The sequence below is a fragment of the Aquimarina sp. 2-A2 genome (assembly GCF_045505135.1).
In the GTDB taxonomy this organism is placed as follows: Bacteria; Bacteroidota; Bacteroidia; order Flavobacteriales; family Flavobacteriaceae; genus Aquimarina; species Aquimarina intermedia.
Map to the genome: position 1 here is coordinate 57,672 of NZ_JBJKFI010000001.1, position 922,746 is coordinate 980,417.

At 36.7% G+C, this 922,746-nt stretch carries 829 protein-coding genes, 9 tRNA genes and 2 riboswitches (2 of these 840 running past the window's edge); of the genes, 397 read left to right on the forward strand and 441 right to left on the reverse strand.

The window, feature by feature from the left end; translation table 11 throughout:
* The 9 genes from ACJRPK_RS00280 to ACJRPK_RS00320 form a co-directional block, all read right to left on the reverse strand.
* Window positions 1-362 carry the 5' portion of a hypothetical protein gene (locus ACJRPK_RS00280; RefSeq protein WP_407137901.1) on the reverse strand. Its footprint begins 178 nt before the window's first position, so the window shows 362 of its 540 coding nt (coding positions 1-362); it begins with the start codon at window positions 360-362; the stop codon falls past the left edge of the window.
* Window positions 363-687: 325 nt separating this feature from the next.
* Complete coding sequence (locus ACJRPK_RS00285; protein ID WP_148781632.1) at window positions 688-2,502, reverse strand: cbb3-type cytochrome c oxidase subunit I; 1,815 nt, start codon at window positions 2,500-2,502, stop codon at window positions 688-690.
* Window positions 2,503-2,547: 45 nt separating this feature from the next.
* Window positions 2,548-3,624: a cytochrome c oxidase subunit II gene (locus tag ACJRPK_RS00290; protein ID WP_148781633.1), complete on the reverse strand. Its 1,077-nt coding sequence runs from the start codon at window positions 3,622-3,624 to the stop codon at window positions 2,548-2,550.
* Between the two features lie 32 nt (window positions 3,625-3,656).
* Window positions 3,657-5,006: a quinol:cytochrome C oxidoreductase gene (locus tag ACJRPK_RS00295; protein WP_407137902.1), complete on the reverse strand. Its 1,350-nt coding sequence runs from the start codon at window positions 5,004-5,006 to the stop codon at window positions 3,657-3,659.
* A gap of 37 nt (window positions 5,007-5,043) precedes the next feature.
* A complete protein-coding gene (locus tag ACJRPK_RS00300) occupies window positions 5,044-5,697 on the reverse strand; it encodes a c-type cytochrome (RefSeq protein WP_407137903.1) in 654 nt (217 codons plus the stop codon).
* Window position 5,698: 1 nt separating this feature from the next.
* A complete protein-coding gene (locus tag ACJRPK_RS00305; protein ID WP_148781636.1) occupies window positions 5,699-6,229 on the reverse strand; it encodes a DUF3341 domain-containing protein in 531 nt (176 codons plus the stop codon).
* A gap of 3 nt (window positions 6,230-6,232) precedes the next feature.
* The gene (gene nrfD, locus ACJRPK_RS00310) at window positions 6,233-8,014 is read right to left on the reverse strand and encodes an NrfD/PsrC family molybdoenzyme membrane anchor subunit (RefSeq protein WP_407137904.1); all 1,782 of its coding nucleotides are present in this window, start codon (window positions 8,012-8,014) and stop codon (window positions 6,233-6,235) included.
* A 37-nt stretch (window positions 8,015-8,051) separates the two neighbouring features.
* A complete protein-coding gene (locus tag ACJRPK_RS00315; protein ID WP_407137905.1) occupies window positions 8,052-11,165 on the reverse strand; it encodes a TAT-variant-translocated molybdopterin oxidoreductase in 3,114 nt (1,037 codons plus the stop codon).
* A gap of 56 nt (window positions 11,166-11,221) precedes the next feature.
* Window positions 11,222-12,547 (reverse strand): c-type cytochrome, encoded by a 1,326-nt coding sequence (locus ACJRPK_RS00320; protein ID WP_407137906.1) that lies wholly within the window; start codon window positions 12,545-12,547, stop codon window positions 11,222-11,224.
* Between the two features lie 220 nt (window positions 12,548-12,767).
* On the opposite strand from ACJRPK_RS00320, the gene ACJRPK_RS00325 reads away from it, so the two are divergent.
* On the forward strand, window positions 12,768-13,229 hold the full coding sequence (locus tag ACJRPK_RS00325; RefSeq protein WP_246131420.1) for an SPOR domain-containing protein: 462 nt from the start codon (window positions 12,768-12,770) through the stop codon (window positions 13,227-13,229).
* A gap of 84 nt (window positions 13,230-13,313) precedes the next feature.
* Here the strand turns inward: ACJRPK_RS00325 and infB are convergent, their stop codons facing one another.
* From infB to rimP, 3 genes are read right to left on the reverse strand one after another with little or no spacing between them, the layout of a single operon-like run.
* A complete protein-coding gene (infB, locus tag ACJRPK_RS00330; RefSeq protein WP_407137907.1) occupies window positions 13,314-16,124 on the reverse strand; it encodes a translation initiation factor IF-2 in 2,811 nt (936 codons plus the stop codon).
* Between the two features lie 44 nt (window positions 16,125-16,168).
* The gene (gene nusA / locus ACJRPK_RS00335; protein WP_148781641.1) at window positions 16,169-17,401 is read right to left on the reverse strand and encodes a transcription termination factor NusA; all 1,233 of its coding nucleotides are present in this window, start codon (window positions 17,399-17,401) and stop codon (window positions 16,169-16,171) included.
* A gap of 13 nt (window positions 17,402-17,414) precedes the next feature.
* Window positions 17,415-17,879, reverse strand: coding sequence for a ribosome assembly cofactor RimP (gene rimP, locus ACJRPK_RS00340; protein WP_407137908.1), 465 nt, complete (start codon window positions 17,877-17,879; stop codon window positions 17,415-17,417).
* 248 nt (window positions 17,880-18,127) lie between these two features.
* Between rimP and ACJRPK_RS00345 the strand changes: the two genes are divergently transcribed.
* Both ACJRPK_RS00345 and ACJRPK_RS00350 read left to right on the forward strand, forming a co-directional pair.
* Window positions 18,128-18,961, forward strand: coding sequence for a universal stress protein (locus ACJRPK_RS00345; protein WP_407137909.1), 834 nt, complete (start codon window positions 18,128-18,130; stop codon window positions 18,959-18,961).
* Window positions 18,962-19,148: 187 nt separating this feature from the next.
* The gene (locus tag ACJRPK_RS00350) at window positions 19,149-19,478 is read left to right on the forward strand and encodes a hypothetical protein (protein ID WP_407137910.1); all 330 of its coding nucleotides are present in this window, start codon (window positions 19,149-19,151) and stop codon (window positions 19,476-19,478) included.
* Between the two features lie 95 nt (window positions 19,479-19,573).
* Here the strand turns inward: ACJRPK_RS00350 and ACJRPK_RS00355 are convergent.
* Window positions 19,574-19,646, reverse strand: a tRNA-Gln gene (locus ACJRPK_RS00355).
* A 201-nt stretch (window positions 19,647-19,847) separates the two neighbouring features.
* Here ACJRPK_RS00355 and ACJRPK_RS00360 point away from each other — a divergent pair.
* Window positions 19,848-23,153 carry a DUF2723 domain-containing protein gene (locus tag ACJRPK_RS00360; protein ID WP_407137911.1) on the forward strand — a complete coding sequence of 1,102 codons (3,306 nt, stop codon included), beginning with the start codon at window positions 19,848-19,850 and terminating at the stop codon, window positions 23,151-23,153.
* A gap of 52 nt (window positions 23,154-23,205) precedes the next feature.
* Entirely contained in the window at window positions 23,206-23,868 is a 663-nt protein-coding gene (locus ACJRPK_RS00365; RefSeq protein WP_407137912.1) for a polysaccharide deacetylase family protein, read from the forward strand.
* Here the strand turns inward: ACJRPK_RS00365 and ACJRPK_RS00370 are convergent.
* A complete protein-coding gene (locus ACJRPK_RS00370) occupies window positions 23,865-24,161 on the reverse strand; it encodes a thioredoxin family protein (protein WP_407137913.1) in 297 nt (98 codons plus the stop codon). The genes ACJRPK_RS00365 and ACJRPK_RS00370 overlap by 4 nt on opposite strands.
* A 74-nt stretch (window positions 24,162-24,235) precedes the next feature.
* Window positions 24,236-25,474, reverse strand: coding sequence for a metallophosphoesterase (locus ACJRPK_RS00375; RefSeq protein WP_407137914.1), 1,239 nt, complete (start codon window positions 25,472-25,474; stop codon window positions 24,236-24,238).
* Window positions 25,475-25,839: 365 nt separating this feature from the next.
* On the opposite strand from ACJRPK_RS00375, the gene polA reads away from it, so the two are divergent.
* Together polA and ACJRPK_RS00385 are read left to right on the forward strand one after the other, a co-directional pair.
* On the forward strand, window positions 25,840-28,671 hold the full coding sequence (polA, locus tag ACJRPK_RS00380; protein ID WP_407138791.1) for a DNA polymerase I: 2,832 nt from the start codon (window positions 25,840-25,842) through the stop codon (window positions 28,669-28,671).
* Window positions 28,672-29,194: 523 nt separating this feature from the next.
* Window positions 29,195-29,890 carry a hypothetical protein gene (locus ACJRPK_RS00385; RefSeq protein ID WP_407137915.1) on the forward strand — a complete coding sequence of 232 codons (696 nt, stop codon included), beginning with the start codon at window positions 29,195-29,197 and terminating at the stop codon, window positions 29,888-29,890.
* 94 nt (window positions 29,891-29,984) lie between these two features.
* Here the strand turns inward: ACJRPK_RS00385 and ACJRPK_RS00390 are convergent, their stop codons facing one another.
* Both ACJRPK_RS00390 and ACJRPK_RS00395 read right to left on the reverse strand, forming a co-directional pair.
* Window positions 29,985-31,178: a serine hydrolase domain-containing protein gene (locus tag ACJRPK_RS00390; protein WP_407137916.1), complete on the reverse strand. Its 1,194-nt coding sequence runs from the start codon at window positions 31,176-31,178 to the stop codon at window positions 29,985-29,987.
* Between the two features lie 150 nt (window positions 31,179-31,328).
* On the reverse strand, window positions 31,329-34,028 hold the full coding sequence (locus ACJRPK_RS00395) for a DUF5916 domain-containing protein (RefSeq protein WP_407137917.1): 2,700 nt from the start codon (window positions 34,026-34,028) through the stop codon (window positions 31,329-31,331).
* A gap of 274 nt (window positions 34,029-34,302) precedes the next feature.
* Between ACJRPK_RS00395 and rplM the strand changes: the two genes are divergently transcribed.
* The 9 genes from rplM to asnS all read left to right on the forward strand — a co-directional run bounded on the left by rplM (window position 34,303) and on the right by asnS (window position 46,051).
* Complete coding sequence (gene rplM / locus ACJRPK_RS00400) at window positions 34,303-34,758, forward strand: 50S ribosomal protein L13 (RefSeq protein WP_148781652.1); 456 nt, start codon at window positions 34,303-34,305, stop codon at window positions 34,756-34,758.
* Window positions 34,758-35,144: a 30S ribosomal protein S9 gene (gene rpsI, locus ACJRPK_RS00405; protein WP_148781653.1), complete on the forward strand. Its 387-nt coding sequence runs from the start codon at window positions 34,758-34,760 to the stop codon at window positions 35,142-35,144. The genes rplM and rpsI overlap by 1 nt, the downstream gene beginning before the upstream one ends.
* A 165-nt stretch (window positions 35,145-35,309) precedes the next feature.
* A complete protein-coding gene (gene rpsB, locus ACJRPK_RS00410) occupies window positions 35,310-36,125 on the forward strand; it encodes a 30S ribosomal protein S2 (protein ID WP_407137918.1) in 816 nt (271 codons plus the stop codon).
* A gap of 190 nt (window positions 36,126-36,315) precedes the next feature.
* On the forward strand, window positions 36,316-37,140 hold the full coding sequence (gene tsf / locus ACJRPK_RS00415) for a translation elongation factor Ts (protein ID WP_407137919.1): 825 nt from the start codon (window positions 36,316-36,318) through the stop codon (window positions 37,138-37,140).
* A gap of 428 nt (window positions 37,141-37,568) precedes the next feature.
* Window positions 37,569-38,276 (forward strand): UMP kinase, encoded by a 708-nt coding sequence (gene pyrH, locus ACJRPK_RS00420; protein ID WP_148781656.1) that lies wholly within the window; start codon window positions 37,569-37,571, stop codon window positions 38,274-38,276.
* 43 nt (window positions 38,277-38,319) lie between these two features.
* Window positions 38,320-38,883 (forward strand): ribosome recycling factor, encoded by a 564-nt coding sequence (gene frr, locus ACJRPK_RS00425; RefSeq protein WP_407137920.1) that lies wholly within the window; start codon window positions 38,320-38,322, stop codon window positions 38,881-38,883.
* An 88-nt stretch (window positions 38,884-38,971) separates the two neighbouring features.
* Complete coding sequence (locus ACJRPK_RS00430; protein ID WP_407137921.1) at window positions 38,972-41,407, forward strand: DUF5686 family protein; 2,436 nt, start codon at window positions 38,972-38,974, stop codon at window positions 41,405-41,407.
* An 87-nt stretch (window positions 41,408-41,494) separates the two neighbouring features.
* On the forward strand, window positions 41,495-43,909 hold the full coding sequence (locus ACJRPK_RS00435; protein ID WP_407137922.1) for an efflux RND transporter permease subunit: 2,415 nt from the start codon (window positions 41,495-41,497) through the stop codon (window positions 43,907-43,909).
* A gap of 699 nt (window positions 43,910-44,608) precedes the next feature.
* The gene (gene asnS, locus ACJRPK_RS00440) at window positions 44,609-46,051 is read left to right on the forward strand and encodes an asparagine--tRNA ligase (protein ID WP_407137923.1); all 1,443 of its coding nucleotides are present in this window, start codon (window positions 44,609-44,611) and stop codon (window positions 46,049-46,051) included.
* Between the two features lie 3 nt (window positions 46,052-46,054).
* Here the strand turns inward: asnS and ACJRPK_RS00445 are convergent, their stop codons facing one another.
* The 3 genes from ACJRPK_RS00445 to ACJRPK_RS00455 all read right to left on the reverse strand — a co-directional run bounded on the left by ACJRPK_RS00445 (window position 46,055) and on the right by ACJRPK_RS00455 (window position 48,678).
* A complete protein-coding gene (locus ACJRPK_RS00445) occupies window positions 46,055-46,639 on the reverse strand; it encodes a hypothetical protein (RefSeq protein ID WP_407137924.1) in 585 nt (194 codons plus the stop codon).
* Window positions 46,639-47,109, reverse strand: coding sequence for an ankyrin repeat domain-containing protein (locus ACJRPK_RS00450; protein WP_407137925.1), 471 nt, complete (start codon window positions 47,107-47,109; stop codon window positions 46,639-46,641). Before ACJRPK_RS00450 ends, ACJRPK_RS00445 begins: the two co-directional genes overlap by 1 nt.
* Window positions 47,110-47,184: 75 nt before the next feature.
* Complete coding sequence (locus ACJRPK_RS00455) at window positions 47,185-48,678, reverse strand: catalase (protein ID WP_407137926.1); 1,494 nt, start codon at window positions 48,676-48,678, stop codon at window positions 47,185-47,187.
* Window positions 48,679-48,921: 243 nt separating this feature from the next.
* Between ACJRPK_RS00455 and ACJRPK_RS00460 the strand changes: the two genes are divergently transcribed.
* From ACJRPK_RS00460 to ACJRPK_RS00495, 8 genes are all read left to right on the forward strand, one after another.
* Complete coding sequence (locus ACJRPK_RS00460; protein ID WP_407137927.1) at window positions 48,922-49,398, forward strand: MarR family winged helix-turn-helix transcriptional regulator; 477 nt, start codon at window positions 48,922-48,924, stop codon at window positions 49,396-49,398.
* A gap of 3 nt (window positions 49,399-49,401) precedes the next feature.
* Window positions 49,402-49,644 carry a hypothetical protein gene (locus tag ACJRPK_RS00465; protein ID WP_407137928.1) on the forward strand — a complete coding sequence of 81 codons (243 nt, stop codon included), beginning with the start codon at window positions 49,402-49,404 and terminating at the stop codon, window positions 49,642-49,644.
* Between the two features lie 9 nt (window positions 49,645-49,653).
* A complete protein-coding gene (locus ACJRPK_RS00470) occupies window positions 49,654-49,878 on the forward strand; it encodes a GNAT family N-acetyltransferase (protein WP_407137929.1) in 225 nt (74 codons plus the stop codon).
* A 238-nt stretch (window positions 49,879-50,116) separates the two neighbouring features.
* A complete protein-coding gene (locus ACJRPK_RS00475) occupies window positions 50,117-50,803 on the forward strand; it encodes a hypothetical protein (RefSeq protein ID WP_407137930.1) in 687 nt (228 codons plus the stop codon).
* A 647-nt stretch (window positions 50,804-51,450) separates the two neighbouring features.
* A complete protein-coding gene (locus ACJRPK_RS00480) occupies window positions 51,451-52,221 on the forward strand; it encodes a sensor histidine kinase (RefSeq protein ID WP_407137931.1) in 771 nt (256 codons plus the stop codon).
* An 86-nt stretch (window positions 52,222-52,307) separates the two neighbouring features.
* Window positions 52,308-52,946: a response regulator gene (locus tag ACJRPK_RS00485; protein WP_407137932.1), complete on the forward strand. Its 639-nt coding sequence runs from the start codon at window positions 52,308-52,310 to the stop codon at window positions 52,944-52,946.
* A gap of 158 nt (window positions 52,947-53,104) precedes the next feature.
* Window positions 53,105-54,562 (forward strand): RNA polymerase factor sigma-54, encoded by a 1,458-nt coding sequence (gene rpoN, locus ACJRPK_RS00490; protein ID WP_148781670.1) that lies wholly within the window; start codon window positions 53,105-53,107, stop codon window positions 54,560-54,562.
* Window positions 54,562-55,164, forward strand: a complete 603-nt coding sequence (locus tag ACJRPK_RS00495) for a hypothetical protein (protein ID WP_407137933.1) — start codon at window positions 54,562-54,564, stop codon at window positions 55,162-55,164. The genes rpoN and ACJRPK_RS00495 overlap by 1 nt, the downstream gene beginning before the upstream one ends.
* On the opposite strand, the gene ACJRPK_RS00500 is transcribed toward ACJRPK_RS00495, so the two are convergent.
* The 8 genes from ACJRPK_RS00500 to ACJRPK_RS00535 form a co-directional block, all read right to left on the reverse strand.
* Complete coding sequence (locus ACJRPK_RS00500) at window positions 55,159-55,875, reverse strand: porin family protein (protein ID WP_407137934.1); 717 nt, start codon at window positions 55,873-55,875, stop codon at window positions 55,159-55,161. The two genes, ACJRPK_RS00495 and ACJRPK_RS00500, sit on opposite strands and share 6 nt — an antisense overlap.
* 151 nt (window positions 55,876-56,026) lie before the next feature.
* Window positions 56,027-56,509 (reverse strand): biopolymer transporter ExbD, encoded by a 483-nt coding sequence (locus tag ACJRPK_RS00505; protein WP_148781673.1) that lies wholly within the window; start codon window positions 56,507-56,509, stop codon window positions 56,027-56,029.
* Between the two features lie 25 nt (window positions 56,510-56,534).
* Window positions 56,535-57,143 (reverse strand): biopolymer transporter ExbD, encoded by a 609-nt coding sequence (locus ACJRPK_RS00510; protein ID WP_148781674.1) that lies wholly within the window; start codon window positions 57,141-57,143, stop codon window positions 56,535-56,537.
* Window positions 57,144-57,148: 5 nt separating this feature from the next.
* Window positions 57,149-57,622 (reverse strand): hypothetical protein, encoded by a 474-nt coding sequence (locus ACJRPK_RS00515; protein ID WP_407137935.1) that lies wholly within the window; start codon window positions 57,620-57,622, stop codon window positions 57,149-57,151.
* A gap of 98 nt (window positions 57,623-57,720) precedes the next feature.
* Complete coding sequence (locus tag ACJRPK_RS00520; protein WP_148781676.1) at window positions 57,721-58,524, reverse strand: MotA/TolQ/ExbB proton channel family protein; 804 nt, start codon at window positions 58,522-58,524, stop codon at window positions 57,721-57,723.
* A gap of 82 nt (window positions 58,525-58,606) precedes the next feature.
* A tRNA-Ser gene (locus tag ACJRPK_RS00525) sits at window positions 58,607-58,694 on the reverse strand.
* A 67-nt stretch (window positions 58,695-58,761) separates the two neighbouring features.
* Window positions 58,762-59,796, reverse strand: coding sequence for an asparaginase (locus ACJRPK_RS00530; RefSeq protein WP_407137936.1), 1,035 nt, complete (start codon window positions 59,794-59,796; stop codon window positions 58,762-58,764).
* Window positions 59,797-59,838: 42 nt separating this feature from the next.
* Complete coding sequence (locus ACJRPK_RS00535) at window positions 59,839-60,627, reverse strand: TatD family hydrolase (RefSeq protein WP_407137937.1); 789 nt, start codon at window positions 60,625-60,627, stop codon at window positions 59,839-59,841.
* Between the two features lie 114 nt (window positions 60,628-60,741).
* Between ACJRPK_RS00535 and ACJRPK_RS00540 the strand changes: the two genes are divergently transcribed.
* A complete protein-coding gene (locus tag ACJRPK_RS00540) occupies window positions 60,742-61,179 on the forward strand; it encodes a retropepsin-like aspartic protease (protein ID WP_407137938.1) in 438 nt (145 codons plus the stop codon).
* A 5-nt stretch (window positions 61,180-61,184) separates the two neighbouring features.
* On the opposite strand, the gene ACJRPK_RS00545 is transcribed toward ACJRPK_RS00540, so the two are convergent.
* Window positions 61,185-62,438 carry an ABC transporter permease gene (locus ACJRPK_RS00545; protein ID WP_407137939.1) on the reverse strand — a complete coding sequence of 418 codons (1,254 nt, stop codon included), beginning with the start codon at window positions 62,436-62,438 and terminating at the stop codon, window positions 61,185-61,187.
* Window positions 62,439-62,590: 152 nt separating this feature from the next.
* Here ACJRPK_RS00545 and purH point away from each other — a divergent pair, with 152 nt between their 5' ends.
* From purH to rodA, 6 genes are all read left to right on the forward strand, one after another.
* Window positions 62,591-64,123, forward strand: a complete 1,533-nt coding sequence (gene purH / locus ACJRPK_RS00550) for a bifunctional phosphoribosylaminoimidazolecarboxamide formyltransferase/IMP cyclohydrolase (RefSeq protein WP_407137940.1) — start codon at window positions 62,591-62,593, stop codon at window positions 64,121-64,123.
* A 44-nt stretch (window positions 64,124-64,167) separates the two neighbouring features.
* Window positions 64,168-65,196 (forward strand): rod shape-determining protein, encoded by a 1,029-nt coding sequence (locus tag ACJRPK_RS00555; RefSeq protein WP_148781682.1) that lies wholly within the window; start codon window positions 64,168-64,170, stop codon window positions 65,194-65,196.
* Window positions 65,197-65,312: 116 nt separating this feature from the next.
* On the forward strand, window positions 65,313-66,134 hold the full coding sequence (gene mreC, locus ACJRPK_RS00560) for a rod shape-determining protein MreC (protein WP_407137941.1): 822 nt from the start codon (window positions 65,313-65,315) through the stop codon (window positions 66,132-66,134).
* On the forward strand, window positions 66,131-66,637 hold the full coding sequence (gene mreD / locus ACJRPK_RS00565; protein ID WP_148781684.1) for a rod shape-determining protein MreD: 507 nt from the start codon (window positions 66,131-66,133) through the stop codon (window positions 66,635-66,637). Before mreC ends, mreD begins: the two co-directional genes overlap by 4 nt.
* The gene (gene mrdA, locus ACJRPK_RS00570; protein ID WP_407137942.1) at window positions 66,634-68,505 is read left to right on the forward strand and encodes a penicillin-binding protein 2; all 1,872 of its coding nucleotides are present in this window, start codon (window positions 66,634-66,636) and stop codon (window positions 68,503-68,505) included. The genes mreD and mrdA overlap by 4 nt, the downstream gene beginning before the upstream one ends.
* Window positions 68,506-69,759, forward strand: coding sequence for a rod shape-determining protein RodA (rodA, locus tag ACJRPK_RS00575; protein ID WP_407137943.1), 1,254 nt, complete (start codon window positions 68,506-68,508; stop codon window positions 69,757-69,759).
* A gap of 5 nt (window positions 69,760-69,764) precedes the next feature.
* On the opposite strand, the gene ACJRPK_RS00580 is transcribed toward rodA, so the two are convergent.
* Entirely contained in the window at window positions 69,765-70,565 is an 801-nt protein-coding gene (locus ACJRPK_RS00580) for a DNA/RNA non-specific endonuclease (protein ID WP_407137944.1), read from the reverse strand.
* 547 nt (window positions 70,566-71,112) lie between these two features.
* Between ACJRPK_RS00580 and ACJRPK_RS00585 the strand changes: the two genes are divergently transcribed.
* The 3 genes from ACJRPK_RS00585 to ACJRPK_RS00595 all read left to right on the forward strand — a co-directional run bounded on the left by ACJRPK_RS00585 (window position 71,113) and on the right by ACJRPK_RS00595 (window position 73,337).
* Window positions 71,113-71,313, forward strand: a complete 201-nt coding sequence (locus tag ACJRPK_RS00585; RefSeq protein ID WP_148781688.1) for a hypothetical protein — start codon at window positions 71,113-71,115, stop codon at window positions 71,311-71,313.
* A gap of 186 nt (window positions 71,314-71,499) precedes the next feature.
* Window positions 71,500-73,092, forward strand: coding sequence for a vitamin K epoxide reductase family protein (locus tag ACJRPK_RS00590; protein WP_407137945.1), 1,593 nt, complete (start codon window positions 71,500-71,502; stop codon window positions 73,090-73,092).
* A 71-nt stretch (window positions 73,093-73,163) separates the two neighbouring features.
* The gene (locus ACJRPK_RS00595; RefSeq protein WP_407137946.1) at window positions 73,164-73,337 is read left to right on the forward strand and encodes a hypothetical protein; all 174 of its coding nucleotides are present in this window, start codon (window positions 73,164-73,166) and stop codon (window positions 73,335-73,337) included.
* A gap of 54 nt (window positions 73,338-73,391) precedes the next feature.
* Here ACJRPK_RS00595 and ACJRPK_RS00600 read toward each other — a convergent pair whose 3' ends face one another.
* On the reverse strand, window positions 73,392-74,504 hold the full coding sequence (locus tag ACJRPK_RS00600; protein WP_407137947.1) for an ABC transporter permease: 1,113 nt from the start codon (window positions 74,502-74,504) through the stop codon (window positions 73,392-73,394).
* Window positions 74,505-74,513: 9 nt separating this feature from the next.
* Window positions 74,514-76,652 (reverse strand): carboxy terminal-processing peptidase, encoded by a 2,139-nt coding sequence (locus ACJRPK_RS00605; protein WP_407137948.1) that lies wholly within the window; start codon window positions 76,650-76,652, stop codon window positions 74,514-74,516.
* Window positions 76,653-76,818: 166 nt separating this feature from the next.
* Here ACJRPK_RS00605 and surE point away from each other — a divergent pair, with 166 nt between their 5' ends.
* From surE to ACJRPK_RS00630, 5 genes are all read left to right on the forward strand, one after another.
* The gene (surE, locus tag ACJRPK_RS00610) at window positions 76,819-77,601 is read left to right on the forward strand and encodes a 5'/3'-nucleotidase SurE (RefSeq protein WP_148781692.1); all 783 of its coding nucleotides are present in this window, start codon (window positions 76,819-76,821) and stop codon (window positions 77,599-77,601) included.
* Window positions 77,594-77,890 carry a hypothetical protein gene (locus tag ACJRPK_RS00615; protein WP_407137949.1) on the forward strand — a complete coding sequence of 99 codons (297 nt, stop codon included), beginning with the start codon at window positions 77,594-77,596 and terminating at the stop codon, window positions 77,888-77,890. The genes surE and ACJRPK_RS00615 overlap by 8 nt, the downstream gene beginning before the upstream one ends.
* 36 nt (window positions 77,891-77,926) lie before the next feature.
* Window positions 77,927-79,039: a lipid-A-disaccharide synthase gene (lpxB, locus tag ACJRPK_RS00620; RefSeq protein WP_407137950.1), complete on the forward strand. Its 1,113-nt coding sequence runs from the start codon at window positions 77,927-77,929 to the stop codon at window positions 79,037-79,039.
* Window positions 79,040-79,114: 75 nt separating this feature from the next.
* A complete protein-coding gene (locus ACJRPK_RS00625) occupies window positions 79,115-79,624 on the forward strand; it encodes a C40 family peptidase (RefSeq protein ID WP_407137951.1) in 510 nt (169 codons plus the stop codon).
* Window positions 79,625-79,632: 8 nt separating this feature from the next.
* Window positions 79,633-81,687, forward strand: coding sequence for a ComEC/Rec2 family competence protein (locus ACJRPK_RS00630; RefSeq protein ID WP_407137952.1), 2,055 nt, complete (start codon window positions 79,633-79,635; stop codon window positions 81,685-81,687).
* Window positions 81,688-81,693: 6 nt separating this feature from the next.
* Here ACJRPK_RS00630 and ACJRPK_RS00635 read toward each other — a convergent pair whose 3' ends face one another.
* From ACJRPK_RS00635 to ACJRPK_RS00650, 4 genes are all read right to left on the reverse strand, one after another.
* Window positions 81,694-82,932: a serine hydrolase domain-containing protein gene (locus ACJRPK_RS00635; RefSeq protein WP_407137953.1), complete on the reverse strand. Its 1,239-nt coding sequence runs from the start codon at window positions 82,930-82,932 to the stop codon at window positions 81,694-81,696.
* 79 nt (window positions 82,933-83,011) lie between these two features.
* Complete coding sequence (locus ACJRPK_RS00640; RefSeq protein WP_407137954.1) at window positions 83,012-83,551, reverse strand: thioredoxin family protein; 540 nt, start codon at window positions 83,549-83,551, stop codon at window positions 83,012-83,014.
* 98 nt (window positions 83,552-83,649) lie between these two features.
* Window positions 83,650-85,239 (reverse strand): peptide MFS transporter, encoded by a 1,590-nt coding sequence (locus tag ACJRPK_RS00645; RefSeq protein ID WP_148781699.1) that lies wholly within the window; start codon window positions 85,237-85,239, stop codon window positions 83,650-83,652.
* A 38-nt stretch (window positions 85,240-85,277) separates the two neighbouring features.
* Entirely contained in the window at window positions 85,278-87,449 is a 2,172-nt protein-coding gene (locus ACJRPK_RS00650; protein ID WP_407137955.1) for a S9 family peptidase, read from the reverse strand.
* Between the two features lie 248 nt (window positions 87,450-87,697).
* Between ACJRPK_RS00650 and ACJRPK_RS00655 the strand changes: the two genes are divergently transcribed.
* Together ACJRPK_RS00655 and ACJRPK_RS00660 are read left to right on the forward strand one after the other, a co-directional pair.
* Entirely contained in the window at window positions 87,698-89,014 is a 1,317-nt protein-coding gene (locus ACJRPK_RS00655; RefSeq protein WP_407137956.1) for a hydroxymethylglutaryl-CoA reductase, degradative, read from the forward strand.
* Complete coding sequence (locus ACJRPK_RS00660) at window positions 89,014-89,937, forward strand: GYDIA family GHMP kinase (protein WP_407137957.1); 924 nt, start codon at window positions 89,014-89,016, stop codon at window positions 89,935-89,937. Before ACJRPK_RS00655 ends, ACJRPK_RS00660 begins: the two co-directional genes overlap by 1 nt.
* 135 nt (window positions 89,938-90,072) lie before the next feature.
* On the opposite strand, the gene ACJRPK_RS00665 is transcribed toward ACJRPK_RS00660, so the two are convergent.
* The 6 genes from ACJRPK_RS00665 to ACJRPK_RS00690 all read right to left on the reverse strand — a co-directional run bounded on the left by ACJRPK_RS00665 (window position 90,073) and on the right by ACJRPK_RS00690 (window position 97,058).
* Window positions 90,073-90,246, reverse strand: a complete 174-nt coding sequence (locus ACJRPK_RS00665; protein WP_407137958.1) for an Arc family DNA-binding protein — start codon at window positions 90,244-90,246, stop codon at window positions 90,073-90,075.
* Window positions 90,247-90,249: 3 nt separating this feature from the next.
* Window positions 90,250-91,104: an SPFH domain-containing protein gene (locus ACJRPK_RS00670; protein WP_407137959.1), complete on the reverse strand. Its 855-nt coding sequence runs from the start codon at window positions 91,102-91,104 to the stop codon at window positions 90,250-90,252.
* Window positions 91,105-91,389: 285 nt separating this feature from the next.
* Window positions 91,390-92,679, reverse strand: a complete 1,290-nt coding sequence (gene odhB / locus ACJRPK_RS00675) for a 2-oxoglutarate dehydrogenase complex dihydrolipoyllysine-residue succinyltransferase (protein ID WP_407137960.1) — start codon at window positions 92,677-92,679, stop codon at window positions 91,390-91,392.
* A gap of 85 nt (window positions 92,680-92,764) precedes the next feature.
* Window positions 92,765-95,539 (reverse strand): 2-oxoglutarate dehydrogenase E1 component, encoded by a 2,775-nt coding sequence (locus ACJRPK_RS00680; RefSeq protein ID WP_407137961.1) that lies wholly within the window; start codon window positions 95,537-95,539, stop codon window positions 92,765-92,767.
* A 195-nt stretch (window positions 95,540-95,734) separates the two neighbouring features.
* The gene (locus ACJRPK_RS00685) at window positions 95,735-95,932 is read right to left on the reverse strand and encodes a hypothetical protein (protein ID WP_407137962.1); all 198 of its coding nucleotides are present in this window, start codon (window positions 95,930-95,932) and stop codon (window positions 95,735-95,737) included.
* A 151-nt stretch (window positions 95,933-96,083) separates the two neighbouring features.
* On the reverse strand, window positions 96,084-97,058 hold the full coding sequence (locus ACJRPK_RS00690) for a polyprenyl synthetase family protein (RefSeq protein ID WP_407137963.1): 975 nt from the start codon (window positions 97,056-97,058) through the stop codon (window positions 96,084-96,086).
* 165 nt (window positions 97,059-97,223) lie between these two features.
* Between ACJRPK_RS00690 and ACJRPK_RS00695 the strand changes: the two genes are divergently transcribed.
* The 4 genes from ACJRPK_RS00695 to ACJRPK_RS00710 all read left to right on the forward strand — a co-directional run bounded on the left by ACJRPK_RS00695 (window position 97,224) and on the right by ACJRPK_RS00710 (window position 103,947).
* Complete coding sequence (locus ACJRPK_RS00695; protein WP_407137964.1) at window positions 97,224-97,820, forward strand: TetR/AcrR family transcriptional regulator; 597 nt, start codon at window positions 97,224-97,226, stop codon at window positions 97,818-97,820.
* A gap of 93 nt (window positions 97,821-97,913) precedes the next feature.
* Window positions 97,914-99,275 (forward strand): TolC family protein, encoded by a 1,362-nt coding sequence (locus ACJRPK_RS00700; RefSeq protein ID WP_407137965.1) that lies wholly within the window; start codon window positions 97,914-97,916, stop codon window positions 99,273-99,275.
* Window positions 99,276-99,283: 8 nt separating this feature from the next.
* A complete protein-coding gene (locus tag ACJRPK_RS00705; protein ID WP_407137966.1) occupies window positions 99,284-100,450 on the forward strand; it encodes an efflux RND transporter periplasmic adaptor subunit in 1,167 nt (388 codons plus the stop codon).
* Between the two features lie 5 nt (window positions 100,451-100,455).
* Window positions 100,456-103,947, forward strand: coding sequence for an efflux RND transporter permease subunit (locus ACJRPK_RS00710; protein WP_407137967.1), 3,492 nt, complete (start codon window positions 100,456-100,458; stop codon window positions 103,945-103,947).
* A 75-nt stretch (window positions 103,948-104,022) separates the two neighbouring features.
* On the opposite strand, the gene ACJRPK_RS00715 is transcribed toward ACJRPK_RS00710, so the two are convergent.
* Both ACJRPK_RS00715 and ACJRPK_RS00720 read right to left on the reverse strand, forming a co-directional pair.
* Window positions 104,023-105,360 (reverse strand): RagB/SusD family nutrient uptake outer membrane protein, encoded by a 1,338-nt coding sequence (locus ACJRPK_RS00715; protein ID WP_407137968.1) that lies wholly within the window; start codon window positions 105,358-105,360, stop codon window positions 104,023-104,025.
* A gap of 10 nt (window positions 105,361-105,370) precedes the next feature.
* Window positions 105,371-108,301: a SusC/RagA family TonB-linked outer membrane protein gene (locus tag ACJRPK_RS00720; protein ID WP_407137969.1), complete on the reverse strand. Its 2,931-nt coding sequence runs from the start codon at window positions 108,299-108,301 to the stop codon at window positions 105,371-105,373.
* Window positions 108,302-108,539: 238 nt separating this feature from the next.
* Here ACJRPK_RS00720 and aspS point away from each other — a divergent pair, with 238 nt between their 5' ends.
* From aspS to ACJRPK_RS00740, 4 genes are all read left to right on the forward strand, one after another.
* Entirely contained in the window at window positions 108,540-110,288 is a 1,749-nt protein-coding gene (gene aspS, locus ACJRPK_RS00725) for an aspartate--tRNA ligase (protein ID WP_407137970.1), read from the forward strand.
* A 65-nt stretch (window positions 110,289-110,353) separates the two neighbouring features.
* Window positions 110,354-112,138, forward strand: a complete 1,785-nt coding sequence (locus tag ACJRPK_RS00730; protein WP_407137971.1) for a chloride channel protein — start codon at window positions 110,354-110,356, stop codon at window positions 112,136-112,138.
* A gap of 85 nt (window positions 112,139-112,223) precedes the next feature.
* A complete protein-coding gene (locus tag ACJRPK_RS00735) occupies window positions 112,224-112,472 on the forward strand; it encodes a hypothetical protein (protein ID WP_407137972.1) in 249 nt (82 codons plus the stop codon).
* Window positions 112,473-112,567: 95 nt separating this feature from the next.
* Entirely contained in the window at window positions 112,568-112,765 is a 198-nt protein-coding gene (locus ACJRPK_RS00740; RefSeq protein ID WP_148781715.1) for a cold-shock protein, read from the forward strand.
* Window positions 112,766-112,813: 48 nt separating this feature from the next.
* Here the strand turns inward: ACJRPK_RS00740 and ACJRPK_RS00745 are convergent, their stop codons facing one another.
* A complete protein-coding gene (locus ACJRPK_RS00745; RefSeq protein WP_407137973.1) occupies window positions 112,814-113,587 on the reverse strand; it encodes a carboxypeptidase-like regulatory domain-containing protein in 774 nt (257 codons plus the stop codon).
* Between the two features lie 76 nt (window positions 113,588-113,663).
* On the reverse strand, window positions 113,664-114,113 hold the full coding sequence (locus ACJRPK_RS00750) for a nucleoside deaminase (RefSeq protein ID WP_407137974.1): 450 nt from the start codon (window positions 114,111-114,113) through the stop codon (window positions 113,664-113,666).
* A gap of 174 nt (window positions 114,114-114,287) precedes the next feature.
* On the opposite strand from ACJRPK_RS00750, the gene ACJRPK_RS00755 reads away from it, so the two are divergent.
* From ACJRPK_RS00755 to ACJRPK_RS00770, 4 genes are all read left to right on the forward strand, one after another.
* The gene (locus ACJRPK_RS00755; protein WP_407138793.1) at window positions 114,288-116,051 is read left to right on the forward strand and encodes a 1-deoxy-D-xylulose-5-phosphate synthase; all 1,764 of its coding nucleotides are present in this window, start codon (window positions 114,288-114,290) and stop codon (window positions 116,049-116,051) included.
* 100 nt (window positions 116,052-116,151) lie between these two features.
* Complete coding sequence (locus tag ACJRPK_RS00760; protein WP_407137975.1) at window positions 116,152-116,622, forward strand: lipocalin family protein; 471 nt, start codon at window positions 116,152-116,154, stop codon at window positions 116,620-116,622.
* A gap of 132 nt (window positions 116,623-116,754) precedes the next feature.
* Window positions 116,755-117,204 (forward strand): lipocalin family protein, encoded by a 450-nt coding sequence (locus tag ACJRPK_RS00765; RefSeq protein ID WP_407137976.1) that lies wholly within the window; start codon window positions 116,755-116,757, stop codon window positions 117,202-117,204.
* Window positions 117,205-117,338: 134 nt separating this feature from the next.
* On the forward strand, window positions 117,339-117,758 hold the full coding sequence (locus tag ACJRPK_RS00770) for a lipocalin family protein (RefSeq protein ID WP_407137977.1): 420 nt from the start codon (window positions 117,339-117,341) through the stop codon (window positions 117,756-117,758).
* 131 nt (window positions 117,759-117,889) lie between these two features.
* On the opposite strand, the gene dgt is transcribed toward ACJRPK_RS00770, so the two are convergent.
* The 7 genes from dgt to ACJRPK_RS00805 all read right to left on the reverse strand — a co-directional run bounded on the left by dgt (window position 117,890) and on the right by ACJRPK_RS00805 (window position 126,771).
* Window positions 117,890-119,233, reverse strand: a complete 1,344-nt coding sequence (gene dgt, locus ACJRPK_RS00775) for a dGTP triphosphohydrolase (RefSeq protein WP_407138795.1) — start codon at window positions 119,231-119,233, stop codon at window positions 117,890-117,892.
* A gap of 18 nt (window positions 119,234-119,251) precedes the next feature.
* Window positions 119,252-119,992 (reverse strand): type II CAAX prenyl endopeptidase Rce1 family protein, encoded by a 741-nt coding sequence (locus ACJRPK_RS00780; protein ID WP_407137978.1) that lies wholly within the window; start codon window positions 119,990-119,992, stop codon window positions 119,252-119,254.
* Entirely contained in the window at window positions 119,989-120,495 is a 507-nt protein-coding gene (locus ACJRPK_RS00785) for a hypothetical protein (RefSeq protein WP_407137979.1), read from the reverse strand. Before ACJRPK_RS00785 ends, ACJRPK_RS00780 begins: the two co-directional genes overlap by 4 nt.
* A gap of 94 nt (window positions 120,496-120,589) precedes the next feature.
* The gene (locus ACJRPK_RS00790) at window positions 120,590-121,546 is read right to left on the reverse strand and encodes a hypothetical protein (protein ID WP_407137980.1); all 957 of its coding nucleotides are present in this window, start codon (window positions 121,544-121,546) and stop codon (window positions 120,590-120,592) included.
* Between the two features lie 410 nt (window positions 121,547-121,956).
* Window positions 121,957-124,419, reverse strand: coding sequence for a ribonucleoside-diphosphate reductase subunit alpha (locus tag ACJRPK_RS00795; RefSeq protein WP_407137981.1), 2,463 nt, complete (start codon window positions 124,417-124,419; stop codon window positions 121,957-121,959).
* 284 nt (window positions 124,420-124,703) lie between these two features.
* Complete coding sequence (locus ACJRPK_RS00800) at window positions 124,704-125,681, reverse strand: ribonucleotide-diphosphate reductase subunit beta (RefSeq protein ID WP_407137982.1); 978 nt, start codon at window positions 125,679-125,681, stop codon at window positions 124,704-124,706.
* A gap of 517 nt (window positions 125,682-126,198) precedes the next feature.
* Window positions 126,199-126,771, reverse strand: coding sequence for a DUF3109 family protein (locus tag ACJRPK_RS00805; RefSeq protein ID WP_407137983.1), 573 nt, complete (start codon window positions 126,769-126,771; stop codon window positions 126,199-126,201).
* Window positions 126,772-126,931: 160 nt separating this feature from the next.
* Between ACJRPK_RS00805 and ACJRPK_RS00810 the strand changes: the two genes are divergently transcribed.
* Both ACJRPK_RS00810 and ACJRPK_RS00815 read left to right on the forward strand, forming a co-directional pair.
* Window positions 126,932-127,507, forward strand: coding sequence for a MarC family protein (locus tag ACJRPK_RS00810; protein WP_148781722.1), 576 nt, complete (start codon window positions 126,932-126,934; stop codon window positions 127,505-127,507).
* A complete protein-coding gene (locus tag ACJRPK_RS00815; protein WP_148781723.1) occupies window positions 127,508-127,702 on the forward strand; it encodes a hypothetical protein in 195 nt (64 codons plus the stop codon).
* A gap of 14 nt (window positions 127,703-127,716) precedes the next feature.
* Here ACJRPK_RS00815 and ACJRPK_RS00820 read toward each other — a convergent pair whose 3' ends face one another.
* The 4 genes from ACJRPK_RS00820 to ACJRPK_RS00835 are packed head-to-tail and all read right to left on the reverse strand — an operon-like array spanning window position 127,717 to window position 130,701.
* The gene (locus tag ACJRPK_RS00820; RefSeq protein WP_407137984.1) at window positions 127,717-128,022 is read right to left on the reverse strand and encodes a hypothetical protein; all 306 of its coding nucleotides are present in this window, start codon (window positions 128,020-128,022) and stop codon (window positions 127,717-127,719) included.
* Between the two features lie 2 nt (window positions 128,023-128,024).
* Complete coding sequence (locus ACJRPK_RS00825) at window positions 128,025-129,632, reverse strand: S41 family peptidase (RefSeq protein WP_407137985.1); 1,608 nt, start codon at window positions 129,630-129,632, stop codon at window positions 128,025-128,027.
* The gene (locus tag ACJRPK_RS00830; RefSeq protein ID WP_148781725.1) at window positions 129,625-130,056 is read right to left on the reverse strand and encodes a dCMP deaminase family protein; all 432 of its coding nucleotides are present in this window, start codon (window positions 130,054-130,056) and stop codon (window positions 129,625-129,627) included. The genes ACJRPK_RS00825 and ACJRPK_RS00830 overlap by 8 nt, the downstream gene beginning before the upstream one ends.
* Window positions 130,057-130,116: 60 nt before the next feature.
* Window positions 130,117-130,701 (reverse strand): HupE/UreJ family protein, encoded by a 585-nt coding sequence (locus ACJRPK_RS00835; RefSeq protein WP_407137986.1) that lies wholly within the window; start codon window positions 130,699-130,701, stop codon window positions 130,117-130,119.
* 873 nt (window positions 130,702-131,574) lie between these two features.
* Between ACJRPK_RS00835 and ACJRPK_RS00840 the strand changes: the two genes are divergently transcribed.
* The 7 genes from ACJRPK_RS00840 to ACJRPK_RS00870 all read left to right on the forward strand — a co-directional run bounded on the left by ACJRPK_RS00840 (window position 131,575) and on the right by ACJRPK_RS00870 (window position 141,509).
* Window positions 131,575-134,574, forward strand: coding sequence for a SusC/RagA family TonB-linked outer membrane protein (locus ACJRPK_RS00840; RefSeq protein ID WP_407137987.1), 3,000 nt, complete (start codon window positions 131,575-131,577; stop codon window positions 134,572-134,574).
* Window positions 134,575-134,585: 11 nt separating this feature from the next.
* Window positions 134,586-135,929, forward strand: coding sequence for a RagB/SusD family nutrient uptake outer membrane protein (locus ACJRPK_RS00845; RefSeq protein ID WP_407137988.1), 1,344 nt, complete (start codon window positions 134,586-134,588; stop codon window positions 135,927-135,929).
* A 15-nt stretch (window positions 135,930-135,944) separates the two neighbouring features.
* Window positions 135,945-136,901: an isoaspartyl peptidase/L-asparaginase family protein gene (locus tag ACJRPK_RS00850; RefSeq protein WP_407137989.1), complete on the forward strand. Its 957-nt coding sequence runs from the start codon at window positions 135,945-135,947 to the stop codon at window positions 136,899-136,901.
* Window positions 136,898-137,794 (forward strand): cyanophycinase, encoded by an 897-nt coding sequence (locus tag ACJRPK_RS00855; protein ID WP_407137990.1) that lies wholly within the window; start codon window positions 136,898-136,900, stop codon window positions 137,792-137,794. The genes ACJRPK_RS00850 and ACJRPK_RS00855 overlap by 4 nt, the downstream gene beginning before the upstream one ends.
* A 9-nt stretch (window positions 137,795-137,803) precedes the next feature.
* The gene (locus tag ACJRPK_RS00860; RefSeq protein ID WP_407137991.1) at window positions 137,804-139,192 is read left to right on the forward strand and encodes a YfcC family protein; all 1,389 of its coding nucleotides are present in this window, start codon (window positions 137,804-137,806) and stop codon (window positions 139,190-139,192) included.
* Between the two features lie 18 nt (window positions 139,193-139,210).
* Window positions 139,211-140,290, forward strand: coding sequence for a cyanophycinase (locus tag ACJRPK_RS00865; RefSeq protein WP_407137992.1), 1,080 nt, complete (start codon window positions 139,211-139,213; stop codon window positions 140,288-140,290).
* Window positions 140,291-140,426: 136 nt separating this feature from the next.
* Window positions 140,427-141,509 (forward strand): cyanophycinase, encoded by a 1,083-nt coding sequence (locus ACJRPK_RS00870; RefSeq protein ID WP_407137993.1) that lies wholly within the window; start codon window positions 140,427-140,429, stop codon window positions 141,507-141,509.
* A 77-nt stretch (window positions 141,510-141,586) separates the two neighbouring features.
* Here ACJRPK_RS00870 and ACJRPK_RS00875 read toward each other — a convergent pair.
* Window positions 141,587-141,668: transfer RNA gene (locus ACJRPK_RS00875), tRNA-Leu, on the reverse strand.
* Between the two features lie 4 nt (window positions 141,669-141,672).
* The gene (locus ACJRPK_RS00880) at window positions 141,673-141,924 is read right to left on the reverse strand and encodes a GIY-YIG nuclease family protein (RefSeq protein ID WP_407137994.1); all 252 of its coding nucleotides are present in this window, start codon (window positions 141,922-141,924) and stop codon (window positions 141,673-141,675) included.
* A gap of 234 nt (window positions 141,925-142,158) precedes the next feature.
* On the opposite strand from ACJRPK_RS00880, the gene ACJRPK_RS00885 reads away from it, so the two are divergent.
* From ACJRPK_RS00885 to mgtE, 10 genes are all read left to right on the forward strand, one after another.
* Window positions 142,159-143,100: a ribose-phosphate pyrophosphokinase gene (locus ACJRPK_RS00885; protein WP_407137995.1), complete on the forward strand. Its 942-nt coding sequence runs from the start codon at window positions 142,159-142,161 to the stop codon at window positions 143,098-143,100.
* Between the two features lie 25 nt (window positions 143,101-143,125).
* Entirely contained in the window at window positions 143,126-143,743 is a 618-nt protein-coding gene (locus ACJRPK_RS00890; RefSeq protein ID WP_407137996.1) for a 50S ribosomal protein L25/general stress protein Ctc, read from the forward strand.
* A gap of 275 nt (window positions 143,744-144,018) precedes the next feature.
* Window positions 144,019-144,585: an aminoacyl-tRNA hydrolase gene (gene pth / locus ACJRPK_RS00895; protein WP_407137997.1), complete on the forward strand. Its 567-nt coding sequence runs from the start codon at window positions 144,019-144,021 to the stop codon at window positions 144,583-144,585.
* 105 nt (window positions 144,586-144,690) lie between these two features.
* Window positions 144,691-145,623 (forward strand): bifunctional riboflavin kinase/FAD synthetase, encoded by a 933-nt coding sequence (locus ACJRPK_RS00900; protein ID WP_407137998.1) that lies wholly within the window; start codon window positions 144,691-144,693, stop codon window positions 145,621-145,623.
* Window positions 145,620-146,939, forward strand: a complete 1,320-nt coding sequence (locus tag ACJRPK_RS00905) for an HTTM domain-containing protein (RefSeq protein ID WP_407137999.1) — start codon at window positions 145,620-145,622, stop codon at window positions 146,937-146,939. The genes ACJRPK_RS00900 and ACJRPK_RS00905 overlap by 4 nt, the downstream gene beginning before the upstream one ends.
* A 383-nt stretch (window positions 146,940-147,322) precedes the next feature.
* The gene (gene serS, locus ACJRPK_RS00910) at window positions 147,323-148,594 is read left to right on the forward strand and encodes a serine--tRNA ligase (protein ID WP_407138000.1); all 1,272 of its coding nucleotides are present in this window, start codon (window positions 147,323-147,325) and stop codon (window positions 148,592-148,594) included.
* 424 nt (window positions 148,595-149,018) lie between these two features.
* Entirely contained in the window at window positions 149,019-150,809 is a 1,791-nt protein-coding gene (locus ACJRPK_RS00915) for a tetratricopeptide repeat protein (protein ID WP_407138001.1), read from the forward strand.
* 316 nt (window positions 150,810-151,125) lie between these two features.
* The gene (locus tag ACJRPK_RS00920) at window positions 151,126-151,443 is read left to right on the forward strand and encodes a DUF4286 family protein (RefSeq protein WP_407138002.1); all 318 of its coding nucleotides are present in this window, start codon (window positions 151,126-151,128) and stop codon (window positions 151,441-151,443) included.
* 25 nt (window positions 151,444-151,468) lie between these two features.
* Complete coding sequence (gene rsmA, locus ACJRPK_RS00925) at window positions 151,469-152,344, forward strand: 16S rRNA (adenine(1518)-N(6)/adenine(1519)-N(6))-dimethyltransferase RsmA (protein WP_407138003.1); 876 nt, start codon at window positions 151,469-151,471, stop codon at window positions 152,342-152,344.
* A 136-nt stretch (window positions 152,345-152,480) separates the two neighbouring features.
* Window positions 152,481-153,836, forward strand: a complete 1,356-nt coding sequence (gene mgtE, locus ACJRPK_RS00930) for a magnesium transporter (protein ID WP_148781745.1) — start codon at window positions 152,481-152,483, stop codon at window positions 153,834-153,836.
* A gap of 176 nt (window positions 153,837-154,012) precedes the next feature.
* Here mgtE and ACJRPK_RS00935 read toward each other — a convergent pair whose 3' ends face one another.
* Window positions 154,013-154,192, reverse strand: a complete 180-nt coding sequence (locus ACJRPK_RS00935) for a hypothetical protein (RefSeq protein ID WP_407138004.1) — start codon at window positions 154,190-154,192, stop codon at window positions 154,013-154,015.
* Between the two features lie 55 nt (window positions 154,193-154,247).
* On the opposite strand from ACJRPK_RS00935, the gene ACJRPK_RS00940 reads away from it, so the two are divergent.
* On the forward strand, window positions 154,248-154,637 hold the full coding sequence (locus ACJRPK_RS00940) for an acyl-CoA thioesterase (protein ID WP_407138005.1): 390 nt from the start codon (window positions 154,248-154,250) through the stop codon (window positions 154,635-154,637).
* A 13-nt stretch (window positions 154,638-154,650) separates the two neighbouring features.
* Entirely contained in the window at window positions 154,651-155,016 is a 366-nt protein-coding gene (locus ACJRPK_RS00945; protein WP_407138006.1) for a cupin domain-containing protein, read from the forward strand.
* A gap of 138 nt (window positions 155,017-155,154) precedes the next feature.
* Here ACJRPK_RS00945 and ACJRPK_RS00950 read toward each other — a convergent pair whose 3' ends face one another.
* The gene (locus ACJRPK_RS00950) at window positions 155,155-155,607 is read right to left on the reverse strand and encodes an SRPBCC family protein (RefSeq protein WP_407138007.1); all 453 of its coding nucleotides are present in this window, start codon (window positions 155,605-155,607) and stop codon (window positions 155,155-155,157) included.
* An 85-nt stretch (window positions 155,608-155,692) separates the two neighbouring features.
* Between ACJRPK_RS00950 and ACJRPK_RS00955 the strand changes: the two genes are divergently transcribed.
* From ACJRPK_RS00955 to ACJRPK_RS00975, 5 genes are all read left to right on the forward strand, one after another.
* Window positions 155,693-156,097, forward strand: coding sequence for a winged helix-turn-helix transcriptional regulator (locus tag ACJRPK_RS00955; protein WP_407138008.1), 405 nt, complete (start codon window positions 155,693-155,695; stop codon window positions 156,095-156,097).
* Window positions 156,098-156,180: 83 nt separating this feature from the next.
* Window positions 156,181-157,122 carry a 2-hydroxyacid dehydrogenase gene (locus tag ACJRPK_RS00960; protein ID WP_407138009.1) on the forward strand — a complete coding sequence of 314 codons (942 nt, stop codon included), beginning with the start codon at window positions 156,181-156,183 and terminating at the stop codon, window positions 157,120-157,122.
* Window positions 157,116-157,745: a hypothetical protein gene (locus ACJRPK_RS00965; RefSeq protein WP_407138010.1), complete on the forward strand. Its 630-nt coding sequence runs from the start codon at window positions 157,116-157,118 to the stop codon at window positions 157,743-157,745. Before ACJRPK_RS00960 ends, ACJRPK_RS00965 begins: the two co-directional genes overlap by 7 nt.
* A 31-nt stretch (window positions 157,746-157,776) precedes the next feature.
* Window positions 157,777-158,235 (forward strand): DUF1801 domain-containing protein, encoded by a 459-nt coding sequence (locus ACJRPK_RS00970; protein WP_407138011.1) that lies wholly within the window; start codon window positions 157,777-157,779, stop codon window positions 158,233-158,235.
* 19 nt (window positions 158,236-158,254) lie between these two features.
* Window positions 158,255-158,641, forward strand: a complete 387-nt coding sequence (locus tag ACJRPK_RS00975; RefSeq protein WP_407138012.1) for a VOC family protein — start codon at window positions 158,255-158,257, stop codon at window positions 158,639-158,641.
* Between the two features lie 55 nt (window positions 158,642-158,696).
* On the opposite strand, the gene ACJRPK_RS00980 is transcribed toward ACJRPK_RS00975, so the two are convergent.
* Window positions 158,697-159,086, reverse strand: coding sequence for a DUF805 domain-containing protein (locus ACJRPK_RS00980; RefSeq protein ID WP_407138013.1), 390 nt, complete (start codon window positions 159,084-159,086; stop codon window positions 158,697-158,699).
* 138 nt (window positions 159,087-159,224) lie between these two features.
* Here ACJRPK_RS00980 and ACJRPK_RS00985 point away from each other — a divergent pair, with 138 nt between their 5' ends.
* From ACJRPK_RS00985 to ACJRPK_RS01000, 4 genes are all read left to right on the forward strand, one after another.
* A complete protein-coding gene (locus ACJRPK_RS00985; RefSeq protein ID WP_407138014.1) occupies window positions 159,225-159,572 on the forward strand; it encodes a TM2 domain-containing protein in 348 nt (115 codons plus the stop codon).
* Window positions 159,573-159,658: 86 nt separating this feature from the next.
* A complete protein-coding gene (locus tag ACJRPK_RS00990) occupies window positions 159,659-159,982 on the forward strand; it encodes an ArsR/SmtB family transcription factor (protein WP_407138015.1) in 324 nt (107 codons plus the stop codon).
* 19 nt (window positions 159,983-160,001) lie between these two features.
* Window positions 160,002-160,484 (forward strand): DUF6428 family protein, encoded by a 483-nt coding sequence (locus ACJRPK_RS00995; RefSeq protein ID WP_407138016.1) that lies wholly within the window; start codon window positions 160,002-160,004, stop codon window positions 160,482-160,484.
* Between the two features lie 10 nt (window positions 160,485-160,494).
* Entirely contained in the window at window positions 160,495-160,989 is a 495-nt protein-coding gene (locus ACJRPK_RS01000; RefSeq protein ID WP_407138017.1) for a GNAT family N-acetyltransferase, read from the forward strand.
* A gap of 477 nt (window positions 160,990-161,466) precedes the next feature.
* Here ACJRPK_RS01000 and ACJRPK_RS01005 read toward each other — a convergent pair whose 3' ends face one another.
* The 3 genes from ACJRPK_RS01005 to ACJRPK_RS01015 are packed head-to-tail and all read right to left on the reverse strand — an operon-like array spanning window position 161,467 to window position 165,080.
* On the reverse strand, window positions 161,467-163,275 hold the full coding sequence (locus ACJRPK_RS01005; protein ID WP_407138018.1) for a GNAT family N-acyltransferase: 1,809 nt from the start codon (window positions 163,273-163,275) through the stop codon (window positions 161,467-161,469).
* Window positions 163,276-163,328: 53 nt separating this feature from the next.
* Window positions 163,329-164,582, reverse strand: coding sequence for an aspartate kinase (locus tag ACJRPK_RS01010; RefSeq protein ID WP_407138019.1), 1,254 nt, complete (start codon window positions 164,580-164,582; stop codon window positions 163,329-163,331).
* 9 nt (window positions 164,583-164,591) lie between these two features.
* The gene (locus ACJRPK_RS01015) at window positions 164,592-165,080 is read right to left on the reverse strand and encodes a GNAT family N-acetyltransferase (protein WP_407138020.1); all 489 of its coding nucleotides are present in this window, start codon (window positions 165,078-165,080) and stop codon (window positions 164,592-164,594) included.
* 163 nt (window positions 165,081-165,243) lie between these two features.
* On the opposite strand from ACJRPK_RS01015, the gene fbp reads away from it, so the two are divergent.
* From fbp to ACJRPK_RS01040, 5 genes are all read left to right on the forward strand, one after another.
* A complete protein-coding gene (gene fbp / locus ACJRPK_RS01020; RefSeq protein WP_407138021.1) occupies window positions 165,244-166,245 on the forward strand; it encodes a class 1 fructose-bisphosphatase in 1,002 nt (333 codons plus the stop codon).
* A gap of 147 nt (window positions 166,246-166,392) precedes the next feature.
* Window positions 166,393-166,752: a fructose 1,6-bisphosphatase gene (locus ACJRPK_RS01025; RefSeq protein ID WP_407138022.1), complete on the forward strand. Its 360-nt coding sequence runs from the start codon at window positions 166,393-166,395 to the stop codon at window positions 166,750-166,752.
* 18 nt (window positions 166,753-166,770) lie between these two features.
* Window positions 166,771-167,595: a cell envelope biogenesis protein OmpA gene (locus tag ACJRPK_RS01030; RefSeq protein WP_148781764.1), complete on the forward strand. Its 825-nt coding sequence runs from the start codon at window positions 166,771-166,773 to the stop codon at window positions 167,593-167,595.
* Window positions 167,582-168,073: a Rab family GTPase gene (locus ACJRPK_RS01035; RefSeq protein WP_407138023.1), complete on the forward strand. Its 492-nt coding sequence runs from the start codon at window positions 167,582-167,584 to the stop codon at window positions 168,071-168,073. Before ACJRPK_RS01030 ends, ACJRPK_RS01035 begins: the two co-directional genes overlap by 14 nt.
* A 3-nt stretch (window positions 168,074-168,076) precedes the next feature.
* Window positions 168,077-169,621, forward strand: a complete 1,545-nt coding sequence (locus tag ACJRPK_RS01040; protein WP_407138024.1) for an ATP-binding protein — start codon at window positions 168,077-168,079, stop codon at window positions 169,619-169,621.
* Between the two features lie 38 nt (window positions 169,622-169,659).
* On the opposite strand, the gene ACJRPK_RS01045 is transcribed toward ACJRPK_RS01040, so the two are convergent.
* Complete coding sequence (locus ACJRPK_RS01045) at window positions 169,660-170,091, reverse strand: TerB family tellurite resistance protein (protein WP_407138025.1); 432 nt, start codon at window positions 170,089-170,091, stop codon at window positions 169,660-169,662.
* Between the two features lie 273 nt (window positions 170,092-170,364).
* On the opposite strand from ACJRPK_RS01045, the gene ACJRPK_RS01050 reads away from it, so the two are divergent.
* The 10 genes from ACJRPK_RS01050 to ACJRPK_RS01095 all read left to right on the forward strand — a co-directional run bounded on the left by ACJRPK_RS01050 (window position 170,365) and on the right by ACJRPK_RS01095 (window position 179,366).
* Window positions 170,365-171,390 carry a ligase-associated DNA damage response exonuclease gene (locus ACJRPK_RS01050; RefSeq protein WP_407138026.1) on the forward strand — a complete coding sequence of 342 codons (1,026 nt, stop codon included), beginning with the start codon at window positions 170,365-170,367 and terminating at the stop codon, window positions 171,388-171,390.
* The gene (locus ACJRPK_RS01055) at window positions 171,387-172,994 is read left to right on the forward strand and encodes an ATP-dependent DNA ligase (protein ID WP_407138027.1); all 1,608 of its coding nucleotides are present in this window, start codon (window positions 171,387-171,389) and stop codon (window positions 172,992-172,994) included. Before ACJRPK_RS01050 ends, ACJRPK_RS01055 begins: the two co-directional genes overlap by 4 nt.
* A 183-nt stretch (window positions 172,995-173,177) precedes the next feature.
* Complete coding sequence (locus ACJRPK_RS01060; protein ID WP_407138028.1) at window positions 173,178-173,564, forward strand: endonuclease domain-containing protein; 387 nt, start codon at window positions 173,178-173,180, stop codon at window positions 173,562-173,564.
* Window positions 173,554-176,031: a ligase-associated DNA damage response DEXH box helicase gene (locus ACJRPK_RS01065; RefSeq protein ID WP_407138029.1), complete on the forward strand. Its 2,478-nt coding sequence runs from the start codon at window positions 173,554-173,556 to the stop codon at window positions 176,029-176,031. Before ACJRPK_RS01060 ends, ACJRPK_RS01065 begins: the two co-directional genes overlap by 11 nt.
* A gap of 34 nt (window positions 176,032-176,065) precedes the next feature.
* Window positions 176,066-176,299: a hypothetical protein gene (locus tag ACJRPK_RS01070; protein ID WP_407138030.1), complete on the forward strand. Its 234-nt coding sequence runs from the start codon at window positions 176,066-176,068 to the stop codon at window positions 176,297-176,299.
* Window positions 176,284-176,577, forward strand: a complete 294-nt coding sequence (locus ACJRPK_RS01075) for a type II toxin-antitoxin system RelE/ParE family toxin (RefSeq protein WP_407138031.1) — start codon at window positions 176,284-176,286, stop codon at window positions 176,575-176,577. The genes ACJRPK_RS01070 and ACJRPK_RS01075 overlap by 16 nt, the downstream gene beginning before the upstream one ends.
* 8 nt (window positions 176,578-176,585) lie before the next feature.
* Complete coding sequence (gene pdeM, locus ACJRPK_RS01080; protein ID WP_407138032.1) at window positions 176,586-177,224, forward strand: ligase-associated DNA damage response endonuclease PdeM; 639 nt, start codon at window positions 176,586-176,588, stop codon at window positions 177,222-177,224.
* A 90-nt stretch (window positions 177,225-177,314) separates the two neighbouring features.
* A complete protein-coding gene (locus ACJRPK_RS01085) occupies window positions 177,315-178,112 on the forward strand; it encodes a tryptophan-rich sensory protein (protein ID WP_407138033.1) in 798 nt (265 codons plus the stop codon).
* Between the two features lie 372 nt (window positions 178,113-178,484).
* Window positions 178,485-179,015: an RNase A-like domain-containing protein gene (locus ACJRPK_RS01090; RefSeq protein WP_407138034.1), complete on the forward strand. Its 531-nt coding sequence runs from the start codon at window positions 178,485-178,487 to the stop codon at window positions 179,013-179,015.
* A gap of 78 nt (window positions 179,016-179,093) precedes the next feature.
* On the forward strand, window positions 179,094-179,366 hold the full coding sequence (locus tag ACJRPK_RS01095; protein ID WP_407138035.1) for a contact-dependent growth inhibition system immunity protein: 273 nt from the start codon (window positions 179,094-179,096) through the stop codon (window positions 179,364-179,366).
* Window positions 179,367-179,917: 551 nt separating this feature from the next.
* Here ACJRPK_RS01095 and ACJRPK_RS01100 read toward each other — a convergent pair.
* The 4 genes from ACJRPK_RS01100 to ACJRPK_RS01115 form a co-directional block, all read right to left on the reverse strand.
* Window positions 179,918-180,376 (reverse strand): hypothetical protein, encoded by a 459-nt coding sequence (locus ACJRPK_RS01100; RefSeq protein WP_407138036.1) that lies wholly within the window; start codon window positions 180,374-180,376, stop codon window positions 179,918-179,920.
* Between the two features lie 614 nt (window positions 180,377-180,990).
* Window positions 180,991-181,692 (reverse strand): hypothetical protein, encoded by a 702-nt coding sequence (locus ACJRPK_RS01105; RefSeq protein WP_407138037.1) that lies wholly within the window; start codon window positions 181,690-181,692, stop codon window positions 180,991-180,993.
* 102 nt (window positions 181,693-181,794) lie between these two features.
* The gene (locus ACJRPK_RS01110) at window positions 181,795-183,696 is read right to left on the reverse strand and encodes an AAA family ATPase (RefSeq protein WP_407138038.1); all 1,902 of its coding nucleotides are present in this window, start codon (window positions 183,694-183,696) and stop codon (window positions 181,795-181,797) included.
* Window positions 183,697-184,227: 531 nt separating this feature from the next.
* Window positions 184,228-185,577, reverse strand: a complete 1,350-nt coding sequence (locus ACJRPK_RS01115) for a dihydrolipoyl dehydrogenase family protein (RefSeq protein ID WP_407138039.1) — start codon at window positions 185,575-185,577, stop codon at window positions 184,228-184,230.
* Between the two features lie 842 nt (window positions 185,578-186,419).
* Here ACJRPK_RS01115 and mfd point away from each other — a divergent pair.
* Both mfd and ACJRPK_RS01125 read left to right on the forward strand, forming a co-directional pair.
* Window positions 186,420-189,779, forward strand: coding sequence for a transcription-repair coupling factor (mfd, locus tag ACJRPK_RS01120; protein ID WP_407138040.1), 3,360 nt, complete (start codon window positions 186,420-186,422; stop codon window positions 189,777-189,779).
* Between the two features lie 105 nt (window positions 189,780-189,884).
* Window positions 189,885-190,793, forward strand: a complete 909-nt coding sequence (locus ACJRPK_RS01125; protein ID WP_407138041.1) for a helix-turn-helix domain-containing protein — start codon at window positions 189,885-189,887, stop codon at window positions 190,791-190,793.
* Window positions 190,794-190,936: 143 nt separating this feature from the next.
* On the opposite strand, the gene ACJRPK_RS01130 is transcribed toward ACJRPK_RS01125, so the two are convergent.
* The 3 genes from ACJRPK_RS01130 to ACJRPK_RS01140 all read right to left on the reverse strand — a co-directional run bounded on the left by ACJRPK_RS01130 (window position 190,937) and on the right by ACJRPK_RS01140 (window position 193,647).
* Complete coding sequence (locus ACJRPK_RS01130; protein ID WP_407138042.1) at window positions 190,937-192,319, reverse strand: hypothetical protein; 1,383 nt, start codon at window positions 192,317-192,319, stop codon at window positions 190,937-190,939.
* Window positions 192,320-192,388: 69 nt separating this feature from the next.
* Entirely contained in the window at window positions 192,389-192,748 is a 360-nt protein-coding gene (locus ACJRPK_RS01135; protein ID WP_407138043.1) for a YraN family protein, read from the reverse strand.
* Between the two features lie 2 nt (window positions 192,749-192,750).
* The gene (locus ACJRPK_RS01140; protein ID WP_407138044.1) at window positions 192,751-193,647 is read right to left on the reverse strand and encodes an LD-carboxypeptidase; all 897 of its coding nucleotides are present in this window, start codon (window positions 193,645-193,647) and stop codon (window positions 192,751-192,753) included.
* 102 nt (window positions 193,648-193,749) lie between these two features.
* Here ACJRPK_RS01140 and ACJRPK_RS01145 point away from each other — a divergent pair, with 102 nt between their 5' ends.
* The 3 genes from ACJRPK_RS01145 to metG all read left to right on the forward strand — a co-directional run bounded on the left by ACJRPK_RS01145 (window position 193,750) and on the right by metG (window position 199,037).
* Window positions 193,750-195,243 (forward strand): DUF1800 family protein, encoded by a 1,494-nt coding sequence (locus ACJRPK_RS01145; RefSeq protein WP_407138045.1) that lies wholly within the window; start codon window positions 193,750-193,752, stop codon window positions 195,241-195,243.
* Between the two features lie 12 nt (window positions 195,244-195,255).
* Window positions 195,256-196,872, forward strand: coding sequence for a DUF1501 domain-containing protein (locus tag ACJRPK_RS01150; protein WP_407138046.1), 1,617 nt, complete (start codon window positions 195,256-195,258; stop codon window positions 196,870-196,872).
* 98 nt (window positions 196,873-196,970) lie between these two features.
* The gene (gene metG, locus ACJRPK_RS01155) at window positions 196,971-199,037 is read left to right on the forward strand and encodes a methionine--tRNA ligase (RefSeq protein WP_407138047.1); all 2,067 of its coding nucleotides are present in this window, start codon (window positions 196,971-196,973) and stop codon (window positions 199,035-199,037) included.
* Between the two features lie 60 nt (window positions 199,038-199,097).
* On the opposite strand, the gene ACJRPK_RS01160 is transcribed toward metG, so the two are convergent.
* The 4 genes from ACJRPK_RS01160 to ACJRPK_RS01175 form a co-directional block, all read right to left on the reverse strand.
* Window positions 199,098-200,009, reverse strand: coding sequence for a bifunctional metallophosphatase/5'-nucleotidase (locus tag ACJRPK_RS01160; RefSeq protein WP_407138048.1), 912 nt, complete (start codon window positions 200,007-200,009; stop codon window positions 199,098-199,100).
* Complete coding sequence (locus ACJRPK_RS01165) at window positions 199,999-200,757, reverse strand: 5'-nucleotidase C-terminal domain-containing protein (protein WP_407138049.1); 759 nt, start codon at window positions 200,755-200,757, stop codon at window positions 199,999-200,001. Before ACJRPK_RS01165 ends, ACJRPK_RS01160 begins: the two co-directional genes overlap by 11 nt.
* Window positions 200,758-200,787: 30 nt before the next feature.
* The gene (locus ACJRPK_RS01170) at window positions 200,788-201,864 is read right to left on the reverse strand and encodes an isoaspartyl peptidase/L-asparaginase family protein (RefSeq protein ID WP_407138050.1); all 1,077 of its coding nucleotides are present in this window, start codon (window positions 201,862-201,864) and stop codon (window positions 200,788-200,790) included.
* A gap of 101 nt (window positions 201,865-201,965) precedes the next feature.
* Window positions 201,966-202,940, reverse strand: coding sequence for a toll/interleukin-1 receptor domain-containing protein (locus ACJRPK_RS01175; RefSeq protein ID WP_407138051.1), 975 nt, complete (start codon window positions 202,938-202,940; stop codon window positions 201,966-201,968).
* Between the two features lie 165 nt (window positions 202,941-203,105).
* Here ACJRPK_RS01175 and ACJRPK_RS01180 point away from each other — a divergent pair, with 165 nt between their 5' ends.
* Window positions 203,106-204,179: a PA0069 family radical SAM protein gene (locus tag ACJRPK_RS01180; protein ID WP_407138052.1), complete on the forward strand. Its 1,074-nt coding sequence runs from the start codon at window positions 203,106-203,108 to the stop codon at window positions 204,177-204,179.
* 2 nt (window positions 204,180-204,181) lie between these two features.
* Here the strand turns inward: ACJRPK_RS01180 and ACJRPK_RS01185 are convergent, their stop codons facing one another.
* The 4 genes from ACJRPK_RS01185 to ACJRPK_RS01200 form a co-directional block, all read right to left on the reverse strand.
* A complete protein-coding gene (locus ACJRPK_RS01185) occupies window positions 204,182-204,835 on the reverse strand; it encodes an HD domain-containing protein (protein WP_407138053.1) in 654 nt (217 codons plus the stop codon).
* 7 nt (window positions 204,836-204,842) lie between these two features.
* Entirely contained in the window at window positions 204,843-205,844 is a 1,002-nt protein-coding gene (locus ACJRPK_RS01190; RefSeq protein WP_407138054.1) for an acyl-ACP desaturase, read from the reverse strand.
* Between the two features lie 12 nt (window positions 205,845-205,856).
* Entirely contained in the window at window positions 205,857-206,600 is a 744-nt protein-coding gene (locus ACJRPK_RS01195; RefSeq protein ID WP_407138055.1) for a lysophospholipid acyltransferase family protein, read from the reverse strand.
* Between the two features lie 439 nt (window positions 206,601-207,039).
* Window positions 207,040-207,450 carry a BrxA/BrxB family bacilliredoxin gene (locus ACJRPK_RS01200; RefSeq protein WP_407138056.1) on the reverse strand — a complete coding sequence of 137 codons (411 nt, stop codon included), beginning with the start codon at window positions 207,448-207,450 and terminating at the stop codon, window positions 207,040-207,042.
* A 199-nt stretch (window positions 207,451-207,649) separates the two neighbouring features.
* Between ACJRPK_RS01200 and ACJRPK_RS01205 the strand changes: the two genes are divergently transcribed.
* Window positions 207,650-208,381 carry a TerB family tellurite resistance protein gene (locus ACJRPK_RS01205; protein ID WP_407138057.1) on the forward strand — a complete coding sequence of 244 codons (732 nt, stop codon included), beginning with the start codon at window positions 207,650-207,652 and terminating at the stop codon, window positions 208,379-208,381.
* 4 nt (window positions 208,382-208,385) lie between these two features.
* Here the strand turns inward: ACJRPK_RS01205 and ACJRPK_RS01210 are convergent, their stop codons facing one another.
* The 3 genes from ACJRPK_RS01210 to crtD are packed head-to-tail and all read right to left on the reverse strand — an operon-like array spanning window position 208,386 to window position 211,697.
* On the reverse strand, window positions 208,386-209,534 hold the full coding sequence (locus tag ACJRPK_RS01210) for a lycopene cyclase family protein (protein ID WP_407138058.1): 1,149 nt from the start codon (window positions 209,532-209,534) through the stop codon (window positions 208,386-208,388).
* The gene (locus tag ACJRPK_RS01215; protein WP_407138059.1) at window positions 209,531-210,169 is read right to left on the reverse strand and encodes a carotenoid biosynthesis protein; all 639 of its coding nucleotides are present in this window, start codon (window positions 210,167-210,169) and stop codon (window positions 209,531-209,533) included. Before ACJRPK_RS01215 ends, ACJRPK_RS01210 begins: the two co-directional genes overlap by 4 nt.
* A gap of 46 nt (window positions 210,170-210,215) precedes the next feature.
* Window positions 210,216-211,697 (reverse strand): 1-hydroxycarotenoid 3,4-desaturase CrtD, encoded by a 1,482-nt coding sequence (gene crtD, locus ACJRPK_RS01220; protein WP_407138060.1) that lies wholly within the window; start codon window positions 211,695-211,697, stop codon window positions 210,216-210,218.
* 84 nt (window positions 211,698-211,781) lie between these two features.
* Here crtD and ACJRPK_RS01225 point away from each other — a divergent pair, with 84 nt between their 5' ends.
* Entirely contained in the window at window positions 211,782-212,195 is a 414-nt protein-coding gene (locus tag ACJRPK_RS01225) for a hypothetical protein (protein ID WP_407138061.1), read from the forward strand.
* A gap of 48 nt (window positions 212,196-212,243) precedes the next feature.
* A complete protein-coding gene (locus ACJRPK_RS01230) occupies window positions 212,244-213,167 on the forward strand; it encodes a DMT family transporter (protein WP_407138062.1) in 924 nt (307 codons plus the stop codon).
* A gap of 201 nt (window positions 213,168-213,368) precedes the next feature.
* Here ACJRPK_RS01230 and feoB read toward each other — a convergent pair whose 3' ends face one another.
* From feoB to ACJRPK_RS01245, 3 genes are all read right to left on the reverse strand, one after another.
* Window positions 213,369-215,465, reverse strand: coding sequence for a ferrous iron transport protein B (gene feoB, locus ACJRPK_RS01235; RefSeq protein WP_407138063.1), 2,097 nt, complete (start codon window positions 215,463-215,465; stop codon window positions 213,369-213,371).
* 15 nt (window positions 215,466-215,480) lie between these two features.
* On the reverse strand, window positions 215,481-215,708 hold the full coding sequence (locus ACJRPK_RS01240) for a FeoA family protein (RefSeq protein WP_148781798.1): 228 nt from the start codon (window positions 215,706-215,708) through the stop codon (window positions 215,481-215,483).
* Window positions 215,709-215,805: 97 nt separating this feature from the next.
* On the reverse strand, window positions 215,806-216,474 hold the full coding sequence (locus ACJRPK_RS01245; RefSeq protein ID WP_407138064.1) for an SCO family protein: 669 nt from the start codon (window positions 216,472-216,474) through the stop codon (window positions 215,806-215,808).
* Between the two features lie 155 nt (window positions 216,475-216,629).
* Between ACJRPK_RS01245 and rseP the strand changes: the two genes are divergently transcribed.
* The 8 genes from rseP to ACJRPK_RS01285 all read left to right on the forward strand — a co-directional run bounded on the left by rseP (window position 216,630) and on the right by ACJRPK_RS01285 (window position 224,157).
* Entirely contained in the window at window positions 216,630-217,985 is a 1,356-nt protein-coding gene (rseP, locus tag ACJRPK_RS01250) for an RIP metalloprotease RseP (protein ID WP_407138065.1), read from the forward strand.
* Between the two features lie 215 nt (window positions 217,986-218,200).
* A tRNA-Asn gene (locus ACJRPK_RS01255) sits at window positions 218,201-218,274 on the forward strand.
* Window positions 218,275-218,562: 288 nt separating this feature from the next.
* Window positions 218,563-219,624 (forward strand): pyridoxal-phosphate dependent enzyme, encoded by a 1,062-nt coding sequence (locus ACJRPK_RS01260; protein WP_407138066.1) that lies wholly within the window; start codon window positions 218,563-218,565, stop codon window positions 219,622-219,624.
* Window positions 219,625-219,680: 56 nt separating this feature from the next.
* On the forward strand, window positions 219,681-220,760 hold the full coding sequence (locus ACJRPK_RS01265; RefSeq protein WP_407138067.1) for a DUF1611 domain-containing protein: 1,080 nt from the start codon (window positions 219,681-219,683) through the stop codon (window positions 220,758-220,760).
* A 64-nt stretch (window positions 220,761-220,824) separates the two neighbouring features.
* Window positions 220,825-221,880: a mandelate racemase/muconate lactonizing enzyme family protein gene (locus ACJRPK_RS01270; RefSeq protein ID WP_407138068.1), complete on the forward strand. Its 1,056-nt coding sequence runs from the start codon at window positions 220,825-220,827 to the stop codon at window positions 221,878-221,880.
* A 76-nt stretch (window positions 221,881-221,956) separates the two neighbouring features.
* On the forward strand, window positions 221,957-222,985 hold the full coding sequence (locus ACJRPK_RS01275) for a M12 family metallopeptidase (RefSeq protein WP_407138069.1): 1,029 nt from the start codon (window positions 221,957-221,959) through the stop codon (window positions 222,983-222,985).
* Window positions 222,986-223,094: 109 nt separating this feature from the next.
* Window positions 223,095-223,619, forward strand: coding sequence for a hypothetical protein (locus ACJRPK_RS01280; RefSeq protein ID WP_407138070.1), 525 nt, complete (start codon window positions 223,095-223,097; stop codon window positions 223,617-223,619).
* 19 nt (window positions 223,620-223,638) lie between these two features.
* Window positions 223,639-224,157: a nuclear transport factor 2 family protein gene (locus tag ACJRPK_RS01285; RefSeq protein WP_407138071.1), complete on the forward strand. Its 519-nt coding sequence runs from the start codon at window positions 223,639-223,641 to the stop codon at window positions 224,155-224,157.
* 3 nt (window positions 224,158-224,160) lie between these two features.
* Here ACJRPK_RS01285 and ACJRPK_RS01290 read toward each other — a convergent pair whose 3' ends face one another.
* The 5 genes from ACJRPK_RS01290 to ACJRPK_RS01310 form a co-directional block, all read right to left on the reverse strand.
* Window positions 224,161-224,823 carry an HAD family hydrolase gene (locus tag ACJRPK_RS01290; protein ID WP_407138072.1) on the reverse strand — a complete coding sequence of 221 codons (663 nt, stop codon included), beginning with the start codon at window positions 224,821-224,823 and terminating at the stop codon, window positions 224,161-224,163.
* A 2-nt stretch (window positions 224,824-224,825) separates the two neighbouring features.
* Window positions 224,826-227,234, reverse strand: a complete 2,409-nt coding sequence (locus ACJRPK_RS01295) for a TonB-dependent receptor plug domain-containing protein (RefSeq protein ID WP_407138073.1) — start codon at window positions 227,232-227,234, stop codon at window positions 224,826-224,828.
* A gap of 2 nt (window positions 227,235-227,236) precedes the next feature.
* Entirely contained in the window at window positions 227,237-227,956 is a 720-nt protein-coding gene (gene recO, locus ACJRPK_RS01300) for a DNA repair protein RecO (protein ID WP_407138074.1), read from the reverse strand.
* Between the two features lie 97 nt (window positions 227,957-228,053).
* A complete protein-coding gene (gene gdhA, locus ACJRPK_RS01305; protein WP_407138075.1) occupies window positions 228,054-229,397 on the reverse strand; it encodes an NADP-specific glutamate dehydrogenase in 1,344 nt (447 codons plus the stop codon).
* Between the two features lie 216 nt (window positions 229,398-229,613).
* A complete protein-coding gene (locus ACJRPK_RS01310; protein WP_407138076.1) occupies window positions 229,614-230,753 on the reverse strand; it encodes a cystathionine gamma-synthase in 1,140 nt (379 codons plus the stop codon).
* A 142-nt stretch (window positions 230,754-230,895) separates the two neighbouring features.
* Here ACJRPK_RS01310 and ACJRPK_RS01315 point away from each other — a divergent pair, with 142 nt between their 5' ends.
* The gene (locus ACJRPK_RS01315; protein WP_407138077.1) at window positions 230,896-231,678 is read left to right on the forward strand and encodes a PdaC/SigV domain-containing protein; all 783 of its coding nucleotides are present in this window, start codon (window positions 230,896-230,898) and stop codon (window positions 231,676-231,678) included.
* Here the strand turns inward: ACJRPK_RS01315 and ACJRPK_RS01320 are convergent.
* The gene (locus ACJRPK_RS01320) at window positions 231,670-232,125 is read right to left on the reverse strand and encodes a DinB family protein (RefSeq protein ID WP_407138078.1); all 456 of its coding nucleotides are present in this window, start codon (window positions 232,123-232,125) and stop codon (window positions 231,670-231,672) included. The two genes, ACJRPK_RS01315 and ACJRPK_RS01320, sit on opposite strands and share 9 nt — an antisense overlap.
* 123 nt (window positions 232,126-232,248) lie before the next feature.
* On the opposite strand from ACJRPK_RS01320, the gene ACJRPK_RS01325 reads away from it, so the two are divergent.
* Window positions 232,249-232,605 (forward strand): arsenate reductase family protein, encoded by a 357-nt coding sequence (locus tag ACJRPK_RS01325; protein ID WP_407138079.1) that lies wholly within the window; start codon window positions 232,249-232,251, stop codon window positions 232,603-232,605.
* The gene (locus ACJRPK_RS01330; RefSeq protein WP_407138080.1) at window positions 232,598-233,500 is read left to right on the forward strand and encodes a DMT family transporter; all 903 of its coding nucleotides are present in this window, start codon (window positions 232,598-232,600) and stop codon (window positions 233,498-233,500) included. Before ACJRPK_RS01325 ends, ACJRPK_RS01330 begins: the two co-directional genes overlap by 8 nt.
* Here the strand turns inward: ACJRPK_RS01330 and ACJRPK_RS01335 are convergent.
* On the reverse strand, window positions 233,497-233,979 hold the full coding sequence (locus ACJRPK_RS01335) for an acyl-CoA thioesterase (protein WP_407138081.1): 483 nt from the start codon (window positions 233,977-233,979) through the stop codon (window positions 233,497-233,499). The genes ACJRPK_RS01330 and ACJRPK_RS01335 overlap by 4 nt on opposite strands.
* Before the next feature lie 176 nt (window positions 233,980-234,155).
* On the opposite strand from ACJRPK_RS01335, the gene ACJRPK_RS01340 reads away from it, so the two are divergent.
* Complete coding sequence (locus tag ACJRPK_RS01340) at window positions 234,156-235,121, forward strand: YheT family hydrolase (RefSeq protein ID WP_407138082.1); 966 nt, start codon at window positions 234,156-234,158, stop codon at window positions 235,119-235,121.
* Window positions 235,122-235,339: 218 nt separating this feature from the next.
* Window positions 235,340-237,838: a M4 family metallopeptidase gene (locus ACJRPK_RS01345; protein WP_407138083.1), complete on the forward strand. Its 2,499-nt coding sequence runs from the start codon at window positions 235,340-235,342 to the stop codon at window positions 237,836-237,838.
* A gap of 122 nt (window positions 237,839-237,960) precedes the next feature.
* Here ACJRPK_RS01345 and ACJRPK_RS01350 read toward each other — a convergent pair whose 3' ends face one another.
* From ACJRPK_RS01350 to hemB, 7 genes are all read right to left on the reverse strand, one after another.
* Window positions 237,961-238,677 (reverse strand): 3'-5' exonuclease, encoded by a 717-nt coding sequence (locus tag ACJRPK_RS01350; RefSeq protein ID WP_407138084.1) that lies wholly within the window; start codon window positions 238,675-238,677, stop codon window positions 237,961-237,963.
* Window positions 238,667-239,827: a serine hydrolase domain-containing protein gene (locus ACJRPK_RS01355; protein WP_407138085.1), complete on the reverse strand. Its 1,161-nt coding sequence runs from the start codon at window positions 239,825-239,827 to the stop codon at window positions 238,667-238,669. Before ACJRPK_RS01355 ends, ACJRPK_RS01350 begins: the two co-directional genes overlap by 11 nt.
* Before the next feature lie 73 nt (window positions 239,828-239,900).
* On the reverse strand, window positions 239,901-240,404 hold the full coding sequence (locus ACJRPK_RS01360; protein ID WP_407138086.1) for a methylated-DNA--[protein]-cysteine S-methyltransferase: 504 nt from the start codon (window positions 240,402-240,404) through the stop codon (window positions 239,901-239,903).
* Window positions 240,382-241,470, reverse strand: coding sequence for a CNNM domain-containing protein (locus tag ACJRPK_RS01365; RefSeq protein WP_148781821.1), 1,089 nt, complete (start codon window positions 241,468-241,470; stop codon window positions 240,382-240,384). Before ACJRPK_RS01365 ends, ACJRPK_RS01360 begins: the two co-directional genes overlap by 23 nt.
* Window positions 241,471-241,597: 127 nt before the next feature.
* Window positions 241,598-242,005 (reverse strand): c-type cytochrome, encoded by a 408-nt coding sequence (locus ACJRPK_RS01370; protein ID WP_407138087.1) that lies wholly within the window; start codon window positions 242,003-242,005, stop codon window positions 241,598-241,600.
* 16 nt (window positions 242,006-242,021) lie between these two features.
* Entirely contained in the window at window positions 242,022-242,411 is a 390-nt protein-coding gene (locus ACJRPK_RS01375; protein WP_407138088.1) for a TerB family tellurite resistance protein, read from the reverse strand.
* 20 nt (window positions 242,412-242,431) lie between these two features.
* Window positions 242,432-243,406, reverse strand: coding sequence for a porphobilinogen synthase (gene hemB, locus ACJRPK_RS01380; protein ID WP_407138089.1), 975 nt, complete (start codon window positions 243,404-243,406; stop codon window positions 242,432-242,434).
* Between the two features lie 201 nt (window positions 243,407-243,607).
* On the opposite strand from hemB, the gene ACJRPK_RS01385 reads away from it, so the two are divergent.
* From ACJRPK_RS01385 to ACJRPK_RS01395, 3 genes are all read left to right on the forward strand, one after another.
* On the forward strand, window positions 243,608-244,489 hold the full coding sequence (locus ACJRPK_RS01385) for an ABC transporter ATP-binding protein (RefSeq protein WP_407138090.1): 882 nt from the start codon (window positions 243,608-243,610) through the stop codon (window positions 244,487-244,489).
* Window position 244,490: 1 nt separating this feature from the next.
* Window positions 244,491-248,093 carry a M1 family aminopeptidase gene (locus tag ACJRPK_RS01390; RefSeq protein ID WP_407138091.1) on the forward strand — a complete coding sequence of 1,201 codons (3,603 nt, stop codon included), beginning with the start codon at window positions 244,491-244,493 and terminating at the stop codon, window positions 248,091-248,093.
* Between the two features lie 186 nt (window positions 248,094-248,279).
* A complete protein-coding gene (locus ACJRPK_RS01395; RefSeq protein ID WP_407138092.1) occupies window positions 248,280-249,773 on the forward strand; it encodes a carboxypeptidase-like regulatory domain-containing protein in 1,494 nt (497 codons plus the stop codon).
* 157 nt (window positions 249,774-249,930) lie between these two features.
* On the opposite strand, the gene ACJRPK_RS01400 is transcribed toward ACJRPK_RS01395, so the two are convergent.
* The 8 genes from ACJRPK_RS01400 to hemA all read right to left on the reverse strand — a co-directional run bounded on the left by ACJRPK_RS01400 (window position 249,931) and on the right by hemA (window position 260,384).
* A complete protein-coding gene (locus tag ACJRPK_RS01400; protein ID WP_407138093.1) occupies window positions 249,931-253,134 on the reverse strand; it encodes a M36 family metallopeptidase in 3,204 nt (1,067 codons plus the stop codon).
* 1,132 nt (window positions 253,135-254,266) lie between these two features.
* A complete protein-coding gene (hemF, locus tag ACJRPK_RS01405; protein ID WP_407138094.1) occupies window positions 254,267-255,169 on the reverse strand; it encodes an oxygen-dependent coproporphyrinogen oxidase in 903 nt (300 codons plus the stop codon).
* 20 nt (window positions 255,170-255,189) lie between these two features.
* Window positions 255,190-255,978 carry an EI24 domain-containing protein gene (locus ACJRPK_RS01410; RefSeq protein WP_407138095.1) on the reverse strand — a complete coding sequence of 263 codons (789 nt, stop codon included), beginning with the start codon at window positions 255,976-255,978 and terminating at the stop codon, window positions 255,190-255,192.
* Window positions 255,979-255,987: 9 nt separating this feature from the next.
* Window positions 255,988-256,476 (reverse strand): DUF6973 domain-containing protein, encoded by a 489-nt coding sequence (locus ACJRPK_RS01415; RefSeq protein WP_407138096.1) that lies wholly within the window; start codon window positions 256,474-256,476, stop codon window positions 255,988-255,990.
* Complete coding sequence (hemE, locus tag ACJRPK_RS01420) at window positions 256,476-257,501, reverse strand: uroporphyrinogen decarboxylase (protein WP_407138097.1); 1,026 nt, start codon at window positions 257,499-257,501, stop codon at window positions 256,476-256,478. Before hemE ends, ACJRPK_RS01415 begins: the two co-directional genes overlap by 1 nt.
* A 33-nt stretch (window positions 257,502-257,534) precedes the next feature.
* A complete protein-coding gene (locus ACJRPK_RS01425; protein ID WP_407138098.1) occupies window positions 257,535-258,191 on the reverse strand; it encodes a uroporphyrinogen-III synthase in 657 nt (218 codons plus the stop codon).
* Window positions 258,192-258,210: 19 nt separating this feature from the next.
* Window positions 258,211-259,131, reverse strand: coding sequence for a hydroxymethylbilane synthase (gene hemC / locus ACJRPK_RS01430; protein ID WP_407138099.1), 921 nt, complete (start codon window positions 259,129-259,131; stop codon window positions 258,211-258,213).
* A gap of 2 nt (window positions 259,132-259,133) precedes the next feature.
* Window positions 259,134-260,384 carry a glutamyl-tRNA reductase gene (gene hemA / locus ACJRPK_RS01435; RefSeq protein ID WP_407138797.1) on the reverse strand — a complete coding sequence of 417 codons (1,251 nt, stop codon included), beginning with the start codon at window positions 260,382-260,384 and terminating at the stop codon, window positions 259,134-259,136.
* A 203-nt stretch (window positions 260,385-260,587) separates the two neighbouring features.
* On the opposite strand from hemA, the gene ACJRPK_RS01440 reads away from it, so the two are divergent.
* On the forward strand, window positions 260,588-261,478 hold the full coding sequence (locus tag ACJRPK_RS01440) for a helix-turn-helix transcriptional regulator (protein ID WP_407138100.1): 891 nt from the start codon (window positions 260,588-260,590) through the stop codon (window positions 261,476-261,478).
* Between the two features lie 3 nt (window positions 261,479-261,481).
* On the opposite strand, the gene ACJRPK_RS01445 is transcribed toward ACJRPK_RS01440, so the two are convergent.
* Window positions 261,482-261,661: a hypothetical protein gene (locus ACJRPK_RS01445; RefSeq protein WP_407138101.1), complete on the reverse strand. Its 180-nt coding sequence runs from the start codon at window positions 261,659-261,661 to the stop codon at window positions 261,482-261,484.
* Between the two features lie 220 nt (window positions 261,662-261,881).
* Here ACJRPK_RS01445 and hemH point away from each other — a divergent pair, with 220 nt between their 5' ends.
* The 8 genes from hemH (at window position 261,882) to nadD (ending at window position 270,833) form a co-directional block, all read left to right on the forward strand.
* Entirely contained in the window at window positions 261,882-262,916 is a 1,035-nt protein-coding gene (hemH, locus tag ACJRPK_RS01450; RefSeq protein ID WP_407138102.1) for a ferrochelatase, read from the forward strand.
* Complete coding sequence (locus ACJRPK_RS01455; RefSeq protein ID WP_407138103.1) at window positions 262,916-264,307, forward strand: MATE family efflux transporter; 1,392 nt, start codon at window positions 262,916-262,918, stop codon at window positions 264,305-264,307. Before hemH ends, ACJRPK_RS01455 begins: the two co-directional genes overlap by 1 nt.
* Window positions 264,308-264,430: 123 nt before the next feature.
* Entirely contained in the window at window positions 264,431-267,541 is a 3,111-nt protein-coding gene (locus ACJRPK_RS01460) for a VPS10 domain-containing protein (RefSeq protein ID WP_407138104.1), read from the forward strand.
* Window positions 267,542-267,565: 24 nt separating this feature from the next.
* The gene (locus ACJRPK_RS01465) at window positions 267,566-268,117 is read left to right on the forward strand and encodes a CopD family protein (protein ID WP_407138105.1); all 552 of its coding nucleotides are present in this window, start codon (window positions 267,566-267,568) and stop codon (window positions 268,115-268,117) included.
* Between the two features lie 31 nt (window positions 268,118-268,148).
* Window positions 268,149-268,643 (forward strand): GNAT family N-acetyltransferase, encoded by a 495-nt coding sequence (locus ACJRPK_RS01470; protein WP_407138799.1) that lies wholly within the window; start codon window positions 268,149-268,151, stop codon window positions 268,641-268,643.
* Between the two features lie 94 nt (window positions 268,644-268,737).
* A complete protein-coding gene (locus ACJRPK_RS01475; protein ID WP_407138106.1) occupies window positions 268,738-269,595 on the forward strand; it encodes a YicC/YloC family endoribonuclease in 858 nt (285 codons plus the stop codon).
* A gap of 55 nt (window positions 269,596-269,650) precedes the next feature.
* Window positions 269,651-270,220: a guanylate kinase gene (gene gmk / locus ACJRPK_RS01480; RefSeq protein ID WP_407138107.1), complete on the forward strand. Its 570-nt coding sequence runs from the start codon at window positions 269,651-269,653 to the stop codon at window positions 270,218-270,220.
* Window positions 270,221-270,248: 28 nt separating this feature from the next.
* Entirely contained in the window at window positions 270,249-270,833 is a 585-nt protein-coding gene (gene nadD / locus ACJRPK_RS01485; RefSeq protein ID WP_407138108.1) for a nicotinate (nicotinamide) nucleotide adenylyltransferase, read from the forward strand.
* A gap of 51 nt (window positions 270,834-270,884) precedes the next feature.
* Here the strand turns inward: nadD and ACJRPK_RS01490 are convergent, their stop codons facing one another.
* Window positions 270,885-271,664, reverse strand: coding sequence for an enoyl-CoA hydratase/isomerase family protein (locus ACJRPK_RS01490; protein WP_407138109.1), 780 nt, complete (start codon window positions 271,662-271,664; stop codon window positions 270,885-270,887).
* Between the two features lie 87 nt (window positions 271,665-271,751).
* Window positions 271,752-273,209, reverse strand: coding sequence for a PAS domain-containing sensor histidine kinase (locus ACJRPK_RS01495; protein WP_148781846.1), 1,458 nt, complete (start codon window positions 273,207-273,209; stop codon window positions 271,752-271,754).
* Window positions 273,210-273,312: 103 nt separating this feature from the next.
* On the opposite strand from ACJRPK_RS01495, the gene ACJRPK_RS01500 reads away from it, so the two are divergent.
* A complete protein-coding gene (locus ACJRPK_RS01500; RefSeq protein ID WP_407138110.1) occupies window positions 273,313-274,998 on the forward strand; it encodes an ABC transporter ATP-binding protein in 1,686 nt (561 codons plus the stop codon).
* Between the two features lie 452 nt (window positions 274,999-275,450).
* Here the strand turns inward: ACJRPK_RS01500 and ACJRPK_RS01505 are convergent, their stop codons facing one another.
* The 7 genes from ACJRPK_RS01505 to ACJRPK_RS01535 all read right to left on the reverse strand — a co-directional run bounded on the left by ACJRPK_RS01505 (window position 275,451) and on the right by ACJRPK_RS01535 (window position 282,920).
* Complete coding sequence (locus tag ACJRPK_RS01505) at window positions 275,451-276,104, reverse strand: CoA transferase subunit B (RefSeq protein WP_407138111.1); 654 nt, start codon at window positions 276,102-276,104, stop codon at window positions 275,451-275,453.
* A gap of 44 nt (window positions 276,105-276,148) precedes the next feature.
* The gene (locus tag ACJRPK_RS01510) at window positions 276,149-276,790 is read right to left on the reverse strand and encodes a peroxiredoxin (protein WP_407138112.1); all 642 of its coding nucleotides are present in this window, start codon (window positions 276,788-276,790) and stop codon (window positions 276,149-276,151) included.
* 66 nt (window positions 276,791-276,856) lie between these two features.
* Complete coding sequence (locus tag ACJRPK_RS01515; RefSeq protein ID WP_407138113.1) at window positions 276,857-277,555, reverse strand: CoA transferase subunit A; 699 nt, start codon at window positions 277,553-277,555, stop codon at window positions 276,857-276,859.
* An 87-nt stretch (window positions 277,556-277,642) separates the two neighbouring features.
* Complete coding sequence (locus ACJRPK_RS01520; RefSeq protein WP_407138114.1) at window positions 277,643-279,976, reverse strand: penicillin-binding protein 1A; 2,334 nt, start codon at window positions 279,974-279,976, stop codon at window positions 277,643-277,645.
* A gap of 3 nt (window positions 279,977-279,979) precedes the next feature.
* The gene (locus ACJRPK_RS01525; protein WP_148781851.1) at window positions 279,980-280,468 is read right to left on the reverse strand and encodes a gliding motility lipoprotein GldH; all 489 of its coding nucleotides are present in this window, start codon (window positions 280,466-280,468) and stop codon (window positions 279,980-279,982) included.
* A complete protein-coding gene (locus tag ACJRPK_RS01530) occupies window positions 280,455-281,738 on the reverse strand; it encodes a stage 0 sporulation family protein (protein ID WP_407138115.1) in 1,284 nt (427 codons plus the stop codon). Before ACJRPK_RS01530 ends, ACJRPK_RS01525 begins: the two co-directional genes overlap by 14 nt.
* 150 nt (window positions 281,739-281,888) lie before the next feature.
* Window positions 281,889-282,920 (reverse strand): rhodanese-related sulfurtransferase, encoded by a 1,032-nt coding sequence (locus tag ACJRPK_RS01535; RefSeq protein ID WP_407138116.1) that lies wholly within the window; start codon window positions 282,918-282,920, stop codon window positions 281,889-281,891.
* Window positions 282,921-283,394: 474 nt separating this feature from the next.
* Here ACJRPK_RS01535 and recA point away from each other — a divergent pair, with 474 nt between their 5' ends.
* From recA to ACJRPK_RS01555, 4 genes are all read left to right on the forward strand, one after another.
* Window positions 283,395-284,402, forward strand: a complete 1,008-nt coding sequence (gene recA / locus ACJRPK_RS01540; protein ID WP_407138117.1) for a recombinase RecA — start codon at window positions 283,395-283,397, stop codon at window positions 284,400-284,402.
* Window positions 284,403-284,563: 161 nt separating this feature from the next.
* Window positions 284,564-285,001 carry a hypothetical protein gene (locus ACJRPK_RS01545; RefSeq protein WP_407138118.1) on the forward strand — a complete coding sequence of 146 codons (438 nt, stop codon included), beginning with the start codon at window positions 284,564-284,566 and terminating at the stop codon, window positions 284,999-285,001.
* A gap of 15 nt (window positions 285,002-285,016) precedes the next feature.
* Window positions 285,017-285,568, forward strand: a complete 552-nt coding sequence (locus tag ACJRPK_RS01550; RefSeq protein WP_407138119.1) for an RNA polymerase sigma factor — start codon at window positions 285,017-285,019, stop codon at window positions 285,566-285,568.
* Window positions 285,565-287,055 carry an outer membrane beta-barrel protein gene (locus tag ACJRPK_RS01555; RefSeq protein WP_407138120.1) on the forward strand — a complete coding sequence of 497 codons (1,491 nt, stop codon included), beginning with the start codon at window positions 285,565-285,567 and terminating at the stop codon, window positions 287,053-287,055. The genes ACJRPK_RS01550 and ACJRPK_RS01555 overlap by 4 nt, the downstream gene beginning before the upstream one ends.
* On the opposite strand, the gene ACJRPK_RS01560 is transcribed toward ACJRPK_RS01555, so the two are convergent.
* Entirely contained in the window at window positions 287,045-287,788 is a 744-nt protein-coding gene (locus ACJRPK_RS01560; RefSeq protein WP_407138121.1) for a lysophospholipid acyltransferase family protein, read from the reverse strand. The genes ACJRPK_RS01555 and ACJRPK_RS01560 overlap by 11 nt on opposite strands.
* 73 nt (window positions 287,789-287,861) lie before the next feature.
* Between ACJRPK_RS01560 and trpS the strand changes: the two genes are divergently transcribed.
* Window positions 287,862-288,830, forward strand: a complete 969-nt coding sequence (gene trpS, locus ACJRPK_RS01565) for a tryptophan--tRNA ligase (RefSeq protein ID WP_407138122.1) — start codon at window positions 287,862-287,864, stop codon at window positions 288,828-288,830.
* A gap of 82 nt (window positions 288,831-288,912) precedes the next feature.
* Here the strand turns inward: trpS and ACJRPK_RS01570 are convergent, their stop codons facing one another.
* From ACJRPK_RS01570 to ACJRPK_RS01590, 5 genes are all read right to left on the reverse strand, one after another.
* Window positions 288,913-289,308 carry a hypothetical protein gene (locus ACJRPK_RS01570; protein WP_407138123.1) on the reverse strand — a complete coding sequence of 132 codons (396 nt, stop codon included), beginning with the start codon at window positions 289,306-289,308 and terminating at the stop codon, window positions 288,913-288,915.
* Window positions 289,309-290,328 (reverse strand): phenylalanine--tRNA ligase subunit alpha, encoded by a 1,020-nt coding sequence (gene pheS / locus ACJRPK_RS01575; protein ID WP_407138124.1) that lies wholly within the window; start codon window positions 290,326-290,328, stop codon window positions 289,309-289,311. It lies immediately after the preceding gene.
* Between the two features lie 97 nt (window positions 290,329-290,425).
* Window positions 290,426-290,782, reverse strand: a complete 357-nt coding sequence (locus ACJRPK_RS01580) for a hypothetical protein (RefSeq protein WP_407138125.1) — start codon at window positions 290,780-290,782, stop codon at window positions 290,426-290,428.
* 40 nt (window positions 290,783-290,822) lie between these two features.
* Window positions 290,823-291,101 carry a hypothetical protein gene (locus ACJRPK_RS01585; protein ID WP_407138126.1) on the reverse strand — a complete coding sequence of 93 codons (279 nt, stop codon included), beginning with the start codon at window positions 291,099-291,101 and terminating at the stop codon, window positions 290,823-290,825.
* Between the two features lie 3 nt (window positions 291,102-291,104).
* Window positions 291,105-291,347, reverse strand: coding sequence for a hypothetical protein (locus ACJRPK_RS01590; protein WP_148781864.1), 243 nt, complete (start codon window positions 291,345-291,347; stop codon window positions 291,105-291,107).
* Window positions 291,348-291,429: 82 nt separating this feature from the next.
* Here ACJRPK_RS01590 and ACJRPK_RS01595 point away from each other — a divergent pair, with 82 nt between their 5' ends.
* Window positions 291,430-291,954 (forward strand): CvpA family protein, encoded by a 525-nt coding sequence (locus ACJRPK_RS01595; protein ID WP_407138127.1) that lies wholly within the window; start codon window positions 291,430-291,432, stop codon window positions 291,952-291,954.
* Between the two features lie 4 nt (window positions 291,955-291,958).
* On the opposite strand, the gene ACJRPK_RS01600 is transcribed toward ACJRPK_RS01595, so the two are convergent.
* The 13 genes from ACJRPK_RS01600 to ACJRPK_RS01660 form a co-directional block, all read right to left on the reverse strand.
* A complete protein-coding gene (locus ACJRPK_RS01600; protein ID WP_407138128.1) occupies window positions 291,959-293,812 on the reverse strand; it encodes a SulP family inorganic anion transporter in 1,854 nt (617 codons plus the stop codon).
* A gap of 111 nt (window positions 293,813-293,923) precedes the next feature.
* The gene (locus ACJRPK_RS01605; RefSeq protein ID WP_407138129.1) at window positions 293,924-294,556 is read right to left on the reverse strand and encodes a carbonic anhydrase family protein; all 633 of its coding nucleotides are present in this window, start codon (window positions 294,554-294,556) and stop codon (window positions 293,924-293,926) included.
* Between the two features lie 24 nt (window positions 294,557-294,580).
* Window positions 294,581-296,155, reverse strand: coding sequence for a SulP family inorganic anion transporter (locus ACJRPK_RS01610; protein WP_407138801.1), 1,575 nt, complete (start codon window positions 296,153-296,155; stop codon window positions 294,581-294,583).
* A gap of 117 nt (window positions 296,156-296,272) precedes the next feature.
* The gene (locus ACJRPK_RS01615; RefSeq protein ID WP_407138130.1) at window positions 296,273-296,494 is read right to left on the reverse strand and encodes a hypothetical protein; all 222 of its coding nucleotides are present in this window, start codon (window positions 296,492-296,494) and stop codon (window positions 296,273-296,275) included.
* A 216-nt stretch (window positions 296,495-296,710) separates the two neighbouring features.
* Window positions 296,711-297,460: a tetratricopeptide repeat protein gene (locus ACJRPK_RS01620; RefSeq protein ID WP_407138131.1), complete on the reverse strand. Its 750-nt coding sequence runs from the start codon at window positions 297,458-297,460 to the stop codon at window positions 296,711-296,713.
* A gap of 11 nt (window positions 297,461-297,471) precedes the next feature.
* Window positions 297,472-299,238, reverse strand: a complete 1,767-nt coding sequence (locus ACJRPK_RS01625; protein WP_407138132.1) for a BatD family protein — start codon at window positions 299,236-299,238, stop codon at window positions 297,472-297,474.
* A 44-nt stretch (window positions 299,239-299,282) separates the two neighbouring features.
* On the reverse strand, window positions 299,283-300,191 hold the full coding sequence (locus ACJRPK_RS01630; protein WP_407138133.1) for a tetratricopeptide repeat protein: 909 nt from the start codon (window positions 300,189-300,191) through the stop codon (window positions 299,283-299,285).
* A 6-nt stretch (window positions 300,192-300,197) separates the two neighbouring features.
* Window positions 300,198-301,232, reverse strand: coding sequence for a VWA domain-containing protein (locus ACJRPK_RS01635; protein WP_407138134.1), 1,035 nt, complete (start codon window positions 301,230-301,232; stop codon window positions 300,198-300,200).
* 13 nt (window positions 301,233-301,245) lie between these two features.
* Complete coding sequence (locus tag ACJRPK_RS01640; RefSeq protein WP_407138135.1) at window positions 301,246-301,758, reverse strand: flavodoxin family protein; 513 nt, start codon at window positions 301,756-301,758, stop codon at window positions 301,246-301,248.
* 63 nt (window positions 301,759-301,821) lie between these two features.
* Window positions 301,822-302,826 carry a vWA domain-containing protein gene (locus tag ACJRPK_RS01645; RefSeq protein WP_407138136.1) on the reverse strand — a complete coding sequence of 335 codons (1,005 nt, stop codon included), beginning with the start codon at window positions 302,824-302,826 and terminating at the stop codon, window positions 301,822-301,824.
* The gene (locus ACJRPK_RS01650) at window positions 302,826-304,490 is read right to left on the reverse strand and encodes a BatD family protein (protein ID WP_407138137.1); all 1,665 of its coding nucleotides are present in this window, start codon (window positions 304,488-304,490) and stop codon (window positions 302,826-302,828) included. The genes ACJRPK_RS01645 and ACJRPK_RS01650 overlap by 1 nt, the downstream gene beginning before the upstream one ends.
* A 17-nt stretch (window positions 304,491-304,507) precedes the next feature.
* A complete protein-coding gene (locus ACJRPK_RS01655) occupies window positions 304,508-305,374 on the reverse strand; it encodes a DUF58 domain-containing protein (protein ID WP_407138138.1) in 867 nt (288 codons plus the stop codon).
* A gap of 88 nt (window positions 305,375-305,462) precedes the next feature.
* Entirely contained in the window at window positions 305,463-306,464 is a 1,002-nt protein-coding gene (locus ACJRPK_RS01660; RefSeq protein WP_407138139.1) for an AAA family ATPase, read from the reverse strand.
* Window positions 306,465-306,743: 279 nt separating this feature from the next.
* Here ACJRPK_RS01660 and ACJRPK_RS01665 point away from each other — a divergent pair, with 279 nt between their 5' ends.
* From ACJRPK_RS01665 to ACJRPK_RS01675, 3 genes are all read left to right on the forward strand, one after another.
* Window positions 306,744-307,499, forward strand: coding sequence for an SDR family NAD(P)-dependent oxidoreductase (locus tag ACJRPK_RS01665; protein ID WP_407138803.1), 756 nt, complete (start codon window positions 306,744-306,746; stop codon window positions 307,497-307,499).
* A gap of 71 nt (window positions 307,500-307,570) precedes the next feature.
* The gene (locus ACJRPK_RS01670; protein WP_407138140.1) at window positions 307,571-308,707 is read left to right on the forward strand and encodes an ATP-binding protein; all 1,137 of its coding nucleotides are present in this window, start codon (window positions 307,571-307,573) and stop codon (window positions 308,705-308,707) included.
* A 6-nt stretch (window positions 308,708-308,713) separates the two neighbouring features.
* A complete protein-coding gene (locus tag ACJRPK_RS01675) occupies window positions 308,714-309,439 on the forward strand; it encodes a metallophosphoesterase family protein (RefSeq protein ID WP_407138141.1) in 726 nt (241 codons plus the stop codon).
* 19 nt (window positions 309,440-309,458) lie between these two features.
* On the opposite strand, the gene ACJRPK_RS01680 is transcribed toward ACJRPK_RS01675, so the two are convergent.
* The 5 genes from ACJRPK_RS01680 to ACJRPK_RS01700 form a co-directional block, all read right to left on the reverse strand.
* Window positions 309,459-309,911: a hypothetical protein gene (locus tag ACJRPK_RS01680; protein WP_407138142.1), complete on the reverse strand. Its 453-nt coding sequence runs from the start codon at window positions 309,909-309,911 to the stop codon at window positions 309,459-309,461.
* Between the two features lie 53 nt (window positions 309,912-309,964).
* A complete protein-coding gene (locus ACJRPK_RS01685) occupies window positions 309,965-313,648 on the reverse strand; it encodes a T9SS type A sorting domain-containing protein (protein ID WP_407138143.1) in 3,684 nt (1,227 codons plus the stop codon).
* Window positions 313,649-314,104: 456 nt separating this feature from the next.
* On the reverse strand, window positions 314,105-315,658 hold the full coding sequence (locus ACJRPK_RS01690) for an aldehyde dehydrogenase family protein (RefSeq protein ID WP_407138144.1): 1,554 nt from the start codon (window positions 315,656-315,658) through the stop codon (window positions 314,105-314,107).
* 156 nt (window positions 315,659-315,814) lie between these two features.
* Complete coding sequence (locus ACJRPK_RS01695; RefSeq protein ID WP_407138145.1) at window positions 315,815-316,354, reverse strand: 3-hydroxyanthranilate 3,4-dioxygenase; 540 nt, start codon at window positions 316,352-316,354, stop codon at window positions 315,815-315,817.
* Window positions 316,355-316,551: 197 nt separating this feature from the next.
* Complete coding sequence (locus tag ACJRPK_RS01700; RefSeq protein ID WP_407138146.1) at window positions 316,552-317,484, reverse strand: nicotinic acid mononucleotide adenyltransferase; 933 nt, start codon at window positions 317,482-317,484, stop codon at window positions 316,552-316,554.
* Window positions 317,485-317,660: 176 nt separating this feature from the next.
* Here ACJRPK_RS01700 and ACJRPK_RS01705 point away from each other — a divergent pair, with 176 nt between their 5' ends.
* The 3 genes from ACJRPK_RS01705 to ACJRPK_RS01715 are packed head-to-tail and all read left to right on the forward strand — an operon-like array spanning window position 317,661 to window position 320,661.
* The gene (locus ACJRPK_RS01705; protein WP_148781886.1) at window positions 317,661-318,656 is read left to right on the forward strand and encodes an NAD(P)H-dependent glycerol-3-phosphate dehydrogenase; all 996 of its coding nucleotides are present in this window, start codon (window positions 317,661-317,663) and stop codon (window positions 318,654-318,656) included.
* Between the two features lie 15 nt (window positions 318,657-318,671).
* Window positions 318,672-319,520: a sulfurtransferase gene (locus tag ACJRPK_RS01710; protein WP_407138147.1), complete on the forward strand. Its 849-nt coding sequence runs from the start codon at window positions 318,672-318,674 to the stop codon at window positions 319,518-319,520.
* Between the two features lie 43 nt (window positions 319,521-319,563).
* Entirely contained in the window at window positions 319,564-320,661 is a 1,098-nt protein-coding gene (locus tag ACJRPK_RS01715) for a glycoside hydrolase family 3 N-terminal domain-containing protein (RefSeq protein ID WP_407138148.1), read from the forward strand.
* A 100-nt stretch (window positions 320,662-320,761) separates the two neighbouring features.
* Here the strand turns inward: ACJRPK_RS01715 and dprA are convergent, their stop codons facing one another.
* Window positions 320,762-321,865 (reverse strand): DNA-processing protein DprA, encoded by a 1,104-nt coding sequence (gene dprA / locus ACJRPK_RS01720; protein ID WP_407138149.1) that lies wholly within the window; start codon window positions 321,863-321,865, stop codon window positions 320,762-320,764.
* A gap of 203 nt (window positions 321,866-322,068) precedes the next feature.
* On the opposite strand from dprA, the gene ACJRPK_RS01725 reads away from it, so the two are divergent.
* Window positions 322,069-323,061 carry an SPOR domain-containing protein gene (locus ACJRPK_RS01725; protein ID WP_407138150.1) on the forward strand — a complete coding sequence of 331 codons (993 nt, stop codon included), beginning with the start codon at window positions 322,069-322,071 and terminating at the stop codon, window positions 323,059-323,061.
* A 249-nt stretch (window positions 323,062-323,310) separates the two neighbouring features.
* Window positions 323,311-323,820 carry an acyl-CoA thioesterase gene (locus ACJRPK_RS01730; protein ID WP_148781891.1) on the forward strand — a complete coding sequence of 170 codons (510 nt, stop codon included), beginning with the start codon at window positions 323,311-323,313 and terminating at the stop codon, window positions 323,818-323,820.
* 18 nt (window positions 323,821-323,838) lie between these two features.
* Here ACJRPK_RS01730 and ACJRPK_RS01735 read toward each other — a convergent pair whose 3' ends face one another.
* The 19 genes from ACJRPK_RS01735 to ACJRPK_RS01825 form a co-directional block, all read right to left on the reverse strand.
* Complete coding sequence (locus tag ACJRPK_RS01735) at window positions 323,839-324,321, reverse strand: GyrI-like domain-containing protein (RefSeq protein ID WP_407138151.1); 483 nt, start codon at window positions 324,319-324,321, stop codon at window positions 323,839-323,841.
* Between the two features lie 2 nt (window positions 324,322-324,323).
* A complete protein-coding gene (locus ACJRPK_RS01740) occupies window positions 324,324-325,553 on the reverse strand; it encodes a murein hydrolase activator EnvC family protein (RefSeq protein ID WP_407138152.1) in 1,230 nt (409 codons plus the stop codon).
* Window positions 325,550-326,323: a DUF4292 domain-containing protein gene (locus tag ACJRPK_RS01745; protein ID WP_407138153.1), complete on the reverse strand. Its 774-nt coding sequence runs from the start codon at window positions 326,321-326,323 to the stop codon at window positions 325,550-325,552. Before ACJRPK_RS01745 ends, ACJRPK_RS01740 begins: the two co-directional genes overlap by 4 nt.
* Window positions 326,324-326,330: 7 nt before the next feature.
* Complete coding sequence (locus ACJRPK_RS01750; protein ID WP_407138154.1) at window positions 326,331-327,704, reverse strand: tetratricopeptide repeat protein; 1,374 nt, start codon at window positions 327,702-327,704, stop codon at window positions 326,331-326,333.
* 29 nt (window positions 327,705-327,733) lie between these two features.
* Window positions 327,734-328,750, reverse strand: a complete 1,017-nt coding sequence (locus ACJRPK_RS01755) for a sugar phosphate nucleotidyltransferase (protein ID WP_407138155.1) — start codon at window positions 328,748-328,750, stop codon at window positions 327,734-327,736.
* Between the two features lie 41 nt (window positions 328,751-328,791).
* Window positions 328,792-329,226: a dUTP diphosphatase gene (gene dut, locus ACJRPK_RS01760; protein ID WP_407138156.1), complete on the reverse strand. Its 435-nt coding sequence runs from the start codon at window positions 329,224-329,226 to the stop codon at window positions 328,792-328,794.
* Window positions 329,227-329,229: 3 nt separating this feature from the next.
* Complete coding sequence (locus tag ACJRPK_RS01765; RefSeq protein ID WP_407138157.1) at window positions 329,230-330,681, reverse strand: lipopolysaccharide biosynthesis protein; 1,452 nt, start codon at window positions 330,679-330,681, stop codon at window positions 329,230-329,232.
* 64 nt (window positions 330,682-330,745) lie between these two features.
* Complete coding sequence (locus ACJRPK_RS01770) at window positions 330,746-331,204, reverse strand: hypothetical protein (protein ID WP_407138158.1); 459 nt, start codon at window positions 331,202-331,204, stop codon at window positions 330,746-330,748.
* A 130-nt stretch (window positions 331,205-331,334) separates the two neighbouring features.
* Complete coding sequence (locus tag ACJRPK_RS01775; RefSeq protein WP_407138159.1) at window positions 331,335-332,690, reverse strand: pre-peptidase C-terminal domain-containing protein; 1,356 nt, start codon at window positions 332,688-332,690, stop codon at window positions 331,335-331,337.
* A gap of 1,362 nt (window positions 332,691-334,052) precedes the next feature.
* Window positions 334,053-334,916, reverse strand: coding sequence for an ATP synthase F1 subunit gamma (gene atpG, locus ACJRPK_RS01780; RefSeq protein ID WP_407138160.1), 864 nt, complete (start codon window positions 334,914-334,916; stop codon window positions 334,053-334,055).
* A 30-nt stretch (window positions 334,917-334,946) separates the two neighbouring features.
* Window positions 334,947-336,527 (reverse strand): F0F1 ATP synthase subunit alpha, encoded by a 1,581-nt coding sequence (atpA, locus tag ACJRPK_RS01785; RefSeq protein WP_407138161.1) that lies wholly within the window; start codon window positions 336,525-336,527, stop codon window positions 334,947-334,949.
* Window positions 336,528-336,586: 59 nt separating this feature from the next.
* Window positions 336,587-337,114: an ATP synthase F1 subunit delta gene (atpH, locus tag ACJRPK_RS01790; RefSeq protein WP_407138162.1), complete on the reverse strand. Its 528-nt coding sequence runs from the start codon at window positions 337,112-337,114 to the stop codon at window positions 336,587-336,589.
* 7 nt (window positions 337,115-337,121) lie between these two features.
* Complete coding sequence (locus tag ACJRPK_RS01795; protein WP_148781903.1) at window positions 337,122-337,619, reverse strand: F0F1 ATP synthase subunit B; 498 nt, start codon at window positions 337,617-337,619, stop codon at window positions 337,122-337,124.
* A gap of 89 nt (window positions 337,620-337,708) precedes the next feature.
* Window positions 337,709-337,897 carry an ATP synthase F0 subunit C gene (atpE, locus tag ACJRPK_RS01800; RefSeq protein ID WP_004569351.1) on the reverse strand — a complete coding sequence of 63 codons (189 nt, stop codon included), beginning with the start codon at window positions 337,895-337,897 and terminating at the stop codon, window positions 337,709-337,711.
* Between the two features lie 39 nt (window positions 337,898-337,936).
* Window positions 337,937-338,986, reverse strand: a complete 1,050-nt coding sequence (atpB, locus tag ACJRPK_RS01805; protein WP_407138163.1) for a F0F1 ATP synthase subunit A — start codon at window positions 338,984-338,986, stop codon at window positions 337,937-337,939.
* A 247-nt stretch (window positions 338,987-339,233) separates the two neighbouring features.
* Window positions 339,234-339,620, reverse strand: a complete 387-nt coding sequence (locus ACJRPK_RS01810; RefSeq protein WP_407138164.1) for a hypothetical protein — start codon at window positions 339,618-339,620, stop codon at window positions 339,234-339,236.
* Between the two features lie 97 nt (window positions 339,621-339,717).
* On the reverse strand, window positions 339,718-339,951 hold the full coding sequence (locus tag ACJRPK_RS01815) for an AtpZ/AtpI family protein (protein ID WP_407138165.1): 234 nt from the start codon (window positions 339,949-339,951) through the stop codon (window positions 339,718-339,720).
* The gene (locus ACJRPK_RS01820) at window positions 339,905-340,342 is read right to left on the reverse strand and encodes a polymer-forming cytoskeletal protein (RefSeq protein WP_148781907.1); all 438 of its coding nucleotides are present in this window, start codon (window positions 340,340-340,342) and stop codon (window positions 339,905-339,907) included. The genes ACJRPK_RS01815 and ACJRPK_RS01820 overlap by 47 nt, the downstream gene beginning before the upstream one ends.
* 16 nt (window positions 340,343-340,358) lie before the next feature.
* Entirely contained in the window at window positions 340,359-342,938 is a 2,580-nt protein-coding gene (locus ACJRPK_RS01825) for a tetratricopeptide repeat protein (protein WP_407138166.1), read from the reverse strand.
* Between the two features lie 441 nt (window positions 342,939-343,379).
* Between ACJRPK_RS01825 and ACJRPK_RS01830 the strand changes: the two genes are divergently transcribed.
* Entirely contained in the window at window positions 343,380-344,432 is a 1,053-nt protein-coding gene (locus ACJRPK_RS01830) for a 2Fe-2S iron-sulfur cluster-binding protein (protein WP_407138167.1), read from the forward strand.
* 5 nt (window positions 344,433-344,437) lie between these two features.
* Here the strand turns inward: ACJRPK_RS01830 and ACJRPK_RS01835 are convergent, their stop codons facing one another.
* The 3 genes from ACJRPK_RS01835 to ACJRPK_RS01845 all read right to left on the reverse strand — a co-directional run bounded on the left by ACJRPK_RS01835 (window position 344,438) and on the right by ACJRPK_RS01845 (window position 347,230).
* Window positions 344,438-345,496, reverse strand: coding sequence for a glycosyltransferase family 9 protein (locus tag ACJRPK_RS01835; RefSeq protein ID WP_407138168.1), 1,059 nt, complete (start codon window positions 345,494-345,496; stop codon window positions 344,438-344,440).
* Window positions 345,483-346,091 carry a DUF4254 domain-containing protein gene (locus ACJRPK_RS01840; protein WP_407138805.1) on the reverse strand — a complete coding sequence of 203 codons (609 nt, stop codon included), beginning with the start codon at window positions 346,089-346,091 and terminating at the stop codon, window positions 345,483-345,485. Before ACJRPK_RS01840 ends, ACJRPK_RS01835 begins: the two co-directional genes overlap by 14 nt.
* A gap of 218 nt (window positions 346,092-346,309) precedes the next feature.
* Window positions 346,310-347,230: a DUF6427 family protein gene (locus ACJRPK_RS01845; RefSeq protein WP_407138169.1), complete on the reverse strand. Its 921-nt coding sequence runs from the start codon at window positions 347,228-347,230 to the stop codon at window positions 346,310-346,312.
* Between the two features lie 124 nt (window positions 347,231-347,354).
* Between ACJRPK_RS01845 and ACJRPK_RS01850 the strand changes: the two genes are divergently transcribed.
* Complete coding sequence (locus tag ACJRPK_RS01850) at window positions 347,355-347,585, forward strand: DUF6341 family protein (protein ID WP_407138170.1); 231 nt, start codon at window positions 347,355-347,357, stop codon at window positions 347,583-347,585.
* Window positions 347,586-347,645: 60 nt separating this feature from the next.
* Here ACJRPK_RS01850 and purD read toward each other — a convergent pair whose 3' ends face one another.
* The 19 genes from purD to ACJRPK_RS01945 form a co-directional block, all read right to left on the reverse strand.
* On the reverse strand, window positions 347,646-348,920 hold the full coding sequence (gene purD / locus ACJRPK_RS01855) for a phosphoribosylamine--glycine ligase (RefSeq protein ID WP_407138171.1): 1,275 nt from the start codon (window positions 348,918-348,920) through the stop codon (window positions 347,646-347,648).
* Window positions 348,921-348,994: 74 nt separating this feature from the next.
* Window positions 348,995-350,341 (reverse strand): undecaprenyl-phosphate glucose phosphotransferase, encoded by a 1,347-nt coding sequence (locus ACJRPK_RS01860; protein ID WP_407138172.1) that lies wholly within the window; start codon window positions 350,339-350,341, stop codon window positions 348,995-348,997.
* An 8-nt stretch (window positions 350,342-350,349) separates the two neighbouring features.
* Window positions 350,350-351,327, reverse strand: a complete 978-nt coding sequence (locus tag ACJRPK_RS01865; protein WP_407138173.1) for a UDP-glucuronic acid decarboxylase family protein — start codon at window positions 351,325-351,327, stop codon at window positions 350,350-350,352.
* On the reverse strand, window positions 351,324-352,634 hold the full coding sequence (locus ACJRPK_RS01870; protein ID WP_407138174.1) for a UDP-glucose dehydrogenase family protein: 1,311 nt from the start codon (window positions 352,632-352,634) through the stop codon (window positions 351,324-351,326). Before ACJRPK_RS01870 ends, ACJRPK_RS01865 begins: the two co-directional genes overlap by 4 nt.
* The gene (locus tag ACJRPK_RS01875; protein WP_407138175.1) at window positions 352,635-353,756 is read right to left on the reverse strand and encodes a glycosyltransferase; all 1,122 of its coding nucleotides are present in this window, start codon (window positions 353,754-353,756) and stop codon (window positions 352,635-352,637) included.
* Window positions 353,743-355,041 (reverse strand): O-antigen ligase family protein, encoded by a 1,299-nt coding sequence (locus ACJRPK_RS01880; RefSeq protein WP_407138176.1) that lies wholly within the window; start codon window positions 355,039-355,041, stop codon window positions 353,743-353,745. The genes ACJRPK_RS01875 and ACJRPK_RS01880 overlap by 14 nt, the downstream gene beginning before the upstream one ends.
* Entirely contained in the window at window positions 355,016-355,702 is a 687-nt protein-coding gene (locus tag ACJRPK_RS01885) for a hypothetical protein (protein WP_407138177.1), read from the reverse strand. Before ACJRPK_RS01885 ends, ACJRPK_RS01880 begins: the two co-directional genes overlap by 26 nt.
* Before the next feature lie 350 nt (window positions 355,703-356,052).
* On the reverse strand, window positions 356,053-357,075 hold the full coding sequence (locus tag ACJRPK_RS01890; RefSeq protein WP_407138178.1) for a hypothetical protein: 1,023 nt from the start codon (window positions 357,073-357,075) through the stop codon (window positions 356,053-356,055).
* Window positions 357,076-357,081: 6 nt separating this feature from the next.
* Complete coding sequence (locus ACJRPK_RS01895; protein ID WP_407138179.1) at window positions 357,082-358,155, reverse strand: polysaccharide pyruvyl transferase family protein; 1,074 nt, start codon at window positions 358,153-358,155, stop codon at window positions 357,082-357,084.
* A gap of 43 nt (window positions 358,156-358,198) precedes the next feature.
* Window positions 358,199-359,587 carry a lipopolysaccharide biosynthesis protein gene (locus ACJRPK_RS01900; RefSeq protein ID WP_407138180.1) on the reverse strand — a complete coding sequence of 463 codons (1,389 nt, stop codon included), beginning with the start codon at window positions 359,585-359,587 and terminating at the stop codon, window positions 358,199-358,201.
* A 47-nt stretch (window positions 359,588-359,634) separates the two neighbouring features.
* The gene (gene wecB, locus ACJRPK_RS01905) at window positions 359,635-360,762 is read right to left on the reverse strand and encodes a non-hydrolyzing UDP-N-acetylglucosamine 2-epimerase (protein ID WP_407138181.1); all 1,128 of its coding nucleotides are present in this window, start codon (window positions 360,760-360,762) and stop codon (window positions 359,635-359,637) included.
* A gap of 7 nt (window positions 360,763-360,769) precedes the next feature.
* Window positions 360,770-361,621, reverse strand: a complete 852-nt coding sequence (gene rfbD / locus ACJRPK_RS01910) for a dTDP-4-dehydrorhamnose reductase (RefSeq protein ID WP_407138182.1) — start codon at window positions 361,619-361,621, stop codon at window positions 360,770-360,772.
* Window positions 361,614-362,165 (reverse strand): dTDP-4-dehydrorhamnose 3,5-epimerase, encoded by a 552-nt coding sequence (rfbC, locus tag ACJRPK_RS01915; protein ID WP_407138183.1) that lies wholly within the window; start codon window positions 362,163-362,165, stop codon window positions 361,614-361,616. Before rfbC ends, rfbD begins: the two co-directional genes overlap by 8 nt.
* 3 nt (window positions 362,166-362,168) lie before the next feature.
* Window positions 362,169-363,023 (reverse strand): glucose-1-phosphate thymidylyltransferase RfbA, encoded by an 855-nt coding sequence (gene rfbA, locus ACJRPK_RS01920; RefSeq protein WP_407138184.1) that lies wholly within the window; start codon window positions 363,021-363,023, stop codon window positions 362,169-362,171.
* Between the two features lie 22 nt (window positions 363,024-363,045).
* Complete coding sequence (gene rfbB / locus ACJRPK_RS01925) at window positions 363,046-364,068, reverse strand: dTDP-glucose 4,6-dehydratase (RefSeq protein ID WP_407138185.1); 1,023 nt, start codon at window positions 364,066-364,068, stop codon at window positions 363,046-363,048.
* A gap of 9 nt (window positions 364,069-364,077) precedes the next feature.
* The gene (locus ACJRPK_RS01930; RefSeq protein ID WP_407138186.1) at window positions 364,078-365,079 is read right to left on the reverse strand and encodes a hypothetical protein; all 1,002 of its coding nucleotides are present in this window, start codon (window positions 365,077-365,079) and stop codon (window positions 364,078-364,080) included.
* A 3-nt stretch (window positions 365,080-365,082) separates the two neighbouring features.
* Window positions 365,083-366,777, reverse strand: coding sequence for a DUF6909 family protein (locus ACJRPK_RS01935; protein ID WP_407138187.1), 1,695 nt, complete (start codon window positions 366,775-366,777; stop codon window positions 365,083-365,085).
* A 25-nt stretch (window positions 366,778-366,802) separates the two neighbouring features.
* The gene (locus tag ACJRPK_RS01940; protein WP_407138188.1) at window positions 366,803-368,302 is read right to left on the reverse strand and encodes a GH3 auxin-responsive promoter family protein; all 1,500 of its coding nucleotides are present in this window, start codon (window positions 368,300-368,302) and stop codon (window positions 366,803-366,805) included.
* 3 nt (window positions 368,303-368,305) lie between these two features.
* Entirely contained in the window at window positions 368,306-369,178 is an 873-nt protein-coding gene (locus ACJRPK_RS01945; RefSeq protein WP_407138189.1) for a M23 family metallopeptidase, read from the reverse strand.
* A gap of 219 nt (window positions 369,179-369,397) precedes the next feature.
* Here ACJRPK_RS01945 and ACJRPK_RS01950 point away from each other — a divergent pair, with 219 nt between their 5' ends.
* Complete coding sequence (locus ACJRPK_RS01950; protein WP_148780931.1) at window positions 369,398-369,586, forward strand: twin-arginine translocase TatA/TatE family subunit; 189 nt, start codon at window positions 369,398-369,400, stop codon at window positions 369,584-369,586.
* Window positions 369,587-369,640: 54 nt separating this feature from the next.
* On the opposite strand, the gene ACJRPK_RS01955 is transcribed toward ACJRPK_RS01950, so the two are convergent.
* The 5 genes from ACJRPK_RS01955 to ACJRPK_RS01975 all read right to left on the reverse strand — a co-directional run bounded on the left by ACJRPK_RS01955 (window position 369,641) and on the right by ACJRPK_RS01975 (window position 378,247).
* Window positions 369,641-371,767: a Tex family protein gene (locus ACJRPK_RS01955; RefSeq protein WP_407138190.1), complete on the reverse strand. Its 2,127-nt coding sequence runs from the start codon at window positions 371,765-371,767 to the stop codon at window positions 369,641-369,643.
* 43 nt (window positions 371,768-371,810) lie between these two features.
* The gene (locus tag ACJRPK_RS01960; RefSeq protein ID WP_407138191.1) at window positions 371,811-374,180 is read right to left on the reverse strand and encodes a hypothetical protein; all 2,370 of its coding nucleotides are present in this window, start codon (window positions 374,178-374,180) and stop codon (window positions 371,811-371,813) included.
* A 47-nt stretch (window positions 374,181-374,227) separates the two neighbouring features.
* Window positions 374,228-375,217 (reverse strand): DUF4837 family protein, encoded by a 990-nt coding sequence (locus tag ACJRPK_RS01965; protein WP_407138192.1) that lies wholly within the window; start codon window positions 375,215-375,217, stop codon window positions 374,228-374,230.
* A gap of 16 nt (window positions 375,218-375,233) precedes the next feature.
* Window positions 375,234-376,862, reverse strand: coding sequence for a LysM peptidoglycan-binding domain-containing protein (locus tag ACJRPK_RS01970; RefSeq protein ID WP_407138193.1), 1,629 nt, complete (start codon window positions 376,860-376,862; stop codon window positions 375,234-375,236).
* 197 nt (window positions 376,863-377,059) lie between these two features.
* Window positions 377,060-378,247: a phosphoglycerate kinase gene (locus ACJRPK_RS01975; RefSeq protein ID WP_407138194.1), complete on the reverse strand. Its 1,188-nt coding sequence runs from the start codon at window positions 378,245-378,247 to the stop codon at window positions 377,060-377,062.
* A gap of 168 nt (window positions 378,248-378,415) precedes the next feature.
* Here ACJRPK_RS01975 and ACJRPK_RS01980 point away from each other — a divergent pair, with 168 nt between their 5' ends.
* Window positions 378,416-379,570: an ATP-binding protein gene (locus ACJRPK_RS01980; protein ID WP_407138195.1), complete on the forward strand. Its 1,155-nt coding sequence runs from the start codon at window positions 378,416-378,418 to the stop codon at window positions 379,568-379,570.
* Window positions 379,571-379,584: 14 nt separating this feature from the next.
* Complete coding sequence (locus tag ACJRPK_RS01985; RefSeq protein WP_407138196.1) at window positions 379,585-379,983, forward strand: DoxX family protein; 399 nt, start codon at window positions 379,585-379,587, stop codon at window positions 379,981-379,983.
* A gap of 213 nt (window positions 379,984-380,196) precedes the next feature.
* Here the strand turns inward: ACJRPK_RS01985 and ACJRPK_RS01990 are convergent, their stop codons facing one another.
* From ACJRPK_RS01990 to ACJRPK_RS02030, 9 genes are all read right to left on the reverse strand, one after another.
* Window positions 380,197-381,153 carry a type IX secretion system membrane protein PorP/SprF gene (locus ACJRPK_RS01990; protein ID WP_407138197.1) on the reverse strand — a complete coding sequence of 319 codons (957 nt, stop codon included), beginning with the start codon at window positions 381,151-381,153 and terminating at the stop codon, window positions 380,197-380,199.
* 89 nt (window positions 381,154-381,242) lie between these two features.
* Complete coding sequence (locus ACJRPK_RS01995; RefSeq protein WP_407138198.1) at window positions 381,243-399,143, reverse strand: T9SS type B sorting domain-containing protein; 17,901 nt, start codon at window positions 399,141-399,143, stop codon at window positions 381,243-381,245.
* Between the two features lie 57 nt (window positions 399,144-399,200).
* Window positions 399,201-402,704, reverse strand: coding sequence for a PorP/SprF family type IX secretion system membrane protein (locus ACJRPK_RS02000; RefSeq protein ID WP_407138199.1), 3,504 nt, complete (start codon window positions 402,702-402,704; stop codon window positions 399,201-399,203).
* 3 nt (window positions 402,705-402,707) lie between these two features.
* The gene (locus tag ACJRPK_RS02005; protein ID WP_407138200.1) at window positions 402,708-404,774 is read right to left on the reverse strand and encodes a gliding motility-associated C-terminal domain-containing protein; all 2,067 of its coding nucleotides are present in this window, start codon (window positions 404,772-404,774) and stop codon (window positions 402,708-402,710) included.
* 533 nt (window positions 404,775-405,307) lie between these two features.
* On the reverse strand, window positions 405,308-405,829 hold the full coding sequence (locus tag ACJRPK_RS02010; RefSeq protein ID WP_407138201.1) for an OmpH family outer membrane protein: 522 nt from the start codon (window positions 405,827-405,829) through the stop codon (window positions 405,308-405,310).
* A 226-nt stretch (window positions 405,830-406,055) separates the two neighbouring features.
* Window positions 406,056-406,907, reverse strand: coding sequence for a class I SAM-dependent methyltransferase (locus tag ACJRPK_RS02015; RefSeq protein ID WP_407138202.1), 852 nt, complete (start codon window positions 406,905-406,907; stop codon window positions 406,056-406,058).
* 496 nt (window positions 406,908-407,403) lie between these two features.
* Window positions 407,404-409,275, reverse strand: coding sequence for a tRNA uridine-5-carboxymethylaminomethyl(34) synthesis enzyme MnmG (gene mnmG, locus ACJRPK_RS02020; protein ID WP_407138203.1), 1,872 nt, complete (start codon window positions 409,273-409,275; stop codon window positions 407,404-407,406).
* A 42-nt stretch (window positions 409,276-409,317) separates the two neighbouring features.
* Window positions 409,318-409,737 (reverse strand): rRNA maturation RNase YbeY, encoded by a 420-nt coding sequence (gene ybeY / locus ACJRPK_RS02025; protein ID WP_407138204.1) that lies wholly within the window; start codon window positions 409,735-409,737, stop codon window positions 409,318-409,320.
* Window positions 409,730-413,167 (reverse strand): DUF4175 family protein, encoded by a 3,438-nt coding sequence (locus tag ACJRPK_RS02030; RefSeq protein ID WP_407138205.1) that lies wholly within the window; start codon window positions 413,165-413,167, stop codon window positions 409,730-409,732. The genes ybeY and ACJRPK_RS02030 overlap by 8 nt, the downstream gene beginning before the upstream one ends.
* A 231-nt stretch (window positions 413,168-413,398) precedes the next feature.
* Between ACJRPK_RS02030 and gltX the strand changes: the two genes are divergently transcribed.
* From gltX to ACJRPK_RS02045, 3 genes are all read left to right on the forward strand, one after another.
* Window positions 413,399-414,907 carry a glutamate--tRNA ligase gene (gltX, locus tag ACJRPK_RS02035; RefSeq protein WP_407138206.1) on the forward strand — a complete coding sequence of 503 codons (1,509 nt, stop codon included), beginning with the start codon at window positions 413,399-413,401 and terminating at the stop codon, window positions 414,905-414,907.
* Window positions 414,908-415,061: 154 nt separating this feature from the next.
* Window positions 415,062-415,913, forward strand: a complete 852-nt coding sequence (locus ACJRPK_RS02040) for a DUF4382 domain-containing protein (RefSeq protein ID WP_407138207.1) — start codon at window positions 415,062-415,064, stop codon at window positions 415,911-415,913.
* Window positions 415,914-416,091: 178 nt separating this feature from the next.
* A complete protein-coding gene (locus tag ACJRPK_RS02045; protein ID WP_407138208.1) occupies window positions 416,092-417,039 on the forward strand; it encodes an SPFH domain-containing protein in 948 nt (315 codons plus the stop codon).
* 239 nt (window positions 417,040-417,278) lie between these two features.
* On the opposite strand, the gene ACJRPK_RS02050 is transcribed toward ACJRPK_RS02045, so the two are convergent.
* From ACJRPK_RS02050 to ACJRPK_RS02065, 4 genes are all read right to left on the reverse strand, one after another.
* Window positions 417,279-417,527 carry a DUF6327 family protein gene (locus tag ACJRPK_RS02050; RefSeq protein WP_407138209.1) on the reverse strand — a complete coding sequence of 83 codons (249 nt, stop codon included), beginning with the start codon at window positions 417,525-417,527 and terminating at the stop codon, window positions 417,279-417,281.
* Between the two features lie 28 nt (window positions 417,528-417,555).
* The gene (locus ACJRPK_RS02055) at window positions 417,556-417,906 is read right to left on the reverse strand and encodes a phage holin family protein (RefSeq protein ID WP_407138210.1); all 351 of its coding nucleotides are present in this window, start codon (window positions 417,904-417,906) and stop codon (window positions 417,556-417,558) included.
* Window positions 417,907-417,915: 9 nt separating this feature from the next.
* Entirely contained in the window at window positions 417,916-418,299 is a 384-nt protein-coding gene (locus ACJRPK_RS02060; protein WP_407138211.1) for a YtxH domain-containing protein, read from the reverse strand.
* A gap of 189 nt (window positions 418,300-418,488) precedes the next feature.
* Window positions 418,489-420,621 carry a glutamine--tRNA ligase/YqeY domain fusion protein gene (locus ACJRPK_RS02065; protein ID WP_407138212.1) on the reverse strand — a complete coding sequence of 711 codons (2,133 nt, stop codon included), beginning with the start codon at window positions 420,619-420,621 and terminating at the stop codon, window positions 418,489-418,491.
* 216 nt (window positions 420,622-420,837) lie between these two features.
* On the opposite strand from ACJRPK_RS02065, the gene folB reads away from it, so the two are divergent.
* Together folB and ACJRPK_RS02075 are read left to right on the forward strand one after the other, a co-directional pair.
* Window positions 420,838-421,197, forward strand: a complete 360-nt coding sequence (folB, locus tag ACJRPK_RS02070; RefSeq protein WP_407138213.1) for a dihydroneopterin aldolase — start codon at window positions 420,838-420,840, stop codon at window positions 421,195-421,197.
* 94 nt (window positions 421,198-421,291) lie between these two features.
* A tRNA-Cys gene (locus tag ACJRPK_RS02075) sits at window positions 421,292-421,362 on the forward strand.
* Between the two features lie 36 nt (window positions 421,363-421,398).
* Here ACJRPK_RS02075 and ACJRPK_RS02080 read toward each other — a convergent pair.
* The 3 genes from ACJRPK_RS02080 to rnr are packed head-to-tail and all read right to left on the reverse strand — an operon-like array spanning window position 421,399 to window position 425,045.
* Window positions 421,399-422,091: a LysE family translocator gene (locus ACJRPK_RS02080; RefSeq protein ID WP_407138214.1), complete on the reverse strand. Its 693-nt coding sequence runs from the start codon at window positions 422,089-422,091 to the stop codon at window positions 421,399-421,401.
* A gap of 39 nt (window positions 422,092-422,130) precedes the next feature.
* Window positions 422,131-422,811 carry a head GIN domain-containing protein gene (locus ACJRPK_RS02085; RefSeq protein ID WP_407138215.1) on the reverse strand — a complete coding sequence of 227 codons (681 nt, stop codon included), beginning with the start codon at window positions 422,809-422,811 and terminating at the stop codon, window positions 422,131-422,133.
* A 32-nt stretch (window positions 422,812-422,843) separates the two neighbouring features.
* A complete protein-coding gene (rnr, locus tag ACJRPK_RS02090) occupies window positions 422,844-425,045 on the reverse strand; it encodes a ribonuclease R (protein ID WP_407138216.1) in 2,202 nt (733 codons plus the stop codon).
* A 517-nt stretch (window positions 425,046-425,562) separates the two neighbouring features.
* On the opposite strand from rnr, the gene ACJRPK_RS02095 reads away from it, so the two are divergent.
* The 3 genes from ACJRPK_RS02095 (at window position 425,563) to ACJRPK_RS02105 (ending at window position 427,253) form a co-directional block, all read left to right on the forward strand.
* Window positions 425,563-425,802: a DUF2007 domain-containing protein gene (locus ACJRPK_RS02095; protein ID WP_407138217.1), complete on the forward strand. Its 240-nt coding sequence runs from the start codon at window positions 425,563-425,565 to the stop codon at window positions 425,800-425,802.
* A gap of 542 nt (window positions 425,803-426,344) precedes the next feature.
* Entirely contained in the window at window positions 426,345-426,779 is a 435-nt protein-coding gene (gene rpiB / locus ACJRPK_RS02100) for a ribose 5-phosphate isomerase B (protein WP_148780957.1), read from the forward strand.
* Between the two features lie 24 nt (window positions 426,780-426,803).
* On the forward strand, window positions 426,804-427,253 hold the full coding sequence (locus ACJRPK_RS02105) for a GNAT family N-acetyltransferase (protein ID WP_407138807.1): 450 nt from the start codon (window positions 426,804-426,806) through the stop codon (window positions 427,251-427,253).
* Here the strand turns inward: ACJRPK_RS02105 and ACJRPK_RS02110 are convergent.
* The 7 genes from ACJRPK_RS02110 to ACJRPK_RS02140 form a co-directional block, all read right to left on the reverse strand.
* Window positions 427,250-428,872: a S41 family peptidase gene (locus tag ACJRPK_RS02110; RefSeq protein WP_407138218.1), complete on the reverse strand. Its 1,623-nt coding sequence runs from the start codon at window positions 428,870-428,872 to the stop codon at window positions 427,250-427,252. The two genes, ACJRPK_RS02105 and ACJRPK_RS02110, sit on opposite strands and share 4 nt — an antisense overlap.
* 39 nt (window positions 428,873-428,911) lie before the next feature.
* The gene (gene rnpA, locus ACJRPK_RS02115) at window positions 428,912-429,295 is read right to left on the reverse strand and encodes a ribonuclease P protein component (RefSeq protein ID WP_407138219.1); all 384 of its coding nucleotides are present in this window, start codon (window positions 429,293-429,295) and stop codon (window positions 428,912-428,914) included.
* Window positions 429,296-429,389: 94 nt separating this feature from the next.
* Entirely contained in the window at window positions 429,390-431,222 is a 1,833-nt protein-coding gene (locus tag ACJRPK_RS02120) for a M1 family metallopeptidase (protein WP_407138220.1), read from the reverse strand.
* An 8-nt stretch (window positions 431,223-431,230) separates the two neighbouring features.
* Window positions 431,231-432,907: a S8 family peptidase gene (locus ACJRPK_RS02125; protein WP_407138221.1), complete on the reverse strand. Its 1,677-nt coding sequence runs from the start codon at window positions 432,905-432,907 to the stop codon at window positions 431,231-431,233.
* Window positions 432,908-432,916: 9 nt separating this feature from the next.
* Window positions 432,917-433,777, reverse strand: a complete 861-nt coding sequence (locus ACJRPK_RS02130; protein ID WP_407138222.1) for an MBL fold metallo-hydrolase — start codon at window positions 433,775-433,777, stop codon at window positions 432,917-432,919.
* A 55-nt stretch (window positions 433,778-433,832) separates the two neighbouring features.
* Window positions 433,833-436,055 carry a SulP family inorganic anion transporter gene (locus ACJRPK_RS02135; protein ID WP_407138223.1) on the reverse strand — a complete coding sequence of 741 codons (2,223 nt, stop codon included), beginning with the start codon at window positions 436,053-436,055 and terminating at the stop codon, window positions 433,833-433,835.
* 24 nt (window positions 436,056-436,079) lie between these two features.
* Entirely contained in the window at window positions 436,080-436,940 is an 861-nt protein-coding gene (locus tag ACJRPK_RS02140; RefSeq protein ID WP_407138224.1) for a universal stress protein, read from the reverse strand.
* A gap of 122 nt (window positions 436,941-437,062) precedes the next feature.
* On the opposite strand from ACJRPK_RS02140, the gene ACJRPK_RS02145 reads away from it, so the two are divergent.
* Together ACJRPK_RS02145 and ACJRPK_RS02150 are read left to right on the forward strand one after the other, a co-directional pair.
* Window positions 437,063-438,922, forward strand: coding sequence for a cation:proton antiporter (locus tag ACJRPK_RS02145; RefSeq protein WP_407138225.1), 1,860 nt, complete (start codon window positions 437,063-437,065; stop codon window positions 438,920-438,922).
* Between the two features lie 33 nt (window positions 438,923-438,955).
* Window positions 438,956-439,285 (forward strand): hypothetical protein, encoded by a 330-nt coding sequence (locus ACJRPK_RS02150; protein ID WP_407138226.1) that lies wholly within the window; start codon window positions 438,956-438,958, stop codon window positions 439,283-439,285.
* Window positions 439,286-439,316: 31 nt separating this feature from the next.
* Here the strand turns inward: ACJRPK_RS02150 and ACJRPK_RS02155 are convergent, their stop codons facing one another.
* Window positions 439,317-440,363, reverse strand: coding sequence for an endonuclease/exonuclease/phosphatase family protein (locus tag ACJRPK_RS02155; RefSeq protein ID WP_407138227.1), 1,047 nt, complete (start codon window positions 440,361-440,363; stop codon window positions 439,317-439,319).
* 297 nt (window positions 440,364-440,660) lie between these two features.
* Between ACJRPK_RS02155 and ACJRPK_RS02160 the strand changes: the two genes are divergently transcribed.
* From ACJRPK_RS02160 to ACJRPK_RS02175, 4 genes are all read left to right on the forward strand, one after another.
* Entirely contained in the window at window positions 440,661-443,549 is a 2,889-nt protein-coding gene (locus ACJRPK_RS02160; protein WP_407138228.1) for a carboxypeptidase-like regulatory domain-containing protein, read from the forward strand.
* Between the two features lie 159 nt (window positions 443,550-443,708).
* Window positions 443,709-444,974 (forward strand): DUF5689 domain-containing protein, encoded by a 1,266-nt coding sequence (locus tag ACJRPK_RS02165; RefSeq protein WP_407138229.1) that lies wholly within the window; start codon window positions 443,709-443,711, stop codon window positions 444,972-444,974.
* A 72-nt stretch (window positions 444,975-445,046) separates the two neighbouring features.
* Window positions 445,047-445,592 carry a GNAT family N-acetyltransferase gene (locus tag ACJRPK_RS02170; protein WP_407138230.1) on the forward strand — a complete coding sequence of 182 codons (546 nt, stop codon included), beginning with the start codon at window positions 445,047-445,049 and terminating at the stop codon, window positions 445,590-445,592.
* Between the two features lie 116 nt (window positions 445,593-445,708).
* A complete protein-coding gene (locus ACJRPK_RS02175) occupies window positions 445,709-446,095 on the forward strand; it encodes a hypothetical protein (protein ID WP_407138231.1) in 387 nt (128 codons plus the stop codon).
* On the opposite strand, the gene ACJRPK_RS02180 is transcribed toward ACJRPK_RS02175, so the two are convergent.
* Window positions 446,092-447,432, reverse strand: a complete 1,341-nt coding sequence (locus ACJRPK_RS02180; RefSeq protein WP_407138232.1) for a cytochrome-c peroxidase — start codon at window positions 447,430-447,432, stop codon at window positions 446,092-446,094. The genes ACJRPK_RS02175 and ACJRPK_RS02180 overlap by 4 nt on opposite strands.
* Before the next feature lie 11 nt (window positions 447,433-447,443).
* Window positions 447,444-448,727: a branched-chain amino acid transport system II carrier protein gene (gene brnQ / locus ACJRPK_RS02185; protein ID WP_407138233.1), complete on the reverse strand. Its 1,284-nt coding sequence runs from the start codon at window positions 448,725-448,727 to the stop codon at window positions 447,444-447,446.
* Between the two features lie 47 nt (window positions 448,728-448,774).
* Between brnQ and ACJRPK_RS02190 the strand changes: the two genes are divergently transcribed.
* Window positions 448,775-449,554 carry an alpha/beta fold hydrolase gene (locus ACJRPK_RS02190; RefSeq protein ID WP_407138234.1) on the forward strand — a complete coding sequence of 260 codons (780 nt, stop codon included), beginning with the start codon at window positions 448,775-448,777 and terminating at the stop codon, window positions 449,552-449,554.
* 211 nt (window positions 449,555-449,765) lie between these two features.
* Window positions 449,766-450,035, forward strand: coding sequence for a hypothetical protein (locus ACJRPK_RS02195; RefSeq protein WP_407138235.1), 270 nt, complete (start codon window positions 449,766-449,768; stop codon window positions 450,033-450,035).
* 5 nt (window positions 450,036-450,040) lie between these two features.
* Here ACJRPK_RS02195 and thiL read toward each other — a convergent pair whose 3' ends face one another.
* A complete protein-coding gene (thiL, locus tag ACJRPK_RS02200) occupies window positions 450,041-451,087 on the reverse strand; it encodes a thiamine-phosphate kinase (protein WP_407138236.1) in 1,047 nt (348 codons plus the stop codon).
* 355 nt (window positions 451,088-451,442) lie between these two features.
* On the opposite strand from thiL, the gene ACJRPK_RS02205 reads away from it, so the two are divergent.
* The 7 genes from ACJRPK_RS02205 (at window position 451,443) to ACJRPK_RS02235 (ending at window position 458,122) form a co-directional block, all read left to right on the forward strand.
* Window positions 451,443-451,772 (forward strand): iron-sulfur cluster assembly accessory protein, encoded by a 330-nt coding sequence (locus ACJRPK_RS02205; RefSeq protein WP_148780978.1) that lies wholly within the window; start codon window positions 451,443-451,445, stop codon window positions 451,770-451,772.
* Window positions 451,773-451,810: 38 nt separating this feature from the next.
* Window positions 451,811-453,256, forward strand: a complete 1,446-nt coding sequence (gene sufB, locus ACJRPK_RS02210) for a Fe-S cluster assembly protein SufB (protein WP_407138237.1) — start codon at window positions 451,811-451,813, stop codon at window positions 453,254-453,256.
* 14 nt (window positions 453,257-453,270) lie between these two features.
* A complete protein-coding gene (locus ACJRPK_RS02215) occupies window positions 453,271-454,155 on the forward strand; it encodes an N-acyl homoserine lactonase family protein (RefSeq protein WP_407138238.1) in 885 nt (294 codons plus the stop codon).
* Window positions 454,156-454,527 carry a hypothetical protein gene (locus ACJRPK_RS02220; protein WP_148780980.1) on the forward strand — a complete coding sequence of 124 codons (372 nt, stop codon included), beginning with the start codon at window positions 454,156-454,158 and terminating at the stop codon, window positions 454,525-454,527.
* A 71-nt stretch (window positions 454,528-454,598) separates the two neighbouring features.
* Entirely contained in the window at window positions 454,599-455,351 is a 753-nt protein-coding gene (gene sufC, locus ACJRPK_RS02225) for a Fe-S cluster assembly ATPase SufC (protein ID WP_407138239.1), read from the forward strand.
* A gap of 68 nt (window positions 455,352-455,419) precedes the next feature.
* Window positions 455,420-456,733, forward strand: a complete 1,314-nt coding sequence (gene sufD, locus ACJRPK_RS02230) for a Fe-S cluster assembly protein SufD (protein ID WP_407138240.1) — start codon at window positions 455,420-455,422, stop codon at window positions 456,731-456,733.
* A gap of 378 nt (window positions 456,734-457,111) precedes the next feature.
* The gene (locus ACJRPK_RS02235) at window positions 457,112-458,122 is read left to right on the forward strand and encodes a zinc metalloprotease (protein WP_407138241.1); all 1,011 of its coding nucleotides are present in this window, start codon (window positions 457,112-457,114) and stop codon (window positions 458,120-458,122) included.
* Between the two features lie 64 nt (window positions 458,123-458,186).
* Here ACJRPK_RS02235 and ACJRPK_RS02240 read toward each other — a convergent pair whose 3' ends face one another.
* Entirely contained in the window at window positions 458,187-459,524 is a 1,338-nt protein-coding gene (locus tag ACJRPK_RS02240; RefSeq protein ID WP_407138242.1) for a serine hydrolase domain-containing protein, read from the reverse strand.
* A 77-nt stretch (window positions 459,525-459,601) separates the two neighbouring features.
* On the opposite strand from ACJRPK_RS02240, the gene ACJRPK_RS02245 reads away from it, so the two are divergent.
* From ACJRPK_RS02245 to ACJRPK_RS02285, 9 genes are all read left to right on the forward strand, one after another.
* Window positions 459,602-460,816 carry an aminotransferase class V-fold PLP-dependent enzyme gene (locus ACJRPK_RS02245; protein WP_407138243.1) on the forward strand — a complete coding sequence of 405 codons (1,215 nt, stop codon included), beginning with the start codon at window positions 459,602-459,604 and terminating at the stop codon, window positions 460,814-460,816.
* A gap of 132 nt (window positions 460,817-460,948) precedes the next feature.
* A complete protein-coding gene (locus ACJRPK_RS02250; protein ID WP_407138244.1) occupies window positions 460,949-461,158 on the forward strand; it encodes a hypothetical protein in 210 nt (69 codons plus the stop codon).
* 459 nt (window positions 461,159-461,617) lie between these two features.
* Window positions 461,618-461,782 carry a M43 family zinc metalloprotease gene (locus tag ACJRPK_RS02255; RefSeq protein WP_407138809.1) on the forward strand — a complete coding sequence of 55 codons (165 nt, stop codon included), beginning with the start codon at window positions 461,618-461,620 and terminating at the stop codon, window positions 461,780-461,782.
* 211 nt (window positions 461,783-461,993) lie between these two features.
* Window positions 461,994-462,689, forward strand: a complete 696-nt coding sequence (locus ACJRPK_RS02260) for a DUF4377 domain-containing protein (RefSeq protein WP_407138245.1) — start codon at window positions 461,994-461,996, stop codon at window positions 462,687-462,689.
* A 32-nt stretch (window positions 462,690-462,721) separates the two neighbouring features.
* Window positions 462,722-463,144, forward strand: a complete 423-nt coding sequence (locus tag ACJRPK_RS02265; RefSeq protein WP_407138246.1) for a SufE family protein — start codon at window positions 462,722-462,724, stop codon at window positions 463,142-463,144.
* Between the two features lie 11 nt (window positions 463,145-463,155).
* Window positions 463,156-463,482: a DUF59 domain-containing protein gene (locus ACJRPK_RS02270; RefSeq protein ID WP_407138247.1), complete on the forward strand. Its 327-nt coding sequence runs from the start codon at window positions 463,156-463,158 to the stop codon at window positions 463,480-463,482.
* Window positions 463,483-463,544: 62 nt separating this feature from the next.
* Window positions 463,545-464,054: a DUF2480 family protein gene (locus ACJRPK_RS02275; protein WP_407138811.1), complete on the forward strand. Its 510-nt coding sequence runs from the start codon at window positions 463,545-463,547 to the stop codon at window positions 464,052-464,054.
* 177 nt (window positions 464,055-464,231) lie between these two features.
* Window positions 464,232-465,152 (forward strand): DUF3078 domain-containing protein, encoded by a 921-nt coding sequence (locus ACJRPK_RS02280; RefSeq protein WP_407138248.1) that lies wholly within the window; start codon window positions 464,232-464,234, stop codon window positions 465,150-465,152.
* A gap of 147 nt (window positions 465,153-465,299) precedes the next feature.
* Entirely contained in the window at window positions 465,300-466,199 is a 900-nt protein-coding gene (locus ACJRPK_RS02285; RefSeq protein ID WP_407138249.1) for a DUF3078 domain-containing protein, read from the forward strand.
* 1 nt (window position 466,200) lies between these two features.
* Here the strand turns inward: ACJRPK_RS02285 and hflX are convergent, their stop codons facing one another.
* Window positions 466,201-467,421, reverse strand: coding sequence for a GTPase HflX (hflX, locus tag ACJRPK_RS02290; RefSeq protein WP_407138250.1), 1,221 nt, complete (start codon window positions 467,419-467,421; stop codon window positions 466,201-466,203).
* 111 nt (window positions 467,422-467,532) lie between these two features.
* Between hflX and ACJRPK_RS02295 the strand changes: the two genes are divergently transcribed.
* Window positions 467,533-468,504 carry an endonuclease gene (locus tag ACJRPK_RS02295; protein ID WP_407138251.1) on the forward strand — a complete coding sequence of 324 codons (972 nt, stop codon included), beginning with the start codon at window positions 467,533-467,535 and terminating at the stop codon, window positions 468,502-468,504.
* A gap of 128 nt (window positions 468,505-468,632) precedes the next feature.
* Window positions 468,633-473,240 (forward strand): DUF5689 domain-containing protein, encoded by a 4,608-nt coding sequence (locus tag ACJRPK_RS02300; RefSeq protein ID WP_407138252.1) that lies wholly within the window; start codon window positions 468,633-468,635, stop codon window positions 473,238-473,240.
* Window positions 473,241-473,803: 563 nt separating this feature from the next.
* Here ACJRPK_RS02300 and ACJRPK_RS02305 read toward each other — a convergent pair.
* Both ACJRPK_RS02305 and ACJRPK_RS02310 read right to left on the reverse strand, forming a co-directional pair.
* Window positions 473,804-474,196, reverse strand: coding sequence for a lipocalin family protein (locus tag ACJRPK_RS02305; RefSeq protein WP_407138253.1), 393 nt, complete (start codon window positions 474,194-474,196; stop codon window positions 473,804-473,806).
* A 142-nt stretch (window positions 474,197-474,338) separates the two neighbouring features.
* A complete protein-coding gene (locus ACJRPK_RS02310; RefSeq protein ID WP_407138254.1) occupies window positions 474,339-475,634 on the reverse strand; it encodes an aminopeptidase P family protein in 1,296 nt (431 codons plus the stop codon).
* Window positions 475,635-475,920: 286 nt separating this feature from the next.
* On the opposite strand from ACJRPK_RS02310, the gene ACJRPK_RS02315 reads away from it, so the two are divergent.
* Window positions 475,921-478,770: a VPS10 domain-containing protein gene (locus ACJRPK_RS02315; RefSeq protein WP_407138255.1), complete on the forward strand. Its 2,850-nt coding sequence runs from the start codon at window positions 475,921-475,923 to the stop codon at window positions 478,768-478,770.
* 4 nt (window positions 478,771-478,774) lie between these two features.
* Here the strand turns inward: ACJRPK_RS02315 and ACJRPK_RS02320 are convergent, their stop codons facing one another.
* Window positions 478,775-479,065, reverse strand: a complete 291-nt coding sequence (locus ACJRPK_RS02320) for a chaperone modulator CbpM (protein WP_148780997.1) — start codon at window positions 479,063-479,065, stop codon at window positions 478,775-478,777.
* The gene (locus ACJRPK_RS02325) at window positions 479,062-479,982 is read right to left on the reverse strand and encodes a DnaJ C-terminal domain-containing protein (RefSeq protein WP_407138256.1); all 921 of its coding nucleotides are present in this window, start codon (window positions 479,980-479,982) and stop codon (window positions 479,062-479,064) included. The genes ACJRPK_RS02320 and ACJRPK_RS02325 overlap by 4 nt, the downstream gene beginning before the upstream one ends.
* Window positions 479,983-480,090: 108 nt before the next feature.
* Here ACJRPK_RS02325 and ACJRPK_RS02330 point away from each other — a divergent pair, with 108 nt between their 5' ends.
* Window positions 480,091-480,486: a DUF2721 domain-containing protein gene (locus ACJRPK_RS02330; protein WP_407138257.1), complete on the forward strand. Its 396-nt coding sequence runs from the start codon at window positions 480,091-480,093 to the stop codon at window positions 480,484-480,486.
* 43 nt (window positions 480,487-480,529) lie between these two features.
* Entirely contained in the window at window positions 480,530-481,981 is a 1,452-nt protein-coding gene (locus ACJRPK_RS02335) for an ATP-binding protein (protein WP_407138258.1), read from the forward strand.
* A 94-nt stretch (window positions 481,982-482,075) separates the two neighbouring features.
* Here the strand turns inward: ACJRPK_RS02335 and pyk are convergent, their stop codons facing one another.
* The 5 genes from pyk to ACJRPK_RS02360 all read right to left on the reverse strand — a co-directional run bounded on the left by pyk (window position 482,076) and on the right by ACJRPK_RS02360 (window position 486,404).
* Window positions 482,076-483,503 (reverse strand): pyruvate kinase, encoded by a 1,428-nt coding sequence (gene pyk / locus ACJRPK_RS02340; RefSeq protein ID WP_407138259.1) that lies wholly within the window; start codon window positions 483,501-483,503, stop codon window positions 482,076-482,078.
* Entirely contained in the window at window positions 483,503-483,991 is a 489-nt protein-coding gene (locus tag ACJRPK_RS02345) for an IPExxxVDY family protein (RefSeq protein ID WP_407138260.1), read from the reverse strand. Before ACJRPK_RS02345 ends, pyk begins: the two co-directional genes overlap by 1 nt.
* A 168-nt stretch (window positions 483,992-484,159) precedes the next feature.
* Window positions 484,160-484,897, reverse strand: coding sequence for a ribonuclease III (rnc, locus tag ACJRPK_RS02350; RefSeq protein ID WP_407138261.1), 738 nt, complete (start codon window positions 484,895-484,897; stop codon window positions 484,160-484,162).
* A 2-nt stretch (window positions 484,898-484,899) separates the two neighbouring features.
* Window positions 484,900-486,153, reverse strand: a complete 1,254-nt coding sequence (fabF, locus tag ACJRPK_RS02355; RefSeq protein ID WP_407138262.1) for a beta-ketoacyl-ACP synthase II — start codon at window positions 486,151-486,153, stop codon at window positions 484,900-484,902.
* A 17-nt stretch (window positions 486,154-486,170) separates the two neighbouring features.
* A complete protein-coding gene (locus ACJRPK_RS02360; RefSeq protein ID WP_024768509.1) occupies window positions 486,171-486,404 on the reverse strand; it encodes an acyl carrier protein in 234 nt (77 codons plus the stop codon).
* A 182-nt stretch (window positions 486,405-486,586) separates the two neighbouring features.
* Between ACJRPK_RS02360 and purN the strand changes: the two genes are divergently transcribed.
* The 5 genes from purN (at window position 486,587) to ACJRPK_RS02385 (ending at window position 490,499) form a co-directional block, all read left to right on the forward strand.
* Entirely contained in the window at window positions 486,587-487,165 is a 579-nt protein-coding gene (gene purN / locus ACJRPK_RS02365) for a phosphoribosylglycinamide formyltransferase (protein ID WP_407138263.1), read from the forward strand.
* An 88-nt stretch (window positions 487,166-487,253) separates the two neighbouring features.
* Window positions 487,254-487,889: a viroplasmin family protein gene (locus ACJRPK_RS02370; RefSeq protein ID WP_407138264.1), complete on the forward strand. Its 636-nt coding sequence runs from the start codon at window positions 487,254-487,256 to the stop codon at window positions 487,887-487,889.
* Window positions 487,890-488,178: 289 nt separating this feature from the next.
* Window positions 488,179-488,421, forward strand: a complete 243-nt coding sequence (locus ACJRPK_RS02375; protein ID WP_407138813.1) for an SdpI family protein — start codon at window positions 488,179-488,181, stop codon at window positions 488,419-488,421.
* A gap of 3 nt (window positions 488,422-488,424) precedes the next feature.
* Entirely contained in the window at window positions 488,425-489,837 is a 1,413-nt protein-coding gene (locus ACJRPK_RS02380) for an alpha/beta hydrolase family protein (RefSeq protein ID WP_407138265.1), read from the forward strand.
* A 77-nt stretch (window positions 489,838-489,914) separates the two neighbouring features.
* Window positions 489,915-490,499, forward strand: a complete 585-nt coding sequence (locus ACJRPK_RS02385) for a hypothetical protein (protein ID WP_407138266.1) — start codon at window positions 489,915-489,917, stop codon at window positions 490,497-490,499.
* 157 nt (window positions 490,500-490,656) lie between these two features.
* Here the strand turns inward: ACJRPK_RS02385 and ACJRPK_RS02390 are convergent, their stop codons facing one another.
* Window positions 490,657-491,742 (reverse strand): M12 family metallopeptidase, encoded by a 1,086-nt coding sequence (locus ACJRPK_RS02390; RefSeq protein ID WP_407138267.1) that lies wholly within the window; start codon window positions 491,740-491,742, stop codon window positions 490,657-490,659.
* A gap of 286 nt (window positions 491,743-492,028) precedes the next feature.
* Here ACJRPK_RS02390 and ACJRPK_RS02395 point away from each other — a divergent pair, with 286 nt between their 5' ends.
* Together ACJRPK_RS02395 and ACJRPK_RS02400 are read left to right on the forward strand one after the other, a co-directional pair.
* Window positions 492,029-492,958 carry a PfkB family carbohydrate kinase gene (locus ACJRPK_RS02395; protein ID WP_407138268.1) on the forward strand — a complete coding sequence of 310 codons (930 nt, stop codon included), beginning with the start codon at window positions 492,029-492,031 and terminating at the stop codon, window positions 492,956-492,958.
* An 82-nt stretch (window positions 492,959-493,040) separates the two neighbouring features.
* Window positions 493,041-494,939 carry an amidophosphoribosyltransferase gene (locus tag ACJRPK_RS02400; protein ID WP_407138269.1) on the forward strand — a complete coding sequence of 633 codons (1,899 nt, stop codon included), beginning with the start codon at window positions 493,041-493,043 and terminating at the stop codon, window positions 494,937-494,939.
* 263 nt (window positions 494,940-495,202) lie between these two features.
* On the opposite strand, the gene ACJRPK_RS02405 is transcribed toward ACJRPK_RS02400, so the two are convergent.
* The 4 genes from ACJRPK_RS02405 to ACJRPK_RS02420 all read right to left on the reverse strand — a co-directional run bounded on the left by ACJRPK_RS02405 (window position 495,203) and on the right by ACJRPK_RS02420 (window position 497,916).
* On the reverse strand, window positions 495,203-495,700 hold the full coding sequence (locus ACJRPK_RS02405; RefSeq protein WP_407138270.1) for a YciI family protein: 498 nt from the start codon (window positions 495,698-495,700) through the stop codon (window positions 495,203-495,205).
* Between the two features lie 65 nt (window positions 495,701-495,765).
* On the reverse strand, window positions 495,766-496,671 hold the full coding sequence (locus ACJRPK_RS02410) for a transporter (protein ID WP_407138271.1): 906 nt from the start codon (window positions 496,669-496,671) through the stop codon (window positions 495,766-495,768).
* Between the two features lie 87 nt (window positions 496,672-496,758).
* Window positions 496,759-497,232 carry a CYTH domain-containing protein gene (locus ACJRPK_RS02415; RefSeq protein ID WP_407138272.1) on the reverse strand — a complete coding sequence of 158 codons (474 nt, stop codon included), beginning with the start codon at window positions 497,230-497,232 and terminating at the stop codon, window positions 496,759-496,761.
* A 21-nt stretch (window positions 497,233-497,253) separates the two neighbouring features.
* On the reverse strand, window positions 497,254-497,916 hold the full coding sequence (locus ACJRPK_RS02420; protein ID WP_407138273.1) for an NAD(P)H-binding protein: 663 nt from the start codon (window positions 497,914-497,916) through the stop codon (window positions 497,254-497,256).
* Between the two features lie 93 nt (window positions 497,917-498,009).
* Here ACJRPK_RS02420 and dinB point away from each other — a divergent pair, with 93 nt between their 5' ends.
* The gene (dinB, locus tag ACJRPK_RS02425; RefSeq protein ID WP_407138274.1) at window positions 498,010-499,098 is read left to right on the forward strand and encodes a DNA polymerase IV; all 1,089 of its coding nucleotides are present in this window, start codon (window positions 498,010-498,012) and stop codon (window positions 499,096-499,098) included.
* A gap of 5 nt (window positions 499,099-499,103) precedes the next feature.
* Here dinB and ACJRPK_RS02430 read toward each other — a convergent pair whose 3' ends face one another.
* Window positions 499,104-500,249, reverse strand: a complete 1,146-nt coding sequence (locus ACJRPK_RS02430; RefSeq protein WP_407138275.1) for a methionine aminotransferase — start codon at window positions 500,247-500,249, stop codon at window positions 499,104-499,106.
* A gap of 194 nt (window positions 500,250-500,443) precedes the next feature.
* On the opposite strand from ACJRPK_RS02430, the gene ACJRPK_RS02435 reads away from it, so the two are divergent.
* The 3 genes from ACJRPK_RS02435 (at window position 500,444) to ACJRPK_RS02445 (ending at window position 503,936) form a co-directional block, all read left to right on the forward strand.
* Complete coding sequence (locus ACJRPK_RS02435) at window positions 500,444-501,103, forward strand: succinate dehydrogenase cytochrome b subunit (protein WP_407138276.1); 660 nt, start codon at window positions 500,444-500,446, stop codon at window positions 501,101-501,103.
* Window positions 501,104-501,117: 14 nt separating this feature from the next.
* On the forward strand, window positions 501,118-503,121 hold the full coding sequence (locus ACJRPK_RS02440) for a fumarate reductase/succinate dehydrogenase flavoprotein subunit (protein WP_407138277.1): 2,004 nt from the start codon (window positions 501,118-501,120) through the stop codon (window positions 503,119-503,121).
* Between the two features lie 68 nt (window positions 503,122-503,189).
* Window positions 503,190-503,936 carry a succinate dehydrogenase/fumarate reductase iron-sulfur subunit gene (locus ACJRPK_RS02445; protein WP_407138278.1) on the forward strand — a complete coding sequence of 249 codons (747 nt, stop codon included), beginning with the start codon at window positions 503,190-503,192 and terminating at the stop codon, window positions 503,934-503,936.
* A gap of 128 nt (window positions 503,937-504,064) precedes the next feature.
* On the opposite strand, the gene ACJRPK_RS02450 is transcribed toward ACJRPK_RS02445, so the two are convergent.
* Together ACJRPK_RS02450 and ACJRPK_RS02455 are read right to left on the reverse strand one after the other, a co-directional pair.
* The gene (locus ACJRPK_RS02450; RefSeq protein WP_407138279.1) at window positions 504,065-506,242 is read right to left on the reverse strand and encodes a prolyl oligopeptidase family serine peptidase; all 2,178 of its coding nucleotides are present in this window, start codon (window positions 506,240-506,242) and stop codon (window positions 504,065-504,067) included.
* A 263-nt stretch (window positions 506,243-506,505) separates the two neighbouring features.
* On the reverse strand, window positions 506,506-508,182 hold the full coding sequence (locus ACJRPK_RS02455; RefSeq protein ID WP_407138280.1) for a S8 family serine peptidase: 1,677 nt from the start codon (window positions 508,180-508,182) through the stop codon (window positions 506,506-506,508).
* Window positions 508,183-508,339: 157 nt separating this feature from the next.
* On the opposite strand from ACJRPK_RS02455, the gene ACJRPK_RS02460 reads away from it, so the two are divergent.
* Complete coding sequence (locus ACJRPK_RS02460) at window positions 508,340-508,906, forward strand: GNAT family N-acetyltransferase (RefSeq protein ID WP_407138281.1); 567 nt, start codon at window positions 508,340-508,342, stop codon at window positions 508,904-508,906.
* Between the two features lie 703 nt (window positions 508,907-509,609).
* Here the strand turns inward: ACJRPK_RS02460 and ACJRPK_RS02465 are convergent.
* Entirely contained in the window at window positions 509,610-509,816 is a 207-nt protein-coding gene (locus ACJRPK_RS02465) for a hypothetical protein (protein ID WP_407138282.1), read from the reverse strand.
* A gap of 544 nt (window positions 509,817-510,360) precedes the next feature.
* On the opposite strand from ACJRPK_RS02465, the gene ACJRPK_RS02470 reads away from it, so the two are divergent.
* The 5 genes from ACJRPK_RS02470 (at window position 510,361) to ACJRPK_RS02490 (ending at window position 512,364) form a co-directional block, all read left to right on the forward strand.
* Window positions 510,361-510,558, forward strand: coding sequence for a hypothetical protein (locus ACJRPK_RS02470; protein WP_407138283.1), 198 nt, complete (start codon window positions 510,361-510,363; stop codon window positions 510,556-510,558).
* A gap of 1 nt (window position 510,559) precedes the next feature.
* Window positions 510,560-510,739 carry a hypothetical protein gene (locus tag ACJRPK_RS02475; RefSeq protein ID WP_407138284.1) on the forward strand — a complete coding sequence of 60 codons (180 nt, stop codon included), beginning with the start codon at window positions 510,560-510,562 and terminating at the stop codon, window positions 510,737-510,739.
* A 542-nt stretch (window positions 510,740-511,281) separates the two neighbouring features.
* The gene (locus ACJRPK_RS02480; protein ID WP_407138285.1) at window positions 511,282-511,422 is read left to right on the forward strand and encodes a hypothetical protein; all 141 of its coding nucleotides are present in this window, start codon (window positions 511,282-511,284) and stop codon (window positions 511,420-511,422) included.
* Entirely contained in the window at window positions 511,406-511,957 is a 552-nt protein-coding gene (locus tag ACJRPK_RS02485) for a type II CAAX prenyl endopeptidase Rce1 family protein (RefSeq protein WP_407138286.1), read from the forward strand. The genes ACJRPK_RS02480 and ACJRPK_RS02485 overlap by 17 nt, the downstream gene beginning before the upstream one ends.
* Window positions 511,958-512,190: 233 nt before the next feature.
* A complete protein-coding gene (locus tag ACJRPK_RS02490; protein WP_407138287.1) occupies window positions 512,191-512,364 on the forward strand; it encodes a hypothetical protein in 174 nt (57 codons plus the stop codon).
* Between the two features lie 129 nt (window positions 512,365-512,493).
* Here the strand turns inward: ACJRPK_RS02490 and ACJRPK_RS02495 are convergent, their stop codons facing one another.
* Window positions 512,494-513,300: an NAD(P)H-binding protein gene (locus ACJRPK_RS02495; RefSeq protein WP_407138288.1), complete on the reverse strand. Its 807-nt coding sequence runs from the start codon at window positions 513,298-513,300 to the stop codon at window positions 512,494-512,496.
* A complete protein-coding gene (locus ACJRPK_RS02500; protein ID WP_407138289.1) occupies window positions 513,293-515,674 on the reverse strand; it encodes a M20/M25/M40 family metallo-hydrolase in 2,382 nt (793 codons plus the stop codon). Before ACJRPK_RS02500 ends, ACJRPK_RS02495 begins: the two co-directional genes overlap by 8 nt.
* Window positions 515,675-515,789: 115 nt before the next feature.
* Here ACJRPK_RS02500 and ACJRPK_RS02505 point away from each other — a divergent pair, with 115 nt between their 5' ends.
* Window positions 515,790-516,260 carry a CBS domain-containing protein gene (locus tag ACJRPK_RS02505; protein WP_148781025.1) on the forward strand — a complete coding sequence of 157 codons (471 nt, stop codon included), beginning with the start codon at window positions 515,790-515,792 and terminating at the stop codon, window positions 516,258-516,260.
* Window positions 516,261-516,264: 4 nt separating this feature from the next.
* On the opposite strand, the gene ACJRPK_RS02510 is transcribed toward ACJRPK_RS02505, so the two are convergent.
* The 3 genes from ACJRPK_RS02510 to ACJRPK_RS02520 all read right to left on the reverse strand — a co-directional run bounded on the left by ACJRPK_RS02510 (window position 516,265) and on the right by ACJRPK_RS02520 (window position 518,248).
* Complete coding sequence (locus ACJRPK_RS02510; protein WP_407138290.1) at window positions 516,265-516,615, reverse strand: hypothetical protein; 351 nt, start codon at window positions 516,613-516,615, stop codon at window positions 516,265-516,267.
* A 49-nt stretch (window positions 516,616-516,664) separates the two neighbouring features.
* On the reverse strand, window positions 516,665-517,567 hold the full coding sequence (locus tag ACJRPK_RS02515) for a histone deacetylase (protein WP_407138291.1): 903 nt from the start codon (window positions 517,565-517,567) through the stop codon (window positions 516,665-516,667).
* Between the two features lie 72 nt (window positions 517,568-517,639).
* Complete coding sequence (locus tag ACJRPK_RS02520) at window positions 517,640-518,248, reverse strand: superoxide dismutase (RefSeq protein ID WP_407138292.1); 609 nt, start codon at window positions 518,246-518,248, stop codon at window positions 517,640-517,642.
* 249 nt (window positions 518,249-518,497) lie between these two features.
* Here ACJRPK_RS02520 and ACJRPK_RS02525 point away from each other — a divergent pair, with 249 nt between their 5' ends.
* The 4 genes from ACJRPK_RS02525 (at window position 518,498) to ACJRPK_RS02540 (ending at window position 527,031) form a co-directional block, all read left to right on the forward strand.
* On the forward strand, window positions 518,498-521,644 hold the full coding sequence (locus tag ACJRPK_RS02525; protein ID WP_407138293.1) for a UvrD-helicase domain-containing protein: 3,147 nt from the start codon (window positions 518,498-518,500) through the stop codon (window positions 521,642-521,644).
* 275 nt (window positions 521,645-521,919) lie between these two features.
* Entirely contained in the window at window positions 521,920-523,317 is a 1,398-nt protein-coding gene (locus ACJRPK_RS02530; RefSeq protein ID WP_407138294.1) for an OmpA family protein, read from the forward strand.
* Between the two features lie 130 nt (window positions 523,318-523,447).
* Window positions 523,448-526,183 (forward strand): PD-(D/E)XK nuclease family protein, encoded by a 2,736-nt coding sequence (locus ACJRPK_RS02535; protein WP_407138295.1) that lies wholly within the window; start codon window positions 523,448-523,450, stop codon window positions 526,181-526,183.
* 2 nt (window positions 526,184-526,185) lie between these two features.
* Window positions 526,186-527,031: an alpha/beta hydrolase family protein gene (locus ACJRPK_RS02540; RefSeq protein ID WP_407138296.1), complete on the forward strand. Its 846-nt coding sequence runs from the start codon at window positions 526,186-526,188 to the stop codon at window positions 527,029-527,031.
* 103 nt (window positions 527,032-527,134) lie between these two features.
* On the opposite strand, the gene ACJRPK_RS02545 is transcribed toward ACJRPK_RS02540, so the two are convergent.
* A complete protein-coding gene (locus tag ACJRPK_RS02545; RefSeq protein WP_407138297.1) occupies window positions 527,135-527,431 on the reverse strand; it encodes a hypothetical protein in 297 nt (98 codons plus the stop codon).
* Between the two features lie 17 nt (window positions 527,432-527,448).
* On the opposite strand from ACJRPK_RS02545, the gene ACJRPK_RS02550 reads away from it, so the two are divergent.
* From ACJRPK_RS02550 to ACJRPK_RS02560, 3 genes are all read left to right on the forward strand, one after another.
* Window positions 527,449-529,848: a TonB-dependent receptor gene (locus ACJRPK_RS02550; RefSeq protein ID WP_407138298.1), complete on the forward strand. Its 2,400-nt coding sequence runs from the start codon at window positions 527,449-527,451 to the stop codon at window positions 529,846-529,848.
* 4 nt (window positions 529,849-529,852) lie between these two features.
* Complete coding sequence (locus ACJRPK_RS02555) at window positions 529,853-530,395, forward strand: hypothetical protein (RefSeq protein ID WP_407138299.1); 543 nt, start codon at window positions 529,853-529,855, stop codon at window positions 530,393-530,395.
* A gap of 456 nt (window positions 530,396-530,851) precedes the next feature.
* Window positions 530,852-531,070, forward strand: coding sequence for a VF530 family DNA-binding protein (locus ACJRPK_RS02560; protein ID WP_407138300.1), 219 nt, complete (start codon window positions 530,852-530,854; stop codon window positions 531,068-531,070).
* 43 nt (window positions 531,071-531,113) lie between these two features.
* Here ACJRPK_RS02560 and ACJRPK_RS02565 read toward each other — a convergent pair.
* Window positions 531,114-531,187 (reverse strand) — tRNA-Ala (locus ACJRPK_RS02565).
* A gap of 97 nt (window positions 531,188-531,284) precedes the next feature.
* On the opposite strand from ACJRPK_RS02565, the gene ACJRPK_RS02570 reads away from it, so the two are divergent.
* From ACJRPK_RS02570 to ACJRPK_RS02590, 5 genes are all read left to right on the forward strand, one after another.
* Window positions 531,285-531,785, forward strand: coding sequence for a GNAT family N-acetyltransferase (locus ACJRPK_RS02570; protein ID WP_407138301.1), 501 nt, complete (start codon window positions 531,285-531,287; stop codon window positions 531,783-531,785).
* Window positions 531,779-533,116 (forward strand): MATE family efflux transporter, encoded by a 1,338-nt coding sequence (locus ACJRPK_RS02575; protein WP_407138302.1) that lies wholly within the window; start codon window positions 531,779-531,781, stop codon window positions 533,114-533,116. Before ACJRPK_RS02570 ends, ACJRPK_RS02575 begins: the two co-directional genes overlap by 7 nt.
* Window positions 533,117-533,139: 23 nt before the next feature.
* Window positions 533,140-533,883 (forward strand): enoyl-CoA hydratase/isomerase family protein, encoded by a 744-nt coding sequence (locus tag ACJRPK_RS02580; RefSeq protein ID WP_407138303.1) that lies wholly within the window; start codon window positions 533,140-533,142, stop codon window positions 533,881-533,883.
* A 114-nt stretch (window positions 533,884-533,997) separates the two neighbouring features.
* Window positions 533,998-534,447 carry a 6-pyruvoyl trahydropterin synthase family protein gene (locus tag ACJRPK_RS02585; protein WP_407138304.1) on the forward strand — a complete coding sequence of 150 codons (450 nt, stop codon included), beginning with the start codon at window positions 533,998-534,000 and terminating at the stop codon, window positions 534,445-534,447.
* A gap of 48 nt (window positions 534,448-534,495) precedes the next feature.
* Complete coding sequence (locus tag ACJRPK_RS02590; protein WP_407138815.1) at window positions 534,496-535,248, forward strand: UDP-2,3-diacylglucosamine diphosphatase; 753 nt, start codon at window positions 534,496-534,498, stop codon at window positions 535,246-535,248.
* Here the strand turns inward: ACJRPK_RS02590 and ACJRPK_RS02595 are convergent.
* The 6 genes from ACJRPK_RS02595 to ACJRPK_RS02620 all read right to left on the reverse strand — a co-directional run bounded on the left by ACJRPK_RS02595 (window position 535,245) and on the right by ACJRPK_RS02620 (window position 542,087).
* A complete protein-coding gene (locus tag ACJRPK_RS02595) occupies window positions 535,245-536,225 on the reverse strand; it encodes an ABC transporter ATP-binding protein (protein ID WP_407138305.1) in 981 nt (326 codons plus the stop codon). The two genes, ACJRPK_RS02590 and ACJRPK_RS02595, sit on opposite strands and share 4 nt — an antisense overlap.
* An 80-nt stretch (window positions 536,226-536,305) precedes the next feature.
* The gene (locus tag ACJRPK_RS02600; RefSeq protein WP_407138306.1) at window positions 536,306-538,474 is read right to left on the reverse strand and encodes a prolyl oligopeptidase family serine peptidase; all 2,169 of its coding nucleotides are present in this window, start codon (window positions 538,472-538,474) and stop codon (window positions 536,306-536,308) included.
* Window positions 538,475-538,619: 145 nt separating this feature from the next.
* Entirely contained in the window at window positions 538,620-539,612 is a 993-nt protein-coding gene (locus tag ACJRPK_RS02605) for an aspartate-semialdehyde dehydrogenase (RefSeq protein WP_407138307.1), read from the reverse strand.
* A 213-nt stretch (window positions 539,613-539,825) separates the two neighbouring features.
* On the reverse strand, window positions 539,826-540,251 hold the full coding sequence (gene mscL / locus ACJRPK_RS02610; protein ID WP_407138308.1) for a large conductance mechanosensitive channel protein MscL: 426 nt from the start codon (window positions 540,249-540,251) through the stop codon (window positions 539,826-539,828).
* A gap of 95 nt (window positions 540,252-540,346) precedes the next feature.
* On the reverse strand, window positions 540,347-541,456 hold the full coding sequence (alr, locus tag ACJRPK_RS02615; protein WP_407138309.1) for an alanine racemase: 1,110 nt from the start codon (window positions 541,454-541,456) through the stop codon (window positions 540,347-540,349).
* A complete protein-coding gene (locus ACJRPK_RS02620; protein WP_407138310.1) occupies window positions 541,449-542,087 on the reverse strand; it encodes a thymidine kinase in 639 nt (212 codons plus the stop codon). Before ACJRPK_RS02620 ends, alr begins: the two co-directional genes overlap by 8 nt.
* Window positions 542,088-542,190: 103 nt before the next feature.
* On the opposite strand from ACJRPK_RS02620, the gene ACJRPK_RS02625 reads away from it, so the two are divergent.
* Both ACJRPK_RS02625 and rsmI read left to right on the forward strand, forming a co-directional pair.
* A complete protein-coding gene (locus tag ACJRPK_RS02625) occupies window positions 542,191-543,057 on the forward strand; it encodes a hypothetical protein (protein ID WP_407138311.1) in 867 nt (288 codons plus the stop codon).
* Between the two features lie 68 nt (window positions 543,058-543,125).
* A complete protein-coding gene (gene rsmI / locus ACJRPK_RS02630) occupies window positions 543,126-543,797 on the forward strand; it encodes a 16S rRNA (cytidine(1402)-2'-O)-methyltransferase (RefSeq protein ID WP_407138312.1) in 672 nt (223 codons plus the stop codon).
* A 66-nt stretch (window positions 543,798-543,863) separates the two neighbouring features.
* Here rsmI and ACJRPK_RS02635 read toward each other — a convergent pair whose 3' ends face one another.
* Window positions 543,864-545,459: a hypothetical protein gene (locus tag ACJRPK_RS02635; protein ID WP_407138313.1), complete on the reverse strand. Its 1,596-nt coding sequence runs from the start codon at window positions 545,457-545,459 to the stop codon at window positions 543,864-543,866.
* A 13-nt stretch (window positions 545,460-545,472) separates the two neighbouring features.
* The gene (locus tag ACJRPK_RS02640) at window positions 545,473-546,030 is read right to left on the reverse strand and encodes a hypothetical protein (RefSeq protein ID WP_407138314.1); all 558 of its coding nucleotides are present in this window, start codon (window positions 546,028-546,030) and stop codon (window positions 545,473-545,475) included.
* Window positions 546,031-546,251: 221 nt separating this feature from the next.
* On the opposite strand from ACJRPK_RS02640, the gene ACJRPK_RS02645 reads away from it, so the two are divergent.
* The 3 genes from ACJRPK_RS02645 (at window position 546,252) to ACJRPK_RS02655 (ending at window position 549,088) form a co-directional block, all read left to right on the forward strand.
* Window positions 546,252-546,971, forward strand: coding sequence for a hypothetical protein (locus ACJRPK_RS02645; RefSeq protein ID WP_407138315.1), 720 nt, complete (start codon window positions 546,252-546,254; stop codon window positions 546,969-546,971).
* A gap of 653 nt (window positions 546,972-547,624) precedes the next feature.
* Window positions 547,625-548,416 carry a sensor histidine kinase gene (locus ACJRPK_RS02650; protein ID WP_407138316.1) on the forward strand — a complete coding sequence of 264 codons (792 nt, stop codon included), beginning with the start codon at window positions 547,625-547,627 and terminating at the stop codon, window positions 548,414-548,416.
* 18 nt (window positions 548,417-548,434) lie between these two features.
* Window positions 548,435-549,088, forward strand: a complete 654-nt coding sequence (locus tag ACJRPK_RS02655) for a response regulator (protein WP_407138317.1) — start codon at window positions 548,435-548,437, stop codon at window positions 549,086-549,088.
* 47 nt (window positions 549,089-549,135) lie between these two features.
* Here the strand turns inward: ACJRPK_RS02655 and ACJRPK_RS02660 are convergent, their stop codons facing one another.
* Entirely contained in the window at window positions 549,136-549,726 is a 591-nt protein-coding gene (locus tag ACJRPK_RS02660; protein ID WP_407138318.1) for a carboxymuconolactone decarboxylase family protein, read from the reverse strand.
* A 109-nt stretch (window positions 549,727-549,835) separates the two neighbouring features.
* Here ACJRPK_RS02660 and recJ point away from each other — a divergent pair, with 109 nt between their 5' ends.
* Both recJ and ACJRPK_RS02670 read left to right on the forward strand, forming a co-directional pair.
* Window positions 549,836-551,521, forward strand: coding sequence for a single-stranded-DNA-specific exonuclease RecJ (recJ, locus tag ACJRPK_RS02665; RefSeq protein WP_407138319.1), 1,686 nt, complete (start codon window positions 549,836-549,838; stop codon window positions 551,519-551,521).
* 57 nt (window positions 551,522-551,578) lie between these two features.
* Window positions 551,579-551,932, forward strand: coding sequence for a hypothetical protein (locus tag ACJRPK_RS02670; RefSeq protein ID WP_407138320.1), 354 nt, complete (start codon window positions 551,579-551,581; stop codon window positions 551,930-551,932).
* Here the strand turns inward: ACJRPK_RS02670 and ACJRPK_RS02675 are convergent.
* From ACJRPK_RS02675 to pdxA, 9 genes are all read right to left on the reverse strand, one after another.
* Window positions 551,910-552,860, reverse strand: coding sequence for an alpha/beta fold hydrolase (locus ACJRPK_RS02675; RefSeq protein ID WP_407138321.1), 951 nt, complete (start codon window positions 552,858-552,860; stop codon window positions 551,910-551,912). The two genes, ACJRPK_RS02670 and ACJRPK_RS02675, sit on opposite strands and share 23 nt — an antisense overlap.
* A 65-nt stretch (window positions 552,861-552,925) precedes the next feature.
* On the reverse strand, window positions 552,926-553,381 hold the full coding sequence (locus ACJRPK_RS02680) for a 3-oxoacyl-ACP synthase (RefSeq protein ID WP_407138322.1): 456 nt from the start codon (window positions 553,379-553,381) through the stop codon (window positions 552,926-552,928).
* Window positions 553,382-553,403: 22 nt separating this feature from the next.
* Window positions 553,404-554,516 carry an NAD(P)/FAD-dependent oxidoreductase gene (locus tag ACJRPK_RS02685; RefSeq protein WP_407138323.1) on the reverse strand — a complete coding sequence of 371 codons (1,113 nt, stop codon included), beginning with the start codon at window positions 554,514-554,516 and terminating at the stop codon, window positions 553,404-553,406.
* A gap of 32 nt (window positions 554,517-554,548) precedes the next feature.
* Window positions 554,549-555,898, reverse strand: a complete 1,350-nt coding sequence (gene accC / locus ACJRPK_RS02690; protein WP_407138324.1) for an acetyl-CoA carboxylase biotin carboxylase subunit — start codon at window positions 555,896-555,898, stop codon at window positions 554,549-554,551.
* Between the two features lie 100 nt (window positions 555,899-555,998).
* A complete protein-coding gene (accB, locus tag ACJRPK_RS02695) occupies window positions 555,999-556,499 on the reverse strand; it encodes an acetyl-CoA carboxylase biotin carboxyl carrier protein (protein WP_407138325.1) in 501 nt (166 codons plus the stop codon).
* Between the two features lie 33 nt (window positions 556,500-556,532).
* Window positions 556,533-557,528 (reverse strand): beta-ketoacyl-ACP synthase III, encoded by a 996-nt coding sequence (locus ACJRPK_RS02700; RefSeq protein WP_407138326.1) that lies wholly within the window; start codon window positions 557,526-557,528, stop codon window positions 556,533-556,535.
* A 172-nt stretch (window positions 557,529-557,700) separates the two neighbouring features.
* Complete coding sequence (rpmF, locus tag ACJRPK_RS02705; protein ID WP_148781063.1) at window positions 557,701-557,901, reverse strand: 50S ribosomal protein L32; 201 nt, start codon at window positions 557,899-557,901, stop codon at window positions 557,701-557,703.
* 9 nt (window positions 557,902-557,910) lie between these two features.
* Entirely contained in the window at window positions 557,911-558,450 is a 540-nt protein-coding gene (locus ACJRPK_RS02710) for a YceD family protein (protein ID WP_407138327.1), read from the reverse strand.
* Between the two features lie 203 nt (window positions 558,451-558,653).
* Window positions 558,654-559,715, reverse strand: a complete 1,062-nt coding sequence (pdxA, locus tag ACJRPK_RS02715) for a 4-hydroxythreonine-4-phosphate dehydrogenase PdxA (RefSeq protein ID WP_407138328.1) — start codon at window positions 559,713-559,715, stop codon at window positions 558,654-558,656.
* 84 nt (window positions 559,716-559,799) lie between these two features.
* On the opposite strand from pdxA, the gene ACJRPK_RS02720 reads away from it, so the two are divergent.
* The 4 genes from ACJRPK_RS02720 (at window position 559,800) to ACJRPK_RS02735 (ending at window position 570,232) form a co-directional block, all read left to right on the forward strand.
* Window positions 559,800-560,387, forward strand: coding sequence for a riboflavin synthase (locus tag ACJRPK_RS02720; RefSeq protein WP_407138329.1), 588 nt, complete (start codon window positions 559,800-559,802; stop codon window positions 560,385-560,387).
* A 260-nt stretch (window positions 560,388-560,647) separates the two neighbouring features.
* Entirely contained in the window at window positions 560,648-567,313 is a 6,666-nt protein-coding gene (locus tag ACJRPK_RS02725; protein ID WP_407138330.1) for an Ig-like domain-containing protein, read from the forward strand.
* 46 nt (window positions 567,314-567,359) lie between these two features.
* Window positions 567,360-568,283: a type IX secretion system membrane protein PorP/SprF gene (locus ACJRPK_RS02730; RefSeq protein WP_407138331.1), complete on the forward strand. Its 924-nt coding sequence runs from the start codon at window positions 567,360-567,362 to the stop codon at window positions 568,281-568,283.
* Window positions 568,284-568,303: 20 nt separating this feature from the next.
* The gene (locus ACJRPK_RS02735; RefSeq protein WP_407138332.1) at window positions 568,304-570,232 is read left to right on the forward strand and encodes an OmpA family protein; all 1,929 of its coding nucleotides are present in this window, start codon (window positions 568,304-568,306) and stop codon (window positions 570,230-570,232) included.
* Between the two features lie 87 nt (window positions 570,233-570,319).
* On the opposite strand, the gene ACJRPK_RS02740 is transcribed toward ACJRPK_RS02735, so the two are convergent.
* From ACJRPK_RS02740 to mce, 4 genes are all read right to left on the reverse strand, one after another.
* Window positions 570,320-570,934, reverse strand: a complete 615-nt coding sequence (locus tag ACJRPK_RS02740) for a hypothetical protein (RefSeq protein ID WP_407138333.1) — start codon at window positions 570,932-570,934, stop codon at window positions 570,320-570,322.
* 11 nt (window positions 570,935-570,945) lie between these two features.
* On the reverse strand, window positions 570,946-571,536 hold the full coding sequence (locus tag ACJRPK_RS02745; protein WP_407138334.1) for a C39 family peptidase: 591 nt from the start codon (window positions 571,534-571,536) through the stop codon (window positions 570,946-570,948).
* Window positions 571,537-571,802: 266 nt separating this feature from the next.
* Window positions 571,803-571,876 (reverse strand) — tRNA-Ile (locus ACJRPK_RS02750).
* A 147-nt stretch (window positions 571,877-572,023) separates the two neighbouring features.
* Window positions 572,024-572,428 (reverse strand): methylmalonyl-CoA epimerase, encoded by a 405-nt coding sequence (gene mce, locus ACJRPK_RS02755; RefSeq protein ID WP_407138817.1) that lies wholly within the window; start codon window positions 572,426-572,428, stop codon window positions 572,024-572,026.
* Between the two features lie 90 nt (window positions 572,429-572,518).
* Between mce and rbfA the strand changes: the two genes are divergently transcribed.
* Both rbfA and ACJRPK_RS02765 read left to right on the forward strand, forming a co-directional pair.
* On the forward strand, window positions 572,519-572,911 hold the full coding sequence (rbfA, locus tag ACJRPK_RS02760) for a 30S ribosome-binding factor RbfA (protein WP_148781073.1): 393 nt from the start codon (window positions 572,519-572,521) through the stop codon (window positions 572,909-572,911).
* A gap of 46 nt (window positions 572,912-572,957) precedes the next feature.
* The gene (locus tag ACJRPK_RS02765) at window positions 572,958-574,160 is read left to right on the forward strand and encodes an ABC transporter permease (protein ID WP_407138335.1); all 1,203 of its coding nucleotides are present in this window, start codon (window positions 572,958-572,960) and stop codon (window positions 574,158-574,160) included.
* A 16-nt stretch (window positions 574,161-574,176) separates the two neighbouring features.
* Here the strand turns inward: ACJRPK_RS02765 and dusB are convergent, their stop codons facing one another.
* On the reverse strand, window positions 574,177-575,169 hold the full coding sequence (gene dusB / locus ACJRPK_RS02770) for a tRNA dihydrouridine synthase DusB (protein ID WP_407138336.1): 993 nt from the start codon (window positions 575,167-575,169) through the stop codon (window positions 574,177-574,179).
* 242 nt (window positions 575,170-575,411) lie between these two features.
* Between dusB and ACJRPK_RS02775 the strand changes: the two genes are divergently transcribed.
* Both ACJRPK_RS02775 and lepA read left to right on the forward strand, forming a co-directional pair.
* Window positions 575,412-576,251, forward strand: coding sequence for a phosphatase PAP2 family protein (locus ACJRPK_RS02775; RefSeq protein WP_407138337.1), 840 nt, complete (start codon window positions 575,412-575,414; stop codon window positions 576,249-576,251).
* Window positions 576,252-576,523: 272 nt separating this feature from the next.
* Window positions 576,524-578,320: a translation elongation factor 4 gene (gene lepA, locus ACJRPK_RS02780; protein ID WP_148781077.1), complete on the forward strand. Its 1,797-nt coding sequence runs from the start codon at window positions 576,524-576,526 to the stop codon at window positions 578,318-578,320.
* 69 nt (window positions 578,321-578,389) lie between these two features.
* Here the strand turns inward: lepA and ACJRPK_RS02785 are convergent, their stop codons facing one another.
* The 11 genes from ACJRPK_RS02785 to uvrC form a co-directional block, all read right to left on the reverse strand.
* Complete coding sequence (locus tag ACJRPK_RS02785; protein ID WP_407138338.1) at window positions 578,390-579,211, reverse strand: HAD family hydrolase; 822 nt, start codon at window positions 579,209-579,211, stop codon at window positions 578,390-578,392.
* A gap of 56 nt (window positions 579,212-579,267) precedes the next feature.
* A complete protein-coding gene (locus tag ACJRPK_RS02790; protein ID WP_407138339.1) occupies window positions 579,268-579,708 on the reverse strand; it encodes a hypothetical protein in 441 nt (146 codons plus the stop codon).
* Window positions 579,709-579,800: 92 nt separating this feature from the next.
* The gene (locus ACJRPK_RS02795; RefSeq protein WP_407138340.1) at window positions 579,801-582,581 is read right to left on the reverse strand and encodes a TonB-dependent receptor; all 2,781 of its coding nucleotides are present in this window, start codon (window positions 582,579-582,581) and stop codon (window positions 579,801-579,803) included.
* Between the two features lie 176 nt (window positions 582,582-582,757).
* Entirely contained in the window at window positions 582,758-584,395 is a 1,638-nt protein-coding gene (pgi, locus tag ACJRPK_RS02800; RefSeq protein ID WP_407138341.1) for a glucose-6-phosphate isomerase, read from the reverse strand.
* A 3-nt stretch (window positions 584,396-584,398) separates the two neighbouring features.
* Window positions 584,399-585,658, reverse strand: a complete 1,260-nt coding sequence (locus ACJRPK_RS02805) for a peptidoglycan DD-metalloendopeptidase family protein (protein ID WP_407138342.1) — start codon at window positions 585,656-585,658, stop codon at window positions 584,399-584,401.
* Window positions 585,659-585,662: 4 nt separating this feature from the next.
* Complete coding sequence (locus ACJRPK_RS02810; protein WP_407138343.1) at window positions 585,663-586,634, reverse strand: tryptophan 2,3-dioxygenase family protein; 972 nt, start codon at window positions 586,632-586,634, stop codon at window positions 585,663-585,665.
* Window positions 586,634-587,407: a DUF3108 domain-containing protein gene (locus ACJRPK_RS02815; protein ID WP_148781083.1), complete on the reverse strand. Its 774-nt coding sequence runs from the start codon at window positions 587,405-587,407 to the stop codon at window positions 586,634-586,636. The genes ACJRPK_RS02810 and ACJRPK_RS02815 overlap by 1 nt, the downstream gene beginning before the upstream one ends.
* A gap of 382 nt (window positions 587,408-587,789) precedes the next feature.
* Window positions 587,790-588,929 carry a 4-hydroxyphenylpyruvate dioxygenase gene (hppD, locus tag ACJRPK_RS02820; RefSeq protein WP_407138344.1) on the reverse strand — a complete coding sequence of 380 codons (1,140 nt, stop codon included), beginning with the start codon at window positions 588,927-588,929 and terminating at the stop codon, window positions 587,790-587,792.
* A 198-nt stretch (window positions 588,930-589,127) separates the two neighbouring features.
* Window positions 589,128-590,288, reverse strand: a complete 1,161-nt coding sequence (locus ACJRPK_RS02825) for a homogentisate 1,2-dioxygenase (RefSeq protein WP_148781085.1) — start codon at window positions 590,286-590,288, stop codon at window positions 589,128-589,130.
* A gap of 179 nt (window positions 590,289-590,467) precedes the next feature.
* Window positions 590,468-592,753: a patatin-like phospholipase family protein gene (locus ACJRPK_RS02830; protein WP_407138345.1), complete on the reverse strand. Its 2,286-nt coding sequence runs from the start codon at window positions 592,751-592,753 to the stop codon at window positions 590,468-590,470.
* Window positions 592,750-594,555 (reverse strand): excinuclease ABC subunit UvrC, encoded by a 1,806-nt coding sequence (uvrC, locus tag ACJRPK_RS02835; protein WP_407138346.1) that lies wholly within the window; start codon window positions 594,553-594,555, stop codon window positions 592,750-592,752. The genes ACJRPK_RS02830 and uvrC overlap by 4 nt, the downstream gene beginning before the upstream one ends.
* Before the next feature lie 160 nt (window positions 594,556-594,715).
* On the opposite strand from uvrC, the gene ACJRPK_RS02840 reads away from it, so the two are divergent.
* Genes ACJRPK_RS02840 through ACJRPK_RS02860 form a run of 5 tightly spaced genes read left to right on the forward strand, consistent with a single transcriptional unit; the run spans window position 594,716 to window position 598,037 of the window.
* Window positions 594,716-595,144 carry a RimK/LysX family protein gene (locus tag ACJRPK_RS02840; protein WP_148781087.1) on the forward strand — a complete coding sequence of 143 codons (429 nt, stop codon included), beginning with the start codon at window positions 594,716-594,718 and terminating at the stop codon, window positions 595,142-595,144.
* Entirely contained in the window at window positions 595,144-596,016 is an 873-nt protein-coding gene (gene rimK / locus ACJRPK_RS02845) for a 30S ribosomal protein S6--L-glutamate ligase (protein ID WP_148781088.1), read from the forward strand. Before ACJRPK_RS02840 ends, rimK begins: the two co-directional genes overlap by 1 nt.
* A gap of 16 nt (window positions 596,017-596,032) precedes the next feature.
* Window positions 596,033-597,013 (forward strand): succinylglutamate desuccinylase/aspartoacylase family protein, encoded by a 981-nt coding sequence (locus tag ACJRPK_RS02850; protein WP_407138347.1) that lies wholly within the window; start codon window positions 596,033-596,035, stop codon window positions 597,011-597,013.
* Window positions 597,006-597,572 carry a 5-formyltetrahydrofolate cyclo-ligase gene (locus ACJRPK_RS02855; RefSeq protein WP_407138348.1) on the forward strand — a complete coding sequence of 189 codons (567 nt, stop codon included), beginning with the start codon at window positions 597,006-597,008 and terminating at the stop codon, window positions 597,570-597,572. The genes ACJRPK_RS02850 and ACJRPK_RS02855 overlap by 8 nt, the downstream gene beginning before the upstream one ends.
* Before the next feature lie 60 nt (window positions 597,573-597,632).
* Window positions 597,633-598,037, forward strand: coding sequence for a response regulator (locus ACJRPK_RS02860; protein ID WP_148781091.1), 405 nt, complete (start codon window positions 597,633-597,635; stop codon window positions 598,035-598,037).
* On the opposite strand, the gene ACJRPK_RS02865 is transcribed toward ACJRPK_RS02860, so the two are convergent.
* Genes ACJRPK_RS02865 through ileS form a run of 4 tightly spaced genes read right to left on the reverse strand, consistent with a single transcriptional unit; the run spans window position 598,034 to window position 603,197 of the window.
* Window positions 598,034-598,651, reverse strand: coding sequence for a lipoprotein signal peptidase (locus ACJRPK_RS02865; protein WP_407138349.1), 618 nt, complete (start codon window positions 598,649-598,651; stop codon window positions 598,034-598,036). The genes ACJRPK_RS02860 and ACJRPK_RS02865 overlap by 4 nt on opposite strands.
* Window positions 598,652-598,704: 53 nt before the next feature.
* Window positions 598,705-599,361, reverse strand: coding sequence for a hypothetical protein (locus ACJRPK_RS02870; protein WP_407138350.1), 657 nt, complete (start codon window positions 599,359-599,361; stop codon window positions 598,705-598,707).
* Between the two features lie 43 nt (window positions 599,362-599,404).
* Window positions 599,405-599,788, reverse strand: coding sequence for a TraR/DksA C4-type zinc finger protein (locus ACJRPK_RS02875; RefSeq protein WP_148781094.1), 384 nt, complete (start codon window positions 599,786-599,788; stop codon window positions 599,405-599,407).
* A gap of 4 nt (window positions 599,789-599,792) precedes the next feature.
* Window positions 599,793-603,197 carry an isoleucine--tRNA ligase gene (gene ileS / locus ACJRPK_RS02880; RefSeq protein ID WP_407138351.1) on the reverse strand — a complete coding sequence of 1,135 codons (3,405 nt, stop codon included), beginning with the start codon at window positions 603,195-603,197 and terminating at the stop codon, window positions 599,793-599,795.
* 253 nt (window positions 603,198-603,450) lie between these two features.
* Between ileS and ACJRPK_RS02885 the strand changes: the two genes are divergently transcribed.
* Window positions 603,451-604,245, forward strand: a complete 795-nt coding sequence (locus ACJRPK_RS02885; protein WP_407138352.1) for an amidohydrolase — start codon at window positions 603,451-603,453, stop codon at window positions 604,243-604,245.
* Here the strand turns inward: ACJRPK_RS02885 and ACJRPK_RS02890 are convergent.
* Both ACJRPK_RS02890 and ACJRPK_RS02895 read right to left on the reverse strand, forming a co-directional pair.
* A complete protein-coding gene (locus ACJRPK_RS02890; RefSeq protein ID WP_407138353.1) occupies window positions 604,242-605,855 on the reverse strand; it encodes an Ig-like domain-containing protein in 1,614 nt (537 codons plus the stop codon). The two genes, ACJRPK_RS02885 and ACJRPK_RS02890, sit on opposite strands and share 4 nt — an antisense overlap.
* 61 nt (window positions 605,856-605,916) lie before the next feature.
* Window positions 605,917-606,462 carry a ComF family protein gene (locus ACJRPK_RS02895; protein ID WP_407138354.1) on the reverse strand — a complete coding sequence of 182 codons (546 nt, stop codon included), beginning with the start codon at window positions 606,460-606,462 and terminating at the stop codon, window positions 605,917-605,919.
* A gap of 217 nt (window positions 606,463-606,679) precedes the next feature.
* Between ACJRPK_RS02895 and ACJRPK_RS02900 the strand changes: the two genes are divergently transcribed.
* The 3 genes from ACJRPK_RS02900 to ACJRPK_RS02910 all read left to right on the forward strand — a co-directional run bounded on the left by ACJRPK_RS02900 (window position 606,680) and on the right by ACJRPK_RS02910 (window position 612,441).
* Window positions 606,680-607,561, forward strand: a complete 882-nt coding sequence (locus tag ACJRPK_RS02900; RefSeq protein WP_148781099.1) for a hypothetical protein — start codon at window positions 606,680-606,682, stop codon at window positions 607,559-607,561.
* A 141-nt stretch (window positions 607,562-607,702) separates the two neighbouring features.
* On the forward strand, window positions 607,703-609,238 hold the full coding sequence (locus ACJRPK_RS02905; protein WP_407138355.1) for a glycine--tRNA ligase: 1,536 nt from the start codon (window positions 607,703-607,705) through the stop codon (window positions 609,236-609,238).
* Window positions 609,239-609,444: 206 nt separating this feature from the next.
* Window positions 609,445-612,441, forward strand: a complete 2,997-nt coding sequence (locus tag ACJRPK_RS02910) for a GEVED domain-containing protein (protein ID WP_407138356.1) — start codon at window positions 609,445-609,447, stop codon at window positions 612,439-612,441.
* Here ACJRPK_RS02910 and ACJRPK_RS02915 read toward each other — a convergent pair.
* A complete protein-coding gene (locus ACJRPK_RS02915) occupies window positions 612,428-612,796 on the reverse strand; it encodes a hypothetical protein (RefSeq protein ID WP_407138357.1) in 369 nt (122 codons plus the stop codon). The two genes, ACJRPK_RS02910 and ACJRPK_RS02915, sit on opposite strands and share 14 nt — an antisense overlap.
* A gap of 310 nt (window positions 612,797-613,106) precedes the next feature.
* Here ACJRPK_RS02915 and ACJRPK_RS02920 point away from each other — a divergent pair, with 310 nt between their 5' ends.
* Window positions 613,107-613,880 carry an exodeoxyribonuclease III gene (locus tag ACJRPK_RS02920; protein ID WP_407138358.1) on the forward strand — a complete coding sequence of 258 codons (774 nt, stop codon included), beginning with the start codon at window positions 613,107-613,109 and terminating at the stop codon, window positions 613,878-613,880.
* Between the two features lie 34 nt (window positions 613,881-613,914).
* Window positions 613,915-614,874 carry an OmpA family protein gene (locus ACJRPK_RS02925; protein ID WP_407138359.1) on the forward strand — a complete coding sequence of 320 codons (960 nt, stop codon included), beginning with the start codon at window positions 613,915-613,917 and terminating at the stop codon, window positions 614,872-614,874.
* An 85-nt stretch (window positions 614,875-614,959) separates the two neighbouring features.
* Here ACJRPK_RS02925 and ACJRPK_RS02930 read toward each other — a convergent pair whose 3' ends face one another.
* Window positions 614,960-615,352 carry a hypothetical protein gene (locus ACJRPK_RS02930; RefSeq protein WP_407138360.1) on the reverse strand — a complete coding sequence of 131 codons (393 nt, stop codon included), beginning with the start codon at window positions 615,350-615,352 and terminating at the stop codon, window positions 614,960-614,962.
* A gap of 262 nt (window positions 615,353-615,614) precedes the next feature.
* On the opposite strand from ACJRPK_RS02930, the gene ACJRPK_RS02935 reads away from it, so the two are divergent.
* Both ACJRPK_RS02935 and ACJRPK_RS02940 read left to right on the forward strand, forming a co-directional pair.
* Window positions 615,615-616,646, forward strand: coding sequence for an aldo/keto reductase (locus tag ACJRPK_RS02935; RefSeq protein ID WP_407138361.1), 1,032 nt, complete (start codon window positions 615,615-615,617; stop codon window positions 616,644-616,646).
* Window positions 616,647-616,742: 96 nt separating this feature from the next.
* A complete protein-coding gene (locus ACJRPK_RS02940) occupies window positions 616,743-617,834 on the forward strand; it encodes a hypothetical protein (RefSeq protein ID WP_407138362.1) in 1,092 nt (363 codons plus the stop codon).
* Window positions 617,835-617,890: 56 nt separating this feature from the next.
* Here ACJRPK_RS02940 and radA read toward each other — a convergent pair whose 3' ends face one another.
* From radA to panC, 5 genes are all read right to left on the reverse strand, one after another.
* Window positions 617,891-619,252, reverse strand: a complete 1,362-nt coding sequence (gene radA / locus ACJRPK_RS02945; protein WP_407138363.1) for a DNA repair protein RadA — start codon at window positions 619,250-619,252, stop codon at window positions 617,891-617,893.
* A 126-nt stretch (window positions 619,253-619,378) separates the two neighbouring features.
* A complete protein-coding gene (locus ACJRPK_RS02950; RefSeq protein ID WP_407138364.1) occupies window positions 619,379-620,527 on the reverse strand; it encodes an alpha/beta hydrolase in 1,149 nt (382 codons plus the stop codon).
* 39 nt (window positions 620,528-620,566) lie between these two features.
* A complete protein-coding gene (locus ACJRPK_RS02955; RefSeq protein WP_407138365.1) occupies window positions 620,567-621,532 on the reverse strand; it encodes a lysylphosphatidylglycerol synthase transmembrane domain-containing protein in 966 nt (321 codons plus the stop codon).
* Window positions 621,533-621,536: 4 nt separating this feature from the next.
* Complete coding sequence (gene panD, locus ACJRPK_RS02960) at window positions 621,537-621,887, reverse strand: aspartate 1-decarboxylase (protein ID WP_148781110.1); 351 nt, start codon at window positions 621,885-621,887, stop codon at window positions 621,537-621,539.
* 19 nt (window positions 621,888-621,906) lie between these two features.
* Window positions 621,907-622,755 carry a pantoate--beta-alanine ligase gene (gene panC / locus ACJRPK_RS02965; protein WP_407138366.1) on the reverse strand — a complete coding sequence of 283 codons (849 nt, stop codon included), beginning with the start codon at window positions 622,753-622,755 and terminating at the stop codon, window positions 621,907-621,909.
* Window positions 622,756-622,865: 110 nt separating this feature from the next.
* Here panC and ACJRPK_RS02970 point away from each other — a divergent pair, with 110 nt between their 5' ends.
* The 5 genes from ACJRPK_RS02970 (at window position 622,866) to ACJRPK_RS02990 (ending at window position 631,531) form a co-directional block, all read left to right on the forward strand.
* Window positions 622,866-623,675 carry a glycogen/starch synthase gene (locus ACJRPK_RS02970; RefSeq protein ID WP_148781112.1) on the forward strand — a complete coding sequence of 270 codons (810 nt, stop codon included), beginning with the start codon at window positions 622,866-622,868 and terminating at the stop codon, window positions 623,673-623,675.
* Window positions 623,676-623,694: 19 nt separating this feature from the next.
* Window positions 623,695-625,314, forward strand: a complete 1,620-nt coding sequence (locus ACJRPK_RS02975) for a DUF4270 domain-containing protein (RefSeq protein WP_407138367.1) — start codon at window positions 623,695-623,697, stop codon at window positions 625,312-625,314.
* A gap of 27 nt (window positions 625,315-625,341) precedes the next feature.
* Window positions 625,342-627,189, forward strand: coding sequence for a glutamine--fructose-6-phosphate transaminase (isomerizing) (glmS, locus tag ACJRPK_RS02980; protein ID WP_407138368.1), 1,848 nt, complete (start codon window positions 625,342-625,344; stop codon window positions 627,187-627,189).
* Between the two features lie 91 nt (window positions 627,190-627,280).
* Entirely contained in the window at window positions 627,281-630,040 is a 2,760-nt protein-coding gene (locus tag ACJRPK_RS02985; RefSeq protein WP_407138369.1) for a TonB-dependent receptor, read from the forward strand.
* 24 nt (window positions 630,041-630,064) lie between these two features.
* Window positions 630,065-631,531 carry a G-D-S-L family lipolytic protein gene (locus ACJRPK_RS02990; protein ID WP_407138370.1) on the forward strand — a complete coding sequence of 489 codons (1,467 nt, stop codon included), beginning with the start codon at window positions 630,065-630,067 and terminating at the stop codon, window positions 631,529-631,531.
* 3 nt (window positions 631,532-631,534) lie between these two features.
* Here ACJRPK_RS02990 and ACJRPK_RS02995 read toward each other — a convergent pair whose 3' ends face one another.
* Complete coding sequence (locus tag ACJRPK_RS02995) at window positions 631,535-632,821, reverse strand: sterol desaturase family protein (RefSeq protein ID WP_407138371.1); 1,287 nt, start codon at window positions 632,819-632,821, stop codon at window positions 631,535-631,537.
* 267 nt (window positions 632,822-633,088) lie between these two features.
* Between ACJRPK_RS02995 and atpD the strand changes: the two genes are divergently transcribed.
* Window positions 633,089-634,597, forward strand: coding sequence for a F0F1 ATP synthase subunit beta (gene atpD / locus ACJRPK_RS03000; RefSeq protein ID WP_148781117.1), 1,509 nt, complete (start codon window positions 633,089-633,091; stop codon window positions 634,595-634,597).
* An 88-nt stretch (window positions 634,598-634,685) separates the two neighbouring features.
* The gene (locus tag ACJRPK_RS03005; protein WP_148781118.1) at window positions 634,686-634,964 is read left to right on the forward strand and encodes a F0F1 ATP synthase subunit epsilon; all 279 of its coding nucleotides are present in this window, start codon (window positions 634,686-634,688) and stop codon (window positions 634,962-634,964) included.
* Window positions 634,965-635,036: 72 nt separating this feature from the next.
* On the opposite strand, the gene ACJRPK_RS03010 is transcribed toward ACJRPK_RS03005, so the two are convergent.
* The gene (locus ACJRPK_RS03010; RefSeq protein ID WP_407138372.1) at window positions 635,037-635,588 is read right to left on the reverse strand and encodes a GNAT family N-acetyltransferase; all 552 of its coding nucleotides are present in this window, start codon (window positions 635,586-635,588) and stop codon (window positions 635,037-635,039) included.
* The gene (locus ACJRPK_RS03015; RefSeq protein WP_407138373.1) at window positions 635,581-637,428 is read right to left on the reverse strand and encodes a M61 family metallopeptidase; all 1,848 of its coding nucleotides are present in this window, start codon (window positions 637,426-637,428) and stop codon (window positions 635,581-635,583) included. Before ACJRPK_RS03015 ends, ACJRPK_RS03010 begins: the two co-directional genes overlap by 8 nt.
* Window positions 637,429-637,684: 256 nt before the next feature.
* On the opposite strand from ACJRPK_RS03015, the gene ACJRPK_RS03020 reads away from it, so the two are divergent.
* Genes ACJRPK_RS03020 through bioA form a run of 3 tightly spaced genes read left to right on the forward strand, consistent with a single transcriptional unit; the run spans window position 637,685 to window position 640,787 of the window.
* Window positions 637,685-638,860, forward strand: coding sequence for an aminotransferase class I/II-fold pyridoxal phosphate-dependent enzyme (locus ACJRPK_RS03020; RefSeq protein ID WP_407138374.1), 1,176 nt, complete (start codon window positions 637,685-637,687; stop codon window positions 638,858-638,860).
* Window positions 638,850-639,491, forward strand: a complete 642-nt coding sequence (bioD, locus tag ACJRPK_RS03025; RefSeq protein ID WP_407138375.1) for a dethiobiotin synthase — start codon at window positions 638,850-638,852, stop codon at window positions 639,489-639,491. The genes ACJRPK_RS03020 and bioD overlap by 11 nt, the downstream gene beginning before the upstream one ends.
* A gap of 27 nt (window positions 639,492-639,518) precedes the next feature.
* The gene (gene bioA, locus ACJRPK_RS03030; RefSeq protein WP_407138376.1) at window positions 639,519-640,787 is read left to right on the forward strand and encodes an adenosylmethionine--8-amino-7-oxononanoate transaminase; all 1,269 of its coding nucleotides are present in this window, start codon (window positions 639,519-639,521) and stop codon (window positions 640,785-640,787) included.
* Here bioA and ACJRPK_RS03035 read toward each other — a convergent pair.
* Window positions 640,784-641,224: a cytochrome c oxidase assembly factor Coa1 family protein gene (locus ACJRPK_RS03035; RefSeq protein WP_407138377.1), complete on the reverse strand. Its 441-nt coding sequence runs from the start codon at window positions 641,222-641,224 to the stop codon at window positions 640,784-640,786. The two genes, bioA and ACJRPK_RS03035, sit on opposite strands and share 4 nt — an antisense overlap.
* Before the next feature lie 126 nt (window positions 641,225-641,350).
* Between ACJRPK_RS03035 and ACJRPK_RS03040 the strand changes: the two genes are divergently transcribed.
* The 4 genes from ACJRPK_RS03040 to ACJRPK_RS03055 all read left to right on the forward strand — a co-directional run bounded on the left by ACJRPK_RS03040 (window position 641,351) and on the right by ACJRPK_RS03055 (window position 645,627).
* Window positions 641,351-642,511 carry a beta-ketoacyl synthase N-terminal-like domain-containing protein gene (locus ACJRPK_RS03040; protein ID WP_407138378.1) on the forward strand — a complete coding sequence of 387 codons (1,161 nt, stop codon included), beginning with the start codon at window positions 641,351-641,353 and terminating at the stop codon, window positions 642,509-642,511.
* An 18-nt stretch (window positions 642,512-642,529) separates the two neighbouring features.
* Window positions 642,530-643,501 carry an alpha/beta fold hydrolase gene (locus ACJRPK_RS03045; protein ID WP_407138379.1) on the forward strand — a complete coding sequence of 324 codons (972 nt, stop codon included), beginning with the start codon at window positions 642,530-642,532 and terminating at the stop codon, window positions 643,499-643,501.
* 109 nt (window positions 643,502-643,610) lie between these two features.
* Window positions 643,611-644,714, forward strand: coding sequence for a biotin synthase BioB (gene bioB, locus ACJRPK_RS03050; RefSeq protein WP_148781126.1), 1,104 nt, complete (start codon window positions 643,611-643,613; stop codon window positions 644,712-644,714).
* Between the two features lie 97 nt (window positions 644,715-644,811).
* On the forward strand, window positions 644,812-645,627 hold the full coding sequence (locus ACJRPK_RS03055; protein ID WP_407138380.1) for a cupin-like domain-containing protein: 816 nt from the start codon (window positions 644,812-644,814) through the stop codon (window positions 645,625-645,627).
* Here the strand turns inward: ACJRPK_RS03055 and ACJRPK_RS03060 are convergent.
* The 3 genes from ACJRPK_RS03060 to ACJRPK_RS03070 form a co-directional block, all read right to left on the reverse strand.
* The gene (locus ACJRPK_RS03060; protein ID WP_148781128.1) at window positions 645,617-646,096 is read right to left on the reverse strand and encodes a regulatory protein RecX; all 480 of its coding nucleotides are present in this window, start codon (window positions 646,094-646,096) and stop codon (window positions 645,617-645,619) included. The genes ACJRPK_RS03055 and ACJRPK_RS03060 overlap by 11 nt on opposite strands.
* Before the next feature lie 109 nt (window positions 646,097-646,205).
* Window positions 646,206-647,744 (reverse strand): ribonuclease E/G, encoded by a 1,539-nt coding sequence (locus ACJRPK_RS03065; protein ID WP_148781129.1) that lies wholly within the window; start codon window positions 647,742-647,744, stop codon window positions 646,206-646,208.
* Window positions 647,745-648,025: 281 nt separating this feature from the next.
* Window positions 648,026-648,316, reverse strand: a complete 291-nt coding sequence (locus tag ACJRPK_RS03070; RefSeq protein ID WP_024768281.1) for an HU family DNA-binding protein — start codon at window positions 648,314-648,316, stop codon at window positions 648,026-648,028.
* Window positions 648,317-648,447: 131 nt separating this feature from the next.
* Between ACJRPK_RS03070 and mutY the strand changes: the two genes are divergently transcribed.
* From mutY to ACJRPK_RS03095, 5 genes are all read left to right on the forward strand, one after another.
* The gene (gene mutY / locus ACJRPK_RS03075) at window positions 648,448-649,500 is read left to right on the forward strand and encodes an A/G-specific adenine glycosylase (RefSeq protein WP_407138381.1); all 1,053 of its coding nucleotides are present in this window, start codon (window positions 648,448-648,450) and stop codon (window positions 649,498-649,500) included.
* A gap of 129 nt (window positions 649,501-649,629) precedes the next feature.
* Window positions 649,630-650,088, forward strand: a complete 459-nt coding sequence (locus ACJRPK_RS03080; RefSeq protein WP_407138382.1) for a single-stranded DNA-binding protein — start codon at window positions 649,630-649,632, stop codon at window positions 650,086-650,088.
* A 23-nt stretch (window positions 650,089-650,111) separates the two neighbouring features.
* A complete protein-coding gene (locus ACJRPK_RS03085) occupies window positions 650,112-651,455 on the forward strand; it encodes a gliding motility-associated protein GldE (RefSeq protein ID WP_407138383.1) in 1,344 nt (447 codons plus the stop codon).
* Window positions 651,439-652,014, forward strand: a complete 576-nt coding sequence (gene gldD, locus ACJRPK_RS03090) for a gliding motility lipoprotein GldD (protein ID WP_317130838.1) — start codon at window positions 651,439-651,441, stop codon at window positions 652,012-652,014. Before ACJRPK_RS03085 ends, gldD begins: the two co-directional genes overlap by 17 nt.
* Before the next feature lie 66 nt (window positions 652,015-652,080).
* Entirely contained in the window at window positions 652,081-652,968 is an 888-nt protein-coding gene (locus ACJRPK_RS03095; RefSeq protein ID WP_407138384.1) for a DMT family transporter, read from the forward strand.
* Window positions 652,969-653,005: 37 nt separating this feature from the next.
* Here ACJRPK_RS03095 and ACJRPK_RS03100 read toward each other — a convergent pair whose 3' ends face one another.
* Together ACJRPK_RS03100 and ACJRPK_RS03105 are read right to left on the reverse strand one after the other, a co-directional pair.
* A complete protein-coding gene (locus tag ACJRPK_RS03100) occupies window positions 653,006-655,072 on the reverse strand; it encodes an insulinase family protein (protein WP_407138385.1) in 2,067 nt (688 codons plus the stop codon).
* A gap of 12 nt (window positions 655,073-655,084) precedes the next feature.
* Window positions 655,085-656,410, reverse strand: coding sequence for a M16 family metallopeptidase (locus ACJRPK_RS03105; protein WP_407138386.1), 1,326 nt, complete (start codon window positions 656,408-656,410; stop codon window positions 655,085-655,087).
* A 160-nt stretch (window positions 656,411-656,570) separates the two neighbouring features.
* Here ACJRPK_RS03105 and ACJRPK_RS03110 point away from each other — a divergent pair, with 160 nt between their 5' ends.
* The 4 genes from ACJRPK_RS03110 to ACJRPK_RS03125 all read left to right on the forward strand — a co-directional run bounded on the left by ACJRPK_RS03110 (window position 656,571) and on the right by ACJRPK_RS03125 (window position 658,357).
* Entirely contained in the window at window positions 656,571-657,044 is a 474-nt protein-coding gene (locus ACJRPK_RS03110) for a DUF4199 domain-containing protein (RefSeq protein ID WP_148781136.1), read from the forward strand.
* A gap of 88 nt (window positions 657,045-657,132) precedes the next feature.
* The gene (gene rplU, locus ACJRPK_RS03115; RefSeq protein WP_407138387.1) at window positions 657,133-657,636 is read left to right on the forward strand and encodes a 50S ribosomal protein L21; all 504 of its coding nucleotides are present in this window, start codon (window positions 657,133-657,135) and stop codon (window positions 657,634-657,636) included.
* Between the two features lie 27 nt (window positions 657,637-657,663).
* The gene (rpmA, locus tag ACJRPK_RS03120) at window positions 657,664-657,924 is read left to right on the forward strand and encodes a 50S ribosomal protein L27 (protein WP_148781138.1); all 261 of its coding nucleotides are present in this window, start codon (window positions 657,664-657,666) and stop codon (window positions 657,922-657,924) included.
* Window positions 657,925-658,021: 97 nt separating this feature from the next.
* The gene (locus tag ACJRPK_RS03125) at window positions 658,022-658,357 is read left to right on the forward strand and encodes a hypothetical protein (protein WP_407138388.1); all 336 of its coding nucleotides are present in this window, start codon (window positions 658,022-658,024) and stop codon (window positions 658,355-658,357) included.
* A gap of 111 nt (window positions 658,358-658,468) precedes the next feature.
* On the opposite strand, the gene ahcY is transcribed toward ACJRPK_RS03125, so the two are convergent.
* Window positions 658,469-659,785 carry an adenosylhomocysteinase gene (gene ahcY, locus ACJRPK_RS03130; RefSeq protein WP_407138389.1) on the reverse strand — a complete coding sequence of 439 codons (1,317 nt, stop codon included), beginning with the start codon at window positions 659,783-659,785 and terminating at the stop codon, window positions 658,469-658,471.
* A 136-nt stretch (window positions 659,786-659,921) separates the two neighbouring features.
* Here ahcY and ACJRPK_RS03135 point away from each other — a divergent pair, with 136 nt between their 5' ends.
* The 8 genes from ACJRPK_RS03135 (at window position 659,922) to ACJRPK_RS03170 (ending at window position 666,120) form a co-directional block, all read left to right on the forward strand.
* On the forward strand, window positions 659,922-660,551 hold the full coding sequence (locus ACJRPK_RS03135; RefSeq protein ID WP_407138390.1) for a 4'-phosphopantetheinyl transferase family protein: 630 nt from the start codon (window positions 659,922-659,924) through the stop codon (window positions 660,549-660,551).
* A 32-nt stretch (window positions 660,552-660,583) separates the two neighbouring features.
* Window positions 660,584-660,844 carry a thiamine-binding protein gene (locus ACJRPK_RS03140; protein WP_407138391.1) on the forward strand — a complete coding sequence of 87 codons (261 nt, stop codon included), beginning with the start codon at window positions 660,584-660,586 and terminating at the stop codon, window positions 660,842-660,844.
* Window positions 660,828-661,460, forward strand: a complete 633-nt coding sequence (pnuC, locus tag ACJRPK_RS03145) for a nicotinamide riboside transporter PnuC (protein WP_407138392.1) — start codon at window positions 660,828-660,830, stop codon at window positions 661,458-661,460. The genes ACJRPK_RS03140 and pnuC overlap by 17 nt, the downstream gene beginning before the upstream one ends.
* Window positions 661,421-661,990, forward strand: a complete 570-nt coding sequence (locus ACJRPK_RS03150) for an AAA family ATPase (protein ID WP_407138393.1) — start codon at window positions 661,421-661,423, stop codon at window positions 661,988-661,990. Before pnuC ends, ACJRPK_RS03150 begins: the two co-directional genes overlap by 40 nt.
* On the forward strand, window positions 661,987-663,552 hold the full coding sequence (locus ACJRPK_RS03155; RefSeq protein WP_407138394.1) for a DUF4301 family protein: 1,566 nt from the start codon (window positions 661,987-661,989) through the stop codon (window positions 663,550-663,552). Before ACJRPK_RS03150 ends, ACJRPK_RS03155 begins: the two co-directional genes overlap by 4 nt.
* Complete coding sequence (arfB, locus tag ACJRPK_RS03160) at window positions 663,549-663,950, forward strand: alternative ribosome rescue aminoacyl-tRNA hydrolase ArfB (RefSeq protein ID WP_407138395.1); 402 nt, start codon at window positions 663,549-663,551, stop codon at window positions 663,948-663,950. The genes ACJRPK_RS03155 and arfB overlap by 4 nt, the downstream gene beginning before the upstream one ends.
* A 193-nt stretch (window positions 663,951-664,143) precedes the next feature.
* Window positions 664,144-664,467, forward strand: a complete 324-nt coding sequence (locus tag ACJRPK_RS03165; RefSeq protein ID WP_407138396.1) for a hypothetical protein — start codon at window positions 664,144-664,146, stop codon at window positions 664,465-664,467.
* Between the two features lie 261 nt (window positions 664,468-664,728).
* The gene (locus ACJRPK_RS03170) at window positions 664,729-666,120 is read left to right on the forward strand and encodes a sigma-54-dependent transcriptional regulator (protein WP_407138397.1); all 1,392 of its coding nucleotides are present in this window, start codon (window positions 664,729-664,731) and stop codon (window positions 666,118-666,120) included.
* On the opposite strand, the gene ACJRPK_RS03175 is transcribed toward ACJRPK_RS03170, so the two are convergent.
* Window positions 666,117-668,555 (reverse strand): hybrid sensor histidine kinase/response regulator, encoded by a 2,439-nt coding sequence (locus ACJRPK_RS03175; RefSeq protein WP_407138398.1) that lies wholly within the window; start codon window positions 668,553-668,555, stop codon window positions 666,117-666,119. The genes ACJRPK_RS03170 and ACJRPK_RS03175 overlap by 4 nt on opposite strands.
* A 90-nt stretch (window positions 668,556-668,645) precedes the next feature.
* Window positions 668,646-668,738, forward strand: a riboswitch (TPP riboswitch).
* A 131-nt stretch (window positions 668,739-668,869) separates the two neighbouring features.
* Between ACJRPK_RS03175 and ACJRPK_RS03180 the strand changes: the two genes are divergently transcribed.
* The 9 genes from ACJRPK_RS03180 (at window position 668,870) to moeB (ending at window position 678,476) form a co-directional block, all read left to right on the forward strand.
* On the forward strand, window positions 668,870-671,053 hold the full coding sequence (locus ACJRPK_RS03180) for a TonB-dependent receptor (protein WP_407138399.1): 2,184 nt from the start codon (window positions 668,870-668,872) through the stop codon (window positions 671,051-671,053).
* A gap of 67 nt (window positions 671,054-671,120) precedes the next feature.
* Window positions 671,121-671,220: riboswitch (TPP riboswitch) on the forward strand.
* A 76-nt stretch (window positions 671,221-671,296) separates the two neighbouring features.
* Complete coding sequence (gene thiS / locus ACJRPK_RS03185) at window positions 671,297-671,497, forward strand: sulfur carrier protein ThiS (RefSeq protein WP_407138400.1); 201 nt, start codon at window positions 671,297-671,299, stop codon at window positions 671,495-671,497.
* 37 nt (window positions 671,498-671,534) lie between these two features.
* Window positions 671,535-673,394, forward strand: coding sequence for a phosphomethylpyrimidine synthase ThiC (gene thiC / locus ACJRPK_RS03190; RefSeq protein ID WP_407138401.1), 1,860 nt, complete (start codon window positions 671,535-671,537; stop codon window positions 673,392-673,394).
* A gap of 50 nt (window positions 673,395-673,444) precedes the next feature.
* Window positions 673,445-674,050, forward strand: a complete 606-nt coding sequence (locus tag ACJRPK_RS03195; protein WP_407138402.1) for a thiamine phosphate synthase — start codon at window positions 673,445-673,447, stop codon at window positions 674,048-674,050.
* Entirely contained in the window at window positions 674,047-674,811 is a 765-nt protein-coding gene (locus ACJRPK_RS03200; RefSeq protein ID WP_407138403.1) for a hydroxymethylpyrimidine/phosphomethylpyrimidine kinase, read from the forward strand. The genes ACJRPK_RS03195 and ACJRPK_RS03200 overlap by 4 nt, the downstream gene beginning before the upstream one ends.
* A gap of 29 nt (window positions 674,812-674,840) precedes the next feature.
* Window positions 674,841-675,461 carry a thiamine phosphate synthase gene (thiE, locus tag ACJRPK_RS03205; RefSeq protein WP_407138404.1) on the forward strand — a complete coding sequence of 207 codons (621 nt, stop codon included), beginning with the start codon at window positions 674,841-674,843 and terminating at the stop codon, window positions 675,459-675,461.
* A 25-nt stretch (window positions 675,462-675,486) separates the two neighbouring features.
* The gene (locus ACJRPK_RS03210; protein WP_407138405.1) at window positions 675,487-676,254 is read left to right on the forward strand and encodes a thiazole synthase; all 768 of its coding nucleotides are present in this window, start codon (window positions 675,487-675,489) and stop codon (window positions 676,252-676,254) included.
* A 32-nt stretch (window positions 676,255-676,286) separates the two neighbouring features.
* Window positions 676,287-677,396 (forward strand): 2-iminoacetate synthase ThiH, encoded by a 1,110-nt coding sequence (gene thiH / locus ACJRPK_RS03215; protein WP_407138406.1) that lies wholly within the window; start codon window positions 676,287-676,289, stop codon window positions 677,394-677,396.
* Window positions 677,397-677,414: 18 nt separating this feature from the next.
* Window positions 677,415-678,476, forward strand: a complete 1,062-nt coding sequence (gene moeB, locus ACJRPK_RS03220; protein WP_407138407.1) for a molybdopterin-synthase adenylyltransferase MoeB — start codon at window positions 677,415-677,417, stop codon at window positions 678,474-678,476.
* Here the strand turns inward: moeB and ACJRPK_RS03225 are convergent.
* Window positions 678,466-678,906: a hypothetical protein gene (locus ACJRPK_RS03225; RefSeq protein ID WP_407138408.1), complete on the reverse strand. Its 441-nt coding sequence runs from the start codon at window positions 678,904-678,906 to the stop codon at window positions 678,466-678,468. The genes moeB and ACJRPK_RS03225 overlap by 11 nt on opposite strands.
* Window positions 678,907-679,089: 183 nt before the next feature.
* Between ACJRPK_RS03225 and greA the strand changes: the two genes are divergently transcribed.
* The 3 genes from greA (at window position 679,090) to ACJRPK_RS03240 (ending at window position 680,478) form a co-directional block, all read left to right on the forward strand.
* Window positions 679,090-679,563, forward strand: a complete 474-nt coding sequence (greA, locus tag ACJRPK_RS03230) for a transcription elongation factor GreA (protein WP_407138409.1) — start codon at window positions 679,090-679,092, stop codon at window positions 679,561-679,563.
* 113 nt (window positions 679,564-679,676) lie between these two features.
* Window positions 679,677-680,072 carry an HIT family protein gene (locus ACJRPK_RS03235; RefSeq protein WP_407138410.1) on the forward strand — a complete coding sequence of 132 codons (396 nt, stop codon included), beginning with the start codon at window positions 679,677-679,679 and terminating at the stop codon, window positions 680,070-680,072.
* Window positions 680,065-680,478: an acyl-CoA thioesterase gene (locus ACJRPK_RS03240; RefSeq protein ID WP_407138411.1), complete on the forward strand. Its 414-nt coding sequence runs from the start codon at window positions 680,065-680,067 to the stop codon at window positions 680,476-680,478. Before ACJRPK_RS03235 ends, ACJRPK_RS03240 begins: the two co-directional genes overlap by 8 nt.
* 5 nt (window positions 680,479-680,483) lie before the next feature.
* Here the strand turns inward: ACJRPK_RS03240 and ACJRPK_RS03245 are convergent, their stop codons facing one another.
* Both ACJRPK_RS03245 and ACJRPK_RS03250 read right to left on the reverse strand, forming a co-directional pair.
* A complete protein-coding gene (locus tag ACJRPK_RS03245) occupies window positions 680,484-680,846 on the reverse strand; it encodes a hypothetical protein (RefSeq protein WP_407138412.1) in 363 nt (120 codons plus the stop codon).
* A gap of 33 nt (window positions 680,847-680,879) precedes the next feature.
* Window positions 680,880-682,076, reverse strand: a complete 1,197-nt coding sequence (locus ACJRPK_RS03250) for a sensor histidine kinase (protein WP_407138413.1) — start codon at window positions 682,074-682,076, stop codon at window positions 680,880-680,882.
* A gap of 132 nt (window positions 682,077-682,208) precedes the next feature.
* On the opposite strand from ACJRPK_RS03250, the gene ACJRPK_RS03255 reads away from it, so the two are divergent.
* From ACJRPK_RS03255 to upp, 4 genes are all read left to right on the forward strand, one after another.
* Window positions 682,209-683,084: a flavin reductase family protein gene (locus tag ACJRPK_RS03255; RefSeq protein ID WP_407138414.1), complete on the forward strand. Its 876-nt coding sequence runs from the start codon at window positions 682,209-682,211 to the stop codon at window positions 683,082-683,084.
* Between the two features lie 9 nt (window positions 683,085-683,093).
* Window positions 683,094-683,465, forward strand: coding sequence for a DUF3127 domain-containing protein (locus tag ACJRPK_RS03260; protein WP_148781166.1), 372 nt, complete (start codon window positions 683,094-683,096; stop codon window positions 683,463-683,465).
* Between the two features lie 225 nt (window positions 683,466-683,690).
* Window positions 683,691-684,329 carry a leucyl/phenylalanyl-tRNA--protein transferase gene (gene aat / locus ACJRPK_RS03265; RefSeq protein WP_407138415.1) on the forward strand — a complete coding sequence of 213 codons (639 nt, stop codon included), beginning with the start codon at window positions 683,691-683,693 and terminating at the stop codon, window positions 684,327-684,329.
* A gap of 44 nt (window positions 684,330-684,373) precedes the next feature.
* Window positions 684,374-685,027, forward strand: coding sequence for a uracil phosphoribosyltransferase (gene upp / locus ACJRPK_RS03270; protein WP_407138416.1), 654 nt, complete (start codon window positions 684,374-684,376; stop codon window positions 685,025-685,027).
* A 27-nt stretch (window positions 685,028-685,054) separates the two neighbouring features.
* Here the strand turns inward: upp and ACJRPK_RS03275 are convergent, their stop codons facing one another.
* The gene (locus ACJRPK_RS03275; RefSeq protein WP_407138417.1) at window positions 685,055-685,609 is read right to left on the reverse strand and encodes a DNA-3-methyladenine glycosylase I; all 555 of its coding nucleotides are present in this window, start codon (window positions 685,607-685,609) and stop codon (window positions 685,055-685,057) included.
* Window positions 685,610-685,705: 96 nt separating this feature from the next.
* Between ACJRPK_RS03275 and ACJRPK_RS03280 the strand changes: the two genes are divergently transcribed.
* Window positions 685,706-686,335, forward strand: coding sequence for a thioredoxin family protein (locus ACJRPK_RS03280; RefSeq protein WP_407138418.1), 630 nt, complete (start codon window positions 685,706-685,708; stop codon window positions 686,333-686,335).
* On the opposite strand, the gene ACJRPK_RS03285 is transcribed toward ACJRPK_RS03280, so the two are convergent.
* From ACJRPK_RS03285 to ACJRPK_RS03310, 6 genes are all read right to left on the reverse strand, one after another.
* Entirely contained in the window at window positions 686,323-687,054 is a 732-nt protein-coding gene (locus ACJRPK_RS03285; protein WP_407138419.1) for a hypothetical protein, read from the reverse strand. The two genes, ACJRPK_RS03280 and ACJRPK_RS03285, sit on opposite strands and share 13 nt — an antisense overlap.
* 32 nt (window positions 687,055-687,086) lie before the next feature.
* Complete coding sequence (gene truB, locus ACJRPK_RS03290; protein ID WP_407138420.1) at window positions 687,087-687,794, reverse strand: tRNA pseudouridine(55) synthase TruB; 708 nt, start codon at window positions 687,792-687,794, stop codon at window positions 687,087-687,089.
* Window positions 687,795-687,803: 9 nt separating this feature from the next.
* Window positions 687,804-688,598 carry an undecaprenyl-diphosphate phosphatase gene (locus ACJRPK_RS03295; RefSeq protein ID WP_407138421.1) on the reverse strand — a complete coding sequence of 265 codons (795 nt, stop codon included), beginning with the start codon at window positions 688,596-688,598 and terminating at the stop codon, window positions 687,804-687,806.
* 62 nt (window positions 688,599-688,660) lie between these two features.
* The gene (locus ACJRPK_RS03300) at window positions 688,661-688,924 is read right to left on the reverse strand and encodes a DUF3098 domain-containing protein (protein ID WP_148781173.1); all 264 of its coding nucleotides are present in this window, start codon (window positions 688,922-688,924) and stop codon (window positions 688,661-688,663) included.
* Window positions 688,917-689,309, reverse strand: a complete 393-nt coding sequence (locus tag ACJRPK_RS03305) for a hypothetical protein (RefSeq protein ID WP_407138423.1) — start codon at window positions 689,307-689,309, stop codon at window positions 688,917-688,919. The genes ACJRPK_RS03300 and ACJRPK_RS03305 overlap by 8 nt, the downstream gene beginning before the upstream one ends.
* A 10-nt stretch (window positions 689,310-689,319) precedes the next feature.
* The gene (locus tag ACJRPK_RS03310; RefSeq protein WP_407138424.1) at window positions 689,320-690,198 is read right to left on the reverse strand and encodes a cell division protein FtsX; all 879 of its coding nucleotides are present in this window, start codon (window positions 690,196-690,198) and stop codon (window positions 689,320-689,322) included.
* Window positions 690,199-690,335: 137 nt separating this feature from the next.
* Here ACJRPK_RS03310 and ACJRPK_RS03315 point away from each other — a divergent pair, with 137 nt between their 5' ends.
* From ACJRPK_RS03315 to ACJRPK_RS03330, 4 genes are all read left to right on the forward strand, one after another.
* Window positions 690,336-691,259 carry a ketopantoate reductase family protein gene (locus tag ACJRPK_RS03315; RefSeq protein WP_407138425.1) on the forward strand — a complete coding sequence of 308 codons (924 nt, stop codon included), beginning with the start codon at window positions 690,336-690,338 and terminating at the stop codon, window positions 691,257-691,259.
* Window positions 691,260-691,346: 87 nt separating this feature from the next.
* Window positions 691,347-694,160, forward strand: a complete 2,814-nt coding sequence (gene leuS, locus ACJRPK_RS03320; protein ID WP_407138426.1) for a leucine--tRNA ligase — start codon at window positions 691,347-691,349, stop codon at window positions 694,158-694,160.
* 413 nt (window positions 694,161-694,573) lie between these two features.
* Window positions 694,574-695,689 (forward strand): alanine dehydrogenase, encoded by a 1,116-nt coding sequence (gene ald / locus ACJRPK_RS03325; protein ID WP_148781178.1) that lies wholly within the window; start codon window positions 694,574-694,576, stop codon window positions 695,687-695,689.
* Window positions 695,690-695,790: 101 nt separating this feature from the next.
* Entirely contained in the window at window positions 695,791-696,486 is a 696-nt protein-coding gene (locus tag ACJRPK_RS03330; protein WP_407138427.1) for a zinc metallopeptidase, read from the forward strand.
* A gap of 88 nt (window positions 696,487-696,574) precedes the next feature.
* Here the strand turns inward: ACJRPK_RS03330 and ACJRPK_RS03335 are convergent, their stop codons facing one another.
* Window positions 696,575-697,045, reverse strand: coding sequence for an Lrp/AsnC ligand binding domain-containing protein (locus ACJRPK_RS03335; protein WP_148781180.1), 471 nt, complete (start codon window positions 697,043-697,045; stop codon window positions 696,575-696,577).
* A 304-nt stretch (window positions 697,046-697,349) separates the two neighbouring features.
* Window positions 697,350-698,720 (reverse strand): saccharopine dehydrogenase family protein, encoded by a 1,371-nt coding sequence (locus tag ACJRPK_RS03340; protein ID WP_407138428.1) that lies wholly within the window; start codon window positions 698,718-698,720, stop codon window positions 697,350-697,352.
* A 148-nt stretch (window positions 698,721-698,868) separates the two neighbouring features.
* On the opposite strand from ACJRPK_RS03340, the gene ACJRPK_RS03345 reads away from it, so the two are divergent.
* Both ACJRPK_RS03345 and pckA read left to right on the forward strand, forming a co-directional pair.
* The gene (locus tag ACJRPK_RS03345) at window positions 698,869-699,267 is read left to right on the forward strand and encodes a DUF423 domain-containing protein (RefSeq protein WP_407138429.1); all 399 of its coding nucleotides are present in this window, start codon (window positions 698,869-698,871) and stop codon (window positions 699,265-699,267) included.
* A 52-nt stretch (window positions 699,268-699,319) separates the two neighbouring features.
* Window positions 699,320-700,876, forward strand: coding sequence for a phosphoenolpyruvate carboxykinase (ATP) (gene pckA, locus ACJRPK_RS03350; RefSeq protein WP_407138430.1), 1,557 nt, complete (start codon window positions 699,320-699,322; stop codon window positions 700,874-700,876).
* 77 nt (window positions 700,877-700,953) lie between these two features.
* Here pckA and ACJRPK_RS03355 read toward each other — a convergent pair whose 3' ends face one another.
* Window positions 700,954-701,700: a uroporphyrinogen-III synthase gene (locus ACJRPK_RS03355; RefSeq protein WP_148781184.1), complete on the reverse strand. Its 747-nt coding sequence runs from the start codon at window positions 701,698-701,700 to the stop codon at window positions 700,954-700,956.
* A gap of 26 nt (window positions 701,701-701,726) precedes the next feature.
* Window positions 701,727-702,383: a DUF4271 domain-containing protein gene (locus ACJRPK_RS03360; protein ID WP_407138431.1), complete on the reverse strand. Its 657-nt coding sequence runs from the start codon at window positions 702,381-702,383 to the stop codon at window positions 701,727-701,729.
* 165 nt (window positions 702,384-702,548) lie between these two features.
* Here ACJRPK_RS03360 and ACJRPK_RS03365 point away from each other — a divergent pair, with 165 nt between their 5' ends.
* The 3 genes from ACJRPK_RS03365 to ACJRPK_RS03375 are packed head-to-tail and all read left to right on the forward strand — an operon-like array spanning window position 702,549 to window position 705,166.
* Window positions 702,549-703,280 carry a polyprenol monophosphomannose synthase gene (locus tag ACJRPK_RS03365; protein ID WP_407138432.1) on the forward strand — a complete coding sequence of 244 codons (732 nt, stop codon included), beginning with the start codon at window positions 702,549-702,551 and terminating at the stop codon, window positions 703,278-703,280.
* A 2-nt stretch (window positions 703,281-703,282) separates the two neighbouring features.
* Complete coding sequence (locus tag ACJRPK_RS03370) at window positions 703,283-704,629, forward strand: dihydroorotase (RefSeq protein ID WP_407138433.1); 1,347 nt, start codon at window positions 703,283-703,285, stop codon at window positions 704,627-704,629.
* Window positions 704,630-704,656: 27 nt separating this feature from the next.
* Window positions 704,657-705,166, forward strand: coding sequence for a DUF4296 domain-containing protein (locus ACJRPK_RS03375; RefSeq protein ID WP_407138434.1), 510 nt, complete (start codon window positions 704,657-704,659; stop codon window positions 705,164-705,166).
* On the opposite strand, the gene ACJRPK_RS03380 is transcribed toward ACJRPK_RS03375, so the two are convergent.
* Window positions 705,144-706,151, reverse strand: a complete 1,008-nt coding sequence (locus ACJRPK_RS03380; protein ID WP_407138435.1) for an NAD-dependent epimerase/dehydratase family protein — start codon at window positions 706,149-706,151, stop codon at window positions 705,144-705,146. The two genes, ACJRPK_RS03375 and ACJRPK_RS03380, sit on opposite strands and share 23 nt — an antisense overlap.
* A gap of 111 nt (window positions 706,152-706,262) precedes the next feature.
* Here ACJRPK_RS03380 and tyrS point away from each other — a divergent pair, with 111 nt between their 5' ends.
* Window positions 706,263-707,558, forward strand: coding sequence for a tyrosine--tRNA ligase (tyrS, locus tag ACJRPK_RS03385; RefSeq protein ID WP_407138436.1), 1,296 nt, complete (start codon window positions 706,263-706,265; stop codon window positions 707,556-707,558).
* 123 nt (window positions 707,559-707,681) lie between these two features.
* Here the strand turns inward: tyrS and ACJRPK_RS03390 are convergent, their stop codons facing one another.
* From ACJRPK_RS03390 to ACJRPK_RS03420, 7 genes are all read right to left on the reverse strand, one after another.
* On the reverse strand, window positions 707,682-708,128 hold the full coding sequence (locus ACJRPK_RS03390) for a YHS domain-containing (seleno)protein (RefSeq protein WP_407138437.1): 447 nt from the start codon (window positions 708,126-708,128) through the stop codon (window positions 707,682-707,684).
* Between the two features lie 140 nt (window positions 708,129-708,268).
* Window positions 708,269-709,249, reverse strand: a complete 981-nt coding sequence (locus ACJRPK_RS03395; RefSeq protein ID WP_407138438.1) for an acyl transferase — start codon at window positions 709,247-709,249, stop codon at window positions 708,269-708,271.
* A 141-nt stretch (window positions 709,250-709,390) separates the two neighbouring features.
* Window positions 709,391-709,735, reverse strand: coding sequence for a T9SS type A sorting domain-containing protein (locus ACJRPK_RS03400; protein WP_407138439.1), 345 nt, complete (start codon window positions 709,733-709,735; stop codon window positions 709,391-709,393).
* 210 nt (window positions 709,736-709,945) lie between these two features.
* Complete coding sequence (locus tag ACJRPK_RS03405) at window positions 709,946-711,592, reverse strand: hypothetical protein (RefSeq protein ID WP_407138440.1); 1,647 nt, start codon at window positions 711,590-711,592, stop codon at window positions 709,946-709,948.
* A gap of 180 nt (window positions 711,593-711,772) precedes the next feature.
* Window positions 711,773-713,002, reverse strand: coding sequence for a hypothetical protein (locus ACJRPK_RS03410; RefSeq protein ID WP_407138441.1), 1,230 nt, complete (start codon window positions 713,000-713,002; stop codon window positions 711,773-711,775).
* Window positions 713,003-713,182: 180 nt separating this feature from the next.
* Complete coding sequence (locus tag ACJRPK_RS03415) at window positions 713,183-715,939, reverse strand: TonB-dependent receptor domain-containing protein (protein WP_407138442.1); 2,757 nt, start codon at window positions 715,937-715,939, stop codon at window positions 713,183-713,185.
* Between the two features lie 347 nt (window positions 715,940-716,286).
* On the reverse strand, window positions 716,287-716,640 hold the full coding sequence (locus tag ACJRPK_RS03420; RefSeq protein ID WP_407138443.1) for a toxin-antitoxin system YwqK family antitoxin: 354 nt from the start codon (window positions 716,638-716,640) through the stop codon (window positions 716,287-716,289).
* Between the two features lie 203 nt (window positions 716,641-716,843).
* Here ACJRPK_RS03420 and chrA point away from each other — a divergent pair, with 203 nt between their 5' ends.
* From chrA to ACJRPK_RS03445, 5 genes are all read left to right on the forward strand, one after another.
* The gene (gene chrA / locus ACJRPK_RS03425) at window positions 716,844-717,977 is read left to right on the forward strand and encodes a chromate efflux transporter (protein ID WP_407138444.1); all 1,134 of its coding nucleotides are present in this window, start codon (window positions 716,844-716,846) and stop codon (window positions 717,975-717,977) included.
* A gap of 254 nt (window positions 717,978-718,231) precedes the next feature.
* The gene (locus ACJRPK_RS03430; protein WP_407138445.1) at window positions 718,232-719,434 is read left to right on the forward strand and encodes a porin; all 1,203 of its coding nucleotides are present in this window, start codon (window positions 718,232-718,234) and stop codon (window positions 719,432-719,434) included.
* An 81-nt stretch (window positions 719,435-719,515) separates the two neighbouring features.
* On the forward strand, window positions 719,516-721,909 hold the full coding sequence (locus tag ACJRPK_RS03435) for an inorganic phosphate transporter (RefSeq protein ID WP_407138446.1): 2,394 nt from the start codon (window positions 719,516-719,518) through the stop codon (window positions 721,907-721,909).
* Window positions 721,910-722,135: 226 nt separating this feature from the next.
* Window positions 722,136-722,819: a response regulator transcription factor gene (locus tag ACJRPK_RS03440; protein WP_407138447.1), complete on the forward strand. Its 684-nt coding sequence runs from the start codon at window positions 722,136-722,138 to the stop codon at window positions 722,817-722,819.
* The gene (locus ACJRPK_RS03445; RefSeq protein WP_407138448.1) at window positions 722,819-723,898 is read left to right on the forward strand and encodes a sensor histidine kinase; all 1,080 of its coding nucleotides are present in this window, start codon (window positions 722,819-722,821) and stop codon (window positions 723,896-723,898) included. The genes ACJRPK_RS03440 and ACJRPK_RS03445 overlap by 1 nt, the downstream gene beginning before the upstream one ends.
* On the opposite strand, the gene ACJRPK_RS03450 is transcribed toward ACJRPK_RS03445, so the two are convergent.
* Entirely contained in the window at window positions 723,836-724,891 is a 1,056-nt protein-coding gene (locus ACJRPK_RS03450) for a glycosyltransferase (protein ID WP_407138449.1), read from the reverse strand. The genes ACJRPK_RS03445 and ACJRPK_RS03450 overlap by 63 nt on opposite strands.
* 187 nt (window positions 724,892-725,078) lie before the next feature.
* On the opposite strand from ACJRPK_RS03450, the gene trmB reads away from it, so the two are divergent.
* The 5 genes from trmB to ACJRPK_RS03475 all read left to right on the forward strand — a co-directional run bounded on the left by trmB (window position 725,079) and on the right by ACJRPK_RS03475 (window position 728,273).
* Window positions 725,079-725,753: a tRNA (guanosine(46)-N7)-methyltransferase TrmB gene (trmB, locus tag ACJRPK_RS03455; RefSeq protein ID WP_407138450.1), complete on the forward strand. Its 675-nt coding sequence runs from the start codon at window positions 725,079-725,081 to the stop codon at window positions 725,751-725,753.
* Between the two features lie 13 nt (window positions 725,754-725,766).
* Window positions 725,767-726,393 (forward strand): LysE family translocator, encoded by a 627-nt coding sequence (locus ACJRPK_RS03460; protein ID WP_148781204.1) that lies wholly within the window; start codon window positions 725,767-725,769, stop codon window positions 726,391-726,393.
* Window positions 726,394-726,723, forward strand: a complete 330-nt coding sequence (locus ACJRPK_RS03465; protein ID WP_407138451.1) for an MGMT family protein — start codon at window positions 726,394-726,396, stop codon at window positions 726,721-726,723.
* Window positions 726,724-726,890: 167 nt separating this feature from the next.
* Window positions 726,891-728,030 (forward strand): P-loop NTPase, encoded by a 1,140-nt coding sequence (locus ACJRPK_RS03470; RefSeq protein ID WP_407138452.1) that lies wholly within the window; start codon window positions 726,891-726,893, stop codon window positions 728,028-728,030.
* Between the two features lie 3 nt (window positions 728,031-728,033).
* Entirely contained in the window at window positions 728,034-728,273 is a 240-nt protein-coding gene (locus tag ACJRPK_RS03475; protein ID WP_148781207.1) for a NifU family protein, read from the forward strand.
* A gap of 5 nt (window positions 728,274-728,278) precedes the next feature.
* On the opposite strand, the gene ACJRPK_RS03480 is transcribed toward ACJRPK_RS03475, so the two are convergent.
* A complete protein-coding gene (locus ACJRPK_RS03480; RefSeq protein ID WP_407138453.1) occupies window positions 728,279-729,178 on the reverse strand; it encodes a metallophosphoesterase in 900 nt (299 codons plus the stop codon).
* Window positions 729,179-729,381: 203 nt separating this feature from the next.
* Between ACJRPK_RS03480 and ACJRPK_RS03485 the strand changes: the two genes are divergently transcribed.
* Both ACJRPK_RS03485 and ACJRPK_RS03490 read left to right on the forward strand, forming a co-directional pair.
* A complete protein-coding gene (locus ACJRPK_RS03485) occupies window positions 729,382-729,534 on the forward strand; it encodes a hypothetical protein (RefSeq protein ID WP_407138454.1) in 153 nt (50 codons plus the stop codon).
* Between the two features lie 23 nt (window positions 729,535-729,557).
* Window positions 729,558-730,133, forward strand: coding sequence for a hypothetical protein (locus ACJRPK_RS03490; protein WP_407138455.1), 576 nt, complete (start codon window positions 729,558-729,560; stop codon window positions 730,131-730,133).
* Here the strand turns inward: ACJRPK_RS03490 and ACJRPK_RS03495 are convergent.
* Genes ACJRPK_RS03495 through ACJRPK_RS03505 form a run of 3 tightly spaced genes read right to left on the reverse strand, consistent with a single transcriptional unit; the run spans window position 730,130 to window position 733,568 of the window.
* A complete protein-coding gene (locus tag ACJRPK_RS03495; protein ID WP_407138456.1) occupies window positions 730,130-731,659 on the reverse strand; it encodes a GH3 auxin-responsive promoter family protein in 1,530 nt (509 codons plus the stop codon). The two genes, ACJRPK_RS03490 and ACJRPK_RS03495, sit on opposite strands and share 4 nt — an antisense overlap.
* Before the next feature lie 4 nt (window positions 731,660-731,663).
* A complete protein-coding gene (locus tag ACJRPK_RS03500) occupies window positions 731,664-732,272 on the reverse strand; it encodes a DUF2652 domain-containing protein (RefSeq protein ID WP_407138457.1) in 609 nt (202 codons plus the stop codon).
* A 9-nt stretch (window positions 732,273-732,281) separates the two neighbouring features.
* Window positions 732,282-733,568 (reverse strand): DUF2254 domain-containing protein, encoded by a 1,287-nt coding sequence (locus ACJRPK_RS03505; RefSeq protein WP_407138458.1) that lies wholly within the window; start codon window positions 733,566-733,568, stop codon window positions 732,282-732,284.
* 316 nt (window positions 733,569-733,884) lie between these two features.
* On the opposite strand from ACJRPK_RS03505, the gene ACJRPK_RS03510 reads away from it, so the two are divergent.
* Window positions 733,885-734,964 carry a DNA topoisomerase IB gene (locus tag ACJRPK_RS03510; RefSeq protein WP_407138459.1) on the forward strand — a complete coding sequence of 360 codons (1,080 nt, stop codon included), beginning with the start codon at window positions 733,885-733,887 and terminating at the stop codon, window positions 734,962-734,964.
* Between the two features lie 169 nt (window positions 734,965-735,133).
* On the opposite strand, the gene ACJRPK_RS03515 is transcribed toward ACJRPK_RS03510, so the two are convergent.
* The 4 genes from ACJRPK_RS03515 to ACJRPK_RS03530 all read right to left on the reverse strand — a co-directional run bounded on the left by ACJRPK_RS03515 (window position 735,134) and on the right by ACJRPK_RS03530 (window position 738,544).
* Window positions 735,134-736,498, reverse strand: coding sequence for an NAD-dependent succinate-semialdehyde dehydrogenase (locus ACJRPK_RS03515; protein WP_407138460.1), 1,365 nt, complete (start codon window positions 736,496-736,498; stop codon window positions 735,134-735,136).
* A gap of 52 nt (window positions 736,499-736,550) precedes the next feature.
* Window positions 736,551-736,766, reverse strand: a complete 216-nt coding sequence (locus ACJRPK_RS03520; RefSeq protein WP_148781215.1) for a DUF2945 domain-containing protein — start codon at window positions 736,764-736,766, stop codon at window positions 736,551-736,553.
* 70 nt (window positions 736,767-736,836) lie between these two features.
* Window positions 736,837-737,379 (reverse strand): hypothetical protein, encoded by a 543-nt coding sequence (locus ACJRPK_RS03525; RefSeq protein WP_407138461.1) that lies wholly within the window; start codon window positions 737,377-737,379, stop codon window positions 736,837-736,839.
* Between the two features lie 136 nt (window positions 737,380-737,515).
* Window positions 737,516-738,544 carry a helix-turn-helix domain-containing protein gene (locus ACJRPK_RS03530; RefSeq protein ID WP_407138462.1) on the reverse strand — a complete coding sequence of 343 codons (1,029 nt, stop codon included), beginning with the start codon at window positions 738,542-738,544 and terminating at the stop codon, window positions 737,516-737,518.
* 371 nt (window positions 738,545-738,915) lie between these two features.
* On the opposite strand from ACJRPK_RS03530, the gene ACJRPK_RS03535 reads away from it, so the two are divergent.
* Window positions 738,916-739,353 carry a hypothetical protein gene (locus tag ACJRPK_RS03535; RefSeq protein WP_407138463.1) on the forward strand — a complete coding sequence of 146 codons (438 nt, stop codon included), beginning with the start codon at window positions 738,916-738,918 and terminating at the stop codon, window positions 739,351-739,353.
* Between the two features lie 51 nt (window positions 739,354-739,404).
* Here the strand turns inward: ACJRPK_RS03535 and ACJRPK_RS03540 are convergent, their stop codons facing one another.
* Both ACJRPK_RS03540 and ACJRPK_RS03545 read right to left on the reverse strand, forming a co-directional pair.
* On the reverse strand, window positions 739,405-740,418 hold the full coding sequence (locus ACJRPK_RS03540; RefSeq protein ID WP_407138464.1) for a helix-turn-helix transcriptional regulator: 1,014 nt from the start codon (window positions 740,416-740,418) through the stop codon (window positions 739,405-739,407).
* 268 nt (window positions 740,419-740,686) lie between these two features.
* Window positions 740,687-740,878, reverse strand: coding sequence for a cold-shock protein (locus ACJRPK_RS03545; RefSeq protein ID WP_148781220.1), 192 nt, complete (start codon window positions 740,876-740,878; stop codon window positions 740,687-740,689).
* 429 nt (window positions 740,879-741,307) lie between these two features.
* Between ACJRPK_RS03545 and ACJRPK_RS03550 the strand changes: the two genes are divergently transcribed.
* From ACJRPK_RS03550 to ACJRPK_RS03560, 3 genes are all read left to right on the forward strand, one after another.
* Complete coding sequence (locus tag ACJRPK_RS03550; protein WP_407138465.1) at window positions 741,308-745,357, forward strand: chemotaxis protein CheB; 4,050 nt, start codon at window positions 741,308-741,310, stop codon at window positions 745,355-745,357.
* 2 nt (window positions 745,358-745,359) lie between these two features.
* Window positions 745,360-745,719, forward strand: a complete 360-nt coding sequence (locus ACJRPK_RS03555; protein WP_407138466.1) for a PleD family two-component system response regulator — start codon at window positions 745,360-745,362, stop codon at window positions 745,717-745,719.
* Between the two features lie 417 nt (window positions 745,720-746,136).
* Complete coding sequence (locus ACJRPK_RS03560) at window positions 746,137-747,351, forward strand: phage integrase SAM-like domain-containing protein (protein WP_407138467.1); 1,215 nt, start codon at window positions 746,137-746,139, stop codon at window positions 747,349-747,351.
* Here the strand turns inward: ACJRPK_RS03560 and ACJRPK_RS03565 are convergent.
* The 32 genes from ACJRPK_RS03565 to ACJRPK_RS03720 all read right to left on the reverse strand — a co-directional run bounded on the left by ACJRPK_RS03565 (window position 747,341) and on the right by ACJRPK_RS03720 (window position 777,618).
* Window positions 747,341-748,126: a zinc-dependent peptidase gene (locus tag ACJRPK_RS03565; RefSeq protein ID WP_099647623.1), complete on the reverse strand. Its 786-nt coding sequence runs from the start codon at window positions 748,124-748,126 to the stop codon at window positions 747,341-747,343. The two genes, ACJRPK_RS03560 and ACJRPK_RS03565, sit on opposite strands and share 11 nt — an antisense overlap.
* 15 nt (window positions 748,127-748,141) lie before the next feature.
* On the reverse strand, window positions 748,142-748,354 hold the full coding sequence (locus ACJRPK_RS03570; protein ID WP_099647622.1) for a heavy-metal-associated domain-containing protein: 213 nt from the start codon (window positions 748,352-748,354) through the stop codon (window positions 748,142-748,144).
* 187 nt (window positions 748,355-748,541) lie between these two features.
* Entirely contained in the window at window positions 748,542-750,800 is a 2,259-nt protein-coding gene (locus ACJRPK_RS03575; protein ID WP_407138468.1) for a heavy metal translocating P-type ATPase, read from the reverse strand.
* A gap of 229 nt (window positions 750,801-751,029) precedes the next feature.
* A complete protein-coding gene (locus tag ACJRPK_RS03580; RefSeq protein ID WP_407138469.1) occupies window positions 751,030-751,443 on the reverse strand; it encodes a DUF6691 family protein in 414 nt (137 codons plus the stop codon).
* Between the two features lie 3 nt (window positions 751,444-751,446).
* Window positions 751,447-752,004: a YeeE/YedE family protein gene (locus tag ACJRPK_RS03585; protein ID WP_407138470.1), complete on the reverse strand. Its 558-nt coding sequence runs from the start codon at window positions 752,002-752,004 to the stop codon at window positions 751,447-751,449.
* 74 nt (window positions 752,005-752,078) lie between these two features.
* Window positions 752,079-753,299, reverse strand: a complete 1,221-nt coding sequence (locus ACJRPK_RS03590; protein WP_407138471.1) for an MFS transporter — start codon at window positions 753,297-753,299, stop codon at window positions 752,079-752,081.
* A gap of 6 nt (window positions 753,300-753,305) precedes the next feature.
* Window positions 753,306-754,634, reverse strand: a complete 1,329-nt coding sequence (locus ACJRPK_RS03595; RefSeq protein WP_407138472.1) for a rhodanese-like domain-containing protein — start codon at window positions 754,632-754,634, stop codon at window positions 753,306-753,308.
* Window positions 754,635-754,706: 72 nt separating this feature from the next.
* Window positions 754,707-755,324, reverse strand: coding sequence for a class I SAM-dependent methyltransferase (locus ACJRPK_RS03600; protein WP_407138473.1), 618 nt, complete (start codon window positions 755,322-755,324; stop codon window positions 754,707-754,709).
* Between the two features lie 11 nt (window positions 755,325-755,335).
* A complete protein-coding gene (locus ACJRPK_RS03605) occupies window positions 755,336-755,710 on the reverse strand; it encodes a rhodanese-like domain-containing protein (protein WP_407138474.1) in 375 nt (124 codons plus the stop codon).
* A 71-nt stretch (window positions 755,711-755,781) separates the two neighbouring features.
* Window positions 755,782-756,660: a sterol desaturase family protein gene (locus tag ACJRPK_RS03610; RefSeq protein ID WP_407138475.1), complete on the reverse strand. Its 879-nt coding sequence runs from the start codon at window positions 756,658-756,660 to the stop codon at window positions 755,782-755,784.
* 2 nt (window positions 756,661-756,662) lie between these two features.
* Window positions 756,663-757,466, reverse strand: coding sequence for a sulfite exporter TauE/SafE family protein (locus ACJRPK_RS03615; protein ID WP_407138476.1), 804 nt, complete (start codon window positions 757,464-757,466; stop codon window positions 756,663-756,665).
* 60 nt (window positions 757,467-757,526) lie between these two features.
* Window positions 757,527-758,153: a Crp/Fnr family transcriptional regulator gene (locus ACJRPK_RS03620; protein ID WP_407138477.1), complete on the reverse strand. Its 627-nt coding sequence runs from the start codon at window positions 758,151-758,153 to the stop codon at window positions 757,527-757,529.
* A 685-nt stretch (window positions 758,154-758,838) separates the two neighbouring features.
* Window positions 758,839-759,660 carry a ZIP family metal transporter gene (locus ACJRPK_RS03625; RefSeq protein WP_407138478.1) on the reverse strand — a complete coding sequence of 274 codons (822 nt, stop codon included), beginning with the start codon at window positions 759,658-759,660 and terminating at the stop codon, window positions 758,839-758,841.
* Window positions 759,661-760,317 (reverse strand): metal-dependent transcriptional regulator, encoded by a 657-nt coding sequence (locus ACJRPK_RS03630; RefSeq protein WP_407138479.1) that lies wholly within the window; start codon window positions 760,315-760,317, stop codon window positions 759,661-759,663. It abuts the gene before it with no gap.
* Between the two features lie 103 nt (window positions 760,318-760,420).
* Window positions 760,421-760,579 (reverse strand): hypothetical protein, encoded by a 159-nt coding sequence (locus tag ACJRPK_RS03635; RefSeq protein WP_407138480.1) that lies wholly within the window; start codon window positions 760,577-760,579, stop codon window positions 760,421-760,423.
* A 24-nt stretch (window positions 760,580-760,603) separates the two neighbouring features.
* Window positions 760,604-760,780, reverse strand: a complete 177-nt coding sequence (locus ACJRPK_RS03640) for a hypothetical protein (protein ID WP_173402308.1) — start codon at window positions 760,778-760,780, stop codon at window positions 760,604-760,606.
* Between the two features lie 30 nt (window positions 760,781-760,810).
* On the reverse strand, window positions 760,811-760,954 hold the full coding sequence (locus ACJRPK_RS03645) for a hypothetical protein (RefSeq protein ID WP_407138481.1): 144 nt from the start codon (window positions 760,952-760,954) through the stop codon (window positions 760,811-760,813).
* Between the two features lie 118 nt (window positions 760,955-761,072).
* Window positions 761,073-761,705, reverse strand: a complete 633-nt coding sequence (locus tag ACJRPK_RS03650) for a cation diffusion facilitator family transporter (protein WP_041495897.1) — start codon at window positions 761,703-761,705, stop codon at window positions 761,073-761,075.
* Between the two features lie 85 nt (window positions 761,706-761,790).
* On the reverse strand, window positions 761,791-762,591 hold the full coding sequence (locus ACJRPK_RS03655) for a cation transporter (protein WP_407138482.1): 801 nt from the start codon (window positions 762,589-762,591) through the stop codon (window positions 761,791-761,793).
* 43 nt (window positions 762,592-762,634) lie between these two features.
* Window positions 762,635-762,844, reverse strand: coding sequence for a hypothetical protein (locus tag ACJRPK_RS03660; RefSeq protein ID WP_041495899.1), 210 nt, complete (start codon window positions 762,842-762,844; stop codon window positions 762,635-762,637).
* A gap of 18 nt (window positions 762,845-762,862) precedes the next feature.
* The gene (lpdA, locus tag ACJRPK_RS03665; protein ID WP_407138483.1) at window positions 762,863-764,266 is read right to left on the reverse strand and encodes a dihydrolipoyl dehydrogenase; all 1,404 of its coding nucleotides are present in this window, start codon (window positions 764,264-764,266) and stop codon (window positions 762,863-762,865) included.
* An 87-nt stretch (window positions 764,267-764,353) separates the two neighbouring features.
* Window positions 764,354-764,788, reverse strand: coding sequence for a Fur family transcriptional regulator (locus ACJRPK_RS03670; protein WP_407138484.1), 435 nt, complete (start codon window positions 764,786-764,788; stop codon window positions 764,354-764,356).
* 37 nt (window positions 764,789-764,825) lie between these two features.
* Window positions 764,826-766,814 (reverse strand): heavy metal translocating P-type ATPase, encoded by a 1,989-nt coding sequence (locus ACJRPK_RS03675; protein ID WP_407138485.1) that lies wholly within the window; start codon window positions 766,812-766,814, stop codon window positions 764,826-764,828.
* 79 nt (window positions 766,815-766,893) lie between these two features.
* Window positions 766,894-768,828, reverse strand: coding sequence for a heavy metal translocating P-type ATPase (locus tag ACJRPK_RS03680; protein ID WP_407138486.1), 1,935 nt, complete (start codon window positions 768,826-768,828; stop codon window positions 766,894-766,896).
* The gene (locus tag ACJRPK_RS03685) at window positions 768,825-769,187 is read right to left on the reverse strand and encodes an STAS/SEC14 domain-containing protein (RefSeq protein ID WP_407138487.1); all 363 of its coding nucleotides are present in this window, start codon (window positions 769,185-769,187) and stop codon (window positions 768,825-768,827) included. The genes ACJRPK_RS03680 and ACJRPK_RS03685 overlap by 4 nt, the downstream gene beginning before the upstream one ends.
* A gap of 81 nt (window positions 769,188-769,268) precedes the next feature.
* A complete protein-coding gene (locus ACJRPK_RS03690; protein ID WP_407138488.1) occupies window positions 769,269-770,042 on the reverse strand; it encodes a helix-turn-helix domain-containing protein in 774 nt (257 codons plus the stop codon).
* A gap of 110 nt (window positions 770,043-770,152) precedes the next feature.
* Entirely contained in the window at window positions 770,153-770,503 is a 351-nt protein-coding gene (locus tag ACJRPK_RS03695; RefSeq protein WP_041495905.1) for an STAS/SEC14 domain-containing protein, read from the reverse strand.
* Between the two features lie 37 nt (window positions 770,504-770,540).
* Window positions 770,541-770,963, reverse strand: coding sequence for a Fur family transcriptional regulator (locus ACJRPK_RS03700; protein ID WP_034260660.1), 423 nt, complete (start codon window positions 770,961-770,963; stop codon window positions 770,541-770,543).
* Window positions 770,964-770,978: 15 nt separating this feature from the next.
* Window positions 770,979-771,317, reverse strand: coding sequence for a P-II family nitrogen regulator (locus ACJRPK_RS03705; RefSeq protein WP_407138489.1), 339 nt, complete (start codon window positions 771,315-771,317; stop codon window positions 770,979-770,981).
* A gap of 115 nt (window positions 771,318-771,432) precedes the next feature.
* Window positions 771,433-772,680, reverse strand: a complete 1,248-nt coding sequence (locus ACJRPK_RS03710) for an efflux RND transporter periplasmic adaptor subunit (protein ID WP_407138490.1) — start codon at window positions 772,678-772,680, stop codon at window positions 771,433-771,435.
* A gap of 20 nt (window positions 772,681-772,700) precedes the next feature.
* Window positions 772,701-777,104, reverse strand: coding sequence for a CusA/CzcA family heavy metal efflux RND transporter (locus tag ACJRPK_RS03715; RefSeq protein WP_407138491.1), 4,404 nt, complete (start codon window positions 777,102-777,104; stop codon window positions 772,701-772,703).
* A 118-nt stretch (window positions 777,105-777,222) separates the two neighbouring features.
* Window positions 777,223-777,618: a hypothetical protein gene (locus ACJRPK_RS03720; protein ID WP_407138492.1), complete on the reverse strand. Its 396-nt coding sequence runs from the start codon at window positions 777,616-777,618 to the stop codon at window positions 777,223-777,225.
* Window positions 777,619-777,813: 195 nt separating this feature from the next.
* Between ACJRPK_RS03720 and ACJRPK_RS03725 the strand changes: the two genes are divergently transcribed.
* On the forward strand, window positions 777,814-779,079 hold the full coding sequence (locus tag ACJRPK_RS03725; RefSeq protein WP_407138493.1) for a thiolase family protein: 1,266 nt from the start codon (window positions 777,814-777,816) through the stop codon (window positions 779,077-779,079).
* 105 nt (window positions 779,080-779,184) lie between these two features.
* Here the strand turns inward: ACJRPK_RS03725 and ACJRPK_RS03730 are convergent, their stop codons facing one another.
* From ACJRPK_RS03730 to ACJRPK_RS03890, 33 genes are all read right to left on the reverse strand, one after another.
* Window positions 779,185-779,385: a GDCCVxC domain-containing (seleno)protein gene (locus ACJRPK_RS03730; protein ID WP_407138494.1), complete on the reverse strand. Its 201-nt coding sequence runs from the start codon at window positions 779,383-779,385 to the stop codon at window positions 779,185-779,187.
* 402 nt (window positions 779,386-779,787) lie between these two features.
* Window positions 779,788-781,134 (reverse strand): dihydrolipoyl dehydrogenase family protein, encoded by a 1,347-nt coding sequence (locus ACJRPK_RS03735; RefSeq protein ID WP_407138495.1) that lies wholly within the window; start codon window positions 781,132-781,134, stop codon window positions 779,788-779,790.
* A gap of 1 nt (window position 781,135) precedes the next feature.
* Window positions 781,136-781,744, reverse strand: coding sequence for a mercuric transport protein MerTP (merTP, locus tag ACJRPK_RS03740; RefSeq protein WP_407138496.1), 609 nt, complete (start codon window positions 781,742-781,744; stop codon window positions 781,136-781,138).
* A 10-nt stretch (window positions 781,745-781,754) separates the two neighbouring features.
* Window positions 781,755-782,126 (reverse strand): metalloregulator ArsR/SmtB family transcription factor, encoded by a 372-nt coding sequence (locus ACJRPK_RS03745; RefSeq protein WP_407138497.1) that lies wholly within the window; start codon window positions 782,124-782,126, stop codon window positions 781,755-781,757.
* 128 nt (window positions 782,127-782,254) lie between these two features.
* Complete coding sequence (locus ACJRPK_RS03750) at window positions 782,255-782,941, reverse strand: cytochrome c biogenesis CcdA family protein (protein WP_407138498.1); 687 nt, start codon at window positions 782,939-782,941, stop codon at window positions 782,255-782,257.
* Window positions 782,938-783,270 carry a heavy-metal-associated domain-containing protein gene (locus tag ACJRPK_RS03755; protein WP_407138499.1) on the reverse strand — a complete coding sequence of 111 codons (333 nt, stop codon included), beginning with the start codon at window positions 783,268-783,270 and terminating at the stop codon, window positions 782,938-782,940. The genes ACJRPK_RS03750 and ACJRPK_RS03755 overlap by 4 nt, the downstream gene beginning before the upstream one ends.
* On the reverse strand, window positions 783,267-783,848 hold the full coding sequence (locus ACJRPK_RS03760; RefSeq protein WP_407138500.1) for a metal-sensing transcriptional repressor: 582 nt from the start codon (window positions 783,846-783,848) through the stop codon (window positions 783,267-783,269). The genes ACJRPK_RS03755 and ACJRPK_RS03760 overlap by 4 nt, the downstream gene beginning before the upstream one ends.
* 78 nt (window positions 783,849-783,926) lie before the next feature.
* Complete coding sequence (locus tag ACJRPK_RS03765) at window positions 783,927-784,199, reverse strand: thioredoxin family protein (RefSeq protein WP_099647740.1); 273 nt, start codon at window positions 784,197-784,199, stop codon at window positions 783,927-783,929.
* 207 nt (window positions 784,200-784,406) lie between these two features.
* Window positions 784,407-784,973, reverse strand: a complete 567-nt coding sequence (locus ACJRPK_RS03770; RefSeq protein WP_407138818.1) for a helix-turn-helix domain-containing protein — start codon at window positions 784,971-784,973, stop codon at window positions 784,407-784,409.
* The gene (locus tag ACJRPK_RS03775; RefSeq protein ID WP_189319491.1) at window positions 784,973-785,146 is read right to left on the reverse strand and encodes a hypothetical protein; all 174 of its coding nucleotides are present in this window, start codon (window positions 785,144-785,146) and stop codon (window positions 784,973-784,975) included. The genes ACJRPK_RS03770 and ACJRPK_RS03775 overlap by 1 nt, the downstream gene beginning before the upstream one ends.
* Before the next feature lie 46 nt (window positions 785,147-785,192).
* Window positions 785,193-787,004 carry an efflux RND transporter periplasmic adaptor subunit gene (locus tag ACJRPK_RS03780; protein ID WP_407138501.1) on the reverse strand — a complete coding sequence of 604 codons (1,812 nt, stop codon included), beginning with the start codon at window positions 787,002-787,004 and terminating at the stop codon, window positions 785,193-785,195.
* Between the two features lie 31 nt (window positions 787,005-787,035).
* Complete coding sequence (locus ACJRPK_RS03785; protein WP_034260688.1) at window positions 787,036-787,524, reverse strand: DUF305 domain-containing protein; 489 nt, start codon at window positions 787,522-787,524, stop codon at window positions 787,036-787,038.
* A 21-nt stretch (window positions 787,525-787,545) separates the two neighbouring features.
* Window positions 787,546-788,256, reverse strand: coding sequence for a PepSY domain-containing protein (locus ACJRPK_RS03790; protein WP_034260690.1), 711 nt, complete (start codon window positions 788,254-788,256; stop codon window positions 787,546-787,548).
* The gene (locus tag ACJRPK_RS03795; RefSeq protein WP_407138502.1) at window positions 788,256-790,778 is read right to left on the reverse strand and encodes a heavy metal translocating P-type ATPase; all 2,523 of its coding nucleotides are present in this window, start codon (window positions 790,776-790,778) and stop codon (window positions 788,256-788,258) included. The genes ACJRPK_RS03790 and ACJRPK_RS03795 overlap by 1 nt, the downstream gene beginning before the upstream one ends.
* Window position 790,779: 1 nt before the next feature.
* Window positions 790,780-791,073, reverse strand: coding sequence for a phosphoribosylpyrophosphate synthetase (locus ACJRPK_RS03800; protein WP_094997524.1), 294 nt, complete (start codon window positions 791,071-791,073; stop codon window positions 790,780-790,782).
* 11 nt (window positions 791,074-791,084) lie between these two features.
* Complete coding sequence (locus tag ACJRPK_RS03805) at window positions 791,085-792,311, reverse strand: permease (protein WP_286814361.1); 1,227 nt, start codon at window positions 792,309-792,311, stop codon at window positions 791,085-791,087.
* A gap of 86 nt (window positions 792,312-792,397) precedes the next feature.
* Window positions 792,398-792,976 (reverse strand): DUF2911 domain-containing protein, encoded by a 579-nt coding sequence (locus ACJRPK_RS03810; RefSeq protein WP_407138503.1) that lies wholly within the window; start codon window positions 792,974-792,976, stop codon window positions 792,398-792,400.
* Window positions 792,977-792,982: 6 nt separating this feature from the next.
* Window positions 792,983-793,459 (reverse strand): DUF4440 domain-containing protein, encoded by a 477-nt coding sequence (locus tag ACJRPK_RS03815; protein WP_041495858.1) that lies wholly within the window; start codon window positions 793,457-793,459, stop codon window positions 792,983-792,985.
* An 18-nt stretch (window positions 793,460-793,477) separates the two neighbouring features.
* On the reverse strand, window positions 793,478-794,026 hold the full coding sequence (locus ACJRPK_RS03820) for an ion channel (RefSeq protein ID WP_041495856.1): 549 nt from the start codon (window positions 794,024-794,026) through the stop codon (window positions 793,478-793,480).
* A 2-nt stretch (window positions 794,027-794,028) separates the two neighbouring features.
* On the reverse strand, window positions 794,029-795,528 hold the full coding sequence (locus ACJRPK_RS03825; RefSeq protein WP_407138504.1) for an FMN-binding glutamate synthase family protein: 1,500 nt from the start codon (window positions 795,526-795,528) through the stop codon (window positions 794,029-794,031).
* 42 nt (window positions 795,529-795,570) lie between these two features.
* Entirely contained in the window at window positions 795,571-796,155 is a 585-nt protein-coding gene (locus tag ACJRPK_RS03830) for a DUF2231 domain-containing protein (RefSeq protein WP_407138505.1), read from the reverse strand.
* Window positions 796,156-796,834: 679 nt separating this feature from the next.
* Window positions 796,835-797,389, reverse strand: coding sequence for a DUF3347 domain-containing protein (locus ACJRPK_RS03835; protein WP_407138506.1), 555 nt, complete (start codon window positions 797,387-797,389; stop codon window positions 796,835-796,837).
* Between the two features lie 20 nt (window positions 797,390-797,409).
* Complete coding sequence (locus ACJRPK_RS03840) at window positions 797,410-797,862, reverse strand: heme-binding domain-containing protein (protein WP_041495854.1); 453 nt, start codon at window positions 797,860-797,862, stop codon at window positions 797,410-797,412.
* Window positions 797,863-798,480, reverse strand: a complete 618-nt coding sequence (locus ACJRPK_RS03845) for a DUF3347 domain-containing protein (protein ID WP_407138507.1) — start codon at window positions 798,478-798,480, stop codon at window positions 797,863-797,865.
* A gap of 17 nt (window positions 798,481-798,497) precedes the next feature.
* Window positions 798,498-799,034, reverse strand: a complete 537-nt coding sequence (locus ACJRPK_RS03850; protein WP_407138508.1) for a DUF3347 domain-containing protein — start codon at window positions 799,032-799,034, stop codon at window positions 798,498-798,500.
* Window positions 799,035-799,055: 21 nt separating this feature from the next.
* Window positions 799,056-799,526 carry a DUF302 domain-containing protein gene (locus tag ACJRPK_RS03855; protein WP_099647751.1) on the reverse strand — a complete coding sequence of 157 codons (471 nt, stop codon included), beginning with the start codon at window positions 799,524-799,526 and terminating at the stop codon, window positions 799,056-799,058.
* A gap of 9 nt (window positions 799,527-799,535) precedes the next feature.
* Window positions 799,536-799,922 carry a DUF302 domain-containing protein gene (locus ACJRPK_RS03860; protein ID WP_099647752.1) on the reverse strand — a complete coding sequence of 129 codons (387 nt, stop codon included), beginning with the start codon at window positions 799,920-799,922 and terminating at the stop codon, window positions 799,536-799,538.
* Window positions 799,923-800,146: 224 nt separating this feature from the next.
* Window positions 800,147-800,680 (reverse strand): hypothetical protein, encoded by a 534-nt coding sequence (locus tag ACJRPK_RS03865; RefSeq protein WP_407138509.1) that lies wholly within the window; start codon window positions 800,678-800,680, stop codon window positions 800,147-800,149.
* 33 nt (window positions 800,681-800,713) lie between these two features.
* Window positions 800,714-802,015 (reverse strand): APC family permease, encoded by a 1,302-nt coding sequence (locus ACJRPK_RS03870; protein ID WP_407138510.1) that lies wholly within the window; start codon window positions 802,013-802,015, stop codon window positions 800,714-800,716.
* A 2-nt stretch (window positions 802,016-802,017) separates the two neighbouring features.
* The gene (locus tag ACJRPK_RS03875; RefSeq protein WP_407138511.1) at window positions 802,018-804,393 is read right to left on the reverse strand and encodes a multicopper oxidase domain-containing protein; all 2,376 of its coding nucleotides are present in this window, start codon (window positions 804,391-804,393) and stop codon (window positions 802,018-802,020) included.
* 70 nt (window positions 804,394-804,463) lie between these two features.
* Complete coding sequence (locus tag ACJRPK_RS03880; RefSeq protein ID WP_407138512.1) at window positions 804,464-805,681, reverse strand: TolC family protein; 1,218 nt, start codon at window positions 805,679-805,681, stop codon at window positions 804,464-804,466.
* Window positions 805,678-809,463 (reverse strand): efflux RND transporter permease subunit, encoded by a 3,786-nt coding sequence (locus tag ACJRPK_RS03885; protein ID WP_407138513.1) that lies wholly within the window; start codon window positions 809,461-809,463, stop codon window positions 805,678-805,680. Before ACJRPK_RS03885 ends, ACJRPK_RS03880 begins: the two co-directional genes overlap by 4 nt.
* 103 nt (window positions 809,464-809,566) lie before the next feature.
* Window positions 809,567-809,983 (reverse strand): HYC_CC_PP family protein, encoded by a 417-nt coding sequence (locus ACJRPK_RS03890; RefSeq protein WP_407138514.1) that lies wholly within the window; start codon window positions 809,981-809,983, stop codon window positions 809,567-809,569.
* Window positions 809,984-810,229: 246 nt separating this feature from the next.
* On the opposite strand from ACJRPK_RS03890, the gene ACJRPK_RS03895 reads away from it, so the two are divergent.
* From ACJRPK_RS03895 to ACJRPK_RS04120, 46 genes are all read left to right on the forward strand, one after another.
* Window positions 810,230-812,461 carry a TonB-dependent receptor family protein gene (locus tag ACJRPK_RS03895; protein WP_407138515.1) on the forward strand — a complete coding sequence of 744 codons (2,232 nt, stop codon included), beginning with the start codon at window positions 810,230-810,232 and terminating at the stop codon, window positions 812,459-812,461.
* Between the two features lie 83 nt (window positions 812,462-812,544).
* The gene (gene rpiA, locus ACJRPK_RS03900; RefSeq protein ID WP_407138516.1) at window positions 812,545-813,243 is read left to right on the forward strand and encodes a ribose 5-phosphate isomerase A; all 699 of its coding nucleotides are present in this window, start codon (window positions 812,545-812,547) and stop codon (window positions 813,241-813,243) included.
* A 292-nt stretch (window positions 813,244-813,535) separates the two neighbouring features.
* A complete protein-coding gene (locus ACJRPK_RS03905) occupies window positions 813,536-813,958 on the forward strand; it encodes an HYC_CC_PP family protein (protein WP_407138517.1) in 423 nt (140 codons plus the stop codon).
* A gap of 176 nt (window positions 813,959-814,134) precedes the next feature.
* Window positions 814,135-814,716, forward strand: coding sequence for a helix-turn-helix domain-containing protein (locus tag ACJRPK_RS03910; RefSeq protein WP_407138518.1), 582 nt, complete (start codon window positions 814,135-814,137; stop codon window positions 814,714-814,716).
* Between the two features lie 69 nt (window positions 814,717-814,785).
* A complete protein-coding gene (locus ACJRPK_RS03915; RefSeq protein WP_407138519.1) occupies window positions 814,786-814,953 on the forward strand; it encodes a WG repeat-containing protein in 168 nt (55 codons plus the stop codon).
* Between the two features lie 10 nt (window positions 814,954-814,963).
* Window positions 814,964-815,392: a WG repeat-containing protein gene (locus ACJRPK_RS03920; protein ID WP_407138520.1), complete on the forward strand. Its 429-nt coding sequence runs from the start codon at window positions 814,964-814,966 to the stop codon at window positions 815,390-815,392.
* A 216-nt stretch (window positions 815,393-815,608) separates the two neighbouring features.
* Window positions 815,609-815,992 (forward strand): hypothetical protein, encoded by a 384-nt coding sequence (locus tag ACJRPK_RS03925; protein ID WP_407138521.1) that lies wholly within the window; start codon window positions 815,609-815,611, stop codon window positions 815,990-815,992.
* A 308-nt stretch (window positions 815,993-816,300) separates the two neighbouring features.
* Window positions 816,301-816,516, forward strand: coding sequence for a heavy-metal-associated domain-containing protein (locus ACJRPK_RS03930; RefSeq protein ID WP_099647553.1), 216 nt, complete (start codon window positions 816,301-816,303; stop codon window positions 816,514-816,516).
* Between the two features lie 19 nt (window positions 816,517-816,535).
* Entirely contained in the window at window positions 816,536-816,754 is a 219-nt protein-coding gene (locus ACJRPK_RS03935; protein WP_407138522.1) for an SHOCT domain-containing protein, read from the forward strand.
* A 17-nt stretch (window positions 816,755-816,771) separates the two neighbouring features.
* A complete protein-coding gene (locus ACJRPK_RS03940; RefSeq protein WP_407138523.1) occupies window positions 816,772-817,047 on the forward strand; it encodes a DUF5676 family membrane protein in 276 nt (91 codons plus the stop codon).
* 6 nt (window positions 817,048-817,053) lie between these two features.
* On the forward strand, window positions 817,054-817,761 hold the full coding sequence (locus tag ACJRPK_RS03945; RefSeq protein WP_407138524.1) for a lycopene cyclase domain-containing protein: 708 nt from the start codon (window positions 817,054-817,056) through the stop codon (window positions 817,759-817,761).
* A gap of 16 nt (window positions 817,762-817,777) precedes the next feature.
* Entirely contained in the window at window positions 817,778-818,236 is a 459-nt protein-coding gene (locus ACJRPK_RS03950) for a universal stress protein (RefSeq protein WP_099647556.1), read from the forward strand.
* A gap of 51 nt (window positions 818,237-818,287) precedes the next feature.
* Entirely contained in the window at window positions 818,288-819,673 is a 1,386-nt protein-coding gene (locus ACJRPK_RS03955) for an NAD(P)/FAD-dependent oxidoreductase (protein ID WP_407138525.1), read from the forward strand.
* 2 nt (window positions 819,674-819,675) lie between these two features.
* Window positions 819,676-821,007 (forward strand): Na+/H+ antiporter NhaA, encoded by a 1,332-nt coding sequence (nhaA, locus tag ACJRPK_RS03960; protein ID WP_407138526.1) that lies wholly within the window; start codon window positions 819,676-819,678, stop codon window positions 821,005-821,007.
* A complete protein-coding gene (locus tag ACJRPK_RS03965) occupies window positions 821,004-822,017 on the forward strand; it encodes a type II glyceraldehyde-3-phosphate dehydrogenase (protein ID WP_407138527.1) in 1,014 nt (337 codons plus the stop codon). The genes nhaA and ACJRPK_RS03965 overlap by 4 nt, the downstream gene beginning before the upstream one ends.
* An 11-nt stretch (window positions 822,018-822,028) precedes the next feature.
* Window positions 822,029-823,090 (forward strand): class I fructose-bisphosphate aldolase, encoded by a 1,062-nt coding sequence (locus ACJRPK_RS03970; protein ID WP_099647558.1) that lies wholly within the window; start codon window positions 822,029-822,031, stop codon window positions 823,088-823,090.
* Between the two features lie 11 nt (window positions 823,091-823,101).
* Window positions 823,102-824,460 carry a dicarboxylate/amino acid:cation symporter gene (locus tag ACJRPK_RS03975; protein WP_099647559.1) on the forward strand — a complete coding sequence of 453 codons (1,359 nt, stop codon included), beginning with the start codon at window positions 823,102-823,104 and terminating at the stop codon, window positions 824,458-824,460.
* Window positions 824,457-825,377 carry an alpha/beta fold hydrolase gene (locus tag ACJRPK_RS03980; protein ID WP_407138528.1) on the forward strand — a complete coding sequence of 307 codons (921 nt, stop codon included), beginning with the start codon at window positions 824,457-824,459 and terminating at the stop codon, window positions 825,375-825,377. The genes ACJRPK_RS03975 and ACJRPK_RS03980 overlap by 4 nt, the downstream gene beginning before the upstream one ends.
* On the forward strand, window positions 825,364-826,338 hold the full coding sequence (locus tag ACJRPK_RS03985) for an ATP-dependent 6-phosphofructokinase (protein ID WP_407138529.1): 975 nt from the start codon (window positions 825,364-825,366) through the stop codon (window positions 826,336-826,338). Before ACJRPK_RS03980 ends, ACJRPK_RS03985 begins: the two co-directional genes overlap by 14 nt.
* The gene (locus ACJRPK_RS03990) at window positions 826,335-826,685 is read left to right on the forward strand and encodes a phosphomannose isomerase type II C-terminal cupin domain (RefSeq protein WP_087524298.1); all 351 of its coding nucleotides are present in this window, start codon (window positions 826,335-826,337) and stop codon (window positions 826,683-826,685) included. The genes ACJRPK_RS03985 and ACJRPK_RS03990 overlap by 4 nt, the downstream gene beginning before the upstream one ends.
* Window positions 826,686-826,695: 10 nt before the next feature.
* Entirely contained in the window at window positions 826,696-827,766 is a 1,071-nt protein-coding gene (locus ACJRPK_RS03995) for a pesticidal protein Cry7Aa (protein WP_407138530.1), read from the forward strand.
* Complete coding sequence (locus tag ACJRPK_RS04000; RefSeq protein ID WP_407138531.1) at window positions 827,763-830,048, forward strand: glycosyltransferase; 2,286 nt, start codon at window positions 827,763-827,765, stop codon at window positions 830,046-830,048. Before ACJRPK_RS03995 ends, ACJRPK_RS04000 begins: the two co-directional genes overlap by 4 nt.
* A 104-nt stretch (window positions 830,049-830,152) precedes the next feature.
* A complete protein-coding gene (locus tag ACJRPK_RS04005) occupies window positions 830,153-831,415 on the forward strand; it encodes an MgtC/SapB family protein (protein WP_407138532.1) in 1,263 nt (420 codons plus the stop codon).
* 17 nt (window positions 831,416-831,432) lie between these two features.
* The gene (locus ACJRPK_RS04010) at window positions 831,433-832,422 is read left to right on the forward strand and encodes a 2-hydroxyacid dehydrogenase (RefSeq protein WP_407138533.1); all 990 of its coding nucleotides are present in this window, start codon (window positions 831,433-831,435) and stop codon (window positions 832,420-832,422) included.
* Between the two features lie 42 nt (window positions 832,423-832,464).
* On the forward strand, window positions 832,465-833,238 hold the full coding sequence (locus ACJRPK_RS04015) for an SDR family oxidoreductase (RefSeq protein WP_087524293.1): 774 nt from the start codon (window positions 832,465-832,467) through the stop codon (window positions 833,236-833,238).
* A 25-nt stretch (window positions 833,239-833,263) separates the two neighbouring features.
* A complete protein-coding gene (locus ACJRPK_RS04020; protein ID WP_407138534.1) occupies window positions 833,264-834,094 on the forward strand; it encodes a universal stress protein in 831 nt (276 codons plus the stop codon).
* Window positions 834,095-834,097: 3 nt separating this feature from the next.
* The gene (locus tag ACJRPK_RS04025; protein WP_407138535.1) at window positions 834,098-834,940 is read left to right on the forward strand and encodes an ATP cone domain-containing protein; all 843 of its coding nucleotides are present in this window, start codon (window positions 834,098-834,100) and stop codon (window positions 834,938-834,940) included.
* A gap of 25 nt (window positions 834,941-834,965) precedes the next feature.
* Window positions 834,966-835,220, forward strand: coding sequence for a hypothetical protein (locus ACJRPK_RS04030; protein WP_407138536.1), 255 nt, complete (start codon window positions 834,966-834,968; stop codon window positions 835,218-835,220).
* A gap of 14 nt (window positions 835,221-835,234) precedes the next feature.
* On the forward strand, window positions 835,235-836,611 hold the full coding sequence (locus ACJRPK_RS04035; protein ID WP_407138820.1) for an MBL fold metallo-hydrolase RNA specificity domain-containing protein: 1,377 nt from the start codon (window positions 835,235-835,237) through the stop codon (window positions 836,609-836,611).
* Between the two features lie 3 nt (window positions 836,612-836,614).
* On the forward strand, window positions 836,615-838,117 hold the full coding sequence (locus ACJRPK_RS04040; protein ID WP_407138537.1) for a thymidine phosphorylase family protein: 1,503 nt from the start codon (window positions 836,615-836,617) through the stop codon (window positions 838,115-838,117).
* An 11-nt stretch (window positions 838,118-838,128) separates the two neighbouring features.
* Window positions 838,129-839,022: a ribose-phosphate pyrophosphokinase gene (locus ACJRPK_RS04045; RefSeq protein WP_407138538.1), complete on the forward strand. Its 894-nt coding sequence runs from the start codon at window positions 838,129-838,131 to the stop codon at window positions 839,020-839,022.
* The gene (locus ACJRPK_RS04050) at window positions 839,019-839,669 is read left to right on the forward strand and encodes a hypothetical protein (RefSeq protein WP_407138539.1); all 651 of its coding nucleotides are present in this window, start codon (window positions 839,019-839,021) and stop codon (window positions 839,667-839,669) included. Before ACJRPK_RS04045 ends, ACJRPK_RS04050 begins: the two co-directional genes overlap by 4 nt.
* Before the next feature lie 6 nt (window positions 839,670-839,675).
* Window positions 839,676-839,969 carry a phosphoribosylpyrophosphate synthetase gene (locus ACJRPK_RS04055; protein WP_210707531.1) on the forward strand — a complete coding sequence of 98 codons (294 nt, stop codon included), beginning with the start codon at window positions 839,676-839,678 and terminating at the stop codon, window positions 839,967-839,969.
* A gap of 18 nt (window positions 839,970-839,987) precedes the next feature.
* The gene (locus ACJRPK_RS04060) at window positions 839,988-842,126 is read left to right on the forward strand and encodes a copper-translocating P-type ATPase (RefSeq protein ID WP_407138540.1); all 2,139 of its coding nucleotides are present in this window, start codon (window positions 839,988-839,990) and stop codon (window positions 842,124-842,126) included.
* The gene (locus ACJRPK_RS04065) at window positions 842,127-843,341 is read left to right on the forward strand and encodes an MFS transporter (protein ID WP_407138541.1); all 1,215 of its coding nucleotides are present in this window, start codon (window positions 842,127-842,129) and stop codon (window positions 843,339-843,341) included.
* A 64-nt stretch (window positions 843,342-843,405) separates the two neighbouring features.
* Window positions 843,406-844,257, forward strand: a complete 852-nt coding sequence (locus ACJRPK_RS04070; protein WP_407138542.1) for an RteC domain-containing protein — start codon at window positions 843,406-843,408, stop codon at window positions 844,255-844,257.
* A 292-nt stretch (window positions 844,258-844,549) separates the two neighbouring features.
* Window positions 844,550-844,834, forward strand: a complete 285-nt coding sequence (locus ACJRPK_RS04075; RefSeq protein ID WP_407138543.1) for a helix-turn-helix domain-containing protein — start codon at window positions 844,550-844,552, stop codon at window positions 844,832-844,834.
* A 3-nt stretch (window positions 844,835-844,837) separates the two neighbouring features.
* Window positions 844,838-845,557: a hypothetical protein gene (locus ACJRPK_RS04080; protein ID WP_407138544.1), complete on the forward strand. Its 720-nt coding sequence runs from the start codon at window positions 844,838-844,840 to the stop codon at window positions 845,555-845,557.
* On the forward strand, window positions 845,541-846,203 hold the full coding sequence (locus ACJRPK_RS04085; protein WP_407138545.1) for an ATPase: 663 nt from the start codon (window positions 845,541-845,543) through the stop codon (window positions 846,201-846,203). Before ACJRPK_RS04080 ends, ACJRPK_RS04085 begins: the two co-directional genes overlap by 17 nt.
* A gap of 117 nt (window positions 846,204-846,320) precedes the next feature.
* Window positions 846,321-848,819 (forward strand): hypothetical protein, encoded by a 2,499-nt coding sequence (locus ACJRPK_RS04090; protein WP_407138546.1) that lies wholly within the window; start codon window positions 846,321-846,323, stop codon window positions 848,817-848,819.
* Between the two features lie 135 nt (window positions 848,820-848,954).
* The gene (locus tag ACJRPK_RS04095; protein WP_034260614.1) at window positions 848,955-849,275 is read left to right on the forward strand and encodes a helix-turn-helix domain-containing protein; all 321 of its coding nucleotides are present in this window, start codon (window positions 848,955-848,957) and stop codon (window positions 849,273-849,275) included.
* Window positions 849,268-850,131: a DUF4007 family protein gene (locus tag ACJRPK_RS04100; RefSeq protein WP_407138547.1), complete on the forward strand. Its 864-nt coding sequence runs from the start codon at window positions 849,268-849,270 to the stop codon at window positions 850,129-850,131. The genes ACJRPK_RS04095 and ACJRPK_RS04100 overlap by 8 nt, the downstream gene beginning before the upstream one ends.
* Window positions 850,124-853,348, forward strand: coding sequence for a hypothetical protein (locus tag ACJRPK_RS04105; protein ID WP_407138548.1), 3,225 nt, complete (start codon window positions 850,124-850,126; stop codon window positions 853,346-853,348). The genes ACJRPK_RS04100 and ACJRPK_RS04105 overlap by 8 nt, the downstream gene beginning before the upstream one ends.
* Window positions 853,338-854,468, forward strand: coding sequence for a phosphoadenosine phosphosulfate reductase family protein (locus tag ACJRPK_RS04110; RefSeq protein ID WP_407138549.1), 1,131 nt, complete (start codon window positions 853,338-853,340; stop codon window positions 854,466-854,468). Before ACJRPK_RS04105 ends, ACJRPK_RS04110 begins: the two co-directional genes overlap by 11 nt.
* Window positions 854,469-854,479: 11 nt before the next feature.
* Complete coding sequence (locus tag ACJRPK_RS04115; RefSeq protein WP_299217774.1) at window positions 854,480-856,246, forward strand: ATP-binding protein; 1,767 nt, start codon at window positions 854,480-854,482, stop codon at window positions 856,244-856,246.
* Window positions 856,239-856,691: a hypothetical protein gene (locus ACJRPK_RS04120; RefSeq protein WP_407138550.1), complete on the forward strand. Its 453-nt coding sequence runs from the start codon at window positions 856,239-856,241 to the stop codon at window positions 856,689-856,691. Before ACJRPK_RS04115 ends, ACJRPK_RS04120 begins: the two co-directional genes overlap by 8 nt.
* Here ACJRPK_RS04120 and ACJRPK_RS04125 read toward each other — a convergent pair.
* Both ACJRPK_RS04125 and ACJRPK_RS04130 read right to left on the reverse strand, forming a co-directional pair.
* Window positions 856,672-857,802 carry a cysteine desulfurase family protein gene (locus ACJRPK_RS04125; RefSeq protein ID WP_407138551.1) on the reverse strand — a complete coding sequence of 377 codons (1,131 nt, stop codon included), beginning with the start codon at window positions 857,800-857,802 and terminating at the stop codon, window positions 856,672-856,674. The genes ACJRPK_RS04120 and ACJRPK_RS04125 overlap by 20 nt on opposite strands.
* Before the next feature lie 211 nt (window positions 857,803-858,013).
* On the reverse strand, window positions 858,014-858,652 hold the full coding sequence (locus ACJRPK_RS04130; protein ID WP_407138552.1) for an N-acetylmuramoyl-L-alanine amidase: 639 nt from the start codon (window positions 858,650-858,652) through the stop codon (window positions 858,014-858,016).
* A 188-nt stretch (window positions 858,653-858,840) separates the two neighbouring features.
* On the opposite strand from ACJRPK_RS04130, the gene ACJRPK_RS04135 reads away from it, so the two are divergent.
* From ACJRPK_RS04135 to ACJRPK_RS04175, 9 genes are read left to right on the forward strand one after another with little or no spacing between them, the layout of a single operon-like run.
* Entirely contained in the window at window positions 858,841-859,128 is a 288-nt protein-coding gene (locus ACJRPK_RS04135; protein WP_073243663.1) for a hypothetical protein, read from the forward strand.
* Window positions 859,129-859,164: 36 nt separating this feature from the next.
* Window positions 859,165-859,449, forward strand: coding sequence for a hypothetical protein (locus ACJRPK_RS04140; protein WP_062054270.1), 285 nt, complete (start codon window positions 859,165-859,167; stop codon window positions 859,447-859,449).
* Window positions 859,436-861,838 carry a TraG family conjugative transposon ATPase gene (locus tag ACJRPK_RS04145; protein ID WP_407138553.1) on the forward strand — a complete coding sequence of 801 codons (2,403 nt, stop codon included), beginning with the start codon at window positions 859,436-859,438 and terminating at the stop codon, window positions 861,836-861,838. Before ACJRPK_RS04140 ends, ACJRPK_RS04145 begins: the two co-directional genes overlap by 14 nt.
* Window positions 861,839-861,842: 4 nt before the next feature.
* On the forward strand, window positions 861,843-862,475 hold the full coding sequence (locus tag ACJRPK_RS04150; protein ID WP_299217785.1) for a conjugal transfer protein: 633 nt from the start codon (window positions 861,843-861,845) through the stop codon (window positions 862,473-862,475).
* 9 nt (window positions 862,476-862,484) lie between these two features.
* Window positions 862,485-863,309, forward strand: coding sequence for a hypothetical protein (locus tag ACJRPK_RS04155; protein WP_299217787.1), 825 nt, complete (start codon window positions 862,485-862,487; stop codon window positions 863,307-863,309).
* An 11-nt stretch (window positions 863,310-863,320) separates the two neighbouring features.
* Complete coding sequence (locus ACJRPK_RS04160; RefSeq protein ID WP_386410488.1) at window positions 863,321-863,935, forward strand: conjugal transfer protein TraK; 615 nt, start codon at window positions 863,321-863,323, stop codon at window positions 863,933-863,935.
* Between the two features lie 30 nt (window positions 863,936-863,965).
* Window positions 863,966-864,895: a conjugative transposon protein TraM gene (gene traM, locus ACJRPK_RS04165; protein WP_386410485.1), complete on the forward strand. Its 930-nt coding sequence runs from the start codon at window positions 863,966-863,968 to the stop codon at window positions 864,893-864,895.
* A gap of 32 nt (window positions 864,896-864,927) precedes the next feature.
* On the forward strand, window positions 864,928-865,758 hold the full coding sequence (locus ACJRPK_RS04170) for a DUF4138 domain-containing protein (RefSeq protein ID WP_386410482.1): 831 nt from the start codon (window positions 864,928-864,930) through the stop codon (window positions 865,756-865,758).
* 7 nt (window positions 865,759-865,765) lie between these two features.
* Complete coding sequence (locus ACJRPK_RS04175) at window positions 865,766-866,131, forward strand: hypothetical protein (RefSeq protein ID WP_062054282.1); 366 nt, start codon at window positions 865,766-865,768, stop codon at window positions 866,129-866,131.
* Between the two features lie 269 nt (window positions 866,132-866,400).
* Here ACJRPK_RS04175 and ACJRPK_RS04180 read toward each other — a convergent pair whose 3' ends face one another.
* From ACJRPK_RS04180 to ACJRPK_RS04235, 12 genes are all read right to left on the reverse strand, one after another.
* On the reverse strand, window positions 866,401-867,645 hold the full coding sequence (locus tag ACJRPK_RS04180; RefSeq protein WP_407138554.1) for a hypothetical protein: 1,245 nt from the start codon (window positions 867,643-867,645) through the stop codon (window positions 866,401-866,403).
* A gap of 361 nt (window positions 867,646-868,006) precedes the next feature.
* Window positions 868,007-868,582: a hypothetical protein gene (locus tag ACJRPK_RS04185; protein WP_299217804.1), complete on the reverse strand. Its 576-nt coding sequence runs from the start codon at window positions 868,580-868,582 to the stop codon at window positions 868,007-868,009.
* Between the two features lie 69 nt (window positions 868,583-868,651).
* Window positions 868,652-871,987, reverse strand: a complete 3,336-nt coding sequence (locus tag ACJRPK_RS04190) for a sacsin N-terminal ATP-binding-like domain-containing protein (protein WP_407138555.1) — start codon at window positions 871,985-871,987, stop codon at window positions 868,652-868,654.
* Between the two features lie 299 nt (window positions 871,988-872,286).
* Window positions 872,287-873,456, reverse strand: a complete 1,170-nt coding sequence (locus ACJRPK_RS04195; protein WP_299217809.1) for a hypothetical protein — start codon at window positions 873,454-873,456, stop codon at window positions 872,287-872,289.
* Between the two features lie 143 nt (window positions 873,457-873,599).
* Window positions 873,600-874,625, reverse strand: coding sequence for a phospholipase D-like domain-containing protein (locus ACJRPK_RS04200; protein WP_407138556.1), 1,026 nt, complete (start codon window positions 874,623-874,625; stop codon window positions 873,600-873,602).
* An 89-nt stretch (window positions 874,626-874,714) separates the two neighbouring features.
* On the reverse strand, window positions 874,715-876,295 hold the full coding sequence (locus tag ACJRPK_RS04205; protein WP_299217812.1) for a type IV secretory system conjugative DNA transfer family protein: 1,581 nt from the start codon (window positions 876,293-876,295) through the stop codon (window positions 874,715-874,717).
* Entirely contained in the window at window positions 876,295-877,008 is a 714-nt protein-coding gene (locus ACJRPK_RS04210; protein ID WP_062054292.1) for a DNA methyltransferase, read from the reverse strand. Before ACJRPK_RS04210 ends, ACJRPK_RS04205 begins: the two co-directional genes overlap by 1 nt.
* A 12-nt stretch (window positions 877,009-877,020) precedes the next feature.
* Window positions 877,021-878,052, reverse strand: coding sequence for a MobB family relaxase (gene mobB / locus ACJRPK_RS04215; RefSeq protein ID WP_386410466.1), 1,032 nt, complete (start codon window positions 878,050-878,052; stop codon window positions 877,021-877,023).
* 11 nt (window positions 878,053-878,063) lie between these two features.
* Complete coding sequence (locus ACJRPK_RS04220) at window positions 878,064-878,444, reverse strand: BfmA/BtgA family mobilization protein (protein WP_386410463.1); 381 nt, start codon at window positions 878,442-878,444, stop codon at window positions 878,064-878,066.
* A 429-nt stretch (window positions 878,445-878,873) separates the two neighbouring features.
* Window positions 878,874-879,071 carry a hypothetical protein gene (locus ACJRPK_RS04225; RefSeq protein WP_062054298.1) on the reverse strand — a complete coding sequence of 66 codons (198 nt, stop codon included), beginning with the start codon at window positions 879,069-879,071 and terminating at the stop codon, window positions 878,874-878,876.
* Between the two features lie 11 nt (window positions 879,072-879,082).
* A complete protein-coding gene (locus tag ACJRPK_RS04230) occupies window positions 879,083-879,532 on the reverse strand; it encodes a JAB domain-containing protein (protein WP_062054439.1) in 450 nt (149 codons plus the stop codon).
* A 73-nt stretch (window positions 879,533-879,605) separates the two neighbouring features.
* On the reverse strand, window positions 879,606-879,950 hold the full coding sequence (locus tag ACJRPK_RS04235) for a single-stranded DNA-binding protein (RefSeq protein WP_099543840.1): 345 nt from the start codon (window positions 879,948-879,950) through the stop codon (window positions 879,606-879,608).
* Window positions 879,951-881,253: 1,303 nt separating this feature from the next.
* On the opposite strand from ACJRPK_RS04235, the gene ACJRPK_RS04240 reads away from it, so the two are divergent.
* Window positions 881,254-881,544: a LytTR family DNA-binding domain-containing protein gene (locus tag ACJRPK_RS04240; RefSeq protein WP_407138557.1), complete on the forward strand. Its 291-nt coding sequence runs from the start codon at window positions 881,254-881,256 to the stop codon at window positions 881,542-881,544.
* A 90-nt stretch (window positions 881,545-881,634) separates the two neighbouring features.
* A complete protein-coding gene (locus ACJRPK_RS04245) occupies window positions 881,635-882,843 on the forward strand; it encodes an intradiol ring-cleavage dioxygenase (RefSeq protein ID WP_386410453.1) in 1,209 nt (402 codons plus the stop codon).
* 97 nt (window positions 882,844-882,940) lie between these two features.
* Here the strand turns inward: ACJRPK_RS04245 and ACJRPK_RS04250 are convergent, their stop codons facing one another.
* The 4 genes from ACJRPK_RS04250 to ACJRPK_RS04265 all read right to left on the reverse strand — a co-directional run bounded on the left by ACJRPK_RS04250 (window position 882,941) and on the right by ACJRPK_RS04265 (window position 886,471).
* Complete coding sequence (locus ACJRPK_RS04250) at window positions 882,941-883,777, reverse strand: DUF932 domain-containing protein (protein ID WP_386410450.1); 837 nt, start codon at window positions 883,775-883,777, stop codon at window positions 882,941-882,943.
* A 17-nt stretch (window positions 883,778-883,794) separates the two neighbouring features.
* Window positions 883,795-883,956, reverse strand: a complete 162-nt coding sequence (locus tag ACJRPK_RS04255; protein WP_208080213.1) for a hypothetical protein — start codon at window positions 883,954-883,956, stop codon at window positions 883,795-883,797.
* A gap of 263 nt (window positions 883,957-884,219) precedes the next feature.
* On the reverse strand, window positions 884,220-886,007 hold the full coding sequence (locus ACJRPK_RS04260) for a ParB/RepB/Spo0J family partition protein (protein WP_386410446.1): 1,788 nt from the start codon (window positions 886,005-886,007) through the stop codon (window positions 884,220-884,222).
* Between the two features lie 382 nt (window positions 886,008-886,389).
* A tRNA-Leu gene (locus ACJRPK_RS04265) sits at window positions 886,390-886,471 on the reverse strand.
* 310 nt (window positions 886,472-886,781) lie between these two features.
* On the opposite strand from ACJRPK_RS04265, the gene ACJRPK_RS04270 reads away from it, so the two are divergent.
* From ACJRPK_RS04270 to ACJRPK_RS04300, 7 genes are all read left to right on the forward strand, one after another.
* Window positions 886,782-888,176, forward strand: a complete 1,395-nt coding sequence (locus ACJRPK_RS04270) for a dipeptidase (RefSeq protein WP_407138558.1) — start codon at window positions 886,782-886,784, stop codon at window positions 888,174-888,176.
* A 229-nt stretch (window positions 888,177-888,405) separates the two neighbouring features.
* On the forward strand, window positions 888,406-888,777 hold the full coding sequence (locus ACJRPK_RS04275; protein WP_148781224.1) for a BlaI/MecI/CopY family transcriptional regulator: 372 nt from the start codon (window positions 888,406-888,408) through the stop codon (window positions 888,775-888,777).
* Window positions 888,778-888,854: 77 nt separating this feature from the next.
* Complete coding sequence (locus ACJRPK_RS04280) at window positions 888,855-890,750, forward strand: M56 family metallopeptidase (RefSeq protein WP_407138559.1); 1,896 nt, start codon at window positions 888,855-888,857, stop codon at window positions 890,748-890,750.
* Window positions 890,751-890,960: 210 nt separating this feature from the next.
* Window positions 890,961-891,524, forward strand: coding sequence for a TetR/AcrR family transcriptional regulator (locus tag ACJRPK_RS04285; protein WP_407138560.1), 564 nt, complete (start codon window positions 890,961-890,963; stop codon window positions 891,522-891,524).
* 77 nt (window positions 891,525-891,601) lie between these two features.
* Window positions 891,602-892,150: a carboxymuconolactone decarboxylase family protein gene (locus ACJRPK_RS04290; RefSeq protein WP_407138561.1), complete on the forward strand. Its 549-nt coding sequence runs from the start codon at window positions 891,602-891,604 to the stop codon at window positions 892,148-892,150.
* Between the two features lie 4 nt (window positions 892,151-892,154).
* A complete protein-coding gene (locus ACJRPK_RS04295) occupies window positions 892,155-892,469 on the forward strand; it encodes an EthD family reductase (protein ID WP_407138562.1) in 315 nt (104 codons plus the stop codon).
* A gap of 35 nt (window positions 892,470-892,504) precedes the next feature.
* Window positions 892,505-893,152: a DsbA family protein gene (locus ACJRPK_RS04300; protein ID WP_407138563.1), complete on the forward strand. Its 648-nt coding sequence runs from the start codon at window positions 892,505-892,507 to the stop codon at window positions 893,150-893,152.
* 112 nt (window positions 893,153-893,264) lie between these two features.
* Here the strand turns inward: ACJRPK_RS04300 and ACJRPK_RS04305 are convergent, their stop codons facing one another.
* The 11 genes from ACJRPK_RS04305 to ACJRPK_RS04355 all read right to left on the reverse strand — a co-directional run bounded on the left by ACJRPK_RS04305 (window position 893,265) and on the right by ACJRPK_RS04355 (window position 902,826).
* Window positions 893,265-895,040, reverse strand: a complete 1,776-nt coding sequence (locus ACJRPK_RS04305; RefSeq protein ID WP_407138564.1) for a MutS-related protein — start codon at window positions 895,038-895,040, stop codon at window positions 893,265-893,267.
* A 30-nt stretch (window positions 895,041-895,070) separates the two neighbouring features.
* Window positions 895,071-895,430: an MmcQ/YjbR family DNA-binding protein gene (locus tag ACJRPK_RS04310; protein WP_407138565.1), complete on the reverse strand. Its 360-nt coding sequence runs from the start codon at window positions 895,428-895,430 to the stop codon at window positions 895,071-895,073.
* On the reverse strand, window positions 895,420-896,046 hold the full coding sequence (locus ACJRPK_RS04315; RefSeq protein WP_148781232.1) for a DUF4230 domain-containing protein: 627 nt from the start codon (window positions 896,044-896,046) through the stop codon (window positions 895,420-895,422). The genes ACJRPK_RS04310 and ACJRPK_RS04315 overlap by 11 nt, the downstream gene beginning before the upstream one ends.
* A 35-nt stretch (window positions 896,047-896,081) precedes the next feature.
* Window positions 896,082-896,423, reverse strand: a complete 342-nt coding sequence (locus ACJRPK_RS04320) for a hypothetical protein (protein WP_407138566.1) — start codon at window positions 896,421-896,423, stop codon at window positions 896,082-896,084.
* Window positions 896,424-896,427: 4 nt separating this feature from the next.
* Complete coding sequence (locus ACJRPK_RS04325; RefSeq protein ID WP_407138567.1) at window positions 896,428-897,177, reverse strand: cyclase family protein; 750 nt, start codon at window positions 897,175-897,177, stop codon at window positions 896,428-896,430.
* A gap of 19 nt (window positions 897,178-897,196) precedes the next feature.
* Entirely contained in the window at window positions 897,197-898,387 is a 1,191-nt protein-coding gene (gene hemW, locus ACJRPK_RS04330; RefSeq protein WP_407138568.1) for a radical SAM family heme chaperone HemW, read from the reverse strand.
* Between the two features lie 30 nt (window positions 898,388-898,417).
* Window positions 898,418-899,008 carry a crossover junction endodeoxyribonuclease RuvC gene (gene ruvC / locus ACJRPK_RS04335; protein WP_407138822.1) on the reverse strand — a complete coding sequence of 197 codons (591 nt, stop codon included), beginning with the start codon at window positions 899,006-899,008 and terminating at the stop codon, window positions 898,418-898,420.
* Between the two features lie 47 nt (window positions 899,009-899,055).
* Window positions 899,056-899,535, reverse strand: coding sequence for a hypothetical protein (locus tag ACJRPK_RS04340; protein ID WP_407138569.1), 480 nt, complete (start codon window positions 899,533-899,535; stop codon window positions 899,056-899,058).
* Window positions 899,536-899,607: 72 nt separating this feature from the next.
* A complete protein-coding gene (locus ACJRPK_RS04345) occupies window positions 899,608-900,792 on the reverse strand; it encodes a tetratricopeptide repeat protein (protein ID WP_407138570.1) in 1,185 nt (394 codons plus the stop codon).
* Window positions 900,767-902,461 carry a M56 family metallopeptidase gene (locus tag ACJRPK_RS04350; protein WP_407138571.1) on the reverse strand — a complete coding sequence of 565 codons (1,695 nt, stop codon included), beginning with the start codon at window positions 902,459-902,461 and terminating at the stop codon, window positions 900,767-900,769. Before ACJRPK_RS04350 ends, ACJRPK_RS04345 begins: the two co-directional genes overlap by 26 nt.
* On the reverse strand, window positions 902,458-902,826 hold the full coding sequence (locus ACJRPK_RS04355) for a BlaI/MecI/CopY family transcriptional regulator (RefSeq protein WP_407138572.1): 369 nt from the start codon (window positions 902,824-902,826) through the stop codon (window positions 902,458-902,460). The genes ACJRPK_RS04350 and ACJRPK_RS04355 overlap by 4 nt, the downstream gene beginning before the upstream one ends.
* A gap of 130 nt (window positions 902,827-902,956) precedes the next feature.
* On the opposite strand from ACJRPK_RS04355, the gene ACJRPK_RS04360 reads away from it, so the two are divergent.
* Complete coding sequence (locus ACJRPK_RS04360) at window positions 902,957-903,460, forward strand: DUF456 domain-containing protein (protein ID WP_407138573.1); 504 nt, start codon at window positions 902,957-902,959, stop codon at window positions 903,458-903,460.
* Between the two features lie 154 nt (window positions 903,461-903,614).
* Here ACJRPK_RS04360 and ACJRPK_RS04365 read toward each other — a convergent pair.
* The 8 genes from ACJRPK_RS04365 to ACJRPK_RS04400 all read right to left on the reverse strand — a co-directional run bounded on the left by ACJRPK_RS04365 (window position 903,615) and on the right by ACJRPK_RS04400 (window position 912,252).
* Window positions 903,615-903,688, reverse strand: a tRNA-Asp gene (locus ACJRPK_RS04365).
* An 86-nt stretch (window positions 903,689-903,774) separates the two neighbouring features.
* A complete protein-coding gene (locus ACJRPK_RS04370) occupies window positions 903,775-904,704 on the reverse strand; it encodes a DUF58 domain-containing protein (protein WP_407138574.1) in 930 nt (309 codons plus the stop codon).
* 202 nt (window positions 904,705-904,906) lie between these two features.
* Entirely contained in the window at window positions 904,907-905,224 is a 318-nt protein-coding gene (gene trxA, locus ACJRPK_RS04375) for a thioredoxin (RefSeq protein WP_148781241.1), read from the reverse strand.
* Window positions 905,225-905,337: 113 nt separating this feature from the next.
* On the reverse strand, window positions 905,338-905,529 hold the full coding sequence (locus tag ACJRPK_RS04380; protein WP_148781242.1) for a hypothetical protein: 192 nt from the start codon (window positions 905,527-905,529) through the stop codon (window positions 905,338-905,340).
* 153 nt (window positions 905,530-905,682) lie between these two features.
* On the reverse strand, window positions 905,683-910,068 hold the full coding sequence (gene dnaE / locus ACJRPK_RS04385; protein WP_407138575.1) for a DNA polymerase III subunit alpha: 4,386 nt from the start codon (window positions 910,066-910,068) through the stop codon (window positions 905,683-905,685).
* Between the two features lie 152 nt (window positions 910,069-910,220).
* Window positions 910,221-910,676 carry a ferritin-like domain-containing protein gene (locus ACJRPK_RS04390; protein WP_407138576.1) on the reverse strand — a complete coding sequence of 152 codons (456 nt, stop codon included), beginning with the start codon at window positions 910,674-910,676 and terminating at the stop codon, window positions 910,221-910,223.
* Window positions 910,677-910,740: 64 nt separating this feature from the next.
* Complete coding sequence (locus ACJRPK_RS04395) at window positions 910,741-911,190, reverse strand: ferritin-like domain-containing protein (RefSeq protein WP_407138577.1); 450 nt, start codon at window positions 911,188-911,190, stop codon at window positions 910,741-910,743.
* Window positions 911,191-911,400: 210 nt separating this feature from the next.
* Entirely contained in the window at window positions 911,401-912,252 is an 852-nt protein-coding gene (locus tag ACJRPK_RS04400) for a DUF6252 family protein (RefSeq protein WP_407138578.1), read from the reverse strand.
* 330 nt (window positions 912,253-912,582) lie between these two features.
* Here ACJRPK_RS04400 and ACJRPK_RS04405 point away from each other — a divergent pair, with 330 nt between their 5' ends.
* The 3 genes from ACJRPK_RS04405 to ACJRPK_RS04415 are packed head-to-tail and all read left to right on the forward strand — an operon-like array spanning window position 912,583 to window position 914,373.
* On the forward strand, window positions 912,583-913,113 hold the full coding sequence (locus ACJRPK_RS04405; RefSeq protein ID WP_148781247.1) for a 30S ribosomal protein S16: 531 nt from the start codon (window positions 912,583-912,585) through the stop codon (window positions 913,111-913,113).
* 14 nt (window positions 913,114-913,127) lie between these two features.
* Entirely contained in the window at window positions 913,128-913,655 is a 528-nt protein-coding gene (gene rimM, locus ACJRPK_RS04410) for a ribosome maturation factor RimM (protein WP_407138579.1), read from the forward strand.
* Window positions 913,656-913,659: 4 nt separating this feature from the next.
* Window positions 913,660-914,373, forward strand: coding sequence for a tRNA1(Val) (adenine(37)-N6)-methyltransferase (locus tag ACJRPK_RS04415; protein ID WP_407138580.1), 714 nt, complete (start codon window positions 913,660-913,662; stop codon window positions 914,371-914,373).
* Window positions 914,374-914,449: 76 nt separating this feature from the next.
* Here the strand turns inward: ACJRPK_RS04415 and ACJRPK_RS04420 are convergent, their stop codons facing one another.
* A complete protein-coding gene (locus ACJRPK_RS04420; protein ID WP_407138581.1) occupies window positions 914,450-914,761 on the reverse strand; it encodes a hypothetical protein in 312 nt (103 codons plus the stop codon).
* Between the two features lie 555 nt (window positions 914,762-915,316).
* On the reverse strand, window positions 915,317-915,619 hold the full coding sequence (locus tag ACJRPK_RS04425; RefSeq protein ID WP_148781251.1) for a hypothetical protein: 303 nt from the start codon (window positions 915,617-915,619) through the stop codon (window positions 915,317-915,319).
* A 386-nt stretch (window positions 915,620-916,005) separates the two neighbouring features.
* On the opposite strand from ACJRPK_RS04425, the gene ACJRPK_RS04430 reads away from it, so the two are divergent.
* A complete protein-coding gene (locus tag ACJRPK_RS04430) occupies window positions 916,006-917,184 on the forward strand; it encodes an acyl-CoA dehydrogenase family protein (RefSeq protein WP_407138582.1) in 1,179 nt (392 codons plus the stop codon).
* Window positions 917,185-917,237: 53 nt separating this feature from the next.
* Entirely contained in the window at window positions 917,238-918,476 is a 1,239-nt protein-coding gene (locus ACJRPK_RS04435) for an NAD(P)/FAD-dependent oxidoreductase (RefSeq protein WP_407138583.1), read from the forward strand.
* 21 nt (window positions 918,477-918,497) lie between these two features.
* On the opposite strand, the gene ACJRPK_RS04440 is transcribed toward ACJRPK_RS04435, so the two are convergent.
* Together ACJRPK_RS04440 and ACJRPK_RS04445 are read right to left on the reverse strand one after the other, a co-directional pair.
* The gene (locus ACJRPK_RS04440) at window positions 918,498-919,055 is read right to left on the reverse strand and encodes a TetR/AcrR family transcriptional regulator (RefSeq protein WP_148781254.1); all 558 of its coding nucleotides are present in this window, start codon (window positions 919,053-919,055) and stop codon (window positions 918,498-918,500) included.
* A gap of 24 nt (window positions 919,056-919,079) precedes the next feature.
* Window positions 919,080-919,553 carry a TspO/MBR family protein gene (locus ACJRPK_RS04445; protein ID WP_407138584.1) on the reverse strand — a complete coding sequence of 158 codons (474 nt, stop codon included), beginning with the start codon at window positions 919,551-919,553 and terminating at the stop codon, window positions 919,080-919,082.
* Between the two features lie 99 nt (window positions 919,554-919,652).
* Here ACJRPK_RS04445 and mvaD point away from each other — a divergent pair, with 99 nt between their 5' ends.
* The 4 genes from mvaD to ACJRPK_RS04465 all read left to right on the forward strand — a co-directional run.
* Window positions 919,653-920,738 (forward strand): diphosphomevalonate decarboxylase, encoded by a 1,086-nt coding sequence (mvaD, locus tag ACJRPK_RS04450; RefSeq protein WP_407138585.1) that lies wholly within the window; start codon window positions 919,653-919,655, stop codon window positions 920,736-920,738.
* Window positions 920,739-920,783: 45 nt separating this feature from the next.
* Window positions 920,784-921,719: a mevalonate kinase gene (locus ACJRPK_RS04455; protein ID WP_407138586.1), complete on the forward strand. Its 936-nt coding sequence runs from the start codon at window positions 920,784-920,786 to the stop codon at window positions 921,717-921,719.
* Window positions 921,720-921,731: 12 nt separating this feature from the next.
* A complete protein-coding gene (locus ACJRPK_RS04460) occupies window positions 921,732-922,637 on the forward strand; it encodes a geranylgeranylglycerol-phosphate geranylgeranyltransferase (RefSeq protein ID WP_407138587.1) in 906 nt (301 codons plus the stop codon).
* 79 nt (window positions 922,638-922,716) lie between these two features.
* Window positions 922,717-922,746: the start of a carbon-nitrogen hydrolase family protein gene (locus tag ACJRPK_RS04465; RefSeq protein ID WP_407138588.1), read on the forward strand. 924 nt of this gene lie beyond the right edge of the window; the window shows 30 of its 954 coding nt (coding positions 1-30); the start codon lies at window positions 922,717-922,719; its stop codon lies off the right edge, out of view.

Below are 922,746 nucleotides of genomic sequence, written 5' to 3' on the forward strand. Positions count from 1 at the left end.
ATCAATATATAATAGCCATGTGAATATTGGTTTCTTATATAAACCATGAAACAGCAACCTAAATAATAAAATAAAGAAGCAATTATTAAAACAGCAAATCCAATGGAGTTTTTGAGGACATCGATCACCAAGCTAAAAATTGAAAACGTTAGATATAAAACCAGAAATGTCCCTATCAAAACGGACGGGCTAAATATCTCTTTGTACCTAATTTTGCTGACTGATACATAGCTTAATAAGAGATATGAAGATAAAATATAGTAGAGAGGGAGAAGAACTCCTATAAAATTAAAATAACGATCAAAATCGCTAAGAACCAATATGTCATTTATTATTATAACAGTTATGATCAAGGGGTACATAGAATTAACTTTATGTCTATGTTCGAAATAGAGCCAAATGAGAGCAAGAGATGAAAGAGTCTTAGCATATATCAATTCTGTGCCCTCAAAAAACAAACCAACTATAAAAACGGAGACAATCGATAGGCAACAGGTAATATGTGCTGGGGAAAAGTTTTTCAATATAGCATAGTTGTTTATAACCCTAAAATAGGATATATCTTCAACTTATCAAATAAATAGTTTGCTACAGCCGTTCTCATCAAAGCGATAATGGAACTATAGAGTAAAAAGAAAAAGCCTTTTCAATATCTTGAAAAGGCTTTTGTATAAATTTTATGCAATTCTAATGATGCATTTCTTCTTCGTCTTCTTGCAAGGGTGTAATCTGACTTACGTAATCCTGTCCAGCGATTACATACTCTCCGTTTTCCTTCGTCTTGCTATAGTCATATGGCCATCTGTAAACAGTTGGTAGAGCTCCTGGCCAGTTACCATGAATATGCTCTACTGGTGTTGTCCACTCCAAAGTATTCGATTTCCATGGATTTTGAACTGCTTTCTTTCCGTAGAACATAGAACTGATAAAGTTGTATAGAAATACTAATTGAGCCGCTGCGGTAATAAGTGCAAATACGGTAATTAAAATATTAGTATCAGCTAAATCATCAAAGTATGGAAAATTAGAGTTTGTATAATAACGTCTTGGTAGTCCAGCCATACCGATAAAGTGCATAGGGAAAAACACTCCGTAGGCTCCAATAGCAGTTACCCAAAAGTGAATATATCCTAAGTTTTTATTCATCATTTTACCATACATCTTAGGGAACCAATGATATACCCCGGCAAACAAACCGTATAATGCTGAGATACCCATTACCAAGTGGAAATGTGCTACTACGAAATACGTATCATGCACATTGATATCCAATGTACTATCTCCTAATATGATTCCTGTTAGACCTCCAGTAATAAAGGTAGATACTAAACCTATAGAGAATAACATGGATGGATTAAGTTGTAGATTACCTTTCCATAAGGTGGTGATATAGTTAAATGCTTTTACCGCTGACGGAATCGCAATTAATAGGGTTGTAAATGTAAATACAGAACCTAAGAAAGGGTTCATTCCTGATACAAACATATGGTGACCCCAAACGATCGTAGATAAGAATGCAATCGCTAGTATAGAAGCAACCATCGCTCGGTATCCGAAAATAGGCTTACGTGCATTTGTTGCAATAATTTCTGAAGTAATCCCTAGTGCAGGTAAAAGAACAATATATACCTCAGGGTGTCCCAAGAACCAAAATAAATGCTCAAAAAGAACCGGTGAACCTCCCTGATTATGTAGAACTTCTCCTTGAATATAAATATCACTTAAGAAAAATGAAGTTCCAAAACTTCTGTCCATTATAAGTAATAACGCAGCAGATAACAATACCGGGAAAGAAACCACACCAATAATAGCGGTTACAAAAAATGCCCAAATTGTTAAAGGTAATCTGGTCATAGACATTCCTACGGTACGTAAATTAATTACAGTCACTACGTAATTAAGAGATCCCAACAAAGAAGAAGCGATAAAAATAGCCATAGAAACCAACCAAAGTGTCATTCCTGTACCAGAACCACCAATAGCTTGTGGTAAAGCACTTAGCGGTGGATAAATTGTCCAACCTGCTGATGCAGGACCTGCCTCAGCAAATAACGAAAGTACCATTATAATACTACTTAAGAAAAATAACCAATAAGAAACCATGTTAAGGAATCCCGAGGCCATATCACGCGCTCCAATCTGTAATGGAATAAGTAAATTACTAAAAGTACCACTCAATCCTGCTGTTAATACAAAGAATACCATGATCGTACCGTGAATTGTTACCAACGCAAGATAAATACTTGGATCCATTACTCCATCAGTTCCAAATTTACCAAGCAACACTTCATAAATAGTAAATTGATGATCCGGCCATGCTAATTGCATTCTAAACAATAGTGACATTGCAATACCGATAATCCCCATGATCAATCCGGTGATTAAATACTGCTTAGAGATCATTTTATGATCTTGGCTAAATATGTACTTTGTAATAAAAGTCTCTTTGTGATGATGTCCGTGATCATCTCCATGATCATGTACGTTTGCTATTGCTGACATATCGCTATTTTTTTAATAAAATATATAAATTTTTCTTTTTCTTTCTTAGTTACTGGCTTGTGCAGAGATTTGCTCTTTGAACTGAGTCTGTGTTGCCAACCATGCATTATAATCCTCTTCAGATTCAACAATAATCTTCATCTGCATGTTGTAGTGTGATGTACCACAAATTTTATTACATAATAAGTAGTAATCAAACTCATAGTTCTCTAAAGCTTCATCACCAGCCGCTGTAAGGGCTTTGCTTTTTTCTCTACGAATCTTATTAATTGTAGCAACCTTTTCTACCATAAATTCGCTTGTACGCATTTCTTCGGTAGTTAAGGTCGGTGTGTATGAAAACTCTGTAATCATACCCGGAACAACATTCATTTGCGCTCTAAAAAATGGCATATAAGCAGAATGCAATACATCCTGAGATCTCATTTTAAAAATAACCTTTCTGTTTACCGGTAAATGTAGTTCATTGGTAATCTTATCATCCATAGCATACGTATCAGACGCATCAAGACCCAAGGTATTAACTCCTTCGATAAAACGAACATTTGCCTTTCCAAGAACATTATCCTCACCAGCGTATCTTGCTCTCCAGTCAAACTGATAAGCATACAGCTCAATTATTAAAGGATCACCATCTTCCTCATCAATATTCATGATATCAGTCCATGTAAATAACCCGTAAATAATTAATCCCGCTAAAACAATTACAGGAATAATTGTCCAAATAAATTCTAATTTATCGTTATCAGCATAAAATAACGCTTTATTATTTTTATTCCCTCGATACTTATAAGAAAAGAAATGTAATAATCCCTGAGTGATAATCTGAACAAACATAATTAACACCATTGATATTAACATCAGCTTGTCATAATCCTCACCATGCGCTGAAGCAGACTCCGGAAGAAAAAAACTATGATATTGTGTAAAACAATAAATGGTAAGTACGTATAAAAAGATAACAAAACCCAACATCAATTTACCTTGTAAATTATTGTCTTCATCATTTGCTACCTGAGAACCATCGGCTCTTTTACCTTGAGACAATTTGAAAATCTTGGACATTTGCCAAAGTGTAATTCCAAAAAGCGCTACAACTACTATAATTAAGAATACAGTCATTTTTCTCTATCTTCTTTTATACAATTCTATTTTTAATAATGAAAGTGCTTACTTTCTTTGATATAAGGATTTCCTTTGGCCAACAGCGGAGCTTTTGTAAGTGCTCCAAAGACAACGAATAGGAACAATCCTAAAAACAACAGTACCGCACTAATCTCACTTAAACCAATGAACCAGGATTCTCCCACCGTCGCCGGCATAACCATATTAAACACGTCTATATAATGTCCACATAAAATCATGATTCCAGCCATTACAACAAACCAGTTAAGACGTTTGAAATCGCTATTCATAAGAATCAATAATGGAAATATAAAGTTCATTATTAACATACCAAAAAACGGTAATTTATAGTCTTCAATTCGCGTTATGAAATAGGTTACCTCTTCAGGTATATTGGAGTACCAAATCAACATAAACTGAGAGAACCAAAGGTACGTCCAGAAAATACTAATCCCAAACATAAATTTAGCTAAGTCATGTATATGACTATTGTTTACGAACTCTAAGTACCCTCTTGATTTAAGATAAATAGTTATCAGAGCTATAGTCGTTATTCCTGACACAAATAAACCAGCAAAAACATACCAACCAAACAACGTACTGAACCAATGTGGATCAAAACTCATAATCCAATCCCAAGACATCATAGATTCCGTATAAATAAAGAACACCAAAAAGCCGGCAGATATCTTAAAACTTTTCTTATACCACTTGTTATCTACAGCGTCTTCATCTTGTTTTCTAGAATATTTAACAGCAAAGTGACGGTATAAAATCCAACCACCCATAAAAATAGCTGCACGAATGATAAAACCAGTACCGTTAAGCCATCCTGATTTACCCTGTATTAGAGCATCATGTGCTACAACTTCGGGATCTGCCCATACAAAAAGATGGTTTACATGGAAACCGGATAAAGCCAGTATAACAAATAAAATCAGTCCTCCTGGAACTAAATAGGCCGTTATCGCTTCCATCACCCTAAACAAAACAGGTGACCATCCAGCTTGTGCTGCAAATTGAATAGCATAAAACGCAAGAACTCCCAGAGCAATCATAAAGAAGAAAAAGGCAGCGATATACAATGCAGCCCATGGCTTGTTTTGCAATTGATGAAGAATATGCTCGTAATGAGCATCACCTTCATGAGCATCCTTGTCTAATGGTGCTTCTGCATGAATCGTATTCCCTGCGTGCACCTCATTCTCGGCAACAACACTTTCTCCATGACCTGCGCCATGATCATCGTGTGATGCCATCATTTCCTTTACTTCTTCTATAGAACCTGGGGTCGTTGCAAATCCAGCAACAAGCCCTATAAGTCCAACAACAACTAGAATGATAGAAAATAATCTTAGTCTATTTGATAGCGTATACATATTTATAAAATATCGTTATTCTTAAATTTAGTATTTACTAGTGTGCACTAGCTGTGTTTTCTTCTGGTCTTGCTTCAACAGCAGGAATAAGATTTTCTTGTATCTCCACTCCTTCCGTATCAATACGTGGAGCACGACCTTCTAGCTCTGCTTTAAGTTTCTCAACATACTGAACAATCTGCCAACGTTCATTTTCATCTGTCTGTGCGGCATAAGATCCCATTGAATTAATACCGTAGTACATTACGTGATAGATGCTCCCTTCGGTAATAGCTCTTCCAGCATCATCATAACTTGGTACTCCAAGGATTTTTTCTCGCTGTACCAACGTTCCTTTTCCATCACCCTTATCTCCATGACAAATCGCACAGTAGATCGTATACAATTGCTGTCCTGCAGCTTCATTCTCTTTTGTATATGGCAAAGGATTTTTCAGCTCAGCTTTTGCGCTCTGATATCCATCATTTGAATTATCATAGTCGTAGGGCATCCATCCTCTCGGCACAGAACCATCAACCGGTAACTTCGCCTCTTGTTCATTTTCAAAAACAGTATACTCTCCATAAGCTTCATATCCTACCGATGTATACATGTTTGGCATGTACTGATAATTAGGTTTTGAATCTTTCTGACAAGAAACACCTGCGATCAATACAAATGCAACTGCTATATTTTTTATGATACTCTTCATGTTAATTGTGCTTATCAATTAAACTAACCTCTACAGCTCCTGTATTACTCAAAAACTTCGACAACTCCTCTACATTATGTCCAGTTGTATCAACTTCCATCAAGAAGTGATCATCTGTGGTTCTAACATCAGGATTCTCTGCTTGTTTGAATGGCCACAATTTACTTCTCATAAAAAAAGTTATAACCATTAAATGCGCAGCAAAAAATACTGTAAGTTCAAACATGATGGGTACAAAAGCCGGCATGTTCTCAATATAACTGAAGCTTGGTTTTCCTCCGATATCCTGAGGCCAATCTTCAATCATAATATAGTTCATCATAGTAATGGCAACTGTTAGCCCCACACATCCATATAAGAAGGAGGTTATAGCTAATCTAGTTGGCGCAAGACCCATGGCCTTATCTAAACCGTGAACCGGAAAAGGCGTATACACCTCTTCAATATGGTATTTTGCTTCACGAGTCTGCTTTACTGCTTGCATAAGCAGATCATCGTCCTTATATAAAGCGTGTATTACTTTTGAAGACATACTCTAGTTGTTTTTTAATTTTAGTGCCTGACCTGCCCAATCATCTCTTTGTGCTCTACCTGGGAAAGCATCTATGATACTATCTAACAAATCGTATTCTCTAGCGGTCATTCTACTTACTTGATCGTACGTATAAATTCCTAACTGATGGAGTTTTTGTTCCATTATCGGTCCAATACCGCTTATCTTTTTGAGATCATCAGGAGTCTGCGTTTTTGGATCATACACTCCAATAGTTTGCAGCATACTATCAATTTGGTCTTTTTGCATTTCAGTATCCACTATTGCATCAGCGTTAACTGTTGGTTCATGACCTTCGTCATTTAACATAGTATCATCTGTATTCGTTGCAGAATTAGATACCGGTTGACGTGTTATTGAATCAAAATGATCTACATCATCCCCATGCTCTGCTCTCAATTTCTTATATTTTTCACCAGAAGATTTAAGTATAGATTTCACCTCTGCTTGTGCTATAACAGGAAACGTTCTAGCGTATAATAAGAATAATACAAAGAAGAACCCAATTGTTCCAATAAAGATACCTATATCAACAAAGGTTGGCGAAAACATCGTCCATGATGATGGTAAATAATCTCTATGTAATGATGTAACGATAATTACAAAACGCTCGAACCACATTCCAATATTTACAACTATTGAAATAAAGAAAGAGAACATGATACTTCTTCTCAATTTTGGAAACCACATGAATTGTGGAGAAAATACATTACAAGTCATCATTGCCCAATATGCCCACCAATATGGTCCGGTTGCTCTGTTTAAGAACGCATATTGTTCATACTCTACTCCAGAGTACCAGGCAACAAATAATTCGGTTATATAAGCTACCCCCACAATAGATCCGGTAATCATGATAACTATATTCATCAACTCAATATGCTGGATGGTTATATAGTTTTCAAGATTTGAAACCTTTCTCATTATAATTAACAGGGTATTTACCATTGCAAAACCAGAGAAAATCGCTCCTGCCACAAAGTAAGGAGGGAAAATTGTGGTATGCCATCCCGGTATAACTGAGGTTGCGAAATCAAATGATACAATTGTATGTACAGATAGTACCAGTGGTGTTGCCAAACCGGCTAATACCAACGAAACTTCTTCAAAACGTTGCCAATCTTTTGCTCTACCGCTCCATCCAAAAGAAAGGATACCGTAAATCTTTTTATTAAAAGGTGTAATCGCACGGTCTCTGATCATTGCAAAATCAGGTAAAAGACCCGTCCACCAGAATACTAAAGAAACTGATAAATACGTAGAAATCGCAAATACATCCCAAAGTAATGGCGAGTTAAAGTTCACCCACAAAGAACCGAATTGATTAGGAATTGGCAGTACCCAATAGGCCAACCAAGGTCTCCCCATGTGAATGATAGGAAACAAACCTGCCTGTATAACCGAAAATATGGTCATGGCTTCTGCAGATCTGTTAATCGCCATTCTCCATTTTTGACGGAAGAGTAAGAGTACCGCAGAAATCAGTGTTCCGGCGTGACCAATACCAACCCACCAAACGAAGTTAGTAATATCCCAAGCCCATCCTACTGTTTTGTTTAATCCCCAGGTTCCTATACCTGTTGATATTGTATAAGTTATACAACCTAAACCCCAAAGGAAAGCAATAAGCGCGATAGAAAAGACTATCCACCAAGATTTATTTGCTTTACCCTCAACTGGTGCTACTACATCCACTGTTACGTCGTGGTACGTTTTATCGCCAGTTATTAAAGGCTTTCTTATAGGTGCTTCGTAATGAGACATAATCCTTTATAATTGAATTGATTCTTGATTAATTTAATTAAGCTTCTGTTGTGTTTCTAACTTTTGTGTGATATATCACATTAGGCTTAGTACCAACACTTTCTAATAAATGATACATACGATCATCCGCTTTAAGCCCTGCTATTTTACTATCCTTATCATTTATATCACCAAATGCAATAGCTCCAGAAGAACAAGCTGCCGAACAAGCGGTCTTAAACTCACCATCCTTTATAGCTCTACCCTCTCTTTTGGCATCAAGAATAGTTTTTTGCGTCATTTGAATACACATTGAACATTTCTCCATAACACCTCTTGAACGTACCGTAACATCTGGATTTACAACCATTCGTCCTAAGTCATTGTTCATGTGGTAATCAAACTCATCATTACCATTATACAAGAACCAGTTGAAACGTCGAACCTTATACGGACAGTTGTTCGCACAGTATCTAGTTCCCACACAACGGTTATATGCCATATGGTTCTGTCCTTGTCTACTATGTGACGTAGCTGCTACAGGACATACAGTCTCACAAGGAGCATGGTTACAATGTTGACACATTACCGGCTGAAAAGCCACTTGTGGATTATCTGAAGGTAATTCCATTTCTCCGAACTCGGATAAGGAACTTCCTAAACCTGAAATATTATCTTTTTTAGTATCATCACCTTCAAAGCTATCCTCTGAAGAATAATAACGGTCAATTCTCAACCAGTGCATATCTCTCGATTTACGCACTTCGTCTTTACCTACAACAGGCACATTATTCTCTGCGTGACAAGCAATTACACAAGCCCCACATCCTGTACATGCATTAAGATCGATGGATAAATTAAAATGATGTCCTACGGAGCGATCAAATTCATCCCACAAATCCACCTCTGGAGAGGTAACTTCATATTCGATATGATTTTTACTTACTTCCGGAACTGCATTCCAAACATGCTTATCCTTTGTATTAAAAATTTCTAATGTGGTTTCTTTTATAATATCTCCACGACCCATTAAAGTATTGTGCAATTGTACACAAGCAAACTCATGCACTCCTTCTGCAGGAGTTACAGTTACCGTCTGGGTATCGTTTTGATTTACATAAAGCGGATAAGCGTTTACTCCTACCTGCATTTCTTCTTTTAAAGCTTTTGACTTGCCATAACCTAGTGCTAAACCTACAGACCCTCTAGCTTGTCCGGGCTGAATAAGCACAGGAACAACAACTGAACCTACACCGTTTAATTCAACTTTGGCGTAACTTCCGTTAAGCGCACCATTTGCCACATGTTCATTCATCAAACCTAATGCATCCGCATCAGCTCTAGAAACTGTCAAATAGTTATCCCACGAAACTCTCGAAATAGGATCCGGCATTTCCTGCAACCATGGATTGTTAGCCTGCTGACCATCTCCCAAAGATGTTTTAGTATACAACGAAAGCTCCATTCCAGAAGTTTGTGCAGCTGACAAACGTCTAAAGGCAGCACCTGCATTTAAAGAAGCCCCTTCTGATGTTGCTACCTGATCTCCCTCTGATGACGCAATTGCATCTGTAAGCGCCTGTTTAGGCATCGCCGGAGTAACCAATACTCCATCATGAAGTGCTTGATTCCAAGGTGTGTTTCCTAAAACTCCAGTCCAGGTATTTTCGATATAATCATTATATTCCATTGTGTTACCCAACCACTTCAACAAAGTAGATTGAAACTGTCGTGTATCAAACAACGGACGTATAGTAGGTTGTGTTAAGCTGTAACTTCCTTTCTTTAACTCTACATCACCCCAAGACTCCAAATAATGAGGGGTTGTAGCAATGTAGTTACAAAGTGAAGCTGTTTCATCATCGTGCATTGTAAATGCGACCGAAACATCAACTTTTTCTAAACCTGCTTTAAACTCTTTTGCGTTATATAAAGAATACATCGGATTCACACCAGCAATAAGAATTCCTCCTATTTTACCAGCATTCATATCAGCTACCAATTGTGCAACCGTCTTTGTACTTCCTTGTCTTATTTTTCTTGGTGTGTCCTCATTAAATGCTTTTGTATTAAGCGCTTTGTTAATAGCCAAAACCACCATCTGTGCATCCACATCAGCAATTCCGGAGACAACCACCGCATTACTACCTGCTTTTTGCAGTTGCTTAGCAGCACTTACCACCGCTGCATCTATCGTAGGCCCTAACGCACTTTTTGACCCAGCACCTGTAACATATGCATACAATGCAGCCAATACTTGCTTTTGTTGCGTCGGAGTAACCGGCACTCGCGTGTCAGCATTAGCTCCACTTAGCGACATATTGGATTCAAACTGGATATGCTTTGACATTTTTCCGTTTTTTGGAACACGTCCTTTTGCATAACCACCATCATATCCACCACCTTGCCAATCTCCTAAGAAATCTGCCCCAACACTTACTATTGTTGAAACCTTTGAAAAATCATAATCCGCCAAAGCACGCACTCCATAAACAGCCTCATAAGCATCTAACGCTTCTGAAGATGAGATTGCATCATATACAACATGTCGTGTGTTTGGATATTGCGCTTTAAATTCTGAAAGCAAACGATCGGTAGAAGGACTTGCAAATGTTTGTGTCAACACTGCTATATCTTTTCCTTGAATCGCTTTTAATTTTGCAGGAATCTCTTTATCCAAGACGTCCCAAGAAACATCTTTTCCTTCTGCTTTTGGACCTTGTAAACGTGTATTATCATACAATGACAATACTGAAGCATGAACTCTGGCGTTCGCACTTCCATTTGTTTTTGCAAGATCATTATTTTCAATCTTGATAGGTCGACCTTCTCTAGTTTTCACTAAAACGCTAGCAAAATCGTACCCATCAGCTATTGTTGTCGCATAATAATTTGCTACTCCCGGCACAATTCGCTCAGGTTGTACAACGTAAGGAATGGATTTTACCACAGGCCCCTCACATGCTGCTAAAGATGCAGCTGCTGTACTAAAACCTACATATTTAAGAAAATCCCGACGCGTAGTCGATGAATTTTCCAACGAGGATTTGTCCCCCAAAAATTCATCCGTAGGTATTTCGTTTACGAATTCATTTTGTTGTAGCGTCTCAACAACAGAACTATTTTCATTTAGCTCTTCAACACTTTTCCAGTATTTCTTGTTTGATGACATATATATCTAATATTAGCTTCTTACTGTTGCCGAATTTACATTCGGTAAAATTTTAATTAATAGTGACATTTACCACATTCTAACCCGCCCATCTGAGCTGCAGTTAACTGGTCAACACCATATTTCTTAGAAAGTTCCTCATGAATCTTTTCATAGTATTCATTACCAGCCACCTTGACATTAGTCTCACGGTGACAGTTAATACACCAACCCATTGTTAACGGAGCGTGTTGATACATGATTTCCATTTCCTCTACCGGTCCGTGACATTTCTGACATTCAACACCAGCCACCATAACGTGCTGAGAGTGATTGAAATATGCGAAGTCAGGTAAGTTATGGATTCTAACCCATTTTACCGGCTCGGTTTTTCCTGTATACGATTGACTGGTTTCATCCCACCCTACTGCTTTGTACAGTTTTTGGATTTCCCCGTCGTAAAATTCTTTAGAATATTCTTCAGTTGCTGTTGCTTCAGCAACTTCACCGATAGATTTATGACAATTCATACACACATTAAGCGAAGGTATACCAGAGTGTTTAGACACTCGAGCAGAAGAATGACAGTACTTACAGTCTATTTCATTTTCACCTGCATGAATTCTATGCGAATAGTGTATAGGCTGAATTGGCTCATATCCTTGATCAATACCAACTTGCATAAAGTATCCATATACAAAATACCCACTGGTTAATAACAAGAATACCACAGAAACCAATACTAAGAATTGATTTTGTATAAACGCCTTCCAAATAGGTGTTCTTTGCGTAGCAGTTTCCTCATAAAGCTCTACGCCATTTGCCGCAGCAAAATTACGAAGGGTCTTATTTACTAAGAAAAGAATAACAACCAACATTAAAAACACCACAGCCAACGCTACCAATATAATATCTGTTGATACACTTGACTTACCAGTATAATCAATAGGCTGAACCCCTACAGCAGAAGCTTCAGGCACTGCTTTTGGCACCATTACATATGCCAAAATATCATCGATATCAGCATTTGATAATTGGGGAAAAGCATTCATCGCTGTTTTATTATACTCTTCATAAATAGCTACCGCCTGAGGATCACCAGCAGCAATCATCGCAGCACTATTTTTTATCCAAGAATACAACCACTCTCGATCTCGCCTATCCGTAACACCATACAGCGCCGGACCGGTCATTTTTTTATAACGTTTGTGACAAGCTGCACAAAGCGAATTAAACAATTCTTTACCCTTGGCCACATCACCGCCGTCAGAGGTTTCTTCTACAGCAGTGTTCGCTACAGCAGCTTCCTCCTGTGCAAATGCAGGACTAAATAAAGTGAATAAAAAAACAGTTCCTAGGATAAGGAGTCTGGAGGCTGAATGTCGGTATTTCACCTGTTTCATATTATAAGTAGAATTATCGTCAAATTTTTGGTACGGTTTTTTCTTAATTAGTTAAAAAATACTACGGACCAATGCTAATTAATTCGACGACAAAAGTACTATAATAAGTCGATTTTGGAAATGTTAGCGATCTGTTAAGTATTAATTTATAACAATTCTAAATAATAATTTTTTATAAAATTGAGTTATTAAACTTTACCTTTACCGCAAATATATTGTAATGAGAATTTTAAACAAAAATAGCTATATAACCTTTTCGGGAATTTGTCTTTTGAGCAGTTTTAATCTAATGGCTCAGGACACCTTGAGAACCAATCCAGACGTTGAAAATCAGTTAAAATTACTTGTAGAAAATCAAATTGAGCGTCCTCAAGGTCAAATTACAATCAATCAAGATCCCAAAATAACACATCTACTGGATGTGAAATCAAAAATGGATAAAGACGGTGCCTTCAGTGACCGTTATAAGATTCAATTATATTACGGTAACCTGAATCAGGCCAATGATATTAAAAAATCTGCTGACACAGCATTTCCCGAATGGAGAACCTCCATTAAATGGGAAACTCCTAACTACAAAGTATGGCTAGGCAATTACAGGAGTCGTTTGGAAGCAGACAGAGCCCTTATGCAAGTACGCAAGGAGTTTCCATCAGCTTTCATCTTCAAACCAGAAAAATAGGCGATTTATCTAACACTGATATCACAAACAAAAAAACCCGGTAACATAAATGCTACCGGGTTTTTCATATCTATTTTAATCTGTCTATTTCAATTTCTTTTTGACAGCTACTTCTTGATAAGCTTCTACCACATCACCTTCTTTAATATCATTGTAGTTCTTGATTTGTATACCACAATCATATCCTTTACTTACCTCTTTCACATCATCTTTAAATCGTTTTAACGATGCCAACTCCCCAGTATAGACAACTACACCTTCGCGAATTAGGCGGATACCAGAGTTTCTAAAAATCTTACCGCTTTGAACCATACAACCTGCAATCGTTCCAACTTTAGAAATCTTAAAGGTTTCACGAATCTCTGCCGTACCTGTAATCTCTTCTTTCATCACCGGCGATAACATACCTTCCATAGCATCCTTAAGATCATTAATCGCATCATAAATGATAGAATACATTCTGATATCGATTTCTTCTTTATCTGCTAACATTCTAGCATTACCTGCTGGTCGAACATTAAATCCGATTATAATTGCATCAGAAGCTGATGCTAACAACACATCACTCTCGGTGATGGCACCAACTGCCTTATGAATAATATTTACATGAATCTCTTCGGTAGATAATTTTTGGAATGAATCGGTCAATGCCTCAACAGAACCATCCACATCTCCTTTGAGAATAATATTTAATTCTTTGAAATCACCTAAAGCGATACGACGTCCAATCTCATCTAATGTAATATGACGTTGCGTACGTACAGATTGTTCTCTATGTAATTGCGCTCGTTTTGCCGCAATATCTTTAGCTTCTCTTTCATCTTCAAGGACACTAAACTTATCTCCTGCCTGCGGCGCCCCATCGAGTCCTAATATAGATACCGGTGTAGACGGTCCAGCTTCCTTCACGTTTTTACCACGTTCGTCCTGCATTGCCTTTACCTTACCACTATTACGACCTGCCAGTACGTAGTCTCCAATTTTCAAGGTTCCATTTTGAACTAAAATTGTCGACACATAACCACGTCCTTTATCCAAGAAAGCTTCTACCACAGTACCTGCCGCCATACGGTCAGGATTCGCTTTTAATTCTAAAATCTCTGCTTCAAGCAATACTTTTTCTAGTAGCTCTTTAACACCAAGACCCGTTTTTGCAGATATATCATGGGATTGAATCTTACCTCCCCAGTCTTCTACCAATAAATTCATAGAAGCTAACTTCTCCTTTATCTTATCCGGATTAGAGGTTTGCTTATCAACCTTATTGATTGCAAACACTATAGGAACTCCAGCAGCCTGCGCATGACTAATTGCCTCTTTTGTTTGTGGCATCACATCATCATCTGCTGCAATTACAATAATAGCAATATCTGTTACCTGAGCACCACGAGCACGCATCGCGGTAAACGCTTCGTGACCCGGTGTATCTAAGAATGCCATTTTCTGGCCATTCTCAAGTTGCACTCCGTAGGCACCAATATGTTGTGTTATACCACCGCTCTCGCCAGCAATAACATTCTCTTTACGAATATAATCCAACAAGGAAGTTTTACCATGATCCACATGCCCCATTACAGTAACTATAGGTGCACGTAATTGTAAATCCTCCGGAGCATCTATAACCTCCTCAATTGATTCCTCAATATCCGATGTAACAAAATCAACCTCATAACCAAATTCATCTGCAACGATAGATAGTGTTTCGGCATCCAGACGCTGATTCATGGTCACCATGATACCCAACGACATACAGGCAGAAATTACCTTTGTAGTAGACACATCCATCATCGTAGCCACTTCAGACACAGTAACAAACTCAGTTACTTTAAGAACTTTATTCTCCTGTTCTTGCTGCGCTACATCATCCTCCACTTTTTGACGGTGTTGATCACGTTTATCACGACGATATTTAGCTGCTTTAGATTTTGAGGTTTTACCTTGAAGTTTTTCAAGGGTTTCTCTAACCTGCTTTTGAACTTCTTCTTCGCTAGGCTCTTCTTTAACAATCGGAGTACGTTTCCCTTTTACAGGACCGCGACCTCTTGCAGGACCTCTGTTAGGACCTCCTCCTCTATTACCAGGGCCAGAACCACTGCCTGTACCTTGCTTACTTATACGACGACGACGTTTCTTAGGATCTCCCGAAGTTTTATCAGTCTTATCATCCTTCTTTTTAACAGGCTTTTTAAATTGAGAAAGATCAATCTTTTGACCTGTGAAATTAGGGCCGTCTAATTTTTTATACTTTGTTTCTACCAATTCAGATTCTGAAGAAGCTGTTTCTTCGGACTCTTCCTCCGCTTTTGCTTTTGGAGCTTCAGGACCCTTTTCAGCTTTTTTCTTTTCTAAATCAATAGGAGCTTGCTTTGTAATCTTAAGACCTTTTTTGACAGGCCTATTAGATACAACCTCAGGTTCAGAAACTTTCTTTTCCTCTTTCACTGGTTCAGATTTCTTCTCAACAACCGGAGCCTCTTTTTTACTCTCCTCTTTTTGGGCAGATTCCTCAACTTTTTCGGACTGATCGGAGGCATCTTCTTTCTTTTCAAGTTCAATTTTACCGACTTGCTTAGGTCCGCTTAACTGAGCTTTGGCTTTTATTACTTCTCGGGCTTCTGCTTGCTTACGCTTTTCCTCCTGCTCATTTTCAATCTGTACACGCAGCGCTTCCTTCTCTTTCTTCTTTTCTTCACCCACCTCTTTAGAAGCGACCTTTTTACTCTTATCGGTTTGAAACTCATCAAATAAGAGCTGATAGATCTCTGAAGAAATTTTTGTGGTAGGACGCGAGTCTATCTCATGACCTTTTGAATTCAAAAAGTCAACAGCCCGATCTAGCGAGATATTGAATTCGCGTAATACCTTATTTAATCTCATTGTTTTTGCTTCAGCCATAAATGCCTTTTATTTTATGCTCAAATATAATTTAATTGTATTTATTAATCTTCGAATTCTGATTTTAATATTCTAAGAACTTCGTTTACAGTTTCTTCTTCAAGATCTGTACGTTTAACCAAGTCGGCTGCATCTTGCTCAAGGATACTCTTTGCTGTATCCAAACCAATTTTGGCAAATTCCTCAATTATCCAAGAATCAATTTCATCAGTAAATTCTGTTAATTCTACATCTTCTTCAACACCTTCTCTAAATACGTCTATTTCATAACCCGTTAGCTGTCCTGCTAATCTAATATTATGTCCACCTCTACCAATTGCTTTAGACACTTCTTCTGGTCGAAGCATCGCTTGTGCTCTATTGTTTTCTTCATCAATTTTGATGGAAGTAACTTTTGCCGGACTTAACGCACGGGTAATATATAATTGTACGTTATTCGTATAGTTAATAACGTCAATGTTTTCATTTCCTAATTCACGTACTATTCCGTGAATACGAGAACCTTTCATCCCAACACATGCTCCAACAGGATCAATTCGATCATCATAAGAGTCTACAGCAACTTTGGCTTTTTCACCCGGAATACGCACAACTTTTTTAACTGTAATCAAACCGTCAAAAACTTCAGGAATTTCAGATTCAAAAAGTTTTTCAAGAAACAATGGAGATGTTCTGGACATTATAATTGCAGGTTTATTTCCCTTCAATTCTACCGACTCAATTACACCACGCACATTTTCTCCTTTACGAAAGAAATCTGAAGGAATTTGTTTTTCCTTCGGAAGGATGATTTCATTCCCTTCGTCATCTAATAATATAATTGCTCTATGACGAATATGGTGCACTTCTGCTGTATATATATCGCCTTCTAAATCCTTAAATTGTTTGTAGATATTTGTGTTGTCATGCTCATGAATTTTAGAAATAAGATTCTGACGTAGCGCTAATATTGAACGTCTTCCTAAATCTATAAGCTTTACTTCTTCAGAAACATCTTCACCAACCTCAAAATCAGGTTCAATTTTTCTTGCAGCAGTAATAGATATTTCTTGATTATCATCTTCTACCTCACCATCAGCAACAACAACACGGTTTCTCCAGATCTCCATATCTCCCTTATCCGGATTAATAATAATATCGAAGTTATCATCGCTTCCAAATTTTTTCTTCAAAGCGTTGCGAAACACATCTTCTAGGATCGCCATCAGGGTCACACGATCTATTAATTTATCATCCTTAAATTCTGAAAATGACTCTATTAATGCGATATTTTCCATATCAATTATATTATTAAAATGTTATCATAACTTTAGCGTTCTTAATCTCGTCAAATGCAACACGCTGCTCTTTTACAACAGTCACCTTACCTTTACCTACAGGCTTAGGTTCTCTTGCTTTCCATGTCAACGTTATTGACTCATCATCTGTTGCAATCATTTTACCCTCTATTGTCTCCTTTTCGGTAACAACTTTTACGGTTCTACCAACATTTTTTGGATATTGTCGTCGGTGCACGAGTCCTTCACTCACCCCGGCTGACATAACCTGTAAGGAAAAATCCTCTTCTTCACGGTCAAGATTATGTTCAATAGCTCTACTTACTTCAATACAATCTTCTACTGTAACCCCCTCATCGCCATCAATGACTATTCCGATTTGATTATCAGCATTAATTTCACAACTAATCAAAAACAACTGCTCATTTTGTTGCAATGCTTCTTCTAACAAGCTATTTACTTTCTCTTTTAACGACATACATAGATAAAAAGAGGGGACTTTTCGTCCCCTCAATTTGGTTTTTTAATTTCAACGCTGCAAAGATAGTAATAATATCTTAGATACAAAATCTAGTTGATAATCAATTTATTTGTAAATTTAAGTAATCATATAGTGCCCCCAAAACGCCAGACTAATTATCTCACATTATGCAATAGCATTTTATGTATTCTCTTTGCTAGTGTAATGTGTAAATTTTATTTATTAATCTTTTAAATACTATTATTATGATAAGAAGTATACTGGTTCCCACAGATTTTTCTACGCAAGCTGAAAGCGCCTTAAGAGTTGCTGCGCAAATTGCAAAAAAAACAAATGCAAAAATTTACCTGCTTCATATTTTGGAACTACCGCTGCATTTGACAGATTTGATGTCAACAGGTAATCCTGCACCAGCTCCCGAAGCGGTTTTCTTTATGAAACGCGCACATCAAAAGTTTGAGGAGATTATGGAGCAACCCTATCTAGAGGGCCTTGAAGTTATCGAGACAGTTAGTTTTGAAGGCATTCTAGACGGTATTATTGATGCAAGTGATAAAAATAAAGTAGACATCATTGTCATGGGCTCTCATGGATCTTCAGGGTTTGAAGAATTGTTTATTGGCTCCAACGCCGAAAAAGTAGTAAGAACTTCAAAAAAGCCGGTACTAGTCATCAAAGAGGATTGCAATATATTTGAAGTCAACGATTTTGTGTATGCAACCAATTTTGATGAAGAGGATAAAAAAAATCTAGTGGCTGCCAGTGAATTTGCTAAACAAATAGGCGCAAAACTTCATTATGTCTGGATCAATACCGCCAACGGCTTTAAGACAACTTATGAGATTGAAGAGAAAATGAATAACTTAATTAAAGGGTTAGCTATAGAAAACTACAGTTTAAATATCTACAATGATGACTCGGTAGAAAAAGGTATTTTACATTTTGCAGCGTCCATGAAAGCCGGACTTATTGGCATCAGTACGCATGGCAGAAAAGGAATTTCTCATTTTATCAATGGTAGTTTAAGTGAGGATGTCGTAAATCACGCTAAGCGCCCTGTTCTTACGTACCAAATATAAAATTCATTTTCACCCAAACAATTCAGCAAAGGTTTGTTACTTATAAAACCTTTGCTGAATTTTCTTATTTTATAACATTTTGTTGGCAAATTGACAGAAAACGGGTTAAAATGATCCTAATTTTGTGTTGGTTATAATTTTTTTAACAACACTCTCTTCTAAATTTATAGTATTAAAAGCTACAAACATGAAGGACAACCACACAAACCAGATTCTTAGCGAAATGAGAAAATTGATCTCATCCAGCCTAAACATGCCGCTAAAAGAAAAAGAAACTTTACAAGCTGTACATATTAGTGTATTAAAAATGTATTTCAACGCTAAAGAAGTGATCTACAATCCTGAGACCTCCGAAATACAGCTACAAATAAATGATCCTGGAGCTAACGATATTTTTGTAAAGCTGTCCTGCGAAAATCTAGAAGAACTCTTATACTCCTGCTTATTAGATGACGCTAAAAGCATCTATTTTTATCGTAACATGATTTCTTATTGCAACATGAAGTACTCTGCGTAATAGTAAATCAGGCAGCCTCTGATCACTACAAAACCCAAAAAAACAGACACTATATAAACAAAAAAAAGAGTAACTAAAACAGTTACTCTTTTTTGTTGGTCTACTAGGGCTCGAACCTAGACTCTTCTGGACCAAAACCAGACGTGTTGCCAGTTACACCATAGACCAATACCTCATTGCGGGTGCAAATTTAAGACATTCTTTTTCCTCTGCAAACATTTTTTAAAAAAAAATTGAAAAATTTTATCGAAATCAAAAAATCCTCCTAAAATCAAAATAATGGTGATTGGTTAATCGTTAAGAAAAAAATTAAGGTGTGACTATTTTTATTACTAAATTCGCCTTTTTGTTACTAATCTATTTGACTGTATGAATTCTTTTAACTTTGCTAAGTGGAATAAAATTTTAGGGTGGTTGGTTTTTATTATCTCTCTATGCACCTATTGGTTGACAGTAGAACCCACCGCAAGCTTCTGGGATGCAGGAGAATACATAGCAACATCATCTAAACTTCAAGTCGGTCATCCCCCGGGAGCTCCATTATTTCAAATGATTGGGGCGTTTGCTTCCATTTTTGCTTCAGATCCAACACAAATAGCCTTAATGGTAAACCTCACATCAGCTTTTGCCAGTGCTTTTGCCATACTTTTTATGTTTTGGTCTATCACCTTACTATTGCGTAAACTAATTGTAATCGAAGATAAGTTTACTACAAGTAAGGGAATGGCAGTCTTGGGAAGTGCATTTGTGGGTTCGCTCGCTTTCTCTTTTACAGATAGCTTTTGGTTTAACGCGGTCGAAGCCGAAGTGTATGCCATGGCAACCTGTATTCTCTCTTTACTTTTTTATCTCGGATTATTATGGGAACGTGACATCCACAAGCCCAGAGGAAATAAATGGCTTATCCTGATTTGTTTTATCGTAGGACTTTCATTTGGGGTGCATTTTATGGGACTACTCTCTATACCTGCCATAGGTCTTCTTTATTACTTCAAAAACTATAAAGAGGTAACTATTAAAAGTTTTGTTATAGCGAATATTGTAGTTGTCGCAATCCTGCTATTCATTTTTAAATTATTACTCCCATCAACACTCAAATTCTTTGGTGCGGCCGAAGTGTTTTTTGTAAATTCCATGGGGATGCCGTTTAACTCCGGAACCATTATTGCCGGATTACTAATCATAGCTGCATTCTATTTTGGTCTAAAGTATACTCGAAAAAAAGCTTATACTCAAATCGACACCTTGCTATTATGTATCCTCTTTATTTTGATCGGATTCTCAAGTTGGATCATGCTCCCAATTCGAGCTAATGCTGGTACTGTAATCAATGAAAATAACCCAAATAATGCCAGAGAGTTACTGGCATATTACAATCTGGAACAATATCCGGAAACCCATTTATTTTACGGACCTCAATTTACCGAAATTTACGGCCAGCTTGATGAGAATCAACCTTATGTGGATGACAAGCCAAAATATGAAAAGGACGAGAAATCCGGGAAATATGTAATTGTAAATGACTGGAAAAATGCCAAACAAAACATTGATGATGCTCACAAGGCTTTTTTACCGCGTATGTGGAGTACCGAGCATATCAAAAACTATATGGAATTCACCGGACCCATTAAATTTACTATTAAACCGGAATATCAGAACGAACAAGAATTATTAAGTGCTGTCACACAGTTTAGAAGAGAATACGCACGCGGTAAGCTGGATAATGACGATTACGATAAATTTTTAAGATCTTTCGGATCCTATATTAATGTCCAAAAACCTTCGTTTGCTGATAATGTACGATACCTCTTTGAGTATCAAATCGGGTATATGTACTGGCGATATTTTATGTGGAATTTTGTCGGAAGACAGGATGATGTACAGGGTGAGTATACTAACCTGCATGGTAATTGGCTAAGCGGTATTAAATTTATTGATGAAGCCCGATTAGGGTCGCAGGATAATTTGCCTAGTGATGCGCTTAAGAATAAAGCGCGTAATACCTATTATTTTTTACCACTCCTTTTAGGTATTCTTGGCTTTGTTTTTCAATTAAAAAGAGATAAAAAGAATTTTTGGGTACTGTTTATTTTCTTTTTATTTACCGGACTGGCTCTAAAGATTTACCTCAACGAACGCCCATTCGAACCCAGAGAGCGTGATTACGCATTAGTAGGTTCCTTCTATGTATTCGCTATTTGGATAGGTTTTGGGGTATACGCATTGTTCGACCTGCTTAAAGGTTACCTCAAACCAAAAATTTTGGCACCGATCGTAACCGTGGTAAGTTTGCTTGCGGTGCCCGTAGTACTAGCCGCCCAAAACTGGGACGATCACGATCGTTCTAATCGTTATACAGCACAGTCTATGGCCAAAATGTATTTGCAATCCTGTCAAGAGGATGCCATTTTATTCACCATTGGTGATAACGATACGTTTGCTCTATGGTATGCTCAAGAAATTGAAGGGTATCGTACTGATGTAAGAACAGTTAATACCAGCCTTTTTGCAACCGATTGGTATATCGATCAGATGAAGCGTGCTGCATATGACAGTAAGCCGATACCATCACAGCTAACTCATGATTTTTACAAATGGGGTAATAATGATGCTATTTACTATAAGCAGGTAACTACAGACACCATGCTTATTAAGAATTGGATTCGCTGGATAGAAACCGACGATCCAAGAACCAAAGGAGATTTACAGAGCGGAAAGAAAGTTAACACCTTCCCTACAAAACATATACGTATACCTGTAGATAAAGAAGCGGTTTTACGCAATGGTATTGTAGCTGCAGAAGATGCAGATCTTATTGTTCCTTATATTGACATTCATCTTAAAGGTGATTTACTTTTCAAAAACCGCCTTTTAATGTTAGATATCATCGCAAACAATAATTGGGAACGTCCAATTTACTTCACCGGCGGTAGCTTTGGAGATGATGATTATTTATGGATGAAGGAATATTTGCAACTGGATGGAGTAACTTACAAACTTGTTCCGATTCGAACTAAAATAAATCCTCGTAATCCATACGAAATGGGTCGTATTGATAGCGAATTGATGTATGACAATGTGAAAAGCTGGGATTGGGGTAATAGTAACGACCCTAACATCTATCACGATCCTGAAACGCGACGTAACTCAATTACCTATCGCAGTAACTTGGCTCGCTTGGTAGAACAACTTATTAAAGAGGATAAGCTTGACAAGGCTAAGGAAATCCTGGATTTAGGAATGGAAAAAATGCCTATTGAATATTACGAGTTTTACACCTTGCTCGAACCGTATGTTACCGGTTATTATCAAGTGGGAGAAACCGAAAAAGCCAGAGCACTCTGGAACAAAATAGCAAAAAAGTATCAAGAGCAACTCAATTACTTTGGAAGTTTAACCCTTGAAAAGCAATATGAATATGCTGAAGAGATTGTTTTGAATGTAGAACGTTACAGAAGCGTAGTTGATTTACTTCTTATGAATCAGGATAAGCAATTGATCGAAGAGAAAGCGCGTGAGTTTAATGAGTACTTAAAGTTGTTTTCAAGATTATATTCGAGCGAAGATCAGTATAGTGATGAGCAAGATTTGGATCTAGAGAAACAAGAACAAGACTTATTACGAGAAAATACCAATGCCGGAGAAGCTTTAGACTCTCTTGACAGTATAAGGTAAAACTAACAAAGCCGGTATTTTCTTAAAATATCGGCTTTTTATTGAAACATCGGTGCATTTAATCCCCTCTAAAATACCGGAATTCCTTCAGCCATTATTTCCGGATTATTGTGTGTTGACTAAACCTGTCGAAGGAAAAAAAGAAATATTTTTAACCTTTGATGATGGCCCTGTTCCGGTCGTAACCGAATTTGTTCTTGCTCAATTAAAAGCCTATAATGCAAAAGCAACCTTTTTTTGTGTTGGTGACAATATCAAAAAGAACCCTGACGTCTTTAAAAAGATTTTAAGCGCAGAACATACAGTGGGTAATCACACCATGAACCACCTGAAAGCCTGGTCTTGCAAGCACATTGCTTATATCCAAAATGTGAACGCTTGCGCACAGGTTATTGAACAATATCCTTTCACCGCAAAGGCACAAACACTTTTCAGACCGCCATATGGTCAAATCAGTCCTTCTAAATTGAAGAAGCTACATGAGATGGGATATAAAATTATTCTTTGGGATGTGTTATCAAAGGATTACAACTCAAAAGTTTCACCAGAACAATGTGTGTCTAATGTAGTGCAGAACGTTCAGAATGGCAGTATCGTAGTTTTTCATGATAGTTTAAAAGCGTTCACAAACTTACAATATGCTTTACCAAGAGTCCTTGACCTATTAAGCAAGCAAGGCTATAGTTTTAGATCACTTACCCATACAAATAGTTAAAGATATTCTTTCATCAGGCCTATTAGTGTATTAGCATCCTGTTCGCCACTTTGACGCCAAACCATCTCCCCGTCTTTGTAGATCATTAGGGTCGGTAATCCTTTTACGCGCAAGGCGGTTGCCAATTCCTGATTCTTGTCAACATCTATTTTAATAACCTTTCCTTTATCCCCCAACGCAGCAGCAACATCACGTAATACCGGATGCATTGCAGTGGATGGTTCATTCCATTCTGTATAGAAATCCAATAACACAGGAATTTCCATACCAATTAAATCTCCGAACTTTGACATCTTCAAAAACTTTGTGTTTAACACTTGATCCCTTTGATCTTTACACTATGGTAAATATACTATTTTCTTAGCAACTAAACAGGCTTAGCACCCTTACGCAATTCGATTACGGTAACTTCTGGCCAGATGCCAACTCTTCCGGGAAATGCATGATAACCAAACCCACGATTTACATTTAGATAACGTCCGGTTTCCGAATATATTCCCGCCCATTGCTTATAAACATATTGTACCGGACTCCATTTGATCCACCCCGGGATCTCAATACCAAACTGGAATCCATGTGTATGCCCACTTAACGTTAGATGATAATGGTCCGTATGGTTTTTAACTTCATACTCCCAGTGAGAGGGATCATGACTCATTAAAATTTTAAAGTCATCACTTTTAATAGCTTTTGAAGCCACATCCAGATCACCAGCCTTTTTAAAATTATGTCCCCAATTCTCTACCCCTACCAACGCTATACGACTCCCATCTTTTTCAATATACGTACTGTCATTGAGCAACAATTTAAAGTCAATTTTTTTATGCACATCCTTTATTGCTTCAAAATTAGCTCGTTTATCAGCTTCATTATCCCAAGTCACATATTCGCCATAGTCATGATTGCCCAACACCGAATACTTCCCATAAGTCGGCGTTTTTAATTTTTTAAAAGTCGGAATCCACGCATCCATTTCGGCTGCGACCGTATTTACAATATCTCCGGTAAAAAGTAATAAATCTGATTCTTGCGCATTTATCAGGTCCACCGCATATTCGATTTTGTTTGAATCATCAAAGCTACCGGAGTGAATATCTGAAATCTGAGTTACTTTGAATCCATCAAAAGATTCTGGTAAGTCTTCAAAAAACAGTGTATGCTTAATCACCTGAAAATTATATTTTCCTTTCCAAATACCATGAAGCAGACCTGCAAACGGAATTGCGGCAATCCCTAATGCTATCTGACTCACGAATTTACGACGATCGGGAAGATACTGCGTTGCCTGACCTTCAAAAAAGGTGTTTGTCAAATACGTATATCCTGCTACACATACCCTGATGATATCTTCTCCAAACATAAAAAGCACCATGATCAATTTGGGCACTAGTGTTAACAACAATAAACCACTGGCACGCAATGTGTATTTTGTAGGACCTACGCTACGATCATAATTTGCAAAAATATAGATAGCATACGCAACAATTATAACAGAAATAGCAAGGTATAGGATTTGTATCCAGTAATTTCTGGTTATGGTTTTGATTGCCTGATAGGCATAAATTTCAATGAGTAAATATAAGCTGATAAGAATGAGCCAACGCATAAGGTATATTTCGATTTAGAAGAACAAAACTATCTTTACAATTTCAATTCACTTCACAATTAAGGGAATATTAACGTGTTCAAAAACATTTTTAAAAAAAAAATTACATTCTTACGACCATTTTCTATTCGAATCTCCAAAAAATAATTGCATAGCATTATAATAAATTTGTACCTTCGTTTAACACTACTTAAGATCGATACCGATTCTATTATAATATTTAAAGTAATTGATAACATTGTTATCAATTTTATTTTGGGGCGAAATGCCGTCATTTTTGACGGCATTTCTTTTATTTATCCACTAGGGAACCCATTATAATTTTTCTTCTTTTTATATTGCATCTCTAAAATTAAGCTTACACTATCATGTCACAAAAACGCCTTTTCCTTCTGGATGCTTACGCTTTAATATTTCGTGGGTACTATGCCTTAATAAAAAACCCACGTATCAATTCAAAAGGACAAGATACCTCAGCCGTTATGGGATTTGTCAATTCTTTATTCGATGTAATTAAAAGAGAACAACCGGATCACCTTGCTGTTGCTTTTGATAAAGAAGGCAGTAAAGATCGTGTGGAGATGTTTCCCGATTATAAAGCGAATCGTGACGAGACACCAGAAGCTATTCGCATCGCAGTTCCAATAATTCAGCAGATTTTAAAAGCCATGCATATCCCTATTATTGAGCGTGCAGGGATTGAAGCTGATGATTTGATCGGAACTATTGCAAAACAAGCAGAAAAGGAAGGCTATAAAACCTACATGGTTACTCCTGATAAAGATTACGCACAATTAGTATCTGAAAACATTTTTATGTACCGTCCCGCACGTATGGGTAATGGTATCGAGATTTGGGGCATCCCCGAAGTCCAGAAGAAATTTGAAGTTGAGCGACCAGATCAAGTAATCGACTATCTGGGGATGATGGGAGATGCTGTAGATAATATTCCGGGATTACCAGGAGTAGGTGACAAAACGGCCAAAAAATTTATTGCTCAGTTTGGCTCCATGGAAAATCTGCTTGCTAATACCGATCAGCTAAAAGGAAAAATGAAGGAAAAAGTAGAAGCTAATGCTGAGCTTGGGTTACTTTCGAAAAAACTAGCCACTATAATCATTGATTGTGATGTTACTTTCAACGAACACGATTACGAACTCTCTGAGCCGGATACAGATAAAGTACAAGAAATTTTTGAAGAGTTGGAGTTTAGACGTCTTACCGATCAATTCATAAAAATATTCTCTGGTGAAGCAGGAACTTCCACGCAAGTAAGCGGTACAGCTACGGCAAAAAAACAAGCTAAGGAAGCAGGAGCAGGACAATTTTCACTTTTCGGAGATCCTGCAGCCCCTACAACCGAGATTGAAACTTATTCTAGCAGAAAAACGATAGAGAATACTCCTCATTTTTATCAAAGTGTGGCTCCCGGAATGGCCACAAACCTGTTTGTGAAAAATCTTTTAAAGCAAACACAAGTGTGTTTTGATACTGAGACTACCGGACTTAATCCGTTGAGCGCAGAATTAGTTGGTATTGCATTTTCCTGGGAATCTGGCAAAGGTTTTTATATCCCTTTCCCCGAAGATCGACAAGAAGCACAAAAATTAATCGAAATACTACGTCCCTTTTTTGAATCAGAGGACATTGTGAAAATCGGTCAAAATTTAAAGTACGATATTAAAGTATTACATAAATATGATATTCAGGTACACGGTCAACTTTTTGATACGATGCTTGCACATTACCTCATCAATCCCGATATGCGTCATAACATGGATGTGTTATCTGAAGCATACCTTAATTACACCCCGGTATCCATCACGGATCTTATTGGTAAAAAAGGAAAGAATCAGCGCTCGTTTAGATCGGTTCCGGTGGAGAAACAAACTGAGTATGCAGTTGAAGATGCAGACATCACTTTTCAGCTCAAGGAGCATTTTGCACCTGAGCTAGAAGAAGCCAAAACCTTATCATTGTTCAACGATATTGAAATTCCTCTTTTACGCGTTCTTGCATCAATGGAGATTGAAGGTATTAATCTTGACGAAGAATTTTTAAACAGTCTTTCTCAAGAACTGGACAACGATATTAAGTTGCTGGAAGAAAGTATCTATAAAAAAGCCGGAGAAGAATTTAATATTGCTTCGCCTAAACAACTTGGAATTATATTATTTGAAAAGCTGAAGCTTGTAGAGAAGCCGAAAAAGACCAAAACAGGTCAATACTCAACTGCCGAGGATGTATTATCATACTTAGCAAAAGATCACGATATCATTCAGAATATTTTGGAGTATCGTGGCCTTAGTAAATTAAAAAGCACCTATGTAGATGCCTTACCTACTCAGGTAGACCCTACCACCAAGCACGTACATACGGATTATATGCAAACGGTAGCTGCCACCGGTCGTCTAAGTTCGAACAATCCGAATTTACAGAATATCCCCATCCGAACAGAACGCGGGAGACAAGTGCGAAAAGCTTTTATACCGCGCAGTGAAGAGTATACACTCCTCGCTGCCGATTATTCACAAATTGAATTGCGTATCATTGCTGCTTTAAGTGAAGAAACCACGATGATCGATGCTTTTAAGAATGGAGAGGATATTCATGCCTCAACCGCTGCCAAAGTATTTAATGTGCCACTGGAAGAAGTAACCAGAGAGCAGCGAAGTAATGCTAAAACTGTAAATTTTGGAATTATCTACGGAGTTTCAGCTTTCGGTTTAAGCAATCAAACCGATTTATCGCGTAGTGAAGCCAAAGAGTTGATCGACACGTATTACAAAACTTATCCAAAACTACGCAATTACATGAGTGAACAAGTAGATTTTGCCAGAGAAAATGGATACGTACAAACCGTTTTGGGCAGACGCCGCTACTTAAAAGACATTAACTCGAGAAATGCAGTAGTACGTGGTGCAGCAGAGCGTAATGCGGTGAACGCCCCTATACAAGGTAGCGCCGCCGACATTATTAAAATTGCTATGATTAATATTTACAATAAACTAACCCAAGGGAATTTTAAAACAAAAATGCTATTACAGGTACATGATGAATTGGTTTTTGATGTTTACAAACCAGAGCTAGAAGAAATACAGACCCTTATCAAAACAGAAATGGAAAGCGCCTATACCTTATCCGTACCCTTAGATGTCGATCTGGGCTTGGGTGATAATTGGTTGGAGGCGCATTAAGATGACCCTACATATTCCAATTAAAACTGTAGTTTCTCCTATTCGTAAACCTAACATTTCTTACGAATAGGAGAAACTATTTTATGCATAGTATCTAATTTAGTGTACTATCCTAAGACATTATAGTTGATATTTTAAAGCAAATCAACTTATCCCTTCATACCATAGATTGCATAAAAATGTATTCATAGCATTCATAAAATTCGAGAAGACAACTTTTGTACATCCCAAAAACCGTAAATCATCAGGGGAAAAACCCCCCTGTCCTCTTTTCGTTTTCAAAAAAAATTGAATTTAAAAAAATAAAATTTTCGGTTCGTTAAATTAAAAAGCAAACCCAAATAAATACTTGAAAAACAATGTTTTGAACTCTTTTAAAACATTGTTTCGTTATTCATAAAACGTCTATTTATAACGTATTCAAAAAAAACTCGATACTATAAATTTTTGTCAGTTTAAATGGTGGGCATAGTTTTGACGCCATATTTAACCCTCTAATTTATTAATTTAATAAAATCAAAAAATGAAAAAAAATTATTTTAAAATCTTATTAGTCTGTGCATTAAGTTTAACCCTTGCCAACTGTGATGGTGAAGACGGCGCTAACGGACTAGACGGTACAAACGGTATCAATGGAGAAAATGGTGCTAATGGAGAAAATGGAGTTAACGGAGAGAATGGCGAAGGTTTTGATGACCTTGTAAAGTATGGAAATATCACTGTTAGCTTAGAAGGGAATCGACCGGACGGAGAAGCTTTCACCAAGGAAGAAAACTTTAGATTCACTGCTGTGGAAGGTACTGATATACAAGGATTTAATTCTATTGTAAAAAACCCTTCTTCATTTAATTTCTCCGTAGTACGCTTTCTAAGTGCACCAGATGATATTTATCAAGAATCTTGGGCAGAAATAAATCTAACAGTTAATAATCCTGGTGAAGCAACAGAAAGCCTTGATTTAGATTTTCAATTGCTTAACTATGCTGTTATAACAGATGATAATAAATACTTTACTATGTCTGATTTTTTCTCTGAGACAAGCACAGGTGTTACTAACTTTACCGTTAGTGAATATGCTTTCAATGAGGAGACAAATAATTTAACTCTAACGTATTCTCTGGATGTGGCTGCAGCAAATAACGACACAGGAAACGATCTTTCAATATCTGGAACGGTTGATGTAATCGTATTAGAGAGAATTACTCCTCCTGCTCCATAATTAGAAAACATTTTTTAAATCACAAAAAAGGCAGCAAGCATATCATGTATTGCTGCCTTTTTAAATTATGATGTTGAGAACAGTTTATCCTCAATTACTCTTGCATCACCTTATAAAAATCATAATAATTTAGAAACGTAGGTACCACAGGCCCGTTATAGGAATTAGGTGCATTAAAAAGCACACACATAGCAATGTTATTAGTTAGATCGACAACCAGTTGTCCTTTGTACTGATTCACATTTCCTCCATGATACACAATCGTTCTCCCATTATAATGTAACACCCGCCAACCTTTAGCATAAAAAGAATCACTAACCCCTTGCCATAAATTCACATAGGTATCATCTTCACTTGTACAAATTACCGGATTGAATATTTCAGCCAAACTTTCCTTACTAATGATGTCCGGTCGGTTACCCAATAAAATTTTGAGATACTCCCCCATATCGGTGATTGAGGCATTAATTCCACCGGCAGCTATAACATTATAATAATTTTGGTGCAAACTGGTCAAATAATACTTTTTTGAGTAGTGATTATAACGATGTGGCAACGCTACATTATTATGGTTTTTGATGCTATTGTAATCCGCAGATGCATCTTGCATTCCCGCCGGTGAGAAAATTCGTTCCCTTAGCAATGCATCAAACGACACATTAGTTCCTTGTTCCATTGCCTTTTCTACCACAGAAAACATAGCGTTTTGGTACGCATAAGCTGTCCCCTCCTTGGCAACTACTCCATTTTTCTTGAAGCTTGCTATGATGTTTGGCAACGACATTCCGCGATGGATAAGTTTCGTATTTGTATACTTATATAAGCCAGTGGTATGAGACAAAGTATGACTAATAGTTAAACGCTTAGCTTGTGCTTTATCTCGTAATGTAAATGAAGGTACTGATTTTCTTATTTTTTGATTCCACTTTAATTCTTTACGGTCTACCAAATTCCCCGCAAGAACCGAGGTCACCCCCTTAGATAGGCTCGCTATCCTAAAAACAGTATTAACATCTACAGAATCCTGCGTGCCGATCTCCTTGACGCCAAAACCTTTTTTATACACGACAGTAGAATCTTTGACAATCACAACGGCTGCTCCCGGACATTCAGAAATATTAAAATTTGTAGTAAAAAATTTATCGTAATGCTCTAAGAAGAAGTCTAAGGATTTTTTGTCCTGGTCTACCGCATTGGCAGCAGGATCTTCTTTGAGTTCCGGTAGTTGTTCTTTGGAGGTGCATCCTAATAGTAAAACAATTATACCTAAGGTTGTAAAAAGCTTCATAGCAAGAAAATAAATGTCCCGCAAAATACAGCTAATAATATGGTTTTTAAAAAACTTTAACCCCTTCTTTTAAGCTAAGTTTAAGTTCCTATTATAAAGTTCTTTTAATTATAATCATAGGATATACCTTAAAGAAATCTATCCTGAGAGCTACAATATGAAACGATAGGTCACTTTTAAAACAAAAGTATTTTCAGGCTTTTGACCTAAAATCTGATTATCTAAACTTTTAAACAGCTTATTACCAGCATCACCATCGCCGTTTATTCCTTGCGACCAAACCAAGAATATTTCTGAACCGGGAATATACTCCCATCGCAACACCAAATTGGATCTAAATTGTACAAAGGCAAAATCAGGATTATCAAAATCATAATCCTCTAGTCCGTCACGATTTTCATCAATACTATAACCATCATCACTAGCACTTATTTGATCAGGACTGTATAATGATACACGGTTACTCAATTTTTTTGCCAAGGGATTATTTACGTAATTAAAATTTGAATAACGTCCTCTGGAAATAAAAGGTTGTCCATAGTATTGTATGGTCAGATTAGGATTTATAGTATAGTTTATTCTAAAACTGGCGCTCAGTGTATTTTGTTCAATATTTCCGGTAATATATCTTGCGGCATCCCCAAAATCCTCTGTAGCTACATACTGAGTCTTATCTTTATTTATTCTAAATTCTGGGTTAAAAGACACACTTAGTGCATCAAAAGGCTGATAATTAAGTCGCACCACAAAACGATCAAATGTATAATCATTATGCGCAGCTCTGGACCCATCATAACCCACTGTAAAATGGAACTTTTTACGACGGTCTGAACCAAAAAATAAAAAAGCATAGTTATCATCAGAGAAACGCCATCTTGGCCCACCTCGCAATACCGTATTACCATAAATTCTGGGCTTATGACCTAAACCTACCTCAGTCCACCAGTTATTTTTATAGTTAATAAATCCAAACAAACGATATTGTATGCGATTGTAATTCCCCTCAAAATCAAATGTAGCAAATTGATTAAAAGCAACCTCTGCTCTTCTATAAAATTTGGTAGGCTTCAGAAATAAATATCTCAGGTTAGCAAACTGTTGAATTTCGTCTGCTTGTCGCAAAAAACCTATATCATTCAATTCTAATTCTGGTGAACGCCAATAGAAGCCACCATCATAACGCCAGTTGCCCCCTCCCGATTTCCCTGCGGTAAGTTTTCCTCCAGTTCCGGTAAGTGAAGTTCTTGAAGAATCAACATCCACATGAGAAGCATCTGATCTTTGAAAAAGATGGGTAATGGAAGTTTGTGTTTCGGTTATTGCTTCTTTTGATCCGGTGACATGACTTGCTACGATATTACCTTCAATAAAATATTTTCGATCCTTCCAATTATGTCGAAAATCAAAACCACCGGTATACGCACTTTGACGTAAAGAAGATTCTAGGGTGTTCTCACGAAAACCAACCAATTCTGAAGATTCATCTGTTTCCGAGTTATCAAGATCGATAAACAATTGATCTCCCAAATCTCTATGCACGCCCGTAAAAATTCCGCCAACATAAGTATTCCTTTCGTTGAAATCTTTTTGTAATCTACCAACAAAATAATTAGTAAGTGGTTCTACCACCGCTTCTCTTCGATTGCCCAATGCATCCTCAACAGTAGCGATTTCACGCGAAGTAACACTTTCCAAAACCCCAATTGACCAACCATCCTTAGTTTTACCACTAAACTTTGCTGCACCGAGAATCGTTGAATTTTTTGGAACATCTGCAAAATCATCGTCTGTAGTAGAAATATTTCCCTGAGGACTACGCCCGATTCGACGAGAATAAAATAGGTTATCGGCATTATTCGCAAAGCGATAGTCAAAAATATTTTTGTTCTCGACAAAAAACGGACGCTGTTCTTCAAAAAATATTTGAAATCCATCCAGGGCAATGGCCGCCGGATCAGCCTCCACTTGTCCGAAGTCCGGGTTAACAGTAAGATCCAGCGTTAAATCATTGGTGATCCCAATTTTTGCATCGATACCGGCGTTCAGTTTAAAATCTTCACCATCCCGAAAACTATTTCCATCCTCTGCTTCGTAGGTATCCAACTGCGTAACGCCAAACGGCTGAATTTCTAATTGTTTTTGTGGCTCAATATTAAGTAAACCATGCAGCTCCCCAAATTCACTCACCCAACCCGGTGCATCTTGTGGTATACGTTGCCAAACCGAGCGCTCTTCTTTTCTAAAAAGTCTACGTGTAACCTGTAAGCCCCAAATTTGTTCTTTACTTTTCCCAAATTTCAATTGACTTAGCGGAATTTTAATTTCTGCCCACCAGCCCTCATCATCGATGGTCGTTGCCGTATACCAAATAGGATTCCAACTCCCATCCCAATTGTTTCCATTTCTGGAAATAAATTCATCCCCCTTTACTCCGGCGGCAGTTATGGTAAATGAAAAACCGGTACGTTTATCATGATAGGTATCTAAGTTAATTTCTACCCAATCTCCTTGAAACCCATCCCGACGAGACAATCGTTTTTCAATTTTATCTGCTTCGGTATCCAAACATCTAAAGCCCACGTACAAATACTTCTGATCATATACTATTTTAAACTTTGTTTGCTGACTTGGCGGTGTGTTTTCATCCGGTTCTTTTTCAATAAAATCGGCGGTCCATGGTACCAGATCCCAAGCTGTTTCATCCAGAACACCATCAATAGTAGGTGCTTCTTGATCTTGGATCGGATTCGTTTGATAGATGCGTTTAACTACTTTTATAGTGTCATTAGATTGTGAGAAACCACATATAAAAAAGAAAAGGAAACAGAGAATTAGCGTATTACGTAACATAATGATTTTTTGATTGATGCTATTATGTAGTAAAGACAACAAGGTCGTGAGGCTGTCACAGATAACTTCAGTGTTAACAAAAAATTAACATTAGATTGAGACAAAATTTAAAGATCGTACTATTTTTTTATTTCAAATTAAGAGCACTGATTACCAACAACTCAACTTCTTAAAATATTATGAGACACCTATTTGCTATATAAATATATAATTGTACATTTGCACCCCTATTTTATGATAGGAATGGAATGTTTAATAAGTAAAATTAATTAGTGTGGACACATTAAGTTACAAAACAGTATCTGCAAACAAAGCAACCGTTACAAAAGAATGGTTACATGTTGATGCTGAAGGACAGACTTTAGGCCGTCTATCTTCTGTAGTTGCAAAACTATTGAGAGGAAAACACAAGCCTAGCTTCACACCACATGTTGATTGCGGCGATAACATTATCGTGACAAACGCAGAAAAAATCAACTTAACTGGTAAAAAGTGGACTGATAAATCGTATATCCGTCACACTGGCTATCCAGGTGGTCAAAGAAGTCTTACTGCTCAGGAATTGTATGACAAAAACCCAGAGCGTTTAATCGAGAAAGCGGTAAAAGGAATGCTGCCTAAAAACAAATTAGGAGCTGAATTATTCCGTAATCTTAAAGTGTATGTAGGTGCAGAACACAATCAAGATGCTCAGCAGCCTAAAACTATTAACTTAAACGAATTTAAGTAATGGAAGTTATTCACAAAATCGGTCGTAGAAAGACCGCAGTAGCTCGAGTGTATCTTAAAGAAGGCTCTGGAAAAATCACGATCAACAAAAAAGATCTTAATGATTATTTCACTACAGGTACTTTACAATACAAAGTGAATCAACCTATCACATTGACTAGTAATGACGATAAATTTGACGTTACAGTAAATGTATATGGTGGTGGTATCACTGGTCAGGCAGAAGCTGTACGCTTAGCGCTTTCAAGAGCTATGTGCGAACTAGACGAAGAAAACAGGTTAATCCTTAAACCAGAAGGTTTATTAACGAGAGATCCAAGAATGGTTGAACGTAAGAAATTCGGTCAGAAGAAAGCTCGTAAGAAATTCCAGTTCTCTAAACGTTAATTTATTAAAAACAGTATTTGTTGTTACTTTAATGCACTATACTTTGCCGTATAGCGTGTTCCTTACAAAAGGAAAAGGTTAGTTTAGCATCTAAATGCTTGAGGCCGTACCACTTGGTAGCCACTCAAACATTGCTAATTCAACAGAACGTAAACTATTACAAAAATGGCAAACAATATCGAAGTAAAAGAATTACTTGATGCAGGTGTACATTTTGGTCACCTTACCAGAAGATGGGATCCTAACATGGCCCCGTACATCTATATGGAGCGTAATGGCATCCACATCATAAACTTATATAAGACAGCTGCAAAAATCAACGAAGCAAGTGAAGCTTTGAAGAAAATAGCTGCATCCGGCAGAAAAATCCTTTTTGTCGCTACAAAAAAACAAGCAAAAGAAATCGTTGCTGAAAAAGCAAATAAAGCTAGCCAACCTTATATCACTGAAAGATGGCCTGGTGGAATGCTTACTAACTTTGTTACTATCCGTAAAGCTGTTAAAAAAATGGCCTCTATTGATAGAATGAAGAAGGACGGTACTTTTAATACGCTTTCTAAAAAAGAACGTCTTCAAGTAGATCGTTTAAGAGCTAAATTAGAAAAGAATCTTGGTTCTATTTCTGATATGACTCGTCTACCGGGAGCATTATTTGTTGTAGATATTACTCGTGAGCACATCGCAGTAAAAGAAGCTCAAAAATTAAACATTCCAATTTTCGCTATGGTGGATACCAACTCTGACCCACGTCAGGTTGATTATGTTATTCCATCTAACGATGATGCTTCTAAATCTATTGATAAGGTAATGTCTTTCGTATCTGACGCGATTGTTGAAGGTCTTAGCGAAAGAAAGGCTTCTAAAGATGCTCCTAAGGATTCTCCAAAAGAAGCTTCTAAAGATGCTCCAAAAGAGGCTCCTGCAAAAGCTAAAGCTCCGGCCAAAGCTGTTGCTGAAGACGCTAAACAAGAGGAAGAATAGACCGTCGTTAATTTTGAGATTTAACGATTATACGTAAAGAAGACTTCTGATCTCTTAACGGTGTTTCAACACCCGATTTGATCACGAAAAACTAACTTTACCATAAAATTGATGAGTCGTTTAGTTCTTTACTTTTGTAGTACTGACTAAACGACTCTTTTTTTTAAATAAAACATAAAATTATAAAGATATGGCTAAGATTACCGCCGCAGAAGTAAATAAATTACGTAAGGCCACAGGTGCCGGAATGATGGATTGTAAAAAAGCTTTGGTTGAGGCTGACGGAAATTTTGATACAGCAATCGAGGTATTGAGAAAAAAAGGTCAAAAAGTTGCAGCTAATCGTGCAGATAGAGAATCTTCAGAGGGTGCTGTTATCGCAAAAGTAAACGGAGACAACACTAAAGGTGTAATCGTTTCTTTAAACTGTGAAACTGACTTTGTTGGGAAGAATGACACTTTCGTTGCACTTGCAAATGAACTTGCAGATCTTGCATTAACTGCTTCTTCAAAAGAAGATTTATTAGCAAAGGATTTTAACGGTATGTCTGTTCAAGATAAATTGACTGAGCAAACTGGTGTGATTGGTGAAAAAATAGAAATAGGTGACTTTAGAAGTCTGGAAGCTCCTTTTGTTGGATCTTATATTCACGCTGGTAACAAAATCGCTGTCCTTACAGGTTTATCTCAAAGTTCTGATGGCGCAGAAACTGTTGCAAAAGACGTATCTATGCAAGCAGCAGCAATGAATCCGGTAGCATTAAACGAAGATGGTGTTGATCAGAGTGTAGTTGATAAAGAAATCGAAATTGCTAAAGATCAATTACGTCAGGAAGGAAAACCTGAAGCTATGTTAGATAATATCGCAAAAGGTAAGATCCAACGTTTCTTTAAAGATAATACACTGGTTAATCAGGCATTTATTAAAGATAACAAACAAAGTGTAGCTGATTATGTAAAAACACTTGGTAATGACGTAACTGTTGTTGCTTTTGAGCGTGTTGCTTTAGGATAGTTTCACATAATAATTTACGCTTCCAAGAAGTATTCAAAAAGCCGCCTTGTTCTACAATGCGGCTTTTCTTCCTTTTAAAATACATCGAAAAAACACATCTCTTTTTCTTCAATAGTTCAGAGACCTCTGCCCTATTATCCCAAAAAACCAAATACCTGGCCTTAAAAACAACCATGCAGTGCTACTCATGATGCCTTTAAGAAAAAAGAAATAAATTTTTTCAACATACCTCTCTATCTCCCTCATTCTCAATTTCCCTATAGCAAATATAAACATAAAGAATGTATAAATAAGGGGAAAAAACCCCTGATTTTGTGGGAAATACCCCCTATTCCATTTGCTTACAACACTCAATAGCGACCTTTGCACGTTAAAATATTTTGATAATTGAGAATATGATTATATTTGCATCTCACTCACACTCAAAAATGAAATACAAAAGAATATTATTAAAGCTATCCGGTGAAGCTTTGATGGGAGAACGTCAATATGGCATAGATCCTAACCGCTTAGCCGAATACGCTGAAGAGATTAAGCAAATAACTGATAAAAATGTAGAGGTTGCCGTGGTTATAGGTGGCGGAAACATTTTTAGAGGTGTTGCCGGTGCAAGTAAAGGTATGGATCGAGTACAAGCTGATCATATGGGAATGCTAGCCACCGTCATTAACGGTCTGGCATTACAAAGTGCATTAGAGGATGCAGATATACCAACGCGCTTGCAATCTGCGGTTAAGATTAATGAAGTAGCGGAGCCTTTTATACGACGAAGAGCTATTCGCCATCTTGAAAAAGGTCGTGTCGTTATTTTTGGTGGAGGAACAGGTAATCCTTATTTTACTACAGATTCAGCAGCAGTATTGCGCGCTATAGAAATTAATGCCGACGTTATTTTAAAAGGAACTCGCGTTGATGGTATTTACACGGCTGATCCGGAAAAAGATGCCAAGGCGACAAAATTTGATTTCATTTCGTTTGATGATGTTCTGAGCAAAGGTTTAAAGGTTATGGATACTACGGCTTTTACCTTAAGCCAAGAAAACGAACTGCCGATAATTGTTTTTGACATGAACAGAAAAGGGAATCTTTTGAAAATTATTTCTGGCGAACCCATTGGAACCAAAGTCAATCTATAAATTTTAAACTCATTATTTCATTATTCAAATAAAGCATTAAAAGATGAATGAAGAAACCGACTTTATTATAGCTTCTACTAAAGAATCCATGGAAGCTGCACTTGTACACTTAGAAAAAAAATTATTAAACATCAGAGCTGGTAAAGCATCTCCCGCTATGCTTGGTGGTGTTATGGTAGATTACTACGGATCTCCCACCCCATTAAATCAAGTAGGAAATGTCTCTACTCCCGATGCCCGTACAATTACAATTCAACCATTTGAAAAATCCACTATTCCCCAAATAGAAAAAGGGATCTTGATTGCAAACCTTGGGTTCAACCCAATGAATAATGGTGAAAGTGTTATCATCAGCGTTCCACCACTTACTGAAGAACGACGTCGTGAACTTGCTAAGCAGGCCAAAGCTGAGGCGGAAGACACAAAAATAGGTGTTCGTAACGATCGGAAACACGCAAATAATGAAATTAAAAAATTAGAGAAAGACGGGCTTTCTGAAGATTTAGCAAAAAACACAGAGGTTGATATTCAACAACTAACTGACAGTTACATCAAAAAGATAGATGACATGCTCATGGTTAAAGAAAAAGAGATCATGACGGTATAAATATTAAAAGAATCATAATCAAACCCAAACCCCTATTTCACATAGGGGTTTTTTGTATATTGACCCCGATTAAGAATATAATTCCCTAATGCAAATAAAACTTTTTAGTTTATTTTTTTTCTGTCATTTACTGGCTTTTTCTCAGATACAATTATCCGGAAAAATTCAAGACAGCAAAACCAATGCGCCTCTTCCTTTTGCTAACATCTCCATAAAAAATGCAACCAATGTCATGACATCCTCTGACGGTTCATTTACAATCCTAGCAACCCTACCGGTAACGCTTACAGTTTCTTATTTAGGATATTTAGAAAAAAAAGTAACAATCACAGATCCGTCCATTACGTATCTTACAATTTCAATGTCCTCAAAGACCGAAAAACTAGGCGCCGTATCTGTAAACAGTGAAGGGAACAGAGCCAATGCCATCATATCCAAAGCAATAGAAAATAAACTTATTAATGATCCCAAAAAGTCTATTGATGCATATACTTTTAAATCGTACGAGAAGTTTAAAATAACAGAAGACAGAACTGCTCGCCTCAAGAGTCGCGATACGGCAGATGCCGCCATCGAGAAGATCTTTAATAAAACACATTCCTTTCTGAGTGAAAAGGTTACAGCACATTACGTTCAAAAAAATGTACCGGAGAAACAAAAAGTTCTCGGCACAAAGATGGCAGGTTTTGAACAACCCGTGTATCCTGTGCTAGGAATGACCATTCAATCCTCCTCACTGTATGGGGAAGAGTATACCATTTTTAATGAGCGTTTTGCAGGACCATTAAGCAAGAAGTCTTCTAGGCTATATTATTATAAAGTATTAGATACGCTTGATGGAAATCACCCAGCTTATGTTGTGTTATTTCAACCCACAAAAACTTCATCAATCGCTCGATTAGAAGGTTTGCTATACATAGACACCACATCATACGCAGTCCAAAAGGCAGTCATCGAACTCAAGGGAGAACTGGATGTAAAAGCCACTCATCTTTACAAGAAATCAGAAAATAATGGATTGTGGCTTCCTGAGAATAATAGTATAAGTATTAAATCAGGAAACGGAAAACAGAAAATTTCATTATTTGGAGGCAGAATATCAGTAGGAAGTCTAGATCAAAAAAATAATCAACAAAACAATGACGATTTCCTGATTTCTAATACAGACTTTTTTGATTATAATTTTGAACCCAATAAGCTTGAACTTGCCACGCAACCTGCTATTCTAGTTGACACCGAAGCAGAAAACAGAGATAACGCCTTTTGGGAAACCTATCGTACAGCTGCGATTACTGAAAAAGATTTAGCCTCGTTTCCAGTAATTGACAGCATCGTAAAAGCTCAACATATTGAACGCAGGATCAATGTAATTCAAAGTTTCAACCAAGGTTTTTATCCTCTAGGATTTTTTAATTTAGACCTTACCTACCCAATTAAATATAATAATTATGAGGGTTTACGGCTTGGACTTGGCGGTATTACAAATTCCTCTTTTTCTCAACGCTTTAGAATCGAAGGATATACAGTTTATGGTTTTATTGATGATCAATTTAAGTATGGAATTGGTGGTGGTATCTTACTTAATAAAAAGCATGGCGCCTGGCTAAATTTTAATTACAAAGATGACTTAAGCGAGGTTGGGAGTTTTCAATACCTGACCGATCGTCGCGTTTATTCGCTCTTCGAACCCCGCCTAGTAAATATAGACTTTTATTATAAGCATCGCACATACAGTACTAGCTTGCAATACGAAGTATTTCCCAAACTCCTTTCCGAAACTCAGGTTTCAATAAGTGAGATTGATCAAACAAAAGATTATCAATATAAACAAGATGACATTTGGCGTTCCAGTTATAAGACTACCGAAGCTAAAATAGCGCTGCGCTGGAGTCCTTTCAGTAATTTCTTGAAGACTCCTAGTGGCACCAAAGAAATCTATGATGGATATCCCAAATTTACCGCACAATATACGCAAGGCATATCTGATGTATTTGAGAGTGATCTTACCTATTCTAAAGTTGGATTAAAGGCAGAATATAACATTGACCGTTTAAACCTGAGCAAAACAAGCTTCTTGTTAGAGGGTAATCTTGGTTTTGGAGAACTCCCGTTGACCCATTTGTTTCATGCCTATCCTAATGCCCCTACCAAAGAAACAATCTTACAACGCTTTTCTGTTGCCGGTAGACGCAGTTTTGAAACGATGTACTTTAGCGAATTTTTTAGTGACAAACTAGCAACTTTTCAAATGAGACATACGTTTCAGCCAATACGTATTGCTAGTTGGCTGCAACCGGAGCTCGTATTAATCTCTCGACATGCTATTGGCACGGTAAGAGATAAAGAATTACATCAGGGCATTGAATTTAAGTCCTTAGAACATGGTTATCAGGAATCCGGATTCGAAGTTAATAAACTGATTGCCGGTTTTGGACTAAGTTTTGCATTTCGTTATGGCGCCTATTCCCTCCCCCAGTTTGAAGATAACATCGCTTTTAAGTTCACTTTTTATCTTAAGTTGTAAGTTAACTTCTTCAAATGGTTTTTAAATTATAAAATTTCAAAAAAATTAAACGCTCAATCCTTACATTTGCACAAGCAAAAAAAGGAGATGGCAAAATTATTTAGTTTCGGTTTTTGGAATGCTTTAGCAGGAGTTATACTTCGTAACAGACTGGTAATCTTTTTAGGAATCATTGGTATAACTGTGTTTTTAGGGTTTCAATGGAAAAATATGCGATTTTCCTTTACAGAAGCTAATCTATTACCGGATGACCATGAGGTAAACGTACAATATCAAAAGTTCTTAGATACGTTTGGCGAAGAGGGAAACCTCATCGTAATGGCTATACAGGACAGTACACTATTTACACCCTCAAAACTAAAAGCCTGGAATGAATTCAACGATTCTTTTAAAAAGCATGAAGAGATTGATCTTGTAATCTCGCTTAGTGATCTTAAAAAATTAGAAAAAAAGGATAATCCAGCCAGATTTGAATTTGTTGACTTTATAAATGACACTTCATATACAGAAAAACAGGTTGATCGTTATGAGCAAGAATTGTTTGCTAAATTACCTTTTTATGAAGGGCTAGTATACAGTAAAAAGTCAAAAACTGTTCAAAGTGCTCTGTATCTTAAAAAGGATATTGTAAATACAATTGTTCGAAAAAAATTCATAGAAGATGTTCTCAATCCTAAGGTAAAAGCTTTTGAGGCTAAATACAATATGGATGTAAAAGTTTCTGGTATGCCCTATATACGTACCATGAATTCGCAGAATATAATGGACGAAATTCAAGTCTTTATTCTTGCTGCGCTTTTAGTTACTTCGTTGATATTTTTCTTCTTTTTTAGATCCGTCAGAGCTACAATTATTTCTATGACCGCTGTAGTCATTGGAGTAATGTGGGCCTTTGGTCTTCTAGGATTGTTACAATATGAGATTACCGTTTTAACCGCGATCATCCCACCACTGGTAATCGTTATTGGTATTCCGAATTGTATTTTTCTTATAAACAAATATCAACAAGAAATTAAAAAACACGGTAATAAAGCTAAGTCGCTACAAAGAGTGATTACTAAAGTTGGTAACGCAACGCTTATGACCAATGTAACAACGGCTGCCGGTTTTGCTACATTTGCTTTGACAGAAAGTAAGTTATTACGGGAGTTTGGTATCGTTGCTTCTATCAATATCATAGCGCTTTTTATTCTCTGCTTGTTAGTGATTACCATCATTTATAGTTACATGCCGCAACCAAAAGAGCGCCATCTCAAACATTTGGGGAAACGTTGGATTGAAAGTCTTGTAGATTGGATGGAGCATATGGTAAAAACCAGAAGAGTAACCATATATATTGCTTCAATTATAATTTTGATTGCAAGTATCATAGGTATTTATACCATAAAAGTCTCTGGAAGTCTATTGGAAGACATGCCAAAATCAACCGGTTTCTTCCAGGATATCGAATTTTTTGAGGAAGAATTTGACGGTATTATGCCTTTAGAAATTCTTATTAATACCAAGAGAAAGCAAGGAGTTTGGAAACTTCCTACTTTAAAGCGAATGGCCGAACTGGAAATTTTACTCGAAGAGACTCCGGAGTTATCAAAGCCAATTTCTATTGTAAGTCTTGTTAAATATGCGAAGCAGACCTATTACAACGGAAACCCAAAATATTATCAAATACCCACAAGTCAAGAACGTAATTTTATATTGCCCTATGCCAAGAGTTTTGAATCTGAGGCTGGAATCATGAAAAGTTATGTTGATTCTACAGGTCAATACGCACGAATCACAACATTTATGAAAGATGTTGGCACAGAGCAAATGGAGCGTATTGAAACTACCTTAGGACCCAAATTGGAAAAAATTTTTCCAAAAGACCGATACGAAGTTACGTTTACAGGTAGAGCTTTAATTTTTCAAAAAGGAACAAATTACCTTGTCTGGAATTTAGTGTTCTCCCTTGGATTGGCTATAGTTTTAATTGCATTGTTTATGGCATGGATGTTCCGTTCTTTTAAAATGATTGTAATTTCGCTTATACCTAACTTACTACCATTACTTATGACGGCAGGGCTTATGGGATACCTCGGTGTACCTATCAAACCATCAACTATTCTAGTTTTTAGTATTGCGTTCGGTATATCAGTGGATGATACCATTCATTTTCTTGCCAAATATAGACAGGAGCTCAAGCAAAATCATTGGAGAATACGTAAATCTGTTTTTGCTGCTGTACGAGAAACAGGCGTAAGTATGTTTTACACCTCAACAGTACTCTTCTTTGGTTTTTCGGTTTTTATGATTTCTAGTTTTGGAGGCACAAAGGCTTTAGGTGGACTGGTCTCGACTACATTATTGTTCGCAATGTTATCTAACCTACTGTTACTACCTTCTCTTTTACTTTCATTAGAAAGAAGTATCGCTAATAAGAAAACACTTAAAGAACCTTCTTTACGTATCATCCCGAGTGAAGAAGAAATTAATTCTGACGATGATTTTAAGGAGTCGAACTAGCTAAAAGATTATTTTCTCTAGTTCTCATTAGTTTGATAACACTAAATAGGTTCATTCGATACCATTAATTACTATATAAAAAAGCCCCGCTAGATAAATCTAACGGGACCTTTGTAAGATAGATTACCCCAAAACCTATCAAACTAACTTAACGTAAACACAAACTCGTTATAGTTTTTTTTTTTAATTCCTTTATTGTAATTGCATTTGCAAGATAGAGCTGTATGTTGGTTCCTGAAATACCTCGCATAGGGGAAAAACCCCCTTTTTGTAATTAAACCAGATCAGGAGATCACTACGTGTACAAATTAAAAGGTAATCGACTGACCAACAGGTTATTGGGAAGTTAAAATAAAAAGATATGTACAAGCTTTTAACCTATAAATTTATTATTAAGCGCCTTATTTAGACTAAAAGCATAGAATTCTACTTTCAAATAACATCATTTTTACGCTTTTTCCATAATTAAAAGCGATGTTTGCCATGGATTTTTTTGAGAAGATACAATTTGGAGCTGCTTAGATATAGATGATGATTATGGATAGCATATATAATATAGATCAACCTCATAAATTCATCGGGTATTTTGCTAAAATTCTATAGGCAACAGTCCGATTAAAAATTTATCTTTGCGTCCCTTAAAATTGCTTAATAATTAAAGCAATTGATTTTTATAGAAAGAAATAGAAACGTGATAAGATGAAACATTCTAAAGTAATAGAAGTACTTAAAAGTGATAAATTATTACAGCCGGTGGTTGTTAAAGGATGGGTACGCTCTTTCAGAAACGATCGATTTATAGCTATCAACGATGGATCAACAATTCATACTATTCAATGTGTACTAGAAGACGACACCTTTGACAAGGCATTAACCGACCGTATTACGGTTGGAGCCGCTGTAACGGTTTCGGGTACTTTGGTAGAAAGTAAAGGATCAGGACAACTTGTGGAGATTCAAGCAAATAGCATTACAATAGAAGGAGATGCTGATCCCGAAGAGCTAAAACTCACCATATTATCACCAAAAAAACATAGTTTAGAAAAATTACGGGAGCAAGCACACTTACGTGTGAGAACCAACACTTTTGGCGCTATCATGAGAGTTCGTTCTAAATTGTCTTTTGCTATCCATGAGTATTTTCAAAAAAATAACTTTTACTACGTAAATACACCCGTAATAACAGGAAGTGATGCCGAAGGTGCTGGAGAGGCATTTAAGGTAACCAATTTTGAACTAAACAAAGTACCTACTACTCAAGAAGGAGGTATCGATTATAGCAAAGATTTTTTCGGAAGAGAAACCAATCTAACCGTATCCGGTCAGCTTGAAGCAGAAACCTACGCAATGGGGTTAGGACAGGTATATACGTTTGGTCCAACCTTTAGAGCCGAGAACTCTAACACTTCCCGCCATTTAGCTGAGTTTTGGATGGTAGAGCCAGAGGTAGCCTTTTGTGACCTTGACGGCAATATGGATCTTGCTGAAGATTTTATTAAATATGTGCTTCAATATGTACTTGATAACTGTCAGGATGATCTTGAGTTTTTAGAAAAACGCTTGGTCCAAGAAGACAAAAGTAAACCCCAGGCAGAACGTGAGGAAATGTTATTACGCGATAAATTAAAATTTGTTTTAGAACACAATTTTAAGCGTGTAAGTTACACTGAGGCAATTGATATCTTAAAGAACTCTAAACCGAATAAGAAAAAGAAATTCAAGTACCCTATAAACGAATGGGGTGCTGACCTACAGAGCGAACATGAACGCTTCTTGGTAGAAAAGCATTTTAAGTGTCCGGTAATTCTTTTTGACTATCCGGCAAAAATTAAGGCTTTTTACATGCGTCTGAATGAAGATGGAAATACGGTGAGAGCTATGGACATTCTCTTTCCCGGGATCGGAGAAATCGTTGGAGGCTCTCAACGTGAAGAGCGCTTGGATGTTTTAAAAGAAAAAATGGCTGCTTTGAACATTCCAGAAGAAGAATTATGGTGGTATCTGGATACCCGAAAATTCGGAACTTGTGTTCACAGTGGGTTTGGATTAGGATTTGAACGCTTAGTACTATTTGTAACAGGTATGTCTAATATCAGAGATGTAATACCGTATCCTAGAACTCCCTTAAATGCAGAGTTCTAACAATTAATTACTATGTTTCTTTGATAAAATCTCAAGAATCAGCGCTTTTATCACATGATAGCTATCTGACTCTTGAGATTTTTTTTGTCTTATTTTCATTAGTTTATCCGAATGTGGAAGCACTCTGTTGAGTTCTAAATATTTTAAAACATCTTCAAAATAGCGGTCCAGAATCGGAATTATGTACTTGCTGTTGCTATGCAGTTCTTTGATTCTTACAAATTTTTTACTATAGGCAAGAAAAATTTGAGGATACTGTGAAAAAGTTAGCAGCGCATCGCAAAATGCCTGATATACGAGATGTTCTTCATTATTGTTCTCAAACCTCAAATCGTCAATATTTGTTTTCTTTAAACAATAAAATTTTACAGCTTCACTAATAAAATCAAAATAATCTACAGTTGTGTAGTAGTATATTTCTAACCCGAAGTTCGTACTTATAATAATCACCTCATCATCAATACTATCGCTAAGAAAATCCTCTAACCTTAGAACACCAGTATTTTGTAATAACAAACGTCGGTGCGAATTGGACACCAAGGTAACCCGTACCGATTTAATGGGCTTTATATTGCTTATGTTTTCCACTAGGAAGTCGTAAGAAGTTCAGAAAAATCAAGTCCTTGATTACGCGCGTGCATAGCCGCTGTATACCCCTGATTATCCTTTAATTCAGGGTCTGCTCCATTTGCCAGCAGAAGTTCAATAATTTCTTTCTGACCAAAAGTAGCTGCATAAATGAGAGCCGTAGCATCATTATAATTTTTTTTATTAACGGATGCCCCAGCAGTTAATAACATTTTGACTATAGACTTATATCCTTTAAAACTAACACCCATTAATGCAGTATTGCCAGAGGCATCCTGAGCATCGAGATCAGGTTGCAGCGTGAGTAAATAGCTTGTGATATCTTCAAGTCCGTAGTAGGTGGCTAATAGAAGCGGTGTACTCCCCCGTTGATCTTTTTCATTAATAAGTTCAGGATAAGAACTCAACAATTGTTTTACTACAGGTAATTCTTCTGATCTAATAGCGTTAAAAAGTGCATTTGCATTCATATATTACGAAATTAAAGGAAGCCATAGGTCTCAATTTAATGAACTTTATGGCTTCTCCATTATATTATTATTTTTTTATTGTACCTCCGAAGGAATCACATTGGAATTAGGATCTGGATTACTTACTTTATGTTCACGAATAGCTTTTTCAACGCCGGCACCATAGGCAGGGTCAGCAGCATAAAAATGTTTTAACTGTCGTTCCACGATATGGTCAGATACTCCATCGATGGCCAATGCTATATTTTGAAAAAGTCGTTCTTTCTGATTCTCATCAAAAAGTCTGAACAAATCCCCAACCTGTTTAAAATCTCCTACTTGATCCTGATCTTCATAGCGATTAATATCTCCATTTATACTTAGTGGGGGCTCCTCAACACTTGGGACCTCGGTCGGACCATTTTTGGTGTTTGGTTCATAATATGCATCAGGATTGTCACTATTATTATCAAAAAATCGCATAGGTCCGTCTTTATGATAGTGATTTACTTCAGATTTAGGAGCATTAGCAGGTAGTGCTTCATAATGCGTACCCAATCGGTACCTATGTGCATCTGCATAAGCAAATACACGCGCCTGTAACATTTTATCTAAAGAAAAACCAATTCCCGGCACTTTATTCGAAGGAGAATAGGCGGCATTTTCTACATATTGGTAATAGTTATCAGGATTTTTATTTAACTCAACCTCTCCAACTTCAATAAGCGGATAATCACCATGAGGCCATACTTTTGTCACATCAAAAGGATTATATGGTGTTTTTTCAGCATCTTGTTCCGGCATTATTTGCACCATCATTTTCCATTTAGGAAAATTTCCCTCTTCGATTGCTCCAAATAATTCTTCCTGATATTTCTCTCGGGTTTTTCCAATAATATCCGCAGCTTCCTCATTAGTATAAAATTCATGACCTTGCTGCGTTTTGAAATGAAATTTCACCCAAAAACGTTCTCCGTTATGGTTCCAAAAGGAATACGTATGAGATCCATAACCATTCATATGCATAGGTGTAGTCGGTATCCCACGATCAGACATCAAAATGGTAACTTGATGAAGACTCTCCGGCACCTGAGACCAAAAATCCCACATAGCTTCGGGTGATCTTAAGTTGGTTCTAGGATGACGTTTTTGCGTTCGAATAAAGTCAGGAAATTTCCAGCCATCTCGTACAAAAAAGACTGGCGTGTTATTACCCACCATATCCCAGTTACCCTCTTCTGTATAAAATTTTAAGGAGAATCCTCTAACGTCCCGCTCTGTATCTGCAGCACCCGACTCTCCAGCTACAGTCGAAAATCTTGCAAGCATTTCTGTCTTCTTCCCGACTTGGGAAAAAATCTTAGCTTGAGTATATTTAGTTATATCATTGGTAACGGTAAATGTTCCTAATGCCCCCCACCCTTTTGCATGAACCACACGTTCGGGTATACGCTCTCTGTTTTGATGGGCTAATTTCTCGATCAGTTGATAGTCTTGTAAGAGAACAGGCCCACGCTTGCCCGCTGTCAACGATTTTTGATTATTAGGTACCGGAGCACCTGCTGACGTGGTAAGTTTTTTATTGCTCATAATATAGAAGTGATTTAATTTCAGTGTAATAAAGATACGATATTACATCCTGTATTTTCAATAAGTAAAATTGATTGTTTTGATGTATTAATAAACCCTGCCTATTTAAGATAATTTTAAGATTAGAAAAATTTATGGTACAGATAATTGATATGCTGCGCTAAGAAATATGTAATTATTCAAAAAATAACTTACTGAATTCAAAAAATTCGTATTTTTGTATAAGCACTTATATAAATACTTATGATTGATGCACTACAGTATATTGGAGAGCTTGGCCTTGGCTCCAGACTTAAACGACTTAGTGAAACTCTGATGCGAGAAACTAACTTAATTTATGATGCTCATAATATTGATTTTGATCCTTATTTATTTCCTGTGTTCAAAATACTTATTGATAATACATGTGTTACGACTACAGAGCTACAAGAACAGCTTCAATATACCCAACCTGCCATTACACAAGCGTTAAATAAGCTAAGCAATAAAAAATTAGTTGTTTACTCAACTGATAAAGTAGACAAAAGAAAGAAGAATTTTCGTCTAAGCAAGAAAGGAAAAGAACTGCATAAAGAACTCACTCCTATATGGCAAGCTATTGATCAACAAATCAAATGGCTTACTCAAGGGAGTGCTACTAACTTATTACATCATATTTCTTATATCGAAAACCAATTATCCAAAAAATCACTCAGCAAAAGAGTCTTAGAAAATTTGTAAACCATGACCAATACCGAAAGAACTATTGAAATTATACCATTTGAATCACAATATGCGGCTGATTTCGCCAAATTGAATATAGAATGGCTGGAAAAATATTTTGTTGTAGAACCACATGATCAAGAACTATTAGAAAATTGTGAAGCAACTATTATTGATAATCACGGCTATATTTTCTTTGCTAGAATAGATAATGTAATCGCAGGCACTTTTGCATTAATAAAAATGAAACGTGGGGGGTATTAACTAGGCAAAATGGCGGTCTCCCCACAATATCGCGGACAACAAATTGGACAACAACTCATGACACATTGCTTAACATTTGCCAAGACTAAAAAATGGAGCAAGCTTACCTTGTATTCAAGTACCAAATTAGCAAACGCACTACATATTTATAAGAAATTTGGGTTTAGAGAAGTTCCCTTAGAAAGTAACTCTCCTTACCTGCGCAGTGATATTAAAATGGAACTTGAATTCTAGTTTTTATACAGAGCACAGATCTCATAAAAAACAAGCGTGTTTTACCTAATTAATCAGGGGGGTTAATTCCCCCTCTCAGACATATCTACGCTACGTAGCCCAGGCTTCCCTATGGAGCAACACCTATTGAAAATCAATGCCTTGCGTGATTAGCAATTGATGTAATTATAAATTATATTTTTAATTACAAATTAAGAGTGGTACATTTATTTAACATAATCACCTTAATATCAATAAAATGAAACAATCTAATCTAATCGGGTATCCAATCGTAATCATCTTAACGGCTATAATTACTTTTTTTACGCTTAACAATTGTAAAGGTCCAGATCGACCAATAGTCAACAAGCCCACTGAGATAATTTCTTTTAGTGATGCTCTAGAACTCTATCAAACCTATACTGATAATCGTTCTTGTGTTATTAAAGCTTTTGAAGGCAAACGTGATAGTACGTTGATCAAATTATGTCCTTCAAACCGAAAACCGAATGAAAACTTTATGCCCTCGCGATCGTTCTATTTAAGCAAAAAGTTTCTAGATCAATACATGGCTTATATCAAAAAAATCACACCCGATTCTGTTGATATTACGGGATATCGACTCTATTTAGGTAACTATCCAGATAAAGAAAAGTTTGAAAATGGAAAACCGATTCCTGATCCAAGAAGGAATACTTTTTTTATCGCTCCCACTACCCTAACCGGAAGTGAAAATATACATCGAGGTTTTACGTTTGTCGATAAAAATAAAGATGGTACCCCAGAACTGGTGTTTCTAGAAAACGAGTTAGCTGATCCAAAAAATCCCATACGAGGAATGAATAGGTCAAAAATAAATACCGCAAGTTTTTTCTCACTGTCAAGTATTTTTCAGGAGGAGTTAAGCACTATCGGAAATGAAATTGGTGGTTCACCACCTTATTAATTAAAACAGCTTTAAAAAGTGAAACGAGAATTATTAATCACTCTAGGAAATTTTGGCATTTTTGTAGAATTAATCACAGCAGTAGTTGCAACTGTTTACTTCTATAAATACAAAACCACTTTTTTGCGATTTCTTTTGTTCCTACTATGGTATACTGTTTTTAATGAAATTTTAGGTATTTACATAAGAGAATATATATCAAGATATAACGCCATTTTTTATAATATTTACCATTGTATCAATTTTACTTACTTATTCTTATTGTATAGACATTATATTAGTAATACAAAATACAAAAAGTTAATAGTAAGCTTCATCCTAGCGTACTATACAATACTTTTTATAAGTAGCTTTTTTGTGAATTATCTTACTGAATTTCAGAGCATATCCTATATTATCGCAGCTACTTTGCTAATAATTAGCATTAGCCTATACTTTGTAGAAATTTTAAATACAGAGCGGGTTCTTCATGTTAAAAGAAACCTTCTATTCTGGATTAGTGTAGGCCTTTTATTATATTATATTGGCAACATTCCTTTTAGGATTCTTAGAAATTATTATGAGTATCTAACAGATGCAACGATTCTAGTGCTACTAAATATAATTTTGGCAATTACTATGAATATTTGCTTTATTATAGGGTTCATATGGAGCGACAAGAAACAGCTATATTAATCGCTAGTATCGTACTAGTAGTCATAATTATTGTAATGATTTTCCTGTTTCTAATTTTTCAGAAAAGGAAAAACATTTTATTGCTACAGCAAGAAGAAGCTTCTAAAAAATTTGAAAAAGCTATAGCGCAAACCCAGATCGAAATACGAGAAGAGACGTTGCGCAATATAAGTTGGGAGCTGCATGATAATATTGGACAATTGCTCACACTGGCTAAAATTCAGGTTAGTGTAGCTCATGAGCAACCGGAAAAATTAAAGGATGTCACCGAGACTATCACAAAAAGCCTTGTCGAGCTCAGGGCTTTGTCCAAGTTGATAAATCCTGACGCGATAAAACAATTATCGTTAACAGAGGCTTTAGCCTTGGAGATCGAACGATTTAACCGCTTACAGTTTATCAATGCAGCAATGACCAGTACGCCGGAAATCCGAGCCATGGACCCAAAGGTAGAGATCATAATTTTTAGAATTTTGCAAGAGTTTTTCTCTAACACCATAAAACACTCAAAAGCTTCTAACTTAAGGGTTGATGCAATTTTTGATGAAGAGAAAGTGCAAATTACCGCCTCTGATGATGGTATTGGATTTAGCAACTCTAAACAAAAAACAGATCAAGGCATCGGACTTTGTAATATTAGAAGTAGAGGTAAATTAATAGATGCTGCCATCGAAATTAGATCCGAAGTAGGTAGAGGAACCATTTTAAAGCTTGAATATTACTATAAAGAGAACCAAGTATGACACACTAATTACCACAACTCAACATACCCCAATATCGACAACAACCTAGATTAAATCATTGTTCTTAAGAACACAATTATCATAGCATGAATTATTCTGTAGTCATCGTCGAAGATCACGTACTGCTTTCACAAGCCCTTGCCGGACTCGTGGATGGATTTTCAAAATTCAAAGTACTTTACGTTTGTAAAAACGGAAAAGAATTAGTCACCCGTTTAAAAGATCCTAAAAATATTCCTGACATTGTACTTATGGATATTAATATGCCCATAATGAATGGCATAGAAACCACACAACATCTCAAAGAGCAGTATCCTCAAATAAACGTACTAGCGCTTTCGGTTGAAGAAGACGAAATCACAATTCTAAAAATGCTAAAAGCGGGAGCGAAAGGGTATTTATTGAAAGATACTGAAAAAAGTATCTTAGAAAATGCGTTAATTGAAGTTCAGGAAACGGGATTTTATCACACAAAAAATGTTACTGATTTATTGCTGGGCTCATTACACCCTAAAAGAGACAAACAAACTGTTCTTAAAGAAAGAGAAATAGAATTTATAAAACATGCTTGTACCGAAAAAACGTATAAAGAAATCGCTAGCGACATGTGCTTAAGTCCTAAAACGATCGAAGGATATCGTGATTCTATTTTTGAAAAACTAAATTTAAAAAATCGAACAGGTTTAGTAATTTATGCTATTAAACATAAAATTTTCACGCCTTAACATCTTGATATAAAATTGAATAAAAACTCAAGGCTATTTGAATGCATACCATTTGAAATTTGAATATTCTTCTTAACAACATTTTATGACAACTGAAGCATAGAAGATCTTTAAATTGAGGGGTTTTACTTATTTTTGTATTTGAAGAATTTTACTTTATGCTTAAACAACAATTAAATTTTAAATTATCTCAAAAACTATCTCCGCAACAGATTCAGTTGATGAAGTTGATACAGCTCCCTACGCAAGCTTTTGAACAAAGGTTGAAACAGGAAATGGAAGAGAACCCTGCGTTGGATAGTGGTAAGGATTCTGTTGATGAGTATGAAGATTCGTACAGTGAATCAAATGCAGATGATGATTATGGCAATGAAACTATCGAAACCGATATCAATGTTGATGAATATTTAAGCGACGATGAGATTCCGAATTACCGATTAAGCTCGAATAACTATAGTGCTGATGATGAAGAAAAAAATGTTCCTTACGCTTCAGGAACTACCTTTAATCAATATCTTTTAACACAACTAAATACCTATCGCTTAACCGATGAAGAAACACAGATCGCTGAATTCTTAGTTGGTAGTATTGATGAGAGCGGCTACATTCGCAGAGCATTACCTGATATCTTGGATGATTTAGCCTTTACCCAAAACATATATACGTCTGAAGAAAAGATAGAAGAAATTCTACATATTGTACAGCAGCTCGACCCGGCCGGGGTTGGAGCCAGAGGATTGCAGGAGTGTTTAATTCTGCAATTAGAAAGAAAAGAGTTGACAATACCCATTAAACTGGCTATTGATATCTTAAAAAAATCTTTTGACCATTTTAGCAAAAAGCATTATGATAAATTGATTGCTAAATTTGACGTTAGCGAAGAACAGTTAAAAGAGGCTATAGAGGAGATCGAACATCTTAATCCTAAACCCGGTGGATCATACTCTGGTAACAACCGGATGGTAGAGCATGTAGTTCCTGATTTTACGATTAAAATCGTAGACGGTGAACTAGAGCTGACATTAAATGGACGTAATGCTCCAGAATTGCATGTATCTCGCGAATATAATAATATGCTTCAGGGATACAAGGACAGCAAAGAGAAGTCCAAGTCACAAAAGGATGCAGTCATGTTTATTAAGCAGAAATTAGATTCTGCCAAATGGTTTATTGATGCTGTAAAGCAACGACAACAAACCTTATTTGTTACCATGAGCGCTATCATGCACTATCAAAAAGAGTTCTTTTTAAGTGGTGACGAACGTAATTTAAAACCTATGATTCTCAAAGATATCGCCGATGAGATAGGTATGGACGTGAGTACAGTTTCTCGTGTTGCCAATAGTAAATATGTCGACACTCCCTACGGAACGAAATTAATTAAACAATACTTCTCAGAATCGATGACCAACGACCAAGGTGAGGAAGTATCTACCCGAGAGATCAAGAAGATTTTGGAAATCACTTTGAGCGAAGAAGATAAACGAAAACCGCTTACCGATGAGAAATTAGCTCAAATACTTAAAGAGAAAGGTTATCCGATCGCCAGAAGAACTGTTGCTAAGTACCGAGAGCAACTGGATATTCCAGTGGCCAGATTACGTAAAAAGATCTAATGAATTTCTTTAAAACCGTATCATATCTGTTTCATCCCATTGTAATGCCTATAACGGGTGCAATTATATACTTTATAGTGGCCCCGCGTTTTCTCCCTGAAGAAGTAATACAATCTAAGATTTACGGATTATTTATCATCACAGTATTGATACCAATTGTATGTTATTTTCTGCTCAAAACTATAGGCGCGGTAACATCAATCAATCTAGACACAACGACACAAAGAAAAATACCTCTTGTAATTCAATCAGCGCTTTTCCTTTTGGTTCTTAGAACGATTGTGGATAGCTATAATTATCCAGAACTTTATTTCTTTTTTGTAGGCACTTTGTTTTCTGCGCTTTGCGCTTTCTTTATGGCCATGTTTAACGTCAAAGCGAGCCTGCATATGATAGGAGTCGCATCGGTAACCATGTTTTTAATAATTTTGAGTATTCATTTCGGCGTCAATCTAACTAACGGCATAGCCATAGCTTTTATCAGCACTGGTTTGGTAGCTACCTCACGACTTTTTTTAAAAGCACATAATCCTCTGGAGCTTACCTTAGGTATATTTATTGGTGTATTTCCACAAATACTTCTAGTGAATTTTTGGCTATAAAATATAAAACATTAACCCAATTTTTGCCACCTCTATACCCACAGGTTCCTCTCCTATCCGGGCATTCTTGTCAAACAAACTGTTTAAACTGTAATAAAAGTGAAAATTAAAGGTGTTCCACCCAAAGGTAAAGGTTGCCCCAGCTCTAAAACGATTAAGCTCATCAATTTTGGTTTGACTCACCGAATTATCCGTTTGCTGAAAGTTTGAATTAAAGTAAAACAAATATCCTAATCGCAAACCTGTATACACCCTGTAGAACTTGTGAGACTTGGCAGTAGAGGTACGCCATCTTAATTCTAAAGGACTTTCTATTAAATGTGTGGTAAATCTGTTGGAATCATAAGAAACATCCTCCAACGAGGCAAAAATAGTTTTTTCATTTCCCTCCTCTTCTCCTATAAATAACGTTTGGCTAAAAGAATTAACAGAGTACCCTAACCCCAAACCAACAGCCAAATTACGTCGTTTGTTTATAGGCATATCTCTCGTATAGCCTAAATGCAATCCTCCAGAAAAACCTGATTGACTCACTCCTTTGGGGCGGTTAAAGAGTAGATTAAAAGTAAAACCTACATAGAACTGATCTTCGCGGTACAAGGAATCAATAGCCCGTTCGTCATTAGGCGAGCTCTCAATAGTTTGCTGTTGAGAAAAGATACTTTTTGTTATAAGCAAACAAACACCGATAAGAATAATACGTTTTATCATTAGTACGAAGATAGCAGGTTTCCTTTATAATTAAAAGGTTAGCACCCTGTAATACTAAAAGAAATATCTGGCAACAAAACAGCCTACAGGGTATAAACCAAAAAATCCTGTTCTACGAATAAAACAGGATTTTCTTACTTATAAAAAAGTGTTACTTTAGATTATCCATTGCTGACCCAGTTCTGGTCGTATAGTTAATCTTTAATGCTTGTACTTCTCTCAATTCTTTTTTAATGTCACCGACGAGACCCATGTTGGTATCACCATCTACTTTGAGTGCAGTTGTCAAAAAAGGAATAAGCTCCTCTCTTTTAGCTGCTCTTTCAGCAAGAATAAATGGTTTGATCTCACTTACATCGGCAAACTTATCATTCAACTGAATTTTAGCTTGTGTACCAGCAGTTGATCTGTACCTTGCACTAGGTTTACCAGCGTAAATATACATTACCAAATCTTTCTTATCCAACTTTTCCACCTGATCAGCGGTTGGCAGTCTATTTTCTATCAACAAGGTGTTTTCACGCATTGTTGTGGCCACCATAAAGAAGAACAATAACATAAATACAATATCTGGTAACGATGCTGTAGAAATAGCAGGTAATTCACCGCTCTTTTTCTTTTTAAATTTAGACATAGTTGTTTGTTTTTATGTTATTCAATTATTTCTTAGGCTCTGCTTCTGAAAGCTTTTCCGGATACAAAGCTTGAATAGTCTTAATCTGCTCTTTCAAATTTTCTTTGGAACCAGAATAGTTAACATCCTTCAAATCTTTCTCCATTTGGACAAAGCTTTTACCAAAACGACGTTGTGCTTCTCTGTTTCTTAACTCAGTATATGCCGCAACCAATTCATTTTGAACTGCAATATAGGTAGCATATGTAGTCTCACGGTTATTTCTTAGAGAGATAACTGCTTTATCCGGATTGTCTGATGAACTAGGGTCTTTAGCTCCCTGGCAATAACGACATGCATCATCTCCTTGTCCACCACCGTTATCTAAAAAGGCAATTGCTGCTTTACGTAAATCCTTCAATTCCATCGGTGTTTCCTCCACCAATAAATCATTATTTCTGTTCAACTCGACAACAAAAATGTTTTTCTCCTTCAAAACAGGAGGTTCAACATCTTCTAATTGCGGAGGCGGGAGTTTTCGGCTAATACCGCTATCTGTTTCAATAGTCGTAGTAACCAAAAAGAATATAAGAAGTAAAAATGCAATGTCAGCCATTGATCCCGCATTTACCTCTGGTGCTGCTCTTTTTGCCATAATTTTTATTTACCTATTAATTTCTTTAATCCCGAGATCACCATTAAACCAACAGCTATTACAGCTAAAAAGTAAAAGGCATATAATCCCGTTCCTACCCATCTAGATCCACTCTCAGAAAGAACTTCACCATCTTTTAAAGGTGTTTCAATACCTTCAGCTAATACAAATCCTATACCGATTATTACTACAAAAGCTACAATGCCAATAGCAGTATTCTTAAGTCCGGCCGGATTTTTAGCTAGTGCCGTCAACACAGTAATTAATGTCGCGATAATAGCTATTACAAAGATAACCAATGTAAGACTGTAAAGCGGATTTACCGCTGCACCTGACACATCAAGAGGTAACTCACGAGCCTCAGACACACCATTGTCATTCATTAGGCTATCAATCGTGCTGTTCATAAGAAACCAAAGGATAATCCCCACAGCTCCAATTGCCAGAACAGCATATGATAATATTTTTGAAATTTTCATGTGACTATTTTTTTATGGGACACCAAAGGTGCCCCTTGATTCAGTGAAATAAGTAATACTCCAAACACTTAAAACTAGTGTCTAATCGAGTGTACTACTTATCTTTTATTCTTATAAGCTACCAACATATCGATCAAAGTAATCGAAGCGTCTTCCATATCATTAACAATACTGTCAATTTTTGCTACGATGTAGTTATAAAAGATCTGAAGTATAATTGCAACAATAAGTCCAAATACTGTAGTCAAAAGTGCCACTTTAATACCACCTGCCACAAGAGAAGGTTGCATATCACCAGCTGCTTCAATTTTATCAAAGGCTTGAATCATACCGATTACCGTACCCATGAAACCAAGCATTGGTGCAAGTGCGATAAATAACGATACCCATGATACATTCTTTTCTAATTGTCCCATTTGAACACCACCGTAAGCAACAACAGCTTTTTCTGCTGCGTCTACGCTTTCGTCTGCTCTGTCTAAACCTTGATAATAGATAGATGCAACAGGACCTTTTGTATTTCTACAAACTTCCTTAGCCGCTTCAACACCACCATTGTTTAAAGCATCCTCAACATTTTGCTGAAGCTTCTTAGTGTTTGTAGTAGAAAGGTTTAAAAAGATAATTCTTTCAATTGCAATGGCAAGTCCAAGAATTAAACATAATAATACAATCCCCATAAACTCTGGTCCACCTTCAATAAAACGTTTTTTTAATTCCTGGTGGAAGGATAATTCTTCGGAAGTGTCTTCTGCCACTTCATCTTGTACTGTTGCAGTAGCTATAGGTGCAATAAATAATTGCATGTTTGTCGATAATAACTGAGCAGGAACAGTAGCCGCTTTTACATTAGCAAAACACATTACTGTAGCGATTGCCAGAATAGAGAATAATCTTTTCATTGCGCTGATTCTTAATTTTAATTAGTTAAAGGGTTAAAGATAAAAAAATAATATAAATTCTATTAAAATTTTGATAATAATGCAGAGAGGAAGGGATTCGAACCCTCGATACGCTTGTGACGTATACACACTTTCCAGGCGTGCGCCTTCGACCACTCGGCCACCTCTCTATGAAATTTTTCCCAAAATTTGGTTGGCAAATAACAAAAAAAAAGTTAGCTGATAAAATTTGAGGCGTTAATTTTCTGACATTTCCCCACGCAAAGAAGTTTCGAATATGGTTTTAAGGACTTTAGCCGGAATTTCCTCTCCTAGCAAATACATCAATTTTGCTACTGCAGCCTCCGTCGTGCAATCATTACCCGATATTACACCTGCTTTTTGGAGCGCAACACTCGTACTATATTTACCCATTTCGACAGATCCACCGGCACATTGCGTGACATTTACCACGGGAACACCCCGCTTAATTGTTTCAGAAATTAAATCTATAAACCATTTTTTAGTCGTTGTATTTCCCGAACCGTAGGTTTCTAAAATAATTCCTTCTATTGCTTTTGAAGCGAAAATTTCACTCAAAATCGACGATTTTATCCCCGGAAACATCTTTATAATAAGTACATTATTGTTAAAATGTGTATGGTATTGTAATTTTTTACGTCGATTAGCTGCCCGAAGAACAGAATAATTCACCTTTAAATGCACTCCCGATTCTACTAAAGCAGGGTAATTATAAGATTTAAAAGCTTCAAAATGCTCTGCATTAATTTTTGTCGTTCTGTTTGCTCTTAACAATTTATACTCAAAATACAATCCAACCTCGGTTATAACCGGTTTCGATTTTTCCTGCAAAGCAGCGATCTGGACTGCGGTAATCAAATTCTCTTTGGCATCTGTTCGCAAGTCTCCGATTGGAAGCTGTGATCCTGTAAAAATTATTGGTTTTGCCAGGTTTTCAAACATAAAGCTAATAGCCGAAGCTGTATACGACATTGTATCACTACCATGTAAAACCACAAATCCATCATAGGCTTCATAATTGTGATAAATCAAATCTCCCAGAACCTTCCACTGTTCAACGTCCATATCAGAAGAGTCAATGGGTTCTTTGAAGCTAAGAGTTTCTATTTTACATTCCAGCTGCCTGAGCTCCGGTATTTTTGATAAAAGTTCATCAAAATTAAAGGACACCAACGCTCCTGTCTCAAAATCCTTTATCATACCTATAGTACCGCCAGTATAAATAAGCAGTATTGTTGGTGTAGTTATCATATCTATCTTATTATACTACTTTATTTAACTTTCCAAGCAATTTTATATTCCAAATACTTCTTTAGAATTGAGTGTGGTTTGCTTCGCAATCTCTTCTATTGATAACTGGTAAATATCAGATAAACGATCGGCTACCTCCACCAGGTAAGAACTCTCATTGCGTTTACCCCGATAAGGAACAGGTGCAAGATAAGGTGCGTCTGTCTCCAATACCAGATGTTTTAGGTCAATTTGATTAAGGAATTTATCAATTTTTCCGTTTTTGAAGGTAACCACACCTCCGATTCCCAGCTTTAGATTAAGATCAATTGCTTGAGTGGCATGTTCTAGTGTTCCTGTAAAGCAATGAAAAATCCCTCTCAGTGCTTCAGACTTTTCTTCTTCCAAAATTTCAAATACTTCATCAAAGGCATCACGACAATGAATTACTATCGGCAACCCAAACTCCTTGGCCATTCGGATCTGTTCTCTAAACGCTTCTTGCTGTTGTTTCAAAAATGAGGTGTCCCAATATAAATCAATCCCAATTTCGCCTACCGCATAAAATTTAGCTTCTGCATTATTGCTTTTGCGAGACAGCAAGGACCGTCTGACATGCGCTAATTCCTCCAAATAATCCTCTTTAACATGTGTCGGATGAAGGCCTGCCATCAAAAAGACATGTTCAGGAAAACGCTTCTCAATAGCAAACATTGCTTCGGTATACGTAGAATCAATGGCAGGCACAAAAAAACGTTGAACGCCACGATCTATAGCACGCTGCATCATTTCTATCTGATCTTCTTCAAAAGACTCGCTATATATATGTGTATGTGTATCTGTTAAAACCATGCGGTAAAATTAATTAATTTACTTACCAGAGCAGCAGATTTCATCTAAATATTAATTAAATCGATCCTTGCCAAAAGTAATAATCTTATTTTTACTAAAATTCTACAACAATTCATGACTACGTTACGGAAATTCTTAGTTGACCAGGGGTATACCAAAATTAAACTTACACTGACCAAAACTAATCACTTTGAAGCAAAGGCTATTTTAAACACGGTGGAAGGAAACTTCATAATTGACACTGGCGCTTCTAATTCGTGCGTCGGTTTTGAAGCATCAGAAAAATTTGATTTATTCACGCAAGAAAGTGAAATTAAAGCTGCCGGAGCCGGAGCTAATGATATGCTTACGCAATTATCGAATAACAACACACTCAATTTAGGCAAATGGAACACCCGCAAAGTGTCTTTGGTGCTTTTTGACCTGTCCCATGTAAATCAGGCTCTAGTTACACACAATGCCGATCCCGTGGATGGGATTATTGGTGCTGATATTCTTAAAAAAGGAAAAGCCATTATAGATTATGCGAACAAGGCCCTGTATCTTAAATAAACCAACTACATACCTGTCCTAATGGCCTCTACAGGATCCAGACGTGAAGCGGAGATGGCCGGCAGAATACCGGATATTAATCCGATAATTGAGGATACCAAGGTACCCAACGCTATATTCCAAGGCGATAATATAAATTCAAAATCTCCCGTAAATTGTGACGCGGCTAAGGAGATAAGATATACCAGAAATAGTCCGATCAATCCACCTATCAATGAAAGAATTACCGCTTCAAACAAAAACTGAAACAAAATAAATTTGTTTTTTGCACCCAGTGATTTTTGAATTCCGATAAGGTTTGTTCGTTCTTTTACACTCACAAACATAATATTTGCAATACCAAATCCCCCAACAAGTAAGGAAAAACCACTAATCATCAAACCGATTATATTCATTTGCCCTGTAATATTATCAATAAAGTCTGTAAATCCTTGTAATTGATTAACAAAAAAATTATCAATTTCATCGGTTTTTATTCCCCGAAACGCACGTAATCTTTGCGTTACACTCGCCACAAATTCTGCCACGTCAGTGCCGGACTCCGGTTTAATAATTATTGCGGGAAATGTAAATTTATTGTTATCCCCATAAATTCGTCGCACCATATTTACAGGAACAATTGCGGCTGTATCTTTTGAATTACCAAAAAGCCCTGCTCCTTCCTTTTTTAGAACGCCTATAATGGTGAATTTTCTTCCGTACAAACGCACCTTCTTACCAATAGGATCCGTATCACCAAATAATTGCTTTGCGATTTCATCTCCCACTACCATAACCGGAGATCCTGCCATGGATTCTTGCTCATTATAAAAACGACCATTAACAACCTGCAGTTCCTCTATATTATAATAGTCGTGAGAGACCGGCACTATTTCTACGTTGCTTATACTCTTGTCTTGATGTTTAATCGTTTCCGGTCCTACATTCAGCACAAAGCTTGCAGCTTTTAAATCTGGAAGGTTGCGATTCAAATATTGATATTCCTCATACGTAACATCAGGAAATTGCTCTCTTTTCCATTGTGGAATATTAGAAGGTCCAAATGAAAAACGCATAAGGTAGATCGTACTATTGTCTAAAGAACTAATACTACCTTTAATTTCTTTCTCCAGAGAATCCACTGCAGCTAAAACGCCAATTATCGAGAAGATTCCGATAGTAACTCCTAACAGGGACAAAAACGTACGCAATTTATTATTAGTAAGTGCACTTACTGCAAAATTAAAGCTCTCTTTTAAAATTCTTAAATAAATCAGCATAATCCGCGTTTTAGCAATCAATTATCAACACATACATGATAGGACGTTGAAGATAAAGTTTTGTTACAATCTCTACAAACAAATCCCTGTATGAGATTGTTAATATGAGAACTAAATTGCTATTTTTGCGTTTTTACTAACTAAATGTACTCATGAGCAACACAACACTTGCAAAATCAGCATTAATTTCTGTCTTTAGTAAAGACGGACTCGCTCCAATTGTCAAAAAACTAGACGAACTTGGTGTGACTATTTATTCTACCGGAGGGACTGAAAAATTTATTAAAGATCTTGGTATACCCGTGGTTCCGGTAGAAGATGTAACCTCCTACCCTTCCATTCTGGGCGGAAGAGTAAAAACGTTGCATCCAAAAGTTTTTGGTGGTATTTTAAATCGTCAAGACAATAGCAGTGATGTGGCAGAATTAGAGCAATATGAAATTCCGCAAATCGACATTGTAATAGTTGACTTGTATCCATTTGAAAAAACAGTAGCCTCAGGAGCATCAGAACAAGATATTATTGAAAAAATAGATATTGGTGGTATCTCTCTTATTAGAGCTGCTGCTAAAAATTTTAAAGATGTTACCTGTGTTTCATCCATGAATGACTATAAGGAGTTTTTGGATATTTTAAACGAAGGAAATGGCAAAATTTCGCTTACTGAACGAAAACGCTTTGCAGCTAAAGCATTCAATGTTTCGTCTCATTATGACACCGCTATCTTTAATTATTTTAATACAACTGAAGAAATAGCTTCCCTTAAGTTAAGTGAGTCTGAAGGAAAAACACTTCGTTATGGTGAAAACCCACATCAAAAAGGAACTTTCTTTGGCGATTTTGACGCAATGTTTGAAAAGTTACACGGGAAAGAGTTGTCCTACAACAATCTCTTGGACGTAGATGCAGCGGTGAATCTTATGAGCGAATTCAAAGGAGAAGCCCCAACCTTTGCTATTTTAAAACATAATAATGCTTGTGGTCTTGCACAACGCAACACTGTTTTTCAAGCCTATACCGATGCCTTAGCCGGGGATCCTGTATCAGCATTTGGAGGCATACTGATATCAAATACCGAAATTGATCGTGATACGGCAGAAGAAATTCATAAACTATTTTGCGAAGTTGTAATTGCACCTTCTTACAGCAAAGACGCGGTCTCAATTTTACAAGGTAAAAAGAATAGAATTCTATTAATTCAAAAAGACATTAAACTTCCAGAAAATCAGGTGCGAACCTGTCTTAATGGATTTCTGTTACAAGACAAAGATCTTAAAACAGATACTGTTGAAGATCTCAAAACCGCTACCAAAATAACTCCAACTGCCAACCAAACTGATGATCTGTTATTTGCTTCAAAAATTTGTAAGCACACAAAATCAAATACTATAGTTTTTACAAAAAACAAACAATTATTAGCAAGCGGAACTGGACAAACATCTCGTGTAGATGCGTTAAAGCAAGCTATTGAGAAAGCTACTTCTTTCAATTTTGATCTTAATGGGGCGGTTATGGCCAGCGATGCTTTCTTTCCATTTCCTGATTGTGTTGAAATTGCAGATCACGCAGGGATAAAAGCAGTCATTCAACCCGGAGGTTCCATCAAAGATCAATTAAGTATTGATTACTGTGATGAGAATGGAATTGCGATGGTTATGACAGGAACGCGTCATTTTAAACATTAATTTTAGTACATTTACTCCAACTCTAACCCTTTTTAATACAGTATATGGGATTTTTTGACTTCTTCACCGAAGAAATAGCTATAGATTTAGGTACCGCAAATACCCTTATCATACATAATGATAAAGTTGTTGTAGACAGTCCTTCTATAGTCGCCCGCGATATCATGTCGGGCAAAATTATTGCCGCTGGTAAGCAAGCCGCGATGATGCAAGGTAAAACCCACGAAAACATAAAAACTATACGCCCTTTGAAGGATGGTGTGATAGCAGATTTTGATGCTAGTGAAAAAATGATAAGTATGTTTATCAGGGATATTCCGGCATTGAAGAAAAAGCTATTTACTCCCGCATTGCGGTTAGTTATTTGTATTCCTTCGGGAATTACGGAAGTAGAAATGCGCGCCGTAAAAGAAAGTGCAGAACGTGTAAATGGCAAAGAGGTATACCTGATCCACGAACCTATGGCTGCTGCTATTGGCATTGGTGTAGATATTATGCAACCCAAAGGAAATATGATTGTTGATATCGGTGGGGGTACTACTGAAATTGCAGTTATAGCACTTGGTGGAATTGTGTGCGACAAATCTGTCAAAATTGCGGGAGATGTTTTTACCAATGACATCATTTATTACATGCGTACTCAACACAATCTTTATGTAGGAGAGCGCACTGCTGAAAAGATCAAAATTCAGATTGGTGCTGCTACCGAAGATTTAGAAATTCCGCCAGAAGAAATGAATGTTCAGGGTCGTGATTTACTTACTGGTAAACCGAAACAGGTACAAATATCTTATAGAGAAATCGCAAAAGCTTTAGACAAATCTATCTTACGTATTGAAGATGCTGTGATGGAAACCTTATCGCAAACACCGCCAGAGCTTGCGGCAGATATTTATAATACCGGAATTTATCTAGCGGGTGGAGGTTCGATGCTAAGAGGTTTGGATAAAAGGTTATCTCAAAAAACAGATCTTCCTGTTTATATTGCAGAAGATCCGTTAAGAGCCGTTGTACGAGGAACAGGAATAGCGCTTAAAAATTTAATCAAGTTTAAAAGTGTATTAATAAAATAAAAAAAAGTAAATATATACCTTATTGTAAATTCTATCGTTATCCTGCTTCATTGTGCAGGATAACGATTTTGCATACATAGGAATTTAACGTATAATATTAAGAGACCCCCTATCATATGCAGCAGATCATTAACTTTTTATTACGCAATAAAAATTTTCTGCTTTTTATATTTTTATTGCTTGTAGCTATCGGCTTTACTATACAGTCACATAGCTATCATCGCAGTAAAGTTATAAGTTCTACAAATTTTGTAAGTGGCGGTCTTTATGAATGGCAGCATTCAATTGGAAAATATTTTAATCTCATAAGTGTAAATGAACGTCTGCTTATAGAGAATGAATATCTGCGAAATCAACTTACCATAGCAACCGCGGATACCAGTAGCTCAAAAATTGTTGACACAAGTACTTTTGCTATGCCATACTCCTACTTTCGCGCAAATGTCATTCGAAACGATTATCAAAAACGAGATAATTACATTTTGATTGATAAAGGTGCAAATGACAGTATTAAAATTGATATGGGCGTTATAACTGATAAAGGGATTGTTGGAATCATAGAAGACACGTCTGCTAATTATGCAAGAGTGATCTCTATCCTTAATAGCAACTCCAGAATTAATGCAGGTCTTAAAAATTCTGATCAGTATGGTTCCTTGCTCTGGGATGGCAAAGACCCTAATATGGTTCAACTGGCAACCATCCCAAAACAAGCGATTATTAAAAAAGGTGATACTATCATTACTCATGGGCGTTCGACAATATTCCCCAAAGGCATTGGCATTGGCGTGATAAGCAACTACACGATGAATCAAAATAATAGTTACTACCTCATTGAGGTAAAATTATTTAATGATATGACAGATATAGGGTACGTATATGCAATTGAGAATCACAATGCTGAAGAAATTAAAACATTACAAACTCTTGATGAATGAGTAACTCTATTTTAGTCCATATCGGAAGGTTTATAGTTTTAATATTGGCGCAGTCCCTCTTATTAAATAACATTAATTTCTTAGGATATCTCAATCCATACATTTATATTATTTTTATACTTCTAGCACCAATTAACATTAACAGAAGCCTTTTTTTGATTACCAGCTTTTTCCTGGGGCTTTGTATAGACATTTTAGGTGACTCAGGGGGTGTACATGCGGCTGCATGCCTAGTAGCAACTTATGTGCGTCCATTCATTTTGAGAACTGCTTTTGGACTGAGTTATGAATTTCAAACGGTAAAATTGAGTAAGTTACGTTTTGGGGAACGCTTTATGTACGTAACTTTAACAGTTGTTGTTCATCATTTGGTATTGTTTTCGCTAGAAGTTTTTAACTTTATGCATATACTAATTATCCTTAAAAAAGCGTTATTTACTAGTCTGTTCACAATTTTGATGACGATGCTGATATTGGTTTTATTCCGAAAAAATGATACATGAGAAAATTGTTGCTTTATTTAATAATTATAACCACAGGAATAATTTTTATTTCCAGGTTATTCTACCTTCAAATTTATAATACTTCCTATGCTTCATTATCAGAAGATAATGCAATTAAAGTAATTTATGACTATCCGCAACGAGGAGCGATTTATGATAGAAATGGTAAGTTATTGGTTACTAATCAACCTTCCTACGATGTGATGGTAATTCCCAGAGAATTGAAGCCATTTGACACCTTGGAATTTTGTTCTGTTTTGAATATTTCAAAGGATAAACTTATTCGCAGACTTCAGAAAGCCAGATCTTATTCTCCCAGAGTTCCTTCTATAGTAATCCCTCAACTCACAAAAGATGAGTACGCCTTTCTTCAAGAAAAAATGAGGAAATTTGAAGGGTTTTATATTCAAAAACGATCACTACGTGATTATCAAACCTACCATGCATCCAATGTTCTTGGCTACATAGGCGAAGTAAACGATGCTGCTATTAGAAAAGATCCATATTATCTTTCTGGGGACCTTATCGGGATCGATGGGGTTGAGAAACAATATGAACAGGAACTCAGAGGTATTAAAGGAGTAAAAAGAATACAAAAAGATCGTTTCAATCGAGATATAGGCCCCTATAAAGAAGGTAAGTTTGACACCTTGCCCGTCAATGGTAAAGATCTTCAAATTACGATTGATATTGCTTTGCAAAAATATGGAGAACGCCTGATGGTCAATAAAAGAGGCGGTATTGTCGCGTTGGAGCCTAGTACCGGAGAAATCTTAGCACTGGTAACAGCACCAAGTTACAAACCGGAATTATTGGTTGGACGTAAGCGTTCCAGAGAGTTTACTAAGTTATTTTATGACACTATCGGAAAGCCTCTTTTTGACAGAGGAGTGAAAGGCGAATACCCCCCAGGATCCCCATTTAAAACAATTAATGCCCTTATAGGTCTTCAAGAAGGTATTGTTGATACTCAGGAACGATTTTCCTGCCATATGGGTTATTATTATGGAAAAACCAATAGACGACTGGGTTGTCATTCACACCGTAGTCCGTTGAATATGATTCCAGGAATTGCCCATTCTTGCAATGCATATTTTGCCAATGTTTATCGACGAATCATTGAAAAATATGATACCCCTCAAGAGGGAGTTGATAACTGGAAAAAGCATGTTGAAAGTTTTGGCTTAGGTAATTATCTAGGTAATGATTTATCAGCAGGTCGCCCGGGGAGGGTTCCCAGTGCCGCCGATTATAACAAACAGTACGATTATCCAACATATAAGTGGTATGCAACCGGAACTATATCTAATGCCATCGGCCAAGGAGAAGTGCTCGCCACCCCTATTCAACTAGCAAATATGACGGCTGCTATTGCCAATCGCGGGTATTTTCACACCCCGCATATTATAAAGGCAATTGACAATAAACCAATTGAAGATAAAAATTATACGGTTCCAAAGAAAACCTCTATTGATAAAGAACATTTTGAACCAGTTGTTGAGGGTATGCATCAAGTATACACACAAGGAACCGCTAGCTTTTTACAAGTTGAAGGTATTGACATTTGTGGTAAAACAGGAACCGCAGAAAATTACACTAAGATAAACGGAGAACGCGTTCAACTTACAGATCATTCTGTTTTTATTGCATTTGCACCTAAAGAAAACCCAAAAATAGCGCTAGCTGTTTTTGTTGAAAATGGATATTGGGGTGCGCGTTATGCAGGAAGAATAGCTTCTCTTATGATCGAAAAACATTTAAAAAACAGTATATCGAGAAAAGATCTTGAAGACTGGGTGCTTTCACATAGTTTAGAAGATGAATATGCCAAGCCCTACAGTAATGAACCTTTTAAAATCAATCAATAGATGGCAAAATCGAGCATCGCCTCAATCGATTGGCTAACTGTACTTTTATTTACCCTCCTAGTGCTTTTTGGTTGGTTAAACATTTATTCTGCCTCCTACGGGGATGAATTTGCTTCCTGGACCGATTTTTCAAAAGTATATATAAAGCAGGGATATTGGATTGCCTTAAGTTTGCTATTAATTATAATCACCCAAGCGATTGAAGCTAAATTTTATGAGCGTTTTGCCAGTGTGATATATGTGTTTTCTATTGCTTCGCTCATCGGTCTTTTTATTTTTGGAAAAACTATATCCGGAGCAACTTCCTGGTATAATCTTGGGTTTATGAGCATTCAACCTTCAGAATTTGCAAAAGCGGCTACTGCCTTAGCACTCGCAAAGTTTTTGAGCGATATGCAAACTAATATACGACATCTTAATCATCAACTGAAAGCATTTCTAATTATAGCGTTGCCAGCTTTAATCATAATACCACAACCAGACCCTGGCAGTGCTTTGGTTTATAGTGCTTTTTTATTTCCACTATACCGAGAAGGACTGGCCGCAACCTATTTAATTATTGGCGCATCTGCAGCACTTTTATTTGTATTAACCTTGTTATTCGGTCCGATTTGGGTAGTTGTAGGTTTAGCAGTCGCCATGTTTATATTTTTACTAAAGAACCGAAAACGAAAACCGAAATATTCGAGATATTTATTAGTCCTTTTAGTTGTCACAGGATTTTGCTTTTCAGTAAACTATATTTTTAACAATGTATTTGAACAACGGCATCGTGATCGATTTAATATTGTATTGGGTAAAGAAGTTGATGCCAAAGGTATTGGATATAATACTAACCAAAGCCAGATCGCTATAGGAAGTGGCGGCTGGACTGGAAAGGGATGGAAAGAGGGAACCCAAACTAAAGGAGGCTTTGTTCCAGAGCAACATACTGACTATATCTTTAGTACTGTAGGTGAAGAATGGGGCTTTCTTGGTGCCACTGCCGTAATTTTATTGTTTATTTTTCTCCTTGCCAGACTATTGTTTATGGCTGAGCGTCAAAAGTCTACATTTAGCAGAATTTATGGATATAGTGTTGTTGGAATTCTATTTGTTCATTTTGCGGTAAATGTTGGTATGGTTACAGGATTGTTACCTACTGTGGGTATACCGTTACCCTTTTTTAGTTATGGTGGCTCAGGATTATGGGGTTTTACACTACTGCTCTTTATCTTTATTAAACTGGATGCAAACCGGGTTAACGAATGGTAACTATTTTATAGATTCCAACTTTTTCTATCAATTGAAGATTCCAATATTTCTTCCATTGAATTGTCCATTTTTTCAAAAAAATCTATACCGGTACGCATCTCTATTTGATCAATAGTAGTTTGATAATGATTTAAAGCCTTAGCTACGTCTTTATTTGGAATAATAAAAGCTGCAAGGCGAAACGTATTACCTTCTTCACGGAGAATTATTTTATAAAAATAGCGGGGAACAGATACTGCTTCATATCCAATACTTTCCAGATCCTCATCTAAAATACCTCCTGTAATTACGATAAGTGAATCATATTCCTTCGCCCAATAGCGCACTCGTTGTTCCAATTGATTCCAAATTCCCTGATTAAATTTAGGCAATTGAGGCGCGATATTCGAAGTTAGAAAAGTCTCCTCAAAGGCTTTATATGAAAATTTGCGATCCCCTGCAGGACACAAATGCCCTCTATTATATCCAGATTTCTTATAGTTTCTCCAGTCTGCTGAATGGGTACGTACTTTAGTATCCTCAACAAAGTAAGGCCGCTTATACTTATTCGGACTTAATTGATCGCGATTTAACCTATATAAAACCCACTCCGCTTGTTCATGATCCTCGTGGTAGGACAGCGTGTAAAAATCATGGCTAATAATTGCTCCGGTAGTAGAACTGGGAAGATATTCTGAAATAGAATCTGACGCCGCTTTTACTTCTTGATCGGATACAGCAAAACTATCAAGCCAATACTCAATATAATAAAAGCCTAGGGCACACAATAAAACTAACGCAGGATATATTAATTTTCTAAAATTCAAAACTGGTTATATTTAAGTTTTGCAACCAAATATAACAGAATTGATCGATGAGCGTGATCTTTTAGTATTTTAAACTTGAAAAATTGTTCATATCTTGAGTAATGCTTCTCAGGATTCATAACATCATGCGTTTACGATTCTGGAAATTTATCGAATCATTAAAACTATGTTATTTAACTTTTATTTAACGTGTAACTAAAATAATTCTTTTAGACAATTTTTATAACAATTTTAACTTATTAGCGACTGGTATTAAAGTCTTTAAAAACAGGTAGTTACACTTAAACTACGTTAAAAACGTAAATATTTCAAGTCTTCACAGTTGACTAGTTTCAAATACCTCATGTATATTTACATTGTACAAAAACAAAAATTTGTCTCACACGCAAATCATCTTCAATTCATTTAGGACGTTAAATAATGAGTAATCATTCTCATTTATTTAAGGACTTAGTTTCAGACTAACATTATTTTAGATTAAACAGAAAACAGACATAGGTATGAGTGTCTTTAACTGTTCATACAACTATAAACCTAAATCTAATTAATGATGTTAAAAAACATTTTACAACTAAACGGAGTTCAGGAACTGAACAAAGAGCAAAAAAGTAAATTATCCGGGGGCGGAAGAGATCCAAGACCACCTGTAACAGAAGGCGTTTGTGTAGATAATCAAGGATACTTTTATTTTAGACCTTGTACAGAAACTTGCGATGATGGTACAGTTCCACAAGATTGTCCGATATAATATATAACACTAAAAGAGGTATGTACAATACCTCTTTTTTTTATCTCTTAAATGAAAAAACTGCCTTTTTTATTACGGAATTCACTTTCAAATCATACGTCTTTCCTTTACCAATTTTTCACTTGAAAAATGTATCTTAGAATATCAAAAGTTTACTCTAAAACCAATGGATAAACTTTAAAATCTATGACTAATACTATCGAACAGATCACCAATTCTTTACTTATTAAAAATAAAATAAATGGTTTTGATAAGAAAGACCTGGAGCTACAACTGCAAATACACCCAAACTATCCAAGTTTTCAATCCATTACTGACACTTTAGATTACTTTACTATAGAAAACATTGCTGTCGAAGTTCCTCCGAATGCATTGGATCAATTACCTAAAACATTTGTCACAATACTAGAGCATGATGATAAGACGGAAATAGCTTTAATTGTTAAAACTGACAAAAAAATTACAATTAAGCACACCTCTGTATCTCAATCCAGTATGAGCTACGAAGAATTCAAGGAGATATGGATTCCTAAAATAATCGCCGTCGAAGAAGGTGAGTCAGAACAAAAAACTAAAAAGCACAGCAACTTTTTGAAACAAGCTATTATAGCTGTTGTTGGTATTACAATTGCAATTCAGTTATACGTCTTACAATTAACACTGCTTGATGCTTTGATTCTTGGACTTAGTGTTGCCGGCGGAATTTTAAGCTTCTTTGCAGTAAGAGAAAGTCTTGGTTATAAATCTCAAGTGCTGCAATCTTTCTGCACAACCATCAAGCAATCCAATTGCAACCAAGTTATTACCAGCAAGAAAGGTGAACTTTTACCAGGTATTTCCTTTGCAGATACGGGTGTCGTATTTTTTACAATTTTAAGTACTTATATTCTACTGTTTGGTGTAGATAGTATTCTTATCATTCCATCGCTGCTTGGACTTCCTTTTATTCTATATTCCTTGTATTCACAGCAATTCATAATCAAACAATGGTGTATGCTTTGTTTGGGGATTAGCGCAATAACAGTTCTTTTGAGTGGAATTCTGTCTTTAAATTATGTATTTCATTTCAATCTAGACAATTTACTAGCCCTTACCCTAATTTCTTCTGTAATTTCTCTGATCTATTTAAACTTGAAAAATTACATACAGGAAAACAGAACTCTCAAAACCAACAATCTCAAATTACACAAATTCAAAAGGAATCCCGGGCTGTTTGAACAACTCTTATTCAAATCGGCCCCTGTTCAACAGCAAACCTTTAATGATGAAATTATACTAGGTAATCCTAAAGCTCCTTTTGCGATAACAAGCTTAACTAACCCGCTCTGTGGTTTTTGTAAAGCGGCATTTGAAAGTTATATCAAGGTGCTTAAAGCTTCCGGAGAAAACCTCAAAATCATAGTAAGAATGCCTGTTAGTACTGAACAAATTGAAGCTCCTGCAAGCAAAATTGCGTATCGTTTATTAGAAATATACGAAAAAGAAGGTCAAAAAGGTTTCATTGAGGCATACGCCAACTGGTTTGAAAATCGAACAATCGAAACATGGAGTAAAAAATACGGACTTCCGGAATTTACTGCTCAACACACCGAATTATTAAATAAACAAAAAGAGTGGGCTACAAAGAATAACCTAAATTACACTCCGGCGACCATCCTGAATAATAGACTCTATCCTAAAACCTATGATTACGAAGAGTTTTTTTACTTTACACAGCACCTCCTGGAGAACTACGAGAGTGAGCCATTAGAAGCTCGTGAAGTTGTCAGTGCTACTTAATAATACCAGACATAAAGCTTGAGTGTCTATAATTGTTCAAGTAGTATTACAATTACCTTAAAACTGTAAGTATGTTAAACAAAATCAAAAATTTGAAAAATGTTCAGTTTATCAAGAAAAGTGATCAAAAGAGTATTATAGCCGGCGATGCACCCGGTGGAGGCCCTTGGGGAAATTGTCCCAATGGATATAGACAATGTGAACCATGGGGGGCATGTTTGAGAAATTCTATTCCGTGTGCTTAACTAAGTAGCATACTGATTAAACTAATCTATTTTAAACGATAGATTAGTTTTTAATCAACCCTTCACATCAAGGGCATCTCTCAAAGCATTCCCGATTAGCATAAAGGCCATTACAAGACTCATGATTCCTAATCCGGGAATAACGGCCAAATATGCCTTACCCAAAATTATGTATGAATAATGATCCTTAATCATTGCTCCCCAACTTGGCATTGGAGGTTGTGCACCTATTCCCAGAAAACTCAAACCACTTTCCAACAAAATCGCACTTGCAAAATTTGCAGCTGAAATAACAATCACCGGAGCCAAACTGTTAGGTAACACATGTTTTAAAATAATACGTTTATTCGTATAACCCAGCGCTCTGGCAGCAGTTACATACTGCATTTCCTTTATGCTAAGCACTTGACCTCTTACCACGCGCGCAACCTCCACCCACATCGTAATACCTACCGCTATAAAAACTTGCCAAAAGCCTTTACCTAATGCCAAGGTAATTGCGATCACTAATAGAAGCGTCGGTATCGACCAGGTTACATTAATTAACCACATGATTGCCGCGTCTATTTTACCCCCATAATACCCGGCTACCGCTCCAAGTGATATTCCTACAAGAAGTGAAATAAACACCGCCACAAAACCAATAGAAAAGGATATTCTTATTCCGATTAGCATTCTACTTAATAAATCTCTGCCATATTTATCCGTTCCTAATATAAAAGTCTTTTCTTTTATATACGACCTTACAATTGCTTCGTTCGATAGACCAGAGGGAAAAACATCAAATGGTATTACTTTTGTCAAACCCTGCAATTCCCCTTCGCTATAAGGAGCAATTTCAATGCCTTGCTCACTAATATTATAACTTTCGATGGGGAGTTCAGAATCGGTATTGCTGATTCCGAAGAAAAATTCATTTAAAAAAAAACTTTTTTCCCTGTTTTTTGATGGAATGGTGAGTAATTCTACCGTAAAGCCCGGTGCTTTTGAATGAATAGATAAATGCATTTGATTAGCATTCTTAGAATTGTCAGGAGCTATAGCATAAGCAAAAATAGCGATTAATGCACAGATGATTATAAAGGCTAAACTAAAAACGCCCCAAAGATTGTTTCTAAATCTTTGGAGCGCCTTATTACTTAAACTCTTAGACGGTTTTGATGCCATTCAGTATGATTAATTCTTTAAAGATAAAGTGGTTGTAGATTGGTGCTTTATCGTATTGACCTTCATGTCTTCTAAAACACTTATAGCCTCTTCTATGTACACATCTTTACTCAAACTTTGGTGCCATCTGTTTCTCTTCTCTTTAAGCACTGTATCTTTGTTCATCAATTGCTGTTCATATGGCAAGGACTCATAGGTTAGATTTGTTTTATAATCGCTAATAGCCTCAAAACGTTTGGCCTGACTTTCATTTTCTTCTATATTCTTTTTATACTCTTGATAATTTAAGGAATACCTGTTAACATCACGCTTTTCTCTTACCCATTTAGCATTCTCTTCAATCAGCTTTAACTGATTATTTTGTTGCATACGCGCTTTACTATTATCAATAGTTTTGTCAAAATTAATATACCCATTCCACGGCGTATACTCTGCAGCTGCGATTTTATCCCATGGTAAAGGGTTTTCCTGATCCTTCTCCCCGATGTCGATATAGCTATAACGGTCTGGAACTACGACATCACTTTTAACACCTTCCAATTGTGTGGAACCTCCATCAACTCTATAGAATTTCTGAGTAGTTAATTTAAGAGCTCCTAAGTCTCCAAAATCATTGCTACGCATCCAGCGATTTAAATCCATAACATTTTGCACGGTTCCTTTACCATATGTTTGCTTACTACCTATGATTATAGCTCTCTTATAATCCTGCATTGCAGCCGCCAAAATTTCGGAAGCCGAAGCTGATAATTCATTTACCAAAATTACCAACGGACCATCCCATAGAATGCTTCGGTCTTTATCACTCAATACTTCTGGTGATTCTTCTTTTGTACGAACTTGCACGATAGGTCCTTTTTCGATAAACAAACCAGCAATATCAACTACAGTTTGCAAAGATCCGCCTCCATTGTCTCGCAAATCAATAACCAAACCATTCATATTTTGCTCTTTCAAACGGATAATCTCTTGTTTAACATCTTTGGCAGCATTTCTTTGATTGTAGTCCTGCATATTAAAATAGAACTTTGGTAAATTGATAATTCCGAAGTTCTTACCATTCTTTTTAACCAAAGAAGATTTGGCATATGTCTCTTCTAACTCGACAACATCTCTTACGATATCAATATTCTCAATGGTACCGTCTACCTTTTTAACAGTTAGGGTAACTCTAGTACCTTTTGGACCTTTAATAAGACTTACAGCATCATCTAAACGCATTCCGACTATACTTACGGGTTCTTGTTCATCTTCCTGCTTTACCTTCATAATAAGGTCTCCAACCTCAACTTTATTTCCTCGCCAAGCCGGACCTCCTGAAATCACCTCAATAATTTTAACATTATCGTTCTTTTTTTGGAGTCTCGCCCCAATACCTTCAAGTTTACCGGACATAGCGATATCAAAACGATCTTTATCCTGCGGTGCAAAATAATAGGTATGTGGATCAAACTCTTCAACAATAGAATTAATGTAAATTGAAAACCAATCCTTACGTTCTAAATCATCTGCAAATTCAAAGTATTCATTAATTGAGGATTGTGTTAATTTTCTCGCTTCTTCCTCAAGAACAACCCCGGTCTTTCGCTTATAATTCTTATTCTTCGCTAAAGAATCCAATTGTTCCTCAACTTTATCATAATAGCTCGATAAACCATTAAACTTAAGCTGTAATCTCCAGCGATTCAACATCTCTTCTTTGGTTGTAACATAGGATAGCTTATCATAATCCGTATCTATTGATTCCTGCAAATCAAAGTTAAAAGGTTTATCAAGAATACTTGCATAGAGTACTCTTGCTTCTGCCATACGTTGTTGTAATCGATCATACGTAAGATTGAAGAAAGCTATATCTTTACTTCTAATCTGATCATCTATTAGTGTTTCGTATTGCTTAAACTCCTCTATATCACTCTTGTAGAAATAGCGCTTTAATGGGTCTAATGCATCAATATAATCGGAGAAAACTTCTTTAGAGAAATCATCATTTACTTCCTTGGCATCATAATGGCCTTTGCTCAGCACATAGCTAATCAAATCAATTAGTAATTTATCCTTATCGGGATCATTTTCAACATTCGTAGTAAAACTGCACGAAGCAGCAGATATTATAACGGTAAGCATCAATATCAGAAAACTCTTTTTCATACGCTTATTTAATTTAGGGATTTTAAGCAAAATACATTAAAAATCGTGCCAATGAGGAGTAATAATACTAAAATTTTCTTAAACAAACTAATTCTTTAACCGATCTCGAAGTATTCCTAAATTCAGAATAAAATGATGTATTTTTACCTCTTAATTTATTTTTTACATGGCTGATAAAAAACCTCTCATATTAGTAACCAACGATGACGGAATCACCGCTCCCGGAATACGAACGTTAATAGCTGTCATGAAGGAAATTGGTGATGTCATTGTGGTTGCGCCTGATAGTCCGCAAAGTGCTATGGGTCATGCAATTACCATAAACAACACCTTGTACTGCGATCCGATAGAGATTGAAAAAAATGCATCTCACAGTGAGTACAGTTGTTCTGGCACCCCGGTAGATTGTGTCAAAATGGCCACCCGTCAAATACTAAATAAAAAACCGGACTTATGTGTTAGCGGTATTAATCATGGATCAAACTCTGCGATAAATGTTATTTATTCGGGTACAATGAGTGCTGCCGTAGAAGCCGGAATAGAGGGTATACCAGCAATAGGATTCTCGTTATTAGATTACAGCATGACCGCCAACTTTGAGCCTTCAAAAAAATATGTGAAAGCAATTGTAGAAAATGTGCTCACCAATGGCTTACCGAAAGGTGTTGTCTTAAATGTGAACATTCCTAACCTTAAATCCGTTGATATTAAGGGAATTAAAGTGTGCCGACAAGCAAATGCACATTGGAAGGAAGAGTTTGATAAAAGACAAAATCCTATGGGTAGAGATTATTATTGGCTATCCGGAAAATTCATCAATGAGGATAAGGGAGAAGATACAGATGAGTGGGCCTTACAACATGGTTTCGTCTCTGTAGTACCCACACAGTTTGACTTAACAGCTCATCATTATATACAAGAATTAAATAACTGGAATTTAAATGATTAAAAAAGAAATAGGACTTGGCTTAGCCATTGGGTTGGTTGCTAACACTTTTGGTTTTATACTATGTGTACTGGTGTTTTCTATGTTATCGGTATCAGGGCTTTCTTTTACAGAAACACTCGCTGCATCTATTAAGAATGATACATTTGGTAATTTAATTACGCTTGGTGCTATTCTAAACCTGGGGGCTTTTTTTCTTTTTCTAAAACAAAACAAGCCTTATCGCGCTCGTGGCGTACTTCTTGCTACGCTTTTTGCAGCAATAGTAATTATGATAAGTAAATTTTTATAACCATGATCGTACGCTGTACTAATAAACTGTAATCCTATGAAGTATTATCTTATCGCCGGGGAGGCCTCTGGAGATTTACATGGTTCTAACCTTATGAGGTCTATATTGCAACATGATGAACATGCTGAATTTAGATATTGGGGCGGAGAACTTATGCAAGAAGTAGGTGGTAGCTTGGCTAAACATTATCGGGACCTTGCAATAATGGGGTTTATTGAAGTTATCTTGAATCTAAGTACTGTTCTAAAAAATATTGCTTTTTGCAAGCAAGATATTGATGCCTACAACCCGGACGTGATCATTTTCATAGATTATCCCGGAATTAATTTAAGAATTGCCAAGTGGGCCAAACAAAAGGGTTACAAAACCCATTACTACATATCTCCCCAAATTTGGGCTTGGAAAGAAGGTCGAATTAAAAGCATCAAACAAAATGTTGATGCCATGTATGTAATTCTGCCGTTTGAAAAATCATTTTATGAAGAAAAGCATAATTATCCAGTTAATTTTGTCGGACATCCCCTAATAGATGCCATAGCAGCTCATAATCAAATTACACCCGAAGAGTTTAACGACAAGCATGGTCTTGACAACCGACCAATCATAGCAGTTCTTCCCGGAAGCAGAAAACAGGAAATCTCTAAAATGCTCGAAGTGATGTTGAGTGTAGTAGATGATTTTACCGATTATCAGTTTGTTATTGCGGGAGCACCAAGTCAAGATCCCGAGTTTTACCAACAATTTATTGGTAACGAGCGTGTTCATCTTGTTATGAATCAAACCTACGACTTACTAAGTTTGAGTAATGCTGCCCTGGTGACTTCTGGTACTGCTACTTTGGAAGCCGCCTTATTTAAGGTTCCGCAAGTAGTTTGTTATAAAGGAAGCAGCATCTCTTATGAGATTGCTAAAAGAATTGTGAATCTTGACTACATCTCGCTGGTTAATTTGATCATGAATAAGCCGGTAGTTACAGAGTTAATACAAAAAGATTTTAATAGTAAACGCCTTAAGGAAGAGCTTACGGTAATAACCGATGGTTATAAAAGAGCAGTCATGTTTTTGGATTATTACGACTTAGAGCAAGAATTAGGCGGCAAAGGCGCGAGTGACAAAACTGCTCGGTTAATTGTTGGATCTGTTTCATGACCTAAGCATCAAGTAAACTGTTAAGAAATCTTTTATTATATTCGTGAGAATATAAGATATACATTACCCATGTTTATGAGATATTTAGGCCCTACACTAATTTTGATCTTTCTTTTGGTTTCCTGCGGACCTTCAAAAAAGGCTGCAATTATAACCAAACCCACCGCTACCAAAGCTGCTACCATTCCTTCCATCCCAAAAGATGAAATGGCAAATAGCATCATCCAATACGCTCAGACCTTTAACGGTACACGTTATAAATATGGAGGTACTACAAAAAAAGGAATGGATTGTTCGGGACTTATCTATACTTCTTTTAAGAAAGAAAATATTGTTTTACCCAGAACATCCCGGGCCATGTCTACGCAAGGTGAATGGATCCCCCTACGCAAGGCGGAAAAAGGGGATTTGGTTTTCTTTAAAACTAACAAAAAGAAAAATATTATTAACCACGTAGGGCTTGTTATCGAAACTGGAAGTACGCTGAAGTTTATACATGCATCTGTTTCTAAAGGAGTAGTTGTATCAAGTCTGGATGAACGCTATTGGAACAATTGTTTTTCCGGAGTGCGTAGAGTTTTATAGCATGTAAGATGAGGCTAGTAAACAAACCTTTATTAGCGTTAACTACTTGTATTGTTTTGGGCATCATCTGCTCTCATATCCTTCAGATTTCTCTTTTACTTTCTTTTCTTTTATTTGGCACTTGTTCGTTATTGCTATGCATTGCATTTGTTTGTACGAAGCAGAAAAAATGCAAACCGTTACTATTTTCCCTCATCACCCTTGTAACATTCTTCTCTTTTGGAATTCTAATTAATCAAGTTCATCAGCCCAAAAATTACGTATCCCACTATACAAATCAATTCTCAGAAGCTCAATTTTCGGATCAAAAGCATGGATTGCTTTTGGTTATCGATCAAAGAGTCAATTCTTCAAATTACTATGACAAATATATTGTTAAGGTAAAAGAAGTAAATACAATACATGTACAAGGAACACTTTTGCTCCGTATACCAAGGGATTCAACCCTACGACCTTTAAAACCCGGAATGACTGTAAGCATTCATGCCTTCATTGAGGAACTTCCGAAAGTTTTAAATCCTAATCAATTTGATTACGCGGGCTATTTGAATTCAAAATTTATTTATCATCAAGTAACTGCCAAGGCAGATAAAATAAAAATCCACTCCCGCTTTACTTTTTCTTTAAAAGGATTGGCATTCGAATTTCGATCCAAACTATTAAGTTCGTTGAGGCAACACAATTTCAGTGAATCTGATGTAGCGTTCATGAATGCACTCATTTTAGGTCAAAAACAAGACCTCAGTAAAGACACCTCAACAGCTTTCCGAAATGCCGGTGTCATTCATGTATTAGCGGTCTCAGGTTTGCATGTGGGTATTATTTTACTGTTTTTAAACATGGCTTTAAGACCACTGGAGCGTTTTACCAAATTCGGCTCTATCCTAAAACTACTTACCATCTTACTACTCCTTTGGGTATATGCAGTAGTATCAGGGTTATCCCCATCTGTTCTTAGAGCTGTAACAATGTTTACCTTTATTGCTATAGCTATTCAAACACAAAGGCGATCCGCTACCCTCAATGCTTTAATAGCTTCCTTATTAGTGTTGCTATGCTATGAACCTTCTTATCTTTTTGAAACCGGCTTTCAATTGAGTTATATGGCTGTGGCAAGCATCCTCTTTATCTATCCCAAAATCAGCCAGCTCATACGTCCTAAAAATACTTTTCTAAAAAAAATCTGGGAGCTTTCAAGTGTAACGCTTGCAGCGCAGATAGGTTTATTACCCTTACTGCTATATAATTTTCATCAATTTCCGCTACTTTTTTTACTCTCGAATATTATTATACTGCCCATCATCACTATTTTATTATTTAGCGGTATTGTGATAAGCATGCTCTCCTTAACTAATAGTTTACCGGATATACTTCGTCAGGGGTATTCATCATTACTGGACCTGAATCAAAATATAATACAAGTTATAGCTTCGTACGACTCACTGATTTTAAAAAATATCCATTTTTCATCGACACTATTAGTCTCAGGATATATAGCCTTACTACTAATAGTAATTGCTTTTTATACCGCACGCAAAAAGAGATTAATGCTCACAGCAATTGCTCTACTCGCTATCTCAACAGGATTTATTATAGAAGACATGCGATTGGCAGGCAGAAAAGAACTCGTAATTTTTCATAAAACAAAGCATTCAATACTAGGGGTCTTAGATACAGATCATCTTTTAATTTATGCATCAAATTTAAATTTGGGAACAGGAAGTAACCGTTCTTTTGATCCTTATTTGCGTGCAAACAAAGCTTCGCTCCATTCACTTTTTGCTCTGGAGAACGCCTACAAGTTTAACCGACTGAAACTTTTTAGAATAGATTCCGAAACCATAGCGATAAATAGCAACAATACAACAGATATTTTATGGCTCACCGATTCTCCTAAAATACACCTCCTCAAAGTAATAAATGACTTACAACCTAGTCAAATTATTGCTGACGGCAGCAACTACAAACGTGATATGGATCGATGGGAAAAAACTTGTAAAAAACTAAACATTCCTTTTCATCGCACCGATCAAGATGGGGCCTTTATTATTGAACCAAAATGATGAGACTTAATCATTCATCACTTCAGCATATAACTCGCTTATTTTTGGTATAGCTTCTTTGGCATAGGAAGTTGGACTATTAAATAAGATACAAATACCTAAATCCTCTTCGGGGAAGATAGCAATCTCGCTTCGATAATTATTTACGCTACCTCCGTGATGCACCATAATTCTCGGTTTCTCAGCAGTAGTATCTTTAAAGGTATGCACCCTCCAACCTAGTGCATAATAAGATTTAAGATGACCTTTCCAACGTTGATAATATTTGCTACGACCGCCTACCTCAATTACTGGATTAAATACCTGATTAATCATTTTTGGATGCAGTACTTCTGGGTTACTTCCCAACAAAAATTTCATCCATTTAGCCATATCCGTTACACTTGCATTGACACCTCCAGCTGAGATAGCCTGGTAATATTTATGATTGAGCTTAACAGGTTTCCAGCGACCATAGGCTTTTCTATGAGGAACGGCGATATTGGTAGCATCCTCCAAAGCTTCAAAACTAGCGGATGCTGTATGCATTTGCAAGGGATTAAAAATCTTTTCATCGATCACTTCAGCAAGTGCATGTGACGTTACTTGTTCAATAATCTTACCACTCAATGCAAAAACAGCATTTTGGTAGCTGTAAATTTTTCCTGGATGATATACAGGCGATACTTCTTTAAAGCGTCCTGCTATTTTAGTTAATGGAACTCCTGCTTCAACTAGGTTTGTAAAACTATGATAGGGTAACCCTGTAGTATGTGAAAGCACATGAGATAACGTAATTTCATTAGTAATTTGATCACTAGACATCTGGAAATTTGGCACATAATCTTTTACCTTATCTTCCCAATCCAAAAGCCCTTCTTGCACATGTATACCGGTCAGAATTCCTGCAAAACCTTTTGATAAAGATCCGATTCTAAAAATTGTTTGAGAATCAATAGTATGTTGATTCTTGCTACTACGTGAACCAAAACCACCCGTGTAAATAATAGAATCACATTTCACAATGGCTACAGCTGCTCCGACTAAGTCATTATTCGAAATACCTTTACTAATATAGGCATTAATTTTATCTTCAAGAAGTAGAAGTTTTTTCCTGAACTTTTCATCGTCCTCACCGTTTGACACAGTTTTGACAGTCTTCGGTAGGGTCGGTTTCACTGCAATGCGACGTTCATTTTTGGAGAATGACAAAAGAACAAATATAACAATAGCCATGGGGCTGGCAATAATTAATAACTTCTTCATAGGTAGGTTAACGTGTTTTTGGGGATTAAATTTTATATACCATCTAATTTGGGCAAATCAGCTAGCACTTAGTCAATTATTATTCTTCAAATGTACTTACAAAAGATTTTTCATAATCCTGCCAGGCAGCAGCATTTGTCAACTTCTTATAATCATCATTATGAATCATTTTTAAAAAAATCTCAAGCTGTTTTGGGGATTTGTATCCAACAACAGGCGCGATTACATTTCCCTTTTCGTCAAAGAAAACCATGCTCGGATACCCAGTTATTTTTAGTGCATTCGCAAAGAAGTGTTGACTATTTCTCCCTTTACGATTAGCATTGTAATTTGGGTTTGTATAGGTGAAATCGTTATAGTGAATTTCTTCAGTCCCCTCGGCATTAAACTTTACCGGGTAATAGTTTTTATTTACATACGCCACAACATCCTTGTTATGGAAAGTTTTTTTATCCAAGAGTTTGCAAGGCCCGCACCATTCTGTGTAGGCATCCATGAAAATCTTTTTAGGTTGTTTCTGCTGCGCTTCGAGTGCTTGATTCATAGTCATCCATTTAATCTCTTGCGCTTTTGAGACAAAGCCAGAAGCAAGAAATAAAAATATAAGTAGGTTTTTCATATGTTCAATTTTTAGACTTAATATATAGCAAAAAGCATTCCTATCTGCAAAAAGTAACCTCCCTACTTGGGCAAAGTAGGGAAGTCCTTGTTTTTTTATTATCTAATGCCGTGCATCATTTTTAATAATTTCTTGTTTAGTATAAGCATGATTACCCCTGCTGCTCCCGGAATTACAGTGAAAATCAGAAAGAATACCACCATTCCGTAATCTTCAACAATAGGATCAATATAACTACCTGTTACTCCTGCCATAGTATTCGCAATAAAGTTAGCAACAAACCATACACCGAACATAAGCCCAACTAGCTTAACAGGTGCTAATTTACTCACATACGATAATCCTACAGGAGACACACATAATTCACCCAAGGTATGGAAGAGGTATGCTAAAATCAAGAAGATCATACTAACTGAAGCAGTTTTTGCTCCAAGCGGTATTCCAATCGATCCAAAAGCTAAGATACCAAAACCTAATCCTAATAAGATAAGACCAATGGCAAATTTGACAGGACCTGTCGGGTTATATTTACTCTGCCATATTTTAGAGAATAATGGAGCAAAAGCAATAATGAAGAAAGAGTTTAATATTCCGAACCAGGAAGCCGGAACTTCTGCTGAATCCGCTACAAATTCTCTTTGCAACATCCAGATAACAATTCCCCATATTATAGCAAAACCTATTCCCAATAATGTATTTGCAAGCGGAAATTTTGCAAAGGTTTGTTTAAATAACAATATCAAAACCCATGTAATGATCATCATAGGGACCACAGTAAGCAAGGTATTGAATATTTTGAAAATCATAGCTCCTTGATCAACTAACACTCTGTCTGTATAGTCTGCAGCAAATATTGTCATGGAACCTCCGGCTTGTTCAAAAGCCCACCAGAAAAAGACTGTAAAGAATGCAAACACACCTATGACAATTAATCGATCTCTTGTAATAACGGATCGTTTAGAAGCATCTACGACTTCTTCGATTGTTTCTTTAGTTTCTTCTACAGACTCCTCAATAGCGTCATCAAAATCTTTACTTTGTCTAGGTGACAATCCAATTCTTGCAAAAATCTTCTGAGCAAAGTAAAACTGAAGCATTCCGATAAACATAAATATTCCGGCAAGTCCAAATCCATAATGCCAACCCACTTTCTCACCAATGTAGCCACAAAGTAAAATACCTAAAAACGCTCCCGCGTTGATACCCATATAAAAGATGGTATATCCGGCATCTTTTTCTTTTCCTTGACTTTTATACAACTGACCGACCATTGATGAAATATTCGGCTTGAATAAACCATTACCAATGATCAACAACCCTAAACCAATATAAAAAAAGTAATCCGCAGAAACTTCAAGCGCCATAGAAGCATGCCCCAGAGTCATTAAGAGTGCCCCGATTACTACCGCGTTTCTGTATCCCATTATCTTGTCTGCGATTAAGCCGCCAAATATTGGGGTAATATAAACAAGACCCGTGTACCAACCATACAAAAGTAGTGCACTATCACGTTCCCATCCCCAACCTTCTTCCATAATAGAAGTCACTAAGAATAAAACGAGTAATGCGCGCATTCCGTAGTACGAAAATCGTTCCCACATTTCGGTGAAAAAGAGAATAAAAAGACCAGAAGGATGGCCAAGAACAGTTCTTTGATTTGTTTCTGAACCGCCAAATTTAAATTCCATAGAGTTATTTTAAGTTAGTAAAATTATAAAGGATTATACTATAAATTAGTTTTAATAAAATTTGTCATTTTCGTATATAAATGAAGTCGTGTATTCCCTCCATAAATTCCGTGATTTTTATCAGGATAAATAGCCCAATCAAATTGTTTATTGGCCTGTACCAAAGCCTCTATAAGACGCATTGTATTCTGCACGTGAACATTGTCATCTGCACTTCCATGTACAAGTAAGTATTTACCTTTTAAACCATCCACATAATTGATAGGTGAATTATTGTCGTAACCAGATGCATTCTCTTGCGGTGTCGTTAAATAACGCTCTGTATAAATAGTATCGTAGAATCTCCAGCTTGTCACGGGAGCTACTGCAATTGCCATTTTAAAAGTATCGGCTCCTTTAAATAAACAATTACTGGACATAAAACCACCATAACTCCATCCCCAAATGCCAATTCGTTCAGCATCTACATACTCCAAACCACCAAAATATTTTGCAGCAGCAATTTGATCCTGTACTTCAAGGTTTCCTAAATCATTCTGGGTAGCTTTTTTAAACTTAGCGCCCTTAAATCCTGTACCTCTACCATCAACACAGGCCACTATATAACCTTGTTGCGCTAACATCATATACCAATAATCATTTGAACTATACCAAGAATTTTTAACGGATTGTGATCCCGGTCCGGAATATTGATACATTAACAACGGATACTTTTTTGTAGGATCAAAATCTTTTGGTTTGATTACCCAAGCATTGAGCTGCTCTCCATTGATATCGATTGTAGAAAATTCTTTTGGACGCACATCGTATTGGGCGAGCTTATCCAAAACTGCTTTATTGTTCTTAATTTCTCTAACAATCTCACCATTTTTTGCTTTATTCAAAGTTATAACAGAAGGTGTGGTACTGTTTGAGAAATAGTTTATATAATAGGTGTAATCTGCACTAAAATCAGCAGAGTTAGAACCTTCTTTTTTACTCAAACGAATCTTATCTTTTCCGGTAAGTGCTATCGAATAGACGTCTCTGTTAATACTTCCATTCTCCACACTTTGATAATAAATCTTTTTAGTTTTAGCATTATATCCGTAGTATGAAGTAACATCCCAGGCTCCTTGCGTTATTTGGTTAATCAACTGTCCGGAGGCATCATAATGGTAAATATGGTTAAATCCATCCTTCTCACTCGTCCAGATGAAGCTATTGTCTTGCAAAAAAGTAAGGTTATCGGTTATATCTACATACGCTTCGTCTTTTTCATTAAGCACTACAGATGCTTTTTTGGTCGAAGCGTCTACAAAAACTAAATCTAAATCATTTTGATGTCGATTTAAAACCTGAACACTTAGAATATCTGCTTTTTGCGTCCAAGACAGTCTTGGTATATAAAAATCTTTATAATCACCTAAATTAATTTTATCTACAGACATACTTTCCAGATCCGCTAAGTGTAAAGAAACTGTTGAATTTTTCTCACCCGCTTTTGGATATTTAAAAACATCTTGTTTTTGATATAAAGCGCTCCCATACACATCCATAGAAAATTCAGGAACCGCTGTTTCATCAAAACGAATAAAAGCTAATTTATTACTGTCGGCATTCCAGTCAAAAGCTCTTACAAACGCAAATTCTTCTTCATATACCCAATCAGTAATTCCGTTAATAATCGTATTCTTTTTTCCGTCGTCTGTGAGTTGAATCTCTTGTCCCGTCTCAAAATTTATAACATAAATATTATTGTTTAAAACATAAGCGACCTTTTTTCCATCAGGTGATAAAGTTGGTTCTTGAATTTTCTCGTCACTTAGCTTAAGAATTTTTTGTGTTCCAACATCATAGAAATAATACACACCGCGTTTAGAATGGCGATATATCTTTTCTGAATCTGTAAGTAATAAAATTAGATCTTCATTTGAACTAAAAGTATACTCCTGAAAACCCGACAGCTCAGAAATTGCTTGTGAGTTCAGTATGGTTTTCACCTTTTCTCCGGAAGCATAATCATATACTTCTATACTAGTGGATCCATCTACTTTATTACGTTCTAGAACCGAATATTCCGTTCCGTTATTCATTGAATGAAGGGATTGCAATCCTTCTGTATTAAAGTTACCTCCCCATATTTCTTCTAAGGTAAACGCTTTGTTTTGCCCAGTAGCCAGTAAGGCTATCCAAAAAAACAGACCTATAAATAGTTTGGTTCCTTTCATTTTTTCCCTTTAAAAATTTGTTAACGCCAAGAATACTAAAAAATCTCCGAAAAATACAATATTTGTTGTTAAATACAATGTCTCACAAGGTAGTCTGCATGATATTGTTGTTTATTTTATTAAATATGCAATAGAAAACTATGAGCGCGCTATTATTATTTCAAAGATTGCATCTGCTCGTGCAAGCAAATCATGAAATAAACCAGTAGAATACTATCTTTGCCTTTGATTAATAAAGATTCCCTAGAATGGCTCCAGAAATTTCCGGTTTTTCCAAACTTAGTAAAACAGAAAAAATTAAATGGTTAGCGTCTCATCATTTTACAGATGATACGAAAGCTGCTGAAATCTTAAAGCGCTATTGGAATACCGACAAGAAGCTACAACAATTACATGATGAGTTTACAGAAAACACCTTAACAAATTACTATCTGCCATTCTCAGTTGCTCCCAATTTCAAAATTAATGGAAAACGCTACACCATTCCCATGGCGATTGAAGAGAGTTCTGTGGTCGCAGCAGCTAGTAAGGCAGCCAAATTCTGGATGAAACGAGGTGGTTTTAAGGCTGAAGTTGTTTCTATGATTAAGGTAGGACAGGTCCACTTCTCCTACTCAGGCGATTATAATGTCCTGAAACGTTTTTTTGACAACATACAACCTGAGTTATACCAAGCAAGCAAGCATCTTACCGAAAACATGGTAAAGCGCGGCGGCGGAATTCGATCTATCGAGTTAGTTGATAAAACAAATGAGCTAAAGAACTATTATCAATTACACTGCACCTTTGAAACTGCTGATGCCATGGGAGCAAATTTTATCAACTCATGTTTAGAACAATTTGCGCTTACCCTGACTGAAGAAGCAGGAAAATACCAGCCATTCATTGAAACAAATACGACATTAGATATCATCATGAGTATTTTATCTAATTATGTTCCTAATTGTTTGGTTAAAGCCTCAGTCAGCTGCCCCATTACGGATTTACCTGAAACAGAAGATTTGTCAGCTGAAGCATATGCATCCAAATTTATACAAGCCATCAAAATTGCAGAAATCGAACCTTATCGTGCTGTTACCCATAATAAAGGCATTATGAACGGTATCGATGCCGTTGTATTGGCTACCGGAAATGACTTTAGAGCTATCGAAGCAGGCGCTCATGCTTATGCATGTCGCAATGGAAAATACACAAGCTTGACAAAGGCTTGGATAGAAGAGGATAGTTTTCATTTTTCTATTGAGATTCCTCTAGCCCTGGGAACCGTAGGTGGACTCACATCGTTACACCCCTTAGTAAAACTTGCCATGCAATTATTGGGTTCGCCCACGGCAGAAGTGTTGATGAAAATAACCGCAGTGGCCGGACTGGCACAAAATTTTGGAGCCATTAATTCGTTAATCACTACAGGTATTCAACAAGGTCATATGAAAATGCATCTTATGAATATCATGAACCAATTTGAAGCTACTAAGGACGAAAAAAAGCAACTTATTTCATATTTTAAAACAACCACCGTTACCCATGCTAAGGTTGTAGAAGCGCTTAAAAAAATCAGGGAATAATGACACAATCTTTTTATAGTCATGGTAAGCTTTTACTCACAGGAGAGTATCTGGTTCTTGATGATGTAGAGGCACTTGCCCTACCCACTAAGAAAGGACAGCATCTTTCTATTGTCCCGGCAGACAAACCAGGTCTTCACTGGATAAGCAAAGATCAATTTGGTGAGAATTGGTATGAGGCTTCATTTTTTATTTCAGATCAATCCATTGAATGTGCTACTAACGAACAATTAAAAAATCCAATTACCGAGAAACTACTATTGCTTCTTAATTCAGCAAGATCATTAAATCCGAAATTTCTATCGAAGCTGACTGCTATACGCGTAGAAACAAAGCTTGAATTTGATCGCTCTTGGGGCCTTGGTTCTTCGTCTACGTTGATTAACAATATTGCTCAGTGGGCACAAATAGATGCTTTTAAACTTTTGGAAATAGGTTTTGGAGGCAGTGGTTACGATATTGCATGTGCACAGCACAATACTCCGCTATTGTACAACCGAAATGATGGTCTCCCCAAGGTTAAAGAAGTACAATTCAATCCAAGCTTTAGAGACCACCTCTTTTTTGTCTATCTAAATCAAAAACAAAATAGTAAAGATTCTATCAAACACTACCAGTCATTACCGCTTACTAATTTTGAAAGGGCCGCTCAGAAAATTTCTGACATTAATGCGCTCCTTTTATCATGTAATGAACTTCACGTTTTTGAAGATCTTATTTCTCAACATGAGACTATTATATCCACTATCATAAAAACTCCAACGGTAAAGTCTGAACGTTTTCCTGATTATACGGGAGCGATTAAAAGTCTTGGGGGTTGGGGCGGTGATTTTATTTTAGCTACAGGAACTGAAAGCGATAAACAATACTTCATTAACAAAGGATATGCTACTATCATTCGGTATCAAGATATGATTTTATAAAAAAGCTCCTTAGAATTAGATTCTAAGGAGCTTTAATATCTCTAGTGCGGACTACTAAACCTTTCATGCGCTTTTTATACCCCTAAGTTAATTAAGCAACCTTCGAAATTTTAAGAATGTAAATTTTTAAAAATCTTACTCACATTCATTACTTTTTTTAGATTTTACTCGTTTAGCGTCTTTCAAACTTTTTTGAATCATCCACTCTAGCTGACCATTTACACTTCTAAATTCGTCATCAGCCCACTTTTCAATTAGCTTAAAAGTTTCCGGATCAATTCTTAGTACAAATGATTTCTTTTTACTCATATATTATGAATTCAACGTACCTGCATTTATCACAGGTATAACTTCTTTATCTCCGCATAAAACAACCATCAGATTGCTTATCATCGATGCTTTTTTATCATCATCAAAATCAATGATCTTATCATCCGACAATTGAGTTAATGCATCTTCTACCATTCTTACCGCTCCTTCTACAATTTTTTTACGTGCTGCTACAATTGCGACTGCCTGTTGTCTTTTTAACATAGCACTTGCTATTTCAGGCGCATAAGCTAAATATCCAATCCTAGCTTCCATAACTTCTATTCCCGCCATAGATAATCGCTCTGTAATTTCATTCTCCAATGCCTCGTTCACTTCATCCAATCCCGATCGCAGTGTTAAATCTGCCTCTTCATCGTCAAAGTTATCGTATGGATAGGATCCTGCCAACTTTCTTACCGCAGCATCCGTTTGAACTCGAACAAACTCTTCATATTGATCTACGTCAAATGCTGCCTTATAGGTATCTTTTACTTTCCATACTAAAATTACATTAATCAAAATTGGATTCCCAATATTATCATTCACCTTTAGTCGTACACTGTCAAAATTTCTTGCGCGTAGTGAGATTTTTTGTTTCGTATAAAAGGGATTAGCCCAAAAGAAACCATTTTCCCGTACTGTTCCTTTGTAAGCTCCAAATAAAACCATTACGCATGAACTATTTGGATTGACGGTAAAAAAACCTTTAAATAGTAAAAACCCAATTAGTATCAGCGTCAAAAATAACATATTCCCGGTATTATATAGTCCAACAATAGTAATCACTACTACCGCTACTAAGGCAATGAACATAAGGTACCCATTAACAGGCTTTAAATTTTTTTCGTATTTCATAATGATATCATTTTAGTATCACAATAATACTAAAATTAAATTTAAAACAAAATAAATTCGAACTGTATATCATTTTCCATTGCTTTTTAGGAAACTCACTTTATAGTGAAATCAATAGACAATAGGCCTGAACAGTATAGACCCTAAAAGATTAGGACAAAAAACTACATCAACGGTATCATCTCAACACTTCGAACACAAAACAGCGTAACTCACATGTATTAAAAGAAAAAGGTTCAAAGCATATATACTTTGAACCTTTATATATTGGTATAATAAATCTTACTACAACTCTAATGCTCTTTTGATATCATTATCCATCAACAACTCCTGAGGATTTTCTAAAGCCTCTTTTACTGCCACTAAGAATCCTACTGATTCTTTACCATCGATAATTCGGTGATCATAGGATAAGGCAACATACATTATTGGCGCAACCACGATTTGACCATCCCTAACTATTGGACGTTCAACAATGTTATGCATTCCTAAAATAGCACTTTGTGGCGGGTTAATAATAGGTGTAGATAACATACTACCAAAAACTCCTCCATTAGTAATGGTAAACGTACCACCCGTCATCTCATCAACAGTAATTTGACCGTCACGCGCGCGAACTGCTAAACGCTTAACTTCGGACTCAACCCCTCTAAAACTCAAGTGCTCTGCATTGCGAATTACCGGAACCATCAATCCTTTAGGACCCGACACTGCTATACTTATATCTTGAAAGTCATAAGAAATCATATGATCTCCATCAATCATAGAATTAACCGCAGGATACATTTTTAATGCTTTAACACAAGCCAGTGTGAAAAAAGACATAAATCCTAATCCGACACCATGTCTTGACTTAAACTCTTCTTTATATTGATTACGCAGATCAAATATCGGTTGCATATCAACCTCATTGAACGTAGTTAGCATTGCCGTTTCATTTTTAACTGAAACCAAACGCTGTGCTACTTTACGACGTAACATAGATAATTTTTTCTTGCTTTCACTTCTTGCTCCGGATCCCGGTGTACCCATAGAAGGTTTCGCCTCAACCGCATCTGCTTTTGTGATACGTCCGTCACGACCTGTACCTTGTATTTGTGAAGCGTCTAATCCCTTTTCTGCAATCACTTTCTTAGCCGCTGGAGAAGCAGTTCCTGTTGCATAAGAATCCTGCTTTTGTGCTGGAGTTGTTGGTTTAGATGGGGTTTGTGTTTTGGCTTCTGCTTTTGCACTATCAGCTTTGCTATTGGATTGATCACGTTGTTTATCAATATCCATAGCCGCATTGCCCTTTCCTCCTTCATCACCTTCATTGTCTGCATTACCTTCTGGAGCTTCTGCATCCGTATCGATCAAACAAACAACTTGACCCACGGCAACAGCATCACCTTCTTCAGCTTTAAGCGTAATAATACCGCTTGCCTCAGCCGGCAATTCCAATGTTGCTTTATCACTATCTACCTCTGCTATTGCTTGATCCTTGGTCACATAATCACCATCTTCAACAAGCCATTGTGCTATTTCTACTTCTGTAATGGATTCTCCCGGAGAAGGAACTTTCATTTCTAAAGCCATAATTCTAAATTTATCAGTTGTGTTCTCCTTATTAATGTTGATAAAAAGCGAACCACATGAGTTTTAATTCTTATTATAAATATACTTATCTTCTTTGATTATTCTTTGTTGCATCAAATACAAAGTCAATCACTTCTTGATGTCTTCTTCTAAATCGTGTTGCACTACCCGCAGCAGGTGCTCCATACGGTCGTCTACTTACAAATCTGAAATTTTTTGCTGCTTCAAAATGCATAAGTATGTGACTCAAAGCGCCCATATTACGTGGCTCTTCTTGTGCCCAAACCACCTCATCTGCATTGTATTTTTTGATCAGAGCCTCCATTTGTTCTGTAGGTAGCGGAAATAATTGTTCGATACGTACCAAAGCAACATCCTCCCTGTTTTCTTTTTCTTTGACTTCTAAAAGGTCATAGTAAAACTTACCAGTACAAAAGACGAGAGACTTGACTTTCTTAGGAGTAGCCTCCACATCATCAATTATAGTTTGAAAACTTCCGTTAACAAATTCATCCACGGTAGATACTACCTTAGGATGACGCAACAAACTTTTTGGTGTAAACACAATTAATGGTTTACGGTATTTAGCTTTCATTTGACGGCGAAGCATATGAAACAGGTTGGCCGGTGTAGTTACATCAGCAACATACATATTATCCTTTGCACACAGTTGTAGATATCGCTCCATACGCGCAGATGAATGTTCTGCTCCCTGACCTTCGTATCCGTGAGGTAATAACATGACTAATCCGTTTTGAAGCTTCCATTTATCCTCGGCAGATGAAATGTACTGATCCAACATGATTTGTGCACCGTTACTAAAATCCCCAAATTGGGCCTCCCAAATTGTCAATGTATCCGGATTTGCCATCGCATACCCGTAGTCAAAACCAACAACACCATACTCTGAAAGCAACGAATTATAAATATAAAATTCGCCCTGCTCCTCTTTTAATCTATTAAGTAATAAAATTTCCTCTTCGCTATCTTCAACTTTAACCACCGCATGACGATGAGAAAAGGTGCCTCGCTCTACATCTTGCCCACTCATACGAACATCGTACCCTTCTTCTAATAAAGAACCATACGCTAATAATTCTCCCATAGCCCAATCCAGACTATCATCTTCAAAGTACATTTTGGCACGTTGATCAATAAGACGTTCTATCTTACGTAGAAACTTTTTATCAGAAGGAAGCTTAGTAATCACCTGAGCAATTTTGTCCAGGGATTCACGAGAATAAGTAGTATCCACACCTTTCATCATTACATCTTCCTGAACACGATCAAAACCGGCCCACTCATCTTGCATAAAAGGAGTGATCACCGTTTTTTCTTGCTTACGAGAATCTTCTAATTCCTCTTCCAGAGATTCCTTATATTCCTTTTCAAGGGCAGAAACATAGTCTTTATCTATTATCCCCTCAGCTATTAACTTTTGCGCATAAATATCTCTTGGATTTTTATGTTTCGCTATGGCCTTATAAAGTTTTGGTTGTGTAAATCTAGGCTCATCCCCTTCATTATGGCCATACTTACGATAGCCTAACATATCAATAAAGACATCCCGCTTAAAGGTCATTCTAAATTCCAAAGCAAAATTCATAGCATGCACCACAGCTTCTGCATCATCTGCATTTACATGCATTACAGGAGATAGTGTCACTTTACCAATATCTGTACAGTAGGTAGACGAACGTGCGTCCAGATAGTTTGTTGTAAATCCGATTTGGTTATTTACCACAATATGGATTGTTCCTCCTGTTTTATAACCCTCGAGTTGTGCCATCTGCACGATCTCATAAACTAATCCCTGACCGGCTATTGCGGCATCTCCGTGCACTATGATAGGCAGCACACATGATGTATTCTCCTTATAGTGACGATCTTGTTTTGCTCGGGTAATCCCTTCTACCACAGCTCCGACTGTTTCCAAATGCGATGGGTTCGGAGCAATATTCATATTTATTGCTTTACCGGACTCGGTTTTACGCTTTGCAGTCCATCCTAAGTGATACTTTACATCGCCATCAAAAACAGCTTCTTCATAATCTTTCCCGTCAAATTCACTGAAAATGTCTTTTGGACTCTTTCCAAAAATATTGGTTAGCGTGCTCAAACGACCACGGTGTGCCATACCCATTACAAATTCCTGAACTCCCATCTCGGCTGCCTTTTCTATCAACGCATCCAATGCAGGTATTAAAGCTTCACCTCCCTCTAGAGAAAATCTTTTTTGCCCAACATATTTTGTATGCAAAAAGCTTTCGAAAGAAACGGCTTGATTCAGTTTTTTAAGGATATATTTTTTCTCGTCAGCTGAAAATTTAGTTCTGTTCGTGTTGAAATTGATTCTACTCTGAATCCATTCTCGTTCTTCAGGATTACGAATATACATATACTCGATTCCGATAGAATCACAATAAATCTTTTCCAGATGCAGTACAATATCACGCAGAGAACTTGGTCCGATCCCAACAATCTCACCTGCATTAAAAACTACATCCATATCGGCTTGGGTCAAGCCAAAATTCTCGATAGCTAATGTAGGTGCATATTTACGACGTTCGCGTACCGGATTTGTTTTAGTAAACAAGTGCCCTCGTGTTCGATATCCGTCGATAAGACGTACCACCATGAACTCTTTTTGAACATTTTGTGGCACTTCAACTTTACCCTGTGACGCTTGCTCCACATACACTGTTTCACCAGCTTCCTGAGCGCTCTCCATTCCAAAGTCAAAACCTTGAAAAAATGCTCGCCAACTAGGCTCTACACTATCGGGATGTTGTAGGTATTTATCGTATAAATCTGCAAAAAATGCGGTATGAGCCGCATTTAAAAATGAATAGTTATCCATAAGTAAGTATTCAGTTGTCTTTTTTAGTGACAAAACGCCACAAAAATACAACAATTACAATTTACTGCACATTAAAAGATTTATATTTCTATGTAAATTTTTAAGATTTTAACAGTGTAAGCTGTCATTCAACAAAATAGTTGAACCTTACGTCCGACATTGCCTTTTCTAACATTTTGACATTCTTCTCCTAAATTAATCACGAGTATCCATATCATTTCTAAATCTCACCTTATCCCATTCTCTTTTTATGAGTAAACCGATCGCTATTTCAATAATTTCTTCGCTTTTTTTCACAGTGTCGAATCGTATTTTATTTTCAGATACATCAACGGCATAAAGCAAATTAACAAAATCCGAAAAAGAATCATTCAACAGTCCGCGTAGCATCATCTTCAATTCGATAATAAAACTATGAGAATCTTTTTTAGTGAAAGTATAGGAGATACCTTAGCGATACACATCTTTTTGAAGCTGTAGGCGAATGTCAGTAAACGCTTCCAGGAAACAATCTTGTACTATTAAATCTTCTATGTCTGATAGTTTAGACACTGCGATTCATTAGATTTTCTCCAAAAGACCTCAGCAAAACTTTTCTATCCTCGGTAATATCAAGTTTCTTCAAAACACTAAACGCTTTGTCCGTATACTTCTCAATCTCTTTTCGGGTCAGTTCCCTTGCTCCGGTATCCTCATAAAGCGATTTGACTAATTCAATTTTCTGGCTTGGATTCTCCGGATTTAAAGAAAATAAGCCCAAGAGCTCTTTCTTTTCTTTAGGTGTGCCATGTTCAAAAGCTTTGAGAAAAAGAAAGGTTTTTTTGTTCTCTATGATATCCCCACCCACTTGTTTACCAAAAGATTTCGGATCCCCAAAAGCATCCAAATAATCGTCCTGTAGCTGAAAAGCCAACCCTAACAATCTGCCAAAATCGTAAATTAGTGCTTTTTCTTTATCACCTACTCCTGCAACAATAGCACCCATTTTTAAAGCAGCACCAACCAGCACAGCCGTCTTAAATTCGATCATCTTTATATACTCTGCAATCGTGACATCCTCGCGAGTCTCAAAATCAATATCATACTGTTGCCCCTCACAAACCTGTATTGCGGTGATACTAAAAAGCTGTGCCAATTCCTTAAATATTTGGCTGTCATAATTTTCAAATAATTGATACGCACGAATAAGCATGGCATCACCAGAAAGTATCCCGGTATTAAGATCCCATTTTTCATGCACAGTTTCCTCTCCTCTTCGCAATGGAGCATCGTCCATAATGTCATCGTGGATTAATGAGAAATTATGAAACACCTCAACCGCAAGTGCCGCATCCAACGCCTTAGTGTAAGATGTTCCAAAAATTTCGGAACTCATTAGCACGAGAACAGGACGAAGACGCTTCCCCCCTAATTTCAGGATATAGGAAATGGGTTCGTATAGATTTTTGGGCTCTTTTGAAATGTATTGACGCTCTAAATACTCTGAAAAATACTGCTGATATTCTGAAATTGTTTGCACTGTAGCTTTTTTTTATGCTAAAGTAAACCAAACTTTTCATATGATCCATATTCTTCCAAAAGCAAGTTCAAAACTTAAGTAAATGTTAAATTATTGTAAAACTTAGGAAACTTTTAATGTTTTTAAAGTTTCCTGAACTATTTTTGCGCCAAATTACCCCCCTATATGAAGGAGAAAATTATTGAAAAAGCGAATGAAATGTTTTTAACACTCGGATTCAAAAGTGTTACGATGGATGATCTCGCTTCCGAAATGGGTATATCAAAAAAGACCATTTATGCCCATTTTGAGAATAAAACAAAATTAGTTGAAGCAACAACCGAACATTTATTTTGCTGCATTTGTGATGGTATTGACGGTATTTTGCATGAGAAAAATGAACCTATCGAAGAGCTATACGAGATTAAAGCCTTTGTTATGAAACATCTCAAAAACGAGCAAGCTTCCCCACAGTATCAATTAAATAAATATTACCCAAAGATATATAATGCTTTGAAGTTGAAACAATTCGAAGTGATGCAAGAGTGTGTGATCGAAAACCTGAAACGTGGTATGCAAAAAGGTGTTTTTAGAGATACTATTGACGTAGAAATCATCTCGAGATTATACTTTATTGGTATGAGCGGCATCAAGGATCAAAATATGTTTCCTGCACAGCAATTTCCTATGCCGAATCTTATGGAAGACTATTTAGAATATCATATTCGAGGGATCGCCACCGATATGGGACTTAACATTTTAAACAATCTAATACAAAAATAATTTTACGAATTCATCACATTTCCAATTCTCAAACAGCAACCGGAATTTGTTTTGGTAATTCTTTTGACAACCAGAAAATAACAAGTAAAACAAATGAAAAACTATAATGTCATCCTATATCTGCTTCTCTTGGTAGCATTACCAACAGTCGCACAAGAACCTCAACCCACCAGCGCTGTCTATTCCTTTACATTAGAGGAAGCTATAGATTTTGCCTTAGAGAACAACTACAAGGCGATCAACGCGCGTAGAGATGTCGCCAGAGCAATCAAGCAAAAATGGGAAACAACCGCACAAGGTTTACCACAGATTGATGGTTCTGTTGACTATCAAAACCAATTGAAACAACCTGTAACATTAATTCCAGGCGAAGTCGCTGGAGGCGAAGCAGGAACCTTTGTTCCGGTGGTTTTTGGCACCAAGCAGCAAATGAATCTCACCGCTACGCTATCTCAACTAATTTTTGACGGTTCGTATTTGGTTGGATTACAAGCAGCGAAAACTTTTTTAGAATACACCGATAATCTGGAAGAAAAAACGCAACTAGAAGTTCGCAAAAGTATCATAAACGCTTACGGCGCTGTATTACTTGCAAACGAGAGCGTTCGTATTTTGGAAAACAATAAAGAAACCCTAGAAACAAACCTCAACGAAACCAAGAAAATTTTTGAGAATGGTTTGACCGAAGAGGAGAATGTTGAACAGTTACAAATTACATTTTTACAGATTAGCAACCAACTAAGCAACACCAAACGACTGGCAGATATTGCTTTACAGATGTTCAACCTTTCACTCGGTGTTGATGTTACCAGCAATACCGTTCTGACAGATAATTTGGAGCAGCTAGCCTTAAATGATATGGATCTTGCAATTGCAGAACAACCTTTTGTACCGGAAAACACGATTGATTATAAAATTGGCTACAATCTCACCCAACAAAGAGGGTTGGAGTTAAAGTTAGAAAAAAGCCGTGCACTACCTTCAATCAGCGCCTTTGTAAATTATGGTACTGCAGCTTTTGATAATGATTTTGTTTTTTTTGATAGTGATACCCGATGGTTTCAATCATCCATCCTGGGTGCCGGAATCAAAATTCCTATTTTCAGTTCACTCAAAAGAAGTGCAAAAACTCAGCAGGCACGTATTGCTCTGGATCAGGCAAACACGCAGTTTATCGAAACACAACAAAACATTCAGCTAAATTATAATAGAGCCATGAGCGAGTATTTGTATGCCATAGAAACCTATCAAACCAGTAAGCAAAATCTTGCGCTTGCAGAACGCATAGAAAATAAAAATCAAATCAAATATACCGAAGGTCTGTCAACAAGTTTTGATCTGCGACAAGCTCAATTACAACTATACACCTCTCAACAAGAAGCGTTACAATCTATGCTGGATATAATCAACGCTAAAGCAACATTAGAAACCATTTTGAATACACCAGAAAAATAAGCCATACCATGAAAATACTTTATACCATATCCGCATTTACGCTACTATTAATATCCTGTGGCGATAGCAAAGAAGTTACCGTCGAAGAGACTATTGAAAACGGAAATTTGAGCGAGATGAGAGCAAAAAGAGCCGAGGTTGTGCAGCTACAACAAAACATTAATGAGGAGTTAAAACAACTGGACGCTGCGATTGCAAAAAAAGATACTGTGCAAAAGCTTCCATTAGTCACAACTGTAAAAGCGACAGATACAATCTTTAAGCATTACCTAGAATTACAAGGAAATACAGAAACAAAGAAGAATTTGGTGTTGTATCCGGAAACTTCAGGAATTTTAACGCGCGTCTACGTAGAAGACGGTCAACGTGTGAATAAAGGTCAGCTTCTGGCAAAAATTGATGACGGCGGACTGAGTCAGCAGCTTTCGCAGGTAGAAGTTCAGACAGAACTTGCTAAAACTACTTTTGATCGTCAGAAAAGATTATGGGAACAAAAGATTGGATCAGAAATTCAATACCTACAAGCCAAAACCACTTACGAAGCGCAACAAAATGCTGTAGCACAAATCAAGCGACAATTAGCTAAAACTACGATTAACGCACCTTTTTCAGGAATAATTGATGATGTAATAACAGAACAAGGGAGTGTTGTTGCCCCGGGACAAACTGAAGTGATCCGTATCGTCAACTTAGATGATATGTATATCGAAGTCGAAGTACCTGAGAGCTATTTATCTCAAATTACTGAAGGCAAAGAAGTCTTGGTGGATTTCCCTGTATTAGGTAAAACGATCGACACAAAAGTGCGTCAGGTGGGTAATTATATTAACCCTAATAACCGATCCTTTATGGTTGAAGTAGCTATTCCGAATAAAAACAAGATGGTCAAACCGAATCTAACTGCTAAAGTTAAAATAAACGATTATACCAATGACAGCGCAATTTTGATTCCGCAAAGTATCTTATCCGAAAATGCGGAAGGAGAACAGTACATCTATATAACTAATGAAAAAGATAGTGATAGTGTAGCGGTTGCTAAAAGAACAATTGTCAAAACCGGAAGAACACAAGGAGATTTAATCGAAATCACTGAAGGGGTAAGTGCCAATGATCATATTATCAAAGAAGGTGCACGAAGTGTTAAAGATGGTCAAAAAGTGAAAATTTTAAACTAAGCTCAATGGAGAAAACTAAAAAAAACGTAGACAAGGAATTTGGACTATCATCCTGGGCTATTGACAATAAAACAACCATCTATGTGATGATTGCCATATTCTTAGTGCTTGGATTGTCAGCATATTTCTCTATGCCAAGAGAAAATTTTCCTGAAATTAATGAAACTAAGATTTATATCAGCGTTCCTTACCCGGGAAACACCGCTGAGGATATTGAACGACTTATTGTCGATCCTTTAGAGGATCAAATCAAAAACGTAAGTAATGTCGTGGAGATTCTATCAACTTCGCAGGAAGATTATGCAATTATCACAGTCGAATTTGATGAGGAATTATCGGTTCCCGAAGCGAAGCAGAAAATAAAAGACGAAGTCGATTCAGAAAAAGCAAATGAAGATTGGCCGACATTTAATGGGGCCAAGGTAGAACCTAATGTTTTTGATCTGAGTATTTCTGAAGAAACGCCGATCATGAATATTAACATCAAAGGCGATTACCCGGTTGATAAATTAAAAGAATATGCCGAATACCTGGAAGATGAAATAGAAGATTTACCAGAAATTAAAAAGGCAGATATTCGTGGAGCTCAGGAGCGAGAAGTTGAAGTAGCCGTAGACATCTACAAGATGATGGGGGCCAAAGTGAGTTTTGACGATGTGATCAACACCATACGCGGTGGTAATATGACTATGTCTGCCGGGAATATGATCAGTAGTGGTCAACGAAGAACCATCCGTATTTTGGGTGAAATCACCAACCCATCGCAGCTTAACGATTTTGTAGTTAAATCTCAAAATGGAGCTGTTTATTTAAGAGACATTGCTGAAATTAAGTTTAAAGACGAAGACAAAACTACTTATGCCAGAGAGTTTGGAGAAAGTGTGGTTATGTTGGACGTAAAGAAACGTTCAGGTAAAAACATGGTCGAAGCTGTTGAAAAAATCGATGTGATTTTAAAAGATGCTAAAGAGAATGTGTTTCCGAAAGATTTAGAAATTAGCGTTGCTAACGATCAATCTGCAAAGACCATAAATCAGGTAAATGATCTGGTTAATAATATCATCTTTGGTATCATTCTGGTGGTCGGTGTACTTATGTTCTTTCTCGGTTTCAGAAATGCGCTTTTCGTAGGATTTGCGATCCCGATGTCGATGTTTATGTCGTTTATGATTTTATCTGCCCTAGGATATACGATGAATACGATGATTTTATTTGCATTAATCATGGGACTCGGTATGTTGGTAGACAATGGTATTGTGGTGGTAGAAAACGTATATCGTCTGATGGAAGAAGAAGGCTTATCCAGAATTGAAGCTGCCAAGAAAGGTATAGGTGAGATTGCCTTTCCAATTATCATCTCAACTGCGACCACAGTAGCTGCGTTTGTTCCTTTAGGAATGTGGCCTGGTGTTATGGGACAATTTATGATCTATTTCCCAATCACACTGTCAGTTGTACTAGGATCCTCCTTATTCGTGGCCATCTTTATTAATTCCATGCTGGTATCACAATTCATGGAAGTTGGAGAAAAAGTACTGAAGAGAAAGCAATTAATTCGTTTGAGTGTTATCTTAGGAGGATTTGGAACATTAATTTTAATTTTTGGGGGTGAAGTACGAGGTTTAGGAAGCTTGATGATCGTAACCGCTCTAATGTTTTGGATTTATAAATATTTTCTTAAGAAAGGAGCTAATTATTTTCAGAGAAGGACATTGGTGTGGTTGGAAAATCAATATCAGCGTTTTTTAATTTTCGCGCTACGCGGAAAACGAGCGTATGCTTTTGTCGGAGGAACTTTTGCACTTTTAATTGTCGTATTTATGTTATTTGGAGCGTCTGTCGGAAGCCAACGAACCAAAATTGAGTTTTTTCCTGATAATAAACCAAATCAAATTGTGGTTTATATAGAATACCCACAAGGAACCGATATCGAAAAGACAAATAAAATCACTAAAGAAATTGAACAACGTGTTTATGGAATTCTAAATGATAAAGAATATATAAATGAAGAAGGATTTAATTTCTTAGTAGAATCGGCGGTATCACAAGTTGGTGAAGGAGCAGGAAATCCACAAACTGACGGTGGTAGTAATGCAGAAATGCCTCATAAAGCGAAGATAACCGCTACTATGCGTGAATATAAGTTCAGAAATGGAAAAGATTCTGAAATTTTACGACAGAAAGTGCAGAAAGCATTAACAGGTATCTATCCCGGAGTAGCCATCTCTGTAGAAAAAGATCCCGTAGGGCCACCGGCCGGTTACCCCATCAATATTGAAATTGAAGGTCCGGACTATGATGAATTGATCACCATTGCCGAACGTATGCGCAATTTTATCAATGAAAAAAACATCCCTGGTATCGAAGAACTTAAAATCGATGTAAACAAGGGTAAGCCAGCCATGCAAGTAGTGGTCGACAGAGAAAAGGCAGGAGAACTGGGTGTCTCTGCAGGACAGGTTGGTAATCAGTTACGCCGTTCTATTTTTGGTGAAAAGGCAGGTGTTTATAAAAAAGATGGAGAGGATTATGATATCTACGTTCGATTTAATGAAGAGAATAGATATAATACCAGCTCACTTTTTAATCAGAACATCACCTTCAGAGATCCAGCAACAGGAAAATTAAAAGAGATTCCTGTATCTGCAGTAGCTTCTCAACGCAATACCTCATCATTTAGCGCGATTAAGCACAATGATACAAAACGTGTTGTAACCGTCTATTCGGGTCTTCAACCAGGTTTCACTGATGCAGGCGCAATTGTTTCACAGATCCAAAATGAAATGGCATCATTTTCGGAATTGCCAAGAGGGGTTAAAATAGATTTTACAGGACAGATCGAAGAACAAAACAAACAAATGTCCTTCTTAATGGGAGCATTTTTCTCAGGGTTGGGATTAATCATGTTGATTTTGATCTTTCAGTTTAGTTCAATTTCAAAGCCGACAATCATTATGATCGCAATCTTTTTAAGTTTTATAGGCGTTTTTGGTGGTATTTTAATAACAGGTACATCATTCGTCATTATGATGACCATGATGGGGATTATATCCCTTGCAGGAATTGTAGTAAATAACGGTGTGGTGCTTCTCGACTATACACAATTACTAATAGATCGTAAAAAAGTTGCTTTAGACATAGAAGATGACCAGTTACTATCAAATGAGATCGTAATGAATATGATTGTACGCGGAGGGAAAGCAAGATTACGTCCTGTATTACTAACCGCTATCACTACGGTTTTAGGTCTTATCCCGTTAGCTATTGGATTTAACGTAGACTTCTTTTCACTCTTTAGTGAGTTTGATCCTAAAATATACATTGGTGGAGATAATGTTATTTTCTGGGGACCATTGGCATGGACGGTTATTTATGGTTTGATTATAGCGACTTTCTTAACGCTGATCATTGTACCGGCGCTGTTCTTTATCGTACACCGAATCAAAGTACGTTTTAGCAAGAGAGAGGTGGTAAGTGAAGTAGCTACTACAACTTAGTATCACTTTAATTTAAAGTATAAAAAACGCCGCGTAATGCGGCGTTTTTTTTGTTTTGATCATTTAGCTTCTTAGCTATAAATTTTCAGATAATGGAATAGGAAATGAACTATAAATAACATCTCCAGATCTATCTTTTGGGAGTGTTTGAGATCGCCCATAACGCCACATATCAAACATTCTATGGTTTTCGGACCATAAAGAGTAGCGTCTTTGTCTTAGTAACTCATCCGTTAATGCAGACTGAGTCAAAGCTCCCGTATAATCGGATAATCCAGCTGAGTTTCTAATAACACTCAATGCATTAGCAGCTTCAACAAAATTGGTGGTTAAAATATTTGCTTCCGCATATACTAAAATAAGCTCTTCATTTCTAACAAGATCAACTGGTGAAGTACTAGAAGCGTATAAACGAGTTTCATAAGCCCCAGACAAATCATCTTGAATACTAGGGTCTGGTCGTACTGCAGTTTTATTGGCAACTCTAGTATCTCCAGCTTCAGCATCATTAATCCAGCTATCGTGTACAATTATTTGATCCCCATTGTTTGGTTCTGCAGCTGATTCTGAAGGAGCTCGAAACACCGGATTAGCCTGATCATTACCACCTAAACCAAAAACATGCTTAGGCCCGGTTTCAAGTGCTCCGCTTAAATTAAAAAAGGAATCATCCAATGCATCCAATGCATCTTGGCCATTCCCGTTGTAAACAGATGCAACTGCAACTAATGCTCTATTAAACTCCAAAAAAGTCGACGGAGTATCAAAACCACTAAAACCAGTACTCAAAGGAAAAACGAACTCTGTTCCAGCAGCATTCAAATCTGTATTAGCTTCGTTCAACAACTGGATTACATAATCAAAACCTGCGCTGATTTCTAATAATGGTCCTAGGTTATCCGGATCCGAAACATCCACTCGTGCTTGATGATACGATTTTAGTATTTGAATTAGCTCATAAGATATCATGGTCTTTGCAAATCCCAGATATCCATTTTTTTCTGTTACATCAACCGCATCAGTATTACTTATGGCCTCTATTAAAACATTCGCATTTTTAATCGCCCGATAGTTTCCGTTCCATTGTGCAGTACTGTAGAAAGAATTGTTATCTAATTGTATCCCATTTTTACCAAGTAAATCTCCAGTATTTCTAGGATCAGCATCAAATAAGTAAAGTTCTCTTGCCATTATTCCACTGGCAGTAACTTCAACACCTAATCCGTTTCTAATTGAAGATTCGAGCCCAACCGCGAGTTCATCTAATTGAGTCTTAGTTGCGGCATTTGAAACAACATCAACACTTGGTCCGTTTGGATCAGCTATTTCATCTATAGAACATGATAATAAAGAGGTAAGCACTACACTCCCTGCCATCATATACTTTGAAATTAGTTTTATATTATTTTTCATCATAATCATCTTAAAAATTAACATTTAAATGGAAGTAATATTGCTTAGAACTAGGAAAAGGTGCTACTTCAATTCCACTGGACAATCCAGCGCCTCCATTAACAGAAACCTCAGGATCATAACTACTATAATCCGTAATTGTAAATAGGTTTCTCCCTGAAACTCCCAACTTCACATCACTTATTACATCACCAAAAATTGAACTTATATTTTTTCTTGGAATTCTATAATATATAGAAGCTTCTCTTAATCTAACATAGCCAGCAGGCTCAACAAAACGAACAGCGTTAGCAGGAGAATCCAATCTCGCCTGACCCTCTGGAGTTTCCAAATCTGGTGTGGTTTGCCCTAAATCGGTTAAAAAACGTGATAGGTTGAGGTTTTCTCCACCTTCTTTCCACTGTAAAAGAAAAGAAACGTCCCATTGCTTAAATAAAGTAAGTGAATTATTGAAAGCCATTTGAAAATCTGGTTCGACATTACCAACTTGAGTTAGCTCTCCATCAACACTTCCTACAAGTTGAGTAACCGGCTTACCTTCTTCAATGTAAAATGTTCCTAAACCTGTTCCAAATCCAGCACCGGGTTGAGCGAAAGCGGGAACATCTAGACGTGTAACCTCTGATCGGTTAAGGTAAAATTGAACACCTGTGTTCCAAGAGAAATTTTCACCAGTAAGGATATCCCCTCTTAATGCTAATTCAACACCTTTATTTTCTAAATCTGCTAAATTGGTAGTCTCTCTCGTGAATCCGGACGAAGCAGGTAATGATCGTGATAAAATTAAATCTCTAACATTCTTGTAATAATATGTTGCTTCCAAACTTATTCGATTGAATAATCCAATATCCAGTCCGATTTCAAATTCCGAAGCTGTCTCTGGTTCTACATCAGGATCACCTTTCAAGCCAGCAACTGAAACCCCTAGACTACCCCCAATATTAGCAGTAGCCAAGCTAGTAAACGTAGCACCAAAGGCCGCTGGATTTCCAGTCTCTCCATAGGCAGTTCTAAATTTAAATTGATTCACCGCTTCTAAAGTCCAGAAATCAAAATTATTGAAATTTACAGCTAAAGAGGCTTTTGGAAAACCATACAATTTATTAGGATCTCCATTACGTGATGACTTATCCAAACGATATCCAACTGTTGCAATGAAGCGATCCTTGTAATTAGCTTCAATTTGAGAAAAGTATCCAAAATCTTCTTCACTTGACTTAAACTGATCAATTTCTTGATTCACAGATTGATCAACATTTGTTTGGCCTGCTGCCAAGTCATATCCTCTTCCATTAACCAAGTTACCTTCTTGTTTCAAATAAGTGACACCTAGCTGTGTTGTTAAATTTAAGTCTCCTTCTAAGCCTGTGTGATCCCAAACTCCAATAGCTTGTGAATTGAACTGTGTGAAATTATTTTTACCTTGGGCAATGAATCCGGCCTGTCCATCAATTCTAGCTTGATGCGTTTCAGGAACATAAACATACGTTTCGTTTGCCAAGTAGTCTACTCCACCATTTACAACAAAACGAACTCGATTTTTATCTCCAGTATATAATTTAGTGTTTAATTTAAATCCTTGTATGATACGATTATTAGAATCTTCATTCTTAGCTTTATCTCTAACAAATAGTGGATTACCCGAATAATTTGGATTATTTGGATACGCTCCGTTAGCATCTGGATATAGATTAACCCAAGGTCTCGTAAATGCTAAAGTATAGCCATAACTTAATCCTCCTTCATTTTCATTACCTGTAAAGCTTCTACTTGAATTACTGCGTACATAATTTGTTGTAGATGTAAAATCAAAAACATCAGATATACGATGATCAATATTAGCTCGCAATGATAAACGATCAAAACCGGTGTTCTTTATAATTCCTTCCTCGTCTCGATAAGATCCTCCAACATAGAACTTTGTTTTTTCGTCTCCTCCGGTTGCGCTCAATCTAGTATCAGTAATAAATCCAGTATTACCATAAATCTCTTCTTCATAATCATACAATTCACCATTAGCAGCAATCGTTGCTTCATACTTCGCTCGTTCCGCGGCATTAAATGTGTTTTCTACTGATTGAGCAGTCCATGGTCTAAGTCCCAATTTGTTTTGAATTACATTAATACCTGTGTCTTGACTAAAACTTATTTTTGTACGTCCACCTTTACCACGTTTTGTGGTGATAATTACCACCCCGGCATTACCTCTTTGACCATATATCGCAGCAGCCGACGAACCTTTCAAAACTTCTATATTTTCAATATCATTTGGATCCAAATCCGCCAAACGGTTAGAAGAATTCTCTTCATTTCCTGCATTTCCTCCCGACGCGAACCTCAGTCCGGATGGAATTTCAACGTTGTTAACGTATACTCCATCAACAATTACTAATGGCTGGTTATTTCCATTTATAGAAGAGACTCCTCTTAAACGAAGCGCAAAACCTCCACCTGGAGCACCAGAACTTGATGTAATATTTACTCCAGTTACTTTTCCATAAAGCGCTCCATCTACCGTGGTTTGACCCGTATTACCAACCAATTCTTCTGCAGTAACAGTAGAAACGGCATTTGCTAGATTACTACGTTTAATAGAAGAGGCCAATCCTGTAACTACCACTTCTTCTAACGACTCAGAGGATTCTTCAACTTGTACGGTAATAGGTCCTGTAGTTGTTACGTCAACTAATTCCTCAGAAAATCCTAGAGCAAAAATTTTCAATTTAACCGGTAGTTTTTCTACACTTAAGGTAAAATAGCCATCAATATCGGTGGCAGTACCATTTTTGGTGCCATCTTCAATAACATTCATAAAAGCGGCTCCTACGCCACTTTCTTGGATAACGACTCTACCTGTTATCGTCTCCTGAGCCATGAATACTACTGGCAGCATCAATAAAATTAGCAACATCCATTTGCTATGATGTGTTTGTTTTTTCATAATGATTTGTTTAAATATCGCGATAAATCTATTAAAATAATTTTATAAAAATACATAATAAACTATGTATTTGTTATACAAATAGCAGTATTGATACGTTAAAACCGTAATTTTGATAATTTTATTGTCATATTGATATTCCAAATTACTACTATAGTTAAGTCAACTAAATATTCAATTCGTCAAAGTAATTCTCTTAAATCTTCTTATTTTTGCTGCCTTAATAGAATAGTATATTATGTATAGAAGTCATTCTTGCGGTGAATTACGAGCCACACACATTAATAAAGACGTTACGCTTTCGGGTTGGGTACAAAAAATCAGAGATAAAGGCTTTATGGTCTGGGTTGATTTACGGGATCGATATGGGATTACCCAACTTATCTTTGACGCAGAGCGTTCTCCTAAAGAATTGTTAGAGACCGCACAATCCTTGGGTCGAGAATTTGTAATTCAAATACAAGGTACTGTCATCGAAAGAGAATCCAAAAATGACAATATTGCCACCGGTGCAATAGAAGTTGTGGTTCAAAAATTAACTATTCTAAACGAAGCGCTGACCCCACCTTTTACTATCGAGAATCAAACGGATGGCGGAGAAGATATACGTATGAAGTATCGTTACCTTGATATTCGTCGTAAACCGGTACAAGAAAATCTTATTTTTAGACATAAAGTTGCCATGCAGGTCCGCAGTTATCTGTCTGAGCAGGAATTTATAGAAATTGAAACCCCTTATCTGATAAAATCTACTCCAGAAGGGGCTCGTGATTTTGTGGTGCCTTCACGGATGAACGAAGGACAATTTTATGCGCTTCCTCAATCACCACAAACCTTCAAGCAGTTGCTTATGGTGGGCGGTATGGATAAATACTTCCAGATTGTAAAGTGTTTTAGAGATGAAGACCTACGAGCAGACAGACAGCCTGAATTTACACAAATTGATTGTGAAATGGCTTTTGTCGAGCAAGAAGATATTCTCAATACTTTTGAGGGATTAACACGTCACTTACTACATTCCATAAAAGGTATTGACATTGAAAGTTTTCCTCGTATGTCCTATGAAGAAGCTATGAAAACATATGGAAACGACAAGCCTGACATTCGTTTTGACATGAAGTTTGGCGAGCTCAACGCGGTTGCTCAACACAAAGATTTTAAAGTTTTTAATGAAGCTGAATTAGTTGTTGGAATTGCTGTTCCGGGTGGTGCCTCATACACTCGTAAAGAAATTGATAAGTTGATTGATTGGGTAAAGCGTCCGCAAGTAGGAGCTTTAGGCATGGTATACGTTAAGTGTAACGATGATGGCTCTTTTAAATCATCAGTTGATAAATTTTACGATGCGGGAGATTTAACTACATGGGCTGAAGCTACTCAAGCTAAACCGGGAGATCTGATTTGTGTTTTATCCGGTCCAAAAAATAAAGTACGTGCGCAACTGAGTGCGCTACGTATGGAAATGGCGGAACGTTTGGGACTCAGAAATCCTGAGGAATTTGCTCCACTTTGGGTTGTTGACTTCCCTCTGTTAGAATGGGATGAAGACACAGAGCGTTATCACGCAATGCATCACCCTTTTACTTCCCCAAAACCAGAGGATATGAAATTATTGGATACTGATCCTGGTAAAGTACGTGCCAATGCATACGATCTTGTATTAAATGGAAACGAAATTGGAGGAGGTTCTATCCGTATTCATGATAAGGAAACACAAGCGCTAATGTTTGATCACTTAGGATTTACTCCTGATGAAGCTAAAGCGCAATTTGGCTTCTTACTGGATGCTTTTCAATATGGGGCACCGCCGCATGGTGGAATAGCCTTTGGCTTAGATCGTTTGGTCGCCATCCTCGGAGGACAGGAAACTATACGAGATTTTATTGCTTTCCCTAAAAACAATAGTGGTCGTGATGTAATGATCGACGCCCCCTCAAAACTAAACACAGAACAGCTCAAAGAATTACACATTGAACTTGATCTATAATAATTAAATCCCGCGCTAAGCGGGATTTTTTAGTATCTTTCGTTTTCTTAACCTCGTTACTATTTATGCAACGCACCCAAAAGAAAACGATACTATATAAGTTTTTGAAATGGCGATATCGACATATATCGACCAAAAACTTCATTTTAATCCTAAGTATACTCATTGGTTTTCTTGCTGGTTTGGTTTCCTTATTTTTAAAGAATGCTACACATTTGATTCAGGCGTTGCTCGAGCAGGATTTAATACAATGGCAGACTTCCTTTTATTTTATAACCCCCATCGTTGGACTCTCTATTGTATATCTCATTTTAAAATACATTGTAAAAGAGGATCTCAAATCGGCAATACCCCTTGTTCTTTATTCCTTATCCAAAACAAAAGGCATCATTAATACTGCTCAAGCCTATCTACCTCTTATTTTGGCTCCGATTACGGTGGGTTTTGGAGGTTCCGTGGGACTCTTAGGGCCAGCAATTGGTTCGGGAGCTGCGCTAAGCTCTAATCTCAGTTCTTTGTTTCACGTAAAGACAAAAACAAGAACATTACTAATTGGATGTGCGGCTGCGGGGGCTATTTCTGCCGTGTTTAAATCTCCGTTGGCCGGATTAGTTTTTGCCGTAGAAGTATTTAGTTTGGACCTTACGCTCACTTCACTCCTCCCTCTATTATTGGCCTCTGTTTCATCTATCATAACGTCATACTTTTTCTTAGGTGATGAAGTTTTATTCCGTTTTGAAGTGCTTGAACGATTTCAAATTTTTGATATTCCTTTTTATATTGCTTTGGGCATAGGTACCGCATTCGCTTCTATCTATTTTACTAAAATGTACTTTTGGATTCTGAAATTCTTTGACAGATTCACCAAAAAAATTCATAAGCTCATCATTGGTGGGCTCGCGATTGGCGTGATGCTTTATTTTATCCCTCCATTATATGGGGAAGGTCTCGGTTTTATAAATAGCTTACTACACGGAAATCATTTTGCAGCACTGGGGCAGACGCCTTTTGATCACTTAACCAATAATGCATGGGTAGTTATCGCATTATTGATCGGGATAACCATCTTTAAAGCAATAGCCATGACTACGACCTTTGCTGCCGGTGGTTGCGGTGGTATTTTCATTCCTACGATGGTGATGGGAAGCGCCTTGGGGAATGTAATCGCTAAAATTATTAATAACCTCGGTCTAGGTCTTCACGTTTCTGAAGCTAATTTCACATTATTAGGGATGGCAGGTCTTATTGCGGGTGTACTACATGCGCCTTTAACATCGATCTTCCTTATTGCAGAGATTACGTCATCCTATGAATTGTTTGTACCACTAATGATTACAACAGCAATCTCTTTTATTATTTCTAAAAACCGAATAGAACACAACATTTATACCAGAGAGTTAGCTGAACAAGGACAACTTTTAACTCACAATAAAGATCAAAATGTGCTTACTCTATTAAATCTTGAAGATTGTTTGGAAACAAATTTTGTTACTGTTGAAGAAACTTACACTTTAAAACAATTGCTGAGTGAAGCCGTTGCAAAGTCAAATCGTAATGTATTTCCCGTAGTCAATCATGATCAAAAATTAGTAGGCATCGTGCGCTTGGATGACATTCGGGATATTATGTTTGATATAACATTATACCACAAAGTAACCGTAGCAACACTTATGGCAAAAATCTCGACTACCATCATTATTGAAACTGATAATGCTAAAACAACGATGCGCAAGTTTCAGGATTCAGGAGCATGGAATCTTCCAGTGATTAAAGAAGGAAAATACATTGGTTTTATCTCAAAATCAAAATTATTGACCGCCTATCGAAGAAAGTTGATTAGTTTTGCATAAAAGAACCTTTTTGATCCATCTGTATGGCTAAAATTTAGTCTGTCCACTTGTCAAATGTCTTCTTTTTGAATATACATATCAAAGAATGAAACATATAATCAGACTTCTTTTCATAATTTTTGTAGTCCTTATTGCTATTGGATACTACTTCAAAAATTCAGGTAATCATCCCAAGGGAGACACCTTAATTGGCATTGCAATTTTACTGGGATCATTTGTTCTCATGCCAGTATTTATCTATCATCGATGGAAAGACAGAAAAGTAAAGGACTACATGTTGACGAATGATAATATACAGAAGATGAGAGACTTCAACGACGATAAAAAAAAATAGAATTCAATTTCCTTCAGAAATTTTTACATTATAATAACATTTTTTATCAGATTAAAAAGTAACTTTAGGTCTCATAAAACATTTTATATTACACCATGGAAGGAACAGTTAAATTTTTTAATGAATCCAAAGGTTACGGATTCATAACCAACGACGAAACAGGAAGAGACATCTTTGTACATGCATCAGGATTAAACGGCGAAGCATTAAACGAAGGTGACAAAGTAGAGTATCAGGAAGAAGAAGGAAGAAAAGGAATTATTGCTGCTCAGGTACGCGTAATTCATGATTAAGATATACGTTACTAAGTTTCTAAAAAGCACTGCGTACGCAGTGCTTTTTTAATTTTCTATAATTCCGTAGTGTTTCTTATACGCTTCGGCCTGATCCATAATATAAGAGAGTACTTTTAATTTATCAGACATCGCGATAATAGAATCGATATCTTTTTGTTCTGCTAAAAAATCGATGAAATTATATACTTCACTTTGCGGAATGTTAATATGATCTCTTATAAATTCAATCGAATAAAAATCAGTAACTTCTGCTGTTGATATATATGTTTTTTTCTTCTCAAAAGCAGTTGTGACATGCTCAAAAAGCTTTAAAAAATCAATCGATGCTCCCCCGGGGGCACTCGCTAAAGCATTATTTTTGACATTGGATTGCTTGTCATTAAAACCGGAAACTCCCATTCGCTCAAGATCAGCAGCGCTCCATAACGGTAAAACATTTTCGTAGGTGGTGATACTTTGTAAATCCTTGGACAAATTGCCCGTAAGCGAATGTGTAGAGAGCATGACAGGATCCAATTCATTCAAAGCGGTTTCTAAATTAACTTTTATTAGCTTTGAAATAATATCCTGTTTATGAACTACGTAGGATTTAGCAGAATGTTGAATTGAAGAAAAAATTAAGGTATCTTTTGAAAACACCTGCATGATAAATTCACCTTTTGCATTAGTAATTGTTCCAGTATTTTGTGTCTTATTATATATATGAACTCCTTCTACATTGCCTGATTCATCAGAAATTACACCAGAAATTTTCTCTATTTCCTGAGCTTTTCCCACAAGCGTGAAAAAGCATAATACCACAAAAGTAATTTTTTTCATGCATCGATCTTTACAAACTAAAGACCGATCATCTTGCACAACGTTGCACAAGAACAGCAACAACTACATTCGTCTATTAATTGAGATTCCTCTTTTCTACAAAAAAGCGTTTTAGCAGCGTGCTACATTCTTCTTCAAGCACTCCCCCACTCATCTTAGTTTTAGGGTGCAATGTAGTTCCCATAGTAATGCAACCTCGCTGTTCATCCCTTGCCCCATACACTATTTTATTTATTTGACTCCAGAATAAAGCACCGGCACACATTTGACATGGCTCTATGGTCACATACAAGGTACACTCATTTAAATACTTCCCACCAAGAAAATTTGCTGCTGCAGTAATAGCTTGCATTTCGGCATGTGCTGTCACATCATTCAGCAATTCGGTTAAATTATGAGCCCTGGCAATAATTTGATCCTGAACCACGATTATAGCACCAATAGGAATTTCGTCTTTAGCGTAGGCCAGTTCGGCCTCCTGCAATGCCTTTCGCATAAAATATGCATCGTCAAATGGTTCAATCATTATATTTTTTTTCAAAATTACTAAAATTTACTAGAGTCCTATAAGATAAACTTCGCAGTATTACTCATCATTAAAACAAAATCTTATTTTTGCTTAGGTGTTGAAAGCAGGTACCGGTGTATTCTTTGACTTCTTCTTCCACAAACCAAAAAGACTTTAGTTTTGAACGATCCCATAAAGTATCCTTTGTTATCTGATATTGAATATCCTTCTGATCTAAGAAAATTATCGTCAGCACAGCTTCCGGCATTAGCCCAGGAATTGCGGAAATTCATTATAGACATCGTTGCTACCAAAGAGGGGCACCTCGGTGCAAGTTTGGGAGTTATTGAACTAACTATAGCCTTACATTATATATTTGATACTCCTAACGATCAGCTTGTTTGGGATGTCGGGCATCAAGCCTATCCTCATAAAATATTAACCGGAAGAAAAAATCGCTTTCATACCAATCGACAATTGGGCGGACTTAGCGGTTTCCCGAAACGAGATGAAAGTGCGTATGATACCTTTGGCGTGGGTCACTCTTCTACCTCAATATCTGCGGCTTTAGGTATGGCAATTGCTTCAAAATTGAAAGGAGACACATACAAACAACACATTGCAGTAATCGGAGACGCCTCAATTGCCAGCGGAATGGCTTTTGAAGGATTGAATCACGGTGGTGTCACCGATGCTAACCTCCTGATTATTTTGAACGATAATGCCATCGGAATTGATCCAAGTGTGGGTGCACTCAAAGAATATCTCACCAAAGCAAAAGTAGGCTGTAAGCCAAAGACCGATAACATTATTGAAGCGCTGAATTTTAAATATTATGGTCCTGTTGACGGACATGATTTACCAACCCTGTTGCGTGAATTAAAACGATTACAATCAGTCAAGGGGCCAAAACTATTACATATCATTACTACCAAGGGTAAAGGCTTAAAACAAGCCGAAGAAAATCAAGTACAATATCATGCTCCGGGTAAGTTTGATGCACATACAGGTGAATTGTTACCCAAAGAAGACGTTCAAGCACCCCCTAAATTTCAGGATGTATTTGGCTTGACACTCCTAGAATTGGCTCGTAACAACCCAAAGATTGTAGGTATTACCCCTGCTATGCCCACAGGCAGTTCGCTCAAATACATGATGGACGAGATGCCAGATAGGGCTTTTGATGTGGGCATCGCCGAGCAACATGCAGTAACTTTGGCTGCCGGGATGGCCACTCAGGGACTTACGGTTTTTTGCACTATCTATTCTACTTTTTTGCAGCGTGCTTATGATCAAATTATACATGATGTAGCACTGCAAAATCTCCCGGTAATTTTTTGTATTGATCGATCAGGGTTGGTCGGAGCCGATGGAGCCACGCATCACGGAGTGTTTGATATTGCCTACCTCAATTGCGTTCCCAACCTAATAATTGCGGCGCCTATTAACGAAATCGAACTGCGCAATTTGTTATATACAGCCTCTTTGGGTCTTAGTCATCCTATCGCTATACGCTATCCTCGCGGTAGAGGAACATTACTTGACTGGCAAAAACCTTTTGAGAATTTTGTAGTCGGAAAAGGAACTTGTCTGCATGAAGGCTATAAAATTGCCGTTCTTTCTACTGGCACTATTGGCACCAATGTGATGGAAGCAATTCGCATAAGTCAAACGAATATTGCCCATTATCATTTTCCTTTTATTAAACCTCTGGACACAAAGTTGTTGCATACGATTCTCGCGGCGTATGATACTATTTTGACTGTGGAAGAAGGTACAATTATAGGAGGATTTGGGAGTACAATAGTTTCCTATGCAACGAAACAAAAGTACAAGGGCAACCTAGAAACGCTTGGCGTACCTGACACCTTTATAGAGCAAGGCACCCCCCAAGAACTACAACACCTTTGTGGTATCTCAACTAACGCTCTTATTGAGAGGTTTGAAAAATTATAAGAATATTCTTACTATTTTAGTATTTCATAGATAAAAGTTTGATTATTAATCGATAAAACGCTTATTTTACCGTTATTAATTAAACTAAAAAAGCAATATCATGAAAAAAATTAGTGTATTTATCCTACTTATCGCCGCAACATTCGCCTCTTGTTCTAAAGATGATGACGGTGGATCAGAAATTTCTGAAGCAAACTTAATCGGGAAATGGCAATGGACGGCTTCTACTGAAAATGGTGAGGTATATCAACTTGATGAATGTGATTTAAAAGACTTTTTTCAATTAAAAAGCGGAGGTGAATTAAGCGGAATCTCTTACGGTAAATTAACTACAACTACGAATGGTCAAACAACATTTACTTGTGAGGAGTATCCTTATTCGAGCAAGTGGTCACTTTCTGGAGATACCTTATCTGTAACTTATACTGATGGAAACGTGTCAGAAACTGAAACGAGTACTATTAAAGAATTAACCGATTCCAAATTAGTTATCGAATACAGTTACGAAGATAGCGATGGTAATGGCAATGTAAAAACATATGTAGATGTCGAAACCTATAAAAAAATCTAATACTCTTCAAATAATAAAATAAGTAATTAACCAGTCTAAAGATATTCTTAGACTGGTTTTTTGTTTCAAATAGTTTATGTAGGATAGTTCTAAATACTGTTTATTTGCACCTCAAATCAATTTAACTATATTATGAAAAGAATTATTTTATCTCTCTTAATTGTAGCAGTAACCTTCGCCTCTTGTTCTAAAGATGATGGTGGGTCAGATACTAACAGTGGATCAGAAATTTCTGAAGCAAATTTAATCGGAAAATGGCTATTAACTGATAGAACTAGGGACGGAAAAGCTGTTGAATTAGACCCATGTGACCTTAAATCGTCTTACGAATTCAAAAGTGATAAAATTGCAATATATGTAGAAACTGGTATTATTGGAGAAGGTACTAATGAAGAAGTATGTAAAGAATGGGCATCTTCAGAAAAATGGAGCCTATCCGGTTCTACATTGACCGTAACCTATGAAGGTGAATTCGAAGTAGAGACAGATATTTCCGAAATCACTGAACTATCAAGTACTAAGTTGAGTTTAAAGTATAGTGATAGCCGAGGTGCTTCAATCTGGACCTATAAAAAAGTTTAATCTGGAATTAGGTTTTGTAACTCAAACAAAACAAGTTTTCAACTTGATGAAGATTATTTTTTTTGAGATATCTACTTGTTGTAGAATTATATTAATTACTGTTTATTTACTTCTCAAATCAATTTAACTATATTATGAAAAGAATTATTTTATCTCTCTTGGTTATAGCTGCTGGTTTTTCTTCTTGTTCTAAAGATGACGATAAAGAAGGCAACACTGAGAAATCAACTACAGATCTTATCATTGGTACTTGGCAAGTTGTTGCAATTAATGATCTGTCTGATGATGATTGTGAGATTTTAAGTACTCTCGAAATAAAAGCTGACGGTACCTATCTTGAACAATCCTACGGTGGTTTTACCGGTAGTTGTTCGCCTGATGAATTAGACAAAGGAACATGGGAGGTGTCCGGTAAAATGTTTACACAAAAACAAGATGGAAGAGTTTTTGAAAATACCATTACCAAACTTACTGAGAACTCGTTGATATTAAAGTTTGAGCACAGTAATGAAGATGGTACCACATTGACTGAGGTTTGGACCTACGAAAAGTAGTCTTACTTGCAATAAATAGAAAAGCTCCCTGAATCAATATTAGGGAGCTTTTTCTTTTAGTTTATCTTACTGTTATGAAAGTTGGAGGTTTTATTCCGATTTGAAACGGCAAACCTATCCAAATTCTATCATTACACCTTAGCGCCACGTATTTTTTGAAACTTCAACAAGGCATTGCTATCTGTTAGACTTGCTACATAGTTGCAAATACTTATCAAACGACTATACGGATCTTCATTTTTATAATCAAAGTGGGCACCTTCAGCTCTCAAAATTAATTTATCATAGTTAGAGCAGTTGTCCTCCATATAATTTTTGGTTGCTTCGCAATAGGTATGTAATAAAGTGGCTAGTATCTCGTACCCTGCAATTTCCTTCTCGGTTACTTCCTGACTTTGGTAAATCTTAGATACGCTGATTTTGATGATATCATCGATTTGCGCTTCGTACTTACTTTTTTCAATCAGTCCACTCATAAAAGTTCCTGCGAGAATAGCTTCTTCGTTAGCTATAAAGATATCAGCCGCTTCACGAATTAGGGTGTTTATTGCCAAAGCTCTTAAATAACTCAATCGATCCGCAGTTGTGGTTAAGCTATTATACTTGGACGTATTGATGCTGTCCTTCACCAATTTGATCAAATATTCTAACGCATATTCTTCCTGAATCAATCCCAAATTGATTCCGTCCTCAAAATCGATGATGGTATAACAAATATCATCGGCGGCTTCTACCAGATAGGTTAATGGATGACGACTATAAGTAACTTCTTTACCAAAGTTGTATTGAAGCAAACCAATTTCGCGCGCTACCTCCCCAAAGAATTCTGCTTCATTTTGAAAATATCCAAATTTCTTATGTGCTATATGCGCACTAGGTTTTTTAGGTAAGGAAGCTTTTGGGTATTTCATAAAAGCACCCAAAGTAGCATATGATAAACGCAAACCACCTTCTATACCGGCACGCGATTCGGTAAGAATCTTAAAGCCGTTGGCATTGCCTTCAAAATCTATTAAATCCTGATATTGCTTAGCAGTAAGTTGTGATTGATACTGTGCACCACTGCCATTCTTAAAGTATTCTCCAATCGCTTTTTCACCTGAATGACCAAAGGGTGGATTACCAATATCATGTGCCAATGCAGCGGCGGCTACAATAGCGCCAAAATCGTTAAAATGATATCCATGAACCGCAGCCAGATGCGGATGCTTTTCCAGCAATTGTTTTCCTACTACTCTACCCAAGGAGCGACCTACTACAGATACTTCGAGACTGTGAGTAAGTCGTGTGTGCACAAAACTTGTCTTCGATAAAGGAATTACTTGGGTTTTGTCTTGTAAACTACGAAACGCCGAAGAAAAAATAATCCTGTCATAATCCACCTCAAATCCCAAACGGGTTTCATCCTGTTCTTTGCGCAATCGTTTATTTGTGTCGCCTTGTCTGCGGAGTGACAATAGCTCTTCCCAGTTCATCATACTTTAAGTGGTCTATTAATAAAATAGTGGATCAAAATAATAATAGTCCAAAGATACTATTATCAAATTATGTACGAAATGAATTATCATTCCTAACCATAAACTTTGATAGCGATGTCGTAAATAACCAAGTAAAAGTCCGAAAGGAAAGATCCAAAGGATCGATATAAAGGAAAAATGCACTAAAGCAAACAAAAATGCAGTTAGCAAGATGGTGATACGAACTGAGGTTATTCTTTCTAATTGATTAAATAAAAACCCTCTAAAGGCTACTTCTTCAAAAACCGCAGGAAGGATTGCTACAAAAATAAAGGCCAAAAGAAAAGGATTACCATACTCCGCGTAAGTAGCGTAGTAGTTTGTACTATCATCAAATAAGAAAGCATTTATCCACTCTATTCCGTAATAAACTAAAAAACCAGTTATAAAAGGCGCCAAAAGTACACCGATCCACTCAAGAGGTCGTAATTTTGGCAAGGAATATAACGGAATTATATTTTTGATATCCAAAAACACAAAGATTAATACCAAGATAGCTGAAACACTCTCTATAGCAATTTCTGTAGTTAATGAGGTGTGATCATTATAGATGAGATGCACTATGGTTAAAAACACCAGCTCAACTATATAAAACACAATAATAAGGTTAAGGCCCTCACTACGCGTTTGTCTTTTTCTTAAACTTATGGATGTTCCGCAATGCGCACAATAGTTTGAACTAGCATTAATCGGCTGGGTACAGGAATGACACGTCATATAGTACGCATTGAAGTGCTTTGCGATGCTGAATACAGTCCTTTAATTAAAAGCGAAAGGAAAATTACTTTCATTATAATTCCGCTCAAAAGACTCATAGGATCGACAACTGCGTTAATTGCTATAACTGTAAGGTACAATAGTAAAGCAGACAATAGCGCTGCAAACGGTTTCTCTTTTGTCCAGAAGGCTAACAGCAAATACAAGATAGAAAGTATGGCGTTTGTAATAAGAATCGAGATATCCTCTGTCCTAAAGAAATAGAACAATCCGAAAACCAGAAATATTCCCGACATCCAGTATAGTGTTTTTTGCGCAGAAGCTATACGTTTTGTATTTACTTCGTGTTGTTGATTAGCCATCACGCGTTTAGCATGAAATTGAGATTGTTCTTTTTCTGATCCCAGTTCAGGATATCCACAGTGGGTACAAAATTTAGTTTCTGTTGTAAGCACTGTTGCACACTGACTACAGACAGGTGGTTGCATGGTAAGTTCTTCCATAATATTAGGTTACATTGATAAAAGGGGTTTTTAAAAGTATTAAAAAAAGGGAAGCTTTCATAAGAAAACTCCCCTTTCCAATTAAATTACCTCCTTAAGCTACCTCATTAATATCATCAAAAGATGAATTTTCAATATTATTTATACATATGAAACTTGCCTTCACTAAAGTTTCTAAATCTACTTCTCCATTGACAATATCAACCAATCGCGAAACATCCATATTAGACCTTATTTTAGATTTGTCCTTTACGTGAAATGTTTTAGTAATTTTATCTAAAGTGAGAATAAATGATATTTCATCATATTCTTCAGAATTACCTAGAAAAGATATTTTATCAAACTCTTTATACTGTTCCATAAACACTTTTTTTAATTCATTCTTCAAAATCGAAGTATTAGAATGTTTATTAAATCTAGCAACATGCTCCTCTTGATTAATTCTAGCCTTCTCAAGTGCATTAAGATAAACAGTATCATCAAAAACTAATGGCTTTTGCCTAATTAGCCTAATCTCTTTTAATTCACCCTGAGTCATCATTTTATTAAGATACTTATAGTTAGGAGCATTTTCTATTTTTAAATTAAAATCCATGTATCCAGCCTTTTTCAAAAACATATTAAGAGTGCTCTCTACTATAGTTTTAACAGCAAAATTTTCTTTTTTTTGAATGCATAGATACCCATACTTTGAACCTTTTGGAATATGAAACATTGAAAATAGTTCTCTACTTTGCAAATCCATTCTTGAAGCACTATACTTTAAGGAATTTGTTACCCCGTCCTTAACTTTAAACTCATCTCCTGTGTATCCAGGTTCAAAATTAACCGCGATATATCTTTTATTTAAATCCACTATGGGTAATCTCGATAAAGTAAAGGTCCTTGGTCTTCCCTTACTATCAGAATATCTATAGATATCTGACAGCGTATAATTACAGAAATCTTGTATTACTTCCAAAAAATCTGTTTCGCTATTAAAGCGATTTAAAACTTGACTCTCCTTCTTGTTGTTTTCAATACTCAACCTGTATATATTAATTATAACCATTGTTCTTTTTTTACTTATTAACAATACACAAAAATCTTATTTTCAGACAAGTAACCCACTTGCTAACAACATTTATGTGTTTTTTGTAAAAACTTTTAACTTGGATAGAAGATACTTATTGATTACATTTGAAGAATCAAATAATAAGGAGAAGAGATAGTCTCAAATCTTCGAAAATACTTAATATTAAATCGCCGGCTAGCATTTTTTATTAAGACCAAGATTAAAAGAAAAGGGGATATTTTATTCCCTTTTTTGGTTTTTCTAGTTTTACATCCCTGTTAAATTACTACTTCATAAGGTTGTTTATATATTTATAATTTTGTTGTTTATAAATTAATTGCTTATGTTTTAAAAAAGGGAAGTTTTACGAAGAAAACTCCCCTTTTCAGAATCTAAAACATGTAACCTTATGATCCACACATCAGGCAATCATCGCCTTCTGCTTCTTTGGATTGTGCTATAATCGCTCTTAATTCTTCCGGACTTAGCGCGGTACCTTCTGGCGCAACCGCCTCTGGTGCCGGGCTTGGCTTTGCCACTTGAGCTTCTAGAACTTGCGCGGCATTGGCAGCTACCTTTTCTGCTTGCGGTACTTGAGCAACTTCTTTTTTCAACGTAAACTTAATAGCATCTACGGCTGACTTTGTTCTTAGGTAGTACATTCCCGTCTTAAGACCACTCTTCCATGCATAGAAATGCATTGAAGTTAGTTTGGACATCGTAGCGCCTTCCATAAATAAGTTGAGCGACTGTGACTGATCGATAAAATATCCTCTGTGACGTGACATATCGATAATATCTTTCATACTCAACTCCCATACTGTTTTGTATAATTCTTTAAGATCCTGTGGTATGATATCTATATTTTGTATCGATCCATTAGCACGCATAATCGCATCTTTCACATCGTCACTCCATAAATTTAACTTAACAAGATCCTCTAACAAGTGCTTATTAACAACGATAAACTCCCCTGATAACACTCGACGCGTATAAATGTTACTTGTATACGGTTCAAAGGCTTCATTATTCCCTAATATTTGAGAAGTAGAGGCTGTTGGCATTGGTGCTACTAATAAAGAGTTGCGTACTCCGTTTTCTGACACTTTTTTACGTAATCCATCCCAGTCCCAACGACCGCTTAATTCTTCATCTTTAATATTCCACAAATTATGCTGGAACTCTCCTCTTGATATCGGAGACCCTTCATAGCTTTGATACGGTCCGTCGATTTTAGCTTCTTCCATAGAGGCCGTCACCGCTGCAAAATATAGTGTTTCAAAAATCTCCTGATTCAATTTTTTGGCCTCATCACTGGTAAATGGCATACGTAATTGGATAAAAGTATCCGCAAGACCTTGTACCCCCAGTCCAATAGGACGGTGACGCACATTAGAGTTTTCTGCTTCTTTAACCGGATAGTAATTACGATCTATGACGCGGTTTAAGTTTTTGGTTACTCGTTTAGTGATTTTAAAAAGCTCTTTGTGATCAAACGCTCCATTTTTCACAAACATTGGCAATGCTATAGAAGCTAGGTTACATACAGCCACCTCATCAGGACTTGTGTACTCTAAAATCTCTGTACACAGGTTTGAGGAGCGTATCGTTCCCAAATTTTGTTGATTTGATTTACGGTTTGCCGCATCTTTATACAACATATACGGTGTACCCGTCTCAATTTGAGATTCTAAAATTTTCTCCCAAAGTTCACGTGCCTTGATGGTTCTGCGTCCTTTACCTTCTGCTTCAAATCTCAGATATTTCTCTTCAAATTCATCACTATGCACATCAAAGAGACCCGGGCATTCATTAGGACACATCAGCGTCCATTCTGCATCCTCTTGCACGCGTTTCATAAATAGATCCGGTATCCACATGGCATAGAATAAGTCTCTTGCTCGCATTTCTTCTTTACCATGATTCTTTTTAAGGTCCAGGAAATCAAAAATATCTGCATGCCATGGCTCCACGTAAATTGCAAAAGATCCTTTACGTTTCCCACCACCTTGATCCACGTATCTGGCCGTGTCATTAAAAACACGTAACATCGGCACCACACCATTAGACGTACCATTGGTTCCTGCTATGTATGATCCTGTTGCACGTACATTATGTATTGACAATCCAATACCTCCCGCTGATTGCGAGATTTTAGCTGTTTGCTTTAAGGTATCATAAATACCATCAATACTATCATCCTGCATGGTTAATAAGAAACATGATGACATTTGTGGCTTTGGTGTTCCGGCATTAAAAAGTGTTGGCGTAGCGTGGGTAAAGTATTTTTTGGACATTAACTCATACGTCTCAATAGCTGCATCAAGATCATTAAGGTGGATCCCAATAGATACACGCATCAACATATGCTGTGGACGTTCGGCAATTTTACCGTTTATTTTGAGCAGATACGAACGTTCCAGTGTTTTAAAACCAAAATAATCGTACCCAAAATCTCTATTATAAATAATAGTAGAATCTAATTTTTCTTTGTTTTTCTGCACCACTTCGTAGACATCATCTGCAATTAAGGGCGCTTTTTTATTGGTACGAGGATTTACATATTCATACAGATCTGTAACTACTTCAGAAAAAGTCTTTTTGGTATTTTTATGAAGATTAGAAACAGAAATTCTCGCTGCTAACTTTGCATAATCCGGATGGGTAATGGTCATCGTTGCGGCAATCTCTGCTGCCAGATTATCAAGTTCGCTCGTAGTGACTCCATCATACAATCCTTCGATAACTCGCATAGCTACCTTGACCGGATCAACCAACGGGTTAAGTCCATAACAAAGTTTTCTTACCCTTGCGGTAATCTTGTCAAACATAATGGGTTCTTTGCGACCGTCTCTTTTAATTACATACATACTACGTGGTGGTTTTAAGTTCTTCCCTTAAAAAGAACATGCTACTAATTTGTGTTATTATTCGTACAGTCTGCCGGATATAATCCTGATGATATAGCGTCCTTCCCCAAGTGACTACACACTATATCGTCAAAAGTATTTCTTATTAATACATAAGCAGAGCTGCCCCTTTTTATTAAAATCTTAAAGTCTTTGGTAGACGTATCAAACTGAGCTAGCCTTATTAAACATAGGCACTAGTCATGACTAGCTCAGAATGAATATATTGTTTGATAAGTTACGGACTAAAAATCTGCGTCAAAACTTATCTTACTATCCTCGTTATCTTTATTAAGCACTCCGGCTTTTTGGTATTCTGACACTCGTTTCTCAAAGAAATTAGTCTTTCCCTGAAGCGAGATCATATCCATAAAATCAAATGGATTCGAAGTTCCGTATTCCTTTTCGCACTCTAGCTCAACTAACAATCTATCGGTAACAAATTCCAGATACTGTGTCATCAATTTTGCATTCATCCCGATTAAACTTACTGGAAGTGACTCCGTAATAAATTCACGTTCTATTGTAAGTGCGTCGATGATAATTTCTCGGATACGTTCTTTTGGCACTTTGTTTACTAAATGATGATTGTGTAAGTGTACAGCAAAATCACAATGTACACCCTCATCTCTGGAAATTAGCTCATTAGAGAATGTAAGTCCGGGCATTAAGCCTCTTTTTTTCAGCCAGAAGATCGAACAGAAAGCCCCGGAAAAGAAAATTCCCTCTACCGCTGCAAATGCAATTAAACGCTCAGCAAAAGAATCAGATTCAATCCATTTTAGGGCCCAATCCGCCTTCTTCTTTATAGCAGGAAAATTATCAATTGCTTTAAACAGCATATCTTTTTCCTTCTCGTCTTTGACATAGGTGTCAATTAACAGAGAATAAGTTTCAGAATGGATGTTCTCCATCATAATTTGAAAACCGTAAAAGAATTTTGCCTCACTATACTGTACTTCGTTCACGAAGTTTTCTGCCAAATTTTCATTAACGATTCCATCAGATGCTGCAAAGAATGCCAAAATATGTTTTATAAAATAACGTTCGTCATCTGTAAGTTTTGACGACCAGTCTGTAATATCCTGATGCAGATCAATTTCTTCTGCGGTCCAAAAGCTCGCTTCAGACTTCTTATACCAATCCCAAATATCATGGTGCTTAATTGGAAAAATTACAAATCGGTCTTTATTTTCTTGCAAAATTGGCTCTTCAACATTCATCGTGATCCGTTTTATTTTTTGTAGTGATTTTTGTTTCGCTCGTCTTTTACAAAGATCAAAAATAAGATGAGATTTACCCCCAAAAATTCACAAACGTTTTCAACAAAGTTTTCAACATGGGTTTATTAAGCAAAGCTGTGCAAACCCCCAATAGAAAGGATGCAACCTATTGAAATTCATATAATTATACTATAAAAAAACCTTTGAACATTTAACACCAAAAATTTGCAATAACCCCTAATTTTACACTTGCTAAGCCATTTTTCTACTTATAAACAACAAAGGGAATTCCCAAGCTCTTTTACGGAGAAACCGTAAGAAAAATTACGTCAATTTTGACCCTAAATGTTCTTTTGAAATAAAAAACAACCTATTCAGCCAGGCAAAATGTTCTCAAAAAAGGACAGAAAGTAATGACTCCATACAACACCAATTATTTACAAAAAAAACACCCTTTACTTAACTAAGTGAAGGGTGTCAAAATCTTACATTATTTTACAATAAAATGAAGTAAAAGTTACTTTTTTTTATGCTGATCTGCCACTTTTTCAAGCTCGGCATACCAATCTTCTCCAAATTTTCTAACTAGAGCAGCCTTAACAAACTTATAAACCGGTACCTGAAGCTCTTTGCCTAACGTACAAGCATCATCACAAATTTCCCACTTATGATAATTAACCGCCGCAAACTCAGAATAATCCTGCACTCTTATTGGATACAAGTGACAAGAAACCGGTTTTTTCCAATCTACTTCTCCTTGATTATAAGCCTCTTCGATAGCACAGAGCGCGGTGCCTTTTTCATCAAAAATCACATAAGCACAGTCCGCGCCATTAATTAACGGAGTTTCCCATTCACCATCCGTACCTTTGACAAAAATACCCTGCGACTCAATCGCAGCTACACCTTCTGGACGCAAATATGATTTAATTACCGGATAAATTTTTTCTAAAATTTTTGTCTCATCTTCTTCTAGTGGTGCACCAGCTTCACCGTCAATACAACATGCGCCTTTACAGGCTGACAGATTACACACAAAATCTTTTTCTATAATCTCTTCTGAGATAATGGTTTTTCCTAATTGAAACATGGCGCGAAGATACTAGTTTTTCTAAATTGAATCCTACAAAAACATCTTTCCAAATCACACTTGCATACCCTTTTTTTGTCTAAACTTGTTATTTTGCAAATTTGCCCTACATTTATATCGTATTAACCTATACTTTTGCAGGAATAAAAAACAGTCGCCTATGTTTTCTTTTGACTTTAGAGAAATTTTTACCGCTAGCATGATTCTGTTTGCGGTTATTGATATAATAGGAAGTATTCCCATTATCATAGACCTAAGAAAAAAAGTAGGTCATATCCAAAGTGAGAAAGCAAGTATTGTGGCCTGTATACTTATGATAGTTTTTCTATTTCTGGGAAAAGAAATTCTAAATCTTATCGGGATTGATGTAAACTCTTTTGCCGTCGCAGGATCCTTTATTCTCTTTTTTATTGCTTTGGAGATGATTCTAGGTATCCAATTGTATCGTGATGACGCGCCTGAAACAGCTGCCGTAGTTCCTTTGGCATTCCCATTGATTGCTGGAGCAGGTACGATGACTTCTTTACTTTCGCTTAGATCAGAATTTCAGACTGTAAATATCATTGTCGCCATCATCGTAAACATTATCTTTGTATATATTGTTTTGAAGTCATCCGGCCGAATTGAACGCGTATTGGGAAAACAAGGTATCAATGTTATTCGTAAAATATTTGGTGTGATTTTATTAGCGATAGCTGTAAAGTTATTTACCGCAAACATTAAAGACTTATTCTAAATGAAAATTTTCATCTATATTCTCATTGTTCTTGGTATTGCTCTTATGAGCTATAATATAACACTGCTGGACACAAGTAACATTTTTGAAGGGGACAGTAAAACTGCTTTAATTGGAGTCATTGCTCCAGCTTGTGCAATATTGCTCTTGCTTATTCTGCTTACCTCAAAAAAAATCAACGACAAGCGTAAATAAAACATCCGCTGTTCTTACAGCAAGGTAACACACATCAAGATTGTTATAGGTATTGAAATCAACATCAAAGCAATAAAAGCGGAGTGAAGTCTTCTAAAAATTAAAGCTTTCTGCAAGGCTTTTTTGAGTTTAGGATTATGAGTTTTATCCAATTGTTCACGTATCAAATCTGCTGATACATACGAAGAGTCTACCAAAATTTCGTGATCAAGAAACATGGATGCGCTATTATCCAGTAGCCGGCAAGCGACAGCAAGAATAAAAAAGAAAATAGGCGAACATATCGCAATCGGGATGAGGTACTCGTTCCACAACACCATACCTACTCCTTCTGGTCGTTATGAGAAAGGGTTAATACTCGTTCGATCATAGCATCATTTTTATTCAATATTTTCTCAAATACGTTGGTTCCAAATAATTGTTCTGCCATAGTTGCTTTCAAATATCGTTTTAACGGTTCTGCAAACTCCGATGCATTCATTTGTATATCCCGTCTTCTCGCAAATAACAGAAAACCATCCACAAATTCATCATCTACTATAGTACTATTTTTAAACTCTGATAATGAAAGTTTATTGTATGTCGCTCTTTTTTCATCCAAAGCCTCAAATACATAACGCCCAATGAATCCTGAACGCAGCATATAATTCAAGGTCTCTCCTACTCTCGTACTATCTTTAGCCACAAAATGATCAGGAATGATACCTCCACCGCCGTAGACAATCGTTCCTTTTGGTGTTTTAAACTTTAAAGAATCGGCTACCTGAATACTATCAACACTTTGTAACTCCCCGTTTTTATAACGCTCCAGATATTCATTAAAATACGCTTTATTACCATTTCCATAAGGTTTTTGAATAGATCTTCCGGTAGGTGTATAATATCTTGAAATTGTTAACCTAACCGCACTCCCGTCGCCTAACGACATCTCGCGTTGCACAAGCCCTTTTCCATAAGACCTGCGACCGATAATAGTACCCCGATCATTATCCTGTATAGCTCCCGCCAAAATTTCACTGGCCGAAGCGGAATTTTCATTTATCAAAACGCTAATCTTTCCTTCCTGAAAACTACCTCTTCCTGTGGCATAATTTTTCTCGACGGCTCCTTTTTTATTTTTGGTAAACATGATTAAAGTTTCTTCTTCCAAAAATTCATCAGCGATTCGCAAAGCCGGTGTGATAAAACCGCCCCCATTATCCCGCAAATCCAAAACCAGCTCACTCATTTCAGCTTTCAATAAGACGTTGAGAGACTTCTTAAATTCTTTATAGGTAGTTTCAGCAAACCGATTTATCTTAATATACCCAATCTTATCGGTCAACATATAGGAGGCATCTACACTTTTGATAGGTACTTTTCCTCGTTTTACTACAACATCGAAGACTCCCTTTCCTTTTCTAAAAACCTTTAGTTGTACTTGGCTATTTAATGCACCTTTCAATTTGCCTGCCAGTTCGTCTCGCAACAGATTTTCACCAAACAGCGTATCTTGATCCGCCATCAAAATACGATCCCCTGCCTTGATACCTGACTTCTCACTTGGCCCGCCTTTAATAGTGTTTATAACAGATATAGTATCTCTATAAGGATAGTAACTCACTCCAATACCTATAAAATCCCCTTGCATACTTTCGGTTACACCTTCTAACTCTTCGGGGGAGATGTACACGGAATGAGGGTCTAAATTTTCTAAAATACGATTCACGGTCACATCGACAATACTGTCGGTATTGATTTCATCAACATATTCATAATCGATGTAATCAATCAACCGATTGAGTTTTTCTTTTTTTACATTCGAAGAAAATAAAGTATCTGATTGATCCTGAAAGTTAAGTTTACTCCCAAGAAAAACTCCGGCTCCCATCGCTAATCCGATCCAAAAAGGTATATATTTTTTTGAAGTTCCCATCTTCCTTCTACTCATCTAAGTCTACTATCTGTTCTATGATAACTCCCGCCTTTTCTAAAAACCGTAATCCGGCATCATCTTTATATCCGTATTGGTATACAATTCTCTTGATCCCAGCCTGATGAATCAACTTACTACACTCTTTACAAGGTGACAACGTGATGTATAAGGTCGCCCCTTTACAAGATTGTGTTGAGGACGCTACTTTTGATATCGCATTGGCCTCAGCGTGTAAGACATACCATTTTGTATAGCCCGCTTCATCTTCACATGGATTTTCAAAACCGGTAGGGGTTCCATTAAAGCCATCAGAAATTATCATCCTATCTTTTACAATAACCGCACCAACTTTTTTACGTTCACAATGGGATAATTTACCCCATTCTCTGGCGATACGTAAATATGCCTTGTCATACTTAAGCTGTTTTTGATTTGGCATCCTTAATTTATCATGATAATATAATTACATTTCATTTTTGACTATTAAGATATTAAAAATCTACCAAATTCTGGCATTGAATATCATCGGCAAAACTAAACCAATAACAATTGAAGAAATCACCAAAATCCAGTCTCTTCTTGAAAATCTGAAGATTGTCTGAAATATAAAACTAATAATTAAAACCAGTAACACTACCACAATCTGAGCCGCTTCAATTCCAAGAGCAAATTCTAAAAGTGGTAACAATTTTGATCCTGTATTAGAACTGATTGCTTTAAAATAACTTGAAAAACCTAAGCCATGGATTAATCCAAAAAATATAGTAGTACCATATAAAATTCCGGCTTTTGCATTTTTTGAGGAATTACTTGCTGTAAATAATGTAAACAATGCGGCTGCAAGGATAGTCACAGGAATCAGAAACTCTATCATATCAGAGTTCACAGAGATCACATCATAGGCCGCCATAAACAAGGACAGAGTATGCCCCAGTGTAAAGAAGGTAACTAATAGTAAAATGCGCTTCCAGCTATCAAAGGTATACGCGACGGTAAGCACTATTAAAAATAGAATGTGGTCATAGGCATTCCAATCCAGTACGTGGTTAAAACCAAGCTTAAGATATAACCAAAATTCGGACATAGTATTTAGGTTTTGAATTTATGCTAAAATACAATTTTATGGATTCAACGCAGAACTGCGCTGTAAATTCTTCTAAAAAAATAATACGAATCCAAAATTCCGGATCCTCTTACGCTACCAGATTAAAAAAATAAGCAACATACTCATTGGAAAGTTTTTTAAGCTTACTTATCAAGTTAATACAATGCCATAAGTTACAAGGAAATGAACGTACTGTAGACTGCCTAACAACCCCTACTTAATTGAATCAAGTACATCACTGCATTTCAGTATTATATTTTAACGAACCATTGACTGAAGACTGAATATAAAAAAGATCTATTAATTAAAATAGTTCTCATAAAACATCACAAAGTGCCTGGGAGATATAAAAAATGGAGATAATGAAAAACAGCTTTTTAAAAAATTTCTTCTATTTAGTTAAAATCTTGCGTTTTTTTTATTTTTAAATAAAAATTGATATATTTATTCCGATAAATTAACACCTGTTACTTTGATTCTTGATCAAAAATATAGAAGCATTTTTTGCAAACCACTAACATTAAGAGGGCTTCAGCCTATTTTTGATTGTTAAATATATACCTTTCTAATTAGCCCATTTTTTATCGGCTGATTTCTTTTCACCTATCTTATTGGATATTTCTTTCTCAAAGATTTAAGAATTTTAAAAAATACAATCGTTCATTCGCAAATGAATTTAAAGTATACCACATATACAGATGTATATTGTAAGTCTCTAACATTAATGGGACTACAACCTATTTTTGATTGCTAATCAATCACTTCAGCAAATTTATACCCATAGGATTCACTTTGGGCATCACACTTTTTATTCTATCAAATCATTTTATACTAACTATAATTATTTCACATATGAAGTTAGCGAGTCGTTTAGTTATTTTAACTACACTCTTTGTGTTAGGATTCTCATCTTATGCGCAAAAAGCAATTACCGGCACAGTCGTGTCCGAAAAAACACAGGAACCCCTAATTGGAGCAACCGTATTAGTTCCAGGCACAAATACAGGTGCTGTAACAGATTTCGATGGTAAATTCTCATTAGAAATACCTGCATCTGAGAATACCATTCAAGTCTCCTATCTTGGATACGAAACAGCAACCCTGCAATTAGATGAACAAACCGAGTATACAGTTGCCTTAAAAATTGGAGACATGTTGGACGAAGTCATTGTGGTTGGATATGGCACCCAGTCCATACGAGATGTAAGTTCTAGTATTCAAACAATAAAAACAAAGGATATTTCAAAAATACCTTCTGCCAGTTTTGAAAATGCTTTACAAGGACAAACACCGGGAGTGAATATTGCATCGTCATCAGCTACTCCAGGATCTGCGGTTAATATTAATATACGAGGAATTTCCTCTATCTCAGCAAGTAGTCAACCCCTATTTATTGTTGATGGAGTGCCACTAGTCTCACGAAATAACTCTGCACTTAACAACAACATTCAACCTGTTAACCCATTGGCAGATATTAATCCTAACGATATTGAATCGATCTCTATTTTAAAAGATGCTGCTGCAGCCTCAATCTATGGTTCAAGAGGTGCTAACGGGGTTATATTAATTACAACCAAACGGGGACAAGCAGGAAAAACTACTTTTAACGCGGGGTATTACACAGGTATTTCAACCATTTCGAACACCCCAGATCTAGTAGATAGTAAACAATTCAAAACGTTTTTCAATACAGCGGCTCAGTTTGATGGTCTTGGTTCAAACTATTTTGACTTCATAGACACTTCTAACGGCGTGAATACAGATATTTTCGATGAAATTTTCAGAACCGGCTTGACACAAAATCTAGATGTTAGCGCTAGTGGGGGAACCGAAAAAACCAAATTTTATATTAGCGGAAACTTTTACGATCAGGAAGGCATACAACTAGGTCAGGGTTTTAAGCGTTTAAGTGGTAGATTAAATCTGGATCACCGCATTGATGATAAATTTAAACTGGGAACTACAGTTTTTGTAAACCGAAGCAATCATCAAAGAACTGTCAACGAGAATGATGAATACGGTGTCATCATAAATGCTCAGGGTTGGGATCCCACTGCTCCGATTAGAGATCCCTCGGGAGCGTATACAAATCCTTTTGACTTCAATACTTGGTGGCCTTTAGAGAACCCTGTATATATTGCTGAAAATTACATCAATGAATCTCAAAGCACGAGATTACAAGCATCTGCTTTTCTTGAATATAAGTTAGTGCCAAATCTAAAATTTAGATCAGCTTTTTCTACAGAATATTCAAATTTTGTAGAGGAATCTTTTGTCCCTGTAGGATCCAACAAAGCCGTGAAAGGAGAAGCTATTTTTGCCACGTATGAGGAGACTACTTGGCAAATTGAAAACACGTTAAACTATGACAAACTATTTGTAGACAAACATGCGGTAGGTTTGACCGGGGGATGGACCATCCAAGAGACTAAAGCTTTTTTTTCTGATCAGGAAGGAGTGGGTTTTGCAACGAATAATACGAGTAGTATCTCTGCCGCTGCAACTATCACAGGCAGCACTACGGGTAAAAATCAATTTGGGCTGCAATCATTTTTTGGAAGAGCTAATTACACATACGACAGTCGATATATATTTTCTTTTACCGTACGAGCTGATGGATCATCTCGTTTTGGCGAGGATAATCAGTATGGATATTTCCCTTCGGGATCCGTTGCCTGGAGGATTAATAAAGAGAATTTTTTTACAATTGATGAAATTTCAAATCTAAAAGTCAGAGCAAGTTACGGAATAACAGGAAACCAAGAAATTCCCTCAAATTGGGTAGGCACTTATACTCTAAATGCCGATTATAATGGTACTCCCGGGATTGCACCCAATCGATTAGAAAATTCGGATTTGGGTTGGGAAAAAACCAAACAACTCAATGTTGGTTTGAACTTGGGTTTTCTTAATGATCGAATAACTTTAACAGCTGATTATTTTAAAAAACAAACCGAAGATCTTTTATTGAGTGCAGATGTCTCAGGGCTCACCGGTTTTAGCTCAGTCTTTCAGAATATTGGAGAAATTGAAAATTCCGGTTTGGAGTTTAGCTTAAATGCTACCGTGATCAACGGGAAAAAATTGAAATGGAATACCGGAATTAACATTTCTTTCTTAGAGAATAAAATTAATAAACTACAAAACAACGGAGAGCTCATAGGCCGCAATCATATCCTACAAGAAGGAGAATCTGTAAGCACATTATACTTAATAGAATATATAGGCGTCGATCCTCAAAACGGGGATGCTCTGTTTGAAGATATTAATAATGACGGCATTATTGATTTTGATGATCGTCAAATTGTAGGCAGTGCTTTACCTGATTATTTTGGCGGTTGGATAAACACACTTACATATAAAGGAATTTCGCTAACAGCAAACTTTCAGTTTTCTGGAGGTAATAAAATATTCAATCAAAGCCGTCATGCATATGAAAATTTCGGCTTTACCAGAAGCGGTATACCTTATGGAAATATAAGTGAGCGAGTTTACAACAACTATTGGAGAGAACCCGGACAGGTTACAGATGTACCTCGACCATCAACAGAAAGCGGACAGTTACAACGTTTTAGCACTCAATTTTTAGAAGATGGAGATTTTATACGACTCAAAACATTACGCTTAGGATATGCAATCCCCACTAATATTGTAAACTCTTTAGGATTAAACAATCTTTCCTTGTATGTGCAAGGTCAAAATTTATTTACAATTACTGATTATTTAGGTTTTGACCCAGAAGTTTCAACAAATACATCAAGCCAGCAGGATCTAAATATTTTACAGGGAGAGGATTTTGGTACTTTAGGACAGGCACGAACGATCACTATTGGTTTAAACACAACATTTTAACACACACTATAATGAAAAAAATAAGTTTTTGTTTTATCATACTCTTCGCCATCACCTTTTATAGTTGTGACGAAGTACTTGAAGTAGAATTAGATGATGAAATTCGCTCTACGCAAGCTATAACTGATATAATTTCACTAAAATCTGCGGTTACAGGACTATATGACATGTTACAAAGCGGAACCTATTATGGGGGTGAGTTTATATTGGCACAAGCACTAACCGGAGGCATTGCAGATGCTACAGGTTTTAGAGAACGTTATGCACAACTGGACAATGCAAGAGTACCAACTTCTAGCGCATACACAGAGAGCAATTGGGTAGACACATACGCTTTGGTCAATGCCAGTAATTTGATATTAGAAAAAATTGATGTGTTAGGTTTAGAGGACCTTGATTCAAAAGGTAGTGCTTTATTCTTCAGAGCGCTGGGTCATTTTGATGCACTAAGACAATTCGGTGAGTTTACGGATAGTAATTCTGAATTTGGCATCCCGATATCGACAAGTTTTGTAGACTCTAAAACAGCATCCACAATTAGCAGATCAACGGTAGCTTTGTCCTATCAACAAATTGTCTCAGATCTTAAGGAAGCTATCACCCTCTTAAATTATGACAGTGACAAATTTTTAGTTTCAAAAGGTGCCGCAGAAGCATTATTAGCCAGAGTATATCTATATCAAGGAAATTATGCGCTTGCAGAACAACTTGCCACATCGGTAATAAACAATAGTGACTACGATCTAAATTCTGACTATAACGATATTTATGATGAAGAAGGTTCTCTGGAAGCGATTTTTGAACTTCAATTTTTGGAGACCGATGGCAATAATCTCACCGCACTACTGTCAACTTCTCCTCCAGAAATTTCCGCTAACTTTTCAGATTTCTTTCAACCAATGGATGAAGATGGAGATCCAAGGAGTTTTAAATTTTATGACAGTGGTAATGTTGTTTACGTAGATAAATATGGAACTCTTGACAGTGACCTTAAAGGAAACGCCGTTATATTGAAATTATCTGAAATGTACTTGGTTCGTTCTGAAGCCAGAGCACGCAGAAACCCAACCAATCTAAGCCCTGCAATCGAGGATCTAAATACAGTTAGAACCCGATCGTTACCTACTCAACCCATACTTGTAACCGACATCAATAATTTTGATGCTTTTGTGGATGTTCTATTAGAAGAACGTTCACGAGAATTAGCTTTTGAAGGACATCGCTGGTTTGACATAGTACGATTGCAGCGAGCAACTACAATTTTAGGAATAGAAGCATTTAGAGCCGTCTATCCAATTCCCCAAAGGGAGATAGCTATTTCTAATGGTGTTATAGCACAAAATCCAGGATATTAAATATTAAACCAAAATATGTCAACTACAAAAACATTTTCCCTGTGTATTCATGGTGGTGCAGGAGTTATTAATAAAGAAAACCTATCGGATAAGGAGAAGGAATTAATTGTCAAAGATCTTAATCTAAGTTTATCTGCTGGCAAAGAGATATTATCTAAAGGAGGAACAGCCTCTGATGCAGCTTGTGCAGCTGTTGTAAGGCTTGAGAATAGCGTCCATTTTAATGCGGGTAAGGGAGCAGTATTTTCAAGGAGCGGTCAACATTTTTTAGAAGCTTCTATTATGGACGGTCATACCCTAAAAGCCGGAGCTTTAGCCAATAGCCGCTCCATTAAAAATCCCATCGAATTTGCCAAAACACTTATGCATAGAGATGATATAGTTATGCTATCGGGTACTGCTGCAGATAATATGGCGAATCAACTAAAACATGAATTAGTTGAAAACAACTATTTTGACACTTCTTTCAGAAAAAATCAGTGGGAAACAGCCAAAAGCCTTTCTGAGAATGCAATATTTTTAGATCATTCTAATTTGAAAATGGGTACCGTAGGAGCCGTCGCTATTGATCAGAACGGGCATCTGGCAGCCGCAACCTCTACCGGAGGAATGACAAATAAAATTGACGGAAGAATCGGGGATACCGCCATCATTGGTTGTGGCACATATGCTAACAGCATTTGTGCTGTTTCCTGTACAGGAATCGGGGAGTACTTTATTAGAACTACCATTGCTTCTTTGGTCGCTAATCTAATGGAATACGGAGGCTTATCACTTGAAGAAGCTACCCATAAAGCAATTCATGAACATCAAGCAATGCTAGGAGGAGAAGGTGGTTTGATTGCCATTGATAATCAGGGTCACATCGCAATGCCATATAACTCTCAAGGAATGTACAGAGGCTTAGTCAATGAACTTGATGACTCACAGAAAGTATATATTTGGAATACTGATGAAAACGCTTTAAAATGAAAAAATTAAATAATATTATTGTTTTGACCATGTTCACATATTTATTAATTTCATGTGACTCAAGACCCTCCCAAAAGGAAATACAGCTCGATGATAAACAAAATCAAACTATAGCTAATTACGAGAAAGGAAAATTATTTATCATAGGCGGGGGTAAGAGACCTGTAAAATTAATACAGGAATTAATAACAACAAGTGGTTTGGACAAGGAAAACTATGCCGTTATTCTTCCAATGGCTAGCAAAGAACCGGATTCTGCAATTTTTTATGCCGCTAAACAATTTACGGATTTAGAAATAGACCCGCAAAAAATCAAGGGATATCCCTATAAAAGTGGATATAAATCTATAGAGTGGAGCAAAATTATAAAAAATGCAGGATTAATTTACATTACCGGTGGAGACCAAAAACGATTCATGGATGCGGTAATAAACACTCCCCTATACGATGCAATACATGATGCTTTTCAGAATGGAGCGACTATTGCCGGTACTAGTGCGGGTGCAGCAATTATGGGTAAAAAAATGATTACTGGTAATGAATATAAACATTCTGAGTACACAGGTGATTTCAAAACTATTGAAGCAGACAATATCGAAATTGCAGAAGGCGTAGGCTTATTGAAAAATGTGATTGTCGACCAACATTTTATTAAAAGAATGCGAATGAATCGTTTAATGGCTGTTGCTATTGAACACCCCGAACACCTAGCCATTGGTATTGACGAGTCTACCGCAATCCTTATACAGAATAAAAAGGCCAGAGTTATTGGGGTTTCTCAAGTGATTCTTCTGAGAAATTCAAACCACAGTTTCAAAGAAAACAATGGATTGCTCGGTGCCCATAAAATGCAAATTGACATCATGCTGCCAGGAGACACATTTAACCTTTAAAATATCAGGATGAAGTTATTTAAAAAATTACCCGACACCATAACTATAATTCTGAGTATAAGTGTTGTTTTTATTATCATGACTTGGTTAATTCCGGCAGGAGAATTTGATAGAGAAATAAAAGATGGCAAAGAGGTCGTTGTAGCCGGTACCTACAAATCGGTAGCACCACAACCACAAGGATTAGGAGCACTGTTGACAGCTCCTATCAAAGGATTTTCATCTGCCGCTTTAGTAATTGCATTTGTTTTTTTGGTTGGGGGCGCTTTTTCTGTTATCAATTATACCGGAGCAATCAATGCCGGATTATATAGTACTATAAAATTTAGTCAACAACAACCTATCTACAAGAAATTCATTATTCCAGGAGTCACCGCTCTATTTTCACTGGCAGGTGCCACGTTTGGAATGAGCGAAGAAATATTAGTTTTTATTTTAATAACCAATCCGCTGGCAAAAGCTTTGGGATACGATGCGATTGTTGGAGCTGCAATTCCGATTATAGGCACGGGCGTAGGCTTTGCTGGCGCATTTACAAATCCTTTTACCATTGGTATTGCACAGGGTATTGCTGAAATTCCCATTTTTAGCGGAATAGAATATAGATGCCTTGTTTGGTTCATCCTTACATCAATAGCTTGCTTTGCAATTTCACATTATGCCTTCAAAATTGAGAAATCTCCTGAAAAAAGTCTGTTGTATGGTCTTCAAAATGAAGAAACGAAAGACTACATCAAAGAAGAAATCCCAGCATTGACAACTGGAAGAAAATTAGTTCTTTTAACCTTTGCACTATCCATCATTGTTTTAATTTATGGTGTCAACAATCATGAATGGTATATCAATGAAATCGCAGGCTTATTTATAGCGCTTGCGATAATAGCCGCAATGCTATGCCAACTATCTATTTCAAAAACTGTGGAGGTTTTTATACAGGGATCCAAGGATATGATGACGGCCGCCTTAGTTATTGGTCTGGCAAAAGGTCTGTTAGTCATCGCTCAGGATGGTAAAATCATAGATACTCTTCTAAATACTGTCGCAGTAATTGCCAAGGGATCTCCAAAATATATTTCAGTTGAAGTAATGCTAATATTTCAGAGCAGCTTGAATTTCTTTATCCCTTCTGGATCAGGACAAGCAGCATTGACCATGCCAATAATGGCCCCTTTGAGCGACCTTTTAGGAATAAGTCGTCAGGTCGCAGTATTGGCGTTTCAAATGGGTGATGGTTTAACAAACACAATTGTACCAACAAGTGGTGTGACAATGGGAGCTTTGTCCATAGCCAAAGTACCATATGACAAATGGCTAAAGTGGGCGCTTCCTGTTATTATTGTATTGGGTATAGTATCAATGATTCTTTTACTCCCTCCCCTATTTTTATTTGAGTGGTAATTCTTAAAATTTAAGTATATGAAAAATATAATATTGCTTTTACTGGTAGTGCAGTTTGCATGTTCTTCAAATGACGAGAATACAGGTCCGGACAGCTCAGAAAACACTGACAATCCAGTTCCTGTACAAAGATCATTCAATTCCTATAAAACAGGTAATACTGTAGATAAGGAAACGAATCCCGTTGGCGGAATTTGCCTTATGGGAGGAGCGTCTGAAAATGACCAGGCTATGAAGTGGTTTTTAGAAAGAGCCGATGGAGGCGACATTTTAGTACTGCGGGCATCTGGCGCTGATGGTTATAACAACTACATGTATTCTGAATTAGGTGTATCTGTCAATTCGGTCGAAACCATAGTAGTAAAAAGTGCAGAAGCAAGTGATGAAAGTTACATTCATGAACAAATAAAAAGCGCCGAGGCTATCTGGTTTGCAGGAGGAGATCAATGGGATTACATATCGTTTTGGAGAGACACAGCCATAGCCAGTCTTATAAACGATGCCATAACCACCAGAAAAATTGTGATTGGCGGAACCAGCGCAGGCATGGCTATACAAGGTGCCTATTATTTTACAGCTAAAAACGGAACTATTACTTCGACAACTGCACTTAACGACCCGTATGACAAAGCTATGACCATAGATTCTAAAAGTTTTATAAAAAATTCTTATCTCTCCGACGTGATTACCGACACCCATTACGATAATCCGGATAGAAAAGGAAGGCATGTAACATTTTTAGCGCGAATATTAAAGGATACAGGCTTTCGTATAAAGGGCATAGCATGTGATGAATCCACCGCAGTTTGCATTGATGAATTAGGGCTGGCCAGAATTTATGGAGACCACCCTTCTTATGATGATAATGCATACTTTATTCAAACGAACCCAGATTTACAAAATGTATTACCGGAAAACTGCTCGGCCGGAAATCCCTTGGATTGGAATTTGAATGGCACAGCGATCAAAGTATACAAAGTCGTAGGCACTAGTGAAGGCACCAATTCTTTTAATCTCAATGATTGGGAAACGGGCGAGGGTGGCGTCTGGGAAAATTGGTCTGTAAATAAAGGTGAATTGTCGTTTAACCAACTCTAGTAATAAAATTAATTTCAATAGTATGCATATTGGCATTGCTGTGGAATGCTAAAGGAAGATCAATCAAACAGTGTCTCGACAACAAATAATAATGAGTAAGGAATCACTTTTTACACATAACTAAATACAACTCAAAATGAAAAGATTTCAAAACATTTCGCCACTTTTCTTTGCCTTAATTTGTTTGCTGTTTTCTTCCTGTGACAAAGAAGAAGACCAATTAAATGATTCGATCAAAGAACAGGTAACCAATGAAAATCAAAGTAAAAACCTGACAACAACACTGGCTTCTGCATCAATTGGCATTATAGGAGATCCTAACGATGTCACTACCTCAACATCAGCCGGAACCCTATTAATGGGTGGTAGTGTAGATGTTGACGAGGCTATGCTTTGGATGCTTGGCAAATCAGGAGGAGGAGATATTGTAATCCTGCGTGCTACAGGAACCGATGCATACAACCAATATCTTTTTGATTTAGGTAATGTAAACTCTGTAGAAACTTTACTTATCAATTCGAGAACAAAAGCAAATGATGCAACTGTCGAGACAACGATACGTAATGCTGAGGCTGTTTTTATTGCAGGAGGAGATCAATATGATTACGTTAGTTACTGGAAAGATACAAAAGTAGAAAGTGCTTTAAACTATCTAAGAAATAGTAAAAAAGTAGTCATAGGAGGTACTAGTGCAGGATGTGCAATACAGGGTGGAATTTATTTTGATGCAGAAAAGGGAACTGTAAGCTCACGAGAAGCTTTGAGAGATCCATATAATCCTTACCTAACCTTACAAAAACATAATTTTATCGACAATCCTTTTTTAAGAGATGTAATTACAGATACGCATTACGATAATCCTGATAGAAGGGGAAGACATATTACATTTTTAGCCCGCATCAATAATGATTGGGGAATTAATGGTAAAGGTATCGGTCTTGATGAACAAACGGCTGTATGCATTGATGCAAATGGCAAAGCCAGAGTTTTTGGGTATGGTTATGCTTTTTTCTTAAATCAACATGCATCTGGACCAGAGAGATGTGCTCCTAAAAAATCATTAGATTGGTATAGAAACAAAAGAGCTGTAAAAGTATATAAAGTTATAGCAAATCTTTCAGGAAGTAATTATTTATGGTTAGACACCTGGAGTAATGGTACTGGCGGAGATTGGCAATTTTTCTTTGTAGACAGAGGAAGACTAAAGATATCTTATTAACCATAGACCAAAAGAACAATTGATAATAAGTTTTCATAAAAAAACCCTCTGCAAAAAACAGAGGGTTTTAATCGAAGTACTCGAGGTGGGAATCGAACCCACACTCCCGAAAGAACTGGATTTTGAATCCAGCGCGTCTACCAATTCCGCCACTCGAGCTTAACTAACTTATATTTTTATTCCTATACTGTCTTAGTTGTTCTTTACCAACACCAGACTTCCAATATTTTTCTCTCTTTCGAGCTGCTACTCTATCACTACACTCTTCGGTATAAATTAACCGAAAAGGGGCATAAAACCTTGTTGTTCTTTCTCTCCCGGAATTATGACGTTTCAAACGTTCATCCAAATCGGCCGTCATTCCTACGTAAATATAGTTCTTTTCTATACTAGAAATCGCATAAACCAAGATCATTTACTCAAAAAATTATATACAAGCGCGCCTGCATGTCGGCAGCAGGCCTGTCTACCGACAGGTAGATCTACCAATTCCGCCACTCGAGCATTAATGGATGGCAAAATTAATAAAATATTCCATTTTCACCATTAAATATCTAACAATTTACCGCTAGAGTTGAAATAAATTTCTAAATTTGCACCTTGTTTTGAAAAAGCACACGTTAATCGATTATTAAACAATAGTTTATCTATGTCAACCGCAGTTACAGAAGCAAAGTTTTTTGCTTGTAATCAAAGTACCGAACTTGCCGAAAAAATTGTTTCCATTTATGGCGCTACGTTAGGAAAAGTAATAACCTCTACCTATAGTGACGGAGAGTTTCAACCTTCATTCGAAGAATCTGTGCGAGGATCGAGAGTATTTATCATTGGATCCACACATCCTAACTCAGACCATTTAATGGAAATGTTGTTAATGCTGGACGCTGCTAAACGAGCTTCTGCAAGACACATTACTGCTGTACTCCCCTATTACGGTTGGGCCAGACAAGATCGTAAAGACAAACCTCGTGTGCCAATTGCCGCAAAACTTGTTGCCAAAATGTTGGAAACAGCCGGTGCAACCCGTATCATTACCATGGATTTACATGCAGATCAGATTCAAGGATTTTTTGAAAAACCTGTAGATCACCTTTTTGCGTCTACTGTATTTTTACCCTACTTACAATCGCTAAATTTGCAAAATTTGACGATTGCATCTCCGGATATGGGAGGTTCAAAGCGAGCTTACGCCTACTCTAAGGCATTGGCAAGTGATGTAGTAATTTGCTATAAGCAGCGCGCTAAAGCCAACGTAATTTCTCATATGGAATTAATTGGTGATGTTACCGGTAAAAATGTAGTATTAGTTGATGATATGGTAGACACTGCCGGTACATTGACCAAGGCCGCTGATCTTATGATGGAGCGAGGTGCCTTAAGCGTAAGAGCTATATGCACACACCCGATTCTATCAGGTGACGCTTATACAAAAATCGAAAACTCAAGATTGCAAGAATTAATTGTTACTGATTCAATTCCTTTAAAACAATCTTGTGAAAAAATTAGAGTCGTTAGCTGTGCTAATTTGTTTGCCGATGTTATGCACCGTGTTCATAACAATGAGTCGATAAGCTCTAAATTTATAATGTAATTAATAACTCGTAATATAAATTAAAATGAAATCATTAACAATCAATGCATCTCAAAGAGAAAGCGTAGGTAAAAAATCAACAAAAGCCATACGTAATGCTGGACAGGTACCTTGTGTAGTTTACGGTGGAGACACTGTTACACACTTTGCGGCTCCAGAATTAGCTTTCAAAGATCTAGTGTACACTCCAGACGTTCATACCGTGGTAATTGCGTTGGATAATGGGACAAAAATTAACGCAATCCTTCAGGATATTCAATTTCACCCTGTAACTGATAGAATTTTACATATCGATTTCGTTGAAATTTTTGATGATAAGCCAATTACTATCGAACTTCCATTTAGAACTACCGGAAACTCAAGAGGTGTTCGTAACGGTGGAGTTTTACGTTTTAACTTAAGACGTATCAAAGTAAAAGGATTAGCATCAAACTTACCTGATGTTATCGAAGGAGATATCACTAACTTAAAAATCGGAAATAAATTATATGTTACCGATGTAGCGAGTGATGATTTTACTATTCTTCACCCGGACAATACAGTAATCTGTATGGTTAAAACATCTCGTAATGTTGTTGAAGACGAAGAGGAAGAAGAAGAAGGAGAAACTCCAGCTGCAGAAGCTCCGGCTGCTGAAGCATAATTCTTATATCCAAACAAATCAAAAGCATTCTGATTCATTTTCAGAATGCTTTTTTTATTTTTACCATTTGATAAGTGTGTAGGACGTGACCCAAAAGGGTCGGGCTATCCACTTTTACTCCTCAGTTATGCACTTTTGTAAAATGCAAAAGCTCATTCTTTGCGGGGTAATCGCTGCTATCCCTCACGCAAAAAAGAAACTGTATGCCTTCGTTAATTACGAAATTCTTGAAAAACTATTTTCGCAAGAGCGAGATCAAAAATTTAGATGATCCAATGAAAAAATTTCTCATCGCAGGATTGGGCAATATAGGGCCCAAATATGATAACACTCGTCATAATATAGGTTTCAAAGTATTAGACACATTGGCCAGAGAAGAAAAATTAACTTTTGAAACTCAAAAACTTGGAGATATAGCTACCTACAAATATAAGGGTAGAACACTTATTTTACTCAAACCTAATACGTATATGAACCTTAGTGGTAAAGCGGTACGTTATTGGTTAGAAAAAGAAAAAGTACCCGTAGAAAACCTGCTGGTGGTAACCGACGATCTTAACCTGGATTTTGGGCTGTTACGTTTAAAAGGTAAAGGCAGTGCAGGGGGCCATAATGGGCTTAAGGATATAGAAGCGCAGCTTAACACCTCAAACTATGCCCGTTTTCGATTTGGTGTAGGTGCGAGCTTCGGCAGAGGCAGGCAAGTTGATTATGTTTTGGGAGAGTGGAACACAGAGGAAGCTGCAGCATTACCAGAGCGCATCGACAAAACCATACAAGCCATACAATCATTCGCCACTGCTGGTCTTGGCAACACCATGTCTAGCTTTAACGGAAAATAATGGAGAAGTCTCCGCACAATTGATTAATTTTACCATGAAACAGAAAGCACATAAGACGATCTTATAACAGCTTCCTCTTTATGGATCATATATAACCTATTGCAGTTGAAAAGGTATACAGATGCCAATACATACAATAATGAAACATCTTCGGTAGTCACCATTGGTACTTTTGACGGAGTTCATATTGGGCATAAAAAAATAATAGAACGTTTAGTCGACGCAGCCAAGCATAACGGGTTGGAATCTGTGATTCTTACATTTTTTCCACACCCCCGAATGGTCTTGCAGCAAGACTCTAATATCAAATTGATCAATACCATTGATGAACGTATTCAGATATTGGAGAGTACGGGACTCGATAATTTGGTCATTCATCCATTTACCAGAGAGTTCTCCAGACTAACAGCAGGTGAGTATGTCGAGAAATTACTGGTTAAGAAATTAAAAGCGCGACATGTCATCATAGGCTACGATCATCGCTTTGGCCGCAATCGCAATTCTGACATTACTGATTTGGCAACCTTTGGTATGCAGAATAATTTTACTGTTGAAGAAATATCCAAACAAGATATTGATGATGTAGCAGTAAGCTCCACCAAGATTCGACAAGCTCTTAATAATGGAGATATTGCCAAAGCCAACAAATATCTTGGATACAACTTTATGCTCACCGGCAAAATTGTACGAGGCAAAGCGTTAGGTCGTAAATTAGAATATCCCACAGCTAATTTAGTTATTGAAGAGTCATATAAACTTATCCCAAAGCAGGGTGTTTATATTGTACAGTCCAAAATCGACGAAAAATTATATTTTGGCATGATGAATATCGGGACAAATCCTACGGTGAATGGTACCCACCAAACTATTGAAACCCACTTCTTTGATGCCACCTTCAATCTTTATGAAAAGAAAATTCAGATAGAACTCCTCCATCGCATCCGCGAGGAAAAAAAATTCGGTTCTCTCGAGGAGCTAAAAACTGCTATGCAGGAAGATGAGGATTTTGCGAGAGATTTTATAAACGATATGTTATGATTAATCGTTGGTTGTTCACCCAAATAGACAACAGTTCTCTGATTGTTTTTAGGGTGATTTTTGGGTTTTTAATCATGCTCGAAGCTGTTGGTGCCATTTTTACCGGCTGGATCCAGCGAACACTTATCGCTCCTAAATTCACCTTTAACTTTATTGGTTTAGATTTCCTACAACCGCTGCCCGGTGATGGTATGTATTATTATTATGCCGTTTTAGGTGTTTTTGGGTTTTTGGTTATGATCGGTTACAAGTACCGTTGGAGCATGGCAGGCTACACCATTTTATGGGCGGGAGTTTATTTTATGCAAAAAACCTCCTACAACAACCACTACTATCTCTTGCTATTACTTTGTTTGATGATGCTGGCATTACCCGCAGCCGATTATTTTTCTGTTGACAGCAGACAACATCCTGAGAAGCAAAAAACCTATATGCCGCGTTGGTGCGTACTCATCATCATCGCTCAATTATGGATTGTGTATACGTATGCTTCGGTTGCAAAACTATATCCTGACTGGCTGGATGGTACCGTTCCTAAAAATCTAATGGCAGCCAGAGCCTATTACCCGATTATTGGTGAGTGGTTACAAGCAAGCTGGGTGCGTTATTGTATTGCGTATACTGGTATTCTTTTTGACCTACTAGTCATCCCCTTGCTATTATGGCGTCGAACACGCTTTGCTATTTTTATCATTAGTATCTTTTTTCATATGTTTAACTCGATTGTTTTTCAAATTGGGATATTTCCATATTTATCACTTGGTTTTACCGTCTTTTTCTTTTCGAAAGAACGTATTCACCGCTTATTTATGAAGAGAAAACCTTTTTACACTGCCAATGAAATTAAAATTCCGAGATACAACAAAGCTCTGATAGCAGTGTTGTCGGTTTGGCTAGTGATACAAATTGCATTACCAGTACGCCATTGGTTTATACCGGGAGATGTATTGTGGACCGAAGAAGGGCATCGTTTGAGCTGGCGTATGATGTTGCGCGGTCGCTCGGGGCTGACGCACTTCTATGTGGTGGATAAAAATGATCCTGAAGGCAAACGAGAGCGTGTCGATAAAAATCTGTTTCTGTCAAAAAAACAGCTACGTACTGTGGCCAGTAAACCCGATGCTATGTGGCAGTTTGCGCAACGCGTCAAAGCTGCATACGCAACTCAGGGTCGCGACGTGGCGGTGTATGTCGATAGCGAGATCTCTATCAACGGCAAAGCCCGTAAAAAGTTTATTGATCCAGAGGTGGATCTTGCCAGTGTCCCCTGGAACTGTTTTACAACCAATCCGTGGATTATAAAATATGAGGAGTAAATTTTCAACATATCCATTTATTTCTCAAATGCATAAGCCGAAAAGCTTTGCATACAAGTCTAACTTTTAAATAATTTAACAGTATGATATACTTCAAAATTCGTAAGGATAGTTCACCATATAAAGTATAGTCTAGACAATAATTTTAAATACCTTCTTAAATTGATCAAACATTTCCTTTAACATAATCCCGGTGTATATTATCTTTTTCTTTTTGGTTTCTTAAACCCCCACTTTTCTTTACATTTGCTTTTTTCATCGCGATAGGGATAGCAACAGCATCCTTTTTATGATATGATTGGAGCTATTTAGCTACTTATCTGTCCTAAAAAGATACCGTGGATAGCCCGGCATACCTGGTATGATCGCCCAAAAATTATATCATGTTACTAGTACAGAATATCATAACTCATAAAGAGGCTTACATAAAGGGGTTAGCTAAACGTAACTTTGATGCAGCTCCTGTATTTGATCAGGTCATTGCATTGGATGAAAAACGTCGTGCTACTCAGGCACAATTAGATAACACTTTAGCTGATTCAAATAAATTATCTAAGGAGATCGGTATTTTATTTAAAAACGGAGAGCAGCAAAAAGCGAACTTACTCAAAGAAAAAACTTCTCAGCTTAAAGAGTCTTCCAAAGATCTGGCGACAACCTTACAGGAAACGCAGGACGAATTAGTGCAATTGTTGTATACGATACCAAATGTGCCGCATACATCTGTACCCGACGGACAAACCGAAGAGGATAATGAGGAGATTTTTACCGCAGGAGAAGTGCCTAAACTAGCAGAGGGCGCTTTACCTCACTGGGAATTAGCAAAAAAGTATGATATCATTGATTTTGAATTGGGGGTTAAGATTACAGGTGCTGGATTTCCGGTATATAAAGGAAAAGGTGCCCGTTTACAACGTGCGTTAATCAACTATTTTTTAGATAAGAATATTGCTGCAGGCTACAAAGAGGTCCAAGTCCCGCATTTGGTAAATGAGTTATCCGGGTATGGTACAGGTCAGTTACCGGACAAAGAAGGTCAAATGTATCATGTTACCGGAGATGACCTATATCTTATTCCGACCGCTGAAGTACCTATTACGAACATTTTTAGAGATGAATTGTTACAGGCAGCTGATTTACCGATTCAATATACAGGATATACACCGTGTTTTCGTCGTGAAGCCGGATCGTACGGTGCGCATGTACGTGGCCTGAACCGTTTACATCAATTTGATAAGGTTGAAATTGTACGTGTCGAAAAACCAGAGAATTCTTATGAAGCTTTGAAAGGTATGATGGAACATATAAAAGAAATTTTGAACGAATTACAATTACCGTACCGCGTACTCCGTTTATGTGGAGGCGATACAGGATTCGTTGCCGCACTTACTTATGATTTTGAAGTGTTTTCTACTGCTCAGGATCGTTGGTTAGAAATCAGTTCTGTTTCTAATTTTGAATCCTATCAGGCAAATCGTTTAAAATTACGTTTTAAAGATGCCGATGGTAAAAATCAATTGGCACATACCCTTAACGGAAGCTCTTTAGCATTACCTCGAGTACTCGCCGGAATTTTAGAAAATTACCAAACTGAGAAAGGCATTAAGATCCCTGAAGTACTCGTACCGTATTGCGGATTTGATTATATTGACTAAGGGAAGTAAGAAAACATCCATCCCTTGTTTTACGCTCCAGCTCGGCTATAGATTTAGCTCTGACGTCTCTTAAGGGAGGGAATTTTTAGTACTTAATTCGTAATTTGAAACATGTTATTATAGCCCCGCTTCTCAGCCGAGTTGGGGAGATGTACTACATTCTCCCAAAGACAGTTTTTTGATATATGATATTTTCATTGAGATTTAGAATAGATCACATATGTGTAACTATATGTAGTTGAAAAGAAAAACAACCTTAATCTCTAACTCTTTCTTAGAAGAGGAACTTATTACACTACAAATTTAATCATGCTTTAAAAGCCCCGCTTCTCAGCCACGTTGGGAGATGTATCTGTATTTATTAAAACCCAAGAGTTTGCCTCCTCCCTACTTTGTTCTATCTTTACATAAAACCTTTTGTCGTATGCACCGTGTGATTCTTTGCTTGTTGTTTTTAGTCAGCTCTATCGTTTGGAGCCAGTCAGAGCAATTGGCTAAAAACTATCTGCAACAAGGCGAGTATGAAAAGGCACTGAGCATATACAAGCAATTATATCAACAAAACTCTTCGAGAATCACCTATGTGTTAGGTCTTGTAGAATCTCACCAACAACTCGAACAATTCGATGCGGCTGAAAAACTCATTCGCACCACTATAGCGCGTTCTCAAAATCCTTCGCAACTTTATGTCGAATTAGGCCATCATTTCGAAATGCAACACCGTATAGAAGAAGCTAACAAATTATACGATCAAGCCCTAGCGGTTTCTAATTATCAAAATATAAATCGCGTATATACACTGGCTCAAACCTTTGAGAAATATAACCTTTTGGACCGAGCGGCAATCACCTACGAAAAAGGCATGGCAGCAAATCCGGGTGCTAACTTTAACATTCAGCTGGCTAAAATATACGGAGAGCAAGGGCAGTTAGAAAAAATGTTTAACAGCTACCTTACCCTCATTCAATTACAACCAAATTACCGCAATATTGTTCGACGTAATTTTAGCGCTTACATTACAGAGGATTCGGCTAATGAAGCTAATCAGGTTTTTAGAAAATTACTGATTAAGAAATTACAGCAAAATCCCGATATTATTTATAATGAGATGCTAAGTTGGTTATTTGTACAGCAAAAGGAGTTTAAAAAAGCTTTTGCACAAGAAAAAGCCATATTCAAACGCAAAGATGAAGGATTACAGGGAATTATTGACTTAGCACGCATCGCTATTGCCGAAAAAGATATCAAATCAGCAACTACAATTCTCGATTATATCTTAGATAATCCGGCTGCATCAAGCGATTTAAAGCTTACTGCCCATAAAATTATTCTAAAATCAAAAATTGACGGGGCCACAACATCCGAATACAATGATATTGATAAACAATATACTTCGGTTTTTGAGAGCTATGGTAAAGGTCGAGAAACTATAGGATTGCAGATTGACTATGCGCATTTTATGGCTTTTTATCAAGATGAAAAAGTAAAAGCTTTTAAATTTTTAAAAGATTTATTAGAAACTGAGCGCCTGTCCAGGTTTCAAACCTCTCGAATAAAAATGGAAATGGCAGATATTTTAATCCTGGATCAAAAGTTTAATCAGGCTTTAATCTATTACACACAAGTTCAAAACGCGTTAAAAAATAATTTCTTAGCTCAGGATGCGCGTTTCAAAGTAGCACAGACGAGTTATTATAAGGGAGATTTCAAATGGGCACAAACGCAATTAGATGTTTTAAAATCTTCTACCTCCCAACTTATTGCTAACGATGCCATGGAACTCAGCTTAATTATAAGTGACAATTCCCTCGAGGATTCTACCCAAACCGCCCTGAAAATTTTTGCCAAAGCTGATCTGTTACGCTATCAAAATAAAACGGAAGCCGCCATTGCGATGTATGAAAAAATCCTGACAGATCACAAAGGAGAAAAAATAGAAGACGAAGCTTTTATGCGCCAGGCGCAATTGTTCGAAAAGACATCACAGTATGATAAAGCAAAAATAAACTATCTCAAAATTATAGAGTTTTATGGAGATGATATTCTGGCAGATGATGCCCTGTATAAATTAGCGAACCTATATGTCGAAGTATATAACGAACCGGATAAAGCCAAAGAACTTTATGAAAAACTTATCTTTAATCACGCCGATAGTATCTTTTTTGTAGATGCTCGTAAAAAATATCGTGAACTACGAGGTGATGCTATAAAATAGTCAGATACCAAAGTGGAACAGAAAAGATGAGGCGCAGCATATCGTATGAAACATTGCCAACATTTTATTTAAACACTACTTCCCCCTCTTAAGGGAAAAGTAACCAAACAACACGCAGTCCAAAAGGGTTCTTTATGAATGCTGAATGTATAACCGTCATTGTAAAGCAAAAAGTAGCCAACACTTATATCAATTCCTCACGCTCCCTTTCTGACTTATCAGTGAGACCAAGTTAACCCTTCACGAACGCAGAGAATTTATGTATCTTTGCCTCAATTCGTCAAGTTTTACTTCAAATGTTTCTAAAATACAAATAATGCACATTTATAATGTTACTATAAATATTGAAGAATCCATACAAGAAGCCTGGTTAGCTTGGATGCAGGATACGCACATTCCTGAAATGTTGGCTACCGGAAAATTTAAGAATGCTTTAATGACCAAAGTGTTGGTCGAAGAAGATATGGGAGGCATTACTTACTCAGTTCAATATACTACGGTAGATAAAGACGCTTTACAGCGCTACTATACCGAAGATGCCGAACGCTTGCGAGCTACAACAAATCGTTTTGCCGGAAAAATGGTGGCCTTCAGAACGGAGCTAGAAATCATTAATCAGCAAACCAAACCATAAGGTTAGCGTCCCAGTTGAACGACATATGAGCAAAAAACAAGCTTCTAATAAGAATAGAAAATTTACTAAAACCGAAAAAAGATCTTCTTCAAAAACAGCCGTAACTGCCAAAAAGCATCTAGGGCAACACTTTTTAGAAGATGAGGAGGTCGCTGAAGCTATTGGAAACACCCTTACCCTTTCGGGATACACTAATTGTATTGAAATTGGGCCAGGTATGGGAGTGCTTACAAAGTATTTATTGCAAAAAGACATGCATATAATTGCCATGGATCTGGATACAGAATCTATTGAGTATCTCAATACCTCATTTGCTTTGGAGTTTGCAAAATACATTTCGGGTAAAAATTCCTTTCAGGTCATTGAAGCAGATTTTCTCAAATATGATTTGGATTCACTTTTTTCAGGAGAAGAATTCGCAATTACCGGAAACTTCCCGTATAATATCTCAAGTCAAATTGTGTTTAGAACTCTTGCTAACAAAGAACGTATTCCTGAGTTTACAGGCATGTTCCAAAAAGAAGTTGCACAGCGAATTTGTGCCGGTCCCGGCAGTAAAACCTACGGAATTCTATCTGTGCTCACGCAAGCCTTTTATGATGCAGAATATTTATTTACGGTACCTCCTACCGTCTTTAATCCTCCCCCAAAAGTAGACAGTGGTGTGCTGCGCTTACGACGTAAGGATGATTTTACACTACCTTGTGATGAAAAATGGCTATATACCGTTGTAAAAACAGCGTTTAATCAGCGTCGTAAAACATTAAGGAACAGCCTAAAAAGTATTCTTCCTGAACAAATTGATACTACTGAGTCTTTATTCTCAAAACGACCTGAGCAATTGGAAGTTGCAGAATTTATAACCTTGACACAAGCGGTAGAGAAACATCAAAAAAACTAGCTAAATTGTCTGTTTAATTTTTCATTTTAAAAATGATTTTAAGGCACAGCACAAGGGTTTAACACAATCTTAAAACCTTAATCATTACTTTGATTATCTTTGTGTGCATTTTAATTCACCACTCAAACACACGTCTATGCAATTTCAGATTACGCAAGAGCTTATTGATAACGTCGAACTTCTTATAGAGGAAAAAAATGACGCCCAATTAAAGCATTTGCTTGACGAAATTCACTTTGCCGATCTTGCAGAGATTGTAGACGAGTTAAATCTCTACGAAGCAACCTATCTGATTAAATTATTGGATAGTGAAAAAACATCAGAAACGTTGATGGAGCTCGAAGAAGATGTGCGTGAACGCATTCTTGATAAACTTTCTGCCAAAGAAATTGCTGAGGAATTAGAAGAAATGGATACCGATGATGCTGCCGATATTATCTCGGAGCTACCAGAGGATCGTGTAGAGAATGTTATTGCCCAAATTGAGGACAACCAACACGCAGATAATATCGTAGAGCTTTTGGCCTACGGAGAGGATACGGCGGGGGGACTTATGGCAAAGGAATTGGTACGTGTCAAAGAAACCTGGACCGTAGCAGGTTGTGTTCGTGAGATGCGACGACAGGCAGAAAACGTCACAAGGGTGCATTCGATCTATGTTATCGATAAAGAAGGAAAACTAAAGGGTAGGCTATCCTTAAAAGATTTACTAACAGCCTCCACCAAAACGCATATCAGCGAAGTTTATATTCCTAAAGTAGACTATGTAACTGTAGATACCGAAGGGGACGAAGTTGCCCGAATCATGCAAAAATATGATTTAGAAGCAATTCCTGTAATTGATAATAATGGTGTACTTGTAGGTAGAATTACTATTGACGATATTGTTGACTATATTAAAGAAGAAGCCGAAAAAGATTATCAAATGGCTGCAGGTATTTCGCAGGATGTAGAAGCTGATGACAGCATCTGGCAACTCACTCGTGCAAGGTTACCTTGGTTAATCTTAGGACTGCTTGGTGGATTGGGCAGTGTTTTTATCATGGAAAGTTTTGAAGAAATTATGGTAAATCCTGCCTATAGAACGTTATTTTTCTATACACCACTAATTGCCGCCATGGCTGGTAATGTTGGGGTACAATCATCAGCTATCATTGTACAAGGTTTGGCTAATAATAATGTTAAAGGAAGCATACTCCAACGGCTTTTAAAAGAAATAGGCTTAAGTCTCATTAATGGCCTTGCATTGGCAGCAATTATTATAATTTTCGGCCTCATTATGGGACAAGAGTTTACGTTTAGCATTACCATTGCATTAGCCCTTATGAGTGTCATCATTGTAGCCGCGCTGGTAGGTACCTTTGTGCCTATAATTTTGGATAAACGAGGCATAGATCCGGCGATTGCAACCGGACCTTTTATCACAACCAGCAACGATATTTTTGGTATTTTTCTTTTCTTCTATATTGCAAAAATGATGTTAGGATTTTAGGCGGACTGCAAGCACCGGGCTTTACACTATAGTTTACCAGACTTCCCAAAAAAGTCTGTAAAAGCTGTCGTTTCAATCCCTGTCCGAAAAACAAAAAACCGAATTATTCATTAATTTAATAATCAAACAATCCAGTTCTTCTAAATTAGTTAACTAACTGTGTACTCTACCACTATCTAACATGTATACACCTGAGGGCAACCGATGTATTGACTACAATAAGCAGGGCCCGTTACTGATCCATCGCAAGAACAACCACATTTAGAAAGGTCTACTCCGGCACCCCCGGTAATAAATCGTTGACCTTCTCTGGATAATACTTTTGCTCCTTCGATACTTAAAAAATTAGTTTTCATGTGTGATATTATTTAAGGTTAATTAGTTAAATTTAAAGAAAAAATTGCACACTACATGATACAACCATTTGAAATTGAGATTATTGTACCTACCTCTGCAATAGATGATATGAATCACGTCAACAACGTGGTTTATTTGCAATGGATACAAGATGTCGCTAAACAACATTGGCAACATAAAACAGATCCTAGTATGAGAGAGCACTTCGTCTGGGTGGTCATGAATCATTATATAGAATACCACGCACCTGCATTTGCAGAGCAACGCCTAAAACTAAAAACCTGGATTGACCATCATCAAGGCGCCAAAAGTGAACGAAGAACAGAAATAATTAATGTTGAAACAAATCAACTAGTAGTTACAGCCAAAACTAACTGGTGCTTATTGCAAAACAAAAATCTACGTCCAACTAGAATCACAGAAGAAATAAGCAACTTATTCTAAAAAACCCAGCACTATGCAAGTAATTAATATTAATGAGAAATTTTCGAAATTTTCGCAGCAATGGCATCCACATCGTATCGCCATTGTAGATGATAATCATGTTTTTTTGGCTAGATTATGTGGAAATTTTGTTTGGCACACTCATGAGGATGAGGATGAGCTTTTTCATGTAATCAGTGGCACATTGATCATGCAATTCAGAGATAAGACTGTCGAGGTGCAGCCGGGAGAAATTATCGTGGTGCCAAAGGGAGTGGAACATTGCCCTACGACAAAAAACAATGAAGAGGTGCGCGTATTACTTTTTGAAAAAGCCAGCACAAAGCATACCGGCGAATTAAAAACTGAGCGCACTGTTACAAACTACGTGGATATTTAAACAAACTAATACCTTAGTCTAAAGAACATATCCTTGTGATACTTATAAATTTTCTATGAGATTTTATTTATCATCCTAGAAGTATAGATGTAATTTTCTACGACGGTTTAGAGCCTATATTTGAAACAATAACTCAAACTACTTAACATAAGGCTGTCCTTGTCCTGTCTCAAGATATCTTTTTAAGCTATCCATAATGTAAAAGTCCCATCCTCTGGAACATACGTCATAGCAAACTCCATCGGGAGTTAACCCCTCATGCTTCAGTGTAAGATGAACCTTGTTACCGATATTACCGATGGTCCAGTACAGCATCGTACCCATCCATTCCTCATCCATTCCTTCAACATGGTGATCCTGCTGCGAATCCACACATTGCCAAGTTATCCGTTCAAAAGGTGTCAACTTCACCACTTTGAAACTCCAAAACGAATCCTCCCCAAATGAAACCTTAAATATTTTTCCTTCATCATCGGGATTGGTATCACACGTACCCCACCAAGCCCCAATATTTTTCGTAAGGGACTCAAATACTTTTTTCCTATGAGAGCGCACCGGCACAGCGCATGTATAATGCTGTATTGTTTTCATAATAAAACCGATTTTATAATTAAACCAGTTGTAAATTACATAAACATCTAGTATTTTGCAAGAAAATATTTTGAACACTATGCAAATGTCAAAATCCCAATGTCCTCAATATTTGGCTCTCAGTATTTTTGGAGATAAGTGGACGCTTTTAATTATTAGAGATATGCTTATTGAAGGAAAACGTTACTTCAGAGAGTTTTTGCAGTCCGAAGAAAAAATAGCCTCCAACATCTTAGCCAGCAGGCTCAAATTCTTAGAAAAAGAAGGCATTATCCACAAGAAAAAAGATCCAGATCATAAACAAAAAATAATCTACTTACTCACACCCAAAGGCATAGATTTGCTACCAATTCTTTTAGAAAATGCTAGATGGAGCCTCAAATATATGCCAGTAGCCAAAGAAGAGGCCAAAAAAGCTAAAGCCTTTCTCTCGATCTCTTCAGAAAAAATGAAATCTGTCCTAAAGGAATTAAGTGATATACACCGTTAATGAAGTAAACACAGGCAATTCTTTTACACACTACATTATGATGTTTTATTCCGTATTTTTGAAATACAAACACGCATTAAAACATGAAAATACTGCACCTTGATAGCAATCACCCTTTGCTCATTACTCAGCTCAACGATTTGGGCTTTCAAAATGATGAAGAGTATACCGCATCAAAAACAGAGATTGAACATATAATAGCCAACTATGACGGTATTGTAATACGCAGTCGATTTGATATTGACGCCAGTTTTTTAGATAAGGCAACAAATTTAAAATTTATAGCGCGTGTAGGTGCCGGTCTGGAGAGTATTGACGTGGCGTATGCAAAAACTAAAGGAGTCAAACTTTTTTCGGCCCCCGAGGGCAACCGGAATGCAGTAGGCGAACATACACTAGGAATGATTCTGTCTTTATTTAACAAGTTTCCAGTAGCAGATCAGGAAATTAGACAGGGGCAATGGAACCGTGAAAAAAATCGCGGAATCGAACTTGACGGAAAAACTGTGGGTATTATTGGATATGGTAATATGGGACGGGCTTTTGCCAGAAAACTTAGAGGATTTGATGTCGAAGTAATTTGTTATGATATTAAGGATGATGTCGAGGACAGCAATGCTACGCAAGTGGAGCTTGAGGAATTATTTACAAAAACCGATGTACTTAGCCTCCATACGCCCTGGACACCGCAAACCGATAAGATGATAACTTCTGAGTTTATTTCAAAATTCAAAAAACCTTTTTGGTTGATCAACACCGCACGAGGCAAAAGCGTAGTAACCAAAGATCTTGTGGCAGCCCTTAAATCGGGCAAAATCTTAGGCGCAGGCCTCGATGTTCTGGAATATGAAAAATTATCCTTTGAAACACTCTTTGCCGAATCAAAGGAAATGCCCACCGCGCTGAATGAATTATTACAATTAAAAAATGTTATCTTAAGCCCTCATATAGCGGGTTGGACTGTCGAATCCAAAGAAAAGCTTTCACAAACCATCGTCAATAAAATAAAGGCATCATTTTGTTAGAAGAAATTTTTATACAATTAGTCTCAAAGTATCGCTCTAACAGAAAAGCGAACACGGCTTTATGGGAAAATATTGCAAAAAAATATAATTCAAAATTGCGTTATTATCACAATATGCGTCATTTAGAACAAATTAACAGTCAGTTGCTATTAGTAAAAAACAAAATAAACAACTGGGATGTGGTTTTGTTTTCATTATTCTATCATGATTATGTATATAGTGTGCTTATCACCAATAATGAAGGAAAAAGTGCCCGGGAAGCCGTTAAAGTTATGACAGAGCTCGGCGTCGCAAACAAAGATATTAAAGCCTGTAGAGCAATGATTTTGGCTACCAAAGGACACTATGTGTCCGAAACGAGTGATGTTAATTATTTTACCGATGCCGACCTCTCTATTTTAGGACAACCTTGGGAACGCTATGATACGTATCGTAAAAACGTACGGAAGGAATATAATATATATCCCAATAGTGTGTACAATAAAGGACGTGTCAAAGTATTAAATGAGCTTACCAATATGCCTCGACTGTATAAAATGGAACCTTTCTTTTCAATGTATGAAACACAAGCAAAAGAAAACATGAGGAAAGAAATCGAACTACTGTCTAACAGTTTACCGTAAGTTACTATATTTATGATAACACTCGATTGATATGAAATATAAAGCAGATTCTCCTGACGCGTATATTGATCTCTTACCAAAAGAACGTCAAGCACCCATGCAAAAACTAAGGCAAACTATAAAGGATGCACTTCCTATCGGTTTTGAAGAAGTCATAAGTTATAATATGATTGGATTTGTAGTCCCTCATTCAATCTATCCAGACGGATATCATTGTAATACCGAATTACCGCTTCCTTTTATCAATATTGCTTCGCAAAAAAACTTCATTGCCTTATATCATAGTGCTATGTATGCAGATCCGGTTTTACACGATTGGTTTATAAACGAATATCCAAAGCACGTAAAAACTAAACTGGACATGGGTAAAAGTTGTGTTCGCTTCAAAAAACCGGAAACCATTCCATACGATCTAATACAAGAATTATGTTCAAAAATTACTCCAAGCGAATGGATTGCATTGTATGAAAAAGCTATAAAAAAGAAATAATCATTTACAATAAACAGCTATGAAAAAACGAGTCACAGGTATAGGCGGTTTCTTTTTTAAAACCAAAGATCCAAAAGCAACCAAAGCATGGTATGGTAAACACTTAGGTCTACCTGTAGATGAATACGGAGCCTCCTTTTGGTGGAAAGACGATAAGGGTAACGATTGTACAACAAATTGGAGTCCATTCGATAAAAACACTTCTTATTTCGAACCAAGCCAGAAAGAATTCATGATGAATTTTAGAGTTGAAAATTTGGTCGAGCTTCTGGAAACCTTAAACAAAGAGGGTGTAACGGTGGTTGGTAAAATTGAAGAATATGACTATGGGAAATTCGGTTGGATACTCGATCCTGAAGGCAATAAAATAGAACTCTGGGAGCCTGTTGACAGTGCTTTTAAATAAAAAAAGACCATTCGGTTGCCCGAACAGTCCTATTGTATTCTTTTTTTGAAAAAAATTACGCCGGATCCGGTAAACTTTTAGGATCTGGACCGTACTGATTGTCTCCCTGATCTCCTTCAGTAGCATAAAGTACTAACAACCAAATAGACCCGATAAAAGGAATCAAACCTATTAACAGCATCCATCCGCTTTTTCCGGTGTCATGCAAGCGCCTTACGGTTACAGCTAGTGACGGAATTAAAACCAGCAAAGCATATACCATGTAGCAACCCATAAACAAAAGGGATAGTGCCTGTATATCCATAGCTGCAAAAACCCCTGCCAGTATTGCCAAACAAAAAACAATAAGACAGTTAAATAAGCCAAACATCCAATATTCTGTTCTGCGGGCTCTTCCTTCAAAATTTGCGAAATTTTCTTTAATTACTTTTAAATACCAATTCATAAAGTTAATGGTTAAGATTAGACCTCTCAAATATATAAAAAATTAACATCACGTTAACTTTTTAAAAATCGTATAATTTTCTGAAGTTTATTTATTCTTTAAAATTTCCTACCTTTAAATAATCTAATTATACACACCATGACTGACGACAAAAAAAACTTTGGAGATGATATCGAAAAAGGCGCAAAAGAGGTATTCGAAAGTGCTAAACGAGCTGCGAATGAATTTTCGAACGAAGCAAAAAATACATTTGGCTCTGAGGATAATAAAAAACTAATTGCGGGAATCCTGGCTATAGTACTCGGATGGACAGGCGTCCATAAATTTCTTCTAGGGTACACAAAAGAAGGGGTAATTCAAATACTACTGTCCTTTTTATGCGGTATTGGAGGTATTATTGGCTTGATTGAAGGCATTATCTATCTTACAAAATCTGACGAAGAGTTTTACCAAACGTATCAGATTGGCCGTAAACCCTGGTTCTAAATAGCACAAAAAAACCGAAATGATATACTTCGGTTTTTTTATTACAAATTAATATCGTAATATTGCGATATTAAGATGATAAATAAATGGGAGTTACAAAATCACAAATTTTCGATAAGGAGCAAAACGAGCTTGCTCAACTTTTTAAAGTCTTAGGACACCCTGCACGGATTGCCATATTACAATATATAAGTACTCAAAATGCCTGTATCTGTAATGATATTGTCGAAGAAATTGGTCTCGCTCAAGCCACAGTATCTCAGCATCTCAAAGAATTGAAAAGTCTGGGGCTACTCAAAGGTGAAATCGAAGGGAAAAAAATGTGCTACTGTATCAACCTTGAAGTTTGGAAGGACATTCAATTAAGACTTAATTCCTTTTTTATCACTACCAAAACGAACTGTTGTTAATTATTTAAATTATAGTATCATGAACACTTCAGATTTTTTAAGCTTATTAGCTGAGCATCAAGAAAAAGAACTTTTATTCGAATACACTGAGGGCATGTTGGTGGGAACCAATTATCATATTACAGAGGTGAAACATATGGTCATTGATTCTGTTGATTGTGGAGCAGGTACTGATACTTGGAGAGAAACCGTCGTACAACTATGGGAAAGTCCGTCAGAATTAGGAAAACCTGACTATATGACCGCCTTCAAAGCACTGGGCATTTTAAAAAAAGTTGGAACTATTAAACCATACACCCTAAATGCTGAACTCAAAATTGAATATGGAAATGCCAGATTTCATACAACACAATTATATGTAAATTCTTTTAAGGTGAAGGAGAAACAACTGCTTTTGAAACTCTCTACGGTTCCAACTGATTGCAAAGCTAAAGAGGCATGTGGCATCGTTGAAAATACTATTTATGAAACTGCATGCTCTCCGGAGTCAGGTTGTTGTTAATTCCCATATCATGATGAACTTCTTGATACAACCGATTAATCAAAACGACTGGCAAGATATTTCCAAAATATATAAAGAAGGAATCCAGACCGGAATAGCTACTTTTGAAACTGAAATTCCGACTTGGAAGCAATGGGATCAAAATCATTTGTCCTTCTGTCGTTTTAAAGCAATACGCAACGAGCAAATACTGGGATGGATTGCTTTATCCCCAAAATCAAAACGCGCAGTTTATGAAGGTGTGGCAGAAATCAGTGTGTATGTTGCCTCAAAAGCTCAAAAGCAAGGGGTTGGTCGTTCTTTATTAAATCATCTCATCACCGCCAGTGAGTCACACGGTATCTGGAGTTTACAGGCAAGCATTTTTCCAGAAAATAAAGCTAGTCAGCATTTACACGCAAGTGTTGGCTTTAGAGTGATCGGAATTCGGGAAAAAATCGCCAAATATCAAGGATGTTGGAAGGATAACATTTTAATGGAGCGAAGAAGTTCAAAAATTCAATAATTTAATTCACCTATCAAAAATACTCTAATGTATTATACTGGTAACTCTCGCACAAGCCAGATGAATGAGGGCTATTTGAGGCATTTTGAAAAGTAAATTACAGGTGTCTATACAAGTGTGGAAACTCATGGGTTAAGTTCTAAGGCCACCGCTATGGTAAAAAAAAGATACTATAGGAAGCTCACGGTATACCTGCATCATCACGAAGAGTATCTGAATAAATCTTTTGATAATATTCTCACCACTTTTAATTATTAAAACGAATACTGTTCTTTGTATCAGAAAAGGCTGCTCATCTGCATCATAAGTTTTTTGATCTATTCAAAGTTCAAGGAAACGACAATGAAATTCATGAAGCTTTTGTAAAAGCTAGAAATGAGATTAAAGCATAGTGCAAAGATTTCATTAAAAAAGAAGCGCTTTAAGCACTAATCGTACACAAAATTTATAAAAAGTGCTCATTTATTTGAACACCTCCTATTTATCTCCATTTTTGAAGTATTTTTCCTCAAGTTCTTCTTGAAACTCTTCCATGACAGGCTTGACAGTGCTTTCAGGTAAATCGGCGATGCGTATATACATCAAACCATCCACCGCATTATTGAACAATGGGTCGACGTTAAAAGCAACTACCTTTGCATTTTGCTTAATATATTTTTTTATCAACACCGGAATACGCAAACTTCCCGGCTCCACTTCGTCGATAATTTTATCAAACTTATTTAAGTCACTTCTACTTTCATCAAAAACAAAGTCCTTATCTGCATCCTTTAGTTTTACCTTAAATTCTTTTTTAGGACGCACATACTGTGCAACATAAGGATCATAATAATGCGATTTCATAAACTCTATCATCAGAGATTTTGAAAAGTTACTGAACTTATTACTAATACTTACGCCTCCTATCAAATACTTATGCTCAGGAAAACGCAAAGTACAATGTACAATTCCCTTCCATAATAAGAATAGTGGCATAGGTCGCAACTGGTATTCCTTGATAATAAAAGCTCTACCCATCTCAATAGACTGACTCATCATTTTGTAAAGCTCCGGTTCAAAACGAAATAGTTTTTGTAGATAAAAACCATCTATTCCATAGCTTGCAAAAATATCAGATCCCATACCCATACGATATGCTCCTGCAATTTTTTGCTCTTTATTATCCCATAAAAACATATGATGGTAATACTCATCAAACGGATCCAGGTCAATGGATTCGTTAGTCCCTTCACCTATTGCTCTAAAAGTAATTTCGCGTAAACGCCCAATCTCGTGTAAAACGGCCGGAATAAACTCTTTTTGCGCCAAAAACACTTCGTAATTTTTACTGATTAGTAATCGTTTGTCATTATCACGACAATATTGTAATTCAGATTCAATTTTTTCAGTTTCCCCTTGTCCTGCTATTTCTTTGGGCAAACGTGGTAGCTTCAGGTTTTGGGGAATTGATTCTCTGAGCGTTTTTTTCTGATAGGGATTTGCCAACATATACGTTTTTTTACGCAAAAAATTGGTCAAATCTTCTAACTCAGGATATTCGTTTTGGTCGTTTACCGAGATAGCATGACCAATTCTAACTTTAATAACTCTTTTTTCCTGTGAGAAAAGTTCGCTAGGTAATTTTGCCGTTCTCAAAGTTCCATGAATCGCAGATAGTTTATAAAACAAACGGCTATTACGTGCATGAAAATATACCGGAACAACTGGAACTTTAGCTTTTTGAACCAATTTCATCACAGCGGGTTCCCATGGCCGGTCTACAATACTTCTTCCATCTTTATGGGTTGACACTTCCCCGGCAGGGAAAATACCTAATGGCTGTCCTGATTTTACATGCAAAATGGCATCTCTTAAACCGGCATAACTTGACTTTGCCTCTTTTCGATCCTCAAATGGATTTACAGGCATGATATATCGCTTAAGCGGAATAAAATTATGAAGTAAAAAATTAGCAATTATTCTATAGTCAGATCGATGCTCTAACATTAACTTGAGCAAAAGAATTCCGTCCAATCCTCCAAGTGGATGATTTGACAACGTAATAAACGCCCCATCCTTTGGTATTCTTTTTAAGTCTTCTTCCGGGATGTCGTATGTAACATTGTATAATTTTAAAACAGCTTTCAAAAAAGCTTCTCCTTTGAGATGACTTATAGCAGCATATTGTCTGTTTACTTTGGATAACCGAGTAACTTTTAGGATAATCCATCCTATAAACGTCCCGATAAAACCCAGTTTATCCAATTGAAGCCCTTTGGCTACTTCTTTTGAGGTGATTATCGCCATTAATACTTTTTTCTGCAAAGGACAAATATAGGGAAATCATTCTATTGCCTTACCTACTGTTTAGCAACCATTTGATAGGTTTCCTTTGTCAATTGTTTTAGTAAAATATCCTTATTTTGTTCTAATTGAGTAATCGCATTTTGATCAAAATGTCGAATAGTGTATAAGGCTACCTCTTTTTGGTAGCTCACCTTAAATTTTGCACGCAATTGCTGAAGTAAAACTTCAAAAGAATTAAATTTATTATCCAGACATACCGAAAAACTTATTGCAGAGTTCTGAATCAAGTCCACTTTAAGCTGATGGGTGTGAAAAAGATTAAAAAGTTCACTTATATTATCTTCAACAATAAAACTGAAATCTCTGGCGGATAGGGATAGTAAAATTTGATTTTTCTTTACAATATAACACGGAACCATAGGGTCTAGCGGCGCTCCTTTTTTGACCGTAGTTCCGCTCCCGTTTGGTTTGAGGAATGATTTAACATATAACGGAATCTCTTTGCGCTGTAATGGTTGCAGTGTTTTGGGATGAATTACAGAAGCGCCGTAAAAGGCTAATTCTATAGCCTCTTCATAGGATATATGAGAAAGTAGCCGAGTCGTTTCAAACACTCTGGGATCTGCATTGAGTACTCCTGGTACATCTTTCCAAATGGTTACATTATCTGCACCAAGACAGTATGCCAGAATACTTGCCGTATAATCACTGCCTTCTCTGCCCAGTGTCGTAGTAAAATTGTTGGCGTCAGATGCTATAAACCCTTGCGTTAGATAACAGGTGTCTGGTGTCAATAGGGTACTAATCTTATCCTGCGTTTCTTGCCATTGCACTCCTGCATCCCGATACACCGAATCAGTCTTGATGAGTTCTCTCGCATCAATCCATTTGTTCGTATAACCGGTATAATTTAAATATGCGCTTAGAATAGTTGAAGAAAGTAACTCTCCATATCCAATAATTTGATCGTAGATAAAATCATACTGTGTTGATTTATTTCTGGAAAGTGTCGTCTGCATATCCTCAAATAGACTTTCAATCCCCGCTATTACTGAATTTCTATTTTGCTCAAAAAGATCGTCAATAATGCCAATATGATACCTTTTGAGATCATGTATCAGGGTTTCAAGTATCTTATCATGGTCCAGATATGCTTTCAGGATTAACTCGATCGCATTGGTGGTCTTACCCATAGCAGAAATGACAATAACCAGAGGTTCGCCATTAAACATCGCTAATACTTTTGCCACATTCTTTACCCCTTCTGCATCTTTGGTCGATGCTCCGCCAAACTTAAAGACCTTCATACCTATAACTTAATCTGCGAATTTTTTAGACACAAACGCCTGCAAGCCTTTTTTGTCCATTTGAGCTAAATACCAATCCTTTAGTAAAACAGCACCGCTTTTTTCGTAAAAGTCTATCGCCGTTTTGTTCCAGTCTAATACTACCCACTCTACTCTGCGTACTCCCTTAAAATCAGCAAATCGCATCACCTCTGCATACAATGCACTACCTATTCCCGTGCCTCGCATTGAAGAAGTTACAATTAGATCCTCTAGATGAATTGAGCGTCCTTGCCAGGTAGAAAACCTATAATAAAAAATAGCTGTCCCCACAATTTCGCCCTTCACTTCAGCTACAATGCATTGAAAAAGTGGATGCTCACCAAATCCTTCAGTTACTAATTCTTTTTCATCAATTTCCACAGCATTCGGTTCTTTTTCAAATGCAGCCAATTCGCGAATTAGCTTCAAAACTTGAGGCATATCCTCAGGGGTTGCATTTCGAATAGAAAAATCCATAGTCTAAATTTTTTCAAAGCTATAAAAACTTGGGTAATTTTAAGCGCTTTGATCCACATGATGTTATAAAACATGGCAGAATAAAAATTTAGTGTTTAATTTAGATTTCGAAAACGTTGTAGTTAGTCAAAAAATAATACTTTTGCCAAAAAGCAACACAACCATGTCCAGAAACAATCAAACGCTAGGAGAATTTATAATTGAGAACCAAAATGATTTTCCGTATGCAAGTGGTGAACTATCTCGACTCATAAACTCCATTCGACTGGCCGCAAAAATGGTAAATCACGAAGTGAATAAGGCCGGATTAGTTGATATTACGGGAGCGATCGGAGAAACCAATATACAGGGTGAAGATCAACAAAAACTAGATGTGCTGGCAAATGAAACATTTATCAACACCCTAACTAACCGAGAGATTGTTTGTGGTATTGCTTCTGAAGAAAACGATGATTTTATTACTATTAAGGGTCAAAAAAATGATCACCGTAATAATTATGTGGTGCTTATGGATCCACTTGATGGAAGCTCCAATATTGACGTCAATGTATCAGTAGGAACTATTTTTTCGGTGTACAGGAGAATTACACCTACAGGAACGCCTGTAACATTAGAAGATTTCTTGCAACCCGGTAATTTACAAGTAGCAGCAGGGTACATCATTTATGGTACTTCGACAATGCTTGTCTACACTACCGGTCACGGTGTTAACGGATTCACCTTAAATCCGGCACTTGGAACTTATTATCTATCTCATCCCAACATGAGATTTCCTGAAGACGGACAAATTTATTCGGTTAATGAGGGTAATTATGTGCATTTTCCACAAGGAATCAAAGATTACATCAAATATTGTCAGGAAGAAAAGGATGATCGCCCTTACACTTCGCGTTATATCGGTTCGCTGGTGAGTGATATTCATCGCAATATGATTAAAGGAGGCATTTATATGTACCCGAGCACCTCCAAATCACCTAAAGGAAAACTCAGACTCTTATACGAATGTAATCCAATGGCATTTATTGCCGAACAAGCCGGTGGTAAAGCAAGTGATGGTGTAAGACGCATTATGGATATAAAGCCAACTGAACTTCATGAACGTACTCCTTTTGTTTGTGGAAGTAAAAATATGGTAGACAAAGTAGAGTCCTTTATGAAAAAGTAAATTGAGCTTTATTTTTTCATATGAATTGCAACTTATTTTCAAAAGCATGTAGTAATTATACAAGTGTTTATCTATTCACGCCTTATTTTTAAAATTTTATAGCTAATTTTACAAGAAGCGTATTGAAAAACCTAAAAACCATCACACATGGCTAAAGAAAATAAAGCTATCGAATCTCCCCAGAATGAAACTGATGCTGCGACTTCAAAAATTGAAGCTATAAAAAATCTCATCTTCGGGGAGAATATTGTAGCTTATGACTCTGAGTTTGATGCAGTAAAAAAAGACATACTTACTAAAAGGAAAGAGTTAGAGGATCTAGTTCAGGATACTCGAAAAGAGCTATTACAGGCTATTGATAACTTGAGTACTGATGTCAATATCAGAATTACAGATCTCGAAGATACACTCGCCGACAATGTAGCTACTTTGGAGTCCAAAAAAGTGGATAAGAAAACACTTGGTGATTTGTTGATTGCTATGGGAGAGAAAATTAATCAAAAATAATATAACTTATCCGCTAATATGGACGAGCAGGATAAATTAATACTCTTAAAAAAACTTCTTCTCACAGAGGAGAATGAGTTTGCTCAGTCTATAGCCAAGAAAGTAGAGGAGCTCAATACGATTGTCCACAAAAAAAACGAACTTTCTAACAAAGTAGATCCAATCATAGATGATAAGTTGGAAGAATTTGTAAAAGAAATTCCAAAAACTCTGGGACCAACCATAACCGAAGCGCTTAAGGAAGAAATAAAAAATTCACAAGATGCCGTGGTGGATGCCCTTTTTCCTATTATCGGAAAAATGATTAAGAAATATATTGCTCACGAAATGAAATTACTGAGCGAGAATATTAGCAACAGAACCAAAAGCGCATTTTCATTCAAAAAATGGCTCCGAAATACGAAAGCAAAAGCTAGCGGAGTCAAATCCGGAGATATGGCAATTTCTGATTACGGCAAGCCTAAACTCATACAGATGTTTGTTATTGAAAAGGAATCTGGTTTACTAATTGCAGAATACAGTCCGTTATCACAAGGAACTATAGACAAAGAAATGATTGCCGGTATGCTTACCGCAATCAAAAGTTTCGTTGAAGACGCTTTTCAGGGAGGTGATCAAAATCTGGAAATGATAGAATACGAACTTCACACCATTCATATCCAAAATTTCTACTCGTACTATATAGCGGCTGTAATTGCCGGCTCATATAGTATGATGTTCAAAGAAATTCTCGAAGATCAAATACTGGATTTCGCACAACATCACATCTCCAGAAAAGATTTAGAAGACAGTACACTCTTTACCAAAAAACTAAAAAAACATTTTGCAGATGACATCGTCTAAAAAAGTAGTGCTCCTAGGGCATTTCGGAGTAGGTAAAACCTCGTTATTTCGACGGTTTATTGACAATGCTTTCTCAGAAGACTATAAAGTAACATTGGGAGTCCAAATTAAGAAAAAAGTGGTCGAATTGCCCAATGGAAAAGAGCTTTCCATGATTATTTGGGATACCGAAGGTCATACAGATATCGAAGATACCCGTAAATCTTATTTATTAGGCTCTCATGCTTTTATTTATGTTTTTGACATCACGAGAGAAGAAACCTATAAAAATATTCACGAAGACTTAGCGTACCTGACTAATATCCATTCTAAAGTATTGATCAAAGTAATCGGTAACAAAATAGACCTGATCAAAGAAAAGACAGCAAAAGATCAACTCAAAGCATTAAATATTAATGTTGATTGCTTTACAAGTGCCAAAACCAATAAGAATGTTCATGAATTCTTTTTGGACCTTGCTAACGAACTAACGTCTTAACTTATGAAATCACAGGAAGAAGCTAGACCTTTTCATCAAAAAACACAGCATATTTCTATACAATATGACGGTACAATTACCTTTACTGAAGGTGCACTGTTCAAACTCAAAAAAGGTATGTCGCTTTTTGAAATGCATCCTTTTTTTGAAATTATACCCAGTCTAATTGATGAGCACAAGAATACAAAGACCTCTGTAGATCATAATTTTGCGTGTATCCACTTAAACGATGACGATATAGAAAGAATCTGTGATGTCACCTTAACTATATCTTCGTATGGTATTGAAGTTCTGATTTTTGATTATACTCAAAAATACAACGAACTGCATACGGTAGCACAACAAAAAAATGAATCTATTCTACTAGCGCGCGCACTGGAATTGAGAAATAAGTATCTTTTAGAAAAAGAAGAGTTTAAAAATAGCTTCATTGCAAATATTAATCACGAAATCAGAACGCCTCTTACCTCTATTCTGGGTTTTGTCGAAATATTAGAGAAAACCAAATTGGATTTTGAGCAAGAAGAATTAGCTCGAATTATTAAACGAGAAAGCCTTCACCTCAATGCATTGATTGATGACATGATCGATATTTCGAACATTGAATCAGGGAAGCTTCGAGTAACCGAAGAACGTTTTTCTATAAAAGAATTGCTAAAAGGATTTGAAAAGACCTATAATAAAGTAGCTGAGAACAAAGGTCTTGCCTTTACAATGACTTATGAGGATTCAATAGCTGACTATGTAATTGGCGATGCTACCAGAGTCTATCAAATTTTAAACAACCTGCTCAATAATGCTTTTAAATTTACAGAAACTGGAAAAGTGACCTTGACCGCTTCTAAAAATTATCAACGAGGTAATAAAACTAGCGTAAGTTTTAAGATTGAAGATACAGGTTTAGGTATCATTCCGGAGAATTTAGATGCTGTTTTTGACCGTTTCTCACGGTTTAATCAAGATAAAAAAATTGCGGGTACCGGTTTGGGGTTAGCCATTGTAAAAAATCTTATTGATCTATTACAAGGTGATATAAAAGTGACCAGTGAAGTAGACAAAGGTTCTATATTTTCACTAAAACTACCATTTGGCATTGAGATCGGTTCCAAAAGTCCGGAGCGCAAGAAAAAATCTTATACACTACCCAAACGAGATAAGAAATTCAGAATATTAGTGGTAGAAGACGAAGAATCCACACAGTATCTGGTTATGAAATTACTTATCAAAGAGGGTGATTTTTTTGTGGATATAGCTATGAATGGAGAAATGGCTATTAATTTTGTAGAAAAAAGAGCCTATGATCTTATTTTGATGGATCTACAATTGCCTACCATAGACGGTTACAAAATAACCAAACAGATACGCACTAAATATGGAGACAAAGTAATTGCAGAAGTTCCAATCATTGGATTTACTGCTAATTCTAAAGAGGGCGAACGAGAACGTTGTCTTAAAGCCGGAATGGATGATTTTATCACGAAACCTTTTGAACAACAAGATCTACTCTATAAAATCACAAAACAGATCGCAAAAAAAGCTGCCCAATAGGCAGCTTATCACTGTAAATTTTATATACCGTAATCGTATTAACGATTCATTGTTTTAATTTCTTCGGCGAAGGTATCGTTGTCAACTCCCTGTTCTACCAGACTAAGAGCCTTATCTACAACATACTTTACATTATCTGACTTAAAACCAAGTCCAACACATAATTTCTCTAACAATACTACCTGATTTTCACCTTTGATATGATCAGCATATACCATACGCGCTAAATCATATAAACGCTCTAAACGAACATCATAACTAGAGGGTGGATTAATAGGATGCTTCGCATAATCTTTTAATATCTCACGATAATCGTTTTCAGAAATGTCCAGATTTCTAGCTAATCTATCCAAAAAGGCTTTTTCATCATCAGTTATTACATTATCGCTCATGGCGACTCTTACGATAGAAGCAAAATGATCCTGATTTCTTTTCTGAAATCCGCTATCAAATAAATCAGATATAGACATTGTAGTAGTTGTTTAATTTTCCGCAAATATAAGTAAACTACCCACCTTTTAAAATTTAATTATTTTGTTTTTATACGAACTAGAATGAATATATAAACTTAGCACTATTACAACCTAATGTTACAGCTTGAGGCAGCCCTGAATTCAACAAAATATAAAGAAGTATTAAAGTTGTTTAAAAATCTCTTTTTCAGGTTAATCTTTTGCTAAACACTTTCTCTAACCTTTACACATTCAGTATTTTCAATATTCAATCAACACTAAGGTGTTCCTATGAAAAAACCCTTACTTCAATTTACCGAAAAAGGCATCTATTGTGATGCTGCAAAGGTCTATTTGGATCCCTGGAAACCCGTGGATCATGCAATCATTTCTCATGGTCATGCAGACCACAGTCGCTGGGGTCATAAAAAATATATAACCCACCACACCAATGTGCCCATTATAAAACACAGACTTGGTGATATTAATGTAAGCGGAAGAGCTTTTAACGAGCCTTTTATGATTAACAATGTAAAATTCAGCCTGCATCCGGCGGGTCATATTATCGGAAGCTCACAAATACGGGTTGAGCATCAGGGAGAAGTTTGGGTCTTTACCGGAGATTATAAAACTGAAGATGATGGTATTGCAGTTCCTTTTGAACCGGTTAGGTGTCATACCTTTATTACCGAATGCACCTTTGGACTCCCTGCATTTAAGTGGACACCCCAAGATGAAGTTATGCATAACATCAATACGTGGTGGTCACAAAATCAAGCCGAAGGTAAAACCTCCATCCTTTTTGGCTATTCACTTGGGAAAGCACAGCGGCTCTTAAAATACCTAGATCCGTCAATTGGCAAAATATATACCCACGGTGCTATAGAAAACATGACTGAAGTGATTCGGCCCATGATTGATTTTCCCGCAACGACCCGTATAACCCGTGAAACTAAAAAAGAAGAACTCTTAGGAAACATCGTTTTAGCGCCACCAAGTGCACATGGCAGTACTTGGATACGCAAAATGGTACCTTATGTGACGGCATCCGCCAGTGGCTGGATGGCTTTTCGCGGAGCGCGAAGAAGACGTGCCATTGACAAAGGTTTTGTATTATCCGATCACTGTGATTGGCATAGCCTGTTAACTGCTATAGAAGCCACGGGAGCTACTAAAATAATTACCACCCATGGATACACGGATATATTCTCGCGATATTTAAGAACTATCGGATATGACGCCCGCACAGAAAAGACACAGTACGAAGGAGAATTGGCAGAAATGGAAAGCAAATCTGAAACCGAAGATGCCGTATGAAAAATTTTGCCGACCTCATCAAAACCCTCGATAGTACGAACAAAACAACTTTAAAAGTTGCGGCTTTAGCTAATTACTTTGAGAAAGCATCTGATCAAGATAAGGTTTGGACCATAGCAATTCTATCGCATCGTCGTCCACCCAGGCCGGTAAACACTACCTTGTTGCGAGCTTGGGCATCAGAATTAGCCAACATTCCGCTGTGGTTGTTTGAAGAATCCTATCATATTGTTGGTGACTTGGCCGAAACCATTGCACTTGTGATTCCGCCTTCCACACAAACCTCAGAAAAAAGTCTAACACAGTTTCTTGAAGAAATTTTAGCGCTAAAAAAACAAAGCGAAGAAGAAAAGAAGGCATATCTTTTTGATAACTGGACAAACCTGAATTACTATGAACGTTTTGTCTTTTCAAAACTTATTACCGGAAGCTTCAGAATTGGCGTCAGTCAAAAATTAATGACACGAGCATTAGCGCAAGCAACCGCCATAGACGAGGATATCCTGGCGTACAAATTGATGGGAAGCTGGGATCCCAATACTATTAGCTATCATGATTTAATTTTAGAAGAAAAAGATGCCGATTTTCTATCTAAACCCTACCCTTTTTATTTAGCCTATGCCGTCGAAGATAACGCAAAGAGTCTTGGTCCGATTTCCGATTGGTATGGAGAGCATAAATGGGACGGTATCCGATCTCAGGTGATTATTAGGAAAGGGGAACTCTTTGTTTGGAGTCGCGGTGAAGAATTAGTTACTGACAAATATCCGGAATTTGAATCCTTTGTAGGGGTGATTCCTGATGGGACCGTACTGGATGGAGAAATATTACCGTTTCCGGAAGGGAACATAGGAACTTTTAATGATTTACAGACACGTATTGGCAGAAAGACGGTGTCGAAAGCGCTTTTGGCAAAAACTCCGGTAATTCTGAAAGCATACGATATTTTGGAATGGAAGGGCGAGGATATCAGACAACAGTCATTTGAAGCGCGCAGAACTATCTTAGAGTCATTATATAGAAAAGTGAAAACAATCGAGTCTGAGAATAGTGCTATTCCTTTACATTTATCAGAGACATTATCTTTTGATTCATGGGAAGCGGCAGCCTCAGAACGCGAACGCTCCCGAGAGGTAAAATCTGAAGGTTTAATGCTAAAACGAAAAGATTCTCCTTATTTAGTTGGCAGAAAAAAAGGAGATTGGTGGAAATGGAAGGTGGATCCACTAACCATCGATGCGGTACTTACCTACGCTATGCGTGGTCATGGACGCAGATCCAATCTTTTCACAGACTACACCTTTGGACTTTGGAATGAAGACAAAACAGAGCTGGTAACTTTTGCAAAGGCTTATTCAGGTCTTACGGATGCAGAATTTAGGAAGGTGGACCGCTTTATCAAGACGAATACTATAGAACGCTTTGGTCCGGTGCGCAGTGTTACTCCGCAACTCGTATTCGAAATTGCATTTGAAGGAATCGCATTATCAAAACGACATAAAAGTGGTGTTGCCACGCGATTTCCTCGAATATTGCGATGGCGACAGGATAAGAAAATTGAAGAAGCTAACAGTTTGGAAGATTTAAAAGGTTTGATTGTATGAAGCACCCTCTCCGAATTTATCGTGCCTCAAAATTCACCTCTCCCTTCCAAGGAGAGGAGTCAATATTAAAAATGAGTAAATTAAAAGAGAATTTACAAAGACATAAAACTCCTTGCCCTTTTAAGGGAAAGGTGGCTGAACATAGTGAAGTCGGAAAGGGTTTACAACAAACTATAAATACAAATGAAAAAAACTCATGACAAGCCCGAATTAAAAACCTTTCGAAAAGATTTAAGGCAAAATCTTACTTCTGCAGAAGCTTTTCTATGGAAAGAGCTTCAACAGCGTAACTTGGAAGGTCGAAAATTCAGAAGACAGCATAGTATTGAAAATTTAATTGTAGATTTTTATTGTGCAAAAGAGCAACTGGTTATCGAATTGGATGGAGACATCCACATGAATTCTTCAGCAGAAGAAAAAGATGAAAAAAGAAATAAAAAATTGCGCACTCTTGGACTTACAATACTACGTTTTGAAAATAAAATGATATTTCATCATTTGTCTTCAGTTTTACAGGAAATAAAAGATCATTTTTCAGTCCATGCTACACCTCAAAAAAATGAATCGTAAAGAACTCCTTACTATTGCAGAAACTTGGTTCTCTGATCAGGGATGGGAACCTTTTCCCTTTCAAAAGCAAAGCTGGAACGCTTTTTTGAGTGGCAAGCATGGTTTGTTAAACGCACCCACCGGCAGCGGTAAAACTTATGCACTCTGGTTTCCTGTTGTTCTTAACTACATCAAAAATAATCCAGACTATAAAAAAAACCATCCGAAAGGTCTAAAAGCTATTTGGATCACTCCATTACGTGCACTCTCGCAAGAAATAAAACAAGCGGCAGAACGTGTAGCTCAAGGTTTAGGTACACAACTCACCGTAGGTATCCGCTCCGGAGACACCTCCCAAAAAGAACGGGCAGCACAAAAACGAAAAATGCCCGATTTATTGATTACAACTCCAGAAAGCTTGCAACTCTTGCTAGCCTCCAAAGGGTATGATAAAACTTTTAAAGATTGCTCAGCGATTATTATTGACGAATGGCATGAACTTCTAGGAACCAAAAGAGGGGTTCAAATAGAATTAGCTTTATCCCGACTAAAAGCAATTACCTCAACCATGAGAATTTGGGGAATTTCGGCCACCATCGGTAATTTGGAACAGGCTAAAGAGGTATTATTAGGGTATAACACTCCTGCTTTGGAGAATTCTGTACTTATCCGCGCAAATTTAAAAAAGAAAATTGTTGTAAAAAGTATTATTCCCAAAGAAATGGAGACCTTTCCCTGGCGCGGGCATCTGGGAATTCATTTGCTGGATGATGTGATCCCGATTATTAAGAATAGTCGCACCACTCTCCTCTTTACAAATACGCGAAGTCAATGCGAGATCTGGTTTCAGAGAATCTTAGATAAATATCCGGAGTTTGCGGGAGAGATGGCGATGCACCATGGTAGTATCAATAAAGAAACTCGACTTTGGGTAGAGTCCGCGATACGTAATGAAACACTTAAAGCCGTCGTCTGTACCTCCAGTCTTGATTTGGGCGTAGACTTTGCGCCGGTAGAAACCATCGTTCAAATTGGAGGTCCCAAAGGGGTCGCTCGCTTTTTACAACGGGCAGGACGTAGTGGCCACCAACCGGGTAAAGTTAGTTTGATCTATTTTTTACCAACCCATGCCATTGAACTGATTGAGGCTTCTGCTTTGCAAAAAGCCGTAAAACAAAACGCCGTCGAAGATCGTATTCCGCATCTTAACAGTTTTGATGTACTGATTCAGTATTTGGTTACACTGGCCGTTTCTGATGGCTTTTATCCTAAAGAAATTTTTGAAGAAGTCCGTCAAACGTTCTGTTTCCAGATGCTCACAGAAGATCAGTGGGCTTGGGTACTCAACTTTATAACGCTGGGCAGTCAATCTTTGCAAACCTATGACGAATATAAGCGTGTTGAAGTGGAAGAAGATGGTAGGTTTAAAGTGACCAACCGCGGTGTTGCTATGCGACATCGTCTGCAAATAGGTACTATCGTTGGAGATGCAGCGCTCACGGTAAAATATCAAACCGGTGGTTATATTGGTACTATCGAAGAATTTTTTATTTCTAAACTTACGCGCGGAGATGTTTTTACCTTTGCCGGGCGTAATCTTGAATTCATTCGAATTAAAAACATGCAGGTGCATGTTCGCAATTCAACAAAGAAAACAAACAGAGTACCGAGTTGGTCGGGCGGTCGTATGACCTTTTCGGCACAAATGAGTGAATTACTGCGTGAAGAGTTATATCGTGTAAGTTCTGAAGCAGCGGGTGAAGCGCTCCCCTTGTCCAAAGAACTAAAAGCGTTGTCTCCTGTTTTTGAAAGACAACGTAGAGAAAGTATCATCCCCGGACCGGGGCAATTTTTGATTGAAACCTTCAAAACCAGAGAGGGCTATCATCATATTTTTTATCCTTTTGAGGGACGTTTTGTTCATGAAGCTATGGGAAGTCTTCTCGCCTATCGCATAAGTTTGCTGTTTCCGGTTACTTTTTCTATCGCATTCAACGACTACGGATTCGAGTTACTATCAGACCAACCGGTTGATATGCAGGAGGTGATTGATAACAATCTGTTCTCTTCAGAATATTTAAAGCAGGATCTGCAAAAAAGTCTCAACGCAACGGAAATGGCACGACGTAAATTTAGAGATATTGCTGTCATTGCCGGATTAGTGTTTACGGGTTACCCTAATAAAATGATCAAAATGAAACATTTACAATCCAATTCGCAGTTGTTATTTGATGTTTTCAGGGATTATGAAGCAGATAATATGTTGTTTCAGCAAGCTTTTGTCGAAACTTTTGAGCATCAGTTAGAAGAAGGTCGCTTGCATCTTGTTATGGAGCGCATACAGTCACAAGAAATTATTTGGAAAGCGTGCAAGAAAGCGACTCCATTTTCTTTTCCGATTATTACGGATCGCTTACGCGAAAAGTTATCCAGTGAAAAATTGGCCGATCGGATCAAAAAGATGACTGCAATCCTACTGAAAAAGTAACTTTTCAATTTGTATCTTTGTAAAAAGTGTATTAATGAATATTTCTGAACTTCAAAATGATATTATTAAGCGTGTTCTAAGTCTGCAAGATGAGCAGACCTTGACCATGCTCAAAAAGATCTTGTCTAATTCTGCAGAAGAAACACCCTATACTTTATCTGATTTTGAAAATCAATTAGTGTCAGACAGTATTTCAGCTTACAAAGCGGGAAATGTAGTGGATAATGATCAAGTCTTTAAAGATAATGATGCATGGCTAGAAAAGTAGTCTGGACATCAAAAGCGATCTCCATTTTTCACGAGATTTTAGCTTTTTACGTGCGCCGGAATCAATCCAAGACGTACAGCCGTAAACTTAATAAAGAGATCAATATTCTCATTAAACAATTAGTAGAATTCCCTTACTTGGGAAGGGTAACAAATATTCCTGCTGTACACGTACGAATCATTAAACATTATAAAATATTTTATCAAATAACTTCTTCAGAAATTATCATTCACTTAGTTTGGGATACCAGACAAGATCCATCTAAATTTCCACTTTAATTATTATAATGCCAGATTCCTATAAAATTTTAAATAATACCTTTAGCTTTCATCCGTGTGGTGGATTGTATTGGCAAGAAACCGATATGCTACTTATTGCGGATGTCCATTTGGGAAAAGTCTCACATTTTAGAAAACATGGAAGTGCCGTACCCCAAAAGGCTATTCAGAAAAATTTTGATCGCCTTGATGCAATTATCAAACAATTTGATCCGGCCGTAATTACTTTTATGGGGGATCTATTTCATAGTAGCCTTAATAGTGAATGGCATTTGTTTGAAACCTGGGTTGCGAAGCATCAGAATCGTAAAATGGTACTCATTGCAGGGAATCACGATATCATTTCGCCGCTCAAGTACGAAACCTTAAAAATTCATATCAGTGATGAATGGGCCATTGGTACTTTCTTGTTGACACATCATCCCGAAACCCGAGCGGGTTTCTTTAACTTCTGTGGTCATATACATCCCGGTGTCAGGTTACAAGGGTTAGGTCGACAAGTACTCAAATTACCTTGTTATTTTAAAACGGCAGATCAAATGATTCTTCCTGCCTTTGGTGAATTCACAGGACTCTATATGCTTACTCCCGAAGCAACTGATGAGGTTTTTGCTTTGACCAAAGACGAAGTGATTAAAGTAAACTAACACAGGTGTTAAACTCCTCACAATTCCTCCTTCTAGATGGTAAATTAAAAAAGCTTCCTTAACTTTCTGTATTCTTATATATTCTATTCTATGCAGAAAAAATTATCCATTCTTAATCTTATTTCAGTAGTACTGGTTATTGCAGTGAATTATGCAGCACAGGTTTTAAGACTTAATAATACCACTATTGGAGAGCTTAGTCAACAATATGAAAATTTATTCACACCGGCAGGATACGCTTTTTCTATTTGGGGGATAATTTTTATTAGTTTATTAGCCTATGCAGTATTTCAGATACGTCGAGCATTTTTTAGCACTAAGAAATCAGGTTTTATTATTGCAACCGGCTACTGGTTTTTTATAGCAAATCTGCTTAATGTAGCCTGGGTACTCGCCTTTACTTATGAATACACCGGGGTATCTGTTCTAATTATGTTTGGATTGCTTTTTTCGTTACTTAAGATCATCCTTAAAACGAACATGGAACGTTGGGATGCGCCTATTGAAATCATCGCACTCGTTTGGTGGCCAATTTGTTTATATAGTGGCTGGATCGCCGTTGCTTCTATTGCAAATACCGCGGCGTATCTGGTTAAAATCGGTTGGAATGGTTTCGGCTTATCAGAAGTAACCTGGACGCTAATCATGATTATAGTCGCTGTATTGGTCAACTTGTTTATGATTGTAACCCGCAATATGAGAGAATTCGCCCTGGTAGGCGTATGGGCATTGGTTGCAATTTATATGAAGCAACACGAAGCCTACCCTTCTATTGGTACGGTAGCGCTTATAGGTACTATCGTACTCGCACTTGCTGCAGCGATTCACGGGATCAAGAATCATGAAACCAATCCCGGTAAAAAATTAATGGAGCGGTTAAAAAAGTAGTGTTTCGAGCTCTATTATGTTCTATAAAAGAATATCACTAACAGATAGTAAATATTAGCATAGCCTTGTCACCTCCAGCAGAGTCGCGAGGTCGTCAAATAATATATTATAGATCCTGTTTCCCCTGGTTCCTGTGCCTTCCTCTTTATCATACATTTTATCTTCAATTTTTAATAATTAGCCACCAGCCGACCCTTTTAGGAACTTTTTTAAAGTTTTTTTTCTATACATACACATCAACTATTCTTTTTTTAACTTTTAAGTAACAGATTAGTAATTTAGTCACTACCAGATCCAATCAGAAAGTTACTTAGTTTTACTTAGCACAAAAACATTGTGTTTACATTGCTATAAATTCTTAAAACTAACCCTATGAGTTTTTCAAAATTATCCCAGTACACGCGTACCCTGCTTACGGGTATCTTTATTACGTTATCATTTATTTCTTGTGAAAAGGACTCGCTTTATCAGGCAGAAGAAGTACAAGAAATTCAAGAAGTAAAAGAAACCTCAGACACATCACTACAAAAAAATGCAAGTTTTTTACGACAGCAAGAAAGCCTTGGTGGACATACCATAGAGCGTCATGTGGCCAAATCAACAACATATTTACAAAACCGTCTCAACACCAGTTCTATTAGCGCCGCTAGTACGTTTAACGAGCTTAACCAAGCAGGACAAGTAATCGTTAACGCTATAAATGCGAATAGCAGTAGAGTCAACAGTTGGTTAAATGGTAGCGGATCCAGACTTACACTTAATTACACGCATCATAGAAATATTGGAGTCGTATTGCGTAGAGGACAGTCAAACCCTACTCCTTCAAGTCGATTCTTGGTAGTGTTACAAAAACGCTCAAATGCTCCTAACGGATATTATGTACTAACATCTTATCCTAACTAAATATTTACCTGCATACAATGAATCCGAAATCAGCGGTGATGCTTACCTTTGATTTCGGATTTTTAATTGTCACAAACAATGTTACACGATAACTACCGCTATCTCTATCAATTTTTTACCGGATATTTTCCCGAAGCGGATTTAGATGGTCTTACAGATGAACAAGTAGTACAACTCTTTATCAAAGAAAATGAAGAAACGATTATAGCCAGTACCTATAAAGAGTTAAAACAGGTTATAAATGACAAAGCGGTATGGAGCGAAATTGCTGAGGCCGCAAATCGCTATTTTGAAAGTGAATCTGCGTTACACACATGGTTAGTAATAATTGCAAAACAGTTTACCATATAATGTAATCAATACGGCACTTGTAAGAAAGATCATTTAAGAGCTTTCAGCCCATTATTAATCCTCTCACCATAGATTCCAGGTAGTTCAATGAGATCCAAAAGGTTTCCTGTAACAGTCAGCTGTCGCTCAGCGCAAACACACGATACTCCAGTAAGGTATAATCACTTTCCGGCGAGGTGTTTGTATCGTCCGGGGAGTGTATTGTTTACCAGAGATTTGACGAAAGTTCAAAAAGAATTGAAAATCGGACTTAATAGTTTGTTGGCCTATGAACAAAGTTTTTAAAATGAGGGGGCGTTAGATAGCTAATGATAATTATATTCTGGTGTTAAAATTTAAATTCAGCATTAAGAACACCCTTTCCGACTTCACTTCATTCAGCCACCTTTCCCTTAAAAGGGAAAGGAGTAGTTTTAAACTTTACATTTACTAGTTCTATCTAACAATAATATTTGCTTCGTCACTAACACTGATATTTCTATAGAGCTATAGAAAATGTGATAAAGATTGCATACAAAATGAAAACAACGTGTCGATATAACTAGCAAATTTTAATTCATATCTAAATAATACAATTTTGCTGACTCTTCAATTTCAGTACCAATGTTAGCATCAAACTTAAAATTATAAATAACCCATTTATCATCTGGTTTATAAAAGTGAAAGGTATATCGTATGGGCTGTCTGTCGAATTTAACAAGATAACTCAGTAAAAAATAACTCTCTGCGAGTTTTTTTTCTGTAATCAATTCGTATCCATAATATTTCCCAACATAGTCTTCGTTTAAACTCTCTAGCTGACTTTTTAAATTTGTAATCGCATCTGTTGCTCTTTCCATCCATTTGTTGGTTGAATATAACTTGTCCAATGCTTTGGATGCCCCATCGTTTTTGTAATCAATAAAAAATTCTTCTACAATTTCTTTAGGATTGGTTTGAGCTTCTAAGTTGACAAATCCTGCCAAAAGTAATATAATGGTAATGCTACTCAATTTTGTTTTGAAATTCATGTTTTTTTGTTTTGAAATTTATTTGAGACTCAATGAAATATGATTTTATAATTTTAAGTATTTATAATCGATCTTTTAGTGCTTCTCATGAAAAATCACGCGTGAAAAACTTTTGACTTTCTAAATCATCATGTCTTTTTATATAGTACTCAATCCTCTACTACAATCGAGGGGTGAAATTAATAAATTCGTTCAACTAAGGCTAGTTCAATTAAAGCATTAAGCCTTATAATATATCAAAAACCACCTCAGCATCTATAAATAGTGTCCCTCGGGAGCTTTTAGGTCTCCGGGGAGGATCAAGAACCATCCTGCGAAGACTAGTCATGTTCCAGTAAGGTATAATCACGTTCCGGCGAGGTTTTTGTATCGTCCGGGGAGTGTATACACTGCTCCTGCGATACATTGCTCCCTTCCGGGGAGCTTTATAACGCTTCCATGGCGGCAGGACAAAGTATCCGATACCATGGAACAGTTACTACCCTCGCAGGAGCGTATTAAAAATACGCAGGAAGACCTGTACGTGTCCCGGGAAGCTACCAAATGTGCCCCGCGACGTATAACATACTCGCCGGAGTAACAATTTGTGTTACCGGAACGTGATTTTTATAAAATTATCGTTGGTAATAGCGGCTTACATAGCCTTGATACCGTTCGGGTTGTTTTCTGAAAGCATATTTACCGGTTTGACGAATCTCGTCTACTGATTCTTTGAGATGGGTGTACGCTCTATCCCGCGTCACTTTTGCTTCGCTGTTATCCATTGCAGAACCATTAGCTTTGGCAAGTAATTCTGCCATAGCATCGGCATCTGTGGCTGCTTTGTCCAATAAGGTGTTATCAAACTTAATTGTTTTAAGCAGGTCAGCGTTCCCTTTACCTAAGGCACTAAGATCACTTAGATCCTGAATCATATCGGCATGACCTGTGCCATCTGCTACTTCGCCGACACGACGTACGAGATCACTACGTTTACGAAACGCAAAGCGAAACGCCTGCAGCAGCTCATTACGTAGCGCATAAGCATTTGGGGATTGCTCATCCCACTCTTTTTGAGCTTCTTCACGATTATAGCGCTCGAGGTACCATTGTGATTGTGCATAGCGCAAGGCTCCTGCACGTACTGGCAAATCGGTTACATACGTTTTTAAATCAAGACCGACGTTGGTGAGAGCTTCTTGGTCTTCGCTTGCCCAGTGGTACAGATCCTCTGCCTCTTGCAAGGCGGTATCTATGGGTAATCCCGGAGTTTGAATTTGGTCATTAGTAATTTTTGCAAGCACTGCTTGCTTGCTGTCATAATTGTCTTTTGACATACCGTTTTGGTTTTAAAAGTGAATAATTAAGTTTGAAATTTATCTTTACGTGGGGTATGTTTCTAAAGGTGTTTGTTGGTTAAAGGATTTGATTTCAAGAAATCAAAGCTCAGGTGGAAAATGTTTTTTCAAGTATTGTATGTTCTTAGGGTTAAACTGGATAAAATTTAAAGCTCTATTTATGAAATCCGATATTTTAAAACATTCGTTTGCCTTACTTTTCAAACCCTTATTATTGTAAACCTTTAAAACTGTTTGATAATCTCTGGCTTCAACAACATTCATTAAAAATTTTACTCTCTCAGAATACCATTCTTCAATTTTTATTTGGTCCACAAACTTTTTGTAGTTTTTATTCAAACTATCAAGATTTTCGCCTTTACTCATATTACTATCTGTGAAAAAATAATTTATTTTTGCTGCAACATAATGAGATGCTTGTATGCTAATGTCTTTTTCAAACTGATTCATAATTTTATTCTTCAGTTGTTCTAATAAATCTGAAGGGTCTTCTGTTAAACAAATTTGCTTTGCTAGGTCATTGAGAAATTCAAGATCTAATAATAAGTTTTCCACTTCGGACACCTGAATACTAAATATATTATGTTTTTTAAGAGATTTTATACGAGCATCATTATGATGATCCGAATCAATTATCCCAAAAGCTTTCGTTGTTACATTATTCAATTTATTAAATGCTTTCGTATAGTTAATCACATTGAAGCAACCTTCTACCGGAACGATAGTGTATTCAGGGTAAATTAAATTGTAAATCTTTTCGTCTATGTTTTCATCTTTTCCTTCGCAAAAAAGTATATTCTTACGACTACCCAATAATTCCAGAAGTAAAGGCTCAGGTAACTCATCGCTCAAAATGTGTTCAATTTCCCATTTGTCCGGATGTTCGTACGATTTTATCCAAACTTTCTTAGCAGTGGTTCTACTTATTGCAAAATCCAGATCATGAGTCAAATATATAAATATGCAATCTTTTCTTTCTTTCTCTAGAATATCCCACAGTTTTGATAGAATGGTTTTGTGAAGATACATTTCTGGCTCATCGATAATTACAAAACTATGATTTGGTGCTTGCAGTACTTGGGCAGTTAAATATAATATAACTTTTTCACCATCGCTCATTTGATATGCGGGATAAGGATCGCATTCTTGAGATTTTAGTGTAATATTTATCCCGTCATCGCACTCTATTATCCTATGTCCTATTAGTAAATTCCAGATTTTCAACGCTTTGTCTAGAAGTGTTTCCGGCTTCACCCTTGGTATTCTCTCTTTTCCAAAAGAATTGACCCACTTGTTAATTTCTAAGTTATTTTTAGCCAATAAACTATCGAGCAATACCTGAAATTCATCTCCCATGTTTTTTAACGTATCGTATGAAGAATTTCCATATTCAGTACTATACGTCACTTTATTGGTCTTGTCGTTCTCTTGTATATGTAACAATTTCCTCTGTGCATCTAAATGATTTGATATACCGTAAAAGGTTGGAATAATCAATACTTTTTGGGCAGATATTACCACCCCACTATTTGGTAAATATTCTTTCAACTTATTCGATAAACTCGTTTTACCACTTCCATTCGCACCAATAGCGACAATGTTATCAGTAAAAAAGTCAAGTTTGACAAAAAAATTGAAATTGAAATTTGCTCGATTTAAAGAAGATAAAATAGAATGATTGTGATCTTTCATTTTATTTCGAAATAGGTCTTCATTCTCTTTTATAACTGTCGCAGTTGTTGACTGATCGATTATAATAAATGATTTTAATAAACCTGTAATGTCAGAATTAAGGGTACTGGCATAATTCGCAGCCAATGGGAATCTTTCAATAGAATTTTTAAGATCTTCTAAATAGCGAATAGTTGCACCAGCGGTATTTCTGGATTCTGCATCAACTAAGAGATCTGCAACTTCTTTGTATTTAGTAGCAGCTACGTTTAACTTCTCAATACTTTCATTCAACTTATCATTTTTAATCATCTACAACAATTTATTTCTTTAATCTTATCCAGATAAATTAGATTAAATATTCAGTTAAAAAGTTTCGCTCGTCTCAGCTATCACATTAATCGCAATCTTAACCTGTATTTCCGTAATGTTGTGGGGTATTGTGTACTAGGGGTTTGACTAAAGTATAAAAAGAATTGAGAATAGGACTTAAAAGCTTACTAGCCTTATTAACAAAGTTTTTAACATGAGATGGTTAGATCATCGTAATTATAAAATTTTAGAGGCTTTATATTTCAAAGAAACACCCTTTCCGACTTCACTTCATTCAGACACCTTTCCCTTGAAAGGTCAAGGAGTTTTTAGTAGAATAATTGGGAACGATTATATCTTGTGTGATCGATGAAACATGGAGGTCTCGACTCCGCTCGACCTGACAATCCTTTTAAAATCTACTGTTGCAATGTCACTTTGAGCGGAATCGAGAGGTTTTTAAATAGTAGAGTATATGAGAATGTTTTTACAACTTGTCTCTAGTGGCTTCTGACTACGAACTAAAGAACCTTATACCATATATTGAATATCTCCTCCCCAACTAGGATACGTAAAAATCATCTCCTTTAATTTGGTCGTAGTAATGCCTTGCTGAATAGCCATCATAAATAGATTGATAACTTCACCGGCTTCGGGTCCGAGTAAATGGGCGCCTAGAATTTTGTCAGTATCAGTGTCCACAATAGTTTTGTAGGCATAAAACTGTTCGTTTACACGCTTGGCATTATAGAACTTGGCTGCACTGCGATTAAGTACGGTCACATTATCATATTGTTTACGTGCTTCAGTTTCTGATAGACCTACCGAGGCGATGTTAGGTAGTGTAAAGGCTACCGACGGTGTTACGGGAAAACGGACTTTGGTCGAATTACCGTCCAAAATATTCTGTGCTACCACATCACCCTCATTTCCTGAGAAAGGCGTTAACGGCACTGCATGATCAGAAACATCACCGCAGGCATATACGTTTTCATTACTGGTGTTTTGTAAATAGGTGTCAACTTCGATTCCGTTATCATTATACGATACATTGCCTTTTTCCAATGCCAATTCGCTGATAGATGGAATTCTTCCTGTGGTATTAAATACAAGTTCGGCTCTAACGCTGGCCTCTTTGCCATCAACCGTATAGTGTACTCTTTTATTTTTTTGCAGTGCTTCAATGCGTTTTACATTGGCATTAAAGATAAATTTGATTCCGATTTCCTCAGATGCTTTGACCAGATAATCTACCATATCGTTATCAAAAGCTGACAACGGACGTGCGCCACGATCAATCACCGTTACGTCGACACCAAACCGCGATGCCATATGCGCAAATTCCATCCCAATATAACCAGCTCCTATAAAAATCATACTATCGGGTAAACTATCCTGATTCAGGAAATCATCACTCAAAAGGGCAAGATCACCGCCCTCGATATCAAGAGGTCTTGGTATTAACCCTGTGGCAATCACTATTTTTTGTGCAGTCACTGTTTTCCCTTCTACAGACAAGGTCGTCTCATTGATAAACTTGGGAGATTGATGAAAGAGCGTGATATTTTTATCTTTAAGATCATTTTCGGTTGCCGCAGGCACAGCATCTGTAAATGTACATTTAAAGCGTTGGAGATCTTCCCAGGACAGGGTTGGTAGCTTTGTAATCCCTTTATCTTTTAATTTGGTAGCCGATCGCATGACCTCCGTAATCCCTAAAATCACCTTCTTAGGATCACAGCCGCGATTCGCGCAAGTTCCGCCATATTCTCTCCGATCCGCGATAGCGACTTTGAGTCCCTGATCGGCACAAGTTTCGGCCACTACCTGCCCTGCAATTCCACTACCTATTACAAAAACGTCAAACGCTTCATTTTTCATATACTCTGCTTCTTATTTTGATTCAATATCTGCATTTATTATGGAGTAGAATGGGGCTTTAAGCATACTTTAGCATTTGATAAAGTGAATTTTTTGCTTCTTAGTAGTTAACTTGAAGTATTGGTTAATAACTACTGGCCATTGACATGGTTTTTTACGTGATACATCAATATTTTCGATATTCAAAAACACCCTTTCCGACCGCGCTGCGCTTGACCACCTTTCTCTTAAAAGGGTAAGGAGTTTTTTTCATCAACCCTTACTAGTCTTTTAAATCACTAATTTTTCACTATTCTTTCTTTCAATATTAGCTCCTCTCCTTGGAAGGGAGAGGTGAATTTGGAGGTACGATAAATTCGGAGAGGGTGCGTTATACAAAGGTTATTTTTAATCTGTTTTTTGATTCCTGCTTCATATAAGTATCACCCATGCAATACTTTAAAATTTTATTTTTAAACTTTTTCATTTTACATTCGGTATTCGGTATTCAAAAATACCCTTTCCGACCGCGCTTCGCTTAGCCACCTTTCCCTTAAAAGGGCAAGGAGTATTTAGTAGAACAGAGATTGCCTATATGTTATATATTCCTTGAAACATAGAGGTCTCGACTCCGCTCGACTTGACAATTCTTTCAAAACCTATTACTAAAATAACACATCCAGCGGAGTCAAATGTTTGTCAAATAGCGTTATTCCTTGGATCCTGTCTCTCTGGTTCTTGTCTACTCCTACACATCAAATATTTACAGTTCGATAAACAGATGTTAAGAATACGTTTAATGGGATATTTCTTTTCCTACGAAGTTGTAAAGAGTGTTATATTTGCTTTTAAAACCCGAATACGTGAGTAAAATTTCGATCACGCAACTCTATGCACAGTCTCAGCAACAGCTTAAACTGCAAAAGGCGCTATCCGATGCTGAATTCAATATTCATTTACAAGGTCTTATCGGCTCATCCCTTTCTTTTACAATTGCTAATGCATTTAAAGAAGCAGAGCAGCCGTTTCTTTGTGTCTTTAATGATAAAGAAGAAGCCGCGTATTACCTCAATGATCTCGAACAACTATTAGGAGATCAAAATGTACTTTTTTATCCTGGGAGTTATCGCAGACCTTATCAAATTGAAGAAACTGATAATGCTAACGTGCTCCTACGTGCCGAGGTGCTTAACCGTATCAATTCGCGTAAAAGACCGGCGCTGATTATCACCTATCCCGATGCGTTATTCGAAAAAGTTGTTACCCGAAAAGAACTTGAAAAAAATACGCTGAAAATAAAAATCGGCGATACGGTTTCGCTGGATTTTGTTAACGAAATTTTATTCGAATATAAATTTAAACGTGTAGATTTTGTGACCGAACCGGGTGAATTTTCGGTGCGTGGGGGTATTGTCGATGTATTTTCATTTAGTAATGATGAACCTTACCGTATTGAGTTTTTTGGAGACGAAGTAGATACGATTCGGACCTTTGATGTAGAAACTCAGCTATCGACAGAACAGGCTAAAAAAATTACCATCATTCCGAATGTCGAAAATAAATCAATTCAAGATACACGGGAAAGCTTTTTAAAATATATTGCATCAAAAACGGTCATCTTTACTAAAGATCTTGAGGTACTTTCTGCACGTATTGATAAGAATTTTACACAAGCAACCGAGGCTTTTAAAAAATTATCTGACGAAATAAAACGAGGTACTCCCGAGGAGCTTTTCTGTTCTTCTGAAATCATACGAAAACAGCTCTTAGATTTTACTTTGGTCGAATTAGACAAGCGACCGCTGACAAAAGCTGATTATATTGTAAAACACGCTATTAGACCTCAGCCATCATTTAACAAACAGTTTGATTTATTGATTCAGGATCTTAATGAAAATCATGAAAATGGGTATAAAAACTACATTTTCTGCGTTAGTGAACAACAGGCCAAACGTTTTCATGATATTTTTGATGATTCTGATCTGGATGTCAAGCAGTACGAAACGATCGTGTTCTCTGCATACCAGGGTTTTATAGACGACAATGCCAATATCGTTTGTTATACGGATCATCAAATCTTTGAACGTTATCATAAATTCAACTTAAAAAATGGCTACGCTAAAAAGCAGGCGATTACACTTAAAGAATTGACGAATCTGGAAGTGGGGGACTATGTAACCCATATCGATCATGGTATCGGTAAGTTTGGTGGACTGCAAAAAATTGATGTCGAAGGCAAAAAACAAGAAGCCATAAAGCTAATTTATGGGGAGCGTGATATTCTATACCTCAGCATTCACTCGCTTCATAAGATATCAAAATTTAACGGGAAAGATGGTAAACCACCGCAGGTATACAAATTAGGTTCTAAAGCCTGGAAAACCTTAAAGCAGAAAACCAAAGCCCGGGTAAAGCATATTGCGTTTAATTTGATTCAGCTCTACGCCAAACGCCGTACGCAAAAAGGTTTTAAATACGCTCCGGATAGTTATATGCAACATGAGTTGGAAGCATCTTTTATCTACGAAGACACTCCGGATCAAAGTACCGCTACAGAAGCGGTAAAAGCGGATATGGAAAGTGAACGCCCTATGGATCGTTTGGTGTGTGGAGATGTTGGTTTCGGTAAAACTGAAGTTGCCATTCGCGCAGCCTTTAAAGCAGTCGATAACGGTAAACAAGTGGCGGTGTTAGTTCCAACGACGGTACTTGCCTTTCAGCATGCCAAAACCTTTAGAGAACGGCTAAAAGATTTTCCGGTAACGGTAGATTATGTCAATCGCTTTAAAACCGCAAAGCAAAAGAAAACTACGCTTGAAGAGCTTGCCAATGGTAAAATAGATATCATCATTGGAACGCATCAACTGGTGAATAAAAATGTAAAGTTTAAAGATCTTGGATTACTTGTTATTGATGAGGAACAAAAATTTGGAGTAGCCGTAAAAGATAAATTGAAAACAATTAAAGAAAATGTAGATACCTTAACACTCACAGCAACGCCGATACCACGTACTTTGCAGTTTAGTTTAATGGCTGCGCGAGATTTATCGACCATTACTACGCCGCCTCCCAATCGCTATCCTATTGAGACCAATGTAATTCGATTTACAGAAGAAACAATTCGGGATGCTATTAGTTATGAAATTCAGCGTGGCGGACAAGTGTTCTTTATTCACAACCGTATCGAAAACATTAAGGAAGTTGCAGGAATGATACAGCGTCTTGTTCCTGATGCAAAAGTTGCTGTGGGTCACGGACAAATGGAGGGTAAAAAACTAGAGGATTTGATGCTTTCCTTTATGGATGGTGAGTTTGATGTGTTAGTCTCAACTACTATTGTTGAAAGTGGTTTGGATGTACCTAATGCCAATACGATCTTTATTAACAATGCCAATAACTTCGGTTTGTCTGATTTGCACCAGATGCGTGGTCGTGTAGGACGAAGTAATAAGAAAGCTTTTTGCTATTTTATCACGCCACCCTACTCTGCCATGACCGATGATGCCCGTAAGCGTATTACCGCCCTTGAACAATTTTCTGAATTAGGTAGCGGAATCAAGATTGCTATGAAAGATCTCGAAATTCGAGGTGCGGGCGATTTGTTAGGTGGTGAACAAAGTGGATTTATTAACGAAATTGGATTTGATACGTATCAAAAGATTTTAAATGAAGCTATCGAGGAACTGAAAGAAAATGAATTTGCCGAGTTGTATCAAGACGAGAAAAAGGATAAGGTATATCTTAAAGATACGCAGATAGATACTGACTTCGAATTGTTATTCCCTGACGATTACATTAACAATATCACAGAACGACTTAATTTGTATACCGAACTGAATAGCATCAAATCTGAAGCAGCGCTCCAAGCATTTGAAAGTCGATTAGTGGATCGTTTTGGAGAATTACCGGATACAGCAACTGATTTATTAAACTCTGTCAGAATTAAGTGGATCAGTACTGCGATTGGATTGGAGAAGGTTATTATGAAGCAAGGAAAACTTATCGGCTACTTTATTAGTGACCAGCAGTCAGGTTTTTATCAAAGTACTACGTTCACAAAAGTACTACAGTTTGTACAGACACATCCCCATCAAGTTAAAATGAAAGAAAAGAAAACACGAAATGGTCTCCGACTGTTGCTTACTTTTGAAAAAATAACGACTGTTGACCGTGCCCTTAAGGTTTTGGAACCCTTGGATTTTAAAAGTGTGGTAACCCCTTAACCATCGATAAAGCCTATAACTAAAGGAATGTCATGTGAATGTCGGGTTTAATACCGAATCATTTTTTGGGATTTCAACTCATGAATAGTAGTATTGCTTAACAAAATGAATACAGCGTCTCATTCATCTAATAACAATCATGCCTTGGATAATGAATGCTTATTAAGTACTCTATTTATCATGAAACAGCCAGCATTAGGACAAAAAATTTCGGAACTTCGTAAACGCAAAGGATTTACCCAAGAAGAACTCGTAGACAAATGTAACATCAGTGTGCGCACTATCCAACGTATAGAAGCCGGAGAGGTTACTCCGCGTAGTTATACTATTAAGACTATATTATCAGCCTTGGATTACGATTTGGAATCGATAGCACAAGAAGACTCTCCTTTGACAAGTGGATTCAAAAAACTCATGCTTTTGGAAATTGATGATTCAAAAAAAGCATCCTTTTTAATAAATCATTTAAGAATAGCTTGGATAAGCGGTATCGTATATTTTTTATTGGGCTTCGCCGAACTGTATATAGAATATTATCGCTACAATGACGATCAATTAGTGGTCACTGAAAGCATGTATATTGTAATAAAACTTATCAGCTTGATATCGTTGGTTTTATTCACGAGAGGATTTGTCGTTACCGGTAAAATTTTAAACAATTATCTGTTACGCATAACAGCCTTTATTTTTATCTGTATCGGCGTACTTTTTTATCTATATGATATTGTTTCGCTGTACACAATGCGTTTAGATTATCAATTTATTTTAGGTGCCGAAGCGATTACGTACGGGGTAATTGGAATTTTATTTGGTATAGCAGTACTGCGCCTTAAAGATAGCTTAGGAACCATTGCCTTAGTCACCGGAGTATTTGAGTTAATCACCTACGGCTTCATGGTCACTGTGTTATTATCCATAGTAGGAATGTTTATGCTTACGCCCACTATTATTCTTGAAATTATCTTACTGTATAAGGTAACGGAAATGGTCAGAGAAAAAATAAAGAGTTTTTAGAGATGATCGCAACACGCTTAAAGTTTTGAACGCTTGAATGAAAGACTGAAGCAAAGTGCCCTAATTAAAAAATCTGTTGCACAACTCAGGGTGTATAGCCTGAGTTGTGCAACAGATTTTGATATTCAATCCTTGTAAAGAAATTATTTTCTGCCTAATAAGTTAATTTCTTGGTCATTTAAAAATGAGTTCATTCTTAAATCATTTATACTACTTTTTTTATTCTTCAAAGCAGGGTTGGTAAATCTAAAAACTTCAGATGTTGTATCTTGACTGTCGTCTTCAACTGCATTATTCTTAAAGAAATCGGTATATGGGATCCAACCTTTAGTTAAAGAGGTTCTTTCATATTCCAACGTTTCTAGATCGAACTCAGGATATGAAATAAATAATTCAGTTGGGTATTCTGGCATTCCACTAAAATCCTGCTCATTACTATTGAAAGTTAAAATGTTAATAGAATTCAATGAAGAATTAAGATCGTTTCTCCACACTGAAATTTTTGTGTCATATTCTTGATTTGTTTCGAATTCAAATGCATGAAAATTACTATTGATTAACATAAAATCAGAATTTAAGGCAGGAACATTTATATTCTTTGGTGATAATGTAGAATAATTGTATGAATAACTCAAATCCTTTTCAGGATCAGAAGTTCGAATTGCGATTATGTAATTACTAAAAGCATCAAGTAGCTCTAAATTATCAGATATCCTCGGTTTAATTTCTACACCATTATTAGTGATAAAAGTTGAACTATCCCGATGATCAGCTCTCAAATTTTTAGTATAAACATAACCATCATTAGGCAAATTCACTTGAATCGAAGAATCAAATGGTAGTAAATCATTTCCGTTTACAGTAAGAAGATCCCCGTCTTTTATTCCCTCCAAAAGCATATATTTTGAAGGTTGTGATTCAAAATGAATAGTCAACATAAATATATCATTCTCGACCATCGAAATAGTAGAAAAATCTATAGAAGAAAGGTCTTCACTTATTGCATTTGTTAAATGACCTTTATTATTTGAGAGAGCATAATCAGTCCATCCTGAGATGTTTTCTACTTGAAGATTAAAAAGCACTCTATTTGCCTGATTCCCTGAATCTGAATTAGCTACCACTCCACCTAAATTCCACACTGCATCTTTTTCAATATTGTGATAACTATCCGCAATATTGACGTTTAAAGAATTTGAACCTCCATTGACAAATCTAGTAACCGTAAATTTATCTAACACTTCAGTTTTCTTAGCTTTAAAAACATATTGCGAATCATTCTTAATCTTTCTATAATCGATCAATCTACCGTCCTCATCGTTAATAATAATATATCCCGATTTATAAAAACCATTTTCTTGCCAATATTTCTTGACATTAAGTGTAAAAAATATGATACTATCATTTATTACCTCTTCTCCGGTTTTAGGATTTTCAGGATTTGGCTCTGGATTACCGCTATCGTCTTTTGAACAGCTAATACCTGCAAGCAAGACTAATAAAAGTAAAGTGTAATAAATTTTCATATTTAATTGGTTTTATTTGGTGGCTAAAATAGAAAAAATAAGCATAAATAATTTAAGTAGCATACGTAATTAAAAATGATAAAAAGCATCTTCCAGATGTTCGAGGTTGGTGCCCGCTTTGTTTTTTATAATAGAAATAATATCAAAACGAACCTCCATATCCAAATCATTAGTGTTGATGTAATGGTCAATTGCTTTTACCAACGATTGTATTTGTTTTGGTTTTACAAATTCATGGGGGTTACCAAACTCGGGCGTACTCCGAGTTTTAACCTCAACTACCACTACTGTGTTTTTACTTTGAGCTACAATATCAATCTCAGCTTTCTGATATCGGTAATTGGTTTCCAAAACTGCGTAACCCTTCTTTTGCAAAAATGCAATAGCCATTTTTTCTCCTTCTTTTCCTAATTCATTATGACCTGCCATAGTTACACATACTTTAGGGTTACTTCTGTACTTGAAGCTTTTAGGGTAGCTTTTGCACCGAACAACAGCGTTCGGTTATCCTCTATATGCCCAAAAGGAAAATCAAAAACTACAGGGAAATCGTAATCCCTTACTGCATTAAGGATAATTTGTTTCGCACCTTTTCCAAACGGAATGGTATTGTCATGCATTTTAGTCATGCCGCCAACAATGAGTCCGGATAAACCCTCGAATATCCCGCTTCGTTTTAAACTCTGACACATACGATCTACATGATACAAATATTCATCCAAATCTTCAATACATAATATTTTCCCTTTTGTGTTCATTACCGATACTGATCCACTTAAAGAATATAAAATAGACAAGTTTCCTCCTATCAATTGACCAGTAGCATCTCCAATTCTATTTTCTTTTGAAGCAGCTATCTTGCATTCAGAATACTTTCCAAATATTATATTTTGAAAGTTTTGATAAGCTTCTTTGGTAGTATTCATATAGTCCATTACCAGTGGGGCATGAAGCGTAGCGTATCCCAACGTATGCAAGTGAGAATGTAAAATTGTAACATCAGAATAGCCGGCTATCCATTTAGGTTGTTTTATAAAATTGGTGAAATCAAGAGCATCGATAATACGAACCGTACCATAGCCTCCACGGGCACACCAGATCATTTTGATTTCGGGATTGTCCAGCATGTTTTGGAAATCCTGAATTCGATCCTCATCTGATCCTGCAAATTGATTACATTCCAAGTCAATCGTTGGACCAAGTATAGGCTGTAAGCCCCAAGATTGCAGCTTACCTAAAGCGGGCTCAATATCCCGTTTGTCGATCTTTCTTGCCGTTGAAAGGACACCAACTTTATCTCCTTTATTTAAAAAATCTGGTAAAATCATTTAATTTTAGTTACTTTAGGATACTAATTAACAAAGAGTTTCGTTCATAGCAATTATATAATTGTTATTTTATATTAACCTACAACCCCAAAGCTGTAGCTCATGATCAATGATATCACCTGTAATCTGGCCAGTTTGGATCCATATATCCCTACGGCTTCAAACCCTTGGAATGTCCAAAAAATTCATCATTTGTATCGAAGAATTGCTTTTGGTGCTTCAAAATCAGAAGTAACTGCCGCGTTATCACAAAACGATCCATCCGCGTTGGTGGATCAATTAATCGATGATGCTATAAGCCTTTTACCTACAACTGCTCCTGCCTGGGGATACTGGGTAAACGAAGATTTTGAAAATGCACCGGAGAAAACCGGATTCTACCGAAAAGAAGGAAAAAAGACTATGGTACGCGATATCCTCCAAAATAAAGTGCGTGACCGAATGACACTTTTTTGGAGTAATCATTTTGTTACTGAAGATGATGTGATCGGAAGTCCCGCCTACCAGTATCAATATTATAACTTACTACAATATCATGCTGTTCGTAATTTTCGGGATTTTGTATATGATGTAGGGATTTCGGCTCCGATGCTGGTTTACTTAAACGGAGACGAAAACACTAAAGGGAGGCCGAATGAAAATTATGCCAGAGAATTGTATGAGTTGTTTACGCTTGGCGTAGACAATGGTTACACAGAAGATGATATCATTCAAACTGCAAAAGCCCTTACAGGTTGGGTAGAAAAAAATGATGTAGGTGGAGGACCCATTACTTTTAATGCAGCTAAATTTAGTAACGATACAAAAACGATTTTTGGTCAAACAGGTAATTGGGGATATGATGATGTAATTAATATTTTATTCACGCAACGAACAGAATTGATTGCCAAATTTATTTGCGGCAAATTGTATCGCTATTTTGTAAGTCCAACATCTAGTGAGGTGATTGTTGACGCTATGGCACAAATATTAATCACCTCTAATTTTGATATTGCTCCGGTCCTTAGAGAGCTTTTTAAAAGTGAACATTTCTTTAATGAGGAAGCAATAGGAGTCATTATAAAAAGTCCCTGTGATTTACATCCATCATTTTATAATGAAGTTAGTTTCACATTGACTACCCAAACAGATTTGGAGGATTATTATGTAAACACTTTTAAGGTTTTAGGACAAGATGTGCTCAATCCCTACGATGTTGCCGGTTGGCAAGGAGATGAGGATTGGATTAGTCCCGATCTACTCATAGGACGATGGGAAAGCATTCGATATGTTAGCAACAGAGCGTGGAATCATGATCAAAATCAGTTTAGTGATTTTTTAATTGGACTGCCTATTGGAGCACTCGCTGATGGAACGTTAACGGCAAGCACCGACGACGTAGAATTAGTAGTACGAACCATTACTAACTATTTTTTTAGTCGTGGTATTACCGATCCTGTAATATTTACCGAAGCCTTAGGTATTTTTAAGGGCGACAGTGTTCCTGAAAATTATTATGAAGATGGTACCTGGACGTTAAGCTATCCCGATGTTGCCAATCAACTCTATACCCTACTTGATTATATTGCAGAGATTCCAGAATTTCAATTAAAATAACCTACTCCCACCATGTGCACACCCAACTATAACCCAAATATTAGAAAAAAAGGAACTTGCAATCCAGAAGATCATAAACCCTGGAATCGTAGATCTTTTTTACAAGCTTTAGGTTTGGCCGGAGGCGGATCTATTATGATGGCTAATACAGCCATGTCTGTTTCTAAACCCTCACCTTTAACGATGGCGCTAAGTCAGGTAGAAAACGATAATATCCTTATCCTTTGCCGCCTTAGTGGTGGGAACGACGGCTTTAATACCATTATTCCGGTATATGACTATGACGTATATGCAAATGCTCGTCCATTGATTAAAATACCACCTAGTGAATTTATCAACTTGGAAAAAGATAAATTTGCCATGCCTAAACCCATGAATAAATTAGAAAGTCTATGGGGAGATGGTCAGATGAAAGTTGTACATGGCGTAGGGTATGAGGATCCTTCGCTATCTCATTTTCAAGGATCAGATATTTGGGCCAACACTAATTTTGTTAATGAAGATGATCGAAGTGGTTGGATGGGACGCTATTTTCAAGATATATATCCCGATTACATCTTTAATCCACCACCAAGTCCGCCATCTATTCAAATTGGAAGTATTGGTAATTTAATCTTTAAAGGACCTGAAAATGATTTTTCATTTGCGGTATCAAGTCCGACACGCTTGCTTCAGATTGCAGAAAATGGCACCTCTTATGGATTTGATCAATTATCAAACTGTACACATGGTGAGAAAGCAAAATATCTTAGAGAAATAACGAACACAACTTTTAGTTATGCAGAAGTTATAGGTCAAGCTTACGAGAGCTCTGTAGATTTTGGTGGCTATGCAAATGATAGCCTCGGAAGACAATTCAATGTGATCTCACGCCTGATTAAAGGTAATTTGGGAACAAAAGTTTACATGGTTACACTAGGTGGTTTTGACACACATAACAATCAAGTACTTCGTCATCAAGAATTAATGTCCCAGTTTTCTGAAGCTGTAAGTAATTTCTATACAGATTTGAGAGCAGCAGGATGGGATGATAAAGTGCTTACTATGACTATTTCTGAGTTCGGCCGTCGTTTTAATGAAAACGGTTCCTTAGGAACGGATCATGGTACAGCTGCAGCCATGATGTTTTTTGGAACAGGTCTTAATGGCAATGGTTTTGTCGGTGAACATCCGGATCTTACAAATCTTACCCGCGGAGGTAACGTTACAAATACAACCGATTTTAGGCAAGTGTATGCCACTGTTATGAAGGAATGGTTATGTATTGATCCCGCCGTTGCAGGCAAAGCAATCATGGGGGGCGAATTTGAATCGTTAGATTTAGGCTTTAACTGTTCCGGAACTACCCGAAGTCCTTCAGAAAGTGACGGATTTGATCATTTTGTTACTTACGAAGCAGATAGTCAAACCGTAATTAATTTTACAGCTTTAGAAGCAGGACATATAGATGTGGTCCTCTACAATATCGTCGGACAAAAAGTGGCTACCCTAAAAAATGAAATTGTTACCCGAGGGCGACATAAAATAAATGTGAAAGAAGTGGTTGACACACAATTGAGTACCGGACAATATGTGTATCGTATACAAACCAGTAGTTCTAGTTATAGTAAAGCATTATTGATTAATTAATCATCTAATCTACTTTCTGGAAGCACTCGCAACAAAACCTATGTTTAGCTGTTAATCATACAGCATTGTTTAGTACCTTTGTGCCTTATTTTTGAATTATGAGCGCACCAAAGAGATATACCATTACCGCAGCATTACCGTATACTAACGGACCTATTCACATTGGACATTTGGCCGGAGTTTATGTGCCTGCAGATATTTATTCGCGGTACTTACGAATGAATGGAAATGATGTAGCTTTTATCTGTGGTAGCGATGAGCATGGTGCCGCTATCCCAATGCGCGCGAAAAAAGAAGGTGTATCCCCGCAAGTTATTATTGACAAATATCATTCAATCATAAAACAGTCATTCCAAGACTTTGGGATATCATTTGATAATTATTCCCGCACTTCGGCAGAGATTCACCACGAAACAGCTTCAGATTTTTTTAAAAAATTATACGCCGATGGTAAATTTATCGAAGAAACTTCTGAGCAATTGTATGATCCGGAAGCTGATCAGTTTTTAGCAGATCGTTTTGTTACGGGAACCTGTCCAAAGTGTGGTCATGACGAAGCATATGGCGATCAATGTGAAAAATGCGGTAGTTCACTTAATGCTACAGATCTTATTGATCCAAAATCAACCATATCCGGTGCTGTCCCGGTACTTAAGGAAACAAAGCACTGGTTTTTACCCTTAGATCAATATGAAGATTTCTTAAAAGAATGGGTGTTAGAAGGTCATAAGAAGGATTGGAAAACCAACGTATATGGTCAAATCAAGTCTTGGATAGATGATGGACTGCGCCCCAGAGCTGTAACACGTGATTTGGATTGGGGTATTCCGGTTCCTGTGGAGGGAGCGGAAGGAAAAGTGCTCTATGTTTGGTTTGATGCCCCTATAGGATATATTTCCTCTACCAAAGAATGGGCAGCCCGTGAGGGTAAAGACTGGGAGCCTTATTGGAAAGATAAAGACACCAAATTAGTACATTTTATTGGTAAGGATAATATCGTATTTCATTGTATTATCTTTCCGAGTATGTTAAAAGCCGAAGGGAGTTATATTTTACCTGATAACGTACCGGCTAATGAGTTTCTGAACCTTGAGGGCAATAAACTTTCAACCTCAAAAAACTGGGCGGTATGGTTGCACGAGTATTTAGTAGATTTTCCTGAAAAACAAGATGTATTGCGATATGCCTTGACAGCGAATGCACCGGAAACTAAAGATAACGATTTTACATGGAAGGATTTTCAAGCCCGTAATAATAATGAGTTGGTAGCTATTTTTGGAAACTTTATCAACCGTGTTGTGGTGTTAACCAACAAGTACTATGGAGGAGTCGTACCTGAACCTAGTGAATTCTCTGAGATTGACAATCAAACATTAGCTGAATTACAAGCATATCCTGCTGTAATTTCGAGTTCTATTGAACGCTACCGTTTTAGAGAAGCAAGTCAGGAGCTAATGAATGTCGCCCGATTAGGAAATAAGTATCTGGCAGATGAGGAACCATGGAAACTTATAAAAACTGATGAAGCACGAACAAAAACCATAATGTATGTAGCACTGCAAATTGCTTCCGCATTAGCAACATTATCAGAGCCGTTTTTGCCTTTCACTTCAGAAAAATTAAAAAACATACTGCAATTATCCGGTATCTCTGGAGAAAATTCCTGGGATGATATTTCTTCTAAAGAAATTTTACTTCGCTCAGGACATACGATCGGTAAAGGTGAATTGCTTTTTGCAAAAATTGAAGATCAAGAAATACAACAACAATTGGATAAGTTAGAAGCTACAAAGAAAGCTAATGAAGCTGAAAATAAGGTCATAGCTCCCCAAAAAGAAATCACCACATTTGAAGATTTCGCAAAGCTTGATATGCGTGTTGGTACTATTGTCGAAGCAAAAAAAATGCCTAAAGCCAAAAAGCTTTTAGTTCTAAAAGTTGATACCGGTTTAGATACAAGAACAATCGTTTCGGGTATTGCTGAGCATTTTACCCCTGAGGATATTATTGGAAAAAAAGTAACTGTACTTATCAATCTTGCACCAAGAAAACTACGCGGCGTAGAAAGTGAAGGTATGATACTTATGACAGAAACTCCTGAAGGTACGTTGGTATTTGTCAACCCGGATGAAGCTAATGTCAATCCTGGTGCTACAATTAATTAAGAGCAATATAACCCAATAAAAAATGCCACTTAAACAGTAAATTTAAGTGGCATTTTTTATTTAAACTACGATAGTTCTGCCTGTGGAAGAAACTTTTTCTTTATCATCAAAATAAAAATCTATCTGTCCCATATACACCCCACTTTTACCGCATTGATTGATCAACACCGCTTGACCGGCAGCGTTCCGTATTTGAACAGGAGTCGGTAGTACAGTATGCGTATGACCTCCTATGATTAGGTCTATGTTTTGTGTTGCTTTTGCCAAAACCAAATCAGATACCTTATCGCTTTTGTAAGAATACCCTAAATGAGAAAGACAAATAATTAAATCACAACCTTGTTCATGCTTCAAAACAGAGACGATATCCTGAGAAATTTCGATAGGATCAAGATACCTTGTCTCTTTATATAGCTTTTTGCTTACCAGTCCTTCAAGTTCCACTCCGAGACCAAAAATCCCTATTTTGATTCCTTCTTTTTCAATAATTCGATAGGGTTTAACAAATTCTGATAAATCTGTTTTTGCGAAATCGTAGTTTGCTAAAACAAAGTCAAACGTAGCGTGTGGCATCTGAGCTAGTAGTCCGCTAATTCCATTGTCAAAATCATGATTTCCTATGGTGGCGACATCATATTTCAATTTTGACATTAACTTAAACTCTAATTCACCTCCGTAAAAATTAAAATAAGGAGTCCCTTGAAAAATATCCCCTGCGTCGAGAAGCAACGTATTCGGATTTTCTTTACGCACCTGATCGATTAAGGATGCTCTGCGTGCAAAACCACCTAAACCAGGATATTTATAATGATTATCTGGTAGCGGATCTATTTGACTATGCACATCGTTCGTATGCAGGATTGTAATTTTTTTAGTTTTGGAAGCTTCGCAGGAACTTAACCCCAATCCGCCAATACTGACTAATGCCGAGGCAGCAGCCATTTGTTTTACAAAAACTCTTCTATTTTGCATATTGTATTCTTTTATCCAAAACGGTAATCAAAGTATCTTTTTTAGTGAAGTAATCGATTAATGCATTGCGCAATTTATACTCTGTACTAAAAAAAGTATCTGCTTCTTTGAAAAATATCATATTATCACCTCCATCTTTCAAATAATCTGAAGTTAACACATTGTATTTTCTATCCTCTTTTAAAGATTTGCTATTTACTAAAAGTTCTTTAATGCGTTTTGAATCTTTATCAAATACTAACTTTAAATTCGATGTAGGGTGGGCACTTTCTTTTTCCATGACATATTTGATCAGTTCCATTACTCCTTTGTAATCTAGCTGAACCACTACGAGCTCGTTTTCGAATGGCATTACTTCAAAAGCGGTTCTCGCAGTAACGTTACCTTTGAGAATCGGTGCACGTAATCCACCATGATTGAGCATTACAAAATCAATCTCGTCATTATATCGTTTTTTAAATACAGGCTGAACTTGCTCAAGCGAGAGGTCGGCAATCAAGTTTCCTAAACTACTCTCCAATTCGCCATCAAATTTCGTTATATCCATGGTGGCTATACTTAGCGAAGCATCCAGTGTAGCATTTAGATGTTTGCGGTAGGGTTTGATAAATGAATCAACCTCTATATCGGTCACCAAGGTGCTATCCACCTGATGTTGAATTCCATGCACCTTGCTTACTACGGACTTATTTTGTGTACAAGATAAGCTCGTTAAAGCTAAAAGCCCAACGTAAAAAAAATATCTCATTAACTATTTAAAAATTAGTGATAGCCTGGGCTATTCGTTTTCTTTATAAATTCCCACGGTTAATTCTCCGCTCGCATTCATTGCAGCCCTATACATTCCAGCGGTATTAAACTCCATCGCCACATTCCCTTTATTATCAATAGCAATGATACCGCCATCACCACCTAAATCAGCAACTTTTTTTTGTATAACAAGTTCTGACGCCTCTTTTAATGATAACCCTTTGTATTCCATCAGTGCAGAGATATCATGTGCTACCATCGCACGGATAAAATATTCTCCCCAACCCGTACTGGAAACTGCACAGGTAGCATTATTGGCGTATGTACCGGCTCCAATAATTGGTGCATCACCAATTCGGTTCCATTTTTTATTGGTTATTCCACCCGTAGAAGTCCCCGCAGCTAAGTTGCCCTGCTTATCCAAAGCCGCACATCCTACGGTTCCAAATTTTGAATCCTTAATATCAATATCGTAGAAGGCTGTGGTCTTGTTAGCTTCCTTGTTTTTAATTTTTTCTTTTACGCGTTCCAGTGATTTCATACGCTCTTCTGTATAAAAATACTTTGGATCCACAATTTCCAAATTCCGTTCCTTAGCAAATTGTTCAGCCCCTTTACCTGAAAGCATCACATGTGGTGAATTTTTCATTACTTCGATAGCTAAATTAATTGGGTTTTTCACAGTAGTTACTCCGGCCACTGCCCCTGCGTCCAAATTGCTTCCGTCCATGATTGACGCGTCAAGTTCATTAGTGCTATCATTTGTAAAAACAGCGCCTTTTCCGGCATTAAATAAAGGTGAATCTTCCAGGACGTTAATAGTTTTTTGAACAGCTTCCATACTTGTACCGCCATTTTTTAAAATGTCATGTCCAACTTTGATTGCCTCTTCTAATTTTGCTTTATAGGCAGCTTCTTTTTCGGCTGTCATATTTTCTTTTAAGATAGTACCTGCACCACCATGTAGTACAATCCCAAAATTATCAGTAACTGCAGTTACTTCTTCCTCTTTTTCAGAGGTTTTTATCGCCTGTTCTTCCTTTTTTGGCTCATTTTGACAAGACAAAATTAAGAAACTAAAAACGCAGATTATGATCTTTTTCATCTTATTGGTTGGTATTAAATTGTTGTTTAGTAATGAAAATGATACGTTATTTAAATGCTACTGTCCTATCCATACAAGATTTCTCAGACACCTATCGGATGTTATACCCTGCTATAATCAATCAGCGCAATTCTTCCTTTAAAATAACGAAAGGTTAAATGTAAAGAATTTCCCTCATTATCTTCTAACCTGATGGCCTTATTTAACTTGAAAACAAAAGGTTGTTCTACACCACCCTCAATTGCTATATTGTCTGCAAACAACTGTAATGAGCCCTCGGCATTTATCAAAGGCTGGATAGAAGAAGCCATTCCCGGTAAACTTCCTGATTTATAAAATGTCATTGACGCCATGGTGGTTGAGTTTTGAACTTCAACCTTAATATCTACTTTTGGATCAACATTATATAATATCTCACTAGGATGTAGGGAATGTGCAATTAGTACTGTATAACTGTCTTTTGTACGTATGATAAAATGAGCCAATCCTTTATCATCGGTATGGCTTTCAAGATATGTGGCATTGTTAGCTACTAATACAATATGGCATCCTCTTAGTGGCGATCCTTTAGTATCCACCGTTTTGATAGTAAATATAAAAGGTTTAGGATTAATAAAAGTTGTTAGCTTGGACCATTTCTTACTTAAGAACGTTTGCTCTTTTGATATTTTTTTCTCGATCAAATCTACTAACTGATCCGGTGTTTTATTACGTAAATCAATATAACCTACCGTATTAAGTATTCCCGGAATTGCTGTACTATCAAATCTTGCCGGTAATATATACTCTCTACTCTCTTGAAATGCTCTTGCCTGCATAGACACTCTCTCATGATTAGTCCATAGCTTTTCATTATACGCCTTTGATATAAAGAGAAGTGTAAAACGAGCTTTGTTTTGATAAATTTCTGAAAGGTAATTATAGAGGTTCTTACCCCAGAGATTTGCTTCTTCAAACATATCATAAAAAACTCTAATATTTCTCTTCTGCAGTTCGGATGCAACTTGTTCTACGTACTTGCGATCCTCTCCCGCAAACGATAGTGCGATATCATATATATAATCATCCTTCCTCATCACTCCACACATTTGTATACACGCCTAAGATTTTAAGAATTTTCCTACTTGGATATGTAGTCCAATCTTACTTATACAAAAATACTTTGTTTATTTGGAATTATTCCATTTTTACTGGGAATTATTCCAACAAAAGTTTTACTTTTAAACCGTAATTATAGCAATATGAAAGCACACGAAAGACTAAAGGGAAGGGGCGCTCAAGACCCTATTGACAACCGTTTTGAAAGTTTGAGTCATGAGTTGAGATCAGATTTTTTGAATTATTGTTTTGCTAACGACGAATCTACTATGTCCAACAAGACTAGCTGTATTGATACATTTCCTAAGACAATTATCAACAAAGTAAATAGTCCTGATCTTGGATTGACATTCTCTCTAAATCCTTACCAAGGCTGCGAACACGGGTGCGTATATTGTTATGCGCGTAATTCACATGAATATTGGGGATACAATGCAGGACTGGATTTTGAAAGTAAAATTCTGATCAAAAAAAATGCACCAGAATTATTGGAAGCAAAGCTAAAAAGTACCTCGTGGAAAGCAGCTCCCATTGTCCTATCGGGAAATACGGATTGCTACCAACCCATTGAAAAGGAATATCAAATCACTCGAAAATTGCTAGAAGTTTTTTGGAAATACCGGCACCCTGTAAGCATAATCACTAAAAATTCATTGATTTTAAGAGATTTAGATCTATTGAATGCTTTACATCAACATCAGCTTGTATCTGTTCACTTATCTATTACTACGCTTGAAGAAGACACCAAAAATATATTAGAACCACGTACGGTAAGTATCAAAAAGCGTCTACAAACATTATCAACGTTGACAGATAATAACATTCCCACACACATTATGATGGCACCTATTATACCTTCAATAAATAGCCACGAAATACTCCCACTTTGTAAAAAGGTATCAGAACTGGGAGCAGACACTATAAATTATACAATCGTTCGATTGAACGGAGCGATCGGTCAGATATTCACAACTTGGCTAGAAAAAACGTTACCCGATCGGAAGGATAAGATTCTGAATCAAATTAAAGAATGTCATAATGGCGCGTTGAATGATAGTGTTTACGGGAGACGCATGAAGGGTGATGGCCAGGTGGCAGATCAAATAGCACAACTTTTTACTATCGCCAGAACACGATATTTCAAAAATAAGAAGAAATCGACTTTAAACACCTCGATGCATCAGTCCTTTAAAAATGGGCAACTTACGTTATTTTGAATTTAAACAACACCATTCCATTCATCATAGAATTGTTTTAGATATCCTTCCATATAAATGTGACGATTATGAGCTAAACGGCTTCCCGTTTCTGTGTTCATTCTATCCTTGAGCAGTAATAGTTTCTCGTAGAAATGGTTAATTGTGGGAGCTTCAGAATTTTTATATTCTTCCTTACTCATACTTAAATTAGGTGCAATTTCAGGATCATATAAACCTCTATTTTTGAATCCCCCGTAATTAAAACATCGCGCAATACCGATGGCACCAATGGCATCTAATCGATCTGCATCCTGTATCACGTCCAATTCTGGTGACTTAAATTGCTGTTTTGTATTTCCACCTTTAAAAGAAATGTTGTTAATGATCTTTACAACGTGATCAATTACTTCGGGAGCTACTTCTAAGGCAGTCAAAAATTCTTTTGCCTTTTGTGGGCCCACGGTTTCATCACCGTTATGGAATTTTGAATCTGCAATATCGTGCAACAATGCACCCAACGCCACGATAAAAGGATCTACATTTTCATCTTTAGCAATCCGTAGTGCATTTTTATAGACACGCTCAATATGAAACCAATCATGACCTCCCTCTGCTCCTATCAATGTTTCTTTGACAAAAGCAACGGTCTGCTCGATTACCTCAGAATGTAACATAATTGAATTATTTCACCAGTGCCGGTTTGACCCATTTAAATTCAAACTCTTCTTCAGGAATCACCAATCGTTCGCTTATTCTTTGCATTCTTGCAGGCAATCGCATTACATAATCTCTGGCTTTTTCAGCCTCATCTGTAAGACCCCCAAGCTTATCAATTTCCCACTTATCGATAAGACGTTGCATAATATCTATATAATCTTGTGAGGTATATACCCCAAGACGTTGCGCTGCATTTGAGAATTCTTCAAAGGCTGTACCAATTGCATTTCCGGATTCTCTTAAGAAAACAGCCGGCATCACAATTTTATGCTTCATCATATCACTAAAAGCAACCATCATCTGACTTGGATCCACCTCAAAAATTTGTTTGACAAATTCGCTATACGCATTAAAATGACGCATCTCATCTCCTGCAATAATTTTACACATTTTTGCCAACGACTTGTTAGAGTACTGTTTTGCCATTTTTGCCACACGGCTGTGTGAAATATTTGTGGCAAGTTCCTGAAAACTAGTATATACAAAGTTTTTATATGGGTCGCGATCCGTACCAATATCAAAACCATCATTGATTAAATGTTGCGTAGTACGCTCTACTTCAATCATATTTACGCGTCCTGATAAGTAGAGATATTTGTTAAGTGTATCGCCATGACGATTTTCTTCACTTGTCCAATATCGAACCCATTTAGACCAGCCGTTTCCGGTTGAACCTTCATGCTGATTAACTCCTTCTACATCCATCAACCACGACTCATAGGTTGGCAAAGCTTCTTCGGTGATGGTATCTCCTACAAGAACCACCCAGAAATCATAAGGCAATTCTTTGGCTAGCTCTCGTAACTCTCTGACTTCTTCAAAAAAAGTATCTTCATTCTGAGAGTTTGGTAAAAAATCTGTTGGTTGCCATACGGTATCAACAGGAATCAAGAACTTATCAATAAACGTTCCGATTTTCTTTTCAAGAAGTTGCATAACTTCTAATCTAATATTATCTATAGCCATAACGCAATTTTTTTAATAATGAACTGCAGCTTTTACCCTGCTTTCTGTTAGTTCAATCACATCTATTACCGATGATGTTCCCATCTCAATAGGTTCTTGAACTTCTAATGTTAAATGAATCCCTATTCCCATTGGAAAATTTCCATATTCTAATAATTTCCAGCTGTTATTGATTGTAACAGGAACGACTAAGGCATCTGGGGCATTTTTTAAAAGAATTTTAAGGCCTGTTTGGGCAAAATCTTTTGGCTTTCCAGTTCTACTTCGTGTTCCTTCAGGAAAAATAACGGCAGCAAAGTTGTTTTCTGATATAAACTTACCAAATTTTGTCAAGGCAGGAAGTGATTGCTTCGGATTTTTGCGATCTATTAACACATTTCCGCCCTTCCTAAGATTATAGGAAATACTTGGAATCCCTTTTCCTAATTCAATTTTAGAAATAAATTTAGGCTTATATTTCCTCAAATACCAAGATAATAAAGGAATATCAAACATACTTTGATGGTTTGATACGATAATCAACGAACGGTTTTTTGGTAAAGTGTGCCTGTTTTTATAGGACACGCGCACCACTAACAAATGAAGACATCGCAATAAAAACAGGTTCATCAAATTCACTGAGCCTCGATGCATTTTTGGCCCACCAACTGTGTAACTAAACCATTGTATAGGATGAAATACAACCAGCGTTAATCCAAAAAACAAATAAAAAATTACAGAAAGCGGATATGAAATAATCCTCTTAACTACTCCCATAAGTAACTTTAAAAATAATGAAAATAATATAATCTAATTCCTTGCAAGGTCTTACATTATTTTTTGTTAGCCAATCTATTTTTACAAAAATTAATTACTAGTTAAGATCTGTTACTATCCTCCGCTTCAATTGTAAAACTCAAGATATTAACTAAAAATTAACTTTTTATATGTTAATTTTTAAATATCTTATGAAGACAATCATTTTATTAACCTAATTCTTAAGAAATGTTAAAAGAAATTCTGAATTTAAAAGGTGTTCAAGTATTGGACAAAAAAGTTATGAGAAAAGTAAATGGTAATGGTGGTACAAATTGCGGATGCGACGGTGGCGGTGGAAATCCAAATTCGGGAGATCCCATTTGTCAAAAGTGCTAAGTTTTAAATAAAAAACCACTTGCTTACACAAGTGGTTTTTCAATACTTTTAGTACCTAAGGTTAACAATGCTCGTTATAAGCGTCTTTCAAATTTTCGGCGATCATCTCTGCAGGTCTGCCTTCAATATGATGACGTTCTAACATGTGAACCAATTCACCATCTTTAAAAAGTGCCATAGATGGAGACGATGGTGGAAACGGTACCATAAATCCACGTGCTTTATCAGTTGCTTCTTTATCAACACCTGCAAAAACAGTCACTAGGTTATCAGGTTTTTTATCGTTTCCTAAAGAGGCTTTAGCTCCTGGTCTTGCATTGGCGGCAGCACATCCACAAACCGAATTCACCACTACTAAGGTAGTTCCCTCTTTTGCTATAGCTTGCTCTACAGCATCTGCTGTATGTAGTTCCTCAAAACCAATTTGGGTCAAATCTTCACGCATTGGTTTAACTAAATCTGCTGGATACATATCTTATTTTTTTCGATTAATTTTTTTTGTAAAGGTACAAATTATGTACCATAGTTTAATCACTGTCATGTAGTCGCAAAACTCTTTGAGATATTACATCGCAATCAAAAAACCGTAGACCTGTATTTTAGATTCGAAGTACCTTAGTAAGTAATATTCTAATAATATCATTTATCTTTACCGCCTTAAAAATAAAAGCATGATCAAATGGTTTGCCGCCGTTGTTGGCTATATACTTTTTAGATTTCCGGGAGCTATTCTTGGATTTCTAGTTGGAAGTTTTATTGAAGCAGCAATGGGTAAGAATAAAATTAGTTTCACCAAAACATTCACTCAAGAACAACAGGTAAGCCCCGGGGATTTTGAACTGAATCTGCTTTCGCTATCATCGATTGTCATTAAAGCAGATGGCTCTATCAATCAAACCGAGTTGGACTATGTTAGACAATACTTTGTTAGCGCCTATGGAAAAGATCGTGCTAATGCGACATTTAAAACTTTTAATGAGGTAATAAAGAACAGAGAAATTTCTGCACAGCGCATTTGCTCCTTTTTGATTCCCAGAACACGCTATGCTTCAAGACTGCAAATTCTTCACTTTTTGTTTGGTATTGCTAATGCAGATGGACGTGTAAGTGAAGCAGAGGCTAACGAAATTCAACGTATCGCAGGTTTCTTACGTGTAGGTTTCAGTGATTTTGAAAGTATAAAAGCCATGTTTTTCAAAACCGCAGATCATGCATATACTATCCTTGAAATTGAAAAATCCGCCACCGATGCCGAGGTAAAAAAAGCCTTTAGAACCATGGCAAAGAAATATCATCCGGACAAAGTGCAACATATGGATGAAGTGCACATCAAGGGAGCTGAAGCCAAATTTAGAGCGGTTCAAAAAGCATATGAAGACATCCAGAAAGAGCGAGGAATGTAAATTTCTAAAATATCTTGTTGGCCCTTCTTATCATTGCTTTTATAAATAATAACGGCGGCATACTACTCATAATCTTCAATTCCTGATATATGTTAGTTTTCTCATCAAGAAATTGAAGAATACGTGTTGCTTTATTTGCTTTAAACAGTTTGGTAAATAATAATGCGCCTTTATCGTTATGCCTTGCTAATACATCCAAGAGTAACAAGTCATACCACCAAAACCTGTTTTTTTTATCAAATTTAGTTAAGTCCTGCGTATGTTTTAAGAACGATACCAGCGCACTCACTTTTCTCGAGCTGTTTTTAAAAGTAAATCCAGTACTTGCCTTTGTCCACCCACCAGCCGTTCCTATGTGAAGTACATTCTTAGTGTTTTTATCCGAAAACGGATAAGAAGTCATCGGGATGCTCCCTTGTTCTATCTCTATAATTTTATATGTTGTTATCCCTTTTTTACTTAAATATTCAGCTATTGCCTCTTCATAAGCTGCCTTAGAGAGCAACTTCTCTGAAAACAAGGTGTATTCAAAAAGTGCCAGCGTGGAACTTATAGGTAATACATACATAAAACGCGTATTACCCTGTTGTGCGACCGAGAAATCCATAAACGTAGCAACTTGATCGTCAAAGCTAGGCTTGTCAACCTTTATATACCAACCTATAAAATGTTGTTGAAGAACCGGATATTTGTCCTGCTTTTTATATTCAAAATCAGGCAAAATACTTGTAAAAACCTTCTGTGCCTGATATGTTACGTTGTTCGTCTTAACTACTACGCTTTTCTCTTGGTCATTAATTGCGAGAATTACTCCGTTTGTGATTTCAATATTCGGGGCAACTTTTAATTTTTCATAGATATAAACGTAAAAACTTTTACTTCTAATAAATTTATAAGTATACGGTGCTATTGCCAAAGATTGTGAGAAATTTTTGCCCGCTACCAAAATTGTGTTCCATTCTTTGGTCACTACTTCGTCCCACACACCCTTTCCTTGCTCCCAAAAACACCAGGTACGATCATTAGCCTGCTTTTTTTCCTTATCCAACAACAAGATTCGTTTATCTTTAAAAAACGCATCATTAGCCATAGCATAGGCAAGCATTAACCCTGATGCTCCAGTACCGGCAATGATATAGTCGTAAGATTTCATAGAAATAGAAAAGTAAGAAAAAATATGGCCATTGCCACATAGGTATGAATAGCTATCGTATAGGAATATGAGCGAATTATTCTCTGAAAGAATATATGAGCTAACAATGCCACACCAAACCAGCCAATGTAATTTTGTAAAGGCACCACTCCATTTCTAAATTCCCAGAAATCAAATCGTGGAGCAGATTGTTCTATCACCAAATCCAACACTACCATAAGCGAAGCTGCTATTAGCGAAGCCGGAATTAGTCTTTGTGTCATTTTTCTGGCTATGGCAGCAGTGCAGTAAGTAAGCGTTGCCCAATTCACGCCAATAATCCATGGAACGCCATATAATTTGGCCCCCAAATTATTTCCATACGCATAATCTCCAAAAATTAATCCGAAATTCACGCCTAATAACTCAGAGATCATTCCCAACCCAAAAGGAATTAGCATCGCGAGAAGCAATAGCGACATTTCTTTATGATTTATAATTAGCAACAAAAGGTTAAGGGATAAAGTGAGAGGGGTTAATGCTAAAAACCAGGTTTCATACCCTAAAATAATTCCAACAATCCCTGAAACATTGAAAAGCCAAACAAAGAATATCGAAATTTTAAGTTTGTACGAAATCAGAGGTTCTATTAGCATCAAGGGTGCAGGTTTAATAAGCAATCTTTATCAATAAATATACAGCCTACAATTTATAATCTTTTTTGATAATATCCGCAGCAATTTTGGCGGACAAGAGACATAAGGGTATGCCGCCTCCCGGATGCACACTCCCCCCACAAAAATAGAGATGTTTTATTTTTTTTGAAAAATTTGGATGTCTTATAAATGCTGCAAACTTATCGTTACTTGCTGCTCCATACAAGGATCCCTGATATGACTGTGTAGTGCTTTCGATAGTAGCAGGATTGAGAATTGCTTCGTGTTCTATGAGAGACTTCATATCAACTTTAAGAATTCTATTTAATTTTGAGATTATATTCTCTTTGGTCTCTGCTATAATTTCATCCCAATCCTGACCTGTATCTCCCGGTGCGTTCACCATGACAAACCAGTTTTCTGAACCCGGCGGAGCATCAGCAGTTTCATGCTTTGAGGTAATATTGACGTAAACCGTAGGGTCATTAGAAATTGCATTATTTTCAAAGATAGCTTCAAATTCTTTTTTATAATCTTTTGCAAAAAAGATATTATGCAAATCCAACTCGGGAAACTGTTTCTTTATTCCCCAATAAAAAATTAAAGCGGAACTTGAACGTTCCTGTTTCAATATTTTTTCAGGAGCTTTGTGTTTTTGTAATAATTTTCTATACGTTGGAACAATATCCATATTAGAAATTATTATATCCGCATTGACAGCTTGGTTGTCAACTACAATACCGTATGCTTTGTTTTTTTGTGTCAGAATTTCTTCAACGAAAGCTGAAAAATGAAATTTGACTCCCAATTCGATTGCCAAATCATATAGGGATTGGGTTATTGCATGCATACCGCCTTTCGGAAAAAATGTGCCAAAATGTTGTTCCAAATGAGGAATCATTGACATAATACCCGGAGTTTTATAAGGAGAAGAACCGTTGTAGGTGGCAAAACGATTAAATAATTGAATTAATTTAGGGTCCTTAAAACTTCTTTCATTATAGTCATTTAACGTCGTATTTACATTAAGTTTTTGTAATTGAAGTACCGACTTTAATGTGTCCATCGATAAGTAAGTGGATACTTTATGTAAAGATTTTTCCAAAAAAAGGGATGCTGTAAGGTTATATTTTAACTGACTCCGCTGAAAATAACGTATCACGCTGGCAGTTTCATCTTTAAAAACCAGAGATGCTTCTTTTGCAAATTTTTCTTTATCAGCAAAAGCGGTGAATTTAACCCCATCATTGTAAAAGTAATTACAAACTACATCTTTCTTCAGGTATGAAAAGTGTTCTTCAGCCTTTTTTCCCGAAAGCTCAAATAGCTCTTCCACAAAATGAGGCATCGTAAATAAAGATGGCCCACAATCAAAACGATACCCACCCAAGCTCATTTGCGACAATTTTCCTCCGGGATAGGTGTTTTGTTCATATACCTCAACGGCTATCCCTAAAGATCGTAATCTAATGGCGCTAGCGATACCTGCGATACCCGCTCCGATTATAATGGCTTTCTTTTTCTGCATACCTTATCCGAAAAAATCCTATCAGTTCTTTCATTATAAGAACTCACGAAGATTTCATATATTTAAGATCAAATCTAAAATATAATGAAACAGTGTCTTCTATTAATAGCATTAATTATGTCTTTTTTAACTATCCAAGCGCAAGACTCGATCCCTGTGACTTCTCCAAGGATAGTAACTAAGATAAAAACAGGTGAATCTGTGAAGCTTAATGACATTACGGTTACTTTTATAAAAGTTACCGAAGATTCCAGATGCCCAATCGGTGTACAGTGTATCACCTCTGGTAAAGCAACTGCTCTTATTCAGATTGAAACCCCTAAAGGGAGTCAGGAAGAAAAACTTTATTTTGGGGTCGACCATATTACTCCACAAACCACTAAACAAATTATCACATCACAGGACCGTCATATAATTGCTTACGATCTTGAACCTTATCCTGTTGCAGATTCTAGTTTGACTGCTGTAAAATATTCCTTACTTGTACTCATCGAATAAGACGAGTGAAGACTCAGGTTTGGAAAAAGAAATGCGTTTCTTTGCTGCATGATATCAAATACTGCTAAAGCTCATATTGCACTATTGAGTGTGAATGTCATCTATGGAGCTAACTATCTTATCGCAAAAGGATTGATGCCTAATAAAATTGGACCTTCAGCTTTAGTATTTATACGAATTGCAGTTGCAGGGTTTTTATTTTTCATTCTGAAGTCGTTCCAGAAAGAACGGGTTGATCGAAAGGATATTGGTAGGTTAGCGCTATGCGGACTGCTGGGTGTTGCAACCAATCAATTCTTCTCGATGAATGGTTTGAGTTTGACCTCACCAGTTGATGCCGCAATAATTGTGACAGCTATACCCATATTCACCGTGATTATTAGTTATTTTCTTTTGAAAGAAGCATTAACTGCACCGAGGATAGTGGGTGTCTTATTGGGTGCCAGCGGGGCAGTACTTTTGATATATCTTGGAAATTCAGCTCTGGGATCGGGCTCCTTAATCGGAAACATTTTTGTAGGAATTAATGCACTCGCATTTGCCTTTTATCTAGTACTGGTCAAACCTTTAATGCTGAAATACAAACCTATAACCGTAATTGGATGGACCTTTTCATTTGGTTTTTTATACATGTTTCCCTTTTGCATACAAGATCTTTTGGCAACCGACTTTAATTCTTTTGAGATTTCAAACTGGATCTCACTGAGCTACGTGGTTATCGGGCCTACATTTTTAGCCTATTTACTTAATATGTTTGCGTTACAGTTTGTAAAGCCGGCAGTTTCGGGCAGTTATATTTATGTACAACCAGCGATGGCAATGCTACTTGTTGCTGCCATGAGTTATTATCTCGTTGATAGTCAATACAAAGGTGATATAACCCTTGAAAAGCTATTGTGTTGTGGTTTGATTGTAATCGGAGTGTATCTCATCAGTAAAAACAAAAAGCTTCAACATCAAAAAAGTAAGTAGATTAATGACACCCACACTTATGCTTGGCGCATGCGGACATTTCTTTTTTTGAACCAGCAGAAGAAGGTATTGGATTCCAAATGAATTTTTTAACTAAAAATCCTATCGCGGATAATACCACAAGTACAACTAAGATATTTTGAATTATTAGATTCATAAAAATGTCAATTTGATGTATTATAAAGGTACAAAATCTTATACCTATTTTAATAATTGATAAGCGAACAAAGCGATTATATACGCCATACCCGTCATTACGAAAAACTGCAGTATTGGCCATTTCCAGCTATTCGTTTCTCTTTTAACTATAGCCAAAGTACTCATGCACTGCATTGCAAAAGCATAAAACAATAAAAGTGAAATACCACTTGCCAGATTAAAAAGTGGACCTCCCAAAATAGGGTTCACCTCTCCAGCCATTCTGTTCTTAATTGTTTCTTCCTCCTCACTACCCACACTATAAATAGTTGCTAAGGTGCCTACAAACACTTCGCGCGCGGCGAACGAACTTATAATCCCAATTCCTATTTTCCAATCATATCCAAGCGGGGCAACAATGGGCTCAATGGCCTTACCTGCATAACCTATAAATGAATGTTCTAGCTTATAAGAGGCAATCTCACGCTCCAGTTCCTCTTGAGAAGCGTCTGATAATTGTTCTCCTACTATTTGCTCAGCATTATTAAAGTTGTCCGTCGGACCATAACTTGCCAACACCCATAATACAATAGAAATAGCTAAAATAATTTTACCAGCACCAAAAACAAAAGCTTTAGTCTTTTCGACCACATTGATGAAAACATTTTTAAACAACGGAATTTTGTATCCCGGCATCTCAACAACAAAATATGTTTTTCCTTTAATCTTCAAAATTTTATCCAATATCCATGCGGATCCTATGGCCGCTCCAAATCCAATAAAATATAGTAGCATCAACGCAATACTTTGATAACTAAAAAACCAAAGCACCTTTTCTTCGGGTATTACTAACGAAATAATTATAAGATACACGGGTAATCGCGCAGAACAGGTTGTAAAGGGGACGACTAAAATTGTTATTAATCGTTCTTTCCAATTTTCAATATTTCTGGTTGCCATTACAGCAGGAATTGCGCAAGCCGTTCCAGAAATTAAGGGTACAACACTCTTACCGCTCAATCCAAACCGACGCATTACACGATCCATCAAAAATACTACCCTACTCATGTAGCCACTCTCTTCCAGTATTGAAATGAACAAGAATAAGAACGCTATCTGCGGAATAAAAATTACAATTCCTCCCAAGCCGGGAATTATACCATCCGTTATCAAATCAATAAAGGGTCCCGAAGGCAAAGACACTCTAATTGTCTCGCTCAACCAGGCAAAACCTTCATCAATAAGATCCATAGGATAGGATGACCAATCATATATTGCCTGAAAGATAAGTAGCAAAATGGCGAAGAAAATAAAATAGCCCCAAAATTTATGAGTAAGTATTCTATCTAATTTAGCTCTTAGACCGGTTGCTGCTTTTTCATCAACGACCATCCCCTCTTTAAGCACAGTATTGATAAACTGATATCTTTTAATCGCCTCCTTTTGCTGATATCTTTTTAATTCGCTTTCCGTTTTAATCTGAAAATCAGGAGTAATCCCAACAGTTTTTTTATCAACTTTTCTGAAATTTACATCTTGTGTAATAACCAACCACAATTTATACAAAGATTGATTCGGAAAAACTTTCTGTAAACGCTCAAAATAGTCATCATCAAATGACAAAGCGTTTACACAGGGAGTAGTAGGCAATAGTGTATACGTACTAATTAAGGATTTTAGTTCTTCGATGCCTTCTCGCTTACGCGCGCTCACCAAAACAATTTTGGTCTTTAGCTCTCGCTCCAGTAGCGGGATATTTAGTGAGATCCCTTTTCGTTTCATACGATCTGCCATATTAATAACTAATATGGTGGGTATCTCAAGATCTTTTATTTGTGTAAAAAGCAGTAAATTACGCTTAAGGTTTTCTACATCGCTTACTACAACAGCAACATCCGGAAAATCCTTGTCCTTTTTATTTAATAATAATTCAATAACCACATTCTCATCCAGAGAAGAAGCATTTAAACTGTAGGTGCCCGGTAAATCGAGTATATGTGCTTTGACTCCTCTGGCCAACTTGCAGATACCTTCTTTCTTTTCTACAGTGATTCCAGGATAATTCCCTACCTGTTGATTAAGACCTGTAAGTAAATTAAAGACAGATGTTTTTCCGGTGTTCGGATTTCCGATAAGTGAGACTTTAATCTGCTTTGCCATTGAAGTTTGGGAAATTTAGATGATTTGTATCTCAATTTGAGATGCAATTTCTTTCCTGATTGCCAAATGACTTCCGTTTACGTTTAAATACATCGGACATTGGAAAGGAGCAGTCATTAATAACTGAACCTCGTTACCGGGAAGACACCCCATTTCCAATAACTTTAAAGGAATAATATCTGAAGTAATTTCTTTGATCAAAGCACGCTGACCGCGTTTGAGATTCGCTATAGTAACTTTCAAATCTTATTTAGATTAAATTTAAACAAGGCAAAAATACGTGAAAAATGCTGAACCAAAAAGCCAAAATTAAAATAAAACTTTGTGTCTTGTTAAAATACTACTTCTCTTTTTTGAGAAGCGCTATATCTTCTAATAAAACCTCTATAGCTTCAGGATTGGTACCGTCGTAAAAACCTCTGATTCGATTTTTCTTATCCACCAACACAAAATTTTCGGTGTGCACCATATCATATGGTCCGCCATCCCCTTCAGTTTTAGCAACCAAATACGCTTTACGTGCTAAATTATAGATTTGCTTTTTATCCCCCGTTACGAGATTCCACTTCTTATCAATCACACCTTTATCAGTTGCATACTGCCTCAATCTTGCCACATCGTCAATTTTGGGGGTTACACTGTGCGAAAGCAATAAGACCTCCTCATCATCTTTAACTTCATTCTGTATCTGCTTCATATGCCCTGTCATAATAGGACATATGGTTTGACAGGTGGTAAAAAAGAAATCGGCTACATAAATCTTATTGTCATAATTCTCCTGAGTTACAATTTCACCATTTTGATTTATTAAACTAAAGTCAGGAATCTTGTGGTATTTACGAACTTCTTGCATAGTACTATCCACTAATTCCTTATTCACCATATCAGGCTCGTAGACCGGTAGTACACGGTTTGGCTTTAAAATTGAGTAGATGATTGAAATAATAATAACAGAAAGGACAAAGAGTACGATTCCAAAAAATTTATACTTTGCAAAGAATTGTAACATAACTTTTTTTCAATAGTACAAAACTACGAGGTTTACTATATTGAAATCAAGTAATAGTGATAAAATTAAACTAAATCCTAGATCTGTCTGATTGATTTCTTTTATAAACCCCTCTAAAAGATTACTTTTGCCAGATCTTAAATTGAAACCAGACTATGAGTCCATTTTTTATAAAAGCTATTCAATTACTACTTAGCTTATCATTTTTAATAATACTACACGAGCTCGGACATTTTATTCCGGCCAAATTATTTAAAACCAGAGTGGAGAAGTTTTATCTTTTCTTTGACGTCAAATTTTCACTTTTTAAAAAGAAAATTGGTGAAACTGTCTATGGTATTGGATGGCTTCCGTTAGGCGGCTATGTCAAAATTGCAGGTATGATCGATGAGAGTATGGATAAGGATCAGATGGCTGGTCCACCACAGCCTTGGGAATTCAGATCCAAACCGGCCTGGCAGCGTCTGATAATCATGCTTGGCGGGGTGACAGTTAATTTTATCCTTGCCATTATTATATACGCAGGATTATCCTATGCTTATGGTGATCAATACATCAAAAACAACAGTCTTAAAGATGGTATCTATGTTACACAACCAGAAATCGGTGAAAAACTAGGTATTCAAACAGGAGATAACATTGTTTCTGTTGACGGTGCTCGCGTCGAGAATCTTGGAAAACTTCCGTTAGAAATAATCAACGGAAACACCATGACGATTGAGCGAGATGGAAGAACGGTCACCCAAGAAATTCCGGTAGATTTCATCGAGAAACTATTGGATAGCGAGGAGAAAACTTCCTTTATTATGCCCAGACAGCTTTTTATCGTTCAAGAAGCTACAAAAGATATGCATAATGCTGATGCAGGTTTTGAAAAAGGAGATGAAGTGATAGCTATTAATGGTACGCCGATGCAATATTTTGACGAAGTTGCCTCCTATTTAGATAATAATAAAAACACCACTGCGTCCATTTTAGTGAAACGAAAAGATGGGTCTGAAGCTACCATAAACGCAAAAATCAACGCAGACGGTAAGTTAGGCGTAAGTCTAATGGGTCTTAAGCTTAAAGAAATGGAAGCCCGAGGACTTTTGGCAGTAGAAAAAATAGAATATACCTTTTTGGAGTCTATTCCGGCAGGTATTAATAAAGGTGTCACCATTTTAGGAAGCTACATCAAGCAAATGAAAAAAATCTTTAATCCGGACACCGGTGCTTATAAAGGTGTAGGCGGTTTTGGTGCGATTGGTGGATTATTTCCGGATGTGTGGGATTGGCCAACTTTTTGGGGCACTACAGCATTTATTTCGATCATATTGGCTTTTATGAACATTCTGCCGATTCCTGCATTAGATGGGGGGCACGTTATGTTTTTACTGTATGAAATAATTTCGGGTAGAAAACCTAACGATAAGTTTATGGAGTATGCCCAACTCATTGGTTTTATCATCCTAATAACTTTATTGCTTTTTGCAAACGGTAATGATGTCTACAAATTGATTTTTGATTAATTCGTGAGTCGTTCTTACTAGATAAAAGCTTAAAATATTCTATCCCACTGCTTTAAAAACAGTGGGATTTTTATAAACGGTACGTTCACTAATTACCTCACTAAAAAAAGCACTATTTAAACGCAAAAAAAATAAAAAAACTTTTTGAGGATATAAAAAATAGTATATATTTGCACTCGCAAACGGGAAATATCCTAAGTTTTGCAAACCTAAAGTCCTCCTTAGCTCAGTTGGTTAGAGCATTTGACTGTTAATCAAAGGGTCCTTGGTTCGAGCCCAAGAGGGGGAGCAAAAGTCCAGCAGCAATGTTGGACTTTTTTGCGTTTAATTCTTTTGCGTCAAGACTTGAAGTGGATGTACTGAATTTCTTGTAATTACCTTCATACTATCCAAATTACTTCTTTTTGATAAAAGTAGGTATCCCTACAGGTATCCCAATAAAATTTTGAAAAGACTCACTTAACCCATTATTTATAAATTTACTTGAGCCCCAAACATTTAACAATTAATTGTAAATGTCGAATTAAACAATCTCATTCTTTTGTAGTAGATTTTAAAATAAATCTAGTCTGTGCAAATGAATTTAAAAGATGGGGTTAAAACTGCCACTAACAAAGTAGCCGCTGAAACTACCGAACTAAGCAAATTAGTAAAAGATCGAAGTAAATCCTTAGTGGATCGATTAGAGTCGTATGAAGATATTATCAACATCGAAGTTGGTGACACCGGTTTGCACCGTGCTAAAACTTTGGAGCGAGAATTTAATATTCGGCAGATTTATATTAAATACGAAGGAAATAATCCGACGGGCACTCAAAAAGACCGAATAGCTTTTGCTCAGGTATATGACGCATTGCGTCGTGGCTTTGATGTGGTCTCTTTAGCAACATGTGGTAATTATGGTGTCGCAATGGCACTGGCAGCAGATTTAGCCGGTATAGCTTGTAAGATTTATATCCCTGCATCATATCATACTGAACGTATCGAAGAAATGACATCCCTCGGCGCCGAAATTATTCGCTTGCCCGGCAATTATGAGGAAGTAGTTAAGACAAGTAGTCTACTCGCGTCCCAAGAACAGTGGTATGATGCAAATCCGGGTGGAGATAACACTCCGCTTCAAATTATGGCATATTCACAAATAGCTTTTGAGATTTTTGAAGAACTGGGTGATGCGCCTAAGTACTGTGCAGCTCCAGTTTCTAACGGCACCCTATTCGCAGGCATTTATCGCGGTTTTGTTAGTTTGTATAAACGCGGAAAAACATCTCGAATTCCTAAAATGATAGCCGCGTCGTCGACACATAAAAATCCCATCATACAATCCTTTAGACAAGGCTTGGAGCATTGTGTTGACCTGAATCCAGAGAGCATCAAAGAAACCAAATACAACGAACCCCTAATCAACTGGCACAGCTTTGATGGAAACGAAGCGCTGTATGCGATACGAGAATCCGACGGAGACGCTTTTAATATCAGTGATAAAAAAATGAAAGAGATGAGTTCATACCTATTAAAAAAAGAATCCTTTAAAATATTACCGGCATCAACAGCCGGACTCATCGGACTTTTAGAAATGCACGAACACCTAAATTTTGAGCCGGATCGTTTTGTTGCTGTTTTAACTGCTAAATATTAATAAAAACAAATAATTATCAATAGCCTCTTTTTTAATGAAGAGAAAAAAATATAAAAATGAAAAAATCAATCGACGGTAAAGCATTGGTATATTGTCAAGGCGCATTTAATACTCCCAATGGAAAGACAGCACATGGGCTGGTTCGGTTTACAGAAAGGTATGATGTTGTTGGCGTTATAGATAGTACCTACGCAGACAAAGATGCAGGAGAAGTTCTTGATGGCAAACCCAACGGAATCCCCATATTTAAAACAATTGATAGCGCCATAAAAAAACTCGCAAATTCAAATAACACTCCTAGTTCTCTGGTTATTGGATTGGCGCCTGATGGTGGAAGATTGCCAAAAGAAGCAAAAATCACAATCAAAAAGGCTCTTGAAATGGGATGGAATGTAGATAGCGGACTTCATGATTTTTTGAGCAATGATAAAGATGTGATGAAAGTTGCTCAAGCTAATGGTTGTAGCATTAGAGATGTTAGAAAAACTCCTGACAGAGACACACTTCACTTCTTTTCTGGCGAAATTGAACAGGTTGAAAGCCTAAAACTTGCAGTTCTTGGTACAGACTCCGCTATCGGTAAACGCACCACCTCTTGGTTACTTGTACATGGGTTTAGAAATGCAGGATTAACCGCTCAAATGATTGGAACTGGTCAAACGGCATGGATGCAAGGGGCAAAATACAGCATGATTATGGATAGTTGTATAAACGATTTTGTGTCTGGCGAAATTGAACATGCTGTTGTGAGTGCTTGGAAAGAAGAACGGCCTGATGTAATTGTAATTGAAGGACAAGGAAGCTTAATGAATCCCGCGTATCCTGGAGGTTTCGAGATCCTGGCGGCGGGACGACCGGATTATGTTATTTTACAACATGCTCCCAAGCGCTTAGAATACGATGGGTTTCCCGGATATAAATTGCATAGTTTAAAAGAACAAATTAATGCTATCGAAGTCATCTCCGGTCGCAAGGTTATCGCCATCACTGTAAATCATGAAGATATGTCCTCTCATGAGATTGAACCTGCTTGCAACGCTATTACCAAAGAAACAGGATTACCTGCCTTTGATGTCTTGGCTAACGGTGCTGATGATCTTATCAAAATTCTAAAAACCTATCTTAAAAAGAAATGATCGCTTTTTTTTAAATATATCCACTTTATAAATCTTTATTTCAAGATTACATCTTAAACATTTAATGAAAATTACAAAAGTTACATACGAGCGTTTAGATATTAACCTCGCTACGCCCTATATCATCGCTTACGAAACTGTTGCAAAAGCAACCAATTTTATTTTAAAAATAGAGACCAACACCTCCACCATCGGGTATGGATGTGCTGCTCCGGATGATACCGTTACAGGAGAAACTCCTGATCAGGTTGAAAATGCAATCAAGGACATAATTATTCCTTACTTAATCGGAAAAAATCCATTTTTAACTGTAAAGATCCTGGAAGATTTAAAATTGGTACTGAAAGGAAGCGCTTCTGCCCTAGCGATGGTGGATATTGGACTTCATGATTTAATTTCGCGTAAATTAAACATCCCCCTATATCAATTTTTAGGTGGCTATAGAGAAAGTATTCCTACTAGCATTACGATTGGTATTTTGTCGGTTTCAGACACCTTGAGAGAAGCTACAGAGTTCGTGAAGCAAGGCTTTAATATACTGAAGATAAAAGGAGGCTTAGATGTTGAGGATGATATCGAAAAAATGATCAAAATACGCGAGCGATACCCACATGTTTCCTTACGATTTGATGGTAATCAAGGGTACACCGTTGAAGATTCGGTAGCCTTTGTAAAAAGAACAAAGCATGTAGATATTGAAATATTTGAACAACCGCTTCCAATCCTCAAAGAAGAAAAACTAGGCCAGGTGACCCAACAAGTAACCATACCGGTTATGGCAGATGAGAGTATTAAAACACTGAAAGATGCCTTTCGATTAGCACAAAACCAACGTATCGATATGGTAAATATTAAACTTATGAAAGTTGGAGGTATCCTGGAAGCAAAGCACATTAGTTCTGTTGCCAAATCGGCCAATCTTGATGTTATGGTCGGTTGCATTGATGAATGTCGCCTTGGGATTTCGGCAGGATTACATTTCGCTCTTTCTCGTCCAAACATACATTATGCAGATCTTGACGGTCATCTCGACATGAAAAATGATCCGTTCGGGGAGCTATTTACACTTAAAAAAGGTATCCTATATCCTTCGACATATCCTGGTTTAGGTAAGATCTAATAATCAGAATTTTAACTTATTTTATAATAAAATGAGAATATTTAAGTTATTTCCTTCATAACTTAAATACAAACTCATGAAATTCAAGAATTCAGTACTTATGCTATCGGTCGCCTTGGCGACCCTTGCATGTTCAAAAGATGACAGCGTCGTTGAACAAGAAACACTGCAAATAGAAAAAGAAACTTTTCAAGGAGCAGAGCGTGCTTACTTTGATCAGTCGGGTCGCATACAAAAAGGGAGCTATCTAGGATTACCAATTTCTTACGAAAATGTAAATGGAGAATATATCTTTGAAGGAGATATTATTATTCCACAGGATATGATGTATTCTAAAGACACCAAGCTCGTACTAGAAAATGGTGAAGATCCAGAACTGGTAAAAAGTGTAGGCCGTACAGGCGGAAGGTGGCCTAATAACACGGTATATTACCAAATCGCAAGTAACTTACCTAATCAGTCGCGCGTAACTAATGCGATTGCAAGTTGGGAAAGTAACACGAATCTAAGATTTGTAGCACGTACAAATCAATCAAATTATATTTACTTTCAGCCAGGTGGGGGTTGTTCGTCAAGTGTTGGTATGGTTGGCGGTCGTCAAAATATAAACCTTGCAAGTGGCTGTAGTACCGGTAATACAATTCATGAAATTGGACATGCGGTAGGACTATGGCATGAACAAAGTCGCGTGGATCGGGATCAGTACTTAACAATTAACTTTAATAACATCCAGGCGGGGAAAGAACATAACTTTCAAACCTATGCACAACGAGGTCGTGACGGAGATGAATATACCAGCACATTGGATTTTGGATCTATCATGATGTATGGCCCTAACTCCTTTTCAAAAAATGGACAACCTACGATAACTAAAAAAGACGGTAGTTCTTATTCGGTACAGCGCACCGCATTATCGTCAGACGATTTGCAAGGTATTGCTCAGATGTATCCAACCGGCGGTGGTGAACCTACCTATGTGAATGGACAATATTATACAGTGAATGGTTTGCGAGTCTATCGCTATAATGATAAATGGTACTATTATACCTCTACCAACGGATGGAGAGAAGTAGTGTACCGTAACGGAGCTTGGTATTATGCGTAATATCTAGTAATTAATTAAAGGGTAAAGGCTTGGTGTACGTAGGTATCACCAAGCTTTTTTTTATTATCCCTTTTTATACTGTATTTTTGAAGCGATTCAAATTTTCTACATGAAAAATCTTATAATAATTATTAGCGTACTTCTAAGCATTTCTGCATGTACAGAGCATAGTTCGTCTAATAATAATCAGACTCCAGTCAAAGCGACCGTTCTTGACAGTCTCTCGGATAACAAAATAACTCTGGAGCTATTACCTCTCTCTGTTCAGGCACAAGAGGATTTAAAAAGTTTTGATGATTTACAAGCGTTACGCAATCTCATTCTTACCATGCAAAACTCCAACGCTTTTTATATTCAAAAATATGCCGACAGCACCGATTTGGCAGTAGGCACATTGAGAGAAAATATTCCAAACGATTTAAATACAAATGCCATCTCCTCACGATTAACCGTTTTAGCCACCGAAACCGCATTGCTAAGACACTGGTCAGAAAAAAAAATGGTAACCGAAGAAAAACTGTTTGAAGCGAATACACGGCTTATCAAAGCCTATAATAGTTTAGTAATACAACTTAATGAACTCTCTTTGGCGATTCCAGAAAATATAGAAAAAGAGCTTTTAGGCGAAGATTAAATGTTTAATTCCAATACTTATGAAATATCTCCAGCAGACTATCAAATTCTTACTTCTGTTTATAGCTTCGTCTACTATGCTAGCACAAAATACACAGTCAGAAGAAACTATCAAAACTATAAATGTATCGCTTGATCAATGGCACCAAGCAGCAGCTCAAGCAGATTTTGACAGTTACTTTGGTTTGATGACAGAGGATGCTGTTTTTATAGGTACTGACCCTACAGAGAATTGGCAATTAGATGCCTTTAAAGCGTTTGCTAGGCCCTATTTTGATAAAGGAAAAGCATGGAGTTTTACTAAACTTGAACGTACAATTTACTTAGGAAAAAACACAAACTATGCTTGGTTTGATGAATTGCTAACTACTCAGATGGGTATATGTCGTGGAAGCGGTGTTATAGAAGCTACTACGACCGGTTGGAAAATTAAGCATTATGTTTTGTCGATTACGGTGCCTAATGAAAATGTTTCTGAAGTAACCGCGATGAAACAAAAATTTGAGGACAAATTTATTCAGCAACTCAAATCTAACTAAAGATTATGTCAGAGATTTGGTGAATGTAGTGATATCCGGATAATATTTAATATTTTCTATATTCTTGAAATGAGAAGCATGCTTCTCTCCTATTCCTACAAAATCAAGCTTGAGATTTTGAGCTGTAATCATATCCCACAATCCATCTCCAATGGAAACAATGCGTTCAAAATGATCTTTCTTATAATAACGCTTAGCCCGATCGATTGCATCCATAACAAATCCTTCTCTAGACTCATGGGTTTTTGAAGTCGCCAACAAAGCTTCATCATACCAGATACCACAGTCTTCCAACTTCATCATTGCAGGCTTCGGCAAAGCACCCGTGGCAAAGCTAAAAGGAACATTTGATTTTCTTAATAGTTCAATTAAAACCTTGGCTCCTAAAATTTCCTTAGAAGAATTAAACAACTCCATCTGAGAAACAATTTCCTGCTCGAATTGCTCTAATAAATCAGCTGGATGTTGCTCGAGAAAGTTACGTTCATAATTGTAGCGTAACGCATAACTATCAGTATGGTGTTTGTAATTATTATAATCTGTGTCAATATCCTGAATCCCTAGTTTTAGCATAGCTTGGGTGACAGCCATTAAGTACATAGGCACGCTATCAGTCAAGGTTCCGTCAATATCAAAAATAAATAAGGTAGAATGTAAATCTTTCATGTTTAGAAAGCGTAGTTAAGAGATGAGATAAAATTTCGACCTGCAGCAGCAATTCCGGAGGAATATGTTCTATACCGTTGATCTGTGATATTCTCAATAGCAAAAGTAGCGCGCAGTCCTTGCAAGATTTCGTAGTTTGCCCGTATATTGAGCGTATACCAGGATGGCGCATATGGATTTCCGTTAGCATCAGCCGCGTATAAATAATCTTTACTTTGTTCTGATGGTGAAAGCTGATCATAGGATAAAGAGCCATTATAATTTGCGAACAAGTCTAAACGAAGCTTGTCTTTATCAAAAGTTAGTTGGGTCATACCAAACTGTGGCGCGACGTGGCGTGAGGGTGCGATCTCTCCGTTATCCAGTTCTTCTTCTCCTCCCGTAAAGGTATACTGTGATGTAATTGTAAAATTTGTAGCAAAACTATAGTTAATTCCGGCTTCGAATCCATATACTTTTGCGTTAGCGGCATTTTGAATGGCCTGAATTGTACTCAGCTCCTCTTTGTACATAATCTGGGTTGCTCCATTTAAAGCATAGTCTCTTCGAACTAAAGCATCATCCAAATAAGTGTAAAAAGTAGCTATATCCAGTGTTAGCTTTTTGGAAGGTGTCAACGCTACAGCGATCTCTCCATTGTAGGCGTATTCTGGTTTCAGATCTGGATTTGGAACCACAACCGCTCCCGGTTCTGAATCAAATATTTTACCCACATCGTCAATATTAGGTGCTCTAAATGCTGTCGAGAAGTTAACTTTCCATTGCAAAATCTCATTAGGCAACCAACTGATTCCTGCTGTACCAGTTAAAGCTCCAGTATTTATGTTAGCCTCCTCAAAAGGAAAATCATAAAATTGATCAGAAAATGTTGATTTTACATTAATGTAGTTGTAACGCAACCCTGTTTGCAGCCTTACTCTTTCATTAAATTTATGCTTTAAACTCAAATAGGCTGCTGCAGACTGCCAACTACTTCCATCAGGATATCTGGAGGGTGCAGCTTCTTTTGTATTTGCAGTGATATCTATAGCATATCCTTTGGAATTCACTGTATTTAAAATATATTCTGCTCCATAATGTAAAAAGGTGTCCGTAGATAACTTTTTTTCAAAATCTATATTTGTGGAGTAAGCATCGACATGCTCTGCTGTTTTTGAAAGTATCGATGACTCAAAATCTCGATCATTTCTACTCTCCTCAAAAATTTGATACGCAGCTGTAAACTGTACGTTGTCATAGTACTTTGAACCATTTTTATGGGTGACTTGTAAATTCCCCATAAACCACCGTTGGGGACCATAGTACCACTCAGCTGATCGTAAATTTCCGTTTCTTCGACGAATCAGGCGGTCATATCGAGGGTAGTCTGACGTTGTAGTGTAAATAAGTCCTAATTCAAAATTCCACCGCTCATTAGGCATAAAACGAGCTTTTTGCATAAAATTGATTTGATCATAACCAGTCGCAACTTGTTTTTCGGGATTGGTATTCTCTCTAATTATATCGGTGTTACCTGAGGTATCGACATAATCTCGTCGTAAATATTCATCAGGACCATGAGAGCCCATTGTTAAATCATCAAAATCTGAATAACTGATACTGCTTAGAAACGCCCAATTCTTGAAACCAAAATTCAAATCGACATGACCAGTTTTCTCATTATTTGCAGTCGCATACCGTGCTGTCGCATTACCAGAAATTACATTATCATCTGCAAAGGCAAAACTTGGTTTAAGGGTGTAAAAATTCATGACACCACCCACAGCATCGCTTCCATAAACTACGGATCCAGGACCTAATATCACTTCTGTTCTGCGAATGCTAAAGGGATCAATGGATATTATATTCTGTACATTACCACCTCTAAAAATAGCCGTATTCATTCGTACTCCGTCAACTGCTATCAACAAACGATTTGTAGAAAATCCTCTTATAATAGGGCTTCCGCCTCCTAACTGACTTTTTTGAACATATACCTGACCACTACTTTGTAGTAAGTCAGCAGAGGTTTGCGCTGCACTAAGGGCGATATCCTCTTCAGTTATACTCACTATTTTCTGTACTATATCCTTTTTATCTTGCTTCCATTTGGAGACCGAAATAACAACCTCTGAAAGTTGATTTTCATCGACTTCCAAGGCAACTATTCCTTGATTTTTCAGAATACTCTCTTTGGTAAACGAAATAGGTAAATGAGAAACATGTGCAAAAAATAAAACCTCCTTTGTTTCAAAAACAGAAACATCAGCAACTCCATCAAAATTTGTTAAGGTACTTTTTGTTTTTGCCTCATTATAAATCGCTACATTAGGCACTGGTAGCTTATCTAAAACACTAACCACCGTAATTTGTTGGGCACTGACACTATGAGAGAGAAAGACACTGAATAGAAGGAAAATAAATAATCGCATACTTATTTAAAAATTTCGTTTAGTACGGTTAGTGATTTAGGCTTTTTAAAGCCGTGCAAATGTAATTCAAAATAAAGTAATACCATATTAAGAAGCTCTGCCCGCATTGTTTTGCTCAAATCAATTTTCATAGACGCCTCAAATGTCATGCCTAAGAATAACTTAAATTTTTCAATTAATGGCCCGTCAAAACAATACGGTCCAATATCCATGCTTGTAAAATCTCCAGATAATAAATCAAAATAGGGCTTTTCTTGCAAGGAAGTATCTGGATAAAAACCAAGATATTGAGTCAATCGGATCATAAACGAGAGGTGAAAATTTTTAATATCTTCGTGATTATCCAACCAAAGCAAGGTTGTTTCAAGGTAGTGATATAACTCTTTATTCGTTTCTTGTTCTTGAATGGACATATAGAGCACCTCAGAGATAAAAAACACCAACGCATTCTTGACTAGATCGTTATGGAGCGTGTGATACGGTGTGAGAATCTTTGCTTCACGAATACGTTCCAAGGTTCCTTTATCCTTATGAACAGCTTCGATTTCTAATAAGCTCAGAGGTTGAAAAAGAGAGTGTCTCAGTTTTCCTTTTTTTGATTTAAGAATCCCTCGTAACATATAGGATCTCACTCCGCTAGATTGCGTAAATAACGTAGCAATGACATCATTGTCACTATAGCGAATGGTGCGCAGAACGATTGCAGAGGATTTGATTATCATAACATCATCAAAAAACAGAAATTTCTCACAATGAATTTATACAAAAAAACCACTCTATTGTATTCAGAGTGGTTTTTAAAAAATTTATAAGTTTTATTTATACGACACCTTGTTCTAGCATGGCATCGGCAACTTTTACAAAGCCGGCAATGTTGGCTCCTTTTACATAATTGATAAATCCATCCTCTTCGGTTCCATAAATAACACATTGTTCGTGTATGCTATTCATAATTCCGTGAAGTTTTTCATCTACTTCCTGAGCGGTCCAGTTGAAACGTAATGAGTTTTGCGACATTTCCAGTCCAGAAGTTGCTACTCCACCAGCATTAGATGCTTTACCAGGAGAAAACAGAATTTTTGCTTCCAAAAACACCTCAATTGCATCCGCAGTACAAGGCATGTTTGCTCCTTCACCAACACAGATACAACCGTTCTTCACCAATTCTTCAGCATCTTCAACATGCAGTTCATTTTGCGTAGCACAAGGTAACGCAATATCACAAGGCACAGACCAAGGTGTTTTACCTTCTACATAGGTTGCGCTTGTATAGGTGTCAACGTACTCCTTAATACGACCTCGTTTTATATTCTTGAGTTCTTTTACAAATTCAAGTTTTTCTGTATCGATCCCATCATTATCTACAATATATCCTGATGAATCAGAAAATGTGATCACTTTACCCCCTAAGCTCATCGCTTTTTCGGCAGCAAATTGGGCTACATTACCAGAGCCTGAAATTATCACAGTTTTACCAACTAATGATTCTCCTCTAGTTTTAAGCATGTTTTCTGCAAAGTATACGTTACCGTATCCTGTTGCTTCCGGTCTCATTAAAGAACCTCCATAAGATAAACCTTTACCGGTAAGCACGCCTGTGAACTCATCACGTAATCGTTTGTACTGACCAAACATATACCCAATCTCACGTCCTCCAACACCAATATCTCCTGCGGGAACGTCGGTATTAGGACCTATATATTTGGATAACTCAGTCATAAAGCTTTGACAGAAACGCATTACTTCATTATCTGATCTACCTTTTGGATTAAAATCAGCTCCACCTTTACCACCACCCATAGGCAATGTGGTTAAACTATTTTTAAAAGTTTGCTCAAAAGCCAAGAATTTGAGGATACTTAGGTTTACCGAAGGGTGAAAACGTAATCCACCTTTATACGGTCCTATAGCCGAATTCATTTGAACTCTATAACCTCTGTTTATTTGGATATTTCCTTTATCATCCGTCCATGGTATTCTGAACATAAAAACACGTTCTGGTTCTGCCATACGTTCCAAAAGCATCGCGTTTTGATACTTTTCATTCTTTTCTATGAATGGAATTACAGTCTCTGCTACTTCAGTTACTGCCTGAATAAATTCTGGTTCGTTAGGGTTTCTACCTTCTACAGATTTGATAAAGTTATCGATACTTTCTTTCATAGCATCTATTTAGTTGTTTGGTATAAATTCGTTAAAACATAACTTTTCTGTAATTCAAAGGATGCAATGCTCCCTTTAATTTCAGAAATATTAAAAATTGTCGCAAATATATACATATTAAAAATTTAAAGCTTCAAATTTTATGAATTTCGCATTTCGAAAACGTTATAGGCTTTCATATTAAAAAAGGTTTGCTAAAACATGCTACGGTACCTTTTAACTTAACGCTTTTTTAAGATCATCAATCAGATCGTCAATATCCTCAATACCCACACTCAACCGAATCAACGAATCTTTTATTCCAATTTTCTCACGTGCCGCTTTTGGTATAGAAGCATGTGTCATACTTGCGGGGTGTCCCGCTAAACTCTCAACCCCACCCAAAGATTCGGCAAGCGTGAAAATCTTTAACTTTTCTACCACCTGTACCGCTCCGGCCAAAGAATCCTCTTTTGTGGTAAAAGAAAGCATCCCTCCAAAATCATCCATTTGCTCTTTTGCTATGTGATGATTAGGATGTTCTTCAAATCCCGGCCAATATACCTTGTCTACAGCAGGGTGTGTACTTAGAAATTTTGCAATAGCTGCTGCATTTTCACAATGACGCTGCATTCGTACATGCAGGGTTTTGATACCTCTTAGTGCCAAAAAGCTATCCTGAGGCCCACAAATAGCACCACTTGCATTTTGAATAAAATACAATCGATCTGCCAAGTCTTTATCATTAACCACTAAAGATCCCATAACAAGATCACTATGCCCTCCTATATATTTGGTAGCACTATGCATTACAATATCCGCACCCAAATCTAATGGACGTTGAAGATAGGGTGTTGCAAAAGTATTATCGACGGCTAAAAGCACCTTGTGCTTTTTAGAAACCTGAGCCACCGCTTTGATATCGATAATATTCATCATCGGATTCGTCGGTGTCTCGATCCAAATCAATTTTGTTTTACCAGTTATATACGCTTCTACACCATCAGCGTTCCCCATCCCGATAAAATTGAATTTAATCCCAAAATCTTCAAAAATTTTAGTAAACAGACGATAGGTACCACCGTACAAATCGTTGGTTGAGATCACCTCATCCCCAGGCTTAAGCAATTTAATTACTGCATCAATTGCTGCTAATCCTGATCCAAAAGCTAGCCCAAATGTTCCATTCTCAATACTAGCCAACGAATTTTCAAGCGCATTTCTTGTAGGATTGTGGGTACGACTATATTCATATCCTTTGTGTCCACCGGGAGTAGACTGCGCATACGTTGATGTTTGATAAATCGGGGGCATTACAGCTCCGTATGCGGGATCATGCTGTTGACCACCATGTATAGTTTTTGTATTAAACTTCATCAAAAAAGTTTTTGGATGACATTAACAAATACGTACTTTATAGCAGTTAAAAAAAGCTGTTTTTTAACTCCGCTGATTGTTAAAACTAAGCAAATGTATAATTAAATTCTTTTTAATCACATTGATATAATACCTTTAGTAGATGATTAACAAATTTCCTTACTTTCCATTTAGAATCACGACCTTGTGGGCTTTAATTTTTATGTATGCATCTTGCTCAAAACGCGAAGAATTTGTTTTTGAAAAACAAATTTTTGAAACAGCAACCTATTTGGATTGCAACACTGTCGACTGCGCAATTATAGAAATACGATTGGTTCAACTACTAAATGATAATGAAGTTTCGAATCAAATCAATAGAACCTTAGAAACAAAAGCATGTGAATTCTTAAATGTAGAGGAAAATTCGACAACTACTTCTATCGAGACGGCTATGATAAGTTTCAACAAACTTTATACAGATATTGTAGAAGCATTTCCTGAAGAAACCCCGCCTTACGAGGCGTTGCTTGATAGTGAAGTTCAATTTCAAAATGCGCAATTAGCTTCGGTGCTTTTAAATACGTATTCGTTTACCGGAGGTGCTCATGGTAACACAACCACCATGCTACTCAATTTTGACTTGTCTACAGGCAGGCTCATTTTCATTGATAACTTAGTAAAAGATACAAAGGCTTTTTCGCAGTATGTCGAAAAGAAGTTTAGATCCACCTATACTATTCCGAGTCAAAAAGGAATTAACAGTACCGGATTTTCATTTGATAATGATCAATTTTCTCTACCCGATCATATTGGTTTCACAGATAATGAAATTATTCTTCATTACAACCATTACGAAATCAGCCCCTATGCTGACGGCCCGGTGGTGCTGAAAATTGATAAAGCAGAAGCGGCAGATTATTTTGATTTCAACATCTTAGAGTGATTTTTTCATCGCAAGTATATATCCTAAATGAATCCCTTCATGAAATGTATTGAACGCTATGGCGTCCTTAACTGAATTCAAAGTGAACCCGGCACTGGTAGGATAGGTTTCAAAAGTAGCATTCAGCAACATATCCATATCTTTTTCGGTTGTATCGATCGTGCTTGTTAACAGCTCTTTGATCAAGGTAACTTCCTCCTGATCAACAGGACCTTCGACCTTTGTCCCTTTGCGATACCGATCTACAAGATTTTGTGACACCATAAGATCATTACCGCTCAATTTATACACTAACAATTGTTGTGTCACAATTACGTGAGCGATATTCCAGATAATATTATTTGAAAATCCCGTGGGAACAGTGTGCAACTGTGCAAGCGTAAATTGATCCAAAAATTTCAATAATATAGTTCGGTTTGCGCGAGTAATGTCTAGTTGTGTCTTCATTGAATTATTTTTTGGTCAAAAATATCAATTTTACAGACAAATGAATTTCCTTTGCATAAGTATTTTGAATCACATCTTACTATATTAAACAGTGAATCACAATAAAACTGACCAGAGCTGACTATGAAAAAAATTTACCATCTCTCCACGTGTGACACGTGCAAGCGTATCCTAAAAGAATTAGAGCCTAGTGAAAGTTATACACTCCAGGATTTAAAAAGTGAGCCGGTTACCCCTGATCAACTAAATGAACTTTATACCTTATCCGGTAGTTATGAAGCGCTTTTTAACAAGAGAGCACGCTTATACAAAGAACGCGATCTTAAAACTAAAAATTTGAGCGAGAATGATTATAAAGTTTTATTGTTAGAGCATTACACTTTTTTAAAACGACCGGTGATACGCATTGACGATGAAGTTTTTATTGGCAATTCAAAAAAGACTATTCAGGAAGCTAAATCGCGTGTGCTAGATGAGTAGGAGAACCTTAGCATTAATAGCAGCAAGTTTTGTGGCTATATTTTACGGCGCCAATTTTAGCATCGCAAAGGATGTGATGCCACATTATGTCCAGCCCTATGGCTTTATATTGTTGCGAGTACTTGGCACCGCTATTCTCTTCTGGTTAATAGGTTTCTTAGGACCTAAAGAAAAAATTCAAAAGAAGGATTTCATACGAATAGCCGGAGCTGCGTTTTTTGGCGTGGCCTTCAATATGCTTACTTTTTTTGTGGGACTTAATCTTACTACTCCGATAAGTGCCTCTGTTTTGATGGTAACGGCTCCAATTATTGTCATGATATTGTCTGCCATTTTCTTAAAAGAAAAATTGCGTTTTCTTAAAATAGTAGGAATTCTTGTTGGCTTGGCGGGCACCTTATTAATCATTTTATATGGCAAAGGAAATCACCTAACTGCAACCAATCCAACCCTTGGAAATTTTCTGGTATTTGTGAATGCCGCATCCTATGCTTGTTATATAATTGTTGTCAAAAAGATTACCCAAAAATATCACCCTTTCACTTTTATGAAATGGATGTACACTATTGGTTTAGTGTTGGTACTACCATTTGGCCTTCATGAAGTTCTTGAAATGACTCCGGAAGCTATCCCTGTAAGTGGTCTGCTAAAAATAGGGTATGTAGTGCTTTTTGCGACATTTGGCACCTACGTACTCAATATATTTGCGATTAGAGAGCTAAAACCAACAACGGTTGCCGTATTCATTTATTTGCAACCATTGTTAGCTTCTGTTTTTGCTATAGCCTTAGGCAGCGATTCTCTGGATATTGTCAAAATTTTTGCTACCCTTTTAATTTTTGTAGGCGTTTATTTAGTGACAAAACCTACTGAAAAAGTTAAATTTCAGGATTAAGATATTTCTAAATCTTTAGGGAATTTATTATGTCTTCTTGTATCCTCTTTTGTCAGGACTCGGAAATCATCTGATTTTGGAAAATTATTAATTAAAACAATTAAAGCTTCGGGTAGCGGCATAATTTTCCGCTCTTTTAAGTTCATCCAAGCTCCTAACATTTCACAATGTGCCAAATTTTTTCCTTTGGTATCGTAAAAATTATGTCTGAATTCAAAAAAGGAACTATCCTCGCTCATTCCGGTCACCTCTAAACCAACAGTTACCGGAGCTCCCTGAAAAACTTCTCTAAAATAATAGATGTGCTCATAAAAGATAACCGGCCCTACATTATGTACAGCCATTTCTTTTTGACCAAAACCATTTTCGATCAAAAAAGCCATACGCGTGTGGCTCATAAAATTTTGATATGCACTATTTGCTAAATGACGATTGGCGTCAAGATCACTCCATCGCACCTCAAATTTTTTTGTATACATGCTCTTTATTCTTTAAATCTAAAGATTAAAAATACAATTAAAAACTATGCATGCATAGTTTATAGTGTAGAACTTGGTAACTTTTACTGGAAACGAATGGTAAAATTCTGTTATCCAAAAATTTGTGGGTTTTCATAGCCGTTCCTATTTTTACCGTCTCTAGTTCGCTATATATTATGCCCATATTAACTGCTACCTATCAACCTCCCATAGTATTCAGAAATGCACATGTGGCTACTATATACCCAAACCTCTTTCGTCACGTAAACCATTTGACTCAGCAACGCGAACGCTTAGAATTGGACGACGGAGATTTTATTGATTTAGACTGGAGCTACGCTTCATCAAAAACAACAAATCATCTTGTTATAATACTTCATGGCTTAGAAGGCAACGCACAACGTTCTTATATGAAAGGTTTGGCAAAACACTTGACATCAAAAAGCCTAGACGTAGTAGCCGTAAATTTGCGTAACTGTAGTGAACAACCCAATCGCATATATGCATCATATCATGCGGGAGCAAGTGAAGATTTGGGCCATGTGATACAACATCTTTCTACAAAATATGCTTATGATAAGATTTCGATTTGCGGATTTAGTCTGGGAGGCAATATCGTATTAAAATATCTGGGGGAAACACAAAATATCCCTGCTGCAATTGTATCAGCGGTAGCTGTGTCTGTTCCATGTGATTTACATGATTCTTTACAACAGATTGAAAAACCAGCTAATTTTATTTACAGAAATAGGTTTGTCAGACATTTGAAATCGAAGTTGTTTCAACGTGCTGGAGATTTCCCCGATGATATTTCTGAAGAAGCAATAAAAGCCTGTCAATCACTACTTGATATCGATGACCTATACACGAGTAAAGCACATGGCTATAAAAATGCTGAAGAGTATTATTTAAAGTGTAGTAGTAAGAACTTTCTCTCAAAAATTAGAATTCCTACCTTACTATTAAATGCTAAAAACGATTCATTTTTAGGCGCCGCTTGCTATCCGATAGCAGCAGCTGAAACCAATACTAGCTTATTCCTAGAAATGCCGGAATACGGGGGTCATGTCGGTTTTTATGATAAAAAAAATCTGTATTATCATGAGCGAAGAGCTTATGAATTTATTTCGCAATTTTCGTAAAACATTTTCTTTCCATAATCTAAAATGATTGTGCCGTTAATCGATAAAATCATTCATGTTACGGTTAACCCCTTTTCTTATTACTTCACCTCCACCACACCTTTTGTATTTGAACGATTTTAGTTTAAAAAGCTTTATTAATTAACTTTTTTTATCAACTTTTAGCAACAACTAAAGAAATTTATTGAAGTTTTCTTAATTAAAACACAAACTCCATTATGAAAAAAAATTACAAAAAAGTCTTGGTCGCTTCTGCCATCGGACTCTCCTTTTTTTGTGCTGAAGCACAGGAAAAAAAACAAGGTGACAGCTTTGTACAACCACCAAAATTTATGAAAATTGATGGTGAAGCTACTCAAAACAAAAGTGCTCAGAGTATTTTGAGTGAATATATTGGGTTGAACCATGCAAACAGCTATACTAAAATGGCCGAGCAAGTTGATCAACTTGGTATCACACACAAACGTTTTCAACAACGATATAAAGGTGTAAAAGTGGAGTATGGTATTGCCGTGCTTGACGCAAAAGGAAATAAAACTACTTCGCTGCATGGAGAATATTATAATGTAGACCGTGTAAATACGACGCCATCTATAAGTAAATCCCAGGCTTTACAGCGAGCGATCAACCATACAGGTGCGCAAAAATATTTATGGCAAGATGCACAAGCATCTGAAGCTATGAATAATTATGACACTGGTGGAGAGCTAGTTATTCTACCTGATTTTCAATCAGAAAATGAAAAGGGTCTGTTAACTAATTACAATCTTGCCTATAAATTTGATATATACGCTACACAGCCCTTGAGTAGAGGATATCTTTATATCGATGCTCATACAGGAGAGGCATTATATTACGATGCTATAATTAAGCATCTTGGTGAACATAGTAATTCAAGTACAGCATTAAAAACGGTACATCTACCAAGTCGAGCTGAATTTGAAGCTGCCACATTAGCCACAGGAAGTGCCGCAACACGTTATAGTGGTACACAACCCATTACTGCCAGAATAATAGGTAGTAGCTATGCATTAAGAGATAATACACGAGGAAATGGTGTAAATACTTACAACAGTGGACAAACTCAGTCCTATCCAACTACAGATTTTACTGATGCAGATAATAATTGGACTGCAGCAGAATTTGACAATGCTGCCAAAGACAATGCTGCGCTTGACGCCCATTGGGGAGCAGAAAGAACTTATGATTATTGGCAGGCAATCCACGCCAGAAACAGTTTTGATGGTGCCGGTGCAGAAATCAAAAGTTGGGTTCATTATGGATCAGCTTATGATAATGCTTTCTGGAACGGATCGGTGATGACCTACGGTGATGGATCTTCTAATGGATCTGAAGGTAATGGAAGCTTTGATGCTTTGACCAGTTTAGATGTTGCAGCTCACGAAATTGGACATGCAGTTACTACGAATACAGCAAATTTAGCATATCAAAGGGAGTCTGGTGGTCTTAATGAAGGGTTCTCAGACATCTGGGGCGCTGCAGTTGAGCATTTTGCAAAAGGTAATGGAAACGATCTGGCTCCGGATGCTTCTATTTGGTTGATCGGCGACGAGATTGATCGCCGTACCGGATCTGCTGCTCTACGTTCTATGAGCAATCCAAACTCAGCCGGTGATCCGGACACATATGGTGGTACGTATTGGAAAAATCCTAATTGTGGATTTCCAACACAGAGTAATGATTATTGCGGTGTACATACCAACTCCGGTGTATTAAATTATTGGTTCTACCTAAGTACTGTAGGTGGATCAGGTACGAATGATGTAGGGAGTTCTTTTAATGTTTCTGGAATAGGAATCTTAAAGGCTGCTAAAGTTGCTTATAGAACTCTTAGCGTGTATTTATCTGCTAATTCAACATTTGCCGATGCCAGAGCTGGAGCGATACAATCTGCTAAAGATTTGTACGGAGTCGATAGTGCCGAAGAAATTGCAATTACTAATGCATGGTATGCCGTTGGTGTAGGATCTGAATATGGTACCGGTGGAGGCATATCGTACTGTTCTTCAAAAGGAAACAGCGTTGTAGATGAATATATTAGTCGTGTACAAGTAGGTACTATAAACAAAACTTCTGGTGCCTCAAGTGCTGGATATGCTGATTATACGTCAACCGCAACAGATTTAAACCTTAGTACTGCATATTCTATAACCATTACACCTACCTGGACAGGAAGAACATATAGAGAAGGGTATGCTGTTTGGATTGATTACAACCAGGATGGAGACTTTACAGATGCGGGAGAACTCGTATGGAGTAAATCAGCTTCTACAACGACTCCGGTAAGTGGTTCTTTCACAGTTCCTTCTTCAGCTGCATCAGGAGCGACAAGAATGCGTGTGTCGATGAAATATAACGGCATTCCAAGTTCATGTGAAACCTTCAGTTATGGTGAGGTTGAGGATTACACAGTTACCTTAGGTTCTGCTACTGTAGCGCCTGCTGTGACGGGAATAGCAGAAGCTAGCGACATTGCATTCTCTATATATCCTAACCCTGTCAACGGAAATGAACTCTCTATCAGCATGAAGAATCCTGCAGATGCAACATTTGAAATCCTGAATATACTAGGAAAGCGTGTTACTGCCGGTGTTGTTAAAGGTGCTATTGACGTTCAAAATTTATCTGCGGGTATGTATATCTTACGTGTGAACACTACAACCGAAACTTTTACAAAGCGTTTCGTTAAACAATAAGTTTATTATTTATAAGGTTCTTTAGTCATGAAATCCCTTGGAGTATATACTCCAAGGGATTTTTTTTTGAAGAAAACAAGAAAGTGCCCTTCTATATAACCTACAGAGTAAATTTGATATCGCTAAATCGTTGTGATCTCTGAAGGCCGCAAGAGGGCTTCCTGTCTCAACTTAAGTATGATCTGGGCCACAGCTATCGTGTCCTTTTCGCAATAGGTTACAATTCTATTCAGATTCTTTTCTTTATAATATACTTCACCTACTTGACTTCCATCGATATCATCTTTGGGAGAAGGAATACCCAATATATTTGTGAGTAATTTGAGAGATGTATAATGTTTATAATCTCCGAATTTCCATAATTCTAAGGTGTCCAAATGAGGTACTTCCCAAGGTTTTTTACCGAAGAGATCCAACTTAGCGGGTAATGAAATTCCGTTGATTAACATTCGCCTTGCGATATAAGGAAAATCAAACTCTTTACCGTTATGCGCGCATAAAAGATGTTGCGGACGGTTAAAATGTGATTCTAACAGCTTTTTAAACTCAACCAAAAGCTCTTCTTCCTTTTCATTGTGAAAAGAGGTAACCCTAAAACTCCTGTTATCCCCAACATCTGAAAAATATCCGACTGAAATACAGACAATTTTACCAAATTCAGCCCAGATCCCAGCTCTTTCATAAAACTCCTCAGGTGTAAAATCTTCTTTACGTTGATATTTTGTTTTCTCACTCCATAAATATTGCATTTCCGGACTTAATGCATCAAAAACTTCATGCAGGGGAACTGTCTCAATATCAAGAAAAAGAATATGCTCTAAATTTAATTTATGTAACATCAATCAACATATTTAAAGCTTCTTCCAAATAAATGTAAAAATCTCTGGTAAACGATTTACCATCCTTAAATTCTGATCGTTGATGTCCTAAGCGTACAATCGTGATATTTTCTTCAGGTATAGATATTACATACTGTCCTAAAATACCACGCATAACAAAAATTTTCTTGTCAAGATGGTTTGACAACCAAAATCCGTAGCCATACATAGCGCTATCAGCAAATCTGGGCTGAATCGCTTTGTCGGTAAAAGCTTCAGGTAACAGTTGTTGACCCCCGTAAGTACCTCCATTTTGAAATAACAATCCAAATTTTGCAAAATCTCTAGCTGTACTGGCAATGCAGCAGTATGCCTTTTCCATACCGCTATCTTCACTATCCAACTGCCACAACCCGTCTTGGCTCATACCCATAGGTTTCCAAAAACTTTCACTTAGATAGGAGGACAAATTTTGTCCGGTCGCTTTTTCTATCACCATTCCCAATAATTGCGTGTTTCCACTTAAATACTCAAAAGCCTCTCCGGGTGTTTTTATCACGTCCAGATCTAGCATAACTTCTCGTATGTTAGTATCATAATATGCCTTTGCAGTAATAGAAAACGGACTTGTATAATGTTCAGTCCAATCCAAACCTGACGCCATTGAGGATAAATCTCCTACGGTCATCTGTGCTGCTGTCCCTTCAGAAAACTCGGTAAAAAAATCACCTACAGGCTGTTCAAGGCTTTTAATATGTCCATCCATAATTGCTTTCCCCAACAAGGCAGTCACAATACTTTTCGCCATCGAAAAAGAATTCGTTCGAGACAAACTATCATATCCCGGAGCATAATACTCATGCCAAACACTATCATTCTTTAAGATTAAAAAAGAGGTAGTTCCCAAAGCAGCGTGCGTACTATCCAAACGTTCTGAAGGCAAAATAGAATTGTAATACTGATGTTGCGGTATCTCCTTAATTGTTTCAGCTGTTTTGATAGTGCGGTTATCAAAGTGTGGATAATCATCAATAAAAGCAGTCGTATGTCCGGTCATATACACAACACGAACCCCTTTTATGATATAGTCATAGTCAAGAACATATAGCAGTACTAAAAGGATTGCTACAGTAATCAAAAAACCTTTGATGATACGCTTAAATACTTTCATGAAATTTTATAATTGAGCCCTTCAGGGTATTTGCTCCACTAATGTATGAAAATATTTTTGTACTCCTCAACAATTAGAACAATCGTTGTTGTGTATAGGGACTTTCATGCTCTAGCAACCATTTTTTTCTCCATAAGCCTCCGGCATATCCGGTCAACGAACCATCTGATCCAATTACCCGATGACAGGGAACTATGATCCATAGAGGGTTTTTTCCATTTGCTGATGCCGCAGCGCGAATTACTTTGGGATCACCGAGCTGTTTTGCGACATCCAAATAACTGACCGTTTGTCCATATGGAATTTTAGATAATGCTGCCCACACCTTTTTTTGAAACGAAGTACCCGACGGATGTAATGGCAAATCAAAGGTTTTTCGTCGTCCATCGAAGTATTCTTTCACTTGTTTTATAGCCTTATCAAAATAAGGAGGTAATTTCTTATTACAAAGATCAGAAGATACAACTTCTCCTACGGTAAACGCAGTAAGCCCTATAGCATCACCCATTAAATAGGCTTTACCTAGCGGAGTTTCAAGTGTTGTATAATATCTTTTACTTTTTGGATTCATTTTCATCAATGATCCCCATTTTCTTCGCTCTTTTTTGCCAGTTTTGTCGCGCTAACTCCTGCATATTGTGCTCAACATCACTCTCATCAACAATTTCTAATCCCAACAGTGTCTCTATAACATCTTCCATAGTAACAATTCCGCTTACTGAACCGTATTCATCTACGACTAAAGCAATGTGATTCTTACTCTCTATCAAACGATTAAACAACTCTGGTATCGGTAAATTACGCTCAGTATATAAAATATTTCTTCTAATTTCACCTAAGGTCTTGGTTCCGTTACCATTGGCCATTTCTTTAAACACCTCATCTTTTAACACCATCCCGGTTATGTTGTCGCTCTTACCTTGATATACCGGAACTCTTGAAAATCTTAGATTTTGATTTTCATTAAAAAATGATTCGATGGTGGTATCCTCACTGGCCAATTTCATCACTGTTCGTGGTGTCATGACATCCTTAGTGAAAACTTCTTTGAATGTGAGCAAATTTTTGATGACTTTTGACTCTGATTCTTCAAAAACACCTTCTTCGTGTGCTATATCAGCCATTGCTGTAAAATCTTCTCGGTTCAACACAGATCCGTGATGTGCACTACCTCCCACAATTTTTGTAGTCAGCTGAAGCAACCAAAGAATACCGGTGTATCGCAGAGGAATAATCATAAGAGTTAACGCTTTTGAGGTAAAGTTTGCTAACAACTTCCATTTGCTGGCTCCTATTGTTTTTGGTATAATTTCTGAAACGACCAATATCAAAAAAGTCATAATTGCTGAGACCACTCCAACTACATTGACCCCCAATATTTCAAATTTATAAGGTAATTTTTCTGCCTGAACCCCCACCAAAATGGCACCTACAGTATGTGCTATGGTATTTATGGTCAAAATTGCAATTAGCGGTTGATCTACGTCTTTTTTGAGACGCTCCAGTGTTTCGGCATATGATTTTCCCTCTTTCTTTTTAATACTAATAAATGTCGGGGTTATGCTTAATAGCACGGCTTCTAAAACCGAGCATAAAAAGGAGAACATAATAGATACTACTGCGTAAATTATAAGTAAAGTCATAAAAGTCGGCTATACGAAATAAATGTATTTTAAAATACTTCAGAAAAGTATGGTTTTAGATCTACAAAGATCCATTTTAAATTATAATTTGTCCTTAAAATTAAGATAATTCCTACGGTTACTTGAACTATGGTGTACTTTTTTTCGCTGAAACTTGTTTCATATAGGTCTCAAGATTGGATAATTCCTCCTCGGAAAAATGCTTTATAATCGCAAAATTTGTTTTCATAACAGCATAATTTTCCGGTTCAACTATAGGTTCGGCGTCTTGTTTTAAAAAAGCAACCAAATTTCCATTTTGCTCATTATAGACCTGCATAATTTTATGTACGCTGGGACCAATTGATTTTTTGTCCGTCAAGTGACAGGTAAAACATCTCCCTTTGCCCATAAAAATCTCTTTTCCCTTATCAAATGCAGTGCGGGAAGAACTTTTTTTACCAATTGTAATGGTTTCCTTTTCTTTTTTGGCAGGTTGACACGATACAAACAGGGATAAACAAAGTAACATCAACAATAATGGTTTTATGCTCATAGGTACGATTAGCTTTTTAAGATTGAAAATTATCTTTGATACTTTCTGCATCTTTAGTAAAACGATTTAATAAATCAGTGCTAAAGTTTGTCGCTATTGAATCATTGCCAGCATTGACGTGATTACTGACTAAAGCCAATTTTGTTAGAGCATAATGCATGAATTCATATTCTTCATCGGGACCATGATCAGAAAATACCTCGATTACCTTGCGATACAAGGCGTTAATATCTGAATGATGTTCGTTTTCATAATCAAATGACCATTTAATTTCTTTTCCTTTAGGATGCTCCATTAAAATTTCTTCTAAGGTCAAAATCTCACGCTCATTGATTACTCCATCCTCCATCGCAGCTACATACAGTAATTCTCCAAAGGATTGATACAATCTATCTTTATTTTCCATATGTCTACATAATTTATTAATTATCCCAGTAAGGTAGCAATATCTTTTGAAAAGTAACTCGCTATCATAGTCGCTCCTGCACGCTTTATTGCTGTAACTTGTTCCATCATCACTGCGTTATGATCTAACCACCCCTTTTCTGCAGCAGCTTTGAGCATCGCATACTCACCGCTTACCTGATAAACCGCTATCGGTACATCTACTGCTTCTTTGATATCCCGTACAATATCTAAATAACACAATCCCGGTTTCACCATAACAATATCTGCTCCTTCTTGAATATCCATTAAAGTTTCTTTGATGGCTTCATCGCGATTAGCAAAATCCATTTGATAGGTTTTCTTATCTCCGAAGCCCGGTGCAGAATCTAATGCATCTCTAAAGGGTCCATAAAAGGAAGAAGCATACTTAGCACTATAGCTCATAATACCCGCATTAACAAATTTCTCTTGTTCCAGAAGTTCTCGGATTGCACGAATTCTACCATCCATCATATCACTTGGTGCCACAAAATCTGCTCCGGACTGTACGTGAGAAAGTGCCATTTTTGCCAACACATCGCAGGTAGGATCATTGGTAATATAGCCGTTTTCAACAATTCCATCATGTCCATAAGAAGAATATGGATCTAGTGCTACATCGGTCATTACTAACATGTCGGGAGCTAAGTCCTTAATTGTTTTAATAGCACGTTGCATTAACCCATTACTGTTTAATGCTTCAGTTCCCTTATTGTCTTTCAAATTATCCGCCACTTTAACAAAAAGCAACACTGCTTTGAGTCCTAGACTTTGTAAGGTTTTAACTTCGGATGCAATACCATCCAAACTATATCTGTAATAGCCTGGCATAGAAGCTATCTCTTCTTTTACACCTTTACCTTCGACAATAAAAAGAGGGGTAATAAAATCATTGGGAGTTATCGCATTTTCTCTTACCAAAGAACGAATAGCATCATTGGTTCTCAATCTTCTGTTTCTGCGTAATTGCTGCATACCTTTGCTCTAATTTTATAGTGTAAAGATACTGATATATCTTAAGATTTCGGACGTAAATTTATACTGCGCTTTGGGAATCAAACCTACACGTCTAAAAACTTTGGGGGCTAAAACTTTGAGTTATAACGCTTGCAAAATATAGATTGTAACAAAATGTACATTACGACTACTTATAAAAAGACAATAATAATCTCAACTATGCTTACAATAACCAATTTGAACAAAACGTACCCTAATGGCACGCAAGCACTGAACAATGTAAATTTACACTTGAAAAAAGGAATGTTCGGTCTTTTAGGTCCCAATGGAGCGGGTAAATCTTCCTTGATGAGAACCATCGCCACCTTGCAGCAAGCTGATTCGGGTACTATTCACTTTGATGGTATTGATGTTTTTAAAAATCCGGAAGCTCTTCGTAAGGTACTAGGGTATTTACCACAGGATTTTGGAGTGTACCCTAAAGTATCGGCAGAATTGATGCTTAATCATATTGCCAAAGTGAAAGGTATTACGGATAGTAAAGTAAGAAAAGAATATGTGGGTGATTTACTCAATAAAGTCAATTTATACAATTTTAGAAATCGCAATTTAGGAGATTTTTCCGGTGGAATGCGTCAGCGTTTTGGTATAGCACAAGCCTTATTAGGTAATCCTAAGTTGATAATTGTTGATGAACCAACTGCTGGTTTAGATCCATTAGAGCGTAATCGCTTTCATAATCTGTTGAGCGAATTGGGAGAAAATGCAGTCGTTATTCTATCCACTCATATTGTCGACGATGTCATTAATCTTTGTCAGAACATGGCGGTGTTTAATGAAGGGAAGATTTTGGTTCAGGGCAATCCTCAAGATTTGTCTGACAGGCTGAACGGAAAAGTGTATAAAAAACATATCGCCAAAGAAGAATTATCCCACTATGAATCCAACTACAATGTGTTAACAAACTATTTACGTGGTGGACAGCTTAATATTAATATTTATAGTGAAACACATCCCGAAGATGGTTTTGAGCGTATTCCCAATGATTTAGAAGATTTTTACTTCTATAGCATTAATCAGAAACATTTAAAAACAGTTTAAAATGAAAGAAACATTAAATTTTGAACTGCAATATCGACTGGGCAGGCCCGCAACCTGGATTTATTTCTCATTAGGCGCACTGATTGCGGCACTACTTGCGGCTTTTGAACAATCTGCAACGGCAGAGTTTGTTAATAGTCCAAACAATATTACCGGTGTACTGGTTCCTGTTTCGGTTATTGCCATTTTCTTTTATGCTGCTATTATGGGGGTTCCCGTCTATAGAGATGCAGAACATAAAACTGCAGAAACTTATTTCACCTTTCCTATCAAACCCACATCGTATATTTGGGGTCGTTTTTTAGGGAGTTATCTTATAGCATCCTTGGTAAATGTCGGGATTGTATTTGGCGCTGTTATTGGTTTCGGGATTGGAGCATTTTTAGAACGCCCTGATTTTGGATCGTATACAGCATTCGACTTCTCTTCTTATGTTTTACCATTTGTTTTTATTTTGCAAATTAATGCCTTATTGATTGGGTCATTATTCTTTAGTTTGATGGCCTTCTTTAAAAAGATGCCGATTATCTATTTGGGAGGTATCGTTCTTTTTCTTTTATACAGCATCTCTGGAGACTTACTATCGAATCTTGACAATCAATGGTTGAGTATCTATCTGGATCCCTTTGGTGGAAGGGCTTTTAGTTTGGTGAAAAAATATTGGTCAATCAATGAACTTAACACAAATTCACTTCCGATATATGGTAAGTTTTTAATTAATAGAATGCTCTGGCTAAGTGTCGCAATAGTTCTCTTTTTAATAACTTTATTTCGATTTAATTATCAAACCTTCTTAAAATCTGCAAAACAAAAAAAACAAAAACTGTCGTCCGCAATAGTTCCTAAAGCGGTTACTAATATTTCACAGCATTTCAACAAAAAAAGTGAACGCCAAAACCTCCTTTCTTTAAGTAAAATTGAGACACTTTCCATTCTAAAAGATCCTGTGTTTCTTATACTGTTGATTATTGGAATTATCGTAGCATTATTTACCGTATATAAGGGGAATGAAACCTATGGTACTCCAAACTTACCATTAACACGTTATGTGGTAATGTATATCTCTGGAGGCCTATCATTACTCTCTATCATCATCCTTGTCATTTATTCTGGAGAAGCTGTTCATAGAACCCGCAAAAATAAAACGTTTGTGTTTTACGATGCACTCCCTATAAGTGACGGGAGTCTCTATTTTTCAAAAATCATTGCTTTATTAAGCACGGCGGTACTTTTAACCACCATAAACATAGTTATTGCGGTTTTATATCAAACGATTAACGGATATTTTACCTATGAGCTTGGTATGCAATTCGTGTATAATTTTGTATTGATTTTTCCCGGATTCGTCATGACCGTCTTACTTGCATTTTTTATTCATGTATTGGTCAACAATAAATTCTTAGGTCATTTTGTCGTCATTGCTTTGTATATCGGTTTGCCTTTATTGGTAACACTCGCGTTCAAAAGCACCAATCCGATGCTAATTTTTACCGGAGCCACTCCGTTTTTTATTAGTGATCTCAATGGCTTTGGTCACTACTTAGTGGGTGTAAGCTGGCTTAATTTATATTGGGTATTGGCTACCACAATACTAATGATTGTTGGTAAACTTTTCTGGACACGCGGATTTCATGCATCGTTTAAAGAAAGAATGGTTCTTGCTAAAAAACGTTTTACCGCACCAACGATTTTGATGTTTTCTGTAACCCTCCTTTTATTTGTCGCAGTAGCCGGTTATTCTTATTACAATTTGAAAGTACTTAACACCATTAATTCTAGTACATACGGTGACAAAACGGGTGCCGATGCCGAAAAAAAATATGCCAAATACATTGGTCAGGTGCATCCAATCGTGACTGATCTCAAAGCTTATATCGACATTTATCCGGAAGAAAGAGGTGTCAAGGCTCGAGGTGAATATACGATTACCAATACAGATCAAACTAAGGTAATTGACACGTTGTTGCTTGAGATGCAGTATCCAAATATGCATACAACACTGAAAAAAATACTATATAACGGTAAAGAATTACAACCAGTCTACAGCGACTCGGTGTATCGCTTATTCCTGTACAAACTCCCCGAAGCATTATTGCCTTCTGCTACTGCCAAATTGATTCTGGAAGTCAGTGCAGAGACTAAAGGTTTTGCTAACGAAATGGAAACACAGGTGCTCCACAACGGTTCCTTTTTAAACAATCAAATTTTTCCTAGATTTCATTATGACCGTAGTTTAGTGGATAACGGGGTACGTAGAAAACATGGTTTAGAAAAACTCGATTATCTCCTTCCTCCCAGAAGCGATTCTGCCGCTACTAAAAAGAATTTATTTAATGAGGATGCAAACTATATCAACTTTGAAGCTATCGTAAGTACAACTGCTGATCAGATTGCTATTGCTCCGGGCAAATTGCATCGTCAATGGACCGAGAAGGATCGTGCATACTATCACTATAAGCTAGAGTCAGAAACGGATTTGTTTTTTAACGTAGTGTCCGCTAGCTACGATATTGAGCGTGCAGAGTGGATCGCTCCCAGTGGGAAAAAAGTCGCAATAGAAATTTATCATTCTCCCAAACATAAAAAAAATCTAAAACACTTTATCGAAGGAACTAAAGTAGCGCTGCAATATTGTTCAGAAAACTTTATGGAATACCCTAACTCGGTCTTGCGAATTGTAGAGTTCCCTGCGCATTCAGTTTTTGCACAGTCATTTGCTACAACCATTCCATATTCTGAAGATTTCGGTTTTGCGGCAGATTTCGATAGAGCCGAAGATTTTAATTACGCCTTTAGAGTAACCACTCACGAAGTTGCACATCAATGGTGGGGACATCTCGTTACACCAAGTAAAACATCGGGAGCCAATATAATTTCTGAGACCCTGGCTGAGTATACCTCGCTTATGACGATGAAACAGAAATATGGAGAAAATGGTATCAAAAATTTCCTTAAATACTCACTTGATGATTATTTGCGTAGCAGATCTTTCAGTTTTAAACCTGAACGCACATTGCTAAATGTAGAAACCGGTCAACATATTTGGTATCGCAAAGGATCTATGATCATGTATCATTTACAAGACGTCATCGGTGAAAAAAGAATGAACGATGCCTTGAAAAAATTCACAGATGAATTTAAATACTATAGAAAAGGAGTGTATCCAACTTCTCAGGACTTATACACCGCCATTCGTACTATTACTCCGGATTCTTTAAAATATTTGGTAGACGATGGTTTCAACGAAATTGTTTTATATGAAAACAGAGTCACTTCAGCGAAGACTGAAAAGCTACCGAATGCTTTCTATGAAACAACCTTCACCGTAGATTCTAAAAAGATTTATTACAATGACTCAGGTAAAGAAAAATATGTAGACTCCACAGCCAATTATATCGAGATAGGCTTATTCGGAGAGGATATTAAGGACACGCTCGATGTTACTTTGAAAAATCCATACTATCTGGAACGTAAATGGCTACAGCCGGGAGAAAACACCTTCGTTGTAAAAACAAAGGAAAAACCATTACGGGCAGGTATTGATCCCTATAATAAATTGATCGATCGCGACTCAGAGGACAATTTACAGAATATAGAGGAGTGATTACTAAAGTAGTATGATTATAAGAAACCAAAAAAATTCAATTATTTAGCAGATAAAACCGTGATAAGAATGCGCTGTTCTTATTGCGGTTTTATTAATTAGTACGATTCCTGATGTAATAATTCAAAATATGAAGCGTCTTAATTAAAGTACTCTTTAAGACATCTAAGTAAATCAACCATTATTATGCGATTACCAATATTTATATTCCTAAGTTTGATTCCGGTAGTTTCGAGTTTTGCTCAAAGTACCATTTACACTGTAATTGATGAAACCACCAAGCAACCTGTCCCGTACGCTACGATTCAAACCTCAGAAAATCAGGGTGTATATACCAATGAGGAAGGACGGTTTAGTTTAGCTACAGAAGCGTATGGAACCAAGACAGACTCCATGTATGTGTCGTCTATGGGGTATGAAAGACGAGGTATTGCTTTAGCTGCACTGACCGATAGCATTATTTATATTCGGCCCCAAGCCATAGCATTAGATGGTGCATTTGTATCTAATAAAAAGTTGACCGTTGATGAAATTATAGAGCAAGTCAAAGAAAATTTGGAGCAAAACTACACCCATGATCTCAGTCAAAAACGTTTTTTCTTAAGAAAATCTGACTTTGGTAAAGTACGACACATGAATATTGATTTTAAAAAATCAACTATAGAGGAGTTCGATAAAAAATTTCTTGATAGCGTAGTTGCATTATTACCGAAGAAATCCGAGTTTTATAGCGAGGTTCTTGGAGATTTCTATAAGAGCAAGGATGATGAAAAACTGACGATCATCAAAGCAGCAAAGCTGTACGACAAAAACAATGAAGGCTCTTTTGAAGCGCTTGGAAAGAAGGTAGAGCAAATCTTTAAGGAAAACGTAAAACCAACTTCTTATTTGAAAATCAAATCCGGTTTCTTTTTTGGCACCAAAGTGCAAGTAGACTCAATCCTAAAGGCAAGTGAAGAAGCGAAGCAAGTAAAAACTGAATTGGAAAAGCAAGACGACAACAAAGAATATGTTTCCAATCAAAAAAGCAACCTCAAATCTATCTTTAAAAACACACTCTATAACGAAGATTCAAAATTGGATATACTCCACAAGTCCGGACGCTATGATTTTGAATTGACAGACTACTCTATCATCGATGGGCACAGTGTATATGTAATTCAATTTAACCCGGGTAGAAGAGCTGATTTCAAAGGGACACTTTATATAAACACCGAGGATTTTGCCGTTGTGCGTATCGATTATGAAAACACCAAAACATTGAAAAGTTTTGGCTTATTAGGTATAAGCTATAAGGAAAATGTATATAAAGGAAGAACGATTTTCTCCAAAGAAACGGATCATAAATACCACATAAAATTTCTAGAAAAGTATCAGGGAAATATTTTTGGCATCGATCGACCTCTCAAAATAATCGAAAAAAATAAGCATGTTAAGGGAAAACGAAAACAAAATGAGTTGTCTCTGGGCATTGATGTAGGGATGTCGCAACTGGTAAAGACCGAGCTTGTAATTTTTAGCAATACATCCATCAATGATACGCAGTATCAAGAAGTGAAAGAAGACTATTCTATTGAACCAGAATATCTATCTAAATACGACCCCGATTTTTGGAACGGCTATACGATCATGGAACCCAACACCGCCATTCGTAGTTTTGAGGCTACCGAGGGTTTGTAGAGTTTAGACACCCACTGGTTTCTATTCAAAATGACCCCAAGTATTTCGTAAGACGTTTATTTTGATCTGATATTTTCCAGATTATCAATCTAAAGTATTGTAAAAAAAAGAAGACCGCCTTTTTAGGCGGTCTTCTTAATGAATTTAAAAGTTAAATCTATTCTATTATAAATCGTTGGGTTTCTCCCTGAATGTTTAGTAAATACATTCCAGTTTTAAGGTTGCCAACATCAATAGTGCTATTACTATTCAATGTACCTCTAGCAACTATTCGTCCAAACAAATTCATTATTGAATAAGAGTTTTTAGCAGTTTTAGGATTTTCCATTGTAATCTGCAACATCCCCCCTCTTTTAAGTGGGTTCGGAGCAATAGTGAAACCATCCATGTCGTTTTCATCCTCGTCTCCGTATATCGGAGTTTTTGGTCCGAAATCTGCTACTACAGCAGCCGATCCGCCGCATGACCCTTCATAGATCTTAACATTAGTAAAGGTTGAATTATTTCCTGATCCTGCATCATTATCATTAATAAACACTAATCGATCCATATTTCCTGTATAGAAACTACCTACTGGAATTATATATGTGGTAGTTCCGCCAGAATAATTGTCATAATTAGTTATTCCGTAATTCTGAGTACCATGAACTTTGATTACCCTTGTAGAAGTCAAGGTATTATCATTTTCAAAAGCAATTCCATGTATTTCACCTTGAGAAGTACTACTAAAATCAAACTCTATCACAGTATTTGCAGTGACGGTATAATTGAGAGCAATATACTTCCAAGTGTTGTTAGATAATGATAATCCATTACCAGAATTTACAATTGAGAAATTACCCGCCGCATCCTGAGTAGCAAACGAAGTGATACTAAAATTATTAAAATTAACCGACTCACACGTTGGATCCGGGACAATACTTCCATTAGAAATACTCAAATCATCGATACTTACATCCCCTTGCCAGCTCGTTCCGGTAACGGTATTAAGACGCAATTGTACACTAGCATTTCCTGCATAAGCAGAAAGATCAACATTAGCGGTATTCCAGCCAGCTCCTTGCGCTCCTGTTCTAGTAAATACACTGGTCCAATCTCCTGTATTATCCGTTCTGGCTTCTACAGCTAACGTACCTACAGCATTACCCACCATATGGTATTGGAAGCTTAATACTGGTGTAGATAATCCGCTGAAATTCAAACACGGTGAGTTTAAAATAGCTCTTTTATTAGGAAATCCATTTCCGTTTCCAGAAGCTTCTACATAAATATAAGAAGTGCCATCAGCAGCACTACTAGGTCCTGTTCCTGTTGATGGAGTACTATTAGAATTTATAGTCCAATCTAAATCATCTCCAGATGCTTGAGACCAGACACCAATATTTCCTTCAAAGCTCTCGCTGTATGGAAATGAAGCTACATCTCCAGAACACTCATCTCCACCTGGTCCAGGTCCACCGCCATCACAAGGATTAACAAAAGATACTGTTTGGTCAGTTTGTTGATTACTACCGCCATTATTATTTTCATCGGCATCTTGCCCCACACCGCGCTCAGCAAATGCTTTCCAGATAATACATGAATATTGACCACCATATAAATCTTGATCCGCCTGAAGGATCCCATCTCGACCAGATACAAATCCAGGATTGTTTGCTGTATTTTTTAATCCTTCTATGACTAGAGCCATAGCAATGTTGTTACCACCTGTTCCATTATAAAAATCAGGATCAAATCCTTTGGCATCAATTAAACCCCAAGTCATATCCCATAATATAGTAGCGAACGCATATCCAACACCGTGAGGTCTTGCTAATCCTCCTATATCTGCATAGTCTGTATTGTTGACAGATCTGTCAATAGAATATGGAGTAGGGCGTATCCCGTCTCCATTTGTTGGTTGATTAAGTGCATATGTACCTATTCCTCTAGAGTCTGTTCCAGAATCTCCAGCTTTCATCGTAAGCATTAAACCAAACCAATCAGACCATCCTTCACCCATTTGTTCAGAACCTCCTAAAGTGTTAGAAGATGGACCCCCTACCAATCTTATAGAAATACCGTGACCATATTCGTGGGCAATAATTCCATTATCTAAATCGCCATCTCTATCAGGATTTGGGCTCGTCCAAAGAAACATTTGCATTCTTGGATTACCACCATCACCTGGTGTTGCAAAATTTGCATTGTTACTTCCGCTTCCATCTTGCGCATCTGCATTTACAGAGTCACCTCCTACACCACCTTTTCCGTAGTTGTTTTCTTGAAAGTTTCCACTCGCTTCATTAAATCCATATTGATAAAAAACATCGTGCATGATATTATTCCAATAAAAAAGATTTGTTATTGCAGCATCATCATATGTTGCAGGTGCTTGGGTAAGATTTATTGGAAAATTAAAGTCTAAGCTACTTCCTCCGTCCGGAGAAAATCCTGTACCATTATTTCCATTTCTATCTTCTTGCGCCCAAACATTGTTACCTCTAGTAATGGTATATTCTGCCCCTGCACTCCCGTTAGTATCATGCCATCCAAATGGAGATGCACTGGAGTTTGCCGGATCGGTTACTACAGAACGGTTACCATGACTGGGACTTTCTATTGGCATTGCGTATACATTATAGGAATCGGGAGCAAGTGCTGCGGTTGCTTCTGCTTCGGTCGGAACTGTTGGAAAGTTATTATCCAATAGTACAGACTCATCATGATTATGTATTTCATGATCTGGCGTGCCAAAATTACAAGTGATCACCCAATCTTCAGTATATAAAATTTCACCTGAAGATGCATCTACATTGGCATTCCACCAATGCTGACCATCCTTCTCGTATATGCTAACATGCCATGTTAATATTAGTTGATCATCATTTTTGAGATAAACCTGCTTGGCCTTTATAGGTTCTAGAGAAATTCCAGAATCTTCATAAACAAAAGCATCATTTGATCTGCTCATTGACCTTGATAACTTGGGCGAGCCTAGATTATGAGCTTTTGCTACATTCATAATGGCTCCTTCAGCCGAAAAAGAGCTCCTTGATGTAGTAACTTTCGATTTTAAGCCTTTTACAAATTGATCAATCTCCCATGTGACTTGATCGTTGTTTTTAACAGTAAGCTTATAAGTTGCATACTGGATAGGGATCCCTTGATAATACTGCTGTACATATACATGCTGAATTTCAGGGTTTAGAGAAGGGACTACATTGGTCACTTTCCATTCTGAGACATCTTCGGCTGTCATAGCCGATTTAGCTGTTACGTTGTTGAAATGGCTTTGAACGACACCATCCATGATACTTTGTGCAAGTATCGACTGCCCTATAAATAGATTTAATAAGACAAAGAAGTACATTTTTTTCATAAGTGTATGAGTTTTAAATTTGTGTTAACTAAAATTAACGAAATTATCAACATATCACACATAAAACATTTTTAGTGAATAATATTTAACAATTTGGCGTTTTTGTTGAATTTTTAATAAAAATAAAAAACATGGTTATTCTAGAATATCATATCGGGTGTCAACCTATGAAAATACTAGGGTTCTTAAAACATTTAGAAATATTTTCGTGTATGCACTGATAATCAAAAGAATAACTATCCCTTTTTACAATTACGGGATACCTGTAGCTTTTTTTTAAAACTTTTAAGGTAAAAATGTATTTTGATCATTACACTAGATCATTTTGATTAACCAGATTACCAAAAAATTAAACAATTTATTCTAACACGCATTTAATTTTGTTTAGGCATCTTTAATTTTAGGACAAAACAAATTCTGAGTATTTCATAAGTTTTTGTGTCCTTATACTATTGATACCATGGATGGTACAGATCTGATATTTTCGCTCTCCCTTTGACCATTTTTTTTGACTGAAATAGTAGCGATTATTATAGCGTATAGTACTGTTAACTTGTAAAATGAAAATAATACTGTAGAAAACTTTGTAAAATTGGGTGTCAGGACACATAAAAGACAATTACACCATCGAATCTGAATATCTATCTATAGATAAACCCAATCTATGGAACCTCCATACAATTCATGGAACCTGACACCGCCATTCGTAGTTTTGAGGCAAAAGAAGGTTTGTGAAAGGTTATTAATCATTTTAAGTTTGAAGTTATTCTAAAAACCTCCAAGTGATATAGATGCAGTCGACTATATCCTATGAAGCAAAGGTTTAGCGATTTTTCTTTTATATTTGAGTAAGCATAAACTTGGATTTTTTTAGTAAAAAATACATTAGTACTTCGGATATCCTGAAGTAATGATATGGACTTAAATCAATCACAAATGAAAAAAATAATCTAGCCCCGAAAAATTCCTGTAATTTGCGAATTAACAAAACTGAATGTTTTAACCTTAACAAAAACCTACAAAAGAAAATATTTCAAAATAAAAGATTACGCTCAAAGACAAGAGGCTTTGCCTTTACTTAAAAAAATTTCCATAATAGTAAAAAGCCCTGATTTTATTTAATAGAAGACACTTACACCCAATCCAGAGGATTTGTAAGCACTTCAACCAATCGGGCTTCTTCACTCCCCGGTTCCGGGTGGTGATTGTAATGCCATTGCACCCGTGGTGGCAGACTCATTAAAATACTTTCGATTCTACCATTTGTTTTAAGACCAAATAAGGTTCCTTTATCGTGCACTAGGTTAAACTCCACGTAGCGTCCTCTGCGTACTTCTTGCCAATCCCGTTGCTCTTTTGTATAGGCTTGTTCTTTACGTCGCTCTACTATCGGAATATAAGCTTCCAGAAAACTGTCACCAACTGTGGTTACAAAATCATACCATTGCTCCATTGACATGCTATCTGTCGCTTTGCAATAGTCAAAAAATAGCCCGCCTACACCTCTGCCCTCACTTCGATGAGGATTATAAAAATAGGTGTCGCACTTCTGCTTATATTCTGCATAAAAATCAGGGTCATGCGCATCACAAGCAGTCTTACAAATAGTATGAAAATGTGTTGCATCTTCATCAAATAAATAATAAGGCGTTAAATCCTGTCCGCCACCAAACCAACTATCCACAATAGTTCCTGACTTATCATACATTTCAAAATATCTCCAGTTCGCATGTACCGTGGGAACCATCGGGTTTTTTGGATGCAGCACCAACGATAAACCACAAGCAAAAAAATCAAGATCTCCTACCTTAAAATACGATTGCATAGCCGGAGGCAAGGCTCCGTGTACACCAGAAATATTAACCCCACCCTTTTCAAAAACAGCACCATTTTCAATAACACGTGTACGTCCGCCACCGCCTTCCGGTCGTTCCCATAGATCTTCTTTAAATTTGGCTACACCATCGAGTTGCTCAAGTTGTGAGGTAATAGTGTCTTGTAAATCTTGAATGTATTGATAAAATCGTTCTTTCATCCTCCTTTTTAATTGCTTTTCTATTTATTTTGTAGTGTATCCACCGTAGTATTTGTGGCTATGTTAATCAGGTTTTCTTTTTGTAACAGTTTGACCATCTCGGTAGTAGCTGCAACTACGGCTATTGGTAAGGTAATGATAAATCCCAGCACCGGTATAAACAACATCGCTATAAAAACAGCGCCATTACCCATGGCTGTTCCTCGATTTTTTTTCACAAAACGTAGGCTTTCCTTGTAGCCGAAATGCCGTTCCATCGTATAATCCATATTACCAAAACCAACATAATACGCTTGCATGATAAAAATCAAGAACGTTCCTATTATACCAATCACCGGTATAAAACTAAGTATGAGTAAAGGGATCATAAACAATAATTCCTTCAGTAAGTTTCTCATATTGATTCGTAAGCCACGAATAAGTTGTGCTGCAAACGATGTTTTACGGTGATTATGATGAGCAGTCCCCGTCATGTAGGCTTCTATCTTTTCAGAAACCGGACTCATAAACGGTGCAGATAAAGCCATCACCACATGCTTATAGAGAATAAGTCCCACTGCAAAAACCAACAATCCGCCGATAAAAGTACTGACCGATAAAAATCCTTCTGCACCCCACTCCCAAATCCATGCTTTGGCAATAAATCTTCCTATCGGAGCTGATGCGAAATATGCAGCGGTAAAAAACAACGCTCCAGTAAAAAAACTAATTAGAATAGGAACAAAGAAATATTTCCATAACTTGAGCTTTGACAACAGGTTTAACGCGTTGCCATATGCCGATATTCCGCTAAAAAATTGTTTAATCATACAATTACTTTAAGATGCTATATACACTAGTTCACCTTCAAAGTTAACAATATTTTTGGCATCTGATACTGGTTTAGCCTCTTGAGTCATGCGTTGTAAAGATTCAATTGCATCTGTCCTAGTTTGCATAGGATGCCCCGCAAACAACATCCGCCCGATCTTATTATTATGCAAGTCCATAGCGGTGTCTAATTCTTCGTTGGGAGCTAAGCGTTCGTGTAAATCGGTCACACGTTCTGCCCAACCTTCAGCTTTTTCTGTGTTTTTGGACTTCTGATAGACATATCTACAAAGTAGCAAGTTCCACAATGCATGCCTAAACGCATTGGCCTTACCATTTTTGTGGTGCAGATCACCGTAGCGCTTATTGCAAATTCTTAAGGTTTCTTGCGTTGCTTTCAACGTTGGAAAAACATATAATGGATGTCGCATCATTAACCAGGCTAAACGCACCAATTGATTCAAGTCAAACCGTCGTATGAGTTCCCAGGCGGTCATTACGCACCATAGGCTTTTACAGCATCTACAAAGGCGCGAGCATTTGCTACCGGAATATTAGGTAAAATTCCATGGCCCAGGTTAGCGATATACCGATCTTTACCAAACTCATTGATCATTTGTGTTACCATTTTTTTGATTTCGCTCGGGGGCGAAAGTAAACGTGAAGGATCAAAATTACCTTGTAAGGTGATATTGCCGCCGGTTAAATATCTTGCATTTTTAGGCGAACAGGTCCAATCCACACCCAAAGCTGCAGCGCCTGATTTTGCCATATCCTGTAAAGCAAACCAGCATCCTTTTCCAAAAACAATAACCTGCGTCTCGTCTTTTAAGGCATCAATAATCTGCTGAATGTATTGCCACGAAAACTCCTTATAATCGGTGGGACTTAACATCCCTCCCCAGCTGTCAAAGACCTGTACGGCATCCACACCACTGGCAACTTTTGCTTTTAAATAAGCGATGGTGGTATCTGTAATTTTTTGTAATAAAGCATGTGCAGCTACAGGTTGTGTAAAACAGAATTCTTTAGCTTTATCAAAATTTTTGGACCCTTGCCCTTGGACTGCATAGCACATGATGGTCCAGGGGGAACCAGCGAAGCCGATAAGCGGAACACGATTCGCTAAACGCTCCTTCGTCATTTTGATAGCCTCCATAACATAACCTAATTCTTCATGTACATCAGGCACTATTACCTGATCGACATCTTTTACGGATCGAATGGGATTAGGTAACCATGGTCCAACACCTTCTTTCATCTCCACCTCAATATTCATTGCTTGCGGAATCACCAAAATATCACTAAAAAGTATGGCGGCATCCGGACCAATAATATCGATCGGCTGTACCGTTATTTCTGACGCCAACTCCGGGGTACGACATCGGGTGAAAAAGTCATACTTTTCTTTGATCGCCATAAATTCTGGCAAGTAGCGCCCTGCCTGACGCATCATCCATACAGGGGGTCGTGATACTGTTTCTCCTTTTAAGGCTTTTAGAAATAAATCATTTTCTATCATAACGTACTATTTCCGAAGGTGTCGGTGTTTATATTAATTATTTTTTATTTTTAACTGCTTGATTGCAGTGACTATTACATTTTCGACCGTAGTTTTGTTAGCAACTATGGTAGTTTGAAAAAATTGTTCGGCTGCTGTGGCAGTCGTTTTTCCGATGCAACAAGCAATAGCATTTCCTGCATTATTTGTATTCATATAGCTCTGTACTCCTGAAGGACTAAAAAATAAAATACAATCAAAAGTTCGAGAAAAAGTTTTGAATTGTAATTCAGTTCTATACACTGTTACTTCATTAAAAGCTACTGATTGTAACCTAAGATGCTTTGGCAATTCATCTCTTCTTAGATCTCCGCAAAAAAAAGTAAAAGCTTCTTTTGCATAACTATTTGAAATTTTCTGTGCCAACAGTAGTGCATTGTCTTCAACTTCGACTACCTTAAAACCATGCAAACTTAAAAGCTCTTTGGTTGTATTCCCAACACAAAAACAGTTTTCGATAGTAAGATTTGTGTTTAAAATCGCTTTTATCGCATTTTTACTCGTAAATATCGCATTTTTCAAAGAGGTTTGTTGCAGTTCAACAGCTAAAGGTTGTATCGCAATGGCATCATAATGGACTAATCCATGTCCCGAACCGAGCAATAATTCTTTTTGAGCAGGGGTTAATATTTTAGTTGATAGAAGGGTCACAGCGAAGAATCAATACTATTTATTTAGAAGTGGATAGTGTGTTTTTAATCGAACGCATTAAATCTGCTCCTCCGCTAGTCAAAATCTCATCTGCACATCGCGCACCAAAACCTTTACTATCAGATATAGCGATGGTTTTATCGACGACAAACTTCTGCGTTCCATCCAAACTAAATAAGGCTCCTTTGAATACTAAGGTTTCTCCGTCTAACTGCGCAAGTGCCCCAATCGGCGCAGTACAACCACCTTCAAGACGTCTTAGAAATTCGCGCTCCACCTGGACGCATTGCTGTGTGTTCTCATCATTCAAATTTGCCAACGCCTCGCGACAATATGCATCCTCTTGCTTAGCCACGACCAACATAGCACCTTGTGCAGGCGCCGGAATCATCCAATCTAAATTGATAAAATTATCAGGCTTCAAATTAATGCGTTCTAAGCCCGCAGCGGCAAAAATAGCACCGTTCCAAGTATTTGATTTCAACTTTTGCATTCTGGAATTTACATTCCCTCTCAAATCAACAACCTCGTGTTTTGGATATTTGTGCAGCCATTGTGCTCTTCTGCGTAGGCTACCCGTTGCGATAAGACCCTCATCTGCTAGAAAATCGAGCCCTTTATGCACCAAAATATCGTGTACATTTGCTCTTGGTAATACTGCTGCTTCTACAATTCCCTGAGGCAATTGCGTAGGCACATCCTTCATGGAGTGTACTGCAATATCCACGGTATCATTGAGCATGGCAACATCCAATGTTTTAGTGAAAATTCCTGTAATACCTAACTCGTATAAGGGTTTGTCTAACACCAAATCTCCTGTAGATTTCACAGGAACAAGCTCGGTTTTATATCCTAATGCTTTTAACTGGGATTGCACTGTAGTAGCTTGCCATAGTGCTAATTCACTATCTCGTGTACCGATGCGTATCGTTTTGGTCAAAATTATCTGTTTTGTAAGTGAAATACCCTCTGAATCAATTCAATACTGTCATCTGCAGAGATGCTGTCATCTTTGAGATGATTCGCAAAATGGTTCGTGATTTTTTGAATAATTCGATCGCTTATCAAATCAGCTTGTTCTTGATTAAAGTTTGCCAATTTTTTACGCTGTTGATCAATTTCAACTTCTTTTAAGGTGGTCAGCTTATGTTTTAATGCTTTTATTGTAGGTGCAAATTTTCTGGTTTCTAACCAACTATCAAACTCAACCTTTACCTCATCGATGATTTTTTCTGCATGAGGGATATGTTTTTTTCGTCGTTCCAATGTATCATCTGTAATTTTTGAAAGATGATCTAAATGTATTAGGGTTACGTTAGATAACTCGCGAACATCTTCAGATACATTTTTAGGAATTGATAAGTCTAAAATCAATAATGGCTTGGTTGCATGTATGAGGTGCTTAGAAATCGTGGGATGCTGCGCACCGGTCGCTACAATCATAATGTCAGAACTTTTAATTTCTGCCTGAATGTTAGCATAATCTTTTACTACCAAATTGAATTTTCCTGCAATTTTTTCAGCTTTCCCTTTAGTTCTATTGATCAATATTATGTGATCATTTTTGGTATGTTTGATAAGATTTTCGCAGGTGTTCCTACCTATCTTACCAGTTCCAAATAAAAGTATATTCTTATTTGATATATCTGTTACATTTTTGAGAATGTACTGAACTGAAGCAAAAGATACAGAAGTAGCTCCCGAAGAAATTTCGGTTTCATTTTTAATTCGCTTACTTGCCTGAATAACAGCATTAATTAAACGTTCCATAAAAGGATTCGCCAATTGCATCTTCTTAGAAGTTTTGAAACTAAGTTTTAACTGACTTATAATCTCAAAATCTCCAAGTATTTGACTATCCAGACCCGTTCCCACTTTAAACAAATGAGAAATTGCTTTAGCGTTTTTATGTACGTAAGCAACTTTCTCAAACTCTTCAACCGTACCATGTGTATGCTCGCAGAGTAACTTAATTAATTGAAAGGGATGCTGTGCAAAACCATATAATTCAGTTCTGTTACATGTAGAGGTTACAAGCAAGGCTTCTACACCTTCTTCTTTTGCTTGTTTTAAAATAGCTATCTTTGCTTCTTCATTGATACTGAAATGACCACGTATCTCTTCGTCAGCTTTTTTATAGCTTAAACCAATAGTATAAAAATTTGTTCCTTTAGCTCGTAGGTGAGGCTCCATCCAAATTGTTGTAAATTTTTCCACCACAAAAATATTCTACTGTCCTGATAAAAAATAACGCCAAGGGTTTTATTAATAACGCCAAGCGTTATTTTAGTCCATTACACACGTGATAAGCCCAAAATTCCTTATTTTTGTAGGGTTACAAACTATTTCTTTTGCAACAGTTTAGATCAATTCTAAATAAATTAAAAAATATTTTTATGGAAATAGAACTCAAAAATAACGCTGCAGGGATTCTTGAAGAAATCAAAATTGAAGAGGGTTTTTACATACTTAAATCCCAGAATGAGACCGCTGATCATCAAACAGTTATACGAGAAATCGACAGTAGTTTTATCCAATTTCATTTTTGCATCAAAGGTGCGATGAAATTTAATTTCAACAATGGAAGTTATGCTATTAGTCTATCTGAAGATAAAGCCTTACTTCTTTATAATCCACAACGGGATCTACCGCTAAACATTGACATCGATAAAGAGTCGTGGTTGATTTCTGTTTTGATTTCTATTAAAAAATTTCATTCTCTTTTTTCCGCCGAAGCTGATTATATTCCTTTTTTAGGCGAAGGTAATCGCGATAAGAAATACTATTCTGATAGTGACTTAAGCCCATCGATGTCTGTCGTTCTAAATCAGATTATGAATTTTAGTTTACATCCTTCAATCAAAACCTTATACTTAAAAGGAAAAGTATATGAGTTGCTCGGCCTATATTTCAATCGTCCTGAAGATGCAGATATAGAGCAATGTCCTTTTCTGGTTGATGAGGAAAACGTTCTCAAAATAAGAAGAGCCAAAGATATCATTATAGCACGCATGTCTGAGCCTCCAACCTTGCAAGAGCTCTCTAATGAAATTGGTTTGCCATTAAAAAAGTTGAAAGAGGGCTTTAAACAAATCTATGGCGAACCTGTATATAGTTTTCTATTTGATTATAAAATGGAAGTCGCCAGACAATTGCTTGCCACCGGAGGACACAATGTAAACGAAGTCGGCTTAAAAGTTGGATATAGCACTGCTAGCCACTTTATAGCAGCGTTTAAAAAGAAATTTGGCACTACACCAAAAAAATATGTCATGAATCTCGGGTAATCTTTAGTCAAGTAACTCAGTACTTGGGATCCCTATTCCTTTTTGTAAAGACACAATAGAATCATACATTCCTCTAGCATCCTCATCGGCATCAGCCATGACAGATACAAACTCGAACTGATTCAATAATTCAAGAATAAACGGAAGTTTATCTTTCTCGACATCTACAATTATACGTTTCATCATTTGCTTTTTAAGTTCACCTAAAAATACTAAAAAATTGATAATGCTGGATTTTCTTTATCCGTATTTAACGATTTCTTATAAGGATCGAAGCAATTTTGTGAGTTTTCAAAAAACATTTTAGAAGCTATACTCTATTGCACTATTACAAAGTCTTATGATATTTTTATAAGCCATACCTTGCGAAGTTCGTATTTTTGTGAAGCTTAAAAAAATAACTATGAGTAAAGGAGTTTTACTGGTTAATCTAGGTTCACCGGATAGTACTGATCCCAAAGACGTAAAAAAGTACCTTGGAGAATTTTTAATGGATCCAAGAGTTATTGATGTACCTACCTGGGCACGTACTTTATTAGTTAAAGGCATTATTCTTAACACACGTCCTAAAAAATCTGCCGAAGCCTACCAAAAAATATGGTGGAAAGAAGGCTCTCCTTTAATTGTACTATCTCAACGTTTGCAAGAGAAAGTTTCAAGTTTTAGTGATGTCCCTATAGGATTAGCAATGCGTTATGGAAAAATGAATATTAAAGATGGTCTACAACAATTGAATGATCAGGGTGTTGACGAGGTTTTAATCGTCCCACTCTATCCTCAATTCGCCATGGCTACTACAGAAACTATTTTGGTGCTCGCAGAAGAATTACGTAAAGAGTTTTTTCCTCATATGCGCTTTTCTGATCTACCGCCTTTTTATAATAATGAAGCTTACATAAAAGTATTGGCTAAAAGTATTGCCGAGCAATTAGAAAACTTAGACTACGAACATCTCTTGTTTTCTTACCACGGCGTACCTGAACGTCACATAAGAAAGAGTGATGTTACCAAATCTCACTGTAAAATTGACGGGAGTTGTTGTCAAACAGCCTCTGCAGCTCATCAATTCTGTTACAGACACCAATGTTATGAAACCACACGATTGGTTGCCGAAGAACTGCAGTTGAAACCTGATACATTTTCTACTTCCTTTCAGTCAAGATTAGGTTTTGATCCATGGTTACAACCGTATACCGATCGCACCATTGAACGAATGGGGAAACAAGGCGTTAAGAAAATGGCAATTGTTACCCCGGCTTTTGTATCTGACTGTCTGGAAACACTTGAAGAGATAGCTATGGAAGGAGAAGAAATTTTTCATGAGGTTGGTGGTAAAGAATTTACTACGATTCCTTGCCTAAACGACCGGGATGATTGGGCGCAAACACTATCTTCATGGATCAATGAATGGGCTGAAGTAAAAACTGAACTTGCATAATGGCAAAAGTCTCCTCTGAAGCACTCGGGCAGGAACCTATAGGATCATTATTGATCAAACAAGCTTTGCCGGCTTCAATCGGGATTTTAGTCATGTCCTTAAACATTTTGATCGACTCTATATTTGTCGGTAATTGGATAGGATCCATTGCTATTGCAGCAATTAATGTAGTCTTACCGGTATCTTTTTTTATCGCAGCTTTGGGAATGTCTATCGGCATAGGAGGGTCTAGTATCATATCAAGAGCTCTTGGGTCTAATCAAAAAGAAAAAGCCTTACGTACGTTTGGAAACCAGATTACTCTGACTTTTATATGTACAATTTCTCTTGTTATTGTCGGACTCTATTTTATAAATGATATCATTCCGCAATTTGGCGGTAAAGGTGATATTTTTGATCCTGCAAAAATCTACTACACCATTGTACTATACGGTGTGCCAATTCTTGGGTTCGCCATGATGGGCAATACGGTTATTAGAGCAGAAGGAAAACCAAAGTTTGCTATGATCGCCATGATCATTCCTACTGTTGGTAATCTGCTTATGGACTATGTTTTTATTAATCTCATGGATATGGGTATGCATGGAGCGGCTTGGGCAACTACTATTTCATATACTTTATGCTTTAGTTTTATTGCCTGGTTTTTCTTCTCAAAACATTCAGAACTTAAAATTAGCATTCGTCATTTGCGTTTAGATCGATCAATAGTTTCTGAAATCGCTTCTTTGGGCGGCGTAACTTTGGCACGTCAGGCTGTTGTAAGTATTACCTACCTGTTGATGAACAATATACTTTTTGATCTTGGGCAAGAAGCTTTAGTTGCAGTTTACGCTATTATTGGCAGAATGTTAATGTTCGCTCTGTTCCCCGTTTTTGGAGTTACGCAAGGTTTTTTACCCATAGCAGGGTATAATTACGGGGCCCTGCGTTTTCAACGGGTACGAGAAAGTATCAATACCGCTATTTTATATGCTTCAATAGTTGCCACTATAGTGTTTATTGGTCTTATGACCTTTCCGACAGAAATCACCTCTCTCTTCATAAGTACTAACGAAGACATGTCTGCAAAAGAGCTCGCACTCAATAACTTTGTTTTATCACATACCGCCGAACCTATGCGCTGGGTATTTGCCGCCACGCCTATTATTGCTCTGCAACTCATCGGAGCTGCTTATTTTCAAGCGATCGGTAAAGCTATTCCCGCCTTGTTACTCACACTTTCACGACAAGGATTCTTTTTTATCCCGTTACTCTTAATTTTACCCAACTATTATGGAGAATTAGGTGTTTGGATTTCATTTCCAATTGCAGACGTTTTAGCGACCATTGTAACCGGATATTTCTTAAATCGAGAAGTACGTAAAAAACTATTAGTTCGACCAGCTACCTGAGATTTTTTTTGAGTCGCCCAAGAAACGCAGTATTTTTTTATTAAAATAATATTAAATCCTTACTTTTAGCTAAGAATTTATAATTAATAGACATCTCCTCGAGATCTACAATACTTTTATTTTATGTTTTCACATGTTTTAAAAACTATCTGCCTTCTTTTTTGTGCACTGATTTTTATTCATACCAGTCACTCTCAAGACATTGACCCTAAATATTATGAAGGTCTTGACTACAGGCTTATTGGACCTTTCAGAGGAGGAAGAAGTGCCGCTGTAACCGGAGTGCCGGGCAAACCAAATCTTTTCTATTTTGGTGCTACCGGCGGTGGTGTTTGGAAAACCACAGATGGCGGTCGTACTTGGGAAAATATTTCGGATGGTTATTTTGGAGGTTCTATAGGTGCCATCACAGTAGCAAAAAGTGATCCTAATGTCATCTACGTGGGGGGTGGAGAAAAAACCTTACGTGGTAATGTCTCTTCAGGATACGGAGTTTGGAAAAGTGTAGATGCCGGCAAAACATGGAAAAAATCAGGCCTGCCTAAAAGCAGACATATTCCCAGAATCAGTGTACATCCTACAAATCCTGACATAGTGTATGCTGCCGTTTTAGGGAATATATACAAGGCTACCGAGGAACGCGGAGTTTATAAAAGTACCGATGGAGGTGAAAATTGGAAAAAAGTCCTTTTTGCCAATGAAGATGCAGGTGCTGTAGATTTAATTCTGGATCCCAATAACCCACGAATACTCTATGCCTCTACCTGGAACGCCAGACGTACACCTTACAGTTTAAGTTCTGGTGGTGAGGGTTCTACCTTGTGGAAAAGTACAGACAGCGGAAAAACATGGAACGATCTATCCAAAAATAAAGGATTTGCCAAAGATACCTTAGGTATTATCGGAGTCACAGTATCCCCTGTTGATAGCGAACGTGTTTGGGCTATTGTTGAAAACAAAGAAAAAGGTGGCGTTTATCGCAGTGATGATGGAGGTACTACTTGGAGTCTTATAAACAGCGACCGAAGTTTACGACAACGGGCTTGGTATTATACCAGAATCTATGCTGATCCGGCTGACAAGGATATAGTGTACGTAGTTAATGTTTCCTATCATAAGAGTAAAGACGGAGGTAAAAATTTTAGTAGCTACCGAGCGCCACATGGAGATCATCATGATCTATGGATTGCTCCAGAAAACCCGAAACGCATGATTATAGGGGATGATGGGGGTGCACAAGTTACATATGACGGCGGAGAAACCTGGAGCACTTACCATAATCAACCTACAGCACAATTTTACAGAGTTACCACCGATAATCATTTTCCATATCGTATTTATGCTGCTCAACAGGACAATTCAACAATACGCATCAACCATCGCAGTAGCGGGAATGCAATCACCGAAGATGACTGGGAAGAAACAGCAGGTGGCGAATCTGCTCATATCGCAGTGGATCCTACAAACAATGATATTGTCTATGGAGGTAGTTATGATGGTTTTCTTACCCGCGTCAATCACAAAACCGGGTCTGTACGATCGGTGAGTGTGTGGCCGGATAATCCGATGGGACATGGTGCCGAGGACATGAAATATCGTTTCCAATGGAATTTCCCTATTCTGTTTTCTAAACATAATCCTAAAAAATTATATACCTTTTCTAATCATGTACATGTAACCGAAAATGAAGGACAGAGCTGGGAGGTACTAAGTCCGGATCTCACGCGTAATGATCCAACAAAATTAAAATCTTCCGGTGGTCCGATTACACAAGATAATACATCGGTTGAATATTATTGTACAATCTTTGCCGCTGCCGAAAGCCCGTTGAAAGAAGGTTTATTATGGACAGGGAGTGACGATGGATTAATTCATGTGAGTAAAGATGGCGGTAAAAACTGGAAAAATGTGACACCGAAGGGATTGCCCGAATGGACAATGATTAACAGTATAGAACCTAGCGCATTTGATGAAGGGACTTGTTATATTGCAGGTACCCGTTATAAATCAGGAGATTTTGCGCCCTACCTATACAAAACCACAGATTTTGGTCAAAATTGGATCAAAATTGTTGAAGGTATCGCTCCAGAACATTTTACACGTGTGCTACGAGAAGATCCTAAACGTAAGGGATTATTATACGCTGGTACAGAAACCGGTATGTACATCTCTTTTAATAACGGAAAACTATGGAAACCTTTTCAATTGAATCTTCCTATTGTACCTATTACCGACTTGACTATCAAAAATAATAATTTGATCGTTGCCACTCAGGGTCGAAGTCTGTGGATTCTCGATGATCTTACGCTTTTACACCAACTCACTTCTGATATTCAGGAGAAGTCTATACATCTCTATCAACCTAAGCAAACAATTCGTATGGAGGGCCGTTCAAAAGAAGGGTCAAAAACCGAAGGAATGAATCATCCTTCTGGCGTGCTTACTTATTTTTATTTGGATACCTATGATGCTAAAAAAGACACCATTTCACTTACTTATTTTAACAAGAATAAAGATACACTCGCCACTTTTTCAAATCACGCAAAAGAGAAAAAAGATCAATTAAACCTGTCAGCAGGACTCAACACCTATTCATGGAATACCCGTGGTAAAGGCGCTAAAAAATTAGACGGCATGATCTTATGGTGGGCAAATCTGGATGGACCTAAGGCAGTTCCCGGTACCTATAATGTAACATTGAATAGAAACGGTAAGACCGAAGAATCATCAGAATTCTCTATTATTGCTGATCCAAGGACCGAGGCGACACCGGAAGCAATGCAAGCACAATATAGTTTTATAACAGATGTGAATAAAACAATTCATCGTGCGCATTCCTCTATCGAAAACATCCAGAAAATTAATAAAAAACTAAGTGCCTTTGAGAAACAGTATAAAAATGATACAAAGACCAAGGAACTTGTTGAAAAAGCTGCTGAGCTTCAGAAAAAGTTTTCAGCGATAGAAAAAGCTTTGTACCAGACAAAGAACAAGAGTGGACAAGATCCTCTGAATTTTCCCATAAAACTTACCAACAAATTAGGCCATCTTAATGCATTGGTCGGCATGGGAGACTTTGGTCCTACGGCTCAAGACGTGGCAGTAAAAAATGAATTAACTGAAAAAATAGAAGCGCAGTTGACAACATTCGATGCTTTAATAGAAAAAGAAATTGAAAGTTTTAATAAAGCTTTCAATACGTTGCAGCTTAAGTATCTATCGGTAAGTCAATAATATCAATCTAGCGTATCAAGCCAAATGTTAGAATACTATAATTACATAAAATCCCTGCACCTTATCTTTGTGATCACATGGTTTGCAGGGTTATTTTATATTCCCAGATTATTTGTTTATCAAATAGAAGCGTATCAAAAATCTGAGCCTGAACGGACAATATTAACAAGCCAGTTCAAGTTAATGACAAAGCGTCTTTGGTTTATAATCAGCTGGCCCTCCGCAATTTTGGCCACCGGATTTGCCATTTGGCTACTTGTTCTTATGCCGGGTTGGTTACAGGCACCATGGATGCATGTCAAGTTGGGATTTGTAGTTTTGTTGATTGGGTACCATCTAAAATGTCATCACCTCTACAAGCAACTACAACAGGATATTGTAAAATGGAGTTCGAACCAAATGCGGTTATGGAACGAAGGTTCAACCTTGATTCTTTTTTCGGTAATTTTTCTCGTGATTGTACGGGATGCTGTAAATTGGGTATACGGAGTCATCGGTATATTTTTATTAGCCATCATGTTGATGTTGGGAATTAAAATATACAAACGCATTCGAGAAAAAAATCCCGAAGCGTAATCTTTTCGGCAAGACATTACCCTCACTACATATTCGTGAAGCCCTATCAAGTGACGTAACAGCACTGTTGGCATTAAAAATGAACTACCTGCGCACTTCGCAAACAATTCCGCTGTACGTGGAGGAATACACCAATGACCGTCAAGCGGAAGCTGAATTAATTCTGCGATATCAAAAACAAGCAAACAGTTTATTGTTATTGGCTTATAGTGGTGATCAACTGGTGGGAAATATTGATATAACCGGTAACCAACGCCAAAAATTACAGCATACTGCAGTTGTCGGAATGGGTGTGCATACCGCTCACCATAACAAAGGCATAGGAACAGCCTTATTACAACAAACAATCCATTGGGCAAAAACAAACTCAATACTCAAAATTCTTTGGCTGGATGTATACAGTTCTAATTTTTCAGGTATTGCACTATATACTAAGCTAGGTTTTACGAAATGTGGAACTATTCCAGAATTTTTTAACGAATCTAGCGGGTATGTTGATAAGCATACCATGTATTTGAAGGTTTAGTATATAGACATTTGTTAAAACGGGGCTTAAACTCCTGTAATTCGTGGTACTTCGTGAGTTTTCCTTATCTTCGTGCAACTTTTAGCAAAATCTTATGATTAAATCAATGACAGGCTTTGGTAAAGCAGTCCTGCAATTACCTACAAAAAAAATTACCATCGAGGTTAAATCTTTAAACAGTAAAAACCTGGATCTTAATGCAAGAATACCTTCTCAATACAGAGAAAAAGAATTAGCAATGCGTAATACGATCGCTAAAACCTTGCAGCGTGGTAAAGTTGATTTTGGGCTTTATGTAGAGGTAACAGCCGAAGAAACTTCTACTCAGGTAAATGCTGCGGTAGTTAAAAATTACATGGAACAACTTCGCGCTATTCATAGCGGTGCTGATATGGAATTGATGAAAATGGCTGTTAGAATGCCGGATGCTTTAAAAGTTGAGCGTGAAGAAATCGATGAAACAGAGTACAAAGCAATCACAGATGCTTTAGCTACCGCACTTGTAGAGATTGAAAAATACAGAGAAGATGAAGGGAAAGTATTGGAAGAGGATTTTGTTAAACGGATAGAAAAAATAGCTGAGCTTCTTGAAAAAGTCATTGCGATCGATCCCGAACGTATTGATGCCGTACGAGAGCGCCTGCGCAAAGGTATCGCTGATTTGAAAGAAGCGGTGGATGAAAATCGTTTTGAGCAAGAATTGGTGTACTACATTGAAAAATTCGATATCACCGAAGAGAAAGTTCGTCTGAACAATCATTTAGAATATTTTACATCTACTTTAAATTCTGATGATTCGAATGGTAAAAAACTAGGCTTTATTACGCAGGAAATTGGCAGAGAAATTAATACTATTGGCAGCAAATCCAACTATGCTCCGATGCAACAACTGGTAGTTCAGATGAAAGATGAGCTAGAAAAAATCAAAGAACAATTACTGAATGTTCTTTAAGTCAAATAGCTCAAAATTACAGATCCCAACGATCAAACTTTAAAAATATATTTCAATGGAAGGAAAGCTAATCGTTCTTTCAGCACCCTCTGGTAGTGGTAAAACCACTTTAGTCAAATATTTATTAGCTCAAGAAGAGCTTAAATTAGGTTTCTCGATCTCTGCTGCCTCTAGGGAACCACGTGGTGCTGAGATTCATGGAAAGGACTACTATTTTCTCTCTCTGCGTGAATTCAAAGATAAAATTAAAGCCGAAGACTTCTTAGAATGGGAAGAAGTGTATCGAGATAGTTTTTATGGAACGCTTAAATCTGAAGTTCAGCGATTATGGGATAGTGGAAAACATGTTATTTTTGATATCGATGTTGTTGGCGGACTCGATATTAAAAGAATCTACCCGGATAGAACATTAGCTATTTTTGTAAAGCCTCCGAGTATTGAAGAGCTAAAAATTCGTCTCAAAAAGCGTAAAACAGAGTCCGAGGACAAAATTAATATGCGAGTAGCCAAAGCTTCTACAGAATTAGCAACTGCTCCGCAGTTTGATGCCATTATCACTAACGATGATTTGGTAAAAGCAAAAGCTGAAGTCTATCAATTAGTTAAAAAATTTCTCTTAGGATAGTTTTTAAAACTCGAGTATCTTTAAACATATGAAAAAAAAGATCGGACTGTATTTTGGCACGTTTAACCCTATTCATATCGGGCATTTGGCAATTGCAAATCATATGGCAGAATATTCCGATTTAGACGAAATCTGGTTAGTAGTTACTCCACATAATCCGTTTAAAAAGAAAACCTCCTTATTAGACAATCACCATAGGTTAGAAATGGTATTTCAAGCTACCGAAGGTTATGACAAACTTAAGCCAAGCGATATTGAGTTCAAATTACCTCAACCTAATTATACGGTAAATACCTTGGCCCATCTATTGGAGAAATATCCGGACTATTCGTTTAGCTTAATCATGGGCGAAGACAACTTGAAGAGTTTTCATAAATGGAAAAACTATGAAACTATTTTAGAACATCATAACATGTATGTGTATCCAAGAATCGCTGAAGGCAGGGTAGATAATCAATTTAAAGATCATCCAAAAATTCACCGTATTGCAGCACCTATTATGCAGGTTTCATCAACATTTATCAGAAAGGCGATCGCCGAAGGTAGAAACATTCAGCCTCTGCTGCCCCCTACTGTTTGGAACTATATTGATGAAATGAATTTTTATCGATAAACCCTTTCATCACAGTCCTATATAACGCACCGTGATGAAAAGATTATTATTTTATTTTCCCGGGAAATCTGCTTTTCTTTTTTCTAAAAATGCAGTAGTTCCTTCTTTAAAATCTTCGGTACCAAAACAGCTGCCAAAAGCTTCAACCTCTATATCAAATCCATTAATACCATCCTCATAACTGGCATTCACAGCTTTTATGGCTGCGCGTATAGCAACGGTAGAATTTCTCATGATCCTTGAAGCAATTTTTTCCGCCAACGGCAGCAAATCCTCCTGTGTGGTTACATGATTTACTAAACCATATTGAAGCGCTTGATTCGCATCGATCATACCTGCGGTCATAATCATTTCCATAGCTCTCCCTTTTCCCACTAATTGCGGTAAACGTTGTGTTCCTCCGTAACCCGGAATAACACCTAAAGAAACTTCCGGCAGACCCATCTTTGCTGTATCACTCGCTACTCTAAAATGAGCAGCCATTGCCAACTCTAACCCGCCGCCTAAGGCAAAGCCATTAATGGCAGCAATAACCGGTGTTCCCAAATTAGCTACAAAGTCAAAAAGTAATTCTTGCCCTTTTTTTGCTAATTTACCACCATCTGCAACAGAAAAATCAGCAAACTCCTTTATATCAGCTCCTGCTACAAAAGCTTTTTCACCACTTCCTGTGACAATAATCACTTTGACTTCGAGATTCTCATCAAAGGATTTGAAAGCGTCGTGAAGCTCTTGGATAGTGTCCTTGTTAAGCGCATTTAATTTTGAAGGACGATTAATGGTGATCCTTCCTAGATTATTTTGATGTTCTACGGAGATGTTTGTGTACATACTACTATTAATTTATTAAAAACGAATGGTGTATCGTTCCTGATATTTATCTTAGATTTATTACAGTAAAGCTACAAATATTTGTGGCTATTCTCGAGGGAACTTTACGATAAAAACGGTCCCTCTATGCTCCTGCGATGTAAAGGTAATACTTCCTTTATAGGTTTCCACAATATTTTTGACCATTCCTAATCCCAGTCCCATACCACTGGTTTTTGTAGTAAATTTTGGTTCGAAGATTTTTGTGATATTTTCCTCTGAGATACCTATACCATTATCAGAAACGGTTATAACCACCTTTTCTTCTTCGGTATAAACGTTTACCATTATCTTTGGGGTGCGATCATGTGGTATCGCCTGAATTGCATTTTTAACCAAGTTTGTAACTACACGAATAAGTTGCGTACGATCAAACTTAGCCACGATTTCTTCTTCCTCTGAAGGAAAAACGATATAATCTTCATTAAAAATATCTAACGCCAATCTTGTAATCTTAACTACATCAAGCATTTCGCTTTTTTGAGCAGGCATTTGAGCAAAATTTGAAAATGCTGATGCAATCGAGCTCATCGTGTCTATTTGTTGTATCAACGTTTTGCTGTACTCCTGAACTTTTTGACGGATATCCGGATCTGCAGGGTCGAATTTACGATCAAAACTCTGTACCGTAAGACGCATAGGGGTTAGCGGATTCTTAATCTCATGAGCCACCTGTTTTGCCATCTCTCGCCAAGCCGCTTCGCGTTCATTTTTGGCCAGTTTGACAGCACTTTCTTCCAATTCATCAATCATACTATTGTAGGCATCAACCAACGAATAGATTTCAGCACTGGCATTGCCAATGGCAATTCGTTTATTGCGTTTATCCAAGCGTGTTTGATCAATAGTATCTGAAATCGTTTTTAAGGATCTGGTAATATAATTTGATAAAAAATAAGCGATCGCAATAGCGATAAAAAGCATAAAAACATACACCTCTCCAAGACGCTTTAGGAATTCGAATAGCTCTTTAGAAAGTAAATCATCATCCTCCAGATACGGTAAATTTAAAATAGCCAAAGGTTTCGCTCTACTATCGGAAATATAGGTGTAGGAAGATCTAAATTTCTCTCCCTTTTTTTCGGATTTGATTAAGAAGCGTTTGTCATATAGCGAAGCCAACGTGTCAATAATAGTCGTGCTTAATTGTTTTGTTAGGGTATCCTCTATGAATGTTGCTTCAGAGCGTATCAGTAAATCCCCGGATAAATCATAAATATTAATCGGCATCCCATGCTCCTCAGAAATCTGATAAATTCGATCCCTCTCTCTAAAGATGGAGGTAACATTCTCTTCGTTTACCGGAAACGTTGTGCTGCGTAATGCATTATCAATCGCGATTTTGATACGTTCTTCTTTTCTTTCCAATCGGTCCTTGTGATAATCCTCGGCTTCTTCTTTATATTGGTAGATCGTTACCGCGGCAATTAGGATAGAAGCAATTAGAACCAGTAAAGTCATAGAGACAAAAATACGGGTACGCAAAGAAAGTTTAAGTAGCTTCATACAGAGAGTTAATGCCTAAATATAGCAATTATCACACCAAATTAACCAATTAATTAAATCACGATCTTATAGAAATTACTAACTTTACAGAAGCATTTATCTTATGAGTTCACCTAATCTTCTTAGTGTAAAAAATCTTTCTATAGCTTTTGCGGTAGATAACACGCAACGTCGCGTTATCGAAGATCTTTCATTTACCATTAAACGTAATGAAATTCTTGGTGTCGTAGGAGAATCTGGTAGTGGAAAATCCATCACCTCTCTTGCCGTTTTAGGATTACTGCCCAAAAACGCCACCGCTTCCGGTGAGATTTTATTTAACGGAGTCGCGCTTACACAATTGTCAAGTAAACAATTGAGCGATATTAGAGGAAATGAAATTGCCATGATCTTTCAGGAGCCCATGAGCTCGTTGAATCCTTCTATGCGATGTGGAAAGCAGGTGGCTGAAATATTACAAAGGCACACCGAACTGACACCAAAAGAAATAAAAAAGGAGGTACTATCCCTATTTAAAAAAGTACAGCTTCCTGATCCCGATAGAGCCTATACGGCTTATCCACATGAATTAAGCGGCGGACAAAAACAACGTGTTGTTATCGCTATTGCGATTGCGTGCAAACCTAAGTTACTAATCGCAGACGAACCCACCACCGCATTAGATGTTACAGTACAAAAAGAAATAATTGAGTTACTCAAAAGCTTACAGTTAGAGTACCAAATGAGTATCCTTTTTATCTCTCATGATCTTGCTTTAGTTTCAGAAATTGTGGATACTGTCTTAGTAATGTATCAAGGTAAAATGATAGAGTATGGATCTGTTCAAGAGGTTTTCAAAAACCCTAAAGAGGAATATACTCGTGCGTTGCTATACGCCCGACCTTCTCTAGACCAGCGACTTAAAAAACTGCCGACTATAAAAGATTATCTAAAAAAATCCACTTATACCACCGACATTGTCTCGACAGCAGCACGCAAGGAGCGTCATGCAAATTTGTATGCTCAACCTCCGTTGTTAGAAGTGATTGCATTAGAAAAGTGGTTTACATCTAATGATGGTTGGTTTCAAAAGAAGGTGGTAAAAGCTGTCAATAAGGTTAGCTTTTCTTTATATGAAGGAGAAACACTTGGATTAGTTGGAGAATCCGGTTGCGGAAAATCAACTTTAGGAAACACCATTCTACAACTTCATCGTGCTGATGCGGGTGAGATTTTTTACAAGGGTAAAGACATTACAAAGCTTTCATCTAGTGAATTGAGACTCTTGCGAAGAGAAATTCAGTTAATTTTTCAGGATCCGTTTGCCTCCTTGAATCCGAGACTTACAATTGGTGAAGCAATCATAGAGCCTATGAAGGCACACAATCTATACGAAAACGCTACACAGCGTAAAATAAAAACGTTGGAGCTATTAGAGCGTGTCGGTCTGGACGCTAGTCACTTTGATCGCTATCCACATGAGTTTAGTGGTGGGCAGCGACAACGTATTGGAATAGCTAGAACAATTGCTTTGTCTCCAAAACTTATTATTTGCGATGAATCTGTAAGCGCTTTAGATATATCTGTCCAAGCACAGGTGCTCAACTTATTAAATGAATTGAAAGATAACTTCGGGTTTTCTTATATTTTTATATCTCACGATTTAGCAGTAGTAAAATATATGTCTGATCAGCTGGTGGTCATGAATAACGGTCAGGTTGAAGAAATAGGTGATGCTGATGCAATCTATCAGAACCCAACCAAGGAATACACCAAAAAGTTAATTAACGCAATCCCTAAAGGAATATAAAAACATAAAAAAAACCTGTTGTTCTTAAAAGACAACAGGTTTATCTTATTGCAACTTGGGGTAGATGCAACTAATTAACAACAAAAATTACATTAATAAAAAAACCTTTTTTGCTAAATACATACAGTTTGAAATCAATTCGATAGTAGGTTTTACGGATTGCTGTATACGGTTAAATTTATTTTTCATGTCGGTTAAAATAACGTGGTTAAACTTCTTTACTTTTTTTAAAAAATTGGTTTTCCTATTTTTGGATTACTAAGATGCAAAAAAAAGTAAAATCCCACGTTCAAAGACAATTATATTCGACAAAAAACACAAAACTTTAACATTTATCCCTAAAATATCCGAATAGCGGTTGAAGTAAACCTTCAAGTAATGTCTGTAACTACTATAAGGGCCAGAATATTCCTACAAATATTCTGGCCCTTATATTTTATAAATAATTGTCGTTATATATTCATTTCTGGTATTTCCCCTTCAATTATTAAATTTCCTTCTGTCGCATCCTCAATTTCTCCTACTGTGACCCCAGGTGCACGCTCTAGTAATTTAAAACCATTTTCTGTAACTTCTAGTAATGCAAGATTAGTAACTATTCGTTTAACACATCTTACGCCTGTAAGCGGCAAACTACATGTTTTCAAAAGTTTAGATTCCCCGGCACGGTTGGTATGCATCATAGCGACAATAATATTCTCGGCACTTGCTACGAGATCCATCGCACCACCCATACCTTTAACCATCTTACCGGGAATTTTCCAGTTGGCAATATCCCCGGTCTCAGAAACTTCCATCGCTCCCAAAATCGTTAAATCTACATGTTGACCCCTGATCATCCCAAAACTGGTTGCAGAATCAAAAAAAGATGCTCCTGGCAGGGTAGTAATTGTTTGCTTACCTGCGTTAATAATATCCGCATCCTCTTCCCCTTCAAAAGGAAATGGACCCATTCCTAAAACTCCGTTTTCACTTTGAAACTCAACACCTATCCCTTCAGGCACATAATTTGCAACCAAGGTAGGTATACCAATACCTAAATTGACATAGTACCCATCTTGTAATTCTTTGGCAATTCGCTTTGCTATTCCGTTTTTATCTAACATGTGTATGCTTTTAAAATAATGCTTTGAATCAATAAACCTTAGTTCTACTTCTCATCTGGATGAGGGGTCATTCGCAAATAAGAACGAATTTCTGTATGTCCTTTAGGAAACAATGTAGGAATTTCTTCATTGGTGACAGCTGGAGAAATCACACAGTCTTCACCATGATTCCAGTTTGCAGGGGTCGCCACTTTATAGTTCGCTGTTAATTGAAGTGAATCAATAACCCTCAATAGCTCATCAAAATTACGCCCTGTAGATGCAGGATATGTTATTGTTAATTTAATCTTTTTATCCGGTCCAATGACAAAAACAGAACGCACAGTTAGCATGTCGTCAGCCTTTGGGTGAATCATATCGTATAAAGTTGATACTTCTTTATTCTCATCTGCAATTATCGGAAAATTAACTTCTGTGTGTTGTGTGTCGTTGATATCTTTAATCCAACCATGATGAGATTCAATACCATCAACACTCAATGCAACTACCTTTACATTCCTTTTCTTAAAGTCTTGAGCATATTTGGCCACTGTGCCAAGCTCTGTAGTACAAACTGGGGTATAATCGGCGGGATGAGAAAATAAAATTCCCCAACTATCTCCCAACCATTCGTGAAAATTAATTTCTCCTTCTGTTGTGTTTGCTGTAAAATTCGGAGCCTCATCTCCTAGTCGTAATACTGCCATAATTTGTGTGATTTATGTTGACATACTCAATATGTGTAATTATATTGAGAATACTTATTTAATATATTATCTTTTTCGAACTGTTCTTTGTTCTATTCTCTTTTCGTAACGCTCTCCCTGAAAAATACGTTGCACAAAAATCCCCGGAATGTGAATTGCATTTGGATCCAATTCCCCGGCAGGAACCAACTCTTCCACCTCAGCAACCGTAATCTTAGCCGCTCCGCACATGCACGGATTAAAATTACGAGCCGTTCCTTTAAAAATTAAATTTCCGGCTTCGTCTCCTTTCCATGCTTTAACGAAAGCAAAATCAGCTTTGAATGCTTCTTCAAGAATATACATCTTTCCATTAAATTCCCGGGTTTCTTTTCCATCGGCCACCTCGGTTCCATAACCCGCAGGTGTATAAAACGCAGGGAAACCACCTTGAGCAGCACGACAACGCTCTGCCAATGTGCCTTGCGGTATAAGCTCTACATCAAGTTCGCCGCTCAACATTTGTCTCTCAAACTCCTCATTCTCTCCAACATAAGAGGAGATCATTTTTTTGATTTGCTTTTTTTGGAGTAATAATCCGAGACCAAAATCATCAACCCCTGCATTATTAGAAATACAGGTTAACTCCTTAATGTTGAGTCTGACCAATTCTTTGATTGCGTTTTCCGGGATTCCGCAGAGTCCGAACCCCCCCAACATTAGTGTCATAGTATCGGTAACGCCTGATAAAGCATCAGAAACATTGTCTACCGTTTTTTGAATCATATCGTTTTAATTTTTGCACTTTAAAAGTACTAAAATTAAAACGATATGCACAACTTTATCTATTGATTAAGCCCTCTTTACATGAGACTAAAATCCAAATTCATCTTCTAACGCTTCTTCCTGCTTTTGACTAGATTTATATGCTTCACAATCCACTGCGATAGAGAGGTTTTCAGGTCTTTCAAAAGCCTCTGTAGACACATTTAACGTTTTATCGGCATAGCATTTTTTCATAAACAATCCCCAGATAGGCAATGCCATCGTAGCACCCTGTCCGAATGTTACTGTTTCAAAATGGGTAGCACGATCATCTCCACCTACCCAAACACCTGTACATAGGTTAGGAACCATTCCCATAAACCAACCATCACTCTGGTTTTGCGTAGTTCCTGTCTTACCTGCTATTGGATTTGTAAATTCATAAGGATATCCGGTTACTACGTTTTTATAATCATACCGTGTCCTTGATTTTGTTCGCAAACGCACACCGGATCCGGACTGCGTAACACCTTCCATAAGATTAACAGTTACATATGCAGCTTCCTTACTGATAACGTCTTTAGTTTCTGGAACAAACTGGTACAGTACTGTTCCGTTTTTATCCTCAATACTTGTGATCATTACGGGCTTGGTGTAGATTCCCTGATTTGCAAAGGTGCTATATGCACCTACCATTTCTGATAGTTTTAAATCTACAGAACCCAACGCTATAGAGGCAACGGGTAAAATATTAGATTGGATCCCCATTTTTTCGGCAAGCCTAACTATAGGTGCCGGACCAATACGATCCATCAAACGGGCCGAAATAGTATTAACGGATCCTGCAAGGGCCGCTTTAAGGCTTAAATACCCTGAATACTCCCCGCCACTATTTTTGGGCGTCCAATCATTCTCTACCACGCCGTGAGAGCCCACTGGTATAGTGATCTGAGAAACCGGGAGCGTATCACAAGGTGATAGTTTTAGTTGATCAATCGCAGTTGCATATACAAAAGGTTTAAAAGTGGAACCAACTTGTCTTGCCCCCTGATACACATGATCGTATTGAAAATGTTTATAGTTAATACCTCCAACCCAGGCTTTAACCTGACCTGTTTGTGGCTCCATAGACATCAACCCGCTTCGCAAGAATTGCTTATAATACAAAATCGAATCTTTGGGTGTCATGATAGTATCAATTTCTCCTTTCCAAGAAAAAACTTTCATTTCGGTTTTCTTATCAAATGAAGCTACTATTTCTTCTTCACTCTTTCCCTGCGCTTTCATTTTAGCCCTTCTTGCAGAAGTACGTATAGCTCTTTTTATAATGGAACTTACTTCCTGTTTCGTTAAGTCACGAAACGGGGAAGTCTTATTCTCTTTTTCCTGTTTATCAAATTCTTTTTGAAGATTTGCCATATGCTCTTGAGTAGCTTCTTCGGCATACTTCTGCATACGAGAATCGATAGTTACATTGATCTGCAAACCATCACGATAAATATCAAAAAACTCTTGCTCTCCATCCTCATTTTTGCCTTTTGGATTAGCCTTTACCCAGTCTGCCATCCAACTACGCACATACTCTCTAAAATAGGTTGCCGTTCCATCAGAATGTCCTTCTGGTGAATAGTCCAGTTTTAGTGGTAAAGCTTGTAAACTATCTTTTTTGGTCGCTGTGATAAAGTCGTACTTTTCCATTTGAGCCAGAACTACATCCCTGCGCTCTCTAACCATTTCAGGTCTTCTCAATGGATTAAACAGAGAAGAGTTTTTGAGCATTCCAACTAGGACAGCCGCTTCCTGAATTTCTAATTCTTTTGGATTTTTACCAAAGTAAATTCGTGAAGCAGAACTAATACCGATGGCTTGATTTAAGAAATCATACTTATTCAAATACATAGTAATGATTTCATCTTTAGTATACTGTCTCTCTAATCTGGTAGCAATCACCCATTCCTGTATTTTTTGCGTATAGCGCTCAAATTTATTGCGGGATCCACCTGTAAACAACTGCTTTGCTAGCTGTTGAGAAATGGTGCTGGCTCCTCCTTTTGTTCCCAAGAAGAACAGCGCTCTAAGCGTACCCCTTGCATCAATACCAGAGTGTTCATAATACCTAGCATCCTCTGTAGCTATAAGCGCTTCAACTAAAAATTCTGGTAAATCCTCGTACTTAACAGGCGTACGATTTTCCTTGAAAAAAGTACCGATTTGCTTACCATCTGACGAAATAATTTGCGTTGCTAGATCGTTTTGAGGGTTCTCAAGTTCAGCAAATTTTGGCATTTCACCAAAAACACCCATACTTGCTAACAAAAAAACGATAGCTATAAGCAGGATACCACTTGCAAAAGTGATCCAAAACCACTTTATATATTTTAAATTTGGATTGGAAGCAGGTTTTTTGGTAGTCTTTTTTGATTTAGGTGTTGCTTTTGCCATATGTTAAGGATTTTTTACATGCTCTATTCTTAAACCCACATCGGTTACGCCTTCAAGAGCATGTACCCCATGGATTTCACCATTCTTTCGCATCGCATGTTGCAGGGAAATTTTGTATTCCCCTTTTTCAATAAATTTTACTTTCTCTTTGTACCACAGTTTATTCTCTTTGAGATCAGTAAACCCAGTGCCCATCCAAGTACCGTCAGGATAAGCCATTTCATATTCTAAGGTGTCTGACACTACTTTCCCGTTCGGAAATTTTATTTGGCCTATCAAAAACAAATTGCTAAAAGGGTACTCATTCGTATTACGCACATTAATAAACAAGTCATACGACTGTACTGAATCAAGCTGAGGAATTGAAAATTCTATATATTCATCTTGTTCCCATGCACCATTGACCGTTGTGTACTCATCAAATACTTGTTCTGTATCACATGATGCTAGAATGAAGAAAAATAAAAATGGTATATACTTAAGATTTTTCATTCTTATTTGATTGAGAATTGCGCTTTTGATCAGGTTTTGGACCTTTTTTTCTAGACGGCTTTCTTTTGGCTCTTTGATTAGAATTTGCTGTGGTGGTTTCTTTTTTATTGGATGCCGTAGAACCTTCTCTAGGCTTACGCTTAGTATTCCGGCTTTTACGTTTTTTCTTTGTTCGCTTGGGTTGATCAAATCTTGTTAAGCTATCTTGACCTACAACGTTTCCAAAATCGTTTTTAGTATCATCCAGTAATTCTAAAGCATAATCTTCTAGACTTTGTACCTTTTGATCCTTTTTATTTAATTCTATAATCTCATTAGCATCTTCTGTAGATATCTTATGCCAATTCATCCATTCGCCTTCGTAAGCATACCACAAATGACCCTTAAAAATATCTATTTTTTGACAAACAGCCGTTCCTTTTTCTGTTCTTAGTTTTACCTCAGTTTTAGGAAAGCTTTTTAAAGCGTCTATATAAGAATCAAGTTCGTAGTTTAAACAACACTTTAGCTTTCCACATTGTCCGGCTAGCTTTTGCGGATTTAGCGATAACTGTTGATACCTTGCTGCACTCGTGTTTACAGATCTAAAATCCGTAAGCCAGGTTGAACAACACAATTCTCGCCCACAGGAACCAATCCCACCAAGTCTTGCAGCTTCTTGTCTAAACCCGACTTGTCGCATCTCGATCCTCGTACTAAATTCGTGTGCGAATTCTTTAATCAGTTGTCTGAAATCTACACGATCCTCTGCCGTATAATAAAACGTAGCTTTGGATCCATCACCTTGGAATTCTATGTCAGAAATCTTCATTTGCAGCTTGAGTCGAATCGCTATCTCACGAGCTCTGACCTTCATACTATCTTCACGATCTCTCGCCGTCTGCCATATATCGATATCTTTTTGTGAAGCTTTTCTGTAGATTTTTTTAACTTCTTCGCTATCTACGGAAACCTTTTTCTTTTTCATTTGAACGCGCACTAGTTCTCCAGTTAGTGTTACTACACCAACATCATGCCCCGGAGAGGCTTCTGTCGCAACGACATCTCCTATACTAAGCGTTAAATTTTCCTGATTATTGAAAAAAGCTTTCCTACCGTTTTTGAAACGTACTTCTACTATTTGAAAAGGTGCCACACCACTGGGAAGTGTCATGTTGGCTAACCAATCAAAAACTGTTAATTTATTGCAACCATCGGTACCACATGTACCGTTATTCTTACATCCCTTTGGTTGTCCGTCTTTACCGGAGGAACAACTACTACACCCCATATTGCTCTACTATATTGAAATTTGTCCATGATCCTCATCACAACAAATATGGTTCTTATTCATATAGAAATTCTTACAATTTCTATGATCTCAATTGATAAAGATACTATGAAATATCTAATCGACCACAGGATACTAAAAAAAATAGAATCACTGCTTATATTTCAGCACTTCAGACCTTCCTTTTTTGAAGATTTTATTGCTGTTTCCTTTGCCTTTACGCAACGCTTTTTGTTCCTCGTACGGCAAACTATTTATCTCTTTACATGCTGTAGAACAACATATATCCATCGCTTCTGCACATTTTTCACATTGTATAAACAGCAAATGGCATGCTTCGTTTGCACAATTTACATGTGTATCACAAACTGCACCGCACTGATGACAATTCGCTATCACATCCTCTGTTATTTTTTCTGCACGACGATGATCAAATACAAAGTTTTTACCCTTAAATTTATTTTCAAGTCCTTTTTCATTTACTTGACGGGTATATTCTATGATCCCTCCTTCCAACTGAAAAACATTTTTAAAGCCTTTATGCTTATAATACGCACTAGCTTTTTCACAACGAATTCCGCCAGTACAATACATCACCAGCTTCTTATCCTCTTTGTGATCTTTAAGATCTTCTTCAATAATATCTAAGGAATCTCTGAAAGTATCTACATCGGGGGTGACAGCACCTTTAAAGTGGCCGATTTCGCTCTCATAATGATTACGCATATCTACCAAAACGGTGTCAGGGTCCTCAATTAGCTCATTAAATTTAAAAGCATCTACATGAACACCCTTATTGGTTACATCAAAGGTATCATCTGCTAAACCATCGGCTACAATTTTATTCCTAATCTTCACTTTTAATTTTAGAAAAGATTTTGCCTCATGTTCGATAGCGATATTAAGTCGGATATTTTCAAAAAAACTAATACTGTCTAGATGTTCTTTGAATGCATCGAAATTGGGCGCGGGCACAGAAAGTTGAGCGTTCACCCCCTCGGTAGCCACATAAATACGACCGAGTACTTCCAGTTTATCCCAATTAATAAACAAATGATTCCTGAAAATTTCAGTATTCCGAATATGCGCATAGGTGTAAAAAGAAAGCGTAAGCCGCTCAGTTCCGGCTTGATCAATTAAGGCTGCTCTTTCTTTTGCGCTTAATTTGTTGTACAGTTGCATGCTATACCTTCATTTTAAGTTAAAGAAAAATTTATGCAAAAATACAAAAATTGACGAGTGTCCCGGTTTTTATTTTTTAGAACCTTTATTTATATAAAATTAGAGCATAAAAAAGCCACGAAATATTAGTTTCGTGGCTTTTTTGGGCTAATTCGTTATTTAATAGTTTATTACTAAAATATTAGAATAACGAAGCTAGCCTCCTTCGACTATACAATTACTGATTTTAGTAGTTGTACAGCCATCCAGCGTATGAGTTACCACACTTTTAAGAAATTTCATCTTACATCCTCCTTCCTCATAAATTGTTCATGTTGCTTTTCAGTTAGATGCAGCTTTTAAAAAATCGTTGCGTCAACCTATCAAAAAAATATTTCTGTTGATAAAAAGCATTTCATATATCTGAATTTAAACTCCTCATACAAAAAACTTATAGTACCTTAGCATAATCATTATAAAAAGAGAGACAGCACAATGAGTACGGAAAAAGATGCTAAATTAAAGGCGCTAAAACTAACGTTAGACAAGCTAGATAAGGCATATGGCAAAGGAACGGTAATGAAAATGGGCGATAGTGCCGTTCAGGAAGTAGATGTAATTTCAACAGGATCCCTTGGATTGGATCTCGCCATGGGCGTGGGTGGCTACCCACGAGGCAGAGTCGTAGAAATCTACGGACCCGAATCATCCGGTAAAACAACACTTACATTGCATGCAATTGCACAGGCCCAAAAAGCAGGTGGTATCGCTGCATTTATAGATGCAGAACACGCATTTGATCGTTTTTATGCGGAAAAGCTGGGTGTGAATATTGACGATTTAATCATCTCACAACCCGACCATGGGGAGCAAGCTTTAGAAATTGCTGACAATCTTATTCGATCGGGAGCTATTGACATTATTGTTATTGACTCGGTTGCTGCCTTAACTCCTAAAAGTGAAATTGAAGGTGAAATGGGGGATTCTAAGATGGGTCTGCACGCACGTTTAATGTCACAGGCACTAAGAAAACTAACAAGTTCGATTAGTAAAACGAATTGTACCGTAATATTCATCAATCAATTGCGTGAAAAGATTGGGGTTATGTTTGGAAATCCTGAAACCACAACTGGTGGGAATGCACTAAAGTTTTATGCTTCCGTACGTTTAGATATTCGAAGATCCACTCAAATTAAGGATAGCAATAGTGCTGTGATGGGGAACAAGACCAGAGTAAAAGTGGTTAAAAACAAAGTAGCTCCTCCGTTTAGAACAGCTGAATTTGATATCATGTATGGTGAAGGAATTTCGAAAAACGGGGAAATTATAGATATCGGCGTTGATTATGAGATAATCAAGAAAAGTGGTTCATGGTTTAGCTATCAAGACACAAAATTAGGTCAAGGTAGAGATGCTGTTAAGAATCTACTTAATGACAATCCTGATCTTATGGAAGAATTAGAAGCTAAAATAAAAGAGGCTATTAAAATAGCTAACGAATAAATAGGTAGCTGTACCAAGACCCTCAAAAGTTTTATACGTTTTGACCGAAAAGACTCCAAATCATGGGGTCTTTTTGATTTTAAGAAAACTTTAGTCCTTCATCACGCAACCTAAAACCTACGCCGTCATCTACTTATCAACAACATTATACCCCGAACATTATGAAAACGTTATTCATACTACCACTAATCATACTCTGTATTAGTTTTACAAGTTGTCTGGATGATGATGATGCAGTTAACTTTTTTTATGAAGGACTACCTATAGCCACTGCTGAGCTCCCCGAAGAACTTGTTAAAGATTCAACGTATACAATTAAAGTTTCGTACTTTAGACCGACTTCATGCCATATTTTTGAAGGTTTTGACTATCAAAAAAACAGAAATGAAAGAACTATTTCTGCAATAGCTTTAGTAAGTGAAGCAACTACTTGTGAAACTTATGAGGAGCCAAGGGAAGAAGAAACCTCTTTCAAATTTCTGGTAGGTAACGAATCAAGCTATATCTTCAAGTTTTGGCAAGGTAGAGCAACAGATGGATCTTCTAAATTTTTAATAGTAGAAGTTCCTACGGCTGAAGCTAAGGTGAGAATTAACTAAAATCGTATACTATAAGTGAGTTTAGAGCAACTCATAGAACAATGTAAAAAAAGAGACAATAAAGCTCAAGAACAGCTCTATCGTCTTTTTGCCAGTAAACTATTTTCTGTGTGTTTAAAGTATTCTGATAATCAAGCAAATGCTGAAGACACGCTCCAAGATGCGTTTATTACCATATTTAAAAAAATTGATCAATTTAAAAATAAAGGTTCGTTTGAAGGCTGGCTAAAACGGATTGTAGTAAATACGGCGCTACAAAAATATAGAAACCAAAAGGTTTTTGAAATTTTTAATGAAGAGCAACTAGAAGATCCATATATAGATCTTGATGATGAATCAATATCGTTAGAGTATCTACTAAAGATTATACAACAATTACCACATCGCTATCGTTTGGTTTTTAACTTATACGTCTTAGATGGATATTCGCATAAAGAGATTGCAGATTTGCTTAATATTTCACAAGGTACATCCAAATCTAATTTGGCACGTGCCCGTTATATATTAAAGGAAAAAATAGAACACCAAAATGAAACACAAGTACAATCGATTGAAGGAAGCAGATGAAAGATAAGAAACATATAGATCGCTTATTCCAGGAAAAATTCAAGGATTTTGACGTTAGTCCCAATGCTCAGGTATGGGAACGAATTCAAGCATCTCAAAAAGAAGACCGTAAACCACTTATCTTACCGTTTTGGTATCGTATTGCTGGTGTCGCAAGTGTGGTTCTTCTACTTAGCACTATAGCCATATTTTGGCTGAATCCCTTTGGATCTCAGACGAATCTTATCGTCGACACTCCTGAACAAGACAGAAACGCTGCTCCTGTTATTGTGGATACTACTGCTAAACCTGAAAATCCCGAAATTGAAATAACCAAAGCGATAGTTGCTGACAGAAAAAATATCACTTCCAAATCGGAAAATAATCAACAGGTGGTAAAGACCGATAAAGTTAACTCAAACACCACAACATCTCAAAACAGCTTAGCAGTAGAAGAAAAAACTGATAGGCATCCTTTAAATTCCAATAGACACACACTAAATAATCCTGTCCTGGCCGAATCAGATACTATTAATTTTAATGAGGAAACAGCGCGTATTGCTACTTCATCACAAAAAGACTCGAAGAAAGAGGCCATCACACTCACTGATAAAAAATCAAAAGTGTCAATGCCTGATGCTGTTTTAGACACGCTTGACACTACTGCAATCTCAGAAAACTCAAAGGAAGTTCCCGAAGCACTGCCCACTAACGAAAACTCTAATAAAAAATCACTTTTTGATGCTATCAAATCTGGTGTAGAAACTGAAGTTGCTGAAAATGATACACGACAAAAAAGATGGAACGTTACCCCTAATATCGCCCCGGTATATTACAGTTCAATTGGAAACGGGTCCTCAATTGATCCCCAGTTTAAGGACAATAATAAAGATGGTCAAGTGAATATGAGTTATGGTATTCAAATTGCCTATGCCGTAAATAAAAGAATTAAAGTGCGCTCCGGTGTGAATAAAGTTGATTTGAGCTACAATACTGAAGGTATTGGTTTTGGACCTTCAATTGTTGGACGAGAACTACAGAGTGTTAATTATAATACAGTTGCAGATGAAATAGAGATCACAGATTTCAAATCTCCTAAACCGGTCGCATTAGATGTCAATGGTGAATTTATCAATAAAAAGCAAAACGTAGGCTTTCTAAACCAACGACTGAATTACATTGAGGTTCCTTTAGAGATTGAATATGCATTAATTTCAAAAAAGATCGCAGTACAAATGATCGGAGGGTTAAGCACACTTTTCTTAAACGGTAATGAAATCTCGGTTCAGTCCGGTGATTCTGAAAGCTCAATAGGTACAGCAAATAATCTGAACCCGGTGAGTTTTAGTGGAAATATTGGTGTGGGCTTGGATTACAATCTATCCAACCGTTTTCAAATAAATGTAGAACCGATATTCAAATATCAGCTCAATGCCTTCAGTAAAAATGATGGGAATTTTAAACCCTATTATTTTGGAGTGTACACAGGTATTAACTTTAAATTCTAATTGAATCTAATAAGCTTTGCAGAATAACCTCCCTGCACTGTATTTTTAAAGATCTTTTATCTTCTTGCGTCAAACCGACCGTTGTAATCATGGGATGTAATACAGCTCTCATTTTACCCGGACTTCCGCTTAGAAAAGTATAGGAAAAACGTTTCTTATTGTCTAAAAAGCTCAAGGGCACAATCGGAATCTGATAATCAATCGCCAACCTGAAAGCTCCGTCCTTAAATTCATCCAACACTATAGATTCGTCATCCGGCACCCCTCCCTCGGGAAAAATACAAATGCTGATCCCGGTATCTAACCGTTTTTTTGCTTCTTTGAACACTTGTGTTTTACTTCGTTGACTGTTACGATCAACCAATATACAGGTACGTCTATAGAAAAAACCAAAGATTGGTATTTTGGTTAATTCCTGTTTACCAACAAATACAAACGGGTTTTTTACACAGTACAACATAAGCATTATATCAGCCATAGACGTATGATTGGCTATAAACATATAACTGCTATTATAATCTACGTTGCCCTTTCGCTTTACTTTGGGTAGAAATCCACTACCGTATAAAACAATGGTCGCCCAAAACCTCGCTAAAACGAAGAATTGTGGATACCAACGCTCTTTTGAGGTTAATAACAATAATACAGGAAAAAGTATAAGAATAGGCAGCGCCATAAGCACATAAAACCAGACGCGCCATAGAACGATCAAAAGCTTTTTTAATATTGACATAGCGTCAAAAATACATAATTGGCTTGAGCTATCTGAACAAAAAAATTACCTTTGTTCAAATTAAAAAATTACTATGTCCAGAATACTTACAGGAGTGCAAAGTACGGGTACTCCTCATTTAGGAAATCTTTTGGGAGCTATCATTCCAGCCATACGTATGGCCAACGAGCCTCAAAACGAATCTTATCTATTCATTGCTGATATGCATTCTTTAACACAGATCAAAGACGCAGCAACCTTAAGAGAGAACACCTACTCAACAGCAGCAACTTGGTTGGCTTTTGGACTGGATATAGAAAAAACTGTTTTTTATCGGCAAAGTGATATTCCACAAGTGACAGAATTATCATGGTATCTTAGTTGTTTCTTCCCATATCAACGTCTAACATTAGCCCACTCATTCAAGGATAAAGCAGATCGACTTGAAGACGTAAACGCCGGTTTATTTACGTATCCTATGCTTATGGCTGCCGACATTTTATTATATGACGCAGAGATTGTTCCCGTAGGAAAGGATCAACTACAGCACATTGAAATGACACGGGATGTTGCATCAAGAATACACAATCAAATCGGAGAGCTTTTTGTCATGCCGGAAGCGCAAGTACAAGAAGACACAATGTATATTCCGGGCACTGATGGGGCTAAAATGAGCAAGTCAAAAGGAAATATCATTAATCTCTTTTTACCTGATAAAAAATTGAGAAAGCAAGTAATGAGTATTGCTACAGACAGCATTCCGTTAGAAGAACCGAAGGACCCTGACACTTGCAATGTTTTTGCGCTGTATAAGTTACTGGCTAATACTGAGCAAATTGAAACAATGCGCAACAATTATGAGGGTGGTAATTATGGATACGGACATGCTAAACAAGCCCTCTATGAAGTTATCATCGCAAAGTACAGTAAAGAACGAGAATTGTATAACTACTATATGAGCAATCTAAATGAAGTTGATGAGATTCTCAAAAAAGGCGCTCAAAAAGCTTCGGTTACAGCCTCTGAAGTATTAAACCGAGTACGAAAACAAGTCGGATATTAACTATTACTTCTATCCGGACACAACAAAAAACGGAGCATTTTTCATCAAAAAAATGCTCCGTTTTAAATTAATCAGTAGTTTTTTATTTTATCAAAACACCACGTTGCTCTATTACCGGTAATTCTTGCAATGCATTTTCGTTAATCGTGTGTTGTTCAAAAATATATTTTTTATCATACAGCTTACCATCAGCAAAAAAGGTAACCGCAAACTCATTATTCATTGCCAATAATTCTTCTTGAATCATTTCTATCTTAGCGCTTGATTTTGCATCTACTGTACCAATACCATGACGAAGCAATGATGTTTTGCGCTCGTTATCATATCCCTTAGTTACTATTAAAACCATTTCGATAGCCGTATCCCCATCATTGATAATATAGGCTACCCAATTTTGAGCCAAAAACTCTTCATCCCATTCTTTGAGGATTGCGATGTATATATCTTTTACCTCAGGTATATCAATATCCTTTCTCACTTACAGCGTAGCTTTAAATTGCTCTAAAAATCTAGTATCATTCTCACTTAACATGCGTATATCGGTAATGCCGTATAATAAGAGAGCAATTCGATCAATCCCCATACCAAAAGCAAAACCGCTATACTCTTCCGGATCGATGTTACAGTTTTTCAAAACATTTGGATCTACCATACCGCATCCCATAATTTCAAGCCAACCGGTACCTTTAGTCATTTTATAATCAGTTTCAGTTTCCAACCCCCAATAAACATCGACCTCTGCACTTGGTTCTGTAAACGGAAAATATGAAGGTCTCAATCGAATCTTAGACTTGCCGAACATCTCTGTTGTAAAGTATTGCAGCGTTTGTTTAAGATCTGCAAAGGACACATCTTTATCAATATACAGTCCTTCCACCTGATGGAAAAAGCAATGGGAACGGGCAGAAATAGCTTCATTACGATATACCCTTCCCGGAGAAATGGTGCGTATAGGCGGCTTATTCTCTTCCATATAGCGAACTTGCACAGAAGATGTATGTGTTCGCAATAGGATATCCGGATCTGTTTGAATAAAAAAAGTATCCTGCATATCGCGTGCCGGATGATATTCCGGTAAATTTAATGCGGAGAAATTGTGCCAATCATCTTCGATTTCAGGCCCTTCACTTACATTAAAACCAATACGTGAAAAAATTTCAATAATTCTATTTTTGACCAACGAAATTGGGTGTCGGGCTCCCAGAGGTATCGCTGCAGCAGGTCTCGTAAGATCCCCGTAAACGCCTTTTTCTTCTTCATTCGCCTCCGCCTTTTCTTTTAAGGCAACAACTTTGGCTTCGGTTGCTATTTTTAAGGCATTAATAGCCTGACCAAAATCTTTTTTCTGATCGTTTGCCACATTCTTAAATTCAGCGAAAAAGTCATTTATAATTCCTTTTTTACCTGAAAATTTGATTCTAAACGCTTCGATCTCTTCTTTAGATTTTGCAGAAAAAGATTCTACCTCCGCGATATATTCTTTTATTTTATCGATCATGAAAATTTCTTAATAAGACGGCAAATTTATACATTTTCTCTGTATTTACGCCATTTAAACTTCTGGTTCTTTTCGCTTATTCAGGCAACAACCGCTATTATTCTATATAGTTACTGGTAACAAAATAGTGCACTATCGCTTCTTTCATCAAAACCGATTGTTCTCCCGATTTGAGATTTGGCAGGGCCTCTTTCATCGTATAATGCGGCCAGCCTTGTTCATCAAAAAAGTCGAACTCGTAATATCCATAAGGCTCAAGAAGACGGCATATTGCAATGTGCATGAGATCTAGTTTCTCATCTTTCTTATACTTTCTATGTAATTGTCCCAGCTCCTGAACACCGATTAAATAAATAATAGCATCTAAATCCAAACTATCTCCATCTGCAAATTGACCAGAAAGTTTAGTTACAAGAAGTTCCCATCGCTCTTTAAGTTTATTATCTCTCGACATGTATTCTTTTTTAGCAAAAATACGACAGAAAATTACATTACTAAATTGATTTATGGAGAGATTGTCTTAATTGATCCCGATGTACTACTCTAACTAGTGCCAACGATTTTTTTGACACATTTTTTATGATAAGATAATAAAATCCAACACCCATTTTAAAATACCTGTCAGAAGCGTTGAAAGCTTGAATCGGTATAAGCGCAGAAGTGTCTTTTGAGTTTTCTAGGGATGCTACGATACTTTTTATCTTTTCCTTAAAAGAAATATCCGTGATCATCCTAAAATCAGATGCAAATGTTTTTGAAATTATCACTTCCATACCTTATGAATTAAATAACTCTTCCTTAGTGATAGTCTCAGTAACTTCAATATCCTTAAGTAAAAACATAAAAGCTAAGTCCTCTTTTTGCTCCGCAGATAGTTGTTGTAAACGATTTTCTCGCTTATAATCAATATAAAATGCTACAGCTTCTTCAATTACCTTTTTTACGCTTGAATTCTCGATAGCGGCAATTAATTTAAGTTTGGGAATCAAATCGTCCTGAACATCAATAATTTTTCTCATATATATGGTATATATTATATATCAAATATATAGTATTTCAATTAATTTTAAAAATGTATATTCGTCCTAACAAAGGATTGTAATGGGATATATCGATATTATATTAGGCATTTTACTGCTATGGGGGCTTATAAGGGGGTTTAGCAAGGGGCTTATAGTTTCTTTGGCTTCTTTGGTAGCACTCGTTGCCGGAATCTATATAGCGATACACTTTTCACATATAGTAGGAGCATATCTTGAACAATATGTAAGCTGGGAAGAAGGAGTTACGCAGTTACTAGCTTTTGCCCTCACCTTTATCGTTGTCGTTTTGGGCGTCTCTCTTGTCGGGAAAATACTTACAAGAGTTGCTCAAGCTGTTGCTTTAGGAATTCTTAATAGATTACTGGGAGCTGCCTTTGGTATTCTAAAAATGGCATTTATTGCCAGTGTGATCATTATGTTCATTGATGCCGGAAACAACACTCTACATATGATAGATGAAGAGACCTTGGACCAATCAATTCTTTATCGTCCTGTTCAGGCGATTGCCCCTGCAATCTTGCCTGAACTAATAGAAAAGGCTTCCAAAAAGGAAGCCACTTCTACCAATTTACATGCTGCTTAATCGATCAATAGATATCCGCAACATTATTCTTGATGTACGCTACGCAATCGTCAAAATTCTCAAAAAGATGTTTCTCAGGAATTAAGTCAGGTATTATATCAATTCTTTTCATTAAATATCCAGGCTGGTTTTGTAGGCCAGTAACAAATGTTCTGATATTTCGTTGTTCTAAACTTAAAATAATTTCTTCAAGCGTATATACCCCGGATTGGTCCATATATGGCACTTTATCCATTCTTAGGATAACGTGTGTTGCCGTTGCAGGTATTTGTTGAGCTAGTTGTTGCAGTTCAGTGGTAGCTCCAAAAAACACTGGTCCGTTAAGATGCTTTACGTACACCTCTTCTTTTAAATTTTCGGGAAAATTGATTTCGTCTATCCAATTTTTAACTCCCGTATCCTTTTCCAACCCTTTCAACGAATCAACCGAAGAGTCCTTTGCTGTAAGGTCTCCCATTTTCTTCATAAACAGAAGAGAAGCCAATACCAAACCAATACCTACTGCATAAACCAAGTCCCAAAACACAGAAAGTAACATTACAACCAACATGATTGCTACCTCCACTTTTGGCATACTAGGAATTGCTTTTAAACCTTTATAATCCATTACACCTATCCCAACGGTAATCAATATACCTGCTAAAACCGCTGCTGGTATCTGAGAAGCTACCGGACCGAGAGCAAGAAGTATTACTAATAGCAGTACACCTGCAATCATACCAGAAAGTTTCGTTTTTCCCCCTGAGTTTATGTTTACCACAGTACGAATGGTAGCCCCAGCACCCGGAATACCACCAAAAATTGCCGCTATACTATTTCCTATACCTTGTCCAACTAGCTCTTTATTGGGATTATGCTTTGTTTTTGTCATATTATCGGCGACCACAGATGTTAGTAAACTATCGATTGCTCCTAAAAATGCCAAAGACAATGCAGAAAAAACGTAAGGGGTAATAACGCCTAGCTTAAATTCTGTAAAAATCCCAAGATTAGGGATGGGAAATCCACTGGGAATTTGCTCTATCGGACGATAGTCTAAACTCAAACCATACGCAGCACCCGACACTATTAACAAAGCAACTAACGTACTGGGTATCGCAGTAGTTATTCGTTTAAATCCGTAAATAATAACTATAGTAATTAAACATAATATAAGCTCTAACATATTGACGTTTGCAATAGCTCTCGGTAAGCTAACAATAGCTCCCCAAACACCACCACTATCTTTTCCGGCTTGCAACGTAGCTTCTGATGTAATATCCTCTTGAGAAATTTTTTTAGCACGACGAATGGTTTCTTCAAAATCTTCCAAAACCAATATGCCTTCTCCTGCTTCTTCCTTTAATATTTTATCAAGGATAACCTCTTCAGCCACTGGTTTGAAGGTATTCACATACTCCGCATCTTCTTTTGGATAATATCCTAAGGCCGGAAGCAATTGTGTGATCAATATCATCAACCCAATAGCGGTCATAAATCCAGATATTACCGGATACGGCATATATTTTATGTATTTACCTACTCCAAGTGCTCCCAATCCTATTTGTATAAGACCTGCTAATACAAAGACCGTCAAAATAGCGGGTAGTGCTTTGGTAACGTCTCCGTCATTCACAGCTATAATACCAGCAATAACCACCATGCTTACCGCCGTCATGGGTGCAGTAGGTCCAGAAATCTGAGTATTCGTTCCGCCAAATAAAGCCGCAAAAAAACTAATAAAAATAGCGCCATATAATCCGGCACTTGGCCCAAGACCAGAAGATACTCCAAAGGCTAGCGCCAATGGTAACGCTACTACACCAGAGGTTAATCCGCCAAAAATATCTCCTTTTAAGTGTCTAAAAAATCCTTTCATTATATTGACTTAACATTTCATAACAATGATAATAAAACTAATTAGCATTTACCCAAAAAAAAGCCTAAGTAGCAAATACTTAGGCTTTTTTTGGGAAAGTTTTAGCGTTTACTAATCTTCTAAGAAAGTAACCTTCCCATCATTAATATCGTACATACCTCCAACAATTAAAATTTCTTTATTGTCTTCCATCTGTTTCAAAATTTCACTTTCCTTTCGTATGTTATCAATGGTCATTTTGACATTTTGAACCGCTACTGCATCCACAAACTCATTATTAGCTGAGTTACGTTTCGAATCATCTTGAGGCTCTTTTACAGCATCAACAGCTGGTGTGATTTTTTCTATTAACTTAGTTAAATTACCCATTTTTACATGATCACATGCACCTTTGATGGCACCACAGCTTGTATGCCCTAAAACTACTATAAGTTTTGTTCCTGCAAGCTTACTTCCAAACTCCATACTACCTAATATGTCCTCGTTCACAAAATTACCAGCTATACGTACACTAAAGATATCACCCAGTCCTTGATCAAATACTAATTCTGCAGAAACACGCGAATCTATACAGCTTAGAATTGTTGCAAACGGGAACTGACCTTCTTTTGTATCATTTACCTGCTCCAATAAGTTTCTGTTTGCTTTGAGGTTTTGTTGGAATCGTTCATTTCCTTCTTTCAAAAAGTCTAATGCTTTTTGAGGTGTCATTGTTGCTTGTGTTTCTTTTGTATGTGCTTTCATGTGTTGTGTGTTTTAAAATTTCCGTTATTTTGTTCTTAAATTGATAAACTCAATATAACTCTGGGGGTTTTCAGCAATTCCGCTTTCTGATACGAGTTTGATATCAATGTTTTTATTCTTAGCTTTCTCAGAGAAGTCATCCAGAATTTCTATAATATCATTGTCCAAGTATCTTGTTTTTCTAACATCTAGTGTAAGATGAGTATTGTTCGGTAATTGGTCAAGCTCTTTTAAGATGGCACCTTTATTAAAAAAAGTAACTTCTTCAGCCAGTGTCATTTTAATTCTATGTTGACCATTGCTTTTGTCTTCAATATGTAAAAAGTGTGAATTTTGATAACTCTTGATTAGGATGACTACAATTCCCACTAATAAACCAAGACCGATTCCCCATAGTAAATCAATGAATACGATCCCCAGAACTGTTACCACAAAGGGTACAAATTGTTTCCAACCCAATGAATACATTGTTTTGAACAGTTTAGGTTTCGCTAATTTATATCCTACGATCAATAAAATAGAAGCTAACACCGACAGCGGAATCATATTTAATAATCTAGGAATTAGAATTACGGATATTAATAATAAAAATCCATGAATGATAGCTGACATTTTTGTCTTTCCTCCAGACTGTATATTAGCTGAACTACGAACGATTACCTGTGTAACAGGCAAACCACCGATCATACCGGAAATAATATTTCCAGTTCCCTGTGCTAATAATTCTCTATTAGTTGGAGTGACTCTTTTTTCAGGATCAATTTTATCTGTAGCCTCTACACAAAGTAAAGTTTCCAAACTAGCAACTAAAGCGATTGTGAATGCTGTAACCCAAATTTCTGGTCTGGTAATCACTCCGAAATTTGGAAAACTAAATTGACCAAGAAAAGAAGAGAAATCGTCTGGAATAGGAACACTTACTAGATGATCTTTTGAAATAGATAGTGCTTCTGAAGATGACGTAAATATATAAAATAAAATACCTACTACAACAGCGACTAACGGACCTTGAATTATTTGAAAAATTTTACCTTTTTTACTTAATACCTTATCCCAAAGTAATAAAATTGCTAATCCTATCACTGCAATCATGGTGGCTCCCGGACTTATAAAATTTATAGCATTGAAAATTTCAGTAAAAGTGTTCTCCCCATCGATCTGGAAAAAAGAGAAATCTCCTTCTGGATCTGCATCATATCCAAAAAAATGAGGGATCTGTTTTAATATGATAATTATACCAATACCGGTTAACATTCCTTTAATTACTGAAGATGGAAAATAATAACCAATAATTCCTGCTTTTAAAGCACCGAATACTAGCTGAATAACACCTCCTAGAACTACAGCAACAAGAAAATTCTCATACCCTCCTAATGTGCCTATTGCTGTTAGCACAATTGCCGCTAATCCCGCAGCAGGACCACTGACGCCAATTTGCGAACCACTCAATGCTCCTACTAGTATCCCACCTACAATTCCTGCAATAAGACCTGAAAAAAGTGGTGCCCCACTCGCTAATGCGATTCCCAAACATAACGGTAGTGCTACAAAAAACACTACAATACTAGCTGGAAGATCATTTTTTATATTTTTAAAAATGCTCATAATTTAAAATTTCTTTGGTACCCATATAGGGTGTACTATTTCATTTTGAAAACGAGAAGATAGTATACAACTTCTCTGATAAAACGGACTAAATAAAGTTTGCTGAAAAAATCACGAATAATCTGGAGGAGGTGTCGTGTATTCCAGGTATACAGAAGAATTACCAAAGTAAATTTCGGGATACTGATCGCAGCAATAACTATTTATTGCCAGGGCTTTGTCATTGACAACTTGAGATATAATTTCTTTTTCTTTGCTATCATCTTTTTCTTCAGAATTTTCTTTTTCTTCAGAATCCGATTTCTCTTCTCCATCTTCCAGTACTGAAATCATAGAGGCTGTTTCATCCTGATAACAGTTCAATAACAATAAAGTGTAATTACCCAAACTTATTAAAAAACATGTTACGATTAAAATTCGTGCTGTATGAAGTTTTGTTATCAATTAGAAAAATATTAGGAGACAAAAATAAAGGTAATGCTTTCAGGTTTTGTTAAATCAATTGTAAAATTATTTGAACAAAGGTAAATAAAAACAAAAATTTACTACTTATAATTCCTTTAAATTCTTGGAAAACATCCATCCGCTTTTACCATCAGTTAGCCTGATGTTTTTCCAACTGTTAACTGTGCTGATAACTTTGACCTTAGTGCCCTCATGCAGTTCAAAAAGTTCTTCGCTCCCAAGATTTGGCTCACTTAATACTGCACTTTCTTTTGCAAAAATAATGGCGTATTGATTATTAGCCTTTAAAGACTGTTGTTGTTGAGCCAAAAAGAAGATGACAACGCATAAACCAAAAGAAAACCAGGAACCCACAAACAACCATCTTTTTTTTCTGGTATCTGACGCTCGTTGGTACCCTATAAACAGCAAGACAAAGCTTAGCATTAAAAGCACAGACGACCATGCCCATGTTTGTAATGAGAATAATGAGACTGTACGATTAAATATTTTAGACAAAAACCCCTGTGGTATTTCGTCAATGACATCAACTGTCGCGTTACGTGCGAAGGTCAAATTATTCTTTATATCTTGATTTGTTGGATTTAAACTTAAGGCCTTCTCGTAATAATAAATACTTGGTCCTATTTCATTTTGTTTGTAGTACGCATTAGCAAGATTAAAATATAATTCTTCTGACTCATACCCCTCCTCTATTACTGTAAGGTAATTTTTGATCGCTTCTTCGTATTTTTTTGCAGTATACAGTGCGTTTCCTCTATCAAAACTTTCTGTTTGCTGAGCACAAACACCTATACTCATTAAAAAAATAAATAAACCTACTATATTCTTCATTTTGTTTCTCTTTACAGTTGTTTATCCATGGCAGCTATCACCCGCGAAGCTTTCTCGTAATCCTGTTGCATTGCTGTAGAAGATAGCGGAGTATATCTTGCAAATTCGCAACTCTCCAGTAATGCGACAAACTCAATAACCAACGCGTCGTCTACCTGACGTTCTCTCAGCAACCGCTGAATACGATCCTTACTCATATCACTGGTTTGTATTTGCAGTTTTGCTTTCAAGTAATTGTGCAATGCACGTTCCATAGCTATATAAAAGGACTTGGGCTCACCTAGATTTTTTTTGGCTTCAGATAGATATTTTCTCGCCAATTTATCAGCTCTACGAACTCTACTACCGACAACGTCATTCTTTCTGGCTTCTTGTTTTTTACCAAAAAATAAAAACAACGGGATAGCGAGTAAAGGTGTAATTAAAGCTGTCCAATAAAGAGCTGACCCAAAGAAAGGTTCGCTGTTAATTTCTTTTAGGGTAGTTTTTAATTTTATAAACTTAAATTGTCTTCCACTCTGTGTGACAACTTGTTTTTGCACAGTATCATCTGAAGAAGTGACTATGCGTTGACCATCGGGTCCTTTTCTTACATTCAATACGACTTCTTGTGATGTAATTGTTTTATAGGAATTAGAGGACACATCGAAATAAGAAAAGCGCAACGCAGGAATCGGATATTTTCCTTTGAACTGAGGAACCAGGGTGTACGTGTCCGTTACCGTACCTTCCATACCACCTAAATTTGTACGCACTCGTTCGCTGTGTTCCGGCTCATATTGTTCCAAACCGCTTGGCACTGTTAAATTGGGAAGATCAAATAATTTTAAATTTCCTTCTCCGCTCACCTCAACTTTTACTTCTAAGGACTCTGAAGCGTCCAATTCAGTTCGACTTGCATTTACTTTAAAATCAAAATCACCCACCGCTCCGGTAAATCCCTCCGGTTTCCCATTTTCAGGCAAAGGTTTGACGTTGATTGTGCGATTGCCAGCGGCGACCGTTTTATTTACGGTTGAGTACAATCTACCTCCAAAAATATCTCTGCGGTTAGTTGGTACATCCACAGCGATAGAAAGCGTAAGGGGCTCAATGTTTAGCTTACCTGTTTTTTGTGGATATAAAACGGTTTTACGAAGCACCACATATCTATAGGGCTCTCCTTCATAGGTCCCATTTTCCACTTTAAGTTGCTTCATATCGATAGCCTGACTCCAAAAATCACTGTATTTTGGGCTATCCAGTTCGTTCCAGTTACTTACACTGATTCTAGGACTTACATACAATTTGTACACCACCGTTATCGCTTCATTCAAATATGGATTAGCTTTGGAAACTTCTGCAACTAAATGTAAGTTTTCACTAGCAATATAATCTGAATTATTTCCGTCTTTGGGTTTGTCGACCGCAGCGGTTACCTCAACTCGTACCGGTAAGGTTTTATACGTTTCACCATCTATTTGAATCTGTGCTTGTGCAATAGTAAATTTTCCGCGTTGTGTAGGGGCAAGAAAATAGCTAAACGTTTTTGCATACGACCGTTTACCATTAATCCATGAGTTACTAATAGACTGGTTGGGACCGCCCACTACCGAAAAACCCGAAAAATCAGGTGGGGTAAAATTATCGCCATCCTGGTTCATCTCAAAATCAACCCGTAGACGTTCATTAACGCCCAATTTTTTCTTACTTACCTTTGCTTCAAACTTTACTTGTGCTGTAGAAAACGTAACAGCACTTAAAGTAAAGAGCACCCATAACATTAATTTCAACTTCATTATTACAATATTTTCTGGAAAAAGTAAACTGATTTAATCGGCTATTACCAATCTTTATCTGTTTGCTTCACATTTCCTTTAACCTTTTTAGCATTAATCTTATCCTGTACTTTCTTTTCCTGATTATTCATCGCTTCAAGTAAGCTTTTTACCTGCTGTGGTGATAACTGACCCTGAACGGGCTTAGGAGCTCCTTGCTGTGGTTCATCTTTCTTGTCACCAGCATCCTTCCCTTCATCAGTTTTATCATCTTTAGGTTCTCCATCCTTTTTGTCATCTTTTGGATCATCACCTTCTTTTTCTTTATCGTCTTTTTCTTTATCTCCTTGGTCGCCCTGATCCTTTTTATCTCCCTGATCACCTTTTTCTTTCTGATCCTTATCTTTCTTATCTTGGTCTCCCTGATCCCCTTGATCTTTTTTATCTTGGTCTTTTTGATCCTTGTTCTGGTCTTTATCGTCCTGATTCTGATCTTTGTTTTGCTCTTGCTTTTTTTCTTCTTCCTCTAGCATCTTTTTTGCAAGTGCCAGATTATATCGAGTTTCGTTATCCTTTGTGTTATTTCTTAAGGCATTTTTATACGCTTCGACCGCTTCTTGATATTTTATTTGCTCCATAAAGGTGTTCCCCAAATTATGAAATGCTTTATGCTTTTCTAATTTGTTGGTTGCCGTTTTTGTAGTTTCTGCATATCGTACGATAGCCTCATCGTACTTTTCTGAATTGTAATACGCATTACCCAAATTATATTTAGCATCCATAGCATCGGGATTTTTGGCTATTGCCTTACGATATTCACCTTCGGCTTTGGGGAAATTACCATCCCTGATCAAACTTTGGTTCCCTATTGCCAAATGCTCTTTTGCTTCGCTCTCTAATTGTTTTAAATCCTTCTCCTGTGCAAAGGAAAGTATCGTCCAACAGCATGCTAAAATACATATACTCTTTTTCATCATCCTTTAATTTTCATTGAACAGATTCAATTTTTTTACCCATGAGGTTTTGGGCTCTAAAAGAAAAACATCAAGCAGCAATAGTAAGAATCCCAATCCTAAAAACCATTGGAATTGATCCTGAAAATCTGCAAACTGCTTTGCTTCAAATTCTTTTTTATCCATATTCTGCAAGATGTCTGTAACCTGAGATACAACCTCTTTAGTTCTAGTACCATCAAGGTATGTGCCATTTGCTTCTTTTGCAATTTCCTGTAAAGTTGTCGGGTTCAACTTGGTTATTACGGTCTCTCCAGCGCGATTCTTCTTATACGATTGTACAATTCCGTTTCTTTTAATCGGGATCGGACCTCCTTTAAGGGTCCCTACGCCGATTGTATAGATTTGAATTCCTTCTTTTGCAGCTTCCTCGGCAATGGCTCCTACATTACCCTCATGATCCTCACCATCGCTAATTAGAAAGAGGACGCGATTGGTTTGTTCCTCGTCATTGTAATATGTTTTTGCCAGGGTAATCGCTTCATTAATAGCTGTTCCTTGTGAAGAAAGCATATCAGTATTCATTGCTTGCAGAAACATTTTGGCAGAAGCATAATCTGTGGTTATTGGCAGTTGAGGAAAAGCACTGGCTGCATATGCAATAATACCCACTCTGTCACTGGCCAAACTATTAATTATCTGCGTGACTAATTGTTTAGATTTTTCTAATCGATTCGGTGCTATGTCCTCTGCCATCATACTTTTAGATACATCAACGGCAAATACCACGTCGACCCCTTCTCGTTTTACGGTTTCCAGCTTGGTACCAATTTTTGGGTTTACCAACGCCATTGCAAAACACGTGAACGCTAAACAAAGAATTAATATCTTAAGAACAGGCTTAAAAATCGATCTATTCGGGCTCAGAAAATTCATCAGCCTGGGATCTGCAAATCGCTTCTGCACCGATTTCTTCCATAATACCGTCCCCATAAACAATAGGAGTATTACAGGAATTATCAACAACAGCCAGAAATATATTTTTTCTTCTAATAGATACATATCATTATTATTTCTATAGCGGATTAATTAATTGTGCAAACTTTGTAATTTTCTCTTTCACTTCTTTCGGAATACTGTCCACTTCTACCCAAGTATGTATATCACCTATGAATTTCATTCCTAAGTAATCCGCACTTCGGACAAAAGGCATCGTAAAACTCTCATCACGATCATCATGATTACTACAACTAATTACAGCCATATTTTTACCTCTTAGCATACGCCCATATTCCTTCTCCTTATTTAAAAAATCAGAAATCCGATCTAAAAACACCTTTGTGATACCACTCATGGTATACCAATAAATTGGTGTTGCAAATACAATAGTTTGATAATTTTCAACTAACATTTTAAATAATTCATTAAAATCGTCATCATGATTTATAAAATTATAATCGTAATGATTTATTCTCTTTTGACTCAAATCTATCACATCATAAGCTATTTTTTCTCTTAAAAATGAAACTATCTTAGCTGTATCTCCATCACTTCTCGAACTTCCTAGTAATATGATTCCTTGATTCAAATTCTAATTATTAATTTAAAAAAACGTGGCCTTTTTAGATTCTTTATACATGACAAACAAACATTAAATAAAACTTCTAAAAAGAGTATGCTTTAAAAGGAGTTCCAAAAACAATAAACCTATGGCAATTAACACTAGAATTCTAAATTTTTCCTGGTAGTTATAAAACTTAAACTCCTCAACATCTGTTTTCTCCAGTTTATTGATTTCTTCATATATCGCTTCCAGTTTCTTATTATCAGTTGCCCGGAAGTATTTTCCCCCGGTCATTTTTGCAATTTCTTTGAGCAAAGGCTCATCTATTTCAACTTTTACCCGCTCATAGCGGAAGGCCCCATTGGGTAAAATAGCTACGGGTGCCAGTGCCATTCCGTTAGTACCTAATCCAATCGTGTATGTTTTTATTCCGTACTCCATAGCCAGTTCTGAAGCAATTTTGGGATCAATAAAACCGGCGTTGTTGGATCCATCTGTCAATAAAATAATAACTTTACTTTTTGCCTTGCTATCTTTTAATCGATTTACGGCAGTTGCTAACCCCATTCCGATTGCGGTACCATTTTCTAGAATAGTATTGTATTCGATTTGATTCATGGCACTTAAAACAATGGATTTATCGCTGGTAAGGGGTGTTTTAGTAAAACTCTCTCCTGCGTACACCACCAGTCCGATTCTATCGCTGGGTCGTTCTTTAACAAATTCTGCTGCCACTTCTTTTAACGCCTCAAGACGATTGGGTTTTAAATCTTTGGCAAGCATACTGGCAGAGACGTCAATAGCCATGACGATATCAATACCTTTTGTTGTTTTTGTTCTACTGGATACATCGACGGTTCGTGGTCTTGCCAATCCTAAGATAATCAGACTTAACGCCAACAATCGTAGTATAAACAAGATCGGTCTTAACCTTGCCAGAAAACTTTTTTTGTACTTAAATCCGCTGACACTGGATATTTTTAATGTAGCCTGTTGCTTGTTGATTTTCCATATATACCAACCTATCAACAACGGAAATAAGGCAAAAAGCCAAAAGAAGTACGGATCTTCAAAAATATACTTATCAAACATTATCTATCGGCATTTTTAAGTTCTACAGAAGTAATTATGCGCTGTGCGACCTCATCAGCATATAGGTCGTCCTCATCAAACACAACAGTTATTTGTTGAAAACCTCCATTTTCAGCAAAATTCAACATGATATACTCATTTTTTTGTTTTTCCTGCGTGGTTGGGTTTGTCACCTCAAGATTTCCAAAAACTTGAATGCCTTCTGCTCCCCCCAAGGTTTTATATTCCTCTGTTTTAACTGTTATATTTTTAGCGCCCTGCGACTCAAACTTTCCTACAATTCCTTCGACCGCTTTTTCGAGATCCACTTGATTTTTTGGATCAGGAGCCACAGTACTAACCGCAACGTATATGTTTCCTGTCATTTCGCCATACACAAAAGTTTCATTTCCTTTTAAGATTTGTTTCTGAGCTTCGGTTAGTTGATAGTTGTTACGCAATAGTACTTCTGGTGTAGCAATCGCAACAGGTGGCGTACCGTAAGCACTGGATATCCATTCTTGCTTGGCAAGTGTTCTTGTAGGATGCCCAAAAATTGAGTCGATCGTTTCCTGATATCCGTTACGCCAAACAACCACTCCAAAAATAATTCCAACTACTGCTACAACGGCAATACTAGCCATTACTATCTTTTTTCGTTGTTCTTTCTGAGCTTTTGTCTTTCTGTACTCTTCATCTGCTAATAATTCTTCTTCGGTAGGTTCAGGAATTGCTTCTTTCGTCTTATTGATCACCTGCTCTATAGCCGTACGATCAGCTCGTGCTGTCAACTTATCAGGTCGTGATTTTGCAAACTTAGCCAAATCGGCTGTCATCAGAACTCTTTTTAATTCTTGTAACGTCTCTGATTCTAATAATAAAGTTCCCGATTCTATTTCTCGATTTAACCTTGCTATTAATTCGTCGGTAGTGCTTTCCATTGCGTGGTCATAGATCTCTTCATCGATATATTTACGTGCGGTATCACTAAGTATCGAGTAATATTCTTTGTGCGAATCCTTTTCTAATAAATCGGAAGTGTCAATCATACGCAAGGCTTCGATGGCACGTTCATAGGGAGGAAGTTCTTTTGCTTTTTCAGCTTTTTTCTTCTTTCGGTAGCGTAATAAAAAAATTAATAGGGCACCTACTAAAAGAATAATAACCGCATACCATATATAATCACGCCATTGAAACGACGGTGGATCGACCTCAACCATCGGTTTGATCTCAAACATTTTCTGTTTGGTTGTATCTACAAGTACTTCCCGCACTTCCACCTGAATAGAGTCTGTCGTAAAAGCCTGCTCACCAATAAGCACTCGCTGACCTGGAATTGTATACGCGCCGGTATCAAACTGGGTCAGACCATATTTTTTGATAATATTGTATCTGTTATTTTTGATGGTCGTATCTGCAGGAAAAGATTCAATGACCTCCATAGGTAAGAATGTTTTTCCTTCCGGAAATACTACCGTTTGCGTAGAATCAGCCTGCACTTCTAACGTATATTGAATTTCTTCACCTATTTTAATGGAAGTACTATCAACTTGGGCTTTCACCTGTGCAATTGCACTCGTGCCTGTCAAAAGAAAAAAGGATACTAAAATCAATATCCTTTGCATTACGATTTGAGGAAATCGATTATATTTCATAAAATCATATGGTATGCGGTTCGCTGTCATTCGTATATTTTGTTTAGCTATCCTCTTCTTTTAAAATAACCGAGTAATTTTTTTACATAGCTTTCATCAACTCTGGTACTTATTACACCTGCACCACTTCGTGTAAAACTTTCTGTAAAATAAGAAACCCGTTCGTTGTATTGCTTGGCGTATTGCGTTCTTGTTCTCTTAGAACCTGTGTTAACCAACATAAGTTCGTTGGTTTCTTCATCTTCCATTTGAACCATTCCTAAGTTGGGTAGTGTTTCTTCTTTTGGATCATACACCCTTATCCCTGTCACATCGTGTTTATTGCCGGCAATTTTTAGTGTATGCTGATAATCATCAGCCATAAAATCTGAAAGCAGGAACACAATAGCTTTCTTTTTCATCACACTGGACAGAAATTTCAACGCCTCGGCAATATTTGTTTTTTGACTTTTTGGTTCAAACTCTATAAGTTCCCTAATAATTCGCAGTACGTGGAATCTCCCCTTCTTTGGCGGAATGTATAATTCTATTGTATCCGTAAAAAGTATCAGCCCAATTTTATCATTATTCTGAGTGGCAGAAAAGGCCAAGGTGGCTGCTATCTCTGTGATGATTTCTTTTTTAAAAAATTGAGAAGTTCCAAAATTTTGAGAACCCGACACATCCACCATAAGCATCATGGTCAGCTCACGTTCTTCCTCAAATACTTTTATATACGGTTCGTTGTATCGAGCAGTAACATTCCAGTCAATACTACGCACATCATCACCAAATTGATATTGCCTCACTTCGCTAAACGTCATCCCTCTACCTTTGAAGGTTGAGTGGTACTCACCTCCAAAAATATGGTCACTTAGACGACGTGTCTTAATTTCAATTTTTCTGACCTTTTTTAATAAAGCTTTGGTATCCATAGCTATTTGAGATTCTTAAAATGCACAGACCCTATGCTGCACGATAAACAGTTTGTCTTTTGCTCCTTACAATAAACGTTCCTGCTGATTAAGGCACCTCAATCTCGTTGACAATCTTATTGATTATATCTTCAGACGTAATATTCTCCGCTTCGGCTTCATAAGTAATACCGATTCTGTGGCGCAACACATCATGAACAACAGCTCTTACATCTTCTGGAATCACGTAACCTCTTCTCTTGATAAAAGCATAGCACTTAGCTGCAGTTGCCATATTTATACTTCCTCGCGGCGAGGCCCCAAAGTTAATAAGTGGTTTTAGCTCTTCAAGATTATATTTTTCAGGAAAACGCGTAGCAAAAATTATATCGAGAATATATTTTTCGATTTTTTCATCCATATATACTTCCCGAACTACCTTTTGAGCATTAATAATTTGTTCTACCGAGACTACAGGATTCACTTTTTCAAAACTTCCGGAAAGGTTGGCTCGTACGATTAACTGTTCTTCTTCCAACAGCGGGTATTTAATGACTGTTTTCAACATAAAACGGTCAACCTGAGCTTCGGGTAATGGATAGGTTCCTTCTTGTTCCACCGGGTTTTGTGTGGCCATAACCAAAAATGGTTTATCTAATATAAAAGTTTCATCTCCGATAGTTACCTGTTTCTCCTGCATTGCCTCCAGTAAAGCACTCTGTACTTTTGCCGGAGCCCTGTTAATTTCATCTGCCAGAACAAAATTGGCAAAAATTGGACCTTTTTTGATTGAGAAATCATTCTCTTTCATGTTGTAAATCATAGTTCCTACAACATCAGCCGGTAATAAATCCGGGGTAAACTGAATTCTACTAAAACTACCATGAACAGCTTTGGAAAGTGTATTAATCGCCAACGTTTTTGCTAATCCGGGAACTCCTTCCAGTAAAATATGGCCTTGACCTAATAATCCTATGAGTAATCGTTCTACCATATGTTTTTGGCCAACTATTACTTTATTCATCTCCATGGCGAGTAAATCGACAAACGCTGATTCCCTCTGTATTTTCTCATTTATTGAGGCAATATCGATAGCACTATTTTCTTCCATTCATTAAATATTTTAAAAGCGTGAATTTAACATTCAAGATTCAAGATTGCAAATTGTTTAATTAATTTTCGGTTCCTTGTTAATTATAGGTTAAATAACGATATGTGATTTTTTTAAAAGCCCTTAATTTAAAGTATCTTTAATCCTAAATAAGCGTAAGCACCTACAGCAATCGCTTAAAAAAAGACGAGGTAATAATTGCAGTGTTGCAAACTTAACCTCAATTCGCTTACTTAAGAGTTTTATGCAGGGAGCATTAAATTAATTTTAAACTATTAAATTGTGAAGACAGCATTAATTACAGGAGCTACCAGTGGTATTGGAAAGGCGACAGCTCGTGAGTTGGCAAAACATAAAATTAACTTGATAGTATGTGGTCGTCGTACAGATCGGCTACAACGATTAAAGAAGGAGTTAGAAGCTCAGGTGAGCGTATATACACTAAGTTTTGATGTGCGAAATAAGGAAGAAGTATTTGATGCCATTAAAGGGCTTCCCGAAACCTTTGCTACTATTGATATCTTAATAAACAATGCCGGTAACGCACATGGACTTGATCCTATTCAAGATGGTAATCTCGAAGATTGGGACGCAATGATTGATATCAATATAAAAGGTTTATTGTATGTTTCAAAAGCAATCATCCCTGGAATGATCGAAAAAGGTTCTGGTCATATTATCAATATTGGCTCCATTGCAGGAAAAGAGGTGTATCCTAATGGGAATGTGTATACTGCAAGTAAACATGCAGTTGATGCTTTAAACAAAGCCATGTTATTGGATTTGAACGGAAAAGGAATTCGTGTAGGCGCGGTTCATCCGGGATTGGTTGAGACAGAATTTAGTGAAGTTCGTTTCAAAGGTGACGCTGATAAAGCAGCTTCGGTGTATAAGGGGTTTTCTCCTTTAAAACCAGAAGATATTGCAGATATCATTGCTTTTGTAGTTACTCGCCCCTATCACGTGAATATTTCGGATCTTGTTGTATTGCCCACCGCTCAGGCCAATAGTACTACAGTTTATAAAACACTCTAAACAAAACCTCATATAAATAACCACTTGAAAAAAGCGTAACCCAGATAATAGTAACCCCAAATTAATTTCCCGTGATTAACAAACGACTTTTAGTAAAGCATCTATTAGCTCATAATGATGAAAATAGTTTTTATGACAAAAAACGCTTGCTTAATATCGGAGAGCGTGAGGGGAAAGCAAAGTTTTTAAAACATATATGTGCACTGGCCAATTCTAATCCAGAGAATACCTCCTATATTGTTATTGGGGTTGAAGATGAGGACAACACCATCTCTGGTGTTGATTTTTTTGATGATAGTAAGATTCAAAATTTAGTTAATGCATATCTCGAGAATCCGCCATTGGTAGCATATGAGAATATTCCCTTTCCGCATTTACCGGAAGATAAAGTAGTGGGCTTAGTTTCTATAAGATCACAAAAAGGAAAACTTTGTGCCTTAAGAAAGAATATCTGGAAATATTATGGAGGTACCGTCTTTTTTAGAGAAGGCAGTATTAGTATGCCCAAGGTTTTTGACATTGAAATCAAAGATATGAATTCTCAAATTGTAGCTGCTATTGAGAATAACGCCCAGAATAATATTGAACTCACCCTGGATGGCGTTTTTGATTTTCTGAAATTTCGACGAGATTACAATCCGCAATACAAAGTGTTTAAAGAGTATTTTGTGGTCTGCTGGGCGGGAAAAGCACATGAAACTGAGAAAACCACCTATTATTCGCGAGTTGATATTGCGCTGATTAACGAACAGGTAAAGTTATTTTATTCTGAACTTGATGAGGTAAGCATTACAATTTCTGAAGATGAATTTAGAATTATTGAATATGTACAGTTAGGATTGAATAAAAGCTTTAAATACTATCCTTTGGAAGAAGTCAGCATTATTTTTAGGGACAATGCACATTATGATATCGAAAGAAAACTCTTGTTTGAACCTCCCCAATTTGACAAAAAAATATTATATCATCTTTATAACAGTAATAATGTCTTGATTGATAAATTAAAATCAAACACCTCATTATCTCAGCATGAACAATCGGATCTTCTGAATTTGCCTGCAACCTATCTAATCTGTTATTTTAACGGCTTTGAAGAGGCCAAAGAAAAACTCGAAGAAGCCAAGCCCCACATAAAAAAATACAGTAAACAAGTGTACAGTTTATACAAAGAAAGTATCCGCATCTTGCGGAAAGTACGATATAACTAAAATAGTATGAGAACAATTGTCATAGGTGATATTCATGGAGGCTTTAGAGCTATTACTCAATTATTTGAAAAACTGAATCCTACTTCGGAAGACCACTTTATATTTCTTGGAGATTACGTAGATGGATGGAGCGAAAGTGTTGAGGTAATCACTTATTTAATAGCGTTGCAAGAAGAATATACGTGTACTTTTATAAGAGGAAATCACGATCAGCTATGTTATCAATGGTTACTTTCAAAAGAAGTATTACCTGAATGGTCTGCAAATGGTGGCGAATCAACAATAAAGTCTTATACCTCATCCAACATTTCTCAGTTAGAAACACATGTAGCATTTTTCAAAAACCTAAAAAACTATTACATCGATACATCCAATCGCTTGTTCATTCATGCCGGGTTTACCAATCAACACGGTCCTGAGAGCGAATATTTTGAAAAGATGTATTACTGGGATCGTACACTTTGGGAATTAGCCATTGCACTTAACCCAAATTTATCAAAAGACAGTTTATTATATCCAAAGCGCCTGCAACATTTTGATGAGATTTTTATCGGACATACACCAGTAACAAAAATTGATAAAACTACACCTATTCAGGCAGCTAATGTTTGGAATGTTGATACTGGAGCTGCTTTTAAAGGTAGCATTACAGCAATGGATATTGACAGTAAAGAATGGTGGCAATCTGATCCTGTCTATACGTTATATCCTGATGAACAAGGAAGAAACTAAATTTTTTTGATCGAGCTCCCTATTGAAACTTAACCGAAAACACCTCATAAATAGTAGCCGTCATATCAGGACAAGGTTTCTCTCTAAGTTTTAAAATGAGGGTATCAAAATTTTCTTGGGTTCTTTGCAATTGATACTGTTCACTTACAACCTTTGATACTCCGAGGGTCAAAACTTGATCTTTGGAAATCATATTTATTAAAGACGATCCTGAACCTTCAATTTTCTCAATTTTTACAACGAGCGTATGATTATAAGCCGTTCCACATAAGAGAACTTCATTAGAATGAAAGCTAATTTCTTTTGCTCGTACTAAAACGGTATTTGGATCCATGGTTTGTGATTCCCCGGAATATTGTGGTTTTTTGGGTGTGGTATCCGTTACCACAGGTTTTTTTATCTCTTGAGAGGGTTCCTGTGACTTACAAGCCCACAAAGACAAAAAGAAACAACAATAAATTAGGGTTTTCATATGTTTTAAAATAAAAAGAGGGTTACTATCCTAGTAACCCTCTAAACTAAAATTTATTTTTTGATAATCTTAAAACTTCTGTTTATAGATTGACCTTTTATCTTTACAAAATAGAATCCTGCAGGACGTGATCCGGCATTCCACTCTACTGAAGCATTCGCATCAATATTGTCATTGGCAAACACGGTTCTTCCTGAAATATCAAAAATTTCTAAAGAAACATTTTGTTTAGCTTTTAGTGTTTTAAAATTAAAAACGAAACGATCAGAAGATGGGTTTGGATATACTAAGGGTGTTATCTCGCTTCCAATAACAGCTAGTGTTTCAGGTGCAGCTTCTTGAGTTTCCGGAGTCGTAGCTGTTGAGGTAACAGAACCAAAAATCTGAAATATCTGATCCAAGGGTTCTCTTGCCAATGCGATGGATACTGGTGTCCAGTCCGTAGCTCCTGTGCCAAACAAATTAATGCTGTCCTTAAATTGTGGCTCTAATCCAACTCCTCCTGCTTGTGAAGCCCAGAACCACTGCGTTTGATCGGGACTAAATGCTAGGTTCGTGTACACAGACAGCCAATAGGATCCGCTTTCCAGATTTACCTCTGCTGGTAATTGCAGTGTTAAATTAGTATCTGTAGCCTCTGACGTTGGTGTGATCTCGCCACTATTATAAATTTCTTCACCCGGTGCACCTGCATTGTCAGCATAGATTACAACTGTTGCACTCGTAAGTAAAGGAGCGTTATTTCCGCTACCGAAAGCAAGGATCTTTTCGATGTTCCAAACGTATCCGTCAGGAACATTAAAGTCATCTGCAGATTGTGCCAACCCTCCAAAATCTGTAAAAAACTGAGAAGGCAATGAAGAAACGGCCGGTTCAATTTGTTCGTAGATAGCCGGCTCTGTAATCGTAACCGAAAATCCTTCAGCCACTTGTTCATCACCAGAGGTTGCGATAAGACCAATTGCTGCCTTACCTAAACTATCAGGAGCATATGTTAAGGTTAAAAGATCACCTTTCAAGACTGCAGTTACCAGTTCGGGGTTTGAATTTGTTACTTCAATTGAAATTGAGTTTCCTGCTGTTTGTTCGAATAAACCTTCTATGTTAATTTCTGTCGGTTCACTGTTCTCATCAATGATTAAATCATCAAGTAAATACGCAACACTCAATTCTGACTCAGGCAGCGGATTAAAAATCATAGGAAAACGTGCGCTGAACAATCCATTACCATGCGCTGCAACGGCTATAAACCCATCTTTTCTTACTTTCACTTGATCGGTAACTGCGTTGCCGATAGCAAAAGGTTCCTTGAACCATCGTGTACGCTCGCCATTAATTCTGTTTGCATAATACAGACCAGTACTCGTAGCCGTGAATAATCGTTGAAAATTAGCTCCAAAGTATCCTGTACTGCTTCCAAAAAAGGCAGTGCTTCGTACAGAAGGTCCGTTACCCGAACCATCAGGGTTTTCTTCTAAATTTCCACTAATGTTTGTCCAGGTTTCTCCTGCATCGTCTGTAAGGAATATACTCTGAATTCTATAATTGGAAAAAGTTACAATAACACGGTCCGTATTTGAAGGATCTACTGCAATATCATTAACAAAACCGGGAGGCAATCCTTTACCTGTAGAAATATCGACAGGCTCCTGATCATCAATGTTTGCGTTATCCAATCTGTAAATGTTACCAGCATTGGTACCGTAGTACAAGCGATTGGCAACCGGATACTTGGAAATAGCTAAGGCTGTTATTGAGGTTCCCGCCGGGGAATCGGTTTTTGGTAAATCAACCCAATTCACTGTTGCTAAAGCATTAGAAAACAAGGGTAATTCATCCAAATTGTTATTTCTCCAAATTCTGTTACCAGCCGGTAAATACATTATATTATCATTATTTGGATCTAAGATAAATGGCGTGATAAATGACAAGTTGTTTGCACCTGCAGGTCGAACTCTGCTAAAAGAAACAAATGCACCTGCTTCATCAAAGTTAAATCTGTAGATATTTCCATTTTGTGAAGAAACATAACGCGTTAATCCACCATCGGCAATAGCATTATACGAACCGTCACCACCAAAATCTTCTATCCAAGGTTCAACACTTGAGGTCGATGACGTAAACCACGTACCGTTATCCTGAAATCCTGCAAGTAAATCATCAGAATTAGCTTCTGGATCAAATGATACGGCGTATGGCTGCGTAGTCACATAACCATTATTAAGTGAGATCCAGTCCACCGGTTCTGCTCCAGGATTTTCTGCAGTAATATCTTCAGTTATAAAAACACCTCCGTCATTACCGGATAATGCTTTGTTCGGGTTCGAAGGATAAAATAGTAATTCGTGTTGATCTGGGTGTTGATCGGTATAAACACTCACATTATTAAGAGGTGAGTACCCCGCTATCCAAGATTCTTGTCCCGCAGGCGTAGTAAATCCTGTTTCTGAGCGATAAATGTTAGTTCCTCCGACAAAAACATAATTGCAATTACCCGGATGTACTTTGACAACCATATTATAGCCTCCTTGTAGGTTCAGGTTTCCAACCGATCCGCCAATCGTTACAGGTAAATTTGCCGTAAGATCAGTCCACGCGGTCGCTGTACCCTCGTTGAGTGCATTGTATTTGTATAAAAATGCCGGCGTACCTCCCGCTACATTTTGCGAAAAGAAATAAACCATATTTTCGTGCATTGGATCAATTCCCATTACTGTTCTCCCTAGAGAGCCAACAATTGCTTGTGGTGTAATGTCTGTCCATGTATTTCCATCAGTAGATGTGAAGAATCCTGCATTAGGCACTCCGTTTGATGCAATGGTTGCATAGATTGTCCCTTCTGAAGTAACTGTAACTTCTGAGGTACTATCAAATCCTCCTTCAAGAACTTCTTCGAAAGAATTACCTTCATCCTGAGATCTAAAAATTCCATTAAATGTAGCAACGTATACATCCCCATTTGTTGGATTAATTGCAATAGAATTGATTAAATCAAAAGGAGCTATTGCACGAATATCCCCGTCATCTGTCGCGCTCAATAATTTCCAGGTTCTTCCACCATTTACAGATTTATAGACCCCTGTCCCTGTATAAAAAGCTCCTCCTGCACTCGCAGAATTTCCAAAACGCTCTCCAGATCCGTAATACCAAATATTTTGCTTACCTGGTCTTGGATCTTGCACGATACAAGTAATACTTGGTGACTGACGTCTGGTAGTCACTTTTCTCCAGGTTTGACCAGAATTTTCTGAACGCCATAATCCTCCGGAAACTCCCCCTGCTAAAATAACATTTTCGTTAGTGGCGTCAATTGCCAAAGCGCGTGTTCTACCCCCAACATTGTAAGGTCCTCTATTTTTCCAATATGAGAATTGTATTCCTCTAGAAGATTTTGTAGCTGCAGATTTTTGTAGATCATCTCCTGCGGTAATGTTTTTGGAAAAATCAAGTTCCAAGCCTCTAATTTCTAGTGGAAGCTGTCCCGTGTACGGATCTTTTAGTCTATTGAACTCGTATTCCATACGCTCCAATGCTTTGTCCCCTACAGCTTTTGGAGCACCTTCAATAGCTCCGGTAGTATTGTCGTACAGTTTTGACTGCTTATAAAGTTGATGACCCCGCGGTGTCGGTTGTGGATCCGCTTCTGTTTTTAATGTTTGTGCAGTTGTTGTATATCCTAACAACAATAATAAAAAGACACAAACATTGCTCTTTGTAGAGAGTAATGATAAATGCATAGTTTAAGTTAATTTGTGTGAATTCTGCAAAACTAACTGATTTTTTTTAGTTTTTACTACTAAAACTCCTGAACTCTATTGTATTAAAAGCAACGATAAACTTCTTCACTTCATTTTATATACGAACTGCACTTGGTCTTAATCAAACCATTGATAATCAAAATTATATACTATAGTTATTAACTATAACTCTTACGAAACAGGATGTTTTTCTTATCAAACTACTATTGTATTAGCACTTAACGAAATGTTAATTGCGGTAAAACCGTAATAAAAAAACGGTCTTTAGGGCAATAAAATAAACTTCGCTGAAATAACATTGTCTATCATCAACCTTGCTTTTCATAGAAATTAGAAAACCCGTATAAAAACCGGCAGGATACAAAAAAAACCTGTAAAGTTTGACTTTACAGGTTTTTTTAAAGCTTTCCAGACGTTACTGGCGCTCATTTATTATTACAAGTCGAACTTGATACCTTGCGCTAGCGGTAACTCGGTTGTATAATTTATGGTATTGGTTTGTCTTCTCATATATACCTTCCAAGCATCAGAACCGGATTCTCGTCCGCCACCGGTATCTTTTTCACCTCCAAACGCACCACCGATCTCAGCTCCTGAGGTTCCGATATTCACATTTGCTATTCCGCAATCAGATCCTGTATGAGATAGGAAACGTTCGGCTTCTCTAAGATTATTGGTCATGATTGCAGAGGATAACCCTTGTGCGACTCCGTTCTGCACATCAATTGCGTTTTCTACATCACCTGAATACTTTAGTAAATATAATACAGGTGCAAATGTCTCGTGTTGTACGATTTCAAAAGAATTCTCGGCTTCAGCAATAGCTGGTTTCACATAGCAACCACTTTCATATCCTTCGCCAGAAAGCACGCCTCCCTCAACCACAATCTTACCACCTTCTTCAACAACTCTGGACAATGCACTTTCATATCCTTTGACCGCATCTTTATCAATCAGCGGACCTACATGATTGTTCTCGTCAAGCGGATTTCCTATACGCAATTGTTTGTATGCATCCACAACAGCATTCTTTACTTTATCGTAGATAGATTCGTGTATAATCAAACGACGTGTAGAGGTACAACGTTGACCGGCGGTACCCACAGCCCCAAAAACAGCGCCTATAACGGTCATCTTAATATCCGCATCAGGGGTTACAATTATTGCGTTATTACCCCCCAACTCCAACAAGGATTTTCCTAATCGCTGTCCAACGGTGGCAGCTACAATCTTACCCATACGCGTTGATCCGGTTGCCGAGATTAATGGAACTCTTTTATCAGTAGTCATGAATTCTCCCACCTGATAATCCCCATTAATCAAATTGGATATGCCTTCTGGTAAGTTATTATCTTTTAAAACTTTGGCAATAATATTTTGACAAGCCACACCACATAAAGGTGTCTTTTCACTTGGTTTCCAGATACATACATCTCCGCAAACCCAAGCCAAAGCGGTATTCCATGCCCATACAGCTACAGGAAAATTAAAAGCAGAAATAATACCTACGATTCCCAGAGGATGGTACTGCTCATACATACGATGTCCAGGGCGCTCAGAATGCATAGTGAGTCCGTGCAGTTGCCTTGACAATCCTACTGCAAAATCACATATATCGATCATTTCCTGAACTTCACCCAATCCTTCTTGATAGGATTTTCCCATTTCATAAGAAACCAGTTTACCTAAGGGTTCTTTTAATCGACGTAATTCTTCTCCAAACTGACGCACTATCTCTCCGCGTAAGGGAGCAGGCATTACGCGCCATTCTTTAAAAGCGCTGCTTGCCTTTGTAATAACGCGTTCATAATCCTCTTTTGTGGTCGCGCTTACTTTTGCGATCAATTCACCATCAACCGGAGAGGTTGAAGAGAATTCTGATCCCGATGCGAACCATTCTGATCCTGTAGAAGTTCCTTTATTCGTAGCTGAAACTCCAAGTTGCTTTAATGCTTCCTGAATTCCAAAGTCTGTTGCTATCATTGTCATGTTATGCTATTTTATGTAAAATGTAAATATAAGTCCTTAAAAACATAATTTAAAATCTGACTGATTTTGAATCAGTTTTTAAGTTATTTTTATCACAGGCTTCTAATAAATTGTCAAATTGATGTTTAACTGATCTCAATTTATAAAATTTGATAGTTAGTCATGTGCTACAAAACGTTCGTCCACCGCCATAACGTTACCGCAGTTATTGCATGTACGCAGCTCCTTGTTCTCATAGAAGTGCTTAAAATGCTTTAAAAAATCTGTCTCTATATCAGTAAGTTTAAAATACACTTCGTGAAGTTTATTATTACAGATATCACAAAACCAAAGCAAGCCGTCTTTGGCATCTAAGTCCAAACGCTTCCGTTCGATCACTAACCCTATAGAATTTTCGTGACGTACCGGTGAATGTGGTACTCCGCCAGGATGCAAGTACATATCTCCGGGGCCTAACTGCATTGTCTTTTTTACTCCTTCATCCTGTACATGTACTTCAATAGTCCCTTCCAGCTGATAAAAAAGTTCTTCGGTTTCATTGTAGTGATAATCTTTACGTGCATTGGGTCCTCCAACAATCATTACGATATAATCACCTGCATCTTTATATAGATTTTTGTTACCTACAGGAGGTTTTAACAGTGCTCTGTTTTCATCAATCCACTGTTTAAGATTAAAGGGTTTTTGAATTGCCATATCTTGATTTTTGGTTGTATAAAATTACATATTCTTGAGAGGTTCTCAATACAAAGAAGATTTAAATTTTAAGGAATTAACATATTATTTTAAAAAGTAAAGAATGTTGAGATAACTCCCTTTAAATTAAAAAAGAAATCGCTCTTACAAAACAAGTTTGCAGAGCGATTTCTAACTAAATAACCAACCAAAAATTTTTATAACACGGAGCTCTTTTTAAGAAACTCAGATTTTTTCATTCTTTTCTTATTATTCTGAAGTTTACTTTTGCCTTCAGCATTTTTAAATTGAACATATCCCCTTCCTACAAAACGATACTCAGTACCCGAAGCGGGATGATATAATTGAATCTTGTTATCATTGATAACGGTTAATTCAAAGAATTCATTGCCTAAATAATCGTAATCCAGTGTTAAAGTTTTCAGATAAAAATCATCCACTACATCATTCACCTCATAGTATCCCTCGTAATCATAATAGATTTCACTTCGAGGTGTCCCCGGTGCATCTTTTGAGCTTCTAAAATTATCTCCCAATCCAAAGGGCAAAAACTGTACATAATTCTCTTCGTCAAATTCATTAATTGCACCATACTGACTCGTAAAAACTTTTTCCCAAGTGCTATACTCATGCAAGAAGTAATGAATGTTGTCGTAGAAAACTTTTTCATAGTCAAAAGTACTTCGTTGATAGCCTTCTAAAAAATAGGAGGTGTTGGTAACGGCATCATAAATCTCAATTTCATTTCCTGATTTCTGAATAACTTCCAGATCATACACACCGTCCAGATCATGATCTATTTGCACCTCGGTACGATATGTCGCATACAATCCTACATCAAGTCCGAAGCCTCCACCATTGTCTCCAATCCCAACTAAATTATTATTAGCATAAAATGTTCCATTTTTAAATGAAACAGTAAACGCTTTTTGAAGAAAAGGCACTTCTCCTTTTCCTTGGGTTCTTTCGATATCTACGTACCATATTTCATAAGACTGTAACAATTCATCCAGATTAAAAACAGGTTGCGGCTCTTCGATATAGTTTTCTTCAACGACTACCTCAGCAACACATGCATTAAATAAAAAGAGGCCAGATATTCCAGCAAAAAGTAATAGTAATGGTCTCATAAGCTTATATTTTAGATTATAGCAAAGGAGAACCAAAAGACATGCCAAACTTTTAATACTTTGTTAATCAAAGGTTTAATTTAATTTCTATTTTGTTTATTTTTGGCGTTATAATAGATTTCGATGTAAAGTTTATTCATTAGGTTTGAAATCCAGAAAAGAAAAAAGAAAATCCATTGAAAGATAAACCAAAATTTGCAGTCATAGGTGGGGGTAGTTGGGCTACAGCTATTGTCAAAATGTTAACCGAAAATGTTGAAGTTGTAGGATGGTATATGCGTAGCGTGTACGCAATCGAACATTTAAAACGACAACAACATAATCCAAGCTATTTAAGTTCGGTTGAATTTAAAAATGAGCAGCTGAAACTTACTGATAATATTAATGAAGCTGTCGAAGAAGCTGATTATGTGATTTTCGCAATTCCATCAGCTTTTTTGCATACAGAATTAAAAAAACTAAATGTATCTCTTGAAAATAAGATTATCTTTTCAGCTATTAAAGGTATCGTTCCGGAAACCGGCCTGATCGTAGGTGAATATTTTAATGAAATTTATGACATCCCTCTTGATAATATCGGGGTAATTACTGGTCCTTGTCATGCCGAAGAGGTCGCATTAGAGCGCCTATCTTATCTGACTATTGCATGTAATGATGCGGAAAAGGCCAAAGTTGTCGCTGCACATTTAAGCAGTGAGTACATAAGTTGTAAAATTAGTGATGATATTATTGGTACCGAATATGCCGCAATGCTTAAGAATATTTATGCGATCGCTGCAGGAATTGCTCATGGCTTAGGATACGGGGATAATTTTCAAAGTGTTTTGATGAGCAATGCTATTCGTGAGATGAAACGTTTTATCAAAAAGGTGCATAATATGAAGCGTAACATTAACAACTCGGCCTATTTGGGAGATCTTTTGGTAACCGGTTACTCTGTCTTTTCACGCAATAGAATGTTTGGGAATATGATAGGCAAAGGATATACGGTAAAAAGCGCACAAATGGAAATGAGTATGGTTGCTGAAGGTTACTACGCTACAAAAAGCGCTTACGTAATAAATACAGATAAAGGAGCCAAAACTCCTATCATCGATGCTGTATATGCGATACTATATGATCATAAAGAGCCCAAAAAGATCTTTAAAAAATTAGCAGATCGACTGGACTAACTAATTTTACAGAGCATGTCGTCAACTCAAAAAATTCCCGGACTTGTAGATGATGTATGGTTGTCTCAACATTTGGATGACCCGCACCTAATTCTTTTGGACGCAAGTATAAAAAATGTAGCGGCTCCGGAAAACAACAACGGGAACTATGCGATCCTACCAAAAGCTCAGTTCTTTGATTTAAAAAAAGTTTTTTCTGATCAATCCGCATCCCTACCCAGTATGGTGCCTTCTCCTCAGGAGTTTGAAATAGCCTGTCGAACTTTGGGTATTTCTCAAAACAGTAAAGTTGTTGTCTATGACAATAAAGGGATATATTCAAGTCCCAGGGCTTGGTTTCTTTTTAAAATCATGGGATTTGATAATGTAGCCATATTGAACGGTGGTCTACCCGCTTGGCTACAGGCAGGTCGGCGTACAACCAATCAGTACCACACTACAAACAAAGAGCAAGGTTCTTTCAAGGCACATTTTAGACCGGAGCTCGTCGTTAATGCAGAGGAGGTTCTAAATGCAATTAATGATCCTCACAAACTTATCATCGATGCACGCTCTCATGGTCGTTTTACGGGTACCGAACCAGAACCAAGAGCAGATTTAAAAGGAGGTCATATCCCTCGATCTATAAATATTCCTTACACCGAACTTTTGAAAAACGGTAAATTTATTGATCAGGTATCACTCAAATCCGTGCTTAATACCCTAAATTTGGACAACAAGCACCTTATATTCACTTGTGGCTCGGGAATTACTGCTTGTATTCTCAAATTTTCCTTTGAGAAGGCTGGCTATGAGAAAGCTTCAGTTTATGATGGTTCCTGGACAGAATGGGGACAACTATCTAATGCACCGATTGCTCTATAAATGGTATAACAATTGCAGTAACTAATTTCTAAAAAAATTACACATGAAATCACTTAGTACGCTATTCCTTTTTCTTACGAGCATTTATTTTAGCCATTCGCAATCGACACCCTATACTCTGAGTGATTTTTATGGGAATTCTACAGAACTAGAGCAAAAAGTAGTAACAATTTATAATGCTCTTTCTGAGGAGGAACGCATTGCACAAATGATCATCACATCTGCCGGAGAATTGGGCAAACCCGAGGCTGTGGTGAATGAGCTAGCAAAAAAAGGAGCTATTGGAGGGGTCGTTTTTTTAAAAGGAACCAAAGCAAATCATACCCAACACATTCAAACTTTGAATAAGATCGCTAAAGCGAATGCTACTCCGGCGCTTCTTTATAGTATGGATGCCGAACCCAGCTTACTAAGCAGCCGAATTAAAGGTGCAAAGGACGTGGGTAAGACAGTGAATATCAAAACTGAAGCCCAGTCCGATCAGGTAGTAGTCACCATTAATGAAGAATTAAAAGCGATTGGTGTGCATCACAACTACGCACCGGTTTTGGATGTGAGCACTTCAAATGAGGCTATAAAATCAAGAAGTTATGGAAGCGACAAAGAACAGGTTATAGCTTTAGCCAACAGATTTATACAAAAAACACAGGATGGCGGTATTATTGCCACTGCTAAGCATTTTCCCGGTCATGGATTAGTTTCTGGGGATACTCATAAACAAAGTGTTTATATCGATGGCCCCTTACAAGAAGTGGCTAATTACGAAAAAATCATAGCCGATGGGGTACTTTCTATAATGGTTGCCCATATTACCATAAAGAATAACGAATCTTATGATACCAACGGTTTGCCAGCAAGTTGTTCCCGTAAAATTGTGACCGACTTGCTAAAAGAGGAAATGGGCTTCAAAGGTATCGTTATTTCAGATGCTTTAAATATCATGAAAGCAGTAACCATTTTGGACAACGCTCCTTTATTAGCTTCAAAAGCGGGTTGCGATTTGATTCTTATGCCACAGGATGAGGAAAAAACGATTCTGGCCATTCAAAACGAAGTTAAAAAGGATCCGGAGTACAAAGCTCAGGTTGAGGCGTCTGTTAAAAAGATTTTACGACTAAAAGTTGTTGCCGGATTATTGTAATAATTCTCTCGCAGCAACTATTTGGCTAACATTTATTTTTCATATATGTCTCTATTTTCAGTATGTTATTTGTGATCGTTATTTCGCATACAAATGATAGTTATACTGCTTCAAACAATTTACCCGGTAACGGCTTAATCACCCCCTTTAGCTCCATGGATAGTAAATGCGAGGCTAGTTTATAGGTGGGTATACTACATTGCAAAGCAATACTATCAAGAACCGTTTTGCCATGGGCAGTCAAGAAATTATAAATGCGCTCTTCATCGCCCTCTAAGGTGACAAATAGCTCTTTTTGTATCACCGCGGTGTTTTCCTCTTTAGCCTCCCAGTTTAGCATATATAGTAAATCCGCCGGTGAAGTAAGCATGTGTGCCCGTTGTGTTTTTATCAACGTATTACACCCACGACTTAATGCATCTGTAGTTCTTCCCGGAACAGCAAAAACCTCTCTATTATAAGAATTAGCAATTTCTGCGGTTACCAAAGACCCTCCTTTATCTGCGCTCTCAATGACTATGGTAGCTTCGCTTATTCCGGCAATAATTCTATTGCGACTTAAAAAATTATTACGATCAAAAACATCTGTACTCCAAAAATCAGTGAAAAAACCGCCATTAGCCTCAACCTGTTCGATATATTTTGCATGTGTTTTTGGATACATTTGATTTAATCCATGTGCCAGACATCCCACGGTTTGTAAGCCGTGCTTTATAGCTGCGCGTTGTGCTGTTATGTCAACGCCATAGGCAAAACCAGAAATGATTACCGGATTTAAGGGTGCAATAGCTTCAATTAATTCTTCACAAAAGGAAACCCCATACTTTGTCACCTTTCGCGTTCCCACAACACTTACTATTTTTTTTGATTTCAAATCAATAGTCCCTCTGCCAAACAATATTACCGGACCATCCAGACAATGTTTTAATTTATCCGGATAGTCTTGATCCTGATAAGTTAAAAATTGAAGATTGTTTTCTTCAACGAATCGTAATTCGGCTTCTGCTGCATGTTGATGTTCTGTATTATGCAGTTCTTTAATTTTGACACGTCCAATACCGTCAATTTTTAAGAGATTTGAGGGTTTGGATTTAAGAACAGTATCGGCAGAACCAACGGTTCTGATCAGTTTTTTGATAGAGCTATCCCCCAAATTGGGGATCTTTTTTAGCGTTAGCAGTGCTAATTTTTCTGTGTCATTCATGTAAGTTGGTCTAAGTCAGTACAAGTAACAAAAAATATAAATCTGTTGATAAAATTTTACCCTCTACTTTTTAACAACTCACAATTTTATTTACCTTTGAGTACGTCGATTTTATGAAAAATGATGATCGATAGTATATAACGTAGTAACACAAATCAATCGCAGCATCTATTACTGTTGATTCTATAATTTATAACGGGGAAATGAATACTTCAAAGTACATTAGTGAATTATTATATCGATACGAATGTGTAATAATTCCGGGATTCGGAGCCTTTTTAACACGTCGTGAATCAGCAAGAATATTGAGTGCTTCGAATACGTTTTTGCCACCTAAGAAAACAATTTCTTTTAATAGTCAGTTACAAAATAATGATGGGCTTTTAGCCAACTATATCGCATCGGCCGAAAATATTTCATACACAGATGCAGTTGCTGCTATTCAGCGATTTGTTGCATCATTAAATTTAGAATTAAATCAAGGTAAGCGTGTAACTCTCAATGCGATCGGACACATGTTTCGTTCTGTTGAAAACACTTTACAGTTTGAGCCGGCTACCGAAGAAAACTATCTTACCGAAGCTTTTGGCTTACCTACTTTTATTTCACCACAAATCCAAAGAAACGTTGAAGTTTCACGCGAAGTATACAAACAAGAAACCGAACTTATTGAGGCCAAAGCACCCATTGCTTTTACACCTGAAAAACGTGCGCAACGTACCTATCTTAATTATGCGGCAACTGCAGCAATCATTGTAGGTCTCTTTGGTTTAACAGGATATCTGGGGCTTTCCTATCACAATAGTTCTGTAGAGGCTTATAACTATACACAACGTCAGGAAGCAGCAAAGGATATCAATAATATGATCCAAGAGGCTACTTTTGAGATCTCAAGTCCTCTACCAGCTATAACATTGAATATTGCCAAAGAACATGAAGACATTACTGAAGCGTCTGCACTATATGGTAAATATCATATCGTTGCCGGAGCATTTAGAATCGAAGCAAATGCTAAGAAGAAAATGAGACGTCTCAAGGCTAAAGGTTTTGAACCAAGACTTATTGGTAAGAATAAATATGGCTTACATCAGGTAGTTTATAGCAGTTATTCGAATCGAATGGAGGCGTTACAAGCTTTACAAAAGATCAAATACAAGCAAGATCGTCGTGCTTGGTTACTTGTTCAAGCCATGTAATCAGTATTTTTTCTTAAATAATTCATAATTTTATGGTAATCAGCATTTAATGAATTTCTCATTAAATATCTCTGTTTCTTATTACATATACAATCTTCATATTTATAAAGAAGAATACTTAGCAATAAACCATCCAGTTTAATGTATTTATAGTAATCTGTGCCTTGAATTGTTGCACTACGAAACTTTGACCGAATTAGACATATTCAAAGTTTGCTGAGTATCTTTGCTCAAAATTAAACACTCATTATGGAAGCCAGACACCCATCAGAATCACTTACTGTATTAACCGACCTTGTTTTACCGGGAGAAACGAATGGATTAAATAATCTTTTTGGAGGTGAACTTTTGGCACGTATGGATCGTGCGGCAGGAATCGCTGCAGGCAGACACTCCAGAAGATTGGTTGTAACAGCCTCTGTAAACCATGTAGCATTTAATAAAAGTATTCCCTTAGGGAGTGTCGTGACTGTAGAAGCTAAAGTATCTCGCGCTTTTAAAAGCTCTATGGAAGTTATTATTGATGTTTGGGTAGAAGACCGTCAAAGTGGAGATAAAAGTAAGGCTAACGAAGCTATATATACCTTTGTGGCCGTTAACGAAAGTGGTATGCCTGTGCCGGTGCCTCCTGTCCAACCAGAAACTGAACTTGAGAAACAACGTTTTGATGCTGCCTTAAGAAGAAAACAATTAAGTCTCGTACTAGCCGGCAAAATGAAACCCCACGATGCCACCGAACTTAAAGCACTCTTTGTTTAGTTTTATTTCAATCTTGCTCTATTGAGGAGTAACTTTTTTAATCGGTATGTATATCTGTTCTTCGGACAGCGGATTCTCAGGCCCCAAGTATTTTGGACCCATATAATCAAAATGCCTTCTTTCATCAATAACATATCCTGAGCTTGGTAACCACTCATTATGGATGTAACTGAGCGTTCTATGGAATGTTTTTGTCGGACCATGATGCGTAAATATTGCATAAAGTCCTTTTTCAATTACTACCTCACTAACATCTTTTAATTTGCTATACTGTACATCATCAAGTATCGTAGCCCAGGTTTTATAAACTCCCGTCTCAGAAAACTCAGCATCGTACTCATGCACCGCATAAAACTCTGATGGTTTTATGCCAAGATGTTGAATTATATCAGTTACAAAGGTTTTCCAATGCATCTGAACCTCGGGAGCTCCCGGTGTTGTAAGTAATAAGCGGCCCAATAGCCGTTTTTCTTGTATTTCTTGTATTTCTGGTGTTGACATCATTACATTCTATAAATCCAATGTTGTGGGTTAAGACGTTTGGCATTTTGATAGATTAAAAATTTCATGATCGCTCTGCCGGTAGCAGGATTCACCCGCACCTCCCCGATTTCTTGTTTTGTACGTACCTGATCCCCTTCTTTTACTGTAATATTCTCAATATTATAATAAGTGGTAATAAAATTACCATGACGAATTTGCACTAATCTACCTGCACCTCTCAACTTCTGTATCGCAATTACTTCGCCTTCAAAAATGGCTCTTGCCCGCTCTCCTGCCCGCGTTTCAAGTTCTACTCCGCTACTATTAATTTTAATATTAGGAAGTGTTGGATGCGGCTGTGGTCCGAATTTCTTAGTAACTCTCCCCGTACCTACCGGCCAAGGCAACTTACCCTTGTTAGCTGTAAAATTATCTGCCACTAATTTGGCCTCTGCGGTAAGCGCAAAAGTAGTTGCCGAACCTTTATTTGTTACTTTTTTACCTGCCTTTTTATTCGCTTTTGCTATCGCTTCTCTAATAAGTTTTTCTATAGCCTTATCAATAGCACTCGCCTGTCGTTCTTTCTTTTTAATTTGCTTGGAATAGACTCCGGACTTCTTACGAATAGTCGCCATGAGTTCTTGTTGTTGTTTCTTCTCGCTAAGTAGCTTCTCTTGTTCTTTTCGATTTTGTACAACTAAAAGCTCCTTAGATTTTTTTTGATTTGCAAGATCCGTATTAAGAATCTTGAGTGCTTCTGTTTGTTTTACAATATTATCTGCTTGTTCTTTACGGTGCTTATTGTACTGCTTCATATATTGCAAACGCTTGTAGGCTTGCATAAAATTGGAAGAAGACAAAAGAAACATGATACGGCTTTGACGGGAATTGCTTTTATATGATTTGGCAATCATCTTTGCATAATCCTCTTTAAGATGTTGTAGCTCCTTCCGAAAAGCATCCAGTTTTTTAAAATTTACATTAATCTCGCGTGTCAAGAGATTTGCCTGTTGATTAGTGATACGAACCAGATTTTCTCTAGTGCTTATTTGCGCATTGATGGCTTCAACCTCATCCAATAGCGATCGTTCCTTTAGCTTAGTGTCAGTCCGCAGCTTTTTCATCTGCTCAATTTCCTGACGCAATTGTTGACGTTGCTCCTCTAATTGTTGCTGCCGTGACGACTGTGAGAAACTTATGCCACAACATATAAGCAGTACCAGTAAAAGTATATTGTTGTTACCTTTCATTCTACTGTAATTTCTTCATATCCCTTGGGTATGGAAAAGGGAAAACTAACTTTTGGATTAAAGTCTACAGAACGATAGTCTAATTTGATTAATGTTTGTTCTTGATCCTGTGTCGCTTTAATTACAATCTCTTTTGGAAAATCCTGATTTCCCACTTTTTGATACGTCTCGTACAAAACACTTAGCCCTCGCTTTTCCACTGGCTGTGCAAGTAACTGTAACTTCATTTTAAAGTTTTGAGGCGCTATTAAGAATAAGCGATTAAACAATTCTAAATCCTCTTTGGGCTTTAACTGATATCCCTGGTCGACAATAGCTACTTCAAAATGCTCCTTTTTCAAATCAAAAAGTGATTGCCCTAACAAAAGTTGTTGAACTTTGTTATAGTCTAAATCTGTTCCTAACCATTTACTGAGCATCTTAAAGTCTCCGTCAAAATAGGTGTTATTAATTTTCTCATAATATTGCACCCTACTCGGAGTAATCATAACCTTTGCCAAGGTTATTCCCAACATTTTTGCAGATAGCCAAATTGTTTTGTCCCGCTCCATGCGGAGTGTAACATTAGGACTCACAGATTGTTTTTCGTCTTTATAATTCACTTTAACCCTTGCATGTAAGGTGTTAAAATTAAATGCCTGATTATAATGATTACTTATTACTTTTTTTGCTTTCAGCCGTTTAGTGATAGTTCCATCGGCACCAGCCGTACTTTTACACGAACTTGCGGTAATTAAAATAGCAGTTAAACATATAAAGAATCGAATCATGGTGTACCTACGATTTATTTTGAAGTTGTGTTGCTTTTTGCTCGAACTCTTTTGCTTTACTAGCATCACCCAGTGCTTGATATGCTTTACTCATCATAGTATAGAATTGAGATTCAATTACTACGTTGTCCAGAATATAATCCAATCCTGTTTCTAAAGTTTCTATAGCTTCATCATATGCTTTTAACGCTATTAAGGTTTGAGCATTGAGTAGATAAATTTTTGGCTGTGTAGGATACAATTCTAAGGCCAATTCGCTGCCGAATTTTGCTTTTTCAAATCTCTTTAGTTCTATTTGAAGTTCTAGGGTTCGTTGTATAAGACCTATATCATTGACTGCATCTTTGAGTCCGCGTTCATAATAGTTAAGCGCCAGTTCCCTCTTCCCTTTCTCGTAATAAAAATTCCCAATATCATTAAAAATTTTACCGGAACTGTCTGTTTTTGAAAATGCTTCAGTTACTTCAATAAGTTGCTTCTCAAATTGGGGATTACGTCCTACAAAAATTATAAAATCATTGAGTACTTTATATTTGGAGTCGCTATCCATTGTACTACTTTGAAGTGCAATTTTCATCGAAGCTACAGCCAAATCCGTTTGATTATCATCTAGATAGAATTTGTACAATGCTAAATGAGCAACTTCGGATGTTGGGATTTGCGCCAACAGGGCTTTGGCTACCTCAAAAGCTTTCCTGTTTTGATTCGCTTGACTATACAAATAAATCAAGTTTACATAAGGTTGTTCATTTTTGGGCTCTTCCTTAATTTTATTATCTAAACGCGCAATTTGGGTAATCGGATTATCAAGTTTCAATGTGATCCGCTTACGTAGGGTTCTGCGATACTGATCTTCGCCATACTCTGCTACGACCTCATCTAAGGTTTGCAAGGCGTCATCATATCGTTGATCCAAAAAATACAAATTAACCAACTGCTCTCTATACATGGTATCAAAGCCAACCAGCTGACTTACAACTTCGATAGAAGCTTTATAATCATGCAATGCAAAATGCACCTCGAATAACTGCTCTAAAATAAATCGATTATTTGGTTTATCCTCAAGTGCTTTTTCAAAGTTCACCTTTGCTAATTCGTATTGTTTCAAAGCAAGGTAGTTCTTACCCAGTTCAAAATATAGCACCTCTACCTGTGGATCTATTGCAATACACTTTTCTAAGGCATCGATCGCCTTTTCATAATTCTCAATACCTTTTTGCGTCAAAGCTTCAAAAAAAAGCTCCTGAAACTCGTCAGACACATTACCTAAATCATCAACATTTACCTCCTGTTGCGGTTCAATTTCTTGTGCTGCAACAGGGATATATAAACTTCCCACAAAAGGGACAGTAAACAAAATGTATTTAATTATAGTAATCATGTATGTATCTAACGTATGCTTCCTTTCAATTATTCTAAAACAGAATAATCTCCAATACTAATTTTGGTGAATTTTCCGTCAAAACGGACTTTATTACCTATCATCGCTTCGTCTAAGGTAGCATTTTTAATATGAGTTTCTGTTTGAATCAAACTATTTTTAATTATAGCGTCATGTATCACACATCCATCTCCAATACTTACGTTTGGACCAATAGTTGAATTTTTTAAGATAACATTTTCACCAATATAACATGGTTCAATAATCGTTGAATTCTCTTTTTTGATAGTAGTACTCACTAAATGCTCGCCGTCATTTTGTAAAAATCCTAACATGCGGGTATTCGTCTCTACCGTTACAGCCTTATTTCCACAGTCCATCCACTCGTCTACTTGTCCTGTAACAAATTTCTTGCCAGAGCTCATCATACGTTTGATACCGTCATTAATCTGATACTCGCCTCCGTTGATTATATTGTGGTCTAACACGTACTGCAATTCGTTTTTGAGAACTGCTACATCCTTGAAGTAATAAATTCCGATAACTGCTAAGTCTGAGACAAAGGTTTCAGGTTTCTCAACCAGCTCAACAATTTCATCAGCCTCATTTAGTTTAACCACTCCATATGCTTCAGGTTGATCTACTTGTTTTACCCATATAACAGAATCTGCGGACTTATCCAGATTAAAGTCTGCCCGGATCAATGTGTCAGCATAGGCGATTACAGCCGGTCCCGATAAAGATTCTTTGGCACACATGATAGCATGACCTGTACCCAAAGGCTGATCTTGTCTGTAGATTGACGCTTTTGCTCCCAGACCTTCAGCCAGCGCTGTTAAGCTTTCCTCTACATCTTGCCCAAAAAAAGCGGGGTCTCCCAAAACAAATGCGATCTCTTCGATTGGTTCTCCTAATACTTTTGCAATATCAGACACCAAACGGTGTACTATTGGTTTTCCGGCAACGGGAATTAAAGGTTTGGGAACTGTTAAGGTATGAGGACGTAATCTAGAGCCTCGTCCTGCCATGGGTACGATGATTTTCATGTGTTACTTTTATTTTTAAAAATTAGATTTTATATATTTAATTATTGTTTTCCTGTACTTCCAAAGCCACCAGAACCACGCTCACTATTTGACAATTCTTCGACTTCAGACCAATCGGCACGTTCATGTTTTGCAATGACTAGTTGTGCAACGCGCTCACCTCGTGAAATCGTATATGGATCATTAGAAAGGTTTACTAAAATAACTCCGATTTCTCCACGATAATCTGCATCCACAGTTCCCGGAGCATTAAGTACTGTTATACCGTGCTTTGCTGCCAAACCGCTACGAGGTCGCACTTGCGCTTCATAACCATGAGGAAGTTCTATAAACAATCCTGTTTTTACAATGGTACGTTCTAAAGGCTGAAGCGTGATTTCCTCTTGTATACTAGCTCTCAAATCCATACCGGCAGATGACGGAGTTTCATAATGCGGCAGGGTATTATCTGAGGTATTTATTATTTTGATTTTCATGAACTAACTCTTAATTAATTGTTTTAATTCTTTGAATTCGAAAGCATACAAAACTACTAAAAACAGTAGTAAAAATGGGATGCCTACCATGTAATTACTATCAAACACATAAAATGATAATACACAAAGAATTATTGATAATACTATGTAGCCACATATGCGCTTGCTATCATAAGGAATTGGATAGTATTTCTTGCCGAAATAGTAGGATAGCAACATCATCGTACTATAAGCTACCAGGGTAGCGATAGCGGAGGCCATATAGCTCAACCTCGGAATCAACACCAAATTAATTACCAGCGTAAGCAAAGCTCCAACCACAGAAATATATGCTCCGAATTTGGTTCTATCGGTAATTTTATACCAAACGGAAAGATTATGATAAATTCCTAAGCAAAAATTCGCGAGGAGAATTAAAGGAACTACTTTTAATGCTTCCCAATATTCAGGATCTCTGACAATTAAAACTTTTAAGATGGGTAAAAACACAATAACGCCCAACATGATTAGCGAGCCCAGTACGACAAAATACTTGGTAATGGTAGCAAATGTTTGAGGAGCATCCCGATGTGTCGCATGCTTAAAGAAAAATGGTTCGATTCCTAAACGAAATGCAGTGGCAAACAATGTCATAAACAAAGCTAGTTTATAGCAAGCCGAATATACACCAATGGCAGATTCTGCAACATCATTGGGAAGTAGGTATTTGAGTAAAACTCGATCAAAGGTTTCATTGACTGAAAAAGCAATACCAGCCACTAATATTGGTAAGGCGTAGCGCATCATTTTTTTCCAAAGTGCAGTATCAAAACTGTAATTAATTTTACCATAAAATGGAAGTAATACTAGTAAGGTCACCGCACTCGCAATAAGATTCGAAATAAATATATAGTTGATCTCAAAATCTTCTACAACAAATACTTTTAGTAATGGAAATGATTTAGCTACATCTGTAATAAATAGAAGCAGCAATATATTGAGGCCAAGATTAATAAAAACATTCAAAATTTTGATGAAAGCGTAACGCAAAGATCGCCCTGTAGCGCGCAACCAGGCAAAAGGAATGATCACCAATGCGTCCAATAGAAGGATCCACAGCACCAGCTTCAAATATTCGGTTTTTATCTCGAGCCAATAGGATAGAGCGTCCAAAAAGACAAAGGCCGAAACGATCAGCAGCACAGAACTTACAGCAATGGAAATTGCGGAAGTACCGGTAACCCGTTGCTTGTCTGACACCGTATTGTAAAACCTAAAAAAAGCAGTCTCCATACCATATGCCAACAGTACATTGAACATTACTATATATGCAAATACGAAGGATACCTTACCATACTCATCGGTAGGTAAAATGTCCGTATACAAAGGAACTAGTATGAATGATAGCATTCGTGGTAACACGGTAGCCAATCCATAGACAAAGGTTTGCTTAAATAAACGTTGAAAAGTACTCAATAGCTATAGGTTATAGCTGTAAAAATACTGTTTTTATCCAGTGCTATGGTTTTAAATCCTTTTTTTACATTTTTTTAGGAAGATTATCTATTTGATAAAAATACATCTTACCCTCTTTTTCATAGGCTAACACTGCTTCATTCTTTTGTAAGTCAAAAGGAATTTTCTTTTCAATTATGGGTAATTGATTACCAAATTCTTTTTTGGGATCCGAACTCATGATGAGCTCTTCTTTTTTGGGAAACATATAACGGCCGATATAGGCTTTGGTACTTGAATCATATTGCAAGTCGATTTTTTTTCCTTTAAAATAAAGATGTGAAATAGTAATTGCTTCGATTTCGTTGGACGGAAAAACAATAGCATATCCCTGACTAACTGCTTCCCCATTGGGAAAAAGTTCTTGATAATATGCATCGCTAAGCGATATTGGAGATGTTTGATCCATGGTGTTAATTGAAGCGCATCCCGTGGTTAGGAACAGCAATAGAATAACACTTAAGGTACTTAAAAAGGCTTGCATAATACTGGTATTAAATCATTTGTTTAAGTTAAGAACAAAAGTAATACCAAAGGAATCAATAGTAAAGAAATATAGAAACAAGAAAGCCCACCTTAGGTGGGCCTCCATATTAATAATTTATTCTCAATTGTTATTGCATAATAATTTGTAAAGTACCAGCACCAACTTGATCGCTCCATCCTCCAACTTCGATGTAATAGGAACCACTTGCCAACGTACCAGACATTTTGGAAAGTAAATTTACACCAGCATCATCATCAGATTGAATAAGATTCCCTAGACTATCATAAAGAAATAAAACGGTATCATAACTAGCCCCAATTGTTTCGATCGTATATTGAGAACCTGTATTTAAGGTAAAACTATATCTAACTCTTGTATCCATTTGTCCAATCGTGCTATAGTTGAATTTTTGATCTAATGGCGTTACTATGGTTTCAAGGTCTACATCGTTAGAACTGAACTGTTCTAAGCCTATATAAAAAGAACCGCTAACATCAGATGACATATTGTTTAATACCTCAACATAATATGCTCCCGCTAATAAATTGGTGTTTACAATCCTTCCTTCGTCTGATGATGCTATTACTGATCCTTCTTCATCTCTTAAAATAATCCGTGAATTGATTACGGATGATATAAATGAATAATCAAGAGTTTCCGCAATCTCAAATGAAAATCCTATTTTGTTATCAAGTTCATCCTCATCAATAGTAAAATCAAAAGAGTCACCAAAAGAGGTCTCAACTAGGCCAATATTTACATCAGTAGCTCTAAAAGTAAAAGATTCTGTAATCTCAAAATTACCTCCCAGGTCATCTTTTGCCACAACCTTAACGATAATTTCATCGTCCATTAAGTGCTCGTAGTTTTCATAAAAATACACTTCACCTGCAATATTACTTTGAGGGACTGAATAATTTTCCTGAATTAAGGTCTCGTTTAAATACACATCATATGATAATTGATCTCCATCAATATCTTCTGCTAAGCTCCAAGAAACATATAAATAATTATACGATGATGTATCAAAGAATACATTTCTAAAACTAAACTCGCTTGGATTTCTATTTACAACCACAGACTGTTTTGAGGTTACCTCTTCAGAGACGCCTCCGTTACCATCATTAGCTTTAATTTGTATCGTAAGCTCGAGTGTCACACCTTTAAGTAAATCAGCTTTCGTATATGATTTGTTAGATGTTTTATTGCTTAATAAGGGTGCCGTATCAAAATCAATTGAGTTACTAGCAACCTTTGACCCCACAACTTCCCCGTTAATAATAACGTTGTATGTAAGTTTATCTCCATCAGGGTCAGAAGATGCCTTCCAAGAAATATTTACCATGGTACCCTCAACTCTTTCAGCCTGAATAGCACCGACTTTGGATGGAGGCGTGTTTACAAATTCATCATCCTTACTACACGATGCAGTAAAAATGGAAATCAACATACAAAAAGATAGGTAATGTAAAAATTTAGTCATAAAAATTGTTTTAAATTAACATTGAAAAATTTATATCGTGGGGTATAAAATTTAAAAATGTAGGTTTTAGTAACCTAAAACACATTCGGACACAAAAATAGTTTTCTAAAACCGTTTACAAAATTTTAATTTAATTTTAACACGCTATTTCTTACATAATAACCAGTTAAAATTTCAAATTTCAAATTCACTTGTAGCATCTGGAAGCGGGGCAACACACGATATGCTGTAGCTGATATATAAGTGTCGGTTACTATATAGCTCCTATACGTATTCGTATTCAACAAGTTCTTACCGGTAAGCATAAAACTCATGTTACTATTCCTAGGTTGATATTTTAATTCTAAATCAGTAAAATAGTAGGCGTTCTTATTATTTTGAATGTTTTTACAATAGTAAGGTTCCATTTGTAATTGCAGATTGAGTTTTGGATTCAACACAAAAGAAAGATCTAGGAAAGACGTGTTTTGAGTATTTGCGTTTTTATTTTACTATAAATTTTCTGAAGGTTCCAGATAGTACCAACGTGATAGTTTAAAATACCGCGAAATCCTGACCGTAGTTCAAATTCATATTGGTAATTTTGGTTCTCTATGATACGATTGATATCATTAATTCTGTTTTTGAATTCGGATTTTGAATAAGATAATTTGATCTTTATTTTATTTCGAATATAGCTCAGGTAACGCTCTAATCTGGAGTCCGCGCTATAAAATTCTCAATTCGGGATACGCTCCCATTTTTTAAAATAAAGAGTGTTGTTATTGTCAAATAGCATTTGATACGGATTGGCAAAGGAAACACCATTAGGGTTATTAATTATATACTGGTAATTTTTCTGGTGCACCAATCAAATTATAAAAAATAACACAAATTTTGTAATGATTTTATGTTTAAAAAAATCTTTTCTAAGAATTTATTGAATTATTTTGATACTATCATCTACCAAGGTGTGGTAATAATCTCGATTAAGAACCCTCTCTCATCGAAAACTTTAACGTGTCTCCAACCGTTCATGTCTTCTTCTAGTATCTATCTCTATGTTAGACTCTTTTACTATTGTTAATTCTTCACTTGTCTTCATCGCATAAGAAGTATATGCACTTACTATTAATCCTAAGGTTAAAAATGCTTTTTTGCCTATTATAAGGATATTTAAGATTACAGAAACGGTTTCTATGTTGAAACCAAAGCTAATTCTGATAACAATCAGTGAGGTAAATTAAATTGTTTACGACAATATAACACTTTTGATTTGAGTTCAGATATGGCAAAAAATCCAAATAAGTAGGGTTTGGGATATTATGGAGAACTAAAAAAGCCCGCTTTACGCGGGCTTTTTATATTATAAGCAACAGATTGTTATCCGTTTAGGGCTTCCGCACCACCAACGATCTCTAAGATCTCATTGGTAATAGAAGCTTGTCTTGCTTTGTTATAAGATAATTTTAGTGAATCTCTCAGCTCTGTAGCATTATCTGTAGCCTTGTGCATCGCCGTCATACGTGCTCCATGCTCTGAGGCAAAAGAATCACGAATCCCTTTATATAACTGCATCTTAAGCATCTTCGGGATTAATTGCTCTACAATCTCTTCTTTTGATGGTTCAAAAATATAATCAACATTTGCATTCGCATCTTTACTAGCCATAGGAACAATTGGTAAGAACTGTTCGGTAGTTACGATTTGAGACGCAGCATTTTTAAATTTATTATATACTACAAGTACCTTATCGTAGTCTCCCTTGGTAAAACGATCCATAATATCGGTAGCGATGTCAGCAACGTTTGCAAATGTTAAGTCGTCGTATAGATTACTATGATTAACTACAACTTTATGTGACTTGGCTACAATATCGTTTACCTTTTTCCCGATCGTTATAAAATCAACTTGCTTACCCGCATATTGATTTGTATAAATATCTCGTACCTCTTTGATAATATTCGTATTAAATGCTCCTGCCAAACCTCTGTTTGAAGCAATTGCAACAACTAATACTTTATTTACCTCACGTTGCTCTGCATACGCACTAGCATTATCATTATCCAGGGCTGCACTTAAGTTTTGTAACAACTCGGTTAATTTATCTGCATACGGACGCATTGCAGTAATAGCAGACTGTGCCTTATTCAACTTCGCAGCAGATACCATTTTCATGGCGCTGGTGATTTGCATCGTTGAAGATACAGAGGTAATTCTATTACGTAACTCTTTTAAATTTGCCATTTCTTATACTTATGAATTCAGAATTCAGTATTAGCCTTTATACTTAGCCGAAATCTCTTTTGAAGCTGATACTAAAACATCAATAACTTCGTCAGTTAATTTTCCGGCTTTCAAAAGATCTAAGCTATCTCTATGCTTGGCATTAAGATATGCTAAATAATCTTTTTCAAATTCTTTTACTTTATTTACAGGAACGTCTCTTAACAAGTTCTTAGAACCAGCGTATACGATCGCAACCTGATCTTCTACAGTATATGGATCATTTTGAGCTTGCTTTAGGATCTCAACATTACGTTTTCCTTTTTCGATAACATTTAATGTAGCCGCATCAAGATCAGATCCAAACTTAGCAAATGCTTCTAATTCACGAAACTGCGCCTGATCTAATTTTAAGGTACCGGCTACCTTTTTCATGGATTTAATCTGTGCAGATCCTCCAACACGAGATACTGAGATACCTACGTTAATTGCAGGACGAACTCCCGAGTTAAATAAATCAGAGGTCAAGAAAATCTGACCATCCGTAATCGAAATCACATTCGTCGGAATGTATGCAGATACATCTCCAGCCTGTGTTTCAATAATTGGCAATGCTGTTAATGAACCTCCACCTTTTACCTTGTCTTTCAAAGAATCAGGTAAATCATTCATGTCCTTAGCAATGTTATCATCTGCAATAACTTTTGCTGCACGCTCTAATAATCTAGAGTGAAGATAGAAAACATCCCCAGGATATGCCTCACGTCCCGGTGGGCGACGTAATAATAAAGAAACCTCACGATACGCTACCGCTTGTTTTGATAAATCATCATATATAATCAATGCGGGGCGACCCGTATCTCTAAAATATTCGCCGATTGCTGCACCTGCGAATGGAGCATATACCTGCATTGGAGCAGGATCAGATGCATTTGCAGCTACAATAGTTGTATAAGCCATTGCACCTTTGTCCTCAAGAACTTTGGCAATACCTGCAACGGTAGATGCTTTTTGTCCTATAGCCACATAAATACAATATACCGGCTCACCAGCATCGTAAAATTCTTTTTGATTAAGAATGGTGTCAATACAAACAGTAGTTTTACCAGTCTGACGGTCACCAATAACAAGCTCACGCTGACCTCTACCTACAGGTACCATCGCATCGATAGATTTAATTCCTGTTTGCAAAGGCTCGGTTACCGGCTGACGAAATACAACTCCGGGAGCTTTACGCTCTAGTGGCATTTCAAACGTTTCTCCAGCGATAGGACCTTTCCCATCAATTGGAGCACCTAATGTATCTACTACACGCCCAACAATACCTTCACCTACATTAATAGATGCGATTCGTTGTGTACGCTTTACAGTAACACCCTCTTTAACCTCTGTAGAAGGACCTAAAAGTACTACCCCAACATTATCCTCTTCAAGATTTAGAACGATTCCCTCTAATCCAGATTCAAATTGCACTAATTCTCCGTATTGAGCATTAGATAGACCGTAGATTCGAGCGATACCATCACCTACTTGTAATACCGTTCCTACCTCTTCTAGCGAAGCCGTAGCTTCAAAACCAGATAATTGTTGTTTTAATATTGCTGAAACTTCAGCAGGATTCACTTCTGCCATTTTATAATAGTTTAGAAGAATAAGTTGTATTACTCATTCCCTTATTATTAGTTTTACTTTTAATTACTTAATTCTCTTCTTAATGAAGTTAACTTACTCGCTACGCTCGCATTGTACTGCAAATCACCAACACGTAAGATAAATCCACCAATAATACTTTCATCAACTATATTTTCGATAGTTGCGTTATAACCAGTAAATTCTTTCACCTTAGCCAACACCTTAGTTCGCATCGCATCATTAAGCGGTACAGCCGATGTAACTGTTGCCACTTGTGTATTGTTAAGCTTATTGTATAAAGCGATATACTGCTTTGCTACTTCACCTAACAAAGACACTCTTTTGTTAGCGATCAATACGTCAAAAAGGTTTTGCGTAGTATTGGTTGTATCTTTAAAAATCTGACGTAAAGATTCACGCTTTACTTCATTTTTGATCAAAGGACTGTTCAACAACATACGCAACTCAGCACTCGCATCTATAGTATCAATGATACTATTCATATCCTGCTGAATACCATCAGTTGCTTTTTGCTCCTGTGCCAGGCTTAAAACCGCTTTTGCGTAACGTACTGCTGCTCTGCTCATAAATCGCTTAGTTTAAAGTAACATCTCCCAACATAGAGTCAACCAAATCCATTTGATTCTCTTTATTGTCTAATTCTTTTCTCACCACCTTTTCTGCAATCTCTATCGAGATAGCAGCTACTTGCTGCTTAAGCTCTGCAATGGCAGCTTTTTTCTCACCTTCGATAGTTTCCTGAGCCTGTGCTACAATTTTGTTAGCTTCTTGCTGCGCTTCGTCTTTTGCCTCGGTAATCATCGATTCTTTCAAAACGCGTGCTTCCTTTAACATACTATCTCGTTCTGCACGTGCTTCTTTAATGATACGCTCATTATCAGCCTGCAGGTTTTGTAATTCTTTCTTCGCATTTTCAGCAGCATCCAGTGCTCCTTGAATACCTTCTTCTCTGTCATTTAAACTATTAAGAATTGGTTTCCATGCAAATTTTCTCATTAAAAAGATTAAAATCAATAAAATGATGGTTTGCATAAAAAACAATCCAGGAGAAAAATCGTGTAAAAGATCCATTATTGCTATACTTTGTGTTTATACTTTTGTTTAATTTTAAACAATTCCCGCAACCAACCGTTACAGGAATTGTTTATACTTTTTAGGAATTATTTTCCTAAGATTAATGCACCAAATGCTAAACCTTCTAAAAGTGCTCCGATGATAATCATTGCCGTTTGGATTTTACCAGCAGCCTCAGGTTGACGAGCAATTCCTTCCATTGCTTTTCCTCCAATTTGACCTAATCCGATTCCTCCTCCGATTACGATTAATCCTGCTCCAATTAAATTGTACATACTAATGATTTATATAATTAAACAAATTCTAATTCTCAATTAATGATGGTCGTGCTCTGCAACAGCCATCCCAATAAATAATGCCGATAACATTGTAAAGATAAACGCCTGCAAAAATGCAACTAATAATTCAATTAACGTTATAAAAAGGGTTAACACTAATGATATCCCTGTAGATCCTACAGCACCAAATTGTGCTTTAAGTAAAATCATTAACGCAATTAAGCTCATTACCACAAAGTGTCCTGCAGTCATATTTGCAAACAAACGAATCAATAGAGAGAAAGGCTTAGTTAACATTCCTAAAATCTCTATTGGCATTAAAATAATTTTCATAGGAACAGGTACGCCCGGCATCCAGAAAATATGTTTCCAATATTCTTTATTTCCACTAAATTGAACAATGAAAAATGTAAACACAGCCAAAGCCACTGTTACAGCTATATTACCGGTAACATTGAATCCTAGCGGCGTCATTCCTAATAAGTTCAAGATCCAGATAAAGAAGAATACAGTTAATAAAAAGCCCATATATTTACGATACTTTTTTTCACCGATATTTGGTCTTGCAATTTCGTCACGAACATAAATAACCAAGGGCTCTAATACTCTTGCAAAACCTGTTGGAATTGGTCCTTTCTTATAACCTCTAGCTAAAGCTGAAAAAGCTAAAACCATCAATAATCCAGCTAATAACATCCCTAAAACACTTTTGGTGATAGAAAAATCCAAAGGTCTTGGATTTGTTGGATGACCAGCTTCGTCAATCACCAACTCATCATTAGGTCCGTCTAATTTATATATTTTACTGTGATATAATTTGTAGTAGTTACCGTTGACTTCTGCCACTGTTTCACCATGATGAAACTTAGATGACATAAAGACTTGAAGTCCACCATCCCATAAAATTACGGGTAACGGAAAACCATAGTGTGTATTTGTCTTTCCATCGGTATAAAAAACAAAATCGTGAGAATCCTGTAAGTGATGTCTGATGTAGGCGTCAATCTCCTCTTTAGTATCTACCGGGTCGCCTTCTTTTGAAGTCTCTCCATTACTCGCAGATCCCGCATAGGTAGTTGAACTCATAAAAAAAAGTAGAAGAACTACTATACAACTGAAGGGTCTATAAAATACTTTCATTTGCTAAATTCTGGTGTTTTTTGTAAGTTCTGAATTTGGCTGCAAAAGTACATTATTAATTCTCAATAAACATAGCTTTTTATAATAAATTCTTAATTTAACTATCCTCATGAGCTAAGCTCCCTATTTCTTGTTTAAAAGAATGTAGATTTATTTTTGTTAACGTGCATGTTTAAAAAAGATTATCTCTAAATTATATTCGTTTCAAAAACGGAATAATGAGCACTATTAAAAGTATTGTGTATAAAAAATAGAAGCCTAGAAACACTGCTTTATCTACCCAAAATTCTTCAGCATCAAACCATCCCATTTTATATATAAAAAGAGAAGCAATAATCATTTTTGCTAACAACAGTCCCAAAAAGACAAAGCCTGTGTTTTTTGGTGAAAAATGATGTGTTATGGCTGTAGACAAAAAAACCATCCCTACTATACCCATAAAAAATAGATGTTGATCTAAAATTGATTGCGTAGCCCCCAACTCTAAAAATTGGGTAATTGCAAATTTATGAGTAGCGAAAAGAAATAGTGAGCCAACTATGATTACTACTATTCCTTTGATTCGTATGTTTTTACCCAAAAGTGTAAGATATTTAAATTTTAAAACAGTGATACTTTGATAGCTTCGGGGAGTAAGCAGACTATACAACGCTGTTAGTGAATTACTTAAAAAATCCTTATTTAACTTTTATCACCTGCCAGATCACTGAACCTATGGCAAGAAATACGGCTGCGAGTCCTATCCATTTTTCATAAAAAGGTTCGGTAAACCCTTTCACTTCATCAATATAAACTCCCAAATAATAACCACCAACAATTATGGCTAACATTTGAATGCCAATAGTGGTATATTTGGCATATTGCTTAAGCTGATTTCCCCTGCTCTTTGGTTGACTGTTCTTTTTTTCCATCTTGATCACTTAACGATTTAACACCACCCTTCATCACGCAAGAGGCATTAAAAGTAGCTCCAGGCTCCACGGCAAGTTTACCTACACTAACTTCTCCATCGATTACAGAATCGGGTTTCAAGGATAAAGTACCTGAAACCAGTAAATTTCCAGAAAATTTACCCTCAAAGTCTGCGTCAGAACATTCTAAAGTTCCTTTTATAAAGCCTGATTTGCCTACCACAACTTTTCCGGTAGTTTTAAAAGTACCCTCTATGATACCTTCCACTCTAAAACCTCCCTCAGAAACAACATCTCCAACGATCTTAGTTCCTTCCGAAATTTTATTTTGATTTTTTGAGTAATCAGCTGTTGCGCTATGGTCCCGTCCTTTTTTGTTGTCTGAAAACATGATTGTTATGTTTTAATTATTGATTCGCTTCTAGTTCAGTATACTTCTCCATATTTTTATGAATTTGAAGAATACGATAATTTGGTGATGCTATTACAAAATATGGTGCAGTAATAGCAGGATAGTACTTCTTTTTTCTATTCCAATTTGAAAGATCTGCTCCTTTTGTATTTTCCGTTTTACCAATACTAAGTAATTCAGCCAATCCTTCGGCTCCCAATTTATTTCTTTTCGTATGAATAACCAACAATTGTTGTTGTTCATTATACACATCAACGGAAACTTTCATCTTATCGTATTTTAGCTCCCTAAGAATATTTTGAATAGTCTCCTTCAATTCATTAATTTGGTTGTCTCCAAAATTGGAAAAAGTATATACTAACTTGTGATTTTTCTGATCATCAAGCTCTTGTGAAAACATGTTATTTTCTAACTGAGGCACTGCGGTTTGATAAATAAATTGCGCCTTTTTTCCTTCCGGGCTTTGTGGATAATTCAACGCCACATAATTTAACGCCTTCTTATACGGCTCCAATCCTCTCAAACGTCCGATAGCCTGTGCTTTTAACAGTTCGAATTTCGGATTAAATTCTTCACTCCCAAATTTAGCAATCATCTTATCACTTTGCTCAATCACCACCTCATATTGCTGCTTATTAAATTGAAGGTACAGTTGATTGTATATTGCTCCGGGGCTTGATTCGTCCTGCTCAAGTGCTCGGTCTGGGTTTTGTAAAATTTTTGCATACCGAGATTCGCCGTGTTCGTTAATAATAGAATTCTTCATCTGAGCAGCAAGTGCTTCTTCACCACGCAGCTGATATATCTTAAACAAATTATATTTGGATGGTACGATGAGTCGTTCTTCCGGATTGTTTTGAAGCAAAGATTCTAGTTTATCTACCGCCAGATCATACTCTTTAAACTTCTCTTTGTATATAACCCCCAATTGATAATAGGAAAAATTTCGTTCTTTCTTTAAGCTATCGATTGCAGCCACCGAAGTTGGTAATTGATCAATATAAGTTTGTGGATCAAAAAGTGGATCCTGCTCAATATCATAAGTATCTTCTTTGGTAGTCTCAGCTACCTCCACACTTAGAGGGTTTGTGACGCTCGACACTCTCCAGTTATCTTGTAATTCGCGATTCCCAAAGGTTCTTTTAAAACTAGTTTTTCCGAACCCAACCGTAGTGGGGTTATAAAAATAAAAGGTTGCCTCGGCAGTAGGCCCGCCGACTGCTGTGGGTGCCGTAGGGTTGAATCGGGTCTCATAAGGAAGTGCGCTTTTTATTCGTGCAACCTCAGCTGCTTCTTGCTTAGCAATTGCAATTGCTTTAATACTATCTGTATATTTTGAGTAATAGGCTGTTTTTTGAGAAGGTGACATCGCAACCACATTCAAGATACTATCATTTACCTTCGCTATCGCTTCGTATAAAATTACATCATCCAGATTGTCTCGTTTCTTTTTTAAGGTGCGATACTTTTTGGAGTTGACATTCATACGCTCTAAGGTGCTATCATAGTACGCTCCTGCACTCGCATACTCCTTGGTATCAAACTGTATATCTCCTAAAGCTTTATAATTGAGTGATTCAAGATAGGTGTCATCAGAGTTTGTTCTTAGCGATTTATTATAGTTCACAATTGCTAACCGCATAGAGTCTAATGCTGAATAATACACTGCTTTTTGATTATAAATTCGATCAAGAAAAGGTCTGTTTTCTCTATTCTTCTCTAGTTTCTCTAATTCTTCGAGCAAAACCTCGTTAGCTCCGCCACTGTAATCAAAATTACGCGCTCGCGCTATATGCGCATTGATTAGGTATGCTCGCGAAGTACTTCGGTTTAAATCGATAACCTGCGTAAATGCACTATTCGCGCTGTCTTTATAGTTAAGTTGATTTAATAGCTGTCCCTTGATAAAATAATAACGCCCTTTATATTCATTATTTTTGGTGTGTACTCCTGCCTTATTAATATATGTGATGGCAGAATCCGGTTGCTTCAGATTAATAAAAGCTTGAGCAATCATAGCTGTTGCATCAGCATAATCTTCATCATCCAAAAACTCCTCATCAATCATTTTTTTGAGATCGTCAATAGCTTTTTGATCATTATCCAGTCGCATATTGGTTTTAGCTCTCCAAACCTTTGCATGATTAATGGTATTACTCGTCGGATACTTATATAAGATATAATTGAACGCCTCTAAAGCAGGAATAAAGCGCTGTTCATGATACCGTGCTTTGCCTAACAGCAAAAAAGCTTCATCAATTTTAGGATTACGCTCCCGACCATCAATTAGCATACTGTGCTTTTGAATTGCTTTTACAGCTTTCTCTTCGGCTCGATCAAAATTCTCATTAAGCACCTCATTCGGTAACCTGACATCTTCACTAACGGTTAGACGCTCAACCGGCAGTATCTCCCAAAAATTATCATTATATGATTTCACAATTTCTTCTTGCCCCTGATCATAAGCCAAACGTCCGTTGTATAAGGTGTTGTTCTTTGTAGTTATATCATGCCATACACGGTTTATAAATTTATCTTTTTTACGAGAACATGCTAAAGCCGTAATAAGCAGCATAGCAAAGCATAATATTTGTAAAAATCTAAATTTCAAAAGTTGTAGTATTTATACGGTAAATAACTAAAATTGAATGGTTTTGTTGTGCTTTAATCCAATAATTCACTCATCTAAATGAGTAGAACTGTAAAAATACATTTCTTATTGTAAAGTAGAAGCCTGTTTTAGGGTTTTTATATGTTGTAATTCATACTGCTAGCACATAACTTTAACAATTCTATCCTTTAAATAGCTCTTCAATACACTATAAAATTTCTTCGACAAAATGATATTATGTGTTCTTATATAAATTTTCAGCTCAAATTGAAACAACTAGTTCTGCATTTATTATTTTTGTCAAAAATTTTCGAGCTTGAAATTAAATATATGTTTTAAGCACATCACACGCTTTTTTTTAAAGAGGTATAGCTCTTTACCAAGAAAAGCTTTATAGTTATAACAATGTCAGATTTTTATACGCTTACCATAAAAGATATTATCAGAGAAACTCCAAAAGCGGTTTCTATTGAATTCACAGTCCCTTTGGACTTAAAAAAAACTTTTGAATTCACCGCTGGACAATACGTTACACTCAAGACTGTCCTAAATGGAAAAGAAGTGCGACGTGCTTATTCCTTATGCAGTTCTCCCAATAGTGAAGTATTAAAAGTTGCGGTAAAGGAAATCGATGGCGGAACGTTTTCTGCCTTTGCCAATAACATTTTGAAGGTAGGAGATTCACTTGATGTCCATGTTCCTGAAGGAAACTTTAAGCTCAAAACAAATTCCGGCAACACTAAAACCTATGCGGCTTTTGCAGCAGGTAGTGGTATCACACCAGTATTGAGTATGGTTAAAGCTGTATTGGAAGATGAGCCTAACAGTACTTTTATTCTTGCTTATGGAAACAAATCTCTGGACGAAACTATCTTCTTTAAAGAATTATTAGCCCTGCAAGTTAAGTATCCTGATCGTCTCTTTATAGAATTTTTCTACAGTCGAACTCAAGAAGCAAACAGTCATTTTGGTCGTATTGAGAAATCGACAGTGAACTTTATTCTAAAAAATAAGTTTAAAGATCAAACTATAAACTCGTTCTTTTTATGTGGTCCTGAAAGCATGATATCTACCGTGACAGAAGTGCTACAAGAGCAAGGGGTTGCAAAAGATGCTATTCATTTTGAGCTGTTCACTGCAAGCAGTGAACCCGTAGAAATTGATGCGTCATTAGAGGGAAAAACTTCGATTACGGTTCTTGTTGACGATGAAGAATCTACCTTTGTTATGGATCAAAAGAAAACAATTCTTGATGCTGCGCTGGATGAAGATATTGATGCTCCTTATTCTTGTCAAGGAGGTGTTTGTAGTTCGTGTATATGCAAAATTACTGAAGGAACAGCTGTGATGGAAAAAAATAGCATTTTGACCGATGGAGAAATTGCTCAGGGATTAGTATTAGCTTGTCAGGCCCATCCTACTTCGGCAACTATTAAAGTTGATTTTGATGATGTCTAAATTGCCTAAATATACTTCATAATTCTATCGACCACATCCTCTGGGTGAATCGTCTGCATTACATTTTCATAACCTTGCGGAACCTTGTTTCCGTAAATAGAAGTCGGTATTTTATCATATCGTGATAAGTCGGGTAATAAGGCATGTTCCATCGGTTGTCCAAAGGGTGCAAAACCGGTAAAAGGATGTGTCACACCCCAAATTGTAAGTGTTGGTATCCCATACATGGCAGCAAGATGTGCATTCCCACTGTCCATCGCCAACATACCATCTAGATTGGCTATAAGGCGCAATTCATTTTCAAATGACAGCCTGCCGGCTATAGTTACAGTATTGTTATATTTACTCGCAATGACATTTAGTATATCTTTTTCTTTTTTTCCACCCCCAAATAGAAAGATATCGAACCTGTCGGAGCTGTTGAGGCTATCAATTACTTTAACTATCGACTCAAAAGGATAGGTTTTACTTTCGTATTGCGCAAATGGCGCTATCCCTAGCCATTTTTTTGATGATGTTGGTATCACCGTGTTAATTTCTGATGTAAGCGCAGCTTTTTCAGGAAAACTATGCGTATTTAAATCAATGGAAAACCCTAAATTCTCAAAAACATCAGCATAGCGTTGATGCGTAGATTTTAACTGCTTAAAAATTTTATTGCTAGCTCTGGTGAGTGCTTTTTTTTCTTCTCTACCTTTATCAATTTGAACCACCGGAATTCCGCTAATGCGAAAAAAAGATTTTAAAATATTTGATCGTAGCACGTTATGTAGATCCGCCACCGCATCAATTCCCAACCTTTTTAATTCCTTGCTTAGTTTAAAAAGTCCTAAGGCGCCTTTGTGAGCACCATCTACATCTGCCGGATAAACCCGAACGTTATCAATATCATTAAATAACGGCGAGAAAAACGCACGGGTGAGCACTGTAATTTTTAGCTGTGGATACTTTGCACACACCGTTCTCAAAACAGGAACGGTCATAGCAACATCACCCATAGCCGATAAGCGTATTACTAAAAGATGCTTCGTATGAGCAAGCATTTCGGTTTTATTTTTCGCCACGTAGAACAGGATTTAACTCCTCGTCGTTATACATTTTCATTTGTTTGTATACTTTCATATACTTATCGCCTTTTGATATATCATTGAGTAAGGTATCTATAGCTGTAGACAAATCAACACGTTGTTCTAACAAAATATCTAATTTATTCTGACAAGCTTCGCGATGCGCAGCTGACGCATCTGCACGGGTAGCCTCTTCATGCATATGGTAAACCTTAAGTGCTAAAATTGACAATCTATCAACTCCCCAAGCCGGACTCTCCGTATTTATCGTTGCGTTTTCTTTTGGAGATACATTCTCGTACTGTTCTAAGAAATAGCTATCAATATACTCTACCATATCGGTACGATCCTGATTAGATGCATCGATCAGTCTTTTTAAATTGAGCGCTGCAACGGGATCGATTTGAGGGTCTCTGATAATATCTTCATAATGCCATTGAACCGTATCAATCCAACATTTTCTATATAACAGATGTTCTATCACCTCTTTTTTGGCGTCATAAGGGTTTTTAAAGGGTTGGTCCACCGTATTGATTATATGGTAGGTATCTATAACTTCCTTAAAAATTCGGTTGGCTTTTTCAGTAAACATCATTATATACTATTATTATTTATTCAAAATGATTAGCACTATTATTTTTTTAATGAACACTTCCTTCCAGTTCTCAGGAAACGGGTCATCTTCACCTTTCTAAACGGTGCAAAGGTATTATAATTTACTTGGAATACCTGATAAATTTATGTTGCTTCCTGTTGTCATCAAAACATTAAACGACTCAACTTTTAAGCTTCCCGTGCACTTTTTGCAAATTAAAAAAGTAAAAACAGTAATGGTAGTAGTCCAAAAACCCACAAGTGAATCTCTTTTATAAACTTGATTTGTATTAATTCGATATAGGTAGCACCCATAATGGCAAGTGGCGGAACGATAAAAATCATTTCAGAGGTATCTTTATTTGGAGATACTAAAACAACACCGATACCAATCGCTATATAACCGATAATTAGTTTCATTAATGGTTTATATGAAGTTGGTCTACTACTAATCCTCAAAGTATAAGCTATCAAGAAGAATCCGGCGCAAATTGATAGGGCTCCTAAAGTAAAAAAGTGGGCCCCGTATAAGGTATTTGCAAAAGCCTCATAAGAGACTACTGCCTTTTCAACCGGATTAAAAAAACTATCAAACACTAGTAAGGTAAAACAGTTTGCTAATACAAATACTGTGATCACCCCTATGATTGGAACAAACCAATTTCTGTAATCAGTAGATCTAAAAAAATAAATTCCTATAAAAATAAGCGCAATAAATCCGATACTCCAGAAATAGGCTGTACTTGCCAAGCCAATGCATAGGGAAGCATTAAAGATTTTAGCTTTAGCTTTCGTATGATTCATCATCTCGGTTATCTGAGAGAATGATAATAAGACAAAGCTGCTTGCTATAATTTTATCCACATGAGCAAGTGCTTCCGGGACCATGCAACAAAGCGAAACGTATAAAAAAAGCACCACAGTACCTTTACTGGTTAAGTTACTTTTTCTGGCGATCACATAAAGTAACGCCATACTAAACAAGTAAAAAATTAGTCCTAACGCTAAATTAAAAACATTGCTATTTAAAGCTTCTAAAACCTGTTTGTTTGATACGATTAGGGCAATTACAATCAAGTAAAGCGCGATTGCGATGAAGTTAATCGGTTTAGATTTGGATAAAAAAGTGGATAACACTACTATTTTTTATATTTTTGTGCGCGATAGCATGGTTTATGCATCGCTGTTTAACGAAATAGATTAATTATAGTAAATGTAAAGCAAGATACGTTTTACTTTTTACAAAATATATACTTATATCATGAAAGACTTATTTGAAGCAATTGAATCACTTTTTGTTGATGTACTTTTTTTACCAATGGATGCCTTAAGAGCACTGGAGTTAGAAAGTTGGGGAGCAGCAAATATGTTAAACTGGTTGTTTATGCTTATTGGGTTTGTTGCTTTTGTATACTGGATGAAGCAATTAAAGCAGTTTAACGACAACAATGAGGAGGATCGTGATCCAACGGCGCATTCTTTTTTAAACTAAGGACGCCTTATTATAATCTTAAAAAAGCCGTACTTTTTTAAAGTACGGCTTTTTTAGATATCAGTCTAAGTCGAAACCAAGATCTTTTCGATAATAGATTCCCTCAAAATTAACTTTAGCTACTTCGTTATAAGATTTTTTGAGTGCTTTTTTATAATCAGTATCCAACGCAGTTACCGCTAGAACCCTACCACCATTGGTAACGACATCGTTTCCTGTAAGTTTTGTCCCTGCATGAAAAACGATAGCAGCTGAAACCTCATCGATTCCTGTAATCTTTTTATCCTTTTGATACGCTTCGGGATAACCTCCCGAAACGGCCATCACTGTAGTCGCACTTCGCTGGTCTAAATCTAAGGTAAATTTATGAAGTGTCTGGTCCTCTAAGCTATCTAACAATTGTACCAAGTCACTTTTAATTCTAGGTAATACTACTTCGGTCTCAGGATCTCCCATACGCACATTGTATTCGATCACCTTCGGTTCATCACCTACTTTAATCAATCCAATGAATATGAATCCTTTGTAATCTATGTTTTCTTTTGCCAACCCATCAACGGTTGGCTGTATGATATTCTTTTCAATTTTAGCCATAAAAGCTTCATCGGCAAAAGGCACCGGTGAGATAGCCCCCATGCCGCCAGTATTAAGCCCTGTATCCCCTTCGCCAATACGCTTATAGTCTTTTGCCGTTGGCAGCGTTATATGATTCTTACCATCAGTTAATACAAACACGCTTAGCTCGATACCATCCAGAAATTCTTCAATTACAACCTTTTCACTTGCTGCACCGAACTTTTTATTCGTGAGCATATTGTCAAGTTCCTGTTGTGCTTCCTTAAGATTTTGAAGGATCAACACCCCTTTTCCTGCAGCTAAACCATCTGCTTTTAGTACGTAAGGAGGCTGCAATGTTTTTAGAAATTCTTTCCCCTCCGCAACAGTACTAGCTGTAAAACTTTGATAAGCCGCTGTAGGGATATTATAGCGCATCAGGAATTCTTTGGCGTATTCTTTACTCCCTTCTAACCTTGCTCCTTCTTTTGAGGGTCCAATTACTTTAATAGATCGCAACGCGTCGTCTGCAGCAAAATAATCTTTAATTCCCAGCACCAAAGGATCTTCCGGCCCTACTACTACCATTGAGATGTCTTCGGTCATCACCAACTCCTTAATCGCTTCAAAATCTGTTACCGAAAGAGCAACGTTGGTCGCGATTTTTTGAGTCCCTGCATTGCCCGGAGCTACATAAAGTTTATCGCACAACTCACTTTGTGCTATTTTATAAGCAAATGTGTGTTCTCTCCCTCCTGATCCTAGTATTAAAATATTCATTAAATCCCGTATTTATAATTTGGTACACTTAATTCTTGACTCGTATAAACTTATCTTAACAGAATGTAGCAAACCTAATATGCTTTTTCCTCTCCTTGTACAGCGTTTAGTACAGTTAAGACAATAATTTTGATATCCAGTAGCAATGACCAGTTTTCAATATAGAAAATGTCATATTTTACTCTATTAATAATATCTTGTTGTGTTTCTATTTCCCCTCGAAAACCGCTCACTTGGGCTAAGCCTGTGATTCCTGGTTTAACAAAATGTCGAACCATAAACTTGTCTACGCGTTGTAGAAATTCTTCGTTATGCTTTACCATATGGGGCCTAGGGCCTACAACAGACATTTCACCCTTAAGTACATTAATAAATTGAGGCAATTCATCAATACTAGTTTTGCGAATAAACCTACCAACTTTAGTTACTCTATCATCTCCTCTGGTAGCTTGATTCGCACTATTGCTAGGTTTCATAGAACGAAACTTAAGACAATAGAACTCTTTATAATCTATTCCATTTCGTTTTTGTTTAAAAAAAACAGGGCCTCTGGACTCAAATTGTATTAAGATTGCCAAAAGTGGTGTTAACCATGACAAAATAAAGATTAAAACTGCCAAAGATAATAGTATGTCAAATGACCGCTTGGCAAATTTATTAAGGGTAACGTCCAACGGAATCTCCCGGAACGACAGAACCGGTACATAGCCATAATAGTTAAAAATTAATTTTTTAGTAAAAATATCTTTGTTATCCGGTATAAATTTTAAAATTTTAAGGTTGTTATCTGTAAAACTAACAATCTCTTTTAGCTGATTGTTTGATAATTCAGCAATAGAACAATATACTTCGTCAATCTCATTTTCCACGATATAATCAAAGCAAGATTCCAAATCAAAGCTCTCTTCTTTTACACAAAATTGCTTTTGAAACCTATACCCAAACTCCTGCCTAGTATTAAAAAGTTTAATAAGTTGATTAATCTTTTTATTGTCGCCAATAACAACCACACGTCTAATATTACCCCCAAAAACTTTACGATATTTTAGCAACAAAAATCGAATTAAAAACTTGAAGAAGGTGATTAAGACAATGATGGAGATAAGATATTTTCCCATCTCAAATCTACTGATACCGGGTTGTTTGAAAAACCCAATAAAGGCATAAAGAATAAGTGCAAAAATCAAGAACTGCCGAATAATCGAGGCCAGAATCTGTATGATTTTTGAATAGCGTTCTGTATTATAAAATTCGTTTTTGAATGATAAAATGATCCAGATAGCACTTGTGTATAGAGAGAATAGCGTATAATTGGCTATATTAACTTCGAAAAAATTAATCGCAAAATTCAAAATTAATAAATCAACCAAGCAGAATAGCGGCTTAATATATACTGAATATCTTCCCGATTTACTTTTCATAGTACAATTTATCCTTTATCAAAATTACGGTGTTCACTTTTAGACAATGCCTCTCTTGAAAAATCTTTGAAAAAAGCTAACGTTTGTTGCATACCTTCAGCTCGTTCAACCTTAGGCTCCCAATTGAGTAGTTCTTTCGCCTTTGTGATATCCGGTTGCCGTTGCAACGGATCATTTGTTGGTAAGGGTTGATAGACAACTTTCTGATTTGCATTCGTAAGCTGTATTATTTCTTCGGCAAACTCCTTAATTGTAATTTCATCAGGGTTTCCGATGTTTACCGGGTAGACATAGTCGCTATGTAATAATCTAACAATTCCCTCAACCAAATCATCTACATAACAAAAAGAGCGTGTTTGCAGGCCATCACCGAATATTGTTAAATCTTCACCACGTAATGCTTGTCCGATAAAAGCGGGTACTACGCGTCCGTCATTCAGTCGCATTCTTGGACCATAAGTGTTAAAAATTCTAACGATACGCGTATCTACTCCATGATAGGTATGATAGGCCATTGTAATGGATTCCTGAAAACGTTTTGCCTCGTCATACACCCCTCTTGGACCAATCGTGTTTACATTCCCAAAATAATCTTCATTTTGTGGATGTACTAATGGATCCCCGTATACTTCACTAGTTGATGCGATAAGAATTCTTGCATTCTTGTCTTTGGCTAGACCCAAAAGATTATGTGTCCCTAGAGAACCAACTTTTAATGTCTGAATCGGAATTTTGAGATAATCGATCGGGCTTGCCGGGGAAGCAAAATGCAAAATATAGTCCAAATCTCCCGCAACATGAACAAACTTTGTCACATCATGATGATGAAACTCAAAGTTTTTTAATTTGAAGAGATGTTCTATGTTTTTTAAATCCCCAGTAATAAGGTTATCCATAGCAATCACATAACATCCATCATTTATAAAACGATCACACAAATGCGACCCTAAAAACCCTGCTGCTCCTGTTATAAGTACGCGTTTCATGTAATAGCTTTTCTTCCTATTGAAATGTAATCGATATTTTCTTTTTGGATATCACTAAGATCATACAGGTTACGACCGTCAAAGATAACAGGATTCGCTAATAATTCCTTTATTTTTTTGAAATCAGGTGTTCTGAAGATACTCCATTCGGTACAGATAATAAGTCCGTCAGCGTTTTCTAAAGCCTCGTACATTGTTTTAGCAAAATGTATTTTATCGCCATATTTCTTGGCCACATTTATCATAGCTTCCGGATCAAAAGCTTTAATATTAACCTGTTGTTCCAACAAATTATCAATGATGTCCAATGCAGGAGCCTCTCTAATATCGTCAGTTTCCGGCTTGAACGCCAAGCCCCAAACTGCAAAAGTTTTTCCACGAAGGGTACTGCCAAAGTACTTATTAATTTTAGGAAGTAGAGAAACTTTTTGATTCTGATTCACTTGTATGACTGAATTTAAGATCCTGAAGTCATAACCTACTTCTTTGCCTGATCGATGTAATGCTTTAACATCTTTTGGAAAACAAGAGCCACCATATCCTATCCCGGGGAACAGGAAACGTTTACCGATCCGGGAATCTGTACCCATGCCTATTCGTACCTTATCTACATCTGCTCCAACTTTTTCACAATAATTTGCAATCTCGTTCATAAAGGTGATTTTGGCCGCCAAAAAGGAATTTGCCGCATACTTGGTAAGTTCGGCAGATTTTTCGTCCATGATCAATATGGGATTACCCGATCTCACAAAGGGTTTGTATAACCGATTCATCAACTCGATTGCTCTCTCTGAACTTGAGCCTACTACGATTCTCTCTGGTTTTAAGAAATCATCTACTGCGAACCCTTCTCTCAAAAATTCAGGGTTAGAAACCACATCAAACTCACAATTAGCATTTTTTCCAATGACTTCCCTAACTTTTTCTGCAGTACCTACTGGAACCGTGCTTTTATCAACAATAACTTTGTATTCTGTAATGAGGTGCCCAATCTTGTCAGCCACATCAAGCACATAGGAAAGATCTGCAGATCCATTTTCATCCTCAGGTGTTGGTAAGGCTAAAAACACTATGTCGGCATGTGTGATGCCTTCTTCTAGACTGGTGCTAAATGATAATCTCCCAGCTTTAATGTTTCTATCAAATAAAATGTCTAAGTGTGGTTCATAAATAGGAACGACACCGTTCCGCATTTTTTGAACTTTCTCCTCATTGATATCAACACAAATAACTTCATTACCGGTCTCAGCCAAACATGTACCGGTAACCAAACCCACATACCCGGTTCCTATTACTGCTATTTTCATTTAACTATAAGTTTGGTAAATTTTTTCTAATTCCTTGATGTTAGAGACTAAATTAAAATTTTTTAAAAATAGCTCATATGAATTAGCAGCAAACTTTGATCTTTTATTTTCGTCAGAATAAAGCTCAATAATTTTTGTTGCCATATCGTTAACACTTTCATTTCTTATAATAAATCCATTATAATTGTCTTTGACTAAATCACGGTTACCATCACAATCCGTTACAATACATGATTTTGATAAACTTAAGCTTTCAATAATGGAGTAAGGCAATCCCTCATATCTTGAGGTTGAAACATATAGAAGAGATTGTTTTATTATAGAAATAATTTTTTCTCGCTCTACCCAATCGATTAATAGTATATTATTGTCAAGATTTAATTTACTTATCTGCTTAATTACACTATCCTTATTTGGACTATATTCCCCTACTCCCATAATTACAAGGTAAATGTTAGGGATTGTTTTCTTTACTTCATATATCACATTTACCATCATTTCAATATTTTTTTGATAAGATGGTCTTCCCACCGTGCAAATGTAGTTTTGTGGTAGTGAGACATGAGGCTTGGCTTCAAAATTATTTAATGGGAGGATTGAGTTATTAAACTTTAAGGCCTTATTGATATTATATCCAACATCATTAATACCTCGCGATTTTTCAGACTCAGAGGTAGCAAGTAAGTAAGAATTAAACTTTTTAAAAAAACGCTCTATATTGAGAAATAAAGTTCGTTTAATTTTAGATTGTGCGCTTAGGTATGAATATGCATGTGGAGTATGCAGCACATTTACTTTATAAAAAACTGAAGCTGCTCTACCCAAAATTCCGCCTTTGGCACTATGTGCATGAATAATGTCTGGTTTTTCTTTTTTAAGAATAGATACTGTTTTGTATAAAGCCTGAAAATCTTTGAACAAGTTTATTTCTCTCTGAACAGGAACATAGTATTGCTTTATCTCTTGTCCAACATTATTAAAATATTTCTTCTTGGAGTCATCTTTTTGATGAATAATGATATTTTCAAAAATTTCTGAATCAAGGTTTTCTGTGATCAACCTTAAGTATACATCCACACCACCAACAGATTGTAAAACGTGAATTATTTTAATTCTCTTCAAAACCTTTCTTTTTTAAGTATATAAACTGATTTGCAAATATAGAAAACCACAATCCACTAAATGCTATTCCATCGTATCTTATTAAAAAATCATCAGTTAAATTAGAAATTAGGAATATAATAAAAAAGGAGATTATCACTGGGTTTTTTAACTTAGCACCTAACCAACCTATGGTAACCATAAAAATTATTGTTACACATAACCCGAGTATGCCAAACTTTAGCAAAAAATCAATGTATTGATTATGAGTTGGAAACTCATTTCTTGCTAAGAATTTCTGATTAGTTTTTTTAAAATAATTCACTAGTTCTCCTTTCGCATCAGAAGCTCCATGACCTATCCAAATTCTATTTTCAGACAGTTCAATTGCAGATATCCATATAGAAACCCGTGTCACCAATTTGCTATACACCTCATCTTCAGGGTTTTCAAATTCATCTAATTTACCGATCTTATCCATATCAGAAAAACTCCCGCTCGTAAATTTTTGCAAACTATATGGAAAAATTTTAACGAAAACAGATAAGAATATAATTATTGAGATAAAAATGACTAAAATCACTTTAATAGACTTCTTAGTACTCATTTCATTATTCTTAAACCTATAAAAAAACACTGTCAGAAAACTAAGAATACTGGTTACAATAGCTACACGGGTATTTACGTAAAGCAAAAAGAATAAAGATAAAAGAAATAGTAATCCATAGATACCGTAAAAATGAAGCGTTTTTAAATTTGTTCTTCTATTCAACAAAAGAAATAATGATGAAGCAGTAACAAAGGAAATATGCATGTTCAGTGCAGGAGCGTGCATTCCAAAACTTGACGAAAAGTGGTATCCCATTTCCCATAAATGAATACCTTTTAAGTATTTTTCTAAATTCTCTGAATATAATATTGAATATCTTATAAATAAAATTAACAGCAGGGAAACTGTAGTTATGGTGTAAATGTTGAGAAATTTACGAAGATTGATCTTTTTGTTAAATCCCAGAATAAAAATTGGGAAAATTAATAATGATAATCTTTTTTCCATTGACTTTAAACCTTCTGATATCTCTTGATTATTCCAGAGAAAAAGTATATCCAAGATGAATGGACTTGCAACTATTAACAATAGTTTTAAGCGTGTTGAGTCAACTTTCAACCGTTTAATAAAAATAATATTAAACAATGTAAACAGGATTATTAAAATTGTACTAATCCGTCTAAATATTATTGTAACTGAGATTAAAGTAAGAAGAAAACAAAAAATTTCTTCATACCTTTTTTCTAAATTGATCATAGTATAACATGAAAAATATTATTGGAAATATACCGGCTTTATGCCTTACCGCAGATCCTAAATCTGGTTCAAACAGTCCTTGAATTAAAAAGTATGCTATCCCATAGTAAAATAGCCATTCAAATTCTGAATTATTATCACCCTTAACTTTACTATCATAAATTTTGAGGATATAAACTAAAAGGCACAATTGCCATAAAGCAAAAAGAATAATGTGCGGTGATAAATATAGAAATGCGTTAAGAGGTAAGTTAACCGTATAGATACCATACAATATACCTACGGTTTCACCATACCAAGTGTCTGTAGAAATAGGTGAAACAATTTGGGTATTGTTATATGCGTCTCTTCTGCTGTTAATTAATTCTCTCGTGCTATCAGATATGTAAGAGCCTTTTACAATTCCGTAACTTAACGATAAGAATACAACAGTTGTGATGCCAATGCTAATGATGAGTAATTTTTTGTTTTTAAATTTAATTTTTGACCCGTAGTAAATTGCAATCGATACTATTCCTACCAATAAGTAATAAGATCTAAAAAAATAGGAGAAAACAAGTAACGCTAAGATTAATTTGAACTTTGCGTACTTTTGTTCCCTAACCACTATGAGTACAACAATTAAATTAAAAATGTATGTTATAAATTCTTTGGTCGGCATTGACATAAATATAGCTACTATAAGTAGTGATACGAGAATTAATATACTTTTGAAGTTTGGAGATACTATTTTTATATCCTGCTTTAACTTCAATAAGAAATAAAAACAAATTGCAAATTGAAAAGCTCCTATGATTTGATATGAAAAAACCCTCAATCCTGTAACCTTATAAAACCAAATAGTAAAATGATAGCTACCTTTTAATCCTTCTAAGTAGGCGGGGTTATTAATTATGAAATTCGAATCAAAATAAAAGTTTTCCGGCAATATGTAAGGAGTGAACAAAATAAAAATGATACACAAAATGAAAAAACATGCTAAGAAAAAAGTTTGTTTCTTAATATATAAGTTTAACATTTTATTTCTTTTAGCGCATTTACAATAATATTCTTGTAATATACATCATTATAATAATCTTGAAATAAATTATTACATACCTCATAGAATAATTCATAATCCATGACCTTATTTTTTTCAATAACTTTACTAGATTTTATAGAATAATCTTCTTTGCCATCAAGCAATATTTGAAAGTTTTTTAGATCCATGTTTTTATTGAATGAGTCTATTACGTTTGTAAATATAGGCATAACCCCTACTGACAAATAGCTGTTCATCTTTGTTGGTGTAGCTACATTATTTATAATATCATCCTTTCGCAATAAGAAGCCGTATTGATGTTTACTAAGTTCTTCGTCTAAGTTTTCAAGAGAAACAAAAAGAACTTTAAAATTCTTGATGTTGTGCTCATTAATTATTCTTCTTGCTTCTTCTTTATCTTTCGTTAATATTGTAAGACTAGCATCAGGATAAGTTACTTCTATTTCCTTATAGAGTTTAATCGTTTCTTCAAAACATTGCCATTCATACAAAGTTCCTGCATAAACGAAACTTAAATCCTTTTTATAGTTTTGGCTAAAAAACTTCTTTTGTAAAGATTTATTATAACAAGGTATAACACAATAATTTCGTTTACAATAGTTATATTTTGCTTTATAATGTTCTGCCATTCGATCAGATACGAAAACATTAAATAAACTAGAATTCAAAATCAAGTGCTCCAAATTTGACAAAATTAAACTGATGATTTTCGTCTTTAAAGAATTCTTGTTTATCAAAGAATATTCTTCTGGAGTAATACCTTGAAACCAATTCATAATCTTGAAGGTTCTCTTTTTGCAGAGAATACTAATAAAATCTCGTATCCTAATAGTAAAAAATAAATCCTTCTTACTAGTTTGAAGTTTTAAATTATCCGTTTGAATAACTTCAAAGCACATCTCTTCAAAAGCCTTTTTTAAAAGGTTTGTATAATATATAGTAGCTTCATTTATACTTTCTTTAGGCAAATAAAATATTATTCTCTTGGACATCTTACATTATTTTAAAGCTTTGGTGAACTCGGCTAACATATTGTTAGCCCTGTCTACAAATACATCTATATCCTTGTATTCCACATTATAATTTAAATTGTTTATATGATCTATAAGTGATTCTATTTCAAAAGGCTGTGCCCAAAGTTGTAATTCGCTTAATTGCTTCGTTAATATCTTTAATTTTGGTTCAATCTCTACACAAATCACAGGCTTTCTTAACAATACACCCAAAATAGCCCCGTGATATCTTGCTGTAATAAATGCATCGTAGTCATTAAGCTTAGAAATAAACTGGTCTACGGTGCTTTCTGATGGATCCCAAACCACTGGATTTTCTGATTTTAATGATTTGAATGTGTTTTTATCTTTTACACTAGAAAAGATTATAAAATCGAGTTCGATATCTTCGCTATCAGAATACTGTGAATAAATTTGTTTTAATTTATCAGTATAAATAGTTCCACGCTCATTCCAGTTCCAATCTCTTACAATAATTCCGATCCTTTTTTTACTTTTCGCCATCTTTGTCTTTAGTTGAGGTAGCTTGAAATACTTTGAGAAAACAATATCAGCTCCTAGAAAACTAGTTAATCCCCAATCATTACAATAATTAAATGATATTTCATCTCTTACACCAATAAAACTTGCATCAATCAATCTTGACTTCGCTTTTCTAATCATCCCCTGGTTGTTATGAAAAGGGCCAAGGCCGAATCCTAAAAAGCTGATCTTATCAACTCTTTTTTCAATTTTTTCATTATACAACTTATCTAAAAGAAGCTGAGGCTTCTTCAGCACCATTGAAATCTTTTTTAACAAACTATAGGATTCTGACTCCTTAAAAGCAAAAAACTGAGTTCCTCCTCCATACACTAACCAGTCATAACGTTTCAACTGCTCTCTGTACTCACTTTTTTTAAGAAGTGATTTTGGGTAAAGGCTTTGTTCTCCAATAAAATTTAAATGAACGTCATCAAATTCCTTCAAAAAATAATTCTCAAGCACTAACATTAAAAGGTCATCACCAAAATTAGCTTCTCCATAAGCTCCCTTAATACAAATTTTAAGACTTTTCATATTTTATGATCTGATTTATTACTGAAATAAAATAACAACTGTTTTATTTTTTTAATTTGATTTTCTCTAAGAAATACGAAAAAAATTCCCTGTTGAGATAGAGCGATGTCACTAATACTACCATGAACAAAACTATTTTTAATAGAAAACTTATACTACTTTGTAAATAAAAAATCACAAAAAACAGCAGAAGATAAGATAACAACTTAAAGTAATCGATTTCAAAATTATACTTCTTATATGAAAGCATAATTCTAAAAATAAACAAAATCAAGTATCCTACAAAAAAAGAAAACGATACTCCCTGAAGTTCGAAGCTGTTTATTAACATAAGACTTAGCCCTATTGAAACAAAGCCTCCTATTGCACTTGTTATAGTAATTTTGAGCGTATTTAATTCTTTCTGAAAAACTAAACTAACTAGAGTTGCAATTGAATTGAAACCCACCCCTAAAAAAAGTAATGGCATGTATACCCACGATTCATAGAAATTATTATCGATTAAAATTTTAGAGTATAATGGGGCTCCTGCAGATAAAATCAAGACGATTGATAATTCAAAATATATGAACTTTTTAATGGTCTTCTTTAAAAAATTGAACCCATCTGTTTCTTTCAAATAAAAATCTTGAATAGGCAATATCAATACCGAATTGATTACGATAAGGATTGAGGGAAATCTAACTGAAACTGCATAGATCCCATTTTCCTCTATACCCAATTCATCCAGAATTATAAACTTACTAGCAGAATTGATCACCCACCAACTAATCAAATTTGGAATTAATGGCAAAGAATATTTTAACAATTTCCAAATTAAAGCTAAATCCGTATTTTTCAAATAAAAAAAACGATAAATCTTATAACTTACTACTATATGCAGTATAACTATTGTGTAGGCTATAATATTCGCGGCTAAAATTCCTATCACCTTTAACTCCAAATAAAAAAGAAATACACAATTAAAAAGAAGTATTAGAAAGGTGGTCAAAATCCCATTAATAGCGTATGCTTTAGTCTTTTGAAGACCTCTTAAGATATTTTGTAAAAACGGCAAAAACGCGCTCAAAAAAACCAATGCTATAAAAAATTCTGCATATTTTATTGTGCTAAAAAACATTGAGAACACGAAGAAGAATATACTAAAAGAGCTAATAAAAATTAGGATACTATTCGAAATAACTTTTCTTCTATAATTTAAATTTTCAGCTTTCTCAGAAATTAGCCATCTATAAACAGCATCGGATATTTGTAGAGATACCAAAGGAACAAATAGGGTAACGGTAGTAAAAAAAAGATCATATTCACCCATGTCCTCTTTAGTTAAAAAAAAGGTATATAAGGGTAACAATAAGAAGGTTAATATTTTAGATCCAAAATTTCCAACTGAGTAAAGTACAATTTCATTAAATAAACTTTTGCTATTTGCCATTTAAACAATGTAGATTAAATTTTAACTTGATAATTTGGCGAATCGTTTTACTCAAAAGAATTCAAAAACGTTACTATACGTTCGCAGGCCTTACCATCTCCGTAGGGGTTATGCAACTTGCTCATGTTTTGATACAATTTTTCGTTTTTTATAAGCTTTTCTGTCTCCGAAACAATTTTATCCTTATCCGTTCCAACTAGAATCACGGTGCCCGCATCTACAGCCTCCGGTCTTTCTGTGGTGTCTCTCATTACTAAAACAGGCTTACCCAAACTTGGTGCTTCTTCTTGTACTCCTCCACTGTCGGTTATAATTAAATAGGATCTATTCATAAGCCATACAAAAGAAGGATAGGATAGTGGAGTAATTAAATGTATATTCTTAACGTCACCCAAAAGATCATATACCGGTTTTTGAACATTGGGATTTAAATGTACCGGATAAATTATATATACATCAGGGTTGTTGACTGCAATTATTTTTAACGCTTCGCAAATATCAATAAAACCTTGTCCATGATTTTCTCGTCTATGACCAGTTACGAGAATTAATTTCTTATCACTCTCAATCAACTTTGTCAAACTTTTTATTTCAACGTCTTCAAAGTTCAATGAGTCAACTTTATCTACACTAAATTTAAGCGCATCTATGACTGTATTTCCAGTAACCAAGATAGAATCTTGAGACTTGTTCTCTCTTATCAAATTGCTTTTGGAAGTTTCTGTTGGAGAAAAATGTATATCTGAAACAATACCTGTAACACAGCGATTCATCTCCTCTGGAAAAGGAGATTTCATATTAAAAGTTCTTAAGCCAGCTTCGACATGGCATATTTTTGCTCCAGAATAAAAGGCAGCAATACTAGTAGCCATTGTTGTTGTTGTATCACCATGGACAAAGACAAAATTAGGCTTAAATTCATCTAAAACACCTTTTAATCCAGTAATAATATCGGCTGTTAAAGTGTATAAATTCTGATTTGGTTTCATTAAATCTAAATCAAAATCAGGAACTATTTCGAAAAATGATAAGACTTGATCTAACATCTCACGATGCTGCGCTGTAATACACACTTTAGTTTCAAAAAGATCTGGATATCGTTGAAACTCTTTTACTAAGGGAGCCATTTTTATAGCTTCTGGACGAGTACCGAACACAATTAAATTTTTCTTCATATGATTCCTAAATTTTCATCAAAGCAGCATTCCAGTCACGTATTGGTATTTCGAATGTTTTTTTAATCAGATTTTTGCTCAATACACTATAAGCTGGTCGTTTTGCAAAAGTAGGATAATTATCTGTGCTTTTAAGGGTGATTAGCCCTAATTGATTGTTCTTTTTTAAGATTTCTTTGGCAAAATCAAACCAAGTAGCCTCTCCTAAGTTGCTAAAATGATAGACCCCATACTCCTTAACGTCTTTCATAATGAGATATAATATAAAGTCCGCTAAATCATTGGCATTCGTTGGTGTTCCAGTTTCTGCAGTTGTTATGGTCAACTCTTTTACGGTTTTTACTTTATCCAGAATGGTTTTATAAAAATTTTTACCATGTTGAGAATATAACCATGATGTTCTAACTATAAAAAAAACCGTTAATGCTTCTTGAATATACTGCTCGCCTTGCAACTTAGATTTACCATAAACATTAATAGGGTTGGGAACATCAGTTTCAGTATATGGATAACCTTTCGTACCATCAAAAACATAATCTGTCGAAATATGAATCAGCTTGCTGTTTTGTACTTTACAAATCGCAACAAGCTTTTTTACACCTTCAGCGTTAATTAAAAAGGCTTTCTCCGGCTCTTTTTCTGCTAGATCTACATTCGTATATGCAGCACAATTAATTATGTATTCAAATCTTTTATTTGAAAAAAAACTATTCAAGGACTCATCATTTGTAATGTTCAGCTCTTTTGACGATGCAAAAATCAGCTCATACGTTTCAAATTTACTTCTAATATCATAGATACATTGGCCTAATTGCCCGTTAGCCCCTGTAACCAATATTTTTTTTGTCGTATTACCCATATGCTTCTACCTGGTCAAAGGTTGGTAATATCTTATCCTTATCAGAAAGCTTAATTTCATTAGTGGGTACCTTCCAGTCTATATTCAAGGTAGTATCGTTGTACAGTATACCAGACTCTGCTGATTTTTGATAATAGTTATCACATTTATAAGCAAAAATAGCTTGCTCACTTAAGGTCACAAAACCATGAGAAAACCCACGAGGAACAAATAATTGCTTGTTATTTTTGTCGTTAAGAACAATCGATATGTACTTGCCAAATGTTTTAGATCCTTTTCTCATATCCACTGCAACATCTAACACCTCACCCTTTATAACACGTACTAACTTTGCTTGCGCGAATTCTCCTCTTTGAAAATGCAAACCTCTTAAAACTCCATAGGTGGATATAGATTGATTGTCCTGAACAAAAGTTACTGATATCCCGGTAGTTATTTCAAAAACGCTTTGATTGAAACTCTCGAAAAATGTGCCTCTATCATCAGCAAAAACAGTTGGTTTTAAAATGACACAACCCTCTAATGCCGTTTTCTCAACTTCCATACATTATAATTGTTTTAAATACTGTCCGTAACCACTTTTAAGTAATGGCTCAGCCAGTTTATGCAATTGCTTTTTATCAATATACCCCCGTCTATACGCTATTTCTTCTATCGCTCCGATTTTTAGGCCTTGACGCTTTTCAATCACCTGAACAAATTGCGAGGCTTGCATCAGAGAATCAAACGTACCCGTATCTAGCCATGCTGTACCTTTATCCAAGATCGCGACATGTAAATTATTTTCCTGAAGATATGCATTGTTAATATCTGTAATCTCCAATTCTCCTCTTTTACTAGGTCGAATCTTTTTCGCCTTTTCAATTACTGAATTATCATAAAAATAGATGCCTGGGACTGCATAATTTGACTTTGGTGTGTCCGGTTTTTCTTCTATAGAAACAGCCTTCCCATCCGGATCAAAAGAAATTACACCATACCGTTGGGGGTCCTGAACATGATAAGCATAGATAATTCCGCCATCAGGGTCATTGTTCTCCTCTAAAAGCTTGTCGAGACCAGATCCGTAAAAAATATTATCTCCTAATATAAGCGCCACCTTATCATTGCCTATAAATGATTCTCCAATAATAAAGGCTTCTGCTAACCCATTGGGATTCTCTTGAACAGCATATTCAAATCTACAGCCATATTGCTGGCCGTCACCTAACAATTTTTGAAATAAGGGTAAATCTTGCGGAGTAGAAATTAAAAGTATTTCGTTAATTCCGGAAGCCATTAAGGTAGCTAACGGATAGTAAATCATAGGTTTATCATAGATGGGCATCAACTGCTTACTCACTGATAATGTCAACGGATGGAGCCGCGTGCCTGAACCTCCAGCTAAAATAATCCCTTTCATTACTAAAACTATTTGAAAATTATTAATTAGTATACTTTTCGAGATACCATCGGATTGTTTTCTCAATTCCCGATTCAAAATTTTCTAATGCTTTCCAACCTAGATCATTTTCTATCTTAGAAGCATCAATCGCATACCTAAAATCATGTCCCGGTCTATCTGTAACATATGTTATTAGATTCTTGTATGATACTGCGTTTTCTCTAGGTCGAAGCGTATCCAAAGTCTCACAAATTTTATTTGCTATGTACAGATTCTCTCGTTCATTATTTCCTCCAATCACATAAGTTTCACCAAGAGTTCCCTTATGTAACGCCAGCTCAATCCCTCTGCAATGGTCCTCAACGAATAACCAATCTCTAATATTTTTGCCATCTCCATAAATAGGTATCTGTTCTTCGGTCAATGCTTTTCTTATAATGGTAGGTATCAATTTTTCATCATGTTGTCTTGGCCCATAATTATTTGAACAATTAGTTGTCACTACAGGCAATCCATAGGTGTGGAAATAACTTCGTGCCAACATATCTGCCGATGCTTTAGATGCACTGTATGGACTGTTAGGGGCATATGCAGTGTTTTCAGTAAAAAAACCTTCTTTACCTAAAGAACCATAGACCTCATCGGTTGAAATATGAACAAAGCGAGCGTTTTCAAATCTTGGTTTTAATTTATTTGGTGCTGACAACCAACACTTATAAGCTACCTGAAGCAAAACATAGGTCCCTACAATATTTGTATCAATAAATTCCCTGGGATTATCAATCGAATTATCAACATGTGATTCTGCAGCAAAATGAATTACCGTATTAATTTCATGTTTTGTGAATATTTCCTCTACTAATTCGTAATTGCAAATATCTCCCTGAACAAAATGATACTCAGTTTCGCTATTATTAATAAGCTCGATATTTGACAACTCGGCTGCATAGGTAAGCTTATCAAGATTTATTAGTCTATCGTTACCATCCCGTTTAGTTATATAGTTAATATAATTTGATCCTATAAATCCTGCACCGCCTGTTATTAAAATCGATCTTTTCAACGTATGTATTTAGTCTGGTTGATTCGCAAAACTATTCATCCTTTCAAAAAGGAATTTTAAGAAATATACACCAATGACAATACCACAAAGTACAAAAGGAAGTATAAAAAGAACTCGCTTATCTAAACTCTTTTTTTGCTGAATGATATCTCCATAATTTACAGTTGCAAAAACTTGCTCGCCAACCAGAATCCTTCTTTCCAGATCACTAATACTCTTTAGTAACTCTTCTTTTTGTTCAAGCAATGATGCCACGGTACCCGCCTTTCCTTCTTCAGCAATTACTACTGTTTGTTGATTAGTGTTTTGCGATGAAGTATTATTTAAAGCTTTTAAATACTCATTAACAAATGTCAAGGAAGCTTCACTTTGCGAAAGATGATTTTTATACTGCCTAATTTTTAAGTTGGCCACCTGCTTAAAATATGTATTGGACTTAAAGTAATCAAGCACTGTTCTGGACAGCTTATCATTCAAACTACCGGCAGATTTAAAAACAAAAGTTAATCGATGATATTTATAAAATTCCAAATACCTGTCTTCTTGTAATTCTTCCTCATCATACGCCTCCATGATCTCTTTGAAGAAGTCTTTTCCTTCATATCGTTCTTGTAGGTGATCCAATACTGCTGTAGCTTGTACAATAGGTTCTAATGTAATCTCTTTTACATTTTCAATCTGCTCTATTGAAATGCCGATTTTCTGAAGATTCTCCTCGTCCTTTGCTACATTCTCTTTAAAATCCTCAATAAAATCATATAGAAATTTGGTTGATTCGTAATTGGGCTCTAAAATAATTTGTTGTACATATTCAAATTTTGTCTCTCCATAATTATCGATAAAATATCCTGCAATCGCTCCCACAACAAATAAACTAATCAGTAAGATCGCTTTTTCCTTAAAAAATAAAAGCATTTGTATAAACAATCGAATCACTCGTTTGAAAAACGTTCCGATCATTTTAAACAACTGACCTAAGTCAATTTCATCATTTGATTGTGTTTGATTCATAGCCTATTTTTGCGTAAATATTTGTTCTATTATTTTCTCTGTTATCAAGTAGGTCGGTTTTACTCCGGAGGTTCCTAAACCTCCGGATGCTAAAGTACTTCCAGTTTCTAAAGGGTTGTCCGAGGCATAATACGCATAGCGCACTTTTACTTTTTCATTGATACTTCCTCGAAGTTTTGAAGCTGATTGAATAGCTTTTTGATAATGTGCACCTTCCATCTCTAATCCAATAACATTCCACGTGGATTCGTGAAAGAATTTCAGTATATCTCTGTTCTGCAACGAGGTTCCTAATACCGTAATCATCGTGCCATCGAAAACATTGATTCCTTTACCTTCTAAATCTTCTTTTTTCAAGCCATTTTTGAAAGGATAGTTATCTGCTGTTCCTTCAAAAATATGCGCTGACGGAATCATGATATCTCCTTTGCCTCCTTCTAAGATTCCTGCTTTACCCATAATGGAAACAGATCGAACATCGAGGTAACTTTTCGTTTCGTCAGCAGCAACATAAGGCTTTAATAATTCATCCATCGTTTCGTAAGCCTGTTCACCGAATGCATAGTCCATAACTATAATTACCGGTGAATCACCCGCTTTTTTCTCACCAAGTAATGGTTTTAAAGCTTCTCCATCATATTTTGCAATATCAAAAATCTGCACATTGATGTTAGCACCACTCTGATCTTCAATATAGGTCATTCCCTTTTGCAATGCAAGCTTTTCTACTTTAGCACGAAGCTTATCATTTTTAGCATCACTCAAGAGCTCATACACCTGAAGACTAGTTTTATTTTTCGATTCGGTTTTTAGGGCTACCGAGGCGTATAGTGAATTCATTACACTATGCATATTAGCACTAATCACGTGAATCGGGCGATCTAAGAGTTTTAAATCCTTTAGCTTATCTTTAATAGTGGTCGCCCATAACTCTCCATGTATATGGTGTCCCAGACGCTCTCTTAACACCGGACTAAAAGTTACGATTCGTTTGTTATCGTGGATAGATTCTTCGATCGCTAATTTACCTAACCAATAAATGATGTGTAAAAACCGTTCTTTATTTTCTGCACATGAAAAATTGTGATATATTGAGGAAACCTCTGCAAAGGTTCTTCCTAAAATGTTGGCCGTGTGCGTAAGAGCTACTTCTCGTTCTGCTTTTGTAAGTTCTTTGGTCGATAAAACGGCATTTTCCAGTTTTTGCCAGTCACGGGTTACATTACCTTCTTCATTGATCACCACCCGTTTCATGATCTTATGAGATTCTATAAACATGAACGTAAGGTGCGTAAGGATATCATAAATCTCTGAGCGTCCGCGTGTGATCTCAATATTCATCTGTTCCTCATCGATCCGATAACAGTTACGACGTCTTTTTGGCGGAACTATTGGTTTAAAATGAGAGTTTTTATATCCTTCATCGCTTGTCAGGTTGATATAACGACATTCTTCAATCCCTAAAGGCAACCTGTCAATTACATACAAAAGCCCACTTAGTTCAACTTTTTCTTCTGCAATGGATCCATAGATTTCAGGACGCAACGTGAGTAGACCTTCTCGTAATGTATCTCCCGAGATACCCATAGGCTTATAAAAACCTCTATTGAATAGATGCCGCATCGTGATATACATGCGTTCTATAGCTCCTGAGCTTTCTTGAGCTCTCGTTCTCCCTTGTAGTTTAAGATTTGCCATATAGTTTTCCGAACAAAGATATAATTTATTTAGCGATCATACCGCTAAGGACATCAGCGATTTTACGATCGTTGGATAATCGTGGTAACTTGTTTTGTCCTCCCAGTTTGCCAATTGACTTCATATATTCATTAAAACCATCTTTGGGCATAATTCTAATTTCGAGTCGGCGTAACATTTTACCTGCAATTAAATCATCATAGTAACTGTTCTGAGATCGCAATTCACTGTCGATAGCCTCTGCTAGTACCTCAATATTATCAGGTTCTTCTTGAAACTCTATAAACCATTCGTGATAAGGTATGGATCCGTCAGTTGGATTAATTTGTGGTGCTACCGTGAATTCCTTGACCATCATCCCGGTTTTATCTGCAGCGACTTGTAAAGCAATTTCAACTTCTTTTCCAATCACATGTTCTCCAAACGCTGAAATAAAATGTTTTATTCTACCTGAAACAAGCACTCGATAAGGTTTAGTGCTTGTAAACATAATTGTGTCCCCAATATTGTAGCTCCATAAGCCTGCATTAGTAGACACAAGCATCACATAATTAATATCGGTTACTACCTCTCCAATAGTCAAGCGTTGAGGGTCTTCATTAAAAAACTCATCTGCTTTTATAAACTCGTAAAACATGCCTGAGTTTAATTGCAGTAACATTCCGTTCGCATTTTGCTTATCTTGAAAAGCAAAAAAACCTTCAGAAGCGGGATATAATTCAATACTTGGAACCTTTCGCCCAATTAACTTCTCGAATGTAGCACGATACGGTTCATAATTTACGCCGCCGTAAATAAACAACTCAAAATTAGGGAAGAGTTCCCCTATTGTTTTTTGCGATTTTTCTCTTAACCGTTCAAAGTACATTTGAACCCACGGCGGTATCCCGCTGATAACCGTCATATTCTCATGAATGGTTTCTGCTACAATAGCTTCTACTTTATCCTCCCAATCCTCGATACAGTTGGTTTCCCAACTTGGCATTCTATTTTTCTGAAGATATTTTGGAACATAATGGGCAACAATACCTGATAAGCGGCCCAAATTAATGCCGTTTTTTTCAGAAAGTTCTGGACTTCCTTGCAAAAAAATCATCTTTCCGTTTACGAAATCCGTTCTGCCGCTTTCTGCTATATAACAAAGGATCGCATTACGAGCCGCATTGATATGTGTGGGTATGGATTCTTTGGTTAAGGGTATATATTTTACACCACTGGTAGTTCCAGATGTTTTTGCAAAATACAATGGTTTACCAGGCCAAACTACATCTTTTTCACCTGATACCACACGATCCATGTACGGTCGTAATTGTTCGTAATCTCTTACGGGAACATTCTTAACAAAATCCTGATGGGTAGTGATGTTACTAAAATTATGATCTCTCCCAAACGCGGTAGATTCTGCTGCACGAATCAACTCCCAAAACACTTTTTCCTGAGTCTTGATGGGGTTATTCGACCATCGGTCAATTTTTTTCTTTACGTATGCGGCAAAAAATTTTGCTCCTAATGACTTGATTGACATACCTTAGTATTCAAAATCTATAAACTTGGTTGGATCATTGGGTAATCCATCATTCCATAATTCAAAATGTAAGTGAGGGCCGGTTGAGAACTCACCTGTCGATCCGGCAATGGCTATAACCTCGCCTGCTCTTACCTGATCCCCTTGCCTTTTATTAAGTGAGGCATTGTGCTTGTAAACCGTTACTAGACTACTCCCGTGTTCTATAATAATGACGTGTCCTGTATCTGCTGTCCATTCAGCAAAAATTATAGTCCCTGCGGCCGCAGCTTTCACCGGCGTATCTTTTAAAACGGCCACATCAACTGCATAATGTTTATCACTAGCATTGTAAGCCGCTGTAATCGTTCCTTTAACTGGGGGAAAAAGCGAAAAATTTATATTTTCTTTTCTTTCTTCAAAAACACTATATTTATCTTCCTGTGAGACTTCTTCTCTTAGCTTTATATCATCTTCTGAAGGTTCCAAGTTGATGTTCTCTATATCCAACTGTTGTGATTGAACTGCTGAATCTAAGTCGAAGGCAACTGTCTTGACATCCCCGGTTAATACTTTGCGGATGGAATTGTAGTATTCTTGATTTACTCGAATTACATTTTCTAATGAATCTGTGGTAGACACTAACTTAGACGCTTGTAAATTAAGACGTGTCGAAGAATATCCTGGTATATATTCTCTCAGTGGGGTAAAAGCAATCAAAATTATTGTTCCTGTTATTAAAACAATGGATGTAATTGTCACCAGAACAAAAACATTGAGTCTCGTTAGCTTAAACGATATACGTTCTTCAAAAGTATCTTCATTAAGAATAACCAAGCGATACTTATTAAGTAGCTTCTTTGCAATTCTTTTGGGTTCTTTTTTCTTTCTTGCCATATCTAATAAGCGCAAATATACATATTCTGCACATATGCTAAAACGTAATTGAAGTTTCAGAAAATTAAATTCAAACAACTTCTTTTATCAAGAATAACGGTTTTTATAAAATTCTAGTTTTCCATATATCACAAAATACAAACAATACCAGCATTTTTAACACCTTAAAAGAGCTTTTTATTTATTTCTTACTAACTTTGCACTCTAATAGATTAGATCATGATAACATTAAGTATATTTTTAGGAATGATTGGTCCATGGCAAATCGCATTGATCGTCATCATCGTACTTTTATTATTTGGAGGTAAGAAGATTCCGGAATTAATGAGAGGTTTAGGAAGTGGAATCAAAGAATTTAAAGATGCTTCAAAAGAAGAAGAGGATCCTAAAATCGATGAAAAAAAATAGTGAATTTTTCAGCATACAAAAAAATCCCAACAGTAATAGTTGGGATTTTTTTGTTTAATCTACTAGAGACAATTGAATTCGTTTACGTGCTGTGTCCACCTCAACTACGGTTACCATAAGTTGTTGATTTAATTGTACTACAGTATTGACATCAGAGATATATTCATTTGCAAGTTTAGAGATGTGAATCAAACCGCTCTCTTTAATACCAATATCCACAAAGCATCCAAAATTCGTAATATTATTAACAATACCGGGTATTTTCATCCCTGTATGAACATCCTGGATTGTTTTAACCGTAGGATCAAATTCAAACACAGAAACTGTTTTGCGCGGATCTACCCCTGGTTTTTGCAGCTCTTTTATGATATCATTTAAAGTTGGTAGCCCCACCTCATCAGTTATATACTTAGAAATATTTATCTTTTGTATCGCTGCTGTATTACCAATCATTTCTTGAACGGTAAGACCTGCATCTTTTGCCATTTGTTTTACCAAAGCATAACGTTCCGGATGTACAGAGGAATTATCCAAAGGGTGTTTTGAATTCGTTATTCGCAAGAAAGCTGCAGCCTGCTCAAACGCCTTCCCTCCTAACCTCGGGATTTTTTTTAATTCTTGTCTTGAGTTTACTGCTCCGTTTTCGGATCGGTATGTTACTATATTTTCGGCCAATTTATCTCCGATGCCGGATACATAGCTCAGCAAAGGAGCACTGGCGGTATTTACGTTAATACCTACCGTATTCACGCAGCTCATAACGACCGTGTCCAATTCATTTTTTAATTTATTTTGATCCACATCATGTTGATACTGTCCGACGCCAATAGCTTTTGGATCAATCTTTACCAATTCTGCCAAAGGATCTGCCAATCGGCGACCTATAGAAACTGCCCCCCGAACAGTAACATCATAATCGGGAAATTCTGATCTGGCAATTTTTGAGGCAGAATATACAGACGCACCACTTTCATTCACCATAAAGACCTGAACAGCACGGTCAAACGGGATTTTTTTGATAAAAGCTTCGGTTTCTCTTGCTGCTGTACCGTTACCAATAGCTATAGCTTCAATTTTATAAGCGTTCACCAATGATTTTATTTTCTTGATACTAAGCGTTGTATCTCGTTGTGGTGGGTGAGGGTAAATATTTTCATTGTGAAGTAAATCCCCTTTTTCATCCAGACAAACAACTTTGCATCCTGACTTAAAACCAGGATCTAAGGCTAAAATTCGTTTTTGTCCCAAGGGAGAAGCAAGGAGTAATTGTTTTAAGTTTTGTGCAAAAACATGGATCGCATCATTGTCAGCTTTTTCTTTAGCCTGCCCTAAGACTTCGGTGGCCATTGCAGGTGCAAGTAAGCGTTTATAGGCATCGCTACTTGCAAGAAAGACATGATCTGTGCATGCTTCAATGTTCGTTTTGATGCAATGACGATCTATAGCGTCTAAAGCATCACTTTCTGGCACAGTTATTTTAACGCGAACTATTTTTTCTTTTTCTGCCCTTAAGATTGCTAATAAACGGTGGGAAGGACATTTATGTAAAGATTCTTCCCTCTCAAAATATTGCTTATATTTTTGCGCTTCTTCGAGCTCTTTTTTGCTTTTTATGACTGTAGCTGTAATAGCAGCTTTTCGCTGATAAAGTCTGCGTAATGTACTGCGTATTCTCTCATCTTCATTGATCCATTCAGCGATAATGTCTCTTGCACCCTGCAAGGCATCTTCGACCGTAGTAACCGTATCAGTAGTAAATTGCTGCGCTTTGAACTCAACTTCTTCTTCTAATTGTTTAAAAAGTAGATGCGCTAACGGCTCCAGACCATTTTCTCTGGCTACGTCTGCTTTGGTTTTACGCTTCTTTTTATACGGAAGATACAAATCTTCAAGAACGAGCAACGAATCTGCATTTTTAATTTTGACCTCAAGGGCTGTGGTAAGTGCCCCTTGCTCTTTTATGGTTGACAATATGCTTTCTTTACGCTTTTCTAAGGCTTCAAAAGCGGCTTTAAATTTGACAATATCGGCAAGAATAACTTCATCCAAGTTACCTGTCATTTCTTTTCTATACCGAGCAATAAAAGGAATGGTCGCTCCTTCATCAAGGAGTTGAATGGTTTTGACCAGTTGACTTCTTTCAATCGAAAGATTTTTTCTAATATATTCCAATAGTTCCATAGGTACAATTTGTCAGCTAAATATATATAAATCGATATCAATGCTACATTTTAAAATCTTTTCTAATAGATATAAGATCCCCATTATCAGCCATCCCTTCGATAAAAAAAGAAATATTTTTGACATCATTTTTATGAATTTTAAAAGGAACCGGTACGCCATCTTCAAGCTTTAATTCAGGTTCCCAATGTATTGCTGCATAATTGATAAAAAACTCTTTCATACCAGGATTATAGGTGGGAGTATAAAATTTTTTAATTTTCTCAAATCCGTTTGTTATTTTATAAACAAAGAAATCTAAGCCTCCAGTAGTACTAATGTCCAAATTCTGTTTTTTGTATATCATAATAGTACCTGAGCCTCGTAAGTTGGTTGTTGAGCCTCTAGGGTCTATTAATATTCTGTCCACATATTCTGTGCTTAGGTCTAAGAGAACCGACATATCATATACATACATATCATCAATATAAACAGCCGGCGGAGAAAAACTATCAGAGGTATTATTTACCGGCACAAGAGTAATATCATTAAAATTAGTTGAATTTTTTGAAAGAGCTCCATACTTAACTCTAAAACCGTTATTCTGTATATAATCTAAGATAGTTGGGTAATAGTTAGCCTCCCTCTCAGTGATAACTTTTGCCTTTCGGTTTATATGATCAAGAACAAAGGGGTTCTTTTCCTTTTCTTTTTCCTTACCTCTTATCAGTACTTCATCCAATATCTCAGAATTAGCTAAAAAACTTTGCGGAATCTTTACCGATGTAAAGACTTCATAATCCAAAGGTGCTATGGGTAAAATATCTTTTGATAAGGGTCTATTAAAGCTAGATACCAGTTCTTGAAAATAAACGCCTTTTTTAACAAATTTTCCATTGGATTTGAGCGCTGAGAATTTTAAGTTTTCGTTTTTATCAGCAAAAAAGTCAGTTAACACAAAACTTTTATCCATTGTCAAGTCAACTATTTTTGATTCATGATATTTGCTTTTTAAAAGTAAAACTTTATCAATATTTTTAAGATTATTCCCTTGAAGTTTACCCTTTAATGTTATCCCTTGTCTGAAATCATTCAATGGTTCCTTATTTGGGTCTAATAAGTTCTCCCAATCATATTGAGTCCAACCTTGAGTAATTAATAATAAATCTAAAGCTTCTTTCTTGTCTTCATCAATATCGGTAAAATAATATTTCGGATTTTCTATTGGACCTTTTATGTAAGGTTTCAATGATAAACTAGAAATTATATTTTCGGCAGGGTTATAAACTTTTGTTTCTTTTGGTAGTACCGATACGCTAATATTATATGTTTTCTTCAGGTTTGAAGCTAGTCTTACACCAAAAATTAGTGAGTCCCGTTCTTCTTTAAAAAAATCAATTTTAACCTCAGAGGAGCTGTCTTTTTTATAATTATATATTTTTCTTTCAGCAATCGGTGTGCCATCCACAAAAATAGTGATTGTATTAACCCCAGAATATAAGTCTTCACGATCGAGATATATGAGTTTATCGGTCTCATTCTCATTAAAATTTATTTTAATTTTTTTTATATCTTTATTTTTATGCAGAAAGAAGTAACATTGTTTGTTGCTAAAATATTGAGCGGTTTCTTTATTGTAATTGAATCGTATAGGTATTCGATGTCTTAATCGATTATTTACTGACAAACCAAGACCTATGTCTTTTGCTATTGGTAGTTCCTTTTTATATTCACTGCCATCAAGGTCGATTGAAATATAATATTTTTTATTAGCGTCAAAAGTAGTATTCAATTTTGCAAAACCGAGTTTATTCGTTTCAAAATTCGTAATAATGTTCTCTGCATCATCTATTAATTGACCAGATTTTGTAAGAATCCCCATCCCGTTATTATCACTAATCTTTACTCCGACCGTATTTTTAGTTCCGGATATTAAATCACCTCCTTCTGGAAAAATTTGAATGTTTGCTACCCTGTTCTTCTGTAATACTTTTGAAGAGACTTTAGAATCAAGCACTGAAAACTCATGGCTAAAGGAAATGTCTTCAACAAAATTATTCATCCAATTAGTAGAGACCCTAACAAAGTATTTTTGTGAATTGTAGAGGGAATCAACGACGATATTCCCCTTAAAAAAACCATTATTACAAGGATAAGTTCCTTCAAAACGTACTACGTCTGTAGTATCAAAAACTTCTACTTTTACTTCTTTTGTACTAATCGCTGGTAGTTGGTTATTTCTATCATATACATACCCTTTAAAAAAAACTTCTTCTCCCTTTAAGAAAGTTGTTTTATTTAAGTGCACAAATAGAGACTCTCTTGGAATTTTATAAAAGTTATGAATTTCTTTCTCTATGAAACTTGCTGTGACCTCTTGAGCAAGAAATTTTGTAGAACATATTAAACATAGTAATAGTATGAAGTTTTTCATTGAAAGGTAGGTTTTAAAGTGATTAAAATATAATGTGTGCGCAGTTCCTATTTTATAAACGAAACTGTTTTCATGATGGCTTCCAGTTCGAACATCTTGTCACGTTTGCGCACCGACGGTGCAAAAACGAATCCTTCTAGAACCAATGTTCTATCATTGGCTTCATCTTCGATAATGTAGTTTACAAACGGTCCGGACATGAAACGGTCTTTGATTTCCCAAATACCTTTAGTTTCTAGAGCGAATTTACCATCTAAAGTGTTTTCAAAAAGGTATGGAGCATACGCCTTTTCTGTAATAAACTTTCCTGTAGCTGAGGTTGGAATGTTTAGAGCTCCAATAGAATCTCGCATTTTTATAATTTGAGAAACTGTGGTTGAATCTCTTGTAATAGCTTTTGCAGGCAACTCGTAGACCATAAGATTCATACTACCTTGTGGAATGTCCTTACGTATCCACATAAATTTATCTTCATCTTTTGCTATGCGATATGCAGAAGGAACTTTCATGGTTATCCCGAAATTGTTTTTTAGCTGTGGGATTTTTTCAAGGGATTTTTTAATGCGTTTTTGTTTTTCAACAGTCTCTACATTTTTATAATCACGCACAATCTTATCAACATTTTGACGAATCAGATCGACAATTTCTTCATCCGTAGTTCCGCTAATAACAGCGCCAACCTGCGGAGTGGCAAACTTGTTTTTTAGCACATTAATGCCATTTGTTGCCGTTTTCTCAATCTTCAGAAACGTTCGGTTTTTTCTTGCCATCCCAGAAAAAGCAACGGGCGGCATCTGTCGCATAGAAAATAAAGGTTCCTCCTGAGGTAATCCGGGAACTTCTGCGCCAAAATATTTGCGTATAGAATCTCCAACGGCTCCTTTCCACAATTCATTATCTACAATTACCGAAAGTTCGTTGATACGTCCAACCGAATGTGCCATTGCATCCTGACTGGTTGCTTTTGTTTTACTTTTTGACTCTGAACAACTGTAAAGCACGACAAGGCTCAACAGGGCTAACATTAAATTTTTCATGAAGGTTTACTTAGTGTTACGATTTTGAAAGCTTGAGTTTCATACCCGGCTTTATTCCAGTACCACTAATATCGTTCCAATTTTTAAGATTTTCTATTGTAACCCCTTTAAATTTTTGAGAGATGCTCCATAAAGTGTCCCCAGCCTGCACGGTATATTGTTTTGTTGACGTGCTTACGACAGTCGATTTTTTTGAGGTTGCTGTTCTCGTAACTACGGGTTTTCTTGGGTAAATAGTTAAACGTTGTCCGATGCGCAGATTATTTGAGCGCATACGATTCCATTTCTTAATCTGGCTAACTCGTACTCCGAATTTCCTGGCAATCCTTCCCAGATAATCCCCGCTACGAACTCGATATCGGATTCGGTCATTTGCTTCAAAAAACTTCGGTAATGGTTTCTCTCGCTGATCAAATTCTGCTTTAGCGATTGTGTATAATTGTGTTTCATTAGCCACAAAATCTCCCACTTTATCCAAAGGTAGTCTCAGCACATAGTTCTCATCTTTTATAAAAGGTATAATATCGAGTTTATAAGAAGGGTTTAAGAACTGAAGCTCTTCGATATCGATATTCATTTTTTCAGACACCTGCTCCAAAGTAATCATTTGCTTAACTTTGATTGTATCTGTTTCAAAATATGCAAATTTCGGCCTTTTGGGTTGGAATCCATGCTTATCGGCATACTCAAAAATATACATAGTGGCCAAAAATGCAGGTAAATATCCCGCGGTCTCTCTAGGTAAATTATGGCGAATGTTCCAGTAATTCGTATACCCGCCACTACGCCGTATGGCTTTTGTTACATTTCCAGGACCGGAATTGTAGGATGCCAGGGCCAAATCCCAATCTCCAAAGACACGATACAGACTTGCTAGATATTTACAAGCTGCTTTAGTCGCCATTAAAGGATCCATACGCTCATCTACATAGGAACTCACTTCTAAACCGAACATTTTACCAGTACCATACATAAACTGCCACAATCCTGTAGCACCAACACGGGACTTCGCTCTTGGTTTTAGTGCTGATTCGACAATAGCTAAATATTTAATTTCTAAAGGAATATCATAATTATCTAATTCTTGCTCGAATAGTGGAAAGTAAAATTCGCTAAGCGCCATCAATCGCTCAAGGTGTTCGTGACGATTTTTGAGATAGCTCTTTATCACACTCTCCAACGATGGATTGTATTCTACATTAAATGGGGTTCTGGCATTGAGCTCTGCCAATCTTGCTTTTAACGTATCGGTAGGCAAATCCACAAACTCTACAGGTTTGTAGTCCAGCGTGGTAACCGATTTGTATAAGGTGTCAAATAAATCAGAATTGTAAAGCTCTTGTTTCCAAATCGAATCCAGTTCAGCCAGTTTAGGGTGATCTCTGGCGACATCTATGACACTATCTTTGATACTTGTTAAGGTAATTGTAGTTGTTTCATGTTGAACTGTTTTTTTTACGATACTTAACGTATCTACAACTTGTACAGTATCTTTAGTGATTTGACCGATACTTATAGCTTGTTCGGTTTGTTTTGACTTCTTCTTGTTGCGCTTAGAAGCTCGTGTTTCTTTTTCCTGGGCTGATCCATGGACAACCATAATTAAAAGAAATACACGTATACTTACTCTAAAAAAACGACTCATTTTCATACTACATTTGGAAATTTGGTGTGATATTTTACGTTACTATACAGCTAGTAACTGCATAAGTGCTAAAATCGTATATTTTTTCCAAAAACAAAAAAATCCACTAGTTAAAAACCAAAAAAAACCAGTTTAAATAACTGGTTTTTAACTATTTCTATTTTTAATAGGTCTTTTCTTACGTTTAGAGCGACTTTCTATTCTTCCATAGCTGCGATACCTGGCAGTGTTTTTCCTTCCAAGCTTTCTAACATAGCGCCACCTCCAGTCGAGACATAACTTACCTCATCATCAAGTTCAAACTGTTTAACAGCCGCAACAGAATCTCCACCTCCAACTAAAGAAAATGCTCCTTGCTCAGTTGCTTTGGCTATAGATTTTCCTAGAGCAATAGTTCCTTCTGCAAAATTTTCCATTTCAAAAACTCCCAAAGGTCCGTTCCAAAGGATCGTTTTGGATTTCATAAGTACGTCATGAAATATTTTGATAGTTTCAGGACCTACATCTAATCCTTGCCATCCATCCGGAATTTTATCTACTGACACTACCTGCGTTTCTGCATCATTGCTAAAAGCATTTGCTCCGAGAACATCAACCGGCAAGTGTACCTCAACACCCTTTGCTTCAGCTTTTTTAAGTATTGACAGTGCTAACTCTTGCTTATCGTCTTCACAAATAGAATCTCCGATGGCTCCTCCCTGAGCTTTGATAAAAGTATAGGTCATTCCCCCACCAATAATCAGGTGGTCAATTTTATCAAGGATGTTTTCTATGATGGTTATTTTTGATGATACCTTAGATCCTCCCAAAACAGCAGTGACAGGTTTTTCGCCTGTTTTCAACACCTTTTCGATACTCTCTATTTCTTTAGCCAATAGGCTTCCGAAACACTTCTTATTCGGGAAAAATTCTGCAATAATTGCGGTTGATGCATGTGCCCGGTGTGCGGTTCCAAACGCATCATTAACGTATAGATCTCCCATTTTGGCCAATTGTTCAGCAAACTTTCTGTCCCCTTCGGTTTCTTCTTTATGAAATCTCAAATTTTCTAATAACAACACTTCTCCAGGTTCCAAATCAGCAACCATTTTTTCAGCGTCCTCGCCTATACAGTTTTCAGAAAATTTTACTTGGACACCGATGCTATCAGATACCTTATCAACAATATGTTTTAAGGAGTATTCTTCCTGAACTCCTTTAGGTCTGCCTAAATGAGACATTAAAACAGCGCTCCCGCCATCTTCCAAAACTTTAATAATAGTTGGTTTGGCTGCCTCTATCCTAGTGGCGTCTGTTACCTCTTTATTTTCATTTAAAGGAACGTTGAAATCTACACGGATTAGTGCTTTTTTATTCTCAAAATTAAAGTCTTGTATTGTTTTCATTGTACGGTGGTTATTTGCAAACGAAAATAAAGGGATTAATCTAAAAAGTTATTAAAGAATTCAAAAAATTTACAGCAATCTTTTGTTGATTCACCAGCATCAGATAATTAGCTTACATAATTTCTTGCTTGATTGACAAGGAGCCGGTAATAATAAATATATTTGCTCATGCGATTTTCTGAAATTCTAGGTTTAAGTCATATAAAGAATTACTTAACAACGAGTGTAGATCGAGGAAGAATTCCTCATGCTCAACTATTTGTCGGTGCTAACGGTAGTGGCACATTGCCTATGGCTATTGCCTATGCACAATATATTTTATGCGGGAATACTGATGGGGAAAACGGCGGTGTCAATAAAGCGTGCAATATAAAATTTGATCATTTGGCACACCCCGATTTACATTTTGCATATCCGGTGGCTACAAATCAAAAGGTAAAAAAACATCCAACTGCCGATCAGTTTGCCGAAGAGTGGCGGGATTTTGTGTCTAAAACTCCCTACGGAAGTATTTTTGACTGGTACGTTTCTTTGGGTATCGAAAATAAGCAGGGACAAATTGGAGTTGATGAAGCCTTACAGGTTGTCAAAAAGCTCTCCTTAAAAAGTTATGAAGGCGGATATAAAGTGATGCTTATCTGGATGGCAGATAAAATGAACAATGCTGCTTCAAATAAGTTATTGAAGTTAATTGAAGAGCCTCCTGAGAAAACTATCTTCATTCTGATTACAGAAAATGAAGAGCAACTTTTGCAAACAATCCGTTCCCGTTGTCAAGTGGTACATTTTCCTGCATTGGGAGAAGAAGTGATTAAGGAAGCTTTACTTTCCTTATCTGAAGCCGGGGAAAACGAAATAACGAAAATCGCACATCAGGCTGAGGGCGATTATAATAAAGCGCTTCACTTATTGCATCACGATGGCGGGGATGATCAGTTTGAAGAATGGTTCATTCAATGGATTCGAACTGCTTTTAGAGCAAAAGGAAATAAATCTGCTGTCAATGATCTGATAGTTTGGAGTGAATCTATCGCCGGAGCAGGAAGAGAAACTCAAAAGAAGTTTTTGAAGTATTGTATTGATTTCTTTAGACAGGCAATGCTACTTAATTATGGCGCGCAGGAGCTGGTGTTTCTTGAACCCAATACGCCCGGATTTGATCTTGCAAAGTTTGCTCCTTTTGTACATGGTGCCAATATTATGGATATTACTAACGAACTGCAAGATGCTATGTTTCATATAGAGCGTAATGGAAATGCCAAAATTATATTAACCGATCTCTCCATACAGCTCACACGTTTGCTGCATCGCAAATCTCAATAATAATCCATATCCTAATGAAAAATTTTCTTACTCACCTTGTGCCTATAACTATACTGGCATTTTTATTTATAACCTTTTTACAATCTGCGTTAGACAAAGTCTTCGATTTCAAAGGTAATACCACGTGGCTGAAGCAACATTTTGAAAATACCATACTTGCAAAACAGGTGCCTTTATTGTTAGGTATTATATTAGTCTTAGAATTTATTGCGGCTGTAGGTTGTATCCTGGGTGTTACATTTTTGATATTTTCCGGAGAGACGTATGTGGCGACGTTCGCTATGTTTATCTCTTGTATTACCCTGCTTGCCCTTTTATTTGGTCAACGGGTGGCAAAAGATTATCCGGGTGCCTTAACCATTACCTGCTATTTCTTGGTGGCCATTTTCGGTTTGTATGTGGTAAACGGCTAGTGATGCATTAGACTAAAGCGTTTTTCTCGACTGGTCAACTGCGCTCGAACCACAGAAATCCAGGGGCTAGTTTGATTAATATCATAAAAAGATTTAGATTTCGATTCCGCTCGACCTTACCGGAGACAAAAGTATTTTCTTACACTATCATTCAAAAAATAAACCCTTTGCTGTACAGCAAAGGGTTCAAAATTTAAGTTGTGGTTAATAGATTTAATAGGTACATCCACATTTACTTTGACGACATCCAAAATCAAACCCTAACGTGATCATGTGTGACCCTGCTGCCGTACTTGGCTGTAAAACCTCATTCACGTTAATTTGATACGCATAGGCTACGTAGAAATTAAATTTCTTTATTCCCACCATAGGAGAAACCGAAAGCGGCTTAAAACTCTGATCTACGAGCGAACGGATACTTAATCCAGCCCAATAGTAATCTGTATCGTGCATTTTTCGCACTTTGAGATTCAAATCAGCCGTACTACGTCCATCTCCAGCAAAATTCTGGTATAAAACCGAAGGTTCGATCTCTATATTACTAAATCGGTGAAAAAATGTATAGCCGGTATACATATAATAATTCTGTATCGTAGAAGGTTCTGTAGGATTAAAATCATCTATTTCCTTCTGTAACAAGTTTACCGCATTCCCACTAAAGAAAAACCGACCAAAACGATATAAGAAACCAATATCAAAGTTGGAATTGTTTACGGTTACATCTGCAAGTCCGGGATTCATAGGTTCATCCGGGTTTCCATTATTAAACTCGTTAGCATCAATACCAAACTGTGTAAACTTATAACTTAACCCAAAAGAAAGATACATATTATCATACTCGCTCAGCGTTAAGTGATGCGCAAAAGAAAGTTGTACTCCTTTTTGCGTTGTAAACCCATTTTGGTCATTAAACAGAATAGCACCAATACCTGAGCGGTCTGAGATTCTTCCATCAAAAGATAAGGACTGTGTGCCCGGAGAATCCTCGATACTCACCCATTGCTCAAAACCAGAGGCGCGCACCTGCCAGCAATCTCCTATCCCTGCGTAGGCAGAGGATATGAGATATGGATTATCGGCAAGGTATTGATTCTGCACCGGTGCTGAAAATTCTTGTGCGTAGGATAAACATCCCAGAAACAACCCTATTATTAAACTACATTTTTTCATCTACACTTAAAATTATTGACCGATGGGGGCTTGAAACAACAATCGGTTGTATGATCAATTCTTTTTCTAACGTTTTATTTTACTTCATATTATCGATATAGGGTAAAGTGACCTGTAAATTGTCTGTCATCTACATCATTTAGGATAATGGTGTACCAGTAATCACCTGATGGTAACTCTTTGCCTTGGTAGATACCATCCCATCCTTCTTCATCTCCATTAAACTCACCTAATAGACGGCCATATCGGTCAAACACTTTAACCTCCATGTTCTCAAAATAGAATGGTTCATCATTTCCATTCGATGTGATCTGACCAGGATACCAGTAATCATCTGTACCATCACCATTTGGCGTAAAGTAATTCGGGATACGGATATTAATGTATATAAGTTCATGAATTGCTGAAACCTCACATCCACTTGCGTCCACAACTCGAATCAGGTACAGTCCGCTTTTACGAATTGCAAAGATATCAGAAGTTAATTCTCTTTCTTCACCTTCGAATGTTACATAGTATGTATACTCACCAACACCGCCTTCAACCTGAATACTATATTCATTAGGATCTTCCGGATTGTTAGTCATTTGAGGAACAGGAACAGTTAATGGCACATATTCGTCTACGCGCACTGTATCAATAATTTGTGTACACAGTCCACTTTCCATTACCGCTTCATATTGACCCGGCTCCACTACAAATCGTCCTGTAGTGTTTTGATTTGAGCTAGGGTTCGGTGTTCCATTGATCCCGTTCAAGGTGTAAATAATATTCACATCTTGAAGAACTTCAGGAATGTTGAATTGAATAAAGTGACTTTCTTCACTAACTAATACCGTTTGATTATCCTCTCCAATTTGATAAACAGGACATTCTAAGCCTTGCTCCATGGTTGCAGTAAGTGCAACACCTTCAGGAATGAACACAGGTAATTCAATACGACATCCATTGGCATCTCTAACAAAAATCGTTAAGGCGCCTCCTGGTAAGTTATCAAATATCAACTGACCTGCAACAAAATCTGCGTCGTTATTGGTGATATTAGTTTCATACGGTGCAGTACCTCCGGTAATTTCGATCGTTACGCCACCATCATTTTCGTCAGCACATGTTTCTGGTGTAATTGCACCTAGCACAGCTACCTGTAAAGGATTAGGCTCGATTATCGTACGTTGCTCTATTAAGCTACATCCATTAGCATCTTGAATATATACATCGTATACTCCCGGTCCTAGATCTGAGAAAGTATGCTCGTTAGGTAGACCATCCGATGCATCATTTAAGAATCTGCCAGCGTCTGTGCTAATAGCAAAGGAATATGGTGCAGTACCTGTACCAGGCGTTACTTCGATTCTTATCTGTCCATCATCTTCTCCATTACATAACACATCTGTTTCGGTTACACTTGCTACTAATTGAGTTGGTGTAGCTACAGTAAAGGTAGCTCTCGCTACACAAGCTCTAGCAGTCCTTACAATATATTCATAATTACCTGCTGGAAGATCCGTAAACAGACTTTGAGATTGTATTCCTGAAACTGGTCCCACTAATTCAAATGTGTAATCTCCAAACCCTCCAGTTACTGAAGCGTTTATTCTTGCTGATGCCTCACCAAAACAATTTACACTTTCTGAGAATCTAGTATCCAGGACTAAAGTGATGTATTCAATTGGTGCCACCACTACAGCATTAGAGCGTTGCGACTCACAACCATTAGCATCCTCCACATAGAATTGATACGAACCTTCTGGCAATGTGAAGTTTCCGTTTGCCTGAGAGGTCGTTATACCTGCCTGATCAACTACATAGTAGGTTGTTATTCCTCCACCGGCACTTGTTGTACCCGAAACATTAAATGTACCCCTACTATCTCCACAATTTAGCAATGGTCCAGAAGTTACATTAACGGTTACCTCTGCCGGCTCTGCTAACGTAGCTGTTTCTGTAGCTACACAACCGATTTCATCATAGGCTGTGATTGTATATACTACATTTGGACGTAAATTTTCAAAAGTATTTGAGGTCTGAGGTGCACTTTCAGTACCACCACCTGCTCTGATCGAATATCTAAACGGTCCGTTAGATCCTGTAGCTGTAGCTACAATTTGCCCATCCACTGATCCGAAACAAGATACATCTGTTGAAGTAAGTGTTACCACGACATCATTTGCAGGTGCAGCTATTGTCACTGTTTCTACATCAGTACAACTAAACGTACCATTGTCATCAGTTGCTGTCACGGTGTAGGTCCCTGCCGGTAAACCTTCAAACCTACCTGAAGTATTATCAGGTAACGGTGCGCCACCAATACTATACGTTACTGTTCCTTGTGCTCCTGTTACGGTAGCTTGGAAACCTCCATTTGATGCAGGGTCACAGTATTCTTGTAAGTTTATCGGTATAATAGTTAAATCCAGTGGTGCCAACGGACCATTAATTTGTACACTATTCGAAACTTCTACACAGAAAGGATCTACTGTTTCAGTAATTTCAACAGTATAGCTTCCTAAGGAGAAGGTCGATGGCAATACATATGGATTAACTGCGGTGTCACCGGTTCCCGTAGCAACTACAGTACTCGATGCATCTAATACACGATAGCTATACGCTCCTGTGTATCCAGTAATAGAAATATTAATCGTTCCATCTGCATCACCGAAACAAGTTTCTGGTGTTTCCTGAGCAGCAACAATTTCAATAGTATTGAATTGAGCTACTGTGTAGGCTATCGGAATCGTACATGTTGTTGTTTGATCCGTTATTGTGAAGTTATATGTACCTACAGCCGGTAAATTAAACGTAGCGCTCGTTGTAGGGCCAGTTGCTGTAATCGTTTGTGAAGCTACAACAGCAGGACCATTGGTTACTTCGAACAAGAAGTCTCCACTCGGTGTACCACCATCAATAGCAACGGTTACAACTTCCGGATCCGGATTACAATTAATTCGAGTTACCAATGTAGCTGTTGGGTTTGTCATAATCGGGAACGGATTCACCGTTTCAGAAACTGCAAAGGCACATCCCTTGCTATCTTCAATAGTGAAGTTATAGGTACCGTCAACGTCGGCATCAACCACATGCTGTGCTCCACTAACTACGATATTGGTAAACGTTCCTGTAGGTCCGTTATATGAAATACGATACGGTGCATTACCTCCGGTGATATCAATCGTAATATCAGGGAAGTTATCATTGTTAGACGCATCACACGTATAGTTAGACTGCGAAGTCGTGGCATCCAGAACTGCTGGTTCTACAACTACTATATCCACCGGTGCATTTGCACAACCTCTTCCTGAGGTTACAACCATCTGATACGTACCCGCAGCAAAGAGTCCTGTAAAAGTAGGACTTGCTTGTGGTCCTGCGATTAATGTTACACCTTGGTATATCTCATAAGAGTATGGCGTATCATCATCGGTAGTTGGGTCTAAAATAACTGTAATGGATCCGTCACTACCTCCAAAACAAGATACATCTTCTGAGGTTCCTGTTACTATAGGATCTAAAGGTACAGAACGTGATACATTCACAGTTGCTGTACAACCAGGTGCCGGTCCAATTGCAGAATCAATAACTTCAACTCTGTAATCTCCCGCAGCAATGCCAGGGAAAATATTAGAAGCTTGTGGTCCCGCTACAATAGCATTTGTCCCATTATCGACCAAGGTAAAACTAAAGTTTCCTGGGTTAGTGCTATAATCTGAACCACCGGTAACACTTGTTACAGTAATTTCACCATCTGCATTACGACATGTTGGTTCTGTTGTAAAATCAGCTACAACTAGTACCTCTTCATACACCGTAATAGTTTCCTGATTTGATGGACAGCCATTGGCATCGTACACTGTTACCTGATAAGTTCCCGCTGCAGTTACTGTGAACTGATGCGTGTTGTTATCAACATTACCTACAACAGCTACCCCACTATCTAATTGATATGTTAACGTACCAAAACCGGTAGCAGTAACTGTAAAGGTGTAGTTGTTGTCAAATGTACAAGGATCATCTACAAATTGTGGAAGCGGAGCATTCAATATCGGATTTGGTGTTACATCCGGGATCGTAATGGCAACACGCTCCACACAGTTATTGGCATCGCGTACAAAAATTACCCAATCCAAACTTGTAGCCGGATCCAAATCAAAAGTATTCGTCTCTGGATACGTAGCCGGATCCGGTTGTGGCAATACACCTGCCGCATAATTGAAACTATAAGGTCCTACCCCGCCAACAGCGTCCATAACAACATGGGAAACTAAGTCCGTACAGTTTGGTGTTGTTGCACTTGACAACGACAGTGCCAAAGGTGTAGGTTGTGTAATGGTTACAACATTAGAAACTTCATCACAGAATGGAGTATCTAAAGCTTCAACATTTACTGTAAAAGTTCCGCTTGGTAACCCAGATATCAATAAAGGATTAGCCAGAGCAGTATCTCCTGAACCTGTCGCCTCTACAGTGCTTGTTGTTGTATTTGTTACTATATAATTATAGGTACCCGTATACCCGGTAATTTCTAAATTAATCTCTCCCGTAGTATCTCCTGCACATAGTACTGAAGTTACCTCGGTAGCAATAGCATCTATGGTATCGTAAGGTGCTACTACATAAGGAGCTGTATCTATCGTACATCCTGTTTGTAAATCTGTAATCCTAAAGGTATAACTACCCGGAGCAGCCAAATCAAATGTAGCACTACTTGTAGTTCCAGAAGCATCCTCTGCAACCACCTGTGTAGCCGTACCCATTGGAAGTAAATCAAACTGGTATCCTGAAGTGTTTCCTAAAACTCTATCTATAGAAACAATAACACCCTCAGGATTATCACATGAAATCACTCCGCCATTGATTGCAGTAGCATCTCTGGTAACTAAAGGATTGTTCATAATCGGGAACGGATTCACCGTTTCAGAAACTGCAAAGGTACATCCCTTGCTATCTTCAATAGTGAAGTTATATGTACCATCAACGTCGGCATCAACCACATGCTGTGCTCCACTAACTACGATATTGGTAAACGTTCCTGTAGGTCCGTTATAGGAAATACGGTATGGTGCATTACCTCCGGTGATATCAATCGTAATATCAGGGAAGTTATCATTGTTTGACGCATCACACGTATAATTAGACTGTGAAGTCGTGGCATCCAGCACTGCAGGTGTACCTACAGTAATAGCTACCGGTGTGTTTGCACAGCTTTTACTTGATGTGACAACCATTTCATAAGTACCAGCTACTAATCCTGTAAACACCGGACTTGCTTGTGGACCTGCAATCAAGGTTGCACCTTGATATAATTCATAAGCATATGGTGTATCATCATCAGTAGATGGATCTAGAGCAACCGTAATTGTTCCATCACTAGCTCCAAAACAAGATACAGGCTCTGAAGTTCCTGTTACAATAGGATCTTCAAATCTCGGTACTGTAATATCAAAGGTATCTGTACATCCTGGTGCTGGACCAATCGCTGAATCTGTAACTTCAACGCGATAATCCCCATTAGGTACATTTCCAAATGTTACTTCATTAGCTCCCGGACCGGCAACTTGCGTAACACCTACCAGTGTCACTCCTGTGCCCACATCAATAAGATCAAATGTCCAGTTTGCTGCGCTCGCAGAACCTCCTGTTACTGTTGCAACTACTGTTCCATCTGCAGCTCTACAGGTTGGATCAGTAAAGGTTGCTGTGACTATCAACTCTGGATACACCGTAATAGTTTCCTGATTTGATGGACAGCCATTGGCATCGTACACTGTTACCTGATAAGTTCCCGCTGCAGTTACTGTGAACTGATGCGTGTTGTTATCAACATTACCTACAACAGCTACCCCACTATCTAATTGATATGTTAACGTACCAAAACCGGTAGCAGTAACTGTAAAGGTGTAGTTGTTGTCAAATGTACAAGGATCATCTACAAATTGTGGAAGCGGAGCATTCAATATCGGATTTGGTGTTACATCCGGGATCGTAATGGCAACACGCTCCACACAGTTATTGGCATCGCGTACAAAAATTACCCAATCCAAACTTGTAGCCGGATCCAAATCAAAAGTATTCGTCTCTGGATACGTAGCCGGATCCGGTTGTGGCAATACACCTGCCGCATAATTGAAACTATAAGGTCCTACCCCGCCAACAGCGTCCATAACAACATGGGAAACTAAGTCCGTACAGTTTGGTGTTGTTGCACTTGACAACGACAGTGCCAAAGGTGTAGGTTGTGTAATGGTTACAACATTAGAAACTTCATCACAGAATGGAGTATCTAAAGCTTCAACATTTACTGTAAAAGTTCCGCTTGGTAACCCAGATATCAATAAAGGATTAGCCAGAGCAGTATCTCCTGAACCTGTCGCCTCTACAGTGCTTGTTGTTGTATTTGTTACTATATAATTATAGGTACCCGTATACCCGGTAATTTCTAAATTAATCTCTCCCGTAGTATCTCCTGCACATAGTACTGAAGTTACCTCGGTAGCAATAGCATCTATGGTATCGTAAGGTGCTACTACATAAGGAGCTGTATCTATCGTACATCCTGTTTGTAAATCTGTAATCCTAAAGGTATAACTACCCGGAGCAGCCAAATCAAATGTAGCACTACTTGTAGTTCCAGAAGCATCCTCTGCAACCACCTGTGTAGCCGTACCCATTGGAAGTAAATCAAACTGGTATCCTGAAGTGTTTCCTAAAACTCTATCTATAGAAACAATAACACCCTCAGGATTATCACATGAAATCACTCCGCCATTGATTGCAGTAGCATCTCTGGTAACTAAAGGATTGTTCATAATCGGGAACGGATTCACCGTTTCAGTTGGTAATACAACCGGACATCCATTACTATCATTTACAGTGATATCATAATTCCCTGCCTGATCGGCATCAATTACGTACTGTACTCCGGCAGTAGTGCCATCTGCATCAGTAACTGTTTGATTGGTAACGGTGATCGCCGGGGTAGTATACGATATCGTATACGGAGGCGTACCATTTTCAATGGTCACTGTAATATCAGGATAAATTTCGCTGTTATCTGCAGCACAGTTATAAGCTGTTTGTGATGCTGTTGCTGTCACTTGTGTAGGTGTTCCTACTATTATATCAACCGGCGCATTTGCACAGCCTCTTCCTGAGGTCACAACCATCTGATAAGTACCCGCCGCAAACAATCCTGTAAACACCGGACTCGCTTGTGGACCTGCGATCAAGGTAGCTCCTTGATATATTTCATAAGCATATGGCGTGTCACCATCGGTAGTTGGATCTAGAACAACCGTAATTGATCCATCACTAGCTCCAAAACAAGATACATCTTCTGAGGTTCCTGTGACAATAGGATCTAAAGGTACCGTACGAGATACATTTACAGTTGCTGTACAACCCGGTGCAGGTGCGATTGCAGAATCTAGAACTTCAACTCTGTAATCTCCCGCAGCAATGCCAGGGAAAATATTAGAAGCTTGTGGTCCCGCTATAATAGCATTTGTCCCGTTGTCAACCAATGTAAAACTAAAGTTCCCTGGATTAGCTAGATAATTCGAACCACCCGTAACACTCGTTACAGTAATTTCACCATCTGCATTACGACACGTAGGCTCTATTGTAAAATCAGCATCAACTAAAACTTCTTCGTATACTGTGATACTTCCTGTATCTACACATCCATTGGCGTCTCTAACAAAGTAATTGTATACTCCAGGATTATTCACCGTATACGTAAACGATCTGTCATTAGGAGTGTCTACTACATATACTGGTGCATCTGCTGTTCCACTATCTCCATCATCAATACCATATTCCAATTGACCTATACCATCTGATACCGTTACAGTGAACGTATAATTATTATCAAAGGTACATGCGTCATCAACAAATACAGGTGTAGGTAAATTAAATGTTGGACCAGGAATATCATTTATTGTTCTAGTTACTGGCCCTGCAACGCAACCATTTGCGTCCTGTACATATATATCATAGGTTCCAGCTGGTAAATCTAATGTTCCGTCTGCATCAGTGAATGGTCCTGTCGGAGTTTGTCCATAATTATAGGGTCCTGTACCACCTCTTCCAATCACCGTAATCTGTCCAGGTCTTGGTGTACCGCCAATATCACAAAGGGCGTCAGAAAGACTCACAAAGTCTAAAGATAATACTGATGGCTGTCCTATAACAAATTCATATACCTGAGTACATAATGGAGCTGTTGGGTTAGCAACGGTTACATAATAGTTGCCAACAGCAATACCAGAGATTGTTAAGGTATAAGGAGCAACCGCCGTGGCAGTAGATCCTCCATAAGCTACAATTTCGTTACCGTTTGTATTATCATATACTTTCCATTCTAAATTTGAGCCTACAAAATTATCTACAATAACCCGTAATTCTCCATTCGCATCACCATTACAGCGAACATCTTGCAAGTTATCTAGTACAATTGTTGGTGCCGCAGGAGAGTCAACTGGTGCCAACGTTTCACGGTATATACAGCCACCTGCATCTCTTACCTCTATAATATATGGCACATTAAACTCTAGTCCAGTGTATTGGTGCATATTCCCGCCAGTTGGAGGTACTACATTTGGGACGAAAGGTGCCGGAGGTGGAGTTCCTAAACCGTTGGTAAGAGCAAATGATCCATATACGGGATGGCCAAGAATTCTTATCTCGTAATCTCTTGAACCATTATCAATTGCAATATCATAGGTTACTCCGGTGGTACAATCTCCCGTTCCGGAAACAATGATATCTAAATCATCCGGAGGAGATGCTATTGTAACAGAAGTTGTGGTATATAAACAACCATTTACATCAGTTATAGTAACATAGTATGTTCCAAAGTCTAATTCACTAAAAGTAAAATTATCAGCATTAGGAGTTACTGTATTTCCCGTTGTAAGCAATGGATCTGTTACTAGAGTTCCATCAGAATTATATAATCTGTATGTATAATTATTTCCTGTAACCGTTCCTCCAGTAACGTTTTCTACAATCACGGTACCGTATGTTGATACCCCTCCACTACATTGAACCGGAGTGGAACGAATATCACCAGTAATAGCGTTAGGTTCAGTGATTGTTACTGTTCCTGTGAGTGTACACAACTTAGCGTCTCTAACTACATAATTATATACACCCGCTGTCAGACCTGAATAAGTGGTTTGTGAACTGAATGTTGTTCCTCCATCAATACTCGTCTCGTAAGGTGGTGTTCCCGGACCAAAATTACTGAATGAAATAATTCCCGTAGCGTCACCATTACAAGAAATATTAGTTGGTGTTATGGTAGCTGTTGGTGCCGGATTATCAGTCACTGTAATTACTGTTGAATCCGCAGTACATCCTTCACTATCCGTTACTCTAAATTCATAGTTCCCGGCTACACCCGTTGTAAACGGTGAAGTAGTTGCTGTATATGTAGTTCCTCCATCAGAGCTCACTTCAATAGTTCTAGCTCCGTTACCGTCAGCAGTCGTTACATCAATCACTGCATCAGGACTTGCACTACAATCTAAGTCCTTCGTTAAGGACGCCACTATTCTAACTTGTGGGGCAATTGTAAATGTTGTTGTAGCTGTCGTACAATTGGTATCTGTGTTAGTAACGGTTACATCATAAGTTCCCGGTGTTAAACTAGGAATCTCAAAGGTATTGGCAGGTGCAGGTCCCGGTAAAAACGTAACTGCTACGTCTGCTCCCCCATTTAAACTATACGTAAACGGACCTAAAGGTGCCGCTACTCCCGGAGTAATCGTAATCCATTGACTCGCCTGATCTGTCGTATCATAACATGCATCACCGCCTGAAACAGCAGCAATAGTTGGCGCTGCCTTAGTTCCAACTGTGATTGGAACGCCTACCGGCGTCTCACAAGCCGTTGGTAAGCTTGCATCACGCACAAAAACCGTATAATCTCCTGCAGCAAGTGCCGCAAAGAAACTTGAGGATTGATAGCCTCTTATAATTGTAACACCTGCACTATCTCTTAATTCATATTGTAAAGATCCACGTCCGCCGGATGCTGTAGCAATAACGGCTCCTGTTGAATCACCACAATTAGCTTCAGCACTCGTTGCAGAAACTGTGATGACCGCAGGCTCTGTGATTGTAACCGTATCTGTATTGGTACAGTTGGTGGTGGTATCCGTAACTTCTACCGTATAGGTATCGGCTCCCAAGCCTGTAATTGGTGTTGGGGTAGTTGCAATCGGTCCTCCTGAAGCAACAACAACTGCCGCTCCATTGGTAACTGTATAGGTATAATTATGTGTACCTAAATTGGTAACATTAAATGATAAAGCTCCATCTGTATCTCCGTTACAGGTAGGCTCTGCAGTAACACTTGCATTGACTACAATTTGATCGATAGGATCAACCGTATACGTCTCAGAATACACACAGCCATCTGTAGTAGTTCGTGACTCAAAGGTATAAGTCCCTGCAGTTAATGTATAAATGTTTGTCGCTGCAAATGTAGTTGCGTCTCCTGCAGGAGCAGCTATTCTATATTCAAATGAAGAAGCGCCATTAGTTCCCGTAGCGGTTAATGTTACATCTGTTGTAAGTGCCGGACATTGCATTTGTGTTTGTACAAAAGCGATATCTGTAACCTCTTGTAAGGGATCGATTGTTAAATCTCCCAAGTTTACAGGACATGCACTCGTATTGGTATCTCTAATATATAAAGTATATGTACCATCAGTAAGGTTATCAAAGACTCCTGTAACATTTGTGTAATCTACCCCATCAATACTATATTCATATGAGCCATTTCCGTTTGCAGGGTTAGTAACACTTATTTGACCAAATGTAATACCTGTACCTGCTGCATCACAACTATAATCTCTTGTAATCGCAATATCAGCTGTTAGTGCTGGGGGTGAAGCAATCGTTGCATTTACCGTTACTGAACATCCATACTGATCGCTAACCTCAATGCTATGCGCACCAATAGCTACTCCAGTAAAGGTGTTGCTTGTCGCTGCAACTGGTCCAACACTTGTCGTGCCATCCAATACATAGGTAAAGGGACCTGAACCTGCAGTAGCTGTAACCAAAATAGAACCTGTGCCTCCCGGACATGTAGGATCTGTCGGGGTTGCTGTAGCTGTAACCGGAGTATACGGTGCCACAACTATAGGGGCAGAAGTTGCTACACAACTTTCTCCATCCGTTACTCTAATTTCATAGGTTCCTGCAACATTGGTTGCATAAGGAGAGCCACCCGCATAAGCTGCATCAATAACAGCTCCATCACGTAGAATAGCAATTACATTACTACCGTTTCCTCCTGTAGTACTAAAAGTAATCGTAGCGTCCTCGGTAGGAGCACATGTGATTTCTTTGGTCAAAGCCGCCGTAATAGTAAGTTCTGGCTGAATAGTAAAACTCAACGGTGCAGAACTACAAGTACTTGCCGTATTTTGAACCGTTACTGTATAGGTACCCGGTGTTAAATTTGGAATCTCAAAAGAATCTGCTGGTAAGCCTGCAGGCGTTGTAAAATCAACAGCCTGAGGAGCTCCGCCGTTTAAACTATAAGTGAACGGACCTGTGGGCGTAGTTCCCGGAGTAATCGTAATCCATTGACTCGCCTGATCTGTCGTGTCATAACATGCATCACCGCCTGCAATTGCAGTTAATACCGGTAATTGTGTCTGATCAATAACAACGGTCTGACTTGGCGTCTCACAAGCTGTAGTCGGATCATTCGTATCCCGTACAAAAACAGTATAAGTACCCGGTGCTAAATTAGCAAATGTATTGTTGTTTTGGTAAGCTACTATAGCCGGTAAGGTTTCTGCAGCATCTCTTAATTCATACTGATATCCACCTCTACCACCCGTAGCAGTAACTGTTATGGATCCCGTATTGTTCCCGCAATCTGCAGCGTCTGTCGTAAAGGTAAACCCTAATACCGCAGGCTCTGTGATAACAACTGTATCTGTATTGGAACAGTTGGTGGTGGTATCCGTAACTTCTACCGTATAGGTATCTGCTCCCAAGCCTGTAATTGGTGTTGGGGTAGTTGCAATCGGTCCTCCTGAAGCAACAACAACTGCCGCTCCATTGGTAACTGTATAGGTATAATTATGTGTACCTAAATTGGTAACATTAAATGATAAAGCTCCATCTGTATCTCCGTTACAGGTAGGCTCTGCAGTAACACTTGCATTGACTACAATTTGATCGATAGGATCAACCGTATACGTCTCAGAATACACACAGCCATCTGTAGTAGTTCGTGACTCAAAGGTATAAGTCCCTGCAGTTAATGTATAAATGTTTGTCGCTGCAAATGTAGTTGCGTCTCCTGCAGGAGCAGCTATTCTATATTCAAATGAAGAAGCGCCATTAGTTCCCGTAGCGGTTAATGTTACATCTGTTGTAAGTGCCGGACATTGCATTTGTGTTTGTACAAAAGCGATATCTGTAACCTCTTGTAAGGGATCGATTGTTAAATCTCCCAAGTTTACAGGACATGCACTCGTATTGGTATCTCTAATATATAAAGTATATGTACCATCAGTAAGGTTATCAAAGACTCCTGTAACATTTGTGTAATCTACCCCATCAATACTATATTCATATGAGCCATTTCCGTTTGCAGGGTTAGTAACACTTATTTGACCAAATGTAATACCTGTACCTGCTGCATCACAACTATAATCTCTTGTAATCGCAATATCAGCTGTTAGTGCTGGGGGTGAAGCAATCGTTGCATTTACCGTTACTGAACATCCATACTGATCGCTAACCTCAATGCTATGCGCACCAATAGCTACTCCAGTAAAGGTGTTGCTTGTCGCTGCAACTGGTCCAACACTTGTCGTGCCATCCAATACATAGGTAAAGGGACCTGAACCTGCAGTAGCTGTAACCAAAATAGAACCTGTGCCTCCCGGACATGTAGGATCTGTCGGGGTTGCTGTAGCTGTAACCGGAGTATACGGTGCCACAACTATAGGGGCAGAAGTTGCTACACAACTTTCTCCATCCGTTACTCTAATTTCATAGGTTCCTGCAACATTGGTTGCATAAGGAGAGCCACCCGCATAAGCTGCATCAATAACAGCTCCATCACGTAGAATAGCAATTACATTACTACCGTTTCCTCCTGTAGTACTAAAAGTAATCGTAGCGTCCTCGGTAGGAGCACATGTGATTTCTTTGGTCAAAGCCGCCGTAATAGTAAGTTCTGGCTGAATAGTAAAACTCAACGGTGCAGAACTACAAGTACTTGCCGTATTTTGAACCGTTACTGTATAGGTACCCGGTGTTAAATTTGGAATCTCAAAAGAATCTGCTGGTAAGCCTGCAGGCGTTGTAAAATCAACAGCCTGAGGAGCTCCGCCGTTTAAACTATAAGTGAACGGACCTGTGGGCGTAGTTCCCGGAGTAATCGTAATCCATTGACTCGCCTGATCTGTCGTGTCATAACATGCATCACCGCCTGCAATTGCAGTTAATACCGGTAATTGTGTCTGATCAATAACAACGGTCTGACTTGGCGTCTCACAAGCTGTAGTCGGATCATTCGTATCCCGTACAAAAACAGTATAAGTACCCGGTGCTAAATTAGCAAATGTATTGTTGTTTTGGTAAGCTACTATAGCCGGTAAGGTTTCTGCAGCATCTCTTAATTCATACTGATATCCACCTCTACCACCCGTAGCAGTAACTGTTATAGATCCCGTATTGTTCCCGCAATCTGCAGCGTCTGTCGTAAAGGTAAATCCTAATACCGCAGGCTCTGTGATAACAACTGTATCTGTATTGGAACAGTTGGTTACTTCATCTCTCACCAAAATAGTATATGTTCCTGCTCCAAGACCTGTAATCGATATTGGAGTAGTATTCTGTGCTGTAACCGTTGTAGGTGTAGCAATCGTACCTCCTGAAACCGTATACTCATAGGTATTTGTCGTAAGGTTAATATTGCTTACCGTAAAACTCAAAGCACCATCCACATCTCCATTACAGGTTGGTTCTGCGGTAGCCGATCCATTAACCGTAATATTATCGATAGGATTTATGGTAACCGTATCTGAGTACACACATCCATCTGTAGTAGTTCTTGCTTCAAAAGTATACGTACCTACAGCTAATGTATATGTATCTGTTACTGCAAATGTAGTTGCATCTCCTGCCGGAGCAGCTATTCTATATTCGAATGAAGAAGCCCCATTAGTTCCTGTTGCAGACACGGTAACTGTAGACGTTAAAGCCGGACATTGTATAGCTGTTTGTGTGAAGCTCAAACTACTTACTTCTTGTAACGGGTTAACAACCATAGGTGTAGAAGCCACAGGACAAGCGACAGTACTTGCATCACGTGCATACACGGTATACGTGCCATCGGTTAAACCGGTAAATTCTCCCGTAGTATTGGAGTAATCTACGCCGTCGATACTATAAGAGTACCCTGCACCAAGTAATGGAGCAACCGTAATAGTAGCTGTTTGAACCCCTGTTCCGGCAGCATCACAACGATATTCCTGCGTAATACTAGCAGTCAAGGTTGCAGCCGTGGCATCTGTAATTGAAAAATCAGGTGTAGAATCGACAGGACAAATAGTCGGTGGTGTCGTTCCCGGAGGTGTTGTATTTTCATGTGATACTCTTGCCAAATAAAAATCACCGGCAGGAATATTGGTAAAGGTTATATCTCTTAGCGGACTCGTAATTAAATCAACCTGTGTAGGTACGGTATCCGTAGCATTTGCACGTTGTAAGAGTTCATATGTATAGGTTCTACCAGAAACTGCCGGAGAAACCTCAACTCTAACTTGTCCGCCATCACCAGGACATGTAGGACTGGTAACAGTAACGTTGTCAATTACTATAGGCTGATAAGGTTCAATATTAGTTATAGACGCTTCTATGATACAGGCAGGTACACCAGCTGCTACATTTTCGTCACTAACATAAAACGTATAGGTTGCCGTTGGATCAACAGGCATTGGTAATTCAAATTGGTTATTTGTCGTAAAATTACCAGTACCATCATCATATAAATAATTACCTGACCCTGCTAAAACATTTACTTCAACTATCGCTCCAGTCTCACATGTTTCTGGCGCGACTAGCACTACCTCTGCTCTAAAATCCGGAGCGGGGTTTATAGTAACAGTTGCATTATAAATACAATTTGGTGCTTGATTTGGTCTGTTCGAAATTACTTCAACAGTATACGTATCCGGCTGTAGACCATTTTGCGTGTAATTTCCATTATTTGCTCCAGAGTTTGGAATAACAATAGGAGTTGCTAAACTAGGTGCGTTAATAGTATATTCATACTCTGGTGAACCACCTGTTACTGCAATAATAATAGTACCAAAACCTGTTCCATTTGTATCGTTAATACATGATGGATCATAAGCTGTAACACTATATGTTGGACTAATTTCAGGAACATTAATTGTTGCTGTATACTCACATCCTCCTGGAAACGTAGTATCAACACCATATACAGTCACATCACCAGGCATTGTAATTGCAAATACACCTGTAGTATTTGTATAAGGCCCTCCCGGAGTTAAACTAAAAGCATAGTCACTACTCGGCACATTAGTTACCGTTACACTACCGTCATTACCACACTCGATTGGTGTCATATCCAATAGCGGTTGGTAATCGTTCTTAAAAACGCTGAAGTAGAATGGTATGAAACATCCTCCATCAAACTCTGCAAGAATTCTATAATCACCCGCTGTACCAACCGTAAAACTTGACACGTTTCCGCCTGGCTCTTCTACCCAATTGGCATTTGTACAATTTCCAGATGTCAATGAACATGGATCATTAGGATCAGCTACACAAGTGCCACTCGGCGCTAAACGCTGCCAAGAAATACTTCTAAAACCACTGGAAGAAAAGTTAGATTCTAAAAGCATAGTTTGACTACCACATAAAGAAATTTGCGGGATATCAATTCCGCTACATCTCTCGGTAGTCACAGTAGTACCATTTACATAATTCAGCACCGGATTCGTAATATCACTAAAACTTTGTACCTGATATTCTTCCGTTAGAGACATACACGTTCCATCAGATGGATCTGTATCTTCTTTTACAACAGAATAGGTTCCTGTTTGAGGCACTGGAACGTTTAAAAAATTGACTGTTGTAACAATAGGTGGCGAAATACCAGGTCCAGACCAAGTATATCGGTCATATCCTCCACCAGCTTCTAATCGTAAATCAGAAGTACACGCCAACACATTCTTGCTACATGCCGGAACATTGGCTAAGAAATTTGTTGCTTCCCCATCTGTATTACCACAAGCACCAATGACACTACTACTGTTATTAGTTCGTGTAGCCCCTGAAATAGCTCCCGTAAATGTAGCTAATGCAGAGTTCTGTATTGTGTTGGAACAAGCATCCCTCAAATCCTCGCAACTATTTACCAAGCGCGCTCTAAAACGTATATGAATGGGCAAATCCCCGGGTAATCCATTAATACCCGCCTCTACTAAATCAGCAGGAATATTAAAATCAACGATTCCCGGTGAAGGAAATGTATACGTAACACCTGGAGGTAACGTAGCATCCTGTACTCCAACTAAATCTGTATTAGCAGGAAGGATATCACGTACTACTACAGAACCATCCACCAAATTTTCATTACCTACATTCTGTATTTCGAGATCATAGAACAATTCATCGCCAAGTTCTACACTAGAATTGGTGATATCTGTAGTACCGTCGGTAGCATAAACTCTCTTTATTACTTGTAGCTCAGGTTCGATAATATCCACCGCAAATGTATTCAAAAACACACGATAGGTATCCCCCCCTGTTGTCAATCTAAAAGTTGCACTCGTCTGATTATTTCCTATCAGAGAATTACCCGCATTTGGTAAGTCAAATAAATCAATATCAAAACCTAAAGTGTTTTCTGAATTTGGATTTCGGTTGGTTAAATAATTATTATTAAAAGAAATAGAGCTATCAAAAAAGTTTCGTCTATCGTTTGGAGTACCTCCATTTACACCTAACCGTACAAAGGTTCCAAGCTGATTTCTAATTCTAAGTTCATCTCCCGATATACTACGATCTCCCTCCAAACCAGCAACTCCATAACGCGCCCGAACGGGTAATGTGCCGGGTAAAGTTGTAAATCCTGAATAGGTAAAATCTACGGGGTCATCACCCCTTTGAATTTGAATAAATCCATCGGCTGTACTTATATAGCGACTTGGTTCCAACGCATCTTCATAAACCACTACTAAGACCCATCCCCCTGAAGCTCCCGATACACCAGAGGTCAATCCAATAGTCGCATTCATATTGGCTAAAGTATATGTTCCTGTGGGGTTTGACTGATCTATTAAGCTAGTAACATCAGCATAACATACATAAGGCACATCATCATTTGCAGTATTGCTCGGATTGGTAGGTGTATTACGATACCCATCATAAATAATATCGCTGGCTGTAACATCTACATAGGTTCCTCCCGGCACCTTAAATTTTACATCTCTAAAATCGTTAGCTCCCAATTTACGAGCATCTTGCGCGGGTAGGCCCGTACGTTGTTCATTACCATTTCTATTATTTACATCGTTAGGGTCTGGATTATTAAAATCATCGTCTCCTGTTCTAACTAAATAGTAGGTAGCAGACCAATATAATCCTGCATATACAATACGTGTACAACCAGGACGGGGAGTTGCTATATCAGCACTACTGGAGCTAAACGTCGAAGGATCTCCATCGATGTCTATATAATCAGAGATACTATTACCATTATTTAACGTTCCGTTATAAGCCGCATTTGGATCAAAAAAACCGTCTCTGGTTTGTCTTAATCCTACGATAGAATTTCCGGTCATCACTAGATTACCATTGATTCTATCTGCAGTCTGTCGAACAGTAAGAGGTACGATCTCTTGTGCATATATATTGCTTATGGTACTGGTGAACACTAAAAACATCACCAGGACTATCTTTATGGGTATAATTGTTTTCATAAGCTGTGTATTAAGTTAGTTTATTTTGGGGCATTGTGTTCATCATTGGGGCTGCCGTTATTGTATTCTTAATATATATAAATCACCATCGTATTGATTGTTCACATTTGAGAATAAACCTTGCTTCGCATCGTCAAGATTCTCATAGCGTTTAAGGTATACGTAGATGTAATTATCCTTAGGGTTCCTGAAATATTGTGGCTCTAATCCTTGTGCTCTCAACTTCTCCATACCACGTTCAAAATAATTCTCTCGTTTGAAAATATTTGTAATCAAGTAATAACCATTCTTCACATTATGTCCTCCGATATAAGATAACGTTTCAGAAAGTACGGTATCATCTTGAACAGTTTCCTGAATTGTACGGGTTTCCTGCAATAAGCGTTTGAACGATGCCACTCTACTTTTTGCAATTTGCAATACCCACATGTCTCCAAAGAATTTGTTATCCATGTTACTGAAATACTTCTCTGAAGCTTCCTCTTTAGTTTTGTAATTGGCTATGGATACATACTGTAAATCATTTTCCGGATTTAAAATAATTTGTGCATTATCAAACCCTACATCGTTTAATCCATCTCTGAATTTTTCTGCGTATCCACCTCCTTTAAATACATTTCCGATAAGGTAAAAACCTTCTTCATATCCAGGAATATACTTTGTCGCATATTGTGCTTCCGGTCTGGAAGTTTCCGCGAACTTGATAAATTTATTTTTAGCTACCAAACGCTTCGAGCTTGTAGGATCCACATCTCTTTTTGCTTCGTCGGCGTCATCATTCATAGAAACTAATGATTCTAATAATTTATTAAAATCTCTTTTATCCACATTTGTACTGGTCGATAAAAGTGAGTCTTGTCTAGCTAATAACTTTCTTGTAATACGACTGTTATTATCAAGCTCTTCTTTGATCTCTTGAATATCTTCAGGAACTACCTCCTCTTGTTCAGCAGCTAATCGTGCGGCTTCTGCTTCCTGACGTAGACGCTCTTCTTCTGCCAATCGTGCGGCTTCTGCTTCCTGACGTAGACGCTCTTCTTCCGCCAATCGTGCAGCTTCCGCTTCCTGACGTAAACGCTCCTCTTCTGCCAATCGTGCAGCTTCCGCTTCCTGACGTAAACGCTCCTCTTCCGCCAATCGTGCCGCTTCTGCTTCCTGACGTAAACGCTCCTCTTCTGCCAATCGTGCGGCTTCTGCTTCCTGACGTAGACGCTCTTCTTCCGCCAATCGTGCAGCTTCTGCTTCCTGACGTAAACGCTCTTCTTCTGCTAATCGCGCAGCTTCTGCTTCCTGACGTAAACGCTCTTCTTCCGCCAATCGTGCAGCTTCTGCTTCCTGACGTAGACGCTCCTCTTCTGCTAATCGTGCAGCTTCCGCTTCGTCCTCTATACGTTTCTGCTCAGCGATTTCCATTTCTAATTTCTTCTGGACAGCAAGACGTTCTTCCTCTGCTTTTTGTTCAGCAACCTCACGTTCTAGTTTACGCTGTGCAGCAACACGCTCTTCTTCTGCTTGTTGTTCTGCAACTTCCCGTTCTAGTTTACGCTGTGCAGCAACACGCTCTTCTTCTGCTTGTTGTTCTGCAACTTCCCGTTCTAGCTTACGTTGTGCAGCAACACGCTCTTCTTCTGCTTGCTGTACTGCAACCTCACGCTCTAGCTTACGCTGTGCAGCAACACGCTCTTCTTCTGCTTGCTGTTCTGCAACCTCACGCTCTAGCTTACGCTGTGCAGCAACACGCTCTTCTTCTGCTTGTTGTTCTGCAACCTCACGCTCTAGCTTACGTTGTGTGGCAACACGCTCTTCTTCTGCTTGTTGCTCAGCAACTTCACGTTCTAGTTTACGCTGTGCAGCAACACGCTCTTCTTCTGCTTGTTGTTCTGCAACCTCACGTTCTAGCTTACGTTGTGTGGCAACACGCTCTTCTTCTGCTTTTTGCTCAGCAACTTCACGTTCTAGTTTACTTTGTCTAGCCGCTTCATTTTGTTGTTCGGCCGTTTCTCTTTCTAAACGTTGTCTTGCGGCCAAGGCTTCTGCTTCTGCTTCTTGTTTTGCAGCTTCTGCTTCTCTTGCAGCTTCCTCTTTAGCAATTTGTTGATCTTCGATCTCCTTTTGCGACATTTCTGCCTCCAACTTGCTTCTTGCCGCCAAGCGTTCCTGTTCGGCTGTTTCGCGCTCCAATCGACTTTGTCTAGCCAAGCGTTCTTTTTCCTCCTGCTCAGCAGTTTCTCTTTCTAACCTACTCTGTCTTGCTAATCGTTCTTCTTCTGCTTGTTGTTCGGCCGTTTCTCTTTCTAATCGACTACGTCTCGCAGCTCTTTCTTCTTCTTCGGCCTTTTTGTTCAACAAAGCAACTTCTTCTTCTCGTTGTAGTTCGAGTTCTCTCGCTTTGCGCGCCTCTTCTTCCTTAGCCTCTTCGATAGAACGTTCCAAACGGCTCATTGCACGTTCAGCTTCTGTTACTTGTTGTGTGTTTCCACCCTCTTGCAGTTCTCTTATTAACTTATTTTGTTGTAAAATTTCTTTTTTGAGTCTTCTGATTTCAGAATCCCTAGCTTGAAAAGCTTTATCAGACGTAGCACGATTATTTCTGCTTCTGCTACTTCTTCGTCTGCGGTCTTCATTAAAGTTATATGCTAATCCAACTTCATGTGTAGAACTAAATATACTTGCATCTCCGAACCCTCTCTCATAAGTATAGCCCACAGAAACGTTTGGAGTAATATTAGCTCCAATCCCGATAGAGGCTCCGTAAAAACTGTTATAACCAACTTGTGCCCAACCTAAACTAGGTAGTTCCAGTATGGCATTTGCTCCATAACGTAAGTCTGCTTCTGCCAGCATATTGGCATAGACCATACCACGTATTAATTTATCAGATCTTCGTTCTAAACTATGAGTATACATTACATGACCTGTAAAAGCCATATTCTCTGTAAGTATTTCACTTGCTGTGATATTATAGGCGACAAGATTACCTACAGCTACCCCTACATCAAACTGTTGGTAATTAAAATTTACTCCGGGGGACAACAAGAACACAGAGCTTTTCTCGTAATTTACGATTAAAGGGTCACTAATTTGGTTACCGTTATTTTGTAAAAATTTTCCGTTTGCACCCTCTTCATCCAGATTGGATTTTATAGCGCTTTGTGAAAAACCAAGATTCAATCCGAAAGTAAAATTCATATCCCGGCCAAACTCCAAGTTGTATGCGTAATTGGCAACTCCGCCAAAATAACGATATACACCTTCATTTTGCTGGTGCAACCCTATACTTACTCCAGTTTTTTCATCAAAATTACTCGTGTAATTGATCAAAAAAGTTTGCGGATTATCATTAAATGTTGAATACTGCAATCTATTGTAAATATTGATTGATTTCTTAGTCTCTCGTACAAGAGAAAATGTTGGGTTGAAATAAAATCGATTATACCGCACTAGATTATGCGTAGGAATATCGGAAGGAAGCTTACCATAATTGGTGGTGCTCTCTTCTTGTCCCTTAGCTACCTGAAGGGAAACGCAACATATACTTAATAAAAATAGCTTTCTAATCATAAATTATCTCATTACTGTTATTGAGCCCTTACGGATAACAGAACTGTTTTTTGTAATTATATAATAGTATACTGTCTCTTTTGATCCATCCGTATCATTAGGCCAGTCTCCATTTCTATAATTGGTGGTTTGTAAGGCTATTTGGCCTCTTGAATCATATATTATCACTTCTACCTCTGGCGAACCAGTCAACTCATCAGGTAAATTCCAATGATCATTACTGCCGTCATTGTTAGGCGTAACGATGTTTGGTATAAAGGCAGAGAGCGCAGCTTCTTCACTAACGGTTACTATTGGTGTATCCAAACTACAAATAACGGAAGCTATTCTAACGAAGTAATCACCGGTCTCGCTGACGGTGATCTCATTGGTAGTTGCTCCTTCGATTACTTGTTCTTCATCATCCACGACCCTATACCACTGATAAGTGTAACTGTCATCCGGTGGAACGGTCAATGTAATGGATCCGTCTTTTGGAAGACTATCGGGTGTCAATGTTATTTCTGTATCAGAAGCAACATACTTCACAGAAACTTCATTTGATAGTATGTTACTAAATTCGCCAGTTTTGAGATCCGCCTGCAGTCGATACACCGCATCCTGGTCAGCTGTGTCGACCGTTAAGGTTGTTGCTGTTTCTCCTGTTGTTGCTCCATCAGCTAACCATTCAAAATCAAAAAAGGAATATTGATCTTGTGTGAGGGGTACTCTCAAATCGCTAGCGGTAACACCCACCATTTCTTGAAGTGCGATGTCAACCGTAGTATCATCACAGGTTAGATCAGATTCTGAACCAATGGTACTTTCAAAACCAACAGGTGCAAAAATTTCAGTTTCAGATTCGATTACACTATTACAAGCATCGGTTGCCTGTATTCTAACTCGATACCTACCTACAAAATTAGCTTCAAATGTAGAGGTAGTTCCTGATAGTGGTTCTTGTTTTTGAAGATTTGTATCTACAAACCATTGTACAGTACTTCCCTCGGGAGCGTCAGTGGTAACTTGCAGTGTTATAGTTTGTGTTGGTAATATTATTAAATTCTCAGGTAAAGTTTCTGTGATGCTAGAGCCGTTATTAGTTACCGCTATAGGATCAGTTGTTACCGTACAATCCTCACTGTAACGTACCTCTAATGTATAATTACCACCAAAGTCGTTGTCAGGTAAAGTAATTGTAGAGGCGATTTCTCCTTCAATCGCTGTATCGTTTTTAAACCATTGGTACGTATAATCAGTATTCGTTTCACTCGATGTTAAAACTTTTGGGTCTTGCGGACAAAAAGCTATCGACGGTCCTTCGTTAATAAAAACGTCTGCTACATTTACAATAAATACATTGGTGGCATTAGAATTCGCATTAAAAACACCTTGACAGGCACCTAGATTTATTCTCGCAAAATATTTTCCTTCCTGGGTAACTGTATAACTGGATGAAGTCTCTCCCGGTATAACATTACCACTGCCAGGTCCTGAACCTAATTCTCCTCTTACCCACTCCCATGTATAGTCATCAGCATTTAGTTCATTGTCATTAGAGTCTAATACTACTAAACTAATAATTTTAGAAAAACTAGTTACGTTACAAAGAATCACATCCTCGTTAAGATTTAATCGTATTCTTTTAACTCCTCCAAAATAATGCATTGCAATTTCGACCGATTCTGCGCTAACTATCGCATCATGTGAGGAGGCTCTTACACGTAGACGATACGTATCGCTATTTACGGACTCATCCATGGTGAAATTTTCAAATCGAATTTCAGAATCCGTAGTTGTTCCATTATTTGGTCCTGTAACTCGTGCTAATTCAATAATTTGATTTGGATCGTCAAAGGTACCGTCAGGGGCGGATGCTTCTAAAATAAATTGATTATTAGTTTCTAATGCCGGTCCATCTGATAAAGTAGCTATAACCGTAAAGGTATTATTACTGGGGCTTGCACAAATTTGAGTAGAGCCGTTTTCAAAAACGGGAGCGCTTATAGCGCGTTGTGCTGCTAGCTCATGAGAAGAAATGAGTAGCACTGCCAAGAGAAGTAAAGATGTTAGGTTAAGCATATTTTTCATAATTCACACTTAAATTAGGGTGAAAAACAGCACATTAGCATTGCGATTTGGGACGCATGTTAATAATATTGTTAATATAATTATAGTAAAAACATAAAATTATAAATTATATTATTACGGCAAACGTTTATTTTACTTTTTTTTGTAATAATATTCTTACCTTTAATATTTTTGATTGAATAAGAATCATCTAAAACAAGGAAATTACTACCTAATACATCGTATATAAATGATAATCAGTGAAATAAAATCATTAAATGTGGTCTAAATAGTATATTCATCTTCCTATATCGACTATTAAAGCTATCCAATTCAACCTAATATTTCAGCCTAAAACAGCTTAATTGTTAACTATTTAACATTTGAAATAGCACTATACCTATAAAAAAACGTCAGATAGACACGATCAAATGCAAAGTAAATACGTTTATTGGTATACTACAATTTGAGGGAAATAATCACCTAAAATTTAGCAAACAGGCATAAAAAAACCCGATGGCAAGTATCAGGTTTTTTGAACGGTTAAAAGCTTGTTAATTTGAATCTGACGTTTCTTTATTAAGCTCTTCAATAATTTTATCAGTAATATTTAATTCTTCTTTACCGTAAAGAATATTACTCACCTCTGTATCTCCAAAAATGTAGGTATATCCGTTAGTTTTACCGTATTCTTGTATGAAATCCTTAACTTTTACAATAATAGAATCTATTTCAGTCTGGCTACCTTGCTGAATCTCTTGCATACGACTCTGCTGCTCCCCTTGCAATTGTTGCTGCTTAGCCATTAACTCTTGCTCTTTCTTAGTACGATTAGCCTGAGACATGGATTTCATGATATTTTGATACCCTTGTACTTCTATTTGAAATTGTTTTGCCTTTTCTTCTAACTCTGCACGTACCTCATTATTCTTCTTAGTCCACTTTTCTTGTGCGACTTTCATTTCAGCAAATTCAGACACAACCTTGGTGTTATTAACATAAGCCGTTTTCTCTGATGTTTGGTTACATGCTACGAATGAAATACTAGCTAATGCAATCCATAAAAATTTTCTCATTTCTTAAATTTTAGTTTAACGCAAAAATATTAAAGTTTATAAGTAAAAATACGACACTTCTCATAATTTATTGAAATCAATAAAATTTATATATAAACCAATATTGATAATTACAAACTATAAAAAACCGATTTCATACACCATGCTTTAATGGTAAAAATACAATCGTTGATATATTATCTCATGTATATATATAATCACCCCTTAAATCGCTTTAAAATAAGTTTTAAGCTTTTTTAAGTATATATATATGTGATGAAAACTCTTTTGACCTCATAGCTTTTAAATTAGATAACAAACCGATGTAAAAACCCTTTAAAAAGTTCATTTTACCCGATTTATATTTTTCCGATAAAAGGGATACATAAAATGAATCAAAAATCATGGGCTTGATTGATACTAATTCGAACCCATACTCTTTAGATATATTTTTTATTGACTTTTTAGAAAAATGCCAAAGGTGACGTGGGACATCATAGGCCGCCCAGAATTCTTTATAATAGGTAGCATCATACGATTTATAATTTGGCACAGCAATAATCAAGATTCCATTAGTATCTAGATACTTTTGTATTTGATTGAAGGTTGCATCCAAATCAGGTATATGTTCTAAAACATGCCATAGGGTAATAACATCATATTTCTGAACTGGTAGGTTGGATAGTTCATCAACCAAATTGATATTTTTAGTTAGGGCAATATTTCTAGCCTCTATATTTGGTTCGACTCCATATGTTGACCAACCTTCTTTATTTGCAGCTATCAAAAAATCTCCAGTACCCGCTCCGATATCTAACAGTCTTCCTTTTACGGATACCCGTTGGTTAATTAAATTAACTTTTTTTTGGAGCATATAGTTTTTAATAGCCTGATAAAGTTTTTCGAAAAAATTACGTTTAGCGTCGGTATGTGAAATATAGTCTTCACTTTGATAATAATTTGGCAAATCCTCTAGCGTAGGGCGTGGGTGAGTTTCAAGTGAATCATACTTTGTATTATATAGTAACTCAAATTTTTCACCACTCACTGTGTAGTCTTTACATTCTATATATACAGGTTTTAATTTTTCGTCTGTCATCCTTACTTTTTACACATGTTCGTTTAAATCATTTAACTACGTTTTTTTATTACTTTCTTGATAACTCTCGGTAACATATGATGGATCTACGTTACAACCTATCCCCTGCAAACCTATTTATATTTTACATTACCTACAAACCACTTTTGAAATTATATTTTGTAAAAGAGTATCACTCTATTCGGCTGTAAGAAAACCCTGTTTTCAACTCAAAATTCCTATGTACACTTTAAATATATATACAATTGATTTTTTATATAATTCTTTAAATATTCTGGATTTCCGATAACGACCACCTGACAATTATAGTTAAAACAACTTATACTATTGCTGATACGTATGCTCTTAATAAAAGGTGGTTTAAAATAGATTTGATGAATTTCATGTGTCATCAAGCTGTTTTATATAATTATAATTTATATAAACATACTTAATATCGTTACATCTATGTGGTAAACATCTTCTTCACTAGTCGATGTTCCACGTGGAACGCATATCATCTTCCCATATATACCAACAGAACAGAAACATCGCTTGGAGATACTCCGCTTATCCTAGAAGCCTGCGAAACCGTTGCAGGTTTAATTTTGGTCATCTTTTCCCTAGCTTCATAACTCAAGGATTTAAGTTTTGTGTAATCAAAATTGGAAGGGATTTTGACATCCTCTAAGCGATTCAATTTATCTGCATTGTTTTTTTCTTTTTCAATATAACCGGCATACTTAACTTGGATTTCGGTTTGTTCAAGAATCTCGGTATCCAAATTATGTTCCTCTATATATGATGCTATTTTATTAAAGTGTTTAATATCCTCTAATGTTATTTGAGGGCGTGCAAAGAGTTTAAAAAGTTTCCCGCTTTGATTAATTATAGAAGAATTCTTTTCTTCTAAAACCGGATTCGCTTCTTCTGGTGTCACACTAGTGTCCTTAAAGAACTGAACGAAAGCTTCAGACTTTTGTTGCTTTTCTTCCATACGACGCATACGCTGTTCGTCAGCTAATCCCAATTCGAACGCTTTGGGTGTTAACCTGAAATCTGCATTATCCTGACGTAAGAGTGTTCTATATTCTGCACGAGATGTAAACATTCGATACGGCTCTTCTGTACCTTTGGTAATTAAATCATCAATCAACACCCCTATATACGCTTCGTTTCTTTTAAGAATAAATGCATCTCTTTCTTGAGTTTTTAACGCTGCATTAATTCCCGCCATCAATCCTTGTGAAGCTGCTTCCTCATATCCTGTAGTTCCATTTATTTGTCCCGCAAAAAATAATCCTGAAACTAATTTAGTTTCTAAGGTATGAGTTAATTGTGTTGGTGGAAAATAATCATATTCGATAGCATACCCCGGACGAAAGAATTTTACATTTTCGAAACCAGCCACTGATCGCAATGCTTTAAATTGTACATCCTCTGGTAATGATGTTGAAAACCCATTAATATACATCTCTACGGTATCCCAACCTTCTGGCTCTACAAAAATCTGATGACGATCTTTATCAGCAAATCTATTAATCTTATCCTCAATCGATGGACAATATCTAGGTCCAAGGCTTTGAATTCTCCCATTAAACATTGGAGAACGATCGAATCCTTCCCTAAGCACATCATGCACTAATGACGATGTGTACGTCATATGACAGGATCGTTGCTGATTTAATGGCTTGGTTAAATTAGTATAACTAAATTTTTCAGGATGTTCATCGCCTGGTTGTTCAGTCATTTTAGTAAAGTCCAAGGACCTACCATCGACCCGTGGTGGTGTTCCGGTTTTCATTCGACCAGCGTCAAAACCTAAATCAATTAACTGTTCTGTGATTCCTGTAGCAGCTCTTTCTCCTGCTCTACCTCCACCAAAGTTTTTTTCTCCTATATGAATTAAACCATTAAGAAACGTACCGTTTGTTAGTACCACAGATTTAGCTTTAATCTTTATTCCCAAAGAAGTCTGAACACCGGTAATTTTGTTGTTTTCAATCAGCAACCCACTAATCATCTCCTGATAAAAATCAAGATTAGGAGTACGTTCTAGCATTAAGCGCCACTCCTCTGCAAAGCGCATCCTGTCACTTTGAACACGTGGACTCCACATCGCGGGACCTTTGGATTTATTCAACATTTTAAACTGAATTGCGGTACGATCACTCACTATACCACTATATCCGCCAAGCGCATCAATCTCCCTTACGATCTGTCCTTTTGCAATTCCTCCCATTGCAGGGTTACAACTCATCTGTGCAATGTTTTGGAGATTCATTGTCACCAATAAGGTACTACTTCCTAAGTTTGCAGCAGCAGCTGCGGCTTCGCTCCCTGCGTGCCCACCACCTACTACTATAACATCATATTCCTTTTCAAACATAGTATTCTTCTTTTGTTCCACGTGGAACATTAGTAAATTATGTTATTGTTCCACGTGGAACAATGCTAATTTTTCGTTTTCCTTGGCTGTCATTAACGATTGTTCATCATCTGTTTTATCGGTGTATCCACACAAATGCAAAACTCCATGAACAAGCACTCTTCTCATTTCTTCCTCCACACTGCATCCAAAAATAATTGCATTTTCGATAACACGCTCTTGCGAAATAAATATGTCAGCACTTAATGCTTTCCCTATTGAGTTGTCAAATGTAATTATATCCGTGTACGTATCGTGCTCTAGAAATTTCTTGTTAATGTCAAGAAGATATTCATCATCACAAATAATATACGTAATCTCATCGATTGTTTTTTTCTCTGTTACAGCAACATTCTTTAGCCAATTTATTAAGGGTTGCTCATTCAGTTTTTGGGTATTCTCCTCGTAGTAAAAACTAATCATTTGATTTATTAAAATAGGTTTTAACCTTCTCCTTATAATTTTGCCGCAAAGGTAATACTTGTCTTTCTAATATCTCAGTCGTTTTAAAATATTGTTTGATTTGTTCTTTATTCAACGAATTGACGCCCTGATACTTTTGACGATTAGTTTTACTTTCTCTTTCTTCTTTCTTTCCCTGCTCAAAAGCTGCTTTATCAAGTTTCAATAATTGATGTTTTAAGTCCATCATTCTCTGTAATGTTTGCTCATTAAAACCTTTTTGTAATAATTCATTTTCTACCCCTTCCATCCTCTTTAAAACATTTGTTCCTTTGTCTTTTACACCTGCTTCATTCATTTTTTGTTCAAGTGCCTTACGTAATTCTTGTTGTGCTTTGTAAATTTCGAAAAGCTCCCCGTTCATTTCTTCTTCTCCGAATTCACCTTCTCCACCTTCATTACCGCCTTCCCCTTTACGGTTTTCTCCCTTTCCCTTAGAACCTTTTTTGCCGTCACCAGCTTGTGATGAATTACCGCTCTTTTCTCCTTGCTCCCCTTCCTTACCTACTGATTTCTTTTTATCAGAATTCCCGCTTTTCTCACCTCCTTGCTCACCTGATTCTTTCTCAGATGTTCCTTTACCATCCTTACTTTGTCCCTTGCTTCCTTTTTGCATTCGATCATTGAGCTCTTCCTGACTCTTTATAATATCAGGTAATTGAAATCCTTTACCTTGACCTTTTCCACTACCCGAAGACGGTATGCTATTTTGCATCTGCTCTAAAACATTACTTAACAAATAGGCTAAATCATTAGCACCGGTGATTGTAAACTGCTGACTCGCCTTGCCCTGGATAAGCTGATTTTCTGCAAGACGTTCAATTGATTTGTCTAAATTGAACTCAACATCACTCAACTTATCGGTAACGTCATCTGTAATTTCAGGTGTACGTAATGCCAGCGCATATAAACTATCATCCACATGAACAAAGTTCTCTCTAAGGATACTCTGTCTTTTTAACTTGTCAGAATACGATGGATTATTAATAGAAATTTCTGAAAACTCTGTAAGCAAAGTTTCCTGAGATAATGAGAAATCTACCAAATTATCCAAAATCTGACGTAGCATCTCAGCATCTTCTTCCTGTTGTGCTTCTCCCGACATTTGCATTTGATTTTGCATTTTGGCAGCCATATTTTTCATTTGCTGTGCAGCGGATTGTTGATTTTTTTTCGCTTCAGCTTGTTTTTCTTCCTTCAAATTGTCAGTAGCCTTTTCTTGTTCTTCACTAATTAGATCCTCAGCTTTTTTGTCAAACTCTAAGTTCATTGGTTTTTTTAAACTCTCGTTATCTCTCTCAAGTTTATCTAAAGCCTCTTTCAATTTATCGAAATTCTTAGACAAGCTGTCTTGTGCTTGCGTAGTATTTTTTTCTTTATCTCCTGCTGCTAACTCTTCTTGCTTTTCTGCTAACCTCAATAAATCATCAGCTAATTTATCATGCTTTTCTTTTACATAAAATCGTTTGGTTAGTTCTAGTAACTGCTCCAAATTCTTTTTAATATTTTTGTTCTCCTTAGCTAGCTCATTTAATTTTTCTGTTAGCTTTTCACGGTTAATATCCTGTGCTAGCTTTTCAATTTCCTTCAGTAATTCTTCGTTCTTTTTTAAGCGCTCTTGTTGTCGTTCTAATTTTTCTTTAAGGGCGTCTTTAAATGGTTCTTTATTTTCCTCCGGCGTTTCTTCTGATAGATTATTTTGAAGTTTCTCTGAGAATTTTTTCATCAGTTGCTCTTGCATCTTTTGTTTCTCCAAAAAATCTTTGAGTTTTTGTTTGTCCTCATAATCCATATTAGATTGCTCCTTTTGCAACCTAGATAACCGTTGAAGTTCATTTTCAGAATCTTCAAATTTATTTAAAGTTGCATCCAAATTTTCCAGAATGGATTTTTGATTTTCTAATCGTTTTTCCTCCTTCATCTGTTCCGACAATTGACTATACATAAAAACTTTACTAACCGATTTCTTATAATTATGCAATGCATCATTATCCCAAACCTCAAAAAAATACTCGTAGGTTTTACCAGGTTCAAACTCGATAGATGTACCTAAATCATATACAAATTCAGAAAAATTACCCTTATCAAATTTTATGTTTTGGTACTGCTCTGGTGTGGATCGATCTGTATTTTGATATACAATTCGAAGCTTAGTCAATCCATAATCATCACTAATTTTTCCATAATAATATCTCGTATCTGTTCTTAAGCTATCAATATGTTCCTGTACCGTAATTTTGGGAAATTCATCTTGTATACTAGTAATCTTATATGCTAATTCATCATAATTACGAACATTGATATTAGAGGTGGCTATGGTGTAATTAAAAGAGTTGTACACTCTTTGTTCCCTTGTAAAGGCATTATTGTTTTTTACAAACTTCATAATGCTATCCTCGGCTATAAAAGATATAGTATCCGTGTTTTTTGATATAATATTCCAACGTACTTTTGTCCCTTCAGGAACCACAAAGTTACCTGTATTAAGCATTTGTTCATCCTTTAACCCTGTATAGTTAGGAAACTCCAAATCCACTTTTAACTCAATCAAGTTGGGAACATTGATAACACGTAACAGATACTCATTTGACCGAACTCCATTTGCTTCGATAAAAAATGATTTGGATTCTGACATTTTTTCAAACAAAAATTCAAATCCATCAATCGCTTTTTTGGACATATAATAACTCTCATTATCAAAATGTATGGTTAGCATATCAGGAATAGTCGATCCAACTACTTGTACACGTAATACATAATCCTTGTTTTCATGCACAGATAAATCATCATTTTCAATCAAATAATTAAAAGGTGCCGGTGGTACGAAAGATGTATCATACTTTACGAATCGATCATAGCTAGAAGTAAACCAATCAAAACCACTTAGAGCAGAGAAGAACAAGAAAAGAATAATGGGCAATACAATGTATTTAAGGTGTTTGACATTACTCTTAAATGTAATTGCTTTTTTAAAGGGAACCGGACTAAGCGCTTTTGCCTTTTGATCAATACTAGCAAGTAGTAAATCACTCTTAACTCGGTTATCACTTAATTGAAGTAAATTAAGTAACCTGTCATCAACCTCTGGAAAATGATTTCCGATAAGGGTAGCAGCATGGGAACTCGAAATTCCTTTTGATAAACGTAATAATTTGACAATAGGTAGTATAATAAAAAATATAAATAAGATTATCTCTACTAGTACAAATAAATAAAACAACAAAGTTTTACTAGCTGGAGATAAATACAATAAATGCTCTACAGCCACAGAAACAATAAAATATAATGTTCCTATGGATATAAAAAGAATACCCCCTTTGATCAATTTATTGAGATAATACTTCTTAATAAATCCTTCTAACTTTGATTCTATATATTGAAATCGATTCATGTAAATAACCTGTTGACAACTTAACCTCTAAAACTACAATTTTATTTTGTAAACTGCTCTATTACAAAAGTCAAAAATGCTCTAATACTCTTAGCAACATGAATTATACCAAGACCGTACAATACGCTTAAAGATAACATTGCACCTAATGTTTATAATTAATTAAAAAGCAATAGGAAGATTGTATCTTTGCACCACACATAAAACACTAACAAAAAAATCATTTTTACGATGAACAATGTACGGGTACGATTTGCTCCCAGTCCAACAGGACCATTACATATCGGTGGACTACGCACTGCACTATTTAATTACTTATTTGCTAAAAAAAATAATGGAACTTTTATATTGCGTATAGAAGACACTGATCAAAACAGATACGTAGAAGGGGCAGAAAAATATATCAGCAACGCTTTAGATTGGTGTTCCATACCGTACGATGAAGGTCCCGGTAAGGAAGGTTCATACGGTCCTTATAGACAAAGTGAACGAAAATCTTTATATAAAGATTATGCCAACCAACTTATTGATAGCGGGGCTGCCTACTACGCTTTTGATACTACAACCGAATTAGACAACATTCGTAAAAACTACGAAGCAGAAGGAAAAACATTTATTTATAATTGGCATAACCGAACTACGCTTAATAACTCCCTTTCTCTGTCAAAGCAGGAAGTCGATAAAAAACTAGCAGCAGGTGATACTTATGTGATACGTTTCAAAAGTGATCGCACCGAGCCGTTACTTTTGGAAGATGAAATTCGAGGAACTATCACCATTGACACTAAAACATTAGATGATAAAATTTTATTTAAAAGTGATGGTATGCCAACGTATCACTTGGCTAATATTGTAGATGATCATCTTATGAAAATATCTCATGTAATTCGTGGTGAAGAATGGTTGCCATCACTTTCGTTGCATGTGTTGCTTTACCGAGCCTTTGGTTGGGAAAGTCCAAAATTTGCTCACCTACCGTTAATTCTAAAACCCGTAGGTAAAGGAAAGTTAAGTAAAAGAGACGGAGACAAACTAGGGTTTCCTGTTTTTCCATTACTATGGGAAGACCCAAAAACTAAGGAAATATCCAGTGGTTATAGAGAAGACGGATATTTACCAGAAGCTGTTATCAACATGCTCGCTTTTCTGGGTTGGAATCCCGGGACTGAACAAGAAATATTTACACTTACTGAATTAATCGAAGAATTTGATTTAAAAAAGGTAAACAAATCAGGAGCTAAATTCGATCCAGAAAAAACCAAATGGTTTCAACAACAGCATTTACAAGAAGTACCTGCCGAACAATTAGTTGCCACCTTCAAAGAGATACTTTATGAAAAAGAAATTACCACCACTCTTGATATCAAGAATATTTTAAATCTTGTGAAAGAACGTGCGGTATTTACGAAGGATCTGTGGGATCTAAGTTCGTTTTTCTTTATTGCACCTCAAGAGTATGATGAAAAGGCTTTAAAAAAGGCCTGGAAAGAGGATACACCTGTATTAATGCATGAGCTAAATAGAGTGCTAACGGATATCTCGGATTTTACTGCTACCAATATATCTACGATCGTAAAATCATGGATTCAAGCACAAGAAATTAGTTTTGGTAAAATCATGATGCCTTTAAGAATTGCACTTGTCGGTTCCTTACAAGGTCCAGATGTTTTTGAGATAGCGTCCATCATTGGAAAAGATGAAACTATACAACGCATTGAACAAAGTATCAAGACTGTGTAGTCATAAAAACTAAAGTAGAAAAGCCCGATCCTAAGTGATTGGGCTTTTTTGTACCAGCTCATCAGAAAAAGGGAAATGTAAGTTTAAGTTGTTATAGAGGTATCCAACACTAACAAACCTAATTCTTGTAAAGGATTAATTAAAACCCAAAATAATGAAAATTAAAAACCTAATTCTTGCTGCATTAGCAGTAGTTACAACTCTAACAAGTTGCTCAAACGATGAAAGCAATGCTTCCGGCAAAATGGTAGTGCGAGTTACTGATGCCCCTTTTCAATATGACTTAGTTAAAGAAACGAACGTAACCATTACCAAAATAGAAGGCAGAAGTGAAAATAAAGATGCAGCATCTAGTTACGTAACTTTAACTGAAAAAGAAGCGACTATTAATTTATTAGAATTAAACAACGGTCTTACCGAAACGCTAGCAGATATTGAAATCCCATCTGGTAGCTATAACTTATTTAGAATCTATATCAAAGATGCCAGTGTCGTACTTAAAGATAGTACTGTGTACGACCTTAAAGTTCCAAGTGGAGCACAATCAGGATTAAAAGTATTCGTGGATCCATTTATTACAGTTGGAGAAGGTACTACCGGTGAGATTTTATTAGATTTTGATATCAGTAAATCATTTGTAGCGCAAGGTAATCCTAATTCTGCAAATGGAATAACAGGATTTATTTTTAAACCTGTAATTAAAGCGTCTAACTCCTCAACCTCATCTTCTCTTTCTGGAACCGTTACTGGCGAATCTTTTGAATTTGGAACAGCTCCTATTGCTTTAGAGGGCGCACAAATTTCTGTATTTGCTTCTGATACCTTAAATACTACGACATTTACTAATGCCGATGGTACTTATAAAGTAATGGGATTATCAGCGGGAACCTACACTGTGACAGCTGAAGCAAATTTCTATACTATGGAAACTGTGGAAAATGTTACCATTACCTCAGGTATAGATGCTATTCAGGATTTCTTATTAAAGCTTCCTCAGGAAAACTAAAATCAAACTAACTATGTTGGATAGACAGCCTGTACATGTATAGGCTGTCTTTTTTTTGGTTAAAATATAGAAGGACAAGGTTATTATTTTCCACATGTAACATTGTTATTCAACCTTCATAATGTAAACTATTTAAAATATTAGTAATTTACATACCTAATCCATAACCAAAAAAATTATGACTTTCTTTTTAATACCTATATTCATTATAGGCTTTATCATTTTACTGTCCGGTATCTTTACTGTGAAACAACAAACCTCTGCCATTGTCGAACGTTTTGGAAAATTTCTAATCGTTCGTAATTCCGGGCTGCATTTTAAAATTCCGATGGTTGATCGTATTGCAGGAAGAATTAATCTCAAAATTCAACAACTTGATGTCATTGTAGAAACCAAAACAAAAGATGATGTGTTTGTTCGTCTTAAAATTTCTGTGCAATACCAAGTCTTGAAAACGAAAATATACGATGCTTTCTACCGACTCGAAAACCCTCAAGATCAAATAACATCTTATGTGTTTGATGTTGTGCGAGCAGAAGTTCCTAAAATGAAACTAGACGATGTTTTCGAACGAAAGGATGATATTGCTATTGCTGTTAAGAGCGAACTAAATGAAGCTATGATTGATTATGGATATGACATCATCAAAACATTAGTTACAGACATCGATCCAGATCTGCAAGTTAAAGAAGCTATGAACCGTATTAATGCCGCTGAGCGTGAAAAGATAGCCGCAGAGTATGAAGCTGAAGCTGAACGTATCAAAATAGTGGCTAAAGCACGTGCCGAAGCAGAAAGTAAACGACTACAAGGTCAAGGTATCGCAGATCAACGTCGTGAAATTGCAAGAGGACTTGAAGAAAGTGTTGATGTTCTTAATAACGTGGGAATTAATTCTCAGGAGGCCTCAGCACTAATTGTAGTAACTCAGCATTACGACACCTTACAATCCATCGGTGAAGAAACGAATAGTAATCTTATTTTATTACCAAATTCTCCACAAGCAGGAAGTGATATGTTAAATAATATGATTGCATCTTTTACGGCATCCAATCAAATTGGCGAAGAAATGAAAAAGCAAAATCTAAGAAAATCACTAAAAAATAAAAAAACTGATGATAGCTAGGAAAGAGTTTTAGTAAACCATCTTTGAATCTTCTGAAAAAAGCATAAATTTATTAAATCATTATTTTTAAGCCTTGTATTCGGTTTAGCATAGCGTAAATGTAGAATTACAAGTTAAAATAAAAAAAACCCATTAGATCGCTTCTGATGTAGTTGTTTTTAATCAGAAAAAGTTATTGATAGTAGATTTAAATAGATTCTGTTTATAATAAAAAATCCCATCAATGTGATGGGATTTTTTTACTCTATTTTTTTCACTCGGGTAATGCCGAGCATTTTATTTACAGCTTTTAATACAAACGCTTTTTTAGCAATTGCGCCGGCAATATTACCGATGGTTCTAAAAACTGAAAAATTTTCTTTGGTAGTATGATAACTAATTTTAATTTCTTCCAAATTAATTTCCTTCTGCAATTTTAAAAATTTAAGATCTCTATTAATCTCCTCAAAACTGCTATAAATTTTCATCCCTGTATTAGACTGATTCATATAATTTAATTTTTATTGCAATTCTTGATTAGTCATTAAAGAAAATCCTTGAATATTTAATTAGTAATCGTTTTTTGAAATATGATTTACCAAAAATAGCAAGCAGTACCATAACAATTCCATAAAATCCAGCCACAATAAAATATCCAGCTGGTATATGATTGATAGCTTGACCTATCCAAATAGAAACTCCTACAGAAAGAAATATTAATATCAACATCAATAAGCTACCCATGACTAATGTATTAGCCAAGGATATTGTGCTTTTCATTGTTTTCTTAAAAAGATCTAACTTGTAGTATTCGATGCTAGTCTCGACATAACTTCGAACATTCTTATCAATCTCTTTTACATTATCGGTTAGATTTTCAAACGCCATAGACCCTTATTAAACTACTGCTTTATTAGCGCTCGTTTTAGTTTTTTCAACGGTTACTTCTTTATGTAATTTCGCGTTTTTTTTTCTCAACTCCTCCAGCTTGTTCTCCATTGCTAATAAAATATCATCAGCCTTATAACTCGCATTAGAAAGTGTTTCCTCCAGTTTAGATTCAAACTCTACTTTAGCTTTTGCTGCTTTTTCACCAATAATAGATGCAGTCTCTTGATATTTTTGGTTTAATTTAAGCTGTGCATCCTTAGCTCCTTGTTTAAGCTTTTTTCTTGTTTTATCGCCACTTTCGGGAGCATATAGTAATCCTACTCCTGCTCCGATTATAGCGCCTGTTACTAATGCTAATAGGGTATTTCCTGTGTTTCCTGAACTTGACATATGAATTGATTTTAGGTTAATAATTAGTAAGCTAAATTACAATACGTATGCATCTTAGGCTGTTAACAACGGGTTAATTAAACCGGTTACTATGTCAAAATTTACATAAAATTACTAAATAAAGACTAAAACGATTCTATTATCCTAAAGAAACCCTTAAATAACTAAAAAATATCAATAATCTTAACACTACAACAACTCTTGAACCATAGTTTTGAGAGCTTTATTTTCTGTCATTTGTTGAATTTGTATTATACGATCCGTATGTTGAGTTACTACATCAGGATACCTTTTTAAAATTATCATAGCTTCAAGCTGAAGCAACTCGTTGTCATCATCAAGTGCTTCAAGTACAAACTTTTTACTATCCGCATCTAGATCTAAGTCGTTACTTTCCAAGATCACCCCTGTAGTCATCAAGGCAACTATACGTGAACCTATTTTCTTTTTCGCTGTTCCAAACAACGGACGTACTTCCTCATAAGAAACTTCTTTGGCAAGCTCCAAAATGGTAGCTCTTAAGTTTAAGCGTTTCTCATCGGGTAAATTTGTATATTTTTTACCTGATTTTTTAATCTCGTCGATAGGTTTGCTCGTCGGTTTAGTAGATTTTGGTTTCGCACTAACCTCCTGTTTTTTCTGTTTGGGTGTCTCTTTAGCCCAGGTATCACGTAACCCAACAGTTTTATTAAACACTAAGTTTTCCGGAGTACTGTCCTGATCTACATTAAAATACCCTAAACGCTGAAATTGAAAGTGATCTAATGGTTTGGCTGTACGCAAATGTGGCTCGACAAATCCCTTTATAACCTTTAAAGATTCCGGGTTTAAAAATTCCATATAATCTTTATCCTTATGACCATCCGGTGCCTCGTCTAAAAATAATCTGTCATATACACGAATTTCTGCTGGAATAGCCTGCGCTATCGATACCCAATGCAACGTTCCTTTTACGTTACGTTTAGAAGCCTCTGTACCACTACCCGATCTACTCGCTGGATCATAAGAACAATGAATCTCTATGATATCACCTTCATCGTTTTTAACCACTGATTCCCCTTTAATAATATAGGCATTTTTAAGACGTACCTCTTTACCGAGTGTTAACCTAAAATATTTGCTACCGGCTTCTTCTTTAAAATCCTCTCGCTCTATGTACAACTCTTTACTAAATGGTACCTGACGCTCCCCTGCTTTTTCATCTTCAGGATTGTTCTCAGCATCCAATAGTTCTACCTGATCATCTGGATAATTATCTATAATTAATTTAACAGGATCTAAAACCGCCATAACTCTAGGAGCTACTTTATTGAGATCTTCCCGAACGCAGAACTCCAGTAGCGATACATCAATAACATTTTCTCTTTTGGCAACACCTACGGTTTCAACAAATTTTCTGATAGATTTTGGAGTATATCCTCTTCTTCGTAACGCCGATATGGTGGGCATTCTTGGATCATCCCATCCTGAAACAACACCTTCTTCTACTAAACGTAATAATTTACGTTTACTCATTATAGTATAACTGAGATTTAAGCGTGCAAATTCTGTTTGTTTAGGTACAACCTTACCTTCTTCAGCAATCTGTTCCAGAAACCAATCATACAGCTTTCTATGGGGTTTAAATTCTAACGAACATAATGAATGGGTAACTCCTTCTATATAATCACTCTCACCATGGGTCCAGTCGTACATTGGGTAAATACACCAATCATCTCCCGTTCGATGATGTTTTTTCTTAAGAATACGATACATCAAAGGATCCCGCATTAACATATTAGGGTCTGCCATATCGATTTTTGCACGTACTACATACGAACCTTCTTCAAATTCACCATTTTTCATTCGTTCGAACAAATCAAGGTTTTCTTCAACAGGACGATCTCTATCAGGACTATTAGTTCCGGGTGAAGTTGTAGTACCTTTTTGATCTGCTATGGCCTCTGCACTTTGAGAATCAACATACGCTTTTCCTTCCTTTATAAGTTGAACGGTCCACTGATATAATGTATCAAAATAATCTGAAGAATAACATTCCTTATCCCACTCATATCCCAACCAACTAATATCTTTTTTGATTGCATCTACATACTCCTGCTCTTCCTTGGCTGGATTAGTGTCATCAAAACGCAGATTTACCGGCGCATTGTATCGCAGGCCCAAACCGAAACTTATACCAATAGCTTTGGTATGCCCAATGTGCAAATATCCGTTAGGCTCAGGAGGGAATCTAAAACGTAAATCCTCCTTGCGGGTGGTATTCTTTAAATCCTCTTCGATCAATTGCTCAATAAAATTGAGTGATTTTTTTTCTTCAGTCATCCGTTATAAAATAAAACGCAAAATTACTAAAATTCTGCACTCAGAACTGAATATATCCATCAAAACACATGTAAAATCATTGCTCTCCCAAATCCAAAATAGAAATACAATATCAAATGAGATACTATTGTTTTATGTAGCGCTTGTTAAGAAGTAAAATTGGGGCAATTAACGGTATCATGATTCTCAGTAATCTTTTATCTTTGTCAAAAAACTTTGGGAAAGATAACATTAAAGAATATCAAAGTATACAGCAATCATGGCTGTCTTGAAGAAGAAGGTAAAATAGGATCCGATTATCGTATTGATTTAAGCATATATGCGGATTTAACAAAATCTGCGATATCTGATAATTTATCGGATACTGTCGACTATGTTCATTTAAATAGAATTGTAAAGGAAGAAATGGCAATTCGATCCAAATTATTGGAGCACGCAGCAGAAAGAATTTTGATTAGAGTGTTGAAGGAGTTACCTTTAGTAAATAAAGTGGTGGTTGATGTATCTAAAATAAACCCTCCTATTGGTGGAAATGTAGCAATGGTAACGATTCGACGTAAAAAAAATAGAAGCTAAATTTTATAAAAAATTTGATTTTTCTTCTGTTAAATTGATAATCCGTTCTTTTGTAATCATTATTTTTTTTACATTTGCCCACTGAAAGAATTACGGTGTCGTGGCCGAGTGGCTAGGCAGTGGTCTGCAACACCATCTACAGCGGTTCGAATCCGCTCGACACCTCAAAAATCCTGTTTTTACAACAGGATTTTTTTTTTGCTAGAAAGTTGAGTCCGGAGTTATCTTCTCTATTTCATTTTGTAGACGTTGCTCAACATTATCTGGCAATACCCCTTTTAATATTAGAAACATACCAAAAACAATCATTAAAATACTAATTACCCGCTTAATAACATACGTTCTCTTAGGTGTAAGTTTTCTTTTTAATCTTTTTGCGAGTAACATTTTGAAAACATCGATGACAAAATAAGTTATTAAAACCATGGCAAAGAAAGAAAAAATTCGATTCGAATCCATGTCTAACTGAGGTCCCATTACAATGATTATACTTAACCAAAATCCTAAAACCCCAATATTTATAAAGTTGAGAAGAAAACCTTTTATAAAAAGTTTTAAGTAGTTGTGTTTATTAATAACATCAACACTTGTGTCTCTAAGTTTATTATAATTCTTTCGTTCTTGAATAAATGAAATTATACCGTATGTAGCTAGCAACATCCCACCAAAAATAAACAACGCCGGATCATCTTTTATTTTTTCTAATATTTTATTGGTACTAAAATATGCAATGAGTATAAAGACAATATCGGCTAGAATCACTCCAAAATCTACAGCAACTGCCGCTCTAAATCCTTTTATAGCAGCTGTTTCTAATAAAACAAAAAATACAGGTCCGATTAAAAAGGCTAATAAAAATCCTAGAGGTATAGCTGCATGCGCGTCTTGAAACATAAATTTAAATCGTGTTTCTTACAAATCTAATAAATATGCTTAGTTAATCTCTATAATTTTGCCTCCAAATACTTTTTTACTATCGATGAGCCTGGGACTTCCATAAATTTTTATGGTCCCTCCTGCTGTAGTAGTTGCTTTTACAAACAGCTTTGCGTTAATACTAGCGCGCCCACCGGCACTTATAGAAACGTGTGTAGAATCAGAAACTAATTTTTGAGTTTCATATTGGCCGCCCGCTTTAATAGTAATATCTTGGTTATTGCTTGATCCATGGACTTCGATAACTCCGCCTGTAACAGCTTTGGATACTAATTTCTTAACAACAATTTTTCCTTTGATTTTAGCACCTTCCTGTACGCTAAGCTTCAATGATTCTTGTACTAATGAGTCTTTGACAAGCACAGATGCGCCTTCATTAGCATCAATTGTTTTGACTGTAGTATAAAAGATTGTAACCTTGGTAGCATCTTTTTCATCCCAAAGATTGTCCAATGACATTTTTAACTTTAGTACCCCAGCTTTCTCAACTACAGCGATTTCATCTTTTTGAGGACCTGAAATAGTTATTCTATTTTGATCCGCTCGTACTAATATTACATTGATTTTATCAAAAACTTTTAGCTCCTCAAAAGGTTGTAATTCGCTAGATGTTTTTTGTTGCGCAAAAGCTCCTAAACCAACTAGAAAAAGCAGATAAAAAATAGTATTACTGTTCATTGTCTGTATTTTAACGTATTGAATATTCCTAATTATGCTTCTACGCTTTCTTTAGAGCCTATCAAAGTAAAGTCCAAATGCCTTTTTACTAGATCAGCATTTTTAACTTTAACGTAAACCTCATCCCCTAATTGATATACTTTTTTAGTTTTCTGACCCATAATAGCATATTCGTCCTGATCAAAAACATAATGATCATCATTCATATCCTTAAGTCGTACCATACCTTCGCACTTATTACTTATAATTTCGATATAAATACCCCATTCGGTTACGCCAGAAATCACACCTAAAAACTCTTCATTCTCATGATCTTTCATGAACTTGATTTGCATATATTTAATAGAATCTCTCTCTGCAGTAGCTGCTATCCCTTCCATCGAGCTGCTATGATTACATTTTTCTTCGTATTCCTCTTCTGTTACCGATTTACCACCATCAAGATAGTGTTGTAATAAACGATGTGCCATTACATCCGGATATCTTCTAATTGGACTGGTAAAATGACTATAATGATCAAATGCTAATCCATAATGACCTATATTGTGTGTTGTATACTCTGCTTTACTCATACTGCGTATCGCCAAAGTATCCACCAGGTTTTGTTCCTTTTTACCCTGAACATCACTCAACAATCCATTTAATGATTTTGTAGTTGATTTACGATCTTTTAAATCCAGTTTGTATCCAAAACGACTGATAATATTTTGTAATGCTGCCAGTTTTTCATCATTGGGCTCATCGTGCACTCGGTAGATAAATGTTTTCTTTGGATTTTGCTTTCCAATGAACTCTGCTACTTTTTTATTGGCAAGCAACATAAACTCTTCAATTAATTTATTAGCATCCTTAGAAGTCTTAAAAAACACTCCCGTTGGCTCACACGCTTCATTGAGACTAAACTTAACTTCAACCTTGTCAAAAGAAATTGCACCATCACGCATACGCTTATTACGCATGATTTTGGATAAATCATTCATTGTTATAACAGCATCAGCTATAGCTTGTGGTGCTTCATAAGATGTTCCACTCAATGAAATTTCATCTGGAATTGTATTTGACTTGGATTCTATGATATGTTGAGCCTCTTCATAAGCAAACCGTGCATCAGAATAGGTTACAGTACGACCAAACCATTGATTTTTTATCTCTGCCTTCTTATTGATTTCAAATACTGCCGAAAAGGTATATTTCTCTTCATTAGGTCGTAGGGAACAAGCATTATTTGATAAAATTTCCGGTAACATTGGTACAACTCTATCGACAAGGTAGACCGAGGTAGCCCGCTCATAAGCTTCATCATCCAAAATAGTACCCGGTTGCAAATAGTGAGAAACATCTGCTATGTGAATGCCTATTTCGTAATTTCCATTATCCAAAATTTTAAACGATAAGGCATCGTCAAAATCCTTTGCATCTTTTGGATCAATCGTAAAAGTAAGCGTATCTCGCATATCGCGACGTTTTGCTATTTCACTTTCCTGAATGGAGGTATCGATTGCATTGGCATATTCCTCTACTTCTTTAGGAAATTCATAGGGTAGCCCATATTGTGCTAGAATAGCATGAATTTCTGTATTGTGCTCTCCCGGCTTACCTAAAACTTTGAGAACTTTTCCAAATGGCGAATCTGCTTTTTCAGGCCAATCCTCGAGCTTAACCAGTACTTTATCTCCATCAGCTGCTTCAAATATTTTATTTTTTGGAATAAAGATATCTGTATACATTTTGGAATTTTGAGTACTGACAAAGGCGTAATTTTTTTGAATTTCAATTACTCCGACAAATTCATCGCGCTTTCTATTGATTACTTTAGAAATTTCTCCTTCACTTTTACCACCGCGCTTTCTTTTGTATACATAAACTTCAACTTCATCACCGTCCAATGCTTTATTGAGATTGTTTTTAGGAATGAAAATATCTTCTTCCAAATCCTCTACAACTACGTATCCTGAACCTTTTGTTGTTACATCTAATGTGCCTGTGTAGGTATTAATATTTGGAACTAACTTGAACTTACCACGTTCAACTTCTTCTATTTGCTTTTTTGCGGTAAGCTGAGATAGCTTTTTAATTATTTGATTGCGACTACTAGGATCATCTACACCTAATTTCGATGCTATCTGCTTATAATTAAATGTTTTATCAGTATCTGCCTTAAGTATTTTTAGTATGGACTGGGTAAGATTTTCAATTTTAGCTGACTGTTTTCTTCGGCTATTCTTTCTTTTCATTTAGGTCATTTATATTTTAATCTTATAAATGTACGGCTAATCTTTTAACATCATTGAATTTGATATTAAACTTTTGTTAATCTAAAAACTGTATGATCCTACTTTTGCGCAGTGACAAAAATATTTTTACCAATTATTTTACCATTTCTTAAAATTTTCTTAATTTTAATATACCTTTTACCAGGTAAGTTTATACAAGCTTTTTAACATGTTAAAAATTAGTAAAGTACATAAAGTAATTCTGTTTTTTATATTCATCTTTATTGTAGGGGTGTATATTTTTATGGTACATATAGGTAACTCTATAGATAAAAATAATAAGTTTCATCCAGAGGATTATCAAACGGAAATTGATTCATCTCACACTACTAAATTACATAACACTTCCAAACCTAATTCTTAGGTAAATGGCTTATATCTAAGCGCTGTTCAAACTATTTTTTTCTTTAATTTTTACATCATCTTAACTAAAATCGTATGGCTAATTTGTATCTTTAAGTATAACAATAGTCTATCGATGAAAAACTTTGTAGTTATAATGACCTTTACTTATTCCTACGAGTACGCAGTACTAAAACACTTATTAGAACAAGAAGGGATCAATCATTTTTTTGAAAATGAAGTAATAGCGAACGTTTTTCCCTTTTACTCAAATGCCCTAGGCGGAATACACTTGCGCGTTCATACAAACGACGTACTTTTAGCAAGAGAGATTATAGATTCTCTTCAACTACCTAAGCATCTTAAAATAGTTTAATCTCTTTATACTTGTTAACACATATATTATATTAAATTTTCTTTTTTCGAATTTTTTAAAACTTGAATGGTTATTATTATAGGGTGTTAATAGCGGTAAAACTTTTATGTTTTAAACTTGCTTTTGAAGTTAGAACCAGTAATCAAATAGCTATTAACATACATAAATTGTAATAATCGATTGATTTACATAGTATCTTAAAAAGTAATAAACAGTTGTTAATAAAACAAACATTGGCAAAATGTGAAATTTTTCTGATAATTATAGCAGTTGATAACTCAAAATATTGGTTCAAAACTTAGCCAAAAATTGTAACGTTATAATTTTGATATATGGAGATCTTCCTTGTATTGTTATTTTATTTGATAGTACAAAATAAACTTCCTGAATTTTAGAAACTAGTTATTCACATAAGATGTTAACAGGGTTGACTTACTTATGAACACAACGGTATGGGTAAACATTTTATATGGGTTTTTAGCCATCGTTTTATGCTATACCCCTATCTTTGTAGTAAATATGAACCTTTAAATCGAATTCTTGTGAAAATAGCTATTGGTAATGATCACGCGGGAACAGCTTATAAATTTGCTGTCAAATCATTGTTAGAATCTGAAGGTATAGAAGTTATTAATCACGGTACTGATGATACTAGTAGTGTTGATTATCCTGATTTTGTGCATCCGGTCGCTAAGGCAGTAGATACAGACCAAGTACAGTTTGGTATTTTGATTTGTGGTAGTGGTAATGGAGTGGCTATGACAGCTAATAAGTATACTAATGTAAGAGCTGGTCTATGTTGGATAAAAGAAATTACTGCTTTATCCAGACAACATAATAATGCTAATATTTTATGTATTCCTGCACGGTATACGTCAGAAGCTCAAGTGCTGGAAATGGTCAAAACTTTTATTGACACAGAATTTGAAGGTGGCAGACATCAAAATAGAGTCACCAAAATATCTCAATGCTCATAAAATAACTTCGCAGTTATGTCTGAAATTAATTTTTTTGTCAAAAAATTTAATGAGTTGTCTATTGATGAATTATATGAAATTTTGAGACTAAGGACAGAGATCTTTGTTGTAGAGCAAGATTGTGTATATCAGGACTTGGATAATAAAGATCAAAAGGCATTGCATGTTATTGGTGTAAAGGAGGGTACTATCGTTGCTTACACACGATTATTTGATGCTGGAGCATATTTTGACAATGCGAGTCTTGGACGTGTAATTGTGGCAGCCGATCAAAGAAAATTTTCTTATGGACATCAACTTATTGAAGAAAGTCTAAAGGCTATAAAAAGATTTTATGCTACTGATACCATAACTATATCGGCGCAGTTATATCTAAAAAAATTTTACGAAAAACATGGGTTTCTGCAAAAAGGAGATACGTATCTTGAAGATGGTATTCCACATATAAAGATGATCCGTAGTTTGCAGAATTAGTTAAGAATATTGTTGTATTCTTTACTATCCTTAAGAATCTCTATACTTTTTAAGACTTCAGGATTATGTGTCACATAATACTCATATAAACCTTCTCTGTAGAAATAGCGTTTTATAATTTCATCAGTTAAAAGTGCTTTAATCTCTTGTCTGTCTGTATCTAAACCTTGCTCCTTGGTAGTTTGAATGGTTTTTAATAAAGCTTGATAACTATCAAACACCGATGCATCCATTTTTTCTTTTTTAGCAACCAGCATGGCTTTTTTTAGGGCAGCTTCTGTCTCAGTTTCAAAAGAAAACTGACTTTGCTTTACAAATTTTTTAAACGCTTCATAATCGCTATCAGTAAATGCAAAATCTGATGATTTATTCAAAGAATGTGAGTAATAATACTGTGTTGCAAAATCAAAAATAGCATCAGATTTTAACAAAGCTGTTGTTATATTGCTATATCCCGAAGAAGCAAGTTCAATATCTGGTTGTATACCTCCACCATCATATACAGTTCTACCGTTCTTTGTTTTAAACGCTTTGCTTTCGTTTTTATCGTAGCGTACCGCCTTATTATTTTTATCTCTGTTCCAGTAATCCAATGCTTGAATACATCTACCACTCGGAGTGTAATATCTTGAGATGGTTATCTTAATTTGTGTTCCATAGGTAAGTTTTTTGGGACGTTGAACTAAGCCTTTTCCAAAACTACGAGCTCCAATGACCACCCCACGATCCAAATCCTGGATACCACCGGCTACAATTTCACTGGCCGATGCACTTCTACCATTCACCAAAACAACCAGAGGAATAGTAACATCAATCGGTTGATTTTTAGTGTAATATTCCTTGTTATACTTTTTAACCACAGATTTTGTAGTGGTTATTAACGCATTTTTGGGTACAAAAATGTTGGTAACATTGATTGCTTCACTAAGCAATCCACCTGGATTGCCTCGAAGATCCAGAATAATTTTATCAGCTCCTTTCGCTTTTAAAGCTTCTAAGGCGGCGATAGTTTCACTTGATGCCTTATTATTAAATTTTGATAAGACGATATAACCAATGTTATCTGATAACAACGTATAAAATGGAACTGCATTCACCTCAATTTCTTCTCGTGTAAGTACGGTTGTTTTTAACTCTCCTTGTCTTTTGTATGTAATCGATACTTTTGTCCCACCAGCACCTTTAAGCAGTTCTCCTGCATCTTCGTCAAAATTAGATATATCGATATCTCCTATCTTAATAATTTCATCTCCGGCCTTTAAACCTGCTTTATCCGCTGGATAGTCTTTATAAGGTTCTACAATTACAATGCTATGTTTACCTGTTTTTACTGTGGCGCCAATACCTGTATATTCTCCGGCATTACGAATTTTGGAAGCTTCTACATCTTGCTCATTCCAATATTTTGTATAAGGATCCAAATCATCTAACATTGCAGTAATGGCTGTATCCATAAGTTCTGCAGGATTGGTTTCATCTACGTAATTCATGTTTAATTCTTTAAACATAGTAGTAAAAATCTCGATCTGTTTGGCAATCTCAAAAAAATCGGATTTAAAACTTACGGTAGCAAAAAATAAGACTAATGCCGCGCTGCTGAATATAATTCTCTTTTTCATAGTAGGTCTATCTTTTTGAAGATGTTGGAAGTTATGTGCTCAACTGCTTTTTGAAATTTCTTTATCCATAAACTTCTGCAACACTTTCATTACACTTTTTTCTATACGAGATGAGCTAGGAAACTCTTTTCCAGTATACAGAATCATTAAATTATAAGATTGGGTAGTTTGTTGTTGTACAAGATACTTATTTTTTCTGTAGGATTCTCGCAATAAACGTTTTATATGATTACGATCTACTGCTTTTTTAAAATTACGTTTACTTACCGACACAGCAGCACGTAAATTTGTTTCTTCGGTATCCGGTCCTACAGTGTAAATTAAACGTATTGGATATTGAGCAACTGATTTCCCTTCAGAAAACAGGAATTCAATGGTTTTCTTACTTTTTAAACGCTCTTTTTTGGATAAAGTTGCTTGCATACTGTGCAAAAATAAGGATAAGATTTATTAGTATGTGAGTAAAAAAAATCCGGACTTAATTATTAAGTCCGGATCCTAGAAACTTTAAAATAAATTATAGTTTCATTGTATTATTTCCAGCATTAATATCAGCCATTTTTTTAGATGGATCGATAACAATTTCTGATATGGTTGCTTTAGACTTTGATAAGTTGAGTTTATACATAGGATGTGTCCACGCCCAATCATCAGCAACTACCCTATTAATATCTTGGTGTTGGTTCTTTTTCTGTCCACGCATCATACGCAGCGGAATATAGTAAGCTTCTTTGGTACCATCCTTATAAGTTACTAATAAGTCGATAGGCATAGGGATACGCCCAATTCTTTCTAAGCTCACAATAGCTTTACCATCTTCTTCTTCTATACTTTTGACACCATAATCAATTGTACTTGTGGTTTGTGTCCAATCAGTTAAATACCAGTCAAGCTGTATACCGGAAACTTTTTCTGCGATTCTTTTGAAGTCATTAGGTGTAGGATGCTTAAACTTCCAATCGGAATAGTATCTTTTTATAGTTTTTGCTAAATTTTCTTTGCCGATGATATAGCCCAACTGTGCTAAAAAGACAGCTCCTTTAGAATACGCTGAAGCACCATAGGCACCATTATAATCATAATGATCAGCTTGTGTACTTTGCGGTTGTTCTTTACCTGAAGTAGCTAACCACGTATATCCCTTGTAGATGTTTTCGAATGGATTTTCCTTTTTTTGCTCCATTACTGTATTCATTGCTAAAGCAGAAATATAACTGGTAAACCCTTCATCCATCCATTCATGCTTAGACTCGTTGGTTGCTAAAATATGTTGAAACCAGGAATGAGCCATTTCATGAGCTGTTACACCAACAAGACTTCCAAATTCACGCTCACCTGTAATCAGCGTACACATCGCATACTCCATACCCCCATCACCTCCTTGGATGATAGAATATTGATCATAAGGATAGTCGCCAATATTTTTGTTGAAATACTCCATCAAGGCTACAGCTTTTGGCTGTAAATTTTTCCAGTTTTCTTGAATTTCCTTTTTGTTTTTATACAAAAAGTGAAGCATGGGTCCGTTAGGAACCTGTACTTTATCATGAATAAATTCAGGATCAGCAGCCCAGGCAAAATCATGCACCTGAGGTGCCTTAAAATGCCATGAGAGCTTTTTCTCTTTCGTTGTTACCTTCTTGTCACCCGATTGATATCCATGTCCAATAGCATCTGCATTTTGCAAATACCCTGTACCCCCCAACACATAATTTTTATCTATGGTGATGGTTACGTCAAAATCTCCCCAAACTCCATGAAACTCTCTGGCGATATATGGGTGTGCATGCCATCCTTCAAAATCGTATTCTGCCATTTTAGGATACCATTGTGTCATTGAGAGTGCAACACCTTCAGCATTATTGCGTCCTGATCTACGAATTTGTTTTGGTACTTGTCCATTGAACTGCATTGCAAAAGTTGCCTTTTTACCTGGCGCAATCGGTTCTGTAAGTGTCACTTCAAGAACGGTTCCTTCGGTGATATATGTTACTTCTTGTCCATCTTGAGTAAGTGCATCCACTTTAAGAAATCCAATCTCCTCTGGAGTTAATTTACTTATTCGATCCTCAACTCTACTATCGGGATCCGGCAAATTACGCGAGCGAACATCCATCTCGCTTTCTGGTTGGAAAGCATTAAAGTATAAATGATAAAAAACCTGTGTTAAGGTATCTGGTGAATTATTGGTATATACCAATTCCTGAGTTCCTTTATATTGAAAATTCTCAACATTCATATCCACATTCATGGTATATGAAACATGTTGTTGCCAATAACTTGTATTATTTTGGCCATAAGTTGCTAGTATTCCCATACAAGAAAACACTAAAGAAAATAGTTTAGTCATAAGAATGATTATTTAGACATTTTATCAGCGTAAATTAGTGCATTATAGAGATTCACCATTTTTCCTGATTTTGATAATTCTGTAAAATTTCCTGTATTAGCTGCATCACCACCAATCACTACCGTTGCTTTTGTAGAGAGGCCACTGTTCATAAGCACTTGTTTCACTTGAGCTGCAGACAATTTGGGATAGTATGAACGGATCATTGCGGCCACTCCTGCTACCGCCGGTGCAGCCATAGAGGTTCCTTGTAAGTATTCATAAGTATTTAATGGTGTTGTAGCCCAAATTTTAACTCCGGGAGCAAATACATCGACATTACTTTTTCCATAATTCGAAAAATTCGCAACCAAATTACCTCCATACTCATAGTTTAAAGCTCCGACAGTTAAAAAGGTGTTAGCAATTTCGGATCCGGTTGTTTCCTGATCGTTTGGATATACAGCCTTTTCATCAAGATTTATTCCTTCATTTCCAGCCGCATTCACGATTAAAACATCGTTATCAGCCGCATATTTAATAGCATCCTGTACCCATTCCGGATGTGTGCTGAAGTATTTTCCAAAACTTGTATTGATAACTTTAGCGCCATTATCAACCGCGTATCGAATCGCCAAAGCGATATCCTTATCATATTCATCTCCATCAGGAACAGCACGTAAAACCATAATTTGAGTATTTTGTGCAACACCATCTACACCTTTGTCATTACCACGCTCTCCGGCAATAATACCAGCAACATGTGTACCATGCTTTAATCCTTTCTTATCTGGTTCTGGCCCCATAACATTGTTATTCCCATAAGCAGTGTCGGTAAGGTCATCAACGTTGTCCCTCACATTTTTACGCCCATCAAATTCAAGGTTCAAATTGTAATTTAATGAATTTGAAAAGTACTCAATACCTTCGTTAAGATTAGCCATTAGATCAGGAATACGCTCATCACCGTTAGCAAAACCAAACATTTGAGATATAAACCCTGCATGCTGTTTCATTTCGGGCGTTTCTGGATTAAGTTGAGCCACTTCTGCACTAGAATAATCTTCCTTCCCCAAGGCTTCGGTTAAGGCTTTATGAGAAACTTGTATTTGGTTAAGTATTTGTTCATACTGATCTTTATTTCCCTTAGTTTCCTGATATTCTTTTTCGTACTCTGCTTTAGCCTCAATATACAATTGATATTCAGAACGATCTGAAGCAGCCACATCAGCCAACGTTTTTCCTTGATATTTTGGCTTTAGTTTTTTAATTATTCGTACAAATTCCAAATTTTCATTTGTAGAATCCCCAAGATAATTCCACCCATGAATATCATCAATATAGCCGTTATTGTCATCGTCTTTACCATTCCCTTTAATTTCACCGGGATTGGTCCAAATTACCCCGTCTAGATCTTCATGTTCTATATCTACACCACTGTCAATAACACCTACGATTACCGTCTTCCCTTTTTTACCTTGTATAATTTCGTTATACGCTTTATCAACACTCATCCCCGGGATAGTGTCGCTTACTAAGTCAGCAGCTTTCCAGTTTTTTAATTGGGTGTCAGATAAAGGAATGGTTTTCAGAGGAACGGTATCTATGTTTTCTATTGGAGTTGAGATAATTGCCGGAGTTCCACAACCGGTTAGTAATACTGCCGAAGCAAATGTCACGGCTATTTTATGTGTTGAAAGATTCATATGGTACTATTAATTAAATAATTCATTGAAGGTGTATACATCTTTTAATCGAACACCTTTTTCTGTTTGCTGAACGGTAATTATTTCGTTATGAGCATCGTGCTCTAAAAATAAATACCAGTTGTTTTTTGCAGCGTTTTCCAAAAATAATGCTTTTTCTGGCATAGTAAGTAAGGGTCGTGTATCATATCCCATAACATAAGGCAATGGAATGTGGCCTGCTGTCGGTAAAAGGTCTGCCATAAAAACAATAGTCTTATCCTGATATTGAATATGAGGAATCATTTGTTTGTCGGTATGGCCATCGGCAAACAAAATATCAAAACCAAGCTCTGAGTTCGTTTGAAAGGCTTCTCCTGACCTCTTGACAAAATTAAGGTGTCCACTCTCCTGAATAGGTAAAATATTTTCTTTTAGAAAAGAGGCTTTCTCTCTGGGGTTGGGCTTAGTAGCCCACTGCCAATGTTCCTCATTACTCCACACCTTGGCATTTTTAAAAGCTAATTCATACCCTGTACGATCCGTATTCCATTGTACGGTACCTCCACAATGATCAAAATGTAGATGCGTCATAAATACATCCGTAATATCGTCTCGATGAAACCCGTATTTTTGTAACGAACGATCAATAGAGTCATCTCCCCATAAAGAGTAATAACTAAAAAATTTATCAGATTGCTTATTACCCATACCGGTATCGATAAGTAGTAATCGATCTCCTTCTTCTATTAGTAAGCAACGGGCTGCGATATCGATTAGATTTTTCTCGTCCGCCGGATTGGTTTTATTCCAGATTACTTTGGGTACCACCCCAAACATAGCGCCACCGTCTAGTTTGAAGTTTCCTGCGTTTATAGGATATAATTTCATAAAGGCTCAAATTATCCTTGCAAAATAGAAAAAATGGCAGCGAAGTTGACTTTATTTACAGAGTTTTTAACAGATTAGGCTCATATTTCAACTTAGAAACAATTTTGTGCAGCCTAATTCCAAAATCCAGTAGCGCTTTTACTTCTTTCACGCTGGCCAAGCGTTCTGTTTTCATAACTAAAAGAGCGTTGGCATTAGACTCAATGTGATAGTAAGGATTGCTCTCAAAAAATAAGACTAAAGCATCCGTAAAAAAAGCTTCTATTTCAGCTTTATTTTCAGCCATTAAAAAGAAACGTTTTGAAAAATCAGGATGATCTTTTATATCGATATCCTTAAATCCTGAAAACCGATATAAAAAATTCAGTAAATCTTCTTTATGCAATGTAAAATTCGGAATAGTTCTTTCTAATTTTATAGTTAAAAAAGTAGCTCGCAACTGCTTTTGAGATATAAATTCGCCTTCGGTATATTCTGTATCAAAAACGTTGAAATTTGTATGTTCATCAATTAATTGATTATGAATAAAATTGATTTTTTTTAGTTTAAAGAAAACAAAAGAATAAAGCGGATTTACTTCATATAATTTAACAGGGTTATAGGACCACTCAAAGTCATGAGCCACATTTTGTAGATCTTTCTGTCTTTTTGTAAGATTGGTTTTTGTTTTTCTAGCGTTAGAAAAGGAGAACAATCGGCGCACTGCTAACGGATGGGCAGATGAAGTACCATGAATATCCAGTCCGTTGATATCAAAAGATCCGCCGTTGCGCGTAAAAATTTCTTGATATCCCAGCAAATGCTCCTGTACCGTAAAATCCACAAACTCACATAGCGAAAAATCAACAATAACGTCTCCATTTATCGGGATTGCATCTAAATTGTTTTTAAGCTTGTAATAGTTCATAAAGCTTGAAAAATTTTTGACGCTCACAAAATAATTCCCTTGCGCCTGTTCTTTGAACATTAAAACGTTAGGGCGAATAGCATTCGAAAGAAACAGAAGCACACTTTTATTTAAGATAATATGGATGATTAATGTACTCAAAATTCCGATAAAAATACCAGTAATTAAATTGGTTGTGATCGTAGCTATTATAGTAACGAAAAAAATAAAAACTTGTTCATTTCCAATTTTTGCAATGCTTTTAAGCGTTGAAGGCGAAGCGAGCTTATATCCAGTATACACTAAGATCGCAGCAAGTGCGGTCAAAGGAATTCTGCGAAGTTGATCCTGGAATAATAACACAAAAAGAATCAGAAAAAATGCATGAAAGAAGTTAGCACTTCGATTAGATCCGCCGTTGTTCACATTGACAGAGCTACGAGCAATTACAGTAACAACGTTGAGACCTCCCAACAAACCACTCACTATAGAGGCCAGGCCCAGAGCTTTTAAATCGCGATTCACATTTGATCTACGTCGCTCAGGATCTAACTGATCGATTGCTTTGATGCTCAATAAGGATTCTATACTTGATATCAGGGTTATTGCGAGAACGACTCCAATAAACTTAGGCGTAAACAATAGAGAAAAATCCGGTGTAGGAAAACCCGATAAAACAGAGTCAGGAAGTTGAACTAATAAAGCTGTAGCTATTGGATATGTTTCGCTAGAGAAAAATTCATAATAATAACTATACCCAATAACGAGCACTACGATCCACATAGGTGCTGGAATTAGCTTTAAATATGGGTTTCGAATTGCCCCATGAAATCGCATAATTAGTAAACTGATTAAACCGATAGATGCGGCCGCTATGGTACTTGCAGTTGCTTGAGAGAAAAGCCCAAGTACTACTGAAGGGAACGTGAGTAATAATTCGATAGTATCTCCCTGAGCACCAGTATTAGCAAACATGACATGAAGCTGTTTTGCTAAAATACTTATACCAATGGCAGCTAACATACCTTGAATCGCAGAGGAAGGAAAAAAATCACTAAGAATTCCCAACCGCAAAAAACCTATAAGCAACATCAACGCTCCCGAGCAAATAATCGCTGCTAGCGTAAAGAGATAGCCCTGATAGAGATCTCCGCTTGCCAGCGTAGAGATCGCACCCAATAATACTACCACCAAACCGTTGCCCGGTCCAGCAATAGTAACATGTGAACCCCCAAAGATTGCGACGACTATACCTCCAACGATTGCGGCGATAATGCCAGAAATCGGAGGTGCGCCAGACGCCAATGCTAATCCCAACCCAAGAGGAAGTGCAATTAAGGAAACAACAAAACCCGAAAACATGTTTTTTGGCAGATTACTAAGAAAGTTCATTGAGGTATTCTTAAAATTTATCATTTATCTTACAATTAATACATCGGTTGGAAGCTCAGATAAAATATATTCCATATCGTGCGGAAAAATACGATCTAAAAAAGTGCTCTTTTCCGGAGCGTTCATTATTAATAAATCGGCACCGACAATCTTAGCATAATGTCCAATGGAATACCCTCTCTGTCCAAAAATTGGTTGAATTTTGATTTTAACTGCACTTTTTAGTTGTGACGGTATTTCTTTTAAAACATCATGAACTCTTAGTGCTTGTTTTTGGGAAAGTTGCTCTTTGATCAAGGTACTTTTGAGTAAAGACTTGTTATCCTGAACAATTACCTTAACGTCTTTCTTAGAAATTTCTTCAACAATCGTTAGTTGTTTACTATCTAGATTCTGTGCAAATTCAAAAGATGCGCATAACGTTTCCTGTGTTTTATTATTGTTTAAACCGTTCACTACAATATGTCGACACGGTCGAAGATCTTCAGAAGGTTTTATAAGCAATAAAACTGAACATGGTGCTTTACGAACAATTTTACGTGCGATGGATCCTATATAAAACTTTAAAATATCTTCTCTTGGTGTCGCTCCCAGCATAATTAGATCTGCATTTGTACTTTGAGCCGATTTAATAATAACCTCTACAGGATCACCGTCTTTCCATATCATTTTCACTTTTCCGTCATCGTCATCCTCAAACCCGGATAATAAATGTCGAATAGTCTCCTCCTTTTCTTTGGTTTTCTCACCAACATGCACTAGAACTAGGCGGCAATCAAAAAAGTCAACCAATCGCATGGCTTCAAAAATGTTATTTTGGAGATTTGGTGAAAAGGCAACACCTATTAAAACGGTTTTAAATTTTTGAGGTAAACAAGGGTTCAAATGATATAATTTTACATTAAGGGTAGAATATAGAATTAATTTTTAAAAGTGAAAAATTGTTAACGATTTTATACATCATAAAAAAAATGACGAACTTGCTAGCTTTTTAAGACATAAAACATATGATTGAGCTATCAGGAATAATAATTTTAGGAATACTTGCGCAATGGGTAGCCTGGAAATTTAAAATCCCCGCGATATTACCTTTAATATTAATTGGACTCCTTGTTGGACCAATATCTACCTTATTTACAGAGAATAGCACAAAATTAATACAACCTATTTGGAACGGAACACAAGGCTTATTTCCCGGCGAAAGTCTATTTTATTTTGTGTCACTGGCAATAAGTATCATATTATTTGAAGGAGGACTTACGCTGCGCAGAGGGGAAATTTCAAACATCGGTCCGGTGATTATAAAACTTATTAGTGTAGCTGTTATCGTCACCTTTTTTGGCGCTGGCCTTGCTGCTCACTTTATTTTCGGACTCAGTTGGCCGATTTCTTTTTTGTTTTCCTCTCTAATTATTGTGACGGGACCTACCGTAATTACACCTATTCTTAGAAACATTCCTCTCAAAAAAGATGTTTCAGCCATTCTTAAGTGGGAAGGGATTCTAATTGATCCCATAGGAGCTTTGGTAGCAGTTCTGGTTTTTGAATTCATAAGTGTAGGAGAAGGACAAGAATTTACGCAAACTGCGTTGATGGAATTTGGAAAAATCGTTTTGTTTGGTTTCACTTTTGGTTTCACTTTTGCACACGCACTTGCTTTTGCAATCAAAAAAAATGTAATTCCTCACTATTTATTAAATGTTTTCACACTAGCAACAGTCCTTGGGGTGTTTGTACTTTCTGATGTATTTGCACACGAATCAGGTTTATTATCTGTTGTTATTATGGGAATGGTGTTAGGAAATATAAATTTACCTAATATTGAAGAACTCCTTTATTTTAAAGAATCACTAAGCGTACTGCTGATTTCGATTCTTTTTATTCTATTATCTGCAAATATTAATATTGAAGAACTTGAATTGGTATATAACTGGGAAGCAGTATTGTTATTTGCCACTGTAGTATTTTTTATCCGGCCTGTCGGTGTGTTTTTGAGCTCCATAGACTCTGGCTTAAAACTGAAAGAAAAATTATTTATTAGCTGGGTAGGACCAAGAGGTATAGTTGCGGCAGGAATAGCTTCGTTGTTTGGTTTAAAATTGACTGCCGACGGTGAGCCTGGAGCAGAGTATATAACACCTTTAGTTTTTATGATTGTGTTAGGAACAGTACTTTTAAACGCTACCACTGCCAGATTATTCGCAAAATTGGTAGGTGTTTTTCTAAAAAAATCAGAGGGTATTTTAATCGTTGGTGGATCAAAGGTTTCTCGTCTCATAGCCTCATATCTTAAAACTAATGACCGACACGTTGTACTCTTGGACAACAATAAAAGTAATGTCAAAAAAGCTAAAAATTTGGGCTTAGACGCTATAGAAGGTAACATCTATAATAATACAATCAAAGATAATATAGAGTTGAGCGATATTGGAATTGTAATGGCATTGACCGGAAACAGTGATATAAATAAATATGCTATCAAAAAATTTGCAGATCAATTCGGTGAGAATGGATCTTTCAGATTAGTGACTACAGAGGAGATGAGTGATCCCGACAATAATCCGGAAGAAGGTCTATTCTCTCAAACAGATGATTATTATAAGCTCATGGATTTAGCAGAACGCTACCCAATGATCATGGAAATTGAAATAGAAAATGAAGAACACTACAAAAGCTTAATTGAATTATCCAAGAAAGAGGGGAACATGATTCCATTGTTTATTAAAACTCCCGAGGATTCCATTCGAATTATTCCATCACATAGTGAGGATGTCAAACGTATAGAGCCCGAGAGCATTTTGGCATATATTGGCAAGCCTATTGATGTTGAAGAATCTGCAACAGTAATCGATAAAACAACTGAATAAGCCGACGTAATACATTTTTATCTCTTAAATTTTTTGTTAATTATATACTTTTTAAGTAGTTTAGCTTTTTTAACTCTAATCTATTTAACTTTTTTAATTAAGAAAAAAATTCTAATCTTATGTGTTTGTATCTTAGCCATTGGACTCACTTCATGTGGAAGTGATGATGATGCTGGCTTTGATTGTTTAAAGCTAACTACTGACGTTAGCACAGCGACTTCAGCGTATGCCGAAAATCAGACTACCGAAAACTGTAATGCCTATAAACAATCTTTAGAGGCTTATCTTGAAGGTAATTGTTTCCCTGACGAACAGTCAGAAGCTTCCTTTAGAGAGCAATTGGCAGGACTTACGTGTTCATAATATAAATAAAAAGGTTCCAAGCGGAGCCTTTTTAATTTTTTTTTATCAAGTAAACGCAAACAGGAAAATGATCACTATATCCGCCTGTAAACCTACCATTTGCAAAACTTCTAAATGGATATCCCTTATAACTACCGTTGGCAGTAGTTAGAAATTTTTTAGCGTATACTTGAGCTTTATAGTATTGAAACGTTTTGTAATCCGTTTTCATAAGTGCTTTTGAAAGCAAAACTTGATCAAACAAATTCCAGCTATCTCCCCAAGCCAGAGATCCAGTGCCATTCGACAGAATTTCTTCAAAAGGATTGAATTGTTTTGAGTCAGAAAGTGTATTTATTGTATTTGACGTATTTAAAACCTCTCGAATGCTCTCATTTTTAGGACCGTCATTAAAATCTCCCATGGTGATAATCTTTGCATAAGGATCTTTGAACAACAAAGAATCAATTATGTTACGTGTAATGCGAGCTGCTTTATTTCTTTTGTATTTGCTTCTGGCTTCGCCTCCTCTTCGTGAAGGCCAGTGATTTACTATGATGTGTAATAGTTCATTCTCCAGATATCCGGTCACGACAAGTTGGTCACGCGTATACATCCGTTTTCCTGTCTTTTGGTCATATAGTAAAACGGGGCGAGTCATCGATTGAATGGGCCTAAAAATATCTTTTCTATAGAGCAGAGCCACGTCTATTCCTCGACGATCTGGAGAATCATAATGAATGATACCATAGCGGTAGGATGCCATAGCTTCTTGTTGTATCAAATCTTCCAATACTTTCTTATTCTCAACTTCTGCAACGCCCAAAATGGCCGGTGGACTTTTAATTAGATCACTACCTATAACTACAATTGCAGAAGCCATATTTTTGAGCTTTTTACGATATATTGCTTCGGTCCAATGATCTTTTCCATCAGGTGTGCGGTCATCATCAAAGGTCTTAGGATCGTTTATAGTATCAAATAGATTTTCTAAATTATAAAAACCAATAGTTATAACTTTATAGGAAGTAGTAGTTTGAGCATACCCAAAGGACAAAATATTAGTAAATAATAGGACGAGCGTAATTCTAAAATACATAAATGGTTTAGGTTTAAGAGGTAACCAAATTAACAATCCTTAGAGTAACGATCAAAAAAAATTAAATAGTTAGCATCTAATTATATAGTAAAATCCAACATATCATAGACGAACAGGCGTTTCTCATGTGACGGTTTTTTTCTTGACAGCAGAAATAAAGCAAAGAAGATAGCTAAAATTAGGGTATTTTTCCCCTGTTGCAAAATAGAAAAAATATAGTATGTTTGTCATAAGTAATTGATATATTATAGTTTAATTCATTCCAATTACTTACTCTTAATAACCTAAACCATTCAAATGAGACATCTTTTATCACCAAACCGGTGGTCATCGTATTTGTTTATTTTCTGTTTTACTTACACGATTAACGCACAACGAAGCTCAATAAAGGGAACAGTTGTAGATCAAGAAACAAGTGCACCTTTAAAAAACGTTCATATTGCGCTCAACAATACCACAATCTTTACAAAATCTGATAATAAGGGAGGTTTTATCATTAGAATTCCTGATGATGTATTTGGTGACCAAATTTTAATCTTTTCTTGTGCAGGCTACAGCAAAAAGATTTTTCCAATTTATATCGTAGAAGGTGAAGTTATAGACTTAGACCGAATTAGCCTTCAATATGATCACATTGCGGACAATAAAAATATCGGAATTATTTCCTTATCCAACGAGCAGTTGATTAGTACTGAAGACGTAAATACATACCATTCCGGTGTGTTGCAAGCCACCAAAGACGTTTTTCTTTCAGCAGCAGCATACGATTTTAGCAGTACTTTTTTTAGACCGAGAGGATTGGGTAATGCGTATGGCAAAATATTGATAAATGGTCTTGAGATGAACAAATTGATTAATGGACGTCCGCTTTGGAGCTCTTGGGGAGGACTTAACGATGTTTTACGTAATCAAACCTACTATCGCAATTTGAAAACAAGCGAAGTCGCCTTTGGAGATCTTGGCGGGTCAACGCATATTACCATGAGAGCCTCTCAATATAAAGCAGGTGGAAGAGTTTCATACGCGTTGGCAAATAGATCATATACAGGACGTGTAATGGGAAGTTATCATTCGGGTTTAACTAAAAAAGGGTGGGCGTACTCTTTAGCAATATCAAGAAGATTTGGAGACGAAGGAATAATTGAAGGAACCGCCTATAATGCCAACTCATTTTTTGTTTCGGTAGAAAAACAGATTAATGACAGACATGCGCTCAATTTTACAGGGTTTTATACGCCAATCAAACGTGGTAAGTCTACAGCAATCACAGAAGAGGTTTTTAGATTGAAAGGTAAGGAGTATAATCCCAATTGGGGATATCTTAATGGGGAAAAAATAAATGCCAAAGTTCAAGTTGTAGAAGAACCGGTTTTTATGTTCAATTATTATTGGCAAGTAGGAGAAAAAACGAGTTTGAACACATCAGTAGGATTTCAAACCGGAAATCGATATACAACACGATTAGATAATGGGGGCACGGATTTGTTAACAGATACAGAAGGAACGGTTGGCTATAGCGGAGGAGGTAGGAGTAAGACAATAAATCCTATGCACCCGGAACATCTGCCAAGCTTTTATCTTCAAAAATCTCAAAATAAGGCATCGGATTTTCAGAAAGCATATCTCGCGGAACAGGCATTTTTGAACAGCGGACAAATAGAGTGGAATGAATTATTCACCACAAACCAACGTAATAAAAATCAAAACAAAAACGCAACCTACGTATTATTACAGGATAAAACAGAGGATAATCAATTAACTGTAAGTGGTTTAGTAAATAGTGAACTCAGTAGGGCTGTTTCAATTAGTGGGGGTGTACAGCACCGTAATCTTATAAGTCAAAATTATGCTGAGGTAGGAAATATGTTAGGTGGAACCGGCTTTCTCGATATCGACAATTTTGCCAGATTTGGTGAGAATCAAACGAATAAAGAAGTTGTAAAAAGAGCGCAGAACGATCTCAAAAATCCAAACAGAGTTGTAACCCAAGGGGATGCATATAAATATAATTATAAAATTCTAGCGAGCGAAACTAAAGGGTTCTTCCAGGGAGAAGCGGATTATAAAAGTATCAATGTATCTATTGCCGCAGCTTTGAGTACTACTTCTTATCAACGAGTCGGATTGTATGAAAATGGATATTTTCCGGGAAAGAGTTCGATTGGATCTTCTGATAGAATTTCTTTTACAAACTATGGTTTCAAAACGGGAGTGACCGCTAAGTTGCAGAAAAACATGTTCCTAGAAACAAATATGGGCTATTTTACTAAGGCACCTACCCTTGAAAATAGCTTTGTAAATGCCAGACAAAATAATTTATCCATATCAGATATTACCAAAGAAGGAAATCAGTCCGAAGAAATACTTTCTATCGACGCCAGTTACATTCTGCAAAACCAAAGATTAAAAATTCGTTTATCTGGGTATTATACGACAATTCGTAAAGCAACTGATATCTCATACTATTACACGGAAGCTATTGAGGCAGAGGACTCAGGATTGGTACAGGAACTCTTGTTCGGTATTGATAAACAATATTTTGGGGGAGAAGTAGGTGTCAGCTATCAAATTACACCCACCTTACGATTAAAAACTGCTGCAGCACTTGGTCAACACACATATGACAACACACCTAATCTTTGGTTAGCGAGTACCAGTAGCGCTTTTGTAAGAGATGGCGGTATCAAAAACATGGGAAAGGTGTATCTCAAGAACTATCGATTATCGGGCGGACCCCAAACAGTTGCGCAGCTTGGCTTTGATTATAGGGATCCAGATTTTTGGTGGCTTGGTACGAGCGTAAATTATTTCTCTGAGGCGTATATAGGAATTAGTTCTTTTGCCAGAACCGATAATTTTTATAAGGACAGTGATGGATTACCTTTTAATGAGTATGATCAACAAACTGCACAAAAATTATTACAGCAAGAACGGTTCGACGACTATATTCTGGTGAATGCAGTAGGGGGCAAATCCTGGAGAATTAAACGCTATACATTCGGTTTTTTTGCAAGTATTAGTAATGTGCTGAATCAATTATACAAAACCGGGGGATTCGAATCTTCTCGCAGAGCTAATTATAGATTGGCGTTAGAAGAATCACAACGAGAGACTCCGATCTATGGATCCCGCTACTTTTATGGAGCAAGCACTTCATATTATCTTAATTTTTACTGTAGATTTTAATAATTATACTTCTTAAACCTATTTGCTATGACCTTATTTGTCAACAAGTCAATTTACATTTTGATAATTTTGTTGTTTATCTCCTGTATTTCCAACGATGATTTTGAAACACCCCAAATAGTTATAAACCAACCCCAAATAGAGGGTAATATAATAAGTATGCAATCTATTTTGGAAGCCTTGAAGCAGGCGCAAAATAAAGATGGAGAGCATGCCAAAATTTATTTTGAAGAAACACATAGCTTACTTGAGGGTTTTGTGGTTTCTGATGATCGACATGGTAACTTCTTTAAGCAGTTGGTGATTCAGGATAATTTTAAGAATCCCATCTCAGGCATCCGACTTATGATAGATGTCAACCCGTTATATGTTTCGTACGAATTAGGGCAAAAAGTGACAATCCGACTTGACGAACTAACGCTGGGAATAGAGAATGGAGTTCCCACCTTGGGTTTTTTAGATCAAAACAGTATAATCGCAATACCTGCTTTCAAAAGAGATATTCATATCATTCGTTCTCTGGAAATTGAGCAGCCAATTCCTAAAACGATTCAAATATCAGATTTTTCAGAAGCCCATATAAACCAACTGATTGCTTTAGAGAACGTACAGTTTGTCGAAGAAGAAGTGTTTGATGAGCGTCGCAATACGTATGCGTCTGCGGCAACAGATTTATATACAGGGGACAGATTGATTGAAAACTGTATATCAGAACTGAGTACGGTAGTAAGTACAAGTACCTATGCAAGTTTTAAAGGGTTTCCACTGCCGAAACAGAGCGGAAACCTCTCAGGAATACTTACAAAAAATTACTACGGAGACGCATACAATATTATACTCAACTCGCCTTTATCTGTTAATTTCACTGACGAAAAGCGTTGTGAAAGATCTTACTTAGCATGTAAGGGTCAAACTGCAAATGACACACTAGTCTTCTTCCAGAATTTTACAGGAGTTAAAACTAAGGACTTGGAAGCGTTGGGCTGGATAAATCAAAATGTCACCGGAGGCGTGTTAGACTATGCTATAGGTAAATTTGGACAAGATTCTTATGCTTCGATTACCGGATTTAAATCGAGAGAATCTGTGTATGAAGTTTGGTTAATAACGCCAGAGATTGATATGACAATGACTACTGAAGAAAACCTAACACTGGATATTCAGGCTGTATATGATAATGGTAATATTCTCAGTGTTTGGGTTACAAACGATTATACAGATGCTATAAAAACAGCTACTTGGGTGCGTTTAGATGCTTTTATACCACGTGGTCCTCTCAATAGTTTTGGATCGATGACTCCTGCAGGTCCTATTGCAGTAAATTGTCTTGAGGGTAAAATACGTATCGGGTTTAAGTACCAAGGTGGAGAGCCGGGAGTCACTACCCGATACCATCTTGACAATATAAAAATAACAGGTAAGTAAGTTTATTCTGCTCTTTTTAAAATGAAGGATAATTATTTTCGTAAATTTAAAAAGGCTTAAAACTTATTAACGATGGAGCAATGGAGAGTTAGATTACGAGCTTTGACAAAGAGTGACAGTACTGTTTCATGGAACTGGCGTAATGCACATGCACTTAGAGACTTCTATGCGGGGCATCCTTTTTATATTAATGAGGAGAAAGAGCAAGCGTGGTTCGATAAAATACTCACATCAGATATACCTTTATCCTCATTTGGAATAGAGCAAAAAGAGAATAATATATTGATTGGTATGTCATTTCTCAAAGACATCAATTTAATTCATCGTACTGCCGAATTCGCTGTTTTTATTGGAGATGAAAAATATACCGGTAAAGGGCTTGCAAAGGAGGCAACCTTGCAAACTGTTGCTTTTGCATTTGATAACCTTAATTTACACCGTGTATATTTAGTTGTACAAGAGGACAACATCAGAGCGATAGAACTCTATCTAAAATGTGGTTTTATTAAGGAAGGTGTTTTGAGAGAAAGTGTTTTTAAAAACGGCAAGTATCTGAATAAGGTTATAATGTCCATTTTAAAAACAGAATATTTGAAACAGCAAAAAGAGTATGAATGATCACCTTTAGCCACACCTTTCAAATATAATCTTGATTTATATTTAACGTTTCTTTTTGATGTCACAAAAAATAAGTTGATGTCTCGAACGTTTATCTTGCATATACTTTCACACACATGATGCAGAGAATGAAGATTACCGCAGGGCACCAACAGGCTATGCCTTATTTGGTTGTTGATAAAGCTGAGGATTTTATAGATTTTATTAGAAGAATTTTTAATGCTCAGGAAATGCTACGACGGCTAGATATCGACCACAAAATCCAACATTCTGAAATTAAAATAGGAGAAAGCACCCTCTTTCTTACTGAGGCTACGGCATATAACCCGGCCCGCCCAGGCTCTATGTATGTATATGTTGAGGATACAGACCTAACGTTTATAAATGCCATCGATTTAGGAGCAAAGGCACTAATGCAGCCAAGCGAGGAGGACAATGGCACCAGAGAAGCAGGTTTTAAAGATCCTTTTGACAATAATTGGTGGATTGCTACGCTAAACTAGCCACAATTTAGATCCAGTTGTGATTGCTCATCATTATTTGGAAAACAGTTTCCAGAATTTAGAGCCTCAGGCACATAGCGTTTTAGATTAGGGTCTCTAAGACCATTTTCAAGAAATTGTGTCAGAGATTCTATTTGTGTATCGGTAAGATACAGGTGGCCAAACTGTGGCGCCATATTTTGTAAAGGCACCTGCTTATTTTGAGGAATACCAACATTTTTATAACGAATCACCTCTTCAACTGAAGTAAAGGTACCCCCATGACCATAAAAACCATTATCAATCATATTATATAATGTTGGTGTTTTAAACTTGTACTCATCTGATGCTTTTTTAGTAAAGCCTCCTCTGCCTTTTTTGATAGCGTCCATATCAACATCATTTAATACAACAGCTCCGTCAGAGTTATCAAAATCTCCCATACCAAAAGCGTAAAAATTCATATCACTAAGTGCCGGACCTGTATGGCACTCATAGCAACGACCCTCACCAAAAAACACTTTAACGCCTTGTTTTTCTTCCATGGTCAACGCCTCTGTTTCACCTTTTAACCATCGTTGCCATGGTGATTGATTAGCTAATAGCGTTCGCTCATATGCTGCAATGGCTAAACCTGCATACAAAGGGGAATATCGCTCATTTACAGATACCTCCGGAAAAGCACTATCAAATAAGTTTTTATACCCTAGTGATTCAGCTAGGTCTGCATCAATAATTAGACGGTGCACTCCCTGACCCTTAATTGCTTGTACTTCTACCCCTTGATATCCTAAATAGTTCTCTGGTATAGTACCCCAGTTGGTTTCTGTACCGGCATTAATTCCTGTTCCGCCAAATTGACCGTTCCATAGCATTACTTCCTGATAGGCTACATGTAGTAGTGTTGGGGAACGCAATGGTTGAATATCCACAGAATCCACAGGAACACTTTTATTAATTGTTCTACTCTCACCACGAAAACCAAATCCAACACCACACTCCCCAATGCCTTGTCTCAACGCAGAACTAAACCCGGCATCTGCCTGATGACAAGAGGCACAAGAATAGGTGCCTTTCATTAGATCTATTTTTGGAACCTGTCCAAGGCCGGTTTCATGTAGTAATAATTTACCTAATTGAACTTTTGCTGGGGTAATTGGGTTTTTAGGATCTTGCGGAATTTGATCAAATGCATCACTTTCAGGCAGTATAAAATAGCCTAAACCTTTTCCTCCAGATACTTCAATAAGTTGCTCTTTCAAATCAGCGTCGAGGCTTGATTCAATAGGGTAGTAATCATCTTCACCACAAGATAACACGACTAAACTCAAAGAGATTAGGGTAAAAATTCTTTTCATAAAAGTACTACTTAATTTTTAGCGGGGCGCCATACATTAGATAGTAGGATAAGTAAAACAAAAGTAATAAAAACAGGGAGAACCCATCCTAAAGTATTGTTACCAAATGGAATAATTTTTAATATAGGTTGAACCTCTTCCTTAAAACCTATAGAAGCCAAAAAATCAGGTATACTGAAAAGAATAGTGACCAATACAACAGCTCTAAATATTAACGGAGTTCCCCAGTGTTCAGGTAAAATATTTAAAAGTATCAGAACTATAGTAATAGGATAGATAAATAAAAGTGCCGGAACCGCGACATCAATAATATAGCTTACATCAAACTGTCCCATAACTACTCCAAGAGCGCAACTAATAATCGCAGTTCCTACATAAACAGGAGATGAGTTATTGAAAATTCCCTTAAAAAAATCAGAGGTTCCTGTTACGATGCCTACCGCAGTTGTAAAGCACGCCAAACTCACCAGAACACTCAGAAATATAGAGCCTATATTACCTAAGGTTTCATAACTTAAACCCGACAATAATTGTGTTCTACTAATATCCTCAGGAAAGGTGGTGTTGAATAAAGCACCGTTAAAAATAAGTCCTGCATAGGTAATAAACAGTCCGATACCTGCAATTACTCCAGCATTTCGAATGAGCATTCGCTTATTTTGAAATTCTTGCGCTCCTTTTAGATCAAGTGAAATTATTAAAACACCTCCAACAACCACCGCAGCAATCGCATCAAAAGTTTGATATCCCTCTAGCAGTCCCTGAACCAGAGGTTCGCTGATGGTTGAGGCATTCATTGCGGGATGTGGTATAAAAACCCCCACACAGATTATTGAAAGTATAACAATAAATATTATAGGTGTAAGAAATTTTCCCAAGACATCTAAAATTTTTGATCTGTTTAGCACAAAGATCAGTACCAAGACAAAATAGATAGTACTGGTTAGTATCGGACTACTTCCAAAGAACGGTGTTACAGCAATTTCATGGGTGACAGAAGCTGTACGCGGAGAAGGAAGCGCTACCGAAATTAAGTAGATAAGCACACAGTAAATTAAGCTGAAAACCGGAGACACCTTCTTGCCAAAATCCATTAAAGTACCTTGTAACCGGGCATGTGCAAAAATTCCCAACAGAGGTAAAATCACAGCAGAAATCATAAACCCTATGGTTACTAAGAACCAGGCATCTCCCGCTTTAAAACCAAGACTAGGAGGTAAAATTAAATTTCCAGCTCCAAAGAACATGGAGAATAATGCAAAACCGGTTATCAACGACTCTTTAGTAAATTTCATCTATACTATTTTTTTATGGCTATGTAAGAAATTACCTTTGCAATATAATGACTTTAACACACAAACAAACCAATATTAATTACAGGATACAAGGAGAGGGAAAGGCCCTTGTTTTTCTTCATGGGTTTTTAGAAAACCTGACTATGTGGGATGCATTAATTCCTGAGCTTGTAGTTCAATATCAATGTATCGCAATAGATCTCCCGGGTCACGGAGAATCCGGAAATTTAGGCTATGTGCATAGTATGGAGATCATGGCAGATGTCGTAAAGAGTGTGTTAGATGTATTAGCAGTTGATCAAGCGGTTATAGTAGGACATTCCATGGGAGGTTATGCAGGATTAGCTTTTGCACAAAAATACAGAAATCATCTGTTAGGAATTCTTCTATTGAACTCCACATCTTATGCAGATAGTGAAGAGCGTAAATTTACACGTACAAGAGCTATCGAAATTGTCAAAAAAAACCCAAATGCGTATACGAGTATGGCAATTTCAAACTTATTTGCTCCTTCGAATCGCGAAAAACACCAAAAAAAAATATCCTTGATAAAAAGACAGGCAACAAATACGAGTCTGCAGGGTATTTTGGCAGCCCTTGAGGGAATGAAAGACAGACCGGACTTGTCATTATTGCTCAAGCGCTTAACACTTCCAAAATGTATTATAGCAGGAAAAGAGGACCCTGTGCTACCATATGACCAAAGCAGGACCGAAAGTAACATAACAAAAACTAAGCTCATCACCCTTGATGGCGGCCATATGTTACATATAGAAAACCAAAAAGAATGTGCTTTAGAAATTAGTGATTTTGTAAGAGTATGCTAGTTTACTATTGATTAGTAAGTTAAACTATAAAGGGTCATAGTAGAAAGTAAAATTATCGGATAAAAAACATCTTTAATACTATGAAAGGCATTTTTAAGGTAATTTCATAGTAAATTTTATTAAAAACCTAAAGTTTTTCTTACAAACATATTGTTGATAACTAAAAAAATTATATTATTGTATTGATTATGAACTTTTAACCCCCAAAACTATGAAATCAACGACCCCAAGTCCATCTTTCTCGTTTGCAAAAATGTTCTGTTCGCTTTTCGGACATAACTATCATTTATCCAAATCAGTAACGGATCATGTAAAAGAATATACCTGTTCGAATTGTGGTGAACAAGCAACAACAAATAGCAAAGGACATTTAGAAACGATGACGCCCAAGTTGAAAGAAATCAACAAGGATCTGGCATTTGTTCACGCCAAAAAAATGGCTAGAAAAAATGAAAACAAAATATTTCAGGTCGCTTCTTAATAAACTTATTCTTTTATTGGATTCCAGCCTTGAGCTTTCAATTGAATACGTTCATTAGCTCGGGTGACCAATGCCATACCGCTCTTTTTATCTAACATATGCCCGATTACAGTAAGATTGGGATTTGCTTTAATTTTTGGGAAATCTTCTTGCTTTATTGTAAAAAGCAATTCATAATCCTCTCCACCATTCAACGCCACTGTAGTACTGTTTAAATTAAACTCTTCGCAGGTTGAAATGACTACTGGATCAATAGGAATTTTTTCTTCATAGAGGTTCACACCTACATTGGATTGTGTACATATATGCATAACTTCAGAAGATAAGCCATCGCTAATATCAATCATGCTCGTGGGCTGAACTCCTAATTCAGCCAACAACTCTTTTATATCTTTTCTGGCTTCTGGTTTTAACTGGCGTTCCACCAGATAACTATAAGGATCCAGATCAGGTTGTGCATTAGGATTTACTTTGAACACTTCATTTTCACGATTCAAAACCTGCAACCCAAGATACGCAGCACCTAAGTCACCAGAAACGACCAAAAGATCATTTTCTTTTGCACCATCACGATAGACGATTTCATGTTCGTTTGCATGGCCAATAGCGGTAACACTAATGAGCAATCCTTTGGTAGAAGAGGTGGTATCCCCCCCGACTACATCTATATTATATAATTTTGCGGCAGCATAAATACCTTCATATAACTCTTCGATCGCCTCCAAAGGAAAACGGTTGGAAACCGCTATAGAAATAGTGATTTGAGATGCTGTAGCATTCATCGCATATACATCAGATAAATTTACCATTACCGCTTTATATCCCAAGTGCTTTAAAGGCATATAAGCTAGATCAAAATGCACTCCTTCAATTAATAGGTCCGTGGTCACTATGCATTTTTTATCTTTGAAATCAAGAACAGCAGCATCATCGCCTATTCCTCGCATGGTAGATTTCTGATTAATTTCGAAATTTTTTGTCAAATGTTCTATCAACCCGAATTCGCCCAACTCAGACAATGAGGTTTTTGGTGTGTTTTTATCTTCGATCATAGGAGCAAAGTTACTTAAGAAAATTATTGTGCCCTCATTTTTGGTATAATAATAGTTGTTTTTTTGTAAGAGCAACTTTGAATTAAAGGAACAGAAGTTTTATGCATTAAAAAAACAACCTTCAGATTTAACAATTTTAAAAAGGCTTTCGGTATGTGTAGGCTTAGTATAAACTAAGAAGCGTTCTAAAAAAATGACGATCTGATAGTTAGCCTTAATAAACATCAAAATGATAAAAGTTGCACCATAACTTTTACCAATGCCACCATCTCATAGATATATGTAAGGTTGTGTGCATAAAACCTACATAAATAGTATATTTGCATTTGATTAAGAAGTAATCTATTATAAACATATGATAAAAGTATCTGATACAGCTAAAACGAAAGTTGCAGCGCTAATGAGTGAGGATGGTTATAACGCTTCCACCGACTATGTCAGAGTAGGTGTAAAGAGTGGAGGTTGTTCGGGATTATCTTATGACTTAAAGTTTGATAAGGCACAAGAAGAAGGAGATAAGGTTTTTGAAGATAATGGAATAAAAATTATAGTTGATAAGAAAAGTTTTCTATACCTGATAGGTACTACCCTTGAGTATTCTGGAGGTCTTAACGGAACTGGATTTGTATTCAACAATCCAAACGCCAGCAGAACTTGTGGGTGTGGAGAAAGTTTTTCATTGTAAAATTAAAAGAGAAATTCTAAAGGTTTAGAATATTGAGGATGGCATATACTGAAGACGATTTAAAAAAAGAATTAGAAACCAAAGAATATGAATACGGGTTTTATACCGATATAGAATCGGAAACATTTCCTGTGGGTCTCAATGAAGATATTGTTCGCGCAATATCTTTAAAGAAAGAAGAACCGCAATGGATGACAGATTGGCGTTTAGAAGCGTTTCGCGTTTGGAAAGAGATGAAGGAGCCTGAATGGGCGAATGTCCGTTATGAAAAACCCGATTTTCAGGCAATTTCATATTACTCTGCGCCTAATAAAAAACCTAAATATGATAGCCTTGATGAGGTCGATCCGGAATTATTGGACACCTTCAAAAAACTTGGGATATCATTAGACGAGCAGAAGAAATTAGCAGGAGTAGCGGTTGATATTGTAATGGATTCGGTTTCTGTAGCAACAACGTTTAAAGAAACCTTAGCTGAAAAAGGCATTATTTTTTGTTCGATATCAGAGGCAATTCAGAAACATCCAGAATTGGTTAAAAAGTATATTGGATCTGTGGTTCCTCAAAAAGATAACTTCTACGCAGCATTAAACTCTGCCGTTTTTAGTGATGGATCATTTTGTTATATTCCTAAAGGGGTACGCTGCCCGATGGAACTATCTACTTATTTTAGAATCAACCAGGCAGGAACAGGACAATTTGAAAGAACATTAGTGGTTGCCGATAAAGGTAGTTATGTAAGTTATCTTGAGGGTTGTACTGCACCATCGCGTGATGAGAATCAATTGCACGCCGCTGTTGTTGAATTAATAGCCCTGGATGATGCAGAAATAAAATACTCTACCGTACAAAACTGGTATCCGGGTAATGCTGAAGGTAAAGGTGGGGTTTATAATTTTGTGACCAAACGAGGACTTTGTGAAACGCGAGCAAAAATATCATGGACGCAAGTAGAAACTGGATCCGCTGTGACTTGGAAGTATCCTTCTTGTATTTTAAAAGGAGATAACTCTGTAGGTGAGTTTTATTCGATAGCTGTTACTAATAATTATCAGCAAGCAGATACAGGAACCAAAATGGTTCACTTAGGTAAGAATACCAAAAGTACTATAATATCTAAGGGAATTTCTGCCGGTAAATCTCAAAACAGCTACCGAGGTTTAGTGCAGATTAACAGTAGAGCATCCAATGCGCGTAATTTCTCTCAATGTGATTCTCTGTTGATGGGTAACGAATGTGGCGCTCATACTTTTCCGTATATAGAAGCTAAGAATAAAACTGCACAAATAGAACACGAAGCAACTACCAGTAAGATAGGTGAAGATCAAATTTTTTATTGTAATCAAAGAGGAATTGATACCGAAAAAGCTATTGCCCTTATTGTTAACGGTTTTAGTAAAGAGGTTTTGAACAAATTGCCTATGGAATTTGCTGTGGAAGCTCAGAAACTATTAGAAATCTCTTTGGAAGGATCAGTAGGATAAACTTTTAAATTTTGATGATGAAACATTTCGGATTGATTGCGTTTTCTGTACTTAGTTTAATTTCTTGTAAGAATTTTGAGAAACCTGAACCAAAATCAGATACGGTTATAGTTGAAGATTCAACTCAGAAATCTGAAGTGAAACTATATACTCTTAATGGAGGCGAGATTCAGGTAAATAAAAAAAATCTCTTTGCACAGGGCGACACCTACAAGGGAGACACCATTGTACTGGCTGATGCTTTTTACGTGATTAAACATCCTAAGGGAAATTTAATATGGGACACAGGGCTTTCTGAAGAACTTGTTGGTAAGGAACCTAAATCTGTCAATGAGGGCGCGCTAGTTTTATCCAGAAAAGATTCGTTATCAGTACAACTCGATCAAATAGGACTGACTCCTTCCGATTTTGACTTTATTGCATTTTCCCATATACATTTTGATCATACGGGTGGTGGTAATTACTTTAAAGATGCGACTTGGTTGATTCAAGATACAGAATATGCATTTGCAACGGGAGAAGAAATTAAATCTCAGGGTTTTTATAACACAAATGACTTTAAAGCGTTGAAAAACGTAAAACAACTCAAAGGAGATTTTGACGTTTTTGGTGATGGAACAGTGATTATAAAATCATATCCTGGCCACACCCCTGGACATCAAGCATTATTTCTTGATTTAGAAAATAGCGGACCCATATTGCTTAGTGGGGATGTGTATCATTTTGAAGAGAATAGAGAAAACAAAATTATACCTCAGTTCAATCATGATATCCCTCAGACAGAGCAGAGCATTGAGCAGTTTGAAAAATTTGTGTCCGACAAGAGAGCAAAAGTATATATTCAACATGATGCGAAGCATTTTAACAGAATGCCAAAATCACCAAAATTCATAAATTAAATGAAACACCTTTTATTGCTTTTTATAGTAAGTTTTATTTCTTTTTCTTGTGCTAACAAAAATGGAAAAGATTCATCGCAAAATACGGTTCAAATAGAAGGAGAGTTTATTTACGTAGCAGATGCGGCGGTAATTAAAGGGAATGATTTTATTTACGGGGTCGAGCTCAACGCAACGATGCATGAATTAGCTGAAAAAGTGGCACCCTTACAAAGAGAAGCATACGATATGGTGCCGGTAGTAGTCAAAGGAATTATAAAACCAAACCCGGAAGAAGGCTGGGAGGAGATTTTAGAAATTAAGGAAATAGTGGAAGTGAAACAACCAACTTCCCTTTTGCCAACAAAAGTACAGTCTAAGGACACGTTATAACAACGTTTCAAGACTGGGCTGCACAAAACAAGTTAATAGATAATCTGGTTAAGATAAAATTGATAAAAAGCATGTTAGATATAAAGAATTTACACGCAAATGTAGAGGATAAAGAAATTTTGAAAGGCCTTAATCTTAAGGTGAATGCGGGAGAAGTACACGCTATAATGGGACCTAATGGTGCAGGAAAAAGTACCTTAGCAAATATTATTGCGGGTAAAGAAGAATATGAGGTAACTGATGGATCTATAAGTCTTGAGGGTGAAAACATCGAGGAACTTGCTGCAGAGGAGCGTGCCCACAAAGGTATTTTCTTATCATTTCAATATCCGGTTGAAATCCCTGGAGTTTCGGTAACAAACTTCATGAAAACGGCGATTAATGAAACCAGAAAAGCACAAGGTCTTGAAGAGATGCCGGCTAAGGATATGTTAAAGAAAATCCGTGAAAAGTCAGAGTTATTGGAGATAGACAGAAAGTTTTTATCCAGATCATTAAACGAAGGATTTTCAGGAGGTGAAAAAAAACGTAATGAAATTTTTCAACTGGCTATGTTAGAGCCAAAACTTGCCATACTTGATGAAACGGATTCAGGGTTAGATATTGATGCTTTGAGAATTGTTGCCAATGGAGTCAACAAACTGAAAAATGAAGACAATGCAATCGTGGTGATAACACACTACCAGCGCTTATTAGAATATATTGTTCCTGACTTTGTTCACGTATTGTATGATGGTAAGATTGTTAAATCCGGAACTAAGGAATTGGCACTGGAGCTTGAAGAAAAAGGGTACGACTGGATAAAAGAAGAAATTAACGCATAATAGGCTGTTTTACTTTGGTAAATAAGGATTCTTGTTAATCCGAATAGCTTATTAAAAATGAAATGAACATGGATTTGAAAGATAAATTAGTTTCCTCCTTTATGGCATTTGAAGAAACCGTAGATATGGATTCTTCGGTACATGATATTCGCAGTGAAGCGATCAAAATATTTGAGGAAAAAGGTTTTCCTTCAAAAAAGGATGAAGCGTGGAAATACACATCACTTAATGCTATACTAAAGCATGACTACAGCATTTTTCCTAAAAAAGAAGATGCTATCGAATTTAAGGATGTGAAAAAATATTTTATTCACGATCTGGATAGCTACAAAATTGTTTTTATAGATGGGCAATACTCTTCTCATCTATCTGAGACTACGCATGATAAGATTGATGTGTGTTTGATGTCGTCAGCCCTTACTAATGAAAAGTATAAAGCAGTTATAGACAATTATTTTAATAAAGTTGCTCCAAAAGATGGTCTGTCTTCGCTCAATACAGCTTTTTCAAGAGAGGGTGCCTACATTCACATCCGAAAAAATACATTAGCTGATAAACCTATACAGGTAATTCATTTTTCTACAGGTAACGAATCTTCACAAATGTTGCAGCCTCGTAATCTTATTGTAGTTGATGAAAATTCTCATGTTCAAATTATTGAACGTCATCAAAGTTTAACAGATAATCCGGTCTTAACAAATACTGTAACAGAAATTTTTGCTGATAAACGTGCAATTGTTGATTATTATAAAATTCAAAATGATAACCTGAATGCCTCACTAATTGATAATACTTTTATCCAGCAATTGACGCAAAGTTTGGTGTCGGTTCATACTTTTGTTTTTGGCGGTAAATTAATTCGTAATAACCTGAATTTTTATCAATTGGGAGAAGGTATTAATTCTGTGCTAAATGGGGTTACTATTATTGAAGGTAAACAACATGTTGATCATAATACCTTAGTGCACCATACGCAGCCTAATTGTGAGAGTCATCAGGACTACAAAGGGATTTTTGACGAAAAGTCGGTAGGTGTGTTTAATGGCAAGATTATCGTAAATAAAGAAGCCCAAAAAACTAATGCGTTTCAATCTAATAATAATATTTTATTAGACGATAAAGCGAGCATTAATTCAAAACCACAATTAGAAATCTTTGCAGATGATGTAAAGTGTTCTCATGGATGTACTATAGGTCAATTAGATGAAAACGCTTTGTTTTATATGCGTACCAGAGGAATCGGTGACAAGGAGGCCAGAGCACTCTTAATGTATGCCTTTGCCAATAATGTTTTGGACACCGTCAAAATTCCTCAATTGAAGCAAAGAATTAATAAATTGATTGCTAAAAAACTTAATGTAAGCCTTGGGTTTGATTTATAATTTTTTTTTCAGGCATTTAGTCTTACTGTTTTAAGATTTATGAACCTCAGTATCCAGATACTGAGGTTTTTTGTTTTCTCTAACTAAATTTTATATGACTTTTCACTTTTTTTATGACTAAAGAGACTTAGCAATACTTACTCTAAGTCAAATCAATTGCAACTCATCCCAACTACACAGCCATCCGACTGTAAAAACTTTTTACCAACACTCAAGAATTTCAATAAGAAAATTTAAAGCACCTAAAGCTTAGAAATACGCAACAATTTCTTGAAGATTTAATAATATCCTGTGTTAAATAATGTCATATGTTATTTATATATCTTTTTTTAACTATTTTTAACTATTTTTAACACAGAAAACAAACTCAATATTTTTATGAAAAATTTTATTTTAAGTGTTGCGGCACTCTCAACGATTTTGATTTCTTGCTCAAAAGACGAAGTAGTGGTTACTCAAGAGTCAGTTGATCAAGCCATTATCCTTGATAATGGAGAGCAGCAAGGGAAAACCAGAAAATGTTTTGCAGCAGAAAACTTGGCGTCTCAGCTAGAACAGAACCCCAAATTGGCTTTGACTTTAGAAAATATCGAAGCACGCACAAAAAGTTTTATACAGGCCAAAAGACCTCCTAATAGTGGAGGTGGTGATGAACCTGCATCTAATTTTCCAGTTGTAACAATTCCTGTATACGTTCATGTGATATACAATAACAGTCAGGAAAACATTAGTGATGCACAAATAAATTCTCAAATTGCAGTTTTAAATAAAGATTTTAGAATGACAAATGGGGATGCTAGTTTAGTTCCTTCTGAATTTACAGGAAATGCTGCTGATACTCAAATTCAATTTTCCTTGACTGGAATCACCAGAAAATTTTCAACGAGAGCAGAATGGGGAACACGGGACGATATGAAAAAATCAAGTCAAGGTGGAGTTGACCCGATAGATCCAGCAAATTATCTTAATATATGGATTTGTAATATAGGAGGTGGAATTTTAGGGTATGCTCAATTCCCTGGAGGGAGTGCTTCTACAGATGGAGTAGTGATAGCTGCGCCATACTTTGGAACGCAAGGCTATGTATCTGCACCTTTTGATCTTGGAAGAACGGCTACGCATGAAGTTGGACATTACTTAAACCTTAGACATATTTGGGGTGATGGAAGATGTAGACAAGACGACTTCGTAAATGATACGCCAGCTTCTGACCGATCTAATTACGGTTGTCCTGCGTATCCAACGAAGCACTGTAAATCCAACGATATGACAATGAACTATATGGACTATACGAATGATGCGTGTATGTATATGTTTACTAACGGTCAAAAGTTACGTATGCGTGCTGTATTAGAAGCAGGTGGTGCTAGAGCATCATTGGCTTTATAATAAAAATAAATAATATTACATTTGAAAGAGATGCCTTGAACAGGCATCTCTTTTGGTTTTATAGCTAGTGTATAGCACCTACTATATCGACTATAAAATTATTAAAATCAAAATCTCCACTTAAGCCAAAACGTGCAATAACAAGTTCCTTTGAGGGTATAATAAAGATGCGTTGTCCTTGATATCCATTGGCAGAATAAATATCCGATGGTACGTCAGGTAATATCTCAGGGTCGTGCAACCAAAAATGACCACCATACACACCATTCGAGTCATTTGCTGAAGTCGTGACATAAGCTACCCAGTCAGTGTCAAAAATTTGATCTCCATTCCAGTTACCTTCATGCAGGTAGAGAAGACCAAATTTAGCCCAATCTCTAGCAGTAGCCCAGGCATAAGAGGAGCCAACATAGTTACCTTCCATATCTGCCTCGAGCACCATACTGTGCATACCTATTCTATCAATAAGTACTTTATAAGGATAGTCCAAGTACTCTTGAGTAGTTCTGAATTGCTTTCGTAAGATTCCTGATAACAAATTTGTAGTCCCAGAGGAGTAATTCCAATAAGAACCGGGAGCGTGTAAGAGTTTTTTATCTGCTTGGATAGTGGTCATATCCCGAGCTATAAACAACATACGGGTAACATCAGAAATACTACCGTAATCCTCATCCCATGCTAATCCACTGTTCATTTGCAATAGGTTATGAATAGTAATATTTTTTCGATCATCTTGATTCCATTGCTCTACAGGAGCGGTATCCATAATGTCGAGATTCCCTTCAAACTGGCGAATCCCGATTAGGGTAGCCAGAATACTTTTTGTCATCGACCAGCCGAGAAATTTTGATGTTGTACGATACCCCTCGGCGTAATGTTCTGCTATGATTTGATCCTTGTACAGGACTAATATAGCACGGGTAGTTGTTAATGAATCTTGTTTAATAATATGATTAACCAGCCTTGCTATTTTCTTGTAATCGACATTTCTAAAAACTGTATCTTTTTGTGGTAAATTCCCATAAGGGTAAGGGAGAACTTTACTGATTTTAGCTCTATTGGGCCTGAGATTAAAAGGAGTCTTTGCATAACTGTCATCGACTAAAACACTGCCTAAACCTTCGCGATACAAGGCGGTTCTTTTCATCAAACCAAATACAGAAGCCTCGGCACTTTTTTGCGTGGTATCGATTTGATCGTAGGCAAGGTTAACAGGAGCAAAATTATTATCGTGTGCATCGGTGAATTCTAGCGATCTATTAGCCAGAAACACCGATGAACAGGTGTTTTTTGCTGAATATCCTGAAAGGATAGTGAGCTTTTGATAATTGATAAACCCTAGAGCAATCAGTCCGATAAGCGCGCTAACTATGGTAAGAAATATAATTTGTCGTCGTTTCATAAGTGAGACTTAAATCATTTAGTATTTACACAACCGTACTAAGAAATACTTAGTATTTTTGCACAAAGAAAATTGCTATGCTAAATGTACAGAAAATAAGAGAAGATTTTCCAATCCTTAAACGTCAAGTAAACGGGAAACCTCTAGTATATTTTGATAATGCTGCCACTTCTCAAACGCCTCAGGTTGTTATTGATACAATTGTTGACTACTACAGTAATTATAACGCCAATATACATAGAGGAGTGCACAGTTTATCTCAGGAAGCAACCGATGCCTATGAGATAGCCAGAAAAAAGATTCAAAAGCACTTCAATGCCGAGCACGCTCACGAAATCATTTTAACTTCTGGAACCACACACAGCATTAATATAGTTGCTACAGGATTTACTGCACTACTTTCTGAAGGTGATGAAATTATTGTTTCTGCCTTAGAGCATCATTCTAATATTGTGCCTTGGCAGATGCTCTGCGAGCGAACTGGTGCTGTTTTGAAAGTAATCCCGATGAATCAAGAGGGAGAACTACTCATGGAGCGCTATGACCAGTTACTTTCTAAAAAAACCAAGCTTGTTTTTGTAAATCATATTTCAAACGCGTTGGGAACAATAAATCCTATCGAATATATCATTAATAAGGCACATGATGTAGGAGCTGCTGTTTTGATTGACGGAGCTCAATCTTGCCCACATTTTAAACCAGATGTACAAGCTTTGGATGCTGACTTCTATGTTGCTTCTGCTCATAAGCTTTGCGGACCCACAGGAGTAGGTTTATTATACGGGAAAGAAGCATGGCTTAATAAGCTACCACCATATCAAGGAGGTGGAGAGATGATTGATCAGGTAACATTCGAAAAAACTACCTATGCAGGTCTACCACATAAATTTGAAGCAGGAACCCCCAATATTTGTGGAGTTATAGCTTTTGGGACTGCTTTAGACTATATGAATACTATTGGGTTTGATGCTATAGCTTCCTATGAGAAAGAACTGCTTGACTATGGTACGCAACAACTCTTACAAATTGACGGGCTTAAGATTTATGGCACTTCAGTAAACAAAACTTCTGTAATTTCCTTTAATATAGAAGGGATACACCCTTACGATATTGGTTCTATTGTTGATAAATTAGGGGTTGCAGTACGTACTGGGCACCATTGTGCCCAACCTATAATGGATTTTTATAAAATCCCCGGAACAGTACGTGCTTCTTTTTCGTTCTATAATACCAAGGAAGAAATTGACATTCTAGTGACTTCAGTCAAAAAAGCGGCCGACATGTTACGTTAGTTCCGTAACCTAAAAAAGGGAATAAAATAAATTACACGCTACAATTCATTTTGTGTCAATATTTGAATGTTTAGTTAAATAAATTATCCTACTTTAGGACTAATTACAACCTAAGCTCAAATATTTTACACTGTGAAAAGACAAATGCTTTTTGTTTTAACACTTGGTTTTATGTTGACCACCTCTTGTGAAAAAGAGGAGCAATCTTTTGATGAATCAAACATTGTTAATGTTGAAGAAGTTTTGGCTTCAAAAAGAAAATATTATGTCAGCGAAATCCTTGAAAAGCAACTAAAAGAAGATACGACGACATCAAGAACTTCGTCTGATGTCGAGATGTAAACTAAATCATTTACAGACAAACTCAGATATATAGATCGTTAATGAGATAGTTGCCATTCCTGTCATTGCACATTTACTTTACAGAACAAATCAACTAAATAGTAGAATCACTAAGATTCAATCCAAAATCGATGTCTTAAAAAAGAGACTTTATCTAAACTAAGAGTGACAATTCATTAGTGCCTAATGAGTTTTCAAACTTCACGGCAGATATAGATGATTAGTTCATTTAGACGCAAATAACACCTAAGCAAAGTAACAGACGTTCATGAGACACAAGCGATCGAACGAAACGTTCACGAGAAGAAGGAATAAATTCGATTAATACAAGCAAAAACCAAAAACCTTGGGCCTTTAATATTAGGGGACAGAATTTTGGGTTATGAACAATTTTCTGAAGGTAGTACTCCTACATATAAAGTGGTGGTTTCTCAGTAATATTCCGGATTTTAAAGGTTTATAAGTGCTCCATTTGACAAAGGTAGAACAGCAACGCACGAAGTAGGACAATGGTTGAACTTGCGACACATTTTCGGTAAGGGTGGATGTAGTATAGATGATTATGTATCCGATACACCTGTTTCCAACATTCCAAACGATGGCTATCCAAGTTATCCAACATAATATTATGGTGTAAATGACATGACAATGAATTATATAAATTGTCGCTATATGTATATTAATACCCCAGACCAGAAAAATAGAATGAGAGTTTTATTTGACCCAGACAGTTATCGTTCTGCATTTACTCAATATAAAGAATTCCAAGATAATTAAGATAAAAAGACGTCCGTGTGACGACTTTTTTTGTAATTTGATTTAAAAATTAATGATAATGAAAAAGCTTATCAGTGTTGTACTACTTACCTTGTTTTTTGCTTCCTGCAAAGAGACAAAACGTATTCTTATTGCGGATCATCTTGTCGATTGTACCGGTGTTGGATCACAACAATGTATGTTAATTAAAGAAAACCCGGATGATGATTGGACGTTGTTTTATGACAAGATTGAAGGATTTGAATTCGAAGAAGGGTTTTCATATGAAATTGAAGTGGAGGTAACCGCCATAGATAACCCGCCTGCTGATGGTTCTTCACTTAGGTATAGGTTGAGTAAAGTACTTAGTAAAACTAAAACCATAAAACCAAAAAACTTATCAGTGCAACAACCCATAACTATCGAATACGAGGCTACCTCGAGAGGCTTTTATCTGGCGGCTATAATTACGCAGGAGACTATAACAACAAGCCACGACAGAAATCGAAAAGAGACAGATTCAAAACCCTGCTCTAAACAAGCCTGGGAAAAGGTTCAGAGTCTCTTAAATACTATTAAAATTAAAGAGATTCATACGCTGGAGGCTCCTACCGGAAAACGATTGTTTGATGGTGCTGCACATGCACAACTAAAAATCAGTACAGAAGACAGTATTTATACATCGACAAGTTTCGATCATGGAGAACCTCCTAAACAAATAGAACCATTAGTAAAACACATACTCTCATTGGCAGAAAGTGTTGAAAAGGAATAATAGATGTTGTACTTTTGTAAAAAATTAAATTTATGTCTATAAAGGAAATTCAAGAAGAAATCGTAGACGAGTTCAGTATGTTTGATGATTGGATGCAACGATATGAATATATGATCGAATTAGGCAAATCACTTCCGTTGATTGAAGATAAATATAAAACAGATGACAATATAATTAAAGGGTGTCAAAGTAAAGTTTGGGTACATGCAGAGATGAAAAATGATCAAATTGCTTTTACAGCCGATAGCGACGCTATTATAACTAAAGGAATTATAGCGATTTTAATTCGGGCATTTTCGAATCAGCATCCGCAGGATATTATCGATGCAGACACCCAGTTTATTGATGAAATCGGATTGAAGGAACATTTATCTCCGACTCGGGCTAACGGTTTGGTAAGTATGATAAAGCAACTCAAATTATATGCAGTAGCATACCAAACTCAATTAAATTAATATTACAGATTATGAGCGAAGTAACAATAGATACTAACGAACTGGGAGAAAAGATTGTAAAAGTTATCAAGACTATCTATGATCCGGAAATCCCTGTTGATATATATGAACTGGGACTTATTTATGATGTTTTTGTAAATGAAGACTATGATGTAAAAATTTTGATGACACTTACTTCACCGAACTGTCCGGTTGCAGAATCGTTACCTGAAGAAGTTCGAGAAAAAGTCAAATCTCTTAATGCTGTCAATGACGTTGAGGTAGAATTGACTTTTGAACCAACTTGGTCGCAAGATTTAATGAGTGAAGAAGCAAAGTTAGAATTGGGGATGTTATAAAACCTTTGAAAGGTTAATACAGTAACTACTCAAAATAAGTACGATTGTTGGAAGTTGAAGGTATGAAAGAAGAAATTGTCAATAGAGTGGCACAGAATCAAAAGCTTGTAACTTTTGACTTGGAGGATTATTATCCAACAGGTTCACGGATATTGTTAGATATAAAAGACTGGTTATATCAGGGACTTATTTTAAAAGAAAATGATTTTAGAGCACATATAGCCAATCACGATTGGACACAATATAAGAACACATATGTAGCCCTCACATGCTCTACAGACGCCATTATTCCGGGCTGGGCCTATCTTTTATTGACAAGCCAACTAGCGCCTTACGCCAGTGAGGTGGTTGTAGGCACGCTAGAAATGCTCGAGACCTATCTTTATCATGATATTTTGAGCCATCTGGACTATACGCCTTTTCAAGATAAATATGTAATTATAAAAGGGTGTTCAAATAAGCCGGTACCGCCAAATGCATATACTATGGCGATTCAAAATTTACAACCGTTGGTCAAAAGCTTACGCTATGGTGAGGCTTGTTCTTCGGTACCTCTTTACAAACAGACCTAAGCCGTTTGTCGAATAACCACAGCATTCATCGAAAAAATCCCTATAGACTTCTTAAACTGTATTATGAATATTGCGGCATTAGTATCTTTACGCAAACATAAACCAAATAGAAGTGAACCGCTTCATAGCATATCACGCTATGAACACTACTTAAAACTATTTTAAATTATTAGTAAGATGAAAAAAACATTAATCACCTTAGCTTTGCTAGTGAGTGCAACGCTTATGTATGCTCAAGAAGAAACTCAAGAAGAAACGCCAAAAGATGGATGGAGTGATTCGGGTACAATAAGTCTTCTTTTTAATCAATCCGCATTTAATGCGGAGTGGCAGGGTGGAGGAACCTCTAATATCGCTGGTAACTTGTCATTGAGTTACGATATTAATTACCGTAAGGGTGATGTAACATGGGATAATAAAGTGTTGGCAGATTATGGTCTTACCAAGTTAAAAGGTCAGGAATTCACGCGTAAGACAAATGATCGGTTAGAGTTAAACTCAATTGTTGGAAAACAAATTAAAGAATCAAATTGGTTTTATTCATTCTTTCTAAACTTTAGAACACAATTTGACTCAGGATATGAGTATTTTGAGGAAGATGTACTTGAAAATGGAGTTGTTGTGGGTACCCAAGAAGCTCGTGTCGAAACCACACATTTTTTATCGCCGGGTTACTTGCAAGCGGGACCAGGTCTGTTATGGAAAAAGAGCGATAACTTTAAGGTTAATTTTGCTCCTGCTACAGCCAGATTAATTTTCGTAGATGATGCCTTTACTAGTACTCCGGGGTATGTTGATGGGGATTATTTTGGGGTGGATGCCAATGAATCTACCAGATTTGAGTTTGGTGCAGCAGTTAATGGGTATGCTAAATTCAATTTGGTTAAAAACGTATCGATGGAGAACATCTTAAATTTATATGCTAATTATTTAGAAGATCCTCAAAACGTAGATATTGATTATACCGCTAATATAGCAATGACGATTAATAAATTCATGTCAGCAAACATTACATTTCAAGCGATTTACGATGATAATGCTGTTAAAGGTTTTCAAATACGTGAGGTTTTTGGATTAGGAGTTAACTACGGTTTCTAGAAAAAAAGTTTTACAAAGTATTCTCAATTTGCCTCCTATTTTAGGAGGCTTTTTCTTCGACTAAACCTAATAAAATCACCCCATAACCGTTATAAACCCTACACACTCTTTATATTTGCATTTTTGAAATAGAATTAATAGTGAAGTATGAGAAATTATCTTCTTTACATCATAAGCATCGTATGCAGTATAGCCTCATATTCTCAACAAAAGAATGTTGAAAAGGATTCTCTTGATGGCTGGAAGACCCAAGGAAAAGTAGCAACTTTAATCAATCAGGCAGCTTTTAATAATAATTGGCAAGGAGGTGGTACTACTAACGTAGCGGGCAATGTGACTATCAAATTTGAATTCAATTACCGACAAGGTAGTCTCACATTGAATAATCGTTTTTTAGCCGATTATGGACTTACAAAAATAAAGGACAAAAAGTTTACCCGTAAGACAAATGATAGGATGGAGTTAAACTCAGTTTTGAGTAAAAAAATTAAAACTACTAATTGGTATTATTCATATTTTATCAATTTTAAATCACAGTTTGATAAAGGGTTTAGGTTTGTAAAAATTCCAGACACAGAAGAAGAAATACGAATAGAAGAAACACGTTTTTTCTCACCTGCTTATATACAAACAGGACCGGGTATTTTATGGAAAAAAAGTGATTTATTATATGTAAACATGGCGCCGATAACGGCAAGAATGATTTTTGTGGACAATCAATTTACTGATGGTGAGGAGTATGAGGATGGCGATTATTTTGGCTTAGATAAGGGAGAGACCTCACGATTTGAATTTGGAGGATCTATCTCCATGTATGCTAAATTTACCATCATGAAGAATATTTCATTAGAAAATATTCTTAACTTATATTCTAACTATATTGAAGAAGCTTATAACATCGATATTGATTATACTATGAACCTTCAACTCAAAGTAAACAAGTATATCTCCACTACATTGGCTTTTCAAGCAATTTATGATGATAATGCAACCAGAGGCTTTCAGATCAGAGAGATCCTTGGTTTTGGTCTAACCTATACCTTTTAAATTACATCTCTCCCTCTTGTTCCATAAATTCCGGATATAGAAAATTATTGTATGGAAAACGGGTTACATGAATTTCCCGAACCTCCTGATATACTCGTTTTCTAAATTCATCCATATTTTCTTTATTAATTGCCGAAATAAACAAAGCATTATCTCCTATCTTACTCATCCAGGTATCGCGCCACTCATCAAGCGTATAATGTGCTTTGGTACGAACTGTAGTAAGGTCATCTGCCTCGATAGTTTCGTGGGAATACGCGTCAATCTTGTTAAACACCATAATTGTTGGTTTATCCAAACTTTCAATCTCTTCCAGAATCTTATTTACAGAAGCAATATGATCCTCAAATTGAGGATGAGATATGTCTACGACATGAAGCAACAAATCTGCCTCTCTAACCTCATCCAACGTACTCTTAAAACTCTCAACTAACTGGGTAGGTAACTTTCTTATAAACCCAACAGTATCACTCAATAAAAACGGAAGGTTCCCAATGACTACTTTTCGTACGGTGGTATCCAGCGTAGCAAACAGTTTATTTTCAGCAAAAACGTCGCTCTTAGCAATGACGTTCATTAAGGTTGATTTACCAACATTTGTATATCCCACTAAGGCAACGCGTACCAATTGACCACGATTACCTCGCTGTGTAGCCATCTGTTTATCGATGGTTAGCATTTTTTTCTTTAATAAGGAGATGCGATCGCGCACAATACGGCGGTCAGTTTCGATCTCTGTCTCACCTGGACCGCGCATTCCGATACCCCCACGCTGACGTTCCAAATGTGTCCACATCCCGGTAAGTCGAGGCAGTAAATATTGATATTGAGCAAGCTCTACCTGAGTTCTCGCATAGCTTGTCTGCGCACGTTGCGCAAAAATATCAAGAATTAAATTCGTACGATCAATTATTTTCGATTTTAAAATACGCTCTATGTTACGTTGTTGTGCGGGTGTTAACTCATCATCGAAAACTACAGTGCCAATATCATGTTGCTCAACATAGGCTTGCACCTCTTCCATTTTACCGGTACCGATAAAAGTTTTAGAATTGGGCATATCCATTTTTTGAGTAAAGCGTTTGACCACTTCTCCACCGGCGGTATAGGTAAGGAACTCTAATTCATCTAAGAATTCGTTAAGTTTTTCTTCGTTTTGATGTTTTGTAACGATACCAATAAGTATGGCTTTCTCGTACTCAAAGTCTTTTTTTTCTAGCATCGATTTTGCTTTAATCTACTTGCACGTATAAGTGCGTAATTAGTTATCAAAGGTACAACATTGTCTGGGTTTGAATTTGTACTTTAGGAGTTTCTTATAATTTCTTCCTACATGGATTTACCATTATTTCGTTCAAATAAAAGCGATTCACTTTACACACTATCTTTTTATAACCTCGAAAATCTGTTTGATACAGAGGATGATCTCAAAACATTGGATGACGATTTTCTTCCACATTCAGAACGCAGATGGAACCGCAAGCGTTATGAAAAGAAATTGTACAAGCTAAGTTCGGTTATTACAAAGATTGGGACATCTAAAAGCTCTAAACCACCGATTCTCGTTGGTGTTGCTGAGGTCGAAAACAAAAAGGTGTTGCTAGACTTGGTAGCAACTAAAAAAATGGTGTCTCATCAATATGGTATTGTTCATTATAATTCTCCGGATGAACGAGGCATTGATGTTGCCTTATTATATCAGAAAGATCACTTTAAGGTCACAACCTCCAAAACAGTCACAGTACTCGTTGATAATGAACCGGGAATAAGGGATTATACTCGTGACATCTTACATGTTGAAGGATTTTTGAATGAAGAAAAAATTCATGTTCTTGTGAATCATTGGCCGTCTCGCCGAGATGGGGCTGAAAACACTGCGTATAAAAGAATTATAGCAGCTCAGAAAAACAGAGAGCTTATAGCACAAATTCAAGCACATGATGCGGAAGCTAAAATTGTCGTCATGGGTGATTTTAATGACGACCCCAATAGTGAAAGTGTAAAGAATCACTTGGTTCAACAAGATCTTTATAATCCAATGATGAAATTACACACTAGGTATAGAGGTAGTTTGAGTTATCGTAGTCAATGGAATTTGTTTGATCAGATAATCATAAGTCATTCATTCCATAAATTAGAGCGAGGAAAACATAGTTTTGATCATGCTGATATATTTGACAGAAAGTATATTAGAGTATTTGAAGGCAGATATAAAGGAAGCCCTTTTCGCACCTACGCCGGACCCAACTATCAAGGCGGGTATAGTGATCATTTTCCGGTATATGTATCCTTAAAGTTACATTAAAATGACTTATTCTTCAGCAATAAAACAGTATCTTAATTGCTTAAAGGTTTCATAACCTAAAAACCTACCCAAATTTATTGTGATTTTCTAAATTGCCGTGGTATAATATATACTTAAACACACACACAATGAATCTTAAATTACTCTTCACCCTTGCGGTGAGCATTACCCTATGCTGTACAATGAGTAGTACAGCACAATCCGTTTTTATAAACGAAATTCACTACGACAATTCAGGCACCGATGTTGACGAAGCTATCGAAATAGCCGCCCCCGCCGATACAGATCTTAGCGGTTGGAGCCTCGTTTTATACAATGGCTCTAATGGTCAAATGTACAACACCATCGTCTTGTCAGGTAGTATTGCAGATCAGCAAAATGGTTATGGAACGGTGATCGAAACTTTACCCACCAACGGTCTACAAAACGGAGCTCCAGATGGCGTTGCTTTAGTTGATAATACGAATACTGTTGTCCAGTTTTTGAGTTATGAGGGTGTATTTACAGCAGTAGATGGACCTGCATCGGGACTTACAAGTGTTGATATTGTAGTTTCAGAAACAAGTAGCACTGCGGTGGGGAGTTCGTTACAACTTTCGGGTAATGGAGCAAATTATACCGATTTCACTTGGGAAGCGTTGGATACAAATACCTACGGTGCTGTAAATACGAATCAAACTTTTGGTACGGTGGTAATCGATCCGGTTCTCAATGAATTTGTACTGAATCACACGGGATCGGATACTGATGAATTTATCGAAATTCTAGCGGGACCGTCTACAGATCTAAGTATGTATACCGTACTGGAGATAGAAGGAGACAGTAATGCAGCGGGAACGATTGACGAAGTAATTCCACTGGGAACCACAGATGCATTAGGTTATTTTACAACTGACTTTGCAGCAAATATGTTCGAAAACGGAACCCTTTCACTTCTTTTGGTAAAGAATTTTACAGGAAATCCGGGAGATGATTTAGATACTAATGATGATGGCGTGTTCGACAGTACTCCATGGGAGCAAATAGTAGATGCCGTGGGAGTTAATGACGGTGGAACCGCCGATGTTAATTATACCAACGTAACATTATCACAATCCTTCGATGGTAGTACATTCACCGTGAGCGGAGCCTCTAGATTTCCTAATGGAACGGACACCGATGCTACTTCGGATTGGACACGCAATGATTTTGACGGACAAGGATTACCAAGCTTCTCTCTTGCCAATGCAGAACCGGGAGAAGCTATCAATACTCCTGGTGGTGAAAATCAAGTTGTAGATGAGGTTGCAGAAGTTGTAGTTTTGATTAACGAGGTAGATGCGGATACCGAGGGTTCTGATATACTTGAATTTATTGAATTGTATGATGGTGGTGTGGGCAACACTGCGTTAGATGGATATACGGTTGTCTTATATAACGGGTCAAATAATCAATCCTATGCCGCATTCGATTTATCCGGATTTACGACCAATGCGAATGGATATTTAGTATTAGGAAACCCGGGTGTAAACAATGTAACGATTACTTTTCCCGGAAACGGAGTTCAAAATGGAGCCGATGCTGTAGCGCTTTATAAAGCTGATGCCGCCAATTTTCCGAACGGAAGTGAAATTACCACTACCAATCTTATTGATGCGCTGGTTTATGACACTAATGATGCGGATGATGTGGAGCTTTTGGCACTCCTTACTATAGGAGAGTCTCAAATTAATGAGGATGCTAAAGGTAACAAGGATATGCATTCTATGCAGCGTTTCCCTAATGGTTCCGGTGGATTGAGAAATACGAGTTCCTATATACAAGCAGTGCCTACTCCGGGGACATCAAATACGAATGCTACCGAAGAAGTCGCGCTCATCATTAATGAGCTCGATGCAGACACCCAGGGTTCTGATGCCTTAGAGTTTATAGAACTATATGATGGTGGGGTTGGAAACACTGCATTAGATGGTTATGTATTGGTTAATTATAATGGAAACGGGGATACAAGTTATAATGCCTTTGATCTGGATGGTTTTTCTACAAATGCCGAAGGATATTTTGTTTTAGGAAATGCAAATGTGGCTAATGTAAACTTAGTAGTGCCGGGGAATAGCTTTCAGAATGGAGCTGATGCTGTAGCTTTATATTTTGATAACGCTAGTAGTTTTCCGAACGGGACGGCACTGTCAACTACAAATCTTATTGATGCCATTGTTTATGATACAGACGATGCTGATGATGTAGAGCTACTGGCTTTATTAAATGAAGGTGCACCTCAGTTGAATGAGAATAGCAATGGTAATAAGGATGGAGAGTCTCTGCAGCGTATGCCAAATGGAACGGGCGGACCCCGTAATACCCAAACCTATGTTGTCAAGGATCCAACACCGGGACTATCCAATGAAGGCGTCATCGTAGTTCCGGGCGAGATTATTTCTATTGCAGCGGCTCGTGCAGCAGCGATCGGTACTCCGGTTACGATTACAGGTGTACTTACGGCAACAGATAATTTTAGAGGACCGGCGTTTATTCAAGACGCTACGGGGGGTATAGCCGTATTTGATCAGGTGATTCAATCCGGAGATACATTTCAGGTTGGTGACTCAATAACCCTTACGGGTACGCGAGTTGCTTTTAATGATCAGGTGCAGATTGACTCAGTAGTTGATGTAGTTGACAATGGCGAACCTCAGCAACCTATCACCCCCTTACCCATCACACTATCAGAACTTGCCAATCATCCGGGAGAATTGGTAGTGGTGCAAAATACAAGCTTTCCTAATCCGGGAGATTTATTATTTGGAAACGCCAACTTTACGTTAACCGATGCTAGTGGTACAGGAGAGTTACGTATAGATAATGATGTAACTACACTGGTAGGTAAAGTACAGCCAATTACGTGTCCGCAGATTACAGGAGTCGTAGGCCGTTTCAGAGAATTTTATCAACTCTTACCTCGTAATGCCGACGATATGCCTTGTGCTTTAGAATTTATTCCTCCAGGCGATACTATTGGTTTTCCGAAAGAGGAAACTTTTGACGTTGTTACTTGGAATATTGAATGGTTTGGAGATGAAGCCAATTCCCCAGTAGGAAACAACCCTATGTCTGATGCTATTCAGCGGGACAGTACAGCTGTAGTGTTAAAAAAATTAAATGCCGATATTTATGCCGTCCAAGAAATTGCAGATGACGCACTATTTGCAGAACTGGTAAGCACGCTGCCGGGATATGATTTTATATTATCGGATGCATTTTCAAATCCATCTTCTACGTCAAATGTTCAAAAAGTTGGATTTATTTACAATACAGAAACGGTAAATGTAGTATCAACCCGAGCTATGTTTACTTCAATACATCCATTATACAATGGGGGTGATGCGAGTGCAATAGCTGATTATCCAAATGAAACCACCCGATTTTTTGCAAGTGGTCGTTTACCATTTCTGATGACTGCTGATGTGACTGTTGACGGAGTCACCGAGCGTATTGATTTGGTGGCATTACATGCGCGAGCAAACAGTGGCACCGATGCTCAGGCACGTTACGATATGCGGAAATATGATGTTGAGGTGTTGAAGGATTCTTTAGACGCTAATTTTGGTACTAATAAAGTTATTTTGCTAGGTGACTATAACGATGATGTTGATGAGACGGTTGCAGATATTAGTTCGACTATATCAAGTTATGAGCGATATATTCAGGATAGTTCAAACTATACCGTTGTATCATCAGCTCTCAGCGATGCAGGTCTACGCTCTTTTATTTTCAGAGAAAATATGATCGATCATATCGCTATCACAAACGAACTAGATGAAAGTTATCTGGAAAATTCGGTCACTGTACATTATGATGTATATGATAATGACTATGCCTTTAATACCTCTGATCATTTACCGGTATCTGCCCGATTCTTATTGACGCCACCAATAGTAGAAAATGAATGTATTGGAGGCTCTGTGGTAGCATTCGATCAAGGTCTTCGTAAAGATGGACGCCGTGTAGCTTATCATCGTAGTCGTGCCCAAAAAGCATTGGGTAGCTCTAATGAGCGACGTTATTTTAATTTTGTGAGTTTAGGATTCGGTGGATCTATTACTATTGAATTAAACAATGAAATTTTTGACAATGTTGACAGCGACGAATTTATGGTGTATGAATCTACCGGATTTAGAGATAACATTCCTTGTCATTATTTTCCGGAAGAAGCTGAGGTTTTTGCTTCTGTAGATGGAGAAACGTTTGTATCTCTTGGAAGTACCTGTCAGGATGGAACTTTTGATCTGGCTAACGGAGGTTTGCGTAGTGCAAAATTTATAAAAATAGTTGATACTAGTGATAGCAGTAAGTTTCCTTGGTTTGCAGATGGGTATGATTTGGACGCTATTGTATGCTTGGAGTCTGGAGAAACCATTCCGTTACAAAAAGCAAGTGGAAGTATTGATAAACCTACTGACTACGAAAGCGAGTTATTGACTGAAGCCGATACTATAGAAGGTGTTGAAATTGTAGCTTCGCCAAATCCTGTGACTGATAGACTAAGTGTTCGCTTTACCACAAAAAACCGAAGTTCTTTACTTATATCGATTACCGATATAACAGGACGAGAAGTATATACACAACAAGCGGTTATGAACCTTGGAAGCTCAATTCTGCAAGTAGATATGAAATCATTTCCTCAGGGTATTTATGTAATTAAAGCAATCGATAAAGAGAATGGATCACAATACATAGAAAAGATTGTAAAAGAGTAATTCTTTAAACCTTAATGGAACAAGTGTTAATTGAAAAGCCGACTCTTAGGGGTCGGCTTTTTTATATCGTGATCTCTAAAATTGTTTAACTACTTTCTTATGAGTGGGTTGTGAAAACTGAGACTAAAATTTTTGCCATTAACAGTTATTTTTAAGATATTCCTTAACAAAAAGTCTAATTATTTTTGGAGGAAGTAAATAATTAGTGACCACTAGCGGACTCTAAATTTTTTCTAATCCCAATACTTCCTTTAATAAAAAAATAAAATGACTACAGAGGGCTAATGTAAAAAGTTATTTTATTTCTCCTTCTTTAGATTGTCGCGTATTTGTATTAAAATTTTGAAAAACTTGTAAATTAAAAACACTATTACACCTAATAGAATCAATAAAAACACTTGCCAAATACCGACCATAATTTTTTTATAATATTTATTTTATTACCAACTTTTTGAAAACGTTAGTTCGTTTATTGCAAACTTAAACTTTAAGAGAACAAACTAAAAGTGGTTTAGCCATAATACTTATGTGTTAATCCCTTTTCGTAAAATTGCCTAGAATGATTACTTTACCCTCACATACTTCTCCTTGCAAGCCTCAACACACTGTGTTGGATAGTCTAAAATAAGCGTGCCATCTATTAATTCAAAATTAATACTTGATTCGGTAGTGTCACAAGTGATCATAAGTTTTGAGTTGTTCATTGAATACGATCCGGCAGTGCCTATGGTTGCATCCTTACTCATTTGACAGTAAGAGGTATTACTCTTTAGCGTTCCATCTGCCAGAAAAGTAATTACTTTATCCTGGTTTGTTTTTTGAAAGGAGCCTTGACCATTACCGGGATCTACTAAAACTTGGCTTAATTGCCAGGTGCCGACTAAGGTCGATTCTTTCTTTTCGGCGCAAGCATAAATTACCAGAATAATAAACGTGCTGAGGAGTAACTTTTTCATAAATACTGAGTTGTGTGTTATTGAACAACGAAGCTATAAAAATTCACGTGAAATGCCTTACGGATATACCGCCGAGTTAGTATTTGAAAAACCCTTATATTTTTAGGATATAAGGGTTTAAAATTATAGAAATAAAAAGCAGTTACTTTTGATTCATTAAACTTTCAATTTCTTCTGCTTCAATAGGAATGTTCTCCATTAAATTGATTGGTTCTCCTTTTTCTTGAACGACTACATCATCTTCAAGGCGAATACCGAAGCCTTCTTCCGGAATATAAATCCCGGGCTCCACGGTAAACACCATATTTGCTTGTATTGACTCAGTTAGAATACCGTAGTCATGAGTATCTAATCCTATATGATGAGATGTACCATGCATAAAATATTTTTTATATGCTGGCCAGTCTGGATTTTCATTTTGTACGTCTGCTTTATCTAAAAGACCCAGACCCAATAATTCTGAAGTCATTAATTTACCTACCTCTTCATGATACGACTCCCAGTAGGCACCAGGCACTAATAATTTAGTAGCTTCATTTTTTACCCGTAGCACTGCATTGTACACCTCTTTCTGTCTCTTTGTATAGCTTCCTGAAACCGGAATAGTACGGGATAAGTCACTCGCATAATTAGCGTACTCTGCCGCAAAGTCCATGAGTATTAGATCGCCGGGCTTACATTCCTGATTGTTTTGCACATAATGCAATACATTTGCGTTGTTACCACTGGCGATAATTGGAGTGTACGCAAAACCTTTAGAGCGATTATTTAAAAACTCATGCATAATTTCTGCCTGAATATTATATTCCCACACTCCGGGCTTTACAAAGGATAATACACGTCTAAAAGCCTTTTCAGTAATATTACACGCAGTTTGCATAAGATCTAGTTCGATGGGATCTTTTACAGAGCGTAAACGTTGTAAAATAGGATTACTTTTTGCGACAGCATGTGCTGGATACTTTGCTTTCCACCATTTTGTAAAACGATCTTCACGAGTTTCGGTTTCTACATTGGCTCGATAATGTTCGTTGGTATTTACGTAGACGGTTTCACATTGCGTCATAATTTCAAAAAAAACTTTTTCGAACTCCTGTAACCAGTATACAGTTTTTACACCTGAAGTTTCAAAAGCCATTTCTTTAGTAAGTTTTTCACCTTCCCAAACAGCGATATGATCATTTGTTTCTTTTAAGAACAGTATTTCGCGATGTTTTTCTTTAGGAGCATCAGGAAAAAGCAGTAAAATACTCTCTTCCTGATCAACACCACTAAGGTAAAAGATATCACGATGCTGCTCAAAAGGCATGGTGCTATCAGCACTGATAGGATATATATCGTTACTGTTAAAAACGGCAATACTATTAGGCTTCATTTGAGCCATAAAATTTTTTCTGTTTTTGATAAATAGACACTTATCAATTGGATCGTACTTCATTTTCTTTTTTTAGTAATTATCTATTAATTTATATACGCCAGGGGAAGTCAAAATAACTTTCATTTTTTTTAGATCCACTAGGCTCAGATTATATTCTATAAATACGTATTGTTAAACAATATCTAAAAATTTTGACATTATTTTAACATTACATAATTTCATACGCTAAAATTAAGAATATTCTATGCAAACCTAAGATATTGAGAGAAGATACGATACAACTTAGCCCAATTTTTAGAGGGTATGTAGTTTGTATCCTTTTTACTTTATCCACAACAAATCATTCATGAAACTAAACTGGACCGCAACGCTATTGATGACACTTGTAGGTGTTATACAAGCACAACAACCATCAACCTCTGCACAAGATCAGCAACAAGCACTTATACAAAAACAAAATCTCCAAAAAACATCATTAGTCAAAAACATCCCTTTTGAGAACATTGGACCTTCCGTAATGAGTGGGCGTGTAGTAGATATTGCAGTAAATCCCAAACAGCCGACAGAGTTTTATGTAGGATATGCTTCAGGAGGATTATGGTATACAAATAATAATGGAACTACATTTTCACCTGTTTTGGATACTGCCGAAACTATTAATGTGGGTGACATCGCTGTGCATTGGGAATCAGGAACACTTTGGGTAGGTACAGGAGAAAACAATGCGTCCAGGTCTTCCTATGCGGGCACTGGAATTTTAAAATCCGAGGATAAAGGAAAAACGTGGAAAAATGTTGGGCTGACTGACTCACATCATATAGGAAGAATTGTGATAAATGCCGAAAATTCTGATGAGGTAATTGTTGGTGTTGCAGGCCATTTGTATTCTGCTAATGAAGAACGTGGCATTTATAAAACTGTGGACGGAGGAAAAACCTGGAAAAAAACACTCTTTATTGATGACAAAACCGGAATTATTGATGTAGCTGTAGCTCCTCAAAATTTTAAGATTCAATATGCTTCGACTTGGCAGCGTGATCGTAAAGCGTGGAATTTTAAAGGAAATGGTGAAGGATCTGCGATTTACAAAAGTATCGATGCGGGAGATACCTGGACCAAAATTAGCACAGAAACGAGTGGTTTTCCAGTGGGTGATGGTGTAGGGCGCATAGGGATAGCTGTTTTTGATGAAAACACAGTGTACGCAGTTCATGACAATCAAAACCGGAGAAAAGTAAAAGAAGATAAGGGAGACACCAAGGGCCTGACTAAAGAAGACTTTAAAACGATGTCAGTGGAGGTCTTTTTAGAGATCGAGGACAAGAAACTAAATGCGTACCTGAAACGAAATGGATTTCAGGAAAAATACAGAGCAGAAAACGTAAAGCATATGGTACGCGGTGGGACCGTCAAACCCATCGACTTGGCGAAGTATCTTGAAAATGCGAATGCAGCACTATTTGATACGCCTGTAATTGGGGCCGAAGTGTACCGCAGTGATGATGGAGGTACTAGTTGGAAAAAAACACATGAGGATTATCTCGACGATATTTTTTATAGTTATGGGTATTACTTTGCCCAAATACAAGTAAATCCTTCAGACAAGGAGCATATTTATATCTCGGGAGTACCCATAGTGAAGTCTAAGGATGGAGGAAAGACATTTGAAAGTATAAGCGCAGAGAATGTTCATGCCGATCATCATGCATTATGGATAAATCCTGAGAACCCGAAACATTTAATTAACGGGAATGATGGAGGTGTTAATATTACCTATGATGATGGGTCCAATTGGTTAAAAGCAAATCAACCAAGTGTTGGACAGTTTTATGCCATACAAGTGGACAATGAAGAACCATATAATATTTATGGAGGATTGCAGGATAATGGTGTATGGGTAGGATCCAGTACAGCAGAAGAAGATGTAGCTTGGCATCAAAATGGTCATTACCCATGGGAAAGTATTATGGGAGGTGATGGAATGCAGGTGCAAGTTGATACTCGTAATGCTGATATCGTGTATACGGGATTTCAGTTTGGTAATTACTATAGACTAAATCGTGCAACGGGAGAATCTACCTATATTCAACCAAAACACGAGTTAGGGGAATCTCCATATCGTTTTAACTGGCAGACTCCGATACTATTGTCTCCTCATAATCAAGACATCCTATATCTGGGAGGTAATAAGTTAATGCGATCTATGAATCAGGGAACAGATTGGCAGGCAATTTCAAAGGACTTAACAGGTGGCGGTAAGAAAGGAAATGTAGCCTATGGTACTCTAACAGCAATTAGCGAATCTCCGTTTCACTTTGGTGTTTTATATACAGGGAGTGATGATGGTTTTGTATATCGTAGTGATAATGCAGGCGGTAGCTGGACCTTACTCTCAAAAGATTTGCCCAAAGATTTATGGGTGTCTAGAATAGTAGCTTCACAACATGCTAAAGATAGAGTATATGTAACTTTGAATGGTTATCGCTGGGACGACTTTACGCCGTATGTATATCGTAGCGAGGATCGTGGGGCAACGTGGACAGTTATAGGGAATTCCATCCCGATGTCTCCTGTAAATGTTATTATTGAAGACCCTAAGAACGAAGATGTCGTTTATGTAGGAACAGATAATGGTGCATATGTTAGCTTTGACCGGGGTAACTCTTGGGAGACTTTTTCAAAAGGACTCCCACCAGTTGCAGTACACGATATGGTTATTCAGTCAAAATCGAATGATTTATTGATAGGAACTCACGGAAGAAGCATTTATCGGACAAATGTTGAGCCTCTTCAAGGTTTAACCAAAGCGCTTACTAAACCCTTACATATTTTTCCGATTTCGGACATTACCTATTCAAAAAATTGGGGTAATTCATGGAGTAAATGGTTAGCTCCTAAAACACCGGAGACTTTATTGAAAGTTTATTCTAAAAAACCGGAAGATTTTGTGGTTACTATTAGTACCAAAGAAGGTAAGAAGCTGTACGAGTTTACTACAAAAGCAGATCGGGGTCTTACGTATATACCGTATGATTTAAGTATACCAAAAGAAGGTAAAAAGGTATATGAAAAAGAGTATCCTGATGATGAACTCACTAAACGTAAAAACGAAAAATATTACTTACCGGTTGGAACCTATCAAGTTCAAATAACCAATGGAGCTACTGTTGCTTCAGAAACGTTTGAAATTAAATAAAAGCTTATTCAAAAAGCTGCAATCGGTTTTTCAATTGTCTATTAGCCTGCTGCAGCTTTTCGATTTTACTTAACAGATGTTGTATTACTTCTATTCCATCGACATTGACACCCAGCTCGGTTTTTAGGCGCAGTAAACGCTCAAAATCACCTAAGTGATCCACATGTAAATAATATTGCTCCTCAACATAATGTACTTCTATAAGTTCTTTTTCTATTAATAAGGAGATAAAGGAAGTTTCAACCCTGTACCGGTTACATAAATCTTGGGTCAGGATATATTCTGTAGTTCTCATGAGTTTAAATTTTTAAGGGTTGTAAACAATTCCTTTTCTTTAGGACTTAGTTTTTCGGGAATTTTGATAGTGTAGGTAATATAAAGGTCTCCAAACTGCCCTTCTTCTTTATATTTTGGAAATCCTTTACCCTTTAGCTTCACCTTAGTTAAGTTCTGTGTGCCGGGCTTGAGCTGCAGCTTTACTTTTCCATCAAAAGTCTCAACCATGATCTCGCCCCCCAGAACCGCATCAAAAAGATTGAGTTCAACATTTTTATATAAATTAGCACCATCTCGTTTAAAATCTGAAGTATTTAAAATTTCAAAAGTTATGTAGAGATCTCCATTAGGACCTCCTTGAATTCCCGGCGCACCATGATTTTTTATTTTAATAGTTTGTCTGTTTTCTACGCCCGCAGGAATCGTTAAACGAATTTTTTTATCATTAATAGTTAGGGTTTGTTTTTGCGTGGTGTATACATCGGTTAAATTTAACCGTAGCGAAGCATTATAGTCTTGTCCTTTAAACTGAGGTCTGTGTCCGCGGCCCTGTTGTCTCTGAGCTCCGCCAAACATAGTTTCAAAAAAATCTGAGAAAGTATCGTCATCAAAATTGCCTGAATATGAATAGCCTGAATCCGAACCACTATAGCTTCCAAAAGGACTACCTTGTGCCTGCTGCCGTTTTTTAGCCTCTTCAAATTGTTCAGCATGCTGCCAGTCTTTTCCATATTGATCATATTTTTTTCGCTTTTCTTGATCGCTTAAAACCTCATTGGCCTCATTAACCTGTTGAAACTTCTTTTTAGCTTCAGCATCGTTTGGATTAAGATCAGGATGATATTTCCTGGCTAATTTACGATAGGCCTTTTTGATATCAGAGGCAGTAGCTTTGTTATCAATCTCTAAAACTTTATAATAATCTATAAACTCCATCTGGCGCATTATTTTATTTAAAAGTATAAAAATCTAACCCGTATGGTTACTAAGGAAATATTAAATATATTGCTCGCATAGCCGCTGTAACAATTAAAAACTTTATTGATGACACTAACTATGAGTATTCCCGCCCTGCTATTTCCTGCAATATCACTAACTATGTTAGCGTACAATGCCAGATACTTAGCAATAGCCGCTTTGATCAGACAATTATTCAAGGAATATGAGGCATCCTCTTCAGATAATATTAAATTACAGATTAAGAATTTGAGAAAGAGATTATGGTTGATACAGCATATGCAAGCGATTGCTATTTTGAGCTTTTTGGGAAGCGTTGTTACGATGACATTTCTTTACTTAGATTATCTGCAAGTAGCCAATATTAGCTTTGGAATAAGCCTGTTATCACTAATGATTTCATTAACACTATCATTTATCGAAGTACAATTATCCACCAGAGCCTTATCGATACGTTTGGATAGAATAGAAAAAAATAAGTAAGAATTCCTTATCTTGTTATAAATAAACCACTTAATACGGATTTGTGCTAAAAAACAAACTTTTTGATAATGTTTTAAAAGATTTTGACACCGGCTACTGGGAATTAGATCCGGCGTCAGCTCAAATCGTATGGTCAAAGAAATTTTTTTCGGCTTTGGGGTATTCAAAAAAGGATGTCACTCCGAGTTATGCTTATTTTATTGAACAATTATTACACAAAGAGGACGCGTCTCTATTTGCTAAGAATTTTGAAGCATATAGATCGCACAATCAAAATTTTAAACAACATATCCGCATACTTAATAAAGAAGGAGCGTATCAACTTTTCAGGTGTGCGACTAATGATGAGCTACCAGTAAATATTCAATCTCTGGTTCAATTAATTTTCTTTTTTGAGGTAAAACTCGAACCTGAAAAAACCTTTAAAAAAGATATTTTCTATTATCGGGAGACTGCAGAAATGACTTCTACCGGAAGTTGGTATGTGGATTTCAATAAAAAACAAAGTTATTGGGATTTTGAAACCAGAAGAATACTGGAATATCCCGAAAATTATATTCCGTCGCTTAAAAATTCGGCCAAATATTATGCCGATGATTCCAAACAGCAAGCGGCTGATTTATTTTTTAAGTGTGCGATGTCAGGTACTGCGTTTAATACAGAAATTAAAATGCTAACCTCTAACGGACGGGAGTTTTGGGTAAAAGCTATCGGAAAACCTGTTTATGGAAAGGATAAAGAAATAATTGGTATCAGAGGGGTTTTTCAGGACATTGATGAGGCCAAGAGAAAAGAATTGAGACTTCAGAAATCAATGGATATCATTGCCTCTCAAAATTCAAAGCTGTTTAATTTTGCTCATATTGTCTCTCATAATTTACGATCACACACGAGCAATTTATCGTTATTAGTTCAACTTATTGATGATCTTGAAAATCCTAAAGAACGAGAAGAGGTAATCAATGAAGTACGCCACATATCATACAATCTTAATACTACTATAGATCACCTTAATGAAATCGTAACGATTCACACCAATAATCAACAAGAACGAGTTCCGGTAAGATTCTCCAAAGCACTTGAGTTAGTTACCAATGGTATTGGTCACATAATCAACTCTACAAAGACTGAAATTATTGCCGATTTTACCTTGCTTCCTGAGATACCTTTTATTCCTGCGTATATGGAGAGTATTTTTCTTAATTTAATTACAAATGCCATAAAATATAAGCACCCGGATCGTAAACCTGTGGTCCGTATCAAATCATACACAGAAGAGGGAGCAAATTATCTGAAGATTTCGGATAATGGGAGTGGTATTGATATGAAAGCAAATAAATCAAAGATATTCGGGATGTATAAAACGTTTCATGCAAATGAAGACGCCGTAGGTATTGGATTATTTATCACCAGAAATCAGATCGAGTCTATGGGCGGCACAATTAAGGTTGAGAGCGAAGTTGGTGTAGGAACTACCTTTACTATTCAGTTCTAAATCACATAAACAAAAAAGCCTCTAATGAGGCTTTTTTTAGTTGTATACTTAAGCGGTTGTTCAAACTGCTCCAGTATTATGTGTTCACTTGCCCCTAGACTTGAGAAACACGCAATGTATTTACCATCCCTTTATCAGAAACAGGCATAGCTGCCAGATTAATTAACATATCTCCGTCACTTACAAAGCCACGAGTTAAGGCTAGTTGATTAACATCCTCAACAGTCTCATCGGTACTTACATATTTGTCATAGAAAAATGCTTTGACACCCCACAGTAAATTGAGTTGACATAAAATTCGTTTGTTACTGGTAAACACCAGAATATGTGCGGTAGGACGCCATGCCGAAATCTGGAATGCAGTGTATCCACTGTTGGTCAACGTACAAATTGCTTTCGCATCAATATCATCGGCCATATGCGCTGCATGATAACAGATTGATTTTGTTATAAAACGATTCGTTCTAATATGTGGCGGATTTTGCGGAACTTTTATTAAATCTGAATGTTCAACACTTCGAATAACCTTAGACATGGTCTCAATGACCTGCACCGGATATTTACCTACCGAGGTTTCACCGGATAACATCACAGCATCAGCACCATCCATTACAGAATTAGCCACATCATTTACTTCAGCTCTGGTTGGAGTTAAACTATCAATCATCGTTTCCATCATCTGTGTCGCGATGATTACGGGTATACGCGCTATTTTAGCTCTTAGCACCAATTGTTTTTGAATAAGGGGCACCTCTTGCGCAGGAATTTCAACACCCAAGTCACCACGGGCAACCATTAGTCCATCGCAATAGGAAACAATCTTATCAATATTCTCAACACCCTCCGGCTTTTCAATTTTAGCGATAATAGGAATTTTATGATCGCTGTTCTTTTTGATCAATTCCTGTAACTCCATCAAGTCTTCAGCATGTCTTACAAAGGAGAGTGCAATCCAATCTACTTTTTGCTCGCAAGCAAAAATGGCATCTTTTACATCTTTTTTGGTCAATGCCGGTAGAGAGATCTTTGTATTAGGAAGATTTACTCCTTTTTTTGAACGTAAAGGACCCCCTTGAATAACTTTAGCTTGTACGATATCTTTCCCATTAGTGGCAACCACTTCAAACATTAGTTTTCCATCATCCAATAGAATTTTTTCACCAGCTTTTACATCCTTAGGAAATTCAGCGTAGTTCATATAAACACGTTCTGCCGTACCTTCAAACGCTTTACCGGTTACAAATTCAATAGTATCCCCTTTGCTTACAACGACATCACCTTTCATCACCCCAACACGCAGTTTGGGACCTTGCAGGTCTCCAAGAATTGCTGTATTATAGCCATGCTCATCGCTTAGTTCCCGGATCATTTTGATACGCTCTTTTACGTCGGCATAATCGGCGTGAGAAAAATTGATTCTAAAAACATCAACTCCTGCATCGAGCATATCTTTAAGCACTTCTTTTGTACTTGTTGCAGGACCTAAAGTTGCAACAATTTTGGTTTTTTTACGTTTTGGCATTAGTCAAAGATTAAATTATTCTTAGATTTTAGTATGTTATAATCAACAGTATAGGCGGTGACAATTTGCATTATGTTCTGTATATGCATAAGCAATGTCTTGCTTGAAAACTGTGATGCATCCGATTCAATTTTTAAAAAATAATCAACATTTTTTAATTCGGGAATCAGGTATTTAATTGTGTGATTTTGTTCGGTAACAAAAAGTCCGCTATTAACTACATCGCTAGTAATGCTTTTATGACGAAAGGTATTTGCAAAAAAAGAATACGTCGTATACTGATATTCATCATAAAACTGATAAAATGGATAATCGGCTACTACATCATCATATTTAAACTGGATGTCCCGTTCTTTGCGACAAAGCTTTATTTTGAGCATCTTATTCAACAAGAAAGCTAATCGATAAGATTCTAGAGAACAATGAATAGCAATAAGTTCATAATCATCTTCTGCAAGTGTATCTAAAACGAGTCTTTGAACAGCCACTTAATGAATTGTTTCGTTAAAATCAATTGGAAATATACAAATTAATTTTACCAAGAACTTTAAATCTTTGTGAAGATGCGCACCGAAAACGATTGCGTTAATATCTTTTCATTTAAAGCAACAAAATCACGCCGGTTTAAGGAATTTTACCGTCATAAGTTCTAAGAATTAGTACTCATTGATTTTTGATTGTAGTGCAAAATAGGCCCGTTTTGAAGATTTTTCTTCAGCTTTCTTTTTTGAGGTGGCTCTTGCTTTTGCGATGACTTTATTGTCAATCCACAATTTTACCGCAAAATGTTTCATTTCATCTTTACCTGTGTCTTCGTAGATTTCGTAACTAAAATCCTTTTTCTCTTTTTGACACCACTCAATCAATAAACTTTTGTAGCTAATTATTTGACCTTCGAGACTTTCTATGTCTACATAAGGATTGATAACCGCTTCATGTATAAAACGTTCACAGTAGTTGAAGCCTCTGTCCAGATAAATGGCTCCGATAAGTGATTCGAACAAATTGCCATGAATATTGATCCCAAATTGAGATTTAGGGATATTGGTACGAACGAGTTCAATGAGTTTAAGATCTTTTCCTAATTCGTTAAGATGTTTTCTACTCACAACTTTTGCTCTCATCTTGGTCAGATAGCCTTCATTTCCTTCAGGTACTTCTTTAAAAAGATGTGCGGCAATTACGCTACTCAACATCGCATCACCTAAGAATTCCAGACGTTCATAGTTCACCGCATTTCCCTTTTTGTCTTTTAGATTAAGGGATCTATGGGTAAATGCTTTTTCATAGTTCGCAATATTACGAGGTTTAAAACCCAGTATTTCCTGAATTCTGGAAAAAAAATTCCCGTTCTTTTCAGAGCGGGAATTTAATATGTTGCGAATAACACTCATTATTACTCGTCTAATTTTTTAAATAACACACAAGCATTATGACCTCCGAAGCCAAAAGTATTACTCATGGCGTACTTAATTTCGCGTTTTTGTGCTTTGTTCAACGTTAAATTCAATGAAGAATCTATGTTTTCATCAACCGTTGTGTGGTTAATAGTTGGAGGTACAATACTGTGCTTCATGGATAAGATTGAAGAAATTGCTTCAATCGCTCCGGCAGCACCCAGTAAGTGACCAGTCATAGACTTCGTAGAGTTAATATTGATGTTTGGTGCATGTTTTCCAAAAACTTTAGTAATAGCCTTCAATTCTGCTACATCTCCTAATGGAGTGGATGTACCGTGAGTGTTTATGGCATCTACTTCTTCTGGTTGCACACCAGCATCTCTTAAACAATTAAGCATTACGCGTTCTACACCAATACCGTCGGGATGAGGAGCTGTCATGTGATATGCATCACTTGACATTCCGCCACCAACAACTTCAGCATAGATTTTAGCACCCCTTGCTTTTGCATGTTCATATTCTTCCAGTATCAACGCTCCACTACCTTCACCTAAAACAAAACCATCTCTGGTCGCATCAAAAGGTCTTGAGGCAGTTTGTGGATTATCATTTCTGGTAGATAATGCATGCATTGCATTGAATCCTCCCATACCCGCAATTGTAACTGCAGCTTCACTTCCTCCTGTAACAATGATATCACAATGCCCTAATCTAATGTAGTTAAGTGCATCGATCATTGCATTAGCCGAAGAGGCGCAAGCAGAAACTGTGGTATAGTTGGGTCCCATAAAACCATTTCGGATGGAAATATGTCCTGGTGCTATATCGGCAATCATTTTGGGAATAAAAAATGGATTGAAACGCGGAGTTCCATCACCATTTGCGTAATTAATTACTTCTTCCTGAAATGTTTCTAAACCACCAATACCAGCACCCCAGATCACGCCAACTCTAAACTTGTCTACTTTTTCCATATCAATGGCAGCATCTTTAATGGCCTCTTCTGAAGAGACAATCGCATACTGGGCAAACTTATCTAGCTTACGTGCTTCTTTTCTATCAAAATAATCTGTTGGGACGTAATTTTTGACCTCACAAGCAAATTTAGTCTTGAATTTTTCGGTGTCAAAATAAGTAATGGGAGCGCAACCGCTCTTACCATTCACTAATCCATCCCAATATTGATTAATATCGTTACCTATAGGCGTTAGTGCGCCTAGTCCTGTGACTACAACTCGCTTTAAACTCATATTTTGTGGTGAAGTTATTACTTTGCGTCTTCAATATAAGATATTGCCTGACCAACTGTAGCAATGTTCTCTGCCTGATCGTCTGGTATCTGTATATCAAATTCTTTTTCGAATTCCATTATCAATTCTACAGTGTCTAATGAATCTGCGCCTAAGTCGTTTGTGAAGCTAGCCTCATTTACTACTTCGTTTTCGTCTACTCCTAATTTGTCAACGATTATCGCTTTTACTCTTGATGCAATGTCTGACATAATGTTTAATTTTAATTTTTTAATTAAGTGGCAAAAATAAAAAACTTTATTTTAAAACCCCACAATCCCTTAAAAATGTCTGTGTATTTTATCAAATATAACGAAGTATTGTGTTTTTGCTGTGTCTAAATGGATAATTATTATTTTTTTTGTACTTATAAATGAACTAGCACTCGATTGATATGAAACGTATTGTAATTTTTGCCTCAGGTTCGGGAACGAATGCAGAGAATATTATCAAATATTTTAAAGCTAATGCACTAGCAGAGGTTACACATGTCTTTTCTAATCGACCACAGGCCAAAGTGTTACGAAGGGCTCACGAGCATAAAGTAAAAGCGTTACATTTTGACAGGAATTCATTTTATGAGACAAATGAGGTGCTTAATATTCTTAAGGATGCCAAGCCGGATCTCATTGTTTTGGCTGGGTTTTTATGGATTTTTCCAAAGAAAATTATCGATGTGTTTCCGGACAAAGTAATTAATATTCATCCCGCATTACTTCCAAAATATGGTGGAAAAGGGATGTTTGGAGACCACGTTCACCATGCTGTGATCAATAATCAAGAGAAAGAAAGCGGAATTACGATCCATTTTGTAAATGAAAAGTATGATGATGGGGCAATCTTATTTCAGGCAAAAACATCTATATCTGAAAATGACAACGCCAAAGATCTGGCTAAAGCAATACATAAATTAGAACACAAGCATTTTCCCACAGTCATTGAAAAATTATTGTATCCCGAAGACGCACAGTAAATAGAAAAATTCAAAGGGTTTTGATGCTGGCAGGATAGGCTCTCAAGGTTTAGGCAGACGAACAAAAATCGAATACGCATACTATAGCATGGCTAAAAAAGAAAAATTCTATGTAGTTTGGGAAGGCCATCGACCTGGCATCTATACAAAATGGGAGGACTGTAAAGCGGTTATTAATGGTTTTGCTGGTGCGAAATACAAGTCCTTTGAAAATTTTGAGGTTGCCAAAAAAGCATATCAGGGCGATTATGACGATTATAAAGGAAAAAGTAAAGCTAAACCAGTATTATCAGAAGCGCAGAGATTAAAAATCGGCGAACCTAATTTATATTCTATCGCGGTTGATGCAGCTTCAAGTGGTAACCCTGGTAAAATGGAATATCGGGGAGTAGACACACAAACGGAGAAGCAGCTTTTTCACCAAGGTCCTTTTGATCAGGGGACGAATAATATTGGAGAATATTTAGCACTGGTACACGGTCTAGCTTATTTAAAGAAGATAAATAGCGATCGTATTTTATATACAGATTCTAAAATTGCAATGAGCTGGGTTCGACAAAAAACTTGTAAAACCAAACTTGTCAAAACCAGTAAAAACAAAAAGGTTTTTGATTTAATAGACCGAGCTACGCAATGGTTAAAAAGCAACACCTATACTACCAAAATAGTCAAGTGGGAAACCAAAGCCTGGGGCGAAATCCCGGCAGATTTTGGGAGGAAATAAAGTAGAGTACTCAACTATATTCCATATAATACTGTTTGGTTGGATTTATTTTTATTGCAGTATCATTTCACTTTCCCACTATTATTTTTCATGGTTTTTTTAGCTTCTTTTTATCTATGTTAGGGGCACTGATTCTGTGCTTTCTCCCAAAGAATCCATAGGCTCAAATTATTTTAAATGTCTAATTAAAAAGAAACGAATTATGACTATTCTTATTATTTTAAATGTTACCATAGCCTTTTTAATTCTTATAATGCCTATCTTATTTTTAAAAAGACCCCCTAAAAAAATGAATAGTCTTTATGGTTACAGAACCCCACAATCCTTGAAAAATGAGAAGAATTGGCAATTTGCTAATAAGTTATGGCCAAAGATTTTATTAAAATATAGTTTAATAATACTTGGTATCCAGTTAACAACAATCGTATTCTTTGGTTATATCATTTCTGTTTTTTTGACAATCATTTTATGGATAATTATATTATTCTTATCTATAATACTAACTGAGAATAAGCTGAAAAAAATTAGATAAAAAATGAAAAATCTTATTTTATTATTAGTGTGTAGTGCAAGTTGTTACTTTTCTAATGCGCAAGACTTCACAGGAATTTGGAAGGGGGTTTTAGAAGTTCAAAACACTCAACTACCTTTGATTTTTAAAATACGTAAAACAGATAGCGTTTATATTTCAACAATGGATAGCCCAGCTCAAGGAGCCAAAGATATTTCTGTTGACAACACTTTAATAAAAGATTCAACCGTAATTTTTTCGATTAAAAATCTGGGATTATCGTATAAAGGAACTATAAAAAAAAGTAATAGCATTTCCGGTATTTTTAGACAAGGGGGCACCATATTGTCTCTTGACCTTGTGAAAAAAGCAGATTCTAAAAGAGTAAACAGGCCACAAGAGCCTATTTCGCCTTTTCCTTATAGAAATGAGATTGTATCTTTTCAGAATAAAGAAGGTATAAACTTATCGGGCACATTATCTTTCCCTAGTGAAATAGATAAAACCATTCCTATAGTTATATTAATTAGTGGTAGTGGTCCGCAGAACCGAGACTCTGAAGTATTTGGCCATAAACCATTTTTGGTTATTACAGATTATTTAGTCAAAAATAAGATGGGTGTTTTACGTTTTGATGATCGGGGAGTGGGACAATCACAAGGAGATTTTGCTAAAGCAACTACTCAGGATTTCGCTAATGATGTAGCATCAGCCGTTGATTATCTTTCTAGTAGAAAGGATGTTAATTTCAAAGAAATTGGCTTAATTGGTCATAGTGAAGGAGGAATTATAGCGTCAATGGTCGCAAACAAAAGAGATGCAGTCGATTTTATAATTTTACTCGCTTCTCCTGGTTTAAAAGGTAAAGAATTATTGTTGTCTCAGTCAGAAGCATTGCTCAAAAAAAATGGGATGAGTAATATTGAAATCGCAAAGATTGATAAAATTAACCGTAAATCTTATTCTTATATAGAAAGAATAAAAGAAACAAATAAATTAAAAAAGAAGCTGAAAAGTCATTTACAAAATGCACTAAAAAAGTATAATTTTTTATATCAAAAGCCAACACAGATTAGCGATGAAGAGTTTATCGATAACTTAGTCAACCAAATGTCATCTCCATGGTTTATTTTTTTTGTAAAATATAACCCTGAAAATGATCTTAAAAAGGTGAAGTGTCCTGTTTTGGCAATTAACGGCGAAAATGATTTACAAGTACTTCCTTATAAAAATTTAATCGCTATAGATAAAGCTCTAAGTAGAGGGAAGAATAAAAATTATACCATAAAAACAATACCTGATTTAAATCATTTGTTTCAAGAGAGCGAGACAGGTTTGCCAATTGAATATCAGAAGATAGAGCAAACTTTTTCTCCTAAAGTGTTAAAACTTATGGTAGATTGGATAAAAGAAAATAAAGTTTTTACTATTAAATGATTAAATGGCAGCCAAAGCCTGGGGCGAAATCCCGGCAGATTTTGGGAGGAAGTGATTTATAATCCTTAGACTTACATATGATTAGATTTTTTAGTTTATTGTTTATTTTACTTCTTGCAAGTTCATGTAAAGAAGGTAAGAAGGTGGATATAGAAAAAATCAAATCTAATGAATCGGAGCAGAAAGTTTCAGTTAAAGCCTTAAACACGGTAAAAAAGAAGGAAGCATTTTTAGAACAGATTTTTATAGACGATCAAAAAGCGAGAGATCCAGAAGTAGTGCTAGAGATTTTAAAAAAGAATAATTTTGATAAAAATTCTTATTCGTACAGGCAATATGTCAATAGAATGAACTATGTCGGCGAGCAAAATTTTATAAAGATTATGCAATACCTCGAGGCATATGGGTATCCTGATGATGCTATCAAAAGTATAAAAGCTAGGTCGGCGGTTGCAACTGTGACATTACACCAACAGCCAAACAATAAATTATTAGTGTACCCCTATTTGAAAAAGGCCTACGAGCAGGGTAATTTGGAGGCTGAAAAATTTTCTTTTGTATTAAATAGAATGCACATTAACAAATTTGGTAAAAGCTATCCACATGCTAGAACAGAAGAACAAAATATTGTTGAGTTATTAGATATATTGGGTTTAGAGTAATTTTTAGAATTAATGTGTTTAACTTTCAGAAAGTCTTTTTAAAAGGTTTTTGATATATACTACATAAAAAAATGCCCTGAAATTTACTTCAGGGCATTTAGTTCTTTTATGAAACTGACTTATTTAACAATTCCATGTGTTTTATTGTTGGTTAGTATTAACTACCACAAGGTCCAAGATTATTCCATCCTGTCGATGTTCTTTCATATAAATCTCCGTTGTAAGTAACCTGATCTCCTACAGCATAAGAAGTACTGCCGTTGTATGGAGCTACACCGTCACATTTATCAACTACCGGGCTGCTTCCACATGCACCAAGGTTGTTCCATCCAGTGGATGTTCTTTCATATAAATCTCCGTTATAAGTAACCTGATCACCAACAGCATAAGAAGTACTGCCATTATATGGAGCTACACCATCGCATATATCGTTACTTGGAGTTCCACTAAAAGGATAAATAGTTCCGATAAAGGATTTATCAGTACTCGATAAAACTGTATTTCTTCCAACAGCAACTCCATCTAGTGTGTGTTCTGCCGGAATAGGGTAATGCATAATAGATTTTGGATCATACACACTATAGTTAGAAGTACTAGCTTCATAACGTCTGAACAGGTTATTGTCAACCTGTGCTCTACTCCAGTTATTTGGAGGTCCTGCATAATACGCATACACTGCTTCTTTATCCCAGTTAATTCCGGCAACTGGATTTTGATGTTCATGGATCAAACCAAGCGCATGACCAAATTCATGTATGGTAGTTCGACTAAATTCACTATCTGTAGTTGTGTCATTAAACCATCCAAAGTGCATACTTCGAGAATAACTGTTAGAATCTGTTCCTAAATAAGACCAGGATCCACCATCATTTGCATATGCACCTTCTTTGAACGTAATTTTAATGTTGGCAGCCGTACTACTGTTTGATGCTAGAAATACAAGTTTTACATTAGCAAATTGCTCCCATTCTTTAGCATACTGTTGTACTTTGGATTGTACGAAATTGTTTCCGTTTAAGAATTTAACGTAGATAGTTTGACCTGCATCCCATTCTTTAGCTTTGACACTTGCTGCTTTTGTATTAAGTTTTGCATCCCACTTTTCTACACACACATGTGCATTTTTGATAACTTCAGAATCCAAGGAGATTTCTGTAAGCTCTTTAGAATCTTTTTCGCAGCTAAACAATAAGGTTGACAAAAAAGCAACCACAAATAATTTAGCTAATAATAATTTTTTCATTATAAGTATGAGTTTATGTTAAGACGGCAAAGAGAAGAAACTTTACTGTTTTTTCACAATTTTTTAACATTTTTTATTTTTTAATTTCATAGAAAGCAACAAAAGTATATTGATTAAACAGTCTTAGCGGTAAAAAATTATCGTATAATTATCTTTCTCTCTCGGTGATTTATAAACTCGAATTCTCTTATTTTATCGATATTCCATGTAATAATGGCAAGCTATTTGATTTCTTATCTATTCTAAAAACTAAAACTTATATTTGCAAAAAAATATTACGCTATTTATGAGTAAATTACTGATTGTAGGCTCTATTGCCTTTGATGCTATTGAAACTCCATTTGGAAAAACTGATAAAATTTTAGGAGGAGCTGCACCGTTTATTGGATTAGCTGCTTCTACTTTTAATGTTCCTTCAGCTATTGTTTCTGTTGTGGGAGAGGATTTTCCTGAAGAATACTTAAAAATGTTACAGGATAGAAGCATCGATACCGCCGCGGTAGAAATTGTTAAAGGAGGAAAGACTTTCTTCTGGAGTGGTAAATATCATAACGACCTCAACTCCAGAGATACATTGGATACGCAACTTAATGTGTTGGCAGATTTTAACCCTATCGTTCCGGATCATTATAAAGATGCCGAAATTGTGATGTTAGGAAACTTAAATCCGTTGGTACAGCTTAGTGTCCTGGAGCAAATGACTGTAAAACCAAAGTTGGCCATCTTGGATACGATGAATTTTTGGATGGAAGATATGTTTATTGAGGATTTGCGTAAAGTAATTGCCAAAGTAGATGTAATAACGATAAATGATGAAGAGGCAAGACAGCTTAGTGGAGAGTATTCTTTGGTTAAAGCTGCTCGTGCGATTGAAAAGATGGGGCCTAACTACGTAATCATTAAAAAAGGTGAACACGGAGCGTTATTGTTTCATAATGAACAAATATTTTTTGCTCCTGCTCTACCGTTAGAAGAGGTTTTTGATCCTACCGGTGCAGGGGATACGTTTGCAGGTGGATTTTCTGGATACCTTACAAAAACGAATGACATCTCTTTTGAGAATATGAAAAAAGCAATTATTCATGCCTCCAATTTAGCTTCCTTTAGCGTAGAAAAATTTGGAACCGAACGCATGCAGGGATTGGAAAGAGAAGAAATAAAAAAACGTTTACAGGAGTTTAAAGAATTGACACAATTCGAAATTGAATTGACATAGTATTATATAAAACCCTAGTCATTATCCACTAGGGTTTTTTTATTTAAGAGGAAAACACAACAACTAGAATTTTAGATATATAATGAGTGACGCTTTAAAACATGAATGTGGTATCGCAATGATCAGATTGCTGAAGCCGTTGGAATACTACAAGAAAAAATACGGGAGTGCATTTTACGGAGTAAATAAAATGTACTTGATGATGGAGAAGCAGCATAATCGTGGTCAGGATGGCGCAGGACTAGCAAGTATCAAGTTAGACACATTACCAGGAGAACGCTATATCAGCCGAATTCGTTCTAGTGAACCACAACCTATACAAGATATTTTTTCTCAGATCAATGATCGTATCAATACGGAGTTGACTGCAAATCCGCAATATAGTGATGATGTCGCTTGGCAGAAAAAAAATGTTCCTTATATCGGTGAAGTATTGTTAGGTCATGTACGTTATGGAACTTTTGGTCAAAATAGTGTAGAGAGTGTTCATCCTTTTTTGAGACAAAACAACTGGATGCACCGTAATCTTATTGTTGCGGGAAACTTTAACATGACAAACAACGACTTGTTGTTCAAAAACTTAGTGAAACTGGGTCAGCATCCTAAAGATAAAGTGGATACTATAACCGTGATGGAAAAAATTGGCCATTTTCTGGATTCTGAAGTAGCCAAACTATATAAGAAACTTAAGAAAGAAGGTTTTAGTAAAGTGGATGCTTCTCCTGAAATTGCAGAACGACTTAATGTTGCCAAAATTTTGAAAAAATCATCTCGTGATTGGGATGGAGGTTATGCTATGGCAGGGATGTTGGGGCATGGGGATGCTTTTGTTTTGAGAGATCCGGCAGGAATTAGACCTACCTACTATTATCAGGATGATGAGGTAGTGGTTGTTGCTTCAGAGCGACCGGTTATACAAACAGTTTTTAATGTTGATTTTGAAAATGTAAAGGAATTAGATCCGGGTAAAGCAATTATTATAAAAAAGAGCGGAGAGACTTCGATCCAACGAATTATAGCGCCTTTAGAACGTAAGGCTTGTTCTTTTGAGCGCATTTATTTCTCAAGAGGTAGTGATGCCGAAATTTATGAAGAACGCAAAATGCTTGGAAAATTGATAATGCCTCAGGTGCTCAAAGAAATTAATCACGATACTATAAACACGGTATTTTCTTTTATTCCCAATACGGCAGAGACCTCTTTTTATGGCATGGTAGAGGCTGCTCAGGATGAGTTAAATAAGCAAAAGAATGAAACTATTCTGGCGGAAAAAGAGCAACTAACAAACGAACGTTTAAAAGAAATTTTATCACATCGTTTGCGTACCGAAAAAATAGCGATTAAAGATGCGAAGCTTCGTACATTCATTACAGAAGATAGTAGTCGAGATGATTTAGTCGCACACGTTTATGATATTACGTACGGAGTTGTCAAGGCTGAAGATAATTTGGTAATTATTGATGATAGTATTGTAAGAGGAACAACACTTAAGAAGAGTATTATTAAAATGCTGGATCGTTTGCAACCCAAAAAGATAATTGTCGTATCATCAGCGCCACAAATTCGTTATCCCGACTGCTATGGTATTGATATGGCTAATTTGGAAGGACTCGTAGCCTTTAATGCAGCACTTGAATTACTCAAAGAAGATGGCAACTATGATTTGGTAGAAAAGGTATATGAAAAATGTAAATCGCAAGAAAATTTTGAAGATTCGGATGTTCAAAATTATGTAAAAGAAATCTATGCAAACTTTTCAGATCAAGAGGTCAGTGATAAGATTGCAGAGCTTTTAAGCGAAGAATCAGTAACAACAGATGTAAAAATAATCTATCAAACGGTTGATAACCTCCATAAAGCATGTCCAAAAAATCTTGGAGATTGGTATTTTACAGGAGATTATCCAACCGTGGGTGGAAATCGGGTCGTAAATCGTGCGTTTATCAATTTTTATGAAGGAAAAAATGAAAGAGCGTATTAAAAAGATAAAAATTATTTGTGTTAAATTTTTATTTTTTGTGTAGTTCAACAAGTATTTTGACCGTTTGTCTAAAACATTTTTCCACAAGGAAATAACGCTTTATATTAGCAGAGCCATAGCATAAGTAGGTTAAGTTCATGGTAGATTTGGGGCAAAAAAAGGTGGATCTTCCACCTTTTTTTATTTTATAAAAGTTTTACTTTTTTAGCACTTCGCACGCTCAAAGTTTCAAACACACGAGCATCCAAAAAAAACTTCACAGATTATCGTAACGAAAAACCTTTAGCTGCCCACCAGGGATGAATTTCTATTTCTAAGCGACCAGCTTGTACCATAGGATCAGACTTAGCAAGGCTATCTGCTATCCTAAGGGTTGGGGTGTTGTAGATGGTAATACCACGAATGTCGCCATCATCTCCAAATGGACCGGAGATATCTGCATACCCTAATTCATACATTTTTCCTAAATGAGCAAGATGTAATTTTTGAAGACTGTTCACTGTTTTTTTATCCTGATCAATAGTTTCGCCTCTTTTTAAAAACGCCATGAAATATTGTTGCATCAAAATAGTGTCCCCCGATTTTTCATCTACATAATCGAAGATCTGAAACCCCTTATCAGTTAGCTCTTTTTTTAGAGCACTGACAGATTTCGTATATTCAATACTTGTCGAACTTGATACTGTATTGGTTGTTTCGGTAGTATGTTTACATGAAAAAAGTAGAAATGATAATAAAAAGATATACCTGTACACGATCATAGTTAAGCATTTAGTTATTTATATTATGATATTATCAAAAATAATCTAAATACTCAATATAATGGCTACCTTAAATTATATACTAATCCGATAGAATAAAACGATTCCTTATTAAAATTACGCCCAGTTGCATTTACACCGTAGCTTCCAGATACACCTAGCGCTTGCTTATATATCGGGACATATAGTGTAAAAGAAATATTTGTGTAATCAACCTCAGTTTCCGGCAAGGCCGCAGGACCGCCTGCAGCACCAAATTCTGGAGAGCCGATTTGCAGGCCACTGGTAGAATTTTGAACACTAACTTTAGTATCTGCGTAGAACCAAGAACAGAAATAACCAAGTTTAAACGAGTAATAATACGCATTAGGGATATCAAAATCAGAACTCGTGCGATAACTATAACCAAATAGTGTTTCAATAAAAAGATTAGAAGGTAGCGTATATTGAGCAATTGCGATACCGTCTATGGCTGTCGCTTCATTACCAACAGATAATACACCGCCTCCATTATAACCGCCGACAGGGACAGATACTCCCAGTGCTCCACTAATATTCAGGGTTGCTTTGTTAGTAAAAGTATTTGCTAAGGCTCTTGCCTTAATATAGACCGCTAAATCCTGAAGACTACTTTCGGTATCATCATTAGTTACAGGGTCAAGTGCTCCTGCTTCACTTTCGACAGAAATATATGGTAGTGTGATGGTAGTAGATAACCAATCCAAAATACCATAAGAAGCATATAGGCTATAAATTGAAGATGTAATTTCGCCTAAACCTGCAGGGTTGCCATTGGTTAAAGTCTCTCCTCTATAAAATTTATCAAAGTGCTTATAAGTATAACTGGTGGCTACAGTAAGTTCGCCTTTTTTGAGTTGAAATCCGTGAACTGAAGTCTGGGAAAGTGCAGAATTATTGAGAAATAAAAAGAAAATAACAGCAACGATCGAAAGGTATGATTTGTGTAACATAATAAGAAAGTATTGGTTAAAAACAAATTATTAGTCGTTTAACAATCAATTAATTACATCAAAAAAGTTACAGTTTTGTTAAATAAATCATGGAGTCCATTCAGAAAAAGGATTTTTACTTAGTTGAGAATTGTAGTATTTTTTATCACCGGTAACTTCTTTGCCTAACCAATTAGGTTTTTTAAAACCCTCGTTTTCTTCAGTTAGTTCAATTTCGGCGAGAATGAGTCCTTGATTAGCCCCAGAGAATACATCTACCTCAAACATATGTTGGTCTACGGGAATTTCATATCGAATTTTTTCGATACTACCGGCCTCACAAAGTTTCAATAGCTGTTCTGCTTCATTGACTGGTATTTCCCTTTCCCATTCAAAGCGGGTAGTGCCTGAAGCATTCCCAATCCCTTTGACTGTTATAAACCCGGTATTTCCTTTGATGCGTATACGAACTGTACGGTCGGGATCCGTATTTAAAAAGCCTTGTTCAATTCTGTAAGAGGTGTGAGCTTCTTCCTTGAAAGCGGTAGAAGTGACTAAAAATTTTCGTTCAATTTCCTGCATGTGATCCGTTAGATTATGTAATTACATTTTTAAAGCAATGTCCTGCAGCGTATCTGATTCGATAATTTCTTTGTCGTAATCATTTTTTTCTAACCAACGCATGGCTTTAGCTATGGTTTCGGGTTTGATAGATCGATATTTCTTCAGGTTTCCCGCAAGCAACGGGTTAATTATTCTCATAAATTGAATAAATAAATACTCCCCGATTCTTCTTTCCTCTCTTTTTGTGTCAATAAGAGAAGGTTGTAAAACATACGTGTTGTCAATAGCTAATTTCAAAAGTGCTTCCTGCATTTCGCCCTTTATTCTATTGTAGAAAATTTTACTTTTAGGGTTCACGCCAAGCGCAGAAATAACCATGAAACTTGAAATTTTATTTTGAACGCAAAGCTTCGCAGCGGCTAACGGAATTCCGTAATCGATTTTTTTGTATAATTTTTTATTCGGAGTTTTACTTTTGGTAGTACCTATACAGCAAAACACCACATCACCGGTAAACGCATCTGCATAATTGTCAAGTTTAAAAAGATCAATCAGATATTCTTCAACCTTTGGGTGGTCTGTATTCGAACTACTTCGGGAGAATAGTTTTACTTTGTCATAATCCGAATCTTCTAAAAGTTGTTGTAGTAAAGCATGTCCGGTTAATCCTGTAGCGCCTAAAACAATTGCAATTTTGCCCATACCCTTTAAATTTTAACGTAAAGGTAGGTAATGATGCGGGGAACATTAGTCAAAGAAGCTATAAATTTGCAGTATCAAAATTCATAAGAGTAAGTGGATCATCGCAAAATCATACATGTCGACATGGATGCTTTTTATGCCTCTGTAGAACAGCTGGATAATCCTGATTTAAGAGGAAAACCGCTGGCTGTTGGCGGCAGTGAAAAGCGTGGTGTGGTGAGTGCTGCGAGTTATGAAGCACGTGTCTATGGCGTACGATCGGCAATGAGTGGAGCGATGGCAAAAAAGCTATGTCCCGACCTTCTCTTTGTAAAACCTAGATTTGAGCGATATAAAGAGATCTCTTCAGCAATACGGAAGATTTTTTTTGAATATACTGATTTAGTAGAGCCATTATCACTGGATGAGGCATATTTGGATGTTACAGTAAATAAAAAGGGTAATCCGAGTGCAAGTTTGATAGCACAGCATATCAGACAGCGTATTTTTGATCAAGTTGGGCTCACGGCCTCTGCAGGGATTTCTATCAACAAATTTGTAGCAAAAATAGCGAGTGATTATAACAAACCTAATGGTCAAAAAACGGTAAATCCCGAAGAGGTTATCGAATTTCTGGAAAAACTGGATGTAAAAAAGTTTTACGGAGTGGGTAAAGTAACCCAGGCCAAAATGTATGAGATGGGTATCTATACCGGCTGGGATCTTAAATCAAAAACTGAGGAGTTTTTAAATCAGCATTTTGGCAAATCAGGTAAACATTATTTTCAAATTGTACGGGGTATACACACAAGTCCGGTAAAACCAAATCGAGAACGTAAATCCTTGGCAGCTGAGCGAACGTTTAGAGAAAATATAGCATCTGAAATCTATATGATAGAACGTTTGGAAAGTATTGCTGAAGAGTTGCAACGCCGTTTAAAAAACAGTAAAGTTTCAGGAAGAACTATAACATTAAAAATAAAATACAGTGATTTTACCTTGCAAACTCGTAGTAAATCCTTGCCTTATTTTGTGAACGAAGCAGCTATCATACTGGAAACAGCTAAAGAATTATTGTATCAGGAAAAAATGAAAAATTCTGTTCGCTTACTGGGAATTTCGCTATCCAATTTAAATACCGCAAAATCTTCAGTAAAAAAGAAGGAGGAAGTAGAAATAATTCAGTTGAAATTTGACCTGTAAAACGTTTAGATGGTTTGTAAAATTTCAGCAGCTCGTTTAAGCGTATCATCTGTTTTGGCAAAACAAAAACGCAATACCTTATCATCTTGTTTGGATGTGTTGAATACCGAAATTGGTATCGAAGCAATCTTATGTTCTTTGGTTAGTCTTTCAGCAAAACCAACATCACCTTCCTCAGTAATAGCAGTGTAATCCAAAAGTTGAAAATACGTTCCGCTCGTTGGATTCATTTTAAAAGATGATCCTTCTAACAAAGAAAGAAAAAGATCCCGTTTTTGTTGATAAAAGTGTGGTAAACTCAAATAATGAGATGGGTTCTCTAGATACCTTGCAATTGCTTCCTGAACGGGGTGATTACCAGAAAAAACATTGTATTGATGTACTTTCCTAAACTCTTTCATCAATTCTGAGGGAGCCAAGCAGTATCCGGTTTTCCATCCGGTGACGTGAAATGTCTTTCCGAAGGATCCTACAATAAAACTTCGGGAAGCCAGATTAGGGTACCGTGCGACGCTTTGATGCGCAATATTGTCAAAAATAATATGCTCATACACTTCATCGCTTAAGATTAGAATATTGGTGTCTGCCACAAGTTTTTCCAGTTGAACCATATCTTCCGGGGACCATACTGTTCCGCTAGGGTTGTGAGGCGTATTGATAATGATCATACGGGTTTTGGGAGTAACACTATTAGCAACCATCTTCCAATCAATAGTATAATTAGGATATGATAATTGAATTGGTATTGTTTTTCCTCCAAACAAGGTGATTGATGGTTCATAACAATCGTAAGCAGGTTCAAAAATTATGACTTCGTCCTGAGGATGTATAAAGGCTGCTATACAGCTGAAGATTGCTTGAGTAGCCCCGCTAGTAATAGTTATTTCAGTTTCGGGATGATAGGTATAACCATAGGCAGTTGCTGTTTTTTCTGTGATACGTTCGCGTAATTGAATCAATCCTGCCATGGGCGAATATTGATTTTTGCCTGCTTTCATGGCATTAGATACGAGTTCAATAAGTTGTGGGTCCACAGGGAAATCCGGAAACCCTTGAGATAAATTAATTGCCTGATGCTCATGAGCTAAATTACTCATCCTTGTAAAAATAGTAGTCTGACTTGCCGGAAGCTTAGAAAGCTGTTGATTCATAGAAATTGAAGTTACTTATTTAGAAGTGTACCACGCTTCATTTAAACGATGTAATCAGAATGTGTCAAAAACTACTGTGCTAATAGGTTTAAGTTTTTTATATTGATTATAAATACTAGATAAAAGTAGGAAAATGTTGTTAAAAAGATGTTTGAGGCGTACTTTTGTTTTTCAAAATTTAAATATTTTAACTAATGGGTGGATTGATAAAATCTTCAATTGCTAGAAAAGTTGCTATGGCACTTTCAGGACTTTTCTTAGTGTTCTTCTTATTACAACATTTTACTATAAATTTCACTTCTATAATCAGCGCAGACGTTTTTAACGAATTGTCGCATTTTATGGGAACAAATTTTGTTGTTCAATTTTTGCTTCAGCCGGTGTTGATTTTTGGGGTTGTTTTTCATTTTATTATGGGATTCATTTTAGAAATTCGTAATCGTAATGCCAGAGATGTGAGCTATGCTCGTTATGATGGAGGGTCAAACTCTTCTTGGATGTCTAGAAACATGATTATCACCGGTTTGGTGGTTTTGGCTTTTTTAGGATTGCATTTTTATGATTTTTGGGTACCCGAGATAGTACACAAGTACATAGAATTTGCTCCAGAGGATACAACTCGCTATTATGGGGAGTTGGTAGAGAAATTTGAGAGTCCGATTCGTACAGGATTGTATGTGATTTCTTTTGTGTTTTTAGGGTTACACCTATGGCACGGATTTGCTTCTTCATTCCAATCTGTCGGATTCAATAATAAATACTCTGTTGCAGCCACAAAATTTGCAAAAGCATTTGCCATCGTTATTCCGTTGGGATTTGTTGTGATTGCTTTAGTACATTATTTTAATCATTAAAAATTACCGCTATTATGTCAATTTTAGATTCTAAAATACCTAAAGGTTCACTGGCAGATAAGTGGACAAATCATAAAAACACAGTTGACCTGGTCAATCCTGCAAACAAACGTAATATTGATGTTATTGTTGTAGGTACAGGACTTGCAGGAGGAAGTGCAGCGGCAACGCTTGCAGAACTGGGTTATAACGTAAAAACATTTTGCTATCAGGATTCTCCACGTCGTGCGCATTCTATTGCAGCACAAGGAGGAATTAATGCTGCAAAAAACTATCAGGGTGATGGTGACTCAAGTTATCGTTTGTTTTATGATACGGTAAAAGGAGGAGATTATCGCTCGAGAGAGGCAAACGTATACCGACTTGCTGAGGTTTCTGCAAATATTATCGATCAATGTGTTGCACAAGGAGTACCTTTTGCAAGAGAATATGGTGGATTATTAGACAACCGTTCCTTTGGTGGGGTGCTTGTTTCAAGAACTTTTTATGCTAAGGGTCAAACGGGACAACAATTGTTGTTAGGTGCGTATTCTGCAATGAACCGTCAGATCAACCGAGGAAAAATACAAGCTTTTAACCGACACGAGATGTTGGATTTAGTAAAAGTTGATGGCAAAGCCAGAGGTATTATTGCAAGGGATTTGGTTACAGGAAAGATAGAAAGACATTCGGCTCACGCTGTGGTAATTGCTTCAGGAGGATATGGTAACGTATTCTTTTTGAGTACCAATGCAATGGGAAGTAATGTAATGGCAGCATGGAGAGCACACCGTAGAGGTGCTTATTTTGCAAACCCATGTTTTACACAAATTCACCCAACATGTATACCGGTATCAGGTGACCATCAGTCTAAACTAACGTTGATGTCTGAGTCGCTGCGTAATGATGGACGTATATGGGTACCTAAAAAGAAAGAAGATGCGGAAGCTATTCGTGAAGGGAAATTAAAACCCACACAGTTATCTGAAGAAGATCGTGACTATTATTTGGAACGACGCTATCCTGCATTTGGTAACTTAGTGCCACGTGACGTAGCTTCAAGAGCGGCAAAAGAGCGTTGTGATGCTGGTTTTGGTGTCAACAAAACAGGAGAAGCAGTATACCTTGATTTTGCTTCGGCTATCAAGCGTTACGGAAAAGAGAAGGCGTTAACTTCTGGGATGAAAAATCCATCAGAAGCTGAAATTATTAAACTTGGAGAAGAAGTCGTAGAAAACAAATACGGTAACTTGTTCCAGATGTATGAAAAAATTGTGGATGAGAATCCATACAAGACTCCGATGATGATTTATCCTGCGGTACACTATACTATGGGAGGTCTTTGGGTTGATTATAACTTGCAAACGACAATTCCTGGTTGTTATGCAGCAGGAGAAGCTAACTTCTCTGATCACGGAGCAAATAGATTAGGAGCTTCTGCACTAATGCAAGGATTGGCTGACGGGTATTTCGTATTGCCTTATACTATAGGAGATTATTTGGCAGATGATATTAGGACAGGAAAAATTCCAACAGACTCGCCAGAATTTGAAGCTGCAGAGAAGGAAGTTACGGATCGCATTGAGAAATTAATGGGCGGTAGCGGACAACACTCTGTTGATTATTATCACAAGAAACTTGGTAAAATCATGTGGAACAAATGTGGTATGTCTCGTAATGCTAAAGAGCTTCAGGAAGCTATTGATGAGATCGCCGTATTACGTGAGGATTTCTGGAAAAATGTGAAAATTCCGGGAAGTGCAGCTACTAAAAATCAAGAATTAGAGAAAGCAGGTCGTGTAGCAGATTTCTTAGAATTAGGAGAACTTTTTGCAAAAGATGCGTTACACAGAAATGAGTCTTGTGGAGGTCATTTTAGAGAAGAATACCAGACGTCAGAAGGAGAAGCGCTGCGAGATGATGAAAACTTTAAGTTTGTATCAGCTTGGGAGTATAAAGGCGCACCTAAAGATGCCGTACTTCATAAGGAAGACCTGGTTTATGAAAACATTGAATTAAAAACAAGAAGTTATAAATAGTTGATGGTTGCTAGCTGTTAGTTAAATGACTAACAACAAACAACTGACAACCAAAAACTACATTGTATATGAATCTTACATTAAAAATATGGCGTCAGCAAGATGCCACTTCAAAAGGAAAACTAGAAGCGTATAAGGTTACCGATATTGATGGTGATATGTCTTTTCTGGAAATGATGGATGTTCTTAACGAACAACTCATTGTTGAAGGTCATGAGCCTGTAGAATTTGATCATGATTGTAGAGAAGGTATATGCGGATCTTGTTCCTTACAAATCAATGGTGAACCTCACGGTCCCGATAGATTGGTAACGACTTGCCAATTGCATATGCGTAAATTTAAAGATGGTGATACCATCACCATAGAACCCTTCAGAGCAAAAGCATTTCCGGTAATAAAGGATTTGGTGATTGACAGGACTTCCTTTGATCGCATACAACATGCAGGAGGTTATATCTCTGTTAATACTTCAGGTAACACCATTGATGCAAACGCTATCCCGGTAGAAAAGGAAAAAGCAGATGATTCTTTCTATGCTGCAACCTGTATTGGATGTGGAGCTTGTGTAGCAGCGTGTAAAAACGCCTCTGCGATGCTTTTCACTTCTGCAAAGGTATCTCAGTTCGCTTTGCTACCGCAAGGACAAGTTGAGGCTACAGATCGTGTATTAGCGATGGTAAATCAAATGGATCAAGAAGGATTTGGAAACTGTACGAATACAGGTGCTTGTGAGATCGAATGTCCTAAGGGAATTTCGTTAGAAAACATCGCACGTATGAACAGAGAATATTTAAAAGCAAGTCTTAAAGGATAAGTCTTTTTAAAATAAGCGTTGTAAAAACCTCCAGGTCGTTTTAGGCTTGGAGGTTCTTTAATATATAGTCTGTTTGTTATATAGTAATTATTTTGGGACAGGGTTGTTTTTAAATGCTTTAAAGCACTCTAGTCTTTTTTAGGTTGATAATCGGGATGGCCAGTCTGCCAAAAAAGAAAAGTCATAATATCCAAAAGTTCTTTGTTTTTTTTATCTTCTACTGAATCGAACCCATGACCACCTTCAAAGTCAACATTAAGTAGAACAGGTTTTTTTGACATTGTAGAAACCTTCATTTTTGCGGCAAATTTGGTAGTTTGCCAAACTGCAACTCTAGAATCATTTAATCCAGCAGTAAGTAAAACAGCTGGGTATGAGGTTCTTTTTTTCAAATGATGATAAGCGTCCATTTCATATAAAAACTTAGATTCTAAAGAATCTTTGATAGCTCCAAACTCTTTCGATAGATTTTGACCATTCGGAGCGAACTCTGACCTCATCATGTTCAACAAACCTACCCTAATTACAGCTGCCATAAACAAAGGCGGCTTCTCAGTTATAGCACGTCCAATAGTAATACCTCCACCACTCGCTCCCCATACAGAAGTTTTGTCACTTGAGACATATTTTTGTCGAATTAGGTAATCCGTGCAGGTAATTAGATCTTTCCACGAATTAGGTTTAGATTCTTTAAACCCTCCTTTGTGCCAGTCATCACCTTTTTCCCCTCCGCCCCTAACATGGGCAGTTGCATAAACGCCTCCATTTTTAACCCAATGATATAAATAAGGATATAAATATGGAGAGTTAGACCATTTAAATGCGCCATATGCATTTATCAAAAGGCTACTTGTACCATTTCTTTTTAGGTCTTTATTATATATTATTGATAGCGGAATTAGTTTACCGTCAATTGAAGAGACTTCAATTTCTTCGATAATTACATCATTTAAAAAATTTATATTCCCTACATCGCTTATTTTTTCTTCTTCTAGAGCATTATTTTCAAAGTTAAAATTATATCGCTTTTTTATTGTAGTCCAGCCTTCGGTTTCTAACCATAACCTTTTGGCATTAGATCCTGTATTCATTAAATCAATGTGACCAAACTTTTTAGGGAGTTCAATAGCAACTTCTTTCTCGTTTATTAACCTGTATAAAGTCGCTTCAACCCCATTTTTGGTTTTAACGTAAAATAAACCTTGTTGTGTCAGAGCTATATCAGATATTACAACGTAATTATCTTCCTCCACCAATACTTTAGATTGATGTAAATTCTTTATAGGGCTTTTTAAAATCTTAAAATTAGATGAATTTTTTGAGCTTAGATATATTATTTCATCTTCATAAATCAAAAAATCCCTGATTAAGTCATCCTTTTTAAAAAGTATTTTCCACTCGATTTGATTTAGTTTAAAGTCCTTTAAACTAGTATAATAATAATCTACGTAATTCGAAGCTCCAGATACACTGGCCAAAACATACTTAGAATTAATCGACTCGAAACTAATATTTGGAAAATCCTCTTCTTCAATTTTTATTTCGGGATTATTTTTTCTAGAAAATATTATTTTTGTAGTATCAGTTTTGATATCATATAATAGGGTCTCTATATCTAATAGATAGTTTATAGAATTTATATCACTATTAGGTATGTGCTGATAGGTAAATCCAGAACTATCAGGAAGCCAACTGATGCCTCCCAGGGCAGAAGGCCAACAATTCTTTAGTACACTTGATATAACTTCATTGGTTTTTGCATCTATGACAATAAGTTCCGATATTTCCTCATCATTCTTGGTGAGACTAACTACTACATTATTGCCATCCCAACTAGGTTTATAATAATTAATCACATAGACATCTTTGCTTTTTGAATTATAAATCAATGGATTAAATATAATTTTTTCATGATTTTTTGCATCTATTTTATATAAAGCTTTGATGTTTTTAGAAGGTAAATTTTTTAAAAAGAAAGAAATGTTTTCATCTTTTCCTGCAATTTTAATATCCGAATGAACAGAAGAGACTCTATGATTGAAGTCTTTAATAGAACGCATCAGTTCATCTCTACTCGAGATGTTGTCTAAGAGACTATCGGAATATTTTTTTTCTTCCTTATACCAATTTAAAACCGTTGAATCCTCAGAATTTTCGAAATATCGGAAAGGATCATTAATAACTGTGCCATGAATAGTATCTGATACTGATTGATCTACCTTTATCAATAGGCTTTGAGAGTGTTCTTCGCTTTTGCAAGAAATGCATATTATCAATAAAAATAGTTTTAAAAGCTTTATGCTCATTTTTGTGAATTAGTTGAATGGAAGAGTATGTCTAAGCAGACAAATAGAAAGATACTTATTTATCCAGATTTTTCATAGAATGAGCACAGTTTTTCTAAAAACTAAGAACCTACCTGATTTTGTATCCTCTTTGAGATACCATTTTTTATAAGCGTTCGTTTTTATTTAACCGATGGTTATTGCTAATAGCGTTTAAAACTTATAGTTTGAACGAGCGATAATTTTTCAATCAAAAAAATTATACTTTTACTTTTTCTATATTATTACTTTGTTTTCCCTTTTGCCTTAGCAACCTCTTCTGCCATAAGAATGGCATTATAGGCATTTACTACTTTTCCTGATTTTGAAAGTTCTGAGAATGGGATAGTTTTTTTGGAGCCATCCTCTTGTTCAACCTCTACATCAATAGTATAGGAGATACCGGAGTCTAAGATGATATTTTTGATCTCCATAGCCGAAAGATTAGGATAGTAAGATTTGATTAACCCGGCCACCCCAGCAACCATGGGTGCGGCACACGAGGTACCACCACCGTAATTAGTTTTATCATTAGGATATAATACTTTTATAAACATGCCAGGAGCAAATAGATCAACAAAACTTTTACCATAATTAGATGATTCCCATTTTATATCGTTAGCTTGTGGATTAATAGCACCTACTTTAATAAGATTTGGAATAAATTCTTCGCCCTGTTCATTGATATCATCAGGATAGTGATCGTCAAAACTTTTTTCTTGATCCAGGTTAATATTTTCATTCCCTGCAGACGCTACAACTAGAACGTTCTTCTCATTTGCATACAATAATGCTTCGTCTACCCATGTCTCTTGCATAGAAAAATCTTTAGCATGACTGATGTTTATAATATGGGCGCCATTATCTACCGCATAACGTATCGCTAAAGCCAGATCTTTGTCGGTATAATCCCCAACCGCTGAGAAGTATAAAGGCATTATTTTAATAGCATTTGATATGCCATCGATTCCTTTACCATTATTTCTTAAAGCACTAAGGATACCCGCCACTTTAGTACCATGACTTAAATCATCTACATTTTCGCCTAACGTATTACTACCATATCCTATATCCTTTATATTTTGCTGATCATCGCCTACTTGTTTTCGGGAGTCCTCTATGAGGTTCATACAGATTTCTAAGGATTTCTTTTTAAACTCCAGATAATCCAATAATTTTTGATCATCTTCTCCTTTTTTCAAATATTTTTTAGCAAACTTTATATCTTTGAGAACGAGACTATCTTTAGTTTGTATAGCATCCAGCTTTTCTATAGTAAGTACTGTATCGGCAATATGGCTGTGTAGTCGTTTAGTTACCTCACTTTTTTCCTTAATATAATCAGCACTTTTTTTAATTTTTCTAGTCAGGGATGCTGCTACAGAGTCATACGATGCTTTAGCTTTGCAATAGGTTTGATAAACTATACGATCTTTCGCTTTAATTTGAGAGGAATCTTTATTCTTAAATTGCTGAGCGTACTTGGCAACGATACGGGTTTCTTCCATTCGTATAAATTTTAGACCATTCCTGTGATCGGGTGTTCCCAAAAAATTCCATCCATGAATATCGTCTATATACCCATTCTCATCATCGTCGATTCCATTATCAGGTATTTCATCACTATTCGTCCAGAATTGACCTTGCATATCCGTATGAGACATATCAAAATCAGTGTCTAAGACTGCAATCACTACCGGTCTGGATTCTTTATTTTTTAAAAGTTCAGCATACGCACGTTCCAGGCTAATCCCCAAAATAGTATCTTTTTCATAATCTAAATAATACCAATGATCACTCTCATAATCGGTCGGGGGAGCATTTTTGCTTAGGGGATTATGTATAATTTGATTTAATAGATTGTCTTGAGAGTAAGTATTAAAAAAAGAAAATAGTAAGAGTGTAAAAAGGTATTGTTTCATAATAATGTAATTAGGGTAAAGTTAGTAACAAATATGTAAACTGAATATTAGTTTCTTATAAAGCATCTTATAATTATAGTTGCTTTATTTGTATTCTGGGCAGATTATTAATTTACTAGTAAAATCAAAATTTAAAAAAAATAATGTTTATAAATACATGAGAGAAGCTACTTCAAATGATAAAAAAACAGTTGTAGAAATAATTTCTGCTTCTTTTGACACTAATAAATCAATAAATTATGTAGTTAAGCAGGATCAAAAAAGAAGTAAGCGAATAAAGTTGCTCATCAATTACTCATTTTATAAGGGCATGAGATTCGGAAAAATTTATTTATCATCTGATAAAAAGGCTGCATGTATATTGTTAGAATCTAATAAAAAGAAAACCACGTTAGGAGGACTGTTATGGAATTTAAATTTAGCCATTAATTGTATTGGTCTGAGACGTGTTTCTCCAGTTTCAAAACGTGAAAAAATTTTAAAGCAAAATCATCCAAATGAAAATTTTATTCATTTGTGGTATTTAGGAGTAGATCCACGCTCGCAACACCAAGGAATTGGAAGCGAATTTCTTAAAGAAATTCTCGAAAAGCATAAGAAATCACCCGTGTATTTGGAGACCTCCTCTTTGACTAATATTCCTTTTTATCAAAAATTTGGTTTTTATATAACGAAAAAAATAGATTTGGGATACGATTTGTTTATAATGAGAAAGAACGCTTAGAATTATTCAAAATTTTAAAAACAGCAGAAACCATAGCAATAGATGAGCAGACTTCGAAGTGCCCTCTGGGTGGTGGTGTGTATTTTGATGGGTTCATAATTCTTATAATTGCTAATTAAATCATATATTGATTTTTTGAAAAATATAAGAGAGACTATTTTGATATAAATAGTCTCTCTAATGATAATAACTTAAATTTATAATAATGAAACTGTCAAAAATACAACCATTTCTAACGTTATTGTATGTATAACTCTCCTTTATATAGTGGTGGCATATTATTCGCATAAATTTCATTGATATATAACTAAGTCATTTAATATCAATATTTATAAATAAAATTTTAAATTAAATGAAAAAATTATCTAACCAAAAGAGAACAGCTATAATCGGTGAATTGATTCTACTTAGTTTACTCCTAATCTATAGTATAGGTTATGCAATTGGATATTTTTTGCATCATTAAAATTACTATTTAAGTCTATATGGTTAAGCCACTATATTAATTTAGTGGCTTAGTTATTTAAAAGCGAATGAGAGAGTACATACTTTTTTTAAGGAATCCGGAACAAGTTTTTTACAAGAGTTCATTCAACGGTAGACAAATTTTAAAGTCTATAATTCTGATAGCTTTGCCAATTTTGTTATTTATCAGTCTTTTGTATCCTTTACTCGGACTTTTAGATGAGGATTTTTTAAAAATTTATTTTGAAAAGGCTTCGGGCTCAAGTTTTGGATCGATAAGCTCAAGATTTATTAATACTCTAATCGTTGCTCCAATATTAGAAGAATTAGCCTTTCGTTTAAGTCTTAAAGTCAACAAGGTTTTTTTATCCATTAGTCTTTCTGTCCAAACCCTGTATGTATTTCGTACACTATTCTTTCCTGGTGAATATTGGACGTTAAGCATAATTGCATCTTTAATAGTACTAATACTAACGTATCTATATTTTGCTGATTTTTTTATAAAGAAAGTCAAAGCTCATTATAACTACTATTTCTTTTATTGTTTACTTCTTTTCTGCGCTGTGCATATCAATAACTACGAATACATGAAAGCTTATCATCTTTTGTTTATTCCATTTTTTATTTTGCCTCAGTTTTTTATGGGTGCGTATTTCAGTTATATACGTATAAGAGCAGGTATTTTATATGCTGTTTTAATTCATTTTACTTTAAATCTAATATCCGTACTTCCCCTTTTATTCTCTCTGATCTTTTAAAATAATGGACTCATAAAGGGATCTATATTTTATTTAGATAAAATTTTCTTTTGTTATACATAACTTTTTCAACTGTCCCATAAAATGAGATGGTGCGTTTGTATACTTATAGTATACAAGGAAATACGCTGTTCTTTTTATAGGTTTTACAATACGAAACAACTGTCATTCAGTTTGACGAAACTTTATGATATAAAAAGAAAAAAGTATTAATTATTAAAATATGAAATGATGAAAAATTTAAATGAACTATCAGTGTTGGAGCTGAATTCTCAGGATCAAACGGTAACCTTTGGCGGAGACCTCGGAGCAACAGTAGCAGCAGGTCTTATAATAGCTGCAGCAGTTGAAATAATGGGTGATTGGGAACATTTTAAAGACGGTCTCTTCGGAAGAGCTCAAAACTTGTATACTATTAAAGTAAAATAGAATGAAAGATTTAACTAAATTTGAAGAAATAGAAATCAAAGAATTAATTAACACTGAAGGTGGATGTTTTGCATATGATGCTGGTCTTGCTGTTAGGTGGTTACTAGGTGGAGGAAGCGCTATGAGCACAATTAGCGCTGTAGCTCAGTATGGAGGACACTATGCTGGCGGGGCCCATTAACTTTTAAACATAAACACTATATTATGAAAAACAGAACATGGAAAACTATTATTTTTTTAGTGTCATTGATTTTCTTCTACACTATTTTTTCGGATTGGGAACACTTTAAAATGGGTCTGTTCGGTCATTAGTATATATAGAGTTTTACTAATAAATGACTTCGACATCAAACTCGAAGACATTTTTCTGATATCAAATTCATTTGAATAGCAAACAGATATTGAGTTCTACTTAAAAGAAACTATCAAACCATTGTAACATTAGCGATTTGATGTAGATCGCTAGATGACCTTTTACTATTAGAAATAACTATGAATATTGAAGACTTAAATTTTTTAAAGAAACCTATTCAGGTAGGAGCAGTTTTGGCTATGATAATTTCTTGGGATAAAAATAAATCTATCTTATTAGCATTATTACATGGGTTTTTTGGATGGTTCTATATCATATACCATTTCTTTACAAGAAAAAGCAATTATAGTTAGTATCGAAAGTACCATGAACTATTATTGTGTAAAATTTAATATAGTTAATAGAATAACATGAAAATTCATATCAATAAACGACAAATTTTAATTTGGGTAGGCGTAGCAACCTTAGTCGCTATTATACTAATTGGATACACCAATGGTAGAGATGACAAAGAGGAGCATAAGACCATTAATATTGAAAACCAAAAATAAATTTCTCTATTCAACATCACTTTTTAAAGTCAACGCCCTTACAAGTATTTCGTTGAAAAAAGGAGTACTCTTTTGGCGAGATAAACCAAGGTGGCAGTTTGCTGTTGCTATAATTGTTTTAAAACTTTTGTTGTCAACTGTAGTGTCTTTATTATTTAGTTTTCTGTTTGGAGCAAAGAATCTTATCAACCCAGTAAGGGATGAACATATTTTGCATCAACTTTTTGCAGCAGTTTTAATAGCACCATTATTTGAAACTTTTTTATTGGTAGGGCTGTATGAGTTCCTATTGTACATTCAAAAGAATCAATACCGCAAAATAATTAGTTTGTTTATAACAGCCTTCTTTTTTGCTATTAATCATTTTTACAGCGTTCCTTATCTTTTAGCTGCTTTTATCATGGGCTATTTTTATATCGCTGTTTATATTATGGCTAATAAGCTCTTTACCGATAAGATCGTAAACCCTTTTTTCCTGTTGGTTATTATTCATTTTTGTACTAATCTTCTTTCTTTTTGTGTTAATAATTTATAAGAATTAAATCTCGAAAACCTTTAAACAATGAAAGAAAGCAAACTTCTTAAGTGGATAGGAATTATTGTTTCTCTCTTAATCATAGCAAAGTTTTTATACTTTTTGATTGAGCATTTTATGATCGGTTGGAACGCTCCTCAATAAATTTTTAAGCTTCTCTACTTTATCACCTTAAGTCTCAAAAAATGAAACATCTAACCCGTACTATTGTGTTGTAATTAAAACCAATAGACATGAAATGTTATAAAAATCTTACTAGTACAGAAATCAACGAAATATCAGGAGGCAGTATACATACCGCAAACAATTTAGAAATAGATCACTTACCTGTTTGGGACGGAGTTTTTAATCCGGACTGGGGTTGGGAAGGAAGTGGTCCTGGTGGAATAGCACTACCCACTGTGTAAAAATTATAATTTGTGTGTAAATCCTCTGTCTTTTCTTTTAAGTGCAGGGGATTTTTTGTGGTACATCCGAGTAGTAAGTATTTACTTTTGTAAGCTCACCCCTATGTTTTTATTGTATTTTAGGACTCCCTATACATCCTTAATCTCATACCCCAAATCTCTCTGAATTTCTTTGGAGTCAATAATTTTACCTTTCGAAACACTCATATAGTCATATTTTGGGAGCGGTAATTCTCGCTTTAAACATTCAGTCGTGTAATACTCAGCTTTTGTGGGATGGTTGGGTGCCGCAGCATTGTATATTTTATCCCATGCGTTGTTTTCCACAATTCTTAAAATAAGTTGAATACAATCTTCTCGTTCAATCAAATTTACCGGAGCTTCAGGATTTTGAACATTCGTTCGGCCTGATAACATGGTGGCAGGATGGCGATCCCCACCAATGAGTCCCCCAAAGCGTAAAATTGTCGTGGTAAAATTGGAATTATTTCGTAATAATTTTTCTACCAAAACCAACTGTTTTCCGGCTTCTGAGTCACTATTTGGTATCGTCTGAGCGATGATTGCAGGAAATTCTTTTTTATCTTCAAAAACCGTGGTTGAACTAATAAATAAAACGTGTTGAATTGTGGAAGCTTCAATAGATGGTAGTAATTTGAGAATTTTGCTCACGAAATCACTGGATGGATCGCGTCGTAACCCTGGCGGAATGCCAATAATTAGTACTTCACTATCTTTTAGAAAACTCTTCACATCTCCTTTTACAGCAGTTTCGGTAAGCGTAATCGAGAATGCTGTAATTCCCTTGCTCTGTATAGCTGCAAGTTTAGCTTCAGAGGTGGTAGATCCTTTTATGGTATACCCTTCGGATAAAAACGCTTCCGCTAACGGTAATCCTAGCCAACCTAACCCTAATATACTTACTGCTTTATTCATTTTTGGAAAATTCTTCTATTTCAATTTCAGTAATCGAATCGTTTACTTTTTTAAGCTGTTCAAAAGTAAAAGAACTTTTGACGATGACCGCATCATTAAGTATAAAAGGCTTAGGCATCATTGCAGAGGTACGGGGGGCAATTTGAAATTCTGGATGCGTTAATAAGTCGTATGAGGATTCAAATAACGTAAAAGTCGGTTCAGTTAAAGCGTGTATTTCAATGCTAAGTTCAATTGGATCATCATCTTTTACATAATAAGTAAACAGCTTCTTATTCCATCTTTTGGTAAAAACGTGATACGTCTTATCGTCATAGTTCAAATCTAAAGCATTCTCACCATTAATAGCAAAAGAGTTAAAGTTGATAAGTTTTTGTGTGTATACATCCAACCTATTTAATTTTCTATTTGGTGTTATCTGTACTTGTAGCCTACGTGTATCATCCAGTATTGTATCGTTTATAATAGTAACGGTGGCGGCAGGAATGTTTTTATAAGGTGCCGTACTGCTTTTGGTAAAGCCAATGCCATACTTGCTAGTGATAATTGTACTGTTGAGCATAGCATTGTCTTTATTTTCTTCAGAGAAGTACGGTGAGGTATATGAATCTACTATGTGATCATAGGTTGCCCAATTTGCTCTATTATCATCTCGATCCAATATATACACTAGACTGTTGGGTTTTTGACGCACTTCATTGAAATCGGATGTAGTATGGGCAAGTATAAAAAAGCCGATAGACCCTAGCAAGAAGACCGTACCATACCAACGTTGGTTTTTATAAAAGCTGAATATCGGAATTAAAAGCGCGAATAATAAAACGGTCAGGACCGATGCTACGGGTAGCATTTTGAGTCCCAAAGCTACCGGAAAACTCGCTATAAACGGGAGTAAAATATATAAAGCAGGAAATGACAACAAGACCATCAACAAGCTGTTGGGTTTCTTTTGCCTAATTAATACGAACAGCTGAATCAAACCAAAATATACTAGCCATATAAAATAACTGGCTCCCTCAAGATAAAATGCGCAAAGTATTGAAATGAATATCCAGAAAATTAGAACAGGAACTAATAGACTTGCTTGATTGCGCTCTTTGTATAAGTGTCCAAATATTTTAAAACAGATAGCCGCAGAGAGTAATGTAAAAGCCATGATGTAATTGTAGCCATTGTATGTGAAGCCATGCTGAATTTCGTTATATGCGGGATAAATAACTTTGAGTAATAACCAGCCACCATAAGTAAGCCCCCCTGCTAATAGAATACATAATAGTAAAGCGGCACTTCCTTTTAACCCGTCTTTGATTCCCAAGCGATAGTTTATTCTGCCATAAAACAATAGGAGGATAAAAATTATAACAGCTAGTATCCAAAGGGTATGAATCCAGCTGAATGGATAGCTGACAAGCTTAACTATCGGAGCATTAAAATAAATATAGTCCTTATCTGATTTTAGTTTTGACAAATTTGTGGTAGCAAAATGGCGAAGTAAGGGTAAGAGATAGCTTCCCTGATGTTGCAGTGTGGAGAGATCCAGATTTTGCCAAGTATCATTAGCCGTATGATAATCAAAATGATCATCAATAAATGCAAAGTTAAAGCCCTCAATATCTCCTTGTTCTCTAAAAACCGTTAAATCGGTGTCGTTAGGTAACATCTTGTAAATACTATAGGCAAGAGAATTAGTAACCGGGTATTGCACCGAAGCCTTAGAGAATTCGTTAATTAAATTACCGTTTTTTCCATTGGTTTCCATCAGCATAAAGGAGTTCCCTCCACTACCTCTGGCTTCAAAATTTAGAATAAGTCCGATATCATTGGCCCAGGCATGTTTCTTCATAAATAAATCTGCACCATTGAGCCCGATTTCTTCTGCATCTGTAAAACAGATAATGATATTGTTTTTTGGTTGTGGATTGGTAGTCAAATAGGCGCGTAACCCTTCCAAGATTGTTGCAACACCGCTACCGGCATCACTAGCGCCAAAGGACGAATGAGTTGCGCTGTCGTAGTGGGTTAGAAGTAATAACGCTTTGGACGATGGGTCGCTTCCTTTAATTCTGGAGATAATATTCTCCGGTTTACTTGCATCTCCTGATTTATATATAGAAAAACCTGTTTGTATCTCAGTTTTTAGTCCGAGTTTATCAAGTTCTTTAAGAATATAAGCCTGAACATCTTTATGCGATTCACTCCCTAAATAATGAGGTGCTTTTGCCAGTTGTTTAACATGGTCCAAAGCTCTAAGAGTTGAAAACTCTGTTAAGGGAGTATCATATGTAGTAATCGACTGGGGTTTGCTGCTGTAAAATATATACCATACTGAGAGTATAATAAGTAATGTCGAAAGGAATGCGGGGTATTTTTTCATTGACTTTGGGTTTAGCTAAAGATAATAAATAAGATTTTACCTACAAGAGTGAATTTTAACACCTATTAAATCATTGAAAATCATTATATTTAAGATGAGCTAAATATGATACGTTATGGGAATTATAAGTTTTATAGGGGCGCGATCCAAAACAAAGAAACAAGATGAGACCCGAATTAAGGTTTCTGATTATATGACGAGAGAATTGATAACCTTTACTCCGGATCAATCGGTGATGGAGGTTATTGAAACCTTGGTAAAGCATAAAATATCAGGTGGACCTGTGGTGAATCATCGGTACGAACTATTGGGAATTATCTCTGAAGGAGATTGTATAAAACAACTCAACGAAAGCAGGTATTACAATATGCCAATTGATGATGCAACGGTAGATAAATTTATGGTTAAAAATGTGGAGACTATAGATGGTAATGCCAGCATTTTTGATGCTGCAAATAAATTTATAGAGACTAAAAGGAGACGTTTTCCTATTTTGGAAGAGGGCAGGTTAATCGGACAGATTAGTCAAAAGGATGTTATGAAAGCTGCTCTCAAGATGAATAGTCAACATTGGAGAGATTTTTAAAGGACTAGCTTTTTCTTTTGACCAATGCATAGAAATCATTTTCTAACGCGAGATATCCTTGATTATACACAAAATAATACACATTTCCGGTTTTGGTGGTATAGATACTTGTGAAATGATCAAAGTCAAAATTTTTTGAGGTAAGCCAACTTTTGGGGATTCTAATTTTATCTTCAGGATTGAGCTGCTCTAGAATTCTATAATTTTTCCGTAACCGATTATTAATATTGCGAATAAGGTTCGTAGTATCCTTATTGAGCTTGTTATTGTGTGCATTACGACAATAATCACTACAAAATTTTTTGTCGACGCGCCCAATGATTTTTTCACCACATTCGGGACATTTTTTTTCCATATTTCTTTGCAATTAACACCGAAGATACAATAAATTTTAGCTACAAAAATCAGTCAAACAAATGTTTAGCTACCCGATAAGTGTTAGCATGGGCCTCTATGATTGTTTTAATATCGGGGGAATACCCACCACCCATAGAGCACATAACAGGTAGTTGATATTCTTTACACACACTCAACACGAAGCGATCTCGCTCCTTACATCCGGCTAGCGTGCAATTAATTTTACCAAGTTTATCACTAGATAAAATATCAACACCCGATAAGTAGAAGATAAAATCAGGACGCTGTTCTTCAATTAATGTTGGCAAGGTATCTTTTAAAATATGTAAATAATCTTTATCCGATGTTTCCTTGGGTAATGCAATATCCAAATCAGAAATTTCCTTTTTAAAAGGGTAGTTAGAAGCGCCGTGCATGGAGAATGTAAAAACAGAGGTATCATTAGCAAAGATTTCGGCAGTTCCGTTTCCCTGATGCACATCCAGATCTACAATTAGTATTTTTTTAATAGCATGGTGCTGTTGCAGATACCTGGCTGCTATGGCTTGATCGTTGAGTAAGCAGAAGGCTTCTCCTCGATTACTGTATGCGTGATGAGTGCCTCCTGCAATATTTAAGGCAACACCATATTCTAGCGCAAAAACAGCCGCCTTGATAGATCCGTCTGCTATCAATAATTCACGATCGACTAATTCCTTACTTAAAGGAAAACCAATTTTTCTAATGGATTTTGAGTCTAGGGTTAAATCTATTAATTGTTGAACGTAATCTGGACAGTGTGCCGCGTAAATAGCATTAAGATCGGGAAAGTCGGGTAGAAAGAAATTTGAATCTATGCAGGTGCCTTCGTGAAGTAACTGCTTAGGCAGTAGCTCGTACTTTTGCATCGGAAAACGATGTCCAGCGGGTAATGGGTGAGCATATAGTGGGTGGTAAGCAACCTTTAACATCGAAGCGGCATATTTTTAAAGTAAAAGAGACACCAAATTGATGTCTCTCTATTATATTCGCTATCTAGCTTCTTATTTATTTTCAGCATAACGCTTCGCTACTTCTTCCCAGTTAATTACATTAAAAAATGCATTCACATAGTCGGGACGACGATTTTGATAATTTAAATAATAGGCATGCTCCCAAACGTCAATGCCTAAAATTGGTGTTCCTCCACAGCCAACTTCCGGCATTAAAGGATTATCTTGATTAGGTGTTGCACATACTTCCAATTTACCGCCTTTATGCACACATAACCATGCCCAACCAGAACCAAACTGAGTTGCAGCAGCATTTGAAAATGCGTCCTTAAATGCTTCAAAAGAATCAAATGCAGCATCAATTGCTTCAGCTAATTCTCCACTTGGTTTTCCTCCTCCGTTTGGAGACATCACCTCCCAAAATAATCGGTGATTATAAAATCCGCCCCCATTGTTCCTAACCGCTTTGTTAGAGAGATCAAGATTAATAAGAATGTTTTCAATAGTCTTTCCTTCAAGATCAGTACCTTCAATAGCAGCATTTAGCTTGCTGGTATATCCCGCATGATGTTTACCATGATGAATTTCCATGGTACGTGCATCTATATTAGGTTCTAACGCATCAAAAGCGTAGTTTAATTTCGGTAATTCGAATGACATAGTATACTTTTTAAGTTAAAAAAAATAATAAGCTCAAATTTAACAATTAGGTATAGGATTTAAAACTATTAACTGTTATAAATTATCTAAAATAAAAAAATGCTTTGAATCAGCTCAAATACTGCTGTTTGTATGTGATTATCCGTCAAGCGGAAGCGATCAGATTACTAGAATTAAGTTTTTTCATACAGAATAATCAGGAAGTAGGAAGAATAGGTAAACGAGGTTTAGTATTTTAGTAAAAAAAATTTGAAATCCACTTCCTCCTTTACGGTATACAACGCTGCAGCAGGTGCAGGTAAAACCTACACCTTAGTACGTGAGTACTTGGTACGTTTACTAATGGCAGACTACAAAGAAGCGTATAAAAACATTTTGGCCATAACTTTTACAAATAAAGCAGTGGCCGAAATGAAGAGCAGAATTCTGGACTCACTGGTAGGAATAGCATCTAAACAAGTGTCACAGAAGTACGAGGGATTACTCAATGAGTTAGCACAGGAAACAGGACTAACGACGGAAAAACTTCAAAAAAAAGCAGATCAAATCCTTAAAAGCATCTTACATAATTATGCAGCTTTTGATATTGTGACCATTGATACATTTACCCATAGGGTCATACGTACGTTTGCTCATGACTTAAGTATACCCGTCAATTTTGAAATTGAAATGGATACCGAAACCTTGGTTAGTGAAGCTGTGGATGCAGTGGTGGCTAGAATTGGGGAAGATCGGGTACTGACACAAACGATATTGGATTTTGCCTTTAACAAATTAGATGACGACAAGAGTTGGGATATCGCCATAGAGCTAAACAAAGTAGCGAAGCTTCTTTTTAGTGAAAATGATAGAATACATCTTGAGAAGCTTTCGAATAAGCGTACTGAGGATTTTAAAAACTTTCAAAAACTCCTGCTTCAACAGCAGGAAACACTTCAGAGTGAAATAAAAGCTCTTGCCGAGAAGGTGTTAAACTTGATAGAGATCAGTGGCTTAGATCCTACTGATTTTAAGGGAAAAGACGGCTATGTTCCTGCTCATTTTAAGAAAATGATCGAAAAAAATGGAGCAATAGACTTTAAAGCCGGATGGAAACAAGCAATAGAGACAACAGATTTCTATACTAAGACGTTGGTTCAAACCAAAAAAGATAGTATTGATGAAATTCGCCCCTTTGTTGTAAATGCCTTTTTGACGACCAAAAACATGTTTTATGAGCTGAAATTCGTTCAGAACATTCTCAAAAATCTAGTGCCTCTTTCTATACTGAGTGCAATACATAAGGAGTTAACAGCGATCAAAAAAGAAAGAAATATTTTACTAATTTCAGAATTTAATGAGATAATTAGTGATGCTATACAGGATCAACCTGCCCCGTTTATCTATGAACGGTTAGGAGAGCGGTACCGGGATTATTTTATAGATGAATTTCAAGATACTTCTTCCTTACAATGGACCAACCTAGTTCCGCTAATTGAGAATGCTATTACGACAGAAACCTTAACTGGAAAACGCGGAAAGCTGACTATAGTCGGCGATGCAAAACAGGCCATTTATCGTTGGAGAGGCGGCAGAGCAGAGCAATTTATCGAACTTTCTCAACAACATAGTCCATTCTCTACTTCGGATAAAGAGGTGTTAAATTTACCCACCAATTATAGAAGTTGTGCCGAAATCATAAATTTCAACAATGACTTTTTTACGTATTTGTCAAAAGACTTTAGCGATACAAGTCATACAAAGCTGTATGAAGAAGGGAATAAGCAATTACACAATTCAAAAGAAGGAGGATTTATAAATCTCTCTTTCATTGAAGCAAAAAATGTAGATGAAGAGAATGAAAGGTATCCTGAAGCTGTCTATGATACCATTTTGGAGCTTTGTAAAAAGGGGTACGCCTTAAGAGATATTTGTATTCTTACCCGAAGGCAAAGAGAGGGAACACACGTTGCAGACTATCTCACAGAAAGATCAATTACTATAGTTTCATCTGAAACCTTACTTATTAATAATGCACCCGAAGTACAGTTTATAGTATCCATGCTTACCTGGAGCTTATACCCTCAGGATTCAATAACCAAAACTGAGCTTTTGCATTTTTTGGCGATACATTATAGGATTAATGATCCACATAGGTTTATCAAAGAGGCGATTCATGCAGAACAACAAGAATGGACAACAATATTAAGCGAATTTCAAATTGAATTTGATTTTAATCAATTGTTAAAGCTCCCCTTTTATGAGGTGGTAGAATATATAGTAAGTACGTTTAATTTGCATGAAACAGGCGGAAGCTATGTTCAGTTTTTTCTCGACACTGTATTTTCATATCAGCAACAGCACGAAGAAGGGATACTTGGATTCTTATCCTATTGGAGTGCAAAAAAAACCAAATTGAGTATTGTTGCACCCGAAGGGGAAGACGCGGTGCGCATTATGACAATTCATAAAGCTAAGGGATTAGAATTTAAATGTGTTATTTATCCATACGCTAACGTGGATATTTATAGAGAAATAGAACCAAAAACATGGTTTCCTTTTCCAGATAACGAAGCTGGGTTTACCGAAGTTTTATTAAACTACTCATCAGAGATTGCCGAGTATAGTGCGTATGGACAAGAATTAGTTGAGCAAAGAAAAGCGCAGCTTGAGCTGGATGCTTTTAATCTGTTATATGTGGCATTTACTAGAGCTGAAGAGCAATTATATGTTTTGTCAAAGTGTGAGTTGACTGTAAAAAAAGAACCAAATTCAAATAAGTTTTCTGGAAAATTGATCGGTTACTTAGAACAATGTGGACTATGGAAACCGGATCAGATGGAATATGTTTTCGGAAAGTTCGAACGCCCATCAACCGAAGGAGAAGTTACAGTAACGCAAAGCGCCCACGCCACAAATACTTATTACTCCAATAGAAGTAAAAATGTAAAAATTGTTACCAATTCCGGACTCCTTTGGAATACAAATCAGAAAACTGCTATAGAAAAAGGGAATCTTTTGCATTATTTGATGTCAAAAGTCATGTATGCGCAGGATGTTGACTCTGTAATAGATCAAGGACTACAAGAAGGTTTAATTGCTAAAACCGAGCAAAAATTGCTAAAAAAAGGTTTAATTAATATCGTAACACATCCCAGGTTATCAGAATATTTTAGTGAAGAATATGAGATTTTGAATGAAAAAGAAATTTTTTCCAATGGTAAATCGTATCGTCCCGATCGTATAATTTTAAAAGGTCTTAATGTTTCCATATTAGATTATAAAACGGGAACTTATTCCGGTTCACATGCCGAGCAAATATATGATTATGGGGAACTTATGAAAAAAATGGGGTATAAGATTAAGAATAGAATACTAGTATATAGTGACGAAGAAATAGCGCTTCGATTCATATAAAATACTGCATTTTTTCCTACAAAAATATTTTTTCTAATAAAATTTATAGTATACTTGTATCAAAATTTTAAAAATAAATATGTGAATTTGGCGTTTATTAGGTTAAATGTCTTATGTTTTTAAAACTAAAATTGTATAGATAAAATTGCTTGAAGGGCTTGTAAACAGTGATAGATACTGGCCTTTTAAGAAAAATTTATTAGTTTTGTCTTTGACAGTAATTTTTAACATATTACATTTGCTCTAATTAACACTTAAAAATTAAATTATTGAATATGAAACATCTTAGCAGATTTTTAGTGGCTTCGTTATTAGTACTTGGGTTCAGTACTGCGAATGCACAAGATCAAAACAACCCTTGGGCAGTATCGATTGGCGTTAATGCTGTTGACATTTTTCCTACCGGAGGAGACTTACCTAATCAAGGTGAGATCTTTGACGAATATTTCAATGCTGGAGATCATTGGAATATCCTTCCATCTGTATCAAAATTATCTGTTGGTAGATATATTGGTGATGGATTTACTTTTACTGTAGGTGGTACAGTTAATAAAATAGAAAATGCAGGTGAGCTTGAAGACGGTACTAATGTATCTGTTGATGATTTATCATACTACGCTGTAGATGGTATGATCTCTTACAGCTTCAAAAACGCTTTAAACACTAAATGGTTTGATCCTTATTTAGGTGTTGGTGGTGGATACACTTGGTTAGATGAGATTGGTGCAGGAACATTAAATGGTTCTTTAGGTTTTAATTTCTGGTTAACTGAGAATTTAGCTTTTAACTTACAGTCTACGTACAAGCACGTATTCGAAGAGTATGATGTAAGCAACTATCCTCCAACTCACTTTCAACATTCTGCTGGTCTAACATTCGCATTCGGAGGTAAAGATACTGATGGTGACGGAGTATATGACAAAGATGATGAGTGTCCAGAAGTTCCTGGATTAAAAGAATTTAACGGATGTCCTGATACTGACGGTGATGGTATCACTGATGGTAAAGATGATTGTCCAGATGTTGCAGGTACTGCAGAATTCAACGGATGTCCTGATACTGATGGTGACGGAATCGCGGATCCTAAGGATGAGTGTCCTACTGTTGCTGGTTTAGCTGAGCTTAACGGTTGTCCTGATGCTGATGGTGATGGTATCGCTGATGCTAAAGACGGTTGTCCTAACGAAGCTGGTCCTGCTGCGAACAACGGATGTCCTTACGAAGATAAAGACGGTGATGGTGTATTAGACAAAGATGATAACTGTCCTGATGTTGCTGGAACTGTTGCAAACAACGGATGTCCTGAAGTAACTGAAGAAGTTCAGAAGACTTTAAATGAGTATGCTAAGACTATCTTGTTTGACTTAGGTAAATCTTCTATCCAGAAACAGTCTTACGGAGTACTTAACGATATCATTGCAATCTTACAAGAATATCCTAACTCTAAGTTTACTGTAGAAGGTCACACTGATAGTTCAGGTAGTAACAAACTTAACCAGAGATTATCTGATTCTAGAGCAAACTCTGTTAAGAACTACTTAACTGAAAACGGTGTAGATCAGTTTAGATTATCTGCTGTTGGATATGGTGAAGATAAGCCAATCGCTTCTAACAGAACTAGAGCTGGTAGAGCGCAAAACAGACGTGTTGAAATTAACTTGGTAAAAGAGTAATTCAACAGACAAACTGTTAAAATATATCAAAGCGTCCCGATAATTCGGGACGCTTTTTTTATGTTCTGTTTTTTATTGTTATCTCATATTTGATTAACTTCCGCATCTACCAGTTAATCAAAACTACTACATGAGAACATTTTTGCAAGAAGTTGTAATTCAGATCGATCGAGAGTACGATACTATTAGCGATCTAATCTTTGTAGTACCAAGTAAACGAGCCGGATTGTTTCTTAAGAAAGAACTACTTTCGTTCTATTCAGATCGCACATTTTTTGCACCTCAAATTTATAGTATAGAAGATTTTATTGAAGAGGTCTCAGGCTTGCAAGGAATAGACTCAATTGCTACTCTTTTTGAATTTTATGAAACCTATCTGACAACCTATCCAGAGCAGCAAAAAGAAAGCTTCGAAAATTTTAGTGCTTGGGCGCAAACCTTGATTCATGATTTCAATGAAATTGATCGATATTGTGTAGATCACCAAGATTTTTTTTCGTATTTATCAAGTATTCAAGATATTAATCACTGGTATCTGCAAGAAAAAAAGACTCCCTTAGTTAAGAATTATATACAATTTTGGAAAAGCTTACATCGGTATTATCAAAATTTTAGTGAACAACTCATTAAAAAAAACATAGGATATCAAGGCTTACTGTATCGTGAGGCAGCTGCGCAAATTGATACATATGCACAGCAACATTCAAACACTCATATTTTTCTTGGCTTCAATGCTCTTAATAATGCAGAGCAACATATTTTCCAATATATGCTAGAGAGAAATCAGGCTACTATTTTTTGGGATGCGGATAATTTTTTTATGGAAAACAGTTATCACGAGGCCTCATTATTTCTTAGGAATTATAAGAATTCTTGGGGGTTTTATAAAAAACAACCTTTTAACTGGATGGGAGAACATTTTAGCCAAAATAAAACTTTTGAAATTATCGGAGTTCCCAAAAATGTGGGTCAGGCTAAATATGTAGGGCAGTTGGTGTCTAAAATTCCCAAAGATGCGCTAGAGCAGACAGCAGTAGTATTAGCTGATGAGTCGCTACTGCTACCCACACTTAATTCATTACCCGACTCAATACCGGCACTCAATATAACAATGGGTATGCCACTCAAAGAAGCACCTATCGCAGCCTTTTTTGAGTATTTGTTTGAGTTTCATAAAACCGCTCAGCAGAAAGGAGGGTACTATAAGTTGATTAACAACATAATAAGCGCTCCTGCTGCATTTTGGTTGTTAGGTGATCAGGCTGCAGTAATACGAAATACAATTATTAAGGAGAACCTTGTCTATGTATCAACGACCAAGCTGAAGGATATTGTTGGCGACCAAAAAGCAGATATTGTCGAACTTCTTTTTGAACCGTGGAACACGGTGGATAGTGCGTTATCCAAATGTTCAACCTTGATACAATTGATAAAAGAGAAGTTAGATCCTGAGCTGAACGCACTGGAGATTGAATATAGCTATCACTTTTACGTAATCTTCAATAAATTAAAAACGTTACAATCTGATTTTTCACATCTCACAACCATTGCTGCTTTACACAGGCTGTATAGGGATTTGCTAGCCTCAGAAACTCTTGACTTCAAGGGAGAACCCTTTCAAGGGTTACAGTTGATGGGAATGTTGGAATCAAGATGCTTAGATTTTGAAACTGTTATTTTAACTTCAGTTAACGAAGGGGTGCTTCCTGCAGGCAAAAGCTCAAATTCTTTTATCCCTTTTGATTTAAAAAAAGCTTACAATTTACCAACGTATAAAGAAAAAGATGCTATCTATACCTATCATTTTTATCGGCTGTTACAACGTGCTAAGCATATCTATCTATTGTATAATACTGAGAACGAAGGAGTAGGTGGCGGAGAAAAAAGCAGATTCCTGCACCAGTTAGTATTAGATACCTGTCCGAATCATATCGTTAAGGAACAAGTGGTTACTTCAAATGTGCCTAAAATAGTCAACACGGCTCGACAATTCGATAAAACTGCGGACATGCTCACTGCTATAACCAAGCTTGCCGATTATGGTTTGTCACCTTCTGCGTTAACCACGTATATTAGAAATCCTGTTGATTTTTATTATCGATATGTCCTTGGTTTAACAGAGACTGACGAAGTTGAAGAGACCGTAGCTGCAAATACGTTGGGAACCGTAATTCATAATACTTTAGAAAATTTTTATAAACCCTTAGAAGGTGAATTTCTTGATGAAGAAACCATTAAGGAAATGATCTCAAAAATTGATTCTGAGGTTACCGCCCAGTTCAAATTGGAGTACACGGCGTTGGACATTAAGGCAGGAAAAAACCTGTTAATTTTTGAAGTGGCGAAGCGCTACATTCTCAAATTCTTAAAATCGGAACTCAAACAGGTAAAAGCTGGGAACCAGCTTAAAATACTTTTTATAGAACAATCATTGAAGGCTAAGATTGATATTCCTGAAATAGATAGCGACATTTTTATCAAAGGAAAAGTCGATCGGGTTGACCAACTTAATGGAGTTACTCGAATTATTGATTATAAAACCGGAAAAGTCGCTAAAGCTGACGTTGTTTTAATGGGATGGGAAGGTTTGACAGATACTTATGATAATAGTAAGGTTATTCAAGTATTGGCATATGCATTGATGCAACAAAAGAACGGACTATTGAGCACTCCTTTTGAAGCAGGAATTATTTCTTTTAAAAATTTGAAAGAAGGATTTCTTAAATTTGGTACAAAACAAAGCGTCCGAGGTAAAACAGATTATGAAATAACCTCTGAAACATTGGAAATTTATGTCGAACAGCTCAAGAAACTGATTATAGAAATTTTTTCCACCGATATACCATTTATTGAAAAAGAAGTTTAGCCATGGAAATAGTAAAAAATATAATCATAGCCAGTGAATTTGATAAACCTTTAGTAGCTGATGTTTTTTTTAAAAACACGGAGTATTCAAAACCGGTGATATTATTTTGTCATGGATACAAGGGGTTTAAAGATTGGGGAGCTTGGGACTTGTTAGCAAACTTTTTTGCTAAAAACGACTGTTGTTTTATTAAATTCAACTTTTCTCATAATGGGGGTACGGTAAAGCAGCCTGTTGATTTTCCGGATTTAGAAAGTTTTGGCAACAATACGTATTCCAAAGAGCTTACGGATGTGAACAGTATGTTAGACTGGATTTTTGATAGTGACAATCCATATGCTCAACACATGGATACTTCTAGGATTATTTTGGTCGGACATTCTAGGGGTGGTGGTATTGCGACCTTAAAAGCAGCATCAGACACAAGAATTACTAAATTAGTTACGTGGGCTGGAGTGTCAGATTTTAAAAGTAGATTTCCGCAAGGAGAAGCACTTAAAGAATGGAAAGAAACTGGAGTTATGTATGTTGACAACGCGAGGACCTTGCAGAAGATGCCACATTTTTATTCTTTTTATTTAGATTTTGTGCAAAACGAAAATCAATTGACAATAGAAAAAGCGGCAAAAGGAATCACTAAGCCAACTTTGATTATACACGGAGATGCCGACACTTCTGTGCTCTATGATGAAGCGCTCAAACTTCACTCTTGGATACCACGTAGCGAATTAATTACCATTAATAATGCAACTCATGTTTTTGGTGCCAAACATCCCTGGGAGCATGATTTTTTGCCTGAGGATCTTATAAAAATTGGTGAAGAAACTTTGAAATTTGTAATTCTTTAACAAATTATCATAGTAGAAAATGAAATTGATGCTAATTTTTTTCGTTTATTTGTACTAATGTTAGCAAATAAAAATATCATTGCGTCACTATTGTTAGTGTTTTTCAGCTGTATCCAAATAGCTGATTTACATGCATTGGATCATGAGGTGGATGATGTGGACTGTAAAATCTGTCAGTTTGCTGCAGATCAGAAGGCAGAATCTTATTTGCCATCACAGGACATAGGGGTTCCTCAGACACTTTACGTATATACTGGGGTGCTACCTTTACAATATCATGTCGTTGTTTATACAAATACGAGTTTTGATAATCTTCAGAATAAAGCACCTCCGGTAGCTTAATTACTTTTCCATTTTCCAAATCAGTCGTGCGAATTTTAGCGGGACTTTGATTTTTCACTTTTTTTAATTTTTACAATGAAAAGATTCGCATATGTACTTGTGTTTCTTTTAGGTAACGGGATGCTAATCGCACAAGATTGTAACCAGGTTTTAACAGGACAGGTTATTGATTTTCATGATGGTTTACCGCTGGAAGACGCAAGAATATCATTTAATAATTTGGTTTTTACGACTGATAACGAAGGTAGATTTAGGATAGAGAATCTTTGTCCTACAGCTTACGCTTTTACAGTTACCCATCAAGATTGCATTACCCAGGTAAAGACTATTGACGTGAGTAAAACCTCTGAAATTGACTTCTATTTGGAGCATCACTATACTGATCTTGACCAGGTTGATATAAGCACTTCAAATGGTAAAAATGTGACAAATAGTTTGTCTGAGGATAAATTATCAAGTCAGGATATTGAGAACTATAGCAGTTTATCTCTGGGTGATGCTTTAAAAGAAGTATCAGGAGTAACAAGTTTATCTACTGGAAACACTATTGTAAAACCAGTTATTCAAGGGCTGCATAGTAGTCGTATTATCATTATGAACAATGGGGTACGTCAGGAAGACCAGGAATGGGGAGAAGAGCATGCACCTAATGTTGATATCAATGCGTTTAATCAGATAAAAATAATTAAGGGAGCTGGTGCTTTGCAATACGGTGGGAACGCTATTGGCGGAGTGGTTGTGGCAGAAAATAAACTAACTACCCTTAGAGATACAATTTTTGGCTCTGCTGGATTTGCAGCTAGCTCTAATGGACGTGGAACAGCGTCAAATGCTACTGTTAATATTGGTCTTAGTGACGGTTGGAGTGCAAGAGCACAAGGGACGCTCAAATACTTTGGAGATAGTGAAGCTCCTGATTATATCTTAAGTAATACGGGGCATAGAGAACAAAGTTTTTCATTTGGGACAGGCTACTCCAATTTTCAATTTGGTGTAGAGGGATATTATAGTTTCTACAATGCCACTCAAGGAATATTAAGGGCTTCTCATATCGGGAATGTGGGTGATTTAGTACGCGCAATAAAAAGTGATCGACCACTCATCGAAGAAGATTTTACCTATGTAATTAATGAGCCCAAGCAAAAAACACAACATCATCTGGCTAAGCTAAAAGCGTACAATCGATTTCGTAATCTCGGAAAACTGGAACTTCAATATGCATTGCAAGTAAATCAGAGAAAAGAATTTGATATACGACGGGGAGAAGATCGTGACAAAGCGAGTTTGGATTTAGAGTTAATTACACACGCTCTTGAAAGCTCTTTTTTATTCGATGCTAATGAAAATTTTAAGAAAACGGCTGGGGTACAACTGACGTATCAAACGAATACTCCAAATCCGGAAACAGGGGTGCGAAGACTTATTCCGGATTATGAGAAGTATACAGCGGGGTTATATGCTATATCAGAAATTAGTCTTTATGATAACCTTAAAGCTGATCTAGGCATTCGATATGATTATATACATTTAGATGCCAAAAAGTTTTATAAAAAGGATTTTTGGGAAGCACGTGGATACGATCAGGAGTTCCCGAATCTTATCATAAGAGACGAGGGGAATCAATGGCTTACAAACCCTATATATGATTATCACAGTATCGCAGCTTCTGCTGGAGTCAAGTATACCTATGCTGATAATAATAAATTACTTTTTAACGCCTCATATGCTATGCGAGCTCCCAATCCTACCGAATTGTTCAGTGATGGTTTACATCACAGTGCTGCGATTATTGAGCTAGGAAGATTGGACTTGGATCAGGAAAAAGCACTTAAATTTTCCCTTACCTCAGAGCATAAAAACCTCTTTGATTTCTTATCGGTTAAAATAGCACCCTACTTTAGTAAGATTGAAGATTATAAACTGCTTGAGCCGACGGGTCTTGAATTAACGATTAGAGGCGCATTTCCAGTATGGGAATATCGACAAACGGATGCGTTATTATACGGAGTAGATGTGGATCTTAGCGCTAGCTTGACAAATAATTGGAGCGTAGCAAGTGCGTTTTCATACATTCGCGGACAAGATGAAATTTTAAACGAGGATTTACCACAAATGCCCGCACCTGTATTTCGATCTACGCTTACATATGCGGTATCTCAGCTTGAACTCTCTTTGATAAATACAACAGCATTGAAACAATCTCATTTCCCTAACAATAACTTTGAAGTAGAATTTACTGAAAACCAAGAGCTTACTACAGAGGTGGTCGATATATCTTCTCCACCACCGGGGTATACACTTTTTGATTTGATGGCTAATTATACCTTAACTCTAAAAAACCCTCAGGATTTTAGAGTAGGACTTTCAGTAACAAACATTTTTAACACCTCTTATAGAGACTATTTAAACAGACAACGCTATTACGCAGCTGCGCTTGGCAGAAATATTTCAATTCACTTAAATCTTAAATTTTAAAACTATGAACATTTTAAAGAACCTTATCCTCGGAGCAGGAGTAACCTTATTATTTTCCGCTTGTGGAAGCGATGATGATCTTCCGGAAGTTATAAATGAAGAAGAAACAATAACCACAGTCAAACTGAACTTTACCGAAGCCGGATCTTCAGAAACTAAAACGGTGGTATGGACTGAAAATAAAAAAGATGCTATTACACTAAAAGCGGATACTAACTATCAGGTATCCATACAATTCTTGGACGAATCTGATCCCAATGCAGTAGATAATATTACCGAAGAGGTAATTGCAGAAAAAGATGAACACTTGGTTTACTTTAACTCTACAGTAAAAGGGTTGTCCATCAAAAGTGCGGCAAACGATGTAATCGACAGCAATGGTGTTGCAATTAATATTACAACTACGTGGCAAAGCCCGGTAACAATCGAATCAGGAATTGTTACTGCTTTCTTAATTCACGAGCCCCTTACAAAAGTAGGGACAGAACGTAGTGATTTTGGAGGAGAAACGGATATAGAAGTCAGTTTTGATGTTAAGGTAGAGTAAATAAGAATTAGCTAGATTGAAACTATAACATGTACAAGTTGAGTTTGTGTATAAACATGTAACCTTAGTTTCGACAAAATCTCCGGGACTGGTTCCCGGGGATTTAATTAATACTTGTATAAATCATTTTGTGTTGTAACTTTTTGTAAGAATAAGCGTCTTATAATTAGCGTTCATTATGATTGTTGCTACGATTCGCATTGAATTAATACGGAATCATGATTTGTTTTAACAATTGTTTACTCTATTGTTAATTCTAAATTACGAATTTAAAAATGTAGATGTAGGATTCATTTTGATAGTATATTTGCAGCATAAGAAATAAAAACCAGTTGAAACCATCATAATTAGTATAAGTTGAGTTTGTGTTAATACAATTATGTTTCAATTGAGACCCTCGGAAGTAGTTAGCCGGGGGTTGTTTTTTTATGTATATTCGTTTGAATTGTAAATTCTATGAAAGATCAACCTAATAATCCATTGCACGGAGTAAAACTTGCAGATATTTTAGAATATTTGGTGGCTGCTTACGGTTGGGAACAATTAGGTAAGTTGATAAGTATTAGGTGTTTTACTACCGATCCTTCAATAAAATCAAGTCTTAAATTTTTAAGAAGAACTCCTTGGGCCAGAGATAAAGTAGAAAATCTGTACGTGAAATCTTTATCAAAATAAGATAACACTATTTCTTTACTCTAAATAAAACAAATACTATTTGTGGAGAAGATGGGATTCGAACCCACGACCTCTTGACTGCCAGTCAAGCACTCTAGCCAACTGAGCTACATCCCCGGCTATAGCCTCAAAAATAAACGTTTTTATTTAATAACCTATCAAAAACTAAAGTATTCATTCTACAAAATTACACTCAAGTTCCTATATTTGAGAAATGATTGCAAAAGCGACCTTATCCGATGTTGAACAAATTTTTCAGCTAACACAAGCCTGTGCTAAAGCATTAATTGCTCATGGTATTTATCAATGGAATGAGCACTATCCAACGCGTAAACGTTTTGAACTTGATATTGAGCGTGATGAGATGTACACATTCAAAAATGATGGTATTCTAATGGGTATTATCGTCTTGACCCCGGTAATGGATGAAGAGTATAAACCTATTGTTTGGCTTACTAAAAACAATTCAAACCTTTATATTCATCGGTTAGCAGTACACCCGGATTACTGGGGCAATGGTATTGCCAGACAGCTAATGGACTTTGGGGAAGCTTACGCTCGCGAACAGAACTATCAATCCGTGCGTTTAGATACCTTTAGCCAAAATAAACGTAACCAAAGTTTTTATAAAAAAAGAGGATATCAGCAGGTGGGAGAAATATTTTTTCCGAATCAGAGTGAGTTTCCATTTTATTGCTTTGAATTGGTATGGTAGCAGATGGAATTAGCTTTAAGAATATCAATCGCTTAGCGATACCGGCAATTGTTGCGGGTATTGCAGAACCCTTACTGTCTATTACTGATACAGCTATCGTGGGTAATATTCCTGATTTTGGCACCGAGTCGCTCGCTGCTGTTGGGATTGTTGGGTCGTTTTTGTCTGCATTGATCTGGATTTTAGGGCAGACACGTAGTGCGATTTCAGCCATAATTTCGCAATACCTTGGAGCAGGTCGATTAGATGAAGTAGAGAGTTTACCGGCACAAGCTATTTTCCTAAACGTGAGCTTGAGTGTAGTTATTTTAGTATCTACCATTTTTTTTATTGAAGAAATATTTCAGCTCTATAATGCCTCAGGGCTTATACTTGAGTATTGTGTGCAATATTATGAGATACGCGTGTGGGGTTTTCCTTTAACCTTATTTACGTTTGCAGTTTTCGGAATTTTTAGAGGTTTACAAAATACATTTTGGCCGATGATCGTGGCCATAATCGGTGCAAGTGTTAATGTTGGTCTGGACCTTATTTTAGTTTATGGATTAGATCAGTTCATTGAACCGATGGGTATCAAGGGTGCTGCCTGGGCAAGTTTAATATCTCAAGGACTTATGGCTATAATTGTGTTTGTACTATTAGTGGTAAAAACAAATGTCAGTCTGAAGCTAAAACTGCCTTTAAACAAAGAATTGGGTCGTTTGATAGCCATGAGTTTAAATTTGTTTGTGCGCTCCATCGCACTCAACACAGCGATTTATTTTGCAAACGCGCACGCAACGGATTATGGCAAAGAATATATCGCGGCTCACACGATTGCTTTGAATATATGGTTGTTTTCAGCATTTTTTATTGATGGTTACGGTGCTGCAGGAAATATTTTGAGCGGTAAATTGTTAGGCTCTCAACAATACAATATGTTATGGCAACTCAGTAAAAAAGTTACATTATATGGGATTGTGGTAAGTCTGGTACTTGGCGTATTAGGAAGTGTTTTTTATTACCAAATTGGAGCGGTTTTCACTAAAGAGCCTCTCGTGCTAGAAACATTTTACACGATTTTCTTTATTGTTCTGATCGCACAACCAATCAATGGAATTGCCTTTGTCTTTGATGGAATTTTTAAAGGCATGGGCGAAATGAGTTACCTTAGAAATGTGCTTCTTGCTGCAACATTTTTGGCTTTCATTCCTGTTTTGTACCTTAGTGAATCTTTCGGTTTTAAGCTAAGTGGGATTTGGATTGCGTTTGTAGTTTGGGCATTAGTTCGCGGCGTAGCTTTGGTAATCAAATTTAGAAAAATGATCCGTCCTAAATTAATTCCGGTTTAACATATGCTAAATTTCGAGATGCTATGGAGAGGAGTAAAGAAAGTGTATTTACCAAAGTAGAAAATAAGATTGCTACGATTGAATTTGGGCATCTGAATGAAAACCAACTGGACAGTGTCTTGTTAACACGTCTGGAAAAAACTTTTGTTGAAATTGAAAACGACAGTAAAGTATCCTTAGTGGTTTTGAAATCTCAAAAGAGCGATTTTTTTTGTAGGGGCCTGTTGCCCGAAATACTTAATCACAATACATTAGCAGATATACAAACATCACTAGTACTATTAGCCCAACTTTTCAAAATCTTACTTAAATATTCTAAGCCAATTGTGGCAAGGGTTGATGGAAAGATCGTAAATGATGGTCTGGGTTTGATAGCGTGTTGCGATTATGTGTTTGCTACAGAAGCATCGGCAATACAAATAAATCAAATGAAACAAGGTTTGGCTCCGCTGGTCACTCAGCTGCCCTTAACAGATTGTATTGGCACATCGGGATTTGATAGGTTGGTATGGAGTCCAAAGTCATGGCAAAATGCTTACTGGGCACTAGAAAAGGGGCTATACCATCACGTTTTTGAGAAAATTTCCGAACTGGATGAGGCCTTAGAGCTTTTTCTTGATGAGCTTAGTCAGTTCTCGCTTGAAGCTATGAAGACTATAAAAGACAACAAATTGATAATGCAAAGGTATAAGCCAAACCTTCTTGAGCAAAGTGCATTAACGGCTGCCAAGAATTTTTCTCACCACATCGAAGCAAGCACGAAGTAGCCTCCTAAGCTATTGCAATTTGACTGGTATTATATAAAATACGTATATGCGGTTTCTTTCTGGATAAGGTTCAAAACAAGCGAATGTTCCTTAACTTTGTCAAAAATTCTAGTAATGAGCAATATCAGGATCACAAAACAATTCACTTTTGAAACAGGTCACGCACTGTATGGGTATGATGGCAAGTGTAAGAATGTTCATGGTCATAGTTATAAACTAAGTGTTACCGTAATTGGGAAACCCATTACAGAAATAAATCATGTCAAACTCGGAATGGTTATCGATTTTGGAGATCTCAAAAAGATAGTAAAAGAAGAAGTAGAAGATGTTTTTGATCACGCTACGGTTTTTAATAAAAATACCCCTCATGTCGAGCTTGCCAAAGAACTTCAGGACAGAGGACATAATGTAATCTTACTTGATTACCAACCTACAAGTGAAAATATGGTTATAGATTTTGCAAAGAAAATAACGGCGAGATTACCGCAGAACATACAATTATTTTCATTAAAGCTTCAGGAAACTGAAACCTCTTATGCAGAGTGGTATGCAAGTGATAACTAAGATTGGCTTATATTTATAATTTATATGACAGCAACGCAATCACAGCACATCACTATTTCTGAAGGAAAGAAAATTTATTTTGCTAGCGATAATCATCTGGGAGCGCCCACTCCAGAACAAAGTTTTCCCAGAGAGCAAAAGTTCGTTGCTTGGTTAGACGAGATTAAAAAGGATGCAGCAGCTATTTTTTTACTAGGCGATTTATTTGATTTTTGGTTTGAATATAAAACTGTGGTGCCCAAAGGATTTACAAGGACTTTGGGGAAATTAGCAGAATTAACGGATTCCGGTATTCCTGTGTATTATTTTGTAGGAAATCATGATCTATGGATGGATGGCTATTTTGAGGAAGAACTCAACATTCCTGTTTTTCATTCACCTCAGGAATTTACATTTAATACCACAAAATTTCTAATAGGTCACGGTGACGGTTTGGGGCCTGGTGATAAAGGGTATAAACGCATGAAAAAAGTGTTTATCAATCCGTTCTCAAAATGGTTATTCCGTTGGTTACATCCTGATCTGGGAGTTCGATTGGCAAAATATCTTTCGGTTAAAAATAAACTCATATCAGGAGACGAGGATGTCAGATTTTTGGGTGAAGAAAACGAATGGTTGGTTCAATACTGTAAACGTAAATTAGAAACTAGCCCTATAGATTATTTTGTTTTTGGACATAGGCATCTTCCAATGGAGATTGACCTTGACGACAAGGCAACCTACGTAAACTTAGGAGATTGGATTGTTCATTATACCTATGCCGAATTTGACGGTAAGACCTTGATGCTTAAAAAGAACTAAGCACTTGTGTTCAATCGTTCATCAATAAGCGCCTTTGAGAAGGTAATACCAACCAGTGAACCAGTATTTATGGCATGAGGATGTTCAATAAAAATAATTCTATTTTCTAACACACATTCCAGCAAAAATATACTACCCTTAAAATAGGAGGCTTTTATTCTGACTTTTAAACTCGAAGCTTCGTTAAGCTGTATTTCATGAGGATATAGTAAAACCTGAGTTTGCTCTGGATAATCAGGATATAGGGCTGCGACCCTTACCGTATTCACTTCTCCAAATAGCGCAGCGGTATAATGGTCTACAGGATTTGTGTATAGTGCTTGTGTGTTTTTTTTATGTAACAATTGTCCTTCTTTTATCACGATAGTTTCGTCTGCAAAAGAAAGAATGTCAGTTTTATCATGGGTAGCTGTGATGCTTGTAATTTTATTTCTGCTCAAGTATTGAAATAAATTGCGTCGCAAGGCACTACGTCTATAATTGTCGATATTACCAAAAGGCTCATCCAATAATAATAATTCCGGACGTTTAGCTAATGACCGGGCAAGTGCGACCCGTTGTTTCTGTCCGCCGCTCAATAATTCGACCGGTGTGTCTGCATACGGAACCAATTCAACAATTTCAAGTAGCTCCTGAACACGACCTTGCTTGAGCTGAGGTTCAAAATTTGATAGATATTGACCAATATTATCGGCTACAGTTCGGTATGCAGCAAGTTCGAAACCCTGAGCGAGGTACTTCATGTTTTCTTGTCCGGGGATTAGATTGTAGGCAGGTCCGAGAATTTTCTGATCTTTCCAGAAGAGGGATCCGCTATGGACATCTAAGAGTCCGTAAAGAATTTTTAATAAGGTACTTTTGCCACAGCCACTTGCACCAATTACAGCAATATGTTGTCCTGGGGCTACCGTAAAACTAATATTTCTCAAAACCGGTTGAGTATCATACGCAAAAGAGATGTTTTTTACTGTCAGCATACTCAAAGATATTGAACTTTATATAAAAAAAGATCCGCTTTCCTTAAGAAAAACGGATCTTTTACAGTAAAAAATTATTTTTAACCTTTTACATTGGTATTTGCTTTCTCAGGTAATACCTCAAACCCCATATTATATAGTGTAAAACTAAAAATATCGGCATATTGCTCTATAGTCTTAGCTACAGGAGTTCCTGCACCGTGACCTGCATTAGTCTCTATTCTTATCAAAACAGGAGATGCTCCGGCGTGTTTCTCTTGTAGCTCTGCTGCAAATTTGAAGGAGTGTGCAGGAACTACACGGTCATCATGATCTCCCGTAGTAATTAAGGTGGCAGGATAGGACACTCCTTCTTTCACGTTATGTACAGGTGAGTACCCTTTTAAATACTCAAACATTTCTTTATTATCCTGTGCAGTACCATAATCGTATGCCCAGCCTGCACCAGCCGTAAAGGTATGGTAACGTAACATATCCAATACACCTACTGCGGGTAGTGCTACTTTCATCAGGTCAGGTCGTTGTGTCATTGTTGCTCCAACAAGCAGTCCACCGTTGGACCCTCCTCGTATTGCTAAATAATCATTTGAAGTATACTTACTCGAAATCAGATATTCAGCAGCAGCAATAAAGTCATCAAAAACGTTTTGTTTTTTAGTTTTAGTACCCGCATCGTGCCATTTCTTTCCATATTCACCACCACCTCTTAAATTGGGAACCGCAAGAATACCACCTTGTTCCATCCATACAGCATTGGTGATGCTGAATGACGGAGTTAAACTAATGTTGAAACCTCCATATCCATACAGAATTGTTGGGTTTTTCCCATTTAATTCGATCCCCTTTTTGTGAGTGATCATCATCGGTATTTTAGTACCATCTTTGGAATTATAAAAGACTTGTGTACTTTCATATTCACTGGGATTAAAATCAATAGAAGGTTTCTTATAAAGCTTAGAAGTTCCTTTTTCTATATCATAGGTATAAATGTTACCCGGAGTATTATAATTAGTAAAAGAATAGTACAACGTTTTCTCTTCTTTTTTACTATTGAAGCCACTAACACTTCCTTTACCGGGCAATGCTACTTCTCTTACCAATGTACCATCATAATCGTATTGACGAACTTTTGATAATGCATCAACCATGTACTCTGCGAAGAAATATCCTCCACCTTTACCGGGACTTAGTACATTTTCTGTCTCAGCTATAAAATCTGTCCATTGATCCGAAGATGGATTTGAGGCATCTGCTGTTACAATTTTTTGATTAGGTGCATTTAAGTTCGTTACCAAATACAGCTTAGAACCTACGTTATCGATTAAATAGGTATCACTGTCGGTATGATCTAGAATTGTAACTAGCTTACTGTTTGGTTTTGATAAATCTTTCAAAAATAATTTATTACCTGAAGTCGAAATACTAGCAGAAATTAGTAAGTATTTGTTGTCTTCGGTAACCTGACCGTTTACATAACGATGCTTTTCTTCTGGTGTTCCTCCAAATACTAACTGATCATCTTTTTGAGCAGTACCAAGTTTATGGTAATATAATTTGTGTTGATCGGTTTTTGCAGAAAGTTCGCTACCTTTTGGTTTGTCATAACTAGAGTAATAAAAACCTTCATTACCCTTCCATGCCATTCCTGAAAATTTAACATCAATGAGCGTATCTTCTATTACTTCTTTCGTTTCAGTGTTCTTGATAATAATTTTTCTCCAATCACTACCTCCTTCAGAAATAGAGTAAGCGAGCAGAGATCCATCTTTAGAAAAGCTCGCGCCACCAAGGGAGGTAGTACCATCTTCGCTAAAGGTATTTGGATCTAAAAAAACTTCAGGTTCATCGCCTTCGTTCTTAAAACGGTATAAAACATACTGGTTTTGTAATCCATCATTTTTATAGAAATAGGTGTAATCACCTTCCTTAAAAGGAGCACTGATTTTCTCATAGTTCCAAAGAGCGGATAAACGATCTTTTAAATCATTTCTAAATGGGATGCTTTTTAAGTACTCAAATGTAACTTCGTTTTGTTTTGTTACCCAAGCTTCAGTTTCTTTACTCCTGTCGTCTTCTAACCAACGGTATGGATCTTTTACTTGTGTGTCAAAATAAGTGTCAACTGTATCTACTTTTTTGGTTTCGGGATATACCACAGCACTTTCTTGTTTGTTGTTTTTAGCTTTTTTATCGTTAGTACAGCTCACGATTAATGCGATCGTACTGAGTAAGCATAAGATTTTTTTCATAACTATGATTTAAAGATATCTAACAAATTTATTAAAAATTAAAGGATCTACGCCGTAACATCCTGGTATCTTGCATTGGTTCCATATAAAAAAGTCCATACTTCGACACTGAAGCATGGACTTAAAACAATATTTTATATGTGAGCTAGTTGACAAGTTTTTTGGCAACTAGATATTCCGCTATTTGAACAGCATTAGTGGCCGCACCTTTTCTCAGATTATCTGCAACTATCCACATGTTTAATGAATTCTTTCTGGAATAGTCTCTACGAATACGTCCTACAAATACATCGTCCTTGCCTTCGGCATAGATAGGCATCGGATAGGTATTAGTATCTGGATTATCCTGAACTACGATCCCGGGAGTATCATTGAGAATTTGACGAACTTCGTTCTCGTTGAAATCATTTTCGAACTCCAAATTCACACTCTCACTATGACCACCAACTACCGGGATACGGATTGCAGTTGCAGTAACCGCTATGGATTTGTCATTCAGTATTTTTTGGGTTTCATTAACCAGTTTCATCTCTTCTTTGGTGTAGCCATTCTCTTCAAAAACATCACAGTGTGGGATAGCATTACGATGAATCGGATATGGATATGCCATTTCGCCCTTTTCATTTTTATATTCCTTTTCCAACTGATTAACGGCTTTCACCCCTGTACCTGTAATTGATTGATAGGTGGAAACTACAATACGATTGATCTGATATTTTTTATGTAGCGGTGCCAATGCCATAACCATCTGTATGGTAGAGCAATTCGGGTTTGCTATGATTTTATCTTCTGCGGTGAGTTCGTTGGCGTTGATTTCGGGAACTACTAATTTCTTAGTTTTGTCCATTCTCCATGCCGAAGAGTTGTCAATTACCATAACACCAGCATCTGCAAATTTTGGAGCCCATTCTTTGGATGTCTCGCCACCTGCAGAGAATAGTGCAATCGCTGGTTTTAAATCGATTGCCGTAGTGGCATTTACCACAGTGTATGATTTACCTTTGAAGGTAATTTTATTACCTACGGATTTTTCTGAGGCAACAGGAATTAATTCCGTTACAGGAAAATTACGTTCCTCTAAAACTTTTAAGATTACGGTTCCTACCAATCCGGTAGCACCAACAACAGCTACTTTCACCTGTTAAATTTTAAGATATTGATATAAATGTTTATAATGTTCTTCTTTTGAACATTACAAAAGTGATAAATAATTAAGCTATTTCACCCTTTTTCATAACTTTTCTATCTATTCTTTCTAATTGTTAAATATAAAACAAAAAAAGAACCGCTCTTTTTTAAAAGAACGGTTTTAGGGTTAAACTATGTAGCATAGCGGTGACGCTATATTATTCTAAGAATTTTGTTTTTTTAATTCATCCCGGATTTCTAACAGGATTTCTTCTTGTGTAGGACCTTTTGGTGCTGCGGGAGCTTCTTCTTGCTTTTTCTTAGTTTTTTCATAAGTACGAAGAATCATGAAAATTACAAATCCAATAACGATAAAATTGATAATGGTTTGTAAGAAATTACCATACGTCATAATCGCGGCATCTGCTGCTTTTGCTGTTGCAAGTGTCTCATGGTTACTACCATCGAGTGCGATAAACATATTATTAACGTTTTGCCCTCCCATAAATAAGCCTATAAACGGCATAATAATATCTTGCGCTAAGGATCCCACTATCTTATTAAATGCTCCTCCTATAATTACCGCTGTCGCAAGTGCAATAATATCACCTTTCATCAAGAAAGATTTAAAGTCTTTAAAAAAGCCCATACTTATAATTTTTAATGTTTTATCAAAGAAGTTCTTTTTGTTATGAATCACCAACTAATTAAGAAATATTTAGAGGAAGAAGTCGATAAACTACGTTATTTTTCGACAAAAATACGTTTTATTCGTGAAGACATAGAGGTGATCAGCTCATAGGAGATGGTGCCAGCGTGTTCAGCCAAGGTATTTGCGGGATAAGATTCGTCAAAAATAACAACTTCATCACCTTCTTGACAATCAATTTCAGTGACATCAACCATTATCATATCCATACAAACGATGCCTAAAATATAGGCACGTTGTTCATTAATGATGACATACCCTTTTTTATGACCATAAATTCTTCCGATCCCGTCAGCATGTCCAATAGGAATAGTAGCAGAGCGTGTAAGCTTTGTCGCAACAAAACCACGATTATAGCCCAAAGAATCTCCGGGTTGTAAGCTGTGAATTTGTGATATAATAGATTTTAAGGAGGCGATGGGCTTTAAATTCTTATCAAATTTACTTTCGTTTCCAAAACCATAAAGCCCGATCCCTGTACGTACCATATCAAAATGAGCCTCTGGATAGTTTAAAATGCCAGAAGTATTAGCTTGATGCAATATGGGTTGATAACCGATACCTTTAGCAATGTTGCTTGCTATGGTCTTAAAAAGATTAATTTGTTTAAGCGTGTATGAATTTTCCTTTAAATCTTCACTTGCAGCGAGATGGGAAAAAACTGAGAGAACTTTCAGAGTCTCTGTTTCTTTAAGCGCGGTAATAACTTCATCTATTTCAGACGCAGCAAATCCAATACGGTTGATGCCGGTGTTAAACTTGAGATGTACTGGATAACCAGTAAGTTGGTTTTGTATTGCAAGCGTCGTAAACAAAGAAAGTATGCGTAGGCTATATAAACTTGGCTCCAGATTATACGCAATAATTTCTTCAAAATTGATAGGTTGCGGGTGAAATACCAGGATAGGCGTTTGAACTCCCGCTTCTCGCAATGCTACACCTTCAGAGCTATAGGCAACCGCAAGATAATCAACACCAATTTTTTCTAAATGTAATGCAAGCTGTGCAGCACTGTTTCCATACGCGCTAGCTTTTACTACGGCAAGTAGTTTAACTCCTGGTTGTACTTGCTTTTTGAGATAGGTGTAATTGTGCGTTAAAGAAGCCAGGTTGATTTCTAAAGTTGTTTCCTGCACACTACTCATCTGATTCTTTATTAACCTCTTGTGGATCACTCACCTTCATTTCCTTAACGCGCTCTCGTAGCATTGCTTTATAATACGCCCCACGGCTCAACGGTTCATATTCTTCAGTTTCACCAAGCATCACAAGAGCATCATTTGCGGATTTTCTAAAGCTGTATTGTGCAAGGTTTCCGGTTCTGGTGCACACGGCATGTACTTTGGTGACATACTCGGCAGTTGCCATTAATGCAGGCATTGGTCCAAAAGGATTTCCTTTAAAATCCATGTCTAAACCTGCTACGATTACTCGAATCCCTTTGTTAGCAAGATCATTACATACTGTTACAATTTCATCATCAAAAAATTGCGCTTCATCAATCCCAATAACATCACAGGTATCAGCAAGAATCCTGATATTGGCAGCAGCCGGAACGGGAGTGGATCGAATCTCATTTGCATCGTGAGAAACCACCATCTCGTCATCATAACGTACATCTACTGCGGGTTTAAAAATTTCAACTTTTTGTTTTGCAAATTGTGCGCGCTTGAGCCTGCGTATTAACTCTTCGGTCTTACCCGAAAACATGGAACCACAGATTACTTCAATCCAACCAAATTGCTCTTTATGATTTACTGTATTTTCGAGAAACATTTTGTATTTTTCAGCATCAAATCAATTGATGTCTTTGTTTTGCCTAAAGATCAGGCAAATTTATTAAAAAACAATCAGCATTGCTAACGCGAATAAGAAAGTTATGAAGAAGAAACTTGAAGCAGAACTTATAAGTATTGCCCATAAAATCTTACAGTTGAAAAACAAGTCTGACTTGCAGGTATTGCAAGAACAGTCGAGAGTTCTATATGAAAAATTAACGATCTTAAACTTTGCTGAGACACATTTTGAAGGTGCACAACCTACTATTGGTAAAGTTCGTGAGCAACTTGAAAAAAATGATGTTGTAGATGAAGTGCCTTCCGATCGAACAGTTGTAAATGAAGAAAAAGCTGTAAAAGAGGGGTCTAGTAGCGTTAAACAGGACATAGTTGAGGATGTTAAAGATACGATTTCATCAGTAGAAATAGAGCCTACAGTTGACCATGAACGGGAAGTGAAGGAGAAGCAAGATGATATACTCATTGAGGATGAGAAATCTGATGAGATTTCGGATAAACCTGAACTTATTATTGAAGAAATCAATGCACGTGTTACTGGAGATCTTTTTGTCAGAGCAAATGAGGAGGAGTCTTATGGAAAGGCCCTTTTGTCAGATCAACAGTATGAAAAAAACGACTTTGAGGAAATAACGGGAGCACATCAAGGACTGCCAATATTGGACAAAGGAAGCAAGAATGAAACCAAAGAAAAGCCTAAGTCATTGCACGATCAGTTAAAAAAAGGCATCCATATTGGTTTGAATGATCGCTTAGCTTTTATAAAACATTTATTTGATGGCAGCTCTGCTGATTATAACCGGGTATTATCTCAACTTAATACCTACAGTAGTAAAGAGGAAGCTCATGATTTTATTCAGACAATGGTTAAGCCGGATCACAATCAGTGGGAAGGCAAACAAGCGCATGAAGAACGCTTTGTTGATCTGGTGATGAGTAAGTTCGAGTAAGTATTAAACCTTTTTCTATGTTTTGCTTTTTCACTTGTGCAAAAACATCCAGATGATTACAAAAATTTATGTCAAAACTCTATATAGTACCTACACCGATAGGTAATTTAAAAGATATTACATTTCGCGCCATCGAAGTCTTACAAACAGTCGATTTAATCTTGGCAGAAGACACGCGCACCAGTGGCAAACTACTTAAGCATTATGAGATTACTACGCCCATGCAAAGTCATCATATGCATAATGAGCATAGAACAGTAGAACATATAATTAATCGATTATCTCAGGGAGAGCAAATAGCATTGATCAGTGACGCTGGTACTCCGGCAATCAGTGATCCTGGATTTCTTTTGGTCAGAGCCTGTGTAGCGGGTGGTATCGAGGTAGATTGTTTACCGGGAGCTACTGCTTTTGTTCCTGCCCTGGTAAATAGTGGTTTGCCAAATGATAAATTTGTTTTTGAAGGATTCTTGCCTGTTAAAAAGGGCAGACAAACGCGTTTGTTAGCGCTAGCAGAAGAGCAACGAACAATAATTTTTTATGAATCTCCTCATAAACTGCTGAAGACATTAACTAGTTTTGTCGAATATTTTGGAGAAGATCGCTTAGTTTCAGTATCAAGAGAATTAAGTAAACTTCATGAAGAAACGATACGAGGTACGGTAAAAGAAGTGCTTACACACTATGAAAACAAACCTCCAAAAGGAGAGATTGTGATTGTGGTGGGTGGGAAAAAATAGATGAAACAGTTAGGGGGTAAGATAAAATATATCGCACCCCCTTTTATCAATAGTCTTAAGATTAAATTAGTTTGAAGCGTTCACCAGTCTCTCTAACGCGCTATCCGCATTGCATTGATCAAATTCAGGCATTGCGATATCAATCACAGCAGAGCTATCAAAAATGTCAAAGCCGGAAACTTCTGTTCTTTCTCCATTGATAACCAAAAAATACGTGTATTTATTGGTAGTATGATTTTTTATGAACCCAAGATCTCCTATGTTATCAGAGATTTGATTTACACATTCTTGTATAGAATCTTTGAGATTCTGTAAATCTTCTATACTAGGCAATTCGTCCACGATACGTTGCGCTGCTATCATGATGTCGCTAGTTTGCTGAATGTACTTCACATTATTTGCAGCCTCAAGCAATTGACTAACCTGTCCGGAATTCAACACCGTGGCTTTGATAGTTATTGATCTGGTTACTATTCCAGTAGTAGTACATTTTGGCACCACTACTTCTCCTAAAACCCTTACCTCTTTATTTCCGTGAGTTATGCTCACATCCACACGTTTATCAATAGTGTGTAACGCAGCTAGCTCTCTTAATGCAGCTTCAATTTCCATTCTGGTTTGGTCATTGTCGTTCGATTCATTAACTGCATTTCGCAACCGAATCAGGGCAGCTTTATAAGGTGCTGTGACATTGTTGACTACACTTGCGATATTATCACTGCACAAAACCCTGCCATTTTGACTTAGATATGTATCTGCCTGTCTTCTGCCATCAGCGATACCTGCAGCTACAGACTCATCAATAATTGATAAACTATTGGATACGACAGCAGGTAGTGTTTCTCTAAGACCTCGTAAGCTTAATTCAAATTCGTAGTCTTTTATTGCCTCTTCAAGGTTCCCAATAGCGTTTTCTACCACAGCAAATGTAGAGTCAATTTTGTGACCTACAAGATCACCAATATGATCTGAAAAGTTTTCAGGGGGTATGGCAATATATTCAGTTTCATCTTTGGTGAAGGTAGCTTTTGCACTCCATACTTCATCGTTTCTGGTAACTTTACCGGTCATGGTAAATGCATCTTCGGTTAAACGTAAAGTACCGGCTACTTCCTGCGATTTTTCCGGCATTTGTATACTAAAAGAGCCGCTTAAGCCCACATCAAAATTCCCGTTTTCAACGATATAGCCATAGGCTTTAAGTTGACCATCCGGCTTGAGAGGAATTAAGTTAGGCCACCAAGAGGTATCTGGGTCAACTAAACCATTAATAAAAGCCTTGGCAGTCACACCGTTTTGTGCAGAGGCTTCAGCTATCACGGCAGCACTTCCTTGTCCAATAGGGAACCCAAAGGAAATAAATGATTTAATGGGTAAACTAAGTTCCAGCTCTCCATTAATACCTGATCTATAATTGTAACCTATATCAGATTGCATGGGTTCATCGAATTGTAGGTCTGCACTCAATTCTTTGTTTTCATAATACATCCCATTGGCTTCTAATATTTTCCAAAAAGAAAAACTACCTCCACGTACAGACTTTGCCGAGAAAGAGAGTATGTCATCAACAGCTTTGGTAGGTACATAAGAAAGAAAGCCTTGCTCTGAAACCCCGATACTGCCACTACCTAATACATCTTGACTTGCGGAAAAAAAGTACATAGGATCTGTGTAATCAGCAATATAGGTGATGTGCCCCCCCCACGGGAGGTTTTAATGACAAAGGTTTGTGAGCCTCGGGGTCATCATTAGCACCAATTGTGACCTCTATAGCAACTGCAATGTGGAATAAAAAATAGAATCTTTCGTCGACCAGTTTAATTTTGAAGTTATGGTTTTCATTTAAGTATTTCCCACTATAAAAACCAACATCTGCTTGAATAGGTTCTTCAAACGTAAAATAGTTTGATGGGGGAGGTACTTCTGATGTACCTGTAACGGCGGCAAGTGTACCATCGTTACTAAAAGTGACATCTAGTTTTGCGTTATCAAAGACAATTTGATCCGTAGAATCTGTTTCTATGATAAGTTTACCATCAACATAGTAACCTGTTGATGATTCCCTAATTTCACCTTCGACTATTACATTATCTCTGCTAAATGGTGAATAAGGACTACCAACAGGATTACAAGGTTCGATACAAGGATCTTGTGTTTCATCATCTTTACTACATCCCCATAAGAAAAGGCTAAAAATGATTAAGACGGTCATAATGGTTGTGTGAGTTTTCATAGTTTTAAATTTTAAAGTATTGAAGTAGAGTGTTTCAACATATATTTTGATCAAAATTGAACAACTACAGTAGAAAATAAAAGACTTGAAACCCTTAAAATGTAGAAACGTTGTTTTTACGTACATCTAACGTATTTATACGTAATAAGAGTCTAAAAATCAGTATTTTAATTAAAATTTAATTAAATTTAAAGAGTAAACAATAGTTAAAATAAGTCGATATGGAAGCAACAATCACCGTAGACAAAGTTTCAACACAACGTTGGGAAAGAGAGGATGTATTAAAATTAGCTCATCATTTCCATAAACTAGAAAAGGGTCAATACCATAGGGCAACCTGTTTTGAGATGTCAGATAATGACGTTATCAGCTTTAAAGCTATTTCATCCATTAATTCTATCAAAATATGCATGGCTCTTGAAAAAAGAGACAAGAAGAGTAATATTAGCTTTTGTCCTTATATAGAGGTAAATACTAATGAAAAGTATAGATTTTGTTTAACCCCTTCCATTAGCCGACCTAAGAAAGGTGACTATTTTAGTTCAGCTATCGTCCCAGGGGTGTTCAAAGAAATGATTTGGAATAATTGGGACAAACTTGAAATGAATAAGATAGATGATCTTTTTCATTGTCAAAATATTCCGGATCGGGGAAACAATGGAGTAGATCAGGATTATCTGGTAAGAGTGAATTTTTTCTGGCTCAGTGATGATGTTATACAGTTAATACAACAAATCAAGAGCACTACAAGAAAAATAACCTTATATCCGGGTGTAGATATGAACAAGGTCGAGCAAAAGCATATGATTTCTTTTACTCCGGTCTTAGGGTTTACTCATGATGAGGGAGCGCATAATGCAGATAGAATGGGTGTGATTGAGAGTACTGATACAGAAACATTAATAGAGTATTCTACGCCATGTCCTCCAACTTGTCCATAATTTTAAAAATAGACTAATCATAAATGCATGAGAAAAGATTTTTTCTTTATTTTAGGAAACGTGTCAACTTTTATAGTGGTTATTCCATTACTGATATCTGTATTACGATTTAAATTACTTACTACTGTCCAGTTAAAGTTAGTTCATTTATTAGTTTTAGTATTAATCGTGGAATCGATTTCAAACATATTGTGGCGCAAGAAAATAAATAACTTACCGGTATATCATTTGTATACCATCATCGAATTTTTATTGATTATTCGAATATATTGGAATACTTTAACTCATTTGGTCTCAAAAAGGCTGCTAGTCGGTATAAGTGTAATCTTTGTGGTTTTGGCAGTGCTCAACACGATTTTTTTTCAAAGTATTTATGTGTTTAACTCTAATATAACGACTTTGTTAAGTATTCTGGTGATTCTGTTTTCCTTGAGTTTTTTTTACAAAACGTTAAAGGACGTTGAGTATACAGCCCTAGAGAAGAATCCCATGTTTTGGATTAATTCCGGTTTTTTAATTTATTTTTCAAGTAATCTGATTTTGTTTTTTATCAATAATTATTTATTTGAGAAATCCACAGAAGCTAGTTTTTTAATATGGGGGCTCCACGCCATTGTTAATATTGTGTTGATCATGTTTTATACTATCGCTGTATGGGTGAATCCGAAGAAGCAATAACATTAAAAATCATAGTAATTGGAATGGCTGTCATTTTTACCTTATCCCTGGCAGTGATTGTCTTTTTTATTCTGTACCAACGTAAATTATTAGCGCAGCAAAAGAGGCATCAGGAGAAAGAAACCAGGTATCAAAAAGAACTACTCGAAACCTCGATATTAAGTCAGGAGAGAGAAAGGAATAGAATAGCCAAAGAGCTACATGATGATGTGGGTGCATTGCTTACCACAACAAAACTATATTTTAATCAAATTACACCGGATTTACCCAAATCAGAGATTATAAGCTTAACTGACAGGAGTCTTAGTTTTTTAGATACTATGATCGAGAGCGTTCGTACTATCAGCAGAGACCTCAGACCTGTTATTCTGGAGAAAATGGGATTAATAGAGGCTGTGCAAAGTCTGGTTCAGTCGATACAGGATACAGGTGCTGTTAGAATATCTTTTAATTACCAACCCATCCAAAGTCTGTCTAAGTCTAGAGAACTTAATTGCTATAGAATTGTTCAGGAATTATTAAATAATACTTTAAAACATGCAAATGCAAGCAGGATTCTAATTAATATAAAAACTGAGAAGGAGTATTTAGTTATTGCATATGAGGATGATGGTAAAGGTTATAATCCGGATACAGAGGATCATGTTGAAGGTTTAGGGTTTAAAAATATTAAAAGTCGATTATCTGTCGTGTCAGGAAAGTTTTATTTTCCTTCTACACAGAAAGGTTTTAGAATGAGCATTAGCATTCCCTATGATGCATCGTAAAATTATAAATAGAGGGTTATGGATAATATCAAACTTGGGTTAGTAGATGATCACAATCTTTTTAGAGAAGGGATAAAATCTTTAATAAATAAAATGCCACGGATTGTGCTTGTATTGGAAGCTGTAAGCGGAAAAGATTTGCTTGTAAAGCTTGAAGATACAGATCCGGATGTTATTTTGCTGGATCTGGAAATGGAAGAAATGAACGGAATTGATACGATAACACAGATGAAACGTTCTCACCCTGACATTAAGATAATCATCCTAACCATGCATAAAGAAGAAAGGATGATTTCTTATTTAATGGAAATAGGTGCTAACGGATATTTATTGAAAGATACCAACCAAAAAGAATTGGAAGAAGCAATACAATCTGTATACAATCAAGGGTTTTATTTTAACACCTATGTGTCGGAGGCCTTACTCAAAGGGCTCAAAAACAAGAAACAGTATACTCCAATACTGGGTAAAGATTACAAACTGACCAGTAGAGAGCTGGAGGTACTTCACTTAATCAAAGAAGAATTAACTACCGCCGAAATTGGGGAAAAGTTGTTTTTAAGCACAAGAACCATTGAGGGTCATCGCAAAAACTTATTATGGAAACTCAACGTTAAAAATACTGCAGGGCTTATGATTAAAGCGATTCAAGAAAAGATTATAGAATTATAATTTTTTTACGGGAAAGGCTTCAACGTAATGAGGGTAAAAGAAATAGATTAGCTATGTTTTCCTTTCTCCCAACCATGTTTTACAAGATATTTCTCTCCGGATTCTATAGCACCCTCTTCAACAGTAGTCCCCATAGAATCATTCCATCGATTGAGATATCCAAAGAGAGATATAACACCAAGCATTTCTACAATTTCTCCCTCATTCCAGTACTTATATAGTTCAATTTTAATAGACTCATCAACAGCGTTTGGCACCATGGATGCGGCTAGTGAAAAATCTAAAGCTGCACGTTCTGCATCGTTAAATGCAGGATGCGTTTTATATTCCCAAATATTATCCAGTTGTTCCTGTTCTGCCCCGTAACGTTCGGCAGCGCGAATCGCATGTGCCTGACAATACCTGCAGCCAGTGGCATTACTACTCACCCATGCAATCATTCTTTTTAAAGCTGAGGTTACCCGACCTTCATTGGCCATAACGGCTTTATTAAGATTGATAAAAGCTTTAGAAATCATCGGTCTACGTTGCATGGTAAGTACAGAATTCGGACAAAACCCTAGGGTTTCATTAAAAAAATCTGCAAGTTCTTTGGTTTCCGGATCATGATTTGCAGGCAGTGGTGTAACTAATGGCATGGATTGTTTTTTTAGGTTAGGTGAAAGTACAATTTTCAATACTCAAAACCAATATCGTTTCTCAGTTAAAATCTTGTACCTTTATCGACCACTTTTTTAAAACAGCACTATGCGTTGGACATTACAACCTAAACCGGACCAAAAAACGGCTTCAAAGCTAGCCGAAATTCTTAAAATTGATCACGTATTAGCAGAACTACTGGTACGAAGAGGGGTGGAAAGTTATGATGATGCTAAAAAGTTTTTCAGACCGGATTTAAACGATCTCCATGACCCATTCTTGATGAAAGACATGGATAAAGCTGTAAATAGGATCAAGAACGCTGTAGATGTTAGCGAAAACATCTTGGTCTACGGAGATTATGATGTGGATGGCACTACCTCTGTAGCACTCATGTCTTCTTACTTAAAAACGTTAACTCCGCAGGTGGCGAGCTACATTCCTGATCGTTATAATGAAGGATATGGAATTTCTTATCAAGGGATTGATTATGCGGCAGACAATGATATTACTTTGATTATAGCGTTGGATTGTGGGATTAAGGCCATTGAAAAAATTGCGTACGCTAAAAAGAAAGGAATTGATTTTATAATCTGTGATCACCACAGACCGGGAACTCATATTCCGGATGCTATAGCAGTATTAGATCCTAAAAGAGATGATTGCACGTATCCCTACAAAGAATTGTGTGGTTGTGGTGTGGGCTTTAAATTGATTCAGGCAATACATGGAGTAAGGGGTGGAGCGTTAAAAGCTATCCTACCGTATCTGGATCTGGTAGCTACAGCAATTGGGGCGGATATTGTGCCTATTACCGGAGAGAATAGAATCTTGGCATATTATGGGTTGCAAGTGCTCAATTCAGCTCCGCGTATCGGATTTCAAGCCATGTTATCACAAGTTAAAAAGAAAAGTTTGACTATTACAGATGTTGTTTTCTTATTAGCTCCAAGAATCAATGCTGCCGGTAGAATGAAGCACGGTTTGCATGCTGTTACGTTGTTGACGGAGACCGATTACGAATTGGCCATCGCATATGCCAAAGAAATTGAAACCTACAATGTTGATCGCAAGGCGGCCGATCAGTCCATTACAATCGAAGCATTACAACAGATTAAAGAAAAGAAAGAAGAGAATAAGTATACAACCGTGGTATATGATGCCGGTTGGCACAAAGGAGTTATCGGCATTGTTGCCTCTAGATTAATTGAAACTTTTTATCGCCCTACTTTAGTCTTCACGAAAAGTGGTGATAAATTAGCCGCGTCGGCGCGTTCTGTCAAAGGCTTTGATGTCTACAATGCGCTAGAGGCTTGTACAGAATATATTGATCAGTTTGGAGGACACAAATATGCAGCTGGACTTACCTTGTATGAAGAGCATTATGATGCTTTCAAGAACAAATTTGAATCTGTGGTAGAAGAAAGCATGGATACAGCTTTAATGACACCCGAGATTTTGATTGATGCGAAGCTTGAACTCACGCAAATTTCACCCAAGTTTTATAGAATATTAAAACAATTTGCTCCTTTCGGACCCGGTAACATGGCTCCCGTTTTTTTGACAGAAGGTGTTCAGGAAACGGGATGGGGTAAATGCGTGGGAGCAGAGGGAGCACATTTAAAATCAACGCTGAAAAAAGATGATGTTCAAATTGGGGCTATCGGTTTTAATCTTGGGAGTAAATGTGATTTAATTCTTGAAAAGAAATTATTCGATGCAGTTTATGCTATCGGCGAGAACGAATGGAATAATGAAATTAACCTCCAATTACTTCTTAAAGATATAAATTAACTTATTTTTATTTAGATTGAATATAAATAATAGTATTTTTGATGGAAATCTAAAGGTATGAATACGGTTGACAAAATTTATAGTAATGAAGTTGGGATGTCATTTTATTGGACGCAAGAACGAAAAGCACCATTACCAAAAATCCAACTAGTTTTCAGGAATACTGGATTTTTACTATCGTTAAACGAATTAAAAGACTTTTCATCTTTTTGTGCAAGTAGCTTAAGCACGCAAAATTGCAATGCTTGCAAAGAGCATTCGTCTTGTAAAACTTTTTTACTAAGAACACCTTCAGATAAAATAGACTTGGCTGTAAGTAGTGATGAACTCATACAAATTCAGGAACTGATCAACGGTACTATTTTTAGAATAGAAATGAAGCAATGGATTACTTCGCTTTGTTTGAACTAAGAAAATCCCGAATGATATAGCTGATTTTTTTTGCTTTGGTTTCTTGTAAAAAATGTTTCTCATCAATAACGTGAATATTTTCCTTTTTTACATCAAAACTATTTGCAACACTTAGCTGTTGTGGCGGCCATTGTAACATGGTGTCATGGATACCCCAAATAACTGTTGTTGGAATTTTAATGCTATCAAAAGTCGCCCTATAATCAGGGAGCTGATTGCAAGTCTCACTATAATAGTAATAAAGAGCATCGGTTTTCCCTTCGACTAAAGGCGTTTTATAACCTTCTACATCCAAATGATTAAGTTTATTTTGTTGAAGACCCTCGTCAAACAACTTTTTAAATAAGTTGTTGGTTGCAATACCTTTTCTGTATGACCACATTTTGGTTTTTGAGGCAATTCCCGGTTGTAATTGTATGGTTGGATAGAATCCATCATCAAATAGCACCGTGTTCAACAAAACTAAATTCTCTATACGATTTGGCTGACTTTTAAATAGTTCCCAAGTCCAAACGCCACCGGCATCATGCACTACCTGTGTCCATTTATCCACACCCAATCCGTCCATAAGTTCCAGCAATCGTCTGGCATGATTTTGTTCACTATATAATTCAAAACCTTCTGGTGAATCACTGGATCCAAAACCTAGCATATCCGGAACTATAACGCGGTACCCACCGGCAACTAAGGGGTCAATCATTTTACGATAGAGCCAACCTGAAGTAGGGACACCATGGAGGAGTACAATGACAGGTCCATTACCTTTATCTATATATTTCATGATACCATCTTCTGAAGGAAATGTTCTCTGATCTTCTCTAAAGCTTTCGTAGGTAATTTGGTTTTTACGAACTTTCGTGGTCTCATAAGGCTTACAACCAAAGAGAAATAGGAAACAAATGAAAAGGGTGAAAATCCGATAGCTCATAAATGAATGTTTGTCAGAATGAAAAGTACGTAAATTTGCTAAATTCAGCGGCACCTTTTTAATTTTTAAAGTATGTTTTCTATAACGATGGTGTTACCGTTAAATTGAATAGTGTCATTATTTTTTTTACCTAATAGCAATTTACCGATTGGAGAATTTGCTGCTATGGCAAAGCAAGATATATCCATTTTATCGATTTTACCAACAGAAATACTGAGAAAATAAAGACCTTTATCTGTATAAACTAAGCTTCCCAATTTTACCAACGACGCAGGTGTCAAACTAATCTTTGATAAAATTAAGTCAAGTTTTTGGACTTCGGCTAACTGAACGCCAAGTTTTTCGCGCTCTATATGAAGCATTGCTCTACCAGTTTCATGTTTGTCTCCAGCAGAACTTTTCGTTTCTGACTCAAGAGCCTTCTGTATATCAGTGATTTGATACGTCAAACGCTTGCGTCTTGAACTAACATAATTTTGGCAATGCAATAGAAGTTCCTCTTTGATGTTTGCAGCTTCCATTTTTTACTAGATGGGTTAAATATTAAAGTAAATCCGCTAATTCTTTCCCAATACCACTGCCTATGGCTATCCCCATTCCTCCAAGACGAACTCCGCAAAACAAATTGTCAGATACCTGTTTTACGATGGGTTTTTTTTGTTTCCCAACTCCCATAATTCCGCTCCATCGGTGCTCTATTTCAATTTTGCGTGCCGGTAACACCATATCTTCAAGCAACTTTTCAAGGGCATTCTGAATTATCGGAGTCTGCCCCGGTAGATGGGTATTTTCGGTAATAAAATCCAAATTACGTCCGCCACCGAGCAATATTCTATTATCGATATTGCGAAAATAATAAAACCCTTTATCGATATGAAAGGTGCCTTTAATTTGTAAGTCCTTAATAGGTTTGGTTATTAGTATTTGTGCTCGCGCAGGTTGTACTTCATCGATTCCGAGTTGTTTGGCAAAACCATTGGTAGCTATACACACTTTATTAGATGTAAAAGCAAATTTTTCAGTTTCAATCGCTACAGCGTTATTTGTTTCAGACAACTTGAGAACAGCGCAACTATTTAATATCTTTATGTCGCTCTTATATACCTTGGTAAGTAGCGAACTCATCATCGCGCCGGTATCAATCTGCCCTTCAAGATTGTTATATATCAGCGTCTCTTGAATGTTTCTAAATCCAAAGGTTGATTTTTTTTCTGAAAACACTTTCTGATTAAAGACCGGATAAAGCATTTCGTTAATTCTAGGAAGGTTTGCTAAACAATTGGCGTAGCTATCTGAGGCATCTTTACTAAAGATTTCATAGCCCCCATATTCTTTGTATCCAATAGTTGTATCCCCTAATGTGGTGCGCAAATGTTGAAGTCCGTCAACTCGTTTTTGAACGAGTTGAATTATTTCTTCTTCTGTGTGTGTAGCAAGATCGTCTATGATCTCTGAAGTGCTTCCAAAACACGCAAATCCTGCATTTTTTGTACTGGCACCTTCGGGTAAGACACCTTTTTCCAGTACAATAATCTTTGATTTTGGGAAACGCTCCCTTAACCGAAGCGCACAATTAAGCCCGACGATACCACTACCAATAACAGTGATATCGACATTAGAGATCCAGCTTTTATATTCCCAATAACTTAAATTCATAAAAAAAGCCTCAATATTGAGGCTTAGTATTTTTAACTTACAGGCTCCTTCATTTCAAAGTCTTCCATAAATTTTGTGGTATAATTTCCTGCTACATAATCAGGGTGATCCATTAATTGTCTGTGAAAAGGTACTGTGGTTTTGATACCTTCAATAATAAATTCATCCAACGCTCTTTTCATCTTATTAATCGCCTCTTCTCTTGTTTGAGCTGTGGTGATCAATTTTGCAATCATTGAGTCGTAGTTTGGTGGTATAGTATAACCACTATACACATGGGTGTCTACACGAACTCCATGTCCACCAGGGATATGTAAGTTTGTGATTTTTCCAGGTGAAGGTCTAAAATCTTTGTAAGGATCCTCGGCATTTATTCTACATTCTATTGAATGCAATTGTGGGAAATAATTCTTTCCGGAAATAGGAATTCCTGCGGCAACCAAAATCTGTTCACGAATCAAATCGTAATCTACAACTTGCTCCGTTATTGGATGCTCTACCTGAATACGAGTATTCATTTCCATAAAGTAGAAGTTACGATGTTTATCCACAAGGAATTCTACAGTACCGGCACCTTCATACTTAATATATTCTGCAGCTTTTACTGCAGCTTCTCCCATTTTTTCCCGAAGCTCGTTCGTCATAAATGGAGATGGTGTCTCTTCAGTTAATTTTTGATGTCTACGTTGTACAGAACAATCTCTTTCAGAAAGGTGACATGCGGTCCCATTGCTATCGCCAACAATTTGAATTTCGATATGGCGAGGCTCTTCGATGAGTTTTTCCATATACATACCGTCATTACCAAAAGAGGCCGCTGCTTCTTGTCGGGCACTGTCCCAACCTTTGCGTAACTCCTCTTTCTTCCAAACAGCACGCATACCTTTACCACCACCACCAGCGGTAGCTTTTAACATAACAGGATAGCCCATTTCATCGGCTAACGCTTCAGTTTCTTCAAAAGTATCCAGAATACCTTCACTACCTGGAATCGTAGGCACTCCCGCTGCTTTCATCGTCGCTTTGGCAGTTGCCTTATCTCCCATTTTTTCGATCATCTCGGCGCTGGCACCAATAAATTTGATCTCATGCTCCTCACAAATTTTTGAAAATTTGGCGTTTTCAGAAAGAAAACCGTATCCTGGGTGAATAGCATCAGCATTCGTGATCTCTGCTGCAGCTATTATATTGGCCATTTTGAGATAAGATTCGCTACTGGGGGCTGGGCCAATACATACGGCTTCATCAGCAAAACGTACATGTAAGCTTTCGGCATCAGCAGTCGAATAAACGGCTACAGTCTTTATACCCATCTCTTTACAGGTTCGAATCACCCTCATGGCAATTTCTCCTCTGTTTGCGATTAGAATTTTTTTAAACATAACTAATTAAATTTAAAATCTTGGATGCTGTGATTATTTGGTACTTCGAAGTACCTGTTGACAGAATCAACAGAAAAAGCACAGCCACCTAAGAGTTGGGTTATGATGGATCTACTAAGAACAGTGGCTGGTCAAACTCTACCGGTGATGAGTCATCAACAAGTAGTTTAACAATAGTACCAGAAACTTCACTTTCGATTTCATTAAACAATTTCATTGCTTCAATGATACAAAGTACATCACCTTCTTTAATGGTATCGCCAACTTCAACAAATGTAGGTTTATCCGGAGAAGGTTTGCGATAGAACGTTCCAATAATTGGAGATTTGATAGTAATATATTTGGAATTATCCTCTTCAGCCTGACTAGCTTCTGTCGGAGCTGCAGGAGTTGAGATCGGAGCAGCTGGTGCTGGTGCCTGTCCCACCTGATGTCCTTGCATTTGTGTGTTCATTGGGATTTGTTGTAGGATAGTAGTCTCTTTACTATCTTCAGATCCTGTTCTAATGGTGATTTTGACATCATCCATTTCTAATTTTACTTCGCTAGCTCCCGACTTGGCTACGAATTTAATTAAATTCTGAATTTCTTTTAAATCCATAATATAGTGTATTGTGTTTTGTTTTGTTGTTGTTTAGGAATTATAGGCCCATTTTAAATAAATAGAACCCCAGGTAAAGCCACCACCAAATGAGGCAAATACAATATTGTCTCCTTTTTTCAGTTGCTTTTCAAAATCACTTAATAATAAAGGTAAGGTAGCAGATGTCGTGTTACCATACTTTTGAATATTCATCAAAACTTTCTTATCGTCCAAGTTCATACGATTGGCAGTAGCATCAATGATACGTTTGTTTGCCTGATGCGCCACTAACCAATCTACATCTTCTCCGGATAAATTATTGCGCTCCATAATTTTACTGCTTGCATCCGCCATGTTTGAAACAGCGTATTTGAAAACAGATTTTCCATCTTGCTGTACAAAATGCTGTTTATGAGCGACTGTTTCTTCTGACGGTGGTAAAAGAGAACCACCGGCTTCAATTTTCAAAAATTGCCTGCCTACGCCATCAGTTCGTAAATATTCATCTTGAAATCCAAGGCCTTCTTCATTAGGCTCAAAAAGCACAGCGCCTCCACCATCACCAAAAATAATGCAAGTTGCCCGATCGGTATAGTCTATTATAGAAGACATCTTATCCGCTCCAATAAGTAGTATTTTTTTGTATCTACCTGATTCAATATAACTGGAAGCAGTAGACATACCATATAAAAAACTGGAACAAGCTGCTTGTAAATCATATGAAAATGCATTCACAGCTCCTATTTGTGAAGCAGCAAATGCAGCGGTTGATGCCACGGGAAGATCTGGTGTAGCTGTCGCAAAGATAACCATATCAATCTCTGAAGGATCCAGGTTTCGTTTTGCTAATAAATCCTCTGCTGCTTTAATTCCAAGATATGAAGTACCTTTATCTTTATCCTTTAGGATTCTTCTTTCCTTAATTCCTGTACGACTGGTAATCCACTCGTCATTTGTGTCCACCATTGTCTCTAGGATAGCATTGGTTAAGACGTAATCTGGTACATAAGCACCTACTGCTGTAATAGCGGCTGAGATTTTACTCATATCTTTATTTTAGTTTCCGTGCTTAGAGAAATATAACTTCTCAAAAAGCCGTTGAAATTACTAAATTATATGCAAATATGGCGCAAAATAGTGGGATTTTGACACATATTCAACTAAAAACAAAAAAACTCTCACTTATGTGAGAGTTATAGTTTGAATTTTAACAGTTTGCTTACGCAGCTGTTTCTTCTTCTGTGTTATCAATTACGATTTGACCACGATAGTAAAGTTTTCCTTCGTGCCAATGCGCTCTGTGATATAAATGTGCTTCACCAGTAGTTGGATCAATAGCAATTTGTGGTACAGAAGCTTTATAATGTGTTCTTCTTTTATCTCTTCTCGTTTTTGAGGTCTTTCTTTTAGGATGTGCCATTGCTAAGTATTATTTATCGTTTAATAAGTTTTTTAATTTATTCCAACGAGGGTCTATTTCCTCATCGTTTTCTTTTATTGTCTTGTCTTTAGGACTAAGTTCATCTAACTTTTCAAGTACTTCAGAATTTAACGTTCCGTCTTCAACACCGGGGTGCACTCTTTTATAAGGTACCGCCAGAGCAATAAGTTCATAAATGTATTGTTGTACATTGACTTCATAAGCTCCAAAGGGAATGATCAAAAGCTCTTCGTTTTCATCATTAAACACTTCGCCAAACTTTACGACTACCATTAATTCATTATTAATGGGTAGATCAAAAGGTTCGTTAGTTACATCACAATTTACATTTACACTACCTGTTGCTGTAAATTTGAGCTCTAATAAAGTGCTTTTCTTGTTGAATTCAAGCAGAACGTCTACCGTCGCTGCATTAAATTCATCATACTCAAAATGTTCAAAGAACGTATTGTCAATTTGATATTCAAACTGGTGTATTCCTTGCTTCAGTCCAACAAAAGGGATGTTATACGCTTTTAGTTGTTTCATTTCATCATCAGTTTCAGGCCTTTGCCAAATGGGTAAAGGCGGGTGCAAAGATAACAAAAAAATATTACCAGCATACTTTTGTAAATAAAATTATATCAGAATGTTACTCGGTTGTAGTTTAGATAGATTTTACATGGTTTGCACCTTGTTTTTGACGCACTAGTAATAAGGGTGCAAAATGACTAAAATAAGTTAATATGATTTTATCTTTTACGCTGCACCGGCTTTCGCGCTTGTTTTTTTAAAGGGTTTTCAGTGAGGGTTTCATACTCACTACGTTTTTTGAAGATGGTAAGTGCAGCAAATACAGCTTCCTTAAAGGAGCCGGCATCGGCAGTACCTTTTCCGGCAATTTCAAAGGCGGTGCCATGATCAGGTGAGGTACGTACTTTATGCAATCCTGCGGTATAATTTACTCCTTTGCCAAATGATAGTGTTTTAAAAGGGATTAAACCCTGATCGTGATAAGATGCTACGATAGCGTCAAAGGTAGTATAGGCATTAGATCCAAAGAAACTATCAGCGGCATAAGGTCCGTAAACCAGTTTGTTTTCTTCTCTTATTTTTTCAAGGGTTGGCTTTAATACCTCATCATCTTCTTTCCCAATCACACCATTGTCACCACTATGCGGATTGATTCCCAATACGGCAATTTTAGGTTTTGAAATACCGAAATCCTGCTGTAATGTGTTATAGATAGTATTGATTTTATTCTGTATCAACTCCGGTGTAATAGCTTGCGCAATATCTTTGAGCGCCACATGGTCTGTGAGCAGCCCTACTTTAAGGTCATCCGTAATCATAAACATCAGACTGTCTCCGTCCAATTCTTGGTTTAAGTAATCAGTATGTCCGGGGAACTTAAAGTCTTCGGCTTGAATGCTCGCTTTGTTAATCGGCGCGGTGACCAATACGTCAATCTCATTGGTTTTTAGAGCTTGGGTCGCGGCTTTTAAGGATTTGATGGCATACGCACCAATAGCAGGATCTTCTTTTCCAAAATTAATTGAAACAGGCTCTTTCCAGACATTCAATACATTGACTTTTCCGTCGAGAATTTGAGAGGTAGTATCAATTCCATGAAGGTTAATACTGCTTTTAAGTTGTTTTTTGAGAAAGGACAGCACTTTTACAGAAGCAAAAATAACAGGAGTGCAAAAATCAAGCATTCGGGGATCTTCAAAGGTTTTCATAATAACCTCACTACCAATTCCATTGAGATCTCCAATCGATATGCCAACTCTTATTCTTTCTTCTTTCTTCATTTTAAGCGTGTTTATGATTATTTTTGCGTCTTATAATACGCATCTATTAATCGGTTCGCAAATTTAACTAAATATTTCGCAATTATGTTCACAGGGATTATCGAAGAATTAGGGAAAGTACATCAATTGGTGTCTGAAAAAGAAAATCTTCATATCACAATCAAAGCTGCGCTTGCCAGTGAACTAAAAATAGATCAAAGTGTGTCGCATAATGGAATATGCCTTACCGTGGTCGCAATTCATAATGATACCTATACAGTTACAGCAATCAAAGAAACTTTATTGAAAACGAATTTGTCTTCCCTTAAAGTTGGTGATCTGGTAAATCTTGAACGCGGAATGAAGCTCGGTGCCAGATTGGATGGCCATCTTGTACAAGGCCATGTGGATCAAACTGGTATTTGCAAAAGCGTTAAAGAAGCGGAAGGTAGTTGGTACTATACATTTACGTACAATCCGGAGCAGCGCAATGTTACCATAGAAAAAGGCTCTATCACAGTGAATGGTGTTAGTCTTACGGTGGTGAATTCAAAAGATGGAGAATTTAGCGTGGCTATTATTCCGTTTACCTACGAACATACGACGTTTAGCGCTTTAGAAACAGGCTCTATAGTGAATCTTGAATTTGATGTTATCGGTAAATATGTAGCACGTCTTCACAAAATGAAATAACATACAAGTAAAAACAAATATCCTCACGTTTTTACCTTTCTTCTATTTACGGTTAAACCGTAATAAATACCTAAATTGTTGATTTTAACATGGTTTAACTGTTAAAATTTTAGGGTATTCTGGTTAGTCAAGCGTTATACTTATACTTTTAAGCTGTAAATGTTTCCCCAAAGACATTTTCATCTAATTACCTTTAATCATAAATGCAACCCCACTTGCATGACTAAACGAAGATAATATGAACGACCAAACCTACATCTATGAGAGGAATTTTTACTATTCAAACGCTCGCGAAAAATACGCTATGGATTGCTGTATATTTTCTATTTAATTCAATTCATGTTTTAACTGCGCAAACACAAGTTTTTGCAGATTTTGTTATTAGTGAGTCCAATGTGGATGTAGCTGCAAATGCCATTGATGGAGACCTCTCTACAAAAGCAGAGATTCGTGCGTATTCAGGACGACCACTACCTTTACCGGCACAACCGGCGTATACGGGTGAGTTGGAGATGCAGTTTTCATCCTTATTGCCTGCAAATACAACTTCTTATGTTAAGATAGATACAGATGATAATCTATTTCCCGCGTTAATTGGCGGAAATTTAGGTGGCGTGTTGGCGCAAGCCTTGGGGTTAGTTCTTATAGGTGAACAAGAGTTCACCGTCGAAGCTCTAAACAATACCACCGTGGTATTGAGTGGAGATTCTGCCGTAGAAAACGATTTTGCGCAGTCCAATCTGAAGATAGTAGTAGATGCTGCCGGTGATTATTATATCGCAATTACACCTACGCTTCCATATAATCGTATTAAACTGACCAATCGACTCGGGACCTTAATTGGCTTAAATACAACAAAACGTCTCGGTGTGTACGGAGCTTATTATGTGAGTGACCCCAATAATTGCGGTAACGCAAGTTTTACATCCTATGATGGTAGTGGTCTCAATCTTGATGCTTTAACGATCGGGGGAGCCGGCGTTACAAATCCGGAAAATGTTTTGGATGGTAATGATACTACCTATTCTCAGTTGAGCCTTGGTTTGGTGGGCTTTGGAGCTTCAATAGAACAAATTGTTTACTTTGAAGGGACCTCTGTTGCCACTGATAATTTTAGTATTCGTTTGCGATTAGACCCTTCGTTAATAACGGTTGGCGTGGCAAACTCTATAACTATTAAAGGATATAACGGGGATACGCTTGTACAATCTACAGTGCTTTCCGGACTTTTAAACCTAGATTTATTAACGTTATTGCAGAGCAATCAAATAGCAACAATTCCTTTTACTCCGGGTGCTCCGGTAGATCGTATAGCAGTGGAGTTTTCTTCACTTGTGAGCGCTTCTGTTACACAACGATTAGATTTATTTGATATTATAAAAACTCCGGCACTCCCGGTAATAGCTGCTGCCTCACAAAATGTAACTATTTGTGAAGGAGCATCAGCCAGTTTGGTGGCGACAGCAAACCCAGCATCGCTGCAGTTAAAGTGGTACGACGCTATAGTAGGAGGTACTTTATTAGCTACGCTAAACTCCGGAGAATCTTTTGATACCCCTATTTTGAATGCAAATACTACTTTTTATGTAGCGACGAGCAAATCAGGATGTACAGAAGAGTCTGCGCGTCAAGCGGTGCTTGTAACAGTGCAAGCTAACACACTGGCCCCAACCTTAGTTTTGGATGCCAATATCACCAGCGATGATATCATTAATGCCAGCGAAGCTTCAGGAAATGTAATTATTGAAGGTACTGCGGGTGGAGATGCAAAAGTTAATGATGAGGTTAAATTAATAGTAAACTCAACAGAATACACAGGCTTAGTTGGAAGTGATTTTAGATTTTCTATTTCCGTTAGCGGAAGTGATCTGGTAGCAGATACCGATAAGGTGATAGATGCTTCTCTGGAAACAAGCGATGGAATCTGTTCCAGAATTGTCACTGATACGGAAGCATATCAGGTAGATATTGTCAATCCTACGGTTCCTACAGTAAACTCATTAACAACAAACGATACCACACCGATCCTCACCGGAACGGCTGATAGTGCTGATATCTTGACGGTAACAGTAAACGGCGTAACCTATACTGAAGGCGACGGAAATTTAACCGATAATACGGATAACACGTGGACACTTCAGATTCCGACAGGCAATGAAATTACTGAAGGTACCTATGATGTAGTAGCCACGGCTACAGATGCAGCGGGGAATGTTTCAAATGATACTACTACAAATGAACTAACCATCGATACAACGAACCCAACGGTTCCAACGGTTGATGTTTTAGCGACAAACGATACCACACCAATCCTTACCGGAACAGCTGATAGTGCGGATGTACTTACTGTGACAGTAAACGGGGTAACCTATACTGAAGGTGATGGAAATTTAACCGATAATACCGATGGTACCTGGACACTTCAGATTCCGGCAGGCAATGAAATCACTGAAGGTACGTATGATGTAGTTGCTACAGCTACCGATGCTGCGGGGAATGTTTCGAATGATACTACGACAAATGAGCTTGTAATCGACACAACGAATCCTGCGGTTCCTACAGTAAACTCACTAACAACAAACGATACAACACCGACCCTCACCGGAACAGCTGATAGTGCTGATACCTTAACTGTAACAGTAAACGGTGTTACTTATACTGAAGGTGATGGCAATTTAACTGACAATACCGATGGTACCTGGAGCTTACAGATTCCGACGGGCAATGAAATTACTGAAGGTACGTATGAGGTGGTAGCCACGGCTACAGATGCAGCTGGGAATGTTTCGAATGATACTACGACAAATGAGCTTGTAATCGACACAACGAATCCTGCGGTTCCTACAGTAAACTCACTAACAACAAACGATACAACACCGACCCTCACCGGAACAGCTGATAGTGCTGATACCTTAACTGTAACAGTAAACGGTGTTACTTATACTGAAGGTGATGGCAATTTAACTGACAATACCGATGGTACCTGGAGCTTACAGATTCCGACGGGCAATGAAATTACTGAAGGTACGTATGAGGTGGTAGCTACAGCTACAGATGCAGCTGGCAATGTTTCGAATGATACTACGACAAATGAGCTGACCATCGATACCACGAATCCTGTGGTTCCAACGGTTGATGTTTTAGCGACAAACGATACCACACCAATCCTTACCGGAACGGCTGATAGTGCAGACGTGCTTACCGTGACAGTAAACGGGGTAACCTATACTGAAGGTGATGGAAATTTAGTGGATAATACTGATGGTACCTGGACACTTCAGGTTCCGGCAGGCAATGAAATCACGGAAGGTACCTATGATATAGTAGCTACAGCTACAGATGCAGCTGGGAATGTTTCGAATGATACTACGACAAATGAGCTAACCATCGATACAACGAACCCAACGGTTCCAACGGTTGATGTTTTAGCGACAAACGATACCACACCAATCCTTACCGGAACGGCTGATAGTGCAGACGTGCTTACCGTGACAGTAAACGGGGTAACCTATACTGAAGGTGATGGAAATTTAGTGGACAATACCGATGGTACCTGGACACTTCAGATTCCGGCAGGTAGTGAAATCAGTGAAGGTACGTATGATGTGGTAGCCACGGCTACGGATGCAGCTGGGAATGTTTCAAATGATGCTACGACAAATGAGCTAACCATCGACACCACGAACCCAACGGTTCCCACGGTTGATGCTTTAGCTACCAATGATACCACACCAATCCTTACCGGAACAGCTGATAGTTCCGACAACTTAACTGTAACAGTTAACGGCATAACCTATACTGAAGGTGATGGAAATTTAGTGGACAATACCGATGGTACCTGGACACTTCAGATTCCGGCAGGTAGTGAAATCAGTGAAGGTACGTATGATGTGGTAGCCACGGCTACGGATGCAGCTGGGAATGTTTCGAATGATACAACGACAAATGAGCTTGTAATCGATACCACGAACCCTGCGGTTCCCACGGTTGATGCTGTAGCTACAAACGATACAACACCGATCCTTACCGGAACGGCTGATAGTGCTGATACCTTAACTGTAACAGTAAACGGGGTAACCTATACTGAAGGTGATGGAAATTTAGTGGACAATACCGATGGTACCTGGACACTTCAGATTCCGACAGGCAATGAAATCACTGAAGGTACGTATGATGTAGTAGCCTCGTCTACGGATGCCGCTGGGAATGTTTCGAATGATACTACGACAAATGAGTTGACCATCGACACCACGAACCCTGCGGTTCCCACGGTTGATGCTTTAGCGACGAATGATACCACACCAATCCTTACCGGAACAGCTGATAGTGCTGATACCTTAACTGTAACAGTTAATGGGGTAACCTATACTGAAGGTGACGGAAATTTAGTGGATAATACCGATGGTACATGGACACTTCAGATTCCTACAAGTAATGAAATCACTGAAGGTACGTATGATGTGGTAGCTACGGCTACAGATGCAGCGGGGAATGTTTCGAATGATGCTACGACAAATGAGCTTGTAATTGACACCACGAACCCAACGGTTCCAACTGTTGCTGCTTTAGCTACCAATGATACCACACCGATACTTACCGGAACGGCTGATAGTGCAGACGTGCTTACCGTGACAGTAAACGGGGTAACCTATACTGAAGGTGATGGAAATTTAGTGGATAACACAGATAACACGTGGACACTTCAGATTCCGGCAGGTAGTGAAATCACTGAAGGTAACTATGATGTGGTAGCCACGGCTACGGATGCAGCGGGGAATGTTTCGAATGATACTACTACAAATGAACTGACCATTGACACCACAAACCCAACGGTTCCAACTGTTGCTGCTTTAGCTACGAATGATACAACACCAATCCTTACCGGAACAGCTGATAGTGCAGACGTGCTTACCGTGACAGTAAACGGGGTAACCTATACTGAAGGAGACGGAAATTTAACAGATAATACTGATGGTACCTGGAGCTTACAGATTCCGACAGGCAATGAAATCACTGAAGGTACTTATGATGTAGTAGCTACGGCTACGGATGCAGTTGGGAATGTTTCAAATGATGCTACGACAAATGAACTGACCATCGACACCACTAACCCAACGGTTCCAACTGTTGATGCTTTAGCGACAAACGATACCACACCAATCCTCACCGGAACGGCAGATAGTGCTGATACCTTAACTGTAACAGTTAATGGGGTAACCTATACTGAAGGTGACGGAAATTTAGTGGATAATACAGATAACACGTGGACACTTCAGGTTCCGGCAGGCAATGAAATCACTGAAGGTACTTATGATGTAGTAGCTACGGCTACAGATGCAGCGGGGAATGTTTCGAATGATGCTACAACAAATGAACTGAACATTGACACAACGAACCCTGCGGTTCCTACAGTAAATGCTTTAGCGACAAACAATACAACACCAATCCTTACCGGAATAGCGGATAGTGAGGATACCTTAACCGTAACATTAAACGGTGTCACTTATACTGAAGGTGATGGAAATTTAGTGGATAATACAGATGGTACCTGGACACTTCAGATTCCGACAGGTAACGAAATCAATGAAGGTACGTATGATGTGGTAGCTACGGCTACGGATGCAGCTGGGAATGTTTCAAATGATACTACGACTGACGAAATTACTATTACTTCTGGTACTGTTGAAGCACCTATTGTAGTGATTGTAGAGGATGTTAATAATGATGGATTTATCAATCAAACTGAACTGAATGGTGCTATTGATGTAACCATCACGTTACCTGCAGGAGCGGTAGTTGGAGAAACTGTTACTATCAATGGAACACCGCAGACTATTACAGCTTCTCAGGAGGCTGAAGGTGAAATACGAGTGACCTATAGTAGCCCCGGTGAAGGGAATACCTTAACTGTAATTGCTACTTACACAAATGCTACTGCCGTAACCAGTGCGGAAGGACAAGATGAAGCAATTGTTGATACAACTATGCCGATAACGCCGACAGTTGATGAACAAGAAACATCGGATACCACACCGTTGATAACCGGTACTGCTGATTCTGATGATGATCTGATGGTAGAAGTTGATGGAGAAATGTATCATGAGGGCGATGGAGATCTAGTTGACCATACAGATGACACTTGGTCATTACAGATTCCAGATAACAATGAATTAGATGAAGGAGTGTATGATATCGTTGTTGAAGCGATTGATACTGCCGGCAATGTTGCTACAGATCAAACTACTAATGAAATTACGTTAATATCAAAAGCTGCATCTCTTGTTACTGATTTGGGTATCACAAAAGAGGTTGATAATATGAATCCTTCTATTGGTGAAACAGTTGTATTTACCATTACCGTTCAAAACCTTGGACAGACCACGATTAATAGTATTGAAGTTAGTGAAGTAATTCAGAGTGGATTTACTTTCTCTAATGCTAAGGCTACTGATGGGGACTATGATTTAAGCAGTTCACTGTGGATGATCCCTACGCTGGAGCCAAGTGTAAATGCGGTATTGACAATTACTGTAGAGGTTAATGAATCTGGTGAGTATTCTAATACTGCAATTGTTCAATCTTCTATTCCTGCAGATGAAGATACTACCAATAATAGTTCAGAAATTGAACTGGAAATTAGCTGTCTTAGGGTATTCAATGAATTTACTCCGAATAATGACGGATCTAATGATTTCTTGAGAATTGATTGTATTGAAAAATATACAGAATCGACATTTGAAGTGTATAACCGATATGGAAATTTGGTATATCAATCACAAGCATATAAAAATGATTGGGACGGTATGTCTAATGTGAGTGGAGTTGTTCAAAAAGGAAAAACTTTACCTACCGGTACTTATTTTTATGTTCTGAAAGTGGATCCTACAGCTAAAGAAAAAACCGGATGGATTTACATCGGAAGATAATTTTGTAAAACGTAATTCCTTAATCGCTCAAAACCAATTTTTATTTATGCATTCGATAAAATGTTATCAACTGATACTTCTACTTTGTGTTGCTTTGTATGGCATGGTTTCTCATGCACAACAGTTACCACAATACACACAGTATATGTATAATACTATGAGTATTAATCCAGCGTACGCCGGGTCAAATGATCGTATCGAAGCTTCCTTATTACATCGCTCGCAATGGGTAGGTATTGATGGAGCACCTCAAACGCAGGTATTGACCCTTAACGGAAAGTTTTTTGATAAGATCGGACTTGGTTTTAATATTTTTAATGATAAAATAGGACCTTCAAGTCAAATTGATATAAATTTTGCTTTTTCGTACCACTTAAAGCTTAATGCTACGGTAAAACTAGGATTAGGTGTTAATGCCGGGATGGATGTATTGTCTATTGACTGGTCCAAGGGTGAAATTTACGAAAATGAAGATTCTATCTTTAATGAGAATATAAGTAAGCTTCGTCCGATTATAGGAGCGGGAAGTTACATCTTTGGTGAACAATGGTATGCCGGAATTTCAGCTTCCAACTTTATTAAATCTCAACGATATGACGATAATGAAGAGATATTGGTAGAGCGATCGGTACATTATTATTTACTGGGAGGATATGTATTTCAAATTACTCCACAATTAAAAATGAAGCCTGCAACCATGGTTAAACTAACTGAAGGTGCTCCGTTTACGTTTGATATTTCTACAAACTTTTTAATTCAGGAAAAGTTAACCTTGGGTGCATCTTATAGATTTGACGATGCGGTAAGTGGGCTGGCTGGATTCCAAGTCAGTAATACATTTTATGTAGGATATGGCTATGATTATTCGATAAGTAACTTAAGTAAATATAACAGCGGATCTCACGAAATCATTTTACGCTATACACTACATGATCGAAAGCGTAAAGCACGATCTCCAAGATTCTTTTAACCTTAAAACGATCATTTCTAATGAAAAAAATAGTACTACTTGTTGTTATACTGTTTCAAATTACCGCTTTTGCCCAGAGTAATCGCAAACGAGCTGATGGCTATTTTGAAGATTTTAAATTTAAAAAAGCAATTGTATATTATGAGCGGGCAGCCTCTAAAGGTAAAAAAGTTGATCCAGAGGTCATGAAAGGATTGGCGGACAGTTATTTTTATGTGACAGAGTATAAAAAAGCCAAAGAATGGTATGAGAAACTTTATGCTGATGACATTGAAGCTGTCGATGAGCCTGCTTTTATTAGATACATCCAGAGCCTGAAGGCATCCAAAGAGTACGAAACTGCCGACGCATTGATAAAGTCGTACTACAAAGATAATTTGGAGCGTATGCGACTCATAGAATTTCAACAGCAGCGCTTAGATAGTTTGTTAGCGAATGAACCACAGTTTAGAGTCGAGAATCTGCTGGTTAATTCTAACAAATCTGATTTTGCACCGGCGTATTATGAGAACAGCATTGTGTTTGCCTCAAGTCGGGATACGACTAAGTTTATGCAACGTAATTATTCTTGGAACAATCAACCTTTTCTTGACCCATACATAGCGATGATTGATCAAAGTACCGGTCAGTTACGTAATACCAAAAAGTTTCTTGAGAACATGGATTCCTCATTTCATGAAGCGACCATGACTTTTTCTTCTGACTTCAAAACCGTATATTTTACACGTAACTATGCCACTAAGCGCAAATTAAAGGTGAATAAAAACGGGATTTCTAATATTCAAATCCTAAGAGGAACGATAGAAGATGGTAAAATTACCAATGTAGCATCCTTAAATTTCAATAGTAAAGAATATTCTTGTGGGCACCCATCTTTATCCTCTAGTGGAACGCATCTTTATTTTGCCTCTGATATGCCTGGAGGATTTGGCGGTAGTGACATCTATGTGTCCGAAATTAAACAAGACGGCAGCATGGGAACTCCTATCAATTTAGGGTCATATATCAACACGCCGGGAAGAGAAATGTTTCCTTTTGCAATAGGAGAAGATCTTTATTTTTCATCCGATACCCATTATGGATTAGGAGGGCTTGATATTTTTAGAGCTGGACAAAAGTCTATTACTAAATATACGATGCCGGTCAACTTGGGAAGACCTATAAATAGTAATATGGATGACTTTGCCTATATCGAAAATGAAAGTGTAGCCTCGGGCTATTTCTCATCAAACAGAGCCATGGGCAAGGGAGATGATGATATCTATTATTATGAGCTTTTAGCACCTAAGGCGTATCAGTTATATAGCGGACAAATTATGGATAAGGATGCTAACAGTCCGATTCCCTTTGCAACCATAAAAGTATATAATGAGCGCAATGTGCTAGAGAAAGAAATTGTAGCCAACGATAAAGGTGAATATAGTCTCAAATTACCTTTAGAATCAGAGTATACAATAATGTTTACAAAACCTGGCTATACACAGCATACCAGTGTGGTTAAAACAATGAATACACCCAATCTGGAGTCGAAACAAAATCTGGTACTTTTGGTTTCATTTGATCAATTTGTCATCAAAGAAGGAAATGTTGAAAAGATCAAAGTAAACCCTATATTCTTTGAGTCATTTAAATATGGTATTACTCCGCAGGCAGAGGTGGAATTAAAGAAGATTATTTTAGTAATGAACAGTTTCCCAAATATTCGTATTCGTATAGAATCTCATACGGATAGTAGAGGGCCGGACTTAATGAATTATAAGTTATCCAACCAAAGAGCACGTTCTACCTATGACTATTTAATTGCCAATGGTATTGACCCTTCACGTATTGAAAGCGCTATCGGATATGGCGAAACCGAATTGAGGAATTATTGTATAAACGGGGTAAAGTGTACTGAAGATGAACATCTGATCAATAGAAGATCCGATTTTATTATTGTATCAAAGTAATTGGCATTAAGACGATACTAACACTATATTGAAATGAAATTAGTGTTAGTATCGTCATTTTTTTATCTAAAGATACTCGTATATTCCTTAATTAGGGACATCCTCTCCCCCTTTAATAGTTTTAGCTAATTCGGCAAAGATTACCGATGCCGGACGTGGTGTGACATCTTTTTGATCATAAGAAATAGGAATTAGGTTTAATAGTCCGTCAACAACAATTCCTGCGTAAGCGACATTAAGTGCCGGCACTCTTATGAGTCGCATTTCCCGGTCTGCTTGGGATTCCTTTTTAAGCCCCATAAATTCTTTTACAAAAGGAATTTTTCCCATACCGGTTGTTTGATATTGTTCGTTTCGTTTATTAATCATTATAAAGGTTTCAACTTCATTAGTTTGTTTATTTATTAAGGGAATGGTAACAAAATCCATCATTGAAACTAATTCATCAGGGCTTTGTTGTTCATTATATCTTTGCAGTGCATTTAATTGTACACCATAATGATAAATAGGTTCATCAATGATTATCTGTTCTAATGCTTTTGCAGACGATAACCCATAATAGGTGTAATTTTCAGCTGTAATTACACATCTAAAATTTTCTATCGTTGTTTGCGAGAGCTCTGAGAAATCAAAATCTTGTCCGTTCATAGTTTGATACACAAAGCCGGTTATACATATGATTGTAATTAGTAATTTTTTCATGATATCTTTTTTTAACGAGTGGGTATAATTGCGTAATAATCATTCCAGTGAGAAGACCCTGGATTTCCGGCAACGTAGGCGTCGTATGTTATGGTATAGGAGCTGCCAACATTTACTGGTAAGGGATTGTGAACGTGCAAATATTTCTCACCATCACATTCCCCAACAGAATAACCAACAATAGTGACCATGTGTCCACTGCCACCTGCCCAATGCCAGGTGTACGTGAAAGGACGATCTTTACAATCAATCTCTCTTCTTATTTGATCCCAGGTTAAAGCAGCGTTAACAGTATTTTTGGAGGTGAAATTATATTTACTGAACTCTGGCCAACCACCTGTAACGCAGGTTGAAGGTGTTGGTGAATTGCAGCAATTTGCCATTCCAAAGCGATTATTTGCCTGAGTACATTGAGCTACGTTGTTCCCCAAAAAATCCATACACATTTGACCGCTGGCTGCCCAGCACCATTGACCGGTTTCTTGAGGCCAGAGTGTTACAGGAAGCACCCTGGAATCAGCAAAACGTGTGCAACAACTAGTTGTCATACCTAAAATGCAACCTAAGAGGAGTAACATTTTTATTGTTCTTTTTATGTCCATGATGTAAAATTTTAGTAAGTATTCGAATGTTTTAAATTCAAATTTAAACAATTGATATGTAGTGTGTTAAGGATAAAAAACCCTTTTTACACAGTGTTTTCCCTTTTTTTAAAGGCGAACATGGTAGTAGGTTTCTAGACGTGGAAGTTCTTTACAAGGAGCAGTGTGCTATAGATTATTAAAATTACAGACACTCTATTCCTAAAGGAGAAACGAAGAATAAAAAAAGAGCTGTGAAGCATAAACTTCACAACTCTTTATAGAAGTGGTCCCACTTGGGCTCGAACCAAGGACCCTTTGATTATGAGTCAAATGCTCTAACCAGCTGAGCTATGGGACCTAAAACGGAGCGCAAATTTAAGAATTAGATAGATACACGCCAAACATTTTCTGTACTTTGAGTACAATTTTTTTATGGGCACCACTTAAACTTTTAAAATCAATGGTTTAGTGTGCGAATCAAAAGGTTTCTTCGTTCGAATTGATATTATTTTGATATTTCCTGACACAATTCAATCAATACACCGTCCGAGCTTTTGGGATGAATAAAAGCTACAAGCTTGTTGTCTGCACCGCGTTTTGGCTCTTCATTGATTAGCTGAAACCCTTCGTCTTTCAGACGTTTTAACTCTTGTTTGATATCCGAAACATCAAAGGCTATATGATGGATGCCTTCTCCTTTTTTGGTTATAAATTTTCCAATTGGTCCATTCTCATCAGTGCTGGCCAAAAGTTCAATTTTACTCTCGCCTACCTGAAAAAAGGAAGTAGTAACCGCTTCACTTTCCACCACTTCTTTTTTGTAGGGGGCAACTCCCAAAAGTTTTTCATAAAGCTTATTTGCTGTGTCTAAATCTTTGACAGCAATACCCAGGTGTTCAATTTTGTTTATATGATTCATGTGTTTATATTTCACTGAGGTAAAATTACGATTATTATCGTAGACATACATCTTCATCATATTAATATGTATTTTTGCATTATGGAAACAAATAGACAGAAAAAAATAGGAGGAGTTTTACAGCGAGATATCGCAGATGTGATTCAGCAAGCCCTACGTGATGCGGGAGTTCAAGGGATTTTGGTTTCTGTAACCAAAGTTTCTGTGACCACTGATCTTTCAATAGGTAAAGTGTATATGAGTGTTTTTCCACATGCCGAAGGAGATAAAGTATTAAAGGAAGTTAACTCAGTAAAATCACAAATTAAGCATCAAGTGGCTTTACGTACTAAGCATCAGCTACGTCGTATGCCGGAATTATCTTTTTTTATTGACGATTCTTTAGAATATATTGCAAATATCGAGAAAGCAGTTAAAGGGGACGATAACCCATTGCAAAACCCGGATTTGTTAGAGCGCCGTAAGAAAAAATAGAAGTATTTATATGGCCTATACCCAGTTACAAAACTTTTCTTAGAATTTGAAAATATCACTTTACATCGCAAAACGCTATTTATTTTCTCCGGGAAGTAGTAACGCGATTAATATTATAACAGGTATCGCCGCTATGGGCGTAGTGATTGGAGCATTGTCATTATTTCTCGTTCTTTCGGGATTTGCGGGGCTTAAGGATTTCAGTTTACGATATACTTCCTTTTTCGATCCTGATCTCAAAATCTCTCCGTCCAGCGGAAAAACACTTGATTTAACACCAAAGGATCGTGAGCAACTACAGGCTATAGAAGAAATTGCTAGTTATGCTGAGGTAGTGGAAGAACGCGTGTTTTTGGAGTATAAAAATAAACCTAAGACTGCATATATAAAAGGAGTAAGTGAATCCTATGCACAGGTCATAGCTCCCGATAGTATTTTAATTTACGGGGATTGGCTGGGCAAAAATGATTTTCAGATTGTCGCCGGTAATGGGATCAGCAGGGAGTTAGGAATGGGAGTGGAGCGTACCTATACTAATTTTTTGGGAATTTATGTACCAAAACCCGGTAAGGGAATTCCAAGTGATGCTTCAAAGGCTTTTAGAAAACAACGTGTGGTTCCTATAGGAATTTATAGCGTGAATGAGGAGTTGGATGCAAAATATGTGTTTTCAACTATTGGAATGGCACGTAACTTATTAGCGTTGTCAGAAAATCAGGTTTCTGCAATCGAAATCAAATTAAAAAATGAGACAGGAGAGTCCGAAGCAGTAACAAAGCTGGCTGCTATTTTTGAAGATCGTGCTATTATTAAAAACAGAGTTCAACTCAATGAGACTTTGTATCGTATGCTAAATACCGAAAACTTAGTTTCTTATCTGGTGATAACATTAATAGCTGTCATAGCTCTGTTTAATGTTGCAGGGGCAATCATTATGATGATTATTGATAAAAAAGGGAATATCAAGACGCTTTATAATCTAGGAACCTCTTTACCCGAATTAAAGAAAATATTTCTTTACCAGGGGTTATTAATGACGGTATTGGGAACCATACTTGGATTATTTTTAGGACTCATTTTAATCCTTGCGCAACAGCATTATGGATTACTGATGATTACACCAAACCTGGCATACCCAACACGAATTACTCCCTTAAGTTTTATCGTTGTATTTCTTACGATTACCACGATAGGTGGTGTTGCCTCCTATCTTGCCTCAAGTAGAATAAATCAAAAGCTTTTACGATAAGTATATTAGTAAGAAATTAGGAGAAAACAAAGTCATTAAATTTTTCTTCAATTTCTTGAAACACATCAAATACATCTTGCGATGCATCATTGGTAACCATTTTGGTTCTGTATTCTTTAAAATGCGGAATTCCTTTAAAATAATTGGTGTAATGACGTCTGGTTTCAAACACTCCCAATTTTTCGCCTTTCCAATCAATGGCCATTTGCAAATGCCGTCTGGCAGCGTCTACACGTTCTTGAATAGTAGGTGGTGGCAGATGTTCACCGGTTTTGAAATAATGTTTTACTTCTTTAAAAAACCAAGGATATCCGATGCTTGCTCGTCCGATCATAGCACCATCCAAGCCGTACTGATCCCGCATTAACATGGCACGTTCAGGGGTATCGACATCACCGTTTCCAAAAACCGGTATGTGCATTCGTGGGTTATTCTTTACTTCGGCGATGGGAGCCCAGTCTGCCGATCCCTTATACATCTGTGCGCGTGTTCGACCGTGGATAGCAATAGCTTTTGTCCCCACATCCTGAAGTCGTTCTGCTACTTCCACAATTTTGATTGAATCATGATCCCATCCCAATCGGGTCTTTACGGTGATTGGTAAGTTGGTATGTTTCACCATCGCCTCGGTTAGTGAGACCATCAAATCGATGTCTTTTAAGATTCCGGCACCGGCGCCTTTACTCACCACTTTTTTTACAGGACATCCAAAATTGATATCAATAATATCGGGATTTGAAGCTTCAACAATCTCAACTGATTTGAGCATGGATTCTAAATTTGCACCAAAGATTTGGATACCTACCGGACGCTCTTTTTCATAAATATCTAATTTCATGACACTCTTTGCAGCATCACGAATCAAGCCTTCAGAAGAGATAAACTCAGTATACACAACATCAGCTCCCTGTTCCTTACAAAGCGCTCTAAAAGGTGGATCACTTACATCTTCCATGGGTGCTAATAGCAACGGAAATTCACCTACATCAATATCACCTATTTTTGCCAAATCAAATTCTCTTTAGTTTATACCTAGATACACGACTGTCTTTTGTCTTTGTTTCATCAAACAACTTAAACATACAGCCATTATCCCGCAAAAATACAAATATTCAGGAAGACTGCGTATAAAATCTCTTTTCCGAAAAACTTAACAATTCCTCTTAAAATGGTGCAAATTAACAAGTACTTGTGAGCTTTGATTCTTAAAAACACGCAGTTTTGTACCTACATACTTATAAAACAAATCATATGCCAATTAAAAACCTGCTTATTTATACGTTATTCTTTTCATTTTTTTATGGAGCTGCCCAAACAGATTCTCTTCTTGTTGAAAAGAAAGAAAAACAACATTTATATAATTACAATTTCAAATACGAACTTCCGATAACTGCGGTAGCTGCCGGAGTTACTTTGTTCAACTTCACAAAAATTTATAGCAAAGATAGAGTGCCGGATGAGCGGGTAATGCGCATAGACCGTAATGATGTCAATCGATTTGATCGAGGTGCTGCCGGTAATTTTGATGAAGATGCCGAAAAAATAAGTGATATGATTTTTTATGGATCAGTTCCTGTACCATTGCTTGTCTTTGGGATCGATCCTAAAATTAGAAAAGATTATTTACGTGTTAGTCTACTATATCTACAGGCAATGTCATTTACCGGAGTAGTCTATAGTAGCTCCCATCAGCTTAATGATCGACGCAGACCTTATGTGTACAATACAGAGTTAGATATCTCTGAGAGAACACGAGGGGCCTCTCAAAATTCATTTATTGCCGGCCACCCTGCACTTGTAGGTACGGCAACGTTTTTTATGGCTAAGGTATATGCAGATTATCATCCGGATTCAGCCTTTAAATGGGTTATGTATGGATTAGCTGGTGCTTCTACCTATGCTACTGCACATTTAAGAGTAAAGGCCGGGCAACATTTTCCTACAGATGCAATTGTAGGAAGCGTGGTTGGCGCGGCTTCAGGTTTTCTGGTTCCTTATTTTCATAAAAATAAATTGTTTAAAGATCCTAATCTTGGGTTAATGCCTATTACAGGTGAGTATCACGGCTTAAGTCTATCGTATACCTTCTAAACTAACACAACATAACACTACACTCTCACCGGATAGCGAATTATTTTTACTGTCCGGTTTTATTTTTAGTCATGTTTAGATTAAATCAGTATCTTATAACATAAATGAATTGCGTCTGATGATCAAGATGCTATGAAATCGATTATATTTGCAAACTGAAAGATCAGATAGTATCACAGCTTTTTGCTGCGGCAAATATTTTAATCGGATCTATACGTAACATACATCACTAGTTCAATGTATCTGCATTAAACCGGTGTAATTAGAGAAGGATGAAGAACATAAGAAACTTTTGTATTATAGCACATATCGATCATGGTAAAAGTACGTTGGCTGACAGGCTTTTGGATTTTACCGGATCTGTTACCGCTCGTGAGGCACAGGCACAGTTATTAGACAGTATGGATCTTGAACGCGAACGTGGAATAACAATCAAGAGTCATGCAATCCAAATGGATTATACCTATAAAGGGGAGCAGTATATACTCAACTTAATTGATACACCGGGACACGTAGATTTTTCCTATGAAGTTTCCCGTTCAATTGCGGCTTGTGAAGGTGCTTTGCTAATTGTTGATGCAGCCCAGAGCATTCAGGCACAAACTATATCAAATTTATATTTAGCACTGGAGAATGATCTTGAAATTATACCAGTGTTGAATAAGGTAGATTTACCTAGTGCAAATCCTGAAGAGGTAACCGATGATATCGTCGATCTTTTAGGTTGCGATGCTTCGGATGTGATACCTGCCAGTGCAAAAACCGGTATTGGTATTGAAGAGATTCTTACGGCAATTATTGAGAGAGTTCCTGCGCCAAAAGGCAATCCGGATGAATCGTTGCAAGCCTTAATTTTTGACTCTGTGTATAATCCTTTTCGTGGTGTTGAAACCTACTTTAGAGTAATGAACGGAGAAATTCGTAAAGGACAGCAAATTAAATTTGTCGCTACCGGTAAGAGTTATTTTGCAGATGAGATCGGTACGTTAAAACTTAAACAAGTTCCGAAGCAGGTTATTAAAACAGGTGATGTTGGTTATTTAATAACAGGAATCAAAGATGCCAGAGAGGTCAAAGTAGGAGATACAGTAACAGATACAAAAAGTCCAACCAAAAATGCAATTGGGGGCTTTGAAGATGTTAAACCAATGGTTTTTGCAGGGATTTATCCTGTAGACACAGAAGATTATGAAGAACTACGTTCGTCAATGGAAAAGCTTCAGTTAAATGATGCGTCTTTAGTATTTGTCCCTGAAAGTTCTGCGGCACTTGGTTTTGGGTTTCGATGTGGGTTCTTAGGAATGCTGCATATGGAAATTATACAGGAGCGGTTAGAGCGTGAGTTTAATATGACAGTTATCACAACGGTTCCTAACGTGTCGTATCATGCCTTTACCAACAAAGAACCCGATGAAGTTATCATTGTTAATAACCCATCGGATCTGCCGGAACCTTCTACACTAAACAGAGTTGAGGAACCCTATATTAAAGCTACTATTATTACAAAATCTGACTTTGTAGGTTCTGTAATGTCGTTGTGTATTGAAAAACGAGGAGAGATTACAAATCAAACCTATTTAACCACTGAGCGGGTCGAATTGAGCTTTGATATGCCTCTTGCCGAAATTGTTTTTGACTTTTATGATCGTTTGAAAACAGTTTCCAAAGGTTATGCTTCGTTTGATTATTCTCCTATTGGCTTACGTGAATCCAAACTGGTAAAAGTTGATATTCTATTAAATGGAAATACGGTAGATGCACTGTCTGCATTATTACATAAGGATAATGCTTATGAAATAGGAAAGAAAATCTGTGAGAAGCTAAAAGAGCTTATCCCTAGACAGCAATTTGATATTCCTATACAAGCGGCTATTGGAGCTAAATTTATAGCACGTGAAACAGTGAAGGCGTTGCGTAAAGATGTAACAGCAAAATGTTATGGTGGAGATATCTCACGTAAGCGTAAATTACTGGAAAAACAGAAAAAAGGAAAGAAACGTATGCGTCAGGTAGGTAATGTAGAGATTCCGCAAGAAGCCTTTATGGCCGTCTTAAAGCTGAATGATTAATTCTTAAGTAAGGTTAACATTATAGAAAAGCTGTTCTAGTATGTGCTAAAACAGCTTTTTTAATTTATTTTAAATGGCAGCTTGTGTTGTAAGCTTTGCCTCCAATACTTTTTCCAGAATGCGCTCTACACCATAGTTATCGTTACTCTCGGTACTATAGTTGGCGGCTTTAAGGATATTGGGATGTGCATTTTTCATCGCAAAACTATAGGTTGCAGCCTCCATCATCTCCAAATCGTTATTGTAATCTCCAAACACCATCGTTTGCTCGGCGGTTATATTTAGAAGTTTTTGTAATTTTTGAAGAGCGTTTCCTTTATTAGCTTGAGAATGGGAAAGATCCAGCCAGATTTTACCGGATACTTTTACTTTTAATTCCCCTTCCAGATTTTGCAATTGTGGATATACATGCGTTTCGGTACCATTGATATTACAAATTGCCAGCTTTAAAATTTGGTCGTCTATCTGAGTCAAATCTTCTATAATCTTGTAGCGCTCATAAAACTCTGAAAATAACTCAAGAAATTCAGGACCATGGTCATTTAAGTAAGCTGTTTTTCGTCCGCAAACAATAAGTTGCGAACCTTCTATTTTTTGAATCTGCTGTAGTAATTCAAGATATTTTTCCTTCTTGATTTCGATAACACCCAGCTCTTTATCTTGATGCATTAGCAAAGCTCCATTTTCTGCAATGAAATATAAGTCCTTTTTAATAGAATTCAATTTATGGGCGAGACTATAATACTGTCTTCCGCTGGCGGCCACAAAGGTTACACCTTGAGCTTTAAGAGCGTGATATACGTCATAAAATCTAGCGCTTACCTGATCTTGAGAATTAAGTAAGGTGCCATCCATATCGGTGGCGATAAGCTGTATTTGGGATAAATCCATAGGCGTTTTAGATAGAAGCACAGAGAAATGAAAAAATTAAAGATGCTCTATAGTAATTAAAACCAATTAGACCATGGAATTCTGGATAACATAAGAACTGCAGCTATGGTATAAAAAATGGCTAAAGTCTTCAACTTAGGTGTCGAAGTCAGTTTTTTCTTATGTTTTGAATAACCGATAGTGATAAACGCAATCATCAAAATCATAATTAAAGGATGCTCTACGTTGTACAATCTTAAGGTGGCGTTTTTCATGATTTCGCCCATAGAGTGCGTTCCCGAAAACCATACTACCAGGGGCGATACAAATAATAAAACAATACCGATAAGCAATTGAATGTGACTTGTAATTAAGGCGAATAAAGAGATGCGAAAATCTTTTGGGGTATATTCACGTTTACTAATAACACCGGTGATCGCATTGATGGTTGCTAAGAGCACTACCAGGACTACCAGATAGGCCCAATAGGAATGAAGAATTTGAATAGCTTCGTACATAGTTGATATAATTTTACCCAAAGATACTCATATTGCATAAAAAAACCTCACTCGGTAAGAGTGAGGTTTTAAAGATATTATTTCCGTTAGTTTTAGAAATTATAACGTAAACTAGCATTCCAAGTTCTACCAAGACCAAAATATACTCTATTTGAAGTAGCTATGCCATCATAAGTGTCATCACCTTCTTCAGCGAAGTTATTCGTTTCTGACTCAGAGATATAAATTTCATTAAGAACATTGTTCATATTAAATCTGAAATTTAGCGATTTCCCTTTTGATAATTCCATTTTATAGGAGAATCCTGCATCCAAAAGTCCAAATGATGGTAATTCTAATGCTCCATCCTCAGTTACGTCAGTTGCGTCAAAATCAGCATATAATTTATCTACAAATCTATAATTTGCATCTAATTTTATAGATTTTATGATTTGGTAGCCAAGACCTAGACTAGCTGTAAGTTGAGGCGCATCACCCACTTTTACACCATCTAACTCCAGAACCGCTTGTTGTGGAATTCCATCAACATTAATTGGTTGATTACTTTCATCAAAATAGGTTGCGGAAGGATTTCCTTCATATTCCCAAATTCCATATGAGAATTGACCATTAAGAGATAATTGATCAACCGGTTTATAACTAAAATCAAATTCAAGACCAGAATGAACTTGTTTAATTCCTAAAATATTTGCGGACCCTCTAACTTCAGTTCCGTTAATATCAAAAGTAGTACTTACATTTTCAAATCGATCTTCCCATGATGTACGGTATAAATTGAAATTTGCTCTAAATGAAGAAAAACGAACACCATAACCTAGTTCAACACCTATAATTTTTTCATTTACAAGATCCTCATTGACATCATTTGATATGAAACTTGGAAAAACTGCATCAAACAGAGGTTGTTTAGAATAATAACCAGCGTTCGCAAATACATTGTGAACTTCATCAATATTCCAGTTAAGACCAGCTTTGATATTACCACCAAGAATATTTTCAACATCCGACTCCTGCTCAGGATCAGAATCTAAATAATTAAAATAATCAATACGCTGGAAACCTTGGTTAGATAAAGATCCTTGCATAAAAGCAGATATCACATCATTTGAGTATTCAACTTGACCAAATACTCCAATCCAATTCACAATACCTTCGTTGTAATAATCAATTTTCTCTTCGTCGTCTATACTTGAAAATACGTTAAATGCGTTTCCGGCTGTTGGTTTGTATGTTTCTGTTAAGAAACGGTACGGTTGGTTAATATTATCATTATCAACATAAACATCTGCACCTAAAAGATCAACAAGTCTTCTGTAGTGAATTCCTTTGTAAGTTCTAAGGTCGGCACCAAGATCAAAACTCCAATTCTCGTTGATTTGATTATTGAAGTTAATAATCCCTCCATACCAGTTGTGAGAGTTTACTGATGACCTTTGAGAAATTCCATTTTCTGCACCTCTAACATGATCTCTATCACTAACGTACATAGAAGAACTGTTATTACCATTAACAAATAAACCCTGGTAAGCAGGATCCCCTCCACCAGTATAGCCTTCTCTTTGTGAAAATCCATTTATCGCCTGTCCACTATTATAAGCAATAATATCATCGACACGGATTAATCCGTCGTCGGTTTTTAACGAAGATCTAAATGACCTTTGACCTTGAATTTGTCCAATAGAACCAATCGAACCACCTCTTCCAAAGGATGCATAAGCAGATGTAGACAAGGTTGAGTTTTCAGTAATTTTCCATTCCCAATTTAAAGAAGTTATTGGTTTATGGTAAAAGTTACCTCCAAACGTAAATTCTTTTCCGTTTCTCGTTCCCCAATCGCTATTATACTTTATTCTTGGCTCATCTTCGCTACCATATCTAATATAATCATTTATAGATGGTGCAAAACCACGACTGTTATGTTGTTGTGGAGCTCCAGTTAAGATGAAGTTGAAATCATGCTTATCATTAGGTTTGTATCCAACACCAACAAAATAGTTGAATCCTTCGAAAGAAGTTCCATCTACATAACCATCACCGGCAGTTCTACTAAATAGATAAGAAGATGACCATCCTTTCTCATTAATACCAGTTGAATATGAAGCTACAGTCTTGATATAGTCATTGTTACCTACACTTGTACTAACAAATCCACCTTCTTTCTTATCTGCTGAACGAGTCAAAACGTTAATTGTTCCACCAACAGAAGAGATGGCCAGTTTAGAAGAACCTAAACCTCTTTGAACTTGCATTGCTGTAGTAACATCTGCTAATCCAGCCCAGTTACTCCAATAAACAGCACCATTTTCCATGTCATTGATTGGAATACCGTTAATTAATACAGCGGTATTTTCCTGATTAAAACCACGAATGTTAATTCGAGCATCTCCGAATCCTCCACCTTGCTTTGTTGCATAAATGGAAGGGGTATTGTTTAGAATCTCAGGTAATTCCTGTGAACCTAGTTTTTCTTGAATTTCAGCCGCCTTAATAGTTGAAACTGCGACCGGAGTTTCGCGATCTTTAGCAATATCCACAACACCTGTGATGATAACTTCCTCTAGGGAGTTATCAAGAGACAGAGAGATAACACCTAAATCCTGATCTCCATTTGTTACATCAAAGGCGATGTTTCTGGATCCAAATCCAACATAAGAAATGTTGATTGTTCCTGTTGCATTGTTTGTTTTGATCGAAAACTTACCATCAAAGTCAGTTACTGCCCCGTTTGAAGTTCTCATTTCTAAAATATTTGCGCCAGGAAGCGGAGCGTTAGATTCGGCATCATAGACCGTACCTGTAACCGTACCCTGAGCAAAAGTTGATGTGACCACTGCCATCAACATTACAGCAAATAAAAATGTAATCTTTTTCATTATAATGAATTGAGTTTATTATTCGGTGCAAAAGAACGAATCTTTATTGAAACCAACTTTATGTAAATGTTAAAAATTTTCACATAATTTGTTTATGGTTTTACAATAAAAATTATCTACACTTGCTTGATTATAAATCAATTAAAAATATGAAAAATAAAGCACTTCCTTATTCTTTACTCTAGATATTTACGTAAAAGGGTATTGGTAGAGGAATCGTGATGTAAAATTTCTTCAGACTTTATTTCTGACACGATAGAACTTGCAAGTTGTTTTCCCAATTCTACACCCCATTGATCATAACTATAAATATTCCATATGATCCCTTGTACAAAAATTCGTTGTTCGTATAAGGCGATCAATTGTCCTAAACTTTTGGGAGTGAGTTGTTCAATTAAAATAGTGGTGGTTGGATTGTTTCCTTCAAAGATTTTAAAAGGGGTTAATTCGTCAATTTCCTCTTGCGTATGTTTTTTGTTTTTTAATTCACGTACAACTTGTTCTTCTGACTTTCCGTTCATCAAAGCTTCGGTTTGTGCAAAAAAATTAGCCATAAGCTTATCCTGATGATCTTGATCATTAAAAAGAGACTTTTTAAAGCCAATAAATTCTGCCGGAATTAATTTTGTTCCTTGATGGAGTAATTGAAAAAAAGCATGTTGTGCATTAGTTCCGGGTTCTCCCCAGATAATTGATCCGGTTTGATACGTGATTTTTTCTCCATTACGATCAACACCCTTACCATTACTTTCCATAATACCTTGTTGCAAATAGGCTGGTAATCGGTGTAGGTATTGCGAATAAGGAATTACAGCTTCACTTTCTGCTTCAAAAAAGTTGTTATACCATATGGTCAACAACCCTAAAATTACAGGGATATTTTTTTCAAAAGGTGTGGTCCTAAAATGTTCATCCATCTCATGTGCTCCTTCTAATAAAGCTTCAAAATTTTCAAAACCCACTGATAAAGCAATGGATAGTCCTACGGCGCTCCAAAGAGAAAAGCGACCACCAACCCAATCCCACAAAGGAAAAATAGTATCTTCGGCAATACCGAATTCTGTGACATTTTTTATATTACTTGAAACGGCTACAAAGTGTTTTGCTACTGCTTCTTGTGGTGCGTTTTTAAGAAACCACTTGCGTGCTGTGTTAGCGTTTGATAAGGTTTCTTGTGTTGAAAAGGTTTTAGATACTACTACGAATAATGTAGTTTCAGGATCTATCTTTTTAAGACATTGATGAATATGGTCTCCGTCGACATTAGATACAAAATGAAGCTTCAAATGGTTTTTATAAAATTCTAAAGCTTCAGTAACCATAACAGGTCCAAGATCTGACCCGCCAATACCGATATTGACAATAGTGTCAAATGCTTTGCCTGTGTGTCCTTTTAATTCTCCATTGATCACTTTATCACAAAAAGTTTTCATTTTTTGTTTAACTGCGTGAACATCAGCAACAATATCTTTATTGTCGAGTTGAATGGTTTGTGATGCCGGAGCGCGAAGAGCTGTATGTAATACCGCACGATTTTCGGTTGCATTGATAGCATCTCCAATAAAATAGCTTTTGATCGCAGGCTCTAAACCTGTTTCCTTAGCGAGGTCAACCAATAAATTGATAGTGGTATTATTTATTCTCTGTTTTGAATAATCTACATAAAAGTTTTTCCATTCAATCGCAAATTCTTCACCTCGTGAAGGGTGTTGTGTGAAAAGCTCTTGCAAAGAAGTGTTTTGGAATTCATTATAATGATCCGATAACGCTTTCCAGGCTTTGGTGGTGGTTGGGTTGATAGTTGGTAATGTCATAATTTATAAAATTTCGTTGTCTGTCTCGAAAGTAATCTCGTCCAGTTGTGATTTAAGCGGTGTAATATGAGTAGTAAAAATAGGCTGTAAAGAATCAGCAAGTGGTTTGCTTGCGGGGAGATCCTGTTTAAAAGGGTCAACCTCACGACCGTTTTTCCAAAAACGATAACAAACATGAGGTCCGCCGGTATTACCAGTCATGCCTATATAGCCAATTACGTCGCCTTGTCTCACATACTCTCCTTTTCTAACTGCCTGTCGGCTCATATGTAAATACTGTGTTTCATAGGTAGCATTGTGTCGTATTTTAACATATTTACCATTACCACCACGGCGCTCAGATTTTGTTACAATACCGTCGGCGGTTGCAAGAATTGGCGTTCCTATGGGTGCAGCAAAATCCGTTCCTCGATGCGGTCTTATCTTGTTGCCATAATATTTAATTCTTCGCTTTAGGTTATAGCGAGAGGAGATCCGGCTAAATTGTACGGGAGCTCTCAAAAAAGCACGTCTCAAGTTATCTGCATTTTCATCATAAAAATCGGCAATACCTTTTGTACTGTCAGAGATAAATTTAAAAGCATATACTGATTTTCCGCGATGCTCAAAATGAGAAGCCTTTATTTCACCGATCCCTGCCGGAATGGTGTCATTAATAAATTTTTCTGTGTAAATAACTTTGAATCGGTCACCTGCCTGAAGTCTGGTAAAATCGATAGTCCAGGCGTATATATCAGCAAGTTTATAAGCTACCAAAAAACTAAGGTTGAGCTCGTCAAAGGTTTGAGACAGGTTGCTCTGGATAGTTCCTGAAGCAATTTTCTCGACAAGTTTAACTGGTTTTTTTCGTTTGTAAACTTGAATACTGTCCGTAAAATCCACAACCGTATAATCGATTTTATTGTTAATATAGACAAAAATTTCTGCGGACTTGGTGGTGTCTTTTGGTTTTAAAACCACATAGGGTTTTCCTGCTCTTATGCGTGCAACGTTAAACGAATCTTTAATGGCGTTGGTAATTTCAAAAACCTTAGCTCGTGTGATGCCATGACTATCTAAAATACCACCGAAACTGTCACCTCGTCGAATGGTATCCCTAATCACCTGATAGTCATTAAGAGCATAACCAAACTCCTTGACCACGGGTGGCGGAAGTTCTTTTTTAATTTTAACAGCAGCAGGGGCTACTTTTGCTTTTTCATTTTCCTTCTTACATGAGTAAAATACTGCGATAGCAAGCAGTATATAAATAAACTTCTTCAATTGATTAATGCTGTTTTTTGTTGTTAAACTGATGGGTAACCCATTGCTGACCCCAATTTTCTTTTTCCTCTTGACTCCAAAGATTAGGAAAAAATGTGATTCTTTGAAAGCTTGGAGGTAAAAAACTTTTCCAATTTGTGCCTCCGGTAGCAGAAATTTCTCCTTTTCCTTTGTTGAGATATCGATATGCTGCCCCCATATGCATCAAGAGCCAGTTGATATTGACATTTGTATCAAAAGTACGCAAAGCATCAATGAGTACAGCGTTATTGCGTTCTTTTTCTGGTAATTGCATGTATTTATGATATACAGTATTGTTTTCAACCTGATGGGCAATTCGAATCATTCTGGGGGTATATCGATATTCAAACTGTTTAAGGGTTAATGTTTTTTCTCCGGTTTCGAGATCTGTTGCACCTGATTTCCAATAAAGATTTTCATAAAGATCTTCTAGTGCAGTATCCTCACCAAATTGATCCCTTCTCTTGGCACTAACCAAATTTTGCAAGGGAGTAGCGTATATTTCTATCAACCTAAATTGGACCGATTGAAACCCACTGGCGGGTAACAACGACATTCTAAACTTAAGAAATTGTTCTTTATCCATACCCTTGATCATCACATCAAAAGAATCTATAAGTACTCCAAAATAGCGGTTTATTCGAACGAGTTTTTCAGTAAAAAAAGTAGCGGTTTGAAGTTTATCGTCAATGATCTGTTTGAGTTCATGAATGATTAACTTAAAATACAATTCTGTAATTTGATGATAGGTTATAAAAATTTCTTCATCAGGAAAATGGGTTCGTGGAACTTGAAGACTTAATAGTGTGTCAAGATGAATATAGTCCCAATACGTCAGGTATTTATCATGTAGCAGGCCATCCAGATAAGCGCCTAAATCCTGTCCTGAATTCTTGAATTTTTTTTCAAGTTGTTTGATTTTTTCGGTAATTTCGGGTTGGATGTTTTCTTCCATTAGTCTATTATAATTTTGAATGGGTGCTTTAGCCCCTTAAAGGCATCTAGATCTGCTTCTATAGAGCCTACGAGTATGTCAGCTTTGATCTTAACCGGCATTCGATTTTTATCATCACTAATCCAAACGGTCATACTTTCTTCTTCTTTAAATACGCGTTCGGCCTGCACATACGGTCTAAACTTTAAACACGAGATTTTACCTAGCTTTGTTTTAATGACCTCTCTGCCAAGAAACTTGAGTTTGAATTTGTAATTTTCATTGTCAAAAAACATATCCACATATTTTTCGTCACCAATCTTTAAGGATCTCGTGTCAAGATTATTTCTTAAGTAATAAAAAGAGGACATCAAATCCTGAATATCACCTTTGGTGTCAAAAGTACGTCTGGTATTTCGTTTTTTGTCGTGGACCAAAGCTTTTTTCTTAGCATGATCAAAATTAATTTCTATGTCTTTAGTATGTCCACCTTCATTTATTTTGCGAATAAAACGATAGGGTATGACTTTTTCTCTATTGATGTAGGTTTCGTAGTAATCTTCTACCTTAAAAAAGGCACTGAGTATCCCAGACGATTTACCTACACCAACGATGTGGTGTACAGGTTTTCCATCAAGTATTTCTTTTTTGACTTCTAAGGTGGCATAGCTGGCGGTAAACCATCCATAATGAATTCTAAACTTAAACCATTCACCATCCTGAAACGCCTGATGGGTTTGCTGTGATATGGCGGTGGTGCTTACGAATAAGAGCAATATAAAAATGTTTCTCATAAAGATTTGGGATTTAAAAAGCTATGATCATGAAGTCATTTGCAATATCCATTCCAAAAGTAAGGTTTAATATAAACACTTAAAATACAATTATGTTGCAAAAATATAAAAACAAAAAAAGAGAGCCACCACAGCTCTCTTTTACTTTTATTAACCAACTAAAAACTTAAATTATGAGAATAATTATTGTTTTCATAATAAATGGTAACCACTCCATTTATTAATACAAAAGTGGGCTTTTTTTATTGATTTATCAACCGAAAACGTTTTTTTAATATGAAATTTAACAAAAAATTAGTTAAATAAATATAATAATATATTAATTGCTGTTTTTTTAGCGCTTTAGTTGCGAATATGTGAAATTAAACTGATTAACATTAAGTTACAGCGTTCCACGTTCTTCTTGTTCCCGCTCTATAGCTTCAAAAAGGGCTTTAAAATTACCTTTTCCGAATGATTGAGCACCTTTTCTCTGGATAATTTCAAAGAACATAGTAGGGCGGTCCAATACAGGCTTGGTAAAAATTTGTAAAAGATATCCTTCATCATCTCTGTCAATGAGAATACCTAATTCCTTTAAAGGTTCAAGTTCTTCATCGATTTCGCCAACTCTATCCAAAACGGTATCATAGTAACTGGAAGGTACGGTTAAAAAGTCGACTCCTCTTGCCTTTAAAGATGATACTGTTTCAATAATATTATCTGTTGCCAGTGCCATATGTTGCACACCTGCGCCATTATAAAAATCAATATATTCTTCAATTTGAGATTTTTTGCGGCCTTCAGCAGGTTCATTGATAGGAAATTTGATTCGACCGTTTCCATTACTCATAACTTTACTCATAAGAGCGGTATATTCGGTAGAAATATCTTTATCATCAAAAGACACTAGTTGCGCAAACCCCATGACTTTGGCGTAAAATTCGCACCATTTATTCATCTCATTCCAGCCCACATTTCCTACCATATGATCAATATATTTAAGACCCGTGGATTCGGTTTTATACGGTTTAGTCCATTTGGTATATCCGGGAAGAAAAACTCCGTTGTAATTCTTGCGTTCAACAAAAACATGCACAGTTTCCCCATAGGTGTGGATTCCCGAGGTTACCACTTTACCATTTTGATCGCTGTCAGTTTTTGGTTCAAAATATGATTTAGCTCCGCGTTTTACTGTTTCTTCATAACTTTTTGTAGCGTCATCAACCCAAAGAGCCACAACTTTAACACCGTCACCATGGGCATTAATGTGTTGGTTTATTGCGCCATCCGGTTGTAATGGCGAGGTTAGTACCAATCGAATTCTGTCTTGTTGTAATACATAAGAGACACGATCTTTAAGGCCTGTTTCAAGACCTGCATAGGCAATGGGTTCAAATCCCCAGGCTGTTTGATAGTAGTATGCAGCTTGTTTTGCATTGCCTACATATAGTTCTACATAGTCTGTTCCTAATAAGGGTAAAAAATCTTCGGCTTGCGGAATGATTTTCTCTAAATTTTCTGGTGTTGTATGTGTTGACATGATTGTATTTTAATAGAATTGAAATAATGCTTGATTTTTGTATACTCGCATAGAGTCTTCCTTACCACATGGCTCTTATATGCGCTGTAATATCTATTCTGAAGTTAAGCATAATTTTGATAGTTTATAAAATTGTGATGTTAAGAAACTTAAGTTTAACATGTATTTATCCAGCATTACACAGGGATACTACTATCTCTAATGTTCGAGCCATGAGGTATGATAATCATCGTCTGCAATTTTCATAGCAGCTTCGGTCACCATAAGAGGTTTAAACGTATCTACCATCACCGCAAGTTCATCTGTTTTGGTTTTACCAATACTTCGTTCTACGGCACCGGGGTGTGGACCATGTGGAATACCTGCCGGATGTAATGAAATGTGCCCTGCATCGATATCATTTCTACTCATAAAATCACCATCAACATAATAGAGAACTTCGTCACTATCAATATTACTGTGATTATATGGTGCGGGGATACTATCCGGGTGATAATCATAAAGTCTGGGAACAAATGAGCATACTACAAAGGCATCGGTTTCAAAGGTTTGGTGTACCGGTGGTGGTTGATGAATTCTTCCTGTAATAGGTTCAAAGTCATGAATGGAAAATGCATAAGGAAAATTATAACCGTCGTACCCAACTACATCAAAAGGATGTGTCGCATAGATCATATCAAAAATCTCATCTTGCTTTTTGACTTTTAAAAGAAATTCACCCTTCTCATCATGGGTTTCTAGAGTATGGGGAGGTCGCAAATCCCTTTCGCAAAAAGGAGAATGTTCCAATAATTGTCCAAACCAGTTTCTGTATCGTTTAGGAGTATAAATCGGCCTTCTCGATTCTACAATAAACAATCTGTTGTCACTCGTATCAAAGTCCATTTGATAGATAGTTCCTCTGGGGACTACGATATAATCTCCATATTTAAAGTCTATGACACCCAAATGGCTGATAAAGCGACCACTCCCTTTGTGTATAAACAGTAATTCATCAGCATCAGTGTTTTTGTAAAAATAATCTTTTACTGATTCCTGCGGTGCAGCAAGCGTAATATGTACATCCGCATTGGTAAGTACAATTTTTCTGCTTTCTAAATAATCCTTTTCAGGTTGTATTTTGAAACCATGGAGACGATAAGACTTTATATTGTTTTTTAAAGCAATTTTGGGAGCTGCATCATAGCTTCCCTTAATCTCTTTAACTTGCGTGGGTCTGTGGTTGTGATACAGATTTGTTGACATACCATCAAACCCTATAGTTCCAAATAATTGTTCGTAATATAGTGAGCCATCAGGTTTTTTGAAAATGGTATGGCGTTTTGGTGGGATCTTACCCAGGCTATGATAAAAAGGCATAATTCAATACTTTAAATAAATAACTAAACTTTCTTCTGAAAATAAGGATCAATTAACAGTTCCCTTTATTCAGGATTGCGCTTGATAAGGTAGTGAAGATGTATCAATAAGTTGTGCCAAAAAAGAGTCATAACATTACAAATGTCGTAAATTTTTTGCTGATTCGTGTCATCAAAGTATTAAAACCAGAAGCCAATGCTAAAAAACCATTCACTTTCACCCAACTCAGGAGAATACGAATACTTGACCTGCACGGGTCCGGCAAAGGTTTCTAAACCATACCCGAGAGCATAGCCTGTAAATTCAGGGTTTTCAAACCATTTACCTGTGCTAAAAAGTTTTTTTCCTGCATTAGCATAGTTGGCAGCAAGGTTGATATGGTTTTTTGGGAATATTTCGTAATCAACGGTAACGCCTACTTTGGCAAAACTTTGACCGGTAAACCCTATAAAGTCATACCCATAAAAAGGTATGAAATTATTAATAGTCTTAGCGCCAAATCCTCCCAAAAAGAAATCAAAAGAATCAAGATCCGTATTCCCTATTTTAGTACCGGCTTCGGCTTCGGTTTGGACAGAGACGTTGTGACGTATGGGAAACGCATATCCGAGTTTAGCTTTGAATATAGAAAACTCATTAAAATTATCGTTATAATCTGAAGAATAGAAGTAGCCGTTCAAATCTGCTGAAAGCAAGTAACCTTTTGAAGGGAAATATTTGTTGTCAAAAGAGTCAAACCGTAATGATGAAAAAGCGCCAATATAATCACTATCGTCAAACACGGTTTGGGGGACTAAATTTTCATCTTCACCAAACGTTTCAGTAAAAATGTTCAGGTTCTTGTATTCTACGCCAAAACCAAGGGAAAAGGTTTGTTTTAAAAGGGTCTGAGCGTATACTTGAGCTGTATAATCTTTATACTCTACATCAACATTATTAATACCTATATTAGGTACGACAGTGATATCAGTTAAAAAGCCGTAGGGAATATCTTTTTCAAATTTATTATAGCGAAATTTAAAGCCATAACTCCAGTAAAAACCTTTATCGACATAGTAATCTACATTATATCTAATATTGTCTCCTAAAGCAAGATCTGCAGATAGAACATCATTGTTAAGAAATAAACTTTTGCGGGTAACATTAAGTAACGCAGCTGTTTTATACAGATCATCGTAATGCACTGCTAAGCGAAGTAGCATTTTGTTTTTGCTTTCTTTTACGTTTACTAATAATCCTTTGCCGGTTTCATTATCGATGAGACGATGACTTACCCGATCAAAATTACCGGTCGCTGATAGGTTATTAATTCCTTCATTAAGTCTTTGATAGGTTGTAGTAAGCGGTATTTTCATTTTGAGTTTTCCTTTGACGTAGGATCTCGTATAGCGCGTATTGCCAGAAACAAGCAGACTGTTAATATGTATAGTGTCAGATGTTTTAGATATAAGTTGCTTTCGTTTTATAACATTGGTTCCCGATTGCTGCTGACTCCGAATTTCTTCAAATAATTGCATCGAATTTTGCGCTGCCTCTTCTCCAACTTTTATTATTTTTTCAGTATCCTGAAAGGACAGAACGGTAAAATCTCCGATAGATGGCTTAATATAGACATCGGTTTTTGTGATTTTATCCCTCATATCCTTTATGGTTCTAAAATTGCTAATTTGCAACATGATATTTGTTACAGAGTTAAGCTGGTTTACAGTCATTAAACTGTCTTGAACATCCACTCCTATAACAATATCTGCGCCTCTTTTTTTGATCTCTTCTACCGGATAATTATTTGCAACTCCACCGTCGGTTAGTAACACGCCATCAATTTCAACAGGGCTAAAAACGGAGGGAAGTGCACTACTTGCAGAAACAGCTTGTGGTAAATATCCTTTATCCAAAATTACTTGTTCTCCGTTTTCAATATTAGTAGCCACACAGAAAAAAGGAATAGGTAGACTGTCAAAATCACGCACATTGTTTACGTGAGAAGTATATCGCGAGAAAAGGTTGTAAAAATTCTGTCCCTTGGAAAGGCCTTTAGGTAAACCAACTTTGAATTTATCAAAAGGGAGGGTTATAGCGTACTTTTCGGCATCTTCTCTTTCATAAAAGGTTTTTGCACGACGTGGGAGATCATCCTGTATTAGTTCGTTAAAATCCACAGATCTAAAGATGGAGTCTAAGGTTGAGGCGCTATAACCGGCTGCATATAAAGAGCCAATGATGGCTCCCATACTCGTGCCACCAATGTAATCAATACGTACGCCTGAGTCTTCGATAACCTTTAGAACACCTATATGCGCTAGACCTTTTGCACCACCACCGCTTAAAACAATTCCAACTTTTACATCCTTTTGATTAGCAATAGTATCTGTTGAAGTTTGCCCAAGAATAGTAAAGCTTCCTAAATAGCACATGGCAAGGATGCAAACCGATAGTACTTTTGAAAATGGAGTTGATTGATTCACGTTGGATCCTTTTTAGAAAGATAGTAATTATAAATTTTGGTTGCGCGAGAATTTCCTACAATTTGAGCAAGTTCTTGTATAGAGGCTTCTTGTATCCTTTTAACCGACCTAAAAGTCTTTAATAGCTCAATCACTGTTTTTTCTCCAATTCCCGGTATTTTATCAAGTTCGGTGTCCAGTGCAGCTTTACTCCTTTTTTGACGGTGAAAGGTAATGCCAAAGCGATGCGCTTCATTACGTAGGTGTTGGATAACTTTGAGTGTTTCTGATTTTTTATCCAAATATAACGGTATAGAATCTCCCGGATAATAGATCTCTTCAAGACGTTTAGCAATACCAATAATGGTAATCTTGCCTCGCAAGTCGAGATCATCTAGGGCTTTTAGTCCAGAGGACAACTGTCCTTTACCACCATCCACGATGACAAGTTGTGGTAACGGCTCTCCTTCTTCTTTTAAACGTTTGTAGCGACGATAGACTACTTCTTCCATAGAAGCAAAATCATTAGGGCCATCCACCGTTTTTATATTAAACTTGCGATATTCTTTTTTGCTTGGCTTTCCGTTTTTAAAAACAACACAAGCAGCGACTGGATTAGAGCCTTGAATATTTGAATTATCAAAACATTCTATATGATGTGGCTCTGAGGGAAGTCTCAAATCTTTTTTCATTTGAGCCATCAACCTTTTTTCATGACGATCCGGATCAATAATTTTAATTTGCTTAAAACGTTCTTGTCGATAATATTTTGCATTTCTAATAGAAAGATCGAGAATTTTTCTTTTGTCCCCTAATTGAGGGACGGTAACTTTAATATGTTCGCCCAGGCTAAGTTTAAAAGGAAGATAAATTTCTTTTGAATTAGAATTAAAACGTTGTCTAAGCTCAACTACGGCTAGTTCTAGCAGTTCTTTATCGGTTTCATCGAGTTTCTTTTTGATCTCAGTGGTATGAGATCGAATGATAGAACCATAGGAAAGCTGTAAAAAATTGACGTACCCATAAGCTTCATCCGATATTACAGAGAAAACATCTACGTTACTAATTTTTGGGTTAACTACTGTGGATTTTGCTTGGTATTTTTGAAGAACTTCGATCTTTTCTTTTATACGCTGAGCCTCTTCAAACTCCATATTCTCGGCATGTGTATGCATGAGGTTTTTAAATTGTTGCAAAGAGTCTTTAAAGTTTCCTTTTACAATTTGTCGTATGGCTTCTATGTTTTCGTTATATTCATTTTCTTCCTGTAGACCTTCACATGGGCCTTTACAATTGCCTAGATGGTATTCCAGACACACCTTGTATTTGTCGTTTTGAATTTTTTCTTCAGCTAAATCATAGGAACAGGTTCTGAGCTGGTATAAATTTTTAATTAATTCGAGTAGTGTATTTACCGTTTTAAAACTTGTATAGGGACCAAAGTATTCTGAACCATCCTTGATTAGATTTCGCGTAGGAAAAACTCTTGGAAAACGTTCTTTCTTGATGCAAATCCATGGATACGTTTTATCGTCCTTGAGCATAACATTAAACCGTGGCTGATGCTTTTTAATCAAATTGTTCTCTAGTAAGAGTGCATCAGTTTCGGTTTCGACGATGATGTGTTTGATAAAACGGATTTTTTTTACTAAAACTCCGATACGATGGCTGTCATGCTTTTTTGTAAAATAAGAAGAAACTCTTTTTTTTAAATTCTTAGCTTTACCAATATAAAGTAATTTATCATCTTTGTCGTAATATTGATACACCCCAGGATTACTTGGCAGGGTTTTTAATTGTATTTCTAGAGGAAGTTGCTGCATATTCACAGTGTAAATTTAAGATATAGTGTCATGTTAAAAGGTGCTCAAAAGGTTTAATTTATGTTAAAAAATTAAAGGATTCCGCATAGATTAAAAAAAAAAGGATAAGTTCGAAAAGCACGTTTATCTTTGTGTCATGATAATTTAATTCACCATTTTTTTGGAAGTAAAAAAAAGAATAATAGGAAGAACAGATAAGGCCGATTTCCCACTTTTGGAAATCAATGAAATCGACGTAAAAATTGATACAGGTGCCTATACCTCTTCAATTCATTGCAAAGATATAGAAGAGATCGACGAAACGTTACAATGTAGTTTTCTGGATGCCACACATCCAGAGTATAATGGTAAACAGTTTGTTTTTACAAACTATGATATTACTGCTGTTAAGAGTAGTAATGGGGAAATAGAAGTGCGGTATACTATACGAACTAAAATACGTCTGTTTAATAAAACATATCCAATCACACTTACCTTGTCTTCAAGAGATGATATGCGATTTCCGGTTTTACTGGGAAGACGATTTTTGAGCGGAAAATTTTTAGTTGATCCACAATTAGAAGATCAATCACATAATAATAAATCATAATGAACATTAAAATCTTGTCGCGAAGCGCAAACCTTTTTTCAACAGATGCGCTTGTGCAGGCAGCGGTAAAACGTAAACACACAGTACAGGTAATTGATCCGCTAAATTGCGACATAGTAATTGAGAAGAAAAAACCGGAAATTTATTATAGAGGTAAACGATTAGATCACGTTGACGCAGTAATTCCAAGAATTGGCGCTTCCATTACCTTTTATGGTACTGCGGTAGTACGTCAATTTGAGATGATGAATGTGTTTACTACCGTACAATCACAGGCACTGGTGCAGTCAAGAGATAAATTACGTAGTTTACAGATATTGTCAAAAGCGGGTTTAGGCCTGCCTAAAACGGTGTTCACAAACTACTCAAAAGACGTGTCTGGTGCTATAGAACATGTGGGAGGTGCTCCTTTAATCATAAAACTATTGGAAGGTACGCAAGGATTGGGAGTGGTATTAGCAGATACACAAAATGCTGCTGAGTCTGTGATAGAAGCCTTTAATGGATTACAAGCTAGAGTGATTATTCAAGAGTATATTAAAGAAGCTAAGGGCGCTGATATTAGGGCTTTGGTAATTGATGGACAAGTGGTAGGAGCGATGAAGCGTCAAGGTAAGGACGGTGAATTTAGATCTAATTTGCATCGCGGTGGTAGCGCAGAGGTTATTGCGCTTAGTGAAGAGGAAGAAAATGCTGCTATTAAGGCAGCAAGAGCAATGAAGTTGGGGGTTGCAGGAGTGGATATGTTGCAAAGTGAACGAGGTCCATTAATATTAGAGGTAAACTCGTCCCCGGGCTTAGAGGGTATTCAACAAGCCACAGGAAAGGATATTGCAAAATCAATAATCAGATATATCGAACGAAGTATATAATTACATTCTTTCTACTATGAAAAAATCAGATGTTCTTAATATCTTAGGTGAGCATATACAATTGGGTGAGAGCCGAACGATCAATTTCAACATAGCCAATCTTTATACATCTACAAAAGTTGAAATTCCCATTATAATAGAGCGTTCAAAAAAATCGGGTCCCACTGTTTTAATAACAGCCGGAATTCATGGGGATGAGGTAAATGGTGTGGAGATAGTACGACAAATTATTTCTAAAAAGATCAATAAACCTATGTGCGGTACGATTATTTGTATTCCGCTTTTAAACGTTTTTGGTTTTTTAAACATGGATCGGTTTTTTCCGGACGGACGTGATTTAAATCGGGTTTTTCCCGGTTCCAAAAACGGTTCGTTAGCGAGTCAATTTGCTTATCAGTTTACCAATGAGATTTTGCCCGTTGCAGACTATTGTCTGGATTTTCATACCGGTGGAGGAAGTCGTTTTAATGCAGCTCATATTCGGGTTGATCCTACCAATGCTGAGTTAATGAAATTGGCGGAAACGTTTAATGCACCTTTTACGTTGTTATCTAAAAACGTTGATGGATCATTCAGAGCTACCTGCTCAAAAAAAGGAATTAAAATTTTACTTTTTGAAGGGGGGAAATCCCAAAACAGTAATAAGGATATAGCAAAGGAAGGAGTGATCGGTACAATGAGAATACTAAAACACCTCGAAATGCTTATGCCGGAGTTTTCAATTCCTAATGCCCGAGCCAAAAGTATAGTCATTAAGAAAAGCTACTGGGTACGAGCTAAAAACAGTGGTATGCTTCATATCAAAATTCCTTGTGGTAAACATGTTGAAAAAGGAGAGTTTTTGGCCACAATTACAGATCCATATGGGAAAATGCGCACCGTGGTAAAAGCTCCTAATGAGGGGTATATTATTAATGTGAATGAAGCTCCGATAATCCATAAAGGAGATGCGATTTTTCATATAACCACAGCACTATTTGAGGATGCCAATGAATAAAAAAGCACTGAGACAGCACTATAAAATGTTACGGACTGGTTTGGATGCCAGCACCATAGAGTCAAATAGTTTAGCAATTGCTAATCGCATCTTAACCTTGCCTTTATGGGACTTTAGTTTCTATCATATTTTTTTGTCCATTGAAGAGCAAAGGGAGGTAGATACAGATTTTATACTGCATATTTTGCAGGGAAAAGATAAAAATGTAGTGATTTCTAAAAGCGATTTCACAACGAATCAACTTAGTAACTATCTGCTTACTGATAACACCCGTTTAATAAAGAATGAATATAATATCCCAGAGCCTGTAGACGGCATACCTATTGCTTCTGATCAAATTGAGGTGGTTTTTATACCCCTGTTAGCATTTGACACAGTTGGGAATAGAATAGGGTATGGGAAGGGTTTTTATGATCGATTCTTAGCCAAATGTAATGAGAAGGTGATCAAAGTAGGGCTATCTTTTTTTGAATCAGCACCAGAATTTAGTTTTGTAGAATCTACCGATATAAAACTTGATTATTGCGTCACCCCCAATAAAACTTATGTATTCGAGTGAAATTAGCTTGAATCTGGAGATTCTTTATAGTATATTAGATTCTTTAATAGTAATACACTTATGTCCCAAAAATTAGGAAGAATATGCATCATTGATGATGATAAAATTTATGTTAATCTTGTTAGCAAGATAATTAAGATGAGAGCGTTATCTGATGAGATCTTAATTTTTAAAAACGGAAAAGAAGCCATTGAGTTTTTTGTTCAGGCACTTCCCGGTAATCAAAAAGAGATATTTCCTGATGTAATTTTATTGGATTTGAACATGCCAATTATGGATGGATGGGAATTTTTGCAAGAATTCCAGAAGATCAAAGATCAAATTGTTGAGAGCTATAGTTTATATGTTGTAAGTTCGTCTATTGATTCTCGCGATGTTGATCGTGCTAAAGCAATCGATTTTGTTAGGGATTACCTCACTAAACCTATCAAAATTAAGGATTTTGAAAGAATTCTCAGCAATTAGGCTGCTTTACTAAACTCTTTAGGAAATGCTTTTTTATTGAAAATAAGCAGTAAAAAGACCCCAATACTTATTGCAGAGTCTGCAATGTTGAAGACAGGATCGAAAAAAGAAAATGGTTGTCCGCCCCAGATAGGAATCCATTCTGGCAAGATATCATCATACAGGGTGAACTGAATCATATCTACCACCTTACCATAAAAGAGATCTTCATATCCCCCGGCAACCGGTAAAAATTCTGCAATTTGGATACTGGTACTTTCACTAAATAGAACACCATAGAATATGGAATCGATGATATTCCCAAAGGCTCCTGCAAAAATTAATGCAATACAAAATACCAGAATATCCGGGCTCTTTTTACGTACAGAATCGTATAGCCAATAACCAATACCGGTTATAGCGACGAGTCTAAACAGCGTCAATGCAAGTTTTCCGTAAATTCCTGGAAGTTCAAAACCCCAAGCCATACCTTTGTTCTCAACAAAAACTACTCTAAACCAATCAAAAACTTTTACTTCTTCATATAGGCTAAAATGTGTTTTTATGTAAATTTTAGAGACCTGATCGATTAATAGGACTAAGAATATTACTAAAATTGATTTTTTTAAGGACATAAGTATAGTTTACAAGATCATCGATCTTATATAAGAGCGACAAAAATAATGTTTTATTTTATTTTATAGACATTAATATCACCGTTGAGCGATATTAGGTTTATGGAGTGATTTCCCAGCATATTTTCAGTCAAAATAATGCCCGTATTAGTACTTGTGGTTAGGGTAGCATTCTTGGTATATAGAGTTATCGTACCAGAGATTGTATGTACATCTGCATCTCCTTCAAAGTAATTGGCTCTAAAAATTCCAGAATTGAGCTCGGCGAACAGATAGTGTAGTTTGGCATCAATGATACAATTAGCTTGCTTAGATGTCAGGTAGATACTTATGTTTTCAGGAACAAAAATTGTCATCTTTGCAGCACTTATTTTATGTGCAGCGAGTTTATCATTAAGTTTTTCAAGAAAGGGTTGTATATAATCTGATATGTGCAAGGCAGATTTAGTTCTTTTTGACTGAATGACGAACATGTTTTGATATTCACCTTCTGAAGAATAATTAATTTTAATTTCTTTTCCTGAAGTGTTTAAAATTTCAATCGTAGAAACAAAATCAGTTTGAATGTACACTGCACTTATATCGGCACTTGAAATTTTTTTTTCACCATGTCTTTGTCCATAGCCACAAGAAAAGGTAAAAAATAAAGTAAGATTAAGTAAAAGCACATAATTCATCGCGGTAGATATAAAATAAATAATGCTCTCCATTAACAGAAAGCATTACTTATTATTCTCAGGAAAATCTAGTTGCCTAGCTCTGCATATTTTTAGCTTCAATACTCAATGTTGCATGAGGAACAAGCTTTAGCCGTTCCGGATTAATTAGTTTTCCGGTTACTCTACATACTCCGTATGTTTTGTTTTCTATACGTAACAATGCATTTTTTAAATCTCTAACGAATTTTTCTTGTCTAATGGCTAATTGTGTATTGGCTTCCTTAGACATTGTTTCGCTTCCTTCTTCAAATGCTTTAAAAGTTGGCGAGGTATCATCCGTACCATTATTACCATCATTTTTATAAGCGCTTTGAAGTAGTTCCAGATCTTTATTGGCTTTTTGCATTTTTTCAAGAATGATTTCCTTGAATTTAGCAAGCTCAGCATCGCTATACCTTACTTTTATATCATCTGCCATGTCATTAATTTTTTTTAATTATTAATTGGGTTGCAATGTCATCAAACGTTATTTCGGTACCATTTATTATGGTTTCTGAAAATTCGATGGTTTCGGTAAGCGTTTCACTTTTGATATATGCATCATTGGTTAAAACTGCTTCCTGAACTTGTTTATTGCTCTCAAACACGATGGTAATCTTATCGGTAACCTCAAGTCCGCTGTCTTTTCGTAAATTTTGTATACGATTAACTAACTCCCTAGCAACACCTTCTTTCTTTAGATCTGGTGTTATGGTTACATCCAAAGCCACTGTCAAAGCTCCGGAATTTGCGACAAGCCAACCTTCAATATCTTGAGAACTTATATCAACATCTTCGGATCCTAATGTAATAATTTTATTATTAACTTTTATATCATAGCTTCCTGTTTGTTCAAGAATTTTAATTTTTTCTTGATCAAATCCTTGTATTTCGTTGGCTATCAACTTCATGTCTTTCCCAAAACGAGGGCCTAAAGTTTTGAAATTTGGTTTAATCTGTTTTACTAAAATACCTGAAGCATCGTCGATAAGCTCTATTTCTTTTACATTAACTTCACTTTTAATAAGATCAGATATTTCTTGTATTTCTTTTCTCTCAGCTTCATTAAGTACAGGTATCATGATTCGTTGTAGGGGTTGACGTACCTTGATTTTTTCTTTCTGACGTAAAGAAAGTACCAACGATGAGACGGTTTGCGCTTTTTGCATTTTGTGCTCTAATGCAACATCTACGTAGGATGCATCATACTCTGGAAACAATGATAAATGAACACTTTCAAAACTTTCTTTTCCTGTAACGGCATTTAAGTCTTTATACAAGCGATCCATAAAAAACGGAGCAACCGGCGCACCTAATTTTGCAACGGTAACCATACAAGTGTAGAGTGTTTGATAAGCAGATATTTTATCTTTTTGATAATCCCCTTTCCAAAACCTTCTTCTGCTCAATCTTACAAACCAGTTACTTAAATTCTCCTGTACAAAATCTGAAATTGTACGGGTAGCCTTGGTGGGTTCATATTCGGTATAAAAAGCATCTACATTCTTGACAAGTGTATGCAGTTCGCTTAAAATCCAACGATCAATTTCCGGACGTTCCTGCAAGGGAATGTCATCTTCCTTATATGTAAACTTATCAATATTGGCATAAAGTGTAAAAAATGAATATGTGTTATACAGGGTGCCAAAGAACTTACGACGCACTTCTGCGATCCCCTCGCTATCAAATTTTAAATTATCCCAAGGGTTCGCGTTGCTAATCATGTACCAACGTGTGGCATCAGGTCCGTAGGCTTTTAACGTTTCAAAAGGATCTACAGCATTACCAAGACGTTTGGACATTTTTTGTCCGTTTTTGTCAAGAACCAAACCATTGGATACAACATTTTTGTAAGCAACATCATCAAAAACCATGGTGGCTATAGCGTGAAGTGTGTAGAACCATCCTCGTGTTTGATCTACTCCCTCAGCAATAAAGTCAGCTTTACGTGCTCCAGATTCTACTTTTTCTTTATTTTCAAAAGGATAATGCCATTGTGCATACGGCATAGATCCGGAGTCAAACCATACGTCAATTAAATCACTTTCTCTGCGCATCGGTTTGCCTGATGGTGACACTAATGTAATTTTATCAACTACATTTTTATGCAGGTCAATGGTATCATAATTTGCTTCGCTCATGTCGCCGACTTTGAACTCAGCAAAAATATCTTCAGCAAGAACACCGGCTTTAATTGCTTTGTCCATTTCGCTTTTTAGCTCAGCAACAGAACCTATTATTAACTCTTCTTTTCCATCGTCAGTTCTCCATATAGGTAGCGGGATTCCCCAAAAACGAGAGCGTGACAGGTTCCAATCATTCGCATTGGCTAACCAATTACCAAAACGACCTTCCCCGGTAGCTTTAGGTTTCCAATTGATACCTAAGTTCAATTCATGCATACGATCCTTAAAATCGGTAACTTTTATGAACCAGGAATCCAAAGGATAGTACAAGATTGGTTTATCGGTACGCCAGCAATTAGGATAACTATGCAAATACTTTTCAACCTTGAAAGCTTTGTTTTCTGTTTTTAATTTAATGGCAATTTCAACATCAACAGATTTTTCAGGTGCTTCTCCATCATCATAGTATTCATTTTTGACGTATTTTCCGCCAAGTTCACCCATTTGACCTATAAAGCGACCTTGCAGATCTACCGTAGGAACTAAGTTGTCATTTTCATCTAATAACAACATCGCCGGAACTTCGGGTACCGCTTGTTTGGCTACTAATGCATCATCGGCTCCAAAGGTTGGTGAGGTATGTACAATACCGGTTCCATCTTCGGTAGTTACAAAATCTCCGGATATAACTCTAAAAGCATTTTCAGGATTATGATAGGGTTGTACATAATCTAATAATTGTTCATATCGAACATCAACCAGGTCAGCGCCTTTACATTCGGCAACCACCTGATACGGTATTTTTTTATTTTCTGAAGTGTAGGATTCTAATACTGTAGCATCTTCTGCAGCATAGTATTTTCCTGTGAATTGCTTAGCAAGCAAACTTTTGGCAAGCACAACTTGAATTGGCTCAAAAGTATATTGATTAAAGGTTTTTACAACAACATACTCAATTTTTGCACCAACAGTTAATGCAGTATTACTCGGTAAGGTCCAGGGTGTGGTAGTCCAGGCCAGAAGGTATAAATTATCTTCTAGTTGAGATAACGATGCAGGTAATGTTTCTTTGATTACTTTAAATTGTGCTACAACGGTGGTATCCGTCACATCCTGATAGGTTCCCGGTTGATTTAGTTCATGAGAACTCAATCCCGTTCCTGCCTTTGGAGAATAGGGTTGTATAGTATATCCCTTATACAGCAATCCTTTTTTATATATTTCGGATAGCAACCACCATACACTCTCCATATATTTGGATTTGTAAGTAACATAAGGATCTTCCATATCCACCCAGTATCCGATCTTTTCAGTCAAATCATTCCAGATATCTGTATAGCGCATCACGGCTTTTTTACAAGCCTCATTATATTCTTCTACGGTAATTTTTTTACCAATATCTTCTTTCGTGATACCCAATTCCTTCTCCACGCCAAGCTCAACAGGGAGACCATGAGTGTCCCAACCTGCTTTTCTCTTTACCTGAAAACCCTTCTGAGTTTTATAACGACAAAAGATGTCCTTAATGGCACGCGCCATGACATGGTGAATACCAGGTAACCCATTGGCAGACGGAGGTCCTTCAAAAAATACAAAAGGAGCTGATTGTTCACGCTCGGAAATGCTCTTTTCAAAAATGTTATGTTGTTGCCAAAAATCCAGTATTTCTTCTGCAGTTTTTGGCAAGTCAAGTCCTTTGTATTCAGGAAACTTCGTGCTCATGAGGTCGTTCTTTCTGTTAAGTGTGCGAAAATAAGGATTTTATTGAAAAAAGATAGTGATTTTTAACGGTAAACGTGTTGTGCTATATTTAAAAAGCACACTCATTATATTGTTATCTATAATAGAGTATCGCACAACCTGATTGAGTTTTTATTTTAATACAAGAAAATGTTAAGCCAGATGGAAACGTTTTGGGTTTCAAATTCTATTTGTACCTTCATCTTAATTTTTGATACCGAATACTATTTTAATTATGAGTGAAACGCTAAAAGTAGCCTTAATTCAATCCAATTTGTCATGGGAGCTTGCAGGTGAAAACAGAACTAATTTTGAACAAAAATTAAATAAACTCACCCAAACTGTTGATTTAGTCGTGCTACCGGAAATGTTTAGTTCCGGTTTTACAATGAATGCCAGTGCTGTTGCTGAAGGTATGAATGATGCTACAGTACAATGGATGCTACGTATGGCTAAGGCCAAGAACTTTGCATTAATAGGTAGTATAGTCATCAAGGAAAATGATAACTTTTACAATCGCGCACTCTTTGTGTCTCCAGAGGGATCTATTCAATATTATGACAAACATCAGCTGTTTACGATGGCAGGAGAGGATAAGTCTTATACTCCGGGAGAAGACAAAGTAGTTATTGAATATAAAGGATGGCGTATTCAACCGCTGATTTGTTACGACCTGAGATTTCCCGTTTGGTCGAGAAATACAAATGAGGCGGATGTGTTGATATTCATGGCGAACTGGCCTGAAAAGAGAGTACTTGCATGGGATACGTTACTTAAGGCACGTGCCATAGAGAATATGGTATATTGTATCGGGGTAAATCGTGTGGGGGTTGATGGTAAGGGATATAATTATGTGGGACATTCTGCGGTATATGATGTCTTAGGAAATCCAATTACTTCAAATACTCCGGTTGAAAAGGAAACCATATTGTATGCAACATTAAATAAAACACATATACAGCAAACAAGAGTTAAATTGCCATTTCTTGTGGATGCAGATCCTTTTACTATCCTAAAAAAAGATAACTAATCTAGGTTGTCTAGGATAAACGTTTGTCTCAGTTCCCAATTGGCTCTTACATCAATGGTTTTAGGAAAGTAAATAATTTTTTCGGGTTGTAAGCCTTTAAGAAAGTTACCAGTGTCCCAGCGGTTATTTGCATTTTGATCTAGTACCACGCGAATATTATATTTTCCCGCTTCCAAATATTCAAAAGTAACAGTGCCTAGTTTGTCGATGCTCTTTTCTGAAACTATTTCGTCCTTATCGTTGGTTAACTGGATAATTACCGGAAAAGACGAAACGTTCTCCAAATCCAGAAAAATTTTACCGTAATCAGTTATTTTTTTTGTGCTGAAGGTGAAGGATAGACTGTCATTAACATTGTCCATAAAATCTTCAATTGCATTTGGTAATACATTGATCGTATAGCCTTGATCTTCTTGTTGATCAAATTTGAAGTTCACGGTATTATATAGTGTGTCGATTTGAGTTGTAAAGGGTACAGGAAGAGAATCACGCATAAACGTGATAAGCGAATCTTCAATCTTGCTAATCGGTATGTTTGCAACTAGCTGAAAACTTTCATTGGGAGTTAATATTGCTGGAGAGGTTGGCGATACAATTAAAGAATCCTTATATTGATCTTTAAAGCGTGTTGTCAATGTATCATTGTAAGCAGCTGAAGCTTTAACCGCAAACTGTAAGGAGTCAGCCTCAAAGTAAGGACGAAACCAATAATGTATAGTGTCTGTTTTAAGATCTCTTATCGTTCTGTACTCAAATTCATCAGGTGTAGAACTGACTATATTTATACGAGTACTGTCTATATCTCCTTCATAGGGAAAAACCAATGAGTTTTTTGAACTTTGTTTTGGTTTTAAAAACTTGAATGCCGGTGTTTCTTTGAATAAATTAATAGAAAATACCTTTGCAGTATCACGAGGAATGACAATAGTATCACTATAAAACCCTATTTTATCTTGTTTCTGTTGGTAGGTGTAATTAGTGGCGGCATCTTTTAAGGCTATCAATCTGTATTTACCAGCCTTTAAATTTTCCATCACAAACGCGGTGCTATCCAAAGTGCTGGACACGTATCGAGGCACTGTATTGTAGATAATAGAATCCGTATAGCTTTCGTCGATCTTGTATAACGCTATTGTCGTATAAGGATCTGGTGTTCTGGCTATGGCATCTTTTATGGAGCCTTTTATTTTCAAAGAGTCCAGAAAGTCTCCTGTGCTAAAAACATATTTAAAGAATGGCAACGGATTCCCTTCATTATTGTCCACAATACTTTCACCAAAACTGATACTGTATGTAGTGTTTTCTAAAAGTGTATCAAGAAACTTGATCTTTACAAATTTATTAGCGCCCCCTAACGGTGTTATCGTTGGTTTAGGATCCATTGGTGGAGAAATTACGATTTGTTGCTGTGGATCTTCAAGTTTGATGTACTCATCAAAATAAATTCGAATTTCTTTTTTATCAAAGTTTGTAGAAAAATTAGGAGGTGTAGCCCGAATAAATTCAGGAGGAATACTATCTTTTTCGCCACCCGTAATTGTGCCTTTTTTGGCACATCCAACAAGTAATAAGAAAACGCTCAAAGCGACTAGTAGAACTCCGTTTTTCATGAATGCTATAACGATTTTGTTTTGATTCACAAAGAAACAACTAATTACTATAAACAAAAAACTATTCTGTTATAGCCATGGTGGCTATACTAAATTTAATCCCTTCAATACCTTTTAGCTCTTTAATACATGCTTGTAATGTAGCACCTGTCGTTATGATATCGTCGACCAGAAGGATGTGTTTTCCTGTCAAAACATCTTGGTTTTGCAAACCAAAGGTTGCTTCAGAGTTTTGCCATCGCATAATTCTTTTTTGTTTCGATTGTTTGGCCGTATAGTTTTTCTTGATCAGTACATTATTAATATAATGTACTTGGAGTAGCTGGGCTATTTTTTTTCCAAATTCCTCTACTTGATTATAACCACGCTCTTTTAATCTTTTTTTGTGAAGTGGTACTGGAACGACCGCATCAATACCGTCAAAATTTTTCGCATTGAGTAATTGTGACCCAAGCCATGCTCCCAATGTTGTGCCTATTTTTTGTTGTCCGCGATACTTTAAATTATGAATTAGATTTTGCACTAAGCCCTCCTTCTCGAACACGAGAAGCGATACAAAATTTTCAATTTTGATATGATCATAAAATACTTTTTCGATATTTTTCACGTTAACTAGGTGAAAATTCCCTTGAGGTAAGTAATAACGACAAGAAGTGCACAATACATGTTCGTTTCTATCCAAGTTGCTATCGCAGGCGGCACAATGCTGAGGATAGAATAAATAAACAAGATCACAAAGCATATTATAATACGATTAACATTAATAATTCGATTTAACTATTATATTTACCTTAAAAGTAACCATCAAAAATTAAAAATTAACTATGACTACTCAAAACAATAACTTAACCCTTAAGATTTTAATCGGTGTATTAGCAGCATTGCTATTGATTTTGGCCATTTTTTCATACAAGTTTTATAATGAAGAAAAGCAAAATAAGGCTATTCTTCAACAAGAGAAAGATTTAATTGAAAGCGAATTAGGAGAATTAATTACAAAGTATGACAATGCGATTGCCCTTAATGAAGTTATGGATGATCACTTGTTGAAGGCAAAAGAACGTATCGTAGTGCTATTGGATAGCGTAAAAGATAATGATGCAAATCTAGCTTTAATTTCAAGATATAGAAGAGAAGTTGGTAAGCTTAAGCAAGAAAGAGAGCGTTTATTCAAATTGGCGGATAGCTTAACAGCTGCCAACTCACAACTTACAACAGATTTAGATAGTACTTCCACAGCTTTAAATCAAAGAATTATATTCTCAGATTCCTTACAGACACAAAATTCAAAATTAGCTGAAATTGTAGAACGAGGTTCTGCATTGACAGCGTCTGGAATAAAAGCAGAAGGTGTACGAGTACGTAATAGTGGAAAAATTACGAATACCTCACGTGCTAGTAGAGCAGATAAGGTAAGAGTATGTTTTACATTATCTCCAAATAAACTGACTGAAAAAGGCGATAAAGAATTATATGTTCAAGTTATCAATCCTAAAAATAATTTGATCGGAGATAAGATTTCGATTAATTTTGAAGATGCAGTACTAACCTACAGTGGTCGTAACAAGGTGTTCTATGAGAATGATGCACTCGATGTATGTGTCCTTGTCAACGCAATGGAAGGTGAGTTGATGGAAGGGAACTACGTGGTAAATGTTTTCTCCGGACCAAGAATGATTTCGAACACTAAGTTCGAATTGAGATAATTTTAGAATAAACAACATTTTAACCATCATAATTTGTAAAATTGTGATGGTTTTTTTGTGTTTCGTATATTAATCAAACAACTTCCTTATTAAATAACTCAATTCGTTTCTATTTTGTACAAATTGAATTAATTTTGTCCAATGGCAAATCAAGAAGATAAATTTAAAAAAGTAATAGCCCATGCAAAAGAGTATGGGTATATTTTTGGTTCTAGTGAAATATATGACGGTTTAAGTGCGGTCTATGATTATGGACAAAACGGAGCTGAATTAAAAAAAAATATCAGAGAATATTGGTGGAAAAGCATGGTGTTTATGCATCAAAATATAGTGGGTTTAGACGCTTCAATATTTATGCATCCCACTACATGGAAGGCTTCTGGTCACGTAGATGCTTTTACCGATCCACTTATTGATAATAAGGATTCTAAAAAAAGATATCGGGCCGACGTATTAATTGAGGACTATGCTGAGAAATTAAATATAAAAGCACAAAAGGAAATAGCAAAAGCTAAAAAAAGATTTGGTGATGCTTTTGATGAAGCACAATTTGTTGCAACCAACCCAAGAGTAGTTAAGTATCTTTCAGAACGTGATGAAGTACTTAAACGTATGGGAGCCTCGCTGGAAAAAGAGGATTTAAATGATGTAAAAGCACTTATCGAAGAACTTGGAATAGCTGACCCGGATACAGGATCTAAAAACTGGACCGATGTACGTCAGTTCAATTTAATGTTTGGGACCAAATTAGGAGCATCCGCAGATACTGCAACTGATTTATATCTAAGACCCGAAACTGCACAAGGGATTTTTGTCAACTTTTTAAATGTTCAAAAAACCGGACGCATGAAAATTCCATTCGGAATTGCTCAAACCGGTAAAGCTTTTAGGAATGAAATTGTTGCTCGCCAGTTTATTTTCAGAATGCGAGAATTCGAGCAGATGGAAATGCAATTCTTTGTGAAGCCAGGTGATGAAATGAAGTGGTATGATTACTGGAAAGAAACACGACTTAATTGGCACTTATCCTTAGGGCTTGGTGAAGAAAACTACCGCTTTCATGATCATGATAAGTTAGCTCATTACGCCAATGCAGCTGCCGATATAGAATTTAATTTTCCTTTTGGATTCAAAGAATTAGAAGGGATTCATTCACGCACAGATTTTGACTTAAAGGCTCATGAAGAGTTTTCGGGCAAGAAACTTCAGTTTTTTGATCCGGAGTTAAAAGAAAGCTATACGCCTTATGTCGTAGAAACCTCGGTGGGGCTGGACAGAATGTTTTTGGCTGTATTCTCAACTGCGCTACAAGATGAAACATTAGAAGATGGGTCAACCCGAGTGGTGCTTAAACTGCCAGCAGTAGTGGCGCCTGTAAAAGCCGCAGTTTTACCTTTGGTCAAAAAGGACGGACTTCCAGAAATAGCACAACAGATTATTGATGAGCTAAAATGGAATTTTAATGTAGTTTATGATGAAAAGGATGCAATTGGACGACGTTATCGTAGACAGGATGCTAATGGAACACCCCTTTGCATTACGGTAGATCATGATACGTTGACAGATCAAACAGTTACCATTCGCGATCGGGATACAATGGAACAAAAACGTGTGGCGATCAAAGATTTAAAAACTTTGATTTCTGAACGGGTAGACATGGAATATTGGCTTAAATAAGTAAACAGATTTTATATTTTTCACACAAAAGCTACGTATTTACGTGGCTTTTGTCTTTTAAGGATTTGTGTTATATAAAACAGTTAATAGAATTTATTACCCAGTGTATGAATATAATATGTAGTTGAGTTCGCTATAATTTAAACTTTAGTTGTATTTTTAAATCCAAAAAATTATTTGGAACCCTGATATTTAATGATCTACCTATGAAGCTGAGAGAAATTGTCGCAATTATTGTATTCATGCTAAATTTTGTGACTTATTCACAAAAAACACAAACAAGTAACGCGACATTAGTTATAGAAGCTACCTATATGAAGGAAATTACACCTTTGGTAGGTAAAGAACTTATTCCACAAAAACCAAGAGTAGGTCCGATAAACCCCAGAAGAGCCAATGTAAATAAAATTGTTCCCGGTAAGGGATACCCCAGAGGACAAGATAAGTTATTAGCAAAGCAAAAAAGCCTTAGGACACTTAGAACGGGCAAAGCTCCCTCTCAGAAATTCACTGTTGCTTCGGCAAATCGAGCCCCTACTGATCCCACTGGAGCCGTTGGTCCCAATCATTATGTGAGTGCAAAAAATTATTCGTTTGCAATACACGATAAAGTAGGAAATGTGCTGCTACCCTCGACCTCGTTAGAGAATTTATTTCCCGGAGAAGCTTTGGGAGACCCCATAGTGTTTTACGATAATTTTGCCGACCGTTTTGTTATAACGCAATTCAGCGATACTCCCAACGGTTTTTTGGTTGCAGTGTCCAAAGATCCCGATCCTGTAAATAGTGGATGGTATACGTACCGCTTTACTACGGATAGCTTTCCAGATTACACCAAATTTTCTGTTTGGTCAGATGGATATTATGTAACCGCTAATAAAGATCAAGGCGCACAACAAACAAGCGAAGTAGTTTTTGTCATCGAGCGAGATAAGATGCTTGCTGGTGAGCTTAATGCCAGAATGGTTGGATTTCCTTTACCGGGAGCAAATATAGGAGGATTTTATAGTCCGGCTGCCTTCAATGCTATCGGACAAACCTTACCACCAAGAGGAGAGGCTAAAATAATCTATTATCAGGATGATGAATGGGTAAACGTTAATGAAGATGCATTAAAACTATGGAGCATCAATGTTAATTGGATTCGCCCTGAACTATCATCAATTACTGAAGCTGAGGTGCTCGATGTAACTTCAGGTCAGATAACCCCTTTTGATTCTACCTTTGACGGAGGAGCTTCTTTTAGTAATATACCTCAACCGGGGACTGAAGGTCAGGATATCGATGCGTTGCAAGGAGCGGTCATGTATGCAACAAATTACCGAAGATTTTGTAATTATAATGTGGTGACACTTAATTTTGTGGTGGATATCGATGATCGTCCTGATCTGGATAATGTTGCCGGAGTTCGATGGTATGAACTACGCCAAAACGGTGACGGACAACCATGGTATGTGTATCAGGAAGGTACGTACGCGTCTCCAGATGGCAAGAGTGCCTGGTGTGCGAGTATGGCTATGGATGTATATGGAAATATAGGTATGGGATATACAACCATGGGAACTGTGGAAAATGGTGCTACAGTGGATAGTTACGCTTCATTACGCTATACCGGGAGATTAGATGGAGATCCGTTGGGAAGCATGACCATTGCCGAACAAGACATTGTGATTGGTACAGATATACAACGCAATGGAGGAGAACGTTACGGGGATTATTCGCAAATAACTATTGACCCTATAGATGATCAGACATTTTATCATATAGGTGAATATTTTGAAGCTATCGGTGATAATGCCAGAGATTTTGTAGGTGTTTTCAAAATTGCAAATGTGATAGCTAACGATGTGGGAATAGTAAGTATCCCTGCACCTTTTGCAAAAGCTACCTTTAGCAATGCTGAGAATATTACAGTGGAAATACAAAATTTCGGAACTACTTCACAAAGTAACATTCCTGTTAGCTATACTATCAATAACAGCACTCCAGTTAATGAGATTTTCACCGGAACAATCAACCCGGGTGAGACTGCTCTTTTTACATTTGCAGCTGTGGCAGATTTAAGTCAGGATAAAAGTTATACTGTTAATGCAGAAACAAATCTGGCGGGGGACGCCGAGGTTGAAAATGATTGTATATCAAAGGTTGTAGAGAATATTTATGCCAATGACTTGGGAGTGGTTCAGTTAGTTTCACCTATAAGTGGCGGCGGATTAACAACTGATGAGTTTGTTACAATTTCGATCTACAATTACGGTTCGGTTGCGCAATCTAATTTTCCGGTATTTTATTCTTTTAATAGTGGTAGTCGAGTGACAGAGACGTTTACAGAAACGATAGCTCCAGGTACTTCTGAACGATATACGTTTAACAGTTCAGTAAATATGACAGCGTTTGGCAACTATACCTTTCAAATTGGAACTGCACTTGGGAATGATGAGGATGTGTCTAATGATTTTATCAACGTAAGCGTAGAACATAGATTGTGTATGCCAGAGTCTGACTGTCAAAGATTTGGAGACGGAATAACTTCATTTGAACTGGCCAATATTTCTAATGTAGATATTCTCTGTGACAATGGATATAAAGATTTTACAGATCTCGTAATTAAAATGGATCGTTCAAAGGGGAAGTATATTCTTACCTTACAAGCGGGGTATGCATCAGGAGACCAGGAACGATTTTCGTTATGGGTAGATTATAATGATAATAATCTCTATGAGGATGCTGAGTTGATTTTTGACAACGAAATCCTTGAGGAGCAAGACACAGATTTATTTTTTAATTTTCCATTAGATCAAAGTAGTACATTAGGAAAGCATTTGATGCGTATACGTGCAGGCGATGTAAAAACTAATAATGGAGCACCCTTAAATGAACCATGCGAAGCAATGCAATTTGGAACCACTCATGATTATACTGTAGAGATTGGGGAGAGCAATGGAAACGGCGATGAAATAATCGTTTTTGAGAGAGAGAAGAATAAGTATATTGTAAGTACTGGAAACCCTGAGGATGTTTCGGAAGAAAAAATAATTGTATTTTCAATCACGGGTCAGGTAATACTTATTGATGACATGGAGCTTGATGCTAATAACAATTTTATTTTTGATCTGGATTTATCCTATCGTAGTACCGGAATGTATTTTATAAGAATTGGAAATAAAAGGAAAGGAAGGGCTGTCAAAATTATTGTTCAGTAGCAGATCTATTTTTTAGAGTCTGTATAAGAACCGGGCGCCCTTGATTACATCTGTTTTTCATTTTTAAATTACTAAAAGTTACCCAAACCTTAGTTGGGATTTCATTTTTTGTAAAGTCCTTCAAGTTTATGGGGTCTAAGGTGTCTTTAAGGCCAGAAACCACTAATAAATGAGGACATGAGGGGTTTTTGGACATTATAATAGTACCCTTATAATCTTGTCCACTCGAATTATATGCAGCATTTTTATCTTTAGTTAGTGCAGCAGCATTTTTAAGCGGTTGATTTTTAGGGGAACACGATAATAGGATGGATGATAGTATTAGGACGATTGCTGGAAAAAGTAATAGCTTCATATCATGGATTTTAGTAAAGATCTACAAAATTATTCAAGATTGAGGCACGTAAGTAGTGTATTTTATTTAAATGGCTGATACGTTATACTATAGTTTGATGAATTATTATTTTATCTAAACACATTTTTTTATCTACTAAAAGCTTCGTTATTTTGTTGATAAAGTACAATAGAAAGATTACATACTTTGTTTCGATTGAAGTGAAAAAATCAATTTATTACGAGCTACATATTAAATAAGTTGTTTCTGTGGCCTCTAGTAAAAGCTTAGGATTAATTTTTTCTAAGAGCGAAACAGTAAACACGAATAGATGAAAATAATTTCTTATAATGTAAATGGTATAAGAGCGGCTATAAATAAAGGGTTTATAGAGTGGTTGGTACAAGCGGATCCAGATGTGATATGTCTTCAGGAAATTAAAGCTATGGAGGAGCAATTGGACTTAGAGCTCTTCAAAGAAGCAGGATATCCGTATCTGTATTGGCACAGTGCACAAAAAAAGGGATATAGCGGTGTCGCTATACTTTCTAAAACAAAACCAGACAACGTTACCTTTGGCACAGGTATAGAGCACATGGATTTTGAGGGACGTGTCATTAGAGCAGACTTTGATAAAGTTTCAGTAATTAGTCTGTATTTACCTAGCGGAACCAATGTAGATCGATTGGCCCATAAGTTCATGTTTATGGATGATTTTCAAGAATATATTACCACATTGAAAGAAACGCATCCCAACTTAGTTATTTGTGGAGACTATAATATTTGTCATAAGGCTATTGATATACATGATCCCGTGCGTAATAAAAATGTGTCGGGATTCTTACCTGTAGAGCGTGAGTGGATTGATACCTTCATGTCAAATGGTTTTATAGATTCTTTCAGGCATTTTAATAAAGAACCGCATCAATATTCTTGGTGGAGTTATAGAGCTAATGCCCGTAATAATAACAAAGGGTGGCGACTTGATTATGGATTAGTCGCACAACCACTCAAAGATGCTTTAAAACGAGCTGTTATTTTATCCGAAGCAAAACACAGCGATCATTGCCCAATTCTTGTAGAATTAGATCTGAATTATATTTAAATCATAACCCCAATTATAAAACTACATTTTAATCATGGTACGTAAAATTATAGTATTAGCTCTTATGGCTGGATTTGCCACCTCTTGTGTTTCGTCCAAAGTTCATAAAGATTTAGAAAGTAAATACGCCAGACTCAAAAGAGACAACCGCAAAACCAAAGATGATTTAAAATCTCTTCAGAGAGATTTTGACGCTAATCAATTAGCTGCAGAGCAACTCAATGATGCCTACAATAAAACAAGAGCCGAACGTGATGAGCTTAGACAGAAATATGAAACAACTTTGACAAACTACAATGCGTTAAAAGATTCGTATGATGCCTTAGAAAAAAACAGCTCTGAAGCAATGGCCGCTAATAGCAAGCGCAATCGCGATTTATTAGCACAGTTAGAGCAGAAAGAACAAGCTTTGGCTACAGAACGTTCAAGACTTGAAAAACTAGAACGTGACTTACAATTAAGGTCTCAACGTGTAGATGAATTGGAAGGCTTGATTATGGCACAAGATGCAAAAATGCAAGCTTTAAAAAACGCGATATCTAAAGCTATGCGTAATTTTGAAGGAAAAGGATTGACCGTAGAGGAACGAAATGGTAAGGTTTATATTTCTATGGAAAATAAACTTCTTTTTGCCTCAGGTAGCTGGTCTATAGGGACACAAGGTAAGCAAGCTGTAAATCAATTAGGAAAAGTACTTAGTGAAAACCCCGATATAGCCGTGTTGATCGAAGGTCATACCGATAACGATCCCTATCTGGGTACGGGAATTATCAAAGATAACTGGGACTTATCAACCAAACGAGCAACGGCTATTGTAACGTTACTATTGGAGAATAACGCTATTGATCCAAAGAACCTTACCGCAGCGGGAAGAGGTGAATTTGCGCCAATCGCAGATAATAACTCTACTGAAGGCAAGTCTAAAAACAGAAGAATTGAGGTGATCCTTACGCCAAAATTAGATGAGATTAGTAAATTGCTTAATAAGATCTAAGCAAAAATATTATTGAAAGCACTATAAAATAAAAATGCCGCTACGTAGATTCAGCGGCATTTTTAATACAATAAAGTTAAAAGTATTACAGACTATTTAGAATACTTTGTACTTCTTTACTGTTATCTTCTTTAAGACTGGTTTTTACTCTATTCAATACTTTTTGAAATTTCTCAATAACTTTTTCAGTATCCATTTTGGTAAGAGCAATTTGTCTACCTGTTGAGGTTAATAAGAAATAATCATAAAATTCAACAGGAACAGATTTATCTTTCTTTTTTTGAATTGACGTAGTACCAGTTGACTTAACGATTGAGATAACATTTCCGTGAGCAATTACCTTATCAGTTTCTTTTCCAACTTCTGTTGCAAGTGAGTATACATCATCAAAGACTTCGTTGAGAACGCTCCAATCTTCTTGAGCTTGAGTGGTTAGTGTGGTGCCTAGCACCATTACAAGTAGAAATAATTTTTTCATAATGTTTGGGTATATTAATTGATTTATCAAAACTACGTATTTGATATCACGTATTCTAAAACGAAATAAAAAAAACTTTATTGCAAAAATGTAGCTTGCAAATAAGCCTTTAAAATAGCTAATTAATTTTTTAAAATCCAAAAAGCGTACCAAAAAATATTATATGATCTTGTTTTCTAACCTTTAATAGTTAAGATGAATTTTACAGATTGCAACTTTTTAATTTTTATATTCGAATTTTATAAATAAGATTAAATCCATTATGAGATATACAACACTTTCCAATACGAAGATTAAAATTAGTAAGATTTGCCTTGGCTCTATGACTTGGGGACAACAAAACACAGAAGATGAGGGGCATACACAATTGGATTTTGCAATTGATCAAGGGGTGAATTTTATTGATACAGCTGAGTTGTACTCGGTACCTGCAACTAGCGAAACGCAGGGTAGCACTGAACGCATTATTGGAACGTGGCTCAAAAAGAGAAAGAAGAGAGAGGATGTGGTAATAGCGTCGAAAATTGTGGGTCCGCGTGATTTTGTAAAACATATAAGAACGGGTGGGTTTACCAAAACAGAGTTTGATGATGCTATCCATAAAAGCTTACAACGCTTACAAACCGATTATATCGATTTATATCAGTTACATTGGCCGGAGAGAAATACTAACTTTTTTGGAGTTTTGGGATATGAACATGACGAGGAGGAACGATGGAGTGATAATTTTAATGAAATACTACATAATTTAGAAGTGTTTAAAAAAGAAGGAAAGATACGATCTATTGGTGTGTCGAATGAAACTCCGTACGGAGTAATGCGTTATGTAGAAGAAGCCCGGGCCGGTAAATTCAAGATAAGTACAGTTCAAAACCCCTATAGTTTATTGAACCGTAAGGATGAGATTGGATTATCAGAAATCCTACTAAGAGAGGATGTTGGTTATTTACCTTATTCTCCCTTGGGTTTTGGTCAACTAACGGGTAAATATCTAGAAGAGATGCCCAAAGATGCCAGAGTAACTTTATTTCCTCAATTCTCAAGATATCACAATGAACGGTCTTTTGAAGCTACACGAGCTTATAATGAAATAGCCAAGGCAAACGGACTTAGTCTGACTCAAATGGCATTAGCATTTGTGCAAAGTCAACCTTTTGTAACCAGTACAATTATTGGAGCCACTAACTTACAGCAGTTAAAAGAGAATATAGGAAGTGCAACGCTTTCATTATCAGAGAGTATCATTGAGGCAATACAGGAGGTTCACAATGATAATCCAAATCCTGCGCCTTAATGGCCGGAAATGTTAATATTTGAGCGCCTATAGTTACTCCAACGAGGTCGTTATTTGTATATTCGAAAAATTTTTTAATAACTGTATTTTATAATTATGAAGAGACAATTACTTTTAAAGGCTATTTTAACTAGTTTTCTAATAGCTTTTAATTCCTGTTCCGACGACGGAGTGGATGGTACTAATGGTGTTGATGGAAAAGATGGTGTGGATGCTACAGGTTCTGTATACCTAGTCTTAAGTGGAAACATTTCAAATGATGAAGCTAAAGCTGCTTTGGAAACAAAATATTCTGAAAACACTCAGGTCATCCTCGTTACAAATACAACAGCGCTTACGACCCTTGATCTGACCGGAGTACCTACACTCGTAGATTTAGAGATTAGAAATAATGAGAAGCTGACAACCATAAACGCTCCAGACTTAAGCGAAGTTTTAAATACGTTGGAAATAGACAACAATAGTCAGCTTACTAGTTTAAATTTTACTGCTTTGAAATTTGGTGATGATATAACTGTTTCGGAGAACAATAAATTAGAATCAATGCAGTTTGATGCATTGATAGGTGTTCATGATCACCTTTATTTTTATTCAAATAAAGAGTTGAGATCACTTTCACTATCTAATTTTGTAGGTAATGATAGAACGTATTTAGGTATAATTGACAACCCTAAGTTGAATGATTTAAATTTATCGAAGCTAGTAGATTTAGATTATTTGTCAATTTCTGCTACGGCGTTGACAACAATTGAAATTCCTCAAATTATTAATTCAAATAGAATCTCTTTAAGAGATAATTCAATGTTAGAAACGGTTAGTTTTCCCAAATTAGAGAAAATTACTGATGAGAATGGTAGTGGGTTCAGTATTTATAACTCAAGTCCTGCTTTAAGTCTGGTTTCCTTGCCTTTATTAACTCAAGCTTCTAGATTTAATATTTACTCGTATGAAGCTCAGACCGCTGCAGGAAGTCTAGTATTGTCATCCATAATTGATTTTGACGACATTAGTGTTAATTATTATACTTTGAGAACTGCTGATGTTGATGCGCTACTATCTCATTTGGTTTCAATAACTCCAGCGATTACAGAAAAGTATATTTATTTATATGGATCCCCATCGGCACAGGGAGATACTGATGCTTCAACATTACGTTCAAATGGGAACTCGGTTAACTTTAGATTATAGATAAGTAAATAAATTATTTAGCTCTCAAAATATATAATATTTTGAGAGCTATTTTTTTACTCAAAAAGATGCACAGCTATATCCTCAATTTTTGCCACAAGCTGTATGTTGATTTGTGTGTTTTTAAGGGATATTTTGTTGTACTTAGATACAAAAATGGTGGAGAAGCCCAGTTTTTCTGCTTCATGTATTCGTTGTTCAACCCGTGTTACCGGACGTATTTCTCCCGCCAAACCTATTTCTGCAGCAAAACAGTAATCACTTGGGATTGATACATCTTCGTTCGAGGATAAAATTGAGGTAACCACGGCCAAATCAATGGCAGGGTCATCGATCGAAATACCCCCGGTGATATTTAAAAATACATCTTTGGCACCAAGTCTAAAGCCCGCTCGTTTCTCCAATACTGCAAGAATCATGTTGAGGCGTTTGAGATTGTATCCTGTAGCACTTCGCTGGGGCGTTCCGTACACGGCTGTACTCACTAACGCCTGTACCTCGATCATAAATGGACGCATCCCTTCTATCGAAGCTGCAATAGAAGTACCGCTAAGTTCTTCATCTTTTTTCGAAATCAGAATTTCACTAGGATTACTAACTTCTCTCAATCCGCTACCTTGCATTTCATAAATTCCAAGCTCTGCGGTTGACCCAAAACGATTTTTTAAAGCTCGTAAAATGCGGTATACATAATTACGGTCTCCTTCAAACTGTAATACGGTATCCACCATATGCTCCAAGATTTTTGGTCCTGCGATGGTTCCGTCTTTTGTTATGTGACCTATCAATAGTACAGGCGTAGCTGTTTCTTTGGCAAACTTTATAAGCTCAGCGGTGCACTCTCGTATCTGAGAGATACTACCAGGACTACTCTCGATATAATCACTATGCAGGGTCTGAATTGAATCGATGATTACTATGTCAGGCTCTATAGTTTCAATCTGTTTGAAAATATTTTGAGTCTTAGTCTCTGTAAGAATTAAGCAATTATCAGTTTTTGAAGTGATGCGTTCTGCACGCATTTTTATTTGCTTTTGACTTTCTTCACCAGAAACATACAGCGTTTTATATGGTAACTTCAAACTAATCTGAAGCAGCAACGTACTTTTTCCTATGCCGGGTTCACCGCCTAATAATGTTAAGGACCCGGGAACTAATCCTCCGCCCAGTACACGATTTAACTCATTGTCGTCTGTGTTGAATCGCATTTCCTGACTCCCGTCAATTTCTGATACTCGTAAGGGCTTAGAGGTCCTAGATATTTTAGAGTCGGTAGTTTTCCAATCTTTCTTATTTTCTTTTTGAACGACCTCTTCAACAATGGTATTCCACTCTTTACAAGCAGAACATTGGCCTTGCCATTTCGAATATTGCGTACCGCAATTTTGACAAAAAAAAGTGGTTTTCACTTTACTCATTGGGTATTTTTCTTAAAATTATAAAAGTAAGATAAACTGAATTAGTTTTTAGATAATTACAGGTTAAAAAAAGGAGGCTCCTTTTTTGAGCCTCCCACTAGTTTGTATAGAAAGATAGATTTAGTCTTACCAGCCGAAATCTTCTTTAATCTTATTTACTTTATCTAACATATAATCTTTGGTCAAGAAGGCCACCTCATTGAGTAGAAAACCATTTTCATAGGCCCTCATAGCTTTTTTGGGTTCTCCAATTTGTTCATAATGCATTCCCAAAAAATAATGGCCAAGCATCGTTTCAGGATGTTCTTTGGTTGCTAATTTACCTAGAGGTTCAAGCTCATCCCAGTTTTCATTTTTGATCAATGCTGTAGAAACTGCTATAAAATCGTTTACACGAATTTGTCTTTTAATACCATAGAGTTTTTCTGTGGTTTTGTACAAATCAACTAACCACTCATATGGAGAGGTTTCCAATGGTAGAATAACTTCTTTATACGTCCTTTTACTAATAGGACGATACATTTCAAAAATACTTTCTAGCGCTCTTGGAATGGCTCTTCCGACAAGGGTGTAATGAGAGGATTCATTGAAGTTGTCAAAACTATAATTAACTTCGGGGTTTTCTATAACACTTAGATTTTCATCTAGAGCGATTAGATTCTTTTTAATGTTATCCGCATCATTAGTTGCAGTAGCTAAGTAATACCAAAGTTCTTGAGAAGATGTTGTTAATATATTTGAAATACGATCACCCATTGGCGGAGCTAATTCTGGGCTCAAATTAATATAGGCCTGAAAAATAGGATTTTCTTTAAAAAGAAAATAATTAATAAAATTTGAGGTATAATCATGTCCTACTATAATTTTTAATTCTGCTGTGCGATAGGTTTGGTTGAGATATGGTAATAGCTCTTGTCCTATAAACTCGAAAAACTGAGCCCCCTTGTTTACAGGTAAAAATTCAGCTTCATCATAACGACAATCTTCCATTCTAGTCTTATCCTGTACAATTCCCACCACAATTGATTCTGGCATGTCTTCCCAATAGGAGAAGTAATCAACATTACCTGCCATCGGTTCAAAAAGATAATCTCCGTCGAGAACGATAATCAAGGGGTAAATTTTCTTCTCGTTCTTATCGTAATTTCTCGGTAGTTGAATTTTTAAATCACGATTTTGATCGAGTTTTATAGAGCGAAAGGTTTCATAAATGACCTGACTATGGACAGCGGTGCCTATAATCATAAGTAATAGTAACAGTAGTATCCTTTTCATAAGTATAGCATTAGGGTTAAGCAAGGAGCAATATATAAATTATTTTGCTTTGTTTAAAACAGGTAATAATATAAACGATAAACTGCCCAGAAATAGTATCAATAATGTTTGTGATCCCCAAATGATCCACCCAAGTGCCTCTCCTGTTGCTTGTTGGATGTCAAAAAGAAGTAAAATAGCACCGATAGCAATTGGGTACAGACCAATGCCGCCGTTGGTCACCGTCATTGCAAAAGAGCCTGCTACAAATGTAGCTAGAATAGCTTGAAACGATAAATTTTCTGTCCCTGACACGGCATATTTTGAAACATAAATCATTAATATGTAGAGGATCCATATCGCCAAGGTGTGAAATAAGAAAGACCATTTCTTCTTCATGAGCAGTGCACTTTTGATACCATCCAGTAATCCTTCTGCAAAAGACTTTATTTTGATAAGGAGATTGTGGTTTGCCTTTTTAAGCAGCTTCAGGATAAGTATTCCAATCAATAATAGCGCTACCAGGACTGTAATTGATGTAAATGGATTAATGTTTTTTTCGTCAAAATATGTGTAAAGCAAATCAAATTGCCATATGAATGCAATTCCTGTTATCAAAAGGAGCATCACAAAATCAACTAAGCGTTCTGATACAATGGTACCAAAGCTCTTTTCGAATGGAACTTTTTCGTACGTTGTGAGTGTGGCACCTCGCAATATTTCCCCTGATCTTGGCACTCCCATATTGGCTAAATAACCAATCATCACTGCAAAAAATCGATTGTAAAAAGTAGTACGGGAACCTATGGTATCTAATAAAAATTGCCAACGGTATGCTCGTGATATATGCGATAACATTCCAAGAAATACGGATAAAACAACCCATTCTATCTCGGCATTCGTTATTGCTGTCCACAAGATTTGGCGTTCGTCAGGCGTGGCAGAATAAATAGAATACCAAATTAAAAAAACTCCCAAAGCTAATGGGAGTGTTATTTTTAAAATTTTCTTTAGCTTGGTATTCAAGGAATTATTTTAATAAATTATTTTCCTCATTAGGAAAAAGAATGGCAGGTTTGAACTGTTTTGCTTCTTCAATTTCCAGCATGGCGTAGGTTATAAGTATAAGAACATCTCCCTTAGCCACTTTTCTGGCAGCAGCACCATTTAGCGTGATTTCTCCGCTGTTTCTTGGTCCGGGAATAGCATAAGTTTCCAGGCGTTCACCATTATTATTATTTACGATTTGCACTTTTTCTCCTTCAATGATATTAGCAGCATCCATAAGGTCTTCATCAATAGTAATACTTCCAATATAGTTTAGATCAGCACCGGTTACTTTAACCCTGTGAATTTTCGATTTTACAACGTGTACAAACATGTTACAAAGGTAGTTAATTTTAGTTTAAGGCAATATTATCAATAAGTCGAACTTCTCCCGCAAAGACTGCTATGAAAGCTCGATATTTACAATCATTTTTTCTCTCTAAGATAGGTTGCAGTGTGTTGCTATCGGCAATCTGAAAATATTCCAATTTAAAGAAGGCATTATTTTTAAAACGTTCGGCAACCAAATCTTTTAATTCATCTACACTTTTTGTGCCAAAATGGCTTTTGACTTCTTGTAAAACACTGTAAATAAGTGATGCGTTTTCTTTTTCTACATCTTTTAAACGCTTGTTTCTGGAACTCATGGCGAGACCGTCTATGTGTCTGTGAATGGGACACCCTATGATCTTAATAGGTAAGTTTTCAATAGAAACTAATTTGCGAACAATCTGTAATTGTTGAAAATCTTTTTCTCCAAAATATGCTCGTGTAGGTGAGGTTATTTGAAACAAATGCTTTAAAACTGTGCCTACACCGTCAAAATGGCCGGGTCTAAACTCACCTTCCATTACATGTTCTAGTCCGTCAAAATCATAAGAAAGAACACTTTGGTCAGCACCGTATACCTCTATCGGTGTCGGAGCGAAAACGATTAGATTAGGCGATGTATCTGATAAAAGTTTAAGATCAGAATTTAAAGTACGTGGATATTTTACGAGATCAGAACTGTTATTAAACTGCGTAGGATTCACAAATATGCTGACAATTACATAGTCATTATTTGCTAGAGCATTTTTCACCAAAGCAATATGGCCCTCATGTAAAGCCCCCATAGTGGGAACGAATCCAATACTTTTTTTTTCTTTTAAAATGCGTGCAACATCTTGTTCTATATCCTGTCTTTTTTCGTGTAACCGCATGAGTTTAATTAGTTAAAGGCGTGCAAAAATAAGATATTACTGGCAGACTGCATAAAATTTCGTAATTTCGCAAAAATTTATTCGAAGGAGACGATAAAAGTATCGATTATATGAAAGATAAGAGGATATTGTATGTATCATCAGAAGTAATACCTTACCTACCAGAGACAGAAATTTCATCTATGTCTTTTGAAGCACCCAGAATGGTAAATAGTAAAGGCGGTCAGATCAGGATATTTATGCCTAGATATGGTAACATTAATGAAAGAAGGCATCAGTTGCATGAAGTCATACGCTTATCGGGTATGAATTTGGTAATTAATGATCTTGATATGCCATTAATTATTAAGGTGGCCTCCATACCAAAGGAACGTATGCAGGTGTATTTTATAGATAATGAAGATTATTTTAAGAGAAAAGCAACTTTAACAGACGAAGAGGGGAATTTATTTTCTGACAATGATGAACGGGCGATCTTTTTTGCAAAAGGAGTGATTGAAACTGTTAAAAAATTGAATTGGTCTCCGGATATTATTCATGTGCATGGTTGGTTAGCATCATTATTGCCTCTGTATCTAAGAAATTACTATGGCAATGAACCATTATTTAATCAAAGTAAAATTGTTACTTCGGTCTATGATCATGGTTATAAAGGTACGTTGGATAAAAATATGATGAGTAAGATTAAATTTGACGGAATTGAGGATGAAACGATTGCAAATCTTGCAAAGCCAACATATTCGAACCTTATGAAAATTGCAATTGATAATTCGGATGCAATAATTGTTGGTTCAGAAGAAATTCCTGAAGATCTGACAAAACATCTTAAAGCTATTGATCAGCCAGTCTTAGCGTATAAAAGACCTGATGAATTTGCTGATGCTTATGAGGATTTTTATAGTAATGTTGTACTAGCTTAGGTCAAACATATAAACATACATGAAATTGAAGAATAAGATAATTGGACTAATTAGTGCTGCAGCTATTATAACGACATTTACTAGTTGTGATGATGAGTTTAGTGAGATTGGAAGTGATGTCATCGGGGACGTGAATTTCACAGACGAGGTTTACAGCATGCAGCCCTTGGCGTACACTACAAAATTGGAAAAGGTGCAGACTAGCGGTCTTCAAGGATATCAATTAGGTGTTTATGATGATCCCGTGTATGGATTGTCAGCTTACAGTATATTGTCTCAAATACAACCTACAGTTGAAAACCCAACATTTGGTCGCAATGCTCAGGTTACATCGGTGTTCCTGAATTTACCTTATCAAAGTACGGTTACTAATACTAGTCAGGACAGTGATAACGAAACTCTTACTGAATATAAGTTGGACTCTGTTTATGGTAGCATGCCAATCAAATTATCGGTTTATAAATCAAACTATTTTCTAAAGGATTTTCAAGTTGATTCAGAAGATGGTATGGTTTATTATGACAATGATATCGGTCAAACTCTTGACAGAAATGCTGTAGAAGATTCATTATTAGCAGTGGTTGGATCTTTTAAGCCGTCCGGTGATGAAGTCAAGATAACTGTGCCTGATGGGGATGATGAGGGCACTGCTCCTGACATTTCTAGAGTAAGTCCGAGACTACGTGTTGAACTACCAGCCGAGTATTTTCAACAAACGATCTTAGCCAAAGAAGGAAGTGCGGAGCTTAGTAATGCTAATAATTTCAGAAATTATTTTAGGGGATTGTATATAAAAGCTGAGCCAAAAGATGGAGCGGGAACTTTAATGTACTTCAATATGTCCCAAGCTGATGTTACAGTATTATACTCTTATGAAGAATTAGATACGTCTGATACAGATGGTGATGGAGACACTACGGATTATATCTTAAAGGATAAAGAGTTAAAGTTTAGTTTCTCTAATAACATTATCAATGAGATTGAAAAAACACCAAAATTAACTATACCTGATGGTAATAAGGAAACTGGTGATGAGAAAGTGTTTATCAGAGGAGGAAGTGGGGCGATAGCTACCATTGAATTATTTAATGAGACAGTTACAAAGGAGGATGGAACAACCGTTTCAGAACTTGATTTTATAAGAGAGCAACAATGGCTAATTAATGAAGCTAGTTTAAAACTTTATATTGATCAATCCAGCGTCAATGGAGGTGAGTCTGAGCCCGAAAGATTATATGTTTTTAATTTGGAAACAGGAAATGTTTTAGCAGATTACGTTTTTGATGTTGATTTAAGGCTTGTTAACGAAGAGGAGCCAGTAAATTCTCTTTTAAATCATCTAGGCAGGATAAGTAGAGGTAGTGATAATGCTGGTGACTACTATAAGATAAATTTAACACAGCATCTTATTAGAGTTTTAGAGGGTTTGGATGAAAACACACCTATTGGTATTTCGGTTTCACAGAATGTTAACATCACCAATAGAGTTAAAGCTTTACCTTCGTCCGGCGCTGAAGACTTTAGAATTCCATTCACTTCTGTGGTGGCTCATGAGGGAACGGTTATATATGGGAATACCACTGCCGTTCCAGAAGAGAAGCAGTTAAAGCTTGAAATTCTATATACAAAAGCGCGCTAAACAACTAATCAATAAATTGCGTTATACATGTGTGGAATAGTAGGATACATTGGGCATAGAGAGGCTTACCCCATTATTTTAAAAGGATTAAAAAGGTTAGAATACCGCGGATATGATTCTGCCGGTATTGCTTTATATGATGGGAATGAAATAAAACTATCCAAAACTCAAGGGAAAGTTGCGGATCTGGAACAAAAATTAGAACAAGAAATTTCTACGACTGGATCAATCGGAATTGGTCACACACGATGGGCAACTCACGGAGTTCCTAATGATGTCAATTCTCATCCACATTATTCTAATTCTGGTGATTTAGTAATCATCCATAATGGGATTATTGAAAATTATGAGTCTTTGAAAAAAGAGCTTTCTAATCGAGGTTATACATTTAAGTCTGATACAGATACTGAGGTATTGGTAAATTTAATCGAAGATGTAAAGAAAAATGACAATGTAAAGCTTGGTAAGGCTGTTCAAAAAGCACTGAATCAAACGGTGGGTGCTTATGCTATAGCAGTTTTTGATAGAAATAAACCTGATGAAATCGTAGTTGCGAGACTAGGAAGTCCGCTAGCGATAGGTGTGGGAGATGACGAGTTTTTTATTGCTTCAGATGCTTCTCCGTTTATAGAATATACCAACAATGCTATTTATCTTGAAGATGGTGAGATGGCAATTGTACGTCGGGGCAAGGAAGTTAAGGTAAGAAAGATTAAAGACGACAGCCTTGTAGATCCTTATTTACAAGAACTACAAATAAATCTTGAGCAGATTGAAAAAGGGGGGTATGACCACTTCATGCTGAAGGAAATTTATGAACAGCCTAATGCAATCAGCGATACCTATAGAGGTCGTATGCGCGTTGCGGAAGGAATTATAAAAATGGCTGGTATAGACGATAATTTAGCGAAGCTATTAAATGCTAAACGTATTGTAATCGTAGCTTGTGGTACATCATGGCACGCAGGATTGGTAGCAGAATATATTTTTGAAGAATTGGTTCGTTTGCCGGTAGAGGTTGAATATGCTTCAGAGTTTAGATACAGGAACCCTGTTATTCATCAGGATGATGTGGTAATCGCCATTTCTCAAAGTGGTGAGACAGCAGATACGATGGCGGCTATAAAATTAGCGAAAGAAAAAGGAGCCTTTGTTTTTGGAGTTTGTAATGTTGTTGGCTCTTCAATATCCAGAGAGACACATGCGGGAGCTTATACACACGCAGGACCAGAAATCGGAGTGGCCTCAACAAAGGCATTCACCACTCAAATAACTGTTCTTTCTCTAATCGCTTTGAAGCTTGCCGAACGCAAGGGAACTATTTCTAACAGCGATTTTCATTACTACCTTCAAGAGCTTGAGCGTATTCCTGAAAAGGTAAAACACGCGTTAGAATCTAATGATCATGTAAAGTTCATTGCGGATACCTATAAAGATGCTAAAAACTTTTTATATCTAGGAAGAGGCTTTAATTTTCCTGTAGCTTTAGAAGGAGCACTTAAACTTAAAGAGATTTCTTATATTCATGCAGAGGGGTATCCAGCGGCAGAAATGAAACACGGTCCTATAGCCTTAATCGATGAGCAGATGCCTGTATTAGTCATTGCTACTAAAAAAGGTCATTATGAGAAGGTTGTTAGTAATATTCAGGAAATTAAATCTAGAAAAGGTAAGATTATAGCTATTGTTACCGAAGGTGATGAAACAGTTAGAGATTTGGCGGATCATGTAATAGAAGTGCCAGAAACGGAGGAGTTCTTATCTCCGCTTTTAACAACAATACCGTTACAGTTATTGTCTTATCACATTGCAGTGATGTTGGATAAAAACGTAGATCAACCTAGAAACTTAGCTAAATCAGTAACAGTAGAATAGTTTTGTTGTTAAAATCATAGTTTTTTAACTTTTTTTCAAACGAAACCTAAAAAAACGTATATTGTTCTCATAACTTAAATCATTTTGGGGTATGAGAACATTTTCGTTTATGCTTTTCCTTTGTCTAGGAATTGCTGCGTCATCACAAACAACTATTTCAGGAAAAATTGTCGACGAGAGTAATCAACCAGTACCTGGTGCTAATGTCTCGATTGTCGGTGCATTAGTAGGTGCGGTGGCCGATTTTGATGGATTATTTTCACTAACGGTAGAACAGGAGCTGCCTTTTACTATTGAGATCAGTAGTGTGGGGTTCGATACCGCTGATAGAGTTATTACGGGTCCTGTTGCAGATCTTATAATTGTTTTAAAAGAGGGAACAGAGCTGGATGAAGTGGTAATTTCAGCATCCAGGACCCCTGAGCGTATTTTTGAATCACCGGTAAGTGTCGAACGCTTCGGAATTAAGGAAATAAAAAATACTCCAGCTGCTGACTTTTACGGAGGCCTGGAGAATCTCAAGGGGGTTGATGTCAACACCAATAGTCTTACCTTTAAATCAATAAATACCAGAGGATTTGCAACCTTTGCTAATACTCGATTTGTACAGCTTGTGGATGGTATGGATAATACAGCGCCGGCATTAAATTTTGTGCTTGGTAATTTATTAGGGATGACAGAGCTGGATGTAAATAGTGTTGAGTTGTTGCCCGGAGCTTCCTCTGCTTTATATGGTGCAAATGCATTTAACGGAATCCTTTTTATGACGAGTAAAAATCCTTTTGATCATCAAGGGATTAGCGCATATTTTAAAGGAGGACTTACTTCACAAGAAGCGGCTGGAGATAATGAGTATTATGACTATGGTATTCGTGTAGCACATGCATTTTCAGATAAATTTGCAGCTAAGGCTAATTTCTCTTATTTGAGAGGAACAGATTGGTACGCCACCAATACGATTAATGTTTTGGATCCGTCAACAGATCGATCAGACCCAAACTATGATGGACTCAATGTGTATGGTGATGAAGTGAGTACAAATATACGTGGCGTAGGAGTAGCACTGGTCTCTGCTGGAATTCTTCCGGCTGGTGCAGAGAATTTACTTCCCAATGAAGATGTCAGCAGAACCGGTTACGAAGAACAGGCATTGAACGATTATAAGGCTGAAAGTGTAAAATTTGATGCAGCCATGCATTATCGTCCTTTTGCTAATGATTTCGAAATTATTTACCAAGGTAAAATAGGTAAAGGAACAACCATTTATCAAGGAGCAAACCGTTATTCAATTAGAAATTTTTTCTTACAGCAGCATAAAATCGAAGTCAAGAACAACAACTTTTTTGTACGCGCATACCTAACCGATGAAGATGCGGGAGACTCTTACGATGTTAGATTTACTGGGATTAATATTAATCGGAAATGGAAAGATGACCAGACCTGGTTTGGCGAATATGCCGGCGCTTATGTGCAAGCCACCTTAGCTGGGCAATTGCCCGAAAACGCCCATGCGCTAGCAAGGCAAGCTGCTGATACGGGAAGATTAGTGCCGGGAACTCCGGCGTTTCAGCAAGCTTTTCAAGATGTAACACGTGACCCTGACTTGTCTTCCGGGTCTCAATTTAGAGACGCAACGCAACTTCGCCATGCTGATGTTAACTATAACTTTTCTCATATTACAAGTGAGATTGCTGATATTCAAGTTGGAGGTTCTTTCAGAGAGTACAAGTTAAATTCTTTTGGAACCATCTTCACAGATTTTGATGGTCCTATTCGGTATTCAGAGTACGGAGCATATTTGCAGATTCAGAAAAAACTTTTAGAAGAACGTTTAAAACTTACTGGCTCTTTACGTTATGACAAATCAGAATTATTTGACGGAAATTTATCTCCGCGGTTATCTGTCGGGTATACCCTTGGAGCTGATAAGAACCATAATCTAAGGGCTTCTGTGCAAACAGGGTTCAGAAACCCTACCACGCAAGATTTGTATATTGGTTTAGATGTAGGGCGTGCAGTTTTGGTAGGTTCGGCGCCAGACAATCTAGATCGTGATCGTCGAACGTATGATTTGAGTGGCAATGGGGCAGCGGTAACAGGAAATCAAACCGTAACGGTTACAGGTCGAGAGGCTTATGAAAATTCATTCTCTGCAAGCTCGGTAATCAATGGAGCACCGGTGCAATCGGAAGCAGCTCTTGTACAGCCAGAAAAAATTACTGCTTTCGAAGTAGGGTATCGTGGTAAAATCAGCCGGTTTGTAATAGATTTAAGTGCATATTATAATAAGTACAGTGATTTTATTTCTACAGAAAATGTAATAGTGCCATTGTATGGAGAGGTTGGTGACGATGGGTTGTCGTTATTGGCTCTGCAAAATGGAGATGCACAGGTGTATCAGGCGTATACAAATTCTGCTGTTGATATCAACTCCTTGGGAGCTATAATTGGGGTCAATACAAAAATATTCGGAGATTTTGATTTAGGGGTGAATTATACCTATGCAGAACAAGATTTTGATAAAGAAAAAGACGCTGATTTCCGAACTAATTTTAATACGCCAAAGCATAAGGTAAAGGCCTCATTCGGGCATACAAACCTGTTTACTAATTTTGGATTTAATACAAGCTATCGCTGGAGTGATAGTTATTTTTGGGAAGCATCTTTTGGAGATGGGGATATACCATCATTTTCGGTAATTGACGCCCAGATTAATTATAAAATCCCAAAACTGAAGACTACTCTCAAACTCGGTGGAACAAATATAGGTGGTGATGAGTATTTTACGGCTTTTGGTACCGGATATATTGGTTCTCAGTATTATCTGGGGCTTACCATTAACAACCTTTAGAAATTTTAATTTAAAGAATTCGATATGAACATTCAAACTAAATGGATAATCGCACTGTTTGCAGTGTGTTGCTCGCTAGCTTGTGAGTCTGACGATGATACTTCTGAAAGTACAGAAAAAGAAATCATTGTATCCGGTACAGCTGATTTTTCTATCTATGTAGCTCTGGGAAATTCATTGGCTGCAGGGTATACTGATGGCGCTTTATTTAAGGCAGGACAGGACCACTCATTGCCCAATATATTATCGGGACAATTTGCTTTAGCTGGCGGCGGTAAATTTACGCAGCCTATAACTAATGATAATATTGGTGGTATCACTTTAGGTGGAAATATAATTGGATCACCAAGATTGTATTTTTATTCAGATCCTAATCCTGAACCGCCCAACGAATCGGGACCCCGAGTTCTGGATGCTATACCAACAACTGAAGTATCGGCCTTAGTTACGGGACCATTTAATAATTTAGGAGTTCCGGGAGCAAAAAGTTATCATCTGCTGGCTGAAGGTTACGGAAATGTTTCTGGCGTAGCAACCGGTCAGGCCAATCCATATTTCGCCAGAATGGCTTCATCTTCTAATGCGTCTGTTTTAGGAGACGCATTAGTTCAAAACCCTACCTTTTTTACTTTGTGGATAGGTAATAATGACGTTTTGGGTTATGCGCTTTCTGGAGGAGATGATTCAGATGCGATTACAGATATTACATTGTTTACACAAGCGTATACAGGGTTGGTAAACGGATTGACAGAAAACGGAGCTTCAGGGGTACTCTACTCTATTCCTAATATAACTACAATACCGCATTTCACTACGGTTCCTTATAATCCCGTACCGATGGATGAAGCAACTGCTACTCAGGTTAATCAAGGCTATGCGAATTACAACGGCGGATTGATACAAGTCGAAGGTTTGGGAGCTATTTCTGCTGAAGAAAGAGTGGCTAGAACTATAGTTTTTAAGGAAGGAACTAACGCAGTCGTTATTGTTGATGAAGATCTAACAGATTTATCAGCTTATGGTTTGCCTAAGTATCGCCAAGCTACAAAAGAGGATTTATTAATCTTACCCAGTTCATCTTTTATTGGAACAGCAGTGGATAACGATCCTGCTATGATCAATGGAGTTTCGGTGCCATTAGAAGATAAATGGGTATTGGTTGCTAGCGAACAACAAAATATAGCTGACGCTACCATGCAGTTCAATGCTGTGATAAAGGGGGCAGTTGACCAAAATGATCTTGCTTTTGTAGATGCAGCTGGTTTATTAGAAGAAATTGATAATGGTGGAATTACTTTTGATGATTTTGAGTTACAAAGTAATTTAGTTTTTGGAGGTGCTTTTTCATTGGATGGAGTCCATCCAACGGCGAGAGGGTATGCATATCTGGCTAATAAAACCTTAGAGGTAATTAATGCCAGGTACGGGGCAAATCTTCCACTGGTGAAAGCTGTTGACTATCCATTATTTTATTCTGAAAAATTGCGCTAACCTTTATGCAGATTTAGATACTCTTTCTAGGGAAGGTACGCTTTGTTTTCTTTCGATAAAATGAAAATAAAAAGTTAGAAATAAGGATAGACCTATATATAATGCAATTGTACAGGTAGTGTACGGTAGATGTGCATCAATACCAAACCAACTGCCCCCTCCCTGGATAATTAGCAGGGAACCGATACTAGCTTTTATGAATTCTGAGTATACCGCAACGATATGGCGATCCATTAAGGAGGTATAAGCAAAAATGGACACCATGAGAAATATAGCGTAATTTACGATTTCGAGGAAAGTTAAGTTGGCTATATTGATAAGAAGGTAATACATTAATAAAACGGTCATAAGCAATTGAAACCAAGACCATAACTTGAGAAATAGAGAACTCTCGGTTGAATATTTTTTGCGAGTGTAAGGATCGGTAGTATATAGCAAGGGGTGTTTTTTGATCATATCTTGAGGTCGCCATCCTGTGGGCATGAACCATATACGCATTTTATCCCATACTCGTTTGGTGCGCCAAGCATCTTTTAAAATTTGCCAAAAATGTAGGTAATTAATTAATATTGGGTTCCATGTGTTAACAGGCTTTTTCACACCGTAGACAGGTGGCTTTTCAGGAAGTTCTTCTTGAAAAGTGCCGAAAAGTTTATCCCACAGTATGAAGATTTCTGAGTAGTTTTTGTCCAAATATTCATCATTTATCGCGAGGTGTACGCGATGATGTGATGGGGTTACCAAGATATATTCCAAGATTCCCATTTTTTTAATGAGTCGGGTGTGATACCAGAATTGTGCAAAAAAATGAACAGGCGCTACAAAAGCAACAACTTCGGCAGGAACACCTAGCAATGCCAAAGGTATATATAGAAAAAAATAGATTGAAAAAATGGCTGATATGTTTTGACGTAAGGCACAGGCCAAATTAAATTCTTCGCTACTATGATGAATAATATGACGATTCCAAAATACATTTATGGTATGGTTGAAACGATGGGACCAATACCCTGCAAAATCTAACCCGATAAAAGTTAATGCATAGACTGCTATGGTAGATTTAATTTCAAGCAGCGCTATATGATCCACCATCCAGTCATAACTAATAATAATGACGGCTAAACCCATTAGGGTTTTTAAGGTATTAGTAATACCAGAGCTGATACTGGAAATTGTGTCCAGAGGTTGATTAACCTGTATTTTTTTTAATCGACTTACACCGTATTCTATCAGAATTAACACAATAAAACCAGGGATCGCATAGCTTAATGCGGTTGCATACGTTTCCATAAAAAAAGTTTAACTAAAAATACACAAAGTATTTGAGAACCTAAAGCTGAACATAATGATTTAATAATCAGAAAATAATAGTGTTCGTATTGAAATTCTGCGTAGGTTTTTGTGCACCAAAGTTTAACTTTTAAAAAACAGAAAAAAAGCAGTTATTTTTTTTATTTAAAAGACTATATTTGCAGCCTGAAAAAAGCTCGTATTCAATTGAATTGAATATAAGTGGTTTTCAAGATAGTTAAATACTAAACATTAAATAGTTACATAATGTCTCAAGTTACGGGTAAAGTATCACAAATTGTAGGTCCGGTTATCGATGTAGAATTCGCTGCCGGTACAGAATTACCAAAAATTTACGATTCGTTAGAAATTAATAAAGCAGACGGTAGTAAGCTAGTGTTAGAGATTCAATCTCACATTGGTGAAGATACTGTACGTACCATCGCAATGGATTCCAGTGATGGATTAAGTAGAGGAGTTGAAGCTGTAGCTACAGGTTCTCCAATCCAAATGCCAGTTGGTGGAGATGTGTATGGACGTTTATTTAATGTAATTGGTGATGCGATTGATGGATTAGGAGATCTTCCTAAGAGTGGAGATCATGGTCTTCCGATTCACCGTAATGCACCAAAATTTGAAGATTTATCAACTTCTACAGAGGTTTTATTTACTGGTATCAAAGTAATCGATTTGATTGAGCCTTATGCAAAAGGAGGTAAAATTGGATTATTCGGAGGTGCCGGAGTAGGTAAAACAGTACTTATTCAAGAGTTGATTAACAATATTGCTAAAGGTCACGGTGGTCTTTCTGTATTCGCAGGAGTAGGAGAAAGAACTCGTGAAGGAAATGACCTTTTACGTGAGATGTTAGAATCAGGAATTATCAAGTATGGTGATGATTTCATGCACTCTATGGAAGCAGGAGGATGGGATCTTTCTAAAGTTGACAAAGAGGTAATGAAAGGTTCTAAAGCAACATTCGTATTTGGACAAATGAACGAACCACCAGGAGCACGTGCTCGTGTGGCACTGTCTGGACTTACGATTGCAGAATATTTCCGTGATGGAGCTGGAGATGGACAAGGTAAAGATGTACTATTCTTCGTAGATAACATTTTCCGTTTTACGCAAGCAGGTTCTGAGGTTTCGGCACTTCTTGGGCGTATGCCTTCAGCAGTAGGATACCAACCAACATTAGCAACCGAGATGGGTGCGATGCAAGAGCGTATTACTTCGACTAAGAAAGGATCTATTACATCTGTTCAAGCGGTATACGTACCTGCAGATGACCTTACGGATCCGGCACCGGCAACAACGTTTGCTCACTTGGATGCTACCACAGTATTGTCTCGTAAGATTGCAGAACTTGGTATCTACCCGGCGGTAGATCCATTAGATTCTACATCAAGAATTTTAAGTGCGGATATTTTAGGAGATGATCATTATAACTGTGCACAACGTGTTAAAGAGTTATTACAACATTATAAAGAATTACAGGATATTATTGCAATTCTTGGTATGGAAGAATTATCTGAAGAAGATAAATTAGCAGTAGGACGTGCACGTCGAGTACAACGTTTCCTTTCTCAACCATTCCACGTAGCAGAGCAATTTACTGGTATCCCGGGAGTTCTTGTTGATATTAAAGAAACTATCAAAGGATTTAATATGATTATGGATGGTGAGTTAGATCATCTTCCTGAAGCGTCTTTTAATCTTAAAGGAACAATCGAAGAGGCTATCGAAGCTGGTGAGAAAATGTTGGCTGAAGCTTAATTTAATACAGAATTAAGAATACAGAATTAAGAATGTCTAACATCTCTATTTATTCTGAATTTATAATTCATAATTCATAATTGAACATATGTATTTAGAAATAGTAACTCCAGAGGCTGTATTATTTAGTGGTGAAGTAACTTCGGTTGCAGTGCCAGGTGTCGAAGGTGAGTTTCAAATGTTAAATAATCATGCACCCATAGTTTCGCTATTAGGCAAGGGAAAAGTGAAAATATATGGCAATATTGCTTTAGAAGATGAAGTAGCTTCTAAGTTTTCAAAAGATCCTAATGGAGCTACTGTACTAGCTATTACTTCGGGTACTGTGGAAATGAACGACAATAAAGTGATAGTATTAGCTGATTAATTAGCTTTAGTATCTTATAATTTTGGAAAAGGTCTCAAACAATTTGTTTGAGACCTTTTTTGGTTTAGATAATTACCATTTCCATTCAACGATTTCCCATGTTGTATTTGACACTTTATGACTTAATAATGTTTCAAATCCTACAGCATGATGTGCGTTAAGGGAACGTTTATTATTAGATGAAATCTCAGTAATTAGTACCTCATATTTTTTCCGATAGCATTCCTGCATTTTGCAATATAAGCCTTTAAATATCCCTTGCTTGCGATACGCTTTGTCAATACAGACCTGACCCATAACCAGGTAGGTGCGGTCATTTTTGATTGCTCGATCAATAAGTGTAAACATGGGTTTAAGCTCCTCGATTTCGTTTTTAAGTTCTGTAGACATGGATAGTGCGTAACCCACTACCCTGCCACGATGTTTTGCAAGAACATGAGATTCTATCAAATTCATTTTCTTAAGCACTTCGAAAGTATGATGAACCGTAACAAAACCTTCTTTTCTAATCTCTTCTGTAGAAATATTTTTGGCCAAATTCTGATTTTGTAATCTAAGAATTTCCCGTAATTCTGTGTCGGTCTCTGAAAGTGCATACTTTATTTCAAAAGCCTTGCTATTCATTTTTTAACCAATCGTTTCGTTTTTTAAGTGCTTCTTTATTTGCCTGCTCATCCAAAATGATCGTTGTCACAGGATTTTGTTCCAAGTGGAGTGTCGTTTGCTTCTTTTTACCTAATCGTTCGTAATTGATACGTATAGAATCGCCTGTCTTATACGCAGTAAGAATATTGTCCAACTCTTTTTTATTTCTGATCGTATCATTGTCGATAGCACGTATCACATCCCCTTTTTCCAGCCCCGCTCGATACGCCGGACTATTTTTGATTACGTAGTCTGATAATTTAGCCTGCTCCTTGTTAAATTTTACTGTTAAACCACTATATGGTAAGTCTTCGTTTACTAATTTGATCCCGACTTTTTCAATCAATGTTTTATAATCCGGTCTCTTAGAGTCGTAAATAAAATCATTAAAAAAGCGGCTTGCAAATGCTTTTCCTGCATAGGAGGTTAGAGCATCCTTCAGATTTTCAGCTGTATAAGGTGTTTGAGATTTACCGTAACTGTTCCAGACCAGTTTCATATAATCGTCCAAGTTGAGTGCCTGATCCATAGTTCTTAAAGAAAGATCCAGTGCCAGTCCCAACATACTACCATACGAATAATAGGAGATAAAAGTATTTCCACGATTAACAGGATCTACCGATTTTGCTGCATCTACGAAGGGGGCTTGAAAACTCATCTCAATTGGGCTAAAAAAGTCACGACCCGGTGAATTCCAGACATAGTTGTAGGACCTACTAAGCCCTTCTACATAATCTTTAGTACTTATCAAGCCGGCTCTACATAGAATCAAGTTGGTATAATAACTGGTAAAACCTTCAGCAAACCAAAGTTCACCAGACATATTGGCTTCTTCAAAATCAAAAGGTTCCAAAGATTTGGGGCGAATACGTTCAACATTCCATGCATGAAAAAATTCGTGAGAGACGGTACCAATATTTTTTTCCATACCGCCATCAGCTAAACTTCTACTGTTGGTAAGGATCGTCGAATTGCGATGTTCCATGCCATCTCCTGATGCTTGCGGAATATAACAGGCTAAAAATGTGTATTCGTTGTAATCGAAATCTGGATAACTCCCAAATACTTCTTTTTGCTCAGGAACAATTTTTTTTATTTTTTCAAAATAGGTGTCTGCTTCTTCTTGTGTGCCATTTTGATGTAATGCGAGTTTAATAGTATATTCTTTACCTTCAGCCGGTACTTTAAACGCTCTTAGCATATAATTACTTATTTCTATGGGACTGTCCATGAAATATTGCAAATTTGGTGCTGTAAACGTTGAATCGTTCACTTTTTTAAGTTGTGTAGCAACTTTCCATTCTAAATCTTTTCTAACTTTTACCTGTAATTGACTAGGGGTGTCTTTATAGCTTGGGGCGTATAAAAATGTAGCAGGGATATTTAAGTGTGCGTGGCTCTCGTCAATTTGAGAATAGGTTCCGTCAGCACGATCCGCAAACAAAGTGTATGATATTTTTACCGTACCATCGTGATTCGTGATATTCCACTGATGTGGATTCGGTCTCGTATAATGTAACTTTTCACCAGAGCCGTTCTCTACCTTCACGTCATATACATTCTTAGCAAATTCGTGCAAGGCGTAGCGGCCCGGTGATGTTCTGCTCATTCTAACGGCAAGTGTATCCTGGCTAATATTCGTAAAGACAGCTTCTATGGTTGCTTCATGATGTACCGCATTTTCAAACGAAATGGTGTATGCTGTATGTTGTGAAAAGAGTGAAGTAAGGCTAAAGAAAACTGTAAAATGCGCAAGTATTTTTATTTTTTCGAATTGAGATAAGGATGTATTCTCAAATATAGGTATTATTGAACTCATCTTGACTTTTTCTATTTCCTAAAAAATTACTGAAATTCCCCCATATTTCGTAAATTTTCTTATCCATAGCGCTGCTATAGCTTTCACAAAGTGTCTCATCTAGTCAAATTTCAACTCATTTTCGGTTAAACATAAAAATCAAGATGAGTTCCATTAAAATATGTAAACGTGCTCAAAAGGATTTCATTAATTTTGTTTTATATCAATTGATCGCTTTCGAATTTATTAATCGATTATAAAACATACGCTAGGTATAATGAAGTTTCCGGATCGCTTATCGATAAAACTTAATAAAAGAAAGGCAGAAAATACACTTCGTACACTTACTGTCTCAGAAGGCAAAGTGGATTTTTCTTCAAATGATTATTTAGGCTATGCTAAATCAAAAGCCATACACGATCAAGTAACTCTTGAGTTACAAGCACAAGATGGAAAGATTAATGGCGCTACAGGTTCGAGGTTAATAACCGGCTCTTCGCTGCAAACTGAGACTCTAGAAGATAATCTTGCAAAGTATCATGAAGCAGACTCGGCCTTGCTTTATAATTCTGGATATGATGCTAATATTGGTTTCTTCTCATCAGTTCCTCAGCGTGGTGATGTAATTATATATGACGAGTTGATACATGCTTCTATACGAGATGGTATGCAGATGAGCTTGGCCAAAGCTTATAAATATGCACATAACGATTTGAATAGTTTAGAGCAAAAGATCATTGCAGCTAAACAATCAAAACCAGAGGCAGCTGCGATTTATGTAGTAACCGAATCGGTATTTTCTATGGATGGTGATACACCTGATTTAAAAGAATTCGTTGCTTTGTGTTCCAAGTATCAAGTATATCCAATTATTGATGAGGCGCATGCTGTTGGGGTTTTTGGGAACTACGGCGCAGGATTGGTGCAAGAATTCGGACTGCAAGACAAAGTGTTTGCACGAATTACAACATTTGGTAAAGCCATAGGAGCCCATGGCGCTATAGTATTAGGGAGTGCACAGCTTAGAACTTTTTTGATTAATTTTTCACGAAGCTTTATTTATACTACGGGACTGCCGCCACATTCGATAGCAACTATCGCTACGGTTTATCACTTTTTGAAACAAGGCAATGAACAACAGCTTTTAAAAAAGAATATTCAGTTTTTTAAGAAGCAACTTCAAGTAGAAGGTGTTCAACACTTGTTTATTGACAGCGATTCAGCGATTCAATGCTGTTTGCTACAAGGAAATGAAAAAGTGAAGGCCATTGCAAAAAAAATACAAAGTCAAGGATATGATGTGCGGGCGATTCTGTCCCCCACGGTTCCGGCAGGTTCAGAACGCTTGCGTTTTTGCATACATTCTTATAATTCTAAAGATGAAATCACGAATGTTTTAAACTTGTTAGCTACTTTTGTCCGAGAATACGCAACGCAAGATCATGACAACTAAAGAGAGTAATACACCTAAACGAATTTTTATTACCGGAATTGGTACCGAAGTAGGAAAGACTATTACTTCGGCCATTGTGGTTGAAGCACTTGAGGCAGATTATTTCAAACCTATACAAGCAGGAGATTTGGACTATGGCGATGCTGATAAGGTAAGAGCATTAGTTGCTAACAAAAAATCGACATTTCACTCTAATAGTTATGCGCTTCAAACACCTATGAGTCCGCATGCAGCTGCAGAAAAGGAAGGGATTACAATTGATAGTGCAAATATTATTTTTCCAAAAACGGATAACGCCCTAGTGGTGGAAGGAGCTGGAGGATTACTCGTTCCACTTAACGATACAGAAACCATTTTAGATCTCATACCTAAAGAGTATACAGTTATTGTCGTATCTAGACACTATCTGGGGAGTATCAATCATACCCTTATGACCTTAAAACTTCTGGAACAACTTGGATTTAATATTGCTTTAATTTACAGTGGAGCGGCACACCCTACTACAGAAGCGATCATTCAGAAGATGAGTAAGGTGAAAGTGGTCGGAAGAATCAATGAAGAACCTTATTTCGACCAGCGTGTGATAGCAGAATATGCTGAGCTTTTTAGAAATGAATTACAAGCACTATAAAACTGTAGGAGGTTTAAATTGACTATTATGAGTACACTTCAAGAAAGAGATAAAAAGCATGTATGGCATCCATTAACGCAACATCAAATACATCCTGAGGCATTGCCTATTGTCAAGGCTAAAGGAGCCTTGCTATATGATGATGCAGGGAAGTCTTATATCGACGGAATTTCATCTTGGTACACTGCAATGTATGGACATTGTAATCCCTATATTTTGGAGAAGGTGAAGCAACAAATGGAAACATTGGATCAAATCGTATTTGCGGGCTTCACACATGCTCCGGCGATCGAACTTTCTGAAGCTTTAATTGATATTTTACCGGATAATCAGCAGAAAATTTTCTTTTCTGACAATGGATCCACAGCCAATGAGGTTGCTATTAAAATGGCCTTGCAATATTTTTTTAATCGGGGAGAAAAACGCAATACGATTATTGCCTTCGAAGATGGGTTTCATGGAGATACCTTTGGAGCCATGTCAGCTTCTGGGCTCTCTGTATACAATGGTCCTTTTGAAGATTTTTTTATCGACGTTAAACGGGTGGCAGTACCTACCGATAAAAATATCTCTGAAGTTTTAGTGTCTTTAAAAACTATCATATCAGAAAATGAGGTGGCAGCCTTTATTTACGAACCCTTAGTTCAGGGGGCTAATGCTATGACAATGTTTGAAGCAGAACATTTGGATCAGTTGTTAAGAGTTTGCAAAGAACATGGAGTATTACTAATTGCAGATGAAGTAATGACTGGATTTGGTAAAACCGGAAAGCATTTTGCTTCAGAATATATGCAGGTGCAGCCGGATCTTATTTCCTTATCAAAAGCACTAACGGCAGGTTTTGTACCGATGGCTGTTACGAGTTGTACGCAAGCGATCTATGATGCTTTTTTGGATAATAGCATCGGGAAAGCTTTTTTTCATGCACATACGTATTCTGCAAATCCAATAGCATGCTCAGTAGCATTAGCAGGAATCACCTTATTACAATCTGACGAAATTCGACAAGGTATTGAGCGTATTGCCGCCAAGCATCGAGAATTTGATCAAAAAATAAAGGAACACCCCAGAGTTCGGTCGACGCGACAAATGGGAGTGATCTATGCCTTAGATTTAGAAATTGAAATGGATCGCTATGGCAAGCAACGCTATGAAATTTTTAACCATTTTATGGATCAGGGTGTAGCGCTAAGACCACTTGGCAATACGATCTACGTCTTGCCACCTTATGTTACTACTGATGAACAACTGAACAAAGTGTATGGAAGTATTTTGAAGTTGTTAGACAAACTTTAAAAAATTGAGTTTTGTTGTTCAAAACCGAGCAAATCAATCTGCTCATTTGTGTCATCGATAATTACGTAGATTTCAGAATAGTTCCAGTGATCCTTCTGTTTCGTGCCAACTACATAGAGTCGGGCTTTTCCTTTAGGTCCTTTAATAGGTATGCTGATATCAGCAGTGCCTTTATCATTTTCGAAGGATAATGAACCTTGCATGATGCCATCTGTTTCTATAGGTTCTCCCAGAATTCCGACAATGTATTGATCTTGTCGAACTCGTTCTAAGCCTGATTCATAGGGGTCAGAAGAAGTCACCATTTTACTAACTCCGAAAACTAAAGAGCCCAAAAAAAGAATTACTAATAAGATAATAGTCAGGCATCCGCCAAGAGGAACTACCCATCCCCAATTTCTGCCAAACCAACTTTTGTGCTCTCTAGTGTGCTCCATAATCTTATCAAAATAGTATATGTGTTTCTGGTTATTGTTCTTAACAAACGTTAAGAATGGATAAAATACTGTATAGCCTTTGAACAGAACATTCCAATCCAGTACATTTGTTCAAAAATAGAAAAATTGATCGAACCTATCTCTATAACCGGTATGGCATCTGTATCGCCTTTGGGTATGAACCAAAATGAAATATGGGAGGCGTACACTAAGGACCAACATAAAATTACTTCGAGAAAATATGGGAGTACTGCTGCTATAGTTGCAGAACTACCTCGTCATGCGGCAGATCAGATAGCAACCTTACGCAACAGTACGGCGAATTATCAAGCGTTGGACAACTCGGTTCTTTACGGACTGTTGGCAGCACGCAATGCTTTTAAAATGGCAGGTTGGGATAAAAATTCGCATTTTGGAATCAATGTAGGCTCTTCGCGTGGAGCCACCTCGCTTTTTGAAAAGTATCATGAAGAATTTTTAGCCAAGGGAAAATCTTCAACATTAAGTTCGCCAACTACTACATTGGGTAATATTTCGTCCTGGATTGCACATGATTTACAAAGTCAAGGTCCAGAAATTAGTCATTCGATCACCTGTTCTACAGCTTTACACGCCTTGCTCAATGGAGTAGCCTGGATTCAATCAGGCCTGACTGATAAGTTTTTGGTAGGAGGAAGCGAAGCGCCGTTGACGGCATTTACTATTGAACAAATGAAGGCCTTAAAAATATATGCCGCAGATACGAATGCGGACTACCCTTGTCAAGCTATGAACCTAAATAAAAAGCGAAATTCGATGTTTTTGGGAGAGGGTGCAGGAGTGATTTGTATGGAGAAGGGCGTACAGAATAATGCGATAGCTTTGGTCACAGGAATCGGTTATGCAACAGAACCATTACAACATAACATATCCATTTCAACTGAAGCTGATTGTTTTCAAAAATCAATGAAAATGGCACTTCAGGGCGTGGATGCTTCAGATATAGATGTCGTTATAATGCACGCTCCGGGAACCATTAAAGGAGATCAATCTGAGTATAATGCGATAAAGAAAGTTTTTGGAAGTCAAATGCCTGCTTTAACTACGAATAAGTGGAAAATCGGACATACCTTTGGCGCTAGCGGAATTTTAAGTTTAGAATTTGCTATATTGATGCTTGCAAATCAGAAGTTTATTAATATTCCATTTGTGACCTCGGATGGGGCACCGCAAAATTTACGAAAGATACTCGTGAACGCTGTAGGTTTTGGTGGAAATGCTGTTTCGGTTGTTATTGAGCAACGTTAGAAATACTAATGAATTAAAATGAAAAACACAAAACAGATAATTTGGGGCTTAGTAGGGTTAGTTTTTGGGATGCATGCGCAACAAAAAATCCATGATGATTTTGAACCGCAATTGTTTACCATTGATGGGTACAATATAAATATTGAAACAAGAGGAAGTGGAGATCCTATTGTTTTTATAGCCGGTGGTCCCGGGGATTCACACGATTATTTACAAGGAAATTTTGGATCCTATTATAAAAGTAATCAAGTAGTTTTTTTTGATGGATTAGGCAGAGGTTTGTCTGATGATGCAAAAGATATGAAGGAGTACTCTGTAGCTAATGATGTTGAAATACTTGAAGAAATACGCAAAGTATTGGATCTTGAGCAATGGTCAGTTGTAGGCCATTCCTATGGAACTGTTGTCGCTCAGGCCTATGCCATTAAATACCCAAAAAAGGTTTCAAAAATGATCTTGATTAGTGGTTTTCACAGTGGTTTAATGTGGCAAGCCAACTGCGACAGTTATAACCAATATGCAAAGACACATTTTCCCCAAAAATGGAAAACTATAGATTCTTTACGCAAAAAAGGGTTTATTTCTAAAGATAGTATTTTTTCTAATGTTTATGGAAGTCTTCCGGTAAAGTATGTGTACTATCACAATACTAAATTAAAACAACCTATGCCGAAGAAAGTAAAGCGCTCGTGGAACGCTGAGGTGTATTATGGGATAGTTGGTGATGATGCCGATTTTCACGTAACCGGAAGTATGGGAGCTATTGATTTTAGAAAACAATTGTCGCAGATTAAAACACCTACCTTGGTCGTAGCGGGACGTTACGATGGGGTTTCTACACCAGAGTTTGCCATGCAGTATAAGCATTATATGCCACAGGCAGAATTTGTAATGTTTGAGAACAGTGGACACAATCCTTATTTAGAGGAGCCAGAGAAATTTTTCAAGTTGTTTGATGAATTTCTCGAAATTAAAGAAAAAGATAAATAATTTAAAGCTATATCCAGTAATTCCCAAGAAACAACTATGGATCTTTAATTAAATTTGATAAAGTACCAAGGGATTTTACTATTTTTGAAAATTCACATACTGTTGATTTATGAGCGATACAAGACACGATTGGACATCACAAGAAATACTTGATATTTACAATAAGCCCTTAATGGAGTTGCTTTACGAAGCAGCAACTGTACACCGGTTGCATCACGACCCAAATACGGTTCAGGTATCCACATTGTTATCTATAAAAACGGGAGGCTGTCCTGAAGACTGTGGGTATTGCCCGCAAGCGGCAAGATACCACACGGATCTTGAAGGTAATGACTTAATGAGTGTACAGCAAGTTAAAGCGCAAGCTTTGCGTGCAAAATCGTCTGGAAGCTCCAGAGTTTGCATGGGTGCTGCATGGCGAAATGTGAAAGACGGACCAGAATTCGAAAATGTGTTAGAAATGGTGCGAACTATTAATAAACTCGACATGGAGGTTTGTTGTACCTTAGGAATGCTTACCGAAAATCAGGCGCAACGTCTAGCAGAAGCCGGATTGTATGCTTATAATCATAACCTTGATACTTCGGAAGAATATTATAAAGAGGTAATCTCTACGCGAGGATTTGAAGATCGGTTACAAACCATCGATAATGTACGTAAGACAAACGTAACCGTTTGTAGTGGTGGTATTATTGGTATGGGTGAAGAAACAAAAGATCGTGCGGGAATGCTGGTAGCGTTAACCAAATTGAATCCTCAGCCGGAATCAGTTCCTATCAATGCATTAGTTGCAGTAGAAGGTACACCACTGGAGGAGCAAAAACCTGTTTCTATATGGGATATGATTCGAATGGTAGCAACTACTCGAATTGTAATGCCTAGAACGCAAGTACGCTTATCAGCAGGTAGAACGGATATGAGTAGAGAAGGGCAAGCTATGTGCTTTTTTGCAGGAGCAAATTCAATTTTTGCAGGAGATAAATTACTAACGACGCCAAATCCTGATGTTAGTGAGGATATGGAGATGTTCAAGATGTTAGGCTTAAATCCGCAACAACCATTTGTAAAAAAATCGCAGCCAGAAACTGTTGAAGCTGAGGATTCAGTTTTTCAGGCAAAGGGAGAAAAACCTAAATGGTCTAGACCTGGACATAAAATTGAGCGTAATGAATTAGCCAAGGAAAAAGGTAAAGATGTTGTACTTGACAAATAGGATTGAATAATTTTCTTTTGGATAAAAACAAGGTAAGTCGGTGGGCTTAGATTTAAAACAGATACCAAGGGTTGCTAAGATCAGCAAAACTGATTTTATGGCTACCTATGTTTCAAAACAGCAGCCGGTTGTCATCGAAAAATTGATTGAGGACTGGCCTGCTTACAAAAAATGGAACTTAGCGTATATAGCAAAGATAGCTGGCGATAAAACTGTGCCGCTGTATGATGATCGCCCGATTAGTTCTGAGCTTAAGTTTAATGAGCCTCATGCTCAGATGAAAATGCGAGACTATATTGAGTTGTTGAAGGAGAAACCAACAAACTATCGCATATTTTTATATAACCTGTTAAAAGAGACCCCGCCACTACAAGAGGACTATTCCTATCCAAAAGTGGGATTAAAATTCTTAAAAAAATTTCCCTTTTTGTTTTTTGGAGGACAAGGTTCAAAAGTTTTTATGCATTATGATATTGATTATGCAAATATCTTGCATTTTCATTTTCATGGAGAAAAACAGTGTATACTTTTTCCTCCTTCTGAAACTAAGTATTTGTATAAAGTACCGCATGCGTTGATTTCACATCAAGAGATTGATTATACGGATCCTGATTTTGATCGTTGGCCGGCTCTTAAGCATGCTAAGGGTTTTGTTACTAATTTAAAGCATGGTGAAACCTTATATATGCCCGAGGGGTATTGGCATCAAATGACCTATTTGACGCCCGGGTTTTCCATGAGTATTCGTGCATTGCCATTTAATTGGATGCACTTAACACGAGGTTTTTATAACTTTTTTATCATGCGACATCTTGACAATTTTATGCGCAAGAAAAAAGGACAGCGATGGATTGATTATAAGAATGAAGAAGCTATTAAGCGAACTAATAAACGCAACCGGATTAAGGGTTGAGTTCTTTTACTTTTTCAAAAATCAAATTAGATTCCCAGCCACGATATTGCAAATAAGCGATCAATTTCTTTCTGCGTTTATGCACATTTGTTTCTGATATCAAGGAGTTCTTCTTTTCTGCTAACTGATGAAAAGTGCTGAGATATTCTTCGATATCAATCTCATTCAGAGCGCTCTTGATTAAAAAAGCAGAGATATTTCTCTGTTTTAGCTCTTGCGTAATTCGTTGTTTCCCCCATTTTTTGATGGAATGTTTGCCTCTGGCAAAACTTTTGGCAAAACGTTCTTCATTGAGGAAATTATGTTCGATAAGGTGAAGAATGATTTTCTCTTTTGCCTCAGGAATTAATTTCATGCTGTACAATTTGTCTTCAACTTCTTTGTGACATCGATCTTGATACGCACAATAATGTTCCATTTTGCGCAATGCTTCGGTAAGTGTGACGGATTGCTGAGGTTTGTAATGCATAGATCAAAGATAGAAAACTATACTTTTTAAAAAATAAATTTCAATTTCACTTAAGAAAAAAGTATCAACAAAAAAGCCCGATTTAATTTAATAAATCGGGCTTTGAGTTTTATCCTATCACATTACCATCTTTGTCATGGAAATGATATTCTAAATATGTGTAAGCATCTCTAGGTATAATCTTTACCCATCGTTTATGGTCTAAAAACCATTTTGATCGGGTAGATGGAAAACCTTTTGTTAAAAAAGCAGCGATAAAAGGATGCGCACTAAGCGTTATCTTTTTCTTATCTTTTTTAATAATTCTTTCTAAATCCACCTTAATTTTGTCTAACAAAACTATTGGCGCCTCAATTTCGCCGTTTCCTCCGTTAGGATTATCCTCACGGGTTTTGATATTCATCTCTGGTCTAACACGTTGTCTTGTGATTTGAATAAGACCAAATTTACTAGGTGGTAAAATTTTATGTTTTGCTCTATCATCTTTCATCTCTTCGCGAAGATGATTAAAAAGCGTTCTGCGATTATCCGCATTGTTCATGTCTATAAAGTCAACTACAATAATACCGCCCATATCTCTTAGGCGTAGTTGTCTTGCAACTTCAGTAGCACTAATGAGATTTACTTCAAGAGCTGTATCTTCTTGATTTTTTGCTTTATTAGAACGATTTCCGCTATTCACATCAATAACATGCATGGCTTCAGTATGTTCAATAACCAAGTAAGCTCCTTTGCTCATGGATACTGTTTGTCCGAAGCTTGTTTTTATTTGCCTTTCAATACCGTATTTTTCATAAATAGGGGTATTGGATTGATGTAATTTAACGATAGATTCTTTTTTTGGTGCAATTTCATGCACATAATCTTTGATCTGATTGTAGAGTACTTCATCATCCACGCATATTGAAGTAAAAGAATCATTGAATACATCTCTCAAAATTGAGGATGCTCTATTCATTTCTCCAAGTACTTTGGTAGGATGCGGAGCTCTATGTAACTTTTTGGACATGGTCTCCCAGCGTTCAATCAGATTTTGTAAATCTTTGTCTAGTTCTGCGACTTTTTTACCTTCGGCTACCGTACGAACAATAATCCCAAAACCTTTGGGCTTAATGCTTTTTACGAGTCGTTTAAGACGTTCTTTTTCTTTTGAGGATTCAATTTTCTGAGAAATTGACACTCGATTAGAAAAAGGAACTAACACTATATATCTACCGGCAATTGATAGCTCTGAGCTTATCCTTGGGCCTTTGGTAGAAATAGGTTCCTTTACGATCTGTACTAATAGCGATTGATTTGATTTGAGAACATCGGTGATAACACCGTTTTTATCAATATCATTGTCTATAGGAAAATCTTTTAAAGAATAATCCTTTAGTTTACCTGTGCTTACACGTTTGATAAATTTCAATAAAGTCGATACTTGAGGTCCTAGGTCATGATAGTGCAAGAATGCATCTTTCTCATACCCCACATTAACAAATGCGGCGTTTAAACCAGGAACAGCTTTTCGTATTTTGGCAATAAATATATCACCAACTGCAAAATTGCTGTCATCTTCTTCTTTGTGAAATTCAACAAGTTTTCCATCTTTTAATAAGGCAAAATCTGTAGATGAACCAGATCTAATGATCAATTCTTTGTTCACTCTGATAAGATTTTTATCCACCTCGAATGTATCGAGACAGATGGATTAAACAAAATTTTCACAGGAATTTCTTAAATTCCATTAAAATAAAGAGGCTGTAAGGTAGTCAAACAATCACTTTATTTTGATTTCAATGAACTGCTAAAAAGAAAAAGTAGTTAGAAACTACTTTTTCTTGTGTCGGTTAGCTCTTCTTCTCTTCTTACGCTTATGCGTAGCAACCTTATGTCTTTTACGTTTTTTACCACTTGGCATAGTGTATAATATTTATTGATTATTAATTACTTAACTTCTACATTAGTTTTTACACCTTCGACAAACACTTTTGCCGGTTTGAATGCTGGTATATTGTGTGCTGGAATTTTGATTGTAGTATTCTTAGAAATATTACGACCAGTTTTTTCAGCTCTGGTTTTGATAATAAAACTTCCGAATCCTCTTAAGTATACATTATCTCCACTTTCCAAAGAGCTTTTTACTTCTTCCATAAATGTTTCAACAGTTGCCTGTACATCACCTTTTTCAATTCCTAGCTTCTCTGAAATTTTTGCTACGATATCTGCTTTAGTCATTATTATACCTATTTAGGGGTTTTTTAAATTTTCAAGGGGGCAAATATAAGAATTTAAATTCCAAAAAATCAATACTTAAGATTAAATTATCGCCTTTAAAGAATTAATTTAGCAAATTGTAAAAAACTAAAATGAAATTCTCTAAAAAACTAATAATCTGGTACTTAGAACATCAGCGGGATATGCCCTGGAGACAAACAAAGGATCCTTATAGCATTTGGTTGAGTGAAATAATACTACAACAGACACGAGTAAGTCAGGGTTTACCGTATTATTTGGCTTTCAAAACCGCGTTTCCCACTGTTTTTGAGTTAGCTGCTGCCACAGAAGAAGAGGTGCTCAAATTGTGGCAAGGACTTGGATATTATTCTAGGGCAAGAAATCTGCACTATACTGCACAATATGTTGCCAGAGAACTTAACGGAGTATTTCCTAAAACTTACGACCAATTACTTAAACTGAAAGGTGTGGGTGATTATACTGCCAGTGCCATTGCTTCTATTTGTTACAATGAAGTTGTTCCAGTGATAGATGGCAATGTATACCGAGTTTTATCCAGAGTATTTGGGTTAGATACTCCTATTAATAGTTCCCCGGCGTTAAAAGAATTTAAAAGTTTGGCATCACAGCTAATTGATGTATCTCAGCCAGCCACTTTTAATCAGGCTATGATGGAGTTTGGAGCGATACAGTGCAAGCCACAAAGCCCCGACTGTACCATTTGTCCTTTTGCTGACAGATGCTTTGCATTAAAACACGCTAAGGTTTCAGAATTACCGGTAAAACTTAAGAAAGCAACAATTAAAAAGCGCTACTTTAATTATTTTGTAGTTAGATTACCGGATAATACACTTTTGATACAACAGCGCAAAAATGTCGGAATCTGGGAGGGTCTTTACGAATTTCCTTTAATAGAATCAAACAAACTCATGGAGCCTGAAGCATTAGAGAAAGAAGAAGCGTTTTCTCATTTAGTGAGAAACAAATCTTTTTCACTAACCAGATATAAAGAAGCGCCTATTGTTCATAAGTTATCGCATCAACATCTGTATACTAGCTTTTATGTGTTAGACATCTGTGAAGCACCTAATTTAAAGGCGGATCAGTCCTTGATTCCCGTAACAACTATTCGGGATTATCCGGTCCCTGTTCTAATTGGTAATTTTATAGAATCGTTTTTTTAGGTATTACGCTTTTTTAGTACATTTACTATTGCTAATATTGAACCTTAGTTATATTGATAACTATCTAAAGCTATATTTTTTTAGTTTTAGTGAATAATACCTAGTATACCTAGGAGCTAAAACATAATTATGTCTGGAACACTTAATAAGGTAATGCTGATCGGTCACACCGGAGATGAAGTTAAAATGCACTATTTTGAAGGAGGTAACTGTGTTGGCAGGTTTCCGTTAGCTACCAATGATTCTTATGTAAATAAGGCTACCGGAGAGCGTGTTAATACTACCGAATGGCATAATATTGTTGTTCGCAATAAAGCTGCAGAAATCTGTGAAAAATACCTGGCAAAGGGTGATAAAGTTTACATAGAAGGGAGATTAAAAACACGCAAATGGCAAGATGAACAAGGAAAAGACAGGTATAGTACAGAAATACAATGTACTGAGTTTACTTTTTTAACCCCTAAGGCCGATAGTCCGGGAGTTTCTGGTGAACAAAAACCCAACCCTACCAATAGTTCTGTTGTCACAGGCAATGCTCAAAAAACGGAACCTCAGATCGGAACAGAAGACGATGACCTTCCGTTCTAAATGTTTAATTAAACCCCAATACTTTGGACCCTGATCCTGAAGCCTTATTTATACCGTTCTTATTTATTGATGCGTGGCAAACGATCAATATTCTTATATTATTAATTCTGCTGGTTTTTTCAGCACTCATTAGCGGGAGTGAGGTAGCGCTATTTTCGCTCACACCATCTGATCTTAGAGAAGAGGAAAAAGTTCCAGAAAAAGATTTAAAAATTCTCCTTCGCTTACTGAGCAAACCAAAAAAATTGCTTGCTACGATCCTTGTAGCAAACAACTTTATAAATATTGCTATTGTACTGCTCTTTGATAGCTTAGGCGAAGTTTATCTTAAGGATATAGATTACTTACTTTTTGACTATGTGAACCTACGATTTTTGATAGAGGTTGTGGTAGTTACCTTTATGATATTGCTATTTGGTGAGATTCTACCTAAGATCTATGCGAGCAGAAATAAAATAAAGTTCTCCCGAGTCATGGCCAGGCCACTGCGAGTATTGGACTGGTTATTGTCACCTTTAAGTTCTCCAATGCGACAAATAACTATTGGAATACATGAACGATTGGGGAAACAGAAATCCAACCTGAGTGTTGATCAATTATCACAGGCTCTTGAGCTTACATCAGATACAGACACCACTTCAGAAGAAAAGAAAATTCTGGAGGGTATTGTGAATTTCGGGAATACGGATACTAAGCAGGTAATGAGACCCCGCATGGATGTATTCGCACTAAATCAAGCAGCCGAATTTGAAGAGATCATTCCTGAAATCATAAAAAACGGGTATTCACGTATTCCTATCTATAATGAAAGTATCGATCAGGTTACGGGTATTTTGTATGTGAAAGATTTGTTACCTTATATTAATGAAAAGAAATTCGATTGGAATACCTTATTGCGAGAACCCTACTTTGTTCCAGAAAATAAAAAGTTGGACGACTTGCTAAATGATTTTAAAAATAAAAAAAATCATTTGGCGATAGTTGTGGATGAATATGGAGGAACCAGTGGTTTGATTTCATTAGAAGACATAATCGAAGAGATTGTAGGTGATATCAGTGACGAATTTGATGATGAGGACCTTGTGTTCTCTAAATTGGATGATAAAAATTATGTGTTTGAGGGTAGAACAGCCTTAAAGGATTTCTATAAAGTTTTGAAATTAGATGATTCCTCGGTATTTGAATCCCGTAAAGGTGACGCTGAAACCATAGCTGGATTTTTACTTGAAATTTCAGGAAATTTTCCTGAAAAAAATGAAATACTCACGGTCGAAAATTATGATTTTATAATTGAATCACTGGATAATAAAAGAATCAAACAAGTCAAGCTGACAATAAATGATGTGAGAAATGATGAAGCTGAATAATGCAATCTTATTTTTAGTAGGAATTTTATGTATGTCATGCGGAGGAGAAACATTTCCTAAGCCAAAAGCTATGTTACGTCTGCAATATCCAGAACCGATATATGTTCAGGCGGATACACCCTGTTTTTATATCTTTGAAATTAACGAATTGGCCAAGCTAAAGCCGGTTAATAAGCATAACAAATGTTGGTACAACCTGGAGTATCCCCAATTGCATGCCAAAGTATATGTTTCATATTATCCCATTAAAAATAATTTAGACTCGTTGCTAAGAGATGCACAAAACCTTACCCAGGAGCATGTTGTAAAGGCAGATGGGATAGCACAAAAACCCTACGTAAATGATAAACAAAAAGTCTACGGGATGTTTTATGAGGTTACCGGTAATGCGGCTTCGCAAGCTCAATTTTATGTTACCGATAGTGTGAATCATTTTATAACGGGATCAGCATATTTTGATGTCCGGCCTAATTATGATTCTATTCTCCCTGCAGCGAACTATTTGCAAAATGACATTCAACATCTCATGGAGTCCATCAAGTGGAAAACTAAAGATTGATTTTTTTAAGTAATTATGTCCAATTTGATATTAATTTAATCACTTTTGCAACTGAAAATTTTCGGTATGCAAAATACTTCATCAAAATGGCTTTATTTGGTAGTGCTTTCTCTTGTTTGGGGAAGCTCTTTTATTTTAATCAAAAAATCTCTACTTGGACTTTCTCCTTTGCAGTTGGGTGCTCTAAGAACGCTTTTTGCTGCGATTTTTCTTTTTTCAATAGGTTTTAAGAGTATAAAAACTATTAAAAAAGAGGAATGGAAATGGGTAGCAATTTCAGCGTTTGCCGGTACTTTTATTCCGGCATTTTTGTTTGCTTATGCTGAGACCGAAATAGACAGTGCTATCGCTTCAATCCTTAATTCTACAACACCTCTGGTTACTCTTGTTTTGGGAATAGTTGTTTTCTCAATTGGATCTAACAGAAATCAAATTATTGGAGTGATAGTTGGTTTTTTAGGTTGCTTAGCTTTGATATGGGAAGGCGCCGTAGTAAATCCGAATCAAAATTACTGGTATGCGTTATTAGTCATATGCGCTTCTTTCTGTTATGCTGCTAATGTCAATATTATCAAACGTTACATGCAAAATATATCACCCATGGCAATCGCTAATGGGAACTTCATAATTTTAGTCATCCCTTCACTGATAGTGCTTTATTTTTCAGGATTTTTCGATAGTGCTGTAATTCAACAAGAAAAAGTGCAGATCAGTTTGATGTATGTTGGTGTGTTGGCAGTGGTGGGAACAGGCGTGGCAAAAGTTTTGTTCAATAAATTAGTGCAAATAAGCACTCCTGTATTTGCTACATCGGTTACCTATACGATTCCGATAGTAGCCTTGTTATGGGGTTTGATGGATGGTGAAAAGTTCACTTTTTATCAAGGGATTGCTGCATGCGTAATCATATTTGGCGTGTATCTTTCTAATAAAAGAAAAAAGGTTCGCTCTTAATTGAGCGAACCTTTGATAATTTGTGGCAGTAAGAAAACTATTTAAAGTCTTCGTCTGATACATTTTTGTTTAACTGGATTTCTTTTACTTTAAAATCAATATTTTGTGGACCTAAAGATTGAGAAATTGAGAAAGGAAATTTAATCCCTTCAACTTCTTTATAATCATCATAGGTGACTGCGATTTCAATCTTTGTACCTGCTTGATCTCTAATGGTAACATCTTTTACTTTAAGACCTGTTTTAGTATCATAATAGGCGGACTTATTTTCGTTAAGCTTTAGCAGATATGCTGTGCCATTCGTATAAGGTACCGTTTTCTCTAATACCGCATCAGTAACATTTAGTTCTGCAAAAGGATACGATTCTTGTTTAGCCATCGCAATTTGCTCCTCGTTGTATTCAAGTCGTTGTCCTTGATTCATAGCGTATCCCGAGGTGCCGTTAAAGACAACTTTTTGTACAGTCATACCTCCAAAGCTTACCTCAATAGCAGATTTGTTATTGATCGTGGTTTTTGAGGATAACCCTAAGCTAGCACCATTAAAAGCAGCTTCTGCTGTGACGAAAACAGAATTTATTTTTTTAAGCTTGTCTTTTCCTCCCAAAGCTGCAAAGTAACCGTCTAATACAGTTTGTGCAGTTACTCCCTCTGGCGTCTCCGCTGTTAGCTGTGGTTTCTCTGTTTTATTTCCGTATTTATCAAAATACAAAACAGGAATTTTTTTATCGTCAAAAGTGATATTTTCTAAATTTGGAAGGACGTCACTAGCTTTACCAACGAGAACTATTCTTGCGTTCTGCAAATTAAAATAAGTATTGGCTACACGTTTTATATCCGCTTTCGTAACTGCATTTATTTTTGAAATGAAAGTTCTATAGAAGTCCTGAGGGAGGTCTTGTGTTTTTATCTCAATGCTGCGGGTTGCTGCAGTTCGATCACTTTCTGATGCAAGAATAAAATCGCCTAAAAATTTAGCTTTTGCATTCTTTAAAATCTCATCATCAACTTCTTTAGTTCGAATTCTTTTTATTTCTTTTAATGTCTCAACCACAGCACTGTCAGTGACAGCATTACGAACTTTGGTCACAGCTCTAAATGCTGATTTATGATATTTGTTGACAGGAAAAATAGATCGTGCTCCGTAGGTATACCCATTTTTTTCTCTCAAATTCATATTGATATAGCTTCCAAAAGAACCTCCAAGAATGTAATTTGCAATCAAGGCGGCATGATAATCCTTATCGGCCATTTTTAGATTGGTAATATTCATAACAGCAAGTTCTGTTTGTACAGCATTAGGCATATCGATAAAGTTGATTTGTCGATATTGCGCATCAGATACAGACGGAATTCCGAATGAAGGAGCTTTTGCAGCTTTCCAAGTCACAAAATGTTTATTAACCAAAGCTTCAGCTTGTTCAACCGTAATGTCTCCGCTAATTACCATATACGCATTGGCTGGGACAAAATAATTACGATAATAGGTTTTGACATCATTTAAAGTAATTGAGTTTATGGTCTCTTCGGTTGCATATTCTCCTTTAGGGTGATTCTTACCATATGCCAATGCATTGGTAACCCGATTGGCAACAGTCGCGGCGCTATTCTCTCCTGATTTTATGCTCTCGATGATTTTTTTCTTTTCTAAACTTAATTCTTCCTCTGTAAAATTAGGGTTTAATGCTGCGTCAGAAAAGAGTGTAAAAATTTTATCAGTGTACTTTGATAATGCTTGAGCATAACCGCCGCTAACACCAACATTAAAAAATGCTCCTATAAAATCAACTTCTTCATTAAATTGATCTTTAGGTACGGATAGCGTTCCTTTGCCCATTATTTGAGAAACAATACTGTTGATACCTGCTTTATCACCTTCGGTATGAGGTGGCGAATCAATAGATAAGCTGATAGATACTCTTGGTAATTTGTGATTTTCTACTATTAAAACTGTCAAACCATTTTCCATGATCATTTCATGGGGTTCAGCAAGATTTAAAGTGGGTGCAGGTCCTGATTTTGGCATTTTTGTCCTGTCGATTTGGGCAAAACTGCTCAAAGAGGTACAGGTACATGCTATAAGTAAGATGATATATTTTTTCATTATTGACTCTTTTTAGTTGCTTGATTCTGGTAAGTAATCAAGATTAAGACGTTGGTTTTTGTTTAAATAGGCTTTGGCTACACGTTGAATATCCTCACGTGTAATACTACGATATATTTCAATTTCTTTATTTATCAAATTGGTATCGCCATACAAAGTGTGATAACGTGCCAAGGAATTAGCTATGCCTTGTATACTGGAATTGGCGTTAACAAAATCGTTTTCAAATTGATTGTTAAGTTTTTGAAATTCTTTTTCGCTAATGAGTTCGTTTTGAAGTTTTGTAATCTCGGTATCCATTTCTTCCTGTAGTTTGTCTAATCCAACCTCTCCAAGCGGGAGCGCTCCCATAATATACGTGCCGTAATCTTCCTGAGCATCAGTAAATGCCAGTACTTGAAGTGCTATTTTTTTATCTTCTACCATATTTTTATACATACGAGAACTATTTCCTCCTGTAAGAATTGAAGAAATATAATCTAGCACATACGCGTCTTTGTCGGTTTGTTTGGGAGTGCGATACACTAAAATTTTAGCAGGCACCTGAATATTGGCATCTTTTTCAACTGCTTTAATCTCTTGAGTGATTGGTGCTTCAAAAACGAGTGATCTTTTAATTTTCTCACCATTGTTTGCAATAGGACCAAAATAATCAGAAATTAAATTTATAGTCTTTTCCAGATTGATATCACCTGCGATTACCAATGTAGCATTGTTAGGATTGTAAAATTTTTGGTTAAAAGCTTTGAATTCCTCTAGCTTAGCAGCATCTAGATCCTCCATACTTCCGATCACTGATTGACCGTAAGGGTGCTTTTCAAAGATGTACTTATTGATACCGGTACGATAAATTATTTTACCGTAGGGAGCATTGTCAATTCGTTGTCTCTTTTCTTCTTTTACTACTTCGTTTTGAGTGTCAACTCCTATCTTATTAATAACAGGGTGGAGCATTCTTTCAGATTCCATCCATAACGCAAGCTCAAGGTTGTTCGAGGGTAAGGTTTCATAATAGTACGTTCTGTCTTGCGTAGTGTTTGCATTATTACGTCCGCCATTTGCCGAGACAATATCAAACCACTTACCGCGTTCAATGTTTTTAGTGCCTTCAAAAAGTAAATGTTCGAAAAAGTGCGCAAAGCCTGTTCTTCCGGGGTCCTCATCTTTTGCGCCTACGTGATACATTACTCCAACGGTGACAACGGGTGCAGAGTTATCTTGATGTAAAATTACATGCAAATCATTTTTAAGGTCATACTCTGTAAATTCTACTTCTTGACTGTTGCCTGAAAGCGAAATAAAAAGTCCGCAGGCAAGGGTGTGTAGTATATTTTTCATTGGTTCTAATAATAAGTTTTCTTATAAGTAAAAAAAGATTGCAATTCGTTACAGTAAAATAAAGAAACTTATAGCGAAGCCAACCTAAAATTAACAGGTCTTTAAGTAACCATAGGTTTGATAATGTTTATATTAGATTAATAAAATTAATTTATTTTTTATGAAAAGGTCAACACTTCCAATAACCTATGGAATAATTATAGCAGTAGGATTGATAGTTTATTTCATGTTACTCTCGTTATTCGGGGTACAGACCAAGCCGGTTTTTAGTTTAGGCAATGGCGTTATAGTGGCCTTAGGATTGTATACGGTCATGAAACGATATAAAGCGGAAAAGGGAAGTAATTTTGAGTATCAAAAAGGTTTTATGGCTGGATTGTTAACCGGTTTTAATGCAACTATAATCTTCACGGTGTTTTTTGCTATTTATGTTACTAATATTAACCCTGATTTCTTACCCATGATGCTCGATAACTGGAGTAGTCATTATCATGTTGGTGTTGGGATAGTGGTATTTGTTGCTGCAATCATGGGATTTGCGACCACCTTTGTTTTGACACTTTCTTTTATGCAGCTCTTTAAAGATAGTTGGAATGTAAAAAAAAGCCCTAATTCTCCTCCGTTAAAATCATAAAACATTTGTTGTTTAATTAATTAAGAGTATATTTGCACCCGCCTATAAAATAGGTAGTACTATATTTTTAATTATTAAACGTTACGCTATGTACGCAATTGTAGAGATAGCAGGGCAGCAATTTAAAGTTGCAAAAGACCAAAAAGTGTTTGTACATCGTTTACCAGGAGGAGAAGGAGACAAAGTTTCTTTTGACAAAGTTCTTTTGACTGGTGATGGTGATTCAATCAACCTTGGCGCCCCGGCTATAGATGGAGCTCTAGTAGGAGCAAAAATCACTAGGCACCTTAAAGGTGATAAAGTTATTGTTTTCAAAAAGAAAAGACGTAAAGGTTACCGTGTTAAAAACGGTCATCGTCAGGCTTTAACTGAAATCGTAATTGAAAGTATCGATGCATCTGGTGCAAAAAAATCTTCTAAGACAGAAGCTAAAAAAGCAGCACCTAAAGCAGAGGACAAAAAAGAAAGTAATAATTCTGAAGACTTGAGCTCAATGACTGTTGCTCAGTTGAAAGATTTGGCAAAAAGCAAAGGAATCGAAGGTATCTCTTCAATGAAGAAAGCTGATCTGATTGCTGCTTTGCAAAAATAAGTCTAACCATTTTAAAATCTTAAGAAAATGGCTCACAAAAAAGGAGTAGGTAGTTCTAAAAACGGTAGGGAATCAGAATCAAAACGCTTAGGTGTTAAGATATTTGGTGGTCAAGCAGCCGTAGCTGGTAACATCATTGTTAGACAAAGAGGTACAGCACATAGACCAGGTGAAAATGTATATGCAGGTAAAGATCATACCTTGCATGCCAAAGTTGATGGTATGGTACAATTCACTAAGAAAAAAGACAATAAATCATACGTTTCTATAGTTCCTTTTGAGGCATAGATAGTAGGATTAGATTTTATAAAAACCCTATTTAAGTCAAACTTAAATAGGGTTTTTTATTTATGCCTATCTTAGGAACTCCTAATCTATATCAATTATGAAATATTCTGTCAATATCATTTTACTAAGTAGTTTTTTGTTTTTTCTTTCAAACAGCTCAATAGCTCAAGAGATTCCTAAATATGATTATCTCGAAGTTATTGTTATTCAAAAAGCAAATAATAGTGGTAGAGTCAAGCGCATTAAGGTACAAGAACAAAAATCGCTAGTCGGTAAACAAATAACTATTAAGCAACTCGAACAACTGGAAGGTTCTTCTGATTTACTTAATTATATGAATACCGCAAATTGGGAGTTTGTGGACAGACAATCCATAGTTTCTGAGGAGAACGACCCGGTTTGGATGAGTTATATTTTTAGAAAACGCAAGTAACACAATAGTAATATAAAAGCAAAACCCTTGCCAAGTGGCAAGGGTTTCTTTATTTATCCGAATGCTAAAAGCGAAGCGTTGTAAACTTCAAAAAGCACCATCATTTTCTTACTAGTATCGGTAGTACTCTGGCTTGAATGGTCCGTCTACTGTCACACCAATATATTCAGCTTGTTCTGGACGTAGTTTTTCTAATTCTACTCCAAGTCTTGATAAGTGTAATTCTGCTACTTTTTCATCAAGATGTTTTGGTAACATATAGACTTCATTCTTATAATTCTCAGGATGATTCCATAATTCAATCTGAGCAAGTGTTTGGTTGGTAAAGGAGTTACTCATAACAAAACTTGGGTGCCCAGTTGCGCAACCTAAGTTTACTAGACGACCTTCGGCAAGTATAATGATATCTTTACCATTAATAGTATATTTATCAACTTGTGGTTTGATTTCGTCCTTTGTGTCTCCATGATTAGCGTTTAACCAGCCCATATCGATTTCGTTATCAAAATGCCCGATGTTACATACAATCGCTTTGTCCTTTAAGGCTTCAAAGTGTCTTGCTTGTACAATATCTTTATTACCTGTTGTTGTGATAACAATGTCAGCTTTTCCGATAACAGTCTCTAAACGTTTTACTTCAAAACCATCCATAGCCGCCTGTAATGCACAGATTGGATCAATTTCGGTTACAGTTACAATCGATCCGGCACCTCTAAACGACGCGGCAGTTCCCTTACCAACATCTCCATAACCACACACTACAACTCGCTTCCCTGCCAGCATCGTGTCAGTAGCACGGCGAATAGCATCTACAGCACTTTCTCTACAGCCGTATTTATTGTCGAATTTTGACTTGGTAACAGAGTCATTTACATTGATTGCAGGCATAGGCAACGTTCCGTTCTTCATACGCTCATATAAGCGATGAACTCCGGTTGTAGTTTCTTCAGATAATCCATTGATTCCTTCTGCCAATTCAGGATATTTATCAAGGACCATATTGGTCAGGTCACCTCCATCATCTAAAATCATATTTAGAGGTTTACGATCTTCTCCAAAAAATAAGGTTTGTTCTATACACCAGTTAAACTCTTCTTCGTTCATACCTTTCCAAGCATATACCGGTATACCTGCGTCTGCAATAGCTGCTGCTGCTTGATCTTGCGTAGAAAAGATGTTACAAGAACTCCAGGTTACATCAGCTCCCAAAGAAACAAGCGTTTCAATAAGTACGGCTGTTTGTATAGTCATATGTAAACATCCGGCTATACGTGCTCCTTTTAAAGGTTGAGAATCTTTATATTCTTCACGCAAAGACATTAATCCAGGCATCTCAGCTTCAGCCAATTCAATTTCTTTTCTTCCCCAAGCTGCCAGTGAAATATCTTTAACCTTGTAAGGAACGTACGGCAATGTTTTAGTACTCATAAATGTATCTTTTAGTTATACTGCACAATTATGTTAGTAAATCGTGCTAATTTATTCTAAATTCGTTGTGTCCAAAAAACATATTTTTTATACATTTTTTGGTTTGCAAAGGTACGTAATAACTTTAAAAATCTAAATGCCTCTTTACAAAACTATAACAGTAGACGAGAACACTAATATATTGATTTGGAAGATTGAAGAATCTTTTGAGTGGTTGAGTGATGGAATTTCGCTAACCGATAATTGCCGACAACGTGTTGATAATATGAAATCTGATCTGCATCGCAGAGGTTTTATGAGTATTAGACATTTACTGGCGATGTTTGGTTATACCGATCATGATTTGTTTTATGATGAATTTGGAAAGCCACATCTTGTTGATGGACGCCATATATCGATTACACATTCATTTATTTTTACAGCGATTATAATCAGTGATAAACCGGTAGGGATAGATATTGAAAAGCAGCGTGATAAGATTGAACGAATTGCTCATAAATTTGTTTCTTCTGAAACCGAATTCGTGGCCAATCATGACCAGAAAGTTCGTGCACTAACCATCATTTGGGGAGCAAAGGAATCTCTATATAAGCTATATGCTACACCTGGTTTGAGTTTTGAGCAGCATATTGACATCGTTCCTTTTGACTTAGGAATGCCATTTACTGCGGGTAGTATAAATTACAAGGAAGAAATTTCTTATTACGACATTAGCTTTATGGAGTTTGAGGATTTTACCTGTGTGTATGCGCAACCTTATAGATAAATGGTTCAATTGCAAATAAAATAATGTAACCAATGAAAATATCGATAGAATTAACCTTGACCCCTTTGCAAACGGACTTTGAATCTCATATTATTGAGTTTATAAAAGTTTTGAGAGCGTCCAAATTTACCGTATTGGAGAATCCTTTAAGTACACAGGTTTACGGGGATTATGATGAGGTTATGGGGTTTCTTACAAAGGAAATAAAAATCGCTTTTGGAACAATGGACAATGTTTTAGTGTATATGAAATTGGTTAAAAGTGATAGAAGCGATTATGAACCAAATTTTTGAAATACTCTTTAGTCAATACAGGTCGTATACCTTGCTGCATATATGGCTGGAAATTATAGCCGTTTTTTTTGGAATTCTAAGTGTATATTTTGCAAGATTGAATAAAATATGGGTATATCCGACAGGTCTTATCAGCACAAGTATTTTTGTATATCTTCTGTTTAAATGGTCACTTCTTGGAGATTTACTCATTAACGCGTATTATTTTGTTATGAGTATTTACGGGTGGTATATATGGACTAGAAAAGTTGATGATACAAACGTGACGCCAATCAGTAGTACAACCAAAAAGGAGCAATGGATACAATTAGGTATAGGAATGCTCACCATAATATTTGTGTATTCTGTGTATCAAATTTTTGACAAGTGGAATGACTGGACAGCATATGTAGATACCATCACTACCGCTATATTTTTTGTAGGGATGTGGTTAATGGCAAAACGTAAAATTGAAAACTGGATCTATTGGATTATTGGAGACCTTATTTCTATACCATTATACTTCTATAAAGGGTTTACCTTTACCAGTTTACAATATTTAATCTTCACTGTCATTGCAATTTTCGGATATATATCATGGAAGAAAAACTTAAACAACACCCTAGCCACTGCTTAAAAATAGTTGTTTTTGGACCAGAATCTACTGGAAAAACAACCTTGTGTAAGCAACTAGCATCGCATTATGATACGTTATGGATTGAGGAATATGCGCGTCCTTACCTGCAAGAGAAATGGGACAAGGAAAAGAAAATTTGCACATATGAGGATTTGTTGCCAATAGCAATAGGTCAAATGAATCTGGAAAATGAAGCTGTGCGGCAAAATCCGGAGATTTTGATTTGCGATACTGATTTACTGGAGACCAAAGTGTATTCTGAAGTATATTTCGACGGAAAGGTTCCGCAACTTTTAGATAAATTTTCACGTTTGAATTCTTACGATTTATATCTTTTAACTTATATTGATACCCCATGGATTCCAGATGACCTACGGGATAAACCAGACGAGCGAGAAGTAATGTTTCAACATTTTAAAAACGCTTTAGACCGTGAAAATCGACCGTATGTTATTTTAAAAGGAGATGAATCCACAAGATTGGCGAAAGCTATAACGACTATTGATACTCTTAAAGAATTTAAAAAGTGAATATTACAGATAACGATATTAAATTAATAAAATCAAAAGGACTAACAGTTGACAAAGTATTGTCCCAAATTGAAATTTTTAAAAATGAAATTCCGTTTGTTGCTCTACGAAGTGCTGCAACACCGGAAAACGGAATCACAAAATTCTCTGAAGTATATCAAAAAGAATTAATTGAACGCTATGAGAAAAAAGTGAAGAATTTGGAGACAATCAAATTTGTGCCTGCCTCCGGAGCTGCATCCAGAATGTTTAAAGAGCTATTTCGGTTTTTGGATTACTATGATGCCGATAAAGAGAGCTTAAACTCATATACCAATCATGAAAAGGCTGATGCTATTCGATTGTTTTTAATTGGATTAGAGAAATTTCCTTTTTACAATACAGTGATGAATGAAGTTAAGCAACTTTCACCTGACTTTGACTCCCTAACTGAAGGGGAACAATTATATTTATTTGTAGAGGTTATGCTTAGAGAAAAGGGATTAAATTATGGTTGGTATCCCAAAGGGCTGTTACCGTTCCATAAGTATTCTGAAAGAATCGCCACAGCGTTTGAAGAGCATCTCTATGAAGCTGCAGGTTACAATGTCAATGGTGATAAGGCTTCAAAAATACATTTTACAATTTCAAAAGAACATCTGGAAGCCTTCAACGAAGAATTTGAACATATACAAAAGGATGTAGAAGCAAAAACAGCAACAAAATTTGACATTTCCTATTCATTCCAAAAACCGGAAACCGATACCATTGCGGTTACTATGGAGAATGAACCTTTTAGACTTGAAAACGGAGAATTGCTATTTAGACCAGGAGGTCATGGAGCCTTAATTGAAAATCTCAATGATCTTGATGCAGATATCATTTATATTAAAAATATAGATAATGTAGTAGTTCGTAAGTATCAAAATGAATTATCAGGATTCAAAAAAGTATTAGCAGGTAAGCTTTTAGAAATTCAACAAGAAGTTTTTGATATACTAAAGTGTATAGATAAAGAGGTACCTACCGAAGAAAAGCTAAAACAAATAAAACAGTTCCTTGTTGAAGAACTAAATGTTCGGCTACCTTTAGATTTTGATAAATTTTCTGATAAATTTAAAGTCCTATTCATAAAAGAATCTTTGAATCGACCTATCAGAGTTTGTGGCATGGTTATTAATGAAGGTGAACCGGGAGGAGGTCCTTTTTGGGTAAAACAAGAAAACGGTCGTGTTGTACTACAGATAATCGAAGCTCCGCAAATTAACAAAAATGATCGTAGACAAAAGGATATTTTAGCCAGTGCTACACATTTTAACCCAGTAGATTTGGTCTGTGGAGTGAGAAATTACAAAGGAGAAAAATTCAATCTATTAGATTTTGTGGATCCCGATGCGGGTTTTATTACCACAAAAACTATGAACGGACGACGATTAAAAGCCTTGGAACTTCCTGGATTGTGGAATGGTGCCATGTCCAACTGGATAAGTGTTTTTGTGGAAGTACCGTTAACAACATTTAATCCAGTCAAATCAGTTAATGATCTGTTGAAATCCGCGCATCAGGTGAAATTATTTTCGTGAAGACAGACGTCCTATTAAAAGAGTTAGAGTTTAAAGCAACACGTAGTTCTGGAGCAGGAGGACAGCACGTAAATAAAGTGTCAACCAAAATTGTTGTTCGACTGCATATTGACAATTCTCAAGGATTCACGTTAGAAGAGAAGCAACGCCTTCGCAGTAAACTGGCGTCACGAATCTCTAATGAGGGGTATTTACAACTATCATGTGACGCAAGTCGCAATCAACACCGCAATAAAAATTTGGCAATCCAACGCCTACTGGAAATGTTGAAAGCTTCTCTAGTAAGAGAAAAAGTCAGAAAATCTACAAAACCTTCCCGAGCGAGCATTCAAAAACGGCTTGACAGTAAGAAAAAACAGTCACAACGTAAAGAAAATCGAAGAAATCCGGATTTCTGAGTTCTTTATAGTAGAAATGTGTAAAAAATCCACACAATTTTGGGTAATCCTCTATGATTATTAAAAAACCATAAAATTAACTATTTTATTAAGTTATTGAATTACAATATGTTAAATGTATTTATGGTTGTTTTTGTTTTTTGGAACAGTTATTACTATTACTTACATGTAGAATAGTTTATAACTAGTTCCTATGAAGAAGTTGCCTTATATATTTTTAGCAGTAATTGGTATTGTTTCAGCACAGGGTGTTCAGGCTCAAGAAAAGGAAGAACTAAGCGTAATGAGGGAAGCTAAGGAAGTTGAAAATTTGAAATTTCGCGCTATTGAAATTGTTGAATTACCAATGGCAATTCAAGATAAAGCAGCTGTTGATTTTGAAAATTTTAGAATTAAAGAAGCATATATTTCAGAGAATGAGCTTTATAAGATTGTTCTTGTGAACAAAGATAACTTCACAAAAGTTGTATTTGCAAGCGCTAAAGGCGAATGGATTAAGCCAAACGACAAATCTTAAATCTAGGGGTAGAAAAGGAATATCGTTTCACAACCATAAAGCGATATAAAGTTGTTTAGTGCTAAAAAGAGACTCGATCCCAAGAGTCTCTTTTTTATTTTCATTTCTTTACTTGCAATACGTTAACGACTTCTAAAAAAGCATTAACTTTATAGGATATCTACTTATCTTTGGGTGTTTTAAAATAGAACGTTCCCATATCTGTCTTACTAATATGTGATACTGCTTAATGGCGGTATAATTTTTTCAATTTCAGAGAATATGTCCAAAATATTGATTGTAGAAGATGATGTAGCTTTTTGTACAATGCTTAAGACCTTTTTAGCTAAAAAGAATTATGAAGTGACCACAGCATTTTCAGGTAGCGAGGCTTCCTCTAAGATTCAGGATCATGTTTATGACGTAGTATTGACCGATGTAAGATTACCTGACAGAGACGGAATCACCTTGCTTAAAGAAATTCAGCAAAAGGATGCGACTACTCAAGTAATTATAATGACAGGATATGCAGAGGTGAATATGGCAGTAACCGCTATTAAACAAGGGGCATTTGATTATGTTTCCAAACCATTTAATCCTGATACAATACTTCAGACGATCGATAGTGCTCTCAAACAAGAAAAACAAGTAGCTACTAACAACAGTACTATCTCTCAAAGCAAGCAAGAAATATCCCAACAGCTGCCAAAAGATAAGAAGAAAGTTGTTGCTTCAAAAAAAAACGATACTTCTTTTGTCAAGGGAATTAGTGATGCGTCAAAAAAGTTAAATGAATATGTTGCCCTGGTAGCGCCAACCAAGATGTCAGTTTTAATCATTGGCGATAGTGGGACGGGTAAAGAATATATTGCAAGTAGTATCCATAAGGCTAGTAATCGTGCAGAAAAACCTTTTATTGCAGTAGATTGTGGAGCAATACCTAAAGAGATTGCATCCAGTGAGTTCTTTGGTCATATCAAGGGGTCGTTTACTGGTGCTGTGAATGATAAAGTTGGGCATTTTGAAGCAGCTAATGGAGGCACCTTATTTCTTGATGAAATTGGAAATTTGAGTTACGAACTGCAAGTTCAATTATTACGAGCTTTACAAGAAAGAAAAGTAAAACCTGTGGGGAGTAATAAAGAAATAGAAGTTGATATACGAGTTATTGCAGCAACCAATGAGGATCTTAGTAATGCCGTTAAAGAAGGTGAGTTTAGAGAAGATCTTTATCATCGTCTCAATGAATTTTCGATTAAAGTCCCACCTTTAAGAGAGCGTATAGAAGACCTTATGCTTTTTGCTAACTATTTTCTTGAAGAATCAAATGAAGAACTAGAAAAGAATGTAGTTGGTTTTGAGGATGAGGTGTTAGAATCTTTTAAGAAATATAGCTGGCCGGGCAATTTGAGAGAGCTCAAAAATATAGTAAAACGCTCGGTGTTATTGACCCAAAATGATTGGGTGGCACAAGAGGTTTTGCCAAGTGATATTGCTCATGCTACGGCAACTACTAAAAATACCTATGGGTTATTCAAAAACCAAAACGAACAAGAGCTAATTCTCGATGCACTCGAGAAAGCAAATGGAAATAAGGCTAAAGCTGCACGTATGTTGTCAATTGATCGTAAAACTTTGTATAACAAGCTAAAACAATACGATATTAGTCTTTAATTTTCAACTTTAAGTTTGTCGATAAGAAACAAGATTTTTGTAATACTTTGTTTTGTGAGCTTATAAATTTCCTTATTGGAAACCCCATAATTGTCGGGCTGCTCCAAGCGTTCTAACAGTTCTACAACTTCCGTAGCTTTTATTTGTCTAAACATGGGAAGTATTTTGTGAGTAATTGATTTTATTTCTTCCACATTCTTGCTGCGAACTGCTTCTTTTAGAAGTTTCAAGTTCGTTTGGGTGCTATCATAAAAAGTATCTAATATGGCATATAAACTTTCAGAATCTCCCTGAGCAAACATCATTAAATCGTTTAAAGAGTATTGTTTATTTTTTGTATCAGAATTCGACGGATCGGCAGTTGGTTCTGTTTCTGCAAGTGTAATATTGATATTTAAAGCATGTGCCATAAGTTGTAAAAGAGTATTAGGAGCATAAGGCTTGCGTAAACTATATACAAATCCGGCCTTCTTATAATCCGCGTCGGTGGTATCTGTTCTGCCCGATAATGCGATTACAGGAATAGATTTTGTTTTCTCATTTTTTCGTAACTCATGGAGCAATTCAAAACCGTCCATTCTCGGCATTTGAATATCGGTCAAAATAAGATCATAATTTTTTTCATCGGCTAGCGCCAACGCAGTTTGGGCGTCCTGAGCACTATCGTACTTTAATCCCGCTAAGTCTGCTACCTCACTTGTAAGTGCTAACTGCGTAGGATCGTCGTCTACCAAGAGCACAGATCGATTTTTTAGAGCATTGTAATTTTTATGGTCAGAACCCTCTTCTACTAATAAAATATGACTGCGTTTTACAGGAATAGCCACGGTGAAAGTACTGCCTTTTCCAGGCGTACTCTCTAGACTTATGGTACCTTGGAGCAACATGATAATTTTCTTTGTAATTGCCAGCCCTAACCCAAAACCGCCATATTGCTTTTCTGTACTATCATCCCCCTGAGAAAACTCTTCAAAAATATGCTTTTGCTGCTCTTCAGTGATGCCGATACCGGTATCCTTTATTTTTATAATCAACTGTTTTTCTGAAACGCCGTTCTCTAATATTTTACTGGAAACAGTTATGGACCCGCTATCCGTAAACTTATATGCATTATTTATTAAATTAGTAAGAACCTGTTTAATCCTGAAGGGATCGCTCAGATATTGTCTTGTCAAATTCTCTTCTGTATGAAGGTGAATATCCAATTTTTTTGGATCGTTGATTGGTATCGCGCTTATAACCGTAGTTTCTATGACATTTTTTGGTGTAAAAGGTAATTCCTCAATGACCATCCGTCCCGCTTCCAGTTTAGATAAATCCAGCAAATCATTCACTAGATGAAGAATATAGTCAGAAGATTTCTTCAAATGATCGAGATAGTGTTCCTGTTTGGTGTTCAGTTCAGTTTTTTCGAGTAAATCCGAATATCCAATAACGGTGTTGAGAGGAGATCTAAGATCGTGGGTAACGGTATTAATAAGGGTTTCTCTCGTTTTTAACAGCGATTCTTTATAAGCCTTTTCCTCTTCAAGCGCGATTCTATACTTTTGACTTCTCGATACATCTCTAATTATTAAAAATAGGAAGACAATAGCCACTAAAAGACTTGTAAGTGCAATTATTACTATTATTCTAGAGGTTTTATCCAACATTTGGCTGGAAGCCTCAAGGCGTTGATAATATTCATTGCGTTCATTTTGTTCAATAGTAGCTAAAAGATCCCGTAATTGACGGGTAATCACTTGATCTTTTTCTAAAAGGTTATTTTCCTTCTGCGAAATTTGCTGCTTGTATTTTTTGTCACGCTCTTCTAATTCAGTCAGTACTTGTCTTACTGTTGTGGTTAGGGAGTCTAAGGTTTGATTAGTAAGTCGCTCGGCATTATCTTCCTTCGTTAAGCTTATAATGTTAACAACTGATTTTCGAAACTGTGGGTCCAGACTTCTAAAACGTTTTTCATAATTAGAATCGTCAAAAGATTCATTTGCCTTTTTTAACTCATCAATCGCTGTTGCATAAATTCCTTTTTCTTTTCGTTGTTTATACAGCTTGATTAGCTCTTCAAAATTCTTGTTTTTACTGTCAATCAAATGCCTCAAGCTATCGATTTTGACGGTTTGAAGACTGTCTTCTGATATGGCAGAGACTTTGTGAATAGTTTGAAGTATGGTATCAATTTTTGCCTTGTAGTTTTTAAATTTTTCTACATCTGCTGTTTGTATGATGTTACGTGTTAAACTTTCTGCCTCGTAGAGCCCGGTCAACGTTTCTCCAACTAAGAAAAGTTTTTCGTTATTTTTATTTTTTATTTCAGTAATCTGAGTATAGTTATTTATCTGTCGATATATAACCCAAAAAGCAATCACAGCAAGTACTCCCGCTAGGATATAGCTGGCTACAATTTTAAAAGTTACTGATCTCTTCGTGTTTTTCATAAGCTATGTCAAGCTACAAAATTAAGTAACTTAAAAATTTAGTTCTATTAAAGGTATGATAAATCCCTCAAACATGATATTTTTGTACCCTTATCTCATAAGGGGTGCTTTTTTAAAGGCTGAGATTATACCCGATGAACCTGGGCAGGTAATGCTGCCAAGGGACGACGGTGTCAACAGATCTAGTGATCTTTTGACAACGAGTGATAGGAGTATATAAAAATCATTGATATGAACTATACTCAAATCCCTCACTTTTTAAGCAATAATAAATCATAGAATAATTACCCCTTTTATTCGTAATAGTTTTACGAATGAAAAATAGTATATGCATAGCATTCAGTTTTTTAAGCACCTGTGCCGCTTTTGCGCAAACCGTCCAAAATGACAGCATCCCTCCAGTATCAGAAAAATTGGAGGAAGTTTTAGTAAAAGCTGTTCGTGTGGAAGCTGATTCGCCAATAACGCATTCTAACCTTTCAAAGAAAGAAATTGAAACCCGTAACTTGGGACAGGACATCCCTGTTTTATTGAATTATCTTCCCGGAGTAGTAACTACTTCTGATGCAGGTGCAGGTGTGGGATATACCTATATACGTGTGCGAGGAAGCGATGCTTCGCGAGTGAATGTAACACTTAACGGAATTCCATTTAATGATGCGGAGAGCCAGGGAACATTTTGGGTCAACTTACCTGATTTTTCTTCGTCAATTGAAAACTTGCAACTGCAACGCGGTGTGGGAACCTCCACAAATGGCTCCGGCGCATTTGGTGCCAGTTTAAATTTACTAACCGATGCAGTTTCAAAAGAAGGCTACGGAGAAATTGCGAATTCCTTCGGTTCTTTTAACACCAGAAGACACAATGTAAAATTTAGTACCGGACTCCTTAATGAGCATATCGAAATAGCGGGTAGACTTTCAGCGATAGCATCAGATGGATACATTGACCGGGCATCGTCGGATTTAAAATCATATTACCTTCAGGGATCCTATGTTGATGATAATACATTGATCAAGGCCATCACTTTTGGGGGACATGAAATAACCTATCAATCATGGAACGGAGTCGACCCAACAACTTTAGAAGAAAATAGAACGTTCAATTCTGTTGGTGCATATACTGACGAAAACGGGAACAATCGTTTTTATGATAACGAAGTAGATAACTACAAGCAAGATCATTATCAATTACATTGGAATCAAAAATATAATAATCATTGGTCAACAAACCTGGGACTAAATTATACCTACGGAAGGGGTTATTTTGAACAATACAAGGAAGATCAGGACTTTGAGAACTATGATTTTGAACCAATAGTTGTGGGAACAGACTCCATAAATACAACTGACTTAATACGCAGACGTTGGTTAGACAATGATTTTTACGTAGTAAATGCTTCCGCCAATTATAAAAATAATGCAATTGATGTCGATTTCGGAGCTTTTTATAGTTATTACGACGGAGATCATTTCGGTGAAGTAATTTGGGCTCAAAATGCAGGAGGTTCAGAGATACGCGATCGTTATTATTTTGGTAACGGTAAGAAGGAAGAAATATCAATTTTTAGTAAAGCTACGTACAGAATCAACAATAAATGGAGTGCATTTTTAGATTTGCAAGGGCGTTTTGTTGCTTATGAAACTAGTGGTTTAACTTCTGACAGGGCACCGCTAGAGGTTGATGAACGCTATGATTTCTTCAATCCAAAGTTGGGAGCTACCTATCAATTAAACATCTCCAATCAACTGTATGCTTCATACGCTGTAGCTAACAGGGAACCACGTAGAGCGGATTTTGAAAATAAAATTTATACTGCCGAGCGGTTAAATGATATAGAACTGGGCTGGAGATTTCAAAAAACTAAAACAATCATCAATACTAATATCTATTATATGTGGTATCAGGATCAGTTGGTGCTTACCGGAGCGTTGGATGATACGGGTAATTTTGAGAGAACAACCAGTGGAGAAAGTTATAGGTTAGGAATCGAGATAGATGCTGATATTACAATAACCGATCAGTTGAGTGTTAAACCGAACATTGCACTAAGCACAAATAAAAACAAAGATTTTGTCACTACGCGTGACGGTGGTTTAGTGGAGCTTGGAGATACTGATATTTCGTATTCACCTTCAGTAGTGGCAGGAAATATGATTCTATACCGTCCGCTAAAAAATTTACAAATTGGATTTTTATCCAAATATGTGGGTGAACAATACATGGGGAATATAGATAGTGAAACTTCAAAGTTAGATGCTTTTTTTGTGAATGATTTCAATATCGTTTACGAGCTGAACAAGGTTCCTGTATTTAATTCTATTGTATTAACAGGATTGGTAAATAACGTTTTTGATGAAACCTACGAGTCTAATGGATATTTTTATACATACGACGATGATTTTAGTACACCGGGAATCATTACCACAGTAGAAGGTGTTGGATATTATCCACAAGCCGGCATCAACATTTTGGTAGGGGCGACTTTAAAATTTTAAACAACCAATAAGGGAACTATTGAATTATTTAGGGGTAAATATTGATTTAGTTTCCTTATTTTTATAACATAAACTTTGGGGGTGTCCTTAACTTAGGTTAGGTCTGAGAAATACCCTTTGAACCTGATGCGGCTAATACCGCCGAAGGGAAAAGTTACTATGCAATGTTTTTGCAATAGTAAATTCTTCTACGACATATTAATTATGTCCCTCTTGAAGTTTATGGTTACTAATATTTATTGTATGACCATAACCTTAAATCACAAATCTCAAACAATTGAAGCTCTTAGTACACTAAGAGATCTTCTTAATCAATTGTCCATTAGCGACAAAGGTATCGCCATTGCGCAAAATAACTGTGTCGTTAGCAGAGCATGCTGGGATACCACACAGATTCAAGAAAATGACACAATTACAATAATCCAAGCCACGCAAGGCGGTTAATCTAAGACATCAAGTAAACTCGTTTAATTATAGTATTATGAAAAAACAAGACACGGCACCACAACAACACTTTATAACAACGACTCCATTTCCTGCATCAAAAAAAATATATGTCAGCGGGACAATGCACCCGGAGATTAAGGTGGCAATGCGAGAAATTCAACTCGAAGATACTACTGATAGTTACACAAAGAAAAAAACACCGAATCAACCGGTAACGGTGTATGATACGAGTGGGCCCTATACAGATCCTGCAAAAAATGTGGATGTCCACAATGGGATTGAGCGTATTAGAGAGTCGTGGATTGTAAAAAGGAATGATGTGGAACAGTTAGAAGAATTTTCTTCTACTTATTGTAACCAGCGGCTTAAGGATAAAAATTTGGATCATTTGAGATTTAACCATCTGCATAAACCCAAAAAGGCGAAAGAAGGCAAAAATGTTTCTCAAATGCATTATGCAAAACAAGGGATTATAACGCCAGAGATGGAGTATGTGGCCATACGAGAAAATCAAAAATTACAAGAAGTAAAACAACTCTCAAAACAGCATACAGGTCAAAATTTTGGGGCTAATATTCCAGATGTCATTACACCAGAATTTGTGAGAGATGAAATTGCCAGAGGACGTGCGGTTTTACCTTCTAACATCAATCATCCCGAGAGCGAGCCCATGATTTTAGGGCGCAATTTTTTAGTAAAAATAAATGCGAATATTGGTAATTCTGCGACCACCTCATGTATTGAAGAAGAAGTTGAAAAAGCAGTTTGGGCATGTCGTTGGGGTGCTGATAATATTATGGATCTTTCTACAGGAGACAATATACATGAAACACGCGAGTGGATTATTCGTAACTCTCCAGTCCCTATAGGTACAGTGCCGATTTATCAGGCACTGGAAAAAGTAAATGGAAAAGCCGAGGACTTGACCTGGGAAATTTTCAAAGATACCTTAATCGAACAAGCAGAACAAGGTGTAGATTATTTTACCATTCATGCCGGAGTAAGACTTGCGTATGTTCCTATGACTGCCAAGCGAATTACGGGCATCGTCTCACGCGGTGGTTCTATAATGGCCAAATGGTGTTTAGCTCATCATAAAGAAAGTTTTCTCTATACACATTTTGAAGAAATATGCGAGATTATGAAAGCATATGATGTCGCTTTTTCTCTTGGGGATGGTCTGCGTCCGGGTTGTATAGCTGATGCCAATGATGAGGCGCAGTTCGCAGAGCTGGAAACCTTAGGAGAGTTAACTAAAATAGCATGGAAACACGATGTACAAACCTTTATTGAAGGTCCGGGACACGTACCCATGCATATGATCAAAGCTAATATGGATAAACAGTTAGAAGCATGTGGAGAAGCGCCGTTTTATACCTTAGGTCCATTGACAACAGATATTGCACCGGGCTATGATCATATTACTTCTGGAATAGGAGCGGCTATGATTGGCTGGTACGGAACAGCAATGTTATGCTATGTTACGCCCAAGGAACATTTAGGCTTGCCTAATAAGCAAGACGTGCGAACCGGTGTGATTACCTATAAAATTGCAGCGCATGCTGCAGATTTGGCAAAAGGTCATCCGGGAGCTCAACATCGAGATGATGCGTTAAGTAAAGCTCGCTTTGAATTTCGTTGGAACGATCAGTTTAACTTGGCATTGGACCCCGAATTAGCTAGAGAATATCACGATGAAACCTTGCCGGCTGAAGGGGCCAAAATAGCTCATTTTTGTAGTATGTGTGGGCCAAAGTTTTGCTCAATGAAGATTTCGCAAGAAGTAAGAGATTATGCTGCCAAAAAAGAAATAGAAGCATCAAACGCATTGGAAGAGGGGTTACAGGAAAAAGCGGCAGAATTTAAAGAAAAAGGAAGTGAAGTGTATCTGTAGTATGCGAATAAAAGGCGTATGAATTAAAAGGAATTTTTAATACTATCTCTATGCTCATTGTTTTGACATCAGAAAAAGAGCTTGACGACGAAGCAACTAAAATCAATCAATTGTTTGATCATGGGTTAGAATATTTGCATGTACGTAAGCCCTCTATGAATGTAAACGGTTACAGATATTTGCTGAATGCTATTAATCCGGATCATTATCAGAAAATAATGTTGCACCAGTTTCATGAACTGGTTGTAGAATTTAACTTAGGAGGTGCGCACCTGCAAGAGCAACATCGGGTCAATTTAGGAGATAAATTGAAGGAGTATGTGTTGGATTTTATCCTGTACGATTACAAAGTAAGCAGTTCTTTTCATAATCCACAAGATATAGTGACCTCTCCTATTCACTACGACTATATGTTTCTCAGTCCTGTTTTCGATGCTATATCTAAAGCAGGATATAAGGGCAAATCCTTTAACGTATCTCATATAAAAGAGCTTGTTATTGGGTTGGGCGGAATTGATGAGAAAACTATCACAACAGCTTTTCATCTTGGGTTTAAAGGAGTAGGCGTATTAGGTAGTATATGGAATACAACGGATTTTTTGGAGAGTTTCAATACTATTAAAAATGCTTATAACCACATAAAGCTAAATAAATGAAAATGAAGTCAGTAGAGAAAAGACCTTATGTGCTAACTTTAGCGGGATTTGACCCTTCTGGTGGTGCAGGACTGACAGCTGATATCAAAGCTTTTGAAGCGCTAAAGGTGTATGGTTTAGCGGTATGTACAGCCAACACTGTGCAAAATGACACTGAGTTTCAATCATGTCACTGGACAGATATCGACGTAATGAAGAATCAAATTGATATACTTTTCAAACGATTTACTATCGATGTTGTCAAAATTGGAATTGTTGAGAATTGGGGTGTGTTAAATCAACTTTTAGATATTGTATTGGTAAAAAACAGCGAGATCAAAATTATACTCGATCCTGTGTTGAGCTCCAGTTCCAATTTTAGTTTTCATAACAATTTGTTTGAGTTTGATGAGGTTTTAGGAAAAGTATACCTTCTGACACCTAATTTTAATGAAATTCAAACACTATATCCGGAAAAAACAATTGAAGCAACGCTGAAGCTGATTAGCAATAGCACCAATATTCTTTTAAAAGGTGGTCATAGAAAAGATTCTGTTGGACAAGATAATTTGTTCTTGACAGACGGTACGCATATTATTTTTGAACCATTCAATAAGAATTGTTTTGAAAAACATGGAAGTGGATGTGTCTTATCATCTGCAATTGCTGGATATTTGGCTTTAGGTTCTGGTCTAGAGGAAGCCTGCAGAAAAGGAAAGCAATATATTGAAACCTTTTTAACCTCAAACGAAAGTCTTTTAGGTTATCATCAACAATACTAAACTTTTACTACCTAACCAATAAAACATTTATGCATCAACTACAGTATATTTCTCAGGGATTAACTCCCGAAGATCACCTTCTTAATATAGAGCGAGTGTGCAAAGCAGGAGTAAGATGGATACAACTTCGACTAAAAAACGTTGATCTCGCTATTCATTTGAAAACAGCTTTGCAGTGCCGGGTACTTTGTGATCAATTCGAAGCAATTTTAATTATTAACGACGCAGTGGGTATTGCAAGAGCTTCGCAAGCCGATGGTGTACACCTGGGGACTCATGATATGACTATAAAAGAGGCTCGTAAAATATTAGGAAATAATGCTATCATAGGAGGGACAGCAAACACAGCAGAGGATTGTATAAAACTTTTTGAGGAGAAGGTGGATTATGTGGGTTTGGGACCGTTACGCTATACAGCTACTAAAAAAGATTTGAGTCCGGTACTGGGTATCATGGGATATCAGGAGATTTTGGACACAATTAAACATCATAAGCTTAAAGTTCCTGTGGTTGCTATTGGAGGCATCACAGAGAATGATGTAGAATTATTAATGAAAACAGGAATATCAGGAATTGCAGTATCAAGCTTGTTGACGAAGGGAGACTCTTTTGATGAAAAAATAAATGCGCTCAAAAACCTAATCGCATAGACCTGACTTTAAATTACTACGCACTATGGATATACTTAAGATTGCAAATAAAGAATTCTCATCCCGATTATTTACGGGAACCGGAAAATTTAGCTCTTCACAACTAATGAAAGATGCACTGATAACAGCAGAAAGTGAGCTAGTTACAGTAGCGTTAAAACGCGTTGATATAACAAATAAAGATGAAGATATTGTCACATATCTGAAGCATCCCAAAATTAATTTGTTGCCTAATACGTCAGGAGTTCGATCTGCAAAAGAAGCAGTTTTTGCGGCACAGATGGCTCGAGAAGCTTTAGAAACCAATTGGATTAAACTTGAAATCCATCCGGATCCGAAATATCTGTTGCCCGATCCTATTGAGACATTACTCGCGGCAGAGGAGTTGGTAAAACTCGGTTTTGTGGTGATGCCATATATTCATGCCGATCCAGTATTGTGTAAACGATTGGAAGAGGTGGGAGCGCAGTGTGTTATGCCCTTGGGATCCCCTATAGGCACTAATCAAGGGCTTAAAACGTTGGATTTTTTAAAAATCATAATCGCTCAGAGCAATGTGCCGGTAATTGTAGATGCTGGGATTGGGAGCCCTTCGCATGCAGCTCATGCTATGGAAATTGGTGCCGATGCGGTTTTGGTAAATACCGCAATTGCGGTTAGTAAAAACCCAGTAGCCATGGCACAAGCATTTAAACTGGGGGTGCAGGCAGGACGATTAGCATACACCTCAAAATTAGCTCCGCTTCGAGATACCGCTACAGCCAGTAGCCCCTTAACCTCCTTTCTGCAGTAATTTTTAATGTCAGACCCAGTAACCCTATACGTATGAAAACTTTTAGAGATCTTTTTGACTCCTATACATGGAAAGACGTTTTGCAGAGCATTTATCTAAAAAGAGAAACCGATGTTTTACAGGCCCTAAGCTCAGACCAATTGGATTTAGAGGATTTTAAAGCGTTGTTATCACCGGCAGCACGTCCTTTTTTAGAAGAAATGGCGCAAAAAAGTAATAGGATTACCAAAAATCGTTTTGGAAACACCATACAGATGTATGCACCCATGTATTTGAGTAACGAGTGTCAAAATATTTGTACCTATTGTGGATTTAGTATGACTAATAAAATACCCAGACGTACGCTTACAGATGCCGAAATTCTGAAAGAAGTGGCCTATCTTAAATCTAAAGGGTATGATCATATCCTATTAGTAACGGGAGAGGCAAATAAAACTGTGGGTGTTGATTATATTAAAAATGCTATAGCACTTATTCGCTCTCACTTTACTAATATAACTATTGAAGTGCAACCGTTGGATCAGGAAGCATATGAACAACTCATTGAAGCAGGTCTTTATGCGGTACTTGTCTATCAGGAAACATATCATCAAAAAGAATATAAGAAACATCATCCTAAGGGCAAAAAGTCAAACTTTTACTATCGATTAGAGACTCCTGATCGCCTTGGTCGTGCTCAAATTCATAAAATCGGACTGGGAGCGCTTTTTGGCTTAGAGGACTGGCGGGCTGACAGCTTTTTTACGGCACTTCATTTGCTTTATTTGCAAAAAACATATTGGAAGACAAAATATTCTATTTCATTTCCAAGATTGCGTCCGCACAGTGGTGGTTTAGAACCTAAAGTTGAAATGACAGATGCAGATTTAGTGCAACTTATCTGCGCTTTTAGATTACTTGATGAAGATGTGGAATTGTCTATGTCAACCCGGGAGAGTGAACTATTTAGAGAACATATAGTGGATTTAGGAATCACCTCGATTAGTGCGGCATCCAAGACCAATCCGGGGGGCTATGCTGTAGCACCTCAATCTTTAGAACAATTTGAGATCTCAGATGAACGTTCGACCGAAGAGGTTACTGCAATGCTAAGAGAAAAAGGACTTGAAGTAGTTTGGAAGGATTGGGAGTATTTCAAATAATGTAGAAGTTATAAGAATATGTTATCTAAAAACGAAAAGAAACAATATAATAGGCACCTTATTCTTGAAGAAATTGGGAGTAAAGGGCAAGAGAAATTAAAACAGTTTAAAGTGCTGGTAGTAGGAGCAGGAGGATTAGGTTGTCCTGTTTTGCAGTATCTAACTGCTGCTGGTGTTGGTACTATTGGAATCGTTGATGACGACGTTGTTGATCAAACAAATTTACAGCGACAGGTGTTGTATACGGTCGATGATATTGGAAGCTCCAAGGTTGAGGTTGCTTCACAAAAACTCAAAAGACTTAATCCAAATATTGCTTTTGACATTTATAATGAGCGTTTAAATAAAGCAAATGTAGTAGCTATTTTCTCAAAGTTCGACATTATCGTAGACGGAACCGATAATTTTCCTACTCGCTATTTAGTCAATGACGGGGCGGTGCTAGCAAATAAACCAGTAGTGTTTGGTTCTATTTTTAAGTTTGAAGGGCAGGTTTCTGTTTTTAATTACCAACATGGACCTACGTACCGGTGTCTCTTTCCGGAACCTCCGGGTGAAGATGCATTACCAAATTGTTCGGATATCGGAGTGCTGGGGGTGTTACCGGGAATAATGGGAAGTTTAATGGCCAATGAAGTATTGAAGATGATACTGGATCTCGGGAAGTTATTGAACGGAAAACTTTTATGTTTGGACTCACAAAGCCTGAATCAGCAGATAGTAACCTTCAGCAAAAATGAAAATAGTAAAATCACATCCCTTCAAGATGATTACCATATTTTTTGCGGAACTCAAGAAATACAAAGCATTAGCTTAGATGATTATCAGAATAAATGTAAAGAATATGTATTACTAGACGTAAGAACCATTTCAGAACACAAGAAGTTCAATATCGGCGGCTACCATATTCCGTTACATGACTTAGAAAAAAAAGCAATGGAACTACCTCATGATAAACCGGTTGTCGTGTGTTGTCAATCGGGCATACGTAGCAAAAAAGCCATTCAACTACTTTTAAACCTTAGAAAAGATGTTACATTATTGAATTTAGAAGGCGGGCTTAATCAATTTAGTTCGTAATAGTAAGTCGGTTACCATCTCGGCGTATTGCATAGCGTACCAGTGGATATCCACCTTCACCTTTTAGCTGCTTTCCATTCACTATTTCGTACACATTAGTAGTGTTATCACAGGTAGAAGACGCTTCGATTCCTTTGACCGTTAATGTAGAACATGAACTGGGAGTTATATTGGGATCGCTTAATTCAAAGGCTGAATATAAAGTGTTGTCGATATTATAGATGATTACGCCCTTAACACCAACACCAGCCAACGTTTCGACATAAGAATTGTTTGGAAACTTTAGCATATTGTACTGAGGTAAATCTAAATTAATACTATGCGTAAAATTTACAGAAGGAATAAATGGATTGCTTATTCTTGCATCATCGTCACTAGCGCATGAAAGCATCAAAAAAATTATGAGTAATGGTAAAGTAAAATATTTCATTTTGATTAACTATTGTACAAATTTACCGTTTTAATCCTGTTTATCATATTGTTTTATGATTATGATAAAGCTCTTATCTAATGGACTAGCAAAAATTATTTACACCTATTAATTTTTCTTATATTTGTTAAGTTGAAGTCCCATGACAGTGGGATTTTTTCTATTTATATAAATGAAGGAATTATGAGTAAAGTATCATATTATACAGCAGAGGGACTCAAGAAGTTGAGAGATGAATTGAATCAACTAAAAGATATAGAGCGTCCTAAGGCTTCGCAAGCAATTGCAGAGGCTAGAGATAAGGGTGATCTGAGTGAAAACGCAGAGTACGATGCCGCCAAGGAGGCTCAAGGTCTTTTGGAATTGAAAATATCAAAAATGGAAGCGACCTTGTCCAATGCCAGATTAATCGATGAGTCTCAATTGGATACTTCCAAGGTGTTAATACATTCTACCGTGAAAATCAAAAATCAAACTAATGGAGCCGAAATGACCTATAAACTGGTTGCTCAAAGTGAGGCGGATTTAAAAACAGGTAAAATATCGGTTGATTCCCCTATTGGCAAGGGTTTATTAGGTAAAAGTATTGGAGAGGTAGCAGAGATCCAAGTACCTAACGGAACAATGAAATTTGATATTGTAGAAATTTCTAGGTAAATTTTTTATTATTTCTAAAATCGAGAACCTTTTTTTAACAATAAAGAAAGGTTTTTTTTATTTCTGACTAAAACAAAAGATTTATATTTCCAATAAATTAATAAACATACCAAATGTCAACTTTATTTACTAAAATAATTAATAAAGAAATTCCATCATATACACTAGCAGAGGATGATAATTTTTACGCTTTCCTAGATGTAAACCCTAATGCTAAAGGACATGCTTTGTGCGTGCCCAAAGTGGAAGAAGACAAATTGTTTGACCTGGATGAAACGGTTTATATTGAATTAATGCGTTTCTCTCGGAAAGTTGCAAAGGCTTTGGAAAAAACAATCGCTTGTAAACGAATTGGGATGGCTGTAGTGGGTCTTGAAGTTCCACATGTTCATGTACATCTCATACCTTTGCAAACCATGGATGACATGAGATTTCAGAAAAAAGTTGAAATGGATGAAGCAGCGTTTAAAGCATTGGCCAAAGAGATAAGAGATAACTTCAATGGATAGTAAAATAGAGAGTCTGGAATTAGTATTGCGAATTGACTGGAGTGAAATGGACACCTACCAACATGTGAACAATATTAATTTTATGAAATATATGCAAAGTGCACGTGTTCAGTTTTGGGAAGTTTCGGGTTTGGCAGCCATGCACGCCAATACAAATAAAGGTCCCATGCTGGTTTCATCAAAATGCGATTTTAAGCATCCCCTATTTTATCCAGGAAATGTCTTGATTAAATCCTCCGTAGAATTTATTAAAAACTCTAGTTTTGGATTACATCATTATCTTTACAATGACGATGAAGTTTTGTGTGCAGAAGGACATGATGTGGCGGTTTGTTTCGATTTTAATGACAACAAGACTTTTCCTATTCCAGAAGTTCTTAGAAAAACGATGCTACATTACAAATAAGTTTATTATACACCTGCTAATACTGCTGGTTTTGCGATAAACACATACAATGCAATACTGACTAATACTATTAGAAATAAAATTACAATAGCTAACAGTCTCAGTTTAATAGAGGCATTTTTAGGTTGTACGGTTTTTTTATGATATTGATATACGCGGTCAATATCATCTGTATATCTTCCTGGAAAAATTTCGGTATTACATTTTAAACACTGCATACTCTCGATGATTTCTTTTTTAGTATGAACGATAAGCGGAGTAGTAATTCTTTTTTGATCAAAACTTAACGCTAAACTTTCGGTAGCAAAACATTCGGGACAATTATTGTTTAAGATGGCTTTTTTAAGGTTAATGTATTCAGTTTTCACGTTGATTTGGTTTTCAATTATAACGGTAAAGATTTAACTTTCTTGTGTTTCTGATTCAAATTTCTTCAGTGTAATTTGAAAAACCGAACCTCTGCCGAGCTCAGATCGCAGCACTTTTATTTTACCTAGGTGATACTCTTCTATGATTCTTTTGGCTAAAGATAATCCCAATCCCCAACCTCTGCTCTTCGAAGTATACCCAGGTTCAAATATTTTAGTAAACTTACTTTTTGGGAGTCCTTTACCTGAATCTTTAATTTTAATAAACACTCGCCTAGCGTCCTGTGTAACTTCAATTTTAAGATCCCCTTTTCCTTTCATTGCATCAATGGCATTTTTTACCAGATTTTCTATGGTCCAACCAAACAATTGTGAGTTAAGCTTTACAATAATGGGAGCGTTAGGTAATTTAATTGAAAAATGTATCAGCTTCGAACTTCGAGCTTCGATATAGGTGTAAGCCTCTTTGGTTTCTGCAACAATATCTTTTTCTTCAAGATTCGGAATAGATCCAATTTTGGAGAATCGTTCTGTGATAACTCGTAAACGTTCAATATCTTTTTCAATTTCGACAAGATATTCCGGATTTACATTTTCAGATTTTAAAATTTCATTCCATCCAACTAAGGAGGATAGTGGGGTTCCAATTTGATGTGCAGTTTCTTTAGCCATTCCTGCCCATAATTTATTTTGCTCACTAGCTTTTGAGGTGGTAAAAAAGAAGTAGATAACCCCAATAAGTAAGAACAGAATAAGCGCTATAGCAATGGGGTAATATTTTAATTTTTTGAGAATAGCAGAATTTCCAAAGTGAATGTATTGAACGGTGCCTTTTAAATCTAACTCAATAGGTTTGTTCTCTGACTTTAGATCCATAAGAAAAGCTCTCAAATCATCTTCATCTTCCAAGAGATTTGAGGATAAGTTTTTGAAATAACCCGGATGTAGATTACCAGACGAATCTCGTATAAAATTATGTTTTCCATCCGTGATAATTATAGGAATTGTGTTGTTTGTCCCTCCTATCAAAATGGATAAGTCAAGATAGTCATCTGATTGCTCACTATTCAATGCTTTTTGCGATTGGGCCCAAACCTGCATTTTAATACGCTCGTCTTCTTTCAGTCTTTGTAAAAAAAGAGATGTGTTCCAGAGAACTAGTCCGGTTATTGAAAGAACAGCAACGATGATAAAATAACTCGCTAGTTTCCGCTCATCAGAAAAATTCATGTAATAAATATTAGTTTTTAAATATAAACGATTTATTAGACAATTAGTGTATTAACCAAAAAGCTAAATCTATTTTCAAACGATCACCTTGCGTTCAAACTTTAGTATCTTTGTGAATCACAAAAATACAGTATGATAACTATAGATCCTAAAGAAGTAAGTACAGGTAGGTTGCACGGTATGATGTTAGGAGCTATTGGTCCCAGACCTATAGCTTTTGCGAGCACGATAGATACCGATGGTGTCCCAAATTTATCTCCCTTTAGTTTTTTCAATGTTTTTAGTGCGAATCCGCCAATTTTAATCTTTTCCCCCGCAAGAAGAGTGCGGGATAATACTAGCAAGCATACGCTGGATAATGTACATGCGACCAAAGAGGTTGTCATTAATATTGTAAATTATGATATCGTACAACAAATGTCTCTATCCAGTACCGAGTATGCTACAGGAGTAAACGAGTTTGTGAAAGCGGGCTTAACTATGGTTCCTTCTACAAAAGTTGAACCCTTTAGGGTAGGAGAATCTCCTGTGCAATTCGAATGTAAGGTTAGAGAAGTTGTAGCTTTGGGAGAAGAAGGAGGAGCAGGTAATCTGGTGATCTGTGAGGTGTTGCTCATGCATGTAAAAGAAGCTGTATTAGATGATGAGGGAAAGATAGATCAGCATAAAATTGATCAGGTAGCCAGAATGGGAGGCAACTGGTATACAAGAGCTAAAACCGGTATGTTTGAGGTGCCAAAACCCGTGACTACTCTAGGAATAGGAGTGGACACCTTGCCAGAAAGTATTCGGTTAAGTTCTGTGTTAACGGGTAATGACCTTGGTAAATTAGGTAATGTAGAAGCGCTTCCCCGTGAGGCTGATATACGACAGTTTTTGGCTGACCACCCAGAGATTAAAGCACAAATAATTTCTGAAAACCCAACAGAAATTCATAAATTTGCGAAACAGTATTTGGATCAAAATGATATAACTACTGCCTGGAATATTTTAGCAGCAAATAAATAATAGATTAAGATGGAAGTACAAGGAAAAGTAAAAATGGTAGGTGAGGTACAGAGCTTTGGGAGCAATGGTTTTAGAAAGCGTGAAATTGTTGTTACTACAGATGAGCAATATCCTCAACATATTATGGTTGAATTCGTTCAGGATAAATGTGATTTACTTAATAATTTTCAGGTAGGACAGGACGTAAAAATAAGTATCAATTTAAGAGGAAGAGAATGGGTTAATCCTCAGGGAGAGACTAAGTATTTCAACTCTATTCAGGGTTGGAGAATTGAGAACTTGCAGCCGGTTGCTCCGACAGCAGCTCCAATGCCTCCAGCAGATGCTTTCGAGCCTGCAACTGACTTGTCTGAAGAGGATCATGATGACTTGCCTTTCTAGAAATAAAGCATTAGAACCTTCGATGGTTCAATATAAAAAGTAAAAAAGTCCGATACCTTACGTATCGGACTTTTCCTATTGTGAATTTGATTATACCTTCTAATAAAACTCAAAAAAGCAATGATGAACAAAATTTAACTTAAAAGGCATTAACAAATATTGTGATTTTTTTGGTCAAATCAAACAACTATTTGATATTTAACGTGATAAACAAGCCGCTTAATTTTGTATTTTTTAACTAATGCCATAGAATTCCCTCAAGTACATCTTGCTAATACAGATGGATTGCTAGCTGTAGGAGGAGATCTCTCCAGTAAACGTTTGCTACATGCTTATTATAGCGGGATTTTCCCGTGGTTTTCTGATGAGCAGCCAATATTGTGGTTTAGTCCTGATCCTCGTATGGTACTTTTTCCAGACGAGTTAAAAATCAGTAAGAGTATGCGGCAGGTGCTTAGAAAAGATATATTTCGAATCACCCTGAATACAAGCTTTACCGAGGTTATTACCACCTGTGCCTCTATACCGCGTTACGATCAGGATGGCACATGGATTACCCCCGATATGATCACTGCTTATCAAGAATTATTTAGATTAGGTTACGTACAGTCAATTGAGGTCTGGCAAGAAAACGAACTAGTAGGGGGTCTGTACGGAGTTTTGCTGAAAGATAAAGGGGTGTTTTGTGGAGAAAGTATGTTTTCTAAGGTAAGTAATGCATCAAAATGTGCATTTATTTATCTTGTTGATTGGCTGAAGGGAACAGGTGTAAAGTTGATCGATTGTCAAATGTATACTGATCATCTTGCGAGTTTGGGCGCAAGAGAAATTGATCGTAAAACCTTTATGACGTATTTAAAATAAAATTTTACCTTGCTGTAGATTCTAATGATCCTAAAACATAAACTATGACGCTACATAATCTTGAAACTTCTACTTCGATTTTAAACCAATTTATTGCTGAAATCCGTGATGAGGTTATCCAAAAAGATCAAATGCGTTTCAGAAGAAACATTGAGCGCATAGGCGAGGTACTGGGATATGAATTAAGTAAAAAACTAACTGTGACGTCTAGAGAAGTGCAAACCCCTTTGGGAATCAAAACCGTTACCGTTCCTGATGAAAAACTGGTTTTATGCTCGATCTTAAGAGCAGGAATGCCTTTACACCAAGGGTTGCTAAATTACTTTGATAAGGAAGAAAATGCCTTTATTTCGGCTTATAGACATCATCCGGATGATTCCGATGCTTTTGAGGTGGTGGTAAATTATCTGGCTGCCCCATCGATTGAAGGTAAAACGTTGCTGTTGATTGACCCGATGTTGGCTACGGGTAAAACCCTGGAAAATACCTATCAAGCGTTACTCAAACATGGAACGCCCAAACACATTCATATCATATCAGTGATTGGTTCTGTTGAAGGAGTGGAATATGTAAAAACTATTTTTCCTGAAAATACGGATATTTGGATTGCTACGATCGATGAAAAATTAAGTTCCAGAGGGTATATCGTACCGGGACTGGGGGATGCGGGGGATTTGAGTTATGGGTCAAAACTATAAAAAGCCCTTAATAGGCTGGTAATTATCCTAATATTTAAAACAATTCTTCTCGTGGTCATTGACCATCCCAATTGCCTGCATAAAAGCATAGACAATGGTGGAACCTACAAATTTAAAACCTCTCTTTTTTAAATCCTTACTTATGGCATCAGATAGCGGAGTAGTTGCCGGGCAATCTTCATAATGTTTCCAATGATTTTTAATAGGTTTGTTATTTACAAATCCCCAAATATAGCTGTCAAAACTACCAAACTCTTGTTGTACCTTCATAAAGTTTTGAGCATTGGTAACAGCCGAATTCACTTTAAGTTTGTTTCTGATAATTCCGGGATTTTGCAATAAAACTTCCTTCTTGTCATTATCATAAAGGGCGATACGTTGATAGTCGAAATTATCAAAGGCTTTTCTGAAGTGTTCTCTTTTTTTCAAGATAGTAATCCAGCTTAATCCTGCTTGAAAACTCTCTAGTAATAAAAATTCAAACAAAACGGTATCATCATGTACAGGAACGCCCCATTCTTGATCGTGATAGTCCATATATAAAGGATCGGAAGAGCACCAGTGACAACGTCGTTTTTCCATTTATTTTTAGTTTTGAAGAACTAAAGATACTATTTTTATGACAGTAAAAACTGTAAGGAATAGGGATAAGACGCGTCAACTAGTAAAAATAAGTATATGAAAGAAACCATGGTACCCTCGGTTATAGAGCTTGTAAAGGAAGGCATCGCTGCCTCATTTGATTATGCAGCATATAAAGAAATGGTGAGTACGCTATTAGAAACAGGGAAGTCTACTGGACAGGAGCAATCTGAAGCTTTAACTAACTATAGCTTGCTCAATGAACGACGCATGAAAAGATTAGATAAAACTATTACAATCAATTCGTCTATTAGGGAGGCTATAGCAGCTATGCACATGGATGTTACCTGGTTGGTTTTAACCGAAGGATGGTGTGGAGATGCAGCACAGTCATTGCCCATTCTTAACAAACTTGCAGCTTTAAATCCGGGAATCAATTTACGTATTGTGTTGCGGGATCAGCATATAGAACTAATGGATAAGTTCTTAACTAATAATGGAAGATCAATACCCAAGCTAATCGCATACGACGAAAATGAAGAGCAAGTATTGTACACTTGGGGGCCCAGACCTTCGACTGCTACAAAAATGGTGGAAGCATTTAAAAAGGAGCATGGTAGCCTTAATGCTGTTTTTAAACAAGACTTACAGGTATGGTATAATAAAGATAAAGGAGAAACCCTTGTTAATGATTTTTTGGAACTTTTAAAAAATCATTCAGCATAGTTAAAATAATAGGTTATAGAGCCTTTTTGTTCCTCATTAGTAGAAGAGGAAAAAAGGGCTTTTTTAGCATATACCATCGCATTATCAAATAAGCATTCGTTACGAGTGGTAGAGTTGCGCTTATCTATTTTAGTCTGATAAACATATCCGTTTTTGTTCACTTCTATTTTGACGACAACTTTGCCACTACCCTCACAGGTATAAATGGGGTTAGGTAATCTCAAAGCCTTTCGGTTTTTCAAAGTATAGCTCAAGGAGCTATTACGATTGTTTGTTTCGACATTGGATGCTTTTTCATCCTCTGCATTCCCCGTGTCTTCTTTTTTAGTTTCAGAATCCTCAGGTTCTGTCATCATATCTGCACCTTCTGCATTGGTAAGCATGTCATTATCACCTTCTGTACCTTTGCCAGGATCTTCGGTTAGTGCCTTCATGCGTTCTTCAAATTCCTGATGATCAGGATCGTCAAAGTCTTCATTAAATGCGTCATGTGTTCGTTTGGCAGCAATTAGCTTGCGATCTTCCTGTTCCACTTCATCTGCATCCTCTTCTTCTTCCTGTTCTGTTAGCGCAGCCATTTCTTCTAACGGCAACTCGATAAGCATTTCTGTTTTAATCTTTTGCTTACCAACCATGTTTATATTATAGAGCGTTAAAATAAATATGCCCATAAGCATGCTCGTAATTATAAGCGCTTTGTGTTTTTCTATAATTGCCATAGTTTATATAACTTTTTTAAGTTCAATTTATTTTACATTTGGGGGAATGTTTCGCTAAATTGTTTTTCAAAATTTTCTGGACTAATCGCATCATCCGCAGAGAAGTTCCCGATTTTAGTGCGCCGCAGCTCACTTAAGTGGGCACCACTGTTAAGTGCTTTTCCAAAATCATGCGCTAGAGATCGTATATACGTTCCTTTGCTACATTGTACTCTAAATTTTATATTGGGCAGATCTATGTCGGTGATTTCGAATACATCTATCTGCACAGCTCTAGACGCTATTGCTACCTCTTCTCCTTGTCTTGCGTATTCATACAAACGCTTTCCGTCTTTTTTTAAAGCTGAAAACACTGGCGGATATTGATTTATGACTCCCGTGAATTGAGCTGTGGTGGATTTGATCCTATCCTCAGTCAAATGATCCAAAGGAAAAACCTGATTCACCGTTGTTTCCAAATCATAGGATGGCGTGGTAGCTCCAAGCGTTATAGTCCCGGTGTATTCTTTTACCTGACCCTGAAATTCTTCAATACGTTTGGTGAATTTTCCTGTACATAGGATTAACAAACCTGTGGCCAAAGGGTCTAACGTACCAGCATGCCCTACTTTGATCTTTTTTATGTTGTAATTTTTACGAATCAGCCAACGAATTTTATTTACAACCTGAAACGAAGTCCATTGTAAGGGCTTATCGATCAAAAGAATTTGACCGTCTTTATATGCTTGATCGGTTAACATTATCTGGGACTATTTAATAAAACCAAAGATGATGGCGATTACACCAACGATTACACAATATAGGGCAAAATAAGATAACTTGCTCTTTTTCACTATAGAAATCATCCACGTACAGGCAAAAAATCCTGATATAAACGCCGCAGCAAAACCTAATAATAGCGGTAAGCTTGCCCCTGAAGCATAGGTTAAATCTCCGCTAATTACATCCTTTGCGATCTTTCCAAAAATTAAAGGAATCACCATTAAAAAAGAAAATCTGGCAGCCCTTGTTTTATCGTTACCCAGCAGTACAGAAGTTGAGATAGTGGCACCACTTCGAGAAATTCCCGGTAGCATAGCAACTGCTTGAGCAATTCCAATGATAAATGCATTTGATTTGCTTACAGATTTTTGAGTATCTTTTGCTTTGTTAGCTAACCATAGTAAAACTGCTGTTACTATCAGCATTGCACCCACAAAACTTATATTACCGCCGAATAATTGTTCTAATTGCTCTTCGAGAAGTAAGCCAACAATGACGGCGGGGAGCATTGAGATCAGTATCTTAAGAGCAAATTGGGTCTCTTCGTTATTTTTAAATTGAAAAATGCCCTCTAATAGAATCCAAATATCTTTTCTAAAGACAACAATAGTACTTAATGCGGTAGCAAAATGTAGTACTACTGTGAATAATAACGATTCTTCGGGGACACTGGTATCTCCCAGAATAGCTTTCCCTAATTCCAGATGACCGCTGGAAGACACAGGTAGAAACTCTGTTAATCCTTGGATGACCCCTAAAATAATAGCATCAATAATCTCCATAGTCCTCTATGCTTTATTTTTTTGGCAAATATAAAATTACCTGATGAGTTAAGGTTGGAAAATTATTTTTTCTTCTTTGTTGGATCTAGAAGAATAGCATACGCTTCGATGGCAAAACCTATAAGAACGATCGTTGGAGCCAGGCGAATTCTTCTGAAACTGTAAATTTCTGGATTGAAATAGTTAGGATCATCACTTCCTCCACCAGTCATTAAAATGAAGCCTAAGGCAATGACGCCAAGGCCAATGCCCATCATAATATAGTTTTTCTTTTTGAAAATAAATTCAGATGCATGTTTTTTGGGTGTATCGGATGTTTTACTCATCAGTATCTTTAATTATTTCGTTATAAATAACTCTATTTTCTCTTGTGATTTTGGACACATGCCCCATATTTCCATCTCGTGTAAAGATTGTCCATCGATGTACAGGGTACAGGGTAACAAAGGTATCCAAAATTTCTTTACGTAACTCCTCAAGCTTTAGTCGCGATAATCCACGATTAATATAATAATAATGATCGTCGTCTGCCAGCGTAATTGCAATGTCCCTTCCCGGAGCTTCTTCGATACGCGTTACTTTTCCGTATATTTTTAGAACATCATCCTTGGTTACATTACGTACAGGACGAAATGATTGTATCACAATGCCCATCCCAACCAGAAAGAGAATGCCTACATTTATAAAATATATTTTTACCGCAGTACTCATGGCTAATGGATCAATAATAAAGTTCGTCTGTTCGTAAATTCAAAAAACGCTGGGTTGCAAAAAAGGTACTTATCCATGTAATTAAAACGCCCATTCCAAAAATACCTGCAAAAAGAATAGCTAATAAGTAATAGTCATTTAATAATGCCAGTTCGGGGAAGGTTTCATTTAAGTAGTACAGTACGACGCCCACGCCAATAAGGGCTAGCGTTGCTCCAATCATACCCAAACGAACACTTTTCCATATAAAAGGTCTGCGTATAAACTTTTTGGTGGCCCCTACCATTTGCATAGTTTTAATGATGAATCGCTTTGAATATACAGATAACCTAATAGAGCTATTAATAAGCAGCACAGCAATAAAAGTGAAAATGCCACTTATTAGCAGTACCCAGATACTTATACGTTTTATATTGTCATTAAGTAGTGATATTAAGGGTTTATCATAAATCACTTCATCCACAAAATCTTTTTTAGTAATGCTTGCTGTTATTTCTTCCATTTTGGTGGCGTCTACAAAGTCTGCTTTTAAATAGACATCAATAGAATTCTGCAAAGGATTGTAACCAAGAAACTCCATAAAATTTTCTCCAATTTCTTTACTGTGGGCCTCTGCCGCTTCATCTTTTGAAACATAGGTAGTGGACTTGGTGTATTCGGCTAATGCTAATGTTTTTTCGAGTTGTTTGATTTCAATTTCTTTAGCCGAATTTTTTAAGTAAATAGTGAGTGCTATTTTTTCTTTGAAGTGGTCAGCGACTTTTTTAGTATTTAGCACTAACAATCCCAATAAACCCAATAAAAATAATACCAGCGAAATACTAATAACAACAGAGAAATAAGAGGATATTAGTCTTCGTTTTTGATACTTTTCAAAAGATGAGCTCATAAAAAATAATTTGCAGGTAAAAATAATAAAGTTAATTAACTTTAGTGTCTATTATGTAACGCATTTTAAAGTGTTACATTAACTGTTGAGGCATATCAATGGGTCGATTTTAGTATAAATAATAAATAGGATAACAAATGCATATAGTAATTGTTGGGGTTGGAGGCGTTGGTGGTTTTTTTGGAGGCAAACTCATTCAGTCGGGTTGTAAGGTTACTTTAATCGCTCGGGGAGCAAATAAAAAAGCAATTCTGGCACAAGGACTTCATATAAAAAGTGTAGATGGTGATTTCAAAGTGCATCCGCATTTGGTTACAGATGATGTTTCTCGAGTGGAACCGGCCGATTTAATTTTACTTTGCACTAAATCCTGGCAAGTAAAAGATGCAGCAAATCAAATAAAACATTTGATAAAAAAGAATACATTGGTCCTCCCACTGCAAAATGGCGCGGACAATGCTGAGAAGGCACTAGAGATACTCGATAAAGAGCATGTTATCGGCGGTTTGTGCAAAATATACAGCAAAATCGAGGCCCCCGGTATTATTAATCACTTTGGCTTTGTTCCTGAAATTATTTTTGGAGCATTGCCTACGATTTCAAACGATAGATTAGAAGAAGTAAGTACACTCTTTGATAAGGCAAAAATTAAAAACAAAATAGCAAAAGATATACAAGCAGCAATTTGGCAAAAATTTTTATTTATCGCTACGGTAAGTGGTTTAGGAGGACTTACAAGAGCAACACTCGGAGTTTTATATGAAGACAAAAACCTGAGAGATTTATTGGAGCGAACGGCCCAAGAGATTTATTCAGTTGCTAAAGCAAAGCGTATCAATCTCCCAGAAGACAGCGTTTCTGCTGTCATGAATATAATAAAAAATCAACCGTTTAATGCAACTGCTTCAACGCAACGGGATATTATGGAAGGTCGACCCTCAGAACTAGAAAACTTTAATGGATTTATTGTCAGGGAAGGAGAAAGATTAGGCGTGCCTACTCCTGTGAATAGCTTTATTTATTATTGTCTTATGCCCATGGAAAAAAAGGCGAGAGCATAGGATGGAATTGGTTGTGTAAGCTTTTTTTGAGGGATGGGGTGTTACCAAAAAGAAATTGTAAATTTGCCGTCTGAAAAAAAAGAATTCATGAGCTACGATTTTACTGCTATTGAAGAAAAATGGCAAAAACACTGGGCAGACCACAAAACCTTTCAAGCTACACAAGATACTACAAAAGAAAAATTTTTTGTATTAGATATGTTTCCTTATCCTTCTGGTGCGGGATTGCATGTGGGACATCCGTTGGGATATATTGCCAGTGATATTTACGCTCGCTACAAGCGCCACAAAGGATGCAATGTATTGCACCCCCAAGGGTATGATTCTTTTGGATTGCCGGCAGAGCAGTATGCCATACAAACCGGGCAGCATCCGGCAATTACTACCCAAGAAAATATAGCACGCTACAGAGAACAATTAGATAAAATAGGATTTTCTTTTGATTGGAGCAGAGAGGTTCGTACCAGCTCACCGGAGTATTATAAATGGACGCAATGGATTTTTACAGAACTATTTAATTCATGGTATGATAAAGATCAGGATAAAGCGCGGCCTGTAGAAGCACTCGAATCCCTTTTTGAAAAAGAAGGCAATACGAATGTCAACGCGGTTTGTGATGAAGACGTTACCTTATTTTCAGCAAGCGAATGGGCGAATTTATCAGCCAAACAGCAACAAGAAATTCTGTTGCAATACAGATTGACGTATTTAGCAGAAACTGAAGTAAACTGGTGTCCTCAACTAGGGACAGTATTGGCCAATGACGAGATAGTTAACGGTGTTTCAGAGCGTGGAGGTTACGAGGTGATCCGAAAAAAAATGACACAATGGAGTATGCGTATTTCTGCCTATGCAGAGCGTTTACTACAAGGCTTAGAGACCATCGACTGGACCGATGCGTTAATAGAATCTCAGCGCAATTGGATAGGAAAATCAGTAGGAGCGAGCGTAAGCTTTGCAATACAAGGGTATAATGATACTATCGAAGTGTTTACAACCCGACCTGACACTATTTTTGGAGTAAGTTTTATGACGTTGGCCCCAGAACATACCTTGGTTGACAAAATAACAACAGCTGATCAAAAAGAAGCAGTTGCAGCCTATGTGCAAGCAACCGCAAAGCGTAGCGAACGCGATCGAATGGCGGATGTAAAAACGATCAGTGGTGTTTTTACAGGAGCCTATGCTTTGCATCCTTTTACTAATGAACCTGTGCCCATCTGGATCGGGGACTATGTGCTGGCAGGATATGGTACGGGGGCTGTCATGGCAGTTCCATGTGGTGATCAACGTGATTATGATTTTGCAAAACATTTTAATATTGCGATTCCGAATATTTTTGAGGGTGTGGATATTAGCGAGGAAGCCTTTTCTGATAAAGAAAAAACGGTCATAGCAAATTCTGATTTCTTAAATGGCCTCAATGCAAAAAAAGCAATCAAAACAGCAATTTATGAGCTGGAAAAATTGGGTAAAGGGGAAGGAAAAACAAATTATCGTTTAAGAGATGCTGTTTTTAGTCGTCAGCGATATTGGGGAGAACCTTTTCCGGTATATTATGTAGATGGGATGCCACAGATGATTGATGCAGCACATTTACCTATAAAATTACCGGAGGTTGAGAAATACTTACCTACAGAAACCGGCGAACCACCTTTGGGTCGCGCTGAGGTTTGGGCTTGGGATACTACAGCAAATAAGGTGGTAGACAATAATTTAATTGATCATTCGACAGTTTTTCCTTTAGAGTTAAACACCATGCCCGGATGGGCAGGAAGCTCCTGGTATTTGTTTCGATACATGGATCCGCATAATGAAAAAGAGTTCGCTTCCTCGGAAGCGCTCAATTACTGGCAGCAGGTAGATTTGTATATTGGAGGGAGCGAACATGCAACCGGACACTTGTTGTATTCCCGATTTTGGACGAAGTTTTTAAATGACAGAGCGTATGTACCGGTGAACGAGCCGTTCAAAAAATTGATCAATCAAGGGATGATATTGGGCACAAGTGCGTTTGTATATAGAGATTTAAACACCAATATTATAATTTCAAAAGGGTTGATTTCAAAAACCGAAGTAACTCCCATTCATGTGGATGTGTCGCTGGTCAATGCATCAAATGAATTAGATGTTGAAGGTTTTAAGCAATGGAGACCTGAGTTTGCCGAAGCAGAATTTGTTTTGGAAGATGGAAAATATATCGTAGGTCGCGAAGTAGAAAAAATGTCCAAATCCAAATATAATGTGGTGAATCCAGATGAGATTTGTGAGCAGTATGGAGCAGATACCTTACGTTTATACGAAATGTTTTTGGGTCCTTTGGAGCAAGCAAAACCATGGAACACTGCGGGGATTACGGGAGTGTATAACTTCCTTAAAAAGTTATGGAAACTATATCATGATAATGAAACGTTCACGGTTGTTGATGCGGCACCGACTAAGGATAGCTTAAAAACATTGCATAAAACTATCAAAAAAGTACAGGAGGATATTGAAACCTTCTCCTTTAATACCACAGTAAGTACTTTTATGATTGCAGTAAATGAATTAACGGCTCAAAAATGTAACTCCAGAGCTATTTTGGAGCCTTTAACAATTCTCATATCACCTTATGCACCTCACATAGCTGAGGAACTTTGGTCACGATTAGGTCATAAAACGTCAATAGCAACAGCTGCATTTCCAATCTTCGAAGAGAAATATTTGGTAGAAAGCACAAAGGAATACCCAATTTCGTTTAATGGTAAAATGCGTTTTACGCTGGAGTTGCCATTAGATATGAGTAAGGATGCAATTGAGAAAATAGTGTTGGCTCATGAAAAAACTCAGCAGCAACTTAATGGCCGAACACCAAAAAAAATAATTATAGTTCCAGGCAAGATCATAAATCTCGTAGGTTAATAACTTTTGTTATAATAAATTAGTGTAACCCAAAGCAATTTTTATTGCTTTGGGTTATTTTTTTTTAAATAATTGAAAAGTCAAAGACTCGAAAACCTGCTATAGTGGATAGATGAAATCATCATGTTACTGATCTGATTTCTCTGTGCAAGGTATCACAATTAAAAAAGAGGTTGTTTTTATTGATACCGGACATTTTCTGTGCTATTTCATGGTTAAAATTTGAAATCCTTAACTTTTACTTAACATTATGAATGATAATTTACTAACAAAAATTACCAGTTACTTATTTTAACATGCGTTTGTTAACTAAATAATTGTGAAATAGTTATAAATAGTATTAAAATATTTTTTGGTTCATCTTTATTGTTTTATTTCGTTAAAACATATATTTTCGACAAAAATTTAAGAATATGATAATTGGTGTTCCAAAAGAAATCAAAAACAACGAGAATCGTGTAGGGTTAACACCCGCTGGAACGATGGAACTCGTACGTAATGGTCACACTGTTTTTGTACAACATACTGCTGGTGTGCAAAGCGGATTCACTGACGAGGCATATATAGATGCCGGGGCTATGATTTTACCAACCATCGAAGATGTGTATCATACTGCACAGATGATAATTAAGGTCAAGGAACCCATTGAACAAGAATATAAATTGATTAAAGAAGATCAATTAGTTTTTACATATTTCCATTTTGCCTCCAGTGAGCCACTTACAGAAGCTATGATTAAAAGCAAGTCTGTATGTGTTTCTTATGAAACTGTTGAGGAAGCAGATCGTAGCTTACCCTTATTGACACCTATGAGTGAAGTTGCAGGACGTATGTCTATACAACAGGGGGCTAAATACCTTGAAAAACCTTTAAAAGGAATTGGTATTCTTTTAGGAGGCGTTCCCGGAGTTGCACCTGCCAAAGTGATTGTACTTGGTGGCGGTGTGGTTGGAACGCAGGCTGCAAAAATGGCAGCTGGAATGGGAGCAGATGTTACTATTCTTGATATTAGTATGAAACGTTTGCGTTATCTGGATGATGTGATGCCGGCAAACGTCAAAACAGAATTCTCTAACGAATATAATATTCGTAAGCACCTTTCTACTGCAGATCTAATTATCGGTGGGGTGTTAATTCCTGGAGCAAAGGCGCCAAAACTAATTACACGTGACATGTTGAAAGATATGAGACCAGGAACTGTATTGGTTGATGTGGCTGTGGATCAAGGAGGTTGTTTTGAAACAACTAAGCCTACCACGCACCAAGACCCGATCTATATTATTGACGATGTAGTGCATTACTCTGTAGCAAATATGCCAGGTGCTGTTCCTTATACTTCTACCTTAGCACTGACGAATGTAACTTTGCCATATGCAGTACAATTAGCTAATAAGGGATGGAAAAAAGCATGTACAGATAATTTACCATTGAAAAAAGGATTAAACGTAATTAATGGTGATGTGGTGTATCCTGCAATTTCTGAGGCATTCAATCTGCCGTTACATGATGTGGATGCTTATCTCAATTAAGGATATAAATAAGAAAACTTTAAGTTTTAGTATTGGAAACCTCGTCATAATTGGCGAGGTTTTTGCTTTTATCTTTTAACTAACTTTACATAAAAATATATATGATTGGATATTATATAATAGCAGGATTAATTTTTCTAGCAAGTTCTTGGGTGAGTAGTCGATTGAAGAGTAAATTTAAGAAATACTCAAATGTATACTTACAGAATGGCATGAGTGGTGCAGAAATTGCCACCAAGATGTTACACGATAATAATATTACAGATGTCAAGGTCATATCGACAAGTGGTATGCTTACAGATCATTATAACCCGGCAAATAAAACAGTTAATTTGAGTGAAGGCGTATACAGTCAACGTAATGCTGCTGCTGCTGCTGTAGCAGCTCATGAATGTGGACATGCAGTACAGCACGCTACGGCCTATAGCTGGCTTACCTTACGTTCTAAGATTGTTCCTGTGGTGGGGATTGCTAGTAAACTTTCTAATTTTGTTATTATGGGAGGCTTGATCTTATCTGCTACCGGATCTTTATTAGGGAATACGATTTTTTTAATTGGAATTATTTTATTTGCAGCGACCACGCTATTTGCATTCATCACATTACCGGTAGAATATGACGCCAGTAAACGAGCCTTGGCGTGGTTGGAAAGGACAGATATGTTGAACAGTGCAGAGCATGATGCAGCAAAGGATGCGCTAAAATGGGCGGCCAGAACCTATGTAGTTGCCGCGATTGGATCCCTTGCGACCTTGTTGTATTTTATATCTATTTTTCTAGGAAATCGTAGAGATTAGTCACGCTTTACCTTAAATTGAAAGTGTCAAAGTCGAAAGCATGAGATAATAAACCTATTGTCTCATGCTTTTCTTTATATAAAGTATCTTAGATTTTTATCTGACGATCAATTTGTTGATTCAAGGATATAAAAGTTTCAGTTCTGGAGACGCCTTCTATAGCCTGAATCTCTTTATTCAGTACAGTCATTAGGTGTTCATTATCTTTACACAATATCTTAAGAAATATTGACCAATTTCCTGTGGTGTAATGACATTCGATTACTTCGGGGATGTCTTTTAATTGTCGTACCGCCTTTGGATTGCTAACCGCTTTATCGAGAAACACCCCGACAAAGGCCATAGTTTTGTATCCTAATACTTTTGGATCAATAATAAATTTGGAACCCGCGATTAAGCCCGAGGCTTCCAGTTTTTTAAGACGTTGATGAATGGCAGCACCAGAAATACCTATTTTTCGTGCGATTTCTAATATGGGTTTTCGCGCATCGCTCATCAGATTCCTGAGAATCTCTTTATCAATTCCGTCAATCTTAATAATTCCATCTTGAGATTTCATAGCCAACAGTTACATTTATCTAGTAAATGTAAGGTATCAGATTTCAATTTGAAACAAATTTTAAGGAAAACAGAAACAAATTGCTCAGGTTTATATGAACATTAGAACCAATAATCTCCATATACCAATTTAAGTCCTCTTTGCACTAATAGACTTTATAGCTTGCTTCTTTCATGTATGGAATCTAAGTTGAATGTGAGTTAGTAATTAAAGTTCTTCCAGAGCCAAAATAGGGTTAACCAAATTAGCACAGTATATCAACGTTATTTTTGAAACCTATCCTGTTACAAATAACTCTAAGGATCTAGCCAATTACAACATCTGGGTTATAGCCCAAATAGTCTCTTTCTTTTTCTTTAAAAACAATTCCGTAAGATTCCAGTTCCTCCAGGATGGGTCCGTAAACTTCTTTTTGTATAGGTATTTGTACCCCGGGAGTGGTTATTTCATTATTTAAAATTTTCAAGGTGGCCATCGCCACAGGCAGGCCAACGGTTTTTGCCATAGCAGTATAGGTTTGATCCTCTCCAATACTAACCATGGTAGCATCAATTTGCTTACGTTCGCCATCAAGTTCATATCCAAACTTGTGATACATGACAATCATGTCCTTATCCCCTTTGTCAAGACTCCATCGATCCATTAAAATTTTCTGCAAAATTTGCGCAGGAGTTGCATTCGGGATTCCGACTTTTTTATCCGGATTAAAAATATCAAGGTCTAATAATTTGTCCCACATTAAGTCATCCTGATCTATTTTTAAGTAATGACGTAATTTAAGTTCAACTGAATCTGTGGGAGAGTAGGCTAAAAAGGAATTTATAAAATCTCGGTAGCTCATGTGTTCAGAGTTGGCTAAAGTGTAATCATCAGCTGTCATCCCTAATTGCACAAAAATATTCCATGCTTTGGAAAAACCTACGCGACGCATGGTTCCGCGATACAAGGTTAGTACATCGTTTAGGCCATAGACCTCTTTGTAGGCAAGAGAATTACGATTAGCATACGCCTCAAAACGACCGTATCCATCGATCTCAAGAAATTCAGTTCGTCTAAAAAGTTTATGGTACGGGATGTATTTATAAGTGCCTTCTTGTAAAAATTCGGCCGCACTGCCTTGTCCTGCCACTACGACATTTCTCGGATTCCACGTAAATTTATAATTCCACAAATTCGTATCGCTTTCTGGCGCCACTAAACCTCCTGTAAATGATTCAAACAGTATAACCTTACCACCTTTATCTCTGATTTCGTCAATAACTTTCATCGCGCTCATATGATCGATGCCGGGATCAACACCAATTTCATTCATAAAAATCAGGCCTTTATCCTTGGCTTTTTGATCTAAGGCTCTCATCTCTTCGCTTACGTAAGAAGCTGTGACCATGGACTTGCCCAGCTGAAGACAATCTTTGGCAACTTCTATATGAAATCTGGCGGGAAGCATAGATACAACAATATCTGCTTTTTGGACGGCATCTCTACGAGAGGAAGGGTTAAATATATCCAAAGTGATAGCACGCGTGTTTTCATGATTTTTAACCAATTTATGCGCATTTGCAACAGAAATGTCTCCAATGGTGATATGAAGTTTTTCAGAAACTGATTTATCTTGTAGGTATTTTATTAAAACGGCAGTAGATTTACCTGCTCCTATAACTAATATTTTACGCATGAATGTATGTTTGAAATCCGGAATACGAATGTAATGAATATGATAAAAATTATGAGATTTATCTTAAGAATTAACGCGGTTTCAAGGATAAATATGCGAACTTTTTAAATCAACAGACAGTTTATAATCAGATTAATTATTTGAACGAATGAAAACAAAGATTTTGATTACAGGAGCGATGTTAGGAGTTTTAGCAGTGATCTTAGGAGCATTTGCAGCACATGGGTTAGAGCAATTTGTTTCGACCAAAGAAATAGCCTCTTTTCGAACGGGGGTAACTTATCAGATGTATCATGCTTTATTATGTCTTTTTTTGGGCATTTTCGGTGAAATAGGAAGCGCTTGGCAAAGAAGAATTTTTAACTTTTTGTTAAGTGGAATAATTCTATTTTCCGGTTCTATCTACCTTTTGGTAGTTGATGTTATTTTTGGTATAAATCTCTCAGCTATTGGTTTTATTACTCCTTTGGGAGGCTTGCTTCTTATTATTTCATGGATTTTGCTGGTAATTTCGTTATTTAAGATTAGGCAAAATTTTAACGGATAGTGCGAGAAATATTTCTAATTTTGTACCCACATAACAAACACAACAAATTTTTATGGAATCACTGTATCCAACTACGAAAACGTTTTCGTTAAAGAATTACGGTATTAACAATGCCAAAATGCGCTACCAATTATCACCAGAACAATTGGAGAAGGAAGTGTTGGAAAAAGGTCAAGGAAAAGTAACTAAGTCTGGCGCGCTCGCCATCAATACGGGAGAATTTACAGGGCGCTCTCCCATGGATCGTTTTATTGTAAAAGATCAGATCACCGAAGATAAGGTGTGGTGGGGAAATATTAACATTCCTTTTGAGCAAGATGCATTTGACAAATTATATGATAAAGTTACCTCGTATCTATCTGACAAGGAAGTTTTCGTTCGCGATAGCTATGCCTGTGCAGATCCAGAATATAGATTGAATATTAGGGTGATAAATGAGCATCCATGGTCAAATATGTTTGCCTATAATATGTTTTTAAGACCGGAGGAAGATGAATTAGCATCTTTTGATCCAGATTGGATTATTGTAAATGCTCCTGGTTTTATGGCAGATCCTGCCGTGGATGGTACACGTCAGCATAATTTTGCAATTCTTAATTTTTCAAAGAAGATTGCTTTGATTGGCGGGACAGGTTATACCGGTGAGATTAAAAAAGGTATTTTTTCAGCATTGAACTTTATACTACCTGTGGAGCGTAATTGCTTACCAATGCATTGCTCTGCAAATGAGGGTGCCGATGGCAATACGTCTCTTTTCTTTGGATTGTCCGGAACCGGTAAAACTACCTTATCTACTGATCCTGATCGTCAACTTATTGGGGATGATGAGCATGCATGGACTGAAGAAAACACGGTTTTTAATTTTGAAGGTGGTTGCTACGCTAAAGTAATTGACTTATCGGCTGAGAACGAACCTGAAATCTATGGAGCTATTAAGAAGGGTGCATTGCTTGAAAACGTGATTATTAAAGATAATGGCGAGGTGGATTATGCAGATACCAGTATCACACAAAATACCAGAGTAAGTTACCCAATACATCATATTGAAAATATTAAAGTTCCTAGCCGTGGTAAAACGGTTACTAATATATTCTTTCTAACTGCTGATGCGTTTGGAGTACTGCCTCCTATCTCTAAGTTAACAAAGGAACAAGCGTCGTACCATTTCATTAGCGGGTATACGGCAAAGGTTGCCGGAACAGAAGCAGGTATCAATGAGCCTAAGCCTAGTTTTTCTGCTTGTTTTGGCGCTCCTTTTATGCCGCTACACCCAAAAGAGTATGGTGACATGCTTATGGAAAAGATTGAAAAAACCGGAGCTAATGTTTGGTTAGTAAATACGGGTTGGACAGGTGGTTCTTATGGTACGGGAAGTCGTATGAAGTTGAAGTATACACGTGCAATGATCAATGCTGCTTTAAATGGAGAGCTTGCAGACGCTACGTTTACTAAGGATCCTTATTTTGATTTGGCTGTGCCGGAAGAATGTCCTAATGTGCCTTCAGAAATTCTTAACCCTCGTAATACGTGGACGGATAAAGAAAAATACGACCAAAAAGCGCAAGAGTTATTGAATTCTTTTAAGGAGAATTTTAAGAAATTTGAATAATTCTTGGTAAAACTATAAAAATGAAAAGGGATCGATTTAAAATCGATCCCTTTTTTTTGTAAACGCGATATAACGTATTATTTCTTATTGGCCAGCTTAATATATTTCTGCAAGGCCATTGTCATTGACGGGGTTTCGGGGGTTGGTGCTTGAATATTCACGACTAAACCATGTTCCTCGGCAGCTTGAACGGTAGAATTTCCAAAAACAGCAATTCTCGTGTTGTTTTGCTTAAAATCAGGAAAGTTTTCAAAAAGTGACTTGATACCCGATGGACTAAAAAACACTAAAATGTCGTAAAAAACTTCTCGTAAATTTGATAAGTCACTTACAACGGTCTTGTAAAATACCGCTTGTTTCCATTCAATCTTTAAGCTGTCCAATGTTTCAGGAATTTCAGGCTTCAATTGATCAGAGGATGGTAGCAAAAATTTCTCACCTTTATATTTTTTTATTAAAGGAGATAGTTCTTGGAAAGTGCGTTTACCTACATAGATTTTTCGTTTGCGGTATACTACGTATTTTTGCAAATAGTAAGCAACCGCTTCACTTTGGCAGAAATACTTAAGGCTATCAGGAACTTTAAATCGCATTTCTTCGGCAATTCTAAAAAAATGATCTACCGAGTTACGACTGGTTAAAATTATCGCAGTATACTTTGATAAATCTACCTTTTGCTGTCTTACTTCCTTTGCATCAACTCCTTCTACGTGAATAAACGGTATAAAATCAATTTTTACCTTTTCTTTGTCTTCCAACTCAAAATAAGGTGAATTTTCTACTTTAGGCTCTGGTTGTGAGACCAAAATCGTTTTCACTTTCATATATAGTTATTTTGTAACGTTCCGCCTTACTTTATAAATAGCTTATACAGTATAAAATAAGGTGCGAATTCAAGTGCGCAAAGATACAAAATAAAATAAAACAAGTGATTCAAAATAAGGTTTTCATTCTTTTTGTAAAATGAAATCAATATGATCAATTGTGATAACAGAAGCAAAACTCCGATTACATAAGCGGTATTGGTGCTTGGTGCTACAGTATAAAAGAACCAGAAGAGTAAAGGAAACAAAAGTACAGCAAAGAAATTGCGATACGATAGCTTGTAAAAAATGTAACTATTTATCAATGAGTCTATATGAAAAACAATTCCGATAATTTTTTCTATCAGAATCTTGGCGAGGAATAAAGTGGAATATATAGCAAAAATTTGTAAGAACTGAAGTATTGGTTCTTCATTAATCTGCCATTCGAATGTGTAAAAGATTAAATGAATCAGTAAGGAAAACACAATGCACTGCATACAGGTAAGAGTGATTGTAAAAGCAGTTGACAAATTGGTGTGTTTTTGATGCGTCAAAATGTACTTATTGGTATTAAATAACATAATGAAACTTGAAAAGTTATAACTGTTGAGCATTCTGGCTACAGCTAGAAGGCATAAGCTTAAAAACAACAAAATGGTAACCCAATCATTCGATAATATTTCCCTTGGAAGACTTTGCATAGGTAGTGAATCGGGTTAAAAATAGTATATATAGATAACATGTGAAAATATTGAATACAAAAATAATTTGAGGGCTGATAAAAGTATAAATTCATAGATATACTATGGTAAAACCATTCAAGATCTTGTGATTATTTGGTTATATTTGCGTGAAAAATAGCTTTGATGGTTGATGCCTTGGTAATTATACCAACCTTTAACGAAATTGAAAATATTGAACGGATTATACGTAATGTGTTTTCTCTACAGCGCAAGTTTCATATATTAATCGTAGATGATAATTCACCCGATGGGACTGCTGCTTTGGTTCGCGAATTGCAAACGGAGTTCACAGACCAGTTGTTTATTGAAGTTCGCGAAGGTAAACTAGGGTTAGGTACAGCGTATATTTTGGGTTTTGAGTGGGCACTGGCTCGCGATTACCAATATATTTTTGAGATGGACGCTGATTTTTCTCACAATCCTAATGATTTGATACGATTGTATAATGCATGTGCCAAGGGTTCTTCGAGTGTTGTTATAGGATCACGCTATGTTACCGGAGTAAATGTTGTTAACTGGCCTATGAGTAGAGTTTTATTATCGTGGTTAGCATCAAAATATGTGCGTCTAATTACCGGGATGAATATTCATGATACAACGGCTGGTTTTATTTGTTATCGAAGAGAAGTTTTAGAACATATCAATTTGAATAAAATACAGTTTGTCGGATATGCTTTTCAAATCGAGATGAAGTTTAAGGCACACCTGTTACACTATAAAATCAAAGAGATTCCGGTCATATTTACGGATCGAACAAAAGGAATTTCAAAAATGAGTAAAGGAATTATTTCTGAAGCAATTTTTGGCGTTTTAACAATGAAAATTAAAAGTTTATTTAACCGTTACGAAATATAATCATGAGCAGCGTACTAATAAAAAATGTAAATATCGTCAACGAGGGAGAGATTGTTAATAGTGATGTATATATTGAAAACGGAATATTCAAAGAAATAGCAGCTAACATTAGTGCAAAGTCGCCGGATGTTCAAGTGTTTGATGGCGAGAATAAATATCTCTTACCAGGAGTGATTGATGATCAGGTTCATTTTAGGGAACCCGGGTTAACACACAAAGCAACTATTGAAACCGAGTCAAGAGCTGCAGTCGCTGGAGGCATAACTTCTTTTATAGAGATGCCCAACACCAATCCGCAAACAACTACGATAGAGAAGCTGGAAGAAAAATTTGAGATAGCGGCTAAATCCAGTTACGCAAACTATTCATTTATGTTTGGAGGGACGAATGATAACTTAGAAGAAATTAAAAAGTTAGACGCCTCAAAAGTTGCTGCTTTAAAATTATTCCTGGGATCTTCTACAGGTAATATGTTAGTTGATAATCCTGAAGTTTTAGAAAAAATATTTGCTTCAACCAATTTGCTAATTGCTGTACATTGTGAAGATGAAGAAACTATTAAGAAAAACACCGCTATTTACAAAGAACGTTACGGGGAAGACATTCCAATAAATTTTCACCCCATAATACGAAGTGAAGAGGCCTGTTACCTCTCTTCATCAAAGGCGGTAGCTTTGGCAAAAAAAACAGGGGCACGTTTGCATGTTTTTCATTTGTCAACTGCTAAAGAACTCGAGCTTTTTGATAATACCATTCCGTTAAAAGAAAAGAAAATAACTGCAGAAGTGTGTATACATCACTTATGGTTCTCTGACAAGGATTATCATGATAAAGGAACGTTTATTAAATGGAATCCCGCAGTCAAAGGAGAAAAAGACAGGGATGCCTTGTTTCAGGCATTGTTGGATGATAAACTGGATGTAATTGCTACTGACCATGCACCACATACCAGAGAGGAAAAGGAAAATGTGTACACCAAAGCCCCTTCAGGAGGGCCATTGGTCCAACATGCACTTCCTGCAATGCTTGAGTTTTATCATGAGGGAAAAATTGAACTCGAAAAAATTGTTGAAAAAATGTGTCATAACCCTGCTATCTTATTTGAAATAGAAAAACGAGGGTATATAAAAGAGGGGTATTTTGCTGATGCAGTATTGGTTGATCTTAATGCACCCTGGACAGTGAATAATGAAAACATAGCGTATAAATGTGGGTGGTCTCCATTTGAAGGCACTACGTTTAAATCACGAATTACACATACATTTGTCAATGGAAGTCTAGTGTATAAAAACTTCAAGTTTTACGATATAAAAAATGCAGCGCGTTTAACATTTAATCGTCCAGCTTAGAGATTATCTAACATAAATTGCACCTTTATGGGTACTACCGGTATACTAAATAAGTTATTAGCAACCCTATTTATTTTAATGATAATAGGATGTGACAGTGTCGAAAAGGTTGAAAAACCCGAGGTGTTACTTGAGGAAGATCAAATGGTTGAGATTTTAACAGATATAGCGTTTATCAAAGCGGCCAAGTCTTCTCATCGTAGCGTTTTGAATGAGCATAATGTTGATCCTGAAGCTTTAATCTTCAATAAATATTCAATAGACAGTGCTGTATTTGCTCAAAACAATGCATGGTATCTTAGTAAAATTAAAGTTTATAAAGATATTTTTACCAGAGTTAAAGCGAATATTGACAGCGCAAAATCCAACTACGAGATTTTGAAGAAAAAAGAAGATTCTATTCAAAAAATAACAGACTCTATTCAGGAAATTAAACAAAGAGATTCCCTTGATAACAGAAATGATAAATTGAGAGGTTCTGAACTAGACAGAATTCAAAAAAGAGAAAAAAGAGCTACTTCTTTGAAAAAGCTTTAGCCGTTTCTTCAACTGCTTTCTCAATTGGAGTGAATTCAAGATTCAACGTTTCTTTTATTTTTTTGTTTTCATACATGGATGCAGAAAAAGCACTTTGAACAGAGGACTTGTATATAGTAGGGGAGATTCCGAACAGCCTGTATAACAACCATTGAATGTTTGCGGCAACTTTCATAAAAAACGGGGTGACTCTTTTAGTTGGTGGTTCTACTTTTAGGCTTACGGCTATAAGGGTAAATATTTGTTTAAAACTCATATTCTCAGCTACAAGGATATAACGTTCATTAGCATGTCTACTTTCCATAAGCTCAATCATAGCTTTGGTTACATCCTGTACGGCGACATAGCCTGTGATGCCCGGAGTATGATATTTTAGTCCCTTGTAAATCCTTTTAAAAAGAAATCCACTACCAGAATTAAAAAATCCCGGACCAATGATAACACCCGGATTGACAATTATTGCCTGTAGACCCTCTTGTGTTCCTCGCCAGACTTCCATCTCACCACCATATTTTGTAATGGCATAAATTGAGTGTTTTGATTCAGGATTCCATTCTGATGTTTCATCAATTTTGGATTGATTTTTAGGTTCTCCCAAAGCTGCGATTGAACTTACATAGCAGATTTTCTTGACTCCGCTGATGATAGACAAATTGACAACATTAGCAGTGCCCTCAATATTTACTTTGCGTAATTGTTTGTCCATTGCAGGGTTGAAACTTATAATAGCGGCACAATGATAAACTTCGTTAATATTTTTAAAAGCAGGCGTTAATGCCGGAATATCATTGATTGAAGCTTGATGCCATTCAATTTTATTAAAGAATTGATCAGAGGTTGCTCCAAAAAAGGAAACAAAGATTTGTTGGACATGGTGTTTTTTTTGTTCTGATCGATACAGTGCACGAATCGATTTATTGTTTTGCACCAGTTTGATTAATAAATGTGTGCCAACTAACCCGGTGGCTCCTGTAACTAATACCATAGTAAACTTTAAGTATAGACTAAGGTAAGTATAATTGGGATTTATCCCGTATTGATGGTAGAATATTCTTCAGATTTTTATCTTTGTTGATTGTATTTTAAAATTCTACTAATGACTAAAAATTTTATTGAAGAAATCACTTGGAGAGGCATGCTGCATGACGTAATGCCGGGAACCGAAGAACATTTGCTTGAAGGTATGAGAGGTGCTTATGTGGGGATTGATCCTACGGCTGATTCTCTTCATATAGGTCATTTAGTGAGCGTCATGTTGTTACGACACTTCCAATTGGCCGGTCATAAACCCTTTGCTTTAGTTGGAGGGGCGACGGGTATGATCGGTGATCCTTCGGGCAAATCTGCTGAGCGGAACCTGTTGGATGAAAAAACGTTGAGACATAATCAACAAGCGTTGAAGGAGCAATTGTCCCGTTTTTTGGATTTTGAAAGTGATTCTGAAAATGCTGCCGTGCTCGTCAATAACTATGACTGGATGAAGGATTTTTCGTTTTTAGATTTTATCAGGGATGTCGGTAAACATATTACGGTAAATTATATGATGGCCAAGGATTCGGTAAAAAAGCGTCTATCGTCAGAAGCCGCAGAGGGGATGTCTTTTACTGAGTTCACCTATCAACTGGTACAGGGGTACGATTTTTTACATCTATATAGATCTCATGATTGCACGCTGCAAATGGGAGGAAGTGATCAATGGGGCAATATTACCACAGGAACAGAATTAATACGTCGTATCGGTTCGGGTAAAGGCTATGCTTTGACGTGTCCTTTGATCACCAAAGCCGATGGCACAAAATTTGGAAAAACCGAAGGTGGCAACATTTGGTTGGATGCTAATAGAACTTCACCTTACAAATTTTACCAATATTGGCTAAATACCAGTGATGAGGATGCTGAAAAATACATTAAAATCTTTACATTTTTAACTAAAGATGTGATCGAGAACTTGGTACGTGAACATAAAGAAGCACCACATCAAAGAGCTTTACAGAAAAAATTAGCAGAAGAGATTACAATAATGGTACATTCTCAGGAGGATTTGGATAATGCAATAAAGGCATCTGCTATTCTCTTCGGAAAATCTACATCTCAGGACTTAAAACAATTGAATGCCGCCACTTTTCTGGATGTTTTTGAAGGGGTGCCACAAGCAGAAATTTCTTCAACAGAGGTAACTGCCGGGATAGATATAATTGCAGCCTTGGCAGAGAAAACCGGATTTTTGAAATCTAACGGAGAAGCGCGCCGTGCATTAAAAGAAAATTCAATTGCTGTGAATAGGGAGAAAGTATCAGATTCTTACACCATCTCTACTGATGACTTGATCAATGATCAGTTTATATTATTGCAAAGAGGTAAGAAAAATTATTTTATTATCCGCGTGATATAAAAAAAGATAAAAACAAAGCCTACCTGTTTTTACACGCGGTAGGCTTTGCTAACTAACCAATCAATTATTGAAAAAAAAACTTAACTATATATTTCTTTATTTTCAGTATCACTACTGAACCATTTATTTTTGTAATGCTTTCCAGTTGCGGTTAGCGCTTTCCAGAAGTATTGCTGTGTTTCCTCGTTGCCATTTCTTAAGGGTGTTAACCCCCCATGAATTGTAAAAAAGATAAAGCTTACCATCACGTATTTCAAAAGTTTCCGGATCAATATCCACTTTGTCAGACTTAACCCCTATAGCATACGCGCAGTAGCCACCAAACTGAGGAGTGTATTGTTCAGGATTTGATTCAAATGTTTTTTTATTTGCGCCGGTTGTAAAACGATATAACGCTCCCTCGTAAGAGGCTTCGATAGTTTTTTTACCCTTTATAGCTTTTCCGTTAAAATATTCAATAACGTCATAACCTTGTGCAGCATACCCTTTTTTTATATTAACATCTGCTTTTTGGGCATTTGTTCCTAGTATAAAAAAGAAAACAAGTGCAACAACAGACGTAATCCTCATATAAAATGATTTATTATACTAGACGGATATACTAGAGAAACCTTACATAAATTATAAGAATTTTTTTAAAAAAACCCTATTATTGTTATGTAATACTGGGCAGGATAATGGTGAGCAGATATTTCTAAGGAAAGAGATGTTTAAAGAACCATAAGATTACAGCCCCTTATATCGCTATGATCAAAACGGCCTAAAATCTCAAAACTGTTGTCAGCATATGATTTCCCTAAATCCTGAGTTGCAATAAATGAGCAGGAGTGTAAGTTCGCAAGATCAATTACATTTATTCCGCCGCTTTTCCCTGAATTTAAAAGGGTCAATGCATCTTCAGGGTCACGAGTTGATATTCGCATCCAGGGAGGACAATTAAAAAGGCCATCACCCAGAGAGTAAGCTTGTGATAATAATTCGGTCATCCCATATTCACTATGAATTTTTTCTACCCCAAATCCTTTTTTTAAAATATCATGAAGTTCTTCTCTAATCAGTTCCTTACGTTTACCTTTCATTCCGCCGGTTTCCATGATAATAGTAGTATCACCTAAATTAAAAGTTTGTTTTTCGACCAAATCCAATAAAGCAAAGGAGACACCGATGAGTAATACTTTCTTATGGGCCTTTTGCAAAGCCACAAGTTTTTCAATTAATGCGTCAAGATTGTTTAGATAGAATCCACTTTCGGGATCTTCGCTTTGTGTGATGAAATGTTGAGCCATATATACCAGAGAGGACCCACTGCGCTCGAGATAAGAAGGCAATAAAGCTAAAACGGTATACTCTTTTATAGCTCCATAAAAATGACTAAATCCCTCAGTAAAACTTCGTTCATAAAGGGATACATCCCTAACATAATGTTTACTCACAACCGATCCGGTAGTACCACTGCTGCTAAATACTTGTTGTGTGAGAACCTCTGGTTTAATGACGGTATGAGATTTAAAAAAAGCAATCGGAAGAAACGGAATGTCTTTGAGAGCAGTTACAGATGACTTTGCAACACCCAGCAGATTACAAAATCTTTGATATACCGGGATATGGGTATATTGATATTCGAAAACACGAAGTGCTACCTTGTCAAAGTCTACTTGATTTTGAATTGAAAATATATCTTCGCTGAGCATAGGGTACTTATTGTAAAGTAAGTACAAAGGTATAAAAGTGAAAGGGTAAAAGCGAGCGTAACGATTAAGAATCGATCTGAGACACTAAATTCTCTCGATCAAAACCAACAGGTATGAAAGTGTTAGATTAAAAGATTGAAGCTAGCGAATAACTAATTTTCGAGTTGCAGTCTTTTTTTCTTCTTTTATCTGAATTATATATACTCCGGAATTAAGCGATGATATATCTAATTCTTTACCGATAAGCACTTTAAACAATACTTTTGCGCCAAGAACGTTATATATGGTAACCGTTTTGGTCAAGGCTCTGTCAGAACTGATATTAAGGATATTGCCGGTTGCCGGATTAGGATAAATACGTAAACCATCAATTACCTGAGCGGCTCTGGCATCTGCAATAGCACTATCTGATTGCGCTTTACCACCATAGGTAAAAGACAAGGAGATTAAGAGCATTAAAAGTATTAAGGAGTAGATTTTTTTCATATTATCACTGCTTTTGGGGGTTTAAAGATACAAATAAATCCATACATCGAACTATACTTATTGTATTGGGATCGTTAAATTAATGTAAAAATCTGAGGAAATTCGAGATTTACTTTATTATTTATGCTTACGTGCGTGTTGTATGCAAGTAAAAAAAAATGTCTCAGGATTTTGAAATTCTGAGACATTATCATTTTAATTTGAGGAATGTTATTTTTTAATTTTATACATCTGTTCTTTTGATTTGATTATATAGAATCCAGGAGGTAAACTGTTAATTATAATCTTCTCCTCTTTATTGGAGTATATTTTTTCTCGAACTTTCAAAACTCCTGCAGCGTCATAAATATTAATAAAATACGGTATAGTATTTAAATCTTCTTTGTTAGCATAAACTGGACGCGTCGGTAGACGAGAAGAAATATTGGCAGTAGTATAAGTGATTGGTATAACTAAAGTATTATCATTCTCTCCAGCTGTTCCTTCATCAATTTTATTATCCACATCTATATCAACGATAATAAAATAATCACCATTAAATAAAGAATTCTCATTAATATCCCATCCATTTATTTTAGTATCTATTCCGTATGAAATATTAGGCTCTCTTTCTGGTATCGTTATTTCTTGTAAAAGACGATCGTACTCTTTTTCAAGAGTATTGTCTTCTGAAAAGTAAAAATTAACGTTTGTACTTTCGGATCTAACATTTCCGATGTTTCTAATTTCTAATTTTGAAAAGTTGATATTTCCAACACCTCCATTAGAAATTAGATGTTTTTTACCAGAGCTAAAAAAAGCATCCAAAAAAGGTGGGCAAGTTAGGCATTGAGAAAACACTATTGATTTGACATAATCAACCACTAGATTTGGGTTACCAACAGGAATTGGACAACCGTTATTCTCAATAGGTCCCGAAATGCTTGGACAATTATCTTTATCATCTGCAACCCCATCATTATCTTTATCACAAATAGAAAGTTGAACTGGATTTTGACTAAAAAATGATCTAGGGTAAGTATCACGATCGATCTCAGGCGATTCTGAAGATGATATGATATATAAAAAATCTATTTTGCCATCTAGATCTCTTCTGTATACTGTGCCTTTTTCAAGCTTTGTGTAGGTGTTAATGTTAAAACGAAAGGTTGGCAAATATCGAAAATCATCAGAGCATAAAGTTTTTTGTGCTTCTGCAGTGCTATGACCGAGATATTTTACAACATGTTGTTTATCCAATCTGTTAGGGCATATACTAATACTCTCATTACTAAAATCTGATCGTTTGTAAGTATCTCTATCGTAGTGCTGAGTATTGAAAGATTCTATTATCAATAAATATTCGTTTACATTATTCTCAGTTCTTATAAATACGCCATCATCAGGAAGGGGTTCAGAAATTATGATGTTTGTAGTTAGTATGGGTAAACTTTTATAATTATCGGTTCTACATAGATTAGTAAAAGCTTTATCATAAGTGTTTCCCAAATTCTTGTAAGTATGCTTCTTTGAGTAAGGATTAGAACAAAAATTAGGTAATAAAGTAAATTTTGATTCACTAAAAGAATCTCTTTCGGAATTATATGCTTTTACCTCGGTGATTATGAAATACTCTAAATTACCATAATCGTTTAATTCATAAATACTCCCTTTCTCTAAGGGATTTACAGATTTCACATTAAAGCTAACTACAGGATAATTTGTCGACGTGTAGTTGTCTGAGCAATAGTTGATTAATGAATTATTAAAGGTGTTCCCAATCTTAATAGTCGTATATCCCCTAGATACATTAGCAACTAAAAGAAAATTATTTAAGATGATAAATAATATTAAGGTTAAAAGTTTTTTGGTTTTCATATGAATTAGGTTTAGAGTTATTTTCTAAATTTAGTAATAATGGAAACGTTTAAAACCTGCCTTATTTAATCATTCGGTTAAGTTTATCTTAACAACATTTTCGAATAATGATGAATTAAAAAAGCCTTGTAGTTATTAAAACTACAAGGCTTTTACGCTTTTATTGCTAGATTTTTGTGCCTATAAAGATGGGTTCAAAATTTCATTTACCGTAGTAAAATCATAATTTGAAAATCCAAACACTGTTAAATCAGCGCCCGTAGTAGATGCATCAATATTGACAGTTGCATTTACTTCATTTTTTACGTCAGTTTCATCAATATTTATACCTCTTACTGTTATAGCAGCAGCAGCATCAGCATTACCTTTAGAATCACTAAGATCAATAAAATCACCAGCCTTTGAACCATTTTCAGTTCCCAAAGCGACAATAGCATTTGTTATGGTCACTTTACTACCTCTTCTCACTTTAATCATGTCAGACATTTCGATAGTACCCAAAGCATCATTGACAATAGTAATATTGTTGATAGTTGGGTTGGATAAAGGAGTCGCAGCATTATTATCTTCGTTACTATCACCTTCGATACCTCTTGGATCCTTAGTTACTGCAGTGAAATCTTTTTCTCTGATCAGAATTGCATTATTAACGGTTCCTGTCCATCCAAAAGTCCAATCTAACATATCATCCTTCGCGTTAACTACCATTAAATTGGTTACGCTAACAGATCCACCGAAAAACTCAACACCATCATCATCACCATTTTCTACCACGATATTATTTACCGTAGTACCAGATCCTACACCAAAGAAAGAAATTCCATTAAATTCTTGTTCACCATCTATTCTTGCACCTGTATATTTAGCGATTACATAAGATAAGGTACCAGAGTTATCATCAGCTACTGTTCCGCCATATTTCAAGCCTGCAACTTCTGTTTGCGCATCTACTCCTACATTCGATGGTGCCTTACCGGCAATTACAATACCACCCCAGTCACCAGACCTTGGGTTTGACGCAGAAGAAGTAAAAGTGATCGGTGCACTTGCTGTTCCTATCGCTTCAATTTTAGCTCCTCTCTCTATAGCTACAAAAACATCAGAACCTCCAGCAGTTGCTTTAATTGTAGTTCCGGCTTCTATTTCTAAGGTTGTTCCTTCTTTTATTCTTAGTGGACCCGTTAAAGTATATTCTGTCCCTGCTACTAGTTTTATATTACCGGTTACATCACCTTTTAGATCTGAAGGTTTAAAGTCTTCATCATCTGTCGAAGTGATTATTCCATCACCACTAGCTCCTCCGTCTGGATTTCCCCCTCCATTCGGATTTAAGGCAACATCATCATCACTTGAGCATCCTGTAAAAACTAACGCTGCTAATGTTAAAGCTGTTAAAACTACTTTTTTCATCGTTTTTTTAAATTTTGTTGATTTAATTTCTTGGGTCAAAGAAAATGAATTATTCACTAGAAGTCTTTACTAGAACTTTAACGCTTCGTTAATTACATCTTACCAGTGTTACCTGTGTGTTAATGAAAAAAGCTCAATCAGCAATTTGATTGAGCTTTTCTTTTTCATAGGTACAGCACGTTAGAATTTGTATGATAATCCTAATGAAAAATTCATACCTTTTTCAAAACTTGTCACGGTAACTTCTTCACCTGTTATGGTTTCTTTGGTAAGTTTATAAGTTGGATTTAATAAATTCTTAGCACCAAATTTAAGCGTAGTTTTTTCTCCTATTTCGGTTTTGAAAATAAAATCTAGAGTAGGGATGGCTGATTCTATTGTATTTTGATTTCCCTGAACGCCAAGACTAAAAATTCTATCACTGAAATAGTTGAAAACCAACGATGAGGTAGTATTTAATTTTTTCCCTTTCGTATTAAAAGTAATATCGGTATTTACTAAAAAAGGAGATGCGCCTTCCAAACCATCTGAAGCATTGGTAAAACTAAGTGATTCTTTCAAATCTTGTTCGGTCTCCAGAAATGAGGCATTTAATCCGAACGAAATGTCATTTTCTCCATCAGTACCTTCAAATGTATAAAGTTTCTTTCTTACTTCTAATTCAACACCATAAACTTCTGCTTTTTCTCCTGTATTATCAAAAGTCAAGTTGCCAACGGTATCCTCGTATCTGTTGATTGGGTTTTTGATGTGTTTATAGAATCCTGTTATTGTCAAAAGTTCGCCAGAACTAAAGTACCGTTCCCATTTAATATCCATGTTATAGTTATCTGCAGGAATCATGTTGGGGTTACCAATATCATCAAAATCAACTCCTTCATACTTGAACGGTGCTAGTTCTTTGAATTGTGGTAACGTATAGGTCTTACTCGCTGCCAGACGAACAATATTTTTGTCATTGACAGAATATTTTAAGTTAAGGCTAGGTAGTAAATAATTTTCATCAATTGTACCTAATCCACGATTACTGGGATCATCACTGGAGCTAATATTTGTATCCCAGATAATGGATTGATCTACCTTTTCTGCACGCAACCCTATGTTAGCAACAAACGAAGGGGAGATGTTGTAGAAAACATCGATGTATCCTGCATGAATTTCTTTATTACCATTATAGGTATATGGAGCAAAGTCAGATATAGCATTACTACGACCTCTATTGGTTCTAAATTCGAATTCACCATTACGTATAGCGCCTTGCGTTAAAATGGCATCAATATTATCTGGATCAATATCTGTTCTTTGATTTACGGCTAGTGGAACGAAACCAAAAGTTATATTTTCAAAATCTCTATCAGTATTGCGATAGTCGTATCCTAATTTGATATCACCAAAATTGCGCTCGGCATCTTCGAAGTTTCCAAATTTGTAGTTTACACTAAATTTACCTGCGTATTCATCTTCTTTTAAATCACCATAGAATCGTTGCGTATTTGCCTGACCATTTGGGTCAAAAAGATATATTTCTGTATCCGGATCAAACGTGTAGGAGTCAATTCTTCTGTCAGGTTCATCTCCTCTAACAATATTGTATGACGCTCCTAAATCAAAATAAAAACGCTCATTCAAATTGATTTTAGACAAAAGCTGATTCACATATAATTTATTAGAGTTTTGTTGTTGACGTCTAATAAAGATAAGCTCGTTATCGCCTTGCTCATCACCTGAAACTCCAAACTGTTCTGAGACTATTTGTGAATTATTATGGATCACTAAGCCATTATATTCGATGGTATTATTTAGTTCACCAAACGTATAGCCTAAGTTGCCCATTAAAATTTGCTTAACATTATAAATATAAGATTCATTTCTTACATCCTTCGAAAATTTTGTTTTTTCGGTAGTAATTCTAAAGATGTCTCCATCTCTATATGAATAATCATTATCGAATGATGCTAAGAAATAGGTGCTTAGCTTATTATCTTTAATTCTAAAAGTATTACCATACGATAAGCTAATACTACTATTTGTTTGCAAGTCTTGTGATCGTGGCTTAAAGGAGGTGTCAAAATTATAAACTTCAAAGTTTTCAGTAGGAATAGTATTATCTATGTTAGTTCCCAGTCGTGTCGCACCATCAACGGTTAAGAAGTTTTCTTTGTTATAAGTAACGGTGTTGATTCCGGTTGAAACATCAATTTTAAACTCTTCTTTACCAGTGTGTTCTTTTGATGCTATATCAATTGTAGCTCCAGCTACGTCACCATACATAGAAGATCCGAAGGTTTTGCTAACTCCAACATTTTGTATCACATCAGAGCTAAAAAAATCGAGTGAAATATTTTTATATAAAGGATCTTCAGATGGTAATGGCAATCCGTTTAAAGTTGTAGCATTAAGACGATCTCCAAGTCCTCTGACAAAAACATTCTTTACACCTTCTGATTTTGTAATTCCGGCTATTTTTGTCACGGCACCTTCGGCATCACTAACTCCCTTACGTGCTAGCTCCTGAGCCCCGATTTTTTGCTCAATTTTTACGGCATTCTTTTGTTCAAGAATTAGAGCCTCTTCACGCTCTTTATTTGTTTGAACCTTAATTACTACTTCATCCAGCGCTGCAGCGGTAGCTCCCAGTGAAGCGTCCACTACTGTTACCTTATCCTTTTCGACTTGAATATTAGGTAAAGTGACAGTTTCATAACCTGTAAAACTTATTTCGAGTGTGTGATTTCCCACTGGCACATTCTCGATGGTATACAGACCATCAAAATCTGAAGCTGTTCCCATAGAAGTTCCTTTGATGATCACATTTGCAAATGGCAAAGGTTGGTCGCCAACTTCTTTATCCAAGAGTGTTCCTGAAATTGAACCCTTGTCTTGTGCCGAAATACTGCTTGTGAATATTACTAGTAGTACAATAATTAAATTTCTCATTTTTTTGTCTCTCTAATTTTGCTGCAAAGAAACTGTAAGAAGAATGAAGTAATATTAAGAGTATATTATCTATCTGTAATTATAAAGTTAGCAGTTGAGGGAGTTTTTTGAGTCGCAAATAACTAAAAAACTTAGTTCAAACATTTGAAAATAAGGTATTTAGATTTATTTAGACTTGTAAAAACAAAGATTGTGCTATGTTAAGGAATTGTAATTCATTAGGTGAGAAAGAGCTAGTATTACTTTAATATTATCCACAGTTTTAGGATGAGAACAAGGTTTCTTTTAAAAACAAAAAAAAGCTATCATTCTATGATAGCTTTGTAATTTTAATAGTTCAGAAGTTGTTAATTTCTACTAACAATATTTTGTTTGGGTCCCCAGTTAATTACTGAAGCAATTTGATTTTTTGAATAGTCGACTTCTGATAAATTATCATTGTTCCAGAAAAACCATTTTCCGGATTTTACACCTTGGTTGTAATTACCAATTGCGGTTTTTTTCCCTTCACGGTTATAGGAAATCCATTTACCATGTAATTTACCATCCTTGTAGAAACCAAACTGACTTATCTCACCATTTTCATAATAAAACGTTCCTTTAATCAGATCACCTTCTTTTTCGAATGTAGGTTTTACGTCTTGCGCAAATAATGTAGTCGTTAGCAATAAAGCGATTATAGCTGTTATATAATTTTTCATAGTATATGTTTTAAATAGTTATGAGGTCTTGTTCGTTTAATGTTTTATAAAGATAGTAATAAATTTACATTCAAACAACATTTACGTAACATTAAATTAACATTGAACATATTGTATATTGATATTCAGTGCTTTAAATATTAATTCGCAATCAATTATTTAATAAGACCTTTATTTTATTTTTGTGCTTTTAACTATTTACTATGCCACTAAATAAGAATTTAAAGGAAGTAGCTTTGGTTTTTTTCAAATTAGGGTGTATAGCTTTTGGTGGGCCTGCTGCACACATTGCTATGATGGAGGATGAAATTGTAACGAAGCGTAAGTGGATGACACGCCAACATTTTTTGGATTTGATAGGAGCTACTAACCTGATTCCAGGTCCGAATTCAACCGAAATGACTATGCATTGCGGACATGAACGTGCCGGGAAAATCGGACTATTTGTGGCCGGTTTTTGTTTTATTTTGCCAGCAACCGTAATTACCTTACTGTTCGCATATTTTTATAGTACGTATGGAACGCTTCCTGAAGTTGCACCTTTTTTAGCGGGAATTCAGCCAGCAGTATTGGCAATCATTGCTTCGGCTATTTTAAAACTAGGTAAAAAAGCTCTCAAGAATTATCAGTTACTGATTTTAGGAGTATTGGTAGCTATTGCCAGTTTTCTCGGAGTAAACGAAATTTTGGCGCTCTTATGCGCAGGAGTTTTGGGAGCCTTTGTTTTTAGTGGTTTAGGAAGCACTCAAAAAAAACTTTTTTCTTTAAGTCCTATGATGCTACTGTGGTTCGGTATTACTAAACTTACCAATCTCAAAATATTCTTAACCTTCCTAAAAGTCGGGGCAGTGCTCTACGGAAGTGGATATGTATTATTTGCCTATCTTGATACTGAGTTGGTGAGTACGGGTTGGTTAACCCGCGCAGAACTCATAGATGCTATAGGAGTAGGGCAGTTTACTCCAGGGCCGGTATTGTCTACAGCTACATTTATAGGTTTTCAGCTAGGAGGTTTTTGGGGAGCACTTTTGGCAACGTTAGGGATCTTCTTGCCGTCTTTCTTTTTTGTACTTATTTTAAACCCGCTCTTACCAAAATTACAGAAATCAACTTTTTTTAGACATTTTTTAGATTCGGTTAATATAGCGGCTGTTGCATTGATGCTTGTGGTCTTGTATCGTATGGCTATCACAACTGTGGTAGACTGGATATCGCTAGTAATTTTCGGGATAGCGCTTATTCTGGTTTTTTTATTTAAAAAAGTCAGTGTGATTTGGATTGTGTTAGGAGGCGCGTTGTTGGGGTATGCCTTATCGTATGCGCAAAATTATTTTTAACACTAGCTTAAAGTTGAGGTAACATACAACTCTGTGAATTCAAATACATTTGGCGCATCATATGATATGATTAGTTTCATTAAATCTCATTAGTTTTTGTCGACTTCGATTTTTGAAACAAAGGCTGACTAGGCCGGTCAGCCTTTCTATTGATCAACAGCATGTTCTGGTTTTTAAATAATCTTTTAGAAACCTTTAGTTAACCTTAAATTAACATTGTTATTGGTTCTTTGCGGCGACAAAAACTAATAATAATGAAATTAAAAGTTTCACTAGCAACAGTGTTTCTGTTGCTCGCTTTTAAAGGTTCTTCGCAGGAAGTAACGAACACAAAATTTGGAAAAGGAATTTTTAATGTTATCGCCAAAGATAGCTCCTGGAGCATGAAATTTTCTGCTCGTATGCAGTTTTTATCTACGACGCAATGGGATATTGTAGATGACAACTTCGGGAAAGCACAATCAAACTTCTTAGTTCGGCGAGCGCGTCTTAAATTTGGTGGTTTTGCCTATTCACCCAAATTGCAATACACAATAGAATTAGGCTTATCAAATAGAGATATTTCTGGTGCTTCAGAGTTCACTAGCAATGCTCCACGATATATACTGGATGCGGTGATCAAGTGGAATTTTTATAAAAACTTTACGTTATGGGCAGGTCAAACAAAACTTCCGGGAAATCGAGAACGGGTGATTTCTTCAGGGAATCTTCAGTTTGTGGATCGTTCACGTCTAAATAGTAGATTTAATATAGACCGTGATTTAGGATTACAATTACGACATCATTTCAAAATTGGGAAGCAATTCCTGATTAAAGAAGCTTTTGCTGTATCACAAGGGGAAGGTAGAAATGTCACTAGCGGAAACCTTGGAGGGCATCAATATACGAGTAGATTAGAGATTTTACCTTTCGGAAATTTTTTAAGCAAAGGGGATTATATCGGTAGCGCTATTAAAAGAGAAGAAACTCCAAAACTGGCGCTTGGTTTTACTTATGATTATAATAAAGACGCGGTAAAAACGAGAAGTAACTTAGGAGACTATATGGTTACTGACACTGGATTTTACACCACAGACATCACGACCTTCTTTGCAGATGCCATGTTTAAATATAAATCGTTTTCTTTTATGGGAGAGTTTGCACATCGTGACGCAGATGATGCTGTCGCTGTACAGGAAGACGGTATAACACCAACAGGTGATGTGGTAAATGTGGGAAATGCACTAAGTTTACAGGCAGGACACATGTTTAAAAATAATTGGGAACTTGCAGGGCGATATACCTCAATAAACTATGACGCAATCGTTAATGCAGCGTTTGAAGAACGTTATACTATCGGACTATCAAAATTTATCGTAGGTCATAAACTGAAGGTACAAACAGATTTGACGTATATTACAGAAGCGGGAATTGCAAGGGATTTAGTCTATAGATTACAATTTGATATACATTTCTAGCAGCTTGGTCATACATAACAGTTTGGTAACATTAGACCCAATTTTGATTTTAATATTTGCACTTTAAAACACCATAAGTAAATGGATAATATTTATATTTTAATGATCGCAGCACTTGCTATATTGGCAATAGCAGATCTAGTAGTTGGAGTTAGCAATGATGCGGTTAACTTTTTAAACTCGGCAATTGGTTCAAAAGCGATATCGTTTAGAACTATTATGATTGTAGCCAGTGTCGGTATCGCTGCAGGAGCGATTTTTTCTAGTGGATTGATGGAAGTTGCGAGAAAAGGAATTTTTGTGCCGGGAGAATTTTATTTTGATGAAATCATGATCATATTTATGGCTGTGATGATCACCGATATATTATTGTTAGACTTTTTCAATACGTTGGGGATGCCTACCTCTACGACAGTTTCTATAGTTTTTGAATTATTAGGTGCTGCAGTGTGTATTGCTTTGATCAAAATCGGAGCAGACGCTAACTTGACAGTAGCCGATTTAGGGAATTATATTAACACTAAAAAAGCGATGGAAATTATATCAGGGATTTTACTCTCTGTAGTGGTGGCGTTTTCTGTAGGAGCTATTGTGCAATTTTTTACCAGAATGTTGCTTTCTTTTGATTTTGAAAAAAAAGCCAAATGGGTAGGTGCGTTGTTTGGTGGGGTTGCTTTAACTGCAATTTTGTATTTTATTTTCATGAAAGGAATTAAAGGTACCAATTATGCTAAAATTGTTGTGGATACCATCTACAGTGGTTCTCCTGAACAATTATTAGATTGGGCAAATTCCTACTTTAGTGCATCGTATGAGACGGTGAAAGAATTAGCAAAAGAGAAAAAAGATTTATTCAAAGTAGATATTGAGGCCGGTACTATTGATCTTACCTTACGAGGATTGCTTGAGACGTACGTATTACCAATTGTTGCTGTAGGTTTTGTGATTTGTTCATTGGTGTCTTATGTATTAACTGCAGTATTTAAAATTAATGTTTATAAGTTGATTATTGCTGTTGGAACCTTTGCCTTAGCACTTGCATTCGCAGGAAATGACTTGGTAAACTTTATCGGAGTACCCATTGCAGCATGGCAATCATACGAAGCATGGGTAGCTTCCGGAATTCCGGCATCAGAATTTTCTATGAATGTATTAAGTTCTAAAGTAGATACACCTACAGTATTATTATTTGTAGCAGGAATGATAATGGTATTAACGCTTTGGTTTTCTAAAAAGGCTCGATACGTAGCTGAGACGGAAATTAATTTGTCTCGTGAAGGTGAATCCAAGGAACGCTTTGATTCTAATTTTCTTTCCAGAGGTGTAGTTCGAGGTACAATTTTAATAGGTCAGGGATTAAATGTGATAATCCCAGTGCCAATGAAGAAGTATTTGGACAAACAATTTACTAAAAAAGTAGTGCAGTTGCCAAAATCTAAGACGTTTGAGATGCCTGCCTTTGATATGGTGCGTGCCGCAGTTAACCTTATGGTAGCTGGAGTTCTGATCTCTATTGCAACCTCGATGAAATTACCGCTATCTACAACGTATGTGACTTTTATGGTAGCAATGGGTACATCCTTGGCTGATAGGGCTTGGGGTACAGAAAGTGCTGTGTATAGAGTAGCAGGTGTTTTAAATGTAATTGGTGGATGGTTCTTTACTGCGATCAGTGCTTTTCTGGCGGCAGCGACCATTGCTTTTTTAATCAATCTTGGGGGACCTGTTATGATTGCAGTATTGTTACTAATTGCGGTATTGTTACTAATTCGCAACACAGTGAATTATCGTAATAAGGTAAAAGCAGAAAAAGCAGAGGATAGTCTTACAAAATCTGAAAGTGGCTCTATACAAGGAGTGATCGAAGAAAGCTCTGATAATATTAAATCATTTATTAAACGAGCTAGTAAAATTTATTCAAACACGATGAGTAGTTTGGCTAAATACGATCTTTCGGACTTAAAGAAAAGTAAAAAAGGTGTAGCTAAGCTGGATGCAGAAGTGGAAGGATTGCGAGATAATATTTTTTATTTTATCAAAAACCTTGATGATTCAAGTGTAGGTGCGAGTAATTTCTATATTTCTATCTTAGGATACTTACAAGATATGTCTCAATCTCTTGAGTATATTACAAAAGCAAGTCATAAGCATGTCAATAATAATCATAAGAAGCTTAGATTTAACCAAATCAAAGATTTAAAACAAATAGAACAAGAACTTAATGATTTATTTGGACAAATTAAAGATGCGTTTAGTAATCGTGAATTTGAACGTATTGATGTGATTATTAACGAAAAGCAAGTGCTTTTTGAAAAAGTAAATGATAAGATCAATCGTCAGATCGAACGAACTCGATCTGAAGAAAGTAGTCCAAAAAATACCACATTATATTTTGGTCTCTTGTTAGAAACAAAAGATTTAATAACTGCTACAATGAACCTGTTGACTACGTACAGAGATCATTATAAGAATTAATTTTTTGGTAAACCTAAGGTCAAGCCGAATACTGTAAAAGTTTTCGGCTTTTTTTAGATCACCACATAAAAGGTTATCTTAGAGTAAACAATTGAAATCTATCAGGTTAAATTAATGTTATGAAATATCAGATGGGATGTTAGTTAATTGTTACCAAGTAGGGAATGATATGGTAACTTCTGTTTTAATAGTATCTTTAACCTATAGATTACATAATTAAAAAAGAATGAGTAATAAAGATATTACAATTTTATTAGTTGATGATGAGCCCGATATTCTAGAAATAGTGAGCTACAATTTATCAGCCGAAGGGTTTACCGTGGTTACTGCGGATAACGGAGTTAAAGCTATCAAACTAGCCAAAAAAAGAAAGCCACAACTCGTAATATTAGACGTTATGATGCCCGAGATGGATGGCATCGAGGCGTGTGAGCAAATCCGTAAAATACCGGAACTTCAAAACACCATCATTACATTTTTAACTGCAAGGTCCGAAGATTATTCCCAGCTAGCGGGATTTGATGCAGGGGCAGATGATTATATTACCAAACCCATTCGACCAAAAGTTCTGGTAAGCAAGGTTAATGCATTACTACGTCGTTTTAAGAACGAAGATATATCAGAGAATATTGTAAAGATAGGTAACCTGGTTATAAATAGAGATGAATATAAAATTGTAAAAGATAAAAAGGAAATTGTACTCCCTAGGAAAGAATTTGAATTGTTATCTTTACTTGCATCAAAACCTGGTAAGGTCTTCAAACGAGAGGATATCTTGGACAAAGTTTGGGGTAATGAGGTAATTGTAGGTGGTAGAACAATTGATGTTCATATTAGAAAGCTACGTGAGAAAATAGGAGACGAAAGCTTTAAGACCATCAAAGGCGTAGGTTACAAATTTGTAGTATAATGGCAGATTTTTTTAAAAAGTCATATAGGTTCGCCCTAATGACTTCTTTATATATCACTCTATTGCTAACGCTCGTTCTGGGCGTTTTTTTATATTTCCGTTTGGAAATAGATTACATTGCTTTGTCAACTTTTGCTATCAGTTGTTTCTGTATCTCATTTTTTGTAATTCAGTATAGAGCAGAACGGTTCATTTACAGGAGAGTTAAAGCGATCTACGATGAGGTAGAGTTGTTAGACGTTGATGATATTGAAGGTACTCCGGTAACCACCAATATGGATACTTTAAAGAAGCAAGTTGAAAAATTTGCAAAATTACGCAAATCAGAAATTGAAACCTTAACGATACGTGAGGCCTATCGAAAAGAGTTTCTTGGTAATGTTTCACATGAGCTAAAAACACCCTTATTTACCGTTCAAGGCTATATTCTTACTTTGCTGGATGGTGCGATGAATAACAAGGAGATTTTAGAGAAATATTTAAGTCGGGCCAGTAAAGGGGTAGAGCGCTTGATTTACATTATAAAAGATCTGGACATGATCACCAAGCTCGAAACCGGTGATTTGCATCTCAACTATGTTAATTTTGATATCGTAGAGTTAATTCAAAGCGTGTTTGATTTATTCGAAATGAAAGCTGCAAAAAAAAATATTCTCTTGGCTTTTGACATGAAGTATACGCATCCAATCATGGTTCATGCAGATAAGGAACGTATACAGCAAGTGGTGTCCAACCTGATTGTAAATTCAATCAAATATGGCAAAGAGGATGGTACCACCGAAGTGAGTATAGAGGATTTAATCAGAAACAAACTTATAGTACGTGTAACCGATAATGGGGAAGGAATTGCGCAACGGCATATCCCGCGATTATTCGAACGTTTCTATCGCGTAGATAAAAGTGGTTCTCGTAAAGAAGGAGGGTCGGGTCTTGGTTTGGCTATTGTTAAGCATATTATAGAAGCGCATCATGAAAGAATTTATGTCGAAAGTGATTATCATGTTGGAAGCGAATTCTCATTTACGCTGGAAAAAGTGAAAAAGTTCCCCATAGTCAATGTCGGTACTAAAACTGCTTAACCCTTTATAAGAAGATAACTTATATAGCTCTTTCAAAGAGAAATCTTGCTGCTTACAACTGGGCGCAATTTTGTTGCTATTGAGACGATCAGCCAAGTACTCCTGTTCAGACTGCCCCGGAGTAGGTATGAAAAATGCACGTTTGTTTAGTTTAGCCAAATCCATCACCGTAGTATAACCAGACCTCGAAATGATCAAACTGCTACTATTTATAGTGTTTTGTAAATCTTTTCCAGTCAAAAAATTGTGAACGGTTATGTTGTCTTTATGGTAAGTTTTATGCGTTTCCTCTATAAGTCCGCGGATAAAAACAATTCGTTTGTCACTTTGCTTAAATTCTTTAAATAATTTATTTTCTAATAGCGTACGTTGAGGTTCGGGTCCGGATAATAAAACCATAATATCATATTCTTTCGGTAAGTCTTGATAGCAAAACCTGCTTAAAGGACCTAAATATGTAACGGGCAATTTTACTTTCTTGGGGTGACCTAACACTCCACTTAGATTAGGAGAATCAGCCATATCAGGCACCCAACATACGTCAAATTTTTTTATATATTTATTATGTATCTTAGTGCTCAACGCGGTTGTTTTTCCACTTAAAACAGTCAATTGGTGTGTAATAAAAACTGAAGGAACATTTCTGTGCCGTACTCCCAATCTGTTATCAGAAATGATACCATGATAATGATCTTTTGCAACAAGTTCTTCAATTGCTTTTTTCTCAGCTTTAATAGCGCGAACAATTTTGGGACTATTAAGTACCATTTTTAATTTAAAAGTATTCGCCGTTTTGGAGTACTCAATGTTGTAAGAAGGAAGCTCTTTAGTCTCTGTATCGGGAAATTCTTTTTTTAATAGATCTAGTGCAGCCCCATCAGATGCAATAACAGGAGTTAGCCCCTCTTTTATAAGCGCATTGATAATAGGAATGCATCGTGTGGCATGACCCAGCCCCCAGTTGAGAGGAGCAATTAGAACTTTTTTCTTCAATGTGCTTTCATTTAGGTGATTAGTTCAATTTGTATTTATAAAAGTAAAGCTATAATTGAATGCATATATTTCCTTAATTTTACCAAAAAATTAAGTTTACATGTCATTAGGTGCTCTTCAGAATATTTTCCTGTTTCTTTGAAAAAAACTTCTCGATAGCATAAACCTTTTTAATTAAAAAAATACAGTGGGTAGTAAGAATAAGCAGAAACGATTTAATGAAAATAAAACCTTTGAAAATGTAATTGAACCTTCCCGTTCAGAAGTTTTAGAAAACTCACTGGGGTATAAAGGCGCTTGGAACAAAAAGTTTTTTAAAAATGACAATCCTATTATTCTAGAATTGGGTTGTGGAAAAGGAGAGTATACTGTTGCGCTTGCAAAGAAATTTCCAGACAGGAATTTTATAGGAATTGATATCAAAGGTGCTAGGTTTTGGAGAGGCGCCAAAACAGCAATTGAAGAAAAGATCACTAATGTCGCCTTTATTCGGACCCAAATTGAATTAGTCGATCATATCTTTGCAGAACACGAGGTTTCTGAGATATGGATAACATTTCCGGATCCACAAATTAAATATAAGCGCACAAAACATCGTATGACTAATCAAGTGTTCCTGGACCGCTATAAGAAAATACTAACGCCTGATGGGCTTATGCATTTAAAAACGGACAGCGAGTTTATGCATGGATATACCTTAGGATTACTTCATGGTGCGGGACACGAAGTTTTGTATGCAAATCACGATGTATATAAGCAGGCCGGATCGCCCGAGGAGGTCACATCTGTTCAAACTTTTTATGAAAAACAATATCTGGAAAAGAATAAACCTATAACTTACATCCAGTTTAAGATCTCTTAATTAAACTATATCCGTGGAGGCTACGAAACTTTTTTTAATTACTTTTTTTGCATCAATGGTTGGGGTTATACCGCCGGGTTTGATAAATATGACGGTTGCCAGAACCTGTCTGGAGAAGGGTAAAAAGAACGGAATTCTGGTCGCTGTTGGAGCATCCTTAGTTGTTTTTGCACAAGCCTTGGTGGCAATCTTATTAGCAAAATATATTTTTTTCAATCCCTTTGTGAGAACTATGTTGTTGCGAACCGGAGCGGTGATTTTTTTATTATTAGCGGTTTATTTTTTTGTCAAAGCCAGACAACGCCGAACTAAGATAAAAGTTCGTAGCAACGATGATACACGCAGTTTCTTAAAAGGTGTGATGATGTCTGCTATCAACGTATTGCCTATTCCATATTTTTGCGCTATTGCTGCAGGAATGAGCGTGAGTGGAAATATAGATTATGATTATATTGAGATCGTCTCATTTGTACTTGCTGCCGGATTAGGGACGTTTGTTACACTATATTTATATGTACTTTCTTTTTTGAAGATTGAAACAAAAACTGAATCTATCACAAAATACTCTAACTATTTTATGGGTGTTTTAATGCTTATTTTAGTGATAATAACGATGGTGAGAATTGTTTACACTTGGTAGATGGCTACAAATGATAATTTTTTCGAACGGGTATACGACGTAGCAAAAAAAATTCCTTACGGTCGAGTAACTACCTATGGCGCGATTGCAAATTTTTTGGGTGCTAAGCAAAGCGCACGAATGGTAGGTTGGGCTATGAATGCCTCTGCAAAACATGAAGATATCCCTGCACATCGTGTGGTTAATCGAGTTGGGTTATTATCCGGAAAACATCATTTTGAAGGTACATCTGTGATGCAACAAATGTTAGAAGCCGAAGGTATACAAATCGAAGATCATAAAGTAGTGAATTTTGAAACCCACCTTTGGGATCCGGCGAAGCACTTATAATTACTACAGATTTTTCACGCTGCTAATTCAGATTCGAAAGACAATCGTCTTCAATTATGATGATATAAATCATTTCAATTTTCTGCCTTCTTATTTTCAACTTTTCAAGGTATCTTTGTGCGATCATTACGACTCGTCTTAAATGAGTACATATTAAAGGATCAAAAATGAAGTTAGAGAAAGAAGCAATACTGGAAGCCTTAAAAACTATAACTGTAGCAGGAGAGGGAAAGAACATGGTAGAGAGCGGAGCGATCACCAACGTAATTACTTTCGGAGATGAAGTGGTGGTGGATATGACGCTTGCTACTCCGGCCCTGCATATTAGAAAACGTGCTGAAGTTGATGTGATGAAGGTGATTCACGAAAAAGTGTATGAAAAAGCGAAAGTCAAAGTTAATGTAAAAGTTGAGGCGGCAGCTGCAAAAGCAGAAGTCCCGAAGATAAAAGGGAATCCAATCCCTGGGATTAAGAATATTGTGGCGGTAGCCTCAGGAAAAGGGGGAGTAGGTAAATCTACAGTTACTGCAAATCTAGCAGTTACTTTAGCCAAAATGGGATTTAAGGTAGGCTTGTTAGATGCCGATATTTACGGACCGTCTGCACCGATAATGTTTGATGTAGAGCGGGAGCGTCCACTATCTGTAAAAGTTGGTAATGCATCGAAAATGAAACCCGTTGAGAGTTATGGAGTTAAAATACTTTCTATTGGGTTTTTTACACAACCTGATCAGGCGGTTGTTTGGAGAGGTCCTATGGCAGCAAAAGCACTAAACCAAATGATTTTTGACGCAGCTTGGGGTGAATTAGACTTTTTATTAGTTGATTTACCTCCGGGAACAGGTGATATACACTTGTCTATCATGCAGTCGCTTCCCATCACAGGGGCGGTAGTGGTAAGCACGCCTCAAAATGTGGCACTCGCAGATGCTCGTAAAGGAGTTGCGATGTTTCAACAAGAAAGTATAAGTGTACCGGTATTAGGTATTATCCAAAACATGGCGTATTTTACACCAGAAGAGTTGCCGGAAAACAAGTACTATCTTTTTGGTAAGGATGGCGCTAAGAATTTGGCTGAAGATTTAAATGTACCATTTCTAGGTGATCTTCCGTTAGTACAGAGTATCCGAGAGGCAGGAGATGTAGGGAGACCAGCAGCTTTACAAACAGCTACGCCTTTAGAAAAAGCCTTCGAAGAAATGACACGTAATGTGGTACAAGAAGTGGTGAATAGAAACGAGTCTTTACCACCAACCGAAGCGATTAAAATAACTACCATGGCAGGTTGTTCTGCTGTAAAAAAATAGATCATGACATCGCAAGAAATTAAACTAAATGTAGAAAAAGCGCTTGACGAAATACGTCCTTTTTTAAGAAGTGATGGTGGAGATATTGAGTTAGTGAGTATTGAAGAGGATAAGATTGTCAAAGTTCAATTACAAGGGGCTTGTGTAGGATGTAGTGTAAATCAAATGACGCTAAAATCGGGTGTGGAGATGACGATTAAAAAATACGCTCCCCAAATAGAACAAGTGCTTAGCATCGAATAAGGTTGCTATTTTTTAAATTCTTTTAATTTTTGAGGTCCTTCTAACGGAATTCGGACGATTTTTAAGACACCATCTTCCGTTGTTGCTATTTGCCATTTAATTAAGGTGATGGCTCCATTTTCAATTTCCATCCCCGTAATCGATCTTGGATGCACACAACTACCTGCATTGAATAAAGCTGGTTCTCCGACTTCTGGAAATCTCGGTCGATGGGTGTGTCCAATCATGGTAGACTGATTAGTGTTGGCTCTAATCCAGCGTTTAAAACGACGTTCTACTTTTATAGTTTCTTTATAGTTTTTTGCAGGACTGGTTGGATCTGCTATACCAATAACCTGTAGCGGTCTCCATAAGATTCTGACCAAAAAACGATGAAATCGCCAGCCAACATAATTCATGAATTCGGCTTGATGCCCATGTACCAAAAATAATTCTTGTAAAGTTTCGGTATGTTGTAAACGTACTGCCTCATGGTATTTAATGTTTGAAAACAGTGGCATCTTTCGATTTAATTTTCGATCAAAATATGCGTGTAGATGTTTTTTTATATAATCAGGATCACGATACACCATGTCGTGATTTCCCCAGATCATTACCAATCTGCGTTCGAGATGAAATTTTTTAAGCAGTTGAAACACATTTTCATGCGCTCTAAAAATAGTGTCAAACCTACGATTTTCCCATAATTCATCCCCATCACCTAATTCACAATACACAAAGTTTTCTTTGTAATAATATTTTAGGGCATGGGTATAAATATTGCGATTGTTTGAAAACTCATCAGCAAAACTATTATCCCCTCGATGACAATCACTAAAAACAATAAATTTAGAGGTATCATCAAAAGGAAGTATTGGTGCATTGATGAACGCACGGTTTATACGGGACTGAGAAGAAAAAACCATAGTTAATCCTTTGATTTAAAGGTTTCGGGAATTTAGTAAAAGCTAAGATCACATGAAAGCTTCAAAAGTTAAGGGGAAATTAATATTTTATCTTAATATATTCTAAAAATAATAAGGTAATACATGGTTTTCACATAATATTAATGATATCCAAGTTGCAGGTTCTTTATCTTGCAGTACATTAACTAAAAACTATTCAAATTATGCAAATTAGAGATGAAGACGACAATACGTCTGAAGATTATATTATCCAAGATAATAAAAAAACACGCGTAGGTACTACGATAATCGTGGTGACTTTGGTAGTTCTTATTGTAGGAATTATAATATCAGGAATATATTTTGAATTTCTATAAGCTGCTGCTAAAAGCAACTATGTATGTTACTCATTAAAATCTTAGTACTTAGTATGATTCATATTATTCCTTCATCAATTGAGGAAGAAGCGATGATCGCGTTGTCGCATTATCCTGAGCTGCGTGATACCCCTATAGAATTTAAATTTACCGATAAAGTCAGGAAGTCTACCATGCAGGCTCAGCCTACTTGGGGAAGTTTTTTTAGAACAAAGAAAAAGCGAAAATATATAATTTTAATGAGTCGGCGGTTTAATATTGAAGGAGAAAATTTTTTGATAACTGATGTGCCATCCGAAGTTTTGATTGGTTGGTTAGGACATGAGCTGGGGCATGTAATGGATTACAGAGAAAGATCCTCTGCCGGAATGCTAATTTTTGGATTTAAATACTTGTTTTCTCAACGTCACATTCAAGAAGTAGAACGAACTGCTGATACGTACGCTGTGCGACACGGCATGGGTCAGTATATTATTGCTACTAAAAACTTTATTTTAGAACATACTAGTTTATCAGATACCTATAAAAACAGGATAAAACGACTCTACTTATCTCCTGAAGAAATCATGCAATTAATAGAAGAAAAACAGACTGATTAATCAGTCTGCTTTTCTTTTATAAAACGTTCCCATTCTCCAAATTTTTCTTCTCCCATGACGCGCTCCATTTTGACCTGGCCGCCTTTCTTTTTATTTTTCTCATTCCAGTCATAGAATAATGAAGGATCAATAGTAGTAACCTTAATTCCTTTAAGGGCCTTGGATCGTGCAACTCTATAATTCTTATTGGCAGTTTGTAACGACTTGTCAAGAAATTGTGCCAGTGCATCATTGTCCACGTCGGTTTGCGTTCCCAGATACCAAGAGTGATAAAATTCATCGTCAATGCGGACTGCTGCTAACGTAAATTCTGGAACTTCTAGGTTAAATTCCTCTTCCAGTTCTTGTATAGCGGCATTCATTTTATTTACGGACAGCTGAGACCCCACAACATTGAGAAAAAATTTTGTTCTACCGGTAATTTTTATTTCTGATCTATCCAGATCCGTGAATTCAATAGTGTCACCTATCAAGTATCGCCAGGCACCAGAAACGGTGCTAATTAATAATACATAGTCTTGATGCAATTGCACGTCTTTAAGGCCAATAGATGGGGCATCTTGCGTGATGGATCCGTCTTGATTGATATACTCTGGTTTAAAAGGGACAAACTCAAAATAAATTCCGTTATCCGTAATCAATCGCATAGCGGTTGTCTCGGGACGCTCCTGATACGCCATAAACCCTTCGGAAGCCAGATAGGTATCAATAACTGTTATGGGATGTCTTAGAAGCGAATTAAAGCTTTTTTCGTATGGTTGAAAGGCTACGCCTCCCGAGGTGTATACTTGCAGGTTGGGCCAAATATCGTGAATGGTTTCTAGTTTATGATAGTTGATCACCTCTTGCATCATAAGCTCCATCCAAGAAGGAATGCCGCTAAGCGCGCCAATATCCCACTGTTCCGCATTTTTTGCGATTTCGGAAACACGTTCGTCCCAATCATCAATTTTTGCGATATTTTCTCCCGGTTTATAATAGTTTCTAAACCAATTCGGGATATTGCTAGCGCTGATACCGCTAATCTCACCTTCAAGATGATCTTCTTTTTCTATCAAATCCGTTGAGCTACCCAGCATCATGATATCTTTTTCAAAAAAATCTGCAGGTAGATCAAAGTTTGACAACGCGCTAACTTGCTTGATGCCTGCACTGCGTATGGCTTCAATCATCGCTTCGGTAACCGGTATACGTTTACTGGTTTTTCCTGTAGTTCCAGAGCTTAAAGCAAAATAGGGAGGTCTTCCCGGCCAGGTGATATCACTTTCACCATCATGTAATTTACTCCACCATTGTTCGCTAATTGTATGATAATCAAAATAAGGAATGGTCTTAGCAAAAAGCTTAGCAGGGTCCTCAGCGTTAAGAATGTCCTCAAACTTATAGTGTCTTCCAAAAGCAGTGTTCTTTGCCGTAGATAGTAAATCTTGTAATACTTCTTGTTGCGCCTCAACTGCATTTTTTTCCGGAGTTAATGCATCTTTTAGGTGAATAGCACCTTTTATTATGGATCCTAGAACAGCCATGATTTTAATTTTGTTGTTTGGTTAAAGGTTGTAGATTAATATAACTATAACGTATATCACCTATATGTTCATAATTTTCCTGCATATCAATTAAGGTTCCCCAACCAAAATTTCTTTCGATATCCAATTCGTCATATTGCTGCATCAAATTATCAGAAACCAGTAAATATTCATCTACCGGAATGGAATTTTTAAGAAGGCGATGGGCTACAATTATGTCCTCACCAATAAGTTTAATTTTATTGCCAATGCGAGTTGCGCCAATCTCTCCAAAATGTAGGATGATCTTAAGTCCCAAGACGTCAGGAATATTCACATCATACTCAGGAAACTCTTCGCTGGTTCTTAATTTATGCAATTTTTCATAAAAACGAGTGTAAAACAGGCGGCACTGCGTTATAAGCTCCTTGAAGCTTGGCAGTTCGCCACTTTTAAAAAAAAGTACGGCGTCACCTTCAATTTCAGAAACTTTTAGGCCAATCTCATTGCTGTAAATGATTTGATTAAGCAAAGAAGGGATAACCTTAGAGCTTACTTCAATATCCGTTTCGCTCATAAACTTAGTAAAACCGCTAATATCCGGTATACAAATTAGGGTGGGTTCTATATTCATTAGGTTTGTTTAAGATACATTGTGTAAAAGCTTTACAATGGGTTCAACATCATTTTCATTTTCGTTGTGTTTTTTAATATCCTGACCAATCATCAGAAATTCATTTATCAAAACTTTCTTATGACTGGGGTGAAAATCCGGAATGCGGTATACCCCCAGTAAACTTTGCGTCATTTTATACATTACTGAAGCATCCTGCTTTGAGTATTTGCGTATAGGTTCAAATATAATACGCATCAATTCCTGTGTCGGAATTGTTGTTATTACTACCCGTAAACCATCATCACCAAATTGTACTTCATAAATATCAGTATAGGTCAATTTTTTTCTAAGAAGTAAACATATCGCATCAATGGCATTAATCGCAGTACCCGGATCGTTAATGCCTGGGGACATGGCTTTTACAGCAATTTCCATTAGTTTGATAAGACCATTGAGATATCCAGTCCCATCTTTTTTTCGTTCAGAGATACGAATACCATCCAAAACATTGTCTTTTTCTTCTTGTGATAAGGGATGTTGACTTTTTAAAACAGGATCCCCTTGTATAATATATTGATCCTGATACGGCAGGATCTGTAGTGTTGTTTTAATTTGTCGTGTTGTCTCATCAAACAAGTTCTCACTCCACCCTCTGTAATACCCCGAACTTTTGCTATAAATAGTAGTCCATTCTGAAGTGTCGGGAGTCTGTTGTATAGAAGAATCCTTGTTGCGCTTTTTTTCATCATCTACAAGTTTATCTGTCCGGTTATAGATCTCCTGAATAATATTCTGAATTTGAATTTCTTGAGATATGTTATGGATAAAATATACGAAATTAGCTAAGCAGAAAATTCCTAAGATGGCAGAAATCATAACAGAAAACCCGATAATGTTTTCAGTATCCGGTCTGGATCGAACAGAGATTAATACAATCATACAGAACAGCAAAGTACCAATATAAATTCCTAAAATGATTTGATGTTTAATGTCTGAAATAAGCCCAGGCAATAACCTGGGAGAAAAGTTAGAAGAAGCTTGATTGAGCACCACCATAACCATAGTAAAACTAAAGACGGTGAGTGTAAATAAACCACCTATAAAGGTAGATAAAATAGTTCTTGCAGTTTCATCATTTTGAATGACTAAGAATGGAAGTGTATTTTTCAAATCCTGAATTACGGGATATTGTTCCACTGCCAGGACTACTAAGGATGCTATAAAATAACCAAACGAGACAATGATAGGATAAAAAGCTATACTACGTGTGACACGTTTTAAAAATCTTCTGATTTTTATCAAATAAATATTCATTGTTACTGTAAGTTCAAAAATTGATAAGAAATCTGTGCCCGACTTTCTGTTTCCGGAGGTTAAATTAAAGATTACTGTTGAGCTTAAATAGTACGTTATATTACAATTAACATTATTTAATACAGTTGTTAAAAGGAAAGTAATTCTATGTTAATCTTAGCATAATCCTCAAGGTATCTCAGGTAATTAACAGTCGAATTATTTAACTAATTACTATTTTTAAATTAAACAGTTTTTCACCTTCATACTAAGTTTAGCACATAAGCATAGCTTGGAGGTTCTCTATTAATCAAGTGGATATTTTATAATCTATAATATGATACTGAAGCAACCTCTGGTAAAAGAAATAATATCCAATCCTGAAAAAGCGGCTGTGGTAGCTAATCTTATTTATCTTAATGATGACAAAACTAATTTTTCTATACATCGTAAACGTGCTGATAAGGATTTTGTGTATGAACAGGATGGAGAAATAATTGAGGAAGAGGAAGCTATAGAGCGTATTGAAGCATTGGTAATTCCTCCAGCCTGGGAAAATGTAAGAATAACTCATATATCAAACGGCCATCTACAGGTAGTGGGTAGAGATCTCAAAAACAGAAAACAATATAAATACCATCCGCTTTGGAGTAAGATTAGAAACCAGACTAAATTTTTTAAAATGGCTTCTTTTGCAAATATTCTACCCAAAATACGTCGTCATGTTGAGCAAGACTTAGAGTTAAAGGGAATGCCCAAAAGAAAAGTGTTAGCACTGGTGATTAAATTAATGGAAGAAACGCATATTAGGGTTGGTAATGAGTATTACGCAAAACGCAATAAGACGTATGGACTCTCAACGCTGCGATCCAAACATATATCAAATGTAAAAAATACACTCAAATTTCATTTTGTAGGTAAAAAGGGAAAGGAGCATAGTATTACGCTGCGTAATAAAAAATTAATCCGGCTTGTCAATCGATGTGAGGAAATACCTGGCTGGGAGCTATTTAAGTATTTTGATGACGAAAATCAAAAGCAAACTATTGATAGTGGTATGATTAATGAGTATATACAAGATATCAGCGGAGATCTGTTCTCAGCAAAGGATTTTCGTACCTGGGCGGCTACAGTGGTATTTTTTGAAGCTTTGCGTGACATTGGGTATACCAAAGATGAAAAGCAAAATCAGAAAAATATATTAATTGGTTTTGATGCTGCAGCTACCGCTTTGGGCAACACGAGAAATGTATGTAGAAAATATTACGTACATCCTGAAATTGTGAATAGTTATAAGGATGGTAGTATTGTTTCATATTTTGAAGCTGTGGACGAGGATAACATGTCTGAAAATTTAATGTCTCAAACAGAAAATGTAGTTAGAGATGCTATCAAAAATTTCAGAATTGAAGTTTAATGTAAATAAAGGGGCCATGAATAGAAAGTCAAAATTAGGAAGTTTTGTAAGTTATTTTACAATCTATACACTGGTCAGTTTCGTAATAATTACGCTTATCTTACTTGTGTATAATTGGTATTTACTGTAAAATAGATCCCGATACTGTCAAAGAATCGGGATCATTAATTTATTTTGATATGTAAACAGTCTTGGCATTTACAAACTCCATGATACCATCTTTTGACAATTCCCGACCATAACCTGAAGCTTTGGTGCCTCCAAAAGGCAATCTTGGGTCCGATTTTACCATTTCATTTATAAAAAAAGCACCATCCTCGATTTTTGAAATACTTTTCTTTGCTTTTTCTATATTTTCTGTAAATAGCATGGTTCCTAATCCAAATCTCGAATTTGCGGCTAGTTCTAATGATTCTGTTTCGTTTTTTGCTTTTATTATTGCTGCCACCGGGCCAAAAACCTCTTCGTCAAATGCCGGCATACCGGGTTTGACATCTACTAGAACAGTAGGGTCGTAATAGGTTTTGTTTTGCGTATTTCCTAACAGAACTCTCGCACCTTGATCAATGGATTCTGTAATTTGTTTTTTAACTTCTTTTGCAAGATCTTCTCGAGCCATTACACTGATGTCTGTTTCTTTATCCTGAGGATCTCCTATTTTCAAAGCATTCACTTGTTTTGTGAATTTCTCAAGAAACTCTTCATAAATTTCTTCAACTACAATAAAACGCTTAGCAGCAATACAGCTTTGACCTGTATTTTGCATTCTGGCTTTTACCATAGTTTCTATATGTTTATCGAGATTAGCATCTTTCCAAACAACACATGCATTGTTGCCACCTAATTCCAAAACTGTTTTCTTTAAGTTTTTACCACTTGTCGCAGCAATTGAAACCCCTGCTTTTTCACTTCCTGTAAGGGTGGCAGCTTTTATAATGTCATCCTCTAACAAGTCCTCGATCTCTTCGTGTCCCACCAGTAGGTTTTGAAAACATCCCTCGGGGAATCCTGCTTTTTTAAATACATCGGTAATAAGAAGCGCAGAGCCTATGACATTTGATGAGTGTTTTAAAACAGCAACATTACCAGCCATTAAACTTGGCGCGGCAAAGCGGAAAACTTGCCAAAAAGGATAGTTCCAAGGCATGACTGCCAGAATGCAGCCTAGTGGGTCGTAACTTATAAAGCTCTCACTTGCTTCGGTTTCTATCATGGCATCTGCTAAGAATTGCGCAGCGTTAACCGAATAGAATTCGCATACCCAAGCGCATTTTTCAATCTCTGCGATACTTTGTGTAATAGGTTTACCCATCTCTGCAGTGATCATTTCGGCATATTCCTTCTTGTTTTCAAGTAAAACTTCTCCTGCCCGGGACATAAGTTCGGCGCGTTCATTAATTGGTGTTGTACTCCATGAACTAAAGGTTTGATCAGCAGTTTTTAAAATAGATGATACCTCTTGTGTGGTATGAGTTTCATAAGTTTTTATAGGATCTCCTGTATAAGGATTAATGGACTTTATCTTTTTTGTCATAAATGCATAGAATTAGAATAATTAAAACGCTGTTGAAAAGCTACTCATTGGACTAGTCGTCAGCACGCTCAACTTCACTTTCACTTTTTAATACATAATCACCATCCTCTTGTTTTATGTATAACGCCTTGTCACCTTCTTCACCTTTACGGGTTACTTCAGAGCCTTTGATAGTTTTTGTGATTTCGGAGGTATAGGTCGCTTCTACCTTTCCCTCGGCTTCACCATTACCCCATTTCCATCGTACTTTTGTGCCTTCTTTAATCATAATTGAAAAAATTTAAGCCTTTCAAATTTTACTTAGAAAGGCTTTATGTTTACATGTATTAGAATATTGATTATTTTATGATACTATATTTTTCCATTTTGATTTCATTTGTACTGCTGTCGTAGTACTCTACGGTAAAATTACCATCTTTATCAAAATATCCAAAGCCACGATCCTTGTCAGAATCATAGAAATAATAGTTTGGGCGACTGGATCGAATGGCTTTGCCCACACTCTTTGAATCAGTTTTAGTGGCTACATTAAATCCTTTTTGTTCTGGTGAAAAGGTGTAATCTATATTATTGTGGCGATAATATGTCTTCTTAGTTATGAAGTCATACGCATTATCCTGATCATTGTCGACAACATTGGTCTCAGTTACTGTAGCAGGCGTCTCAATACGTGTTTGATTTACCTTCTCCTTGTCAGCAGGATTCATTTTAACTTCGCTTTCTTCTTTTACTATAGTTTTTACTTTATTCTCGGTCGTGCCCTTGTTATCTTTAACTTTAACGGTTTTTGTGGTTTCCTCGACCTTTACACTTTTTGGATTTTCTTGAGCATGCATAGAAATTGCAAACACAAATAAAATCAACATAGTTACATTTCTCATTGGTATTGTTTTAAATGAATAGTAATCAGTCTATGAGTTGTTCTAACTGACTCATAGAGACTGAAATTCTAAACTAAGATAAATAGTATCTAAAAAAGTTTAGATTAAAGAAATGCCAAAAAACAAGGGCTAAAGCCTAATGTTTCTTAAAAGAGAGGTGTTTAGCTCTGAATTCTGAAGGTGTAAGGTTATAATGTTCTTTGAATATTTTAGAAAAGTAACTTTTACTGGACAATCCAATGCGATCTGTAATTTCTGACATGGATAAATCAGTGTTAAGCAATAGATTCTTAGCAAGTGTAAATCGTAACTTTTGAATATATTGATTTACCGTCATTTTATGTAGAATTTTAAAACCTTCTTGCAGTTTATTTACATTGAGCCCAATTTTAGAAGCGATCACATCAATGGTTTCTAGGTCAGATAGTTCATTTTCAATCAAAGTGGCAGCTTTGTCTATAAGTTTAATTTCTGATCGTCGAAGTAGTATGCGGTTCCCTTCGTCTTTACTGTCATCTTGATATTGTAAAATTTGCTCAGCGAGAATATGGTACACCACACCTTCCAGATATATTTTTCTTAGAAAATCTTCGTGTACAAAGGTTTGTGTATCCGCTATCAAATCAGCTATTTTAAAACTGTAAAAGCCATCATAGTAGAAGGAGGATTTTGCCTCTACATCATGAAACAAATCCTGTAGTTGTTTCCCCATACTATGAAGCTCACATTCCATTTTATTTTTGAATTCTCTACGTGAGATCTCAACACTACTAATATAGTTGCGAACATCTTTTTTAAAATGCAGCACATGACCATTATAGCGACTGCTTGATACCACTGCATTTTGATATTGATCGATGGTTCGTATCAGGGTTTCATTTTCAAAGCGATGGGATATAGAGCCCTCGAGACAATATAGAAATTTTAAGGGATGTACATGGTTAACAATAAAATGAAGTTCAATATCTTCAAGAAACGTACAATCATAATATATCAAACCTAGACCATCGTTAAAGTTCATTCCTTTTATAAACCCTTTTCCAATATCAGGCGGGATGGTTAGAAAATATTCTCCACAGGTATGATCATAATTGGTATTAAACGCCTCTGCAAGATCTCTGATAACTTCGGCAAGTGGTAGGGAATGAACATGAAATATTTTCAAAATGATGAGCTTTAAAGATAATTTGATAAATTATGTGAAAACGACTAATACGTTTTGAGATCAAAACACATATAGTGTTGGGTCAAATGTACTTCCTATTAATTGGTTTTTGTATCATTATACAACTGTTATTTACCAAAATCCCGCCGCGATTTGATGTAAAAAAAAATACTGACCTGATTATCAATCATTAAATATAGGGCTAAATCTACAATTTATTGAAAGTTAATTTTTGTTAAGATTTTAATTGTGTTAAACATAATGCGAAATGTATCAATAACACTTAGTAAAGCGAATGACTTTTGTATAGTTCAATACCTTCACACGTATTGTCACATCGATATTTTCACAAATTTTAATCTTACAGGGCTATGAATGATGAGGAAAACTTAGAGCGAAAGTGTAGGTTGTTGTTGCATCTGCTGCAGCAAACGCTTTTCAATTATCAACATATGGCTTCGCATGTCAATAACCGTATCGAAAAAGATCGTTATGAAGAAACATTTCAGCTGCGACTAAATTTTGTAGAGGAGATAAAAAACGCAATGCAATCTAATGGATTTACAATAACTAACGATAAGATTTCTGGCGCTAAAGCGATGTTAGATCACACCGAAACCTTTTACTTTGATTACGAGCTTAGTTTACGTAGAATTCTGAAAGAGGACATTCTATTGAAGAATCACTATGAAAAAATGCTTGCAGAAGAAACATTACCCTCTGGACTGTACACTATAGTTCAAGATCATTTATATAAGATTGATGCTATGGTAAAAGAGTTGCAGCGCGTAGTATCTGTTTATAATTAGTGTAATGTAAGTCCATGTGTTGAACTTAGAATGATTTTTGCAGGGGTACATTTACTTTAAAGTGGATGTAGTTTTGCGATACGCTCTAAATTCTGTAGGTAAAACACCATAGTGTTCTTTAAAAATTTTAGAAAAGTAACTTTTGCTGTTTAGTCCCACTCGATACACAATTTCTGAAATAGAAAGATCAGTAGTTGCTATGAGTGTATGGGCATTTTCTAGACGGACATGACGCATGTATTCATTCACTGTTTTTGAAAATACAGATTGAAAACCTGCCTGTAATTTCGTTTGAGTTAGTCCAACATGTTGACAAAGTAAAGGAATTGATAAGGGACTGGATATATGTGTATTTATAAAATCCACTGCTTGCTGTACTTTTTTAATCTCAGATCTGGAGAAAGGATGGTTTTTTATCATGCTATCCTTGTACTCACTCAGTTGAAGTGCCAAGAGTAAATAGAATTGTCCTTCAAAATACAGGCGAGTGATGGCAGGGTTATTCCAGGTTTTATTTAATTTTTTAATCTGGTTTTCAATTTTCAAGCTATACTGTCCAACGTGCATAAAAGACTTGTGGTCTGGTGTATTCAATAAATCGTAAAACTCCTTATAGTGTTGTGCATTACCCATGAGATTTTCGCTGATAAAAAAATCTTTACAGGGAATGTAAGTATAGGTAAATGAAACGTTTTTATTTGCTTGTAATTGAAGGCTTCTTTTTAGGCCGGATTTGGTAGATGATAGGATATTGCTATATGACTCTAAACGCATAGGTGCTAAATCGTCTCTTGTGTAGTCAATGGTGCCGTTAGATATAAATAGAAGCTCTAAAGCATCATGCTCTAAGCTACCTTTGTTCAAAACAAGAGGGCTATTAGTAAACATATCTAGACGAAATACGTACACCCCCCAGTTGAGAGCGTTTAAAATAATCTTGCCATTACCCAGGGATGAGTTGAAAACAAGTGTATATTCATTAGCTGACTGCGTGATGGAACCATTAAAGAGTTGGAGAAAATAGTTTAATGCACGTTTAATATGTAGAGGGGTATTCTTAATCATTCGTAGTATGCTACTATTCAAAAGTTTTTCTGCGTAGTATTTGAATAACAAAGAACTTGTAAAAATCACTTATCCTTTAACATTTTTGAGATGAATTTTAACAAAAAAGAGTGAATGCAAATTTTAGAAGAGCGTCCGAGAAAATCTGTAAAAGATACGGTTGTTGCTAAGAAACGAGCTCCTTCACCAAACTATATGAGTTGGCTAAAAAGCATAAAAAAAAGCCTATTCAACTAAGAATAGGCTTATCATTTTATAGGAAATATAATTAGATAACTTTAACGTTAACTGCGTTTAATCCCTTTCTACCTTCTTGAAGATCAAATTCTACCTCGTCACCTTCACGAATTTCATCGATAAGTCCAGAAATGTGTACAAAATGTTCTTTGTTTGAGTCCTCTTCGCTAATAAATCCGAAACCTTTAGATTCGTTGAAGAATTTTACTGTGCCTTTATTCATTGTAATAAATTAAAAAATATATATTAGATGCAAATGTAGTACATTGTTACTGGATCTGGCAATATTTTAGGACTTAATTAATAGTAAGATAATGTTCCCCCCGATTTTAGGGAGCTCACCCCCTGTTTTTTTTTCATAATTTTTCTTATTTCTTCATAATTAGTAATCAATCAAACGGTTAAGCTTATAAATTGTAAGGCAAAACAGTAATAAAATTTAGAGAGCCCTGTTTATATTTATTCTGATTTCGGGTTTCCTTTAGAAAAAGGTAAACTAGCAGGTGTTATTTCTTGCCCAACAATGATATCATCGATGACTGACATATTTTTCATAAAATATTCTTAATCTTTAATTACTTTTTTTTTAAAAATGTGGTAAAAACAAAAAACATCCTACCTTGCTACTTTTCAATTTTTAATAAGAATATTAGTGCAAAATAAAGAGATTTCTGAAAATCATTATCCTCAGTATGTAGTGGGGGTTGGGGCATCGGCAGGAGGTCTTAGTGCGTTTAGAAACTTTGTTAAAAGTATCACTTCTGATACGGACTTTGCATACATATTGGTGCAACATTTGGATCCCAAACACCAGAGCCTTTTACCAGAGTTATTACAAAAACATTCAAATATCCCGGTGAGAGAAATCACTGATGGAGCCAAAATAGAAGCCAACACAATTTATGTGCTTCCTAGTAATGAGGAATTGTCAATTCACAAACACAAGTTTAAGCTCGTATCGAGGGAGGAAAAAGTATATGCGAAAGTCTCATTGATTGATAATTTTTTCTCTTCGTTGTCTAAAGTATATAAGCAAAATACAATCGGAATTGTGTTGTCGGGCACGGGAAATGACGGAACCAACGGAATAGCAGACATTAAAGATAATGGTGGTGTCACTTTTGCTCAGCAGGAGCAGTCAGCAGAATGGAAAGATATGCCCAAGAACGCTATTGCATCAGGTAAAATTGATTATGTGCTGAAACCCGAAGAAATGTTTGAGACACTAAAAACGCTTAGCAATGGATTGGAAAGTGATTCTAAGGATGAAGAATTTGGACAGGAGGATAGTAAATCATTTGATAACATACTCAATAGGCTTCAGGAACAGGAAGGAGCCGACTTTAGTAATTATAAACGATCAACTATCGGCAGAAGGATTAAGAGAAGAATGCTACTAAACAAAGTTTCGAATCTGTCAGAATATTGGTCTTTTATTGAGTCTAATGATGAGGAAGTAAAGAATCTATTTAAGGATCTTTTAATCCCGGTTACAGAGTTCTTTAGAAATCCGGAAACTTTTAAAGAGCTCGACGACATAATTGCACAAAAAATTTTAAATAAAAAAGCGGATAGTAATTCGATACGTATCTGGGTAGCCGGCTGCAGTACGGGACAAGAAGCTTTTTCGATTGCTATTAGTGTAGCAGAATTTATAGAAAAGCATCCACAGTTTAATTTATCTCAAGGATATGCAGATGAGCCTTCATTTAAGGTGCAAATTTTTGCTACAGACTTAAGCGATAATTCTATTGCGAGTGCACGTAAGGGATTTTTTGACACCTCTCAAATTAGCGGATTAAGTGATGAACAATTAAAGAAGTATTTTATACGGCAGAGTAACGGTTATCAAATTAAAAAGAAAATCCGTAAAATGTGTGTATTTGCAGTACATGATTTTTTGATTGATTATCCGTTTAGTTCGATGGATCTGGTAAGCTGTCGCAACGTGATGATTTACATGAAACCCTACTTGCAGAACAAGGCTCTTAAAACATTTCATTATGCTTTAAAAAATGATGGTATTCTGCTGTTAGGTCAATCAGAGACGGTAACAAGTGCGTCTGATCTTTTTGAACCTATAGATAAAGCTCAAAAAATCTATAAACGTCGGGATGTTGTGACAAAGCAACCCTTGTCATTACAAAAAATAAACTCGGCATCACGCCGCGTTTTGGAACCTAAAGCTGCAGATTTCAAAAATACAGATAAAACAGATTTTCAAAAAAATGCTGAAATACTTTTATTAAAGGACTTCACACCAGCTAGCGTCGTTGTAAACCAGCAATTGGACTTAATACATGTGCATGGTAAAACGGCTAAATATCTCGAACAACCGCAAGGAAGACCTAGTAATAATTTATTAAAACTAGCCAAAGGAGGTTTAGGATTTGAGATTAGACAGTTAGTTAAGCATGCTTCTGCAACCGGAAAATCTCAAAGTAAAAGAAATATCATTCTTGAATCCGAGGGGAAGAGAAATCACGTCTCTGTTAAAGTTGTTCCCATGAAGGATGTAGAAGGGTCACATTATTTGGTGATTTTTAAAAAGGGAAAAGTAAATAAAGAAGAGGACAGTTCAACTATAACAATAACGAGCGGTGCTACCAATAAAGATCTAAGGATAAAAGAACTCGAAGAAGAGCTTTTAAGAGCAAGGGAAGAATTGGTACTTATTACCGAAGAGCAAGAATCGGTAAATGAAGAGCTTCAAAGCGCTAATGAAGAGTTGATGAGTGGAACAGAGGAGCTTCAAAGTCTCAATGAAGAACTTGAAACCAGTAAAGAAGAATTACAAAGTACAGTTGAAGAAATTACGATAGCCAATAGGGAATTGGTTGATTTAAATAGAAAAGTTCTCAAAGAAAAACAATTTTCTGAAGCCATTGTCAAAACGATGCGTCACCCATTGCTGGTACTCGATAAAAACCTGAAGGTGAAGATGGCCAGTAATGCTTTTTATACCCATTTTCAAGTAACAAAAAAGCAAACACTGGGAAAATCAATATATGAATTGTATGATAACCAATGGAATATTCCAAAATTAAAAGAACTCTTAGAAAACATTCTACCTAAGCAGGAAAGCTTTAAGGATTATGAAGTAGTTCATGAATTCGAAAACATTGGAAAACGCACCTTACTATTAAATGGTCAAAAACTAACACAGGAAAAAGATAAAAAGGAGGCGATTCTGTTAGTCTTTGAAGATGTCACAGAACGAAAAATAGCAGAATCTAAACTGGAAGAAAGTAATTACAAGTATACAGAGTTTATTGAAAATTCATCTTGGCTCATTGCGGTGCTCAAAGGAAAGAACCTAGTTTTTGAAATCGTAAATGAACCTTTTTTGGATCTTTTGGGTAGAGACAAATCAATTATAGGTCAGTCATATAGAACAATAGCACCGGAACTCGAAGATCAAGGTTTCTTTAGTTTGATGGAGAATGTTTTCAATACGGGAGTTCCTTATGAAGCTTTCCGAGTGCCAGCCATGATTGTTAGGGACGGTATCGAAATTCACAATTATTACGATTTTCTGTACCATCCACAGCATAATAATAAAGGAGAAATCGTAGGAATCTCAATCATCGCCACCATTGTCACCGATCAGGTGAAATTATTCAATAAGCTGAAAGAAAGCGAAGAGAAATTTAGACAATTATCAGATTTATTACCGGATATGGTAAATTTATCAACGTCCAATGGTGAAGCCATGTATTTTAATCAGAGTTGGTATGATTATACAGGACTAAGTTTTGAGGAGCTCAAAAATCGAGGATGGGAACAAATTATTCATCCGGATGATCTCGATACGGTCAATGAGACATTTGCCAAATCCACGCAAAATGTCACCGATTTTGAAATGGAGATTCGTTTTAGACAAAAAAGTGGTGATTACTCTTGGTTTCTATCACGAGCCTTACCAATAAAAAATGCCGATGATGAAATAATTTGGATAGGGTCTAATGTGCTTATACAGCATCTTAAAGAAGAAGAAAAACGAAAAGGAGATTTCCTCAAGTTGGTGAGTCATGAATTGAAAACACCGATTACTTCAATAAAAGGATATGTACAGTTATTGTTAAAGATGATCAATAAGGATGCTACACGTAGTATGGATTCTTTCCCATTGGTGCCATCTCTCAAAAGAATTGATACCCAGATAAGCAGACTTACCGTATTGATAGCAGAGATGTTGGATCTTTCTCGTATGGAAGATAGTGCGATGGAACTACAAAAGAAAGAGTTTGACATGAAAACATTATGTATCAATACGGTTGAGGATATCAAACATTCAACTGGGTCAACAAGCATTGATCTGTATTTCGAAAATGAAGAGTATCCGGTGTATGCAGATGAAGATCGTATTGGTCAGGTACTCATCAATTTTATTACTAATGCTTTGAAATATGCCCCCACTAGCAAGAATGTCGATGTACGTGTAAAGCAAAAAGATGAGCAAAATATCGAGGTGAGTGTTCAGGATTATGGTATTGGCATTACCAAAGCAGATCAGGATAAAATTTTTAATAAATTTTATAGAGTTAGTGGTAAAAACGAAGCTACCTATGCTGGTTTTGGGATAGGTTTATTTTTGGCCAAACAAATTATAGAAAGACATGACGGTGCTGTTGAGGTTAAAAGTGAGCTAGGTGAAGGCTCCATTTTCAAATTTATATTACCAATCAAAAAGAAAGAATAGCAATGGGAAAAAAAATTTTAGTTGTTGATGATGATCCCTTTTTGGGAGAAATGATTAAGGATATGTTGGAGTGGTATGAGTATGATATTGTACTTTCAAAAACAGCCTGTGATACTGTAGAAAATTGTATCTCAAACAAGGTGGACCTTATAATATTGGATAAATTGATTTCTGGTACCGATGGTACTGAGGTGTGTCAGTGGATACGGGGAAATGATGAAACTAACGCTATACCAATTTTGATGATGACCGCAATGCACGAAGCTAGGGAGGTTTGTTTAGAAGCAGGGGCAACTGATTTTATTAGCAAGCCTTTTGAAATGGAGGCGTTTGTAACCGCAGTAAAAAAATTAACTGAATAAAATCACACAAGCGGGATCGAGCATTTATTGCCGGATCTCGCTAGTTTATTTTTAAAAGATTTTAGAGAAGAATATAAAATAAATGAAATAAAAAAGCCGACTGTTAAAGTCGGCTTTTTTGCAGTGCGGGCGGAGAGACTCGAACTCTCACACCTCGCGGCACTAGATCCTAAGTCTAGCGTACATTTGTCCAAACAACACTAAAGTCATTCATTTTCAATTGATTATAAAAAACATCATTTTCTTTGACATCATCTAATATCAATTGATTTCAGCATTTGTTGTACCTATGTTGTACCTAAAAAGCCCAATAATTTCGTACCTTTATCAAAGGTATAAACCAAAAATTGAGCAAAAATCACAATGTTGTACCTATGTTGTACCTGATTTGACTTTCGTACTCAAAACAGGTCAATTATGTCATCAAACGCCAAGATAGTTCTTCGCAAAAAACCGAACAGTAAAGGACTCTATCCATTAGCTATTCGAATCACAAAAAATCGTCGTTCAACATATCAATATGTTGGTCATTATATCGATTTAGAAGATTGGGACGAAAAAAATATTCGGGTAAGAAAATCTAATCCAAATGCTGATAGTTTAAATAAACTGCTATCAAAAGAACTCTCAAATGCAAATAAAGCACTGATTGATTTGCAATCCGAATATAAAGATGCGTCTGCCAATCAAATTAAAAAAGAAATTTATGCGTCGGGAAATTCTTCTACCTTTTTTGAACTAGCTCAAGAGCATCTTGACGAATTGGAAATTGCTAAAAAATTGAATCGTCTATCAACGGATAGTGCTTTGATTAGCTATGTCATAAAGTTCAATAAATCAAAGCAGCTCGCATTTCAGGAAATAGATGAACGCTTTCTAAAAAAGCTGATGTTATATTTGAAGTCTAATCACGGACTCTCAGAAACCTCTGTGATGAACGTCTTAGTTCTCATTCGCTTGTTATTTAATAGAGCCATAAAGCTAAAGATAGTTAGTAGGGAATTATACCCTTTTGGCGGCGACAAGATTAAAATTAAGTTTCCAGAAACGAGTAAGGTTGGTTTGAATATTATTGAAGTAAGAGCCATAGAAGCTCTTAAGAATTTGACATCAAGTGAGATGCATACGCGAAATGTTTGGCTCTTCAGTTTTAATTTTGCCGGAATGAGAGTTACCGATGTATTGTGGACAAAGTGGTCCGACATTTACGATAAAAGGTTGCATTATAGAATGAATAAAAACTCGAAATTATTATCATTGAAAATACCAGATAAAGTTTTTAAAATTTTAGACTACTGCAGGGACAATAAGAGATACCCAACGGATTTTGTTTTCCCTGAATTGAAAAAAGCGAATCTCGATGACGCTAAAGACATCTATAACAAAAGAAAGACAGCTACCAAGAAATTTAATGATAATCTAAAGTCTATTGCTAAAAAGGCAAAAATAGATAAGAAAATCACTATGCACATTGCGAGGCATACTTTTGGTAACATCGCTGGTGATAGCATTCACCCCTTAATGCTTCAAAAGCTATACCGCCATAGCGATTTAAAAACAACATTGAACTATCAAGCTAATTTTATACATAAAGAAGCTGATGATGCCTTGGATAGTGTAGTCAATTTTTAATTGTATTTGCTAGTCTTTGATTAAAACACTTCACCAACATTTTATACAGCTCTGGATGTTTCCTTTTAAGCAAGTCTGGACGTTCGAAGAAATATTCTGAAGCTACTGCAAAGAATTCTGCTTGGTTTGTACCACCATATTTACGAATGTCGGAATGATTATCATTAATCGCTTCCATTTCCTTATGGATTAAATTCAGCCAAGGAATGGCATATTGATGCTCTAATAATCGTTCTGGCACACCATCTGTTCTATCATCCAACTTATCAATTAAATGTACGAATTCGTGTATGCCAGTATTGCTTTTATCGGTTGTGTTTTTAAAACCGTGATACAATGCTTTTTTGGATAAAATCATTTGCTTCTCGAAACGTCCATTCCCAACGATACCACCAATATTGCGTGAGTTATCCTTACTGCTAAATTGCATATCTTCATTAAAATTATCTGGATACAATAAAATACCGCTTAAATTGGTGTAGTGCCATTCTTTAAAGCCAAACACAGGTATAACTGCACTTGCCGCAACTAAAATTTTGTCCAATTCTTCCAATTCCAACTGCACACCATCAATATACACCTCACTTAAGAATTGCATCATTCGTTGCTGAAATGCGGCTTGCCTTTCTTTTGAAAGATTACGGTAGTAGAGCACATTATCCATCAACAATTCGTGCCAATGCTCTGGAAATGGCTTCACGCTATGCCGCTTCGCTTTTCGATAAAAATGAATAGCAAACAGAAGAATCACAACCAAAATTAAAATATAGACCATATTAAAACGAGAATATTAATCTACGGCTTCCGCTTTAAAGCCTACTTTTTGCAATGTAGCCTTTACATCTTCTTCGGTAGCGCCATCGCTTTCAATGGTTAAAATTTTATCTGGATTGGTGGTATCTACTTCCCAACTTTCTACACCTTCTTGCTTGTTTAAAAAGGGGGTTACTTTAGAGACGCAACCACCACAATTGATATTTGTTTTAAATTTTAAAGTTTTCATTGTATTTGAATTTATAATTAATAATAGAGGTCATTTTAAAAGTTATCAATTATTTTTTTATGCTTCTTTTTGCACATTACTTCGTTAAAATTTTGAACGATAGCCCTGCTATCCTTAAAAGATTTTATTTCGTTCTGCATCAAAAATAATCTATAAAAATTCTAACCATACCTTTCAAAACGGCCTCTTAAAGTTTTACTCGTTTTAGCCTTAAGCTATTTAGAACTACAGATACGCTACTGAAAGCCATTGCCATTCCTGCAATCATTGGGTCCAATAAAAATCCATTTACGGGATACAAAACGCCTGCTGCAATTGGAATCCCAATGAGATTATAAATGAATGCCCAAAATAGATTCTGACGGATACCCAAAACAGTTTTCTTTGATAGTTCCAACGCCTTGGAAATGGATTGCAAATCTGACGTTATCAATGTCATTTTCGCTACGTCCATTGCTATGTCCGAACCTTTACCCATTGCGATACTTACATTGGCTTGTGCCAAAGCGTGGGAATCATTGATGCCATCACCAACCATAGCTACTATTTTACCATCGGCTTGTAATTTTTCAACAAAAACTGCTTTCTCTGAAGGCATTACTTCCCCTTGGAAATTTGTTATTCCTACTTGTTTTGCGACAGCAGATGCAGTTTTATTATTATCTCCTGTAAGCATATAAACCTCGATGCCTCGTTCTTGAAGCGTTACTATGGCCTTTTTTGAAGTTTGCTTAATCTTGTCTGCAATAGCGAGTATCGCCAGCACTTGTTCATCATTTCCATAGAAAATGACTGTTTTCGCTTGCTCTTCGAGGCTTTCTGCTGTTTGCATCAAGGAAGAATCGATTTGAATATTTTTCCCAAGCATTAGTTTATGATTCCCCACATAATATTGCGAACCATTTTTTGCTTGAGCTTTTACACCCATCCCTGTAATACTTTCAAAAGAAGCAATTTCAGCTTGCTCAACTTTTTCATCCTTTAAATGGTTGACTACCGCTTCCGCCAAAGGATGTTCTGATTGTGCTTCTATTGCCAAAAGAATTTGTTTGTATTGATTTTGATTTTCAAGCTTATCCTTCCAATGTATATCAGTTACTAACGGTTTCCCTTCTGTAATTGTACCTGTTTTGTCGAGAATGACCGCATTCACTTTATGACCGAGTTCTAAACTCTCGGCATCTTTTATAAGAATATTGTTTTCTGCACCTTTACCAATACCCACCATAATGGCAGTAGGTGTTGCCAAACCTAACGCACAAGGACAGGCTATAACCAATACTGCTACAGATGTCAACAAGGCTTGTGAAAATGCATTATCGCCTCCAGCCGACATCCAAACAATAAAGGTAATAACAGAAATCCCTAATACAATCGGAACAAATATTCCTGCGATTTTATCAACCAGTTTCTGTACAGGTGCTTTACTTCCTTGGGCTTCCTGAACCATTTTAATGATTTGGGAAAGCAAGGTTTCTCCACCTACTTTTTCAGCGGTAAATTGAAAACTTCCTTTTTGGTTTACCGTTCCTGCGAAAACTTTTTCATCTTTTGTTTTTTCTACGGGAACAGGCTCTCCCGTAATCATACTTTCATCTACATATGAGCTTCCTTTGGAAACTTCTCCATCTACAGGAATCTTTTCTCCTGGGCGCACCAAAATAGTTTGACCTACTTGCACAGCCGAAATGGGAATCTCCTTTTCTTCCCCATTCTCAATGATTTTTAGTGTTTTGGGTTGTAATCCCATCAACTTTTTAATGGCCGAAGAGGTGTTTGATTTGGCCTTTTCTTCCAATAATTTTCCAAGGGAAATGAACGTAATAATGACCGTGGCCGCTTCGTAATAGACGTGGGGTTCAATGTCACGACTCAGCCAAAATTCAGGAAAGAGGGTGTTGAAAACACTGAAGAGAAAGGCAATACCTGTGCTCAAGGCGACCAAGGTATCCATATTCGCCTTGCCACGTTTGGCCTGTTTGAAAGCATTGATAAAAAAACTACGCCCAAACCAAAACAGAATAGGGAAAGCCAATAGTAAAGAAATCCACTTACCTGGTTCCCATTGCATAAAGAACATTCCAAGTATGAAGATGGGCAGCGTCAGAACAGCTGACCAAATGGTACGGTTTTTTATGTCTCGGTAATGCTGTTGCTGAAGTTCCTCTTGTGCCTGCGAGGGGTCTTCCGCATCAATAATGATATCATAACCTACTTCACGTAAGGCGTTTTGTAGTTTTTCTTCTGAAATGTTTTCATCATAATCCACCAGTACCGAGTTACTGGCAAAATTTACAGAGGCTTTATTGACACCATCGGTATGGGAAAGAATCGACTCAACACTGCTGGCACAGGCGGCACAGGTCATACCTGTTACCGGAAAGGATTTTTTAATTCCCGTTTTTTGTTCTTTGGGTTTGGTGTTGAATATGTTAGTTGCTTCCATTAATTACTCCGTTTTATAGAATACAAATTTCGGAATAGAATACGGGATAGCGCTTACGTTATTCGCTGAATGAGTTGTAGAATTTGCTTGTTGAATATACTGTCAAACTATCTTTTTTTATACAATCATAACCTACTAAGATGATAGTTGTTTCAAATATATTCCATTTAAAATATTGGTATTACCTCACGTTTATATTCACACCCATATTAAATAACTTTTTTAATATTTAATGTGGCAATTTGTTTTTTACAAGACCATATAAAAAAGTACCTATAACTGCACCAAAAATCACAACCAAAATAAAAGCATAACCTGCACCTGCCAACACATACATTGGCCCAGGACAAGCTCCTGCAAGAGCCCATCCTAAACCGAATATAATTCCACCTATTAAATATCGAGCGACACTTTTATCTTTAGGCTTTAGACTCATTTCACTTCCGTCAAGCGGTTTAATTTTTTTTCTTTTGATTATCTGAACGCCAATGATTCCAAGCACCAAAGCTGAACCTATAATGCCGTACATATGAAAACTGCCAAACTGGAACATCTCATATATACGAAACCACGACGCAGCTTCAGATTTAAACATTACTATTCCGAAGAAAACACCAATTGCTAAATATGTAATATATCTCATTCTTTAAAAAATTATGGGGTAAATTAAATGAACCATAACAAGTCCACCTATAAAAAAACCTATGACCGCAATTAAAGATGGTAGTTGCAAGTTGCTCAATCCAGATATTTCGTGACCCGATGTACAACCACCAGCATATCGCGCTCCAAAACCAACCAGCAATCCACCGACTAAAAGTATAATAATGGTAAAAGGTTGGGATAGGGCTTCGGTTGAAAAAATCTCTGGTGGCATATAGCTTTCGCCAACACTTGTAATATTGTAGTCGTCCGAGAGCTGTTGTGCAACTTTAGGATTAATTTCAACCGTATTGTCACTCATATAATTTGTAGCTATGAAACCACCGATAATTGCTCCCAGGACGACCATTAAATTCCATCGCTCAGCCTTCCAATCAAACTTGAAGAAATCTGATGCTTTTCCTGCCCCTACCGCAGCGCAAGCTGTACGTAAGTTTGAGGACATACCAAATTGCTTTCCAACGAGCAACAATAACAACATCACAAGTGCAATAAGTGGTCCTGCGATATACCAAGGCCAAGGCTCATAAATCCAATTCATATATATATAAATTTTATATGTTAATTATCATTTTAAAAATTCCATAGTTTGTAGCAAGGGTCGCCAGAAGAACTTTAAATATTCTTTATTAACTTAAGTTGTGGCATCCTATATTTGATTACCATTGCCGATAGTATGGTTATGCCTCCTATAGTCAATATTGCCATCGACACTCCAAATAAATCTGCGATAATGCCGGAAACTACTGCTCCAATAGCATACCCCAAATCTCGCCACAATCTAAAAGTCCCTATGCTTTCTGCACGTTGCGATGGGTTCGTAGCAGCTGCAATTGTAGACAAGAAAGTAGGGTATACCAGTGCAGTACCAATCCCCAACGTAAAAGTTAAGACAACTAGAATTATGTAGCTCTCTGTAATGAAGGGTAAAATTAAAATCGCAATACCTTGCAATAGCATTCCCCAGAATAACATTGCTTTTTTAGAATATACATCTGACATCCTGCCCGTAAATAATTGTCCCAATCCCCAAACCGTAGGGTAGATAGCAGTTATAATCCCTATATTTTGAGAATCGTAGTTGGACTGAAGCAAAATCATTGGCAATAGCCCCCATATCATTCCATCATTAAGGTTGTTTACCAGCCCTGCTTGACTCACAGAACTAAGGGTTTTATCTTTTAAGGTGGTTTCCCAAAAAACATTTTTAAGTGCGGTAGAATCATCAGTTTTACTTTCTAGGTTCACAAACTTACCGGTATCATTTATAAAGAAGAGGCTCAATAAAAGTCCTATAATTGATATAACAATTCCTATGTAAAACGGATATGGGGTTATACCATATTGGTCCGCGACATAACCTGATAAGAATGCTACTATACCGATTGCAAAGTAACCTGCAAATTCATTGAGCCCCATAGCCAGTCCGCGATTTTTCTCCCCTACCAAATCAATTTTCATTACCACGGTACTGCTCCAGGTCAGACCTTGATTGATTCCTAGAAGAAGATTGGCAACTATCACCCAGTTCCAATTGCTTACATTCATTAAAATAAAAGGAACAGGAATGGCGAATAACCATCCAAAAACCAATAAATTTTTTCTACCTATTAGATTTGCCAGGCGCCCGGTAAAGTAATTGGTCAGAGCCTTTGTAATTCCGAATGCTGTTATAAATGAAAGTACTGCTGTTTTTGATTCAATCCCAAAAACCTTCTGTGCATATTCAGGGAATATGCTGCGTTCCAATCCAACCATACCGCCAACAAAGGCGCTTACCAAAATTAAAAGAGAAAACTGTTTCCAGTTCTCCCTTAACCCTAAACGAATATCCATAGAAAATTATTTAAATTTTTCGATATCATCGCTTAAGTCATATACTTTAGTTCCAGAAATTTTATTTTTAATTATGCTACTTCCTGCAGCACTTCTGTAACCGCCTGCACAGTGCACTACAATAGGTTTATCTGTAGGGATATCATTAGCAGTTTCTCTCAGCTCATTAAGAGGATGTGAAATGGCGCTGTCGAAAAACTTTTCTTCTTCTACCTCACTTGTGTTGCGTATATCAACTATGGTGTACTTTTCAGGATTGTTCTTAAAGTCAGACAAGTCCAGTTTTTCGGTTTTTACCAGATTTTCTTGAGAAAGGGTGATAACTTGTTTCAGCTGTTTTTCGTAGCCTATTTTTGCCACACGGTGTGATAAATTATCCTTGTTTTCGACCTTGTCTATAACCAAGGTAAATTTTTCCCTAGGCTCAATAATAGAACCCAACCAGGTTTCGAACTTCGCGTTTTCTGATACAGCCTGTATGTTAATGCTTCCCTTCAAATGTCCATTTTTAAATGTGGCTTCGTCTCGCGTATCGACTATAAGTCCTTCCGCAACTGTATTTTCAGTGAATGGAATGTTTTCAATGGAAGGTTGCAAATCAGCTGCACCAGTTTTATTGACATCCACATTATAACCAAAATAGGAAGGAATAAAGGGTTGACCATCAAGTAAGGTGTCTATAAATTCTTCTTTGGACTGCTCTTTAAACGCCCAATTGCCCATACGCTCATTGCCTAGGGTACTGCTAGAATCATTACCTATACTCTTTCCGCAAAGGGTACCTGCACCGTGTGCTGGGTAAACCAAAGCATCATCAGGTAAATTCTTGAATTTATGGGTAATGGTCTCGTACATCATCTCTGCGAGTTCTTTACGTTTGGCTTTAATATTACCGGCCTTTTCGCGTAGGTCTGGACGACCTACATCACCTATAAACAATGTGTCGCCGGTGAACAAGACCGTGTCATCGTCTTTGGTTGCCACAACGGTTATACTGTCTGGGGAATGTCCAGGTGTGTTTATGGCTTTAAGGGTAATTTTTCCTAATGTAATCTCGTCGCCTTCATCAAAAGATTGATGGGGATAGTCTGCACCCAATTTTTCACTATTGTAAATTGTTGCACCAGTCTTTTTTTGTATTTCAAGATGTGAGCTTACAAAGTCTGCGTGTGGATGAGTTTCGATTACTGCTACAATTTCTGCGTTGTTTGCTTTCGCGAAAGCGTAATACTGTTCGGGATTTCTTTCGGGGTCTATTACCGCCATTTTTCCATTGCTTAAGATAGCATAGGAATAATGAGCAAGTGGCTTATATTCAAATTGTTTAATATTCATAACTATTTAATTTTTTGTAAAATTAAAAAATATCATTACCAATTTTGGTAACCTTTGATACACAACCTGTTTTTACTTCAGTTTTCTGAATCTACAGAATTGAAAATTCTGTACTTTGTTAAAGGGTGTTATATGGTCGGTGGTAAAGCAATCTTCTTTTTTAAAATGGTTTTTGAATGTTTTAGACAATTCTTGTTCGTCATACTGAGAAATTTCTAAACCACTACATTTTGTGGGACCATTTTTTGAAAATGTCCCTATTATCAAACTATCACTTACAAAATTTTGAACGATAGTTTGATAGCGTTCAATCTCTTCTTTCAAGGTTAGAAAGTGAAACGCTGCTCTGTCGTACCATAAATCGTATACAGTATCAGGTTTAAAAGTAGAAATATCACTTACAATCCAAGTTACTTTACTTGCTTTGTTGCCCAAGCGTTTTCTGGCTTTATCGAGTGATTTTGCAGAAATATCAAGTACCGTTATATTCTTGTAACCTTCATCAAGCAAATAATCTACAAGCTTGCTATCGCCTCCACCTATATCAATTATTTTTGCAGTTTTAGGCAATCCAGCATCCTGAATTAGCTTTAATGACGTTTCTAGTTTTTCCTGTGTCCAACTTACCTGGTCTGGGGTTTTGTTTTCGTAAACCGAATCCCAATGTTGTTTTAAACCTGTCTTTGACATTTTATTAATTTTTATCCTTTAAATGGCCAGCCCATATAGCCGCCTTCCAAATCATAGATTTTATTGAAGCCCATTGCTTTGAGTTTGCCTGCTGCTTGTTGACTTCTGCTGCCAGAGCGGCAGTATAAATAAACAGGTTGCTCTTTATCTAACTTCTCAAATTCCTCTGTAAAATTTTCCTGCTGGAAAAAATCGATATTTAAAGCTGATTCGATTGCACCAGCCTTAAACTCATCTGCTGTACGAACATCTACGAGTTGTACATCTTTAGACTTGATTGCATCCTTAAAATCGGAAGGATTTAGAATTTTTATTGTTTCATTTTGCTGTGCATTTGCACCAAAGAGTGAGGTTAAGAGGGTCATAATAATAAGAATATTTTTCATTAGATAATAAACTTTAAGACAAAGATATACTAGTGAAAGAGTGAAATTTGTAACCTATGTTACCAAAAGAGCTATTTAGTATTGTTTTTAAAAGGAAAAACCAATTGACCTTTAAAATCTTTAGGAAAAGTCTCATCTCCCTTAAAGCCGATTTCCAAATCTCTACCACTTTTGGGTATATAGGCAGTATTAAATAAATAATCCCAGACACTCAAAGTAAGTCCGAAATTCATACCATAGGGATGGCTCTCTGGAAGCTCTTTGGAATGGTGCCAAATATGCATTCTTGGATTGTTGAATATGTAGCCCAGCTTTCCGTAGCTCCAGTCAAGATTTGCGTGGTTGAGATGCCCTACAAAAACGGCAAACATATGTACCACAAAAAACTGCTCGATACCAAAGCCTATCATTGCCAGTGGTATGTACTGAATGGACTTATACACGATGGTTTCTAAAAAGTGAAACCGAAATTGTGCGGCAAAGCCCATTTCCTTCACGCTATGATGAATTTTATGGAATTTCCACATCCACGGTACTCGGTGCAGCATCCTATGCACGTTCCATTGTACAAAATCTGCAATGATGAACATTAGCAGAAGCTGCGACCATACAGGAAGTGTTTGCACCTCTATGGCCACTATATTTGTAATGCCGAAAAGACCCAAAAAATCATTAAATAATTCTACACCAACATTAGAGAGTGCATTGTAACCAATCAAGGAAAACAGGAAGAAATTAAAAAGAATATAAAAGGCATCCAGAAAAAATCCCTTTCTCAAAACAGATTGCTTTTTACGCCAAGGGATGATAATTTCCAATAGAAATATAAGTAAAGACAACCCTATGAGCCAATAAAAATAATTGGTCCACGAGGGATTGGTTATTTCTTGAATTAGGTAGCTGTAATACCCTAAAAAAGATTTTTTTATTATTTCAATGTATTTTTCCATAGTTATTGCTTGGCAATTTCCTTATAGATAATATACATACCCATTACCAACACGAACCAGCCAAATCCTTTCTTTAATTTTTTTCCGTCGATAAATTTATTGAGCCATATCCCGATGAAAATACCCACTATGGAAATTCCCGTGAAAATAAGTAGGAATTGCCAGTCTATGTGATGCGCTTGCACATCGCCTATAAAACCTATCAACGACTTTATGGCAATGATTAGAAGGGACGTGGCCACAGCTTTTTTCATAGGAAGTTTGGCCAATAGCACCAAGGCAGGGATAATCAAGAAACCACCACCTGCACCAACAATACCTGTTATGGCTCCTACTACGAGCCCTTCAACAATAATAAGCAGGTAATTATAAGTAACTTTCGTTTCCTCATCCGTTTCCTTACGTTTATTTCGTATCATCGAAACGGAAGCCAATAGCATTATTATAGCAAAAAACAGCATAATAGCCAGATTCTTAGTGACCATAAAATTGCCTATTTGAAAAAGCTCTTCGGGTATGGCAGGAATTAAAAACGCTCTGGTAAGATATACTGCGATAAAAGCAGGTATGGCGAAGATGATGGCAGTTTTAAAATCTACCATTCCCTTCATGATATTTTTAAATGCTCCAATAAGTGACGTGGCACCCACGACAAACAATGAGTAGGCTGTAGCGATTACGGGATTGAGAGAAAGTGCGTATACCATAATGGGAACAGTAAGGATTGAGCCACCGCCGCCAATTAAACCTAAAACGAGCCCTATAAGCAAGGCTCCTATATATCCTAAAATTTCTACGATTTCCATTTGTCAAACCAGTTATGGGACAAATGTACCTGTCAGTATATTAAATGTTTGTAACGGATGTTACAGCACTTCGATAAAACTGCGGTGTAATTTTATTTTAAGGTCCTTTTCCATTTTTTTAAGCAGTCTGGAAATAACCACACGGCTGGTATGAAGGTCTGCTGCAATTTCTTTGTGTGTTGTATATATGTGTTTGCTGTTTAGTAATTCAGTTTTATTATTTAAATAATTTTCCAAACGTTCGTCCATATTATTGAAGGCAATGTTATCTATGCTTTCGAGCATTTCCATCATACGTGCGTGATAACTTGCAAATACAAAGTTTCGCCACGTTTTGTATTTTCTTGACCATTCTTCCATTTTACCTATGGGTATCATAAGTAGCTTTGCAGATGTTTCTGAAACAGCGTGAATTTTGCTTTTTGTTGTCCCTATACAACACGTCATTGTCATCGCACAAGTATCACCTTTTTCAAGATGATATAGTAATAGCTCTTCTCCGTCGGCATCGGGACGCATAATTTTTATGCTTCCAGAAAGTAATAACGGCATCGATTTTATATACTGTCCTGGTCTTATTAAATCTTGTCCTTCCGGAACTTCCATAAAGGTTGCTACCTGATTTATTTCCTCTATAAGTGCTGGTTCAAATTGATTTCCATAGTATAACTGTAGTGCTTTGTTCATTTTCTATTATTTTAATTGTCTAAGTTAAAAAATCTCTTTTTCATATTTCTATACTAATTAATTGCTCTAATAAACATATCAGTTGGGTTTTTAACATTTATTTCAATAATTACTTTGTTTTTAATCAGAGGAATAAAAAATGCTATTATCACCACAATTGTGATTCTACACAATTGACCTTAGATTTAATAACACTAAAGAAATACTCTTTATTTCTAAAAATTTACGAAATGAATCACTTAAATGATTAAATCTAAATTACTCCACTTAGCCGTTTCTTTATTGATGGGCATTGTGATCGAATCATAGGAAATTTACAGACGGGCCTGTGAAAAGTATATCGCAATAATAACTTATGCGTTTTTTTACGGCACGTTACCTTATCTCCTTCTATGCTATTAGAGCTCGCCATACAAGCGTCAGCACAGGTTGCTGAGCTTGTTACTTAATAGTGTTTTTTATGTGCAAACCGATTAAGTCCAAACTCTCTTCTATAAAAATCGCAACAAGCAATGCTATTACTTTGAAAGACGATAAAGAACATTCAAAATACGTATTGTTCTTATGTTTTATTATTTTTCTAACTTTAATAGGTTTAATTAATTATCAAACCCATCTCAAAATTATAATTCGGGATTAAAAATCAATAGATTATACAATCATCTCTCTCAATACTTTTACTGTTTCACGCTAGACCAACATCCAATGCCATCATTATAATGAAACCGCCTATAAAACCCATTGTAGCAATATCAGTATAGTTATCCCGTTGTGTTTCTGGAATTACCTCTTCAACTACCACAAAAATCATTGCACCCGCAGCAAAAGAGAGAGCATAAGGCAAAATGGGCTGAAACGTTGAAACTGCCCAGGCCCCTATAACAGCAGCAAATGGTTCTACAATGGCAGAAGCTTGCCCAAACATAAAGCTTTTTCGTCGGCTTAATCCCTGTCTTCTTAATGGCATAGCAACAGCAAAGCCTTCAGGAAAATTTTGCAGGCCTATACCTATTGCTAAAGCTACTGCACCCCCAATACTTGCACCTTCAAACCCAGCATAGACCCCACCAAACAGTACACCAATTGCTAGGCCCTCAGGTATATTATGCATCGTTATTGCTAATGTTAAAAGCGTAGTTCTGCGCCAAGATGTTTGTAAACCTTCTTTTTCACTTTCTTTAAAATTGATGTGCAAATGAGGAAGAATTTTATCTAATCCAAAAATAAAAAGTGAACCTAAAAAGAATCCAATTGCTGAAGGCCATACCTTAACGAACCCTTCTCCGGGACTCATTTCAATTCCTGGTGCCAACAAGCTCCAAAAACTTGCGGCTACCATTACACCTCCAGTAAATCCTAACATTCCATCCAAAATTGCACGATTCATACCTTTAAATAAAAAAACCAGCGAAGCACCAGCCGCGGTTAATCCCCACGTAAATAAAGTTGCATAGAGTGCTGCTACAATGGGGTTGATAGATTCAAAATAATCTATTATATATTCCATTTAATGTTTGATATTAATGTATAGGTTATACGCAATTTGATGTGATATATGAAAACTTTTGCCCGAAATGGAAATGTCCATTGATTTGTCGAATTCTTCTTTGTTCAATACTTTAATTGTACTACCCAAGGCAATTTTATATTTGTCCAAAAACCTGAAAAAAGCTGTTGAAGAATCTCCTAAACCAACACAAACCCCAACATTACCAATAGGTAATTCGCTTAAACGTATTTTTTCTTGTTTTTCATACGAACCATCCTTTTTGGGTATGGTGTCGCCGTGGGGGTCAACTTTTGGAAAACCTAGAAATTCATCAAGTTTATTAATTAATTTTTCGCTATTTATATGTTCTAATTGTTCTGCAATTTCGTGAACCTCGTCCCAATTAAATTTGAGCTTTTCAACCATAAATGTTTCCCACAATCTATGTTTTCTCACAATCTGAAGTGCTCTTTTTTTTCCTTTCGTTGTTAAAAAAGTTCCTTTATATTTTTTGTGATTCACCAAACCTTTCTTTGATAACTTCTTAATCATATCAGTTACAGAGGACGGCCTTGTGTTCATCCGCTTTGCAATTTCATTTGTCGATGCGATTTTAATTCCCTCTTCGCTTAAATGAAAAATAGCTTTTATATGGTTCTCTTCCGAGTTGGTCATTTTAATAGTTATTTTAAGCCATTTATTTTAAATCAATTAACAATTAAACTATGTATAATGCGAAACTTAACCCATTGATATTTAGATATAGATTATGTTTTATTTAATGATGATGGTTGATAAGAACAAGAAAGTAAAAAAGAATGGCAGCGGCAAATACAGCGATTAAAGCAAAAATTCCTATAATTTTCTCTTTTTTACTAATATTGCTTTTAGATTTCTTTTTTTTCTTCTTTCTTCTTTCTCTTCTATTAATGGACATAAGTATTTTAATTTTTTTTGTTATTTATCCTCCTAAATCATAAAACCACTCTTCAGCTCGCACGATTGCTTCCGTTATAGCCTTTTCTTTAGAAAAATGATCCTGTTCAATTAATTTATTCGCAATTTCTATAGCTTTTTCTCTTACAGTTGGATTGAGTTTATCCAAATCTGTTTTAAAGTCTTCAAACATCCAGTCCATCTGATTATTGAATTGTTTTAGTTAAAATGATTAATTTTTTCTAATTCCCATCTCTGCTTTTACAATGCCGCGTTCAGGGGCTTCCTCCTTGGAACATTGGTTTGTTGTATAGTATTCTTCAGCATACTTTACGGCCAATTTGTGGATGTTTCCATCCAGCATATTGAGCCTCATCGAGCAATCTTTAAAAAGTTCCTTTTTCATCTATCAAAAAAGTTTCAACACGAAAAAAACCATTACCAGCAAACTGGTGCGATACACTTAGAGTTCTTCTTTCCATTTTGGTCTTTTTTTACTCGGCGTTATAGTTTATATCTTTAGCTTTATTGTATGCTTCCCAACCTTCTTTTGCCGCATAGGGCACAATTAATAACGCTGCAACAGGGTCTGCCCACCACCAGCCCAGCCAATTGACCAATAGCAATCCAGCAAGTACCACTACGGTTTGATATAGGCAAATAAAAGTGTCTTTGGCATCGGCCAGCAATGCTGGACTGTCAAGTTTATTCCCATATTTCCTTTTGTAATAGATTAAAATAGGATTAACTACCAATGAAACAAGCAAAATAATTAAACCCAAAGTACTCCAATTTGATGTTTCTTGATTGATGAGCTTTGTGATTGAATCGTAGGAAATGAAAAGGCATACCAACGTAAAGGATGCCGCAATAACATACAATGTGATTTTCTTTCGGCGCTTTACCTTTTCCTCATCCATACCTTTGAGTTCACCGTGAAGGCGCCAGCCTAATGTTGCTGCGCTAATTACTTCTATGGTGCTGTCCAATGCCCAGCCAATAAGTGCCGAACTGTTTGCTGTGATTCCCGCAATTAGCGAAATGACCACTTCAGTAACGTCATAAATGACGTTCCATACTTGAAGTGTCCTTGCTTCTTTAAGATTCTTTTTTCTCGATTTTTCCATTAATAATTTTAGTGTTTAGCTTGGGTTTTTAATTCCGACCTGTTGAATGTTCATCAGTTTATGCATTGCAAATGTTTTATTTAAATTATTTGGACAATTTTAAAATTCTAATAGCCCCGCGCATCACAAACGCGAACACAACACCGCCTATGACCAAATCGGGCCATTTACTGTCTAAAAAATAAACCAGCACCCCTGCCAGTATTACCCCGCCGTTCACAATAATGTCGTTTGAGGTAAAGATGGCACTTGCCTGCATATGCGCTTCCTTGCTTTTGGCCTTGTTTATCAACCATAGGGAAACGAGGTTGCCGATAAGGGCGAAAATGGAAACGATGATCATCCATTGGAACAAAGGGGTTTCGCTACTACTCAAAAACCTTCTCACGACTTCCGAAAATCCCAGCAGGGCCAACGCCATCTGAAAATAGCCACTGAATTTCGCCACTTTCTTTTTTCTGGAAATAGCGCCGCCTACGGCAAAAAGGCTCAATGCATATACAATGGAATCAGCCAACATATCTAACGAATCGGCAATAAGACCCATTGAGGAAGAAATCCAACCCGTAGTCATTTCGATAACAAAAAAACCAAAATTGATGTACAAGACCCACCAGAGTATCTTCTTTTGTTTTGTCTCGTCTTCGGTAATAGGTGTTTCCGCCTTTTCTGTTCCCAAGAGTTTTTCTCCCAACTTTAATGCCCCCAATGCCACATTTATTTCTTGGGCATTCCCTTGATGGTACACATCCAACTTTCTATTTGGAATGTCAAAGTCCAGATATTTTATTTGAGGGTTTGACTCCAGTTTCATCCGTATCATCTGTTCTTCCGAAGGGCAATCCATTTGACTTACCTTAAAAGTGCTTTTGTTTATAGTGTACATTTAAATAATCTGTATTAAATTCTAAGTTTGGTGTTTTAAATCTTTACTTATTATGGGATTCCATATATTTTTCCAAAATCGATTTTAAGCTCTCCAAATAATCAGCGAACGATTTAATGGTCGGTTTTGCTTCATCATCTACGGGAATAGTTATGGGATTCTCATCTAAATAGCGATAGAGTTCGGGATATTCGTGTTCAATCCTTACCGTCAATTCGTTGATTTCTTGGGTTAGCTTTTGAATTTTCCTCATCTTCGTTTTTTTATAATTTTATATATGCAACGCCCTGTCTTCGGTAGCGGCCAGGCAGGCTTCCTTAAAGGTTTCTGAAAATGTGGGGTGTCCGTGGGACATCCGTGCAATATCTTCTGCCGCTGCCCTAAATTCCATCGCCACCACAGCTTCCGTATAACTATCGGCTATGCGCGGACCTATCATATGAACGCCCAAAATTTCATCGGTTTCCTTGTCTGCAATCACTTTTATAAAGCCATCGGTGTCCATACTTATCTTGGCCCGTGCATTGGCCTTAAAGGGAAACGAGCCCGTTTTTATAGCCCTTCCTGCTTCTTTAAGTTCCTCTTCGGTAAGTCCCACGCCGGCTACTTCGGGCTGTGTATAGACAATGTTTGGTATGAGGGAATAATTGATGTGCGGCTTTTGTCCCGCAATGCGTTCGGCCACAAAAACACCTTCTTCACTGGCCTTATGGGCGAGCATCGCCCCACGGACTACATCTCCAATGGCATAGACCCCTTTCACATTGGTTTCCAGGTTATCATCAACTTTTATTTGTTCTTTTTCGTTGGTTTCCACTCCCAGGTTTTCAAGGCCAAGACCTGATGTAAAAGGTTTTCTCCCAATAGCCATCAGGCAATAGTCTCCTTCCAATTGCATTTCCTTGTCGTCTTTCCTGTTCTGTGCCGTAAGGGTTACTTTATCATCTGCTGCCACAGCTTTTGTGACCTTGTGTTCCAGATAGAACTCGATATCTTGTTTTCTTAGGGACCTGTACAATTGATGCCCTACGGATTTGTCCATTGTATAGATAAGCCCATCAAAATACTCTACTATGGATACTTTTGAACCCAACCTGGCGAAGACCGAACCTATTTCGACGCCAATGACACCACCTCCAACGACCATCAAGTGATTGGGGATTTCTTTAAGGGCAAGGGCTTCCGTAGAGGAAATAATCCTTTTTTTATCTATTTCTATGTTTGGCAAGGATGCAGGTTTTGAACCGGTGGCGATGACCATCTTATCGGTTTCTATGGTTTGTGTTTTGTCCTCGCCCTTAATTTCAATGGTGTTTTTGTCCTTGATGCTTCCGTGGCCTTCATAAACGGTAACCTTGTTCTTTTTCATCAGGTAGGCTACCCCGTTGATGATTTCCCCCACGACGTCTTGAACCCTTTGGTTCATTTTTGCAATATCTACATTCGCCTCCTTGACATCAATGCCGAAATCCTCGAATTGGTGTTTGAGCTTGTGGTAATGTTCCGATGCTTCCAGCCAGGCTTTTGAAGGGATGCAACCCACGTTAAGGCAAGTGCCGCCAAGGGTACTGTACCTTTCGATTATGGCCACTTTAAAGCCCAGTTGTGCAGCACGTATGGCACACACGTAGCCACCCGGACCGGAACCAATAATTGTTATATCATATTTTTCCATAATTGTATTTTTTTGGTTAAATAAGGTGGAAGAACCTTGAACTTGACTCTTGGGCGCAAGGGTTCAATGTTCTGGAACTCCCACCTGTTATTTTTTCTTACATTTCACACATATCCCTTTTAATACCAGGTTGACATTGTTTATTTTATAATCATCTGGCAAACTTTCTTCCGGTATTTTATTTGGCAAACAGATTGTTTTCTTACATTCGGTACAATGAAAGTGCAGATGTAAATCTGAACCATACTTACCTTTAACGTTTTCATTAGAAATCGCAAATTTTGCCACTCCGGTTCCATCATTTATCTGATGAATAAGTCCTTTATTCTCAAAAATCTTTAGGTTGCGATAAAAGGTCGTTCTGTTTGCCGTCTTATTGGTTTCGCTCTTTTCAGCAAAGACCTTTTTTAAATCGGAAAAGGACACGGCACTTTGCTTCCTTCTCAGATACCTGTATATCTTGGACCTCATTTGAGTAGGGCGAATACCGTGACTTGACAATATTTTTTCCGTTTTGGTCATTTTAAGCTTGATTCAAAAGCAATTTCCTTTATTGGATTTATTTTTTATAGGCGAGCAAGCGCAATGCATTGACCACCACTATTAAGGTAGAGCCTTCGTGAACCGCCACGGCTATGCCGATACTTGCCCAGCTCATTATGGTCGCAGGAATTAAAAGGGCAACAACCCCCAAGCTAACCCATAAGTTTTGCTTGATTATCGCCTTCGCTTTTCTGCTCAAACCGATGGCAAAAGGCAAGGTTTCCAGTTTGTCTGCCATTAGTGCTATATCTGCGGTCTCTAAAGCCACGTCGCTTCCCGCCGCACCCATTGCAATACCAACGGTACTGTTTGCCATAGCAGGGGCATCATTGACCCCATCACCTATCATTGCCAGTTTATTTTCCTGTTCCGCAAGTTTTTTGATGGCCTCCACTTTTTCTTCGGGAAGCAGACTTCCGCGAGCTTCGGTCAAACCGATTTCCTCGGCTACAGCGTCGGCTACTTTCTGGTTGTCGCCGGTAAGCATTATCATTTTCTTGATGCCTATTTCCTTTAGTTGGGCAAGGGTTTCCCTGGCTTTTTCCCGTGGCGTGTCCATTAGCCCCAGCATCCCTATAAATTCATTGCCCCTTTTTATTAGCATCGTGGTCTTTCCTTCCCCTTCAAGCGCTCTTACCTTTTCTGATACATCGCTGGGAACACCTTTATCAATATCCTCGAAAAGCTCCAGGTTGCCTATGTAAATGGAATTCCCTTGATAGTTTGCCTTTATGCCCTTGCCCTGTACGGCCTCCAAATCATCAGCATCTGGAATCTTGGTGTCCTTTCCAAGCCGTTCCATTCCGTCACGTACAACAGCCTTTGCCAGGGGATGGTCGCTCAGTTCCTCAACAGCAATCGCAATTTCCAACAGTTCATTTTTATCTATGTTGCCAAAACTTTCGACGTCGGTAAGCTTTGGTTTTCCTTCGGTAAGTGTTCCCGTTTTGTCAAAAGCGAGAGCGGTAAGTACCCCTAAATCTTCCAAGGGGCGGCCGCCTTTTATCAAAACCCCGCCTCGTGCTGCTCTTGCTACACCACTCAATACAGCAGATGGCGTAGATATAGCCAAGGCACAAGGACTGGCTGCCACAAGTACCGCCAGGGAACGGTACAGGCTTTCATTCCACGTTTCATCAATGACCAGGAAAGCAAAATTCAATAGTATGACCAATAAGATTACCGATGGCACGTAGTACCGCTCAAACTTGTCGGTCAATAATTGTGTGGGCGATTTTTGGTCCTGGGCCTCTTGAACCATAGTGACCAAGCGGTTGAGAGTAGAATCTTTTGCCTCTTTGATTACCTTTATTTCAAGGGTGTTGTTGCCATTGATAGTTCCAGAAAAAACACGGTTCTCGTCCGGGATATCGCTTTTTGCTGTATATTCCTTATCGGGATTTTCTATTGGTGTTTTGTCCACCGGAACGCTTTCCCCGGTAATGGGTGACTGGTCTATACTACTATTGCCCTTTACAATAACACCATCGGCAGATATTTTACTGTTGGGGCGTACCACGATAGTATCACCTATCTGTAACTCTTCAATACCCACTTCAACAGTATCGCCATCCTTCTTTAATAGTGCGGTTTTAGGCGCAAGGTCTGTTAACGCTGCAATGGACTTTTTTGCCTTGCCCATTGCGTAGTTTTCCAGTGCGTGACCCAGACTGAAAAGGAAGAGCAACAAGGCACCTTCTGCCCATTCGCCCAAATAGGCGGCTCCTGCAGCTGCGACCAGCATCAGGAAATCGATTTCAAATTCGCCTTTGGACACTTTGGTAATGGCCTCCTTTAGGGTAAAATAACCTCCAAATAAGTAGGCTGCTATATAGAGCCCAAAAGGGATGTTAGCTGAAACCCCTGTATATTTTTCCAACAGGAAACCTGTAATTAGTGTGACCCCACTTAAAATTGCAAAATAGAGCTCCGTGTTTTTACCGAAAATGCCACCGTGGTCGTGATTGTGGCCATCGCCTTTGCTGTGTTTTTCCTTGTCTTTCATATTATTAATGGTTTTGTTATCGTTAATTAAGATTTAATCCAGTTTTGGGCTTGTAATTTGTTAAAGGTTAACATATTTGCTATTTCCAATTCATTTTTTGCAAACGTATTGCATTGAGAATGGCAACGAACGAAACACCTACATCGGCAAACACAGCCTCCCACATCGTAGCCAAACCGATGGCACCCAAAATGAGAAAAATCCCTTTTACCCCAAAAGCAAGACCAATATTTTGCCATACGATACGGCGTGTTGAGCGTCCAATTTGGATTCCTCGGGCCATCCTGCTCGGCTGGTCGGTCTGGATGATGACGTCTGCGGTCTCTATGGCCACATCGCTGCCTAAACCACCCATTGCAATTCCCACATCACTGGCTGCGAGCACGGGTGCATCGTTGATGCCGTCGCCCATAAATGCTACCGTGGATTCAGGTTGTTCCTTGAGCTTTTCGACCTCGTTGAGCTTATCTTCGGGTAGCAAGCCGCCTTTGGCCCAATCAATATTCAGTTCCTTGGCAACTTGTTGGGTTATGGAATCCTTGTCTCCAGAGAGCATTATGATTTTAGCTATTCCGGCCTCCCGAATCTGTTGAATGGTGTGATGCGCGTCTTCCTTAAGTTCATCGGCAATGGTCACATAGCCTGCGAATTTTCCATCGATGGCGACCATCACTATAGATTCGACTATCACATCGGTTTCAGGTGGAACATCAACACTATTGGAAGTCATCAATGCTTTGTTGCCGACCAAGACCTGCTTATGGTTGACTGTGCCCTTTAATCCCTTACCGGCAACTTCAGAAACTTCGGATGCCTTAAAATCAGTACCGTCCGCTTTGTATTCCAGAATTGCCTTTGCAATGGGGTGGGTAGATTGTTCTTCCATCGCCATCAGGTATTTCATAAATTCCACTTCCGCAAAAGCGGATGTATTTATCACTTCCTTAATCTTAAAGACCCCTTTGGTAACGGTTCCGGTTTTGTCCATCACCACGGTATTCACTTTGGTCATTGCATCGAGAAAGGATGCACCTTTGAACAGGATTCCGTTGCGCGATGCCGCACCCAGACCGCCGAAATAGCCCAGTGGAATGGAAATGACCAAGGCACAAGGGCAGGAAATCACCAAGAAAATTAAAGCTCGGTATAGCCAATCCCTAAACACATATTCATCGACAAAAAAGTATGGTAACAAAGTGAGTCCGATAGCAAGGAAAACCACGATGGGCGTATAAATCCGTGCAAACTTCCTAATAAATAATTCGGTTTTTGATTTCCGGGCCGTGGCATTCTGTACCATCTCCAGAATACGGGCGATAGAACTGTCCTTGAATTTTTTGGTGGTTTCTACTTCGATGACACCGTCGAGATTGATGCTTCCCGCAAAGACTTTTTCGTTCTGTGTTATGGTGTCGGGTTTGCTTTCGCCAGTAATGGCAGCTGTATTGAGCGATGCTTTGTTTGATAACAGTTTGCCATCCAACGGGATTTTTTCGCCCACCCGTACCTGTATCTTCTCGCCAATATTGACCGTTTCGGGATTGACGGAAACGAAGTCCCCATTACGATAGACCAATGCCTCGTCCGGTCGTGCATCCAGAAGCGCCCTGATGTTTCCTTTGGCACGGTTTACGGCAGCATTTTGGAACAGTTCGCCCACGGCATAGAACAACATCACGGCAACGCCCTCTGGATATTCGCCTATGGCAAATGCTCCCAAGGTTGCGATGGACATCAGGAAAAATTCCGTAAAAAAATCGCCATTTTTAATACTTTCCCATCCCTCCTTGATGACGGGAAAGCCAACAGGGATGTAGGCCACCGTGTACCACACAATCCTAACCCATCCCTTAAAGAAAGGAAAGGCATCGAAATAGTCAATGGCAATACCAACTATGAGCATCACAAAGCTGAAAATTGCCGGTAAATAGGTTTTGAGCTTTTTTTCGCTCGCTGAAATTACAGTGGACTGTTTCCCTTTTAGCTCCCGTAGCTGTAGTTTTTTCTTTTTCATCCTTTTGTTGAGACCCAGGTCATTGCCTGCTCTTTATTTTTAATATCAAAAAATTTAACTTCAGACTTTATGAAAAAATCAGTTGCCTTCGCGGCCCATTCCTGCCATTTTTTGTTGCCCACAAAGGCCATCTTGCCGTAATCATCTAAGTGGGCCGAATCAATTTTTAGGTCTTTCCAAAACCCTTTAAGGGTATAACCTTCAAAATCTTCCATTTCAAAATAGAAATCCACTTTATGGCCCTTTTTTATGATGTTGTGGATGAGCGGATGCATCTTTTCCATATCCTTTTCCGTAAGTTTCCCGCTGATTTTAGCGGCAATTAGGTGTTCCTGTTCCAAGTTTATAATCTGTACCATATTTGTATATCTTTATATTAATCTATTTAAAATATTACTGCATTGTATGTGCAAATATCCATTGGCCTACACTTACTTTTCTTAATTATAAAGCGCCTTCTCTTTTCCTAAGTGCAAGATGGCTTCGGGCAAATCGAGTTCGCGCGTTCCATTGCCCGTTCTAATATAAAACCGTGACCTCCCGTCTTGACTTAGATAGACCGGTGTTTTGGCCGGGTCTATTTCTATGTAGCAAACGTCATTTTCTCCATATCTGTAAAAAGATACATTTACAGCCGTACATAAATGGGTGCCCAATTTTAAAGATATCAACTGCATCAGGTATTGCTCAAAACCATCTGTACCAGGTTTTTTCAAAGTTTCAAAATCCTGGTTTAGACCGAGGATGTTGCCGTTATCATCTACTCCTATAAGCAATTTACCACCGTTGGTGTTCATAAATCCCGCTATGGTCTTGACAATTACAAATTCCAACTGTTTATTCACTTTGGATTGACGTAAATCCCATCGCAAACTGGACTTGAACTCTACAAACTGATTTTCGCCGTCTTTGATAAGCGCTATAATTGCATTGCCGTCATTTCTTTTCTTTGTTAAAATGAAAATTTTATTTCTAAGAAAAACCATAAGGGCAAGGCTGCTGCCCATAATCCCGAACAAAATATTTTTGAATATTTGGTCTATATCACCAAAGCGTATCGTGTTTTTAATGGTTTCTAAAAAAAGTACGTACCAGTTACCAGTATCTCCTTTTTCATCATATAAGTAAAGTGATAGTCCCAAGGGCTGAATGATGAACAGTCCAAAGAGAAAGCCAATTATTATTATAAACGCTATTTTTTTCCTGTAAACCATTTTTTTTTAAACCTTGACTATCTAAATCTTGGGATTCTTACATTTTTCTTCTGAATTTCTAATTACACGCTTTTTCATTTTAAAAAATTCAATATTTTATTTCGCCATCGTTATTTTTCAATCCAGCTTTTAGCAAGCTCTTTATCTTCCGAATGAAAATATTTAATATGTGCCTCAGAGAATGGCAAAAGATTTTTGGTAAATTCTTCCTGCCATTCTATACTACCTACAAGTGCCACTTTTTTTAAATGGTCTTGTTTTGGAATTTTGAATTCCATTTCATTTTCTACAGTTTGATGCCTTGTATTTTTGACTTCACTGACTTCTATATACCAAGCAGCACTTTTGTATTTTTCAAGATGCTCACTAACAGCCGTTAATAACATTGTGGCATCATCTTTGTCCATACCATTTTCTGCCAATGCGTATAGAATATTATCTTTTTTATAAATCGCTAACATAATAGGATTTTTTATGGTTTATATTTCTTGATATTAACTAGTCTGATTGCCTACTGCACTTCTCACACACACCTTTTACAACCAGATTGATATCTTCTGTGATATAACCCTCCGGTAGATTGATTTGTGGTATTTTATGTTCTGTGAGGCAAACGGTTTCATCGCAGTTGCTGCAATGAAAATGCAGGTGCAGGTCGTTGCCAACCTCACATTCACAATTCTCTTCGCATAGCGCGTACTTTAATACTCCTGTGCCATCTTCAATTTGGTGGACAATGCCCTTATCTTCAAAGGTTTTCATTGTTCTAAATAGGGTGCTCCTTTCGGATATTTTGAAATCCTTTTCCAAATCGCCAAGGCTAATGGCCACCTCTAATTCTGCCAAGCGCTTGTAAGTCATTAGCCTCATAGCTGTAGGTCTTATGCCTTTGCTTTCCAAAAGTTGGACTATTTTTTCCATTTCTTTCACTGGGTTTTAGAGGTCGTACCGTTTTAGGGATTCACCTGTTTTGATTTGGAAGGCATTCTCAATATCAGATAGATAAATAATTCCGTCGCCAGGTTCGGGCGTTTTACCATTTTCTAAGATGATGTCGATTGCTGATTGCGCTTCTTCATTTTGACATACCAATTCCACTTTAACAACTGGGCTATCGGTTATATTAAAATCGAGGGAAGGTCTTGCTCCTTTTGCTTTGAATGCGCCAGTACCCTCTGCTTGTGAAAGGGTCATACTTTTAAAACCATTGTCGCTTAGGGCTTCGATGACCCTTTGTATGCGGTTTGGTTTTACAAATGCTTTTATTTCTTTCATATTGATGCTATTTAGATTTTTAATCGATTTTGAACCGAGCCCGTTCTTTAATTTTTAACTAACTAAATTAAGTCGATAAACAAACTCGGAATCAAAACCTTTGCTAATTATAGGACTAGTGGTCGTGATCCAATTCACCTTTAATCATTTCCGAGGAAAGCATATAAGCTCCCTTTATAACCACTTTGGCATCCGTTGAAACGTCGGCGGGAAGGTTTATTTCTACAAATCCTAAATCGTGCACGCCAATGCTTACAGGTACTCTCTTAAATTTCATTTTATTTTCTTCTGGTGCTTCGTCTTCATCCACGATAAACACGTAGGACTGTTCTCCTTCCTTGATGATTGCTTCCTCAGTAACAGCAAACCCTGACTTTTTACCCTGTATAATTCTTCCTTCTACATACATACCTGGTAAGAGGTCGCCGTTTTTATTGTCTATATCTGCGTGAACGTGCAGGGCTTTTGGGTCTTCCTCAAATGTTTTTCCAATGGAATGTACTTCGGCACTTAATAGCTCATCTGGTCTTGACGCTACCGTAAATTGTATTTTTTGACCCACCTTTACTTTTGGTATGTCTTTTTCATATACCTTAAGGTCCAAGTGAATTTTTGAATTGTCACTTACTGTAAACATTTTGGTCTGTGTGGCCACATAGTCTCCTAAGGTTACCATTATGTCATCGACATAGCCAGAAATTGGCGTAGTAATAGGTACGGCTGAAAATATTTCACCTTGTTCAACCTTAGTCGTATTGATTCCCAACAGGCGTAGTTTAGACCTTAATCCATTTACACTCGATGTTGTAGAACGAAATTTGGATTGCGCCATTTGAAATTCTTTTCCAGAGGAAACTCCTTTATCATAAAGGGTCTGTTTTCGCTCAAAATCCTGTTTAAGGAAAACCAGTTCATCGTTCTTTTCCTGGTACTCCTGTTGCATACCGATAATATCGGGATGTTCCAAATAGGCCAAAACCTCACCCTTTCGTACTTTATCTCCTTCTATTACTTTGATGGAACGTACATTACCGCCTACAAAAGGACTAATGTTGGCCATATCTTGAGGAAATAGCTCCAGGTTACCTGTAACTTTAATATTGTTACCGAGGTTTCTTTTTTCCAAGGTCTTGGTCTCTAAGCCAATGGTCTCTATTTGTTGTGTGGTAAGTTCTACCACGCCTTCCTCTCCTTCTTCCTCGTGGCCACCTTCTTCTTCGTCGTGACCCTCTTCGCCGTGCATAGCTTCGGTTTTTGACACGCCTTCAGTTTCATTTTGACCCAATTCAGAATCGGGCTTATCGTTACAGCCTACCAATAAGAAGGTTAATAGTACTGTTGTAATTATTGCTATATTTTTCATTATATTCTCCTTTTTTAGGTTTATAGATTGCCCAATTGATACTGTAACTCAATGGCTTGTTGATTATACTGGTTAATAAATTGTAAGTGGTTCTGCTTTATGCGAATGGCACTGTTTAAAATCGTGATATAGTTTACATAGTCTATTTCGCCTTCTTTGGAAGCAAGTTCTGCTGTTGTAATTTGCTCTTCGGCCAAAACCAATGCACCTTCTTGGTAATAATTCAGCGTTTTTTGGGTTTTTTCCAATGATTTTAACAATTGTGATACCCTGCTTTCGGTTATTGCCTTTTGTTCCAAATATTGGTTCTCGGCTACCATTGCATCTGCCTTAGCAGCCTTGACCCTTGCTTTTTGAGGGAAGAACCACAACGGGATACTTATACCTGCTTGATAGGTGTTGAACCCTGAAACATCGTCAACGATTTGTCTTCCATAGGTAAGGTTGAACTTTGGCAAAAACTGGGATTTTTCGACGCCAACGTTGGCTTTGCTCACCTCGGCATTTTGCATAGAATATTGCAACAATGGATTGTTATCTATGGATGTTGAATCTATAACGCTCATATAATTCAACGGTTCGTAAGTACCTCCAACGGTTTCAATTTCTTGGTCAATCCCCAAATACTGTTTCAACGCCCTTTTGGCAATCTCGATATCGTCATAGGCCTGTTGTCTCAAGACCTGTATCTGTTGATATTCAGAAGAAGCCGCGATAAATTCCAGCTTTCCCGTTTCACCTGTATCAAAACGCAGTTCTGCAGCTGTCTTGAAGTTGTTATACACACTGTCCAATTGTTCCGCGAAGCGTAACTGGGCTTTGTTATAATTTATCTGGTCATAGGCCTGCATCACATTACGCACCAATTGTTGCTCGCTAAGGGCATAAAACTTCTCGCCCAATTGAACACGTTGCTTATAGAACTTTGATTTTGAGAAACCAGATAACAAATCGATATTTCCCTGCTGCACCCCAATGGTAGTTTGCACACCGGGCAGGTCATTACCGAATTCTTCTTTGCCCGTAAAAAATTGTGTGCTACCAAGGTCGAAACTTGTTCCTTTCATCGCCCGCTCACGGTCTATAAAAGACTGACTTTCCTTAAGGGAAGGATAGTTTTCTTTTGCCAAAGAAATAGCTTCCTCTAAAGTAATAGTCTGTGCGATACCACGGTCTTGTGCATTTACTGAATTCGAGGTTAAAAACCCCCCTAAGCTCAATAATACAACCAAAACAGTAGTGCTCTTGTTAATATAACTTGGGTCATTTCCATTATCCTTTCGTTGCTTACGAGCTTCCAACCAATAATATAATACTGGAAGGACCACAAGTGTTAAAAATGTTGCTGTGAGCAATCCGCCGATAACCACCGTTGCCAATGGTCGCTGTACTTCTGCACCGCCCGAGGTAGAAATCGCCATTGGGATAAAGCCCATAATGGCCGCCGTTGCAGTTAATAAAATAGGGCGTAGGCGCTCGTGCGTTGCCTCGTATATTCGTTTTTTTAAGTCTGTCATTCCACTTTCTTTTAGTTCATTGAATTTGTTTATCAGTACCAATCCATTTAATACCGCTACCCCAAACAGTACAATAAAACCGACTCCTGCCGAAATACTAAAGGGCATTCCCCTTATCCAAAGGGCAAACACACCGCCAATGGCTGCCAGAGGGACTGCCATATAAATCATAAGCGATTGCGAGAACGAGCTCAACGCAAAGTAGAGCAATATGAATATTAGGAAAAGTGCGATAGGCACTACAATCATTAATCGGTCTGATGCACGCTGTAAGTTCTCGAACGAGCCTCCGTAGGTTACAAAATAACCAGGTGGCAGTTTCACATCTGTTTCCAATTTTTGCTGAATTTCCTCGACCATCGATTTTACATCACGTCCACGAACATTGACCCCTACCGAAATACGACGCGAGGTGTTGTCCCTTGAAATTTGCATCGGCCCTGGTTTGTAACTAATATTTGCAACCTCTTTCAACGGTACTTGTGCACCACTGGGTAAATCGATATACAGATTTTTAAGATTGTTGATGTCTTGTCTAAACTCCTTTGCCAAACGAATAACCACATCAAAGCGTTTTTCACCCTCAAAAATCACACCTGCCGCTTCTCCTGCAAAGGCAGCACTTACATAATCATTTAGTTTATCGACGGTTACTCCGTATTGTGCCATTTTTGCGCGATTGTATTCTACCGTCATCTGTGGTAAACCGCTCGTAGCTTCCACATTGAGGTCGGCCGCTCCGGGAACACTTCTGATAACCGCTGCGATTTCCTGAACCTTGTCTGCCAACACGTCCAAATCTTCTCCGTACAATTTGATGGCCACGTCCTCCCGAACACCAGTAAGCAATTCATTAAAACGAAGCTCTACAGGTTGCGTAAATACAAAATTCACACCTGGTACTACAGAAATTTTTTCCTGTATTTTTTCTATGAGTTCTTCTTTGCTCTCTGCGGAAGTCCACTTGCTCTTATCCTTTTCAAGAATGATATAGCTATCGGCAATGTCCATTGGCATTGGGTCGGTTGGTATTTCGGCAACACCAATTCTTGAGACCACTGTTTTCACTTCAGGAAATTCATTGATTAAATTCTGAAGTTTTTTTGATGCCTCTATAGATTCTGTAAGACTACTACCTGGTTTTATCAAGGCCTGAAATGCAATATCGCCCTCATCAAATTTGGGTATGAATTCGCCACCCATATTGCTGAAAATATATCCCGCAATCAATAATAAGGCGACTGCACCTAAAACAACACCTGCTCTAAATCGAAGTGCAAAATTGAGCAAGGGTACATACGCCCTGTTTAAACCGGACATTATTTTATCACTGAATCTGTCAATCTTGTTTTCAAATTTGGCGAACCAACTGTTCTGATTTTTGGCAGGTTTTAGGAACATTGACGAAATCATTGGCACGTAGGTAAGACAAAGGATAATCGCACCCAAAACTGCAAATCCAAAAGTAAATGCCATTGGACGGAACATTTTTCCTTCAACACCTGTCAAAAAGAGAATCGGTGTAAATACAATAAGGATAATTAGCTGTCCGAAAAATGCCGAATTCATCATTGTACTTGCCGAGTCGTAGGCGATTTCGTCCATTTCGGCCTGACCTATCGTTGCTTTTGATTTTTTCATCCGTTGATGGATGTGGAATACCATCCCTTCTACAATAATAACTGCACCATCCACAATGATTCCAAAATCGATTGCTCCCAAGGACATTAAATTGGCCCATACACCAAATTGCTTCATCAGGATAAATGCAAAGAGTAATGATAGCGGAATTACTGAGGCTGTTATCAATCCGCCACGGAAACTTCCCAATAGTAATACCAGTACAAAAATCACGATAAGCGAACCTTCAATAAGATTTGTTTCTACGGTACTTGTGGTTCTTCCAATGAGTTCACTTCGGCTTAAAAACGGTTCTATGTAAACACCTTCTGGAAGCGATTTTTGAATTTCGTTGATGCGCTCTTGTACATTTTCTATGACAGTGCCAGGGCTTTCGCCTTTAAGCATTAAAATTTGGCCACCAACAGTTTCGTGTCCATCTTGGGTAAACGCACCATAGCGCACTTGATTGCCAAAGCCTACTTTTTCGGCAACGTCCCTTACCAAAACTGGGCTTCCGTTTTGAGTGGTTACAACGGTGTTTTCCAAGTCTTCAAGGCTACGCGCTAAACCCTCGCCACGGATAAAATTGGCTTGGTGGTTTTTTTCAATATAAGCGCCTCCCGTATTGGCATTGTTCATTTCAAGGGCTTCAAAAACCTGATTCATTGTAATGCCAAAACTTTTTAGTTTGTCAGGGTTTATGGCCACTTCGTACTGCTTTACGTAGCCTCCAAAAGCATTCACTTCAACTACTCCAGGAACTAATGCCATTTGGCGCTTTACAATCCAATCCTGAATGGTACGAAGCTCCATAGCATCGTATTTTTCTTTGTAGCCTTCCTTTACTTTTAAGGTATATTGGAATATTTCGCCCAAACCTGTAGTTATGGGTGCCATAAATGGCTCGCCGAAGCCTTCGGGGATTTCCCCTGAAACTTCGGTTAATTTTTCTTGCACCAATTGCCGGGGCAGGTAGGTACCCGCTTCATCCTCAAAGACAATGGTAACCACAGACAGCCCAAATCGGGATACGGAACGTAGCTCGATAACGTCAGGAAGGTTGGCCATTGCCAATTCTACTGGATAGGTAACAAATTGCTCAATATCTTCAGTACCTAAATTTGGGGCAACGGTAATAACCTGTACTTGGTTGTTGGTAATATCGGGTACAGAACCCAGGTTTATAGTAGCCATAGACCAAATGCCCGTACCCACAAGCGCTACTATAAATAGGCCAATAATAAACTTGTTATTAATGGAAAATGAAATGATTTTGTTAATCATAGAAAAAGTATTAATTCAGTTTAAACCTCGCAATGCAAATAGATGCAATACGTTTATGATGTGATACTTATTTTGAAAAGCATCACGATAGGATATAGCTATCCTTAAAAAAACTGAATTATACTTTAGGGGGTTGGAATAGGGATTCCAGATATCTGGAAGTGAAGTTTACCTTATATAAGCTAAATTGCTTTTTATCTTCAAACTTTAACCGATTTGCTGTATCGGTATTTTTATTTGCAGCAAACAAAACTAAGGGATGACAACATTGATGATGGCTATGTACAGGTGCATTCTCCTTATCAGAGTCATTGTGGTGCCTTTCATCTTTTGCTTCCTTACCAAAGTAATCCTCAACTACATAATCGAGGAAAGAGTCACCATAAACTTTATGGTCCTGGTAATGCGTTACGATGTTTGAAATTTCTTTAATGGGTCCACAAAAGTCCATATCAATACTAATTCCCTGAAAAAAGAATAATAGCGACATTGATATGGAAATGAATATCTTCATAAATTCTAACAAAGATACAAATTAATCGATGCACAGGTTGTGCAAAGTAATGTCGAATTCTAAAATGCAAAAAGATATAAAACAGGCTTAAGTAAAGATTTAGATGAACTGGCTTTTAAAACTTTTAAAAAACATTTTCAATTTCGCTAACAATATGGTTAAACTATATTATATTGAAATTAAAATACAGGTTGTATGAAAATAGAAAAGGAAGCTATATGGTTAATTGCAGGGTTAAGAACACCTTTTGCAAAGGTTGATAAAGATTTTAAAGATAAAGATGCCCTTCAATTATCCATTCCCGTTGTCCAGGAAATGATAAAAAGAGACTCTTTATCCCCCAATCTTTTTATTTGGGGTTCAGTAGCGCCAAATCTAGGTTATAGTAATCTTGCGCGTGAGATACTTATGGATGCAGAATTAGATCAGAGTATTCCTGCGTTGACCACAATTATGGCCTGTAGCACCAGTATGATGGCAGCCATTGAGGCTGTTGGATTGATAAGCGAAGAAGAGGTTGCCCTAGTGGGCGGCGTCGAAAGTATGAGTCGGGTTCAACTTGGATTGAACCAGAATTTTTCCGACTGGTTACGGCGGTTGTTCCAAAGCAAGACACTTGCGGATAAATTTTCAAAATTGAAAGATTTGAATTTTGGGGATGTACGGTTGTTTATCCCGAGTGTTACTAACAGAACTACTGGCCTGAGTATGGGCGAACATTCCGAAATTACCACAAAACGCCTTCAAATAGAGAGAAAGCGGCAAGACGAGATTGCCCTTAACAGCCATCAAAATTATATAAAGGGAAAAAATAATGGATTTTTTGATGATCTGATTTTACCGTTGGATGGCGTTGAAAGGGATAAAATTCCAAGAGAAAATACCAGTTTGGAACAGTTAGCCAAGCTCAATCCTGTTTTCGATAAAGAGTCGGGTAGCGGTTCACTGACAGCGGGCAATTCTTCTTTGTTGACCGATGGTGCCGCAGGTTTATGGGTATGTGGTTCAAAGGCAAAAGAGAAATTTCCCGATGAATCCTATGCTACTCAATTAATAGACTGGGAAATTGCCGCCGTAAATATTGAAGACGAAGGACTGTTGATGGCCACTACTTTTGCCATACCTAGATTGTTGGAAAGACATAAATTTCGTTATGATGAAATTGACCTATGGGAAATACACGAAGCATTTGGGGCACAAGTAGCGGCAAACATTAAATTGCTTGAAGATAAAAATCACTTGAAAAAGGTGGGTATTTCATTTGACTTTGGTTCATTTCCTTGGGAAAACCTTAATCCTAATGGTGGAAGTATTGCCATTGGTCACCCTTTCGGTGCAACTGGCGCAAGAATTATTAACCAGGCTATAAAGGAACTGGCGCAAATGGGGCCCGGCAAGAAGGCGGTGGTCAGTGTCTGTGCTGATGGTGGGTTAGGAACTGTTATGTTATTGGAATCCTGATTCATTTATTGGTTTACTTCAACGTATAAATAGTTATTGAATTCTTCCTAAAATTTGTAAGGTACAATTGATTGTTGTTAATAGGTAGGATAGTCTCAAAATTTATCAGCAACATCCCCTTTCTTCCTGAATAGATGGACAGGCAATTGTTCCATAAGAGCAATATACACAGCAATCTCCTTCCTTTGGTTTTAGAACTATTTTACAATTCTCGCATTCGTAGAAAAACTGACAGGCGTTTATTGGCATTTCTTCTACTTTTTTATGTTGGCAGTTTGGACAAGTAATCTCTGATTTTAATTCCATAGTAAATTTTATAAAGTTGAATTATTACAACAAGAATTGTTGAAGACACCCTCATATGGTAATACTTCTTTTAATCTATCAACATAATATTCAGGTTTTTTGTTAAATTCTGTAATACAGTGTGGGCATCTGCAAAACCAAAAATATTTTTTATCGTAAATACTATTTATAGATTGACTCTTAGGCTTTTCTGAAAGGCAAGTTGGGCATATAATGAGATTTTTAATTTCTTCGAGATAGTAATCTTCATTATTTTTAAACTTTTCTACACAACCTTTACAACAGAAATAATAATCTGAAGCTTTATAATTCAAAGTTAAGTTAGGAATACTTTTTATTCCCAATCGAACCAATGAACAGCTACACGTAGGACATATTTTATATTTCATTTTTTATTATATTTTATAGCATATAAGTGATATCTGAACTCAATGTTGGATATGAGAAAATCATTGTTCTAATATCATTAACCTTCATCTTTGTTTTTATGGCCATTGCAAAGAGATTTATTGTTTCTTCTGTATGTGGTCCAATTAAATGCGCTCCCAAAATTGTTTGAGTTTCTTCGTCAATTATAGTTTTGAACGCATATTCTTCAACATTCAAGCGTTTAGCATTGAACCAATTGCCAACCTCTTTATAATTTATCCGAATATTGTAATTCAGTTCTTTCGCTTTCGTTTCAGTATATCCAACGGAAGCCATAGTAGGCAATGTAAAAACTACCGTTGGCATTGGTGGATAACTTATTTCTTTATAATTGCCTTTAATAATATTTGAAGCAACCGTATGACCTTCCAAAACTGCAACTGGCGTTAATGGCAATCCTTCTGAATCTGCTGCATCGCCCGCTGCATAAATATGAGGGTTTGAAGTACTTTGAAGGTATTCGTTTACCGTAACACCTTTTTTAGTAAACTTTATGTTGGCTTTGTCTAAATTCAAATCGAATATTGCTGGTGGTCTTCCGGCAGAATTAAAAACAGCTTCAGCTTCAAAATATTCTGTTTTCTCTGCGGATTTACCTTTCACTCGATACTGGCTATCCACTTTCTCAATAGCGGTAACATCTGTATTAAGGATGAGTTTTATACCTAACTCTTTTGTGGCAGAAACAAGATGTTTTACAATATCCTGTTCAAAATTTTCCAAGGGATTTTCTCCACGATGAACAATAGTAACTTCTGCTCCACATCGAGCTGCAATATGTGCAAACTCAAAGGCGATATAGCCACCACCGATGAATAATAATGATTTTGGTAATTTTTCTAAATTCAAGAAATCGGTACTGGATTTGGCGAAATGACCGCCTTCGAATTCTAAAACCCTTGGCTTTGAACCTGATGCAATTACAATTTTGTTGGCCTTTACTTTGTCGTTTCCAACCTCTAATGTGTCATCTGATAGAAATTTTGCTGAACTATGAAAGGTGTCTATGCCATTCTTTTTATATCCTTTTTCAATTTTTGGTGGCATTTCATTCACAAAGGTTTGTTTAAAGGCCATTATGTCCTTCCAATTTACTTTAGGTATGGTATCAATGCCATTACCTTTAAGCCTTTTGGCAAAATCTCGAATTTCAGTAGCGCCAATAATTACTTTTTTTGGGTCACAACCTCTCAAAGCACAAGTACCACCATACGGTAATTCATCTGTGATTCCGACTTTCAGGCCTTTTGAGGCGCACTTATTGGCGATGGTCATTCCCGCCATTCCCGAACCAATTATAAATACATCATATTCTTTCATACTAATTGGTTTGTTTTTTGTCGGTTACTTTATAGCCTGTTGAATTGATTGCTTTCTCGATTTCCGTTTCATTCGTTTTGGTTTGGTCAAATTCAATGATAGCATTCCCGTTTTCGTAGGACACTTTTGAGGTTACAATTCCGTCGAGCTTGTTTACTTCGTGGTTGACGTGCTCTTCGCAACTTGCACAAGTCATCCCTTTTATATCAAAATTTATCGTATGGATATTGGATTGATTGACTATAAGCACTTCTTTCTTGTTATCCAGATAAAAGATGTGAGCGTAATATGGAAAACTTATGGATATAGCCGCAAATAGCGTAATACCAATTAAAAAACCTTTAGTTTGAAACCACTTTGGCTTTGCATCCACTTCACAACAATCCTCTGCTTTTTTCGGTTTTAGATAATCATACCACGCATAACCAATTGCTATGACAGCGATACCAATTAAATAGGGTCGAAAGGATTCCATCCAAGATAAAGCGGATGCACTTCCCCCAACGCCGGCAATTAATGCAATAACTGGTGGTATGCAACAAGATGATGCGGCTACAGCAGCAAACAAACCTGTATAAGCTGCATTTTTCGATGTTTTTACGGTACTCATTATTAAAAATTTATGCTGTTTTTCTTTTTAATTGAATTGACTTAAAAATACTATCCAGAATATCCGTCTCATCCTCGTTCAATGAATAGTATAAGGTCTGCCCTTCTCGCCTTGAGCTTATAATATCTGCATCTTTCATTTTTCGTATATGCTGTGAAACCGCGGGAACACTCATACCTAAAATGTCGGCAAGATCACAAGGGCACAGTTCTTTTTCCATATTTAAGAGAAATAGAATTTTTAAACGTACCTCATTACCGGAAATGGACAGTAGTTTTGTTATTTTATCGAAATCATTGGTCATACCATCAATGACCGTTTTGCAGTTTAGTAACTGCTTATGGTCAGCTTCAGCTCTCGTACAAGAAATTTCCATTTTCATAATAACTATTTAGACGAACAAAGGTATAATTAATTACGTATTTAAGCAAATACTTAAATATATAGTTTTTAAGCATTAGAGAAATTTTTGGTGTTTTGTGTTATTTACATCTTGTGGGTGAAAACTAATTATAGATAAAAGCTGAAGATCCTAAAGAAATAGAAACTTAAATATAGAAGAGCGAGGGCACTCATTATTTGAATACTTTTTCTCAACCAAGACAATTTGGCAAGTTTTGAAACAGAACTTGAAAAAAGACCTACAACCAAAAAAGGAAGTCCTCTTCCAATACCAAAGCACAAGGCGAGAAGTAGACCATATATTAAATTCGCTTTTGCAACTGCAAAAGACAATAAGAGCAATAAAGGTGCGGCTGCTGTACCTAAACTAAATATAAATCCATAAATGAATGAACCACCAATTCCTGGTTTTCGTAATGATTCAAGGTGTTTTACACGTAAATATGGTCCGTAAAATGCAATTCCTGCTGCGATTAACGATATTATTGCCATACTTACAGCCCAATATTTGCCAAATATTTCGGTCAAGAAAATTCCAGAATAGCCTGCAATTGCCCCTAATAATGTCAAACAAAATACTATGCCGATAAAAAATGAAAACGTTACTGCAAAGCCTGTTTTTGATTCTCGCACAGAAGTACTACCAATATAACCTGCAAACCCAAGTCCAACAGGTAACGTGCAAGGACAAACGCCACTTGAAATCAACCCTGCCACAAAAGCTATTCCTAAACTTAAAATTGAGCCGTCTTGAAATGCAGCTGTAAATTCATTTAAAAATTGCTCCAAATTCATTGAGATAATGTTTTCACAGTTCCCGCATTATAACCAATTTCATTAATGGATTGCTTTATCTTGTCTATTGGAATGATATTTGGATTGTATTGTAGTGTTGCATTTTTGTTTTCAAGGCTAACTTTTACTTCCTTTATACCGTTCAAATCAGAAAGTGTCTTTTTCACATTTGCTACGCAAGACATACAGCTCATTCCTTCAATAGAAATTTCAACAGAAACGTTATCAGCTTGATTTATGTCAGTTTGCTTATTTTCATTAATGTTTTCAGCACAACCTAAAAGAACCATATACAGTAGCAATAGTGAAGAATTGAAAATGGTTTTCATATAACTGCTTTTTTGGGTTGATATCCTGATTTGGTTAGGACAGTTTCTATTTCTGATTCATTTATCTTGTCTGGATTAAATTCAACTTGTACCAATTTCTTAATCACTTTAGTTTTTATCTTTTTTGTTCCTTCTAATTCTTTTAAAATGTCCGTTATTTTTTCAGCACATCCTTGACACACCATATTGTCAATTTTTAGTGTTATAGTTTGCATATTTTTCTCTGTATTTGTTTGTAGAAATTCATAAATGGATTCAATTTCTTCCATCTTATCAGTAAGCTCGTAAAGATTTAAGTTTGGAAACTGCTGTCTTATGGTTGCAATTTTTTCCTCTTGACCGCAATTGCCTGGACAAGTTTCCAATGCTTCTGCAATTTTAATAGCTAATGTCTTTCTGAACACTTCATCTAAAAGCAGATATTGGGCTTTTTCAAAACCTTTATTGACCGCTTTAAACTGATTGAGAATTTGAGCAGGATTATCACTTTTATCAAGCATTTTTATAATCCCTTCCACTTGTCCGTTGATACTCTTTAAACGGTCTTTAAGGTCCTTTGTTAAATCTTTTGGCAGCATAATGACTTCAATTAAATACATTCCAAACGATGTGTACAGCGTTTGGAATGTATTGATGTTAAATTTAGCAACTTCTTTTTAGATTGCCTTTCCAACTCCAGCAGCGATTAATTCATCTTTATTTACTCCTCTGTTTTTACAGCAAGAAAGTAATTTGCCGTTTACAGCAACTGCAGGCAGGGAATTGATGTTGTACTCTTTCATTTTGTCAACACAGACTTTTTCGTCACATTGTTCAACTGTATTATAAACAGTAACTTCACAAGAGTCGCAAGCCATTTCTTTTACCATTTTTACTACTGGTTCACATACTGGACATCCAGCCGTGAATACTTCAATTTGTCGATTCATCTTTTTAGGATTTTAATGATTAAAATTAATTACACGACAAAGATGGGGTTGGCATAGGAGTGGTCTCCAAATTTATTTTGAATTATTTTAGGTTTACGGTAGAGTGTTTAAGAAATAAAGCTCTTTTAGCCTTAATGATGTGGGCTTTAGCGTACACTTTCCTTGAGCTTACAAACAAGAAATCCCTTATTCTAATGGAACTTTTTATCAAATCTCATCCAAAGATTTGCGATTTTGATTCGTACTCTTCTTAAATTTTGAAGGGGTCATTCCTGTCAGCTTTTTAAACTGATTGCTTAAATAAGCAACACTACTATAGTTTAACTTAAAAGCTATCTCACTTAAAATTAATTCATCATAAACTATTAGTTCTTTTACGCGCTCAATCTTTTGATTGATGATGAACTGCTCTAAAGTTATACCTTCAACAGATGAGAATAATGAACTTAAATATTTATAATCCAGGTGAAATTCATTGCTTATGAGCTTAGCCCAAATAACGTCTTTACCTTCATTGGAATGGTGAATGGTTTTTACAACCAAGTTTTTCATTCTTTCAATGAGTTGTGCTTTACGATTGTTTATAATACTGAAGCCTTCTTCATTTAATTTTTTGGATAAGACTGCCCTTTCCTCATTTTCAAGTTGAGCGTCCAATTGTACTTCGCCCAACTTTATTGTACGATAGGAAATATTCATATCATCTAAGATTCGTGAAACAGATGATATGCATCGCGGGCAAACCATATTTTTTATATGTAGGATATTTTTTATCATTCAAACAAATGTTTGAAAAAACCAAGATTCATTAATATTATTGCGATTACTGCAGCCATAAAAATGGCTGCCATCGCTAGTATGCCAATAACTTTATCTTTCCTAGAGATTTCGCTTTTGGAAGTTTTTCTTTTTTCCTTTCTTCTATTTCTTCTGCTTTCACTCATCATCGTACTTCTTTATACGACAAGGATTACTTAATTAATCCAAAATATTTTATTCAATTGTCTGCCTTACCTCACCACACTTTAGCATTGCCTCACCGTAGTACGGATTGCGAATTTCTTTTTCTAAGCTCAACCAGAAAGCACCATTATTATTATCTGCCATAGGGCAAAATTCACTATACACTGTTTCATTTACACCAAAGAGCTGTACGCCACTTATCATATGGGCAGAGAGATGCTTGAAATGCACTCTTTGATTTGCTATATCTGAACTTTTTTCTATAGCATTGGCAGATTTCTTCAGTTCTTTCTGAATGGTCATCCAATGGTTATGTGCTTCTTCACCGGATAATAACTTCATATCCACTTTTTTCAAGGATTGGTCTATTTGCTTTGCTACTTGTTGAGCGCTTTTAGCCTCATCCTTTACCAAAGCATCTTTTAAAAGGATATAATCATCAAAAACCTGTTTTAACTGATTCTGAAATTTGTTAGAAACTTCAATTCTTTCTTTCATTTGAGAATGATTGGTTTTATCTGCATTTTCTCCAAAGCTACCTTCTTGCATTCCCAGATGTCCTTCGTGACCTGTCATCGTTTTACCTCCTGATGCATTCATCATACTTTTTTTACCTTGTAATTGTGCAGCGGCATCTACGGTAAATGTTCCGTTGGTTACCACTTCATCTCCGATTTTAAGACCTTCGAGGATAGTATAACTATCACCAGTAGCGTTACCCAACCGAACTTCTCTCATCTCAAAAACAGGAACATCAGGCTTGGTCTTTACATAGACTACAGAGCGCTCACCTGTCCACATAACGGCCGTGGTAGGTATTGAAACGGTATTTTCTGCGCTTGTTTGAGTGCCCTCGATTGTTCCTTCTACAAACATTCCTGGCTTAAAGAGGTCTTTCTTATTTGGTAAAACCGCTCTCACAACTACAGTTCTTGTCGCAGAGTTTAATAATGGGTCAATAAACGAGACTTTGGCGTCGAATACTTCGTTGCGATAAGCATTGGTGGTTACTTTTATGTTTTGCCCTTCTTTTAGGGATGCAATCTGGTTTTCATAAGCATCAAATTCTGCCCAAACAGTATTTAGATTCGCTATTTTGTACAAGGGTTGACCCTGTTTAACATAGTCGCCTTCTTCAACCATTTTATAAGTAACCGTGCCCGATACGGTTGCAAAAACAGGGAAATTCTCTTGTACTTTTCCAGCAGCTTCTATAGCGTTTATTTGCTTTTCTGAAAGCTTCCAAAGTTTAAGTTTATTTTTAACAGCCTTATACAATTCCGCCTGCGACTCTTTCAAGGATGAAGCGGTAAGCAACTCCTGCTGTGCCGCAACCAAATCTGGTGAATAAATCGTTGCCAAGCGCTGCCCTGCGCGAACACGCTCTCCTGTAGAATTTACGTATAGTTTTTCGATTCTTCCTCCAAAATAGGTGACCTGTACTGCATTAGACTCTTCATTGGCTTTTATCTTACCAGATAATTTAAGGGAATTGCTTCCTATTTGTCCTTTACCAACAACAGAAGTTTGGATATTTGCCAGCGCCATTGCGTTCTCTGTCATTTTAATCTCATTCATTGCAAGGCCATCTGCACCAGATTCGGCAGGAATCAAGTCCATTCCACATATAGGGCAGTCACCTGGTTCGGGCTGCATAATCTGTGGGTGCATTGAGCAGGTCCACATTTGGTTTTCCGACTCGCCGGAATGGTCGTGGGTATCTGACATATCGGATAAATCCTTAACAGCATTTCGTTCTCTTCCCGAATTTCCGAATATGAGATACCCTGCCAATAAGCCTGCGATAACTGCAATACTTATATAAATAATGTTCTTTTTCATAATAATAATTTTATAGAAATTAGTACTCGTACTATTCCTCTTTTTCGTTTTCTAATCTGTAAATTATTTTTTTCATCTGTGCGATTTCCCGTAATTGTGCCTCAATAATTTCTTCTGCCAATTTTTTAGCTTCAGGGTCTTTGATATCTGCTCTTTTACTTGTTAAAATTGCTATTGAATGGTGCGGTATCATTGCTTTCATCCAGAGCACATCGCCCACAGTTGATTTTTGTTCACGCACCAAGGTCAAAGCACTTACAAACAATACTATACTTCCTAAAACAATTGCGATATTCTTTTTCTTGTTTTTGTACATCCCGCGCATTGCAACAAACATAATAATGGCCATCGCTGCAATCCCTAAACAGACCATATAAAAGCGGGTTAGGCTGAACCATACGTGGTCCCACTCATAAGTGTTTAGGTACATTGTGATGTACATAGCCACGAAGGATGCAGCGAGCATTCCTACAAATTTTGTGTATTGATTTTTCTTTTTGTTTTCCATTGAATTTTCCATAATAGTTGATTTTAATGTTACTTATTTACGATTGTTTTTAATTAATTTTCTAAGAGTTGGTGATGAAATATACCAAAGGATAAAGCCACTCAATACTGTTATCAAGCCTAACAGTGAAAAAGCTCTTAAAACAATAGTGTTGAAGTTATCCCTTCCCTGATAATCCATTGTGTGGGTCATCCATAAAAAATCGAACCAGCGCCAATCGCGATGACGTACTGTTTGAAAAGCACCATTCTCAATCGCCACGTAGGCTTTTAAATTTTCATCGGTTTTATATGAAATCTCATAAGCAGGTAATGGTCGTCCGCGGTACTCGTGGTGGTCGCCAACAGATTCAATTCTTCGTATTTGGTCAAATTCTAAATCTGCCAACATATAGCGTTCTGACACTTTGATTGCTTCTTGTTCTGTGAGCTCGTCTTTCTTTGTTCCTGTAAGTGCATTATAAAGCACAGTCTCATTAATCCAATAATAGGGCGCATCCGCTATTTCAAGTAATTCTAATGACTTAATAGGTTCCTGAATATTTAGTTGAGAACTTCCCACCAAACCTGAAAATGCAGTTTGTTCAGGAATCTCTTTTTTGAAATGGTCGCCGTGTATCTCGTCAATATCCGTCCAGCTAAAATACATCCCGCTAATCGTCCACATCAGGAACTGAATACCCAGGAAGATACCCAAGTAGCGGTGGGCTTTTCGAATCCATTTTGCTGTTTTTCTATTGACCATTAGCTATCGATTTTTTTGGTACGTAATCGTAAGGCATTTGCAATAACCGATACGGAACTAAAACTCATTGCCAAAGCTGCAATCATAGGTGATAATAACAAACCGAAAAACGGAAATAGGACTCCAGCCGCAATGGGCACACCTAAGGTATTATAGATGAAAGCGAAAAAGAGATTCTGCTTGATATTTCGCATAACCATATGGCTTAAATTTTTAGCTTTTACGATACCGTACAAATCACCTTTTACCAAGGTTATCATCGCACTTTCTATGGCTACATCTGTACCTGTCCCCATAGCGATTCCCACATTACTTTTTGCCAGTGCTGGTGCATCATTGATGCCATCACCTGCCATTGCGACCACCTTCCCTTCATTCTGCAATTTTTCAACTTCCTGCAACTTATTTTCAGGTAACATACTGGCTTTAAAGTCAGCAAGGTTTAGCTCTGATGCTACGGCCTGTGCTGTATCGTGGTTATCGCCCGTGAGCATTATCACGGCAATCCCCTTGTCCTGTAATTCCTTGATGGCCTTGGCGCTTGTTTTCTTGATTTTGTCGCCTATCACGACATAGCCTGAAACCTTACCATCAATAGCTAAATACGAAACGGTTTTCCCTTGTTTTTGAAAGGATTGTGCTTCATCTTTCATAGCAGATGAAATTGTTGCCTTAGCATATTCCATCATTTTATCGTTTCCTAAATCGAGCTTCTTTCCATCAACTGTTCCCTCTACGCCTTTTCCTGTTACTGCGCTAAAGTTTTCGGTTTTTGATAGTTCAACATTCTGTTGCTTTCCGTATTTCACAGTAGCTTCGGCAAGCGGATGCTCGCTGGAACTGTTTAGGGATGCAATAAAATGCAGAATTTCGCTTTCGCGAAAGCGAGATTCATCAAAAGACCCAATTTTCTCAACCGTAGGTTTTCCTTCAGTAATGGTTCCAGTCTTATCCACGATAAGGGTGTCCACCTTGTCCATTTTTTCCAGAGCTTCGGCATTCTTGATTAGCACACCATTTTGTGCTCCTTTACCAACGCCAACCATAACGGACATAGGTGTGGCCAACCCCAAGGCGCAGGGGCAGGCGATTATCAGTACGGCAATGGCATTCACAAACCCATAGACATAAGCGGGTTCCGGACCCCAGATTGCCCAAACGATAAAGGTTATGACCGCAATAAATATGACTACTGGCACAAAATAGCCTGAAACCGTATCGGCCAATTTTTGGATGGGCGCACGACTGCGACTGGCATCGTTTACCATATGTATGATTTGGGAAAGCAAGGTTTCGCTACCAACCTTTTCGGCCTCCATCAAGAACGACTGGTTGCCGTTTATGGTACCGCTACTTACTTTATCATCTTCGGCTTTATTAACTGGAATGGGCTCCCCCGATATCATCGATTCATCTACAGTAGTTTCGCCTTCGGTAATTCTGCCGTCAACAGGAATTTTATCTCCTGGCTTCACCCGTAGTATATCTCCTTTCTCTATCTGGTCGATGGAAACTTCTTCTTCATTTCCATTGACTACCTTAATGGCTTTATTGGGCGCAAGTTTTAAGAGTTCCTTGACCGCAGAATTGGTCTTACTGTGCGCACGGGCCTCAAGTACCTGGCCGAGTAGCACCAGCGTTAAAATAACTGTGGTCGCCTCAAAATAAACAAATACAGTTCCTGATTCGGTTAAAAAGTCTTGGGGGAAAAGCTGCGGAAACAGCATCCCGAAAACACTAAAAACCCAAGCCACTCCAGTACCTATGCCAATGAGCGTAAACATATTTAGGTTCCAGGTGACAATACTGCGATACGCACGTTCAAAGAACATCCACGTAGCATAGAAAACCACGGGAAGGGAAAGCACAAACTGAGCCCAGTTCCAGTATTTTATTTCGAGAATACTTTCCAAGGGATTGTTTGACAGCATTTCTGACATTGCTATAAAGAATATAGGCAACGTAAAGACAACCGCTATCCAGAATTTTTTAAGTAATTTTTTATAGGTCTTTTCTTCTGCCGATAGGTCTGGTTCCATCGGCACCAGGTCCATCCCACAAATAGGGCAGTCTCCAGGTCCGTCTTTAACAACTTCAGGGTGCATAGGGCAGGTCCATTGCTCGGAAGTGGTGGCGGTTAAATTTTGTTCCTCGACTAAATCCATTCCGCAGACAGGACAGTCGCCTGGCTTGTCGTAGGTTTTATCTCCTTCGCAATGCATTGGACAGTAGAAGGTTCCTGTTCCTTTGCCTTTGGGTTGTGGTTTTTTCGCTTTCGCGGAAGCGGAATCATCTTTATGATGATGCTCGCCCGGTTTGTGGATAGAATACGTACCGCCGTCATCATTTAATACCTTTTGAAAAGTCTCGATAGGAATGTGAGATTCCATTTCGATGGTGGCTTCTGCTTTTTCCAAATTGACCGATGCACTGGTTACTCCCGCTACATTGGAAAGTATTTTTTCGACGTGATTCTGGCAACCTTTGCAGGTCATTCCGTGTATGTGATAGGTATGTTTCATTTTATCTTAATTTTTTTCGCATTGCTTCAGAAATATTCTCTGCATAGACACCATAGGCATCGACCAATAATCCTTTAATTCCATTTTTTGATGAAATAGCGTAAAGAACGCTGTTGTCATCGGTACTGCTCATTCCTTCAAAACGATGCATCTCATCTACATCGAAATCCTCTGGATGTAATTTTAGCTTTAGCGCATTACATTCAATGTGTCCCGAACATAAATTAAAATCGTAGGTATAACCTTGCTTTTGCAAGTGGGTCATTGTTTGGGAAAGGGTATCGAATGTTTTCATAGCCACTAATTTTAGTTCACTAAAAATTTTGCAGTCAGTCCTCCCGCGAGCCATATATAACAGATGAAGGCTGCATATTTTAAAACACTTTCCAACAATGGACTCTTGGGTGCCATCTCGCTCATTGAATGTTCTACATCTTTTTTCTTGAAAAAACCCAGATAAACGAGATAGGCCGAAATGATGAGAAAAGCAACGTTCAAGAAAAAGGTATAATCAATCTTGAAAAATTCGCTATCCTGAATCTTCACCTGTGATGAATCTGGTAGCATATTCAATAAATCAAATCCATAATGAAGTGCCAATGCCGTACCAATTAATGCTGTAAACAATAAAAACGTGATGAACAATGACATTTTCCAACCATAATACTTTGCATTGATTCTCAGTACTGGAAAAACCACCAAATCGCTAAAAATAAAGGCCATTACGCCAGCAAAACTCACGCCTTTTCCGAATAGTAACGCTGCTAACGGAATGTTACCCATTGAACCGATAAAAGTCAAAAATGCGGCAACTGGACCGACCACGATATGTTCCAGAATTTCGAGAAAAGTAAAATCTGTATTGCCTTGACCGCTATTGATGAATAAGGTCTGAAAGAACGAATCTGGCACAAAAGCCGCTGTAATACCCGCAACGGTAAAACCTACGGTTACATCCTTCCAGACCATTTGCCATTCCATCTTATATTTTTTGGCAACACGCGCCCAACTGTCTTCGTTCTTGATTTGTTTCTTCCAATCTTTGGAACCGTCCATCTCATCATCATCTTCATTTTCGAGATTCTTACGGGCTTTTTCGATGAGTTTTTTAGGATTGATGAGTCGTATCAGAATCCACGAAATACCAATCAAGAGAATACCACCTACATATTCGCCAACCACAAACTGCCATCCTAAGAATATGGAAATGATAATCCCCAATTCTATGACGAGATTGGTCGATGCCAACAGAAAGGCAATGGAAGACACAAAACTTGCCCCTTTCTTAAAAATGGATTTTGTACCTGCCAAAGCCGAAAAACTGCACGAGCTACTTATAAAGCCGAAAAACGTGCCCAAAAGCACACTTTTGCCTTCGTTTTCGCCCATTGTTTTTTGCATCCGCTTTTCGGTCACGAAAATCTGTATCATACTACTGATGATATATCCCAAAATGAACGCCCAAAGCGCCATCCAGAAAAATCCGGTGGTCGTATAGGCGGCTTCGCCCCATTGTTTTAAAAATTCGTTCACGGTTTAAACTGTATTAGTTTTTCATTCTTTGATGATACACCTGTTTTTAATTTCTTTATCATTGAGCTTTGGTTGACCATATCTTGCTATTTTACTTTGAATGGAATTACTACTTTAACTTTTTCCCAAGCTAATGTTATGTCACCTTCAGTATCACTAATTTTATGGATACTATATTCTAAGTGTTCCTTCAGGCTATCCGCAATAATCGGTGTCACCTTAAATCGTATTACATCATCTTTTTCGTCATATTCATCCTTTCCGTGCTGGTTCCAATTGGAATTTAAAATGATGGTCCATTCTTCTTTTGAAGGAATGGTAAAAAATCCATATTTACCTGCTTTCAGTTCCTTACCATCTATTTCTAAATCCGTATCCGTCTCTATCCACGTAGCCATATGTGCCCCTGCTTGCCAGACTTGGTCATACGCCAGCAAACCACCAAAAATCATCCTGTCCCTAACCTCTGGCGATGAATAATCAATATGGATGTGCGCATTACCAATGGTCGCCATTGCAGAGGTGTGGGGGCTTAACACTTTTTTTGGCGGTTGTTCTATGGTTGTTTCTTTCGACTGTTCCGGCAATGGCTCGGTTTTCTTCTCTTTACAACTGGTAATAAGAAGAAGACCGAACACTATACTAATTGAAATATATCTACTCATCGGTTGTTACTTAGTATTTCTTGAAGATGAATGGGTTTTTATTATTTTCCATTTTCCATCTATTTTTTTAAGGATTGAGGTTGCTACCCCTTTTTTCTTTATGGCCCGGCTATTTCCCTTGTCGTCCGGATTGAGGACAATGGTATATATGTATGTTTCGGTAGTAAAGGCATAGGGTACATCTACCTTTACATCGATTTCATAATCTGAAAATTCAAATTTTTCAAAGTGACCCAATTCCGGTCCTAAATGATGTTCTATATAGTGGCTGTACGTACCCTCGACGCCTCCCGATTCAAAAACCTCGGAATCCTCGGTAAATAATTCGAAAGTACCATCGGTCGTTAGGTTTTGTAAGGCATCCTTATAGCTTTTCATTACTGTAAGCACTGCTTCTTTTTCTGTTTTTGCATCTTGTCCAAATAGTGGGCTTGTCGCTATTATGAGCAACATTACCACCGTAGTTAATTTTAGTGTTTTCATACTTTTAGTTTTTAAAGGTTATTTATTTACTCGAATTCTATTCACATTTGCGATACCAAAGACCAGGACGAAAAACCGCAGTGCCACTTCAAGCGCCACCAGGATTTTCGCGGGTAAGGAAATTGGGACTATATCACCATATCCTACTGATGAGAATGTTATCAAACTAAAATAGGATAAATCAAAAACTACCGACAGTCCATCATTGCCAATACTGTTGTTCATTTTAAAATGAATAGCATCCACAAACTGTAACGCCGTGTAATCTATTGCAAACGATAAAACTATCAACACAATCAGATATCCGAACAAGACCAGTACGTGGCTCAATAGATGGCTCTGACCAATTATCTTCATTAGTTGGTTAAAGGACAAGGCTATAATAAATCCTATTTTTAGTAATGTTAAGGCAAGAAGTATACCTATAGCCAAAAGCCCTTCCATAGTAGGTAGCGCATACAGTTCGATTACTGAAGCAATTAGCAGCACCAATAGAACATACTTTGAGCTATTGAAAAGTTGCCCATAAAACGCCCTTGTGGTTTCTATGTCTTTTTCTTTATCCATTCTTATTTATTATCTGTAAAAATCTCATCATACGTCTTTGTATCATTCTCATTGATTCTTCTTATTATATACTTTTTGTCGATATCCCTTCTATTATCAATTCCCATTGATTTAAGCAACTCCTTAAAAGCTTCCATAGTGTTTTTATGGTAGTTGGCTACTTTGGTCTTTTTATCTTCTACTACCAATGATGCTACCCTTGAAGGTTCCATTGTGGTGATTCCCGTAGGGCAGGTATCCAGATTGCATTTTAAGGATTGTACGCAGCCCAAGGCAAACATCATCCCTCTGGCACTATAGCAAGCATCGGCACCAAGTGCCAACATTCTATAGATATCAAAAGCTGAAATTATTTTTCCTGCCGCCATTACTTTTATTTCATCTCGCAATCCATACTTTTTAAGAATGCCGTTTGCAAAATGTACGGCTTCAATTATTGGCATTCCAGCCCAATGTAGCGATTCCATATGTGCAGCACCGGAACCACCTTCTGCGCCGTCAATGGCTACAAAATCTGGATAGTTTTGCTTTTCAGCAAAAGTGCGAACCATTCGTTCGAATTCGTCTTTCTGTCCGATGCACATTTTAATCCCTATGGGTTTTCCTCCAGACAGCTTTCTTAAATTTTGTACAAAGGCAATCATTTCCAAATCAGTACTAAATTCAGCGTGATGTGGTGGCGATAGAATTTCGGTTCCTTTTTCTACGTCCCTGTACTTTGCAATTTCCTCGGTATTTTTTTTGGCAGGAAGAATGGCCCCAAAACCGGGTTTTGCACCCTGTGAGACTTTTATTTCAATCATTTTGACCACTTCATTGGATGCGATTTCCACAAATTTTTTAGGGTCGAAATTCCCTTCTTCTGTCCTACATCCGAAATATCCAGTGCCAAACTGAAAAATAACATCGGCTCCATATTCCTGATGGTAGGGGGTAAATCCACCTTCGCCAGTATTTTGGGCAAAGCCTGCAATTTTTGCACCGCCGTTAAAGGCAAGCGTTGCATTTTTACTGATGGAACCATAGCTCATCCCAGCCAGATTTAAGATGCTTGCCGAATAGGGTTTTGAGCACTTTGAACTTCCTATGGCTACCCTAAAATCATCTTTGATTTCCTTTGCAGGATACGTGGAATGGGTAAACCATTCGCGACCAACTTCGTCATACGGAATCTGCGTTCCAAAAGGTTGGTTTTTGACTACGTCTGCGGCACGTTTATAAACGATTTCTTTCTGTATCCAATTGAAAGGTTTTCCCTCTGTTCTATTCAATAAAACCGTTTCTTGAATGACGTGGCGTTGTTTTTCCAATAGATTGGTAATTCTTCCCAGCAAAGGATAGGTGCGTCTTATATTATTGGATTTTTGAAAATAATCTATTAGACCCAAAACGAGGATTGGAAGTAGTATCAAAGCCAACCACCACAAAAGTGGATATAGAATGATTATGGCAGCTAATGCCAAAATCAAGATGATGCTCGTGATAATAAATCCTTTTCTCATTGGTATTGTTTAATGTGAATGTTCGTTACTTTCGCCTTTTCCTTATTCATTTTCAGTCTCGATATATTTTCCTTGTGGACCAACTCCTTCTATATATACCAGCTGCGAACCATAATGTCCCGCTTCAGAAACCGAATATGCCGAAAATGCCATAACCAAAAAAACCGCTATTTCGAAGCCGCGCTTTAATCTAACCCAGAACAGACTCACTATTTTTAAAATCGCAGCAAGAGCGCTCGACCATAGAGTCCATTCCGCATATTTATCGTGTTGGTCTAATACGCTTTGGGCTATTTCGGTCAATTCTGCAGTATGTGGATGCACCAAAGTGCTGGCTACATATGCGCCTATAAACCCTGAGCCTACCATTAAGAGGATAACCCAATCCATTGTTCGATTCAATGTAAAAAGCTGTATGAGCTGCAAGAGTACTGCAATAATGAGCAGTACGATAGGAAAATGCACCACCATAGGGTGCAGGTTGGGAAACGCATCAAAATCTGCTTTTACGTCATCCGATTGTGCAATTGATGTTATGTTAGTCGATAATTCAATTTTATCTGAATCGTTTCGTTTTTCATTTAGGGCAAAAACATTGGTGAAACTGCCTGAAAAGGCAATGACCAAAATAATTGAAAAGATTTTTATTGTTTTCATTTGTTACGGTTATTAATTTTTACCTGATAATTGCAACACCAATGCTCCTATAACTATGACAGCAATAATAGTATACACTATATAGTTAGTCCACTTCTTTAATGGACTTTTATTTTGCGCTTTGCCATTATTTGTATTGCAGCAATCCTTCATCAACTTTATTTATTTTTCAGCTTGAGATTATGAAACTGAAAATTATTAGATTATACTTGAAAATGAGAGGCGAACTGGTATTAACCAATAAACCAATCTGAAATGCTCACCTCCCAAAATCAAGTAATCTTCACTAAACTTCTCTTTTTCAATAATTCTCTATTTTGCCCGGAAAGGGAAGAGCTTCATCATCACTAATTGATGCATCGTCTCTTCCATATTCGGGCTACTATTAACCAAATCAACCTTTCTTTTTCAATAAATTTATTGTGCCTAATTAAGAGAAAGGGCCTTAAAAACCAACCAGAAATACGTGCCCTCTCTCTTATTAGGACTTAAATTTTTGCCTGACTTGGGAAGGAACTAACACTAACCATCAATTATTTTTCCTTCCCACGACAGGACTTATAAACTATTCTAGATTCTCCAAAAACTCTATAACTATCTGTTAACTAATAAACCAGAACAAGAAAAGGACTTCTTGGATAGGGATAATCTATTGAATAGTCTTTTGTACTTTGCCACACGTAAGCATCTTGCTCCCGTAATACGGATTCCTCACTTCATCCTTTTGGCTCAACCACGCGCTACCTTTATCGTACATCGGGCAAAATTGTTGGTACAATGTATTTTTTGTTCCAGTAATGGCCACCATATCCGTGATATCCTTGCTTAACGTTTTAAAATGTTCGCGTTGGTGGTCTATGGCGCTTTCGGCAATATGCTCGGCGTGTTCGGTGGCATCTTCTATAATATCTGCCAGCTCGCTTTGTTGTTCTTTTGTATAGTTACTGCTGTCAAATGCTTTTAAGGAAGCCACTAATGTAGTGCCTAATTGTGCCGCTTTTTTGGTGTCATCAGCCACCAAGGCATCTTTTAGGTTGAAATAGTCATCTAAAATTACTTCTGCCTTTGCATCAGTCTTGGTATCCATCATTTTACTATGGTCCATTTTCATATTGCTGTGGTCCATTTTATCTTTTTCCTGTGCATAAGCAAAAGAAACCGTTAATAATAGCATTGCTGCTATACTCATTTTTATCTTTTTCATAATTTTAATTTTTAGGTTATTTATAAACTGTCTTTTAATTGTGTTACCCAATTGATGATTTCTTCCGTTTCTTCTTTCGAGAACTTGGCGTCTCTATGAATTAAGGTGTATGAATCCAAGGGCATCTCACCACTTTCAATTTGCTTGATGATAGACCTTAATTTACTTGTCTTTCTGCGACTTGACAATGAATCCCATTCGTTGAAATTTAACTCTGCCTTACCTTCTTTAATGTGGTCTTCCAAGAACCAAGCAACTGGCTGAACTCGATTATACCAAGGATATTGGGTGTTGTTACTGTGACAATCATAGCAGGAAACCTGTATCTTTTTCTGAATAGCCTCCGGAACCTTATGCACCAACATAAAATCTGTTTGGGGCACGGTATCGCTTTGATTACGTGTTGTAGGAATAAACTGAATTACAACAAACACCACCAAAAGAATTCCCGCTATGATTTTTACAATCTTCATTTAGTTGATTTCTTTCTGGACTTTACCACAGGTTAACATTTTACTACCATAATACGGATTCTTCACGTCCTTGCTCGTGCTCAACCAAGCGCTACCGCCATCATACATTGGGCAAAATTGTTGGTACAAGGTGTTTTCTGTTCCTGTAATAGCAACCATATCTGTTACATCCTTGCTCAATACTTTAAAGTGCTCTCGCTGGTGTGCTATATCGCTTTCTGAAATGTGCTCTGCGTGTTCTACCGCATCCTCAACGATGTCCTTTAAATCTGATTGCTGCGTATCGGTGTATTCTGAAATATCGAGCTTTCCTAAGGTTGTTGCGAGGCTTGCCCCAAGTTCTTTGGCTTTGGCATTATCATCATTTACCAAAGCGTCCTTAAGTTTAAAATAGTCGGTCAAAATAGCTTCTGCTTTTGCGTCTTGACCATTGTTCATTGCCATTTCATCATCTTCATTCATTGGATTATCATCCATCATATCATCCATCGATTCTTGATGCATCTCATTGCTCATAGGCGCTGCGGGTTCGTTTTTGTTTCCGTCTTTGCAGGCAGTAGCACTTAATAGAACTAATGCCAGTCCGGCAATCATTACATTTTGTTTCATCATTTTCATAATTATATATTTAAGGCTTATTTATTAATGGTTTTCTTGACCGACCCGCACTTCAGCATTTTCTCTCCGAAATAGGGATTGGTAATTTCTTTTACCGCTGCATACCAATAGGCTCCTTCATTGTTAAATGCCATTGGGCAGTATTTTTTGTATATGGTTCCTTCAGATAAGGCATCTTCAAACATAGGCCCCGCCTTTTCCGTGAACTGTGCAAAAAGTTCCCTTACCTCTTCTATATCTTGAGCATCAGCCATTTGTTGTGCGAGCTGTTTCATCTCCATTCGTTCTTCACCAAATGATGCGGCCATATCCTTGCTAATGGATTTTGCTTGACTCTCATCGCTTTTTGCCAGCGCCATCTTGATTTCAAGGTAATTGTGCCATACCTTCCCGGTCATCCCGTCTATAAAGCCTTGGTCTGCCACATCTGCAGTGTTTTCTTTTGCGGTCTTTACCTCTTCAGGTGTGTTAATCTCTACAGTTTGTTTTTCCTTGCAGCTAATAAACGCTATAAGTGCAAAAGCTGCGATTGTTGTTTTCATTAGTGTTTTCATTTGTATATTATTTAAGTGAATTCAAAGTTTAAAATTTTTAGGTCCAATAAAGTCCAATAAATCGGTCAGTGCTTTTTTTATTTCTGCACTTATTTTTTTTATTTCTGGCTTTTCTGAAAATGACCAAGTTTTTTCAATATCTTCAATGGAAACCTCAATAATACTATTATCTTCAACCTCTTTAATACTAATTTTACAAGGAATTAAAGTAGTCATTTGTATGTCGTTTGAAATTAGTTCAGCAGTAATTTTTTTATTACAAATCAATAAAATCAAGTGTTGAGGCAAGTCTTTAAAATAGCCCTCTAGATATTCACAAATATCCATTTCAGCTACAACATCAAATTGAGCTTTTCTTAAGTTTTCTTTTATTTGGTTTTGCACTTCATTAAAAGTTACAGTACCATACCTCCTGACAATACAATACTGTGTGCTTTGGCTATCACTGTAATTTTGACTGTCTATATTTTTATCACGACTATTTTTTTCCATATCAGACTATTAAAGACGATTAATAACAGATTGTAGCTTACTAGTGATATCCTTGGCCACTTTATGAAGTTTTTCATTGTTAACAGCCTGCATAGAAGCTAATGGGTTGATTGCCGCCACTTCAACGAATTCATCACTTTGTTGTTGAACTATTACATTACAAGGAAGCATCGTTCCTATCTTGTCCTCAGCTTCAAGCGCCTTATGTGCATATGGGGGATTACAAGCACCTAAAATTTGATACCGTTTGAAATCTATACCTAGTTTATCTCTAAGGGTTTCATTTACGTTGATTTCAGTAAGAACACCAAAACCTTCATTTTTAAGTTCATTTGTAACTTTTGTGATTACATTATCAAAGTCTTCTTTCAAAGTTTTATTGAAATAATATTCCATTGCTCTACATTTTAAGAGGTTATATTTTTATTTTAAAATTCGTTGTTATTCAGTTCTTTGCAGTCTTCTTAATTGCAGACTGTTAAATTCTTACTTTTTTCTTCTGCCTGATACGAGAAATATTACCCATACCAAAATGGCAAATCCTATTATCCACCACCACATCATCATATCTCTATTCTTTTATTGTTAAACATTCGCTTTTAATTACGTCACTCAATGAGTTATTTTTTATCCTCCATCTTCTTTTTCTTTTTCTGCATCATTTTTTCCATCATATCAGGATTCTCATCCATCATTTTTTTCATCCTCTTCTTCATTTCTTTTTTCATCATTTCATTATTATGAATTTTTTCCATCAACATCTTGCGACCCTTTTCGTTTTCCATCATCTTTTCTAGCATTTTAGATTGCATCTTTTGCATCTTTTGCATCATTTCAGGATTTTTATCCATCATTTTCTTCATATGGGATTGCATTTTCTCTTTCATATCAGGATTCTTTTCCATCATCATTTTCATATTTTCAGATTCCATTTGTTCCATATGACCTTTCATCAGTATTTTTTTTGCTTCTTCATTTTTTCTGGCTTCACTGATGAAATTTGTAAATTGAACTGGATTTGAAATGATTTCTTGATAAATGGCATTTCTATTTTCTTCGACCCGCAAGGTCTCAGTTGCATTAAAGGTTGATTTACAACTTACAAGTGTTCCAATGAAAGTAATTGCTATCAGAACGGTAGTTTTTGTTTTCATAGTTTTCATTTTAAGGTTTATAAATAGTTCATCTTAATCTTCATTTTCGTTTCTTCTAAGAAACCACTTCTCTCCGAAAAAAATCAATACCATCATTGCGGCTGCCACGATAACAACCAACAAATCACTACTTGCTTTTATCCACAGAAAAGCACCCAAAACAACGACATCTAAAATAATTGCTGTTATGAGTACTAAGGCGCGAGCTTTAATTTCTTTTCTCATATTCCTTAATACTCCGTAATGGATACCGATATCCATAATTAAGTAAAAAATGGCCCCAAGAGAGGCTATTCGTGTAAGGTCAAAAAGGATAGTCAGCGTTAATGCCAATACCACTGTATATACTAACATATGTTTTTGTAATCTACCCGGCATCCCGAAATGTCTATGAGGTATCAATTCTTTTTCGGTAAGCATTGCAGTCATTCTTGATACCGCAAAAATGCTGGCGATTACTCCTGATATAGTGGCGACAATGGCAATCCCCACGGTAAACCAAAGGCCATATTTTCCGAAAGCAGGTCTAGACGCCTCTGCTAGGGAATAGTCTTTAGCTTTTATAATTTCATCAATAGAAAGGTTTGAAGAGACTGCAAAAGCTACCAACATATATACGACTGTGCAGATAAGTAATGAAATGATGATGGCACGACCCACATTTTTATTTGGGTTTACAATTTCTCCACCGCTATTGGTTATGGTTGTAAAACCTTTGTAGGCTAAAATTGATAATGCTAGTGCGCCTAAATAATTTGTTATAGGTGTTTCAGTCAGGCTCTCTGAGGGAACCACTTCTGAGAATGAAAAGCCAGCAGCCCAAAGCCCACCAATAGCAAATATGGCAATACCTCCAATTTTAAGGATAGCCATAACCAAAGAAGACTTTCCAATAATATTGTTACCAGAGATATTGACTAGAAAGGCTACCACCAACAATACTACTCCCAAAATGGGTACCCAAACACTATTTTCTCCTACATCAAATAGCTGTAATGTATAAGAGCCAAAGGTTCGGGCTACCAAACTTTCATTAATTACCATTGATAGAGCCATTAACAATGCACCCGAAGCAGTCAAAGCACTTTTCCCATATATTTTTTTTAAATACATAGCGATTCCTCCCGCCGAGGGGTAGGCATTAGACATCTTAACATATGTATAGGCACTGAATCCCGAGATAATGGCTCCTATCAAAAATGCATACGGAAACCACTGGCCTGATAGTTCTGCTACCTGACCTAATAAGGCAAATATTCCTGCACCAATCATCACTCCCGTACCTAACGATACAGCTCCAGTTAAACTCAGGCTATTTTTTTTATATTCTGACATATTTAAAATCGGGCTAAAAGACCACCACCCCAACCGTATCGGTTGTTATAGTTTCCTTGTATTGAAAAATTTCTTGATAGGATGTAGGAAAGTCCAACCAACCATTGGGTTTCACTCTCATAAGAGCTATTCCCTATATCATTTACCCATCCAAAGTCTGCCCTATATTCATATTCGCCTTCCAGAAAAATTCTAGGAAAAATCAATAGCTCTCTGTCCAGACGTATTCTCGGACGCAGTTGATGGTCCATACTCACATCTACATTAAACCTGTAGGGTGTAAAGTACTTTACACCGACCAATCCTACGGTATTGAACTCATCGAAGGAATTAGGTGTTTCTGTTTCTGTATTTACCCCTACATAGAGACGCACCCAATCATTTAGATATCTATCATAGTTCACTTCGGCCTCAAGGTTCTTGTCATAGTCGAACTCTGCCCTTAAACCAAATCCATTTCTGATATTGCTTGACATCAAAAAGAGTTCGTTAAAATTTGAGCCTGCACGCAACAATCCCCAAGAATAGTAATGGTCTGTCTCATTGATAAGCTTTTGAACTGGATAATCTTTCATTCTTTCGTCCCTTGGGGTATCGTAACTAAACACACGCGCCATACCACCCATCATATGGTATAGTACGTGGCAATGAAAGAACCAATCTCCATATTCTTCGTTATAGAATTCTATGACCACTTTCTGCATTGGCGGTACGTTTACCGTATGCTTTAATGGGGAACGTTCACCATTTTCGTTGATGACCCTAAAGTAATGGCCGTGCAAGTGCATTGGGTGGTGCATCATTGTGAGGTTATTAAGTGTAATTCTGGTTACTTCACCTCCTTTTATATTTATCTTGTCGGTTTCTGATAATGGCACACCATTCATACTCCATACATACCGTTCCATATTTCCTGTTAGATTCAATAGTAGTTCGTTTACCGGTAAATCATCTTTAAATGCAGTATTTTCTTTTGCTTTTAAAAAATCATAGTTGAAATAGGTTTTACGGGTTTCGTAATCAAATGAGGAAGTATCCTTTTGCATCTTTGACATATCGTGCTGCATATGGTCACTCATTTTGTCTGAATCCCCTGCTTGGTTCATTTGCATTTTGTCCTTTTTCATTCCCATCGTATCATCCATCTTCATATCCATCTGGTCATTCATTTTGCCATCTTTCATCGACATCTTATCGCGCATCACCATTTTCATCTGACCGTCTTTCATATCCATCTTCATTCCATAATTCTCCTTCAGATATTCTGGTGTTTTCTTCTTTTTGTTGCCCACCATCGCAGGCGCGCCCATTTTCATATCCATTTTAGCCATTTGCTTCATCATCTCCACTTTATCAGGTCTGTCAATTCTTTTAGCTGGATAGAGTGTGCCGCTACCTAATTGTATAGAGGTATGACCAGAGCCATCTTGTGCCGTAGCGGTAATCTCTATAGTACCTTCGGGAATGGTAACGATAACATCATACGTCTCAGCTATACCAAAGAGAAATCTGCTTTTAGAAACGGGTTGCACATCAACTCCGTCACTGGCAACCAACAAAGGGTTACCACCACCGAAATCTACCCAGTAGTAAGTAGAAGCCGAGGCATTGATGAAGCGAAGTCTTACCTTTTCTCCCGGTTTAAATTCTGGATATTCTGCCAGTGATTTACCATTGCTCAAAAATGCGGGATAATAAATGTCTGCTATATCTGCACCTTCCATTCTATCTCTCCAGAACTTAAATTGTGCTCCCAAGGCACCTTCTTTTATGACTCTACTTAACGGTACTGCCGTTCCTTTTTTAACTTGATACCACTCGTTACGTCTTTTAAGGTTTCGCAATACATTCATTGGATCTTCGTTGGTCCAATCTGACAGCACCACTACTAAATCTTTGTCATAATCCAATGTTTTTTCTTTTGGTTGAATAACTATTGAACCGTAAACACCGCTTTGCTCTTGTAGCATCGTATGGGAATGGTACCAATAGGTTCCTGATTGATTAATAGGGATTCTATATTGAAATGTTGTACCTGGTTTTATTGGCGGTGTCGTTAAATACGGAACACCATCGTAAAAGTTGGGAAGTATCAACCCGTGCCAGTGCACTGAGGTTTCTTCATCCATTTTATTGGTTACATTGATAATGGCAAGGTCGCCTTCGTTAAATTCCAAAACCGGTCCAGGAATACCACCATTGATGGTCATTCCCTTAGCGGTTACACCAGCGAGCGTCATTTCATTTTCTTCAATCGTAAGATCGTATTCCTTAACTGGTCTTCCTTCTTCTTTTCTATCTTGTCCGTTAGTTCCCACTTGTGCATTACCCATATATGTTATGAGCAGCGCAAATACTATTGTTATCTTTCTAATCATAATTTGCATTTTTAACTATTTGTAATTTATCAAGTTTGGGTTTCACCCATTGACTGTTTATGTTTTTATTTTATCTTGTTAAATAATTTATCTTAGCATATTCTGTATAATACCCTTTAATAGATTCGATTAAATTGATTTGAAACTTCAACTGTAATTCTTGTACATCCAGTACATCATTAAAATCTATGGTTCCGGTCTCGTAATTTTTAATGAGAATTTCCTCGGCATCATTCGCCTGCTTTAAATTGTCTGTCTGCGTATTGAATTTGATTCTCATAGTGTTCCTGTTATGGACTGCTTGCGCAAGGCGTGTTTCGAGGCTATTAAGCCGCTCATCTTTCTGGGATATTATCTCCAACTGCCTCAGTTCATTTTGTTTGGTTACAGAGTTGTACCTATTGTTGAATATTGGTATGGATATGGATATCATAGGCATTATAATGTCTTTTCCATTATCTGAAAAATTCATATCCGCTCGCTCTGAAACTGGTACATAGTCTAATCCAAAACCAATACTGGGTGCACTTTCCTTTTGGTTCAATAACTCTGACTTTTCAATAGACTCATACAGCTTATCGTATTTTATGAGCTCAGGATTTAACTGAAGATTTTCATTTAAAACGAGAGGGTCAACATCTGGAATCATCATATCTTCTATGACATTTACGGGCATCGTTTCATCTCTATTTAAAAGATTGTTGAAAAGCGTCTGTTCGGCCTGATAATCCTGTTCCAAAACTTCTCTTTGCTGGACGAGTTCGTTTTGTCTTATCTGAAGTCGAAGAACATCTACCGCTGATGCTTTACCAACTTCCAACGAGGTTAATGCAAGACGTTCATAAGTTTCCAAAAGTTCGATATTCTCATCGAACACAAGTTGCTTCGTCTTTATGGAATACAGTTGATAATAGGATTGGGCGACCGCAAGTGCAAGTTTCCGTTTGGCGATGGCAATTTCTACAAACTCGGTTTCCGCCATCGAACTCGCATAGTTTTCTCTCGCTGTTATCGTACCAAACCAAGGCAACATCTGCGAAATAGAGAATCGTGCCCTTTGGGCACCGGTTCGGGTTTCGGGTTCACTTACAAAATATCCCGCGCTTACCACGGTATTTGGCAACCAGTTGACCTCGTTTACTTTTTCTTCGGCAATATTGTAGCGCAATTCAAAAGCCTGAATCTCCGGGTTATTAGCTTCCGCTTCTTCAATGTAGGACTGTAATTGTTGCGCCTTTGCTAAAGCGGAAACAAACAAAAGACAGATTATGATTTTTATATTTTTCATTTGTTTGCTCTTTTAAGTTGAAATTCCTTTTTCCAGCTATATAGAACCGGTAACAGGAAATAAGATGTGACGTCGATAATCATTCCGCCAAAAATGGGGATGGCCATCGGTATCATAATGTCGCTTCCTTTTCCTGTAGATGTGAGTACTGGCAACAATGCCAAAACTGTGGTCACGGTGGTCATCAAGCAAGGGCGTATGCGTTTTCCTGCGGCTTCCAATGTGGCGAGACGTATGCCTTTTTTACTGTCTGGCTCGTTGCTTTTAAAAGATTGGTCTAAATAGGTTGCCATTACGACACCATCATCAGTCGCAATACCGAAAAGGGCAATAAAACCGACCCACACTGCCACACTTAAATTGATGGTTTTCATATTGAACAAGTCCCGTAGGTTCTCGCCAAAAAAGCTGAAATTGAAAAACCAATCCTGACCGTATAACCAAATCATTATAAAGCCACCTGCAAATGCTACGGCGATGGCAGTAAAAACCATAAGCGACGTAGAAACCGACCTGAATTGGAAATATAAAATCAAGAAAATGACCAGCAAACAAAGTGGCACAACTACCGATAACGTTTTTTCTGCTCGTAATTGATTTTCATAGGTTCCTGTAAATCGGTAACTGATTCCTTGTGGCACGACCAAATCGCCATTATCGATTTTCTGCTGAATGAGCGCTTGTGCATTTTCCACCACATCGACTTCAGCAAAGCCATCGAGCTTATCAAACAGCACATACCCAATCAAGAAGGTGTCTTCACTTTTAATGACCTGTGGACCTTGCTCGTATCGTATATCTACCAGTTCGCCCAAAGGAACCGGACTTCCAGTTGACACAGGCACATAGATACTTTTTAAATCTTCTGGATTTGCACGTAATTCCCGTGGATAGCGTACTCTTACACCATACCGCTCACGGCCTTCTACTGTTTGGGTAAGTGGCATACCGCCCACAGCTACTTGAAGCACTTCCTGAACATCCATTATTGAAATCCCATAGCGTGCCAACTGGTCTCGTTTAATGTCAATTAGCAAATAGGGTTTACCCACGATGCGGTCTGCAAAAACGGCTTGTTCTTTAACACCTTCGGCTTGTTTTAGGATGTCTTCCAATTGCAATCCAAAGTTTTCTATGGTTTTTAAATCTGGCCCTTTGACCTTAATTCCCATAGGTGCTCGCATACCTGTTTGTAGCATCACGAGTCGTGTCTCGATGGGCTGCAACTTGGGCGCAGAAGTCACGCCTGGAAACTTGGTCACTTTTACAATTTCATTCCAAATATCATCAGGACTGCTTATTTCTGGTCGCCAGTTTCGGTAGTATTCCCCATCGTTATCTTCAATCAATTCATTGCGTGTTGCACTTGTTTTGAGTTTTGATGCTGCATAGTTTGCATCATCATCGATTTCATTATTGGGGTTAATAATGAACTTGTCATTTTTCAGCACAAATAGACCATCATCGTTCACACGGTAGCGTTGTCTCTCGCCATTCTCATTTCGCATATATTCAGACTTATACTGAATGACATTTTCATACATCGAGAGTGGTGCAGGGTCAAGAGCAGATTCTGTCCTTCCTGCTTTTCCTACCACCGTTTCAATCTCTGGTATACTCGCCACGGCCATATCGAGCTGTTGAAGTACCCGTTTATTTTCTTCAACGCCAGCGTGAGGTAGAGATGTTGGCATTAACAGGAATGAACCTTCATTAAGTGCCGGCATAAATTCCTTCCCTGTGTTGCGCATTATGACCACACCTAAAATCAGCACCGTGGTTGGAATAATTAAAAAAAGAAATCGGTTTTGAAGTGCCCAACGCAAAATGCTGTCATAGTATCTTCGGAAAACTGTAAACACACCAAGCAATCCAAAGCAGATAATCGCTACAAAAATCAAATTCATTAGAATACTACGGTCAAAACCAAGTGGTCGCCAGTATTCGGCTAACAGCACGACGATAGCAATACAGGAAATGATGATATTTACTACATTTTGATTGATGTTGAACCTATAGCCAGCAATGGTATGGTTGTATTCCTTTTTCGCTTTAAGCGAAAAGAATAAACCGCTACATCCAAAAGCTATCAAAATCAACCCAAGCCAGTAACCAAATACAAGTGCAGTGATGCCGAGTGCGATTAAAAGACCATTCAAAAGCAGTATGGATCGCTGACGAATACTTGTTTTTCTGAAAAGGAACGCGGCAAATGGCGGTATTAAAAACAGCGCGATTACAAGCGATGCAGAAAGCGCCATTGTCTTTGTAAAAGCCAATGGTCTGAAGAGTTTGCCTTCGGCACCTATCATTGTGAACACAGGTAGAAAACTGATAATCGTTGTGAGAACTGCGGTTAATATTGCACCGGAAACTTCCGCAGTAGCGTTGTAGATGATTTCGTTTGTAGTGTATTCTATTCCGCTTTCGCGAAAGCGTAATTTTTCATCTTCCAGATGCCGAATCATATTTTCGGCAAGTATGACGCCCACATCTACCATCGTACCGATAGCAATGGCAATTCCTGACAAGGCAACAATGTTGGCATCTACATTAAAGAGCTTCATTGTTATGAAAACCATTAAAACGGCAACAGGCAACAGGCCAGAAATTAGAATGGACGCACGCAGATTGAACACCATTACGATGATGACCAAAATGGTAATCAGTATTTCAAGTGTAAGGGCTTCATTGAGCGTGTGAAGTGTTTCCTGAATAAGCTGAGTACGGTCGTAAAAGGGAACAATGGTTACTTGTGAAGTACGACCATCTGCCAAGGTTTTAGTGGGTAGTCCGGATGATAATTCAGCTATTTGGTCTTTTACATTATTGATGACCTCCAAGGGGTTTGCGCCATAGCGCGCTACCACGACACCGCCTACCACTTCGGCACCTTCTTTATCTAAAATACCACGTCGCGTTTGTGGTCCCAAATGTACATTGGCAATGTCTTTGATTCTGATAGAAGTGAAATTTTCTGAAGCGACGACCGCATTTTCAATATCTGCAACCGATTTTACATACCCCAATCCACGAACCAGGTATTCGGCTTGATTAATTTCCAAAGTCTGAGCACCGATGTCTTGATTGCTTTCCTTTACCGCTTTTACAATATCTGTCAAACCGATGTTGTACTGCCGCATTTTTTCAGGGTCAACATCCACTTGATATTCCTGGACATAACCACCAATTGAGGCCACTTCAGAAACACCGCTTGCCGAAGACAATCCATATTTCACATAGTAATCCTGTATGCTACGCAATTCCTGTAAATCCCAACCGCCAGTTACATTACCATCTTTGTCACGACCTTCCAGCGTGTACCAAAATATTTGACCCAAACCTGTGGCGTCTGGACCCAATGCTGGGTTAACGCCATCGGGTAATAAGTTAGCGGGAAGTGAATTGAGTTTTTCGAGAATACGGCTTCGCGACCAATAAAATTCTACATCTTCTTCAAAAATGATATAGATACTGGAAAAACCGAACATTGAAGAGCTTCGGATGGTCTTGACCCCAGGAATTCCCAACAATGAAGTTGTAAGTGGATAGGTAATTTGGTCTTCAATATCCTGTGGTGAACGCCCTTGCCATTTGGTAAAAACAATTTGCTGATTTTCGCCGATGTCTGGAATGGCATCAACAGATACAGGATCAGTTGGTAAAATACCTGTTTCCCAATTGAAGGGTGCGTTAACTACTCCCCAACCTACGAATAGGGCGAGCAATATAACGGCAACAAGTTTGTTTTCTATGAGAAATTTGATGCTTTTATTCAGCATAAAAATAATTATTAAGTAATTAGACTACTTGTTGAAAAAACAAGATACAGGCAGTTTAGCCCAAACAAATTAATGTTGGACTTAAGAAGCAATTACTTAAAAATCAAATAAGGAAAGTTTGGTCTAAAACTTGAACGTCCCTGACCAAGGGGGGCGGAATATAATTTTTTTCCCACCCATTATCAACTTCTTCGGACTCGAAGAGTTGAACATAACTAGAAACGAAAATTGCGACAAAGCGTTTTTGTTCTTTTTCTAATTTATTGAATGAAGTTTTGAGTGTATCCTGCCCTTCTACCAGTTTTTGTTCGTCTGTACAGCAAGATTTATCTGAAATATCACAATCGGTCTTAGATACTGCTTTTTTAACTTGCATTCCACAGGTTTTAGCTTGACCGAAAACTGATGAATCTACCAATGTATCACCACAATAGTGACTCGCAACCGTAAAAGAAAAGGTTGAGGACAGCACCAAAAGAGCCATCACAAAAGATACTATTTTTTTTACAAAATTTTTCATCAATGCTACAAAAGTATAAATTTTTTGCCAAAGCTTATCTAATTAACAAATATTTTGGATTCATTTCATTAAAAATTTAAAAAGATTTATTAAAAATCTACACTTTTATATGTATGATTTTTCGTTGTATCTCAATCATAAATGATTTAAAAAATATTATTAAGAATTATTCTAAATAACTTGGAAGATACAAAAGAGGATATTACATTTGCGTTCTATTTATAATCATTCTAAATAAAATTTCAAATGAAAATTATACCCTTAACAGCAATTGCTTTGCTATTTTATATTTCGGGATTGGCACAGACGAACACACAAAAAAAAGATTCAACTACGCAACAAACCGAGCGACTTAAGGAAGTCGTCGTTACGGGAAATGTATTATTGGGTAGTAAATTTGAGGCACGGAACAAAACGGGTTCTGCAACTTATATCTCAAATGAAGACTTAAAAAAATTCTCTTATACCAATATCAATAGAGTTTTGCAGACTGTTCCAGGGATCAACATCTACGAAGAAGATGGATTTGGATTACGCCCAAATATTAGTCTACGGGGTACTTCGCCCGAACGTAGCGCCAAAATTAATTTAATGGAAGATGGTGTGTTGATTGCGCCTGCCCCTTACAGTGCACCAGCTGCCTACTATTTTCCTACTATTGGCAGAATGGAAGCCATAGAGGTGTTAAAAGGAAGCAGCCAAATACAGTACGGCCCCAACACCACGGGTGGTGCCATAAATATGATATCCTCTCGTATACCGGAAAGATTTTCTGGGAAAGCGTCGATTGCTGCCGGAAACTATGATTCACGAAACACCCAATTGGTATTGGGCAATAGCTTTAAGAATTTTGGGTTTGTGACGGATTATTTCAACTACAGTTCCGATGGTTTTAAGGATTTAGACGGTGGTGGTAACACGGGTTTCGACAAGACAGATTATTTGGCCAAATTCAGAATAAATACAAATTTGGATGCCAAAATCTATCAGTCGCTACTATTTAAAATCCAATATTCAGAAGAAGTGGCCAACGAGACCTATTTGGGACTGACAGACGCAGATTTTGAGGAAAACCCTTTTAGAAGATACAGAGCTTCTTCAGAAGATGTAATGAACGCCGAACACAAACAGTACCAGCTTTCCCATTTTATCCGTTTGTCACCATCACTTGATATAAGGACCACAGGCTATCTCAATAGATTTAAACGGAATTGGTATAAATTAGATGATGTAAATTTGGGCGAACGTGTGAGTATTAACAAAATTTTGTCTTCACCAGAAAATTTTCCTTCTGAATATCAAACACTCTTGGGCAACGATGATACCCAACCGGATGCTTTGGGTATAAAGGCAAACAATAGGGTCTATACCTCAAACGGAATTCAATCTGTTGCTACGCTAAAATGGGGTAACCAATGGATACAGCGTTTAGAAGCAGGAATACGCTACCACGAAGATGACGAGGACAGGTTTCAATGGGTGGATAGATATGCGTTTCAAAACCAAGAATTAATACGGACTACCGTTGGCGAAAAAGGAACAGATGCTAACCGTATAAGCAGTGCCAAAGCACTGGCAGCACATTTACTGTACACGGTAAAAATTGAAAATTTGACCTTGACCCCAGGGTTGCGCTATGAAAACATCACTTTGACCCGGACAGATTATGGGACTGACGACCCTTCACGAACTGGTCAAGACCTATCGATTAGAGAAAACGAAGTAGATGTCTGGATTCCTGGAATTGGGGCTAATTATAGATTCAGTAATGACCTTTCAATATTTGGTGGTGTTCATAAAGGCTTTTCACCGCCAAGTAATACCCCAGGGCAAAATCCTGAAGAAAGTATTAATTATGAATTGGGTTCCCGATTTAGCTTTAAAGGTTTCAACGGCGAAGTCGTAGGCTTTTACAATGACTACCAAAACCTACTTGGAAGTGATTTGGCCGCTACTGGTGGTACAGGAAGCCTTGACCAATTTAACGCTGGCGAAGTTCGTGTAAGCGGTATCGAGTTTTTGCTTAATTACAACCTGTTGTATAAACAAAGCAGTAGATTTAAGCTGCCCTTATCCATCTCATACACCCTTACCGATACTGAATTTTTAACCAGTTTTGACAGTAATGAGGACATTTACGGCATAGTCACCGAAGGCGATGAGATACCTTATATTGCAAGAAATCAATTCAACGCGTCATTAGGGTTGCAGCACAGAAAGTTTGATGTAAATGTAAATTCAAGATACACAAGTGCTTTCAGAACAAAAGCAGGTTCTGGACCAATTCCGGAAAACTTTAAAGTAGATTCAAATTTTATAGTGGACTTGTCTGCCCATTACTTTATTGATGACAACTTTACCTTGTCATCTAATATTATAAATCTTTTTAATACAACCTACGCAGTATCGAGGGTTCCGGCAGGATTACGTCCTGGGCATCCATTTGGGGTTAATTTTGCCGTGGCGTATGGATTTTAGAGAAATGACAAAGCCATATGATTACAGATTATGAGCTTATATTATAAAATTACTAATTTTATAATAATCAAAACTTTATCAAAATGATATGGAAAAACAATATAAGTGATAATTTCATTTGGGGGCAAGACATATCAAATCGTGAACAAAAAGAGATCGTTGCCCAAAAAATCGCAAAATTGGTTCACGATAATCAAACCATTGGTATAGGATCGGGTTCTACCGTTTTTTTAGCCCTGAAGCATATTGCTCAAAAAGTAAAAGAAAAAGAATTGACAATAAAGGTTATTCCCACTTCCTATGAGATAGAATTAGCCTGTATCTCTTTAGGATTAACAATAACAACACTTCAACAGGAGAGACCAGATTGGTATTTTGATGGCGCCGATGAAGTTGACCCACATAACAATTTAATAAAAGGGCGAGGTGGTGCTATGTTCAGGGAAAAACTGTTGTTGAAGTCGAGCAATAAAAATTATATTGTTGTAGACAAAACAAAGATGGTCGCCCATTTAGGCGAAAAGTTTAAAGTGCCCATAGAAGTAATCCCAGAAGCTATTAATTATGTGCACCATTCATTAAGTAAAATGGATATCATAACAATCGATTTAAGGATGGCTACAAAAAAAGACGGCCCTGTAATAACAGAAAATGGGAATTTTATCTTAGATGTAAAATTTAAGAAAATAAAAAGCACATATGAAGAAAATATAAAGAATATCGTTGGAGTCGTTGCGTCTGGATTATTCCAAAATTATAACATTTCAATTATTAGACCGTAAACAAATTCAAGTCTTCTTAAAATACTTTAAAACCTAAAACATTTCGTTTTCATACTGCACCAAAGCTAAACTGTTTTAAGGATATAAAAGGTTGGGATGGGTTTTGTTATAATAAATTTCCTTTTCAATCACGTATTTTTATTAAAAGATGACTTTTGTCATCTTTTAATAAAATCAACTAGTTTACATTTGAACCATTAAACTAATACTTGCTTTACAACAATACAGTTTTAAAAACTAATTTTTTAACATATTTTTAAAGAATGTGATATAAAATCATTAATTTTATTACGTGAAATCTTTTTTTACCAAAATAGTATCTTTCTTTTTAGCCGCTACTATATTCTTTAGTACGGCTTCGTTTGCAGTAGATATGCACTTTTGCTGTAATAAATTAGTGGATATGACTTTTTTTGGCAAGGCAGAATCTTGTTCTGATATTGCTCTAAAAGAAGATAATAATTCTAGGCAATGTACTTCCATACAAGAAAAAGACTGTTGTAGTAATAAAACGATTGTTAAAACAGCGGATGAATCTATAAAAAAAGCTCAAACTCATAATGAGTTTGAAAACATTGTTTTTTTAAATACTTTCTTTTATACATACCTCAATCTATTTGAAGGATTAGAAACAAACGTTATTCCTTTCGAGCAATACAGGCCGCCCTTGTTGTACAGGGATATTCTAGTACTTCACGAGACCTTCCTAATTTGATTTTTCTACATCGCAGATAACACTAAGTAATCTGCATTACCTCTATAGCCATAGTTTCACTTTTGGTTAACATTTGTTGTACCCAATTCTCAACAGCATCATACACCATTAACAATGTTAGGTCTTGACCTTTCAAACCATTGAGTTAAAAACTCGATGACAACACACTAAATACAATGAGCAAATCAAAAGAATTTTGGATCAAAAATATGGTCTGTAACCGCTGCTTAAAAGTTATTAATCAAGAACTACAGGAATTGGGAGTAACTGTGCTTTCATTAGAGTTGGGTAGACTATTGGTGGAAGCACCAAAAAAAACCAAGAATGAAATTATCGATGCGGTAACAACCGTACTTCACGCCAATGATTTTGAAATCGTACACAGTGAAGAAGAAATGCTCGTAGAGAGAATGAAGATTATCCTAATAGAACAATTGCAGGAGTTACCATTGCATATTAAGGTAAAAACATCTGAATTATTGGCGTCGGCACTGCATCGTGATTATAAAACACTTAGTAAACTATTTTCATCTAAAGAAAAAACAACGGTTGAAAAGTACTTTATCAAATTAAAGATAGAAAAGGCCAAAGAACTTATACAACTTAAACAACATACCTTTTCTGACATTGGCTATCTGCTGGATTATAGCAGCGTTAACCACTTGTCCAGGCAGTTTAAAGAAGTTGTGGGAATGAGTATGACCGACTATAAGAACACAGGAAATTGGAAACGGAATTTCTATGATGAAATTATATAGAAAACAGCGAAAGTTATGCAGATGAACCCATATGGCAGTCTTTAATTTTATCCAAACAAATCAAACAAAATGAGTAAACTATTCATCACATTCGTATTAATTCCTTTTTTGGGAATGGCACAAACAATTGAGAATATAGACTATATCTCACCTTTCCATAACGAGGTTGCGGCTATCAAAAAAGGTAGCCAATGGGCATTTATCAATAATGAAGGTAAAATCGTCGTAGATTTTTAGAAGCGACCTGGTGCCGACCAAGACAAACAATGATAGCTATCCCATATTCAGCAATGATAAATGTCTAATTGCCCATCAAAAAAATGACATATTGTATTATGGATATATTGATAAATCCGGAAAAACAGTCATTACACCACAGTTCCTAAATGCCACCAATTTTAAAGAAGGAAAAGCATTAGCGCTAAAGGTGCACAGAGAAACTATAGGTTATAACGACATTTTCAAGAAAGACGTAGTAAGCTACCATTATTTTGAAGTGGCAATAGATAGTAATGGAACTACATTAGAACATCTAACCCAACTAGCCTTGCACGTTTCGCCCCAAAACAGAAATGACAACAGCCCACCGCAAATAACATCAAAACTAATCTCTAAAAATTTGATTGCGGTAAAAGGTGATGACGCTAAATGGCGTATTAAAAAAATTGAACAATAAAGTCAAAACTATGATATCAAAAAAGATTAAAGCTCAGCCCTGTTAATAGCTGATAACCCATTCCCTCTCTATAACCCAATTAGCTATTGGGAATGGGGTTACAAACAATGTCTAACTAAAATAATTTTAAAAATGAAAACACTATTTATCGGTTTAATGGCAATTGGCTTTTTAAGCCTATACAGTTGCCAACAAGAAAAAGACCCTAAGGCTCTAATGGAAAACCCTGAGAAGCGTACAGCGATTTATAATGCCATTGTTGAAAACGATGATTATACCAACGAATTTATGGAAAGTATGCACGGCAATAAGCATACAATGGAAATGATGCGAGGCAATGAAAAAATGATGGGTGCTATGATGAATGGGCAAGGAATGCAAATGATGATGAAGGACAGTATGATGATGCATTCTATGATGGACGGGATGATGAAAGACGGGAAAATGATGGGAAAAATGATGAAAATGATGCACGAAAAAGGGATGATGAGCGAGGATTGTATGGAATCCTGTAAAAATATGATGGGCGAAAAAGGAATGGATATGCAAGGAATGAATATGGATAGCTCAATTAAAGAAGACCATACCGACCATCATTAATGTTTAACCTTTAAAAACATAAAACAATGAAAAAAAATCACTGGATATGGATGGTCATAGGCTGTGGATTACCGCTTCTGTTCATTTTTTTAGCCCCTTCTTTTGGCATAGGTGGAGGCTCGTCCCTTTTCATCTTTATACTATTTATGTTCGCCATTCACCTATTTATGCCCCACGGATCTCACGGCCACAGAGGGCACAATCATACTAATAGAAGTAATAATGGTCAAGACCATAATAAAAAAAACCTTGATGGTGATTCAGCAGAAAAACGAAATGAACATCAACATCATTAAAAATCAAACACAATGAAACAAAAATTTCAAATCAACGGAATCAGTTGTGGCGGATGTGTAGCAAGAGTAAAGAAGACTCTGGAGGAACACCCCAACATCGAAAAAGCAGAGATTTTTCTGGCACCAAAAGGGGCTGCAATTATCACTATGAACGAGATGCTTGCTGTTTCAGAAATACAAGAACAACTGAGCAAACTCAACGGATATACAATTACAGAGATAAACTAACAATTAAAAATTTACAACTATGCATTTATACGACGGACACTTTGGAGGAATGCACCTAATATGGTGGATAATATGGATTATTTTCTTGGCTTGGATATTTTTCATTCCAACAGATATCCCATATCAAAAAAACAAGCAAGAAAACCCTCTGGATATTCTAAAACAACGCTTTGCAAAAGGTGAAATATCCAAGGAAGAATTTGAAGAATCTAAAAAGATTTTAAAGTCAGATAACTAACCTTAAATCATAAAATTATGTATCGATTAAACGTAAAAAAACTTGGTTTCGCTTTCGGTCTTACCGGTGCGTTAATCTATTTGGGCTGTATGATTGTGATGTCAACCGCAGGTAGGGAAGCCACAATCGACTTTTTTAACAGCCTGCTGCACGGTTTGGACACCACAAGCATTATAAGGATGAATGTTCCCCTATGGGAAGCAGGTTTGGGTATAGTACAAACCTTTATACTTGGGTGGCTTATTGGCGCCTGTATTGCTGCTTTTTATAACGCACAAATTAAAAAACAGTAAGCATCTATGCAATACGTCTGGTTTATATGGTCACTAATTATTTTGGCACTTTGGGCAGTATTCTATCTCTTCAAAAAAGATTCGAGAAAAGAAATGCTCAAAATGAGCCTGATTACAATGCCTTTTGGTCTTACAGAACCCTTGTTTGTACCTGACTATTGGCTGCCGCCATCATTATTCAATTTAGCTGAAAAAACTGGTTTTGATATTGAAAGTTTGATTTTCTCATTTGCTATAGGTGGAATTGGCACGGTGCTCTATAACCTTATTTTTAAAAGAGGATTTGCCGAAATATCTTATAGTGAACGAAAGCATAGCAAGCATCGGTTGCATATTTACATACTTTTTATACCAGTATTCGTCTTCATCATTCTGGCACTTTTCACCTCGATAAATCATATTTATTGTGGCATCATCGCTTTGTTCATCGGTGGATTGGCGACACTGTACTGTCGCCCAGATTTAAAAAGAAAGGTATGGGTTGGGGGCATCTTGTTTACCATACTGTATTTCATATACTTTGGAAGCATCCTTCCGTTCTATCCCCAATACGTGGAGCTATACTGGAATCTTGACAACCTGACTCATATTCTAATCCTAGGAATCCCTATTGAAGAATTGCTTTTTGCCTTCACATTTGGGATGTACTGGTCTGGGTTATACGAACACCTGTATTGGAGAAAGCTTATACACTTAAATAAAGCCTATAATTAATAAAACCACATAGATTATGAAAATAATATTAGCGATAGATAGCTCTGATTTTAGCAAAGTAGCTATTAAGGAACTTACAAAAATGCCTTTACCAAATGGTAGTGAAGTCTGCATCATAAACGTTTATGAGCATCCCGCAATGGCAACCCCAGAGCTAATGGCAACCGCAGGTACTCTTGACAACTATTTTCACGAGTTTGTTGCCAATGCCGAAAAATCAGGAAAAAGGATTGTTTCCGCTGCAGCTGAAGAATTAAAGAAAAGTAATAGCACTATAACAATTACAACCAGTGTTGTTAGCGGTCTGCCCAAAAAAGAAATTTTGGAAAAGGCAGAATCTTTTGAGGCTGATTTAATTGTAGTGGGTTCACAAGGACAGGGCGCATTTTCACGCTTTTTATTGGGCTCAGTTTCTCAATACTTAGCAACCCACGCCAAATGCTCGGTCCTAATCGCTAAAGAAAAAGATAGCTAATAAAGCATAAGTGAACCTTGTGCTTTCAAACAAAAAATCAATACTGTGAATATGACGGCTAACCACACAAAAAACCATAAAAATGAAACGGCTTGTAAAGTAACGGATGAAATCTGTCTTCCAGATACTAATTTACCCCGTGTGGTTATTATAGGTGGCGGGTTTGCAGGTTTGGCATTGGTTGAAAAACTCAAACACAAAGAGGTACAGGTGGTATTGTTCGACAAAAACAACTTCCACCAGTTTCAGCCATTATTTTATCAGGTGGCAACGAGTGCTTTGGAGCCTGACAGTATTGTATTTCCATTCAGAAAACAAATCAATGGATATAAAAATGTACTGTTTCGTTTGGCTGAAGTGGAAGAAATCCAACCTTCTACAAACACCATTATAACCAATAAGGGAAGCGTTCACTACGACTATCTCGTGCTGGCAACGGGAACAACTACCAATTTTTTTGGTATGGACAATGTCGAGTCCCATAGCCTTGGGATGAAAGACATTCGCGATTCCCTAAATATTCGCCATATGATGCTGCAAAATTTGGAACAAGCTGCAATCACTTGTGATGATAAAGAACAGGATGCGCTGACCAATTTCGTCATCGTAGGTGGTGGACCCGCTGGCGTAGAAATGGCAGGGGCCTTGGCAGAATTTTGTAAATACATCCTACCGAAAGATTACCCGGAATATCCTTCTTCCATAATGAATATTTATTTGATAGAAGCCCTTGATGAGTTGCTGAACACAATGTCAGACAAGGCATCTTCAAAAACCCTGAAATATTTGAAAGACTTGGATGTAAGGGTACTATTCAATGAATCGGTAAGCGATTACGATGGCTCAATAGTAACAACCAAAAGTGGGAAAACCATTTTAGCCAAAAACTTAATCTGGACGGCGGGTGTTAAAGGACAGTTCCCAAAAGGTATTGATAATAAACACGTGGTAAAGGGCAACCGCTTAAAAACAGACTCATATTTAATGGTAGAAGGTTACAAAAACATTTTTGCCATAGGTGATATAGCGGCTATAATAACAGAAGAAACGCCAAAAGGACATCCACAGGTTGCGCAAACAGCGATTCAGCAAGGCAAATGGTTGGGCAACTCACTATTAAAAATCATTACGAACGAGGCACCTAAACCTTTTGAATATAAAGACAAAGGCTCTTTGGCCACCGTAGGAAAACGCAAGGCAGTAGCAGATTTGGGCAACTTCAAATTTGCAGGTTATTTCGCTTGGTTACTATGGTCAGTTGTGCACTTATTATCCATAAGCGGATTTAGAAATAGATTGATGGTTGGTTTTAATTGGGCGGTAAGCTATTTCACTTACGAAAAGAGCAACCGCCTGATTATTAGAAATTTTAAACCGAAAAATTCACAAACAACGCCAAAAAAGGAAAATAAAGAGGAAGTCAAAAACGTGAATTAGTAATGTTGAAGAAGAAAACATATAGCGGAATACAGAGTGTATTCAGCGCCACTTCAAAAGGCCTGAATAACACAGGTATTGTGCTTCTCATTACGGTTATCGTAGCAATGGTATGGGCCAATTCACCCTGGCAAGAAATATATCGTAGCTTAATGAGAATGGACATCTCCTTTACAATAGGTGGTTTTGAAATTACTGAACCCCTTCTGCTTTGGATTAATGATGGCTTAATGGCATTTTTCTTCCTTCAGGTTGGCTTGGAACTAAAACGTGAAATATTGGGCGGGAAACTATCGACTCCTCAAAATGCCATACTTCCTATCGGTGCTGCCATAGGAGGTATGGTTTTTCCTGCCTTATTATATTTTCTCTTTAATACCGCTGGTGAAGCTTCTCAAGGTTGGGGAATTCCTATGGCGACAGACATCGCTTTTTCACTTGGTGTATTAGCACTTTTTGGAAAAGGCTTGCCTATAGCTCTGCGAGTATTTTTGGTAACACTTGCCGTTGTGGATGATTTAGGCGGTGTATTGGTAATTGCACTGTTTTACACCTCCGGTATTTCTACTATGGATTTATTTCACGGCTTACTCTTCTTTGCTCTTTTAATCATAGGCAATTATGCAGGCATTAGGAAAACGTGGTTTTATGCCATTATAGGAATAGGGGGCGTGTGGCTGGCTTTCTTCTTTTCAGGCATTCACCCTACCATAGCCGGAATCCTTACAGCTATTGCGATTCCGGGAAGAGTAAAGATTAAAGAAGATACTTTTCTGAAGCGTTTGAGCAATCTACACGCACGTTTTATAAAAATAAAGCCTGTAAAAGGAACACTTATTTCCAACGAACAACTTGAAGTATTGGAAGAAATCAAAAAAACAAGTTCAGAAGCCGAAACTCCTCTCCAAAAGTTAGAAAAATCGCTAAGCCCTATCGTAAATTTTATGGTACTACCACTTTTTGCACTTGCAAATGCAGGTATTCATCTACACGGAGAGGTAGGTAGAGTATTACTCAACCCCGTTAGCCTAGGAATAGGAGCAGGCTTGGTGCTTGGAAAATTTGTGGGCATTGTTTCCTTTACGAGAATACTTGTTGCTTTTAAACTTGCCAAACTACCAGATAGGGTTAATTGGAATCAAATATACGGAATAGCCTTTTTAGGAGGAATCGGGTTTACAATGTCATTATTCATCAATGAATTAGCATTTACAAATGAAGAATTTATTTATACCGCAAAGGTTAGCATCCTATTTGCCTCTTTAATCGCTGGTACAATAGGTTCGATTATACTTTTTAAAAACACTGAAAAACTAAAAATAAAAAAAATATGAAAAACATTGCAGTTATAGGATACGGAGTCATTGGAAAAAGGGTGGCCGAGGCCATTAATCTACAAGACGATATGGAGCTTTCCGGAGTCTGTGATATCATAAGCGATTGGCGCATTCAAAACGCCGTAAGAAAAGAGTACGATATCTACGCAGCAACTCAAGAAACAGAAGACAAAATGAAATCTGAAGGTATTTCAGTAAAAGGAAATATGCAGGATCTTCTAAAGAAATCAGACCTCGTCGTGGATTGTACCCCTAAAAAGATTGCGGCTCAAAATGTCGCAATTTATAAAGAACAAAACATCAAATTTATTTTACACGGTGGCGAAAAACACGAAACCACAGGGCATTCCTTTAGTGCGGAAAATAATTATGAATCGGCGTTAAATAAGGATGCGACCAGAGTAGTCTCTTGCAATACAACCTCTATACTAAGAACGTTAACCGCATTAAAAAGAGCTGACTTATTGGATTACGCCAGGGGGACACTTTTAAGAAGAGCTACTGACCCTTGGGAAAGCCATTTAGGTGGTATTATGAATACTATGGTGCCGGAAAAAGACATCCCAAGTCACCAAGGTCCGGATGCCAAAAGCGTTGACCCAGATTTGGATGTCATCACTGCCGCAGTAAAGGTACCCCAAACCTTAAGCCATATGCACTACTGGAACGTGAAGTTAAAAAAACAAGCCTCTAAAAAAGAAGTGCTAAATGCATTTAAAACGTCAAGCCGTATTAAATTGATTCGATATGACCAAGGGTTGGTGTCCAACAACACCATTAAGGAAATGTTTTTGGATATGGGAAGACCTTGGGGCGATATGTATGAGGTTGCTCTTTGGGAAGATATGTTAAAGGTACAAGGTGATGAACTCTTTTATGCCTACGTGGTCGATAACCAAGCTATTGTTATCCCTGAAACAATTGATGCCATTAGAGCATTAACTGGAATTGAAACAGACGGAGCAAAATCCATCGCCAAAACAAATGAAAGTTTAGGAATTTATTAATCATTAATAAAATGAAAACAGACATAAATATTACCGAACTATTGGGGGAAAAAGCAGACTTCTACTTAGAACACGTCTGTGAAAAAATAACCAAGGATGAACTGCAAACCCCAAGTAGAACAAGCCTAGATAAGGTTTTTGCTCAAAGTAACAGAAATCCGCAGGTTTTGCGAAGTCTTTCACAGTTATACGGTCACGGAAATCTGTCAGGAACTGGATATTTAAGCATCCTGCCTGTTGACCAAGGCATTGAGCATAGTGCCGCTTTTTCATTCTATAAAAACCCAGACTATTTTGACCCAGAGAATATCATAAAATTGGCGTTGGAAGCAGGTTGCAATGGAGTAGCTTCCACCTTTGGTGTTTTGGGATTGAATGCTCGTAAATATGCCCATAAAATTCCCTTTATCGTTAAGATTAACCACAATGAACTGCTTACCTATCCCAATAAATATGACCAAACTCTCTTTGGCAAGGTTAAAGCGGCTTGGGATATGGGAGCTGTTGCCGTTGGCGCTACCATCTATTTTGGTTCAGCGGAAAGTAACAGACAGCTTAAAGAAATAGCAGAGGCTTTTGAAGAAGCACGTAATTTGGGGATGGCAACCATCTTGTGGTGCTATACTCGAAACGAATCTTTTAAAACCGAAAAAGACGATTATCACGCCGCTGCCGATGTAACCGGGCAGGCAAATCATTTGGGTGTTACCATTCAGGCAGATATTATTAAGCAAAAACTTCCAACCAACAATTTTGGTTTTAAGAATATCAATTTCGGTAAATATGATGATGAAATGTATGAAACGCTCGCTACAGAACACCCTATTGATTTATGCAGATTACAAGTAGCAAATTGCTATATGGGAAAAATAGGGTTGATTAATTCCGGTGGTGGTTCTAAAGGGGAATCAGATTTAGTGGAAGCAATAACTACAGCTGTAATCAATAAAAGAGCTGGTGGTTCTGGGTTGATTCTGGGAAGAAAGGCATTTCAAAAGCCCTTCGGCGAAGGAGTGAAGGTTCTACAATCCGTTCAGAAAATTTATTTGAATTCTAAAATTAGCATAGCATAACAATAAAAAGAATGTTCGACACAGAGATAAAATCACTTAAATCATTTAATCACTACCTCTCAAAATTGGTAGAAAGTCGTCTATGGCTAAAGGTTATCATCGCCTTGTTTCTAGGGGTTGGGTTCGGTTTGCTTTTAAGTCCTCAAAATGGGTGGATTACTAAAGAAACAGCTGATATCGCAGGAAATTGGCTGGCATTGCCTGGTGTTTTATTTCTAAAGTTGGTGCAGATGATTATGATTCCTTTGATTGTGGCTTCCATTATTACCGGAATCGCAAGTAATGATAAGGACAGTCTAAAAAAATTAGGTGGTGGCGTTCTCTTATATTTTCTAGGTACGACCATAGTTTCGGTAAGTTTGGGTGTTATACTTTCTCAACTTTTTAGACCTGGGCGTTTTTTACATCAGCAGGCTCTAGATGAACATAACGAAATTACAGCTGTCCCAACGGAGAGTCCAGAGCTTTCCTTTGGTCTTGAAACCATCCCAGATGCCATATCAAACTTGCTTCCAGAAAACCCTTTGGCATCTATGGTTAGTGGTGAAATGTTAAGTATCGTGATTTTCACAATCATTATTGGTGTAGCTGTGCTATCGCTTGAGGATTCTTTACTGCGCCCAGTAAAGCTTCTTTTAAGTGCCATTCAGGAAGTCTGTATGACGGTGGTAAAATGGTCAATGCTTCTAGTGCCTATCGCCGTTTTTGGTCTTATGGCGCAGCTTACCTCTAGTGTTGGTTTAAGTTCCTTATCTGGTCTAACATACTATGTTGGAGTGGTGCTTCTGGGCCTTCTGTTATTGGTAATTTTCTACTTGGGACTCATCGTACTTCTCGGAAAGACAAACCCATTGCACTTTCTTAAAAAAATAAGGGATGTTCAATTATTGGCTTTTTCCACCACAAGTTCTGCGGCAGTAATGCCCTTATCATTAAAAACCGCCGAAGAGGAATTGAAAGTGGACAAAACTATTAGCAATTTTATAATTCCTATTGGTGCAACCGTCAATATGGACGGAACGGCACTTTATCAGACTATTACAACACTTTTTATAGCTCAAGCTTACGGTCTGGAAATGAGCTTGCTCAATATTGTAGTGGTCATTGTAACTATTGTCGCTGCTTCCATTGGCACGCCTGCCATACCAGGAGGTGGCGTTGTTATACTCGCTTCTGTTTTGGGAAGTGTTGGCATACCGGCCGAAGGCATCATCATTATAATTGGGGTAGAAAGACTTTTGGGAATGTTCAGGACTGCTGTAAACGTAACTGGTGATTTGACTGCCTGTATGGTATTCAATAGGCTCTATGGTAAAATACCAATTTTGGTTACTGAGAAAACGATTAATACACCAACTTTAAAACAATGACCTTATTACTCATATTCATAGTGTTCATTTTACCTGTAGTAGCTATTGCAGGCTATCAGCATTACAAGATTGGTACGCAACCAGCTTATGATGCCAACGAAACGCTCTTGAATTATGAAATAATAGGTTCTGGAAAAAACAAACTCGTTTTGCTGCACGGTTTAACAGGCTCGTTGAATTATTGGAAACGTGAATTAGAAAGCATAACAAAAACACATTCATTGCTTTTGATAGACCTTCTCGGCTTTGGTGATTCGCCAAAACCAAAAAGTGATTATTCCTTATCGGTGCAACTGCAAGCGTTAGAATTGATTTTAAAAAAAGAAGGGTTCAACGATGGAAAAACAACTATCGCGGGACATTCAATGGGAGCTATAATTTCATTAGCCCTTTTAGAGAAATATGCTCATTGGTTCAAGGCAGGAATTTTTATCGGTATACCTGTTTATAAGGATGCAGATGAATTTAAGAAAGTAATGTCCACACATTCCTTTGTAGATAGGATTTCAACAAGCAAATTCTCAAAATACATCTGTATGATTCATCCCATATTTATGTCACGTGCATTCAAGCCTGATAACCTAACGGATGAAGTTTATGAAGATGCAAAAAAGCATCATTGGATGAGTTATTATTATTCGCTCACAGAAGTCATCTTGAAAACAGATTTATTTGCGATAGCAAGGAAAATTAAGGATAAAGGTATCCTTTTTATTCACGGGGAAAAAGACACTACGGCACCTTTAGAAAATGCCTTAAAATTATCAAGGGAATTTAAAAACGTACACTTTATTACTTCATCGGAAGGAGACCATCAATTCTTTCTGAAAGAGGCAGAATTTGTTTGGAAGGTAATTCAAGATTTTACTATTTCAGAAATAAGATTACAAAAAAAAATATCAAATGAACACGAATAAAATTAAACATATAGGCGTATTTACATCCGGAGGCGACAGTCCTGGGATGAATGCTGCATTGTATGCAATCACAAAATGTGCTGAAGTTAATGAGATTAAAGTAAGCGGTTTTAGAAAAGGATATGAGGGATTAATAGATGGTGATTTAATTCCATTAAAATCGCACAAATTACAAAAGTCAGTACACCAAGGTGGCACTGTCCTAAAAACAGCACGGAGCAAACGATTTCTGGAACTGGAGGGTCGTAAAAAAGCATTACAAACTCTAAAAGTAAACAACATAGATGCTTTAATTGCTATTGGTGGTGATGGTACTTTTAAAGGTCTATTGGCCTTTTCAGAAATATGCGACATCCCATTTATAGGTATTCCGGGAACTATCGACAACGATATTTCCGGTACTGATTACACCCTCGGTTTTGATTCCGCAGTAAACACGGCTATTGAAAATATTGATAAAATAAAGGACACCGCCGAATCACATAACCGCGTATTTATTGTAGAAGTAATGGGAAGGGATTCAGGCTATATAGCTATTCATTCGGGATTAATGGTAGGTGCCGATGCTATATTAATTCCCGAAAGCGCAAAAGACTTTATTTATCTATTAGACAAGGTTAAAAACTACGATAGCGAAGATGCCTTCCTTGTCGTGGTTTCTGAAGGTGATGAAATAGGTGCTGAACTTGTTTCCTCAAAAATAAAGGAAGTCAATCCCGATGTCGATTTACGAATTACAAAACTCGGCCACGTGCAGCGAGGTGGAAATCCTTCAGCTTTAGATAGAATGTTGGGAATTAGACTCGGGGTGGCAAGTGTAAACGCACTTTCACAAGGTATAAAGAACGCAATGGTTGGAATCTTAAATAATCAATTGCAGCTAACCCCTTTTAAAGAGGTGGTCAAACAACATCAGGTAAATACTGAATTATATGAACTTTTAGAACTATTTGGAAAATGAAAACCTATAAAGAAGAAAGACCATGGGGAAACTTTGAACGCTTTACCCATAATGAGATAAGTACCGTAAAAATACTTACGGTCAATCCAAACGAAGAGCTAAGCCTTCAGTATCACCACAACAGAGAAGAATTCTGGAGAGTGCTTGATGGAACAGGGAATTTCGTCATCGGCGACAAAACAACTGTGGGCCAAAAAGGGGATGAATTTTTTATCCCAAAGGAGACCGTACATCAAATAAAAACAGCCAATGCCTCCGTGAGCATACTTGAAATAGCTTTTGGGAATTTTGATGAAAATGATATTGTAAGGCTAAAGGATAAATACAACAGGAAAGACCCAAATTAAATATAGCAATATGGAACATATACATCAAATCAATACCTGGATAACAATAGAGAAAAAAGGAATATTGCTTAGTCCCACTAAAAATCCTTTTGAAAACAACGGCGTGTTAAATCCCGGAATATTTCAAGAAGGTAAAGAAGTGCATATCTTTTACCGTGCGGTGGAAGATGGCAACTACTCTACCATTGGATATGCCAAAACCAATGAACATTTAGATATTATAGAGAGGAAAACAAGCCCCTTGATAGGGCGTAATTTCGACTATGAAAATCACGGCGTGGAAGATGCACGTATCGTTAAAATTGAAGATGCTTTTTATTTAACATATACAGCTTATGATGGCGTAAATGCCATGGGTGCCTTGGCTACCTCTAAAGACATGATAAATTTTGAGAAAAAAGGTATTATTACGCCACCCTTGAATTACAAGGAGTATAAATTTCATTTGGAACATTGCAATCAGGGCAAACTAAATCCAAAATATTTCCATTACTACAACCTTTTTGCCCAAATAGGTATGGTAGAGGAAAAACATAGGTTATTGAGGGATAAGGACATCGTACTCTTTCCTAAAAAAATCAACGGGAAATTCGTAATGCTTCATCGTATATGGCCTGGAATACAAATAGTCCAGTTTGAACGGTGGGAAGACCTTACCAAGGAATTTTGGGAAGACCACATAAAGAACCTTACCGATCATATCCTTATGGATCCATTGTACGATTTTGAAGTTAATTATCTGGGAGCAGGATGCCCACCCATTGAAACAGAAGATGGCTGGCTCATAATTTACCATGGCGTTTGTGAAACCAACATCGGAAAAACCTATCATGCAGCCGCTGCACTATTAGATATAAACGAGCCAAAAAAAGTAATTGGGAGGCTGGCGTATCCATTATTCTCACCTTCTGAGGAATGGGAACTAAAAGGGGTGGTAAACCATGTAGTATTCCCTACGGGAACTGCGCTATTTGGAGATAACCTCCATATTTATTATGGGGCGGCAGATAAACATATTGCTGTGGCTAAACTCAGCCTAAAACAATTATTGGATGAACTAAAAAAGACAATGAAACCATGAAAAAGCTGAAAATATTATTTATCTGTTCCTATCCACCCCGGCAATGTGGCATAGCGACATTTTCAAAAGACCTTATAACATCCCTTAAAAACAGTTTTGGTGCTTCAATGGATATAGAGGTATGCGCTCTGGAAAACGATTGTTGCGACATTGATGAATATCCCACGGAAGTCTCATATATAATAGAGGCACAAAAACTGAATTCCTTTTTTAAAGTTGCCGATAAGTTGAATGAAAGGGAAGATATTGGGATGGTTTGTGTACAACACGAGTTTGGACTTTTTGGAGGGGAATACGGAAGCCATTTGGTAGCATTCCTGCTCCGTCTTAACATCCCTATCTCCTGTGTGTTCCATACCGTATTACCCAACCCAGACTTAAAGCGATTGAAAGTAATGCAGGCACTGGATGAGCTGAGCGAAAAGTTTATTGTACTCACCAATAGGTCCGCCGAGATACTGGAAAAAGATTATTCCATAGAAAAAAACAAAATAAAGGTTATACCACACGGGACACATATTGTACTGTGGAAAGAGCAGCAAGCCCTTAAAGAGAAGTATGGATTTCAAAACAAGATGGTGCTCTCCACCGTTGGCCTGCTCAGTAAAAATAAAGGAATAGAAACGACGCTTCGCGCTCTGCCCAAAGTACTCAACAATTTCCCAGACACCATCTATCTTGTATTAGGTAAAACCCATCCGGAGGTAGTAAAAAATGACGGTGAGACTTATAGAAAATCACTTATGGAACTCGTAAATCAGTTGAGCCTCAATGAAAATGTTATCTTTATTAATGAGTATTTGGAACTCAAAACATTACTAGAATACTTGACGCTTTCTGATATTTATATATTTTCTTCAAAAGATCCCAACCAAGCGGTAAGCGGCACCTTTGCGTATGCAATGAGTTGTGGCAATCCCGTGATATCAACCCCAATTCCCCACTCTAGGGAATGCCTGGATCCCAGTACCGGTATACTGTTGAACGGTTTTGAAGATGCTTCGGAAATAAGTAACGCCATTGTTGACTTATTGAAACAACCCACTTTAAGAACCTCAATGGGTAAAAATGCGTTTACCCAAATGCGCGCCTTTAGTTGGGAAAATGTCGCGCTAGCTTATGCTGATGTCTTTCAGGAATATTTAAAAAATCAAAAACCACTGGAATTTGTGCTGCCCACCATTAAAACAGAGCATATTGAAAATATGACCACCAACTTTGGCATCCTTCAGTTTTCAAGTTTTGATGAACCAGACCCATCCTTTGGCTATACGCTTGACGATAACGCAAGGGCCTTGATAACCATGCTAATGTATTATGAACAGAAAGCTTCGGAAAAAACTCTTCAGCTAATAGAAATTTATTTGAACTTCATGGCCGTTTGCCAGCAGGAAAATGGGGAGTTCTACAACTATGTAGATTACAGTCAACATTTTACGAGCCAAAACAATGAAGTTAACCTTGAAGACTCTAATGGCAGGGCTATATGGGCACTGGGGTATCTATTGTCGGAGGCATCACAGCTTCCCGAACATTTAGTGATAAAAGCCGAAAGCTGCTTTAAAAAAGCCTTCCCAAACATAACCAATTTTAGATCGCCAAGAGCCTTGGGCTTTGTGCTAAAAGGCCTTTACTTTTATCAAAAAAACAGAACAGAAACAACCTGTACTGCCATAGCACAAAAACTGGCCGATGAGCTCTTGCGCATTTTCCATATAAGTGCCGACAACCAATGGGAATGGTTTGAAGACTACCTTACCTATGCAAACAGCGTCTTGCCCGATGCCTTATTATATGCTTGGCGAATTACCAAGGATCAAAGGTATAGGGAAGTTGCCGAAATTACGTTCGACTTTTTGCTGTCTCAGTATTTTATGAAAGGGCAGATAACGGTAGTTTCCAATGATGGCTGGTTCCATAAAAGGAACAAACGTGTTTTCTACGGCGAACAACCCATTGAAGTTGCTTATACCATCCTTTCCCTGGACCTGTTCTACAAGGTTACCCAGAAAAAGAAATATGCCCAGCAACTGCATACGGCGTTCAGTTGGTTTTTAGGCAACAACCACCTTCAGCAAATTATGTACAATCCGGTAAATGGCGGGTGCTATGATGGCCTTGAAAGTGAAAACGTGAACATTAATCAAGGGGCCGAGTCCAGTATCTGTTATTTGATGGCCCGCCTTATTGTTGAAAAATATCCTTTGGGGATAAAACAGACCATAATGCCACCCAATATTAAAATCTGGAATGAATTGGGTGCAATAAAAACAAGGAATTAAAATTCAAAACATAAAAATGAAACAGTAAGTGGAAAATAGTGCAGCCCTCCCTTTGACCATAAGGTTTTTCTGTAAAAATCCAATAAACAATTTAGGTTACAATAATGACAGAAGCGTTTAAAAATATCAACCCATTTATCCTCGGACTACTCATTAGTATGGGAATTGGTCTTATTCTGGGATTGGAACGTGAATACGATAAACTGAAAGAGGAACAAGGTTTTGCTGGCATAAGAACCTTCCCAATTGTAGCAATTATTGGCTTTATCTTGGGAAACCTTTCCACAGCCTACACACCTTGGTTGGTCATTATAATTACAGCTGCCTTTCTTTTGTTTTTGGCCTTAAGCCATCTTTCCATCGTGCAAAAGCATATTATGACTGGTATTACCACCAATATGGCTTTATTCGCTACGTTGATTTTGGGGGTTATGGTAGCGAATCATTTGCACAAGGAAGCCGTTGCTACCGCGGTAGTTATAGTTACTTTATTATCATTGAAAACAACCTTCAATACCTTCATTAAAAATATCACTTCAGAAGAACTTTTTGCCTTTATCAAGTTTTCAATAATTGCACTTCTTATTTTACCTTTCTTACCAAATCAAGATTATGGCCCAGAAGGTTTGCTCAACCCTTTTGAGATTGGAGCAATAGTAGTGATTGTCTCTTTTCTGAATTTCATCGGCTACTTTCTTGTAAAATACGTAGGTTCTAAACGAGGTATTCTGCTAACTGCAATTTTGGGTGGCTTGATTTCAAGTACTGCCGTAGCTTGGATATATGCTACGCGAAGCAAGGAGTCACCTGAACTTTCTAAAGAATATGCTGCAGGAATAGTTATTGCTTCTGCCATCATGTTTCCAAGACTGGCAATATTAGCATATATCTTTAATAATGGCATACTTTCTTATTTGGCCATTCCCTTTACCATTCTAACATTGATCTGTTTGATAAGTGCTATCTTATTTATTAGAAAGAATACTGAAGTCTCAAAGACAGCTATCAACCTTGGTAATCCTCTTAATATTCTAAATGCACTTGGGTTTGGTGCTATTTATGTGGCAATTTTATTTGCAGTTTTTTATGGAAATCAATTTTTCGGAGAAAGTGGTCTATATTTTTCAGCTTTAATTGCAGGATTGGCAGATACCGATGCGATAACTATTAGTATGGCAAAATTTGGGTCTCTGGAAGACAAACTCGCTCTTGCCACCAATGTCATTATAACAGCAACTATTAGTAATATGATTGTGAAACTAGGCATTACTTATTTCAAAGGTTCAAAAAAAGCGGGGAAACTGGTAATGCTCATTTTTGGAAGTGTCGTTGTCGTTGGTATAGCCTATATATTAATACAGTTATAGAATTTAAAAAAAGAAGAATGAAAACAACCATATTTAGCACCCATAAATTTGAAGAACCATATCTGGTAAAAGCGAATAACGGTAAACACCAATTAAAACTGTTAGAAAGTCGTTTAACAGAAGAAACTGCTATTCTGGCTACTGGCTCTAAAACTGTAAGTCTATTTACGGGTGATGACGCTTCAGCAATCGTTCTTGAAAAATTGAAAGCTTTTGGTATTAAAAACATCGCTTTACGATCTGCGGGATTCAATAACGTGGATTTGACAAAAGCGGCTGAACTAGGTATAAAAGTAGCTCGTGTGCCAGCATATTCCCCTTATGCCATAGCTGAACATACTCTTGCACTAATATTGGCTTTAAATAGAAAATTGATTAAAGCACATAATAGAGTTCGTGAACAAAACTTTTCTTTAAATGGGCTTACAGGATTTGACTTGAATGGTAAAACAGTCGGGGTTATTGGTACCGGAAAAATAGGTGCTGTACTTATAAAAATACTTCACGGACTAGGATGTAACATTCTTGTTCAAGATGTTGTTGAGAACAATGATTTAATTGATAATTATGGTGTAAACTATACCAATTGTGAAACCATCTGCAAGCAATCTGATATTATAAGCCTGCACGTACCATTAACGACTACAACCAAACATTTAATTGACAAAGAACACATAGCACTTATGAAACCTGGGGTAATGCTCATCAATACCAGCAGAGGTGGCTTGGTAGATACCAGGGCAGTTATTGAAGGTCTGAAATCAAGAAAGATTGGATATTTCGGGATGGATGTGTATGAGGAAGAAGAAGGTTTGTTCTTTGAAGACCATTCCGATGACATTTTGCAAGACGATGTGATTGCCCGATTAATGACCTTCAACAATGTTTTTATAACCAGCCATCAAGCTTTTTTAACCGAAACAGCTTTGACCAATATTGCTGAAACCACGATTTATAATCTAGACTGTTTTGAAAATGGCAAAGTTTCAGGAAACGAAGTTTCTTGATTAAGAAACAAAAATTAGTAATAACACTTAAATCTTAAAATTATGGATAGAGTAAAAAATAAAGTAGCCATTGTCACGGGAGGTGCTTCTGGCCTAGGAAAATCAAGTGCAATCTTATTGGCTCGTGAAGGTGCTAAAATTGTGATAACTGATGTAGATGATGAAAACGGAACTAAAGTAGTTCAAGACATTAACAATGATGGCGGTGAGGCAATTTTCATTAAACAAGATGTCTCTAAAGAAGAAGAATGGAAAATGGTTATTGAGACTACGATCAAAACATATGGAAAGCTTCATATAGTAGCTAATTCTGCCGGAATAGGAATAGGTGGAACGGTTGAAGATGTAACTTTAGATGACTGGAAAAATCTTATAGACGTAAACCTTCACGGTACTTTTTTAGGCACCCAATATGGCATAAAGGGAATGAAGGAAACTGGAGAAGGTGGTTCCATTATTAACTTTTCTTCAATCGAAGGACTTATTGGAGACCCTAATCTACCCGCCTATAATGCAAGTAAGGGAGGTGTAACCATATTTACCAAATCGGCAGCACTACATTGTGCGAAGCAGGGTTACAAAATACGCGTTAATTCCATTCATCCAGCATATATATGGACCCCAATGGTAGAAAATTTCCTAAAAGCCCAAGGCAATGTGGAAGAGGGCAAAAAGCAGTTAGAAAGTCTACATCCGGTTGGACACTTGGGAGAGCCTGATGACATAGGTTACGGTGTCGTTTACTTAGCTTCGGACGAATCAAAATTTATGACCGGTTCTGAGTTGGTCATTGATGGTGGTTATACTGCACAATAATGGATAACCTAAAAATTAAAAATTTATGAAAAACATACTTGTACCCACCGATTTCTCTGAAAACTGTACCAAAGCTGCACAACTCGGGATTAAAATGGCAAAGTTATACAATTCTGAAATTCACTTTTTGCATCTAATGAACACGCCTGTAGAGTGGGTGAAACTAGATAAACTCAAAGAAAAACGCTATCCCGAAACCGTGAAGCAAATTGGTATTGCTAAAGCCAAATTACGTGAACTGGAAAGAATGGCAGAACACGAAGGCTTGATATGCCGTACATTTCTTCAATATGATGCCGGACAGGGAGATATTCTGGAACATTCAGGCCATTTTCACCACGATTTTATCATTACCGGAAGCAGTGGCACTAAAGGTGTCATTAGGGAAATTACAGGCAGTAATGTTGAAAAAATCGTCCGAAAAGCTAATGCACCTGTTATCGTGGTAAAAGACCAAGCACTTAATTTCCCTTTTAAAAATATTGTTTTTGTATCTGATTTTGAAGAAGACCTTAGCAACGCCTTTAAACAGGTTGTTTCCATTGCCGCAAAATGCGATGCAAAAATACACTTGTTACGTATCAATACTAAAACCGACACAAATAGTATTGCTTTGGGCTTACAACCTATGAAACGTTTTATAGAGAAATTCCCAGAAGTTCAAAACTACACCATGAATGTGTACAATGAACTATATGTTGAAACTGGAATAACTACCTATTTAAAAAATAACCCTGCAGACCTCATTACCATGTGTACACATGGTACTACCGGCTTTTTAAGTCTCTTTTCTAAAAGTATCGCCGAAGGTGTAACCAATCATTCCGCATTACCAGTAATGACAATACATATTTAAGAAATGGACAACTCAATAAACATAATAAAGCATTCGGGAGACATTGTTCCTTTTGATGTTGACAAACTCAAAAATTCATTGCGACGAGCTCAAGCGAGTGAGGATGTAATTCAACAAATAGCAGGACAGATTCAATCTGTTATATATGATGGGATTACCACCAAGAAAATCTACCAAATGGCATTTAAAATGCTTAAGGGAAAATCGAGGGTAAGTGCATCAAAATACAAACTCAAAAAAGCACTAATGGAATTGGGACCTTCAGGTTTTCCTTTTGAAAAATTAGTAGGAAAAATAATGGAACAGGAAGGTTTTTCAACACAAGTTGGTGTGATTGTACAAGGTAATTGTGTGCAGCACGAAGTAGATGTGATAGCCCTAAAAGACAATAACCATTATATGATTGAGTGCAAATACCATAGTGACCAAGGACGGTTTTGTAATGTCAAGATTCCCTTGTACATCCATTCACGGTTTTTGGATGTGGAAAGGAAATGGGAACATCAAAAAGGACACGAGGCCAAACTACATAAAGGCGGTGTGTATACCAATACACGATTTACAACCGATGCAATACAATATGGTAAATGTGTAGGATTATTATTGACAAGCTGGGATTATCCAATGGGGAACGGTTTAAAAGACAGAATAGACAAGTCTGGATTTCATCCCTTAACAGCATTGACAACAATGACCAATGCCGAAAAAACAAAATTATTGGATAAAGGCATTGTGCTTTGCAAAGAGATCCACGAAACACCTACTTTATTAAATGAAATCGGGATAGATAAAACAAGACACAAAAAGATTTTGGAAGATTCCGAAGAACTGTGTAAAAACCATTAAAAAATAAAACTTTAAATTTAACTTTATGAAAACTGAAGAATTAAAAAAACAGAACAACATAGATTTTGAACCTTTTTACGAAGCATTGGAAGACGACCCAAAACTGCTTGAAGAGGCTTTGGAAATACTATTGGATATGGTAGACTTTGAAACTAAATCTATAAAAAAGGTAGCACTTTATATCAAAGAGGATTCACGAAATCTATATAATGAAGTGATAGCGTTATACAAATCGACCGAAGATAAAGGAAGCACACCTTCCTGTTGTGGTGGGCACTAATACATAAGAATACGATGAAAAACGATAAAATAAATATCCATTTTTTGGGAGCTGCTGGTACAGTAACAGGTTCAAAATATTTAGTGGATACGGGAGAGAGAAAGATATTGATAGACTGCGGACTTTTTCAAGGGCTGAAGGAATTGCGCCTTAAAAACTGGGAATATCCACCCGTTGAAGTTTCAGAAATTGATATGGTTTTGCTTACCCACGGCCATATGGACCACACAGGGTATTTACCTCGATTGGTAAAACAAGGGTTTAAAGGCCCGATTTACGGCACAAATCCCACCTTGGACATTGCAAAAATCATTTTGAACGATAGTGCAAAAATCCAAGAGCAGGAAGCCGAACGCGCCAACAACGAAGGCTATTCCAAACATAGCCCGGCAGAACCGCTTTACGATTTAAACGATGTTGAAAAAACCCTTCCAAATTTCAAGGGAGTACCACCTGCTCAATGGATGCCATTGATGAAAAATATAAAGGCCAGATTTCAATACAATGGTCATATTCTCGGTGCCACTTACATCGAGTTGGATATACACGGAAAACGTTTTGTCTTTTCGGGAGATATTGGAAGAACCAATGATTTACTCTTATACCCACCTCTAAGACCCAATAAAGCGGATATCTTATTCATTGAGTCAACCTACGGTGGAAGATTTCATCCAGATGAAGTAGAAGCACTGCCACAGATTGAAAAATTGGTCAACGATACCATCAATAGAGGTGGTAGCCTGTTTATTCCAAGCTTTTCGGTAGAACGTGCCCAATTGATGATGCTCATTTTTTGGAGATTATTAAAAGAGAACAAAATACCGAAAGTACAAATGATAATGGACAGTCCAATGGGAGCGAATGTACTCGAACTCTTCCACCGTACAAGGGATTGGCACAGATTAGAGGACAATGAATGTGATGAAATGTGCTCACATTTCACGGTCGTAAGCAGTTATCGTGAAACAATGGAATTACGGACCGACAACAAACCAAAAATAGTGATTGCAGGAAGTGGAATGCTTACGGGTGGCAGAATGCTCAACTATCTCGAAACACAAGCACAAAATCCAAATAACACTTTGCTTTTTGTGGGTTATCAAGCTGAAGGCACTCGTGGAAGAAAGCTATTGGAAGGCGATAAGGAATTAAAAGTGTACGGAAAATGGGTGCCATTTCATATGGAAGTTGCGGAAATTGAAGGACTTTCGGCACACGCAGATCACGCTGAACTTATGGATTGGATGCGTAAAATAAATAATAAACCAGAGCGGATTTTCATAGTGCACGGTGAAAAAGAAAGTGCAGAAGCATTACAAAAAGGTATCAAGGAAACCTATAATTGGGATGCTGAAATCCCACAATTATATAGCATTGAAGAAATAAAATAAACTATGGAACAACATTCAAATATATTAAAATACAAACATCTTGGAATCTACACCCAAAACGAAAATGTAGTATATATGCGTGAAGACTGCCACGTGTGTATTTCAGAAGGTTTTGAAGCATTAACACGAATTAGGATATCCAATGCAAGTACCTCAATCGTTGCAAGTCTCAATGTTTTGAATTCTGATATACTGCTGCCCAACGAAATCGGGCTTTCAGACGCAGCTGCAAAAAAGTTGAATGTTTCCGACAATGACACCTTGTACGTTTCCCATTTAGAACCTATAGAGTCGTTAAGCCACGTCAGGGCAAAAATCTATAATCAAAAACTGGATTATAACGCCTACAACCAAATCATAACCGACATCGTTGAAGGCGACTATTCCAATATACACCTTTCAGCATTCATTACTGCCTGTGCAGGAGACCGAATGGATATTGATGAAATATCCGACCTAACGAAAGCTATGATTGCCTCGGGAAAGCAATTGAATTGGAATAAAGAAATCGTTGTCGATAAACATTGCATAGGCGGATTACCAGGCAATAGAACCACACCCTTGGTAGTGGCCATTGTAGCTGCTTATGGACTTACAATGCCAAAAACGTCCTCGCGAGCCATTACTTCGCCCGCAGGTACAGCAGATACTATGGAAGTTCTGACCAATGTTACGCTCTCTTCCGAAGAAATAACTGCTGTGGTAGAAAAAGAAGGAGGTTGTTTTGTTTGGGGTGGTACAGCGCAATTAAGCCCTGCCGATGATGTTCTGATTAAGATTGAGAAAGCCTTGGATATTGATAGTGAAGGGCAGCTAATAGCCTCGGTCCTTTCAAAAAAATCTGCGGCAGGTTCCACTCACGTTGTTATAGATATTCCCGTGGGAGAAACTGCAAAAGTTAGAAGTTCAGAAATGGCTGAAAAACTCAAGAACCATATGGAAACGGTAGGCAATTCTGTCGGATTGAATGTGAAAGTGGTCATTACTGATGGTACGCAACCTGTAGGAAGAGGGATTGGTCCAACTTTGGAAGCCATCGATATACTAAAGGTTTTGAAAAATGAGACAGATGCACCTAAAGACTTAACAGAAAGAGCATTGCTTTTAGCTGCTGAACTAATAGAACTTTCTGGGAAAGTAGTAAAAGGGAAGGGATTGGAAACCGCACATCAAATACTAAAATCTGGAAAAGCGTATGAAAAATTCTTTGCTATATGTAAAGCGCAAGGTCGCTTTTCAAAACCTGTTATAGCACCCTATAAAACCGAAATTAGAGCAGAAAACTCTGGAATTTTAGAGCGAATTGATAATAGAAAAATTGCAAAACTTGCAAAACTTTCGGGAGCACCTAAATCAAAATCCGCAGGGATTCTTTTGAATGTCCATTTAAATGAAAAGGTTGAAAAAGACCAATTGTTATATACCATATACGCAGAATCCAAAGGCGAACTCAACTATGCTCTGGAATATAAAAATTATCACAATAACATATTAACCATAACTTAAAAACACACACGATGAAAACAATATTATTCAGCCTTCCCGGAAACGAAGAACTTACAGCACTTATGGCAAAAAAAATGGATGCGGAAATCGGGAAAGCGACCCTACGTAAGTTTCCCGACGGAGAATCCTACACACGTATCTTATCTGATGTGAAGGATAAATGTGTTGTACTGGTTTGCAACTTGCACGAACCAGACGAAAAACTGTTGCCACTTTATTTTTTAAGTCATACTGCCAAATCATTAGGGGCAATGTGTACGTGCTTGGTAGCGCCCTATCTCGCATATATGCGTCAGGACAAGATTTTCAATGAAGGCGAAGGTGTTACTTCTGGTTTTTTCGGAAAACTGATTTCAGGTTTTGCCGATAGTATTACCACGGTTGACCCACACTTACATAGAATTAGCTCTTTAGGCGAAGTATATCAAATTCCAAACAAAGTCATTCACGCAGCCGATGCTATTTCAGAATGGATAAAAGAAAACGTCGAAAACCCTGTACTTATAGGTCCAGATTCAGAAAGTGAACAATGGGTTTCCGAAGTTGCTAAAAAAGCGGGAGCACCATTTACGGTACTGCAAAAAGTGCGTCACGGCGACCGTGATGTGGAGGTTTCTGTACCAGATGTGGAAAAATATAAAAACGCCACACCTATTTTGGTAGATGATATTATCTCGACCGCTCGAACGATGATTGAAACCGTGGTGCATTTGAAAAAAGCAGGAATGAGACCACCTATTTGTGTGGGTATTCACGCAGTTTTTTCAGGTAGTGCCTATCAGGATTTGTTAGATTCCGGCGTAGAAAAAATAGTGACCTGCAATACCATTCCACACCCTTCAAATGCTATTGATTTGAGCGATATACTGGCAAAAGAAGTAAAAAAATTAATGCACCATATATGAGAAAACGAGTTTTCATAGTACTAATCACATTATTCAGCATCACAATGACTGGACAAACTGAAATGCTTATCGGGCAGATTTCAGACAGACTTGTCGTTAGGGAAAATTTCAATGCAGAAGGTGCTTTTTTGAATAAGCAAACTTTTAAGTCTGGAAAAGTCATCGATAAGAACGGTTATTATGAAATTGAGGTCGTTACAGAACTATTTGATAAGGACAAAAAATCTACTGACAAATACACCACGACTTATCGTTGTAAACCTGATGAAGCCAGTATAATGGTAATGGCATTTCCATTTTCCAACCCAAAATCAAAGGAAACCGAAATCAATACCACATCTAAAAATTTTAAAGAGCTCTACGATCTGAAAAACTTAAAAGACATAGAATTAGAAATGAGTTTTGACTCTGGCTTGTTGAATTTCTTCGGTTCAAAAAGCGTGATAAAGATTTTTAACCGTGAGTTAGATAATGGACAAACCTATAATACTATTAATTCCAAAATCGATATCAAGGCCTATGCCTGGGGAATTCGCATTAAGCAACTCAATTATAATGTCAAAGAAGAATTAAATCGTAAAGGCCTATTGACCTTTCAGAAATTTACTGAAGCCGATGGTAGTTATTTTACAATAAACTATAAATAAAAGAAAATGAAAAATTACGATACACTATCAGAGGCTATAAACGATTTACAGGTAAACGAATATCCTTATGATTTCAACTTAAAACCTGAATGTCTGGAATGTGCTTCTCTGAAAATTGAGATTCGACCAGAAGATTTTAAAGTAGATAAAACTTACCGCTTTGAAGGAATGAGCAGTACAGATGATAACAGTATTTTATATGCAATATCTTCTAAAGATGGCATCAAAGGTCTTTTAGTAGATGCTTATGGCGTCTATGCCGAAAACATTTCGGAAGCAATGAGAAAAAAATTACGATAACACTTAAACAATACTATAATGGAAAATCACGAGCAGCACAAACACAACGAAATGGACCATTCGAAAATGGATCATTCTAAAATGAACCACGAAAAAGATGACCATTCCAAAATGGATCATTCCAACCTGCCTGCCGGCAAGGCAGGAATGAAAAAGGGCGGTGGAGACCATTCGGGCCATAATCCGGGTCACGGACAAATGGGTCACGACCATCATAAAATGATGATTGCAGACTTTAGAAAACGATTTTGGGTAACGCTAGTCCTTACCATTCCAATTTTGTTCTTCTCGCCAATGATTCAAGAGTTTTTTGGATATGAATTTTTACTTCCTGGCAATTCGTATGTCCTTTTTGCGCTTTCTACCATTGTATATTTCTATGGTGGCTGGCCTTTTCTTAAAGGATTTGTTTCCGAAGTAAAGAATGGTGCACCAGGGATGATGACACTTATATCTATGGCAATAAGTGTCGCTTACTTCTATAGTTCTGCAACCGTTTTCGGTTTACAAGGCGTTGACTTCTTTTGGGAATTAGCGACTCTTATCGCCATTATGCTCATAGGGCATTGGATTGAGATGAAAAGCGTGCTGGGTGCATCAAAAGCATTACAGCTTTTGGTAAGTATGATGCCTGCGGAAGCGCATCGCGTTAAAGGAGATACTATTGAAGATATCGCACTTGAAGATTTATTAAAAGATGATGTGATATTGGTAAAACCCGGAGAGAAAGTGCCAGCTGACGGTATTATAGTAGAAGGTTCAAGTTATTTGAACGAATCAATGCTAACAGGGGAATCTAAACCTGTAAAAAAAGAAGAAAAAGATAAAGTAATCGGTGGTTCTGTAAATGGCAATAGCACCTTAAAAGTAAAGGTTGAACATACTGGAAAAGATAGCTATCTCAACAAGGTTATTACGATGGTTGAGGAAGCGCAAAAGACCAAATCTAAAATGCAAAATCTTTCCGATAGAGCTGCAAAATGGTTGACTTATATAGCTTTGGCTATTGGTTTTGGTACGTTGGCAGTTTGGTTGATTTTAGGCTTTCCTTTTGTCTATGCTTTAGAAAGAATGGTTACCGTTATGGTTATCGCTTGCCCACACGCACTCGGTCTTGCAATTCCTCTTGTAGTTGCCATTTCTACCGCTGTATCTGCACAAAATGGATTATTAATCCGCAATAGAACTGCATTTGAAGAATCACGAAAGATATCCGCCTTATTATTTGACAAAACAGGGACTTTGACCAAAGGGGACTTTGGCGTTACTCGAATCAAATCTGTAAATGCGACTTATTCAAACGAAGAAATCTTAAGACTGTCAAGTGCATTGGAACAAAGTTCAGAACATCCGATTGCTGTTGGGATTATTAAAAAAGTTAAAGAAGACAATATTACAATCCCAAAGCCTGAAAGCTTTAATGCGATTACTGGTAAAGGTGTAGAGGCAAATGTAGAAGGTAAGCAAGTAAAAGTGGTTAGTCCTGGTTATTTAAGGGATGAAAAAATCACTATTCCTGAAGATGCTTATAGTGACGCTGCTGAAACTGTTGTATTTGTATTAATTGATGGACAACTAGCAGGATACATTGCTCTTGCTGATGAAATAAGACCAGAATCTGCGGAAGCTATAAAAATATTCAAAAAGAACAATATCAAAGTCTTGATGGCAACTGGCGATAACGAAAAAACAGCTAAAGCCGTTAGTGATAAACTTGGTTTGGATGGTTATTATGCCGAAGTGTTACCACACCAAAAAGTAGAAATTGTAGAAGAGTTGCAAAATAAAGGAGAGTTTGTTGCTATGACGGGAGATGGCGTAAACGATGCGCCCGCACTTGCCAAAGCTGATGTAGGAATCGCTGTTGGTTCTGGTACTGATGTTGCTGCCGAAACTGCCGATATTATATTGGTAAATAGCAATCCACAAGACATAGCAAACCTTATTCTGTTTGGTAAGGCTACTTATAATAAAATGATTCAGAACTTAATATGGGCAACTGGTTATAATGTGGTTGCCATTCCACTAGCAGCTGGCGTACTATATTCTTCAGGCTTTGTTTTAGGACCAGCAGTTGGAGCTGTATTTATGAGTTTGAGTACAATTATAGTGGCTATTAATGCCCAACTATTAAAGCGAAAAATAGGTAAAAAATAAATGGAGAGAAAAGAAAAGCTCAACAGGATATTTTTAATCCTGTTGAGTTTATTTGTAGTGATGTTGGGCTATGGCATATTATTGCCTACCCTTCCCTACTATACCGAACGATTAGCGTTAAAGGACAATCTTGATACTGACCTTATCAACTTCCACATTGGACTGCTCACGAGCATCTATCCGTTTTTTCAATTACTGTTTGTGGTGGTTTGGGGAAAGCTATCAGACAAGTACGGTCGTAAACCTATTATCATTTGTGGGCTAATCGGTTTTGTAATTATGCAATTACTTACTGGCCTAGCCACATCTTTGACAATGCTCTATATCGCTCGAATCTTTGGTGGTATTTTCACGTCTTCAGTTATTCCAGTTAGCAACGCATATTTAAGCGATATTACTTCTGAAAAACGGAGAACAAAAATAATGGCTTGGTCTGGCGTTGCTATTAGCTCTGGGGTTATTTTCGGCCCTGTCATCGGTGGTTTTTTGTCCCAGACTGACCTTCATTTAAAATATACAATTGGTCTGCTACATTTAGACCGATTTTCAGTCCCCTTTTTATTTGCTGCCCTTTTAGGATTGATTGTCTTATTGGTCGTAATGAAATGGTTAAAAAACACCACTCGCGTACATAAGTTCAGAACACAAAAAGTGAGCTTGCGGTTCACATTTACCAAATATTTTATCGTGTTACTAGTGCTATCGTTTGTCATCCAATTTGTAGTGACGCTATTTGAAACTGTCTTTTCAATCTATGGGAAAGATGAATTAGGATTTAACAGTAATCAAGTTGGTATAGGTTTTATGCTATGTGGTTCAATAATGGCTGTTTTACAACCCGTGTTCGCTACTTACGGAGAGAAGTTTTTATCCACAAAGAAACAAATTGCTTTAGGATTATTAATATCTGGATTATCCTTAATTGCCTTTCCATTTTTTAATAATGAATTTTTGGTCTATGCATTAATCATTGTTTTTGCTGCTGGAGGTGCAATGGTAACGCCAAATTTACTTTCTGCGGTTTCATTAATATCAAAAAACAATACTGGCAGGAACATTTCCATACAGAGTTCGACAAATAGTATTGGTCAAATTCTAGGCCCCGTTTTAGGAACTTGGCTGATTACAGGCGGTTTTTACTATCCTTTCATAATTGCTGGAATCATTGTTTTGGTTGCTATTGGTTGTCTGTTATTTTTTAAAAATCCCCCATAAAAAGATATATCATATACATATTACTTATTGATAATTAACCCAAGTCTAAAGCCCCAAAAACATTTTGCATAAGTTAATTCATATAATACTAGATAATTACAAAGAGGAAATAAAAGTAGTTGAGGAATCTAATCTTGGCGATTTCAACAATGTTGAAAAAGGTATTTCTATTTCAAGAGAATATTTACAGAAGTTACGCATATGCGTAAGGAAAAATGAATTTGTCGATCAACAAAGTGAAATAATATTCTTTAAAAAGCATAAGCCCTACATCTACAGCAGACTAAAATTTTATGCTAAACTCTACAATTTTTTAATAAACAGGCCTGCAGGAACAATAAAATCGCAAGAAGAATTTATAGATTCAGAAATAAATAAGCTTCAAGAAAGCAATAGAAGAAATGTAGATTTTATCAAATATTACAGAGAGGATTCTGAACTTTTGGATGAATTTTATTTTTTACGCGGACACGACAAAATAAGCTTGGTTTCTGACACATCACACTTTTATACTGATGCAGAATTTTCTACAAGCCACGATAGTGCTATTGCAAAAATTATGGCCTATGACCTTTTAATTAGCCACTACGTTGGGGAATTAAGTTATTTAAGAGACCTGTCCTACAGTAAACCCAATAAACTGAACACTTTATCAAATGGTGAGCGACTTGGTTGGACAGCATCAAAAACAGACCTCATTGAATTGATTTATGCCTTACAGGCATCTGGGGCAATAAAAAGTGGTACAGCTGGCATTAAAGAAATGGCTTCAGCTTGTGAAGACATCTTTGAACTCAAACTCGGAAATGTATATAGAACTTTTCTAGAAATTAGAGAACGGAAAATTGACCAAACCAAGTTTGTCGATAGACTAAAAGCAACATTATTGAGGCGAATGGAGGAAGCAGATGGATAATATGTATTTTAATTAAATGTTAAATTTTTTCCCAAGTTGGGTTTAACTTGGGAAAAAATAAAATTAATTTTAGTTATCATCATTTGACATAGATGAATTAAAGAGCGACCTCTAAATCAAACTAATTTAAACCATTGAAAATGAGCAAATAAAAACACCCTACTTGGGTGCAACTTGGGATTAAAATCCAATAAACCATCCCAAATTTGTAGAACGAAAGTCAAATCAGGTCAGGGACTATCAAATTAGTTGAAATCGAAACGATAGTCCCTTTCTTTAAAATCGTTCTATTATGCCAGCAAACATTATTACCACCGACGACCTTCGAGAATTCAAAATGGAATTGCTCGATGACATTAAAAATCTTCTTTCCAAGCAAGCAACTGGAAAACTTAAGAAATATCTAAAATCTTCCGAAGTAATGGATTTGCTTCAAGTCAGTCCAGGAACATTACAGAATCTTCGCATAAATGGTACGCTACCATACACAAAAGTTGGGGGTATTATCTACTATGATGCCGAGGAAATTCAAGGCGTGATGACATCAAATCGTGTGCAGCACAAGCTAAATTCATAAATAATGAACTACATAAAGCTACTTAATGGGGCTTTTGAAAAGTTCTTTTTCGATGATCGCCTTAACCCAACGCACATAAGCCTTTATATGGCTCTGTTCCAAGAATGGAACAGTAGTCGGTTTGCAGATGAGTTCTATGTGAACCGTCGGGAATTAATGCGCGTTGCCAAGATTGGTTCAAAATCCACTTATCATAGATGTGTGACAGACCTCGATTCTTGGAACTATCTATCCTACTTCCCTTCCAACAATCCGTATAAAGGCAGTAAAATCAAGATGTCCATTATTGGGACAAGTGATGAACCTGTTACGGGACAGTACAATCCCACATTAGAACAGCTTGCGGAACAGTACTATCCCATACGTGAACCAGTTGTGGGACTGCACCGTCCCACTAATGGACAAGTACTGGTATCTAATACAAACAATACCAAACAAGAAAACTATATAAAACAGCCAAAGGGCAGGCAGGCGGTTATTGATTTTTTTGAAGAAAATGGTTTTGATGCCGATGAAGGTAAAAAGTTCTTTGAGCACTATGAAACTCGAAACTGGCAAACAAGCGATGGGCAAGCAATTCGTGATTGGCGAGCTCTAGCCACAAATTGGATGGACAGAACAGAGTTGTTCGACGAAAAAAACGAATCAAACAAAAAACAAGCATCCCAAATCAAGGACAACTTGCGAACCACTAAAAACAAAGATTATGGACAACCCCTCTAAAATTACCGAAGGTGGCGTGGAATATTCGCTCGGAAAATTTGATGGTAAAAGTGTGCTCTACGATTTTCCAAAAATCTTAATTTACCTAAACGCTAAAGGTAAACTGCTTTTTGGCAAAAAGTTCAGAATTTATGACGAAGATAGAGATATACTGCTAAAGCTCTGTTCATATTTCATCAAGGATAAAGCCAATTGCACAACCTATGGAATTGACATCGATAAGGGCATCTTACTTTCCGGACCCGTTGGCTGCGGAAAAACTAGCTTAATGAAATTACTTAGATATATTGTTCCGATGCAAAGACCGTATGAAATGATTCCCTGTAGAAACGTGACGTTCAGCTTTAACCATTTGGGCTTTAAAACGGTCGAAGAATATGGCAATACCAAATTCTACTGTTTTGATGATTTAGGTGTAGAACCTGCCGGTCGGTTTTACGGCAAGGATTTAAATGTAATGGGTGAAGTACTACTCTCTCGCTATGAACTTTATCTAGATACCAAACATAAAATTAAAACACACGCCACTACAAACCTAAATGCTGAAGAGCTAGAAGAGCGTTATGGTAATCGTGTTCGTAGCAGAATGCGAGAATTGTTTAATCTCATTGCTTTTGAAACTAAGGCTAGAGATAAGCGGAAGTGAATTTTATGGAAAAACAGGGTCCAGTGCCTCATTAGCCTACTTTAAAAATAACTGAAAACTGTTTTCGTGAGCATTCGATTTTGCTATATTAGAGGCTATAACATTTCTTTTAAATCTATGGCAGACCTATTCACCCGACCTTCATCAAAAATTGATAATCAAGAACTCTTTTTTAAATTGTATAATGCTAAAGATGAAGAAGATTTATTAAACATAATCGGTCTTCATCCTACAATATTTGATGACTCAAACTGGAAACCATTGGGTGGAAATTTCAGTAATTATGGTGTTGTAAAAAATCAACAATCAAGTCCTATTGCCGCGTTAATAGAAAAAGTCACTAATGCCATTGATGCTTTACTAACCAAAGATTGCATCCTTTCGGGAATTGACCCAAAATCTGATACTGCACCGAATTCAATGGACGAAGCCATTCAAAAATTTTATCCAGAAAATAATTGGGATTTATCTTCATTTCGCAAAGAACAAGCCGAGAATATTCAAATTATTGCTGACGGTAAAGGACCAAGGAACCAGAAAAGCCAATATCCAACATCTGTAGTGGTTTATGATAACGGCGAAGGGCAGCATCCCGAAAAGTTTGAGGACACCTTTCTCTCGCTACTTCGTGGTAATAAGAACGATATTCATTTTGTACAGGGTAAATACAATATGGGTGGAAGTGGTGCCATTGTATTCTGCGGAAAAAAGCGATACCAACTTATTGCTTCTAAAAGGTACACAAATGATGGTAATTTTGGATTTACCCTAGTACGTGAGCATCCTAAAAAAGAATCTGACCAAGCAAAAGAAACGTGGTATGAGTACTTACTCATTGATGAAAAAATCCCATCTTTTACAACAACAAAACTAGACCTTGGTCTAAACAATCGTCAATTTGAAACAGGCACCATATTAAAACTCTATTCATATCAGTTTCCCAAAGGCTATTCCGGGTTTGCCCAAGACTTGAACCAAAGTATTAATGAGTTTCTATTTCAACCCGCATTACCAATTTTAACAGTCGATACCGCTGAGCGCTATCCAAATAATAAAGTTCTGGAAAATGATTTATTCGGTTTAAAGAGGCGTTTAGCAGCTGAGGAATCCGAATATTTAGACGAGAGCTTTTCAGAGAATTTCTCGGATGATGTCTTTGGTAAGATGAAAGTGTCCTGCTATGTGTTCAAAACCAAGGTAAAGGATTATGACCTCAAGAAAACCAAGAAAATCATACAGGACAGGTATTTTAAAAATTCAATGTCCGTTATGTTTTCACTTAATGGACAAACCCACGGTCATTACACTTCTGAATTTATTACGCGTTCATTAAAGCTAAATTTGTTAAAAAGTCATTTATTGATTCACGTGGATTGTACTGATATGAAGTACAATTTTCGAAAAGAATTGTTTATGGCCTCTAGGGACAGGCTCAAGGACGGCGATGAAACTCAATTCCTTAGAAGTTATCTGGCAAAAAAATTGAGCTCAAAAGATGGAAGGTTGGCAGAAATAGAAAAACGCAGAAAACAAGCTGTAGATATTGATACGTCTTCAAATACAAGCGAATTACTCAAAAACTTTACGAAAAATCTACCACTTGATTCTGAGTTGGCAAAATTGTTGAATCAAACATTCAAGCTTGACATAAAAAAGGAAAAGAAAACTGAGGGAAGGAAGAATCGAACTTCAAATGAAAAAGAACCCACACCTTTTGAGCCTAAGAGGTTTCCATCATTTTTTCGAATCGACACTAACAGTAATGATAAAAAAGAAGTTGCTTCAATACCACTTAATGATGAAAAATCGATTCGTTTTTCTACAGATGTAGCCAATGATTATTTTGATAGAATTGATGAACCTGGGGATTTAAGGGTTAGTGTACTCAACATAAAACCTAATGATTCTGATGGTGGAGATAAACCTGGTGAACCTAAAGAAATTGATGAAGTTTTTAACGTAGTAAAAAGTAGCCCAAACAAAGGAAAAATAAAAATTTCCCTTAGCCCTAAAGACGAATTGAAAATTGGCGACAGCATTCAAATGAAAGCAAGCCTCTCATCACCAAATGGCAATATAGAGGAATTATTTTGGGTAAAAATTGCCGACAACAACAAGCCAAAAAGCGAATCACCGAAAAAAGAAAGCGATAATGATTTGTTGGGATTGCCAAAACTAGTCTTTATGTACAAGAGCTCAGATGAGAATTCTGATACGGACGTAACTTGGGAAGCGGTTGAAGAAGCCACGAGCCTCGATGTAGATTATTCTACTGTTATGATTCCAGATGCTGAAGGCGATTTACTCAATCGCATTTTCATCAATATGGACAGTACCGTACTGAAAAATTTCAAATCCAAGGAAAAGAACATCAACCAAGAACAATTAGAATTAGCTAACCGCAAATATTACACCTCGGTATATTTTCACACCTTGTTTCTTTACACAATCAGTAAAAACAGAGGGTATGAGATTAGGCAAAAAGTGGAGGGCAAAAATGAATTGGAACACGTGGATTTAGGCCAATACCTAAAGGATTTGTTTGACCACTACTACTCAACCTTTATATTAAACTTTGGTGGTATGGAAGCTATGATGCAGGGAATTGGCGATTAACACCAAGTGATTTCCTACCCTAATATCATAGCGCAAAAATAAAGTCATTATATCCCATCCCAAAAGTTGTTAATGACTTAAATAATCCTATTTTTGTAAGGACAAATTTTGTCTCTAAAATAAAATTCAACAACGATGGAAACATTGGGTGAATATCTCAGAACACTAAGAGAATTGCAAAATCTGCCTATAAGAAAAGTTGCAGCGGCACTAGATATAGACCAGTCCACACTTGGTAAATATGAGAGAAATGAGAGGCTTCCCAAAAGAGAGCTTCTGTCAGACTTCGCCTCATTCTATAATGTTGCTGTTTCTGAATTGGAAAAAAAATACTTAACCGACAAGGTTGTGTTTACCCTTTTAGAGGAAGAAAATCCAGAGCGTATTTTAGTTGAATGTAAAGACAAATTGAACTATTTAAAAAATAAAAACGGCGAATCGAAAATAAATGAATAAACTAACGTTTACAGGACACGAAACATTTCACTGTCGCCATTTTTGGTTGAAGAAGGGATACGATTATCTTTCCAAAGGACAGTCTTTCAAAAACCCTGATGCGGTAACAGCTTTAGGTGTTGGAAAAAATATGGTGATGTCCATTAATTTCTGGTTAAAGGCTTTCGGCATAAATGACCGAGAAGACCAAGCCACTACATTTGCCAATAAAATCTTTGATAGTAATGTAGGTTATGACCCTTTTTTAGAGTACGAAGGTACGCTGTGGTTATTGCACTATAAATTGTTAGACACCAACCTAGCATCTATTTACCCTTTAGTTTTTAAGCAATTCAGGAAAAGTAGAGTTAATTCACAATTTACAACCCAGCAACTACTTAGGTATTTGATAAGGGCAGCCACTAACAATGAAACTTCGATAGCTGAAAACTCATTGAAAAACGACATCAAGGTATTCATAAAAACATACTATCTAGCCGATAAGAATATTAAGGATATGGAAGACGATTTATCGTCCATCTTCATCGACCTCAATCTTATTACTAAAGTTACCGATACCGAGGAAGGTTCGGTTTTTCAATTGAAAGTAAGTGAGAGACCAGAGATACCCAAAGAAATATTTTACTTTCTAATCCTAGACAAATTCCCAGAGATTACGTCTATAAGTTTTGATGATATACAAAACAATATAGGTGATGTATTTGCTTGCTCTACTGAAGGTACAGAACTCAAAATTCAGGAAATATCGGAAGCTTTTAAAGGTGTTGTTTATAAGAAGGATGCCGGTAGAAAAGAAATACAAATTAAAAATATCCCTAACAAGTGGGACATATTAGAACGTTACTATAATGTATAAGTTTACAACATCCACAAATATTGAGCGTGATGCCGTAAACGACATCAACTACGTAGTTACACCCAATGCAAAAAATGTTTTTGAGAGAATAGTTTCTGGTTTTCAACAGGGACATCATTCATTTAATATAATTGGCTCTTATGGCACGGGAAAGTCTAGTTTTCTTTGGGCTTTCGAAAAAAATCTTAACAACAGAAAACCCTATTTTGCTCACCTTAATGGCCAGTTTAAAGGAGTTCAAAAATTTTCATTCTTAAAAATTATTGGGGAAGCTGCACCCTTAACAGAAGTGCTTAAGAAATCTTTCAAAGTTAAGGAAGATACAACCAATTCAGATCTTATTGAGACGATAAGTAGGCGTGCTACATCACTTAAAAACAAGGATGAAATATTAGTGATTTTAATCGATGAGTTTGGTAAATTTCTTGAATACGCAGCCAAACACAATCCCGATAGCGAATTATATTTCATACAACAGTTGGCTGAATTGGTAAATGATTCCAATAGAAATATTATTTTAATTACGACGTTGCATCAAAATTTTGGTTCTTACGCCATTGACCTATCTCAAAACCAAAAGAACGAATGGGATAAGGTCAAAGGTAGACTAATTGATATCTCATTTGACGAACCTATTGAGCAGCTACTTTATCTAGCATCCGAAAGAATAGAAGGTTTGAATATTAAAAAACCAAAGCAAATTGGTTTTCAAAATTTATTCAATACAATAAACGAAAGCAAATTGGTGAGCAATTCAGAAACTCTGAATTATGATTTAGCCAATAAACTTTATCCATTCGATATTTTATCAGCAAATGTCTTGGCTCAGTCTTTACAAAAGTATGGTCAAAACGAAAGGTCTTTGTTCTCTTTTTTGGCTAACAGTCAAGTTTTCTTTGATAAAATAGATGAAGACAATCATACATTTTTTAGTGTAGCTGACGTATTTGATTATCTAACACTTCATTTAACTAGTGAATTAGAAGATAGATATTCAAACCCACACAAGCCTCAATGGAATACCATTGTAAAAGCATTGGACAAAGCAGAGGCTATAAACGATATTGGATATGAGCACTTAGCGAAAATCATCAAGACCATTGGTCTGGTAAACTTATTTGCAAAATCTTTCGGTAGGCTGGATAAAACTTTCCTAGAAAATTATGGTAAATATGCCTTAAACATTCCTGATTCCGAAAAATATATTGAAAAGCTCATAAGTCAAAAAATAATTAAGTTCTATAATTATCGTAATAAGTTTTTCTTCATTGAGGGGACGGATGTTGATATAGAACAGGAATTGATTGACGCAAGTTCTCATATTGATACTGCCATTAATATTGCTTCAAAAGCCAAATATTATTTTACGGAAAAATATCATTTTGCCAAGGAAGCTTATTTTGAAATTGGTACACCAAGGTTCTTCAAGGTAAATGTATCGGATTACATAGAAAACATTAAACCTGAAGGGGGAATAGACGGCTACATACATATAATTCTCAATAAAGACATAAAACAAAAGGATTTAAAGAATACCGATGTCCAACAACCGGCACAACTATATGTACTTCTCAAAGACTTTGAATTTGTAAAGTCTTGTATCTATGAAATCGAAAAGATGGATTTTGTATTGGAAAAGTATACAGAGGACAATGTCGTAAAAAAAATACTAACGGAAGAGAAAGCCCACGAAGTAGAAAAACTGCAAAAACTTTTAGAATATGGTATTTATGAAAAATCTAATGCTGATTGGTTCTATGATGGTAAAAAACTCAAAATCGATTCAAAGGTAACCTTAAACAGAAATCTTTCCTTAATAGTAAAAAAAGAATACCCTGACACACCTTGTTATTTAAACGAGATGGTCAATAAAGAGCATTTAAGCACCCCTATTCTAACCGCACGTAAAAACCTCTTGAAGGATTTACTGCAATATAGCGAAGAGGAAAACTTAAATTATGATGACCACAAGTTTCCACCTCAAAAATCCATTTATCTGGGGCTTTTAAAAGAGACAGGAATACACCAGGCTCAAAACAACGGATATATTCTCACTGAGCCTACGAATTCTAGTTTTAAACCGCTATGGAAACATTGTAATAATTTCTTAGAGGATTCAAAACATATTAAAAAGAACTTGTCTGAATTATACGAATCGCTATCTAAACCACCATTTAAACTTAAGAAGGGGTTCATAGATTTTTGGATTCCTATATTCCTTATTGTAAAAAATCAAGACTATGCACTATTTCACAAAGCTTCTGGTTATGTCCCTTACCTAACCAGTGAAGTTCTTGACCTTGTGCATAAGAAACCTTCCGATTATGAATTAAAATCATATAAGATTGAAGGCGTAAGACTAAACCTTTTCAATAAATACAAAGAGATTACAGGTGTTAATACATCTAGTAACAAACCCGAAAGTTCGCTGATTTCTATTTTCAGTAGTTTCATAGCGTTTTATAATGCCCTACCAGATTACGTTAAAAAAACCAATCGATTAAGTCCATCGTCTAAAGGCTTGAGGGATGCTATTGCATCTGCAAAGGACCCAGAAAATGCGCTACTATCAGAAATACCTAAAGGATTAGGATATAAAAACATTAACCTCGAAGAAAATGATAGTGAAATCCTAAATGACTTCATTGAACGCTTAAATGGGGCTATCAGTGAAATTAGAGTTGCCTACGAAGGCTTGTTAAACAGGTATGAAGAAAATATATGCGACGCTCTAAATCTGAAAATTAATGATTTTACAGATTACAAAAGTAAAATTCAAGCACGTTACAAGTCGTTGAAACCACACTTATTGATTCAAAAAGAAAAAGTTTTTCTTAACCGCATAATGTCCAAACTAGACGAACGTGATTCTTGGCTAAAATCCATTGCTGATGTGATTCTTGGAAAGTCTATCGAGAAAATGACTGATGAGGACGAAGCCCTTTTGATGGACAATACAAGAAAGGTATTCTCAAATTTAGATAATCTATTGGAGTTACATTCTTTGGCAAATGATACTGTAAATAATGAAATAGTACAATTTCAATTAACAGATATCTCAGGTAGAACCATAAAACAAAATATCGTTCTGAGTGCTTCTGAAGAAAAGAAAGTTTCAGAATTACAGAAAGATTTAGCCAAGGTACTATCCAAAAATGACAAATTGAGTGCAGCTGCTATAATTAGATATTTAAAAACTTTGCACGATGAAGGTTAAACACGTACTTGGAATTTCAGGAGGAAAAGATAGCGCAGCACTAGCACTTTATCTTAAAAATCTATATCCCACTTTGGATGTAGACTATTATTCTTGCGACACAGGAAAAGAATTAAAAGAAACCTATGAACTTATAGAAGCCTTAAACAGCAGGTTAGGTAAAGACATTAAAACAATTTTTGCTGTCGAACCAGAAAAAGAAACCCCGTACAAAACCACATTTGACCATTTTCTAGCTGAATATGGTGGTTATCTTCCCTCTTCAACTGCAAGATGGTGCACCAAAAAACTAAAGTTAGAACCCTTTGAGAAATACATTGGTGATGAGCCTACAATATCATACGTAGGAATACGAGGAGATGAAAACAGAGAGGGCTATATATCCAAAAAAACCAACGTGCAATCTATTTTTCCGTTTAGAAAAAATATTTGGAGCGAAGACGTTATAAAAGAAGTGTTGGCTAATAATAATATTCCAAAGATTGCAAAACTTTATAACAGTCTAAGTCCAGACCATTTAAAAGAAGATATTCTCAATAGGGTCAATCAGCCTATTTCACCGAACTTTAGGCAAGGGCAAAAATTAGAATTCCTTTTAAATAGTGATGTAAAATTATTTAATCGGGTGGTATTTGAGTATTTAAAAGAAAACACCGATTATCCTGTAGGCCTTTTAGAAGAATTCCCTTTAATAGATAATGATGAAGTTTTGGTCTTGGACGACATCTTTAAAATCCTAGATGAGAGTGGTGTTGGCATACCAGCGTACTATATAAAAAAATCATACCAAGTAGAAATTGATGGTAAAATAGAAACTGGTACCTATTCTCGAAGCAGGTCCGGTTGTTTCTTTTGTTTTTACCAGCAAAAAATAGAATGGGTTTGGCTCTTGGAAAATCATCCAACCTTATTTAAAAAAGCTATGGTATATGAAAAAGACGGTTACAATTGGATGGATAGCGAGACCTTAGAAGAGCTGTCTAAACCAGAACGAGTTAAAGCCATTAAAAAAGAACATTTTACGAGAATGAAAAGGCAGCTTAGCAAAAGAACCACCAACAGTTGGAAAGATGAAATTATTGAAGCGGAAGGTCTTGGTTGTGCTAGCTGCTTCATTTAAAATATAAATATATGAGTGATAAAATCGATTTATCCATAGATGCCGGTAGGCTTCTTTTTGGATTGAGCAGAATTGGCTACACAACTTCCGCCGCCATTTGTGATATTATAGATAACTCTGTAAGAGCAAATGCAAACAACATACACTTATTAATCAAAAAAGAACGTGAAGACTTTTCTGATAGTAAGAGGAACAATGTCAAGGAATATATCATCATAGACGATGGCGATGGTATGGACGCAAATGCAATCGAAGAGGCATTAAAACTTGGCTCAACAGATGACCATTATGACGATAAGTCCCTATCAAAATTTGGCTTGGGTTTAAAATCAGCTTCATTTTCTCAGGGTGATGTACTCAAAGTTATTTCTTCGAATGGTAGTGGATTTAATAAGTATGAAGTCTCTCTTCCAAAAGTAATGGACGCAAAAGAATACTTTGCAGAAAAGACTGAAATTGACGAGAATGAATCTGAACTAATTGATACCTATCTAAAAGAAGGCAAAGGTACCATCATTATTATTTCTGCTATTCGATTAAACAACCATCCAAGTGTTAGAAATACTATTAAGGAACTTAAAACAAAAGTTGGTGTCATCTATTTCTATTTCCTATCAGAAAGCGGAATCAATATTACGATTGGTGACAAAAAAATAGATGCCATTGACCCGTTGTTTGTAGCTGAAGCCAACGAAAATGGAAACTTGAATGAAAATGAATGGGACGGAACCGAAGTGCAATGGATAGAAAAACCAAAAGAGCTTACCCTTGATGATGAACTACAAATAAATGTCACTATTGAGATAACGCAACTTCCTTATCCACCTATTTATAGAATTAAAAATATAGGTGAGTCGAGAGACAAGGAAGTGCGCGAAAGATATTTAATTGAAGCAGGCAACTATGGTTTTTATGTGTATAGAAATAAAAGACTGATATCTTGGGCTTCAAACCTACAAGGTATTATCCCATACGACCAAGATTTTTATGCCTTTAGGGGAAGAATACTTATCAATGACGAGGCAGACGATTTCTTCAATATTGATGTAAAAAAATCCTCGCTAACTCTCTCTGAAGAAGCCTTTAGAAATATTAGTGATTTTGCCAAGGAAGCTAAAAGTAAAAGTAAGGCAGCTTGGAAAAACGCAGGTAAGATAAGTCGTGACATTATAAATAAAGCACCTAATGAAATCGCAAATAAACTCTTAGAAGAATTTGAACAGATAGAAATTCTGCCAGGTGATGACCTACCCGATGAGGAAATAGCTTTAGAGCGATTAAAAGCCATCACGGACGATATGACCTCAAAAATCAAGTGGATAATTAAAATGATGAAAGAGGATAAGGGTGAAGAAGTGGATGATGTAGATGATGACTATACCGATGATGAAAAAGAAGAGGCCGTTAAAGGTGAAAAGAATCCTAACCTCACGAAGATATTCAGGGTATCATCTGTTGAAGACAACCTTTTGTGGGAACCTTACTATGATACCGATTTAGGTAATTGTGTAAGGATTAATAAAATTCACCGATTTGCAAGATTAATCTATGAAGATAACGCCGAAAATAGAGATTTACAGATTCTCTTCGATTTAATGATGCTTCAATTTGCCGATTCCGAATTATACGCCTACAAGAATATTGAAAAATATGAATACGACGACCTAAAAGTTATTTTACGCGAATCCAGAAGAATAGTATCAGAATTTCTTGCCAATATGTGCCGAAAACTAGAGAACGATTTGCCACCAAATTACAGTGACGAAAAGTATGCTTGAGACTAGTATTATGGGGGCATTTAATGGTGCAGACCAAGCTTATATCTACATCTGGCTTTCCAAAAAACACAAAATTGTTTATGTAGGAATGACCAATAGTTATACCGGCACAATTGGAAGGGCAGGTGCCCATTTTAACAGAAAGGGAACCTTACGAAAACGGTTTATTGAAACCCGAGGTTATGAAGTCAATGATGTTGACGATATTTTACTCTTATCCTTTCCTCTGCCAAAAACAAGGGAATTTACCTCAGTAGAAAAATCATATAGAGAGGCTGTAGAATATCTTGTACAAAAAGAACTGATATTGTTACGCGGTAAGCTCAATCCCACTTTTGATGTTATCTCGTGGGTAAGACTTAGTCCAAGAACAGGAAATTCAAAAATCAAGAAATTAGCAGCTTCTATTGTGAATTCCTTTGAGACTAATTATTCCCGTTTTTAATTGTATATATCAATGTGTCCAACTGAGCTTGAGTTGTAGTAGCACCAAAACTAATGCGAATGCTTCTATCGGCTATTTCTTTACTCAGTCCCATACTTTTAAGCACGTGGGATTGTTGCATTAATCTAGAATTACATGCAGAACCCATTGATACCGAAACTGTGTTTTTGTGCTTTAAAATAAATGACTCTGCATCTTGATTTGCCAGTTGTATATTAAGAATATAAGGACTTCTGCTCGCTGAAAATCCATTGACGGTTCCAAGTTCAAGTTGGTATAATTCTTGGGTCAAATACCTATTTAATTTTTGAATCTTATCGTAGTTTACATGCAATTCGGACTTTGCCAGTTCACTTGATTTCCCTAACCCTACAATTCCAGGAACATTTTGAGTTCCTAAATTTACGGATTCAATAAGTCCCTTAACTATTACGCCTGATTTAGTTTTAGCAGTTGTATTGACTAATAAGCCACCGATACCTTTAGGTCCATAAATTTTATGGGCATTGAAACATAATAAGTCTATATTTTCCTCTTGGAAGTTGAGCGGAAGTTTTCCATAAGATTGTGTCGCATCTGTAAAAAAAAGAACATTTTTCTTCTTGCATATAGCACCAATATCCCGAATGTCTGCAATAACACCGGTTTCATTGTTCACGTGCATTAAGGCTACAAGTATTGTATCACTTCCAATACTATTTTCTAGTAAATCTACATCTATTTTTCCATTCTCATCAACATCAAGATAGGTTACCTGAGCACCGATTTTTTCTAAATCCTTACACGTATCCAAAACAGCCTTGTGTTCTGCCGTTGATGTAATAATATGGGTGCCTGTATCTAAACTATTGTAGAAAACTTGACTCATGGCCAACTTGATGGATTCCGTTGAACCACTAGTAAAGAAGACCTCATTCTCTTTACAATTCACAAGTCTTGAAACTTGATTTCTGGCTTCTTCAATCGCTTTAGAAGCTATTTCCCCCTGTTTATGAGTACTACTAGAGGCATTCCCATAGTAATTAAGAAAGTACGGCGACATTGCCTTGTAAACTTCCTCGTTTACAGGTGTTGTTGATGCAAAATCAAAATATATTGGTTCTTCGTTCACTGTCTTTAAATAACAAATGCAAAGTTAAAAATATATCTCTCGATTATTGAGTTTAGAATTCTTTTTAATTAATACGTATACATTTAAATATTCCACATTGGAATATACTACCTATTATTTTTCATCAAAGATTTTATAATTAGAACTAACTCTTTTAAAAACAATACTATTGTGTTTTTCAAATTGCTAAAAATTTCTGTGTACATATTTTTCATAAGTCTGCATGTATTAAAAAAATGAGTAAAGTATGTGCTAGCATAGTTACATTAGTATCATTAGTAAAATAGCTTTTCTCATCTAAATTGCTCAAAAACCCTATTTCAAAAAGAATAGAACTGCAGTACTCAATTGTATCCCTTAATACTTGAAAATTGGCAAATTTCACACCCCTACTTTCAAAACCTAATTGCTTCTTTATTTGGTTTTGCAATTGATAGGCAAACCAAACAGATTGCTCTGAATATTCAGATTTCGATGGGGCAACATATATCTCAATCCCTCTTGTATTTGGATTATCCGAATGATTAGAATGTAAGGACACAAACAAATCAGCTTTAAGGGCTCTGGCTAATTTCGTTCTATTCGATAATGAAATAAGCGTATCGTTGTACCTGGTTAAGTAGATATCCAAAGGAGTATCCGATTCATTATTTAGCTTCAAAATGGCATTTGCAATATTGAGCGCAATATCCTTTTCTTGGATGCCATTTATACCTATTGCACCAGAATCTTTTCCACCGTGTCCAACATCAATTACAATTCGTTTTTGGGTACTCGTTTCTTGTCCAAAAACGATACACATTTTTAGAAGCAAAAAGACAAAACTGACGTTTTTGAGCGCTTTTTTCATTTTCAATTTTCAGGTTACCAACAACTTTCCTTCAAAAATCCATAGAATTTAATGTCAAATAATAGCAAATAAATTCAATTGATTTTAAATAATATTTTATTCACAAATATTTGATTATCAGTTATTTAATTACAAATATATGTAAATTTAAGAAAGGGAAATGAACAAAAAATCTAAACAGTTTTATTATGAAAAAATCAATCTACTTAGCAACCTTTTTATCGTTGCTCTCAACATCACTTTTTGCTCAAATTGGTGGAATTGAAGATTCCGTTAACGATGTGGGCGATACTATACGTACCATCTTTCCTATTTTACTTGGTGTCATCTTTCTAGTTGGTTTCCTTTTTAACGCAGGGCATTTCTTTGGGGAAAATGCAGACCTAAAAAAAGGAATTACTAGAGTACTTGTATTTGTTTTGATTGCTGGTGCAGTAGTCGGCATCTTCACATACTTAATAGGAATCGTAGTATAAATGAACCCTCATCGAGGGCTTTATTAAAAAAGCTGTATGAAGAAATTCGAAGTCTATAAAAACATTAGGAAACGGGCGGTCATCTTTGGACTGCCTATTTCCTTGTTTGCCCTAATGATGGTATCCATTTTGGCTTCGCTGCTCATCATCATTTTCTCTTTCAGTTTCGGGATAATAATTGGCGTTCTCGTTTTTAATGCTGCCTTGTATGTAGCTCTTACGAGAATAACACATAACCCTCAATTATTTCAAATGGCTAAAGCCTTCCCAAGAATAATAAGTAACAAAAGAAACTCTGGCTTCGATTATGAACAAGATTAATCTTTCAGCATATAATCCTATTACAGATATTCAAGACAATATCATATTTGCCAATAATGGCAATGTCGTTCTGTGCTATAAAGGGACATTGCCAGAAATCTATTCTTTATCCGAAAAAGACTTTGAGGATATACACGGTGCTTGGTTTCAGGCTTTAAAATCTTTGCCTATTGGCACGGTGGTACAAAAACAGGATATCTACCTTAAAAAGAGTTACACTTCAGAAGAACTTCCGAGTACAACATTTTTAGAAAAAGCAACACACGACCATTTCAAAGGACGTGCTTATATGGAACATCGTTGCTTTTTGTTCTTTACGCTCACTAAGAACAAGGCTCTAAATAATTCAAAATATGTCAACCCTTTTCGTAAAGTTTCAAAAGGTATTGTTCAACAATTAGATGACAACGTTAAGAGCTTCATCGGCTCGGTTAGTGATTCGGTTTCTTTTATAAATAATAGCCGAAAAATGACCTTTGTTCCGCTTAACGCAAAAGACATTCAACAACTCACAAATAGCTATTTCAACGGTTTCAATGAAGGCTTTGATACCGACATCATATTAGATAAAAAAAGCGTCAATATTGGCGAAAACCATTTTGATGCCCTGGCCATCAATAGCGAACTGTGCTTTGGCGAAAGTGTACAGAGTAGCAAAACTAATGAGAAATTCACTTCTGACGATTTTGTGTTTCATCAAGGGTTTATTGATGGCTTAGGGCTTACGCTTAATGAGAATCATATTGTTAATCAAATCCTATATTTGGATGACAAACAGAAGTGGCGCAAGCTGCTCGATAAGAAAGTCGAGGAACTCAACAAAAGCTCAAATTTCGGTTCACAGAACAAAGTGGTGCTTGGTAAAATTCAACACATTCTGGACCAAATAAATGCCGATGATAATGCACGCATTATTCGTGGTCATCTCAACATTGTCTATTGGGACAAGAACCCAGAAAATCTAAGTCGAATCGGTTCAAAAATCAAAACCGAGTTTAAGGAACTAGACATTATTCCATATTACCCACGAGGCGAAGAACGCAAAAACTATATACTAAATAGTTACTGTTGTTTTTCTTCCAATTTCTCAAATAATGATTTATATGTAACGGATTTGAAACACGCTTTATGCTTGTTTATCAACAATACCAATTACAACTCTGATGCTACCGGAATCATCTTTAATGATAGAGAACATAATATTCCGGTTCTAAAAGATGTTTGGGACGAACGTAAGAAACGTATCAAAGCACGCAACTTTGCCATTTTCGCCCCTACGGGCGAAGGCAAGTCTTTTTTAGCAAATAACATTCTACGCCAATATTTTGAGAGCGGTGTCCGTCTAGTCATAATAGATTTGGGTGGTTCTTATACCAAGTTTGCCAAACTCTATCCTGAGAAATACACTGTGCTTCGTTATGAAAGTGGAAAGAATCTAGGCATTAATCCTTTTTATATAAGTGATGTAAACGACCTCACACCTGAACGTTTGGAAGACTTATCTGTATTCTTATTTGAACTGTTCGCCTCTGATTTAAAAGTGACCAAAGCACAATCAGTTTCGGTTAAAAAGATACTGCGCTATTATTACAACAATACTTCAGAAAATCATTCGCTGGATGGTTTTTACAATTTTATAGAGCGGAATCAGAAAGACCTTCTGAACACCTTAAAAATCCATCCCGACTATTTCAATATTACCAGCTTCTTGCACGTAATGTCTGAGTATGTCGGCGATGGTCTATATAGCTTCCTCTTTGAAGTTAGCGAAGACCAAACCTATAAAATTGAGGACAAACGCCTAATTGTTTTTGAGCTAGATGAAGTAAAGGATAACAAGGAAATCTTGTCCGTAATGTTGAAGCTGATTAAGTCGGCCATCCAAAGAACAATATGGAAAAACAGGGCTGAAAAAGGTATCATCCTTTTCGATGAGTTTGCCAAACAACTAAAGTTTGACAACGTACTAGAAAGTGTTGAATTCTACTATCAAGCTATTCGTAAACAGAATGGTGCGATTGGGATTATTCTGCAATCCATTAATCAGCTGCCCAATAATTCAACATCTGCTAGCATACTAGAGAATACGCAGGTCATTTACAGCCTAAACAACGAAAAAGGCTATGACGAATTGGTCAAAAGGCTCAACCTTTCAAGCCACGATTTAAACCAGTTAAAGTCCATCAAGAACAACCTTTCCGGACCACGAAAGTACACCGAAATGTTCATCAAAATAGGAAAGCAAAGCAACATTTTTAGGCTTGAAGTTCCTAAAGAAGTGTATGCAGCTTATCTGACCGATGGACAAGAAAATGAGGCCATAATGGCCATTTACGAAAAGACCAATGATATGGAATTGGCTATAAAAGAATTCACATCTAAAACATAATATTATGAAATCAAAAATTCACGAATACCAAAACAAATACGTAACAATTAGTAAAACAAAAATCAAAACAATCTTGTTTGGGCTATTCTTAACGGTCGCCCTTTTATTGCCTAGCGGCTCTAAAGCCCAAGGAATGCCAGTTTATGACAACACTAACTTTGTAAGCTTGGTAAAACAACTTATAGAATCAGGCAAGCAGACAGCTGAAATGATTAAGTCTGTAAAATTCCTGAAAGATGCTAAAGAAGCTATAGAGAAAGTATCCAGCGTTGTACAACAGCTTAGAGCAGTTGAGGAAATTGCACAGAACAATCAACGCCTTATCAACGTAATGCAAAACGATTTACAGGATATTTTAAACTCACCCTATATAAAACCAGAGGAAGTAACACGAGTTGCGGAATCATTCGACGCCATAGTCCAAAATTCTTTGGACACGGTTGAATTTATGGGTGAAATCCTATCCAGCGATAATTTAAAGATGTCAGATGCTGAACGTGCTGAAGTTTTAAAGCAGAAAGAACAGGAATCAAAGGAAATGGTTGCTAATATCACAACTAAAACTAAACGCTACAAGGACATTATTTCCTTCAGAAAAATGCAGGATAAAATTAATAACCGTGAAACCACCTATTAGAGAAAAGTAATGTCAATCGGACTAGAATATATCGATACTGTATTTCAAACCATACAGAATAGCAGTTTCTCGCAATACACCATTGCAGGAATGAAAACACTTGCCGTATTGTTCTTTCTGGTTAATATCCTTAAAAAATATAATGAGGGTATTGCCGATAAGGACGGATATACTTGGGGGTTGAGTCCAGGAGAACTGGCAAAGAATTTTGCCATAGTTCTCCTGGTTATTTTTTCTACTCAAGTACTGGGTTTTTTTGATAGTATTCTTGTGTCTATAGAAGCACAATATCGTGGTACGGCACCTGCCTTACTGCCCTTGCAGATGCAAGATATTCCTATTGAAGAAGATGTCAACCTTATGGATGCCGCAAAAAATGCTATGACATTATTATATGAAGCCTTGGTCACACCACTTTATGGATTCAAAATATTTGCATTTATCATTAGTCTTATCCTCTGGATTTTAGATTTGTTCATCTACCCGCTTTTCCTTGCAGAACGCTATTTTTTATTGGGTATAATGCAAGCCTTTTTTCCGTTGGTAATCAGTCTGGCGGTTTTTGAAAAATTCCGTTCACTTGCCTATACATTTTTCAAATTATACGCTGCGGTTTATATGTTGGTGCCAGCCTTCTTTTTGGTCAACGTATTTGTAAATGCACTCTATACGGAAATCAATACGAACTTCTGGACAAACCTTTTTGGAACTGATGTTGGTCAGGGCTTTTTTGCACCTGTAGTTCAGCTTGGGTCGGTTGGTTTTATTGTTTTTCTAAAATTCAAATTATACAAGCGCGCCACCTCATTTACCCTCAGATTATTTACAAGTTAATTCCAATGAAAATGAAAACACCATATAAGAACATATACAACGTCTTAAAATTGAACAGATTTATCGTGTTGGCAGTTGTCATTTTTGCAATGCTATCTAACACCTTTTCATTATGGATGGCTTTTAAAACGAATAAAGAAGCGCTCAATAGTGCCTTTGCTATCAATACCGATGGTAGTATTATTCCGTTGAAGCTCGTTACCCAAAAAGAAAATTTCAAGGTCGAGGCATTAGCCCATTTAGACCAGTTCCACAACTACTTCTATAATATCGATGCCAGTAACTACGAAAGGAATCTTGAAAAGGCTCTGTGGCTGGGTAATAGTTCTGTGGACAATCTATATCGCCAGAAAAAAGCTGATGGTGTCTACAATCGATTATTGCAATATTCGCTTATTCAAAAAGTACTAAGTATTGATTCACAAATAGGGGAACAAAACGGAACATACACCTTTAGAACGGTTACCGTCTTTGAAATCAATAGAGGCTCAATAATAGACACTTATGAACTGGTTTCTAGTGGAAACTTAATTCCCGTTGATAGAAACTTTCCGAACAATCCACACGGTTTGTTGATTACAAACTATTTCGAGAACACCTTAAAAAAATTAAACGATGAAAGTTGAGCCGATAATCGGCACTTAAAAACCACGATTATGAAAGTAGAAAAGAACAAAATAGTTTTTGCAGCAGTACTAGCTGTGATTTTCATTTTCCTGATTTCCTATTCTATGATGGTTATGGGCGATGACGAAAGTGAAAATGAAAACCTTGAACAAACCTTGGTACCGGACTTGGACGAAAACCAAAAAGAGTATGATTCCAAACTTGATGCTATCAATGACTTAAAGGAAGTGCGCGAGAATAACGCACCTAGCATCTACGATGAAAAACTTTTGGATTCCACAGGTCTTTACAATCCTGATTTGCCAGAACTCGAAAAAGAACGCATTGTGGATAGTATATACAATGCAGGTAAAATTCAATACTCTGACAAGAAATACAGAAACTTATGGCAAAAGAAAGTTGTGAAAAAAAGCGCACAACAAATCGATTCAGCCGAAATAATGCGAGAACAAAAAATTGAAGCCAAAGAATTAGGGCTAGAGCATCAATTATTCTTTGCTGCTTCGCCAAAACCCAATGAAGTTTCGATTATTGGCAATACGGATGAAACGATATATGTGGTTGTCGATGGCGACCAGGTTGTTAAGGCGAACACTAGATTGCGGATGCGTCTTACTAAATCAGCAACTATAAATGGTAAGCCAATGCCAAAGAATACACCAGTTTTTGGGTTTATTAGCTTTCAACCTAATCGTGCTTTAATCGAAATTGAGAATATTAAGCATCATCCTACCAAATTGAAGGCATTCGATTTGTTGGATGGCAGCGAAGGTATTTATGTGCAAAATAATTTTAGGGCAGAAGCTACCACAGAAGTTTTGGATGATGTTATTGGTGATATCAATATTCCTACCGTTCCACAAGTGGGCGGAATCACGCAGGTATTTAGACGTCGTAATCGAAACGTGAAGGTAACTGTGCTCAACAACTACAAATTAATTCTAAAACCAAAATTATGAAGCCCATAATGGGTATTTAAAAACGCACTCTTATGAAAAAGTATATTATAATTTCAGCTCTCATTATTTCCGCTTTCGCGAAAGCTCAAACAGACACAGTACTAGATACAATTTATGCAAACGACACTAAAAACGTTGCGCTATTTTTTCCAGAACCCATACGACAAGGCATAACCGGTTCGGATAATTTTGTTTTCAGCTATAATCGTGAAAAAGAACAATATTTCGGGCTGCTTCAGGCTAAACCTGGCAAAGAAAGTAATCTACTGGTAGTCAACAGGAATGGTGCAATTTTTTCGTATATTGTAAGATATAAGAAGCATCTGTCAAAGCTCAATTATTTTATCCCAGTAACAAATAGTATTGGGAATGAAAAACCAATTGTAACCGATTCGATTCAGGTTGTTACTTCTGAAAAAAATATAGATAACAGGACCTACTATTATCAAAAATTCTGTTCCTATCTTCTTAACAGAAACCAGCGTGTTGGTCGGATTAAGAAGCGAACTCAAGGCATTGTCTTGAATGTTGAAAATATTGTTTTTGATAAAGAAGAACTCTATTTTGTTATCCAGATTGAGAATAATTCTTCAATGGATTACGATTTGAATTTCTTGAACCTCTCAATCGAGACCCGACAAAAAGGGAAAAAGAAATCTTTACAGAGTTTATATCAAGAGCCTATTTACAAGCACTATTTGCCGTCAAAAATTGCAGAAGGTAAAATGGTAAGGTTTATTTATGTAATGCCCAAATTTTCATTGTCCAATGACCGTAGGGCAATTTTAGAATTGAACGAGAAAGATGGTGAACGAAATATAAAACTGAATATATCACATAGATATATCAATAACCCAAATTAATAATATTATGAAAAGATTACTTATCTGCTCACTTGTACTTCTATTTATTTCCTGTGCTGGGAATAAGGATATGTCTCCTTCTGAAACTGCCAAAGTTGTTGCCGAAAGTTTTTATCACGGTGATAAAGCGTCTCTAAAAAAACATACTACTGCAGAAGGCTATGCTAATCTTTCCAGCATTCAAGAAATGTTCGTTCAGGATAAAAATTCAAAATCCGACTTCAAGATTGTTGATGAAGTTATGGAAGGTGAAGTTGCTTGGATAAAGTATTCCACAGCATATGACCCAAAACCTGGTGTTTTTAAATTGATTAAAGAAGATGGACTATGGAAGGTTACCCACAACGGACCAAGAGATAATGGACCTTTTTAAATCTCCTATGTCTTTTAGAAATAATGCTTTAAATTTCAATATTTTACATATGAAAAACAGTAAGAGAGATATATAATTGATATTTGACTATTGATTAAACAAATCAGCAATTCCTCATCTAATTTATTCTATTTCAAACACCTGAGAATCTTTACACCACCTATTACACCACCTATTACACTACCATTTGACCACTTATTGAATACAAACTCTAAACAAAAACAATCTGGTGTTCTGATTTCAATCAATCATGTTGAATTGTAATGTAACTAATCTTCCCTATCCACAAATTTGACTTGGTCTTTAGATGTTAGAACATTTGGAAACATTGGGATTAAATCTTGATTTTTAGACAGTCTCATCTCAATATCATCCCTATTCCACCAAGAAGTCCAAATTCCTTGAGATAGTAACGATTCGAGTTTTTCTGTAAGTGCTGCGGAAATTTGGGTATTTACGGCTAAGAAAAAGCCCTGTGAATTATGAGTTTCTACAGTATCTCGTATATCCAACACTTTCCCTTTTCCGATTGTAGATTTTCCCGATTTGCATTGTCCTACAACTTTAATCAACTTTCTTGGCGGTGTGGTATCGGACATATATTCATTTATTACATTCCACTCAATAATTAAATCTCTTCCTTTATCACCTTGATTAATGGGTGCTGGTCTTCTAACGCTTTTTACGTTTGGCTCACGTTCCAATAGTGCCTTAACTAATAATTCGAATTGGTCTGGACAAACTTCTTCTTTCCACAAAAATTGTGCTATTGGAAACAACAGCTCAGATTCTCTATTGTGTCGCTCTCTAATGAGCTCTCTTTCTTTTTTATATTCTTCAAATCCACATATTCTACCCAATGCAATAATATAATCTTCCATTACCGTAACGACCATATTTTCCATAGGAATCACGGGGTATCCTTTTAGTTTCCCTTCTTTATTGATAATATTGAAATATTCGTCCAGTTCAAATCTCGTATCATCGTGAACGAAGTTTTTTATGTTATCGCTTAGCACAAATGTACCATTCTGTCCTTTTAACTGTTCAGTTTTATCTGTACACAAATCTAATGTTGCGTAGAGAAACTTTGCGAGACTACTGGATTTAATCATCGTAACTTCCTCTTCTATGTCATAGAAATATACCCATTCTGGTCGTTCACGATCCCTATAATTATTTCGGCTAGATATACTATGCAAATGTGAAAATATGTCCTCAACATCTTCGAAAGAGTATTTATAGTTTGAGTTATCAATATTTCCAGCAGTCATACATTTATCACAAGGGCAACCTGCAAAATACCATAAGCTTTCTCGCCAAAATGCCACCATTTTTATTATTTCCTTGACAACCTCAAAGAGTTGTTTGGCAGTCGAAATTCCATGTAAAATTGGGGCTTGGACTGGTATCAAATATCTTCCCCATATTTCATCTGGAACAACAGGATGGCCAATATCAAATTGCTCACAGGAAATTCCCGACTTATAGAACCTTAAGAAAGCCGTAAACATCAAGCTTAGAATTACGTGAGCATCCGATCTATCGCCAGTGTAAAACACATCGTAAGTTCGTTGCAGAAAGTAGAATGATAAATTGTGGTTCTCATCAAGTTGAAGGAAAAGTGTGATTCCTGAAGACTGATCTGTATAAATCTTAAAGTTATTATCGTGCGATTCTTCTAAAGTAAGTGAATATTCATCACATTCCTTTTGAACAATTTTCTCTAAATCTATTATTTCTTCTTTGTTAACCAATTAATACTAGCAAATGCTTCTTTTTTTAATATTTATAGTTATTATCTATTGTTTCTGTAAATTTAAATGTTTTAATCTAGTTACTTCATATTTAAAAATGAGGTAGAGATTAAGCATTTTATTGTCCACTTCGCTTTCCAAAATTGGGTTCTAATTCATCCCAAACTTGTTGCTCTACCAGTTCTACTATAGCGTGCATTGTATTTGGGCTTTTTACGTTCTCAATAGTATAAGTTCTCAACTTTATATCATAATCAATACCATTGTCCCATTTACATAAATGTAAACTATATACTCTATTACCGCGTGTTCCAAAATGATTTTTTAATCTTGAGTAAATGCCCGTGGTAGAGCTTCCGACATATAGAAAAGATGAAAGTGACTTATTATATCTTGAAAGATTGACCCTATCCTTGTTCTTAACTTTCTTTTTGTTGCTTTCACTAAAATCCTCGAACAGACCAAGTAATTTAGGCAGTTTACTAATTTCTAATAACTCGATTGTGTAAATTAGAGGAAGGCTGCTTTTTTTAACCTTATGTACACTTTCATTCAGTATTTCTTTGGTCCTAAACTCTGAAGAATTGAAGACTACACTTTGATATTTTTTGAGTTTTATTTGCTTTAGATTGAGCTTAAGGGTGTCTAGAAATTCATCTGTTTTTTTAATTATTTCACTTTGGTTAATACTCATTTTAAATTCTTACTTTTTTCTGTATATCTTACTCTTCTCAATAAAAATTACTCAACCTTTATCCTTAAATTAATTATTTGAATCTACAAAGAACGTTTCAATAAAAGCCTTAATACTGATGTGCTCGTTATTCCAAATAGAGGCATTTACTCTAAAACGAATGTTTTGATCTTCTATGCTCACAGAAATTCCATTTTGGCCATTGTGAAGGTGGCTTTTTTTAATTTCAATTTCGCTAAAATCTGCAAAAACATTATCTATCTTATAACCTATATTGTGAATGACCTTGGTATTTTGTCTGAGATATTCCAAATCAGGTTCAAAACCATTTAGTGGCACTACAATTAGAGCATAATTTTCTTTCTGTTCTGTTGCTGTTTTTGCTTGCAAAGGGGTCATTGCAGCATAATCTTTTCCTGTTGCTTTTAATTCTACTAGCCAGTTATTAATTTTAAAAGCCTCTCGTTCGTTCTGTTGATTGATTAAATCTGACGATTCCTCTGTAAGAATATAATCACTACCAAATGGCTTTCTTTCAATATTTATATTGACACCTTCGGCTTTGAGTTGTGTTATGTATTCTTTAAACAAATCTTCTATGAGTTTACCAATAAACTGATTCCTGCTTATTAACTTCCTCTCACCGAGCCTTCTCTCATATTCTTTTCTAATACTTGGGTCGTTAAAAATTTCTTGGACAAGTTCCGGGTCGGCATCACTTGTAATCATATTTGTTATTGCTTTATCCCAGCTCAACCGAAGTTCGTCCGTAGGCAAAGTATTTCTAATTAAATCTGAAACACCAACACCTAATTTGTTCAAAAAAGTTTGTTGTCTGGCGCCACGAATTGTTTTTAGCAAGGCATCATTTTCCTTAAATAATTCTGAAAGATTTTTTGATGAAGGTGTTTCGCTTACAAACTTTGTTTCCGAGTCTTCACTTTCAGTTTTTATATTTATCCAATTTAATCGTTTGGCACGATATACCCATAAGCACTTTTTTAATTGTATAGCAGTTTCGACATCATCGATTTTAATTTCTTGGTAATCTTTATCAAAAAAAACATCTTTTTCTATGGCTTCATTAAGTAAAAACCTTAACCGTTCTAAACTTGATTTTTGAGTTGTATTTCGGGCATAAATATGCCCATCACTTGTTGTTAAGTATGCGAAATCTGAATAAGTGACTTGGAATTTATATTTAAGGTTTCCGTCACTATCTCTTAAACTATTCAAATCCTTTTCGCTTATCATCAAATCTTCTAGCAATTTGATGGTTGCATTTTCAGTTTTAATAATAATTGGGCTATAATGTATAAACCCACCTTCATTTAAAAAACTAAAGTCTTCACTACTTAAAAACTCAGTATAAATATCATTCATACAATCTTTGTCTCTCACTAAGCTTGCATAGATTGGAAATTCTTTTTCGAATAATTTTTTTGGACCTAAAAGTAAGTGTTCGGATTTAGGAAAATGGTCATAAATAAAATCCTCGTTATTATTATTTACGGCACCTCTTAGAACTTTTAAATCTTTAATTGATTCTTGATTTTCTTTAGAAATTAACCATTTCAAGAATTTTGCATTACATATTTGGTATGAACTGCTACTTATTTCAGATGGTGTAATTTGATTGAGCTTAGATTTTAACTCACTTACCGCCTCTTGAAGCGAAAAATTCTCAACGCCACTTAGATTAAATGTTTGAATGTTTTTTGAAAAGAGTTTGTCAGCAAAGTTTAATCCAACTAAATCGGATATAGCAATCAGAGTTTCATCATTGCATAAATCCCAACTAATACCTTCAGCTTTTCTTAAGTTATTCCTACGATTTAAAGCAATACATTTCTCTAGTGGAAAATGCCTTTTAATTTGCACAATTATAGAGTAAAAGTTGTTAAGCCATAACTGTCCTTCAATACTGATTAAAGAATTTAATGTTTCAATATCATTAGTTTGCTCAACAAAATCAATTAACTCATCAATACCCCATACAAAATCAAGTTTATCAATGTTTTCTATTTTGGGCTCAATAAATGAATAACTTTGGGCAACTTCAACCCAACTTTGCAACTCGTTAGCCAATGGCACCTTTAGCTTAAGTATTTTTGATAAAAGTTCCCATAAACCCTTAATATAATCGGTTTTATCAGTAAATGGAATTGTTAAATCATTAAGACTAGTAAAGCCTTCCTCAGAATTATTATACTTGATTACTTGTTTGGTGGCAAGTATCTGGAATGTGTTATTTTTTAAATTGACGAACCAGTCGTGGTCCATCCATTTTAGATCTTTAGAAAGTTTGAAATTAAAAACTTCGTGAATTCCAGAGATGTTTTTGGCTTTAAATAATTGTACGAATGCCAGTAAACTTTGCGATAAAGCCTTATTTATTATTTCCTTGTTAATTACCTCACTTCCACCTTCTGATACTTTCTTGAGATATATTCCGTCCCGCTCAACCCTAGGGTCAAAATGAGTTGAGTTAATAATAATCGGGATTCCAATTTCTTCAGTTCCTAGTAATGGGAAAGTATAATATAGTCGTGGATGGTTCTTTGTTAACGGCAGAATTGTTTCGGTTTCATTTTGATAGGTAGTAATAATACAAGCATCAAACCTGTGGTCATTTTGCACATAGGCCTTTAAACTTTTTTGCATTTTGCCATTATAAAGCGTATTTACCATCCATTCATTAATAGAGCCTATTTCGTGCTTATACACCAATGACTTGTTAAAGGTCCTGGTAATACCATCCTCAATGACAGTTACTGATTCTAGTTGCTTATTGAATAGTTGAGTAATGGGAATAAGTTCATCTAAACATTTTAATCCTATACTCGCAGTCTTCTTTCCTTCTGTTCCTAGCTTATAGGTAAACTTAGTTTGAAATTCATCGTCACCTAAGTAGCTATTATTCCTAATTGAACTATCAAATTGTTTATTTGACTCTTGCTGCAGCAAATAAAAATGTTCATTATCTGTTGCATTACGGTTGAGCAGAAAATCAAAGGAACCTTGATTATTTACTAGTTTACCAGTAATTCTAACTTCTTTAGATAGAAGATAGGTAGTCATAAACCCTGTACCAAACCTTCCCGTCATACCTTCCTTATTATTTTTAGAACTACCTTGAATAATAAGGCTTAAAATATCATCTAATTCAAAAGGATTGCCGGTATGCAAAAATGATATTTCATTTTCCTCAATGCAGATTTTCACTTTTATGCTTTGGTCTGGGTTAACAGAGTCTTTCGCATTTTGAAGTAATTCCCAAAACCAACGTTTCTCGAAATCTTCTCTTTCATTTTCTCTAGCTACAATATCTCTATATACACTATCAGCGTGTCTAATTTCTGCAATTTCCTGACGCCTCTTTTGTATTTGTTCTTTTTCAATCAAAGTATTTATTTTTCCTTCAATATAAGAGCATTTTATTAGTTAAAATAATTTCAGTTTTCTTTACTGAAAATTTTTCACCAGTATTTATACTTTCTGAATCTGAACGTATTGATTAAATATCGTTTTAACTTCTTGATAAATACTATTGAAACTAGCTTCTAAATCGGTATTTGAATAATTGCCTAGATTCAAGTGAAAATTCCTTTGAAATCTCCAAAGTAAGATGATTATAATCGAGTAACTTCCGGTGTTTGGTTTCTTAGTAGTCCACAAGGTGCTTAGGTGCCATATACATTACTCTAGACTGTTCTTTTTAAATATTTATATGCTTTCTCTAATAATCTATTCCTTTGAGCCCAAGCATAGGCAGAGCCAGATTTCTTTTGAAATTCTGCTTTAGAGCTATATTTTTTCACTTCTTCAATGACTAATTCAAAATTCCATGATTTTCTTAAAGGTCTCATTCCGTCACAAATCTTTCCAAAAAAATCACTTTTTCTAGCCCATTCAAATGCGCTTCTATTTCCTTTTTGAAATTCCGTCATTGAATCGTATTGCTTTGCAATTTCTTTCACCTTTTGTAAATCCCATTTATTTACTCTTGATTTCATATGACCACATATTTCGTCAATCATATTATTTCTCAAACACCAGTCATATGCTGATGATGATTTCTCTCTAAAATCGGATTTATGACTATAATTTAATGCCTCTTTTTCAACCTTTTCTAAATCCCAATAATTGCGTACATATTTAAGATGTGAACCAAATTTTTCAAATCCTTTGGCTACTGCAGTTGAATAAGCACCGTGAGCTTTTTCTCTAAATTCCTTAATCGTTTTATACTTTAAGGCTTCTTTTTTTAGCGAGTTATCATCCCATTTTATATCATTCCCACCAAGACTACCAGCAGTAACAACATTTAAAATGCGCCAACCATTATTTCTATATTTTTCAATTAATTTCTTCTCTTCGTTCTGTGCTACTTCTGCTTCTAGCCATTTATTTAGTTTAATGAATTTTGCAGATGATTTCTTTAATTCTCGGAAAACTCTACCTCTTCGTCTATGTTCCATATCACGTTTGTGATAATCAAAAGTCAAACCGATATATGCTGAATTGTTTTCAAATTCATACACATATAATGCCCTCTTATACTTGTGTCCTTTTACACTCATGTGAGAGCAAACAGAATCCAATTTTTTATTTCTTAAAGCCCATTCATAAGCACTTACATTTTGTTTTTGAAATTCCGTTCTAGAGTTATATTTTCTTGCTTCACGTTGCACACTATCTAAAGACCAATACTTCCGAACATATACCATATGAGCGCAAATTTCATTCAAAACATTATTCCTTTGAGCCCATCTGTAAGATGGTTCATCATATTTAACAAAATCACCTCTAGTTTTATATTGTTTGGCTGTTTTTGTTACCTTTTCGTAATTGTATTTTGGTCTTCTACTCATGTAAAATCTAATTACCTATGACAGTTTTGTGTATGATTTCGTTGTGTGTTTGAGCAACTAATTTTGCAAATACACACTAAATAAAAAACCCACAAGGATTTTCGCAAGTAGGCGAGTTCTATCAATGAATTATACATAGTGTTCTACGACGTTTTTTCATCAATTATTTCTTCTAAAATTTCAGTTATTTTTTTCGTTAGAATTTGCTTTCTTCCATTATCAAGAGAATATTTTTCCATTCTTAAATTTCCTTTCAAGTCAATTGTGAAATGGTATTTCATTTCCGCTTTACCTGCTGGTTTTTTTGGTAATCCATTTAAACGCATTTTTGCGAATTTAGTATTAACTGTTGCTTTTGGGTTTTCGCCAAAATGGATTGTTGCTTCTGAACTTGTTTGATTATCGGCAGTTGTTCGTACAATGGCAGATGAAGAAACAGGAATCAAAGAGCCTTTTTCTACAATAATTTTATATCCATTATTTATTAGACTCGAACCAATAGAATGCTTTAATCTATATTTTTTAGTCAAGTCTAATGCAAACGCAGTTTTTTGAACTTCGATATTATCTGGTGCAATTTCAAAAGCAGATTCGACAATTTCTGGTCTATTTGTGACTTTTGCCTGAAAAACAATGTCATTTGCAAGATAATCTTTTGCTCTCAATACATTATTTTCGTCAACTTCAAAACGAGTAAGTTGTCTGATTTCAGTTACTTTTTCGGTTAAGGATTTTAGTCGCTCAAATTCATTTATAAATGATTCTATAGTATCTTTTTCTTCTTCTATTATTAGTACATTTTCTCTATTTTTATTCTCTGCATAATAAGTCCAATTATAAGAACCATTTATTAAAATTTGATTGTCGACAACACAGAATTTATTATGCATTGGATTATATCCATCAGAAAAATAAAATTCCCCACCTTTATCAATAAACTGCTGAAAATTGAGTCCCGTATTTCTGTTGTTTATAAAATCATTGTGGATTATTAATTCAACTCTGCATCCTTTCTCAATTTGTTGAATTAATTTATCAAAAAGTTCTTCGTTTGTAAACCAATAGACAGCAACAATTATTCTTTCAGATGCTTTGTCGAGAGCATTAATTATTTGTTGTCTTATATTATCGAAATGTACCTTTACCATTGGTTTTTTCAAATTAGGCATAGTTACTATCTATACACCACTTATAGCAATAAAGATAAAAAATCTATTTTTCAGGATATAACAGATTTTTTTAAAAACTAGTTATTTACTTATTCAAAAATAGATTTGGCTTCTTCATAAACCCTTTCAAAATTCTCCTCTAAATCAGACTGGGAAAACTGCTTAGATTCCTTGAGCAACTCTCTTTGAATATTTGCCAATTTAAACTGTACCTTTTTATCCTTTCCATCAGCATAAGTAATAAACTCTCCTTGCTTCAACCTAAAAAAGACATCAGCTCTTATTTTCGGTATTTCTTTTTCTCCAGTCGTGATTCGGGTATCAAAATCAAGGTTATGCCCACGGCTAATACTTTTCGTTGGGTCTTTGATGATTTCAAAAAAACGTTCGTAATATTTAGCGGTATCTGGGTCGTTTACCTTTCCGAAAAATTGGTAAGAAAGATTACTCAATATTGCTTTACTCGCCTTATCACCATACATCATATCATTCTGTATTTTATCCTGCATCACATAAATAGTAGCTATATCATAGCTTCTCAAAGTTGCAGGAATTCGATGCATATTCAACAAACGAATTGTTGGTGCTTCTTCCATCAATAAAAATGAAGGCTTAGAATTTCGCACGCTCATTTGTTTGGTGATGGTGTGAATAATGGTGGCGATCACAGGCGAATACGATGTTTCATATTTTGGATTGTTTACTACGGAAATGATGGCAGGATTTTCTTCACTATTAATATTCAATGGCACTTCGTCTGCGGATAATGCCATAAAAATTCGCTGTGTACTAATGCGTTTTAGGGCATTGGACAAGGTGCTTTTAACACCAGCTGTCTGCCTATCTGAATCTTTACCACTAATAAAAGCATCTGCCATTGCTCTGGATGTGGTATTGGTTTCCAAAAATTGGATAAGGCTATCAGTGTCCAATAATTGATAAATGGCTATTAAATGAGGCAGTGTACAGTATTTAGGGTAATCCGTCTTCAGTTTCCAAATCAAAGCACCAATCAAACCTTCAGCAGCATCGTTAAAGAATTTGGTTGTGCCTGTAGTTCCTGATTCACGTTGTTCCAAAAGGTTTTCAATTAGTACCCTCGACACTTCGTTTACACTTTCCTCGTTCTCTAAGTAGCGTGGCGCAATAGGATTTACCCTATGAATGATTTTATCGAAGGAAACGACCTTAAACGGAATATTACCATCCTTAAACAAGGGATATGCCATTTCGGTCAGTTCAAAATCCTTGTAGTCGTGAATGATTCCGCAAAAATCCTCTTTCCGGAAATGGTTTAAGAAACCATAAACTACGCTTTCGGTTTTTCCGCTTCCAGCGGATCCGATGACGGATGCGCCACGTTTAATATTATCTAGTTTGAAGTTTCCTTTATTCGTAGAAAAACTGACCCGATATTTAGTATTTCCATTTTGTGCGTTTTCAGTTTTATGCAGAAAAACATACAGTCCTGTATTAATTAGCATAAGAGGACAAACCAAGTACAATAATATTGATACTAATTCATTTCCTTCAGAAATATACGATACGAGAAACGAAAGCATAGTGATATTTAATAAGAAAGCATACTTACTTACTCGAAACATCACATAGAAAACGATACTGGCTAAACCAATAATTAAAAGTACTATTTCAGGTTTTGTAGTTAGCATTAGAATAATTTTAATTGCTTCCTGTAATCGTCTAAACGCTTTTGAGCAGCTTTAACATAAACAGGATTGATGTCCATACCCACTAAATCGTATTTCATATTCCAGCATGCCATAGCAATACTACCGCTACCTATATGTGTATCGATAATCTTGTCACCTTTTTTAGCATAATTCATAAGTAACCATTCGTACAAGGCTTTGGGTTTTTCGGTAGGGTGAATTCTTATCTGCTTGTTTTTCATATTTTGTTGAAGCATACCATTCCACAACCAACGAAAACAACGTAAAGGTTTATTAAATGAAGTCCAAGCCAATTCCCCATCGGCATAATCCGTATTGTATTTTGCATCCGTTCTCTTATCCCAAAAAACCCAACCTTTCATTGGTGGTAATGAAAAATAATTTCCACCCCAGATGATTTGATTTTTCGAAATGCGAAATAACTCATCCCAGTAAGCTTGCTTTGGTATTTCTTTATCCCAGTCACTTATAGAGCTGTAATCACCCCGTTTAGCTAGACCACCTTTCCGATTTTGGGTGAAATTCATTTTATGAATCCCTATTCCGTATGGTGGGTCAACTATTGCCAAATCAAATTGCTTATCTCTGCAATCTTTCATATAAACCATACAATCCATTACTAGCAATTCTATTTTGGGTTCATAGATGTTTATAGTTTTCTTCGATATTGTTAATGGATTTTTGACTTTCATAACTATTTGTTTTTATATGCCTATAGAACTTGATTTTATAGCCACTTCTGCACCACGTCTTAATCGTTTGAAAACACGAAGTGCAATTTGCGCCTGAGTAACGGGAATACTTGGAACGATTGGTAATCCCGTTTTCTCCATCATTTTGAAAGCCAATGCTCTTTCATTTGCTGGTAATTTCATCAAGGCAGCAAAGTAGAGCTTGGGGTTTTTAACAAAATCTTTTCGTGCCTTATAGGTCTCGGCAAAGTTGCGTTTATAACCAAAAGTCTTGTCGAACGTCTTTTCCGCATTCTCAAAAAATTTATCTCTGTCAAAACCTCGTTTTATATTTTTGCCGTGCATTTCAACTTCTGAGGCTTTGTGTTTGCTTCCTGGGGAAAGGCTGACTGAATTGGAAGCATCCTTTCTGCTCACGATGATATGAATGTGGCTTTGGTTGCCATCTTTTTTCATTCCCTGGACAATCCGTTTTCCATTTTGTTGATGTGGTGCTTGGCGTTCCAGTTTGGCAATTTCTTTTCTCATCTTTTTAATGTTCCCTTCAGCTCTTCCTTCTTGAACATTTCTGATTTCCGTTTTCAGCTGCAATATTTTTGTGGCAAAAGGTTGGTTTTCTTTTATCTGAAAATCCGTTCCTTTAAAGGTTCGTTGATGTTCAATTTTGGCGTAATATTTTATATCGTTTATTGAAATTGGTCTTCCATTGATTTCCCGATTGAAGCTGGCAACATAATCCTTCATCAGCTCACGAGTGTAGGTTTTTAAGTTTTGACTATTGTTCTGAAGATTACGCAATTCATATTTTGAAGGACTGACCGTGATGGAATAAAACTTCGGTTCTTTCTTTTTCAGTTTAGATGTGTTTCCATCAATTTCCTTGACCACTTCTTCCGCTGAAATCTCATCGCCGTATTGATTAAAAAAATGTTCCAAATCCTGCTGTTCCAAACCTTCATTTTCTTTCTCTAAATACCCCACAAAATCTGCTGAACTTTGTGAATAATTATTACCCAATTTTTGAGCTGTGATTGTAATGTACATAGCTTAAAAAATTAGATTTGATTACTTGTATTTTGCTTTTCGCGAAAGCGCACTTCTTTCTTTTCTTCGGCATATTTCTTTTCTACGATTAGCGGCTTTTTGATTGGTTCTTCTGTTTCAAACAGCGATTGAATCATTGCCACCGTAGGTTTGGTTTGTGTCTTTTCTACATCTCGCATTATGGCGATAACCGCATTAATTCTTTTTAAGAGTTTGGCTTCGATGGTGCGTCCTGTTGGACCTAATTTTTCTTTTGGGGAAATCTCGTTGTAGAAGAAAAAATCGAGCATCGTGGACATTGCCTCGGTGTGCGATTTGAAGTATGTGCGTGAGAATGTTTGGAAACGCTTTGCAGTTTCTTTTTTAAATCTAATTCCAGTAAATGAGCCCATATTTCGCCGATTTGTCGCAAAATCTTCCCTAAAAATGGGCGTTCACAGCCCGTTTGTCGCAAATTGTTGATTGTCAAGAAATTAGAATATAATTAATTAACTGATAATCAGTTAATTAAAAACTAAAAGGAATCCGAAACATCGCGCAGCGTGTTACCCTCTTGCTATTCCTTTTCGTCCCGCGAGCGGGACAAAAATCCATACAATCCGGCTAAAAAGCCGATTGCCATTTTCAAGGAAAATGATTTTCCGATATGTTATTTTTCGATGTGCAAGGGTACCGGCGAAAGTCAAAAAGTGGATAACCTTACTGTAATTTGTGTGCTGAATTTCAGCGAAATAAAGATACGGTTTTTTATTGACTTGAAATTGATTGAATACAAAAACACCTCTAAAAATATAGAGGTGTATCAATTAGCTTTTCAAATTTCAAGGATTGAAAACATAGGTGTACGAATACAAATTTCGCATCGCTTCTTCTTCAATCATCGTTTCAAAACTAGTATGGTTTTTATTTACGTATTTGCGAATGCTATCGCCAAATTTTCGTTTTACATCCTTTTTAGAATTTTCTAAAAGTCGGTTTTGAGCCTCTTCGCTCAAGTCTGTAAAATTGAGATATATCATAGCTGTAAATTTTACAGAATTCCATTGTCAGAAAAGCTATAGTAATCGCCATCGGGCGCAAATATCAAATGGTCAAGAATGGTGATATCAAAAAGTTTGGATGCTTTTTTAATCTTGTTTGTGAGTTGTTTATCCGCATCACTTGGTTGTAATTTTCCACTTGGATGATTGTGCACCAAAATGATGGCTACGGACAAGGATTTTAAAATTACTGCAAACAATATTCGTAGGTCTATTAATGTGCTTGTTATTCCGCCCTGCGAAAGTTGATACACACCTTTTACCTTATTGCTGTTATTCAATAAGACGACTTTAAAAGTTTCTTGAATACCAATAGTATCTTTATCCCAGTCTTCAAAAAGCAATTCTGCTGCATCTTGCGAATTTCCTATTTTATGCCACATTGAGGATTTCAATTCCCCCTTATAACTAATCTTTATTTCATTAACTTTGTGTTTCATTGTTTCTATTATTAATAAGGATAATGAAAAGAGGGCGCATCTTTCGACGGTTACGCCCTCTTTAATTTTAGGTTTACTTATCGCCTTTACTTCCAAGTAAAAGGATTTCATCGGCTACTACTTCCGTAACATAGCGTTGCTCATTATCATCGGTTGTGTAGCTTCGGGTTTTTAGTTTACCCGATATTCCAACTTCTTTTCCCTTAGCAACATACTTCTCTACTATTTCGGCAGTCTTGCCCCAGGCTACAATTGTATGCCAATTCGTATCTGTTTGCTTTTCGCCTTTGCTGTCTTTGTAATACTCATTTGTGGCTAATGAAAAACGGGCTACTTTCTTTCCGCTTTCAAGGTTCGTAATGGTTGGCTCTTGTCCAACGTTTCCAATTAACTGTACGTGATTTTTAATAGTACTCATAATAAAATATTTAAGTGATTTATATTTCCCCTATTGATTTAAAACAGATTAAATTTTAAGGGGTGTTTGTTCTTTTCTTTCGTGCATCGCACAATGGATAGAGTGGGTTTTGTCAAGACTTTTAGGGTAAAATCAGGTGTGTTTGCGACGTAGTAAATTCCTTGGAATTTCAAGGAAGTAGAAGCCTTATTTTTCACTAAAACTCGTATAGTCTTGACAAGTTCCATAAGGGCATTAGCAATTCTTTTAAACGCAGTTGCGTTTGAGCGTACCGACAGTTAAGCGAAATAAGCAGCTGTGGTTAAATTAGAATTGGTTATGTCGTGCCTGTTTTTCGACGCCCCGAAAAACAATAAAGGCTTTATCCATTATAAACCCCTTAAAATCTGCAAGACAGCGGTTCGGTTTTTAAGGATTTTCGAGTGAGGGCTCAAGAAGACCGCGCCGAAAATCCTGTTAAGAAAACCGAAGTGATGGCTTTCCGATGAAAAAGCGGACTTAATTCACAATTTTGGCTCGGGAATGTAGTGTTCCTTCCCAGAGCATCGGGAAGGGTTAACGGAATAGAAAGCTAAAATTGGGGATTGTGTCCAAGATATTTGTAGTGAAGCTCTTTTCCCAAAATGTAGCTTTCCGCGAAATGTAGAGGAATGTGCTGAGTGGGTTCAGAAAATCAGATTTTCTATATAAGCGAAAAAATTCCTCTCTATTCCATTTAAATTTATTACTCCCAATATTTAAGTATATTGTATATCTAAAATTGCTTTGCGAGCTATCGAAATTGGGACAACTAATCAACACATATTATTTATTTAAGTTTTTCAAATCAAATAAAATTTGGATAGTATTATTTTTACTACTAATTAGTGTTGCTGTTTTCCAAGATTATCTATTCAGTAGATTACAACATACAGGGTTCTATATTTCTGAATCCCTGCTTTATAATGTGCTTTGGATTTTAACCATTCCTTTTATTTTTTTTGAATTTATCCTTTTAAGAAAATTATCCTTCACACGTAAAACGCCACAAATCATTTCAACTATTGCAATCAGTACGATTTTAAGCCTTACACAAATATTGCTTTCGGCACTCTTTTTCGTAACAATCAGTTACTTTGTATTTTCTCCAACACACCGATTTGACAATATTTTTAATGCCTATCTATCTAATCAATTCTTCATTCTTTTTTTAATTTATTTAATAGCTCCATTTGTAGAAAGCGCCATAAAGACTTTCCAAAATAAAACAACATCTTTAACCATTAAATACTCAAACAAAATTAAAGTTAAAATAGGGACAAAAATGGTTATGATAAAAACAGATAGTATCTACAGTATTTCCACCGACAAACCATATTCTACAATTCTTACCGATAATAGAACCTACATAGACGACCGTAGTCTAAGAGCATTTGAAGCATTGCTGAACCCTAAAGATTTTATTCGTGTACATAGGTCTACAATAATCAATTTAAATCACATCAAACAACTTAGTTCTCGTAAAAATGGTGATTATGATGCGGTGCTTGTAAATGGGGGAAAAATTAGAATGAGTAGACATTATAGAAAAAACTGGAATGCGCTACTCCAGTAAGACAAGTTTCTACTCCACATAGAGTTTTTATTCTATCATTGGTTGCATTCAATCTCCCTTTATCCTATATTTTTGTTAAAAACAATAATAATGAACAAGATTTTCAACGCTTTAATTTTAATACTGTTATTATTAAGTTTATCGAATTGTAATGGACAAAATAATTCTATTTCTACACAAAGAGAGACTCTAAGTAAAGATTTTGATAAGTTGTTACCCTTCTACTTCAAGATGCCTTCAAAATTATTTTCAGAAGATAGAAGCCCAGGATGGAAACAAAATGGCACAAAAATACTTCTGACCGGAACGGTTTACGAATTTGACGGGAAGACACCAGCATCCGGTGTTATTCTCTATTATTATCAAACAAATGTAAATGGTATCTACAGTACTAATCCGAAAGAGCCACGTAATATGCCCAAAAACAAATTGGGTCAAACCCATGGACATATTAGGGGATGGGTTAAAACAAATGCTGATGGCGAGTATTCCATCTACACAATAAAACCTGGCACATATCCCAGTAGGGATGAACCCGCACATATCCATATTAGCGTTAAAGAACCTGACTTAGAAAACCACTATTATATAGATGACTTTGTATTTGACAACGACCCTATGTTGACTTCAAGAAGAAGAAACGCTATGGAAAACAGAGGTGGCTCTGGTGTCATTCGCTTTGTTGAAAAAGATGAAATCCAAGTTGGCGAGCGGAATATGATACTAGGATTGAATGTTCCTAACTATCCAAAAAAATCTCTTAAAAAATATGTGTCTGGAAAAAAAATAGGGGAAGATGTAAGCTCATTTACACCTTTTCATGCCTTTGGCCCGGATAAGGGCACAAAAACCTGTCCTATTTGTAAATACGGATGGTACCACGGTATATTATATTTTGTTGGCAATGACCCTGATTGGATAGAAATTAGAAAGTGGCTTGTGTTTTTAGATAGCGAGAGTATTAAAAGAGAAAAATATCTTAAATCATATTTTGTATATGGCAATGATGAAAATTTCAATAAGGAAGACATTGAGAGAAAACTGGAAGAATTAGGCAAGGAACTTCAACTTAAAAATATTGCCTTGACCTTTGTACCCTCTCTTTCCGACAAAACTTCTGAAATCTATTTAAACAAGATAAATCAATATATTGCCAACACATTTCTAATCTATAGAAGAAGCAATATTATTGGAAAATACACAAACTTAAAACCAACACAAGGAAACTTTGATATGATAAAAGCACAACTTAACCAGCAAAGTGAATACTTCAAATTACCAAAGTCATCAAATAAATAGAGTGACCTTAAAAAGGTTAAGTAAACCTTTTTAAGGTAGTCATACTCTAATATTAAATTTAAAATCCAATTTAAGATACTGGGTAAACCTATAGACCTTAAGCCATTTCATAAACTTCATCGAATAGTTTTTTGTCCAACCGTTCTTGCTGACCAAAACTCTTCTTCAAAGTGTTATGTAATACTGAGTTAAAAGCGTTGTAACCTAACCACAGATTTGGTTCTTCATTGAGCAACAAGGCTTCGTAGTTCAAAATCTCAATGACCTCACGAGACTTTTTTGAAGGGTCACTATTCTTATCGCTACATTCATATCTAAAGAGCTTAGTCTTATCGAGAACTGCTTTTACAAATTCCTGCGTGTTGATGATTTTAAATTCCTTCATCTTATCGAATTTCTTGGTAATGGTGTAGAACTCATTATCCAGAAATTTATCGAACAGATTGCTCAACCTCGGCATTATGAGGTGTGTATTGTTCTTGATGTGCTTAATGGAAAACTCAATTTCCGCTTGTGAAACGTGCAAGCCATTGGAACACACTTTCCGATAGAATCCGAAGTGGCCAGAGGTCTTTTCGCTTCCATCGTATGAATTCTTAAATCGAAGCATCGGTAATATCAAATCTTTGTCGTTCTTCACCGTAAACTGGCTTTTGTCGTCGATTATAAAGTCGGTAATAAATGACCTATCGTTTTTATTAATGGTGCGCTTGTGGAAGTTCAGTTGTGCATCGGTCAGCATTTCTTCGGCTTTCTTGAAGAACATTTGATTCGGAATGTGGCCATAGCTGTTCGAGACCACATTGACGATTTTGCCATTTGATATGATGGCATTTTCAAGCCCTCGTCTGGATTCCATCTGTGTCAGGCTTTTTAAGGATTTCATTTCTGATGGAATAAAGATTTCATCCTGTTGCAAATTTTGTAAATACATAGCTTTTGAATTTTAGATTAAACATTTTGTAATAACACCGCATAATAGATTGGATGTTTTTCTCTGTAATAAGCCAAGTGGCTTTCTGCACTTTCAATGGTGTAATTTTCTTTACTCGATTGATAATGCATTTCAGCCTCTTGTGGCGAAATTTTAGGTTTTTCCGATACTCGTTTCATAATGATATATTTTGATTAAACAATATTTGAGCAGTACCCAAACGGAAGCTAAAATCTCAGCTCAAAAGGAAACGGAATAAATGAGAAGAGGGATGAGCGCAATGGCTTTATGCCGTAGTCTTTTGATGGGTGTATTTTACGAGTTTATCTTTGCGCTAACTATTGATTGATAACCCCTTCCTTGCGAATACATTCTTTTAGGCACTATTATTAAAAAGAAAAAGGGCCAGCACGAATGCCGACCCTTCTTCTAACAACAAAAGCTAATCGTTGAATTCCTGAATTTTCTTTTCAAGAACTGTGATACGCTCTTTCAAACGTGCTTCACGTTTGTCCCTCTTTTCGGCATATTCCTTCTCAATGCCGTCAATCTTGGATTTGTAATATCCCTGCATCGCACTGTAGAATGAAATGTTTGTCAGGTTATTCACGTGATTGCTCTCGCCAAAATGCACTTGCTTTGTGAGCATATAGCGTATCAGCTTGTGAAAGATTTCCTTTTTGAAATTCTTCTTGAAATTCCCGACCATTTCAACTTTGGTCATCTTGGACGTGTCGCTTAAGAACTTTGAAAAATACTTTTGTTGGCTCATATAGTCCACATTATTTTCAAAAAGCGATATTGAGAATGCCACCATTTCGTCTGTTGAAAGTGTCTTTTTCGTATTGATGTATTCGGTCTCACGAATCATCTGAACAACTTCTTCAAACTGCTTATTGTTCTCTATTTGCTTCTTACGGATTTCCCTTTCGTTGATTTTAATGATTTGTTCTTCAGGCGTACAATCGGCCATTTTCCTATTGGTCAATGGTGCTGAATATTCCGTGGATTCATCTTTTGATTTCTCAATTATCTTGACAAACACTTCCTTGTTCTGGTATGTCTCACGATGGAATACGATACCATTTACAAATCCATTGTCCGCTGCTAAATTGTAATTTTTCAACTCTTCTTCGTAATTCTGAATCGCTTCTTCCAATTCTGCCTTCAGTTCATCTTCGGAATAATCGTAATGTTGATATTCTATTTTGATGGCCTCTATTGTCGGCTTGGTAGGTTCTTCGATTAGTTCAACATCATCGAGAAGATAGACCTTCAATCCATTTTTTTCCAAATGTGAAATAATGAGCTGATTATTTTCGTCATCTACCCAATACTGTCGTATTTCAGGAATCAGTAGAATATTCTCTTTTTTCGATTTTTCAATCAGGTTCAAGAATGACTTCGTTTTCTTCGTTTCAAAACAAGCTGATTTTGTACAGACCATTTTACCCTCGCCGAACAGATTGCCTTGATTGGCCGCATTGAACGGACATTCTACACAAGACCCTGCTTTCGGCACCAACTTCTTATCCATTACATCAAAAGATGCTTTTTCCAAGTCATAGGTCTGGTCTTTAATCATCCTGTTGATTTGATGGGCACTAAAATCCTCGCCCATCGTTTCCAACATAATTTGTTGTTCTTCTGGTGTAAAAAGTGCGACACCTACACCCAATGAAATGGTCATTTCGCCATTGCGAACAAAGTGTTTGAAACCTTCTATCAAACCTGCCAATTTTAGGCGTTGTCTTACAAAGTTGTCCGTTCTGCCCAATCGCTTTGCGATTTCGGCAGGTACATACTTTTCACTTAGATAAGCAATCGCCTCAGCTTCTTCGGTAGGTTCTACATCTTGTCGTTGTAGATTTTCTATGATTTGAACTTCAAGAACATCATTGTTCTCATAAGTCCTCACGATACAGGGTATGGTCTTTTTTCCTGCCAGCTTACTTGCCCGATATCTGCGTTCGCCCATCACGATGACATAATGACCATTTAGTTGCCTTACCGTGATTGGCTGTAATACACCGTGATTTTCGATACTCGCAGAAAGTTGCTGTAATGCATCCTCGTTAAAAGTCTTTCTCGGTTGCTTAGGGTCAGGCTTGATTTTGCCAATGGGAATGTTCTCAATTTGAAGTGCCGGAACTTTCTTTCCGTTCAATTCTTTCTTCGCAGTAGTCGTTGTACTTCTGCGCTTTCTTGTGGTACTCGCTTTTGTTGTCATAATACTCAAATTTTAGATTAAACAATATTTGAGTAGAAACCAAACGGAAGATAAAATCTTGGCTCAAAAGGAAACGGAATAAATGAGTAGTGGAAGAAGCGTTGGCTTTATGCCGTAGTCTTTTGATGGAAGTATTTTACGAGTTTAACTTGCGGATATATTGTATGATAATAAACTTCCCTTCCGAAGAAAAAAGGTTGTGCTTTGGCAAAATTTATTATTTCATTGGTCAATTCATATACACTAAATTGAAATAATAGCATTTAGCATTAATACAAATGTTATCTTAAAAATACTGAAATGTTGTACCTATGTTGTACCTAACATTTTTTCCGACCCGATTTCAAACCAAAAAAAGCCGAAGATTTCTCTTCGGCTTTTGTGCGGGTGAAGGGACTCGAACCCCCACACCTTGCGGCATCAGATCCTAAGTCTGACGTGTCTACCAATTCCACCACACCCGCATAAAGTGCAATTTAACACTTTTTATTTGGTTTAATCCTAAGTCTAGCGTGTCTACCAATTCCACCACGCCCGCATTATAACTTTACAGAACTTAGGACTATCTGTAAAACGAGTGCAAATATACATAATTGTAATCAACCACAAAGCACTTTGTGAATTTTTTTAAATAATTTTTAGGGAAAAGTAATCCATCCTCACAATAAGGTAGCTCAGATTTTTTTCTTGGGTGTCAAAGAAGATTTTACCGGTTGCATCGCCCAGAGATCTGCCGCATTTTTAGTAATTTTAAGCAAAAATTAAAGCGAGTCTATGCAACACATACATTCTTACATACAAGAACATAAAGATCGATTTGTCAATGAACTGATCGAATTGCTCAAAATCCCTTCAGTTAGTGCAGATCCTGCCTTCAAAGAAGATGTGATTAAAACTTCCGAAGAAATTAAAAAGAGCTTAGAAAAAGCTGGCTGTGATCAAGTTGAAATATGTGAAACACCGGGGTATCCAATTGTCTATGGTGAGAAAATTATAGATCCCACACTTCCCACCGTTTTAGTATATGGTCATTACGATGTGCAACCGGCAGATCCTATTGAGTTATGGACAAGTCCACCTTTTGAACCAGTAATTAAAAAGACAGAGTTACATCCTGATGGAGCGATTTATGCCCGTGGTGCTTGTGACGATAAAGGGCAAATGTATATGCATGTCAAAGCACTTGAATTAATGACCAAAACTAATCAATTGCCTTGCAATGTGAAGTTTATGATTGAGGGTGAAGAGGAAGTAGGTAGTGAAAGTTTAAGTTGGTTTGTAGAGCGTAATCAAGAGAAGCTAGCTAATGATGTCATCTTAATTAGTGATACAGGCATGATTGCCAAAGATGTGCCATCCATTACGACTGGTCTGCGAGGGCTTAGTTATGTAGAAGTTGAGGTAACCGGTCCAAACAGAGATTTGCATAGCGGCCTCTATGGCGGAGCGGTGGCTAATCCTATCAATATTCTTACACAAATGATAGCTTCGTTGCATGATGAGAATAATCATATAACCATTCCGGGGTTTTATGATAAGGTAGAAGGGCTTTCTACAGAAGAACGTGCCGCAATGGCAAAAGCTCCGTTTTCATTAGATGCCTATAAAAAATCATTGGATATTAATGAGGTACATGGAGAAGCTGGGTATGTAACCAATGAACGCAATGCCATTAGACCAACCTTAGATGTCAATGGAATTTGGGGAGGCTATACAGGTGAAGGAGCTAAGACCGTTATACCGAGTAAAGCATATGCAAAAATCTCTATGCGTTTGGTACCTAATCAGGATTGGCAAGAAATCACGGCACTTTTTAAGGATCATTTTGAGCGTATTGCACCCAAATCTGTAACGGTTGAAGTAAAACCACATCACGGCGGACAAGGGTATGTAACGCCGATAGATACTATTGCTTACCAAGCGGCTAGTAAGGCATATGAAGAAAGTTTTGGCAAAACCCCGATTCCGCAGCGTAGCGGTGGGAGTATCCCAATTGTATCTTTATTTGAAAAAGAATTGAAGAGCAAAACGATACTTATGGGCTTTGGTTTGGATAGCGATGCTATTCACTCACCAAATGAACATTTTGGGATCTGGAATTACTTGAAAGGAATCGAGACGATTCCCTATTTCTACAAATATTTTACCGAGATGAGTAAACATAAATAGGGCATTCCCCTGCATAAAAATTACGGGTCGGGCGTTCCATTATATCTTTTGATAGGTTAGATTCTAACATTAATAAAAGATTTATAACTATCAAAAGGATGCCATTACACTCCCTAATGCAACACAAAACCATCTGTAACAGGATGGTTTTGTGTTTTTTGAGAATTTTATTTGGAGTATTAAATACTTTACTCTACATTTGTAGAATACATTCTAAATCTGTAGAGTAATGCAGTTAACAAAGTCCGAAGAACAAGTAATGAAATACCTCTGGAAACTTGAAAAAGGATTCATGAAGGATGTATTAGACTGTTTTCCCGAACCAAAACCTGCTACAACTACAGTAGCAACCTTATTAAAACGGATGCGGGACAAAGGTTATGTAGACTACACAACCTTTGGTAAGTCCAGGGAATATTATCCTCTGATCAAAAAATCAGATTATTTTGCTAAACATGTGAATGGTTTGATTAAGAATTTTTTTAACGATTCGGCTTCACAATTCGCTTCTTTCTTTACATCTGAAACAGATTTGTCAACTTCAGAATTAGAAGATCTAAGAAAGATTGTAGACCAACAACTTAAAAAGAAGCAACAATGATCGCGTATTTTTTAAAAACATCTTTTTGTCTCTTTCTATTATGGGGTTTTTACAAACTTTTTTTAGAAAGTCAAAACATGCACACCTATAAACGAGGCTACCTATTACTTAGTCTTGTAGCTTCTTTTACGATTCCTTTAGTCACACTTACCTATTATACCGATGCGATCACTACTCTTCCAGATAGTACTATGCCGTCGAATGAGGTGGGTATGGCAGATCAGTTTACAGCGGCTCCCGTGGTTGTCACAAATTATTTTGATTGGACCAGTGTTATATGGGGAGTATATCTTACCGGAGTTCTGGTTTTTGGCTTCCGTTTTATTCGAAATTTAATTCGTATCCAACAAAGAATTAAAAGTAACCCAATAGTAAAAGAACCCTTACACGTCAAAGTATTGTGTACCGATACCATTGCTCCCTATTCCTTTTTGAGATATATTTTTCTTCCCTTTCAGGCATTTAGAGCTAATGCAATTCCAAATGAAATTGTCGTACATGAAGAAGCGCACGTAGTAGAAAAGCATTCGTGGGATATTCTATTTTTAGAATGTATTCAAGTACTATTTTGGTTCAATCCATTAATAATTTTATTTAGAATAGCTATGAAACTAAATCACGAATTTCTGGCAGATTCGAGAGTATTAAAAAGTAAAAGTACGATAGAAACCTATCAAAACTTACTGATAACTTTTCCAAACAGTCTTAATCAAACTGAGTTATCCAGTGCATTCAATTATTCATTAACAAAAAAACGTTTACAGATGATGTCAACACACTTTTCAAGTAAAAATGCGGCGTTGCGACTTTTTGGCGCCGTACCCGTATTCGGTTTATGTACCGTATTATTTTGCAACGATATCGTTGCGCAGACGCAACCCAACACCCAAGAGACTGCTACCAAAGAAATTCGGGTGATAGAGGGTGCAGCCGATGACCAACAATCGTACGAACCTGTTACTTCTGATCAAATAACTCAGTATAACAACTGGGCGCAAAAAGTAACTAAAGGAATTCAATCCGGAGACTTTGGTACTATTAAAAAGAGTGAAGTAGCCAAAATGCAAGCGATTTACAAAGGAATGACTCCAGAACAACGAGGGGAAGTAGCACCTTTTCCAACGGTTCCGGCTCCGCCATTGGGTCAGAATGTTAAAGTTACGAATGCTATGATTGCAGCGTATAATGCCTGGGCCAAGGACGCTACAGATCAATTAGAGAATAATGATCAGGTGACTATCTTCGACTACGGTAAAATGAGTGCTATATACAAGCAGATGTCAAAAGAGCAAAAGGCAAAAGCAGAGAAATTTCCAGACCTGCCCGAACCACCTCCAGCACCGGCAGCACCAATTCCGTCAGGAACTGTACCACCACCACCACCTCCTGCCCCAGCGGCAACAGGTGTACATGTGCGAACAACGCATACGTCAGCACCAGCACCAATAGCGCCAATGTCAGCTCACGAACAGCATGCATTACAGCAAGAGATAGAAAAAGAGGTAGAGGCGGCAATGATGCATGAGCAAGAAGAGTTAGAGGCACTTAATGATATTGACGTAGAGGTTATGGTAGCGATGGAGACAGCAGCGCTATCTAGAGAACAAGCAAGAATAGAAGCAGAGATAGCCCGTTCATATGCAGAGGTAGCTCATGAACGAGCACATAAGGCTTCTAAATCTTCTCAGCTTGATCGTGAAGAGGTTAGAAAAATTTCAGAGAAAGCACGAAAGCAAGCAATGAAACATGCAAAAAAAGCGCGAAAGGAAGCGCTAAAAGCCCGGAAAGATATGATGAAAATCAGAGAAGAAGCCTTGCAAGCGGCTCAGCAAGCAAGAGTAGAAGCACAAGCGGTGCGTGTTGAATCCGAGAAGATAAGAAGAGAAGCAATGCAAGCTGCTCGCGAAGCTCGTATGGAAGCTTTACAAGCAATGAAACAGGAGAGAGAAGAAGCTGCTAAAAAGAAAGATTAAAAATAAGTAAATCAAGAAGCGACTGCTTAAAAGCTCTTTTTGTACGAAGGTACTCAAAGAGCTTTTTTTGTATTAATGGGATAGGCTAGTGCAGGGATTGTACCATTAGATTTTATAAAATCTCATAATATTAAAGAAACTAGTATTAAAAATCGTTAAAAAAACCAATATAACTAAGCAATTGATTAGTTTTGTGGTGTTCAATAATATATGGCAAGAAGAAAACAATATAAAGAGGAAGAAGTTATAGAAAAAGCAATGGCTTTGTTCTGGCGTAATGGGTACGAAAATACTTCTGTACGTATGCTGGAAACTGAGATGGGGATTAATCAATTTTCTATCTATTCCAGTTTTGGAAACAAAAATGGGGTCTTTCTTGAAAGTTTAAAGTGCTATAAAAATAAAATTAAAATAATTACAGATCGTTTAGAAGCCTCTAATAATGGCATAATTGGAATTAAAACGTATTTCTACGATTTTTTAGAGTTTGCTCAGGATAATGGTAGGAGTAGAGGTTGTTTAGTCACTAATACAGTTAATGAATTAGGAAGCAAAGCAGATCCCTTGTTACTGACAGAGTTGCAAAAGTTTGCAGCCCATATAAAAAATCTTTTCGAGGGTAACTTAAAACAAGAAAAATCGAAATCCAAAGCTACGGTGACTAAGGAGGCGAATTATTTACTAACCTCCATGCTTGGCTTATCGGTAGCATCAAAAATCATAAATACAGCCCAGTTAGAGGATTTCATAGAAACTGTGTTTATAAACATATAACTATTTTTTTACCTTATAACTAAGCAATTGCTTAGTTAAAGAGTACACGAATTAATAATTAATAAAAATTGAAAAGTATGAGTACCTTAAAAATTCACACAATTGATTCAGCACCCGAAGAAAGTAAAGCGTTGTTAGAAAAATCTAAAAAAGAGTATGGTATGGTCCCCGGATTACACGGTGTGTTAGCCGAAGCCCCCGGACTACTTGATGCCTATCAGAAGCTACACGAATTGTTTATCAATTCTTCTTTTAACAATGAAGAATTAACAGTAGTATGGCAAACTATTAATGTAGAACATGAGTGTCATTATTGTGTACCCGCACACACAGGTATCGCTAATATGATGAAAGTGGATCCAGCTATTACTGAAGCTTTACGTAACAGAACAGAAATGCCAACAGCCAAGCTACAGGCGTTACACACCATGACCTTAGCTGTAGTCCGCAATCGTGGATATGTTACTAAGGAGGATACGAAACCGTTTTATGAAGCAGGATATGCAGAACGTCAACTGTTGGAGATTATTTTAGGGTTATCTCAAAAAGTGATTAGTAACTATACCAATCATATTGCAGAGACTCCAGTTGATGCTCCATTTCAGAAATTTACATGGAAAAAATAAAATTATGATAAAAGTAAGTGTATTATATCCAAACGGTCCCGAGACCCAGTTTGATACCGAATATTATAAAAACTCGCATCTTCCTATGATCGCAGAATCCTTGGGGGATGCCTTAATAAGCATGGAGTTCAATATTGGGGTAGGCGGTAGAGCACCAGGTGAACAAGCACCATTTGTGGCGATTGCTCATCTTTTATTTGACTCGTTAGAATCTTTTCAAACGTCTTTTGGTCCTCATGCCGAAAAGTTTGCGGCCGACGTTCCTAATTATACGAATATAGAAGGGCAAATTCAAATAAGTGAAATTGTAAGTTTGTAAGATTAAGACGACAATTTTAATATAAGAAACAAGATATGAAGACAAATAAAATAAAATTAGATATTATCTCAGATGTTGTTTGTCCTTGGTGTACCATAGGATACAAGCGTTTGGAGAAAGCTATAGAGGAAATGGGGGTTAGTGATAAGTTGGATATTGAGTGGCAACCCTTTGAATTGAATCCTCATATGCCGGCTGAAGGGGAAAATGTACAGGAGCATATAGCTAATAAATATAATGCATCTCCTGAGGATCAGCAACGATCACAAGAACACATGAAACAAGCAGGTATAGAACTGGGCTTCACCTTTGATTATTTTGACCAAATGCGAATGGTCAATACGCGAGACGCTCATGTTTTACTTGACTTTGCCAAAGAAAAAGGAAAACAAACCGAGTTAAAGATGCGTTTGGTAACAGCATTCTTCAGCGAACGAAAAGATGTTTCGGATAGGGAGATCCTTATGCAAGAGGTTAAAGCTATTGGTTTAAATTCTACAGAAGCGCTTGCAAAATTAGATAATGATGATGCACGCTATGAGGTACAAGCTAAAGAGAGCTATTGGCAAAACCTCGGGGTCTCCTCGGTGCCAACCATGGTTTTTAATGGTAAAAGCGCAGTTACAGGAGCTCAAACAGTTGATGTGTATAAGCAAATTCTTACCGAATTACTGGATAATTAAATAAGCAATAGCGCTATTTTAGATGGTATCCATAATTATTGTTTACACAAAGTTATGGATACTGTCTTTTTTATAGAATAGGTTTAAAGTAAGTTACAGTTATTTTATATCATCAGGATTCTACAATTCCCATTTTCTTTAGTAGAAAAGAAGCATTCATATTTTGACACACACCTTCTTTAAAAGTGTAATCAAAGTACAATTCATCTTTTATAATTTGAGCATCAAAGAAACGGTTTTCAACCTCTGGTAGTTCATCCGCTATTTCGCACAAACTTAAATCGTGCGTAGCTATAATACCGGTGGCTTTTGCCTTGACTAATTTTTCAACAAATTTTTTGGATCCGGCTGCTTTATCCTTACTGTTTGTACCTTTCAAAATTTCGTCCAGTATGATAAAGTACTCATCATCCTCTAATGCATCCACAATCTTTTTCAACTGTGTTAATTCTGAAAAGAAATAGGAAGCATCATCGCTCAAGGAATCAGAGGTACGCATACTCGAGATCAGCTTGATCGGTTGATAGGAACAACTTGTGGCACAAACCGGTAAGCCGGCATTAGACATGACGATCTGTAGGGCAATCGTTCTCAAAAAAGTACTTTTACCCGCCATATTAGCTCCGGTGATGATAAAAAACTGAGCGCGATCGATAGTAATGTCGTTATCCACACGTTTAGCAGGATTAAGCATTGGGTGTCCTAAGTTTTTAGCTTGTATGGTTGTAGTGTCGCTCACTAACTCCGGAAAAATATAGTCGGGATGATTGAACGCAAAATTACCCAGGCTATTATACGCATCATAAAAAGCAATTGTATCAAACCACTCTTGTACATATTGATGGTTTTTTTCTATCCATCGTTCTATACGATAGCTTTGTCGCAAGTCCCAAAGCAAAAAACCATTGGCCACTACACCAAAGATCATATTGTTCCGTTGATCAAAAGCATTTAAAATTTTAGCAAATTCTTGCACAACCTTTGATGCCTGTTTACCTTCTCTCAGGATGCGTTGTTGTTTTTCTTTTAGGATGGAAGCTTCAAAAGTTGTCGATTCAATTTTCTCTAACAATTTATAATACTGTTCAAATGTATCTTTTACCTGATTGGCATTTGAGTAAAGTTTGTTTATTTGCTTTAATTTTATTCCCGTAATACCGAGTCCGATAAATAACCAGATGAGCAACTGATTGAAACCAATAATTTCTAGAAACAACAATGCAAAGATAACTACTGATATGCATGTGATTATATTTGGTAGCACCCGCATGATTTTAGGGACAAAAGGCGTATAAGTATGCAACCATTTCATAATGGTAGGTAAACCAACGGTAGCAGTGGCAAGTTGAGCGGTCGCACTATATTCTTGACGCCATTGCGCCATACGGCTCAAATTATCGATAGCAGCCTGTTTATCCTGAATGTAAGTTATATCATTCTTGCTTAATATATCTGCCAGTTTCTTACTACCGGCTTCTGTCGTGGTTCTGTTTAAAAATTGATAGAAAGAACGATCACCAAATAAATCAATATCATGACTATAGGGATGCTCAGGTTCTATAAATTCTGAACCATTCGCTATAGTTGTATAATTTCCTTCTAATACTTGCAACTCAAGCATATTGATCTCAATAAGCTTTTCCTGCTTATTTTTAGCATAGGTAAGTTTACTGTGTCGAGTAACCAGCCAGATAAAAAGTATGGAGCCAGAAAGGATGATTCCTGTTACCAGCGGAACATTGGGATAGGCTATGTAACTACCTGCAGCGATAATTAAAAAAATTATAAGACGGAGGAAACTGGAGAAAACAAGCTTTTTTTTGAGCTGTTGAAAAGCTTCAGTATGTTGATTAAGTTGTTGTGTGTAAAATTCCTTTGGTGTATTCATAAGGATATAATGTAATAGCTGATTTTAATTTTAGTCAAGGGTAGCAAGCAAGGCTTGTGTTTTTTTGGGCAGACTGGCAACGACAAGTTCATACGAATGATCAATAAGTTCTTTAAGTAAGGTGTCGGGCAGGCTATCACTAAATTCAACCGTATTCCAATGCTTTTTGTTCATGTGGTATCCGGGTATAATTTCAGAATAGGATTCGCGAAGTGTGATTGCACGATCCGGGTCACATTTGAGATTTACAGAAAAAGGAATTTTGTTGAGACCTGTTAAGGCAAACATTTTATCCATTACCTTAAAAACAAGAGTCGATTCATCAAAAGGAAAGCTTTCGGTAACCCCTTTTTTGTACAGGCAATAATTTCTAAAAGCTTCAATGTTCATTCTGATTCAGTTTTTTTGTTTTGGTTGAGCTGTCTAATGTCAGCTCAGAGTAATCTACGCTCCAACCTATAGATTCAGCTACTGTTTCCATCAAAGCTATAGCGGTTAAGGCTTCTTTTTTTGCTGATTCCATTAAACCACTTTGCGGAATTTTATCTACAATAAATTGCTTAGCCTCCCGATTGATATCCGTCAGATCTATGGATGTAAATGGATTGAGCCATCCTTCTTTCTTATCATAGTATTTAAAATCTGTTTCTATCGTTAAAAGTTTCGGCTGCGGAAAGTGAGTTATTTTCACAATTTTACGTTTTGTATCACTTTCCAACTGAACTTGAGATAAATCAAATCCGATATGAGCTTTGGCATCAATGAGAATGAGTGCTTTTTTCTTTCCGATCAGTAAACTAAAGAATTTGTCTTTTACGCTTTGATAATGGTAAATTTCGGCAAAGTCGCCTTCAACCGTAACTAACTTACAGACGCTTTTTATCTTTTCCATCAAGACCACTGATTGTGTTTCGATAGAACTTTTTCTTTTAGCTGCACTAAAGCGATTAAAAATAAAATAAGCTAACAGCACGCCGGCTAGTAGTCCGATAAAAAGTAATTCCATAGTTTGCTATTGATCCATTTAGGTAACGTAAAAATTTATTTTTTGACAACTTCAGTAAATCCCTGTTTGATCAAAACTGTTTTGTCTTTTTCTGGTACTGTAATGCTGTATAGTATAGTGCCGGGGCAACCGCAGGCAGCGCAGGCCATCATATCAGTGCTTTTTTGAGAATAAGTGAGTAATTCAATTGAGCGTGTTTTAAGGTAGTTTTCTAATCGCTCTTCATTGGAATTTCCTTCGTTTTGTTGCCATGGAGCTTCACATTGCTTAGGTGTGATTTGCAAGGTTGTAAATCCCGTGGGAGTAGTTGATTTTGTTGTCGTACAGCCAACGAATAATAGTACAAAGCTAACTATAAATATAAATTCTTTTTTCATTTTTTTACGTTATAATTTTATACAGAATCGGCTTACTGGGTGAGGCATCATTTTCAAATGCAGCTATTTGCAAATTTAGGAGATAGAGCCCGTCTTTTACCGAATCAGAGGCATAGAAAAGTTCGGTAATTGTAGCGTCCAGCCGTGTTGCTTCAGGATAGTTCCAAAAGGCTTTATGTGCTTTCAGTTCACCATTATCTTTTTCTTTATCCACAGATGGTAAATCAATTAATAGGTGCTTTACTCCTATTTCTCTTAGGTATATAGCAGCATCCTCACTCAGATACGGCCAGTTACTATGCGAATATTGTTTACTTTTTTTAGCATCTGTATTTGGTAAGGTGCGTATTAAGACAGCCTCAACAGATGAGTTAGTTAGCTTTTCTTTGAGTTGAGCTGAGGTAATAACAGCATCAGCTCCTTTTTGTTCCGGAGTGACCGAAATTAATGTTGCCAGAGACATAAATTGGGTCAGGGTTTTATTGATACTGTAAAACTCCGGGGTGATATGTCCAACACATTCGGTATGCGTCCCATGGCCGTGTGGATTAAAAAAGATATTATTAAAATTAGTCGAAGCACCCTTGCTGACTTTTCCAACCCAATCTCCATCGGTAACAGGTGTTATCTTCGGAGTACTAATATACCAGGCGTTAACATTTTGATTTGAGTCACGAATGGGAAGCGACAAATCAATGGGTTGTGAGAAATTGACTTTATATTTTGAGGTATGTACCTGTATTTCGGCTAGCATAAATACGTTTAACAATTAGTTACTTTAAATTTACTAAGAAAAGATCACTTGCAATACCATCACTCAGAAACTTTCCCTTTGGTGTGACAAAAAGATACGCTCCTTTTATTTGTAATAAATCTTCTTCTATATGTTTTTGAGCCTGCAACAATAGATGTTTAGCATACGAATCACCAAAATCGTTTGTAATCTTAGAAATGGACACTCCCCAAATGGTACGTAATCCGGTCATTACATATTCATTATAACGATCGGTGGTAGTTAAGACTTCCATTTCTTTGGGAACTTCATTTTGCTGAAGGGCTTTGATGTATTTGGGATTGTTACTTATATTCCAACTACGCTCTTTACCATTATAAGAATGTGCAGAAGGACCAATTCCCAAATATGACTTTCCTAACCAGTACGCGGTATTGTTTTGACTAAAGTATGCAGGTTTACCAAAATTAGAAAGTTCATAATGTACAAAGCCTGCATCGTTGAGCATGGCTACTAAGATCTCAAAATGCCTTTGTGCAGCTTCATCATTAATTGGTGGAACAATTCCTTTGGCAATAAACTTTTCTAAAGCTGTCTTTGGTTCTACGGTAAGTGCGTAGCTCGAAATATGCGGAATGTCAAATGACAGTGCGGTTTCTAAATTCTTAATCCAACGAGCATCACTCATCTCAGGGATTCCGTAAATAAGATCAATAGAGATGTTATCAAAATATTGCGTGGCTTGTTCGATACAGGTTTTAGCTTCAATAGCATTATGTGCGCGATTCATAAGCTTTAGATCTTCTTCAAAAAAGGATTGTATACCGATACTAAGTCTGTTAATTTTTGAGGCAGCAAGCGTTTTGATCGTTTTGAGTGATAAATCATCAGGATTAGCTTCCAGTGTAATTTCGGGAGTATCTAGTACGGTGTAATGTTTATATACGGTGTCCAAAATTTGATCAATTTCTAATTGAGACAAGACACTGGGCGTGCCACCGCCAAAGTAGATAGTTGCAATTGGTTGCTGGTTAAGTTCATTCTTGCGCAGCTCAATTTCTCTACAAATGGCCGCGATCATAATCTCCTTCTTTCCTAATGATGTCGAAAAATGAAAATCACAATAGTGACAAGCTTGCTTGCAAAAAGGGATATGAATATAAATACCGGCGGACGAGGGGTCTGCTTTTATTTCTTTTTGAAATGCAATATGATCGTAATTTGAATGCAACCTGTTTGAATAATTAGCGATTGAATTATTTTATAAAGAGTTTTTTCCTTTTAAAGGATTGGGAGCTTTTTTCACCCGGGTTTCGTTTTGCTTGACAAATGCAGCCCACCCTGTATAACTTTTTCCTACGATATCAGCACGGCCTATATTATAAAAATGACAAACTGCCGCTGCCAATCCATCGGTAGAATCCAGGTTTTTTGGGAGTGTTTTTAAGTTTAGTAAACTCTGCAGCATTTTTGCCACTTGTTCCTTACTGGCATTTCCGTTACCGGTGATCGCCATTTTAATTTTTTTCGGAGAATACTCAGTTACGGGAATTTCGCGACTCAGTCCTGCAGCCATGGCTACCCCCTGCGCACGACCTAGTTTGAGCATTGACTGCACATTTTTACCAAAAAATGGGGCTTCAATGGCAATTTCGTCAGGATTGTACGTATCGATTAGTTCGATAGTACGCTCAAAAATCAGTTTTAGTTTTAAATAATGATCGTCGTATTTACTAAGTTGAAGTTCGTTGAGCTGAAGAAAAGACATTTTCTTTTTTACAATTTTAATCAATCCAAACCCCATTATAGTGGTTCCCGGATCAATACCTAAGATAATCTTTTCATGTTCCAATGCCATCAATTTTTTACAAAGCTAATCAATTATTAAGGAAGCATGGGTTAATTTGTGTTGAGAACTACCGGAAGACGGTAGCGAACATTCACGGGCACACCTCGTAGATGTGCAGGCTCTACAGTGGGTAAGCTCGACACACTTGCAGTTAATAATGATTCTAGATCCGGTAGCTGTTCAGACAAAAACTCTGGCAGCTCATAGTTTTCGATAATAATGGTTCCATTAGTGTTGACTAATAATGAAACCCAAAGTGTATCGGTAATATTCTCGCTTACCAAAAGTACATCTTTATTGATATAGTTGTGGATGTGTTGTGTCAACGTTTGTTGAAAACACTGCATACCGTCGATCTCGGGCTCGTCAGCACAAGTTTTGAATAGGGGTGGTTCATCCACTTCTGAGCGATTCAGTTTATGCCATTCCTCTTCTTTTATATCATCGCGATGCTCTCTCTTTACAATCAGTTGGTCGCAAGAGAACGAGGTTAATAATAGCAGCAATAATATTCGTTGATGGTTCTTCATATTCTATAGCCCAATAGCAAGGCAAACTACATAATTTTTTTAAAACCACAGAGCCGGTTATAGAGATATCCTTTATTTTTTTGAGGCTTCGACCGCCTGTTCTGTTAATTTTTCTAATCTGGTTGCCGCAATGTTTACAAAATATTGAGTATTCTTATCGTTTTTGAAGCGGTTGATATAAGATTCGTACTGTTTGATTTTTAGCTCAGGATCTTTATAATAAGCATCATAAAAAAGAGCAAGTTGATAATGTCCCCGGTGAGAATCTGGAGCTTCTTTTATATATATCTTCATATGGGCGATAGCATCTTTCCAATTTTCCTGATGACGATACATCATAGCAATTTGAAAAAGTTCTTCATCTATTGACGGGCGTTTAAGCTGTATTGCCGTTCTATAGTGCTCGATAGCCTTTTTGAATTTTGATTCCTTATAATGCGCAAAAGCAAGATGTATGTGATAAGTTGAATTTTGATTATCATAAGAAAGTGCCAGAGTATAATGCTTTATGGCTAATTTGAATTGATAAGACCTGTTATAGCAGTGCCCCAAAGAAGAGTGGATATACTCATTTTGTTGATTGAGAGTTAGTAGTCTTTGGAAATGGAGGATTGCATTTGAATAATGCTGTTGAAGCATTTCGTTTTGTGCGCGTAATGAAATGAGTTCTATATTATCAGGATACGAATTGAGTCCGATGCTTATTAAACTATCAACCTTCTTATAAGCTCTTTTTCGTAGATAAGAGGAAGCTATTTTGCCACAGCTTTTTTGATGTGTACTATCTAAGTAAAAAGCTTTTAAATAGTATGACATAGCCATTGAATCCCTTAAATTTTCCTTTATCAAACCAAGCCGATATTGAAAATCTGGATTTGTAGGATAATTATCGGTAAGAAGAGTGTATAAACTATCTGCAGTCTCAAATCGTTTTGTTTTATAGTAAAGTCTTGCCAGTTCGTTTTGAAGTAAAACAGCAGATGTGTTTGTAGAACGGATAGCTTCTTCATAGTGGTAGATGGCTTTACCATGATTTCCATTAGCGTTATGGGCCTTTGCTATTTTTAAATGTAAGTTGCTATTAAGTTGTCCAGTATTACTATAGATGACTATTGCTGAGGCATAGGAACCTACTGTAAATAAACTGTCAGCTTTTTTTATAGCATCTTGTTGCGCTTGAGATGCAGTAAAGATGCAACAAAGTACCAACAGGTTTAAGTAATTGAAATTATTAAACCACACTAGGAGTATAGACATAAAGTTGATGATCGTACGAACTTTTAGAAATAAAGGATTTTGCATTTACCATAGAAGTATGTTTGCTTAAATACACATAAATATAGCCATCACTAGCATCTTGAAAGAAACCGGGAGTAAATCCGGCTTCTTTTAAGGTTTTTAACTGCTTTTCTAAATAACTTGCTTTCTTGAAGACATTTGTGATGACATAAAATGACGAGTCAACCGATGAACTTTTCATCGCCAACCTTTGATTTTTATCACTTGTTGTAGAGACGTCTGCATTTCCGTCAATATTTAAAATAATAGGAAGTGAATATAACACCCCAACTTTTTTGCCTTGGTGCTCTCCGGGGATCATTGTGGGCAATGAGCGTACCACCCGTTTTGCCTCGTTTTCCAGTTCAAGAGTTGCTGCTCTGGCTTCTACATCAACGATCTCTCCAGTATTGTCAATTTTAAAGCGTACATAAATTTTATTTTCGCCGGTTTTGGCAAAAGCTCGTACTGTTGCTACATCAAAATTGGTGTTGATAAATGTTTTAATTTCATTAGAAACACATGCTTTGCGTTCAGCATTATTGTTTACATCTCCACAGTTGCTGGAGGTAGGTACTATATCGATAAGATTAAATGGCACTCCTTTAGCCAAATCAAAATTTGACTCATCATTAGAATGATTTTTTAATAAGTCTAAAAGCTGACTTTTTTCTTTTTGAGTAAGTCCCTTTTCTGCTACCTTGTCTTGCAAATTTTGAATGAGTAATGAGGTTTGGGTGACTTCAGCATTGCTAACTATATCCTCAGAGCTTTCACTGGAGCATGAGATGTACAGAAGCATGGTTGCCATTAGTGGTAGTAATGCCACGTACTTCAAGCGTAAAATGCGATTTGATTTTGATTTTTGTAACATAATAATTCGTTTTTTGATTAATGAATAATTGAAAAATTGATTGATGAATTGAATGTTTTCCGTTTCAAAAACGGTGTTCAATAACTGTTGGTAATATGCTTTTTTGCCCAGAAGAGCAACACTCTTTGTGTCTGCTATATATTCATGGAGCGTAGATAAGCGAGAACGGTAGAGGTAGAGTAAAGGATTGAACCAAAAGATAATTTTGAGCAATTCTACTCCTACTAAGTCCAAGGTATGCCGTTCTTTTATGTGAACAAGCTCATGAGCAATAATTTGTGGTTTCTGAGTTTCGTTGAGTTGGTCGCCCAGATAGATGGATCGGTTAAAGGAGAAGGCATCATTGCTGCTTTTTAAAATAAATATGGTAAAACCCTCTATTGAGGTTATTTTAGCCTCTTTTCTAAGACGCCTTAAAACCAGAAGTTTATGAATAAACAGACCAATGAAGCAAGATGCTCCTGCAAGATAGCATGTCCAAAACCAAGGGATGCTAGGGTTCTTGGAAATTAGAGGTGTCGGAGACACAGGTACTAATGCATTTTCTTGCACAGATGCCCCTAAGATTACCTCAGGAAGGCTGATTATATATTGAGGGGGAATTGCTTGTCGAAGCAGATCAATCTGTATTATAGGCAGCAAGAGTGATGCAACTAGAGTGCCTGTCAAGTACATGCGATTAAGTGTAAAAAAGGTGTCTCGTTTATGCAAGATGTCATAAAACAAAAGGAATAGCACCTGAAACAATATGGTATGTAAGATATAATTGATCATGGTAAAGTTTTTTTATCATCCAGTTCTTTTAAAATTTGTTCAAAATCCTTTAGACTGATGTTATTTCTCTTAACAAAAAAGGAAACCATATTTTTAAAAGATCCGTTAAAATAATTGTCCATTAGCTTGTTCAAGGACTGATTACTATACTCCTCTTTTTTGAGTGTTGGAAAATATATATATCCCTTACCTTGCTTACGGTGGGATGCAAATCCTTTATTCTCTAATATTCTGATAATAGTTGATATAGTATTGTAAGCAGGTTTAGGCTCTTCCATTTGTTCAATAATATGAGCAACAGAGGCTTCTTCTAGTTCCCATAAAAAATGCATAACTTCTTCCTCCGCTTTTGTAAGTTGTTTCATAGATTTTATTTAAATCTTTTTAACTAAAAACATAGTTGTATAATTCAAATATAACTAATTTTTTAGTTTAAACTAAAGTTTTAGGTGAAAAGTTTTGTAACGAAGCTGCTATGAGTGAGTCCAATAGCGTATGATATTAGATATAACTTTATTAATTATAGCCGGAGTATGTTGTGTGTTGGGCTTGGTCGGGAGTTTTATGCCGGTTCTCCCGGGTCCTTTGACTTCTTGGGTTGGACTCGCCATCTTTTACAACACTTCTTTTATGCAATGGGATTGGGTGTTTCTTGGAATTACGCTAGCTATCTCTATCATTGTGTGGCTTCTCGATTATGTAATTTCTGCAGTAGGCACTAAGCGATTTGGAGGTACGCGTTACGGAATAATTGGAACAACTATAGGGCTTATTGTCGGAATCTTGTTTCTTGGACCCTTTGGAGTTATAATAGGGCCATTTTTTGGAGCCCTCCTTGGTGAGATGATGAATCCAAAGCAAAATGTTCAAAACGCCTTAAAAGCAGCCTTGGGTTCGTTGATAGGCTTTCTCTCAGGAGTTTTTATAAAATTTTCAGTTAGTGTGATTTTCCTAATAATCTTTGTTGTCAAAGTCTTCGAAAACTGGAATTCTATATAATAACGGCTTAAATCTAAAAAAGCCTCTCCATTTTTCAGGAAAAGCTTCTCATTGGTTTACTACTAAACCACTCACGCTAGCTGCGTGAGACAACACAACATCTTTTATTGCTTAAAAAAAGCTTCAATAAAAATTGAAGCTTTTAGCAATGTTGCGGTCTGGACGGGACTCGAACCCGCGACCCCCTGCGTGACAGGCAGGTATTCTAACCAACTGAACTACCAGACCAGTGCGTTATTGCGGTTGCAAATATACGCCTCATTTTGGTTCTCGCAAGCGTTTTTTAAAAATTTTTTAATTTTTTTTTGAAATAATTACGCAAATTTTTGTCTTTCAATTAGATATGTTGTCAAAATTTTTTCGAAGTTTTTTGAAATATCAGCATCGACGTAGGTGATACCGTATTGTAGACATTTTAATTTGAGTTCATAAAAATAAGAGGATACCGCATTTTGGTAATTTTCTTTAATTGTATCGGCATATAGATTGATAAAATCTCCTGTTTCGACATCGACAAAACGCGTTGGTTGATTATCGAAGCTAAAATTCACTTCCGTAGTACTGTCAAAGGTGTGAAATAGGACCACATCATGCTTATTGTACTTTAGATGTTGTAAGGCTTCAAAAAGTTTAGTTGGATCCGTGTCAGGCTGGAACATATCGGTAAAAAGGAATATAAGCGATCGCCGGTGGATTTTTTCAGCAATTTGATGAAGGAATGTGTAGGTATCCGTTTGCTTGCGATCAGATGTTCTCTTAATGCTTTCATTAAGCTGATGAAGCAACATTTGATGATGCCGTTCACTACCTTTTTCAGGGGCATAATATTCATAGGTAGTATTGTAGACGCTTAATCCTACGGCGTCTCGTTGTTTCTTGAGCAGCTGCATGAGGCAGGCAGCAGCTAAAGCAGAAAAACTTATTTTATTGAGGTGTTCTAAATCCGGCTTCTTGATGTTGGGATAATGCATAGAACCTGAATTATCAATGATAATATGACAACGCAGGTTGGTCTCTTCCTCATAGCGTTTGGTGTATAGTTTATCTGTCTTGGCGTATAGTTTCCAATCAATGTGTTTGGTGCTTTCACCAGAATTATACACCTTATGTTCTGCAAACTCTGCAGAGAATCCGTGAAATGGACTTTTATGCATTCCGGAAATAAAGCCTTCGACTATCTGTTTGGCTAAAAGCTCGAGATTGGTAAAACCCGAAATGCCGTGAACTTCTTTTTCAATATCCATTTTTTTGTACTTTCTTATGCAATTATAGGGGATGTTGCGTACCCAATATACATAACTTATCCATAATTTGGTAGTGTGTTCTATAAATTAGTTGCGAGCAGCGCTGATACGCGATTAAGTATCAATATATGGTTCAAGCTGGCTCATAAAAAAAGGGCTCGACTTATTAGTCAAACCCTTTTTATTATTTTATTTCTAATGATTATACTAATGCATCCAGTGCTTCAGCATAGACATTCTTTGGTGATACACCTACCTGACGTCCAACTACTTCTCCATTTTGGAAAACAAGAACAGTTGGAATATTACGTACGCCGTACTTAGCTGCAAATTCTTGATTTGCATCTACGTCTACTTTACCTACAACAGCCTTGCCATCATATTCTTCACTGATTTGCTCGATGATTGGTCCAACCATTCTGCAAGGGCCACACCAAGCTGCCCAAAAATCTACCATTACCGGTTTATCGCTTTTTAATACTACTTCGTCAAAAGTAGCATCTGTAATTTCTAATGCCATATTACTAGTTTATTAAAGTTCTTGTTACTAATTACAAAATTAGTCAATATTTCTTCGAATCCTTACAATAGGTGTATACGTTTTGATTATTAAGACATCAAGGTAATTGATGCTTAATTAAGCAACTCACATTCCTTGCAATCTTTGGTCTCACCATAGTAAGTTTCTCGATACTTATGAACAACTCCCATAGGTATATTCAAAAAATATTTTTTAATATAAACCACTTTAGAGGTTAAGATCCCCATTTTTTTATGGTATCTCTTTTCTAATTTGGTTTGTCGTCTTACTTCAATTAACTTCATGAATCTGTTTAATGATTAGCCTACAACTTAACAAAATCTAAAGAATGAGAAAATTATCTCTGTTAAAGTAATATTAATTCTCTGATTTTTTACAAATAAGTATTTGAAATACAGGTAGTTGTATTTTAAGGGAATTTTATTATGTTTATGACTTTAATTGAGCTTATAGTAAATGGATTCATTTTCAAGAATAGTTAATAGTTCCGGAGATATATTAACTTTCTGTTTACGACTTGGCATATGTAACTTAAGTTGCTCTGCCATTTCATAGATTACAAAATTTAAGGTATGGTTGCCCGAATAGGAGCTAAGCACCTCTTTTAATTGATCAATCCGAGCGTCAGAGAGTTCGTTGATGTCTAACTGGATCGTTAACTTCTTAGCATAGCTCTCCATAACATCATGTAATAACTGAAAACTGTTAAATTGAATTCGCGGATCTCCTTTCTTTCCGGTTTCACGATTCGTCCAGCCTTCTTTTATATAGGCTTTTGCATAGACAAAGGTGCTTTTGACGAGAAAGGGCCGGTGTTTTAAGTATTCTTCTCCAAAAATTCTAAATTCATGGGCGGTATTATAGTCTTCAATACTAAAAATAGCCCAACCTTTTCCATTTTTGGATGTACGATGTTCTACATTAGTGATAACTCCTCCAAAAGATAACTCTTGGTTGACGTTATTTTCCATGTCTGCAAAGTTTTGCAAGGTTGCATTGCAAAAATATTGCATTTCATATTTAAAATCATCCAGTGGATGACCTGATAAATAAATGCCTACTACCTCTTTTTCTCTTGCAAGTTTCTCCATAGTTCCCCATTCTTCACATGGTGGAACCACCGGTTCCGGGATTTGCACTTCACTAGCCTCACCGAATAAACTTACTTGTGAAGAATTTTCGCTTTCCTGAAATTTAGATCCGTAACGAATAGCTTTTTCTAAGAAAGTGATACCATCACCTTCTTCATGAAAATATTGACCGCGATGCGTGTCGGTAAACGAATCAAAACCACCGGCTAGCGCTAAGCTTTCAAAAGCTTTTTTATTAGCAGCTCTCAAATCGATGCGCTTGGCAAAATCAAAGATTGAGCGATATGGCCCATTTTCTTTTCTGTTTTCTACAATAGTTGCTACAGCACCGGTTCCCACACCTTTAATCGCTCCCATACCAAAACGAACTGCCCCTTCTTTATTTACAGAGAATTTGCGATACGATTCATTCACGTCAGGACCTAATACATCAAGTTTCATACGTTTACACTCTTCCATAAAAAAGGTAACCTGCTTGATGTCATTCATGTTATTGGATAGCACCGCCGCCATATATTCGGCAGGATAATGTGCTTTGAGATATGCGGTTTGATAGGCAATCCACGCATAGCAGGTGGAGTGAGATTTGTTGAATGCGTAGGCAGCAAACGCCTCCCAGTCCTTCCATATTTTTTCTAACTTATCCTCAGCATGTCCTTTGGCGGATGCTTGTTCGATAAATTTTGGTTTCATTTTATCAAGAACAGCCTTTTGCTTTTTACCCATTGCTTTACGCAAAACATCGGCTTCACCTTTTGTGAAATCTGCAAGTTTTTGCGACAATAGCATTACTTGCTCTTGATAAACTGTAATTCCATATGTTTCTTGCAGGTATTCTTCACAAGCTTCGAGATCATATATAATTTCCTCTTTACCATGTTTCCGATTAATAAAACTAGGAATATACTCTAACGGCCCCGGTCGATATAAAGCATTCATTGCTATCAAATCGGCAAAAACTGTTGGTTTCAGCTCTTTTAGATACTTCTGCATTCCTGGAGATTCATATTGAAAAATCCCTACGGTTTCTCCTCTTTGGAAGAGCGCATAGGTTTCTTCATCGTCAAGCGGAAAACTTTCCGGATCCAAATCTACGTTATGTTTTGCCTTTACAATCTTAACCGTATCCTTAATTAAGGTCAGTGTTTTGAGGCCCAGAAAATCCATTTTTAGCAAACCCGCACTTTCAACAACAGAGTTGTCAAATTGAGTACAGTACATATCTGAATCTTTTGCCAGTGCCACCGGAACGAACTTGGTAATGTCATCTGGAGTTATAATTACTCCACAGGCATGAATTCCTGTATTCCGTACCGAACCTTCAAGCACACGCGCTTGATTTAGGGTCTCTGCTTCGAGATCATTCCCTTCGGCAATTTTGAGTAGTTCGTTGATCTTTTCAAGATCATCACTTCTAAATTTCTTTTTAAGCGTAGCTTCATCGACCCCAAAGATTTTGCCAAGCTTTGACATGTTAGGAATCAATTTAGAAATTCTATCAGCATCTCCAAGGGGAAGATCCAGTACTCGGGCAGTATCACGGATAGATGATTTTGCTGCCATGGTTCCGTAAGTAATAATTTGAGCTACTTGATTTGACCCGTACTTTTCGATCACATAATCCATTACGCGACTACGACCCTCATCGTCAAAATCAATATCGATATCCGGCATACTTACACGATCCGGATTCAAAAAACGCTCAAAAAGCAAGTCGTACTTGATGGGATCCAGATTGGTAATCCATAGACAATAGGCAACGGCAGAACCTGCAGCAGAACCTCGGCCGGGTCCGACAGATACATCCATGTCTCTTGCAGCACGAATAAAATCTTCGACAATCAGGAAATATCCGGGATACCCTGTTTTTTCAATAACCTTTAGTTCAAAATCCAGACGCTCATAAATCTCAGGCGTAATTTCACCGTACCGTTTCTTGGCACCTTCATAGGTAATATGTCTCAAATAGCTATTCTCACCACGTTTACCGCCATCGACTGCGTCTTCTTCAAATTGAAACTGTTCGGGGATGTCAAATGCAGGTAGTAATACATCTCTTGCAAGTTCAAAAGGCTCAATCTTGTCTACTACTTCTTGTACATTCGTAATCGCTTCCGGAAGATCGATAAAAAGTTCCTTCATTTCGTCTTGCGACTTAAAGTAATACTCCTGGTTTGGGAGTCCATACCGATATCCACGACCGCGTCCTATGGGGGTAGCCTGTTTTTCGCCATCCTTTACACACAATAAAATATCGTGAGCATTGGCATCACCTTGCTCGCAATAATAGGTATTATTTGTAGCAACAAGCTTGATATTATGTTTTTTTGAAAACTCAATAAGTACTGGATTGACGCGATTTTCATCTTCTTGATTATGTCGCATGATTTCAATATATAAATCATCTCCGAACTCTTTATGCCACCACAACAGGGCTTCTTCGGCTTGTTTCTCACCAATATTCAGTACTTTACTTGGCACCTCACCATATAGATTACCTGTAAGCACGATGATATCTTCCTTGTATTGTTTGATAATTTCTTTATCGATTCTTGGTACATAGTAAAAGCCGTCAACAAAGGCTGTGGACGACATTTTGGCGAGATTGTGATAGCCATTCTTATTTTTTGCCAACAGAACAATCTGGTACCCATTGTCCTTGCGTGATTTATCTTTATGATTCTCACAAACAAAAAATTCACAACCAACGATGGGTTTTATTTCGGTACCGCGTGCATCTTCACCTTTGTCAATTGCTTCTGCATTAGCCGCCTTCATCGCTTTGTTATGACTGGCAACACCTTGCACAAAATGAAAAGCCCCCATCATATTGGCATGATCGGTCATAGCTACCGCAGGCATATTGTTTTTTGCAGCAACCTGAATTAAATCCGGAATACTGGTTGTTGATTGAAGCACCGAAAACTGTGAATGATTATGAAGGTGGGAAAATTGAACAGCGTCCAATGTCTCCAGATTTTGTTTTATATCGCTTTGGGAGACATCGTTTTTTTCTTTTTTAGAAAGCGCTTCGCGAATTTTCTCTGAAGCTTTTTTCAGATTAATATGGCGCAACCCAATCAGCTGTATTTCCGTTGGGTTTTTCTCTTTGAAGCGATCAAAATAATCCGAAGAAACATCTAATTCTTCTAGAGTAAATAGTTGTTTTCTAACTAGCTCAAAAAAACATCGGGTTGTGGCCTCTACATCGGCGGTAGCGTTATGCGCTTCACCAAAGGCTTTTCCGAATAAAAATTCGTGCAGTTCGGTAAGTGTAGGAAGTTTAAATTTTCCTCCTCTACCTCCGGGGATCTGACATAGTTGTGCGGTTGTTTCTGTACAGGTGTCAAGTACGGGAAGATTTTGCAAATCATTGCCAAGTGAACGTCTATGAAACTCAGCCCCCATAATGTTAATATCAAAACCAACATTTTGACCTACCACAAACTTTGTCTTAGATAATGCGAGGTTAAACTTTTCTAAGACTTCATCCAGCGGGATACCTTCCTGCTGAGCTAATTCGGTTGAAATACCATGTATTTTCTCCGCATCATAGGGTATGTTGAACCCATCGGGTTTAACAAGATAGTCCTGATGCTCGATACAGTTTCCCATTGCATCATGTAACTGCCATGCGATCTGTATACACCTTGGCCAGTTATCCGAATCAGTTATAGGAGCGTCCCATCGTTTAGGTAAACCAGTAGTTTCAGTGTCAAATATCAGATACATAAGCAAATACGTCTTTGAGAATTGTGATGATAATCAATGCTCAAAAATAATCAAAATAGGCTACGTTATCACGTAAAGTTCTTTAGACTTATTAACGAAGTAAGGCTGATTTTATAAAAAAATCAGCCTTACTTCGTGTGTTAACTTAGTTTTTATGCATGAGATTTTTGTACATACATTTTATCTTTGTTGATCGCGCTTAGAATTTCGTTTTTGTGACTTGCAAAAATTTTATCTAGCGTTGGTGGCAGGTCTTTTTCTTGTAGGAGTTCTTCATAATCTTGAAGTGCTTTCTCATCTCCTCTGATACATTCTTCTAAGATCAACTTTTCATCATTACTTGAAAAGAATGTTTTTACATCTATCCATGCACGATGCAAGTCGGCGCTAAAGGTTGTGTCATCCTCCGGAATTTGGCCGTACTGCAGAATTTCTTTGCGTAACTCATCGACAAAATTAGAACGTTGTTCTATGCGATTTCTAAAGTATGCTTTTAATTCGACGCTTTCTGTATTATCAGCGGCTTTCTTATAACCTTCTACCGAATTTACATTGTTTTGTAATAGTGTATTTAGTTTTTCTGCTATCTCTTTTTTAAAGCTCATCATGTTATATTTTTAGTGAAGAAAAGCCCGTAGTACTCGGGCTTTTAATGTGTAGTTGTCTTCTTTTTTAAGAAAAAGAGGATTCAAAACGCTTTACGTCATTTAAAGCTTCTGAAATGTTATCGCGATGTTTCTTTAAAATCGTTGTGGTAGAAAGAGGGAGCGAAGTTTCTTTTAATACTTCAGTATACTCTTCGGCTGCGGCTTTTTCTCCACGAATAGTTTCTTCTAATATGGATTCTTCGCTATTTGCTGAAAGTGCCGATTTAATATTCATCCAGGTGCGATGAAGATCTCCTTTGACACTAGTACCTTTATCTGGACTTTCTCCGAATGATTTGATCTCATTCTTAATTTCATGTCCAAAATTGTATCGTTCTTGTGCTCTATTATTAAAATAAGCTTTTAGATCGTTATTTTTTACATTCTCTGCTGCAGTTTTATATCCTTTTTCTGCATCGTAATTTTTTTCCAACAATTCATTGAGTTGTTTGGCTACTTTTTCTGAATATTTCATAGTTTTTTCTTTTTACAATTAATTAATTAGTCATGTTTTATTACTATAAAGATATCTTTGAAAACAGTTGATGTCAAGCCAATTAACAAGCTTTATGAGATATTAACGGAGATTAACAATCCCTATCGTAGCTTGCTGTTAAATTTGTTAATTAAAAAAGCGCCTTACGTTAGTGTAAAGCGCTTTCGCGAAATAGATATGTACTTGGGGTTAATATCCGAAATCGAATGTTCCTTCGGTAATTTCGTGTTGATTGCGGGTAGCAAAGGTAAAAGTACCATTAATACATCTCGTGGTAGTATCGTGGTTTGTAATTGTTATGCTTCCTGACTGTGCAGCAGACTTGTCTTTATTAAGACTGTAGGTGGCACTGTACTGTCCGGATCCTGAAAGAGAGTATTCACCGGCAACTACGTCGATTGGAACTACCAATTCTATAACTTCGTCGTCATTTGTCGCGGTAATTCTAAGTGATGCATCTTCTACTCCTATTATAACAGCCTCATGTGTGTCGCCAATAAACTCTGTAGTATCTACTAATCCTGTCATCGAGGCATTGAGCAAACATGGGTTTATAGCAATTTCTTCTTCAGAAGTTTCAGGAGTAGGTATTGTTCCGGGTATAAGCGGAATTCTATAAAACCATCCATTTTGAAAAGTGACAGCATTACCGTACTCATCTTTCAAATTTGTAAAGTTAAAAGTTCCCGAAATAGTGTTGTCTGTATGATTTGTTATGGTTGTAGCTCCCGAAGATTCTCCTGATTTACTTAAGAATTTGAACGAAGCATCTGTATAAGCGACCTCACCATGCGTTTGATCATCCAATTTGTAATTCCCAACAGAAGATGAAGGTATGGTAATTGTTAGTGACTTATTGCCTGCACTACCTAATATAATAATGGTTCCATCATCGAGAAGAGTGGCTTCTTTTATGTCAGAATTAAACAATTCACCATCAATGGCTACCTGTAGGCCGGGCGTATTTACCTCAATATCGTTGGTACATGAGAGTAAGGTAGAAATGAGGCAAAAAAGAAAAAAAGTAATTTTGTTAATCATATAATTATGGTTTTAAGCCAAGATTACGGTTAAACCGTAATAATGTTACTGATTACAAACATAAGAGATAAACAGCAAGTAAACAAGTATTTATGAAAATAATTACTAAATTTTATCGATAAAAATGTATTTTTTTCGACGAAATACACTTTTTGTAAGTATTACTGGTTGTTTCGTAGGATTATTTCTGAAATCTATTAAAAGGGTTGATTGCTCTGAAATATTTACTGAGTACCAAATAAATAGAAAAAAATTAATTTATATATGAAAATAAAGTATCTTTGCAGCCTTTAATTATAATCCGGGTCGAGTACCCAAAAATTAATTTTTATGCCTGTTAAAATTAGATTACAGAGACATGGTAAAAAAGGGAAACCTTTTTACTGGATCGTTGCAGCAGATGCAAGATCAAAAAGAGATGGTAAATTCTTAGATAAATTAGGAATCTACAATCCAAATACTAATCCAGCAACAATCGATTTAGATATTGATGGAGCGGTAAAATGGTTACAAAATGGAGCGCAACCAAGTGATACGGCTAGAGCAATCTTGTCTTATAAAGGTGCTTTATTGAAGAATCACCTTGCTGGTGGTGTAAAAAAAGGAGCGTTAACTGAAGCGCAAGCTGAAGAAAAGTTCCAAGCATGGGTATCTGAAAAAGAAGGTACTGTTGATGCTAAGAAATCTGAACTTGCTAAGAAAGAAGAAGATGAAAAAGCAAAAGCATTGGCTGCAGAGAAAGAAGTAAATGCAAAGCGTGAAGCTGCTGCTGCTGAGGCTGAGGCTGCTGCAAAAGCAGAATCTGAAGCTGCTGCTGCATCTGAAGAAGTAACTGAAGAAACAACTAACGAAGAAGAGTAGTTGAACCACTAACGATGAAGAAAGAAGAATGCTTCTATCTGGGAAGAATCGTAAGTAAATTCAGTTTTAAGGGAGAGGTGTTGGCAAAACTTGACACCGATGAGCCCGAAACTTATCTAAATATGGAATCAGTATTTGTTGATTATAACAACAATCTGGTTCCATATTTTATTGAAAAATGTTCCCTTCACAAAAGTGATTTACTGAGAATTCGTTTTGAAGATGTCACTTCTGAAGAAGAGGCGGATGACTTAATGAAGGCAGATCTTTATCTTCCTTTAACGCTCTTACCTAAATTAGACGGAGATCGTTTTTATTATCATGAGGTCATAGGATTTACAGTAATTGACTCTAATTTTGGAGTTGTAGGTACTATCAAATCTATAAACGACACTACATCGCAAGCATTATTTGAAATTGATAATAATGGCACCGAAATTTTAGTACCAATGAATGATGAATTCATTCAAAAGTTAGACCGTGAAAAGAAGGAGATTCTAATTACAGCTCCAGACGGTCTTATTGAACTCTATTTATCTTAGTTTCTTGAGTACTCCATTCAAATTTAAAGAATTTACAATTGCTCAAGATCGCTGTGCGATGAAAATTGGTACAGATGGGGTGCTTCTTGGTTCATGGATACCACTGACAGGTAATGAAACCTCTACTTTAGATGTAGGTACAGGGACGGGTGTAATTGCTCTAATGCTTGCGCAACGGTCTAATGCAGAAGTAGTAGATGCGATTGAGATTGACCCGGATGCTTACGAGCAAGCAGTAGAAAATTTTGAAAACTCTCCATGGGGAGATCGTTTGTTTTGCTACCATGCATCTTTTCAGGAATTTTTTAATGAAATTGAAGAAAGCTACGATGTAATTGTAAGTAACCCTCCATTTTTTACAGAAGACTTCAAATCAGATAATCCACAGCGTAGTGTGGCACGTTTTGAGGATGCACTTCCTTTTGAGCATTTACTTTATGGGGTATCTAGATTATTATCTAAACAAGGTCGGTTTGCAATGATCTTACCCTATACGGAAGAGGAGTCGATTCTTAATCTAGCTGATACCTATACGCTATTCCCTGAAAAAATCACCAGAGTTCGAGGTACCGCTGCAACTCCAATTAAACGTAGCATGATAGTTTTTGGAAGAAGTAAAAAAACTTTTGAGGAAGAAGAACTTACAATAGAAATTTCGCGTCATCAATATACTCCAGAATATATAGCATTGACCAAAGCTTTTTATTTAAAAATGTAAAAGGAGTACCTTTTACGATACTCCTTTTGTTTTTAATTGCTTGATGTAGCAATGATACTGCTTAAATAAGTTTTATTTATTCAGAAATCCAATTCCCTTCTGCATCAACATATACTTCCATACTTTCTCCATCTTCTTTAGCTAGCTCTAATTTAAAAGCAGAAGCGTCTTGCTTTGCTGAAGCTTTGCTAATGGTTGCACCTGCAAAATCCTTAGCTACTGCATCGATAACAGGTTGTGGTAAAGTTTCAACAGCTACATCTGTATATTTTTCTTGAGTTGCACTTACTTCAGTAGTGCTATTTATTGCTAAATCTTGTGCTGCTACTGCTTGAGTTCCAAATGTAAAAGCTAAAACGGCTACTGGTATTACAAATAATTTTTTCATGGTTCTTGTTTTTAATTAAGTTTTAAATTGATAACACTTTATATAAAGTAATAATTGTACCAAAAGAACTTGTTGTTATTTTATTGGTGTAAGGTGTTATATTTCAATAGTTTAGTGTTTATCGTGAATTTTCATTAAGATTTTCTTATGTAGATATTGTGTGGAAATGGCTACAAGAGTGTGGATTATTTTCCTACATACGTTAAATAAAGTTGCTTACTATAAAACCGTATAAGCAATTGAGGAGTTTATTGAGTTAACCAAGAGTTGGTATGTTAGACCATATAGTATTTCTGGTATTATTTGCAGCTAAGGATATCAATGTTCTGTGTAAAGTAATGAGTTATGGTTAAGAATCATTCATTCGAAAGTGAGACTTGCCCTGAATGTTTTAAAGCGGTGTACTATGTTTTTAATTCAAATGAATGTACCGTATAGTATTGGTTAAATTTTTTTCAAAAAAAAAGAAACCCATAACGGGTTTCTTTCCTTTCTCATAAATGATTTTTTTAGTCTTTAGATAGTGGTCTATTTAAGCTATCTAACAATAAGATGTTATTCAGAGATCCAATTTCCTTCTGCATCAACATATACTTCCATAACCTCACCATCTTCTTGAGTAAGCTCTAGTTTAAATTCTGATGCATCCTGTTTTGCGGCAGCCTTACTTATAGTTGCTCCTTCATAATCGTTTGCAACAGCATCTAATACAGGTTGTGGTAAATTCTCAACTGCTAATTCAACATACTTTTCTTGTAGTGTTACCTCGGTTGCATCGTTTACTGCAAGATCTTGAGCAGCTACTGATCCTATTGTCAAGGTTAACGCTAATGCTGGTAATACAAATAAATTTTTCATCGTTATAAGTTTTATTAGGTTTTAATTCTAAATTAAATTCATATAAGTAATAGTAATAAGTGTGCCATCTGCTAATTGTTTCTAGGATTATATTTAGTAAACTGATTTACAGTGTCTTGAAAAGTTGTGTTAAAGAACTCTTAATGTAAGAAAAGTGAGATAAAGTGTAGATTTTTGTAGGAATATGAGGATTATTTACTCAGTATTTACGGTACTTCCAAAAATTTTGGACTAGTTGTAATTAATCTTCGGAGTTTTAACTTAAAATGGTATAACACTGCTTCGCTTTTATCAAAATATATTGGGGGTTAAAAAATTGTGTTCTCGTATTGCTTTAGTTACATTTGTTAGTATCAGAATAGTATGTACGGTCTAAATTTTTATATATGAAGCCAGATTTATTTCAAGCCCCCGATTATTATCAGATAGATGATTTGTTAAGCGATGAGCATAAAATGGTCAGAGATGCTGCGCGCAGTTGGGTAAAACGCGAAGTCTCACCTATAATTGAGGAGTACGCGCAACGAGCAGAGTTTCCTAAGCAGATAATTAAAGGTTTGGCAGATATCGGTGCTTTTGGTCCCTACATACCGCAAGAGTATGGTGGTGCTGGACTAGATCAAATCAGTTACGGTCTGATTATGCAAGAAATAGAACGAGGAGATTCTGGTGTACGGTCTACAGCTTCCGTTCAGTCATCTTTGGTGATGTATCCTATATTTAAATATGGTACCGAGGCGCAACGTAAAAAATATTTACCAAAATTGGCATCCGGTGAGTTTATGGGATGCTTTGGCTTGACAGAGCCAGATCACGGCTCAAACCCTGGCGGAATGACTACTAATTTTAAAGAAGAAGGAGGGTATTATGTTCTCAACGGAGCTAAACTTTGGATATCCAATGCTCCGTTTGCTGATATAGCTGTGGTTTGGGCAAAGGATGCATCTGGAAGGATACACGGATTAATTGTAGAGCGGGGAATGGAAGGGTTTACTACGCCGGAAACACATAATAAATGGTCTTTGAGAGCTTCGGCAACCGGAGAATTGATTTTTGATAATGTAAAAGTGCCTAAAGAGAATTTATTACCCGGTAAGAGTGGGCTTGGTGCACCTCTGGGATGTTTAGACTCGGCAAGGTTCGGTATTGCTTGGGGAGCAATTGGTGCAGCGATGGATTGCTATGATACAGCTTTGCGTTATGCAAAGGAGCGTATTCAGTTTGATAAACCTATCGGAGGTACACAGTTACAGCAAAAAAAACTAGCAGAAATGATCACCGAAATTACTAAAGCGCAATTGTTAGCATGGCGCTTAGGTGTTTTAAGAGACCAAGGTAAAGCTACCTCGGCTCAAATTTCTATGGCTAAAAGAAACAATGTGGATATGGCGATAAAGATAGCCAGAGAAGCACGACAGATACTTGGGGGCATGGGAATCACCGGAGAATATAGTATTATGAGGCATATGATGAATCTTGAAAGTGTAATTACCTATGAAGGTACGCATGATATTCACCTGTTAATTACTGGTATGGATATCACCGGAATCTCAGCATTTGTCTAAGTAAATTATTTCTAAGGACTTGTTTCCCTTCGGTTTTTGACTAATTTTACACGATGAATTATGACGTGATCGTAGTAGGCGGAGGTGCAGCTGGTTTTTTTACAGCAATAAATGCAGTAGATAAAAACCCAAATCTCAAAATAGCCATTCTAGAGCGAGGTAAGGAAGTGTTATCTAAAGTAAGAATCTCTGGTGGCGGCCGCTGTAATGTGACGCATGCAGAGTTTATGCCTAATGATTTAACTAAAAATTATCCTCGTGGCGAAAAAGAATTAAGAGGTCCCTTTCATACTTTTATGACTGGCGATACTATGGCTTGGTTTGAAGAACGTGGGGTGCCTTTAAAAATTGAAGAAGATGGACGTGTTTTTCCTGTGTCCGATTCATCAGAATCTATTATAGATTGTTTCCTGAAGGAAGCAAGAATACACCAAATTGACGTAAAAACTAATCACGCGGTAAAAGAATTTCAAAAATCATCAGATTGTTGGGAGGTGCACACCTCAAAAGGTATGTTTAAGGCCAAGTACCTCGTAGCAGCCACTGGAAGTAATCCAAAAATATGGACGCTGTTAGATCAAAAATTTCATAAGACAGTAGCTCCGGTTCCTTCTCTATTTACTTTTAATTGTAAGGACAGTCGAATTAAAAATTTGCCTGGAATTGCTACGCACGCTTCGGTAAAAGTAAAAGGAACTAAGTTGAAGTCAGAAGGGCCGGTGTTGATTACACATTGGGGGCTGAGCGGACCGGCTATTTTAAAATTGTCTGCTTGGGGGGCAATAGAACTCCATGCAAAAGCTTACAAGTTTGAAATTGAAATAAATTGGTTACACGAACAAACAAGTGAAGAAGCATTTATTGGGTTACAAGAACTCAAACGTCAATATACTAAACAATATGCATTTAAATACGCGCAGTTTGACTTACCAAAGCGCTTGTGGCAATCGCTAGTGATCGCTTCGGGAATTACCGAACAAACACGATGGGCAGATCTCAAAAAAGAACAATTAAGGAAGTTAGCAACGCAGCTCACCGAATCAAAATTTAGTATCAACGGTAAAAGTACGTTTAAAGAAGAATTTGTCACTGCCGGAGGTGTCATTTTGCAAGAAGTCAATTTTAAAACGTTCGAGAGTAAAACACATCAGAATTTATTTTTTACCGGTGAAATTTTGAATATCGATGCTATTACAGGAGGGTTCAACTTTCAAAATGCGTGGACAAGCGGTTACATTGCAGCATGCACTTTGGCTGAAAAATCTTTGGAAGAAAAGAAAAATACGAATTAAATAGCAATACCATTCATCGTTTTATTCTTTTACAAATCCTCTCCAGGAAATTTCAATTGCTTGCTGTAAGTGTTTTTCTTGTAGCGTTACCTTTTCATTTTCATGAATTTTTACGATAGAAACTACATTTCCAAAGAAAAGCTCTTCCATTACCATGGTGTTATAGGATTTAAAAACCTTATCTCTGATTCCGTTTCTAAAATACAATTCTATCTCACTAAAATATTTTCTCGCACGATCCTTTAAAGATTGTGGTATTTCTGGTGAGCGTGCAATTTGCTCAGAAAAAACGAAGGCTAACGGATTGTTCACAAAATAATGGAACAAATTCATCCACATAGTTGAAAACTGCTTTTTGTAATCCCCCTGATCTGTATTTCTCATCACTACAGTTCCAAAATCCTGGGTTAGCATCAGATAGAGTTCGGTGATTATCTCCTCCTTATTTTTGAAATGATGATATACCGTTCCATTGGCAACTCCAGATTCTTTTATAATCTGCGATAGCGATGTAGCATTTATCCCCTGAGTAGTTATTAACTCTAAGGTGGTTTGCAAGACTATTGCTTTTTTACTCATGTGTTATATTTCCTTGTTCAACTATTAATTAAGCTGCCATATGCTATAGTTCAAAATTGCCGCAAAAGCAATCCATATAGCGTAAGGAATAAGTAGGTAAGCGGCGGTATTATTGACGACTTTAAACCATTTGATGGTAAAAAGGATAAGGATAAACAGGGCAGTTATATCCAGTAGCGCTAATAAGGGGCTTCGCAAGCCAAAAAATAGTATAGACCATGCTGCGTTTAATAAGAGTTGAAAACCGAAATGGTATAAGGCTACTTTAACCCATTTATGATAAAAGCCGCGACTCCAAACCATACCAGCTGCTATTCCCATTAATATATACAATACAATCCATACCGGGCCAAACACCCATTGCGGTGGGGTGAAGGCGGGTTTAACTAACGAAGGGTACCAAGAACTCATACCTGATTGCGTAGCAATACTGCTCAAAATGCCTATGGAAAGACAAATAAAAACAGCAATACTAATACGAATTAATTTTTTCTTCATAGCCCTACCTTAGTCAAGCACTAAAATAGCAATTTATTTTCACTAGCTCTACTATTAAATTCGACTAAGCACTTATCTTTGTCAAAATGTTTTTTTTTGATGAGCAGTTCTACAGCGTTTATTTCACCAGTTTATTCAAATTTACCCGACAAAGGAACGATACGATGTACGTCGCCGAGTAATATAGCTTTGGTTAAGTATTGGGGAAAAAGAGAAGTACAATTACCGGAAAACCCTTCGATAAGTTTCACTTTGTCCAATTGTTACACCGAAACCTCACTCGAGTATACAAAGCTTAGTGAAATACAAGAAACTGTCAAGTTTGATTTATTATTCGAAGGAAAAGAAAAACCGGATTTTAGACCAAAAATAGAAGCATTTCTACAACGTATTTTGCCGTATGTTTCCTTTGTAAAAAATTACAAGTTGAAAATTGATACGCAAAACACCTTTCCTCATAGTAGTGGAATAGCCTCCTCTGCCAGTGGCATGAGTGCCTTGGCGTTTGCATTAGTACATTTAGAAAAAATAATTAACCCTGAATTGTCTCAGGAGTTGCTTGTGCAAAAAGCATCCTTTTTATCCAGACTTGGTTCGGGAAGTGCATGTCGCAGTATAGAGGGTCCGGTGACTATGTGGGGAAAGCACAATGCTATTGCAGAAAGTTCTGATGCATATGCTGTCAAGGTACCTTTTGAAGTTCATAAAAACTTTGATAACTACCAGGATGTCATTTTACTGATAGACAAAGGTGAAAAACAAGTGAGTAGTACTGTAGGACATAACCTTATGCATGGCCATCCCTTTGCACAAAAACGATTCGAACAAGCTCACGATGCTGTCGATGACTTGATCCAAGTTCTTAAAACAGGAGATCTGGATCGTTTTATCACGCTAGTAGAAAGCGAGGCATTAACATTGCATGCCATGATGATGACCTCATTACCATATTTTATTTTAATGAAACCCCATACCCTTACAGTACTTCAGAAAGTTTGGGAATATCGTAAAGAAACGGGTTCAAAAGTTTGTTTTACTCTCGATGCAGGAGCTAATGTCCACCTCCTGTTTCCTGAGAATGAAAAAGATAAGATTTACGATTTCATTAAGACAAGCTTAGTTGCGTATTGCGATAAAGGACAGTATATTTGCGATAAACTTGGATTGGGAGCCAAAATAGTGTAATTTTATCACTATAAAGACGACAACTACAGTAAGCACTATCAACTGATGAAAGGACCACTATTTTATTCTAAGATTCTTCTGTTTGGAGAGTATGGTATTATTAAAGACTCCAAAGGTCTCAGTATTCCATATAATTTTTACAAGGGCGCTTTAAAAGTTTCAGATAATCCTTCTGAAGAAGCTATCAAGTCGAATACGCATTTGAAGAATTTTGCAGCGTACCTGCAATCTATTCAGAATGATGCATTAGTCACTTTTGATTTTAAAGCTTTACTTAGTGACGTGGCATCAGGAATGTATTTTGATAGCAGTATTCCTCAAGGATATGGAGTTGGAAGTAGCGGCGCTCTAGTTGCGGCGATTTATGATAAATATGCTGTTGATAAAATTACCATTCTTGAAAATCTAACACGAGATAAATTACTCAAATTAAAAGAAATTTTTGCTGTGATGGAATCTTTTTTTCATGGCAAGAGCTCAGGCTTAGATCCTTTAAATAGTTACTTAAGTTTACCTATTCTTATTCACTCCAAAGATAATATCGAAGCAGCTGGAATTCCGTCTCAAAGTACAGAACAGAAAAAGGGAGCAGTTTTTTTATTAGATAGTGGTATTGTAGGTGAAACCGCACCGATGGTGAGTATTTTTATGGAAAATATGAAGCAAGAAGGTTTCCGTAATATGCTCAAAACACAATTTGTTAAGCATACCGATGACTGTGTTGATGATTTTTTGAAAGGAGATGTAAAATCTCTTTTTATGAATATAAAAAAGCTATCCAACGTTGTTCTTGATAACTTTAAACCAATGATACCTCAACAATTTCATGCTCTGTGGAAAAAAGGTATTGATACCAATGCATATTATCTAAAACTTTGTGGTTCTGGTGGCGGAGGTTACATTCTAGGTTTTACAGAAGACTTTGATAAAGCGCAAGCAGCACTAGAAAATTATAAGTTAGAAGTAGTTTACAACTTTTAAAAAGCAGTATGTATGCTGTCCAGAAAAAATAAACTCATATTGCTAAAGCTGTTGAGTTTGTTTTCGGTGGTTCGTGGTTATAATATTCTAATTATTGTAATTGCGCAATACTTAACCTCAATCTTTATACTGGCTCCTCACGTTCCTATTAGTCATATACTGTTTGACACTAAACTGTTTGTTTTAATTCTAGCTTCTTCAATTGTCATTGCTTCCGGTTATATTATCAATAACTTTTATGATCGTGAAAAGGATTTAATTAATCGTCCGCAGAAAAGCATGTTGGATCGATTAGTAAGTCAGCGTACAAAGTTAACCGGATATTTTGTCCTTAATTTTTTGTCGGTCGTTCTGGCAAGTTATGTTTCATTTAGAGCTGTTTTATTCTTCTCTATATATATTTTCGGAATTTGGATTTATTCTCATAAACTAAAAAAAATCCCTCTTTTCGGTAATATTATAGCAGCTTTGCTCTCAATCATACCTTTCTTTGCAGTTTTTGTCTACTATAAAAATTTTGACCATGTAATATTTGTACATGCTTCTTACTTGTTCTTATTATTGGTAATACGAGAAATGGTTAAAGATTTAAGCACGATAAAAGGGGACTTAGCACAGGATTATCATACACTGCCTATTTTGTATGGTGAGAAGGTATCCAAACGTGTTATTACTATTTTGGTGCTTGCTTGTATTTTACCTACTTACTTATTGCTCACACAGTACGATATTGGCTATATGGGAATCTATTTTAATATCGTGCTATCATTACTCTTTTTCTTTTTGGTTGGTTTATGGTTGTCTAAGGCTCAAAGACACTATCTATGGTTACATAATGCCATGAAATTCATCATTGTTTCAGGTGTTTTCAATATAGTTCTTATAGATATAGAGAGTATCTTACGTAAGTTCTTATAGCGTAATATAGCTTGCATGTGTGACCTCTAAGATTAAGGGTAAGGACATTTTGGTTGCAACATAACTTAAATATACATGTATGAAATCATCACTAACAGTTGGCTTAGCA

What these genes read in the sequence shown, in the direction of transcription:
- ACJRPK_RS00795 (WP_407137981.1), bottom strand. Translation starts at nt 124,419, where the DNA reads ATGTATGTAATTAAAAGAGACGGTCGCAAAGAACCCATTATGTTTGAC.
- ACJRPK_RS00585 (WP_148781688.1), top strand. Translation starts at nt 71,113, where the DNA reads ATGATGTTAAAAAACATTTTACAACTAAACGGAGTTCAGGAACTGAAC.
- panC (WP_407138366.1), bottom strand. Translation starts at nt 622,755, where the DNA reads ATGCGGTTACACGAAAAAAGACAGGATATAGAACAAGATGTTGCACGC.
- ACJRPK_RS04440 (WP_148781254.1), bottom strand. Translation starts at nt 919,055, where the DNA reads ATGAGTAAAAAAGCAATAGTCTTGCAAACCACCTTAGAGTTAATAACT.
- ACJRPK_RS00470 (WP_407137929.1), top strand. Translation starts at nt 49,654, where the DNA reads ATGGCGGTCTCCCCACAATATCGCGGACAACAAATTGGACAACAACTC.
- ACJRPK_RS03845 (WP_407138507.1), bottom strand. Translation starts at nt 798,480, where the DNA reads ATGAAAATGATGAAACAAAATGTAATGATTGCCGGACTGGCATTAGTT.
- purH (WP_407137940.1), top strand. Translation starts at nt 62,591, where the DNA reads ATGAGCAACACAACACTTGCAAAATCAGCATTAATTTCTGTCTTTAGT.
- ACJRPK_RS04255 (WP_208080213.1), bottom strand. Translation starts at nt 883,956, where the DNA reads ATGAAACGAGTATCGGAAAAACCTAAAATTTCGCCACAAGAGGCTGAA.
- ACJRPK_RS01415 (WP_407138096.1), bottom strand. Translation starts at nt 256,476, where the DNA reads ATGACCGCCTGGGAACTCATACGACGGTTTGACTTGAATCAATTGGTG.
- ACJRPK_RS01125 (WP_407138041.1), top strand. Translation starts at nt 189,885, where the DNA reads ATGAATACAGCGTCTCATTCATCTAATAACAATCATGCCTTGGATAAT.
- ACJRPK_RS00435 (WP_407137922.1), top strand. Translation starts at nt 41,495, where the DNA reads ATGGCAAAATTATTTAGTTTCGGTTTTTGGAATGCTTTAGCAGGAGTT.
- ACJRPK_RS01055 (WP_407138027.1), top strand. Translation starts at nt 171,387, where the DNA reads ATGAAAAATTTTGCCGACCTCATCAAAACCCTCGATAGTACGAACAAA.
- ACJRPK_RS00685 (WP_407137962.1), bottom strand. Translation starts at nt 95,932, where the DNA reads ATGATGCTACGCGGACTGTTGAATGATTCTTTTTCGGATTTTGTTAAT.
- ACJRPK_RS03400 (WP_407138439.1), bottom strand. Translation starts at nt 709,735, where the DNA reads ATGAAAAAAATCTACTCCTTAATACTTTTAATGCTCTTAATCTCCTTG.
- frr (WP_407137920.1), top strand. Translation starts at nt 38,320, where the DNA reads ATGAATGAAGAAACCGACTTTATTATAGCTTCTACTAAAGAATCCATG.
- fbp (WP_407138021.1), top strand. Translation starts at nt 165,244, where the DNA reads ATGTCCAGAAACAATCAAACGCTAGGAGAATTTATAATTGAGAACCAA.
- ACJRPK_RS00625 (WP_407137951.1), top strand. Translation starts at nt 79,115, where the DNA reads ATGAGATATTTAGGCCCTACACTAATTTTGATCTTTCTTTTGGTTTCC.
- ACJRPK_RS03790 (WP_034260690.1), bottom strand. Translation starts at nt 788,256, where the DNA reads ATGGTCAATAGAAAAACAGCAAAATGGATTCGAAAAGCCCACCGCTAC.
- ACJRPK_RS00710 (WP_407137967.1), top strand. Translation starts at nt 100,456, where the DNA reads ATGGAGAAAACTAAAAAAAACGTAGACAAGGAATTTGGACTATCATCC.
- ACJRPK_RS03140 (WP_407138391.1), top strand. Translation starts at nt 660,584, where the DNA reads ATGAAAATATCGATAGAATTAACCTTGACCCCTTTGCAAACGGACTTT.
- ACJRPK_RS03250 (WP_407138413.1), bottom strand. Translation starts at nt 682,076, where the DNA reads ATGAATTTTTCTGATGAGCGGAAACTAGCGAGTTATTTTATCATCGTT.
- ACJRPK_RS02660 (WP_407138318.1), bottom strand. Translation starts at nt 549,726, where the DNA reads ATGCCATTAGTTACACCACTGCCTGCAAATCATGATCCGGAAACCAAA.
- ACJRPK_RS02855 (WP_407138348.1), top strand. Translation starts at nt 597,006, where the DNA reads ATGAATAAAAAAGCACTGAGACAGCACTATAAAATGTTACGGACTGGT.
- ACJRPK_RS03415 (WP_407138442.1), bottom strand. Translation starts at nt 715,939, where the DNA reads ATGAGAAATTTAATTATTGTACTACTAGTAATATTCACAAGCAGTATT.
- ACJRPK_RS01440 (WP_407138100.1), top strand. Translation starts at nt 260,588, where the DNA reads ATGGAAATAGAACTCAAAAATAACGCTGCAGGGATTCTTGAAGAAATC.
- ACJRPK_RS01015 (WP_407138020.1), bottom strand. Translation starts at nt 165,080, where the DNA reads ATGGATTTTTCTATTCGAAATGCAACCCCTGAGGATATGCCTCAAGTT.
- ACJRPK_RS00630 (WP_407137952.1), top strand. Translation starts at nt 79,633, where the DNA reads ATGAGGCTAGTAAACAAACCTTTATTAGCGTTAACTACTTGTATTGTT.
- ACJRPK_RS00670 (WP_407137959.1), bottom strand. Translation starts at nt 91,104, where the DNA reads ATGAAATACGAAAAAAATTTAAAGCCTGTTAATGGGTACCTTATGTTC.
- ACJRPK_RS04090 (WP_407138546.1), top strand. Translation starts at nt 846,321, where the DNA reads ATGGCAGACCTATTCACCCGACCTTCATCAAAAATTGATAATCAAGAA.
- ACJRPK_RS01580 (WP_407138125.1), bottom strand. Translation starts at nt 290,782, where the DNA reads ATGTCGAGAGATAATAAACTTAAAGAGCGATGGGAACTTCTTGTAACT.
- ACJRPK_RS02325 (WP_407138256.1), bottom strand. Translation starts at nt 479,982, where the DNA reads ATGGAGTTTATAGATTATTATAAAGTTTTAGAGATTGATAACAAAGCT.
- ACJRPK_RS00285 (WP_148781632.1), bottom strand. Translation starts at nt 2,502, where the DNA reads ATGTCAGCAATAGCAAACGTACATGATCATGGAGATGATCACGGACAT.
- ACJRPK_RS02280 (WP_407138248.1), top strand. Translation starts at nt 464,232, where the DNA reads ATGAAAAAAACATTAATCACCTTAGCTTTGCTAGTGAGTGCAACGCTT.
- ACJRPK_RS03820 (WP_041495856.1), bottom strand. Translation starts at nt 794,026, where the DNA reads ATGGATAAAGAAAAAGACATAGAAACCACAAGGGCGTTTTATGGGCAA.
- recA (WP_407138117.1), top strand. Translation starts at nt 283,395, where the DNA reads ATGAGTACGGAAAAAGATGCTAAATTAAAGGCGCTAAAACTAACGTTA.
- ACJRPK_RS02540 (WP_407138296.1), top strand. Translation starts at nt 526,186, where the DNA reads ATGGAAATAGTAAAAAATATAATCATAGCCAGTGAATTTGATAAACCT.
- ACJRPK_RS03225 (WP_407138408.1), bottom strand. Translation starts at nt 678,906, where the DNA reads ATGAAATATTTTACTTTACCATTACTCATAATTTTTTTGATGCTTTCA.
- ACJRPK_RS01310 (WP_407138076.1), bottom strand. Translation starts at nt 230,753, where the DNA reads ATGAAGTTTAATACAAAAACTATACATGGTGGTCAACAGCATGATCCC.
- ACJRPK_RS04425 (WP_148781251.1), bottom strand. Translation starts at nt 915,619, where the DNA reads ATGAAAAATTTATTTGTATTACCAGCATTAGCGTTAACCTTGACAATA.
- ACJRPK_RS02595 (WP_407138305.1), bottom strand. Translation starts at nt 536,225, where the DNA reads ATGCTGACAGTAAAAAACATCTCTTTTGCGTATGATACTCAACCGGTT.
- ACJRPK_RS03430 (WP_407138445.1), top strand. Translation starts at nt 718,232, where the DNA reads ATGAAATTAAAAGTTTCACTAGCAACAGTGTTTCTGTTGCTCGCTTTT.
- ACJRPK_RS02920 (WP_407138358.1), top strand. Translation starts at nt 613,107, where the DNA reads ATGAAAATAATTTCTTATAATGTAAATGGTATAAGAGCGGCTATAAAT.
- ACJRPK_RS02730 (WP_407138331.1), top strand. Translation starts at nt 567,360, where the DNA reads ATGCATTCGATAAAATGTTATCAACTGATACTTCTACTTTGTGTTGCT.
- ACJRPK_RS01675 (WP_407138141.1), top strand. Translation starts at nt 308,714, where the DNA reads ATGAGAACAATTGTCATAGGTGATATTCATGGAGGCTTTAGAGCTATT.
- ACJRPK_RS01770 (WP_407138158.1), bottom strand. Translation starts at nt 331,204, where the DNA reads ATGCAAGCCTTTTTAAGTACCTTAAGTGTTATTCTATTGCTGTTCCTA.
- crtD (WP_407138060.1), bottom strand. Translation starts at nt 211,697, where the DNA reads ATGCAGAAAAAGAAAGCCATTATAATCGGAGCGGGTATCGCAGGTATC.
- ACJRPK_RS03535 (WP_407138463.1), top strand. Translation starts at nt 738,916, where the DNA reads ATGAATGATGAGGAAAACTTAGAGCGAAAGTGTAGGTTGTTGTTGCAT.
- ACJRPK_RS04360 (WP_407138573.1), top strand. Translation starts at nt 902,957, where the DNA reads ATGATATTAGATATAACTTTATTAATTATAGCCGGAGTATGTTGTGTG.
- ACJRPK_RS03395 (WP_407138438.1), bottom strand. Translation starts at nt 709,249, where the DNA reads ATGCTCAGCGAAGATATATTTTCAATTCAAAATCAAGTAGACTTTGAC.
- ACJRPK_RS04030 (WP_407138536.1), top strand. Translation starts at nt 834,966, where the DNA reads ATGAAAACTGAAGAATTAAAAAAACAGAACAACATAGATTTTGAACCT.
- ACJRPK_RS04000 (WP_407138531.1), top strand. Translation starts at nt 827,763, where the DNA reads ATGAAAAAGCTGAAAATATTATTTATCTGTTCCTATCCACCCCGGCAA.
- ACJRPK_RS01585 (WP_407138126.1), bottom strand. Translation starts at nt 291,101, where the DNA reads ATGGAAGTGATAATTTCAAAAACATTTGCATCTGATTTTAGGATGATC.
- ACJRPK_RS03635 (WP_407138480.1), bottom strand. Translation starts at nt 760,579, where the DNA reads ATGTCCATTAATAGAAGAGAAAGAAGAAAGAAGAAAAAAAAGAAATCT.
- ACJRPK_RS00810 (WP_148781722.1), top strand. Translation starts at nt 126,932, where the DNA reads ATGTTTTCTTTTGACTTTAGAGAAATTTTTACCGCTAGCATGATTCTG.
- ACJRPK_RS02420 (WP_407138273.1), bottom strand. Translation starts at nt 497,916, where the DNA reads ATGGGCAAAATTGCAATTGTTTTAGGCGCTACAGGATTAACCGGACAT.
- traM (WP_386410485.1), top strand. Translation starts at nt 863,966, where the DNA reads ATGAAAGTAGAAAAGAACAAAATAGTTTTTGCAGCAGTACTAGCTGTG.
- ACJRPK_RS03295 (WP_407138421.1), bottom strand. Translation starts at nt 688,598, where the DNA reads ATGGAGATTATTGATGCTATTATTTTAGGGGTCATCCAAGGATTAACA.
- ACJRPK_RS01085 (WP_407138033.1), top strand. Translation starts at nt 177,315, where the DNA reads ATGCAGAAAAAATTATCCATTCTTAATCTTATTTCAGTAGTACTGGTT.
- ACJRPK_RS03855 (WP_099647751.1), bottom strand. Translation starts at nt 799,526, where the DNA reads ATGGAAAAAAATAGTCGTGATAAAAATATAGACAGTCAAAATTACAGT.
- ACJRPK_RS01145 (WP_407138045.1), top strand. Translation starts at nt 193,750, where the DNA reads ATGATCAATGATATCACCTGTAATCTGGCCAGTTTGGATCCATATATC.
- ACJRPK_RS01295 (WP_407138073.1), bottom strand. Translation starts at nt 227,234, where the DNA reads ATGCGATTATTTATTTTCCTTCTATTCAGTGTCTTTCTCTCTCATAGT.
- ACJRPK_RS04075 (WP_407138543.1), top strand. Translation starts at nt 844,550, where the DNA reads ATGCCAGCAAACATTATTACCACCGACGACCTTCGAGAATTCAAAATG.
- ACJRPK_RS01850 (WP_407138170.1), top strand. Translation starts at nt 347,355, where the DNA reads ATGAAAGACTTATTTGAAGCAATTGAATCACTTTTTGTTGATGTACTT.
- ACJRPK_RS02810 (WP_407138343.1), bottom strand. Translation starts at nt 586,634, where the DNA reads ATGGAAGAAAACATCCAACCCGAAATTACCGAAAAAATCAAACAACTT.
- alr (WP_407138309.1), bottom strand. Translation starts at nt 541,456, where the DNA reads ATGAGTAGTGTGCAGGAAACAACTTTAGAAATCAACCTGGCTTCTTTA.
- rnpA (WP_407138219.1), bottom strand. Translation starts at nt 429,295, where the DNA reads ATGCAAGCAACTTTATCCAAAAAAGAGCGTTTAAAAAGTAAGAAAACC.
- ACJRPK_RS04055 (WP_210707531.1), top strand. Translation starts at nt 839,676, where the DNA reads ATGAAAAATTACGATACACTATCAGAGGCTATAAACGATTTACAGGTA.
- glmS (WP_407138368.1), top strand. Translation starts at nt 625,342, where the DNA reads ATGTGTGGAATAGTAGGATACATTGGGCATAGAGAGGCTTACCCCATT.
- ACJRPK_RS00805 (WP_407137983.1), bottom strand. Translation starts at nt 126,771, where the DNA reads ATGTTTCAATTAGGAAAAACCATTATCTCAGAAGAGATTATAGAAAAA.
- ACJRPK_RS02490 (WP_407138287.1), top strand. Translation starts at nt 512,191, where the DNA reads ATGAAATGTTATAAAAATCTTACTAGTACAGAAATCAACGAAATATCA.
- nhaA (WP_407138526.1), top strand. Translation starts at nt 819,676, where the DNA reads ATGTTGAAGAAGAAAACATATAGCGGAATACAGAGTGTATTCAGCGCC.
- ACJRPK_RS03620 (WP_407138477.1), bottom strand. Translation starts at nt 758,153, where the DNA reads ATGAACAAAGCACTACAGTTATACTATGGAAATCAATTTGAACCAGCA.
- rfbC (WP_407138183.1), bottom strand. Translation starts at nt 362,165, where the DNA reads ATGGAAGTTGAGAAAACGGCATTAGAGGGTTGTGTCATTTTAAAACCA.
- ACJRPK_RS02500 (WP_407138289.1), bottom strand. Translation starts at nt 515,674, where the DNA reads ATGAAAAAATACCCCGCATTCCTTTCGACATTACTTATTATACTCTCA.
- chrA (WP_407138444.1), top strand. Translation starts at nt 716,844, where the DNA reads ATGCCACTAAATAAGAATTTAAAGGAAGTAGCTTTGGTTTTTTTCAAA.
- ACJRPK_RS00545 (WP_407137939.1), bottom strand. Translation starts at nt 62,438, where the DNA reads ATGCTGATTTATTTAAGAATTTTAAAAGAGAGCTTTAATTTTGCAGTA.
- ACJRPK_RS04235 (WP_099543840.1), bottom strand. Translation starts at nt 879,950, where the DNA reads ATGAGTACTATTAAAAATCACGTACAGTTAATTGGAAACGTTGGACAA.
- ACJRPK_RS00915 (WP_407138001.1), top strand. Translation starts at nt 149,019, where the DNA reads ATGCACCGTGTGATTCTTTGCTTGTTGTTTTTAGTCAGCTCTATCGTT.
- ACJRPK_RS02435 (WP_407138276.1), top strand. Translation starts at nt 500,444, where the DNA reads ATGGGTGGATTGATAAAATCTTCAATTGCTAGAAAAGTTGCTATGGCA.
- ACJRPK_RS02125 (WP_407138221.1), bottom strand. Translation starts at nt 432,907, where the DNA reads ATGAATCTTTCAACACATAAAATAGCCGTGACATTTGCTTCGGCAGTA.
- ACJRPK_RS02885 (WP_407138352.1), top strand. Translation starts at nt 603,451, where the DNA reads ATGAGTGAAACGCTAAAAGTAGCCTTAATTCAATCCAATTTGTCATGG.
- ACJRPK_RS03565 (WP_099647623.1), bottom strand. Translation starts at nt 748,126, where the DNA reads ATGGTCTATATTTTAATTTTGGTTGTGATTCTTCTGTTTGCTATTCAT.
- ACJRPK_RS00460 (WP_407137927.1), top strand. Translation starts at nt 48,922, where the DNA reads ATGATTGATGCACTACAGTATATTGGAGAGCTTGGCCTTGGCTCCAGA.
- ACJRPK_RS03210 (WP_407138405.1), top strand. Translation starts at nt 675,487, where the DNA reads ATGGATATACTTAAGATTGCAAATAAAGAATTCTCATCCCGATTATTT.
- ACJRPK_RS03300 (WP_148781173.1), bottom strand. Translation starts at nt 688,924, where the DNA reads ATGAGTAAAACATCCGATACACCCAAAAAACATGCATCTGAATTTATT.
- pgi (WP_407138341.1), bottom strand. Translation starts at nt 584,395, where the DNA reads ATGACATTACCAACTATCAACCCAACCACCACCAAAGCCTGGAAAGCG.
- ACJRPK_RS00945 (WP_407138006.1), top strand. Translation starts at nt 154,651, where the DNA reads ATGCAAGTAATTAATATTAATGAGAAATTTTCGAAATTTTCGCAGCAA.
- infB (WP_407137907.1), bottom strand. Translation starts at nt 16,124, where the DNA reads ATGGCTGAAGCAAAAACAATGAGATTAAATAAGGTATTACGCGAATTC.
- ACJRPK_RS03915 (WP_407138519.1), top strand. Translation starts at nt 814,786, where the DNA reads ATGAGTAAACTATTCATCACATTCGTATTAATTCCTTTTTTGGGAATG.
- ACJRPK_RS01840 (WP_407138805.1), bottom strand. Translation starts at nt 346,091, where the DNA reads ATGTTTACTGAAAAAGCCAACCGAATTTTTAAGGAAGTTATAGATACC.
- mreD (WP_148781684.1), top strand. Translation starts at nt 66,131, where the DNA reads ATGAGTAACTCTATTTTAGTCCATATCGGAAGGTTTATAGTTTTAATA.
- ACJRPK_RS04130 (WP_407138552.1), bottom strand. Translation starts at nt 858,652, where the DNA reads ATGAAAAAAGCGCTCAAAAACGTCAGTTTTGTCTTTTTGCTTCTAAAA.
- ACJRPK_RS04060 (WP_407138540.1), top strand. Translation starts at nt 839,988, where the DNA reads ATGGAAAATCACGAGCAGCACAAACACAACGAAATGGACCATTCGAAA.
- ACJRPK_RS03980 (WP_407138528.1), top strand. Translation starts at nt 824,457, where the DNA reads ATGACCTTATTACTCATATTCATAGTGTTCATTTTACCTGTAGTAGCT.
- ACJRPK_RS02050 (WP_407138209.1), bottom strand. Translation starts at nt 417,527, where the DNA reads ATGAATCAGTCTAATACAGGGATGAAAATTTATAGCAGTTTTGAGGAG.
- ACJRPK_RS01545 (WP_407138118.1), top strand. Translation starts at nt 284,564, where the DNA reads ATGAAAACGTTATTCATACTACCACTAATCATACTCTGTATTAGTTTT.
- ACJRPK_RS01865 (WP_407138173.1), bottom strand. Translation starts at nt 351,327, where the DNA reads ATGAAACGCGTACTTATAACAGGAGCAGCAGGGTTTTTAGGGTCGCAT.
- atpD (WP_148781117.1), top strand. Translation starts at nt 633,089, where the DNA reads ATGTCTCAAGTTACGGGTAAAGTATCACAAATTGTAGGTCCGGTTATC.
- ACJRPK_RS03645 (WP_407138481.1), bottom strand. Translation starts at nt 760,954, where the DNA reads ATGAGGCTCAATATGCTGGATGGAAACATCCACAAATTGGCCGTAAAG.
- ACJRPK_RS03310 (WP_407138424.1), bottom strand. Translation starts at nt 690,198, where the DNA reads ATGAGCTCATCTTTTGAAAAGTATCAAAAACGAAGACTAATATCCTCT.
- ACJRPK_RS03180 (WP_407138399.1), top strand. Translation starts at nt 668,870, where the DNA reads ATGAAAAATAGTATATGCATAGCATTCAGTTTTTTAAGCACCTGTGCC.
- ACJRPK_RS01395 (WP_407138092.1), top strand. Translation starts at nt 248,280, where the DNA reads ATGCGATTACCAATATTTATATTCCTAAGTTTGATTCCGGTAGTTTCG.
- ACJRPK_RS02370 (WP_407138264.1), top strand. Translation starts at nt 487,254, where the DNA reads ATGGCTAAAAAAGAAAAATTCTATGTAGTTTGGGAAGGCCATCGACCT.
- ACJRPK_RS02735 (WP_407138332.1), top strand. Translation starts at nt 568,304, where the DNA reads ATGAAAAAAATAGTACTACTTGTTGTTATACTGTTTCAAATTACCGCT.
- rbfA (WP_148781073.1), top strand. Translation starts at nt 572,519, where the DNA reads ATGGAAACAAATAGACAGAAAAAAATAGGAGGAGTTTTACAGCGAGAT.
- ACJRPK_RS04295 (WP_407138562.1), top strand. Translation starts at nt 892,155, where the DNA reads ATGATAAAAGTAAGTGTATTATATCCAAACGGTCCCGAGACCCAGTTT.
- ACJRPK_RS03690 (WP_407138488.1), bottom strand. Translation starts at nt 770,042, where the DNA reads ATGGTTTACAGGAAAAAAATAGCGTTTATAATAATAATTGGCTTTCTC.
- hflX (WP_407138250.1), bottom strand. Translation starts at nt 467,421, where the DNA reads ATGCTAGAAAAAAAAGACTTTGAGTACGAGAAAGCCATACTTATTGGT.
- nadD (WP_407138108.1), top strand. Translation starts at nt 270,249, where the DNA reads ATGAAAAAAAAGATCGGACTGTATTTTGGCACGTTTAACCCTATTCAT.
- ACJRPK_RS02505 (WP_148781025.1), top strand. Translation starts at nt 515,790, where the DNA reads ATGGGAATTATAAGTTTTATAGGGGCGCGATCCAAAACAAAGAAACAA.
- ACJRPK_RS03515 (WP_407138460.1), bottom strand. Translation starts at nt 736,498, where the DNA reads ATGACAAAAAAGATAAAGTCCATTAATCCTTATACAGGAGATCCTATA.
- ACJRPK_RS02240 (WP_407138242.1), bottom strand. Translation starts at nt 459,524, where the DNA reads ATGAAACGACGACAAATTATATTTCTTACCATAGTTAGCGCGCTTATC.
- ACJRPK_RS01975 (WP_407138194.1), bottom strand. Translation starts at nt 378,247, where the DNA reads ATGAAAACAATACAAGACTTTAATTTTGAGAATAAAAAAGCACTAATC.
- pyrH (WP_148781656.1), top strand. Translation starts at nt 37,569, where the DNA reads ATGAAATACAAAAGAATATTATTAAAGCTATCCGGTGAAGCTTTGATG.
- ACJRPK_RS02235 (WP_407138241.1), top strand. Translation starts at nt 457,112, where the DNA reads ATGAAAAATTTTATTTTAAGTGTTGCGGCACTCTCAACGATTTTGATT.
- ACJRPK_RS03585 (WP_407138470.1), bottom strand. Translation starts at nt 752,004, where the DNA reads ATGAATTGGATTTATGAGCCTTGGCCTTGGTATATCGCAGGACCACTT.
- ACJRPK_RS01110 (WP_407138038.1), bottom strand. Translation starts at nt 183,696, where the DNA reads ATGATTAAAAATGATAAGTTGAATGAAAGTATTGAGAAGTTAAACGTA.
- ACJRPK_RS03070 (WP_024768281.1), bottom strand. Translation starts at nt 648,316, where the DNA reads ATGACTAAAGCAGATATCGTAGCAAAAATTTCAGAGAAGCTAGGAATT.
- ACJRPK_RS02160 (WP_407138228.1), top strand. Translation starts at nt 440,661, where the DNA reads ATGAGACATCTTTTATCACCAAACCGGTGGTCATCGTATTTGTTTATT.
- ACJRPK_RS01510 (WP_407138112.1), bottom strand. Translation starts at nt 276,790, where the DNA reads ATGGCAGTATTACGACTAGGAGATGAGGCTCCGAATTTTACAGCAAAC.
- ACJRPK_RS00700 (WP_407137965.1), top strand. Translation starts at nt 97,914, where the DNA reads ATGAAAAACTATAATGTCATCCTATATCTGCTTCTCTTGGTAGCATTA.
- ACJRPK_RS03975 (WP_099647559.1), top strand. Translation starts at nt 823,102, where the DNA reads ATGTTCGACACAGAGATAAAATCACTTAAATCATTTAATCACTACCTC.
- ACJRPK_RS00855 (WP_407137990.1), top strand. Translation starts at nt 136,898, where the DNA reads ATGAAAAAATTAAATAATATTATTGTTTTGACCATGTTCACATATTTA.
- ACJRPK_RS02535 (WP_407138295.1), top strand. Translation starts at nt 523,448, where the DNA reads ATGAGAACATTTTTGCAAGAAGTTGTAATTCAGATCGATCGAGAGTAC.
- ACJRPK_RS01025 (WP_407138022.1), top strand. Translation starts at nt 166,393, where the DNA reads ATGGCTAAAGAAAATAAAGCTATCGAATCTCCCCAGAATGAAACTGAT.
- ACJRPK_RS01005 (WP_407138018.1), bottom strand. Translation starts at nt 163,275, where the DNA reads ATGGCGATAATCACCTCAAAAGAAGTAGCCAAAGGGCTTCAATTGGAT.
- rpsI (WP_148781653.1), top strand. Translation starts at nt 34,758, where the DNA reads ATGGAAGTTATTCACAAAATCGGTCGTAGAAAGACCGCAGTAGCTCGA.
- ACJRPK_RS02790 (WP_407138339.1), bottom strand. Translation starts at nt 579,708, where the DNA reads ATGTACGAAGCTATTCAAATTCTTCATTCCTATTGGGCCTATCTGGTA.
- sufB (WP_407138237.1), top strand. Translation starts at nt 451,811, where the DNA reads ATGGCATATACTGAAGACGATTTAAAAAAAGAATTAGAAACCAAAGAA.
- ACJRPK_RS03135 (WP_407138390.1), top strand. Translation starts at nt 659,922, where the DNA reads ATGCCTCTTTACAAAACTATAACAGTAGACGAGAACACTAATATATTG.
- ACJRPK_RS01275 (WP_407138069.1), top strand. Translation starts at nt 221,957, where the DNA reads ATGAAATTCAAGAATTCAGTACTTATGCTATCGGTCGCCTTGGCGACC.
- ACJRPK_RS01630 (WP_407138133.1), bottom strand. Translation starts at nt 300,191, where the DNA reads ATGAAAAAGAGTATATGTATTTTAGCATGCTGTTGGACGATACTTTCC.
- ACJRPK_RS01065 (WP_407138029.1), top strand. Translation starts at nt 173,554, where the DNA reads ATGAATCGTAAAGAACTCCTTACTATTGCAGAAACTTGGTTCTCTGAT.
- ACJRPK_RS03240 (WP_407138411.1), top strand. Translation starts at nt 680,065, where the DNA reads ATGGATAGTAAAATAGAGAGTCTGGAATTAGTATTGCGAATTGACTGG.
- ACJRPK_RS01260 (WP_407138066.1), top strand. Translation starts at nt 218,563, where the DNA reads ATGAATTTAAAAGATGGGGTTAAAACTGCCACTAACAAAGTAGCCGCT.
- ACJRPK_RS03020 (WP_407138374.1), top strand. Translation starts at nt 637,685, where the DNA reads ATGAAGTTTCCGGATCGCTTATCGATAAAACTTAATAAAAGAAAGGCA.
- ACJRPK_RS02405 (WP_407138270.1), bottom strand. Translation starts at nt 495,700, where the DNA reads ATGATCGTGTACAGGTATATCTTTTTATTATCATTTCTACTTTTTTCA.
- rpsB (WP_407137918.1), top strand. Translation starts at nt 35,310, where the DNA reads ATGGCAAACAATATCGAAGTAAAAGAATTACTTGATGCAGGTGTACAT.
- ACJRPK_RS02775 (WP_407138337.1), top strand. Translation starts at nt 575,412, where the DNA reads ATGCCAATTAAAAACCTGCTTATTTATACGTTATTCTTTTCATTTTTT.
- ACJRPK_RS04390 (WP_407138576.1), bottom strand. Translation starts at nt 910,676, where the DNA reads ATGATGAGCTTTAAAAAAGAGATAGCAGAAAAACTAAATACACTATTA.
- ACJRPK_RS00825 (WP_407137985.1), bottom strand. Translation starts at nt 129,632, where the DNA reads ATGAGTAGAAGGAAGATGGGAACTTCAAAAAAATATATACCTTTTTGG.
- ACJRPK_RS04195 (WP_299217809.1), bottom strand. Translation starts at nt 873,456, where the DNA reads ATGAGTAGAAGACCAAAATACAATTACGAAAAGGTAACAAAAACAGCC.
- ACJRPK_RS02310 (WP_407138254.1), bottom strand. Translation starts at nt 475,634, where the DNA reads ATGAAGTACGATCCAATTGATAAGTGTCTATTTATCAAAAACAGAAAA.
- ACJRPK_RS03410 (WP_407138441.1), bottom strand. Translation starts at nt 713,002, where the DNA reads ATGAAAAAAGTAGTTTTAACAGCTTTAACATTAGCAGCGTTAGTTTTT.
- ACJRPK_RS01160 (WP_407138048.1), bottom strand. Translation starts at nt 200,009, where the DNA reads ATGCAAAATAGAAGAGTTTTTGTAAAACAAATGGCTGCTGCCTCGGCA.
- ACJRPK_RS02120 (WP_407138220.1), bottom strand. Translation starts at nt 431,222, where the DNA reads ATGACTAAACTATTTTCTTTAGTGTTTTCTTGTATGGGAATACTAGCA.
- ACJRPK_RS02875 (WP_148781094.1), bottom strand. Translation starts at nt 599,788, where the DNA reads ATGGCAGATGATATAAAAGTAAGGTATAGCGATGCTGAGCTTGCTAAA.
- ACJRPK_RS01270 (WP_407138068.1), top strand. Translation starts at nt 220,825, where the DNA reads ATGAAAATTACAAAAGTTACATACGAGCGTTTAGATATTAACCTCGCT.
- ACJRPK_RS02000 (WP_407138199.1), bottom strand. Translation starts at nt 402,704, where the DNA reads ATGATTAGAAAGCTATTTTTATTAAGTATATGTTGCGTTTCCCTTCAG.
- ACJRPK_RS02330 (WP_407138257.1), top strand. Translation starts at nt 480,091, where the DNA reads ATGACACTAACTATGAGTATTCCCGCCCTGCTATTTCCTGCAATATCA.
- ACJRPK_RS03765 (WP_099647740.1), bottom strand. Translation starts at nt 784,199, where the DNA reads ATGAATCGACAAATTGAAGTATTCACGGCTGGATGTCCAGTATGTGAA.
- ACJRPK_RS01515 (WP_407138113.1), bottom strand. Translation starts at nt 277,555, where the DNA reads ATGATTCAAAAAACGGTAGACAATGTTTCTGATGCTTTATCAGGCGTT.
- ACJRPK_RS01445 (WP_407138101.1), bottom strand. Translation starts at nt 261,661, where the DNA reads ATGAAACGTATAATTGTAGATGTCGAGAAAGATAAACTTCCGTTTATT.
- ACJRPK_RS03315 (WP_407138425.1), top strand. Translation starts at nt 690,336, where the DNA reads ATGCATATAGTAATTGTTGGGGTTGGAGGCGTTGGTGGTTTTTTTGGA.
- ACJRPK_RS03280 (WP_407138418.1), top strand. Translation starts at nt 685,706, where the DNA reads ATGAAAGAAACCATGGTACCCTCGGTTATAGAGCTTGTAAAGGAAGGC.
- ACJRPK_RS00845 (WP_407137988.1), top strand. Translation starts at nt 134,586, where the DNA reads ATGAAAAAAATAAGTTTTTGTTTTATCATACTCTTCGCCATCACCTTT.
- ACJRPK_RS04025 (WP_407138535.1), top strand. Translation starts at nt 834,098, where the DNA reads ATGGACAACTCAATAAACATAATAAAGCATTCGGGAGACATTGTTCCT.
- lpdA (WP_407138483.1), bottom strand. Translation starts at nt 764,266, where the DNA reads ATGGAAAAATATGATATAACAATTATTGGTTCCGGTCCGGGTGGCTAC.
- ACJRPK_RS04020 (WP_407138534.1), top strand. Translation starts at nt 833,264, where the DNA reads ATGAAAAACATACTTGTACCCACCGATTTCTCTGAAAACTGTACCAAA.
- ACJRPK_RS00595 (WP_407137946.1), top strand. Translation starts at nt 73,164, where the DNA reads ATGTTAAACAAAATCAAAAATTTGAAAAATGTTCAGTTTATCAAGAAA.
- gdhA (WP_407138075.1), bottom strand. Translation starts at nt 229,397, where the DNA reads ATGAAAGAAAGTATCGATAACTTTATCAAATCTGTAGAAGGTAGAAAC.
- ACJRPK_RS00780 (WP_407137978.1), bottom strand. Translation starts at nt 119,992, where the DNA reads ATGACGTGTCATTCCTGTACCCAGCCGATTAATGCTAGTTCAAACTAT.
- ACJRPK_RS01930 (WP_407138186.1), bottom strand. Translation starts at nt 365,079, where the DNA reads ATGAATCAAACACAATCAAATGATGAAATTGACTTAGGTCAGTTGTTT.
- ACJRPK_RS02950 (WP_407138364.1), bottom strand. Translation starts at nt 620,527, where the DNA reads ATGAAAAGGATACTACTGTTACTATTACTTATGATTATAGGCACCGCT.
- trpS (WP_407138122.1), top strand. Translation starts at nt 287,862, where the DNA reads ATGTCCAGAATACTTACAGGAGTGCAAAGTACGGGTACTCCTCATTTA.
- recO (WP_407138074.1), bottom strand. Translation starts at nt 227,956, where the DNA reads ATGATAATCAAATCCTCTGCAATCGTTCTGCGCACCATTCGCTATAGT.
- ACJRPK_RS00680 (WP_407137961.1), bottom strand. Translation starts at nt 95,539, where the DNA reads ATGGATAACTATTCATTTTTAAATGCGGCTCATACCGCATTTTTTGCA.
- ACJRPK_RS01385 (WP_407138090.1), top strand. Translation starts at nt 243,608, where the DNA reads ATGCTTACAATAACCAATTTGAACAAAACGTACCCTAATGGCACGCAA.
- nusA (WP_148781641.1), bottom strand. Translation starts at nt 17,401, where the DNA reads ATGGAAAATATCGCATTAATAGAGTCATTTTCAGAATTTAAGGATGAT.
- mvaD (WP_407138585.1), top strand. Translation starts at nt 919,653, where the DNA reads ATGAGCAGTTCTACAGCGTTTATTTCACCAGTTTATTCAAATTTACCC.
- rplU (WP_407138387.1), top strand. Translation starts at nt 657,133, where the DNA reads ATGTACGCAATTGTAGAGATAGCAGGGCAGCAATTTAAAGTTGCAAAA.
- ACJRPK_RS01225 (WP_407138061.1), top strand. Translation starts at nt 211,782, where the DNA reads ATGAAACAGTGTCTTCTATTAATAGCATTAATTATGTCTTTTTTAACT.
- ACJRPK_RS03095 (WP_407138384.1), top strand. Translation starts at nt 652,081, where the DNA reads ATGCAAAATACTTCATCAAAATGGCTTTATTTGGTAGTGCTTTCTCTT.
- ACJRPK_RS02360 (WP_024768509.1), bottom strand. Translation starts at nt 486,404, where the DNA reads ATGTCAGACATTGCATCAAGAGTAAAAGCGATAATCGTTGACAAATTA.
- ACJRPK_RS00305 (WP_148781636.1), bottom strand. Translation starts at nt 6,229, where the DNA reads ATGTCTTCAAAAGTAATACACGCTTTATATAAGGACGATGATCTGCTT.
- gldD (WP_317130838.1), top strand. Translation starts at nt 651,439, where the DNA reads ATGATGAAGCTGAATAATGCAATCTTATTTTTAGTAGGAATTTTATGT.
- ACJRPK_RS03595 (WP_407138472.1), bottom strand. Translation starts at nt 754,634, where the DNA reads ATGAATATTAAACAATTTGAATATAAGCCACTTGCTCATTATTCCTAT.
- ACJRPK_RS02385 (WP_407138266.1), top strand. Translation starts at nt 489,915, where the DNA reads ATGATTAGATTTTTTAGTTTATTGTTTATTTTACTTCTTGCAAGTTCA.
- ACJRPK_RS03720 (WP_407138492.1), bottom strand. Translation starts at nt 777,618, where the DNA reads ATGAAGATATTCATTTCCATATCAATGTCGCTATTATTCTTTTTTCAG.
- ACJRPK_RS02555 (WP_407138299.1), top strand. Translation starts at nt 529,853, where the DNA reads ATGAACATTTTAAAGAACCTTATCCTCGGAGCAGGAGTAACCTTATTA.
- atpH (WP_407138162.1), bottom strand. Translation starts at nt 337,114, where the DNA reads ATGAGCAGAGCAGCAGTACGTTACGCAAAAGCGGTTTTAAGCCTGGCA.
- ACJRPK_RS00890 (WP_407137996.1), top strand. Translation starts at nt 143,126, where the DNA reads ATGAAATCATTAACAATCAATGCATCTCAAAGAGAAAGCGTAGGTAAA.
- ACJRPK_RS01520 (WP_407138114.1), bottom strand. Translation starts at nt 279,976, where the DNA reads ATGGCAAAAGCAACACCTAAATCAAAAAAGACTACCAAAAAACCTGCT.
- hemE (WP_407138097.1), bottom strand. Translation starts at nt 257,501, where the DNA reads ATGATAGAAAATGATTTATTTCTAAAAGCCTTAAAAGGAGAAACAGTA.
- ACJRPK_RS00605 (WP_407137948.1), bottom strand. Translation starts at nt 76,652, where the DNA reads ATGAAAAAGAGTTTTCTGATATTGATGCTTACCGTTATAATATCTGCT.
- ACJRPK_RS00815 (WP_148781723.1), top strand. Translation starts at nt 127,508, where the DNA reads ATGAAAATTTTCATCTATATTCTCATTGTTCTTGGTATTGCTCTTATG.
- ACJRPK_RS04015 (WP_087524293.1), top strand. Translation starts at nt 832,465, where the DNA reads ATGGATAGAGTAAAAAATAAAGTAGCCATTGTCACGGGAGGTGCTTCT.
- ACJRPK_RS03060 (WP_148781128.1), bottom strand. Translation starts at nt 646,096, where the DNA reads ATGCATTACAAACCTCAGCAATCCGTCACACTTACCGAAGCATTGCGC.
- ACJRPK_RS03015 (WP_407138373.1), bottom strand. Translation starts at nt 637,428, where the DNA reads ATGAGTTCAATAATACCTATATTTGAGAATACATCCTTATCTCAATTC.
- ACJRPK_RS02040 (WP_407138207.1), top strand. Translation starts at nt 415,062, where the DNA reads ATGAAAATTAAAAACCTAATTCTTGCTGCATTAGCAGTAGTTACAACT.
- ACJRPK_RS00865 (WP_407137992.1), top strand. Translation starts at nt 139,211, where the DNA reads ATGAAAAATATAATATTGCTTTTACTGGTAGTGCAGTTTGCATGTTCT.
- ACJRPK_RS03505 (WP_407138458.1), bottom strand. Translation starts at nt 733,568, where the DNA reads ATGAATATTTATTTGATAAAAATCAGAAGATTTTTAAAACGTGTCACA.
- ACJRPK_RS02270 (WP_407138247.1), top strand. Translation starts at nt 463,156, where the DNA reads ATGAGCGAAGTAACAATAGATACTAACGAACTGGGAGAAAAGATTGTA.
- ACJRPK_RS00715 (WP_407137968.1), bottom strand. Translation starts at nt 105,360, where the DNA reads ATGAAAAATAATATAAAACTAATTTCAAAGTATATGATGGCAGGGAGT.
- pdeM (WP_407138032.1), top strand. Translation starts at nt 176,586, where the DNA reads ATGCCAGATTCCTATAAAATTTTAAATAATACCTTTAGCTTTCATCCG.
- ACJRPK_RS03710 (WP_407138490.1), bottom strand. Translation starts at nt 772,680, where the DNA reads ATGAAAAATATAGCAATAATTACAACAGTACTATTAACCTTCTTATTG.
- ACJRPK_RS00465 (WP_407137928.1), top strand. Translation starts at nt 49,402, where the DNA reads ATGACCAATACCGAAAGAACTATTGAAATTATACCATTTGAATCACAA.
- ACJRPK_RS04035 (WP_407138820.1), top strand. Translation starts at nt 835,235, where the DNA reads ATGAAAAACGATAAAATAAATATCCATTTTTTGGGAGCTGCTGGTACA.
- accB (WP_407138325.1), bottom strand. Translation starts at nt 556,499, where the DNA reads ATGGATTTAAAAGAAATTCAGAATTTAATTAAATTCGTAGCCAAGTCG.
- ACJRPK_RS03725 (WP_407138493.1), top strand. Translation starts at nt 777,814, where the DNA reads ATGAAAATAGAAAAGGAAGCTATATGGTTAATTGCAGGGTTAAGAACA.
- ACJRPK_RS03105 (WP_407138386.1), bottom strand. Translation starts at nt 656,410, where the DNA reads ATGAAAAATATACTACACACCCTTGCCTGCGGACTTTTTATTTCGCTT.
- ACJRPK_RS03945 (WP_407138524.1), top strand. Translation starts at nt 817,054, where the DNA reads ATGCAATACGTCTGGTTTATATGGTCACTAATTATTTTGGCACTTTGG.
- rnr (WP_407138216.1), bottom strand. Translation starts at nt 425,045, where the DNA reads ATGAAAAGAAAGAATAGCCGAAGAAAACAGTCAGCTAAAATTGAAAAT.
- ACJRPK_RS02495 (WP_407138288.1), bottom strand. Translation starts at nt 513,300, where the DNA reads ATGAATAAAGCAGTAAGTATATTAGGGTTAGGTTGGCTAGGATTACCG.
- ACJRPK_RS01525 (WP_148781851.1), bottom strand. Translation starts at nt 280,468, where the DNA reads ATGAAAAATCTTAAGTATATACCATTTTTATTTTTCTTCATTCTAGCA.
- bioB (WP_148781126.1), top strand. Translation starts at nt 643,611, where the DNA reads ATGAGCGATACAAGACACGATTGGACATCACAAGAAATACTTGATATT.
- ACJRPK_RS00505 (WP_148781673.1), bottom strand. Translation starts at nt 56,509, where the DNA reads ATGTCTAAATTTAAAAAGAAAAAGAGCGGTGAATTACCTGCTATTTCT.
- ACJRPK_RS01320 (WP_407138078.1), bottom strand. Translation starts at nt 232,125, where the DNA reads ATGAAGACACAACTAGACATTACTCGCGCAAACCGAACTATATTATTG.
- ACJRPK_RS00960 (WP_407138009.1), top strand. Translation starts at nt 156,181, where the DNA reads ATGAAAATACTGCACCTTGATAGCAATCACCCTTTGCTCATTACTCAG.
- ACJRPK_RS02865 (WP_407138349.1), bottom strand. Translation starts at nt 598,651, where the DNA reads ATGTCCTTAAAAAAATCAATTTTAGTAATATTCTTAGTCCTATTAATC.
- ACJRPK_RS02430 (WP_407138275.1), bottom strand. Translation starts at nt 500,249, where the DNA reads ATGAATCAACAGCTTTCTAAGCTTCCGGCAAGTCAGACTACTATTTTT.
- ACJRPK_RS01030 (WP_148781764.1), top strand. Translation starts at nt 166,771, where the DNA reads ATGGACGAGCAGGATAAATTAATACTCTTAAAAAAACTTCTTCTCACA.
- ACJRPK_RS01460 (WP_407138104.1), top strand. Translation starts at nt 264,431, where the DNA reads ATGTTTTCACATGTTTTAAAAACTATCTGCCTTCTTTTTTGTGCACTG.
- ACJRPK_RS04140 (WP_062054270.1), top strand. Translation starts at nt 859,165, where the DNA reads ATGAAGAAATTCGAAGTCTATAAAAACATTAGGAAACGGGCGGTCATC.
- ACJRPK_RS01245 (WP_407138064.1), bottom strand. Translation starts at nt 216,474, where the DNA reads ATGTTACAATTCTTTGCAAAGTATAAATTTTTTGGAATCGTACTCTTT.
- ACJRPK_RS00300 (WP_407137903.1), bottom strand. Translation starts at nt 5,697, where the DNA reads ATGAAGAGTATCATAAAAAATATAGCAGTTGCATTTGTATTGATCGCA.
- ACJRPK_RS02155 (WP_407138227.1), bottom strand. Translation starts at nt 440,363, where the DNA reads ATGTATTTTAGAATTACGCTCGTCCTATTATTTACTAATATTTTGTCC.
- ACJRPK_RS03370 (WP_407138433.1), top strand. Translation starts at nt 703,283, where the DNA reads ATGAGCAGCGTACTAATAAAAAATGTAAATATCGTCAACGAGGGAGAG.
- ACJRPK_RS01700 (WP_407138146.1), bottom strand. Translation starts at nt 317,484, where the DNA reads ATGAGACCATTACTATTACTTTTTGCTGGAATATCTGGCCTCTTTTTA.
- ACJRPK_RS04325 (WP_407138567.1), bottom strand. Translation starts at nt 897,177, where the DNA reads ATGCTAGCCGAAATACAGGTACATACCTCAAAATATAAAGTCAATTTC.
- atpB (WP_407138163.1), bottom strand. Translation starts at nt 338,986, where the DNA reads ATGAGTTCAACTACCTATGCGGGATCTGCGAGTAATGGAGAGACTTCA.
- ACJRPK_RS01400 (WP_407138093.1), bottom strand. Translation starts at nt 253,134, where the DNA reads ATGAAAAAAATGTACTTCTTTGTCTTATTAAATCTATTTATAGGGCAG.
- ACJRPK_RS02375 (WP_407138813.1), top strand. Translation starts at nt 488,179, where the DNA reads ATGAATAGTCTTTATGGTTACAGAACCCCACAATCCTTGAAAAATGAG.
- rpoN (WP_148781670.1), top strand. Translation starts at nt 53,105, where the DNA reads ATGCTTAAACAACAATTAAATTTTAAATTATCTCAAAAACTATCTCCG.
- ACJRPK_RS02890 (WP_407138353.1), bottom strand. Translation starts at nt 605,855, where the DNA reads ATGAAAAACGGAGTTCTACTAGTCGCTTTGAGCGTTTTCTTATTACTT.
- ACJRPK_RS00635 (WP_407137953.1), bottom strand. Translation starts at nt 82,932, where the DNA reads ATGAAGAAGTTATTAATTATTGCCAGCCCCATGGCTATTGTTATATTT.
- ACJRPK_RS02685 (WP_407138323.1), bottom strand. Translation starts at nt 554,516, where the DNA reads ATGAATTTAAGTTATTGGGAATATAAAAGCTGGATCTCTAATGTCGAT.
- ACJRPK_RS01745 (WP_407138153.1), bottom strand. Translation starts at nt 326,323, where the DNA reads ATGATTCGATTCTTTATATGTTTAACTGCTATTTTAATTACCGCAAGT.
- ACJRPK_RS02580 (WP_407138303.1), top strand. Translation starts at nt 533,140, where the DNA reads ATGGAGAGGAGTAAAGAAAGTGTATTTACCAAAGTAGAAAATAAGATT.
- ACJRPK_RS01530 (WP_407138115.1), bottom strand. Translation starts at nt 281,738, where the DNA reads ATGGGGTGTAGTAGTTGTTCCTCCGGTAAAGACGGACAACCAAAGGGA.
- ACJRPK_RS04315 (WP_148781232.1), bottom strand. Translation starts at nt 896,046, where the DNA reads ATGGAATTACTTTTTATCGGACTACTAGCCGGCGTGCTGTTAGCTTAT.
- ACJRPK_RS03695 (WP_041495905.1), bottom strand. Translation starts at nt 770,503, where the DNA reads ATGTTAGCGATTTATAAAAAAGATAATATTCTATACGCATTGGCAGAA.
- radA (WP_407138363.1), bottom strand. Translation starts at nt 619,252, where the DNA reads ATGAGTAAAGTGAAAACCACTTTTTTTTGTCAAAATTGCGGTACGCAA.
- ACJRPK_RS02510 (WP_407138290.1), bottom strand. Translation starts at nt 516,615, where the DNA reads ATGGAAAAAAAATGTCCCGAATGTGGTGAAAAAATCATTGGGCGCGTC.
- ACJRPK_RS03775 (WP_189319491.1), bottom strand. Translation starts at nt 785,146, where the DNA reads ATGATGAGTGAAAGCAGAAGAAATAGAAGAAAGGAAAAAAGAAAAACT.
- hemA (WP_407138797.1), bottom strand. Translation starts at nt 260,384, where the DNA reads ATGGAGCCTCACCTACGAGCTAAAGGAACAAATTTTTATACTATTGGT.
- ACJRPK_RS00515 (WP_407137935.1), bottom strand. Translation starts at nt 57,622, where the DNA reads ATGAAAATTTCAAAAATATTATCATATGCTGTTCTGGCAATTGGAGCT.
- ACJRPK_RS01535 (WP_407138116.1), bottom strand. Translation starts at nt 282,920, where the DNA reads ATGCAACTGTACAACAAATTAAGCGCAAAAGAAAGAGCAGCCTTAATT.
- ACJRPK_RS00750 (WP_407137974.1), bottom strand. Translation starts at nt 114,113, where the DNA reads ATGATTGAACCATTTGACGATGCATATTTTATGCGAAAGGCATTGCAG.
- ACJRPK_RS03750 (WP_407138498.1), bottom strand. Translation starts at nt 782,941, where the DNA reads ATGAATTTGGAGCAATTTTTAAATGAATTTACAGCTGCATTTCAAGAC.
- ACJRPK_RS03110 (WP_148781136.1), top strand. Translation starts at nt 656,571, where the DNA reads ATGAAAAGGTCAACACTTCCAATAACCTATGGAATAATTATAGCAGTA.
- ACJRPK_RS03355 (WP_148781184.1), bottom strand. Translation starts at nt 701,700, where the DNA reads ATGAAAGTGAAAACGATTTTGGTCTCACAACCAGAGCCTAAAGTAGAA.
- ACJRPK_RS00800 (WP_407137982.1), bottom strand. Translation starts at nt 125,681, where the DNA reads ATGAATGTTGAAGAGCCAATTTTGCAAGAAAATAAAGACCGATTTGTA.
- ACJRPK_RS00820 (WP_407137984.1), bottom strand. Translation starts at nt 128,022, where the DNA reads ATGGTGTTGTGGAACGAGTACCTCATCCCGATTGCGATATGTTCGCCT.
- ACJRPK_RS04115 (WP_299217774.1), top strand. Translation starts at nt 854,480, where the DNA reads ATGAGTGATAAAATCGATTTATCCATAGATGCCGGTAGGCTTCTTTTT.
- ACJRPK_RS03005 (WP_148781118.1), top strand. Translation starts at nt 634,686, where the DNA reads ATGTATTTAGAAATAGTAACTCCAGAGGCTGTATTATTTAGTGGTGAA.
- ACJRPK_RS01475 (WP_407138106.1), top strand. Translation starts at nt 268,738, where the DNA reads ATGATTAAATCAATGACAGGCTTTGGTAAAGCAGTCCTGCAATTACCT.
- ACJRPK_RS03170 (WP_407138397.1), top strand. Translation starts at nt 664,729, where the DNA reads ATGTCCAAAATATTGATTGTAGAAGATGATGTAGCTTTTTGTACAATG.
- ACJRPK_RS00990 (WP_407138015.1), top strand. Translation starts at nt 159,659, where the DNA reads ATGGGAGTTACAAAATCACAAATTTTCGATAAGGAGCAAAACGAGCTT.
- trxA (WP_148781241.1), bottom strand. Translation starts at nt 905,224, where the DNA reads ATGGCATTAGAAATTACAGATGCTACTTTTGACGAAGTAGTATTAAAA.
- ACJRPK_RS01830 (WP_407138167.1), top strand. Translation starts at nt 343,380, where the DNA reads ATGTCAGATTTTTATACGCTTACCATAAAAGATATTATCAGAGAAACT.
- rpmA (WP_148781138.1), top strand. Translation starts at nt 657,664, where the DNA reads ATGGCTCACAAAAAAGGAGTAGGTAGTTCTAAAAACGGTAGGGAATCA.
- ACJRPK_RS02670 (WP_407138320.1), top strand. Translation starts at nt 551,579, where the DNA reads ATGAATACGGTTGACAAAATTTATAGTAATGAAGTTGGGATGTCATTT.
- ACJRPK_RS04010 (WP_407138533.1), top strand. Translation starts at nt 831,433, where the DNA reads ATGAAAACAACCATATTTAGCACCCATAAATTTGAAGAACCATATCTG.
- ACJRPK_RS00370 (WP_407137913.1), bottom strand. Translation starts at nt 24,161, where the DNA reads ATGTCAAAGTTCGGAGATTTAATTGGTATGGAAATTCCTGTGTTATTG.
- ACJRPK_RS03405 (WP_407138440.1), bottom strand. Translation starts at nt 711,592, where the DNA reads ATGAAAACCAAAAAACTTTTAACCTTAATATTATTTATCATCTTAAAT.
- purD (WP_407138171.1), bottom strand. Translation starts at nt 348,920, where the DNA reads ATGAATATTTTAATACTAGGATCAGGAGGGAGAGAACACACATTTGCT.
- ACJRPK_RS04170 (WP_386410482.1), top strand. Translation starts at nt 864,928, where the DNA reads ATGAAAAAGTATATTATAATTTCAGCTCTCATTATTTCCGCTTTCGCG.
- ACJRPK_RS01180 (WP_407138052.1), top strand. Translation starts at nt 203,106, where the DNA reads ATGAAAGCACACGAAAGACTAAAGGGAAGGGGCGCTCAAGACCCTATT.
- ACJRPK_RS02095 (WP_407138217.1), top strand. Translation starts at nt 425,563, where the DNA reads ATGAAAAACTTTGTAGTTATAATGACCTTTACTTATTCCTACGAGTAC.
- ACJRPK_RS03730 (WP_407138494.1), bottom strand. Translation starts at nt 779,385, where the DNA reads ATGGAATTAAAATCAGAGATTACTTGTCCAAACTGCCAACATAAAAAA.
- ACJRPK_RS01100 (WP_407138036.1), bottom strand. Translation starts at nt 180,376, where the DNA reads ATGAATTTCAAAACAAAATTGAGTAGCATTACCATTATATTACTTTTG.
- ACJRPK_RS04290 (WP_407138561.1), top strand. Translation starts at nt 891,602, where the DNA reads ATGAGTACCTTAAAAATTCACACAATTGATTCAGCACCCGAAGAAAGT.
- ACJRPK_RS00985 (WP_407138014.1), top strand. Translation starts at nt 159,225, where the DNA reads ATGACTGACGACAAAAAAAACTTTGGAGATGATATCGAAAAAGGCGCA.
- accC (WP_407138324.1), bottom strand. Translation starts at nt 555,898, where the DNA reads ATGTTTAAAAAAATTCTAATCGCAAACAGAGGAGAAATTGCCATGAGG.
- ACJRPK_RS02915 (WP_407138357.1), bottom strand. Translation starts at nt 612,796, where the DNA reads ATGAAGCTATTACTTTTTCCAGCAATCGTCCTAATACTATCATCCATC.
- ACJRPK_RS03625 (WP_407138478.1), bottom strand. Translation starts at nt 759,660, where the DNA reads ATGGAATATATAATAGATTATTTTGAATCTATCAACCCCATTGTAGCA.
- ACJRPK_RS03825 (WP_407138504.1), bottom strand. Translation starts at nt 795,528, where the DNA reads ATGAGAAAAGGATTTATTATCACGAGCATCATCTTGATTTTGGCATTA.
- bioA (WP_407138376.1), top strand. Translation starts at nt 639,519, where the DNA reads ATGAGTACACTTCAAGAAAGAGATAAAAAGCATGTATGGCATCCATTA.
- ACJRPK_RS00520 (WP_148781676.1), bottom strand. Translation starts at nt 58,524, where the DNA reads ATGAAAAGATTATTCTCTATTCTGGCAATCGCTACAGTAATGTGTTTT.
- truB (WP_407138420.1), bottom strand. Translation starts at nt 687,794, where the DNA reads ATGTTAACCGATCAAGCATATAAAGACGGTCAAATTCTTTTGATCGAT.
- ACJRPK_RS03860 (WP_099647752.1), bottom strand. Translation starts at nt 799,922, where the DNA reads ATGGAATATTATTTCAATAAAACTTTGAAAGAAGACTTTGATAATGTA.
- ACJRPK_RS02570 (WP_407138301.1), top strand. Translation starts at nt 531,285, where the DNA reads ATGATTGCAAAAGCGACCTTATCCGATGTTGAACAAATTTTTCAGCTA.
- ACJRPK_RS03715 (WP_407138491.1), bottom strand. Translation starts at nt 777,104, where the DNA reads ATGATTAACAAAATCATTTCATTTTCCATTAATAACAAGTTTATTATT.
- ACJRPK_RS03640 (WP_173402308.1), bottom strand. Translation starts at nt 760,780, where the DNA reads ATGGACTGGATGTTTGAAGACTTTAAAACAGATTTGGATAAACTCAAT.
- ACJRPK_RS00970 (WP_407138011.1), top strand. Translation starts at nt 157,777, where the DNA reads ATGAAATATAAAGCAGATTCTCCTGACGCGTATATTGATCTCTTACCA.
- ACJRPK_RS03200 (WP_407138403.1), top strand. Translation starts at nt 674,047, where the DNA reads ATGAAAATGAAGTCAGTAGAGAAAAGACCTTATGTGCTAACTTTAGCG.
- ACJRPK_RS03745 (WP_407138497.1), bottom strand. Translation starts at nt 782,126, where the DNA reads ATGAAAATGGAAATTTCTTGTACGAGAGCTGAAGCTGACCATAAGCAG.
- ACJRPK_RS01115 (WP_407138039.1), bottom strand. Translation starts at nt 185,577, where the DNA reads ATGAAAAATGAAGCGTTTGACGTTTTTGTAATAGGTAGTGGAATTGCA.
- ACJRPK_RS03495 (WP_407138456.1), bottom strand. Translation starts at nt 731,659, where the DNA reads ATGGCTGTTCTAGGATCCATAATAAAAGGTGCTATTCACCTAAAAGAT.
- ACJRPK_RS04185 (WP_299217804.1), bottom strand. Translation starts at nt 868,582, where the DNA reads ATGAGTATTAACCAAAGTGAAATAATTAAAAAAACAGATGAATTTCTA.
- thiL (WP_407138236.1), bottom strand. Translation starts at nt 451,087, where the DNA reads ATGATCGAAGATAAAAACACACCAAAAACCTCATTGTCTGAGTTGGGC.
- ACJRPK_RS01900 (WP_407138180.1), bottom strand. Translation starts at nt 359,587, where the DNA reads ATGGCAAATAGCAAAAGTTTATTTAATGAAATTGTACTTTACTCAGTT.
- ACJRPK_RS04445 (WP_407138584.1), bottom strand. Translation starts at nt 919,553, where the DNA reads ATGAAGAAAAAATTAATTCGTATTAGTATTGCTGTTTTTATTTGTCTT.
- nrfD (WP_407137904.1), bottom strand. Translation starts at nt 8,014, where the DNA reads ATGTCTCATTACGAAGCACCTATAAGAAAGCCTTTAATAACTGGCGAT.
- ACJRPK_RS04085 (WP_407138545.1), top strand. Translation starts at nt 845,541, where the DNA reads ATGGACAACCCCTCTAAAATTACCGAAGGTGGCGTGGAATATTCGCTC.
- ACJRPK_RS03895 (WP_407138515.1), top strand. Translation starts at nt 810,230, where the DNA reads ATGAAAATTATACCCTTAACAGCAATTGCTTTGCTATTTTATATTTCG.
- ACJRPK_RS00615 (WP_407137949.1), top strand. Translation starts at nt 77,594, where the DNA reads ATGATTAAAAAAGAAATAGGACTTGGCTTAGCCATTGGGTTGGTTGCT.
- ACJRPK_RS00665 (WP_407137958.1), bottom strand. Translation starts at nt 90,246, where the DNA reads ATGAGTAAAAAGAAATCATTTGTACTAAGAATTGATCCGGAAACTTTT.
- ACJRPK_RS01350 (WP_407138084.1), bottom strand. Translation starts at nt 238,677, where the DNA reads ATGTTACATAAATTAAATTTAGAGCATATTCTTTTTCTTGATATTGAG.
- ACJRPK_RS02860 (WP_148781091.1), top strand. Translation starts at nt 597,633, where the DNA reads ATGTCCCAAAAATTAGGAAGAATATGCATCATTGATGATGATAAAATT.
- ACJRPK_RS00475 (WP_407137930.1), top strand. Translation starts at nt 50,117, where the DNA reads ATGAAACAATCTAATCTAATCGGGTATCCAATCGTAATCATCTTAACG.
- ACJRPK_RS01605 (WP_407138129.1), bottom strand. Translation starts at nt 294,556, where the DNA reads ATGAAAGCACATACAAAAGAAACACAAGCAACAATGACACCTCAAAAA.
- pheS (WP_407138124.1), bottom strand. Translation starts at nt 290,328, where the DNA reads ATGATCGATAAAATAAAAGAATATATCGCGGAGGTAGAATCTTTTTCT.
- ACJRPK_RS00500 (WP_407137934.1), bottom strand. Translation starts at nt 55,875, where the DNA reads ATGATAAAACGTATTATTCTTATCGGTGTTTGTTTGCTTATAACAAAA.
- ACJRPK_RS01280 (WP_407138070.1), top strand. Translation starts at nt 223,095, where the DNA reads ATGAAAAATCTTATAATAATTATTAGCGTACTTCTAAGCATTTCTGCA.
- ACJRPK_RS01130 (WP_407138042.1), bottom strand. Translation starts at nt 192,319, where the DNA reads ATGAAAATTTATTACACTTTACTTTTATTAGTCTTGCTTGCAGGTATT.
- ACJRPK_RS01820 (WP_148781907.1), bottom strand. Translation starts at nt 340,342, where the DNA reads ATGTTTTCAGACAACAAAAAAGGACGGGACCATAGCGCAACAGCTGAT.
- ACJRPK_RS02635 (WP_407138313.1), bottom strand. Translation starts at nt 545,459, where the DNA reads ATGTACTTTTTTTCCGCAAGTCAAGATGTATTAGGTAGTGGCAGTATC.
- ACJRPK_RS04175 (WP_062054282.1), top strand. Translation starts at nt 865,766, where the DNA reads ATGAAAAGATTACTTATCTGCTCACTTGTACTTCTATTTATTTCCTGT.
- ACJRPK_RS04205 (WP_299217812.1), bottom strand. Translation starts at nt 876,295, where the DNA reads ATGCTAACTACAAAACCTGAAATAGTACTTTTAATTATTGGTTTAGCC.
- ACJRPK_RS03865 (WP_407138509.1), bottom strand. Translation starts at nt 800,680, where the DNA reads ATGAAAACAAAAACTACCGTTCTGATAGCAATTACTTTCATTGGAACA.
- ACJRPK_RS02475 (WP_407138284.1), top strand. Translation starts at nt 510,560, where the DNA reads ATGAAAGATTTAACTAAATTTGAAGAAATAGAAATCAAAGAATTAATT.
- ACJRPK_RS01615 (WP_407138130.1), bottom strand. Translation starts at nt 296,494, where the DNA reads ATGATTTCAGTACTGGAAGATGGAGAAGAGAAATCGGATTCTGAAGAA.
- ACJRPK_RS03235 (WP_407138410.1), top strand. Translation starts at nt 679,677, where the DNA reads ATGTCAACTTTATTTACTAAAATAATTAATAAAGAAATTCCATCATAT.
- ACJRPK_RS02935 (WP_407138361.1), top strand. Translation starts at nt 615,615, where the DNA reads ATGAGATATACAACACTTTCCAATACGAAGATTAAAATTAGTAAGATT.
- mutY (WP_407138381.1), top strand. Translation starts at nt 648,448, where the DNA reads ATGAAATTCTCTAAAAAACTAATAATCTGGTACTTAGAACATCAGCGG.
- ahcY (WP_407138389.1), bottom strand. Translation starts at nt 659,785, where the DNA reads ATGAGTACTAAAACATTGCCGTACGTTCCTTACAAGGTTAAAGATATT.
- ACJRPK_RS01325 (WP_407138079.1), top strand. Translation starts at nt 232,249, where the DNA reads ATGAAAAAAATTTACCATCTCTCCACGTGTGACACGTGCAAGCGTATC.
- hemH (WP_407138102.1), top strand. Translation starts at nt 261,882, where the DNA reads ATGAGTAAAGGAGTTTTACTGGTTAATCTAGGTTCACCGGATAGTACT.
- ACJRPK_RS03675 (WP_407138485.1), bottom strand. Translation starts at nt 766,814, where the DNA reads ATGAAAGACAAGGAAAAACACAGCAAAGGCGATGGCCACAATCACGAC.
- ACJRPK_RS01140 (WP_407138044.1), bottom strand. Translation starts at nt 193,647, where the DNA reads ATGATTTTACCAGATTTTTTAAATAAAGGAGATAAAGTTGGTGTCCTT.
- ACJRPK_RS03870 (WP_407138510.1), bottom strand. Translation starts at nt 802,015, where the DNA reads ATGTCAGAATATAAAAAAAATAGCCTGAGTTTAACTGGAGCTGTATCG.
- ACJRPK_RS04320 (WP_407138566.1), bottom strand. Translation starts at nt 896,423, where the DNA reads ATGAAAAAAGAATTTATATTTATAGTTAGCTTTGTACTATTATTCGTT.
- ACJRPK_RS03345 (WP_407138429.1), top strand. Translation starts at nt 698,869, where the DNA reads ATGAAAACAAAGATTTTGATTACAGGAGCGATGTTAGGAGTTTTAGCA.
- ACJRPK_RS01735 (WP_407138151.1), bottom strand. Translation starts at nt 324,321, where the DNA reads ATGTCAACACCAGAAATACAAGAAATACAAGAAAAACGGCTATTGGGC.
- ACJRPK_RS01195 (WP_407138055.1), bottom strand. Translation starts at nt 206,600, where the DNA reads ATGGGAGTAGTTAAGAGGATTATTTCATATCCGCTTTCTGTAATTTTT.
- ACJRPK_RS02400 (WP_407138269.1), top strand. Translation starts at nt 493,041, where the DNA reads ATGAGTGACGCTTTAAAACATGAATGTGGTATCGCAATGATCAGATTG.
- metG (WP_407138047.1), top strand. Translation starts at nt 196,971, where the DNA reads ATGAGCGCACCAAAGAGATATACCATTACCGCAGCATTACCGTATACT.
- ACJRPK_RS01985 (WP_407138196.1), top strand. Translation starts at nt 379,585, where the DNA reads ATGAAAAATTTTCTTACTCACCTTGTGCCTATAACTATACTGGCATTT.
- ACJRPK_RS03705 (WP_407138489.1), bottom strand. Translation starts at nt 771,317, where the DNA reads ATGAAAGAAATAAAAGCATTTGTAAAACCAAACCGCATACAAAGGGTC.
- ACJRPK_RS03985 (WP_407138529.1), top strand. Translation starts at nt 825,364, where the DNA reads ATGAACACGAATAAAATTAAACATATAGGCGTATTTACATCCGGAGGC.
- ACJRPK_RS02470 (WP_407138283.1), top strand. Translation starts at nt 510,361, where the DNA reads ATGAAAAATTTAAATGAACTATCAGTGTTGGAGCTGAATTCTCAGGAT.
- ACJRPK_RS02260 (WP_407138245.1), top strand. Translation starts at nt 461,994, where the DNA reads ATGAAAAAGCTTATCAGTGTTGTACTACTTACCTTGTTTTTTGCTTCC.
- ACJRPK_RS01660 (WP_407138139.1), bottom strand. Translation starts at nt 306,464, where the DNA reads ATGGAAGAAAATAGTGCTATCGATATTGCCTCAATAAATGAGAAAATA.
- ACJRPK_RS03785 (WP_034260688.1), bottom strand. Translation starts at nt 787,524, where the DNA reads ATGGAAAATTCAATGGAAAACAAAAAGAAAAATCAATACACAAAATTT.
- ACJRPK_RS03760 (WP_407138500.1), bottom strand. Translation starts at nt 783,848, where the DNA reads ATGCTGCCAAAAGATTTAACAAAGGACCTTAAAGACCGTTTAAAGAGT.
- ACJRPK_RS01775 (WP_407138159.1), bottom strand. Translation starts at nt 332,690, where the DNA reads ATGACTAAATTTTTACATTACCTATCTTTTTGTATGTTGATTTCCATT.
- ACJRPK_RS01980 (WP_407138195.1), top strand. Translation starts at nt 378,416, where the DNA reads ATGCGATTTTCTGAAATTCTAGGTTTAAGTCATATAAAGAATTACTTA.
- sufD (WP_407138240.1), top strand. Translation starts at nt 455,420, where the DNA reads ATGGATTTGAAAGATAAATTAGTTTCCTCCTTTATGGCATTTGAAGAA.
- ACJRPK_RS04150 (WP_299217785.1), top strand. Translation starts at nt 861,843, where the DNA reads ATGAAATCAAAAATTCACGAATACCAAAACAAATACGTAACAATTAGT.
- dnaE (WP_407138575.1), bottom strand. Translation starts at nt 910,068, where the DNA reads ATGTATCTGATATTTGACACTGAAACTACTGGTTTACCTAAACGATGG.
- ACJRPK_RS01500 (WP_407138110.1), top strand. Translation starts at nt 273,313, where the DNA reads ATGAGTTCACCTAATCTTCTTAGTGTAAAAAATCTTTCTATAGCTTTT.
- ACJRPK_RS02215 (WP_407138238.1), top strand. Translation starts at nt 453,271, where the DNA reads ATGATGAAACATTTCGGATTGATTGCGTTTTCTGTACTTAGTTTAATT.
- ACJRPK_RS01600 (WP_407138128.1), bottom strand. Translation starts at nt 293,812, where the DNA reads ATGAAAGGATTTTTTAGACACTTAAAAGGAGATATTTTTGGCGGATTA.
- ACJRPK_RS04430 (WP_407138582.1), top strand. Translation starts at nt 916,006, where the DNA reads ATGAAGCCAGATTTATTTCAAGCCCCCGATTATTATCAGATAGATGAT.
- dprA (WP_407138149.1), bottom strand. Translation starts at nt 321,865, where the DNA reads ATGAATGACACAGAAAAATTAGCACTGCTAACGCTAAAAAAGATCCCC.
- ACJRPK_RS04200 (WP_407138556.1), bottom strand. Translation starts at nt 874,625, where the DNA reads ATGCCTAATTTGAAAAAACCAATGGTAAAGGTACATTTCGATAATATA.
- ACJRPK_RS03490 (WP_407138455.1), top strand. Translation starts at nt 729,558, where the DNA reads ATGTTACTCATTAAAATCTTAGTACTTAGTATGATTCATATTATTCCT.
- serS (WP_407138000.1), top strand. Translation starts at nt 147,323, where the DNA reads ATGTTACTAGTACAGAATATCATAACTCATAAAGAGGCTTACATAAAG.
- ACJRPK_RS03055 (WP_407138380.1), top strand. Translation starts at nt 644,812, where the DNA reads ATGGCTACCTATGTTTCAAAACAGCAGCCGGTTGTCATCGAAAAATTG.
- ACJRPK_RS03175 (WP_407138398.1), bottom strand. Translation starts at nt 668,555, where the DNA reads ATGAAAAACACGAAGAGATCAGTAACTTTTAAAATTGTAGCCAGCTAT.
- ACJRPK_RS00770 (WP_407137977.1), top strand. Translation starts at nt 117,339, where the DNA reads ATGAAAAGAATTATTTTATCTCTCTTGGTTATAGCTGCTGGTTTTTCT.
- ACJRPK_RS02190 (WP_407138234.1), top strand. Translation starts at nt 448,775, where the DNA reads ATGACTTTAACACACAAACAAACCAATATTAATTACAGGATACAAGGA.
- ACJRPK_RS03420 (WP_407138443.1), bottom strand. Translation starts at nt 716,640, where the DNA reads ATGAAAAATTATATAACAGCTATAATCGCTTTATTGCTAACGACTACA.
- ACJRPK_RS02720 (WP_407138329.1), top strand. Translation starts at nt 559,800, where the DNA reads ATGTTCACAGGGATTATCGAAGAATTAGGGAAAGTACATCAATTGGTG.
- ACJRPK_RS03605 (WP_407138474.1), bottom strand. Translation starts at nt 755,710, where the DNA reads ATGAAAAATATTCTTATTATTATGACCCTCTTAACCTCACTCTTTGGT.
- ACJRPK_RS01625 (WP_407138132.1), bottom strand. Translation starts at nt 299,238, where the DNA reads ATGAAGTTGAAATTAATGTTATGGGTGCTCTTTACTTTAAGTGCTGTT.
- ACJRPK_RS04135 (WP_073243663.1), top strand. Translation starts at nt 858,841, where the DNA reads ATGAAAAAATCAATCTACTTAGCAACCTTTTTATCGTTGCTCTCAACA.
- ACJRPK_RS04105 (WP_407138548.1), top strand. Translation starts at nt 850,124, where the DNA reads ATGTATAAGTTTACAACATCCACAAATATTGAGCGTGATGCCGTAAAC.
- ACJRPK_RS02995 (WP_407138371.1), bottom strand. Translation starts at nt 632,821, where the DNA reads ATGGAAACGTATGCAACCGCATTAAGCTATGCGATCCCTGGTTTTATT.
- ACJRPK_RS02305 (WP_407138253.1), bottom strand. Translation starts at nt 474,196, where the DNA reads ATGAAAAAGTTACTCCTCAGCACGTTTATTATTCTGGTAATTTATGCT.
- hemF (WP_407138094.1), bottom strand. Translation starts at nt 255,169, where the DNA reads ATGAAAGAACGATTTTATCAATACATTCAAGATTTACAAGACACTATT.
- ACJRPK_RS01045 (WP_407138025.1), bottom strand. Translation starts at nt 170,091, where the DNA reads ATGTCTATATCTGATTTATTTGATAGCGGATTTCAGAAAAGAAATCAG.
- ACJRPK_RS00320 (WP_407137906.1), bottom strand. Translation starts at nt 12,547, where the DNA reads ATGAAACAGGTGAAATACCGACATTCAGCCTCCAGACTCCTTATCCTA.
- ACJRPK_RS04225 (WP_062054298.1), bottom strand. Translation starts at nt 879,071, where the DNA reads ATGATATATCTCAATTTTACAGACTTGAGCGAAGAGGCTCAAAACCGA.
- ACJRPK_RS04345 (WP_407138570.1), bottom strand. Translation starts at nt 900,792, where the DNA reads ATGTCTATACTCCTAGTGTGGTTTAATAATTTCAATTACTTAAACCTG.
- ACJRPK_RS01955 (WP_407138190.1), bottom strand. Translation starts at nt 371,767, where the DNA reads ATGGAACTATTGGAATATATTAGAAAAAATCTTTCGATTGAAAGAAGT.
- feoB (WP_407138063.1), bottom strand. Translation starts at nt 215,465, where the DNA reads ATGGCAAAGCAGATTAAAGTCTCACTTATCGGAAATCCGAACACCGGA.
- ACJRPK_RS04280 (WP_407138559.1), top strand. Translation starts at nt 888,855, where the DNA reads ATGCACACCTATAAACGAGGCTACCTATTACTTAGTCTTGTAGCTTCT.
- ACJRPK_RS03670 (WP_407138484.1), bottom strand. Translation starts at nt 764,788, where the DNA reads ATGACCAAAACGGAAAAAATATTGTCAAGTCACGGTATTCGCCCTACT.
- ACJRPK_RS03375 (WP_407138434.1), top strand. Translation starts at nt 704,657, where the DNA reads ATGGGTACTACCGGTATACTAAATAAGTTATTAGCAACCCTATTTATT.
- ACJRPK_RS02315 (WP_407138255.1), top strand. Translation starts at nt 475,921, where the DNA reads ATGAAACTAAACTGGACCGCAACGCTATTGATGACACTTGTAGGTGTT.
- ACJRPK_RS01935 (WP_407138187.1), bottom strand. Translation starts at nt 366,777, where the DNA reads ATGGCAAATCTTAAACTACAAGGGAGAACGAGAGCTCAAGAAAGCTCA.
- ACJRPK_RS01265 (WP_407138067.1), top strand. Translation starts at nt 219,681, where the DNA reads ATGAAAAAATCAATCGACGGTAAAGCATTGGTATATTGTCAAGGCGCA.
- ACJRPK_RS02640 (WP_407138314.1), bottom strand. Translation starts at nt 546,030, where the DNA reads ATGAAAACTCACACAACCATTATGACCGTCTTAATCATTTTTAGCCTT.
- ACJRPK_RS03545 (WP_148781220.1), bottom strand. Translation starts at nt 740,878, where the DNA reads ATGAATAAAGGCACAGTAAAATTCTTCAACGAATCTAAAGGTTTCGGA.
- ACJRPK_RS03795 (WP_407138502.1), bottom strand. Translation starts at nt 790,778, where the DNA reads ATGAAACATACCTATCACATACACGGAATGACCTGCAAAGGTTGCCAG.
- ACJRPK_RS01890 (WP_407138178.1), bottom strand. Translation starts at nt 357,075, where the DNA reads ATGTCCAAGAGAATAATATTTTATTTGCCTAAAGAAAGTATAAATGAA.
- ACJRPK_RS03335 (WP_148781180.1), bottom strand. Translation starts at nt 697,045, where the DNA reads ATGAAATCTCAAGATGGAATTATTAAGATTGACGGAATTGATAAAGAG.
- ACJRPK_RS00315 (WP_407137905.1), bottom strand. Translation starts at nt 11,165, where the DNA reads ATGTCATCAAACAAGAAATACTGGAAAAGTGTTGAAGAGCTAAATGAA.
- ACJRPK_RS00645 (WP_148781699.1), bottom strand. Translation starts at nt 85,239, where the DNA reads ATGGAATTTAAATTTGGCGGTTCAGAAACAAATCAAAGAACTGTTCTT.
- dut (WP_407138156.1), bottom strand. Translation starts at nt 329,226, where the DNA reads ATGAAAATCAAAATAATAAATACCTCAGATAATACCCTGCCGCATTAT.
- ACJRPK_RS01895 (WP_407138179.1), bottom strand. Translation starts at nt 358,155, where the DNA reads ATGAAAAGTCTTAAAATTTGTATTAAGGGAGCTTATGGAGAAGCTAAT.
- ACJRPK_RS04350 (WP_407138571.1), bottom strand. Translation starts at nt 902,461, where the DNA reads ATGATCAATTATATCTTACATACCATATTGTTTCAGGTGCTATTCCTT.
- ACJRPK_RS02130 (WP_407138222.1), bottom strand. Translation starts at nt 433,777, where the DNA reads ATGAAATTATATCCTATAAACGCAGGAAACTTCAAACTAGACGGTGGC.
- ACJRPK_RS01375 (WP_407138088.1), bottom strand. Translation starts at nt 242,411, where the DNA reads ATGGAAAATAAAGATAGATTGTATCAATCCTTTGGAGAATTACTGTAT.
- ACJRPK_RS04160 (WP_386410488.1), top strand. Translation starts at nt 863,321, where the DNA reads ATGAAAACACCATATAAGAACATATACAACGTCTTAAAATTGAACAGA.
- upp (WP_407138416.1), top strand. Translation starts at nt 684,374, where the DNA reads ATGACGCTACATAATCTTGAAACTTCTACTTCGATTTTAAACCAATTT.
- ACJRPK_RS02165 (WP_407138229.1), top strand. Translation starts at nt 443,709, where the DNA reads ATGCAATCTATTTTGGAAGCCTTGAAGCAGGCGCAAAATAAAGATGGA.
- ACJRPK_RS01170 (WP_407138050.1), bottom strand. Translation starts at nt 201,864, where the DNA reads ATGAAAAAGATCATAATCTGCGTTTTTAGTTTCTTAATTTTGTCTTGT.
- merTP (WP_407138496.1), bottom strand. Translation starts at nt 781,744, where the DNA reads ATGAGTACCGTAAAAACATCGAAAAATGCAGCTTATACAGGTTTGTTT.
- ACJRPK_RS03305 (WP_407138423.1), bottom strand. Translation starts at nt 689,309, where the DNA reads ATGAGTACTGCGGTAAAAATATATTTTATAAATGTAGGCATTCTCTTT.
- ACJRPK_RS02145 (WP_407138225.1), top strand. Translation starts at nt 437,063, where the DNA reads ATGATTGAGCTATCAGGAATAATAATTTTAGGAATACTTGCGCAATGG.
- ACJRPK_RS02985 (WP_407138369.1), top strand. Translation starts at nt 627,281, where the DNA reads ATGAGAACATTTTCGTTTATGCTTTTCCTTTGTCTAGGAATTGCTGCG.
- ACJRPK_RS01455 (WP_407138103.1), top strand. Translation starts at nt 262,916, where the DNA reads ATGGCAAAAGTCTCCTCTGAAGCACTCGGGCAGGAACCTATAGGATCA.
- rpmF (WP_148781063.1), bottom strand. Translation starts at nt 557,901, where the DNA reads ATGGCACATCCTAAAAGAAAGACCTCAAAAACGAGAAGAGATAAAAGA.
- rfbA (WP_407138184.1), bottom strand. Translation starts at nt 363,023, where the DNA reads ATGAAAGGGATTATTTTAGCTGGAGGTTCAGGCACGCGGCTCCATCCG.
- ACJRPK_RS01815 (WP_407138165.1), bottom strand. Translation starts at nt 339,951, where the DNA reads ATGGAAAAAAAGAACAGTCAACCAAAGAGCAGGGGAAATCAGCTTAAG.
- ACJRPK_RS02410 (WP_407138271.1), bottom strand. Translation starts at nt 496,671, where the DNA reads ATGTTACACAAATCATACCTTTCGATCGTTGCTGTTATTTTCTTTTTA.
- rodA (WP_407137943.1), top strand. Translation starts at nt 68,506, where the DNA reads ATGGCAAAATCGAGCATCGCCTCAATCGATTGGCTAACTGTACTTTTA.
- ACJRPK_RS03880 (WP_407138512.1), bottom strand. Translation starts at nt 805,681, where the DNA reads ATGAAAAATATAAAAATCATAATCTGTCTTTTGTTTGTTTCCGCTTTA.
- ACJRPK_RS02045 (WP_407138208.1), top strand. Translation starts at nt 416,092, where the DNA reads ATGACTTTCTTTTTAATACCTATATTCATTATAGGCTTTATCATTTTA.
- ACJRPK_RS01505 (WP_407138111.1), bottom strand. Translation starts at nt 276,104, where the DNA reads ATGTTAGATAAAAACGGAATAGCAAAGCGAATTGCCAAAGAATTACAA.
- ACJRPK_RS02285 (WP_407138249.1), top strand. Translation starts at nt 465,300, where the DNA reads ATGAGAAATTATCTTCTTTACATCATAAGCATCGTATGCAGTATAGCC.
- ACJRPK_RS00510 (WP_148781674.1), bottom strand. Translation starts at nt 57,143, where the DNA reads ATGGCAAAAAGAGCAGCACCAGAGGTAAATGCGGGATCAATGGCTGAC.
- ACJRPK_RS01355 (WP_407138085.1), bottom strand. Translation starts at nt 239,827, where the DNA reads ATGAAAGTATTTAAGCGTATCATCAAAGGTTTTTTGATTACTGTAGCA.
- ACJRPK_RS01070 (WP_407138030.1), top strand. Translation starts at nt 176,066, where the DNA reads ATGAATATTTCTGAACTTCAAAATGATATTATTAAGCGTGTTCTAAGT.
- bioD (WP_407138375.1), top strand. Translation starts at nt 638,850, where the DNA reads ATGACAACTAAAGAGAGTAATACACCTAAACGAATTTTTATTACCGGA.
- ACJRPK_RS04100 (WP_407138547.1), top strand. Translation starts at nt 849,268, where the DNA reads ATGAATAAACTAACGTTTACAGGACACGAAACATTTCACTGTCGCCAT.
- ACJRPK_RS01150 (WP_407138046.1), top strand. Translation starts at nt 195,256, where the DNA reads ATGTGCACACCCAACTATAACCCAAATATTAGAAAAAAAGGAACTTGC.
- ACJRPK_RS00540 (WP_407137938.1), top strand. Translation starts at nt 60,742, where the DNA reads ATGACTACGTTACGGAAATTCTTAGTTGACCAGGGGTATACCAAAATT.
- ACJRPK_RS01285 (WP_407138071.1), top strand. Translation starts at nt 223,639, where the DNA reads ATGAAATATCTCCAGCAGACTATCAAATTCTTACTTCTGTTTATAGCT.
- ACJRPK_RS04230 (WP_062054439.1), bottom strand. Translation starts at nt 879,532, where the DNA reads ATGAAACACAAAGTTAATGAAATAAAGATTAGTTATAAGGGGGAATTG.
- ACJRPK_RS01690 (WP_407138144.1), bottom strand. Translation starts at nt 315,658, where the DNA reads ATGACAATGATAGCAACAGACTTTGGAATTCAGGAAGCATTAAAGCAA.
- ACJRPK_RS01230 (WP_407138062.1), top strand. Translation starts at nt 212,244, where the DNA reads ATGATATCAAATACTGCTAAAGCTCATATTGCACTATTGAGTGTGAAT.
- ACJRPK_RS01000 (WP_407138017.1), top strand. Translation starts at nt 160,495, where the DNA reads ATGATGAACTTCTTGATACAACCGATTAATCAAAACGACTGGCAAGAT.
- ACJRPK_RS01825 (WP_407138166.1), bottom strand. Translation starts at nt 342,938, where the DNA reads ATGCTGCTTATTACGGCTTTAGCATGTTCTCGTAAAAAAGATAAATTT.
- ACJRPK_RS03600 (WP_407138473.1), bottom strand. Translation starts at nt 755,324, where the DNA reads ATGTCAAAGACAGGTTTAAAACAACATTGGGATTCGGTTTACGAAAAC.
- ACJRPK_RS01315 (WP_407138077.1), top strand. Translation starts at nt 230,896, where the DNA reads ATGATTAACAAATTTCCTTACTTTCCATTTAGAATCACGACCTTGTGG.
- ACJRPK_RS04300 (WP_407138563.1), top strand. Translation starts at nt 892,505, where the DNA reads ATGAAGACAAATAAAATAAAATTAGATATTATCTCAGATGTTGTTTGT.
- ACJRPK_RS01880 (WP_407138176.1), bottom strand. Translation starts at nt 355,041, where the DNA reads ATGATCAATTTAGAAAAAAGGTATGAAGAAATTTTTTGTTTTCTTCTT.
- pckA (WP_407138430.1), top strand. Translation starts at nt 699,320, where the DNA reads ATGGAATCACTGTATCCAACTACGAAAACGTTTTCGTTAAAGAATTAC.
- asnS (WP_407137923.1), top strand. Translation starts at nt 44,609, where the DNA reads ATGAAACATTCTAAAGTAATAGAAGTACTTAAAAGTGATAAATTATTA.
- ACJRPK_RS01490 (WP_407138109.1), bottom strand. Translation starts at nt 271,664, where the DNA reads ATGTACACAAACATCTCCGTAGAACATCAAAATAATCTAGGAAGGATC.
- ACJRPK_RS04455 (WP_407138586.1), top strand. Translation starts at nt 920,784, where the DNA reads ATGAAAGGACCACTATTTTATTCTAAGATTCTTCTGTTTGGAGAGTAT.
- ACJRPK_RS00495 (WP_407137933.1), top strand. Translation starts at nt 54,562, where the DNA reads ATGAATTTCTTTAAAACCGTATCATATCTGTTTCATCCCATTGTAATG.
- ACJRPK_RS03365 (WP_407138432.1), top strand. Translation starts at nt 702,549, where the DNA reads ATGGTTGATGCCTTGGTAATTATACCAACCTTTAACGAAATTGAAAAT.
- ACJRPK_RS04245 (WP_386410453.1), top strand. Translation starts at nt 881,635, where the DNA reads ATGAACAAGATTTTCAACGCTTTAATTTTAATACTGTTATTATTAAGT.
- ACJRPK_RS03285 (WP_407138419.1), bottom strand. Translation starts at nt 687,054, where the DNA reads ATGGCAATTATAGAAAAACACAAAGCGCTTATAATTACGAGCATGCTT.
- ACJRPK_RS00375 (WP_407137914.1), bottom strand. Translation starts at nt 25,474, where the DNA reads ATGCGTTGGCTCATTCTTATCAGCTTATATTTACTCATTGAAATTTAT.
- ACJRPK_RS04400 (WP_407138578.1), bottom strand. Translation starts at nt 912,252, where the DNA reads ATGATTAACAAAATTACTTTTTTTCTTTTTTGCCTCATTTCTACCTTA.
- ACJRPK_RS01970 (WP_407138193.1), bottom strand. Translation starts at nt 376,862, where the DNA reads ATGAGTCGTTTTTTTAGAGTAAGTATACGTGTATTTCTTTTAATTATG.
- ACJRPK_RS02175 (WP_407138231.1), top strand. Translation starts at nt 445,709, where the DNA reads ATGATGCAGAGAATGAAGATTACCGCAGGGCACCAACAGGCTATGCCT.
- ACJRPK_RS00885 (WP_407137995.1), top strand. Translation starts at nt 142,159, where the DNA reads ATGTCAACCGCAGTTACAGAAGCAAAGTTTTTTGCTTGTAATCAAAGT.
- greA (WP_407138409.1), top strand. Translation starts at nt 679,090, where the DNA reads ATGAGTAAAGTATCATATTATACAGCAGAGGGACTCAAGAAGTTGAGA.
- ACJRPK_RS01995 (WP_407138198.1), bottom strand. Translation starts at nt 399,143, where the DNA reads ATGAAAACAATTATACCCATAAAGATAGTCCTGGTGATGTTTTTAGTG.
- ACJRPK_RS01635 (WP_407138134.1), bottom strand. Translation starts at nt 301,232, where the DNA reads ATGTATCTATTAGAAGAAAAAATATATTTCTGGCTGTTGTTGATAATT.
- ACJRPK_RS03470 (WP_407138452.1), top strand. Translation starts at nt 726,891, where the DNA reads ATGAAGTTAGAGAAAGAAGCAATACTGGAAGCCTTAAAAACTATAACT.
- ACJRPK_RS02905 (WP_407138355.1), top strand. Translation starts at nt 607,703, where the DNA reads ATGGCAAATCAAGAAGATAAATTTAAAAAAGTAATAGCCCATGCAAAA.
- ACJRPK_RS02530 (WP_407138294.1), top strand. Translation starts at nt 521,920, where the DNA reads ATGAAACATCTTAGCAGATTTTTAGTGGCTTCGTTATTAGTACTTGGG.
- ACJRPK_RS01035 (WP_407138023.1), top strand. Translation starts at nt 167,582, where the DNA reads ATGACATCGTCTAAAAAAGTAGTGCTCCTAGGGCATTTCGGAGTAGGT.
- ACJRPK_RS04120 (WP_407138550.1), top strand. Translation starts at nt 856,239, where the DNA reads ATGCTTGAGACTAGTATTATGGGGGCATTTAATGGTGCAGACCAAGCT.
- ACJRPK_RS01950 (WP_148780931.1), top strand. Translation starts at nt 369,398, where the DNA reads ATGATAACATTAAGTATATTTTTAGGAATGATTGGTCCATGGCAAATC.
- ACJRPK_RS00830 (WP_148781725.1), bottom strand. Translation starts at nt 130,056, where the DNA reads ATGCCAAATCAAAAACAGCTTAAGTATGACAAGGCATATTTACGTATC.
- ACJRPK_RS03615 (WP_407138476.1), bottom strand. Translation starts at nt 757,466, where the DNA reads ATGGAAATCGTAGAAATTTTAGGATATATAGGAGCCTTGCTTATAGGG.
- ACJRPK_RS02460 (WP_407138281.1), top strand. Translation starts at nt 508,340, where the DNA reads ATGAGAGAAGCTACTTCAAATGATAAAAAAACAGTTGTAGAAATAATT.
- ACJRPK_RS02110 (WP_407138218.1), bottom strand. Translation starts at nt 428,872, where the DNA reads ATGAAAAAGAGAATTATATTCAGCAGCGCGGCATTAGTCTTATTTTTT.
- ACJRPK_RS03630 (WP_407138479.1), bottom strand. Translation starts at nt 760,317, where the DNA reads ATGACCAACTCGGAAGAGAACCATATAAAAGCTATTTTTCATTTAAGC.
- ACJRPK_RS02300 (WP_407138252.1), top strand. Translation starts at nt 468,633, where the DNA reads ATGAATCTTAAATTACTCTTCACCCTTGCGGTGAGCATTACCCTATGC.
- ACJRPK_RS02220 (WP_148780980.1), top strand. Translation starts at nt 454,156, where the DNA reads ATGAAACACCTTTTATTGCTTTTTATAGTAAGTTTTATTTCTTTTTCT.
- ACJRPK_RS00950 (WP_407138007.1), bottom strand. Translation starts at nt 155,607, where the DNA reads ATGAAAACAATACAGCATTATACATGCGCTGTGCCGGTGCGCTCTCAT.
- ACJRPK_RS00840 (WP_407137987.1), top strand. Translation starts at nt 131,575, where the DNA reads ATGAAGTTAGCGAGTCGTTTAGTTATTTTAACTACACTCTTTGTGTTA.
- ACJRPK_RS00535 (WP_407137937.1), bottom strand. Translation starts at nt 60,627, where the DNA reads ATGGTTTTAACAGATACACATACACATATATATAGCGAGTCTTTTGAA.
- ACJRPK_RS01390 (WP_407138091.1), top strand. Translation starts at nt 244,491, where the DNA reads ATGAAAGAAACATTAAATTTTGAACTGCAATATCGACTGGGCAGGCCC.
- rseP (WP_407138065.1), top strand. Translation starts at nt 216,630, where the DNA reads ATGAGTCCATTTTTTATAAAAGCTATTCAATTACTACTTAGCTTATCA.
- ACJRPK_RS03885 (WP_407138513.1), bottom strand. Translation starts at nt 809,463, where the DNA reads ATGCTGAATAAAAGCATCAAATTTCTCATAGAAAACAAACTTGTTGCC.
- ACJRPK_RS02380 (WP_407138265.1), top strand. Translation starts at nt 488,425, where the DNA reads ATGAAAAATCTTATTTTATTATTAGTGTGTAGTGCAAGTTGTTACTTT.
- surE (WP_148781692.1), top strand. Translation starts at nt 76,819, where the DNA reads ATGGCTGATAAAAAACCTCTCATATTAGTAACCAACGATGACGGAATC.
- ACJRPK_RS01340 (WP_407138082.1), top strand. Translation starts at nt 234,156, where the DNA reads ATGCCCATATTAACTGCTACCTATCAACCTCCCATAGTATTCAGAAAT.
- panD (WP_148781110.1), bottom strand. Translation starts at nt 621,887, where the DNA reads ATGTTTGTACACGTTGTAAAATCGAAAATTCACAGGGTTAAAGTAACC.
- ACJRPK_RS00390 (WP_407137916.1), bottom strand. Translation starts at nt 31,178, where the DNA reads ATGAAGCTTTTTACAACCTTAGGTATAATTGTTTTACTATTAGGATGC.
- ACJRPK_RS03655 (WP_407138482.1), bottom strand. Translation starts at nt 762,591, where the DNA reads ATGTACACTATAAACAAAAGCACTTTTAAGGTAAGTCAAATGGATTGC.
- ACJRPK_RS02060 (WP_407138211.1), bottom strand. Translation starts at nt 418,299, where the DNA reads ATGTCAAGTTCAGGAAACACAGGAAATACCCTATTAGCATTAGTAACA.
- ACJRPK_RS01175 (WP_407138051.1), bottom strand. Translation starts at nt 202,940, where the DNA reads ATGAGGAAGGATGATTATATATATGATATCGCACTATCGTTTGCGGGA.
- ACJRPK_RS01740 (WP_407138152.1), bottom strand. Translation starts at nt 325,553, where the DNA reads ATGAAAGGTAACAACAATATACTTTTACTGGTACTGCTTATATGTTGT.
- ACJRPK_RS02085 (WP_407138215.1), bottom strand. Translation starts at nt 422,811, where the DNA reads ATGAACAGTAATACTATTTTTTATCTGCTTTTTCTAGTTGGTTTAGGA.
- ACJRPK_RS03815 (WP_041495858.1), bottom strand. Translation starts at nt 793,459, where the DNA reads ATGAAAACACTAAAATTAACTACGGTGGTAATGTTGCTCATAATAGCG.
- ACJRPK_RS02970 (WP_148781112.1), top strand. Translation starts at nt 622,866, where the DNA reads ATGAAAGATAAGAGGATATTGTATGTATCATCAGAAGTAATACCTTAC.
- ACJRPK_RS04285 (WP_407138560.1), top strand. Translation starts at nt 890,961, where the DNA reads ATGGCAAGAAGAAAACAATATAAAGAGGAAGAAGTTATAGAAAAAGCA.
- ACJRPK_RS04310 (WP_407138565.1), bottom strand. Translation starts at nt 895,430, where the DNA reads ATGAACATTGAAGCTTTTAGAAATTATTGCCTGTACAAAAAAGGGGTT.
- ACJRPK_RS04305 (WP_407138564.1), bottom strand. Translation starts at nt 895,040, where the DNA reads ATGAATACACCAAAGGAATTTTACACACAACAACTTAATCAACATACT.
- ACJRPK_RS02170 (WP_407138230.1), top strand. Translation starts at nt 445,047, where the DNA reads ATGGAGCAATGGAGAGTTAGATTACGAGCTTTGACAAAGAGTGACAGT.
- mgtE (WP_148781745.1), top strand. Translation starts at nt 152,481, where the DNA reads ATGCAATTTCAGATTACGCAAGAGCTTATTGATAACGTCGAACTTCTT.
- ACJRPK_RS01215 (WP_407138059.1), bottom strand. Translation starts at nt 210,169, where the DNA reads ATGCTAATAGAACCTCTGATTTCGTACAAACTTAAAATTTCGATATTC.
- ACJRPK_RS03700 (WP_034260660.1), bottom strand. Translation starts at nt 770,963, where the DNA reads ATGGAAAAAATAGTCCAACTTTTGGAAAGCAAAGGCATAAGACCTACA.
- ACJRPK_RS02205 (WP_148780978.1), top strand. Translation starts at nt 451,443, where the DNA reads ATGATAAAAGTATCTGATACAGCTAAAACGAAAGTTGCAGCGCTAATG.
- ACJRPK_RS04460 (WP_407138587.1), top strand. Translation starts at nt 921,732, where the DNA reads ATGCTGTCCAGAAAAAATAAACTCATATTGCTAAAGCTGTTGAGTTTG.
- ACJRPK_RS00655 (WP_407137956.1), top strand. Translation starts at nt 87,698, where the DNA reads ATGGCTCCAGAAATTTCCGGTTTTTCCAAACTTAGTAAAACAGAAAAA.
- recJ (WP_407138319.1), top strand. Translation starts at nt 549,836, where the DNA reads ATGCGTTGGACATTACAACCTAAACCGGACCAAAAAACGGCTTCAAAG.
- ACJRPK_RS00975 (WP_407138012.1), top strand. Translation starts at nt 158,255, where the DNA reads ATGAAAAAACGAGTCACAGGTATAGGCGGTTTCTTTTTTAAAACCAAA.
- ACJRPK_RS01680 (WP_407138142.1), bottom strand. Translation starts at nt 309,911, where the DNA reads ATGAAAACCCTAATTTATTGTTGTTTCTTTTTGTCTTTGTGGGCTTGT.
- ACJRPK_RS01710 (WP_407138147.1), top strand. Translation starts at nt 318,672, where the DNA reads ATGTCGTCAACTCAAAAAATTCCCGGACTTGTAGATGATGTATGGTTG.
- ACJRPK_RS03930 (WP_099647553.1), top strand. Translation starts at nt 816,301, where the DNA reads ATGAAACAAAAATTTCAAATCAACGGAATCAGTTGTGGCGGATGTGTA.
- ACJRPK_RS02395 (WP_407138268.1), top strand. Translation starts at nt 492,029, where the DNA reads ATGAGTAAATTACTGATTGTAGGCTCTATTGCCTTTGATGCTATTGAA.
- ACJRPK_RS01555 (WP_407138120.1), top strand. Translation starts at nt 285,565, where the DNA reads ATGAAAGATAAGAAACATATAGATCGCTTATTCCAGGAAAAATTCAAG.
- ACJRPK_RS00995 (WP_407138016.1), top strand. Translation starts at nt 160,002, where the DNA reads ATGAACACTTCAGATTTTTTAAGCTTATTAGCTGAGCATCAAGAAAAA.
- ACJRPK_RS00555 (WP_148781682.1), top strand. Translation starts at nt 64,168, where the DNA reads ATGGGATTTTTTGACTTCTTCACCGAAGAAATAGCTATAGATTTAGGT.
- ACJRPK_RS03100 (WP_407138385.1), bottom strand. Translation starts at nt 655,072, where the DNA reads ATGAAAAAATATATCATCTTACTTATAGCATGTACCTGTACCTCTTTG.
- ACJRPK_RS00600 (WP_407137947.1), bottom strand. Translation starts at nt 74,504, where the DNA reads ATGGCATCAAAACCGTCTAAGAGTTTAAGTAATAAGGCGCTCCAAAGA.
- ACJRPK_RS02030 (WP_407138205.1), bottom strand. Translation starts at nt 413,167, where the DNA reads ATGAATCGATTTCAATATATAGAATCAAAGTTAGAAGGATTTATTAAG.
- ACJRPK_RS02975 (WP_407138367.1), top strand. Translation starts at nt 623,695, where the DNA reads ATGAAATTGAAGAATAAGATAATTGGACTAATTAGTGCTGCAGCTATT.
- pnuC (WP_407138392.1), top strand. Translation starts at nt 660,828, where the DNA reads ATGAACCAAATTTTTGAAATACTCTTTAGTCAATACAGGTCGTATACC.
- ACJRPK_RS01040 (WP_407138024.1), top strand. Translation starts at nt 168,077, where the DNA reads ATGAAATCACAGGAAGAAGCTAGACCTTTTCATCAAAAAACACAGCAT.
- ACJRPK_RS02055 (WP_407138210.1), bottom strand. Translation starts at nt 417,906, where the DNA reads ATGGCGTTTGAAAATCTAACCGATAATGTAAAAGAGATTGATAAGAAT.
- ACJRPK_RS01945 (WP_407138189.1), bottom strand. Translation starts at nt 369,178, where the DNA reads ATGGCAAGAAAGAAAAAAGAACCCAAAAGAATTGCAAAGAAGCTACTT.
- ACJRPK_RS01060 (WP_407138028.1), top strand. Translation starts at nt 173,178, where the DNA reads ATGAAAAAAACTCATGACAAGCCCGAATTAAAAACCTTTCGAAAAGAT.
- ACJRPK_RS03995 (WP_407138530.1), top strand. Translation starts at nt 826,696, where the DNA reads ATGGAACATATACATCAAATCAATACCTGGATAACAATAGAGAAAAAA.
- ACJRPK_RS03330 (WP_407138427.1), top strand. Translation starts at nt 695,791, where the DNA reads ATGATTGGATATTATATAATAGCAGGATTAATTTTTCTAGCAAGTTCT.
- ACJRPK_RS02080 (WP_407138214.1), bottom strand. Translation starts at nt 422,091, where the DNA reads ATGTTTCAAGACGCGCATGCAGCTATACCTCTAGGATTTTTATTAGCC.
- ACJRPK_RS02620 (WP_407138310.1), bottom strand. Translation starts at nt 542,087, where the DNA reads ATGTTTCTCGAAAATACAGTAAATCATAAAGAGCAATTTGGTTGGATT.
- ACJRPK_RS03390 (WP_407138437.1), bottom strand. Translation starts at nt 708,128, where the DNA reads ATGAGGATTACGTCTGTTGTTGCACTTGTTTTCTTTTTTATACTAGGA.
- ACJRPK_RS04050 (WP_407138539.1), top strand. Translation starts at nt 839,019, where the DNA reads ATGAGAAAACGAGTTTTCATAGTACTAATCACATTATTCAGCATCACA.
- ACJRPK_RS02815 (WP_148781083.1), bottom strand. Translation starts at nt 587,407, where the DNA reads ATGAGAAACATTTTTATATTGCTCTTATTCGTAAGCACCACCGCCATA.
- ACJRPK_RS02900 (WP_148781099.1), top strand. Translation starts at nt 606,680, where the DNA reads ATGACTACTCAAAACAATAACTTAACCCTTAAGATTTTAATCGGTGTA.
- ACJRPK_RS04080 (WP_407138544.1), top strand. Translation starts at nt 844,838, where the DNA reads ATGAACTACATAAAGCTACTTAATGGGGCTTTTGAAAAGTTCTTTTTC.
- ACJRPK_RS00430 (WP_407137921.1), top strand. Translation starts at nt 38,972, where the DNA reads ATGCAAATAAAACTTTTTAGTTTATTTTTTTTCTGTCATTTACTGGCT.
- ACJRPK_RS03340 (WP_407138428.1), bottom strand. Translation starts at nt 698,720, where the DNA reads ATGCGTAAAATATTAGTTATAGGAGCAGGTAAATCTACTGCCGTTTTA.
- ACJRPK_RS00385 (WP_407137915.1), top strand. Translation starts at nt 29,195, where the DNA reads ATGAAAAAAAATTATTTTAAAATCTTATTAGTCTGTGCATTAAGTTTA.
- ACJRPK_RS02440 (WP_407138277.1), top strand. Translation starts at nt 501,118, where the DNA reads ATGTCAATTTTAGATTCTAAAATACCTAAAGGTTCACTGGCAGATAAG.
- ACJRPK_RS00590 (WP_407137945.1), top strand. Translation starts at nt 71,500, where the DNA reads ATGACTAATACTATCGAACAGATCACCAATTCTTTACTTATTAAAAAT.
- ACJRPK_RS03660 (WP_041495899.1), bottom strand. Translation starts at nt 762,844, where the DNA reads ATGAGGAAAATTCAAAAGCTAACCCAAGAAATCAACGAATTGACGGTA.
- ACJRPK_RS03685 (WP_407138487.1), bottom strand. Translation starts at nt 769,187, where the DNA reads ATGGTACAGATTATAAACTTGGAACAGGAACACCTAATTGCCGCTAAA.
- ACJRPK_RS03165 (WP_407138396.1), top strand. Translation starts at nt 664,144, where the DNA reads ATGAAGAAGTTGCCTTATATATTTTTAGCAGTAATTGGTATTGTTTCA.
- ACJRPK_RS02455 (WP_407138280.1), bottom strand. Translation starts at nt 508,182, where the DNA reads ATGAAACAATACCTTTTTACACTCTTACTATTTTCTTTTTTTAATACT.
- ACJRPK_RS02655 (WP_407138317.1), top strand. Translation starts at nt 548,435, where the DNA reads ATGGATAATATCAAACTTGGGTTAGTAGATGATCACAATCTTTTTAGA.
- mrdA (WP_407137942.1), top strand. Translation starts at nt 66,634, where the DNA reads ATGAGAAAATTGTTGCTTTATTTAATAATTATAACCACAGGAATAATT.
- ACJRPK_RS00290 (WP_148781633.1), bottom strand. Translation starts at nt 3,624, where the DNA reads ATGACTGTATTCTTAATTATAGTAGTTGTAGCGCTTTTTGGAATTACA.
- ACJRPK_RS01990 (WP_407138197.1), bottom strand. Translation starts at nt 381,153, where the DNA reads ATGAAAAAATGTAGTTTAATAATAGGGTTGTTTCTGGGATGTTTATCC.
- ACJRPK_RS02675 (WP_407138321.1), bottom strand. Translation starts at nt 552,860, where the DNA reads ATGAGCTATCGGATTTTCACCCTTTTCATTTGTTTCCTATTTCTCTTT.
- ACJRPK_RS03010 (WP_407138372.1), bottom strand. Translation starts at nt 635,588, where the DNA reads ATGAATAGCAAGGCTTTTGAAATAAAGTATGCACTTTCAGAGACCGAC.
- rsmI (WP_407138312.1), top strand. Translation starts at nt 543,126, where the DNA reads ATGTCAAAACTCTATATAGTACCTACACCGATAGGTAATTTAAAAGAT.
- ACJRPK_RS00350 (WP_407137910.1), top strand. Translation starts at nt 19,149, where the DNA reads ATGAAGGACAACCACACAAACCAGATTCTTAGCGAAATGAGAAAATTG.
- ACJRPK_RS02560 (WP_407138300.1), top strand. Translation starts at nt 530,852, where the DNA reads ATGAAAGATCAACCTAATAATCCATTGCACGGAGTAAAACTTGCAGAT.
- ACJRPK_RS01205 (WP_407138057.1), top strand. Translation starts at nt 207,650, where the DNA reads ATGATCAAATGGTTTGCCGCCGTTGTTGGCTATATACTTTTTAGATTT.
- ACJRPK_RS00455 (WP_407137926.1), bottom strand. Translation starts at nt 48,678, where the DNA reads ATGAGCAATAAAAAACTTACCACGTCAGCAGGTGCTCCGGTACCTAAT.
- rpiA (WP_407138516.1), top strand. Translation starts at nt 812,545, where the DNA reads ATGATATGGAAAAACAATATAAGTGATAATTTCATTTGGGGGCAAGAC.
- ACJRPK_RS01965 (WP_407138192.1), bottom strand. Translation starts at nt 375,217, where the DNA reads ATGAAAAATTTAATGTTAGCCCTGTTGAGCCTTGTCGTGCTTTACAGT.
- rnc (WP_407138261.1), bottom strand. Translation starts at nt 484,897, where the DNA reads ATGAGTGTTATTCGCAACATATTAAATTCCCGCTCTGAAAAGAACGGG.
- ACJRPK_RS01870 (WP_407138174.1), bottom strand. Translation starts at nt 352,634, where the DNA reads ATGAAAATAGCAGTAATAGGAACCGGGTATGTGGGTTTGGTTACCGGT.
- ACJRPK_RS04370 (WP_407138574.1), bottom strand. Translation starts at nt 904,704, where the DNA reads ATGGATATTGAAAAAGAAGTTCACGGCATTTCGGGTTTTACCAATCTC.
- ACJRPK_RS03045 (WP_407138379.1), top strand. Translation starts at nt 642,530, where the DNA reads ATGAAAAACACAAAACAGATAATTTGGGGCTTAGTAGGGTTAGTTTTT.
- ACJRPK_RS02135 (WP_407138223.1), bottom strand. Translation starts at nt 436,055, where the DNA reads ATGAACTTTCTTAGTAATCTGCCAAAAAACATGTTTTCGGGTTTTGTT.
- ACJRPK_RS01495 (WP_148781846.1), bottom strand. Translation starts at nt 273,209, where the DNA reads ATGAAGCTACTTAAACTTTCTTTGCGTACCCGTATTTTTGTCTCTATG.
- ACJRPK_RS03840 (WP_041495854.1), bottom strand. Translation starts at nt 797,862, where the DNA reads ATGAAGATTGTAAAAATCATAGCGGGAATTCTTTTGGTGGTGTTTGTT.
- ACJRPK_RS02245 (WP_407138243.1), top strand. Translation starts at nt 459,602, where the DNA reads ATGCTAAATGTACAGAAAATAAGAGAAGATTTTCCAATCCTTAAACGT.
- ACJRPK_RS04380 (WP_148781242.1), bottom strand. Translation starts at nt 905,529, where the DNA reads ATGAAGTTAATTGAAGTAAGACGACAAACCAAATTAGAAAAGAGATAC.
- ACJRPK_RS04395 (WP_407138577.1), bottom strand. Translation starts at nt 911,190, where the DNA reads ATGAAATATTCAGAAAAAGTAGCCAAACAACTCAATGAATTGTTGGAA.
- ACJRPK_RS02265 (WP_407138246.1), top strand. Translation starts at nt 462,722, where the DNA reads ATGTCTATAAAGGAAATTCAAGAAGAAATCGTAGACGAGTTCAGTATG.
- ACJRPK_RS01560 (WP_407138121.1), bottom strand. Translation starts at nt 287,788, where the DNA reads ATGTCAATATTAAAAAAGCTTTTGATCGTTCTATGGCGCGTCTGGTTT.
- rimP (WP_407137908.1), bottom strand. Translation starts at nt 17,879, where the DNA reads ATGTCGTTAAAAGAGAAAGTAAATAGCTTGTTAGAAGAAGCATTGCAA.
- ACJRPK_RS00720 (WP_407137969.1), bottom strand. Translation starts at nt 108,301, where the DNA reads ATGAAAAAACAAACACATCATAGCAAATGGATGTTGCTAATTTTATTG.
- ACJRPK_RS04005 (WP_407138532.1), top strand. Translation starts at nt 830,153, where the DNA reads ATGACAGAAGCGTTTAAAAATATCAACCCATTTATCCTCGGACTACTC.
- sufC (WP_407138239.1), top strand. Translation starts at nt 454,599, where the DNA reads ATGTTAGATATAAAGAATTTACACGCAAATGTAGAGGATAAAGAAATT.
- ACJRPK_RS01095 (WP_407138035.1), top strand. Translation starts at nt 179,094, where the DNA reads ATGTTACACGATAACTACCGCTATCTCTATCAATTTTTTACCGGATAT.
- ybeY (WP_407138204.1), bottom strand. Translation starts at nt 409,737, where the DNA reads ATGATTAGTTTTTACTACGAGGAGAATACCCAAAAACTGAATGAGCAA.
- purN (WP_407138263.1), top strand. Translation starts at nt 486,587, where the DNA reads ATGAAACGTATTGTAATTTTTGCCTCAGGTTCGGGAACGAATGCAGAG.
- ACJRPK_RS00650 (WP_407137955.1), bottom strand. Translation starts at nt 87,449, where the DNA reads ATGAAAGGAACCAAACTATTTATAGGTCTGTTTTTTTGGATAGCCTTA.
- ACJRPK_RS03360 (WP_407138431.1), bottom strand. Translation starts at nt 702,383, where the DNA reads ATGCAAAGTCTTCCAAGGGAAATATTATCGAATGATTGGGTTACCATT.
- ACJRPK_RS03875 (WP_407138511.1), bottom strand. Translation starts at nt 804,393, where the DNA reads ATGATTAGAAAGATAACAATAGTATTTGCGCTGCTCATAACATATATG.
- ACJRPK_RS02465 (WP_407138282.1), bottom strand. Translation starts at nt 509,816, where the DNA reads ATGCTTAACGTCCAATATTCACCAGGAAAGAATAGTGTACGAAATACA.
- ACJRPK_RS03970 (WP_099647558.1), top strand. Translation starts at nt 822,029, where the DNA reads ATGAAAACAGACATAAATATTACCGAACTATTGGGGGAAAAAGCAGAC.
- ACJRPK_RS04210 (WP_062054292.1), bottom strand. Translation starts at nt 877,008, where the DNA reads ATGAAAGTCAAAAATCCATTAACAATATCGAAGAAAACTATAAACATC.
- ACJRPK_RS03150 (WP_407138393.1), top strand. Translation starts at nt 661,421, where the DNA reads ATGGAAGAAAAACTTAAACAACACCCTAGCCACTGCTTAAAAATAGTT.
- ACJRPK_RS02600 (WP_407138306.1), bottom strand. Translation starts at nt 538,474, where the DNA reads ATGAAAAAAATCTTATGCTTACTCAGTACGATCGCATTAATCGTGAGC.
- ACJRPK_RS00740 (WP_148781715.1), top strand. Translation starts at nt 112,568, where the DNA reads ATGGAAGGAACAGTTAAATTTTTTAATGAATCCAAAGGTTACGGATTC.
- ACJRPK_RS03610 (WP_407138475.1), bottom strand. Translation starts at nt 756,660, where the DNA reads ATGGAAAAATACATTGAAATAATAAAAAAATCTTTTTTAGGGTATTAC.
- ACJRPK_RS03580 (WP_407138469.1), bottom strand. Translation starts at nt 751,443, where the DNA reads ATGAGATATATTACATATTTAGCAATTGGTGTTTTCTTCGGAATAGTA.
- ACJRPK_RS02910 (WP_407138356.1), top strand. Translation starts at nt 609,445, where the DNA reads ATGAAGCTGAGAGAAATTGTCGCAATTATTGTATTCATGCTAAATTTT.
- atpE (WP_004569351.1), bottom strand. Translation starts at nt 337,897, where the DNA reads ATGTACAATTTAATTGGAGCAGGATTAATCGTAATCGGAGGAGGAATC.
- thiC (WP_407138401.1), top strand. Translation starts at nt 671,535, where the DNA reads ATGAAAAAACAAGACACGGCACCACAACAACACTTTATAACAACGACT.
- ACJRPK_RS04040 (WP_407138537.1), top strand. Translation starts at nt 836,615, where the DNA reads ATGGAACAACATTCAAATATATTAAAATACAAACATCTTGGAATCTAC.
- ACJRPK_RS00705 (WP_407137966.1), top strand. Translation starts at nt 99,284, where the DNA reads ATGAAAATACTTTATACCATATCCGCATTTACGCTACTATTAATATCC.
- ACJRPK_RS03810 (WP_407138503.1), bottom strand. Translation starts at nt 792,976, where the DNA reads ATGAGTAGATATATTTCAATTAGTATAGTGTTCGGTCTTCTTCTTATT.
- ACJRPK_RS03435 (WP_407138446.1), top strand. Translation starts at nt 719,516, where the DNA reads ATGGATAATATTTATATTTTAATGATCGCAGCACTTGCTATATTGGCA.
- thiE (WP_407138404.1), top strand. Translation starts at nt 674,841, where the DNA reads ATGCATCAACTACAGTATATTTCTCAGGGATTAACTCCCGAAGATCAC.
- ACJRPK_RS02825 (WP_148781085.1), bottom strand. Translation starts at nt 590,288, where the DNA reads ATGCCTTTTTATCATAGCCTGGGTAAGATCCCACCAAAACGCCATACC.
- ACJRPK_RS04405 (WP_148781247.1), top strand. Translation starts at nt 912,583, where the DNA reads ATGCCTGTTAAAATTAGATTACAGAGACATGGTAAAAAAGGGAAACCT.
- ACJRPK_RS04270 (WP_407138558.1), top strand. Translation starts at nt 886,782, where the DNA reads ATGCAACACATACATTCTTACATACAAGAACATAAAGATCGATTTGTC.
- rfbD (WP_407138182.1), bottom strand. Translation starts at nt 361,621, where the DNA reads ATGGGTAATACGACAAAAAAAATATTGGTTACAGGGGCTAACGGGCAA.
- ACJRPK_RS03555 (WP_407138466.1), top strand. Translation starts at nt 745,360, where the DNA reads ATGGGAAAAAAAATTTTAGTTGTTGATGATGATCCCTTTTTGGGAGAA.
- ACJRPK_RS00730 (WP_407137971.1), top strand. Translation starts at nt 110,354, where the DNA reads ATGCAACGCACCCAAAAGAAAACGATACTATATAAGTTTTTGAAATGG.
- lepA (WP_148781077.1), top strand. Translation starts at nt 576,524, where the DNA reads ATGAAGAACATAAGAAACTTTTGTATTATAGCACATATCGATCATGGT.
- ACJRPK_RS04260 (WP_386410446.1), bottom strand. Translation starts at nt 886,007, where the DNA reads ATGACAACAAAAGCGAGTACCACAAGAAAGCGCAGAAGTACAACGACT.
- ACJRPK_RS03540 (WP_407138464.1), bottom strand. Translation starts at nt 740,418, where the DNA reads ATGATTAAGAATACCCCTCTACATATTAAACGTGCATTAAACTATTTT.
- atpG (WP_407138160.1), bottom strand. Translation starts at nt 334,916, where the DNA reads ATGGCAAATTTAAAAGAGTTACGTAATAGAATTACCTCTGTATCTTCA.
- hemB (WP_407138089.1), bottom strand. Translation starts at nt 243,406, where the DNA reads ATGCAGCAATTACGCAGAAACAGAAGATTGAGAACCAATGATGCTATT.
- ACJRPK_RS00870 (WP_407137993.1), top strand. Translation starts at nt 140,427, where the DNA reads ATGAAAAGATTTCAAAACATTTCGCCACTTTTCTTTGCCTTAATTTGT.
- rsmA (WP_407138003.1), top strand. Translation starts at nt 151,469, where the DNA reads ATGAGCAAAAAACAAGCTTCTAATAAGAATAGAAAATTTACTAAAACC.
- ACJRPK_RS03680 (WP_407138486.1), bottom strand. Translation starts at nt 768,828, where the DNA reads ATGAAAAAGAAAAAACTACAGCTACGGGAGCTAAAAGGGAAACAGTCC.
- ACJRPK_RS03445 (WP_407138448.1), top strand. Translation starts at nt 722,819, where the DNA reads ATGGCAGATTTTTTTAAAAAGTCATATAGGTTCGCCCTAATGACTTCT.
- ACJRPK_RS00880 (WP_407137994.1), bottom strand. Translation starts at nt 141,924, where the DNA reads ATGATCTTGGTTTATGCGATTTCTAGTATAGAAAAGAACTATATTTAC.
- ACJRPK_RS03955 (WP_407138525.1), top strand. Translation starts at nt 818,288, where the DNA reads ATGACGGCTAACCACACAAAAAACCATAAAAATGAAACGGCTTGTAAA.
- ACJRPK_RS00790 (WP_407137980.1), bottom strand. Translation starts at nt 121,546, where the DNA reads ATGGTTATAATTAATATATACAGGTTGAGTATTGAAAACAACAAGAAG.
- ACJRPK_RS00480 (WP_407137931.1), top strand. Translation starts at nt 51,451, where the DNA reads ATGGAGCGACAAGAAACAGCTATATTAATCGCTAGTATCGTACTAGTA.
- ileS (WP_407138351.1), bottom strand. Translation starts at nt 603,197, where the DNA reads ATGAGCACGAAGTTTCCTGAATACAAAGGACTTGACTTGCCAAAAACT.
- ACJRPK_RS03380 (WP_407138435.1), bottom strand. Translation starts at nt 706,151, where the DNA reads ATGGTATTAGTTACAGGAGCCACCGGGTTAGTTGGCACACATTTATTA.
- ACJRPK_RS01330 (WP_407138080.1), top strand. Translation starts at nt 232,598, where the DNA reads ATGAGTAGGAGAACCTTAGCATTAATAGCAGCAAGTTTTGTGGCTATA.
- rimM (WP_407138579.1), top strand. Translation starts at nt 913,128, where the DNA reads ATGAAGAAAGAAGAATGCTTCTATCTGGGAAGAATCGTAAGTAAATTC.
- ACJRPK_RS03940 (WP_407138523.1), top strand. Translation starts at nt 816,772, where the DNA reads ATGTATCGATTAAACGTAAAAAAACTTGGTTTCGCTTTCGGTCTTACC.
- ACJRPK_RS01730 (WP_148781891.1), top strand. Translation starts at nt 323,311, where the DNA reads ATGGAAGCCAGACACCCATCAGAATCACTTACTGTATTAACCGACCTT.
- ACJRPK_RS03560 (WP_407138467.1), top strand. Translation starts at nt 746,137, where the DNA reads ATGTCATCAAACGCCAAGATAGTTCTTCGCAAAAAACCGAACAGTAAA.
- ACJRPK_RS01200 (WP_407138056.1), bottom strand. Translation starts at nt 207,450, where the DNA reads ATGTATCCAGCAGATTTAGTTAAACCAATGCGTGAAGATTTGACCCAA.
- brnQ (WP_407138233.1), bottom strand. Translation starts at nt 448,727, where the DNA reads ATGAAATTTACTAAAGAGTCGTTGATAACCGGTTTTGCATTATTCTCC.
- ACJRPK_RS04145 (WP_407138553.1), top strand. Translation starts at nt 859,436, where the DNA reads ATGAACAAGATTAATCTTTCAGCATATAATCCTATTACAGATATTCAA.
- ACJRPK_RS02415 (WP_407138272.1), bottom strand. Translation starts at nt 497,232, where the DNA reads ATGCAGGAAATTGAACGAAAATTTTTAGTCACTTCTACCGCTTTCAAG.
- ACJRPK_RS03500 (WP_407138457.1), bottom strand. Translation starts at nt 732,272, where the DNA reads ATGAATATAGAACCCACCCTAATTTGTATACCGGATATTAGCGGTTTT.
- ACJRPK_RS02925 (WP_407138359.1), top strand. Translation starts at nt 613,915, where the DNA reads ATGGTACGTAAAATTATAGTATTAGCTCTTATGGCTGGATTTGCCACC.
- ACJRPK_RS03275 (WP_407138417.1), bottom strand. Translation starts at nt 685,609, where the DNA reads ATGGAAAAACGACGTTGTCACTGGTGCTCTTCCGATCCTTTATATATG.
- thiS (WP_407138400.1), top strand. Translation starts at nt 671,297, where the DNA reads ATGACCATAACCTTAAATCACAAATCTCAAACAATTGAAGCTCTTAGT.
- ACJRPK_RS02575 (WP_407138302.1), top strand. Translation starts at nt 531,779, where the DNA reads ATGGTAGCAGATGGAATTAGCTTTAAGAATATCAATCGCTTAGCGATA.
- ACJRPK_RS02275 (WP_407138811.1), top strand. Translation starts at nt 463,545, where the DNA reads ATGAAAGAAGAAATTGTCAATAGAGTGGCACAGAATCAAAAGCTTGTA.
- mreC (WP_407137941.1), top strand. Translation starts at nt 65,313, where the DNA reads ATGCAGCAGATCATTAACTTTTTATTACGCAATAAAAATTTTCTGCTT.
- ACJRPK_RS01165 (WP_407138049.1), bottom strand. Translation starts at nt 200,757, where the DNA reads ATGAGATATTTTTTTTACGTTGGGCTTTTAGCTTTAACGAGCTTATCT.
- ACJRPK_RS00785 (WP_407137979.1), bottom strand. Translation starts at nt 120,495, where the DNA reads ATGGAAGAACTTACCATGCAACCACCTGTCTGTAGTCAGTGTGCAACA.
- ACJRPK_RS03475 (WP_148781207.1), top strand. Translation starts at nt 728,034, where the DNA reads ATGACATCGCAAGAAATTAAACTAAATGTAGAAAAAGCGCTTGACGAA.
- ACJRPK_RS00955 (WP_407138008.1), top strand. Translation starts at nt 155,693, where the DNA reads ATGTCAAAATCCCAATGTCCTCAATATTTGGCTCTCAGTATTTTTGGA.
- ACJRPK_RS03465 (WP_407138451.1), top strand. Translation starts at nt 726,394, where the DNA reads ATGGCTACAAATGATAATTTTTTCGAACGGGTATACGACGTAGCAAAA.
- ACJRPK_RS00325 (WP_246131420.1), top strand. Translation starts at nt 12,768, where the DNA reads ATGAGAATTTTAAACAAAAATAGCTATATAACCTTTTCGGGAATTTGT.
- ACJRPK_RS01695 (WP_407138145.1), bottom strand. Translation starts at nt 316,354, where the DNA reads ATGGCAATTCAAAAACCCTTTAATCTTAAACAGTGGATTGATGAAAAC.
- ACJRPK_RS03195 (WP_407138402.1), top strand. Translation starts at nt 673,445, where the DNA reads ATGCTCATTGTTTTGACATCAGAAAAAGAGCTTGACGACGAAGCAACT.
- ACJRPK_RS02015 (WP_407138202.1), bottom strand. Translation starts at nt 406,907, where the DNA reads ATGACAGACGAAAAATTAAAACCTGTATATATAGAATGTAAAGACTAC.
- ACJRPK_RS01595 (WP_407138127.1), top strand. Translation starts at nt 291,430, where the DNA reads ATGGGATATATCGATATTATATTAGGCATTTTACTGCTATGGGGGCTT.
- odhB (WP_407137960.1), bottom strand. Translation starts at nt 92,679, where the DNA reads ATGGCTTTAGAAATGAAAGTTCCTTCTCCGGGAGAATCCATTACAGAA.
- aspS (WP_407137970.1), top strand. Translation starts at nt 108,540, where the DNA reads ATGTATAGAAGTCATTCTTGCGGTGAATTACGAGCCACACACATTAAT.
- gltX (WP_407138206.1), top strand. Translation starts at nt 413,399, where the DNA reads ATGAACAATGTACGGGTACGATTTGCTCCCAGTCCAACAGGACCATTA.
- ACJRPK_RS01755 (WP_407138155.1), bottom strand. Translation starts at nt 328,750, where the DNA reads ATGAAAATCATCGTACCCATGGCAGGACGAGGCTCTAGATTACGTCCT.
- ACJRPK_RS02180 (WP_407138232.1), bottom strand. Translation starts at nt 447,432, where the DNA reads ATGAAAAGAATTTTTACCCTAATCTCTTTGAGTTTAGTCGTGTTATCT.
- ACJRPK_RS00760 (WP_407137975.1), top strand. Translation starts at nt 116,152, where the DNA reads ATGAAAAAAATTAGTGTATTTATCCTACTTATCGCCGCAACATTCGCC.
- ACJRPK_RS02645 (WP_407138315.1), top strand. Translation starts at nt 546,252, where the DNA reads ATGGAAGCAACAATCACCGTAGACAAAGTTTCAACACAACGTTGGGAA.
- ald (WP_148781178.1), top strand. Translation starts at nt 694,574, where the DNA reads ATGATAATTGGTGTTCCAAAAGAAATCAAAAACAACGAGAATCGTGTA.
- gmk (WP_407138107.1), top strand. Translation starts at nt 269,651, where the DNA reads ATGGAAGGAAAGCTAATCGTTCTTTCAGCACCCTCTGGTAGTGGTAAA.
- ACJRPK_RS01940 (WP_407138188.1), bottom strand. Translation starts at nt 368,302, where the DNA reads ATGTCAATCAAGTCATTAGGAGCAAAATTTTTTGCCGCATACGTAAAG.
- ACJRPK_RS02930 (WP_407138360.1), bottom strand. Translation starts at nt 615,352, where the DNA reads ATGAAAAAATTATTTCTACTTGTAATGGTGCTAGGCACCACACTAACC.
- ACJRPK_RS03755 (WP_407138499.1), bottom strand. Translation starts at nt 783,270, where the DNA reads ATGAAAACCATTTTCAATTCTTCACTATTGCTACTGTATATGGTTCTT.
- ACJRPK_RS02195 (WP_407138235.1), top strand. Translation starts at nt 449,766, where the DNA reads ATGAAATCAACGACCCCAAGTCCATCTTTCTCGTTTGCAAAAATGTTC.
- ACJRPK_RS03650 (WP_041495897.1), bottom strand. Translation starts at nt 761,705, where the DNA reads ATGGAAAAATCGAGAAAAAAGAATCTTAAAGAAGCAAGGACACTTCAA.
- ACJRPK_RS02870 (WP_407138350.1), bottom strand. Translation starts at nt 599,361, where the DNA reads ATGGAGAGCATTATTTATTTTATATCTACCGCGATGAATTATGTGCTT.
- ACJRPK_RS04095 (WP_034260614.1), top strand. Translation starts at nt 848,955, where the DNA reads ATGGAAACATTGGGTGAATATCTCAGAACACTAAGAGAATTGCAAAAT.
- ACJRPK_RS01960 (WP_407138191.1), bottom strand. Translation starts at nt 374,180, where the DNA reads ATGAAAAACTTCATACTATTACTATGTTTAATATGTTCTACAAAATTT.
- ACJRPK_RS03575 (WP_407138468.1), bottom strand. Translation starts at nt 750,800, where the DNA reads ATGGAAGCAACTAACATATTCAACACCAAACCCAAAGAACAAAAAACG.
- uvrC (WP_407138346.1), bottom strand. Translation starts at nt 594,555, where the DNA reads ATGCAGCAACTTCCTCTAGAAATACAATTAAAAACCCTGCCAAGTAAT.
- ACJRPK_RS02320 (WP_148780997.1), bottom strand. Translation starts at nt 479,065, where the DNA reads ATGAGAACTACAGAATATATCCTGACCCAAGATTTATGTAACCGGTAC.
- rimK (WP_148781088.1), top strand. Translation starts at nt 595,144, where the DNA reads ATGAACATTAAAATCTTGTCGCGAAGCGCAAACCTTTTTTCAACAGAT.
- ACJRPK_RS02585 (WP_407138304.1), top strand. Translation starts at nt 533,998, where the DNA reads ATGAGCAATATCAGGATCACAAAACAATTCACTTTTGAAACAGGTCAC.
- ACJRPK_RS00940 (WP_407138005.1), top strand. Translation starts at nt 154,248, where the DNA reads ATGATACAACCATTTGAAATTGAGATTATTGTACCTACCTCTGCAATA.
- ACJRPK_RS03525 (WP_407138461.1), bottom strand. Translation starts at nt 737,379, where the DNA reads ATGAGAAATGTAACTATGTTGATTTTATTTGTGTTTGCAATTTCTATG.
- ACJRPK_RS04275 (WP_148781224.1), top strand. Translation starts at nt 888,406, where the DNA reads ATGCAGTTAACAAAGTCCGAAGAACAAGTAATGAAATACCTCTGGAAA.
- ACJRPK_RS01645 (WP_407138136.1), bottom strand. Translation starts at nt 302,826, where the DNA reads ATGTTTGATAAGTATATTTTTGAAGATCCGTACTTCTTTTGGCTTTTT.
- ACJRPK_RS01620 (WP_407138131.1), bottom strand. Translation starts at nt 297,460, where the DNA reads ATGAAGAATATAGTAGGTTTATTTATTTTTTTAATGAGTATAGGTGTT.
- ACJRPK_RS02680 (WP_407138322.1), bottom strand. Translation starts at nt 553,381, where the DNA reads ATGGAAGCTGCAAACATCAAAGAGGAACTTCTATTGCATTGCCAAAAT.
- ACJRPK_RS00395 (WP_407137917.1), bottom strand. Translation starts at nt 34,028, where the DNA reads ATGTTACGTAATACGCTAATTCTCTGTTTCCTTTTCTTTTTTATATGT.
- ACJRPK_RS03925 (WP_407138521.1), top strand. Translation starts at nt 815,609, where the DNA reads ATGGAAAACCCTGAGAAGCGTACAGCGATTTATAATGCCATTGTTGAA.
- ACJRPK_RS04220 (WP_386410463.1), bottom strand. Translation starts at nt 878,444, where the DNA reads ATGGGCTCATTTACTGGAATTAGATTTAAAAAAGAAACTGCAAAGCGT.
- ACJRPK_RS04180 (WP_407138554.1), bottom strand. Translation starts at nt 867,645, where the DNA reads ATGTTTACGGCTTTCTTAAGGTTCTATAAGTCGGGAATTTCCTGTGAG.
- hppD (WP_407138344.1), bottom strand. Translation starts at nt 588,929, where the DNA reads ATGTCAACACATACAACACCAGAAAATTTAGAGAAAATCATTCCGCAA.
- ACJRPK_RS01885 (WP_407138177.1), bottom strand. Translation starts at nt 355,702, where the DNA reads ATGCCGACCAAAGAATTTATAACATACATTTTTAATTTAATTGTTGTA.
- mnmG (WP_407138203.1), bottom strand. Translation starts at nt 409,275, where the DNA reads ATGTTTGAAAAGGAATATGATGTTATAGTAGTAGGTGGTGGGCACGCA.
- mscL (WP_407138308.1), bottom strand. Translation starts at nt 540,251, where the DNA reads ATGGGCTTTTTTAAAGACTTTAAATCTTTCTTGATGAAAGGTGATATT.
- ACJRPK_RS02065 (WP_407138212.1), bottom strand. Translation starts at nt 420,621, where the DNA reads ATGACTGAAGAAAAAAAATCACTCAATTTTATTGAGCAATTGATCGAA.
- ACJRPK_RS01360 (WP_407138086.1), bottom strand. Translation starts at nt 240,404, where the DNA reads ATGAAAATGAATCCAAAAAGTAAAAGATATTATACAACACTTGAAACT.
- ACJRPK_RS02625 (WP_407138311.1), top strand. Translation starts at nt 542,191, where the DNA reads ATGAAGAAGAAACTTGAAGCAGAACTTATAAGTATTGCCCATAAAATC.
- ACJRPK_RS04420 (WP_407138581.1), bottom strand. Translation starts at nt 914,761, where the DNA reads ATGAAAAAATTATTTGTAATACCAGTAGCCGTTTTAGCTTTTACATTT.
- thiH (WP_407138406.1), top strand. Translation starts at nt 676,287, where the DNA reads ATGAAAACTTTTAGAGATCTTTTTGACTCCTATACATGGAAAGACGTT.
- ACJRPK_RS01135 (WP_407138043.1), bottom strand. Translation starts at nt 192,748, where the DNA reads ATGGCAGGTCATAATGAATTAGGAAAAGAAGGAGAAAAAATGGCTATT.
- ACJRPK_RS04250 (WP_386410450.1), bottom strand. Translation starts at nt 883,777, where the DNA reads ATGTATTTACAAAATTTGCAACAGGATGAAATCTTTATTCCATCAGAA.
- ACJRPK_RS03835 (WP_407138506.1), bottom strand. Translation starts at nt 797,389, where the DNA reads ATGAAAAAGATAAAAATGAGTATAGCAGCAATGCTATTATTAACGGTT.
- ACJRPK_RS01010 (WP_407138019.1), bottom strand. Translation starts at nt 164,582, where the DNA reads ATGAAGGTCTTTAAGTTTGGCGGAGCATCGACCAAAGATGCAGAAGGG.
- ACJRPK_RS01105 (WP_407138037.1), bottom strand. Translation starts at nt 181,692, where the DNA reads ATGTCAAAAGACAATTATGACAGCAAGCAAGCAGTGCTTGCAAAAATT.
- ACJRPK_RS03990 (WP_087524298.1), top strand. Translation starts at nt 826,335, where the DNA reads ATGAAAACCTATAAAGAAGAAAGACCATGGGGAAACTTTGAACGCTTT.
- ACJRPK_RS00695 (WP_407137964.1), top strand. Translation starts at nt 97,224, where the DNA reads ATGAAGGAGAAAATTATTGAAAAAGCGAATGAAATGTTTTTAACACTC.
- ACJRPK_RS03735 (WP_407138495.1), bottom strand. Translation starts at nt 781,134, where the DNA reads ATGAAAGAATATGATGTATTTATAATTGGTTCGGGAATGGCGGGAATG.
- ACJRPK_RS00835 (WP_407137986.1), bottom strand. Translation starts at nt 130,701, where the DNA reads ATGTCCGAATTTTGGTTATATCTTAAGCTTGGTTTTAACCACGTACTG.
- ACJRPK_RS00860 (WP_407137991.1), top strand. Translation starts at nt 137,804, where the DNA reads ATGAAGTTATTTAAAAAATTACCCGACACCATAACTATAATTCTGAGT.
- ACJRPK_RS01410 (WP_407138095.1), bottom strand. Translation starts at nt 255,978, where the DNA reads ATGATTAAACAATTTTTTAGCGGAATATCGGCATATGGCAACGCGTTA.
- ACJRPK_RS02295 (WP_407138251.1), top strand. Translation starts at nt 467,533, where the DNA reads ATGGATTTACCATTATTTCGTTCAAATAAAAGCGATTCACTTTACACA.
- ACJRPK_RS04355 (WP_407138572.1), bottom strand. Translation starts at nt 902,826, where the DNA reads ATGAAACAACTTACAAAAGCGGAGGAAGAAGTTATGCATTTTTTATGG.
- ACJRPK_RS03080 (WP_407138382.1), top strand. Translation starts at nt 649,630, where the DNA reads ATGTCTGGAACACTTAATAAGGTAATGCTGATCGGTCACACCGGAGAT.
- ACJRPK_RS00345 (WP_407137909.1), top strand. Translation starts at nt 18,128, where the DNA reads ATGATAAGAAGTATACTGGTTCCCACAGATTTTTCTACGCAAGCTGAA.
- ACJRPK_RS04340 (WP_407138569.1), bottom strand. Translation starts at nt 899,535, where the DNA reads ATGAAGAACCATCAACGAATATTATTGCTGCTATTATTAACCTCGTTC.
- ACJRPK_RS00485 (WP_407137932.1), top strand. Translation starts at nt 52,308, where the DNA reads ATGAATTATTCTGTAGTCATCGTCGAAGATCACGTACTGCTTTCACAA.
- ACJRPK_RS01725 (WP_407138150.1), top strand. Translation starts at nt 322,069, where the DNA reads ATGAATACTTCAAAGTACATTAGTGAATTATTATATCGATACGAATGT.
- ACJRPK_RS01650 (WP_407138137.1), bottom strand. Translation starts at nt 304,490, where the DNA reads ATGACAGCGAACCGCATACCATATGATTTTATGAAATATAATCGATTT.
- mobB (WP_386410466.1), bottom strand. Translation starts at nt 878,052, where the DNA reads ATGTACATTACAATCACAGCTCAAAAATTGGGTAATAATTATTCACAA.
- leuS (WP_407138426.1), top strand. Translation starts at nt 691,347, where the DNA reads ATGAGCTACGATTTTACTGCTATTGAAGAAAAATGGCAAAAACACTGG.
- ACJRPK_RS02520 (WP_407138292.1), bottom strand. Translation starts at nt 518,248, where the DNA reads ATGTCATTCGAATTACCGAAATTAAACTACGCTTTTGATGCGTTAGAA.
- ACJRPK_RS02940 (WP_407138362.1), top strand. Translation starts at nt 616,743, where the DNA reads ATGAAGAGACAATTACTTTTAAAGGCTATTTTAACTAGTTTTCTAATA.
- ACJRPK_RS01185 (WP_407138053.1), bottom strand. Translation starts at nt 204,835, where the DNA reads ATGTTACATTCTGAGGTAATCGAGCAGACCGTTGCTTTTGTCAAAGAA.
- ACJRPK_RS00360 (WP_407137911.1), top strand. Translation starts at nt 19,848, where the DNA reads ATGAATTCTTTTAACTTTGCTAAGTGGAATAAAATTTTAGGGTGGTTG.
- ACJRPK_RS01685 (WP_407138143.1), bottom strand. Translation starts at nt 313,648, where the DNA reads ATGCATTTATCATTACTCTCTACAAAGAGCAATGTTTGTGTCTTTTTA.
- ACJRPK_RS01050 (WP_407138026.1), top strand. Translation starts at nt 170,365, where the DNA reads ATGAAAAAACCCTTACTTCAATTTACCGAAAAAGGCATCTATTGTGAT.
- ACJRPK_RS00450 (WP_407137925.1), bottom strand. Translation starts at nt 47,109, where the DNA reads ATGAATGCAAATGCACTTTTTAACGCTATTAGATCAGAAGAATTACCT.
- pyk (WP_407138259.1), bottom strand. Translation starts at nt 483,503, where the DNA reads ATGCCAAAACGTAAAAAAACCAAAATTGTTGCAACTTTAGGTCCTGCA.
- ACJRPK_RS03520 (WP_148781215.1), bottom strand. Translation starts at nt 736,766, where the DNA reads ATGATTAAAGAAGGCACAAAAGTACGATGGAAATGGGGTAATGGTGAA.
- ACJRPK_RS02650 (WP_407138316.1), top strand. Translation starts at nt 547,625, where the DNA reads ATGGGTGAATCCGAAGAAGCAATAACATTAAAAATCATAGTAATTGGA.
- ACJRPK_RS02515 (WP_407138291.1), bottom strand. Translation starts at nt 517,567, where the DNA reads ATGTTAAAGGTTGCTTACCACCCACTATATGCTCACCCATTACCCGCT.
- ACJRPK_RS03910 (WP_407138518.1), top strand. Translation starts at nt 814,135, where the DNA reads ATGAGCAAATCAAAAGAATTTTGGATCAAAAATATGGTCTGTAACCGC.
- ACJRPK_RS03570 (WP_099647622.1), bottom strand. Translation starts at nt 748,354, where the DNA reads ATGAAAACTTTAAAATTTAAAACAAATATCAATTGTGGTGGTTGCGTC.
- ACJRPK_RS00660 (WP_407137957.1), top strand. Translation starts at nt 89,014, where the DNA reads ATGACACAATCTTTTTATAGTCATGGTAAGCTTTTACTCACAGGAGAG.
- ACJRPK_RS02005 (WP_407138200.1), bottom strand. Translation starts at nt 404,774, where the DNA reads ATGAAAAATATGCTTAACCTAACATCTTTACTTCTCTTGGCAGTGCTA.
- moeB (WP_407138407.1), top strand. Translation starts at nt 677,415, where the DNA reads ATGTTATCTAAAAACGAAAAGAAACAATATAATAGGCACCTTATTCTT.
- ACJRPK_RS03485 (WP_407138454.1), top strand. Translation starts at nt 729,382, where the DNA reads ATGCAAATTAGAGATGAAGACGACAATACGTCTGAAGATTATATTATC.
- ACJRPK_RS00530 (WP_407137936.1), bottom strand. Translation starts at nt 59,796, where the DNA reads ATGATAACTACACCAACAATACTGCTTATTTATACTGGCGGTACTATA.
- ACJRPK_RS03035 (WP_407138377.1), bottom strand. Translation starts at nt 641,224, where the DNA reads ATGGAGCACACTAGAGAGCACAAAAGTTGGTTTGGCAGAAATTGGGGA.
- ACJRPK_RS03780 (WP_407138501.1), bottom strand. Translation starts at nt 787,004, where the DNA reads ATGAAAAAGAACATTATTTATATAAGTATTGCAGTTATCGCAGGCTTA.
- ACJRPK_RS01715 (WP_407138148.1), top strand. Translation starts at nt 319,564, where the DNA reads ATGAAATCACTTAGTACGCTATTCCTTTTTCTTACGAGCATTTATTTT.
- ACJRPK_RS03480 (WP_407138453.1), bottom strand. Translation starts at nt 729,178, where the DNA reads ATGGTTTTTTCTTCTCAGTCCCGTATAAACCGTGCGTTCATCAATGCA.
- ACJRPK_RS03260 (WP_148781166.1), top strand. Translation starts at nt 683,094, where the DNA reads ATGGAAGTACAAGGAAAAGTAAAAATGGTAGGTGAGGTACAGAGCTTT.
- ACJRPK_RS00640 (WP_407137954.1), bottom strand. Translation starts at nt 83,551, where the DNA reads ATGAAAAACCTACTTATATTTTTATTTCTTGCTTCTGGCTTTGTCTCA.
- ACJRPK_RS02785 (WP_407138338.1), bottom strand. Translation starts at nt 579,211, where the DNA reads ATGGATTTATCCCAAATACAGCTTATCGCCACCGATATGGATGGCACC.
- dgt (WP_407138795.1), bottom strand. Translation starts at nt 119,233, where the DNA reads ATGAACTGGGAAGAGCTATTGTCACTCCGCAGACAAGGCGACACAAAT.
- ACJRPK_RS03800 (WP_094997524.1), bottom strand. Translation starts at nt 791,073, where the DNA reads ATGAAAACATTCGATACCCTTTCCCAAACAATGACCCACTTGCAAAAG.
- ACJRPK_RS00980 (WP_407138013.1), bottom strand. Translation starts at nt 159,086, where the DNA reads ATGAATTGGTATTTAAAAGTAATTAAAGAAAATTTCGCAAATTTTGAA.
- ACJRPK_RS03935 (WP_407138522.1), top strand. Translation starts at nt 816,536, where the DNA reads ATGCATTTATACGACGGACACTTTGGAGGAATGCACCTAATATGGTGG.
- ACJRPK_RS03125 (WP_407138388.1), top strand. Translation starts at nt 658,022, where the DNA reads ATGAAATATTCTGTCAATATCATTTTACTAAGTAGTTTTTTGTTTTTT.
- ACJRPK_RS01335 (WP_407138081.1), bottom strand. Translation starts at nt 233,979, where the DNA reads ATGTATACAAAAAAATTTGAGGTGCGATGGAGTGATCTTGACGCCAAT.
- ACJRPK_RS01290 (WP_407138072.1), bottom strand. Translation starts at nt 224,823, where the DNA reads ATGAAAGATTTACATTCTACCTTATTTATTTTTGATATTGACGGAACC.
- ACJRPK_RS02990 (WP_407138370.1), top strand. Translation starts at nt 630,065, where the DNA reads ATGAACATTCAAACTAAATGGATAATCGCACTGTTTGCAGTGTGTTGC.
- pdxA (WP_407138328.1), bottom strand. Translation starts at nt 559,715, where the DNA reads ATGAAGAAAGAAGAAAGAATAAGAGTTGGCATATCGATTGGAGATCTC.
- ACJRPK_RS01655 (WP_407138138.1), bottom strand. Translation starts at nt 305,374, where the DNA reads ATGGATACCAAAGCTTTATTAAAAAAGGTCAGAAAAATTGAAATTAAG.
- ACJRPK_RS00295 (WP_407137902.1), bottom strand. Translation starts at nt 5,006, where the DNA reads ATGTATACGCTATCAAATAGACTAAGATTATTTTCTATCATTCTAGTT.
- ACJRPK_RS03255 (WP_407138414.1), top strand. Translation starts at nt 682,209, where the DNA reads ATGATAACTATAGATCCTAAAGAAGTAAGTACAGGTAGGTTGCACGGT.
- ACJRPK_RS02745 (WP_407138334.1), bottom strand. Translation starts at nt 571,536, where the DNA reads ATGGACATAAAAAGAACAATAAAAATGTTACTCCTCTTAGGTTGCATT.
- ACJRPK_RS02480 (WP_407138285.1), top strand. Translation starts at nt 511,282, where the DNA reads ATGAAAATTCATATCAATAAACGACAAATTTTAATTTGGGTAGGCGTA.
- ACJRPK_RS01210 (WP_407138058.1), bottom strand. Translation starts at nt 209,534, where the DNA reads ATGAAATCTTACGACTATATCATTGCCGGTACTGGAGCATCAGGGTTA.
- wecB (WP_407138181.1), bottom strand. Translation starts at nt 360,762, where the DNA reads ATGAAGAAAAATTTAATTGTGTTCGGTACTCGTCCAGAAGCTATAAAA.
- ACJRPK_RS00935 (WP_407138004.1), bottom strand. Translation starts at nt 154,192, where the DNA reads ATGAAAACTAATTTTTTAAGTATCGAAGGAGCAAAAGTATTATCCAGA.
- ACJRPK_RS02010 (WP_407138201.1), bottom strand. Translation starts at nt 405,829, where the DNA reads ATGAGAAAATTTTTATGGATTGCATTAGCTAGTATTTCATTCGTAGCA.
- ACJRPK_RS02550 (WP_407138298.1), top strand. Translation starts at nt 527,449, where the DNA reads ATGAAAAGATTCGCATATGTACTTGTGTTTCTTTTAGGTAACGGGATG.
- lpxB (WP_407137950.1), top strand. Translation starts at nt 77,927, where the DNA reads ATGAAGTATTATCTTATCGCCGGGGAGGCCTCTGGAGATTTACATGGT.
- tsf (WP_407137919.1), top strand. Translation starts at nt 36,316, where the DNA reads ATGGCTAAGATTACCGCCGCAGAAGTAAATAAATTACGTAAGGCCACA.
- ACJRPK_RS04110 (WP_407138549.1), top strand. Translation starts at nt 853,338, where the DNA reads ATGAAGGTTAAACACGTACTTGGAATTTCAGGAGGAAAAGATAGCGCA.
- ACJRPK_RS03440 (WP_407138447.1), top strand. Translation starts at nt 722,136, where the DNA reads ATGAGTAATAAAGATATTACAATTTTATTAGTTGATGATGAGCCCGAT.
- ACJRPK_RS02450 (WP_407138279.1), bottom strand. Translation starts at nt 506,242, where the DNA reads ATGAGCATAAAGCTTTTAAAACTATTTTTATTGATAATATGCATTTCT.
- ACJRPK_RS02445 (WP_407138278.1), top strand. Translation starts at nt 503,190, where the DNA reads ATGAATCTTACATTAAAAATATGGCGTCAGCAAGATGCCACTTCAAAA.
- ACJRPK_RS04155 (WP_299217787.1), top strand. Translation starts at nt 862,485, where the DNA reads ATGTCAATCGGACTAGAATATATCGATACTGTATTTCAAACCATACAG.
- pth (WP_407137997.1), top strand. Translation starts at nt 144,019, where the DNA reads ATGAAAAAATTTCTCATCGCAGGATTGGGCAATATAGGGCCCAAATAT.
- ACJRPK_RS00850 (WP_407137989.1), top strand. Translation starts at nt 135,945, where the DNA reads ATGTCAACTACAAAAACATTTTCCCTGTGTATTCATGGTGGTGCAGGA.
- ACJRPK_RS03850 (WP_407138508.1), bottom strand. Translation starts at nt 799,034, where the DNA reads ATGAAAACACTAATGAAAACAACAATCGCAGCTTTTGCACTTATAGCG.
- ACJRPK_RS03950 (WP_099647556.1), top strand. Translation starts at nt 817,778, where the DNA reads ATGAAAATAATATTAGCGATAGATAGCTCTGATTTTAGCAAAGTAGCT.
- ACJRPK_RS00905 (WP_407137999.1), top strand. Translation starts at nt 145,620, where the DNA reads ATGATTAATCGTTGGTTGTTCACCCAAATAGACAACAGTTCTCTGATT.
- ACJRPK_RS02795 (WP_407138340.1), bottom strand. Translation starts at nt 582,581, where the DNA reads ATGAAAAAGATTACATTTTTATTTGCTGTAATGTTGATGGCAGTGGTC.
- ACJRPK_RS01075 (WP_407138031.1), top strand. Translation starts at nt 176,284, where the DNA reads ATGGCTAGAAAAGTAGTCTGGACATCAAAAGCGATCTCCATTTTTCAC.
- ACJRPK_RS01860 (WP_407138172.1), bottom strand. Translation starts at nt 350,341, where the DNA reads ATGAAAAGTAAATCGGGAAGATATTCAGTATATATTAAGCCGCTATTC.
- ACJRPK_RS01590 (WP_148781864.1), bottom strand. Translation starts at nt 291,347, where the DNA reads ATGAGAAAAATTATTGATGTTCAGGACGATTTGATTCCCAAACTTAAA.
- ACJRPK_RS01345 (WP_407138083.1), top strand. Translation starts at nt 235,340, where the DNA reads ATGAAAAAAAATTACAAAAAAGTCTTGGTCGCTTCTGCCATCGGACTC.
- ACJRPK_RS00920 (WP_407138002.1), top strand. Translation starts at nt 151,126, where the DNA reads ATGCACATTTATAATGTTACTATAAATATTGAAGAATCCATACAAGAA.
- ACJRPK_RS04435 (WP_407138583.1), top strand. Translation starts at nt 917,238, where the DNA reads ATGAATTATGACGTGATCGTAGTAGGCGGAGGTGCAGCTGGTTTTTTT.
- ACJRPK_RS03590 (WP_407138471.1), bottom strand. Translation starts at nt 753,299, where the DNA reads ATGGATATTCGTTTAGGGTTAAGGGAGAACTGGAAACAGTTTTCTCTT.
- ACJRPK_RS01750 (WP_407138154.1), bottom strand. Translation starts at nt 327,704, where the DNA reads ATGATTACTATAATTAAATACATTTTGTTTACTGTCCCTTTTGTGGGA.
- ACJRPK_RS04045 (WP_407138538.1), top strand. Translation starts at nt 838,129, where the DNA reads ATGAAAACAATATTATTCAGCCTTCCCGGAAACGAAGAACTTACAGCA.
- ACJRPK_RS02850 (WP_407138347.1), top strand. Translation starts at nt 596,033, where the DNA reads ATGAAAAAATCAGATGTTCTTAATATCTTAGGTGAGCATATACAATTG.
- ACJRPK_RS04065 (WP_407138541.1), top strand. Translation starts at nt 842,127, where the DNA reads ATGGAGAGAAAAGAAAAGCTCAACAGGATATTTTTAATCCTGTTGAGT.
- ACJRPK_RS02700 (WP_407138326.1), bottom strand. Translation starts at nt 557,528, where the DNA reads ATGAGTAAAATCTCAGCCGCTATTACAGCAGTAGGTGCTTATGTACCA.
- ACJRPK_RS01365 (WP_148781821.1), bottom strand. Translation starts at nt 241,470, where the DNA reads ATGACTTTACTTATAATTTACGCAGTAGTATCTATTATGTTCTCCTTT.
- ACJRPK_RS01090 (WP_407138034.1), top strand. Translation starts at nt 178,485, where the DNA reads ATGAGTTTTTCAAAATTATCCCAGTACACGCGTACCCTGCTTACGGGT.
- ACJRPK_RS02740 (WP_407138333.1), bottom strand. Translation starts at nt 570,934, where the DNA reads ATGAAAAAATTACTAATTACAATCATATGTATAACCGGCTTTGTGTAT.
- ACJRPK_RS01370 (WP_407138087.1), bottom strand. Translation starts at nt 242,005, where the DNA reads ATGAGCATAAAACCATTATTGTTGATGTTACTTTGTTTATCCCTGTTT.
- ACJRPK_RS02390 (WP_407138267.1), bottom strand. Translation starts at nt 491,742, where the DNA reads ATGAAAAAATTATTATTAGCTAAATTATTTGTGGTTGCTTTTTTGTCA.
- ACJRPK_RS03890 (WP_407138514.1), bottom strand. Translation starts at nt 809,983, where the DNA reads ATGAAAAATTTTGTAAAAAAAATAGTATCTTTTGTGATGGCTCTTTTG.
- ACJRPK_RS02710 (WP_407138327.1), bottom strand. Translation starts at nt 558,450, where the DNA reads ATGAAACAACTAAAAGCGTATAACATCCCTTTTGTTGGACTGAAGCAA.
- ACJRPK_RS03965 (WP_407138527.1), top strand. Translation starts at nt 821,004, where the DNA reads ATGAAAAACATTGCAGTTATAGGATACGGAGTCATTGGAAAAAGGGTG.
- ACJRPK_RS01465 (WP_407138105.1), top strand. Translation starts at nt 267,566, where the DNA reads ATGTTAGAATACTATAATTACATAAAATCCCTGCACCTTATCTTTGTG.
- ACJRPK_RS04240 (WP_407138557.1), top strand. Translation starts at nt 881,254, where the DNA reads ATGGTTATGATAAAAACAGATAGTATCTACAGTATTTCCACCGACAAA.
- ACJRPK_RS03510 (WP_407138459.1), top strand. Translation starts at nt 733,885, where the DNA reads ATGATACTGAAGCAACCTCTGGTAAAAGAAATAATATCCAATCCTGAA.
- ACJRPK_RS00765 (WP_407137976.1), top strand. Translation starts at nt 116,755, where the DNA reads ATGAAAAGAATTATTTTATCTCTCTTAATTGTAGCAGTAACCTTCGCC.
- tyrS (WP_407138436.1), top strand. Translation starts at nt 706,263, where the DNA reads ATGACTAAAAATTTTATTGAAGAAATCACTTGGAGAGGCATGCTGCAT.
- ACJRPK_RS01190 (WP_407138054.1), bottom strand. Translation starts at nt 205,844, where the DNA reads ATGGCTATAGATAATATTAGATTAGAAGTTATGCAACTTCTTGAAAAG.
- ACJRPK_RS01795 (WP_148781903.1), bottom strand. Translation starts at nt 337,619, where the DNA reads ATGGATCTTTTACACGATTTTTCTCCTGGATTGTTTTTTATGCAAACC.
- atpA (WP_407138161.1), bottom strand. Translation starts at nt 336,527, where the DNA reads ATGGCAGAAGTGAATCCTGCTGAAGTTTCAGCAATATTAAAACAACAA.
- ACJRPK_RS02725 (WP_407138330.1), top strand. Translation starts at nt 560,648, where the DNA reads ATGAGAGGAATTTTTACTATTCAAACGCTCGCGAAAAATACGCTATGG.
- ACJRPK_RS00745 (WP_407137973.1), bottom strand. Translation starts at nt 113,587, where the DNA reads ATGAAAAAAATTACTTTTGTGGTATTATGCTTTTTCACGCTTGTGGGA.
- fabF (WP_407138262.1), bottom strand. Translation starts at nt 486,153, where the DNA reads ATGAGTTTAAAGCGAGTTGTAGTCACAGGACTAGGCGCACTAACGCCT.
- ACJRPK_RS00735 (WP_407137972.1), top strand. Translation starts at nt 112,224, where the DNA reads ATGAAACATATAATCAGACTTCTTTTCATAATTTTTGTAGTCCTTATT.